At 59.9% G+C, this 922746-nt stretch carries 726 protein-coding genes, 7 tRNA genes, 1 other RNA gene, 1 pseudogene and 1 riboswitch (2 of these 736 only partly in view); of the genes and pseudogenes, 380 read left to right on the top strand and 355 right to left on the bottom strand.

Annotation, left to right across the window (positions count from 1 at the left end):
- A protein-coding gene (locus tag SH292x_RS15215; RefSeq protein ID WP_442481864.1) for a peroxiredoxin-like family protein crosses the window boundary here: on the bottom strand, positions 1-8 show its 5' portion. The gene continues 727 nt to the left of window position 1, outside the view; the window shows 8 of its 735 coding nt (coding positions 1-8); the start codon lies at positions 6-8; the stop codon falls past the left edge of the window.
- Between the two features lie 93 nt (positions 9-101).
- Between SH292x_RS15215 and SH292x_RS15210 the strand changes: the two genes are divergently transcribed.
- On the top strand, positions 102-968 hold the full coding sequence (locus SH292x_RS15210; protein ID WP_442481863.1) for a ThuA domain-containing protein: 867 nt from the start codon (positions 102-104) through the stop codon (positions 966-968).
- Positions 969-1463: 495 nt separating this feature from the next.
- Positions 1464-5057: a choice-of-anchor Q domain-containing protein gene (locus SH292x_RS15205; protein ID WP_442481862.1), complete on the top strand. Its 3594-nt coding sequence runs from the start codon at positions 1464-1466 to the stop codon at positions 5055-5057.
- 121 nt (positions 5058-5178) lie between these two features.
- On the opposite strand, the gene SH292x_RS15200 is transcribed toward SH292x_RS15205, so the two are convergent.
- The 5 genes from SH292x_RS15200 to SH292x_RS15180 form a co-directional block, all read right to left on the bottom strand.
- A complete protein-coding gene (locus tag SH292x_RS15200; RefSeq protein WP_442481861.1) occupies positions 5179-5376 on the bottom strand; it encodes a cold-shock protein in 198 nt (65 codons plus the stop codon).
- A 190-nt stretch (positions 5377-5566) separates the two neighbouring features.
- The gene (locus tag SH292x_RS15195) at positions 5567-6385 is read right to left on the bottom strand and encodes a DUF899 domain-containing protein (RefSeq protein ID WP_442481860.1); all 819 of its coding nucleotides are present in this window, start codon (positions 6383-6385) and stop codon (positions 5567-5569) included.
- 306 nt (positions 6386-6691) lie between these two features.
- Complete coding sequence (locus SH292x_RS15190) at positions 6692-7147, bottom strand: SRPBCC family protein (protein WP_442481859.1); 456 nt, start codon at positions 7145-7147, stop codon at positions 6692-6694.
- A gap of 32 nt (positions 7148-7179) precedes the next feature.
- Complete coding sequence (locus tag SH292x_RS15185) at positions 7180-7521, bottom strand: ArsR/SmtB family transcription factor (protein WP_442481858.1); 342 nt, start codon at positions 7519-7521, stop codon at positions 7180-7182.
- A gap of 150 nt (positions 7522-7671) precedes the next feature.
- Positions 7672-9033 (bottom strand): KAP family P-loop NTPase fold protein, encoded by a 1362-nt coding sequence (locus SH292x_RS15180; RefSeq protein ID WP_442481857.1) that lies wholly within the window; start codon positions 9031-9033, stop codon positions 7672-7674.
- A 507-nt stretch (positions 9034-9540) separates the two neighbouring features.
- On the opposite strand from SH292x_RS15180, the gene groL (SH292x_RS15175) reads away from it, so the two are divergent.
- The 8 genes from groL (SH292x_RS15175) to SH292x_RS15140 all read left to right on the top strand — a co-directional run bounded on the left by groL (SH292x_RS15175) (position 9541) and on the right by SH292x_RS15140 (position 17142).
- Positions 9541-11211, top strand: coding sequence for a chaperonin GroEL (groL, locus tag SH292x_RS15175; RefSeq protein WP_442485862.1), 1671 nt, complete (start codon positions 9541-9543; stop codon positions 11209-11211).
- A 143-nt stretch (positions 11212-11354) separates the two neighbouring features.
- Entirely contained in the window at positions 11355-11654 is a 300-nt protein-coding gene (groES, locus tag SH292x_RS15170; protein WP_442481856.1) for a co-chaperone GroES, read from the top strand.
- Positions 11655-11790: 136 nt separating this feature from the next.
- Positions 11791-13410 (top strand): chaperonin GroEL, encoded by a 1620-nt coding sequence (gene groL / locus SH292x_RS15165; protein ID WP_442481855.1) that lies wholly within the window; start codon positions 11791-11793, stop codon positions 13408-13410.
- A gap of 163 nt (positions 13411-13573) precedes the next feature.
- Complete coding sequence (gene dnaJ / locus SH292x_RS15160) at positions 13574-14701, top strand: molecular chaperone DnaJ (protein WP_442481854.1); 1128 nt, start codon at positions 13574-13576, stop codon at positions 14699-14701.
- Between the two features lie 6 nt (positions 14702-14707).
- Positions 14708-15238, top strand: a complete 531-nt coding sequence (gene grpE, locus SH292x_RS15155) for a nucleotide exchange factor GrpE (protein ID WP_442481853.1) — start codon at positions 14708-14710, stop codon at positions 15236-15238.
- Positions 15239-15432: 194 nt separating this feature from the next.
- Complete coding sequence (locus tag SH292x_RS15150; RefSeq protein ID WP_442481852.1) at positions 15433-15768, top strand: FmdB family zinc ribbon protein; 336 nt, start codon at positions 15433-15435, stop codon at positions 15766-15768.
- A gap of 2 nt (positions 15769-15770) precedes the next feature.
- A complete protein-coding gene (locus SH292x_RS15145) occupies positions 15771-15965 on the top strand; it encodes a DNA gyrase inhibitor YacG (RefSeq protein WP_442481851.1) in 195 nt (64 codons plus the stop codon).
- A gap of 106 nt (positions 15966-16071) precedes the next feature.
- Entirely contained in the window at positions 16072-17142 is a 1071-nt protein-coding gene (locus SH292x_RS15140) for a hypothetical protein (protein WP_442481850.1), read from the top strand.
- A 164-nt stretch (positions 17143-17306) separates the two neighbouring features.
- Here SH292x_RS15140 and SH292x_RS15135 read toward each other — a convergent pair whose 3' ends face one another.
- From SH292x_RS15135 to SH292x_RS15120, 4 genes are all read right to left on the bottom strand, one after another.
- The gene (locus tag SH292x_RS15135) at positions 17307-17654 is read right to left on the bottom strand and encodes a hypothetical protein (protein WP_442481849.1); all 348 of its coding nucleotides are present in this window, start codon (positions 17652-17654) and stop codon (positions 17307-17309) included.
- 4 nt (positions 17655-17658) lie between these two features.
- Positions 17659-18006, bottom strand: a complete 348-nt coding sequence (locus SH292x_RS15130; RefSeq protein WP_442481848.1) for a P-II family nitrogen regulator — start codon at positions 18004-18006, stop codon at positions 17659-17661.
- A gap of 263 nt (positions 18007-18269) precedes the next feature.
- Positions 18270-21017, bottom strand: a complete 2748-nt coding sequence (locus SH292x_RS15125) for a zinc-dependent metalloprotease (RefSeq protein WP_442481847.1) — start codon at positions 21015-21017, stop codon at positions 18270-18272.
- Between the two features lie 766 nt (positions 21018-21783).
- Entirely contained in the window at positions 21784-22017 is a 234-nt protein-coding gene (locus tag SH292x_RS15120) for a hypothetical protein (protein ID WP_442481846.1), read from the bottom strand.
- 223 nt (positions 22018-22240) lie between these two features.
- On the opposite strand from SH292x_RS15120, the gene SH292x_RS15115 reads away from it, so the two are divergent.
- Positions 22241-23224 (top strand): phosphotransferase enzyme family protein, encoded by a 984-nt coding sequence (locus SH292x_RS15115; RefSeq protein ID WP_442481845.1) that lies wholly within the window; start codon positions 22241-22243, stop codon positions 23222-23224.
- A gap of 121 nt (positions 23225-23345) precedes the next feature.
- Positions 23346-25877, top strand: coding sequence for a cytochrome c biogenesis protein CcdA (locus SH292x_RS15110; RefSeq protein WP_442481844.1), 2532 nt, complete (start codon positions 23346-23348; stop codon positions 25875-25877).
- Here SH292x_RS15110 and SH292x_RS15105 read toward each other — a convergent pair.
- Together SH292x_RS15105 and SH292x_RS15100 are read right to left on the bottom strand one after the other, a co-directional pair.
- Positions 25874-27403 carry a sodium:solute symporter family transporter gene (locus tag SH292x_RS15105; RefSeq protein WP_442481843.1) on the bottom strand — a complete coding sequence of 510 codons (1530 nt, stop codon included), beginning with the start codon at positions 27401-27403 and terminating at the stop codon, positions 25874-25876. The two genes, SH292x_RS15110 and SH292x_RS15105, sit on opposite strands and share 4 nt — an antisense overlap.
- A gap of 50 nt (positions 27404-27453) precedes the next feature.
- Positions 27454-28245 (bottom strand): HpcH/HpaI aldolase family protein, encoded by a 792-nt coding sequence (locus SH292x_RS15100; RefSeq protein ID WP_442481842.1) that lies wholly within the window; start codon positions 28243-28245, stop codon positions 27454-27456.
- Positions 28246-28536: 291 nt separating this feature from the next.
- On the opposite strand from SH292x_RS15100, the gene SH292x_RS15095 reads away from it, so the two are divergent.
- Positions 28537-29694 carry a GntR family transcriptional regulator gene (locus SH292x_RS15095; protein WP_442481841.1) on the top strand — a complete coding sequence of 386 codons (1158 nt, stop codon included), beginning with the start codon at positions 28537-28539 and terminating at the stop codon, positions 29692-29694.
- A 136-nt stretch (positions 29695-29830) separates the two neighbouring features.
- Here SH292x_RS15095 and SH292x_RS15090 read toward each other — a convergent pair whose 3' ends face one another.
- Complete coding sequence (locus tag SH292x_RS15090; RefSeq protein WP_442481840.1) at positions 29831-31324, bottom strand: ATP-dependent Clp protease proteolytic subunit; 1494 nt, start codon at positions 31322-31324, stop codon at positions 29831-29833.
- A gap of 499 nt (positions 31325-31823) precedes the next feature.
- Between SH292x_RS15090 and SH292x_RS15085 the strand changes: the two genes are divergently transcribed.
- Positions 31824-36635: a lamin tail domain-containing protein gene (locus SH292x_RS15085; RefSeq protein ID WP_442481839.1), complete on the top strand. Its 4812-nt coding sequence runs from the start codon at positions 31824-31826 to the stop codon at positions 36633-36635.
- A 130-nt stretch (positions 36636-36765) separates the two neighbouring features.
- On the opposite strand, the gene SH292x_RS15080 is transcribed toward SH292x_RS15085, so the two are convergent.
- Positions 36766-36839: transfer RNA gene (locus tag SH292x_RS15080), tRNA-Val, on the bottom strand.
- Between the two features lie 205 nt (positions 36840-37044).
- On the opposite strand from SH292x_RS15080, the gene SH292x_RS15075 reads away from it, so the two are divergent.
- A complete protein-coding gene (locus SH292x_RS15075; RefSeq protein WP_442481838.1) occupies positions 37045-38067 on the top strand; it encodes a DUF1559 family PulG-like putative transporter in 1023 nt (340 codons plus the stop codon).
- Positions 38068-38081: 14 nt separating this feature from the next.
- On the opposite strand, the gene SH292x_RS15070 is transcribed toward SH292x_RS15075, so the two are convergent.
- Entirely contained in the window at positions 38082-39083 is a 1002-nt protein-coding gene (locus SH292x_RS15070) for an NAD-dependent epimerase/dehydratase family protein (protein WP_442481837.1), read from the bottom strand.
- Between the two features lie 60 nt (positions 39084-39143).
- Here SH292x_RS15070 and SH292x_RS15065 point away from each other — a divergent pair, with 60 nt between their 5' ends.
- Positions 39144-40274: an N-acetyltransferase gene (locus tag SH292x_RS15065; RefSeq protein WP_442481836.1), complete on the top strand. Its 1131-nt coding sequence runs from the start codon at positions 39144-39146 to the stop codon at positions 40272-40274.
- 7 nt (positions 40275-40281) lie between these two features.
- On the opposite strand, the gene SH292x_RS15060 is transcribed toward SH292x_RS15065, so the two are convergent.
- From SH292x_RS15060 to SH292x_RS15045, 4 genes are all read right to left on the bottom strand, one after another.
- Positions 40282-41373 carry a linear amide C-N hydrolase gene (locus SH292x_RS15060; protein WP_442481835.1) on the bottom strand — a complete coding sequence of 364 codons (1092 nt, stop codon included), beginning with the start codon at positions 41371-41373 and terminating at the stop codon, positions 40282-40284.
- Positions 41374-41419: 46 nt separating this feature from the next.
- Positions 41420-41845, bottom strand: coding sequence for an RrF2 family transcriptional regulator (locus tag SH292x_RS15055; protein ID WP_442481834.1), 426 nt, complete (start codon positions 41843-41845; stop codon positions 41420-41422).
- A 35-nt stretch (positions 41846-41880) separates the two neighbouring features.
- Positions 41881-42651 carry a phosphoadenylyl-sulfate reductase gene (locus SH292x_RS15050; protein ID WP_442481833.1) on the bottom strand — a complete coding sequence of 257 codons (771 nt, stop codon included), beginning with the start codon at positions 42649-42651 and terminating at the stop codon, positions 41881-41883.
- A gap of 189 nt (positions 42652-42840) precedes the next feature.
- Positions 42841-43899, bottom strand: a complete 1059-nt coding sequence (locus tag SH292x_RS15045; protein WP_442481832.1) for a transaldolase family protein — start codon at positions 43897-43899, stop codon at positions 42841-42843.
- Between the two features lie 391 nt (positions 43900-44290).
- Here SH292x_RS15045 and SH292x_RS15040 point away from each other — a divergent pair, with 391 nt between their 5' ends.
- Both SH292x_RS15040 and SH292x_RS15035 read left to right on the top strand, forming a co-directional pair.
- Entirely contained in the window at positions 44291-45481 is a 1191-nt protein-coding gene (locus SH292x_RS15040; protein WP_442481831.1) for a BBP7 family outer membrane beta-barrel protein, read from the top strand.
- 54 nt (positions 45482-45535) lie between these two features.
- Positions 45536-48574 (top strand): efflux RND transporter permease subunit, encoded by a 3039-nt coding sequence (locus tag SH292x_RS15035; RefSeq protein ID WP_442481830.1) that lies wholly within the window; start codon positions 45536-45538, stop codon positions 48572-48574.
- A 50-nt stretch (positions 48575-48624) separates the two neighbouring features.
- On the opposite strand, the gene SH292x_RS15030 is transcribed toward SH292x_RS15035, so the two are convergent.
- From SH292x_RS15030 to pheA, 12 genes are all read right to left on the bottom strand, one after another.
- A complete protein-coding gene (locus SH292x_RS15030) occupies positions 48625-49542 on the bottom strand; it encodes a DUF1571 domain-containing protein (protein ID WP_442481829.1) in 918 nt (305 codons plus the stop codon).
- Positions 49543-49869: 327 nt separating this feature from the next.
- Complete coding sequence (gene argJ / locus SH292x_RS15025; protein ID WP_442481828.1) at positions 49870-51063, bottom strand: bifunctional glutamate N-acetyltransferase/amino-acid acetyltransferase ArgJ; 1194 nt, start codon at positions 51061-51063, stop codon at positions 49870-49872.
- 58 nt (positions 51064-51121) lie between these two features.
- Positions 51122-52135, bottom strand: coding sequence for an N-acetyl-gamma-glutamyl-phosphate reductase (argC, locus tag SH292x_RS15020; protein WP_442481827.1), 1014 nt, complete (start codon positions 52133-52135; stop codon positions 51122-51124).
- 85 nt (positions 52136-52220) lie between these two features.
- A complete protein-coding gene (locus SH292x_RS15015; RefSeq protein ID WP_442481826.1) occupies positions 52221-52877 on the bottom strand; it encodes a phosphopantothenoylcysteine decarboxylase domain-containing protein in 657 nt (218 codons plus the stop codon).
- Positions 52878-53602: 725 nt separating this feature from the next.
- Complete coding sequence (locus SH292x_RS15010; protein WP_442481825.1) at positions 53603-54139, bottom strand: flavoprotein; 537 nt, start codon at positions 54137-54139, stop codon at positions 53603-53605.
- Between the two features lie 141 nt (positions 54140-54280).
- The gene (locus tag SH292x_RS15005; protein WP_442481824.1) at positions 54281-54547 is read right to left on the bottom strand and encodes a DNA-directed RNA polymerase subunit omega; all 267 of its coding nucleotides are present in this window, start codon (positions 54545-54547) and stop codon (positions 54281-54283) included.
- Positions 54544-55140, bottom strand: coding sequence for a guanylate kinase (gmk, locus tag SH292x_RS15000; RefSeq protein WP_442481823.1), 597 nt, complete (start codon positions 55138-55140; stop codon positions 54544-54546). The genes SH292x_RS15005 and gmk overlap by 4 nt, the downstream gene beginning before the upstream one ends.
- Positions 55141-55262: 122 nt before the next feature.
- Positions 55263-56147 (bottom strand): YicC/YloC family endoribonuclease, encoded by an 885-nt coding sequence (locus SH292x_RS14995; protein WP_442481822.1) that lies wholly within the window; start codon positions 56145-56147, stop codon positions 55263-55265.
- Positions 56148-56189: 42 nt separating this feature from the next.
- The gene (gene secG, locus SH292x_RS14990; protein WP_442481821.1) at positions 56190-56648 is read right to left on the bottom strand and encodes a preprotein translocase subunit SecG; all 459 of its coding nucleotides are present in this window, start codon (positions 56646-56648) and stop codon (positions 56190-56192) included.
- A gap of 66 nt (positions 56649-56714) precedes the next feature.
- The gene (tpiA, locus tag SH292x_RS14985; RefSeq protein WP_442485861.1) at positions 56715-57470 is read right to left on the bottom strand and encodes a triose-phosphate isomerase; all 756 of its coding nucleotides are present in this window, start codon (positions 57468-57470) and stop codon (positions 56715-56717) included.
- A 115-nt stretch (positions 57471-57585) separates the two neighbouring features.
- Entirely contained in the window at positions 57586-58611 is a 1026-nt protein-coding gene (aroF, locus tag SH292x_RS14980; RefSeq protein WP_442481820.1) for a 3-deoxy-7-phosphoheptulonate synthase, read from the bottom strand.
- 120 nt (positions 58612-58731) lie between these two features.
- Positions 58732-59781, bottom strand: coding sequence for a prephenate dehydratase (gene pheA, locus SH292x_RS14975; RefSeq protein ID WP_442481819.1), 1050 nt, complete (start codon positions 59779-59781; stop codon positions 58732-58734).
- Positions 59782-60183: 402 nt separating this feature from the next.
- On the opposite strand from pheA, the gene dnaK reads away from it, so the two are divergent.
- From dnaK to clpB, 3 genes are all read left to right on the top strand, one after another.
- A complete protein-coding gene (dnaK, locus tag SH292x_RS14970; protein ID WP_442481818.1) occupies positions 60184-62100 on the top strand; it encodes a molecular chaperone DnaK in 1917 nt (638 codons plus the stop codon).
- 1052 nt (positions 62101-63152) lie between these two features.
- Complete coding sequence (locus SH292x_RS14965; RefSeq protein WP_442481817.1) at positions 63153-64154, top strand: glycoside hydrolase family 43 protein; 1002 nt, start codon at positions 63153-63155, stop codon at positions 64152-64154.
- A 137-nt stretch (positions 64155-64291) separates the two neighbouring features.
- Positions 64292-66937, top strand: a complete 2646-nt coding sequence (gene clpB, locus SH292x_RS14960) for an ATP-dependent chaperone ClpB (RefSeq protein WP_442481816.1) — start codon at positions 64292-64294, stop codon at positions 66935-66937.
- 80 nt (positions 66938-67017) lie between these two features.
- On the opposite strand, the gene SH292x_RS14955 is transcribed toward clpB, so the two are convergent.
- The 3 genes from SH292x_RS14955 to SH292x_RS14945 all read right to left on the bottom strand — a co-directional run bounded on the left by SH292x_RS14955 (position 67018) and on the right by SH292x_RS14945 (position 70518).
- Positions 67018-67866 (bottom strand): LamG-like jellyroll fold domain-containing protein, encoded by an 849-nt coding sequence (locus SH292x_RS14955; RefSeq protein WP_442481815.1) that lies wholly within the window; start codon positions 67864-67866, stop codon positions 67018-67020.
- Between the two features lie 272 nt (positions 67867-68138).
- Entirely contained in the window at positions 68139-70013 is a 1875-nt protein-coding gene (locus tag SH292x_RS14950) for a beta strand repeat-containing protein (protein ID WP_442481814.1), read from the bottom strand.
- Between the two features lie 313 nt (positions 70014-70326).
- A complete protein-coding gene (locus SH292x_RS14945) occupies positions 70327-70518 on the bottom strand; it encodes a DUF6800 family protein (RefSeq protein ID WP_442481813.1) in 192 nt (63 codons plus the stop codon).
- Positions 70519-70834: 316 nt separating this feature from the next.
- On the opposite strand from SH292x_RS14945, the gene SH292x_RS14940 reads away from it, so the two are divergent.
- The 10 genes from SH292x_RS14940 (at position 70835) to SH292x_RS14895 (ending at position 83898) form a co-directional block, all read left to right on the top strand.
- Complete coding sequence (locus SH292x_RS14940) at positions 70835-71803, top strand: PEP-CTERM sorting domain-containing protein (RefSeq protein WP_442481812.1); 969 nt, start codon at positions 70835-70837, stop codon at positions 71801-71803.
- Positions 71804-71864: 61 nt separating this feature from the next.
- A tRNA-Ser gene (locus tag SH292x_RS14935) sits at positions 71865-71951 on the top strand.
- A 347-nt stretch (positions 71952-72298) separates the two neighbouring features.
- A complete protein-coding gene (locus SH292x_RS14930) occupies positions 72299-72856 on the top strand; it encodes a sigma-70 family RNA polymerase sigma factor (protein WP_442481811.1) in 558 nt (185 codons plus the stop codon).
- A complete protein-coding gene (locus SH292x_RS14925; protein ID WP_442481810.1) occupies positions 72856-74658 on the top strand; it encodes a hypothetical protein in 1803 nt (600 codons plus the stop codon). The genes SH292x_RS14930 and SH292x_RS14925 overlap by 1 nt, the downstream gene beginning before the upstream one ends.
- A 71-nt stretch (positions 74659-74729) precedes the next feature.
- Entirely contained in the window at positions 74730-76319 is a 1590-nt protein-coding gene (locus SH292x_RS14920; RefSeq protein WP_442481809.1) for a LamG-like jellyroll fold domain-containing protein, read from the top strand.
- 120 nt (positions 76320-76439) lie between these two features.
- Complete coding sequence (locus SH292x_RS14915; RefSeq protein WP_442481808.1) at positions 76440-77837, top strand: PEP-CTERM sorting domain-containing protein; 1398 nt, start codon at positions 76440-76442, stop codon at positions 77835-77837.
- 179 nt (positions 77838-78016) lie between these two features.
- On the top strand, positions 78017-79120 hold the full coding sequence (locus SH292x_RS14910; protein WP_442481807.1) for a DUF1559 family PulG-like putative transporter: 1104 nt from the start codon (positions 78017-78019) through the stop codon (positions 79118-79120).
- Positions 79121-79419: 299 nt separating this feature from the next.
- Positions 79420-79575, top strand: coding sequence for a hypothetical protein (locus SH292x_RS14905; protein WP_442481806.1), 156 nt, complete (start codon positions 79420-79422; stop codon positions 79573-79575).
- Positions 79576-79645: 70 nt separating this feature from the next.
- A complete protein-coding gene (locus SH292x_RS14900; protein WP_442481805.1) occupies positions 79646-81610 on the top strand; it encodes a PQQ-dependent sugar dehydrogenase in 1965 nt (654 codons plus the stop codon).
- Between the two features lie 44 nt (positions 81611-81654).
- On the top strand, positions 81655-83898 hold the full coding sequence (locus tag SH292x_RS14895) for a glycoside hydrolase family 2 protein (protein ID WP_442481804.1): 2244 nt from the start codon (positions 81655-81657) through the stop codon (positions 83896-83898).
- On the opposite strand, the gene SH292x_RS14890 is transcribed toward SH292x_RS14895, so the two are convergent.
- Positions 83840-86842, bottom strand: coding sequence for a LamG domain-containing protein (locus SH292x_RS14890; protein ID WP_442481803.1), 3003 nt, complete (start codon positions 86840-86842; stop codon positions 83840-83842). The two genes, SH292x_RS14895 and SH292x_RS14890, sit on opposite strands and share 59 nt — an antisense overlap.
- Before the next feature lie 468 nt (positions 86843-87310).
- Between SH292x_RS14890 and SH292x_RS14885 the strand changes: the two genes are divergently transcribed.
- On the top strand, positions 87311-88993 hold the full coding sequence (locus SH292x_RS14885; RefSeq protein WP_442481802.1) for a hypothetical protein: 1683 nt from the start codon (positions 87311-87313) through the stop codon (positions 88991-88993).
- On the opposite strand, the gene SH292x_RS14880 is transcribed toward SH292x_RS14885, so the two are convergent.
- The 3 genes from SH292x_RS14880 to SH292x_RS14870 form a co-directional block, all read right to left on the bottom strand.
- The gene (locus SH292x_RS14880; RefSeq protein WP_442481801.1) at positions 88990-89871 is read right to left on the bottom strand and encodes a transporter; all 882 of its coding nucleotides are present in this window, start codon (positions 89869-89871) and stop codon (positions 88990-88992) included. The two genes, SH292x_RS14885 and SH292x_RS14880, sit on opposite strands and share 4 nt — an antisense overlap.
- Before the next feature lie 771 nt (positions 89872-90642).
- The gene (locus tag SH292x_RS14875; protein ID WP_442481800.1) at positions 90643-91707 is read right to left on the bottom strand and encodes a M42 family metallopeptidase; all 1065 of its coding nucleotides are present in this window, start codon (positions 91705-91707) and stop codon (positions 90643-90645) included.
- A gap of 81 nt (positions 91708-91788) precedes the next feature.
- The gene (locus SH292x_RS14870; RefSeq protein WP_442481799.1) at positions 91789-92220 is read right to left on the bottom strand and encodes a VOC family protein; all 432 of its coding nucleotides are present in this window, start codon (positions 92218-92220) and stop codon (positions 91789-91791) included.
- Between the two features lie 634 nt (positions 92221-92854).
- On the opposite strand from SH292x_RS14870, the gene SH292x_RS14865 reads away from it, so the two are divergent.
- Together SH292x_RS14865 and SH292x_RS14860 are read left to right on the top strand one after the other, a co-directional pair.
- Complete coding sequence (locus SH292x_RS14865) at positions 92855-93133, top strand: hypothetical protein (RefSeq protein ID WP_442481798.1); 279 nt, start codon at positions 92855-92857, stop codon at positions 93131-93133.
- 46 nt (positions 93134-93179) lie between these two features.
- The gene (locus SH292x_RS14860; protein ID WP_442481797.1) at positions 93180-93482 is read left to right on the top strand and encodes a hypothetical protein; all 303 of its coding nucleotides are present in this window, start codon (positions 93180-93182) and stop codon (positions 93480-93482) included.
- A 10-nt stretch (positions 93483-93492) separates the two neighbouring features.
- On the opposite strand, the gene SH292x_RS14855 is transcribed toward SH292x_RS14860, so the two are convergent.
- The 12 genes from SH292x_RS14855 to SH292x_RS14800 all read right to left on the bottom strand — a co-directional run bounded on the left by SH292x_RS14855 (position 93493) and on the right by SH292x_RS14800 (position 105902).
- Positions 93493-94266, bottom strand: coding sequence for a TatD family hydrolase (locus SH292x_RS14855; RefSeq protein ID WP_442481796.1), 774 nt, complete (start codon positions 94264-94266; stop codon positions 93493-93495).
- A gap of 63 nt (positions 94267-94329) precedes the next feature.
- Positions 94330-94767, bottom strand: a complete 438-nt coding sequence (locus SH292x_RS14850; protein WP_442481795.1) for a hypothetical protein — start codon at positions 94765-94767, stop codon at positions 94330-94332.
- Positions 94764-96440: an NADH-quinone oxidoreductase subunit N gene (locus SH292x_RS14845; protein ID WP_442481794.1), complete on the bottom strand. Its 1677-nt coding sequence runs from the start codon at positions 96438-96440 to the stop codon at positions 94764-94766. Before SH292x_RS14845 ends, SH292x_RS14850 begins: the two co-directional genes overlap by 4 nt.
- 27 nt (positions 96441-96467) lie before the next feature.
- The gene (locus SH292x_RS14840; protein WP_442481793.1) at positions 96468-98177 is read right to left on the bottom strand and encodes a complex I subunit 4 family protein; all 1710 of its coding nucleotides are present in this window, start codon (positions 98175-98177) and stop codon (positions 96468-96470) included.
- A gap of 24 nt (positions 98178-98201) precedes the next feature.
- Entirely contained in the window at positions 98202-100505 is a 2304-nt protein-coding gene (gene nuoL / locus SH292x_RS14835; protein WP_442481792.1) for an NADH-quinone oxidoreductase subunit L, read from the bottom strand.
- 46 nt (positions 100506-100551) lie between these two features.
- Positions 100552-100908 carry an NADH-quinone oxidoreductase subunit NuoK gene (gene nuoK / locus SH292x_RS14830; protein WP_442481791.1) on the bottom strand — a complete coding sequence of 119 codons (357 nt, stop codon included), beginning with the start codon at positions 100906-100908 and terminating at the stop codon, positions 100552-100554.
- A gap of 4 nt (positions 100909-100912) precedes the next feature.
- Entirely contained in the window at positions 100913-101494 is a 582-nt protein-coding gene (locus SH292x_RS14825; protein ID WP_442481790.1) for an NADH-quinone oxidoreductase subunit J family protein, read from the bottom strand.
- Entirely contained in the window at positions 101491-102762 is a 1272-nt protein-coding gene (gene nuoH / locus SH292x_RS14820) for an NADH-quinone oxidoreductase subunit NuoH (RefSeq protein ID WP_442481789.1), read from the bottom strand. Before nuoH ends, SH292x_RS14825 begins: the two co-directional genes overlap by 4 nt.
- Positions 102763-102876: 114 nt before the next feature.
- Positions 102877-104067 carry an NADH-quinone oxidoreductase subunit D gene (locus tag SH292x_RS14815; protein ID WP_442481788.1) on the bottom strand — a complete coding sequence of 397 codons (1191 nt, stop codon included), beginning with the start codon at positions 104065-104067 and terminating at the stop codon, positions 102877-102879.
- Between the two features lie 52 nt (positions 104068-104119).
- On the bottom strand, positions 104120-104650 hold the full coding sequence (locus SH292x_RS14810; RefSeq protein ID WP_442481787.1) for an NADH-quinone oxidoreductase subunit C: 531 nt from the start codon (positions 104648-104650) through the stop codon (positions 104120-104122).
- Between the two features lie 12 nt (positions 104651-104662).
- Positions 104663-105319 carry an NADH-quinone oxidoreductase subunit A gene (locus SH292x_RS14805; RefSeq protein WP_442481786.1) on the bottom strand — a complete coding sequence of 219 codons (657 nt, stop codon included), beginning with the start codon at positions 105317-105319 and terminating at the stop codon, positions 104663-104665.
- Between the two features lie 22 nt (positions 105320-105341).
- Positions 105342-105902 carry a 4Fe-4S binding protein gene (locus SH292x_RS14800; protein ID WP_442481785.1) on the bottom strand — a complete coding sequence of 187 codons (561 nt, stop codon included), beginning with the start codon at positions 105900-105902 and terminating at the stop codon, positions 105342-105344.
- Between the two features lie 389 nt (positions 105903-106291).
- Between SH292x_RS14800 and csrA the strand changes: the two genes are divergently transcribed.
- From csrA to SH292x_RS14740, 12 genes are all read left to right on the top strand, one after another.
- Positions 106292-106504, top strand: a complete 213-nt coding sequence (gene csrA, locus SH292x_RS14795; RefSeq protein ID WP_442481784.1) for a carbon storage regulator CsrA — start codon at positions 106292-106294, stop codon at positions 106502-106504.
- Positions 106505-106756: 252 nt separating this feature from the next.
- A tRNA-Glu gene (locus SH292x_RS14790) sits at positions 106757-106829 on the top strand.
- 143 nt (positions 106830-106972) lie between these two features.
- Positions 106973-108010: a ferrochelatase gene (locus tag SH292x_RS14785; protein ID WP_442481783.1), complete on the top strand. Its 1038-nt coding sequence runs from the start codon at positions 106973-106975 to the stop codon at positions 108008-108010.
- 1 nt (position 108011) lies between these two features.
- Entirely contained in the window at positions 108012-108989 is a 978-nt protein-coding gene (locus SH292x_RS14780; protein WP_442481782.1) for an aldo/keto reductase, read from the top strand.
- Positions 108990-109139: 150 nt separating this feature from the next.
- Positions 109140-109757, top strand: coding sequence for a pyroglutamyl-peptidase I family protein (locus tag SH292x_RS14775; protein WP_442481781.1), 618 nt, complete (start codon positions 109140-109142; stop codon positions 109755-109757).
- A 10-nt stretch (positions 109758-109767) separates the two neighbouring features.
- Entirely contained in the window at positions 109768-110514 is a 747-nt protein-coding gene (gene ispD / locus SH292x_RS14770) for a 2-C-methyl-D-erythritol 4-phosphate cytidylyltransferase (RefSeq protein WP_442481780.1), read from the top strand.
- A 33-nt stretch (positions 110515-110547) separates the two neighbouring features.
- Positions 110548-111825, top strand: a complete 1278-nt coding sequence (gene tyrS / locus SH292x_RS14765; RefSeq protein WP_442481779.1) for a tyrosine--tRNA ligase — start codon at positions 110548-110550, stop codon at positions 111823-111825.
- Between the two features lie 205 nt (positions 111826-112030).
- Complete coding sequence (locus SH292x_RS14760) at positions 112031-112957, top strand: ABC transporter ATP-binding protein (RefSeq protein WP_442481778.1); 927 nt, start codon at positions 112031-112033, stop codon at positions 112955-112957.
- 57 nt (positions 112958-113014) lie between these two features.
- Entirely contained in the window at positions 113015-114793 is a 1779-nt protein-coding gene (locus SH292x_RS14755) for an ABC transporter permease (RefSeq protein WP_442481777.1), read from the top strand.
- Positions 114790-116511: a hypothetical protein gene (locus SH292x_RS14750; RefSeq protein WP_442481776.1), complete on the top strand. Its 1722-nt coding sequence runs from the start codon at positions 114790-114792 to the stop codon at positions 116509-116511. Before SH292x_RS14755 ends, SH292x_RS14750 begins: the two co-directional genes overlap by 4 nt.
- A 1456-nt stretch (positions 116512-117967) precedes the next feature.
- The gene (locus tag SH292x_RS14745) at positions 117968-119032 is read left to right on the top strand and encodes a WD40 repeat domain-containing protein (protein ID WP_442481775.1); all 1065 of its coding nucleotides are present in this window, start codon (positions 117968-117970) and stop codon (positions 119030-119032) included.
- An 81-nt stretch (positions 119033-119113) separates the two neighbouring features.
- Positions 119114-123619: an SdrD B-like domain-containing protein gene (locus SH292x_RS14740; RefSeq protein ID WP_442481774.1), complete on the top strand. Its 4506-nt coding sequence runs from the start codon at positions 119114-119116 to the stop codon at positions 123617-123619.
- Positions 123620-123674: 55 nt separating this feature from the next.
- Here the strand turns inward: SH292x_RS14740 and SH292x_RS14735 are convergent, their stop codons facing one another.
- From SH292x_RS14735 to SH292x_RS14715, 5 genes are all read right to left on the bottom strand, one after another.
- Entirely contained in the window at positions 123675-123845 is a 171-nt protein-coding gene (locus SH292x_RS14735; RefSeq protein WP_442481773.1) for a hypothetical protein, read from the bottom strand.
- A gap of 4 nt (positions 123846-123849) precedes the next feature.
- Positions 123850-124428 (bottom strand): hypothetical protein, encoded by a 579-nt coding sequence (locus SH292x_RS14730; protein ID WP_442481772.1) that lies wholly within the window; start codon positions 124426-124428, stop codon positions 123850-123852.
- A gap of 73 nt (positions 124429-124501) precedes the next feature.
- Positions 124502-125710: a CCA tRNA nucleotidyltransferase gene (locus SH292x_RS14725; RefSeq protein ID WP_442481771.1), complete on the bottom strand. Its 1209-nt coding sequence runs from the start codon at positions 125708-125710 to the stop codon at positions 124502-124504.
- Between the two features lie 4 nt (positions 125711-125714).
- Positions 125715-129200, bottom strand: a complete 3486-nt coding sequence (locus tag SH292x_RS14720; protein WP_442481770.1) for a UvrD-helicase domain-containing protein — start codon at positions 129198-129200, stop codon at positions 125715-125717.
- 37 nt (positions 129201-129237) lie between these two features.
- Entirely contained in the window at positions 129238-132570 is a 3333-nt protein-coding gene (locus tag SH292x_RS14715; RefSeq protein WP_442481769.1) for a PD-(D/E)XK nuclease family protein, read from the bottom strand.
- Positions 132571-133237: 667 nt separating this feature from the next.
- On the opposite strand from SH292x_RS14715, the gene SH292x_RS14710 reads away from it, so the two are divergent.
- The 4 genes from SH292x_RS14710 (at position 133238) to SH292x_RS14695 (ending at position 136583) form a co-directional block, all read left to right on the top strand.
- The gene (locus SH292x_RS14710) at positions 133238-134449 is read left to right on the top strand and encodes a DUF1559 family PulG-like putative transporter (RefSeq protein ID WP_442481768.1); all 1212 of its coding nucleotides are present in this window, start codon (positions 133238-133240) and stop codon (positions 134447-134449) included.
- Positions 134450-134732: 283 nt separating this feature from the next.
- Complete coding sequence (locus SH292x_RS14705) at positions 134733-135935, top strand: DUF1559 family PulG-like putative transporter (protein WP_442481767.1); 1203 nt, start codon at positions 134733-134735, stop codon at positions 135933-135935.
- 112 nt (positions 135936-136047) lie between these two features.
- On the top strand, positions 136048-136374 hold the full coding sequence (locus SH292x_RS14700; RefSeq protein ID WP_442481766.1) for a rhodanese-like domain-containing protein: 327 nt from the start codon (positions 136048-136050) through the stop codon (positions 136372-136374).
- A gap of 125 nt (positions 136375-136499) precedes the next feature.
- Positions 136500-136583: transfer RNA gene (locus tag SH292x_RS14695), tRNA-Leu, on the top strand.
- 80 nt (positions 136584-136663) lie between these two features.
- On the opposite strand, the gene SH292x_RS14690 is transcribed toward SH292x_RS14695, so the two are convergent.
- A complete protein-coding gene (locus SH292x_RS14690; protein WP_442481765.1) occupies positions 136664-137821 on the bottom strand; it encodes a M20 family metallopeptidase in 1158 nt (385 codons plus the stop codon).
- Positions 137822-137980: 159 nt separating this feature from the next.
- On the opposite strand from SH292x_RS14690, the gene SH292x_RS14685 reads away from it, so the two are divergent.
- Positions 137981-138787 carry a fumarylacetoacetate hydrolase family protein gene (locus tag SH292x_RS14685; protein WP_442481764.1) on the top strand — a complete coding sequence of 269 codons (807 nt, stop codon included), beginning with the start codon at positions 137981-137983 and terminating at the stop codon, positions 138785-138787.
- Here SH292x_RS14685 and SH292x_RS14680 read toward each other — a convergent pair.
- Both SH292x_RS14680 and SH292x_RS14675 read right to left on the bottom strand, forming a co-directional pair.
- Complete coding sequence (locus SH292x_RS14680) at positions 138784-139197, bottom strand: hypothetical protein (protein ID WP_442481763.1); 414 nt, start codon at positions 139195-139197, stop codon at positions 138784-138786. The two genes, SH292x_RS14685 and SH292x_RS14680, sit on opposite strands and share 4 nt — an antisense overlap.
- Before the next feature lie 186 nt (positions 139198-139383).
- Entirely contained in the window at positions 139384-139974 is a 591-nt protein-coding gene (locus tag SH292x_RS14675; protein ID WP_442481762.1) for a glycine zipper domain-containing protein, read from the bottom strand.
- A gap of 407 nt (positions 139975-140381) precedes the next feature.
- On the opposite strand from SH292x_RS14675, the gene SH292x_RS14670 reads away from it, so the two are divergent.
- The 3 genes from SH292x_RS14670 to acpS are packed head-to-tail and all read left to right on the top strand — an operon-like array spanning position 140382 to position 142577.
- A complete protein-coding gene (locus tag SH292x_RS14670) occupies positions 140382-141641 on the top strand; it encodes a trans-sulfuration enzyme family protein (protein ID WP_442481761.1) in 1260 nt (419 codons plus the stop codon).
- An 18-nt stretch (positions 141642-141659) separates the two neighbouring features.
- A complete protein-coding gene (locus tag SH292x_RS14665) occupies positions 141660-142157 on the top strand; it encodes a hypothetical protein (RefSeq protein ID WP_442481760.1) in 498 nt (165 codons plus the stop codon).
- Positions 142158-142193: 36 nt separating this feature from the next.
- Positions 142194-142577: a holo-ACP synthase gene (acpS, locus tag SH292x_RS14660; protein ID WP_442481759.1), complete on the top strand. Its 384-nt coding sequence runs from the start codon at positions 142194-142196 to the stop codon at positions 142575-142577.
- Between the two features lie 159 nt (positions 142578-142736).
- On the opposite strand, the gene topA is transcribed toward acpS, so the two are convergent.
- Complete coding sequence (gene topA, locus SH292x_RS14655; RefSeq protein ID WP_442481758.1) at positions 142737-145511, bottom strand: type I DNA topoisomerase; 2775 nt, start codon at positions 145509-145511, stop codon at positions 142737-142739.
- A 514-nt stretch (positions 145512-146025) separates the two neighbouring features.
- Between topA and SH292x_RS14650 the strand changes: the two genes are divergently transcribed.
- The 4 genes from SH292x_RS14650 to SH292x_RS14635 all read left to right on the top strand — a co-directional run bounded on the left by SH292x_RS14650 (position 146026) and on the right by SH292x_RS14635 (position 151196).
- Positions 146026-148539, top strand: coding sequence for a hypothetical protein (locus SH292x_RS14650; protein WP_442481757.1), 2514 nt, complete (start codon positions 146026-146028; stop codon positions 148537-148539).
- Between the two features lie 68 nt (positions 148540-148607).
- Positions 148608-149498, top strand: a complete 891-nt coding sequence (locus SH292x_RS14645) for an MBOAT family protein (protein WP_442481756.1) — start codon at positions 148608-148610, stop codon at positions 149496-149498.
- 32 nt (positions 149499-149530) lie between these two features.
- Positions 149531-149941, top strand: a complete 411-nt coding sequence (locus SH292x_RS14640) for a hypothetical protein (RefSeq protein WP_442481755.1) — start codon at positions 149531-149533, stop codon at positions 149939-149941.
- A 235-nt stretch (positions 149942-150176) separates the two neighbouring features.
- A complete protein-coding gene (locus tag SH292x_RS14635; RefSeq protein WP_442481754.1) occupies positions 150177-151196 on the top strand; it encodes a tetratricopeptide repeat protein in 1020 nt (339 codons plus the stop codon).
- A 64-nt stretch (positions 151197-151260) separates the two neighbouring features.
- Here the strand turns inward: SH292x_RS14635 and glgB are convergent, their stop codons facing one another.
- Both glgB and SH292x_RS14625 read right to left on the bottom strand, forming a co-directional pair.
- On the bottom strand, positions 151261-153489 hold the full coding sequence (gene glgB / locus SH292x_RS14630; protein ID WP_442481753.1) for a 1,4-alpha-glucan branching protein GlgB: 2229 nt from the start codon (positions 153487-153489) through the stop codon (positions 151261-151263).
- Positions 153490-153604: 115 nt separating this feature from the next.
- Positions 153605-154177, bottom strand: a complete 573-nt coding sequence (locus tag SH292x_RS14625) for an RNase H family protein (protein ID WP_442481752.1) — start codon at positions 154175-154177, stop codon at positions 153605-153607.
- Between the two features lie 454 nt (positions 154178-154631).
- Between SH292x_RS14625 and SH292x_RS14620 the strand changes: the two genes are divergently transcribed.
- A complete protein-coding gene (locus SH292x_RS14620; RefSeq protein ID WP_442481751.1) occupies positions 154632-158216 on the top strand; it encodes a secretin N-terminal domain-containing protein in 3585 nt (1194 codons plus the stop codon).
- A 181-nt stretch (positions 158217-158397) separates the two neighbouring features.
- Here the strand turns inward: SH292x_RS14620 and SH292x_RS14615 are convergent, their stop codons facing one another.
- On the bottom strand, positions 158398-159717 hold the full coding sequence (locus tag SH292x_RS14615; RefSeq protein WP_442481750.1) for a hypothetical protein: 1320 nt from the start codon (positions 159715-159717) through the stop codon (positions 158398-158400).
- A 179-nt stretch (positions 159718-159896) separates the two neighbouring features.
- Between SH292x_RS14615 and SH292x_RS14610 the strand changes: the two genes are divergently transcribed.
- Entirely contained in the window at positions 159897-160304 is a 408-nt protein-coding gene (locus SH292x_RS14610; RefSeq protein ID WP_442481749.1) for a hypothetical protein, read from the top strand.
- A 54-nt stretch (positions 160305-160358) separates the two neighbouring features.
- Here SH292x_RS14610 and aqpZ read toward each other — a convergent pair whose 3' ends face one another.
- The 5 genes from aqpZ to SH292x_RS14585 form a co-directional block, all read right to left on the bottom strand.
- Positions 160359-161102, bottom strand: coding sequence for an aquaporin Z (gene aqpZ, locus SH292x_RS14605; protein WP_442481748.1), 744 nt, complete (start codon positions 161100-161102; stop codon positions 160359-160361).
- Positions 161103-161335: 233 nt separating this feature from the next.
- Positions 161336-163195 (bottom strand): hypothetical protein, encoded by a 1860-nt coding sequence (locus SH292x_RS14600; protein WP_442481747.1) that lies wholly within the window; start codon positions 163193-163195, stop codon positions 161336-161338.
- Positions 163196-163342: 147 nt separating this feature from the next.
- A complete protein-coding gene (locus SH292x_RS14595; RefSeq protein WP_442481746.1) occupies positions 163343-163714 on the bottom strand; it encodes a hypothetical protein in 372 nt (123 codons plus the stop codon).
- A gap of 139 nt (positions 163715-163853) precedes the next feature.
- Positions 163854-164234, bottom strand: coding sequence for a hypothetical protein (locus tag SH292x_RS14590; protein ID WP_442481745.1), 381 nt, complete (start codon positions 164232-164234; stop codon positions 163854-163856).
- 13 nt (positions 164235-164247) lie between these two features.
- Positions 164248-165018: a hypothetical protein gene (locus SH292x_RS14585; RefSeq protein ID WP_442481744.1), complete on the bottom strand. Its 771-nt coding sequence runs from the start codon at positions 165016-165018 to the stop codon at positions 164248-164250.
- Between the two features lie 244 nt (positions 165019-165262).
- On the opposite strand from SH292x_RS14585, the gene SH292x_RS14580 reads away from it, so the two are divergent.
- Both SH292x_RS14580 and SH292x_RS14575 read left to right on the top strand, forming a co-directional pair.
- Positions 165263-166723, top strand: a complete 1461-nt coding sequence (locus SH292x_RS14580) for a Mur ligase family protein (RefSeq protein WP_442481743.1) — start codon at positions 165263-165265, stop codon at positions 166721-166723.
- Between the two features lie 309 nt (positions 166724-167032).
- Positions 167033-168178, top strand: a complete 1146-nt coding sequence (locus SH292x_RS14575) for a UDP-N-acetylglucosamine--N-acetylmuramyl-(pentapeptide) pyrophosphoryl-undecaprenol N-acetylglucosamine transferase (RefSeq protein WP_442481742.1) — start codon at positions 167033-167035, stop codon at positions 168176-168178.
- Between the two features lie 4 nt (positions 168179-168182).
- On the opposite strand, the gene SH292x_RS14570 is transcribed toward SH292x_RS14575, so the two are convergent.
- The 4 genes from SH292x_RS14570 to SH292x_RS14555 form a co-directional block, all read right to left on the bottom strand.
- Positions 168183-169058, bottom strand: a complete 876-nt coding sequence (locus SH292x_RS14570; protein ID WP_442481741.1) for an alpha/beta hydrolase — start codon at positions 169056-169058, stop codon at positions 168183-168185.
- Positions 169059-169081: 23 nt separating this feature from the next.
- Positions 169082-169930 (bottom strand): phytanoyl-CoA dioxygenase family protein, encoded by an 849-nt coding sequence (locus tag SH292x_RS14565; RefSeq protein ID WP_442481740.1) that lies wholly within the window; start codon positions 169928-169930, stop codon positions 169082-169084.
- A gap of 67 nt (positions 169931-169997) precedes the next feature.
- Positions 169998-170687: a 3-keto-disaccharide hydrolase gene (locus SH292x_RS14560; protein ID WP_442481739.1), complete on the bottom strand. Its 690-nt coding sequence runs from the start codon at positions 170685-170687 to the stop codon at positions 169998-170000.
- Positions 170688-170834: 147 nt separating this feature from the next.
- The gene (locus tag SH292x_RS14555; RefSeq protein ID WP_442481738.1) at positions 170835-172163 is read right to left on the bottom strand and encodes a glycoside hydrolase family 5 protein; all 1329 of its coding nucleotides are present in this window, start codon (positions 172161-172163) and stop codon (positions 170835-170837) included.
- Between the two features lie 270 nt (positions 172164-172433).
- Here SH292x_RS14555 and SH292x_RS14550 point away from each other — a divergent pair, with 270 nt between their 5' ends.
- Positions 172434-173351: a hypothetical protein gene (locus tag SH292x_RS14550; protein WP_442481737.1), complete on the top strand. Its 918-nt coding sequence runs from the start codon at positions 172434-172436 to the stop codon at positions 173349-173351.
- Positions 173352-173464: 113 nt separating this feature from the next.
- Here the strand turns inward: SH292x_RS14550 and SH292x_RS14545 are convergent, their stop codons facing one another.
- Positions 173465-174418, bottom strand: coding sequence for a reverse transcriptase family protein (locus SH292x_RS14545; RefSeq protein WP_442481736.1), 954 nt, complete (start codon positions 174416-174418; stop codon positions 173465-173467).
- Between the two features lie 639 nt (positions 174419-175057).
- Here SH292x_RS14545 and SH292x_RS14540 point away from each other — a divergent pair.
- The 3 genes from SH292x_RS14540 (at position 175058) to rnpB (ending at position 179041) form a co-directional block, all read left to right on the top strand.
- The gene (locus tag SH292x_RS14540) at positions 175058-175795 is read left to right on the top strand and encodes a peptidoglycan recognition protein family protein (protein WP_442481735.1); all 738 of its coding nucleotides are present in this window, start codon (positions 175058-175060) and stop codon (positions 175793-175795) included.
- Positions 175796-176473: 678 nt separating this feature from the next.
- Complete coding sequence (locus SH292x_RS14535) at positions 176474-177694, top strand: IS4 family transposase (RefSeq protein ID WP_442481475.1); 1221 nt, start codon at positions 176474-176476, stop codon at positions 177692-177694.
- A gap of 952 nt (positions 177695-178646) precedes the next feature.
- Positions 178647-179041, top strand: an RNA gene (gene rnpB, locus SH292x_RS14530) — RNase P RNA component class A.
- Positions 179042-179192: 151 nt separating this feature from the next.
- Here rnpB and SH292x_RS14525 read toward each other — a convergent pair.
- Complete coding sequence (locus tag SH292x_RS14525; protein ID WP_442481734.1) at positions 179193-179732, bottom strand: hypothetical protein; 540 nt, start codon at positions 179730-179732, stop codon at positions 179193-179195.
- A gap of 430 nt (positions 179733-180162) precedes the next feature.
- Complete coding sequence (locus tag SH292x_RS14520; protein WP_442481733.1) at positions 180163-181089, bottom strand: sugar phosphate isomerase/epimerase family protein; 927 nt, start codon at positions 181087-181089, stop codon at positions 180163-180165.
- 358 nt (positions 181090-181447) lie between these two features.
- Here SH292x_RS14520 and icd point away from each other — a divergent pair, with 358 nt between their 5' ends.
- Positions 181448-182683, top strand: coding sequence for an NADP-dependent isocitrate dehydrogenase (icd, locus tag SH292x_RS14515; RefSeq protein ID WP_442481732.1), 1236 nt, complete (start codon positions 181448-181450; stop codon positions 182681-182683).
- Positions 182684-182737: 54 nt separating this feature from the next.
- Here the strand turns inward: icd and SH292x_RS14510 are convergent, their stop codons facing one another.
- Positions 182738-183778, bottom strand: coding sequence for a Gfo/Idh/MocA family protein (locus SH292x_RS14510; RefSeq protein ID WP_442481731.1), 1041 nt, complete (start codon positions 183776-183778; stop codon positions 182738-182740).
- Positions 183779-183880: 102 nt separating this feature from the next.
- Between SH292x_RS14510 and SH292x_RS14505 the strand changes: the two genes are divergently transcribed.
- The gene (locus SH292x_RS14505) at positions 183881-186040 is read left to right on the top strand and encodes a dockerin type I domain-containing protein (RefSeq protein WP_442481730.1); all 2160 of its coding nucleotides are present in this window, start codon (positions 183881-183883) and stop codon (positions 186038-186040) included.
- 544 nt (positions 186041-186584) lie between these two features.
- On the opposite strand, the gene SH292x_RS14500 is transcribed toward SH292x_RS14505, so the two are convergent.
- From SH292x_RS14500 to SH292x_RS14465, 8 genes are all read right to left on the bottom strand, one after another.
- Positions 186585-187991, bottom strand: coding sequence for an OprO/OprP family phosphate-selective porin (locus tag SH292x_RS14500; RefSeq protein WP_442481729.1), 1407 nt, complete (start codon positions 187989-187991; stop codon positions 186585-186587).
- 248 nt (positions 187992-188239) lie between these two features.
- Positions 188240-192433 (bottom strand): hypothetical protein, encoded by a 4194-nt coding sequence (locus SH292x_RS14495; RefSeq protein ID WP_442481728.1) that lies wholly within the window; start codon positions 192431-192433, stop codon positions 188240-188242.
- A gap of 119 nt (positions 192434-192552) precedes the next feature.
- A complete protein-coding gene (locus tag SH292x_RS14490) occupies positions 192553-193275 on the bottom strand; it encodes a hypothetical protein (protein WP_442481727.1) in 723 nt (240 codons plus the stop codon).
- Between the two features lie 47 nt (positions 193276-193322).
- Complete coding sequence (locus tag SH292x_RS14485) at positions 193323-194357, bottom strand: VWA domain-containing protein (RefSeq protein ID WP_442481726.1); 1035 nt, start codon at positions 194355-194357, stop codon at positions 193323-193325.
- Entirely contained in the window at positions 194351-195271 is a 921-nt protein-coding gene (locus tag SH292x_RS14480) for a vWA domain-containing protein (protein WP_442481725.1), read from the bottom strand. The genes SH292x_RS14485 and SH292x_RS14480 overlap by 7 nt, the downstream gene beginning before the upstream one ends.
- On the bottom strand, positions 195268-196119 hold the full coding sequence (locus tag SH292x_RS14475; protein WP_442481724.1) for a hypothetical protein: 852 nt from the start codon (positions 196117-196119) through the stop codon (positions 195268-195270). The genes SH292x_RS14480 and SH292x_RS14475 overlap by 4 nt, the downstream gene beginning before the upstream one ends.
- Positions 196116-196976, bottom strand: a complete 861-nt coding sequence (locus tag SH292x_RS14470) for a DUF58 domain-containing protein (protein ID WP_442481723.1) — start codon at positions 196974-196976, stop codon at positions 196116-196118. Before SH292x_RS14470 ends, SH292x_RS14475 begins: the two co-directional genes overlap by 4 nt.
- Positions 196977-197024: 48 nt before the next feature.
- Positions 197025-198032, bottom strand: a complete 1008-nt coding sequence (locus tag SH292x_RS14465) for an AAA family ATPase (RefSeq protein ID WP_442481722.1) — start codon at positions 198030-198032, stop codon at positions 197025-197027.
- Between the two features lie 718 nt (positions 198033-198750).
- On the opposite strand from SH292x_RS14465, the gene SH292x_RS14460 reads away from it, so the two are divergent.
- Entirely contained in the window at positions 198751-199971 is a 1221-nt protein-coding gene (locus SH292x_RS14460; protein WP_442481475.1) for an IS4 family transposase, read from the top strand.
- A 466-nt stretch (positions 199972-200437) separates the two neighbouring features.
- Here the strand turns inward: SH292x_RS14460 and SH292x_RS14455 are convergent, their stop codons facing one another.
- The 3 genes from SH292x_RS14455 to SH292x_RS14445 all read right to left on the bottom strand — a co-directional run bounded on the left by SH292x_RS14455 (position 200438) and on the right by SH292x_RS14445 (position 204166).
- Positions 200438-201322, bottom strand: a complete 885-nt coding sequence (locus SH292x_RS14455) for a metallophosphoesterase (RefSeq protein ID WP_442481721.1) — start codon at positions 201320-201322, stop codon at positions 200438-200440.
- Positions 201323-201430: 108 nt separating this feature from the next.
- The gene (locus SH292x_RS14450; protein WP_442481720.1) at positions 201431-203698 is read right to left on the bottom strand and encodes a redoxin domain-containing protein; all 2268 of its coding nucleotides are present in this window, start codon (positions 203696-203698) and stop codon (positions 201431-201433) included.
- 394 nt (positions 203699-204092) lie between these two features.
- Positions 204093-204166 (bottom strand) — tRNA-Arg (locus tag SH292x_RS14445).
- Positions 204167-204339: 173 nt separating this feature from the next.
- Between SH292x_RS14445 and SH292x_RS14440 the strand changes: the two genes are divergently transcribed.
- A complete protein-coding gene (locus SH292x_RS14440) occupies positions 204340-206157 on the top strand; it encodes an OPT family oligopeptide transporter (protein WP_442481719.1) in 1818 nt (605 codons plus the stop codon).
- A 231-nt stretch (positions 206158-206388) separates the two neighbouring features.
- Here SH292x_RS14440 and SH292x_RS14435 read toward each other — a convergent pair whose 3' ends face one another.
- The 4 genes from SH292x_RS14435 to SH292x_RS14420 all read right to left on the bottom strand — a co-directional run bounded on the left by SH292x_RS14435 (position 206389) and on the right by SH292x_RS14420 (position 209661).
- Positions 206389-206907: a DinB family protein gene (locus tag SH292x_RS14435; RefSeq protein ID WP_442481718.1), complete on the bottom strand. Its 519-nt coding sequence runs from the start codon at positions 206905-206907 to the stop codon at positions 206389-206391.
- Positions 206908-206940: 33 nt separating this feature from the next.
- Positions 206941-207483, bottom strand: a complete 543-nt coding sequence (locus SH292x_RS14430) for a DUF1572 family protein (protein WP_442481717.1) — start codon at positions 207481-207483, stop codon at positions 206941-206943.
- A gap of 110 nt (positions 207484-207593) precedes the next feature.
- On the bottom strand, positions 207594-208646 hold the full coding sequence (locus SH292x_RS14425; protein WP_442481716.1) for a suppressor of fused domain protein: 1053 nt from the start codon (positions 208644-208646) through the stop codon (positions 207594-207596).
- Positions 208647-208746: 100 nt separating this feature from the next.
- Positions 208747-209661: a TIGR01212 family radical SAM protein gene (locus tag SH292x_RS14420; RefSeq protein WP_442481715.1), complete on the bottom strand. Its 915-nt coding sequence runs from the start codon at positions 209659-209661 to the stop codon at positions 208747-208749.
- A gap of 259 nt (positions 209662-209920) precedes the next feature.
- Between SH292x_RS14420 and SH292x_RS14415 the strand changes: the two genes are divergently transcribed.
- The 8 genes from SH292x_RS14415 to SH292x_RS14380 all read left to right on the top strand — a co-directional run bounded on the left by SH292x_RS14415 (position 209921) and on the right by SH292x_RS14380 (position 218378).
- The gene (locus SH292x_RS14415; RefSeq protein ID WP_442481714.1) at positions 209921-210409 is read left to right on the top strand and encodes an FHA domain-containing protein; all 489 of its coding nucleotides are present in this window, start codon (positions 209921-209923) and stop codon (positions 210407-210409) included.
- A 77-nt stretch (positions 210410-210486) separates the two neighbouring features.
- The gene (gene rsgA, locus SH292x_RS14410) at positions 210487-211614 is read left to right on the top strand and encodes a ribosome small subunit-dependent GTPase A (RefSeq protein WP_442481713.1); all 1128 of its coding nucleotides are present in this window, start codon (positions 210487-210489) and stop codon (positions 211612-211614) included.
- A gap of 148 nt (positions 211615-211762) precedes the next feature.
- Complete coding sequence (locus tag SH292x_RS14405) at positions 211763-213571, top strand: SLC13 family permease (protein ID WP_442481712.1); 1809 nt, start codon at positions 211763-211765, stop codon at positions 213569-213571.
- A gap of 105 nt (positions 213572-213676) precedes the next feature.
- Positions 213677-214294 carry a MarC family protein gene (locus SH292x_RS14400; protein WP_442481711.1) on the top strand — a complete coding sequence of 206 codons (618 nt, stop codon included), beginning with the start codon at positions 213677-213679 and terminating at the stop codon, positions 214292-214294.
- 491 nt (positions 214295-214785) lie between these two features.
- The gene (locus tag SH292x_RS14395; RefSeq protein WP_442481710.1) at positions 214786-215175 is read left to right on the top strand and encodes an S-adenosylmethionine decarboxylase; all 390 of its coding nucleotides are present in this window, start codon (positions 214786-214788) and stop codon (positions 215173-215175) included.
- On the top strand, positions 215172-215621 hold the full coding sequence (locus SH292x_RS14390) for an SET domain-containing protein-lysine N-methyltransferase (protein WP_442481709.1): 450 nt from the start codon (positions 215172-215174) through the stop codon (positions 215619-215621). The genes SH292x_RS14395 and SH292x_RS14390 overlap by 4 nt, the downstream gene beginning before the upstream one ends.
- Before the next feature lie 121 nt (positions 215622-215742).
- Positions 215743-216852: an HD domain-containing protein gene (locus SH292x_RS14385; RefSeq protein ID WP_442481708.1), complete on the top strand. Its 1110-nt coding sequence runs from the start codon at positions 215743-215745 to the stop codon at positions 216850-216852.
- Between the two features lie 86 nt (positions 216853-216938).
- Entirely contained in the window at positions 216939-218378 is a 1440-nt protein-coding gene (locus tag SH292x_RS14380; RefSeq protein ID WP_442481707.1) for a sulfatase, read from the top strand.
- A gap of 8 nt (positions 218379-218386) precedes the next feature.
- Here SH292x_RS14380 and SH292x_RS14375 read toward each other — a convergent pair whose 3' ends face one another.
- From SH292x_RS14375 to SH292x_RS14360, 4 genes are all read right to left on the bottom strand, one after another.
- Positions 218387-219229 (bottom strand): class II aldolase/adducin family protein, encoded by an 843-nt coding sequence (locus tag SH292x_RS14375; RefSeq protein WP_442481706.1) that lies wholly within the window; start codon positions 219227-219229, stop codon positions 218387-218389.
- Positions 219230-219264: 35 nt separating this feature from the next.
- The gene (gene purN, locus SH292x_RS14370; RefSeq protein ID WP_442481705.1) at positions 219265-219879 is read right to left on the bottom strand and encodes a phosphoribosylglycinamide formyltransferase; all 615 of its coding nucleotides are present in this window, start codon (positions 219877-219879) and stop codon (positions 219265-219267) included.
- Between the two features lie 86 nt (positions 219880-219965).
- A complete protein-coding gene (gene ileS / locus SH292x_RS14365) occupies positions 219966-223421 on the bottom strand; it encodes an isoleucine--tRNA ligase (RefSeq protein ID WP_442481704.1) in 3456 nt (1151 codons plus the stop codon).
- A gap of 112 nt (positions 223422-223533) precedes the next feature.
- On the bottom strand, positions 223534-223857 hold the full coding sequence (locus tag SH292x_RS14360) for a hypothetical protein (RefSeq protein ID WP_442481703.1): 324 nt from the start codon (positions 223855-223857) through the stop codon (positions 223534-223536).
- A gap of 315 nt (positions 223858-224172) precedes the next feature.
- Between SH292x_RS14360 and SH292x_RS14355 the strand changes: the two genes are divergently transcribed.
- The gene (locus tag SH292x_RS14355) at positions 224173-224898 is read left to right on the top strand and encodes a PIG-L family deacetylase (RefSeq protein ID WP_442481702.1); all 726 of its coding nucleotides are present in this window, start codon (positions 224173-224175) and stop codon (positions 224896-224898) included.
- Positions 224899-224987: 89 nt separating this feature from the next.
- Here SH292x_RS14355 and mscL read toward each other — a convergent pair whose 3' ends face one another.
- From mscL to SH292x_RS14335, 4 genes are all read right to left on the bottom strand, one after another.
- A complete protein-coding gene (gene mscL / locus SH292x_RS14350) occupies positions 224988-225428 on the bottom strand; it encodes a large conductance mechanosensitive channel protein MscL (RefSeq protein WP_442481701.1) in 441 nt (146 codons plus the stop codon).
- 189 nt (positions 225429-225617) lie between these two features.
- Positions 225618-226136 carry a hypothetical protein gene (locus SH292x_RS14345; protein WP_442481700.1) on the bottom strand — a complete coding sequence of 173 codons (519 nt, stop codon included), beginning with the start codon at positions 226134-226136 and terminating at the stop codon, positions 225618-225620.
- Positions 226137-226288: 152 nt separating this feature from the next.
- Positions 226289-227323 carry an RluA family pseudouridine synthase gene (locus SH292x_RS14340; RefSeq protein ID WP_442481699.1) on the bottom strand — a complete coding sequence of 345 codons (1035 nt, stop codon included), beginning with the start codon at positions 227321-227323 and terminating at the stop codon, positions 226289-226291.
- Between the two features lie 101 nt (positions 227324-227424).
- Positions 227425-228414 (bottom strand): hypothetical protein, encoded by a 990-nt coding sequence (locus SH292x_RS14335; protein WP_442481698.1) that lies wholly within the window; start codon positions 228412-228414, stop codon positions 227425-227427.
- A 237-nt stretch (positions 228415-228651) separates the two neighbouring features.
- Here SH292x_RS14335 and SH292x_RS14330 point away from each other — a divergent pair, with 237 nt between their 5' ends.
- From SH292x_RS14330 to SH292x_RS14315, 4 genes are all read left to right on the top strand, one after another.
- Positions 228652-230694, top strand: coding sequence for an ATP-dependent helicase (locus SH292x_RS14330; RefSeq protein WP_442481697.1), 2043 nt, complete (start codon positions 228652-228654; stop codon positions 230692-230694).
- Positions 230695-230937: 243 nt separating this feature from the next.
- Positions 230938-231408: a hypothetical protein gene (locus SH292x_RS14325; RefSeq protein WP_442481696.1), complete on the top strand. Its 471-nt coding sequence runs from the start codon at positions 230938-230940 to the stop codon at positions 231406-231408.
- A gap of 194 nt (positions 231409-231602) precedes the next feature.
- Complete coding sequence (locus SH292x_RS14320; RefSeq protein ID WP_442481695.1) at positions 231603-232838, top strand: metallophosphoesterase family protein; 1236 nt, start codon at positions 231603-231605, stop codon at positions 232836-232838.
- Between the two features lie 118 nt (positions 232839-232956).
- Entirely contained in the window at positions 232957-236394 is a 3438-nt protein-coding gene (locus SH292x_RS14315) for an AAA family ATPase (protein WP_442481694.1), read from the top strand.
- 13 nt (positions 236395-236407) lie between these two features.
- Here SH292x_RS14315 and SH292x_RS14310 read toward each other — a convergent pair whose 3' ends face one another.
- The 3 genes from SH292x_RS14310 to SH292x_RS14300 form a co-directional block, all read right to left on the bottom strand.
- Positions 236408-236764, bottom strand: coding sequence for a DUF2200 domain-containing protein (locus SH292x_RS14310; protein WP_442481693.1), 357 nt, complete (start codon positions 236762-236764; stop codon positions 236408-236410).
- Positions 236765-236793: 29 nt separating this feature from the next.
- Positions 236794-237831: a glycoside hydrolase family 43 protein gene (locus SH292x_RS14305; RefSeq protein WP_442481692.1), complete on the bottom strand. Its 1038-nt coding sequence runs from the start codon at positions 237829-237831 to the stop codon at positions 236794-236796.
- Positions 237832-238022: 191 nt separating this feature from the next.
- Entirely contained in the window at positions 238023-238937 is a 915-nt protein-coding gene (locus tag SH292x_RS14300; protein ID WP_442481691.1) for a PEP-CTERM sorting domain-containing protein, read from the bottom strand.
- Positions 238938-239339: 402 nt separating this feature from the next.
- Between SH292x_RS14300 and SH292x_RS14295 the strand changes: the two genes are divergently transcribed.
- From SH292x_RS14295 to SH292x_RS14270, 6 genes are all read left to right on the top strand, one after another.
- Positions 239340-239867, top strand: a complete 528-nt coding sequence (locus SH292x_RS14295) for a sigma-70 family RNA polymerase sigma factor (RefSeq protein ID WP_442481690.1) — start codon at positions 239340-239342, stop codon at positions 239865-239867.
- Positions 239868-239869: 2 nt separating this feature from the next.
- The gene (locus SH292x_RS14290; RefSeq protein ID WP_442481689.1) at positions 239870-241651 is read left to right on the top strand and encodes a LamG domain-containing protein; all 1782 of its coding nucleotides are present in this window, start codon (positions 239870-239872) and stop codon (positions 241649-241651) included.
- Between the two features lie 27 nt (positions 241652-241678).
- On the top strand, positions 241679-244876 hold the full coding sequence (locus SH292x_RS14285) for a BNR-4 repeat-containing protein (RefSeq protein WP_442481688.1): 3198 nt from the start codon (positions 241679-241681) through the stop codon (positions 244874-244876).
- Positions 244877-244914: 38 nt separating this feature from the next.
- Positions 244915-245892: a DUF1559 family PulG-like putative transporter gene (locus SH292x_RS14280; RefSeq protein WP_442481687.1), complete on the top strand. Its 978-nt coding sequence runs from the start codon at positions 244915-244917 to the stop codon at positions 245890-245892.
- Positions 245893-245986: 94 nt separating this feature from the next.
- Complete coding sequence (locus tag SH292x_RS14275) at positions 245987-250210, top strand: beta strand repeat-containing protein (protein WP_442481686.1); 4224 nt, start codon at positions 245987-245989, stop codon at positions 250208-250210.
- Between the two features lie 199 nt (positions 250211-250409).
- Positions 250410-253727 carry an autotransporter-associated beta strand repeat-containing protein gene (locus tag SH292x_RS14270; protein ID WP_442481685.1) on the top strand — a complete coding sequence of 1106 codons (3318 nt, stop codon included), beginning with the start codon at positions 250410-250412 and terminating at the stop codon, positions 253725-253727.
- Here SH292x_RS14270 and SH292x_RS14265 read toward each other — a convergent pair.
- A complete protein-coding gene (locus SH292x_RS14265) occupies positions 253634-254323 on the bottom strand; it encodes a hypothetical protein (protein WP_442481684.1) in 690 nt (229 codons plus the stop codon). The two genes, SH292x_RS14270 and SH292x_RS14265, sit on opposite strands and share 94 nt — an antisense overlap.
- 311 nt (positions 254324-254634) lie before the next feature.
- Here SH292x_RS14265 and SH292x_RS14260 point away from each other — a divergent pair, with 311 nt between their 5' ends.
- A complete protein-coding gene (locus SH292x_RS14260) occupies positions 254635-255009 on the top strand; it encodes a hypothetical protein (protein WP_442481683.1) in 375 nt (124 codons plus the stop codon).
- Positions 255010-255102: 93 nt separating this feature from the next.
- Positions 255103-255849, top strand: a complete 747-nt coding sequence (locus SH292x_RS14255; protein ID WP_442481682.1) for a YqjF family protein — start codon at positions 255103-255105, stop codon at positions 255847-255849.
- A 49-nt stretch (positions 255850-255898) separates the two neighbouring features.
- Here the strand turns inward: SH292x_RS14255 and SH292x_RS14250 are convergent, their stop codons facing one another.
- Positions 255899-257371, bottom strand: coding sequence for a hypothetical protein (locus tag SH292x_RS14250; RefSeq protein WP_442481681.1), 1473 nt, complete (start codon positions 257369-257371; stop codon positions 255899-255901).
- A gap of 419 nt (positions 257372-257790) precedes the next feature.
- Between SH292x_RS14250 and SH292x_RS14245 the strand changes: the two genes are divergently transcribed.
- From SH292x_RS14245 to SH292x_RS14225, 5 genes are all read left to right on the top strand, one after another.
- Positions 257791-258804 carry a lysylphosphatidylglycerol synthase domain-containing protein gene (locus SH292x_RS14245; RefSeq protein ID WP_442481680.1) on the top strand — a complete coding sequence of 338 codons (1014 nt, stop codon included), beginning with the start codon at positions 257791-257793 and terminating at the stop codon, positions 258802-258804.
- A 99-nt stretch (positions 258805-258903) separates the two neighbouring features.
- Positions 258904-259932 (top strand): glycosyltransferase family 2 protein, encoded by a 1029-nt coding sequence (locus SH292x_RS14240; protein ID WP_442481679.1) that lies wholly within the window; start codon positions 258904-258906, stop codon positions 259930-259932.
- The gene (locus SH292x_RS14235) at positions 259922-261454 is read left to right on the top strand and encodes a hypothetical protein (protein ID WP_442481678.1); all 1533 of its coding nucleotides are present in this window, start codon (positions 259922-259924) and stop codon (positions 261452-261454) included. Before SH292x_RS14240 ends, SH292x_RS14235 begins: the two co-directional genes overlap by 11 nt.
- A 45-nt stretch (positions 261455-261499) precedes the next feature.
- The gene (locus SH292x_RS14230; RefSeq protein WP_442481677.1) at positions 261500-262072 is read left to right on the top strand and encodes a DUF2179 domain-containing protein; all 573 of its coding nucleotides are present in this window, start codon (positions 261500-261502) and stop codon (positions 262070-262072) included.
- A gap of 207 nt (positions 262073-262279) precedes the next feature.
- On the top strand, positions 262280-262630 hold the full coding sequence (locus SH292x_RS14225) for a hypothetical protein (protein WP_442481676.1): 351 nt from the start codon (positions 262280-262282) through the stop codon (positions 262628-262630).
- A gap of 57 nt (positions 262631-262687) precedes the next feature.
- On the opposite strand, the gene SH292x_RS14220 is transcribed toward SH292x_RS14225, so the two are convergent.
- Together SH292x_RS14220 and SH292x_RS14215 are read right to left on the bottom strand one after the other, a co-directional pair.
- Positions 262688-263005, bottom strand: a complete 318-nt coding sequence (locus SH292x_RS14220) for a hypothetical protein (RefSeq protein ID WP_442481675.1) — start codon at positions 263003-263005, stop codon at positions 262688-262690.
- 3 nt (positions 263006-263008) lie between these two features.
- Positions 263009-264103: a DUF1559 family PulG-like putative transporter gene (locus SH292x_RS14215; RefSeq protein ID WP_442481674.1), complete on the bottom strand. Its 1095-nt coding sequence runs from the start codon at positions 264101-264103 to the stop codon at positions 263009-263011.
- 148 nt (positions 264104-264251) lie between these two features.
- On the opposite strand from SH292x_RS14215, the gene mntR reads away from it, so the two are divergent.
- Positions 264252-264686, top strand: coding sequence for a manganese-binding transcriptional regulator MntR (gene mntR, locus SH292x_RS14210; RefSeq protein ID WP_442481673.1), 435 nt, complete (start codon positions 264252-264254; stop codon positions 264684-264686).
- On the opposite strand, the gene SH292x_RS14205 is transcribed toward mntR, so the two are convergent.
- The 4 genes from SH292x_RS14205 to SH292x_RS14190 form a co-directional block, all read right to left on the bottom strand.
- A complete protein-coding gene (locus tag SH292x_RS14205; RefSeq protein WP_442481672.1) occupies positions 264683-265378 on the bottom strand; it encodes an RluA family pseudouridine synthase in 696 nt (231 codons plus the stop codon). The genes mntR and SH292x_RS14205 overlap by 4 nt on opposite strands.
- 33 nt (positions 265379-265411) lie before the next feature.
- Positions 265412-266212 carry an SDR family NAD(P)-dependent oxidoreductase gene (locus tag SH292x_RS14200; protein WP_442481671.1) on the bottom strand — a complete coding sequence of 267 codons (801 nt, stop codon included), beginning with the start codon at positions 266210-266212 and terminating at the stop codon, positions 265412-265414.
- Positions 266212-267570: a GTPase HflX gene (gene hflX / locus SH292x_RS14195; protein ID WP_442481670.1), complete on the bottom strand. Its 1359-nt coding sequence runs from the start codon at positions 267568-267570 to the stop codon at positions 266212-266214. The genes SH292x_RS14200 and hflX overlap by 1 nt, the downstream gene beginning before the upstream one ends.
- A 202-nt stretch (positions 267571-267772) precedes the next feature.
- Complete coding sequence (locus SH292x_RS14190) at positions 267773-269074, bottom strand: Lpg1974 family pore-forming outer membrane protein (RefSeq protein ID WP_442481669.1); 1302 nt, start codon at positions 269072-269074, stop codon at positions 267773-267775.
- Between the two features lie 800 nt (positions 269075-269874).
- On the opposite strand from SH292x_RS14190, the gene SH292x_RS14185 reads away from it, so the two are divergent.
- From SH292x_RS14185 to SH292x_RS14175, 3 genes are all read left to right on the top strand, one after another.
- The gene (locus SH292x_RS14185) at positions 269875-274590 is read left to right on the top strand and encodes a S8 family serine peptidase (RefSeq protein ID WP_442481668.1); all 4716 of its coding nucleotides are present in this window, start codon (positions 269875-269877) and stop codon (positions 274588-274590) included.
- Positions 274591-274780: 190 nt separating this feature from the next.
- Entirely contained in the window at positions 274781-276058 is a 1278-nt protein-coding gene (locus SH292x_RS14180; protein ID WP_442481667.1) for a serine/threonine-protein kinase, read from the top strand.
- A gap of 118 nt (positions 276059-276176) precedes the next feature.
- A complete protein-coding gene (locus tag SH292x_RS14175; protein ID WP_442481666.1) occupies positions 276177-277622 on the top strand; it encodes a POT family MFS transporter in 1446 nt (481 codons plus the stop codon).
- 13 nt (positions 277623-277635) lie between these two features.
- Here the strand turns inward: SH292x_RS14175 and SH292x_RS14170 are convergent, their stop codons facing one another.
- Positions 277636-278742 carry a Gfo/Idh/MocA family protein gene (locus tag SH292x_RS14170; protein WP_442481665.1) on the bottom strand — a complete coding sequence of 369 codons (1107 nt, stop codon included), beginning with the start codon at positions 278740-278742 and terminating at the stop codon, positions 277636-277638.
- Positions 278743-278907: 165 nt separating this feature from the next.
- Here SH292x_RS14170 and SH292x_RS14165 point away from each other — a divergent pair, with 165 nt between their 5' ends.
- Entirely contained in the window at positions 278908-279297 is a 390-nt protein-coding gene (locus SH292x_RS14165; RefSeq protein WP_442481664.1) for a response regulator transcription factor, read from the top strand.
- Positions 279298-279325: 28 nt separating this feature from the next.
- Here SH292x_RS14165 and SH292x_RS14160 read toward each other — a convergent pair whose 3' ends face one another.
- The gene (locus tag SH292x_RS14160; RefSeq protein WP_442481663.1) at positions 279326-280069 is read right to left on the bottom strand and encodes a hypothetical protein; all 744 of its coding nucleotides are present in this window, start codon (positions 280067-280069) and stop codon (positions 279326-279328) included.
- Positions 280070-280221: 152 nt separating this feature from the next.
- Here SH292x_RS14160 and SH292x_RS14155 point away from each other — a divergent pair, with 152 nt between their 5' ends.
- Positions 280222-280794 (top strand): methylated-DNA--[protein]-cysteine S-methyltransferase, encoded by a 573-nt coding sequence (locus SH292x_RS14155; protein WP_442481662.1) that lies wholly within the window; start codon positions 280222-280224, stop codon positions 280792-280794.
- 18 nt (positions 280795-280812) lie between these two features.
- Here the strand turns inward: SH292x_RS14155 and SH292x_RS14150 are convergent, their stop codons facing one another.
- Positions 280813-283785: a DUF4332 domain-containing protein gene (locus SH292x_RS14150; RefSeq protein WP_442481661.1), complete on the bottom strand. Its 2973-nt coding sequence runs from the start codon at positions 283783-283785 to the stop codon at positions 280813-280815.
- Positions 283786-284193: 408 nt separating this feature from the next.
- On the opposite strand from SH292x_RS14150, the gene SH292x_RS14145 reads away from it, so the two are divergent.
- The 6 genes from SH292x_RS14145 to SH292x_RS14120 all read left to right on the top strand — a co-directional run bounded on the left by SH292x_RS14145 (position 284194) and on the right by SH292x_RS14120 (position 295950).
- A complete protein-coding gene (locus SH292x_RS14145; protein ID WP_442481660.1) occupies positions 284194-285675 on the top strand; it encodes a circularly permuted type 2 ATP-grasp protein in 1482 nt (493 codons plus the stop codon).
- Entirely contained in the window at positions 285668-286687 is a 1020-nt protein-coding gene (locus tag SH292x_RS14140; RefSeq protein ID WP_442481659.1) for an alpha-E domain-containing protein, read from the top strand. The genes SH292x_RS14145 and SH292x_RS14140 overlap by 8 nt, the downstream gene beginning before the upstream one ends.
- Before the next feature lie 39 nt (positions 286688-286726).
- A complete protein-coding gene (locus SH292x_RS14135; protein WP_442481658.1) occupies positions 286727-290182 on the top strand; it encodes a transglutaminase family protein in 3456 nt (1151 codons plus the stop codon).
- Positions 290183-290195: 13 nt separating this feature from the next.
- Complete coding sequence (locus SH292x_RS14130; protein WP_442481657.1) at positions 290196-292793, top strand: circularly permuted type 2 ATP-grasp protein; 2598 nt, start codon at positions 290196-290198, stop codon at positions 292791-292793.
- Positions 292794-292816: 23 nt separating this feature from the next.
- The gene (locus SH292x_RS14125; RefSeq protein ID WP_442481656.1) at positions 292817-293707 is read left to right on the top strand and encodes a transglutaminase family protein; all 891 of its coding nucleotides are present in this window, start codon (positions 292817-292819) and stop codon (positions 293705-293707) included.
- A gap of 158 nt (positions 293708-293865) precedes the next feature.
- Complete coding sequence (locus SH292x_RS14120; RefSeq protein ID WP_442481655.1) at positions 293866-295950, top strand: DUF2961 domain-containing protein; 2085 nt, start codon at positions 293866-293868, stop codon at positions 295948-295950.
- A 5-nt stretch (positions 295951-295955) separates the two neighbouring features.
- On the opposite strand, the gene SH292x_RS14115 is transcribed toward SH292x_RS14120, so the two are convergent.
- From SH292x_RS14115 to SH292x_RS14090, 6 genes are all read right to left on the bottom strand, one after another.
- Entirely contained in the window at positions 295956-297380 is a 1425-nt protein-coding gene (locus tag SH292x_RS14115; protein WP_442481654.1) for an alanine/glycine:cation symporter family protein, read from the bottom strand.
- 174 nt (positions 297381-297554) lie between these two features.
- Complete coding sequence (locus SH292x_RS14110) at positions 297555-298460, bottom strand: Lpg1974 family pore-forming outer membrane protein (RefSeq protein WP_442481653.1); 906 nt, start codon at positions 298458-298460, stop codon at positions 297555-297557.
- 14 nt (positions 298461-298474) lie between these two features.
- A complete protein-coding gene (locus SH292x_RS14105; RefSeq protein WP_442481652.1) occupies positions 298475-299407 on the bottom strand; it encodes an Lpg1974 family pore-forming outer membrane protein in 933 nt (310 codons plus the stop codon).
- Between the two features lie 33 nt (positions 299408-299440).
- Positions 299441-300559, bottom strand: coding sequence for an Lpg1974 family pore-forming outer membrane protein (locus SH292x_RS14100; RefSeq protein WP_442481651.1), 1119 nt, complete (start codon positions 300557-300559; stop codon positions 299441-299443).
- A gap of 251 nt (positions 300560-300810) precedes the next feature.
- Entirely contained in the window at positions 300811-305535 is a 4725-nt protein-coding gene (locus tag SH292x_RS14095) for a chitobiase/beta-hexosaminidase C-terminal domain-containing protein (protein ID WP_442481650.1), read from the bottom strand.
- Between the two features lie 394 nt (positions 305536-305929).
- Entirely contained in the window at positions 305930-306487 is a 558-nt protein-coding gene (locus tag SH292x_RS14090; RefSeq protein WP_442481649.1) for a TetR/AcrR family transcriptional regulator, read from the bottom strand.
- A gap of 163 nt (positions 306488-306650) precedes the next feature.
- Here SH292x_RS14090 and SH292x_RS14085 point away from each other — a divergent pair, with 163 nt between their 5' ends.
- From SH292x_RS14085 to SH292x_RS14065, 5 genes are all read left to right on the top strand, one after another.
- Positions 306651-307367, top strand: a complete 717-nt coding sequence (locus tag SH292x_RS14085) for a hypothetical protein (RefSeq protein WP_442481648.1) — start codon at positions 306651-306653, stop codon at positions 307365-307367.
- Between the two features lie 35 nt (positions 307368-307402).
- A complete protein-coding gene (locus SH292x_RS14080) occupies positions 307403-308329 on the top strand; it encodes an SDR family oxidoreductase (RefSeq protein WP_442481647.1) in 927 nt (308 codons plus the stop codon).
- Positions 308330-308396: 67 nt separating this feature from the next.
- Complete coding sequence (locus tag SH292x_RS14075; RefSeq protein ID WP_442481646.1) at positions 308397-310181, top strand: PQQ-binding-like beta-propeller repeat protein; 1785 nt, start codon at positions 308397-308399, stop codon at positions 310179-310181.
- Between the two features lie 81 nt (positions 310182-310262).
- Positions 310263-312041, top strand: a complete 1779-nt coding sequence (locus SH292x_RS14070; RefSeq protein WP_442481645.1) for a restriction endonuclease subunit M — start codon at positions 310263-310265, stop codon at positions 312039-312041.
- Positions 312042-312044: 3 nt separating this feature from the next.
- The gene (locus SH292x_RS14065) at positions 312045-312839 is read left to right on the top strand and encodes a restriction endonuclease subunit S (protein WP_442485860.1); all 795 of its coding nucleotides are present in this window, start codon (positions 312045-312047) and stop codon (positions 312837-312839) included.
- 268 nt (positions 312840-313107) lie between these two features.
- On the opposite strand, the gene SH292x_RS14060 is transcribed toward SH292x_RS14065, so the two are convergent.
- From SH292x_RS14060 to SH292x_RS14040, 5 genes are all read right to left on the bottom strand, one after another.
- A complete protein-coding gene (locus SH292x_RS14060; protein WP_442481644.1) occupies positions 313108-313629 on the bottom strand; it encodes a DUF6790 family protein in 522 nt (173 codons plus the stop codon).
- 369 nt (positions 313630-313998) lie between these two features.
- Positions 313999-315246, bottom strand: a complete 1248-nt coding sequence (locus SH292x_RS14055; protein WP_442481643.1) for an FG-GAP repeat protein — start codon at positions 315244-315246, stop codon at positions 313999-314001.
- 969 nt (positions 315247-316215) lie between these two features.
- Positions 316216-317175: a type II secretion system F family protein gene (locus tag SH292x_RS14050; RefSeq protein WP_442481642.1), complete on the bottom strand. Its 960-nt coding sequence runs from the start codon at positions 317173-317175 to the stop codon at positions 316216-316218.
- Between the two features lie 118 nt (positions 317176-317293).
- Positions 317294-318262 carry a type II secretion system F family protein gene (locus tag SH292x_RS14045; protein ID WP_442481641.1) on the bottom strand — a complete coding sequence of 323 codons (969 nt, stop codon included), beginning with the start codon at positions 318260-318262 and terminating at the stop codon, positions 317294-317296.
- A 45-nt stretch (positions 318263-318307) separates the two neighbouring features.
- Positions 318308-319633, bottom strand: coding sequence for a CpaF family protein (locus tag SH292x_RS14040; RefSeq protein WP_442481640.1), 1326 nt, complete (start codon positions 319631-319633; stop codon positions 318308-318310).
- A gap of 421 nt (positions 319634-320054) precedes the next feature.
- On the opposite strand from SH292x_RS14040, the gene SH292x_RS14035 reads away from it, so the two are divergent.
- Positions 320055-320735 (top strand): PEP-CTERM sorting domain-containing protein, encoded by a 681-nt coding sequence (locus SH292x_RS14035; RefSeq protein WP_442481639.1) that lies wholly within the window; start codon positions 320055-320057, stop codon positions 320733-320735.
- Positions 320736-320840: 105 nt separating this feature from the next.
- Here SH292x_RS14035 and SH292x_RS14030 read toward each other — a convergent pair whose 3' ends face one another.
- From SH292x_RS14030 to SH292x_RS14010, 5 genes are all read right to left on the bottom strand, one after another.
- A complete protein-coding gene (locus SH292x_RS14030) occupies positions 320841-322082 on the bottom strand; it encodes a response regulator (RefSeq protein ID WP_442481638.1) in 1242 nt (413 codons plus the stop codon).
- Positions 322083-322239: 157 nt separating this feature from the next.
- Complete coding sequence (locus tag SH292x_RS14025) at positions 322240-324084, bottom strand: pilus assembly protein N-terminal domain-containing protein (protein WP_442481637.1); 1845 nt, start codon at positions 324082-324084, stop codon at positions 322240-322242.
- Positions 324085-324239: 155 nt separating this feature from the next.
- Positions 324240-325307 (bottom strand): Flp pilus assembly protein CpaB, encoded by a 1068-nt coding sequence (gene cpaB / locus SH292x_RS14020; protein WP_442481636.1) that lies wholly within the window; start codon positions 325305-325307, stop codon positions 324240-324242.
- A 484-nt stretch (positions 325308-325791) separates the two neighbouring features.
- The gene (locus tag SH292x_RS14015; protein ID WP_442481635.1) at positions 325792-326367 is read right to left on the bottom strand and encodes an A24 family peptidase; all 576 of its coding nucleotides are present in this window, start codon (positions 326365-326367) and stop codon (positions 325792-325794) included.
- A gap of 261 nt (positions 326368-326628) precedes the next feature.
- On the bottom strand, positions 326629-326805 hold the full coding sequence (locus tag SH292x_RS14010) for a Flp family type IVb pilin (protein ID WP_442481634.1): 177 nt from the start codon (positions 326803-326805) through the stop codon (positions 326629-326631).
- A gap of 224 nt (positions 326806-327029) precedes the next feature.
- A riboswitch (cyclic di-GMP riboswitch) is annotated at positions 327030-327105 on the bottom strand.
- A 333-nt stretch (positions 327106-327438) separates the two neighbouring features.
- Between SH292x_RS14010 and SH292x_RS14005 the strand changes: the two genes are divergently transcribed.
- Positions 327439-328317, top strand: coding sequence for a hypothetical protein (locus tag SH292x_RS14005; RefSeq protein ID WP_442481633.1), 879 nt, complete (start codon positions 327439-327441; stop codon positions 328315-328317).
- Entirely contained in the window at positions 328314-329330 is a 1017-nt protein-coding gene (locus SH292x_RS14000; RefSeq protein WP_442481632.1) for a DUF362 domain-containing protein, read from the top strand. The genes SH292x_RS14005 and SH292x_RS14000 overlap by 4 nt, the downstream gene beginning before the upstream one ends.
- Before the next feature lie 15 nt (positions 329331-329345).
- On the opposite strand, the gene SH292x_RS13995 is transcribed toward SH292x_RS14000, so the two are convergent.
- Positions 329346-330710 (bottom strand): MFS transporter, encoded by a 1365-nt coding sequence (locus SH292x_RS13995; RefSeq protein ID WP_442481631.1) that lies wholly within the window; start codon positions 330708-330710, stop codon positions 329346-329348.
- Between the two features lie 137 nt (positions 330711-330847).
- Positions 330848-330920 (bottom strand) — tRNA-Ala (locus SH292x_RS13990).
- Positions 330921-331057: 137 nt separating this feature from the next.
- Here SH292x_RS13990 and SH292x_RS13985 point away from each other — a divergent pair.
- Positions 331058-332089, top strand: coding sequence for a lysylphosphatidylglycerol synthase transmembrane domain-containing protein (locus tag SH292x_RS13985; RefSeq protein WP_442481630.1), 1032 nt, complete (start codon positions 331058-331060; stop codon positions 332087-332089).
- Here the strand turns inward: SH292x_RS13985 and SH292x_RS13980 are convergent, their stop codons facing one another.
- Complete coding sequence (locus tag SH292x_RS13980; protein WP_442481629.1) at positions 332090-332995, bottom strand: hypothetical protein; 906 nt, start codon at positions 332993-332995, stop codon at positions 332090-332092.
- Positions 332996-333098: 103 nt separating this feature from the next.
- Positions 333099-334613: a PQQ-dependent sugar dehydrogenase gene (locus SH292x_RS13975; protein ID WP_442481628.1), complete on the bottom strand. Its 1515-nt coding sequence runs from the start codon at positions 334611-334613 to the stop codon at positions 333099-333101.
- A gap of 108 nt (positions 334614-334721) precedes the next feature.
- Here SH292x_RS13975 and SH292x_RS13970 point away from each other — a divergent pair, with 108 nt between their 5' ends.
- Both SH292x_RS13970 and SH292x_RS13965 read left to right on the top strand, forming a co-directional pair.
- Positions 334722-335390 (top strand): hypothetical protein, encoded by a 669-nt coding sequence (locus SH292x_RS13970; RefSeq protein ID WP_442481627.1) that lies wholly within the window; start codon positions 334722-334724, stop codon positions 335388-335390.
- 44 nt (positions 335391-335434) lie between these two features.
- Positions 335435-335791: a hypothetical protein gene (locus tag SH292x_RS13965; protein WP_442481626.1), complete on the top strand. Its 357-nt coding sequence runs from the start codon at positions 335435-335437 to the stop codon at positions 335789-335791.
- A gap of 96 nt (positions 335792-335887) precedes the next feature.
- Here the strand turns inward: SH292x_RS13965 and SH292x_RS13960 are convergent, their stop codons facing one another.
- Positions 335888-337429 carry a YifB family Mg chelatase-like AAA ATPase gene (locus SH292x_RS13960; RefSeq protein WP_442481625.1) on the bottom strand — a complete coding sequence of 514 codons (1542 nt, stop codon included), beginning with the start codon at positions 337427-337429 and terminating at the stop codon, positions 335888-335890.
- A 304-nt stretch (positions 337430-337733) separates the two neighbouring features.
- Between SH292x_RS13960 and SH292x_RS13955 the strand changes: the two genes are divergently transcribed.
- The 3 genes from SH292x_RS13955 to SH292x_RS13945 all read left to right on the top strand — a co-directional run bounded on the left by SH292x_RS13955 (position 337734) and on the right by SH292x_RS13945 (position 340707).
- On the top strand, positions 337734-338363 hold the full coding sequence (locus SH292x_RS13955) for a hypothetical protein (protein WP_442481624.1): 630 nt from the start codon (positions 337734-337736) through the stop codon (positions 338361-338363).
- Positions 338364-338429: 66 nt separating this feature from the next.
- Complete coding sequence (locus SH292x_RS13950; RefSeq protein ID WP_442481623.1) at positions 338430-339467, top strand: tetratricopeptide repeat protein; 1038 nt, start codon at positions 338430-338432, stop codon at positions 339465-339467.
- Between the two features lie 151 nt (positions 339468-339618).
- Positions 339619-340707, top strand: coding sequence for a hypothetical protein (locus SH292x_RS13945; protein WP_442481622.1), 1089 nt, complete (start codon positions 339619-339621; stop codon positions 340705-340707).
- A 5-nt stretch (positions 340708-340712) separates the two neighbouring features.
- On the opposite strand, the gene SH292x_RS13940 is transcribed toward SH292x_RS13945, so the two are convergent.
- The 3 genes from SH292x_RS13940 to SH292x_RS13930 form a co-directional block, all read right to left on the bottom strand.
- Positions 340713-341117: a hypothetical protein gene (locus tag SH292x_RS13940; RefSeq protein WP_442481621.1), complete on the bottom strand. Its 405-nt coding sequence runs from the start codon at positions 341115-341117 to the stop codon at positions 340713-340715.
- Positions 341118-341198: 81 nt separating this feature from the next.
- Positions 341199-342077, bottom strand: a complete 879-nt coding sequence (gene rsmH, locus SH292x_RS13935; protein WP_442481620.1) for a 16S rRNA (cytosine(1402)-N(4))-methyltransferase RsmH — start codon at positions 342075-342077, stop codon at positions 341199-341201.
- A 1020-nt stretch (positions 342078-343097) separates the two neighbouring features.
- Positions 343098-343739, bottom strand: coding sequence for a DNA alkylation repair protein (locus tag SH292x_RS13930; RefSeq protein ID WP_442481619.1), 642 nt, complete (start codon positions 343737-343739; stop codon positions 343098-343100).
- A 150-nt stretch (positions 343740-343889) separates the two neighbouring features.
- Here SH292x_RS13930 and SH292x_RS13925 point away from each other — a divergent pair, with 150 nt between their 5' ends.
- A complete protein-coding gene (locus SH292x_RS13925) occupies positions 343890-344015 on the top strand; it encodes a hypothetical protein (RefSeq protein ID WP_442481618.1) in 126 nt (41 codons plus the stop codon).
- Between the two features lie 1153 nt (positions 344016-345168).
- Here SH292x_RS13925 and SH292x_RS13920 read toward each other — a convergent pair.
- A complete protein-coding gene (locus SH292x_RS13920) occupies positions 345169-345720 on the bottom strand; it encodes an REP-associated tyrosine transposase (RefSeq protein ID WP_442481617.1) in 552 nt (183 codons plus the stop codon).
- A gap of 199 nt (positions 345721-345919) precedes the next feature.
- On the opposite strand from SH292x_RS13920, the gene SH292x_RS13915 reads away from it, so the two are divergent.
- The 3 genes from SH292x_RS13915 (at position 345920) to SH292x_RS13905 (ending at position 350445) form a co-directional block, all read left to right on the top strand.
- The gene (locus tag SH292x_RS13915) at positions 345920-346861 is read left to right on the top strand and encodes an L-threonylcarbamoyladenylate synthase (protein WP_442481616.1); all 942 of its coding nucleotides are present in this window, start codon (positions 345920-345922) and stop codon (positions 346859-346861) included.
- A gap of 237 nt (positions 346862-347098) precedes the next feature.
- Positions 347099-349186 (top strand): catalase, encoded by a 2088-nt coding sequence (locus SH292x_RS13910; RefSeq protein ID WP_442481615.1) that lies wholly within the window; start codon positions 347099-347101, stop codon positions 349184-349186.
- A 104-nt stretch (positions 349187-349290) separates the two neighbouring features.
- A complete protein-coding gene (locus tag SH292x_RS13905) occupies positions 349291-350445 on the top strand; it encodes an ABC transporter substrate-binding protein (protein ID WP_442481614.1) in 1155 nt (384 codons plus the stop codon).
- Between the two features lie 39 nt (positions 350446-350484).
- On the opposite strand, the gene SH292x_RS13900 is transcribed toward SH292x_RS13905, so the two are convergent.
- Complete coding sequence (locus SH292x_RS13900) at positions 350485-352185, bottom strand: alpha-L-fucosidase (protein WP_442481613.1); 1701 nt, start codon at positions 352183-352185, stop codon at positions 350485-350487.
- Positions 352186-352360: 175 nt separating this feature from the next.
- Between SH292x_RS13900 and SH292x_RS13895 the strand changes: the two genes are divergently transcribed.
- Complete coding sequence (locus tag SH292x_RS13895; protein WP_442481612.1) at positions 352361-353077, top strand: hypothetical protein; 717 nt, start codon at positions 352361-352363, stop codon at positions 353075-353077.
- A gap of 18 nt (positions 353078-353095) precedes the next feature.
- Here the strand turns inward: SH292x_RS13895 and SH292x_RS13890 are convergent, their stop codons facing one another.
- Positions 353096-354580, bottom strand: coding sequence for an MFS transporter (locus tag SH292x_RS13890; RefSeq protein ID WP_442481611.1), 1485 nt, complete (start codon positions 354578-354580; stop codon positions 353096-353098).
- A 254-nt stretch (positions 354581-354834) separates the two neighbouring features.
- Between SH292x_RS13890 and SH292x_RS13885 the strand changes: the two genes are divergently transcribed.
- Together SH292x_RS13885 and SH292x_RS13880 are read left to right on the top strand one after the other, a co-directional pair.
- A complete protein-coding gene (locus SH292x_RS13885; RefSeq protein WP_442481610.1) occupies positions 354835-355788 on the top strand; it encodes an eCIS core domain-containing protein in 954 nt (317 codons plus the stop codon).
- A 71-nt stretch (positions 355789-355859) separates the two neighbouring features.
- Positions 355860-357113 carry an outer membrane protein assembly factor BamB family protein gene (locus SH292x_RS13880; protein WP_442481609.1) on the top strand — a complete coding sequence of 418 codons (1254 nt, stop codon included), beginning with the start codon at positions 355860-355862 and terminating at the stop codon, positions 357111-357113.
- A gap of 285 nt (positions 357114-357398) precedes the next feature.
- Here the strand turns inward: SH292x_RS13880 and mraZ are convergent, their stop codons facing one another.
- Complete coding sequence (gene mraZ, locus SH292x_RS13875; RefSeq protein WP_442481608.1) at positions 357399-357854, bottom strand: division/cell wall cluster transcriptional repressor MraZ; 456 nt, start codon at positions 357852-357854, stop codon at positions 357399-357401.
- 301 nt (positions 357855-358155) lie between these two features.
- On the opposite strand from mraZ, the gene queA reads away from it, so the two are divergent.
- Positions 358156-359202, top strand: coding sequence for a tRNA preQ1(34) S-adenosylmethionine ribosyltransferase-isomerase QueA (gene queA / locus SH292x_RS13870; RefSeq protein ID WP_442481607.1), 1047 nt, complete (start codon positions 358156-358158; stop codon positions 359200-359202).
- A 309-nt stretch (positions 359203-359511) separates the two neighbouring features.
- Here the strand turns inward: queA and SH292x_RS13865 are convergent, their stop codons facing one another.
- The 3 genes from SH292x_RS13865 to SH292x_RS13855 form a co-directional block, all read right to left on the bottom strand.
- Complete coding sequence (locus SH292x_RS13865) at positions 359512-359691, bottom strand: Flp family type IVb pilin (protein ID WP_442481606.1); 180 nt, start codon at positions 359689-359691, stop codon at positions 359512-359514.
- 302 nt (positions 359692-359993) lie between these two features.
- The gene (locus tag SH292x_RS13860) at positions 359994-360326 is read right to left on the bottom strand and encodes a HesB/IscA family protein (protein ID WP_442481605.1); all 333 of its coding nucleotides are present in this window, start codon (positions 360324-360326) and stop codon (positions 359994-359996) included.
- Between the two features lie 143 nt (positions 360327-360469).
- The gene (locus SH292x_RS13855) at positions 360470-361660 is read right to left on the bottom strand and encodes a cysteine desulfurase family protein (RefSeq protein WP_442481604.1); all 1191 of its coding nucleotides are present in this window, start codon (positions 361658-361660) and stop codon (positions 360470-360472) included.
- Between the two features lie 272 nt (positions 361661-361932).
- On the opposite strand from SH292x_RS13855, the gene SH292x_RS13850 reads away from it, so the two are divergent.
- Positions 361933-362403: a hypothetical protein gene (locus SH292x_RS13850; RefSeq protein ID WP_442481603.1), complete on the top strand. Its 471-nt coding sequence runs from the start codon at positions 361933-361935 to the stop codon at positions 362401-362403.
- Positions 362404-362433: 30 nt separating this feature from the next.
- Here SH292x_RS13850 and SH292x_RS13845 read toward each other — a convergent pair whose 3' ends face one another.
- Positions 362434-363057 (bottom strand): phosphoesterase, encoded by a 624-nt coding sequence (locus SH292x_RS13845; protein ID WP_442481602.1) that lies wholly within the window; start codon positions 363055-363057, stop codon positions 362434-362436.
- Between the two features lie 176 nt (positions 363058-363233).
- Complete coding sequence (locus SH292x_RS13840; RefSeq protein WP_442481601.1) at positions 363234-369452, bottom strand: alpha-2-macroglobulin family protein; 6219 nt, start codon at positions 369450-369452, stop codon at positions 363234-363236.
- A 291-nt stretch (positions 369453-369743) separates the two neighbouring features.
- Between SH292x_RS13840 and SH292x_RS13835 the strand changes: the two genes are divergently transcribed.
- Together SH292x_RS13835 and SH292x_RS13830 are read left to right on the top strand one after the other, a co-directional pair.
- On the top strand, positions 369744-371153 hold the full coding sequence (locus SH292x_RS13835) for an undecaprenyl-phosphate glucose phosphotransferase (protein WP_442481600.1): 1410 nt from the start codon (positions 369744-369746) through the stop codon (positions 371151-371153).
- 136 nt (positions 371154-371289) lie between these two features.
- Positions 371290-372615 (top strand): outer membrane protein assembly factor BamB family protein, encoded by a 1326-nt coding sequence (locus SH292x_RS13830; RefSeq protein ID WP_442481599.1) that lies wholly within the window; start codon positions 371290-371292, stop codon positions 372613-372615.
- A 30-nt stretch (positions 372616-372645) separates the two neighbouring features.
- Here the strand turns inward: SH292x_RS13830 and SH292x_RS13825 are convergent, their stop codons facing one another.
- Positions 372646-373572, bottom strand: a complete 927-nt coding sequence (locus SH292x_RS13825) for a DUF1571 domain-containing protein (protein WP_442481598.1) — start codon at positions 373570-373572, stop codon at positions 372646-372648.
- 270 nt (positions 373573-373842) lie between these two features.
- On the opposite strand from SH292x_RS13825, the gene SH292x_RS13820 reads away from it, so the two are divergent.
- Positions 373843-374499, top strand: coding sequence for an MBL fold metallo-hydrolase (locus SH292x_RS13820; RefSeq protein WP_442481597.1), 657 nt, complete (start codon positions 373843-373845; stop codon positions 374497-374499).
- Positions 374500-374677: 178 nt separating this feature from the next.
- Here the strand turns inward: SH292x_RS13820 and SH292x_RS13815 are convergent, their stop codons facing one another.
- Both SH292x_RS13815 and SH292x_RS13810 read right to left on the bottom strand, forming a co-directional pair.
- Positions 374678-376480, bottom strand: coding sequence for an ATP-binding protein (locus SH292x_RS13815; RefSeq protein WP_442481596.1), 1803 nt, complete (start codon positions 376478-376480; stop codon positions 374678-374680).
- A 56-nt stretch (positions 376481-376536) separates the two neighbouring features.
- Entirely contained in the window at positions 376537-376905 is a 369-nt protein-coding gene (locus SH292x_RS13810; RefSeq protein ID WP_442481595.1) for a response regulator, read from the bottom strand.
- Between the two features lie 419 nt (positions 376906-377324).
- On the opposite strand from SH292x_RS13810, the gene SH292x_RS13805 reads away from it, so the two are divergent.
- From SH292x_RS13805 to SH292x_RS13790, 4 genes are all read left to right on the top strand, one after another.
- Positions 377325-377981, top strand: a complete 657-nt coding sequence (locus tag SH292x_RS13805; protein ID WP_442481594.1) for an OmpH family outer membrane protein — start codon at positions 377325-377327, stop codon at positions 377979-377981.
- Positions 377982-378122: 141 nt separating this feature from the next.
- Entirely contained in the window at positions 378123-379001 is an 879-nt protein-coding gene (lpxC, locus tag SH292x_RS13800; RefSeq protein WP_442481593.1) for a UDP-3-O-acyl-N-acetylglucosamine deacetylase, read from the top strand.
- Between the two features lie 69 nt (positions 379002-379070).
- Entirely contained in the window at positions 379071-379877 is an 807-nt protein-coding gene (lpxA, locus tag SH292x_RS13795) for an acyl-ACP--UDP-N-acetylglucosamine O-acyltransferase (protein ID WP_442481592.1), read from the top strand.
- A gap of 93 nt (positions 379878-379970) precedes the next feature.
- Entirely contained in the window at positions 379971-381038 is a 1068-nt protein-coding gene (locus SH292x_RS13790; RefSeq protein WP_442481591.1) for a Gfo/Idh/MocA family protein, read from the top strand.
- Between the two features lie 904 nt (positions 381039-381942).
- Here SH292x_RS13790 and SH292x_RS13785 read toward each other — a convergent pair.
- From SH292x_RS13785 to SH292x_RS13775, 3 genes are all read right to left on the bottom strand, one after another.
- On the bottom strand, positions 381943-382479 hold the full coding sequence (locus SH292x_RS13785; protein ID WP_442481590.1) for an ankyrin repeat domain-containing protein: 537 nt from the start codon (positions 382477-382479) through the stop codon (positions 381943-381945).
- 308 nt (positions 382480-382787) lie between these two features.
- The gene (locus SH292x_RS13780) at positions 382788-384275 is read right to left on the bottom strand and encodes an ABC transporter permease (protein ID WP_442481589.1); all 1488 of its coding nucleotides are present in this window, start codon (positions 384273-384275) and stop codon (positions 382788-382790) included.
- A gap of 276 nt (positions 384276-384551) precedes the next feature.
- Positions 384552-384869 (bottom strand): acylphosphatase, encoded by a 318-nt coding sequence (locus tag SH292x_RS13775; RefSeq protein ID WP_442481588.1) that lies wholly within the window; start codon positions 384867-384869, stop codon positions 384552-384554.
- A 236-nt stretch (positions 384870-385105) separates the two neighbouring features.
- Between SH292x_RS13775 and SH292x_RS13770 the strand changes: the two genes are divergently transcribed.
- Positions 385106-386242: a hypothetical protein gene (locus SH292x_RS13770; protein ID WP_442481587.1), complete on the top strand. Its 1137-nt coding sequence runs from the start codon at positions 385106-385108 to the stop codon at positions 386240-386242.
- A 26-nt stretch (positions 386243-386268) separates the two neighbouring features.
- Complete coding sequence (locus tag SH292x_RS13765; RefSeq protein WP_442481586.1) at positions 386269-386901, top strand: hypothetical protein; 633 nt, start codon at positions 386269-386271, stop codon at positions 386899-386901.
- Positions 386902-386909: 8 nt separating this feature from the next.
- On the opposite strand, the gene SH292x_RS13760 is transcribed toward SH292x_RS13765, so the two are convergent.
- The 4 genes from SH292x_RS13760 to SH292x_RS13745 all read right to left on the bottom strand — a co-directional run bounded on the left by SH292x_RS13760 (position 386910) and on the right by SH292x_RS13745 (position 391650).
- Positions 386910-388589 (bottom strand): DUF7453 family protein, encoded by a 1680-nt coding sequence (locus SH292x_RS13760; protein WP_442481585.1) that lies wholly within the window; start codon positions 388587-388589, stop codon positions 386910-386912.
- A gap of 190 nt (positions 388590-388779) precedes the next feature.
- Positions 388780-389031, bottom strand: coding sequence for a hypothetical protein (locus SH292x_RS13755; protein WP_442481584.1), 252 nt, complete (start codon positions 389029-389031; stop codon positions 388780-388782).
- A 303-nt stretch (positions 389032-389334) separates the two neighbouring features.
- Positions 389335-390006, bottom strand: a complete 672-nt coding sequence (locus SH292x_RS13750) for an HAD family hydrolase (protein ID WP_442481583.1) — start codon at positions 390004-390006, stop codon at positions 389335-389337.
- Positions 390007-390039: 33 nt separating this feature from the next.
- A complete protein-coding gene (locus SH292x_RS13745) occupies positions 390040-391650 on the bottom strand; it encodes a DUF6798 domain-containing protein (RefSeq protein WP_442481582.1) in 1611 nt (536 codons plus the stop codon).
- 293 nt (positions 391651-391943) lie between these two features.
- Between SH292x_RS13745 and SH292x_RS13740 the strand changes: the two genes are divergently transcribed.
- Positions 391944-392264, top strand: a complete 321-nt coding sequence (locus SH292x_RS13740) for a hypothetical protein (protein WP_442481581.1) — start codon at positions 391944-391946, stop codon at positions 392262-392264.
- 111 nt (positions 392265-392375) lie between these two features.
- Here SH292x_RS13740 and xylB read toward each other — a convergent pair whose 3' ends face one another.
- Positions 392376-393902: a xylulokinase gene (gene xylB / locus SH292x_RS13735; protein WP_442481580.1), complete on the bottom strand. Its 1527-nt coding sequence runs from the start codon at positions 393900-393902 to the stop codon at positions 392376-392378.
- 224 nt (positions 393903-394126) lie between these two features.
- On the opposite strand from xylB, the gene SH292x_RS13730 reads away from it, so the two are divergent.
- From SH292x_RS13730 to SH292x_RS13705, 6 genes are all read left to right on the top strand, one after another.
- A complete protein-coding gene (locus SH292x_RS13730) occupies positions 394127-395371 on the top strand; it encodes a beta-ketoacyl-[acyl-carrier-protein] synthase family protein (protein ID WP_442481579.1) in 1245 nt (414 codons plus the stop codon).
- 175 nt (positions 395372-395546) lie between these two features.
- The gene (locus SH292x_RS13725) at positions 395547-395807 is read left to right on the top strand and encodes an acyl carrier protein (RefSeq protein WP_442481578.1); all 261 of its coding nucleotides are present in this window, start codon (positions 395547-395549) and stop codon (positions 395805-395807) included.
- Between the two features lie 76 nt (positions 395808-395883).
- Positions 395884-397281: a phytoene desaturase family protein gene (locus SH292x_RS13720; protein ID WP_442481577.1), complete on the top strand. Its 1398-nt coding sequence runs from the start codon at positions 395884-395886 to the stop codon at positions 397279-397281.
- Between the two features lie 150 nt (positions 397282-397431).
- Positions 397432-398028: a hypothetical protein gene (locus tag SH292x_RS13715; RefSeq protein ID WP_442481576.1), complete on the top strand. Its 597-nt coding sequence runs from the start codon at positions 397432-397434 to the stop codon at positions 398026-398028.
- 103 nt (positions 398029-398131) lie between these two features.
- On the top strand, positions 398132-398350 hold the full coding sequence (locus SH292x_RS13710; RefSeq protein WP_442481575.1) for a hypothetical protein: 219 nt from the start codon (positions 398132-398134) through the stop codon (positions 398348-398350).
- A gap of 88 nt (positions 398351-398438) precedes the next feature.
- Complete coding sequence (locus tag SH292x_RS13705) at positions 398439-399788, top strand: hypothetical protein (RefSeq protein WP_442481574.1); 1350 nt, start codon at positions 398439-398441, stop codon at positions 399786-399788.
- Positions 399789-399908: 120 nt separating this feature from the next.
- Here the strand turns inward: SH292x_RS13705 and SH292x_RS13700 are convergent, their stop codons facing one another.
- Positions 399909-401264, bottom strand: coding sequence for an alpha-L-fucosidase (locus SH292x_RS13700; RefSeq protein WP_442481573.1), 1356 nt, complete (start codon positions 401262-401264; stop codon positions 399909-399911).
- A gap of 191 nt (positions 401265-401455) precedes the next feature.
- On the opposite strand from SH292x_RS13700, the gene SH292x_RS13695 reads away from it, so the two are divergent.
- From SH292x_RS13695 to SH292x_RS13680, 4 genes are all read left to right on the top strand, one after another.
- Complete coding sequence (locus SH292x_RS13695) at positions 401456-402940, top strand: phytoene desaturase family protein (RefSeq protein WP_442485859.1); 1485 nt, start codon at positions 401456-401458, stop codon at positions 402938-402940.
- A 99-nt stretch (positions 402941-403039) separates the two neighbouring features.
- Positions 403040-403483: a hypothetical protein gene (locus SH292x_RS13690; protein WP_442481572.1), complete on the top strand. Its 444-nt coding sequence runs from the start codon at positions 403040-403042 to the stop codon at positions 403481-403483.
- Positions 403484-403615: 132 nt separating this feature from the next.
- On the top strand, positions 403616-404095 hold the full coding sequence (locus SH292x_RS13685; RefSeq protein WP_442481571.1) for a hypothetical protein: 480 nt from the start codon (positions 403616-403618) through the stop codon (positions 404093-404095).
- A gap of 131 nt (positions 404096-404226) precedes the next feature.
- Positions 404227-404583 carry a YcxB family protein gene (locus SH292x_RS13680; RefSeq protein ID WP_442481570.1) on the top strand — a complete coding sequence of 119 codons (357 nt, stop codon included), beginning with the start codon at positions 404227-404229 and terminating at the stop codon, positions 404581-404583.
- Here the strand turns inward: SH292x_RS13680 and SH292x_RS13675 are convergent.
- On the bottom strand, positions 404576-404791 hold the full coding sequence (locus tag SH292x_RS13675) for a DUF433 domain-containing protein (protein ID WP_442481569.1): 216 nt from the start codon (positions 404789-404791) through the stop codon (positions 404576-404578). The two genes, SH292x_RS13680 and SH292x_RS13675, sit on opposite strands and share 8 nt — an antisense overlap.
- A gap of 80 nt (positions 404792-404871) precedes the next feature.
- The gene (locus SH292x_RS13670; protein WP_442481568.1) at positions 404872-405858 is read right to left on the bottom strand and encodes a WD40 repeat domain-containing protein; all 987 of its coding nucleotides are present in this window, start codon (positions 405856-405858) and stop codon (positions 404872-404874) included.
- A 164-nt stretch (positions 405859-406022) separates the two neighbouring features.
- Between SH292x_RS13670 and SH292x_RS13665 the strand changes: the two genes are divergently transcribed.
- From SH292x_RS13665 to SH292x_RS13655, 3 genes are all read left to right on the top strand, one after another.
- Complete coding sequence (locus SH292x_RS13665; protein ID WP_442481567.1) at positions 406023-406454, top strand: 3-hydroxyacyl-ACP dehydratase FabZ family protein; 432 nt, start codon at positions 406023-406025, stop codon at positions 406452-406454.
- Between the two features lie 113 nt (positions 406455-406567).
- Positions 406568-407380 (top strand): enoyl-ACP reductase FabI, encoded by an 813-nt coding sequence (locus SH292x_RS13660; protein ID WP_442481566.1) that lies wholly within the window; start codon positions 406568-406570, stop codon positions 407378-407380.
- 253 nt (positions 407381-407633) lie between these two features.
- Entirely contained in the window at positions 407634-409214 is a 1581-nt protein-coding gene (locus tag SH292x_RS13655) for a serine/threonine protein kinase (protein ID WP_442481565.1), read from the top strand.
- Positions 409215-409305: 91 nt separating this feature from the next.
- On the opposite strand, the gene SH292x_RS13650 is transcribed toward SH292x_RS13655, so the two are convergent.
- On the bottom strand, positions 409306-410373 hold the full coding sequence (locus SH292x_RS13650; protein WP_442481564.1) for a 3-oxoacyl-ACP synthase III: 1068 nt from the start codon (positions 410371-410373) through the stop codon (positions 409306-409308).
- A 105-nt stretch (positions 410374-410478) separates the two neighbouring features.
- Here SH292x_RS13650 and SH292x_RS13645 point away from each other — a divergent pair, with 105 nt between their 5' ends.
- The 5 genes from SH292x_RS13645 to SH292x_RS13625 all read left to right on the top strand — a co-directional run bounded on the left by SH292x_RS13645 (position 410479) and on the right by SH292x_RS13625 (position 415186).
- Entirely contained in the window at positions 410479-411243 is a 765-nt protein-coding gene (locus SH292x_RS13645) for a CPBP family intramembrane glutamic endopeptidase (RefSeq protein WP_442481563.1), read from the top strand.
- A 524-nt stretch (positions 411244-411767) separates the two neighbouring features.
- On the top strand, positions 411768-412511 hold the full coding sequence (locus SH292x_RS13640) for a gamma-glutamyl-gamma-aminobutyrate hydrolase family protein (protein WP_442481562.1): 744 nt from the start codon (positions 411768-411770) through the stop codon (positions 412509-412511).
- Positions 412512-413785: 1274 nt separating this feature from the next.
- Complete coding sequence (locus SH292x_RS13635) at positions 413786-414316, top strand: hypothetical protein (protein ID WP_442481561.1); 531 nt, start codon at positions 413786-413788, stop codon at positions 414314-414316.
- A 229-nt stretch (positions 414317-414545) separates the two neighbouring features.
- Positions 414546-414737 (top strand): hypothetical protein, encoded by a 192-nt coding sequence (locus tag SH292x_RS13630; protein WP_442481560.1) that lies wholly within the window; start codon positions 414546-414548, stop codon positions 414735-414737.
- A 110-nt stretch (positions 414738-414847) separates the two neighbouring features.
- A complete protein-coding gene (locus SH292x_RS13625; RefSeq protein WP_442481559.1) occupies positions 414848-415186 on the top strand; it encodes a hypothetical protein in 339 nt (112 codons plus the stop codon).
- 45 nt (positions 415187-415231) lie between these two features.
- On the opposite strand, the gene SH292x_RS13620 is transcribed toward SH292x_RS13625, so the two are convergent.
- The 5 genes from SH292x_RS13620 to SH292x_RS13600 form a co-directional block, all read right to left on the bottom strand.
- Positions 415232-415705 carry an NfeD family protein gene (locus SH292x_RS13620; RefSeq protein ID WP_442481558.1) on the bottom strand — a complete coding sequence of 158 codons (474 nt, stop codon included), beginning with the start codon at positions 415703-415705 and terminating at the stop codon, positions 415232-415234.
- Between the two features lie 91 nt (positions 415706-415796).
- Positions 415797-416183: a hypothetical protein gene (locus SH292x_RS13615; protein WP_442481557.1), complete on the bottom strand. Its 387-nt coding sequence runs from the start codon at positions 416181-416183 to the stop codon at positions 415797-415799.
- A gap of 174 nt (positions 416184-416357) precedes the next feature.
- Complete coding sequence (locus SH292x_RS13610; protein ID WP_442481556.1) at positions 416358-416603, bottom strand: DUF7660 family protein; 246 nt, start codon at positions 416601-416603, stop codon at positions 416358-416360.
- A gap of 47 nt (positions 416604-416650) precedes the next feature.
- Positions 416651-417220, bottom strand: a complete 570-nt coding sequence (locus SH292x_RS13605) for a DJ-1/PfpI family protein (RefSeq protein ID WP_442481555.1) — start codon at positions 417218-417220, stop codon at positions 416651-416653.
- A gap of 165 nt (positions 417221-417385) precedes the next feature.
- Positions 417386-417775, bottom strand: a complete 390-nt coding sequence (locus SH292x_RS13600) for an acyl-CoA thioesterase (protein WP_442481554.1) — start codon at positions 417773-417775, stop codon at positions 417386-417388.
- A gap of 116 nt (positions 417776-417891) precedes the next feature.
- Between SH292x_RS13600 and SH292x_RS13595 the strand changes: the two genes are divergently transcribed.
- From SH292x_RS13595 to SH292x_RS13585, 3 genes are all read left to right on the top strand, one after another.
- Positions 417892-418515 (top strand): acetolactate synthase, encoded by a 624-nt coding sequence (locus SH292x_RS13595; protein ID WP_442481553.1) that lies wholly within the window; start codon positions 417892-417894, stop codon positions 418513-418515.
- Between the two features lie 97 nt (positions 418516-418612).
- Positions 418613-419329, top strand: coding sequence for a hypothetical protein (locus SH292x_RS13590; protein ID WP_442481552.1), 717 nt, complete (start codon positions 418613-418615; stop codon positions 419327-419329).
- Positions 419330-419350: 21 nt separating this feature from the next.
- Entirely contained in the window at positions 419351-420679 is a 1329-nt protein-coding gene (locus tag SH292x_RS13585) for an HD domain-containing protein (RefSeq protein WP_442481551.1), read from the top strand.
- Positions 420680-420682: 3 nt separating this feature from the next.
- Here the strand turns inward: SH292x_RS13585 and SH292x_RS13580 are convergent, their stop codons facing one another.
- Genes SH292x_RS13580 through SH292x_RS13570 form a run of 3 tightly spaced genes read right to left on the bottom strand, consistent with a single transcriptional unit; the run spans position 420683 to position 424190 of the window.
- The gene (locus SH292x_RS13580; protein ID WP_442481550.1) at positions 420683-421867 is read right to left on the bottom strand and encodes a response regulator; all 1185 of its coding nucleotides are present in this window, start codon (positions 421865-421867) and stop codon (positions 420683-420685) included.
- Between the two features lie 35 nt (positions 421868-421902).
- The gene (locus SH292x_RS13575; protein ID WP_442481549.1) at positions 421903-423522 is read right to left on the bottom strand and encodes a sensor histidine kinase; all 1620 of its coding nucleotides are present in this window, start codon (positions 423520-423522) and stop codon (positions 421903-421905) included.
- Positions 423519-424190: a hypothetical protein gene (locus SH292x_RS13570; protein ID WP_442481548.1), complete on the bottom strand. Its 672-nt coding sequence runs from the start codon at positions 424188-424190 to the stop codon at positions 423519-423521. Before SH292x_RS13570 ends, SH292x_RS13575 begins: the two co-directional genes overlap by 4 nt.
- 326 nt (positions 424191-424516) lie before the next feature.
- Here SH292x_RS13570 and SH292x_RS13565 point away from each other — a divergent pair, with 326 nt between their 5' ends.
- Genes SH292x_RS13565 through SH292x_RS13555 form a run of 3 tightly spaced genes read left to right on the top strand, consistent with a single transcriptional unit; the run spans position 424517 to position 429801 of the window.
- A complete protein-coding gene (locus SH292x_RS13565) occupies positions 424517-424966 on the top strand; it encodes a MarR family winged helix-turn-helix transcriptional regulator (protein WP_442481547.1) in 450 nt (149 codons plus the stop codon).
- A complete protein-coding gene (locus tag SH292x_RS13560; RefSeq protein ID WP_442481546.1) occupies positions 424935-426221 on the top strand; it encodes an efflux RND transporter periplasmic adaptor subunit in 1287 nt (428 codons plus the stop codon). The genes SH292x_RS13565 and SH292x_RS13560 overlap by 32 nt, the downstream gene beginning before the upstream one ends.
- Positions 426222-426264: 43 nt before the next feature.
- On the top strand, positions 426265-429801 hold the full coding sequence (locus tag SH292x_RS13555; RefSeq protein ID WP_442481545.1) for an efflux RND transporter permease subunit: 3537 nt from the start codon (positions 426265-426267) through the stop codon (positions 429799-429801).
- A gap of 18 nt (positions 429802-429819) precedes the next feature.
- On the opposite strand, the gene SH292x_RS13550 is transcribed toward SH292x_RS13555, so the two are convergent.
- Positions 429820-430986 (bottom strand): hypothetical protein, encoded by a 1167-nt coding sequence (locus SH292x_RS13550; protein WP_442481544.1) that lies wholly within the window; start codon positions 430984-430986, stop codon positions 429820-429822.
- 318 nt (positions 430987-431304) lie between these two features.
- On the opposite strand from SH292x_RS13550, the gene SH292x_RS13545 reads away from it, so the two are divergent.
- From SH292x_RS13545 to SH292x_RS13475, 15 genes are all read left to right on the top strand, one after another.
- Entirely contained in the window at positions 431305-431679 is a 375-nt protein-coding gene (locus SH292x_RS13545; protein ID WP_442481543.1) for a CBS domain-containing protein, read from the top strand.
- An 83-nt stretch (positions 431680-431762) separates the two neighbouring features.
- Positions 431763-434915, top strand: a complete 3153-nt coding sequence (locus tag SH292x_RS13540) for a LamG domain-containing protein (protein ID WP_442481542.1) — start codon at positions 431763-431765, stop codon at positions 434913-434915.
- Positions 434916-435101: 186 nt separating this feature from the next.
- Positions 435102-435479 (top strand): response regulator, encoded by a 378-nt coding sequence (locus SH292x_RS13535; protein ID WP_442481541.1) that lies wholly within the window; start codon positions 435102-435104, stop codon positions 435477-435479.
- A 21-nt stretch (positions 435480-435500) separates the two neighbouring features.
- Entirely contained in the window at positions 435501-437189 is a 1689-nt protein-coding gene (locus tag SH292x_RS13530; RefSeq protein WP_442481540.1) for a GspE/PulE family protein, read from the top strand.
- Between the two features lie 27 nt (positions 437190-437216).
- Complete coding sequence (locus tag SH292x_RS13525; protein ID WP_442481539.1) at positions 437217-438374, top strand: type II secretion system F family protein; 1158 nt, start codon at positions 437217-437219, stop codon at positions 438372-438374.
- Between the two features lie 2 nt (positions 438375-438376).
- Positions 438377-438709: a competence type IV pilus major pilin ComGC gene (locus tag SH292x_RS13520; RefSeq protein ID WP_442481538.1), complete on the top strand. Its 333-nt coding sequence runs from the start codon at positions 438377-438379 to the stop codon at positions 438707-438709.
- A gap of 166 nt (positions 438710-438875) precedes the next feature.
- A complete protein-coding gene (locus SH292x_RS13515; protein ID WP_442481537.1) occupies positions 438876-439196 on the top strand; it encodes a competence type IV pilus major pilin ComGC in 321 nt (106 codons plus the stop codon).
- A gap of 20 nt (positions 439197-439216) precedes the next feature.
- On the top strand, positions 439217-439726 hold the full coding sequence (locus tag SH292x_RS13510) for a pilus assembly FimT family protein (protein WP_442481536.1): 510 nt from the start codon (positions 439217-439219) through the stop codon (positions 439724-439726).
- A gap of 110 nt (positions 439727-439836) precedes the next feature.
- Entirely contained in the window at positions 439837-440292 is a 456-nt protein-coding gene (locus SH292x_RS13505; RefSeq protein ID WP_442481535.1) for a type IV pilus modification PilV family protein, read from the top strand.
- Positions 440270-440797, top strand: coding sequence for a PilW family protein (locus tag SH292x_RS13500; protein WP_442481534.1), 528 nt, complete (start codon positions 440270-440272; stop codon positions 440795-440797). The genes SH292x_RS13505 and SH292x_RS13500 overlap by 23 nt, the downstream gene beginning before the upstream one ends.
- A gap of 4 nt (positions 440798-440801) precedes the next feature.
- Complete coding sequence (locus SH292x_RS13495; RefSeq protein WP_442481533.1) at positions 440802-441182, top strand: hypothetical protein; 381 nt, start codon at positions 440802-440804, stop codon at positions 441180-441182.
- A 13-nt stretch (positions 441183-441195) separates the two neighbouring features.
- Positions 441196-442782 (top strand): PilN domain-containing protein, encoded by a 1587-nt coding sequence (locus SH292x_RS13490; protein WP_442481532.1) that lies wholly within the window; start codon positions 441196-441198, stop codon positions 442780-442782.
- The gene (locus SH292x_RS13485; protein ID WP_442481531.1) at positions 442782-443396 is read left to right on the top strand and encodes a hypothetical protein; all 615 of its coding nucleotides are present in this window, start codon (positions 442782-442784) and stop codon (positions 443394-443396) included. The genes SH292x_RS13490 and SH292x_RS13485 overlap by 1 nt, the downstream gene beginning before the upstream one ends.
- Positions 443397-443535: 139 nt before the next feature.
- Positions 443536-445479, top strand: coding sequence for a secretin N-terminal domain-containing protein (locus SH292x_RS13480; protein ID WP_442481530.1), 1944 nt, complete (start codon positions 443536-443538; stop codon positions 445477-445479).
- Positions 445480-445615: 136 nt separating this feature from the next.
- A complete protein-coding gene (locus SH292x_RS13475; RefSeq protein WP_442481529.1) occupies positions 445616-446068 on the top strand; it encodes a hypothetical protein in 453 nt (150 codons plus the stop codon).
- Positions 446069-446072: 4 nt separating this feature from the next.
- Here the strand turns inward: SH292x_RS13475 and SH292x_RS13470 are convergent, their stop codons facing one another.
- From SH292x_RS13470 to SH292x_RS13455, 4 genes are read right to left on the bottom strand one after another with little or no spacing between them, the layout of a single operon-like run.
- On the bottom strand, positions 446073-447779 hold the full coding sequence (locus SH292x_RS13470) for an ABC transporter permease (RefSeq protein WP_442481528.1): 1707 nt from the start codon (positions 447777-447779) through the stop codon (positions 446073-446075).
- Positions 447776-448717 carry an ATP-binding cassette domain-containing protein gene (locus SH292x_RS13465; protein WP_442481527.1) on the bottom strand — a complete coding sequence of 314 codons (942 nt, stop codon included), beginning with the start codon at positions 448715-448717 and terminating at the stop codon, positions 447776-447778. Before SH292x_RS13465 ends, SH292x_RS13470 begins: the two co-directional genes overlap by 4 nt.
- 25 nt (positions 448718-448742) lie before the next feature.
- Positions 448743-450938 (bottom strand): hypothetical protein, encoded by a 2196-nt coding sequence (locus tag SH292x_RS13460; RefSeq protein ID WP_442481526.1) that lies wholly within the window; start codon positions 450936-450938, stop codon positions 448743-448745.
- 2 nt (positions 450939-450940) lie between these two features.
- A complete protein-coding gene (locus SH292x_RS13455; protein ID WP_442481525.1) occupies positions 450941-451240 on the bottom strand; it encodes a hypothetical protein in 300 nt (99 codons plus the stop codon).
- A gap of 186 nt (positions 451241-451426) precedes the next feature.
- Between SH292x_RS13455 and SH292x_RS13450 the strand changes: the two genes are divergently transcribed.
- Positions 451427-454231: a hypothetical protein gene (locus tag SH292x_RS13450; protein ID WP_442481524.1), complete on the top strand. Its 2805-nt coding sequence runs from the start codon at positions 451427-451429 to the stop codon at positions 454229-454231.
- Positions 454232-454253: 22 nt separating this feature from the next.
- Here the strand turns inward: SH292x_RS13450 and SH292x_RS13445 are convergent, their stop codons facing one another.
- The 4 genes from SH292x_RS13445 to SH292x_RS13430 form a co-directional block, all read right to left on the bottom strand.
- A complete protein-coding gene (locus SH292x_RS13445) occupies positions 454254-454637 on the bottom strand; it encodes a hypothetical protein (RefSeq protein WP_442481523.1) in 384 nt (127 codons plus the stop codon).
- Positions 454637-455566 carry a lipoyl synthase gene (lipA, locus tag SH292x_RS13440; RefSeq protein ID WP_442481522.1) on the bottom strand — a complete coding sequence of 310 codons (930 nt, stop codon included), beginning with the start codon at positions 455564-455566 and terminating at the stop codon, positions 454637-454639. Before lipA ends, SH292x_RS13445 begins: the two co-directional genes overlap by 1 nt.
- Before the next feature lie 94 nt (positions 455567-455660).
- On the bottom strand, positions 455661-456602 hold the full coding sequence (cysK, locus tag SH292x_RS13435) for a cysteine synthase A (protein WP_442481521.1): 942 nt from the start codon (positions 456600-456602) through the stop codon (positions 455661-455663).
- Between the two features lie 1032 nt (positions 456603-457634).
- The gene (locus tag SH292x_RS13430) at positions 457635-461036 is read right to left on the bottom strand and encodes an ELWxxDGT repeat protein (RefSeq protein ID WP_442481520.1); all 3402 of its coding nucleotides are present in this window, start codon (positions 461034-461036) and stop codon (positions 457635-457637) included.
- Positions 461037-461773: 737 nt separating this feature from the next.
- Here SH292x_RS13430 and SH292x_RS13425 point away from each other — a divergent pair.
- Both SH292x_RS13425 and SH292x_RS13420 read left to right on the top strand, forming a co-directional pair.
- Positions 461774-463228, top strand: coding sequence for a DUF1254 domain-containing protein (locus tag SH292x_RS13425; RefSeq protein ID WP_442481519.1), 1455 nt, complete (start codon positions 461774-461776; stop codon positions 463226-463228).
- Positions 463229-463435: 207 nt separating this feature from the next.
- On the top strand, positions 463436-464521 hold the full coding sequence (locus tag SH292x_RS13420) for a linear amide C-N hydrolase (protein ID WP_442481518.1): 1086 nt from the start codon (positions 463436-463438) through the stop codon (positions 464519-464521).
- 122 nt (positions 464522-464643) lie between these two features.
- Here the strand turns inward: SH292x_RS13420 and SH292x_RS13415 are convergent, their stop codons facing one another.
- Complete coding sequence (locus SH292x_RS13415) at positions 464644-468168, bottom strand: hypothetical protein (RefSeq protein WP_442481517.1); 3525 nt, start codon at positions 468166-468168, stop codon at positions 464644-464646.
- A 435-nt stretch (positions 468169-468603) separates the two neighbouring features.
- On the opposite strand from SH292x_RS13415, the gene SH292x_RS13410 reads away from it, so the two are divergent.
- The 3 genes from SH292x_RS13410 (at position 468604) to SH292x_RS13400 (ending at position 471319) form a co-directional block, all read left to right on the top strand.
- The gene (locus tag SH292x_RS13410) at positions 468604-469290 is read left to right on the top strand and encodes a response regulator transcription factor (RefSeq protein ID WP_442481516.1); all 687 of its coding nucleotides are present in this window, start codon (positions 468604-468606) and stop codon (positions 469288-469290) included.
- Positions 469283-470698, top strand: coding sequence for an ATP-binding protein (locus tag SH292x_RS13405; RefSeq protein WP_442481515.1), 1416 nt, complete (start codon positions 469283-469285; stop codon positions 470696-470698). The genes SH292x_RS13410 and SH292x_RS13405 overlap by 8 nt, the downstream gene beginning before the upstream one ends.
- Positions 470699-470866: 168 nt before the next feature.
- A complete protein-coding gene (locus SH292x_RS13400; protein ID WP_442481514.1) occupies positions 470867-471319 on the top strand; it encodes a PepSY domain-containing protein in 453 nt (150 codons plus the stop codon).
- A gap of 125 nt (positions 471320-471444) precedes the next feature.
- Here the strand turns inward: SH292x_RS13400 and SH292x_RS13395 are convergent, their stop codons facing one another.
- Positions 471445-472089: a hypothetical protein gene (locus SH292x_RS13395; RefSeq protein WP_442481513.1), complete on the bottom strand. Its 645-nt coding sequence runs from the start codon at positions 472087-472089 to the stop codon at positions 471445-471447.
- Between the two features lie 305 nt (positions 472090-472394).
- Between SH292x_RS13395 and SH292x_RS13390 the strand changes: the two genes are divergently transcribed.
- Both SH292x_RS13390 and nadE read left to right on the top strand, forming a co-directional pair.
- Complete coding sequence (locus SH292x_RS13390) at positions 472395-473558, top strand: molybdopterin-binding protein (protein ID WP_442481512.1); 1164 nt, start codon at positions 472395-472397, stop codon at positions 473556-473558.
- A 301-nt stretch (positions 473559-473859) separates the two neighbouring features.
- The gene (nadE, locus tag SH292x_RS13385) at positions 473860-475884 is read left to right on the top strand and encodes an NAD(+) synthase (protein WP_442481511.1); all 2025 of its coding nucleotides are present in this window, start codon (positions 473860-473862) and stop codon (positions 475882-475884) included.
- A 2-nt stretch (positions 475885-475886) separates the two neighbouring features.
- On the opposite strand, the gene rlmKL is transcribed toward nadE, so the two are convergent.
- A complete protein-coding gene (gene rlmKL / locus SH292x_RS13380) occupies positions 475887-478145 on the bottom strand; it encodes a bifunctional 23S rRNA (guanine(2069)-N(7))-methyltransferase RlmK/23S rRNA (guanine(2445)-N(2))-methyltransferase RlmL (RefSeq protein WP_442485858.1) in 2259 nt (752 codons plus the stop codon).
- A gap of 116 nt (positions 478146-478261) precedes the next feature.
- On the opposite strand from rlmKL, the gene SH292x_RS13375 reads away from it, so the two are divergent.
- Both SH292x_RS13375 and SH292x_RS13370 read left to right on the top strand, forming a co-directional pair.
- Entirely contained in the window at positions 478262-479131 is an 870-nt protein-coding gene (locus SH292x_RS13375) for an alpha/beta hydrolase family esterase (RefSeq protein ID WP_442481510.1), read from the top strand.
- A gap of 116 nt (positions 479132-479247) precedes the next feature.
- Positions 479248-480126, top strand: coding sequence for a peptidylprolyl isomerase (locus SH292x_RS13370; RefSeq protein WP_442481509.1), 879 nt, complete (start codon positions 479248-479250; stop codon positions 480124-480126).
- A 106-nt stretch (positions 480127-480232) separates the two neighbouring features.
- On the opposite strand, the gene SH292x_RS13365 is transcribed toward SH292x_RS13370, so the two are convergent.
- Entirely contained in the window at positions 480233-480814 is a 582-nt protein-coding gene (locus SH292x_RS13365) for an OmpH family outer membrane protein (RefSeq protein WP_442481508.1), read from the bottom strand.
- Positions 480815-481320: 506 nt separating this feature from the next.
- Here SH292x_RS13365 and SH292x_RS13360 point away from each other — a divergent pair.
- Positions 481321-485739 (top strand): beta strand repeat-containing protein, encoded by a 4419-nt coding sequence (locus SH292x_RS13360; protein WP_442481507.1) that lies wholly within the window; start codon positions 481321-481323, stop codon positions 485737-485739.
- Between the two features lie 198 nt (positions 485740-485937).
- Here the strand turns inward: SH292x_RS13360 and SH292x_RS13355 are convergent, their stop codons facing one another.
- Positions 485938-486792, bottom strand: a complete 855-nt coding sequence (locus SH292x_RS13355; protein ID WP_442481506.1) for a formyltetrahydrofolate deformylase — start codon at positions 486790-486792, stop codon at positions 485938-485940.
- A gap of 101 nt (positions 486793-486893) precedes the next feature.
- A complete protein-coding gene (locus tag SH292x_RS13350) occupies positions 486894-487799 on the bottom strand; it encodes an HDOD domain-containing protein (RefSeq protein WP_442481505.1) in 906 nt (301 codons plus the stop codon).
- Positions 487800-488145: 346 nt separating this feature from the next.
- On the opposite strand from SH292x_RS13350, the gene SH292x_RS13345 reads away from it, so the two are divergent.
- Positions 488146-489630 (top strand): AAA family ATPase, encoded by a 1485-nt coding sequence (locus SH292x_RS13345; RefSeq protein WP_442481504.1) that lies wholly within the window; start codon positions 488146-488148, stop codon positions 489628-489630.
- A gap of 78 nt (positions 489631-489708) precedes the next feature.
- Here SH292x_RS13345 and dcd read toward each other — a convergent pair whose 3' ends face one another.
- Both dcd and nth read right to left on the bottom strand, forming a co-directional pair.
- Complete coding sequence (gene dcd, locus SH292x_RS13340) at positions 489709-490281, bottom strand: dCTP deaminase (RefSeq protein WP_442481503.1); 573 nt, start codon at positions 490279-490281, stop codon at positions 489709-489711.
- 129 nt (positions 490282-490410) lie between these two features.
- Complete coding sequence (nth, locus tag SH292x_RS13335; RefSeq protein ID WP_442481502.1) at positions 490411-491100, bottom strand: endonuclease III; 690 nt, start codon at positions 491098-491100, stop codon at positions 490411-490413.
- Between the two features lie 224 nt (positions 491101-491324).
- On the opposite strand from nth, the gene SH292x_RS13330 reads away from it, so the two are divergent.
- The 5 genes from SH292x_RS13330 to SH292x_RS13310 all read left to right on the top strand — a co-directional run bounded on the left by SH292x_RS13330 (position 491325) and on the right by SH292x_RS13310 (position 497054).
- Complete coding sequence (locus SH292x_RS13330) at positions 491325-492074, top strand: Bax inhibitor-1/YccA family protein (protein ID WP_442481501.1); 750 nt, start codon at positions 491325-491327, stop codon at positions 492072-492074.
- 185 nt (positions 492075-492259) lie between these two features.
- Positions 492260-492964: an LON peptidase substrate-binding domain-containing protein gene (locus SH292x_RS13325; RefSeq protein WP_442481500.1), complete on the top strand. Its 705-nt coding sequence runs from the start codon at positions 492260-492262 to the stop codon at positions 492962-492964.
- Between the two features lie 197 nt (positions 492965-493161).
- On the top strand, positions 493162-493812 hold the full coding sequence (gene folE, locus SH292x_RS13320; RefSeq protein WP_442481499.1) for a GTP cyclohydrolase I FolE: 651 nt from the start codon (positions 493162-493164) through the stop codon (positions 493810-493812).
- Positions 493813-493821: 9 nt separating this feature from the next.
- Positions 493822-496812 (top strand): anaerobic glycerol-3-phosphate dehydrogenase subunit C, encoded by a 2991-nt coding sequence (locus SH292x_RS13315; RefSeq protein ID WP_442481498.1) that lies wholly within the window; start codon positions 493822-493824, stop codon positions 496810-496812.
- Positions 496809-497054 (top strand): MoaD/ThiS family protein, encoded by a 246-nt coding sequence (locus SH292x_RS13310; protein WP_442481497.1) that lies wholly within the window; start codon positions 496809-496811, stop codon positions 497052-497054. Before SH292x_RS13315 ends, SH292x_RS13310 begins: the two co-directional genes overlap by 4 nt.
- On the opposite strand, the gene SH292x_RS13305 is transcribed toward SH292x_RS13310, so the two are convergent.
- A complete protein-coding gene (locus SH292x_RS13305) occupies positions 497051-497890 on the bottom strand; it encodes an FkbM family methyltransferase (protein WP_442481496.1) in 840 nt (279 codons plus the stop codon). The two genes, SH292x_RS13310 and SH292x_RS13305, sit on opposite strands and share 4 nt — an antisense overlap.
- Before the next feature lie 116 nt (positions 497891-498006).
- Between SH292x_RS13305 and SH292x_RS13300 the strand changes: the two genes are divergently transcribed.
- Both SH292x_RS13300 and SH292x_RS13295 read left to right on the top strand, forming a co-directional pair.
- Positions 498007-498486, top strand: coding sequence for a CbiX/SirB N-terminal domain-containing protein (locus SH292x_RS13300; RefSeq protein WP_442481495.1), 480 nt, complete (start codon positions 498007-498009; stop codon positions 498484-498486).
- 149 nt (positions 498487-498635) lie between these two features.
- Positions 498636-499766 carry a hypothetical protein gene (locus SH292x_RS13295; protein ID WP_442481494.1) on the top strand — a complete coding sequence of 377 codons (1131 nt, stop codon included), beginning with the start codon at positions 498636-498638 and terminating at the stop codon, positions 499764-499766.
- A gap of 15 nt (positions 499767-499781) precedes the next feature.
- Here the strand turns inward: SH292x_RS13295 and SH292x_RS13290 are convergent, their stop codons facing one another.
- Complete coding sequence (locus tag SH292x_RS13290) at positions 499782-500531, bottom strand: ImmA/IrrE family metallo-endopeptidase (protein WP_442481493.1); 750 nt, start codon at positions 500529-500531, stop codon at positions 499782-499784.
- A 465-nt stretch (positions 500532-500996) separates the two neighbouring features.
- On the opposite strand from SH292x_RS13290, the gene rimO reads away from it, so the two are divergent.
- The 6 genes from rimO to SH292x_RS13260 all read left to right on the top strand — a co-directional run bounded on the left by rimO (position 500997) and on the right by SH292x_RS13260 (position 509350).
- Positions 500997-502391 carry a 30S ribosomal protein S12 methylthiotransferase RimO gene (gene rimO / locus SH292x_RS13285; protein WP_442481492.1) on the top strand — a complete coding sequence of 465 codons (1395 nt, stop codon included), beginning with the start codon at positions 500997-500999 and terminating at the stop codon, positions 502389-502391.
- A 60-nt stretch (positions 502392-502451) separates the two neighbouring features.
- Positions 502452-503054 carry a CDP-diacylglycerol--glycerol-3-phosphate 3-phosphatidyltransferase gene (gene pgsA / locus SH292x_RS13280; RefSeq protein ID WP_442481491.1) on the top strand — a complete coding sequence of 201 codons (603 nt, stop codon included), beginning with the start codon at positions 502452-502454 and terminating at the stop codon, positions 503052-503054.
- Between the two features lie 31 nt (positions 503055-503085).
- Positions 503086-504153, top strand: coding sequence for a CPBP family intramembrane glutamic endopeptidase (locus SH292x_RS13275; RefSeq protein WP_442481490.1), 1068 nt, complete (start codon positions 503086-503088; stop codon positions 504151-504153).
- 26 nt (positions 504154-504179) lie between these two features.
- A complete protein-coding gene (locus SH292x_RS13270) occupies positions 504180-504491 on the top strand; it encodes a DUF167 domain-containing protein (protein ID WP_442481489.1) in 312 nt (103 codons plus the stop codon).
- A 101-nt stretch (positions 504492-504592) separates the two neighbouring features.
- A complete protein-coding gene (locus tag SH292x_RS13265) occupies positions 504593-505906 on the top strand; it encodes an efflux RND transporter periplasmic adaptor subunit (RefSeq protein WP_442481488.1) in 1314 nt (437 codons plus the stop codon).
- A 57-nt stretch (positions 505907-505963) separates the two neighbouring features.
- The gene (locus SH292x_RS13260) at positions 505964-509350 is read left to right on the top strand and encodes an efflux RND transporter permease subunit (protein WP_442481487.1); all 3387 of its coding nucleotides are present in this window, start codon (positions 505964-505966) and stop codon (positions 509348-509350) included.
- Between the two features lie 20 nt (positions 509351-509370).
- Here SH292x_RS13260 and greA read toward each other — a convergent pair whose 3' ends face one another.
- Together greA and SH292x_RS13250 are read right to left on the bottom strand one after the other, a co-directional pair.
- A complete protein-coding gene (greA, locus tag SH292x_RS13255; RefSeq protein WP_442481486.1) occupies positions 509371-509853 on the bottom strand; it encodes a transcription elongation factor GreA in 483 nt (160 codons plus the stop codon).
- Positions 509854-510170: 317 nt separating this feature from the next.
- The gene (locus tag SH292x_RS13250) at positions 510171-510872 is read right to left on the bottom strand and encodes a zinc ribbon domain-containing protein (protein ID WP_442481485.1); all 702 of its coding nucleotides are present in this window, start codon (positions 510870-510872) and stop codon (positions 510171-510173) included.
- Between the two features lie 305 nt (positions 510873-511177).
- Here SH292x_RS13250 and SH292x_RS13245 point away from each other — a divergent pair, with 305 nt between their 5' ends.
- A complete protein-coding gene (locus tag SH292x_RS13245; protein ID WP_442481484.1) occupies positions 511178-512038 on the top strand; it encodes a PEP-CTERM sorting domain-containing protein in 861 nt (286 codons plus the stop codon).
- A 101-nt stretch (positions 512039-512139) separates the two neighbouring features.
- Here the strand turns inward: SH292x_RS13245 and SH292x_RS13240 are convergent, their stop codons facing one another.
- The 3 genes from SH292x_RS13240 to SH292x_RS13230 form a co-directional block, all read right to left on the bottom strand.
- Entirely contained in the window at positions 512140-513789 is a 1650-nt protein-coding gene (locus tag SH292x_RS13240) for a sigma-70 family RNA polymerase sigma factor (protein ID WP_442481483.1), read from the bottom strand.
- 109 nt (positions 513790-513898) lie between these two features.
- On the bottom strand, positions 513899-515752 hold the full coding sequence (dnaG, locus tag SH292x_RS13235) for a DNA primase (RefSeq protein ID WP_442481482.1): 1854 nt from the start codon (positions 515750-515752) through the stop codon (positions 513899-513901).
- Between the two features lie 153 nt (positions 515753-515905).
- Complete coding sequence (locus SH292x_RS13230) at positions 515906-517108, bottom strand: S1C family serine protease (RefSeq protein ID WP_442481481.1); 1203 nt, start codon at positions 517106-517108, stop codon at positions 515906-515908.
- Between the two features lie 270 nt (positions 517109-517378).
- On the opposite strand from SH292x_RS13230, the gene SH292x_RS13225 reads away from it, so the two are divergent.
- Positions 517379-518503 carry a hypothetical protein gene (locus tag SH292x_RS13225; RefSeq protein ID WP_442481480.1) on the top strand — a complete coding sequence of 375 codons (1125 nt, stop codon included), beginning with the start codon at positions 517379-517381 and terminating at the stop codon, positions 518501-518503.
- Between the two features lie 69 nt (positions 518504-518572).
- Positions 518573-519289 carry a leucyl/phenylalanyl-tRNA--protein transferase gene (gene aat, locus SH292x_RS13220; RefSeq protein ID WP_442481479.1) on the top strand — a complete coding sequence of 239 codons (717 nt, stop codon included), beginning with the start codon at positions 518573-518575 and terminating at the stop codon, positions 519287-519289.
- Here aat and SH292x_RS13215 read toward each other — a convergent pair.
- The 5 genes from SH292x_RS13215 to SH292x_RS13195 form a co-directional block, all read right to left on the bottom strand.
- Positions 519286-520221: a CHAD domain-containing protein gene (locus SH292x_RS13215; RefSeq protein ID WP_442481478.1), complete on the bottom strand. Its 936-nt coding sequence runs from the start codon at positions 520219-520221 to the stop codon at positions 519286-519288. The genes aat and SH292x_RS13215 overlap by 4 nt on opposite strands.
- 54 nt (positions 520222-520275) lie before the next feature.
- A complete protein-coding gene (locus SH292x_RS13210; protein ID WP_442481477.1) occupies positions 520276-521187 on the bottom strand; it encodes a sugar phosphate isomerase/epimerase family protein in 912 nt (303 codons plus the stop codon).
- Between the two features lie 942 nt (positions 521188-522129).
- Positions 522130-525318, bottom strand: coding sequence for a hypothetical protein (locus SH292x_RS13205; protein WP_442481476.1), 3189 nt, complete (start codon positions 525316-525318; stop codon positions 522130-522132).
- A 688-nt stretch (positions 525319-526006) separates the two neighbouring features.
- A complete protein-coding gene (locus SH292x_RS13200) occupies positions 526007-527227 on the bottom strand; it encodes an IS4 family transposase (RefSeq protein WP_442481475.1) in 1221 nt (406 codons plus the stop codon).
- A 310-nt stretch (positions 527228-527537) separates the two neighbouring features.
- Positions 527538-528716 (bottom strand): HEAT repeat domain-containing protein, encoded by a 1179-nt coding sequence (locus SH292x_RS13195; protein WP_442481474.1) that lies wholly within the window; start codon positions 528714-528716, stop codon positions 527538-527540.
- Between the two features lie 251 nt (positions 528717-528967).
- Between SH292x_RS13195 and SH292x_RS13190 the strand changes: the two genes are divergently transcribed.
- On the top strand, positions 528968-529471 hold the full coding sequence (locus tag SH292x_RS13190) for a MogA/MoaB family molybdenum cofactor biosynthesis protein (protein WP_442481473.1): 504 nt from the start codon (positions 528968-528970) through the stop codon (positions 529469-529471).
- A 425-nt stretch (positions 529472-529896) separates the two neighbouring features.
- Here SH292x_RS13190 and SH292x_RS13185 read toward each other — a convergent pair whose 3' ends face one another.
- The 13 genes from SH292x_RS13185 to SH292x_RS13125 all read right to left on the bottom strand — a co-directional run bounded on the left by SH292x_RS13185 (position 529897) and on the right by SH292x_RS13125 (position 542508).
- Positions 529897-531012, bottom strand: a complete 1116-nt coding sequence (locus SH292x_RS13185) for a hypothetical protein (protein WP_442481472.1) — start codon at positions 531010-531012, stop codon at positions 529897-529899.
- A 224-nt stretch (positions 531013-531236) separates the two neighbouring features.
- A complete protein-coding gene (locus tag SH292x_RS13180; protein ID WP_442481471.1) occupies positions 531237-532634 on the bottom strand; it encodes a c-type cytochrome in 1398 nt (465 codons plus the stop codon).
- 192 nt (positions 532635-532826) lie between these two features.
- Positions 532827-533624 (bottom strand): PEP-CTERM sorting domain-containing protein, encoded by a 798-nt coding sequence (locus SH292x_RS13175; RefSeq protein ID WP_442481470.1) that lies wholly within the window; start codon positions 533622-533624, stop codon positions 532827-532829.
- 237 nt (positions 533625-533861) lie between these two features.
- Positions 533862-534230: a CoA-binding protein gene (locus SH292x_RS13170; RefSeq protein WP_442481469.1), complete on the bottom strand. Its 369-nt coding sequence runs from the start codon at positions 534228-534230 to the stop codon at positions 533862-533864.
- Between the two features lie 145 nt (positions 534231-534375).
- Positions 534376-535515 carry a trans-sulfuration enzyme family protein gene (locus SH292x_RS13165; protein WP_442481468.1) on the bottom strand — a complete coding sequence of 380 codons (1140 nt, stop codon included), beginning with the start codon at positions 535513-535515 and terminating at the stop codon, positions 534376-534378.
- A 937-nt stretch (positions 535516-536452) separates the two neighbouring features.
- Positions 536453-537424, bottom strand: coding sequence for a tryptophan--tRNA ligase (gene trpS, locus SH292x_RS13160; protein ID WP_442481467.1), 972 nt, complete (start codon positions 537422-537424; stop codon positions 536453-536455).
- Between the two features lie 218 nt (positions 537425-537642).
- Positions 537643-538548, bottom strand: coding sequence for a dihydroorotate dehydrogenase (locus SH292x_RS13155; protein ID WP_442481466.1), 906 nt, complete (start codon positions 538546-538548; stop codon positions 537643-537645).
- A gap of 144 nt (positions 538549-538692) precedes the next feature.
- On the bottom strand, positions 538693-538926 hold the full coding sequence (locus tag SH292x_RS13150) for a hypothetical protein (RefSeq protein ID WP_442481465.1): 234 nt from the start codon (positions 538924-538926) through the stop codon (positions 538693-538695).
- A 190-nt stretch (positions 538927-539116) separates the two neighbouring features.
- Positions 539117-539542, bottom strand: coding sequence for an HU family DNA-binding protein (locus tag SH292x_RS13145; RefSeq protein ID WP_442481464.1), 426 nt, complete (start codon positions 539540-539542; stop codon positions 539117-539119).
- Positions 539543-540099: 557 nt separating this feature from the next.
- Complete coding sequence (locus SH292x_RS13140) at positions 540100-540528, bottom strand: YkgJ family cysteine cluster protein (RefSeq protein ID WP_442481463.1); 429 nt, start codon at positions 540526-540528, stop codon at positions 540100-540102.
- 219 nt (positions 540529-540747) lie between these two features.
- Entirely contained in the window at positions 540748-541761 is a 1014-nt protein-coding gene (gene moaA, locus SH292x_RS13135) for a GTP 3',8-cyclase MoaA (protein ID WP_442481462.1), read from the bottom strand.
- A 31-nt stretch (positions 541762-541792) separates the two neighbouring features.
- Positions 541793-542011, bottom strand: coding sequence for a hypothetical protein (locus tag SH292x_RS13130; protein ID WP_442481461.1), 219 nt, complete (start codon positions 542009-542011; stop codon positions 541793-541795).
- Between the two features lie 83 nt (positions 542012-542094).
- Positions 542095-542508, bottom strand: coding sequence for a molybdenum cofactor biosynthesis protein MoaE (locus tag SH292x_RS13125; RefSeq protein WP_442481460.1), 414 nt, complete (start codon positions 542506-542508; stop codon positions 542095-542097).
- A 269-nt stretch (positions 542509-542777) separates the two neighbouring features.
- On the opposite strand from SH292x_RS13125, the gene SH292x_RS13120 reads away from it, so the two are divergent.
- The 5 genes from SH292x_RS13120 (at position 542778) to SH292x_RS13100 (ending at position 546987) form a co-directional block, all read left to right on the top strand.
- Positions 542778-543425 carry a hypothetical protein gene (locus SH292x_RS13120; protein ID WP_442481459.1) on the top strand — a complete coding sequence of 216 codons (648 nt, stop codon included), beginning with the start codon at positions 542778-542780 and terminating at the stop codon, positions 543423-543425.
- On the top strand, positions 543422-543820 hold the full coding sequence (locus SH292x_RS13115; protein ID WP_442481458.1) for a hypothetical protein: 399 nt from the start codon (positions 543422-543424) through the stop codon (positions 543818-543820). Before SH292x_RS13120 ends, SH292x_RS13115 begins: the two co-directional genes overlap by 4 nt.
- Before the next feature lie 231 nt (positions 543821-544051).
- On the top strand, positions 544052-544510 hold the full coding sequence (locus SH292x_RS13110) for an SRPBCC family protein (RefSeq protein WP_442481457.1): 459 nt from the start codon (positions 544052-544054) through the stop codon (positions 544508-544510).
- Positions 544511-544596: 86 nt separating this feature from the next.
- Positions 544597-546381: a glycoside hydrolase family 2 TIM barrel-domain containing protein gene (locus tag SH292x_RS13105; RefSeq protein WP_442481456.1), complete on the top strand. Its 1785-nt coding sequence runs from the start codon at positions 544597-544599 to the stop codon at positions 546379-546381.
- A gap of 60 nt (positions 546382-546441) precedes the next feature.
- Complete coding sequence (locus tag SH292x_RS13100) at positions 546442-546987, top strand: GIY-YIG nuclease family protein (RefSeq protein WP_442481455.1); 546 nt, start codon at positions 546442-546444, stop codon at positions 546985-546987.
- A 114-nt stretch (positions 546988-547101) separates the two neighbouring features.
- Here SH292x_RS13100 and SH292x_RS13095 read toward each other — a convergent pair whose 3' ends face one another.
- The 3 genes from SH292x_RS13095 to SH292x_RS13085 all read right to left on the bottom strand — a co-directional run bounded on the left by SH292x_RS13095 (position 547102) and on the right by SH292x_RS13085 (position 550474).
- Positions 547102-548328: a M16 family metallopeptidase gene (locus SH292x_RS13095; protein ID WP_442481454.1), complete on the bottom strand. Its 1227-nt coding sequence runs from the start codon at positions 548326-548328 to the stop codon at positions 547102-547104.
- The gene (locus SH292x_RS13090; RefSeq protein ID WP_442481453.1) at positions 548315-549556 is read right to left on the bottom strand and encodes a M16 family metallopeptidase; all 1242 of its coding nucleotides are present in this window, start codon (positions 549554-549556) and stop codon (positions 548315-548317) included. Before SH292x_RS13090 ends, SH292x_RS13095 begins: the two co-directional genes overlap by 14 nt.
- Positions 549557-549841: 285 nt before the next feature.
- Positions 549842-550474, bottom strand: a complete 633-nt coding sequence (locus SH292x_RS13085; RefSeq protein ID WP_442481452.1) for a GNAT family N-acetyltransferase — start codon at positions 550472-550474, stop codon at positions 549842-549844.
- A 355-nt stretch (positions 550475-550829) separates the two neighbouring features.
- On the opposite strand from SH292x_RS13085, the gene SH292x_RS13080 reads away from it, so the two are divergent.
- The 4 genes from SH292x_RS13080 to SH292x_RS13065 all read left to right on the top strand — a co-directional run bounded on the left by SH292x_RS13080 (position 550830) and on the right by SH292x_RS13065 (position 555543).
- The gene (locus SH292x_RS13080; protein WP_442481451.1) at positions 550830-551804 is read left to right on the top strand and encodes a metal ABC transporter solute-binding protein, Zn/Mn family; all 975 of its coding nucleotides are present in this window, start codon (positions 550830-550832) and stop codon (positions 551802-551804) included.
- Between the two features lie 72 nt (positions 551805-551876).
- A complete protein-coding gene (locus SH292x_RS13075) occupies positions 551877-552680 on the top strand; it encodes a metal ABC transporter ATP-binding protein (RefSeq protein ID WP_442481450.1) in 804 nt (267 codons plus the stop codon).
- Between the two features lie 45 nt (positions 552681-552725).
- Positions 552726-554090 (top strand): iron chelate uptake ABC transporter family permease subunit, encoded by a 1365-nt coding sequence (locus SH292x_RS13070; protein WP_442481449.1) that lies wholly within the window; start codon positions 552726-552728, stop codon positions 554088-554090.
- A 151-nt stretch (positions 554091-554241) separates the two neighbouring features.
- Positions 554242-555543 (top strand): metal ABC transporter permease, encoded by a 1302-nt coding sequence (locus tag SH292x_RS13065; RefSeq protein ID WP_442481448.1) that lies wholly within the window; start codon positions 554242-554244, stop codon positions 555541-555543.
- Positions 555544-555631: 88 nt separating this feature from the next.
- Here the strand turns inward: SH292x_RS13065 and SH292x_RS13060 are convergent, their stop codons facing one another.
- Complete coding sequence (locus tag SH292x_RS13060) at positions 555632-556495, bottom strand: deoxyribonuclease IV (RefSeq protein WP_442481447.1); 864 nt, start codon at positions 556493-556495, stop codon at positions 555632-555634.
- A 103-nt stretch (positions 556496-556598) separates the two neighbouring features.
- Between SH292x_RS13060 and ndk the strand changes: the two genes are divergently transcribed.
- The 4 genes from ndk to SH292x_RS13040 all read left to right on the top strand — a co-directional run bounded on the left by ndk (position 556599) and on the right by SH292x_RS13040 (position 559233).
- Positions 556599-557057 carry a nucleoside-diphosphate kinase gene (ndk, locus tag SH292x_RS13055; protein ID WP_442481446.1) on the top strand — a complete coding sequence of 153 codons (459 nt, stop codon included), beginning with the start codon at positions 556599-556601 and terminating at the stop codon, positions 557055-557057.
- A 62-nt stretch (positions 557058-557119) separates the two neighbouring features.
- Positions 557120-557323 (top strand): hypothetical protein, encoded by a 204-nt coding sequence (locus tag SH292x_RS13050; RefSeq protein ID WP_442481445.1) that lies wholly within the window; start codon positions 557120-557122, stop codon positions 557321-557323.
- Positions 557320-557766, top strand: coding sequence for a retropepsin-like aspartic protease (locus tag SH292x_RS13045; protein ID WP_442481444.1), 447 nt, complete (start codon positions 557320-557322; stop codon positions 557764-557766). The genes SH292x_RS13050 and SH292x_RS13045 overlap by 4 nt, the downstream gene beginning before the upstream one ends.
- An 84-nt stretch (positions 557767-557850) precedes the next feature.
- Positions 557851-559233: a serine hydrolase gene (locus SH292x_RS13040; RefSeq protein ID WP_442481443.1), complete on the top strand. Its 1383-nt coding sequence runs from the start codon at positions 557851-557853 to the stop codon at positions 559231-559233.
- A gap of 4 nt (positions 559234-559237) precedes the next feature.
- Here the strand turns inward: SH292x_RS13040 and SH292x_RS13035 are convergent, their stop codons facing one another.
- Positions 559238-561295 (bottom strand): sigma 54-interacting transcriptional regulator, encoded by a 2058-nt coding sequence (locus SH292x_RS13035; RefSeq protein ID WP_442481442.1) that lies wholly within the window; start codon positions 561293-561295, stop codon positions 559238-559240.
- 430 nt (positions 561296-561725) lie between these two features.
- Here SH292x_RS13035 and SH292x_RS13030 point away from each other — a divergent pair, with 430 nt between their 5' ends.
- Positions 561726-563078, top strand: a complete 1353-nt coding sequence (locus SH292x_RS13030; RefSeq protein WP_442481441.1) for a DUF1598 domain-containing protein — start codon at positions 561726-561728, stop codon at positions 563076-563078.
- A gap of 234 nt (positions 563079-563312) precedes the next feature.
- Positions 563313-564566 (top strand): sialidase family protein, encoded by a 1254-nt coding sequence (locus SH292x_RS13025; RefSeq protein WP_442481440.1) that lies wholly within the window; start codon positions 563313-563315, stop codon positions 564564-564566.
- Between the two features lie 69 nt (positions 564567-564635).
- On the opposite strand, the gene trhA is transcribed toward SH292x_RS13025, so the two are convergent.
- The 4 genes from trhA to SH292x_RS13005 form a co-directional block, all read right to left on the bottom strand.
- A complete protein-coding gene (gene trhA / locus SH292x_RS13020) occupies positions 564636-565364 on the bottom strand; it encodes a PAQR family membrane homeostasis protein TrhA (RefSeq protein ID WP_442481439.1) in 729 nt (242 codons plus the stop codon).
- Between the two features lie 239 nt (positions 565365-565603).
- Positions 565604-567448 (bottom strand): Gfo/Idh/MocA family protein, encoded by a 1845-nt coding sequence (locus SH292x_RS13015; protein WP_442481438.1) that lies wholly within the window; start codon positions 567446-567448, stop codon positions 565604-565606.
- Between the two features lie 175 nt (positions 567449-567623).
- Entirely contained in the window at positions 567624-568694 is a 1071-nt protein-coding gene (locus SH292x_RS13010) for a DoxX family protein (protein WP_442481437.1), read from the bottom strand.
- Between the two features lie 432 nt (positions 568695-569126).
- Entirely contained in the window at positions 569127-570146 is a 1020-nt protein-coding gene (locus SH292x_RS13005) for a PEP-CTERM sorting domain-containing protein (RefSeq protein WP_442481436.1), read from the bottom strand.
- Between the two features lie 463 nt (positions 570147-570609).
- Here SH292x_RS13005 and SH292x_RS13000 point away from each other — a divergent pair, with 463 nt between their 5' ends.
- Positions 570610-571575, top strand: coding sequence for a D-2-hydroxyacid dehydrogenase (locus SH292x_RS13000; protein ID WP_442481435.1), 966 nt, complete (start codon positions 570610-570612; stop codon positions 571573-571575).
- Positions 571576-571594: 19 nt separating this feature from the next.
- Here the strand turns inward: SH292x_RS13000 and SH292x_RS12995 are convergent, their stop codons facing one another.
- From SH292x_RS12995 to SH292x_RS12985, 3 genes are read right to left on the bottom strand one after another with little or no spacing between them, the layout of a single operon-like run.
- The gene (locus tag SH292x_RS12995; protein ID WP_442481434.1) at positions 571595-572386 is read right to left on the bottom strand and encodes a methyltransferase family protein; all 792 of its coding nucleotides are present in this window, start codon (positions 572384-572386) and stop codon (positions 571595-571597) included.
- Between the two features lie 56 nt (positions 572387-572442).
- On the bottom strand, positions 572443-573273 hold the full coding sequence (locus tag SH292x_RS12990) for a class I SAM-dependent methyltransferase (RefSeq protein WP_442481433.1): 831 nt from the start codon (positions 573271-573273) through the stop codon (positions 572443-572445).
- Positions 573274-573325: 52 nt separating this feature from the next.
- On the bottom strand, positions 573326-574039 hold the full coding sequence (locus SH292x_RS12985) for a YceI family protein (RefSeq protein WP_442481432.1): 714 nt from the start codon (positions 574037-574039) through the stop codon (positions 573326-573328).
- Between the two features lie 241 nt (positions 574040-574280).
- Here SH292x_RS12985 and SH292x_RS12980 point away from each other — a divergent pair, with 241 nt between their 5' ends.
- From SH292x_RS12980 to dusB, 7 genes are all read left to right on the top strand, one after another.
- Positions 574281-574985, top strand: a complete 705-nt coding sequence (locus tag SH292x_RS12980) for a methyltransferase domain-containing protein (RefSeq protein ID WP_442481431.1) — start codon at positions 574281-574283, stop codon at positions 574983-574985.
- A complete protein-coding gene (locus tag SH292x_RS12975; RefSeq protein ID WP_442481430.1) occupies positions 574982-576130 on the top strand; it encodes an NAD(P)/FAD-dependent oxidoreductase in 1149 nt (382 codons plus the stop codon). The genes SH292x_RS12980 and SH292x_RS12975 overlap by 4 nt, the downstream gene beginning before the upstream one ends.
- Before the next feature lie 15 nt (positions 576131-576145).
- On the top strand, positions 576146-577243 hold the full coding sequence (locus SH292x_RS12970) for a type III polyketide synthase (protein WP_442481429.1): 1098 nt from the start codon (positions 576146-576148) through the stop codon (positions 577241-577243).
- A gap of 474 nt (positions 577244-577717) precedes the next feature.
- Positions 577718-581032, top strand: a complete 3315-nt coding sequence (locus SH292x_RS12965; RefSeq protein WP_442481428.1) for a hypothetical protein — start codon at positions 577718-577720, stop codon at positions 581030-581032.
- A gap of 638 nt (positions 581033-581670) precedes the next feature.
- Positions 581671-582777 carry a serine/threonine-protein kinase gene (locus SH292x_RS12960; RefSeq protein ID WP_442481427.1) on the top strand — a complete coding sequence of 369 codons (1107 nt, stop codon included), beginning with the start codon at positions 581671-581673 and terminating at the stop codon, positions 582775-582777.
- Between the two features lie 74 nt (positions 582778-582851).
- Positions 582852-584330: a hypothetical protein gene (locus SH292x_RS12955; RefSeq protein ID WP_442481426.1), complete on the top strand. Its 1479-nt coding sequence runs from the start codon at positions 582852-582854 to the stop codon at positions 584328-584330.
- A gap of 81 nt (positions 584331-584411) precedes the next feature.
- A complete protein-coding gene (gene dusB, locus SH292x_RS12950; protein ID WP_442481425.1) occupies positions 584412-585467 on the top strand; it encodes a tRNA dihydrouridine synthase DusB in 1056 nt (351 codons plus the stop codon).
- Positions 585468-585481: 14 nt separating this feature from the next.
- Here the strand turns inward: dusB and SH292x_RS12945 are convergent, their stop codons facing one another.
- Positions 585482-587161, bottom strand: a complete 1680-nt coding sequence (locus SH292x_RS12945; RefSeq protein ID WP_442481424.1) for an alanine/glycine:cation symporter family protein — start codon at positions 587159-587161, stop codon at positions 585482-585484.
- Between the two features lie 298 nt (positions 587162-587459).
- Between SH292x_RS12945 and SH292x_RS12940 the strand changes: the two genes are divergently transcribed.
- The 21 genes from SH292x_RS12940 to SH292x_RS12840 all read left to right on the top strand — a co-directional run bounded on the left by SH292x_RS12940 (position 587460) and on the right by SH292x_RS12840 (position 608820).
- A complete protein-coding gene (locus SH292x_RS12940) occupies positions 587460-588089 on the top strand; it encodes a helix-turn-helix transcriptional regulator (protein ID WP_442481423.1) in 630 nt (209 codons plus the stop codon).
- A 98-nt stretch (positions 588090-588187) separates the two neighbouring features.
- Entirely contained in the window at positions 588188-588787 is a 600-nt protein-coding gene (locus SH292x_RS12935; protein ID WP_442481422.1) for an NADH-quinone oxidoreductase subunit B, read from the top strand.
- 70 nt (positions 588788-588857) lie between these two features.
- Positions 588858-589688 (top strand): Fe-S cluster assembly ATPase SufC, encoded by an 831-nt coding sequence (gene sufC / locus SH292x_RS12930; protein ID WP_442481421.1) that lies wholly within the window; start codon positions 588858-588860, stop codon positions 589686-589688.
- Positions 589689-589691: 3 nt separating this feature from the next.
- Positions 589692-589925: a DUF4160 domain-containing protein gene (locus SH292x_RS12925; RefSeq protein WP_442481420.1), complete on the top strand. Its 234-nt coding sequence runs from the start codon at positions 589692-589694 to the stop codon at positions 589923-589925.
- Positions 589900-590265 carry a DUF2442 domain-containing protein gene (locus SH292x_RS12920; RefSeq protein ID WP_442481419.1) on the top strand — a complete coding sequence of 122 codons (366 nt, stop codon included), beginning with the start codon at positions 589900-589902 and terminating at the stop codon, positions 590263-590265. Before SH292x_RS12925 ends, SH292x_RS12920 begins: the two co-directional genes overlap by 26 nt.
- A 115-nt stretch (positions 590266-590380) precedes the next feature.
- Complete coding sequence (gene sufB, locus SH292x_RS12915; RefSeq protein ID WP_442481418.1) at positions 590381-591796, top strand: Fe-S cluster assembly protein SufB; 1416 nt, start codon at positions 590381-590383, stop codon at positions 591794-591796.
- A gap of 24 nt (positions 591797-591820) precedes the next feature.
- Positions 591821-592372: a Uma2 family endonuclease gene (locus tag SH292x_RS12910; RefSeq protein WP_442481417.1), complete on the top strand. Its 552-nt coding sequence runs from the start codon at positions 591821-591823 to the stop codon at positions 592370-592372.
- Between the two features lie 33 nt (positions 592373-592405).
- A complete protein-coding gene (gene sufD / locus SH292x_RS12905) occupies positions 592406-593746 on the top strand; it encodes a Fe-S cluster assembly protein SufD (protein WP_442481416.1) in 1341 nt (446 codons plus the stop codon).
- Positions 593747-593750: 4 nt separating this feature from the next.
- Positions 593751-594071, top strand: a complete 321-nt coding sequence (locus SH292x_RS12900; RefSeq protein ID WP_442481415.1) for a Rieske (2Fe-2S) protein — start codon at positions 593751-593753, stop codon at positions 594069-594071.
- A gap of 15 nt (positions 594072-594086) precedes the next feature.
- Positions 594087-594404 (top strand): metal-sulfur cluster assembly factor, encoded by a 318-nt coding sequence (locus SH292x_RS12895; protein ID WP_442481414.1) that lies wholly within the window; start codon positions 594087-594089, stop codon positions 594402-594404.
- A gap of 15 nt (positions 594405-594419) precedes the next feature.
- Positions 594420-595433 (top strand): ATP-grasp domain-containing protein, encoded by a 1014-nt coding sequence (locus tag SH292x_RS12890; protein ID WP_442481413.1) that lies wholly within the window; start codon positions 594420-594422, stop codon positions 595431-595433.
- Positions 595434-595442: 9 nt separating this feature from the next.
- A complete protein-coding gene (locus SH292x_RS12885) occupies positions 595443-596447 on the top strand; it encodes a hydantoinase/oxoprolinase family protein (protein WP_442481412.1) in 1005 nt (334 codons plus the stop codon).
- Positions 596447-597058, top strand: a complete 612-nt coding sequence (locus tag SH292x_RS12880) for an amino acid kinase family protein (protein WP_442481411.1) — start codon at positions 596447-596449, stop codon at positions 597056-597058. The genes SH292x_RS12885 and SH292x_RS12880 overlap by 1 nt, the downstream gene beginning before the upstream one ends.
- Positions 597059-597228: 170 nt before the next feature.
- Complete coding sequence (locus SH292x_RS12875) at positions 597229-598860, top strand: hypothetical protein (protein WP_442481410.1); 1632 nt, start codon at positions 597229-597231, stop codon at positions 598858-598860.
- Between the two features lie 107 nt (positions 598861-598967).
- A complete protein-coding gene (locus SH292x_RS12870) occupies positions 598968-599837 on the top strand; it encodes a hypothetical protein (RefSeq protein WP_442481409.1) in 870 nt (289 codons plus the stop codon).
- 24 nt (positions 599838-599861) lie between these two features.
- Positions 599862-600500 (top strand): MotA/TolQ/ExbB proton channel family protein, encoded by a 639-nt coding sequence (locus tag SH292x_RS12865; RefSeq protein ID WP_442481408.1) that lies wholly within the window; start codon positions 599862-599864, stop codon positions 600498-600500.
- 24 nt (positions 600501-600524) lie between these two features.
- Positions 600525-601064, top strand: coding sequence for an ExbD/TolR family protein (locus tag SH292x_RS12860; protein ID WP_442481407.1), 540 nt, complete (start codon positions 600525-600527; stop codon positions 601062-601064).
- Between the two features lie 109 nt (positions 601065-601173).
- Positions 601174-601668: an ExbD/TolR family protein gene (locus tag SH292x_RS12855; RefSeq protein WP_442481406.1), complete on the top strand. Its 495-nt coding sequence runs from the start codon at positions 601174-601176 to the stop codon at positions 601666-601668.
- Positions 601669-601726: 58 nt separating this feature from the next.
- Positions 601727-604999 (top strand): outer membrane protein assembly factor BamB family protein, encoded by a 3273-nt coding sequence (locus SH292x_RS12850; protein ID WP_442481405.1) that lies wholly within the window; start codon positions 601727-601729, stop codon positions 604997-604999.
- A 114-nt stretch (positions 605000-605113) separates the two neighbouring features.
- The gene (locus SH292x_RS12845) at positions 605114-607372 is read left to right on the top strand and encodes an ABC transporter substrate-binding protein (protein WP_442481404.1); all 2259 of its coding nucleotides are present in this window, start codon (positions 605114-605116) and stop codon (positions 607370-607372) included.
- Positions 607369-608820 carry a hypothetical protein gene (locus SH292x_RS12840; RefSeq protein ID WP_442481403.1) on the top strand — a complete coding sequence of 484 codons (1452 nt, stop codon included), beginning with the start codon at positions 607369-607371 and terminating at the stop codon, positions 608818-608820. The genes SH292x_RS12845 and SH292x_RS12840 overlap by 4 nt, the downstream gene beginning before the upstream one ends.
- A 14-nt stretch (positions 608821-608834) precedes the next feature.
- Here SH292x_RS12840 and SH292x_RS12835 read toward each other — a convergent pair whose 3' ends face one another.
- Positions 608835-609137 carry a hypothetical protein gene (locus tag SH292x_RS12835; protein WP_442481402.1) on the bottom strand — a complete coding sequence of 101 codons (303 nt, stop codon included), beginning with the start codon at positions 609135-609137 and terminating at the stop codon, positions 608835-608837.
- A gap of 125 nt (positions 609138-609262) precedes the next feature.
- On the opposite strand from SH292x_RS12835, the gene SH292x_RS12830 reads away from it, so the two are divergent.
- The 17 genes from SH292x_RS12830 to SH292x_RS12750 all read left to right on the top strand — a co-directional run bounded on the left by SH292x_RS12830 (position 609263) and on the right by SH292x_RS12750 (position 636705).
- On the top strand, positions 609263-610927 hold the full coding sequence (locus SH292x_RS12830; RefSeq protein WP_442481401.1) for a Na/Pi cotransporter family protein: 1665 nt from the start codon (positions 609263-609265) through the stop codon (positions 610925-610927).
- 363 nt (positions 610928-611290) lie between these two features.
- Positions 611291-611440, top strand: coding sequence for a hypothetical protein (locus SH292x_RS12825; protein WP_442481400.1), 150 nt, complete (start codon positions 611291-611293; stop codon positions 611438-611440).
- Between the two features lie 288 nt (positions 611441-611728).
- Positions 611729-613111 (top strand): efflux RND transporter periplasmic adaptor subunit, encoded by a 1383-nt coding sequence (locus SH292x_RS12820; protein WP_442481399.1) that lies wholly within the window; start codon positions 611729-611731, stop codon positions 613109-613111.
- A gap of 19 nt (positions 613112-613130) precedes the next feature.
- Positions 613131-616331 carry an efflux RND transporter permease subunit gene (locus SH292x_RS12815; RefSeq protein WP_442481398.1) on the top strand — a complete coding sequence of 1067 codons (3201 nt, stop codon included), beginning with the start codon at positions 613131-613133 and terminating at the stop codon, positions 616329-616331.
- 357 nt (positions 616332-616688) lie between these two features.
- Positions 616689-618191 carry a PEP-CTERM sorting domain-containing protein gene (locus SH292x_RS12810; RefSeq protein WP_442481397.1) on the top strand — a complete coding sequence of 501 codons (1503 nt, stop codon included), beginning with the start codon at positions 616689-616691 and terminating at the stop codon, positions 618189-618191.
- Positions 618192-618243: 52 nt separating this feature from the next.
- Entirely contained in the window at positions 618244-619134 is an 891-nt protein-coding gene (locus SH292x_RS12805; RefSeq protein WP_442481396.1) for a DUF1559 family PulG-like putative transporter, read from the top strand.
- Between the two features lie 35 nt (positions 619135-619169).
- The gene (locus SH292x_RS12800) at positions 619170-619595 is read left to right on the top strand and encodes a hypothetical protein (protein ID WP_442481395.1); all 426 of its coding nucleotides are present in this window, start codon (positions 619170-619172) and stop codon (positions 619593-619595) included.
- A 48-nt stretch (positions 619596-619643) separates the two neighbouring features.
- Positions 619644-621302, top strand: coding sequence for an FAD-dependent oxidoreductase (locus SH292x_RS12795; protein ID WP_442481394.1), 1659 nt, complete (start codon positions 619644-619646; stop codon positions 621300-621302).
- Positions 621303-621371: 69 nt separating this feature from the next.
- Positions 621372-622709, top strand: coding sequence for a Gfo/Idh/MocA family protein (locus tag SH292x_RS12790; protein WP_442481393.1), 1338 nt, complete (start codon positions 621372-621374; stop codon positions 622707-622709).
- A gap of 42 nt (positions 622710-622751) precedes the next feature.
- The gene (locus tag SH292x_RS12785) at positions 622752-624182 is read left to right on the top strand and encodes a 3-keto-disaccharide hydrolase (RefSeq protein WP_442481392.1); all 1431 of its coding nucleotides are present in this window, start codon (positions 622752-622754) and stop codon (positions 624180-624182) included.
- Positions 624179-624730: a sigma-70 family RNA polymerase sigma factor gene (locus SH292x_RS12780; RefSeq protein WP_442481391.1), complete on the top strand. Its 552-nt coding sequence runs from the start codon at positions 624179-624181 to the stop codon at positions 624728-624730. The genes SH292x_RS12785 and SH292x_RS12780 overlap by 4 nt, the downstream gene beginning before the upstream one ends.
- Entirely contained in the window at positions 624727-626124 is a 1398-nt protein-coding gene (locus SH292x_RS12775) for a FecR domain-containing protein (RefSeq protein WP_442481390.1), read from the top strand. Before SH292x_RS12780 ends, SH292x_RS12775 begins: the two co-directional genes overlap by 4 nt.
- 13 nt (positions 626125-626137) lie before the next feature.
- Positions 626138-628402: an FAD-dependent oxidoreductase gene (locus tag SH292x_RS12770; RefSeq protein WP_442481389.1), complete on the top strand. Its 2265-nt coding sequence runs from the start codon at positions 626138-626140 to the stop codon at positions 628400-628402.
- The gene (locus SH292x_RS12765) at positions 628395-629948 is read left to right on the top strand and encodes a hypothetical protein (RefSeq protein ID WP_442481388.1); all 1554 of its coding nucleotides are present in this window, start codon (positions 628395-628397) and stop codon (positions 629946-629948) included. The genes SH292x_RS12770 and SH292x_RS12765 overlap by 8 nt, the downstream gene beginning before the upstream one ends.
- Before the next feature lie 174 nt (positions 629949-630122).
- Positions 630123-632369, top strand: coding sequence for an FAD-dependent oxidoreductase (locus SH292x_RS12760; RefSeq protein ID WP_442481387.1), 2247 nt, complete (start codon positions 630123-630125; stop codon positions 632367-632369).
- A gap of 71 nt (positions 632370-632440) precedes the next feature.
- Entirely contained in the window at positions 632441-633808 is a 1368-nt protein-coding gene (locus SH292x_RS12755; RefSeq protein WP_442481386.1) for a hypothetical protein, read from the top strand.
- 338 nt (positions 633809-634146) lie between these two features.
- Complete coding sequence (locus SH292x_RS12750) at positions 634147-636705, top strand: glutaminase domain-containing protein (protein ID WP_442481385.1); 2559 nt, start codon at positions 634147-634149, stop codon at positions 636703-636705.
- 79 nt (positions 636706-636784) lie between these two features.
- Here the strand turns inward: SH292x_RS12750 and SH292x_RS12745 are convergent, their stop codons facing one another.
- The 3 genes from SH292x_RS12745 to SH292x_RS12735 form a co-directional block, all read right to left on the bottom strand.
- A complete protein-coding gene (locus SH292x_RS12745; RefSeq protein WP_442481384.1) occupies positions 636785-638203 on the bottom strand; it encodes a serine/threonine-protein kinase in 1419 nt (472 codons plus the stop codon).
- Between the two features lie 221 nt (positions 638204-638424).
- A complete protein-coding gene (locus tag SH292x_RS12740; protein ID WP_442481383.1) occupies positions 638425-639486 on the bottom strand; it encodes a DUF1559 family PulG-like putative transporter in 1062 nt (353 codons plus the stop codon).
- A 74-nt stretch (positions 639487-639560) separates the two neighbouring features.
- Positions 639561-643655: a PEP-CTERM sorting domain-containing protein gene (locus SH292x_RS12735; protein ID WP_442481382.1), complete on the bottom strand. Its 4095-nt coding sequence runs from the start codon at positions 643653-643655 to the stop codon at positions 639561-639563.
- Positions 643656-644045: 390 nt separating this feature from the next.
- Here SH292x_RS12735 and SH292x_RS12730 point away from each other — a divergent pair, with 390 nt between their 5' ends.
- Together SH292x_RS12730 and SH292x_RS12725 are read left to right on the top strand one after the other, a co-directional pair.
- On the top strand, positions 644046-645215 hold the full coding sequence (locus SH292x_RS12730; protein WP_442481381.1) for a helix-turn-helix domain-containing protein: 1170 nt from the start codon (positions 644046-644048) through the stop codon (positions 645213-645215).
- A 296-nt stretch (positions 645216-645511) separates the two neighbouring features.
- Positions 645512-646165: an HXXEE domain-containing protein gene (locus SH292x_RS12725; RefSeq protein ID WP_442481380.1), complete on the top strand. Its 654-nt coding sequence runs from the start codon at positions 645512-645514 to the stop codon at positions 646163-646165.
- 535 nt (positions 646166-646700) lie between these two features.
- Here the strand turns inward: SH292x_RS12725 and SH292x_RS12720 are convergent.
- The 3 genes from SH292x_RS12720 to SH292x_RS12710 form a co-directional block, all read right to left on the bottom strand.
- Positions 646701-648011, bottom strand: a complete 1311-nt coding sequence (locus tag SH292x_RS12720) for a hypothetical protein (RefSeq protein WP_442481379.1) — start codon at positions 648009-648011, stop codon at positions 646701-646703.
- A 589-nt stretch (positions 648012-648600) separates the two neighbouring features.
- On the bottom strand, positions 648601-649335 hold the full coding sequence (locus tag SH292x_RS12715) for a TIR domain-containing protein (protein ID WP_442481378.1): 735 nt from the start codon (positions 649333-649335) through the stop codon (positions 648601-648603).
- 1119 nt (positions 649336-650454) lie between these two features.
- Positions 650455-651141, bottom strand: coding sequence for an RluA family pseudouridine synthase (locus SH292x_RS12710; RefSeq protein WP_442481377.1), 687 nt, complete (start codon positions 651139-651141; stop codon positions 650455-650457).
- Positions 651142-651241: 100 nt separating this feature from the next.
- On the opposite strand from SH292x_RS12710, the gene SH292x_RS12705 reads away from it, so the two are divergent.
- The 9 genes from SH292x_RS12705 to SH292x_RS12665 all read left to right on the top strand — a co-directional run bounded on the left by SH292x_RS12705 (position 651242) and on the right by SH292x_RS12665 (position 661049).
- Entirely contained in the window at positions 651242-651874 is a 633-nt protein-coding gene (locus SH292x_RS12705; RefSeq protein ID WP_442481376.1) for a Maf family protein, read from the top strand.
- Between the two features lie 96 nt (positions 651875-651970).
- Positions 651971-653248 carry a formylglycine-generating enzyme family protein gene (locus tag SH292x_RS12700; RefSeq protein WP_442481375.1) on the top strand — a complete coding sequence of 426 codons (1278 nt, stop codon included), beginning with the start codon at positions 651971-651973 and terminating at the stop codon, positions 653246-653248.
- A 151-nt stretch (positions 653249-653399) separates the two neighbouring features.
- On the top strand, positions 653400-654419 hold the full coding sequence (locus SH292x_RS12695) for a Gfo/Idh/MocA family protein (protein WP_442481374.1): 1020 nt from the start codon (positions 653400-653402) through the stop codon (positions 654417-654419).
- A gap of 19 nt (positions 654420-654438) precedes the next feature.
- Positions 654439-654666 (top strand): hypothetical protein, encoded by a 228-nt coding sequence (locus SH292x_RS12690; RefSeq protein WP_442481373.1) that lies wholly within the window; start codon positions 654439-654441, stop codon positions 654664-654666.
- 184 nt (positions 654667-654850) lie between these two features.
- On the top strand, positions 654851-656902 hold the full coding sequence (gene tkt / locus SH292x_RS12685) for a transketolase (protein ID WP_442481372.1): 2052 nt from the start codon (positions 654851-654853) through the stop codon (positions 656900-656902).
- Positions 656903-657012: 110 nt separating this feature from the next.
- On the top strand, positions 657013-658692 hold the full coding sequence (locus SH292x_RS12680) for a hypothetical protein (RefSeq protein ID WP_442481371.1): 1680 nt from the start codon (positions 657013-657015) through the stop codon (positions 658690-658692).
- 104 nt (positions 658693-658796) lie between these two features.
- Complete coding sequence (locus SH292x_RS12675) at positions 658797-659315, top strand: RNA polymerase sigma factor (RefSeq protein WP_442481370.1); 519 nt, start codon at positions 658797-658799, stop codon at positions 659313-659315.
- 8 nt (positions 659316-659323) lie between these two features.
- On the top strand, positions 659324-659731 hold the full coding sequence (locus SH292x_RS12670) for a hypothetical protein (RefSeq protein ID WP_442481369.1): 408 nt from the start codon (positions 659324-659326) through the stop codon (positions 659729-659731).
- Positions 659732-659735: 4 nt separating this feature from the next.
- Entirely contained in the window at positions 659736-661049 is a 1314-nt protein-coding gene (locus tag SH292x_RS12665) for a hypothetical protein (RefSeq protein ID WP_442481368.1), read from the top strand.
- A gap of 148 nt (positions 661050-661197) precedes the next feature.
- On the opposite strand, the gene SH292x_RS12660 is transcribed toward SH292x_RS12665, so the two are convergent.
- From SH292x_RS12660 to SH292x_RS12640, 5 genes are all read right to left on the bottom strand, one after another.
- On the bottom strand, positions 661198-662472 hold the full coding sequence (locus SH292x_RS12660; protein ID WP_442481367.1) for an amidohydrolase family protein: 1275 nt from the start codon (positions 662470-662472) through the stop codon (positions 661198-661200).
- Between the two features lie 30 nt (positions 662473-662502).
- A complete protein-coding gene (locus tag SH292x_RS12655; protein ID WP_442481366.1) occupies positions 662503-664782 on the bottom strand; it encodes an ABC transporter permease subunit/CPBP intramembrane protease in 2280 nt (759 codons plus the stop codon).
- On the bottom strand, positions 664779-665561 hold the full coding sequence (locus SH292x_RS12650; protein ID WP_442481365.1) for an ABC transporter ATP-binding protein: 783 nt from the start codon (positions 665559-665561) through the stop codon (positions 664779-664781). The genes SH292x_RS12655 and SH292x_RS12650 overlap by 4 nt, the downstream gene beginning before the upstream one ends.
- Before the next feature lie 99 nt (positions 665562-665660).
- Positions 665661-666821: a cyclic dehypoxanthinyl futalosine synthase gene (gene mqnC / locus SH292x_RS12645; RefSeq protein ID WP_442481364.1), complete on the bottom strand. Its 1161-nt coding sequence runs from the start codon at positions 666819-666821 to the stop codon at positions 665661-665663.
- Positions 666802-667647, bottom strand: a complete 846-nt coding sequence (locus SH292x_RS12640; RefSeq protein WP_442481363.1) for a menaquinone biosynthetic enzyme MqnA/MqnD family protein — start codon at positions 667645-667647, stop codon at positions 666802-666804. The genes mqnC and SH292x_RS12640 overlap by 20 nt, the downstream gene beginning before the upstream one ends.
- 166 nt (positions 667648-667813) lie before the next feature.
- On the opposite strand from SH292x_RS12640, the gene SH292x_RS12635 reads away from it, so the two are divergent.
- Positions 667814-668611 carry a hypothetical protein gene (locus SH292x_RS12635; RefSeq protein ID WP_442481362.1) on the top strand — a complete coding sequence of 266 codons (798 nt, stop codon included), beginning with the start codon at positions 667814-667816 and terminating at the stop codon, positions 668609-668611.
- Positions 668612-668684: 73 nt separating this feature from the next.
- Here the strand turns inward: SH292x_RS12635 and SH292x_RS12630 are convergent, their stop codons facing one another.
- Genes SH292x_RS12630 through SH292x_RS12620 form a run of 3 tightly spaced genes read right to left on the bottom strand, consistent with a single transcriptional unit; the run spans position 668685 to position 672230 of the window.
- Entirely contained in the window at positions 668685-670502 is a 1818-nt protein-coding gene (locus SH292x_RS12630) for a putative ABC transporter permease subunit (protein ID WP_442481361.1), read from the bottom strand.
- Entirely contained in the window at positions 670499-671305 is an 807-nt protein-coding gene (locus SH292x_RS12625) for an ABC transporter ATP-binding protein (RefSeq protein WP_442481360.1), read from the bottom strand. The genes SH292x_RS12630 and SH292x_RS12625 overlap by 4 nt, the downstream gene beginning before the upstream one ends.
- Before the next feature lie 52 nt (positions 671306-671357).
- Complete coding sequence (locus tag SH292x_RS12620) at positions 671358-672230, bottom strand: hypothetical protein (RefSeq protein WP_442481359.1); 873 nt, start codon at positions 672228-672230, stop codon at positions 671358-671360.
- Positions 672231-672702: 472 nt separating this feature from the next.
- Here SH292x_RS12620 and SH292x_RS12615 point away from each other — a divergent pair, with 472 nt between their 5' ends.
- Positions 672703-672948 carry a response regulator gene (locus SH292x_RS12615; protein WP_442481358.1) on the top strand — a complete coding sequence of 82 codons (246 nt, stop codon included), beginning with the start codon at positions 672703-672705 and terminating at the stop codon, positions 672946-672948.
- Positions 672949-672965: 17 nt separating this feature from the next.
- On the opposite strand, the gene aroA is transcribed toward SH292x_RS12615, so the two are convergent.
- From aroA to SH292x_RS12600, 3 genes are all read right to left on the bottom strand, one after another.
- On the bottom strand, positions 672966-674249 hold the full coding sequence (aroA, locus tag SH292x_RS12610) for a 3-phosphoshikimate 1-carboxyvinyltransferase (protein WP_442481357.1): 1284 nt from the start codon (positions 674247-674249) through the stop codon (positions 672966-672968).
- A gap of 15 nt (positions 674250-674264) precedes the next feature.
- Positions 674265-675503 carry an outer membrane protein assembly factor BamB family protein gene (locus SH292x_RS12605; RefSeq protein ID WP_442481356.1) on the bottom strand — a complete coding sequence of 413 codons (1239 nt, stop codon included), beginning with the start codon at positions 675501-675503 and terminating at the stop codon, positions 674265-674267.
- Between the two features lie 98 nt (positions 675504-675601).
- Complete coding sequence (locus tag SH292x_RS12600) at positions 675602-676729, bottom strand: hypothetical protein (RefSeq protein ID WP_442481355.1); 1128 nt, start codon at positions 676727-676729, stop codon at positions 675602-675604.
- Between the two features lie 166 nt (positions 676730-676895).
- Here SH292x_RS12600 and SH292x_RS12595 point away from each other — a divergent pair, with 166 nt between their 5' ends.
- The gene (locus SH292x_RS12595; protein ID WP_442481354.1) at positions 676896-679127 is read left to right on the top strand and encodes an FdhF/YdeP family oxidoreductase; all 2232 of its coding nucleotides are present in this window, start codon (positions 676896-676898) and stop codon (positions 679125-679127) included.
- 18 nt (positions 679128-679145) lie between these two features.
- Here the strand turns inward: SH292x_RS12595 and SH292x_RS12590 are convergent, their stop codons facing one another.
- The 3 genes from SH292x_RS12590 to SH292x_RS12580 form a co-directional block, all read right to left on the bottom strand.
- Complete coding sequence (locus tag SH292x_RS12590) at positions 679146-679487, bottom strand: type II toxin-antitoxin system VapC family toxin (protein ID WP_442481353.1); 342 nt, start codon at positions 679485-679487, stop codon at positions 679146-679148.
- 53 nt (positions 679488-679540) lie between these two features.
- Positions 679541-679807: a hypothetical protein gene (locus SH292x_RS12585; RefSeq protein ID WP_442481352.1), complete on the bottom strand. Its 267-nt coding sequence runs from the start codon at positions 679805-679807 to the stop codon at positions 679541-679543.
- A 109-nt stretch (positions 679808-679916) separates the two neighbouring features.
- A complete protein-coding gene (locus tag SH292x_RS12580; protein ID WP_442481351.1) occupies positions 679917-681869 on the bottom strand; it encodes a preprotein translocase subunit SecA in 1953 nt (650 codons plus the stop codon).
- Between the two features lie 166 nt (positions 681870-682035).
- Between SH292x_RS12580 and SH292x_RS12575 the strand changes: the two genes are divergently transcribed.
- The gene (locus SH292x_RS12575) at positions 682036-682860 is read left to right on the top strand and encodes a hypothetical protein (protein WP_442481350.1); all 825 of its coding nucleotides are present in this window, start codon (positions 682036-682038) and stop codon (positions 682858-682860) included.
- A 1236-nt stretch (positions 682861-684096) separates the two neighbouring features.
- Here the strand turns inward: SH292x_RS12575 and SH292x_RS12570 are convergent.
- Together SH292x_RS12570 and SH292x_RS12565 are read right to left on the bottom strand one after the other, a co-directional pair.
- Complete coding sequence (locus tag SH292x_RS12570; RefSeq protein WP_442481349.1) at positions 684097-685095, bottom strand: hypothetical protein; 999 nt, start codon at positions 685093-685095, stop codon at positions 684097-684099.
- 184 nt (positions 685096-685279) lie between these two features.
- Positions 685280-685735 (bottom strand): hypothetical protein, encoded by a 456-nt coding sequence (locus SH292x_RS12565; RefSeq protein WP_442481348.1) that lies wholly within the window; start codon positions 685733-685735, stop codon positions 685280-685282.
- A gap of 152 nt (positions 685736-685887) precedes the next feature.
- Between SH292x_RS12565 and queG the strand changes: the two genes are divergently transcribed.
- Complete coding sequence (gene queG / locus SH292x_RS12560) at positions 685888-687039, top strand: tRNA epoxyqueuosine(34) reductase QueG (RefSeq protein ID WP_442481347.1); 1152 nt, start codon at positions 685888-685890, stop codon at positions 687037-687039.
- A gap of 233 nt (positions 687040-687272) precedes the next feature.
- Positions 687273-688340, top strand: a complete 1068-nt coding sequence (locus SH292x_RS12555) for a tRNA dihydrouridine synthase (RefSeq protein ID WP_442481346.1) — start codon at positions 687273-687275, stop codon at positions 688338-688340.
- Positions 688341-688713: 373 nt separating this feature from the next.
- Here the strand turns inward: SH292x_RS12555 and SH292x_RS12550 are convergent, their stop codons facing one another.
- The 5 genes from SH292x_RS12550 to SH292x_RS12530 form a co-directional block, all read right to left on the bottom strand.
- On the bottom strand, positions 688714-692556 hold the full coding sequence (locus SH292x_RS12550) for a hypothetical protein (protein ID WP_442481345.1): 3843 nt from the start codon (positions 692554-692556) through the stop codon (positions 688714-688716).
- Positions 692557-692716: 160 nt separating this feature from the next.
- Entirely contained in the window at positions 692717-694066 is a 1350-nt protein-coding gene (locus tag SH292x_RS12545; RefSeq protein ID WP_442481344.1) for a GntP family permease, read from the bottom strand.
- Between the two features lie 45 nt (positions 694067-694111).
- A complete protein-coding gene (locus SH292x_RS12540) occupies positions 694112-695302 on the bottom strand; it encodes a sulfatase-like hydrolase/transferase (RefSeq protein ID WP_442481343.1) in 1191 nt (396 codons plus the stop codon).
- 42 nt (positions 695303-695344) lie between these two features.
- On the bottom strand, positions 695345-697534 hold the full coding sequence (locus SH292x_RS12535) for a WecB/TagA/CpsF family glycosyltransferase (RefSeq protein ID WP_442481342.1): 2190 nt from the start codon (positions 697532-697534) through the stop codon (positions 695345-695347).
- 168 nt (positions 697535-697702) lie between these two features.
- Positions 697703-699226, bottom strand: coding sequence for a hypothetical protein (locus SH292x_RS12530; RefSeq protein WP_442481341.1), 1524 nt, complete (start codon positions 699224-699226; stop codon positions 697703-697705).
- Positions 699227-699563: 337 nt separating this feature from the next.
- Between SH292x_RS12530 and SH292x_RS12525 the strand changes: the two genes are divergently transcribed.
- The 7 genes from SH292x_RS12525 (at position 699564) to SH292x_RS12495 (ending at position 707380) form a co-directional block, all read left to right on the top strand.
- A complete protein-coding gene (locus SH292x_RS12525; RefSeq protein WP_442481340.1) occupies positions 699564-700694 on the top strand; it encodes a GNAT family N-acetyltransferase in 1131 nt (376 codons plus the stop codon).
- 18 nt (positions 700695-700712) lie between these two features.
- Entirely contained in the window at positions 700713-701588 is an 876-nt protein-coding gene (locus SH292x_RS12520; RefSeq protein ID WP_442481339.1) for a polysaccharide deacetylase family protein, read from the top strand.
- Positions 701589-701596: 8 nt separating this feature from the next.
- Positions 701597-703126, top strand: a complete 1530-nt coding sequence (locus SH292x_RS12515) for a lipopolysaccharide biosynthesis protein (RefSeq protein ID WP_442481338.1) — start codon at positions 701597-701599, stop codon at positions 703124-703126.
- A 6-nt stretch (positions 703127-703132) separates the two neighbouring features.
- Entirely contained in the window at positions 703133-704377 is a 1245-nt protein-coding gene (locus tag SH292x_RS12510; protein WP_442481337.1) for a glycosyltransferase, read from the top strand.
- Positions 704378-704479: 102 nt separating this feature from the next.
- The gene (locus SH292x_RS12505) at positions 704480-705088 is read left to right on the top strand and encodes a lysophospholipid acyltransferase family protein (protein ID WP_442481336.1); all 609 of its coding nucleotides are present in this window, start codon (positions 704480-704482) and stop codon (positions 705086-705088) included.
- A gap of 63 nt (positions 705089-705151) precedes the next feature.
- Positions 705152-706096: a phosphatidate cytidylyltransferase gene (locus tag SH292x_RS12500; RefSeq protein ID WP_442481335.1), complete on the top strand. Its 945-nt coding sequence runs from the start codon at positions 705152-705154 to the stop codon at positions 706094-706096.
- A 135-nt stretch (positions 706097-706231) separates the two neighbouring features.
- Positions 706232-707380, top strand: a complete 1149-nt coding sequence (locus tag SH292x_RS12495; protein WP_442481334.1) for a hypothetical protein — start codon at positions 706232-706234, stop codon at positions 707378-707380.
- A gap of 183 nt (positions 707381-707563) precedes the next feature.
- Here the strand turns inward: SH292x_RS12495 and SH292x_RS12490 are convergent, their stop codons facing one another.
- From SH292x_RS12490 to SH292x_RS12480, 3 genes are all read right to left on the bottom strand, one after another.
- A complete protein-coding gene (locus SH292x_RS12490) occupies positions 707564-708565 on the bottom strand; it encodes a hypothetical protein (RefSeq protein ID WP_442481333.1) in 1002 nt (333 codons plus the stop codon).
- A gap of 474 nt (positions 708566-709039) precedes the next feature.
- Complete coding sequence (locus SH292x_RS12485; RefSeq protein WP_442481332.1) at positions 709040-710242, bottom strand: polysaccharide pyruvyl transferase family protein; 1203 nt, start codon at positions 710240-710242, stop codon at positions 709040-709042.
- Between the two features lie 250 nt (positions 710243-710492).
- Positions 710493-711071, bottom strand: a complete 579-nt coding sequence (locus SH292x_RS12480) for a hypothetical protein (RefSeq protein WP_442481331.1) — start codon at positions 711069-711071, stop codon at positions 710493-710495.
- 485 nt (positions 711072-711556) lie between these two features.
- Here SH292x_RS12480 and SH292x_RS12475 point away from each other — a divergent pair, with 485 nt between their 5' ends.
- Together SH292x_RS12475 and SH292x_RS12470 are read left to right on the top strand one after the other, a co-directional pair.
- Entirely contained in the window at positions 711557-713032 is a 1476-nt protein-coding gene (locus SH292x_RS12475) for an aldehyde dehydrogenase family protein (protein WP_442481330.1), read from the top strand.
- Positions 713033-713130: 98 nt separating this feature from the next.
- Positions 713131-714018, top strand: coding sequence for a helix-turn-helix domain-containing protein (locus SH292x_RS12470; RefSeq protein WP_442481329.1), 888 nt, complete (start codon positions 713131-713133; stop codon positions 714016-714018).
- Here SH292x_RS12470 and SH292x_RS12465 read toward each other — a convergent pair.
- Entirely contained in the window at positions 714015-714833 is an 819-nt protein-coding gene (locus SH292x_RS12465) for an enoyl-ACP reductase FabI (protein WP_442481328.1), read from the bottom strand. The two genes, SH292x_RS12470 and SH292x_RS12465, sit on opposite strands and share 4 nt — an antisense overlap.
- Positions 714834-715078: 245 nt before the next feature.
- Here SH292x_RS12465 and SH292x_RS12460 point away from each other — a divergent pair, with 245 nt between their 5' ends.
- Positions 715079-716959, top strand: coding sequence for a sigma 54-interacting transcriptional regulator (locus SH292x_RS12460; protein WP_442481327.1), 1881 nt, complete (start codon positions 715079-715081; stop codon positions 716957-716959).
- Here the strand turns inward: SH292x_RS12460 and bioA are convergent.
- From bioA to SH292x_RS12410, 10 genes are all read right to left on the bottom strand, one after another.
- Entirely contained in the window at positions 716914-718302 is a 1389-nt protein-coding gene (gene bioA / locus SH292x_RS12455) for an adenosylmethionine--8-amino-7-oxononanoate transaminase (RefSeq protein ID WP_442481326.1), read from the bottom strand. The two genes, SH292x_RS12460 and bioA, sit on opposite strands and share 46 nt — an antisense overlap.
- 82 nt (positions 718303-718384) lie before the next feature.
- The gene (locus SH292x_RS12450; protein ID WP_442481325.1) at positions 718385-719176 is read right to left on the bottom strand and encodes an SAM hydrolase/SAM-dependent halogenase family protein; all 792 of its coding nucleotides are present in this window, start codon (positions 719174-719176) and stop codon (positions 718385-718387) included.
- A gap of 7 nt (positions 719177-719183) precedes the next feature.
- Positions 719184-720650 carry an Asp-tRNA(Asn)/Glu-tRNA(Gln) amidotransferase subunit GatB gene (gene gatB / locus SH292x_RS12445; RefSeq protein ID WP_442481324.1) on the bottom strand — a complete coding sequence of 489 codons (1467 nt, stop codon included), beginning with the start codon at positions 720648-720650 and terminating at the stop codon, positions 719184-719186.
- Positions 720651-720815: 165 nt separating this feature from the next.
- Positions 720816-722351 (bottom strand): Asp-tRNA(Asn)/Glu-tRNA(Gln) amidotransferase subunit GatA, encoded by a 1536-nt coding sequence (gene gatA / locus SH292x_RS12440; protein ID WP_442481323.1) that lies wholly within the window; start codon positions 722349-722351, stop codon positions 720816-720818.
- 49 nt (positions 722352-722400) lie between these two features.
- On the bottom strand, positions 722401-722610 hold the full coding sequence (locus tag SH292x_RS12435; protein ID WP_442481322.1) for a hypothetical protein: 210 nt from the start codon (positions 722608-722610) through the stop codon (positions 722401-722403).
- Between the two features lie 50 nt (positions 722611-722660).
- On the bottom strand, positions 722661-722951 hold the full coding sequence (gatC, locus tag SH292x_RS12430; RefSeq protein WP_442481321.1) for an Asp-tRNA(Asn)/Glu-tRNA(Gln) amidotransferase subunit GatC: 291 nt from the start codon (positions 722949-722951) through the stop codon (positions 722661-722663).
- A 14-nt stretch (positions 722952-722965) separates the two neighbouring features.
- A complete protein-coding gene (gene rpmB / locus SH292x_RS12425; RefSeq protein WP_442481320.1) occupies positions 722966-723238 on the bottom strand; it encodes a 50S ribosomal protein L28 in 273 nt (90 codons plus the stop codon).
- Between the two features lie 240 nt (positions 723239-723478).
- Positions 723479-724318, bottom strand: coding sequence for an alpha/beta hydrolase (locus SH292x_RS12420; protein WP_442481319.1), 840 nt, complete (start codon positions 724316-724318; stop codon positions 723479-723481).
- A 48-nt stretch (positions 724319-724366) separates the two neighbouring features.
- Positions 724367-725347 (bottom strand): hypothetical protein, encoded by a 981-nt coding sequence (locus tag SH292x_RS12415; protein ID WP_442481318.1) that lies wholly within the window; start codon positions 725345-725347, stop codon positions 724367-724369.
- Between the two features lie 116 nt (positions 725348-725463).
- Positions 725464-726297: an inositol monophosphatase family protein gene (locus SH292x_RS12410; protein WP_442481317.1), complete on the bottom strand. Its 834-nt coding sequence runs from the start codon at positions 726295-726297 to the stop codon at positions 725464-725466.
- Positions 726298-726570: 273 nt separating this feature from the next.
- On the opposite strand from SH292x_RS12410, the gene SH292x_RS12405 reads away from it, so the two are divergent.
- The 4 genes from SH292x_RS12405 to ccsA all read left to right on the top strand — a co-directional run bounded on the left by SH292x_RS12405 (position 726571) and on the right by ccsA (position 733651).
- Positions 726571-726927 carry a hypothetical protein gene (locus SH292x_RS12405; RefSeq protein WP_442481316.1) on the top strand — a complete coding sequence of 119 codons (357 nt, stop codon included), beginning with the start codon at positions 726571-726573 and terminating at the stop codon, positions 726925-726927.
- 54 nt (positions 726928-726981) lie between these two features.
- Entirely contained in the window at positions 726982-728628 is a 1647-nt protein-coding gene (locus tag SH292x_RS12400; protein ID WP_442481315.1) for an excisionase family DNA-binding protein, read from the top strand.
- Between the two features lie 169 nt (positions 728629-728797).
- Positions 728798-730021: a hypothetical protein gene (locus SH292x_RS12395; protein WP_442481314.1), complete on the top strand. Its 1224-nt coding sequence runs from the start codon at positions 728798-728800 to the stop codon at positions 730019-730021.
- Positions 730022-730024: 3 nt separating this feature from the next.
- Positions 730025-733651, top strand: a complete 3627-nt coding sequence (ccsA, locus tag SH292x_RS12390) for a cytochrome c biogenesis protein CcsA (RefSeq protein WP_442481313.1) — start codon at positions 730025-730027, stop codon at positions 733649-733651.
- Between the two features lie 88 nt (positions 733652-733739).
- On the opposite strand, the gene SH292x_RS12385 is transcribed toward ccsA, so the two are convergent.
- The 3 genes from SH292x_RS12385 to SH292x_RS12375 form a co-directional block, all read right to left on the bottom strand.
- Positions 733740-735125 (bottom strand): DnaA ATPase domain-containing protein, encoded by a 1386-nt coding sequence (locus SH292x_RS12385; protein WP_442481312.1) that lies wholly within the window; start codon positions 735123-735125, stop codon positions 733740-733742.
- Positions 735126-735547: 422 nt separating this feature from the next.
- Entirely contained in the window at positions 735548-736468 is a 921-nt protein-coding gene (locus SH292x_RS12380) for a GNAT family N-acetyltransferase (protein ID WP_442481311.1), read from the bottom strand.
- Between the two features lie 57 nt (positions 736469-736525).
- A complete protein-coding gene (locus SH292x_RS12375; RefSeq protein ID WP_442481310.1) occupies positions 736526-737413 on the bottom strand; it encodes a DUF6690 family protein in 888 nt (295 codons plus the stop codon).
- Positions 737414-737601: 188 nt separating this feature from the next.
- Between SH292x_RS12375 and SH292x_RS12370 the strand changes: the two genes are divergently transcribed.
- The 5 genes from SH292x_RS12370 to SH292x_RS12350 all read left to right on the top strand — a co-directional run bounded on the left by SH292x_RS12370 (position 737602) and on the right by SH292x_RS12350 (position 742911).
- A complete protein-coding gene (locus SH292x_RS12370; RefSeq protein WP_442481309.1) occupies positions 737602-738804 on the top strand; it encodes a THUMP-like domain-containing protein in 1203 nt (400 codons plus the stop codon).
- A 94-nt stretch (positions 738805-738898) separates the two neighbouring features.
- On the top strand, positions 738899-739741 hold the full coding sequence (locus SH292x_RS12365) for a sugar phosphate isomerase/epimerase family protein (protein WP_442481308.1): 843 nt from the start codon (positions 738899-738901) through the stop codon (positions 739739-739741).
- A gap of 3 nt (positions 739742-739744) precedes the next feature.
- Positions 739745-740680 (top strand): UbiA family prenyltransferase, encoded by a 936-nt coding sequence (locus tag SH292x_RS12360; RefSeq protein WP_442481307.1) that lies wholly within the window; start codon positions 739745-739747, stop codon positions 740678-740680.
- Positions 740680-741528: a sugar phosphate isomerase/epimerase family protein gene (locus tag SH292x_RS12355; RefSeq protein WP_442481306.1), complete on the top strand. Its 849-nt coding sequence runs from the start codon at positions 740680-740682 to the stop codon at positions 741526-741528. The genes SH292x_RS12360 and SH292x_RS12355 overlap by 1 nt, the downstream gene beginning before the upstream one ends.
- A gap of 12 nt (positions 741529-741540) precedes the next feature.
- Positions 741541-742911: an alkaline phosphatase family protein gene (locus SH292x_RS12350; protein WP_442481305.1), complete on the top strand. Its 1371-nt coding sequence runs from the start codon at positions 741541-741543 to the stop codon at positions 742909-742911.
- Positions 742912-742959: 48 nt separating this feature from the next.
- Here the strand turns inward: SH292x_RS12350 and SH292x_RS12345 are convergent, their stop codons facing one another.
- The 3 genes from SH292x_RS12345 to SH292x_RS12335 form a co-directional block, all read right to left on the bottom strand.
- On the bottom strand, positions 742960-744216 hold the full coding sequence (locus SH292x_RS12345) for a hypothetical protein (protein ID WP_442481304.1): 1257 nt from the start codon (positions 744214-744216) through the stop codon (positions 742960-742962).
- Positions 744217-744265: 49 nt separating this feature from the next.
- Positions 744266-745078, bottom strand: coding sequence for a TatD family hydrolase (locus SH292x_RS12340; RefSeq protein ID WP_442481303.1), 813 nt, complete (start codon positions 745076-745078; stop codon positions 744266-744268).
- 77 nt (positions 745079-745155) lie between these two features.
- Positions 745156-745410, bottom strand: a complete 255-nt coding sequence (locus tag SH292x_RS12335; RefSeq protein WP_442481302.1) for a hypothetical protein — start codon at positions 745408-745410, stop codon at positions 745156-745158.
- A 198-nt stretch (positions 745411-745608) separates the two neighbouring features.
- Between SH292x_RS12335 and SH292x_RS12330 the strand changes: the two genes are divergently transcribed.
- On the top strand, positions 745609-747207 hold the full coding sequence (locus SH292x_RS12330; protein ID WP_442481301.1) for a HEAT repeat domain-containing protein: 1599 nt from the start codon (positions 745609-745611) through the stop codon (positions 747205-747207).
- Positions 747204-747755: a hypothetical protein gene (locus SH292x_RS12325; protein ID WP_442481300.1), complete on the top strand. Its 552-nt coding sequence runs from the start codon at positions 747204-747206 to the stop codon at positions 747753-747755. Before SH292x_RS12330 ends, SH292x_RS12325 begins: the two co-directional genes overlap by 4 nt.
- A gap of 13 nt (positions 747756-747768) precedes the next feature.
- Here SH292x_RS12325 and SH292x_RS12320 read toward each other — a convergent pair whose 3' ends face one another.
- The gene (locus SH292x_RS12320) at positions 747769-749151 is read right to left on the bottom strand and encodes a hypothetical protein (RefSeq protein WP_442481299.1); all 1383 of its coding nucleotides are present in this window, start codon (positions 749149-749151) and stop codon (positions 747769-747771) included.
- A 187-nt stretch (positions 749152-749338) separates the two neighbouring features.
- Between SH292x_RS12320 and polA the strand changes: the two genes are divergently transcribed.
- The 3 genes from polA (at position 749339) to rho (ending at position 754721) form a co-directional block, all read left to right on the top strand.
- On the top strand, positions 749339-752137 hold the full coding sequence (polA, locus tag SH292x_RS12315; RefSeq protein WP_442481298.1) for a DNA polymerase I: 2799 nt from the start codon (positions 749339-749341) through the stop codon (positions 752135-752137).
- A gap of 78 nt (positions 752138-752215) precedes the next feature.
- Positions 752216-752830, top strand: coding sequence for a dephospho-CoA kinase (gene coaE, locus SH292x_RS12310; protein ID WP_442481297.1), 615 nt, complete (start codon positions 752216-752218; stop codon positions 752828-752830).
- 409 nt (positions 752831-753239) lie between these two features.
- Entirely contained in the window at positions 753240-754721 is a 1482-nt protein-coding gene (gene rho, locus SH292x_RS12305) for a transcription termination factor Rho (protein ID WP_442481296.1), read from the top strand.
- A 170-nt stretch (positions 754722-754891) separates the two neighbouring features.
- On the opposite strand, the gene SH292x_RS12300 is transcribed toward rho, so the two are convergent.
- Entirely contained in the window at positions 754892-755122 is a 231-nt protein-coding gene (locus tag SH292x_RS12300) for a hypothetical protein (protein WP_442481295.1), read from the bottom strand.
- A gap of 65 nt (positions 755123-755187) precedes the next feature.
- Between SH292x_RS12300 and ribH the strand changes: the two genes are divergently transcribed.
- From ribH to SH292x_RS12270, 6 genes are all read left to right on the top strand, one after another.
- The gene (ribH, locus tag SH292x_RS12295; RefSeq protein WP_442481294.1) at positions 755188-755661 is read left to right on the top strand and encodes a 6,7-dimethyl-8-ribityllumazine synthase; all 474 of its coding nucleotides are present in this window, start codon (positions 755188-755190) and stop codon (positions 755659-755661) included.
- 203 nt (positions 755662-755864) lie between these two features.
- Complete coding sequence (gene nusB, locus SH292x_RS12290; RefSeq protein WP_442481293.1) at positions 755865-756293, top strand: transcription antitermination factor NusB; 429 nt, start codon at positions 755865-755867, stop codon at positions 756291-756293.
- A gap of 77 nt (positions 756294-756370) precedes the next feature.
- Positions 756371-757300 carry a signal recognition particle-docking protein FtsY gene (gene ftsY / locus SH292x_RS12285; RefSeq protein ID WP_442481292.1) on the top strand — a complete coding sequence of 310 codons (930 nt, stop codon included), beginning with the start codon at positions 756371-756373 and terminating at the stop codon, positions 757298-757300.
- 471 nt (positions 757301-757771) lie between these two features.
- On the top strand, positions 757772-759172 hold the full coding sequence (locus SH292x_RS12280) for an ammonium transporter (RefSeq protein WP_442485857.1): 1401 nt from the start codon (positions 757772-757774) through the stop codon (positions 759170-759172).
- Positions 759173-760874: 1702 nt separating this feature from the next.
- Complete coding sequence (locus tag SH292x_RS12275) at positions 760875-761222, top strand: P-II family nitrogen regulator (RefSeq protein WP_442481291.1); 348 nt, start codon at positions 760875-760877, stop codon at positions 761220-761222.
- Between the two features lie 17 nt (positions 761223-761239).
- On the top strand, positions 761240-761935 hold the full coding sequence (locus SH292x_RS12270; RefSeq protein WP_442481290.1) for a DUF5329 family protein: 696 nt from the start codon (positions 761240-761242) through the stop codon (positions 761933-761935).
- A gap of 22 nt (positions 761936-761957) precedes the next feature.
- Here the strand turns inward: SH292x_RS12270 and atpC are convergent, their stop codons facing one another.
- The 10 genes from atpC to SH292x_RS12220 all read right to left on the bottom strand — a co-directional run bounded on the left by atpC (position 761958) and on the right by SH292x_RS12220 (position 769992).
- Positions 761958-762374: an ATP synthase F1 subunit epsilon gene (gene atpC / locus SH292x_RS12265; RefSeq protein WP_442481289.1), complete on the bottom strand. Its 417-nt coding sequence runs from the start codon at positions 762372-762374 to the stop codon at positions 761958-761960.
- Between the two features lie 28 nt (positions 762375-762402).
- Positions 762403-763842: a F0F1 ATP synthase subunit beta gene (gene atpD / locus SH292x_RS12260; RefSeq protein ID WP_442481288.1), complete on the bottom strand. Its 1440-nt coding sequence runs from the start codon at positions 763840-763842 to the stop codon at positions 762403-762405.
- A gap of 66 nt (positions 763843-763908) precedes the next feature.
- Positions 763909-764784: an ATP synthase F1 subunit gamma gene (gene atpG, locus SH292x_RS12255; protein WP_442481287.1), complete on the bottom strand. Its 876-nt coding sequence runs from the start codon at positions 764782-764784 to the stop codon at positions 763909-763911.
- Between the two features lie 77 nt (positions 764785-764861).
- Positions 764862-766385, bottom strand: coding sequence for a F0F1 ATP synthase subunit alpha (atpA, locus tag SH292x_RS12250; RefSeq protein WP_442481286.1), 1524 nt, complete (start codon positions 766383-766385; stop codon positions 764862-764864).
- 149 nt (positions 766386-766534) lie between these two features.
- Positions 766535-767173 (bottom strand): ATP synthase F1 subunit delta, encoded by a 639-nt coding sequence (atpH, locus tag SH292x_RS12245; protein WP_442481285.1) that lies wholly within the window; start codon positions 767171-767173, stop codon positions 766535-766537.
- A gap of 59 nt (positions 767174-767232) precedes the next feature.
- Positions 767233-767883: a F0F1 ATP synthase subunit B gene (gene atpF, locus SH292x_RS12240; protein ID WP_442481284.1), complete on the bottom strand. Its 651-nt coding sequence runs from the start codon at positions 767881-767883 to the stop codon at positions 767233-767235.
- Positions 767884-767988: 105 nt separating this feature from the next.
- Entirely contained in the window at positions 767989-768342 is a 354-nt protein-coding gene (gene atpE, locus SH292x_RS12235; protein ID WP_442481283.1) for an ATP synthase F0 subunit C, read from the bottom strand.
- 75 nt (positions 768343-768417) lie between these two features.
- A complete protein-coding gene (gene atpB, locus SH292x_RS12230) occupies positions 768418-769344 on the bottom strand; it encodes a F0F1 ATP synthase subunit A (protein ID WP_442481282.1) in 927 nt (308 codons plus the stop codon).
- A gap of 6 nt (positions 769345-769350) precedes the next feature.
- Positions 769351-769740 (bottom strand): hypothetical protein, encoded by a 390-nt coding sequence (locus tag SH292x_RS12225; RefSeq protein WP_442481281.1) that lies wholly within the window; start codon positions 769738-769740, stop codon positions 769351-769353.
- 24 nt (positions 769741-769764) lie between these two features.
- Entirely contained in the window at positions 769765-769992 is a 228-nt protein-coding gene (locus tag SH292x_RS12220) for a hypothetical protein (RefSeq protein ID WP_442481280.1), read from the bottom strand.
- Between the two features lie 697 nt (positions 769993-770689).
- Between SH292x_RS12220 and SH292x_RS12215 the strand changes: the two genes are divergently transcribed.
- Both SH292x_RS12215 and SH292x_RS12210 read left to right on the top strand, forming a co-directional pair.
- A complete protein-coding gene (locus SH292x_RS12215; RefSeq protein ID WP_442481279.1) occupies positions 770690-771784 on the top strand; it encodes a DUF4912 domain-containing protein in 1095 nt (364 codons plus the stop codon).
- Between the two features lie 35 nt (positions 771785-771819).
- Complete coding sequence (locus SH292x_RS12210; RefSeq protein WP_442481278.1) at positions 771820-772773, top strand: TIGR01777 family oxidoreductase; 954 nt, start codon at positions 771820-771822, stop codon at positions 772771-772773.
- Here the strand turns inward: SH292x_RS12210 and thpR are convergent.
- Complete coding sequence (gene thpR, locus SH292x_RS12205; RefSeq protein ID WP_442481277.1) at positions 772770-773348, bottom strand: RNA 2',3'-cyclic phosphodiesterase; 579 nt, start codon at positions 773346-773348, stop codon at positions 772770-772772. The two genes, SH292x_RS12210 and thpR, sit on opposite strands and share 4 nt — an antisense overlap.
- A gap of 340 nt (positions 773349-773688) precedes the next feature.
- On the opposite strand from thpR, the gene SH292x_RS12200 reads away from it, so the two are divergent.
- Positions 773689-774729 carry a hypothetical protein gene (locus SH292x_RS12200; protein WP_442481276.1) on the top strand — a complete coding sequence of 347 codons (1041 nt, stop codon included), beginning with the start codon at positions 773689-773691 and terminating at the stop codon, positions 774727-774729.
- A 78-nt stretch (positions 774730-774807) separates the two neighbouring features.
- Here the strand turns inward: SH292x_RS12200 and SH292x_RS12195 are convergent, their stop codons facing one another.
- The 4 genes from SH292x_RS12195 to SH292x_RS12180 form a co-directional block, all read right to left on the bottom strand.
- Positions 774808-775710, bottom strand: coding sequence for a PfkB family carbohydrate kinase (locus SH292x_RS12195; protein ID WP_442481275.1), 903 nt, complete (start codon positions 775708-775710; stop codon positions 774808-774810).
- 103 nt (positions 775711-775813) lie between these two features.
- Positions 775814-777490 carry a DUF1559 domain-containing protein gene (locus SH292x_RS12190; protein WP_442481274.1) on the bottom strand — a complete coding sequence of 559 codons (1677 nt, stop codon included), beginning with the start codon at positions 777488-777490 and terminating at the stop codon, positions 775814-775816.
- A gap of 87 nt (positions 777491-777577) precedes the next feature.
- Positions 777578-777973, bottom strand: a complete 396-nt coding sequence (locus SH292x_RS12185) for a response regulator (protein WP_442481273.1) — start codon at positions 777971-777973, stop codon at positions 777578-777580.
- 28 nt (positions 777974-778001) lie between these two features.
- Entirely contained in the window at positions 778002-779693 is a 1692-nt protein-coding gene (locus SH292x_RS12180) for a glutamine--tRNA ligase/YqeY domain fusion protein (protein ID WP_442481272.1), read from the bottom strand.
- An 822-nt stretch (positions 779694-780515) separates the two neighbouring features.
- Between SH292x_RS12180 and SH292x_RS12175 the strand changes: the two genes are divergently transcribed.
- Complete coding sequence (locus SH292x_RS12175; RefSeq protein WP_442481271.1) at positions 780516-781070, top strand: O-acetyl-ADP-ribose deacetylase; 555 nt, start codon at positions 780516-780518, stop codon at positions 781068-781070.
- On the opposite strand, the gene SH292x_RS12170 is transcribed toward SH292x_RS12175, so the two are convergent.
- The 3 genes from SH292x_RS12170 to SH292x_RS12160 form a co-directional block, all read right to left on the bottom strand.
- The gene (locus SH292x_RS12170; RefSeq protein ID WP_442481270.1) at positions 781051-781914 is read right to left on the bottom strand and encodes an SDR family NAD(P)-dependent oxidoreductase; all 864 of its coding nucleotides are present in this window, start codon (positions 781912-781914) and stop codon (positions 781051-781053) included. The two genes, SH292x_RS12175 and SH292x_RS12170, sit on opposite strands and share 20 nt — an antisense overlap.
- Positions 781915-781976: 62 nt before the next feature.
- Positions 781977-783095, bottom strand: coding sequence for a phytanoyl-CoA dioxygenase family protein (locus tag SH292x_RS12165; protein WP_442481269.1), 1119 nt, complete (start codon positions 783093-783095; stop codon positions 781977-781979).
- Positions 783096-783682: 587 nt separating this feature from the next.
- Positions 783683-784431 (bottom strand): IS5 family transposase gene (locus tag SH292x_RS12160; protein WP_442481268.1). Its coding sequence is split into 2 segments (ribosomal slippage): positions 783683-784104 and positions 784104-784431, totalling 750 coding nucleotides; the frame shifts between segments, so codons are not numbered across the junction.
- Between the two features lie 362 nt (positions 784432-784793).
- On the opposite strand from SH292x_RS12160, the gene SH292x_RS12155 reads away from it, so the two are divergent.
- The 5 genes from SH292x_RS12155 to SH292x_RS12135 all read left to right on the top strand — a co-directional run bounded on the left by SH292x_RS12155 (position 784794) and on the right by SH292x_RS12135 (position 788206).
- Complete coding sequence (locus SH292x_RS12155; protein ID WP_442481267.1) at positions 784794-785306, top strand: Dps family protein; 513 nt, start codon at positions 784794-784796, stop codon at positions 785304-785306.
- 375 nt (positions 785307-785681) lie between these two features.
- Complete coding sequence (locus SH292x_RS12150) at positions 785682-786017, top strand: hypothetical protein (RefSeq protein ID WP_442481266.1); 336 nt, start codon at positions 785682-785684, stop codon at positions 786015-786017.
- Between the two features lie 66 nt (positions 786018-786083).
- Complete coding sequence (locus tag SH292x_RS12145; protein WP_442481265.1) at positions 786084-786563, top strand: hypothetical protein; 480 nt, start codon at positions 786084-786086, stop codon at positions 786561-786563.
- 148 nt (positions 786564-786711) lie between these two features.
- Positions 786712-787125 carry a GNAT family N-acetyltransferase gene (locus SH292x_RS12140; protein WP_442481264.1) on the top strand — a complete coding sequence of 138 codons (414 nt, stop codon included), beginning with the start codon at positions 786712-786714 and terminating at the stop codon, positions 787123-787125.
- A gap of 511 nt (positions 787126-787636) precedes the next feature.
- On the top strand, positions 787637-788206 hold the full coding sequence (locus SH292x_RS12135) for a dihydrofolate reductase family protein (protein ID WP_442481263.1): 570 nt from the start codon (positions 787637-787639) through the stop codon (positions 788204-788206).
- Between the two features lie 62 nt (positions 788207-788268).
- Here SH292x_RS12135 and SH292x_RS12130 read toward each other — a convergent pair whose 3' ends face one another.
- The gene (locus tag SH292x_RS12130) at positions 788269-789183 is read right to left on the bottom strand and encodes a ParA family protein (protein ID WP_442481262.1); all 915 of its coding nucleotides are present in this window, start codon (positions 789181-789183) and stop codon (positions 788269-788271) included.
- A gap of 503 nt (positions 789184-789686) precedes the next feature.
- On the opposite strand from SH292x_RS12130, the gene SH292x_RS12125 reads away from it, so the two are divergent.
- Positions 789687-790334, top strand: a complete 648-nt coding sequence (locus tag SH292x_RS12125) for a DUF1801 domain-containing protein (protein WP_442481261.1) — start codon at positions 789687-789689, stop codon at positions 790332-790334.
- A gap of 289 nt (positions 790335-790623) precedes the next feature.
- Here SH292x_RS12125 and SH292x_RS12120 read toward each other — a convergent pair whose 3' ends face one another.
- Complete coding sequence (locus SH292x_RS12120) at positions 790624-791184, bottom strand: hypothetical protein (RefSeq protein WP_442481260.1); 561 nt, start codon at positions 791182-791184, stop codon at positions 790624-790626.
- A 458-nt stretch (positions 791185-791642) separates the two neighbouring features.
- Here SH292x_RS12120 and SH292x_RS12115 point away from each other — a divergent pair, with 458 nt between their 5' ends.
- Positions 791643-792632 carry an N-acetylmuramoyl-L-alanine amidase gene (locus tag SH292x_RS12115; protein WP_442481259.1) on the top strand — a complete coding sequence of 330 codons (990 nt, stop codon included), beginning with the start codon at positions 791643-791645 and terminating at the stop codon, positions 792630-792632.
- Between the two features lie 114 nt (positions 792633-792746).
- On the opposite strand, the gene SH292x_RS12110 is transcribed toward SH292x_RS12115, so the two are convergent.
- The 4 genes from SH292x_RS12110 to SH292x_RS12095 form a co-directional block, all read right to left on the bottom strand.
- The gene (locus tag SH292x_RS12110) at positions 792747-795938 is read right to left on the bottom strand and encodes an ABC transporter permease (RefSeq protein WP_442481258.1); all 3192 of its coding nucleotides are present in this window, start codon (positions 795936-795938) and stop codon (positions 792747-792749) included.
- Between the two features lie 42 nt (positions 795939-795980).
- The gene (locus SH292x_RS12105; protein ID WP_442481257.1) at positions 795981-796955 is read right to left on the bottom strand and encodes an ABC transporter ATP-binding protein; all 975 of its coding nucleotides are present in this window, start codon (positions 796953-796955) and stop codon (positions 795981-795983) included.
- Positions 796952-797359 (bottom strand): GntR family transcriptional regulator, encoded by a 408-nt coding sequence (locus SH292x_RS12100; protein ID WP_442481256.1) that lies wholly within the window; start codon positions 797357-797359, stop codon positions 796952-796954. Before SH292x_RS12100 ends, SH292x_RS12105 begins: the two co-directional genes overlap by 4 nt.
- A 349-nt stretch (positions 797360-797708) precedes the next feature.
- On the bottom strand, positions 797709-797981 hold the full coding sequence (locus tag SH292x_RS12095) for a hypothetical protein (RefSeq protein WP_442481255.1): 273 nt from the start codon (positions 797979-797981) through the stop codon (positions 797709-797711).
- Between the two features lie 221 nt (positions 797982-798202).
- On the opposite strand from SH292x_RS12095, the gene SH292x_RS12090 reads away from it, so the two are divergent.
- Both SH292x_RS12090 and SH292x_RS12085 read left to right on the top strand, forming a co-directional pair.
- Positions 798203-799906 (top strand): cation:proton antiporter domain-containing protein, encoded by a 1704-nt coding sequence (locus SH292x_RS12090; protein ID WP_442481254.1) that lies wholly within the window; start codon positions 798203-798205, stop codon positions 799904-799906.
- 80 nt (positions 799907-799986) lie between these two features.
- On the top strand, positions 799987-800409 hold the full coding sequence (locus SH292x_RS12085) for a hypothetical protein (RefSeq protein WP_442481253.1): 423 nt from the start codon (positions 799987-799989) through the stop codon (positions 800407-800409).
- 43 nt (positions 800410-800452) lie between these two features.
- On the opposite strand, the gene larE is transcribed toward SH292x_RS12085, so the two are convergent.
- The 3 genes from larE to SH292x_RS12070 form a co-directional block, all read right to left on the bottom strand.
- Positions 800453-801283, bottom strand: coding sequence for an ATP-dependent sacrificial sulfur transferase LarE (larE, locus tag SH292x_RS12080; RefSeq protein WP_442481252.1), 831 nt, complete (start codon positions 801281-801283; stop codon positions 800453-800455).
- Positions 801284-801406: 123 nt separating this feature from the next.
- Complete coding sequence (locus SH292x_RS12075; RefSeq protein WP_442481251.1) at positions 801407-802207, bottom strand: UvrB/UvrC motif-containing protein; 801 nt, start codon at positions 802205-802207, stop codon at positions 801407-801409.
- A 117-nt stretch (positions 802208-802324) separates the two neighbouring features.
- Positions 802325-803644, bottom strand: a complete 1320-nt coding sequence (locus tag SH292x_RS12070; RefSeq protein ID WP_442481250.1) for a family 16 glycoside hydrolase — start codon at positions 803642-803644, stop codon at positions 802325-802327.
- A gap of 268 nt (positions 803645-803912) precedes the next feature.
- Between SH292x_RS12070 and recA the strand changes: the two genes are divergently transcribed.
- Both recA and SH292x_RS12060 read left to right on the top strand, forming a co-directional pair.
- Complete coding sequence (recA, locus tag SH292x_RS12065; protein WP_442481249.1) at positions 803913-805040, top strand: recombinase RecA; 1128 nt, start codon at positions 803913-803915, stop codon at positions 805038-805040.
- Between the two features lie 24 nt (positions 805041-805064).
- Positions 805065-806561: a trypsin-like peptidase domain-containing protein gene (locus SH292x_RS12060; protein ID WP_442481248.1), complete on the top strand. Its 1497-nt coding sequence runs from the start codon at positions 805065-805067 to the stop codon at positions 806559-806561.
- A 4-nt stretch (positions 806562-806565) separates the two neighbouring features.
- Here the strand turns inward: SH292x_RS12060 and SH292x_RS12055 are convergent, their stop codons facing one another.
- Entirely contained in the window at positions 806566-807333 is a 768-nt protein-coding gene (locus SH292x_RS12055; RefSeq protein ID WP_442481247.1) for a PEP-CTERM sorting domain-containing protein, read from the bottom strand.
- Between the two features lie 178 nt (positions 807334-807511).
- The gene (locus SH292x_RS12050; RefSeq protein ID WP_442481246.1) at positions 807512-808186 is read right to left on the bottom strand and encodes a metallophosphoesterase family protein; all 675 of its coding nucleotides are present in this window, start codon (positions 808184-808186) and stop codon (positions 807512-807514) included.
- A 169-nt stretch (positions 808187-808355) separates the two neighbouring features.
- Here SH292x_RS12050 and thiC point away from each other — a divergent pair, with 169 nt between their 5' ends.
- Positions 808356-809723, top strand: a complete 1368-nt coding sequence (gene thiC, locus SH292x_RS12045; RefSeq protein ID WP_442485856.1) for a phosphomethylpyrimidine synthase ThiC — start codon at positions 808356-808358, stop codon at positions 809721-809723.
- A 39-nt stretch (positions 809724-809762) separates the two neighbouring features.
- Positions 809763-810119 (top strand): heavy-metal-associated domain-containing protein, encoded by a 357-nt coding sequence (locus SH292x_RS12040; protein ID WP_442481245.1) that lies wholly within the window; start codon positions 809763-809765, stop codon positions 810117-810119.
- Between the two features lie 114 nt (positions 810120-810233).
- Here the strand turns inward: SH292x_RS12040 and SH292x_RS12035 are convergent, their stop codons facing one another.
- From SH292x_RS12035 to thrC, 4 genes are read right to left on the bottom strand one after another with little or no spacing between them, the layout of a single operon-like run.
- Complete coding sequence (locus SH292x_RS12035) at positions 810234-811583, bottom strand: MFS transporter (protein WP_442481244.1); 1350 nt, start codon at positions 811581-811583, stop codon at positions 810234-810236.
- Between the two features lie 39 nt (positions 811584-811622).
- Positions 811623-812006, bottom strand: a complete 384-nt coding sequence (locus SH292x_RS12030) for a hypothetical protein (RefSeq protein WP_442481243.1) — start codon at positions 812004-812006, stop codon at positions 811623-811625.
- Between the two features lies 1 nt (position 812007).
- Entirely contained in the window at positions 812008-812802 is a 795-nt protein-coding gene (gene dapB / locus SH292x_RS12025) for a 4-hydroxy-tetrahydrodipicolinate reductase (RefSeq protein WP_442481242.1), read from the bottom strand.
- Positions 812803-812855: 53 nt separating this feature from the next.
- Positions 812856-814271 carry a threonine synthase gene (gene thrC, locus SH292x_RS12020; protein ID WP_442481241.1) on the bottom strand — a complete coding sequence of 472 codons (1416 nt, stop codon included), beginning with the start codon at positions 814269-814271 and terminating at the stop codon, positions 812856-812858.
- Between the two features lie 326 nt (positions 814272-814597).
- Between thrC and SH292x_RS12015 the strand changes: the two genes are divergently transcribed.
- The 3 genes from SH292x_RS12015 (at position 814598) to SH292x_RS12005 (ending at position 816332) form a co-directional block, all read left to right on the top strand.
- Positions 814598-814963 carry a TraR/DksA family transcriptional regulator gene (locus SH292x_RS12015; protein ID WP_442481240.1) on the top strand — a complete coding sequence of 122 codons (366 nt, stop codon included), beginning with the start codon at positions 814598-814600 and terminating at the stop codon, positions 814961-814963.
- 37 nt (positions 814964-815000) lie between these two features.
- The gene (locus SH292x_RS12010) at positions 815001-815609 is read left to right on the top strand and encodes a signal peptidase II (RefSeq protein ID WP_442481239.1); all 609 of its coding nucleotides are present in this window, start codon (positions 815001-815003) and stop codon (positions 815607-815609) included.
- Between the two features lie 282 nt (positions 815610-815891).
- Positions 815892-816332, top strand: coding sequence for an RrF2 family transcriptional regulator (locus SH292x_RS12005; RefSeq protein WP_442481238.1), 441 nt, complete (start codon positions 815892-815894; stop codon positions 816330-816332).
- Here SH292x_RS12005 and SH292x_RS12000 read toward each other — a convergent pair.
- The 6 genes from SH292x_RS12000 to SH292x_RS11975 all read right to left on the bottom strand — a co-directional run bounded on the left by SH292x_RS12000 (position 816326) and on the right by SH292x_RS11975 (position 822657).
- The gene (locus tag SH292x_RS12000) at positions 816326-817351 is read right to left on the bottom strand and encodes a hypothetical protein (protein WP_442481237.1); all 1026 of its coding nucleotides are present in this window, start codon (positions 817349-817351) and stop codon (positions 816326-816328) included. The two genes, SH292x_RS12005 and SH292x_RS12000, sit on opposite strands and share 7 nt — an antisense overlap.
- Before the next feature lie 15 nt (positions 817352-817366).
- Complete coding sequence (locus SH292x_RS11995; protein WP_442481236.1) at positions 817367-819337, bottom strand: hypothetical protein; 1971 nt, start codon at positions 819335-819337, stop codon at positions 817367-817369.
- On the bottom strand, positions 819334-821109 hold the full coding sequence (locus SH292x_RS11990; protein WP_442481235.1) for a MotA/TolQ/ExbB proton channel family protein: 1776 nt from the start codon (positions 821107-821109) through the stop codon (positions 819334-819336). The genes SH292x_RS11995 and SH292x_RS11990 overlap by 4 nt, the downstream gene beginning before the upstream one ends.
- Before the next feature lie 260 nt (positions 821110-821369).
- Positions 821370-821525, bottom strand: a complete 156-nt coding sequence (locus tag SH292x_RS11985; RefSeq protein WP_442481234.1) for a hypothetical protein — start codon at positions 821523-821525, stop codon at positions 821370-821372.
- A gap of 163 nt (positions 821526-821688) precedes the next feature.
- A complete protein-coding gene (locus SH292x_RS11980; RefSeq protein ID WP_442481233.1) occupies positions 821689-822240 on the bottom strand; it encodes a hypothetical protein in 552 nt (183 codons plus the stop codon).
- Positions 822241-822255: 15 nt separating this feature from the next.
- Positions 822256-822657, bottom strand: a complete 402-nt coding sequence (locus SH292x_RS11975) for a 6-pyruvoyl trahydropterin synthase family protein (protein WP_442481232.1) — start codon at positions 822655-822657, stop codon at positions 822256-822258.
- 291 nt (positions 822658-822948) lie between these two features.
- Here SH292x_RS11975 and SH292x_RS11970 point away from each other — a divergent pair, with 291 nt between their 5' ends.
- The 5 genes from SH292x_RS11970 (at position 822949) to SH292x_RS11950 (ending at position 828151) form a co-directional block, all read left to right on the top strand.
- Entirely contained in the window at positions 822949-824043 is a 1095-nt protein-coding gene (locus SH292x_RS11970) for a M24 family metallopeptidase (protein ID WP_442481231.1), read from the top strand.
- A gap of 74 nt (positions 824044-824117) precedes the next feature.
- Positions 824118-824609 carry an acetyl-CoA carboxylase biotin carboxyl carrier protein gene (accB, locus tag SH292x_RS11965; RefSeq protein ID WP_442481230.1) on the top strand — a complete coding sequence of 164 codons (492 nt, stop codon included), beginning with the start codon at positions 824118-824120 and terminating at the stop codon, positions 824607-824609.
- A gap of 69 nt (positions 824610-824678) precedes the next feature.
- Positions 824679-826025: an acetyl-CoA carboxylase biotin carboxylase subunit gene (gene accC, locus SH292x_RS11960; RefSeq protein WP_442481229.1), complete on the top strand. Its 1347-nt coding sequence runs from the start codon at positions 824679-824681 to the stop codon at positions 826023-826025.
- A gap of 118 nt (positions 826026-826143) precedes the next feature.
- Positions 826144-827472, top strand: a complete 1329-nt coding sequence (locus SH292x_RS11955; RefSeq protein WP_442481228.1) for a 6-phosphofructokinase — start codon at positions 826144-826146, stop codon at positions 827470-827472.
- 64 nt (positions 827473-827536) lie between these two features.
- Positions 827537-828151, top strand: a complete 615-nt coding sequence (locus tag SH292x_RS11950; RefSeq protein WP_442481227.1) for an inorganic pyrophosphatase — start codon at positions 827537-827539, stop codon at positions 828149-828151.
- 18 nt (positions 828152-828169) lie between these two features.
- Here SH292x_RS11950 and hisB read toward each other — a convergent pair whose 3' ends face one another.
- From hisB to SH292x_RS11920, 6 genes are all read right to left on the bottom strand, one after another.
- On the bottom strand, positions 828170-828763 hold the full coding sequence (gene hisB, locus SH292x_RS11945) for an imidazoleglycerol-phosphate dehydratase HisB (RefSeq protein WP_442481226.1): 594 nt from the start codon (positions 828761-828763) through the stop codon (positions 828170-828172).
- A 300-nt stretch (positions 828764-829063) separates the two neighbouring features.
- On the bottom strand, positions 829064-829999 hold the full coding sequence (locus SH292x_RS11940; protein ID WP_442481225.1) for a sterol desaturase family protein: 936 nt from the start codon (positions 829997-829999) through the stop codon (positions 829064-829066).
- Positions 830000-830001: 2 nt separating this feature from the next.
- Positions 830002-830547 carry a hypothetical protein gene (locus SH292x_RS11935; protein WP_442481224.1) on the bottom strand — a complete coding sequence of 182 codons (546 nt, stop codon included), beginning with the start codon at positions 830545-830547 and terminating at the stop codon, positions 830002-830004.
- Positions 830548-830638: 91 nt separating this feature from the next.
- The gene (locus SH292x_RS11930; protein WP_442481223.1) at positions 830639-830866 is read right to left on the bottom strand and encodes a hypothetical protein; all 228 of its coding nucleotides are present in this window, start codon (positions 830864-830866) and stop codon (positions 830639-830641) included.
- A gap of 67 nt (positions 830867-830933) precedes the next feature.
- Positions 830934-831842: a 16S rRNA (adenine(1518)-N(6)/adenine(1519)-N(6))-dimethyltransferase RsmA gene (gene rsmA, locus SH292x_RS11925; protein ID WP_442481222.1), complete on the bottom strand. Its 909-nt coding sequence runs from the start codon at positions 831840-831842 to the stop codon at positions 830934-830936.
- A gap of 18 nt (positions 831843-831860) precedes the next feature.
- A complete protein-coding gene (locus tag SH292x_RS11920) occupies positions 831861-832457 on the bottom strand; it encodes a riboflavin synthase (protein ID WP_442481221.1) in 597 nt (198 codons plus the stop codon).
- A 799-nt stretch (positions 832458-833256) separates the two neighbouring features.
- Here SH292x_RS11920 and SH292x_RS11915 point away from each other — a divergent pair.
- From SH292x_RS11915 to SH292x_RS11905, 3 genes are all read left to right on the top strand, one after another.
- Positions 833257-833541 (top strand): hypothetical protein, encoded by a 285-nt coding sequence (locus SH292x_RS11915; RefSeq protein ID WP_442485839.1) that lies wholly within the window; start codon positions 833257-833259, stop codon positions 833539-833541.
- 174 nt (positions 833542-833715) lie between these two features.
- Entirely contained in the window at positions 833716-835431 is a 1716-nt protein-coding gene (locus SH292x_RS11910) for a potassium/proton antiporter (protein WP_442485838.1), read from the top strand.
- A 22-nt stretch (positions 835432-835453) separates the two neighbouring features.
- Positions 835454-836710, top strand: coding sequence for a glycoside hydrolase family 71/99-like protein (locus tag SH292x_RS11905; RefSeq protein ID WP_442485837.1), 1257 nt, complete (start codon positions 835454-835456; stop codon positions 836708-836710).
- Here SH292x_RS11905 and SH292x_RS11900 read toward each other — a convergent pair.
- The 6 genes from SH292x_RS11900 to gnd all read right to left on the bottom strand — a co-directional run bounded on the left by SH292x_RS11900 (position 836707) and on the right by gnd (position 842137).
- Positions 836707-836928, bottom strand: coding sequence for a hypothetical protein (locus tag SH292x_RS11900; protein WP_442485836.1), 222 nt, complete (start codon positions 836926-836928; stop codon positions 836707-836709). The two genes, SH292x_RS11905 and SH292x_RS11900, sit on opposite strands and share 4 nt — an antisense overlap.
- A gap of 213 nt (positions 836929-837141) precedes the next feature.
- Positions 837142-838593 (bottom strand): glucose-6-phosphate dehydrogenase, encoded by a 1452-nt coding sequence (gene zwf, locus SH292x_RS11895; protein ID WP_442485835.1) that lies wholly within the window; start codon positions 838591-838593, stop codon positions 837142-837144.
- Between the two features lie 79 nt (positions 838594-838672).
- Positions 838673-839452: an SDR family oxidoreductase gene (locus SH292x_RS11890; RefSeq protein ID WP_442485834.1), complete on the bottom strand. Its 780-nt coding sequence runs from the start codon at positions 839450-839452 to the stop codon at positions 838673-838675.
- A gap of 241 nt (positions 839453-839693) precedes the next feature.
- Positions 839694-839954 carry a hypothetical protein gene (locus tag SH292x_RS11885; RefSeq protein WP_442485833.1) on the bottom strand — a complete coding sequence of 87 codons (261 nt, stop codon included), beginning with the start codon at positions 839952-839954 and terminating at the stop codon, positions 839694-839696.
- A gap of 244 nt (positions 839955-840198) precedes the next feature.
- The gene (locus SH292x_RS11880; RefSeq protein WP_442485832.1) at positions 840199-840555 is read right to left on the bottom strand and encodes a hypothetical protein; all 357 of its coding nucleotides are present in this window, start codon (positions 840553-840555) and stop codon (positions 840199-840201) included.
- A 121-nt stretch (positions 840556-840676) separates the two neighbouring features.
- A complete protein-coding gene (gene gnd / locus SH292x_RS11875; RefSeq protein WP_442485831.1) occupies positions 840677-842137 on the bottom strand; it encodes a decarboxylating NADP(+)-dependent phosphogluconate dehydrogenase in 1461 nt (486 codons plus the stop codon).
- A gap of 195 nt (positions 842138-842332) precedes the next feature.
- Between gnd and SH292x_RS11870 the strand changes: the two genes are divergently transcribed.
- The 3 genes from SH292x_RS11870 (at position 842333) to SH292x_RS11860 (ending at position 846150) form a co-directional block, all read left to right on the top strand.
- A complete protein-coding gene (locus tag SH292x_RS11870) occupies positions 842333-843745 on the top strand; it encodes a metallopeptidase (protein ID WP_442485830.1) in 1413 nt (470 codons plus the stop codon).
- 179 nt (positions 843746-843924) lie between these two features.
- Positions 843925-845073, top strand: a complete 1149-nt coding sequence (locus tag SH292x_RS11865; protein WP_442485829.1) for a sugar kinase — start codon at positions 843925-843927, stop codon at positions 845071-845073.
- A 135-nt stretch (positions 845074-845208) separates the two neighbouring features.
- The gene (locus SH292x_RS11860; RefSeq protein ID WP_442485828.1) at positions 845209-846150 is read left to right on the top strand and encodes a hypothetical protein; all 942 of its coding nucleotides are present in this window, start codon (positions 845209-845211) and stop codon (positions 846148-846150) included.
- Positions 846151-846179: 29 nt separating this feature from the next.
- On the opposite strand, the gene SH292x_RS11855 is transcribed toward SH292x_RS11860, so the two are convergent.
- The 6 genes from SH292x_RS11855 to serC form a co-directional block, all read right to left on the bottom strand.
- Positions 846180-847892 (bottom strand): matrixin family metalloprotease, encoded by a 1713-nt coding sequence (locus SH292x_RS11855; RefSeq protein ID WP_442485827.1) that lies wholly within the window; start codon positions 847890-847892, stop codon positions 846180-846182.
- Positions 847893-847935: 43 nt separating this feature from the next.
- The gene (locus tag SH292x_RS11850) at positions 847936-848688 is read right to left on the bottom strand and encodes a transglutaminase-like domain-containing protein (RefSeq protein WP_442485826.1); all 753 of its coding nucleotides are present in this window, start codon (positions 848686-848688) and stop codon (positions 847936-847938) included.
- A 34-nt stretch (positions 848689-848722) separates the two neighbouring features.
- Complete coding sequence (locus SH292x_RS11845) at positions 848723-849226, bottom strand: DinB family protein (protein ID WP_442485825.1); 504 nt, start codon at positions 849224-849226, stop codon at positions 848723-848725.
- Between the two features lie 210 nt (positions 849227-849436).
- Positions 849437-849667: a BON domain-containing protein gene (locus SH292x_RS11840; protein WP_442485824.1), complete on the bottom strand. Its 231-nt coding sequence runs from the start codon at positions 849665-849667 to the stop codon at positions 849437-849439.
- A 317-nt stretch (positions 849668-849984) separates the two neighbouring features.
- Entirely contained in the window at positions 849985-851607 is a 1623-nt protein-coding gene (serA, locus tag SH292x_RS11835) for a phosphoglycerate dehydrogenase (protein ID WP_442485823.1), read from the bottom strand.
- An 80-nt stretch (positions 851608-851687) separates the two neighbouring features.
- Positions 851688-852779 carry a 3-phosphoserine/phosphohydroxythreonine transaminase gene (gene serC / locus SH292x_RS11830; protein ID WP_442485822.1) on the bottom strand — a complete coding sequence of 364 codons (1092 nt, stop codon included), beginning with the start codon at positions 852777-852779 and terminating at the stop codon, positions 851688-851690.
- Positions 852780-852909: 130 nt separating this feature from the next.
- Here serC and SH292x_RS11825 point away from each other — a divergent pair, with 130 nt between their 5' ends.
- The 3 genes from SH292x_RS11825 (at position 852910) to SH292x_RS11815 (ending at position 855445) form a co-directional block, all read left to right on the top strand.
- Positions 852910-854832 (top strand): chloride channel protein, encoded by a 1923-nt coding sequence (locus SH292x_RS11825; RefSeq protein ID WP_442485821.1) that lies wholly within the window; start codon positions 852910-852912, stop codon positions 854830-854832.
- 134 nt (positions 854833-854966) lie between these two features.
- Positions 854967-855158 carry an addiction module protein gene (locus SH292x_RS11820; protein WP_442485820.1) on the top strand — a complete coding sequence of 64 codons (192 nt, stop codon included), beginning with the start codon at positions 854967-854969 and terminating at the stop codon, positions 855156-855158.
- Positions 855155-855445 (top strand): type II toxin-antitoxin system RelE/ParE family toxin, encoded by a 291-nt coding sequence (locus tag SH292x_RS11815; protein WP_442485819.1) that lies wholly within the window; start codon positions 855155-855157, stop codon positions 855443-855445. Before SH292x_RS11820 ends, SH292x_RS11815 begins: the two co-directional genes overlap by 4 nt.
- Positions 855446-855457: 12 nt before the next feature.
- On the opposite strand, the gene SH292x_RS11810 is transcribed toward SH292x_RS11815, so the two are convergent.
- The gene (locus SH292x_RS11810) at positions 855458-856561 is read right to left on the bottom strand and encodes a CAP domain-containing protein (protein WP_442485818.1); all 1104 of its coding nucleotides are present in this window, start codon (positions 856559-856561) and stop codon (positions 855458-855460) included.
- 267 nt (positions 856562-856828) lie between these two features.
- Between SH292x_RS11810 and SH292x_RS11805 the strand changes: the two genes are divergently transcribed.
- Entirely contained in the window at positions 856829-857611 is a 783-nt protein-coding gene (locus SH292x_RS11805; protein WP_442485817.1) for a hypothetical protein, read from the top strand.
- Here SH292x_RS11805 and SH292x_RS11800 read toward each other — a convergent pair.
- On the bottom strand, positions 857583-858368 hold the full coding sequence (locus SH292x_RS11800; RefSeq protein WP_442485816.1) for a hypothetical protein: 786 nt from the start codon (positions 858366-858368) through the stop codon (positions 857583-857585). The genes SH292x_RS11805 and SH292x_RS11800 overlap by 29 nt on opposite strands.
- A gap of 317 nt (positions 858369-858685) precedes the next feature.
- Here SH292x_RS11800 and acnA point away from each other — a divergent pair, with 317 nt between their 5' ends.
- The 3 genes from acnA (at position 858686) to SH292x_RS11785 (ending at position 862433) form a co-directional block, all read left to right on the top strand.
- Positions 858686-861454, top strand: a complete 2769-nt coding sequence (gene acnA / locus SH292x_RS11795) for an aconitate hydratase AcnA (RefSeq protein ID WP_442485815.1) — start codon at positions 858686-858688, stop codon at positions 861452-861454.
- 90 nt (positions 861455-861544) lie between these two features.
- Positions 861545-862231 carry a lysophospholipid acyltransferase family protein gene (locus tag SH292x_RS11790; protein ID WP_442485814.1) on the top strand — a complete coding sequence of 229 codons (687 nt, stop codon included), beginning with the start codon at positions 861545-861547 and terminating at the stop codon, positions 862229-862231.
- Positions 862232-862360: 129 nt separating this feature from the next.
- Positions 862361-862433 (top strand) — tRNA-Lys (locus tag SH292x_RS11785).
- Positions 862434-862485: 52 nt separating this feature from the next.
- On the opposite strand, the gene SH292x_RS11780 is transcribed toward SH292x_RS11785, so the two are convergent.
- Positions 862486-863718: a tyrosine-type recombinase/integrase gene (locus SH292x_RS11780; protein WP_442485813.1), complete on the bottom strand. Its 1233-nt coding sequence runs from the start codon at positions 863716-863718 to the stop codon at positions 862486-862488.
- Positions 863719-863824: 106 nt separating this feature from the next.
- Between SH292x_RS11780 and SH292x_RS11775 the strand changes: the two genes are divergently transcribed.
- The 4 genes from SH292x_RS11775 (at position 863825) to SH292x_RS11760 (ending at position 865738) form a co-directional block, all read left to right on the top strand.
- Complete coding sequence (locus SH292x_RS11775; RefSeq protein ID WP_442485812.1) at positions 863825-864154, top strand: helix-turn-helix domain-containing protein; 330 nt, start codon at positions 863825-863827, stop codon at positions 864152-864154.
- A gap of 20 nt (positions 864155-864174) precedes the next feature.
- A complete protein-coding gene (locus SH292x_RS11770; protein ID WP_442485811.1) occupies positions 864175-864495 on the top strand; it encodes a hypothetical protein in 321 nt (106 codons plus the stop codon).
- A 63-nt stretch (positions 864496-864558) separates the two neighbouring features.
- Positions 864559-864972, top strand: a complete 414-nt coding sequence (locus SH292x_RS11765; protein ID WP_442485810.1) for a hypothetical protein — start codon at positions 864559-864561, stop codon at positions 864970-864972.
- Positions 864973-865336: 364 nt separating this feature from the next.
- Complete coding sequence (locus SH292x_RS11760; protein WP_442485809.1) at positions 865337-865738, top strand: hypothetical protein; 402 nt, start codon at positions 865337-865339, stop codon at positions 865736-865738.
- A gap of 58 nt (positions 865739-865796) precedes the next feature.
- Here the strand turns inward: SH292x_RS11760 and SH292x_RS11755 are convergent, their stop codons facing one another.
- The 11 genes from SH292x_RS11755 to SH292x_RS11705 all read right to left on the bottom strand — a co-directional run bounded on the left by SH292x_RS11755 (position 865797) and on the right by SH292x_RS11705 (position 881350).
- Positions 865797-866123 (bottom strand): helix-turn-helix domain-containing protein, encoded by a 327-nt coding sequence (locus SH292x_RS11755; protein ID WP_442485808.1) that lies wholly within the window; start codon positions 866121-866123, stop codon positions 865797-865799.
- A 643-nt stretch (positions 866124-866766) separates the two neighbouring features.
- Entirely contained in the window at positions 866767-869361 is a 2595-nt protein-coding gene (locus tag SH292x_RS11750) for a primase-helicase family protein (RefSeq protein ID WP_442485807.1), read from the bottom strand.
- Between the two features lie 3115 nt (positions 869362-872476).
- The gene (locus tag SH292x_RS11745; protein WP_442485806.1) at positions 872477-872764 is read right to left on the bottom strand and encodes a transposase; all 288 of its coding nucleotides are present in this window, start codon (positions 872762-872764) and stop codon (positions 872477-872479) included.
- Positions 872765-872935: 171 nt separating this feature from the next.
- Entirely contained in the window at positions 872936-873217 is a 282-nt protein-coding gene (locus tag SH292x_RS11740) for a hypothetical protein (protein WP_442485805.1), read from the bottom strand.
- Positions 873218-873735: 518 nt separating this feature from the next.
- The gene (bglX, locus tag SH292x_RS11735; protein WP_442485804.1) at positions 873736-876129 is read right to left on the bottom strand and encodes a beta-glucosidase BglX; all 2394 of its coding nucleotides are present in this window, start codon (positions 876127-876129) and stop codon (positions 873736-873738) included.
- 62 nt (positions 876130-876191) lie between these two features.
- On the bottom strand, positions 876192-877226 hold the full coding sequence (locus SH292x_RS11730; RefSeq protein WP_442485803.1) for a family 16 glycosylhydrolase: 1035 nt from the start codon (positions 877224-877226) through the stop codon (positions 876192-876194).
- A gap of 86 nt (positions 877227-877312) precedes the next feature.
- Positions 877313-877450, bottom strand: coding sequence for a hypothetical protein (locus tag SH292x_RS11725; RefSeq protein WP_442485802.1), 138 nt, complete (start codon positions 877448-877450; stop codon positions 877313-877315).
- Between the two features lie 146 nt (positions 877451-877596).
- Positions 877597-877956, bottom strand: a complete 360-nt coding sequence (locus tag SH292x_RS11720; RefSeq protein WP_442485801.1) for a hypothetical protein — start codon at positions 877954-877956, stop codon at positions 877597-877599.
- Between the two features lie 100 nt (positions 877957-878056).
- On the bottom strand, positions 878057-879118 hold the full coding sequence (locus tag SH292x_RS11715) for a DUF1559 family PulG-like putative transporter (RefSeq protein WP_442485800.1): 1062 nt from the start codon (positions 879116-879118) through the stop codon (positions 878057-878059).
- Positions 879119-879180: 62 nt separating this feature from the next.
- The gene (locus SH292x_RS11710) at positions 879181-880404 is read right to left on the bottom strand and encodes a PEP-CTERM sorting domain-containing protein (protein ID WP_442485799.1); all 1224 of its coding nucleotides are present in this window, start codon (positions 880402-880404) and stop codon (positions 879181-879183) included.
- A 229-nt stretch (positions 880405-880633) separates the two neighbouring features.
- Positions 880634-881350 carry a PEP-CTERM sorting domain-containing protein gene (locus SH292x_RS11705; protein ID WP_442485798.1) on the bottom strand — a complete coding sequence of 239 codons (717 nt, stop codon included), beginning with the start codon at positions 881348-881350 and terminating at the stop codon, positions 880634-880636.
- A gap of 279 nt (positions 881351-881629) precedes the next feature.
- Between SH292x_RS11705 and SH292x_RS11700 the strand changes: the two genes are divergently transcribed.
- From SH292x_RS11700 to SH292x_RS11690, 3 genes and pseudogenes are all read left to right on the top strand, one after another.
- Positions 881630-882820 carry a LacI family DNA-binding transcriptional regulator gene (locus SH292x_RS11700; protein WP_442485797.1) on the top strand — a complete coding sequence of 397 codons (1191 nt, stop codon included), beginning with the start codon at positions 881630-881632 and terminating at the stop codon, positions 882818-882820.
- Positions 882821-883060: 240 nt separating this feature from the next.
- A pseudogene (locus SH292x_RS11695) lies at positions 883061-883819 on the top strand (IS5 family transposase); the annotation flags it as partial.
- A 1601-nt stretch (positions 883820-885420) separates the two neighbouring features.
- Positions 885421-894555 carry an FG-GAP-like repeat-containing protein gene (locus SH292x_RS11690; RefSeq protein WP_442485796.1) on the top strand — a complete coding sequence of 3045 codons (9135 nt, stop codon included), beginning with the start codon at positions 885421-885423 and terminating at the stop codon, positions 894553-894555.
- A gap of 1331 nt (positions 894556-895886) precedes the next feature.
- Here the strand turns inward: SH292x_RS11690 and SH292x_RS11685 are convergent.
- The 3 genes from SH292x_RS11685 to SH292x_RS11675 all read right to left on the bottom strand — a co-directional run bounded on the left by SH292x_RS11685 (position 895887) and on the right by SH292x_RS11675 (position 898615).
- Complete coding sequence (locus tag SH292x_RS11685) at positions 895887-896156, bottom strand: response regulator transcription factor (RefSeq protein ID WP_442485795.1); 270 nt, start codon at positions 896154-896156, stop codon at positions 895887-895889.
- A 464-nt stretch (positions 896157-896620) separates the two neighbouring features.
- Complete coding sequence (locus SH292x_RS11680) at positions 896621-897799, bottom strand: zinc-dependent alcohol dehydrogenase (RefSeq protein WP_442485794.1); 1179 nt, start codon at positions 897797-897799, stop codon at positions 896621-896623.
- Positions 897800-897814: 15 nt separating this feature from the next.
- A complete protein-coding gene (locus SH292x_RS11675) occupies positions 897815-898615 on the bottom strand; it encodes an SRPBCC family protein (protein ID WP_442485793.1) in 801 nt (266 codons plus the stop codon).
- 144 nt (positions 898616-898759) lie between these two features.
- Here SH292x_RS11675 and SH292x_RS11670 point away from each other — a divergent pair, with 144 nt between their 5' ends.
- Positions 898760-899353, top strand: a complete 594-nt coding sequence (locus tag SH292x_RS11670) for a cysteine hydrolase family protein (RefSeq protein WP_442485792.1) — start codon at positions 898760-898762, stop codon at positions 899351-899353.
- Positions 899354-899400: 47 nt separating this feature from the next.
- Here the strand turns inward: SH292x_RS11670 and SH292x_RS11665 are convergent, their stop codons facing one another.
- Together SH292x_RS11665 and SH292x_RS11660 are read right to left on the bottom strand one after the other, a co-directional pair.
- The gene (locus SH292x_RS11665; RefSeq protein ID WP_442485791.1) at positions 899401-899871 is read right to left on the bottom strand and encodes a hypothetical protein; all 471 of its coding nucleotides are present in this window, start codon (positions 899869-899871) and stop codon (positions 899401-899403) included.
- Between the two features lie 10 nt (positions 899872-899881).
- Positions 899882-900196 carry an H-X9-DG-CTERM domain-containing protein gene (locus SH292x_RS11660; RefSeq protein WP_442485790.1) on the bottom strand — a complete coding sequence of 105 codons (315 nt, stop codon included), beginning with the start codon at positions 900194-900196 and terminating at the stop codon, positions 899882-899884.
- Positions 900197-900438: 242 nt separating this feature from the next.
- Between SH292x_RS11660 and SH292x_RS11655 the strand changes: the two genes are divergently transcribed.
- The 9 genes from SH292x_RS11655 (at position 900439) to SH292x_RS11615 (ending at position 907497) form a co-directional block, all read left to right on the top strand.
- Positions 900439-900660 (top strand): hypothetical protein, encoded by a 222-nt coding sequence (locus tag SH292x_RS11655; RefSeq protein ID WP_442485789.1) that lies wholly within the window; start codon positions 900439-900441, stop codon positions 900658-900660.
- 18 nt (positions 900661-900678) lie between these two features.
- Positions 900679-901089, top strand: coding sequence for a GreA/GreB family elongation factor (locus SH292x_RS11650; RefSeq protein WP_442485788.1), 411 nt, complete (start codon positions 900679-900681; stop codon positions 901087-901089).
- A 48-nt stretch (positions 901090-901137) separates the two neighbouring features.
- On the top strand, positions 901138-902376 hold the full coding sequence (locus SH292x_RS11645) for a sensor histidine kinase (protein WP_442485787.1): 1239 nt from the start codon (positions 901138-901140) through the stop codon (positions 902374-902376).
- Positions 902369-903757: a sigma-54-dependent transcriptional regulator gene (locus SH292x_RS11640; RefSeq protein ID WP_442485786.1), complete on the top strand. Its 1389-nt coding sequence runs from the start codon at positions 902369-902371 to the stop codon at positions 903755-903757. Before SH292x_RS11645 ends, SH292x_RS11640 begins: the two co-directional genes overlap by 8 nt.
- Before the next feature lie 293 nt (positions 903758-904050).
- The gene (rnk, locus tag SH292x_RS11635) at positions 904051-904476 is read left to right on the top strand and encodes a nucleoside diphosphate kinase regulator (protein ID WP_442485785.1); all 426 of its coding nucleotides are present in this window, start codon (positions 904051-904053) and stop codon (positions 904474-904476) included.
- A gap of 91 nt (positions 904477-904567) precedes the next feature.
- On the top strand, positions 904568-905809 hold the full coding sequence (locus SH292x_RS11630) for a chromate transporter (protein ID WP_442485784.1): 1242 nt from the start codon (positions 904568-904570) through the stop codon (positions 905807-905809).
- 16 nt (positions 905810-905825) lie between these two features.
- Positions 905826-906257, top strand: a complete 432-nt coding sequence (locus SH292x_RS11625) for a Chromate resistance protein ChrB (RefSeq protein WP_442485783.1) — start codon at positions 905826-905828, stop codon at positions 906255-906257.
- On the top strand, positions 906254-906676 hold the full coding sequence (locus SH292x_RS11620; protein WP_442485782.1) for a chromate resistance protein ChrB domain-containing protein: 423 nt from the start codon (positions 906254-906256) through the stop codon (positions 906674-906676). Before SH292x_RS11625 ends, SH292x_RS11620 begins: the two co-directional genes overlap by 4 nt.
- 98 nt (positions 906677-906774) lie before the next feature.
- On the top strand, positions 906775-907497 hold the full coding sequence (locus tag SH292x_RS11615) for a superoxide dismutase (RefSeq protein ID WP_442485781.1): 723 nt from the start codon (positions 906775-906777) through the stop codon (positions 907495-907497).
- A gap of 648 nt (positions 907498-908145) precedes the next feature.
- On the opposite strand, the gene SH292x_RS11610 is transcribed toward SH292x_RS11615, so the two are convergent.
- The 5 genes from SH292x_RS11610 to SH292x_RS11590 form a co-directional block, all read right to left on the bottom strand.
- Entirely contained in the window at positions 908146-909642 is a 1497-nt protein-coding gene (locus SH292x_RS11610; protein WP_442485780.1) for an RtcB family protein, read from the bottom strand.
- Between the two features lie 215 nt (positions 909643-909857).
- Positions 909858-910055, bottom strand: coding sequence for a hypothetical protein (locus tag SH292x_RS11605; protein WP_442485779.1), 198 nt, complete (start codon positions 910053-910055; stop codon positions 909858-909860).
- Positions 910042-911562 (bottom strand): zinc-dependent peptidase, encoded by a 1521-nt coding sequence (locus SH292x_RS11600; RefSeq protein ID WP_442485778.1) that lies wholly within the window; start codon positions 911560-911562, stop codon positions 910042-910044. Before SH292x_RS11600 ends, SH292x_RS11605 begins: the two co-directional genes overlap by 14 nt.
- Positions 911532-913442 (bottom strand): c-type cytochrome domain-containing protein, encoded by a 1911-nt coding sequence (locus tag SH292x_RS11595; protein ID WP_442485777.1) that lies wholly within the window; start codon positions 913440-913442, stop codon positions 911532-911534. The genes SH292x_RS11600 and SH292x_RS11595 overlap by 31 nt, the downstream gene beginning before the upstream one ends.
- 119 nt (positions 913443-913561) lie before the next feature.
- Positions 913562-914272 (bottom strand): hypothetical protein, encoded by a 711-nt coding sequence (locus SH292x_RS11590; RefSeq protein ID WP_442485776.1) that lies wholly within the window; start codon positions 914270-914272, stop codon positions 913562-913564.
- Between the two features lie 322 nt (positions 914273-914594).
- Between SH292x_RS11590 and SH292x_RS11585 the strand changes: the two genes are divergently transcribed.
- From SH292x_RS11585 to SH292x_RS11550, 8 genes are all read left to right on the top strand, one after another.
- Complete coding sequence (locus SH292x_RS11585) at positions 914595-914822, top strand: glutaredoxin family protein (protein WP_442485775.1); 228 nt, start codon at positions 914595-914597, stop codon at positions 914820-914822.
- An 84-nt stretch (positions 914823-914906) separates the two neighbouring features.
- Entirely contained in the window at positions 914907-916025 is a 1119-nt protein-coding gene (gene thiO / locus SH292x_RS11580) for a glycine oxidase ThiO (protein WP_442485774.1), read from the top strand.
- A complete protein-coding gene (locus SH292x_RS11575) occupies positions 916022-917293 on the top strand; it encodes a lactate racemase domain-containing protein (RefSeq protein WP_442485773.1) in 1272 nt (423 codons plus the stop codon). Before thiO ends, SH292x_RS11575 begins: the two co-directional genes overlap by 4 nt.
- A gap of 113 nt (positions 917294-917406) precedes the next feature.
- Positions 917407-918882, top strand: coding sequence for a DASS family sodium-coupled anion symporter (locus tag SH292x_RS11570; protein WP_442485772.1), 1476 nt, complete (start codon positions 917407-917409; stop codon positions 918880-918882).
- A 135-nt stretch (positions 918883-919017) separates the two neighbouring features.
- Complete coding sequence (locus tag SH292x_RS11565; protein ID WP_442485771.1) at positions 919018-919542, top strand: hypothetical protein; 525 nt, start codon at positions 919018-919020, stop codon at positions 919540-919542.
- A gap of 216 nt (positions 919543-919758) precedes the next feature.
- On the top strand, positions 919759-920403 hold the full coding sequence (locus tag SH292x_RS11560; protein WP_442485770.1) for a hypothetical protein: 645 nt from the start codon (positions 919759-919761) through the stop codon (positions 920401-920403).
- Positions 920404-920449: 46 nt separating this feature from the next.
- Positions 920450-921628, top strand: a complete 1179-nt coding sequence (locus tag SH292x_RS11555) for a pilus assembly protein TadG-related protein (protein ID WP_442485769.1) — start codon at positions 920450-920452, stop codon at positions 921626-921628.
- A gap of 54 nt (positions 921629-921682) precedes the next feature.
- Positions 921683-922120 carry a TadE/TadG family type IV pilus assembly protein gene (locus SH292x_RS11550; RefSeq protein WP_442485768.1) on the top strand — a complete coding sequence of 146 codons (438 nt, stop codon included), beginning with the start codon at positions 921683-921685 and terminating at the stop codon, positions 922118-922120.
- 6 nt (positions 922121-922126) lie between these two features.
- On the opposite strand, the gene SH292x_RS11545 is transcribed toward SH292x_RS11550, so the two are convergent.
- Positions 922127-922746: the 3' portion of an arsenate reductase/protein-tyrosine-phosphatase family protein gene (locus tag SH292x_RS11545; RefSeq protein ID WP_442485767.1), read on the bottom strand. 85 nt of this gene lie beyond the right edge of the window; only the last 620 of its 705 coding nucleotides appear in the window; its start codon lies beyond the right edge, outside the window; it ends in the stop codon at positions 922127-922129.

Below are 922746 nucleotides of genomic sequence, written 5' to 3'. Positions count from 1 at the left end.
GCGGGCATCGGTGTGAACTCCGGCGTTAAGGTGTTGGACTGGAGGTGCGCGGCGGGACTATAATCGCCACTTGGTGAGTTGAATCACGTAGGAGTAGCTCAATGTACCGCCAGCTTGTGTTCGTGGCCACTATTCTCGCGGCATCCCAATTTGCCTGCGGTGTGGAACCTTCCTACCGCATGCCGACTTACGCCGATGGCCCGCCCCCCGCGGCGCGAAGTCGGGCGCAAGTCGAGAAGCTACTCACCGGCGCGGACGAAACAGACGACTCCGCGAAATCACTCCGCGTGCTGCTCGTTGCGGGTCCGAAGGATCATGGCAAAGGCGAGCACGATTACCCCGCGTGGCAAGAAGTCTGGAGCCGGCTCCTCGGTAAGGCTCCGAACACGGAAGTGAAGACCGCCTGGATGTTTCCCACCGCAGAGGAAGCAGAACAAGCCGACGTGATGGTGTTCTATCAGAAGGGCACTTGGAACGCCGAGCGGGCCGCACTCATCGACAAGTTTCTCTCGCGTGGTGGAGGTCTCGTTATCATCCACTGGGCCGTGAACGGCGAAGACCGCGCAGTGGAACTCGCCGAGCGAATTGGACTCGCCTCCAAAGCCGGCGCCGTCGGTTATCGCCATGGCCCGCTCGACATCGACTTCTCCGCTGGTCGCGAACACCCGATCACTCGCAACTTCGAACGATTGAACCTTCACGACGAATCCTACTGGCGACTCCGCGGCGACGCGAGCAAGATCGGCCTGTTGGGAACCAGCGAAGAAGAGGGCGAAGCAACCCCGCAGTTCTGGACCTACGAAAAGAACGGCGGCCGCGCATTCGTTTCCATCCCCGCCCATTTCATGTGGACCTTCGACGACCCCGCGTTTAGGTTGCTGCTGCTACGTGGCATTGCGTGGTCAGGGGGGCGGAATGTCGATCGGTTCAATGATCTGGTGTGGCTGGATGCGCGGGTGGACGAGTGAAACCGGCTCCTTTTAGGGGCAGGCTAGGCCGTGCACGACATCCCGATCCGTGAAAACCACTAAGCGGGTAGAATCTTCGGGGACCAAGATGGCTTGGGTTCGCAAATCTGCCTATACTCGGAGGGCTTGAATTTACACATTCGCTGATTCTCGCGACTCTGCTCGTCTTCTTCCTCTTCTTGTTCCGTGCGTGAATTCGAGACAATGATGCGTTCGACTCATTTCCGTCGTCTACGTTGCGAGCGTCTCGAAGACCGCCGCCTACTGGCTACTTACACCGTCGAATCGCTGGCCGACTCGGGGCCAGGCTCTCTTCGCGACGCGATTGGCCAAGCCAATAGCACTCCGGATTACGACGAGATCGTTTTTGCCCCGGAACTTTCGGGCGGAACGATTGTCTTCGGCAGCATCATCTCGATTGGAAACCGTCTCTCGATTGATGCAACTTCACTTCCGGATGGAATAACGCTGGATGGCAATAGCAAGTCGAATCTGTTGTCACTCAGTTCCTCTGCGGAAGTAGTTTCCGAATTTCGCGGTCTAACTTTCACCCGCTCTCCGAACGCCCTACGCGTCACTGGCAATGCCCTGGTCGACAACTGTTCGTTCATTGGGAATATCAATACCCCGATCATCAATCTCTATAAGCTAACGGTTACGAATAGCTTCTTTGCTAATAATCGAGGCTCGGGGGTCGCACATGCTATTAGCAATAGTAGAGACCTGACAATCATCAACACTACCATTGCAAGCGATTGGACAAATGATACGGCCATTCGGTGGGGTGGCTCTGGGAGCGTAATGATTGAGAATAGCACTATCGGAGGGAAATCCAATGGGCTCTCGCCCATGGTTGAGCAGGTAGGCGGAGCCAGTTCGAATTCGATCATCATCCGAAATTCGATTGTCGATGGGTATATTAATGCTCGAGTGAACGCAAGCTATAGCGTTCTTTCCCATGTGAGCGAAGCCAACGTCACGGGCGAAGGCAACTTGCTGAACGTCAATCCTCAACTGGGTCCATTGGCCGACAATGGAGGTGTGAGAGAAACTTTCGCCCTCATGCCCGGCAGTCCCGCTCTCGATGCGGGTGATCCAAGTTACGTGGCGGCTGCGGGGGCCGTTGACTCGCGCGGAGAGGTCTATCAGCGGCAAGTTGGTCGCCTGGATATGGGGGCGTACGAGGCACAAGCCGTGCCCAACTTCGTACCAGGCGATTTCAACGCGGATGGCTCGGTGAATCTAGCCGACTACACAGTTTGGCGTGACAACCTAGGTTCGGTAGCGGAGCCCTTTGGCCTCGGCGATGCAACCGGCGATGGCCAGGTGACGGCCGACGACTACAGCACCTGGAAGGCCCACTTCGGGTTCATTCCTACCGGTCAAAGCATCGTGGTAAATTCCCTCGCCGACTTCAACGACCGTAATCCGAACAACGGAATTACCACGCTGCGGGAGGCGCTTTACATAAATATGCTAACCGGTTGGGTTGACCTAATCACGTTCGATCCCGCCTTATCGGGTGGAGTTGTCCATGTCACGTATAACGACATCTACTACGCAGGGCCCGGTCTTCGCATCGACAACCCAGTTACCATCGATGCGCGAATGCTTCCCGATGGCATTACCATAGACCCGGGTCCATACATGGCGTCTCTGCGAGTCGGTAACTCCTCGCTGTATCCATTTAGCGATTACGACGTAACCCTGGCTGGATTGCACATCCGAAACGGCGACCCTAGTGACGCAAAGGATAATTTCGGAATCGAATTCACCCAGCGCGGCAAACTGACCTTCATCGACGGGAGCATCTCTGACTTTGACAGCGGGCAACTGGATGGTGGGGCAATTCGTTCCGACGGCATTGTTGAAATACACAATTCGGTCATTGAAGGAATCAACTCATCGGGCGCCGCGATCCGTGCTTACGATGTCCGCCTCGAGAATAGCATTATTCGAAACGTGGGAGACGAATCCAAGCAAGTGCTCGGCGTGAGTGCTTACTTTGTCAGTCTAGTCGACAGCACGATTACGGAGGCCTCCGCTGGTGGCATTTACGCTGAGAAGGACGTACTCCTTGAACAAAGTCGTGTGGAGCACAACGGCGGAAATGGAGTCATCGCGAAGGGTGCAGTTAGTTTAGTGGAGAGTCATGTCTCCCATAACCTCGGCTCCAGAATGACGGTCACAAACAAGATCGGCGGCGCGGGCATTCAGGCAATTGGAGACGTGACGCTGGTCGACAGCCACGTCGATTTCAACTCGTACCAGATTGGCGGCGGTACCGGTATTGGCATTCAAACCAAAGGGCGCCTCGTAGGCACCAGAAGTTCTATCAGCGGGAACTTCACGGTCTTCCTTACGGGATCATCTGCCGCCGCCATTTACGCCGAAGGACGCAAGGCAAACGGATCGCCTATTGAGGCCACTACCGAAGCCATCTCGTTAGATGACTGCGTCATTGAGGGTAACAAGTCCGCTGGAAGCATCGTACATGGCATGGGGTCCATCGGTATTCGCGATACCACGGTCCACTCGAATGAAATGACCTATCGGACGGATACCTTCAGCTCGGTGATCCTTATAGGAGCGCCATCGAATGCCACCCTCATGATTAGCGATTCCACGCTAGCGGAGAACATTACACCAACGGACACAGCCCTCACCAGCATAATCGCCCAGGTCTGGCGCACCGAAGTTACCAATAACCAATCTTACCTCTCGGCCCGAAGGGTGATCGATAGTGTGATCTCCGGCAACAGCGGACCCGGGGTTACCAGCCATTCCAATATCGAGATTGTTGGCACCACGATTCGCAATAACGGTGGAGGTATCCTCGGGGGCGACGTCACCATACGAGATTCGTCGGTAGTGGGAAATCAAAATTCCCATGCTCTCTATGGTTGGCTTGTGCCCGGCATAATGGCGAACAACCTCATTGCTGAACGTGTGGTGGTTGCAGACAACTCGGTAACGTATGACGGCCCCGTCCCGGCCAATAGGTTGGCGGCGGGAATTGCTGCTAGATTCATGCTGCTGGTCGATTCAACGATTGAGAACAACTCGGCTACCGGTGCTGGGCTGTCGGGTGGTATCTGGACGGAGCGCGGCACGATCGTGCGATCCACTATCTCCGGAAATGAGGCTGTTGGCGACGGGTCGCGGGGCGGGGGAGTGTTTGCCCAATTGGGTGTGAATCTTTACCAATCCACGATCAGTGGAAACCGCGTCGAGGGCACGAACGCACAAGGCGGAGGAGTTTGGACAGCGTCGGCGCTGTCGACACAATCGACCATCGCTGAAAACACTGCCATCGGGGAGGGTGCCGCCGGAGGTGGGGCGTATGTTTACTACTCTAATACTGCCTCGAATATCACTGGAACCGTGTTACACGGAAACACCGCGCCCGTTGGCCCCGATCTTTTGGCGACCGGTGTGAATGGAGTGGAGGAGCAACTGAGCGTCAGTCATTCGCTCGTCGGAAATCCAGATGGCTCATCGCTCGCCACCGGCGGGTTGGGACCGGGCAATTGGATAAATGTCGACGCCATGCTTGGTCCCTTGGCCGACAACGGGGGGCCAACGCGAACTCATTTGCCGATCCAGGGAAGCCCATTGGTCGACGCGGGCAACCCGGATATCGCAATGCTCCCGCAGCTTGTCTACGGGAGCTTCACCTTCTCAGGCGATTACGATCAGCGCGGAGAGCCGTATACCCGAATCATCGATGGAGGAAGCCAAACCGCTCGTATCGATATTGGTGCGGTCGAGCTGCAGGTCGATCCGGTTCAAGAACTGAGAAGCAGCCCCTTTTCAGAAACTGGCATCTTGGTTACGCCGCAACGGTCCGAACCGAATCATAACGAGGCCGTCGATGCTGTTTTCGCTGAACTCGTCCGCAGTGAAGGCGGAATGCTCGCCTTGCTTGTGTGTGACATAGCGGAGTCTTCAGACGCCAGGAAGAAACTTCACTCGGTCGCAGATAGGAAGGAGCCATTTTTCCATCAAGACGATTCGCCGACGGAGCAAATGGTGTCCGATCCTTTCGAGGAGTTGCTCATTGCAGCGACCCTCGGCTTCGATAGTTGAAGCGGTAGGCGAAGCGAACAACTTAGTTGCAACTCACGCAACGCGCATAAAAAAAGCCGTCGTTCCTTCGACGGCTTTTGCGTTGCTTGGGAGAGCGATTCGCCCTACAGACGGTGCCGCCTTAGACGGGGCGAACCTGCTCAGCGCGAGGACCCTTGGGGCCACGGCCTTCGACATAGCTCACTTGCTGACCTTCGCGGAGCTCATCGAAGCTGGTTTCTTCGACATTCGACGAGTGGAAGAACATGTCCTGTCCGGTTCCCGTGTCGATGAAGCCAAAACCCTTGTCCGTCAAACGCTTGATTGTACCTTCAGCCATCTCTTCAAAACCTCAAAATGAAAGCGTGGAGCCGACCCAAAATCAACACAACCATGCGGCCGCTCCACGTCACAAGTTTAGCAGATTGCTGGCAAGAAGCCAGTCCAGGATGGAAAGTGGAGAAAACATGCGTTTATCAGGAGGAATAACGAGTAATACCGGCATTCCCAGCAGCCGGCGGGCGTCGTTTTTACGCACACTGACAGCAGGAAGCACTGGCCTGCGGTAGTGCGCCGTAGCTGTCATGGAGCCGAATCCAATGACCCGTCTCGTTGCGTCCCATCGGTGCGCGGTCGAGCCATTGATAGATGCCCCATAGACCATCAAGGCCGCGCGAGAAGGCCGAGTACGTGTGATAGACCTCACCGTTTTCTATGACGAGCGAACTCAAGCCCGGCCGCTCGCGTGCGTAGGTGGCGATATCGGTGCCAGTGATGGCCGCCCCTTTGATTGCCCCGTCGGGCGTGGTAGTGGAATCAATCGCTGGGCCCTGTGGTGCTGCGTCCATTGCCGGTTCGCGGGTGTAGTTGTACTCAATGCCACCCGATCGCTGCTGCTCTTCGGTGAACGACACGCCAAAGTCGAAATTGAAATCGCTTCCGTAAGACGAGGCCCAAGGAAACCGCCAACCCATCCGGCTCTGAAACGCGGCGAGCTTTTGCAGCGGTGCCCTCGACACCGCCCACAGCATCACGTCGTGGTTGGCCAAGTGGGTTGCGAGACCATCGAACTGATCGGCAATCGACGAACAGGACGGGCAGCCCGCAGCGTAGTCGGGGCCAAACATAAAGTGATAGAGGAGTAGCTGCGACCGGCCCTCGAATAGCTCTTCGAGCGATTTCTTGCCTTCCTTCGTATCGAACTCGTACGTCTTGTCGATCCGCACCCACGGCAGCGCCTGCCGCTGCCGTGCCAGCTCGTCGCTACGGCGGGTTAACTCTTTCTCCGCCGCGAGTAGCTCCTTGCGGGCGTGGGTCCACTCTTCGCGACTGACAACTACGTGGGACATGGTTTTGACTCCTTGAGAAAGTAAGCGAGCTCGGATGGCGAAAGCGCCAATCCGCTTTGTGCACAAAACGGTGAGAACGACGACAGCGATCGCCAGCATCGCCCAGCGAACATAGGACGCGGTCGCAAGCGACAATCCAAGACCGGTCCACAGCGCTACGTACGCAGCCAGGCACGCGGGGCACTTAGGCACAGCGAACAGCAGGGCAGTGGAGAGGATCCAGGCCACGCGTTCGCCCCGCGCCGTCTTGCGTGGCTCGTTGGTTGACTCGGCAGCAATGCAGCAACACCTTGGCATAACGGTAACTCACTTCCCGGCCTTCGACTCGGCCATCTCAGCGATGTGTTCCAACCAGTAACTCCAGCCTTTGAACAAATCGTCCTGGTACTGGCTTACCATCACCCCCATGCTGCGGTGCACCAGCGTGAGTCGAGTGATGTCGCCCTCTTCCGTCAGGCGATACTGCACGTGATTCGTCGCGGCGAACGACATCATCAGCGGCCCACAGATTTCAATGAGCTTGGGCGGCTTGATCACCTGCACGTGACCCCATAAGTGGCCGACCCCTTCGCCCAGATCGCGAAACCAACGCCCGCCGGGCCACGCCTCGAACTTCATCGGATACGCCTCGCCCCCCGGCATTTCGCAGTCGGGGCCCAGTTGTTCCAGGGTCGCCCGAAACGCGATGGCAATCGGCGCTTTGATTTCGACTTCTTTGCGAAGCTCGAAGCTGTCGATGGAAGGGGACTCATTGGTACTCATGATGCTTCCCTATAAGTTGAAGGCGTGACGGTTTATTTCGCCTGCTCGCGAGCCAGGCGTTCGGCTTTGCGCTTGATGCCATCGAGTTGGTGATCCCATAGCTGCTCGAACGACTTGACCCATTCGTGCACCACTTTCAGCTTCTCCGCTTCGAGGCTGTAAATCCGCTGTTTCCCTTGCTTCTCGACGGCGACCACCCCTACTTGTCGAAGAACACCCAGGTGTTTCGACACGGCGGGCTGAGAAAGTCCGAGCGTGGTAACGAGCACCCCGACGGTCAGCGCCCCTCGCTTGGCGAGCGTCTCGATAATTTCCCGCCGCCGCGGCTCGGCGATGGCGTTGAAGACATCGGAAGTGGTAGGGGTTCGAGGCATGTGTTGAATATATTCCTATATGGGAATATGTCAAGGTGTGCGATTAGAAATCCGTTACATCGGTAGAGAGGCCCGTGAGAGCCGGGCCGTCCCTGGCCGCCGGAAGTGTCACCGGGTGGTGCCACGGGGAGGAGCTAAACGCCGCACGCGTCAACCGAATCCTAGGATGTGTTCGATGCGGCCGTATAGTTCCGAGGTCCGGCTTCCCCTGGTCTCTCGCCAGCCCGGATCCCACGTGGAGTCAGAGTCCCGATGCGGGGTATCATCCCCGCCCTTGCGCAGCCCGACGCTGACTAGAACTTTGTGAATGTCCTCCTCGGAACTTACGCTCAGCCCGCCGCCGGTTAGAAACAACGTGAACCACCATTCGACATTACCCTGCCGTCCCAGAGCCCTCTTGAGAAACTTCACCGCCTCCGTTGGATCAAGTTGTTGTTTGCCCAGTCCTAGATATATGGCAGGTTTGCATATTCGAAGAGCAGCCATGGCAATTGAGCCAATTCCAAGTAGCCAATAGATACGTCCTGCATTCTTCTCAGACGTACTCATGAGGTGACCCACAATCCGAAAGACTTCTTGGAGTTGACGGGGAGTCGGCTGAAGAGCAATCAGGAGATCGAGAATATTTCCGATTTGATGACTGTTTGTATTAAAATAGCAGTGTCTTAGGTCAGTGCGTTCAAGGTAGTAATTAAAGTAGTCACTCACTAGCTTTTCACAGCCATCGTTTGACATTGGCGGAAGAGCGATTTCCCGTTGTACGAACTTTCGTAGATACTCGTCGAAATCTAAATTCGGGCCAAACGCTGTCTTCGCTGAGTTTTCAAGCTGCCGCCGATCGATCGCAAGAATGAATGTGGCATTCGGAACATCAAAGATGTGCTTGATGGTTTCGAGGTACGCGATCGCGTAATCAGGGCGGCATCGATCTAGTTCGTCGACAAGAAACAGGACGCCATTCGGGGCGTCTTCGACTGCTTTCGTTATTGCGCGTCGAAGACGCTCCATAGCCGACTTGCGCGACTTGAACATTGAGAATGTGTTTGCAGTCTCGTCGATGCCTTGCCGAGATGCCTTCTTTTCCTCTGCAAGCTTGCCTGCTTCTACAAAGTTGATCCCAGTGGTTTTATCCACAAGTTGCCCGGCAACAGCGGTAGCAAACCATCCGAAGTCCTTCGCGGCGTTGATAATGGTCTTCGCGGCCCCATCCTTGTGATGCGCAACCAAGGCATCAACCAGACTGGAAACGATGGCCAAGAGAGCATCGCCGTAGTAGTCGCTCTCCCAGGCATTCAGTTCGACCACCAGCGGATTAAATGAACCCGCGCCACCGGTCTCTAACCTCTTACGCCACATCTTTAGGAAAGTTGACTTGCCGGATCCAAACTTGGAGCTGAGCGCGATCACTAGGCTCCCTTCGACAAAATCATGCTCGACCGGAATGAAGCCTTCGAGACGCTCCGCAAAGGTCTGTAGTCCCAATAGGTCGTGCGTAAAGTCCGATATCTCCATGCTCTCCCTTTCGCCGATCTTTCGTCTGGTTTGGATTGCAACATCTCTCAGCTTAGGGGAATCCGCAGGTGGGTAGAACGTCCTCCTGGAATTCCCTAGGTGCTAAATGCTCCTCGGCACCCAGCGAGCCGGGCCGTCCCCGGACCCGGACTACCTTCGAGCCAAATCACGGCTTGCCTACCCGTCCTGCCATTCTGGCACCCGCCCCTATCGGCTGCCGCCACCCTCGCCGTAGAATGACCGTCGAAATCCGAGGTTTTCTCGCTTTTTTGGCCTTGGCACGCTGCTTGCATACTAGGGCGTAGAGGACACCCACGGTCTGCCACCACCGGTGTTTTCATCGCGGGGGTCGGGGCCGAGGCCGCCGAGCACGCGTCCGGAGGCCCGTCGATGGACGGGCCTCCGGGCCCGCGCTTTGGGCGCGACACGCTTGATCAAGTAATTAATTAGACAGAACTGTCTACGGACGACTGACACTTCAAAGGAGTTTTGACAGTGGCGAAACAAATGGTGTTTGACGACGAAGCTCGCCGCCCTCTGGCGGCTGGCGTCGCGAAGCTGGCTCGGGCTGTACGAAGCACGCTTGGCCCCCGCGGCCGTAATGCGGTGCTCGACAAGGGTTGGGGCTCGCCCAAGGTGACCAAAGACGGCGTGACCGTTGCTGAGGACATCGAACTGGACGACCCGTTTGAAAACCTGGGTGCCCAGCTCGTAAAGGAAGCCGCCAGCAAGACCAACGACGTCGCTGGCGACGGCACCACCACCGCCACCGTGCTGGCCGATGGCATCTTCCGCGAAGGCCTGAAGATGATCGCCGCTGGTGCCGATCCCATGGCCCTCGGCCGTGGCATCTCGAAGGCGGTCGAGGCCGTCAGCGAAGCAATCTCGAAGATGGCCGAGCCGCTGGACGTGAAGGATAAGAAGCGTCTGCAGCAAATTGCCACCATCGCCGGCAACAACGATCCCACCATCGGCTCGGTGCTCGCCGACGCCTTTAGCAAGGTCGGCAAGAACGGCGTGATCACCGTCGACGAAGGCCGTGGCAACGAGACCACCGTCGAAGTCGTCGAAGGCATGCAGTTTGATCGCGGTTACCTGTCGCCCCACTTCGTGACGAACGAAGACGACATGTCCGCCGAGCTCGACAACTGCTTGGTCCTCGTGTTCGAAGAGAAGATTTCGAACGCCAAGAATCTGGTTCCCGTCCTCGAAGCGATCAGCAAGTCGGGCAAGCCGCTGTTGATTCTGGCCGAAGACGTCGATGGCGAAGCCCTGGCGACGCTGGTCGTCAACAAGATGCGTGGCATCGTCCACGTCTGTGCCGTGAAGGCCCCTGGCTACGGCGATCGTCGCAAGGCGATGCTGGGCGACATCGCGACCCTGACCGGTGCGAACGCCATCTTCAAGGACCTCGGCATCAAGCTCGAAGCCGTCCAGCTCAGCGACCTAGGCAAGGCCAAGAAGGTCATCGTCACCGGCGACAACACCACCATTGTTGGCGGTGGTGGTTCGAAGGACGCGATCAACGGCCGTGCCGAGCAGATCCGTCGCGAGATCGAATCGACCGACAGCGACTACGACCGCGAGAAGCTGCAGGAACGCCTGGCGAAGCTCGCCGGCGGTGTGGCCGAGATCAAGTGCGGTGCCGTGACCGAGAGCGAAATGAAGGAGCGTAAGGCATTGTTTGACGATGCCCGCGCTGCTACGCACGCCGCCCTGGCCGAGGGCATTGTCCCCGGTGGTGGTGTCGCCCTGCTGCGTAGCGAAAAGGCCCTCGACAAGCTCGACCTCAAGGGAGACGAGAAGCTGGGTGCCGACATCATTCGCGCGGTGCTTGAGTACCCGCTGCGTTACATCGCCGAGAACGCCGGTGTCGACGGCGCCGTGGTGGTGAATCGCGTGCGTCGCATGAAGGGCAAGACCGAAGGGTACAACGCCGACAAGGACGAGTACACCGACTTGGTCGCCGCCGGCGTGATCGATCCCGCTCGCGTGGTGAAGACCGCGCTGCAAAACGCCGCGAGCGTCGCCGCGCTACTGCTCACCACCGATTCGCTGATCGCCGACATCCCGGCCGAAGAAGAAGCCGGCGGTGGCCACGATCATCATGATCACGGCATGGGTGGCATGGGCGGAATGGGTGGCATGGGCGGCATGGGCATGCCCGGAATGATGTAATCGACGGGGCTGTTGGCTATCGGCTTTGGGCTCTACGCCAGAAGTCGAACGAATGGCCCGCAGCTTCCAGCTAATAGCCTAGAGCCAAGCCTTACGCTTCGGCCTCAACATTCATAGATAAGTCAAATCACGAGGAAATAATCATGGCCAAAATCAAACTGCGTCCGCTAGACGATCGTGTGGTTGTGCAACCGCTGGAAGCTGAAGAGATGACCGCTGGTGGCATCGTGCTGCCGGACGCGGCTCGCGAAAAGCCTCAGCGTGGCAAGGTAATCGCCGTTGGTGCCGGCAAGCTGCTCGACAGCGGTAACCGTGGCGAGCTATCGGTCGCCGTGGGCGACGAAGTGATCTACGGCAAGTACGGCGGATCCGAGGTCGAAGTGAACGGCGAAGAGTACAAGATTCTGCGTGAGTCCGACATTCTCGCGAAGGTAACCACCTAGTAGTGCAGATGGGGAAGGTGGAAGGCAGAAGGGGGAACCCAGCCGCTTGCGTGCCCCCTTCGACCTTCCGCCTTCCCCGCTCGCCTACCTCTCCGCATCGAATCCATCAGCAACTCAACCGTTTAAGGATATTCCCGTGGCTAAACAACTCATGTTCGACGACGCCGCACGAGCTAAGATGCTCAAGGGTGTCGACAAACTGGCCGACGCCGTGGCCGTGACGATGGGCCCGACCGGTCGCAACGTCATCATCAACAAGTCGTTCGGCGGCCCGACCGTCACCAAGGACGGCGTGACCGTTAGCAAAGAGATCGAGCTCGAAGACCCGTTCGAAAACATGGGTGCCAAGCTCGTTCACGAAGTGGCCGACAAGACCTCGTCGCTCGCCGGCGATGGAACGACCACCGCTACCGTGCTCGCCCGCGCCATCCTCAAAGAAGGTGCCCGCAACATCGTAGCCGGCAGCAACCCCACGGCCGTGCGTCGTGGTATTGAGAAGGCCGTCGCGGCGGCTTGCGATTTCCTCGACTCGAAAAGCAAGAAGGTTTCGAGCAAGGAAGAAATCGCCCAGGTCGGTGCCATCAGCGCCAACAACGATCGCGAGATCGGCGACCTGCTGGCCGACGCGATGGAGAAGGTTGGTAAGGACGGCGTGATCACTGTCGAAGAAGGCAAGAGCACTGAGACGACCCTGGAGTTCGTCGAGGGCATGCAGTTCGACAAGGGTTACTTGTCGCCTTACTTCATCAACGAACCGTCGACCATGTCGGCTGCGATCGACGATGCCTACATCCTGATCCACGAGAAGAAGATTAGCAACCTTCGCGAGTTGCTGCCGATCCTCGAGCAGGTCAGCCAGAAGGGCAAGCCGCTAGTGATCATCGCCGAAGACGTCGAGGGCGAAGCCCTGGCCGCTTTGGTGGTCAACAAGCTGCGTGGCATTCTGAACGTGGCGGCGGTTAAGGCTCCTGGCTTTGGTGATCGTCGCAAGGCGATGCTCGGCGACATTGCTACCCTGACCGGCGGCACCATGCTGTCCGACGACCTGGGCAAGAAGCTCGACACCGTCACGCTCGAAGAGCTGGGTCGCGCGAAGAAGGTCACCATCACCAAGGACTCGACCACCATCGTCCAAGGTGCCGGTGCCAACGCCGAAGTGAAGAAGCGTATCGACCAGATTCGCAAGAGCATCGAAGCCAGCACCAGCGATTACGATCGCGAGAAGCTGCAAGAGCGCCTGGCGAAGCTCACTGGTGGCGTTGCCATCGTGTCGGTGGGTGCCAACAGCGAAGCCGACATGAAGCAGAAGAAGGCCCGCGTCGAAGACGCGCTGCACGCCACGCGTGCGGCCGTCGAAGAGGGTATTCTGCCTGGTGGTGGCGTGGCGCTGATTCGTTGCCGCGAAGCAGTCGAAGCCGCTCGCAGCGGCGCGAAGGGTGACGAGAAGATCGGCGTCGACATTGTACTCGGTGTGCTGAGCGCCCCGCTCAAGCAAATCGCCGACAACGGTGGTCTGCCAGGTAGCGTGGTGGCCGACGAGGTGGCCCAGAAGCCGTTCAACCACGGTTTCGACGCCAACGCCGGCGAGTACGTCGACATGCTGAAGGCGGGTGTCATCGACCCGACCAAGGTAGTGAAGACCGCCCTGTCTAACGCCGCCAGCATCGCCGGCCTGATCCTCACCACCGAGGCCCTGGTGACCAACTACGACTCGAAGGACTCGGACAAGCGTGCCGTCATCGGCTCGGTCCGCTAAGCCTCGCGAGTGTAGTTCCAAATTCGAAGCCGGGCCACTTGCGAACAGTCGCGAGTGGCCCGGTGTTTTAGCGTGCTGAGAGCGTTTGGCTAGAGGCAGTTAGCCAGAGTTCTTCATCCCTTCGCTTAAAGCCTAAAGCCAACAGCTCATGGCCACTTCATCCATGCCCACCCAACGCTGTTATTACGAAGTCCTGGGCATCGAACGCACTGCGTCCGAGGGCGATATCGCTACGGCCTATCGGAAGCTCGCGATCAAGTACCACCCCGACAAGAACCCGGGGGACGAAGAAGCCATCGCTCGCTTCAAGGAGTGCAGCGAGGCGTTCGAGGTACTGCATGACTCGCACAAACGGTCCCGCTACGACCAGTACGGCCACGCCGGTGTGAATGGCAATGGCGGGGCTCACTTCGGCGACGTCGGCGATATCTTCAGCGCGTTCGGCGATATCTTTGGTGACATCTTCGGCGGGGGCGGTGGCGGTCGGCGGGCTCGTGCTGGTCGCGACGTCCGCTGCGACGTGACGCTTACGCTTCACGAAGCGGCCGAGGGTTGCAGCAAGACCGTCGAGTTTCAGCGTCACGAGACCTGTGAAGACTGCAAAGGCTCTGGCGCCGCGGCGGGTAGCTCGCGCGAAACGTGTGCCTACTGCGCCGGCCACGGCCGCGTGATTCAGTCTGCCGGCATCGTTCGCGTACAAACCACTTGCCCTGCGTGCGGCGGCGCAGGCTCAAAGATCAAAGATCCTTGCCGCACGTGTCGCGGCAAGGGCCAACGCCTCCGCCGCGTGGTTACCGAGGTTCAGATTCCCGCTGGCGTCGACGATGGCATGCGGGTTCGCATCTCCGGCGAGGGCGAGCCCAGCGCGTCCGGCGGTCCCCCCGGCGATTGTTATTGTTTTATCTCGGTTCTCAGTCATCCACTGTTCGAGCGGCAGGGCCAGCACCTCGTGTGCAGGGTGCCGATCACTTACGCCCAGGCTGCCCTCGGGTGTACGCTGGAGGTTCCCACGCTCAACGGCCGCGGCGAGGTGAAGGTGCCAGCCGGCACGCAGTCGGGCGACGTATTCCGCCTGGGTGGCCGAGGCATGCCCGATCCGCGTTCGCACGGGCTGGGCGACCTGTTGGTGCAAGTGACCATCGAGGTACCGACGAAACTATCGAAAGAAGAACAACAACTGCTGCGCCAACTGGCCGAGCTCGAACACAAGCACGTTGCCCCGCAGCGTAAGTCGTTCTTCAAACAACTGGCGGAGTACTTCACCGCCAGCGACGAATCGGATAAGGATTAAACCGTCATGGCTAACGAAGATAACTTGGTAGAAGATTCGGACGAACTGCTCGACGCCGGCGACAACGGCGGCATGGACCTCCAGGCCGAACTCGCTTCGAAGCAAGACCAGAATCTCCGCCTGCAAGCCGAGATTCAAAATCTCCGTGGCCGCCAGGCCCGCGAGATGGCCGACCTTCGTCAGTACGCGAGCATCGACCTGATGCGCGACATCCTGCCGGCCGTCGACAACATCGACCGCGCGATCGGCGCCGCTGGTAATAGTCCTGAGGTGGCGACGCTGGTCGAGGGCTTCAAGCTCGTCCGCCAGCAATTGGTCACCGCGCTCGCTCAGCATGGTTGCAAAGAGATACCCGCCGAAGGCCAAATGTTCGACCCCGACCTGCACCAGGCGATCCTGCAACAACCCTCGGCCGATGTTCCCGCCGGCCAGATCATCATGGTCGCGCAAGCCGGCTACCAACTCCACGACCGCGTGGTCCGCGCCGCCCAAGTAATCGTCTCCGCCGGCCCCACGGGCAACGGAAACATCGCTTAACAATCATCCAACACAGGCTTACGGAATAACCACGGAGATCACAGAGCTCACAGAGATGGTTGGAACACTAATCCACGCTAATCTTCACGAATATCCGATTAGCGTTTATTAGCGCAGATTAGTGTTCCCGAATCTTCTCCTCTGCGTTCTCTGTGAACTCCGTGGTTCATGCATTTTTGGAGTTCCGATCAACAATGCCGACTTACGATTACGTCTGCGATGCGTGTGAGCATGAGTTTGAGCTGTTTCAGTCCATCTCCGAGCCGCTCAAGCGCAAGTGCCCCGAGTGTGGCAAGCTGAAGCTTCGCCGGCTGTTTGGCACCGGCGCGGCGGTCGTGTTCAAGGGCTCGGGCTTCTACGAGACCGACTACCGCAGCGACTCTTATAAGAAGGCCGCCGAGAAGGACAAGAAGTCGCAGTCCGGCGACTCGGGGGGCGACTCGAAAAAGTCGGAGTCAAAGTCCGAGGCCAAATCCTCGTCCGACTCCACCGGCTCGAAGAGCAAACCCAAGTCCAAGAAGAAGGACTAACCGTGGTCTGCCCCACCTGCAAGAAGAACTTTGACCCTCCGCAGTCCGACGCTTTGCCGTTCTGCTGCGAGCGTTGCCGGCTCATCGACCTGGGCCGCTGGCTGGGCGAGGACTTCGGCTTGCCGTCGGTCCCCGACCCCGAAGCCGACGAAACGCCCGAATCGTTCGGCGGCGACGACGATGACAGCGAACAGTGAGTGCTAGCATCGTTTCAACGTAGGCGGTCGGCTGCGGCGGCGATATACTCACGAGCTATTGGTTTGCAGCAAGGAATGCTGTCGCAGTAAAGAGCGGAGGAACCGCATGCCTCAAGATACACCGTCGTCGAATTATCGAGCCCCCGCTTGGTCGTGGCTCCTGCTCCTCAAGGCTCCCGCCATCGCGCTGCGTGGTCGCGTGATGCTGCTCGCCGCGGCGGGCGTGATCGCCGTGTGGCTTTTGGACGCGCTGGTGGGGTACACGCCAACCGAACCGTTGGTCGATGCTATTGATGCGGGGGGTGGGTTCGTGCGGACGGCGCTCGCGACGGTCGAGCACATGGCTCGCGACTTCGTCGGTCCGTTCGTCGACATCGTGCAGAACGACGATCTGCTCTCCAGTGTTCTCGCATGCCTCGCGCGACTCGCCGTGTGGGGATTTGTAGGCGGCGCGATTGTCCGCATTGCTGCACTCTCCCTGACGCGCGACGAAGACCCGAACCTCGAAGCGGCGCTGCGATACACCTGGCAACAACGGGCCGGGTTCTTTGGTGGTCCCGTTTTGCTCCTTACAGGCCTCGCGGCAATGGCGCTTCCGCTGCTCGTTGTGCGTCTGGCCATGGAAGTCTCGTGGCTCGCCACCGGCATCGCGGTGATTTGGCCTATCGTGATCGTGGTTGCAATCGTCGCGACGCTGTACGGCGTGGCGGCACTCGCGGGTTGGCCGTTCGTGTGGGCCGCCGCCGCCGTGGATGGCAGCGACTCGTTCGACGCCGTGAGCCGAATGTTTGCCTACCTCTATCAAAAGCCACTTAGGCTTGTGGGCTACGCCGCGGTGCTTGGCGTGGTCGCCGCCGCGTCGGCGGGCGTTGCAACGGGTTTCATGATTGCCGTCGATCAAGTCTCGGAGTTCGCCGCTGGTTCGCCCGACAATCCGTGGGCGCTCACGACCATCGCGTGGTGGAACGCCGCGGCACTCTCGCTCATCGTCGTCTACCTCACCGCGCTGGTGTGGACCTCGGGTGCCGCGCTCTACTTGCTACGCCGCCAAGACGTCGATGGCGTGCATGTCGATGAAGTGTTCATCGACCCTGCGGAGTTCGATGGTGGTATCCCAACGCTTCGCGATGGCCCCACGGGCGTGCCTGAGTTCGACGACCAATCCGACGCGGCGTGAAGAAGAATTAGTCGCGGATCTTCGCAGATCGCAACGGATGTACGCGGATAAGGCCTGATTGAAGTCAATTGTGCAAGGAATATTTGCTAAGGTCTCTCGTTCCGGGTTAAAGAACTGAATTCGCGCCAATCTGCTCAGATCCTCGCGCATCCGCGACTAATTCTTCAACCGAGAACCTCAGAGATCACCTTCGCCATATCCCGGTGAAACTGCCCTCGAGTGAGCACCTTGGTGCAGCCAGCGTCGCTCGCTGCTTGAAGCTTCGCTTCGTGCACATGCGGACCGAACGCTATGATCGGCACTTCGGCACCGGCGGCTTCGCGAATCGCCGCGACCGCCGCGGCCACGTCGTCGACTCCATTGAGATCGAGCACCGCGACACTTACGGGCGCTGGAAGTTCGAGTCCCGCGAGCCGTCCGACCGCGACTGCACGGCAGGGGAGGGCGAGCTGTCTCGCGGCGTGTTCGATCGGCGCGGTGGCCATCAGGTCGTTAGTAATGGCGAGCAGCATGGTACTAGATGGCTCCCGGGCCGGCTTGGCCATCGCTGATCTGGATGGCCCGCTCCATCGGCACGACAAACACCTTGCCATCGCCGATGTAGCCTTCGACGCTACTTCGCGCGTGGTCTTCCAGGCAGGCGATCGTCTTGTCGACGAAGTCGTCGTTCACGGCGATCTCGAGCTGCACCTTGCGGAGCAGGTTGGTCTCGTACTCATGCCCGCGATAGGTCTCGATGTGCCCGCGCTGCCGCGCGTACCCCATCGCGTCGAGCACCGTCATCCGCGTCACGCCGATGTTTACGAGTGCCTTCTCGACCGACGCCAACTTCGTCGGTTGAATGACCGCCCATATTAGTTTCATCCGCTTGTCCTCCGCCTGGAGAGATTCGCTAGTGTATGCGCGTAGACGATCCCCAATCTTGTTCCCTCTCCCCCGTCGTTTCGCTTCGTTTCCGCGTCAATCAACTATCGCGTGTGACTGCGAAACGATGGGGGAGAGGGTTAGGGTGAGGGGGTGACCCTCGCACACGTTTCGAATCGAAAAAGCAAAACGTTCGCCCTGCTTGATTTCTCAAGAAGGGCGAACGTTGATCATAACGCATTAAGTTGTGTTCGCGGAAGGTCTTAAGGCTGCGCCACAAACCGGGCATCCATCACCTTCTCGATCCGGGCCGAAGTCTCCTCCAGATGGGCCTGGGTATACCGGTCGAGCGAATCGCCCGACTCCTTCAGGTACTCGTCGATCATCTTCTTGAGCCGGCCGAGCTCGCTGTAGGCCATCGTCTGGCAATCCTCCGGAGCACCCGCTCCCAGGGCCAACTGGCTCAAACGGTCGAGATACGCCCGCTGCACGTTACGCCGGAGGCTCGCAATCGCCGGCTGACGCAGCGTGTACTCGCTATCCTCTTTGCTTTCGGCAACCAGCTCAGCGAACATCGAATCGGTGAGCGTTGTTAGCAACTCGGCGGTCGTAAACGCGTCTTCGTCCGCCGACTGCTTCAATTCCGAGTCGTGAATCCGCATCAGAGTCAGGTTCGACAGCAGCTGCTCGAGCACCCGTTGCTGCCAGAGGAGAATCGTCTGATGCGCGGGGTAGTCGTGACGCTCCATGTCCTCGACGCCCCAGTGGCTCCACTTCGAGGCGGCCAGCTTGTTATAGAGCTCGGGTGGGAAGTTGAACGGCGTGGCCGTAAACATTTGGTCGCACACCAGCTCCAGCGCCTCGCGCTGCTTCTTGGCCGGCACCACTTCGAACGGCTCCGGCGCGTCCTTGTCTCCCTTGTGGCTGCGATTCACGTGCACGCCACCGACGTAACGCGACACCATGAACATCGCCTTGCCGTGCGTCGACAGCAGCACGCCAAACGCACGCCGAGCCCGCTCATACCCTTCGCCATCCTCGACCAGCGAGTCGGCAATGGTGGGCATCGTTTCGCTGACGAGCTGTGCCTCGCGCTTCGCGTACTCCACTAGGTCGTTCGAGAAGTCGAAGCGATTGCTGTGCGGATCGGGGTCGATCCCGCGGGTGTTCTCATCGGTCGAGAAGGCAAGTTCCGCCTCGCCGCTGCGGGCCGCGATCTTGCCAAGTTCTTTGAGTTCGTCCTGAGGCTTTGCGGCCTTGATCGGCGTGTAGCCGTACTCAATGGCCCAGTAGTCGTAGGGGCCAATGGTCGTGGAATAGTAGTCGCCCTGCTTTTCGCTCGCCGGCGCGATGTTCGCGGGGGCGTAGTCCATCACCGACGCCGTGAGGCCTGTCTTCGAAGTCTTCTCCGGATCGTTGATGTCCTTGATCGAGTACAGGGTGCTCGCCTTGAAGTTGTGACGCAGGCCGAGCGTGTGGCCCACTTCGTGCATCGCCACTTCTTTCAGGCCCTGCAAAATCATCTTGTCCATGTCGGCCGCACTACGCGTACGGGTCGCAGCGACCGTCGCACCGAGTGCGAGTTGATGCGACATGCCACCCAGCAAGTTGCACATGCAGCCCGCGTGATGACCAGCGTGCGGCATGTTCGGCTGCATCAATTGAGCCCGGCGATACGCCTCGATTTCGAGTGGCCCGCCAGTGAGCGCGGCGATCGAGTCGGGCGTGAACGTTTCGTATTCCTGCTTCCAGAACTGCAGGAAGTCGGCGTCGAAGATAATGTCGGCGTCGAGAATCTGTCCCGTGTTGGGATTCACCCGCGACGGGCCCATCGCGAAGCCTGCCCCCGCGGTAATCCAGCGGAACGTGTTGTAACGCACATCCCCCGGCTCCCAGGTCGCGTCGTCGGGCTGCTGACGAACCTCCACCGCGTTGTAGTAGCCGGCCTTTTCAAACGCTTTGTTCCACTCTTCAATACCGTCGCGGATCGGCTTGCGGTACTTAAACGGAATCGTCTTCTCGAGCCAGAACACAATCGGCTCCTTCGGCGGCGACTTCTCCGCCTCGGGGTCGCTCTTCTCGAGGTTCCAGCGATTGATATAACGCACAAACCGATCTTCGGTCTCGGCGGTCGAAAAGTCCTTGACCACTGTCAGGAAGTAACCCACTCGGTCGTCCGCGAGGCGTGGCTTGTAGTTCGTCTGCGGCAGTTTGCTAATCGAGTAGTGCACGTTCACCGTCACGCCACGCGAGTCAGCCACCGTGTCCATGGTCGACTCTCCACCCGACGCGTAAGTCGCGGCGACTTGTACTTCGACGTTCTTCGGATGCGCTTCGATGCCGGCCCAGTTGCTCTTGTTCGCGGCGAACTGGAATCCACGCAGCACCTGGCTGATCTGTGGCAAATCGCTCAGCAGTACCGGCGTCAGATCAACGACCACCGTACCATTGGGGCCTGTTGTGGCGATCGGCAGACTAAATAGCACGCTGTCGGTGTAGGCAAGTTCGACCGCACGCTTGGCGGGGCTGCCACTATCGGCAGTGAATCGAACATTGCGACGCACGATTTGAACTTGATCGCCAACGCGCCGAAACTGCCAAACCCAGTCGTCGCCAAAGCCCCAGCTATAACCGCCGAGCAGTGGCCGCTGACCAATGCCTTTGGCAATGGTGATGAGCACGAAGAAATCTTGATTGAAGTCGTCGGGTTTCAGTTCGACGAACAACTTCGTCTCTCCTTGGTGCAAAGTGAGGAGGCCCGACTTCGACTTGGTGTCCTTGAGCACTTTGTCATAAGGCGGAAACTTCGGCTCGGCGGCTTTCTGTGCCGCCGCGGCCGCCCCCGGCGCACCACCAGCCGCCCCGTCCGCCGGCGCCGAAACCTCGTCGGCCGTCGCCGCAGCAGCCTGCTCGCCCTTTGGTTCTTCCTTCGCTTCGTCTCCCCGCGCGAAACTCCCTAAGGTCAACACACTAAACGCCAATAGCCAAACGGGAATACGAAGATTGTGCACTTGAGTAGCCTCGAAGGAAGGAGTACCGAAGGTGGCACCCGCGGGTGGGAATCTGCCGTTCGTGCAGATCAGGCGGGCAATAGGGAGCCCCCAGAATATAGCTTACAGGGGTGCCGTTGTCGAAACTTTTTCGGGGCCCCTGTTGTCCCCTCTCCCCCAGTCCGTTCGCGCACCAGACCGGCCATTCGTTAACGCACACTCGCGAACGGATGGGGGAGAGGGCTAGGGTGAGGGGGCCCTCACTGCGAGTGGATGGTGCCATTTTTCTACGTGGCGTAAGCATCCTGCTCGCGAACTTCACTATTCCTCGGCGGCAAGGACCCTCTGCCATAAGCCGCGGAGCGGCGGTAGCGCGTAGCCCCGGGACCACATGCCCCACCTAGTTGAAAGCCGCGGAGCGGCGACAGCGAATCTCCGCCATCGAGCAGAGCGAATCCGAACTCGCCGCCGGGATCCATTGCTCGGTCGCGTAGTTTCTCATTGACTGTGACCCGCTGCCGCCGCTCCGCGGCTGGGGACATACCAGACCCCACCCCCTGGGGCTCGCGCCCCAGGCTATGCGCTGTCGCCACTCCGTGGCTGCGGGGTTTAGGTCGCTCTTTTCCGATTTCTTCCCGGATTCCTGAACCCTTTTAGAAATCTTGAGAAAATGTACAAACGTTCCAAAAAGGGACTAGAAAGTACTCGCGCCCATGTTCTAATTTCGCATGTAGGCCGGATCAAGCGGAGCGCCGACCCGGCAATGGACGCGTAAAAAAAGGAGAAACTAAGCCATCCAGAACACGCCCCGTAGCATGGCCGCCCCGGCCATGTCCTGCATGTCACTCGCTCGCGACACACGGCCGAGGGCGGCCATGCTACACGCTTTCGCCTTCGCGGGAGCGACTTGCATAAGCGACCACAAATCCAACACGCCAAGCGCCGGGTCGGCGCGGAGCTTGACTCGGCCTACGCGACTCACCGTTAGTAAAGTCGCACCTGCGGTGAACCCCTGCGACATTACTCTTTTCGCGAGATCCCATGAACGATGATTTCACCCGAGAAATTACGACGCTTTGCAGTTCCGCCAGTTTTCTCCAAAAGAGTAAAGTCGCACCCAGTGAGAAAGTCGTAAAAGTGGGACTTTACTCTTAGGAAATCAACTTCGGAATCACCACGGCCCTAACGGGCCCCGGTCGCGTCGTTACGTTTTCAGTTTCATTCAACGAACACACAGAGCTTTCGTGTCCGACGCTCTCCTCCAACTCGCCCATCGTTCGTGGCCTGCCGTTGTTTCGGCGATGGCTTCGATCGAGCCTGTCACCGCTCGCAGGCTGAGCGACGACCCGCTTTTTCGAATTGCAAGCGGTGGCGAGGCGTACGCACTTCGAGGCTGGAGCAAGGACCAACTCGCGCAAGCGAAGGCAACAACGCGATTCGTGCAGCACTTGGCTCAGTCGAAAAAACTGTGTGTCCCGCCACCCATCCCTTCGATCGAGTTCGAAACGCTGGTCCAGTTCCAAGATGGTTATTGGCAACTCTCTCCGTGGCTTTCCGGCGAATCCGATTTCGAGCAGTGTCCATCTCGCGAACGCGTGGAATCCATGTGCGAGTCACTGGCCTTGCTTCATTTGGAAGGTGCGAAGTTGGCGGTTGCTCAACGACTGGTTCACTTGGAGCAGCGAGAGGCCCAACTTGCGGAGTTGGCCAAGTCGCTCGACGCGGGCGACTTCGTGGTGAATCATGAGCAACTTGATCTTCCCGCTAATATTTCAAGCTCGCTGCGACGGGGCGTGTCGCTGGTTCAGGCGCAAGCCGTCCAATTCCAAAACCCTTTGACCTCGCGGCAATGGATTTGGGGCGATGCGTGGCATAACAACTTTCTGTTTGCCGGCGACCGCGTGGTTGGTTTGGTCGATTTCGCCACGGTTCGCGTCGATACGCCACTTGCCGATCTCGCTAGGCTCCTCGGCAGCGCGATCACCGACCACCCAGATTGGTGGCAAGCGGGCCTCGATTCCTACGCCCGCGTGCGCCCGCTTTTGGCTGCCGACCGCGAGTTCATTCGCCACTTGGTGGATGTGGGCACTCTCGTATCGCTTGGCAACTGGCTCCGATGGCTCGGGGTGGAACATAGGGAGTTCCCGAATCCCGCCGAAGCCCATCGTCGATTACACCATTTTCACCGCCGGCTTACCGAACTGCTGGCACGCAGCGTTCCTCCGTAACCCCATTTGGGCGTGGGGTCGATGTTTTCTCGACAGCGCTCGCCCGCTAGAATTGATTGTCCTTCCCCCCGCCGGGTTTTTCCCTCCCGCCCAGATTCCCAGAACTTGCTTCCTTATGAATATGCGTTGCTCACGCTGGTTGATGGTGCTCGTTGTCGGACTCCTGTTCGCTTCGCCGGCTCGCTCGCAGGACTTCCTCGACGGTCTCGACCTGGGGGGATTCGATGGCGGAATGGGGGGCGATCCCGTGACATTCGCCGCCGAGTTCACGCCCGCCACTGCCGATCGCCCCGCCGTGCTGATGCTCACGGCGACGATTGAACCGGGCTGGCACGTCTACTCGCTGACGCAGCCCAAGGGGGGGCCGCTCGCTGCGGTGCTCAAGCTGAGCGAATCGAAAGACTACAAACCAATCGGCGACTGGCGCGCGTTCCCCGAGCCGCACACTCGTACCGACCCGAAGACCTGGCCGGGGCTGAAGCTCGAAGAGCACGACAACAAGGTCACCTGGTACTTGCCGATTGAATTCGCGGCCGGAGTCGACGTGGCCACGGCCAAGGTCACGGGCACGGCTTCCATTCAAGCGTGCAAGGACTCGTGCATGCCGATCGACGTCGACTTCGTCGCCAAGCAGGGCAAGGGAGTTGAGATCGGCCCCATCGAAGTCGCCAAGCCGACCAACGTCCAAACCCAAGCACCCAAGCCAACCACTCCCGCCGCCCCGACGGTCCCCGAAGCGCCGAGCGAAGCGGGCGTGTACCACGCCGAGGGTTCGGTGGTCACTTGGTACGGTTGGCTTGATCGCTCGAGCATCAAGCCGGGCGAGCGGGTGAATTTGTACCTGCGTGCCGAGCTCCCGGAGCACTGGCACGTCAACGCCTACGAGAAATCGCAGACGAGTAAAGGCAACTTGCCGACGCTCATCGCCCCGAAGCCCGCCGATGGTTTTGTGTTCTTCCAACCCGAACGCCGCGGCGAACTGATTGAGAAGCCGAGCCCCGTCGCGGGGTTTGGACTGATGCGTTACCACGAGGACAAGGCGGCCTGGGTGGTTCCGATCGACGCGGTGACCGAACTTAAACCGGGCGAGTACAAGCTCGCTGGATTCATCGGCTACCAAGCGTGCGAAGCGAACGAGCAGGGCCTCGGAAGTTGCGAGCTCGCCAAGGGCGCTCAATTCTCGACCACCATCAAGGTGGGCGACACGAGCAGCGATACGCCCGGCACCGTTTCGTTCGAGCCGTCCACGTACAACAATGCCCTCGAAGCCTCGAAGCTGATCGCCGACAAGCTGCAAGTCGCCTCGCCCGGTTCCGACAACCTGCGGATCATCGAATTCGGTAGTTCCGACGTGCAGCGCAAGCTGGGCCTAATCGGCATGCTGGGAGCGGCGCTCGTTGGTGGTTTGATTTTGAATCTTATGCCATGCGTGCTCCCTGTGATTGGGCTCAAGGTGATGTCGTTTGCTCGGCAGGGTGGTGAGAGTCGTTTTCGGGTGTTCTCGCTCAACCTCGTGTACGTGGCGGGTGTGATGGCGGTGTTCTTGCTGCTGGCGACTCTTGCTTCGCTGACGCAACTCGGGCTTTCGACCGGCGACTACGGGTGGGGCGAGCTCAACACGCTGACGTGGTTCAAGGTCGCAATGACGGCGCTCGTCTTTGTGATGGCGCTTAGTTTCCTTGGTGTGTGGGAGATTCCGCTTCCCGGCTTCGCCGGTTCGTCGGCAGCGGCGCAGATTGCGTCGCGCGAAGGTTACGGCGGAGCGTTCTTTAAAGGCATGCTCACCACCATCCTCGCCACGCCGTGTAGCGGCCCGTTCCTGGGACCCGTGTTCGGTTTCACCATCGGGCAGCCGCTGGGCATCACGTACCTGATTTTCTTCTGCGTCGGCCTTGGTATGTCGCTGCCGTATCTGTTGATCGGGGCGTTCCCGTCGCTGGTCCAGTGGATCCCCAAGCCTGGCATGTGGATGGACACGTTCAAGCAGTTCATGGCGTTCGTTCTCTTGGGCACAGTTGTCTATTTGCTTTCAACAATCAGCGAACAGTACTTCATCCCCACCATGGCGCTCTTGGTCGCCCTCTGGTTCGCGTGCTGGCTCGGCGGCCGACTTTCCATAACGGCATCTGCGGGAAGTAAGTGGGGATCTTGGCTTAGTGGTTTGGCGGTCGCGGCGCTCGTGGGCTTTGTTGGTTTCGGTCCTGAGAGCAAGCACGAGCTTCCTTGGAAACCCTTCGATGACACCCAGTTCGCCGAGTCGCGTGAAAGTGGCAACGTGGTGATGCTCGAGTTCACAGCCAATTGGTGTTTGACCTGCCAGGTAAACCTGCGAAACGCACTCGATGTGGCGTCCGTTAAAGAAGTGGTCAGGGAGAACAACGTCCACGCCCTCAAAGCCGACTGGACGGATCGCGATCCGAACATCAAGGACATCCTGCTGAAGCTTCGCAGTCGCAGCATTCCGCTGCTTGCCATTTATCCCGCCGGGCGACCGGACGAGGTAATTGTGCTGCGTGACGTGGTGACGGAGACGCAGGTGCTTCAGGCGCTGGCGGCGGCGGGGGCGGTGGAGGGGAATCCTCATCGCGACTTCGCGTTGAAGCAGCTCGAAGCTCCGGCTCAGGCCAGCCGTACGTTGGCGGAAGTTCGTTAGGCGGCCTCCGTGGGTAAGGTTTCCAGCATCGGGCAAGGTTTCGAGAGGGGAACCAAGCTCGCGAGGCATCCCACCACGATCCCTACGAGCAGTGACACGGGCATCATCCAGAACGTCAGGGAATGCTCCTGGTGCCAGAGTCCGAAGCCGAAGTCGCTGTAAAAGCCGAGTCGCACGGCGATGAACGTGGATGCCGCGAACCCGCTCCAAACGCCCAGCCTGGTCGCCCACGGCACGAACGTGGCCATGAAGAACAGCAGGAACAGCGGGGCAACGAAGACGTTGGAGTTGGTAATCACCAGCTCGAACAAATTCGCGTCTTTGCCCCTCTGAGCAACTAGCAAACTCACGGCGATGGTCGCCGCGCCCACCAGGGCAGTGAGCACTTGAGTGCGCACCAAGTTGCCGTGCTCGGATTTCGCCTTGCCAAAGAATCGGTCGATGAAGTCGACGGCGAGCACCAAGCTACTAGAGTTGTAACCAGACGACAAACTCGACATGGCCGCGGCCATGAGTCCAGCGATGACGGCCCCGGTGATCCCTGGAGGCAAGCCGTGCACAATGAATTGCGAGAAGGCAATATTGGCACCCTCGGTCGTGTCGATACCGTAGGACTTGAGCTGGTCGGGATAGGAGCGATAGTAGGCGCTGAGAGCCAAGCCGACTAGCACTAACGTACCGATGGTCGCGGCGCTGGAAATAAGCGAGATGCCAAACATCTTGCGCGCCGTGGGCAGGTCGCGGGTTGCCAGGTATCGTTGAACCGCCATTTGATCGGAGCCGCAGGTGCAGATCCACCAGGTCAGCTGGGAGATCATGACGAGCGTGACGGTGGCTCGTACGCTCAGATCGAGCGAAAAGTCGAGCGATGCCCATTGTGGCGGTGTTTGTGCATTCCATACGGCACTGAAGCCGCCCATGTAGTACGACGCGACTAATAGCGTGAGTACCGCACCGGCAAGCAACAAGATCGATTGCACGGCATCGGTGATAACAACGGCTTTGAGGCCTCCCATCGCGGTGTAAATGATGGTGATGATGCTAAGACCGATGCAGAAGTGGGGGCTATACTCTCGTGGTAACCCAAGCAGCGGCACAATAACCTTGTCGGTGGTCGCGTAGATGATGGTTCCCATCCACAAGACGCGAAGGGATAGGAACGTGAACGATCCGAGCATTCGAACGCCGATCCCGAATCGCTTTTCCAATATCTCGTACGCACTCGTCACCTTCAGCCGCATGAACTGAGGAATAATGCCGTACCCGACGATGAAGTAGACTAGCGGATAGGCTAATATCATCGCCGAGGTGATGGGGCCGTTGATGATCGTGTCGGCGGGGAAGGCGAGGTAACTGTTGGTGCTGAAAAGGGTGGCGAATAGCGAGAGGCCTACCGAGGTCGCGCCCATGGTGCGGCCGCCGAGCAGGTAGTCTTCTCGGCTGCGATTGCGCAGCGCGTAGTACGCACCAATGCCCAGCATCGCCGAGAAATAGAGCGCGATAACGATCCAGTCGAGCGGTTTCATAGTGGACGCGTGAAGAGAGGCTGGAAGAGAGGCATCCCGTGAGCACGATGCTACAGTCGATTGTTGAACTGAAATCCCGCGGAGCGGAACTGCTGCTGAACCGACTCAAGGCCCTGCTTGAGGATTAAAAGATCGCTGGAATGCGCGATGATGCGGGCACCCATTTCGACGAACCTTGTGGCGTCGGCGGCGGAGCTGGCGGGGCGGCCCCAGTGCTTGCCGGTGTTTCTGGCGGCTTGGGCGATGCGCTCCATGGCGAGCTCGATCTTGGGGTGATTCATCTGCCCGGGATAACCGCCGAGCGACGAGAAATCGCCCGTGCCGAGGAACACGGCATCGATTCCATCGACGGCCAGGATTTCCTCAGCGCGATCGACTACGGCTTCTTCCTCGATCATGGCAAGGAGAAAGGTATTCGCGTTGGCCAGTGGCGTGTACTGGGCGACCGGGACCGAGCAGTAAGGGTTGTCCGGGTTGCCGCTATCAAGCCCGCGCTCGCCCAGCGGTGGGAACTTGGCCCATTTCACCAGCTCGCGTGCTTCCGCGGCATTCTCGCAGCGAGGATAGATAATCCCTTGCGCTCCTGCTTCCAGCAGACGACCGAGCCGCATGAATTCGCCCTTCGCCGGACGGGCGATGATGTCGGAGCTGCCCACGCGTGCGGCTCGCATGAGCGCCTGCGCGGTCTCCAAGCTATGGGCGTGATGTTCCAGGTCGACCCACAAGGCATCGAAGCCCATGAGGCTGCTCATCTCGTAGCCGGCTGGATCGTTGAAGTGGAGCGTCATCACCAGCACTGGTTCGTTCGCTGCTAGCTTCTTCTTTACGACACTTTCGCGCATGGGAATCCTTCGGCCGGCGTTGGGGGTCAATCGTGTGGCAGCCCACGGGGTGGGCGGGGGGTAACTTAGTGGTGTTCCGTTGTGTAGGTATTTGTACCAAACAATGTGAGTGATTTCAAGGCCTTTCATGGAACATTTTAGGAATATTTGCTCCGAAATGAAGGCTGTTCTGCTGGATTGCGGCAAGAAAAGGTGCTATATTTGTGCCTACGCGGTTCCGGCAGTCATCCCTATAGGTGATGGGTTGCGGTTGACCGCGGTTCACGGCCCGGCTTGGAGAGGGAAGGCCCGATGACGACCCCGCATCCCCCTAAACCCGATTTGACCATCGAGGCCGCCGCCGTGGCTGCGCGGCCCAAGTACCAGCAGGCTTACGAGGCCCTGGTCGCGCACATTCGCTCGGGAGGGGCGAAAGCGGGCGAGCCGCTGCCGACGGAGCTGCAGATGGTCGAGTGGTTGGGGTTCTCGCGGAACACGGTGCGGCAGGCGCTCGCTCGGCTGGAGTCGGAAGGCTTGATCGAGCGGGTTCAGGGACGTGGTACGTTCGTCGCCGAATCCATTGGGAAGCGAAAGGGGGAACAACTCGACTCGTTCGCGCTGATCGCGCCTGATTTACGGCAGGGGGATTACCCCTCGCTACTGCTGGGGTTTGAGCTCGCCTGTTCCGCCGACCAGTATCAGACGGTGGTGGCCAACTCGATGAACGATGTGGCCAAGCAGGGGGACATCGTGTTGCAACTAATCGACGAGCGGATCGGCGGTGTGGCGATGGTGCCGGTGACTTGGCCGACGACGCCCGCGTACCAGATTCGCCAATTGCAGCGTAATAGGATACCTGTAGTGCTGTGCCATCGATCGATCGAGGGTGTTTCGGCTCCTGCCATCATTTTCTCGGGCGTGGAGCAGGGGAGGCTTGTTGGCCAGATACTGCGGAGGCACCACCACCGCCATGTTGCGATGATCTACTCGCACGAGTACGCGATGTCGCTGGATCGCCTTAACGGACTTCGTGAAGTGTTTGCGGCCGACGGTCTCGACGACTCGCACGTAGCGACCGCGTCCTATGGTCAGATCACCCTCGAGTCGGCGGAGGTGTGTGCCCGCGCGATACGCCAGGAAGTGGCCTCGTTGATGAGCGGCAGCCAACCACCGACCGCGATCTTCTGCCATAACACGCCCGATGCCGAAGTGACTTATTTGCACCTGCGTGATTTAGGGTTCCGTGTGCCCCAGGATGTGTCGCTGCTTCGCTTCGGTGGCGCGTGGGAGCAACATGGGCTGGGGGCGAAGATCTCGGGCATCGTGGTCGACGAGCAGGGGCTGGGTAAGAAAGCCGCGGAGCTGCTGCACGAGATGCGAGCGGGCCTGCGTGCGATCGACGATACGGCGGAGTTCCTGTTCGCCACGCAGGAGCGAGTGGGTGAGACGCTGGCGGATGCGCCTCGGTAATGGGCGCTTGGCTCCTCGGCTATCGGGGTCGGAGACCCCTCCCACAGGTTGCCAGTGGGTTCTCGACAACTCAACGAAAACGGGGCAGGTGTTTTGGCACCTGCCCCGTCGCGTTTCGAATTAAGGCTCTATCGGCTTAGCGATAGTAACCATTGGGGTTGTAGAGCAGCCAGGCATCGAACGGACCGCCGCTCGGGAGGCGGACGAAGGCACGGCCTTGGGCGTCGACCTCTTCGCGAAGCGGGGCTTCGTAGCGTTCGAGGTAGCCGGTGGACTCGGGTTGGTCCTTGCTACCGAGCATGATGAACGAGGCGGTGCTCCGCTGGCCGGTGGGGCGAGTGCGGATGGCTTCTTCGCGAACCAGTGTCACGACGTTGCCAATCCACTTACGCTTGACGGCTTCGTCGCCAAACAGGTCCCAGTCGCCGGACGAGCGGTTCTCGTACATTTCCTTGACGAACTCTTCTTCGGTCGTGCCAATCTTGGCAGCGACTTCGCCGATTACGCGGTCGGAAATCTCCTTGAACATCTTCATCTGGTCTTCGAGCAACCGGCCGTTACCGCTGAAGGTGGTGCTGGCTTGGTGGTGCAGGATGATGGCGTTGGGATAGCAGTAGGAGTGCTCGGACAGCGTGGCGATAATTGCGGCCATGCTGGCTGCGAAACGCTTCACCACGACGTGCACGGGAGCCTTGCTTTCCTTGATGGCCTGCAGGATGTGCATGCCTTCCATCACCGAACCGCCGGGGCAGTTGTCGATGACCAGAAAGATCGGCTTGTCCGAGTGGTTGTTGTAGTAGTCGAGCCGCTGGCAGACGTAGTCGGCGGCCCCGCCCATAATAGGGCCATTGAGCTCAATCCGGCGCGTGCTGATGTTGAGCACACCGTCTTTGAAGGGCTCGTCCGGATACTGCTCTTCGCCGATCACGCGGTCTTCGAGCTTTTCCTTGACGTCTTCGACTTCAAACTCCGTCTCGATCTTCTTCTTCTCGGCGATCAGCTTGGCGAGGTCGCCATCGAGCTTCTGGATTTCCAGTTCGCGCTCCAGCTTCATGACCTCCGATTCGAGCTTCATGCGATCGCGCTCGCGAACCATGGCGGCACTCTGGGCGGCGATGCGCTGAGCTTCGAGCTCCATGTCGATCTTATTCTTCTCGATCGCCAGACGCTGGGCTTCGAGCTCGTGCTTGTACTGGGCAATCTTGTGCTTGAAGCGAGCTTCGTTCAGCTCCTCTTCTTCGCGCATCTTCTTGGCTTCTTCCGACTTAGGATCGGGAGCGGCCTCTTCCTTCTTCTCTTCCTCTTTGCCTTCTTCGGTCTTGGCTTCGCCTTCGGCGGCCTCTTCCTTGGGTTCGTCCGAGGATTCCTCGGTCGAGCCGGATTCTTCCTTGGCCTTCTCCATCTCGGCTAGCTTCGCTTCGGCGGCCTCTTTGATCTTCTCGCGGATCTTTTCGCGAACTTCGTCCGGCAGGTGCTCGGTTTGCTCGTCGATCTGGCGTTCGACTTCGTCCGGCAGGTCGGCGGCGACGCCGGTCGGGGGCAGGGTGGCGGCGGGGCTCGCGGTGTCGGCGAAGCCGGGGGCGGCCAAATAAAGGCCAGCGACCAGCGGGGCTACGTACCTAAGCAGCATCGACAAATCTCCTTAAAAATACACGTTCTTGGGCAGGGCGGGGTCGCTGGTCCCCAGGGCCAACGCGACGCCGCGAATCAGGGGTGCAACGGGCCGCCGCGGCCGTGGGGGCCGCCGCGTTGCTATTACTACTAGTTAAAGTGCTAAAAGGTTTTGCAACAAGGGAAAAATGTAAGGATTCGGGCGGATTGAGGGGATGGCGGCGGGGGCCAAGCGGTTGCAGGGGTCGGGGGGCTCAAGGTCCCGTAGCGGGCGATCTGCGGTACCCCGAACCTCCGGCCACCGCGAAATCCCGCGGATTCATGGAATTCTGTTCCACAACGCCCGGCGCCCGGGGATAGCAAAGTGGTGGTCGCGCGAGGCGGTTGGGCTTGGCGTGCCTGTTGGGCTGGGCGGTGGCGAAGGTCGTTCTGGCGACGTTCTTGCGGCCCGGTTCGCTCTCTTTTCGCGGGAAATCACCCCCGCATCTTGTTTAGAGTTCGGACAGGAACAGGCGAACATGGCGGTATCAGGATCGGGTCGTCGGTCGAAGCTTCTTCGTGCGCTCGGGCTGCGCGGCAAGGCGAAGCGGAAGTTGCGTTTCGAGTCGCTCGAAAGCCGGCAGATGCTGGCGGTGGTGATCAACGAGATCCACTACAACGCGGACGATAACACCAGCTTCGAGGAGTTCGTCGAACTCCACAACACGGCTGGCTCGCCGGTGAATATCTCGGGCTGGAAGTTTTCGGATGGCGTGGAGTTCACCTTCGCCCCCGGGACTTCGATTCCGGCGAATGGCTACGTGGTGGTGGCTCAGGACCCCGCGACATTGCTTTCGAAGTTTGGCGTCGTCGCGGTGGGGCAGTTCACCGGCGGGCTGAGCAACGGCGGCGAAAGAGTCGCGATTTCCGATGCGCTGGGGAACGTGATCGACGAGGTCGAGTACGCCACGAGCTTCCCCTGGCCGATCGCCTCGGACGGCGCGGGGGCGTCGATGGAGCTGATCAACCCGAACCTCGACAACAATCTAGGCAGCAACTGGCGACCGTCGTACATCGAGCCCCTGTTCGCCTCGCCCGACGACGATCCCCCCATCACCGGCGACAGCGCGCTGTACGACCTGGCTCACCGCTGGAGCTTCAACGGCAACCTGGTGGACTCGGTAAGCGGCGCTAATGGCGTGCTGGTGAATCCCAACAATAACGCGTTCTTCCAGAATGGCCGCCTCGATGTGTCCGCGAATAACGGCCAAACGTCGAGTCAGAACTCGGGTGCGTACGTCGACCTGCCAAACAACATTATCTCGGACCTCGGGGGCGATGCGACGTTTGAGTGGTGGGGCACCGTCACTCGCAATCGCACCTGGTCCGAAATCTTCTCGTTCGGCCGCAGCGACGGTGGCGAGAACCAATCGAACGGCGCGATCAACCAGGAGTACATCACTCTTATTCCTCAGGCGGGTACGGGTGACCTCCGTATTACGCACCGCAACGGCAACACGGCGGCGGAGAGCTTCGTCGATTGGACACAGGCTCTCGACGAAAACGTGGAGTACCACGTGGCGGTAGTGTGGGACAGCACCGCCAACACGCAGACGCTGTACGTCAACGGCCAAGCGGTGGGGTCGAGTCCCACGCTGATCGAATTGGCGGACCTCGAAGACCTCAACAACTGGCTGGGTCGGTCGCAGTTCAACGACCCGCTGTTCGACGGTCGCCACAACGAGTTCCGCATCTACAACCGCGTGCTGTCGGCGAGCGAACTGGCCGCCAGCTATACGGCGGGTCCCGACGCGGTGGCAGTAGGGCCCGAGATCAATTCGTTCAACGCCAACGACACCGACATCACGCAAGGGCAGTCGGTGACGCTGTCGTGGAGCGTGAATGGCGCGGACACCATCGTCATCACGCCGAACGTCGGCACCGTGACCGGGCAGACGCAAGTCGTGGTCTCGCCGACGCAGTCGACCACGTACACGCTGGTGGCCACCAACGAGGATGGCACCACCATTCGCAAGGTGACGATCAATGTCGAGGTGCCGAAGGCGACGCCGGGTGCACAGAACAACTCCTTCGCCGCGAATGCCGCACCGGTCATCGAGTCGGTGAGCACTGACGGTGGCTCCACATCTTCGTCGTCGGGCGTGATCACCGCCGAGGTGAGCGACCCCAAGGGCGTCGCTTCGGTGGAGTTGCAGTACCAGATCGTGCTGCCGGGAGAGTACATCCCGGCGGGTCTGCCGGTGTCGAAGAATGATCTGCTGGCCGACCCCGAGCTCCTGCCGACGCCGAATCCCGAGTACTTCGACCCGGCGAACTGGGTCACCATCACGATGGTCGACAACGGCACCGGCGGCGACGCGGTGGCGGGCGATGGCATCTACACGGCGACCATTCCCGCCCAGACGCATCGCACGCTGGTTCGTTATCGCATCGAAGTCGCGGACACCTTGGGCGCCAGCGCAGTGGCTCCCTACGAGGACGACTTCTCGCTGAACTTTGCTTACTTCGTGTACGACGGCGTTCCAGAGTACACCGATAACCTGAGCAACGTGCTCGCGGGCGCCGAAGCCTTGGCGTCGATGCCGACCTACCACCTGCTGACCCGCGAAGGGGACCTGGCGGACGCCATCGCCTACGATCCTGACGACCAAATCGCACAAGGAACCGAAGCCCGCTTCGCGTGGAACTGGTCGGGCACGATCGTCTACAACGGCAAGGTGTACGACAACATTCATTATCGCCTGCGCGGAGCGAATGGTCGCTACTACGGCGAAGGGAAGCGGAGCATGCGATTCCGCTTCAACGATGGCAACTGGTTCGAACCGCTCGACCAGGAAGGCAATGCGTACCCCGAGCAATGGAAGACGCTGACAACCGGCAAGGGATTCGATAATCACAGTACCTTGACGTACAGCCTGAACGAAGCGATTACGCTCAAACTGTACAACATGATGGGCGTGCCGGCGGTCGATACGCATTGGTTCCAGTTCCGCGTGATCGACAATGCGGCCGAAGCACCCGATCAGTACAACGGCGACTTCTGGGGAATCAACTTCGCGCTGGAGGATTACGACAAGCGATTCCTCGACGCTCATGGCCTGGAGGAAGGAAACCTCTACAAGCTGGTGAACCAGTCGCAGGATGCCCTCCGTCAGCAGGACTACCAGGCACCCAACGCGGTGAACGATGGTTCGGACCACGACTACATCGAGAACCTGCTGACTCGCGCTAGCACCGACATCGAAGCCCGTGTGAATCTCGAGAAATACTTCGTCTTCCACGCCTTGGCCGAAGCCGTGCGTCACTACGACTACTGGCCAACTGCTAACAAGAACATGGTGTACTACTTCGAGCCCGAGTACACGGCCGAGAACGACTATCTTGGCAAGCTGTGGTTGTTGCCATGGGACACCGACGCCACGTGGGGCCCGACGTGGAACGCTGGCGAGGATGTGGTGTACGACGCGTTGTTCTATAACAACAACGTGCCGTACCGCGATTCGCTGATCAAGCCCGAGTACTACAACACGCTCCGCGAACTCCGCGACTTGATTTGGCAGCCCGACCAGCTTCGCGGCATGATCGAAGAGCTGGCATCAACGCTGTTGCCACTCGAAGCAGCCGACCGCGCACGTTGGCAGGGGGCACCCGATGCCGCGGGCAACTACGATGGGCTCGGCGGGGCAGGGGCCTCGTCGATTTCGAATCTCATCGAAGACATGATGAATTTCGCGTTCGTCGGCGGCAACTGGCCCGGCGGCAGCGTTGGAGTGGGTGGTCGCGCCGCGTACCTCGACGCGCTGCTGTCCGCGTCCGGCGAAGAGGCGCTGATCCCCAACAAGCCAGTGATCACCTACGTTGGCGCCCCCACGCTGGCGGCGAACGAACTGGCGTTCCAGGCATCGGCGTTCGCCGATCCGCAGGGCAATGGCACGTTCCAGGCCATGGAGTGGCGCATCGCCCAAGTCACGGGCGTGTCGGCCGGCCTCGATCCGAACGCCACGTTCCTCGACGAATGGACCACCAGTTGGACCTCCGGCGAGTTGACCAGCTACAGCACCACCATCGAGCCACCAAGCTGGGCCGTTGAGGCCGGTGGTGAGTTCCGCGCCCGTGTGCGGTATCAGGACAGCACGGGACGGTGGAGTCACTGGTCGGACGCCATTGAGTTCATCCCAACGGCGTCGGATGAGAGCGCGCTGGTAGTTGATCACCTCCGCATCACCGAGTTGCACTACAACCCGACCGCCGGCGATCCTTTGCTTGGCGAAGACCCGGTCGATGGCGAAGAGTTCGAATTCATCGAGTTCACCAACACGAGCACGACCGACGCGCTCAACCTGAGCAACGTCCAAATCGCGGGCGGTATCCAGTTCGTGTTCCCGGCGGGCACCATCTTGGCTCCAGGCGAGCGTTTGCTGGTAGTCGAGGACCAGGGCAACTTCAAGTCGCGCTATGGCAACGGTCTTCCGATCGTCGGCGAGTGGACCGGTGCTTTGAGCAACGGCGGCGAGCAGTTGATCATCCTGGCGAGCGACCTCAGCGAGGTGCAGAACTTCGAGTACTCCGACGACTGGTACGCCGTGACCGATGGCAATGGCTCGTCGATGGAAGTAGTCGACACCGATGGCGACTACTCGTCGGCCTCGAATTGGCGACCGAGCGTGGCGATCAACGGAACTCCCGCCGCCGATGCCGCGGGTTACAACGTCGCCGACTTCAATCGCGACCGCACTGTTGATGGGGCCGACTATGCAGTGTTCAAGTCGAACTTCGGCATGTCGATCGACGTCCTTTCGACCCACGGCGACGCCAACGGCGATGGCGTAGTCAATCTCGCCGACTACACCGTGTGGCGTGACAACCTGGGCGCGGTGACTCCTCCAGCGAGCTACGTCGTTCCACGCAATACGCTCGATGCAGTAGTGGCCGACACCGATGTTGTGCCGACAATCGAGCGACCCAGCACGGTAGTGTCCGAATCTCACGTGGAGCCGCCGACTGCCATCGAATCGCTGGAGATCAGCGAGCCCGCACCGACTGCTTCAACAACAACGCGTAGTCTCATCGCCTCGGCTACGTCACCCAGCCCCGACATCGCACAGCGTGACTCAGAAGCGTCCACAGACACCACCGACGCGGCGCTTGAGTTGTTGTTCGGCACCATGGATGGCACGCTGCTACTCGACGATCCGTCCGCGATGGATCTGGCTGACGAAGATTTGCTCGAAGACACCGTCGATGCAAATGAGCTTGTAACGCTGGAGGCCTATGACGCAGCCTTCGATTCGGTCGAAGGTGAGCTGGAACTGGCGTGGGGACTCGGTTGAGCGTAGCGCCAGATCGAGCGGCCGGGGGGCAAAGCGGAAGGGTCTAGCGTGTACTCTAAACCAACGGGAGCCTTGGCAATTACCGCCCGGCGGGAGGCCAGAAGTGACTATCTGGCCAAGAGTTAAGAAGTGGGCACGACAGAACTCGAATCTGTGACCTCTTGCATGTCAAGCAAGCGCTCTAACCAACTGAGCTACGCGCCCGTGAGGGGGGCTGCCGGAGGGCCGGCGGCCGAGACTTTTAATATAGCAATTCGCCTTCTCGCCGCCAGTGGGGTTTTGGGGGCGGAATCTAGTAAGGTTCGCTGGACTTCCGCCTTCCGCCCGACTACACTTGCCCGAAGTTCGTCCGATCAGGCCCGTGACGAATTGCGGTGCGGCAATTCATCTCTCTATTTGGGCCATTTCTATGACGGTTCCCCTGCTCGACGTACGTCGGTCGGCTTTTACGCTTGTTGAACTCCTGGTGGTCATCGCGATCATTGGTATCCTGGTTGCCCTGTTGCTCCCGGCGGTGCAAGCGGCACGAGAGGCCGCGCGGCGGACGGAGTGCAAGAACCATCTGAAACAGCTGGCCCTCGGCGTGCTCAATCACGAGAGTGCCCATAAGAAGCTGCCGCCGAGCGCGGTTATCGATCTGGCCTCAACCAGTGCTGACAACAATGGTTCTTGGGGCGTCCATGGTCGCATCCTACCGTACATTGAAGAGGCTTCGCTCCAAAATTTGGTGAACCTGGAGTTGGGATGGGACAAGCAGCCCGCTGTCAACAACGTTCGCATCGAGACGTTTCAGTGCCCGAGTGATTCGCGTAGCAGCGAACCTCGGGTGTTCACCGATGCTAGACCTACGCTGTGGGCGACGAACTACGGGTTCAACATGGGAACCTGGTTTGTGTTCGATCCCAAGACGAACAAGGGAGGGGACGGCGTGTTCTATCCGAATAGCAATCTTGCTCTCCGGCGAATTACCGATGGAACCTCCAACACGCTACTCGCGGGTGAAGTGAAGGCTTGGACGCACTACAACCGAAACGCGGGGCCGGGAACCACGACGATCCCTAACACGGTGGCAGCAGCTGAGGCGGTGGTCGCGTCGGGGAACGATAAAAAAGACACTGGTCACACCGAATGGCCCGATGGGCGTGTCCATCACACGGGCATTACGGCCACGATGCCGCCAAACACTTACGTAAAGTTCGACTACAATGGTGTCGAAGTCGATGGCGACTATAATTCGTGGCAGGAGGGTCGCAATGGCAACGCAGGCAGTCCAACTTATGCCATGATTACTTCGCGCAGTTACCATCCAGGCATCGTTTCGGTGGCAATGGTCGATGGATCGGTTCAGTCGATTCCCGACGAGATCGACCTCGCCGTTTGGCGCGGTATGGCAACGCGCGATGGGGGCGAGATCCCAGTGCCCGTGCAGTAGGCCCCGCTCACGCCCTAAAGCCAACCTTCGCTGCGGTACCACTCAATCGTCTCGCGATAACGCTCGGCGAGCGAGCGGGCAGGCGCGAAGTTGGTCTGTGAGGCGAGTTTCGCGGGCGAGGCAACCCAGCCCGAGGCGGTTCCTTCGCGGACTTTGTCGAAGTTCAGCGGCGACGTGCGCCCAGTGATGCGGCTCCCGAGTTCGCCAAAGCACGCCGCGGTGTTGAGTGCCCAGCGGCGGACTTTCAGAATGCGAAGTTTCCTGCCAAGTCCATTGGCGAGCATTTGCCCCATGTCGATGTACGACGAGACGGCGGGGTCGCACGCGTAGTAGACGCCTTTTCCGCGTGGGTCAGTGGGGTCGAGTCGCTCGCCGCAGCGGGCGACGAGCAGCAACGCTTCGGCCAAGTCGTCGGCGTGGACGAGCGATAGGGGCAGATCCGGCCTGTGCACCACGTGGATGCCTGACTTCTGAATCGACTTCGCCAGCACCAACCCCGCGCGGTCGCCGGGGCCGAACACGGCGGGGGGGCGAACGATCGAAATCGGGACATCCGCCGCCCACTTTCGCGCGGCGATCTCGCCAGCGAGTTTGCTGCGGCCGTAGTGCGAGATCGGTTCGGGAGTGTCTCGCTCGGTGTGCGCCTTGCCGACAGGCGAGGGGCCGGCGGCTGCTAGCGAACTGACCACTACCACCACGGGGGGATTCGCCGCACCCGCGGCGGCGGCCGCCACGTTGTCGCAGCCCGCCTCGTTCACGGCCGCAAATTCGCCGTAGCTGCGGGCGAAGGTCCGGCCAGCCAAATGGAACACAAAATCGACGTCCGAAAGCGCGGCGGCCAGCGACTCGCGGTCGGTCACGTCGCCCGGGACGAGCTGAACCCCCAGCGGCGTGAGCCGTGACGTGTCGGCCGAAGCCCGCACCAGACAGCGGACATCGCCGCCGGCGGCTTGCAAGTTCGTAATGAGTCGAGGCCCGATGAAACCCGTGGCACCGGTGACGAGGCAGCGAGGCATGAGCTGGCGTTTTAGCGTCTGGCGTTTCGCAAATCACGTCGGGCGTTTACACTCCGCCCTATGTCCAACGTCCGCATCCTACCCGTTTCTAGTCGCCGCGAGCAGCGCGAGTTCCTCGAACTTCCTTGGCAGATCTACCGGGGCGACCCCAATTGGGTCCCGCCGCTAAGGCATGAGCAAAAGGGCCTCGTAGGTTATCGTCGGCACCCGTTCCACAAAACGGCCACCGTGCAGACTTTTATCGCGCAGCGGGATGGCGAAACCTGCGGGCGTGTGGCGGCCATCGTCAACCACGCCCACAACGACTGGCACAAAGACAAGCTGGGATTTTTCGGATTTTTCGAGTCCATCGACGATCCTGAAATCTCGACACCGCTTCTGAACACCGCCTGCGAGTGGCTAGCGGGGCAGGGGATGACCGAAGTGCGCGGCCCGACGAACCCGTCGATTAACTACGAGTGGGGGCTATTGATCGAGGGATTCGATTCCCCACCGATGTTCATGATGACCTACAACCGCACGTACTACGCGCGGCTGATCGAGGCGGCAGGGTTCTCGAAGATCCAGGACCTCTACGCCTACTGGGGTCACGTCGACATGCTTGACTCGATGAGCAAGAAGCATCAAATGATCGACGAAGGTATTCGCGAGCGATTCGGAGTAAAACTCCGGCCACTGGATCGACGGAATTTTCGTGCCGACGTCGAGATGTTCCTGCACATCTACAACAAGGCGCTTTCCGGGACGTGGGGCTTCGTGCCACTCACCGAAGCCGAGGTGGGCGAACTTGCGGGGCAGCTCAAGCACATGATTGTCCCCGACCTGACAGTGGTCGCCGAGGTCGAGGGAAAACCGATCGGCGTCATTTTCGGTCTACTCGACTACAACGGTCGCATTCGCGAGATCGATGGCAGACTGCTGCCGTTTGGATTTATCAAGTTGCTGACACGTCGCCGCGAGATCAAACGCATGCGGGTGATCAGTGCCAATGTGCTCCCCGAGTACCAGAACTGGGGCGTCGGAATCACGCTCGCTCGGGGGCTGATTGAGCCGGTGATGAAGCACGGCGTCGAAGAGGCAGAATTCTCATGGGTGCTGGAGTCGAACGACCTCTCCAAGAAAACATTGGAGAAGGCCGGAGCGAAGCGGTACAAGACGTACCGGCTTTACGAGAAGTCGCTTCAAGCGTGAAGTGGAACTACGGAGTCGCCGCTGCTTCGGTTTTCGCCGGAACGCACGCGTGATCCGGGTAGTTGATTACCATCTGAACCACGGCGGGCGGAAAGCTTTGCGCGAACTTCGTGCCGGCCACCGACTTTTCGACGAGCGATTTGTTGGCGTCGCGGCTGTACTCGCGGAAATGCCCGATCACATCCCCTTCGAGCGGGGCCTCGATATCGAGAATCATTGTGGGCTTTTCGGCGTCGAACTCGCACTCGGCGAGTTCAATCTCGCGGATCTTTGAATGGTTCATCGTGCGGAAGAACATCTTCTTCGCCTTGAGGTCGTACACCAGCTGCCACTGCGTCGAACGCTGGCGGACTTGATGGATGGTGTCAAATCCTACCTGGTGAAGCGGCTTGTTAGTGGTTTCGAGCTTCGCCGCCACGGATGCAAGGCGTGCGTAGCGGCTGAGGGATTTGGTGTCGGCGGGAATCGCGTCATTGCCACCGAAACCTTCAAAGCCCACCATGCAGCCCTGGCTTTCGGAGCAGGTGCTGTTGGTGATTTGGTCGAACTGAAGCTGGTCGCCACGGTGCGCCACCATGCGGCCCTCCAGGAAGTCGATCACCGCGCAGTCACCAGTTGCATCGCTGACAAAGTAATGAACCTTCGCATTTCCGTAGGGATTGATGCGGATGAGATTGTCGCTGGCCAGTACTTCCTCGACGGACTTGGCCGTGTCGAGCTGATACTGCACCCACTGCGCGGGGCTAACCGAGGGACGTTCGTCGGTCGCGGGGTACTCGGTCTCGTCGAGCCATAGCACGGCGATCGCAAGACCTTGATCGTTGATGCCATCCACCGGCAGTTCGCGGCCGTACTGGTTCACGCTTATGCTGCCGTACTTGCTGGTCCACTCGGCAGGATTGTCAAACGCCAAAGCCCGCTTGGCGATGCCGGGCTGATTCATCATCAAGAGGGCGTTGCCGATGTGCCAGTCGTAGTTTCGCACCATGACCGGTCGATCAGCGATTCGCAGCAATGCCGCCGAGCAGGCAAGCGCCGTTTGCGCGGGTGCGGCTGCAACCATGCATGCCACCAGCAAGATCACGAGACAGCGACGCATCGAGCCATCTCCCAATGGGGACCAACAAGTGCTTGGTAGGAAAACCCTATATATACCACATCGGCTCGCGCCGTCCGCCGGCGTATTCCAGCAAATCGGATAGCGAAATTCCGGAAAGGCGCTCTTGCTCGGCAGCTTGGGCCTCGCGGCACGCGGCGTACAGGGCGCTTCGTAGGCCATCGAGCGGGTCGTCCTCGCCGGTGGTCGGATCGCATCCTTCGAGCACCGCGATGACTTCGGCGAGGCTGATGTCCTCGGGCTCGCGAGCCAACTGGTACCCGCCTGAGGCTCCGCGGGTGCTGCTCACCAGCCCGCCCCGTTTGAGCTCGAGCAGGATCTGCACCAGGAACCGCCACGGGATGCCGTGATCGGCCGCCACTTTGCGAATCTGTACCGGCTCGTTCAGCGGATACTGCTCGGCCAGATGCAACATGGCTAGGCAGCCATACTCGGTCTTCGCGCTCAACTTCACGACGGTAGGGTGCTCGCAATACGAGGGAAGGTTGGTTAGATACCGCTACCTTGCTGCTCGACAGAGTGCAAACCGCACTCGGTCTTGCCGGTGCCGCTCCATCGTCCGGCGCGTTCGTCGGTTTCGCCTTCCATCACGGCACGCGTGCAAGGCCAGCAGCCGATACTAGGATAACCTTGATCGTGCATGGGATTATAGGGGATGTCTTCTTTGACGATCCGCGACCAAATGTCTTTCTTGGTCGAATTCGCCAGCGGACTGATCTTCACCAGGTTGAACTTCTTGTCCCAGCCCACGATGTCGGACTGCGCACGATCGTTACTCTGGTCGCGACGAATACCGCTCATCCAAGCCGTACGGCCAGCGAGGCCGCGGTGTAGCACTTTAATCTTCCGATCGAAGCAGCACTGGTTGGAGTTGGTCACGTACAGCGGTCCGCCGTGCTTTGCTTCGTACTCGGGCACCGTGAGTTCCGGCTGCAGCATCTCGACTTCGATGCCGTACTTCTCGGCGATACGGTCGCGGAGGTCGAGCGTGGCTTGGAATTGGTAGCCGGTATCGAGATTAAAGACGTACGTCGAAGGAGCCACCTTCGCCAGGATCGCCAGAATTAAGCACCCTTCGGGGCCAAAGGCGGTCGCCATCGTCAGGCCACTTCCAAATCGCTCGGCACCCCAGGCGATGATCTCGTCGGGAGTGGCCGTCTCCAGCCGCCGGCTGGCTTCGGCAAGCTCCGCGAGAAACTCGGCGGAGGGTTCAGTGGCAAGGACCATTGGCGAGGGGGCCTCGGGCGTGACGGCGCTCATGGGATGCGGCTCCAGATTCGCTTGCAGGGCGAGGGAATTCGGATTTGGCTTGAATGTTACGTAAGTTGCTAAACTAAGTCAAGTATCCTTCCCTTTATCGGCTGGGGAGCAACCGATTCTGCAACCTGTAGCGATTTAGCTGCTTGTGGCTGGGCTAGGTTGATAGCTTAATCCGGCGCCGCCCTCGCTTCAAACGCCTGCGAGTTCCCGCCGCTTGCTGGCCAAGAGGGCGAGCAGGGCGTGCTGGGGATCGGCGAACTTGGCGATCCCCTCGTCCATCAAAGTCTTCTCCAGGTGCTCCATGTCGACCTTTTGGTCGATTTCAGCGAGAACTTCTGCCGGAGGGAGCTTGTCGACAGTACGCGTGAAAGTGAGCCCACTGGCCTCCACCGCGTCGTTGGTGGCGGGTGGGTTGGTTTGGATGTCGCTGCCGGCTAGGGCCGCGACGTACTTCCAAGGTGGGTCTTCGGGCTTCTTGCTGCCGGTGCTGGCGAAGACGATCTCCTGGTCGAGCGGAACGCCCTTCGAGGCCCAGAAGTCGTGATTGTCGGCCCACAGCCGCTTGGCATTGACGATGCCGACCTGGCCTTGAGCCGCGGGGCTCAGCGTGGGGACGTGCTTTTCGGTGTAAACGTCGACGCGAGAAATGAAGATGCTGTAGACGCTCTTAAAGCTCGCCAGCGACTGACGCTTCTGGGCACCCCGCCACACCGCGTCGCGGGCCTGCTGGTACTGCCGCTGGGAGAATATGAGTGTCACGTTCAGCGGCACGCCGGCCGCCGCGAGCGGCCCCACGGCGTCGAGGCCTGCTGGCGTCGCTGGCACCTTGATCATTCGATTCCTGTGCTCGCTGCTCCAGCGCTTGCCCAGCTCGACGTATTGCTCAACGCGATCGGTATGCGACAGATCGCGCTGTGGGTCTTCGAGCAGCGGGTCGAGCTCGAAGCTCACGTAGCCATCGTTTCCGCTCGTCGCCTGCCAGACAGGTGCGAACACCCGCTCGGCGCTCGTGACCATCTGGTCGGTGAGTAGCCAGGCGATTTCGTTGTCCGAAGCGCTTCCCGACGCTAGCAACCGGGTTAGTTGCTGGTCGAACTTTCCTGACTTCACGAGGTCGGAGATGATAATGGGATTCGAGGTCGCTCCGGTCGCTCCCATTTGCCGGTTCTTGGTGACCAGATCGGGATCTACCGAATCGAGCCACAGCTTTGTGCCGCAAGCAATGAGCGATTTAAGGGGCGACGTCATTCGAGCCTCCGGTGGAAGAGACGGTGAGTGAGTGTAAAGCTGCGTGCGACTTGGCAAAGTTTGCGGGTGCCGACGACCTTGCCCGCAGGAGCGGTTGTGCCGATTCGAAGGATTCTAGCAGTTATTCCTGTATTGCGGGCAGCCAAAAGACGATGAACCAGCACAGGTGGACAGACCGCGCGTCCCCCGGGGGGGCTTCGAGCCGTCGCAACGTCGGTTTCACATCGTAATTGGTGTGGCCAGCGATTGTGGTTCGAACGCCTATTTGAATTAGGGCACGGGACGACAGGAGAATCAATCCGTGACCAGGCATAAACCTGCTGCTTATCCGTTTTGTTGGATCACCGCCGCGTTGTTGGCAACCAGTGTTGCAACGGCGCAGGATCTAACCATGCCTTCAACCACGCTCGATGGAGCGGGGTTAGGCGTCGAAGCCATTGAACCCGGCATGGGCGATATGGGCGAGGCGTACGCACCACTGGAACCCACGCCGGCAGATGCCGTCGAGGACCGCAGCCTCTTGGGAGGCATGGGTGGCTACGACGACTACGCCGCGCTCAACGAGTCGCCGGAAGACATCTACGGTTGCCGGCCCGCCATCACCGAGAGCACCGGAAGCTGGCTGCGACGCGGCTGGTGGTACGGCGACGTCGAGGCGGTGGTTCTCAACCGTATGTGGAAACGTGACGACGTGATCTTGGGCGTCGACAACTCTTCGACTCGCACGTTGCAATTGTCGCGGACCGATCCGGGTGCGAACACCTCGGTACGGCTGACGCTTGGACGCTTCTTGTTTCGCGACATTTACAATCGCGACCATTTGACGGAGTTCACGGCGTTCGGCGGCGGCGAATCGTCCCAGGACGACGTGCTCACCAGTAGCACCGGCGGACAGACTCTGTTTGTTCCCACGGGTATTTCCGACTTCAACGACTCGTTCGATGGTTCGCGTTCGATGGCTGTCAACTACGATAGCCGGTTTAGCAGCTTCGAATGGAACTACCGGGTTGCCCAGCGACTCGGCCGCGATCGCATGATGCTCACGCCCGGCGGCGAATGGGTTCGCACGGCGAACGAAGGCCCTACTCAGCAGTTTCTGTTCGGCCTGCGGTATATGGACATGGTCGACACGCTCGACTGGAGTGCGACCGACATCACCGCGTTCGGGGGGGAGGACGGCAACTACAACATCCGCACCAACAACGACCTGTTCGGCATGCAGTTAGGTTACAGTTTGTTAATGGAACGCAGCCGCTGGAACGTCGAGTTCATGGGCAAGGGTGGTCCGTTCCTGAACGATGCGAAGGCTCGTTCGCAACTGACGATCACCAACGACCCGGATAGCAGCTTTATCGTGAACAACCGCGAGCCCAGCCTTGCGTTTATCGGCGAATTCCAGCTGGTTGCCCGCTATCACTTGCGGCCAAACGTATCGCTGAAGGCGGGCTGGCAGATGATGTACGTCACCAGCGTGGCGGTTGCACCCGACCAGATTACGTTCTCGCCGGACGAGGGACGTTTCCCGTACACGGGCGACCCGTTCTACAATGGTGCCATTTTCGGCGTCGAGAGTTACTGGTAGGCTGGAGGCCCCGTATATCGCCTGCCTCCCGCCACCAGCCGAGCGTTCGCCCGTATGGACAAGCCGACCTTCCTCGACCGCCGGACCTTCGGCATCACCAACTATCTGGCCATTGCAATGGTCGCGATGCTGGTGATCGCCTTTATCCCGCGGGGCACGCGCAAGGCACTCGAGAGCAATACGAACAACGCCGAAGACTGGCTCCCCAAGAGCTACAACGAATCGGTCGAGCTCGATTGGTTTCGAAAGCAGTTTGGCAGCGAAGCCTTCGTGATCATGAGCTGGGAGGGTTGCACGCTAGGCAACACCGACCAGCTCGAAACACTCGCGCGAAAACTGCGCGTCGAGCCGCTCACGCCGGCGATGGCCAAGGCCGTGGGACTTACTCCCCACGCCGACCGGCGAATCTTCGCCCGTGTGGTCACCGGGCCTGAGATGCTTGAGGATCTGGTGCGGCCGCCGACGCGACTGGAGCCCTCGCAAGCGATCGAGCGGATGACCGGAGCGTTTGTTGGCCCACCTGCCGTCGAAGGCGATGACGGCACGCGGACCACCTGCCTAATGGCCTATTTGGGCCAGCCCGCGCTGAAGAATAATCGCACAATGCGAATGGCGGTCGAACGCGTGGTCGAGATTGCCACCGAAGAGGTGGGCATCCCGCGGGCCGATTTGCACATGGGAGGTCCGCCGGTCGACAACGTGTCGATCGACATCGAAGGCGAACGCACCCTCGCCAAACTCGCGGGGCTCTCGGGCCTCGTCGGCATGGTGCTGGCCTATGCTTGCTTCCGCAGCGTCCGTCTCACGGCGCTGGTCCTGGTGGTGGGCATCTTCTCGGCCGGTGCCAGTCTGGCGATGGTTTTCTACTTCGGCGCTTTCGAAGTGCTCTTGCTGGGTAGCGACGAGCCTCGCCTTGGTAAGCTCGACGCTATCCTTATGTCGATGCCGGCCGTGGTTTACGTGCTTGGTTTGTCCGGCGCGATCCACATGATCAACTACTACCGCGATGCCGAGGACGTCGGCGGCCGTCGCGGTGCGGTCGAACGCGCGGTGAAGATGGCTCTCATGCCATGCGGTTTGGCCGCCTTCACCACCGCCATCGGCCTTGCATCGCTGGCAACTAGCGATATTCTGCCTATCGAGAAGTTCGGAGTCTTCTCGGCGATTGGGGTGATGCTGTCGCTAATTCTACTGTTTACCATCGTGCCGGTGGTTCTGCATCGCTACCCGCCCCCCGCCACCTCGAAATCGGTGCAAAGCCACTCAGCCAGCCTGCCCAAGTGGGCTCGCAGTTCGGCCGAGTGGATTTGCCAGAATCACGCATGGGTGTCATGCGGCGCGGTAGCCATCATGGTGCTCTTTGCGCTGGGACTGCCCCGGATTCACTCGTCGGTAAAGCTGATCGAACTGTTGCATGAAGACTCGACGCTGGTGCAGGACTACTCGTGGCTCGAGCAGCACCTGGGCAATTTGGTTCCAATGGAAGTGGTAGTGGCGGTTCCGCCCGAGATGCGGCGTGAGGTGAACGAACACCCCGAGGCGTCGGGCAAGCACTACGCAATGACTACTATCGAACGCATGGCAATGATCCGCAGGGTTGCCGAGCGGATGGAAGCCCTGGGCCCGGTGAGCCGGACGCTGAACGCCTCGACGTTTGCGCCGGGCGAGTACGACAGCGAGTCGCTATCAAACCGACGTACACACGACTACATCGTCAGCCAAGCGATCGACGACAATCGCGAAGCGCTGCGAGAGTTCCTCCGTTGGGAAAAGTCGGACGACAAAGTATCGATTGATCGCCCACGCGAGCTATGGCGAGCGACGGCCCGCGTCGCGGCGCTGGCGGACGTCGACTACGGCCAGTTCGTCGACGAACTGCGAGTGAACATCGAGCCGGTACTCGCGGCCTATCGCGGTCGCAGTCAGTTGGTCGCCGCCCTAGCTGCCGCCGAGAAGCAGCTCGAAGGAGCGCGGCTTGTCCTCTTGGTTCCCACCGAGTTCACCAGCAACGACGTGCTGTTCGCCGACTTGCTGCGGGAAGCTGGCATCGAGAATCCGGTGGGCGGGCGGCGTGGAAAGCTCCACGTCGTGCCCGCCGAAACGCTAGACAACGTGACGGACAGAGTCCGGCAGCAGCTCACCAGCCAGGATGCGATCGTCACGTGCTGTGGCGACATCGCCACGAAGCTCACCGCGCTGGAGCTACCGCACATCAATCTCTCGAATTCTTCGGCCCCATCCAAGGCGGATGTCATCGCCTCGTACACCGGCGTCATGCCGGTGGTTTACAAGACTCAGCGTCAGCTCATTGTCAGCTTGCAGGAAAGCCTGGTGATGTCCACGGTGCTCATCTCCATCGTGCTGATGGTTCTGTTCCGTGGGCTGGGGGCGGGACTCGCCGCCATGATTCCGAATTTGTTCCCGCTCGTCGTGATTTTTGGTGCACTCGGCTGGTTAAATGTCTCCGTCGACATCGGCATCATGATGACGGCCAGCGTCGCGCTCGGCGTTGCGGTCGACGATACGATTCACTTTGTCAGTTGGTTCCGGCGTGGGATCACTGCCGGGATGTCGCGTTACGATGCCGTGATGGAAGCCTACGAACGCTGCGGAACCGCCATGGTGCAAACCACGCTGGTTGCCGGATTGGGGCTGGCTGTGTTCGCCGTGAGCACGTTCACTCCGACTCAGCAGTTCGGCTACATGATGGTGATCATCCTGGTAGCCGCGCTGGTGGGCGATTTGATCTTGCTCCCCGCGCTACTGATTGGCCCGGTGGGAGCGTGGTTCCCAGCTGGCCGGCCGGTTTCCGAGGAAGTGCGCGAGGTGCTCGTCGCAACGTCCGGCGCTGCCATCAAGCCCGTAGTTCTCGCCGCTGAAGCACCCATCGAAGAAGGCCAGCCTGCGATGGTCGTGGAAACGAGCTCCGCGGATGCACTTTCCTCGCTCGAGCAGGTCAGTTCAGTCGAACAGCCGAAACCCGAAGTCCGACGGCCAGAACCGACGATTCCGGCTCCGCACACCGAACTCTCACCGGCCAGTCTGGCGCTACGGGAAAAGCTCCGCCGCTTCCGACGCGATCAGCAGGCGTAAGTGAAGCGATGGTCTTTCAATAGCCAGATCGCCACGCGATCCGCAACCGCCTAGTTGGTCGACGCCACGTCCTCGGCCTTGCGATTGAATCCGTACTCGGGATTATCGCGATCGAAGTCCGCGTCGGTCAGGCCAACGTTCAGTTGAATGTTGGTGAAGATGTACTCTTCGAGCAGTCGAGGCTCCTCGCCTTCGCGTTCGGGCCAGTAGTACGACGAGTAGGCGACCGGCAGCTTGTCTTTGTCGTCGACGAACACCGTGGCCTTGTGGAAGGTGAAGTGATCGCGCTTGATCGGGTGCGTCACCTCAATGCGGGTGCAGGGAATGCCGTTAACCTTGGCTCCCTTGAAGAACTTCACCTGGCACTCGTCGTACTGGATGTCGTTCTCAATGATGCCGACCAACCGCTCTACCATTCGCTTGAATCCAATCTCGGTGATCGGATAGCGGTTCTCTTTCATGGCCAGCCGGCTGTCGGGCTTAATGTAGGTCGACATGTAGGCCATGCGCTCGCCACCACGGCGAACGAACACCTTGCCGGCGTGCTCGCCCTCGACGAACAGGGCTTCGCGGCCCGCGATGCTGGTCGGCTTGTCGAACCGTAGGTAGACGCTGAATGGTACCGACTCGGCTCCTTCGTTTTGCTCATGGCGAATCTTGGCGTGCAAGAATTCGTAGTTGCCCACTTTGCCCGCGATCCGCTCGCGGCGGACCATGTTGCAGGTGTAGTCCTTGACGTTCTTCTCGATCGACTCGAGCGACTTCTCGGCCAACAGAAGGGCAGGGTAGAGGGGATGCTTCGAGCGATCAACGCCCACCGTGTCCAGCGGCGTCGTGAACGAAGTCAGTTGCTCGGGGCGTGGCTTCTTCTCGATCGTGGGCTCTTCGGCCAACACGTAAGACGAACTGCCAACCGCTGCGAAGGCGAGCGAAACGAAGCTAAACCAAGTGCGAATCTGTCGTTCCATCGGTGCCTCCTCGGAAACGAGTGTCCGACCCTGTCCTTGCAGTCGGCGAGATGAGTAAGTGCTCCATTCTACAATTGCCTAACGGCGCGGGCCGCCAATCGGGGACGGATCACTCCATTATCGCGCCCCACCCAGCCGTTGTAATCGCGCCGGAACTCACATCTTCCGCACCTTTGCCGGTTCGAAGCCCACCTCAATAGTCGAGCATGGCTTTCCAGGCAAGGCGAATCGCCCCCGGCGAGCCCTTAATGCCGCTAGCAGGCCATGTGGCGAAAAAGCCACACGGCGGACCGGACAGTTAGAAGGAGGGGCAAACTTGCCCCCCACTTAAGTGGTGTACTCGGCGTTCAGCCGGACGTATTCGGCGGTCAGGTCCGTGGTCCAGAACCTCGCGGCGGCCGCCCCTTCGTCGAGGATCAGCAGCAGGCTGACCTCTTTTTCCGAGGCCATCGACTTCGAAACCACTTCGGGGTCGAACGCCACCGGCGCGCCCCGCTCGTAGACCAACAGGCCATTAATGTGCAGGCTAACGTTCTGAGGATTGAACGGCACGCCAGCATAGCCAGCAGCCGACACCACTCGACCCCAGTTCGGGTCGGCACCGGCGATGGCAGTTTTGACCAGCGGGCTATCGGCGATCGTCTTGCCGATCTTCACCGCCTCGGCCCGCGATCGGCAGCCGTGCACTTCGACGGTCACTAAGTGCGTGGCACCCTCGCCATCCGAAGGAATCGACTGAGCAAGGTCTTCGCAGACTTCGTACAGCGTGGCTCGAAACGCATCGAGCCCACGCCCCGAGAGTGCCTCGCCACCCGCCGCGCCGTTAGCGAGTAATAGCACCGTGTCGTTCGTGCTGGTGTGGCCATCGACGCTGATGCAGTTGAACGTCTCGGCCACCGCGTCTTGCAGGGCTTGGTGGGCGTCTTGCTTTGTGATCTTGGCGTCGGTCATCACCACGGCGAGCATCGTCGCCATGTTGGGCCCAATCATCGCGGCACCCTTGGCGACACCGGTAACGTGGAGCTTCACGCCGTCGAGTTCAAACTCCCGGCCGCGGATCTTCGTCACTGTGTCGGTGGTCATCATGCCGCGGGCGGTCCGCTCGAGGGCGTCATCGTCGCTGGCAAGCTGGGCAGCGACCGCCTTCACTCCCTTGGCGATCTTCTCCATCGGCAGGTGCACGCCAATCACACCGGTCGACATCACCAGTGTTTGCCAATCCTCCAGTCCGCAAGCCTCGGCCACTAGCGCGGCCATTTGCTTGCAATCTTCGTCCCCTTTGGCACCCGTGCAGGCGTTCGCGACGCCCGAGTTCACCACCACCGCACGAATCGACTCGCTGGGCGTAAGCTCGCGATCGAACTTCACCGGTGCAGCACACACCAAATTCTGCGTGTAAACGCCCGCCGCCACGGCGGGGCGGTCCGACAAGATGAGGACGACATCTTCTTTAGTCGACTTCTTCTTGATGCCGGCATGCACTGCGCCGCCCGAGAATCCCGCCGGAAAGTGTGGAGTCATGGTGTGTTGGTGGGGTTAGCCTGTAACTGCCAGCGAGAGGTTAAGAGGCGGTGCGGTGTTACCGCAGCGCCGTCGATTCCTCGTAGCCATGCATCAAATTGAAATTCTGTACCGCCGCGCCGCTCGCGCCTTTGATCAAATTGTCGATCACGCTGGTGACCACCGCTCGACCGCGAACCACTTTGGCATTGATGTGGCACCGATTGGTGTTCATCACGTGCTTGGTGGCGGGGGGAGCATCGACGATGTCGATGAAGGGCTCGTCCTTATAGAACGCCCGTAGCACCTTCATCAGTTGTTCGGTGTCGTAGTCGCCGGCGAGCGTCGCGTACGACGTGCTTAGGATGCCGCGATCCATCGGCACCAGGTGCGGCGTGAAGATCACCTCGACTTTATCGCCCGCCGCTTCGCTGAGGAACTGATCGATCTCGGGCATGTGGCGATGCGTGCCGACGCCATACGCCATGATGCTCTCGTTGGCCTCGGGAAAATGGAACACCGGCTTCGGTGTGCGACCACCACCCGAGACGCCGCTCTTGCTGTCGACGATGATGCCGTCCGAAGCGATGATCCCTTCTTTCAGCAGCGGGTAGAGTGCGAGGATCGCCGAGGTCGGATAGCAACCCGGATTGGCCACGAGATTCGTCTTGCGAATCTGGTCGCGATACAACTCCGGCAGTCCGTACACGGCCGACGGCAAGCGATCGGCGTCGGGGTGCGCGACGCCATACCACTTCTCGTAGACGTCCTTGTCACGCAACCGGTAGTCGGCGCTGAGATCAATGACATCCAGTTCGAGCTCCAAGAGCTGCGCCACCGCCTCGGCACTCGCCGCATGGGGCAAGCAGCAGAACACGCAGTCGGCCCGCTCGGCGAGCTCTTGGTTCGAAAGCTTCTCCAGTCGCAAATCGAGCTGGCCGGCGAGCTGCGGATGCACCTCGGCGACGTGGGGATTCTCTTCCTGCCGGGTGCCAAGCGCCGTGATCGTCGCGTACGGATGCCGTAGCAGCAGCCGAATGAGTTCGAGGCCGGTGTAGCCGGAGGCTCCCAGGATGGCGACGCGGGTAGACATGACGCACGCAGGGGACGGACGGGGCAATCGGGAATCCGCTGATTTTAGCGGGTAAAAGAGGCAATCGCTACGGGGCAAACCGCGTTTAGCGACGGCGGCGGCAGACCAAGCGGTCGTCCACCAAGCGGAGAACGCCGCGGGCCACCTCGGCCTTGCTACCCGACAACGCAGCCAGCACCTCGCCCGAGGGCGAGATCACTTCGACGGTGTTGTCCAGGGCATTCATCGCTTCGACTCCGTTGGAGACCATCAAGTCGCAGTGCTTGCGTTCGAGTTTCGCGAGCGCCCGCAGGCGGTGGTCCTCGGTCTCAAGGGCAAATCCAACCACCCATCGCCGCTTATCTTCGGGATCGAAGTCCTTCTTGGCACCCAGGGTGGCGACCACGTCCTCAGTTTCGACAAGTTCCAGCCGCAAAGGTTCACCGGTCTTGGCAATCTTGCTCCGGGCGACGATTTCGGGCCGGTAGTCGCAAGGTGCCGCGGCCCCGATCATGCCATCGCAGCTATCAAACTCAAACTCAGCCGCTTCGAGCATCTCTTCGGTCGAAGTCACCCAAACAATAGTCGCCGCGTCCGGGTACTCCACCTCAACCGGACCCGACACGACCACCACCTCATGCCCCAGCTCCAGCGCCGCCGCCGCCAGCGCCGAACCCATCCGCCCACTCGAGGCGTTGGTCAGGTACCGCACCGGGTCAATGTACTGGCGTGTGGGACCGGAGGTGATGAGGATTTTGGCCATGGGGTTTTTTGGTTTATGTCACGCAGAGACGCGGAGACGGCGGAGGAAGAAGTAGGACGCGGATGGAGGTGGATTGGGGAGGATTGGGGAGGATTGGGGAGGATTGACGCCGATGGTGAGTTTCGGGGAGACAATTTGAATTTGCGAGCACAACTCCGGCGCTACTACTTGGCCATCAATGCGCCGCATGGGTAAACTGTCACTTACTTCTTCTGAAGAGCCGGCACTTCGATTGCAACGGATGACGCAATGTCCATGTCCAGACTATTATCGCTCTTCGTGTTTGCCGCCTTCCCGGCCTATTGGGGGTACTTATATACGCACACAGAGCACCACCTGGGCAATTCGTATTTATCGGCGGCTATCCCCGCGGCCGTTGGTGGGATCATAGTAGGCTCGTTCTTGAAGGTAACCGAAACAAGGCATCAATCCATCACCATTACGGCAGTAGCAGTCATTTGCCTCATAATTCAGTCCTGCCTTTGTCGATATGCAGTCAGTTATGATGGTTTCTTGGATATGAGCGTCGACTCGGCCCTCAGTGTCGGAACCATTGTCGCAACTCAATTGGCAGTTATGTATTCGGTCTGGTTAGTTCGCCTAGACCGAGTTAATCAACGCACACATCAGGATTAGCCAACGCCGCCGTGCTGCGCATCTCCTGCCCAATCCGCGAAATCCGCGTCCCATTCTTCCTCTGCCGTCTCCGCGTCTCTGCGTGACACCTACTTCCCCAGCAGCTTCTCGATCTCCGCGAAAATCGCCTCTGGTTCGCTCATCCGCCCCGCACCGCGTTCGCGGCAGCTAAGCCAGCCTTCGTCGGGACCGACGAAGTGGATGCCGTCTTCTTTCAGCTGCGCGACGTTGCGCTGCACCGCGGGTTTGGCCCACATTTCGCAGTTCATGGCGGGGGCTACGAGCACGGGGCCTTCGAACGACAGAAGCAGCGTCGAGAGCAGGTCATCCGCCACGCCGTGGGCCGCTTTGGCCATGATGTTGGCAGTCGCCGGCGCGATGCAGACGATGTCGGCCTTGCGTGCGAGTTCGATGTGCGGGCCGAGCGGGTGGGCGTCGGGCGGGAACGACTGCGTCGCCACCGGGCGGCCGGTCAGGGCACGGAAGGTTGCCGCGCCGATGAACTCTTGGGCTGCCGTGGTCATGACCACCGTCACACCATGGCCGGCTTGAATCAGTCGGCTAGTGAGTGCCGCCGCCTTGTAGCAGGCAATGCCGCCGGAGACGCCGAGAAGGATTTCGGGCATGGTAGTGGAATGCGACGAGTACCAGAGCACTATAAATGAAAATGACCAATGACGAATTAACAATTACCAATGAATCTTACATCATTGGTCATTGAAAGTTCGTCATTGGTCATTATAGCACGGGGCGATTTGAACCCTGTACTAAAGCGCCGAAAGGTCCACTTCGGGGCCATCGATCGTGCGGCCGGTGGGGGCCATGACGGGGCGGACTTCGCCGGACGAGTCGAGGTAGATCTTGTCCTGCAGGATTTCCTGGACCACGATCTCCATCTTCTCGTCGGTCTCGATGTCCACCAGCGGGCGGGCTCCGCCGTTGATGGCGACCAGGCGCTTTTGGATCAGGGTCGACAGCTTGAAACGACCGCCCACCTTGTTGACGATCTCTTCTTCTTTCAGTGCATCAATCATGCTTCGAATCCCTCTTGTGCCAGTAAGGCGACAACGTTGGCGATAGTGGCGTCGACCTGGTCGTTCACCACCTGGTATTTGTAAGTATCGGCTTGGGCCAGCTCGTGGCGGGCGACTTCCAGGCGGCGGCGGATCGCCTCTTCGCTTTCTGTCTTGCGGTCTCGCAGCCGGCGTTCCAGCTCGGCCTCCCGCTCTTCCGGGGTCTCGCCACCCACGGTGATGAAGATCGTCACAGCCTCGGGAAACTCGTCGAGGGCTCGGCGCGCACCGTCCACGTCGATTTCTAGAATAACCCATTGCCCCCGGGCTAGACTAGGCCTCACCTCGTCAAAAAGCGTCCCGTACCAGTGCCCGCGGCCGAATACTTCCATGCATTCCAGGAAATCTCCCGCCTCGCGGCGAGCGGCAAACTCCTCGGGCGTCAGGAAATGGTACTGGACACCGTCCGTCTCGCCCGGCCGGGGCGAGCGGGTCGTGGCCGAGACACTCAGCCGAATCTTGGGGGCCAGCCGCTTTAGAATTCCCGCCACGACCGTCGACTTCCCCGCGCCCGAAGGCCCAGAGATGATGACGAGTTGACCGGGGATGAGCATAGGGTTCTAGATCGCAACTTCCGGCCTGCTAGACTCCGCCGGAAAAGGGGCTTAATCCCCAATGACGAATTAATAATGACCAGCAAATTTCAATGCATTGGTCATTGGAAATTCGCCATTGGTCATTCCACATTTTGTACTTGCTCGCGAATCCGCTCGAGCGCGGCCTTCATCTCCACCACGTACTGGCTGATCTCGGTGTCGTTGGCCTTCGAGCCAATGGTGTTGATCTCGCGGCCCATCTCTTGCGAGATGAACTCCAGCTTCCGGCCCGAGCTTTCCTTGGCGTCGACGTTCGTGGCGAACTGCGACATGTGGCTTTTCAGCCGCACGATTTCTTCGCTGATGTCGCTCTTGTCAACGAACAGGCTCAGCTCGCGGAGCAGGTCGGCGGGTTGAACCGTAACGTTCAGTTCCGACAGCGCCCGGTTCACGCGATCGGTCAGGCGTTCGCGATAGCCGACCGTCACGTTGGGAGCCCGCTGTTCGATGGCGGCAACCTGCTGGTCGATGATGTGGCAGTTCTCGAGGAGGTCCGTCGCCAGGGCACGCCCTTCTGCCTCGCGCATCTTCGTGAGCGCGGCGAGCGCTTCGCGGAGCGTCGGCTCGATCTGCGGCCAGTCTTCCAGCGAGTCCTGCTCAGGGGCGCGGCGATCGTCGATCACGCCGGGCAGCGACAATAGCGGTGCGATGGGGATTTCGAGCGACGACCCGGTCGCCTTCGCAACCACTTGTGCCTGAGCGATGTAGCTCTTCAGCACGTCGACGTTCAGGCGATAATCGTCCGGCGTGCTCGCCCGCTGGACGTGCAGATTGAGCTGCACGGTGCCGCGGCGAATCCGTTTACGAACCACGGCGTCGATTTGCGGTTCAAGGGCTCCGTAGCCCTCGTTCGTCCGTAGGCTCAGCTTGTAGTGCCGCGAATTGATGGTGCGCAGCTCGACAGCCACGCTCATGGTGTCGAAGCGATTATGGGCTTCGCCAAAGCCGGTCATGCTCAGCAGCATGGCAGTAATGCCTCCCGCAGCGGTGAGAGCGAACGGGGAGAATTACTCGGAAGCCGACTCAGTGGTCTCGGCAGCGGGCTCGCTCGAAGTCGATTCGGAAGCGGCACCAGCGGCGGGCGTTTCCGCGGCAGGAGCATCCGCGGCTGGGGTATCGGTCGACTCAGTAGCGGCACCAGCACCCTCGGCGCCGGCTTCGCCAGCAGCAGCACCTTCGGTGGCTGGGGCCGAGCGACGCGAGCCCAGGTTGCTAAACTTGTCCTCCGCACCACTGCGACCACCCGAGAAGTAGAGGGCGGCCGAGATGCAGACGAACATCCAGACGAGTGCCGTGTAAGCGGTGATGCGAGTAAACGCGTCGCCGGCCTTCGCGCCGAACGCACTGGAACCACCCGGTCCGCCGAGTGCCCCGGCCAGACCGCCGCCCTTACCCTTCTGCACGAGAATGAGCAGGATCATGAACACGGCGATCAGAAACAGGGCAACTTTGAACAGGAGTTCCATAGTCTCGAAAGTGGTTGAGCCGAATCCGGTTCGGCAAGTGTGTTGGTGGCAGGTTAGGCGGACGCACTAAATGGCGGCGGCAATGCCCAGAAAGTCTTCGGCTTTCAGGCTCGCACCACCCACCAAGGCCCCATCGACGTTGGGCTGCGACATCAGTTCCGCCGCGTTGCTTGGCTTGACGCTGCCCCCATAAAGGATGCGGACTTTGTCGGCAATCTCGCCATTGTAGCTTTCGGTGAGCAATCTGCGAAGGTCAGCATGCACTTCCTCGGCCTGCTCGGGCGAGGCCACTTTTCCGGTGCCAATGGCCCAAACCGGCTCGTAGGCAATCACGATTTTGCCCAGCTGCTCGGCCGAAAGGCCCGCGAGCGACCCGGCAAACTGGGTAGCGATCACTTCGCCCGTCTTGCCCGCCTCGCGCTCCTCCAGCAGTTCGCCGACGCACACAATGGGGGTCAGCCCGGCAGCCAGGGCTGCCAGGGTCTTCTCGTTGACCACGGCGTCGGTCTCGCCCATCAGCGCCCGGCGTTCGCTGTGACCCAGTATCACAAACTCGGCACCAACGTCCGACAGCATCGCGGCACTGGTCTCGCCCGTGAACGCCCCATTGCCCTTGGCGTACATGTTCTGGGCACCCAGCGCGACGCTCGAACCCGTGAGGGCCTTACCAACCGACTCCAGGTAAATCGCCGGCGGGCAGACGAGCAGGTCGGCGTTCTTGATCTCGCCCGAACCCTTCGCCACGCCCTCGGCCAACGCCACGGCCTCGGCACGATTGGTGTTCATCTTCCAGTTACCAGCGATTAGGGGGCGACGCATGATTAGGGGTCTCCAAAGTTTGTTCGTTTAACGCCCAGCCGTAGGCGCCGGCTAGCGTGGCAATGATTTGTGGTGATGAAGCCGGCGCCTGCGGCTGGGCGTTAAACGGGGAACGCCTCTAGAACGTTTTGCCCACGACCGCCGCCACCTTCCGAATCTGCGCGGCCAGTGTCGCGTACTGCTCGGGGAGCAGCGCTTGCGGGCCGTCGCTCATGGCGTCTTCGGGGCAGTTGTGGACTTCGATGTGAATACCGTCGGCGCCACTCGCCGCGGCAGCCAGGGCACACGAAGGGATGATTTCAGGCCGGCCCGTGGCGTGGCTCGGGTCGACAATGATTGGCAAGTGCGACATCAACTGCACCTGAGCCACCGCCGCGATGTCGAGCATGTTGCGGCACGCATTATCGATGCCCTTGATGCCACGCTCGCACAGCACAACCTGCATCGAGCCGCTCGCGATGACGTACTCGGCGCTCATTAGCAGGTCTTTTACCGTCGCCGCCATGCCGCGTTTCATCAGCACGGGCTTACCGGTCTTGCCGACTTCGGTGAGCAGGACGAAGTTCTGCATGTTCCGCGCACCGAGCTGAATCATGTCGGTGTATTCGGCAATTAGTTCTACGTGACGGGGGTCGATCGCCTCGGTGACGGTCGGTAGGCCATGCTTCCGTCCGACATCGCGCAGAATCTTGAGGCCCTCTTCGCCGAGACCCTGAAAGGCGTACGGGCTGGTGCGTGGCTTATAGGCGCCGCCGCGGAGGATATTAGCCCCCGAAGCCTTGATCGAGCCGGCGATCTCGTCGAGGCGCTCGGCACTCTCGATGGCACACGGGCCGGCGATCATGCCAAAGTGCCCGCCGCCGATCTTGGTAATCGTTTTGCCACTGCCAACTTCCACAATGGTCGACTGCGGATGCGCCTCGCGGCTCGCCAGTTTGAAAGCCGGCAACACGGGCACCGCCTCCTCAACGCCCGGAATCGCCATGAGCGGGGCGGAGCGAATCTTCTCCTCGTCGCCAATCACACCGATGACGGTGCGGTAGGTACCCTTGCTCAAATGAGCCTGCAAGCCCATGGCTTCAATGCGTTCCACCACATGAGCGACTTGCTCTTCCGTGGCACCGTTCTTCAGAATAATGATCATGGGGGAGGGGAAGCCTGGTTACTCGGGATCGTAGCCGGATTCGCAAGAATTCGGGCTGTTGGGGAGAAGTCTGAATTCTGGCGAATTCAGCTACAACCGTGGGAAAATCGTCCCCAAATCCTAGCCGATTGGCTCCCGATGCGCATAGGACCCGAGCACCACGAGCTGCTGGGCCTTCTTCTCCAGGGCCCCGATCGCCTTCTTGCTGCGGGCTTCGGTGGCGTGGCCGACGAACTCGATGAAGAACAGGTACCGACCCCGGCTTCCCGCTACCGGGAAGCTCTCGATCCAGGTCATATTCAGCCGATTCCGTTTGAACACGGCCATCGCATCGGCCAGGGCGCCCGGCTCGTGGCTGATTTCGAGCATGAGGGCCGTTTTGTCGTTGCCCGTCTTCTTGGCCATCTCGCGGCCAATAACCGCAAAGCGAGTCACATTGTCCTTATTATCCTCAATGTTCGCCGCCAGCATCGAAAGGCCATACTCCGTGGCTGCCTGGGCGCTGCAAATCGCCGCCACCGTCGGGTCGCTGGCGGCACGCTGCGCGGCGTCTGCCGTGCTTGCCACCGGGTGGCACTCGGCTTGTGGCAGGTGCTTGGCGAGCCAGTTTCGGCACTGCGAAAGGGCTTGGGGTTTGCTCTCCACCCGCCGAACCTGCGACCGTTCGCCCGAGCCCACCAGGCAGTGGTGAATCGTAAGGGGCAACTCGCCACAAATGCTCACGCTCGCCTTGGAGAAGCACTCAAGTGTGTCGCTCACCCGGCCGTCGGTTGAGTTCTCCATCGGAACAATGCCGTATGCCGCCGTGCCACGTTCGACTTCTTCGAACACCGCGGCAATCGTTGCGACAGGCACTAACTCGGCCGCCGCGCCGAACTGCTCGATGGCCGCGATGTGGCTGAACGTGTGCTCGGGGCCCAGGTAGGCGATTCGCTCGGTGTGGGCGAGAGTCCGGCACGCGGCGACAACCTCACGAAACACCGCCGCCACCGCGTCGCCCGCCAGCGGGCCGCGATTGCGCTCGACGGCTTTCGCCGCCGCATCGCGACCGACCTCGTGATCCCGTGCCGCGAGCTCCGCCCGCGCGGCGAGCAGCTTCAGCAACTCGCGATCGAGCGCGTCGATCTCGCGGCTGGGACCCGAGGGGCGTGTTGTCTTCTTTTTGGCCATTTGTGATTCCTCTGCCTAAGCCGCTAGCAGCCGCTTGCGGATTAGCCAGCCCAAGTTCGGTAACGCAATTGTAGCTCCCCACACCGACTGCCAAGTTGGCTGCCAGTTTCGACACGGATGCCAGTGCTAGCAAACCCCCAACCGTCAATTTGGCAGGCAATGACTGGCCACTCCCAAGTGTCCACCGTCCGGAGGCAAGTTGTAAGTCTTTGTCGATAAGTAGTTTACGTCATTGTAGGGTGACCGCCAAGGGATCGGCACGGCCTTTGCTTTTGTCCTGCCGCGTACCGGTACGTACTGTCCGGTCACAACCTAAACTTACCTACCCGAGTTAACAATATTACGTTCGCATCGCCGCCCATTCGTAGGTGGCGGCACCCCGCGAAGAGAGAGAGGATTCTCATGGCTAGTGGCGAAAAAATCATCGGAATCGACCTGGGCACCACTAACTCCGTGGTTGCCGTGATGGAAGGCAAAGAAGCCAAGGTCATTCCCAATCCCGAAGGCAATCGGCTGACCCCCAGCGTGGTCGCGTTCACCGACAAGGGCGAAGTGCTCGTCGGCGAGCCCGCACGTCGCCAGGCGGTCACCAACCCAACCAAGACCATCTACTCCATCAAGCGCTTCATGGGCCGGCGTCACGGCGAAGTGGCCGGTGAAGAGAAGATGGTGCCCTATAAGGTGGTCGGCGGTGCCGACGACTACGTGAAGGTCGATATCGCGGGTAACGCGGGTAAGGAGTTCACTCCCCCCGAGATCTCCGCCAAGATTTTGGTGAAGCTCAAAGAGTCGGCCGAAGCGTACTTGGGTCACAAAGTGAACAAGGCCGTCATCACGGTGCCCGCGTACTTCAACGACGCCCAGCGTCAGGCGACCAAGGACGCCGGTCAAATCGCCGGCCTCGAAGTCGCACGCATCATCAACGAGCCGACCGCTGCGTCGCTCGCTTATGGTCTCGATAAGAAGGCGCAAGAGACGATCTGCGTGTTCGACCTTGGTGGTGGTACATTCGACGTGTCGATCCTCGAAGTGGCCGATGGCGTGTTCCGCGTCATCAGCACCAACGGCGATACCCACCTCGGTGGCGACGACTTCGATCAAGCGTTGATCAACTACGTCGCGGACGAGTTCAAGAAAGAGCAGGGCATCGATCTCCGCAAGGACACGATGGCTCTGCAGCGTCTGCAGGAAGCGTGCGAAAAGGCCAAGAAGGAGCTGAGCTCCGCCCAGGCTACCGACATCAACCTGCCGTTCATCACCGCCGATGCCAGCGGGCCAAAGCACTTGCAGCTCAACATCACCCGTGCCCAGTTCGAACAACTGGTCGACGGTTTGGTGGAGCGAGTGCGTGGTCCCGTGATGCAAGCGCTGAAGGACGCCAAGCTCGATCCGTCGAAGATTGACGAAGTGGTGCTCGTGGGTGGTTCGACGCGTATTCCCAAGGTGCAGGAACTGGTCAAGGCAATCTTTGGCAAGGACCCGCACAAGGGCGTGAACCCCGACGAAGTGGTGGCCGTTGGTGCCGCGATCCAAGGTGGCGTGCTCGCGGGCGACGTGCAGGACATCCTGCTGCTCGACGTGACGCCGTTGTCGCTCGGTATCGAAACCCTGGGTGGCGTGATGACTAAGCTGGTGGAGAAGAACACCACCATTCCGGTCGAGCGCAAGCAGGTGTTTAGCACCGCCGACGACAATCAGACCGCGGTGACCGTTCGCGTGTTCCAGGGCGAACGCGAGATGTGTGCCGACAACCGGCTGCTGGGCGAGTTCAACCTCGAAGGGATCCCGCCAGCGCCGCGTGGCGTGCCGCAGATCGAAGTGAAGTTCGACCTCGACGCCAACGGCATCCTGAACGTGGCCGCCAAGGACCTCGGTACCGGCAAAGAGCACAAGGTGAAAATCGAGCAGTCTTCCGGTCTCAGCGAAGCCGAGATCAAGAAGATGCAGGAAGACGCCGCGGCCCACGCCGACGAGGACAAGAAGAAGCGCGAGCTCGTCGAACAGCGCAACCGCGCGGATAGCTTGGCCTACCAAGTCGAGAAGACCTTGAAGGAAAACGCCGACAAGATCAGCGATAACGACAAGGCCCCGATCGAAGCGGCCATCGCCAAGGTACGCGAGAAGGCAAAGGGCGACGACCCGGCGGCCATCAAGTCCGCCGTGTCCGAACTCGAAGCCGCCAGCCACGCGATGAGCGCGGCGATGTACAGCAAAGCCTCGGCCGACGGCTCGAACGTCGACGACCAAACCGCCGGCGCGACCGCCGGCGGCAAGGACGACGACGTGATGGACGCCGAGTTCGAGGTGAAGGAGAGTTAAGCGGACCTGCTACGCACGAATGAATTGCGAAAGGGCAGGTGTGATGAGCACCTGCCCTTTTTGTTTCCGATACCACAGATTGAGTTACGAAGTAGAAGCAGCTTATAGCTCGTACGTCGACGGTACGTTATTCAAGTAAACTCTCACTGGACAATGGCGAGGCCGTGCATGGCGGAGTCCAATCAACATCTTCTGGAGGTCGAGTACAGATTGCTTCAAGAGCACGTACAGTTCTTGATGGAGCAGCGAATGAAGATATTCGACTTGTACGGAAAGATCGTCCTTATTCCTGCTGCGGTCACTTCCTATCTAGGAATCTCGGCGTCAGTAGACGCGGCTAATTCACCATCTCTTGGTAGCCATCTGTCGCCCAATTGCGCTGCTTGGGTACTGTATGGACTTACGATCACGGCGCTATGCTTATACATCTACTACTGTCTAGTGACCCTAGCTTCGAGTGAATACTTCGCAGACATCAAATTGATAAGAAAGCATGTCAGCGACAAACTTGGAATCGAAAGCCTACTGCTAACACGCAGTGGCCTTACACCCAACGCGCGGGGATTATTAAATCGAGCGGGAGATTACGTCCCGTTTTTCAGAGGGATGGCGTTTGCGTCTTTGACTTCGCTCATCGCCAGCCTAGCCGTATTCATCCAGCTCGCAAATCCTTGGATCGCATTCGTGGCCTACGCTATGCTGATCGGCCTTCACTGGGGTATCTATTCGCTACTAATGAGCGATGTAACTCCAACATCTGCTTTTCGACATGCGTGGATATTGCTCAAACGAAAATGGCAATAATCTGGAGCTAGTCCTGCCTAGCGGGGGTGTGGAGATTGACTGGGAAGCTGTGCCAAAACGTGATTCCTCTCAAATTCGATCAGCCTACCGGCAGAATTGGACCAAAATTGGAGCATCAAGCCCTGCGATTTTTCGCTATTTTCTGACCGCATGTTTTTTGGGCCAAGCACGCACTCCACCAGCGCTGTAGAATGCGGCCGTCTCACGTAAGAAAACGGCCTTCATAAAACGCCATTCCAACACCTGTCATGAACTCTTCCCTTTCGACGTTTGTTAGTTCGCTTGCCATTGCCTTTCTGCTCGCGACCTCCCACGCCCACGCCGAGAACCCCATCGACCCCGGTTGGTACGCCGACCCTGAGGTTGCGGTATTTGGCGATCGGTACTGGATCTATCCGACCACTAGCGCGCGGTACGAAGACCAGCTTCATTTCGACGTGTTCAGTTCGCCCGACCTCGCGAAGTGGACGAAGCACGAGCGGGCGCTCACCAGCGATGACGTCGAGTGGGCAAAGCGGGCCATGTGGGCTCCGTGTTGCGTTGAGAAGGATGGCAAGTACTACTTGTTCTTTGCCGCCAACGATTTGCAGCGGCGGGGGCGTGGGAAGTTTGATCCGGCTCAGCACATCGGTGGCATTGGTGTCGCCGTGGCCGATGCGCCCGAAGGTCCGTTCAAGGACTACCTCGGTAAGCCACTACTCGGTGAATTCCATAATGGCGCGCAGCCGATCGATCAGTTTGTTTACCACGGCAGTGACGGCAAGTGGTACTTCTACTACGGCGGTTGGGGCCATTGCAACGTCGGCGTGCTGAAGGACGACTTTACGGGCTTTGTTCCGTTCGAAGATGGCAAGCTGTTTCATGAGATCACACCAAAGGGTTACGTCGAAGGGCCCGTGCTGTTCGAGCGTGAGGGCAAGTACTACTTCATGTGGTCGCAAGGTGGTTGGGGCGATCCAAGCTACCACGTTGCCTACGCCATCGGCGATTCGCCGACCGGGCCGTTCAAACGGATTGGCACGGTATTAGAGTCCGATCCAAAAGTTGCCACCGGGGCAGGGCACCACTCGGTGCTCAAGTCGCCCGCGAATGGAGAGTGGTACATCGTGTATCACCGCCGCCCGATTCCGAACGAAGACCGCGACCACCGCGTCACGTGTGTCGACAAGCTAGAATTCAACGACGACGGGACCATCAAGCCCGTGAAGATGACGTTTGAAGGAGTGGCGCCGAATCCCCTCAAGAATTAGTTGCGATGCTGGGTGGCTGGCGACGAGTTCCACGAGCCCCCAGATGTCCCAACTGTGGGCTCGCAGGACTCGACCACAGCCACCCCTTAGACTCGTTCACCTAGTAACTTACTCACCTACTAACCCTTCTCACGAAAATGGCTTTTCGATTCGATAAACTCACGACCAAGGCGCAGCAGGCGGTGCAATCGGCGCAGGAACTTGCGGCGAACGCGGGGAATCCGCAGATTGAGCCCATGCACCTTTTGGCATCGCTCCTCGGCGAGACCGATGGCATCATTCGGCCGTTGCTTTCAAAGATGAACGCGAACCTTGGCCAGTTGCAGTCGATCGTCACGTCGGAACTCTCGCGCCTTCCCAAATCCAGTGGCGGTTCGCCTCCAGGCATTGGTGCCGATTTGAACCGTGTGCTTGAGGCTGCGCAGAGCGAAGCCGAGGCGATGAAGGACGACTTCGTTTCGACCGAGCACTTGCTGCTCGCGCTCGCCAAGACGAAGTCCAAGGCCAAGGACTCGCTCGAACTCAACGCCATCACCGAGAAAGACTTGCTTGCGGCGCTGCAGCAAGTCCGCGGTTCCGCGCGGGTGACCGATCAAGAGCCGGAAGGAAAGTTCCAAGCCCTCGAAAAGTACGGCATCGACCTAGTGGCTCGCGCGCAGCAGGGTAAGCTCGATCCGGTGATCGGTCGGGATCAGGAAATTCGCCGCGTGATTCAGGTGCTTTCGCGTCGACGTAAGAATAATCCGGTGCTGATTGGTGACCCCGGCGTTGGCAAAACGGCCATCGCCGAAGGCCTGGCGCTGCGCATCGTGCAGGGCGACGTTCCTGAAAGTCTCAAGGGCCGCCGCGTGGTGGCGCTCGACATGGGGTCGCTCGTCGCTGGTGCGAAGTTCCGCGGTGAGTTCGAAGAACGGTTGAAGGCGGTGCTTCGCGAAGTCGAAGACGCCGCGGGTAACGTGGTACTGTTCATCGACGAACTCCACACCGTTATCGGCGCGGGAGCAGCCGAAGGCTCGGGCGACGCGGCGAACTTGCTGAAACCAGCGCTAGCGCGTGGCGAGCTGCGGTGCATTGGCGCGACGACGCTCGACGAGTACCGCAAATACATCGAGAAGGACGCCGCCCTGGAGCGACGTTTCCAGCCGGTGTTCGTCGGCGAGCCAAGCGTCGAAGACACCATCGCCATTTTGCGTGGTCTCAAGCCACGCTACGAAGCGCACCATCAAGGCGTGAAGGTGAAGGACTCGGCGCTAGTGGCTGCGGCGGAGTTATCGGATCGCTATATCGCCGACCGTCACCTGCCCGACAAGGCGATCGACTTGGTCGACGAAGCGATGAGCCGTTTGGCGATGGAACTTCAAAGCGTTCCACAAGAAATCGACGAAGTTCAGCGGCGGATCACGCAGCTCGAACTCGCCGCCCGGCAACTCGCTGAAGAAACCGAAGAGCACGCGAAAGAACGTCTCGCTGAGATCAACACCGAGATGGAGACCCTACGCCATACTTTGGCGAGCCTCCGCGAGCAGTGGGAAGCCGAGAAGCTGGGCGTCGGGGATGTGGCGAGCGTTCGTCAGCAACTTGAAGCGGCGAAGCTGGCCTACGATCAGCAGGCGACGGCCCTCAAGGAGAAGCAGTCGAGCGGTCAGTATCTGGACGAGCGCGACTACCAAAAGCTCTACGAACTCGATCAGGCAAGGCTGAAGCTTGAGAAGCATCTCGAAGAGATCGAGGCCCGCCAGGACGAGTCGAGCGCGAAGCCAACCGACACTAAACGAAAGCTCCTCCGCCAGCAAGTCGGTCCCGACGAAATCGCCGAGGTGGTAAGTGCGTGGACTGGCATCCCCGTCACTCGCATGATGGAGACCGAGCGGGCGAAGTTGCTGGTGCTCGAAGAGCGTCTGCATCAACGCGTCATTGGCCAGAACGCCGCAGTCGAAGCGGTGGCCAACGCGGTGCGTCGCAGCCGGAGCGGTTTGCAGGATCCGAATCGCCCCATTGGTTCGTTCCTGTTCTGCGGCCCGACGGGCGTGGGCAAGACCGAGCTTTGCAAGGCGCTGGCTCAGGTGATGTTCGACGACGAGAATGCCATGGTGCGGCTCGACATGAGCGAGTTCATGGAGAAGCACACCGTGAGCCGTTTGATCGGCGCGCCTCCCGGGTACGTCGGCTACGAAGAAGGTGGCAAGCTCACAGAGGCAGTTCGTCGTCGTCCCTACTGTGTCGTGCTGCTCGACGAAATCGAGAAGGCGCACCGCGATGTGTTCAACGTGCTCTTGCAGGTGCTAGACGATGGACGCTTGACGGACAATCACGGACATACGGTCGACTTCACCAACACGATCATCGTGATGACCTCGAACGTCGGCAGCCAGATGATTCAAGAGCTGGCCGCCGAAGGTGGTTCGGCGGAGGAGATGCACAAGGCAGTGATGGACGCCCTCGCGGCGCGATTCTTGCCCGAGTTTCTCAACCGCATCGACGAGATCATCGTGTTCGAGCCACTAGCGCGGGATCAAATCCGTCGCATCGTGGACCTGCAGATCGCGCACCTCGAGAAGCTGCTCACTCGCCAAGGGCTGCACTTGGTCGTGACGGATGCGGCGAGGCAAGAGATTTCGAACCGCGGCTACGATCCGCTTTTTGGTGCACGTCCGCTCAAGCGGGTGGTGCAGCAGCAATTGCAAAACCCCCTCGCCACGGAGCTCTTAAAGGGTGAATTCCCCGAAGGAGCGACCGTCGAGATCGGCTACGACGGCGACGCGTTTACGTTTGCTCGTAAGTAAGCGACGTAGTAGACAAAAAAAACCGGCCGCGGCGATCAGATCGCTGCGGCCGGTGAGCGTTTCAAGTTAACCGCGAAGGCCTAGCCGAGCCGACGACGCATAGCGACGATCGCCAAGCCCAGCCCACCCAGGATTAGGTAGCTGGCGGGCTCGGGAATCTGTCCGGTATTGACGACCGACGTAATCTGGTCGAACGACAGCGCGTGATCGTAGATCTGAAACAGGTCGATCGAGCCGTTCAGGTCAGCGTCGCCATATCCGACGGCGGATCCAAGGTAGAATTCGCCGATCGTTATACCAGCGAGTGTCCTTCCCTCCAGCCCATTCGGATCGGTGCCGACCGTTAGCGAGTTCGCATCGCCATCAATGGACAGGTAGGACGTCAAGCTGTTGTTGGTCACGTCCCAAACGCCAATCATCCAGTACTCGGTGCCAGTGGCGAGTACGGCGGTCCCAATGGCAGTTTGCTCAGCAGTATTGCCGTTTTTCAGCGAGACACTGCCGACATTGCCGTTCGCCCCGCGTCGGGGAGTTAGGTCCAAGTACGAGTGCGTGTTGCCCTGGCCAGCCATGAATAGTTTGGACCAATTTGACTGCGTGTTCATGGTGAACTTTGCAGCGATGGTCAGTTGTGAAGCACCGTTAATGGTGCTTGCCAACTCTGTGAGCGAACCATCGACCGCGTAGGCATTGTTGGTGCGAAGCGAAGTGGTGCCGCCGTTGCCGACGCTGCCAGGCAAAACGAGTCGGCCACCGGAAATCGACGCGTTGCCATTAACCGTTAGATGGGCCGTACCCACCGAATCGTAGGCCACACGTCCGCCATTCTCACTGAAAGCGTACTGATGAACCAACGCCGCCTTGGCGCTGATCGAAAGCAACGCGGCAACGGCCACGGCCGTCGATAGAACTAGCTGGAATCTACTCATGTTGCGTCTCACTAGACTAAAATTCCTGGTACAAAACTAAGCCCGCGGGTAGCACTTCCGCACCGCGGTATAAAAATCGACTTAAGGCAAGGAGCGATCGCGGACTCGAGCTCCGTCTACTGTCCACCTTTGTGCGGCTGTCTTCGAGCAACTGGTACGATGTTTCAAATCGAACAGATGTGTCAGCAACTGGCGGGGTGAACAGCAAGATCGCCGGCGGTGACGTTTCTTTCGCCACCGCCGGCAATCACTTCGATCAAGACCACAGTCGTTTAACCGAGGCGACGACGCATGGCGACAATCGCCAAACCCAGGCCACCGAGAATCAGGTAGCTGGCGGGCTCGGGAATCGCGTTCGCTCGCAGCCAAACATCGCCGGCCACGCTGTAGTCGATGGTGTAATCAATCGAGCTACCCGAGGTGGCAACGAAGGCGCCTTGGGCGAAGTTCGAGAACTCACCTTGGCTAGTTGCGCCGTCGATTAGCAGAAGGTCTGCAAGTCCGAGGTAGGCCGAGAGATTGACCTCCAGCGTGTCGTTGGCATTGAGCAAATTGACGTCGCCACCAACCACAATCGAGCTGATGCCGTTGGCGTCGGCAGTGTAGGCCACCTTGCCCGTGCCGAATTCGTTGGAGTTGAAGTTCTGGGCAACGTCGATGGTGGCGGTGCTTCCAGTAATGCTGAGGGTACCGTTACCCTGTCCACCGTGAGCAATGAGGAGCGAGCCTTCGATGTCGAGCTCGCCGCCGCTGATGCTCACCACGCCAGTGCCATTCTCGGCGACCCAGAAGCTGTTGTTGGTGTTGAAATCACCAGCGGTAATGTTCAACTCGCCTTTGCTTCCGCCAAAGGCTCCGACCACGGTATTGCCGTCGCTATTGGCCACGGCATTAACGGTACCACCATTGAGGTTGTACTGGCCCAAGTTCGGACCCGCACGGCCGATGGCAAACCAGCGATTGCTAGTGACGCTACCGCCGGTTTGATTGACGGTGGCAGTGCCCGCGTCGCCGACGAAGAACTCGCCATTCGACGAAACGATTGCCGCGCCCGAAACATTCAGCACACCCACAGTATCTGGACTGTCCGCAATCACGAAGTTGCCGGTACGCGTAGCACCACGAAGTTCACCTCCGCTGATGGTGTAGCTGCTGTTGCTAGCGCTACTGCGGCCGATCGCCACCCAGTTCTCCGACGTCACGAGGCCGCCTGATTGGATGATCGTGGCATCGCCGTTCTGTCCGACCCATAGTTCGCCCCGAGTGGTAACAGTGCTATTCCCCGAGATATTCGCCGAAGCGGTCGTGTCCCCTTGATCAGCGAAGATCAGATGTCCGTCGCCAACAGTGTTGGCGTTGAAAGTACCACCGGTCATATTTAGCTCGCCGTGCGAAGCACCATCGCGAGCGAAGACGGTCCAGCGACCGGAATTGAGCACGCCGCCCGACATGTTGACCACGGCGTTGCCGAGTTTGCCAAACCACGACTCGCTATCGAGGTTGTTGAGCGTGCCGTTGTCAATATTGAGCGTGCCTGAACTCAGTGCCCCACGCCCGACTTGAAGAGCCGCTTGCTGATCGTTGTTGAAGGGACCCTGGCCAGTAAGGTTGAGGGCTCCTGAAGTATTGACGTTTACGGTGCCGGTGCCATTGACGTAGTAGTCCAAGCCGACCGGCGACCCGCCAATCCAGAGCTTGCCGGCGTTGAGCGTGCCCGAACCTTGGCCGAAGCCCGTCGTGGTGCCGCCGACCGCGGAAGTGTCCGCAAGGTTGTACGTGCCGGTGCCGCCGTTGAGTCCAACGACCACCCAGTCATTGGTGTCTCCGGTCAGCGTGGCTTGGCTAAGCGTGCCAGCCGTGTGATCGAGGCGGCCGACGGCGGCATCGCCAATGTAGATGTCCTCGGGGGTAATCGCCGAGTCACTGCTGATCACGGGAAAGCCGCCCGGACCCGCCGTGTTGTTGACTGTCAGATTACCAGTCGGCAGTACGGGATCCGTGTCCCAGTTGGCCGGATCATTCCAAGCGCTATCAACGTCGCCGACCCAAACTCCGGCAGAAAACGCCGGTTGAACTGCAAATCCAGCCACCGAGGTGGCCAGTGCGCACGAGATGGTGCGCAGGGAACTCCAAGTGTGTCTCTTCACTAGTGCTTACTCCCAAAGATTGCCCCGCACTCGCCGCCTGGCGGTGGGTGAGATCGAAAAGGCCTGCAAGGATGCAGGGGGCGCGGGTCTACGGGAGCCCGCGCTCCGCCTATGTTGCAATCACTGCGGGTTGCCCAGAGTGTCCAAGATTCTGGAGAAAAAAGCTCAAAACTTTCCCAGACGTCCTAAAACACCGGAAAAGTAGAGATTTAGAGAGATCTTGAGAGCGCGGGAAAACGCGCACCCACAGGCGCCAAGGCCTGCGGGGCGGCGATTAGTAAGCAAATAAGAAAGAGGGAGAGGGCCGCTGAGACTAGCGGTCCACTTCTTCGAGCTTCCAATTGTGGATCAGCAGCTCGGCACCCGGCGTCATGGCGCGCAGCTTTCGGGCAATTTCGCCCTTCTCGCTGGTCGTAGCCTTCGCGAGGCGGGTTTTCAGGTGATTCAGACTCTTTAAACGCTTCCGCCGGCGACGGATTTCGCGTTGTCTTTCGCTTCCAGCCATCAGTTGCTCTCCAGCCTTATACCTACCTGCAGCCGACCCCGTCTCAAAGCGGGGGCGGAGCTGCTCGTGTGCAAACCGCGGATTGTAACTGCTTCGAGGCTGGAACGAAAGCCGCGTTAGCCCGCGGGTACCGCCGGCAAAGATCGTAGGCTTCGCGCCCCGTTTTTTGAACTAGGCAAAGTCGTATCCCAATAATTACGCTCCAGTTAGAATCCGAACTGTGGTCGGGGGCAGGGGGCGGGCGCTTGCATTTCGCCAGACTGCTGCCGGTCTAACTTTTCTACACCTTGGGAGGGTGCGGCATATGAAGCGACTAATGACGTGTATTTGGGCATGTTTCTTTGCGGTTCCGGCGCTGGCTGCCCCCACTGTCGACGGGAGCAAGGATGGTCAGTACGGTGGGGCGCGGGCGGTTCAATCCGTGAATACCGAGTTTGGCGACAATCTGGACCCCGCTGGTTTTGGCCCGGGGGGCGAGCTGAACGCGGCCTACGCCATGACTGAAAATGGCCGCTTGTACGTCATGTTGACCGGCAATGTCCAGCAAAATTTGAACAAGCTCAGCGTATTTATCGACTCCAAGCCGGGTGGCGAGAACGTTCTCTCGAATGGGCCCCGTTACGATGTTAATAACGTGAGCCAGAATTTCGGTGGTTTGACATTCGATGCCGGCTTTGCCGCTGACTACCACCTGTTTGGCCGCTGGGATGGCGGGGCGTTTCAAGTGGATATCGTCGATCGCGAGGGGGGAGCCTGCACTACGGACTGCGGCGGAGACACGGGAATCGCCTCGATGGGCGCCGGAACTGGGATCCAGAGCGGCACCGTGTTCGGTAGTGGCGTTGGCACTGCTTCCTATCTCAGTTCGCCGGTCCATTTCGGGTTCAATAATACGAATATCGCCGGCGTTGTCAGTGGTGTCGGTGCAGCAAACCAAGCCAATGCCCTAGCGGTGACCACTGGTTTCGAATTCTCCGTGGCCCTCGCCGATATCGGTAGTCCGACCAACGGGGACATCATTCGAATCCACGCCGTTTACGGCAACGGTGACAATAATTTCCACTCCAACCAGACCCTCGGCGGCCTTCCGTCGGGCACCGCCTTTCTGGGTGGCAACGGCGAAGGCGGGTTCACGGGTAGCCTCTCTGGCGTGGATTTCAACGAGTTTGCGGGCGAGCAGTACTTCTCGCTAACCGTGCGCGGCGAACTCGTCCCCGAGCCCTCGTGTCTCTGGTTAGCCGCATTCGCCGTCTCGGCTTTTGCCCTTCGCCGCCGCCGGCTATAAAAGGTGGGCCGGGCAATAAGCGGTCCGGCGAGACTTACTGGGTGCCTCCAAGCACCTCGACGGTCGGGTGGCCGAGCGGTTTAAGGCACCGGTCTTGAAAACCGGCGTGCGCGAAAGCGTACCGTGGGTTCGAATCCCACCCCGACCGCTCCCTGTTTCGGGTGCGTCATGCCGCTATGCTCGTTCGCGTGATTGTTCCGTAGGGGGTTTCGGCTAATATGCAGCTGCCCCTCGCGCAGCAATGTATGGGGAAAGGTGGGGTTTTCCGCACCGAAGGCCGGCGTCAAGCGACGGGGGGCTCCGTCTCATTCGGGGAGTTTCCGCAGCGCAACACGTGTTTGCGAAATTTTCCAGATTCTTGGCCAATATCTGGAACCTCTCTGTATAGCCTTCTGAATAAGGGGCTTCGCATGCGCTCCCTGGGAGTGCATGGCGAGGCTCATTCCCACTCTTCGTCAGGCGAGACGGATTGAGCTGCTGTCAGTCCGTAATGGAATGTCTAGTCCTATACCAAGTAAGCATCCGCTGACCGCGGGCCAGTTTGTGCAGCTTGTGGTGAAACACGAGTGGCGCTTTCGTGGCTTCGTGGCCACCATGATGGCCTCGACGTCGGATATCGACGAGGTCGTGCAAAACACCTTGCTAGTGGCTTGGGAGAAGCTGGGGGATTTCACCTACACCGAGGACACACCCGACGAACAGTTCGTTCGCTGGGTTTGCACGATTGCACGCTACCAATCGCTGCGGCAGCACCAGCAGCGCGTCGGGGCGACCCTCATCTTTGACGATGCCCTGGTCGAACGACTGACCACCACCCAAATGGAGGAGGCCCCGCTGCTCGAATCGCAGCGTACTGCTCTCAAAGGGTGTGTGGAGAAGCTCGCCGACGGCGACAAGAGCCTCGTCCGCCGCCGCTACACCGGCAATGAAACCGTCGAAGAGCTCGCCGCCTGGAGTGGCAAGACAAAGTCGGCCGTTTACAAGGCGCTCAAGCGAATTCGCGTGTCGCTCATGCGATGCGTGGAGCACACCATCCGCCAGGAGGGGTACTAATGGCGGATCGATCCCCACTTACCGATGCAGAATTGCGATCGCTGCGCTCGCTTATCCACGACGCGTGCGAGGATATCGCCACGCCCGCCGAACTGGAGCAGCTTCGGGTGTTTCTTGAGCGGAGCGACGAGGCGGTTCGCGTGTACGTGCAGATGATGTACATGGCGGTGTCTGTGAAGGGCTGGGCCCGCCAGACTAGCGAAGCCAGCAAGCACACCATCGACCGCCCCATCGAATCGTGCGAGTCCTTGGCGTTGCAACTCGCGAAAGACGAAGTCGCGCGGATGATTCTCCGGAACACCCGCCCCGCTTCGCCGGAAGTCGCCGCTCGCAGAGAGCGTTCGTGGTGGAATGTCGCGACTATGGTGGCGGCCGCCTGCCTGCTGCTAGTCGGTGCGGTGTGGGTTTCGAACCGAGGTGGCGAGCAGTTGGCGACGCTTCCCGACGGAGCTTCCGGAGAGGGAGACCTTGCCTCGCATACCACGCCTTCGAACATTCCGCCGATTACTCGAGTGTCGATCGACTACGTGGCGCACGTGGTGGATGCCACCGGCGACGTGCAGTGGGCAACCCGATCGGCGCCGTTTGACTACGGTCTTCGAGTTGGGGTTGGCGAACCCATCGCGGTGGAATCAGGCGTGCTCCGGCTCTCTTACTTCTCGGGTGCCACGATCATTGTGCATGGGCCAGCCGTGTTCACTCCCACGGGCCCAGAAAGTGGCCATCTGGCGTCGGGTCGAATCACTGGCCGCGTGAACGCCGAAGGGGGAGTGGGCTTCCGACTCACGACTCCGAGTGCTGACGTACTGGATCTGGGCACCGAATTCGGCGTGGCGGTCAACGATGCCTCGGCGACCGAGGTTTGCGTATTCGATGGCGAAGTGGAAGTGGGGTCCTCCGTCGCTTCCCTTCAAGCGACATCGCCCGTCCGGCTCACGCAGGGCATGAGCCTGCGAATGTCCGCCAGTGGCATCCCTGACAGGACCTCGAGGGTGGATCACGGACAGTTCTTGCGTTCGATGCCGGCTGGGCCCAACAGCGCGCTGGCGTCCAATGAAGTTAGCCTCGTCGATGCCATTATTGGCGGAGCGGGTTTGTCGCATCGGCTTTACGGCGCGCTTGATCCAACGACTGGCAAGGTGGACGAGCAGCCTCTACGGGGCGGGCGAATGGCCGACCAAATCGGTTTCCACTACGCCGTTTACCACGAGTTTGTTGACGGCCTGTTCATTCCACATCGCGAAGGGATGCCGACCCGCATTGACTCTTATGGCAACGCGGTGGAGTTTCCCGCGAACCTCAGTCGCACCGAAGGTCCGGTGTGGGCTCGGCGTCCGCTGCCGAACTGGGCTCCAGGCGACGCGGTGCTTGAGAATCCCGAGGACGAACAGTGGGGTAACGGAGCTACACGCAATGTGTGCCAGCGACTCGCGGAGTGCCAATTGGGCATCGTGGGATTGCATTCGAACGTTGGTATATCGTTCGAGGCTCATTCGATCCAAGCGGTGGAAGGCCGAGCGGTGCAGAAGTTCCGCTGCTTAGTGGCCAATCTCGATTCGACTCATGGCGAGCGCACCAATGGCAACGGTAGCCATGGAAGTGTCGCCGATTTTCGGGTGTACGTGGATGGCGTGGAACGCTGCGTGGTGCCAGCAATCCACTGGCAAGACGGCGATCAGCTCGTCGAGCTGGAACTGGGTACCCATAGCCGAATCGTCACCGTGGTGGTCACCGATAGCGACATGCAGGTGGACCACGACGAAGTGGTGATGATCGATCCGGTGCTCGTGTTAAGCGAATGAATCAATAGGGCGTAAAGACTTTTCTTAAGGAAAGCGCGGTGATGAGACTCATAACAAGGTGGAGAGTTACTATGCGTCGACAACTTATGCAATGGACGACCGCTGCGGTGGTTGTTTGCTCCATGGGCGTAGCCCAGGCGGAGCTTGTTTCGAAGTGGAACTTCAACAGCAGCACGGTCAATGGAACCACCGTCTTCAACGACGAGAAGACCGATGACGCGTTAGGGCTAAATCCTACGCTCACCTACGTTGATCCAACAGGCATCGGCGCTATCACCGGTGGCAAGGCCGACTTAAGTGCCAACCACAACACCGCGGGCGATTGGGGATCTGATGCTCCAGGCCGCGGCACGACAGCTCCAGGTGTCTATTTGGACCTGCAGAACTTTGCGATCAGCGACATGGCCTACAACGGTGGAAATCCGACTAGAGCCATCTCGATCGAAATGTGGGTAACCGTGTCGCAGAATCATAACTGGGCTCGACTCTGGGACATCGGCACCAGCGGCGGTGGCGAGAACATCTCCAACGGTGGCGGTGGCAAGAACTACATGATTGGTGTGGCTCAATCCGGCCGCAATGTCGGTGGCGTCAACAACGTCTTCGGCGCGTCGGTTCGCAGCAACGCACCAGGCGATCCCGAACTGTGGGCACCGGCCGATGCAGAGCCGCAACTGGGCCCTCTTTCGACGGGTGTTGAGCATCACGTGGTGTTCACCCTGGATCAGAACGATACGACCGCGGGCGCCAACGGCACTACGAAGCTCTACCTCAACGGCAATCTAGTCGGTACTCGCGACGTTCCCACCTCGTTTGATGTCACTGGCGGTACTCAGACTGGCTTGGTCGGCGAGTTGATCGACAACAACGCGTGGTTTGGCCGCGCTCAGTTCAACGATCCTCTGTTTGACGGCCTCTACAATGAGATTCGCCTTTACAACAACGCCCTCACTCCTGCGCAAGTGACTGCTAACTTCATTGAGGGAGCAGACCCGTTGGCCGTACCGGTTCTGAACATCGACCGTATCACGGGCGTGGTTTCGCTGCAGAACCCGGGTAATAACGTCAGCCCGTTAACCGTCGTTAACTACTCGATTACTTCGGACATCGGATCGCTCAACCCCGCCGGCTTCACGGCGATTGATCCACCCGCTGCGACCACCACCATCAACGAACTCGCCGAAAACGGCATCAATTCGGGTGGCACGATCGCGGTTGGCAATAGCGTTGCTTTGGGAACCGCGATCACCCCTTCGAAGTTCGAAGACGTGCGGGCGTTTGTTGAGTTGAGCGATGGCACGATGACCGCCATTACCGTCAATTACACCGGCAATGGCGGCCAGGCCCTTTCGGCCTTAGATCTCAACACGGATGGCTCCGTGGACGAAGGCGACTTCCTGGTGTTCGCCAGCCACGCGTTTACCAATATCTCATCTCTGTCGGAGGTGCAGCAGGCACTTCGGGGCGACTTGGACGGTGATAACGACAACGACTTCGCTGATTTCTTCCTGTTCAAACAGCAGTTCAATGCTCTTAACGGAGCAGGAGCTTTGGAGGCCATCATGGCCGGCGGAAACATCGCCGTCCCCGAGCCCAGCACGTTGGTGATGTTCGCCAGCGTGATGGCGGGAGTAATGGTGCTTCGTCGCCGTACCTCGTAGTTCGCTAGCTCTACGGCGGTGCTTGGGAAACGACTACTTCAATAGATCGACTTATCATCCAATAGCGAGAATTACGAGACTATGTACGCTAAACTCTGCTCAACACGGTTGCGACCAACGGTGAGAAGCCTCGGTGTGGCTGCACTTACCGGTGCACTGGTCGCTTTTAGTTCTGTGCCGGCACACGCGGTGCTGGTGCATGCCTATGAGTTCGACGGGCCTACGGCCATCGACTCCGTGGGCAACGCCGACCTCACGCTGAATGGCACCGCGTCCATTGCCGGGGGCCGTTTGGTTTTGCCCGGTGGTGCCCCTCGGACGAATAACGCGTCGGCGCTGGGTGCTTCCCTCACCGAACTCGCTACTACCATCAACAGCGCCGAAACACTAAGCGTCGTGATGAAGTTCAGCGTCACTGGTGCTCAGGACTGGGCGAAGGTGTTCATGGCTGGCGATCCTGGCGAAACCGTCAACGGTAGCCCCACCCACGACTACATTGACCTAACCCCTCAGCGTGGCGGCGGGACCAAAGGTTCCACCATCCGTGCACTGAGCGGGGAGAATGTTAGCACGATTGGAGGTGCGATCGGCGCGGGAGTCGAGTCGTACATGGTCGGCGTGTGGAATGGAGCTGCCCAGCAGATGACTTTTCACGCTGCCGCCGCGGATGGTTCGGGAACTATTGAGACGAACACGGTCAGCATCGGCAATAAGACTCTGGCTGACGTCACAATTGCCCAGTTCTTCATCGGTTCTGCAGTGGGCTGGGGCGATCAGGACTTCAATGGGTCGGTGGACTTCATGCGAATCTACGACCATGCCATCTCGGCGTACGACGTCGAATCGCTGGTCGACACCGGCAATCTTGCCCAGCCCCTGAACGTCACAATCGGTCCGGCGGGACAGGTGTCTATTAACAACCCGAATGCCTCGACCGACTTCACCATCGATTCGTACCAGATCCGTAGCGGTAGCAACTCGTTCAACACCGCTAACTGGAATAGCCTGGACGAGCAGGGTGTGGATGCCGGTGGTGCTGCCGATGGCGACTTCAACGACGACGGAGTGACCAACCTAGCCGACTACACCGTCTGGCGGGATAACCTCGGCTCCACCGCCGGGCTGCCCAACAATGGTGCTCTCGGTACCACGGTCGATGCGACTTACTACGATTTGTGGAAAGCCAACTTCGGCAGCACAGGCGGTGGTGGCACCGGGCTGGGCTGGTCGGAAGTCGGTGGCTCCGGTGCAACTCAGCTAATTGAGTACTTCCTTGATGAAGAAGGTTCCACACTGGAAGGTGGTACTTCTTGGGCTCTCGGCACTCCATTCGTTGGAACCAATGGAGACAACATCACGTTCCTCTATTCGGTGAATGGCCAAGTGCTCGAAGGGACTGTTACCTTTGCTGGTGCACTTCAGACCGCTCAGGTACCCGAACCTGCTACCGTGTCCTTATTGCTGATAACCGCTGGCGTTATAGCCGGCGTGCGATTCCGCTCGCGTCTACGCAAGTAGATTCGAGCACAACACCTGCGGTGGTGACGACGGGCAGCGTCACCACCGCGGTGTGTCGTTTTTGCCTCGGTTGGCAAAGGCGAGAATAATTCAGTTGTTAACTTTGCTGCCCCACGGATCAAGGTTCTCCATGAACCCAGGACGATCCGCGTTACTCTTCCGTACTGCGAGGTATTCCCATGACGCTGTCTGCCCGACGCGATCGAAACAAAACAAAAGCATTTACCCTAGTCGAGTTACTGGTGGTAATCGCCATCATCGGCATACTGGTGGCGCTATTGCTGCCGGCCGTGCAGGCCGCGCGCGAGGCGGCCCGGCGGTCAGCGTGTGTAAATAATCAAAAGAACTTGGCACTCGCGTGCCTGAACTTCGAATCGACCCACAAGGCGCTGCCCTATGCGCGCAAGGTCGACCAATGGGACTCTTTCACCTGGGTGCAAGAGATACTGCCCTATATCGAGCAGCAGGCGGTGTACGACAACTTCGTCGACATCTCGGCGCCCGGGCCGGTGGGTGGAATCGACAAGGGTGGGTGGACGCCAGCTGGAGATCATGCTCAGAAGCGTTCGGCACGCCACACCCAAATCCCACCTTACTATTGCCCGAGCGATACGACGCCCGTCCAAAACGAAATGGGATCGACGCAATGGGGATTGTGGCGTGGAAATTACCGTGCGAGCGTCGGCAGCGAGAATAATATCTACGGCGACACCGCTGCGACATTGGAACTTTTCCGCCGTGAACCGAATAAGGCAGTATTTGGTCCGGGGTGTTTTGAAGTAAAGAGTCGCGCACTAACGAGCACGGGTAAAGTTGTAGATGCCTCGAATAAGTACTGGAAGCCAAAGCGGGTGCGGCTGGGCGAGATTTCCGATGGAACGTCGGCGACGATTCTACTGTCGGAAGGATTGAGTGCGACCGAAGTCGTCGACTGGGGTGGGGTGATGGGCTCGCTCATTTACGGGAATATGGGCGGTGGATTGTTCGCGACCTTGTACGGCCCTAACGAAGCGGCCGCTCCTGATCAGGTGTTTGGCGACTGTCCAAGGCAGCGAGGAGACTCCCAGTACCCTGACACCGCCCCATGCATTAAGGGGGCCGACCATCCGCAGGAAGGACAAGGCGGTGCAAATACCCACGTCGCGGCTCGCAGCCACCATCCAGGGGGCGTAAACGTCGCGATGTCCGATGGTTCAGTGGACTTCAAGACCGATGGCGTCGACGTTGCCTACTGGCGGTCGCTGGGTACGCGTGGCAACGGGGATGTTGTTAACGCCAATTAGGTCCACTCTTCCGCGGCGAACGGGGATTAGTTCACCCTCGTCCGCTCGGTTCGCTCGATAGGAGTTAAGGTATGCGTGCTCCGGCTACATTCACCATTTTACTGAGCATTCTTTGCTTTGTTGGTTGCAACGACAGTGTTTCCGTGAGCGGTACCGTGAAAGCAGGTGGGAGCCCTCTCCCGAATGGGCACATAGGTTTTGCACCCGCCGAGGGGCCCGGCCAAACTTTCGGAACCGAGGTTCTCAATGGGCAATACACCATCAACGGAATGACCCCGGGAAAGAAGAAAGTAACGATCGTGTCTAGCCCCGATGGCCCGATATACGCAACGCGAGAAGAAGCGATGGCGGCGCCGAAGCAACCCATAACCCAGTTGATCCCCCTCGACCACCCCAAGAACGGTCAGATCGTCGAAGTTACCTCCGGCTCCACCACCCTCGACTTCGACTTCTAACAACTTTCTGTGTACGGGCCGCAGTGGTTCACGGTGGGCGCATCGTTGAAAAACTACTCGGGAGTGCGGTATGCAATGGTTGCGCGTGGATGCGATTCTATGGGTTGGGGTTTGCTGTCTAGTAGGAACGGATGCGGCTGCCGAGTTCACCGTCGAGCGCGTGCTCGATGGGCTTAATCAGCCGATTCACATGGCCCAAGCGCCGGGTGACAATAACACGCTCTACGTCGTGGAACGGGCGAGTTCGGGTTCCGAGGTCGGACGCATCGTTTCCTACGACCAGCTGACCGGCGAGCGGCAGACGTTTCTCGATGTCGAGGGTACCGTCGTCAACGATGGTGGCCTGTTGTCCGTGACGTTCCACCCCGAGTACGCCACGAACGGCAAGTTCTACACCGTGTCGAACTCTGCAGGCACCAATGGCCTCGACGAGTGGCAAGTCACTGCGGGCGAGCCGGTACTTCAGCGGCGACTCTTGGAGTATCAAAACCTCAGCAATGTCTTCCACACGATGAACGTCTCGATGTTCCGCCCCGGCGGCAACAACAACGAGCTGTTCGTCGTCACCGGCGATGGCGGCACGCAGGCCAATCAAGGAACGTTCAATCCAGCGCTGATTGAAAGTCTCGATTCACCTTACGGCAAGCTTCTTCGCATCGACCTCGACGAACCGTTCGCGACGCCAGCAAACGGCCCAACGGATGCTGGTGTGGACGTGGTGGCTCGGGGACTTCGCAACCCCTATCGCGCGACGTTCGATCGCCAGACGGGCGACATGTTTATCGGCGACGTCGGCTTCAATGCGGTGGAAGAGGTGAACTTCATTCCCGCGAGCCACTTCAGCAACGCGTCCGCGCCGCTACACTTTGGGTGGACCGATCGCGAGGGAACCATCCAGACCGTGTCGAGCAACCCGAACGCCGGCGGCCCCAAGGAGCCTGGTGATATCGACCCCATCTACGAGTACGCACGCAATGCAGGGGTTCCGCTCGGCCACGCGTCCGACTTGTACGGTGGTTCGATCACCGGCGGTTATGTCTACCGCGGCCCGGTGGAAGAACTGCAAGGGCGTTACTACTTCGCCGACTTCACCGCGGGGCGAGTTCACTCGGGCGTGTTTGATCGCGATACGCCCGTCGCCAATTACAACGGGCAAAATTTTACCGATGTCCATAGGCACGACGTCGACTACGAAAACATGGTGCCCGGAGGCTCGACGATCACGTGGGTCACTTCGTTCGGCGAGGATAACGTTGGCAACTTGTACATTGTTAAATTCGGCAACGCGTTCTTTCCACCGCTCGGCGAAGGCGAGGTATTCCGCATTGCGAACAATCCCTTAGACGTGGTAGTGGATCGCCAGACGGGAGTCATCACTCTAGCCAACAACAACTCGAGTGATGTTTCCATCTCCAAGCTGGCGATTCGGTCCGCGATTGGTGCCGTGGGGACGAGCACGCTGACCACCATCTCTGGCAATTACGACGCGAATGGCAACATGCAGGTCTCCGGCGATGCGTGGCAGGTGAGCACGACATCCGCCTCGCTCTTCATCGAAGAAACGACAGGGGGGATGGGCACCCTCGACAGTGGCTCTACACTCGCGCTTTCAACCAACGGAGGTTGGATACCGACACCTCACGAAGATCTCCGCGTGGCCGTGGAACTGGCCGATGGCTCGATCTCCACCGCCATCGTCACGTATGTTGGCGATCCGCTCATCGAAGGCGACTTCGACTTCGATGGCATTCTCACGCGGGCCGATTTTGGCATCCTCGCCAACTTCGCCTACACCGACTTCAGCGGTCTATCCCTGCCCGAGGCTTACGGCCGTGGCGACATCAACGGGGATGGCGTCAACGACTTCGCTGATTTCGTTCGATTCAAAGCGCTCTACATCGCTAGCCACGGCGAAGCGGCTTTCCGGGAACTCGCCCAGGTCCCAGAGCCATCGTCCCTGCTCGTCCTGGTATCGGTTGTGACGGTTGCGCGGGTATGCGCAGGGAGCCGCGGATGGCGAGCTGGAGTACAATGAATCCTGGTGGAGCGTGATGACAAATTTCGAGGCGGGAGCGTTTTATGCGGCATTGGGTGCGGACTTGTTTGCTGGCGCTGATGGTATTCGGGACCGGTGCGACGGCGGTGGCCGATTCGCCCGAGATGTTGCGCACACGTTGGGCTAAGGATGTCACCGCCGAAAACGTGTTGCCTGAGTATCCTCGACCACAATTGCGTCGCGCGAATTGGACCAACCTCAATGGCGAGTGGGACTACGCCATTCTCCCCGACACGGCCCGTCGCCCCGAAACGTTCGATGGCAAAATACTGGTGCCCTTTGCCATCGAGTCGCAACTGAGCGGCGTCGAGAAGTTCGTCGGATATGGCGAGCAGCTTTGGTATCGTCGCAATTTCGAGCGGCCGGCGATGAAGTCCGGCGAGCGACTGCTGCTGCACTTCGGGGCTGTCGACTGGCAGTGCGACGTGTGGGTGAATGGCAAAAAGGTCGGCCGTCACCAGGGCGGGTACGATCCCTTCAAGTTCGACATCACCGACATGGTTGCCGAGGGGGATAACGAACTTCTCATCTCCGTATGGGACCCGACCGACGCCGGACCGCAGCCGCGCGGCAAACAACTCCGCCGGCCGCATGGCATTTGGTACACGTCGGTTACGGGTATCTGGCAGACGGTGTGGATGGAGGTCGTTCCCGAGTCGTACCTTAGCCAGCTCAAGATCACTCCCAACGCGGCCGAAGGAACTATCGAAGTCACTCCCCTCGGACCCACGCCCGATGACGTGACTCTGGTCGTGAAGACGGATGGCCGCGACATCGCCGAGGTGACGACCAAGATTGGCAAGTCGGTAGTCATCAAAATTCCTGAACCGAGACTCTGGAGCCCGAGCGATCCGTTCTTGTACGATCTGGTCGCGACCACCGCGGGGGGCGATCGTGTCGAGTCCTACTTCGGACTCCGGGACATTGCCGTGATGCAGGACGACGCGGGTATCAATCGCCTGGCGCTCAACGGCAAGCCTTTGTTTCAATACGGTGTGCTCGATCAGGGCTGGTGGCCCGACGGGCTCTATACCGCGCCGACCGACGAAGCGTTGCGGTACGACCTCGAAACTGCCAAGCGGCTTGGTTTCAACATGGTCCGCAAGCACGTCAAAGTCGAGCCCGCGCGTTGGTACTACTGGTGCGATAAACTGGGCCTGCTGGTGTGGCAGGATATGCCGAGCGGCGACCAATACATTGGCGGCAGCGAGCCCGATATCACGCGCACCGAGGCGTCCGCCGACAACTTCGAGCGCGAGCTGCAATGCATGGTGTCGTCGCTCTACAACCATCCGTCGATCGTGATGTGGGTGCCTTACAACGAAGGTTGGGGCCAGTGGGACACGGTGCGGATTTGTTTGCTGCTCTACGAATGGGACAGCACCCGGCTGGTGGACAACGCAAGCGGCTGGACCGATCGCGGCATGGGGGACGTGCATGACATCCACCGTTACCCCGGACCGGCGATTCCCGAGCGCGAAGAACTTCGCGCGCTGGTGCTTGGCGAGTTCGGCGGACTCGCTCTCGAAACGCCCGGCCACCTCTGGCGGACCGAGCAGAACTGGGGGTACGTCCCCGTTCTTGACGAGAAGGACATGCTCGAGCGATATCGAAAGCTCGTCACCGAAGTTCGGTACTTAATGGGCAAAGGGCTCGCCGCCGCCGTCTACACTCAAATCGCTGACGTCGAGATCGAAGTCACCGGCATCCTGACCTACGATCGCGAGGTCTGCAAACTGCCCGACTCGGTGCGGACGCTGCACGAGTTGCTCTACAGCAACGCCAAACCTGATTTGGTCGATCTCGTTCCGACCTCCGAGCAGCAGCCACAAACTTGGCGATACACGTTCCAGCAACCCATGGAAGGCTGGCAGCAACCCGACTTCGACGACACCAATTGGCGGATGGGCGAAGGTGGTTTCGGTGGCGACGCGGTCCCCAACACCATGCCGCGAACGATGTGGACCACCGACGATATCTGGATTCGCCGGACGGTGGATGTCGCTGGCAAACCAATGTCACGTCCGATGCTGCGTGTCTATCACGACGAGGACGCCACGATCTACCTTAATGGCAAAGAAGTCGCCCGGCTGGTGGCCTACACCACCGAGTACACGCACGTGCCCCTGGCGGACGACGTGATCGAGATGCTCCAGAAAGGACCGGTGACCATCGCGGTGCACTGCCGCCAAACGCTGGGCTCGCAGTTCATTGACGTGGGTATCGTCGACTTCGCGCCCGACGAGCCTGCCCCCAAGAGCCCATGATCGCCAGGACCATGAAGCCACTAAACCAACCGGCGGTCTCGGGGACTTGATGCGCGGCGACGCTGCCCGGCGTGGAAATCGAGTCGCCGAAGTGCTCTTTCCACAACGCGTAGTGAGCTTCGCCCACGGGACCACCCAGTTCGCCATCATTGGCGAGCGGCTCGCTTGAGCCGAGGTGGTCACGCCATACCGTGTAGTCGGCGAGATCCACCGTGCCATCGTCATTAAAGTCGCCCGGTAGGACAGGGTTGCTGAAGTAGACGACCGAGCTCTGGACCTTGGCCGTTCGCGGCCGGGCGTAGGAAAACTGCAGGTCGCCATCAATTCCCTCGCCAAGCACCGCGGGATCGAAGGGCCGGCCCAGTGGAAGCTGTTCGCCGGGCAGCAGCTGAGTGGCCGAAGTCAGGTAGAGCTCGGTGAGCAGCTGCGAGGACGGAGCACCCCCTTCGTTCCAGCTCTGCCCAAAACCGGTCCCCGTCGAGTCCTGTTCCTGATCGGACAAGCTACTCCAGTTCAAGGGACTGAGCGCGCCGGTCGCACTTTCCACTTCATAGTAGTTGAACGTTACGGGCGTGAGCGACTCGTTACGAATGCTCGCTTCGCCCGTCATCGTATTCACGTACAACGTTAGCTCGCCGGCCATCGTTGGACCCGCTTGGAAGTTTGCCGTCACCTCTTGCTGCGTGAGTCCGTGGTCGTAAATGCGGAACTCGTTGTACGAACCATCGAACAACGGATCGGTACCCCATTGCGATCGCCCCAGCCAGTTGTTCACGTCCGTCAGAGCGCCAAGCGAGAAAGCCGTTGGCAGCGCTCCCTTGTTGACCAATTGGCCATTGAGGAACAACGACGCCGTGCCCCCTGGGCCCATCGAGGTGTCGAGCTTATTGACCACGGAGACAATATGATGCTCCTCTCCGGGAGTGAGAATCTGACCGTTAGGAGCATTCAGCTCGTACTGCGCGCCGGCAGGGATTTGATGATGCACCGACATCGTGTTGACGATGTTGCCGGTATCCGGAATCAACGTGATGTAGCCCTTGCCGCTACCGCCGGTCGACGTGTTCTCAATGCCGGTCGTAGGCGCACCGAACGAAAAGATTTCGGCCCAGTTACGATTCTCTTTTACGGTCACCCACATTTCGAACGAGCCGACGTTTCCAAGGGCCGAGACAATTCCATTGGGAAGGTCGACGTACGCGTCGTTGGTAATACTGCTAGACTGCTGCCCCGTGTTGGCCGAAAGATCGAGAACGCCGGCAGCCGTAAACACGGCGGTCGCCTCGCCGGGATCGACCACCGTGCCGTGAGCAGTGCCCACACTATCGCGGGCATCACGTTGGTTGAACGTGTACTGGTGGACGAGCACCGCTTGGCACTCGGTGGCGTTGAGTAAAGCCATCGTCGAGACGCCCACCGCGCCGGCAGCCGCGAACCATCGCCGTGACGAGTGCCGCCGTGCCATAACGATGGCTCCTACTAGCATCGTGAGGAGCACGAACGACGATGGCTCGGGCACCGGAGTGCTGAGCATCTGGGCGAACGAGCCGCTGCCGTTGTGAAGTTCGAAGTCCTCTTGGAAGATCAAGAAGTCGTCGTAGTCGTTGTCGCCATCGCCATCCAGGTCGCCACGCCCGTAAGCTTGCGGCAGGCTCAGATTTCCGAGTTCGATGCGGAAGTAATCGCGAAAGCGGGGCCAGTCCAGCGGGCTAACCACGCCGTCGAAGTTCAAGTCGCTCCGCAGAAACGGCTGATCGCCGTTGCCGGAATACAGAATCGGCAGTTCAATTTCATCGCCATTGTCGAGCTTGATGGACGCGAGCAAATCTTCTACCGGCGAGCGAACCCACGCACCGCCGCGCCCGATACGCAACTGCGCTCCCGCGGCCAGCAAACCTCCGTTGCCACCTTCCAGCTCGAACTCGGTGTACTGTTTTGACTGTCCGGTGGGCGAGATGATGGTCCAGGCGTTGTCGGTGTCGAAACTCCGGTTTCCGGTTGACGAGTCATCCAGGCGCCCGGCGATAGGTTGCCACCCGGCAGGTAGCAGCGCCCCAAATGCCGATGAGATCGAGTAGCCAACAAGCTGTGTTGCCGCAGTGCCCCCTCGTAGGGTAAGGCTACCGCTACTGCGATCCACCACCAAGTACGGCGTGCTCGGTGTCGCGGGGGGAGCGTCGGGGCCGATGTTGAAGCTCGTGGTAACCTCGGCGGCCGTTAAGGCGTGGTTATAAACGCGGAACTCGTCGAACGAACCATCGAAACTAAAATCGCGGTGCTGCGATCGCCCCAGCCAGTTGTCGTTGTCCAGCATCGTCGAGAAGTTCAGGCCCGTTGCGATCACGGTCTCGCCGGCCAAGCTGCCGTTGACGTACATCCGCATATACCCCGGCTGCCGGCCGGTCTGATCCACCACCACCGCGACATGCTGGTCACTGATCGTCGACAGGACCGAGCCAGCATCGACGAACCGTTCGGTATTGTTATTGATGGCGTGCGTCGTTACACGCATGCGATTGGTCGAGCCGTTCTGCGCGATCAATTGCACGTAGTCCTTCGCGCCGCCGTCGTACGTCTCGTCCCGCCCCGCCGCCCCGCCAAACGACGCAATAGCAGACCAGTTGGTATTGGTGTTGGCACGCACCCACATCTCGAAGCTGAACGTCCCCGCGGTTCCACCCGAGGCGGCCGCGCTCATGATGCCATCGGGGAGCTTCAGGTAGGAGTTCCGCGGCTCGCCACCGCTCAGTAGAAGTCGCCCGAACGGGCTAATCTCCGCTGTGCCGGCGAGCGTGCCGTCGGCGTTACCAACTAGATCTTCGGCCGTGCCGAAGTTGAAGTTGTACTTGTGTACCAGGACCGCTTGGGCGTTCGAACCGAATAGGGCCAGCGCAGCGGCGGCCAGAAGTAGCGGGGGAGCAATGCGCAGGGTCGCACCATGCATGAAGTTCTACCTAAAGAATGCCTCAAGTTGCGCGGTGATCTAGGGGTCGAAGCCCGCGGCTTCGACTCCATCACCGACGCGGGCGTCGAGGGGGGTGCTAGTGTTCCGGGAGAGGGCAGGGGAACGCCCGATTCGCAGCGCCAAAGCGGCTGACTTGCGGACCGCGCGTACCTCCACTTTGTAGCAATCTGCGGCCGGGTTGCAAGTTGGAAAGGAAAATCTTCGAATTTCAGGAGTTTTCAGGAGGATTGCGGCCGGCGACTAAATTTCCCTCAAACCGTGATTTAGGGGCCGAAATCTCCTAGACAAAGAACACCCTTCAATGCAAGAATCGCCTACAGTTCTGCTCGCGTCGGCCCCACGAGGCACCTGCCGACGCGAAGGCGAACTCCCTTCCCTCGGAACAGACATCGCCGTTCGTCCCTCGCAGCGCTCCTGCTGACGATGGCTGGCGGTCGAGACAGGTAGATGATGCCAATGCTTAGCGCGTCGAGTTTTTCTTGGGTACGCACCCTGTCGGTGCTCGCGACCATCACCGCGTGCACGATCGCCGATGCCGCCGTTTATCCCGGTGCGAACACCAGTACCAGCTTCGGTCGTCGCCAGGGAGTGTGGATGGTCGTCCGCGGTACCACGCAGCCAAACGTTCCGGTGAGCGCCGCACGCATCGCCGAGATCCAGGCTAGCATCACCCGCACGCGGCAGTTCTATGCCGCCAACTCCGGTGGCCAGTTCGACCTTAAGTTTCCTCACATCCTCGACACCGTGATTCCCACTCAGGTCGTCGTCGAGAATGGCAACACGCTGCACCGCCGCGTCGGCGACGCCTGGGAAGAAGCCCGCAACTACGTCCGCACCAACTATCCACAAGCCAACATCAACAGCGCCTACGTCCAGTACTTCGATGTCTCCGGCACTTCGCCCGACGCGGGGCAGGGTTGGTCGGGCATCGCGTTCGGCAACAACGTCGCCAACCAAGAGAACATCACCTCCAACTGGGGGCAGATCGTCAGCGACCACGAACTCGGGCATCGACTCGGGGTGCCTCATGCGGGCGCGCTGCGGAATCTCAACGAGAACAACTACACCCCCTACGTGTGGGACGGCCAAGACTCCCGCTACGAGGTTTACAGCCCCACGCAGCACGGCCATCACGTCACCACCTATGGCGTTCACAACGACGAGTATGGCAATCCGTTCGACGTAGTCGGTAACATTCGTCGCGGTCATCTGACCGTGCACGAGAAACTCACCAACACCCGCTGGCTCACTAACACGCAGGTTCCCGACCTCAACGCACGCGGTGCCGGCGAGTATCGCATCTACGCCCACGATCAACTCACTCCCGTGTACGACGCCACCCAAGACGTCTGGGGCGTGGAGAATGGGTACGCGGCCGACAAGCTCTACGGCCTCACCTACCAGCGCCCTGCCGAGCGGTTCAATCGCAACACTCGGCAGTTTGAGAACTACACCCAGACCATCACGCTCGAGTACCGCACTGGCCGCGATGGCTTACAGTTCCACCTGGACGACGCCATCCTCGACCTCGACTCCGAGGGAGACGCCTACGATCGCAACAACCTCGAGCGCGAACTCGAAGTCGGCAAGTCGATCTCCGACATCCAGTTCGGCTCGTCGATCTATGTTGCCAATGGTGAGAAGGACGACTTCCTCAGCTACAACCCGCCTCCTCCCTCGCAGCCATGGCAGTACATGGACCAGTGGTTCGAGTTCTCCGTTACCGGCCTCGGCAGCGATACGATTGGTAACTTCCTGAACCTCACCGTTTCTCTGATCGACCTCGTCGATCCCGGCGACTTCAACAACGATGGCCTGCTGAACGCCATGGACATCAACCTGTTCCGCGGCTTCTTCAACACCACGACCACGGGCCTGTCGACCGCCGACAAGTTCCTCCGCGGCGACATGGACTTCAACGGCCGCGTGGACCTGAACGACCTGTGGCTCCTCTCCGAAGCCTTCGGCGATCGAGGTGCCCCGTTCAGCTTCTCCACCGCCGTCCCCGAACCAAAGAGCTTGGCACTCCTAGGTTCGGTGGGTCTGTTGCTCTTCGCGGCAACGTACTATCGGAGAACACGAGGCATGCAGCGTCCCCGTAGGGTGCATGCAATGCACCGCCCGCGCTAATACCATCGGAACGAAATCCCGGACCCCGTGAACATGTCGTCCGCCGCGTCGTTCAGCCCCACGCCCGCGCGGAAGTCCCACTGGATGTTGTCCGTGATCAAGTACGTCACGCCCGTGTTGAAGTAGTGCTGGGTCTCTGCCGACACCGCACCAGCAGGGGCGAGCACGTACCACTCGGCGTAGCCGCCGAACTTCTCCGTCCATGTGTAGCCCGTGGTAATCGACTGGGCGAACTGCACGTAGAAGTCGGTGTTATTGGGATCGATCGCGCGATGGGCCTGCGTGCTCCCTCCGATGTCGAAGAAGTCGTTGACGGTCCAGCCGTAGACGTAGTCCACACCCGCGAGCACCTCGCCCGCCGTAAACCCGCCCGCGCCTGTTGGCAGCGTGCCTTCAATCACCACACCGGTCTCTGGCAAGTAGCCACTCTGCGGCGTCAGGCTGAGCTTCGTCCCCAGGTAAAGATCCTGTGCCCCTTCGAGGTCGAGATCTCCCGCGCCAAATACCGACTCGGCCGAGTTGCCATAGTTCCAACCCAGCCGCAGTTCGCACCACTCGGCGAACATGCCGACGCGCAACAGCAACTCGGGATACGAATGCTCCTTCGTCGTCGTCGGCTCATCGTCGTTGTAGGTAAACGTGTACCCACTCTCGAGCTGCACGACCCCCATGCCAACCGTGACGCTGGAGTTGGTGAAGTCCGGTCGATCGGTCACTAAGGGCTCACTGAGGTCAGGCCCCCCTTCGACGGGCGGCCCACCACCCCACTGCAAGAGCGTGCCAGGCCCGTCGGCAACCGCCCGGTGGCAATCGCCGATCAAGAGCATCAGCACCGCCATCAGCGGCAAAAGCGCGCATCCCTGGCGCATGAAGATCATAGGGTGAGTAAGTGAGTAAGAACCTCCGCGTGCGAATCGCACCTAGATCACCGCGTGCGACTCGCAACTAAAACATCGACGCCCCACCACAAGCACCGCATCCGAAAGCGGTCCGAGGCTCCACGGCACGTAGCTAGCATCGTTAAGCTCTGCCGGTTACACCGCTCAAGCAGGCCGAACGATCCACCCCGCCTGCAGATGTTGCGACTTTGGCGAAGGCTCGTAGCCGGACAAATCCCAACTTGGCCGAACGCCAAAAATTGGCAAAAGCCTCTGCCGGCGAGCACTTCCAGGCCCTGCGAATTTTTTTTTCACTTTTTTCCAGAAAGTGGCTAGAAAGTACTCGCGCGTGTGATCCAATGAACACGTGCCACTTTTGCAGTGGTTCTTGCCCTGTGGCAAGATGATGTTTGACAATTTGATAGATTGACTAGCGCCGACAGCCCGGGGTGTCATCCTGCGGGAGCGCCAGCGACTGAAGGATCTCCGTTGCCAATTTGACCACGTTCTCCAAGGGACAGATTCCTTCGGCCCCAGTTCCTAGCCTCCAGTCCCTAACCCCCAGTAAAGTCGCACCTGCGGTTTGCCCCTGCGACATTACTCTTTTGGCGAGCTGTGGAAAGAGGGAGGTAAGGTGTTGGGCGCTCGTGACTTACGTCGACGATTGCAGCAAGCCATCTACGAATAAAGTCGCACCCATTGCGATATTGCAATGGTGCGACTTTACTCGAGTGGTTTCTTAGTAAGTCTGTACGTGGGCGGAAGCGAACGCTACCTGGGCGTGAAGTCGGCGTCGGCGGGAATGCTCAAGGCAAACTCGGCGAGCAGGTCGGCACACGCGTCGAGGTCGTCGAGTGACACCATTTCCACCGCGCTATGCATGTAGCGATTTGGAACGCTGACGAGTCCCGTCGCCACGCCACCACGTGCGAGCTGCATCGCATTGGCATCGGTTCCCGTTCCACGGCCCTGGGCCCCCCACTGAAGCGGAATGCTCGCCGTCTTGCCCGCCGCCCGCATGTACTCGACGACTACAGGATTCATATTAGCACCACGGTAGCACACGGGACCGCCACCGAGCTTTACTTCGCCTTCCTGGAACTTCTCGATCGTGGGGCAGTCGGTCGCGTGGGTCACGTCGACCGCCACGCCAACGTGTGGATCGATGCCGTAGGTGCTGGTGGTCGCCCCACGCAGGCCGATCTCTTCCTGAACGGTCGAGGCCACATGCAGCGCGACATTGAGCCCACCACGCTCTTTGGCACGCCGAGCCGCTTCGACGCAAACCCACAAGCCGGTCTTGTCGTCCATGCCCGGCGAGTTGGCCATGTTGTTCCGCATCTCCTGGTAGCCGAGCTCAAGCGTCACGGGATCGCCAATCGCGACGATCTCCTTCGCTTCCTTTTGATCCTTCGCACCGACATCGAGCCACAGCTCCTTCAGCTTGACGACCTGCTTCCGCTCTTCCTCGTTCAGCAGGTGAATCGGCTTACGAGCAATGATCGCAGGGATCGGACCATTCGCGGTGTAGATGGTCATCCGCTGGCCGATGAGCTGCTGGGGATCCCAGCCACCGATGGTATTGGTGTAGATGAAACCGTTTTCGTCGATGTAAGTAACCAGCAGACCAATCTGGTCCGCGTGACCCGCGTACATCACGCGCAGCTCCGCCGAGGGATTGCAGCTGGCAATCACGTTGCCATGCAGGTCGGTTCGAACTTCGTCCGCGAACGTGCCGACGTACTCGCGTACGATGTTCTGCACGGGAACTTCGTAACCCGAAGGGCTGGGGGTCTCAAGGATGTTGATCAGGAATTCTTTGGCGGACTTGTCCATCAGGTCCTCGGCGGCGGGAAGTGGGAAAGGTGGGCGAACCGTCGATTATCGCCTCCTCCGCACAGTTTGCAACCGCCAGCCTCAGCTACGATTTTCGAGCGGCCGAAGGTCCATGTTCTCAACATCAGGCCATTCCCCGAGCTCGATCAAGTTGCCATCGGGGTCGTGCAGGAATAACTGTCGATATCCAAAGTCGGGCAGGCGGCGCTGGATTACAGGAATGTCATGCTGGGCGAGCAGCTCGAGCGTGAGGTCGATATCCTCTACCCGAAACGCCAGATGACTGCGGCGGGTATTGTCGCGAGTCGCAATGGGGACGAATCGCTCGTCATGAATAAGGTGCAGCATCATGCCAAGCCCGTCGCTGTAAAGCCAACTGCCAGCAAAGCTAAACCCCGGCCGCGGCACTTCGTAGAACCCCAGCACCTGGGTGTAAAAACGAATGCTAGCGTCGACATCCGAGGCGTTGAGTGCTGCGTGATTGAAACGTGCGAGAGGAATAGGAGTGGGCATGGTGCGAGCAGAATGGAGACTGGCGAAGCTGGGGTGGGTTTTCAGAGGATTGTAGCGATTTTATCAACCGCTGGCTTGCGGGAGGTCGATAGTACCGAGGAAGTGACCGCAGGGTGAGCAAAGCGTGCGCACGCGCGGGGGAACGTTTACGACTTATCTGTCTGCGAAAGGCAAAGCCATGTACGGCCGCCACTCGATTTGCGCTGTTTTGTTATCGCTCGCCGCGATGTTATCCACAGGGTGCGCTGCACACCTCGGCGGAGCAGGTGGCCTTGGCTGTGGAGCCGCCGCTTGCGGCGATGGATGTGGTTCGTGCTGCAGCGGAGTAAATGGTCGCGGCTACGCGTTCCAAAAGTTCAAGGGTTGCGAGTGCGGTTGCGACGAGTTCCCCACCAAACACTGCGTAGGATCTCCCTGCGGTGGCTCCTGCGAGCCGGGATGTGGGTGCGAAGCAACTTGCGGCTGCGAAGCAAGCTGTGGTTGCGAACCCGCTTGTGGCACCGAAGTCGGTTGCGGCTGCGAGCCCGCTTGTGGTTGTGCAGAACCTTGCGGCTGTGGCACCGCTAGCTGCGGAACGTGCGGACGCAACTGCCGCGCGAAGGCCGGCGAGCGTTGGGCTCGATTCGTGGGATGCATGCATAAGTCGCTTTGCGGCACCGGATGCTCGGGCTGCGATGGCGAAATCTACTGGAGCGAATGGTACAACGACCCCCCACAGTGCTGCGATCCTTGCAATCAATGTGGTCAGTGGACGGGACCTTCGACCTACACCAACCCCGATGCTCCTTGCAACTGTGGACCTTCGGCGGGCAGCAGCTACGTTTCGCCCGAGGGCTACGTAGCGAATCCGCAGCGACCGATGAACATCGCCAAGCAGCCTACGACGAAGACGAATGGACCGCGTCTGCGTTAGCACAACCGGGCGAGACTTCGCGGGGCCGTGAGAAGGGTGGGGGCAAATGTTTCGACTGCGGACAATGGAGTGGCTGCTGCTGCTTGCTCTCGTGACCAACACGGGTTGCACGCTCGGCAATCGACTCGCGGGCTACACGTACAAGAGACCACCCTGCGTGGTGGATCCTCGTGGCGTGCCGGTCGAGCCATGCTGCGATTGCAATCCGATGGCTCCAGGGTGCGGCGACACCGACGCTTGTCAGCAATGCCGGCGAACACGCGAGACGTTCTTTGACTCGATGTACGCGTTCGTCTGCGAATGCAACCTGTGGCCGAACAGCGACTGCTGTGATCGCTGCGAGCAGTAAAGCACCCTAGTCAGTCGAGCTTGAACAGGCGGCGGGCATTCGAGGTGGTTGCTGCTGCGACGACATCGACCGGGACGCCACGAACCTCGGCCAGACACTGGCACGTGTAAACGACGTGAGCGGGTTCGTTGCGGCGAATCTTGCGAACCGGCTCCGGTGACAAGTACGGCGAGTCGGTCTCGATGAGCAACCTGTCGAGCGGCACCGTGGCGGATACGGCACGCAGGCCGTCCGACTTCTTGTAAGTCACCATGCCCGCGAAGCTGATATGCAAGCCGAGTTCAACGCACTCGGCCGCCATTTCCGCCGGACCGGTGAAGGAATGCATCACGCCCGAAAGTGGACCGCGCGCCGCGGCCTCGCGAAGCATGACGAGGATGTCTTCCTCGCACTCCCGCATGTGGACTATGAACGGCAAGCCCGACTGCTGCGATAGCCGTAGATGGCGATCGAAGTAGTCCTGTTGCACGTCGAACGGGGCGTAGTCCCAGTAGCGATCGAGACCGGTCTCGCCCAGTGCTACGACGCCGGGCTCGCGAGACAGGCGGACGATGGTATCCCAGTCTTCGGGGCCGACCTCGTGGACGTAGTTGGGCTGGATGCCGACCGCGGCGTGGACTCCTTCGTACTCGCGGGCAATCGCCACGCACGCGGCACTGGAGTCGGCGGTGACTCCCATCGCGATCACATCCGCCACACCCGCGGCGCGAGCGCGAGCAATCACTTGAGCTCGATCGCTGTCGAACGCATCCTGATCGAGATGGGCATGCGTATCAAAATACAAAACACAACCCTTCCAGCGAGCGGGGCCTCAAAGGGCCGTGGTGGTTTACTTAGCGACCCGACCCTACTTCGCCGCACACTCTTCCAGCGACTCAAGGTGTGCCCGAGCCATTCCCTTCGCTTCGTCCACGAGCGAGCGAATGGATTGGTGACAATCGAGCGACTCGGACAATCGATGCAGGGAGGCGAGGTCCTGGCGTTGGTAGCGAATCGCTCGCTCGATCAGGTAGTCGAGCGCGAGGTCGTGCGAGTCGGTGAACGTCATCGGGAACTCGACGCTGGGCACTAGCTTGCCGCGGCGCTCCAGTTGCTCGGCGACCCGGTCGGCCAGGATCTCTTGATCGGCGACGATATCGCTTAGCACCGCGAGGTACTCCTGCGAGCCCGAACCCGAGTGGGGGTGGGCGTAGCGAAGGTAGTGCGGGAACGAGCCACGCGTGATCGCGAGCAGTTCGTACAAGGCGCGGTTGGCATCAAGTTGGGGCATAACGGCAGTACTCACGGCAGCAACAATCCTTCGGCAGCGGATTGCGCTAGCTCAGTTAGACCCCCAGGAAATACGAAGATCGTGAACAGCGGAATCGTAACCATCACGGCGTAGGCAGTGGGCCAAAAGGTTAGTTGCAGTGGGCCACGCGTGACCGGTTCCGGGCGAAGGCACATGACCTTGGCGACGCGCCAGTAGTACACGAGCGACAACACCGTGTTGAGTGCCGCGACGAGCAGCAAAGTCAACATGAGTGGTGTACCCGCTTGGGCCAGTACGGCGAATGCGGCGAACTTCGCCAGGAATCCCGCGAGAGGCGGGAGGCCCACCAGGCTCGCGAGCACGACGATCATCGAGATAGCGATGGGCGGGGCCGAGCGAATGAGGCCGGCGTAGTCGTCGATCGCTTCGCTACCCGTCGCGTTCTTCATGAAAGCAACAATCGCAAACGCGCTGAGGTTCATGAACAAGTAGATGCCGATGTAGATGAGTAAGCTGGCGATGGCATTGCTGGCGAGTTCACCCGACACGCCTGTGAGCGTTGCGAGCGCGGCGACGGGCATCATCATATAACCCGCGTGGGCGATGGTCGAATAAGCGAGCAGGCGCTTGAGGTTCGTTTGCCCTAGTGCCGCGAGGTTGCCGAACGTGCAAGTCACGGCCGCGATCGCCGCGACGAGTATCGCCATGAAGGTTCGAACGGGCGTCAATGGAGCGGGCGCCGGTGACTCAGGGAGTTCAGCCGTTGTGGCTACCGTGGCGATGGGCGGGACACCTTCGCTCGCCACTTGATCGACGGACAACTCGGCAACGGGCGAACACACGGCGAGCGTAAAGCGAATTAGCAGGGCGAGTGCAGCGGCCTTCGAGGCGACAGACAGGAACGCGGCGACTTCGGCCGTCGCTCCTTCGAACGCGTCGGGGCACCAGAAGTGGAACGGGACGGCGGAAAGCTTGAACGCCAAGCCGACGCCCACCATTAACCCGCCAAGCACCAGGGCGCCGAGCACCCCGAGTTGCTGGCCCGAGGCGATTAGTCCGGGGAGATCGAGCCTCGCGAGTTCCACGCCGATGGTTGGTAGGTGGGCCGTGTCGAGTAGGCCGGCGATGAGGCTGATGCCGTAGAGCATGATGCCCGACGCGCCGGCTCCGTAGACAGCGTACTTGAGCGACGCTTCGCTGGCCCGCCGGCTGTTTCTTACGACGCCGACCAGCACGTAGGAGGGAACACTCGCCATCTCAACGCCGAGGAAGACGGTCATCAGGTGATTGGCCGACGCCATGATCAGCATACCGAGCGTGGCACCAAGCAGCAGAACGTAAATGTCCTGCCCGTCTTCGCGGCGTGCGAGGCCCGTCAGCTTGATGAGCAAGAGAACCAGGCAGACAAAAAGCAGCAGTGCCAGTCGCAAGAACACCGTTAGTCCATCGTACACCAGCATGCCGGTAAAGAGTTCGACCGGTGGCGTGGTGGCGAGCGACTCGAATCCGCCGGCCGGTGCCGAAGTGATGAGCGCGAACAGGGTGCCGACAATGGCGAGATAGAACGGATCGAAGCGTTCGAAACGATCGAACAGTCGTGACAGAAGCAGTAGCACCATCGTCGCGCACAGCACCAGCTCGGGCAGGTACAGCGGTAGGCTGACCCCCAAGGTGTCGGTGACAACGCTTTCGACGAGCAAGTACATGAAACAATAATGGGAGGGAGGAAGGAACTAGCGGGCGTCAACAACTTTGCTCGACAACGGCTCGGCGTCGAACTGAAATCCCGGCGTCATGGGGGCGAGGTTATCGGCGGTTTGGCTGACCGATGGTTCCATGTAGTCAAGAATCGCACGTGGATAAACGCCGAACAGGATGGCCAGGGCGAGCAGCGGACCAGCGATCCATAGTTCGCGTGCCGTGATGGGTGTGAGCTCTTCGGCATACGGGCCTCGATAGTCGGCACCTAGGTACACGCGTTGAATCGTCCATAGGATGTAGGCCGCGGTGAGGATGATGACCGCCGCCGCGATCACAGCGAGCGGGATGCTGTATTTCCACGCCGAAAGTATCACCAGGAACTCGCCAACGAAGCCGCACAGACCTGGAAGACCCATGCCGGCGAAGAAGATGCCCACGGCGAGTCCACTGTAGATCGGCATGCGGCCGAAGATGCCTCCGAACTGGTCAAGTCGTCGATGGTGCACGCGGTCGTAGAGCACGCCCACGGCGAAGAACATACCCGCGGCGCTGATGCCATGGGCGATCATCTGGTACATGGCCCCGTTCATGCCCATTTTCCAGTAGTCGGGATTGTACTCGTTGCCGAGTGCGGCACTCCAGACACCAAGGCCGAGCAGCACGTAACCCATGTGGCTGACGGAACTGTAGGCGACGAGCCGTTTGAAATCGTTCTGGGCGAGGGCGGCGAACGCTCCGTAAACCATGCTCACGACGCCCAGTGTGCAGACGACCCACGCTAGGTCGAACGCCGCTTCGGGGCAGATGGGATAGCAAATACGAAGGATGCCGTAGCCACCCATCTTGAGCAGCACGCCGGCGAGGATCATCGAAATGGGGGTCGGTGCTTCGACGTGGGCGTCGGGTAACCATGTGTGGAATGGCACGCTCGGCACTTTGATGATGAAGCCGATGAACAACAGCACGAACGCCCACCATTCGTAGGTCTTGCCCCATAGTGGCAGCTTGAACTGCTCGGTCGATTGTCCCAGTTTCTGCAAGGCCAAGATGTTAAACGTGTGCTGAGGCGTGTCGGCCTCGGCAATGGCTGCGACGGCTGCTTCGGGTACGCCGGCGGCGGCGAGGTCGGTGGTGCTGAGAGCCCGCAAGTCGCTGGAGAAGTACAGCATCAAGATGGCGACGAGCATTAGCACGCTACCAAACAGCGTATACAGGAAAAACTTGATCGCGGCGTACTCGCGTCGAGGCCCGCCCCATACGCCGATGAGGAAGTACATCGGCAGGAGCATCACTTCCCAAAACACGTAGAACAGGAAGAAGTCGAGGCCGAGAAACACTCCAATCATGCCCGTTTCGAGCAACAGCAAAAGCACGCAGTAGGCTTTGACGTGCTTCTCGATGTTCCAGCTCGCGGCGGCCGCGAGAAACGTGATGAAGGTTGTTAAGAGGAGTAGCGGAAAGCTGATGCCGTCGAGTCCCATCTGGTAGTAGATGTTGAACGTCGGAATCCAGCCCACGGCGAATTGGTGCTGCATGGCCGCTTGGCCCGCTTCGAACTCGATTCCGGGCCAGCCGACGAGCATGCCGAGGGACAGCAGGAACGTCACGGCGGTGACGGCGAGCGTCAACTGCTTCATCAACACCGGATTGTCGCGCGACGCGAACAGGGCGATGGCCGCCGCGGCGATGGCCGGGAGGAAGGTGAGCAGGCTGAGGTAAGTGATTGGGCTATCGAGGTTCATTTCGATTTCATGTTGTTTGGCGGATTAACCCGCCAAGGCGTATTTCCAGCAAAGGCTTACCACGACGAACAGGGCAAGCGTCCCCACCACCATCATCAACACGTACTGGCGGAGGCTGCCGGTTTGAATCTGTCGCATCCAGTTCCCAAAATGCCCCGTGGCGCGAGCCATGCGGTCGATCGATTCGTCGAGGCCACGACGATCGACAAGCAAATCGAACAAGCGCGCGAACCCGGCAGTGCCATAGGCCAATGCGTTGACCGCGGGGTCGATCGCCCAGCGATCGATTCCGGCGACGATTCGACTGATCCACAGCACGGGCCGAACGAACAGCCAGTTGTAGAGGGCATCGAACCACCATCCGTTAGCGAACAGTCGGTAAATCGGTGCGAAGGAGTGCGCGATCTCGTCCGCGTGGAGCCAACGCCATAGATAAATCATCGAGGCGAGCACCACACCCGCGAGCGCCGCGACGAAAGCGGCCCACGAGGCGGGCATTGCAATATGGGGGTCGTGGCTGAGGTGTTCGTTGGGGTGCGTAAGCGCCGGCAGCCAATCGCCAGTCGTGGTCGCCAGTGTGCCGACGGGGCGAGCTTGTTCGAGCAGCGAAGTAACTGAGAAACCAGCGAAGGGACTCTTCCAACCAACTCCCACCGCAAACACGGCAAGCAGCAACAGCACGCCAATCATCGAGCGAGGCGACTCGTGGGCGTGTTCGTACCGATTGTCGTCGGTTGGCGTGCCAGCGAAGGTCATGTACCACATGCGGAACATGTAGCATCCGGTAAGTAGCGCGCCAGCGATCGGAATCCATACGAGCAGTTGGTAGGACGGCGTGGGGTTCGACTTCGCGAAACTCCAAGCCTGCTCGATGATCGCGTCCTTCGAGAAGAATCCCGAGAGCCCGATGCCCCATGCGGGGAAACCTGCGCCGACGATTGCCAAGCAGCCGATGAGCATCGTGTAAGCGGTCCACGGCATCTTGTGCCTCAGGCCACCCATCTGCCGCATGTCGCCGGTGTGGACCGAGTGAATGACGCTCCCGGAGCAGAGGAACAATAGGCTCTTGAAGAACGCGTGCGTGATTAAGTGAAATAAGGCCGCCACCCATCCACCGACTCCCAGAGCGAGCATCATGTAGCCGAGTTGGCTGATGGTGGAGTAGGCGAGCACGCGTTTGATATCGGTTGCCGTGAGCGCAATCGTCGCTGCGAGCGCTAAAGTGATCGCTCCCACGATGGCGATCACCAACAACGCTTCGGGGACGAAGATCGGATAGCAACGTCCTACGAGGAAAACACCAGCCGCGACCATGGTGGCCGAGTGAACGAGTGCCGAGACCGGCGTTGGACCCTCCATGGCGTCGGGGAGCCATGTTTGCAAGGGGAACTGAGCGCTCTTGCCGACGCAGCCACTAAAGATGCCGATGCCCGCGATGAATAGCAGCAGGTAGCCACTCTCGTTTGGCGTGGCCATCGCGGCTGCCGATAGGTGATGCTCGGCGGACTCGGGGCGAAGCTGCGAGAACATGCCCGGCAACTCAACCGTTCCAAGAACGGAATCGGGGCCCTTCTTAATGGTGATTGTGGTATCGCCAAACTGAAGCGTGCCGAGGCTCGACCACAGAGCCATGAGTCCGACGAGCATGCCGAAGTCGCCAATGCGGTTCATGATGAACGCTTTGTTGGCGGCGGTCGAAGCTTTGTTGCGCTCGAAGTAGAAACCGATAAGGAAATAGGAGCAGATGCCGACTAGCTCCCAGAACATGAACACCATCGCCAGGTTGCCCGCGAGGACGAGGCCCAGCATGCTGAACGAGAAGAGCGAGAGGTACTGGTAGAAGCGTGCGTAGCGACCAGGGCGGCGGAGGAAGTTGCCGGCGTTGGTCGCCACTTCGTTGTCGGTGACGTAGTGCGTCTCTTCGTGCATGTAGCCCATCGAGTAGATGTGCACGCACGTGCTGATGAGCGTGACCATCGCAAACATGGCGATGGTCAGGGCGTCGATGTAGTAACCGATGTTGAGCTCGAGCTCGCCGAACGAGGCGAAAACGTAGTAGATGCCCGAGTAGCTGACGGGCGTGTGGGCATGGTTTGCTTCGATCGCCGGATGAGCACCTAGCCAGACACCAAGCGCGATGACGCTCAATGCGCAACTCGTGCCAATGGCGAGCGTGGCGAGCCAACCGGCGAAACGCTGCGCCCGGGCACTGACTTCTTTCCCCGCCATTTGTGGCAGCGAGAATCCCAGCCACACCACAACGAACGCCGCCAGTGGCAGAAGCCAGGCGAAGGCGAGAATCGTTGGTAGGAGAGTGGCGAGGTTCATGGTGGGGGCGGGCCCGAACTCGTGCGAGTCCGGCTTGCGGTAGAGATCAGCCTTTGAGGTTGTTCGCGCGGTCGACGTCGATCGAGCCGTAGTTGTTATAGAAGTTCAGGGCGATGGCGAGCGCGATCGCGGCTTCGGCGGCGGCGAGCACGATGACGAACATCGCCATCAATTGCCCGTCGAGCCCGAGCGTGTGCTCGGCGCTTCGCAGGTAAGGGCTGCCCATCGCCACGAGGTTGATATTCGCCCCGTTGAGCACCAGCTCGATTCCCATCAGCACGCCAAGGGCGTTGCGCTTGGTCGCCATGCAGATCACCCCGCACACGAACAGCACCGCACCGACCACCATGTAGTGGCCGACGCTGAGCGGCTGGGTGAGCAAGTTGGCGAGGGGGAATAGCATACGACTAACGATCGGTGATGGGACGACGGGCGCGGGCGAGGTAAGCCGCCCCGATGAGCACCACCAGCAAGTGAACGGAAACGATAACGAACGGAAACAGGTAGCCCGACATGCCACGCCGTAGCGACTCGTCGGGCTGGTCGAGTTGGTCAACGCGGTAACCCTCGAGCGCCATGCCAATCGGCGTGGCGGTGACAACCGGAGTGCCGGGCTCGAGGATCGGCTGGTTGGTGGCTTGCCACTGCGGGACGTTGAACGCGGTGAACACCAGGACAAACAGCATCGCCGCGCCGAGCATGAGGGCGGTGAGGAGTTCGCCGCTGGAGGTTCGCATGGTGAGGAACTGCGAGCGTGCCGTGAGCATGACGCCGAACACCAAGAGCACCAGCGTGCCGCCGACGTAGATCATCAATTGCATCGCGCCCACGAAGTCGGCACCGGCGAGGAAGAACAGCCCCGACGTCGCGGCGAGCGACAGCACCAAGTAGAACGCCATGCGGACGATGTTGTTCGACAACACCACGCCGATGGCGAAACCGCCGGCGAGCGCGCTACACAGCAGGAATAGGAAGTTGGTGCCGATCATGGCCGCGCGCTCCCAGCAATCGCATCGCTCGCTTCAGGAAGCGGCAGCGGAACGGGCGACACCGCGGCGGCTGGCAGCGGTTCGGCGAGCAAGCGATTCGCCGCGGGCGCGCGGAGCAAGCCGAGCAGCACGCGGTCGGGCATGGCGAGTTGCCACATCGCGGCACCGAGGAACATCACCGCCGCGATGGGAGTGCAGTACTTGAGGCAGGTTGTGATCACTTGATCGATGCGAAGCCGCGGCAACGTCCAGCGAACCCACATCATGACGGTGACCAAGAGAAAAGCCTTGGTGAGCACGTTGAGCATACCGAGGAAGTTGCCTAAGTAGCCAAACACCACGCCGTTTTCCCAGGTGAGTCCCAAGAAACTCGCCACGGGGATGGGACCGTTCCAACCGCCAAGAAACAGGATGGCCGCCAGCAAGCTAACTGCGTACATCGAGCCGTACTCGGACATGAAGAAGAAGCTCCACCGCAGACCGGAGTACTCGGTGTGGAAGCCGGCGACCAGTTCGCTCTCGGCTTCGGCAAGGTCGAACGGGGCGCGATTGACGCTCGCCGTGGCGCAGGTGAAGTAGACCCAAAACACAATGAACGTGAAGGGGTCGTGCAGCAGGTACCAGTTGGAGAACCAGCCCTGTTGCTTGTCGCCAATGTGCACCAGGTCCATCGAGCCGGCAAGCATCACCGGGACTACCACGCAAAGGCCCAAGGGAACCTCGTAGCTAACCACCTGGGCCGCCTCGCGCATCGCGCCGAACAGCGACCACTTCGATGCCGACGCGTAGCCAGCGAGGATGACGCTGAACACTTCGAGCCCGATCACGGCGAGCACGAAGAACACCGCGACGTTGAGATGCTGGGCAACGAAGGGGAAATCGCGGCCGGCGAACGGGATGGCGATGAAGCTGGCGAGAGTCGCGCAAAAGCCGATGTACGGGGCGATGCGGAACAGCATCCGGTCGGCGTCGCCGGGGATGAGATCTTCCTTGGTGATTAGCTTCAGGCCGTCGGCGAGCGTTTGCAGCCAGCCGAACTTTCCGCCAACGCGTGTCGGACCGAGTCGGTCCTGAATGCGGCCGGCGACTTTTCGCTCCAGCCAAATGAACACCAGTGCGCCGACTGCGACCACGTGAAGCAGCAGCACGACGTAGATCACCGCCGCCACGACGTAGCCCACCATCGCGTCGGGCGCAACGGCTGCCCCGAACCAGCCGGCGAGCCAATCGAATAGGTGGTTGAGCAGCTTAGCCACGTCGCGGTCCATGCCCCGGGGTCGGAATCAATCGCAGATTACAGCGGAATTGCCCGTGAATATCGCACACCCCCTGGCAAGTGTCGAGGGTTTGCCCAATTGGCTGAACCGCTCTGGCTCGCGAAATTATCGGTCAATTTCACCCATCACGATGTCGAGCGAGCCCACAATCGCCGGAACATCGGCAATCAAGCAGCCACGGCACAGCTCGGGGGCAACCGACAAGTTGCAAAACGAACTGCTGCGGGCCCGCGTGCGCCACGGAATGGCCGAGCCATCGCTGACGATACCGAAGCCCATCTGCCCGCGAGGAGCTTCGGTTTCGAGATACGCCTCGCCGACGGGGAGCTTCTGGTTGAGCTTGATCGGTTGGCCGATATCGCCTTCGGCGGCGTGGTACTTGTCGATCGCCTGGCGGATCAGGCGGATTGCCTGGACCACTTCGAGCATGCGGACGTAAAACCGATGCCAACAATCGCCGAGCACTGCCTCGCTCGGCACTGCGGGGGAGCTATCGGCATTGGGGTACTTTCCGCCACGCTGGCAGACGATGTCGAATTCGTATCCCTCGTACATCGAGGTGTAAATCGGTTCGCCATCGCGACGAAGGTCCCAATCGACGCCGCTTCCGCGAAGCACCGCGCCGCTGCAGCCGTAGTCGATTGCCATCTCCGCCGGAAGCACGCCGATGCCGGTGGTCCGTTTGATGAAGATGGCATTGGAGGTGAGCAGCGTGTGGTACTCGTCGATCACCGGCACGAACTGGTCGAGGAACGCCAAACACTTGTCGGTCCAGCCGGCCGGAAAATCGGCCGTCGCGCCGCCCACGGTGAGGTAGCTGTAGGTGAGCCGAGCACCGCAGGTTTCTTCGAACAGGTCGAGGATCTTCTCACGTTCACGAAACGCGTACAGGAACGGGCTAAACGTGCCGAGGTCGAGCCCGTAAGCCCCCATGCCGACCAAATGGCTGGCGATGCGACCGAGTTCGGCGATGGCGACGCGCAGGTGGCGGCCCTTTTCGGGGACGCGGTAGTTAAGCAGCTTCTCGACCGTTAGGGCCCAGCCGAGATTCATGTTCATCCCGGCCAAATAGTCCATTCGGTCGGTGTAAGGAATCCACTGGCGGGGCGTGAGATTCTCGCCGATCTTCTCGGCGCACCGGTGCAAGTAGCCAATGTGCGGCATGACCTCGCTGACCACCTCGCCGTCGGTTCGCAGCACTAGCCGCAACACGCCATGCGTGCTGGGATGCTGCGGTCCCATATTGACGAGCATCTCGTCCGTACGGACATCGAGTTCAATGACGTTGGTGGACATGGGCAGAAACTAGGGGGCAGTGGGCGGTCGGCAGTAAGCAGGAGTCGGAAGCTCAGCGGCCGCGGATGCCGTGGTATTCGAGTGGCATTTGATAGTCTTTGCGAAGCGGATGCCCCAGCCAATCCTCGGGGCAGAGGATGCGGCGCAAGTCGGGATGGCCTGAGAACTCGACACCGACGAGGTCGTACACCTCGCGCTCGTGCCAGTTCGCAGTGCTCCAGAGGCTCGTCACGCTTGGCACCTGAGGCAGCTCGCCCGGTTGGTCGTCCTTCCAGCGAGGTACCAGTAGCTTCACCACCAAGCGGTGGCGACGCGTGAGGCTCGACAAGTGATAGACAACTTCGACATGCGGCTGCCACGAGACTTTCGCCGCTTTCTTGGCGTCAGGTTCGCAGAAGTCGATGCCGGAAATGCAGTTCAGGTAGTCGAACGCCAGCTGAGGATCATTTCGCAGGACCTTGGCGACCTCGAACCAGCGTTCCGGGGCAACTTCGATCCACGGATCGATTGCGTCGGATTCGGCGCGCGTGATTGCGCCGTCGAACTTTTGCTCAAGATGATGGTGAAGTTCTTGGAAGTTCATCGTATTACGGCGTTAAGCGGTGCGGCGGACAACCGTGGTTTCGGCTGGAATCGCGGAGGTCTTCGGCTGGGTGGTGGCGCGAACCCAATCAAGGTCGCCTCGTTTCCACACGTACGCGAAGCCGACCAGCAGCACCGCGAAGAACACTCCGATATCGGCCAGCGACATCCACGCCAAGTCACGGGCCATTTCCCGGGTTGCGACAGTAGTTCGTTGCCGCGGATTGGAGCTAATACCTAGCTCTGCGGCCCGAGCGTCCGACAGATTGGGAGACGTGGGGCTCGTGACGCCGAACTCGCGCAGCTTGTGGTGGGTAAATCGTGAAAGCTGATTGGCCGGTGCGTCGTAATCGCCCTCGTCCGCCGCAACGATCGGCGCGCTGGTGGCGGTCAGTTCCGTGGCTTTGCCAAACACCGTGGCCCACGGAAAGAAGAACGCGACTTCGACTTCAAAAATAATGAACAGCAGTGCCACAACGTAAAACCGAAGATCGAACTGCACGAAGCCCGACCCAATGGTGGGCTCCCCGCACTCGTAGATTTCGAGCTTCTCGGTCGATGGCTTGCTGGGGCGGAGTAGGTAGCCAATCACCAAGTTAGCGAATAGAAACGCCGCTCCCACCAGCACGAAGAGTGCCAAGTAAGCCACGATGGAAGTGGGGGTAGCCATGGTCGTACGCTTCTCGCTGGGACTAGCCCTGCGTTATTTGGTTGGGTCCACCGTGAACCGGCTCGGTGATGTTCTTCGATTGATAGACGGCCGTCGGATTGATTGTTGCGCGTCCCCACGCGATGTCGAGCGGCAGTCGCGAAAAATCGACCAAGCACCCATCACGCGTGTAGCAGCTGAGGTCGTGCGTCGCGCCCATGAAGATGCAATCGACGGGGCACGGCTCGACGCACAGCGCGCAGAACATGCACTTGCTGTAGTCGATGGTGAACCCGGTGACCTTGAAGCCTTTGCCACCTTCGACGCGCTCTTTGCCGATGTAGATGCAGTCGACAGGGCAGTACTTGGCGCACTGATCGCACGCGATGCAGGTTGTCAGGTCAAACCGATGAAATCCGCGGTAGCGGGCGGCGACGGGCACCGGGAGTTCGGGGTACTCGAACAGCTCGGTGAAGGCCTTGCGTTCCGGTCGGTAGGTCTTCAGCCAGACCCCGGCGGTTACCCACATTCCCTGGGCCACGGTGGTGACCGCTTCGACGATATTCCCCAGCCAGGGCCAGTGCTTTTTTACGCTAGAAACCATGAGTCGCCCGCGAGCTTCCTTTCGGGCCGGATTATAGCGAAGCTAGCGGTAGTGGCGACAGCCCCAGGCGGGTTTGGGTGCGACTAGCACGGGTGTTGAGGGTAAAATTTTCGCGGCGCACGGAATTTCCAGGCTCGGCACGCTGGTTCGGAAAGCCGCATACAAGGGGCTGTGAGTGCGGAGAACCGGTCGAATCGCTAAAAATAGCCTGCAAAATGCACGCCAAAGCCGCGCCTTCTGCTTGACTCTCGCTAATTGGCTCGTAGAGTGGAGGTAGGAAATCTGCCGTCAAGGGGGTGCCTGTGCGCTCCCGCGGCATGTTGTGACACGAGTGTCGGACAGGTGGCCCATTCCGCCAACCCCGGCCACCAAGTTGAAGGAATCAAACCATGTTAGTGCTCTCGCGGAAGAAGAACGAGAGTATTGTCATCAACGACGATATTACGATCGTCGTGGTGGAAATTCGTGGCGATAAGGTCCGCCTTGGCGTGGAAGCGCCCAAGGAAGTGCCGGTGCATCGCAACGAAGTTTACGAGGCCATTCGCCGTAACCAAGAGGCGGGCGACCACGCTGCGGCTGGTGATTCGGCGGCCACGGAGTAATTCCGGCTTCGAACAACTGACCAGCCTTGCTGAAGTTTCAGCGTTTGGGTTGTCGTTTTCCACGTATTTTATCAGGTTTCTATTGCCTTTGCCGCGTGTGAATCCAAGGTTGGGTTGACGATTCGCGGTTGGCTTTCTATACCAGGGTGCTGTCGCAAACGATCGCTTTATCGCACCGTTGCGACATCCGGCTTCGCAGTGAACCTTGGTGTTCTCCCCTGCGTCCCAAGTCGGTACCTGCTGCATCATTGCGGCCCCGTCGTCTAGTGGCCTAGGACTCCGGCCTTTCACGCCGGCAACACGGGTTCGAACCCCGTCGGGGTCAGTTTTGAAACGGGCGTGCTCTTAAAGAGCACGCCCGTTTTTGTTTGCGCGGGCCGAATTTTGCGCGCCTGGCCGCCAGGGTGTCAAACGGCTAGAGTGCAGGCGTGCTCTCAAGTTCGATTTGTCTCGGCCGAACTGCTTTCCATGCTCTCCAATTACGACGCCCTGCTGGTAGTTTCCTTCGGTGGTCCGGAAGGCCCCGACGAGGTGATGCCGTTCCTCGAAAACGTGCTCCGTGGAAAGAACGTGCCTCGTGAGCGGATGCTCGAAGTTGCCGAGCACTACCAGCACTTCGGCGGCGTGAGCCCCATTAACGAGCAGAACCGCCAGCTCATTGCGGCGGTCGAACAGGACTTCGCAGCGAACGGCGTAGACCTTCCGATCTACTGGGGGAATCGCAACTGGCATCCGTTGTTGGCCGACACGCTCCAGAAGATGAAAGAGGATGGCGTGAAGCGGGCGCTGGCGTTCTTCACCAGTGCCTTCAGTTCCTACAGCGGTTGCCGGCAGTACCGCGAGGACATCGCCCGGGCGCAGGACGAAGTGGGTGAAAGTGCTCCGCAAATCGACAAGCTGCGGGTGTTCTTCAACCATCCGGGCTTCATTGAACCCATGGTCGAGCTCACGCAGCAGGCGATTACAGGCATTCCAGATAACGAGCGTGATCGGACTAAGCTATTGTTCACGGCCCACAGCATTCCGCTGGGGATGGCGGAGGGCTGCAAGTACGAGCGGCAGCTTCGCGAGGCATCGAAGTTAGTCGCCGAACGAGTCGGGTTCGCCGATTGGCAGCTCGTTTACCAAAGCCGAAGCGGTCCACCAACGCAGCCGTGGCTCGAGCCCGATGTGAACGACGTGGTGCGCCAGTTGCACAACGAGGGCGGGGTCGACGCCGTGGTCGTCGTGCCCATTGGCTTTATTTCGGATCACATGGAAGTGCTGTTCGATCTCGACACCGAAGTGCAGCAGTTGAGCGACGAACTTGGTGTTCGACTCGTGCGGGTACCGACCGTGGGAACGCATCCACGCTTCGTTACCATGATTCGAGAACTCGTGATGGAGCGCACAACGCCCGGGAGCGAGCGTGTGGCACTCGGTGACTTCGGACCCAGCCACGATGTCTGCCCCGTCGATTGCTGCCAGTACACGCCCCGCCGACCGCCCACTGCCGGAGGAACTTGATATGGCCTCACCGCACGAACTTCGACCACTTGGCACCACCGGCTTCGAGATTGCACCGGTCGCGCTCGGCTGCTGGCCGATCGCGGGCGTCACGACGCTCGACGCCAACGAAGCGGACAGTATCGCCACGATCGAGGCGTGCTTTGAACTCGGCATCAATCATTTGGATACGGCGTACGTTTACGGGGCGAACGGCGAGAGCGAGACACTCATTCGCCAAGCAATCCAAGGCCGCCGCGATGAGCTGGTGATCGCAACCAAAGGGGGGATTCACTTCGAGGGCGACGCGATGGCCAACGACGCCCGCCCCGAGACGCTCCGCCGCGAATGCGAGGAGAGCCTCCGTCGACTCGGCACCGATCGCGTCGAGCTCTACTACTTGCACTCGCCCGACAAGACGGTCCCGATCGAAGAATCAGCCGGGGCGATTCGCGAGCTGGTGGAGTCGGGCAAGGTTCGCTCAGCGGGGCTGTGCAACGCGTCGCTCGAAGAGACTCAGGCGTTTCACGCCGTTTGCCCGCTGGCGGCCGTGCAGTTGCCCTACAACATGCTACAGCGAGGCATCGAGCAAAAAACGCTTCCTTGGTGCCGAGAAAATGGCGTGGCAGCGATGGTCTACTGGGTACTGATGAAGGGCCTCTTGGCCGGCAAGCTGCCTCGCGATCACCAATTCGATCCCGCGGACTCGCGGCTCAAGTACCCCATGTATCAGGGCGAGGAATGGCAGCGCAATCAGGACCTGCTCGATCGACTCCGCGAGATTGCGGCGTCGGCCGACTGCGGAGTTGCCGATCTGGTGGTGGCTTGGACCATCGCCCAGCCCGGCATCACGGCGGCACTCTGCGGTGCGAAGCGTCCCGATCAGATTCGCGAGTCCGCCCGTGCGCTCGATGTTCGACTGACCGCCGACCAGATGGGGGCCATCGACCAAGCATTGGTGGAGCGCGGCGAAGCCGCGACGAATCGGCAGTTCGAATAACTACTTCCGTAGCTGGACTCGCAAGAGTTCAGGCTGCAGCAGAGCGAACCCCCGAACTCTTGCGAGTCCGGCTACGATTTGATGCTGGCAATTCACGGATTACGAGGTTAGGCTGGCGGCACGATTTCTCCCCGTTACGAAGGTCAATCGATGCCGCGAGTTCTGCTTACCGCGCTGGGTCCCTACGACGATTGGCCTACGAATGCCAGTTGGCTTGCGCTTCAGGAACTCACGCGCGAACTGCCGAGCGACTATGGGCTGGAGCTGACGACACGGCTCTATCCCGTGAGTTTCGCCGACGTGGCGGCTCGGCTGGAGCAGGATCTCACCAGCGAAGTCGATTACGCGCTGCATATCGGGCAAGCTCCGCGAGCTAGCTGCGTGAAGTTCGAAACCGTTGGGATCAACTGGGCGTGCGAGCGTGGAAAGCGTCCAGAGGAGGCATGGTCGCTGGTTCCCAAAGGTCCGGCGGCGTATTCCAGCCCGCTGCCTTTGGGGCGCTGGGCGAAATTGCTTCGCGACGATGGCATTCCCGCCGAGGTGTCGCACCACGCCGGGACCTACGTCTGCAACGCCACGCTCTACCTATCTCAGCACTTAGTGGCCCAGCTAAAGCTCGCCACGCAAGTTGCTTTTATCCATGTGCCGGTGGACCCCTCGCAGGTGCTTGATCGCCAGCCCGCCGTTCCCTCGTCCCCGGCCGACATCACGGCGCGTGGCCTGCGGCTAGTGCTGGACGACATTGCCGCTTCGCTTCGGGCACGCTAGGCTGGCATGCATGACGAAGTACGCCGTGATTTTGCCCGCAGCCGGTCGCAGTCTGCGATTTGGCGACCAAAACTACAAGAAGCCGTTCGCGCCGCTGGCCGACCGAGCGGTGTGGCTGCACACCGTCGACCGGTTCTCCACTCGCCCCGACGTTTGCCAGACCATCCTCGTGCTTGCTGAAGAAGATCGCGAAGCGTTTTACGCCAAGTTCGGCGCGAATCTGGCCTTCATGGGCATCGACGTGGCGATTGGTGGCAACGAGCGGACCGATTCCGTAGCCGCGGGGCTCGCAAAGCTCTCGGCTGACGCGGAGTACGTTGCGATTCACGATGCTGCGCGTCCCTGCGTCGAAGAGAAATCGATCGACGCCGTGTTCGCCGAAGCCGTGAAGTCGGGCGCCGCCATTCTGGCGTCACAGATCTCGGCAACGCTGAAACGGGCCACCAAAGCGAAACCGCCCATGATCGCCGAAACCGTTCCGCGCGAAGCGCTGTGGGCCGCGCAGACACCTCAAGTGTTTCGCCGCGACTTAATCGAACAGGCTTATGCAAAACGCGGTTCGGAGCCGGCTACCGACGACGCGCAACTCGTCGAACGACTGGGCCACGCGGTGGCGCTGGTGGAGGATTCGCCGCTCAATATCAAGATCACGACGCGCCGCGATATCAAGCTGGCCGAACTCATCCTGAAAACTGCCGCGCCGAAGAAGCCCGATGGATTCGTGAATCCGTTCGCGGGCGACGACATGTGGCGTTAACGCACCCGAATACTCACCTTTTATAAACGACGAATGAACCTGCTTGATGACCTGCGGTGGCGGAATCTGGTCCACCAAACGACGGACGACGAGAACCTCGGTGCCTGGCTCGCCGCTGAGCCGCGCACCGTCTACGCCGGCTTTGATCCGACGGCCGAGAGCCTGCACGTGGGGCATTTGCTGCCACTGCTGATGCTGCGGCGGTTTCAAAAGGCCGGCCACAAGCCGATTGCGTTGGTGGGCGGAGCCACCGGCATGATCGGGGACCCCAGCGGCAAGAGTGCCGAGCGGAATCTTCAGTCGCGCGAAGCCCTCGAAGCAAACGTCGCCGCGATTCGCGAGCAGATGCAGCAGTTCCTCGATTTCGGCGATGGCCCGCACGCGGCAAAGCTGGTCAACAATCTCGATTGGATTGGCAAGTTCAGTTACATCGACTTTCTGCGCGATGTCGGCAAGAACTTTCCGGTGAACGTGATGCTCGCCAAGGATTCGATCAAGGGACGCATCGAACGCGACGACGCAGGCATCAGCTACACCGAGTTCAGCTACATGCTGCTCCAGGCGTTTGACTTTGTGCATCTCAATCGCGAGTACGGCTGCGAACTGCAAATCGGCGGCAGCGATCAGTGGGGCAACATCACCGCCGGCATCGATCTTGCGCGGCGGATGCACTCCGCGCACGTGCGGGGTATGACGGCTCCGCTGCTGCTGAAGTCCGACGGCACCAAGATGGGCAAGACCGAATCGGGCGCCCTATGGTTGGCGCCGGACCGAACGAGCCCTTACCAGTTCTTCCAGTACTGGATGAACGTGGACGACGCCGACGCGGGCAACTGCTTGCGGGTGCTCACCGAACTGCCGCGTGAAGAAATCGAAGCCCTCGACGCGCAGCGTGCCACGGCTCCTGAGAAACGGGAGAGCCAAAAGAGGCTTGCCGAGGCCCTGACGCACCTGGTCCATGGCGACGAGGGGCTCAAAGCGGCGAACCGGGCGACGGAGATCTTCTTCGGCGCCGAGATCAGCGACCTCAGTGACAAAGAACTCGGGTCGATCTTTGCCGATGTGCCGAGTTGCGAGTTGCCGCGGGCGGCTCTCACTGCCGGCATGCCAGTGGTCGACCTCCTGGCCTCGACGCCGCTCGCGAAGAGCAAGGGCGAAGCCCGGCGGACCATTGAGCAGGGCGGGGCGTACGTAAATAACCGCCGAGTGGCCGACGTGGCAGCCCAAGTGACCGACGCGGACCTGGCAAGCGAGACGGTCATGGTACTTCGTAGCGGTCGCAAGAAATATGCGCTCGTTCGATTCGTCTAAACCGTTGCCCAGTAACGGTTTGGCCAGTTGCTCGGCCGCCTGCTAGCATTTATAGTGGGCCCTTTGCGGCACGTGTTTTTTCGTGCCCTGAGTACGGCTCGCGCGGCGTCGAACCGACCGCTAGCGTGGTGCGTACTCATATCGACTCAGTTCAGCTTTTTTCAGCTCAGCCCGTTCAGCGCAGCTCCAGCACGAGGAATCTCGGATGGCGGACAACGTAGTGGTCGAAGCGCGAGCCTTATCCAAGGTGTATCGCGATTTCTGGGGCCGGCAAAAGGTACGCGCGCTCAAGTCGCTCGACCTCGAGATTTACCAAGGTGAGATTTTCGGCCTCCTGGGGCCCAATGGTTCGGGTAAGACCACCACGATCAAGCTATTGCTCGGGCTGCTGTTCCCGACCGAAGGCGAAGCCTTGGTGCTAGGCCGGCCCGCGACCGACGTCGCCAAGAACGAACGCATCGGTTACCTGCCCGAAGAGTCGTACCTCTACAAGTTTCTCAACGCCGAAGAGACGCTCGACTTCTACGGCCGGCTGTTCGACATTCCGCCCGACGTGCGTCGTGAGCGAATCGACAAACTCATCAAGCAAGTGAAGCTCGAAGGTGCCCGTAAGCGTCAGCTCCGCGAGTACTCCAAGGGCATGACGCGGCGTATTGGTTTGGCGCAGTCGCTGATCAACGAGCCCGATTTGATCCTGCTCGACGAACCGACCAGCGGTCTCGACCCGATTGGTACCCGCGAGATGAAGGACTGGATCCTCGAGCTCCGCGACCAGGGCAAGACCGTGGTGATGTGCAGCCACTTGCTGGCCGACGTGCAAGACGTGTGCGATCGCATCGCCATTCTGCACCAAGGCGAGCTCAAGGAACTCGGCCGCGTCGACGACCTGTTGAAGGTTGAGGACGTGACCCAAGTCTCCGCGCGAGGTTTGTCGAACGAGTGCCAGAATGAAATCCGCGAGGTCATCGCCCGCCACAACGGCGAGCTGTTGTCGATGGACAACCCGACGACCACGCTCGAAGACTTGTTCCTCTCCATCGTCCGCGACAGCGAAGCGCGTCCGGGCCGGCGTGTGATTCGCGAGGGCGAGACGCCGGCGGGCACCTCGGCTGGCACGAAATCGAAAGCCTAAGCCGCTTCCACTGTCTTCCACTACTTTGTTCGCCCTTAACCCTCGTCGCCGTACTCCATGATTCAGGAAAAGCCGCTACTGCCGTACTGGGACTGGCTGTTGAGCTGGCCGGGGGGATCGTTGTGGCACTTCCTGCTGGTGGCCCTCGCGCTCACCGTGATAAGCCTGGTGATTGGGCTAATCGTCGGAACGCTGCTGTACGGACCGGTGAAGGCCGGTGAGAAGGCCTACCGCGTGATCGCCAATGCATTTGGCGAGCTCTTCGCGCTGTCGCCACGTCGCATTTGGGCCATCGCCAAGGTGGCGATGCAAGAGTCCTTGCGCCGGCGGGTTTGGGTGGCAGTTGTCGTGTTTCTGTTGCTGCTGTTATTCGCCGGTTGGTTCCTGAAACCCGATCGCGAGCCGGCGAAGCTCTACTTCAGCTTCGTGCTCACGGCGACATCGTTCCTGGGGTTGTTCATCGCGCTGTTGCTCGCGGTGTTTAGCTTGCCGAACGACTTCAAGAGCAAGATCATCTATACGATCGTCACCAAGCCAGTCCACTCGGGCGAAATCATCCTCGGACGCATTCTCGGTTTTACGATCGTTGGTTCGCTGCTGCTCGCCATCATGGGTGCGGCGAGTTACGTGTTCGTTTCTCGGGCGCTCGACCACACGCACACGATTGCCGTTCAGGAGACGCTTCCCGAGCGAACGAGCATCAGCAATGGTCACTCGCACAAGCTCGAAACCAACGCCGATGGCGAAGTAGTGGCGCTTTACGAGTTCGGCCACGAGCATGACGTTGAGAAGCGGGGCGATCGTTACGTTGTTTCGGGCCCCACCGAGATGATGAAGGCCCGTGTGCCGCTAGGTGGTACGCTAAAGTTCCTGGATCGCCAGGGTGTGTTGGTGGATCGCGGCGTCAGCGTTGGTAAAGAATGGGGCTATCGCAGCTTCATCGAAGGGGGCACCCCCGCCGCTGCGATTTGGACGTTCAAAGGCATTAACGAGGACATGCTGGTCGACGAGGGCACGGACGGACAATACTTGCCCATCGAGCTGGTGGTCCGTGTTTTCCGCACGTGGAAGCAGGATATCAACACGCCGATTCAGGGCATCATCCAGCTCAAACGTCCCGGCAGCGATCTGAAGACCATGCCCGAGTTCTTCGGTGCCGACGACGCGACGATCGACCTCAAGTACTTCCCCCGCAAGCTCACCGACACCAACAACCAGCCGATCGATCTGCTGGAAGATCTGGTGGACGAAGATGGCAATCTCGAAGTGGTGGTGCAGTGTCTCGACCGCGCCCAGTACTTCGGGTTCGCCCAGGGCGATTGCTACATCCACCTTCGCGATGGCTCGCCAATCTGGAACTTCATCAAAGCCTACCTGAGCATTTGGGTGCAGATGGTCCTGGTGATCGCGATCGCCGTGACTGGTAGTACGGTGCTGAGCGGTCCCATTGCGATGCTCTTTACGATTTCGTTCATCCTCTTGGGATTCCAACGCGAGTTCCTGATGCGTGTCGCGACGGGCGAGCAAGAAGGTGGTGGGCCAATCGAGGCTTTGGTGCGTATACCTACGCATATGAACCTGATCACCGACTTCAAAGAGCAAACATTCGCCGTCAAGCTCATGCGCTTTGTCGATGATGGACTGCAAGGCTTAATGCAGCTACTGGCTAGCGTGCTCCCTGACTTCGGCGATTTCAACACGGCCCGCTACGTGGCGTACGGATTTAACATTCCCGCCGATCAGGTGGCTCAGCAATTGACCATCGGGCTGGCTTACGTAGTTGGTTTGGCGGTGGTCGGTTACTTCCTGCTGCGGAACCGCGAGGTGGCACGATGAACAAGCAAAGTTCGTTCTATCGCAAGATGATTTACTTGTGCCTCATCATTGCGCTATTGTTCCCGCTTGCGTGGCTCGCGCGTCCCGCCACGGTCACCGATGAACTTGGTGGCCAGCTTTCGAAGATGCGCGTCGAGAATGGCCTGAGCCAAGCGAACCTCGGCGAGATCGACCCTGCGAGCGAAACCATGAAGCTTGCCACGCTTGGCCTGCGTGGGGTGGCCGTGAATCTGCTGTGGGGCCAGGCCGAAGAGTACAAGAAGAAGGAAGACTGGACCAACCTGACCGCCACACTCGAACAGCTCGCGCTGTTGCAGCCCAACTTCATCACGTTCTGGAAGTACCAGTCGTGGAACGTGAGCTACAACGTTTCGGTGCAGTTCGACGACTATCGCGATCGCTACTACTACGTCCGCGAAGGAATCGAGTTTCTCAAGGAAGGTGTGAAGAAGAACCAAGAGAACCGCGACATTCCGCAGTTGCTGTGGGACCTCGGGTGGTTCATTGGTCAGAAGATCGGACGCGCCGACGAGTACGTTCAGTACCGCGACCTGTTCAAGAAAGACGACCAGTTCCACGGCGAAGACGTGCCTCCGGGCAGCGACGAGCGCGACAACTGGTGGGTGTCGAAGGTGGAGTACCTCAACGGTATCAACGCGATCAATCGCGGCAAAAGCATCGGCAAAAAGAGCGACAAGATCTACTACTCGAGCCCGGCGAAGTCGCAGATGAACTACGCCGAGGCAATCGAGGAAGAGGGTGCCTTCGAAAAAGCCCAGGCCGCGTGGAAAGTCGCCGCGGACGATTGGCGTGACTTTGGCGACATGGTGATCGAGCACTCGACCGGCCGCAAATTGCGACTGGGTCACGAGGCGGAGTTGGCCGAAATCGTCAAGAAGCTGGAAGCCGATCTCGAAGGTCTCGGCCCTGGGGTTCGCGAGCAGATGGTCGAGGAGAAGCGGGCGAAGTTGTCCGACGAGCAGCGTGCTGCCCTCGACAAGCCGATGGCAGAGCGTAACGAAGCTGAGTACAACTTGGCTTCGCAAGCGGAGATGGCCATCGAAGTGACCGACGCCGAGTTCATCGACCGAATTGCCAAAGACAATCCCGAACTCCGCAAGCAGGCCGGTATTCTCGCTCGTCAGCTCGCCGACGAGCGGACCAATTTGATCTTCACCGAGCGTTACAAGTCGGACGCCAACTTCGACTACTGGGCGCTGCGGGCAGAGTTCGAACAAACCGACACGGCCGTCGAGGCTCGCCGGAAGATGTTCGAAGCGAAGAAGGCTTTCCAAGACCGACAAGCCGCCGAGGAAGCCAAAGAGCTCTATGAGCAGGGCTTCGCCAAATGGCGGGAACTGGTCGACCAGTACCCCGCGCTGCTCGATACCGACGGAGTCACCGGTGACGACATCCTGGTGTTCATCGTCGACTATCGCACGGTGCTGCGGTCGCTCGGCGAGACGATTCCCGAGGACTTCGTGTTGTGGGAAGTGATTGAGAATTTTGATTCCGAGATGAAATTCGAGGAAGAGATTCGCATCCATCAGGAAGCGAAGGGGCAAGCGGCCCCCGCCGAGGGAGAGGCCGCCGACTCAGGCACCGAGCCCGCCGGCGAACCGGAAACTGCAGAGTTGACCGAAGAGCCTGCAGACGACGATGCGGCTACCACGGAAACCCCCGCGGCCGAACCGGCCGCCGAGCCAGATCCTAGCTAACAACAGCTTGCTGCCGACGCCTGATTCGAAGACGCTCTTTTTTGTCGCACGCGTAGGCCGTATCAAGCTCCGCGCCGATACGGCGCTTGGCGTGTTGATCTTTTTGGACCTCTCTATGTCGCCGTTCTGATCGCGGGGCATAGGTTGGTTCTTTTCTCACGCCAAGGCGCAAAGACGCCAAGCGGTTAGCTCCGAAGGAGCGCGCTTTGATAGGCCAGGGCGCAGCCCTGATTTGCTGGGATCTCTGCGTGTCATTCCGAACGGAGCAACACGACGGAGGAATCTGCGTTGCCGAATAGAGACACGTGGTCACTTCTTGAAGTCACTAGTTTGTGATTCTTGAAGTGTCGCTGCGTGATCTACTTGAGGCGAGATTTCTCGGTCGCGGAGCTCCTGTCGAAATGACACAGAGGGATGATTGAAAAGGTTGACTAGGGCGTGAATTGCCGTATCGGCGCGGAGCTTGATACGGCCTACGGCCAATAGCATACAGCTCTTTAAAAAAAAGTGACGGGATCCCGTCGGGCGGTTGGGCGAGATAAAACTTGGATAGGTTAACCGGTGGTCGTGTTTGCCGGCAGGTATCGTTGGTTGCACCTCGCCCCACGGGCGCGCAGTTCGAGACAGCCTGTCATAAACCCTCAACACAGGTCCAAGGTGCTGATCGGCCAAACCACCCCATCTCGATACGTATCGATTGGGTCCCCTCGACGAAGGTGGTCCGCTGTTTCGAAGCACAACTGTCTCTCCCCGTGCGCTTTCGCGTACGACGAACGGGTTGTAATATAGCAGATGTACACTCGTCTGTCAATATATGATGTGTACGCGTGGACATTTTGTGGGAAATAGTTTCGCCGTGCTGAAAGTGGGAGGCTTGGGCGAGCCGGTGAGCGTAATCGCCCGGAGGGAATTAAGGCGAACGCCCCACTCGGAAAAGTTTCTCACGCAAAGGCGCAAAGACGCAAAGACGCGAAGACGCGAAGAAGAAAAAGGGGGAACACTAATCGGCGCTAATCTTCGCCAATGAAGATTGGCTGTGCTTAGCGGTGCATGATTGTTGACGTTCTTTGCGTCTTGGCGGCTTTGCGTGAGACAAATAGCACTCTGCGACCTCTTGTGCTGCGCACCCGGACAAGGGGCCGTGGGGAGTTCGTGAGATGGCTCGGCGTGAATCGGCCGAAAGCCCGTGCCACCCGATTATCCTTCCCTCCGGCGCTCACGCTTCCGGCTCGCCTTGTGGGAGGTTGTTCGGCACGTTGCTCGCATTGCTAGCTGGCTGGTAAAGTTTGCCGGTTTTCACTGCAAGGTAAGGACGGGTGCTGCCGATAACGGAGAGGAGGGATTGTCTCGTGCTCTCTTCCTTCGGCTTCCGGTCGAAATTTAAGAAGGGTGCCGTGGCCATCGCCCACATCGCCGCTGCCTTGGCGGCTCCCCCGAAACTGAGGAGCGAGTGTGCATGGATGCCACTTTCGGCTATCGATATCGTTCGTACTTGGCGGCAACGCTAGCGACTGCTTTGATGCTGGCGGCGAATGCGGCTACGGCCGACACCACCGCTGCTCCGCCTTGCCAAGTGTTGTCGTTCGGTGACCCCGAATGCACCGACGAGAATCCGCAAAGGCACACCGCGGCAGTGACCGCCGTGGTCATGAGCGCCGATGGCAAGCAGCTTGCTGCGGCGGGCGACGATCATCGGATCCGCGTGTTCGACCCTGCAACGGGGGAACTTCGCCATCAGCTAGCGGCTCATCACGATTGGGTGCGCGGTTTGAGCATCAGCTCGGACGGGTCGACGCTGGTAGCGGCGGCAGCCGACTGCTGCTGCACCACGTGGAATGCCGCGACTGGCGAACAGCTATCGACCACCAGCCACACGGGCAATGCTCTTCGCACCGTTGCGTTTCATCCAAACGGCCTCCAATTCGCGGCGGCTGGCTTCGGCTGTGCCCCGTCGATCTTCAATCTGTCTGGCGGGCACTTGTCGATGCAGCTAGATTGCCCGCGCCAGGACTACACCTGCTTGGCGTTCTCGCCGGATGGGTCGGTGCTGGCAGTCGGGAGCGCGGACGGAACGCTTCGGATGTGGAATACGGCCTCGGCTCAGTTGCTGCACGAGATTAAAGCCGATGAGCGTCGGTTGCGCGCTGTCACGTTCGCCAGCGACGGGCAGACCGTGGCGACCGGTGGCGATGGGCGATCGGTGAAGTTGTGGAGCGTTGCCGATGGCTCGAACACGCAGGAGATGTACGTGCGGCCGGCCAAGGTATTTAGTCTTCGCTACTTGAACGCAGAGGAGATCGCCGTGGGTGGCACCGACAACCGCGTGCAGATCTGGCGCGTCGATGGGCCTTCGCTTGTTCGGCTGCTCGAAGGCCATACCGGTACGGTTAGCTCGCTGGCGTGCGACGCTTCGGGCGAAGTGCTGGCGAGCGGAAGCTTCGACACGACGATTCGCATTTGGACACTCGGCAACTCGGCTGCTAACAAGACCGCCACGCTGCCTGCCGCAGCCACTCGTTAAACCACCGCGCGCCGGACGGAACTTGGCGCTCCAATTACCGCACATCGCGCAGGGGCAAACCTGCTTGCAAGGAGGCAACTCATGGGACTACTTCAACGCCTGTTTGGCCCCAGCACTCCGCCAACCGCTACGGTGGCTCGTTCGAGTCGCGGACGGCGGTCGCGTAAGTTTCGCGGCCAGCTCGAAGCGCTCGAGCCACGGCAGATGATGGCGGCGGACGTCGCCCCCGAGATTCTGCTTGGCAGCGTCTACTTCGAGGAAGCCACCGGCGACGACAGCCAGGGCGACATCATCGAGGTCACCTTCGTCGGTGGTGCCGATGGAACGACCCTGAACCGTCTGGTGATCGATGGCGACAAGCGGGGCGATGGCCTCACGGATGGCGACCTGTTCTTCGACATTGCTAACGGTGGACTCGGGGCGTTCAAGGCGGTTGGTCTTGAAATCCTCGAAGCCGATGGCTTTGTGATCGATAGCATCTCGGTCGTCGATGGTGGCTCGCAAATCATCTTTACGTTCTCAGGCTTCGATGCCGGCGAAACGCTGAAGTTCTCCGTCGACGCCGACGAAATGCAGTACCGCGATGTTGATGGCGACAGCGTCAACTCGGTGGTCGAAGGCGCGGAGTTCGAGCGCAGTATCATGACCGGCGAGTTCTCGGCGGTGGGCTACGTCGACATCACGCTGCAAGGTCTCTATTGGGACGAGTTCGACGCTCGTCGGACCGCTGCGCAATCGGCCACCGGTCAAACGCTCGATCTGCCAGACGATCGTTACTCCGATCTGCAGGACTACACCGACCGCACCGCCGGAGCCGTGGCCCACGCGGCCCAAGTTCCGCTCGCGACTCTCTCAGGCTGGGTTTATCACGACCGCTCGAACGATGGCGTGTTCGATCGCGGAAGCGAAGAAGGCATCGGCGGCGTGACGCTCGAGCTGCTCGACGAGAACGGCAACCCGACTGGCATCACCACGGTGACATCGACGGAGCCGGGCAAAGTCGGTTACTACGAGTTCCGCAACTTGCACGCGGGTAAGTACGGCGTTCGCGAATTGCAGCCGACCGGGTGGCTCGACGGCAAGGACACGCCCGGAAGCCACGGTGGTACCGCGGCAAGCGAAGCGGCGGGTCGCGTCGACCGGATCACCGGTGCAACGCTGGCTTACGGCGATGACGGTGTCGAATATAACTTTGGCGAACTACTAGTGGGTTCGATCGCCGGTCGCGTCTCGGCGTCGACCACGGCGGACTGCAAGTTCGACGATCCGGAAATCTTGCTGGAGGGCGTTCGCATCGACTTGCTCGACGCCAGCGGCAATGTCCTGGCGACGACGTTCACCGACGCACTCGGACGTTATAAGTTCGAGGGGCTCACGCCAGGCGAGTACCAAATCCGCGAGCACCAACCGACCGAGTACTACGACGGTGGCGAGCGTGTGGGTTCGGCCGGCGGTGAAAAGTCGGACATTGGCGACACCTATAGCTTGTTCTCCGAGATCCTGCTCGGCTCGGGCGTCGACGCGGTGGATTACTTCTTCTGCGAGCACGTTGGCCCGTCGCTCTCGGGCTGGGTGTATCACGACCGTTCGAACGATGGCATCTTCGACCGGGGCGGCGAAGAGGGCATCGGTGGCGTCGTGATGGAACTGCTCGACGAAAACGGACAGCCCACCGGTATCACGACGGTCACGTCGACGGTGGCGGGGAAGGTTGGCTATTACGAGTTCACGAATCTCGCCCCCGGCAAGTACGGCGTCCGCGAGTACCATCCGGAGGGATGGCTCGACGGCAAAGACACGCCCGGTACGCATGGCGGCGTGGCGGCGAGCGAATCCGCCGGCCGCGTGGATCGTATCACGGGCGCCATGCTGGCCTTTGGCGACATTGCTCAGGAGTACAACTTTGGCGAGTTGCTCGCCGGGTCGATCGCGGGCCGTGTGTCGGCGTCGCGCGATGCCGATTGCCATTTTGACGACCCACACATTGTGCTGGCGGGAGTGAAGATCGATCTGCTCGACGATCAAGGACAGGTCATTGCAACCACGTTCACCAACGCGAGTGGCGAGTACCAGTTCGTCGACCTCGCGCCAGGCGTGTACGAAGTTTATGAGCATCAACCCGAGGGCTACTACAATGGTGGCCGTCGCGTTGGTAGCGAAGGTGGCGAGAAGACCGGCACCGACTCGATTAGCCAGATCGTGATTGGCTCGGACGTGCACGGCGTGCAGTACGACTTCTGCGAGAAGATAGGCGTCAAGTTGAGCGGCTGGGTGTACCACGACCGTTCGAACGACGGCATCTTCGACCGCGGTCCGGAAGAGGGCATTGGCCAAGTCACGCTCAAACTGCTTGACGCCAACGGCAACGATACCGGTCGTCGCGCGGTGACGGATCCCGACGGCTACTACGAGTTCACCGACCTCGAAGCCGGCAAGTACACCGTCATGGAAGTTCATCCCGAGGGATGGATCGACGGCAAAGACACGCCGGGCAACCTGGGTGGTGTGTCGCAGCCTTCGCCTCCCGGCGACATGATTAGCGAGATCATGATCAACTTCGGGCAAGAAGCCGTTGAATACAACTTCGGCGAGCTCAAGCCTGGAAGCATTCGTGGTCATGTTCATGCCGACTACGACGGCGACTGCATCGCCGACGAGAACGAGCCACGTCTGGCAGGCGTGAAGATCGAGCTGCGGGACCAGCAGGGCAACGTGATCGCCACGACCTACACCGACTCGAACGGCGACTACGTGTTCGAGAATCTGCGTCCTGGCAACTACACCGTGTTCGAGCACCAGCCGGAAGGGTACTTCCAGGGTGGCAATAACATTGGCTCGGGCGGCGGTACCAAGCTGGCGCAGGACCTCTTGGGCAATATCAACGTTGGCTCCGATCAGCACTTCGTCGACTATAACTTCTGCGAGAAGCCCCCAGCAAAACTGTCGGGCTACGTGTTCGTCGACGGCCCGCCGATCTTTGCAGCCGGCGGTTTGCCGGACGACGTTTGGACGATTCGTGACGGCACGCGGACTTCAGACGATCGCTACTTAGCCGGCATAACGCTTGAGCTTCGGCACGGCGTGTCGGGCGATCCGATCATGGGCAGCGAAGCGCTGGCTGGCTATTACGGGTCGGGCCCGATTCGAATCGTCACCGATGCGAATGGTTACTACGAATTCGCCGGTTTGCCCGCGGGCACCTACGCAGTGGTGCAGGTTCATCCCGCCGGATTGATCGACGGTATCGATACCGAAGGCACGCTGGGTGGTTTGGTGGTGAACCCCGTTGGTTCGCCTTCCGACACGGCGTCGCAGGGCAACCCCGCCCAGCAGTCTGCGATTCAGCAGATGCGCGAGCAGTACGGCAACGACATTATCTTCCGCATTGCACTGACCGCCGGCCAACATTCGCAGGAGAACAACTTCAGCGAAATCGAGACGACGTTTATCTTCATTCCACCTGTGGATCCGCTGCCACCAAAGCCTCCAGTGTTCCTGAATCCAGGCCAGGCTCTCGCGCAGCAGTTGTATCCGCTGCTCGCGCCGGTGAAGCCCGAGCCGCTGCTGTACGGTGGTTCGAGTGGCGTGAACGGTTACACCTGGCACTTGAGCTTGGTAAATGCCGGCTATCCGCGGTCGATGGCGGCGACCGAGGGGCTCATGCACCTCACGTCGACGCACATGTCGGCCACCGCCTGGCAGGATGTCGATTTGGGGCATGCCGTGTGGGTGTTCGGCGAGACCGATCCCTATGGCAGTGACGACGGCACCACCGAGGCGATCTTCGGCCATCCGCGCGGCATTCCCGTCGTGGGCGACTGGGACGGCGACGGCACCGACGAGATCGGCGTGTTTATCGAGGGCAAGTGGTACCTTGATCTCAACGGCAACGGCCGATGGGACGAAGGAGACATCATGGCAGAGCTCGGTAACGGCGGCGACCTGCCAACCACGGGCGACTGGGACGGCGACGGCAAGACCGACATCGCCATCTTTGGGCCCGTGTGGGCCGGCGACCCCTGGGCTATTGAGAACGAACCTGGTTTGCCCGACGCCGCGAATACGCCAGGTCCGCTTTCGCCCAAGGCGAAGAACATGCCGCCTGAGACCGACGAGGCCACGCTGGGGCATCGCACGCTTCAGCGGACCGAACGTGGTCAGACGCGCCGCGACTTGATTGACCACGTGTTCCATTACGGTACCGCCGGCGATCAACCGATCACGGGCGACTGGAACGGCGACGGCATTGCCACGATTGGCGTGTTCCGCGGCGGCGTTTGGTACCTCGACATGGACGGCGATGGCCAGTTCACGGACGTCGACGCGACCATCGACTTAGGTATCGATGGCACCGCGGTCGTGGGTGACTGGAACGGCGATGGCACCGACGACCTCGCTGTGTTCTCCGATGGCAAGTGGACGCTCGACTCCAACGGCAACCGCGAGATCGATGCGCTGGATCGCGTGTTCGAAATGGGCAAGGCCGGCGACCGTCCGATTTCAGGCGACTGGAATGGCGACGGCGTCGACGAGCCGGCAGTTTACACGCCCGCGCTCGACGAAGCGCTAGAACGCGAAGCCGCGTAACTTCCTAGAGACTGTAGGAGGGCTCTCCGAGCCCGAAATCCAGTGCAGCGATCGACTAGCTGTCCTTCAGCTTGTCGATCTCTGCCTGCGCGGCCGCAATCTGGCTCTCGTACTGCCGCACTTCGTCGGGATCGTCCATCTGTTGCTTGGCACCGGCGAGTTGCTGCTGCAGTTGCGTCAGCTTCTTGCGGAGCACGTCGATACGCTTTTTGGCTTTCTTGTCCATGGTTCTATTCTGCGCTCTCAGCGGGGACGACTTCGGTGGTCTCTTCCGTCACCTCTTCGGCGACAACGGCCGGATCTGCGGGGGCGTTGAAGTCGCGAGGAACCTTCTCAAAGGTTCGCATGACGGCTCCCAGGGCAAACACCAGCAGTGCGGCACCGACGGCGAGGTTCAACCATCGTTTAATGTCTAGCTGCATTTTGACGGCCATGGGCGACTTGCCCGCGGTGCCTGCTGCAACGAAGAACACGAACATGGCGAGCAGGAACTTAATGCCGAACAGCATGTGGTACGTAGACGGCAACTTCTCGTAGCCCACCATGTAGTTCCAGAGGTTAAAGAATCCGCTGAGCAGCAGGAACAACGTCGAGGCCATCACGAGCACCGCCCACTTCGTGCGACGACCTCGGTAGAGTGCCTCTCCAGGATCAGCAGCACCTGCGGCGAGGGGTGCGACCAGATGCTTTAGATAGACGAGTCCACCTAGCAGGATGGCGGCACTCACCGTGTGGAGGACGCGGGAGACGAGCAGGATAGCCCAACCGGCGTCGATGACCGGGGCGGGGGAGTCGGCGAGCAAGAACATGTGGCGAGGCCCTGAAATGGGGTGGCGATACGTGCCCTCCAGCATTGTCGCTCGGCCATCGTTCGGCAAGTGGCTACCTGCGCACCATCGCCAGGGCTTCGTCCTTCGACGCAATCTGGCCGAGGAGCTGTGCGTCTCGTGCTTGTTCGAGCAGTTCGGCGAATTGTGGCCCCGGCTTCATCCCGGCGGCGATCAAGTCCTCGCCGGTAATCAGCGGCGGAGGGTTGAGCCGTTCGGGGGCGAGAGTGAGTTTCTCGCGGCACAGCACTGCAGCAGGCGAGTCTTCGCCCTCTATCGCCTCGACGAGCTGGACGATCTCGCCCGCACCATCGTGAATCAACACCCGTTGCAACTGGGGCCAAGGGATGGTCACAGCGCTACGAACGATTGGCAGAAGGTTCACGATCCAATCGGCGCGATCCGACTCGGCGTTCGCGAGCTTCCACCGCTGGCGAATCGAAGCCACGGAGACATGGCGTTCGAACTGCGACAAAATCGCCGCGAGCGCGAGCGGAAACGTCGGGGACTCGAGCTGCCGAAGCACTGTATGCAGTTGACTCCACAGATCTCCCGTCGCCGCGGTGAGCTCCGGTAGCACGTGCGGCTCTAACTCGCATTCGCGAAGCAGCGTCAGCGCTTCGCTGCGATGAGGGTGCTGGAGCATCGAGCGCATTTCGGCACCGATTCGCTCGCCACTCACCTGGGTGATCTCGGCGGAGTGATCGCGAATGGCTTTCAGTGTTTCGGCGTCGATCGCGAAATCGAACCTCGCTGCGAATCGTACTGCGCGGAGCATGCGAAGTTTGTCTTCGGCAATGCGAGCCCGCGGATTGCCAATCGCCCGGACGATGCCCGCCGCCAAATCCGCCTCGCCGCCGACGAAGTCGAGCACCTCGTCCGCCACCGGATCGTAAAACAAACCGTTGATCGTGAAGTCGCGACGCTGGGCGTCGTGCTGGGGGGTGGAGAACTGAATCTGATCGGGGTGCCGACCATCGCTGTATCCGCCATCGTTGCGGAAGGTGGCGACTTCGATCGGCCCGGCTTCCTTTGGACCGAGCACGGTGATCACACCGAACGACGCCCCCAGAGGAATCGTCCTGCGGCGACCGAACACCGTGCGGACTTCTTCGGGCGTGGCGCTCGTCGCTACGTCGTAGTCCTTGGGTTCGATGCCGAGCAACTGATCGCGGACGCACCCACCCGCCCACAGGGCGATGTAGCCCCGCTCGCGTAGCGTGCGAACCACTTCGCCGGCAAATTGTCGTGATGGGGTCTGCATGCCGTTACGTAGTCTGCGTTTCAATCTGCTGGAGTGCAGTGCTCACGAGTTCGATGGCTCGCTGGCGCATCGCGTCGTCCCACGCGAAAACGTACTCGACGCCCGGCCGCAGGAAGTGTAGCACCAACTCCTTGGGGGCGGTGCCCCAGGTTTGCTCGACGGCGAGTCCATACACCAGCATTTGCAGTTCGTACTTCTTCGCTAGTTCTGGGACCCCAGCCGCCGACACTTGGTTCGTTTTGTAGTCGACCACTCGCCACCCGTCCGCATCGCGGTACAGGCAATCGAGATACCCTTGCAGGTACCGAGGGTTCCCTTCCGAGGTAGCCAGCGGCCACGTGAGCGTAAACTCGACCTCGTGATGAACTTCGCTCGCTGCTCGCAGCGACTCCGCGCGCTCGGACGCGGCGAAGGCTTCTACCAAGTCCGTGGCGATGCTCGCCGCGGTGTCGGCGTGGAGGATGTCGTGGTGCGGAGCGAGCGACTTCGCCCACTTGGCAATCGTCGATGGATCGGCGAGGTCGAAACGCTCCAGCATTGCGTGGACCAGCGTACCGAGACCGAGCGCGTCGATTTTGTACTCGTAGTCGGCGACGGCCATCGTCTCCATGTTCTCCGCGTCGTCACGCCACCAATCGCCCCCGGTGGGAATAATCTGTCCCGACAGCCGCGTGACCGAGTAACGCCGTCGCGCGGTTGAACTAGTGGTGATGGGCGACGCGAACTGCTCGGTGGTTACGTCGCGTTTCTCGCGTTTGGCTTTTTCGAGCGTCTTGAGCCAATCCGTGGAGTGCCCCGCGGCGAAGGGTTTGGCGTTGGGGGCTTTGTCGATCGTCGCGGCAACACGCGGGCGCTGCTGATGGTCGATGGACGTTGAGGGAAGCAGCTCACCGGTCTCCAAGTCAAACGTTTCGGCAAGGCGTTTGAGCCAGGGGCCCTTGGGATTGTCGATGTCGTCGATCGCACTCGACAACATCAAGTAGTCCGCCGCCCGCGTGCAGGCGACATAAAACAAGCGGTCGCTCTCGGCTTTTTCGGCGAGCGTTTCGAGGTGCCGGAACAACTTCATGCCCCAGCCGGATTGCTTGAGGTCGTCGAACTCATTGGCGGGGCCCACCAACGGACCCAGCCGAGCGTCGAACGCCACGGAGTCGCGGGCATTGTTCTCCGGTCGATCGAGGTCGGGCACGACCACCAGGGGAAACTCAAGGCCCTTCGACTTGTGCACCGTCATCAGACGCACCACGTTGGCATCGCCCGGACTGGTGGTGGCGAGGGCCTCCTTGGGGGTCGTGGTGGTGAACTCGGCGAGCTGCGTCACGAAGTCGTCGAGCGAACCGACGCCACTCGTCACGGCTGCGCGGGCTTGTTCCATCAGCTTGTAGACGTTCGCCAGCTTTCGCTCGCCCATGAAGTCGGCGAGCAGCGCGGCGTCGTAGCCGGTCCGCTCCATTGCTTCGGAGAGAATCTGTGGAACGGTCCATTCGTCCTTTTTGGACCGCAAAAACGTAAGCGTTTGCTCCGCGCGCATTACCTTCGCCCGCTCGGCTTCGTCGATCTCGCGAGGGATTTCGCCAGCGAATAGTCCGTTCTCAAGTCCGTGGTGGTGGATTGCGAGCCAGAAGAGCGTTTCGTCCGCGACGGAAAAGAACGGACTGCGGAGCACGCCGGCGAGGCTCAGTTCGTCGCACTCGCTTGCCACGGCCCGTAGCAGGTGCAGCACGTCGTAGACTTCTTGCTGCGCGTAGAAGGCATGGCCGCCAACCAAGTAGTACGGAATCTCCTCGGCTCGTAAGGCCTCCTCGTAGTAGGCAATGTCGCTTAGCACACGGAACAGTATCGCCACGTCACCAAACTCCGCTGGCCTCCGACCATCGGGGGACCGCTTGTCGCCGATGATCGGCTCGCGGGAGTCGATGATTGTTCGCAGTCGTGCGGCAAGGTGCCGGGCCTCGGCTTGTCGCGACCTTGCAGCGTGACCCGCCGTGCTTCCGGATTCGGGCTTGGGGAACGCCGTCCAGAGAAACTCAATGGCGGGCTCGGCGGTCGCTTGCGGACGCGTCGGCACCAGCGGTTGGTAGTTCTCAAAGACTTGATGGAACAACGCATTCACAAAATGCAGCACCGCCGGTTGACTGCGGAAGTTGTGCGACAACGGCAACCGCCATTGCTCTTCGATCTCCTGCTGCAAATCGCGAAACACCTGGGGCTCCGCGCCGCGGAAGCGATAGATCGACTGCTTGTCGTCGCCAACGAAAAATAGTTTGCCCGACTCGGCGATGTCGCCCACCAGCGAACGCACCATGTCGACCTGCACGCGGTCGGTGTCCTGGAACTCGTCGACGAACAGCACCGCAATCTGTTCCCGCAATTCGCGCTGAATCGCTCGATGCCGCGGGTCGGTGAGCAACCGATGCGTCAGCACCAGCAGGTCCTCGAAGTCGAGTGCCCCGAGCTGCTCTTTCGCTTGCTGGTAATTCACAGACGCTTTCATCGTCACGCGGGCGAGCGCGAGTCCCAGCTCGGCGGCCTCGCGGGCGGCGGGGCCGCTCACGTCGAGCGCCGGTATCTTATCGACCAGCTCGCGGAACTCGCCGCTAAGCCGTTTGTACTCTTCGTACTCGTCGTCCGAACCCCAAAACGTCTTGGTAAAGGGGACCCGATTGGCTACCGCCAGTTTTCGGGCCGCTACAACAGCTCCGTACTCTGCATTCCCTGAGACGACGCCTTGGAGTCCCCGTGTCACCGTGGCGAGTGGCTCTTCCTGTTCCAGTTTCTTTGGAGTAACGCTTTCGACCAATGGCAGTAGCGCCTCGGCCACGGGGCGAAGCACCGCCAGCTGTTGGGGCCAGACTTCCGTCTGCACGAAGTCTTCCCACGCCGCGAGCAGGTCTTCCGGCTCGCGCCTTAGCCACGCCTCGAATCCTGGCTTGCGGCATTCGCCCATCATCGTCCGGACGCGCTTCTGCGCACCGTCGACGTTCCACGCCCGGCCGAGCGTCATCGTGTCAGGATCGCGAGTGGTTAGCAGCTCGCGCAGAGTGTCTTCGATGGCCTGCGCCTCGAGCACCGCGGCCGAAGGGCCATCGAGCGTGCTGAACATCGGGTCGAGACCCATCGTGAACGCATTCTGCCGCAGCAGATTGCCGCACAGCGCGTGAATGGTGCTGATGCGGCAGGTGTCGATGGCTCGCTGCAGTTGCAACCAGTTGCGGCGCTCGTCTCCGACGGTGGTGGCGATCTTGTCGTACACCAGCTTGCGAATACGAGTACGTAGCTCCCGCGCTGCCGCGTCGGTGAACGTGATGGCGACCAATTGCGACAGCCGTGTGTCGGGCCGCTCTGGATCGTGTCTGGCGAGCTCTTTGAGGTACCGCTCGGTCAGCACGAACGTCTTCCCACACCCGGCCCCCGCATCGAGCGCAAGTGAAACGCCCGATGCCCCAATCGCGTTGGCTTGCTGGTCGGTATAGGTGATGGTGGTCGACATGATGCGGTTCGAGTTCGTTCAATCCGAATGGAGAAGGTCAGCGTTTGTTCCCACGTGGTGGCTTAGCCCCGTCCGCCGTGGGTTGTTCTCCCTCTTCCGGCGCGGGCCACTCTTTCTTCAGGCTCCGCACCTGATGCACTCGGCAGACGTGGCTGAAGTCGCAGTGGCTGGTGCATTCCTCGTCGGGGCTGTACATCGGGAACTCGGCGTGGCGAACGCCCTCGACGATTCTCTTTACCTGCTCCTGCAAAATCGGCTGGTACTCCTTCCAGTCGATGGTCTCCGCGACTTGCCCCGCCTCGACGCGATACAACTCGCGGGTCGTCCGGTCGCCAAACCCCGCTTTTCGCAGCACCCAGTAACCAACTCGCAGCGGCACCGCGAGTTCGCCGTCAACGCTTAGCAGTTCGGCAGCAGCAAGGGCATACAGCGGCGGCTGAAGTTTGCGACCGTCCTTGGCTTCTTCGTCGGTCAGCGTGAATTCCGACGCCGACTTGTAGTCGATCACCTGAAATACCGTCCGCCCTGCCACCTGCCCGACGTCGACGCGATCGATCCGCCCACCCACTTGAATAGTCAAGTCAACGCCGAGCGTCATCTGGTAAGGAGCATCACGCGAGGCGGGCGATTCGTCGTCGTCCGATTCGCGACTCGCCTTGCCGAAGCGAAGCTCGAAATGCGTCGGCTTCAGCGGTTCGTCAAAATCCCGTGACACCTCGTCGTACTTGCGATGCTGATCGTGGTACTTGGTCGCCCACTTGGCGACTTCTTCGGCGAGCAGTTCGTCGAGCACGCCGTGCAATCCGTAGCTGGCGAGTTGCGTCCGCGCTGCCTCGACCGCATCGTTCAGCTCGGCCGTGAACACTTCCGACTCGCAATCGGAAGGCTGCTTGCCGGCCGTGAGATCCGAAAGCCGCGAATGGAGTTCCGCAAACACGCGGTGCAGCAAACTACCGCGACGGCTGTAGTCGACTTCGAGCCGCGCGTCGCCCAGCGGTTCGATGCGCAGCACGTTCTTCAGCAGAAACTTGTAGGGACAGGTGGCGTAGGTTTCGAGTTGGCTGGTGCTCCACTGGTGGTCGGCACCGTATTTGTCGGCGAACCACTGCCGCGCGTCCTGGCTGCCGAACACTCCCTCCATCGGTCCAAACGAATCGCCCCGCGCCCGGTGGTGCATGGTGACAAGTGTCGCCGCAAGCGAATCGTTCGACGGCGCAGCGACAGGGCTCTTGAGAAAACTTCCAAGCGTTGCCGGATTGCTCCGTACGGCGCGATGCACACCCAACAGCCGCCAGTCGCGAAGCGACCGAGGGGGCGAACCATCCGGGGGCAGCGACGTGATCTCAGGCGTCTTGGTGAGCGTGCCGAGTAGCTCCTCGCCAAACGGCCGGCACGCTTCGGTGAGCATAGGACTCGGCGGCGCTTGCTGGCCCGCGCTGTCGAGCGCCGGGTAGCTCAGCACAAGTGTCTCCTTCGCACTACGCACCACGTCGTAAAACAACTGCATCGTCCGCTCGTACGGCGGCGTCGCGGTGGCTGCTTCGCCCCACACGTCCGCGGCCGCCAACGTCTCAAGGACCTGCTCGCTGTAGAGACCGCTCGAAGAACCGGCGGAGGAGAACGAGCTCTCGTCGAGGCCAATCACAAACAGGTGGGGCACCGACACGTATCGAGCCGCCGAGGCGCTCAGCACGCGGACGTGGCCTTCCTCGCGGAGTGCTGTCGACGTCGGGACGCTCTCCATCCACTGGGACAGCCGATCGATCCACTCGGAAAGCGTCCAGCGGACTTTCACTTCGCCCACTCTCGCAGCCACGCGCTCCAACCACGCGGCCGACTCGCGAACTTGTTGCCATGCCCCCGTCTGTCGCGAGTCGAGCGGTAAATCAAGCGCCAGTGCCAGTAGTTCGCACGCCGACACCCATGCACTTGGAGAGGCACTACTGGGTAGCGCCACAGTCGCCTCGGCGAGCAACGACAGCGCGGGCTCGGCGTCTTTTGCCGCGCCGATGCGGGATGACGGCTTTTGTCCTTCCTCGAAAGATTCGGCCAGCCTCGTGACATCCCGCAACAGCGCCACACGGCCACTCGCGAGTTGCAAGTTGCGAACCAGCCACTCCGCAGCGCCTCGCACGGTTCGCCAGTGCGATAGCGTGGTGGGGGCATCGAACTTCGTTAGCTTCAAGTTCGTCAGCGTCGCAACAACTTGGCGGAACGGCCAGTCGTCCAGCTCCAGGCTCAACACACTGGTGAGCGCTCGCACCGCGGGGTCGTCGCCGACTAGCTTCGGTGAAGTAAACGCCGCCGGGACACCGTACGTGTTGAACACTTCTTCGAGCCGTCGCCGGTGGGGCTCCACCGACGCCGCAGTAATCACGATGTCCTCGGCTGGCGTTCCGGCGACCAACAGCGACTTCACTCGCCGCGCGACCGAAACCGCTTCGTCGAACAAATCGGTTGCCGGAAGCACTTCGATACCAGCGTGCGAGACTGGTGGTGGGGTGCCCTCGCCATCCGGCGGCACAAAAAGTTGCTCGCGCAGGTGAACCAGCGAGGGAGTAGTGCTATTCGCTTGCGGTGCGAGCTTCTCGATGCGAAGCGTGGGCCAGTCGTACCTCAGCCAATCGAGCGTCCGCCGCGAGGCGTTGGTGAGATCGTAACGTGCCGAGGGATCTTCCGCGGCGAGGCTGACGATCAGCGTGTTCGTACGCCTCGCGAGCTCCATCAGCATCTGCCGCTCGTAGTAGGCGAAGCTCGTAAAGCCATCGACGACCACCATGTCCCATCGAATCTGCTTTGGCGCCCGCATGAGGCTCTCGGCTCCCAGTCGATGGAGATCGAAGTGGTCGGAGAGACCAGCGCTATCGCACGCCGCTTGGTAGTGCGAATACACCAGGGCCAAATCGCGGTCGCGCATCTCGCGGTGCGGGTGCTTCGCCCACCTCGCGAAACGGTCGGCCGAGAGGCCGCGCGCCTTGAGCTCGCCAACCAGATGCTCCATGGCGTTGGCGAGACCCACCCGCCGGGCGACTCCCGCCATCACTTTCAGCTGGCCAGTGGCGTTCAGCTCGGCGAGCGACTGTTCCAGCAGCCAGCGACTCGCGGAACTCGGCACTACCGTGGGTCCTTCGGGGTCGAGCGACACCAGCGAGTCGGCGAAGCGCGAAAACGTCCGGATGCCAGGCTCGAGCGACGCATCGATCCCCAGTTCCACGAGTTTCCGACGGACATCCTCCCCGGCGAGCCGATGCGGGGCGAGCCACAGCAGCCGCGGCACGTTACCGGCCCCGCGAGCGTCGCGGAGCGCGCTGGCGTACCCCTCGGCCAGCCAAGCCGTCTTGCCACAGCCGGCCGGGCCAACGAGGGCCACGAGGTCAGGTTGAGAGTCGCCGGGCACAGAAATCGTGGCACTCCTATAGTATTAGCCGCTTCGGCGCTAGCCGCGGTTGGTCACGAGAAAACCGTGGCTAGCGCCAAAACGGCTAATCCCAACTTCGTGCTGCAATCGACACGACAACGCATGAACAACAGACCCCCTATTGTCGCCGTAAGTCGTTGCCAGTCAATGTCCTTAGGTTCTTAATCGTATGGGCCTTATGACGCTTCCGGGTGGCCGGGGACGAGTTCCGCGAGCCCCCGGAAGAGGGAGCTCTGGGGGCTCGTAGGACTCGGCCCCAGCCACCCCTGCGTCTCTCGATCCAACCCTCGGTGCGGGTAGCCGGTGGCTCTAAGTCTTGGAAGGAACGGAACTTAGGTGCGCATTTTTATTCTTCCAGATAATTGACAGCATTGGCAGAAACACCTTATATTGGAGCAGTTTCGATGGCGAGAAGAGGCTTTTCTGATCTTGCTCATCAAACCACTGCCGACCCCGCCGGAACGGGTTCGATTTCCTTAACGCGGAAATGCGGCAGACAGGCGGAATCGTTGCACCCCCGTGGTGCGAATTAGCTTGGAGGGACCCGGCATGGGATGATGCCGGAACCTATATCTCTCATCATTCTTTATTTTTTTTGTAACTGTTGAGGAGTTTCACTATGAAGTCGCAATCTGTTGCGCGACGTCAGACGGGCTTCACGCTCGTCGAGCTGCTGGTGGTGATCGCCATCATCGGCATCTTGGTCGCCCTATTGCTTCCGGCGGTTCAAGCCGCCCGCGAAGCCGCCCGCCGCAACCAATGCTTGAACAACAACAAGCAACTGCTGCTGGCCCTGCAGAATCATCACGATACGAAGAAGACGCTGCCGCTTGCTTCGACGGCGCCGATTAACGGCACGTCCGTTTTGGGCGGCGCACCTGGGGTCGCCAACCCAACCGGAAACGCCCCTTGGGGAGCACAGACCGGTGATGGTTTCAGCTGGATCGTCCAGTGCCTTCCGTTCATGGAAGGTAATACCATCTATCAGCAACTAATGAATTCGACCAATAAGCTGGCGGGTGCCGCATTCCGGACCGGAAAAGAGAGTCCTGGCATCATCACTGGAATCCCCGCCACTCCCGTTCCGAACTTCCATAAGATTCAGCAGCCAAACCTTCTTTGCCCCAGCTTCCCAGGGGAGGAGACTTCCGAGTTCCTCACCGCGGACACGGCCGTTGGCAATTACGTTGCGCTCCCTTCAACTCACTACGCCGTTGCACCATCCGCAAGTAGCCTAGTACAGTTGGCGACAGGCGCTCCCGGTACGACGGGTGAGGCACTGGGATGCGATAAGAAGGCCTACTGCGGCAATGGCGTACTGGTATTCCCAGGTCAGGTTGGCACTGGCGTGAATGCTGTAACCAAGAGGGGTCTGAATTTTGCAGCCGTTTCCGATGGGACTTCCAATACCATCGTCATGACGGAATCCCGTGAGCAGAGCAATTCTTCGTGGTATAGCGGTGTCGCCTCTTATGTGGTGGCCGATTTTCCCGCCGACGGGAACTTGCCCATTGCGCTTCCCGCGAATTCCGGTGCTAACGCTGGCCGTTGGGGCTATGCCGCAAACGCCACCGGTAAGACCATCGGTTTGAACGTAGGTACTGATCGGGCCACTGAGGATACGAACACGGGCCAAGTATTTTATATTGGTGTGGGAAAGTTCCCTCACGGCGGCACCGGTCGTCGCAACTGGGGTCCGAGCGGTAATCACTCGGGCGTCGTGATCTGCGGCTACCTCGATGGGCATGCCACGGGAGTGGAAGAGGGTGTTGATCCCAACGCCTTCATTCAGCAAGTGACCCGTGCCGGTCGCGAAGTGGTTACCCAATAATCTGGATAATGACATTTCTTGAAGTTCACACCGCCGCAGCGCCTCGATGGGCGCTGCGGCGGTTTCTCTATGATGCGTGCCAGGTCTTCGGTTTAGCGGCAGATGCAGGCTACAGTCTGCAAGGCTGCTGGCGAGGGCGGATCTTGAGGGGCTGTGGGAGTGCGGGGCGTTATTCGGCCACTGCTTCCCACTAATTGAGAATCGAAGGCGATAGTCGACCGACTCACGAGGCGGCCGATCTCTTCCTTGCGCCTTCCGTTCTCCAGCACGAGAGGGGTGCCCCATGGAACGCAATCTTCCCGCGCGGCTGCGCGGTTTTACGCTCGTTGAATTGTTGGTCGTTATCGCAATTGTTGGCGTGCTCGTCGCACTTTTGCTGCCAGCGGTGCAGGCCGCCAGAGAGGCGGCACGGGCCAACGAGTGCCTCAACAATAACCGCCAATTGCTACTGGCGCTCTTGGCTCACCACGATGTGCGAAACGCGCTGCCACTAGCATCGACGGCTCCGATTCATGTTTCGTCGGTGCTGGCGGGTTCCGCTGGCGTGCAACATCCTAGCGGGCTGGCCCCGTGGGGTGCCCAATCGGGGGATGGCTATAGTTGGGTCGTCCATACGTTGCCTTATATCGAAGCTAGTGCAATGTACGAGCAGTTGGCCGATGTCACTAGCAAGCTCAGGGGGGCTGCGTTTCGGTCGGGCTTGATGTCTCCTGGAGTGATGACGGGAATCAATCTCCACCCAATTCCTAACTACCACAAGGTTTCACTGAAACAGGTGCTTTGCCCTAGTCAGCCTGGCGGCACTGTGAGTGAACTACTAGGCCTTGAGACGGCGATTAGTAATTACGTAACGATCGCTGCCACCCACTACGCAGCGCCTCCAGCACCGAGTAGCGCGGTTCACCTTGCAACTGGTGAGCCAGGCGCCGTCACAGCATCGGACTGCAACGACAAGGCCTACTGCGGCAACGGGGCGATGGTTTTTCCAGGGCAGTACCGCAGCGGAGGGTTCACGAAAGTCACGAAGAAAGGTATTCGACTCGCTAAGGTCCTTGATGGAACTTCAAACACGCTGGCAATTGCCGAATCACGTGAACGGGGTTCGACATCCTGGTACAGCGGTGTCGCAAGTTATGTCGTTGCCGACTTTCCGTCCGATGCGAATCTGCCTATGGCAATTCCGGCCGTTTCGAGCGCGAACGCAGGAGCGTGGGGGTATTCGTCAAACTTGGTTGGCCGAGCGATCGGACTTAATGTGGGGACCGACAGTGTGACTGAAGATAGAAACCGTGGAGAGATTTGGTACATGACACGGTGGCCACACGGCGGTTCAGGTCGCCGGCCTTGGGGACCCAGTAGCAATCATTCGGGTATTGTGATCTGTGGGTACTTGGATGGACACGCGGTGGGGATTCAAGACGACGTCGATCCGAACCTGTTTCTCCATCAAGTTACGCGTGCTGGGAGCGAAGTGCTTGCCGAGTAGGAGCGCGAGTGGATTTAGCTTAAACTAGTGAGCTGAGGAGTCCTGGCTCACGCGTACTAACCACTGCTAAACCACCACGGCCCTGACGGGCCCCGCTCGCTGAGGGAAATGGATGGATCTCGAGATTTCTTGTATCGCCACGCGTGAGCTTTTGGACTCGGGCGCGCCACCGCTTTTTATCGATTGTCGCGAGCAGTCGGAGTACGACCACGTGAAGATCGCCGAGGCAGTACTGTTGCCGATGAGCGAGATCTCCACCCGGGTCGGCGAGCTGGCGGGACGCGAGGAGGAGCACATCGTGGTGCACTGCCATCATGGTGGTCGCAGCGCCCAGGTGGCGATGTGGCTGCGTGGGCAGGGATTCGCCAAGGCCCAGAGCATGGCGGGGGGGATCGACGAGTGGGCGGTGGAGATTGAGCCGGGGATGGTCCGATACTAGGCGAGAGGATGGTGAAGAGGTGCTGCTCTGAGACCATCGGGGTCGGAGACCCCTCCCACAATCCATTCACGCCTCGGGCCCCTTGCGGAGTGGGGCAGTATCTGGAAAATCGGGACATAGTACACGCCGCCGTGGCGGAATTGGCAGACGCGCATGGTTCAGGTCCATGTGCCCGCAAGGGCGTGGAGGTTCAACTCCTCTCGGCGGTACTGAATATACAAACAGGCTAAGTCGCACGCGGCTTAGTCTGTTTGTGTTTACGCAGGCTGTCTATTTGCGTTTTTACGCTCTAACTTTGCATGATCGCTAAATAGCCCGCCACCCCGCGGTCCAGCTCATCGAGCGCAATCCATTCGTCCGGCAAATGCGCCTGGGCGATATCTCCGGGGCCAGTGACAATGGTCGGTATGCCGGCGGCCGCGAAGTGATTGCCGTTGGTGGTAAACGGCTCGCCCGTGATGCGGCTGGAGACGCCGGTGGAACGAATCGCCATGGCCGCCCGCTCGGCGAAGCGTCCGTCATCCACCGTGGCCATTGGCGGGGCCGACTCGAACTGATGGTGCTCCACCCGCATGCCGGGCCGCGACGCGGCGACGGCTTCGGCGATGGCCATGACTTTCTGCATCTCGACGGCACCCTCTTCGCCCGGCATTAGCCGTCTATCGAAGGTAATCGTGGCGTCGGCGGGGATCACGTTGACCTGCTTGCCCCCTTTGATCACGGTGATGGCCGCCGAACCGCGGCCGACCAGCGGGTGGGTGCTTGTGATCTTCCGAATGTAATCCTGCTCGATGGCGATGATCAGGTAAGCCATGTCGTAGATGGCATTGTGGCCCTGGTCGGGTTTGCTGGAGTGGCAAGCTTTGCCGTAGGTGGTCATTTTCCAGCGGACGAAGCCACCGGTGGCCGCCAGGACGTCCATCTGCGTCGGTTCGCCGACCACGACACCCGCCGGCCGCCAATCGAGCATCGCCAAGTGTTCGGCCACAAACGCCCGGGCACCGGTCTGCACGTGCTCTTCGCCCACCGAGCAGAGCAGGGCGATGTTGTTCGGTTGATCGTTGCTCTTCGCGTACTCGCGAAGCGCCCACAGCATCGCGGCGCCGGTCCCCTTGGTGTCGCAAGATCCCCGGCCATAAAGCCGGCCTTCGCGAATCGTGGCGGCGAACGGATCGATGGTCATCCCTTCCACGCCCACGGTGTCCATGTGGGCGTCGAACACCAGCCACGGCGCGTCGTCGACGACGCGGTGTTCGATGAGCAGGTTGTGGCACGCCCCCTCGATCGGGAGTTCACGCACGGCAAAGCCCCACGCCCGCGCTATTTCCGCCAAGTATTCGGCCAGCTTGCGTTCGGCCTCCTCGATTCCCGAGTGGTACGCTACCACCGTATTGAATCCGACCATGCGGGCGAGGAGCTCGGTGCAAGTTTGCGGCAATTCGGGCATCGTGGATGTTGAGAGTTGGTCGTTCGAGGATGGAGAAACGTAGCCGACCATTGTATCGTGTGACCATGCTGTCGAAAGACGAGGATTGCCCGTCCGCCTGCCGTATCACCGCTGCCAGCACAACGCCATCTCGAAATCCAATCACAGGACTCCACTGTCATGCGCATCCTTCGCTTCCTCGATCCAACGGGCCAAGAGCAACTGGGCTGCGAGCACGCCGGCGGCCAAGTGACGCGGCTCGCAGGTGATCTGTTCGGCGAGCTCCGCGATACGGGCGAGGCCGTGACGGTCGCGAAGCTGCTCGCCCCGCTCGTGCCGCGTGACATTTTCTGCATCGGCCTCAACTACGCCAAGCACGCCGAAGAAGGTGGCAAAGGCGTGCCCGAGCATCCCGTAGTATTCATGAAGTCGACCGCCGCGGTGCAGAACCCGGGCGATCCGATTGTCTTGCCTCGTAAGCTCCGCAGCGACACGGTGGACTACGAGTGCGAGCTGGTAGTGATCATCGGCCGCGAGTGCAAGAACGTCTCGCGCGACCGGGCGCTCGACTACGTGCTTGGCTACACCTGTGGCAATGACGTGAGTGCTCGTGATTGGCAGCGCAACGGTGGTGGTGGGCAGTGGATCCGTGGCAAGTCGTTTGACACCTTCGCCCCGCTTGGACCCGTGCTGGTTACGGCGGACGAGATACCCGACCCGAACAGCCTGCGGATCAGCACCACGCTCAATGGCGAGGTAATGCAGGACTGGAGCACTGACGACATGATCTTCGATGTCGGGACGCTCATCGAGTTCCTAAGTGGCAGCACTCGGTTGTTACCAGGCACCGCGATTTTCACCGGCACACCTCACGGTGTGGGATTCGCGCGGACTCCGCCGGTCTACATGCAAGCAGGCGACTCGGTGACAGTCGAGATCGAGCGGATCGGACAGCTGACCAACCCGGTGGTCGAAGAAGTGGTCTAAGCTTCGGTCGCCGTGGCAAGCTTGCCGACATGCTGCACCCGACCCGCACCACCCCGCTCGCGGTCGCGACGATAGGCAGCGAGCTCTTCGACAGCGCGTTCGCTGGAGAGGATACCAAGTTCCACTAGGCACTCCTCGAACGGAGGCCGGCGGTCGCTCTGCGTCATGAGCATTTCCGCCAAGTCGCGCTTGTTAATCAGGCCAAGGTCGATGGCGATGTCGCCGAAGCGGTCGTTCGGTAGGTCGCTTTGGACCCGCAGGATGCTCAGCACGTCGCGCACGGCGAGTTTTCCCATCTCCATCGCAATGACGCCCAAAGGAACACGGCGCTCGTCCTGCAGCTCCTGGGCTGCGATGAACTGATCGGCCGAGATCACACCTTGGCGGTACAGGTACATTCCGAATTGCATGGTAGCGGGATCCTACGTGGAACCTTAATCCTGACTCCGAGTCCCGTATTCAACGGGACGCTACGTACCCAACCATAGCTCGCCGTATAAACCACAGCCGTGGCGGCGCAGAGGAAATCGGGAGTCCACCAATCGGAAAATCCCGACGCGCGGGTCCTGACGATCCTAACGATCAAGCCAACGGGGCTAGTTTCGAATGGTCACGCCAAAGCCCACGCGGGGAGCGCAAGGGTAGGGCTCGTAGTAGACCGGCGGGCCGTGATGATGGACTTCCTGGACGACCACCGGCGGTGCGGGTGGCGGGGGTGGTGTCTGCATGGCGACGATCACCGGGTCGGCGACGCCTTGCTGATGCAGGTAGATCACATCCTGGGCAGTGATGGGGGCCGACATGCCCGAGGTCGTCACGTAGTTGGTAATGAGCTGTTGGTCGACCCCGGCACGACTCATGGCGATCACTTCGTCCACAGTGGCAACACCGGGGGAGACTTGCCTTCCGAGCTGCGAGGCAATCGCTGCACGGTTTTGCGCCGCGACTTCGTCCATCTGCGCGCCGAACACGCTGCCCGTCAGAGCTCCGAGTCCGGCGCCGAGCGCTGCACCCGCGCCCGTGTTCCCGGTCTGACTTCCAATCAGCGCACCCGCTCCAGCGCCGAGTAGTCCACCGGCCGCCGCGCCGCGATCAGCGTAGTAGGGGCTCTGGCAACCTGTGGACGCGAGCAGGCTGAGGCCAATAGCCAGCATTGAGTTCAGCGCGTGGGGAGGGAGGGTTAGCATCACGGTGTGGGGGCAGGGTGGGGCAGGGCGCGGGGGGGCGAGGCGTGGAACCTTCCCAGACGTTCGTTCTGGCGTCAAGCTCGCCGACGTCGGCAGAGTTCTGCGGCCTAGAAGTGCCGGCCGAGAACGGAGCCTGAAGTACCGAAATAACGCCTCGGGTGACCGCGTACCGCTTGATTTCACGGCTTCGCCACGATAGGCTTGAGGAACACTGGGATTTGTGGCCGCTTGCAGCCGAACTGCTAAAGGGCCCACGCGACGCCAGGCGATTGCCGATGCTAGCGTGCCAACACCGATGGCTTGAAGCCGCAGATACCAAGTGATTGACTGGTCTGCGGTTTTTTTATGCGCGGAGGACCGCGCTTGCTGTGGGCCAAGCAACACCCCCGAGCTATCGAAGGCCCAAGATGAGTCGTCTCGAAACCCCCGAACGAGCCACCCACGCCGTGTCCGATTCCTCCGACCGCATTCATCCGATCGTCAAAAACGACGGCCGCCACATTTCCACCGTTGCGGTCCACGCCGGCGAGCACCGCCAGAAGCCGGGCGACTCGATCACCGATCCGATCTTCTGCGCCTCGACCTACACCTTCCGCGACACGCAGTCGGTTATCGACTACATCGAGCAAGAGCAGCCTCGCGAAGAATACGGGCGGTACGGCAATCCCGGTGAACGCGTCGCGGAGCGCAAGCTCGCCGCGCTCGAAGGTGCCGAAGACGCAGTGCTTTATTCCAGCGGCATGGCAGCGCTCGTCGGTTTGCTGATGGCCAAGCTCAACTCGGGCGACGAGGTGATTTTCTTTGACGAGTGTTATCACCGTAGCCGCGAGTTCTGTTCGAAGCACATGTCGCGCTTCGGGGTGAAGACCATTCAGGTGCCGGCGTGCGACTACGACGCGATGGAAGCCGCGATTACGCCGAACACCCGGATGCTGATCAGCGAGTCGCCGACCAACCCGCACCTCAGCGTGGTCGACCTCGACCGCTTTGCCGATATCGGTCGGCGAACGGGCGTCGAGACGCTGATCGACGCGACGCTCGCCACGCCTTACAACCTGCGTCCCATCGAAGCGGGGGTCGATTACGTTCTGCACTCGGCCACTAAGTACTTGGGTGGGCACAACGATCTGCTCGCCGGCGTGGTAGCCGGTAGCAAGGAGAAGATGGAGCCAGTCCGCAACCTTCGCGGCATCATGGGTGCCATCAATGGTCCGCAGAACGTGTACCTGTTGCTTCGCGGCCTCAAGACGTTTGAACTTCGGATGGGTCGCCACAACGAAAACGGCATGAAGGTCGCCGAGTTCCTCGATGGCCACTCGCGCGTCGAGAAGGTGTACTACCCGGGCCTCAAGTCGCATCGCGACTACGCCATCGCCAAGCGACAGATGCGTGGCTTCGGTGGGTTGGTGACGTTCCTGCTGAAGGACGCCGATTGGCGCGCCACTGCCGACGTGATCGACGCGGTGACTATTCCGCGGATTGCCCCCAGCCTTGGTGGTGTCGAGTCGCTCATCGAGCAGCCGCTGGTGATGAGCTACTACCAACGCACGCCTGAAGAGCGGAAGCAGTTTGGGATCCCCGACAACATGATCCGCATGTCGTGCGGCATCGAAGATCCCGACGACCTAATCGCCGACCTGGCCCAGGCGCTCGACAGTACCGCTTAGGTGCTCGACAATCGTGGAATGGATCAACCAGCCGACAGCTCGCTCGCGTCGCCCTGGCGTCACCGATTTGCCTTCGTCGTGGCAGCCGTGGTGTCGGGGAGCGTGATAGGTCTTGGTGCCGCGCTGGTGCAGTCGCGGGGTGTTTTCCTCGTCGGGCTGCAGTCGCTCGCCGCAGGGGCGATGCTGAGCGTGCTGCTCGTAGGCACGTCGGCCCTACTGACCTCCCGCAAACCGCGTTGGCCCGTTGCGTTACTCGCTGGCGTTGTCGCGGTGTTGGTCCAGCACGTGTGGCTCTACCGGTTTGCGCTTGCCGGACGGCGAGACGCGGTGGCAAAAAAGCCGGCAGTCGAATTCTTTCGCCCAGGGTGGAGCGAGCAGTCGATATGGAGTTACTTTGCGGAAGAAGCGACGGCTCAGGCGTTGCTGATGTGGACGCTCGACGCGGTCTTGCTGGTCGGCGCGGCGGTGGTTATCGTCGAGTTGGCGAGTAAGAAGCGAACTCCGCTCGAATCCTAGGCATTTTCGATCCCACTCCTCCTTCCGCGTCTTCTCATGCAAATCATTGGCATCGGCACCGACATCACCGAGTGTTTGCGGATCGCCAATATGATTGAGCGGCATGGCGAGCTTTTCATCTCGCGCGTCTATACAGACCAAGAGATCGCCTACTGCAGCACCCGCAAAGCGGCGACTCAGCACTACGCGGGCCGCTGGGCAGCGAAAGAAGCGGTGCTGAAGGCGCTAGGCACGGGTTGGCGGCGGGGCATTAGTTGGCGCGATGTGGAAGTCGTAAGCATGCCAAGCGGTGCGCCGGTCATTTCACTGCACGCCGGCGCACGCGAAGTGGCCGAGTCGCAAGGCATCAAACGGGTGCACATCAGCATCTCGCACGCAAGGTCGCACGCAATCGCTTACGCGATTGCCGAAGGGGAGTGATTTCCTAAGGCGAGCGGGGCCCGTCAGGGCCGTGCTCATACCTCGGTGTTTTGGAGGACCTGTCCAATTCCGCGGGAAGCTGCGAAAAAAGTTGGGGAGCGGTGTGGTCATTTTGGCCACCACGGCACTTACGGGCCCCGCTCGCCTTAGTGTTGAACCCTACTTCTTTTTCGTCGTCCGCTTCGTCGTGCCCTTTTTCGCTGACTTCTTGGTGGGCGTTTTCTTGGCCGCGGTTGTCTTCTTCTTCGCGGCCTTTTTCTTCGTGCTTCCTCCCGCGGCGGCGCGAGCGGCGAGCAGGTTCAGGGCTTCGTTGAAGTCGAGTTCTTCGGGGCTTACTCCCTTGGGGAGCGACGCGTTCGATTCGCCGTCGGTGACGTAAGGTCCGTAGCGTCCGTCGAGCACTTGCACCTTCATGCCGGTGATGGGGGAGTCGCCCTCAAACACCTTGATCGGCTCCTTCGGTGCGGCTGCGCCACGGCCGCGCGCTTTCGGCGTCTTCAGTAGCTCAATCGCTTGCTCGAGCGTGACATCCAGAGGCGAGATGTTCGCGGGGAGCGAACGGGTCTCGTTGCCGCACTTTACGTACGGTCCGAACCGTCCGTTGTACGCCATCACCTTGCCGCCCTTATCGGCTTTAGCATCGGCCTTTTCATCGGCTTTTTCATCGGTCTTCGCCTCACCCTCGGTTGTCGCTTCAGCAGCTGCGGCCGGGGCGGGGGGGTGGTACTCGCCCAGTTCACGCGGGAGAGACAGCAGCTTGAGCGCTGTCTCCAGGTCGATATCGTCCGGCACCATTCCTTTCAGCAAGCCAGCGTTCTGCGGCTTCTCTTCGTCGTCGGGATGGCCCCGCATGACGTAGGGTCCAAATCGGCCAACCTTGAGAAATACCGGCTTGCCAGTTTCGGGGCACATGCCAAGCGGTTCGTCGCCCTTTTCAGCCTGGGCGAGCAGCTCCAGGGCCTTCGCCAACGTTACTTCGTCGGGCGGGAGATCTTCGGGCAGCGATGCAGTTTGCTCGCCTTGTTCGACGAATGGCGAGTAGCGCCCCACGCGAACGTAAACCTCTTCGCCGTTCTCGGGTTTTCCGATGAGAATGCGACTGATACCACGGGCGTCGATTTCGTCGACTTTGTGTTCCAGTTGCTTCTTGAGTCCGGGCTTGCCGTTGCCGAAGTAGAACGACTCCAAGTACTCCACGTGCGCACGTTCGCCGCGGCTGATGGCGTCGAGGTCGTCTTCCATTTGCGCGGTAAACTGATAATCCACGAGCCGCGCGAGATGATCCTCCAGCAACTTGGTGACCGAGAACGCAATCCAAGTCGGCACGAGCGCGTTGCCCTTCTTGAACACGTAGCTCCGCGCCTGAATGGTATCGATAATCGAAGCGTACGTACTCGGACGCCCAATGCCTCGCTCTTCGAGCGCCTTGGTGAGCGCCGCTTCGCTGTAACGGCTGGGGGAAAGCGTGTTGTGCTCTTTGGCCGACAGGTCGCGGCACGTCAGCTTTTCGCCCACCTCGACCGAGGGCAGGATGCGCTCTTGATCCGCGAGATCGGCGCTCGGGTCGTCCGAGCCCTCGACGTACGCCCGCAAGTAGCCGGGGAAGTCGATCGTTTTGCCGCTGACCTGGAATGTGCATCCGCCACCTTCGATGGTGATCGAAATGCGTCGGCCGCGGGCGTCTTCCATCTGGCTGGCGATGGTTCGCTTCCAGATCATGTCGAAAACCTTGGCCTCGTCCGCGTTGAGCGAACTCTTAATGGCGGCCGGCAACTGGAATGGATGGCCGGCCGGACGAATGGCTTCGTGGGCTTCCTGGGCGTTCTTCACCTTGCCGGTGTACGTGCGCGGCGCTGCGGGCAGGTAGTCTTTGCCGTACTCGTCGACAATCAGCTTACGCGCGTCTTCAATCGCCACCGACGCGAGGTTGGTGCTGTCGGTACGCATGTAAGTAATGTGACCGTTTTCGTACAGGCTTTGAGCCGCCTGCATGGTCCGCCGAGCCGTGAAGCCAAGCTTGCGGTTCGTTTCCTGTTGCAGCGTACTGGTGGTGAACGGAGCGTACGGCTTCGTGGTGTACGGCTTGTCTTCGACTTTCGTGACGGTGAACTCGCCACTACGAATGCGGTCGGCAAGGGCGCGGGCTTCTTGCTCGCCCAACAGCCGCATCTCGGCGTTCTTCAGCTTGCCCGTTGCTGGATCGAAGTCCTTGCCCGACGGAATGCGCTTGCCATCGACGGTCACGAGCGTGGCTTCGAGCGTTTCGGCTTTGCCCGTGGCGAATAAACCGAGCAGGTCCCACCAATTGCTCGACACGAACGCCATGCGTTCGCGTTCGCGCTCCACAATCAAACGAACCGCGACGCTCTGTACACGACCGGCAGAAAGCTTTGGGCGTACCTTGCGCCACAACAGTGGCGACACTTCATAACCGTACAACCGGTCGAGGATGCGACGAGTTTCCTGCGCCCGCACCAAGCCATTGTCGACCGATCGTGGCGACTTAAGGGCTTCTTGAATGGCGTCCTTGGTGATTTCGTGAAACACCAAGCGGTGCACTGGCACTTTCGGCTTGAGGATTTCGAGCAGGTGCCAGCTGATCGCTTCCCCTTCGCGGTCTTCGTCCGTCGCCAGGTAGAGCTCGTCAGCGTCCTTCAGCTTGTCCTTCAGCATCTGGATGTGCTTGCTTTTACCCGGCGGCACGACGTAGATCGGCTCGAAGTCTTTGTCGACGTTCACCCCCAAGTTCGCCCAAGGTTCCCCCTTGTATTTCGCCGGTACCTGCTTGGCACCCTGCGGCAGATCGCGGACATGGCCGATACTGGCTTCGACGGTAAAACCGGGGCCGAGGTACTTGCCAATCGTCTTCGCCTTGGCGGGCGACTCGACGATGACCAGGGCGTTGGTTCCGCCGGCAGACTTGTTCTTAGCCATGAGTTGCGCTCGATGTCTCTACTAGGTCATCGCCAACCGTTGCTGGTTAGCGATGGGGACGCATTGCGAGGGGGAGTTCGGAAGGGAGCAGCGGAGGAGGATCGATTCCACCCCTTCTGCCTTCCGAGTTCCCGCTTTCGTTGTACGTGTGTGTTCGTCATTCGCTCGGGCCGCACTATAAGCCCTTGGCACATAGCGTGCAGCCTGAGGACTTTTACGACCGTACCGCTTGGAACGATGGAATCGGCATTGGCCAATTTCCGGCCCGCCGATAGCTTATGCGGTCAATCGTCGCGAGCGAGCCGGAACCGCGCCCAAAGTGGGTCGTCCGACAGGTGCCCTCCGTCAACACTACTGCTGACTGGGATTGCATTTACGTCGATCTGGCATAGAATCGGGGGCTTGCTCTTATCGGCACGGCCTTGTCCCAACGAATAGGACCGGCTAGCCAAACTGTCAAGGGTTAATGCCCCTCCCGGGGCCAGAGAGCCAGCTTAAGGCACAGGATTTCGCCATGTTTAAGTTCTTCCGCCGCTATCAGAAAATTCTCATCGTCATCGGCGGCGTGATTTTGATGCTGGCTTTTACCGTCGCCGAGCCGCTGTCGAACTGGGTCCAAGAGCGTAATCAGGCACTTGGACAGCGGAATCCTAAGGCCACTGCCGTTACCTGGAAGGGTGGCCGGCTGACCGAAGGCGAACTCGATCGCTTGGTTTACAACCGCCAGATGGCGAACCGCTTCGTCCGCTACGTGGACGGCGTGGGGGCTCAGACTGCCGAGCTGGCAGGCATCCCCGATTTTGGTCCTCGCGTGGGGGCCGTTGGTGGGATCGGTGAGAATTGGACCAAGCAAATGCTGGAAGAGGATGTCGTATTGAGGCACATCCTCGCCGAGCGCGGTCGCAAGATGGGCATTGTGATCTCCGATCAAGCCATTGGCGACTACATCGAAGAGCTAGGCCGTAATGAACTCGGCGGAGATGAACTCCGCGGTATTTTGCAGATGATTGCCGGCGGCAATCGCCCGCTAACGGCCGACGAAATCTACAACATCCTGCGTCACGAACTGCTCGCCGACGCGGTGCTACAAGCCTACGGCGTTGGACCGACTTCGCAAGACATGCTTGCCGCCGAGCTTCCCGTGAACCGCTGGGAAGAGTGGAAACGCACCAACGATCGCATCGTCGTCGAAGCCGCAGCGATTGACCCCGCTACGTCCATCCTCGACGTTGCCGACCCCACGGACGGAGTGCTCCGCAAGTACTTCGACGAGCACAAAGAACAATTTGGGTTCCCTGTAAACGTGCTGGGCGTGGAATTGCCCTCGTCGGAGCCCGGTTTCCATGTGCCACGCAAGATCACGCTGAAGTACCTGCGGGCGAATTTCGAAGAGTACGTCGATCGGTATTCCAAAGAAATCACCGACGAAGAAGTCGCCGCCTACTACGAAGAACGCAAGAACCCGATGTTCATCGCGGCGGAACTCGAATCCACCGAGGTGGACGTCGAAGAGACTCCCGCATCGGAAACGCCAGCGGAAGAAACACCCGCCGAAGAAACCCCCGCAAACGAAGCTCCGGCGGATGAAACGCCAGCCGAAGAGTCGAGCGAAACTCCTGCTGAATCGACGGAGTCGACTGAGCCCGCTGCCGAATCGACCGAGCCGATGACCGAAGAGCCCGCCGCCGACGGCGAAGCCACTGAGCAGCCCGCTGAAGGTGCTGAGGAATCCACTGGCGAGCCCGCGAGCGATAGCGCTCCTGCCGATGGAGAGCAGCCGGCCGAGGGTGGCGAAGAGAATCCCGCGCCTGAAAGTGCCGCGACGAAGAAGGACAGCCCCTTCCGCCTCGCTGCCTATCAGCAGACAGAAGAGGAAACGCCCGCCACGGACGACGCGACTGAGTCGGCCGAAGGCGAAACTCCGGCGGAGTCGGACGATGAAGCGGAAGAGACCGAGACCACGGTAACCGAAGAAACCGAAGAAGAGATTAAATACCAGCCTCTCGAAGAGGTGAAGGACGACATTCGTCGTCGTATTGCCGAGGATAAGTTCTTCGACAATATCGACGCCGTGATGCAAGGGGCCGTGGGTCGCCTCAATCCCTACTACAGCACCTACCTTGGTCAAAAGCTCGACGCCGAAGCGGCGAAGAAGCCCGTCCCCGCTCCCCCTGCGGAGCTGGTCGACTTCGCTCCCATCGCGAAGGAGCTGAATCTAGAACTCGAAGAAACCGGCGAGCTCGACATTGTGCAGCTTCGCGATTCGAACGTCGGCAAGACCGTCGGCGATCAAAAGTACCGTGGCACGCCGCTGTGGCAAATGATGTTCGGTGGCGACATCGACAACTTCGAGCCGGTACTCACGCTAGACATCGGCCGCTTTGGCGATCGCTACCTAGTAATGAAGACCTCGGACGAGCCGGCACGTATTCCCACGTTTGAGGAAGCCCGCGAGCAAGTGCTGGCCGCGTGGAAGCGCGAACAAGCCGCCAAGCTCGCGCTCGAGAAAGCCAAGACCACGGCTAAAACGATTCAGGACTCAGGCCTCGATCTGACGGCCTACTACGTCGATCAGCCAGAGGTCGTGGTCACGAAGACCCCACCCTTCACGCAGTTCACCGAAGGGGACATCGCCCCCACCAGCCGGGTCCCATCCTACCGACTGTCGCAACCCCAAGGCCTCAAGGCCATCGGGCCGGAGTTCATGGAGGACGTGTTCAAGCTCAAGCAGGGCGAAGTCACTGCGCTACCGAACTACGACGACTCGGTGATTTACGTGGTTCGTCTCGCCGACGAGTACGAGTCGACGGAGCAACTTCGCACCGACTTCCTAGAGCAAGCCAACTTCTGGCCGGGCCGCTTTGCCTTCCTAGGCAACAACGCCCAAAACGCCCGTGGCATGGCTCTCAAGGCCCTATTCGACGACACGGAAATCGAGTGGAAGCGTACCAACGAAACGACGGCAGCCGAAGAGGATGCCGAAGTTGAAGCGGATTCGGAAGACGAAGGTGAAGAGAGCGTGGAATAGTCGCTCGTTGCCAACGGCGATCCACCAATCGCGGCGGACAGCTTGGTATGGTTGAAGGAGGACTGAGCTTGCAAGCCGCCTCCACCGACATAGCTCCCCTGCGTGGCTGGTGGCCACTGCTCCTGTTACCGCCGGTGGTGTGGTTTGCGGTCCCCGGCGACTGGCCGCGATGGGCTCTGATGTGGGCACTCGCGGTGACGCTCTTCGCGTGCCTCAAGTGGCTCACTTGGCGACGAACTCCCGCGCCGGGTGCTACACCACTCAGGCATCTCGCGTTTTTAGTCGCGTGGCCTGGCCTCGACGCTCGGGCGTTTCTAACCGCGCCAAGCTCTGAAGTTCAGCGGCCTACAGTCGGCGAATGGCTATTCGCCGCGGCTAAGTTTCTGTTCGGTGGCATCCTGTTCTTTACCGCGCATCACTTGCTGCCTGCCACTTCGACACTTCTGCTCGGATGGGCGGGGATGGTGGGGCTCGTCTTCCTGCTGCACTTCGGCTCGTTTCATCTCCTCAGTTGCTTCTGGCGATCGCAAGGGGTGAAGGCCGACCCGCTCATGGACTGGCCGATCCTCAGCACCGGCATCAGCGACTTCTGGGGCAGGCGCTGGAACACGGCATTTCGTGATCTCGCCCACCGATTCCTGTTCCGGCCATTCACTCGCTGGGTGGGGCCGCGTTGGGGTATCCTTGCCGGCTTTGTGTTCAGTGGCGTGGTTCACGACATCGTGATTTCCCTACCAGCCGGCGGTGGGTATGGGCTGCCCACACTCTACTTTCTCTTGCAGCCCGTCGGAATGTTTTCCGAACGTTCGACGATCGGCAAGCGTCTTGGATTAGGGCGAGGTTGGCGGGGACGAATGTTCGCCGCGCTAGTGATCGCCCTCCCCGCACCGCTGTTGTTTCACGCGTACTTCGTGAACAACATCATCTATCCATTCATGCAGGCACTTGGTGCTGCCTAGCACTGGACTCCCGCTAGCCTACGAGCTTCGCCATGGACTTCAATCTCTCAAGCGCCATCTTCTTCGCGGGCATCGCGCAGCTTTGCGTCTTGGTGGCCAGCGCGCTGGTGCCGGTGCAACTCAACTGGCGGGAAACCTTCGCGGTGCTGCCAAGACTGGTTCGCCAAATGTACTGGGTCTACGGCGGCTACGTGGTGCTTGGTATCGTGAGCCTGGGCCTCATCTGCATCGTGTGCCACGACGAACTTGCGAGCGGCTCGCTCCTCGCCCGCGCTGTGTGCGCGTACGGTCTCGCCTTCTGGGGCATTCGCTTGGGGCTCCAGGGCGTCTTGGACGTGAAGCCACACCTCACCAAGTGGTGGCTCACCGCGGGATACCACCTGCTGACAGTCTTTTTCGTGCTGTTCGTGGTGGTGTATGCGTGGGGTGTCGTGAATCCGTAGCAGGCGCTTGCCCCTCTTGTTCACGCTTGTCGCCGGTCTAGGAGATGCAGCTCTGCTGGAAGCGCCCCATCATCGTAAAGTTGAGGGCCGTCACAGGTTGTATGGAGTCTTCATCGATCAAGTGTGGCATCCCACTAGTCGCCCCTGTAAGTTGGTAGGTAGTAGCTGCAATTAGAGCTCTGTATCAATCCAGTCCGTTGCCGCGCGATCGTCCAGTTTACGGCGGAGTCGTTCCATGTCCGAAAGCGGCAAGAAGAAGTCGGCAGGTGCACTCGCTTACGAGCGGGGAGAATATCAAGAGGCACTGGCTTACTTTTCGGAGACGCTTGCTAGCGGCCGTGCGAAGCGGCCGGAGTCCACTTGGTTCTGGATCGGGGCGTGTCACTTTTGCCTAGGGAGGTTCGACGAAGCCATTGAGGCCTTTGAGACGGCGCAGGACCTCGGCAACGATCGCCCCGAACTCATGGTTTGGTGGGTGAGGGCGATGATGCAGGTGGGGTATCGGCATTACGATGAAGAAGACTACTCGCTTGCTCTCGGCTATTTCGAAGCGGCCTTGGAAATGGACGACGGTAAACTGTCGGCCGAGTTGTGGTTTTGGATCGGATGCTGCAATCAGAGCCTGCATGAGTACGACGACGCGCTTTCTGCCTTCGAACATAGCTTGAGACTAGATCCCACTGACGAAGATCGCAAGAAGTGGTGGGCTTACAGTCTCAAGTCCGTCTCCGCCACCTGTTACTACGCTGGCGACTATACAAAGGCTCTGAATGGATTCAGTGAGATACTGAAGACAACTGAATTGAATCACCGAGAGTTAGCTGGCCTTTATTGCTGGATAGGATCTTGCCACCAGATGTTGGAAAATTACCCACGCGCGCTGGAGGCATTCGAGCAGTCGCTGGAGGTAGCGGAGACTTCGAAGGCGAAGGAGTCGATTGCCTATTTACTCGCGTTAGCACCCGTAGATGCAATCCGAGATGGAGTTCGTGCCCACAAGCTTGCCACTGAGCTGTGCGCGGAAAGTCATGACCCAGAATGGAGGTATTTGACGCTGTTGGCTGCCGCGAAAGCGGAGCTTGGCGATTTTCGGGAGGCCGTCGCCATCTACGAACGAGCTCTCGACATCATGCCCCAAGACGAGCGAGCGAAGCGAGATGATTCGATCCGCCGACTCCGGAGTGGCATGCCACTCCGCTGTAGTGCTGCGTTTGATCGTTCGAGGACGCTGATGAAAGTGCAAATCACTAAATAACATTCATCCCCCCCCCAACCCGCGGCTTCCGCCGCGGGCTGAGGTGGATGAGTTTGCTTCGTTACTAATCGCGGCGGGGTTTGAAGATCACGGTGCCCAGCGGGGGCAGGGTGACTTCCATCGACGCGGGGCGGCCGTGGCTTTCGTTGTTCGAGGCGAGGATACCGCCGTCGTTGCCGACGTTGCCGCCGCCGAAGTAAGCCGAGTCGCTGTTGCTGATCTCTTCGTACCAGCACGCCTCGGGCACGCCAATCTTGTAGCCCTGACGCGGGACCGGCGTGAAGTTGATGCACACTAGCACGAAGTCCTTAGGATCCTTCGCCTTGCGCAGGAACGCCAGGGTGCTCGCTTCATGGTCGTGGCAATCGACCCATTCAAAACCCGCACCGTCGAAGTCCACCTCGTGCAGAGCCGGCTCGCTGGTGTAAAGGTTGTTGAGGTGCGCCACGTAGTTTTGCAGACCTTGGTGCGACTCCCATTCGAGCAAATCCCATTGCAGCGACGCGTTGCAGTTCCACTCGTTCCACTGGCCGAACTCGCTACCCATGAACGTCAGCTTCTTTCCGGGGTGAGCCCACATGTAGCCGTACAAGCACCGAAGATTGGCGAAGCGTTGCCACATATCGCCCGGCATCTGGTCGAGCATCGAGCCTTTTCCGTGCACCACTTCGTCGTGCGAGAATGGGAGCACGAAGTTCTCGGTGAACGCGTAGATCAGCGAGAAGGTGAGTTCGTCGTGGTGGTACTTGCGATGAATTGGCTCGTGGCGGATGTACCGCAGCGTGTCGTTCATCCAGCCCATGTTCCACTTCAGGCTGAAGCCAAGACCGCCCAAGTAGGTCGGTCGCGAAACGCCTTGCCAAGCGGTCGATTCTTCGGCAATGGTCAGCGTGCCGGGGTGTTGCAGGTGGCACTCTTCGTTGAACTTCTTGAGGAAGTCGATCGCCTCGAGGTTCTCGCGGCCACCAAACATGTTGGGAACCCACTCGCCACTCTCGCGGCTGTAGTCCAGGTACAGCATCGATGCTACCGCGTCGACGCGCAGCCCATCGATGTGGTACTTGTCGAGCCAGAACAGGGCGTTCGAGATCAGGAAGTTCCGAACCTCGTTCCGGCCGTAGTTGTAAATCATGGTCCCCCAGTCGGGATGCTCGCCCTTGCGAGGATCCTCGTGCTCGTACAGGGCGCTGCCATCGAATTGACGCAGGCCGTGATCGTCTTTGGGGAAGTGGGCAGGCACCCAGTCGATGAACACGCCAATGCCCGCTTGGTGGAATTGGTCGATCAGGAACATCAGGTCCTGTGGCGAACCATACCGGCTCGTCGCGGCGAACATGCCGACGGGTTGGTAACCCCAGCTGCCGGTGAAGGGATGCTCGCTCACCGGCATCAGCTCGATGTGCGTGTAACCCATCCGCTGGCAGTATTCGACCAACTTGGGGGCAAGCTCTTGGTAGCTCAACCAACGATCGGGGTCCGCCGGGTCGCGTTGCCAACTACCGAGGTGAACCTCGTAGATCGACATCGGCGCGTCGAGACCATTGCGCTTCTCGCGCTCGGCAAGCCAGTCGCTGTCCTGCCAGGTGTACGAATTGAGGTCCGTCACGATATTCGCGGTCCGCGGCGGTACCTCGGCGGCGAACCCATAGGGATCGCACTTCTCGACAACGCGGCCACCCAGTTGCTTGACGGCAAACTTGTAAAGCGTGCCAACACCCATGTCCGGCACGAACAGCTCCCACACGCCGCCGGGGATGTGCTTCCGCATCGGATGCGACGTAGTCGACCACTCGTTGAAGTCGCCCACAACGCTCACGCCTTCGGCGTTAGGTGCCCATACGGCGAAGTTGACGCCTTTGACGCCATCGATCTCACGGAGCTGGGCACCGAGTCGCTTGTAGCTGTCCCAGTGATTCCCCTCGCCGAGAAGGTGCAGGTCGTAGTCGGTCAGGAGCGGCTCGAACGCGTAGGGGTCTTTCATGGTTTTCTCGATACCGTGCTTGTCGGTCATTTGAAAGTGATACTTGCCTCGCGCGATGTCCTGCCCGTTGCCATCTTGCGCGGGGCAGATGGCTTCGTACAGACCCGACGGATGAATACGACGCATCGGACGCCGGCGACCATGCGCCTCGTCCACCAACCAGGCCTGCTGCGTTCCCGGCAGGAACGCTCGCACCGCAAGGCCGCGGCGGCCATCCTCGGTCACTTCGTGTGGGCCGAGGACTTCAAACGGATTTTGGTGATATCCATGCACCAACGGGGCGACGGCATCCAAGCTAACTTGAGTACGCATATCGGAGGGGTGTTAAGCGTTAGGTTTCTAGTGACTACTAATTTAATGATTTCAGCGAGCGGGGCCCGTAAGGGCCGTGGTCGTGCCGGCTTTTCCTCCAGCCCAACCACTTCTCTCATCCCGCGGGTAGCAAAGCTGGTTCCCGAAGCGACTCCACGCGCCGCTTCGAGCGTTTTGGTTTGGGAACGACCAGCACTTCCGGCTCGTCGAACCGCAGGGTGTTGGTTTCCGTGCTGGCGGTATTTGGTGCGGCGACTTCTTCGGCCGGTGCGGCAGTGAGCTCGTCCGACACGTGATCGGCTTCGCCCCACAATCGCGACTCGACGGTGTGGAACGCCAGGACGTGGTCGACGCGCTGCCAGAGGTCGCAGTCGCGAATCGGCACCCGGCGGCCAAACCGCTCCCAATGCCACTCCTGGCCTTTCCACTGAGCGAGTCCGCGAGCGAACCCATGGCGGATGGCGTCGCTGCTGGTAAACAGCCGCACCGAGGCGGGGCCGTCGATGGCTTCCAGGCCGCGGACAACCGCCAAGAGCTCGCTGCGGTTAGCCGAATCCTCGGTGACGAGGTCGCTGGCGGTGATGGTTTCGTGGCTGCCAGCTCGCAGCAGCAGGAATCGCCAAAGATATTGGCCCGACGCATGGCGCAGGGCTTCGGTGAATAACAGGTATTCTGGGCGGGCGGTCATGATTGGCGACACCGAGGACACTCTGGCGGGGTTACTACTCTTGGTGGGTAGCGCGCTGGCGTCCTTGGCACACGCTGTGAGGGCGGTGCGAAGGATTTCGCGGGCCGCACTCCCCGTTTGGGCTGGGCATCGGTGCCCGGCTCGAACGTGATTGTATTGGTATATCGTCAAAAGTTACCCAGATGATCCATGTTTCCAGGTCGTTTTTCGCCAACTTTCCCAGCTCGACACGTAACCACCCCGGCCAACTTCGGCAAATGCCGACGGACCGCTTGAAACCGAAACCGCCCGGAGCACCGCAAAACCGGTGGCGAGAGCGCCGGGGTCTGCCTATCATGGAGTAATCCCGCCCTCAACGCTCTTCCCGCCTTAAATCGCTATCTGGTCGGTGCTTAGGTTCGCAAACCTCGCGCCGATTCCTCTCCCCGGACACATTTGTAATATGCCCGCTTCGATGTCGACGATCTCAACCTTCGCCCGCGTACGGAGCTGGACGCTCCCCTGTGTAGCCACGCTCTGCCTGGCAATCGCCAGCCCGCTACTGGCAGCCGAGGCGGAGTTCGTTGGTCTCTTGGCTCTGGCGACCGAGCCGTCGTCTACCGCGACGCTGAAGCTGACGGACGACCAAGAGCAGAAGCTGCTGGACCTGCTCGACTCCCGCGAAGCCGCCGCGCTGGCCGTGGCCGCCCAGGTCCGCGACCTCTCGCCCGAAGAGCGCAGCGAGAAGCTCCGCCCCCTCCGTGCCGAGTCGCAGCGTCAGATGGCCATCATCCTGAGCGACGCCCAGATCGACTCGCTAAATACCCTTGCGGCGACCAAGCCCAACGAGTTCTACGAACCGCTCGGCGAAGCCCCGGCTGCAGCCCCGCAGCCAACCTCTGAGGCCGTACCCACGGACGAGCAACCCGCCGCGGAGAACTCCGCGACTACCGAAGCCAGCTCCGACGGCGAGGCGATCCCCGAGGGCACTGCCGAGCCCCAGATGGAGGATTCCGCTGCCGACGAGACCAAGCCCGACGCCGAAGCGGCGCCGGCTGAAGGAAGTGAACAAGCTGCAGACCAAGAATCCGACGACGATCGCGAAGAGACAGAAGATCGGGGACCAGGAAGCTCGCGCGAACGCGGTGGTTTCGGCAGCCGGTTCGGTGGTCGCGAAGCGGGCGAACGTCCCAGCTTCGGGGGCCGTGGCGAGCGTCCTAGCTTCGGCGGTCCTTCGCGTCGTTCGGACGATGAGGAAGACGGTCCTTCGCGCGGCTCTTCAAGTCGTGGCGAATCGTCACGATCCGAGCCAGCGCCTTCGACCGCCGACATTAGCACGTTCCCGAAAGCCGACGCCGACGGCAAGCTGTCGTTCAACTTCCGGTACCAACCGTGGCAGGACGTGCTCGACTGGTTCGCCGAGCAATCGGACCTGTCGCTGGTGCTTGAGTCGCCTCCCTCCGGAACGTTCAACTACACCGACAGCCGCAGCTATACGCCGGCCGAAGCGCTCGACGTGCTTAACAGCGTATTGCTGACCAAAGGTTATACGCTAGTACGCCGCGAGCGGATGCTGGTGCTGGTAAACCTCGAAGATGGCATTCCGCCCAATCTGGTGACCGACATTCCGCTGGACGAACTCGACAAGCATGGCGAGTACGAGCTCGTCCGCGTGTTGTTTCATGTTCGCAACATGACCCCCGAGGCCGCTTCGGAAGAAGTGAGCCGGATGGTTGGCCCGCAAGGTGCCGTCGTGGTGCTACCGCGTGCTGGGATGCTGCAAGTCACCGAAACTGCCGGGCGCATTCGAGCGATTCGCAAAGTAATCGAAGCGATCGAAGATCCCGAGTCGCTGAAGACGGGTGACATCAAGCCGTACGACCTCCAATACGCTTCGGCGAGCGCGGTGCTTCCCGTGCTCCGTCAGATGCTCAACATTCCGATCGATCAATTTGCCACCGCCGACGGAACGTTGCGTCTTGCGGTCGACACTAGCAGCGGTAGCCGTCTGCTCGCGTTCGGTACGCCCGAGATGATTCGCCGCTTGGAGGAAGTGCTCAAGCTGGTTGATGTCCCCGGGGCAGGGGGTGGTCCGCTGGATCAGCTCCAACTTGAAGTCTACCCCGTCAGCCAAGCCGACCCCGATGCGACACTTCTTGTGCTGCAAACGCTGCTTGCCGACGAGCCTGGTACACGCCTCACCATTGACCCCGCAACGGGCAATCTTGTGGCGCTTGCCACGTCGCGCAACCACAACACGATCCGCGCGACGCTCGGCCAGATGCAAGAAGATGCGCGGATGATCGAGGTGATCCCGCTCAGCTCCGTCGAGCCCCAACTCGCGCTGCTGTCGATCAACAAGTTATTCGGCATCACCACCGGCGAGGGAGCCAACCCGCGTGCTCCGATTGTCGATGCTGACTTGTCGAGTCGCAGCCTGATGGTCCGCGGTAGCAAATCGCAGATCGAACAAATCCGCGCGCTCCTCAATCAAATGGGCGAATCGGGCGACGCCGACTACGCGGCTACCGACCGTGGTAACGTCCGTTTGCTGCCGCTCACGTCGTCCGAGGCTCGCTCGGCACTCGATCAGCTCGGCCAGATTTGGCCCACGCTCCGTTCGAATCCCATCAAGATGGTCTCGCCAGCCGTGGCGATCCGCTCTTACCGTCCGGCCGAGCAGGACTCGCCTGATACCGCCGCGCCCGAGGAAGGTCTCGACGTCGAAGGCATGTTCCGATTCGGCGCGCCAGAAGAAGAGGAAATCGACCAGCCCGTGCCGAGCGACCGTGGTGCGAACACGCAGCGCCGCATTCGTGCGACGCCCGCCGTCTTCGCTGGCCAATCGGAAGGTTCCGTCGTCGCGGTAGCCGATCCCGCCCAGGCAGCACCGGAGACGGATGAACTCGCGGCACCCGTTACCGAGCCAGCAGCTGAAGCCCCAGCAACGGACAACACACCTGCGACCGAAGAAACCGTCCCTACGACCAAGGCCAAGCCGGGATCGCCGATTCTGGTTGCCCCCGGCCCTAGCGGCCTGTTGATTGCCTCGGACGATCTCGAAGCGCTCGATGCCTTCGAACGTTTGCTCGAAGCATCCACCACGGCGACCACCAGCGGCCGCGAGTACGCTGTGTTCTATCTCAAGCATGCCAAGGCTGCGACCGCCGCGGCGATTCTTGGCGAAGTGTTCGGTGCGTCGGGCGGAACCGGTGGCGACAGCCTCATGGGTGGTATCGCCGACGCCGCGCTCGGCGACATCGGTGGTGGTTTGATGGGCGACCTACTCGGCCTTGGTGGCTCGGGTGCCGCGACTGGCTTCTCCGCCGCTGGAGTCGACATCGTGACCGACGCCCGGCTGAACATGCTGATCGTCTACGCACGCCCTGACGACATCGACCAAGTGTTTCGCCTACTGCAGGTGATCGACCAGCGCATCGGCCCCACCGACATCGAAGCCGGTGGCCTGCCGCGAATGATCCAAGTGAACAACACCTCGGCTGCCACCGTTGCCGACGTGGTAAAGAGCCTCTACGCCGATCGCATCGAAGGTGGGGCTGGTGGCCAGCCCTCGCCTGAAGACTTCATGAAGATGCTTCGTCAAGGCGGACCAGGGGGCGATAACGCCGCGGCGCAAGAGCCCGCGAAGATGTCGGTCACCGTCGACACCCGCAGCAACAGCCTAGTGGTCCGCGCTCCGGACGAACTATTCAATCAAGTGAAAGCCTTAGTCGCCCAGCTCGACACCGAGCAGCTCGACAGCGCTCAGTCAACGCAGATCGTGTCGCTCAAGTACAGCAACACCAACGCCATCAAAGAAGCCCTTGGCAACATCCTTGGCGAGCAAGCCGTCACAACCACCACGCAGCAGAACGCCGGTCAACAGCAAGGCCGTGAGGGTGGTGGCGATCAAGCCCGCCAACGCGAAGAAATGATCCGCCGATTCCAGGAAATGCGTCAACGCATGGAACAGGGCGGCGGCCGCGGAGGTCCAGGCGGTGGTGGCCGAGGCGGCGGCGGTGATCGAGGTGGGCGTGGCGGCGGTCGCGGCGGCCGTTAATCACGATGCAATCGCAAGCACCATAGCCGGACCGCCACGCGGTCCGCGAGCTACATCGCTTGTGTTCCGATTGCTGACGCGTGGCGACAGGTCACGGTATCTGCAACTCGATCAGCGCTATGAGAATCCTTCGCGGAGGCACGTGTGCCTCCTGCTATTGATGGCTTTCTCTAGGGAAGAACTAACGCCCGCGACCTTCGCTACGCCCCTCGCCGCGACCTTCACCATATTCGGCGCCGGTGACAATGCCGTCGCCGTTCTTGTCGTAGCCCTGGAATTCACGGACTTTGCTGTCGGTCCAGCTGGTGCTGAACTCGGCCATCGACACCTGACCGTCGCGGTTGTCGTCGTAGCGTTCGACCCAACTGCGGGCACTGCCTTCGATGCGTTCGAGGGCCGAAGTAAACCGGTAAGAATTCCGGCCGGTCTTCTCTTCCCCTTCACCGCGCGAGCGACCCGATCGCGACGAGCTGCCATCTCCTTCGCCGCGGACGCGCTGCATTAGTTCGTCGATCGTAATCCGACCGTCTTTATTCAGGTCCGAGCGCTCGGCATTGGTCATGCTCTTGAACTCGTCCCCTTCGATGATGGAGTTCTTGTCCTTGTCGTACTTGTCCATCAAGCTCTTGATGTACTCTTGAGCGCGGTCGCCCGAGCCCTGTTCGGCAGGGCGAGACTCTTCGCGGCCCCGTTCGGGCCCTCCACGGCCTCCCCAACCACCGCGTTCACCTCCGCCACGTTCGCCACCTCCCCAGCCACCGCGGCCACCACGCTGTTCGCCGCCGCCTCGTTCCCCGCCGCGATCACCACCCCCCCAGCCACCTCGTCCCCCCCAACCACCACGGTCTTCGCGCCGCTCTTCGGTCTTGGCGGCTTCGGGTGCCGGCGTTGCGGTTGGCATGACGAACGGACGCTCTTTCTCGGGATCGAGCATGATGAGCTCGTCGGGGCTCAACAGAGTGTCAAAACCAGGTACTGGTTCCGGGGGAAGTGGGGCCAGGAACGCGGTAGGGTTTTCCTCGCGCTGTTTCTGCAGGTCCTGCCCCGCACGGGCGCGAATGAATTGCTCGGTCGAGATCGGCTTCGAAGGGTCGAGGCCCGACTTTTTCATCTCGCCCTCATACCACCCGCGCCACCGCTCGTCGAGCTCCGACGATTCGACTTTGCCATCGCCGTTGCGGTCGAGTCGCTGCATGAACTCCCGCCGCCGGTCTTCGGACGAGCGGTTGTCCTCCTCACGGCCGCGGTCTTCGCGGCCTCGGTCCTCGCGACCGCGATCTCCTCGGCCACGTTCTTCTCCGCCCCGATCGCCGCGACCTCGGTCTTCTCGGCCGCGATCCTCCCGTCCGCGCTCTTCACGCCCGCCCCGCTCACCGCGTTCTCCCCGACCGCCCCAGTCGCCACGCCCCTCGCCGCCACGTTGGGCCAGGGCATCGGGAGCGGGGCTCGCGCAGGCGACCGCGAGGCCAAGAAGTACGGAAAACAGACCGGTTTTTTGCATATTTGGGCTCATACTCTTATTAACCCCGCCACCGCCGGCGAGTGTCGCGGCTCCCCTGGAGGGCGGCCATTGGCTCGAACCCCATTCTAGTCGGCCGGCTCCGCGCGGCGAGCGGAAAAACCGCGGCCCGCCGCTTAGAATGGGCGCGTTCTCGCCCCCTCCAACCCCGACTACCGCCGATGGAAAACCCCTACACCTCGCCGCAATCGGGCCCCCGGCCCACGCCTCTGGACGACGACTTGGCGGACCCCGCCGTGCTCCGCCTCGCGCGAATTGGCGAAATCGCCGTGGCGTGGGAAAACCTCCGCCTGCCATACAACATCATGCTGGCGGTGGTTGCGCTGGTGGCGGTGCTGAACATCAACGCAGAGCTGCTCGCCAACCCCCGGGCGATGGTCGCGATGCTGCTCGCCGCCCTGGCCGCCAACGCCTGCTTCTGCGTGGGCCCACTCCTCGAAGGCTACGTCACTTGGTTCTTGGGCCCAGTACCGTGGCTGCGCGGGGTGGTGTTTGTGGTGGGTTCGATGGGGGCGATAGGGCTGACGATGGTCGTGGTGGTGATGGTGAGTTGGGAAGGACAGGTTTGACAGGTGGATTTAGACTATATCCATCGCGAACAACTAGGGAGCTATGTTCCACCGCTAGCGCTTCGCCTTTGCGTCCGCTGGCTCGGTCTCGAAGCAGGCTTTGTAGGTCACTCCGGCAATGGCGGCACCGATCATGGGGGCTAGCCAGAAGAGCCACAATTGCATGAGCGCCCAGCCTTGCACGAACATGGCGGGACCGGTTGATCGGGCGGGATTCACGGACAGGTTGGTCACCGGAATACCAATCAGATGGATAAGCGTCAGCCCCAACCCAATCGCAAGGGGGGCGAAGCCCGCCGGAGCTCGGCGGTCGGTGGAACCCATGATGATCATTAAGAACATGAAGGTCAGCACGACTTCGGCCAGGAAGCAAGCCACCAGCGTGTATCCACCGGGCGAATGTTCGGCATATCCGTTCGCGGCGAAACCGTCGGCGAGAGTGAACCCTGCTTGGCCTGACGCGATGAAGTACAAGATCGTGGACCCAGCGATGCCACCCAGCACTTGGGCCACCACGTAGGGCAGCAGTTCCTTCGCAGGAAAACGCCCGCCGGCCACCAAGCCCACCGACACCGCCGGATTGATGTGGCACCCGGAGATATGACCGATTGCAAAAGCCATCGTTAGAAGCGTTAGTCCGAACGCCAACGCAACGCCCATAAACCCAATGCCAAGGTTCACCGATGTCTCGCCCATCGGAGAAGCAAACTTCGCTGCCAAGACGGCGCTACCGCAACCACCAAAGACCAGCCAGAACGTGCCAATGAATTCGGCGACACAGCGCTTGTGGAGTTGCATGTTCATCCCTGGCTAAAGAAAAGTGCACCGGTGCCCTGTGCGTTCGCCCCGCACCGAGACGATCTATCCCACAAGACCGGTGACCCACAAGGTACGACGTGGCGCAAGCTAGGTCAAGCATTGGAGAAGGCTGGGAGCTCGAGGCGATGGGTACTGAATAAGTACCAAACGTAAGACTCAAGCAGACTTGGCGAGGGTAGCGCCGGTTGCGAGAGTTGCCCTCCCAGAGGAAGTTATTGGCTCGCTGCTGTCAGCGTACCAGCGATGTCGTCATAGGTGAGCTTGTAGCGGAGGGTGGCGGACTTGGTGAAGTCGATCGCCTCGGTCCGTAGCTCATCGTGCCGTCCCAGTGAAAACCAAAATGCCTTCAGCGGCACGTCCGTAAACTTGGCCTCGCCCTTCTCGTTCGTCTTCTTCGATGACAGGATGCTACATGACGGGTAAAGCTCTTCTCCGTCCAGCGTGATAGAGAAATCGGCCAAGGGCTCGCCGTTTTGATTCACGAGCTCGACCGTCAGCTGCGCCGCTGGCTCCATCACGAAGTCGAGCTCGTACGGGTGGCCTCGATAGACGATGCCCTTGAAGTTCCATCCACTCTCCTCAAGATCTTTCGGCCGATAATTCGCCATGCCAAGGGCACCGTTTTGACACATATCCCGTTCGTAGTATCCCGGCTTGCGTGCGTAGATCGTCGCCACCTGTAGATTCGGCCCGTCGTCCAGGAATAGCATGCCTGGACCGAACGGCAGCTCGTAGTGCCCCGCCGCGTCGGTCTTGACGGGTACGCTTGTTCGAAGTGTGCCCCACCCCGTCGCGGCGCGGACTTCAACCCCTTCGAGCGGGCGACCTTCGCCGTCCGTGATACGCCCCGTAACAGCAAACGGGTGCCCGGAGACGTTCGGCGTCGGCCCAAGGGGCGCATCGCCATCGAGCTCAATGTCGACTACTCCGAACTGCCCCTTGTACACCCACACGATCGTCTTCGTATCCACCCAAGCAAGTTCGGATGCCCCGTGGTTCAGTACTTTGCGGGCTTCATTGCCGTCGGGATGAACGATCCAGATTTCTTCGCGGGTTGTCTTCTCATTGGAATCGCTTTGCGTCGAGTCATGATGCCGGTAGGCGAGCCACTCTCCGTCCGGCGACCAGACGGCGCCGTACGCTCCGCTCATCGACCAAGAATAAGGTTCCTTGGTCGATACATTGACCGGCGGGTCGGAGACGTTCGTGATCGGTGATGTTCCGCCTCCAAGGAATTGCGCCGCATCCAACACTCCAACAGCCCCGTCCAAGGGTATGCCGCCGCGCCAGCTCCCGCCCTCGACGATGTCTGTCACTACCGCAAGTTGCCTTGAGTCCGGTGACCAACCCGACGCCGTTCCTTTGGCGGCGGGCTTATGTACTTTGCCCGAGTCCGCGTCGATAATCGCAAGGGGATAGTCCTTTACGTAATGTCCGATGCCACACGCCAAGTAATTCGAGTCGGGTGACCACGACGGTAAGTTGGCGACCGTTTCGTCGAGTACTTGCTTGACGGACTGCTCTTCGAGGTTCACCAGGAACAGTCCATGTTTCTGTTCCACGTCGGGATGGGTCTTAAAGTAGTTCCGCCGATCTCGGTCATTGGCAAACTCTTGGTCTACGGGCGAGTAGTTGCCGCAGAAGGCGATCCATTTGCCGTCGGGTGACAGGCATTGATGAAAGAACGAGTCGCACCCCGACGGCATCCGCAGTTCGCCGGTGGGATTGCCTTCCATGTCGATGAGTTGATAGCCGTCCTCACCATGCCTGGTGACGAAAGCGATGCGCTCGTTGCCGTACCACTGCACTTCGTCCACAGCGTTGGCATCGATCGGCAGCGCGCGGCGATCGGTACCATCGGCGCTCCCCACAATGATGCGAACCTTTTGCTCGCCGTTGGGACCGACGGCGATTTGCCCGTACGCGATGTGCCGACCGTCGGGCGAGACGAGCTGGCTGACGGGAGTGGCCGACTCGTCCGCAGCGAGCAGGGCCGAGCTGAGCAGCATGAGGGCTGCGGCCGCCAGAAAGAGACGCGGAGCTTGTTCCAGGTAACGATTCGCCGTACGCATCGCAATTACCTCCGTGGGGAGAATCACCCAATCGCAACGTCGATCGTTATTGGAACGAATTGGCGCGAAGTTGCCAATTGGAAACCGATGCTAGTACCCAAACTTCGGCTGCAACGCTACGCACGGAGGGTTTACGTCACCCCCCTACTAGTCGCTGGTGTCATTCCCGCCCTTCGGCTGAAACTTGCGTTCAAAGATCTCGAGGGCGTGCTGAGCATCGCTGCCCCAGCTTCCGGGAAACGCGGCTTCGAGGATGCGACGAACGGCCTGCCAGCCGTCAGAATCTCCTACGATCGCGTACCGAGTATTCCAGCCTGACATCATCACCTCTACGAAGTACGGATCGGCCCCAATTTGATTGGTAGCCTCGATCCACATCCGGCGGATCGATATCCGCTGCACGTTAACGCCGACCTCGGCCGTGAAGTAATCCTCGTCGTCGCGTTGCCACTGTAGACGGCCGGCCTTCGTTTCTTCGTAGATTCGCTGGAGTAGGGCGGCGTCGTCAGGAGGAAGCACGGTTCTTGCCCAGGTAGTCTAGCTCAGTTGCCCGCAACAAGACGCGGGGGCTACGCAAGTGAGTATACTGAGGGCCAACACGTCGTGGCAAACGCCAGTTTTTGAACTGTGACCACAATTGGGCTCTATTGGGCTGCGATTACCCTTCGAAGATTTCGTAGCCAAGCTTAGCGGCAGCACGGTCAACCAATTTTCGGGCTGCCCCGTCGATGGCGTCCGGCGATCCGAAAAATAGTTCTGAATCTGGCATGACACACGTCTGCGCCATTGCGTCCGACCCGTCGCTGAATGCGACCATCACTGCTTCGTTCTGCACAGATCGTAGCCATGCCAAACGCTCCTGTTTGCCCGGCAACGAATCTGGAAAACGCAGAGTGGCAGCAAGCATTCCGTCAACCTGATTCATTCCTGCTTCCGCGTCCGATTCAAAAACGTCGAACTCTTCGTGTAGCAGCTCCACTATGCGAGCTACCGAATGCGGCTCCGATCCTTTGGGCGGTAGTAGTTTGATGAATGCCATTGCAACACCGGACCTAAGCGAGGACATCTCCCAGCACCGCCGCCCCCAGCTGCTCCACCCGCCACGGCTTCCCCAGCACTTCCGTCGCCCCGAGCTCTAGCGCTCGCTCCACGCGATCACGGCGCGGGAAATCAAGCAGCACCACTAGCGGCGTGTGTTCGGGTAGCGATTGGCGGAAGCTCGCGAGCTGCTGTTCTTCCACTTTATCAAGCTGCGCTCCAACCCACACGCCGGCCGAGGCGTGGGTGGTGAGCGGGCGGCGGTCGTGGCGGGGGGACCAGGCGCCCGCCATGCCGAGGGTTTCGCACGCGTCGAGCAGGGCGTGGGCCGAGTCGTGGTCGGCGGTGTCGATCGCGATGAGTTTAGGGCTCGCGGGCCGAGTGATCGGGCGGTCGTCACCGGGGGCGAGTTGCCAGTGCGCGGGGCGGTTCTCGATCCACGCCGCGCGGACGGTCTGCCACCACGGCGCGAACTGGTACCAGAACACCCGCTCGCAGTGGGGCAGGGGGGCACCAGTCCGCATCTCACCTTCGCACCAACTACCAAGCACCACCGCCATGCCTGCCAGGGGCATGCGGGCGCGGAGGCCGTCGATCAACGTCGGGTCGATGTTGCTGGGACGCGACTGAAAGGCGACGAGAAGTTCGAAGGGGCTTGGTTCTTCGCTCGCTTCTGCATGACGCGTGAGCTCGACAATCGCGTCTTGCTCGATGAGTTCGACCGCGCGCGAAAATTCATCGTGCTCGAGATCGCCGATTGCTAGCACGCGGAGTGGTGGGGGCATGATGGTAAGTTTCGCTCTGGTTTTTTCGGGCTCGGAGAGCCCTCCCACAACAGTCATCGTTGGCCTTAGCGTAGCAGTCCGGCAAGCGAAATCCAATCGTCCAAAAAATCTGCCTTGACAGATTTTCGGCATTCGGCGAAACAAACACTTGTCGGTTGCAACACCCGCGCTGCCAAGGATGGTAGCAGCAACTGGCGACCACATTGATGGTGGACCCACACGGCAAGACATGGAGGTCGCGCCGATGAATGCATCAACTTATCCTCAAACTGCGCACGGTACGCTCGTATCGAAAGCCCTTCCTGCGGCCCAGCAGGCAGGTGGCATCGATGTTGCCGCGACCAGCTGCACCGACTCGGTCGATTCCATTCGTCCGGGCGACGTGTTCGTGGTTTGCGATTCATCCGCCGATACCCACGCTGTCGCCAAAGAGGCGGTTCGTCGTGGCGCGTCGGCGATTGTCACGGAGCGTTTCGTCCCCGTGTTTGGCGTTCCCCAATACGTGGTGGACGACGCCCGCGCGGCCTACAGCGAACTTTGCCACGCGATCCTCGGAAATCCCAGCCGCGAACTCAACGCGGTCGCGATTGCCGGCACGCATGGCAAGACTTCGATTGCGATGCTGCTCGACAGCATCCTGAACATTGCCAAGAAGAGTGTCGCTACGGCGACCAACCAGTTCACTCGCATCGAAGGACAGCGGGGCCGCTTCGTGCTGCCGACCACTGCTCCGGCGATCGCCGACTTCGTGGACGAAGCCCTCGCCGAGGGTTGCCGTCACGCGGTTGTTGAGCTGAGCGAAGAAACGCTACACACCAAAGCCGCCCACGCCGCCCAGTTCGACGTGGTCTGCCTCGCGAACCTGCACGCCGATCGCAACAGCGGTCGCTCGCCGCACGCGTCGCGTCAAAACATGATCTCGGCACTCGACCAGCTCACGCCGCAAGGCATGGCCGTGTTGAATGCCGACGATGCCGAGTCGATGCGAGTCTTGGCCGAGTACGATGGCCCCGTGCTGACGTTTGGCCTGCACCATCCGGCGGAGATCACTGGTTCGGTGCTCGAACAGCATGCGAACGAACAAACTTTCCTGCTGACCATCGGTGACGAGTCGGCGGCCGTGCGAACGAAAATTATCGGGGAAACGCACGTCGCTAACTGCCTTGCCGCTGCGGCCATCGCGAAGGTCTACGGCGTGTCGCTAGCCGACATTGCTCGTGGCATCGAGCGAGTGACCGTGGTGCCGGGCGTAATGCATCGGTTCGATGCGGGCCTCGGCGTGCCGGTGTTCGTCGATCGTGGTGCCACGCCGATTGCACGTGGTGCGGCGCTTACCGCGGCACGTGGCGTTGCCCGCGGCCGAGTGATTGCGGTGGTTGGGCAGCAATGCTCGGTCACCCAGGCTCTCGCCGACCACGCCGTCACCACCGGCGGCTTCGCCGACGACAAAGTGATTACCGACGCGGTTGCCAAAGTGCTCGCCGCGCTCGAAGTCACCCAGACCGAACACTTGCGAACCATCACCGAGAAACTCACCGGCATCGCCCTGGCCATCATGGCGGCGAAGGACGGCGACGTTGTCTTGGTGAGCGGACTCGACTCCAGCACACCGCGTCAGCGTCATGCTTCGACGAGCGTGTGCGAGTCGCAACTAATTCAAGCTTTGATGTATGAGCTGGCCGCCGAGCAAAAGAAGGCTGCCTAAGAGACACGTTCCGTTCGCGGCGGAACTGCGAGCCGCCGCGAATCGGAACTACTAACTAGTAATAACGAATACTTCACCAAACCATGCTGTAACTTCGTCGTCAGTTGCGCGGATTGCGGGGTCTTGCGCAACTACCCTCCCCTTGGGTTGGAGCATATTAGCCGACTGCCGGGCAGTTACTGGGTCGATTGCCCATAGTCGGTGCTTCGCGACGAAGTTAAGAACTGAGCGTCGGGGCGACGAACATCGTCGCCCCGGCGTCTCAGTGGATACAACCGCTTCCGCCCTCCACATCTCCGCATTCGACCCATGTCTAGCTCTCTCGAAGTTGTCATCGCCGGCGGTGGTTCGCCGGGACATCTCTACCCGGGCCTTGCCATTGCCGAGGCGCTCCGCGCTCGCGTGCCCAGCGTCTCGCTGTTGTTCGCTGGTACGGGTCGTTCGATGGAACGCCACCTCGTTCGCTCGGCGGGGTACAACTACGTCGCGCTCCCCGCGCGGCCAGCACCGCACAATCCACTCGAAGCCGTACGCTTCGTCACCGACAACGCCATGGGCTTCATGGCCGCGGCGTGGATGCTCCGCGAACAACGCACTTCGCTCGTCATTGGCCTCGGCGGTTACGCGAGCGCCTCGACCGTCCGTGCGGCTGTGGGTCGTGGTATTCCCACCGTGCTACTCGAACAGAACGCGACCTGCGGACGAACCACGAAGTGGCTCTCCAGCATGGTCGAGACTGTGTGTGCCGGCTTTAGCGAGGTCACGCCCTACCTGTCCCCCATGTCGCACGTCATGCACACGGGCAACCCTGCCCGCCCGCGATTCATCAAAGAATTCCGCGAGCGCCGCGCCCGTGGCGAGCAATCAAGCCGTCCGCGTGAGAAGCGCCTAGTCGTGCTCGGTGGTGCTGGCGGCGCGCAGACGCTCAATCGTCTCATGCCCGACGTCATCGCGCGGCTTGGGAACGAACTCAAAGACTGGCGCGTCGTCCATCAAACGGGTGACGGGCAGCTGCAATCCACCGAGGATCGCTATCCTAGCGAAAACTCGCAAATTCTCACCGTCAGTTATATCGACGAGCTCGCCTCGCTGCTGTTCGAGACCGACCTGGTTGTCTGCCGCGCGAGTGGTACCACGCTCGCCGAGCTCGCGCTCGCCGGCGTGCCGGCGGTGGTCGTGCCGTTCCCTGATGCGGCCGAGAATCACCAGATGGCCAACGCCCAGGTCTATCGCGACGCGGGTGCGTGTGTGGTAGTCGACGAAATGGCCTCCGGCGACCGATTGACCGACGATCTAGCAGTTCAGATCCGCTCGCTAATCGCCGATCACGAACGCCGCGACTCGATGCGCAAGGCGATGCGATCGCTCGCCAACCCCGACGCCGCGGAGATCATTGCCGATCGCTGCTGCGAAGTGCTTGGCATGCAAGCGTCGCCGCTGCGAATGGCGGCTTAGGTACCTACTTTGGTTCTGCTGCCAAGTGTTTGTCGAACCATTCCACCATCGCCCCCTGCACCTCGCCAGCATTTCCGGGCGTGAACAAGTTGTGGCCCGCGTCAGGCAAAACAACTAGACGCCGTTCGACGCCCGCCTTCTCAAACGCCGCGTCGATCCACTCGCCATGTCGCGGCGGAACCAGATCGTCTTTGCCCCCCATCATCACCAGCGACGGGGCGTCGTCGGCGGTCACTTGAGTAAGCGGCGACTGCTCACCTGCTTCTTCGAGTGGCATATCGAGCGCGGGAAATCGGCGATACTCCGGCAGCGACTCCGGCGCTTCCCACACCGCCACGCGAAGGTCCGTCGGCGGCACCAGCGCCACAACTGCCTGCACGCGGCTCGATTCGCGACCCACCGGATCCGTGGCCTTAGCGTCGCCATCGTCTCCCGTCGTGCCGAGCATCAGTGAGAGATGCCCACCCGCGCTCATCCCCATCACGCCGAGGCGATCGGCGTCGACGCCAAGCTCTTCGGCGTTCAAGCGAACGTAACGGACCGCGCGCTGCAGGTCGTCCACCGCTTCGGGGATTTTGTACCGCGGACTGCTACCGTGCCGCACTGCGAGTACTGTGTAGCCTTGATCAAGGAACGGCGCGAACATCGGGCGCAACTGTTCCGGTGGCGTCCAAATCGAGTACCACCCACCCGAAACAACGAACAAGATCGCCGCGCCGTTCGCTTCCTTTTCCGGACGATGCACATCGAACGTCATCGCCAAGCCATCTTTATGTCCGTAGACGACGTCAGGCTGGATCTTCGGCGACAGCTCTTCCTCTGCCTGCGCTGGGAACCCAATACCGACTAAGACTAAAACGATGGCGTAGCGAAGCAACATACGGTATCTCGCGGGTTAGGATCTTAAGACAAGAGCGGAAAAAACTGTCCGGCGAGCACTTCGCCTCGCGGCACCACCGGCACTCCTTTGAGCAACGGCTCGTCGGTCTCGCTTCGCACGCCATCGGCGATGAAGTTCACCACCACGACGCGTCGCGGCCGATCGCTGTTGTTGGCCTGCGATCCATGCAGGGTGAGCGGGTGATGGAACGCCGCGTGCCCACGCCGAGCGATCACCTGGTGCGGATGATCCATCGAGGCCACCTGCTCGGGCGACAAGTGCTGCCGGATGTTGTTCATCGGCCCCGCGAGCTCAGGCTTCTGCAATAGTTCCCAGCGATGACTGCCGGCGACGTACTGCAGCGAGCCATTTTGTTCGTCGCAATCATCCAGTGGAATCCAGCACGTCAGATGATTCATCGGCTGGGTGCGCGTCCAGTACGAATAATCCTGGTGCCACGCCACCACGCCGCCATGATGAGCAGGCTTGCAGAACAACTGGTCGTGCCAGAACCTCGCCGGCGCACCAAGTAGCTGACTCGCCGCGGTCACGAGCGGGGCATGCCAAAGCAAATCGTGGAATCCAGGCCGAAGTCGCCATGCGCCGAGCGCATGAAACAGCGTCTGCTCGGGCACCGTCGACTCGTTGGTGTGGTACTCATGCCACAACTCGTGCCCTTCATGCTCGGGCTCGAAGAACTCGGCAAGCTCCGCGCAAAGCGCATCGCACTGCGCCTCGCTCAGCAGCGGCACGCCGTCGACGAATCCATCGCGATCGAACGCCGCGAGTTGCTCCGCCGACAGCACACTCTCGATGGGGCCAGCTTCGAACAGCTCGCCCACCGGTCCGTGAATTTCCGACAAGTCCCGCATGGTCCGGCACCTTAGGATTCAATCAGCCGCAGGGCGCTAGCACCCGGTTCCGAGATTTCATGACGTCTCACTCGCTGATCTTTTCAATCGGCGTCATGTCGATCTTGCGAAACTCCACTTCGGAGCCTTCGGCTTGCACCGAGATTTGACCTTTGCTCACGGTGCACTTGGTCCCGTGATTCACCAAGTCGCCGTTGACCCACACCTTCACTTCGTCGCCCACGCACTCGATGACCATGGTGTTCCACTCGCCGAGCGGCTTCTCCGAGCCATCGGTCAGGTTCAGGATGCGGCGGTTCTTGTCGCCGTCGACCCCCCATGTCTCCTTCGGGCCGCGGCGTTCGACCATGTTCTCGACTTCGATGTCTTCGCCAATGCACCAGAAGTCGCCGGCGTTCTCGTGCATCATCTGCACTTCGAGCGACTGCGGAAACATGCCATACAACCGGCGTGGCTTCGACGCATGGACCAGCACGCCGCAATTGCCCGGCTCGCCCGCAAAGCGATACTCGACTTCCAGGCGATAGTTCTCGAACTCGTCGTCGGTGATCAAGTGCCCGCCCGGCGTGCCGAGGCTCACTAGGTTGCCATCGCGAACGATAAACGGGCTCTTCGCGTTCTTGTCGTCGTCCATCGCCGGCACATCGGCGTGCCAACCCTTGAGCGTCGAGCCATCAAAAAGCGGCTTCGATTTCTCTTCCGCGAGAGCAGGAATCGCAATCAGCATCAATAGCGTCGACAACACAAGCGTACGCATGGCAGGAAACTCCAAGGCAGAATTAAGTGCGGAGCGGCCGTTAGCATCTTAGCCGTTTCGGCGCTAGCCGCGGTTGTAATCGAACAACGGGTGACCCGCGAGCCAATATCCAAACCCGCCGAATCGAACCCCAGTATAAGACGCGCCTCAGCGCCCCGCCACTCGTCGCCAACCCAGAAGCGACAAGGCCCCAACCAAAAGCATTGCGGCCCCGCGCGACTCCGGCACCCGTGTCGCTGTACCCATTGCATCCGCTGCCGAATCGCCAAAGTGCGACTTCCACAGAGCATAGTCCGCCGCGTCCACCACGTCATCGTCAACGCCGTTCCCCGCCAGGTCACTGTTCGACCCCAGTGCATCCCGCCACACCGTGTAGTCGGCGAGATTCACAAAGCCATCGCCGTTGAAGTCGCCCGAGAGTTTTTCGCTGATGCCAGCGAAGCGTGGTTCTAGCAAATCCATCACGGCGCGGTCGACGGGATTGCCGCTGCTGAGGCCGGTCGGCTCGATCGTGTACCGGTATTCCTGCCACCACGGCCCGCCGGCCCACCAGGTCCAGCCCATCCACACGTCGTCGTTTGCGTCCATGTAGTCGAGCATGTTGTTGATCGCTTCGTCGCCGATTTGATTCGTGGCTGTGCCAACCATCGAGTTCGCAACCGCAAACTCACCGAGCACCGCGCGATGCCCGTTCTGCCGCGCCCAGTTGGTGAAGTCGGTCAAGCGCTCGCGACCAATCGTTTCGCTCACCACTTGGTCGCTGGTCCCCGACGAGTTGCGATCGAGATACTGATGCACGTCGAACGCAAAGTTATCGGCCGAGTCCACGACGCCGGTCATCACCTGCCCGTTGGGCGTGCCGTACCAGTTCGAGTTCCAACTATGCGCTCCGGTCCACGCATTGCCGGGGACTAGCACCAAGTTGTTCGCCCCCGTCGCGCGAATCGCCGCGATCGCCGAGTTCGCCGCCGACAACCACTGCTCGGTCGGCATGTCGTGCGGCTCGTTCATCAAGCCGAAGATCACTTTGTCGTTCTCAGCGTACCGACCACCAAGCCGCGACCAGAAATTCGCAAAGTCGGCATTGGTCACCGTGCCCCCGCCAATCACGTTGCCGTAGTACCGCGCGTAGTTATGCGGATCGAGAATCACCCGCGCCCCTTTTTCGGTCGCGTAATTCACAAACGCATCGAGCCTCGCAACCTCCACCGCATTGAGCTCGCCCCCGGCCGAGGTCTGCATCCGCTCCCACCGAAACGGCAAGCGAAACACATTCACTCCCTTGCCGACGTAGTAATCCACCTCGGCCGACGTGGGGTAGGAGTAGTTGACGTTATAAACGCCGGGGAGCGAGCCTTCGCCGAACTCGGCACCAGCGAGGTTGACGCCGGTGAGCGAGACCTCGGCTTGGCACGACTGCGAGGACGCGCGCAAGAGGGAGCAAAGTAGGATTGTGGTGATCAGGCGAAAGGTCATTGACAGGCTCGAGAGATGTAATGCGACATTGCAAAAGGTGAGTGGTGCCCTCGGACATTATATCGATCGACCTCACGGCGAACGAATCGAAAATCGCCGGACCAGAGTGCCGCATTAGGTGTGTAGGACTCATTGATTTATGGGACGAGCAGGGTTTCCTGCTATTCGACGGATTTGACGAGGGGTATAATCGACCCGCATAGGCGTGGAGCGCCGTTTCTTACGAGCATAACTAGCCCCTCCTTCGCCAAGAACTTAAGGACAACGGTGATGCGAAAAGCAACGATGGCCGCGATGCTCATTCTCGCCTGCAGTCGATGCAGCTTGGCGGAGTTCCAGTTCTACGTAGACCCAACCTACCGTCCGATTCCGGGCCATTCCACCTATGACCTAAAGGTGATTGGAACTGGCACCATTAGCACCTTCACGATGAGGGCAGTACTCGAACGCGGGATCTTTTATCAGCACCCGCTTGGTTCCATGGTTCCTCCCTCAACGGACGCCTTGGTCACCGCTCCAGAACTCGCCTACGATACTTTTATAGGATGGGGGGGGCTGACCCAGGAGGAAACAGACCCCAGCTTTCAACATGCCATGATCGTGAATGATTCCGAGATATTGGCAACCTGGCAGGGAGGGCCCTCGACCTTAAACAAAGAGAGCTTGTTTCTTGGAAGACTGACGGTTCCCAGCGGTAGTTTACTTAAGATTCAGACATTGCTCGAAGGCGTGCCTCAAGATCACTTCTACCAGGTTCCCGTTGACACCGCTCTTCAAATTGTGGAGGGAACTCCATCGCACGGAAGTACCATCTCGTTGCAGCCAGGTCTCGCGAACGGAACGGGAGTGCTCGAACGAGCCATCGTTCTCAAGGACGTGCACCCGCACGGCGAGATCCTTCCGAATGTGCCGGTGGAGTCGTTAACTTTTCCAAACAATGATCACGATCTGTTCTCAGCGATTTCTAACGCCGACGATAGTAGCATCGATTTGGTCTTCGACATTCAGCGGGCCCAGAGTTTACGTTTAAAGCCGGGCACAGTGGTCAACGCGACCCTAGTTGTCGACCCTGAATTTGCTGGGCCTCTGCAGTACTATCTCACGGCGACCATTGTGCCGGAGCCTTCATCATTTGGGCTTGCCCTGGCGGTAACCTCGCTTGGCTGCGCTTGGCAGCGCCGTCGTTAGCCACGATGGATGAATGAGCAGCGTTTGTATCTACCACTCTAGTCGCCGCCAGAGCGCCTGGAGTTTCTCCCCCCGCCCCGCATTCAACATCCCCACGTGCGCCACGCGCCCCATCAGGTGCTGCCGCCACTCGGGATGGCTGTCGCGGTTCTGGCTCTCCGCGCCGTGGCGAATGCAGTGGTGAGCGTGGCCTTCAATCGATCGAACTCCTCCCGCGCGACATTGGGGCGGGCGTTGACCACGACGCCGGTCACCTGTTGCCGGACGCCCGCCATCATCACGCGCGTCTTGCGGAAGTTCACCGTAAACCCTTCCTCCATCGCAATGGCACTCGCGCTCGCGCAAAAACTCCGGGCACCGCGGGCTAGCTCGTCGTCGCCGCTGAAGACTAGATCGTCCGCGTAACGGGTATACGTGGCGTCGAGCGTTCGGGCGAGTCCTGCAAGTCGGCAATCCATGCGATAGGCCACCAGATTCGCCAGGGCAGGGGACGTTGGCCCGCCTTGCGGCAAGTGCGGCGCCGAGTAACGACTCCCCTGCGCGTACGCCACGCGATCGCCCTTCGTTGCATCGAGCCACACATTGCTCGGGGCCGAGTTGGTGCAAAGCCCCGTGAGCATCTGCGCCACGTCGCGCGAGTACCCAACTCCGGTGAAGACACCACGCACTCGCGCGGCAGTGATCGTCGGGAAAAAGTCTTCGAGGTCCAGCCGAATCACCACCCGTTTGCCAAGGTGCTGCTCCGCGTTCGTCTTGATCGATCGCCGCTTCCGAAAACCATGCACGGCTGGATGTGGTGGAATCCGCTCGACGATCTCCTGTAGCACCACGCGCTGCAATGCCTTGAGCCGCGGCTTCGGGCACTCGATGAGACGGAGCTTTCCATGACGCTTCGCGAGTAAACGGTAGCGGTAGTGGCGAAGCGGTTCGCGCTCGGTTGTCCGTTCCATACCGCGCGAGTCAGCAAACCACTGCAATTGGTTCAGAGGTACACGAAACCACTCGGCGAGCTCGAAGTCGTTTGCGAATTCAGGCAAACCGAAGCGACGAAGGTGATTGCGAGCCATGAGAAAAGGGCGGCGAGGCACTTCAACAAGACCGGTAACGCGCGAGGAATGATACGTGGAGCGTATGGCTCCTCGCGCGACGAAATGCAAGTCCTCCAACCACGCCTGGGGTAACCCCAGACCGACGAGCGTCAGCCTCGCGGCCACGCATCGCCAACTTGAAGTGCCTCGCCGCCGCGTGCCATCGATTGTCGGCGGCAATCCGCGGCGGGTCAAGCAATGCTTTTCAAGGAGTTTAGTGAGGTGTGTTTGTGATTAACACTTGCCGAGCGACGAAGAGTAGAAGCATCGATCCGCAAAATAGCCAGATCGTGCGTTTCTGGAGTCGACGTAAGGTGACGTTTTCGTGTTTGGTATTGAATAGTGCCGAAAGCACGCTTCCTGCTACGAAAGGATCTCGTTTGTCACCGGCACTGGATTCCCTCGTGGCGCTCATTAGCGATTGGAGAGAAAAAAAGCCGAGGACCATCACGGCCACGCCCATCGAACTGAGCAGGATGGATAAGAATATTCGCTGATCCAAAACACTTTCTCCATTTCTCAGGCAATAGGGGAAGCCGCGAGTCCCCACCGCTAGTTTGTGGTTATGCTAGCGGAAAGTATCTAACCTGACCATCAACCGCTTACCATTCTCTAGCCATGACGTTTTCGCAAGTTCTTTACCTAGCAACTCTCTCCACACTGCTGGTGGAATTCTCTTGCTCTGCCGCCGAGGCTAGCGACCAGCCGCGCGTCGAGAAGCCCGCCAACTTCGTCTCGGCCGAAGCGTGGGGATCGAAACCCGATGCGATCGGCGAAGAGCGGCGTCACACACCGAAGTTCGTCACGCTTCATCACGCCGGCGTGCTGTGGACTACCGATCGCGATCCGGTGGAGTTCGTCCGCAACATGCAGGCCTGGGGCAAGCGGCGGCCGCAGATCGAGCAGCCTCCTCGCAATACCTACTGGCCCGACCTGCCGTACCATTTCATGATCGCCCCCGATGGACGCATCTTCGAAGGCCGGCCGGTGGAGTTCCAGCCCGAGTCGAACACCCAGTACGACCTCGACGGCCACATCGGCGTCGAACTGATGGGCAACTTCGAACTGCAGCGGCCCAGCAAGGAGCAAGTGGAGTCCGCCGTCGCGCTCGTCGCATGGATCGTAGATCAACATGATATTGCCGTGAAGGACATCAGCACCCACCAGCGCGTCGCCAAAGGCCAAACCACCTGCCCCGGCCGCGACTTCGCCAGGTACTTCGAAGGCAACGAGCCACAGTTTCGAAAGTGGGTCGAACAAACGCTCGAAGGGGAAGAGCCCAGCATCGACCTCGGCCCACCCCTCAAGAACGGCCCCACCGAACTAATCACCGACACGAAACCGGCAAAAAAGTAGGCCGTATCAAGCTCCGCGCCGATACGGCGCTTCACGTGTTCCTTCTGGGTCCCCTCTCCCCCACTTCGTTCGCGCGCTGTGACTCCGACCTCGTTCCCCAGCCGCGGAGCGGCGAAAGCGCCTAGCCCGGGGCATGAGCCCCGGGACCACCCGTCCACCACACACCGAAAGCCGCGGAGCGGCGACAGCGAACGTAACATCGGTATTGCACCGCCACGATCTCCGCCGAACACGCACGCGAGTTCCGACTGATTCTCACGGATCATCCTCGCTGCCGCCGCTCCGCGGCTTGCGGCGACCTACATCGTCCCCCCACCAGGGGCTCGCGCCCCGGGCTAGGCGCTGTCGCCGCTCCGCGGCTTAAGCCTGGGCCGGATCGCCAGCTGGAAGCTTAAGCTACTTGAATCCCCGCCCCGCCAACTATTTCCCATAAAATGGCCACCCGTACACATGGGTGCTTGACAAGTGCATGTACATACGCTATAATTCATCCTGTTCGTCGCACGCGTGGGGCGTGCGGGAAGCGGAGGAGCGAGGCCTAGGGAATAGAGCCGTAGGCCGGATCAAGCTCCGCGCCAATCCTGTTCGGCCCGCGATTTGCGCCTCACTAAGTTTAGACTTAGCGGGGCTCTTATTTTTGGGCTTGCGCGATGGAATCAGGTGGATTCTACTAGTTGCATGGCGAGTCCTAAGCGCAAGTTGGTCGAGGCCCGGGAGGTAACGGGGCTAAAGTACTTTGATGTGCTTGCTCCGCTGTTGGGGCGGTTGCACGAGGTGGGGTGCGAGCGGGATCGGGCCGGGAATCGGCAGTTGCACTACGACCAGTACTGCATGCTGGTGCTGTTGTATTTTTACAATCCGGTCGTCTCCTCTCTGCGGGCGATCCAGCAGGCCAGCGAACTGAAGAAGGTACAGAAGAAGCTAGGCTGTCCCCGAGCTTCGCTCGGCTCGCTGTCCGAAGCCACGCGGGTGTTCGATCCCGAAGCCCTGCAGGGCGTGATTGCGGATTTGGCCGATCAACTCCAGCCGCTGGATCGTGATGCACGAGTTAAAGATATCCGCCATACGCTGATGCTGGTCGATGGAACCTTGTTAACGGCCCTTCCACGCATGATGGAGGCGGCCGTTCTAAAGCAGCAGACCGGATCGGGCCTCGTGAAATGGCGATTGCACACCCAGTTCGAAGTGGATCGACACCTGCCACACATCGAAGTGACCGACGGCACTAACGGGGGAGACAACGACGAACGGGTGGTCCTGGCCCGTCATCTACGCAGCGATTGCTGCTACGTGATGGACCGCGGTTACGCCAAGTTCTCGCTGTTCAATCAGATTCACCAGATGAATAGCAGCTATGTCTGCCGGATTCGCGACAATAGCCGGATCGAGACCATCGAGTCGCGACCATTAAGCGAAGAAGACCAAGCCGCGGGGATCGTGAGCGACGAAGTCGTCCAACTCGGTGGCCTGAAGGCCAAGGAGACCGGCAGAATCGATCATTCGGTACGGGTAGTGACGATTCGCGTCACACCGCATCCCAAACGCGGAGGGAAAGCGCATTCGGCTCCCGGCAACGATGGCTACCTGCGTCTGGTAACCAACCTGCTCGATCCACCGGCATCGATCATCGCCTTGCTGTACCAGTATCGCTGGGCAATTGAGATCTTCTTCCGCTTCTTCAAGCATATCCTCGGTTGCCGGCACTTGCTCAGTCACGACGAGCGTGGCATCCAGATTCAAACGTACTGCGCGATCATCGCGTGCCTGCTGATCAGCCTGTGGACGGGGCGTAAGCCCACGCTGCGGACGTACGAAATGATCTGCTACTACCTGTGTGGAATGGCCGACCAAGAGGAGCTCTTAGCGCACATTAAGAAACTCCAGCCGCAGGGTGCCTAGGGGACTCGCGTCTTCTCGACAGCGAGAAGGATGACTGCTGCGCGGATGGCTACAACACCATCCCTCCCTCTAAACTCCAAGGCACTCGACCTCCCAACAACACACTCCGTAAGCAACCGAAAGCTAAACAGCAATCATCGGGCCGAACAGGATTGGCTCCGCGCCGATCCGGCAATTCACGCTGAACCAACCGCAAGTACTAAACCAATTGCGGTTCTATTCTCGTAGCCACGAAGTGGCGCGCTTCGATAGCCCAGGACGAAGTCCTGGGAACTCATACACAACCACAACAGCAGTCCCGAAGGGACGCGCTACCGATGCGCGACTGCCTGCCGTAACGCGCTCTTTCAGAGCTACCCATCTGATTCGAGAAACTGACAAACCAGGGCTACGCCCTGGCCTGTCGAAGCGCGCTCCTTCGGAGCTAGTCGCTTTGCGACTTGGCGTCTTTGCGTGAGACTAGAAAACGCTCGGCCCACCAAGCCAACCATGGAGAGGTGTCGTCAACTGAACATTGGAAGCGCCGGGTCGGCGCGGAGCTTGACCCGGCCTACTTACCTAATGGGAACATGTACTAGCAAACTCCGCCCCCACCTCGGCCCTCCCCGGATGGCGTCGTTGCGATTCGTACGTCATCCAGTTGCCGCTACAACTTGGGGTAGGGAGCAGGAGTAAAGTCGCACTTGCGGGTTGCCCCTGCGACATTACTCATTTCACTCAATCGGACAAACCATGAATTCAATCGAGAAACTACGAGGGATTTTCAATCCCGCGAGATTGCGGCTCAAGAATAAAGTCGCACCCAATGAAAAAGTCACGAAAGTGCGACAAAACTTGCGCGATGGGAAGGTGACTCAACCACGCGGACAACCACGGCCCTGACGGGCCCCGCTCGCCTGGGAGCGTGCGAGCTAACATCCCACACCACGAGGAGCTACAATGGAGATTCACCAGAGACGACCGGATGGTCGCTGGCTCGGATGCGAATCTGGGCGAGAGGAAAGTCCGGGCGCCGTAGGGCAGGGTGGTGGATAACGTCCACCGGTCGCGAGACCAGGGAAAGTGCCACAGAAAATATACCGCCTGCGAAGCTTCGGCTTCGTCGGTAAGGGTGAAATGGTGCGGTAAGAGCGCACCGCGGACGGGGTGACTCGTCTGGCAGGGTAAACCCCACCCGGCGCAAGGCCAAGCAGAGAGCAGAGTCGGCCCGACTCGCTATGACTCTCGGGTAGGCTGCTAGAGGTGCGAGGCAACTCGCACCGTAGAGGAATGACCATCCGTCGCCAGACGTTCTCCAAGCGGGAACCCTAGCGACGACAAAACCCGGCTTACAGGTCGTCTCTGGTTTTTTATGAGCTATTGGCTGTTAGCTCTAGGCTATTAGCCAAATGTCGTCGGCCGGAACCCCTCCCCAGAAACAGGGGAGGGGATTCGGGCTGACAGACTTCGCATACTCAGCGTAGGGCCAAAAGCTAGCAGCCCATGGCTTACAGCTTGCTTACCAGTTCGACTTCAGCGGCGAGCTGCCGGTCGAAGTGAACGGGCTGGGGGCTGAGGTGCCGGCGGGGGTGCCGTTGGTCATGCTCAGCGTGGTGGGCTGGGGAAGCGGCTGGGGCGAGGGAGCCGAACGGCGGCGAGCCGGAGCGGTCTTCTCAGCCGGAATCATGTCCTGCTCAACAACCTGAAGGAGCTTCGAGATGCAGAGCTTGTTCATGCTAGTACGAAGGTCGTGTGCCTCGGTACGCAGGTACTCGTGCATGCTTTTGGGAAGGCGGACGGTGATCACGCGAGTTGGCTCGCTATCACAATCGTTGGCACCCTTCTTCTCACGCAGCTTGACCAGCATCCGCTGGATGGTGGCGTACTCTTCGGACTTCTCGAATTCGCAGAGTTCGTCGAAGGTCGGGAAAGCCTTGCGGACAACGCCATCGATGCCCAGGACTTCGCGAAAATAGGTAACCCAGTCCATATCGCGTTCGGCGAGCTGGCGGGCGGTGGTGAGAACTTGTTGGTAACGTTCCTGTTGTTCGGTAGTCATGGCACTTGTCTCCATACCATTGTGCTTGGGGAGCGATAGCGGTCAGGGGCTCACGGTGGCCCGCCAGTTGTGGACATCATCCGATGCTGTCAAGCCAATGCATGCATCCTGTTGCAATGCTTGCACTTACGTCGATTCAGGGTTCTTGCCTATCTTCATGCACGCGGTGCCCAATGGTCAGGCAGCCCCGGTGTGCACAAAAACTAGGCAAGCACCTCTGTCCCATCAGCCGAGTGTCCAGTCGGTGGCGGGGCGTCGTAAGTATCAAGAAAGTGCTATCAAAACAAGGCCGATTCGCGACTTGAGCAAATTTTCAAAAGTTTTCGAGAGAGCAATCGTTCCCACAAAAAAGCCGGCCGGTCCCCGAAGGAACCGGCCGGCCCGGTGTGGTGTACAGCCAGAAAAGTTGAACTGCCGAAATGGCAGAGGTCTAGGCCTTGGTTCGCTCCTCGCGGATCTTCAGCAACAGATCGCGAGTCAGGCGGATGCCCTCCATCTCGTCGGGTTCGCCACCTTCCCATTCGATGCCAACGAAGCCGTGGTAGTCCGCAGCCAGCACGATGTCCATCATCTTCTCATAGTCGATCTTCGTCTCATTGCCTTCGGCGTCGAACTTGTAGCTCTTCGCGCTCACGGCCTTGGCGAACGGCATCAGCTCCTCGACACCCTTGTAGCGGTCGTACTCGTAGAAGTTTCCAAAGTCGGGCAGCGTGCCGACGTTCGGACGGCCGACCTGCTCCATCACCGCCTTGAGCCACGCCCCGTCGGACGACAGCCCGCCGTGGTTCTCGACCAGGACGTTGATGCCGTACTGATCGGCGAAGTCGCCCAGCTTCGACAGGCCATCGGCGGCACGATCTTGCTGCTCCTGGCGGCTTCCCGAGCTAGCAGCGTTGACGCGGATCGAGTGGCAACCGAGGAACTTGGCCGCTTCGACCCACTTGTAGTGATTCTCCACGGCCTTTTGACGATCCACCTCTTTGGCCGCGCCGAGTTCCCCTTCGCCGTCGCACATAATAAGGAGGCTCTGAACGCCCAGGTCGTCGCAACGCTTCTTCAGCTCGGTCAGGTACTTGGTGTCCTTGGCCTTGTCCTTGAAGAACTGATTGACGTACTCGATGCCGTCGATGCCGAAGTCTTCTTTGGCGACCTTAGGGAAGTCGAGGTTCGTCATCTTGCCGCTGTTAATGGTGTTGTGCAGCGACCATTCGGCCAACGAAATACGGAACAGGGGCTCGTCGGCGGCCTTTTCCTCGGCCAGGGCCCAGGACGAGAGGCCAAATCCGCCGGCGACCACGCCGGCCGCGGCCACGGTGGCCGATTTCAGCAGGTCGCGTCGCGAGAGAGAGGTTTGCATCAGAAGTGTCTCCAGCAAATGAGATTGAGGGCAAGCGAGTTGCCGAGGGCAGCATTTCAGACGCCCATTCTCCCTTGCCGCCCCGCCCGGTGCAACTTGTTGGACCGCCACCATGTGTGCGACTATCCGCTACCCGGGACGGCTTCGACCATTGACCCACCCCCCGCCGGTGCCGAAAATCGTCGGTTTGGCCGGCTGCGCCGGAGGTGGACTAGGTGAGTAGGTCAGTAAGTGAGTAGGTCGCAAGCGATGGCCTTTACTTACTCACCTACTCACTTACTCACCCGCCCTCCGTACAAGTGCAGCCATTCTGACCAATTAAGCATACCAATCCACCTCTAATACCAAGGACCCAAACATGACCGGCACCGCGATCACCATGCAGGACGGCAAGCTGAACGTGCCCGACCAACCGATCATCCCGTTCATCGAGGGCGACGGCACCGGTCCGGACATTTGGGCGGCCAGCGTTCGCGTGTTCGACGCGGCGGTCGAGAAGGCCTACGGCGGCAAGCGGAAGATCGTGTGGAAGGAAGTGATGGCGGGCGAGAAGTCGTTCGACGCCACCGGCAACTGGCTTCCCGACGAAACGCTCGACGACTTTCGCACCTACCTCGTCGGCATCAAAGGCCCGCTCACCACGCCGGTGGGTGGTGGCATTCGCTCGCTGAACGTCTCGCTGCGGCAGATCCTCGATCTATATACCTGCCTGCGTCCCGTGCGCTGGTTCACGGGGGTGCCGTCGCCGGTTCGCGAGCCCGGGAAGACCGACATGGTGATCTTCCGCGAGAACACCGAAGACATCTACGCGGGCATCGAGTTCGAAGATGGCACCGACGACTGCAAGAAGTTCAAGTCGCTGCTGAAGGAGAACTTCCCCGACCGCTTCAAGAAGATTCGCTTCCCCGACACCGTCGGCCTCGGCATCAAGCCGGTGTCGAAGGAAGGGACCCAGCGCCTGGTGAAGGCAGCGATCGAGTACGCCATTGAGAATGGCCGCGAATCGGTGACGCTGGTTCACAAGGGCAACATCATGAAGTTCACGGAAGGTAGCTTCCGCGACTGGGGCTATCAGTGTGCCAAGGATGATTTCGGCGCGACCGAACTCGATGGCGGCCCGTGGTGCACAATCAAGTCGCCGAAAGATGGCAGCACCATCACCATCAAGGACGTGATCGCCGACGCGATGCTGCAACAGATCCTCACCCGACCCGCCGAGTACAGCGTGATCGCGACGCTGAACCTCAACGGCGACTATATCTCGGACGCCCTCGCCGCGTGCGTCGGTGGCATTGGCATCGCACCGGGTGGCAACATCAACTACGTCACAGGCCACGCGATCTTCGAAGCCACTCACGGAACCGCCCCCAAGTACGCGGGCAAGGATCAAGTGAATCCCGGCAGCGTGATCTTGTCCGGTGAGATGATGCTGCGTCACCTAGGCTGGAACGAAGCCGCGGACTTGATCATCACCGGCATGAACGGCGCGATCGGCGCGAAGACGGTCACCTACGACTTCGAACGCCTGATGGACGGCGCCACGCTGCTCAAGTGCAGCGAGTTCGGCACCGCGATCATCAAGCACATGAAGTAGTTAGTGAGCGGTGGGCAATAGCCGACGAGCTACGCCTCGTCGGACTTGCCCATGTTACAGCTTCACTACTTTCCCCGTCGCCAAACTCTTCGACTGGGCGTGGCACATCTCCACGGCGTCGAGTGCGAGCTCGGCGCCGAGGAGGTCGCTGGTCTCGTTCGCAGCGAGCGAGCGGGCAACTTCCTTGAGTTCGGACTGGAAGGCGTCCATCGGGTCGCCGCCCGATAGTTTGGCTTCCTTCACCTTGCCGGTGCTGTCGAGCAGCGTTGGCGGGCAGAGGTAGCCCTGCTTCTCGCCCATCACGGCGAACTCAAACACCAGCGTCGCGTCTTCGAGGTGGATTTCGAACCCATGGTCGAACGGGCGACCTTGCTGCTCGATGGTGCCGCTGGTCGCCTCGACCGTTGCGCCGGAGTCGAACTGAAACTGCGTGTGCCAGAACTCGGCGAGGTCGCCATGCATCCGCCCGGTCGTGGAGAGTGACTTGGGTTTGCCGAACAGCAGCCGGATAAAGTGGGCGTCGTGGACGTGCAGATCGAGCATCGGTCCGCCAACCTTTTCGGCATTCCAGTAGTTCGGCAGCCACGTCGGGTCGGAGATCACTCGGCGAAACGCTCCGCCGATCACTTCGCCGTACTGCTTACTGTCGATGACCTTACGAGCCCAAGCGTACTCAGGGAAAAAGGGTAGAACATGCCCGACGAGCAATCGTCGATCAGCCTTCGCCGCGGCTTTGACCATCTTCATGCCGTCGGTGATGGTCATCGCGATCGGCTTCTCGCAGAACACATGCTTGCCCGCCGCGAGCGCTCGGATAGCCGCCGGTGCGTGCAGGGCAGGGGGGAGCGTGATGTCGATCACGTCGACGTTGGCCTGGTCGATCATGTCGTCGACCGACGCAAACGTCTCGACGCCGCGAAGGTCCATTTGCTCGCCGGGAGGGCCGAAATTCCCTTTGATTCCACGCCAGTCGCCCGCCCGTCGCTCGGGCTCGGGGGTCGCAATCGCGGCCACTTTCACCCCGCGAATTCGCTGGTAATTGAGGTAATGGATCATCCCCATGAACCCAAGCCCGGCAATCCCAATCCGTAACATCCCGCACGCTCCGAAATAAGTGTTTCTGGGGCCGCCAAACGCGGTCCGATTCCCGAGCCTCCAGTTATACTAGAGATTTGCCCCCGCGACGAACCCGCCCGCATGCTCCGCAGTCTCCCGCAACTCGACTCCGCCCGCCTCGTGCTGCGCGCCGCAGCCACGCTGGTCGTGTTGTCGATGGCGGGAATCTCTTGCGGCGCAAACTTCGCCGACAGCTATCGGTGGACCTCCACGGCGACCGATGGCGGCTCGCTGGCTCAAGGAGATGGCATCACGCTGCGGTGGAGTATCGCCAACGACTCGCAGGCGCTGACGCTCAACAATAGCCCGGTCGGAAGCAGCAATCTGATATCGTTTCTTGATGGGATCTACGGCGGCGCGGGGAGCAGCGGGGTTGGTTACTCGTCGCGACCGTGGTTCTCGATTCTCGAGTCGCAGTTCGCCTCGATTGCATCGAGGACCGGAATCACGTTCCAGTACGTCGCTGATACCGGCTCGGCGTGGAACACGTCGCCTGCGAGCGGGGCGCAAGCCGACATACGGGTCGGTGGTTTTGATTTTCCCTCGCCCGGGGAACTCGGTCGCGGCGCGCTCCCCGCGCTGGGTGGCGACATCGTACTCGACACGGCAAACGATACTTTCGAGAATCCGGCGCTTCTCGGAGGCGTGCTTCAGCACGAACTGGGGCACTCCCTGGGTCTCTTGCACGTGAACGTGCCAGGCGTTACCGCGCTGATGAACACGCAGACAATTCCAACGCTTGGTCCTCAGTTCGACGACCTCTACGCGCTCACGAGACTTTACGGCGATCGATTCGAGAAAGCAGCGGGCAACGACACGGCCGCTACGGCCACCTGGCTTGGTGCGCTCGCGCCCGGGACGAGTGTCTTGGTTGGCTCTAGCACGGACGACGGCATCGTCGAGCCGGCAGAGGTCGACTTCGTAACCATCGATGGCACAAGCGATGTCGACTTGTATCGCGTGAACGTACCGTTCACGAGCCGGGCGACTATCTCGCTTGTCCCAGTGGGGCCGTCCTATTCGTTCACGTCGGAAGGGTTCGGACCGCAGTCGATGGTAGCGAGTTCGCTGAGCAATCTCCGCTTCCGTGTGCTGGCCAGCGATGGCGTCACGCCCGTGGTGAGCGTTTCCAACACTGGGATTGGGGCTGAAGAGCGAGTCGATGCCTTCGCGCTACCGGGAGCAGGGACTTACTACGTCGAAGTCCGCGGGCAGGAGAACGTCAATCAGTTCTATCGCCTAAATGTGCTCGCCGACGAAACACCCGCGAAGGCGTCGCGCACCGTATTTCAGGACAACTTCAACGCATCGGGCGATGTGAACGCCAATCTAAGCGAGCTCGGACGGCAAGCCACTGGCAACCTCGACTCGCCGTATCAGTTCACGACAGCAATGACTCCCTCCGGCGATCCGGCGGTGGAGATTGAGAACGGCCAGCTTGTCATGCGCGCGGTCCAAGGTGCCGCGGGAGCCGATTCGCCGGCCGCGACGCTGATTCGGAACTTCGGTACCGAAGTCGCCGGGGAGCGGTGGTTGGTGTCCTTCCATCTCAATCTTACCGGTAGTGCCGCGAGCTCGGGGGTTGGCTTCGCGATGACGCTCAACGACTCGTGGCCAATCGCCGAGCCCCTGAGCGACGCTGCAGATCTGACAATCGCGCTCACCACCAACAATGGCTACCGCGTTGTCGAACGCGATGGTGTGGGAACCGGCGAGACTACTCGCACCGGCACTCGTGCGGGGCCCGACTACCTCGTGCAGATGCTGGTCGACGAGACCACGGCGACCCCTCGCGTCACCGTAGCGCTCAACGGAGTGACGGTGCTCTCCAACGAGTCGATCAGTTTGTCGGCGATGGAACGTTACCTGTCCTTGCAGATGCTGACGTTGTCGAACCTTCCTACGCAATCCACCGTCACCGCGACGGTCGATAGTTTGAGCATGACAGTGCTGACGGGATCGATTGCAGGCGATTTCAACCTGGATGGCGTCGTCAACTTGGCCGACTACTCGCTGTGGCGCGATCAGCTTGGGCTCAATGTGTTGCCAGGAACTCTGGCCGATGCGAGCGGCAATGGAACCATCGACGCCGCAGATTACGCGGTGTGGAAGAACAACTTCGGAACTGGCCCAGGGGCGATGGTCGCGACCACGCGAGTACCGGAGCCGACTGAAATGGCGTGGATGCTCTTAGCGGGTGTGATGCTGCTGCGGGTGTGTTGCATCGCTCAGGGACGGTGAAGCCGGTTTGGCTGCCACACTCCCTTCATGAGTCGCCACGCGAACGGCACTTTCTGGATTCGCCACGGGTGTGGCGTTCGCGCACTTCTCGCAGATGTCTTCGTACACCCATTTGAACGACGGGACTTCCTTCGTGGTAACGCGTTTCATCAGCTTTCGGCGCGTATACGACTCCGCCGAAGTTGGCAGCCAGCGGGTCCAAACAAGAGCTTTTGGCTGTGACTCGACTTTGCTGTCCTTATCGCAATCCTCGCAAACCGTCTCGCAGTGCTGTTCGCACTCGTTGCTCGGGCACGGAACGCAGAACTCTTCGTCCTTATAGCCCCAGCAGATTACTTCTACCTTCTTCGTCTCGGTGACGAGGCGGCATATCTTCTGGCAGTCCGCGGCATGACCGCACCGAGCGCAGGGGCATTCGAAGGCGAAGACGTTGCAACTCCCCAGTAGGCAGACGAGCAAGCTGGCTGCGAATACTAGACACGCTGAACGGGAATGATTCGTGTGCATGATGGAGGAAGTCCCTGGGTGGAAACTCGCGAACACCTTACCAGTTAAAGTCGAAACGCATGGCAATCAGGTCCGATTGGCTTTCGCCGTACGGTGTGGAGCTGGCGCTGGTGATGGGATGAATCCAGTCGAACATCATCCGGACGCGATCACTCCAGTACCAGTTGAAGCCTGCGGTCACGTCGTTGTAGTTGCCTGAATTCATCTCGTTGAGCGTTAGGTTCGAGTAACGGACCTTCGCTTCCCAGCCACCCCAACCAGCACCGCCAGGTACCCAAAAAACGTTGGTGTAGGGGACGTTGCGACCAAACTGCGCGCCGTGCTGACCGAACCGCTCATAGATGCGATTCTCGCCCGTCAGAAAGTAACTGAGGTACGCGTAGGCCCCGCCAATCGTAGCGGTGGGGGCGCCGATCTGATCGACATGCGACAAGAACAGTTCGCTTTGTACCGAGACCGGTCCCCAGACCACGGCGAACTCGAGGTTGCCCGTCGTATAGGCAGTGCCGGGTACTTGGCCCGTGTCGATGACGAACGGGCCTTCGTGGACCTGAGGGCGAGCACGAAAGCGTACCAGCTCGTCCTTGTCATGCGTGTAAAGCACACCGCATCCGGTATGAACCAAGTAGCGGCCGTTGGATGGCTCGTCGTAGTAGAGCAGATGAGTGAAGCGACCACTGATACGTTGTCCTGTGTTGTCGTCGATCTGTTCCTTGAGCGATTCGCTGATGCTGTCGAAGAACAGGCCAAACGTCCAGGTGGTATCGAGATCGTCGGTGACGCCGTACAGCGCAATGCCCACTTCGCGGTCGGCCGAGAAGATGCCCTGCGTCGGGATCGACCGCTCCATGAAGATGTTGTTGGTGTCGTTGGTCACCTGCTCGAGGCTGAACGGCACAAAGAAGTTGCCGATGCGGAACTTCTGGTGGTGCGGTAGTTCATTGATCGTGAAGTAGGCGTCCTTCACGTCGACCACCGGCGTCGAGACGTTGTCGCCCCCTTCGGGTTCGATGTCCATCTGCAAGCGAAAGTCGTACACCCCATAGCCAGTGCCGTCGGCCATGAGGCGTAAGCGGCGGAACTCGAAGTAGTCGAACTCGGGGATCAGGTCGTTGTTCGTGTCGGCCCAGTGTACCCAGTCCATCTGCACGTGGCCGCCGAGCTTGACGTTCCATTTGTCGGTGGACATGTCGACCCACTCGCTTTCGGTTTCGAGTGGTTTCGCTTCGGCGGGTTTCTCTACCTTCGGTTCAGCTGCATCCGCTTTCTCTTTCTCGAGCGCTTCGATGCGCGCTCGCAGCTCGGCAATCTCGGCCGCCGTGTCCGGTAGAATCTCGGCGGGAGCCTCTGCCGGTGCTGGCAGTGAGTCAAAGCGAATGGAGTCCGACTGCGCCCAACAGCTAGGCGCGAGCAATGCTAGCAGGCCCCCAGCGAGCGCAAGCATTCGATGTCGCTGATACCGCGGAGGTCTGGTCGACTGAGAGAGAAACGGGAAAAGGCGAGGCATTGCGTAACCGAGGGTTCACGATTTGCCTCTGGTTCTTCCAGTCGGGCGAAGTTCACGCGGGCGCATAGCGTCCGCAAATAGCCGTACCGGAATAATCGTCAAAGTCAGCCCAGTTTCTTGAGTCGGAAGCAGGGCACCGCCACGCCTAGGCGTCTGGGAGATACAGACTTCGCGTCGCCCCTCGCTCAGCCCCGAGCTTGCCTCGACCAACGATTTGCAATGTCTTCGAGGTCGGGGGTGCTGCTGGCTTCATTCTCGAAGTAGTGCTGGACGATCGACCGGCGGGCGGATTCGAGTTCGCCGAGCTTCACTTGGTCGATGCCATTGCGGGACTCGATGCGATCGAGCAGGCCGAGGACCGTGAACGGAGTGATGCGGTCGGGGACCGCGAACTCGTCGTGAGTTACAACCTGCTGCTTGCGAGAGGTTGCCGCGATGATGGCACCGAGGCCCAGGAGAACGACCGCGGTCACTCCCGCGATCCACCACCAGTTCGTGGAGGCCGACGCTTGGTAGCGTTCTTCGAGCTGAATCGATGGACCGACCGCCAGGAGATCGGCGTCGTTGTATCGCTGGTAGACGACCTCGTGCAGGTCGGCTTTCGACTCCGCAAACTCGAAAGTCTTCGGTGGCGCGGCGAGTCCATCCTTGGCGTTCATAGTGACCATCCACATCCGCTCGGAGATCACCTGGTTGTTGGGACTCTCGGGATCGAAACGCGAAACCGAGAGGCCTTCGTCCTTTACGTCGGTCACTTCAAATTCGCTGGGCGATAGATCGAGCAGTTGGTCGAGGCTCGGTACCAGTCCTTGCGCGGTCGCCTTAATCTCGAGAACCAGCTTTCCCTCTTCGGCTTGTCGTTCGTCGAGGGTTTGCGTGATCTCAATCTTCGCGGCGGGGCGAGGCTCGGTGGGCTTTGCCTTGGCGTCGATCGGCAACGGCGACGAAGCGATGGGGAGCACCGCGTAGCCGGACGTGTCGAGGAAGTCGAGATCGAGCTGCAGCGCCGGGAGTTTGTCCACTTCGGGGCCTTTCGCTTTCAGCAAGACGTAAGCGTAGGGCGTGTAACGCCAACCATCTTCTTTCAGCGAGCGGGAATTCACGTCCTCGCCTTGGAACGTCACCGACTGTACTTCGAACTGCTCGCCCAGAGCGGCGACGACCTGCTCCTCGAATTTATCGCGGTAGTTCTCCAGGGGACGGCCGTAGTTGTAGTAGTACACACTGCCATTGTTTTGATTCTGCAGGTAACGAGCAAACCCGCCCGATTCGCGTTCGATCTCGCGGGTGTGCACGATGTTCACGAACACACCGAACGGCTCGCCGGTGCCCACGCGATCGTTGCCGTCGATGCGAGTCTCAAGCTTGATCTCTGTCACCAAGTCGGCGTAGTAGTCGAAGATTTTACGTGCCTCGGCGGCCCGTTCGTTGTCGCCGACGATCGCGAGGCCAGTTTCGAGATAGCGATACTTCAACGCCGGCTTGACGTTGCTGATTCGAGTGAACAGAGTATTCGCGAAGGCAGCCATGTGCCGTTCGGCGGCCTCGCCCGGAAGTGACTCGATGGCGGTGCGGATGAGTTCGATCTGCTTCGGGTCTCGAGGTTGATTCTGGTCGAGCCGGTTCGGATCGCAGGCCCCCATGCTGGCGTAGTACCACACTTCGAACGGTCGTGTGGTCTCCTCATCCTCGCGAATGTCGCCAACGGTCTTCGCGTACAGCTCGGCCGCCCGCTGGAAGTCGCCAAAAGAATTTTCGAGACGCGACACGAACTCGGCATCGGGGGCAAGCTCGCGCCGGAACGCATTGGCATCGTGCAGCAGCGCGGCCTTCGCCAAGGTCAGCGACCAGTCCTCCGGATGCTGGGCGAGACCGCCCTCGACCACGGACAACGCCACTTGGTATCCACGTTGAACTTCGGCGGCGATGTCTTGCTGTTTGCGATTTGTCTTCGCTTGAGTTTGCGTTGCCGGTGCTCGCCACATGCCCGACAGGTTGTTTCGCATTTGTTCGGCGAGGACGGCAAGTGTCTTGGGTTTCAACTCGCCGAGCGGACCAAACACCTCCTGGATGGCGTCCAATCGATAAACTTCCGCCGAGCTATGGCAGGCGGTGAAGGCGCGAACGAGTAGTTGCTCGTCGACGTGCTTCAGAGGTAGTGCGTTGAGCCGGCGGATCAGTGCCGACAATTCTTTTAGGTTACGCTCCTGCTTCGACCGCGTGAGCGGGATGCCTTCGGCACGCTGCTCGAAGCCGTACATGTACATGTAGCTGTTGGTACGGTTGCGATTGGCGTTGGGATCGTGGTTGTCGGTCCACACTCGCAAGAACTCGGCGACTAGTCCCTCGGCGAGCGCGGGATGCGACTTTGCGAGCTGTTCGATGTAGGGAAATGCCTCGTCGTCTTCGCCCACCTTGAGCAGCAGTTGCGCGATCTGCTTGTGAAGCTGCGGCTTGAGTTCCTCGGCCACTACTTCCATCCACTTATCGCTCGGCTGGACCTTCAGCACTTCGTCAACCGTGATGGCTTGCGGCTGGTTCTGCTGGCGCTGCTGCTGGCCCATCATTTCGGGCGAGTTGAGATAGAAGAAATTGCCATAAACGTCTCGCTGAAGCGCTGGACTTCGCGAACTGGAGTTGTCGAACCTATAGGAAACCTCGGCCTCTCGCAGCCAGATTCGCGCGAGGAGCGTCATCTTCTCGTGCCACTCTTTGGCACGTTCCGGCGACGTCTCTACCAGTGCTTCGGCGGCGGTCGATTGTAGTTTCAACAGTTGCAAACGCTGCGAGGCCGAGTTCGCTCGCGTTTGGAGCGAAGTCGCAGCCTGGCGGCCAATCATGGCGAGGATCTTAACGCCGCGCTCTCCATTCTGACCAAACGCATTGCTCAGCCATTGTTGGCCGAGGCTTTCCTCGACCTGAGGCGCGAGCTCGATGGCCCGGTTTAGTGCCTCGGCGTACTGGTCCTTTGCAACGGTATCGACGTCTAAGATAGCTTGCACTGTCTTCCAGGCTTGCTCCAGATCGTTCTTGCGATGGTCCTTACGGTAGCGAGCGTGGTAGAACTTCGAGAGTTGAATCAAGGCCTCGAATTGCTCGCCTTCCATTGCTTCGTCGATCGTTGGAAGAAATGGCTCGGCCTTGAGCGTGTTGCCCGAGGCGATTAGTAATTCGGCCAGCTGTAGGCGGTCCCAGGTTCTCTCGCCTTCGGCCACTTCGAGCTCAAGTTTCAATCGATCAATCAGATCATCGATCATGTAACCGCTCGAAACGTAAACCGACACCAAACGCGCAAGCATTCGAACTTGCGCCTTCTCGAGCTTTACTGGTGCCAACTTGGCGATAGCGAGAAAGTCGTCCGCGGAGAGGATGTTGGTTTCCATCGGCGCTCCCTGCTGATTCTGCATCTGCATGAGCTGCTGAAGCTGAGCCTGAACCTCAGGCGAGGCATCGGGAACAGGCTGATTCGCCGTGGTTGCGAGCGATGCTAGGATCTGATTGAAAACCAGCTTGGCCGTCGGTTCATCCAAGCTGGCAAGGAAGGTGTCGACCTCCGGCCATCTGCCCAGCGTCACATCACGCTGCAGAGTTTTCAATTGCTTAGCGAATTCGGCAAGGTCTTCTTGTGGTTCGGCTTTGGGTTGTTCTGCGGTAGCTTCGCCTTCGCCCTTCTCCTTGTCTGCTACCTCCGCTCCCTCTTTGGTGACTTTCTTCTTCGCCCCGCCAGCGGCTGTCTCTGTTGCGAGCCCGGTGGCCTCGTCGCCGGATTTCTCTGCGCCTTCTTCACTTTCCGTTGTGGTTGCTTCCGCTTCGCCTTCTGCGGCGGTTGCCTGTTCGGCCTTGCCTTCTTCGGCTTTGCCTTCTTCGGTTGCTTTGACTTTAGCGGGAGCTTCGTCGGCGTCGTCCTCGGCGGTGTCCTTGGTAGAGCTTTCGCTGTCTACCTTTGGCTTATCCTCGTTCAGCTTCTCGGCGTCCTTTTTGGCTTCCTTCGATTCAGCCTTCGCGTCGGCGTCGGCCTTCTTCGCTTCTGCCTCTTTGGTGGCCTTCTCTTGCTCGAACTCTTGCCAAGCCAGAAGAATGGCGGAAGGTCGACGGTTGAATTGCAGTTGCTGGATGAGCTGTGTCTTCTCCGGCGAAACCTTGGCGGCGTCGATAGCAGGACCGTCTGGCGATTCGCTCACCATCGCAGGGTCGAGTTCCGCAACGGGGGCGGCGACTCCGTTGCCGGCCGCTCGCGTGCTAAGCTGCAAACGAATGGCAGGGCTGATCACCGCGCGAGCTCGAGCGGGCTGTGCGGTCTGCGCTTGGACCGCGGTCGTGCACGCTACCAGTGTCAAGACGCTCGAGGTAACAACGCGCGCGAAAGCCATATTACTCATCGGAAATCTTCTCGGTTCCAAGGCGATGGAATTGCGCAGGACCCGTAGGCTTCGACCTCGAAGCCTACGGAGCAGTACGCGATCCAATCGCGAATCGAATGGGTAGCCTTGGCGGGGGATTAAGAACCCTTGCCATCGGCCGGCGGGCCGGAACTGGCGCCTCGTGCGTCTTCCGACTTCTTCTTTCCGCCGGGCTTCTTACCTGGCTTTTTGCACTTGCAGTTGCAATTTCCACTGCAGCAGCTTTTGCACTGGCTGGGGAGGTCGAGGGCTTCAAGATCAGTGAGGTCCATCCGCGCGAGTCGCACGGCAGCCTCCACGTTCTCGGCGTACTCGTTGGCGGCGTCGTCGTCGCCGGCGGACTTGGCTTGCTCGTACAGCATCCGATAACGTTGCCGCGAGGCCTCGATCTCGAGTTCCCAGTTCTCACGCGGTTCGCCTTCGAGTCGCATGAGCCAAGTCACGTAGTACTCGGCGGACGCCATGGCCGATTGGGTTTCGGCAAGCAGTTGAGGATCGGCGTCCTTCTGGGATTCGAGTTCGCCCAACAGCGAAGTGAGGTCGTCGTAGGCAGCCGGCAGTTGCTGAGAGAGCATGCGTGCCTTAGCGCGTTCCAGGCGAATGCGTTGCTCGACCGTACGATCGTCGGACTTCAGCGAAGCGAGTGCTTCGGTGCATGCCGCGTCGGCGACGTTCCAGTTACCGTCCTTGAGTTCGAGCGAAGCCTGGCGAAGCTGTGTACCCGCCAAGTCGTTGCTAACAGCGTCCTGCCCCGGACCGAAGTGATAGAACGCGAACAACAGCGGAACGGCCATCCAGGCCAGCAACATGGCTAAGCGCATTGCGAACTCCTGTATACGGTAGAGGGTGGGTGCACGATCATCCGTGATTATAGAGACCTTGCAGGGGTGCGTCGATCAGTATTCCGCGAGAGTGCAGGCGTCGTTCTTGCGACCTGTGCCGTCGTTTTTCGGAGACCGGGACGCCACGAAGTGCCGAAGTAGTGCAGCAGCACGGGCAATAGCGCCAACAAGCTAGCCCCCACGCCGCAAGCAACGAGGGCAAACTCTCGCCGCGATAGTTGGTCAAGCACTCCCTGGGTTTCGGCCGCGGCGATGGTGCGAATGAGATCGGTACCGAGGTGATTCTTATTGCCATCGTGGTAAACACCACCTAGGCGTATGGCAATTTGGCGAAGCGTGGCGGCGTCTTGTCGACTTTGCTTGCCATCGAGGAATTTGCCGACCACCAGATCGCCGACGCCGACGACGATCAGGTGTTCAACCGACGGCGGCATCTCGGGCATGCCGGTGGCCGGCACGCTGTCGCCATCGCTGAGCAGAAGGAGCGTAGTCGATTTGGGTGGATTCGGTCGGACAATCTCCGCCGCTTCACTGAGCCCCGCGAACAGATCGGTCTTGCCGGGTGTGAACGCGAAGTGCAGCGGCAAGTCGTCCAGCACGTTGTTAACGACTTCGCGGTCCTTCGTGTTGATGACCACCGGTTTGGCGCCGTTGTACACCGCGACGATCGAGGTGCGATAGTTCGGCAGTTGCACGCGTTCGAAGAACGAGGTCATCAAACTGTGCACCCGCTGGCGTCGACTTTGCTTGCCATCGGGGCCCGCATCCACCAGCAGCATGCTGGGCGAGACATCGAGCACCAGGACCAAGTGCTTCATCTCCCCTTCGGCAATCTGACCGGTTGTGTGGACCTTCGGCGGCAGAAGCAGCAGCGTTACCAACCCCCACACCACCGCCGCGCTCGACAGGGCGATGAGCAAAGGAGCCATCCACGCTAGCGCGCTTGGACGGGCGGTGGGGCCGAACGCGAGCATGGCGATCTGCCTCGAACGCCGCACGTGCAGCCACTCGGCCAGTAAGGCGAAGGCGAGGACGGCGAGTGCGGCGATTTCGGCTACCATGGTGTGTATCGCATCCCCAGCGAACCAACGAGAGCCAGCCCCATGATCGAAAGCCCCGCAAGGGCGTATGGCCGATAGTAATCCACCGCGTCCGCCGACGTGCGTTCCATCTGCGCTTGTTCCATCGAATCGATACGTCCGAAGATGGAAGCGAGTCCTGCGACATCATCGGCAGCGAAGGCCGAGCCACCGGTGTAAGCGGCGATGTTGATGATGGGGTCGGGAATCTCTGTCTCGGAGATGTGAATGGCGTAGAGAACGATGTTGTTCTCTTTCAGTTGATTGGCGATGTCCATGTCGTTGCCATTACCCAGGTCGAAACTGAATCCATCGGAAACGAGCAAGATCATGCGGTCGCCGTTGTCGGTTTCGACGAGTCGCCGCTGACAGGCGAGTAGCGCTTTGCCGATCTCGGTTCCGCCAAACATTGGAGGAGCCACTTCGGGACGCATGAACGGTGGGGCGTGGCGGATGGCCGAGGCGTCGGTGGTGATCGGCACCCAGTGCATCACCTCGTTGCCGAAGAACGTCAGGCCAAACGCATCTCCTTGCCGGATTTCGAGGAACTCGTCGATCGATTTCATCGAAGCGTCGTAGCGGTTGCCTTCGCCAAAGGTCGCCATCATGCTGCCCGAAATATCGACGCAGAACTCGATGTTCGTGAGCCGCCGTTTGACCTCGGGCTCGGTGAGTTGGATGGGACCGGCCAAGATGAGTATCACCACGATTAGCAGCAGCGCGGGGAGCGACGCCGCCACGTTGAGCAGACCTTGCAACCAGCGTCCTTGGCCCGGTTTGCCATGATCGAACGGCATCACGACCGCTGGCCTTCGCCGGCACCACTGCCAGATCAGGATGGCGATGGGAATCAAGAGTAACAGTAGGAGGATCGCCCAGTGAAGTCGGAAACTCATCGCGCCACCTCCGCTGGTTGCAGGGGCTGCAAGGCGTCGCTCGGTAGATTGCGATAGGGTTCCAGTAACTCGCTAACATCGACCTGCTCGCTCCGCGAAGGATCGTGCAGCCAGACTTCCAATTGGCGGAGCAGCTGCCCTCCGTCGGGATGCTTCAGCACCTCGCGCAGCGCTTCATTGGTCGGCAAGGCGTTAAGGCCCAGTCGGGTACGCCAGTAGCCGAAGAGACCTCGTTCGAGCTCGGCGAGTTCGGCGTGGCTCACTTTACCGGCGATAGCCGCTTCGATGGTGGGTCGCAGACGATCGGCAAGCGACTGCGGACGGGCGTTTGCGACGGCTTCGAGTTCAGGATCGGGTTTACGGCCAACGAACAGCAGGACATAAGCCCCCACGACCCACACCAGAACTCCAACTGTCAACCAAATGCGATAACCGCCCACGCTGGGGAGCGCAGAAGGCTTCAGCGCATTCGGTTCTACTTGTCCGGGAGGTAACGCCGCCTCGACGTTGACTGGAATCGCTGGCAGCACGACGGCGGGCTGTGCGTCTTTGGGTTGCAGGTAGTCGATCAGGTTATAGCTGCCGGGCTCCAGGGCGTAGTACTCTAAGGTGTAGCGATGCGACTCGCCGTGCGGATAAGTCTCGACGATACGCAGCACGAACGGGGCGTCGCGGTCGGCGAGTGGTTTCACTTCCAACTCGGGGCCGGGCAAGACGTGGTCTTCGATGGTCGCGGGAACCCCAACCGTGGTCGCGGCGGCGATTTCTTCGCCACGCACTGCGGCACTCGCCATGACGAATAGCGCGATGCAAAGAGCGCTCAGGTGGCTGGTGCGTGTTCTGGTCATCGGACCGTCCTTCCTAGGAGACCGCGGGAGCAGAAGAAATTGCGAAGCTGCGATAGGAAGGGCTGGTCGGTTCGGAGTAGCAGGTGATCGATGCCGCTGCGTTTGAACTCCGCGGCAATGGGGTCGCCGGGCAACCAATTGCGTCCCGAGCGAGTGGTGAAAGTCTTCCCCGACTCCGCTTCGCTCGCCCGCAAGAACCCGGCGCGGCGGACGCCGGATTCGGCGGGGTCTTGGAACTGGAGCACCGCGACATCGTGCTGTTCGGCGAGTTGCTTGAGCGCGGGGACCGCCCAGGGATCGTGTAAATCGCTGAGTACGACGATCAAAGATGTTCCGGGCAATCGCGGTGAGAGCTGGCGAACGCGTAGGCCCAGCGTGGTCGGTTCGTCGTAGCGAAAGTTGCGAAGTAAATGGAACCACTGAAGGATCTGAGTCTTCGACAAGCTCGGTTCGACTCGCAAGCTTCGGCCACCCACGGCGACAACGCCCACGGGACTCGCGCGGTCGAGGCACGCAAAGGCGATTCCGCCAGCGATCTGCACCGCCATGCTGTACTTGCTAAGCCGGCCGCTACTCACCGTCATCGATGCCGAGGTATCGACGAGCAAGTAGCACGGCAATCGCTTGGGGGCTTCGTACTCTTTTACGAATACCTTTCCCACGCGGGCGGTCACGCGCCAGTCGATGCTTCGCACGGGGTCGCCGAACTGGTAGGGGCGTGACTGTGCGTACTCGAGTCCCGACCCGAGGAAGGGCGAGCGGTCGTTGCCGTAGCTCAGGCTGGTCGCCAATCGCTTGATGGCGATAACGAACTGCCGCGAGTCCAGCGGGTCGACGTTTTCGAGCGTTCCTTCCACAGACCAGTTCCTTGCTGTTCCGAGCGGTATCAATCGGCGGTGGGGCAACTAAGCGGAGACTTCTTGCAAAATCTCCTCGAGCGCCGTCGACGCCGAGCGGCCCTCGGCGAGTGCCGCGTAGTTCGGACGAATGCGGTGCAACATGACGTCCTCCGCCAGTTCGTAGAGGTCCTCGGGCGAGACGTACGTGCGACCATGAATTAGCGCCCGCGCCCGGGCTGCGCGAGTCATGGCGATTCCAGCTCGCGGACTGGCACCGAGTTCCAAGTCGGGATGCCGACGGGTGCGGTCGACGATTTCGATCACGTGTTCGAGGAACGTATCGCTGACATGGACCTGATGCACGGCTTCCATGGCTTGCACCAGCATCTCGGGCGAACCGACGGGCTCGCTGTCGATGCTGTCGAACTCGCTACGAGCCACCGCCCCACTTCCTTCGCGGCGGACGCCGAGTTGCATGTTGCGACGCAGGATCTCGCGTTCGTGCTCGGGCTCAGGGTAACCGAGTCGATGCAGCAGCATGAAACGGTCGAGCTGCGCCTCGGGTAGTTCGAAGGTGCCCGACTGCTCGACGGGGTTTTGCGTGGCGATGACCAGGAACGGCGTGGGGAGCGGATGAGCTTTGTTGCCCAGCGTCACTTTCCGCTCCTGCATTGCTTCGAGCATCGCGCTCTGAACCTTGGGAGCCGCACGGTTGATTTCGTCGGCGAGCAAAAGGTTCGTAAAGATCGGTCCGCGGTGGGTTCGAAACGTGCCCGACTGCTGGTCGAGTATCTCGGAGCCTAGGATGTCGGACGGCAGCAGGTCGATGGTGAACTGGATACGGCTGAAGTCGAGGTGGATCGCCTTCGACAGCGTCGACGCCAGCAGCGTCTTCGCGATGCCCGGCACGCCCTGCAGGAGGATGTGGCCGCTGGTAAACAGGGCAATGAGAAGTCGCTCGACGACCACGTCTTGCCCTACGACCACTTGCCCCACCCGCTCGCGGATTCGACTGACGAAATCAATGGTCTCGTCGAGCGAACCCGTCGCCATCTCACACGTATCGGTTGCCATTCGTTGCCCTTCTTGTTCGCAAACCTAAGCCATTCCGCCGATTCTCCGCCCTCGCCTACCAGCAGAACCCTGATTCTAGACAACTCCCAACGTCCCCACAACAATTTCGCCCCCAGAGTGAGACGCTCCCCGACGGAAAAAGTTCCCCCTCGCTCGCACCGCTCCGAATTGTGGGTTGGATGGTCGCTAGCAGGTTCTCGACTGCAACCTGCGCAAACGCGACGCAATCAAGGCTAGCGTCTTTACCTTAGGTAGAAGTCTCTCGTTGGTGGTAGGAAGGAGTTCGAGCCAACTCGGAATAAAGTCCCATTTCGCCTTTATTGCACTGGGTGCGACAAAACTCTTTTTTCGCCTTCAGGGAGTGTCGTTGTAAGAGACGCCCCTTCAACACGTTACGAAGCCCACGGCGCTAGGAGTCGCCCGAATAAAGTCGCAGGGGCAAACCGCACCTGCGACATTACTCATTTCTTACTCCCTCCCCCAAGTCGTTGCGCACATGGCGTTGCGATTCGAAGACCCACGGTTCGCACCCACGCCATCGGGGGAGGGGTGGGGTGGGGGCCGAGTTTGGGAGTGGACGTTGCCTTTACGAAGTAGGCCGGATCAAGCTCCGCGCCAATCCTGTTCGGCCCGCGATTTGCGCCTCACTAAGTTTAGACTTAGCGGGGCTCTTATTTTTGGGCTTGCGCGATGGAATCAGGTGGATTCTACTAGTTGCATGGCGAGTCCTAAGCGCAAGTTGGTCGAGGCCCGGGAGGTAACGGGGCTAAAGTACTTTGATGTGCTTGCTCCGCTGTTGGGGCGGTTGCACGAGGTGGGGTGCGAGCGGGATCGGGCCGGGAATCGGCAGTTGCACTACGACCAGTACTGCATGCTGGTGCTGTTGTATTTTTACAATCCGGTCGTCTCCTCTCTGCGGGCGATCCAGCAGGCCAGCGAACTGAAGAAGGTACAGAAGAAGCTAGGCTGTCCCCGAGCTTCGCTCGGCTCGCTGTCCGAAGCCACGCGGGTGTTCGATCCCGAAGCCCTGCAGGGCGTGATTGCGGATTTGGCCGATCAACTCCAGCCGCTGGATCGTGATGCACGAGTTAAAGATATCCGCCATACGCTGATGCTGGTCGATGGAACCTTGTTAACGGCCCTTCCACGCATGATGGAGGCGGCCGTTCTAAAGCAGCAGACCGGATCGGGCCTCGTGAAATGGCGATTGCACACCCAGTTCGAAGTGGATCGACACCTGCCACACATCGAAGTGACCGACGGCACTAACGGGGGAGACAACGACGAACGGGTGGTCCTGGCCCGTCATCTACGCAGCGATTGCTGCTACGTGATGGACCGCGGTTACGCCAAGTTCTCGCTGTTCAATCAGATTCACCAGATGAATAGCAGCTATGTCTGCCGGATTCGCGACAATAGCCGGATCGAGACCATCGAGTCGCGACCATTAAGCGAAGAAGACCAAGCCGCGGGGATCGTGAGCGACGAAGTCGTCCAACTCGGTGGCCTGAAGGCCAAGGAGACCGGCAGAATCGATCATTCGGTACGGGTAGTGACGATTCGCGTCACACCGCATCCCAAACGCGGAGGGAAAGCGCATTCGGCTCCCGGCAACGATGGCTACCTGCGTCTGGTAACCAACCTGCTCGATCCACCGGCATCGATCATCGCCTTGCTGTACCAGTATCGCTGGGCAATTGAGATCTTCTTCCGCTTCTTCAAGCATATCCTCGGTTGCCGGCACTTGCTCAGTCACGACGAGCGTGGCATCCAGATTCAAACGTACTGCGCGATCATCGCGTGCCTGCTGATCAGCCTGTGGACGGGGCGTAAGCCCACGCTGCGGACGTACGAAATGATCTGCTACTACCTGTGTGGAATGGCCGACCAAGAGGAGCTCTTAGCGCACATTAAGAAACTCCAGCCGCAGGGTGCCTAGGGGACTCGCGTCTTCTCGACAGCGAGAAGGATGACTGCTGCGCGGATGGCTACAACACCATCCCTCCCTCTAAACTCCAAGGCACTCGACCTCCCAACAACACACTCCGTAAGCAACCGAAAGCTAAACAGCAATCATCGGGCCGAACAGGATTGGCTCCGCGCCGATCCGGCGCTTCACGTGTTACCTTTATCGTTCGTCACCACTTCGCTTATTCCCGTATTCCCGAGGCGTGGCTTTGCATCTTTTCACGCAAAGACGAAGGTACGGAGAGAAACACAGCCGCACAGACGGTAAGCCGACAAGCGTTGCCAGGCCGCTTCGTATGTCGTTGTTATTAAAGTCAGTTGTCAAAGAGCGAAAACCGCTGCTAGAACGGTATGGGTGCATTAGATCACATAGTGTGCGCGCATTCAAGTACCTGGCGCTAAAAATGTGGGAAAAAGTTCGTGCCCGGTAAGACCTGTTAAATTAGGTTGAATAGGGTCCCATCGTCGCACGCGATCTGCATTTCTGGCAGCCTGAGCGCGGCTAGTTTGTACTGGGGGCCTGAGGTTCGCCGGCGGTACGCGCCGAAGTCGATGCAGATAGCATTCGTGCCTTGGCGGCTGACCGAGGCGTCCATCGAGTAGTGCCCGAAAACGCAAAGCTCGGGGTCGGCGTAGTCGTCCCACCACGGCACGCGCTCGGTGTCGCGGATCTTGCCGGACGACTGGTAGGGGGCGGCGGCCGCGCGCTCGGGGCCCGACGTGATCAGCTTGATGGGGTTCTCGTTCTGGTGCGACAGTTCTTTGTCGATCGCCGGCGTGCTGCGGCAGAGGGCGTAGGCTTCGAGGCTGTCCGCGTACTGCTGGTAAAGGCTCACCACGTCCGACTTCGTCGCGAGGTGCGCGATGAACGCCTGGTCCCAATAAGCATGCACCACCCGCAGGCCCGGCCGATGGAGCGCGAGCGGCAGCGTGGCGAAGAACTCGAGAATCCCCGCGCGATCGGCGTCGGTAGCCAGCCGCTGCTCGACCAAGTTGCCCGCACTGTCGCGAAACTCCTCGCCAAAGAACCAACTGTTGTCGAACTTGCGATGCCCTAGCAAAAGGTTGAGATCATGGTTGCCCAGCACGCAACAAGCGAGCTCGGCCTCCACCGCCTTGCGCACAATCTCCACCGCCCCCACGCTATCAGGCCCGCGGTCGGTGAGATCGCCCACGAACACAAGCTTCCGCCCGTCGGGATGCCGAGCATCATCGGAATACCCTAGACGGTTCAGCAACACCTTGAGTGCGTCCATCTCGCCGTGGATGTCGCCGACGATGTCGAGGGGAGAGTCGGGGAGGGGTTGGAGGAGAGGGGGCATGGATGGTTGGGAGGTGGAATTAGTGGAAAACTCTCGCGCGCCTCGCTTAAACACGCTCATGATACATTGGGTCACACAGCTAGGCACTCGAGGAGCAACTGCCGTTCGTTAATCAACTGGAGCTTGAGCTTCCGCAAGTAACGACGAAACTGCCTCCTGCAGTTCGCCGCGGTGAGGATTTGCCATACGTAGTACCCCCTCTCGATCGATCAGGTAGAACGATGGCCAATGGGGAACTGCGTAAGCTTCGGACGTTTGCTTCGAATCATCCAGTCCGATTGCCCATGGAATGTTGTTGGCGTCGACGTATTCGGCCGCATCCTCCGCTGCCTGGGTAGAATGAAGTCCTACAACGATCAGACCTTTCTCGGCAAATTCCTCGTGCAACTTACGGACCTCTGGCATTCTGGCCCGACAGGGGCCGCACCACGTGCCCCAAAACTCAACGAGCACGACACGCCCCTTCATTTGATCGAGGCTGGTGCCTTGGTCGCAATTCATCCAATTCGTCACGACTAGCGCCGGGGCTGGTTTGCCTTCCAGATCGTTGAGTTGCTCGCGTTCTTCTTCCGTGCCTTCTCGCCAAAAGCTGTCGGCAGGCGATTTCGATCGCGAGACCTCTGAGCCTCCGAGGCGAAACTCCATTCGCCGGATAGAGTCAAGACGAGGAAACGCCGCTTGTACTCGACCGACGATCGCATCGGTAAGGTTGGGCGAACCAATCGATAGCGACCTCAATCGCGGTGCTTGTGCAAGAGCTTCAAGCCCCTTTTCCGTCGCCAGGCAGTTTATCTGGAGCCGTTCAAGTCCTGACAGGGAGCCGATCGACTTTAGCCCTTCGTCGGTTACCACAGAACTCGTAATCTCAAGGTACTTTAATTTGTCGAGGTGTTGTATGTGCCGAAGGTCAGCGTCGGTAAGCGCTTGTCCGCCGTCGATTCGAAGTGATGCGAGGTCGCGAAAGTTAGCAAGTTTCGCCATGTCCTCCTGGCCAAGCGGAGGACATTCACATAGCCACAATTCCGTTTTCACGAATGAAAGTGATTCGAGCTGCTTCCAGATCGGCTCGCCGTCGACTCGGGGGTCGACGTTCATCAGTCCCACTCGCTGTAGTCCCGGCATAGTGGCTAGCGTTTCGATGCAGCGGGTCGTCATGCGATTCCCGGTAATCTGAATTTGCTGAAGAGTGGCCGATTTGGCCATCTGGGCAAATCCCTCGTCGGTAACCCTCGTATGCTGAATCGACAGCTCTTCGAGTGAAGGCATCGCGGCTATCGACGCCATGCAGCTGTCATCGCAGTTGCCCGAAATGGACAGCTTTTGCAGACTCGCTAGTTTGGTCAAGGCGTTAACTCCTGCGTTACTGAGTTCCAGGTCGCCGGTGATCTCGCGCAACTTGCTCAGTGACTGAAGGTGTTCGGCGACCTCATCGTCGATGATCGTTCCGTAACAACGAAGGTATTCCAATTCCGTAAAGGCCCTAAGATGGTGCAGCCCTTTCGATGTAAGACCTGTATCATCCAGCGACAATCGTCGCAGCTGGGGACAATCGGCAGCAACTCGGCCGAGTCCATCATCCGTGATACTCGATCCGCTGACATTTAGGTGTTCCAAGTGCGGGCATCGCTGGAGATGAGCAAGGCCGCGGTCCGTGATGGATGGGTTGGGGTCGTCGCCGCGAAGCTCCGGCGCATACGCGTAGAAGTCAAGTGCTCGAAGCTGAGGAAGCTGCGTGATAGCGGCGAGCCCAGAGTCGCTGATCTGCGTGCGTCCTGCATAAACCGCTTGAAGGGACGTGCTGCGCGCGAGTAGCTCCAACCCGGCGTCCGTTACTGCCGTATGGTTGATGCCGATTGTTTGCAATTCAGGCAACTCGGCGACTGCCTTCATTACTTCGTCCCCAAGTTCGTCGTTCGAGCCGAGCCCCAAATACTGCAATCGATTCAGACGAGGCAAGTTAGCAGCAATCCCAGAAGTCAGCTTGGCGTTACTAACCGACAGATAACGGAGGCCCTTAAGCTGCGAAAGTTGTGCGAAACCTTCGTCGCCGATGGGCACTCCATAAGCTACGATTGCATCGATCAAATCGGAAGGAACATCGCCTATCCACTGCAATTGGTTACCAGCCGCCTGATTGAGTTCAAGTCGAACTGAATGCCCGTCGGGAATAGTAACACTCCCCGCAGCGGGTCCAAGTTCCTGCCAGCCACCTTGCTCGCTACCAAACGCCTTGTATCCGAAATCTGTCGATGCCTGAGGTTGGATCGAAACCTTGCCAATGGACTCCGCCGGGAACTCAATCGTGAGAGCAGCAGGGACGGGTGCCGCAACGAAGATGAGTAACAGCGACGCAACACAAGCAGCAACTACGCGCATTGCCTACCTCGAGGTTAGGTTCGCCTTCAAAGGTTAGTGGGATGGGGGGAGATGGAATCGTGCTCCCAATCGTTTTTTAGCGGCGAATGTGCTTTGGCGAACGTTGCCTGGATTGTAACGAATCTTATCGGTCGACACGATATTTGCTCAGTGCAAGGCCGTGGTCCGTTGTTCTCTGCCAAACTACGCAGGGTCTCTCGTTCCGTATTGGGCTTGGCTTGTGCGCCGTTCACGTTCGGCGCGATGCGCCGACGGCCATTTAGATCGGCACCGCTCGCCCCCATGCCTAGCCGCGAGTGGCGGGCGAGAATACGGGTGAGAACGACCCGTGGGCTACTGAATCGGCCGACCACTTTAGAAGCCGAACACCAATCGCAGAAAGCACTTAAGAGAGTACACCCCGCAGGATTCGAACCTGCAACCTTCGGATTCGTAGTCCGATGCTCTATCCAGTTGAGCTAGGGGTGCATCCCGCTTGGGCCCGGGGGCCGGTGGCGAAACGACTATCATGCCCGAATCGCCGCGATGCTGCAAGAGAGGCCTTTTGGCGGCCCGAGGTTCGCGGATGGCAGGGGGGAGGGGAGTCGTTAAAATGGGCCGGTTTGATCCCCCGCCCACCCGCTTCTCGCTGAAAAAATCGCATGGATAGTGCATCGCCGTACCAGTCGCCGCAAGCGGACGAAGTGGTGGATTCGAACTCGGCGGCGGCCCGTGGCGGAGGGCCTGGCAGCGAGCCGCAGCTCACGTGGCGGGCGGTGCTGGTGGGGTGCTTGGTGGGGAGTGTGATCTCCTGCACCAACATGTACATCGGGCTCAAGATTGGGTGGACGTTCGGGGCGTCGATCATCGCGGCGGTGCTAGGATTTTCGTTCTTCGCGCTGATCAATCGCCGGCTCTCGATCCTCGAGACGAACATCGCGCAGACCGCGGGTTCGGCGGCGGGGTACATGTCGAGCGCGGCGGGGCTCGTCGCGGCGATTCCGGCGCTCGAGATGCTTGGGTATAAGATCGAACCGATTCCGCTGGTGTGTTGGTCGCTGTCGATCGCGTTCCTCGGCGTGTTCTTCGCGGTTCCCCTGCGGCGGCAAATGATCTTGGTCGACAAGCTGCAGTTTCCTTCCGGCACGGCGACGGCCGAGACGATCCTGGCGATGTATAGCGATGCGGACGAGGCGATGGGGAAGGCCCGGGTGCTGCTGTGGTCGGGTTTGCTGGCGGGTCTGTTCACGCTGGGTTATCACTTCGTCCCGCAGCTCGAATCGCCGCCGCTGCACGAATGGATTCCGCTTGGTTTCCTGACGGTGATTGCAGGTTGGGGGTTCACGATCTCGCTCGGTCCGTCGCTCGTGGGGGCGGGATTTCTTGTGGGGCCGCGAGTGGTGTTGTCGCTACTGGCCGGTTGTTTGTTGGCTTGGGGAGTGCTGGGGCCATGGGCGCAGCAAGCGGGCTGGGCACCGGGGGCGGTGATGAGTTACGCCGACGGCCCGCGGGGTTGGCTGCTGTGGCCGGGTGTGGCGCTGATGGTGAGCGAGGCTTTGGCGAGCGTCGCGCTGTCTTGGCGGACGTTTGTCGATGCGATTCGCGGCGCGGTGGCGGCGATTGAAGGGGACTTTGAGGACGATCGAACCGATCCGACGCAGATCCCGAACTCGTGGTGGATGGGAGGGCTCGCGCTGGGGACGCTGTTGACGATGGTGATCGCCTACTGGATTTTCGAGATTCCCTGGTACCTGACGCTGGTGGCGGTGGCGTTATCCAGCGTGCTGTCGGTCGTCGCGGTGCGATCGGCGGGCGAGACCGACATTAACCCCGTCGGCGGGATGGGGAAAGTGACGCAGTTGGTGTTCGGTGGTCTCGCGCCGGGGGCCATGTCGACCAACTTGATGTGCGCGGCGATCACGGGGGCGGGGGCGTCGCAGGCGGCGGACATGATGCAGGACCTGAAGACGGGGCACCTGCTCGGCGCGTCGCCGCGGAATCAGTTCTTCGCGCAGCTTGCTGGGATTCTTGCGGGCGTGGTGTTCGTGGTGCCGGCGTACTACTTATTCAATAGCGCCTACGAAATCGGCGGTGAAGAGCTCCCTGCGCCGGCCGCTCATGCGTGGAAGGCGATGGCGGAGCTGCTCGCCGATGGTTTTGGGGCGCTGCCGCCGCATAGCGAGAAGATGGTGCTCGCGGGGGCGGTGCTTGGCGTGCTGTTCGCGGTGCTACGGCGAGTGCCTTCGATCCGCAACTACGTGCCGAGCGGGCTGGCGATGGGCATCGCGTTCATCGTGCCGGCGTTCAATTCGCTGTCGATCGTGATCGGTCTCGCCGCGTATCTGATCTGGAAAGCCGTGAGCCCCCAGAGCGCGAAGAAGTACGACTTCGCCGTCGCTTCGGGGTTGATTGCGGGCGAAGGATTGATGGGAGCGGTGAACGCGGGGCTGACGATCGCGGGGATCGGGCCGCTGACGTAGAGGGGGCAGTGAGCTGTAGGCAGTGGGCTGTGTTTGTTCCGGAGGAAAATAGGACGCGGATGACGCGGATTGGGCAGGATTTTCGCGGATTTAATGATATGAGCTTTCCACGGCCGGCTTAGATCCGCGCGCATCCTCTTAGATCTGCTCATCCGCGTTCCATTTCCCGGTCAATGAGTTCCGTGACGGGTTGGTGGTAGTTCGATGAGAGTAGAGCAGGGTGGGGGGCTGTTACTCCGCGCCTTCGTCGGCGGACTTGGGTGCCCACTCGAAGCGATAATTGACTCCGAGCTGCATGCGAGTGAAGGAGATGATTTCCTGGGTGTGGCCTTGGAAGTGGGGGAGGCAGTCGAACAGGATCGCGGCACCCGTGACTTCGAAGCCTTGGATGACGTGGACTTCTAGCAGGCCGGCTTCAGTGAGCCTCGCAATCGCCGACTTGGCATCGGCGACGGAACTTTCGAGTTTTTCGACAAGCACGGCACGCTCCACCGGTCTGCGCTCGGCGAACTCCAGCGGGCGATTGCGATGATCCTCGGCACCCCCAAGGCCGGCGACGACCCACTGCCGCAGGTTGCCGGCCAAGTGAAGCATGAGGTTTCCGATAGAGTTCATCTCGGAATTGGGTCGCCACCAGATTTGCTCGTCGGTGAGCTGGTCGAGGCAGTGATGGATCTTGATCATCGCGCGATCGAGGCACCGCGTGGCGGCGGAGGCGATGGCCGAGGGTAGGGGAGAGTCGGTGGGCATCGAATCTATAACCTCCGATTTAACGATACTGGTCTATCGGTACTGGGTGTTCCCCCAGTTGGACGTATTGTGCTCTTGTGAACCGCCGCGGGGAATGGTGAGCGTTGTCCAGTTGTCGCCCGCCAGGATGCGGGCGATGAGGACGATCTGCCCCACGTGGTAGCCGGTATGGGAGAGCGACCTGCCGATGGCGAGCGGAACCGACAAGGCCTCGCCGCGGATGGTGATCGACTTCTGCCAGGCGTCGACGGTGAGCGCTTGCAACGTCGTGAAAACGGGCTGCCAACCCTGGTGCCAATAGGCAAGCAACTCGTCTCGCGTCGTGAACGTGTCGACGAACTCGTCGTCGCGATCGCGATCGGGCTTTTCGCCATCGCTGGTGAGAAAGTCGGTCCAGCGCGACTTTAGGTTTCCAGCCACGTGCTTAGCGATCACGGCGACCGAATTGGTCGCGGGATCAAGGGCTTGGTGCAGTTGCTGGTCCGTGAGCTGTGCCATTGCACGCTCGGCGAGGTGTTTGTTGTACGCGAAGGCGGGGACGAACTCGTTGGGGGTGGGGGGGTAGTGAGCTGGCACTGTCTATCTGCTTTGGGTATTGCGGGCCTATCTCAAGACACAGATGCTTGCGATGAAGTTCACGGTACTACGCACCTTCGGCAATGGAAGCGCACGGGAGTAGCAGTGCGTCATCCAATGGTCTGCGTTATATTACCATCATGGTCTTTGATATCGGTCGGGTCTACGACAATGGTCAGTTGCTTGAACTCCGTAAATTTGTAGGTACCTGCCTTCGGCAAGAGTTCATTCTTCAGTTTGAAAGCGAAATTGCTGTTCAGCGAAAGCTCAAGAATCTCGTTGTCGATGCGCCAGTCGTTTGTATCGCTTGGAACGAATCGAATTGCTGCCTCTTTGCCGCCAAGCACAAATGGCCGACCGAAGGGAATACGGCCGCAAAGTCGACCCGTCAAGTCGTCTACGATCAGTGCGCCCAAATGCAATTTGCAGGATCGAATCCAGCGACCGCAACTAAAACTGAAGAGATCTGAATAAAGTACTTCGCCTGACGCTCCTTCATTGGCGACACCGTTCTCTACCTTAGCGGCAAAGTCCGCGTCGTTCAGCCAAGAGTCGCGGCTGAGATCGGTGACCAGCTTGGGATGCTTAATGGCTGCCAAACTCAGGAAGTTGCTAGAGTTCCACCGCATGATGGTTTGCAGCTCATCTACTGTGAGGCCCACGATCTGTAGAAACTCGAGTGACCCGTTGGGAGTGGTTATCTGCCCTAGTTCGGGGTCTTCCGTAAACACAATGCATTGAATCAACGTGTCGCTTCCGATACAGATGGGTCCATTTAACGGCATCGTGTGTCCCGCACCGAAAGCGTTTCCCGTTTCGAATACATACCTCCCCAGATTCTGCAGGAAATTGAAGACCCAGTTCGCATCCGCAGCAACGTCGCTGGTTCGCAGCCTGAATGTTAGTTCGAAACCAAACCCGCTTACTTCAGGGTCTTTCCATTCTTTCTCATATAACTCGGAGAAGCCGTAGGTAACAAAGTGCCAAACACCGCGATCATCCGGATCTTGAAAAGCACTGATTCCGGTGATCGGATCTCTACCGCCAAGTGCAAAAGGGAGGGTTGAACCCCAATGTAAAGGCTCGACCTGGCCGTAGATTCCACGGAGCGCTTCGTCGATGGCATTCCAGCCAAGCGGCTCGGGATCACCGTGGTCGTCCATGTGCAGACTTTCTTTGGTCGAAGTGAGTGACATCGCCAGGACGGCTATGAAATGGGTGTTATAGCAGTTCTCGGTGTACGTTGCGCGCGTTGCTCAACCACTACTCTCGTTCCCACTTCTTCCCCTGCCAAGTATCCCGCCGCTCGAACTCCGCTTCGATCTCCCGCTTCACCGCGCCTTTGTTCAGGCACCACTCGGGGCCGATGAAGAAGCTAGGCGGGGCGTCGCCCGAGATGCGTTCGATGACCATCGTCGGGGGTAGCAGCTCCATGAAATCCACTACGGTGCGGACGTAGTCGTCTTGCTCCATGAGCGTGACTTCGCCGGCGGCTATTTGGTCGGCGAGCTTGGTGTTTTTGACGCAGTAGAGGTTGTGGATCTTCACCCCGTCGACGTTCAGCCGCGCGAGTTCGCGGGCCGTGGCGAGCATGTCGTCGTGCGTTTCGCCGGGGAGGCCGAGGATGGCGTGGGCGGAGATCTCGAACTTGCGGTCCGTGCTGCGGCGCATGGCGTCGATCATGGCGTCGTGATGGCAGCCACGGTTCATCCAGTCGAGCGAAGCGTCGTGGATCGTCTGCATGCCGTATTCGACGGACAGGTAGGTCCGCTCGCCGAACTCGTTGAGCAGCGCGAGTACGTCATCCGGCACGCAGTCGGGGCGGGTGCCAATGGCGAGGCCGACGACTTGGGGGTGGTCGAGTGCCTGCTCATAGAGCGACCGCAGTCGCTCGACGGGGGCGTAGGTGTTGGTGGCGGGCTGGAAATAGGCGATGAACTGAGAGCAGTCGGCGTAGCGGATGCGCATTCGCTCGAGACTTTGATCGATCTGCCCGCGGATGTCCGCCCTGGGAAGTCGTCGGCTGGGGCTGAAGCTGCGGTTGTCGCAGAACGTGCAGCCCCCCTTCGCAACGGTGCCATCGACGTTGGGGCAGGTGAATCCGGCGTCGAGACTAACTTTCTGGACACGCCCCCCGAAAAGTTCGCCCAAACGGTATCGATAGCTGTAGTAGCGCAATCCCGACTGTCGCCAGTGGGGTAAATCCGGGGTCGACGTAAGTGGTTTGGTTGACGGCAATTGGGGCGACGAATAAATTGGAGGGGTAGGCGGAGACGTTCGAAGCGGGACATTATATCCCAGATGGGGGCCTGTCATCAGGCGTGCTGTCGGAAGGGGCAAGATCCGGCAAATCAAGCGTCAGTGCGTGTCGCTCCGCGCGGTTTTATATCTATTTTATCTTTCCGATTTTTGCCCTAAGTGTGAAGTGAGGTCCATCATGTACGGCTTCGATGCCGAGTACGGGGAACTGATCCCGCAGGGTGGTGGCGACACCATTCCGCTGCGGAAGCAGCAGTTGCTCATTGGCCGACGTGAGAGTTGCGATATCGTGCTGCGGTTCGCGAACGTTTCGGCACACCATTGTCAGCTAACCCTTGAGGGCGGTTACTGGTTCGCCCGCGACCTTGGTAGCCGCAACGGTATCAAGGTGAACAATGTCCGCGTGCAAGAGAAGCGGCTCGACCCGGGCGATGTCCTGGCGGTGGCCAAGCACTACTACGAAGTGCGCTATTCGCCGGCCGACCTTGGTGCCGTGGGCCCGCCCCCACGCGACGACATGACGCGGGAGATCATGGGCGAGTCGCTCCTGACGCGAGCGGGGCTGGATAAGAACGCGCGTATTGGTGGTTCGTCCGGCGCCCCGAAGCGTTATGATCCTACCAACCACAGCAGCGGGCAGATCAACTCGCCGGACAAACCGGTGTAATTGAAGGTCTCCATGTCGAAATACCCAATGACCAATGCTTCCGCGGCATTGGTCATTGTTGTTTAAAGCCGAAGTTTATGACTGGTAAGAAGAAAAAGGTCCGAACGTCGTTCCGCAAGAATCGCGAGGTGCGCACTCGCGAGAACGACGTAACACGCCAGTACGGCGATGCCAACGCAGAAGATCACGTGCAGGGGGAACGGATTAGTGGCAAGGGAGCGCTGACACGCAAGCGGACCGTCGCCGGTGCGGAGGTAGTAGAAGACGAAGCGGGCACTTACATCCTGCCCGACGTCGACATGACCATCTGCCGACCGGGGCGAGTGCTCCGCGTGCAGGGGCTCGTCAGCATCGTTCGTGACGAGTCGGGCACGCTGTGGCGATGCGCGACGCGGCGACTGCTGAAGACTATGTCGACCGACCAGAGGCATGTCGTCGCGGCGGGCGACCATGTTTGGTTTCGGCCCGAGGGAGATGAGGAAGGGATCATCGAGCGTGTCGAGCCTCGCCGGGGTTTGCTTTCGCGTACCAGTCGCGGCCGCCAGCACGTGCTCGTGGCGAACGTCGATCAACTGGTGATCGTTGCCAGTGCCGCCGAGCCCCGCATCAAGCCGAACTTGATCGATCGCTTCTTATTGACATCGGAGAAGACGCAGATCCGTCCGGTGATCTGCATCAACAAGATCGACCTCGTGGACCCTGCGGACATGATGCCGCTCGTGGGAGTCTACAGTCAATTGGGCTACGAGGTGCTGCTGATCTCCGCGGCGACGGGACAGAACATCGATCAACTTCGCGAACTGCTCGCCGGCCGCGATTCGGTGCTTAGTGGGCAGTCGGGCGTCGGGAAGTCGTCGCTGCTCAACGTCATCGAGCCTGGGCTTGGCTTGCGAGTGAACACCGTCAGCGCCGAGTCGCAAAAGGGACGCCACACGACGACCACCGCCGAGCTGTTTCCGCTGGCCTCGGGCGGGCACGTGATCGACACGCCCGGCATTCGGCAGTTTCAGCTCTGGGACGTGAGCGCCGAGGAAGTATCGGGATATTTTCGCGAGCTCAGGCCTTACGTGTCCCAATGCCGGTTCCCCGACTGCACCCACACCCACGAGGACTTCTGTGCGGTTAAGGACGCCGTTGCTGACGGCCGGATCGATACGAGGCGGTACGAAAGCTATGCCCAGATCCAGGCCGGCGACGAGCCGTAAGGCTCTCGATTGCCGATTCCTGGCCCTTTTTGTGCCGTTGCACGCTCGGCCAGGCTGCAAGTGGTGCTCTTCGCCCGCTATTGGCGGTTGAATGGTGGGCCCCCCCTGTCTAAGCTGGCGGTTTTGCAAATCGCGGCATTTTTAGGGCATGGGCATGACCGGCGAGGGTTGGCTGACAATTGGCGTGCTCGTGGTGACCTTCATCGGGCTGCTGCGTAACGTCGCCCCACCCGACATGCTGTTCATTCTTGCCGTTTCGGTACTCGCGCTGTTCGGAGTCATTACTCCGACGGAAGCATTCTCGGGCTTCTCGAATGCCGGCATGCTGACCGTGGCGTTCCTTTTTGTCGTGGCCTCAGGGCTTCGAGAGACCGGGGTGCTTAACTACGTGGGTGGTCGGCTGTTGGGTGGGGCCACCACTTCGCATCAAGTGATTGCCCGTCTGTCTGCGATGGTGATTCCGGCGTCTGCGTTTCTCAACAATACGCCGATCGTAGCCATGCTGATGCCGGTTGTGCTCGATTGGTCCCGTCGGACCCGTGTATCGCCATCCAAGCTGCTGATCCCTTTATCGTATCTCGCGATCCTCGGCGGTACCTGCACGCTCATTGGTACGTCGACCAACTTGGTGGTGCATGGGCTGATGCTCAAGAGCGGGATCCCAGGCATCGACAAAGGCATGACCCTCTTCGAACTAGCGCCGGTCGGCGTGCCGTACGCGATTATTGGCGTGGGTTTTTTGCTGCTCTTCGGCGACAAGCTTCTCCCCAACCGCACCGAACTCTTCGAGAAGCTTGGGAAGTCGCGTAAGGAATATATCGTCGAAATGCAGGTCGACCCGCAAAGCAAGCTGGTCGGCAAGACGGTCGAGGCGGCTGGGTTGCGTCACCTCCACGGGCTCTACCTGATCGAAATCCAGCGCGAATCGGAAGTCGTCTCTCCGGCTGGCCCCGATGAAGTGCTGCAAGGCCGTGACGAACTAGTTTTCGCTGGCGAAGTGGAGAGCGTTGTCGAGCTTCAGAACTTAACGGGACTCATCCCGGTCGCCGCGGCCGAAGCGGACGAAAGCGCATCGATTGCCGAATTAGCCCGCCGCCGCATGGCCGAGATCGTTATCTCGGTGAACTCGCGGCTAGTCGGCCAAACGATCCGTGATGCGGATATTCGTGCCACCTACGGAGCGGTAGTCATCGCGGTGCATCGCGACGGTAGTCGGGTGGAAGGGAAAATTGGCGACGTTCGCCTAGAGTCGGGCGACACGCTGCTGCTGCAAACGCCGCCCCATTTCGCCCGTGCGTACCGCAACGACCCCGCCTTCTACATTGTCAGCGATGTCAACGAGTTCCGCCCGTTTCGCCGTCATCGAGCGTGGATCGCCGTCCCACTGCTGGGCGTGCTGATTGTCCTGATGTCGACTGGTTGGATTGATTCGGTAGTGGCGTCGGCGCTCGTCGCTTCCGCTATGGTGTTCGCTGGCTGCATTTCGGCTGGTGAAGCGCGGCGGAGCATCGAATGGCAGGTTCTGGTGACCATTGCCGCAGCGTTCGGCGTCGGCATTGCGATGGAAAAATCAGGCGTAGCGAGCGCGGCTGCCGAAGGACTCGTCGCGGTGACGGGCAACATGGGCCCCGTGTTTGCCCTGGCGGCCATCTACATTCTGGTGTCGCTGCTCACGGAAATGGTTACTAACAACGCCATCGCAATCCTCATGTTCCCAGTATGCTTGCAGGTCGCCTCTCAACTCAACGTCGATCCACGCCCGTTTCTAATCGCCCTCACGCTCGCGGCGTCGGCAAGTTTCATGACCCCCATCGGCTACCAGACCAACCTGATGGTCTACGGCCCCGGTGGTTATCAATTCGGCGACTATCTCAAGATTGGTGCTCCGCTTAACTTCATTCTGGGCCTAGTTGCCGTGGTCTTGATTCCTTATTTCTGGCCCTTCGTAACCCAGTAGGTGTCTCGACGGGGAAGAGGTCGCGTTCGTTGTAGACGCGCGACTACAATTGGGCCTCCGATGCCCGGTCTCTGAATGGAACCCGTAGTAGGGATGCAATAACCCGTGGAACTCAACGAAGACTTTGTCACCAAATTCGTGCTCTTGTGGGCGGTAATCGACCCGATTGGCACGGTGCCTGTGTTTATCTCGGCCACGGCGAACCATACGCCGCACGAACGACGCCGCATCGCAGTTATTGCCACGCTGGCGGCGGCAGGGATTCTGCTGTTCTTCATCGCCGCCGGCGAGCCGCTCCTCCGTGCGATGGAGGTGCCACTGCCGGCGTTCGAGATTGCCGGTGGAATCGTGTTGTTCCTGTTTGCTCTTACGATGATCTTCGGCGAGAGCAAGCCCGAGAGCGAGACGACGATGCTCCGCAGTTTACACGACGTGGCGATCTACCCTCTGGCGACGCCGTCGATGGCCTCGCCTGGAGCGATGATGGCGGTGGTGCTCCTCACGAAGAACGACGCTCACACGCTCGCCGACCAGATCTCGACGGCCGTGGTGATGTTGCTCGTGCTGGCTTCAGCGCTCGTGCTGATGCTTGGGGCGGGGGTAATCTCACGCCTCATCGGCACCGGCGGGGCGAGCATCGTCAGTCGCGTCATGGGGTTGATCCTAGCGTCGGTCGCGGCGACGAGTGTCCTGGCCGGGGCCAAGGAGTACTTCTCGAACTAGGCGCGGCTGGCACCCGCCTGGTCCTTTTTTTCTTCCCGCCCAACGTCGACTCTTCCTATTCTTCCATGCCACAGGGCATGGTGCTGGTCGGCAGAGAGTCGCAGTGCGGACCAAATTTCGGTGCCGCCTATGTGCCGCCTCTGGGCTGCAAGTTCACCACGTGGCCGCAGAGAGGCCCTGACCCGCCTGTGACAGCCTTATTTTTTGTGCTGGCTTCCCGTCCACCGCCCAGCGGCTCCCGCCTGCGGAAAAAATGCCAAAACTTTGCCCGATCCCTATAGACGACCGGGGGTGCGAGCGATAACATTTTGCGAATTACACGACGTAAGGTCGTGGACCGTTCTTTGCAGTTTTCCGTCCCACCTGCCTGGCCGAAGAAGCGGCCACAAAAGGCAAACAACGGTTTAATCTCTCTCGCCGGAAGGTTCTGCGCACGTTGCGCTAGGGGACGCCGGTTTCAATTTCTCGTGTTTTCGGAGCTTTTGCGCACGATGCAGGTATTAACTGAATACCGCCGAATTATGCACCAGGGTGAAGCCCACTATGGGCAACACGCGCTGGTCACGGCTTTGGGCTGCAACGACAACATCCTCTCCGTTGAGAGCATGTACAACTTCCTGCAGACCATGGCCGACGAGATCGACATGGTTCGCTTCGGACCTCCTATTGTCGCCCGCTTTGGAGGCGGGATCGAAACTGGCTTGTCGGGAGTGCAACTGATCGAGACTAGCGCGATCATGTTCCACACCAACGACGCTCACCGTGACATGTACTTGGACGTCTTCAGCTGCAAGACGTTCGACGAAGCCACGATTCGTCGCGTTCTCGACGAGTTTCTTGCCCCTACGACCACCCAGCTGGAGATGCTTTACAGAAAATGACACGAATCTATCCTGACCACCTTCCCGAGATCCCCGACGAACCCCACGCCGAGGACTTTCGGGTTGTCCAAGTCGATGAGAATCGCGGCTTGGGCGTGCTGGTGCTGCGCGCTTTCAAGGCTGGTGATGTTCTGTTCCGTATGAACGGCGTGCTGACCGAAGAAATGACGTTGCATAGCCTTCAGATGGACGATCGCTGGCACCTGGACGACCCCGATTTTGCTGGTCGGGTGTCGCACTGCTGCGACCCCAACTCGCGACTCGATCCTACCACGCGCCTGTTTACAGCGCTGAAGGACATCGAGGCGGGCGACCTGTTGACCATGGACTACGACGAAACCGAGGACGTGCTGTTCCGCGGCTTCAGCTGTTCCTGCGGTGCCGAAACCTGTCGCGGCTACATTGCCGGCCGCAGTGTCGCTCCCGCGGTGGCCCACGTCGCCTAGTTCGCAACTTGAAGTTTACACCGGCTAAGCCGCGAGCGGTCGCTTGCAGCTTAGCCGGTTTGCTTTTTTTTCCTCTTAATGCCCACTCGCGTCGGTACTTGGGCTTACGACGCACCAAGCTTTGAAAAACTCGAAACTGCGGCGGCAAATTGCCTTCGAAGCCGCACGCCTGATGTATGATCGGCAAGAGTCCGAGTACTTTCGCGCCAAGCAAAAAGCTGCGGCGCGTATCTGCAAAGGCTGGGTCAAACCGGCCGATCTTCCGAGCAACGCCGAGATCCGCGACGCCATCCAGTCGTTCGCCCGACTGCTCGAAGGCGACTCGCGGACTGCAGAGCTCAAGTCGATGCGACTGGCTGCGCTGCGGATGATGCGTAGGCTGGCTCCATTCCGCCCTCGGTTGATTGGCAGCGTGCTCACGGGCCACACGCGGCAAGGCTCTGATATCGACTTGCACGTCTTCGCAGACTCGACCGAGTCGATCACGCGACTCCTCGATTACGATGGTCTGTCGTACCAAGTCGAGCGGAAACAAGTACGTAAGCAGGGCGAGGAGCAAGTATTCACGCACATCCACGTGCGAAGTGATTACTCGTTCGAGCTGACGATGTACGCTCCCGAGCAGCACAGCTACGTGTTTAAGAGTTCGATCACCGGCAAGGCGATCGAAAGGGCGAGCATCGCGCAGCTCGAGCAGTTCCTGGCCAGTGAATACCCGGGACTTGATATTGAAGAAGCGCTCGTCGAGGCCGAGGCGGGTGTCGACTGCTACCGATTGTTCGAGGCGCTGCTGTTGCCACTCGAAGATGTGAAGCAAGATCCAAGGTACCATCCCGAAGGGGACGTGCTCTATCACAGCCTGCAGGTGTTCGACCACGCGCGGGACGCCATGCCGTACGACGAGGAGTTTCTCACCGCGGCACTTTTGCACGACGTGGGGAAGGGCATCGAGCCCCGCGACCACGTCGTAGCCGGCCTTGAGGCGCTCCACGGATTCATCACGGAGCGAACCGCGTGGCTGATCGAGCATCACATGCACTGCCACCAGATTGTGGCTGGCTCGCTGGGCGCCCGCGCGCATCGCCGGTTGCGGGAGTGCGAGTGGTACGACGATCTGATACTGCTCGGCGAATGTGATCGCGCCGGCCGGCAGCGTGGCGTGGAAGCGCCGGAACTCGACGAGGTGCTGGAGTACCTTCGCGACCTGGGGGGGATGTTTGATCCGGATTAATGGCTTCCCGTTCGCAGAATTGGAGCGTACCCGCTAGGCCCGCGCGGTACGATGGGTGGATTCCAATTCAGCGAACGAGGTCGTCCATGCGCCTGCTCTATATTGCAGTTTTGTTCGTCGTGGGCGGAGTGGGCTACGCCACGCCGCCGAATGTATTGTTCCTTTGCGTCGACGACCTCAAACCGGCGCTAGGCTGTTATGGCGATCCTCATGCGCAAACGCCCAGTATCGATCGTCTTGCCGCTCGTGGAGTTCGATTCGACCGCGCGTACTGCAACCAGGCGGTGTGTGCCCCCTCTCGCAACTCGTTGTTCACGGGAATGCGTCCGCAAACGATTGGGATTTACGACCTACAGACCAACTTCCGCAAGGCGGTTCCCGATCTCGTTACGCTTCCACAGCACTTCAAGCAGCACGGCTATTTCGCGGTGGGGCTAGGCAAGCATTTTCACGTGGGGCACGGTAACTTCGACGACGCTGAATCCTGGAGCGTGCCCTCGCGTCTAAATCCGACAATCCGATATCATTTGTCCGCCAATCGTCCCAGAAAGGAGAAGGGAGCTAGTCCGCAAGCCACCGATACCAAACGAAAAGGGGCTGCGATGGAGTCCGCGGATGTCGAAGACACAAGCTATTCGGATGGCGTGCTGGCAGAAGAAGCGATCGAGCAATTGCAGCAATTGGCGACCGAGCCCGGTCACCCATTCTTTTTGGCAGTAGGTTTTCGCAGTCCTCATTTGCCCTTCACGAGCCCCAAGAAATACTGGGACCTTTACGATCGGGAGCAGTTCACCTTACCCGAGTATCGCACTTCACCGGCGGGGGCACCGAAATTCGCACCCACCGATTCGGGAGAGCTTCTCAAGTACAAAGGCATGCCAAAGGGCAGGCCGGTGCCCGAAGACCTACAGCGAGAGTTGATCCATGGCTACTACGCCGCGGTGAGTTACGTCGATGCTCAAGTTGGTAAGACGCTCGCTGCGTTAGAAGAAGCGGGGCTCGCCGACAATACCATCGTGGTTTTGTGGGGAGATCACGGTTGGCACCTGGGCGATCACGGAATGTGGTGTAAGCACACGAACTATGAGCAGGCGACTCGAATACCATTGATCATTGCGGGTCCCGGTGTCGGTTCGGGAGCTGTAAAGGACTCCTTCGTCGAGACCGTCGACATTTACCCGACGCTGTGTCAAGTCGCGGGGCTTCCGGTTCCCGAGCGAATCGATGGAAAGAGTTTTCAATCAGTCCTCCAGCTCACGGACGAGAGCGTTCGGGACCACGTGATCCATGTCTATCCCCGCGGTGAACGCATCGGACAAGCCGTTCGCACCGATCGTTATCGACTGGTGGAGTGGAAAGTACCTGGGAAACCGGATGGCACAGCGGAGTACGAGCTGTACGACTACCGGGAGGATCCGCTCGAGACTCGTAACCACGCAGCGGAGCGCCCCCAAACCGTGGAGGAACTCAAGAAGTTGCTCGACGCTTTCCCAGAGCCCAAGCCGCAGTTCAAGGTGGCCAAGTAGGTTTCCACCTACTTCAGTTTCTCAATCGCGCGAGTCACCGCCCGTTCGATGATGGCTTCGAGCTCCGATTGGCGAATCGTAATACTCGGATCGTTGTTCGCGTCCACAGGAAAAGCCCGCGCGGCGAGGCCGGCGGCAGCCCAGGACTCGCGAAAGAGTGGTGCCTCGCGAGGGTCGACGTCGGCGTACTTGGCGTCGACTCGTGGGTCATACATCCCCCAGCGATGCTTCTCGGTCACAAGGCCCAGGGCCTCGGCCTTTGTCAGGCGATGCGCTCCGCCGAGTTGGTGGGCGTGGATTAGCATCTTACAGTAATTGTCGAGGATCTCGGTCCACCAATAGGCCCGTTCGAGATCGGTGTCGAAACTCACGGTGCCATGATTTCCCATGATGACCACGTTCGCCTTGTGGACGAAGGGCACAATCGATTCACCAAGTGCCGGCACGCCGGGCGGGGCGTAGGGCGCAGTGGGTACTTCGCCGAGAAACACTTCGACTTCGGGGATCAGCCCGGCCGGAATCGGCTCCTTGGCGAGCGCGAAGGCCGTGGCGTGGGGCGGGTGGCAGTGGACGACCGACGTGATCTCCGGCCGGGCCTTCATGATCGCGAGGTGCATGAGCACCTCACTGGTCCGCTTCCGCTTACCGGCAAGTTGGTTTCCTTCCATGTCGACTAGACACAAATCGTCGGGCGTCATGAAGCCTTTGCAGAAGATGCTTGGCGTGCAGACGACTTCCCGGTCGTTGAGGCGCATCGAGAGATTGCCTTCGTTCGCCGCGACGAACCCGCGGTTATAAACGCGGCGACCAATCTCGCAGATCTGTTCTTTGACTTCGTCGAGGGTGGGCATGGAAGAGTCGCTTCGGGTCAAAAGTCAGTAATTGTCTATCTCTTCCCAATCGTAACGTGCCGGCCGTCAAGTTTCACTCTTCCGGCGGCCAACAGGCCCAGCACGTGCGGGTAGGCTTCCTTTTCGGCGTCGAACACGCGGTCGGCAAGCGAGTCGGCCGTATCGTCGTCGAATACCGGCACCGGTTGTTGCCAAATAATGGGGCCGGCGTCGTACTCGTTGTCGACAAAGTGCACGGTGACGCCGGTTACCTTGCAGCCATAGTCGAGCACCGCCTGATGGACGTGATGGCCATACATGCCATGACCGCAGAACGCCGGAATGAGCGAAGGATGAATATTCACCACCCGACCCGCGAAGTCGTCGGGCACCGGTGCGAGCTTCAAGAACCCCGCCATGGCGACGAGGTCGACCTGAGCATGCCGGCAGGCATCGAAGATCGCTTCGCCATACGCCTCGTGCGAAGGGTAATCCTTTCGTTCGAGAACGGTCGCCGCAATGCCGGCCTTTCGAGCATGATCGAGCCCACCAGCGTCGGCGCTGCTCGACACCACGAGTTCAATCTCGACATCCAGCGACCCCTCGGCCACCAAGTCGATAAAGTTTTTCAGCGTCCGGCCGGAACCGGAAATAAGGACCGCGATTTTCATGCGTCAGACTTTGTAGCATGGCCGCCCCCGGCCGTGTCCGCATCGGATTCATCCACGGCCGGGGGCGGCCATGCTACGGTGATTAACTACTTTACCTTCAGATATAGCTGGATCGTCGCGTCGCCAAGTTGTACTTCGATGGGCTCAACACCTGGATTCGGTCCCAGCTTTACCACGTCCGCCAGGGTCTCGCCAGCGATGAACTCGGCGAACTTCTCGACAGCCGCTTGCACCGTAGCATCGTCGGTCGCGATGCCGATCTCGATGCGGTCGGTGAACTCGCAGCCTTTGTCTTTGCGGGTGTCTTGGATCACGCGCACTAAGTCACGCGCCACACCTTCGGCGATCAACTCAGGCGTCAACTCGGTGGCGAGCACCACCACCACGCCCTTGTCGTTCGCCGCGGCGTAGCCGGGCTTCGCGGTAATGCGGATTTCGACTTCGTCAGGGAGCAGCTCGACGGCTTGGCCGTCGATCGTCAGGTCGATCTTGCCGTTGTCGCGGATGTTAGCCAACAGATCGCTGCCGCTCGTGGCATCGAGCACCTGCTTGACCTTCGGCATCAGTTTGCCAAGCTTCTTACCCAGCAGCTTGAAGTTCGGCAGCACCTGGTGGTCGACGTACTTCTCGGGCTCGCTTGAGTACTCAACGGCCTTTACGTTCAGCTCGTCGGCGATCACGCTGGCGTGCTCTTCGAGCCACGCTTGATGCGCGGTGTCGGCCAGGATGACTTCGACCTTCGCTAGCGGCTGGCGGACCTTTAGGTTCTCCATCTCACGAGCACGACGGCCTAGCGACGAGATGAGCCGCACTAGGGCCATCCGCTCGGAAAGCTCGCTGTCGATTAGCGCTTCGTCGGGCGTGGGGTAGTCGCACAGGTGCACCGACACCGGCAACGTGCCATCGCCGAACACGCCAACTAAGTTGCGGTACATTTCCTCGGCGAGGAAAGGTACGAACGGGGCAATCAGCTTCGTGGTCGTCAGCAAGCACTCGTAGAGCGTCCAGTACGCGTCGAGCTTATCGGTCGAGCGGGTGTCCTTCGCCCAGAACCGATCGCGGCTTCGGCGGACGTACCAGTTCGACAAAGCATCGACGTACTCAGTGATCGCCGCACAAGCGCCAAAATTGTCGTACGCGTCCATCCGCTCGGTCACTAGCGCGATGGTGCGATTGAGCTCGCTGATGATCCAGCGATCGATCTCGTCACGCTCGGCAACGGGGCGGTAGCTCTTGGCGGTGGAGAAGTCTCCGTGGTTCACTCCGGCCGCTGACGCTCCCGGCTCGCCGACTTCTTGCGCGGGATCCCAGCCATCGATGTTGGCGTAGATCACCATGAAGCTGTAGCAGTTCCACAGCCTCAAGAGGAACTCGGGGATGCTGTCCTTGATCGCTTGCTCGCTGTAGCGGATCGACGTCCACGGCGGTTGGTTCGCGAACAGGTACCAGCGTAAGGCGTCGGCGCCGTACTTGTCGAAGATCTCGTTCGGCTCGCGGTAGTTCCGCTTGCTTTTGGACATCTTCTGTCCGTCTTCGCCTAGCATCAGGCCAAGGACGATGCAGTTCTTGAACGGGTGGGGCAGGGGCTCGGGCTGTTTTGTATCCGGTCCCCATAGCATGGTGCTGATGGCGAGTTGCGAGTAGAACCAGCCACGTGTTTGGTCGATGGCTTCGCTGATGAAGTCGGCGGGGAACTGCGAATCGAATTGCTCCTTCGCGTCGCCGCTTTCTTGACCCTTGTAACCCCACTGGGCAAAGGGCATCGCGCCCGAGTCGTACCAGCAATCGATCACCTCGGTAACGCGCCGCATCCGCGCACCCTTCACGTAGGGCGAGTCGTAGGTGACCGCGTCGATGTACGGCTTGTGAACTTGCAGGTCGTGGGGGAGTTCGGGGTTTGCCTTTTTGGCAGCGGCCCAGACTTCGGTGCCGACGACGCCGGGCTTCGCGAGTAGCTCGTCGTAGCCGCCGATGGCTTCTTGCTTGCCGGTCTCTTCGCACTGCCAGATCGGGAGCGGTGTGCCCCAGTAGCGCTCGCGAGACAAGGCCCAGTCGACGTTCGACTCGAGGAACTTCCCCATCCGGCCATCTTTGATGTGCTCGGGGAGCCAGTTCACCCGCTGGTTGTTCTCGATCATCGCGTCCTTGAACGCGGTGGTCTTGATGAACCAACTTTCGCGCGGGTACTGAATCAACGGATCTTCTTCGGCCCGCCAGCAGAAAGGATAATCGTGGAGGTACTGCTCCTGATGGAAGAGCAGCCCGCGCTGTTTCAGATCGCGGATGATGTCTTTGTCGCAATCCTTTACCCAGCGGCCGCGGACGAACTCGGGGGCTTCGTCGGTGAATTTGCCGTCGGGACCGACGCAGTTGATTAGAGGAGGCCTATATTGTTCTTTTATCTCAGGCAATCCATTAGCGAACACGCCGTAGTCATCTTCGCCGAAAGCGGGCGCAATATGAACAATGCCGGTTCCACTATCGGTGGTGACAAAACCTGCCTCAACGACGCACCATTCCCGCGGTATTAGTTTGCTGGAGAACCAGCTCGGAACCGTTAGTTCTCCGCGCGTTGTTTTTCCAGTCTTACTCTCGTACGAAATTGGCTCATTAAAATACTCTTCGTACGGCGGTCTATACTTTAGCTTCCAAAATCGACTTGGGAGCAACTCTTCGACAACCTCTAACTCCCGTTTAGCCTTTTCTGCGATAGTGCTGACTAGACTTTTCGCAACGACTAAGCGGTCACCTGTCTGCTTATCAACAACTATCGCGTACTCTACCTCTGGGTTTATAGCGGCGAACTGATTGCTTGGGAGGGTCCACGGCGTTGTCGTCCAAACCAGTAGGCTGGCACCACTGAGCGAGTCGCTATCGTCTTCAATAACAAGCGGAAACTTCACAAACACACTCGGATCCGCCACCTCGCGGTAACCCTGTCCGACTTCGCCCGCACTCAGCGCGGTGCCACCCTGCGCCCACCACCAGACGATCTTGTGGCCTTGGTACAACAGGCCGCGATCAAACAGATTCTTGAGGCTCCACCACACGCTTTCGACGTAGCTCTGGTGGTAGGTGACGTACGCCTGTTCGAGGTCGACCCAAAAGCCGAGACGCTCGGTAAGGCGTTCCCACTCTTTCATGTACCGCCAGACGCTCGACTGGCACCGCTGGATGAACTTCTCGATGCCGTAGGCTTCGATGTCTTCCTTCGAGTGCACCGACCGGCCGAGTTCTTTGGTGAGGTCCTTGCACACCTCGACCTCCACCGGCAGGCCATGCGTATCCCAGCCGGCTTTGCGCTCGCAGCGAAACCCGCGCATCGTCTTGTAGCGCGGGAACAAGTCCTTGATCGCCCGAGTTAAGCAGTGCCCTGGATGGGGCATTCCATTGGCCGTCGGCGGACCTTCGTAGAACACGAATGGCGGCGCACCGGCGCGCTGCTCCAGCGACTTATGGTAAATGCCCTCCGACTTCCAGAACGCGCCGACTTGTTCTTCGAGTTTAGGAAACGAGACGGAGCCGGGGACGGGTGAGAACATTTATCAAATCGGGAAGGGGGAGGGTGGAAGGGGGAAACTTTGGAGAAGGCATGGGAGGCTTGGCAGTCGCTACGCGTCCTCCTTCCTCATTCCGCCTTCCCCCTTCGACCGATCAGTCGTCGAAGTCTTCGTCGTCGCTGAAGGTGTCGGCGTCGTCACCGTCGGTGTCGTCATCGCCTTCGATGTCGACACCGTCAATGTCTTCATCGATGTCATCGTCGTCGTCCGGCTCGAACTCGTCGGCGAACTCGTCTTCGATGGTCTCGTCGTCCCACTCTTCCTCAAAATCGTCGTCGAAGTCGTCGTCGAAATCATCGTCGTCAAAATCGTCGAACGGATCGGCTGCTACCTCGTAGGACGGCGCAATGGGCGTCCAAGGTTCGGTGGAGGTGACCAGCGTTTGGTCCGTGGCGTCGGCGGGGGCGTCGATGAGCATGGAATCGGCGAGGCTAGTTGGAGGTAGAGGGGTAGTAGGCGAGTTTGCGAGTTGGTGCGGCTCGGAAGTGGCTGTACCAGCTTACACACTCATCCTTGCAGCTTGTGGCCGCACTGAGTTTTCGATACGTTTCCTAGTTGGGAATCCCCGATTTTCGTTGGCCCACCGGCGATCTGTCAAGCGCGGCAATGGTCGGGGCGAAACGACGTAAATGGTTGCGGGGCTTAGTCGTACGGAGAGATTCGGGCCTCGAACCTGGGGCCACCCGGCCCTAACGGGCCCGGCTCGCCTTGCTGGCGGATTGGATAACGCACTATGACGGACCTGTCGATAGAACCGCTGGACGTGATTGCCGTGGGGGCTCACCCCGACGACGTGGAGATTGGTTGCGGCGGGTCGCTCGCCAAGCTGGTCGAGCAGGGGTACCGCGTGGGGATTATCGACCTCACGGACGGCGAGCCCACACCGCTGTCGCCGAGCCCCGAGGTGCGCGCGGCCGAGGCCGAGGTGGCAGCCGAGGAGCTTGGGGTGCACCATCGCGCGACACTCGACCTCGCGAATCGGCGGCTGATGGACACGTTCGAGGCCCGCGTAACGCTGGCCAAGGAGTTCCGCCGGTGGCGGCCGCGGTTGGTGCTGTCGCTGGGCGATCGCACGCCGACGGCGTCGCCCGACCATTGGCAGGCGCTGGTGATTACCGAGGCGGCCGTGTTTTACTCGCGGCTCACGAAGTGGGACGACCAGTTCGACCACCTGCCGCCACACAAGATCGACGCGCTATTGTACTACTCGCTCAACTTCTACTCGCTCGACCCACCGCCGGGGCATTCGTTCGTGGTCGACATCGGCTCGACCTACGACAAAAAAATCGCGGCGGTCCGATCGTACGCGACGCAATTCCCCGCCGAGAAGCAGCACATCTTCGCGCGGCTCGACGCCATGAGCCTCTACTTCGGCGAAGCGGCTGGCTTCGAACGGGGCGAACGACTGGCGAGCCCGCGAGCCGTGGGCGTACGGGATCTGATGGGGCAGTTGTTTTAGGGAATGACCAATGACGAATTAACAATGACCAACAAGAGGACGACAGTTATTCCTATTGGTCATTGTTAATTCGTCATTGGGGTTTCTTGCTAAACCGCTTGCTGCTTCTTCAATTCGTCGCGAATCTCGCGGAGCAGCAGGATGTCTTCCGTCGGAGCGGGCTTCTCCTTCTCAGGCTTCTCGGCAAAACGCTCCTGAGCCGTATTCATCAGCTTTACCATTGCGAAGATTGCGAACGCAATGATTAGGAAATCGAGGGTTGTTTGTGCGAACGCTCCCCAAGCAATGTAAGGTCCGCCGGCTGCTCGCGCTGCTTCAAGGCTGACTGGTTTGGCGACCTCCGGATCCAACCAAACGAATTGACTACCGAGACTACCTTTTCCGGTAAATGCCCCCACCACTGGCATTATGATGTCGCCAACCAGCGATGCGACAATTTTGCCAAAGGCTCCACCGATAATGATACCAACGGCCATGTCGACCACGTTGCCACGCAGGGCAAACTTCTTGAACTCACTGATCAAACCCATCTTACACCTCCATTGATCGACTAGCCGGATGAGATCGCCCCGCAACGGAGGCGAGTGCTATCGTACCGCGAGAGTCTGAATCCGCAAACGGGAGCAATGCGGCACGACGGTCATAGTCGCGAAAGCTGAAACCAGCTACGGAATCAGTTGTGTAAGTATGCCCGAAGTAGGATGTTGTGTTCGAGCGGATCAGGAATGCTTGCCTGCAAAGCGACGATAAAGTGCTATGCCTAGCATCGAGCTCAATAACATCACACCGACCGAGGTTGGTTCGGGTACCACGGTGAACGATAGCGGCTCTGAAGAAAAATAGGAGTCTTCGGTCAAGCCGGGCCATCTCACGGTGACGTCGTATGTGCCTGCTGTTAGACGTCCCAGGTTGATGACCGCGTCCGGAATCTGCGTCGCCGGTAACTCGGGGCCCTGGCCAGGAGCAGGGGGTGTCAATCCAAAGTCGATCAAGATCGAACTACCATCCACCATGAAGTAAGGATCGAAAGTAGACTGTACACCCACCCCCAAATTGGAAATACGAGCTCTGACAAGTGTGTCTTCAAATGAGGTTGGTTGAGGCGTGATAAGTTCCACTTGGAACTCTAACTCAAACGGAACTGGAGGAGCTGTTTGTCCGATGGCTAGTCCACTTAAGGACACCACAATCACTGCAGTTGCATAGACCACTGATACTTTACTGGTGACATCGAACATATGCTTTTCCCTACGCAGATTGGTTTCGAAGCCCCTGGAGAATCTGCTTTTGCAATATTATAACCGAAGGGTATGGTCAAAGCCAGAGTTTCTGGCGTGACGCATGAATGGGGTAAAGCTATGAGTCGGCGTCTATTCGGAGTGTCGATTCGCTACGCTCGTAAACACTCCAGCACCTGCTCGATGTCCTTCGGCAGCGGGGCTTCGAAGGTCAGCCGTTTACCCGACTCGGGGTGTGCGATCGATAGCCGGCGGGCGTGCAGGGCTTGGCGAGTGAGCAGTGGCACCGCGTCGGTACTCGGGGGAGTGCCCTTGTAGCTCTTGCTCAGTTCTTCGGCGGTCACTCGGTCCGATCCGCCGTAGAGCCGGTCGCACAAAATAGGGAGGCCGATGCTGGTGAGGTGGACGCGAATCTGGTGCGTGCGACCCGTCTTGGGCAGGACCTTGAGCAAGCTGAAACGCGGGAAACGTTCCAGAACTTCGAACGTGGTGAGGGCTTCCTTGGATTCGGGATGCCCGGGGCGGATGGCTTTGGCTTCGCGCAACTTGGGGTGCGGGCCGATCGGTTTGTCGATAGCGTCGGCGTCGCGATCGGGGACGCCACGGACGATGGCCCAGTATTCTTTCTCGGTCGAGCGGTCTTTGAACTGCGCGGCGAGCGCTTCGTGCGCGCGATCGTGCCGGGCGACGACGATCACCCCACTCGTGTCGCGATCAAGCCGATGCACGATGCCAGGCCGCTGCGGACCGCCGGTGGTGCTGAGTTCGCCGAACCTGAACGCCAGGGCCGCGGCGAGTGTTCCCTGCCAGTGGCCTTTCGCAGGGTGGACCACCATGCCGGCGGGCTTATTGACCACCACCATCCAGTCGTCTTCGTACAGAATGTCGAGCGGGATATCCTCGGGCTCGGGACCCGAACGCAGGGTCTCGATGCCCGCGATGTGGATCGTCCAGCCGAGCTCCAGTCGGAGTGCAGGTTTTACTTCCTGGTCGACCACTGTGACTTGTCCGGCGGCGATGGCACGCTGCACGCCGGCACGGCTGTAACTCGGAAACCGAGAGGCCAGATAGGCGTCGAGCCGCTTACCGACTGCCGATTCGTCGACTTCGAGCGTCTGCGGCCACGAGGGTTCGGTCGAAGCAACGTTCTCAGATTCGTCAGTAAGCTCGTCGGTAGTTTCCGACATAGCGCCACCCTCAATTTCTCAAAACGGCGCTACCCGGACGGCCACGCCGTCCGCGAACGAAAAACTCAGAACTCAGCGAAGCGATTGCTCGCGACCCAGTGCTATTCTGGCTGGGTAGCAGCAGGAGTTTCCGCGTCCGTAGCCGATTCAGTTCCTTCAGCAGGAGCCGACTCCGCCGGCGTGTCGGTCGCGGGGGCTTCCTCAGCCGGAGTTTCGCCAGCGGGAGTCTCCACCGCCGGGGTTTCCGTGGTAGGCTCGCCTTCAGCGGGTATCTCAGTGGTTGCACCTTCCGCCGCCGGTTCGCTCTTGTTCTCGTAGCGATCGCTGTTCGGCTCGCCAGGGGCAATTTTCTGGAATTGATCGAGCGTCTTGAAGAAGTCCTCTGCGGCGGCGTCGGTGTTAGCGGCCGGATCAGTGGAAGGAAGATCGAGGCCATCGGGGGTGAACTGCGGCATAGCCCCGGCGCCGGGAACGCCTGACGGACGACTGGCACCTTCGGCAGTGGCGAGCCAGCTGGCGACATCCTGAGAGTTCCATTCTTCGAGCACCTTCACGCGACTGTCGGCAAGTTCGCTGTAAACGCCCGTCACTTTGTTATAGGCCTCGATCGCTGCGGCAATGTCACCCTTGGCTTCGGTGGCTTTTGCGACCCCAAGCTGTGCACGGCTGCGGACCACGGGATTCTTTACGCGTTTGGCAGCGTCCTCGTATTGCTTGAGTGCGTTATCGAGCGCCTCCATCGAGCCCTTCTTGTCCGAAAAATACTCGCGGCAACCCTGGGCGAGCTGGCTATCAGCCCAGGCCAGCTCGGCGAACTCGCCAACTTCCTTGCCCTTGTACTCGTCGGCAGTTGCTCGCAGGGCCTCGGTGTCGGCAGGGAACGGGTACACGGCCATCGTGTAGGCATCCCACGCGGCGTCTTTCTTCGCCACGATGTTGCTCGATGTCAGCCGGAAAACCGCCCAAATCGCAGCGACAGCCAGCAGGCCATAGATAATGTAGGATGCGTAGGGTGCCGCCTTGTCACTACCCTGCTCCAGCAGCTTGGCCAGGGTGTTTTGTTCGAGTTCGTGCCGCTCTTCGGATTTCATCGCAGTCGCCTGATGAGGACGTTCGGAGTTTTTTGGAAACCGTAAGTGTAGAATTCGCCGCGGTTTAACGTCAAGCGCAGTCCCCAGCGGAGCGCGATTGGCCCTGTCTGCTCCCTGTGAAAATGGGGCGTTCGAGATTCGAGACGTCTTGCGGCAGGTCGGGTCTCGAAATCGAGGGCCTTGCCGCGTTATCATGCGTGGCCCCGTTTGCCCCACCCGCTGCACGATGCGCCCCTCATGTCCGACGGATTGAATCCCCCGCAACGCGACGCCGTGAACACGCTTAGCGGTCCGCTCCTGGTGCTCGCCGGGGCCGGTACTGGCAAAACCCGCGTGGTGACGTTCCGCATTGCGAACCTGATCGCCCACCGCATTAAGCCCGACCGCATCCTGGCGGTGACGTTCACCCGCAAGGCCGCCGGCGAAATGCAGGAGCGAGCCGGTAAGCTGCTCACGGGCAAGCATCGCAAGGCTGACGCCCCGCGGCCCGAGATTTCGACGTTTCACTCATTGTGCGTCAAGATCCTCCGCCGCCACGCCCCAGTGCTGGGCTATCCCGAGAGATTCGCGATCTGCGACCGGGGCGACCAGGAAGGGTTCGCTCGGACGGCACTTCGTGAGATCCGCGCGCCAGCCGACAGTCTGAATGCTGGCGACCTGCTCGGGTTTGTCGGCCGGTGGAAGATGGCTTCGGTGTCGCCATCCGGAGCGGTGAGCGTCGCGGAAACGGACCGCGAGCATTTGGCTGCCGTGGCCTATCGGCGTTACCAAAAAGCGCTCAAGCAGAGCGGCGTGGTCGACTTCGACGACCTGCTGCTGCTTACCGAGCAGTTGTTTCGAGAGCATCCAGAGGTTCGTCGCGCCGAAGCTGCGCGGTTCGATCATGTTCTGATCGACGAATATCAAGACACCAATCACAGCCAATACGAGATTGTACGTGGTCTCGCCATGGGCCATCGCAATTTGTGCGTGGTGGGAGACGACGACCAGTCCATTTACGGCTGGCGGGGTGCCGAGGTGACCCACATTCTGCGATTCTCGAAAGACTGGCCCGACGCCAAGGTCGTGCGGCTCGAAGACAACTACCGTTCCAGCGCCTCGATCATCAAGCACGCCAACACGCTCATCGCCTTTAACAGCGAGCGGCACGACAAAGTTCTCAAGGCCGCGCGGCACGAAGGACCAAATCCCCGCATTCTTCAGTTCAAGGACGAGAACGAAGAAGCCGTGAGCGTGGTGAAGGACATCAAGCGGCTGATGGGCATGGGGCGTGGGGCCAAGGATTTTGCGATTCTGTTCCGCACCAACGAGCAGCCGCGAGTGTTCGAAACCGAGCTTCGCGCCGCCCAGTTGCCGTACGTGCTGATTGGTGGCATGAGCTTCTTCGATCGCCGCGAAGTGCGAGACTTGCTGGCGTTCTTGCGACTGGTGGCCGAACCGAACGACGATCCCGCGCTCTTGCGTATCCTCAACACCCCGCCGCGAGGCATTGGCGACGCGGCGCGCAAAGCCCTAGTAACCGAGGCAGCCGCGCGTGGCCTACCGATTTGGGGCATGATCGAGAATCCAACGGTTGTGACCAGTCTTTCCCGCGCCGCGCTTGAAGGTGTGATCGGCCTGCGGAAGATGGTCCACACTTGGCAGGAAATGTCGGAGAAGTTGAGTGTCGAGGACATGTTCGTCCGCATCATCGACGACACCAACTATCAGGCCGAGATCGAACGGCAGTACGAAGACCCCCAGGAGCGTGACTCGCGCTGGGCGGTGGTCGAAGAAATTACCAACGCGGCCGCGAGCTACGACACCCGTAAAAAGTCGCGGAAGAAGGCCCCCCGCGACCGCATCATCGCGTTCCTCGACGACCTGCTGGTCGGCAATCAGGACGACAGCCGCGACAAGGAGAAGCAGCTCAATCAAAACGCCATCGCCCTGATGACGCTACATAGCGCTAAAGGTTTGGAGTTCCCGTACGTCTATCTCGTTGGCATGGAAGAAGGGATTCTGCCTCATAAGCGCTCGCTCGAGATCGGTGAGAGTGCGATCCCCGAAGAACGCCGCCTAGCCTACGTCGGCGTCACCCGCGCCCGAGACGAGCTAACGCTGACGATGGCGTTGACGCGCCGTAAATGGGGCAAGCCCCGCGAGACCATTCCGAGCCGATTTCTATTCGAAATGACGGGGCAAGCGGAAAATTTCGTCAAAGCCCAGCGTGCGGCGGCGAAGCAGAATGCGAAGGGGCCGACTCAAAGGCGCGGCGGGGCGAAGTCGCGGAAGGGCTAAGCGGGCGAGCCGGACAGTCGGCCGAGCTCAATCTGGGATTAGCCGGCGGGGTGCGCATGCGGAAGCTACTGCCTGTCGAAAGCAACGAGGACGAGTGGAGGGACGACGGAAGCTTCCCTCGATTCAAGCGTCAGCTCGCTGGGCGTTACGGGGCAAATAATTGGGGAACTTCTCGGCGGCTACTGGCGTCTAACCCGTAGAATGTATTACCCGAACGAACAGGTAACTTTTTCGGAGGTAGCCATGGGAAATTTGAAACGACGGGACGCAGTCAAGCAACTGGCGGGGCTGGCAATACTCGGGACGGGCGGAGTTCTCGCGCGAAGCGCTGCTGCCCAACAGGGAAACCAGCAGCGCAAAGCACCCCAGGATCCAATCCTGAAGACGGCCGTAGCAAGTCCGCAGGCCTTCATGCTCAGCGAGCCAGTCTCGTTCACGGTTGAAGGAGATGGGCGGAGTCGCGACCTGATTGTAACTTCCTCTGTCAACGAGGACGGCAAGCAGATTCCCGTCCGGGTGCCATCGGGCACAATGCGGGTGTTTCGGGCCGACGCTAGCGTCGACGATTTCACCCAACAGGGAGGGGTGTACTGGAAGTTCTACAACACGAGCGGCAAGGTCCAACTAAGCACACCAGGCGCGATCGTCATGATAGTGCGGGAAGGAAACGACACCGTTCGTTGCTACGAGATGACGATCGACCTGCGGTGCTAAGTCCCACCAGTGGCGATACGCAGCGTTCTACACGCCGAGAAACTCGATTCGCTTTCCAGTGCCATCGGCTCCCTTCCGTGGCTCGGTTGCTACGCGTGCTGGTGCTAGCACCGCCGGCAATCTGAAGTTGGCTGGTTTCGCGAATCTGTGTAAACTGCAGCGGAACTAGACCCACACAAACGCAGGGAGGCGTTATGCGGCCTGAGATTCGATTCGTACATTCTAGCGACTGGCATTTGGAGGCACCGCTGGCCGGCCTGCCCAGTCTGTCGGACGATCTGCGCGCACTCGCCCGTGATGCGGCGTATCTGGCGGCCGAGAAAGTCGTCGAAACCACGCTGGTCGAAGGGGCCGACGCCCTGCTGCTCTCTGGTGATATCGTCGACCTCGAGCGCAGCGGACCGCGAGCCATTGTATTTCTTCGCGAGCAGTTCGAACGCCTGAACGCCCGCAACGTCGAAGTCTACTGGGCCGGCGGAGTCACTGATGGTCCGGACGATTGGCCGGTGGTCGCCAGGCTCCCGGAAAACGTGCACCGATTCGGTCGCGGCCGGGTCGAACAAATCGATCAAAAGCGGGATGGCAAGGTCATCGCTCGCATCCAAGGCGTCAGTAGTGCAGACGACGGAAGCGTCGATAACGCCGGCTTTCATCGCGACGCCAATGGTGTCTTTACTGTAGGTGTGGCGTATAGCACAAGCGATTCGCCTGGCCGCGAAGGGGATCGTGTCGATTACATGGCCCTCGGCGGTCGGCATCGCCGCGCGACGGTAGATAACGAACCGGGCATCGCGCATTTCTGCGGCTCGCCTCAAGGTCGCACTCCCGCCGAGTCGGGGCCCAGCGGTTGCACACTGGTCCATGTTGTAGACGGCAAGACCCAGACCAAGTTCATTTCGACGGACATCATCCGTTGGGTTGACGAAGCGATCGAAGTCACCGCGTCGACCACCATCGAACAGCTTGAAGAGCGGATGGACGAGCGGCTCGATAAGCTCCGTCAAAAGTCACAAGGCACCGACCTGCTGGTGTCGTTTCACGTTCGTGGCACAGGCCCCTTGGTAACGCTACTTCGCCCAGGCCACGAGACCGACGCGTTAATTGCTCGCTTGCAGAAGCGTGCCTCGAAGCGCTCGCCCCTATGCTGGACAGTGGGACTAGGTTGCTTGTCGGCTCCCACGGTGCCGGAGGAATGGTACGACCAGGAAACGATCTTGGGCGACTTTCTGCGGCAACTCGCCGAGTACGAAGAAGACCCTCGCAAATCGTTGGAACTTGAAACGTTGCTCCCCACGCCCCTGTCGAGTGAAGTGCTAAAGTCGGTCGCCAAGTTCAAGAATCAGGATCACCGTACTCGCGTGATCGAGAACTCGAAGAAGCTCGGTCTCGAACTCCTGACGTCGCCTGAAGCAGCGATGCAGTTGGGATAAATGACCAAAGACGAATTCGTAATGACCAAGGTTCATAGCTCGAAGACTACTACTTGATCTATCCTCCGCCCTCCGGTCGCTAACGCTTCCGGCTCGCCCTTAGCCCCGCCCACCTCCCATGCGTATCACCGACATCTCCGTCGACGGATTTGGCGTTTGGCACGATCTCGATCTGCGCCGTTTGTCGCCCGAAGTCACCGTGTTCCACGGCTGGAACGAAGCGGGCAAGACCACGCTGATGCAGTTCCTGCGTAGCGTGATCTACGGCGTTTCGGACGATCGCCGGGCTGTGTACTTGCCGCCCGTCAACGGCGGCCGGCCTGGTGGCACGTTGGGCGTAGTGACCGACGACGGACCATTTCGCGTCTCGCGTTACGCCGACCGAAGCGACTCCGACGTCGGACGTGTGACGATCGAGATGCCCGATGGCGATCAGCAAGGCGATCGGCTGCTGCGCGAAGCGATCGAACACGTCGACGAAGCGACGTTCAACAACGTCTTCGCGTTGGGCCTCGACGAGATTCAGCACCTCGGCACGCTCGGCGGCAGCGCCGCGGCGCAGTGGATTTACCGGCTAACTTCTGGCCTTGATCGCATCATGCTGTATGACGTGATAGTCGGCCTTCGCGCATCGCAGCGAAAGCTGGTAGGCCCCGACGAAGCGGTGTCGGAGGCCGCCAAGCTCCTCAGCGAGAAAGAAAAGCTCGAAGCCGAAATCGCGGAGCTCGCCAGTCAAACCCGCGTATGGTGCCAGCGCGGGTTGGAGATGGACGAGATCGACCAGCAGGTTCGTGCACTGCGTGAAGAAGCGCGCGAGCGCGAGCGCCGCGCCCGCCGCGTCGAAGTCGCAATGGGCATTCGCAAGCAGTGGACCAAACGCGAAGAAACGGAGATTGCGATCAAGGCGCTCAGCGGGCTCTATCCGCTGGAGGCCAATGCGATTGCTGACCTCGACGAGCTGAACGATCGAATCGAAGAGCACGAACGTCAGCGGGACATCCTCAAAGGCCAGCGGCATCAGCTTCGCAAAGAGGCCGAGGACCTGGGCATCAATGAGATGCTGGTCAACAATTGCTGCCGGATCGATGGACTCTCGGAGCAACAGGAGTGGCTCCAGTCGCTGGCCGCCCAGAGTGCCGAGTTTGAAGCCGAGGCCGATAAGCTGGCGGCCCGCTTCGAAGCCGAAACGAGCCGGCTTGCGAAGCAGTGGTTCGGCGACAGCGATCGGCGACTGGTGCTGTCGATGGAGCAGCTAGAGAAGCTCGCCCCGCAGCGTGCCGCGATGGAAGCGGCACAGAAACAACTTGAGATTGCCGAGCACGAGTTCGAGGCGTATCGCGGTGAAGAAGAGAGGTATGCCTCGCAGCTCGCGAGTGCCACGACGAGCAGCGAGCGACTCGGCCTGCCGACCAACTTACAGGACGCGGGCGAGATGGTGGCCCGGCTTCGACGGCGGCTGGCGGTCGAGCAGAAGATCGAACAAACGCGAAGAAGTGGTGTGGAGCTTGAGGAACAAGCTCGTGACATGCTGGATGGGCAGGTCATGCCCCTGCGACTGTACGTCGGCTGGGGCGCGTGCGTGTTCGGGGCGGCGGCTTTGTTGTTCGCCTGGGCTGTTACCGAGGGCCGCCCCGAGCTCGGACAGGTGGGTGGGCTTTTGACCCTCCTCAGTTTTCTCATTCCGGCTTGGCGTTGGGCGAACGAGCAGCGGCTCGCCGATGAACTCGATGGCGTGCATCGCCAACTCGAAGACCTCAATCGCCAACTCGTTGGCGCGCGAACTGAGAAAGATGCACTGGAAGAAGAACTGCCGGTTGCCGACGGCTCGATCGTGTTGCGTTTGCAAACGGCTGAGAAGCATCTGGCCGAGCTCGAAGACATGCTGCCGGTCGAGAGCGAACGTCGCAAGGCGACCGAAGCGAGCCGCGCCGCGAAGGCTGCCTTCGATTCCGCCAAGGCCCGTGTTGTCAGCACCGAAAAAGAATGGCGTGGATCGCTCAAGGCCCTGGGGCTGCCCGAGGCTCTGACTCCGAAGGAATTGAACTTGCTTGCCGGTCAGTACGAGCAGCTTGCGCAGCTCGAACAAAAAGCCCTGAGCCGCGCCGACGATATGGCCCGTCGCCAGAAGGAATTCGATCGCGTGGTGACGCGCATCCAACGGCTCGCCGAAGAGACCGGGCTAGTGCTCGAAGATGCCGAGCCGCTGGATCAGCTGGAACACTTGTTAAGCGAAAGCCGGATGCAGAAAGCCCGGATCGAACACCGCGAGAAGCTTCGCGAGCGGGCGAAGGAACTGAAGATCGAAGAAGGCAAGCACATTCGGGCCGCCATCGGCTTGACGCGCAAGCGCGAATCGATGTTCCAAACCGCGGGCGTTGATCACGAAACGGCATTCCGCGAATTGGCGGCCGACCTCGCGCAGCTTGCGAAGCTCGAAGGAGAGCGGAAGTCGCTCACCCGCGAAATCATAGCGGCATTGGGCAACCTGGGCACAGAGGACGAGTTCGCTCCGTTCTTCAAGCCCGAAGTCATCCACACTCTCGAAAAACAGTGGGAATCGCTCACCGGCGAGCACGACGCCACCGAGAAGCAGCTGGATAAGTTGCTCAAAGAGCGAGCTCAACTAGTGGAGCAGCAACGGCAGTTGGCCGAGGATACTTCGCTCGCCGAGAAGCAAATTGAACTTGGTGTTGTCGAGGCGAAGTTCGAACTGGCTGTAGAATCATGGCGCGAGCGGGCCATCGTGTCGCAGATGCTCGAACGTGTTCGCCACGACTACGAACTGCACCGCCAACCCGAAACTCTCCAGGAAGCGACGGGCTATTTCCGCGAACTCACGGGTGGTAAGTACACGCGAGTCTGGACTCCGCTGGCGAATGACATCCTGTTCGTCGATCGCGAGGATGGATCGTCGCTCGCCGTGGAATCGCTCAGCCGTGGTACTCGCGAGCAGCTTTACTTGAGCGTTCGATTAGCGCTGGTGGCAATGTTCGCCCGCCGCGGCATTCAGCTGCCAATGATCCTCGACGACGTGCTGGTTAATTACGACGAACGCCGAGCCGCGGTGGCCGCTCGCGTGATGACCGAGTTCGCCGCTGAGGGACATCAGCTCTTGGTGTTTACGTGCCACGAGCACATCCTCAATATCTTCAAGAAACTGTCGGCCGATTGCCGTCGTCTACCAAGCCGCTTCGGCGAGGTGTTCGAAGAGGAATCCGAAGTCGAAGAAGAGGTGATCGAAGCGATCGTCGAAGAACCACAAGAAGAGGTCGTGGAAGAAATCGTCGAGGTATTCGAAGAGCCCGAAGTCGAAGAAGTCTACGAAGAGGTTGCTGAAGAGCAGCCCGACCTGTACTACTCAGCGACCATCCTTCCTCGTTCGCAGCCCAAGCCAAAGCCCGCGCCGGAACCGGTCGCCGAATACGAGTTCGACATGGCTCCCCGCCAGTCGGCCGTGGAGTACGACTGGGACCACGACGATGTGGAATTCAGCGATCGCCTTGACGCCAGCGGGCGGCGAATGGAAGAACCCTTGGTGGTGACGCGGTGGGATTAAAGAGGCGAGCTAGCTATGCTGGGGCTCGCAGGATCTTCTCCATTGTTTTCCCCTTCGCCAACTCGTCGATCAGTTTATCCAGATAGCGAATCTCGCGCATCAGCGGATCTTCGATCTCCTCAATGCGCACGCCGCAGATCACGCCTTTGATTTGCGAGCGAGCGGGATTGAGTTTTGGAGATTTCGCAAAGAACGTCTCGAAATCCGTTTCGGCCTTCAGGACTTTTTCCAGGCCGGCCTTGGTATACCCCGTTAGCCAGTGGATGATCTCATCCACTTCGGCCTTGGTTCTTCCTTTCCTCTCCGCCTTCGCGACGTAGTGTGGGTACACACTCGCGAATGTCATGCTGTAAATGCGGTGCTTCGCCATGGTTGCTTAGGTGCTCGGCTCGAAGGATGCTATGGCTTCAGTTCGGCGTGGTCGACCGTGGGCCCCACACACCTTGGTCCATAACGCGTCCACGTTAGTGGGTCGATGCACATCTGCCGTATAGTCATCTGGGGGTTCCACGCGTGGTAGATGAGAATGTCCTCATCCGACACAGGCGAACGCGCGATAGAGTGGTGGCCAGGTCCACGAACTAGGTTGGGAACTCCGCGGAGCACTCGGGCGAACTCGCCTTGATCCTTGTAGGGCCCCATCACGCTATCCGCGACGACGTAGTCGAGGCCGTAGTGCTCGGTGCCGAAGTTCGAGCCGCTGTAGAAGCACCAGTATTTTCCATCTCGCTTGACCACCCAGGGAGCCTCGATGGTGTGCCAGTCGAACTTGCGGCCGCCGTACATGCTCATCGTTCGATTGGCTTCGAACAATGTCCAGTCGTAGCGCGGACGGACGACCAGCTTTGGTTTGCCCTCAAGTCGCTGCATGTCGATGAGTCGATCGACCACGATGCCCGTGCCGGAGCGATACCCATCGTTGGTATCTAGGAAATCCTTGGCGTAGAAGAAGTACCACTCGCCGTCGTCGTCTTGGAATGCATGGCCATCGATGAAGAACGCCGCACCTTCGCCATCCTTGAGCGGCTTACCCGTGTCGGTGAATGGACCGGTTGGCGTATCGCTGGTCGCCACGCGGATCTCGAACTTCAGATCGTCGAGTGTGCCGACTGAATAGTAGAGGTAAAACTTGCGATCGTGTTCGACGACCTCGGGGGCCCAGAACTCATGACTTTCCATACCCGCAGGGGTGAGCAGGGCACCACCTTCGTCTTTCCAGTCCACAAGGTTATCGGAGCTGAATACCTGAAACCGACGGCCATCCTTTAGGGGCTTGTTTCCCGTTGTGCCGAATGCGAAGTACCGGCCCTCGTGCTCGATCACGCCCGGATCGGGCATGCTCTGCGAATAGACGGGGTTCTTGTAGGTGAGTGGTGTTTGAGCGACAGCCAAAGGGCTGACGATGGCCATGATGAGAGAGAGCCAGAAGAGACGCATAAGTGGTTCGCCTGAGTGGAATCGGATATCCAAAGCTCCATGATAACCGATGCTGGTCGAGCGTGCTGGCCGGGTCGCGGCGAAGTCGCGGTTGATTTACTTCAGTGAACTTTCCGTCCCAAAAAGGCACAAAAAAAGCACGCAGGGGAACCGGTTCCCCTGCGTGCTGTGGGTGTCTTTGAGCAGCGCCGCTAGGCAGCTTGGCGAGAACGGACCCAAATTGCTCCGCCGAGGGCGAGGGCGACGAGCAGCACCGAACTGGGCTCGGGAATGGCCAGTGGGTTGCTCGTTAGGTCGCCCTGCGCCATGTAAAGGTTGTCGATCTGCACGACGCCCGCCTGCTGCTGAGCGAAGCCAAAGGCGGCAAGTGCGTTCGTCCCGAGCCCGTTGCGGAACACGGCGTCAGCAACCCCAAGCACACCCGCGTCCGTGCCGGTCGATGTGTAGATGTCGTAGAGATTGGTATTGGTGTCGACCACGAGCCACACGTTGTACCAAGTGTCGCCGGCAACATCGGCAATCGCAACGCCGGTTCCTGTCGCAGTGCTTGCCTGGAAGTCGGCTGCTCCCACTCCACCACCTGCGAGGTATGGCATCACCGCGAAGTCCTGCCAAGAGTTGTTGTTGTCCAGGTTTGTGGTCGCGTCCGTGAGACCGAACATGGTGTCGTAATTGCCGGTACCACTTACGGCCTTGAACTGGAAGAACAATGTGTTCACCGAGTTGTTGGCGAGCGTGAAGTCCGTATCGAAGTTGCTTGCGAGGTTAGTTTGCGCGCCTCGCCATCCCCCAGCTCCCTGACCCGGGATGCCGTACGCCTGAAGTGCATTGTCCGTGGGTGAGTCAGGAGCCGCGTCATTTTCGACGGTCGCGGCACCCGTACCATTGAAAACTCCGTACCAGTTGCCACCAGTAACGTCGCCACCACCATTGCTGCCGATGGTCTTTACCGTTGTATTATCGTACGAATCAAAGTTGTCCACGAGCACCCACGCAGCGGGAGCTGCGGAGGTAGCCGCGAGTAGCAACGACGCTACTGCTGCCCTCAGTAGGCGCGTGACGGCCTGACTGGAGAGAGAAAAAGAAGTCAAAGCGGTCGAATTCATTAGTAGCTACCTTCCGCCCCCTTTGGGGGCCTACCTTCGCCCGTTGCGTTTGCGGATTTACGCAATCCACGTCGCTTTTGGGCCATTGAGCCAAATCGATGGTGCCTCGTCTTCCGAGAGCGGACAGCTAAGCCGCCGCCATGTTTCTCGCAAAATTGCCGAGAAAAATGGGTCTGTATCCCCGCACGCGCGACTGGCGCTGCGTCGAAAAGTTTCCCGCCTCTAATAGGTGTCGTCGCCAGGGGAGGGATTTTAGCGCGCCTGCTTGTAGAATTTCTGAATTTTTTTGCGCCAAAATAACGTTGTCCGCTACGAGAAGTGGTAGGCGGCACTATTCCATCGCGCCGAGGCACCCCGTCGATGGGGATCACCTCGACGTCATTCGACACAGGCGGGTTCGTTATGCAAACCGATCAGGGGCAAAGTCAACACGACGAGTTCCTGCGGCTTTTCTCCCGCGACTCGCGGCGAATCTATAACTTCGTGTTCTCGCTGGTAATGTCGCATGCCGACGCGGAAGAGGTGTTTCAGGAAACCTGCATCGTCCTGTGGAAGAAGTTTGACACCTATCAACCCGAAGGCAATTTCCTCGGCTGGGCCTGCCAGATTGCGCTCTATGAAGTCATGCAGCTTCGGCGCAAGAGCAAGCGGCTGAAGCTGCTAGATGACAATGCCTTGGAGGCGCTTGCCGACCAAGCAATGGCCCACTCGGACCTGTTGAATACCCGCCAAAGCGCACTAGAGCTCTGCATCGAGAAGCTAGCGGAGACGGACCGTGTACTCATCGAACAGCGCTACCGTCAGCAAAGAGCCCCCAAAGAGATCGCGGCGAGTTTATCGCGGTCGGTCTATTCGGTGTATAGGGCGCTAACGCGGATTCACGCGGCACTCCTCAGCTGCGTCAACCAGCAAACTTTGGAGGAATCTTGAGCATGGATTCAAAATCAACACGCCGCGAAGTGTCCGAAATCCTCCTGGCGATGGCTGTAAGTGATGCGACCGACGAGCAGCGGGCTCGCCTCAGTCATCTTGTGACGAGTAACGACCAGCTAGCGCTGCATGCCGTACAGCTTCTCTACCAAGAGGCGAGCCTCGCGCAGCTCTACTCTGACGAACGAGACGGCACCGTGTTCACCGCCATGTTCGAGCGGGCGGGCGAAAAAATGAAGGGGCTCCGCCGTGATGCGGCCGACCCGAGCACCATCCCTCTGCCCGTCGGTGGCCGAGCCACCTCCAACACCTCAGCCCCAAGATTCCACCCGTTTGCAGCTTGGCGTTCGCCGATGGGCTGGCTGGCCGCGGCGGCGCTATTGCTCACGGGCACCATATTGGGGAGCGTTGCCACTCGGTGGTTGGACGGACCCGTCCAACCGATCGCCCGTGCGGAAGCGCCTGGCAGCGATGGGGTAGAGGACAATCCTCAAGATCGTTACGTAGCCAAGTTTGTGCATGAGACCGCGTGTATCTGGGAGCCAGGCCACAAGCCACCCATCGTGGGCGCAAGGCATCTGCGTGGTGGTGAGAGCTTTAACCTGATGGAAGGCCTCGCAGAAATCGACCTGTCTTTCGCCACAGCCGGCAATGCCACGTTGTGGATGGAAGGTCCGGCGCGGATGATCCTTACGTCGGCCGGTACTCCTAGTCTTTCACAGGGGCGCTTTACTTCTCGTGTATTTTCGCGAAATGGCGATGTGACGTTGGAGATGCCTTTCGGCCAAGTTCGGGTGCTCGGCGAGACCTCGCTGGGGGTTACCGTGAATGGACTTGATGTCGAAGTGCATGTCTTTAGTGGCGACGTGTCGATCGCGTGTCCTTGGCTATCTACCCCATCGACCTCTGATCTTGTTGCGGTAGAGTCGGGCAAGTGCGTGCGATTCGTGATTGAAGATGGGCGTACAGCGATGCATTGGGACACGGCTAAGCCCTGGCAGTTCGCGTCGCAGTCGACCATCAATGCCGACCAACTCCAAGTGCCGAGTGCGTACGTCGAAGAAGTGCTCGCTGCATCGCCCGTGGTTTACTGGCGGTTCGAAGATCCGGCGACCGGGAAGATTGCCAACGAAGTGGGCGACCGTTACCAGGGTACTGTCCACGGGGTCGTTGGTTGGTCGCAGCAGGGATCGAACCAGGTTGTTGAGTTCGGACTGGGTTCTCAAGCAGACGCAACGCATTCGTTCATTGAAATCGACGAGCCGTTTGGTGACGAACTAAAGGATGGTTACACGCTCGAAGCATGGGTCAAGCCGAGTCACTATCACCTAGGCTCGATTGTTTCGATGTTCCGTGATCAGGCGTCCCATGGGGCCCTCGTGGAACTCGGTGGGTTGGTAGCTACCCCGTCGCTTATCGAGCACACAGGGCAGTTCCGTTATCTGCACCGTGATCCGCCAAGCGACGTCCCTGAACTTGGCACCTCGTGTTTTTCCGATATCCCCTACGAAGCACGCCGCTGGGCGCATGTGGTCGCGGTGAAGGGCGCCGAAGGCCTGAAGTTCTACATCAATGGCAGCCTTGCGGCTTCGGCCGTGGATACTTCTAACCTAGCGAGCGGCATGACGTTCCTCGTCGGCCAACTTGACCGGCAACGACACTACCGGGCTTTTATAGGCCAGCTCGATGAGTTGGTGGTCTACCCGCAGCCGTTGGATTTGGAAACCATCGAACGGCACTACCGTCTTATCCGAACCGGTCAACTGCGCCGGGACGAAATCTAACTGGTGTTTCGACAGGCGAACTTTTACATGAACTCCGCGCAGCAATGCCGATCTAGGCTGGTTGCTCTCGCCCTTGCCTTAGGCCTGATGATGGCCGATGCAACGCGTAGTGCTGCGCAGGTAGTGAACACCGAGAACTTCCCGTCGGCAGTCACGTTCACCCTCACCAACACGGCGCAGGCACCCAATGGCGTATGGAGTTGGTTCGAAGACGAGCGGGCTATCGTGGACCATAGCGACCCCGACAATCCGCTTCTGATTCTCAGTAGCGTCTCGGCAGGTTCCGGCGCGGAACGTGGCGACATCGATCTGTTATGGCGAAACCTGCGCACGGGCCAGCAAGGTCACTTTGAACTGGCTAATCAGTTCGAGCAAGACGATCACGATTCCGCGGCGCTCTACATTCGCCCCGATGGCCGGTACTTGGCTATGTACTCGCGGCATGGAAGCGACAACTTCACCCGTTGGCGGATTTCGACGAACCCCGGCGACCCAACGAGTTGGGGCCCGGAGCAGGCGCTCAATAACGGGGCTGGGACGACTTACAACAACATATATCACCTTCCTGAAGACAATGACGGGGCAGGTCGTACGTACAACTTTACCCGCACCTTTAATTATGACCCCAATGTGCAGGTATCGACCGACCATGGCACTAGCTGGGCCGCGGCGGGAAAGTTGCTGACTGAAGGCGGGGGCGGCGATCGGCCCTATGTGCGGTACGCCTCCGACGGGAAGAAAATTCACTTCATCGCTACCGACCGGCATCCTCGCAACTTCGCCAATAGCGTCTATCACGGCTACGTGCAGGACGGTGTCCTTTACAACAGCGATGGAACCGTAATGGACGGCAACGTATTCGACGCCAGCGGTGTCGCCCCCTCGTCCTTGACGGAGGTGTTCGCCAACGGCTCGCAATTCAATGGCGTTACCATGAATCGGGCGTGGACGATCAACTTGGAAATCGACAACACGGGGAATCCAGTTGGCATCCTTACCGCGCGCGTGAACGACAACAACCAAGACCATCGTTTCTTCTACGCCCGGTTCGACGGAGCCGAATGGCAAGTGAACGAGATGGCGAAGGCTGGCGGCTATCTGTACGCTGCCGAGGACGACTACACGGGGCTCGCTTCCATCGATCCCAGCAATCCGAACGTGGTTTACATGTCTTCCGACATCGACCCGCGATCGAATGCTGGCACCAGCCGTTACGAACTCTACAAGGGCGTGACGTCCGACTTCGGTTCCACCTGGGACTGGGTCGCAGTGACAGAGGACTCGACGGTCGATAATCTCCGTCCCGTAGTTCCCGAGTGGAATGGACAGAAGACGGCCGTCACGTGGCTCCAGGGCAACTACTTCTCCTACACCAACTGGGACACCGAAGTGGTGGGGATGTCGTTCGACGACGTGGATCCCAAGTCGCTACTATGGCGAGGCGACTCCTCTGACCCCGCCCGTTGGGACGTCGACGAGACGCACAACTGGAATAGCGGTGGCGATTTGAGCGACCCCTACTCGGAGGGATCCGAAGTGGCGTTCGACGACACCGCAAGTTCTTTTGCTGTCCATCTGGCGAGTAACGTCTCGCCCTCAGGCGTGGCGTTCAATAACGATAGCTCCAATTACATCGTCACCGGCGCTGGGATATCGGGGTCGGGTCGACTTCGCGTAATTGGCGGAGGGGTCGTGACGCTCGCCAATGGCGACAACACTTACTCTGGCGATACGCTCATTGCCCACGGGACGCTACGCATTGAAGGCGAGGCGCGCCTCTCGGGGACCCCGCACGTTCGGGTTCTCGCTGGCGGTGTGCTTGATGCCGAGGACGCTGCCGAGGGTCACTACACCCTCGACTCGCAACGACTTTCGGTTGATGGCAGAGTACGCGGCAACATCGTGGCCACCAACCACTCTGCGGTGACGCTCGGTCCGCACCAAGTAATCGAGGGGAGCCTGACGGCGCAGGATTCGGAGATTGCGGGCGAAGGGACGGTGCAAGGTGATTTGCTGCTGTCGGGCAGCTCGGTGGTCAGAATTGGTGGCGAGCGTATGGTATCCAAACAGCTCTACACCTACGTCGATGCCACGCATGGCGCAAACGGTAACACGGCGTACTCCAATGGATCGACTTTTACTCCGACAGTGAATCCCGATTGGCAAATCCGAGGTATTGGAAATGGTACGGACGGATCGCTTGGCAACGGAGGCCGGATCTATCAAGGGGGAAGCGATGATCCCAACTCTGCGGGGGAGCTCAAGACTACACTCACCGGCCTAACGCCAGGCGCTCCCTACACCGTTTACGCCAACTACTGGGACGCCACGGGCTCCGCGTGGCGGATTCGTGTGGGAACCGAGTCGGGAGAGCTCACTCTTTATGACTCACCTCGAACGAATGTTGTGGGAGCCATCGACGGCTCAGGTATCGACACACTTGAATACACCGACACTCCTCTGTTCGCCGAGGGTAATCGGAGAATGTGGGGCGCTCCGCTGGGGCAGCTAGTTGCCGATGCGAATGGAACGATCTCGGTGTTCATTGACGACACCGGCACCAACGATGGTGACGACCGCACTTGGTACGACGGACTGACCATCAGCGCGGGTCGAGCCTTTGAGGGCCAAGCTACGCTCGCCGTTGTAGGAGATATGTCGATGCAGTCGGGATCCACCGTGGAGTTCGATCTCGGCGACCCTTCTCACCACGATCAGCTGCACGTCGAGGGGGCACTCACCGTTGCGGGTACGCTAAAGGTGTCCCTCGCTTCGCAGGGTTCGCTGCCACGAGAGGGGGACGAGTTCGCCTTACTTGCCGCGGGCGCTATTGTCGGTGCCTTCGATTCGTTCGACTTGCCAGCGCTTGCGAGCAACATTCGCTGGGATACCTCGGAGCTTTACACCTCGGGCCTGTTAGCTGTGGTGCCCGTGGTGCCAGGCGACTTCAACGGCGATGGAGCGGTCGATTTGGCGGACTACTCGGTGTGGCGCGACCAACTGGGCTCGTCGGAAGATGGCGTTGTCGTGCTGAGCGGCAATGGCAACGGTGGCGTTGTCGATGCGTCCGACTATCTCGTCTGGAAGTCTAACTTCGGTTTCTCCCTTCCCCTCGAGTTCGTACAGGAAGCCTCGCACGTCGTTCCGGAACTCGGGGGTTCGACCCTGATTACCGGTCTACTGCTTCTTACCGCATTTGCTCAGCGAAATCTCATCCAGCTATGAATCTAAACACTATTCCATGGACGAAGAGGAGGTTTGTTATGAAACGCCAGGCATTCACACTTGTGGAGCTGCTGGTCGTTATCGCCATCATCGGCATCTTGGTGGCGCTGTTACTGCCTGCCGTGCAAGCGGCGCGCGAAGCGGCGAGGCGAACGCAGTGCTCCAATCAACTCCGCCAGATCGGCATCGCCTGTCACAACTTCCACGATACGCAAGGTAAGCTGCCCACTGTTTCGGCTCACCTCACCTACATGAGTTACCTAGCACAGATATTACCCTTCATGGAGCAAACAAATCTTCGTGAGCTAATCAACGAAGGTTACGCTTGGGACAATGCGGCAAACGATGCTGCCGAGGCGACCCCAGTTCCGGCTTTCCAGTGCCCGTCCGTCGGAAACCAGCTAGGTGCGTACACCGGTGGCACCGGTAACAACACTCTGTTTGTCGACCAGTCCTCTTTGCGTGCGCACTACGTCGGCATCATGGGGGCCAAATCGAGCCAGTGCCCGCTGGCAGCGAATGCTCCGTGGCCGGACTCGGGTTATACAATTGCTAAGTGCAACGATGCTGCCATCGGTGGCACGGCGACCAACGGGGTTATCGTTCCAGGCAAAGGAATCAACTTCCGACGGGTTACTGACGGCACCTCGAACACCATGATGGTGGGAGAACAATCGTGGCTGGGTGTCGGTCCCAATCGTTCCTGGATTGTGGGTTCCATTGGCGATGCTCTTGGAGCCTTCGTCTATAACTCGGAGAACGTTTACTTGCCGATGAAGGTGGGATACCGAGAGGACTATGGAAAACCTAACGGTTCAAGTGGCTACGGGAATAACGACGCGAGCCTGGGTAGCGAACATCCCGGCGGAGCTCACATCTTGCGGTGCGACGCTTCCATCGAGTTTCTAACTGAAGACACGGAACTCAACGTACTTAAGGCGCTCGCCACTCGCGCGAACGACGACACGATGAATCCCCCTTCGACCGTCAGCGGTGGCGGTGGTGGACAGCTCTAAGCAAATACAAAGCGGACCCGCGACGCAATGGCGTTAACCGTGCGTCGTCTTATCAATACAATTGAGAATAGCCAGACTCTGTGGAGAACTTCCCATGCTTGTACCTACTTATTTACATCGCTGGTCGATAGCCGCGATTGCGATGGCCGGATTGTTCGCATCGCCTCAATCGCTCGCGATTGATGTGACGCTGAATGCGGGCGATGCCCTCGGTGCGTCGTCCTACAACACGGCGGGGGGGTGGAGCAATGCCGCCGCGCCTTCTGCCGGAAACAACTACATCGTTTCCACCAAGTGGTTGCGCTCGCCCGAGGCAACCGGTGTCTATACCTTTGGTGGCGATGCACTTCGCCTGCAAACCGGAGGAGCGATCCTCAGCAAGAACATCGGCGTGCAAACGCTGAATCAGAATCTGATTCTAGATGGCGGCTACGTTCGGAGCGGTGCCGGAGCCGCGGATATCCTAACGCTTGGTGGTACGATCAACATCACGGGTAATAACGGTGGTCTGATTCCCGATCAGAGCCCGTTCGTCATCAACTCGGCCATCTCGGGATCCGGCACGCTGTTCGTGGGCAACAGCGATATTCTGAACAACTTTGGTGGGGGATCGGGTCCAGGACGTGGCATCGACTTCGCGGGCGCGAGCACGATGACTGGCAACGTGGTCGCCGATGCACTCGACATGGTGTGGACCAACACTAGTAGCTGGCAGTTCAACATCGGAAGCTCGGGCGTCAACAACAACATCGCCGGCACAGGCGTGGCGACGTTCGATGGCATGTTTAACTTCAATCTATCCGGCGCTAGCTCGGCTCCCGGCGATAGCTGGACGATTACCAACGTGACAACAACCACGTACGGAACCAACTTTAGCGTGGGCGGTGGCTTTGCGAGGTCGGGCTCGGTGTGGACGAATGGCACTTACACGTTCAATCCGAGTACTGGAATCCTGGCAGTCGTACCCCCGCCCGTCGAATGGAACACCGATCTCGACAACCAACTGTTCTCAGTCGGTGCGAACTGGACGGGCGGTGTCGCTCCGGGTAACAACGGCGACGCCCTGTTTGGTGGCGTCATTACCGGAAATCGTACCGTGCTGCTGGATACCAACAAGCAGCTCAACAGCCTTTCGGTTACAAACACCGGAGATGGAGATTACTTCCTCGCACCGCAAACCGATCAAGTTCTCACCCTTGTCAACGAGGCGAAGGTCGAAACCATCGGACGCCATTGGCTCAGGGTTCAAGTCGCGGGCACGAGCGGCCTGAATGCCGTGGGCACCGGTGAGTTGGTGCTCGACGCCGATAATAACTTCACCGGCGGTCTTAGCATCAACGATACGAATCTCGCTGTGGTCCACAGCGACGCGATTCCCGCTGGCAACAATATCACCGTGGCCAACAATGGTCAGTTGCGATTCTGGGGCCCCACGAACGCCTTCTTCACAGATCAGGGTTCAACTGGCTTCGTGAATGGCACGATCAACGGTACCGTCTCAGTGGATGCAACAAGCCTCGTCGAGGTGAACGACTCTGCGCAGGTTACCTTCTCCGGCGAAATAAGCGGAGCGGGTGGCATCGCAGTGAACACCGCGGCCCAGGCCACCCTCTCAGCCGCGAATACCTACAGTGGTGTTACTACAGTCAACAGTGGCACGCTCACCATCACGAATGGTTCGGCTCTGGGTGCTGGGGATGGCACCGCAGCGACACAGACCACCATCGCGGGCAATGCGAACACCGGTACGCTCGCATTGTCGGGTAACATCGCCGTGAGTGGTGAGTTGATCAACATGGGAGCCCGCGAAGGTGCTGCCGTGGATTCGGTTCAGCTCACTAGTTCGGGTAACAATTCGATTTCCGGCAACATCTACGGCAACGTCGGCGGAAATCGTTATACCATTGAGTCCACGTCAGGTACGCTCACCCTCTCAGGCACGATCACCACGCCGGATTCGTCGGATCGTGATGTTGTGTTCACCGGAGCAGGCAATTTCAGCGTCGCCAAGATCTCGGATGGCATCCGCAACGATCAAGGCGTGGTGACTCAAGCCGGTGTCGATAACACCATTAGCGTCATCAAACGGGGTTCCGGTACCCTTACCATTACCACAGCGTCGAGCGATCCCGTCGACTACTGGAATAATCGCACCGTCATCGAAGGTGGGACTCTCGCCGTGATGTCCGATGGCAACAGTGGCGGTGAGCTCGCCACCAGTGCCATTGCGGTTCAGAACGGCGCGACGTTCAATGTCAGCAACTTCGGCCAATACACCGTGCAGAACGACCAGTCGCTCTCGGGAGGCGGTACCATCAACACCGGGGCGAACAATATTCGCATCTTCGCCGGTAACAACAATCAAGTCACGCCTGGTGACAACGGTGTCGGCACGCTGAGCGTCAGTGGCAACGTCGTGATGTCGAACCTTGGGACCGGTGGAACGCTGAACTATCAGCTCGGCGATCAAAACACCGTTGGTGGCTCCGAGAACGACCTTATTGCCGTCAGTGGTACGCTCACCACCCCTACCGGTAGCCCCAGCGCTACACTCAACGTTACGCCGGTGTCCGCTGATTTGGCGGGCAATACTGCCTATCGGCTCATGACCCACAGTAGCGGCTCGGCTCCCGATGTGAGTGGCATCTCCACCATTCGCGTGCTTGATAATCTGGGTAACGTTATGAACACGCGGCAAACGTTCTCGGTGTCGTCTACGACTTCGCAGGTGAACCTGGACGTTTCCGGCAACGAGGCGGCCATCACTTGGAATGGTGCCGGTGCAACAGATGCCTGGAACAAGTCCTCTACAAATTGGTCCGGTGGAGCAACCAGCTTCCGTGACCTGGACGATGTGACCTTTGGCGCAGGCGGAGCAAAGACTGTTACCGTCAACGAAGTCGTCTCGCCCGGTTCTATTACGTTCAACAGCAACTCCACTTACACCTTCACCGGAACCGGTGGCATCACCGGCTACGGAGCGGTGAACGTCAACAGCGGCACCGTTAAGATGCAGAACACCGGCAACAACTACGCCGGAACGACCACCGTGGCGAGTGGTGCCCGTCTAGAGATCGGATCCGCCACCACTGGGGATGTCGTCGTTAACGGCACCTTGTCCGTAGGAGCGGCTGGCCTAACACAGGTGGTTGCTCCTGTTAACTTTACTTACCAAGACGGCACCTGGGGTGCCGGCGGTAATACAACGCTGTCGGATGGCTCTACATTGACCCCCACGGCGAGTCCCTTCTGGATGGAGCGAACGGTGTTCGGTAACAGCGGTCAGGTTCTTCAAGCTCAGAATGACGTTCCCACCGATGCACCTGAACTACGGTCGACCATCTCCGGTCTGACGCCAGGTCAGCAGTACACGGTGCATCTCAACTTCTGGGACGCCGATCTGAATGGCGGTGGACTGTGGCGAGTTCAGGCCGGCAGTGCGCCTGGAACGTTGACGCTGTTCGCCGCTCCGAACGAAGTGGCGGGCGCCACCAATGGCGTAGCGCCAGCAAGCCTTACTTATGCAGGCACCGCGCCGATGAACGCCGAAGGCAACCGCCAGATGTGGGCCGCCAACTTGGGGCAGCTCACCGCGGACGGGTCGGGGCAGATTCACGTTTACTTTGACGACACCGGAACTGCGAACGGCGACGACCGCACTTGGTTTGATGGCCTGAGCTACACTAACCAAACAGGGCCCACTGGCGCAGTCACCGGAGCCGAAGTACTCAACGTCGCTGGAGATCTGACCCTTTCCTCCACAGGTAAGCTGCTACTCGACGTCGGCCAGTCGGGCTACAACGACCGAATTGCCATCACTGGCGATCTGGTTGCCGACGGCACGCTGGAAGTGGTGTGGGACGCCGATGCACCAGCGCTGGCCATCGGGTCCAACTTCAACTTGTTTGATTTCGTCGCGGCGACGGGCACGTTCGATACGCTCACGCTGCCAACTCTGGCTGGCGGAATGGCATGGAACACGGACAACCTGCTGATCGATGGCACTTTGAGTGTCATCGCTGCGGGTCTGCTCGGCGACTTCAATAACGATGGCATCGTCAATCTTGCCGACTACACCGTCTGGCGTGACAACCTTGGTGCACCGGACTCGGTGTTACCCGGTGGAAGCACGGACGATGGCTCGGGCCTTGTCGATGCCGGTGACTACGCCACCTGGAAAGCCAACTTCGGCAACACTTCCACGCCGCTCGCCGGTCTCGAGGCCGGACAGACCAATGTCCCCGAACCTGCCACGGGTGTGATTTTGCTGTCCGTGGTTGGTGCGGCTGGCTTCGTCGCTCGTCGGCGTCGTATGTAGAACAAGTGTGAAGGGCAGCTCGAGGGGGTGGTCGTCACAACACTGCGGCAAAATGCCGTTGGTGCTTGCGGCCACCCCTTCGGCATTTAGTGCGGCGGAACTTAGAAGTGAGAGAAGGCGGATGAAGTGGCTCTTCCTGCGATCACGTATCGCATTTGTCGGGGTAACGCTTATTCTTAGCATCTGCGCATGGGCAGACATGCCGGCCGCCCAAGCCGCAATCAACTGGGGGGTCTCGCCGGTCGACACTTGGCCCAACGCTGCCCACCATCAAGCGGCCGTCAACGCCATGACAGCTGCCGCAGGACGATTCAACACCTACGGTCAGTTCACCCCTGTCGACTACGTTTACGTTTTCTACAACGCGGGTGTGCCGACAGCCGATGGAAGTTACTCCTCCAGCGACATTCGATTTGGTGGCACCTACCCTAACGAGCGGGTCACGCTCCACGAACTAGCTCATGTCCTTGGCTCGGGCACGACATCGCAGTGGAACAATCGCTTCAGCGGAGGTGTCTGGACCGGTCCGCAGGTGCAGCAGCTTATCAAGCAGTTCGATGGCGAACAGGCAGAGCTGCGTCAATCGGGCGTGCACTTTTATCCGTACGGACTCAACTACGATAGCGAGTACAGCGACCTCAACGCCCAGCGAAGCGTAGCACTAGTCTATGCAATGCGGGCTGATATGGGGCTCGGTCCCACGGCGCATCCAAGCAGTGCAACATCTGTCACGCTAACCGGGAGCGATCCTTACGGCGAGTCGGGCTTCAATGCTCATTATCGCTGGAGCGATGGCTACTTCGCCCATGCCGGTGCCGACTATCGCACGGGGGCTTACCTTATGCGAACTCCACAGAGCCCTAACAGTTTTACCTTTGCGGGTGAGTCGCTCACGCTCGACAACCCGGCTGTCGACACGGGACTCTACTTCAAAGGAGAAGGTTCTACTGGCGTCATCACTATTCCTAACCTAGTTCTCGATGGCGGCTGGGTCGACCATCGCGGCAGCAATAATCTCGCCGACCTTTTTCAACTTGCCGGGAACGTTCACGTCGAAAGCGATTCCAATATCCGCGCCTTCAATGGCAACATCCACTTGCTGGCCGATCTACATGGCACCGGCACGCTTACCATCCGCGAGTCGGACACCATTACGCAAGATGCTCGCTATGTCGTATCCAAGTCGTCGAGCAATACATTCACCGGAAACTTGGTGAATCGAAGCCGCTACGAGCTTGCCATCGGCGCCAACTTTAACTTCGTCATCGAGCCCGGAGGCGTGAGCAATTCGATCTCAGGATCTACGGCCCGCGCGACGCGGCTCAATGGCGAGTTTCGTTTTGATCTAGCTGCCGCAAGTGCGAATGTCGGTGATAGTTGGAACCTGGTTACTGCGGCTAACACGACCTACGGTAGCACGTTCGAAGTCGCGGGTTTCGATCATGTTGGCGGCGTGTGGAGCAATGGCGATTACATCTTCAGCCAATCGTCCGGCATACTGGCACCCGTCACGCAGTGGGCGAACAGCGGTAGCGGCGCGTGGCACTCGGGAGCTAATTGGAGTGCGGGAGAGCCCTTAGTAGGTGGCGATGCCAAGTTCGGTTCAGCGATCACGGCTCCTGCAACCGTAGCGATCAACTCCCCCGTCGAAGTCAGCCGACTGACATTCGACAGCTTTCACCAGTACACGCTCGTCGGTACGGGGCCCTTGACCCTCGTCGGGGCGCGAGAAGTGAACACCAAACTCGGCACCCACGAATTTGCCACGCCAGTGAGCGGAGATGGCGGGCTCACCAAGCGGGGTGGGGGGACGCTCGTGCTCTCGGCATCGAATACCTTCACAGGCGAGACACGGATCGTCCAGGGAAAACTCAGAATTGCTCACGTCGATGCGCTGGCCACAACAAGCAGCATCGATATCCATGAGGGTGCCACGCTAGAGGTGTCGCCACTGGCCGGTGGGATCGAAATCAAGGGCGGCCAGTCACTTGCCGTGGCGGGCGAGGCTTCGCTGGTGGGCGAGTTCTTGCTGAAGTCGGGTAGTTCGCTCCGCGTCGGGGGCGCTGGGCTGCCGGTTGTCTCCGCACCTCAGCTCATCGACAACTTCGACTCCTACACTAACGCGTCGATCAAAACGATTGGCTCCCACGCGAGTGGCGACGTCACCGGTGGGAAATGGACAGGCGTGTTCAACGGTACGGGAGCCGCGACCATCGAAAACGACTCGACGCCCGCTTCCCCAGACGACAACGTTCTCCAGGCCAACGGCGTGAACTCGTTCGGCGCATCCGACTGGCGCGGAGCGGTGACGAACCTCGCAGTCAACTATGACACCGACTTCACTTTTCGTGACAACACCGAGAACACACTCTTCTTTCAATTCAAAGCGACAACTGGTACCGGCAATTACGACACCATGTTTGGTCTTACCAACTCGACCGCCAACGTCGACAACAACAACGCCTGGCAAGATTTCGCCGTGATGCCCTACTTATCCGGCGGTGGCGTCGGGGCCGCTGACCTTCGGGCCGAAGTCGCAGGTGGGGCCACGGCTACCGCCATCTCTAACATCGCCGGTGACACTTGGTACAACGTCTGGCTGGTGGTCAACGCCCAGGCGAACACGTACGACATCTACACGTCCACTGGTCCCAGCGATGGTACACTCGCCGTCTCCGGCGCCGTGTTTCGCAACGGACTAGGACTTGGCGACCTCGCGGCCTTCGGAATCGCTCAGCGAGAAGGAGGCCGCATCCAGATCGACAACCTGTATCGCTTGGACGGGCGCAACGTCGGCAACCCACTGGTTGCCGGTGGTGGATTTCAGTTTGCAAGCGAAGTCGTCGAGATCGAAGGAGACCTGACGCTCGAATCGGGAGCCGTCCTCATGATGGACATCGCGACTCCGAGTGTCGGCGACCGCTTAAACATCAATGGCCAGTTCACCGCAGGGGGAACGCTCGAAGTCTTTCTGGATAACCGTGCGATTTTACCCTCCTTGGGCAGTGCCTACGATTTGTTCGATTTCACGACCGCGCTTGGCACGTTCGACTTGGTTTACTTACCCTCGCTCGGTGCTGGTCTACGTTGGGACACATCACAACTCTTAGCAGATGGCACACTTGCGGTGGTGCAAGCCCTTGCCGGCGACTTTAATGGCGATGGCATCGTAAACCTTGCCGACTACACCGTTTGGCGAGACGTGCTCGGCAGTGTCGAAGACGCTCAGTCGCTCGCCGGAAATGGTACCGGCGACAACATTGTCGACGCGACCGACTACCTACTATGGAGAGCCAACTTCGGTTCCACCCTGGAGAACGTAACTTTCGCCTCGCAACAAGTTCCAGAGCCAGGGACTCTGGTTCTAGCTTGCGCAATGGTTGTCGCAGCGACCGCGTTGCGGACCCGTCGTAACGTGGCATCTTACTGGGCCAGTGGCACGAGCATGAAGTCGAAGTGGCCCACGACAACTCCATCGGCGCGGGCGACGAACACGCGTGCGAGCGTCGGCTGCTGAAGTTTCAGCGGCGGAAGTTGTAACTTAACTTGTTCGTCATTCCATTCGACGCTGGGCAGCAACAGCGCTTTCCCGTCTGCCAGTAGCACAGCTCGCCCTGGTATAGTGCCGGCCGGATGCGTCGGGATACTCAGTACCTCGCCCGTCGGAAGCGTAGGCAAACTGGCCATCGACGCGACTGCCACGCCTGTCGGCGCGGCGGGTGGGCGGATGGCCTCAAGTGGTATGAACGGCTGGTCGGGCCCGGCACTCAAAAGTTGAACCACTCCGCCGAAGTAAGGATCGAGGGTGGGAGCCAGTCGGTGGAGAGTGATCGAAGGTGTTGCGATGGATGGGTTCGGCGCAGTCACCGAGGTGAGGGCCTTCGCCACTTCGCCTTTCCCGGTGGGGGCGACTGGCGGCACGAGCAGCTCTTGTCCGTCAAGGACTTGAATGTCGTCGTACTGAAACTGAGTACTGCCGGCTGTCGTCGCTTGAGCTTCAAGTTCCCCCGACGGCACATGGGGCTTGGTGTTCGTCCCTTCGGACAATTCGCCGCCCGTGGGGGCAGGGGGTTCTTCCGTGGGGGGAAGCAGCGACCGGACCACCGCAGTCACCGGCAACCACGGGACAGCAGCATGGGTATTGCCAAGGGGTAGGCCCGCGAAAACAAAAATCCAAGCGATCTTATGTGTACGAAAGAATGCGCGCATTTTACGCCTCGCCTAGCAAAGTGACTGACTAAGAGCCGGATTTCTTGGCTCCATGGCTTTTACGAGTCTGCGGACGAGGTGTTACATTGGGAAGCAGTTTTATTCGGGAGCCGGTGGGCGTGGTTGAATGAGCGAGTCGTGTTCAGCCTGGCAACCGAAGGCTAGACTGGGAACGTTCGTGGACCAAACCTTGTCGGGCCTACTACTACGGAGTGATGGCGTTGCGGCTAAAGTATCCTGGTGACAACCTCGCGTGGATGGCCCCCTTAGTGTCAGTGGCGGCTGCTTACCTTTCGTACTTCGCGTTCTCTTCCGGATCGACAGCGTTTGCTGTTTTCATGGGAATACTCGCGGTGCTTGCGGCGCTAGTATGGTTCAATCAGCGATGGGTAGCGATTCCACTGGTGCTGTTCTTCTCGTTGACGCTTACCTTCAGCGTGGTTTCTCTGTTTACGCGCGACATCACTTTGGGACTAATAGGTCGTGTCGTGTTCCATTTGTACTTCCTCTTCGAACTTGTCCGTTGGGCTAGGCCAACGAGCTACGAACCGCCCGCTAGCCTTGACCCGCCCGATTGGAGGCAGATGTGATATCGATGGATTCGCACGAGCTGTTGCGTGTGGATGGGTAAACCATTCTGCGCACTAGAATTGAATCGATTTAGCGCGACAGGCACTTCCGAAATGCGCAGCCCTGACCTCACCGCTATCGACCACCGTCCCTGGCCAGTACCCTCAACGGCCTGGACTTGGCAGCAAGAGTGGTACGACTTGCTCTTCGCTCATTGGCCGATCGAAGTGTCCGAGCTCCGGGCGCTGGTCCCCCCCGAGCTAGAGATTGACACCCATTCGGGTGCGGCTTGGATCGGCGTCGTGCCTTTTCGAATGCGAATTAAGAGACGCGGTATGCCGGGCGTTCCCACGGCCTCTCACTTCGCCGAACTGAACGTGAGGACCTACGTGAAGCTCGATGGCAAACCAGGCGTATGGTTTTTCAGCCTCGACGCCGAGAGCCGACTCGCCGTTTGGGGCGCGAAGCGGTTCTTTCATCTGCCGTACTATCACGCTGCGATGCAAACCAAGCAGCAGGGAGACTGGATCGACTACGTAAGTACCCGACGTGGCGTGGCTGACGCCCGATTCGCCGGCCGCTACCGACCTATCGGGCCGGTTGCATTTGCGATGAAATCGAGCCTCGAACACTGGCTCACCGAACGTTACTGCCTATTTGCTCGCTCGAAGCGCGGAGCCTACTGGTGTGGCGAGATTCATCACTCGCCCTGGCCTTTGCAGCGAGCTGAAGCCGAGATTCGCGAGAACACGATGCTCGCCCCACTCGGACTGGCAACCTCGGACGCCGATCCCGTGTTGCACTTTGCGAAGAGCATCGACGTGGCGCTGTGGCCCTTGCAGAAGGTTACAGTTCTTTGATTCTTGACCCAGAGCAAGCTTGCTCCGGGCCGCTGCCAACGACACAACCTTACGCGGCCATTGACCGTGCGAAATTTGGCGACGTACGACGAAGCGCGACGCGGTATTTATTCCGCATGTCGACGATGTTGAGCCACTGGTACATGTTGACAACCACTGCACCCAGGGCAATCGCCCACGCCCAGACGGCGGCAGGCAGGTTGGCACCCTTGGCGGCCTCGCCTGCCCCACCGGTCACCCCAGCCTGCTGAATGGCCGGAGCCCATGATTCGGTGTTGGGGCGGTTGGTGCTTTGAGTCGACGCAGGATTAGACGCTACGGGAATAGGAATTGGGACTATTTGTGTAGTCCCCCTATTGTTACCTGCCGGGTCGAGGGCTCGATCGTAAGGATCGCCAAAACTGGTAAGGCCGCCGGATGTTACGGGATTGCTATTGCCAAAGGCGTTGTTGGTCGAGCCAATCGCCGGGGCGTTATTGCTAGCTGGCATGCGATTGTCCACCGCATTTAAAGAGGTATCGACGAGCGGGCGGACAATATTGTTATTCTGCTCGCGCGTGAGCTGCGACGGCGCTGGCTGCTGTGGGAACTGCGTATTCATATTCGCATTGTTACGAGCCTGCATGTCCGCCTGTTCTTGCCGCAGTTGCTGCTCACGTTGAACACGATCCCAGTACTGCTGAGTAGTTTCTTGCGGAGCGTTCGTGGTGCTCGTGATTGTGGGCTGAGTGTTGGGGTTACTCGCCGGCGGGTTATTGAGCATGGATTGCTCGCCTTGCCGATAGGGCTGCGTGGCAGTTGTGTTGGACCATTGCGGTGTGGCCGTAGTCACAGGCAGTGGCTGGAGGCCGGTGGTCGAGTTGGTCAAGGCGTCCTGCGTGTTTTGAATTGTTTGGTTAATCCCGGCCCGCATGGAGTCGGCCGCATTGTTGATCGTATTGTTCGCCGCCTGAAAACCCTGGTCGAGCTGCTGTTGCAAATCGATGTTGGTGGGGTTCGTTGTCGCCGTTGGTTGGGTGGTGGTCCAGTTTGGGTTGGTCGTGTAGTTGGGATTCGTATTCGGCTGAGTCGCAGGAAGCGACGTGGGCTGCGTATTGGTCGGGACAACCGGCGGGAGCGTCGTGTTATTCGCTGGCGGAGCCGTGTTTCGCATCGACCCGTTGTTGAAGCCCGTCGCATTGCGACCAAACCCTCCCGCGGGGCCGGTTTGCGCTAAGAGGTCAATGCTTGGCGAGGTGGCCGCGTCCAGATCCTGACGATAGGTAGTTCGTGCAGTGGCCGACGGCCGGAGCTTCTTGGCGAGCGGTTCGTTTCCCACGATCACCCGGATGCGCCGAATCGGCGAAACCTCGGCTGGGATGTTCGTCTCAATGGCGTCGGCTTCGCCCGACTTCATCCGCTCGAACAACTCGGGCTCGACCTGCACCGTGTAGTCGTACCCCTTGGTGGAGTCGGCTGATGGCTCGTAACCAAACGTCACAGCCAGCAGCGGGGCAAGCAGCAGGAGGGTAGGGGAGGTCATGGCGCTATGCGTGGGAGTAAAGAGAATTCGATCGATGCAGCCGGAATGTCGCCATGCAATGAAGCGCCTTGGCGACTAGATCGAATTCGATGAACTCGCGCCCCGAGGTGGGGCTGCGACTCGCCGGATCCTTCCGCGCTCGCGACTCCTAAAGACAGCGACCATCGGCAACCGGGCGGCATGCGCCAAGCTACCAACCCTCGATTCTAGCGAAACACCAGAAAACATCCTAGAGAAATTGGGAGAGCCTACGCATTAACGTGACGGAAACGCCAACTCTTCGCGGATGCTATCACTCCGTATCTTGCCTTGCTTACCCCACTCAACGTACGCTATTGCCTAAATTGTATCGTGGCCGGGCTTTTCCATAGTTCGCGCGCCGACACATTCCCCGAGTTCTTGCGAATCCGGAATCCTGCATGCAGCCTCGTTCACTTCTCAATCGACTGACTGGCCCTGCGGCCAGGCGCCACGTGATTCGTTGGGGGGTAACGCTAGTTGTTGTGGGGCTAGTGTTGTGGTTTGCGGGTGGGACAGTGAAGAAGGGTTGGCAGCAATTATCCGATGCCGATCTTGTCATTCATTGGCCATGGGTGGCCGTTTCTGCGGTTCTCTATCTGGTCGGGCTCGCACCTCAAGCGTTCTTCTGGCGAATGACCCTCGCGCGACTTGGCGAACATCCTCCGATGTTTGCCATCATCCGTGCCTACTATTTGGGCCACCTAGGGAAATACGTCCCCGGCAAGGCGCTGGTTGCGGTGCTTCGTACCGGAGTGCTCGTGCAAACGGGATGCAACATGCGACGCGCCGTCGTGAGCGTGTTCGTCGAGACGCTGCTGTTTATGGCAACCGGCGGGGCGCTCGCTGCCGCGCTGCTCGTCGTGAGTGGCGACGGACCATCGAGCTACATCTGGTTATCGGCGGGGCTCGCGCTACTCGTGGGCGTACCGGCGACTCCTCCTGTCGCGCGGCGCCTCGCTCGGCGGATTATCGCAAAACAACCACCAGCTTCCTCCGACTCATTGGCCGCAGCTCCAGCGACCGATCCCGTATCGGGGATTACTTGGAGTCTCACCGCGGCGGGAGTCCTGTGCTCGACACTCGCTTGGGGGGTACTCGGTCTCAGTTTGTGGGCTGCCGTGCGGGCGGTGAGTGACATTCCGGTTTCCCCAATCGCGCAACTCGCCCTCTGGATCGAATCGGTGACCCTTCCTGTCGTGGCGGGATTTTTGTCCTTGATTCCCGGCGGACTGATGGTTCGCGACGTCCTTCAGGTCGAACTCCTTACACCGACGCTTCCCGCGGACGTGGCGCTAGTCGTCGCAGCGGCTTGGCGACTTATTTCAGTTGCATCCGAGGGGACCCTCTGTGCTATACTGGAAGCCTCCCGCCTGTATCGTTCAACGCGTCCCACCTCCAACGATACACCCTGATACGGCGGCCGAGGTCGAGCGATGAACTTCCTGGCCAGGCGGCACTAAGTCTCATCGCAATCACCTCGGCCGACGCGTCGCATCGACAAGTAGTCACGCATGACACCCATCACTATTGTCGTACCGGTTCTCAATGAATCGGAAAGTCTCGTTGAACTCCACCGGCAGCTTCATGCGACCGCGACGAACAACGATTATCGGATACGAATCGTGTTCGTGGACGATGGTTCGACCGATGGCACTTGGCGAACCATCACCGATCTCGCCGCGAAGGACTCCAGCGTTCTCGGCATTCGCTTTCGCCGCAACTTCGGCAAAGCTGCCGCGCTCACGGCCGGTTTTGATGTCGCCGAAGATCCTTATGTCGTCACCATGGATGGGGATCTACAAGACGATCCCGGCGAACTGCCGCTCATGCTTCGCAAGCTGAACGAAGGCTTCGATGTCGTCAGCGGCTGGAAAGTCGACCGTCAGGACCCGTGGCATAAAACGTTGCCGTCGAAGGTGTTCAACAAACTCGTCGGTTGGCTCACCGGCGTGAAGTTGCACGATCACAACTGCGGCTTCAAGATCTACCGTCGCGAGGTGTTCGACGAAGTGCGTATCTACGGCGAGTTGCACCGCTTTGTTCCCGTGCTTGCCGCCGCCCGTGGCTTCAAAGTCGGCGAAGTTCCCGTCAACCATCGCGCCCGCGAGTTCGGCCACTCCAAATATGGCGTGACGCGGATCATCAAAGGTTTGCTCGACCTTTTCACCGTCAAATTCATTACCGGCTTCGGCCAGCGACCTCAGCACCTGCTCGGTGCCACAGGTCTTGTGGCGTTTTTGTTTGGGTTGGTGTTGCTCGGTTATTTGGCCGTCGTATGGATTGCTTCGCGTTTGATTGATGGCTGGGATCCCGTGCATCTCCATCAGACCGCCGTGCTCTACTACGCGCTCGCCAGTTTCCTTATCGGTGGTCAGTTCCTTTCCGTCGGCTTGTTGGGTGAGATGATTACCGCTTTCTTGATTCGCAAGGCAGACATGTATTCGGTGGCCGAGTACTCGGGGCCCCACGAGCAGGTGCCGCGCACAGGTGGCCCTCACCGTCCGCCGATGAACGCCGCGCGGGAGTCGCATGACCGGTAATCCATCCTCGCCAATCTCGGCAGATTCCACCCGCGGTCTCCGACGATCGATTTATGCGATACTGATCGTCATTGCCGTGGGGCACATGTCGGGCCGCATCCTATCGGTGAATTCCGAGAATCTCGCCGCGCTGAGCGAATCGCGCATTGCTGAGCGACTCGAAGCGTTTCGCGCCGCCCAAGTGGCCGCTGGAGCCGATGAGGCGACTCTAGAAGACCGGCTTACTCGTAAGAGGCAAGAGCTGGAGCAGCAGATCGGAATGGAACGCCCCTTCCTAAGCGCTAACGATCGCAGTCGCTGGCTTACTATTCGATCCCTAGTAGAGGAGGGGACGTACGAGGTCGACAACTTCTTCCGCGAACCGCGGTGGGATTCCATCGATATGGTGAGCCACCTCGGTCGTGATGGCAAACAGCATTACTACTCCAGCAAGCCGCCGCTCATGGCTACGATGCTGGCCGCCAAGTACTGGGTGATCACCAAGCTCACCGGATGGAATCTTGGGACGCATCCTTACGAAGTGGGACGGCTTATGCTGCTGCTCACCAACGTGCCAGCGATGATCCTGCTGTTTATCATCGTCGCGGCCCTCGCCGAGCAGCTTGGCACCACCGACTGGGGACGCATCTTCGTCGTGGCCACGGCTTGCTTTGCGACACTTCTGACGACGTTTGCAGTGACGCTCAACAATCACATCGTCGGCGCGACGAGCCTCGCGGTCGCGATCTACTTTTTCGTGCAGATCGTGCGATCGTCGTCGCCGCGCGGATGGCATTTCCTGATGTGCGGATTGGCCGCGGCATTCGCTGCGGCGAACGAGTTACCTGCCCTGGCGTTTGTCGCGATCCTAGGCCTCTTGCTTCTGGTTCACGACTGGAAGCGAACTCTCATCTGGGGCGTGCCGGGCGTGGCGATCGTGGCGGTCGCGTTCTTTGCCACGAACTACATCGCCCACGATAGCTGGCGACCTCCTTACGCCCATCGAAGCGAGACCGACGCCAGCGACAACTGGTACTTCTACAGCTACGAAAAGAATGGCCGCACCATTCAGAGCTATTGGCAGGATCGCCAGGGTATCGACAAAGGCGAGCCGAGCAAGTGGATATACGCCCTGCATGCTTTTGTGGGGCACCACGGCGTGTACTCCCTCACGCCAATTTGGATACTGTCGCTCGCAGGCATGGGGATGTGGGCTCGATATGGCTCACGACTTGAGCGTGAGCTAGCGCTGATCACCATCGCCCTCACGCTCACTTGCTTCGTGTTTTTTACGGCTCTCAGGCCGCTGGAAGATCGCAACTACGGCGGACTGTGCGTCGGATTTCGGTGGGTTTTTTGGCTTTACCCTCTGTGGCTTTTGGTGCTCATTCCCGTGCTCGACCGAATGAGCCGCAGCCGCGCGGCTCGCGGGGTGGCCCTCGCGCTGTTGTGTTTCTCGCTGGTTTCCGTAAGCTATCCGACCTGGAACCCTTGGCAACATCCGTGGCTTTATCAGGCCATGGATCATTTCGGTTGGTTGTAGTGCCGGTGACCTCGCCAGCACTCGTTTCTGGCAGGTGAAACAAGCATGGAAGCAATGTTCGCGCTACCCGTTTGGTTGGTAGCGATCCTCATTTTCTTGCTGCGGATCATCGACGTGTCCCTGGGCACCTGTCGCACCATCGCCGTGGTGCAAGGACGCATCACGCTGTCCGTGGTGCTTGGGTTCATTGAGGTGCTCGTGTGGATTACCACCGTCGCGAACGTCATCCAACACGCCAGCGGCAACGCTTGGCTGCTGCTGGCGTACGCAGCGGGGTTTGCCGCCGGCAACGCGACTGGCATTTATCTCGAACGCTGGCTCGCCATGGGGATGGTGATTCTGCGAATCATCTCCGAGCACGCCAGCGAAGAGCTCGCCGAGGTGCTGGGTGCCCAGGGGCGACAGGTGTTCCAGTTCGATGGCACACGAGAGAACTACTTCGTCACCCTGTTCTACGTGCCGGTGCGTCGCCGCGATGCATCACGCCTTCTTGCAAAGGCCCAGAAGGTCGACCCCAATCTTTTCTACGCAGTCGACACACTCCGCGACTCCAACATGCTCAACACCACACCGCTCCCCACACCAACGGGCTGGCGGGCGATGGTGAAGATGAAATAAGGTCGCTTGGCTGCCTGGCTGGATCGCCTCCGATCAGTTTCGGGTAGGGTTCTGTGGCGAGAACCTTGCTAGCTCCTAAGTAGAAGCCCTTTTCTCGCATTTCGGCGGTTCTGGCGCGGTTCTTGCATATTGCTGATTCCACGAACAAACGAGTCCGTTCGCGGTGTGCGAGCGGCCACGCGAACAAACATGCTCGGAGGAAGAATCATGGCGACTGCATTTACGAAGTGGGCAGGTATTGGATTGATGTTGGTGTTCCCCGCCTTCGTTGGCTGTGAACAAACCGCTCAAGAACAGCTCGAAGAGCAACGCGAAGACGTTGAAGAGGTGCAGGAGGACGTGAACGAAAGCAGGGAAGATCTCCAAGAGGCGCAGAACGAGCTTGGAGAAGAACGGGCTGACGCCTACACCGATGCTGATGACCTACAGGATGAACGTGAAGAAGTAGGTGACGCACAGGACCAGCTTCAGCGCGATCAAAATCAGCTGGAGAAGGAAATGAAGGATGCGGCGCAGGAGCAAGCCGACGCTGCAACAACTCCTGGCACTCAGCCTTAGTTTTTTGGGCGAGAACCGAATTTGAAGACATTAGCAGCGGTAGGTATCCTACCGCTGCTATTCTTTGCGCACTCCTATTTGCGCCTCCATCAGCTCACGGCATTCTCCCTGCGCCGATTTCCAATCACCGCTTTTCGCCGTGGCGACGATATCGGAGAGAAGGTCGAACTCAGAGTCGTTCAGCTCCTTCGCTGTTTGGGCTTCCGCAAGCTTCGACTCGAATTCGGCGAGTTTCTCCGTCGATTGGCGATTGGTGATCGAGTACAGAGCCTGCGTGTACTCGTAAGTCTTCGGGCTCACCTCGCCATAGCCGCAGCCCATGACGGAAATGAGGGCGAGAGCGACAAAGCAAAGTGGAGTGTGACAGTAATTCATGGCTTACAGCTCCCTCGGGACTTCGTTCTCATTCATGCTGGACGACTCGGCCCATAGAATCAGGTCGACGTCCTCTGTAACAAACCGCACCGATCCATCACCGAGGCAGACGTTGCCTCCGCCGGGATGCTCGGCGAACATTTGCCCCGTGTGAAGCGTCGGAAAATTAACCGGGTGAATAATGGGAAATCCGGTGATGTCGCACTCGCCACCTGACGGGCCGGCGTGACATAGCACGAGAGTTGCTGCCGAGTCGGGGCCGTTTTCTGGGGTTGTCGATCTTGGGTGGACGGTCGCTCCTGGGACGACTCCAACCCAAGTCTTATCGCTGAGAGAGGACGAATGCTCTCCCAAAAAAATGGTATTCGACAGCCCATCGGTCACTTGCCGAAACTCTGTCTTCGAACTGCGGTAGAACGGCCCATCCGCGATGCGGGAAATGTCACCCGCGACCGCGACTTCATGGACTCCCGAGGTATCGCATCCAGCGTGGATGTTGCGAAATGCCGGAGCAGTGGGTTGCGATCCACAGTCGCCCCAACACGATTCTTGCCCGTGACTCGCTACGTAATCCGCCCGACCCACTTCGACTTGCGTGCCCCCGATACTTAGCGTGTTGCCGGACTCGTTTTGCAGCAGAAATGGGTCGCGTGGCCCCGAACTACTTGGGCAGCGGAGGGCCTCGGGTTGCTGGCGAATCACACTCAGGTGGTTGGGGTGCCAGATCGGTTGCTCGAAATCAATAGCGGCACTCGTAGCGCCTTGCTCCATGTAGTCGAGCAGATAGGCCGTCCATCCCCAGCCGGGTGGGGCATCCCAAGTCGAGGCGTCTCGCAGTGGAGAAACCGGTGTGGAGAGAGAGTTCGATGCGTATCCAGGCGGCAACTGTTTCTTGGCCGATTCGTAGTTGTGTAGTGCGAGGCCCAGTTGCTTGAGATTGTTGGTGCAGGAATTTCGTCGAGCCGCCTCTCGGGCTGCCTGCACCGCAGGGAGCAATAGTGCGACCAAAATGCCGATGATAGCGATGACCACCAGCAGCTCGACCAGCGTGAAAGCGTTTCGTTCTTCGCGAGATGCAGCCAAAGCTCTACTCCCCATTCGCTTTAAGGTTTAGCCTGTGCTAAATTGACAGGTGAAGTTTAGCCACGGTTAAACTGCTGGTCAAGCACCCGAGGGCAAGTTAAAGTAGAGGTGGAGATACTGCCCCCGCCGATGGGGGGAGGCTAGGCGGAGATTTGTTAGACCGATGTCCAGCTCGAAGCAGCAACTACCGAACGAGTACCAGCGGACTCGCCGCGATCATGCCAACGAGACCGCCGAAGACTACGTAGAGGCGGTGGCTCAAATCGAGGGCGAGTCGGGCGCCTGCCGGGGGGCCGATCTTGCCAGGTTGTTCGAGGTAAGTCACGTTACCGTGACCAAGACCATCGCACGTCTCAAAGACGAAGGTCTCGTCGACACCCGGCCATACGGGCCCATCACGCTCACGCCTCGCGGCCGGCGAATGGCCCGCGAGTCGCAGCGACGGCACGATATCGTCCTCGCTTTTCTCCAGGCGATTGGTGTCGGCGAGGAAACCGCCCGCATCGACGCCGAAGGCATTGAGCATCACGTGAGCCAGGAGACGCTCAAGTGCTTCGAGCGCGTGTTGAAAAAGAACACCGCCAAGAAGAAGGCTTAGTCGAGGGCTGGCCAGTATGCGGGCAGCGGTGCCTCGATCACCACTTGTTCGTCCCGCATCGGGTGGCGAAAGCCGAGTGTGCGGGCATGAAGTGCAATCGCGCGATCCCGTTCATCTTCGCATTCGGGGCCAAACGCGACGCTCGAACCGTACTGCGAGTCGCCTAGCACGGAGTGGCCACGCGACGAGGCCTGCACGCGAATCTGATGCGTGCGGCCGGTTTCTAGCTCAATCTCTAGCCAAGTCGCACCGTTGACCTGCCCGCGAACGCGATAGTGCAGGATGGCCTTCTTGCCACGCGGATCGTCTTCGGGAACGACGATGGCCTGCGCCATCCCGTGACGCTTGTGCAAGTAGTCGATCCAAGTTCCTTCGTCGGAGTCCAGCGTGCCTTCGACGAGCGCCCAGTAAGTCTTGCTGACTGTGCGGTTCTGAAACTGATCGGCCAGCCGCTTGGCCGCGCGGGCGTGACGGGCGAACGTGATCGCACCTGTGACCGGCCGGTCGAGCCGGTGGATGATGCCAAGGTAGAGATTCTCTTCGGCCGACTTCTCCTCGCGAGCGCGATAGAACTCCTTGACGGCAATTTCCAGGCTATCGATCCCCTGCGGTGCCTGCGTCAGCAGCCCCGGCGGCTTGTTGACCACTAAGCAGGGGCCATCGTCGTAAAGCACTTCGAGTGGAGCATTCATAAATGGAGGGGCAGCCGCTCGCGGCTTAGCCTGTTAACTTCTCGTTCGCCGCGCTAACCTCGCCATCACAGTATCTACCACCCCTGGAGCCAAGCGATGTGCAAACAACATCCACCATCCGCTCCAGTTCGGCACAATCTCATGCTTGCCGCGTTCGATCGCTCGCACGGTGGCACGAGCCACGCGCTCGGCGGTGACTCCCTTCATGCCAGCCCACGGTAGTTTGACGCGCTGTTCGATGAGCTGGCTGGCCAAGTTCGACTCCGTCGTTCCCGGCGAAACCAGAAGCACTTCGATGCCTTCCGACTTGAGCTCGGCACGTAGCGACTGACTCCAGCCGGTGAGGGCAAACTTACTAGCGCAGTAGTCTCCCGTAAAGGGAATGCCGCGGTGCCCGAGTATGGAGCCAATGTTGACGATCATTGGCGAACGTCCCTGGCGGAGCAGCGGAAGGGCTTCGCGGGTCAGCTCGACGGCTCCGAAAAAGTTGACTTCGAAAATCTGCCGGAGCACTTCGGACGAGCCAGTGGCAAAGTCGCCACTCGCGCTGATGCCTGCGTTGTTGATCAGCAGGTCGAGGCCGCCAAATTCGCGCTGGGCGAACTCAAGGGCTGTATTACGATCAGCAGCATTGGTAACGTCGCCGACGACGACACTCGCTTGGGTGCCAAGCTCACGCGTCTCGGCTCGCACTTCGGCCAGCCGGTCGCCATTGCGGGCGAGTAGCAAGCACTGGACACCTTGCCTCGCTAGCTCCAGCGCGATCGCCTTGCCAATGCCTCCCGAAGCACCGGTGACGAGGGCTCGCAAACCACGTAGCTGGCGGCGAGACATTAGGCTACGTCGTCCACCGAGGCGGGGAAGTTGCCGTCTGCTGGCTTGGGCTCCGCGTCCGGTATCGCAACGGCCGGGGTACGCTCACGAATAGTCGCTTCCGTGTCGCTGATGCGGCCCAGGTACTTGCGCGGCATGCGGCAGTGAATGGTGGTCCTATCGCCATGGTGCGTCCGGCTGAGGATCTCGCCGTGCTGGGCGATGAACGCAGCGAGTCGACCGTTGTCGATCGCCATCTCTACGTCAGCATCCACGAAGTTGACCGTCAGCATTTCGCTGACGGCGCGCGTCAGTTGGTCCATGCCGTCGCCCGTCACCGCACTCACCGTCACCGCCGAGGGATAACGTTCGACGAGCTTGGTCAGCTCTGCGGGGTCGGCCACGCGGTCAACCTTGTTGAGCACTAGCAGCGTGTCCTTCTGCTCGATGCCGAGTTCTTCCAGCACCGTGTAGACGGCGGCAATCTGATCAAGCACGGCTGGGTTGCTCGCATCGGCTACGTGCAGTAGCAGGTCGGCTTGATGGGCCTCCTCCAGCGTTGCCTTGAAGCTAGCGATCAATCGGTGAGGCAGGTCGCGAATGAAACCGACCGTGTCGCTGAGTAGCACCGGACCCCAGCCCGGCAGACTCCAGCGGCGCGTGCGGGTGTCGAGCGTTGCAAACAGTTTGTCTTGCGCCAGCACCCCCGCATTCGTGATGCGGTTCATCAGCGTGCTCTTGCCAGCGTTCGTGTAGCCGACAAGCGAAACCGTCATGTGATCGCTACGGCCTTCGACTTCGCGCTCGCGGCGCTTATGAATCTTCTCGAGGTCGCGGCGCAGATCGACGATTCGCTTTTCCACCAGCCGACGGTCAGTCTCGAGCTGCTTTTCACCAGGGCCACGCATGCCGACGCCCATCTTCATGCGCGACAGGTGCGTCCACATCCGCTTGAGGCGGGGCAGGGCGTACTCGAGTTGTGCGAGCTCCACTGCTAACCGTGCTTCGTGCGTTTGAGCACGTGTGCTGAAGATGTCGAGGATCAGCTCGGTGCGGTCGAGCACCTTCACTTCCAGCGACTGTTCGAGATTTCGAACCTGAGCCGGCGACAGATCGTTGTCGAAGATCACCACGTCGGCGTCGGTCCCTTTGACCAACTGGGTGAGCTGTTCGAGCTTGCCCTTGCCAAGATACGTGGCAACATCGGGCGTGCCACGGCGCTGCGTTAGCCGGGCGACTACTTCGGCCCCTGCCGTTTCGGCAAGGCCCGAGAGTTCTTCGAGAGGTTCTTCGCTGCGAGTATCACCCGGGAGCTCGACGCCCACCAGGACGGCGGCTTCGCTATCGACTCCCAACTTGCGATCAATGTCCGTTGGCAACTGGCTCAGGGCTCCTATGCGTGAAATGGTTGGCCGGCGGGTTCAGCCGGGCCGGGGGCCCTACCGCCTTGCACCACTTGTATTATACCTCGCCAATGAGCACTGCCTACAGTCGAAATCAAAGGGCGCGAGGCGGCGAATCCGGCCTGTAGGACCGAATTCGCCGCCATTGGTTCGCGCAACCCTCCCCCCGGATAGTTTTTTACCAAACGTATTCCAGACCGATGTTCGCACCGTGGTACAGCGAGGAGCTTTCCTCGATTAGCACCGGCGTGCGGCTTCCGGACAGGAACAGTTCGTTATTGAAGTCGAAGTTGTTGGCGGCCAGGGCCATCGTGTTGATGAACAGCACGTCGTAACCGGCACGAAGCGACCAGCTCGGTAGAATGTCGAACACGGCACTCACGTTACCTTCGCCGATGAACGCGACGCGGTTGCCCTTAGCCACTTCGAACACCGGCCCGCTCAAAGCGGTCGAGTCGACGTTGTTTGTGTACTCGGCACGGTTGTTGTAAATACCCGCCTTGCCCTGTGCACCGATACGGCAGCCCTGGCGAACGGTCACCCACGCGTCACCACCGATCTGAGCACCCACGAGGTCGTTCGTAGTGCGAGTCGAGAAGAACGCGTTGCCGCTGCTGGCGATCGTGGTGAAGTTGAGCGTCTCGCTAACACGGGTGTAGCGAACACCAGCCAGCCAAGTACCCGTTACACGAGGGTTAAAGCCGACCCAATACCGGCGGAAGCTGATTTCGCCGTTGTGCAGTTCTGACAGTAGTTGAAGCTCGACGCTGTCAGCGGCTTCGGTCGAATCGAGACCGACACCACCAAACGGATCGGTGCCGAAATTGCTGAAACCGGTGAAGATATTGCCGTTGCCTTCGAGCCCTGAGACGGCTCCGTACTCAAACAAACCTGAGTAAGCCACTTCCAGCACCGACAAGGCCCCTAGGTCATACCGACCGGTCAGTCGCATACCTGGTTCCCACTCAAATTCTACGTCCTCCGTGGTCAGCGCGAGGTCGGGATTCACGCCATTGGAGACGTCCGTGATACCAATCGTCGCGAAGATCCGCGACGGGTCGGCGGAGCTTTCTTTGTCCCAGTACAGGGCTTCAACCGAGAAGTCGAAGTAGTGCGGGCCACACTGGTCTGGCCCTAGATTCAGTCCGTACTCTTCGCAGGCAGGGTCCATGCCGTAACCAGTTCCTTGGGGCCCGCCGCATGGATAAGGTCCACCGCCGCCATTGCAGCAGTTGGCCATGGGGCCGCAGCCGCCACCAGGCCCGCAGGGTGGTCCGTAACCACCACCAGGACCATAGCCGCCGCCCATCATGCCGGGACCGCCCTGGTCGCCGCAGTACGAGGCGGGCATCACTACGGGATCGCCATGGGCGTTCACCCAATCGCTGTTTCCGCCGCCGAACAGCCCGCCAGAGGCGGCAGGTTGACCCTGCGGAGCGCCACCTTGGAAGAGAGCCTGGCGCACTTGGCCGCTGGCCATCGTAGGCAGCAACAGCGCAAAGGCCACAGCCCAACCGCAGGCACGACCGTATGAAGGTGCCGAGATCATCAAGTTTTCCCCCCTCGAAGCTGGCCGCAGTTACCCGCGGGCCATGCGTTTGATTCAAAGCCAGACGCGCCCCCCGCGCGTCCGTCGCTGTCACTACCCACCGGCACCCTGTGCCCGGGAAATGAGGCTGCAAGAACTATCGGATCGGGCGAAGCCGGAAAAGCAGACTTCTCGTCAAATCCATCAAGGTTTTCCAAAATTGTCCAACCCGCCATCGGCGGGAGCACCCATCGTCAGAGTGCCGGACCCCCCTGGGCCCCGGTGGCCCCCTTCTTCCGGGGGATTTTCAATGCTGGGACAGATTGGTGGAAATTCTTCCGCTCCAGCGGGAACTTCGCGACCGCCAGAAGCGTCAAAATGCGTTAAATCGTTTCCGACCAATAATTTGACACTAATTTTCCTCGTTGCTACTATCGATGGAAGCGGCTAAACCCGCACGGAACCCCACCCGGCCTTCGCACCCCTTCTGCCCCACCGCGCTTCCTCTCCCACCCTCCAAGCTTGGAACTGGGAAACAGTGCGCGTCCTCAGCAGTTAGGGTCGCCCCGATGTCAGCGGAACCATCGAGGGGTGATTGCTCCGGAAAAATAGGAACAAGCGGCTTAACGGTACGGAACTTACGGTTCGACTGAGCGTTAAGTCAGCATCGGAACAGTACAGAAGCGGCCACCTGCGCCGACGGAACAACCTTCACCTCGGACTCCCGCCGAGGAACAAATGAGCAAGGACCTATGAGCAATCGACGCAAGAAGTCTCAGTGGCGGCAAGCTGTTGCGAAACGTCTGAAACGCACCGCAACCCGATTCGATCGATTTGCACGGCTAAATGGCGTCGAGTCCCTGGAACGCCGCGAGATGATGGCGGCGGACACTGTTTACACGACGGAGATTACGTCGACCCAAGCAGCAAATGCGTTGGTACGGGACGCGTTTGTGCGCTTCTCGGATCTCTCCAGGTATTCCAACGCCGAATTGGAGAACGCCACTCGCTGGGTGGTCGTCACCGATGGCACGATCAATGCGAATAACTTCAAGACCAAGACGCAACTGAATCACGGCGGCGGTTTTGCACCGATTGCGAATACGTACTATGCGCTAGCCGGTGCCGATTCGAGCGCGCAGATTATCGCCAAGCTGCAAGGCAAGGCAGGCGTCAAGTACTTTTATCCTGAAGTGAGCGTCGACGCGGAGAAGTTCTCTCTTCCCAACGATCCACTAGTGCGCGATCAGTGGCACCTGCGGAACACGGGACAAGGAACGAACTTTCCCAACGAAGTGAACGCCTATGGTGTGTGGGGAGCGGATATTCGAGTAGAGGATGCTTGGGAATACACAACGGGCGATGGCGTTTACATTGCCATCGTCGACGACTCCGTCTTCTACGCGCATCCCGACTTAGCGCCCAACTACGATGACACGCTCGATTGGGACTACACCGATAACGACAACAACCCCACGCCGAATTTGGGCGGGGGTGACTTCCACGGCACGGCCGTGGCTGGTCTGATTGGTGCGAAGGGCAACAACGGTAAGGGCATTACCGGTGTCGCGTACGATGCAACGTTGACCGGCATCCGGCTAATTGGCTCCGACATTCTAGGCGTCACCTCGTCCGATGAAGATTACTACAATGCGATGACGCATCGCATGGACATCATCGACATCTACAACAACAGCTGGGGCTTCAGCAACGGTCGCGCCATTACCGACATCCCCCCCTTCATGATGCAGGGCTTGATCGACGCCGTGTTCTTGGGGCGGAACAGGCTGGGCGTAATCCATGTCAATGCCTCAGGCAACTCGGCGGACATCGATGATCGCACGGATCACGATAGCTTTGCCAGTTCGATGTACACTATTTCGATAACGGGCTTTGGTCCCACTGGCACGGCGGTCGGTTACGCGGAAGGTGGGTCCAGCATCTGGGTAACGGCCCCCACGGGCAACAATCCGCCCGGTAATGGCATCGTCACCACCGACGTGTTCGGCAACGCTCCTAGCCCCACCGGCAACAGCGATGTTGGTTACAACGATGGCCAGACGACCGGCGAACTTGACGATCCGCAGTACACCGCCAATTTCAACGGTACCTCTGCCGCTTCGCCTATCGCGGCGGGTGTGGTTGGTTTGATCGTTGCGGCAGCTCGCGACAATGGTGTGGAGTTGTCTCTTCGAGACATCAAGAACATTCTCGCCTTGTCCGCTCGGCGAATTGACCCGACCAGCCCAGGTTGGCGAGCGGACGCGAGGCCACTTTTCTTCGATCCGCCATCGGACGGAGGGGTGCCTTTCGGAGCAGCTCAGCAGATGGGGCCGGGTGTCACCGCGTTCCCCACCATGATCGACCCCGCTACGGGCGACTTGGTGCCGGATTTGGTTGCCCAGTTCGCCAATGCGACGAACTCCGCCGGGTACTTCATCCACGACACTCCGGTGACAGGATATGGCCATGGAGCCATCGACGCCGCCGCTGCTGTCAAGCTGGCAAGCACTTGGAAGAGCGTCGGCACTCAACATCAAACGCGAGTATTCAACAGTACCCTTAACCCAGGTCTTATTCCTTCCGCCCAGACGATTGACCCGGGGATCGTGATTCCCGGCTCGTACGGCGGATTTGCCAATCGGGCCTTTGCCGAGTACTTCGACCTGTGGCTTAACCCGCCGGATGAGCTCCCAGATCCATTGCCCACCAATGGTCGAGGTGGAGCCATCGAAATCATCGTGCCGGCTGGCATTTCGATTGAAGACATCGAAGTGACGCTGGACATCGACATCGCAGCCGCCGAAAGCGACAAGCTGCGAATGACCCTGATTTCGCCGGATGGAACCCACTCCGAACTGACGAACTGGATTCAGCAAGACAGTATCGGACCGCTGACTGCCACGGGCAACATTAGCCATACCTTCACCACTGTCCGCCATTGGGGCGAGCGCTCCGAAGGCGTAGGACGGGTCGACCCCCTCACGGGCGATCGCATCGAGCCGAACGTGATACTCGGCGCTAACGACGAGGTGGTGGCGGGTGTCTGGCAGTTGGTGTTCGAGAACTGGTCGGGTAGCGATGCCGTGTTGAACACGGGTAGCTCGGTTACCTTCCACGGTTCGCGCACTCCAGCCAATGAATGGGGGCTCGGCGGTCGTATTCAGGGCTCCATCGGCTTGGACACCAACCAAGATGGCGATTTCAATTTCATCGGGACCACCGCGACCCTCGGCAATCCCGTCATGACCACTGTCAATGGCATCGATTGGACCGACCAGCCTGTGATCGCGGGCATGGAGACACAGTTCGAGCCGATGGTGGCCGGGGTTACGGTTTACATCGACATCGACAAAGATGGGGTTCGCGACGCCACGGAGCCGTTCAAGATTACCGGTGCCGACGGCAACTACTATTTTGATGTCGCTTACACCCAACCTGGAAATACCTATCAGGTTCGATTCGAGTTGCCGGCTGGTTACACTAGCATCGGCGACACCATGCACGAGCATTCGGTGGGTCGGCAGGCAGACGATACGATTCGCAGCTTGTTCATGGATTCGAACTTCCTGATCGAGCCGGCTCCGATCATGTTCCAGGGGAACGTGTTCGCGGACTTCAATGCAAACGCCACGAGAGATCATGGCGATGCCACCGTCGAGCAGTTCCGCGTGTTCGTCGATTTGAATGAAAACGGTAAGTTGGACTTCGTCGACGTTAATGCCAACAACGTGTTTGACAATGGCATCGATATCGCGTCGGAGCCAATGGCCATCACGGGTCCCGATGGGTCTTACAGCATTGAGGTTAGCACCGACGATAACCTGCGAGAGGATTACTTCGGGAACCAGCTGTTCTTCAACACCCGGTACGTAGGCGCGGAATACTACACCGTGATGCTGGACTACCGCGAGGGCTGGAGTCCCACCGGTATCGATGTCAGCGAGCCCGGATTTGCCGATGTCCTGTTGAACAATGGCTACTCCCCGGGGTACGCCTTCCATCGTCTGTCGATGGTGCCGGGCGAGACCTCGGCCCAGCTCAACTTCAGCGTCGCCCCTTCATCGGGATCGATCTCCGGTTTCGTGTTCAACGACCTTAACCGCGATGGTAATCGGCAGGTCACCGAAGGCGGCTTGGGTGGTGCGACCGTATTCCTCGACCTCGATGAGAACGGAAGTCTTTCCGCCAGTGATGTTTCCGTTATCACCGGAGCGAATGGAAGCTACCTGTTCGAGAACCTACCGGCGGGCGTCTACGATATCCTGATCGTGGCACCTCCCGGATATGGAGCTGGTGACAACACCAAGCCTATCAGCGGCGCTCACCTTAACCGTACCTTGGCCACAGGCCAGGCACTGGGCAACGGATTGGTGGATTTTGGGTTCTACGACCCGAATGCTGTTGCCAATACGCTGCGTGACTACGGCGATCTTCCGTCTCCTTATGCCACGACTGGCTCGCAAGGTGCCAGCCACGGCATCGTGCCCGGTTATCACCTTGGCGCCGGCGTCAGTTCCGAGACGGCAGGCCAGCCCAGCGCTGGTGCGAACACCGACACCAGCGACGATGGTGTCGAGTTCCTGAGCCCCATCACTGCCGGTTCGCTCGTGCGAGTGAATGTCACGGCGAGCAGCAATGCGTTGTTCCTCCAAGGCTGGATCGACTTCAACAACGATGGCGACTTCGCCGACGCGGGCGAGCACATCCAGTTCCGCGATGCAAACGGTAACCTGCTTCCGTTTGGAACTCAGTTGCAGTTGCATGCGGGCGTCAACGAGCTAAGCTTCTACGCTCCCAACAGTGTCGATGCCTCGCTTCTTGCCGCTCGATTCCGTTACGGCGAGGGTGGAAACGCCCAGCTCAACAAGCCCAATGGCGCTGCCATCTTGGGCGAAGTAGAAGACTACATGCTTCCGGCGAACGTCTCGACTTCGTTTGTCCTCCCGGTAGCGGGCGACTTCGATGGCAGTGGCACCGTCGACCAAGGCGACTACGCTGTTTGGAAGTCGTCGTATGGTTCGACGAGCGACCTTCGTGCCGATGGGAACAACAACGGCCGGGTCGATCTTGGTGACTACACCTTGTGGCGAGATAATTTAGGGGCGCAGCGTCAAGTTGTGCAGACAGTGATCGCGGCCGCTCCAGCCGCAATTGTTTCGGTGGAGGACGATGAGGTCCTGCCTGCCGCCTTGAGTAGCTCTGCCGCTGACGGTTCCTCCACACCGGGCTTAGTAACCGTTTCCGATTCTGGCCTTGCACTGTTCAGCGCAGCGAGCGAGTCTGACGAGGCGGATCCCGTGGCCGCTGCGAACGCGGCTGCTACCGTCCAGGCACTCGACTTGGTGTTCGATCTTGCCGACGACGAAGACGAATCGACCGAGCTTTCGTTCTACTCCGAGAACGAAGACATCCAGGCCGAGGCGTTCTGTGTCGCTCTGGAAGAAGAATTCGCCGAAATGCTTTAATCGCGAATTAACGCGAAAGATTCAGTAAGTTACGAACGTGCGGGCTCGATCCACCGCTGGTAGGTCGAGCCCGCTCTTTTTCCGTCCCACCGATGGTAGTGGGTGATTGGCCCCGCATGAACTATGATGGAGGGACGCCGCGCGCCAACGGCCGGCCTTCCTTGTTACATTCCTTCGACCATCGTGCCCGATGACGGCAGACGACCCTACCCCTCGACCCGGCTCGACCTTCGTCGGGCGCGAAGCACCCGGCGCGCCGAGTGATAGTCGTGTGGGCGAATCGTCGCCCACGATCGGCGACGACGATCTCACGACCATCTCGGCCTCTCCGCCGCTCGATTTGCAGACCGCTTATTCGGGTCTGCAGCCGCGGGATCTGGGCCGCGCGCTAGTGGGGCATCGCATTGATGACGTGGTGCTCGAGGAATTCGTCGGCGGCGGTGGCATGGGGGCCGTACTGCGTGGTCGCGACACCGTGTTGCATCGCACCGTGGCGGTGAAGGTCCTGTCTACGTATCAGGCCGGAGACGAAGAGACCGCCAAGCGCTTTCGCATGGAAGCCCGCTCTGCCGCGCGGCTCGACCATCCGTGCATTGCGCGGGTCTACTACGTGGGTGAAGACCGTGGGCTGCGGTACATCATCTTCGAGTACATCGAAGGGATCAACGTCCGCGATTTGGTCGCTCAGTCAGGCCCGCTCACCATCGGCGATACGCTTAGCTATTCGCTGCAAATCTCTGATGCGCTGACCCATGCGTGGCATCGCAACGTGGTGCACCGCGACATCAAGCCATCGAACATCTTGATCACGGCCGACGGCCAGGCCAAGCTCGTGGACATGGGCCTTGCGCGGCTGCACGAGGTCGAGCAGCCCCTGGGAGCCGATGGCGATCTGACGGCCACGGGTATGACCATCGGCACGTTCGACTACATTGCCCCCGAGCAAGCACGTAGCCCCCGCGACGCCGACACGCGAAGCGATATCTACTCGCTGGGCTGTACGATGTTTTACATGTTGACGGGCAGGCCGCCTTTTCCGGGTGGCACGCCGCTACAAAAGCTATTAAGCCATCAAGGTGATGCCCCGCCATCGCTCGTAGAGCTTCGCCCCGACATTCCGCCAGCGCTGAGTGCGGTGGTCGGTCGCATGCTCGCCAAGCAGCCCGAGCAGCGGTATCAAACGCCGGCGGACCTTACGACAGCGCTACTCAAACTGTCCGACCAACTCGGTGTGGTCCGGCCAGGCTTAGCGACCACGCTGGTGCCGGCTCTTCCGAAACGGACAACGTTTCTTGAGCGGAACCTGCCCTGGATTGCCCCAGTGGTATTGCTGATTGGTGGCGTACTGGCGATGGCCCTGTTCTGGGAATCCGACGAGCCAACCACCAATTTCGAAGACACGCCGCTCACCACCCCCGAGCTCCCGGGTGCCGGGGACTTAGAGAATCGCGGCGATGGGGCTCTGTAGCGTTGCCCTCGAATTCGCGGAGGTCTGCTGGCTGCACTGGGAACGGTGCCCTCAGTTGGGTTACACTGTGGAGCTTCCAGGCCTCCCCGTTCGCCCGTTCCCACGCAGGTAACCGTCGATGTCCGACTCGCCCTACACGAGCCCCCAAGCCGAACCCAACGAAGAACTACGTGGCGGCAAGTATCGGACCAAGCCCTTCGACATCGATTACATGCCCCCGGGCATTCCATTCATCATCGGGAACGAGGCCGCCGAGCGGTTTAGCTACTACGGGATGAGCGGCATCCTGTTTGTGTTTCTTACCAGCTACTTGAAAGACAAAGCAGGGACGGACACCCCGCTGACGCCAGAGCAAGCGAAACAGTGGGTGCACTACTTCATTGGTGCCGTCTATGCGTTTCCGATCGTCGGTGCCATTCTCAGCGATTGGCTATGGGGTAAGTACCGCACGATTCTTTACGTTTCGCTGCTCTACTGCGTTGGCCACGGATTGCTGGCGGTGATGGATTTTCCATCGATCACGGGTATCGATCCCAAAGTGATGTTGGCACTCGGCCTTGCGTGTCTCGCGATGGGGGCCGGCGGTATAAAGCCGTGCGTCTCTTCCCACGTGGGCGATCAGTTCGGGCCGCGTAACGAGCATTTGATCTCTCGGGTGTTTGGGTGGTTCTATTTTTCCATCAATCTTGGGTCAGTCCTCGCGATGGTGATCTGCCCCTGGTTGCTCGAGCACTACGGTCCCGGGTGGGCGTTTGGCGTGCCGGGTGTGTTGATGGCGCTTGCGACGTTCACGTTCTGGCTGGGTCGCAATCGGTACGTCCACATTCCAGCAGGTGGCGAACGATTCGTGGAGCAAACATTCAGTGAGAACGGAATTCGCGCCGTGCTGAATCTGCTGCCACTGTACGCGTTTATTTTCCCGTTCTTCATGCTGTTCGACCAAACTCACTCGGCTTGGGTGGAGCAAGCGGAGAGCATGAACGGCAACTTTGGCTTTTTCACTCTATTGCCCTCGCAGCTTCAGGCCGTGAATCCAGCATTCATCCTGATGTTCATCCCTTTGTTTTCGTACGTATTCTATCCCGCCATCGACCGAGTGTTTCCGCTGACGCCGCTTCGTAAGATTGGAATGGGGCTTTTCCTCACGGCGGTGTCGTTTGTGATCGTCGCCCTGGCTCAACAATCCATCGACGCCGGTGACACCCCGCACATGGGATGGCAAGTCTTGGCGTACGCCGTGATCACCGCGGCGGAAGTAATGGTTTCCATTACCGTGCTCGAGTTTTCCTACACGCAAGCGCCGCATAAGATGAAATCGTTTGTCATGGGGCTTTATCTACTGGTCGCCATCGCATTGGGCAACATCCTGACGGCCTTCATTAATGGTTATCTGCATCAGCAGAAAGAGGCGGGTTCGCCCTTGCTTGAAGGAGCCGCGTACTACTGGTTCTTCACCGGCGTCATGCTCGTAGCGGCAGTGGTCTTCGTCGTTTGGTCGCAGTTCTACAAGGGTTCGACTTACATCCAGGGCGACGCGAGTTCCGAGGATGCCGTTGTTCAGTAGGGGGGACCTTGGGTCAACTCGGTAGCTTCGTAACGGACCCCGGCACTACCGGCTCATGGGTCTCCGCACTGTGTATCGCCGCGAAGCAGAGGGCGAGGCTGCGCAAGTTGCCGCGGGCGTTGTTCTCTGGCACTCGGTTGTCTTCGATCGCGCGGAGCAGTTCGCCCATGGCGCCGTGGAACCCATCGTCGAACCACTGGCCTTCGAGCGTGGGATGCCACTGGCCATGTTCGGTCGAGAGAATCACCTGTTGGTGGTTGGCGTCGATTCCTTCCGAGCGAATGCTGCCCCGAGTGCCGAGCACGAACATGGTGTCCCAGCTACCGACGTTGTTGCAGGCATCGAATACGAGCGATGCCTGGGCGTTCGGATACTCGACCAAGACTTGGCCCAGTAGCGGAGGTTTTACGTCTTGCTCGGGGCTATGCGCGACGGATGCAAACACCCGAAGCGGCAGTTGCTCGCCCATGATGGCGGTGAGCATGTCGAACCAATGAATCGCGTAGTCGAACAGGATCAGGTGGGGTACGTTCTCAAACGGCCCACCCTTTACCCAGCTATGGTCCCAGTGCCCGCCGCAGTGCATGGAGACCACCGGGCCGATCCAGTCGGCTGCGACCGCCTCGCGGACGTAGCTAAAGTGCGGAGCCCAACGAGCATTCTGATTCACGGCCAGCAATACACCCTGATCGTCGGCGAGCTCGGCGAGTCGCTCGCCGACTTTTAGATCGGTCACGAACGGTTTCTGACTCAGTACATGCTTCCCCGCACGCAGTGCCGCCTCGATCACAGTGACGCGAGCATCGGGGTGCGTCGCGATATCGACCACCGCGATCTGGTCGCTCGCCAGCAGTTCGTCGCACGAGTCGTAGACGGTCGCGCCGGGGAAGTACTGGTCGCGACGTTCAATGGCTCGCTGCCGATCGAGGTCGCAAAACCCCAGCACCGTGTAACCCGCCTTCTGGTAGGCCGCAAGGTGATGTCGCGTAATGCCACCGCAGCCAATGAGCCCAATGCCAGGGTGGAAGGTTTTGGGATTGCGGGGCCGGTAAGGGAGAGCGACGTCCACAAAAGGAGTGCTCGTGTTCGTCGCCGCCAACTTCGAGATTTCCTGAGGCATAATTAACTTTTCGCCGCTGCGTCGAATTAGGCAAGATAAGTAGCCATTTCGCTGGCTCTCGCGGACCGTTCCCAAAACCATGGCCAGCGGCTATACATAGGAGCTTCCCGCCGGCGATTGCGTGGTGCTCGCCGGTACGATTTCATCGTACCTGTTTGAACAGTCATGGCGAAAGATTCCTCCACAGCAGCGAAAACCAAGCGTGTCCTCCTGGTGGATGACGATGCAGAGATCATTGAGTCGTTACGGCTCGCCCTGGAGGCCAAGGGCCTTGAGGTGATGATCGCACGTGACGGTAACCAGGGTCTTGCGATCACCGAACGCGAAGAGCCGGACTTGGTGATCCTCGACATGATGATGCCCAAGCGGAGCGGGTTCCTCGTGCTCGAAAAGCTTCGGCGTACACGCGAAAATCCCCCTCGCATCATCATGATCACCGCCAACGAAGGCAGCCGCCACAAGGCTTACGCCGAAATGCTGGGCGTGGACGACTACATCCGCAAGCCGTTTCCGATGGACCGCCTGATGGCGAGCGTCGATCGCTTGCTGTCTTAATAGGTCGCTTCTCTGTTTCCGAGAAGCTCTAGCCCATTGCGATGGTGCGAGCCAGCGGCTCCAGCACGCTGGGCGCGACGTAGTTCTCAAGTACTTCGCGGCAGATGTTATCGAGCTGAGCGAGAGCTTGGCTGTAATTCATGCCAGGATTCAAACTGCCGTACCGCCGCGCGGTGACGTAGACGCTCAGTTGGTCCTCTTGAAACTCGCCCGTGCGGACGTGATACGGCGTCGTACGAGTTTCGATGCTCACCCGGCATTGAACCCGGCAATCGTCGTCAAGTGCGAGCGTTATATTGGGCTCGTTATTGATGAACGTGGCCCCCGGCATGCGGGCCAAGGGTTCGAAGGCGGGGCAAAGCCCGAGCGCCTCGTTCACTAACTCGTTATGATTACCACGGTAGGTAAAGTCGAAACCGGCGAGTAGGTCGAGGGCCTCGCAGTCGAGCGGGCTCACCGACAAGGCGTAGGACGCCACTTCGAGCGCCGTATGGTGCTGCTCAATGACGTCGACGTACGACTCGAAATTGACGCTACCGGAACTTATTCGTCGCGACTCGACGGCACACCAGCGATACTGGCCGGTGTCCTTGTCGCCCTCCAGCACGTAGTCGCGATCTCCTCGCGCGTAGAAGTTCCGCATGTCGGCGTACTTCTTTTGCATTTGCTCGGCGTAGTGCAGGACCGACTCGCGATTTCCGCCCAGCTCCATCTCGGTACTGAGCGTTAGCGTCAAATAGTAATCGTCCGCCATAGACGGGTAGGAGAACATGGGAGCGTTCCTCAAGTGGCGAGCGATCAGGGTCGCAATTGCGGTGGTCGGTAAACTCGCCGACCAAAGGCTGACGAGGCTCTACCTGAAGTATAGAATGGCCAGCGAGAAACTGTCAAAGCTCTGCACTGCCCGCCCAGGAGGAATGCGTCATGCCGGCTTCCATTGCCCGTCCCGCTGCCCAAATGTCCATAGACACCTTGGGGGTTTGCTTCGAAACCAAGCTTGGCTGGATGGCCCTGGGCTTCACCAATCGCGAGCTCGTGCAACTGGTATTCGGACAGCCAAACCTCTCTGCACTGATGCGGGCGATCAAGTGCTACCAGTTGGAACTCGTCGACCACGATGCGTCGCTTCCGGAGTGGGTGCTTGAGCTTCGCCAGAGTCTGATCCGCTTCGCCGAAGGAGAACCTCAGGACTTTCGCAAGGTGCCAATTGCTACCGACCACCTGACGTCGCTCGCCAAGAAGGTAGTGAGCGAGTGCCGCAAGATCGCATGGGGCAAGCAGCTCACTTATGCCGAATTGGCAGCACGAGCCGGCCGACCCGGTGCCGCGCGGGCCGTTGGCAGCGTGATGGCGAAGAATCGTTACCCGCTAGTGGTTCCTTGCCACCGCGTGGTTGGCTCGGGTGGCGGGCTCGGTGGTTATTCGGCACCGGGCGGGCTCGATACGAAGCGTGCCCTGCTCGCCACGGAAGGCTCGATGCAAACGCTATTCTCGTAACCAGCCCAGATTCGCGAACTACGCGGCTTCGAGCGCTCGGCGATGACCGGCCCAGTATACCCAGTTCGTTACCCGCGCTAGGTCGGGTGCGTCGGCTCCTCGTAGGGCACGCGTCCCTTCGGGCGTCGTGGTGTACGACTTGGCAAACTCAAGCAAGTCGGCCGGCTTGGCGGTGGCAATGTCTTCGGGTGTAGTGAAGCCACAGCCCACCAGCACCTGTGCATCTCGTGCAAGTAACTCCGGAACACGGCAGATCAGTTGTGCCTGGTGCTGCCACGCGACGATCTTTTCGGCGTTGACATGGTTAGCCTTGAGTTCAGCGGCGGTCCTGGCGGCATCGGCTTCGAGCAAATCGGCCACCGTCTTAATCCCCAGCTTCGCGAGCCGCTTGGCAAGCTTCGGACCGACGCTCGGGGCATCGACCACTGCGCTCGATCGCGACAGACGGAATCGGAGGGGACGTGTGGACTTCGTAGTGGTCGTGCGGCGTGTGACTTTGCTATTCGTCGCCTTGGCGGCACGTCCACCTCGCAGCTTCGGGCCGCGCGACGGCGACTGCTTGGTTGTCGTCCGCGGGGTCCGGGCCGCGTAGGGCGTAGACTCCCAGCGATAACGGGTTCGGGCAGCGTCGGCGATCCAGTGGCGAACCGTTCGCGGACCTAGTCCCTTTCGAAGTACCTGATGACGAGTCCCCTGTGGGCTCTCGAAGTACTCACAAATCGCCGCGTAAAGCGCCTCGGCGTCCGCGTCGGCCAGCTGATTTAGATTTCGTACACCCGCCCCTGTAAGCACCTGCACGTCAGAAAGAGTAAGGTTAGGGATGTAGGTCAGCATCGACACGTGCGTCTGCCACAGCTCAACGATGGAGCTTGTAATGCCCGTGCGATCGAGTTGATGGGCGACCTCGTCGGCGTTCGCGTCTAGCAGTTCGGCGATGGTACGAATGCCGACTTCATCGAACAGCCGCGTCGTGTCTTCTCCAAACACACTGAAGCGTTCGATCGAGTCGCCAAGCTCGAGCGCGTACGTGTCGGCATCGTGTAGTGCAATAATCGGTTCGGCCGCGGGCGTTGACACTACAACAGGTGGTGGTGTTGGGATGCTTGTTGTCGTATCCCAATGAACGATTGGCTGGCCCACGGCGCGTAGACGGTCACTTACTGGCCGGGCCGCAGTAACGAGTAGCACTTGATGCCCTTCGCGAGCCCAGTCCAGTAGCACCAGAGCGAGGATGGCCGCCGAGGTAGCGGGCAGATCGGCGAACGGATCCGCTGCGATGAGTGGTAGGTCGTAACCCCATCGTGTCGCACCAGCCACCGCTGCCAGTTGCAAGCTGATGGTCACGAGCCGACGATCGACTTCGCTGAGCGCGTGGTGCGGAACGGCAACTCCCTCGCGACTCGTCACCACAACGCGGCGACCCTGATCGGTGAGTCGAAGTTCTCGCAGGCGACCATCCGTAAGTTTTGCCAAGATGTCCGACGCTCGCCAGCGGGAGGTCGGAACCAAGCGGCTCGCCGCCTGAGTGCGGCCTAGTTCCAGCTGGTGGTTTACGTCTTCCAGCTCTTCGCGAAGCCGAACGAGCTCGGGATCGCGAAGCAATTCGGCTCGTTCGCGGCTGGTTCGCTCGCGACGGGCAGTCAATTCATTGAGTCGCTCCTCGGCGTCCGCAACTAGCGACTGAAGCTCTGTTCGTCGAAGTTCGAGCGACGTGTGTAGTTGCGAGAGTTCGCCCGGAACCGCGACGTCCGAGTCTGTATGACGTCGGCTCCGTGAAGTGCGCAAGTACGACTGGCGACGATCCAGCAGATGGTCGATCGTCTCCCGAAGCGAAGCCTGCGAACGCGCCAGATGGCCTGCTTCGCTCCTCAGTTGTTCCACTTCGATGGCCGCTTCGTACTGGGCCACCAGCTTCGTCAGCTTCGTAACCTGCTGGCCGAGGGTGTCGACGAGCGGGTGCAGCCGCGCGTGAGTGTTCCGGCAGAGGCAGTCGGCCGAATCGGCGGGACGGGCGTAGCGGGCGACCTCGCTATCGAGATCAGCCACCAACCGCTGGGCGATGCTCATGCAAGCACGCTGGTCGGCCAGCGGTAACAGCGGCGACGAGTCGTCGGGGTGCAACAGGGTAAGCCGGTATCGCACCTGCGCGTCGCGGCCTTCCAGTTCCGCCAGCGCTTGCCGCCACTTTGTGATCTGGTCGTCCAGGTCGTCGAGGCGGGGTTGTTGTTGCTGATGATGCGCCTCGTCGGTCGCGCGGCCCACAAACTCCGACAGCTCGCGATAGCGAAGCTGCGTTTCGAGTTCGGTAAGCTGTCCGAGGACGCTGTCGAGCTGCCGACGATGATCGTCGAGAAACTGCTCGACCGATTCCGCCTGTCCATTCAAGTCGGCGATAGTCGCTTCAAGCTCCGCACTCTTCAGACGCTTGCCTGCAAGCAGCATCTCGATGCGGTGCGACAAACGGTCCCGTAGCGCAAATAGGTCGTCCGTCGACAGCGAGGGGGCGTCTATCGGCTGGAGATCGTGCGGCGCACGCTCCATCGCGTGCATCGCCGCGGCCAGTTCTTCCGACAGTAGCCAGCGAGTCTGTTCTTCGCCTGACGATTGAAGTACGAATAGTCGAGCGGCGATTTCAGGTGTAATTCCCGCAAGCAGGTCGCGTGTGGTGTCGGGGTGCGCGGGCTGGCCTTCGAGCGCCGCCACGGTAAGCCGCGGCAGGGACTGCGCGCCGCGGTGCACGGGCTGAACCTGCCGAGCTAGGCGGAACCGGCCTTGGCGGCTCGCGATATCAACGTGTCCCGTCCGAGTGGCATCAGACAGGTGGGGGCCTTCGATGCGGGCGCCATACACCAAATGCCCCACCAGATCGGCGACCTGCCGACCAGTGGTCGCGTCGTTCACGGCGACAACCGTCAGTCCATCGGCGAAGGTAAGTGTGTGCTGCGGCGCGTTGCCGCCGGCACCGCCGACGGCCAAATGCTCGAGTTTCATCGCGAGTTTTCCCTTGCTTCCATGCGGGACGGGCGGCCTGAAGTGGGTCGGGGTCGGCCACCGCGGTAGGACGCACCCCAGTCGAACCAGAGCGCGGCAGGTGAAAATTACCCAAATTCGCCCATTCCGACAACGCCGATTGCTGTCGCCCGTCTCCGTGCATAGGACCAGACGTCGCCAGCCGTACGGGGTACATGCCCAAACGCCAGACGCTTTTGCATGACCGTGGTACAGTTCTTGCTAACAAAGAGGGCTATCCGTGCCGCCCCCACTCGTTATGCTAAAAGCGGCTAAAAGGCGGAGAATCTCGGGAGGAGGTGCCCGAAAAACGGATTTCCTGTGCGCGCTTGTTAAGCAAGCAGTGCCAGCGGTAGATTTTCATTCCGCGTGTACCTGGAAGAGTGCAGCATGACTTACCAAGCGGCTGGCTATGACGAGATGTTTTCGGCCGAGGGTTCTCCTCGCCCCGCTTGCCGACACTTTGTGTCGCGACTGAACGAAATTCCTGAAGGCGAACTCCGCCACCGGCAGCAGGCAGCTGAGCTGAACCTGCACAACATGGGAATCACGTTTAACGTCTACGGCCACGAGGATGGTACGGAAAAAATATGGCCCTTTGATCTGCTGCCCCGCATCATCGACGCCGACGAGTGGTCGAAGGTCGAAAAGGGCCTCAAGCAGCGGATTCACGCGCTGAACTTGTTCATCTCCGACATCTACAACGACCAGAAGATCCTCAAAGACCGAGTCGTCCCGATCGAGTTGCTCGAGTCTGCCAAAACGATTCGTCCGCAAATGCGTGGCTTCATGCCGCCGCAGGACGTTTGGTGCCACATTAGCGGGGTCGATTTGATTCGACACGAGGACGGCACCATCTATGTTCTCGAAGACAACCTTCGCTGCCCCTCGGGCGTATCGTACGTGCTTGAGAACCGCGAGGTAATGAAGCGGGCGTTTGCTCGGGTGTTCGAGGGCATGTCGGTAGTGCCGATCGAGGAGTATCCCGAGAAGCTGTTGCAAACGCTGCTCGATTGCGCCCCCAAGCACGCCGGCGACCCCACCGCCGTGGTGCTCACGCCGGGCATCTACAACTCGGCCTACTTCGAGCACACTTTCCTCGCGCAGCAGATGGGGGTCGAGCTGGTGCAGGGCAGTGACTTGATGGTCGAAAATGGCTACGTCTACATGCGGACCACCAAGGGTGTTCAGCGCATTGATGTGATCTACCGTCGTATTGATGACGACTTCCTCGACCCACAATGCTTCCGAGCCGATTCATGCCTCGGTGTGCCGGGTCTAATCGATGCTTATCGCCGCGGGAACGTCACGCTGGCAAACGCCCCGGGAACCGGTGTAGCGGACGACAAGGCTGTGTACGCTTACGTCCCTGAGATCATCAAGTACTATCTGGGCGAAGAGGCGATCCTGGCAAACGTGCCGACGTACCTTTGTTCGGAGACTTCGCAGCGTGAGTACGTGCTGCAAAATCTCGACAAACTGGTTGTGAAGCCAACCAACGAGTCGGGCGGGTATGGGATTTTGATGGGCCCTCATGCCAGCCAACCCGAGCGGGATGCATACATCGACTTGATCAACTCGAACCCGAGAAACTACATCGCCCAGCCGATGTTGCAGCTGTCGACCGTGCCGACATTGATCGATGACAAACTCGCACCCCGGCACGTCGACCTACGGCCGTTCGTACTGTGTGGCAAGGACATCTACGTCATGCCCGGCGGACTCACGCGCGTAGCACTGCGAGAAGGGTCGATGGTCGTGAATTCGTCACAAGGTGGCGGCAGTAAGGATACTTGGGTGCTGCGTTCGGATCGGCCTCACGCCGTCGGCGGCAATCACGGGGTTGCAAACAACGGGGCCTATCATGCTTAGTCGGGTTGCGGAGGCGGTTTACTGGATGGCGCGGTACATCGAGCGGGCGGAGAACGTCGCCCGGTTCATCGATGTGAATTACAACCTAACGCTCGGAGAAGGTTCGACGCTCGGACATCAATGGGCACCGCTCGTTTACACCACCGGTGACGAAGGCTTGTTCGAAGAGCTGTACGGCGAGCCCTCGCGCGAAGCGGTGCTGCAGTTTCTGGCGTACGATCAGCGCAATCCGAACTCGATCCTGTCGTGCGTCGCCAACGCCCGCGAGAACGCCCGCAGTGTTCGCGAGACAATCACTGCGCCGATGTGGCAGCAGATCAATACCTTCTATCTGATGGTTCGCTCCGCCGCCCGACAGGGTCGACCGCTGAGCGAGCCTAACGACTTCTGCGATGCGGTGAAGCTCGCCAGCCATACCCTCTTGGGTTTGACCTACGCCACGATGTCGCATGGCGAAGCGTGGCACTTCGCCAAGATGGGTCGACTCATGGAGCGTGCCGACAAGACTTCGCGCATTGTCGACGTGCAGTACTACCTGCTGCTCCCTACCGCTCAGGACATCGGCAGCACGCTCGACGTGGTTCGCTGGTCCGCACTATTGCGGTCCGCCAGCGCCTTGGCGATGTACCGCCGGATATACGGACCCATCACTCCGACCAACGTGGCACGCTTCCTGGTGCTCGATCGGGATTTTCCACGTGCAATGCATTTTTGCATTGTGAGGGCGCAGAACTCCCTGTGCGAAATCACCGGATCTGCCGTCGGCACCTTTAAATACCGCACCGAGCAAGTGATGGGCCGGCTGCGGATGGAGCTCGATTACACCAGTATCGAAGATATCATCGAGCAGGGTATGCACGAATATATCGACCACTTCCAGTCGCAACTCAACGAACTTGGAAAAGTGATACATAACGATTTCTTTCTCTTGCCGACAAATACTACGGAGGTCGCGCAGTCTCCCACGCAATCCCAATCGCAAACGCAGGTCCAGACACAGTCGATGTCTTAAGGCGACGATCTGCCCGAATTACAACTAGACGAACTGATTATGAGCATCCGTGTCGCCCTCCATCACAAGACTGTTTACCACTACGATCGGCGCATTGGGCTAGGACCTCAGGTCATTCGCCTGCGCCCCGCACCGCATAGCCGCACGCCTATCGAGAGCTACTCGCTGAAAGTCGAGCCCGATGTCCACTACCTAAACTGGATGCAGGATCCGTTTGGCAACTACTTGGCGCGGTGCGTTTTCAACGAGCCGGTCGAGTTCCTGTCGGTCGAAGTCGACCTCGTGGCGAACTTGTCGAGCATCAATCCGTTCGACTTCTTCCTCGAACCGGATGCAGAGCACTTTCCGTTCAACTATCCGTCCGAGGGGCTGGACGATCTCAAGCCTTATTTCGCGATGGGACCGGTAGGGGACAAGTTCCACGCTTTGGTAAATTCCATCGATCTTCGACCGCGAAAAACCATCGACTTCTTGGTCGACATCAATCAGCGGCTCCAGCGTGACATTGCGTACTTGGTACGTCTTGAACCCGGCGTGCAGACGCCCGAGGAAACGCTAACGCTCGGCAGTGGGTCGTGCCGTGACTCAGCATGGCTGATGGTGCAGGTACTGCGTCACCTTGGTTTTGCGTCCCGTTTCGTCTCCGGTTACTTGATTCAACTGGTCGCCGATCAAAAGCCGCTCGAAGGTCCCGACGGACCGGTGGCTGATTTCACCGACCTGCACGCCTGGACCGAAGTCTATCTGCCCGGCGCTGGTTGGGTGGGGCTCGATCCGACCTCCGGTTTGCTAGCGGGTGAAGGTCACATTCCGCTGGCTTGCACACCCCACCCCGTCTCTGCCGCGCCGATTACAGGCTCGCTCGGCGAGTGCGAAGTGACGTTCGACTTTGAAATGTCGATCGCACGGATTCACGAGGATCCCCGCGTCACCAAACCCTACACCGAAGAAGAGTGGGCAAAGATCGAAGCGCTCGGCCATGAGATCGATCGCCACCTCCACGAGGGGGATGTTCGACTGACCATGGGTGGCGAGCCGACGTTCGTCTCCATTGACGACATGGACGGCGACGAGTGGCAAACCGCCGCCGTGGGAGAGAGCAAGAAGCGCCTGGCGGACGAATTAATGGCGCGGCTGCGCGATCGATTTGGCCCCTTTGGGCTTTTGCATCATGGCCAAGGCAAATGGTACCCCGGCGAGTCTTTGCCGCGGTGGGCCATGCACTGCTACTGGCGAAAGGATGGCCAGCCGATCTGGCAAAACCAAGAACTATTCGCCGACTCCACACGCGACTACGGCCACACCTTCGAAGACGCCGAGCGGTTTGCCCGCGAGCTTGCGACTCGACTCGAAGTGAATCCCGATCACGCCGTGCATGGCTATGAAGATGTCATGTACTACACTTGGCGCGAACGGCGGCTGCCGGCGAACGTCGACGTGCATAACTCGAAGCTCGAGGACATCGAAGAACGCGAGCGCGTGGCCCGCGTTTTCGAGCAGGGTATTACCAAGCCCGTAGGCATGGTGCTTCCCCTTCAGTACCGCTGGTGGGACGCATCGCCCCGCTGGCAGAGTGGTAGCTGGGTGGTGCGAACGGAAGAATTGTTCCTGCTCCCCGGCGATTCGCCGATGGGGTTTCGTCTTCCCATACAGTCGCTCATTTATGAGAAGTCGCCCGGATATCCGGTGACGTACTTCGAAGCCGATCCGATGGTGGCACTCGCGGAACTCCCGAGTTATCAGCAACTGCGAAATGGCGACGATTGGTTTGGGGCGAGCACCACCATGCTCCACGAACCGTTGCGCGCGACGCGCCGCACGGTGCCGATACACCAGTACGCGAGCGTCGGCGGGGGCGATAGCCTCGGCGGCAACGGCGGGGCAGGGGGCAGCAGCGCAAACGGCTGGTACCCCGAGTCCGACTCGATGGCAAAGGGTAATGGCCCTGTCTACTCGGTCGATACGCAGTACGAAGATCCTTCGTACGTTGTCCGTACCGCACTTTGCGTAGAACCGCGCGAAGGTCGCTTGCACATCTTCTTGCCGCCCATCGATCGTCTCGAAGTATTCCTGGATCTGATAACGGCCATCGAAGCCACTGCCGAGAAGCTTGAGCTGCCGGTCGTCATTGAAGGCTACTTACCTCCTCACGATCCGAGGGTGCAGCACATCAAAGTCACGCCCGATCCGGGGGTGATCGAGGTCAACGTCCACCCTGCGAACGACTGGAACGAACTGGTCGACATTACCACTGGCGTGTACGAAGACGCTCGCCAAACGCGTCTGGGTACCGAGAAGTTCGACCTCGATGGCTCGCACACCGGCACCGGCGGCGGCAACCACGTGGTGCTCGGCGGCGCAACGCCGGCCGACAGCCCTTGGCTTCGTCGCCCCGACTTGCTCAAAAGCTTTGTTGGCTACTGGCACAACCATCCATCGCTGTCCTACCTGTTCTCAGGCAAGTTCATCGGACCTACGAGCCAAGCGCCGCGGGTGGACGAGACCCGCAGCGATTCGATTTACGAACTCAACATTGCCTTCGAACGCGTGAAGGCGGGGGAGTCGCTTCGGCCGTGGCTGGTCGATCGCATCTTCCGGCATCTGCTGGTCGATGGCACCGGCAACACGCATCGCTCTGAGTTCTGCATCGACAAACTGTTCTCGCCCGATTCGACCTCGGGTCGATTGGGTTTAGTTGAATTCCGCGCGTTCGAAATGCCCCCGCACTCGCGAATGAGCCTCACACAGCAATTGCTGCTGCGGGCACTTGTCGCGCGGTTCTGGGAGACGCCCTACGAAGCCGAACTGGTGAGCTGGAACACTTCGATCCACGACCGCTGGATGCTGCCGCACTTCATTTGGCAGGATTTCTGCGACGTGATCGAAGAAACGCAGCAGGCCGGCTACCCCGTGGAGTCGAAGTGGTTCGATGCCCACCTGGAGTTCCGCTATCCGTTTATCGGCGATTTCACGCAGCGTGGTGTCCGCGTGGAGCTTCGCAAGGCGACCGAGCCTTGGTACGTGCTGGGAGAAGAGTCGAGTGCGGGTTACACCGCACGATACGTCGATTCGTCGGTCGAGCGGATGCAAGTTCTGGTGCAGGGCCTAACCGATCCTCGCTACGAATTGAGCTGTAATGGCCGCCGCGTGCCGCTGCATCCCACCGGCAGAGAAGGTGAGTTTGTCGCTGGCGTGCGCTATCGCGCCTGGCAGCCCCCGAACTGTCTGCACCCTACGCTGGGTGTCGACGCGCCGCTGGTATTTGACCTTTATGACGAATGGTTGGGTCGTTCGATCGGCGGCTGTCGTTACCATGTTGGCCATCCAGGTGGTCTAAACCCCGTGACCTTCCCGGTGAACGCCTTGGAGGCCGAAAGCCGACGCGCAACGCGCTTCTTCGGGTTTGGCCATACGCCTGGGCCGGGTACAATTGTGGCGGAGTTGCCAAGTCGCGAATTTCCGATGACGCTTGATCTTCGGCGCGGCAAGCACTGATCAGTGACAACCAATGCAGAGCCAACAGCAGTCCATGGTGGGACACCCGGTAGGCCCGCCGATTATTGCGCCCCCCCTCGGCGCAGCAACGGCACTTTTTTCAGGCTACACCCCGGATGCCAACCGCTTTGACGAACTTTCGCTGCCAACCGGTGCGCGCCGGCCGGCCTGGGAGAAGTTCTGTCGTTTGATGGAGTCGATGGGGGTTGCCGAGTTCACTCGTCGATGGGAACACTCACAGCGACTGATCTACGAGAACGGCATTTCGTATGCCGCGTACGGCGACCCCGAAACGAACGCACGCCCTTGGGATCTCGACGCTCTGCCAGTGTTGATTGACGAGGCGGAGTGGAATCACGTTTCTACGGGCCTTGCGCAGCGGGCTAAGGTTTTGCAGTTGACGCTTGCCGATCTGCTCGGCCCACAGCGACTGATTACCGAACGCGTGCTTCCCGCCGAACTGTTGTTCGCACATCCGGGGTTTCGCCTGCCCTTTCATGGACAGACCCCGCCGGGTGGAGCGTTCCTGCCCTACTACGCTGCGGACCTCGGTCGTTCGCCGGACGGTCGTTGGTGGGTATTAGCCGATCGCACCGAGGCACCATCGGGCATCGGCTTTGCGCTCGAGAACCGTGTCGTGATCTCGCGCATGCTGCCCGAGGTGTTTCGCAGTTGCAACGTGCAACGACTCGCACCGTTCTTCATCAGCCTGAAGGAAAAGCTGCAAGAGTTCGCGCCGCACGGACAAGAAAATCCCCGCATTGCGATTTACACTCGCGGCCCGCACCACGAGAACTACTTCGAAGATGCCTACTTGGCGCGGTACCTCGGGTACAACTTGGTCGAGGGCGACGACCTCGCGATTCGCGAGAACAAGGTCTGGCTGAAAACGCTCGACGGACTCTTGCCAGTGCATGTGCTGGTTCGCCGTCCCAATAGCGAGGCTTGCGATCCGCTGGAGTTCAGCGACGTATCGGCAATCGGTGTGGCCGGTCTCTTGAACTGTGCGCGGCATGGTGAGGTCTCTGTCGCCAATCCGCTCGGCAGCGGATTGGTCGAGTCGCCCGTGTTCATGGCGTTCCTCCCGAGGCTGTGTCAATTCTTCCTGGGGCAGGAGCTGTTGCTGCCTGGCGTGGCGACGTGGTGGTGCGGTGAGCCTGCCTCGCTAGAGCACGTGCTCGCCAACTCCGACAAACTCGTTGTCTCAGGGGCGTACCGCAACCGTGGTGCGGGGTATGAATCGGCGAAGGCGCTCAACGCCATTCAGCCGGCGGAACTCGCGACGAAGCTCCGTGCCAACCCACGCGTGTTCATCGGCCAGGAAAAGATGAACCTGTCCAGCGTGCCGACATGGGATAATGGTCGAGCAAGCGGGGCACACTTGGTGTTGCGTTCGTTCGCCGTCTCGTCCGGCGACTCGTACACCGTGATGCCAGGTGGCCTTGCCCGCACAAGCGATGCTGCCTCTCCCAGCCCGCTGGCGGTCCCCGCGTCGAAGGGCAGCAAAGATGCCTGGGTGCTGAGCACCAAACCGGTTGAGCACATCACGTTGCTGTCGACTTCGGACGAAGCAATCGAGATTCGCCGTTCATCCCCCGAACTCCCCAGCCGCGTGGCGGACAACATTTTCTGGCTCGGCCGGCATATCGAACGGACCGACGCCGCGGCTCGCCAGTTGCGGACATTTATTCTACGACTGACCAGCGAAATGTCGTTCGGCCCCAGCCAAGTGCCGGCCGTATTGCTTCGCGCGCTCGCCGCGCAAGGGCAGATCGAACCGGGCTTCGCACTCGACGACATCCGGCGCCAAATGCCCGAGGTTGAATTCGCACTGCCACAACTCGTGTTCGACCGCGAACAAATTGGCTCGATCCGCTCGCTGATCGACAACATGTTCCGTACGGCATCGTTGGTCCGGGATCGGATTTCGACCGACTCGTGGCGCATCCTGGTGCGTATCGACCAAACATTCCGCACCCCGCAAGGGACGAGCGATCTCGATCTCACCGACCTCTTGAGCATGCTCAATGGACTGATCGTTCACCTCGCTGCGATAGAGGGTATGTGCATGGAAAGCATGACTCGCTCGCACGTGTTCCGGTTCCTTGACCTTGGCCGGCGTATGGAGCGAGCACTCCAAACGATCGGACTGCTGCAAAGCTGCCTCGTCGATTCGCCTTCGCCCACGCCCGAAGTGATGGAGGCCGTGCTCGAGATTTCCGACAGCGTGATGACTTACCGTTCGCGCTACCGCGCCAACATGCAACTGCCGGCGGTGGTCGACCTATTGTTAACGGACGAGTCGAACCCGCGGAGCATCGCCTATCAAATCTTGACGATCGAATCGCAAGTCAAGCAACTGCCGGGCGAAGACCACCCGCCGGGATTCTTGCCGCACGAACGGCTCATCCTGTCGATGGTTCACGCCGTGCGGATGCTCGACGTGCTGGAAGTGTGCGACGCCTTTGGCGTCGGCGAGCAGGGGCAATTGAGCGATCATTTGGCGATGCTCGATCGTGATCTGCAAAACTTGTCTCGCGAATTGTCGCTCCGATACCTGGTACATGCTGGCCCTTCGCGTCGCATGTCGGGCACCGGTACAACGGATTGAAACCACTGTCTGGATCTTGGCGGATGCGATACCGAATCAGTCACACGACCAAATACGCCTACTCCGAGCCGGTGCCGGTGTGCCAAAATAAGGTCCACCTCCGGCCGCGGACAAGCCCTCGTCAGCGATGTAAGAGCTATCGACTTCTTGTCCATCCCGAGCCCGTGGTGGTCGATACGCACCTCGACTACTTTGGCAACACGGTCGACTACTTCTCACTCATCGATTCGCATCGCGGTCTTTCTGTCACGGCAACCAGTGAAGTCGAGGTGGCGTCGAGCACCGCGCCGAATGCTCACCTCGTGAACCTTGCCGCCACCTCCGCTTGGGAAGACGTCGTTGCCGGGCTGCGGTCGGGCCCGCCGCAGGTAGATGTCAACACTTGCCTGTTTGCGTTTCGTAGCGACTACATCGACCTTGATCGCCAGCTTGAGACCTACGCCCGCGCCTCGTTCACCCCGAAGCGACCGATTGGCGAAGCGGCTCAAGACCTCACGCGGCGGATTTACGAAGACTTCGAGTACAAGCCGCACTCGACGAACGTGAAGTCGCAGGTGGCGGAGGTGTTCAAGCATCGTGCGGGTGTCTGCCAGGACTTCGCCCATTTGCAAATCGCCTGTCTGCGTTCGCTCGGGCTCGCGGCTCGCTATGTCAGCGGCTACCTTCGAACCGATCCTCCGCTAGGCAAGCCACGCCTCGTGGGTGCCGACGCGTCGCACGCGTGGGCTTCGGTGTATTGCGGCACGGCAGGTTGGGTCGATTTCGATCCCACGAACAACGTCATCCCGCAACTCGACCACATCACCGTCGCCGTGGGCCGCGACTATGGAGATGTCTGCCCCATCCAAGGAGTCTTCGTCGGCGGCGGCGACCATACGATGACGGTGTCGGTGGATGTCGCACCGCTCGAATAGCACGGGCTCGAACTAGTGATTCCGAGAAGCTGTCACGCGGCTTCCAAAAATGCGCAGGACGCGGTCGTTTGTGGTCGCTCACTTCCATCCTCGCGCTCGCCCATCGGCTATCCTGGGACTTCCATATCCTTGGTTCCCAAAGTCGCAGGTGGTACGACATGGTCTGTCGAATTTTGCTGTTGTTGTACGTGGTATTCGCGGCGACTGGCGCGTGGGCTGCCGGTCAGGCGGTTACCACCGGTTCAATCATCGCCGAGATGGTCGACTTCGATCGCCTGTGCGAAATGCCGAGCCAGCCTTACAAGACACTGCAGTTCACGTCGTACGACCGAGCGAGCAATCTGCCGGGCGGGCCGAACTGGATCTCGAACCGCGACGGCTTTGGCGATTCGCCCATCCTGCCGTTCGAGAAGATGTTAAGAGAGCCCAACGACAAAGGCATCGGCGAGTACTTGCTGTGCGAAGTGAACGGACCGGGGGCGATCGTCCGTACCTGGACTGCCGACATCAACGGCACGCTCCGCGTGTTCCTCGATGGTGCCGAGAAACCGATCTACGACGGGCCCGCCGACAAGTTCCTACATCGGCCCTACGACACGTTCATCGCCGAGTCGGGCGTGGAGGCGGAGACGCTCGCGGGAACGTTCTACCAACGCGATGCCGCCTACTGCCCAATGCCGTTTGCCAAGAGTTGCCGCATCGAGTGGATCGGTAATCCGCGCCAGGTCTACTTCTACTACGTCCAGATACGCGAGTACAAAGACAAATCCACCAAGGTCACTACGTTCCAGTCCAAAGACCTCAAGACGCATGCGACGGAAATCCAGCGCGTCGCGGAGGTGCTGAGAAATCCGGAACAGAGCGTGCCCACCACCGCTAGGTCGCACGCCATCGACATCGAGCTCAAGCCCGGCGAGCGCTCCGCCGCGGTCGAACTCAAGGACATGGCAGCGGTCGTGCGGCTGGCGCTCAAGGTAAAGGCCGAGAACGAAGTTCCCGCGCTACGCCAGACGGTGATGCACATCACATGCGACGGGTGGGACAGCGCCCAGGTGCAGTCCCCGGTGGGCGATTTCTTCGCGGCCGCGCCGGGCGTCAATCCGTACCAATCGTTTCCGTTTACGGTGCACGAAGATGGCAGGATGGTGTGCCGATATCCGATGCCGTTCGAGAAGTCGCTAAAGGTCGAGTTCCACAACATGGGGGAGCAAACCGTCGCGATCACCGGCGACCTCGAGACAGCGGCCCGTAAGTGGGATAAGAAGCGCACGATGCACTTCTACGCCCGCTGGCGAGTGACGCACGACATTCACACGCCGCCAAACCTGGATATTCCGTTTTTGCTCGCGCATGGCGAAGGCCGGTTTGTGGGTGCCGCCTCGTTGATGATGAACACCGCCCGTGGCACCCACAGCAGCGGCACGTGGTGGGGCGAGGGGGACGAAAAGGTGTTCGTCGACGACGACCGCATGCCGTCATGGTTCGGTACGGGCTCCGAAGACTATTACAACTACGCGTGGAGTGCGATCGACATCTTCGCCTATCCCTACTGTGGCCAGCCTCGCAACGATGGCCCCGCGAATCGTGGCTTCGTCGCGAACTATCGATTTCATTTCGTCGACGACCAGCCCTTCGACGAGCGGATCGCCTTCTACATGGAGCTGCTGTCGAACCACGAGAATGAAGACTTCAGCTATGCCTGTCAGGCGTATCATTACGGTCGCCCCGGCATGATGGACGATCATCGCGTGATTACGGTCGCCGATGTCCGCGAACCAAAGCTTCCGGGCCCGTGGAAGCCGCGAGCTTATCGTGGGTCAGAAGGTGCCATCTACTTGGAGCCAGAGAATCTGGCTGATGGCAATTTCGAGAGCGAAGCGGACACTCTTTGGTCCGAGGGCGAGTTGATGGTGTGGCGGCCCGATGGCGTAGGGGATACTCTCAAGCTGTCCTTCCCCGTCGATAAGTCGGGCAAGTACGAGGTTCGCGTTGGTCTTGCGCTCGACAATCGCTCGGGCGTGGTGAGCGCGACGCTTGATGGCAAACCATTTGGCTTCGGCGATGCAAACGGAAGGATGAACTTGTACGACTCACGCCGCACCATGCTCCGCGCCACCAACAGCCAACTGGTCGAGCTCGAAGCGGGCGAGCACGTCTTGGAGCTCAAGTTCGAGCAACCCGCCGAGGGCAAAGAGCCTTTTGTGGGGATCGACTTTCTGTGGCTCCAGCCGCCGGTCCGCTAAACCCCTTATGGGTTGCGGCCGGCCAACCGGTCTTCGCGTCGGTCGTACCGCGAGAAGTAGTCATTTGCTGCGGTCATCACGCGTCCTGATAGTAGCAGCGTGGCAATCATGTTTGGTATTGCCATCAGAGCGAAAGCCGTGTCCAAAATGTTGATCACTAGCCCCACCGGTGCGAGCACGGCGAACGCGAGTGTCGCGACGTAGATGTAGTTATAAAACTTCCCTCGCTGCGTTCCCACCAAATAGGTCATGCACTTTCGGCCGTAGTACGAGTACCCAAACATCGTGGTGAGCGAGAACAGGATCACCGACACCGCCACCACCACGTAGCCCGCCGAGCCGAGCACCGCGGCGAACGAGCGCGAAGTGAGCGATACAGCTTGGATGCTGTTGTCGGCATCGGGTTTGAGCAGCGCTTGATCGCTGACCAGTATCACCAGCGCGGTCATCGTGCACACCACGATCGTGTCGATGAATGGTCCCATCATCGCCACGAGGCCCTCGCGAACAGGCTCGTTGGTCTTTGCGGCACCGTGGGCCATAGGCGCTGTGCCGATGCCAGCTTCGTTGGAGAACGCGGCCCGTTTGACGCCGGTGATGATAACGGTAGTTAGTACGCCACCGGCCACAGCATTTCCGGTGAAGGCGTCTTCGAGGATCGCACGAAACACTCCTGGCAGCGCTTCGTATCGCAAAGCCAGGACCACGAGCGATGCCACAACGTAAATACCACACATCGCGGGCACAAGTCGTTCGCTCCATTGCACCAAGCGATGCAAACCTCCGAATACGACCATCGCCACACTGCCAGAGATCAGAATTGCCGACAGCACGCGAGCAGTATCAAAATGCACGCCCATTGCATCCGGGTCTGCTTCGGGAATGCCGACGGCGTCCCAAATTGGTGCGAGAATCTCAGCAAGTTGGTTGGCCTGAAACATGGCGAGGCAACCCACCAACCCGCACACCGAGAAGAATACCGCAAGTGGTCGAAACTTGGGTCCCAGCCCGACCTCAATGTAATACATGGGCCCACCTTGAGGCATGCCCAGCTCGTCGTTCTTGCGATACATGCAAGCCAGCGTGCAGGTGAAGAACTTGGTGGCCATCCCCACGAGCGCCGTTACCCACATCCAAAACACGGCACCGGGTCCACCTTGCGAAATACCAACCGCCACGCCGGCAATGTTGCCCATGCCCACGGTCGACGACAAGGCCGTCACGAGCGCCTGAAAGTGAGTGATCTCACCGGGGTCATCGGGGTTATCGTACTTTCCGCGGATTACTTCGATGGCGTGCCGTAAACGCAGGAACGGAATGCCACGCGATAGAATCGTCAGGTACGCTCCGCCCCCAACGAGTAGGACGACCATCGGCAGTCCCCACGCGTAGCCGTTGAGGACGGAGACGAACTTTTCGATTTGTTCCATTCGGTTGACATCTCCCGCGGGGTGACAATGCGCGACGCGACGTGCAGCCGAACTGCGGTTCGAAGCGTACTGCTCAGAAATCTCGAAGCCAATATAGTGAACCCAACCCCGCCGGCGAAACCGTCACCTGGCCCCGCTCACCCATTTGCGCTGTTTAGAGTATGTTCTGCGCAGTTAGAACTCGAAACCAACCCGCGCCGTCAGGCCTTGCAGCAACAAGTCGTTGTTTTGTGGGCCCGTGGCGTCGGTGAATACCTGGCATTGGTTGAGCCAGTCGTTAATCTCGTACCCTACGGTGCCCGTCCATTGGCCCAGCCGGCCGTTCAGCCCGACCGTCGTCTGAAAGCCGAGTGAACCGAAATCGCGCGAGTCGACCTGGATCGTTTGCGACGAATCGGTCGCCACACCGTTGTCGATCTGCGTGACCCGGGTGGTGTCGGGAACGTCCCACTTGCCGATTAGGTAGGACGCAAAGAAGCCGACTTGCAAGTTCACTTCGCAGTGTTCGCTGCGATGGAGCGCGATGTCGTTCTCGACGCCAAGCTTCGGACCAAGTCCCCAGAAGTTGCTCTCCGCCGTTTCGACGATGTTCCGCTGGGAATTCGTGACGCCGTCAGTATAGCTGGCCTGAAACGCCGTGGTGAACGTCTGCCGAATCGAACCACCACGCAGTCCCACGACGGGACGGACTACTACGGCGGGATGCACTTCAAACGGCTTCCCTAAGTCGACATCGATCATGTCGTAATCGATGGACGCGGCCATTTGCCCGGTGTCGAAGTAGATCTTCGGCGCGGGCGGCTGTGAGTTCTTGCCACCGAGGAACGCCGCGGTCAAATCGCCAACAGCCGAGTCGGTGGTGTCGGTTGCAAAGTGAGTCCACGCGACCGCGGGCTGCCACTCGCCGCCGAGCGACGCGCCCACTCGAAACCCGGGAGCGAAGTCGTACTCGGTGGACTCGTAGTTGACGTACTGGTTCGCAGGGTTGTTGTTGGTATTGAGCACCCAATCCACCGGCTCCGTCGCTTTCCAATACAGGAACTCGCCGAACATTTCGGCGGCCTGCAATGGATGCGACATCCAGAGCGCGCAGATTAGTAGGAGACTGCAATACCGCATGTACCACCTTGGAACGTCAGATCGCCGTGCATTGGCAACTGCTGAAACGTCAAGAAACGTTGTTGATTCGCCCACCACTGCATTTCGTAGCCCGCGCGGAGGGAAACGTCTAACTTGCTTGGAACCTGCCACTCGACGCCGACAAACGATCGCAGCATCACGGTCCCGAGCTTCGAGTCGTTGAGCCGCGTCGAAAACGCTTCGTACGAGAACAACGGCAGCCCGGCGTCGGTGCGGCGGAAGTTGTCCTCGACGTTCCACACACCGTACATCAGTGCCCCCGAGCACTCGCCAACGACGCTCAGTCGTTCTCGCGGAGTCCATCGCCCGCCGATCCCCGCGCTCGGACCGAAGCCGAAGAACTCGTGGGTGACACGCTCTTCGGCAGTGAGCCCCAAAAGCGAGTCGGACCACTCCGAGCGAATATCTTGATTGATCACCGCCGACTTGAGGCCGAATGTGGGACGGAGTTCAACCGTCTCGGTAAGTGGGATCGCATGCCCGAGTTCGAGATCGAATGTCGTGTAGCTGAGCGACCAATCGAGCGAGGCGCTCGTAAATTCGAAGCTATCGCCACTCAGAAAGCCGCTGAAGAATTCGGGCAGAACCAAGTGCGGTCCTTCGGGCACGGTCTCTCCCGCGGAAGTTGAGAAGTGCGTAACCGCGAGATTAACGTCCCACAGCCAAGTTGGTGGTTCGAGTAACAACCCCACGCGGAAACCGGTGCCCCAGTCGAAGTCGACATTCTTCGCCTCGAACTCGTCCGCGGTCACCACGCTTGCCCACACGCTCGACGTCTCCGCCGAAGGCTGCCAGAACAGCGCCTCCGCGTACGGAGTGATCCCCTCCGCCGATGCTGGCGAGCAGCAGGCGATGAGGAGCGTCAGGCTTAAGAGGCGAGCGAACATGCGGGTGCGAACAAGTCCTTAGACAGCAGGTGTTTAGAAACTGAGACCAAACTCGACGATGCTGCCTTGCAGCGACATTAAGTTGTTAAGGCGACCCATGTTGAACGAGTAGTACTGCATCTGATTGAGCCACACCTGCCCCTCAAACCCGACGCGCAGGCGTGTCGTCACCCGGCTGCCGAACTGTTGCCACTCAAGCCCGCACGCCATTCGCACCATCGTCGCGGCGCCGTGAATCGGTTCGGAGTTGATGGAGATGGTCGATGGAATTGGCGTACTCGTGGTCGTGGGACCATCGGTTTGGAACCGATCGCTGAAATCCCATGATCCGTACATCACCGAGCCCGACGGACTGAAGTAGGCGTGCAGCGAGTGATCGGGAGCGAGAGAAAGCGGAATGATCGCGTCGACGCCAATCGACGGGCCGATGCCCCAGAAGTTTTGCCTTAGGTTCTCGGTGGCCGAGTCGAACAGGTAATCCGTCGACGAGGTGTCAATGGGATTATGCCACGTGCTGTTAATCCGCTGGCGAATGATCGCCGACTTCAGGCCCAGGAACGGCCGTATTGCGAGCGCACGACTGATCGCGAACTCACGCCCCATTTCAAGATCGATCGTATGGAACTGAACATCCCAGTCGATGGTCGCGTGTTCATAGTGCGGCCCGAAACCGCTGCCGTCGGTGTTGCCCGCGTAGAAGTTGCCAAGAAACGCCGAGTACACCTCGCCGGCCGCCTCGTTCGCGGCGCTCGTGTTGAAGTGCGTGTAGTAGAGGCCGACGCGAGTTCCCTCGTCGCGATTCGCGTAGTCGACGCCGACGCGAACTCCCGCGTTCCAATCGAAGGGAGCATCGACGAGTGTCGCCGTACCAATCAGGCTTCCCAGCGAACCCTGCGGTGTGATCTCTTGGGCCCAGTTCTCGGCACTTCCTTCCGTCAGCTTCCAGTACAGCAGGTCGACAAAAGGTGTTAGCGTCTCTGTCGGGCAACTGGAAGGCAGGTCGAAACTTGGCGTTTCTTCGATGGCGTAGAGTTCATCGCCACCAAACGCTTCTCCTGCGGTTGCTTCCACTTCAAGCACTTCGGGTTCGGTCGCTTGAGCAAGCAGCGAGGCAGCTACGAACACCTGGAGCAGTGCGAGAGCAGCGCACACGAAGCCGCGCACCCTGAAAGCACAGGGGCATCCCTCGAACGATCTGTCGAATCGCAAGGACATCGATCGCCGAGGGGATGGTATAGGAAGAGGCCGAAACGCTTCGCTAATCGTCAAAGTCGGCGACTTGCTAGCGCGAACCTGAGCAAATCCAAATAGATTCTCTCAAGCCAGTCCAGAGCGCCGACCGCGAAGCGATAGAGCTAGCATTGTTAGCGGAACGGCGCAAGCCGTCCGGCGAAACTCGGTAGCTAGCTGCGTAACAGTACGAGCGAGCTATCCTCACCAAGCTGAGCGAACACTAAATCGAGTCCCAACAGCAAGTCAGGTTCAGCTTCCAGCGATGTGTCGACGCTTGAGATCTTGCTGCCACCGAACTCCGAGTCGGCTTCGGAGAACGCGGTTGCGAGCAGTAGTAAGTAGTCGCTAGAGTCGTCCGCTTCGAAGCTTGCGGCGGTAGAGTCCACCAGGGACTTGGGCCCCAGCGTCTCGGAAGGGATCCTAGAGTTTAGCGTGGCGACTCGGCCCGCGACTGGCACAGATTCAACACTCGCCTGGGCCTCGGTAGCCGTGGGCACGGGGGTCGAAGCCAATCCGAGGGCGCTCACCGGTGCCGTAGCTAGCGCCGTAATGCTGAGGTTGTCGAAGCCCAGTGCCGATCGATTGCCATCGGCCAGCGCGCCGTTCGAAATCTGCCACCGGAAGTAAGCGGTCTCGCCCGGTTGTAGCGCACCGAAGGTCCCGAGTCCGGGATTCGATTCGTCTACGGCGAGCATCGCCAGATCGACGTAGCCGCTCACCGTCACGCGATTCGCTGGGTTCTTGCCATCCAGGACAAACTGATCGCCGTTCGCGGCAATGGCCGTGTGATTCGGATTGAGCGTGGCGAAGATGTCGCTCTCGAAGGCGTTTCGCCCCACAGCGGATTGCGCTGCTTCGGAGTCGGCGTAGACGTCGTACTTGAATCGAAGTTGGTTATCGCGACGGCCGTTGACCCATGCTTCGACATCGTAGCTGATGTTGAATCCAGTGATCGCCTCGCCAGTGTTGTTGGTGAAAGTAAACAACACGCGGGTGTCTGCCAGGCCAGCAGCACCCGTGCTTTCGCGCCAGGCGAACGAGTAGTCTTCGCCATCGCTGGTGGTGCCCATGATGCCGGTGAAGCTGCTCGCGGCAGCAGTCGTCGAATCGAACACACCGCGGTAGACATCCGTCCCTTCGACAACGGTCACCGTGTAATGGGGCGGCAGCGTCTCCGCGGTACCGCGGAACGCGTCGAAGTCCTGCGTGTAAGTCTGGCCAATCTCGGTGAACGAGTAGTCGGGCGCTGGCAGTAGCGAGGCACCCAAGTTATCACGCCAGATCGTATAGTCGGCCAGATTCACGACGCCGTCACCATTGCCATCGGCGCCAGTGCCGACCGCGATCGTCGCGCCGAACGATCCCTTCCACACTTGGTAGTCTGCGGCGTCCACAACGAGGTTGCCATCGTAGTCGCCGGGCAACTCGTTGGGGGGAGCAAGCACGTTGAACTCGGCGTCAACGATTGCACTCCAAGTGCCGGCGTCGAACATTCGAGCTCGTACCTGCGTGGACTCCTCCAGCGTGAGCGAGCCACTATAGACCTGCGCCGAACCAGTATTCACCGCACCCCCTTCGAGGCGTGGGTCGCTGCCATCGAGTGTGTAGTAGATCACCGCGCCGCTGGGCGACCCGCCGGGCTTGCTCAGGCTAAGCTCGAACCCTGACTCCACCGTCCCCCCAAGGTGGCTCATCAGAGGTGCCGAGAGGTTTGGAAACAATCCTTCGTTGATGAAGTTGGTGAGCACGTTCGCCGTGCGAACGGGGAAATAGTTCTCGACCAGGCGCGTGAGTTCCTGCTCCCACTGGTCGTCGCGCGTGTAGAGTTCACCGGGCCCACCACGCGGAGCAACGTCCACGCGATACGAACCCCAACGAGCCGACTCGGCAATGATTGCTTGATCGACTTCTTCGGCTCGGGCTTCGTACCGACTGATGGTGTTCTCCGGCGTGAGAGCGCCGTCGTTAAAGAAATGCTCCTGCACGCGATCCGCAAATCGCAGACGGAACTCCGGCATCGTCGACAGGTGCAACCACAATCCCGTGGGATCGCTCGCTGGCCCCACGCCCACCTGCGAAGGATTCTCGAGCGTCCGTTCGGCGTCCCAAACGTAGAAGCGCCACGGCGCGCGTCCGACTCCGCCGCCGGCAGCACGCCAGTTGCCGTCGACCTTCAGGTCCTGGTTGCCAGTGAAGTGCTGAACGATGGTGAAGTCGATGAAGTTGTCGATGTCGACCACTTGCTGGATCGCCCCCCAGTTCTGACTGGCGACAATCGCCTGCATCTCGTCCCACGCTTCCCACGTTCCATCGTTGAGCGTGATGCCATTGACCGAGTCGTAGTCTTCTTTCTCGCCGCCGTAGTACTGGGCGTAGTGATCGGCGACGGGGCGCTCGTGTAGGTTGTAGACGCCCCAGTACAAGCCGTTGATGTAGACGTGCGTGAAAACGCCGTGCCCGCCATCGGGATTGCCCATGGCGATCATCGTGTCGCGTGCCCACTGGTCCTGAATCATCTGTCCACGCTGCCGCTGATCTTCCAGCCAATGCGTCCACGAGTTGTTGTAGACGGCGCGGAGCTGTAGCGTGTCATACACCGTGACATCTGAGTCCGGCATTAGCGGGTAGTCGAGAGTTCCCGCCCCGTACTCGCCACGGAACCGAAGGCTCATCGAGTGCTTGGGCGTGTTGTTCGGCTCGCGGCTTGCTCCGCCCTGTAGTCTCAGCCCCGCGTCAATCTGGAACTGCGTCAGCCCGTCGATGCCAATCATCTCCGCCGAAACCACCGCCTCCCAGTCGCCACCAGACTGTAGCGGGTTGGAGTAGATACCATTGGTGCCCAGAAACTCGTCGAGGTTCATCGTGAGCGACAACGTCGGCAACTCGCGCAGGCCGGCGAGCAGACGATCATGGTACACCGGATCCTCCACCACATCGGGCGACATTTCGTAATGCGGCAGGGGCCAGCTGCCCCAAGTGCTTGGCCAACCCTCGGGAAGCACTGGCTGCTCGATCACATCCGCGAGGAACAAGTAGGAATGCGTCTCGGTCGCCGATGCCAAGTAGCCCGAGCGGAACGCGGCCGCACGGACCACCGTCGTGGTGTCGACATCGATCGGCCCGCTGTAGACCAGGCCATTGGTGGCCGTGGGCACCGAGCCATCGACCGTGTAGCGAATCACCGACTGCGGGTCAGGAGCGGTGAGCGCCACTTCGATCGGTTCGTTGTAGAAACCTCGCTCGATGGAGAAGCCCACCTCGCCGAGCACGCCAAACACACCCTCGCCGTTCGCGGCGCCAGGCGTGGGGGTGGCGAAGTACTGCGCGACGTCCTCGTACAACGCGCTCGCCGTGAGCGTTGGTGCGAGCAGGAAGCTGTCGTCCGCCGCGCTGATGTTGAGTCCATGCACCGCCAGGATGTTCTCGCCGTCGGTTAGCAGGTGCGCAAATGCCGAGACGTCGATCGTCTCGATCAGCGAAGCCTCTTCGGCGGTTCGGGCTGCGGTGGCAACCGAGTTGTACGCGAGGCTCTCGGGAGCATTTCGCCGCGCGATTTCCACGCCATTCAGATAAGCCACGAATCCGTCGTCGTAGCGGATGCCAAGCGCCAGTTCGTCCGCCGGACTACCGTCCCACGCGAACGGCACCCGCACGTAGGCCGACGACGACACGCCCTGCATCGCCATTTGCACATTGGTTTCGATGTACTCTTCGAGCGAAGTCCTCGAGGCAACCGCCGCCACGCCGTACATATTGCGGGCGGTTCCGTTGTTCTGCGCACCTAGGTTGAGCACGGTCCCAGCCGGGACCTCGCTGAGCACGTACACGGTGACGTAGTTGTTAACGTCGCCATTCGCTCCTTCATCCAGGCCAATCTGCCAACCAGTATTCGTGAAACCCATGGACGCCACCCATGGCATCACGCTGCCACCGAGCGTCGGGGGCGTCGTGGCGTTGTTGTCGCCCACGCGGTTGTCAATGAGCAAGTAGACATCGCTGATTTCATCTAGCGAGACGTTCATCGAGAAACTACCGGTGCTCTTGTCGTCGTTGCTGGTGCGGATCACGTCCGCGCCTACAAGGAACTGTGGCACTTGGCGATAGACGTGCACGCGATCGACGTACGCCAGCGCCCCCTCACCCATCCCACCGCTGGTAATCGTGTACGAAGGGACCACGCTGTTGTTGATCGACACACTCGCGACCGCATCGGCGGGGCTCGAACCGCTCTGGTCGAATCCAATCCCTAGCTCGCCCGACAGCCACGCCGAGTCGTCGAAGTCATCGAGCGTCCACTGGAACCCAAGACTATTGTTGCCCGGTATGTGAATCGACGAATCGGAGCTCATCCCCACGAGCTGCGTGTCGACCTGCGCTACGTCCGACTTGCCGTAGGACACGTTCGAAAGTTGCGCGGGGAACTGCGGCACGAAGGCATCGGCGATCGTCACGCCGTCGGGCAGCACCAGACCAAGGTACTCGCCATCGGCCGACAGCGCGAAGTTTGTGTGCAGTTCTTGCCCCGCGACTGCGCGGTTCTTGTTCGAGGCGAATACCACCAGATAGCCGTCGGCTGCGAGTTCGATGCTCGGCAGCTGCCACTTCGTGAGATTGTCGGCACTGTCAGTCAGGTACCAACCCGCAAGGCTCACTGCCTCGCTGCCTGCGTTGTGGAGTTCGATCCAGTCGGAGTTATCCCCATCGACATCGGCGAGCCCACCGCCGTTCGAAGCCAGAAACTCGCTGATCACCACGCCTGTCATGGCGAGTCGCGACTCGAGTGGCTCGTAGCGAAGCGCGGCATGGCGCCGCGAGCGCGTCCGCGCGGTCCGCCAGTAGCGTGAGACCTGCTTCGCGCGCACCAGCCTGCCCTGCCGCCAGTTCCAAAATGCCATCTCTATTCCAACGTACAAGCTAATGACAAGAAGGCCCCCTTCTGCGCGACTCGCACTCCATCGGAGAGGGCTCGTCGTCACGTGGGTTGCCTAAGTACCGCACCGCCTTCGCTTCACGCGATCTGAATCCGATCTTAACACGCCACTTGGAACACCTACAGCGAAACACTCAGTCGAAACGGCGGTTTTGACAGAAGTGAACACGCAATTGCGCGATCGCGTTACGCGCGAGCCCCTTCGTGCCGCCAAGTGGTCCGAATCCACGCAGTTACTCTCAACCGATGCCCGTCCAACACGTGGACACGCAGGTGCCAGGAGCGCGCGGAACGCCTTCCCAGATTCATCGCCCCCAGATTTCCGAGCGCAACGGGCAAAGAAGGGGGAAAGTTCGGCGCTAGAGACCAGCAAGCACCAGCTTGCGCATGTCGGCCAGCAGCTGCCGTAGCTCGGTCGCGTTGTCCGCTGACATATTGAAGCCCTTCAAGGAAGTTCGCATCAATCGGGCGAGCTCGGGGGCAGATAGTGTCGACTTCGACTTCTTGCCGACCGCCGGCTCCAAGATCTCAACCAGCAGGGCTTCGAAATCCAGGGCCGACTTCTTGATCACCTCGGCCGCGAATTCCTTGACGCTCACGTACAAGTCGGCCGCATCGGGCGAGGCTCGCATCAATTCGTACGGACCCACGCACCAGATCTCGAAGGCATGGGCCAGCTTCTCGTCGACCGTCTTGAGCGGCCCGATCGCCGCCCGAATTTTCTCGAGGTTCTCCGCCGTCATCTGACGGACCACCTCGATGAAGATCTTCTCCTTCGACGGAAACACCAAGTACAGCGCCGGCCGCGACATCTGCGCGGCCTCCGCCAGGTCGGCCATGGTCACACGCTTGTACCCGTACCGAATGAAGACGTCGAATGCCGCCCGAACAACTTGCTCCTCTTTGTCATTGGCCATCGATTTAGTGTTGACAAACCATGTCAGAATGTCAACAATCTGACGAAATGACGATATGTGTCAGTGTGACAAATCGTCCAGGTGCCAGCCGTGGCTCGCAGGGCGACTCGCCCTCGCAACCAGCCGCTCGCCCACTTTCGTGACGAAGTAAAAGGAGTTTCCCATGCGTCTGGTTACCAGTTTCACCTGTCTCGCGGTTGTCAGCTTGGCGACCCTCGCCCGTGGCGAGGAACCCCATTTCACGGGCGAGATCTACGCCACCGGCGGAGGCGACGCCCCCCAGTTTCTGGTCGAGAGCGGGGCGAAGCCCACCGGCGACGGGCAGATTTACTTCGAGCGCTACACCGATCCCGCCGGCAACTTGATTGGCGAGATCCAGGCCACGTACGAAGCGGGCCGGCTCAAGGCGGTGAAGTTCGAGCAACACCAACTCGGCGAAACATCGTCCGCCGTGATCGCCGACGGCAAAGTCCACTACTCGCACACCTCTGGCGGCAAGACCAAAGAGAGCACCGAAAAGGACCCTGGCAACCTGGTCGCCTTCCCCGCGCTTCCTTACGTCATCGCTTCGAACTGGGACACCTTGCACCAAGGCAAGACCATCGACTTCACCATCCCCGCCCCCGCCCGCAGGCAAGGCATCGCGTTTCAGATCACCAAGGACAAGTCGTGGTCGCAAGCAGGTCGGGCCGTTACTCAATTCAAGATGGTCCCCGCGAATCCGCTGCTCCGTACGCTCGCCGAACCAAAGTACTTCGTCTTCGCCGACGACAGCAAGCAGCTGATCGAAGCCCGAGGTCGCACGCTGCTAAAAACCGGCGGGCCCGGCAACTGGAAAGACTTCGACGGCCGCGTGGTCTATCGGCCCGCCGCCAAGTAGAAACGGCGTGTTCAACCCTTCAGAGAGAATGCACCATGCTCACGTTTCATCGCTGGACAACTCGAGACATTCCCTCACTCGCCGGCCAAACCGCGGTGGTCACCGGGACCGGGGGCCTGGGGTTCGTCGACGCGCTGGAACTAGCGCGCGCAGATGCCGACGTCATTCTTGCGGGCCGCAATCCTCAGAAAGGAGCCGAAGCGGTCGCACAAATCATCGCGCAAGTGCCGTCGGCTAGCGTGCGATTCGAACTGCTCGATCTTGCTAGTCTCGAGTCGGTCGAGCTATTCGCGATGCGAGTGCAGAATCAACACGACAAGCTCGACCTGTTGATCAACAACGCGGGAGTGATGGTTCCGCCCAAACGCGAACAAACAGCCGATGGCTTCGAGCTGCAACTCGGAACCAACGACTTAAGTCACTTCGCCCTGACGGCGCACCTGGTGCCAATGCTCCAGAGAGCCACCGACCCTCGGGTGGTGACAGTCTCGAGCATCGCCGCTCGCCGGGGGCGAATCGACTTTGGCGACCTTCAGGCGGAGCGCAGCTACAAGCCGATGCAAGTGTACGCCCAATCGAAACTTGCCTGCTTGATGTTCGCCATCGAACTCCAGAGGCGGAGCGATGCCCTTCGCTGGGGCCTCGCCAGCATCGCTGCGCATCCCGGAGTCTCTCGCACCGACTTGCTGTACAACGCTCCCGGACGCTGGAGCAAGGAAGGCCTTGCGCGAAGCATGTTGTGGTTCTTGTTCCAACCCCCGCAACAAGGAGCCCTGCCAACGCTGTTCGCCGCCACCTCGCCCGACGCCATGCCTGGCGAATACTATGGGCCGGCGAACTTCAACGAGCTTCGCGGAGGTCCTGCCTTTGCCAAAGTTCCCCTGGCGGCCGACGACCCGTTGGTCGCCGGCAAGCTATGGGTGGAATCCGAGACCCTTACGCGGGCGAGATTTCCCAGTTAAACAAAATCGCTAGACAGAACCATCGCCGCCGAGTTTTGCTTTTACCCCTCTGCTGGACTCAATCAACATGTCACTCAACGAAGCACCTGAAACCGATACCGCGGCGAGGTCCGACATCGAATCCAACCGCGCGCCCGCGCTCCGCCTCTGGCCCGCCATGGTCATCATCGTGGCGATGTGGCTACTGGCCCACGTGCCGGGCTGGGTGGTGCCGCTGACGCTCGTCCATTTCATCACCATGCAGTTCGCGCCGGTGTTGGGGTTGGTGATGCTGTCGATTTGGTGGCTCATGTCGAAAGCGCTGCCGATGCGCAAGCGACTCGTCGGCCTTGCGCTCGCCTACGCCGTGTGCGGACTCGCGATTGGGCTCGCGCATTCGTCGTTGTGGGTGATCATGATCGTCTACGGCCTCCCCATATCGCTCACGCTCTTCGTGCTCACTCTCCTACTTACCCGATCTTCGGGTGTACCTCGGCAGGCGTGGATTGGGCTCGCGTCGTTCGCGATCGTCATGCTCGGATCGCTATTCCTCCGCGTCGGCAAGATCAACGCGAACTTCGAGTTCGACCTCGTGCCACGCTGGACGCCGACCGCCGAAGACAACCTGATGCTCGCCCACGAAGCGAAACCCACCGAGCCGCCAGTCGAGCTCCTCGAACTTACTCCCAACGCCACCGACGCCGACTGGGCCGAGTTTCGGGGCCCGCGTCGTGATGGCATTATCAAAACCGTGTCGTTCGACAGCGATTGGAAGTCGAAGCCACCCGCCGAGCTCTGGCGACAGCCGATCGGGCCGGGGTGGTCGTCGTTCTGCGTCGTCGGCCCCGTCTTCTTCACGCAGGAACAGCGTGGCGCGGAGGAACTCGTCTCCGCTTACTCCGTGGCCGATGGCAAACCAATCTGGACGCGCGCGAACGAGTCGCGATTCGAAGCCGCGATGGGAGGCGTCGGGCCGCGTGCTACTCCGACCTACCGCGACAAACAGCTCTACACCACTGGCGCCTCGGGCCTCGTCCAGTGCCTCGACGCCAGCACTGGCGAGCCAGTCTGGCAGTTCGACTTGATGAAAGAACTCGGCGTCCCCCTGCCGGGCTGGGGGTTTGCGAGTTCGCCCCTCGTGCTCGACGACACGGCCATCGTCTTCGCCGGCGGCGGCGACGAGAACGCGATGGTCGCCCTCGACCGCAAGACGGGCAAAGTCGCCTGGTCCATCGGCTTCGGCAGCCACGGCTACAGCTCGCCCCAGCTCTCGACCATCGACGGCGTAGAGCAAGTGCTCATCAGCACCAACCGCGGCGTCCAGTCGGTCGACCCCGCCACGGGGCGTCTGCGGTGGAAACATGAATGGGACATCGGCGAGATGGCCCGCGTCACCCAGCCCACGGTGGTCGACAGCACCGTCTACCTCGGCACCGGCTACGGCCGGGGCACCATGTGCATCGACGTGACGCACGATGTCACCCACGGGGGGGACACGTGGACGACCAAAGAACGCTGGACCGAATCGATGAAGCCCTACTTCAACGACTGCGTCCACCACCAAGGCCACCTCTACGGCTTCGACAACCAGCTGTTCATGTGCCTCGACGCCGAAACGGGCGAGCGAGTCTGGAAACGCCGCGGCTACGGCCACGGCCAAGTGTTGCTGGTCGAGCAAATGGAAACCTTGCTCATCATCACCGAAGAGGGCGAACTTGTTTTACTCGAAGCCAAGCCCGACAAACCCAAAGAACTAGCCCGCCTCGAATCGCTCCACAGCATCACCTGGAACCACCCGGTGATCGCGCAGGGTAAGTTGTTCGTAAGGAATGCGGAGGAGATGGTTTGTTATGAGTTGGATTTGGTGGAGTAGCTTCGTAGGGTACGGCAACGGTGGGATCGTTGACCACGGCTCCCACCTCCGATAGCATTAGGCAAAAACGGAGCCGTAGCTATGGATGATTTCAAAATATCGCTGTCTGATGATGGAAAAATCATCGACTTCCTGTTACACGTCCCATTAGAGCCAACGCCCGAAGAGTTCGTTCGTCAACAGTATTTGAGAACGCTTCACTTTGAGTATCAGTACCCCAAGAATGTTCTGCGTCGCGAGGTTGCTATCCACTATGGCAGCAAGGAGATGCTGGATAAGGATGGAAACCCGGTTCGCGCTGATATCGTAGTCTACAAGTCGGCCAAGGCGTGCCAAGACAAAGATCAGGGTGGAATACTCTTGATCGTAGAATGCAAGAAACCGGAAGAGCAGCAAGGATATAATCAGTTAGTATCCTACATATTTAATACCAGTGCTCAAGGAGGAGTGTGGTACAACGGTGGAAACATTAGTTATTTCCGCCGACTACAAGAACCCAATAATGAATTAGTTCCCTGGACGGGCATCCCTCGACGAAGTGAAGCTTGGGATGCACTTGGACGGCGCAAGAAAGCCGATCTGAAAAGGCCCCGAGACATTAAGGGGCTTTTGCGACGATGCCACAACCGGCTTCATGGTCGCGGGGTGGATGGTGACGAGGAAGATTTGACCATGGATATGGTGCGTCTCTTCCTGGCGAAAGCGATGGACGAAGAACGCGCCGGCGAGTTGCCTGAGTTTTATTGCACCCCCGAGGAGTACCGCAGTGAAGCTGGACAGGCGGCAGTGGCGAAACGAGTCTCGGATCTGTTCAAAGACGTTGTTTCGCTAAACTCTGATGTCTTTGGTGAACATGAGAGGATTGGCGTTGGGCCTCGCGCCATTGCGGATGTCGTCACTGAGCTTCAGTCGTATCGATTGCTAAGTGACCTGAACGAGTCAGTGGATTGGGACTTGATGGGGCACGCGTATGAGGAGTATACGTCCACATACTTGAAGAGAAAACGAGGCCAGTTCTTTACCAATCGACTGGTTGTCGACTTAATGGTTTCAGTCCTAGATCCAACCTACTCAGATATGATTTTGGACCCGGCGGGAGGGTCTGGAGGTTTTTTGACTGGTGCCATGCGATATGTTCGGAACAAAATCTTGCAAGGCGATGGTAGCAAGGTTTCCAAACAGCGGCAGTTAGATCGACATCGAACTCGATTGTTCATGGTTGAAGTTAGTAAGCGACTCGTGAAGGTCGCGAAAACTGCCATGATTTTGAATGGCGATGGTCACACGGGAATGACTCAGGGAGATAGCCTGGGGCCCGTTTCAAAACTTGATGACATCATTAGTGCTCAATGTGGGATCTCTAAACCCCATATCATTCTAACCAATCCTCCCTTTGCAGGCGTTGGAGATGGGCGTATCTCCGACCCAGATATTCTGGATCAGTTCATCTGTGGCAAGCGATGGACCGAGGAAGGCAGTGTCTATCGTCCCACAGACCAACGCCTGGGAGACGGTTGTCCACCTGAGATGTTGTTCTTCGAGCGATGTCTTCAGTGGCTTGCGCCTGGTGGCAAACTTGCGATCGTCATGCCGAAGAGCTTCTTAGATACGGCAACTTACAGGCCAGCTAGAAGCCTGCTCTTCCAGTCGGCTCAACTATTGGGGGTCGTTAATTGCCATAAGAACACTTTTCAGCCGCACACGGGCGTACGAACATGCTTGTTGTTTATCCGTAAGTTTGAGAGGGAAGAGAAGAAGGCAAAACCGTATCAGATCTTCATGGCAATCTCCAGAAAGGTGGGGCAGGATAGCGAGGGCGTTCCTATATTCAAGCGAGATGCTAACAATCGTCCAACCTAAACTATTGATGAGGACCTGTCAGAAATTCTACAGGACTATGTTGCATTTCGGTCCCGCGAACTGAAGGAATCCGAGTATCGCTTTGCCGTTAGCTCGGAGGACATTGACGCTCAATGTCGGATAAACCCGCAAGCGCACTTACCGAATCTCAACGAAACCTTACGGCGAATTGAGGGGATTGATGGCACCGAAGGATGGAGTGTATCGGCACTCTCGCAGATTCACCAAGGTGTTCAAATCTTTAAGGGGCCCCGCTTTAAAAGCGAAAACATCATTGTTGAAAAGTCCGATGTGCCAACTGCGGAGCCTTATTATACGCCATCAGCCATTTTGCAAGACAAAAGCGATAGTGTGAAGTGGCTTGATGTTTCTAGAGCAACGGTAAAGCAGATCGCGACTATAAATGCAATTCGTGTCCACAGAGGAGATATTGTCGTTACTCGATCAGGAAGTATTGGCCGCGTAGCGTATATTACTAGTCGATTCGACAGCGCGATCGTTAGTGACGACCTCATTCGAATTCGAATTCCGGACGAGAAGCTCAGGCTTTATGTTTTTGCTTTCCTGCAATCAAAGTTTGCACAGGATCAAATGTTGCGTAATGAGTATGGTGCGGTTCAGCAGCACCTTGAACCAGTGCACCTCGCCGACCTTCTTGTGCCAATTCCAGATGACATGAGTGCCGTTGCCGAAGTGGTAACTGCGACTCGCAAACACTTGTTAGCGAAAGAGAAGTACGAGGATTTCGGAGCACATGCCGTCGAGACTATTGAGACCCAAATCTCCGGGCTGTGTTAGTTTTAGATGATCGTCGCCCGCCACTGCTGGCTTGTCGGGCTTCACCTCGGATTGCGACTTCCACCCATCGAATGCCCTTCCTCGCAAATCGCCGCGTTGTCCCTCAACCAGCAGTGCCATAGGGGACTGTGCCTCCAATTCTCCCTCACCTCTTGGACGACGATAGGTGTAGCGAAGGATTGGCAACGAAAAGGTAGGTGCAAGCACCGTACCCTACGGGCCTAAAGGCCACATCCGTCGGGTCAGCAGAGACACTCGACCCCGTGACTTACACCGCCACCTGAGCAACCGCGCTCGGTCGCCGGTAGGCTAACCACAGCAGCACGAAGCCAACAACCGGCATGAAGAGGTCGGTCCACAGGATGATACCGGCGTTGCCGGGCGCGTAGTTGTGATCGACCACGATCTGGCGGAGGTGGCCGACAGCCGCCCCCCATTGAAAGAGCGCGGGGCCCAGCAGGGCACCCAATCGAGCTTGGAAGTTGCTGCGATACGCGAACATCGCCACCGCCGCAAAGCCGAGACTCGCGTAGCCCACTTCGTACTGGAACGGGCTGTTCTGCCAGCCGATGAACGCCGCCGCTTGTTCGGCAAAGAACACGTGCATCACGAAGTTGTAGAAGTACGAAACACCGATGGCAAAGAACAAGTAACCGGCGAGCAACCGATCGGCCACGTCGACCCCCGTCGCCGGACGACGCACCGCCAACGACACGAGCGCAGCCACCACGCCGATCACCAGAAAGGTGAGCGTAAAGTTGCCCAGGACAAATTCAAGGAAGTCGGCCATCGCAGCTACCAGGGGTACCAACAAAATTCGCCCGTCTTCGACCCAACGGACCACCTTGCAAGTTTAGCTCGCCGGGAGGTGCAGTTAGCTTCGATTTGCACTTTTTTGAGGACGGTGGAAAGGCGTCCCGAGAGGGATGAATCGAAGGTAAACGGCTGGTGCGAGTACCGCACATCACGAGTAGGCCGGTCGTCTCGGCCGGCAGCCGACTTTGCCACTTCGTCGAATGCTCAAGGTCGGACGGGATGTGACCATGCTGGCTTCCAGAAGTGATGGCGGTGTCCCTCGACGGCCGGGACGACCGTCCTACGGGGCAGCTTGGGATTCTCCACTTCGGGATAAACCCGGTAGGCCCCCGCAACGAATCGTCTAGTATTTTCTACGTAGACCGAGAATGGCCAGGGCACCGACCGTTGTGATGACGACAGACGTGGGCTCGGGGACGGTGGTTCCGTAGATGACCACGCGGCCGAATGAAGTATCCGATTCGGGGCCGCCGATGACGAGCGAGCCTTGCTTGGTGACGGCAACCGAGGTGCCAAAGCGAACTTGAGTTATGCGTCCGAGCGGCCGCATGGTATCGACAACCTCACCTGTTCGAATATCGAAAACGAACGCCGAGCCATTGAAGTATCCAAACTGGCTATCGACTTCCGCCCCCACGAGCAACAAATCTTGGTTGATCGTCGCCAAAGAAAAACCAAAATTAGCCACTCCCGGCGGACCCGGATAGGCGATGGTCCGGAGGAGATCGCCACTTTCGATGTCGAAAAGGTAGACCTGCCCCTGATTAGAGGGAATTCCCGCCGCTCCGTATGCAGAGATGGCAACCGTGCTGTCGCCGAGGACAGTCATTTCCAATCCGAAGCCAGCATTTTCCGTGGGCGAAGGATTCTCAAACGTTTGCAGGATCTGGCCGCTTCCGATGTCCATCAGGTAGGCGACGCCCACCCGGTCGATGTTTCCCTTGTCTGCACGCGGAGCACCTACCAACAAACGTTGGGTGTCGACCGCCGCCAGAGAATGTCCAAACCAATCGTTCGCGAAGGAGGCGTCGTTCGGGTTGTTCAGCCGCCGGATGATCGAGCCGTCGTTGTAGTCGACAATTTGGACGGCACCACCATAGGCGAATGCGTTCTCACCGGGAGCGCCAATCGCCACGTTCGTTCCCCCCATCCATTCCAGCGATCGTCCAAAAAGGTTGCCACCGCCTGCTATGGGAGAAAAAATCGTACGGATCAAGGCGCCATTGGTTGCGTCCAAGACATGAACGGCCCCAGCATCAGGTCCCCGATGATCGTCGGACTCGGCACCCACTAAGACCGTCGAATTGCCAACACCGAGAAGCGCGCTGCCGAACCGATCGAAAAGTGCGGGCGTGGGGTTAGGTAGCGTTAGTAGCGGCGATGTAGGGACAGCTGGATCGAAGACGTAGACGGCACCCGAATAGTTTGCCCCCGAACTGACGAACGGCGCGCCTACGAGAATGCGACCATCGTCGAGCGTGCTGACGGTTTGACCGAAGGCGTCGCTGCGATTCCCATTGGTTCGCAGCGTCGTGATCTCACCGGTTAGTATCGACTCGACTGGCGATAGGGCCGAGGCGAAGTGGGACAAGCTCAGTAAAGCCAAGACGAAAAAGGCAAACCGACACGTACAAGTCATGCTCTAACCCCCGGCACGAGTGAAAACCGTCGGCAATCTTGTTCGACGCTCCCAGTTTACCGATCCCCGCCCAAGGGTGCCACTGCAGGGCTGCGATCTCGTAGCTGCTTATGCTCAGCAATTTAGTTTTTGAGATGGCCGTGCCCCGACAACCCGTTCGTGGCACATCACGAGTAGGCCGGTCGCGCAAGGCCGGCAGCCGACTTAGCCACTTCGTCGAATGCTCAAGGTCGGACGGGATGTGACCATGCTGGCTTCCTGAAGTGATGGCGGTGTCCCTCGACGGCCGGGACGACCGCCCTACGGGGCACCCCTGAGTTCGCAAGTCGCCCGAGAGCGTCATTCCCGCGCAGGCGGGAATCCAGATTCGAAGCCACTGGGTCCCCGCCTGCGCGGGGATGACTGCGGGGGTGACTGGGAATAGGGGAGGAACGGGATCGATTCCACCCGCAGAACTTTTTTCACTTTCTTGGAGAAAGTGACTAGAAAGCGCGCTTCGGGTGTGTTCTCATGTGCATGTTCACCGAGTTGGTGGACAGGCGTACTTTAGTAACTTGAAGCAAGCAGAACGAGGAGCGATGAATGATGAACGATGAACGATGAAGTTCGCGTGAGGGTCGGTGTGCGCGCGGAGGACGTAGCTGCAATTGCTGCACGCGGCGCGGAGCTTGATGCGGACTACGGTCTACGGGACGACCTTACGTCAGAAACGACACTCCCCTAACCCCAAGTCTCCAGCCCCTAACCCCTTAATGTCGCACCTGCGGGGAACCCCTGCGACTTTACTCGGGGAGCGATCTTCGCCTGGCGGTTCGCAAAGTGTTTGGCGGAGATGACTTAGAGCGAAAGGTTCAAGCGAGTGAAAAGGAATAATGTCGCACCCAATGTAATAATCGCGAAGTGCGACATTACTTGGGTGGACTACTTGCCCTGCATCGCGGGGAACATTTCGTTGATCATCGTGATGGCCGCGGGGCCGACGAGGACCACGAAGATGGCGGGGAAAATGAAGATCACCAGCGGGAAGATCAGCTTCACGGCGGTCTTCGCGGCCTTTTCTTCCGCCATCTGCCGACGGCGAGTACGCATCGAGTCGCTCTGGACGCGAAGCGCTTGGGCAACGCTCGAACCGAACTTGTCGGCTTGGATCAGAATCGCGGCGAGGGCTTTGAGATCGTCGACGCCGGTTCGCTGACCCAGTTCGTGCAGCACTTCGTTGCGCGCGGCACCCATTTGGAGTTGGAGGTTCGCGAGGCGGAACTCGTCGCTCAGTACGGCGTAGCTCTTCTGCATTTCCTCGGAAACCTTACGCATGGCTTGATCGAGACCGAGACCCGCCTCGACGCACACCACCATCAAGTCGAGGGCGTCGGGGAGACCGAAGAAGATGCAGTCCTGCCGACCACGTTTGCGGATCCATACGAACGCATCGGGCAGGTAGAACATGACGCCCGAGATGCCGACGGTGTACATCAGGGCCTCGATGTTAACTCCCTTGAGGTAGAGCATCGTGCCACCGCTGGCAAAGAAGCCGACCATCAAGCAGAGGAACTTCATGCCCAGGAAGATCGTTACGGCGTTCTCGCTGCGATACCCGGCGTGGGCGAGCTTCTGCTTGATTTTGCCCTGTTCCTCGGCCGTTTTGGGTTGGAGCGGAGCCGACAGCTTGGGCGACGCCTTGGCGATGAGTTTCGACATCGAGTCGTTCTTAGTCGCCGCCGCCCGCGGACCTTTGCGCGAATCCTGATATTCGTCGAGCCGCTCTTCCGCCCGCGAGCGCCCACCGGCACCGAGGAACTCGATAGCCGCCCACACCGCAGCCGCGACACAGCCGAAGATAGCGAGTTGGGTCAGAAGCGTGTTGCTAATCATGGCAAGCATGGGAAACTCAGTCTTCTATTGTCGGTCGAGTAAATTCAGGCGAGCCGGGCCCGTAAGGGCCGGGGTAGATCGAAGTAATGACAGCGAACTGTTTCTTTGGAACTACACGGCTTGGGAGTTAAACGCGAATGTTCACGATCTTGCGAATGACGATGGCACCGAGCAACTGCATCACCAAACCACCCACGAGCATCTTCTTGCCCAGGTCGTCGGTGAACAGCAGCATCAGGTAGTCGGGGTTCATGCGATAGACGCACACGAACAGGGCAGGGGGGAGCGCGAGCAGCACGATACCGCTCAAGCGACCTTCGCCCGTGAGTGCTTGGACCTGACCCCAGATCTTGAAACGCTCGCGAACCAGGTAGCCAATCTTGTCGAGGATCTCGGCAAGGTCACCACCCGTCTGGCGTTGCAGAATCACGGCGGTCGCGAAAAACTTGAGGTCGAGGTTGGGGATGCGCTCGGTGAGGTTGCTCAGCGCTTCCTCCAGCGGCATGCCAAGGTTTTGTTCTTCGAACGCACGGTTGAATTCCGTCGCGATGGGAGCCGACATTTCTTGACCGACGAGATTGAATCCCGACGCCAAGCTATGACCAGCTCGCAGGGCCCGCGAAATGAGTTCGAGCGCCTCGGGCATTTGAGCGGCGAACTTGTTGAGCCGCCGCTTCCGCTTCATCATCAGCCACATGAACGGCATGAAGCAGAGGAATGCGGAGATGATGGGAGCGAACTTGAGGGGCATTCCGCCCGCAGCAGGTAACGCAAAGCCCACCGCCCCGCACCCTGCGACAATGGCCAAGAACTTGCCGACAGTCATGTTGACGTCGGCTTGCTCGAACAAGAGGTTGAGATTGAGATAATTCGACACCATCTGCTCGAAGGCACTTTGAGTACCTTGACGCGAGGCGTTCAGGATCTCGCTGGTGATCGAATGACCCTTGGCCCCGGCGTCTTTCGAGCCGATGGTGAGGGCGCTTAGCCGCTGCGCGACTTCGTCCTCACGATCGCCGCGATAGACGGCCGCCACGCCAACCACCAAGGCCGCCACGCCGGCGAACACGCAAATGTAGATAATCCAAAGCGACATGGGCGTCAGGTGAGTTCGAGGTGTCGAGTGCGAGAAAGCTCGTGGCTAGTCCTGCATCATGATTCGTTCGCGGAAGGTGCTCGCGGGCAAACGAACGCCATTGGACTCCATCCGATCCATGAAGCTCGGACGAATACCGGTCGAGATAAAGTGCCCGACGCAGCGTCCGTTTTCGTCCACGCCGTCCTGGACGAACTTGAAGATGTCCTGCATGACGATGGTGTCCTGTTCCATGCCCAGAACTTCGGTGATGTGGGTCACCTTACGCGGACCGCCTTGCAAGCGGTTGGCTTGGACGATCAAGTCGACGGCGCTCGAAATCTGTTGCCGCATGGCTTTGATCGGCATCTCGTAGCCGGCCATCATGATCATCGTCTCTAGACGGGCGATGGCGTCGCGAGGCGTGTTAGCGTGGCAAGTGGTGAGCGAGCCTTCGTGACCGGTGTTCATGGCTTGCAGCATGTCGAGCGTCTCGCCACCACGGCATTCGCCGATGATGATGCGGTCGGGTCGCATACGCAGGCAGTTCTTCACCAAGTCGGTCGCGCTGATGCGACCCTTGCCTTCGATGTTCGGCGGGCGAGTTTCGAGACGCACCACGTGGTCTTGTTGCAGCTGGAGTTCCGCAGCGTCTTCGATCGTCACAATGCGGTCGTCGTTCGAGATGAAGCTCGACAGCGTGTTGAGCAGTGTCGTCTTACCCGAACCGGTACCGCCCGAGATGATGATGTTCAGCCGGGCCTTCATGGCGCCTTCGAGCAGCATGACCATCTCGGGGGTCAAGCTCTTGTAGTTCAGCAGGTCTTCGAGCTTCAGCGGATTCGAACCGAACCGCCGAATCGTGACGCTCGCGCCATCGAGGGCGAGTGGCGGAATGATGGCGTTCACGCGCGAGCCGTCAGGCAGGCGAGCGTCCACCATCGGGCAGACTTCGTCCACTCGGCGTCCAACTCGCGACACGATGCGATCGATGATTTGCATCAGGTGCTTGTTGTCGCGAAACACCACCGAGGTCTTCACGAGCTTGCCCGCCTTTTCGACGTACACGTGCTTGGGGCCGTTGACCATGATTTCGCTGATCGACGGATCCTTCAGCAGCAGCTCCATGGGTCCTAGGCCAAACGTCTCGTCGAGCACCTCTTCGACCAGACGATCGCGTTCGTTGCGATTGAGAAACGTGTCCTCGGTGTCGCACAGATGTTCGACGACCAGGCGAATCTCGCGACGGAGAACGTCCCCCTCCAACTCACCGACCCGGGACAAATCGAGTTTGTCCACCAGCTTGGTGTGGATGCGGCGCTTGATGTTCTCGAATTCGGCTTCGCGGTCCTGCTGCGAAAGCATGGACGAGCCGCCCGTGGAAGTACTCATGGCAGTTCGAATCTAAGGGGGATTACGCTTCGGGCCGGGGCACTTGGTGCCTGGCGTACTGGTTTTCTCTCAAAGCGTAGCTTAAATGCAGCACGGTGCTGGCCGACCGGGCGAAGGAGCGGTAAGAACCCGGGCCGGGGCCCAGCTGTCCGGGTCAGAAGGATTATCCGATCGAAGTTTTCGGATAACCCTGGTTCGTCGTTAGGTGTGGAATAAAGTGCGCTTAGCCGCAGTTTCTCCGGGTTTTACGGGGTCGTCGCGGTCGATTTTCGCGCCAGATGTAGAAAAATCAGAATTTCCTGTTGCAACGGCCTATAGAACGGTTATTCTGAGACCCGTGAAGTGCTATCGCTCAAGCCGCATCGGGGATGGGGGGGCGATATACCAGAGATTGGCCTCTAAAGAGATAGGTGGAGTACTAATGACGCGAACCAAATTGGCCCTTTTTGCGGCCTTGGCGCTAATGGCGCCGCTTGCTTCGGCAGGGATGATCGACATTACGATGACCGGCGCTGGTCTCACGTATAGCGACCCCGATGGCGTTGGTGCCGGGACGGGAACTCTCACTGACTCAGGCGCTCCCACGGACCCTCTTGCTTTGGTGTCCATCACCGAGGACGGCAACCCTGTAACGTTGCTTCAGCCGCCCACTCAAATGTCGTTCGATTTGTCCGTTCTCAACATTCCGTCGATCCTGATCCCGGCGGCTACCGGATCGACCTCAGTGACCGCTCCTGCTGGGGGCACTTTCGAGTTGTTCCTTTCGAACTCGTCGGCCCTATCGCTGACCCTCGACGAAGTTGAAGTCACCTACACTCGTATTAGCACTTCGCTGTTCGACATCCGCGTGTTCTTCGCCGGCACTGTCGGTAGCATCAATTCCCAAGCTTTGCCCGTGGGCGTCGAGCTGGGTGAGCCCGTTACGCTCTCGTTCAATATTCAGCAGGGTAGCACCGTTGCCCTGGGCGACTATCTCCAGAGCTACTCTGGAAGTGGTACCGGTATCATTTCCGCTGAGCGTGTTCCCGAACCCAGCACTCTCCTGATCGCTGGCCTCGGATTGCTCGCCGTAGCCGGTGTTCGTGCTCGTTCGAAGAAGTAATCGTTCCAGCACAACTGATTCAACGCACAGAGGGCAGGTCGAACGACCTGCCCTCTGGTTGTTTATAGCTACTCAAATTTCTTTGGCGGCGAGCATAATCGGCGCTCAATCGGCGGAGCCAACGTCGCTCGTCTTCGACGATTTGCTGCTGGACCATAGTCCAAGCCAGCTCGCCTTCTTGCTCGCCGGTTCGTTTTCCCCGGCAGTTCCATCCTCGCCATTCAGGGCGGCGGCCAATTGGCCGATGGATTGCGTGATCATCGCCTTGGGGGCCTGCTCAATCAGCGGCACGCCATTGTTGCGAACTTCGACCATCACCCGGTAGTCATTCGGCAATTGCCAATAGATCTCGTGGCCGAGCGTGTCCTGGGCCTTGCGGACGCTGATCTGTCCGGTGCCATGTCCCACGCGATTGACGATCACGCGAAGCTTGTCCTTGAGGCCCTCGGTCTGTCCAAATGCCATCATCAGGCGGACGACGTTTCGCAGGCAGGGCAGGTCGAGCTGGGTGACCATCAGGATGTCGGTCGCCATTTCCATGGCGAACATGTCGAGCTTCGTGTACGACTTCGACGTATCAATGATCAAGTGTGTGAAGGTGGCCTTCAGCAGGCCAAACATCCGCTGCAAGTCGTCGGTCGAGATGTGCCGAGCGTCTTCGAGCGCCACGGGTCGTGGCAGCAAGTAGAGGCCCGAGCTGTGTTTGGTGAGCGAGCGTTTTAGCAGCGTGAAGTCGAGTCGCGAGACGTTTTGCGCCACGTCGCTGAGCGTGTACTCGGGAATGGTGTCGAGGAACACGTCGGCGTCGCCAACGGCCAGGTCGAGGTCGACCAGTACCACGCTGTTCGACGGATTACTCGCGAGAGCGCATCCAAGGTTTACGGCGAGGCTCGTGGCGCCGACGCCACCTGTTGCTCCCGCGACGGTGATCACCTTGCAGCCACTTTGGCCACGGCTGTTGCTCGCCCCGAACTTGCTACGGGCGATGCGATGCACCGCGGCGGCGAGCTCTTCGGGCTTCATGGGCTGCGTGAGGAACTCTTTCGCGCCGGCACGCATGCTTCGCAGAATCAAGCTTCCGTCGGTCGAACTGCTGGTGACCAGCAGAGCGACTTCGGGGTGCGTGTGGGCCATCTTCTCGACGAGCTTGACTCCCGCGTCGGGATCGCTGTCGAGGTTAATAAGCCCAACGTCCGGATTGGTCTGCGTGACCACGTCGGAGAAGAACGCGTATCGCGAACACTCCGCTTCAAGCCAGACCGTGTCGAGGCCCAAGAGGGTCGACTTGAGCGCACCCCGCGTGGCGTCGTCTGGATCGACGATGGCAATGCGTAATACGTGGCCCATGGCAAAGGTGTTTCAGTTCGTGGTGTACGGCGAGTGGATCAGTAAAGCCCGGCGATTTTTGGTTACTGTCGTCAGAAGCGTAGCTCATGTGCTAAGCAGCGTGCCGACGGCGGGCGATTTTGAGACAATAGGCACCAAGCCAGCTTGTAACAGGTTGCTACTCGACGTCATAACCGACAGGGCCGATCAAACCACCCCTGGCGGAAGAACCGGAACCCGAGGGGGTCGCCACCGTTGGCGGAGCCGACTGGGTTGTCGCCCGGCGATAATTAGCCGTGCGAGGAGCGCCGTATCCACCAGGACCGTATCCATCCGCAGGGGCAGTCGGACGCGACGCCTGCTGAATGACAGGGCGATTCTGCGGGGTCGAACGTGCACCGGTGTCGGGCATCATTAAGTTTCCAGGCTGCGAAGGAGCCGGAGCCGGAGTGGGCGTGCCCGCCGGTACCGATTCGTAGCCCTCCTGGTAGGGCATGCCGGCCGGAGCCTGCATCTCGCCCATCGGTGCCGAGCCACCCATGCTCCCGTAGCCAGGGGATGGGAGCGAACCGGGGCCGCAGTCACAGCCCATTCCCGGGGTGCAGCTATTGCATCCCGAGGCACAAGGACCGTACGCATTCGGCACTTCGATGTGACCACCAATCATCAGTTCACAGCTACTTGGCGACATCGTGGCCATGCCCGGTCCGCAGGGAGGAACCTCATGCGGATCCATGGCGCTGACGAACTCCGGCGTGACGAGAATCAGCAGTTCGATTTCTTCGATTTCCTCGATCGTACGACGAAATGGCACGCCAAGAACAGGAACATCCTTGACCCATGGAAGTCCCCGGCTTACCGACCGGCTTCGTTGTTGGATGAGGCCAGCAAGCGCAAACGTCTGTCCGGCCTGCATCTCAACAGCCGTATCGGCTTGGCGAACTTTGAAACCAGGGACTTCGTACCCGGCAAGTGGAATGGCTGTCGCATAGTCCAGATCGCTCACTTTTGGCCTTACCTCGAGTCGGATGTTGCCATTTCCGAGCACGATTGGCAGAAAGTCGACTTGGGTGCCGTAGGGCTTGTACTCAATTGTCGTCGTACCAAGGGATTGAGGCACTGGGACGGGGATTTCGCCGCCTTCGAGAAACTGTGATGCGCGTCCACTTACGGCAACGATTCGAGGCTCCGCAAGAATCTTTGCAATGCCGTTGTCTTGTAATGCTTTGAGTAGGCCGAAGAAGGCGTTGTTTCCGCTGAGGATGCCGAACTCTACCGTCGCGCCTCCCTCACCTGTAACCGTCGTGATTCCGTTGCCATCTACGGAGGAGATGAGACCGCTCGGCCGGCTAGCAATAAACCCTCCGCTGGAGAAGTTCGCCCAGTCGAAACCCATTTCGCGAAGTTTGGTGCGCGAAACCTCAAACAACTTGACGTTCAGCAAAACCTGCTGCACACCGCCCACTTCCAGATTATTGATAACCTTCGGCGAGTAGTCTTCGGCGAGACGCATGATCGGGCTAACGTGGTCGGGGCTATCGACGAAGCCAGTTAGCATTAAGCTATTGGTGAACTTGCGAACGCCGACCGACGAGTTCGGGAACTGCGTCTTCAGCGCGTATTCCAGCTCGCGGACGTCGCCGTAGATGATGACGTCGATCGTGTGTAGGTTGTTTTCCTGGTCCCACAGGTTGATCTGCGTGACGCCTGGCTTCTTGGCGGAGACCTGAATCTGCGTTGCCGAGAGCGGCGTAACCGCAATCAGCTCCGGGTTGTTCACCTGGACGCGCGGAATGTTCGTGTCCAGCGTCAAGATGCGACTAGCATTGGTCGTCATCTCTAGTCGCTCGCTGTCGCGACCAATATGGCGAATGATGTTCGGCGTTGCGAATTCGGCAGAGGTCGCCGACGTTTGTGCGACGCACTCGGTCAGTTGCAGCGTTGCCACGAGGACAACGGCTAGTGCGCTGGCAGTCCACGAGCGCGCGGAACGACCGAGAATCGGCTGGGCTTGTTCGTACATCCCTGTACTTCCTTTTAGTCTTGCCGCCCGTAGGCGACCAAAGCCACCACGCGCAGGCGCGATGACCTCCCCCCTTTAGTTCACGCTAGAGACAGCTCACCAATCCCTGGCTTGCCTTTCCTGCGTGGGCGATCACATGGATCGCCGTAAGTAACTCAACGCTGAAAGTCGATCGGAAACTCCGATCCAAATTCCTTCTCCAGTTCTTCCAGATTGGGCTGGTCGGGCTGGGTTGGCGAAGGAGTCGTTGTGCTGGCGGGCACTGCGGGTACTTGCAGAGCGCTCGCCGGCTTGGTCGTCGAACCATTATCGCGAATGGGCTTCCCCGTCTTCGGGTCGAATTCCACTTCGCGCATCTGCTCGGCTTCGAGAATCGTCATCACGAACGGCGGCTTTTCATCCTGGGCCTTCTTCACTTGGGCCATCAAGCCACTCAGGAAGCCTTCACCAGGTGCTGCTTGAGCCGTCGCCGGGCCTTGTTCTTTCTTACGCGTGTTGTGCGAGTCGCGATCGCCGAAAAGAACGCTGAGGTCCATCTCGGTATCGTCGGTCACCGCTTCATCGCCGGGGCTACGCGGAATCAGGTTCAGCGTACCCACCTGCTCGGCGAGGGCTATCTTATTGGCTTGTTCGGGCGTGAGCAGCAGCGACACGGTTTTGGCGATGCTGCGATCTTCGCCACCTTCGGACGCACGCTGCACCGTCTGGTCAACGGCGTAGATGCGGATGTTCTGTAGAATCACCTTGGTCCGAGCAACATTAAAGCCTTGCTGCGGATTTCGGCCCACAAACAACTGAATGTCCACGCGATCGCCAGGGCTCAATAGACCCGCGGCACTCTTCTCGGCGTCCACCGAGATCGTCTTCAGACGCATGCCAGGCGGGATGCTGCCGATGGGGTCGTGTACCTCGCCCTCGGCCATTAGCTTGCCTTCGAGAATCGGCTCGCCTTGATAGATCGTGGTGCGAGGACGACGGCTTTCCAGCTCGTCGAGCGACTTGATCGCTCCTGGCGGAACCTTGCCCTTCGGCCAGTCGTGCAGCGAAACCATCGAAGGCTCGATGGGATCGTTGAGATTGATGTTAACGTTCGCCACGTAGATTGGCTCGGTTTCGTAGCCAACTACGGTTTCCTTCTTCTCCATTACCTGGCTAATTCCGATCGAGGCCACGAGGCCGCAACCGAGCGCAAGCGCGAGCAGTAAGAGTGACTTTGGTCGCATCGGACCCCCCTACAGGTAATGCAGCTCGACGACGGAAGTGTGTCGCCAAGCAAGGTTCTTGTTAGGCGGCGTGACCACCCACTGCGCGGCGGCGCAGTTTGGGAACCTTGTCGCTAACTTCGGCAAGATCGTCACATCCGGTCCAGTAAAATGTCTAAGCGGTGAATGCTAGCAGCGACTTGGTTCATGAATTGCTAACTACAGAGCTCACGGAGAACTCAGAGGCAGAAACATCCAAACAATAATCGTTGCGGCAATCGGTAGTACTGCTCAACTGCAAACTTTTCACGGTTCTCACGCAATGGCGCCAAGACGCAAAGCATGGCCTGCGATTGCTATCGTCCGGATGCTAGACCTCATCGGACCTCTGGCGGTGCTGACGGTAGTCACAATCCAAGTCCGGTTGCCTTGCTATCCGGCCATCAACCCTCTGCGCTCTCTGTGAACTCTGTGGTTAACTAACTTTGCATACTGGGGTGGGTTACTACGCCAGCAGTCCGGCCCAGCCGAAGTACATGATGGTGCCAATCGCAATCGGAATACCGTAGGGCAAGAGCCGCATCGAGGGTTTACGCTCGGCGGCAATTGCGGCGAGCTTTTCGGGATCGCGGATCGTGCAGATCTCGTTCCAGATGCTCCAGAACTGAGCCTGGTGCTTCTGCCATGTGCCGCTGAGCAGCACCATCGCGACCGCCAGCACACCACCAACAATCGTGGCAATGGCGAACGAGTACAGGGTGACTTCGACCCACATCCAAGCGCCTATGCCGGCCATCATCTTCACGTCGCCGGCACCCATGCCACCGATGGCATAAGCAGGCAGCAACACGGCGAGTCCGACCACGGTGCCCATCAGGCTGTAGGTGAGGCCTTCCCAACCGGGGTAGGCACTCAGGGTATAGCTGTAGATCCAGCCCGTGACGATCATCGGGTAGGTGAGGTTGTTCGGCACGCGGAGTTGAATGCCGTCGATCACCGCCATCACCACGATGGTCACCGTGACCAGCCAGACGTGCCAGTTGGTCGCGAGCGCTTCTTGCCAGTAAGCCAAGTCAAACATGGGAGTATCTCACAATAGATCGTGGTGAACGTGTCGGTGAACTTGCCGTTGCGCGGTCGTAGCTTTCGCGCCCGCACGTGGAAACATAGCTCACGAAGTTGGGACGTGTTTGCTACTTGCCGGGTGATTGGGGAACTTAGTTCGCCGGGCAAAAAGTCGTCATAACCGCTCTACCACGAAAAAATCCCCCTCGCCGGCGGACCGACGAGGGGGATGTCGACAACAATAGGGAACCGTAAGGTCCGAGCCCTGCGGAGGGGACTAGCTGGCCAATTCGGTGGCGACCGACTCAAAGGTCGTATTGGCGTTGGTGCCGATCGAACGAATCGCTGTCAAGCAGACGATCACGATCAGGGCAAGCATCACCGCGTACTCAACAGCGGTGGGGCCATCTTCCGACTTGAGGAACTGTTGTACTTTCTGAGCAAACTTCTTCATAGCATCCTCCGGGTCTCGGTGGTGGCGGTAAAGCCAACACCCTAAAGTTGTCAGGAGTGGTATAACTCCCGGTTGACGGCCTCGCGGTAGTACCCCTAACGCAACGTGCGGTAGGGCGAGCCTGGGTGTACTGCCATCGGGCCAAACATTACTTGCGCTTGCGTACCATTGCTGTCGTCAATCGCTTCCTGCAAGCGACCGCCTTACGGCGGCAGCCATCTTCCTTCGGTAACCAGGCTACCAGCGAACTGGCCCTTGGCTTTGCGTCCCAGCCTCACGACTGGTTTGCCTTTGTCGAGAATGATGACGCAACAGGCTCTTAATCGGCGGGGTCACAATTCGCCGTAGCGAATCGAAAGGTGTTAGATATAACGGGATAAGTTTTACGATAAGTCTTCTGTTCGTTTGCTGCGTTTCTTTCGAAGTGAGCAGGTCGAACACTTGAAACCTATGTCAGTTTTCCTTGATGTCAAACCAAGCGGCTAAGTTTTTTTGCGGTGCCGGGTTCTACAGGGAAAAAGGACAATAGTCGCTGGTGGATTGAACTCTGCAGTTCGCTCCGCCAGCCGCTGGCCCCGCGTTCGCGTGACCTATTCTTATCTAGCACGCCATTTCATCCGGTGCTGGATAAAGATGATCGAACACGTCCTCGACCAACTCGAAACCCTAACGCCCGGCGGATACGCAACCGGTGGTACGGCTACTGCCGAGCCTACCGCTTGGGCCGCCTTGGCGCTCGCTCGTGCGGGTCGTAACGATTCTGCCGAGCGCGCAGCCCGCTGGCTCGCGATCCGGCAACAACATAATGGCGCAGTGCCGGCCAGCGCCACGGCGGACGGCCCTTACTGGACCACCAGCCTGGCGGTAATGGCTTGGCACGAATCGAACCCCGAGTTGTTCGAAGCCGAGATCGCGGCGGCAGTTCGCTGGTTGCTCGCCGATAAGGGGGACGCTCCCGCGAGAAAGGCTCATATCGGTCACGACACATCGATAGTGGGCTGGAGCTGGGCGATCGGCACCCATTCTTGGCTCGAGCCGACTTCGTTTGCGACCATGGCCTTGAAACAAGCTGGTTACGCCGATCACCCTCGCACTCGCGAAGCCGTCCGCTTGCTGGTCGATCGCTTGCTCCCCGCCGGCGGTGCGAACTATGGCAACACGATCGTTCTCGGACAAGAACTTCTGCCGCACCTGCAACCTTCGGCCATCGCCATGCAAGCGCTTGCGGGCGAAGAGCTGGACGATCCTCGAATCGAACGCAGCCTCACGTACATCGAACAACAACTAGCCGTGCCGACCGGCGTCACCTCGCTCGCCCACGCTTTGATGGCACTCGCTGCTTGGAAACGCTCCCCCGCCAATTTCGAGGAACTGGTGGCCGAAGCCCTTGAGCGGCGAGGAGTTTGGGTCAGCACCTACAAGCTCGCCCTGCTCGCTCTCGCGCAAATGGCCTGTTCGCAAGCACCAGCGTTGAGCTACCCCGAACCCCAACTGGCTGAGCCGGCACTATGAGCACTGCGCCATCCAATCTCGATCGCCGCACGGTGCTCACCGCTGGTGTCGCAGGTGCTGCCACTCTCCTTAGTGGCGCTGCGCTGTTCGACTGGTTGAAGCCCAGGGCAAACGTGTTTGTGGCACGCAACCAACGTTACGACGGTTCGCTGGTCGCGACGATTCGCGATGGCCTCGTTGCCTCGGGGGTCGATCTCAAACGACTTGCTGGCCGACACGTACTGCTCAAGCCGAACTTGGTCGAGCCCGATCGCAGTCGACCGCAGATGACCACGAACCCCGCGATGATCGTCGCGGCCGCCGAAGTGTTCCGCCAAGCGGGTGCTCAGGTTGCTGTTGGCGAGGGACCGGGGCACGTTCGCGACACCGAGATGGCGCTCATCGAATCGGGCGTCGGCGAAGCGCTGGCTGATGGCGGGCTGGAGTTTCGCGATCTCAACTACGAGGACGTTGCGTGGCGAGCCAATCGAGGCCGCCGATCGAAGTTACGCGGGTTCTGGTTGCCACAGAGCGTTGTCGAGGCCGATCTGGTGGTTTCGATGCCCAAGATGAAAACGCATCACTGGGTTGGCGTCACGTGCAGCATGAAAAACTTCTACGGCGTGCTGCCCGGTATCAAGTACGGCTGGCCCAAGAACGTACTGCATCACAACGGCATTCCGGAAACCGTCGCCGACATCAACGCGACGCTGCCGCGGACTATCGCGATTGTCGATGGCATCGAATGCATGGAAGGCGACGGACCCATTCTCGGAACGTCGAAGCACATGGGCCTCGTGCTCGTCGGCAATAGCTTGGCGTCGGTCGATGCCACGGCGGCACGAATCATGGATCTCGACCCCATGCAGATTGGCTACTTGAAACTAGCCACCCGAAAGCTTGGTCCGCTCGACGATGCATCGATTGAGCAGCGGGGCGAGTCGTGGCAGTCGGTCGCGTCGCCGTTCCAGATGCTGGACGAGCCTCACTTGCGACCGCTGCGTGCCGCTAACTACGGTCCAGCGGTGACTTGAACGCGGCGAAGTGTCTCAATCCGCTTCGTCGTGCACCATCTGCCCCGGCATGACTTCGCGCTTGAAGCCCATCAGCGCCCAGAACAATACCAGCGATACGGCGCTCCCTGCGGCTGCTACCAGGAAGAACGACCGCCAGTCGTAGGGCGGAACGTCGACTCCGGCGGGTGTTAAGAACACCGACTGCATGGCGCCCGAAAACAGCGAGCCCACGAGGTGCCCCAGCCCCGACGTCACCAGTGCCAGCAGACCTTGCGCGGCGCTTTGCGTCTCGGGCGTGGCGGCGTGGTCGACGTAAATGAAAGCCGTGATGTAGACGAACACGTAGCAAAAGCCGTGCACCAAGATCGCGGTGTAGACAAGCAGCAACGGCAAACCCGCGGGTCCGCCGAACACCAGGCACAGGTAGCGAACGATCCACGCGATCACGCCAATCACAAACACCCGCTTAGGCCCCCAGCGGTAGAGCAACAGAGGCAGGATAAGCATGCAGACGATCTCGACCATCTGCCCCATCGACAACTTGGTTGCCGCGTGCTTGATGCCAATGTTGTTGAGGTACAAGTTGGCGAACATCGTGTAGAACTGCGCGCAGATCGTTGCACAGAAACAAACCAGCAAGAATCGAATGAGTCGCGGATTGCTCGCCACCATCTTCGCACAGCCATCCAGCAGGTTCCGCCAGCTTGTGCCACGGCTCAATGGATGAGTTTCCGGCAGCGTTAGCGAATACGCCGCTGCCACCAAGTGGCCGGCCACCGCGAGCCACAAGGGCCAGAGCGACGCCTCGACCTTTTCCGACGGCACTCCCCACCACCATGGGACGATGCTGCCGACCATCCACATGGCGATGATCCACCCAATGGTGCCACTCGCGCGGACGACCGGAAAGTAATTCTTCGCCTTCGCCAAATGGCGTAGCGAGATGCTGTAGCTGAGCGTGAGCGCCGGCGCCGAGAACTGGTAGTAGGCGATCATCGCGAACAGGAACAGCCACTGATTGCGGAGTGAGCAAAGCAAGATCAGCATCGCCGCGCAGGCGATATTCACCAGGGAGATCATCCGCTCGGTGCGGAACCAGCTATCCGCGAGCGCCCCGAACAAGAGCGGCGATGCGAGCGCCCCGAGAGCACTCGCCACGCCCGAGATGCCCACGAACGAGGAGTCGAACATCCCGTTGCCGGACGACTCGGTGTTCGCCCCGATGTAGGTGCTGAGCGTGACCGTCCACAACCCCGGCGGCAGGAATTGGAGCAACATTCCCAGCGACAGTCGGCCGACCAGCACCTTGGAGACGGTGGGCGGGGTCGTGGCCGTAGGGCTGGGGGCCGCCAATTCCACGGCTTCGGCGAGGGGCGGCGGCTGGACTGGTTCGCTCACGGCCGGCCGCGGTGCGGAAAACTAGCCAAGAAAAAATGCCGCACCCACCGAGGACGCGGCAATTAGAATATGTTCTACCGGGCGTCCGCCGGCCCCTGTGGACCTGCGGCACCTCGGCCCCGCCTGATAGAAAAAAGTGGAGGATAGCGGGCTCGAACCGCTGACCTTTTGGCTGCCAGCCAAACGCTCTCCCAACTGAGCTAATCCCCCGACGTGCGGGATGCCGACGACCTTCGGCCGCCAGCACTGTTACAGTATGTTTACGTGGACGCCCCCGATTGTCAACGGCCGGTGCGGCTACTTCCAGCTTGTCCAAATCTCGGCGAAAAATCGCCCGTTTGCCCATCATGTCACCAGCAATTCGCCGGCAACTCAAGTCCGCGGCCAAACTCGCACTTGGCTTGGGCATCGTGGCGTACCTCGTTTATCAGGCGCAGGCCCACCAGAAGTTTGAGGAAATTCTGTACGGGCCCAAAAACTGGCCCATGCTGGCGACGTCTCTACTGTGTGTGACAACGGCAATCGTGCTCGGGTTCATGCGCTGGTACCTTTTGGTTCGGGCGGTCGGGTTGCCGTTCACCCTATCCGACGCCCTGCGGCTCGGATCCTTGGGGTTCGCCCTCAACTTCGTGGGGCCGGGTGGCGTCGGGGGCGATCTGTTCAAGAGCGTTGCCTTGGCCCGCGAGCATCGCCGGCGCAAGACCGAGGCCGTGGCGACCGTCATCGCCGACCGGTTGATCGGGCTGTTCGCCCTGCTGATCGTTACCAGCACCGCCATTCTCGCAACAGGCTTGCTTTTCGATTCATCCGCCAGTGGGGCGCTCCGAACTCTCGCCACGATGACAGTGCTGGCGCTCCTAACCATGGCCGTGTTCGGAGCACTGTTCATGGCCCCCAGCCGAATCAGCGAGAAGGCCGCCCAACTCTTCGGCCGGCTTCCGCTGGTGGGTGGGATCGTGGGTAGCTTGTTCGTTTCGTGCCAAGTGATGAGCCGTCGGCCGGAACGTTTACTACCAGCGATTGCGATGGCCATCGTGGGACATCTGCTCCTTGTGCTATCGTTCTACACCGTGGCAGTAGCGTTACCCTTCGAGCACCCGACCATGAGCCAACACTTCTGCATTGTCCCGCTCGCCGAGACAGCGGGTGCGATACCGGCAACGCCGGGAGGGCTTGGCACGACCGAGACAGCACTCGCCTTCCTGTACAAGTCGGTTGGGTATCAGTTCGATGTCGGAATGATCGTCGCGCTCGGACAGCGGCTCGTCATGATGACGCTCGGCGTCGTAGCGATTGGCTATTTTCTGACGCAGCGCAAGCAAGTAGACGCGGCGCTTCACGAAGCCGAGGCCAAAGTAGCGGCCGAGAACGCCGCTTAGCTACTTCGCGATCACTTCGCCATTCGAAATCAGCTTGCGACCATTCGATTGGAACGCAGGGGCCGGGCCATTCGCAGCCACGTCGCAATCGACCAGGTCAAGTTCGCCAAAGCCTTCGGTGCGGACCTGAACGCGACCGTTGTCGTAGAAGTTGCCTCGGACGACTTCCACGCGCGAAACCCCGCCGACGCTTATTCCCGCGCGGCCGTTGGCACGACTTTCGATATCGGTCAACTCGCAGTGACGGACGAGCTCGTGGGCATTGAATCCATCTTGCTGAAAGCCCTGCACGACGAGGTTTTCAATTCGTACGTGCTCGACGTTGTAAAGCGTAACACCTGTTTGGAGACCCGCGTGGCGGAGCGAGTACTCGTCGGGAATACCATTCCCCTCGGTACGGAAATAAAGCAGACCATCGAACAAAGCCCAGTTCAGCGGTTCGATGTGGGCCGTGTCGTGCTTCGAGTAGATGACGTTGCGGGCGAGAGGCTTGCCATCGCTAAACATCTGCTGGTAGGTCAGCCGGCGGGGACGCATAGCGAAGACGTTTCCCCCCACGTTCCGCCAAGCATTCGGTGCTGCCTCGACGGTGCCATCGAGCGTCGCGCCGTTGCCATCAATCACGAACGGAGCATCCGGGAAGCCACTATGGTGCGGCCCCATCAAGCAGATCATCTCGCGATAAGGCGTGCCAGTGTTTTCCAGCACGATGCGATCACCCCGCTTCGCTAGGATCAAGGCAACATCGATCGTCCTTAGCGGACCATTCTCAGCCTCGGGCTCAGGCGTCAGGCCGGTTGCCTGATCGCTGCCAAGTTGGTTATTGACGTAATACGTATCGCCGAAGCTCGATGCGGAGAACGCGACGCACAACAACAGGGGTATAAATGGGGAGCGAATTCGCATCGGACGCCTCTTGAAACGGGGGCACTGCGCGGACCGGTAGTCCTCCAGCAGCATCGGCGTCCCCGAGTTGCGGATTGAGTGCGAACTACTTGCCGCTGGCGTGCTAGCACCTCCGCTGGCCATACAACCAAAACAAACCCACTAGAATGCCACACGCCGCTAGCGAGGTTGGTTCCGGAATCTGCGATGTTTCCACTGCGGCAAAGCTACCGAATTCGGCCCCCAAGTTGTCTCGCCACACAGTGTAGTCGGCCAAGTCGACGACGCCATCGCCATTGCCATCGGTGTCGAGTGAATCCAAACTGCCGAAGTCCTGCTTCCACACCTCATAATCAGCGGCGTCCACCAAGCGGTCGCCATTGAAGTCGCCCGGCATCGTGGCGTCGGTGACGATTCGAAAAATATCGCCCCCGCGAGCCACTACGTAGAGATTGCCGTACGAGTCTTCGCCGAACGAAGTGATCGTACTTCGCGAGCCAACGTCGGGGGTTAGCAGCGTGTCGAGATTGAGGAGTTGATCGACGGCGGTCCCCTCATCGTCTCCGTCGCGGTAAAACGACCAGATGTGATTGTTGACCGTGTCGCCGAAGAAATAGCGACCATCGACTTCTGGATCGGGGCCGCGATAGACGTAGCCACCAACGACCGAGTTACCACCAAACGGTCCCACGCCATTGGAAAGGTAATCGTACACCGGACCGACGTAGCCAGGTGGTTCTGGACCTCCGACGGAATTAGGAGTTGCGATGTTTCCCTCGCGAAGTCGCCATCCGTAATTCTCACCACCCTCGCTGTCGCCGGGCTGGAAGTCAATTTCTTCGCGAGTTCCTTGGCCTACGTCCCCAATCCAGAGGTCGCCAGTCTGCCGATCGAAACTCGCCCGCCACGGGTTCCGAAGTCCATAGGTCCAGATCTCACCCAGCGTGCTCGCGTTGCCATCGTTCGCAAACGGGTTGTCGGTGGGAATCGCGAAGTTCTCATTCGTGTCGGTGAAGTCATCGCCATCGACGTCGATGCGCAGCATCTTGCCGAGTCGCGTGTTGAGGCTCTGACCTCGATTGTTGGGATCGTTGCCCGAACCACCGTCGCCGGACGAAATGTAAAGCATGCCGTCGTTGGGAGAGAAGCCCAACCATCCGCCATTGTGGTTGTCGAAGTCCTGCACGAAGCTAAGGATGGGGCGGCGTGACGCGGCGCTCGCGACGAGACTTTCGCCGGGTGACGCCACGGTGAACTCATCCACTCGCGTCCGGTCGGTACCTCCGCCGGGTGGATTGATGTAGTTGACGTAGAACTTGCCGTTCGTGGCAAAGTCGGGGTGAAACGCGAGCCCCAAAAGTCCTTCTTCGTCCCCGCCATGCTCGACGAGCGATTGAATGTCCAGCAGAGGTGTGGAGGCAATCGCGCCGGTGTGCCGGTTGAACACACGGACGAGGCCCTCTTGTTCCACCACGAAAAGGTTGTCGGAGTCTCCCGGCGCATGAGTGACGAACACCGGTGAATCGAACCCCGTCGCTACCCGCTCAAGGCCGGTAACCTCGCCAAGCACCCGCGGGCAGAGTAGCGTCAGCGAAACGGCGGTCAGCAACCAAGCGAGTAGAACCAGGCGGTTTTCCACGGAACGCTCCCAGGCAAACGGATTGGCAGACCCGGCTCAGCATCTCAAAGGCGAGCCGGACTGTGTTGAATAGCAAGTGCGATGCCACCCGCTATAATCGATTCCATCATGCCCGACAATTCCCAACAGATCGCCCGCGTGCTCGAAAAGCTGCTCCGAAATGGTCGTGGCCGCCTGAGCATGGGCTGGCTCATCGTTCTTCTGGTGCTTGCCACGGGCTATTTGCTGGCAGAGCCATCGCTCGAAGCAAGACTGGGTGTCGACCTGCCTGGCGTCCACACGCCCCGGGTGCCCGTCGCGCAGCCAGGCCCGCCTTCCCGCCCCACCGAGCGGCCGCCGGCCCCCGCCTCGGGAACTCGCGTCCCGTCGGCAACGCCGCAGCTGAACGATGTCTTCGTCGAAATCGGCCGCGACTCTTACCGCACACCAGCCGGCCTCGTTTACGGCCGGGGTAGTGCTCATCGGACCCGACTGGCGCACCTGCTCTCGCATACCGAGGACGACCCCAACCGCCCCGGGCAGCACGGCGTGTTCGACGAGACCGATCCCGTGGCGCTCGTGCTGCTGGTGGACGAAGCATATCGCCAGGGCCTTTCGGGCAAGAATGCGGAGCGCGAGCGAGAGGGAAATCGCGAGGTATTTACCGTCGACCTCGGTCGACGGATTGGGTTTATCGGTGGAGAATCCGGCAATCGCAGGCGTCGACCCAGCGCGTCGCACGTGCGTCTGGTGGTCGAAGGCGACCGGTTCATCACGGCGTTTCCGATTCGACCGTAGTCCCATTTATCAATCCTTCGTACGTAAGCATCGCCGAGCGCGCCATGATCAGTCCTTCGGACACTCCACTTCCCGCCACGTACTACATCGGCTTCTGCCGCCAGTGTGGCACCGGACCTCTTGGTCTGCGAACTTGCGGCGATTGTGGTAACGTGCTGGTAGTGTGCGACGAGTGCGACTCGGCATGGGTGGACGGCGAAGTCGACCAACTGCCCGCAACGACTGGTGTCACCACGCTGCCGTGCCCGCATTGCCAAAGCGATGTGTTCGAAGAGCCCGGGCATTGGTCGACCCCAGAAGAGTTGCTCTATTGCCAGTGGCTCAACGACTCCATCGGACGTGGTGACGTGACGGTCCATACTTCGTTAACGCCACCTCCTGAAGACGACTCCGTTGTGTAGGTGGTTTCAGAAGTGTAAGTTGCTTTGGAACTATCAGACGCGTTGCTCCGAGTTGGAACGACCACGGCCCTTACGCTCACCCGCTCGCCGGCCTCACTACTTGTTGAAATAGTTGCGGTCGAGCATGCGATAGTTCACCGCTTCGCTGAGATGTTCGGGACGAATCGTCTCGCTCTGTTCCAGGTCGGCGATGGTTCTCGCTACTCGCAGCACTTTGTCGTGTGCCCGAGCCGAGAGACCCAGTTCGTTGATGCTCTGCCGCAGTAAATTGGTGCAGACTTCGTCGAGCGGGCAGGCTTGGCGAATCTGGCGGGAAGTCATCTGGGCGTTGGTGCGAGTGGCCGACTTCGCAAAGCGTGCGGTCTGCAACTCGCGGGCGCGGGAAACCTCGTCGCGCATGACGCCGCTCGATGTACCATCCTGCTTCGACGCCAACTCCTTGAACGCAACCGCGGGCACTTCGATGTGCAGATCGATTCGGTCGAGCAGCGGACCGCTGATCTTACTCGTGTAGCGCTCGATCTGCGTCACCGTACAATGGCACTCGCGCCGCGGGTCGTTGCGAAAACCGCACGGGCATGGATTGAGCGAAGCGATCAAGATGAAATCGGCAGGGAAAGTCGTCGAAGTGAGCGCGCGGCTGATTGTCACGCACCCATCTTCGAGTGGCTGACGGAGTACTTCGAGCGTTTGGCGGTTGAACTCCGGTAACTCATCGAGAAACAAAACACCGTTGTGCGCTAGAGATATTTCTCCCGGCGCCGGCGTGGATCCGCCACCTACAAGACCGGCGTTGCTAATCGTATGGTGCGGCGAGCGAAACGGGCGCCGCGCCATGAGCGGCTCCCCCGCTTTGAGTCTTCCCACCGCACTATAAATGCGCGTCGTCTCGACCGACTCGTCCGGCGTGAGCTGTGGCAAAATGGTCGGTACCCGCTTCGCCAGCATGGTCTTGCCGCTACCGGGAGGTCCAAGCATCAGAAGATTATGCCCCCCAGCCGCCGCGATGGTGATGGCCCGCTTCGCCATCTCCTGACCGCGTACATCGGCGAAGTCGATGTCGTACCCGCCATGCTCGTCGAAAAGTTCGTGGATCCGACACGGCTCGGGATCGATCTCGATGTTCCCGCCAAAGAACCCAACGGCTTGCGCGAGACTATCGACGGCGATAACTTCCAGCCCCTCGACCACCGCGGCTTCGGGGGCATTTGCCCGCGGAACCACGAGGCCGCAGACCCCTTTTAATCTCGCAGCGGCCATCGCCATCGATAGCACTCCCTTCACAGGGCGCATCGTGCCATCGAGTGCTAGCTCGCCCACCACCGCGTACTCGCCCAGCCGGTCGGACGAAATCTGCCCGCTCCCAGCTAGCACCCCGAGCGCGATCGGCAGGTCGAACGACGCCGCTTGCTTTGGCAGCTCGGCAGGTGCCAAGTTGATTACGACCCGGTCCTGCGGACGGACGTACCCGCTGTTCACCATCGCCCGCTCGATGCGGTGCGTGCTTTCGCGGACCGCCGCTTCCGGTAGGCCTACAAGGATGGTTTTGGGAATCGCGGCCCCGGAAACGTCGACTTCCGCCACGACGGGTAGGGCTTCGATGCCGACGAGGCTAAAGGTATGGATGCGTGCCAGCATGGTTTTCTTTCCCCCCGGCTGTCCTGTTTATGAACTCGCGTACACATTAGCCAACGAGTGCTCACTATGCAAGCATGTACACCGACAAAATCGGAAAATTGTGCTAGCATCCCCCAAAACCCCTAATGGACGAGTGGGTAAGGCAGGAAGAATAAACGTGTCCTACCACAAGTTCCGTAGGTACGGCCCGCAACCAGTCGATAGTTCTACGCAGGGTCGATCTGCGTGCTCGCTGCGCGGGCCGGCCCTAGGCACCTTGGCCACCACACGGACCAACATTCCCAGCTATCTGGGCGAGGACATCATGCAAATCCGTACGATCCGCTTCCTGATTCCGAGCCGCGTCCGATGGGTCGCTGGGTGTGGGCTGCTGCTTGCGTCCCTCGGAGGCACCCCCGCGTCGGGTTTCTGGGGCAACCAGCCAACCGGAAATCAGTGCGGAGCCGGCCAAGGAACCAGCGATTGCATGGAGCACCTGCGGACCGGCTACCACGCCAACGCCTTGTGGCCCTATCCGTATGTTTGCGCTGACCGCGTTTGGGCACGGGAGCCGTTTGAGATCATGACCGCCAATGGCTGGCGGCAGCAAAACCTGCTGGGCGGACATTACTTTGATCCCGAGACCGGCAAGTTGACGCGAGCTGGTGAGCTGAAGGTCTACTGGATCCTTACGCAGTCGCCACCCAATCGCCGTCAAATTTTCGTCGAGCAATCGATGGACGCGGCAGTCACCCAAGATCGGATTGCCCAAGCCCAGTCTTACGCCAGCAGCTTGCCTGTCGACAGCGCTTCGGCTTTGGTGCAGCAAACAGTCGTCCCGAGCCCGGCACGCCCGGCAAGCATGGTGGACGCCGAACGCAATTCGTTCATTCAGAGCCGCCTGCCTGCGGTGTTGCCAGCGAATACTACTACCACCAGTTCGAGTTCGAACTAGCCAGGCGAAGCGTTGCCAGCCGAGCCACGGGCACCGGGGTCGCGCCATTTCCAGGGAGGGAAAGCCGTGCGAAAAGTCTTGTTGTATACGGGTTTGTTCGTCGCCACCGGAGCCACCGCTTACGCTGTGCCCGTCATGAACGGCGGAAGCACCCCCGCGCAGGTCCAGCAGGACGCCGATGGCTGGAAGTTCCCCAAGCTCTGGGGTAAGAAGCAAGAGACACCCGATCCTCAGTTCTTCTACCGCCAGACGAAGCTCGAGCAAACGACCACCCAGAAGTTCACTTCTGCGGTGACCGACAACTCGATGGTTCGCACGGCGAAGGACTGGATGACGCCGGATCCGAAGCGCCCAGGCACGGACGCCACGCCACCTTTCACCACCACCAAGGACTCGAATCGTCCGACGTCGGCGCTGATGGTTTCGATGGCCCAGGTTCGCGAAAAGCAGGGCGACATCGAGGGTGCGCGTCAAACGTACCTTCAAGCTCTTGCTGCCAACCCGAAGAACGTGAAGACCCTTCGCGAGTTGGGCCACTTCGAGGATCGGCAGGGTCAACTGGTCGACGCCGAGAGCTACTACGCCGAAGCCGCCAAGCTCGAACCCACCAACGCGCCGGTGCTCAACGACCTGGCCCTTTGCATGGCTCGGCAGGGCAAGCTCGCTCCGGCGGTTCAGGTGCTGGACCAAGCGATCCGCCTGGAGCCCGGTAAGTCGCTGTACCGCAACAACATGGCGACCGTGCTCATGGAAATGGGCGAGCAGCAGGGAGCCATGCAACATCTGATGTCGGTGCATGCTCCGGCGGTGGCTTATCACAACATGGGCCACTTGCTGGAGAAGGGTGGCCAGACCGAAGCCGCCGCTGCCCACTACGCCGAGGCGTTGCGCTTGGACCCGAGTCTCACGGCGGCTGAAGAAGCGCTGGTGAAGCTGGCTCCGAGCACCGAGGCGAGCACCACGCAGGAAGTGTACGTCGCCCCCGAGGCTCCGCTCGACATGCAAAACACCTGGCCTTCGGAGCCGATCACTCGTCCCGTCACCACTCAAGCGAATCCCGCTGAACCGGAATTCGGCCCGCAGTTGGTCCCGGCGATGGAGTAGCCAGCACACCACCGGCGACTCGACCGCCGGGCTTGCTTGACACGCGACCCTTTGCGTGCGACCGTGGAGCTTGCTCACACCTTGTTGCATTCGTTTATGCAGTGGGCGAATGTGGCAACGCTCTTCATATCGGTGCACGAAAGGGACAGGCATGGTTCGGAAAACTCGTGGCTGCGTTGGTGGCTCGCTACTGTTCTTGTTGGTGACTCTCTTCGCGAGTCCCGTCTCGGCGGACGAGTCGAGCACCCACGGCGAGGAGTACCACAATCTCTGGGCCTCGAACGTCGAGCAGGCGCTCCAGCGCGTTCGCGCAGAAGAGCAATTAGCCACTTCGAACGACCAGCAGGTGCTCGCCGCGGTGCGGGCGAATCTCGCCGCGACGCTAGCTTTGTACGAGTCGCCCGACGAGCCGTTGCCGCCACCCCCGATGCTCGACCGAGTGCCGACCGCGCGAGTCTACCTTGCCGCTGAGGAGCAGGAAGTGCAAAGCAGTCGCTGGCCACGCGAGGAACGCACCCGCCGCGACGACGCACGACCCCGCGAGCAGCGCGAACGCCGCGACGTGGAGTCGGAGAGCGATGACGCGGGTGAGGAATCTCGCGATGATTCCGCGGCACGTCAGCGAGAGGAAATGATCAGCCGGTTCCAGGAAATGCGGCAGCGAATGGAAGGGGGACGCCGGTCCACCCGCAACGACGAACCCGCACGGCTCGCTCCTCCGCACCCGCGAATCGTCAACGCCCTGCAAACGCAGCAGGAGCAACTGGAGCAGCTTTCGACTCGCATCGAGCGTCTCGAACGCCGGCTGCGTGAACTTCAGTCCGAACGCCCCAGAGCCGATCGCGACACCCCGCTCGTCGATCGCGAACTTCCGCGGGATGAGATTCGCGGACGGATCCAAGTCGAAACCCGGCGCCGCGAGCGTCAAATTGACGAAGCTCGCCGCGCTGCCGAAGATGGCCACCGCGATTCCCTAATTTCCCGGCGCGTCGAACTCACTCGCCGAGAGGCTCAAATCACGAACGCTCGAAACGCCGCCCGGATCGCACTCGAACAGGCTCGCCAGAAGGTACAAATCGCTGAACTAGAAGTTCAGCGTAAGTCGCAGGAGCTCGAGCGTCTCGAGCAAGCGACGTCCGAGCTCCGAAGGGAAATGTCTCGGATGTCGGACGAAGAGCGCGCGGTCGACGAAGTTCGTCGGCGGGATCGTCGTTCTGAGCTTCCTCGCGAAACCGAGTAGACCGCCTACTGAAGCGACCCTTCCGACCGGGCGACGTCGAGGTTGTCGCTGGCGCTGCTAGCGGATTCCAGTTCCCAATCAATGGGCAGCGGGTTCCACGATTCGTCTTCGCGGGGCAGCGTCTCTTCGCCTGCGGTTGGAATGATGTCCGATGTCTGCGGGCGGAGTCGGTGCACCTCGACGCTCGGGCTCGTGGTGGCTGGCTCGAGATCCACAGGAGCGACCACGCTGCTGGTTTCGATGTGCGGCGTGTTGCCAGCATCGACCAGCGTTCGCAGAACTCCAAAACCCAGCAGCAGCAGAGCACCCATTACCACGGCGAGTATTCTTCCGTGATTCTGCACACGAAAGTTGCTCGAACGTTGGGTTGGCTGCGTTTCAGGGCGGAGGGTCGCGGGGGTCGACATCATCGGGCGAGGCTCGAACTGGCAGTAAGGGTTAGCCGGGACAACTGGGTCTACGATTTACTATCGGCACGTTCGGCACTTCCGCTACGAAGCGACTCGCTCAGCGGCGCGTATTTTTGCACTTCGCGAACGCGGGTTTCCCGCTTGCTCGCTAGCAGACGCCACCAGCGGCTTCTTCGTAATTACTTGCAGCAGCTCGCTATCACGAAACGCCACCTTCACCATGCGGTCTTCGAGCGAGTGAAAACTAATCACCACCAGCCGACCGCCCGTTGCTAGCAGCGGTGGCATTCGCGTGAGTGCCACCTCCAGGCTACGGAGCTCGTCGTTTACAGCAATTCGCAGCGCTTGGAAAGTGCGAGTTGCTGGATCGATCCGATGATTCTTCGACCGCGGCACCACGCTGCGCACCAGGTCCGCGAGGTCGCCCGCCGTTTCGATCGGTCGCTGGCGGCGACGTTCGACCACCGCGCGGGCGATGCGGCGGCTCATTCGCTCCTCGCCATACTGATAAATAATGTCAGCTAGGTGCTCGGCACTTAGTCGCGACAGCATCTTGCTCGCGGGTTCGCCCACCGTGGGATCGAACCGCAAGTCGAGCGGCCCGTCGGCGTTGAAGCTGAAACCCCGCTCGCGATCCGCCAGTTGGTCGCTCGACAGTCCGAGGTCCAGCAAAATCCCATCGACCCGTTCGATCGCGAGGTCTTCCAGCACCTCGGGCAGGTTGGCGTAGTTGGCGTGCACGGGGGTGACGTTCGTGAGGTCGGCGAGCAGCTCGGTGGTTCGCTCGACGGCTCCCGGATCCCGATCGAGCGAAATCACTCGCCCCGTGGGCCCGACTGCCTGGCTCATGAGCCGCGTGTGCCCACCACCCCCCATCGTGCCATCGACCAGCGTCGCCCCCTCGCGAATCGCGAGCAGCTCAAGCACCTCACCAGGCGTTACGGGAACGTGTTGCGTCATGAATCGAAGCGTCCGAGGGCAAAACTGCCCATTGTAACCGGCGGCGGTGGAGGAGTTAGGGGCTGGGGGCTGGAGGATAGAGACTTGGGACTTGGGAATAAGTAGGTGAGTATCCTTGTGAATCCTGTCATCCTGAGGGAGCCCCGGCGACCGAAGGATCTCGCCCTGGTTTAAGTCCTTGACGTTTCCCCCTTCCCCCTTCCCCATTCCCCCTTCGAAATGTCGCACTTCGCCCGCATTTCATTGAGTGCGACATTACTCGTTTTCGGTCCCGCGGGAGTTTCGTTCTAACTCGTCTTGGCCAAACACTTTGCGAACCGACTCGCGAAGGTCTCGCCGAGAATAAAGTCGCAGGGGTTCCCCGCAGGTGCGACTTTACCCTATTGCTCTCCCCCAAGTCGTCCTGCCGGGACCGACCTATATGTCATTCTGAGGGGAGTAATGCGACCCGAAGAATCTCGCCCCTGATTAAGCCTATTCCAATGGCTAACGAGATCCTTCAGTCGCTAAGGCTCCCTCAGGATGACATCACGGCCCGAACGCACCGCGCGCACGCCGATCCCCCGCCAAGCTCCTCGCCTGTTGCATTCAGCGTAAATTCAAATTGCCAAAGAACATCCGTCCACTCAGTGAGTGAATGTGTACATTAGAGCATATGTAAGGCGCGCTTTCTAGTACCTTCGTCAGAGAAAGTGGAAAAAAGTGGGCGGTGTGCAGGGGGTGGAGAAGGGGCTTAAAAAGTGAGGTGAATACCCTAAGAAACGACGGGTGCCACTGCTGGCTTGTCGTGCACGGCCATTTCGAAGTCGAATGTCTTGGGAAGAAGGCACCATCAGCTCGCCGGTTTGGAGGAGACCAGCAGTGCTTCGTAGGGTTGGCTCAATTCTGCCAGAGATATCGACACTGCTGGTTGAGGGGCGACACGGCGATTTGTGAGTACGCGAGTCCGTGCTTGAGGGGGAATTGAGTGACGAAGCTCGACAAGCCAGCAGTGGCACCCTCGGAATTCCCTAGCGAGTCTCACGCCCGCTTCGCCACTTCGATCCGAATAAACTCCGGCAGGTACGATGGGGTGCAGTTCTTGGCGACGTGGTCGTCTTTGTAAAGGCCCAGTTTCTTCCCAAGCTTGATGCACCTCGCTCGGTGCTTCGGCTCGTGGACCCCGATCTGGCAGGCGCAGAAGTTCATCGCCCATTGCACCTCGGGTTTTTCTTTTGCCAAATTCTTTTCCAGAGAATCTAAGAGCTCGGCACTGTTGCCCGGAGGGGTTTGCCCGACCCACCGCAGCCGGGCTTGGTGGTACCAAAACAGTCGACGCAAAATCGGCGAAGGGTTCTGTTCCCACGTCGTCATCAGGGCCACCAGTTTCTTGTCCTTCGACAACTGATTAGCGAGCAGCCAGTCCGCCAATTGACTAAGCTCCTCCGAGTCGTGTTCGAGGATCTCCGCCGCAAGCTGATCGACGACCTCTGCGGACAGCAGCTTGTTATCGAAAACGAGGATCGCGAGCAGCCGAGGGTAGTACTCACCCGACGACCAAAGCTCCATGCCGAGCGCGTGGTCCTTCTTGATCTCCTTGCCCCGCGCCTTGATGTCGCCGAGCTTGATGTTCTCGCCGGCGAACTCGGAGATTAGTTTCTTCGCGCGGGGGGATAGGGGCATGGTGGTTGTCTCCGCTCCGGGTTTTCAGTCGCACCATGGATGGGAATTGAGGGCTGGATTGTAGCCGGTGGGGGTGGTCGTGAACTACCGGAGGTGTGATGTCGACGGGTGCCACTGCTGGCTTGTCGTACACGGCCATTTCGAAGTCGAATGTCTTGGGAAGAAGCCACCATCAGTTCGCCGGTTTGGAGCACACCAGCAGTGCTTCGTGGCGTTGTCTTAGTTCTGCCAGAAATCAAGACACTGCTGGTCGAGGGGCGAAGCGGCGACTTGTGACAACGCGAGTCCGTGCTTGCAGTTGAATTGAGTGACGAAGCTCGACAAGCCAGCAGTGGCACCCGGCGGTTGGAAGAGAAATAGGATGGCAGGCCCTCGAACTGCTTTGAAAACAGTTGCCGACCCCCAGAACCAGCCTACGGTGATGTTGGCGGACGGTACCGGTCCCACTCTACTGGCTCGCCAAATAACGCCACTAGTTCCTCCTTGGTTTTGGGCATCGGCATGAAGGGGCCCTCTGCGCTCCGACTGAACAGAAGATTAGTCCTCTTAGGACTGCTGGAACTGTAAACGTCGAAACTCTCCAGCGTACCATTCTCAAAGCGGAACCGACTCATGCCGTTCTCGTAGCGTATCATATGAGGCTTGACCAGCCGTACCTCTTCCCAGCCAATTGTCTTCCCTACATCGTCTGGTGTTAGCTGTGGCAGATAAAATGTTTGCCCGTCCGTTGTTTGAATATATAGATCTGCCGACCCAAATCCGGCCAAACGTCGTGTGTCTGGATACCAGAAGTAATCGAAGTCCGTGTACCGAGCTACGGGGATCCCGCCTCGGTCGCATCCGGCGATCATCCCCGCCGCCCCAGTAAGAAGAAGTACGCAGAGCCCACCAGCCAGCAGGTGGGAATGATAACGCAATTCGAGCTTTGTCATCGGTCCACTTCCACTAGACGTCGGTGCATCTGGGTGCGACCACCGACTGGTTCGCCAACCACCCTTTGGATTAAACACTTTATAATAGCACAAGCTGGTATTCTCCTCACTGATTCCCGCCGGGTGCCACTGCTGGCTTGTCGGGAGAAGCGATTTCGCAACCCGATTTCTTGGGAAGATGCCACCACCAGCCCGCCAGTGTGAAGTAGACCAGCAGTGCTGAGTGGGGCGTCGCTTAGGTTGTCCCAGAGGCTAAGACACTGCTGGTCGAGGGACACCGCGGCGATTTGTGTGGAGGTTCGTCCGTGCTTGACGGTGAAATGATTAGTACGGCCCGACGAGCCAGCAGTGGCACCCGGCGAGTGATGACAACCGAACTGAGGTCAAGTTAAACTAGGAGTATGAGCACACCTCCACCTCATCGAAAGCGCGTTAAACATTTCGATGAGGGAGCACCGTAGGGTACGGTGCTTGCACCTACCTTTTCCGCCAACCTCTCATTCGCAGTCTATCCATTCATCGCCATAAAACTCCGGCGACCCACCCCAGGTTTCCTCGTACTCGCCAAGCTTCACGTAGCGGTGAAACGACGACCATGGCCAGTCGATCGCGCGTTCGCACAAGCGATGCTTCACCGGGTTGATGTGAATGTAGTCGAGCCTTTTGCGAAGTTCGGCCTCGTCACGCACGGTCCGCTCGTAGTAGCGGCGTTGCCAGATGCCACGCCCCCCTTGTACGGCTTGCGCCACCGAAACCGCCCTCTCGGTACCGCCGCCGGCGAGCCAACCTCGCGTGAATAGCGTTTTGATTTGCCGCCAACGGGTGGGATAGTCGGTGTCGCCACTGGGAAGCGTCCAGATTGTGTGGAGATGATCGGGCAGAAGAACGAAGCCGTTGATTTCAAAAGGGCGTCGACTGCGAACTTGCTCAATAGCGTCACGCAACACCCGGCGAGCTAGATCGGTCGTCAATAGCGGCCGTCGCTCGTACGTCACGAGCGTGAAGAAGAACGTACCTCCCGGAACATCGGCTCGCCGGTAATGTGCCATATCGGTATTGTAGTTAAAGGTAGGTGCAAGCACCGTACCCTACGGGCTGTGGCACCCGAAGAATGTCGCTAGCCCAGCTCCCCCGCCCGGTGCTCTTTCTTTATCCATTTGCTAATCTATCTCGCTTCGGTTTGAATGGAGGGGGGTTTGGTTGGTGTCCCCGGCGGCGTTTGGGATTGGTAGGTAGGGCGAGGTCGGTATGGTGACGGACGAGGAAATTGCCAGTGCGGCGGAGGTGATTCGTCGGGGGGGGCTTGTCGCGTTTCCGACCGAGACGGTGTATGGGCTGGGGGCCAATGCGCTGGATGCCGATGCGGTGGCTCAGATTTTTGAGCTGAAGGGGCGGCCGCGGTTTGATCCGTTGATCGTTCACATTACCCGCGCCGAGGATTTGGAGTCGCTAGTCGAAGACGTGCCGGCGGCGGCTCGTAAGTTGGTGGCGAAGTTCTGGCCGGGGCCGCTTTCGGTGGTGCTGCCGAAGCGGGAGTGCGTGCCGGACATAGTGACGGCGGGACTGGCGAACGTGGCGGTTCGTTGCCCGGCGCATCCGATCGCGCGGCGGTTGATTGAGCTCGCGGGGGTGCCGATTGCGGCGCCGAGCGCCAACGTGTTCTGCGCGGTGAGTCCGACGACGGCCCAGCACGTGCGCGATCAGTTCGCCGAGCGTTTGACGCATATTCTCGATGGCGGGCCGTGCCAGGTGGGGGTCGAGTCGACGGTGGTGTCGTTCGTGGACGACGTGCCGACGCTGCTGCGGCCTGGGGGCGTGACGGCCGAGGAGATTGAGCAGGTGATTGGGACGCTGCGGATCTCGGAGGGAGACGCCAGCCAGCCGGCGAGCCCGGGGCAGCTGCCGAAGCACTACGCCCCGACAACGCCGCTCGAGTTATCCACCGATGCACCACGGCCGGGACTGCGCGTGGGACTCATGACGCTCGGTAAACCAGAAAGCGTGGAAGGTTTCGCGGTGATCGAAGTTCTCTCGCAGCGGGGAAGTCTGCGCGAAGCGGCGGCCAACCTGTTCGCGGCGATGCGTCGTCTCGATGCGATGGGGCTCGACTACATCGTCGCGCGGCCGGTCCCTGAAGAAGGGTTAGGCCACGCCATCATGGATCGCTTGAGCCGCGCGGCGGCCAAGTGACGCGTATCGTGTGGACGAGTTCTGACCACTCTGGTTGATTCGGTGTCAGTGCGTTTCGCATGGCTTCGCGGTTCGTGGCGTTTAGCGACGCTATCACGCGTTGGCACTTCGTTTGCTTCATGCGTTGGGACTCGGTGCAGTGCTCGCGCCTTCTGCGCGTTCGGTCGGTTGCCGATTGGTTAGGGAAGCATACGGAGCGCAATCTCGCGCTCACAATCGAAATAAGGAGTTAGTGCGATGGCGAAACAACCCGCGGGCGGCAAGCAAGGTGCAGGAAAACAGGCATCGGGCAAAACAACAGTCGGTGCCGGTGGCGAGCTGCATCAAACGAACAGCGATCCCGAAACGCGGTTGACCACCAATCAAGGGGTGCCAGTTTCGGACGACCAGAACACGCTGACCGTCGGGCCGCGCGGGCCGCAGTTGCTCGAAGACTTCGTGATGCGGGAGAAGATCACGCATTTCGACCACGAGCGAATCCCCGAACGAGTGGTGCACGCGCGTGGTTACGGGGCCCATGGTTACTTCGAGACTTACAAGTCGCATTCGAAGCTCACACGGGCGGCGTTCTTACAGGACCCCGGTGTCCGCACGCCGGTATTCTGCCGGTTTTCGACGGTGGCGGGCCGAGCGGGTTCGTTCGACACGGCTCGCGATGTTCGCGGCATGGCAGTGAAGTTCTACACAACCGAGGGTAACTACGACCTGGTGGGGAACAACATTCCGGTGTTCTTCATCCAGGACGCGATGAAGTTTCCCGACTTGGTGCATAGCGTGAAGCCGGCACCGGATCGCGACTTTCCTCAGGCGCAGTCGGCGCACGATTCGTTTTGGGATTTCGTCGGCCTGACGCCCGAGAGCATGCACATGCTGTTGTGGGTAATGTCGGACCGGGCGATACCGCGATCGTTCCGCATGATGGAAGGGTTTGGCGTCCACACGTTTCGCATGATCAATAAGCGGGGCGAGGCGACGCTGGTGAAGTTCCACTGGCGGCCGAAGCTGGGGACGTTCTCGCTGGTTTGGGACGAGGCGGTGAAGATCTCGGGGGCGGATCCGGACTTCCATCGTCGCGACTTGTGGACGGCGATCGAGTCGGGCGACTTCCCCGAGTGGGAATTGAGCGTGCAAGCGTTTACCGAAGAGCAGGCCGCGGAGTTCGACTTCGACGTGCTCGACCCGACGAAGGTCGTGCCGGAGGAACTGGTGCCGCTGACGCCGCTGGGGCGGATGGTGCTGGATCGCAACGTCGATAACTTCTTCGCCGAGACGGAGCAGGTGGCGTTCTGCCCGTCGCACATGGTGCCCGGCATCGACCTGTCGAACGACCCGCTGCTGCAAGGGCGGCTGTTTAGTTACCTCGACACGCAGTTGTCGCGGCTGGGGAGTCCGAACTTCCATCAGATCCCCATCAACGCGCCGAAGTGCCCGATGCACAACTTCCAACGCGATGGCCACATGCAGACGATGGTGCCGACAGGCCGAGTGTCGAACGAGCCGAACTCGCTGGACGATGGCACGCCGCGCGAGGATCCGGCGGGTGGTTTTCAGACGTTCCCGGCTCAAGAGGCGGGGTCGAAGATGCGGACCCGGCCCGAGAGTTTTGCGGATCACTACACGCAGGCACGGCTGTTCTACCGCTCGATGACACCGCCGGAGCAGGAGCATATCGTCGGGGGGTTTGCGTTTGAGCTTGGGAAGTGCCAACTGACGCGCGTTCGCACGCGGATGCTGGGGCACTTGAAGCTCGTCGATAAGGAACTAGCCGACGCGGTGGCCGACAAGCTGGGCATGCCGGGCCAAGCCGATAAGATCAAGCCGGCTGCCGAGCCATTCGACATGCCGCCGAGCCCGGCGCTGTCGCAGTACGCGAAAGCCCCCAAGTCGATCGCGGGGAAGAAGATTGGGCTATTAACCACGCCCGGCGCGGACGTGAAGCTTTACAAGTCGCTATTGAAAACGGCGAAGGCCGAGTCGGCGATGGTGGAAGTAATCGCCCCCAAGGCCGGGCCGCTGGAGATGAGCGACGGCTCGACGATCCAGCCGGAGCATTTTCTGTCGGGCGCGCCCTCGGTGCTGTTCGACGCGGTGGTGATCGCGCCGGCGGACGATTCGCTGGCAAGCGACCCTAATGCTGTGAACTGGCTTCGCGATGCGTTCGCGCACCAGAAGGTGATTGGTTACAACGCCAACACGGAGTCGCTGTTCGCCAAGGCCGCGGTAGAGCAGGGGGCGGACGCCGGCGTCGTAGAAGTGACCGACGGCAAGTTCGAGGCGTTTGTCACGCAGGCGAAGAAGCACCGGATTTGGGACCGGGTGGTGTGACGCCGAGCCGAGTCCTCCCGTCCACGATTGGCATTCTCGCCGCCACGCCGCCGGTTTACATTGGTGCGTGGTGGCGAGTTTGCCTTTTTTGTAGGAGGGGGACGATGGAGTCTCGACGAACTTTCTTTGCCTTCGTCGTATTGTCATTGTTGAACCTGGCACCCGCGTCGCGCGGCGACGAGCAGATCGTGCTAGGCGCGCTCTACAACAGCACGGGCTCGCAGGCGGGCCTGGACGCGCCGTCGCTGCTGGGGGCGAAGCTGGCGGTCGCGGAGGTCAACGCAAAGGGTGGCGTGCTTGGCCGACCGGTGGTGCTTGAGGTTCGTGATGGGCACAGCGAGCCGGAATTGTTGCGGACCAAAACCAGCGAGTTACTCGCAGGGCAGCCGAGTCCCGTTGCACTCCTTGGACTTTCGGACACTGACTTGGTGCTCGCCGCCGCGCCTTTCGCGGCGCGTGATGGGAGAGTGTTTCTTACGTCGGGAGCGACTTCGCCGCGGTTGCCGGGGCAGGTTCCTGAGTGGCTGTTCCTAGCGTGCTTCGGCGACAACGTTCAGGCAGCCGCCGCGGCGGAGTGGGCACACCACGATCAGAAAGCCCGCACCGCGCTGGTGATCTTTGACGACTCGCACGAGTACACGAAGTTACTCGAAGAGTACATTCAGATTCGCTTCCAAGAACTCGGCGGCAAGATCCGCGAGGTGTGCAGCTTCACGCCCGAGAACTTGGAGAAGTCGCTCACCAACTTGCCGCAGGCGGACGTGGTGTTTCTTGCGGCGCAGTCGCCCGAGGATATCCGCCGGGCGGTGAAGTTGGTTCGCGAAGCGGGGCTGAAGTGTCCGATCGTTGGCGGGGACTCGTTTGACGCTGACAGGTTGTGGAACGAGTTTGAAGGTGCGGACGATATTTACTACACGACCCACGCCTATCTGGGCGAAGAGAACAAGAACCCGCGAGTGGTGGCGTTCCGCAAAGAGTTCACTGCTGCTAACCCTAACGCCACTTGCGATGGCTTTGCGGCGCTCGGCTACGACACGGCACGACTGTTGATGCACGCGGTGGAATCATCGAAAACCGCCGAACCGGATGCTATTCGTGAGGCACTTTCTCAAACCAAGGATTTCGAAGGAGTCACCGGCACCATCAGCTACACGGGCGGAAGTCGCATTCCGACGAAGTCGGTGAGCCTAATTGGAATCAGCGATGGCAAGCTCCGGCTCGTTCGCGAGATCACGCCGAAGAGCGTGCCGGCGCCGTGACGGAATGGTGAGCACCAAGGGTGGACTCTTTCCAATCGCCTATCGCTTGGGAGTCACCTTGAACACAACCGCAATGTCGTTGAGCTCGCCCGTCGGTTTCTCAATCACGAGGGCGTCCGCGTTTTGCGACCACCTCAGTTCTTGATCGCTACCCAGCAAGGTCACAGCGTGGACCGGGGCGCTAAGCAGCGCGGCGTCCTTGCCGAGTGAGCGGATGCCAATCGATCCAGTCGGACGTCCAAGGACGAAGGCGTAGATGTCGCCATTTTTGGTGGTGAAGCGAACGTCGTCGGCGGTGAACGGCTTGCCCTTGCCTTCGTTAAACCCTTGGGCTTGCAGGGGTGCCGCGTCTTCCATTTGCGGGCCTTCGCCGAGCACTCGCCATGGCCGGGTGCCGTGAATGGCCGACTTGTTGATCTGCATCCAATTGGAGATGCCTTCAATGATCGCCAGCTCTTCGGCGTCTGGCTGGCCGGTGCCGTCGAGCGGGACGCTAAGCAGCAGGTTGCCATTCTTGCTAACGATGTCGATCAGCATATGAATGACCGACTTGGCACTCTTGTAGCCATGACCTTCACGCAGACCACTCTGGTAATGCCACTGCCCGATGCAAGTATCGGTTTGGAAGACTTGCGGCTCGATTTCGTTGCTCGCGCCGCGTTCGATGTCCCACACCAGGCACTTGCGCTGATCGGGTGTCAGGATTTTCCCGCAGAGCACACCGTCGTCGCTCGTGCCGTGCCACTTGTTGTTGCTGTTGTAGAAGTGCGCGGCGATCTTCAGTCCCGCGTCGCTCGCCGGCCATAGTGGTAGTGCCGTATCGTCGAAGTACAGTAAGTCGGGCTCGTACTTGTTGATCAGATCGACCGTGCGATTGTAGAACTTCTGGCAATAGGCCTCGTCGGGAGTTGTCACGCCGCCTGTCCAGTTCCATCTGCCATGAATGCTGTGAAGGTCCGTAAAATGCGGAGCCGGCGCATGACGCTGCTCGTACAAATCCTGCGGTTCGTACCCTTCCCACCATTTGCCTTTCCCATCGGCCTTGGTGAGCTTGCCATCGTAGGGCACACCCTTTTTTGGCCCAGCCGTGTCCGACGCCTGTGATGGTTCGTACCAACTCCATGCGTGCGACGAATGCACGCTCACGCCAAATCGCAAGCCGTGCTTACGGGCCGCCTTTTCCCAGCCGGCGATCAAGTCCTGCTTCGGTCCCATGTTCGTGGCGTTCCACGGCTGGTACTTGCTGTCGTAGTTATCGAAGTTGTCGTGATGGCTCGCCATCGCGACGAAGTACTCGGCGCCACAACGCTTGTACAACTCCACCAGTTTGTCGGGATCCCAGGCCTCGGCTTTGAACTCGTGGATCACGTCTTTGAAGCCGAACTCCGAAGGGTGGCCGTACTTATTAACGTGGTAGCGATACTTGGGTTGATCGAACGCGTACATCTCGCGGGCGTACCAATCGCCCGCCTCGGGTTCGCACTGCGGCCCCCAGTGAGCCCAGATGCCGAACTTCGCATCCTTGAACCATTCGGGCACTTGGTATTGCGACAGCGACTGCCACGAGGGATCGAATTTACCCTCTGCAATTGGTTCATCGCTTGTCTCAACGATTACAGTGGGTGTGGCAGTCGACGGAATCTGACCGATCGCAAGATTGCCTACCGTGCTCGCCATCATGAGGAGGAGAAGTGCGGGCCAAGCGCCGACGAACGTGGTTGTAGCGCGAAGTGAAACCATGGTTCCAATCTCAGCAACAGAAGGACAAGAGGGCAGTTAGAAGAGAGTCGCCAGCACTAGTTTAACCCCGCGTCGCCACGTTGACCACAAGCGTCGCGGCCACGATCATTGGGGACTCGGCATCCAAGGGCCACAGGCGCACGAGCAGTATGGAAGCGAAAGGTTTGATCACATCATGCGGTATCTCGATTTCACCTCCTGGGAATCCCTCGTCACGACGTTGGTCGGGCTCGTCGCGTTCACGTTCATCATGGTCGGCATTCGGCTACTCGTCATGCAAACCATTCAGCAGCGGCGGGAGCGGGAGAATCGACAGGTCAACGAGCGGCTTAAGATTCTCATCTCGGCCTACAAGACGCTCGGTGGTTCGTTCACCGGAGACCTGGCCGTAGATCCCACCCATGTGCGAGACCTAATGCGCAGGCAAGCGGCCGGCGAGGCTGGGGCGGAGGCCGACGAAACAATCGTCGATCTGTTGGCCAACTCCTCCGAGCGCTCGCGGCGAATTCGTGACGCGGTGGAGGCCGCGTTGTCGGACGTAATCTTACTTGGCACCGAAGAGCAAGTGCGGCTTGCTGCCCAGGCAGCGAGCGACATGGCCGCGGGCCGGCCGACCTACACGGCGGAGCTGGTCGTCTCGCTACGCAACTTCATCCGGCAAGTACTCGCGCTCGAACCGGTTCCCACCGAAGTGGTCATCCCGAAGCAGGGCCCGGTGCGTCCTAGTTCCGCCAGCGGCAAGGCGAAAGGCGATGACGCGGGCGAAGGCAAAGGTGGTGCGTCCACGGGAGGCAAAGGTGGCGGCGGGGCAGGGGCAGGGGCGATGGGAGTCGGGGGTGGAATGGGTGTGGGCGTGGGGCTTGCGCGGGACGAGGAAGAGCAGCGGGGGTGAGGGGGGCTGCAGAGTCTGTTAGTCCTCTTGCTCCACATCCTGCTCCGGCAGCGTGAACGACAGAATCAGGTTCGCAAGGTACAGCACCAGCGCCACGCCGGCGGCGACGATGGCCGTTTTGGCGGCAGGGGTGGCACCGGGAATGAACGAGAATAGCGCCACTTGCTGCGTAAGGAACGCGAACGGCGTGCCGATCATGCGGCCGCCGATGTTGGCGGCGAAACTTTCGCCCGTGCCGCGAAGGTGGACCGGGTAGGCCTTGGGCAAGTAGTTACCCCAGAAGCTGAACTGGGCGACCGTGAAGAAGCCGGCGAGGAAAATGCCGAGGCCTAGTGCCGAGACGCTGACCTCATGGAATCCCGGTAGCCAGCTCATGTCGAAGCTGAAGAACACTCGTTCTTGCCCCTGGGCGAAGGCCCAGAAGATGAACGGAATCATGATCAGGCCCGGGATGAGGAAGATGCGGAGTAACGCCCGTCGACTCGCGATGTGGGCCACTAGCAGGGCCAGCGCGAACCGCCCGAACAGGCCGCCCGTTTCTTGCGACTTGGTGTAGTTGGCGACCGCTTCGCCGACCACGCGGCCCCCGGCGACTTGTTTCTTCTCTGGCGGCGCGGCTTCGGCGGCTGCGGCGACCTTCTGCTTCACTTGATCGATGCCCGGTACGATTTGAGGCATCTGTTGAATCGCGCCGAACGCGACGCCGTAGCTGCACGCGAACATGATTGTGGTGACGATCGTGGTGCGGCGAAGTTCCGGAGAGAACAACTCGCGAACACTTGGACGCCGAAGCGTGCCGGCGTCTTTCTTTTCCTTCCACTTGGGCGACTCGGGAAGGAACGGGCGAATGATCATCAGCGGAATCGCCGGGATCAAACCGCTCATCAGCGTGTAACGCCAGTCGGCGTGCTGAAACAGCGGGTCAATGGTTCCTAGGAGCGGCTGGAGGAATGTCGGAATCTGAATTGCCGGAAAGGTGGTCGCGTTGCGAACGATGAGGCCATTTACCACGGCAATCAGCAGACCGCCGATCGACGAAAAGGCCTGCGTGTAACCAAGCACCTTCTCGCGTCGCACGGGGTCGTCGAACAGTTCTGCCAGCCACGCCACCGCGGCGACGAATTCGACGCACACGCCAATGAACGTGGTCGTGCGGAAGAACAGAAGCATCGGCAGGCTGGTGGAGAATCCCGCGAAGAATGCCGAGAAGGCGTAGAGCAAAATGCTCCACGTGAGAATCCGCCGTCGCCCAAAACGATCGGTCAGGTAACCACCCAGTAAACCAAAAATACCGCCGCACACCGCGGGGACGTAGAACAACAGTCCGAACCAGTGAGCGAACTCGGGAGTGCCTCGCGTCAGCCCGCCGAGTTCCTGCAGGGCGGGGCCCACGATCAGGGGGAGCATCAGCAGTTCGTAGATGTCGAACGCGAAACCAATCGCGGCAATGACGCAGACGGTCCACAATGAAAACGTCATGCGTTGGGGCGAGGCGGCGGGCATGGTCGGTCCCTGGGGGGCGGCTTAGCGCAACAAGCTGGCGCGGGCGGGGCGAAAACGAAGGCTTTATGTTCTCGGAGCGGGCGACGTGGGTCAAGCGGGAAACGCGATTGTTGGCTGCGGAACTGGACCTATTCGGCGAATTTGTTGGTGAGCATCGACGCCGAGTTTTGGGCCTAGGGCACAATCCGGTCCTTCGTACTTGCTATACTTCGTTGGATCCACGTTCTCACCAAGCCCCGTTCCACGGTCACGACATGCATGTTGTTCGTTTTGCAACCAGCTTCGTTCTAATGATCGCCTCGGCGGCCCACGCTCAAATGCAACTAGGCGACACCAAGATCGAGTTCGCGACCGTCGACGAGGGAAGAGAAGTGCTCACGGCCCGCGATGACTTCGTCGAGCGACTAAGCCCTTTCGATCGTGCCGCGCGAATGAAGAAGGAAGGTGAGGTCTCCGAAGCCGACTACTTGGGCTTTGTAGGAGAGAACGTCATGGAGTGGGAGCCGGAAGAACGGGCGCTGGTGGAGACAGCGCTGGCTGGAGTTCGTGAAAAGTTGTCGGCTTACGATTTGCCATTCCCCGCTAGAGTTCTTTTGATCAAGACCACTGGCACGGAGGAGGGCAATGCGGCGTACACCCGGGCCAATGCGATTGTGTTCCCAGAGGAGAAGCTCGCGAGCGAGCCTGAGCAGTTGCAGCGGCTCTTATGCCACGAGCTGTTCCACGTCCTATCGCGTGCGGATGGTGAACTCCGCGAGAAGCTCTACGCGACTATTGGTTTCGAGAAGTGCGCCGAAGTGCAGTTGCCACCTGCGTTAGCGGCTAAAAAGATCACCAACCCCGATGCGCCAAGAAACGACCATGCCATTCGAGCAAAGGTGAAGGGCGAGCCGCGCTGGGTGGTACCGGTGCTGATCGCGACAAGCCCGTACAGCACCGAACGTGGGGGCGAGTTCTTCAACTACCTGGAGCTCAAGTTCTTGCTGCTCGACGACCAGAAAAAACTCGACCCCCACAACATGGAACTCGTCGATCGCCGGGAGCTTGGTGAGTTCTTTAAGCAGGTCGGCAAGAACACGGGCTACATCATCCATCCCGAAGAAATCCTGGCCGACAACTTCTCGCTACTCGTTCTGCCTCAAGGCGAGCTGCCCTCTCCCGAGATTGTGGAGCGGATGAAGGCGGTGCTCAAGAAGGCTAGCAACTAACTAGGCAGTCATCAAAGCATCTCATCGCTCAACTAACATGAATCAAGACTAAGAAACTGTAGGGAAACATCATGCTCTTACGTAACTTGGCCACCGTGTTGCTGGCGTCGGTTGGATTATTCGGATGGACCTCCGTTTGCGTAGCGGAGGCTCCCGCGCCTGGCGACTGGCCGCAGTGGCGCGGAGCAGCGGGCGATAACAAGGCCGTGGCCGAAGGACCGCTGGAATGGGGCGAGGACAAGAACATTGTGTGGCGCGTCCCCGTGCCAGGGCGCGGACACTCGTCGCCCACTGTGGTGGGTGACAAGGTGTTTCTCACCACCGCTGACGAAACAGCCAAAACGCAATCGGTGCTGGCCTTCGATCGACAGACGGGTGACGAACTCTGGTCTAAGCAAGTATTTGCCGGCGGGCTCGACCATCGCATGCACCAGCGCAACACGCACGCCACTTGCTCGGTCGCTTGCGCAGGTGATCAACTATTTGCCCTATTCCTGAATCGCGACGCCATTTGGATGGTGTCGTTCGACACCGACGGCAACGAGTTATGGCGCTCCGAAGTTGGCCCCTATGAATCGCACTGGGGCTACTCGGCCTCGCCGATGATTTATGGCGATAATGTGTTGGTCACGGCCGATCATCCCGATGGAGGATGGATCGCGGCGGTCGCCCAATCGAATGGCGACTTGGTTTGGAAGACGGGCCGCGACAAGAATCCCAACTATCCCTCGCCCGTCGTACATCACGTGTCGGGTCAGGATCAGTTGCTGCTTGCGGGCCTCGACCGCGTGGCCAGCTACTCGCCGGAGACAGGGAAGTTGCTGTGGGAAGCTAAAGGGACCACTACCGAGTGCGTCGGCACGGTCGTTGTGGATGGCGATCTTGCGTTCGCAAGTGGCGGCTATCCTGATAGTGAGACCCTCGCAGTTGCGACCGATGGATCGGGTAGGGTGGCGTGGAAGAACCGCGTGAAGGTGTACGTGCCGTCGCTGCTCGCGCACGCCGGCCGGCTGTACGCGGTTACTGACGATGGCATTGCCTACTGTTGGGACGCGGCGTCAGGCGATCAGAAATGGAAGAAACGCCTGGGGGGCACGTTCAACACGTCGCCCGTGCTGGTGGGCGACTGCGTAGTGGCGGCCTGTGAGGACGGAACGACCTACGTCCTACGCGCGGCGGACAAGTACGAACTAGTCGCCGAGAACCAGTTGGGCAACGAAGTCTACGCAACGCCCACGTTCTGCGGAGGCCAAGCGTTTATCCGCTACGCGGTGCTCGATGGACAAGAGCGACAAGAGTTCCTGGCGTGTATCGGACAGGAGTGAAGCGGTCGATCGGCGCGCTTCAGGCGTAAGCGACGTCTTGCTTCAGGGCACATCCTTGTGCCCCGAAGCTTGATTGGTTGACGCCGGCACGAAGTAGTAACGGGCTACTCGGTCCTCGCCGCGCTCGATTGTGTGGTGTCCGTACCACGAGCGACTCATCGCTTGCAACTACAGGCCGGAGGAGACCTGTCGGCGAGGGCGTGGCCCACTCTCGACGACGCTGCGTGCGATTCGCGCGGTGCGGCTAGCTCCGCGCGCTTCCAGGTTGTTCAGAGAATCGTGTTCTCACGCCTCCGTGGTGGGTGGATGGAATGCCGACTCGGCAATTTCGTCGTAGTGCTCCACGCGCTGGTTGACGTAGTGGTCCCACGCCCCGCGCGGCCAAATCTCGACGTGGTCCTGCACGCCGACCAGCACGACTTCGGTGCCAAGCTTCGTGAGCTCGGCGAGTTCGCTGGGTATCCGCAAACGACCTTGGCCATCGATCCGCACCGCGGCGGCTCGGGCAAAGAACAGGCGTGCATAGTCCCGCACGTTGCGGGCGTTGGGCGACGCCGATTGCAGACGCTCGCCCAGGCGGCGGAAAGTTGTTTCGGGATACAGGGCCAAGGCCCCGTCGGTGCCGGGAGCAAGAAATAGCGAGGTGTTTTCACCGTCTTCGAGGCCTTCGCGGAGCGATTTAGGGACAGCCACACGGTGTTTCTCGTCCAGGTTTCGGTGGTGCGTTCCGGTCAGTAACATCGATGTCCCATTTTTCCCCACAACTCACCACCAACACCCAAAAAGGTACTCATCCCAGGGCGGCCGTCAACACCGTAATTCCCGTGCTAGCGGTTGGCTTTTGTTCAGAAAAAAGGCCCACGGCTGCGATCATCTCCGAGGAATTCTCATGAAGTCGTGCATCGAAACTATTTTGAGAATTTTGAAACCCTGCTCACTCGCGCACTTGCGAGGAACGCCGCGCCCCGCGTAGTTCAACAAGGCCATTGAGGCTATGATGTGTAGCCGTTAACTACGTTTTCGCTGGCTCACGTTCATGTCCATGACTCCTTTCTTCGATTACGACCTGCCCCGCGAGCTGATCGCGCAGGAGCCGTTGCGCAATCGCGCCGACGCGCGGCTGATGGTCGTGGATCGCGGCAGGCAAAAGATCTCCCACTGGCACGTCCGGGACCTGCCCGAGATGCTTCGCGGCGGCGACACGCTGGTGCTCAACAACACCAAGGTGATCCCAGCGCAACTGTACGGCCGTCGCAAGAGCACTGGCGGGCAGTGGCAAGGTCTATTCCTTCGCGCTGACGAAGATGGCCACTGGCGAATCGTGTGCAAAACACGTGGCCGCTTAGTGCCGGGCGATGTGATCGAGCTGCTCGACAGCGAAGGCCGCGAGGCCGAACGGCTGTGGCTGCTCGAACGTTTGGACGGTGGCCAGTGGCTCGCCCACCCCGACTCGGGCGACGATGTCGAGACCGTGCTCAAACGCGTGGGCCGAGTCCCTCTGCCGCACTACATTCGCGGTGGGCGGATGGTCGACTCGGACGTGAAGAACTACCAAACGGTGTTCGCAAAAACGCCCGGTGCCGTGGCCGCGCCGACGGCCGGCCTGCATTTCACGGAGGATTTGCTACGCCAAGTGAAGTCCCGCGGCGTCGAGTTCGCCCAGGTGACTCTGCACGTGGGACTCGGGACGTTCCGCCCCATCACGGCCGACACGCCCGAGGAGCATCAGATGCACAGCGAGTGGGGCAAACTCCCCGCCGCGAGCGCCGAGTCGCTCAACGCTACGCGCGCCAACGGTGGTCGAATCGTGGCGGTCGGAACCACCTCGGTGCGAGTGCTAGAGTCGGCTGCCGCGGCGACGGGTACGCCGCTCGGTGCCTGGCACGGCGACACCAACTTGTTTATCTATCCGCCCTACGAGTTCAAGGCAGTCGACGCGCTGCTCACCAACTTCCACTTCCCGCGGACGACGCTACTGCTGTTGGTGCAAGCGTTTGGCGGCACGGAACTGGTCCGCGAGGCCTACGAGGAAGCGATTCGCGAAGAGTACCGCTTCTATAGCTACGGCGACGCCATGCTACTGGTGTAGGGGAGCGTTGATTGAAGAGGGCCGGACGGCTTGCGCCGTTCCGCTACTAGAGGAGCGCATAAAAAACGGCGGCCCTTCGCCAGGGGGAATGGGGCAGGTATTCCCTCATGGATCGAAGAGCCGCCAGTATGCTTACGTCCGAGCGACAGCGTCGTCCGGCGATCAAAGTCTAGGTCAGCGGCGTTGATTGTGGATAACCAACACCTGAATCATCGGCCATCGCAGCGGTAACCTTTACCCTACTGTGGAAGGGGTAGAGAAATCACACGAGGCGTGCGTTAGAACGCCGTGGCGACTCGGGGGTGATCGTCACGAGCCCAGCGCCGAAGCGATACTGTCGGACGATTCGTCAAAACTGTCCGCCGTTGCATCAGCCATCGACATGGCCGAGCCTATGCATACGACAACGATGAGCGCTAGTAGGACCGCGTACTCGACGGCCGTCGGACCATCATCTCTTTGCAGGAACTCGCGAATGTGTTTGAGCATGGTGTCACCGGGGAGAAGAGTATGACAAGACGCCCAATCACGAGCGTCAGAAAAGTAGGGGCCGATGACAAGGCCAGGGGGCGGCGCATCAGCCGATCTACTCAACGCTAGCTCACAGGCAAGCCGCAGGCTTCGCAATTCATGCGGAATGTTGCGCGGCTGGACCGCATTGCGTCGACGGTGGCGATGGTGACGATCGTGCCGCCGCGCGAAGGGTTATGCAGGTCGCCAACATAAAAAGGCCACCGAGCAGGTGCTCGGTGGCCTTGTTGATTTCAGAAGGATCGTAGCAGTGGTGGCGGTTAGGCCTGGAACGAGCTGCCGCAACCGCAGGACTTCACCGCGTTGGGATTCTCGAAGCGGAAGCCGTAGCCTTGCAGGTCGTCCTGGAAGTCGACCGTGGTACCATCCAGGAACAGGGCACTCTTCTTGTCGACCACCACCGGCACGCCGTGGCACTCGTACTTGCTATCGTCGGCATCGCTGAAGTTGCTGTCGAACGCCAGGGCGTAGCTGAAGCCGCTGCAACCGCCGCCGGTAACGGCAACGCGAAGCATCATCGCTTCTTCCATCTTCTGATCGTCCATACGCCGCTTGACTTCGGAAGCGGCCTTTTCGGTAAGCGTTACAGCCATGGCGTAACTGGCTCCTGTAGAGGGGATATGGTGTAGCAGGGAATTGTTCGGGAGGCCGCCGCGCAGTTGGGGCGGTCCAGGGATTTCTAAATTATAGCAAGCGGCAGCCGAAGGGAAGGGAATTGGGCCCCGGCGGGTCCGGTTTAGCCGCCAAACTGGGTGACTTTTTGGACCGCTCCGGCCCCCAGCCGGATTGCCTCGGCGATTTCCGCCGCCGTGGTGAACCGTCCCAAGCCGAATCGCAGGCAACTGCGGGCTTCGTCGGACGAGAGCCCCAGGGCGCGGAGGACGTGGCTCGGCTCGTCGTTCATGCTGCTGCACGCCGCCCCGCTGCTCACGGCGAGGTCGGGCATCGACAGCATCAGGGCCTCGCCGTCGGTGCCGGGGAACCGGACGTTTAGGTTATTAGCCAGCCTTAGCGGTTGGCCAAGCTTGTCGGTTGCATCGAGCGCCGGTCCAACGAGGCGGGCGGATGGGATCGCAGCGAAGATTCCTCGCGCGAGCTCGTCGCGAAGCGAGGCGATTCGCTGGGTGTCGGAGGCCATTTCGGCGCAGGCCAGGCGCAGCGCCTCGGCCATGCCAACGATGCCGGGGACGTTCAAAGTTCCGCTGCGACGTCCCTGCTCCTGACCACCGCCGGCGATCTGGGTGGCGAGTCGCACGACAGGATCTCGCCGCCGTACGTACAGCGCGCCGATGCCCTTCGGTCCGTAGAACTTATGGGCGGTGAAACTCATGAGGTCCACGTCGAGCTGCCGGACATCTACCGGCACCTTGCCGACGGCCTGCGTCGCATCGCAGTGCAGCAGTACGCCGCGCGACTTGCACACGGCTGCGATTTCGGCGATTGGCTGGAGGACGCCGATCTCGTTGTTCGCCAGCATCACGCTGACGAGGCAAGTGTCGTCACGGATCGCGTGGGCGACTCGCGCTGGATCCAAGTAACCCGCGAGTGGCGAATCTTGTGGTTCGACATCAAGCAGCGTCACCTCGTAGTCTCGCTCGGCGAGCAATGCCAACGGATCGAGCACCGCGGGGTGCTCGGTCTTTACCGAGACCAGATGGTTGCCACGCCGCCTCTTGCGCTCCGCGACGCCACGGATCGCCAGGTTGTTGCTCTCGGTCGCGCCGCTGGTAAAGACAATCTCGCTCGCCTCGGCACCAATCAGACTCGCGATGGTCTGTCGGCTGGCGTCGACCGCTTCCCGTGCTTCCTCGCCGAAGGAGTGCACGCTCCCCGGATTCCCAAACTTCGTGGTGAAGTAAGGCAACATCGCCTCGAGCACTCGGGGATCGAGCGGCGTCGTCGCATGATGATCAAGGTAAATAGTCACGTCAGGCGAGCGGGGCCCGTAAGGGCCGTGGTCTTCCGGGTGGATTAATGTGAACTCCGGCAGGCGTTGCTTTGCGCGAATTCGTCCGCTCCGCGACCAAATCCAGCGGCGTCCGGCGAGTTGCCCCCCAGTATAATTGGCGTGGAGACCCGCAGCAGAGGGTCGCCCTATTTAGTGCGTCACTTATCGGAGATCAGGCAATGGCGATGCGCTTTTGTTCCTCGCTGGTAACAGCATTCTTAGTGGTGTTGGCTTCTTTGACTACGTCCACGATGGCTCGAGCGGCGGATCCAGGGGCGGTGTCGCCGACGCTCACCACGGTCCATCGAGCCCTTGGCGAAGTGGTGGCCGAGCTTTACCCCGAAGCCTCGTCGTACGTATTCGGGGACGCCGCGCACTTCGAGCACTCGACGCAGCCCTACGTCGTCGAGTCGATTGTCAAGCTTCCACCGGGTGCGACCGCCGAACGGGAAGTTGCCCGTGGCCCGCGCTCCGATGGATTCTGGCTGCACGTCGAAGAGCGTGAAGGAATCACTCCCTACGCCCGCGCCGAAGGAGCGGTGAATCGCCGCGAATTCGTTGAGTACACGTACTACCCGACGCTCAAGACCGGCGACGGGCACCTCTACATCGTCCTCCGCCTCCCCCGCGGCCACAAGCACGCAGAGCAATTTCGCAGCAGCGTTTTGAAGACGCTTGAAGCTATCGCGCCGGCGAATGGAGAGAACAACTCTGGTGGCTAAGCGACGATGAAGCCCGGGTCGTCCCTAGTACTACCCAAACAACGCCCGCAGCACGATCTGCGACCACGTTTCGTACCGGTTAATATCGGCCATGATGTCGGCGATGGGGCGGAAGCCAGCTTCGGCGAGGTCGTCTTCGCGCGGGTGGACTTCGGGGGCTTCGACATCGAACAGGTGCACGACGCCGAGGTGGACGCGGCCCACCTCGGTTTCGTCGTCGTTAATCATGCCGACGGCGGATTCGGTGTAAGGGGTGTCGATCGACACTTCCTCTTCCAGCTCGCGACGCATTCCTGTTTCGTAGACGCTTCCCGACTGGCTCACGGCCTCGGCGTCTTCGAGCGAGATGTGGCCACCGACGCCGACGCTTCGCTTAGCTCGCAGGCGGGCTTCACCACCACCACCGCCACGCAGGTAGTCGAACACAAAGACTTCGCCGTCCGCATTGGTGTATCGGAACAAGCAATACGGGATGAACTGCTTGAAGCTGGGGTCTTCTTCCATCTCGCCCCGAGCGCGGTAGCTCACCAACTCGCTACTCACCAAAGGCTCGAAGTACCGCTCGACATCGGGCGAGAAACCTTGGAAGTGCCCCAGCTTGTGAAACAACTCGGTGGGAACGACCAAAACCTTCTCGAGCATGACGGTCGACACGGCGACTCCTTTCGTGGTGCAGGGCGGCGATTGCGAGCCGCCATTGTAAAGCACCGAGAGGAACGTCGCCAAGCAGGGGGGCGGTGAATGACCAATTTCGAATGACCAATGACCAATGTGGCGAATCGGATATCTCTTCCATTGGTCATTGTTAATTCGTCATTGGTCATTCACTGTCATTCTTCGTCGACCACGCGGATTTTCAGTTCGTCGCTGTTGCCCTTTAGTTCGGGGGCGTACATCGCGTAGGCTTTCGTCGGCAGGGCCGCGAACTTGCCGGGGATTTCGGCTCGCATGCGGTAGCTGACGCTGTGCGTGCCGCGGGCGAGGCGTTCGACGAATAGGCTAACCCGGTCGTCGCGGAGTTCCATGTAGGCACCCAGCTCGTTGCCGTTGTAGCCACTGCGAACTTCGACCGGCTCGAAACCAGCGGCCTTCAGGTCTTCGAGCAGGATGTACTCGTAGTCGTTCTTGCTCTCGACGATCAGCTCAATCTCGACCAGGTCGCCACTGTCGACGACACCAAGGTTCGGGATCTCCGTACGCTCGTACTTTTCGACCTTCTGCGACACGACCTGACCCGCACCACCGGCGACGTTCGCTTTGGCGTCGACGGGGGTGAGCTTGTAGTACTTCCGCTGCACCTTGAGTTCGAGACCCGCGGCTTTGATGTCGTCTTCCAGCGTGAACAGCGACAAGTAAGCGTTGTAGTACAACCGCCCGTCGCCCGTCTTGCGGAGTTCCAGCGTGTGCCGGCCTGCTTCGAGGTCGCCACCTTCGATCACGAACCGGTTGTCGAACGAGAACAGCACAGCGGGCGTGATCTCGACCGTCTTCTGACGCTGGCCGTTCAGCCACACCTCGACGGTCATCTCGGTGGTCCCTTCGCCGGTCGCCTTCAGGTAGTCGGCCATCGCCTCGACAACCAAGGCCGTGTCGCGAGTGCTATTCCAATACGTGGCGTGCTTGCGGTTGTTGAGCAGGTACTTCACCAGTCCCGCAGCAACATCGCTCTTGGGCTCGGTGGCGGCGAGCAGCTTCAAATAGTAGGCCTGGGCTTCGTACTCGCTGCCGTACCAGAACCACCAGAAACCACCCGGCAGGTTGAGGTACGCGGTTTGATTTTCTTTGTCTTCCACTACGTACTGCGACAAATTGCGAACCACCATGTCGCGCTGCTCGGCCACGGCGTCGCCGAGGTCCACCTCGTACTGAAGCGCGAGGCCGAACGTCGCCAGGCTGTAGACCGCGAGCTTCGTGCGGTCGTTGTAGAGATGGCCCCGCATGGTCGACATCGCGTCGGCCGGAGGAATCACCGACTTCGCGCGGCGAGACTCGGTGAGCACCATGTATACCAATGCGTCGATGTTGTCGGCTTGCGTTTTATAGGGCTTGTTCTCGTCAAGACGCTTGCCATCTTTGAAGTTGGCCAGCTTGGCGAGTTCACCGGCTTGATAGTCGATCAGCCACTGGACGCCACGCTCCAGCGTGCCGGGGACCAGGGCGACTTGGTTCTCGCGTGCGACGAGCAGTCCACGCACCACCACCGAAGTGGTGTGGGCAGAGCTGTGTTCGCCAAGCCCGCTGAACCAGCCCCAACCACCATCGGCGAGTTGCATCTCGGTCAAACGATTGACGCTCGATTTGACGATCGTGTTGAGCGCCTCTTCGTCGAACACCGGGTTCGCCTTGAACCGTTGCCACTGCGCGGCGCGCTTGGCGGGGTCGCCCAGTTCTTGCGGATTGAGGTTCGTCTGCTTCTCTTTGATCTCCGCCAGATTCACTCCCATCCGGCGGAGCGTCTGCTGCGTGATCACGGCGGGGAGGAAACGATTGAGCGTCTGCTCGGTGCAGCCGTAGGGGTAGTCGATCAAGTAGGGGAGGGCGTCCACCATCGCACCGGCAAGCGTCGGCGAGAACTGCACTTCGAGCCGCGTGTCAGCCACGCGACGTTGCTCGGGCACGGTGACTTCGAACGCCTGCTTCGAAGCGTCCGAAGCAATCACGCCACTGTGCGGAATGAGTTTCTCGATGCCATGGACCTTGATCGGAATCTCGAGTTGCATCGCGTCCGATTCTTCGTCGGTGATCGCCAGGGCGCGGAGTACGGCGGTCCCTTCATGGGCGGCAGTGAGCCGCCAATCGACGCGGGTCTCGCCACCGGCGGGAATCTCGACCGCCGACTCCAGGTCGCCCTTCGCCGTCAGGTAGTCGCCGTCGAGTTCCAGGCGAACCTTCACTTGTTTGGCGGTGGGCAGGTAGTTGTGGACATTCGCCGAAATCACCACCTCGTCGCCCTCGACGAGGAACCGCGGCGTTTGCAGCCGCACTAAAATGTTCTTCCGCGTCACCGCCCAGGCCGAGCTGTCGCCCACGCGCGTGCCGTGCGCCATGCTCCAGACGCCGAACTTCCATTTGGTGAGGTTCTCGGGCATCTTGAACGTCACTTCCGCCAGACCACCGGTGTCTGTTTCGACCGACGCTCCCCAAAACGCCGTATCGGCGAATTCGGTGCGGACCGTGGGCGTGACTTCCGCCGGCGGTTGGCCAGGTGTATTGGTCGATTGAGCGCTTTCTGTTACAGCCCCAAATTCCGACTCGCTGCGGGCCATGGCTGCCATTGGTGCAGCAGGCATCGCTGAATCCATCACTTCCATACCGAGCGCCGTGCGGCCTCCACCGAAGCCACCGCCGCGTTCGTTCTTGAACATAACCCCGCTCTGAGGTTCCTCGACTAAGTGGCCGAACGCCCCGAGCGTCTGCATCGGCACTTGCCCGGGCGGGACTTGGTTGTTGGTGAATCGCGTAAGGTTGTCTTCGGACTGCGGGTGGTGACTTCGCTTCCATCCCCAGAAGGTTTCGCGGATGTCGCCCACGTTCGAGCCGCCGGCGATGTAGTCGAGCGCTTCGTCGTACACGGTAAGCACGGTGTCGCCCACCACAGGGTTGCCCCCTTCATCGGTCAGGCGGATCTTCACCTTCGCCTCCTGGCCCGGCTGGTACGCGGGCGACGAAGGTACCACATCGACATTCACCACGCGCTTCGCGGGAGGGACCACGATCTGCCGGGCCACCGTGTGGAGGTCGCCGTTGGAGATGGTCTGGGCTTCGACGAAGAAGTTGGGCATATCGCCTTGCTGGATGTCGATTGGCACGATGGTGCTCTTGCCCTTCAGTCGCACCACCATCGGCTTTGGGTAGACGCCGTTTTCCGGCCGCACGTAAAGCAGCACGACACTGCCCGCGCGGTTAGTATTGATCTGCAGGTCGAGCTTCTCGCCCGGAGCGTAATGCTGCTTACCCGGAATGAGCTCGAGGTCGGCGAAACGGAAGCCATCGCCATTGAAGTTCGGTCCCACGATCGTCAGCAGGTACGCCCCTTCGATGGTTCGCTCGCCCTTGGTGAGCTTATACGATAGTCGATACTGCCCTGGCTCCGAAGCCTTGATTTGCAGCTCGGCGGTTCCTTCGGCGTTGGTCGCCAGGTCCCACGAGCGAACTTCGGTCTCGGTTGGCTTACCGGCCTCGTCGTAGGCGATCGACAGCAGTCGGACCTTGCCATTGCCTTCTACTGGCTTTCCATCAGGGCGATGGCCTTGGAAGCGGGCGGTGATGGTGTCACCGGTGCGGTAGTACCCGCGGTCGGTCCACACGAACACCTCGAACGGCTTCCGCGCCACCAGCACGGTGCCGCTACCGGTGATGGTGCGTCGCGAGCGATCGACCACATTGGCTTCGATACGGTACTCGTGATCGTGGTCGGGGTGCATCTCCTTGGCGAGTGCGGTGTCTATGGTGATTTTCACCTTGCCGTCGGCGTCGAGCGTGGCGGTTCCTTCGGCGACGACCTCCGGTGGCTGCGGTTGACGCCAGATCCACCATGGGTGGGGAGCCCAGCAGCCCCAGCGGTCCCAGCCGGGATACCACGTGTAGTCGTAGCCGAACCACCAGTAGCCGCGGCCGTACAGCCAGTCCCACGGACCAACCGGGAACCACTGCGTATCGCGGTTGTTGCGAATCACTTTGTACTCAACCGTTCCTTCGCGAACCGGTTCGCCAAAGTAGTAGCGGGCACTCACCGTGGCGTCGAACGAGTCCCCAAGCGCGAGCGGCTCGCTCGGTGCGTCGACCGTCACTTCGAACTCAGGCTTCTTGTACTCTTCGACGCGGAACGATCCGCCGCCGTAATTCACCAGTTGCAATGAATACTGCCCCAGCGTCGCCCCTTCGGGCAGAACAAGCTCACCCGCCACGCCGCCGTAGGCGTTCGCGGTGACCTGCTTGGTCTCGATCTTCTCTCCCTTGGGGTCATGGATTTCGAGCTGGAACGTCTTGTGCGCAAACTCGGACTCCATCGGAATGTCGTATTTCGCGCGGGCGACCCAAATCTTGTAGTTCACCTTCTGGCCAGGGCGATACACGGGGCGGTCGGTGATGGCGAACGCCGAGACGCGGTCGAGCGCGCTGTTATCCCGCTCGCTCCGCCACATGTGCGTGAAGCCTAGATACGCAAGCCGGCCATTGGGGGTGGTCGCCGTGGCGAGCCACTGGTACTGCGGTGCTTGGTCGCCCCCTTCGATGTTTACCAGCGTTTGCCCGTCGGCGTTGGTAAATTCGGCGAACTGCTTGATGTCGACGTTCATCTGATCGGGCGCGGGGCGCTCGAACTTGTAGCCGAACAGCTCGACGTTCGCCTTCTCAATCGGCTGACCGGTCACTGCGTCGGCGACGTAGTACAGCGATTGGTTACCGAGGTTCTTCTTTACGATCGCCGTGTCGGCGACCCACAGGACGATCTTCGACGTGTTGCCGTCCTTCATCTTTGCGGTGACTAGGTACGCACCCGCGTCTTGCAGCGGCGATGCCACCGTCACCCGACGGTCGAAGTGGCCTTCGCGGGGTTCGAGGTCCATCGACCAGTTCGCGACTTTCTCGCCCAGGTATTGGTCCTGCTTGTCGTGAACCAACCGGTAACCAATTTGCGAAATGTCGATCTTCTGCCAGTCGAACTCACGGGGCTTGCTCTTGATGTACGCCTTCACGTCGGCGAGCAGTTCGGCGACTTTGATTGACTGCGCCGTGAACTCCACTTGCTGGCCATTGCGGTAGCGGAACTCGAACGAAGCCCCCTTACCAGCGGGTTGCAGTTCGGACATTTCGAACTGCCCCCAGGGGTTTTTGATCTGGGCGATCATGTGCTCGGCAGTTTGCTTGTCGTTCCCCTCGGCGTACTCCAGCGTCGTCTCCCAGTACTCCAGCGAGCGAACGTACTGCCGGCGATCGGCAAACCAGTAGGCGAGCTGCCGGGCCGAAGTGTGCGCTTCGCTCTTGTTGCTGTTCTCTTGGCTCAGCTTCAGTGCCTGCTGATACAAGAGCAGGAAATTCTGTTCCTCGGGCAGTTGAAACCGCTTGATGCCGGTGGCTAGGCGGGCAATGGTCTCGTTTTCTTTGAGCGTATCGAGCGCGTAGAGGCTCGACTGGCGATCGGCGTCCTTCTCGCCCCGGGCGATCAGCGGCTCGATGATCCCGCCGAGCGTCGTGACACCAAACTGCCCATGCAGGAAGTTAGCCCGCGTGACCAGCTCGGTCCACTTGCGCGTGGCGTCAAGCCGCGTCATTTCGGCGATCGCCCAGCGCCACCGCTCGCCATCGTTCTTCGACGCATCCCAACTGGCGGGCTCGTTGTAGTAGATCGGATTGTTGTCGGCGTTGACCGGTGCACCTTGATTGCCGCCGCGATAGCCCCAACCCTCTTCGTAATCGGGCAGCACGTCGAGGTCGGTGAGCACTTGCAGTTGCCACGCGCCCGTCCCTTGTCGACCATCCATCACCACGGTCGCGACTTGTTCGGCGACGTCGGCCTTTTCGCGAGGCGTCGCTTTGTCGTCGGCTTTGACCAGCTCGAGTGCCTTGGTAACGAGCTGCAGCGCGCGGACACGATCACGCTCGCTGGCGTGGACCACTTTGCCACCGCCGCGATGATTGCCCCGCTCAAACTCGCCCGAGATCATGAACCCGAAGTGGGGTGCTCCGAGGTACGAACTGGCCGCGGCCGACAGCAGACGCCAGTCGTTAGGGTGGGCTTTGATCGCCGACTCGACCAGCGTGTCGAATTCTTGCATGCGGTTGAGTTGTCCCAAGGAGTTAATCGCTCCTCGCAGATCGTCACCGAGCTCCGCGCTGGGGACGTCCGCCGACTTGAGTCGCGCGGTGAATCCCTCGAGGGCTTCCTTAAAATTCCCGTCGCTTTGGAGTTTTGTCACTTGTTCCTGGCTGAGTAATCCTGGGTTTTCCGCAGCGTACGCCGCCAGCCCCGCGAGAGCCACGAAGGCGAGCGCGGTGGCGAGAAGGGTCCGAGGGCGACGGGCGTGGGGAGCGGGGTGCCGGCGTATCATCGATGTTCCGAAACTGAAGATCAGGGAGGCTGCTAGATCAGGGGGCGGACGGCGTGAGACCGCACGCGCCCTCAAGATACGCTACTTCGACGCAGACGCGAAGGTGGAAGTTCCGGTTGTAGCGCTGAATATCCAAAGAAACACCCATGTTGCGAAAACGCCACATTCCTCGCAGGGATCTCGGTATTTTTCGTAATTCGGTTTCTGGCATTCTGCTTGCAAAGTACGTTTGAGGCACCCTCGCTGTTCGTACCTCTCTTGCTCTGTACTTTCCTTACGCCGCATACGTCCATGTCGCCAGTTTCCCGCGGAATTGCCGAACAAGCCTCGACGATCAACAGCCTCCATCGCCTGATCGATGCCGTGCTGATCACGCTCTGCACCATCTGGGCGATTGGATTCACGCCCTCGGTGACCACCGAAGAAGGGCTCGCGCTGTCAGCCGTCGCGATCGTCGTGTTCCACGTTGCGGCCGAACTCAGCGGGCTCTACCGCAGTTGGCGTGGCTCGCGGACCGGGCGGGAACTGGTGTGCATTGCCCTGACCTGGGCCTACGCGGTGCCGGTGCTGCTGGGCATCGGGCTCGCCACCAAATACAACGCCACGCTCCACTACGACACCAAGCTCGGCTGGGTGATCGTCACGCCGGCCGTGCTGATCGCTGGGCGGATTGTGCTCCGTACCATCCAGCGTTTCATCCAAGCCCGTGGCTTCAACACCAAGACCGTGGCGATCTGCGGCGTCAACGATCTCGGTGTCCAGCTTGCCAGCAATCTGGCGGCGGCGCCGGAACTCGGCCTTCGGGTCATGGGCTTCTACGACGACCGGCCCGCCGCGCGAATTCGCCAGATTCCCGCCGAGCTAGGTCAGCGCGTCGGTTCGCTCGACGAACTCGTCACCGCTGCTCGCCAAGGCACCGTCGACATGATCTACATCACGTTCCCGATGCGAGCGGAGAAACGCATTCAGGACGTCCTTCGCATGCTTGGCGACACGACCGCTAGCGTTTATATCGTCCCTGACTTTTTCGTGTTCGAGTTACTGCACGCCCGCTGGACCAACATCAATGGCCTGCCCGCCGTCAGCGTGTTCGAGAATCCCTTGTACGGCGTCGATGGCTTGCTGAAACGCTCGGCCGATTTGATCCTGGGCACCGCGATCCTGGCGGTGGCTGCGATTCCGATGCTGATCATCGCCGCTGCGATTAAGCTCACCTCGCCCGGCCCCGTGTTCTTCCGCCAGAAGCGTTATGGGATGAATGGCCAAGAGATTCGCGTCTGGAAGTTTCGCAGCATGACTTGCTGCGACAACGGCCCCGCGGTGCAACAGGCCACTAAGAACGACCAGCGGATTACCAAAGTCGGAGCGATCCTTCGCCGCACTTCGCTCGACGAGCTACCACAGCTATTTAACGTGATCGAAGGCAACATGTCGCTCGTCGGTCCCCGTCCGCACGCGACCGCGCACAACGAACAGTACCGTTCGCTGATCGATGGCTACATGCTTCGCCACAAGGTGAAGCCAGGCATCACGGGTCTCGCGCAAGTGATGGGCTACCGCGGCGAGACCGAGACCCTCGACAAAATGGAAGGCCGGGTACGGTACGACCACCAGTACATTCGCGAATGGTCGCTGTGGATGGACCTGATGATCCTGTTCCGCACGTTCAGCGTCGTACTGGGGCAAAAAGGCGCCTATTGAGAACGGCCAGTGCCGAATTGCCAACGACCAATGCCCACCCGCTTGCGTTTTTGCGGTCATTTGCAGACACCGCATCCGGGGTTTGCTACAATTCGTCCCAGCTAGTGTACTCTGACTCGTCCTGGGAGACGTTCGCATGGCTCTGCGGTGTGTGGCCTTTAGCGTTCTCGTGTGCTTGTCCCTGACCTCGTTCTCTGTGGCAGTCGCCGAAGAGAGCTGGCCGCAGTTTCGTGGCCCCGAAGGGCAGGGGGTCGTCTCCGACGCGCTGCCGCTGAAGTGGAGCGAGGACGCGGGCATTCGCTGGAAGACCGCCCTACCAGGTCGCGGCTGGTCGTCGCCCGTGGTGCTTGGCGACCAGATTTGGCTCACCACCGCGATCGAGCGGGCCGAAGACCCCGAGGTGCTCAAGGAGCGAACCAAGAACAGCCCCACCGCCAACGCGATGGCACTGGCGGCGGATGTTTCGCTGCGTGCCGTGTGCGTCGATCGTCAGTCGGGACAAATCGTGCACGACATCGAGCTCGCACACGTCACGAGCCCCGACCCCATTCATTCGCTCAACAGCTACGCCTCGCCGACCCCTGTGCTCGAACCAGGCCGGCTTTACTGCCACTTCGGTTGCTACGGCACGGTGTGCCTCGATACGTCGACGGGCGAGAAAGTGTGGGAGAAGAAGTTCGCCCACGAGCACCTTGTCGGCCCCGGCAGTTCCCCCGTCGTGTGCGACAACCTGCTGGTGCTCACCTGCGATGGTGCCGACGTCCAGTACATCGTGGCGGTCGACAAAGAGACTGGCGAAGTCGCTTGGAAAAAGGACCGCCCGCCACTTCGCGCTACGAATCCCGACTTCCGCAAGTCGTACGCCACGCCGCTGGTAATCGAAGAAGCCGGCGAGAAGCAGATTGTGATTCCCGGTGCCCAGTGGATTATTGCCTACGCACCGGAAGATGGCCGCGAGTTGTGGACCCTCGATCACGGAGCCGGCTTCTCCCTCGCCCCGCGTCCGGTGGTCGATGGCGAGCGAATCTACTGCTGCACCGGCTTCACGCGGGCAAACTTGCTGGCTATTCGTCGCGGTGGCGAAGGGGACATTACCAAGTCGCACGTCGACTGGCATCACGGCAAACAAGTACCCACCCAGCCCTCGCCCGTTCTGATCGATGGCAAGATCTTCATGGTCAGCGACACCGGCGTTGGCCAATGCCTCGACACCAAGACGGGCGAAGTCGTCTGGAAGAAGCGACTTGAAGGCAACTACTCCGCCTCGCCTTTGGCAACGAGCGAGCGCGTGTACTTCTTCAACCGCGAAGGTGCCACGACCATCGTCGACGCCAAGAGCACCTCGGGTGCCGAGCTAGGTCGCAACCAACTTGACGCCGGCCAAATGGCGACTCCAGCCATCGTGGATGGTGAAATGATCGCCCGCACCGAGACGCACCTCTACGCCATCAAGGGCGAGTAAGTCGCTCGCGACTCCTCTTGAAGCGTAACGTTACTTCTTGAAGATCGCTGGATTCGATTCGCTAAAGTGATTAGCGGTCAGGCCGCTGTTCACTTTCACGTCCGAGTACATGTAGAGCTCGTCGAGTTGGGGCTTGCCGTTCGCGTCCTTGGTCCAGTTGTACGCTTCGAAGCGAACAGGAATCTTCAGTTCCTTGTCGACGTAAACGCGGGCCAGGTGGAACTTGAATTCGCGGCGAGGCACCGGATGGGTGATCTCCATCATCAGCGCCGAACGGGCGTTCTCGCCCTTGCCGAGCTTCACGTCGGGGTAGGTCTTCACTTCGCACTCGCCGTACTTCATGTCGTTTTCGGCAATGCGGATCAGTTCGTTGGTCAGATTCTTCACACCCGCCTTGGTGATGGGGTGCCGCTGGCCGTCCATCGCGAGCGATCCGTTGGGATCGAGCGTCAACACACCGGCGATCGTACCACGCCAGCCATTCGCACGGGCACGCATGTTGCCCTCATGTTGACCTTCGACGTACAGGCATTCCTGCCCCGCCTTGGGTTGTTTGAACAGCAGGTGCACGCTGAACGGATCGTGCATCACTTCCATTTGGATGTAGTTGGCTTCCTGCAGCGTGCCGTCGATACGTTCCATCTTGGCGAAGGTGCAGCTATAGTCGTTCACGTTCGCTTCGATGTGCGCCTTCACCCGTTCGGCGAAACGCTTGCACGGAGCCAGCGGGTGCTCGCCTTCGGCCTGCGTAAGGTCGAAGAACGCGTCGTCGGCGGTCGAAATGGCCGTGGCGGGAACGCCCTGGGCCGAAACCGGAGTGGCTGGCGTTTCGTGGGCAACGCGGAACACGGGCTCCTGAAGCTTCTCACCCCGCTGCTGCTGGGCAAAGGCGGTGCCGGCGATTGCTAGCAAGGCCAGCGACGCGGTAACACGGTTGGTGGCGGTCGAAAACTTCATGTTCCTGTTTCTCCCATCGCTAAGGGTCGGCCGGTGTGGCCCGAGGCGAGGCGATAATTTCAAGCAAGGCAGTCTATGACAACCTTGCCCTTGAATGTCGATACCAATTACTCTCGAACGTGTTCGGTTGGCAGTTTGGGCAGTTCTTCGGCGTGATGTTCGATCACCCCGAATTGCCGCCGCGATTTCGACGTACGCGTGGCGACTTCGGTGGGTTCGCACCACCAATGGTAGTTAACCTTTGCCCGATCCAAAAGGGAGACGCAAACTTTGAGTTCTACTCAATCCCCCGAAATTGCCCGCATTGTCTCGCTGCCATTCGACGAGAATACCTATCTTATCGGCATTTCCGGCCGTCCGGATTGCGTGGTTGTCGACCCTGGACTGCAACCCGGCAAGATTTTATCGAAGCTTGATAGCAGTGGACTCATCCCCGCGGCGGTCCTCAACACGCATGGCCACAGCGATCACATCGGCGGCAACGAAGCCCTGCTCAACCGCTGGCCCCAGTGCCCACTCGTCATTGGCCATGGCGACGCTTACAAGCTCACCGACCCCGTGGCGAATCTCTCGGCGATGTTCGGCGCGAACCTGATCAGCCCTCCGGCCGACGTCCTACTCGCCGAGGGGGACACTTACGAAGCGGCCGGCATGACATTCCGGGTCCTCGAAACCCCAGGCCACTCCGCGGGGCACATCGTGTTCGTGCTCGAAAACTTCGAAACACCGATCCTCATCGGCGGCGACATGCTCTTCCGTGGCGGGATCGGTCGCACCGACTTCCCCGATGGCGATGCCGAAGCGATGGAACGCTCGATCGTCGAGAAACTCTACACGCTCGACGACGACACCATCGTCTACCCCGGCCACGGACCCGAAACCACCATCGGCTACGAGAAACGCCACAACCCCTTCGTCCGCGGATAGTACCTCCCTACTCCGTATGGAGAAGCATCACGAAGGACGTTCAAGTGCTGGGGAAGTTGAGTAGTAAGATGTGTGGCCTTCGTTAGCTTTTAGGACCGGAGCAAATCTGCCCACCTGAAGTAGTCTGCGCCATCGCTTAACCACACGGAGTATGGTTGTACAAAGTGCGCGAGTCCGGCTACGTCGAGATCGTCGCGCTTTGGATATGGCTGTCCGATCGATCGTTCGCGAGCTCCTCATCGAGCGACTCGCGTGACGGCCGGCCACCATTTTTTGGAACCACCTGCACGGGTAGTTCAAGCAGGAACTTGCTGCCACTGCCGGGTTCGCTCTCGACGCGAATCGTCCCGCCGTGCTCTTGAAAGATCTTCAGGCTCACCGGAAGTCCAAGTCCGGTGCCGCGACCACCCTTACCACTTACGAACACCGTGAAGATCGACTCGATGTCTTTCTGCGCGATGCCAATACCGGAGTCTTCGACTTCGATCACGGCCAGCTTGCCGGCGTCGACGAGCCGCGTTGAGACTTTCACTTCGCGGCGTGTGCAATCCTCGCAGGCATCGATGGCGTTGGTCACAATGTTGAGCACCGCGCGGTGGATCGCTTCGGGGTCGAACATCGATGTCGGAATGTTCGTGGCAGGTGTGAACGTCAGCTTGGTGTCGAGTTCGCTCGCCCGCACCTGCATCAACTCGACCACGTCGTCGACCACTTCGTTCAGCTGGGCGGGGACGGGTTCGGGCTCGCGTTCTTTGCTAAACGTGAGCATGTCCATCACCAGGCCCGAGATGCGTTCCTGGTTGCGTTCGACGATTTTCCAGCCTTTTTGCATGGTATCGAGCGCACGGGCCATCGTTTCAGGGTCGTGCTCGCCAGAGGCGAGCGTCTTGGCGTGATCCTGCATCGCGAGCTCGATCAAATAGCTTCCGCCACGAACGCCTTGCAGGATGTTCTTGATATGGTGCGAAAGCGACGCAATGGTCTGTCCAACCGCGGCGAGGCGTTCGGCTTGCACCATCGCCTTGTAGTAGCCGGTGTCTTCGACGGCGAGCGCGGCTTGGTGGGCAATCGCCACCATCAACTTCAGGTGCTCTTGATTGAACTTCGTGGTGGTCCGCTCTTGCAGCATCCGCTGCGGCGTGAGCGACGTGTCGATGTAGATCACACCCACCACGTCGTAACGACCCTGCATCGGCACGCAGATCGCCTCGCGAACGCCGAGCTTCACGATGCTCTGCGCGGGATCCCATCGCTGATCGTCGCGGGCATTGCTGGTCAGCACGCCTTCGTTGCGCTCGACGACGTAGTCGAGGATGGTCTTACTAATCGTAATCTTGTCTTCGGTCTGCACCCCACGTCGATGACGCCGCACGCGAGGCGAAAGCTGTCCGGTGCGTTCGTCCTTCAGCATGATGCAGCCACGGTCTGCATCGACCCACTCAAAGATCATCTCCATGATGCGAGCGAGCAGCTCATCGATGTCGAGCGTGTGACTCACGGCGAGCGCCGTGCGGTACATGATCTGCAGATTGCTCCGCGCCCGCGCCAGCCACGGACTCGCATCGGCGTCCGACGGTCCCGACAATAGGTCGCTAGAGTCTCCCTGCGAGACGGCGTGCAGAATGCGCGACTCGTCGTCCTTTACTCCCGCCGCAACGATGTTCACTTCGTCCGACAGGTCGGGATGCTCTTGAGGCACACCGGTGTAGAGCAGCAGCGTGCGGCCGAGTTGAATCTGATCGCCACTCGCCAGCAGGTGCTCGGTAACCGCTTTGCGATTGATGAAGCTGCCATTCGAGCTGCTGAGGTCGCGAAAGCGGTAGGTATCGCCTTCGAGTTCGAGGGTCGCGTGTTCACGCGAAATCTCGGTGTCGTGCAGTTGGATGGTGTTCGTCGCGACGCGACCTAACGACACGGTGGTGCCATCGAGGTCGAAACGCGACCCCTGATCTCGTCCTTGGATAACGAACAGACTCGGCACGGCAACCGGCTAGTTATTGTCAGCGGACACCCCATGGACCAGGCCGACAATCGCCATCACGCGGCGCGACGCTGCTCCAAGACGCCTTCAATTCTACGGATCAACTGCCCGTAGTGGTAGGGTTTTGCTAGCAGCTCGGAGGGGTCGAACGCGATTTCCGCACCAGTAATTTTGCCGAGTAGAACGATTGGGGTATTGGTGCGGCGCGCCGCGGCGGTCAAATCCCGTGTCGCCTGGCGGTCCATGCTCGGATCGCTGTCGGCGTCGAGCACAATCAACTGGGGACGAAGCTGCTGGGCAAGCGACACCGCTTCGGCTGCCCGCGAGGCCTCGATGGAAGCAGTTCCGCTCCGAGCGAGCAGGGCGCATAGCACCTCTCGCGATTCGGCGGATTGGTCGACGATCAACACTCGATCGGAATGCATAGGGAGTTACCGAAGTTACCGTGAGACGCCCCCGGTGGATCGAGCCGGGAGGCGAACGAAACGCATACGATGGTTCGGGTGGCAAGCGGTTTGCCGGGCGGGGTTGGGAGCATAGTAGCCAACGGAAACCCTGTCAAAACCGATTTCTTAGGAATGTCATCGTGATAGCAGTGGTCCCCGCTTGTGGTGTCCATTGGCTTGCCTCTTCGCTGTGTTCCCCGAAGAAACCAGAGTCCATCTCTCTTTTCAAAAGCACTCCAAAAACACTTTTAAAATACCTATAAGAATGGCCTTGCCCCCTCTGCGGGTTCTCGGCACAATACCGCCCGCTTGACATCCGGCCGAGCAATCTCGTCGCTCGGTTGGAAATACTCACTTTGGTCAAGGATGACCCTGTTCTTTCAGCAAGGAGTGCTGACGTGAAGACTCTCGTACTGGCCGTCGCGGCCATCCTGATGGTTGGTGTTTCAGGCGTTGCTCAAGCCCAGCACCCAGAAGCCGCTAACGCCCCCAAGTTCGGCATCGCGGTTGTCGACATCGCTTTCGTGTTCAAGAACCACGCGCAGCTCAATGCGACGATGGAAAACATGAAGGGCGAAATGAAGAATATCGAGGAGAACCTGAAAGCCAAGCGCGATCAGATCACCAAGATGGAAGACGCTCGCAATCAACTGGTTGCCGGCACCCCCGATTACAAGAAGCTCGACGACCAACTCGTCGAAGTGAAGACCAAGTTCAACGTCGACATGGATCGCCTGCGTCGCGATCTGATGGAGCGTGAGAGCAAGCTGTACTTCACCACCTATCAGCAAGTCACCTACACCATCGCCCAGTACGCCAAGCAGCGTAACATCGGTCTGGTGCTGCGGTTCAATGGCGATCAGCCCGATCCCACCAAGCCTCAGGACATTTTGAAGGACATCAACAAGCCCGTGGTGTTCGAGAACAACGTCGACATCACTCGCGACATCTTGGCGATCGTCAACAATGGTGCTGCTGCTCCTGCTCCGGGTGCTCCGGCTGGTGGCACGCCTGCGATCGGAACCAATCCTGCGGGTCAGCCTGCCCGTCAATAACGTGCAATGCCCCACTAACACCCGGCCGCCCATCGCCCCCCTTGGGCGGCCGGGTTGGGGGCTCTTGCTCGCTGACGTTCTTAAAGCTGAATTGTGATTTCGTCCGTCTCGGACAAAACCCCGCTTGGGAGCCCACCTCCGATGATCCCCCTGCGCCATCAGCGCACTGTTGCCCGTGCAGCCGCCGTCGAAGGCTTCGGTTACTGGAGTGGCGAAGATTGCCGCGTCGAGTTCCGGCCTGCTCCGCCCAATAGTGGCGTGACCTTTGTACTGCGTTCGGCTCCTGGTATCGCGCCCGTACGTTTTCCGGTTGGTCTCGAATTCCGCGAAGACCGTCCACGCCGCACCGTTCTGAAGAACGGCAAGCATCGCGTGGAAATGATCGAACATATCATGGCCGCTCTTGCTGGCCTCGAGATTGACAACTGCGATGTCTGGGTCACCGCCGAGGAAATTCCCGGCTGCGATGGTTCGGCTCAAGCGTTTGTCGATGCCCTCGACATGGCCGGCGTCGTGATTCAATCGTCGCCCACTCGCCCGCTGGTGGTTCAGCAAACCGTTCGCGTTGGCGACTCGCACAAGTGGGTCGAAGCTCAACCTACCACCACAGGTGGTCTGTCGATTGAGTTTCATCTCGACTACGGTCCAGGCAACGCGATTGGTCGCCAGTCGTTCGCCGCCGAGATCTCGCCCGAGCAGTTCCGCTACGAACTGGCAGCCGCTCGCACATTCGTGCTTCGCGAAGAAGCCGACGCCCTGGTGTCGATGGGCAAAGGTACCCGCGTCACGACGCAAGACCTGTTGATCTTCGACGAAGCCGGCCCGATCCATAATCCCCTGCGTTATCCCGACGAATGCGTGCGGCACAAAGTGCTCGACGCCGTTGGCGATCTCGCGCTTGCTGGTCGTCCGATCGTCGGTCATATCGTTGGTTGCCGTAGTGGTCATCAACTCAACGCCGAGCTTGTCGCGGCGCTCCTCAAGCAAGAACAACAACAGGTCCGGCGCAAGTCGGCTTAACACCTTATACGCGACGGTCGCGAGCTCCACCTTCGCCTCCTGCTCCTCGCCCTTAACCCCTCCAAAGTCATGGCTACCAGCATTGCGAACACCGCCTGGATCGATCCACGAGCCGAGCTTGACGAAGAAGTCGAAGTGGGCCCCTTCACCACCATTGGTCCTCACGTGAAGATCGGTGCGGGCACCAAGATCATGAACAGCGTCACGCTGATGGGTCACGTGACCATCGGCCGCGACAACGTGATCTATCCCCACGCCGTGATCGGGGGCGAGCCTCAGGATATCAGCTACGCCGGAACTGACACGCAGGTCATTGTCGGCGATAACAACATCATCCGCGAGAATGTCACCATCAATCGCGGCAGCGAGAAGGAAGATGGTATCACGCGGATTGGTAGCAACAACTTCCTGATGGCCGGCATGCACGTCGCTCACGATTGCAAGCTCGGTAGCCACATCATCATTGCCAACGGCACGATGCTCGGTGGTCATGTTCATGTGGACGATCACGCTTCGATCTCGGGTGGTGTAGCCGTTCATCATTACACAACCATTGGCAGCTTCAGCTTCGTCGGCGGACTGAGCCGGGTGCTGCACGACGTTCCTCCCTACATGCTGTGCGAAGGTCTGCCCGCTCGTCCGCGATGCATCAACATCGTCGCACTCAAGCGGAACAACTTCGACTCGGCCGTGATCGACGCCCTCGCCGAAGCCCATCGTCTGCTGTATCGCTCGAAGATCGGGCTCGATGCGGCTCGCGAAGTGCTGCGTGGTAACGATCATTTGTTGCCTCAAGTCAATCATCTGCTCGGCTTCATCGAAGGTCAGCAGGAAGGTCGCCACGGACGCGGACGCGAAGTTCGCCGCGCTGCTTAAGGCTCCCAACTAACTCCCCACCACTCAGGAGACGCCAGGTCCTACGACCGAAAGTCCCCCCGCCAAATCATGCCCCGCCTCGATACTTCCGCCATGAAACCTCTGCGTACCGCCATCATCGGAACTGGCCATTTGGGTCGCATTCACGCTCGTCTGGCTGCCGAAGCTCCTCACATTGACCTCGTTGCAATCGTCGATGTCGTGAAGGAAGCCCGTGAGCGCGTCGCCGAGGAAACGAAAACACGTGCGGTCGCCGACTATCGCGAACTATTTGGCGAGATCGAAGCCGCGATCGTCGCCACGCCCACCGTTTATCATTACCAAGTGGTGAAGGACCTGCTCGAAGCCGGCATTCATGTGTTGGTCGAGAAACCCATCACCACGACGATCGACGAAGCGGACGAACTCTGCGAAATCGCCAAGCAGAAGAACCTCAAGCTCCAAGTCGGGCACGTCGAGCGTTTCAATCCCGGTTTCGAGTGCGTCGCCGATCAATTGACGGACATTCGTTACCTCCAAGGCACGCGGGCGAGTGGGTTTACGTTCCGCTCGACCGACATTGGCGTTGTCATGGACTTGATGATCCACGACATCGACATCGTCCTGTCGCTCATCAAAAGCCGCGTGGTCGACGTGCGTGCGTTCGGCGTTGCGGTGATGGGAGATCAGGAAGACATCGCCCAGGCTACGATTCACTTCGCCAATGGCGCGATTGCCCAGCTCACCGCATCGCGTGTGAACTACCAGCCCGCTCGCAGCATGCAAGTGTTCACGGCCAGTAGCTTCGCGAACATCGACTTCGCCACTCGCGGAGCCACCACCATTCATCCCGATCCGCGTCTGTTCACCGGCGAGTTCGACCTGGCGTCGCTCAAGCCCGACGAAGTGACTCACTATCGCGATCACCTGTTCGAAACGCTGCTCGTCAAGGAGCAGCACGAACCCGAGCAAACCAACGCCATCGCCGAAGAGCACCGCGACTTCGCCGAAGCGATTCGCACGGGCCGCGAGGTCCGGGTGACTGGCAAGGCGGGTCGCAACGCGCTGGCGGTCGCCGAGCAAGTGCTCCATTCGATCGACAAGCACCAATGGGACGCCTCGCCCCTGGGTCGCCGCGGTGCAATGCTCACGCCCGCCGTCCCGCTTCGCCGCGTGGGTTAAGTCTTGTGGTAGCCGGACTCGCAAGAGTTCGGGCGAACCTCCAAGGCACCCGAACTCTTGCGAGTCCGGCTACGCATAAAGTCGCACGTTTGCAGAATCGCATCGACTGCGACTTTACTCATTTCGCTCCCCCGAGGGAGTTGCGTCGTAAGTCGCGTCTCCCCAACACTTTGCGAAACGAATCACGAAGTCGTGCCGCGGGGTAAAGTCGCAGGGGTTCCCCGCAGGTGCGACATTATTAAGGGGGCGGCAGAATTCTCGTAGGCCGGGTCAAGCTCCGCGCCGACCCGGCACTTCACGCTTTGCCCCACGGCGCAGGGCGACCCTAGAGCCAAGCATCTCGCCTGTCGTTTTCCGCTAGTATTTCAAGTTGTAAAAGAACATAAGTCCACTAAATGAGTGGATGTGCACAGTAGAACACATGCAACGTGCGCTTTCTAGTCGCTTTCCGGAAAAAAGTGGAAATAGTCGTACAACGGAATTTATTCCGTGTTTCCGGGATGATGCCCGTAGGCGCCGACTGCGTTAGCCATCAGAGCGGCCGAGATCCCTCAGGCGATCCGCGGGGGCCGTTGCGGTCTCGGCGACGCCCCGGCCGATGGGGAGTCAGTTGCTCGACCGCAGGATCATGGTGGCACGCTTACCCAGGGTAGCCCCCAGCGCTCGTGGAACTCGCAATGGGGGCAACCCTGGGCTGACCTCCGAAACCCCTTCGGGGTAAGTAGGTTGGTCGTCCCGGGAGCCTGACGAACTAAGTAGGCCGGATCAAGCGGAGCGCCGATCCGGCGCCTGACGCTCGAAAACTGGAAGCCGCGTCTCTACGAAGCTCCAATAACAGGCTAGCGGTACTCTTGGCGCGAACCGTCAAGCGCCGGGTCGGCGCGGAGCTTGACCCGGCCTACTTTCACTTCCCTTTGTGCGGTGACTGGCCTGGCAACACGCAGCCACGTGACTTGAGGTACTCCGCCACGTCCTCTTTGCCCCAGTCCAGGGCGGTACTCAGGGCGTTCATCTGCTGGCCAGTGTGTTCGTTAAGGAACTCACGGTGAATATCGGCCCCGTAGGCTTCGAGCAGTTGGACAAGTTCGAGAGAGTGCTTGTTGCCGGTGATAGCACTGATGATTTGACGGCCCTGGTTAGGATTGGCGCCTCGCTCAAGAAGAAATCGGGTCATTGCCAAATTATCTTTGGCAATCGCAGTATCAAGTGGCACTTTCGATAGCTTTTGTGTGAGCTGGTCAACTTGATTTACATCCGCACCCAAATCGATTAGCAGCCTGCATTTGTCAATACTCCCCGTGTACACAGCGCCAGAAAGCCAGCTAGTTGCTCCATACTTGTATTGGAGATACTCGGGATAATCAGCAAGCACCTCTCGAAGTTCATCGACCCCTCCATATTCAATTACGTTGAGCAGTTTCGCAGCGATTTCTGTATTCATTGTTAAATTATCTCGTCTACCGGTCAGAATAGCTTGCCTCCGGAACTCAGTATTTCGCCAAGGCCCAGAAGAGTATCCTCCACCTGCATCTTTGACGTCGCCTTCGACAACGCCTCCCACACCGCCCTAGCCGAGGCAGTGGAGTGCGTACCGTTTAGCGCCCACGTGAGGTTAGGTGTACTGCGTTATTGTCGAGGAGCAGAAAGGTTGCGCAAGTCTCACGCGCGACAATCGTTCTTCGCCGGAGCATTTTTACGTGCTTCTAGCCACAAAGCGCCGGGTCGGCGCTCCACTTGATCCGGCCTACTTTACGCCAGATCTCGATCTTCAAACAACAATAGCGCCAGTAGCATCATGGCTCCGCAGTAGAGCGCGGCGTAGAGGCCGGCCCAGAGGAGGTATTCGTACGGGACGGGTTGGCCGGCGGCGATGGCGGGTTGGATGTTGAAGTGGTTCAGCACCGGCATTACCACGGCGAGTAGTTTGCCCGTGAACGCGACGAAGGGGATTTCGCCGGCGCTGCTGCGGACGATCTGGGGCAGCAGGTTGCCAATCACGTAGATCGAGCCGACGATGATCAGGTTCGGCAGCATCGGCAGGCGAGTGCTGATGGCGACCGAGATCGAGGCCAGCACTGCGGCTTGCAGGAAGGCGAGCACGAGGCCCGGCACCGCGGCGATCATCGTCGCGTAGCAGAGCGTCCAGTCGGGCGTGGGGTTGCTCGACTCGCGAGCGTCGTACACCACCTTGAAGCTGATGGTGACCAGCAAGATTGCGCCGAGGATCACGAACATCACCAAGAGCGGCCACAGGATGCCGAGGAACTTGCCGAGCACGAACTGGCGGCGGCTCACGGGCTTGCTGAGCATGGTCAGCGCGGTCTTGCCTTCGATTTCGTCGCTGACGCTGGTGCTGGCGGTCCACATCGAGAAGATGATGCCGAGCACCATGATGGTGGTGAGGCCGGAGTCGGTGAGCAGTTTGACGTCTTCGCCGAACGTGTTGTACGGAATGAAAATGAACACGATGAGTGCCACGGCACCGGCGATGGTGAGCACCAGGAACAGTGGCTGCGAAATGGCTTCCTTGGCGGTACCGATGGCGACGGTTGCGACGCCGGGAAGCAACAGATCAATGAGAAAGTAAAACGCCACGATCGCCAGCACCGACAACAGCGCGATGGGCAGGTGGTGGACCTCGGGCATCTCGACGTCGGTCTTGTAGTTAAGCGTCAGCTTCACCGGTTGGTCGGTGGGATTGCTGGCGTAGAGCGCGGTGACACGCTCCTGCAGAATGCGGGGGTACTTCCGCGTGGGGTCCCACGAGTAGGTCTCGCCGCCGGTGAGCGTGAAGTCGGCACCGACGAAGCCGCGGCCTTTCTCGGTCGACAGGCGAAGATCTTGGTCGGGCTTCAGTTCGTAGCGGAGCAGTTCTTCGGATTCGATATCGACGGGGAGTTCTTGGTCTTCGGCGTTCGGCTTGATCGTAAACGTGCTGGCGTGGTCGCCGGTGGTTGAGAGCCGCTGGAGCGAGTGCCACACGTCGCGGTAGGGCATGGAAGGAGAAGCGAGGATCGCCAGCAGCACGAACGCGCCGACGACGTAGGCAATGGGGGTAAGAATGCCATCGCCGGCCGCCTGGCGAACTTCGCGTGCGCCGTTCGGCCACACAAGCAGCATCAACCCATACACGGCGGCCAGCACCAGGGCGGCCACGGTGATGCCAAGCGAGAGCAACCAGAGCGGCGTGACCCAAAGTTGAATGTTGGCCAGCGGGAGGAGCGAGGCGTCAAGCATTTGGAAAGCGATGGGGAGAAGGGAGTGGATGGAGGGCGCTAAACTTCGACCGCTTCGTTTTTAGCCACGGATTCACACGGATGAAACACGGATGGCTGCGATCAAGCCGTGACTGTTGGGCAAAAGGAACTATCTCATCTCAAAATAACTTTGGAGCCTACCAAGTTGGGCGCTACCTTGCTCTCGTTTGCAATTGGCCTGATCTTTGGATCCGTGTTTGATCGGTGTTCATCCGTGGCTAAGAATTATTCTCTAGGCGTTGATGGAATCCGCAACTCAGTATCGTATCTCAAAACTTCGGAACTGTCCGGTGGCGGGGCGGGTGTCGCGGGCGATGTCGGTGATGTGGCCCGACATGCGGTCGTGGATCCCTTGCTCCAATCGGTCGAGTTCCAAACACGTTCCTTCTGCGACGAGCTTCACGCCACCGTCGGGAAGGTTCATGACCCAGCCGGTGACGTCGAGCGCGAGGGCCACTCGGTACGTCGTGGCGCGGAAGCCAACGCCTTGGACGTCGCCCGAGTAAATCAGCTCGCGACACTCGCTGGTCGCCAGCGTCTCGTCTGCCGACTTGTTTTTTGCAGGCCGTGCCATGCTAGCAGTTTACTTTGCTTGGTGGGGGCGCTCTAGTGCTTCGTCCTAACCGTGGGCGGCCAGACGGCTTGCGCCGTGCCGCTATAAACGTCGCAGACTGACTCAAAATTAGCCGTTTGGCGGTAGCCACGGTTTCTCAGGGATCAACCGAGGCTAGCGCCTAAACGGCTAAATACGAACTCGGACGGGGCCATCTCGTCTTGACGTTAGCCGAGAAAATCGGCTAAACGCCCGGCATGAAGGTCTCCTCTCTGCTACTTCTGATCCTGCTTCCGCTCGCCCCGGTGGCCATGGCGCAAACGACCGAGGTGGTGGTGCTCCGCAATGGCAACATCTTGGAGGGCCAGGTCGATCGCATCGGCGACGCGTACCGCATCGCGACGGGGACAAGCGAGATGCGACTCACGTCGCGCGACGTCGAACGCGTGGTGCCAACGATCCTGGATGCTTACGCATGCAAACGGATCGAGGTTCGCGAAGATTCGGCGGCCGACCATATTACGCTCGCCATGTGGTGCATACGGCACGAACTTTGGCCCCAGGCCCAGATGGAACTCGAAGAGGTCCGAAAAATTTACCCCCGCCACCCGGACATCGCGTATCTCGAGCGTCGGATTGAAGTGGCGTCGAGCGCCGCGGTGCGTGCCACCGATATGGCGGCGCTGGCGCAGGCCGAGGTGCCCACCGTCGACACCAATGCGAAGGCCGCCGAGCTTGCCCAACTAGAACAACTTGCCGCGACGCTGCCCGAAGGGGCGCTACAGGACTTCTCGCGGCACATTCAGCCGATCTTGGTGAATGGCTGCGCGGCGGGTGGATGCCACTCGACGGAAGACGCCCGCTCGTTCCAGCTCAACCGCGATTTGATCCGCGGCGTGGCGAATCGCGAGAGCACGCTGAAGAACCTGCAGGCGGTGTGGGCGATCATCGACCAAGAGAAGCCCGAGCACAGTCCGCTCTTGATGCAGCCGGCGGTGCCTCATGGTGGGTTGCCCAAGCCTGTGTTTATTGGGGCACGTCAGAAGGCTCAAGATCGAATGAAGGAGTGGGTGCTGCTGGCGACGGGTAGGACTCAGCCAGCGCCGCTGCCGACCGATCCCAATGCGGTCCAGCTCGCGGGGCATCAGACACCGGCGCTGCCGGGACAACCTGCGGTGGTCGATCCCGCGGCGGCGGCGAATCCAGAGATGGTCGCCGAGGAGGAGATGCACTTCTGGGAAGATCCCGATGCCGGCGCTCCCCCCGAGGCGAGCATGCCCGATGTGCGAACGCCGATTCGGCAAGGCGCGGACATTAAGCCGTACGAGCCACGCGACGAATTCGACCCCGAACTATTCAACCGCCAACAGGCTGCGCCCGCGGGCAAGCCGTGATTTCACTCCGCCTAGATTGAGCATCGATGGGAAAGAAACCACCGAAGTCGACAGACACTTCTAACAAACCTCGCCGCTGGTTCGGCGAGGGACACGCCGCGCTAATCGCTGCGGTGCTGGGAGTCCTATCTGCAGTCATTTCGGTCGCGGGTCCGATCGTTTGGGATTACTACAAGTCCGAACCAAAACTTCCCATCAAGGGCTACGTTGCAGACGGAGATGTTTTTCATCAGCAACCGATAGGAAATCAGTTTCAACTTGCCAACAACGCCGCGGCTGATGTTCGCACCACCCACAACCTGACGCTCGGCGTATGGACGTTGTTCGACTCGACCGACGACGAAGGGACCGAGTGGAACAACAGCACGCTGAAGTTCACCAAGCAGGTGCCGGTGGAGGGTGGCGTGGATCTCGAAGGGTTCTTCGAGTGGCGTTCGTACGATCAAACCGTGGGCATCGAGTACGTCCGAGCGCACTTCGACACGCGGACGCACCAACTGTTCATCGAAGGCCAACGCACCGAGCCAGCCGATCGCCTGGCAGTGGGTTCGTTCGCCGCGGAAGTCACGCCCGACGGCCGGCAGCTTCTCAAAGGCACCTGGGGCAGCACGCCCGGCAACCTAGCCAGCGTGCCGGGTGTCTGGAACGCGCGGCGGTAATGTGGCGTCTATCGCGTTCGTCGTGCTCTGCGATGGACACCAATGGCTGTGATGCCAAGCAGCAAGATCGCGACGGTTGCTGGTTCGGGAATCGCTACGGCGTTGGAAACGAAGATGCCGCGGGTGCCATCGGTGAAGCGAGCGCGAAATGCGAGTTGGCCGTTGTCGTTGAAACCGGAGCCAGAGGCGGTGCCACCCCCTCCGCCTGCGTGGAAGGACAGGGTCGAAATAGTACGAAAGTCGGCTGGCTCGCCGACATCGCTAACGTCCAGCATGTCGCCCTCGCGCACGATGAGCTGCAAGTTGCCATGGCGATCGGTGGCCCAGATGCCCGAGTTCCGGTTGGACGGCGTAGCGGAGAGTTCTGCGTGGAACGCCACTTGGCCGGCATTGTTGATGGCGGCGGCGGTGCTCCGAAGGAACTGAAATCCTGCGCCGGCTTCAGTTCCTGGTGCTTGTTCGCGAATCCTTGCTACCGACACAATTCCCATCCCAGGACGATCGAGAAAGAGTCCACCTTCGTCGGGGGTAGATCCCGGCACATCGAGATAGGCGAGGAATAGCAGATCCCCAGCCTCATTAAGGTTGATAACACTGTCAATGCCAGCGAAAGTGGTGCCAGGCTCACTCCCCGGAGCGACTTCGCCTCCTCGGGCTACCCAGCTGAGGTGCCCTTCGGAAGCGCGAAGAATTCCTCGAGTGGACGGCGGGCCGTCGATACTAACCAACGAGGCGATGTCACCCCTGGCGTTCATCACGGGACGAAAAATACTAGAGACGGTGGCGCCGTCGATCTGAGTTCCGACCAGGACTACTGGCGACAGCATTCCGTCGGCGTGGCTTCGGACAATCGCGTTGGTTGTTTGGAATTGCGTGTTATTGTCCGCGCGCGGAACCAAGCTCGCCGCAAAAACAACGTTGCCATTCGAAGCGGAGCTGACCGCGTTGATGCTCATCGTGGTGACCTCCAGCAGCGATGATTGCGGTGGGTCGTCGCGGGTGGGGCCGGTCGTCGTAGACACCGTCACCACGTCGTCGAGTACCGCAATCTGTCCCGATTGTTCTTGCAAGATGCGGGTCGCAAAGGTACCAGGAGTGGTCGGATAGGCGGCGAAGGTAACTCTTCCCTGCTCATCCAAAGACGGCTGATGGTTAGGTAGAAAGCGAAAATGCGCGGATTCGCCGCCCCAGATCGGAGGCAAAAATTCTTGGTTTTCGCGGAACACCAAACGAGCGACTCCATCACGGTCCACCACAAAAAACGCTTCATTATTGACGCCGCTTACGTCCGGGCCCTGCACTGCCGACGTGAACTGAATGTCCCCTCGGTCATTCATGTGCATCTGACTGAAGGTTCCGTAGCTGAACCCTGCACCCAGTCCCGGTGGTTGATCGCTGGGCGCGGCTATGCGTTCGACAAAGCCCAGTTGCCGCTCGGCATAAAGGCCTGGCGACGATACGTCCACCACGGCGGTCGTAGTGAAAAATGCGCCGAGATCCTCTCCCGCCAGGAGCCGCGGCGGCAGGTTTGCCACCCAAAATGATGTGCGACCTTCGGCATCGATCTGCGGATCGGTGATTGTCCGTGTTGTGAGTGCCACGGCGCGAATGGCGTCGCCACTGGCCGCGGTACTGAAAGAGAGTGCTGCTAAGACGACGGAACTCAGAATGCAGCGCGAAAGTGACATGACCGTAACTTCCCCAGTCAGGCGCAACTAAGTCTGCGCACACGGGGAAGGGCAAGCCAACGCCAATCGCGACGAGCTACCCCCTAGCGCAAACCAAAGAAGTGTTGCCTAGTGGTAGCACTGTCGGCCTGAAATGTCAAACATTTCGGCACTAGTAGAAATCAGCGAGCGAGCGAGAACGCGGTGCGTTCTACTCCGCCACTTCAGCTTCTGTCGGCATCGGGGCCAAATCGCCGCCGTACGCTTCGTCGTACACCTGCTCGCTGGCGTAGCCGCCCGAGAGGATCGAACCCGCGCGTCCGGCACCGCAGGCGGTGCAGCCCTGGCACTGGCAGTTGTCAACCGGCGGAGTGTAGTCGTAGGGACTCTGGCAGCTGCGGCAGCCGGTGGCCAATGGCATGCTGCCGAGCATCAACAGAGCGGATAGTACGAGGCGTTTCATCCGACGAGTCCCCACGCAGTGGCAGAAAAGTTTGCTTCCTCGGATTTATCGGCAAGCTGGGCGAAGGAACTTGGGCGAATTCGTGCGTGCTGGCATGTGGATTATTTAGCCACGGATGGGCACGGATGTGCACGGATGAAGAAACAACCGCCAAACGTCTCTGAGGAAAGAGTTCCCTTGAGAAAACATCGGTAAAACGAGAGCCGAAGACTTCTACTTCAAGGTACTTCAGTAGTCCTCCTTCAAATTGATCTAGATCCGTGTTTCATCCGTGTGCATCCGTGGCTAAAAAGCTTCTTGAACCTACCCCGCTAGCACCGCGCGAATGCGTGGGTCTGCTAGCGAATCGGCGATGAACTTCGCACCCGTGAAATCGTGATCGGCGCTGTGGGGGCTCGGTACGGCCACCGTGTACGCGCCGGCGGTGACGCCCGCTTTGCAGCCGTTGTGGCTGTCTTCGAGCACCAGGCACTCGCTGGTCGCCAGGCCTAGTCGCGCGGCGGCGAGCTGGTAGATCTCGGGGTGCGGCTTGCCATGCGTGATGTCGCCGGCGGTCAGCAAAAACTCGAAGTGTTCGTGCAGGTCCACGCGCGAGAGCAACTCCTCGGCGTAATGCCTCGCGCCGCTGGTAGCGATCGCTTTGCGAAGTCCACGCTCGTCGATGTAGGCGAGCAGTTCGTGCAGCCCCGGCATGGTGGTGAGGCGCTCTTCGACGTATTCCCAGAAGGTTTGTTCGGACTCGGCAGCCAAGTCGTCGAGCGTGTCGGTCAGCGCGTGCCACTTGATCATCACGGCGAGCGCCGCCGCGGCAGGCTGCCCCATCATCGCGCCGCGAAGGTCGTCGTCGAACGTCTTGCCGCGACGCCGCATCAGTTCGGTGCCAACGAGTTGATAGACGTCCTCGGTGTTGACCATCAGACCATCGAGGTCAAACACAACGGCACGGATCGGCGTTTCGGGCGTGGGGTGGTTCATGAGGGCCATTCTCGGGCAGTGGTCGATAAGCGGCTAGGGTTCGTCTTTGGGGATTTCATAAACGACGTAAGTCGCGTTGTCGTACGCAACCGGCAGACTAAGAGGCGAACTGTGCGTGGTGAGCACGTAGTCGATGCCGTACTTGTCGGCGAGTTCGAGGACGCGTGGCGTGCCGAGTTCGCCAACGCCTCCGACCCATGGCTGCGTCGCATCGCCACCGGGTTTGAATACTTCGTAGAGTCGGCGACGCCATTCGACCAGCCCTTCGGCGTTCTGTGGTACGTCTTTGTAGGTGACCACCTCGCCCCGCTCGGCGTGCCATTTGAACGAACTTCCCCCGCGCGGCGTAAGGAACATGGCGTCGGTAGGCGTTTCGGTGCGGACCCACTGGCAGATGTCGAGCCAGTCGCCGACGGGCTTCGATGGCACATCCGAGTCGGCGACGGGATTCTTGACGAACGCGTAGAACCGCGTGCCAATGATGGTTCCCGAGAGCACCAGCATCAGGGCGAGCATCGCCGGTACGTAACGCTGTTTGTCCGCCATCATGTCGGCGAGCAGCCGAATCCACAGCAGCGCCATCGCCATCGGCACGGCGACATCGACCAGACGGAACCAGTAGTACCGCAGCAGCGACGCCGAAAGTGCCGGATGATTCCAGAGCGTGAACTCAATCGCGAGACCAATCATCGCCAGCACCATCGCCCCGATGGCATAGAGTGCGATACGCGTGGCGGAGTCGTCGCGAATCGATTCGTTCGCGCTGCGGAGCGTGCGAAGGCGCACGGCCAGCAACAGCGCCATGAGCATTGCGACGGTCGAGTGCCGGGTGGCTCGCTCGGCGATCCATATTGCTGGCTTGTGGAGCGGCGCGAGATGGTGTGGGAGTCGCTCGAAGACGTACACCTGGGCTGCTTCGCTCTTAAGTTCGGCGTCGATACCGGCGCTGAGCGCTAGCGCCGGGAGCACGCCCGCGAGGGAGATGGCTCCGCCAATGAGCAGTCCGGGCAGCATCGCGGCGAACGATTGCTCGCGTCGCCAACCGACGAGCCAAAGCCCCAGCAGAATCACCACCGACCAACCGCCAACCAGGGCGTGCCAGGCGCTGGCGATGCCGAAATGGATCCAGGCCCAGTTCCATTTATTGAGCAACCATGCCCGCAAACCAAGCAAAACGAAGACGTAGGCGATCGTCTTCGCCTCGAAACCTTTGACCAGCCACTCGCCGGCGAAGTTTCCTTCGGCGATCCCCGCCAGCATCAGGGCGGCTGCTAGTGCGGCAAACAACGGCCTCGGAACGACGGCCCACGAGAGCCGGCACCAGGCCCAAGCCATGAAGGCCCAGTTCACCAGTCGCCCCAGCCAGGCCAGGGTTTCGAAGTCCATCACCCGTGCGAGCGGGGCCAGCACCCACACGAATGTGGCGTGGGCTTCGGGGGATTCGAGGAACAGGTCGCCCGGGCAGTACGTGGGGTCGACCGCATGCCGAAGCCGGCAGAGGTAATGGGGTTCGTTGACGCCAGGGGGTGGCGAGGGGGCGACCAAATAAAAAACTGCGAGTACCAACAAGATGTCAGCGGCAATCCACCATTTGGGGGGACGCGCAAAATCGTCGGGAATTTTTGCAGTTGTGGCTGGCTTCATAACTTTTGCCCGAAATCTTCCAAGATTTTTGTGATCGGCACAGTGATTGCGGACATTAAGTAATAGCGAGGTTTCCTAGTCGCTCTTGATTTAATCGGTCGATAGAGACTAAAGGACGCCTTCACGAAATCCTCAAGCTCGTGAGCTAGTCTTAGGGAAGAGGACAGTAAGAACAACGGGGGCCGACTCAGCGTACAGGAGTTGGCATCCGGACGGCCACGGGGACTCGTATTGAGTTCGCGTGGTGAAACTAGTGATTCGATTGGGACCGGTGCGTCCGAAAGGTGTGAAGCGTGGCAGAGAAAGAACCGTTTGGCTACCAGAAGCCGTCACTCAACGACAAAGAACTAGCTGAGAAGCTCGACCGCGTGGACGAGCTCGTAAGCTTGCTGCTCGACGACGAACTCGTCGATCAAAACGTCACTGAGCTTGAAGCTTTGCTGCTCGATAGCCAAGAGGCTCGCACTCAGTACGTCGGCATGATCCAACTGCACACCGACTTGATCGAGTATTACAACCCTCGCTCGATGGTGGGCGCTAATTCGCCCGTCCTGGCGAACCTCACTTCGACGGTTGACGTGGTACCTCCCACGACTCGCCCCACGGTTGAGTAGGGGCTGAGTTGATTAGCCGTTTTGGCGCTAGCCACGGTTCCTCTGAGTCGAATGCAACCGCGGCTAGCGCCGAAGCGGCTAAGATAATGGCCACCCAAAGTCTATCGCATCTCAACTGTTCGCAATCTTGCGGAAGTCGCCCTTCAGCGAGTCGTACAGCCCGCGGTAGATCGGCAAGCCCCGATCGTACACTTTGCGTGCGGCTGCGCTAGGTTTCGACTCTTCGGCCGTGTTCACCGCGTGCTTGGTTGCCTCGACGATGTCCTTGTACTCGCCTGCGCCCACGGCTGCTAGCAGTGCAACACCCATCGCAGGGCCTTCGTCGCTCGCCATCGCCGCGACGCGCTTGCCAAACATGTCGGCTTGTAGTTGCCGCCAGAAGGGACTCTTCGCGCCGCCACCGGTAGTGCGGACTTGCTTGGTCACCACGCCGAGCGATTCGACAATTTCTAAGCAGTCGCGAAGCGAGTAAGTCACTCCTTCGAGCACCGCTCGCACCAAGTGTCCACGCCGATGCGAGAGCGTGAGACCCACGAACGCACCACGCGCGAGCGGGTCTGCGTGAGGCGTGCGTTCGCCCGAGAGATACGGCAGAAAATACAGTCCCTCGGCGCCCGCGGGTGTCTGGGCCGCCTCGGCGGTGAGTTGTTCGAACAGGTTGCGTTTGCTCTTCTTCGCGAGCAGGGCGTCGGTCTGGCACAGTGCGTCGGCGAACCAACCAAACGAACCGGCGGCCGACAGCGTCACGCCCATCATGTGCCACTTGCCCCGCACCGCGTGGCAGAATGTGTGGAGGCGTCCTTCGGGATCGACTTGCGGTTCGTCGCTGTGAACGAACACCACGCCCGACGTGCCGAGCGAGGTCGAGACCACGCCACTCTTCACGATTCCATTGCCAATCGCACCCGCCGCGCAGTCGCCCGCTCCACCGACCACCACGCATTCGGTGGAGAGCCCCAGCAGCTTGGCGACTTCGGGCGTCAGCTTGCCAGTGACGTCCTCTGATTCGAAAGTAGGTGCGAGCAAGCTCGCGTCGAGTTCTAGTTTGTCGAGCAGCGTCTTCGACCAAGTCCGGCGCTTTACGTCCAAGAGCAACATGCCACTGGCGTCGCTTACGTCCGTGGCGAACTCGCCCGTGAGTCGCCTGCGGATTTCGTCCTTGGGGAGCAGCACCTTTGCGGTCCGCTCGAAGTTCTTCGGCTCGTTATTTCGAAGCCAAAGGATCTTCGGTGCGGTGAATCCGGTGAGTGCCGGATTGGCGACCATCTGCACCAGTTTCTTCCGCCCCCCGGCGCGGCGTTCGATTTCTTCGCACTCGGCCGCCGTGCGCTGGTCGTTCCACAACAGGGCAGGGCGGACGACTTTGTCGTTCTTGTCCAGGAACACCGACCCGTGCATCTGGCCCGACAGCCCGATCGCCTTGACGTCCGAGGGCTTCAGCTTGGCCTGCTTGACGACCTGGCGGATGGTGTCGGTGGTCGCTCGCCACCAGTCGTCGGGGTTCTGTTCGCTCCACAGCGGCTTCGGGTGATGGCAGGGATAGGTGGCGCTGGCCTGGGCCAACAGCTCGCCTCCCGGGCGGATTGCGATGGTCTTGGTGCCGGAGGTCCCGATGTCAACGCCGAGGTAAACGCTCATGCTGGCCGGTTCTCGAAACGGGATTTTGATGGTCGCTGGACGAGCAGGAACGCGAGTGCTTTGTCGCCAACCCTACAATTCAACGCTGACAAAGCACTAGTTATCCACCATTTTCGGGCAACTGCAAGCGGCTCGGGATTCTTGCCAGTGCCGGGGTAAAAGGTTATTTTCGTAGATTCGCCTCAACCCGCCCCCCACGACCATCGTTTGACGATCCCTCGCGCATGAGCAGCCCGGTGCCCGACAACCAGCGGATCGTCATCACCGGCGTCGGTTTGACGGCCCCCAATGGCAACACGCTGGCCGAATATCGCGCCGCCCTGCTGAGCGGCAAGAGCGGCGTCCAGCCGTACGAAATCCGCTACGTGGGGAAGACGCTCGCCGGCGTCTGCAACTTCGACGAGCTCAAGTACCAGAATCGCCGCAATGTCCGCCGCGGTACTCGCGCGGGGAGCATCGGCATCTACTGCGCCAACGAGGCAATCGCCGACTCGGGCATCGACTGGGCGAACGTCGATCGCCAGCGCGTCGGCGTGTACGTCGGCGTGACCGAGCATGGCAACGTCGAGACCGAAAACGAAATCTACGAGATCAAGCAGTACGACTACGACACCAGCGTCTGGTCGCACCACCACAACCCGCGCACCGTGGCCAACAACCCGGCGGGCGAGATCACGCTCAACATGGGCATCACCGGCCCGCACTACACGGTCGGCGCGGCGTGCGCTGCCGGCAACGCGGGCCTGATCCAGGGTGCCCAGCAACTGCTGCTCGGCGAGTGCGACGTGGCGATTGGTGGCGGTGTGAGCGAGAGCATCCACACCTTTGGCATCTTCGCCGGTTTTGCGAGCCAAGGTGCCCTCGCTACGCACGACGATCCCACCAAGGCGTCGCGACCGTTCGATCGCGATCGCAACGGCATCGTGGTCAGCGAAGGTGGCTGCTTGTTCGTGATTGAGCGTTACTCGGACGCCTCGAAGCGCGGGGCGAAGATCTATGGCGAGCTCGTCGGCTACGCGATGAATAGCGACGCCAGCGACTTCGTGCTCCCCAATCCCATCGAGCAAGCCCGCTGCATGCGAATGGCCCTTCAGCGTGCAAAGCTGAATGCCGGCGACATCGGTATCGTGAACACCCACGCCACGTCCACCACCAGCGGCGACATCCAAGAGTGCGCGGCGGTTCGCGACGTGTTCGGCGGCGCGGAGTCCACTCTGATCAACAACACCAAGAGTTTCATCGGCCACGCGATGGGTGCCGCGGGCTCGCTAGAGCTTGCCGGCAACCTCCCGGCATTTGACGACGGCGTCTGCCACCCTACCATCAACGTAGACAACCTCGACCCCGAGTGCGCCCTGGACGGCCTGGTGATCGGCGAACCTCGCCAGACCAAGGGAATTGACACCATCCTCAACAACTCCTTCGGCATGCTCGGCATCAACTCCGCCGTGATCATCAAGAAGGTATAAGCAAACCTCGGCGAGCGGGGCCCGTAAGGGCCGTGGTCCCACCGATACTAAGTGAGTAAGTGAGTAAGTGAGTACGATCGAGCGAACTAACCTGTTACCTACTAACTTACTCACCTACTCACAGCCTAAGGTAAATATCCTCCATCGAAATAAACTTTGCCCCTGAGGCTATGAAATGACCCGATCTGAAATTCGCGAAGAAGTACTCGACATCCTGACCGACATCGCCCCCGACGAGGACCTGTCGAACCTCGACGACTCGCAGAGCTTCCGCGAGCAGATGGAACTCGACTCGATGGACTTCCTGGACATCGTCATGGAGCTTCGCAAGCGCCATCGCATCCAGATCCCCGAAGACGACTACGTCAACCTGGCCAGCATGGACAGCACCGTGACGTATCTCGAGCCGCTGATGAAGGACATTCAGAAGGTCTAAATGACCAAGGCAGAATGACCAAGGTCCAAGTTTCGGAATGTTGGTCATTGGTCATTCGAAATTGGTCATTCACCTTATGTACGACACCATCATCATTGGCGCGGGGATGAGCGGGTTGGCGGCGGGCATTCGCCTCGCGCACTTCGGCCAGCGAGTCGCCATTCTCGAACGCCACTACACGATCGGCGGGCTCAACTCGTTCTACCGCCTGCGCGGCCGCAACTACGACGTCGGCCTCCACGCCCTGACGAACATCACGCCCAAGGGAACCAAGCGGGGTCCGCTCGCGAGATTGCTTCGGCAATTGCGCTTCTCGTGGGACGATTTCGACATCTCGCCGCAGAATGGTTCGCAAATCGCCTTCCCCCAGGCGCGGCTGTCGTTCTCGAACGATTTTGAATTACTTCGTAGCGAGGTCGCCCGGGTGTTCCCCGCTCAGGCCGATCGGTTCGACAAGATGGTCAGCCAAATCGTCGACTACGACGACCTGACGGACGAGCACCAGCAGCTTTCGGCCCGCCAGGTGTTGTCCGAGTACCTGACCGAGCCACTGCTGGTCGAGATGCTCTTCTGCCCGCTGATGTTCTATGGCAGCGCCCGCGAGCACGACATGGACTGGGGGCAGTTCTGCATCATGTTCCGCAGTATTTTCCTCGAAGGCCTCGGCCGGCCCTACGCGGGGGTGCGGTTGATCCTCAAGTTGTTGGTGAAGAAGTACCGCGCACTGGGTGGTGAGCTCAAGCTCCGCGCGGGCGTCAAGCGAATCGTCACCGATGCCACGAGCGATGGAACGCATCACGTGGTGGGCGTCGAGCTCGAAGGGGGCGAGGTTCTCGAGACCCGCCGCGTGCTCAGCTCTGCCGGCTGGTGCGAGACGATGCGTCTCTGCGACGATGGCCAGCCGGTGGTGTCGCGGGCGAGCGGTCAGCTTAGTTTTTGCGAAGCGATCGCGACGCTCGATGTCCCTCCGTCGCACTTCGATTACCACCAGACCATCACGTTCTTCAACGACTCGCCGCAGTTTCATTGGAAGAAGCCGACGGAGCAAATGTGCGACGTCCGCAGCGGCGTCATCTGCTCGCCCGACAATTTTGACTACGACCGCCCCCTCGCCGACGAGGGAACCATGCGCGTGACGGTCCTCGCCGATCAGGACCAATGGCTACCGCTCGGAGACGAGGAGTACCAAGTCGCCAAGCACCGCTGGTGGGATCGCATCATGGCCTCCGCCGTGCGGTTCGTCCCCGACTTCCGCTCGCGCATCATCGAAACCGACATGTTCACCCCCGGCACCATCGTCCGCTACACGGGCCACGACAACGGTGCGGTCTACGGTGCCCCCGACAAACAACTGAACGGCACGACGCACCTCGACAACCTCTTTATCTGCGGCACCGACCAAGGCTTCGTCGGCATCGTCGGCTCGATCATCAGCGGCATTTCGATGGCGAACATGCACTGCCTGAGGGAGTGAGGGGGTGGGCGGTGAGCAGGAAAATAGCCGAAGACCTACGTGTCGTCGGACCGCGCTAGTACCCCTTTCCCGCTAGTTGCAAGTCGGGAAAAGCGCTGCCATGCTACGTGCATGATCAAGTCAATTCCACGGTTCTCCATCCGAACCCTAATGCTGGCCACCTTGCTGCTGGCAATGGCACTCTCCATCGGTTTGCTTCTCTGGGAACTGATTCCACTGCGAGCGGAAGTGCAACGGCTTCGCAACGAAGCAGGTTACCTGACGGTGGACGACCCAAGCAAGCTTCAGGCAATTCGGCTTGATTCCGATAGTCCACTCGTCTGGCGATGGAAGGTGTGGATTCCAAAGGGAACGGGTACTGTTTTTGCGAACGCAATGATCGGCGACATCCCGGCATCAGGCGATTTTGTAAGGATGAGTGGAGGAGCGGGGATTGCACGCGAGCGGGACCAGGAGACAGTGGTCACAGTAAAGGTCTATCAAGATCTGCATCTAGATTGGACTCTTAGCTGCGAGATTGGAGGCGCCCAAATCCGACGTACTCTTACGGCGGAGGAAGTCGCGGCAATACGGGACAAAAGGGGCTATTCTAGAGAGGGAGTCGGCAACACCACGCAAGCCGGCGACGATGGCAAATACTTCATCCTGTTACGCGAACGCTTTGCGGCGCCAGGGGCAGGGTTTGTGGATTTTGGCGATCAAGATTCAGCGGGAAAAGGAATGCTCGTTTGGCTGCAGGCTAAATAGCAACTCTAGGGGCCGCTGACAGGTTCCGACGCAGAGTATTCGATTCCGTGAGGTCAGTGAGGTACAATAAAGTATCCCATTCGACCGCCCTCAGGAACCCACTATGGAATCCGACGACCTCCAAAAACTGATCGCCGATTGCCCGCTACTCATCCGCATGAATGATGGCCGGGAGTATCGCGTGGAGAAGTCGGAGTTCATCACGGTGGGTGACTACACGACTTCTGTACTCATCAACGACGATGGGGTAATGCGGCATGTCGTGCTCTCGCTAATGAACATCGCCGCGGTGGTGCCGAGCGTCGCTAGTTCTAGTCACTAGCTTACTGGGGCTGCGATTGTCGCATTCCATCGCCCACCCTGCTACACTACCTCTCAAGTCCCCATCCCCTTTCGGAGCCTTGAGAGCCATGCTGCAATTGGTGCGTGTCGTTGCGTTCTGCGTCGTCGTGTCAGGAGCCGTTTCCGCGAAATCGGCGGAGTACGCAGTCGTCGTTTCTAAGGAAACGCTCGCCGATGCCGGATGGAAGCAAGTGGTCGACACGCTGGTCGATAAGCACAACGCCGAGATTGTTACATTCGATGGCGGTCTCGATGAAGCAAAGGCCAAGCTCCAAGCCGACCATCCCCGCTTCACCTGCTTCGTCGCCACGCCGGCCGAGGCCACGCGCGAGTTCGTCGCCGCGGTGCACCAGCTCACTCGCGAGTACGACGACGATCCTTATACCGACACTCGCTGGGGAATCCTCACTGGTTACGACGCGGCGAACGCCCTGGCGATTGCCAAGACCAGCGAGCCGCTGGTGATTCACAAAGTGGCGGCTGGCACCGAGGTCGCGCTCGAAATGTGCGAGGAAGGGCAGTGCTTCGACGAACTCGTGCAAGGCAAGCTCGTAGTGAAGGACAAAGGAGGCGAGGCGAAGCTCACCGAAGGTCCCGCCGACTCCACCAAGGCGCTCGTCGACACGCTGAATGAATACCAGCCCGACCTATTTGTCACCTCAGGCCACGCGACCGAGCGCGACTGGATGATTGGTTTTCGCTACAAGAATGGTTTCTTCAAATCGAAGGCCGGCCAGATGCGGGGTGCGGACACCACCGGCGGCGTGCATCAGGTCGATTCGCCCAACGTGAAAGTTTATCTGCCGATCGGCAACTGCCTGATGGGCAACATCGACGGCCCCGACGCGATGGCCCTGGCGTGGATGAACGACGCCGGCGTCCGCCAGATGATTGGCTACACCGTGCCGACCTGGTTTGGCTACGCGGGTTGGGGATGCCTCGATTATTTCGTCGAACAACCGGGCCGGTACACGTTCACCGAAGCGTTCCTCGCCAACCACCACGCGCTCATCCACAAGCTCGAAACCTCGAGCGAAGATCGCCGCGGCCTCGAATACGACCGCGACACCCTGGCCTTCTACGGCGACCCCGCCTGGGAGGCCCGCATGGCCGAGGGCGATTGTGCCTACGATCAAGAGCTAACCGTAGAAAAATCGGACGGCGGCAACACCTACACCCTCACCATCACTCCCCGCCACGGCGCGAAGTCATTCGAGCCCGTGAACATGAACGGCTCGCAGCGCGGCTGGCGACCCATGGTGGCGTTCCTGCCCGAGCGTATCGGCAAGGCGACGATCGTCAGAGGCGCGGAACTCGAGCCGGTTATCACCGATGACTTCGTGCTGGTACCGAATCCGAAGATGGTGGAGGAGGGGAAGGCGTACAAGGTGGTGTTCGAGGCGGAGAAAGCAGAGTAGCTCTCAGTGATCGAGGAGCGAAATAGCCGAAGACCTACGTGTCTTCGGACCTAACCTGGATTGCAGTGTCAGGTCCGACGACGCGTAGGTCGTCGGCTATTTGTCGAGCGAGATGGACGATTATTCCGTGACTTTCACCACCGTCACGAACTCATCCACGCTCTGAGGTCGCGGAATCTCTAGCTCCATCGCACTCGAACCACGCGATGCTTTCACTCCGCTCATCGTTTGCCCGCCGGACAGCAGCGTGACCGTGGGTTCTGCTAGACTTCCCTCGATCTGCACCTTCAGTGGTTCGTCCTTCGGCCACTCCGCAACGCACAAATAAAGACTCTTCCCATCCGCCGACTTGGTGGCGTAGGCTTGCACGCTATTGAGGAACTTCACCTCCGGCGCCGGAGTCGTGTCGTAAATTGCTTCGCCGTTTGTCTTAAACCAGTTTCCAATCTCCGCCAAACGTTCTTTCTGTGGCTTAGGAAACTCGCCCTTCGCGTTGGGGGCGATGTTAAAGACAAAATTACCACCCTTGCTGGCCGAGTCGACGATGTTGCGAATGATATCACGCGGTTCGCGGTAGTTTTTCGCGCCGCGGACCCAGCCCCAGTTGTCGTCGTCGGTGCAGGTCATCACCACTTCGAAGTACCGCTCTTGCAGCGAGCCTTTGAGCTGATTCTCGGGCGTGCCGAAATCGCCATGGTCGGCCTGCACGCCGGCACCGCAGCGGTCGTTCACCAGCATCTCGGGTTGCAACGTGCGGCAGAAGTCGTACAGCTCGCGGGCGTGCGGCGTGTCGGTCGAATACTGATCGTCGACGTACCACCAGTTGTCGAACCACAGCACATCGACCTTGCCGTAGTTGGTCAGCAGCTCCTTGAGCTGGGCCTTCATGTAATCGGTGTAGTTATCAAACCGCTTGTCCATGACCTCCTTCGCCGACCAGTCGCCAATCGAATAGTACAAGCAGAAGTGCATGTCGTTCGCCCGGCACGCGTCGGCGATCTCCTTGACCATGTCGCGGCCAAACGGCGTCTGCTTGACGACGTTGAAGTCGGTGGTGTCGGTGTCGAACATGCAGAAGCCGTCGTGGTGCTTGGTCGTGAACACCACGTACTTCATGCCGGCGGCCTTCATCTGCTTCACCCACTCGTCCGCATTGAACTCGGTGGGGTTGAACTTACTCGCGACGTTCTTGAGATATTCCTTCGGCGTGATCACCGACCGCCGCTCGCCGAGGCCCATGATCTGCTCGGCGGGGCGATAGGGACCGCGGCCTTGGTAGTAGCCACCCAGTTCGGAGTAGACGCCGAAATGGATGATCGACCCGAACTTGGCGTCGCGAAACCATTCGCATCGCGGATCGCCCGCGGGGCAGCCTCGCTCGCTCCAGTAATCTTTGACGGGTTCGTCCGCCCGAGAAGGATGGCAGAGCACCGAGAGCGACACGACAACGACCGACCACAGAACAAGGCGCAGCATCGAAAGATTCCAAGAAGGGTGGAACTTGAAGTCGCGCGGGGCAGATCGCGATGCCACCAATATGCCCGCTGGGGCTGCGTCTCGCAAGCTTTTGCCCCGTTTCTACCCCCGTCGAGCCTCGGGCGTCGTCGTGGTAAACTCACGGGTTCGTTTTGCTTCGTTGTTCCGCAATCCTCGCACCCCTTCAGCACGTGCCCAAAGACTTCCTCAAAGGTGCCCAGTCCCATTACGACGTCGTGGTCATCGGTGCCGGCCTCGCCGGGCTGACGTCCGCCAACATCCTTGCGCGGCAAGGGCGTAGCGTTCTGCTGCTCGAGCAGCACTACAAGCTCGGCGGCATGGCCACGTGGTTCAAGCGCCCCGGCGGGCACATCTTCGACATCTCGCTGCACGGCTTTCCGTACGGCATGGTGAAGAGCTGCCGGCGGTACTGGTCGAAGGAAATCGCCGACTCGATCGTTCAGCTCGACGGCGTGCGGTTCGACAATCCAATGTTCTCGCTCTGGACCTCATTCACGCGCGAGGACTTCACCCAGCAACTCATCGAAAAGTTCGGCCTCGAACCCGATCGGGTTCACGCGTTCTTCGACAAAGCACGCGGCATGAACTTCTACGACGACCAGGCAACGACCACTCGCCAGTTGTTCGACGAGTTCTTCCCCGGCCGCGAAGATGTCATCCGCCTGCTGATGGAGCCGATCACCTACGCCAACGGGTCGACGCTCGAAGACCCCGCGATCAGCTACGGCATCGTGTTCTCGAACTTCATGTCGAAGGGCGTCTTCACGTTCCAAGGGGGCACCGACAAGCTCATCGACCAGATGGAAGAGGAACTGAAGAAGTCCGGCGTCGACATTCGAATCAACTGCGACGCCAAGAAGATCAACCTGAAGAACGGGGCGGTCGAATCGATTGAGATCGACGCGAAGGGGGGCACGCACACCATCAAGTGCGACGCCATTGTCTCCAACGCCAACCTCCGGCAGACCATCTTCAATCTGGTGGGCGAAGACAAGTTTGATAAAGGCTTCATCGACGACGCCAAAGCTGTGCGGCTCAATAATTCGAGCACGCAGGTTTACATGGCGCTCAAGGAAGACGACCACTTGGAAGTCAGCGAGCTGGGCGACCTCTTGTTCAGCAGCACCGCGCCGGTGTTCGAGACCGAGGCCCTATTGTCGCGCGACGTGACGAGCCGGACTTACTCGTTCTACTACCCCAAGACCCGCCCCGAAGCGCGGCCGCGATGCCTGATTGTCAGCAGCACGAACGCCCGCTTCGAAGACTGGGCGGAACTGCCCGAGGACGAGTACCAGGCGAGCAAGCAGGACCTGTGCGAGACAACGCTCGACGCCCTGGATAAGTACGTCCCCAACGTCCGCGAGCGAGTGGTGCACGTCGAAGCTTCGACGCCGAGGACGTTCAAACACTACACGGCCCACATCGCCGGCGCGAGCTTCGGCACCAAGTTCGAAGGGTTGGCCGTGAGCCGCGCGCTGCCGCAACAAATCACCGGCCTCTACCACGCCGGAAGCGTCGGCATCATCATGTCCGGCTGGCTCGGCGCCATGAACTACGGCGTGATCGTAGCGAACGAAGTCGATAGTCAACTGATGAACAAGAACTCGACGTCCACCGCAGCCGCAGAGAAAGCCGTGGCCGAGGACATGAGTTGAAAGGTCGTTTCGTTGAACGCCCAGCCGCAGGCGCCGGCTACGTTTCTACTTTATTGAGCCACGGGTGAACACGGATTAGCACGGATAAGAGGTGGCACGATGAACGACGAGAATCCGTATCAATCTCCAGGAACTCATGGTGAATGGCGAAAGGTAGACGACGCTGCGGAGCCGGATGAGCAAGATACGCTCGACCACAGCTTTGCCCTGTTCACGTCTTGCAGCAACACACCGGAGGCGCAGCTCTATCAGGCACTGTTACGGCAACACGGCATCGATAGCCATCTCGAGAATGCTAACACGTTCGGCAGTGCGTACGTTGGAGCTCTTGGAGGCATCCGGTTATACATTCCCGCGTCTGCCATGGAAGACGCCGTTGAGATTTTTAAGGACGGCCTACCGAAACTGGATGAGTCCGCATCCACCGAAGATATCACCTTCGAATGCGAAGAGTGCGGCAAAGAGATCACGTTCCCCGGCTCCCGCCGCGGGAAGACGGAGTCGTGCCCAAAGTGCCACGAGTACGTCGACGTGCCGGAGTGACGATTGAGTTCGTTGTGAACTTGCAGAAGTCTTCGTTTAACGCCCAGCCGAAGGCGCCGGCTAGCGTTGATACTTATTAGCCACGGATGAACACGGATTGGCACGGATGGAAAGAAAGAATGGAGGGCAACCATGGCTTACTCTATCGAAGTTGCGGACGCGTTGGTTAAAACCCTCGGCAAGTTCAAAACATTGAACAACTATCAACTAGCGGGGCAGCTTGCGAACATTGAATTCTGGGCCGACGAGGTCCGCCATGTTGTGCGTGTGCTCGATGGTTACTCGCGCCGAGACAGCGACCGGAAAAAGTCGGAGCGTCACTACATCAATACTCACGACACCAAGCGGTTTGATGCGTACGAGAAAGAAGTGTTCAACGATGTCTTAGACCCCGAGTTCTTGCGTCCTGCCTTACCCGACGACTACCTCATTGAGTCGAGCGTCATCAAGGCCAAACGCCAACAAGTCGCCGACGCTCTCTACCACTTCCTGAAGCGTTGCCATAAGGAGCAACTGCTGACCGGCGAAGAGGCGAAAGCTTGTTTAAAAAGCTGCGACCTTGGCTGGGAGCCGGGCGATTTCTCGCTTCATGGCCGAGACCCAAACGTATGATTGCTACAGCGAAATTCGCCCGAGACGACGAATACTACAAGCTTTCGTATCGCGCTTGGCTCAAGTACCGCTCGAAATGGCGAAGGTATGCACCGTACCTATGGGGATCGGTATTACTTCTTGCTGCAGGAATGTTTCTATCGGACGTTGCTCGCCCCGTAGCGTTTGGGATCATGGCCGGGGCAGTCGTAATGTGCATCGATACGGCTACCTATCCGTGGAGATGGCGACGAAGGATCAAGAAGCTCGGCTTCTCGGAGTGGGTGCAGTTGAGTTTCGCGGAAGAGGAGATTGAATTTCGCTCGCCACTCGGCAAGGAGGCAATTTCCTACAGAACTTTCATAGGATGTGTAGGAACTCCACTCGGCATCTTCCTGCGGATGACGCCTGACTCTTCCTTGTTCGTTCCCAACAATTCGATTGAGCCACCCGAGCGTGTCGAGAAGTTACTCGCCCATCTGCAGCGGAAGATTCCGGCGATTAGTTGACGCGAAGGGTGCTCGTGGCGTGAGTCTTCGCATCCGCCAGAACCGCAGCAACTTGCTCAGGTGTGACGGAAGGGAATTGCTCCAAGAAGAAATCCACGGTCTCTCCACCCGCTAGCCAATCAAAAAGAGACTCAACCGGCACTCGCGTTCCCGCGAAGCAGGGCGTGCCGCCGAGGATATCGGGGTGAATGGCGATGGTCTTGTCCATGTAGGAATTATACCTCGCGCATGGGCATCTGGAACAGCGGATCATGTCTCTAAAACTACTTGATGATCGGGAATGATTCGCTAGTTGGTGAAGTCTGGATCGCCCACGCTCCAAAGCGTCACCCCACTACCCCCTTCCGAGTTGCCATGCACTTGGGCTAAGCACTTCCCTGAAGGATCGAACGCGAGGCCATGGGCGATGCCACCACTCGTGCGGCTAAGACGTTTACCCGTCCCTCGATCCCAAAGTGTCACGCCCGAATTCAGCTCGGCGACTCCAACTAAACGATTGTCGGGACTGAACGCGATGCAGTCGACGCGATCACGTCTCTCGTCATCGAACTTCCCAACGTTCTCGCCGGTCTCCGCATTCCATAGATAGACTGCCGTGTCATCCCAATCGCCGCTCGTCGCGATCCACTTGCCATCCGAGGAGAGGGCAATGGGATAAGTGGCGGCCGGATTCAGCGTGAGTCGGCGCACTAGAGCTCTCTCGTTGGTATCCCAGATTTCGACACCGTTGCTATCGGTGGCGATGACGATCGTGCCGCCATCCCCCGTGGCCGCGAACGTGTGACCCCCCACCTTCGCAGTGGTGAGATTCTCACCCGTGACGGTATCCCACCATCGCAAGGTGTTATCGTCACCGCTCGTAACAATGGTTTTGGAATCCTGCAGGAAGAGTAGGGAGCGCGAAACCTTGTCGTGGCCAACCAGCTTGGTTCGCAGTTCACCCGTCGTGGTGTCGAACAAGCTGATCTCGACTCCGTCGGTTCCAGAAGAGCCATGCGAAGCTGCGATCGTCTCTCCATCAGGGCTCACGGCTAACGCCCAGGTGTAACATGATAACTGTTCGTCGATCGTCCCCAGCAGCTCGCCAGTGGCCGTATCTCGAATCTTGATCAGGTTTCCCGAGCCCGCCGTGTAGAACTTGTTGCCACTGGGGTCGAAGGCAAGGGAGCCGTATTCTTCGCCGGTCTCGGCGATGTTCCGTTCATCGGTCAATTGCTGAGCGTCGAGGGGTACTGCAACCGCCGCGGTTAGGAGAACTAGGGCTACACGCAACATGTTTCCTCCCTTTAGTTTGGAATGGCGAATTGCGTCAGTAGAGCGACAGCCTTCCGGGCGACGCCTAGGACAATTCGGCCTGCGGTGATAGCATGCGGCAACGCCATTTCGGGCGATGGACCCCTCATATACCGCCGCTTTAACGCTCAATCGTACCCGATTCCATGTCCCTCGACCAAATCAAATCCGCCATCCCCCACCGCGAACCGTTCCTGCTGATCGACGAGATCGTCGAGCAGGGAGACTCCAAGATTACTTGCCGGAAGACCTTCACCGGCGAGGAGTTCTGGTACGCGGGGCATTATCCGTCGTTTCCCATTACGCCCGGTGTGATCCTGTGCGAGGCGTCGATGCAGGCCGGCGCGGTGCTGTTGTCGAAGATCGTCGGCGACATGGAAGGCCGAGTACCGGTGGCGACGCGGGCGAATAACGTTCAGTTCCGCGAAATGGTCCTGCCGGGTTCGACGGTGAAGATCGAAGTCGAACTCACCGAACGCCTCGCCGACGCGTTCTTCCTGAAAGCCAAAGTCACGAACGAGACGACGGGGAAGCTCGCGTGTCGGTTTGATTTTGCGTGTACGTTGGCGAAGCCATAGTACCTCCACACTCCGTGTGGAGAAGCGATTGTTTACGTTGTTCTAACTCGTGGTCGTCTCCATCTTACTAGCACCCACCTCGGCCTCTCCATACGGAGTATGGAGGTACTACGATGCCCTCTGACTTTTTACAACTTGCTGGTAAGACCGTCCTCGTCGCTGGCGTGGCGAATCGTAAGAGCGTCGCGTGGCACATCGCACGGCTGCTGACCGAGGCCGATTGTCGCGTGCTCTACTCGGTCCGCTCGCCGGAACGGCGCGAGCAGATTGCGAAGCTCGTCGGCAGCGATGCCGATATCATTGTGTGCGACGTCGAGCACGAAGCAGAGATCGCTCAGCTTGCGAAGGAGGTTGCCAGTCGTACGGACAAGCTCGATGGCATGGTCCACTCGATCGCGTTCGCCGATTATCAAGATGGACTCAAGCCATTTCATGAGACCTCGAAGCGGGCATTCCTGCGGACCATGGATGTGTCGTGCTATTCCTTCCTGGCGATGTCGCGAGAGTTGAAGGATGTTTTTGCACACGACGCGTCGGTGGTCACCATCTCGATTTCGACCACCCGGATGGCCAGCGAGAACTACGGCTACATGGCCCCCGTGAAGGCCGCGCTCGACTCGTCCCTCGCGTTTTTGGCCAAAAGTTTCAGTGCCCACAGCGAGGTGCGGTTTAACGCAGTCGCCGCCGGGTTGCTGAAAACCTCGGCTTCCGCGGGCATTCCGGGGTACGTCGACAGCTATTTGTTCGCCGAACAGGCCACGCTCCGGCATCGGGCCGTGGCGACCGAAGAAGTGGCCAGTACCGCGGTTTTTCTCGTAAGTCCGCGGTCCTCGGGCATCAACGCCCAGCGGGTGGTGGTCGACGCGGGCATGGAAACCAACTATTTCGACGCCGAAATCGTCCGGCGGAACGTGGAAGGGTCGTAGCGGCTGGCGCGGCCCCGGAGTCGGTCTCCCGTTTTCGTAAGTGAAATCTACTGGATGGTTTAGGCCATCCGTGCTATCGTAATAGGTGAGGAGAGAGCAACTTGCGGCGGCAGCACTGCTGCCTAAGAGTTGCGCTGCGTGCGCAGGGCTGCGCGAGGGTGGCCCGGCCGAAGCGACATTCGAGCGCACGCAGTGGTGTGAGCGGAACAGAGTCAGACTTTTCCAGGCGGCCGATCCTTCAAGCGCCAGACTGATGCCAGAGGCCATCACCAACAAACTGCTTCATGACCTGAAGCGCAGCGAGCTTATTGAGGACGATCAACTCGAATCGTTTCTCAAGAAGTCCGCTGCGAAGCACGGAGGGTCTATACCCGACGATCCCGAGGTCTTGGCCTCGGAGATGGTGGAAGAAGGACTGCTCACCGATTGGCAGTCGAAGAAGCTTCTCGCCGGCAAGTACAAAGGGTTCCGCCTCGGCAAATACAAACTGCTAGGCGAAGTCGGCAAAGGTGGCATGAGTGCCGTCTACCTCGCCGAGCACGTGCTGATGCGACGTCGCGTGGCGATCAAGGTGCTGCCCAAGTCCCGCGTCAAAGACTCTTCTTATCTCGAGCGTTTCCGCCTCGAAGCCCGCGCGGTAGCGAAGCTCGACGACCCGCACATTGTTCGCGCGTTCGATATCGATAACGAAGGCGATACACATTACATCGTGATGGAGTACGTCGACGGCAAGGACCTGCATCGTTTGGTCGCCGACGGCGGGCCACTCGATGCCGACACAGCCGCCGACTACATCGCCCAGGCCGCCACGGGGCTTGCTCACGCGCACGACAAGAACCTCATCCACCGCGACATCAAACCAGCGAACCTGCTGGTCGATCGTTCGCAAACCGTCAAGCTGCTCGACCTCGGCCTCGCGAAGCTAACCGAAGACGATCAAACTTCGCTGACGCTTGCGAACGACGAGAACGTGCTTGGTACTGCCGACTACCTCGCTCCCGAACAAGCGCTCAACAGCCACTCCGCCGATCAGCGGAGCGACATCTACAGCCTTGGTTGCACGCTCTACTTCCTGCTCACCGGCCGGCCACCGTTCCCCGAAGGGACGATCTCCGAGCGGCTGCTGAAGCATCAAGTTGAAGAGCCTGAGAGCCTGCTTAAGCTTCGGCCCGAACTGCCGATGTCGCTGGTAGAAATCTGCCAGCGAATGATGAACAAGCGGGCCGAACTGCGGTTCGAGACCGCTAACGACGTTGCCGATAGGCTCACTCAGTGGCTTGCCAGCCGTGGCCGTAAGGTCCGCGGAGGGCGAATGGAAGCTACTGACGAAGGAAGCGGTGTCGGCAGTGGTATCCTCACCCGCTTCGGCGTCCGTCCGCCCGGGAGTGCGATCAGCACCCCGCCCAGTAGCGAGACGATGTCGAACGCCGCGGCAGATCGAGACACCAAACGCCTCAACGATTCCAGTGGCTCGGGCGTCATCATCGACGATGAGGACATCACCCTCGCTCCGCTTGAGGAAGATTCCGAGAGCCCCCAGAAGAACCGCGACCGTGCTCGGTCGTCCGACGTGCTGGGTGGATCGGGCCTCAAAGCCAAATCGCCCACTTCCTCGGGCAGCGGACCCCCGACCAAGTCGCTGTTCGAGGAAGAATTCGTCGAGAAAGCAGAGCCACTCAAGCCTCGCTTCTCGGGCGAGTTTGATTTCAATCCGCTTCACCCACCCGGGTACACAAACCCTTACAAGTCGACGCCGTGGGGCCTGATTATCGGTATTGGCGTGGCGGCGATCGTCGTGGTCGGAGTTCTTCTAGCGATGTCGATGAGCAGCTAGCTCGCCTTGAGTCATCTTGCGTCCAGCCCGCGGCGATTTCTGCGAGATTGATGCGCCATGGTGCGCAGTCTGGGGTCGGGGACGACCCGGCTCACTGTTCGCTCGCTTCGACGCCACCACTTACTAGCGTCTTCTGCCATTCGCAGCCAAGCATCACGCAGTTGATGCCCGAGCCAATGCCAAGCATCGCGATCTTGTCGCCGGGCGTTGCGGGGCGTTCTTCCAGTCCACGCGCCATGGTGATGGGTAACGCTGCGGAGCCGGTGTTGCCGAGCGTTTCGAGCGTGCCGAAGTCGATCGCCGGATCGAGCCCCAACGCTTCGAACAGCATCTTCCGATGGGCCACTCCCACCTGATGGCAGAACGAACGGTCGATCGTGGCAGGGGAGAGGTCGGTTTCGGTTTGGAAGCGTTCGAACGTCGCCGCTCCTGTGGCGATGCCCTCGTGCATCAGGGCTTCGCTGTCGGTCTGCATCAGCTCCGCGTGGCCGTCGCTTTGGCAGAGCTCGTGGTGCTGCGTGCGGCAATGCACCGCACCGCCGAGCAGTCGATTGCCTGTCTTCGTGAGTTCGGCGTCGGCCAGCACGATCGCGGCACTTGCCGAGCCAATGGTCAGCGACGCCACGGCGAACTTGATCGCATTGCGTGTGAGCGTCGTGTCGCGGTTGAGCTGCTCGATAGTTCCTTCGACCAAGTTGCGCCCCGTCTCGGTTCCGACAACCACGCCCGCGCGGATTTGGCCGAGCTCGATCATGTTGGCGACCTGCACCACGCCGTTCAGAATGCCCAGGCAGGCGTTCGACACGTCGTAGATCACGCAGTCGTCCGGTAGGCCCAGGTGGTGGTGCACCCGCGACGCCGTGGCAGGCTCCAGGAAGTCGCGGCAGACCGAACCGTGCACCAGCGCACCGAAGTGCTCGAGAGCAATGCCGCTGGCCTCGATCGCTCGCCGTGCGGACTGGATGCTGATGGTGCTGGGCCGCGTGCCGGGGACGTAGAAGCGTCTCTCGGCGATGCCGGTCATCAGTTCGAGCCGGCCCTCGGGGAGCTTAAGTCGCTGGTAAACGGGTGCTAGTTGCTGTTCAATGGCAGCAGTGGTCACGACCTCGCCAGGCAGCGTGTAACCCAGGGATTCGATGAAGACTCGTGAGTAACGCATGCAACTGTGGTAGGCGGAGGCGGGGCGAGGATGTAGTCTAGCGAGGATAGACGGTGGCCGCCCGCGGGTAAAGCGGCAGACCTAGGATCGAGGAGCAGGCACGTGGTGAATCGCTGGCGAAAGTTCGACTTGTTGGTGCTCGCCATCGCGTGTGTTTTACCAACGTTCGTGACGCTGGTTTACTTCGTCTGGGCCGCCGAATCGAAGTCGAGCGTCCAACAAATTGTCTACGCCGTAGCGAAGGTCGTGCAGTTTGGCCTTCCGATTATTTGGGTACTCATCGCGTGGCCTGAGCGACTCCCCTGGAAGGGCTCTACCGACCCTACCCGAGGACCTACAGGTCGTCGGACCAACCTCGGCCACGTCCCGGACTACGCCCTCGGTATCGGCTTCGGCATCGCCGTGGCTGCGGCGATGTGGTTGCTGTATCAGTCGCTTGCCGGCACCGAACTGATGGAGCAGGCCCTCGCCCCCATCCGCGAGAAGATCGCCGGCATGGGGCTCGCCTCACCGGCGAGGTTCCTGGCACTCGGCGTGTTCTACTCGTTGTTCCATTCGCTGCTCGAGGAGTACTACTGGCGGTGGTTCGTGTTTACGGGGCTCAAGCAGCACACGCGAGTCGTGCCAGCCATTGCCATTTCGTCGGTGGCGTTTTCGGCCCATCACTTGGTGGTGCTCTGGACGTACTTCTCGCACGCCCCGGCGATTGCCCTCGTTTTGACCGCTGCGGTGGCGGTGGGGGGGGCGTTTTGGGCGTGGTTGTACGAGCGGTCGGGCTCGCTCGTGCCGTCGTGGATGAGCCATCTGGTGGTGGATGCGGCGATCTTCTCGCTGGGGTACCATCTAGCGGCCCCGCTATTTCGATCTTGACGTAATCGCTCATGCTAGCATCCGGCTGCGTGTGCTGTTGTGGCACATCATCTTGTGGTTCGGTTTTCGCAAGTCGCAAAATGTTCCTAGGTGCTTGTGTTCGGCCCTACAATCCCTAAAGTTTCCCTTCACTTGCATCCCACACACTCGCCGCGTGACACGGCTTTACAGCACAGGAGCAATCCGAGAACGAACGATAGGGAAATCGGGCGTAGCCGCTACGCAGACCTGACATCTGCTTGGAGGCATGCAAGAGAATCGTGGGGGTTGTGGTAGCTTCGCAATGGATGGCGTGCTGCTCACCGTTCCTTCCTGAGTGCATGACCTAGCACTCGATACTCGCTCGCAAGACATTCTGGCCCCGTGGGGGGAGATTCCGTGCGACCGGCCTACCTATCTACACTCAATCTCGCAGCTCCTGTACCCCGGAGACGGTCGGAACGATTTCCACCAAAAGGCTTCACGACGAAGCCGGAACGTTCCCTCGCGAGCCGTCGACGTACTTTCACAGGGAGTGTTGAGAGATGTCGAAGCCAGTCATTGGTTTGAACGCTGACTACCGTGCAGCCCAGGGCGAGACGCCCGCTTATTCGTACGTGGGGGCGGGCTACTACGACGCCATCATCAAGGCCGATGCCATTCCGGTCATTCTTCCCCCCGTCGCCGATCTGGACGACATGCACCAACTGCTCGACATCGTCGACGGCGTGCTGCTCGTGGGCGGTGCCGACCTCGATCCTCGCCGCGATGGTTGGATGCTGCACCCAACGGTAAAGCCGCTCGATCCTCGCCGCGAGACGTTCGACCGTGCGTTGGCTCGCCTCGTTTGCCAGCGCCGCGTTCCCGTGTTCGGCATTGGTGCGGGCATGCAACTGCTGAACGTCACGATGGGCGGCAACCTGCTGCTGCACATTCCTGAGGATCGCCCCGATGCGCTGCCGCACCGCGATGCGATTGATCCGCAGCATCGCCACACGCTGGAAATCATTCCGGGCTCGCTGCTTGATCGCGTGTACGGCGATGGCGAGCTTCGTGTGAACAGCCGCCACCACATGGCGTGCGACGAACTGGCCCCCGGTTTCATGGCCACCGCCAAGTGCCCGGATGGCATCATCGAAGGCATTGAGTACCAAGGCGAGGATTGGTTCGCCCTCGGTACGCAGTTCCACCCCGAAGCGAATACCGCCTCGGCGCTCGACATGCGAATCTTTGAAGAGTTCATCATGGGTGTGAAGGAAAACCACGAAGCGGTCCGTTTGGTCGCCTAAGGTATTCTTCTTTTTGCTAAGTTGTCATTGGTTCTTCGGAACCCACCCGAGTCGCAACGATCCACGAGAGGGAACTCGCGCAAGCCGGCAAGGATGCCGCCTTTATTTTGGACAAGTCGACTTCATCGAAACCCGTTCGGCACAACGATTGTGTCGAGCGGGTTTTTGTTTGTTGAGAGCAAGCAGCCATGTAGGCCGCATCAAGCTCTGCGCCGATACGGCGCTTAACGTGTTCAAGTTATTGCCCCTCACTATGTCCCAGCGCGCTCCTCGGGTTTGAGTTAGACTTTGTCTCACGCCAAGGCGCAAAGACGCGAAGCGGCTGTAGGCCGTATCAAGCTCTGCGCCGATACGGCGCTTCGCGAGGCGCGCTAAAGTAGCGCGTCCCGTTGGGACTACTGATGCAATTGGCGACGAGTTCCCAGGACTTCGTCCTGGGCTATCGAAGCGCGCCACTTCGTGGCTAGGGGATTAGAATCGCGAGTGGTTGAAGATTTGCGATTGGGTTAAGGGTGAATTGCCGCACGCGGCGCGGAGCATGGTACGGCCTACGGCCAATAGCATATAGCTCTTTAAAAAAGTGACGGGATCCCGTCGGGCGGTTGGGCGGGGTGAAACTTGGATGGGGTAACCGGTGTTCGTGTTTGCCGGCAGGCATCGTATTTTCCACCTCGCCCCACGGGCGCGCAGTTCGAGACAGCCTGTCGTAAACCCTCAACACAGGTCCAAGGTGCTGATCGGCCAAACCACCTCCATCTCGATACGTATCGGTGGGGTCCCCTTCGACGAAGGTGGTCCGCTGTTTCGAAGCACAACTGTCTCTCCCCGCACGCTTTCGCGTACGACGAACAGGTTGAATTGTATCAAATGTACACGTTGTTGTCAAGGGCGCATGTGTACGCGTGGACATTTTGTGGGAAATAGTTGGTGAGGGCAGAGAATGGAGAGTTTAGGCGAGCCGGTGAGCGTTAGCGACCGGAGAAGTTAGGGTGAATGGACTACTCGGAAGAGTTTCTCACGCAAAGGCGCAAAGACGCGAAGAAGGGAAGAGGGGGGAACACTAATCTTCGCTTATCGGCGCTAATGGGGAGGCGCCATCGTTTGCGACCTGTGATGTTTCGAACTCTTTGCGTCTTGGCGGCTTTGCGTGGGGTTGTGAAATCTCGATTTCAACCACTTTGGAGGTGTGGTAATTTATGTACTTTCCGGGCGCGAGCACCCATCCTACGCTAAATAGCCAGTCATCTTTGTTTGGCATGAATCGAGAGCGTCACATGATGAGCAACGCCTCCTGGCTGTGGGACCAACTTCATGATCAATTCGATACGGACGATGGCTCCCTTCCTGATGTGTATGTTGAGTACCAAAAGCCCGAAGCGCTTGTCTCCGCGTACTTGTTGCTGAGGGATCGTGCGACTGCGGTCGTAACGGAAAGGCCTGATTATTGGTCGACCAGTCTGCAGCAACGCCTTCCTCTGGATACTGTTCCCAACGCTTCCATGCTTGTGCTTTCCGGCGAGGCAGAGCCGTTCCATGTAGTCTTTGGGGGAATCACAGCGAAAGGCGTCGTGATACCTGACTTAGGCGTTTTCGTCTTTCAAGAATGTATTGCGTTGGACTATCGCATGGGGAGTGAGTGGGGTCCGCCGGAACTGGACGCGTTCTTTGAGCTGCTTGTTGAACTGTCCGCCTTGGACCCGGCGTGCCGCGTAGCACTCGACGATGGCCAACCCGTTTCCCAAGCAAGTTTTAACGAAGCATTTCATCGATTTCGACGCGAACGCTCAGCGCGCATGGAATGTTGAGATCAAATTGTGTGCGGCGCCGTTGGCGATGGATAAGATGCACGAAAATCCATACTCCTCCCCGCAACATCTCAACGCCACTCCGATCGGCGATGGCAAAGGCTCGCAGTGGCTCGTCCATGTAGCGCCATGGGTACTGCTTTCAACTGCACCACTCCTCCTCGAGTTGACGGACACCCGGCGGCCAAATCGGCAACTGCCGCTAGGGGAATGGCCAGAGACCTCTTGGGTGGACCACTGGATCGGGGGCCTCATCTGGTTGCAAGTGCCGATGGCTTTGGTGTCGATCGTTCTTGTTTGGCGAAGGATGCCGCACGGTACCATTCGCTGGCTTGTGATCGGAGTCGCCGTGGCGTCGGTTCCGGCAATGATGCTTTTTGGCTTGGCGGTGGTGATGGCGAAGACGGGGAAGTGGTTGTAGGTATGGGAGGCGTCTGGATCGTCTCGACGCGGGCTACTTAAAGTGGTTTCCGGCTGTCTACCAGCAAGGGTCCGGTGCCAAGACCGCGAATTGCGAATTATAATCCTGCAATGACCAACCCCTATCAGTCCTCTGAAGTTCACTCAGACAAGTCAAATAAAGAGCTTGAGAAGTTCCCTTGGGTGCGGTGCGTCATGGCGGGAGCGGCAACCTGGGGAGTATTGTTTCTGGCCGTTCAGCCGCTCGTTGGCGCTCGGCTGATCAATTTTCAATCGGGCATTGTGGGGGCTGTTGTCTGTTCGATGGTTTTTCCACTGGTACCCATCTATGCTGCGCTCGACCTCAGGGAGCACCCGATTTATCTCGTGCTGGCCGGCATCTCGGGCGTGCTGCTCCACGCCACTTTTTGGATCGTCCTTCAGGCGCTACGGAGGCGGCGTTCGCGCTGAGCTCGCTGTCGCCGCTCCGGGACGGCGGTGATGAACATGGGATCGTCATCGATAGTTGCCTGCATGGCTGGGTTCGACCGGCCGCACGTAGAGTCTTGTGCCTTGCCGGTTGACGACCACTACCGGCGTTCCCGATGGGATGTGGCCGTAGCTTGATGTTGCCATCCATTGCTGATCATCAATGATTACCTCACCGGCGAGACGTAAGTCGGTCGAGGCGAAGCCGGTCCGCCCGATGATCGATTGGTGTTTGGTCTCCGCGAGGCGGCGGCAATGCGCTGTCTTTCGTAGATCCCTGAGGTGTTGCAAACGCTCCTTGCGCTGACGCGGAATGTAGAAGAGCACATCGTTGACAATGAAGAGGGGCCAGAAGACCAACGCGGCCGTGGCTATGGCTAGCTGAAAAGTTTGTAGCGCCTCGAAGAACGTCGACGAGACTTTGCTCTTGGCGGCGGATTTACCGACGAGATAGCAGCAAACGCAGCCCAGCAAGAAATACGCTATCAGTACGAGGTGCATGGGCGGGAACTCGCCAGTTCAAGAGTGGTACGAGTGAGATCGCGCTTCGGGCATCGGCTGGCTGACTTACATTTCCGTGGCCAGACTTCGCCTAACTCAGCCCTTCGATCAGTATCACCAAAGGCGAAAGTAGCGCAAAGGCGGCGGCAAGGATGAAAAGGACTGCCAGGCCCAGTGACACGATAGCCATTGCGTAGCGCTGGCGAGGAGTTGCATTCATCGCCGCCAGCGCCAGAACGACCGCGACAGCGGCAGTTGCGAGCGTGGAACCCGGATGTAGCATCATCCGGGTTAACAGCGGCAGCTTCATGTCGAACTCCCGGAACAGGGGCGTAAGAGCCGAGCCTGCGAACCAGATAGCCAAAGCGAGCGTTGCCCAAACCATTGAGGCTACGACAATACTCAGCTTGAAGGTGAATGCCGCGGGTTGGCCTCTCGATGCCGGTGCCTCGTAGGGATTCGGCGAGTCCTCGTGCATGGTTGGTGTCTTCGAAGTGGTCGCGCGTGGGCGTATGTGGCAAGTTCGCTGTCGCCGCTCCGCGGCTTGCGAGGGGATGTGGCGATTGGTCCCGGGGCTTGCGCCCCGGGCTATGCGCTGTCGCCGCTCTGCGGCTGGGGGGGCGAGAGGCGAGCTCTCGTGCAAAACGGCTCTTCACTCGTAAACGGAGGCACCTCGCAGCGCGACGGCCATCAACGTCCACGTTGGATTCTCGGGGTCGATGCCCGGCGCGCAGTTTGCGCACCAACCGGGAAGGTCATTCAGATATGCTGAGAGTGCATCAAGAAACGAACCTAGGTCAACGTTCTCCCACTCGTCGGACTGGCAATTCAAATCGGCGCGGAGGTCTCTGACAAAATTCGACAGATCTAACCGCGACTGTACCTTCATTGCATCCATCTATTCACCCTCTTCAGCTCTATTGAGTGACCTCTTCTTGTTGCGACCTACCCCCGCAGCACTTCTTCAAACGCTCGCATCCAATTTGCGTTCGCGGGCCAGGCGGCGGCGGTGACTAGTTTGCCGTCGACGGTGACGCTGTCGAGGCCGCCGCTCGGGAGTTCCCAGATGCCGCCGGCGGATTCGACTTCGGGGCGGACGGTGGGGTAGCCTTGGCAGCGACGACCCGTGAGCACCTTGGCGGCGGCGAGGATCATGGGGCCATGGCACGTCGCGGCGATTGGTTTATCGGCCGTGGCGAAATGCTTGACGAGCTCGAGCACGCGCTGGTCGATGGCCAGGTACTCGGGCGCGCGGCCGCCGGGGATCACCAGGGCGTCGTAGCTGTCGGCCTGGATGTCGGCGAAGGTGGCGTTGAGCAGGTAGTTATGCCCGCGCTTCTCGCTGTAGGTTTGGTGGCCCTCGAAGTCGTGGATCGCCGTGGCCACGGTGTCGCCCGACTTCTTGTCGGGGCAGACCGAGTGGACGGTGTGGCCGAACGCTTCGAGGATCTGACGGGGGACCATGACTTCGTAGTCTTCGACGAAGTCGCCAACGATGAAGAGGATCTTGGCCATGGAGTTGTTGTCCTTTGAAGGGTTCGTGTGAGCCGGGTCGTCCCCGACCCCGGATGGGATATCAGAGTTGGTCTTGTGGTGGATTCAACTCAGTGGGTGGTGGTTGCTCTTGGGCTATCGGGCTCGGAGAGCCCTCCCACAGGTTCCTGTAAGCAGTAAGTTGCGTCACTCGTCGATCATTAAGTAATCGGGCAGACGCTGAACTTGGCCGTTGCGGTCGATGCAGGCGAGCGTGCTGGTTCCTTCGGCGAGCAGCATCCCGCCCCGCTCGACCTTATACTCGTGGTCGATGCGGGCACCGCGGGCGCGGGAAGTGTGGATGGTGATGTCGAGCATGTCGCCGAACCGCGCGGGGAGGCGGTAGGTGCAGGCGATCTTGTTCACGACGAGGATGATGCCATCGCGCTCGAGGTCGGCGTATTCATACCCGAGCGACCGCAGGTGGTGGACACGGGCGAGTTCGAAGTACTTGAAGTAGTTGGCGTGGTGGACGACGCCCTGGGCATCGGTTTCGTAGTAGCGAACTTCGAGGTTGAATTTGTAATCGCGGGACACGGCGGGGCAGGGGGTGGGGGAGGGCGGAATGGCGAAGGCGGAAGGGGGAGTTCGAGCTTCGTTATACCGGACCAACGGCTGAGCTTCTGCCCCCGTCGCTTCGGGAAACGCGGCGTTTGGCTCGCGTTGAAATAACCCGCCTGTGGGCTTATACTTACGTCGATGCTGGCAGCCAGTGCCGGGTGGCGGATCGCCCGGCGGAATCGCTCGCCGCGAACGACTATTCCAAGGAAAACAATCTCATGAGCATTGGCGAAGGAGCCAGCACCGATTTCGTCACGGCGAGGGGTCGCGACTACCCGTCGATTCGGCAGTTTACGGTGTTTCTGGAAAATCGCGTGGGCCAGCTGCTGGAAGTGATCCGCAAGTTCCACGGCAGTAAGGTCCGCATCGTTGCCCTGAGCATTTCGGATTCGACGGAGTGCGCGCTCGTTCGGTTCCTGCTTAGCGATCCCGAAGCGGGGCGCGAGATATTGGAGCGAGCCGGGTTGGCGCTGGTGGAGTCGGATTTGATCGGCATCGAGCTTCCCGACACGCCGCAGCCGATGCTGCAAATGTGTACCGCTCTCTTGGCGGCTGAGGTAAACATCACGCAGGTCTACCCGCTATTGGTTCGCCCGACAGGCCGGCCGGCGGTGGCCGTGATGGTCGACAACATCGAGATGGCCCTCGACACGCTGAACAACGAAGGCTTCCGGTTGATCAACGAAGATGAACTGAAGCAATACGATCAGCCCTAAGCTGCGACCCCATCCCTTAGCCGCCCCGCGGCGTCGCTGAATCGCCGGATCACTCGCCGTACTCCTCGCCAAATCCACTCGATCGTCGCACCCGCTGATGCCCATCCAAGTTACTTGCCCCGGTTGCCTCAAGCGTTTCACCGTTGCCGACAAGCACGCGGGCAAGCAGGGTCCGTGCCCCGCCTGTAAGAAGCCGATCACGATTCCAAAGCTGGAAGACCAAGTGGTCATCCACGAGGCCCCGCCGAGCGGGCCGACCGACTCGAAGGGTCGTAGCGTCCTCAAGACGTTCAAGAAGAAGGACTCGAAGTTCTCGCCGCTGATCGCGGGATCGGCGGTGGGCGTGGCGATTCTGGCGGTGGTGGCCGCGTTCCTGATGAAGGGAGCCGTGCAAGGCCCCGAGCTGACGTCGGTGCTGATCATGGCTGCTGGCGCGGCGCTGCTAGGTCCATTCATCGCGGTGGGTGGTTATCTATTCCTCCGCGACGATGAACTCGAACCCTATCGCGGCACGCAGCTTTGGTTGCGCGCGATTGCGTGCGGCGTGGCGTTCGCTGTGGCTTGGTTGTTGTTCGGCTTCATTCTCAGTCGGCTAGCAATTCCAGAGGAAATCGCGAAGGGCCTTTTGATGTGGCAACTATTGGTGCCGCTCGCGGTGATGTTCATGGTGGGGCTACTTGCCGGCTACGCAAGTTTGGACCTCGAGCCCGCGGCGGCGATCATGCTGTTCGCGCTGTTCTTCATCTGCACGGGCCTGCTGCGGATGGTGATGGATCTGCCGTTCGTGCCTGGTTTGGTGCTGGGCGGAAGTTAAGTCCAGAACCATTCGAGCCCGATGGCCATGCCCTACGATTATTCGTTCATTCCCGAGCTCGCCACTCGCCACGCGCCGGCGAGCTTGGTGCGTTTGCCTCCGGGCGAAGACGTTCCGCTGACGCCGCGAGTGCGGCGGCTGGTCGATACGCCGGCGTTTCGACGTTTGAGCAGCGTCTCGCAGCTTGGCCTTGTGCAAATGGTTTACCCGGGGGCGGGCCATACGCGGTTCGAGCACTCGCTGGGGGTGTATCGCGTCGCGCTGGAGTTCTTGGCGCGGCTGACAAGCGACGCGCGCTTCGCGGAGATCGTGTCGCCACAGCAGGTGGAGTGCTTCCTGCTCGCGGCGCTGCTGCACGACGTAGGGCATTTTCCTTACTGCCACCCGCTGGAAGACATCGCGCTCGCTAGCGTTACGCACCACGAAGCGCTCGCTCGCCAAGCGATCAGCTCGGGCCCGATCGCCGATGCGATTTCACAAGACTGGAACCTCGAGCCCGCGCGGATTGCGGACCTGATCGCCGGACGCTTGCAGGATCCGGGCGAGTGGGTGGTTCGGAGCATGCTCTCAGGGCCGATCGATGTCGACAAGATCGACTACCTATCGCGCGACAGCATGCACTGCGGTGTGCCTTACGGCCGCAACTACGATCAGCGCCGGCTGATCTCCAGCCTGTGCCTCAACGCGGTGGGAGATCGCATCGCCGTGACCGACAAAGGTCGGACCGCGGCCGAGCTGATGGTGTTCGCGCGGTACGTTATGTTCAGCGAAGTCTACTGGCACCACGCGGTGCGGTCGGCGACGGCGATGCTACAGCGAACCGTGTATCATTTGGAGCACCACATCGACTGGCCGCGGTTATTCGGCTCCACCGATCAGGAGTTTTCGTCGCTGCTCCTGTCGGTGGCAGGTCGCGAGTCCGCGGGCGTATTGGTGGCTGCACTTTTTGGTAGTGAGCGGCGGCTGTTCAAGCGCGTCGCGCAGTACAGCTTGCTTGAATCACCCGAAGTCTACGAGCGACTCGCTCGCCGGCCGTACGATTGGCTGGTCGATTGCAGCATGCGATTGGCGGAGAGTATTGCTGTGTCGCTTGGTGAACCCGTGGCGCCGCACGAAGTGCTGATCGATGCGCCGCCGGTGAAGCTCGAAGTGCAGTTCGACGTCGATGTGTACGCGGCGAAACAGGGGGTGTATCGCCCATTGGGCGAGGTGTCGCCGGTGGTGCGGACGCTGGTTCACGAGCAATTCGACGACTACGTGAAGCGAATTCGCGTGTTCGCAAGCCCTCGCATTGCGCCGGCGATCGGAACGCTGCCGCTTGATGAGCTAGTGATGCAGGCGACAAGCTAGATGTTACTCGTCGGCGGTCGCCGCAACGAGGTTTGCCATGTCCACGGGGCATGAGCTAGCGCACACCGTGACGACGTCGGTCGAAAGCAGATTGCCATAGTGATTGAGCAGCTTTTCGAGCGCCACGGCCGACAATCGCTGGCCACGCCGCAGTAGTCGCGAGTCGTCGCGGGTCATGATGTCTTCGAACAACACCATGCCCTCTTGTAGCTCTTCGAGGTTCAACGTGATCGGCGTGAGGTTGTCGTTGTTCAGCGGGTTGCGTTCGAGCTCGTCGAGCAGGGCCTGATGCAGGTTGGGGAACAGCTGCCGCATTTCGAGGAGGGCGTCTTTGTTGCTCATACCGATTCGCCCGAGCCAGTTCCATTGTACGGAGATACGAAGCAGCGTGGCACCGATGGCGATGATCTCGTTCTCTTGCGGTGCGAGCGAGACGGTGCAGCTGCCATCGACGTTGACCTGTTCGCGAATCATCCGCGCGATGGTGCCGAGGCGTGGAATCTTCTCCAGCAGCCGCGATCCGGTTGCGGCGCTGGAACTAAGGATGTCTCGGAGATCAGGATCGTCGGGGGCGGCCGTTTCGAGCTTGCGGCGCTGGCGTTCAGGGAGCAGCGTAAACCCAACGAGCCCCAGTCGTGCGGCCAGTTTGTACTCCCAGCGGTCGGGGGCACCGATTGCTTGACGCAGGTGCTCGACGAGCGACTCGATCTCGGTGGTGCGGCTAAAGATGTCGGGCTGGACGATCGCGAGCACGTCGGTCAGAACGCCGACGGCGCCGGTGAAGGTCTTGTGCAGCAGCACCTTCTCGGCGGTCACGAGGCGATACTGTTCGAGTCCCGCGTCGAGCGCGCGGCGAATGTGCTCGTGATCGCACGGCTTGTTGAGGAAGCGAAAGACCTGTCCGTCGTTCACGGCCTTGATGGCCGTGGCTTGGTCCTGGTTGCCTGTGAGCATCAGGTAGACCGAGTCGGGGGCGACCGTTCGGGCCTGCTGGATGAACTGTACGCCGTTCATGCCGGGCATGCGCATGTCGGTCATCACCACGGCGAACTCGCCACTGGCTTCGATCTCGGCGAGCGCAGCATCGCCAGAGTTGGCAGTCACTAAATCGTAGAAATCGCCGAGACGACGACGCAAACCGTTTAGCAGCGGTTGCTCGTCGTCGACGATTAGAATGCGGTCGCTCATAAAGTTGGCCCCTCTGTCAAGCATAGCACGCAGTTTTACTGCGAGGTATACGCGTGTCGCGCGAGCTCCAGGGCCGCGCTACGTTGGTTTCGTTCTTCCTCGGCTTCGGTGTCCACTATCGGTATCGTGACGGTAAACGTGGTTCCCTCGCCGACAACGCTGTACGCGCTGATCTCTCCCGAGTGCTTGTTGACCACGATATCGTGCGAAATGGCGAGGCCTTGCCCGGTGCCCTTGCCAGGCTCCTTGGTGGTGAAGAATTGGTCGAAAATGCGGCTTTTGACGTGTGGCGGGATACCAGGGCCATTGTCTTGCACCTCGATCACCACGTTCCCGCCCGCGGCAAAGGTGCGAATGGTGATGATACCCTGCGGATCGGAAGAATCGACATCGTGATCGCGGATGGCATCGGCGGCGTTGACCACCAGATTCAACAGCACTTGGTTCAGCTCGGCGGGTAGCGCGTCGGCCATCGGAAGGTCGTCCGCGAGTTGCAGTTCCACCCGCGCCACGTACTTCCAGCGATTGCGGCTCACGGCGACGGTGCTGTGAATCAGTTGATTGATATCCGTAGGCACCTTCGACCCCGTGCCCGGGTGCGAGAAGTCCTTCATTGCGCGGACGATCGTGATTACTCGGTCGATGCCATCACGATTCTCGGCGAAGGCACACGGCACTTCGCGAACGAGCTCCGCGTAACGGTAGCCGGCGAGAATAGCGTCGGACCGCTGATGCCGATCTTCCCAGGCTTGGCTGGGGGAGTCGATATTCAGCATTTCGATGTAGGACTCGGTGATGTCGAGCAATCGATCGACACACTCTTCGAGATAAAGGGAGTTGTCGCCGATAAACTGCATCGGGGTGTTGATCTCGTGGGCGATACCCGCCGCGAGTTGGCCGATGCACTCCAGCTTCTGGGCTTCGGCCAGTCGCTGTGCCATCCGCCGGGTTTCGTCGATCGAAGCTTCGAGCTGCTCACTGCGAAGCTGCAAGTCGGAGGTACGCTCCCGCACTACCTCTTCGGTATCGGCTTTGGCTTGCTCGAGCCGAGCCTGAGTGCGGCTGGCTTCGCGCATCTCGCGGACGCCAGTGATGCAGCTCCAGCCCAGGAACAAATCTTCGAACAGCACCCAGCCGGTGTGTTCCAAAGCCCGCGCAATCGATGGGATTAGTACGCCAAAGATCGTCTCGGGCCAAATCGTTCCGCGTACGAGGTGGTCAAACGCCACCACGGTGGTCGCCGGCACGAGCACCCGCCAGTCGCGATAAAACGCCAGGAAGGCGAGCGAGCCGAAGATGTGAAAGTGGGTCTCCAGCCGGCCGCCGGAGATGTAGATCAGCAGCGCAGAATAACCCGCTTGCGCCACCGAGATCGTCAACCGAGTGGAAAAATGCCCCGGCTTGAAGTACGCCATCGCAATGGGAGCGGCGGCCAGGACGCCGCCTAACACGACGGCCGCCCACAAGTGGGCGTGCAGTCGGCTCTCTTCCCCCTGCCAAGTGAGGGGCGAAAGGATCGCCGCCCCGCCAATCGCCGCGATCCATTGAATCACGAATAGCCGGGCAAACAGCCGATCGGTTCGGCTGTAGAGCTGTTGCTGTCGATGGTGCAGGATTTCGTCGGTACGACGATCGAGTGCCGTCTGGGAATTCATAAATCTCGCCCCTCCGACTCCATGGCCTCGACGTTCCGCAGCGGACATCCGTAGACCCGCGTTCGCGGGGTGGTTGGCCGATCGCCGGATGTAAGCGCTATAATGGCACCAGCACCAGCACTTGGACCTACATGACCCCGTCCGGTGGTGATGCCGCCGCTAAACAGCGGATGGCCTTCCTTGTCAAACAGGGCGATCGAACCGGAGGTCTGCATTCCAAGCAGCGACGCCATCGATCCGTCGCTATCCGTAACCATGGTGGTATTTGGTAGCTGAGCAAGTTGCTTGATGAGTGGCGTGTTCGCAAAGTCGATTCCGGCCGAAGTCGGCTGGTAGCAGAGCACCCGGCACTCAACCTTATCGTTTGTCTTGTCAATTAACCGCTGAAGTTCAGTTGCGGTTGCCTCGGAGCAGACGCAACGCGGGTGGATCGCCACGACAAGCAGGAAATCCCGCTTGCGAGGCCATTCCGCGCGGATGTCGTGCAGCGCAGCGGGCACCAAGTCCGGGCCCGGCGTTTGGCTGTAGGTGAGTAGAGAGTAGAACCCGACCGCGCACGCAACTATCCACACTCCCAGCAAGCTGAAAGTAGTGAGGAGTCCGATTTTGGAGGAAGTTTCAGGATGCATGTTTTCGCGTGCGGACAACCGATGGGCTGCGATCGCCAAGGAAGCCTCTCGATGGCAGTACGCAAATTTACGTCTGGTCAAGTCGGCTGCCTGGGGGACATCGGGAAGTCCCATACACTCGCCGAAGCTCCGAAATGGGCCAAACGGCACAACTGCTACGCGCGTTCGAGTTGTGCGGCTGGCCGAAATGCGCAGCGGTTAACTAGCTGATTCAGTGGTGCGCAGCGACGAGTGGCGATCACCTCAAAACGGGAATGCCGAGTTTGGACGTGATAAATCTGCAACTCGCGTCTGGTCATTCGCAGTTCCGATAGCAATAATTATTAGAGCGCTAACTATTATGCCTGCGGGCGAGGATATTCTGCATGTTGCAGTACGATTTTGAGGACAGTGTGGGTTATTGGCTCGCCTCGGCGCACCACTCGTACATGCGCGTGCTAAACGAACGCTTGGAGCCTCACGGCATCACCTACCGGCAAGCCCAGTTGTTGGGTTACTTGGTCAAGGACGGTGCGATGAGCCAGTCGGAGCTTGCCTCGCGGATGTTGATTGAGCCTCCGAGCTTGGTAGGCATCCTCGACCGCGCCGAAGAGGCGGGGCTGATCGAGCGTCGGAGTTGCGCCAACGATCGGCGACGCAAACTGATTCACACCATGCCCGCGGCGGAAGAGGTGTGGGCAAAGATTGTCGCGTGCGGCCGTGAAATTCGCCGGCAAGCTTTGCAAGGCCTCGACCCCCAAGAAATCGATTCCCTGCGTCATCTATTAGCGAAGGTTCGTGACAATGTCTCGAGTGATGCGCCGGCGGTTTCTTAACCGAATCGCCCTCTTTGCACCGCTAGCTTGTTTCTGTGCCGCGGCATGGGGCCAAGCGGGGCCTGCGCCGGTAGTGGTGGCCCAAGTCGAGCAGCGGCAGGTGACCGACACACAGGCGTTCGTTGGCACGGTAGCCCCGTCGCAGATGGCATCGATTGGTAGTGCCGTCAGTGGCCGGGTGATCAAGTGCGACATCGAGGAGGGGGATCGCGTGGAAGATGGGCAAGCCCTTGCACAACTTCTCACCGAAACTATTGACCTGGAAATCGCCTCGGCACAGGGGGAACTCGAGTATCGTCAGGCACTCTTGGCCGAACTCGAAAATGGCACGCGTGCCGAGCAAGTCGAGCAGGCCCGAGCGCGAATGGCTGCGACCGGCGCGCGTCGTGAATACTTGGAGAATCGCCGCGAGCGCCTGCGCGATCTGGCCGAGCGAACGACCGCCGTGACCGAGGACGAATGGAGCGAGGCGGTCTCGCTGGCGGCCGAGGCTCAAGAAGCCCACGCAGAAGCGACCGCCGCCTACGACGAGGCCCAGGCGGGTCCGCGAAAAGAAGCCATTGCACAGGCTCGTGCGCAGGTGGTGATGCAACAAGCGGTCGTCGATCGACTGAAGGATCAGCTCGCGAAGCACACCTTGCGGTCGCGGTTCGGAGGTTACGTTGTCGCCAAGCACAGCGAGATCGGCCAGTGGGTGAACACGGGCGATCCCATCGCCGACGTGGCGGGTGTCGATGTCGTCTGGGTGGTGGTGCAGGTGCTGGAGCAGAGCGTCCCCTACTTGAAGCTTAACGCGGAGGTGAGCGTCGATATCCCCGCGCTGCCGCAGTCGCCCTTCACTGGCAAGGTCGTAGCGATCGTGCCGCAGGGCGATGTCCGGGCGCGGACATTCCCTGTGAAGATTGCCATCCAAAACCAGACCACCGAGTCAGGCCCACTCATCAAACCCGGCATGTACGCCCGCGTCGAGCTTCCGGTTGGCAGCATGAAGCAGGCGGTTCTTGTACCCAAAGACGCGGTGGTGCTCGACCAGCGCTCGACGCTAGTCTACGTCGTCCAGGGGGCGTCCGCTGTGGGTGAGCAGGGCAGCGTGTCGCCGGTGCCCGTGAAGCTCGGCGGCTCGTACGGCAGGTTAATCGACATTGGCGACTCACTAAAGCCAGGCCAGATCGTTGTGGTCGAAGGCAACGAACGCTTGCGACCGGGTGCAGCGGTATCGATCGCTCGCCTCGCAGAAACTCCCGCCGGCCCTTAAGGCCAACCCTCCCCCCGCACCCCCCACCTCGCTCGGTGATCCGATGCATTTAGCCGACGCTATCGTTCGCAATCCGGTCAAAGTGGCTGTCGGCGTGTTGCTGGTAGTGCTGTTCGGTCTGGTCGCCGTGTTTCGCATGCCAATGCAACTCACGCCCGAGGTGCAGACTCCTACGATCACGGTCGAGACTCGCTGGCCCGGTGCGAGCCCGCAAGAAGTTGAGCAGGAAATCGTCATTGAGCAGGAGGAACAACTAAAGGGTGTCGAAGGCGCGCGCAAGCTGTCCTCCGAAAGCTTGGATTCGATGGGACGAATCATCATCGAGTTCGCCGTGGGTACCGACATGGATCAGGCGATGCTCCGGGTGAATAGCCGGCTACAACAGGTTGCCGAGTATCCGATAGAAGCCGATCAGCCCGTGCTCTCCACTTCCGACAGCACGGGGCAGGCGATCGCGCGGTTCATGCTCAGCTCGTTACCTCCTACTGCCGAGCAGCTGACCGCGTTTAGCGAAGCACACCCGGAGTTGAGCGACCAGATTGCTCGCATCGCTGCGACTCCGAACAACGGCCTGAAGATGCTGCGGCTCCGCAACCTCGCGGCCGAGCACCCCGAAGCCGCGGAGCTTCTACCCCCGCCCGACCTCGAAGTGCTCAAACTCCGCCGACTGGCCGAGGACGAAATCGAAGCCCGTTTCGAGCGGGTGGATGGCGTCGCGCAGGCAGAGGTCGTGGGTGGCCTGGAAGACGAGTTGCAGGTGATCGTCGACCTCGAGAAGCTAGCCGCCCGCCAGCTCACGCTTACCGAAGTGCGCGATGTCCTGCGAGCGCAGAACCGCGATACGTCGGCCGGCACCATCGACGATGGCAAACGTCGCTACGTGTTCCGCGCGCTGAATCAATTCCGCTCGCCCGAGCAGGTGCTCGATCAATTGCTCGCCGTTCGGGATGGCGGGCCGGTGTACGTTCGCGATGTCGCCACCGTGGAGCTGGGCTACAAAAAGCCCGATGGCTTGGTGCGGCGATTTGGCGAATCGAGCATCGCCATCAACTGCGAGCGTTCGACGGGCGCCAACGTCATCGACGTGATGGAGAACCTTCGCAAAGTCGCCGCCACCATCAATCGCGACATCCTCAATCCCCGCGGATTGATGCTCAGCCAAGTCTACGACGAGACCGAGTACATCAATTCGTCCGTCAAGCTGGTTCAGGAGAACATCTTCCTCGGTGGCGCGCTGACCATGGTGGTGCTGATGTTGTTCCTGCACCTCGGTGTCCCTTCGCTCATTTCGATTCCCTTAATTCTGGCGACCGGCATTGCATCGGTTTATGTTTCGCCCTGGATGTTCGTGCTATGCCTTGCCCTCGTGGTCGGAACCGGTTTTTACTTCGCCCGCGGGGCGCTGGTCGTCGCGCTCGCCATTCCCGTGAGTATCGTCGGCACGTTCCTGGTGCTGCACATGCTGGGGCGGTCGCTCAACGTCATTAGCCTCGCAGGCTTGGCGTTCGCCGTTGGCATGCTTGTCGATAACGCCGTGGTGGTGCTGGAGAACATCTACCGCCGGTACGACATGGGCGAGTCGCCCTACACGGCTGCGGTGCGTGGCACGCAGGAAGTGTGGGGTGCTGTGCTCTCGTCGACTTTGACGACCGTCGCGGTGTTCCTACCCATCGTGTTTATGGAAGAAGAAGCGGGGCAATTGTTCCGCGATATCGCCCTGGCCATCTCGGCTTCCATCGCCTTGTCGATGGTGGTGTCGGTCACGGTGATCCCGGTGGCGGCAGCGCGGCTGCTAAAGCGGCATCCCGAGGATGAACGACACCTCCAAGGCGACTTCACCACCAACGGCCATCTGCCAACGCAGCACACAGCGGCCGAGAGCACGATCGGCGTGGTCAACGCCTTGGGCACGGCGTTTACGAATTCGATCGTGGGCATCAACGCTTGGATTCAGAAGGGACTGTGGCGGCAACTAGCCACTGTGGCGATTCTAGTGGGTGTGTCCTTTGGCGTGACCTATCTGCTTTGGCCAAAGGTCGAGTACCTGCCGAATGGCAATCGCAACTTGGTGATTGGCATCGTCGTTCCACCGCCAGGGCTGAACATCGATAAGCTGATGACCTACGGCACGGATGTCGAGGAGGCACTGCGTCCCTACTGGGATGCCGACGAAACGAGCCTAGCTGAGCTGAAGGGTCCGGCGATTGAGGATTTCTTTTTCATCGTCCGCGGACGTCAGGTGTTCATGGGCGTGCGAGCCAAAGACCCGCTCCGCTCGGCAGAGTTGATTCCGGTTATTAAAGATGCGCTGCGACGCATTCCCGGAGCTTACTCCGTCGCCAAGCAAACCAGTTTGTTCGAACGCGGTCTCACGGCGGGCCGGACCGTCGACGTGGAGATCGTGGGTCCCGACATGCTGAAGCTGGTGGATCTAGGCACCCAAGTGCTCGGCAAGGCGAGCGAGGTGATTCCCGGCTGCCAGGCACAGCCGGTGCCTAGTCTCGACTTGTCGAGTCCCGAAATTCACATCAATCCCAAGCTGATGCAAATGGCCGAGATGGAGATGTCGGCAACCGACATCGGCTTCGCCGTCGACTCGATCATTGACGGTGCTTACGTGGGCGACTACTTCTTGGGTGGCAAGAAGATTGACCTGACCCTCAAGGGACACGACGATTTCAATCGATCGACGGGCCAATTGGAATACGTACCCGTGGCTACGCCGCAAGGTTACTTGGTTGCGCTGAAATCACTGGCAGATATCAAGGTGTCGAGCGGTCCCGAACAAATCAATCACCGCGAACGCGACCGGGCGATCACCATCCAAGTCACCCCGCCGGCGAACGTGGCACTCGAGGACGCCATGGCCGCCATCTCGTCGCAGATCGTCGAGCCACTGCGGGCAGAGGGCCAACTCGATGGTGGCTACCGCGTAGCGCTCGCCGGCACGGCCGACAAGCTGAGCCAAACGTGGGGCGCGTTGAGTTTCAATCTCATGCTCGCGGTACTCATCACTTACCTGTTGATGGCCGCGTTGTTCGAGTCGTGGATCTATCCTCTCGTGGTCATCCTGAGCGTGCCTCTCGGTGCCGCGGGTGGCGTGATGGGGCTCGCTATTCTCAATCTGTTCATTCTGCAGCCGCTTGATGTACTGACGATGCTCGGGTTTGTCATTCTGATTGGCACGGTGGTCAACAATCCCATTCTTATCGTCGAGCAGGCCCTCAACCACCTTCGCCACGACGGCATGACACCTCGGGCGGCGATTCTAGAGAGCGTCCGCACCCGTATCCGGCCGATCTTCATGACCACGACGACCACGGTGCTCGGCCTCGCGCCGCTTGTGCTGTTTCCGGGCGCTGGTAGCGAGTTGTATCGCGGGTTGGGCTCGGTAGTGCTTGGTGGACTACTGGTGTCGACGGTGTTCACGTTGTTGTTGGTGCCGACGTTATTCCGGATCGCGCTGAATGTGTTCGGTCAATCCGACATCGAGCATACCGAAGCGATCTGGGAAGGCGAATCATCGCCCGTGGAAGATGTGCGTCCTTATCGCTCGCCAGAACCCGTCGGCGTTGTGTAGTAGGATCGACAGCGTTTGCTATTTAGGCGCGTTATCGATCAGCCAGTCTTCGAGGTTGAGTTGCCGAATCGACGGCGCGCGGAGCAGGGCGGCGCGATTGGGAAGTAGATTCGCCAGCCACCGGCGATTCACCAGGTTGGACACGGCCCGCATGCCAAGGCCGGTGAGCGACATCCGCGCGAGTTGCTGCCGAACGTTGTCGCTGAGACGGCTAAAAGTCGCTGGCACCACGTTCGGAGCGGGACCGACGTGGATGATCAGGTCGACGTCTTCTTTCAGCGTGAACATCACGGCGTCCCACAATCGCTGTGGGTGATCGATCCACCGCCGCAGGATTTCGCGGGCCGGGATGTGGTGGTAACTCGCGGTTCCGGTGGCCAGCGAGAAGAGGGTCGGCGACTCGAGCCCGGGGCGGGGCGACATCTTTTCCATCATCACCGATGCGCGGTCGGGGATGTGACGTTGGCGGACGATGGGGGTATGAAGCGGTGGCCACAGGTTGGGATCTCGCTTGAGATGCGCCGACTTGCTGAGCACTCCACCCATCTCCGCCCGGAACCGAGCAAGCGTGTCGCGTTGCCCTAACACCAAGTACGTGTTGGGTGAAAGCACGGCGGAGATGCCAATCACGCCCTGCCGTTCGGCGGTGATGTCTTCGCATAGCCGGATGACTTTGTGCTCGTCCACGGCCTCGGTCCGCGAGAACACGATCCCCATTCGCACATCATGCGCGAGTGCTGCGCAGTCGTGCGCGAGCGCCACCGGCACTTCCATCGCCTCGGCGGGGGAAATGATCTGGCTGGCCGCCACGGCGGTGAGTTCGCCAAGGCTGTAGCCAAACGACAAACGAGACTTTCGGTACTCGATGGCGTGAATGGTTTCAAGCAGTTCGACCTGGGCGAACTCAACCGCCATAATCAGCGCAACCGATTCGGCGTAATGGTCGAGGTCCGGCTCCAGTTGCCCCACCACGCGGGCCACCAAGTCGGTCGTCAGCCCATGCGAGTCATGGCACACTTGGCTACCAAGTTCGAGCCAGCGTTCCAGCACCGGCTGGTAGGCCGGAACCTGCCACAGCTCGTGCGTCCGCCCCAGGTTCGTGGTGTTGTAACCACGGAACGAAAACGCCGCGCGAGGCATGGCCTGGCGTAGCTGGTGAGCGGCGGTAGGTAGGGCGGAGGCCATTGGCGGGCACGCTTGAGACGCTATGGGGCTTTGATGTGTATCGACTGATCGCCGGAGTTAAGGATGCTCGACCGAAAAACTTTGCTGAAAGTGGTCGGCGAAGTCAACTAACCCGTACAACCGGCACAACGCGAACACCACCGCAGAGGGGACGGGTAAACCGAACGCCCGAATGCGGCATCTGCAACTCCCACTATGAACTAGGTTTGGGGAGAGGGAAAGCAGTTCACGACAAAACTCCTGGAGCGTCGGGCGCAACTGCCGCTCAAGGTATCGAATCAACAGGGAGTGTCAGGCGTGATTACTGCGGAACAAATCATGACACCGGACGTCATCACCATCGGTCCGGACGCTTCGATTCACGACGCCATTGAGCTTTTGCTAGCTTGCCGGATTAGTGGTCTGCCTGTTGTGGATCGCAATGGCTCGCTCGTTGGCATTCTGAGCGAGTACGCCCTCTTGGCGCTGGCCTACGATCAATCGGTAACGCACCAGACTGTCGCGCAGCACATGACTCGTGAAGTGATCTCGGTTGATGCGAGCACTCCTGCGAACCGTGTGGCCGACCAGTTGATCGTCAACCGCGTTCATCGCCTGCCGGTGATTCGCAACGGACGATTGGTGGGGCTCATTTCGCGTAGCGACGTGCTTCGTGCCCTCTACCGGGCGCAGGCGCCGGTCTGCACCGCTTGACGTTCCCGCCGAGGGGCGCACAGCCTTTGGGGGGCCAGGTGCAAAGTTTACGACGACCATCGAATCCTCTCGCCACCGCGACGATGCTCTTGAGCATTGCCGCGGTGTTCGCGCTTGCAGCGACGCCGGCCAGCGCGCTCAACGTGCTGCTGGTAATGCAGGACTCGACGATCAACGCGAGTGAGACTTCGCGTCAGTCGGCCTTTCAGTCCTGGGGTCACACGGTCACCACGATCGATGGCAACGCCACGCAGGCGGCCTTCGACGCCGCGATGGCCGCCGTGGACGTGGTCTACATTCCCTCGACCGTCCAGGAATGGGAGCTCGGCACCAAGGTCAAGTCAACCGGCAAGGGTGTCGTCTGCGAAGAACGCTATCTCGACAATGAGATGGGCTTCTCGACGGGCGACGGTTGGAATAACTCGCACAATAACATCGAGGTGCTCAATAACACACATCCCGTAACCGCAGGGCTAGCGACGGGCTACGTCACCATCGTCAGCTCAAACCAGCAAATCACGATGATGAATCCCACCGTAGCGTCGGGCTTCACGGTGCTGGCGAAGCAAAACTACGCGGCGGGCAACACGCTCGGTGTGATGGACGTGGGGGCCGCGCTTGCCGGAGGTGGTACTGCGGTTGGCCGGCGGGTTCGCTTGCCGTGGGGCGACGACGGCTTTAGTTGGGCTGCACTTAACACAAGTGGCTTGCGAATCGCCCAGCAGGCGATCACCTGGGCGGCGGCCGACCCGCTGCTGCTACATTGGAAACTCGACTCCACTACCGGCACCACCGCCGTCGACGCGTCGACTTACGCTCGCAATGGCACACTCTCTGGCAGTACGAGCTGGACCACCGGCGTGCGGCAAAATGGGTTACAGCTAAACTCCACCGGCAAGGTGTCGGTGACCAACGAACTCGGGGAGCCGGCCAACTTCACCATCGCCGGCTGGGCTCGCACCGATTCAAGCGACACGCACGGCGCAGTGATCCTGAGCGTCGGCGACTGCGCCGCCCTGATGGCGCACCAAGCGGCGACCAACTCGCCCGCCATCGCCTACTGGAACGGATCGTCGCTGCAAACGCTCGCCGCGTCGGGTGGCAGTCGCGTCGGAACCGGATGGCATCACTACGCCGCGACGTTCAACAACGCGACCAAGCTGCTGACGATTTACGTCGATGGCGTCTCGCGAGGCTCGATGATCGCGTCGGGATCTCCCTCGTACATCCTCGGTACTCAGACCGTCGCCGGCGACGAGACAACCGCCTATTACAACCTGCACCACACGGGTGCACTCGACGATCTGCGGGTTTACGGCAAGGTGCTCACCGCGAGCGAGATCGTCGACTTGTATGGACTTGTGGGGCACTGGACGTTCGACGAAGCAGCGGGCAGCACCACCAACGACTCGTCTCCCAAGAACAATCACGCGGCGTTCAACGCGGGAACGCCCGCCTGGACCGCTGGGGTACGTGGCAGTGCGCTGGAATTCAGCGGCTCGAACGACGCCGACACCAACGCCAACTTCGACCCACCGGCCGAAGGAAGCGTTTCATGTTGGTTCCGCTTCGACGACGTACCGACTGGTGCCCAGCGTCTCCTAGGTAGCGGGGGCGACTGGGAGATTCGCACCGACTCCACAGGCCGCATCTTTTGCGATTTCTCCGGCGATGGCGTTGGTGCAGGTTTCATGACCGCGACCGGCGTCGCCACGGCCGACGAGTGGCATCATCTGGTCGCCATGTACAACTGCGACACGGATACTTACAAACTCTATCTCGATGGCTCGCTGGTGGCGAGCGGCTCGATGACCCTCACCGATCAGCCGGCGGCGATTCTCACGTTCGGCACGCGAACCGGTTCGACCGAGCGGTTCGATGGTACGCTCGACGATGTGCGCGTCTACGCTTACGAACTCAACCCTTCGCAGGTCGCCGACCTCTATGGCCTGATCGGTCACTGGCACCTGAATGCCAGCGCGGGAACCACGGCGACTGACAGCTCGCTCAAGGCGCTCCACGGCACCCACACCGACGGTGCCCAGGCCGGTCAGTTCGGCCCCTACCCAGGCGAAGGTCAGTACGCGGTGGGTCTCGACGGCGGCAATGACTACGTCAATGGAGCCTCGACCACCGAGTACCCCCTCACGAACACTTTTTCGATCGGCGGTTGGGTTCGGCTCGACTCGCACGTCAACTACGCGGCGATGCTCGAGAATGGCAGCGTGACCGACTCTTGCTCGCTGACGTTCAGCTCAACGGGACAGGTTCGTGTCATGGGGCGTTCGGGCGGAGCATTGCGGACGCTCACCACATCCGAAACGCTTCCACTCGACACTTGGAAACACGTCACGGCCACGTACGACGGCACAACCTATCGCATTTACATCGACGGCAAACTCGCCGGACTGTCCTACGAATCGTTTACACTCGACAAGGCCTCGGGCAACCTGACGCTGGGGGCTTCGCTGCAAGGGGGCGACGACTTCCTGGATGGCAGCTTGCACGATGTGCGGTTCTACAATCGCGCGATCAACGCCAGCGAGGTAGCAAAGCTGCATGGCCTTGTCGGGAACTGGCTGCTCAACGAGCCGAGCGGCAAAATCGCGTACGACTCGTCGGGCATGGGAAAGAATGGGACCTACTTGGGCGACGTGCAGCTCGACCAAACGGGGCCCAACGCCGATCTGGGCTCAGCGGAGTTTCTGGGCTTTTCGGGCCACGTGCAACTCCCCACGTACGAGCGGCTGTTCCACCGCGGGTTCTCGATGGCACTGTGGGCGAGACCGTCGGCCACCGGCACCTGGGCACGCTTCATGGACATGGGCAACGGCGGCGGTGCGTACAACCTACTCTTCGCCCGCCGCGCCACGTCGAACGACGTATGGATGGACATGTACGGAGGCAGTCTCGGCACCCGTGGGTTTGGCGCCGCCAATGCCATCGTGAACAGCAAATGGCAGCACTACGCCGTGACGGTCGACTCCACCGGACTGGCGACCATGTACGTCGATGGCGAGTATCGAAGTTCTTTCACCACTGGCACTCCGGGCGATGTGGTGCGGACGCTCAACTACATTGCGAAAAGCAACTGGAGTGGCGACGCCTATTTCCAAGGCAACTTGTCCGATGTCCGCCTCTACAACCGCGCGATGAGCGCCGAAGAAGTGCAGCAGGCGTTTGGTTCCGGAGCCTCCGGAGGCGTGCGAATCATCCGCTGGGTCGAGGCCCGTTGAAGTTCCTTACCTGCGTGTACGCCGGTGCCCCTCGAATTGGCACAATCGCTACGTGTGCTACGACCGGCACCTAAACGAACCATCCAAGCGGTTTCGTTTGCCGCGCGGTGCAAAAAAGCTACATCTTGCTGTGCACCGGCGCGGCATGCTGCGCGCAAGCCACACAAACTAGCATCGCGGCGATTCATGACCAACGACAAGAAGCACATCCTGCTGATTGAAGAAGACCCCACGCTGGCCGACATCACGTCGTTCCGCCTGGAGTTGTTGGGTCATCGCGTCGACACCCTCCACTCCGCAGAAGATGCCCTGAGCCGCCTCGTGGACCAACTGCCCGACATGGTGGTGGTGGGACACTTCCTGCCTGGCATGGATGGCATCGACTTCCTCAATCGCATCAGCAACGACGTTCGCACGTCGAAAATACCGACGATGCTGCTGTCTCCGAACTCCGAACTTGACGACGTGCAGCGGGCCTTTAACGCCGGGGCGGATGAGTACTTAGTCACTCCGTTTGATCCGCAGACGCTGGAAAAAAAGGTCCAGCGGCTCGTTACCGCATAGTCGCTTCCACACAGAACTCGCATGGCACGCCTCGGCGACATCCTGATTGACCATGGCTGGATCACTCCCAGTCAGTTGGAGAGTGCGCTTGCCGCTCAGGGTAACGAACGCGGCATGCTTGGCCAAATACTGGTGCGCCGAGGGCTGATTTCGTTCGACCAGCTCGGCGATGCACTTTCCGAGCAGTACGGCGTGCCATACATCGAAGTGATTCCGCAGGCCGTCAACCCTCAGATCGCCCGATTGGTTCCCGAGCCGATGGCGCGACATCACGGCTGTGTGCCGATTGGCGTGAGCGGTCATCGCCTGCAACTGGCAATGGTTGCCCCCGACGACATCGAGACCATCGCCGAGACCGAGCTCATCACCGGCTATCACGTCGAGCCGATGGTGGCGCTCGAAGCACCTCTTCAAGCAGCGATTGATCGCAGCTTCGACGACCGCATTGTCGCTCGGCAAACGATTGTCGATATGAAAATGGCCGACCTCGAAGCGGCCGAGCACATGGTGGTCGATACGATTGTCGATGTCGAGGCCGAGAAGGAAGACCTCGCCCCCGTCGTGCGGTTGGTGCGGGCCATCCTGATGGGTGCCATCAACGCCGGCACGAGCGATATCCACCTCGAACCGCACCACCCCGAAATGCGCGTGCGTTACCGCGTGGACGGCGAATTACAACAGGTAATGACCATCCCCAACCACATCGAAGAGGCCGTGGTTGCGCGCATCAAGGTCATGGCCGACATGGACACCACCGAAAACCGCCGCCCGCAAGACGGCCGTTTGAGTGTGAACGAAGCGGGCTCGCGGGTGAACTTCCGCGTGAGTTCGATTCCAACGGTGGGCGGCGAGAAGGTCGTGATGCGTCTGTTGGACGAGGCGAACAAGATGTTCGACATCAAGACGCTTGGCCTTCAAGAACGCGATCTCAAAAAGCTGCTGTCATTGATCGACAAGCCACACGGCATGATCGTCGTTACTGGTCCGACGGGCTCGGGCAAGACGACGACCATGTACGCGGTGCTCGCGCAACTCAACAGCATCAACCGCAACATTGTTACGGTCGAAGACCCCGTCGAATACCGACTCACCGGCATCAACCAGGTAGCGTCCGACAACGACTATGGCCTTGGGTTCGCGAACGCCCTGAAGTACATCATGCGGCAAGACCCCGACGTGATCATGGTGGGCGAAATCCGCGACCACGAGACCGCCACCACCAGCGTCCAAGCGGCGCTGACAGGACACTTGCTGATTAGCACGCTCCACACCAACGATGCTGTTGGCGCGGTGGCACGGCTCAACGACCTGGGCATCGACAACTTTAAACTGGGTGGAGCACTACTAGGTTCCGTGGCCCAGCGACTACTGCGATCGATCTGCCCCGAGTGCAAAGAGCCCGCGGAGCCGAATCCGTCGCTGCTCGAAGCCCTGTCGAAGAACCGCGAAGTGCCGGGGAACGCCGTGTTCTATCGCGGCCGCGGCTGTAAGAAGTGCCTCAACACAGGTTATATGGGCCGGCTTCCGATCTACGAGATCATGGTCGTCACACCCGAGCTGTCCGACGCCATCGAACGCGGCTTGCCCGCCAATCGGCTCCGCGAAGTCGCGGTCGCTGGGGGCATGGTCGAACTGGCCCGCGCCGGTCTCGAGCAAGCCATCGCCGGCAGAACGACGCTCGAAGAAGTGTATTACAAGGTGTCGGGTTAGACGGCACGCATTGCGGCTGGTTGAATCATGAAGTCTTCGCTCAGCAATACGAACGTGATGGGCCTTTTCCGAAAAGGAGAAGGGTCGGCTGCGCACAACAAGATCCATCGATCCAAGACCAAACGAACCAGCGACGACGCGAGTCGGTTAAAGAACAGCCAGGTCACCTACGTCTTCCGGCATCTCTCGACCTTGCTTGAGAACGGCGTATCGCTGCCAAAAGCACTCGCGACGTTGGCTGAGGAGCAAGCTACCGAGAACTATCGCTCGATGCTCGACTCGCTTCGCAAGCGACTGGAAAACGGCGAGAGCTTTAGCGCCGCGCTGGCAAATTACCCCGGAACGTTTGATGCTGTGCTGGTGAGCCAAGTAAAGGTTGGCGAGCGAGCCGGTAATTTGGGCGAATCGCTCCGGATGCTTGCCGAGCAGCGCGAGAAGGCTGGCAAGCTGAAGAGCGAGATCGCCAAGAAGCTCACTTATCCAGCGATGCTCGTGCTGCTGGGCACCGGCGTGATTACGTTCCTACTGACTTACGTGGTGCCGGTGTTCGAGCAAACGTATTCGCACGCCAAAGTTCCTCTGCCGGCAATCACCCGTGCACTCATTGCCGTTGGTGCCTTTGCGCAGAGCTATCTGCTGTTGATCGTGGGGGCGATCGTGGTTGGTGTGCTCGCCCTCCGGCAACTACGACGCAATAAGGACTTCGCCTACCGAATGGACGAAGCGATTCTGAGTCTGCCCGTGATTGGTCCGTGGCTTCGCGACGTGGCAGTACTTCAGATGATGGAAACACTGGGCTCGCTGCTACAAGCCGGCTTCACGCTGTCCGAGGCCCTCGGCGAGGCAGCCGAGTCGGTGACCAATCGCTCCGGCAAGGAACGAGTCCGCGAGTTGCAGAGGGCGGTTGTCCGGGGCGAACGATTTAGCCGCGAGATGGAACGCCACTCGAAGTTCTTCCCGCCGATGGTCAGCCAACTCGTCATCATCGGCGAGCAAACCGGTATGCTAACACGCAGCACCACTCACATCCGCGAGCACCTATCCAGCGAAATCGAACGCAAGGCCAACGTGTTCGTTGCTGGCATCGAGCCCATTCTCACCATCTCGCTCGCCGCAGCCGTTGCGGCGGTGTTGATGGCGATTTACCTCCCCATGTTCGACATGATCAACACGGTAGGGAAGTGACCATGGTCCAATCAAGACATCGACTCGCCGCCTTTACCATCATCGAGCTACTTGCCGTGGTGACGATTCTCGGCGTACTGGCCGCGATCGCCATCCCGCGAGCAACCTCGCGGGTCGCCGAAACGGCGCGGAACGCATGCCAGTTGAACCGCGCCGAGATCGAGCTGCAAACCCAGTTGTGGCGCCGGAATCACTCCGGTTATCCAACCGCCAATCTCACCGACATTGGCAGCGACACCGCGTACTTCCCCGAGGGCCTCCCTGAGTGCCCGGTCGATGGTACAAGCTATACCATTGATACGACCACGGGGCGCGTCACAGGCCACGCGCACTGAGTGAAAAGGGCTGGAAACTTTGGCAAACCCTAAGGCGCGACCTATCTTATTACATACATAGGTTTGTGGACGCCAAGCTGCTTGCAACATGACTCGCCGGCCCTTCCGGCGAGATTTGACCTTCGAACTAATTGATTCTGCATTTTTCGGCGACGAGGATTACGAAATGCGACGCACGACTAACAGCCGCCGCGGCTTCTCCTTGATGGAGTTGTTGGCCGTGGTCACCATCTTGGGCATCATTGCAGCCATTGTGGTTCCGCGCGTGAGCGTGTCGGCATCGACCGCCAAGCAGAAGGTTCACGAGCACAACATCGCCACGATCAACTCGGCCGTCGAACGCTACTACATCGAGACCGGAGGCTGGCCCGCCGACGACCTCAGCGACATTGGCACTAACGTCGACTATTTCCCGGATGGCATCCCGACCAATCCCGTCGACAATACCCCCTACGGCCTCGACAGCACCACGCATCGCGTTGACTAACATCGACTAGCGCGACCACCATGATCTGCGCTACACTACACGACACAACCATCGCACGTCGCGCTCCAGCGCGGCGTGCGTTTTCGTTGATTGAGTTGCTCTCGGTGCTCGCCATCGTCGCGCTCCTGTCGACGATGGCCATGATGCGGTTCGGGTCTACCACGTTTCAGAGCACGTCCGCAGAAGGATTCGTCCGAACCCTGATGCTCGATCTGCGTCAGGCCCGAGCGCGGACCATCAGCACCGGTGATAATCACTACGTTCTGCTTTCTCGCTCAGGCGGACAAGTTGCGGGCTACACGCTATATCGCGATCTAAGCAGCGGCGATTCGGTGGTCGACCGAGTGGTGGTCGTTCCTCCCGGAAATACTGTCACCGCTCTCAGCGACCAGTGGGAGTTCGACTTCGATGGCTCCCTAGGGGGCGGAGTCGGCACGAGCCAGATTGTCGTTACCGGGGCCCACTACGCATGGACCATCACGGTCTACCGCGCGACCGGCTGCATCAAGTCGTCGAAGGTCGCTCTGTAGCGGCTGTAGTGACGATGGCCTCGGGAACTGCATGCCTGGGCTATTGATTCGCCCTCGGGGCGGCCTAAGTTTTCGCAGTACTTGCCGCTCCCTCTGCGCGCTCACGCCCCATGTCATTACGCCCCCGCAACCCGAACGAGCTTCTGCGAGGATTCTCGCTGCTCGAAGTCGTCATGGCTTCGTCGCTCGCGGCCATTGCGCTCGTGGGATCGCTCGCGCTGCTCCGTGATGGCATGATCGCGAGCCGTACGATCGACCAACGGCAGATGATGACCACCTATGCGGTGAGTAAGCTCGAAGAGCAACTCGCGCTGGTGGCCGCTAATTGGACTTCGGGCACCGTCGTTGGCGACTTCGCAGCCGATGGTAACCCGTCCATTCGCTACATCGCGTTTCGTTCCGATGCCGAAAGCGACGGTGGGCTGACCGATCGGCTGATGCATGTCCAAGTAACTACGTACACTGACGAAGACGGCGATGACGCGCTCGACGCCGACGAGAAACGCTGTGTGTTTCGCACCAAAGTGGGGAGGTTCGCGACGTATGAATCGCTCGCCACGCCCTAACCGTCGCGGTATGACGCTGCTCGAACTGATGGCCGCGGTCACGATGATGGCGACGCTCATGGCGTCGGTCGTGGTGCTGGTGCGCTCCAGCTACGCGGCGTGGCAAGCTCACGAAACCGACATGGAAGCCGCCGAAACCGCCTACGCCACACTCCGCCACGTGGTCCGCCACGTCCGGCAGGCATCGGCGGTGAGCGCCATCTCCACGTCTGGCGACACTTCCGGCAACCTCTCGCTAATCATGCACACGGGCGAAACCCGCTTGTGGCAGCACACGGGCGGAAGCAAACAGGTGCTCTACGGCGTGGCTCCTGCGGTCGCCAATCAATTGGTGGCCGATGGAGTGAATCAGATGGTGTTCTTGGGATTCGAAGCCGATGGCACGACGGCCACAACGCTGGTCGAGGACATCCGCTGCGTGAAGTGCACCGTTCAGATCACGATGCCAGCAGGCGGCGGTTCCGCGCGCACCCTTTCCAGCCACGCGTGGCTGAGGAGTTGGTAACGCCATGCAATTCAATACGGTATCAAGTCGTCGACCCTGCAAACGCCGTTCGGGTATGGCACTGCTGCTGTGCTTGTTCGTGGTGTTCATGGTCAGCTCGCTGGTGCTGTCGGTCGTTAACACGACGGTCGTTCAATACGCAGCAGCACGCAACGTCCAGGACTACGAACGTGCCCTCTACCTCGCCAATGCAGGTATTCATCACGCCTGTGCCGAACTGGAAGCGAACCAATCGTGGCGCGGCGTGGTGAGCGACGGATCGTATCCCAACGACAATAGCTACTCCGCGACAGCCGCCGATGGCGATGGCGGAGTGATCGAACTTGTGTCCGAAGGCGTCGCTGGGGACGTCCGTCGCACCGTACACGCCCACGTAGAGCTGTAGTGGAATCGAACCAATGAAGAAGCAATCCACCGACACATCGCCCGAGCTCAGCCGAAGCGATCGCCGCGCCGCACGACCTGATCGACGCAGTGGCAGTGATCGTCGTCGCAACGTGGAAACCAAGCGACCCATTATTCACATCGCCCGTTCGATGCTCCGCGTGCTGGTGGTTGTCGAGCGGTCCAACAATCAGCAAGATCTGGCCATCTGCCGTTCGCTCGCTTGGCGGATGGACGCGGATCGTTTGCATTCGCTGCAAGGCGCGAAGGAGTTAACCGCTGCGCTAGCAAAGCTCGCCGGCGAAGAGCGGCTGGCTGGCGCCGAGGCCGAGGTGCTCTTGAGCAGCGACCTGTGCGTCACCCGCGCGGTGACGGGCGTGGTGGACGACGTGCAGCGCGAGACGGCGTCGCTTCGCGAGCGAAGCCAACTTTATCTCTCACTGGGCCCCGGCAAAAAGGTGATCGCCAGCAGCAGCACGCCGCTCGACGCCCGCCACGCCCACGCCATGCTCACGGTTGCAACTGAGCAGACCTTACAGATTATTTCCCAGGCGATCGAGTCGGCCGGCATGGAGCTGGGCGCGATTCGCTCGGCACAAGTGTCCCTCGCCCGCGCGGTCCATCAGGTTCTCGGAGCAGACGCAGGGGCGTCGCTGGTAGTTGGAGTTGACGGCGGAAACATTGAGCTCGGGATTATGAGCCGCGGCCGCTTGTTCCTCGACTACCGCCCCGGTGGCGACGCCCACGTCGATGACCTCGCTGGTTTGCTCGGTCAGCATCACACGCGACTCCAGCGCTACTGCCATCGCCATCACGGTCTGGAAGGGAGCAAGCTGACCGATGTCCTTGTCAGTGGCCAGTCCGACGAAGCGCGACCGGCGCTTAAGAATCTCGAGACGATCGAGTTTCTCAAGTCGTCTTTGCTCGATCTCCAAGGTGTCACGTTGCCATGGGAGTTGCGCGGAGAACCGCTCGCTCCCGAGATGGCGGCGGCGGTGGGTGCGGCGCTCGCGCTTGCCGGCGACGTTTCGACGCGCGGTCCCAACCTAGTCGATCACCTGAAATCGCTCGCCCGGCCGAACCTCCGGCCGATGCTGATCCGCAAGTTAGCCCCTCTGGCCGCAGTGCTTTTGATTGCCGTAGGCCTGGGCGTGCTCAACTGCACGAAGCATCGCGAAGTGTCCGCGATGCAGCAGCAGCTAGTCACTCTTGCTCCCAAAGCCGAGCGGGCGGCAAAGCTCCGCGTCGATCTCGTGGCTGGTGAAAACGAAGTCGCGCAGTACAACGTGCTAGCATCGCACCTCAGGTCGCAGCCCTACGCGCTTTTGCTCAAGAACCTGACGCAGAGCGTTCCCACCGACGTGTGGTTGTCGGATGTCCGCTTCGAAGAGGGGGGCACCGCGACCATTGCTGGTAGCAGTTACGTCGAGAGCAGCATCTACGATTTCGTCAGCAACTTGCAACATTTGCCGGGGATTGGCGGTGTTGCTCTGCACGGCACCGGCGTCGGGCGCACTGCGCACCGCAACGCTACGACATTCGACATTCACTTTCATCTCGACTTTAGCGGCGAGAGCACCCCGGCCGGAGAATCGCTGTAATGGACGACCTAATCGTTAAGTTTTGCGAAGACCGCCGAAGTTGGCTGTTCGTTATTGGGGGAACCCTTAGTCTCGTGCTGGTATTTCTGATGCCCGAGGTCGATGACTATGTGGCCGTTTGTAACGAAGAAACCGAAGTCGCCGAGAAGCTGGCTTCGGCAGAGCAAGCAGCCGCGATGCTGCCCGCCTTCGAGACACGGCACGCGAAACAGGCCGAAGTCGTTGCCCAGAGCGTGGCGCGGACGCTCACCGCTGACAACGAGGCCGACTACCGCAACACGATCGTCACGCTGGTGCGCGAGACGGGGTGTCAGTTGCGCCGGTTGAACATCAGTGCTGCCTCGGTCCGAGATTGGGGACAGCAAGATAATCCGCTAGAGAAGACCTACAACAAGAAGCTGAAACCCACGGGCTTCCTGCTCGAACGTCGGCAGGTGTCGCTCTCGCTCGCGGGCCCTTCGGCCAGTGTGCGGCGCCTAGTGGAACAGTTCGAGCAGCAGGATAAAGAGGTGTACGTCGAAGGCTTGGAGCTCAAGCCCGACGCCGGAGACGGAAGGCGAGTCGAGTTAAACATGGAATTGTGGTACTACACGCTTGCCCGCCCCGCGGCGTAGCAAGCAATTGAGTAAGTGAGTACCGAGGCCCGGCAGGATGCAGGGCAGGCGACAGGTCATTGGAGGACGAATGCCGCGAGGGACGCTAATGCCGAAGGCTGCGCGCCGCACAATGCTGCGCTGCTGGAGGTACGCGCTCGTGGCGCAGTTGGTTCTCGCGCAGCTCTGCGCCACCGCGCTCGCGAATCCGAGCCTTGATATCTCGTCTGCCGCGCTGAGTGCCCCCAGCCCCGAGCTGATCACGGCGCTCGATCGCCGTGGCGACTTGGTGCTCCGCGGCTCGACGCTCGACGCGGCGATCTTCACCATCAACGAGCTTTGGAAGGTGAACATCATCGCTGGCGAGCTCCAGGGCCAAGTGAACGGCGTCTTCAAGAACGCCCCGCTCAAGGAGATACTCGACACCATTTTGCTCGGCAACGGCTACGGCTACCGCATCGTCGGCGATAGCATCGTCGTCAGCAAGCTCGATCAACTCGGGCAGATCAATCCGTTCTTTATCTCCGAGGCCATTCAGGTCACCAACGCCAAACCCTCGGAGCTTGTCGAGGCCGCACGGTTGCTGAGCACGCCTCAAGGCAAGGTCCAGGCGATCGACACCGCGCGGACGCTCATCGTCATCGACTTTCCCGAGCGGGTGAAAATGATTCGCGACCTCGTGGCCAGCATCGACGCCGCCAGTCGCGGTCCCGGCATGCTCGATGCCGGGGGCCAGCCGCGCGATTTGGAAGTGGGCTACTTCCACACGCAGTTCATCACGGTGACCGACGCGAAGCTGGTGCTTGCTACCGTGTTGAGCCCCGTCGGGCGTGCCGAGGCGATGATTGCCGAAGACCGGTTGATCGTGGTCGACTTCGCAGAGAACCTAGCGATGGTCGAACGGGTGCTGGCGAGTGTCGATCGTCCGAGGCCGCAGGTGCAAATCACCGCGCTGATTTACGACCTCAGCCTCGAAGACATCGAGCAGATCGGCATCAACTGGTCGCAGCAAATCGAAGCCCGTACCAACGGGACGCCTCAGCCCAGCAGGGAACTAGAAGTGGCGAACCCGTTCACCCCCTCGGCTTCGGGTGCCCTGTTCACGTTCACCAGCATTGGCGACACCTTCAGCCTCGGTGCGGTGGCCGAGGCGATTCAAAACGCCAAGGACTCGCGGCTGCTCGCGAATCCAAACGTAACCGTGATGGACAACGAGCAAGCGCTGTTCGAGGCCGTTACGCAGATTCCTTACCAGCAGATCACGCAAACGCAGCAGGGTGGCCAGCTTGCCGGCACCGCGTTCAAGGACGCCGGCATCAAGCTCGACGTCGTGCCCAAGATCGCGGCCGATGGCACCATCGAGATGACCGTACGCCCCGAGTTCAGCCGCCTCACCGGTTTCACCCCGGGTGACAACCAGCCGATTATCGATACTCGCGCGACTTCGACATCGGTTCGCGTAGCGAGTGGGCAGACGCTGGTCATCGGCGGTATGCGACAGCGGCACGACGTCGGTGACTTCGCGGGTGTGCCGGGGTTGAAGGACGTACGGTGGCTTGGTTACATGTTCCGCTCGCGGAGCACCAACGTTCGCGAGAGCGAGCTGGTCGTGTTCCTCACGCCGCGCATTGTTGGTTACACCGGTCCGATGGATTGCCGCTCGCAGTTGGTGCTCGACACCATCGACTGCCGGCTCGATCACATTCCCCGCGCCGAGGGTTGCCCGCCTGGAGCGGGTGCATGCGAGTCGTGTAATGGCGGGCCGATGATGATGGAGGGGAACCAACCTGGCATCGAAGCGCTTCCTGCACCACAGCCCACGCCGATGATGGCTCCCGAAGCGCGGGCGGCGGCAGAGAAGATGCCGATCGCGGGCGGGCGATTCGCTCCCACGCCGGCGAAGTCCGCCATGTATCGCCTGCCACCCCCTCCTGGTACCGCCGTGGCCCAGAAACCCCCGGCTGCCGAGCCGAACGCCCAGTGGCCATTGCGTAGCGAGTTCGACGCCCGCTACCAGGGAACTGCCGATCGCAAAGCGGTAGTCCCGCCGCCTACGAAGCAGGCCAAGGAAGACTCGTGGTGGAAGCGAACGTTTACCCGCTAGCCGAAGCGTCGTTACAACCGGATCCACCGGCACACGCTCCATGCGGAGTCTGTCACTACCCCGATCCTTGAGAGGGTACGGCATGGAGCGCGAGCTACCTTTGAGAGCCCCAATCCTCTCCCTGCGTAGCCCCATCATGCGCTCGACACTTAGCGTTCTCGTCCTATCAACCCTGCTGATACTCACGGGGTGTGGCAAGCCCGAACCCGCGCCGCCGGCAAGCAAGCCCGTGACCGTGGCGGCGAAGCCAAAGCTGGCGACGCCTAAGCCCGCGAAACCGGCGGACCAGAAAGTGCACGACGCCGCTCGCGAAGCGATGGCGGCGTACGTAGCCCCGTACCCCGATCGCACGGAGTTGTTCGTTCCGCCGAAGGAAGCCCCGAAGTCAGCCAGCGTCACGACCGAGGGCAACGTGCAACTGCGCGGGCTCGTGAACGTCGACCAACCTCAGGCGATCCTCGATGTCGAAGGTGCCATCGCCTTGATCCCCGTGGGTGCCGAGAAGTTCGGCGTGAAGGTGGTGTCGATTGACGACCGAAGCGTCACGCTGCAGCGCGGCGGGACGCAGTGGACCGCTTCGCTCGAATAACCCGCTAGGTTATCTCAGGTAGCGGTGCGTTGTCCTCTTGGTCTTCGTCCCAGGGACTTTGCGGTTTCGAAACGGGAGGGTGCAACTCGGCTTCGTCCTGCGCTACGCGGTCAGGTAGCGAAACTCGCTCCTGCATCATCTCGCGTGCCGTACTTGGTAGGTTGATCAGCAGCACACACGCCGCCCCCGTGAGCATCACCAAACACTGCAAGATCACGGTGTCGTCGATCGTCATGCGGTCGGACAATTCGCCGAGCGTCCAAAACGGGTTGGGCCACTGCAAGATCGTGTAGCCAGCATTCCGCCACATCCGCGACGACATCTGGACCGCGTAAGGTATGCCGCTGCCCGCCATGACCAAGAGCAAGTGCACGAGGAATCCCGCCACACCCGAAACGGGGGCAACACGTCGTAGGCCGGCGGTTAGCAATTTGCCGACGCCTAAGTAGATCACTACAAAACTCCACGCGATCGCCATGATGACCATCAGCATCGTGTAGTCGTGATAGTGGTACTGGTGCTGGAACTGACTGGAAGGCGCTAGGGGAGTCTGCCCCCATTCCATCCACGCCAATCCGATCGCGACGACCACCATCACCGACGTCAGGTTCGCAATCGCAAACAGGTAGCCAGTCCCCGGACCTGGGTTGAGCAATCCGAGCAGCACTCGCCCTAGCATCGATTGGGGAAGCCCGCGGCGCACGCGATGCGATAGTTCGGCCGACTCGGTGCTAAGCATCGTCCCCATAACGTACCAGTAGGCGGTTGCAACTAGTACCGTCGGCAGCAAGAACCACCATAGAGTGTCGGTTGCAAGCCAGAGAAACGACATCCAGCCCAGAAACGTCGCCTGCTGAATCACCATAGCCCACCGAAGTGGCGTCGAGCGGTTCTCGGAGCGGTAGGAAGTGAGTGCAACTGTCGCCAGGTAAATCAGCGCGAAGGTGGTTGCGTAGGCCGAAAGCAACATACCGGTCGATGCCCAGAACTGCCAGTCGTTGACCCACAGCCCTCCATCGTCAAGAACCTCGTTCACCATCGCCAACCCACCCCAAAAACAGAGGAGCAGCAGCGTGACCAAAGAGACGGAAAGCAGAACTTGTCCTTGCTTCTTCTGCGAAATGGCAGCCATGAACAAACCCAGCATCGATAATCCGAGGCTGCCGAGTACCGTGTACATGAGTAGCATCGCGATCACCACCACGTCCACGCCACGCAGCAGGTAGGTGAATGCGATGCACGGCGCGACCGCCGACAGGTAGACGGTGGTCTGCACCAGCGCACTGCCTAGCTTGCCACGAATGATCTGGTGAGGCGAGAGCGTCGAAACACGCAGCAGGTCGTATGTGTTCTCTTCGCACTCGCTAGTGAGCGAGCGGTACGCGCTGAACGGGACGATGACCGCCAGTGGAAAAATCAGCACGAAGAAGTATCCCTTTAAGAGTTCCGCACCCGCCGCCGCGTAGTAAATGCCCGGGCCCGCCATCGCGACGCCGCCGATGGTGACGACCCAGCAAATAATAAGCAGCAGCAGGAACGTGAGCCCAAACTGCCGGCTCTTTAGCGCTTGCCGCGTCTCCTTGACGAGAATCGGATTGAGCCGATCGCTCGCCTTGGTGAGCCATTGCTCGACGCGGTCGAATCGCTCCTTCCAATTGGGCGCAGTAGCCGACGATTCGCGGGGGGGAGTGGTGAGGGTTGCCTCGCTCATTGGACGCGGCCCTCCGTGACTTCGAGGAAGATATCCTCCAGCGACTTGGTGCGGCAGCGGAACTCAACGACTTCGAGCCCCGCCTCGATCATTTCGCGGAGTAGTATCGCTTGTGCCGCTTCATCGCCGGCGTGGGATAGCGTCGCGACGCGATCTTGGATGCGAACCTCGTGCAAATCCTCCCGCGCTTCGAGCCAGCGATGGGCCCGCGCTACGTCGCCCACGAACCGGACATCGACCATCGCCACGGTCTGGTAACCGCTGCTGATTTCTTCGACAGAGCCAACGGCCACGAGCTTCCCTTGCTCGATGATCGCCACGCGGTCGCAGATCTCGGCGAGTTCGGTGAGGATGTGCGAGCTAATCAGCACGGCTTTTCCAATGTCGGCAAGCCGCGCAATCATCTCACGTAGCTCGATCCGCGCGCGAGGATCAAGGCCTGCCGCCGGTTCGTCGAGCACCATCACCGAGGGATCGTGAATCATCGTGCGGCCTAAGCAGAGCCGCTGCTTCATGCCCTTCGACAAACCATTGATCGGTTTGGTGGCCAGCTTGTCGAGTCCCGTGAAGTCCTTCACGAAGCCGAGCGCTTTGGTCCGCTCGGTGCCACGTAAACCGTACGCCCGGGCGAAGAAATCGAGGTACTCGTGCACGTCGACGTTCTCGTAGGTGCCGTAGTAGTCGGGCATGAAGCCAAGTCGCCGGCGGACGCGATCGGGGTCCTCGACCACCGAGAACCCGTCGACTAGTGCGTCGCCCGAATTCGGTTCGTCGAGCGTGGCCAGGATTCGCATGCTGGTGGTCTTGCCGGCACCGTTAGGGCCGATATAACCAAACACTTCGCCCGCCTGCACCTCGAACGAAACGTCGTTCACCGCGTGCGTATCGCCAAACCAGCGATGCACGTTGCGAAGTTCGATTTGAGGAATGGCCTTCATGCGATTTGTTGGCTAGGAGAGTCTTCTACCAAGATCCAATGACAATGTGGACGCTCGAGTCTTCCACGCCGATCTCTTCACCCGAGTGCGGGAGCAGCGCGAGCTCGCTCACCACCACGTAACTCCGCGGCGGCAGCGTCAGCGCTTCGCCGCCGCTCACGCCAAGCAGCGCCTGCCATTCGTCGTCCAGCAAGCTGCCGCGCATGCTGCCAAAGTTCGGCCCGCCACCCTGTTGGCCGTAGGGGCGTTGGCCGTAGCTTCGTCCTGAGATCAACGACGAATCGGCGATGGTGTCGTAGCCTTCGGGATTGCGCGGCTCGCGGTCCATCAGCACTGCCCGTAGCGCTGATACGGCAGCCGACCGCTCGACACGTTCGAGTGCCTGCGGACCCTCCGTAGCCACATCGTTCGCAAGCAGGAACTTGCCGTCGCCATCGATCACGATGATCAACTGAGCTTCGGTGGCGAAGTTGTTGGTGACCGTGGGCGTGGGGTCTTTCAGTTTCAACTTGAGTCCCGCGTCGGTCTTGCGAGGTTCAATCGCTAGGTACTGCGTGGGTGTTCGAGAGGCGAGCCAGCCCTTTGTAAGACGCTGTTCGTCGTCGCTCCACTCAATCTCGTAATGATGACTTCCGCCACCACCGCGATAAGCGCCGGGAGTGTTGGCCTCGATGGGGTAGACTGCCGTTTCGTCCGAGAACGTCAGGCCATCCCTTGGCGCGAAGGCTGCGTAGTACGACAGTCGGCTCCAAGTCGCTGCTTCGCGCGTTTGTTGGTCGAGTCGCGTGATGCTTTGGGCCCGCAGTCGAGTCGAAAAGCCATCGGAGAATAATCCGTATGCCAAGAGAGCTCCGGTGATCGCGATCGCCGCAATCGGCACCGTAAGCACCATCAAATGCAGGCGCCCGGCACGCTTCAACAACCAATAGTTCGCCGGACCGATGGCGATGACGAACAGCGTGATCAGCACCTGAAAGCTGACAACGGGCGCGAGACCCACGCCGGGGATCAACCACTTACTGAAGCCCTCATTCGCCTGCCCTGGTGTTAAGCCATGACGGCGAGTCCAGTCCTGGGATCGCCAGTAGCGAGCCGCGCCGAACAGATCGCGTCGCGTTGTCGACGGGCCGACGTCCGACACGTCGCCACGATACGCCGCGACGAGTCCCCAGCCGCAGCGACGCACCACAAACCAGTCGGTCGAGTATCGCGGAGTAGTATCGAACTGAGCTTGAGCGGGCATGCCCTGAGGCAGCGCCACGTACGCCTGGCCATTGGGGTTGTTCGGATCGTCGGGGTCGCCATCGCCGCGACCGCGTCGCCGCAAGTTTACGTAGCTCCAGCCATCCGCCCCCACCGCCTCCTCCGCCTTCGGCTCGTGGGGTTCGATGGTCTCTTCAGGCGTGTCCCAACCCAGAATTGGGTCGAGGTGTCGCAGTCGCTCCCAGTCGTCGCCAATCGAACGGACCCAGAGGACGCCCCCTGCCTGAACCCATTTTCGCAAGGCGATCAGTTTCTCAGGAGTCTGCGTTTCAGCCATCAGTAGCGTGGGCAGATCCGTCGACACGATGTCGAAGGGGGTGTAGTCGAGCCAGTTGTCGCGCCATTCGCCTAACGCCGTGAGCCCATTCTCACCCAGCGCCGATCCTTGCTGCGAAGGAAGGATGGTAAACAACTCGCCGTGCCCAGGTACGATTTGCAGCTCGGCCATGCTCCCCATCCGCCACCGGCTCGTTCCATTGTCGTTCAGTTGTTGCCAATCTTCCTCGCCTCGCGAAAGGTATCGGTCGCGTGCCCCGTCGATCCAGATGTCCCATGTGAGCACACCCCACTCCACGTACTGGGGCGTACGCAGCGTGACAGTGGTCTTCGTTTCGCCCGCTCGTAGTACCCCGTCCGTTTCGACGGTCAGGGACTGGCTACCGTACTGCCACTGAAGTGCTCGCAGGCGAACCGTGATCTGCGTGTCCGCGGTCACGGGCGTGGGCGATTGCACGTCGACCAAGAATCGGCGGTATCCGTACTGGCCGTTGCCGAGCCCATCGTCCGAAACCTCAATGAACAGACCCGTCGAGGGCGAGACAGAGTTTTGCCGCACGGGGAGACGCGATTTGATCACCGCTCCCGTTGGCGACTGCGCAACGCACTCCGTACCACGCGCCATCATCGCCATGACGACGAGCGCTGCGAGCCATCCGAGTTGAGTCGCGTGGCGATGCAAAGTTAAGAGTCCTGAGAGGTGACAGGCGAAGTGTCCGCTGACTGCACGTTGGTGCGAAGTGCCGGATAATGAGCAGGGCGGGGGCGATACGTCCCATGAACCCCTGTCACCCGCGAAAACAGGGCCACCATGCCGTAGAATAGCACGAACATGGCCCAGGTCACCGCGAGACTCCCTACGCCAATCACGATCGCTGCCGCCCACATCCGTCCTTGCACCGCCTCGCCCGCGATCAGCGCCACCACCGCGACCACGCCGGCGAGGTAGAAGACGGTGCGGATGGAGTAGCGAGGTAGCAGCATCAAGAGGTCCGATCGACGGCGTGAAGCAAAACAGAAGAGAGTTAAGGGAGAGCGAGCGGTTCCGCCTGGGCGGCGGTCGCGAGGTTAAGTATGTCGCATCGACGAGCCTTTCGCCACGTCCTCCCAGCGGTTTGCGGACTGCATTAGTAAACGTTGATTTCCTCCAGTTTATTGCCGAGGTTCACGATGCCAAGTCGCACCACGAATAAATTCGCCCCACCTGCGACAATCTTGCTCACCTTGCTGGCACTGGGACTCTTCGGAAATCCGCGCACGGCCAATGCCGAGATTCGAGTCGAGGCGTTCAGCGGCCAGCCACTCGGAGTGGGGCGAATCGTGGTCGATGTTCCTTCCGAAGGAGCGTCCGCGGCCATGAACGACGACCGAACGACCGTGACCGACGCCGCCGGGCGTGTCTTGTACCCTACGGTAGAACCAAGCCGTGAGCGAAAGGTCCTTCGATCTTTGCTCGGCGTCCAATTGCCTCGCCGCGTCACTTTCTACTTCCTCTTTCACGGCAACGAGCGACTCGACCTCGAGCTCTACCTGCCCCAGCGCGTCCAAGTAACCGTGGTGCCCCGCGACGACCGCCGCGGCTACAACGAGTTGCTGGGTGAGTGGTGGAAGGCGTACGTCGCGATGTACTCGCGAGTGCACCGCGAAGCCGACTATCCGATTGGCGTACAGACTTACCTTACCGCGATGTGGGCCGGCCGACTCGGCCAGCCGATGCCGAAGCTCGAAGGCTTCTTGGTTCGCGAGCAGGAGCAAGGCGGAACGGTCGTCGGCAAACTGATGGCCGACGAAGCCCATCGAGCCTCGGTGCTTCGCGACCTGATGCTGGGAGAACTCGACAGCGGCGAGGCGACCATGCCGCTCCCCGACGTCGCACTTCCCGTGACCGACCTGCAGCTCGAAACGCAAGTAGAGGTTGCCATCGAGCCGATGGCTTCGCATGTCCCCGACGACTGTTACTACGTTCGCTTCGGCACGTTCGCGAACTATTTGTGGTTCAAAGACTTTCTCGGTCGCTGGCAGGGCGATCTTGGCAACATGCTCATTCAGCGGAGCATCTATCGCAGTTCGAGCGAGCAGATCTCGGCAATGCTTGGCCTCGCCGAGTCCAAAGTGTCGGCGATCCTTGGCCCTCAAGTCATCGACGACGTGGCGCTCATCGGGTTCGACCCTTACTTCGCCGACGGGGCCTCGGTTGGCGTGCTGTTTCATGCGAAGAACAACTTCTTGCTGAGCACGAGCTTCAACCAGCAGCGATCCGCCGCCGCGAAAGCCGTGGAAGGCGCGAAGTTGGAGCAGCTCGACATTGCTGGCAAGAAAGTCTCCTATCTTACGTCGCCCGATGGCTCGCTGCGGTCTTACTACGCTACGGATGGCAACTTCCACCTCGTCACGTCGTCGCGGCGCATCGTCGAACGGTTCTACGAAGCGGCCGCCGGACAAAGACAGCTCGCAGCCGCACCGGACTTCCTCGCTGCGCGCATGGCGTATCCGATCGAGCGTGACGATCGTGTGTTCGTCCATCTGTCGAGCGCGTTTTTCAGGAACCTCGTCAGCCCTGGCTATCGCATCGAGCTCGACCGACGATTGCGATCGCTGGAAACGCAACGCGGGCTCGAGCTCGCCCGACTCGCCGCCGCGCAGGAGAATCTGCCGAACGAAACCGAGGAAGAGCTCGCCTCCGGTGCGTTCTTGCCGGGCGGTTTTTCGCAGCGGGCCGATGGCGCGAGGTGGACAGTCGACGACAACGGACGCCGAGTGGAGTCTGTCCGCGGCTATCGCGGGCACTTCACGCCGATCGCGGACAGCGTGCCGGAGTTGGTGAGCGAGAGCGAGCTTCGCCGTTACGAACAGTTCCTCGGCGACCTTCGGCGAGAAGCGGGCAACTTGGTACCCGTCACCGCGGTGATCCATCGTGACGAAGTCGAGCCCGGCATCGAACGCATTGCAATCGATCTCTTCCTCCAGCGTTACAGCACGACGAACCTTGCGAGCTGGGCCAAGAAGCTTGGACCCGCGTCGAATCTTCGCCTGGCTCCCATCGCCGGCGACTTGGCTTCGGCCAACGTGGTGCTCGATGGCGTGCTGGGCGGGGGTGAGCCGTTTCATCTGTTCGGTGGAATTCGCGATGGCGTCTTCCCGCTGACCATTGCTGGCGGAAATGTTGAGGTGCCTCTGCAACTCCTGTCGGCCATCGAAGGCTACGTCGGAACATGGCCCAAACCAGCGTTCCTCGAGCGCTTCCTCGGCCGCCCCGCCGGTCCCTACGACGCCAATGGCATGGCGCGGACAACGGGGCTGTTCGACTTGTGGGTACGTCGTGCGGATGACTTTATGCTCTTTTCGTTTAAGGAACGGGTGCTATTCGATGTAGGTACGCAGATCGCCATGGTCGAAGCCGCTCGGCCGGCACAGGCTTGGGTTCAAATCCAGGACATCCTGGGAACCCAGTACGAAGGCGTGGCGACCGCGCTGGCTTACGCTCGTACGCGTGACACCTCAGCGAGCGCCAGCCGGTTCATGAACTCGCTGGTTCGCCAGCTTCACGTCGAGCCGGCCGCGGCGTACGAACTCGCCAACGAGCTCGTCGGTGGCGAGTTCCTTTGCCCGCTCGGGGGAGAGTACGAACTCGCCGAGATCCCCGGTGGACTCGAAGTCTGGACCTCCACCGCCGCGGCGCCGAACAATCAGTTCCTTCTGACCGAGGTCCCAGGCGACTATCGATTCCCGCTGCTCGAATGGTTCCGCGGCATGTCGGCGGAACTCGTGCGGGGTGAGGACTCGCTCACGCTTTCGGCGGAAGTCTTCATCAGCGGCGAACGCCCCGCGCCTGGAGCACCACGTGCTCCCCTGGCACCGCAGGCTCCATCAGCGCCAACTGCTCCGCCGGTGCCCACAACTCCTGCTGCACCGGGGGTACCAAGGGACGTGGAAGAACTTCCACCTCCGCCCCCTCAGCCTCCGAGAAATCCCTAAAAAGGTTTCTCAAAGTACCGGACTAGTCGTTCATTTTTAGTTCGACCTTGGTGCCCCCACTATCGGCCTTGATCATTACGCACGCCGATTTGTTGGGGACAATTTTCGCCGTCAGATCCGCGGCGGTTGTGTTCTCTGCCATTGCGAGCACCAAGTCCGACGGCTTCTCAAGCGTGATCATCCGCTCGGCTTCCTCTTGGTTCTCTTCGAGGTAGACGTAGACATCGATGGCATTGTTCGACTTCGCCGAGACTTGCAACGTCCGCTCACCGGTGGTGGGGGGCACGACGAAGGTGCTGATCTCACCCGCTTCCGCGAAGTCGATCGTCTGCTGGTCGAGGAAACGAGTCTGGCAACCGGCGAGGCAGAGAGTCGCGGCGATGAGGAAGCAGTTAGCTGTACGCATTATTGATTTGCCCTTTCCCTTGCGGCGGCCAGGAGTTCCCCGGCTCGGAACGAACTGCGGACCATCGGTCCCGCGGCGACTCCTGCGAAGCCCATCGCGTAGGCCTCGTCGGTCCACGCGTCGAACTGCTCGGGTGTGACGTAACGCTCCACCGGCAGGTAACGCTCGCCGGGACGTCCCGGAGCCAAGTACTGCCCCAGCGTTACGAGGTCGACGTTCGCCGAGCGAAGTCGCTGCATCGACTCGGTGATCTCCTCGTTCGTCTCGCCGAGTCCAACCATCAGGCTGCTCTTGGTGACCATGTCGGGGCGAAGCTCTTTCGCGCGGCGAAGCATTTCGAGCGACAGCTCGAACGACGCCCGCGGGTCGCGGACTCGCTTCTCAATCCGCTCGACGCACTCCACGTTGTGAGCAAACACATCGAGCGGAAGCCTGTCCATCATCTCGGCCAGCGCCTGCCAGTTGCCGGCGAGGTCGCTGGAGAGCAGTTCGATCGTCACGCTCGGCACGCGGGCGTGGACCGCTTCGACGCACGCGCGGTAGTGCATTGCTCCACCGTCCGCTCGATCGTCGCGGTTCACTACCGTGATCACCACGTGGTCGAGCTTCATCCGCTCGACCGCGTCCGCAAGATGCTCGGGCTCGTCGGCTTCGGGAGGGGCAGGGGCCTTGAGTGTCTGCACCGAGCAGAACCGGCAACCCCGTGTGCATTCCTTGCCCGCGATCATGAAGGTCGCGGTGCCACGCCCCCAGCAGTCGTGGATGTTGGGGCACTTGGCTTCTTCGCACACGGTGTGCAGCCCGCCATCGTCGACCGCCCCACGGGTGCGATTGAATAGCGCGAGCGCTTCGCCCGACGGCGGTTGGGCACGCAACCACTCGGGGAGGCGAGGACGGGTGAGGACGGGGAGTTCGGTGGAGTTGCTCATACAGATAGTTTAGTCCAATGAATGTCCAATGACGAATCACCAATGACCAACGAGAGATGCCCCCAATTGGTCATTGGTCATTTCGAATTGGTCATTAACCCGTGAGTCCTTCGAACAGCGGGGTCGACAGGTAGCGTTCGCCCAGGCTGCACATGATGGTCACGATTCGCTTCCCCTTCATTTCGGGGCGGGCGGCGACTTTGGCGGCGGCGCACATGTTGGCTCCGCTGGAGATGCCGGCCATGATGCCCTCTTCCTTCGCCAGGCGACGGGCCCACTGGAAGGCTTCTTCGTTGCTGATCGTGATCACTTCGTCGATGATCGACTTGTCGAGGTTGCCCGGAATGAACCCCGCGCCGATGCCCTGAATCTTGTGAGGTCCAGGACTTCCGCCCGAGATCACGGGCGAGTCGGTCGGTTCGACGGCGATGGCTTTGAAGTGGGGGTTCATCTTCTTGAGGAATCGCGACGCACCGGTGATGGTGCCACCCGTGCCAACGCCGGCGACGAGTACGTCGATGTCGTGTCCCGAGTCTTCCCAAATCTCCGGGCCGGTGGTCTTCTCGTGGATCGCGGGGTTCGCGGGGTTCTCGAACTGCTGGGGTACGAACGTGTTGCTTCCTTCGGCCGCCATTTCGTTCGCCTTGGCGATGGCACCCTTCATGCCCTCGCTCGCGGGAGTCAGCACTACGTTCGCGCCGAGTGCACGCAATAGCGCACGGCGTTCGAGCGACATGCTCTCGGGCATGGTGAGCGTCAGCTTGTAACCCTTCGCCGCACAGACGAACGCAAGCGCGATGCCCGTGTTGCCGCTGGTGGGTTCGATGATGTGGGTGTCGGCGTTGATCTTGCCGTCGCGTTCGCCCGCTTCGATCATCGCGGCACCGATACGGTCCTTCACGCTATTGAGCGGTTGGAAGAACTCGCACTTCGCGAACACCGTGGCGTGGCCTTCGGGGACGAGCCGATTGATGCGAATCATCGGAGTCTCGCCAATGCACTGGGCGGCGTTGTCGTAAGTACGATTTCGAAACATCGGTAAATCCTTTTTCTATGGTTGGCTTTTCGGCTCAACGGCGGACGCGATTCTCATTGGCCCGGACTCCGCACTCCGCCCGGAACGAGCGATTATCGCATTCTGAGGCATCTACGGCAAACCCGGCGGGAGAGTAGGGAGGGGTTCTAGGCTCGGGGCTGGGGACTGGGGACTGGGGGAAGTTGTCTTCTCAATTAGCCGTTTTGGCGCTAGCCACGGTTGTTGGTTGTTCAACCGCGGCTAGCGCCGAAGCGGCTAATGGGCCCTTCGTAATGTCGCACTTTTGGGACTTTTGCATTCACTGCGACTTTATTCTTTCGGGCTCGATCGGCGATGTTCAAAAAGTGACGTGTTTTCAAGTGCGAAACGCCTGTCAGTTCGTAGTGCCCAAAAGGGTAATGTCGCAGTGGATTCCCGCAGGTGCGACATTACTCTCAAAGGGGGAAATCGGAACGGGAAAAGGGGAAGGCAAGGCAGTGGGCCGTATCCAGCTCCGCGCAACGCTCGGCGCTTGCCGTGTGGCCTAGGTTCGTCCCGCCACCTTTCTAAGCGCGTACGCCGATCCCTGGCCCAACCGCTCGTTGGCCGCTCGCGTTCGTGTTGTGCCGTATTCCTACGGCCGCCCCACACCGCGTGGAGTTGTGTTCATTGGAACACGTGCGCGAGTACTTTCTAGTCACATTCTGAAAGAAAGTGGAAAAAAGTTTGGGGGCGTGGAGGAGGGGGAAAGTGGGCGGTGGGCAGGGTGCGGTGGGCAAGGAAAAGGAGTTTGGCAGAGCGAGGCCGTGACGGGTGCTGAGCGAGTGTGCTGAAGGGGCAAGGGGGAGATAAGGAATGGCGAGTGGGAGGATGGTTTAACGCCCAGTCGTAGGCGCCGGCTTTGCTGAAGCGATCGCCAACTTACCCGAACCGCGCCCGCTTTGAGGGTGGCAAGCCTTGTCACCTAATTTCGCCCCTCGCTAACACAACTGCTGTCGATCGCTCTGCCGGTGGAACGAGAACTTCATTTCCGCGGCGGTCGTACAACAACAATCAGGCAAGTTCCAGCATCGGACCTTCGAAACCCGTCTCCAAGGCTCCCCGTTCGGCGAGAAGGGCGAACGCTTGTCGTATTGCCGGCTCTGAACTGGGCATCGGTGGAATAACCTTCGTTGGAGAAAAATCGGACGTGAGGTTCAGGCGACTATGGACGAGCAGCAAGTGTGGGTCGTTGGACGCGTAGGCGGGGCCAGTGCTAGCTTGGGAGGCGGAGCCTAATACTCGCCTTCCTGAACTTTGAAGGCCGAGTTCGTCCGTTGGCCAAGGACGATTCCGAAGTACGGACTGGCTGCTATCGACTGGCGCGGATGTGGCAATCGCAGGCGTTTCTAATTTAACAACGGGAGCAATAAAGCTGGCGGGGGACGGCGGTACCAATTGCGCCCCAAGGTTATCGCGCCAGATGGTGTAGTCGGCGAGATTCACGTGGCCGTCGTTGTTGCCATCTGCTGCCAGCCCAGGACCGCTCGTGGCACCAAAGTTGGTTTTCCAAACCGAGTAGTCATTAGTGTCAACAACTCCATTTCCATCATAATCTCCGGGTAACCCTAGGCTGTCCGGAGTTAGCACCCGCCATTCCATGCCGTACACGTCATCTCGAGCTTGGAAGAATAGCCGATTACCCATAGCGGCAAGTTCACGAATTTCTGAACTGGTCGGCCCCCGCCGAATGTCATGAACGAGCCTCGTCCCCGCAGTGGTCCCATCGGTTTGCCACAGTTCCACACCATGTTCTGGATCGTAGCCAGTGAAATAGGCGACGTCGCCAATGACGGCTATGGGAACTGATGAGGAGAGACCGCTCGTGCCTCCTGGAAAGATATCTTTCAGAAGACGCGGAGAGGCATTTGGAAAATCGATGACCCACCATTCTCGTCCGTGAATGCCATCATCGGCGGTGAAGATAACGCGATCACCTAGGCGCGCGGGTTGGCTCGGGAAAGAGCTTGCCGGACCGGAGCGAATATCGGCCACCAATTCCACGGTGCCAACGTTTCCATCGTTGCGGAAGAGCTCGCTGCCGAATTCGGAACTTTCAATACGAAAGTACTCCATTCCACCGTAGGTGAAGAGACGCGTATAGGTATGAGAGCTTTCGTACTCTGGCAAGAACTCAGATAGCGGGCGAGTACCCTCCACCGTGCCATCGGTGTACCACATCTGCCAGTCGCTGACGTTGGAGTTGCGCTTGCTGAAGATTAACCCATCGCTGTGCTTCTGAAACCAACCGATGCCGATTGCAGTGGTCAGAATCGTATTCGTCAAGGTGGCAATGTCATAAACGTAGAGCGTTTCGCCATAGATATTTCCGTAGTGGAAGTAGATCCTTCCATCGCGCTCATAGACAGATCCGAAGCCTCCATTAGCCCCGCCCACTTTGTAGGCTTCGAGGATGAGCTGAAAACCGCTGCCGTCGTTTCGATATAGCCCGGTAACACCGTTGACCGTTCCTCGGAGATAGAGTGCCTCTCCTTGTTTGAAGAGTGTACCTGCCGTTATCCCTTCCATCATTTGGGCGACGCCATTGGGGCCCACGCGCCAGAGCTGCGAGACGTTCCCGACGATCGAGGGCCTACCACCGATGAAATACATTGAATCGCGAAACACGATCATTTCACCGAGAGCCTGAGTGCCAGTTTCAGCTACCCGTCGAGATCCCTCCACAGAGCCGTCGGTCGCCCAGAGTTCTGCCGATTGGCGACCAGCTGTCATTCCGAAGTACAATTCGTCGCGAAAGACGACCTTGGTTCGCCCCGTAGTGCCGTAATGAAGACGTGAGTCAGCGGTGCGGAAATCGAGATCAACGACAATGTCGGTGCCACTCAAGGTGCCGTCAGACGACCAAAGCTCAAAGCCTGTGTTGGCATCCCAGCCGTTGTAGTAGACTCGTCCCGCCAATTCTACAAATGTGGTATCCCGGTGAAGCCCGCCGAGTATTGCCAGTGAGTTATCGCGCAGATCGATCGCCCACAGCTCACCCTGCTCGAGTGTAGACAAGGAGAGCTTGAGAAGACGATAGGTGCCAAGGCGATGTCCTTCGACTTCGAAGTGGGATGGTACTTCGCTGACGTAAACGGCACCATTCGAGTCAGCTCGCCAGATATCGAGGAAAGCAGTGAGGTTCGTTAATCTGTGGAACACCACCGTAATGCCGTCGGGGCCATCGTTGTAGATGGTGGGCCATGAAGTGTTATTGTTCTGCTGGGGGATCGCGGCAGTGAAGGTTCCGCCCACCGTTCCGTCACTAATAAGCAATTCCCAATCGACGTAAGAGGAGTTAGGGGATTCCCTGTTCGCAGCGAGCATATAAAACGATTCACCCGCCGCGTAAAAGCGAATTTCGCTCCAACTCCGACCGGGCGCTAAATTGACAACGCTACCGGTATGAGGGTCGTATTTGAAGGGAGTCCAATTTCCCAAAGCCGTGACTGCACGAAAATAGAGGGATCCGTTGTGGGTCATTAGGTAGGAGGGTTGTGATCCCCACTCCTTGCCATCGGGGGCCGTGCCCGTACGCAAATCTGCCACGAGAGTAGTTTCGCCGGTTCCGAGGTGGGTACGGTATAGTTCCCGACCATGTGTCACTGTGCTAGCTGCGTAGTACAGGTAGTCACCGAGCACCGTAAGGCCATCCGGCCCCGGGGTGATCGTTGCACCAGGGTAGAACTCGGTTACCAGCATGGTGTTGTCGCTGGTACCATCTGTGCGCCACAACTCCACACCGTGCTCACCATCATCGGCCGTGAAATAAATCCAATTCCCTGCGGACACCAATGCCGTGGGGTAGGAAGAGGCGGAGCCGGGGCGAATGTCCTTGACTAGTTGGGCGGGTCCGGAGTTCTCCAGTCTCCAGAGCTCATAGCCACGCACACCGTCATTCGCGCTAAAAATCAGACTATCTCCCAGCTCTGTCCAGTAGCGAGCGAAGAAGTTGGTTGTCGAGGTCAGGACCTTAGTCGTTCCTTCGAGGGTGCCATCGGTCCGCCATACTTCTTTGCTCGTCGCGAAAATCAAAGACTGGCCCCATTCAATCGGGGTATTCACCGAACTCCCTATCGGAATGATGAGCGTCGATTGGTGCGTGGCTGGATCATACGACTGCACTCCCCCACTCTGATACAACAACCGACCTCCCACAGTTCCCCAGGCCCGAGCAGTGCTGGACAGGTCATCCTGAGTGACAGCCGCCTCACCTTCCGCGGGCAATCGCCATAATTCGCCATCGAACTCAAATAAGACTTCTTCACCCACGCTCGCAATCACATTCGGCCCACTCCCCAGCGGCTCGGTGTTCAAATCAATCACCTGTGGAGCGGACAGCACGTAGCGAGATTCGAGTTGCTCGACGTGGAGCTTGGGGGCGGTTTTGCGAACTCGGTTACGAGCGAATTGCATGGATCGATTGAAGTCGGAGGAAACATGGCGCCGTGCATCGAATAGCCCGGCCTGGAGGTCCCGTGGTATTCTAGCAGCTAGCGCGGCCTCCGTGTCGAGTGAGATGACGCCAAATTATCTTGGCGACCACGGCGGGGGTTATCCGCTACAGATAGGCTTCGTTTAGTAATAGAAACCTACCAAGCTGAGCCGAGCCTCCGCCTCCAATTCGCAAAGTAATCCTCGACTATTTTTCATAATTGGGCGGGACTGCTCCGCCGTCGCGAACATGTTGCGGGTACTCTTCGGTCAAGCGGCTAACTGGCACTATAAACGGCGACTCCGTGTGCCACTGGCTTCGCCAGTGTTTGACCTTGGTTGTCGTGTGAATGTAGTAGAGAGTGTCGCGGCAGGTGCCGAGCGTTGTAGGTTGACTGGTACGTAAACCCTACTCGATTGGCAGGCACTGGTGGAGCCAGTGGCACACTTGTTGGCGAGTTGCACTGCGATGCCGAAGGGCGTGGAGTGCACACGGCCGGGGCGGGCATGCTACGGGGGCTTTCTATGGCATACCGCTAAGCGCCGGATCGGCGCTTCGCTTGATCCGGCCTACTTCTTAATCCGTGAATTGTATTTGCGGCAACCCTGGCTGTATGATGGCGGGCGTGGAGCGGTGGGGGTGCGGCTCCGGGGAATCGGTGATCACTCGTTGGACTGAGAAAGTTGGGTTATCCATGGTGCGGCTTGATCGAACACTATTGAACGCTTTGCTCGTTGGCTCGCTGTCGCTGGCTGCAATCGCGGGTTGCGAGAAGAAGGGCGATCCGATTTCGGCGGCGGCGGAGGCCGATAAGCAGGAGGGGATTGAAGTGCCGAGCATTGAGGAGACGAAGGCGATTGCCGAGGAGGCGTTTGTTTATGGGTTGCCGTTGGTGATGAACTACGCGGTGATGCAGGAGTTTGCGGTCGACAAGGACTCGGGGCAGTTCAAGGCGGGGTTCAACGAGATCAAGAACGAAACTCACGTGGCGACCCCTGCCGACACGGCGGTCATCACGCCGAACAGCGACACGCCTTACTCGATCTGCTGGCTCGATCTGCGTGCCGAGCCGATGGTGGTGTCGGTGCCGGCGGTGGAGAAGGAGCGTTACTACGCGGCGCAGCTGATCGATGGCAACACGTATAACTATGGCTACATCGGCACGCGCGCGACGGGGCCCGAGGCGGGCGACTACCTGGTGGTGGGCCCCGATTGGAAAGGGGAGAAGCCTGAAGGCATCAAGCAGGTGTTTACCTCGACCACGCCGTTCGCGCTAACGCTGTTCCGCACGCAGTTGTTCAACGCCGAGGACATGCCGAACGTCGAGAAGGTACAGGCGGGGTACAAGGTTCAGCCGCTTTCCGCGTTCCTCAAGCAACCCGCACCGGCCGCCGCGCCGAAAATCGACTTCCTGACGGCGTCGACGGCAGGGATCAAGGAGAACTTCTACGAGTATCTGGACGCGGCGCTGGAGTTCGTCCCCGCCACGGCGGCCGACGAAGCGATTCGCGCGAAGCTGGCGACCATCGGCATTGGGCCGGGGAAGACGTTTGAGTTCAAAGAGTTGTCGGACGAACACAAAGCGGCGGTGCTGCTCGGAATGAAGGCCGGCGATGCGCAGGTCGATAAGTTCCTCAGTAGCGGCATGAAGAACATCAACGGCTGGAACGTGGGTGCTTTTTTTGGCGACGCCGATTTCTTCAAGGGCAATTGGCTGATGCGTGCCGCGGCCGCGAAGGGTGGACTGTATGGCAACGACGCTATCGAAGCGACCTACCCTTACACGCGTGCCGACGCGACGGGCGAGACGCTCGATGGCAGCAAGCACAACTACACCATCACGTTCCCGGCCGACCAATTGCCGCCGGTGCATGCGTTCTGGTCGGTGACGATGTACGACGGGAAGAGTCAACTGCTGATCGAGAACCCGATCAACCGGTACCTGATCAACTCGCCGATGTTGCCGGAGCTCAAGAAGAACGACGATGGCTCGTTGACGCTGTACATCCAGAAGGAGAACCCTGGCGCCGACAAAGAAAGCAACTGGCTCCCCGCGCCGGACGACACCATTTACTTGGTGATGCGACTCTACTGGCCGAAGGCCGAGGCCCCGTCGATCCTGCCGCCGGGCGAAGGCTCGTGGCAGCCACCGGGCGTGGTGCAGGCCGATTGAGGCGAAGGCTTCGATGCGCCGAGTGAGTGCCGCGCGGTTCAACAGCCATCCAAGGGATGGAAAATACGGCCAATTCACGTAGTGACGGCATCCAATTCTGGAGGGTTCGGGCACTAAACGCGACCTATACTTTCGGTCGGCTCCTTGGAGCCGATCGAAGGTATCTGGCGTTTGCCTGCTACAACCCCAAGAATTGGAGCGATCGTGATGTCCAAGTCGATGTCCTTGACGACGGTACTGGTTGTCGGAGCGTTGTTTCTCGTGGCGACCGAGGCCGCTAACGCCTGCACCGGTATTCGTCTGATCGCAGGCGACGGCACGGTGATCCACGCCCGGACGCTCGAATTCGGAATGGACCTCCATTCGGAAGTGATTGTCGTTCCGCGGGGATTCAAACGTGTTGGCACGACGCCTGATGGCAAGCCGGGGATGACCTTGACCACGAAGTACGCGAGCGCTGGTACCAACGGCATGGGACTACCGGTGATATTTGATGGGCTGAATGAAAAGGGGCTGTCGGTGGGACTGTTCTACTTTCCCGGCACCGCTGGATACATGCCCTACAACGCGGCCGACGCTGGGAAGACCATCGCCGCTTGGGAGTTGGGGTCGTGGATTTTGGAGAACTGCGCAACGGCCGCCGAGACGAAGGAAGCTATCCAAGGCATCGTTGTGCCGGACATCGTGTTTGCGGCGATGGGATTTAGCCCCGGTATTCATTTCATCGTAACCGATGCCAGCGGCAAGAGTATCACGATTGAATACCTCGATGGCAAGCTGAACGTGTTCGATAACCCGCTGGGTATCCTGACGAACTCACCCTCGTTCGATTGGCACATGACCAATCTGCAGAACTACGTGAATCTCACCGCCGATAACGCACTACCCGCCTCGCTGGGGAGCGTGAAACTTACTCCGCTGGGCCAAGGCTCCGGCATGCTGGGTCTGCCTGGTGACTTCACCCCTCCGTCGCGGTTCGTGCGGGCGGCCATGTACAGCCAGTCGGTGTTCCCCGTGAAGACGGGCCGCCAGGCGCTGCTGCAGGCGTTTCACATTCTGAACAATTTCGACATCCCTAAGGGGGTGGCGCGAGAGAGTGGTGGCGGGCACGACGGAGCCGACTACACGATGTGGACCAGCGCGAGCGACTTGAAGGCCAAGGTGTTCTACTTCCGCACCCACGACAGCAGCCAAATCCGCTCGGTCGACCTGATGAAGATGCCGATCGATGGCAAGGAGATCGCCAAGATCTCGATGCAGGGTGACGAGCAGATCGAGGCTTTGGCTCCGTAATTCGGAGAGCTAGTACGCGGAAGAGTTTCCCATGCTCGGCGGCGGCGTTGCGGCGACGACCGCCGTAACGGCGCGGGGCTTGTTACGGCCTACTTGGGGCGACACCGTCTGCGGCCGTTTGGTTAGCTTCGTCGTCGGCGAAGGAGGGTGCTGCTCGCAAGCATGGCGAACAACGCCAGGAGAGCGGTGGAGCACTCGGGGACCGCGATGGCGACGAGCGATACTGTTTGAGCGGAGTACTCGACGGCGAAGAGCACGCCCCGGGCTTGCAGGAAGTCGGGCGCGTTAGCGAACTGGCCGGTTAGGATGCCGGTGCTGGAGCGGAGGATTTCGATCGTGGTGCCGGGGGTCCAGGTGAACGAAGGATCGATTTTCACTTTCAGCTCGCCCGCAAGCTGGGCACTGCCCGAGACCCATAGAAGATCGGAATTGGTCCCCAATGCACCGCCAAGATCGATTTCGACGATGGTGGAGTCGCGCATCGATAGGACCCCTGTGAGCGAGAGTTGGCCGATTTCGTCGCCAGGTGAGATCGTCCCCTCGTTGATAACGGTGCCTAAGGGGATGCGGAAGTGACCCTCGCCGGTGAGAACTCCGCCGGCTGCGTTGCGGAACTGGGTGCCCGTGAGGACAATGCCGCCGCCACCTCGATTGCGAGGACCGGCGATGATGGTGCCGTGGTTTACCCAACTGCTGGCGGAAACTTCAACCGTGCCGAAGTTGGCGGCTTCGAGCGTGCCATGGTTCTCGAACGCGCCAGCGATCAGGAGTCCGTAGCCTGTTGTCGCTTCGATGGTGCCGTGGTTAGTGAGTCCTCCGGAACTGGCGCGAAGGGTGCCGCCTCCCGTGGCACCGGTTCGCACCGTGACGTCGGGCTGGATGCTCATAGCTTGAGTACCCGTGAAATGAACTCCAGTCGTAGTGGGAGGTCCATTGAGCACGATTTGGCCCGTACCAGCAATCGAAGCGGGCTTGGTGTCGCCCACCAGGATATGTCGCCCGGAGTTAAGCGTGAGCGTGGCGTCGTCGAGTGTCAGGCCTCCCACAAAACTGGCCTGAGTGTCCGTCGTGACCTGATGGTAGTTGCCGATGAGGTGCTGACCCGCGAGGGTTACTTGCTCGAACCGTCCACACAGTTGACTGGGAACGCTGGTGGTAGTTTTGATGGTGCCACCGCGGACGATGGACTGGAACTGCCAGGATGCGGCGTCGGTGCCGAGCTCGAGCGTGCGGCCTGAGTTGTCGAGTAGGCCATCGAGCTCGACGATGCCCTGGGCGACGATGAGGTTACCGATGTCGTCGGTGGTGAATACGCCCGACAATTCGAGCCGTCCCTGTTGTTCAATGCGTACGACGCCGGCATTGTGCCAGTTTTCGCCATCGAAGGTCACGATGCGTCCCAACCCGCTAACGAGGATGGTCCCTTCGTTGCGGAATTCGCTCAGGCTGGTGTTACCGGTTCCGGCTCCCGTGCGAAGCGTGATGCCTTCACCCAGGATGACGCCGTCGGTTAAGCCACTTCCGCCAATGTGCTGGACACCGGTCATGATGATCTCGCCCGTCCCACGAATGGCCTGTGGCGTGTTGTCGGAGAAATACAGCTGTGTTCCCGTGCCCATGTCGAGTTTGGAGTTGTCGAGCACTAAGTCGCCGGTGATGTGTATGCGTCCGCCGATGGGTACCTTCAGATCGCCGGCGATCGTGATGTTGATGAGTTCGGAGTCGGCGGAGGAGAACGAAAGCGTGTCGGGCTGACTGGAGCGAATGGTGCCGTCTCGCAAGGCACCCCCGAACAAACGCAGGCTTCGCTCGAAGGGCAGGTCGGCCAGATCGAGCGTGCCACCTTCCAGATCGAGTACGCCCAAGAGGTCGATGACAGAGGCCCCCTGGTCGACGAACTGCCCGAGGTCATCCACCGTGAAGTGACCTCCGAGGCGAACGGTCGAGCCAGCTCGGGCGAAGATCGTGCCATCGTTCGTCCAACGGGCGGATTGATCGCCGCCGATATGTCCGAAGCCGGCGATGTCGACTACTCCCCGGTTCACAAAGTCGTCCGTAGTGATTTCGATTCGGCCAAACTGGTTGGCGCGAATGAGTCCCTCGTTGACTAGTCGCCCGCCGACAAACTTCCCGCTGCCACCGGCTGTCTCGACGGTGATGCCGGATGTGATCACGAGTTCTTGTCGGATATCAATGTTGTTGGACGGGAGCCCCGAAGCGCCGGCGATTAGAACCGTACCGTTTCCAAGAATCGACTGCTGCTGAGCGTCGCGGAAGTCGAGGACTGCCGGGGCGTAGTATTCGGTTCCTGTCATGGAGACGGTCGAGCCGTCGAGCGTAAGGTCGTTAATGACTTGTACGCGGCCGGGACCGACGAGTGAGATGTCGGCTTCCAACGCCACGTCGTCGAGGGAGGCCGATCCGAACTCCCACTTAGCGCCATCGGTTGCGGCGAGCGTCCCGCCTCGAAACCCCGTTTGGTAATTGGATTGGCCATTGGAGACCACGAGGTCGCCCGTCGCGGCCGAGGCGGTAAACGTTCGACCGACGTTATCGACCTCGCCCGCAATACGGAGGGTACCGCCATCGCGCTCGATGCTTCCAATGTCGTCCAGCGTGAACTTGCCATCGAGCACCAACGTGCCTCCATTGTGGAGGCGAAACACCCCGTGATTCGTCCAGTTGGCCGCTACGGTAACTGTAGCTCCAGGATGGGCTTCGACGATGCCGTAGTTTTCGAAGACGGCACTGGAGTCTTCGTCGACGTTCATGATCTCCATCGACTGCTGGCCTGCGTACTTGCCCGAGATTAGGCCGTAGTTGCGTAGGGCGATGTTCTGGCTGAGTCGCCACTCGCCAGCGCGGTCGCCGACGCTGCCACCCAAGTTGGTAGAGACGATCTCCACGTCCGGCCCGATGGTTAGAGTCGAGTTGTCAGCAATCATCATCGTGCCTGTCCGACCTCCGAAATCCAGAGCCTGGGCGAACTCGATTTGGCCATTCCCTGCCAGCGTCTGGTTGCCCTCGAATCGAGCTTCCGCGCGAAAGCCATAGATTTGGAGCGTCGAGTCATCGAGTAACTCCAACCCCCCTCGCACAACGAGAAAAGCGCGAGGGGGTGAGGTTCCCGAACTTGGCACCTGGACATCAAGCCCGAGCTTGACGTTTTCGAATACGGGACTGCGTGAAGGTCCTCCGGAAAGCGACAATTGGCCTGCAGTGCCGATGATTGTGGCGTCGATTAGCTTCGACTCGGAGGCGAAAACGATGGTGTTCTCGTGGCCCATCTGCATGGTGCCCCGGGTTAAGTTAATCTGCTCCGCACGCAAGCTGCCGATTCCCAGAGAGAAGGTCGCGTCGGGAGAGTCGATCGTTAACGTGTTGATTTCGACATCCCCTTCGAGCACCACCCGGTGCGCGGTCCCCGTCGAGGCGAACGTGACGTCGTAAATGTCGCCCGGCTGTGGCTGGCCATTGTCAGGGGCGAAGCCAAGTGACCATTTCGCCCCGTTCGACCAGGACCCATTGGTAGGAGTGTTCCAGGAGACCGGCGTGCCCACTTCGAGTGCGCTAGCAGAAAGCGTGAAGGCAACTAGGTGAGCCCCTAAGGCTGCCGCGATATTTAGGTAGTTCGAAGCCATGTGCATAGCGCCCTACTGAAGTTCGATCGGAAAGCGGCGGAGTTCTGCCGCCACGTCCATCCGCTGAAGAAGAAATCCTTGCGCTGATGGGGAAGGTCAGCGCATTGAAAACGGCGCCGACTACGTCGGTGTCCCGAATCAATTGGATCAAAGAAGGGTCAGTAGCGATTGCCCCGGTGGATGGAGTCGATGCGGCGTTAAGGATATCTGGCTAATGGGCGTATTGCAAGCGATAGTTGGTCGCGAAGCGCAGCGAGGCTGGTGCCTCGTGTATTTCAGCTAGTCGGCCGGACGCTGGGTATTCGCGGCTCGCCGGCGCTCCGCAGATTGGGGGGGTACATAAAATATTCTTCAGATTCCCGGACCTCACGTACCTGGACGCTAGAATGCCTTAGATTTCCGGAGTGCATTGGAATCCGAGTGGCCGAAGGAGAGCGAACGGTGGCGGGACGCATACTCGTGGTGGAAGACGAACCTCGCATTGCCGACTTTGTCGTGCGCGGGCTGACCGAAGAGGGGTACCACGTCGAGCACGCGGCGGATGGGCCGGAGGCTTGGATTCGGTTGCAGTCGGGCGATTGGGATTTGGTGCTGCTCGATTGGTGGATTCCGGGCGAAGATGGCCTGAGCGTGCTCGAGCGTTTTCGCACCAAAGACCGCACGACACCGGTCCTGTTTCTCACGGCTCGCGATGGAGTGGCGGAACGCGTGACCGGCCTCGACGCGGGGGCCGACGATTATCTGACGAAGCCATTCGCGTTCGAGGAGTTGCTCGCGCGCGTGCGAGCGCTCTTGCGCCGGCCCAGCCAGAAGAACTCGGTGCTGCTGGAGTTTGACGACATCCAGGCCGATCTGGAAACGCAGCGGGCGACGCGGGCGGGGAATGTGCTCGATTTGACCGCCAAGGAGTTTATGCTGCTCGTCTACTTCCTACGTAACCCGCGGAAGGTGCTCACCCGCACTCGCATCTACGACACGGTGTGGGACGAACAGTTCGATGGATTGTCGAACACGCTGGAGGTTCACGTGAAGGAACTGCGGCGGAAGCTCGAAAAGTATGGGCCACGTGTGATTCAGACGCTGCGCGGGCGGGGCTACGTGCTCGAACGGGGTGAGAGCGATGCCTAGGATGTCACTGGTCTCGCGGGTGTCGGCGTTCTTTTTGGTCGCCCTTGCCATCGCGCTGGTGGGCTACTCGGCGGTGCTGTACGCCATGCTGCGGCATCATTTGTACGGGCAGTTTGACGACGGATTGCACAACGCCCTGCGCATTTTGTCGGCGGCCGTGGAAGTCGAGAACGACGACGCTAAGTGGCAGCCGGGCGAGTTTGCAATCGACTTGGCCGCAGTGAGCGACGTGGTGTGGGTGGTGACGAACGACCAGGGGCAGATGATTGACCACTCGCCGCTGTTCACGCGGGGCGACGTCGACGACGCCCAGGTGCTGCGTTACGCAGCCGAGGATCATGGCCGAGCCGCGGCGCCAGTGAGTGTTGGTCCGTGGCGAGTACTGCAGACGCAGCTCGACGCGCCGACGCCCAAAGAGATTTCGCTCCGCGAGCCGCACGAGTACGCGGGCGTACGGATCACGGTCGCACGGTCGCCGGTTGTAGTGCAAACTCAGCTTCGGCAGTTGGGGCTCCTATTGTGTTTGCTGCCGATTGCGGTGTGGCTGGTGGCGGCGGTCGCTGGGCGGTGGTACTCGCGGCAGGCGCTGCGGCCGGTCGAGGCAATGGCGTCGCAAGCACGCTCCACCCAGCAGGCCGACTTCGCGCTGCGGCTACCGGTGTCGGAGGCGGGGGACGAGCTGTCGGAACTTGGCGAGGCGTTCAATCTTCTGCTCGATCGACTACAGGTGGCGTACGACCGCGAGCACCGCTTTACCGGCAACGCGGCCCACCAGCTTCGCACACCACTTACCGTGTTGATGGGACAGATCGACGTCGCGCTTCGCAAGCCACGCACAACGGACGAGTATCGACACACGATGGAGCTGCTCGCGGGGCAAGTGCGTGAGTTTCAGCAGATTGTTGAGTCGCTGCTGTTTCTGGCTCGCTCGGATGGCAACGCCCTGGCGAGCGAGTTTACGGAGATCAATCTGCGAGAGTGGCTCACTCGTTACTGGAATCGATGGCACGACCACAGCCGGCACGGCGACTTGGAGCTCGTCATCGCGGGCGACGCCACGGTGCGGGGGTCGAATCCGCTCTTGGATCAAGTGCTCGACAATCTGGTGACCAACGCCCTGAAGTACAGCACACCAGGGACACCGGTTGTCGTGCGTGCTACCGTCGACGGGAGCGACGTGATGATCTCGGTGGCGGATCGCGGCATGGGACTCGATGCCGAGGACGCGGCGAACGTGTTCGAGCCATTCTTTCGGTCGCATTCGGCTCGGGAGGCGGGCGTTGGCGGGACGGGTTTAGGGCTCGCAGTTGCGCGGCAAATCGCCCACGCCATGCGGGGTGAGCTTACCGTCGAGAGCAGGGTAGGGGAGGGGAGCACGTTCGCGCTTCGGCTGCCCGTCGAGCGGTGAGAATCTGGCTCGGAGAGCCCTCCCACAGAGCTGCGCACCTTGCCGTATAGTTTCGGCTGCTAGATGAAGCGGATTTTATGTTCGGCTCACGATGGTTTCAGGCGAGGGGGCGATACTTGCATCAGTAAGTGAACCCCAATTTCCGCCACGAACCTAAGGAGTCGCGTCATGTTAAAGTACCTACTGATCACCGCTATCGCCGCCAGCCCGCTGCTCGCCCTCGCCGACGAGCGGCCGCCTAGCGATGGGAAGCCGCTCGCCGAGATCGTAGCCCAGATGGAGAACGCGGGTTACTCGCCGATCGTTGAAGTGTCGTTCGACGATGGGTACTGGGAAGTCGAAGCGACTAAAGACGGTCAGCCCATGGAAGCGATGGTCGACGCGAAGACGGGCGAAGTGGTTTCGGAGCACCGCGACGAACACGAGAAGACCCCACCCGCGGACAGCCTGGCGCTTTCGGAAGTGATCGCCTCGCTCGCGAAGGCCGACTATGCCGACATCGACGAGGTGTCGTTCGAAGGAACGAGCTGGGAAGTCGAGGCGTGGCACAACGGCGTGAAGCGCGAATTGCGCGTCGATCCGCTGACGGCGGAAGTGATTTCGGATCGCTCGGATGACTAAGGCAGGGAACAGTAGTCGACGCTAATCCTCGCCAATAAGTAGAAGTTAAGCATCAGAAGCCAAAGTAGCCCCGACCAAGCTTGGTCGGGGCTATTTGCGATTCTTGGGTTCAGCATCGACGGACACTACCGCCCTCGCGCAACTTGTTCCAGCTCCTGCGCCAGCGAGAGCATGTAGTGGACGCGGTCTTCAAGTTCCATGCCGACGCGGAGTGGTGTGTAGCCACTAGCCGGGCCGCGGTACGGCGTACTGTAGAGTTGGCCGAGGCTGTTTCGTGGGGTGACGCGTTCGACCAAGCGCGTGCGGCCATCGGGGCCGCGCTGGAAGCCAAGCGTGATGGCGGGCCCGCCGGGTAGTAGGTTGGGATTCACCACCGCGGCTTGGCGACCGCGGCCGTGGTTCAAGTGGTCGATGGCATCGTGAACTTCTTCATCGAGCTCGCGGACGGCCTTGGCGACGTGCTTCGCCCGTTTCGCCACGCGATCCCACCTCCGCGGGTTGTAGCTCGCATCGTGCAGGGCCTTGTTGAAATCGTCGAGGTCCTCGGCCAGATCGCGGAGCTCGTCGATCACTTCGTCACGCTCGTCGCATCGGCCGAGCACTTGGTCGACTTCGTAAGTCAGCGCCGCGGCTTGGTTGCTGAGTTCGATTGCCAGCGAGTTCGCGTGCTGGACCGGTGGGCCAGCGTAGTAGGGATCGGCCTTGGCCGAGGCGGTGCCGACGAGGGCGAGCACCATCAGAGACCAGAGCAGCATTTCGAGACGTGTCATGGAGGGATTCCTTTCAAGGCGGGAGGCGTGGTGCCCGAGGTTCTGGGGTAGCAGCGTTGCAGCTTCCGTGCCGGTGGCGTAAATCGCAGCGATTGTGGACTCAGGGCGGCAAAATCGTGGTCGAAGTGATGGCGCGCCCTTACAATCCCGCGACGCGCCACTGCCCCTGGGCGAATGGCTGGGGGAACGCGAAAATACTGCCACGGTAGATGCGTCGCACTTTGATTGCTCCGGGGACTGACGCCCCGGCTCCAGTTCTCTTTCCTAGCCCCAGTCCCCAGCCTCTAGCCCCAACCCCTTCACCCATGCGTGCCGAAGTCGTAGCGATTGGCGATGAACTAACCAGCGGCGAGCGACTGGACACGAACACCCAGTGGGTCTCCAAGCAACTCACCGACATCGGCGTCGAAGTGATGTACCACACCACGGTTGGTGACGACCTGGAGGCCAACATCAACGTGTTTCGCGCGGCCATCGCGCGGGCCGATGTCGTGGTGTGCAGCGGTGGACTTGGGCCGACGGCCGACGACTTGACCCGGGACGCCATGGCAGCGGCGATGGGCGTGGAGTTGGTTCGCGACGAGGCTTCGCTGGAGCACATTCGACAACTGTTCGCCCGCCGCAATCGCCCGATGCCGGAGAAGAACGAGCAGCAGGCCTACTTTCCGGCGGGTTCCACACCGATACCGAATCCCCATGGTTCCGCACCCGGTATCCATGCCCAGGCGACGAAGCCCAATGGCGGGGTGTGCCATCTGTTTGCCCTGCCCGGTGTGCCGGCCGAGATGTTCGAGATGTACACGGCGAGCGTCGCGCCCAGCGTGGCCATGCTTGATGAAGTGAAGCGAGTGATTCGTCACCGGGCGATCAAGCTGTTTGGTCCGGGCGAGAGTCAGCTCGAAGCGATGCTGCCCGACCTCATCCGCCGCGGGCGTGAACCACGCGTGGGCATCACGGCGAGCGCCGCAACGCTCACGCTGCGAATCACGGCGAGCGGAGCGGACGAATCGGCCTGCCTCGCGGCGATGGAACCGACGGTTCGTCAGATTTACGGCGCAGCGGCGGACTTCATCTTTGGCGAAGGCGACATCGACCTCCACAACGCGGTGCTGCAACTGCTCGCCGAGCGCGGCGAAACGCTGGCGTCCGACGAGTGCTTCACCCGCGGGCTGATCGCCACCTGGATGGCGGAGGACGACCCGCAGCACCAAGTGTTCGCGGGCGGGCAGCTATCGTGGACGATGATGGATGTGAGCGCAGCCGCGGTGGCGGTGCGAAACTTGTATGGCACTAGCTACGGCATCGCGGTGGGCCCAGCGACCGATGCCGGCGAGGTAGAGATAGCCGTCGCTTTTGGAGACAAGGTAGTCACCGAACGCCATCACACGAGCGGCCACCCGGCGGTGGTGGGGCCGCGTATTGCTAAATGCGCGCTGAACTTGATGAGAAGAAACGTATGTCGTGACTAGCCACGGATACACACGGATGAAACACGGATTGAAGAAGGCAGGGTGATGAGGTGCCGGCGAGTATTTAACTTAAGAGAACGAAGGAAACGAAGAGGCAGCGGTTACGGCTGCATCTCTGCTCTATCTCTGTTTACTCTTGTTTGAAGACGCGTTGCCACTAGTCATTGCGTTGCCCACTCTTCCTCTATCCGTGTTTCATCCGTGTTCATCTGTGGCTAGAATCGCAACGTGGATCCTTCGGACGCCGAGGCGCCCTCTGGATGACAAGTAACGCAATTGCCCCAACTCGCGAAATTCTAACGTGCTCAATCTTCGAATCGCTGCTGCTAGTGTCAATCAAACTCCCATGGATTGGGGGGGGAATCGTCGTCGGTTGATTTCGGCGATCGACGAGGCGCGAGCGGCGGGGGCGCAGCTGGTCTGCCTGCCCGAGCTCGCGGTGTCGGGGTATGGCTGCGAGGACATGTTCTTCTCGGTTGGCGTGCAGCAGAAGGCGCTCGACGAGTTGGGCGAGCTACTCCCCTACACCAAGGGGATGGCGGTCGCCGTGGGGCTGCCAGTGTTTTACGAATCCAGCCTCTACAATGCGGCGGCGCTGATCGTCGATCGGAAGCTGGCGGGAATCGTCTGCAAGCAGTTCCTCGCAAGCGATGGCATTCACTACGAGACGCGTTGGTTTCGACCTTGGCCGGCGGGTGTCGTGGGGCAGCTCGGATGGCGAAATGTATCCATTCCGGTCGGCGACCTCTTGTTCGATGTGGGCGGCGTGCGGATTGGTTTCGAGATTTGCCGCGACGCCTGGATTGCCGAGCGACCCGGCGGTCGACTGGCTCGGCGAGGGGCGGATGTGATTCTCAATCCCAGCGCCAGCCATTTCGCGTTCGGCAAGCAAGCGGTTCGCGAACGGTTTGTGCTCGAAGGCTCTCGGGCATTCGGCGTGACGTACGCGTACTGCAACCTCCTGGGTAACGAGTCGGGCCGCAGCGTGTACGACGGTGGTGTGCTGATGGCGAGCGGCGGGCGGATGGTCGCGCGGGGCAGGCTGTTTAGTTACTCCGATGTCGAGCTCACCGTTGCCGACTTCGACATCCACCGTAATCGCCAATCGCGCGGGCAGTCGTTCGACTCGCGTACCAAAGTGGAGCGGCCCGGTGAGTCGCTGCAATCGGTGCCGTTTGCGTGGAAGGACGCCGGCCCAAGCCTTGTGAACCACTCCTCGGAACCAGAGCCTTGGGAGGTCGGTCGCGATGCGAAGTTCGAAGAGTTTAGCCGCGCGGTACCACTCGCCTTGTTTGACTACATGCGCAAGAGTCGTACGCAGGGCTTTGTGGTAAGTCTTAGTGGTGGAGCCGATTCGACAGCGGTGGCGCTCCTGGTGCACCTGATGGTTCGCCGAGCCCTCAGAGAAATGACCCCCGCAGAGTTCGTCGATCGACTCGGTGCTCCGCGGCGATTGGTGATAGCCAATGGATCGCTCGACACCAGCGATCAGGACACCGTGGCCCGGGCGTTTACGCAGGCGCTTCTAACGTGCGTGTACCAACCGACGCGCAACTCGACCGAAACGACTCGCAACGCCGCGCGAACGGTGGCGGAGATGATTGGTGCGGAGTTCCTGGAATGGGACGTCGACGCGCAGAGCGAGGGCTATGTACAGTTGGTGTCGCGAGCGATTGGTCGTGAACTGACTTGGGAAGAGGACGACATCGCCCTCCAGAACATTCAAGCTCGCACGCGTGCCCCCGGCGCGTGGCTGCTCGCCAATCTGCGTGGTGCGCTCTTGCTTTCGACCAGTAATCGCAGCGAGGCGGCCGTCGGGTACGCCACGATGGATGGTGACACAGCGGGCGGCCTTTCGCCCATCGCCGGTATCGACAAGGAGTTTATCCTCGCGTGGCTGCGATGGATGGAAGGGAATGGCCCGGAAGACTTACCACCAGTCGTCGGCCTCGGTGTCGTAACCAGCCAGCGCCCCACCGCCGAGCTCCGTCCCCACGGCGAAGACCAGACCGACGAAGCCGACTTGATGCCCTACGTGGTGCTCGACGCGATTGAGCGGGCGGCGATTCGCGACAAGCAGATGCCCGCCGAGGTATTTACGTTGATCGCCGCGCAGTTTCCGGAGTACGATGAGAAACAAATCGGCGAATGGGTCGTCCGCTTCTTCGAGCTGTGGTGTCGCAATCAATGGAAGCGCGAGCGCTACGCCCCCAGCTTCCACGTGGACGACGAAAACCTCGACCCCAAAAGTTGGTGCCGGTTCCCGCTCTTGAATAGTGGTTTCGCGGAAGAGTTGGCGGAGCTGAAGAAACGGTTGGGACTATAGCGTTACTTCCGCACCAAGCGCCAGCAGCGGTGAATGCGGTCGTTGCGGAAGTCTTCGGGCACGGTTTGCTTGGAGATTTCGCGACTCTGGTAGCTGGGTAGCTTGGCTTCGTCGAACTTGAACCGGCGGAAGTTGGTGCTGAAGTAGACGACGCCCCCTGAGGACATGCGAAGCGCGAGCGATTCGAGTAGCGGGGCGTAGTCGAGCTGGACGTCCCAGTCGTCGATTTCGTGGTGGCCCGTGGTGGTTCGCTTCGTGTTGCTGAACGTGGGTGGGTCGACTACCGCGAGGTCGAACAGCGGCTCCTCGGGCAGGGCGGCGAGCCAGTCGCGGGCGTCGGCCACGACGAACTGATGCGCGAGGCCCATCAGTTTGTTCTGCTTCATGTTCTCGCGGGCCCAGTCGACGTAGGTTGGCGAAAGGTCGACCGTCGTGGTACTGGCTGCTCCACCGGCGGCGGCGTAGACAGAGAACGAGCCGGTGTAGGCGAACAAGTTAACGAACCGTTTGCCCGCCGCCACCTCGCGGACCATGTGTCGCGTTTGGCGGTGATCGAGGAACAAGCCGGTGTCGAGATAGTCGGACAGGTTGACGATGAACTCTAGCCCGTCCTCGTGCGCGATCAGTGTCTGGCTGCCCTCGCCAAACTTGCCGTATTGCTTCTCGCCGCTCTTGGTCTCGCGCTGCTTGAGGAATACACGATTGCGATCGACTTCGAGCGTGTCGGCGGCCGTGCGGCACATCAGGTCGAGCCAGTCGGCGTGTTCGGCAGGCGTGTGGTCGTTCGGCCGACGGTACTCGGCAATCACCAGCGCATCCTCGTAGCGATCCACCGCTAGCGGCACGTCCGGTACGTCACGATCATAGAGCCGGTAGCAAGTGATTCCGCGCCGAGTCGGCCAGCGGCGCAGGTGCCGAGCACGGTTGGTAAGGCGGTTGGCAAACTCACTCGCTTGTCGCTTCGAATCCTCACGCAAGCCACCGAATACGGGTGGCACGTAAGCGGGCAAGGGTCGCTCCCGGGGTGGTGCCTCGCGTACGGGCGACACTTCTTGTTCCGGCCGGCGCTCTACTGGTTCCGTTTCTCCTTCGTGCTCAATAGCGACTTCGGGCTCCGCTTGCGTTATCGCGGAGCGAAACTCTGCGTCCCGCGGCGGCTTCGGACCCAAGAATTGGTAGTACGTGCACTCGATCCGTCCGTTGTAAAGCTTCCGCCGGCGCGTGGCCTGCTGGCCGATGAGTCGTTCGAAATCGCCCCGCGCGGTCAGCACGTAGTGCGACCAAGTTGGCAATCGTCGCAACACGATCGGCAATCTTCGATGCAGCTCGACCGACTCGGCCTCGCTGCCAATCTTGATGCCATAGGGCGGATTGCAAATCATGCAACCGTACTTGCGGCTGCTGGTGAGGTCTTCGAACGCCCGCTCTTGAAAATGGATGTCGGCTCCGACCCCAGCTCGTTCGGCGTGGTGCCTCGCGAGTTCGAGCGATTTGGGGTTCAGATCCGTGGCGACGATGCGGTGTTCGAGCGGTGGTAGCCACAAGTCGCGAGCTTCTTCGCGCGCGGTGTGCCACACTGCCGGGTCGATGGCGGGCCAAGCCTCGGCGGCGAATTCGCGGTCGAGTCCTGGTGCAGAGCGACGGCCAATGAGTGCGGCCTCGATCGCGATGGTGCCCGTGCCGCAAAACGGATCGATGAGCGGGCGGTCGCGATTCCACACGCTGAGCGTCACCATCGCCGCAGCGAGCGTCTCGCGTAACTGGCCCTCGGCCACGCTGGTTCGATAGCCTCGCTTATGAAGACCTGCACCCGAAGTGTCGAGCAGCAGCGACGCCGTGTCCTCGAACATCTCGACTTCGACCGCGTACTTCGCAGCCGTTTCCGGAAGCACGCCGACCCCGTGGCCCGCGAGCAATCGCTCGGCGACCGCTTTGTTCACGATTTTCTGGCACGCGGGAACGCTGGAGAGCTGCGACTTGTGCGAGCGTCCGCTGATCGGAAACGCACCGTCTGCCGGAATCCACTCTTCCCACGCGATGGCTTTGGTGCCGTCGAACAATTGCCCAAAGTCGGTCGCCGGAAAGGAGCCCGCGAGGATGACCACGCGCTCTGCCGTCCGCAGCCACAGGTTCGCGCGGCAAATGGCAGTGGCGTCTCCCTCGAACTGCACCCGCCCGGGCCGGACGACACGTGGCGCGTAGCCGAGCGCTTCGAGCTCGCGGACCACGAGCTTTTCGAGACCAAACGCGGTAGTGGCAATGAGCTGGGCGATGGGAGTACGGGCGCTGAGGGAAAGGGGAGAGTGCCTCGTCGAGTGCGGGCGAACCAGTCATAATAATCGCTGGCCTGCTCGAATGTTATGGACCGGGGTCGCGAATGCTCCAGCGTGTCGAACTTGATGGACCCGACGAGGGACGCCACTACTACGCCTACGTCCCCCCGGGCGAGCGGTTGCCGCTGGTCTTGGCGTTTCATGGCGGGGGGAGCAATCCGCTCGATATGGCGAGGTTCTGCCATCTCGTAGAAGTCGCCGAACGGCACCAGTTCGCCGTGGTTTTTCCGTCCGGCAGCGGCCCGGCGGCCGAGTACCTGACCTGGAACGCCGGCCTCTGCTGCGGCCATGCGGCGCGGCGAAATGTCGACGACGTGGGCTTCGTCGACCGCCTGCTCGACCACCTGCTGGAGCGGCATCCGCTGAGCGCGAGCCGCGTCTACGCCACCGGCATGTCGAACGGCGGCATGTTTAGTTACCGGCTCGCCGCAGAGCTTCCACACCGCATCGCCGCCATCGCCCCGGTGGCCGGGTGCCTTGCGATAGAACCAAGTGTCCTGCCCCACGTCGTTCCGGCGCTGCACATTCACGGAACAGCCGACCACTTCGTGCCCTACGACGGCGGTGGCGGTTCCCGAAGCCTGAGGCAGATCGCGTTTCCGTCGGTCCGCGAGTCGCTCAGGCGTTGGGCGGTTGTTTGTGGTTTGCCGGTCATGGAGCCGCAGTATGAGCAGATTCCGCACAATCGGACCCTCGCGAACGACCAGCCCTTGGATGCCCATCGGGCGGTTTACTCCCGCGAACAAGGTGTCGACCAGATCGTGGAAGTCCGTATTTCCGGGGGCGGGCACACTTGGCCGGGGGAAGCGCCGCCGTGGTGCTTCCTGGGTCCCAGCCTTTTGGGCCTTTCGGCGGGGGAGCTGATTTGGGAGTTCTTCGAGCAGTTCTTTTGCACAAACGGCGAGCCCAAGTAAAATGAAGGCTCTGGAACAGTCCCCACCCGCCAGCGCCTCGCACCACGCCCCAATTCTCCTCTCCTGCGCGTGTCGAAGTGCTCCTGAATTGAAGTCGCAACTGAGGTTTTGATCGCATGACCAGATTGTTTGTCGCGGCCCTGCTGCTTGTTGGAACCTGCGGCACGGCTCTCTCGCAGACCGTGCGTTTCGAAACTAACGTCGGCAGCTTCGACATGGTGCTGAACCCGGACAACGACCCCAACCTCCAACCGCTGGTCGACAACCTGATCGCCTACGTCGGGCTGGGCCGTTACCACTTCACGGCGATTAATCGCGCCGCGGACAATAACAACACCAACCCGTCGGACGACTTCGTGTTGCAGATGGGTGGGTTCATGGGCTTTCAGCCGACTCCCGAACTCTGGCCACAGTTGTTCGAGGCCGTCGACAAACTGCCCGAGGCCATTGTCGATGAAGATGGCGATGGTGAGGTCGACTTCAATTCGATCACCAATTCGCGCGGCACCGTTTCGCTAGCTCTCGCAGCGGGCGACGTGAATAGCGGCACCAGCAGCTTCTTCATCAATCTGGGTAACAATTCGTTCCTCGACTCGCAGGGCTTTGTGCCCTTCGCCGAGATCACGAACATGTCGACCATCGATACCATCATGGGCCTTGCGCAGCGCGACTTGAGTAGCGCTGTCGGCCAGCCCGGAAGCCTTGCGTTTGCCGACGTACCGATCACTCAAGAACAGAAGCTGGTGATCGTCCAGCGAGCGTTTGTGGTCGAAGCGGACGAGGACTTTTCGTTCGTGGGCCCGATCGCCACGCTCTTGCAGCTTCAAAACCGTGACAACCTGAACGCCGCGAACTCGCTGCTCTCTAGTAGCATCTCAGGCAGCGACTCGTCGTTAAACGCGGGACTCAGTTCCACCACCGTCCCGGAACCCGCCACCGCTTGGTTGCTCGCACCGCTCGCACTTTGGGGTGCCGCGCGGCTCCGCCGCCGGTAGGGCCTGAAACACTCGTAGCCGGACTCGCAAGAGTTCGGGAGCCTGTCGAGGGCGTCCCGCATTCTTGCGAATCCGGCTACGGATTATTCGCTTATCTCGATAGTGACTACTTCGTCAAGGTCTCGGTCGAAGTCTTCTTGGCGGCCGAGGCTCGCAGCACTTCGACCACTTCGCTGGTGATGTCGGCTTCTTCCGAGTAGTCGTACAGCAGCGGCTCTTGCTTGGTCACGATCACGGACAGGCCACGTTGTTGCGCGACCTTGCGTGCCGCGGGACGCACGGCGTCGCGGAACTGCGCAATCAACTGCTGGCGATGCTGCGACAAGTTCTGCTGTGCTTGCGCCTTGGCGGTACTGAAGTTCTGATTCACTTGCTTCTGGTAGGTCGCTAGCTGCACGGCGTTGTCTTCGGCCGGTTGGGCGTCGAGGGTCTCTTTCTGCTTCTTGAACTCGTCGGTGTACGCCTTGGCGATTTCGCTGAGCTTGCCATTCAGCGCCTCTTCGCGCTTCTTGATGGCCGTGACGATCTGCTGATCGCTACCCAGCTGTCGCGCCACTTCATCGAGATCGATAACGGCGATACCGGGCGTTGTCTTACCAGCCGGTGCGGTGGGAACCGTCAGCTGGTTGCAGCCGGCGCTGAGAACGTAGGTCGACACGAGAGCGGTGAAGGCGAATAGTCGGTTCATAGCGTGTTAACAAGAAGAGGGGGGATCGGTTGTTCCTTTGCCCGCCAGTCGCGGGCGGCGAAGGGTACGAAAAGCGGGGGAGCGTTGCAACGCCGGATTGCGGGACGTAGTGCTAGCGAAGAAGGGGCTTGGGCGAGCCGGGGCGTCCCCGCCCCCAGAAATGTTCCACTTCGGCACACTTTCAATTTTTTGAATTCCGCACGTCCGGGGCCGCGGACGACCCGGCTCGCGCGCTTCGCGGTTGTCTGTGGAAGTTTGGGTAAACCTTGCGGATAAAGTTGAGCGATTTGTCTGGTGAACCCCTGCCGGATTTGCCGATGACCGTCGTAGCGACTGTATAGACATTGCGGAATGGGAGGATTCTGCCGGCATCGGCAGGGCTTCTCGAACCCGCCCCCCGCGAGCGCCAAGCGACACCACGACCACTTGGCCCAGCACTTTTCCAGGAGTTTATCGTGCAAGGCTGTGAGTACCTTATGCGGCGAGGCCGCGGCACCGTTTCAGCTATGACGATCGTTTGGTTGCTCGTTGCCGCGAGCAGCGCGACGGCTCAGCAGGTGCACGATCGCGATACGCGCGCTGTGGAAGCGGTTCCGCAGGGCGAGATCGTGTACTCCACCGACTCGCAAATCGTGCAGCACCCGGCCGACAGTTATGGGCCGTACGGCATGGACTACAGTCCGAGCCTCGGGGCGCATCTGCGAGCTCGCTACAACACGCGGAGCTACGGCCAGGTTCGCGGTAACCTCGACCTCGGCACGATGAAGCTGTTCGACGCTCCCAACGGTGTCTGGTTCGTGGACGCCCAGGTGACGTTGAACGACGAATCGAAGATTGGCTACAACGCGGGTGTCGGCTACCGCTTCATGACGCTGCCGTTGTTCCCGACGAGCCCCGATACGGAAAAGATCGCCGGCATTAGCGTTTGGTCGGACGGTACCACGACGGTGAACGAAAACTTCTTGCCCCAGATCGGCGTGTCGCTCGAATACCTGGGCGACAACTGGGATTCCCGGCTTAACACGTATTTGCCCATCGCCGACATCGAGGTTGGTGATTTCGTAGCCACTGACAATATCACCTACCAAGGCGACTTCCTCGTCCAAGAAACCCTTGCTGGTACGGACGAAGCGCTGACAGTCACCGACTTCGAAGTTGCTCGCCGCATGGGCAACCGCGACCTGTGGCTGTTCGGCGGAACGTATGGGTTGTGGGGCGAGACCGTCGACACCGCCGGTTTGAAGCTCGGTGCGCGTGGTTACTTGACACCCGACGTGGCCGTGCAGCTAGCGGTGAACGACGACGACGAGTTCGGCACCAACACGGTGTTCAGCGTGACTTGGTTCATGGGACGTACCCGCAGCCTGTCGGAATGCGGTCCCGCGCTGGTGAACCGCATGCGTGAGCCAGTCATTCGTAACGACTACGTTGCGGTCAAGCAGGGCAGCACGCTCGGCGGCGAGACCGTCTTTGGAGACCTTGATGGCGACGGCACCGACGAGGCCATTCGAGTCGTCCACATCGACAGCAATGCCACTGCCCCCGGCAATGGTTCGTTTGAGAATCCTTATTCGAGCATCGAGTCGATCGCCGGCAGCGGCGCATCGCCCGCGATTGTGCTCGTGCATGCTGAAAGCGAATTCACTGGCGAACAAGCCACGCTGCTAAATGGTCAGCGCTTCCTCGGCGAAGGTGGCGGCATCGAGCATTCGGTGGTCACGTCGAACTTCGGAACCGTCATTCTGCCTGAGACGGCACCTGGTGCTCTCAACGCCGCCGTGCCCATCATCAACGGCGGGGCTGGCGAGAACGTGATTACGCTGGCCAGCGGAACCATCGAAGTGTCGAACTTCGTGATGGACGGCGGTGCGAGTGCGATTGTGTCGCCCACCGGTGCGCTCGCGATCGACATCAACAACATGAACATCTCGAACACCACGGGTAATGCCATCGAGCTGACCGCGGCGACCGAGACCGTCAATGGTACCGATCGAGTTCGCTTCCAGCCATTGATCGAAGACGTGGTCTTCGACAACATTGGTGGCGACGATATCAACATCGATGCGGCCTCGCCTGCGGGCCCTGCGGTTCCCGTCACCGAGTCCATCGTGATTCGTGACGTGACCAGCACCAACGGCAACGGCGTTGGTATCAACCTGTCGAACAATCGCAGCACCGCGACCATCAGTAATTACTCGAACGATCAGGGTTCGGGCACGGCAGCGATCTTGCTAACCGACAACACGGGTGCCATCAACATCACCGACGCCGAAATTACCAACCAGACCGGCATGGGTGTCTCGATGGTCGGAGGATCTGGTACCCGCACGCTTAACCGCGTTACCATTACCGACACCGCTGACGCTGCGATGCACGTCAACGGCGGTTCGGCCAACATGAACTTCACCGGCAAGATCACTCAGGGCGACCTGGGCGAGTCGCTGTTCGTCGAAGGTGGCCACACTGGAACGCTGACGTTCCGCGAAATGACCGCTGGGGAAGGCGTCATCGACGCGACCAGTGGCGGTGGCTTGGTGTTCAATAATGCCGATGGCACCTACACCTTCCTGCATGAAGTTAGCTTGGTTAACACCACGCAGGGTATCGATGTCACCAACGGCTCGGCGGGAACTCTGTCGTTCTCGAACGCCATTATCACCGATCCCACTGGCACCGCTGTCCATTTCAATGGCGGCTCGGCTAGCATGACCTTTACCGGCAAGATCACCCAGAACAACGCGTCCAATACCGTACTCGTCGAAGGTGGCCACACCGGCACACTTACCTTCAACGAATTCACCACCGGTGCGGGCGTGATCGATGCTTTCAATGGCAATGGCCTCGTGTTTAGCGACGCGGATGGTGCCTATCGTTTCAACGACGCGGTGGTCCTCGATGGTTCGGCTAACGGCGCTGACACCGGTATCGATATGATCAGCGACACCGACGGCACTTTCGAATTTGCCGACGCCACGATCACCGATCCAACCGGTGCGGCCGTGTACGTCGATGGCGGTTCGTCGACCTTCACTTTCACCGGCGAAATCTCGCAGAACAACAATGCGGCCGCGGTTCAAGTACAAGGCGGCCACACCGGCACCATGACCTTCCTGTCGCCCGATGCATCGACCGATGTTATCACCGCCACCAATGGCACTGGCTTGCAGTTTAACGATGCCGATGGTGATTACGGGTTCGTGGGCAGCGTGGTACTCGATGGCTCGGCCGTCAACGCTGACACAGGCGTGGACATCATCGGTGGATCGGCGGGTGACTTCACCTTTGGCGACATTACGATTGTCGATACCAACGGCATCGCGTTCAACGTGGTGGGTGGCTCGGCGGACGTCGACTTCACCGGTAACATCACGCAGAGCAACAACTTCGCCGCGATCTCCGTCTCCGGTGGCCACACCGGCGTGATGGACTTCGACGAGGCTGTAACGGGTACCGGCGTGGTGGACGCCTCGAATGGCTCGGGCCTCCAATTCGATAACGCCGACGGTACCTACCGATTCAACGACGCCGTCACGCTGGCCGGCGGCGACGCCGGCGTGGATATTGTCGGTGGATCGTCCGGGACATTCACCTTCGCGGCTAGCTCTGAGATCATTGATCCCTCGGGCGACGCCTTCGTCATCACAAACAGTAGCGCGAACGTCGACTACAACGGCACTATTACCGACAGTACCGGTCATGCCGTTCTAATTACCAATAACACCGGTGGCGTCGTGACCTTCGATGGCGACGTGACCAGCACAGGCACCGGCATCCTGGTGCAGAACAACACGGGTGGCACGTTCCGCTTCAACGGTGGTACCGACCTCACCACCGGGACCAACGACGCCGTGACCTTGGCCAACAATACCGGCACGATCATCTCGTTCTCCGACATGGACATCGAGACCACTTCGGGCTCGGGCTTCGTGGCCACCGACACCGAGGGCCTGCAAATCCTTGGAACGGGTAACACCATCAATGTCACCGCTGGCACAGCCGGCACCCAAGGGGCACTGGTGCTCGAAGATGTCGTCGTCACTGCCTCGGGCATCTTGATCGACAGCGTTTCGATCACTGGTGGTAGTCAAGGCGGTATTGTAATGAATAACGTTACCGGCGGCCCGGTCATCATCGGAACGGGCAACTCGGCTGGCGATGGCGGTACCATCACCAACACGGTTGGCACTGCGGTCTCGCTGACCAACGTCGAGAACGTGACGATCCGAAACATGGAGATCACCAACTCAGGTGGGGCAGGTATCCAAATCAACCACACCGACACCTTCGGTTCCGACTCCACCGTGGTGATCGATGGCAACGAGATTACCGGCGCCTCGGCACAGGGTATTCTACTCGAAGGTGAGAATGCCAATGACCTAAGCGTCACCATCACGGATAACGTGGTGAACAACACCTCTCTGGCGACCGTCGAGCTCAACATCAATGGTGCCGCCAACAATGCCGACCTCATTGTCACGGGCAACACCCTCGACAACACCAGCGATGACGAGGCCCTGTTGATCACCGGCAACGACGGGACGATCAAGACGATCAACCTGCTCGTGAACGAGAACTCCATCACCAACGATTCGGCGACTGCCTCGGCAGTGAACCTTGAGTCGAATGGCGACTCGGTCATTAACGCCACGTTCCTCAACAACACCATGGGGAACTCGACGAACGACGCGTTCACTGCTTCGACCAACAACGCCGGTTCGAACCTGCGACTGCGGATGGAGCAGAACACCGCTACATCGGGTGACGGTGGTGACGATTACATCTTGAGGGAGAACGCTGGCTCGTTCCGAGTACAGAACCTCACCACGCCGAACGAAGATGGCGATACGATCGAAACGGCCAATACCGGTACGTTTGACATCGGACCTGGCATCACCGAGTTCGGTGGCACGGTACCACTGCCGTAACCAGTCGGCTTGTCTAAGCTGCGAAATACTAACGGCCAAGGTCTCGGGGGGGACCTTGGTCGTTAGGCGTTTGTGGGGGCGAATTTCGCGAAAGCGCGCGTGAGCCGGGCCGTCCCCGGCCCCGGACGTGTTGCGTGACGGGAGGCAAGGTGGAGTCGTTGAGGTTTCCGGGGGCGAGGACGCCCGGCTCGCACGATCTCACCCCACCGCTACTACACGATTGAAGTGCAACTGCACTTCTCCCGCTGTGACGCGGCGGACCCCTTCGACCAAGCAATGTGGCTCGTTCTCACGCTCGCCGCGGCGAACGATATCGTCCACGCCCATCCCGGGGGGCACGGTGAACGTCGATTGATAGATGATCTGGTTCCCCGCGTCGAGTTCCGGCACGATAAAGTGGCACGTCGCGCCGTAGGTCAGCATCCGGCAAGCGAACGCCTCGTGGTATGGCCGAATGCCGGGAAAGCTTGGCAGCAGCCCGTGGTGCAGGTTGATGATCCGCCCACCGGCGTACTTCCAGCAACTGGACGCCGGCAGCACTCGCATGTAGCGAGCGAGGACAATGTAATCGACTTGGTGCTCGTCGCAGACTTCGATGAGCCGCTCGTCGTCCGGCGTGCCGTCGCCGCCAGCGATGTTTACCCAAGGAACGCCAAATTCTTCGGCCAGCGGGCGGCACTTCTCACGGTTGCCAATCATGACGCTTGCCTCGCCACGGATGTGCCCACTGCGAATCGCTTCGAGCACTGCCCGGGGTGTTTCGGTGCGATAGGTAACACATATTGCTAAGCGCGGCAGCCGGCCCGTAATTTCCGGCGACCAAGTGCGTACCGAGAGCCCGGTCTTCCGTGCGACGTCGGCCATCGCTTGCTCGATCTCACCGGCACGTGACGGGTCAATTTCGACCCGCGTCAGCATCGAGAATATCGATTGCTGGTCGTGGTCGTACATCTGGATTTCGCCGATATTCGCGCCAAGTCCTGTGACGGAATGAACAATCGGATCCGCCAGGCCGCGATTGTCGGGGCCTACCGCTGTAATGACAATTTGCATGAGTGCGTCCAAGCTTGCTGAGGAGATACGCTGCCGCGATTCTACTCAACAAGACCCCTCCCCGAGAACGGTACAGTCCCATTACCATCGCGCCGCGTGATTTACGCGCTCGCCATCGCCTTGGTCGCGTCGAGCGTCTCGGCGATTTGCGGGGCGAGTTCCGACAGTCGCTCGTCGGTCAGACCCAGTCGATCGAACACCCTTTGCGTGGGCCTTTCTGGCTTCGACTCGGCTAGCACCCCGGTGCCATTCAGTGTCGCCACGTAGTCGGCCATCGCCACAAGGTCGGTTAGCTGGCGCTCTTCCCCCTGATAGGCTTCGGGCTTCTGATGGAACTCGATGCTCGAAACCAGCCGCGAGGGAAACTTCGAACGCCACGCCACGTAGGCACCTAGCTGCGAAGGGTCGAACGTCAGGATCTGCTCAACCGCCTCGTGCAGCGAGGCCCCTTCGCTCATTGAGGTGCGAATCCGCGGAACGTGACGCGCCAGGTGCTGATCGATGATCAACAGCCCCATGTCGTGCAGCAGGCCGGCAAGGTAAGCTTCGTCAGGGTCAGCGTTCTTAAGCGTCTTGGCCAGTAGGCGTGCGACGGCACCCACGGCCATCGAGTGGTTCCACAACTGATTGCGGTCGAGCGATTCTTTGCTGGCCGTCGGCGTGAACTGTCGCGAGACGAACACGGTGATCGCCACGTTGCGGATCTGCTTAGTGCCTAAGAGCGCGATCGCGCTTCGCAGGTCGGCCACTTCTTGTCGCAGGCCGTAGAACGACGAGTTCACAATGCGAATAATGCGGGCCGCAAGCGCTGGGTCTCGCTCGATGAGCTGCCTCAAGTCCTCGGCATCGGTGTGTTCATCGACGGCTGCCTCGATGATTCGTAGTGCGATGGAGGGCAGCGAGGAAAGTTCGCTAAGGCGCTGAAACAGCGTCTCCAGCGCCTCGTTGTGGAGTTCCAGCACGCCGGAGCTGGATTGCGATGCGGTGGGGGTAGCTGTAGCAGTCACGGGTCGGTCGTGGGCTTGAGGATCGAGTGGAGCAAGCTTCGCCTGTGTCGCTTAGCCAGTCTCATGGTCACGCGGCATCCCAAATTGCGGAGTACACGCGGGTCTCCTGAAAACTTAGCTCGCCCACCCCTCGCCGGTGTGGCCCAACGCATCGCCTGCGGAACTCCCACGCGCACCCGCCCCGCACAACCGGAATATCAAGCCCGATCCGAGCCAGCCGCTCGCCGTACCAATTGCTTGCGTGCGATATTTGACGACCTACTCTTAACCATAGGTGCGAGGACGATCCATCTCGTCTTTGTCCGCGCGCTAGTTGCCAACCCTTGCTCTTCTCCGAGTTCGCCCCATGGATTCCCAGTACGGCACAGCTACGCTGGTCGATAAAGACTCGGCTCAGGATCGCCTCGATGTCCTACTAAGTCGCATTCACGAGCTGACGTCGGCGAGCGAAGGGTCGTCGGCCGGCATTGCAGCGGTCGCCGAGGCGTCTGAAATACCATCGTCCGCCACGGCGACACTGCCAGGTACTCCCTTCGCCCCCGATTCGGTCGAGGACATTCGCGATCGCAAAGGGGCATGGTTCCCGTGCGAGCCCGACGACCTTCGCAAAGCGGGTCTCTCCGACAGCGAAGTGGAAGACCTGCTGCTCAAATGCCTGAACGCCCGCAGCGAGGCGAGCGGCCGCGATCTGGCTGACCAAGTGAAACTTCCGTTTCGCCTCGTTGATCCGATGCTCCAGCAGATGAAGCAAGACCAGATGGTCGGCCATCGCGGTGCGTCGATGATGAACGACTACATCTACCAACTCACGAACAAAGGCCGCGAGCGAGCCAAGAAGCTGAGCGAGCACTGCACCTACTTCGGCAGCGCGCCGGTGATGCTCAAGCACTACATCGAGAGCGTCTCGATGCAGACCATGGCCGACCAGCACCCCTCGGAAGAGGACCTACACCGCGCGTTCGAAGATTTGTTAATCGACAAGCGAATGCTGCTGCGACTCGGCCCGGCGATTAACTCGGGCCGTGGTCTCTTTCTGTACGGGGCGCCGGGTAACGGTAAAACGAGCATCGCCGAGCGCGTAACCAAGGCGTTCGGTGAGTACGTCTGGATCCCGCGGGCCATTGGCATCGATGGCGAGATCATGCGGCTGTACGACCCCAGCATGCACGAACTCGCGCCAATCGAGGACTTCGAAGGCCTGCTCGACAACCGCAAGATCGACCACCGCTGGGTTCGCATCCGCCGGCCGACGATTGTCGTCGGTGGTGAACTCACCATGGACTCGCTCGAAGTCACCCTCAACACGGCGACCAACGTCAGCGAAGCCCCCGTGCAGCTCAAAAGCAACTGCGGCACGCTGGTGATCGACGACTTTGGCCGCCAGCGGATGACCACCGACGAACTGCTCAATCGCTGGATCGTCCCGCTCGAAAAGCGTTACGACTTCTTGAACCTAGCGAGCGGTAAGAAAATTCAGGTGCCGTTCGACCAGCTCATTATCTTCTCAACGAACCTTGAGCCGAAGGACCTGGTCGACGACGCGTTTCTGCGACGTATTCCGTACAAGATCGAAGTCACCGATCCCGACGAGGCAGCGTTCCGCCGGTTGTTCGAGATCATGGCACCGATTATTGGCGTCGAGTACGACCAGGACTCGGTCGACTACCTGATCGCGACGCACTACCACGCCGTGAATCGCCCGATGCGCTGCTGCCAACCTCGCGACCTGCTGCAGCAAGTCAAGAACTTCTGCCACTACGTCAAACGCCCGGCGGTGATGTCGAAGGAGAACCTCGACTTCGCCGTGGAGAATTACTTTGCGGTGATGTAGCGTCGACGTAGCATGGCCGCCCCGGCCGTATCCCGATCTGGTCGCAGCGCGTACACGGCCGAGGCGGCCATGCTACGTTTACCGCCGTGTGCCGTTCCCAAACTCTAGCGGCAACTGCGGGTCGCGGACTTTGCCGTCAGCGAACTCCTCGTGCAGCAGGCTTGGCTGGATGTCGCGGTTGTGTTGGTACTTGCTGGAGTACTCAACGAGTTCGCCAGTAATCTCGTGGTAGAAGATTTGGCAGATGGGGACGCCAGGGTAAATGCGAATCGGCTGTACCGCAAACATCTCAAGCGTCCAGTAGCCCGAGAAACCGACGTCGCCAAACCCGGCGGTCACGTGCACGAATAACCCGAGTCGTCCGATACTCGAGCGGCCCTCGATCTGCGGTACCAAGTTGTGCGTGGTGGTCCGCTCGACCGTGCGTCCCAAATAAAGCTGATTGGGGCTGAGCGTCAGACCGTCTTTGGGGATCTCGATGCGGCGAACCCGATTGGCCTTGGCCATGTCGAGCACCAGCTCTTCGTACACCATCAGCTCGTTGTGGAGCGTGAGGTTGTAGCTATTGGGATTGAGGTGCGACTCGTCGAAGGGATCGATGACGATATCGCCACCCATCCGCGCACGAATCTGCTGCCCAGAGAGAATCATGTGACGGCGCTGCTCCGTTGCCCATATCGCGTGCCCGAACCAATGGCGCAATTACACCCCAGCGGCCGCACGTTTTCAACCCAGCGAAAAACGCGGGGGAACACCAGTCGCGGCGCCTTGAATTGGATGTCACACCCCGATCTGCGGGCAGAACTTTCGCATCGAGCAGGCGTCGCACTTTGGCTTGCGGGCGTTACAGATGGCCCGGCCGTGGTGGATCAGGCGGTGTGAGAAGTCGATCCACTGCTTCTTTGGCACGATCTGCATCAGGTCTCGCTCGACCTTCACCGCGTCGGTCTCAGACGTGAGTCCCAACCGACGGGTCAAGCGCCCGACGTGGGTATCGACGACTACACCGGTGGGGATGCCGAACGCGGTGCCAAGCACGACGTTCGCCGTCTTGCGTCCCACGCCGGGGAGGACCACCAAGGCGTCGAGATCCTGAGGCACTTCACCACCGTGGTGGTCGACGAGTCCCTGGCTGCACGCCTTGATGTTCTTGGCCTTCGCGCGGAAGAACCCGGTGCTTTGAACAATCTTCTCCAGCTTCGCAATCGGAGCCGCGGCGATGTCGGCTGCCGTGGGGTATTGGGCGAACAGGTCCTTGGTGACGATGTTCACTCGCTCGTCCGTGCACTGGGCGGAGAGGATCGTCGCGATCAAGAGTTGAAATGCCGTGCCATGCACCAGCGCGCACTCGGCGTCGGGGTAGTCGGCTTCGAGGCGGCGAATCACGCGGGCGGCCTGCTTCTTTCCCTCCGCGATTGGTAGGGAGGGCAGGGGGGCGGGCTTCTTCGAGGCGGGGGATTTCTTGGCCATGATGCCGATTGTAGCGATTGCGCACCCAACGCCCAGGCAAGGTGCTCGTCGAAGCCCGTGTACCCCGCTCGATCCCCCAAAGGTAGGAGCGACGAGCATTCGGTTGCCGCCTATGGGGCCAATTCTTCTTGACGCGTGATGCCAGCAGACATACTCTTTATTAGCGCCGCGGCCTGCCGCAGCGACGTTACCCCTAAACTATGCGCTCGACGGAGCCCCCAATCATGAGCCAAGCCGACTTCCAAGCGTCCAACCCCTATGCCTCGTTCGGCTACATCGCCGCCGACGCCCCGGCCGTGGAAAGGGCAGCGTTCATCAAGCGGACTTATCTGCACCTGGCGCTTGCCGTCTATGCGCTGGTAACGCTGGAGTTCATTTACTTTAAAGTTGTGCCGGAAGAGTGGATCGGTAACGTACTCAGCATTCCGTATAGCTGGGCCATCATGATGGGTGGCTTCATGCTTGTGTCGTGGGTGGCGGAAAGCTGGGCCCGCAACGAGGCTTCGCTTTCGAAGCAGTACATGGGACTTGGCCTCTACGTCTTCGCCCAGTCCATCTTGCTGCTACCGCTGCTGTGGTTTGCGTCGACGATGACAACCGATACACCCTTCGGAGATTACAATCCGATCACCGTAGCGGCGGTGGCGACCATTGCCACCTTCGGCCTACTAACCGCAGTCGTGTTTGCAACTAGCGCCGATTTCTCCTTCATGCGATCCATCCTGATGATGGTTGGCATCGGTGCGACCATCCTGGTGTTTGCAAGTGTGTTCATGGGCTTCAACCTGGGCGTGTGGTTCTCAGGTGCGATGATCGTGTTCGCTGCTTGCTACATTCTCTACGACACCTCGAACGTCATGCACCACTACCGCACCACTCAGCACGTGGCCGCTTCGCTGGCGCTGTTCGCGTCGGTAGCTTTGCTGTTCTGGTACATTTTGCGATTGGTAATGGCCTTCTCGAACCGCGATTAGTTCGCCGGCCCGAGCCTTATGCTTTCAATCCAGGGCATTCATCGCTGCGGTGATGAATGCCCTGTTTTTTGTGGGTTTTTCATTCGGAACCTATTCAACTCGCGCCGGCCGCCTATGATTACCGTAGGCGGCGATCCGCCCACGACCGCGACACTGCCCCCATCGCGTCCCCAAGAGTTATTCGGATGAACCCCGCCGACTTCGAACACGCCCATTTCGATCCAGGGGAGTTTTCGGGAACAGTGCGGATGTTTCCCATTCCCAACCTGGTCATGTTTCCTCACGTCGTGCAGCCCCTGCACATCTTCGAGGAGCGCTATCGTGAGATGATGGCCGACGCCTTGGTAGGTGATCGGTTGATCGCCATGCCGGTGCTCAAACCTGGTTGGGAGCCCGACTATGCCGGCCGCCCGCCAGTCGAACCGTGGGCCTGTCTCGGCAAAGTGGTGCTGCACAACAAGCTGCCCGATGGTTGCTACAACCTGCTGCTGATGGGCGTAGCGCGAGTGAAGATCGAAGAGGAACTCGCTCCCCTGCGTAGCTTTCGCCAAGCCAAGGCGACGATCATTCCAGATCTGGTGAACGAGGAAGCCAACGAGTACCACGAACTCCATCAGCAAGTGGTCGAGGTATTCGAGTCGCAGGTGGCTTCGGGCAAGGCTCCGTGCTCGCTGAAACCGCTGCTCGAAAACGAACTGCCCCTTGCGCAGCTCACGGACTTGGTGGCCTACGCACTGCCGCTTGGTGGCGAGCAAAAATTGGAGTTGTTGTCACAAGAATGTGCCCTCACGCGGGCGCGGACGCTACTTACCTTCCTGACCGGTAATAACCCGCCACGCAAGAAACCCTCGGTCACCGCTGGCTTTCCACCGCGGTTCAGCGTCAACTAGCGGCGGTCCTTGTGAAAAGCGAGCCGTAGTGCTCTCGCCGCCGGAAACGCTGCCAGATAGAGAACTTTCCGGGGTCGGGGACGACTCGGCTCACCCAACTCTCACCTCTTTCGAGCGACTTTCGCTCGGGACCCTTTGTTCGCATAATAAGTGCTTGCGGTTGATCCCGTTAGGCCCCTTCGTTTCAAGGAACTCTTGTGCCCAGTTCGTCCGAAAGCTCGTCGCTAGAAACCGGTTCGCTCGATGGCGAATCGTGCTGCCCCACCACGCCCGCACCCCCGCAAGTTGATCTGCCGCGCATCGAGAAGGCAGTACGCGAGATCTTGGCCGCGGTGGGCGAGGATCCCGACCGCGAAGGCCTGCTAGAAACGCCGGCGCGCGTCGCCCGCATGTACGCGGAGCTTTTTAGCGGGCTGCACGACGATCCTCGCATTCACCTCAAGAAGTTCTTCACCGAGAAGTACGACGAGCTCGTGCTGGTGCGTGACATCAGCTTCAACAGCATGTGCGAACACCACATGCTGCCGTTCACCGGCAAGGCGCACATTGGCTACGTTCCCAATGGACGCGTGGTTGGATTGAGCAAGCTGGCTCGCGTCGTGGAAGTGGTGAGCCGTCGCCCGCAGGTTCAGGAACGGATGACCGAGACCATCGCTAATCTGTTGATCGAAGAACTCGACGTGAAGGGCGTTGCCGTGGTGATCGAAGCCACGCATTCGTGCATGACCATCCGCGGTGTCCGCAAGCCAGGCAGCTTGTGCGTCACCTCGGCGATGAAGGGCCTGTTCCGCTCGAACCTTTCGAGCCGCAGCGAAGTGATGAACTTGATCTACGGAAGCAAGTCCTAGCGACATCGAATGGACCCAGAACGCAAACGCATCGAAGAAGACCTCCGCGGCCTCGTGGCGGGCGAGGTGCGTTGCGACGATGTGACGGTGCAGCAGTACGCCACCGACGCCAGCATCTACGAAATCCGCCCGCTCGGCGTAGTACGGCCCACCAGCACAGCCGACGTGGTGGCCACGGCGCGCTACGCCACGGAGAATGGTCTGCCGCTTCACGCACGCGGTGCGGGGAGTGGTCTCGCCGGTTCGTCGCTTGGTCGTGGAGTAGTGATCGACTTCTCGCGGAGCATGCGTCGCGTGCTGCAACTCCGACCCGACACCGTCCGCGTGCAAGCAGGCGTGGTGCACGGCGAGCTCAATCGTTTGCTCGCCACGCACGGACGCATCTTCGGCCCCGACCCGGCTATGTCGAGCGTCACCACAATGGGTGGCGTCGCGGCCGTCAACGGCACGGGAAGTCACTTCCTGCAGTACGGCACGCCCCGCGACCACGTTCGCGAAATGCGCGTCGTGCTCGCCGACGGCACGGTGATCGACGCCGGGCAGCATGCGGTGCCAGCCGCGCAGCCCATTCTGTCGGAGGTGCCTACGGCCGGCGAGCGTTTGCTCGAGATCGTGTGGTCGGTCGCCAACCTGATCGAACGCAATCGAGACGCGATTGCTGCGACGAACATCCACAGCCCCGTGAATTGCTCCGGTTATCATCTGACCGATCTCTTGGTAGACGGTCGGCTGAATCTTGCGCGTTTGCTGGTGGGCAGCGAAGGAACTCTTGCGCTGAGCACCGAGCTGGTGCTCGAGACGCAAGAGATTCCGAAACACACGGCGTGCACGCTGCTAATCTTCGAAAGCCTCGACAAGGCGGCACGCGCCGTGCAGGAAGTGCTCACGCTTGGCCCCGTGGCCTGCGACTTGATGGACCGCCGGCACTTGAGCCTAGCGCGCGAAATCGACGTGCGTTACGAGCTGCTCATTCCAGGTGCAGCCGAAGCGGTGCTGCTGGTGGAGCACACGGGCGATACGTCGCAGGAGGTCGAAGCGAAGATCAACGCCACGGTTGACCTAGTTACCAATACCACACGGCTGGCTGCCGGCGCGCACGTGGCGACGGAGCCTTCGGACAACGCCCTGTTCTGGCAACTCGCGCAGCGATTCGTACCAACACTCTACCGCCTGCAGGGCATACGCCGCCCGGTGCCGTTCGTTGAGGACATGGCAGTGCCGGTCGCGGCGCTCCCAGTGTTCCTTCGGCACATGCAGGATGTGCTGAAGCACGAGCAGATCACCGCTAGCTTGTTCGGCCACGTTGGTCATGGGCAGCTTCACATTCGGCCGTTCCTCGATCTTTCAAATCCGAACGAAAAGCGACGCATGGAGCGGCTCGCCGGCCAGCTCTACGAGAAGGTGTGGATGCTTGGTGGCACGATCAGTGGCGAGCATGGCGACGGGCTGAGTCGCACGCCGTTCATCGCGGGGCAGTACGGACCGCTGGTGAACGTGTTCCGCGAGCTCAAACGCATCTTCGACCCGGGCAACATCTTGAATCCCGGCAAGATCGTCCCCGAACCTGGCGCGCGGATGATCCACCATCTTCGGCAGGTGATCGCCGATATCGATCGTCCTCGCGAGTCGACGGCTGAGGGTGAAAATCAACCGGCACGCACCGGCGGGGCAGGGCAACTCGTGCAGTTGCAACTCAACTGGACGGTCGACGAAATGACGCACGCGGCGCGGACCTGCAATGGCTGCGCGGCGTGTCGCACGCGTTCGCCCGGCACGCGGATGTGTCCGACGAATCGCTTCGCACCGCGTGAAGAAGCATCGCCACGAGCCAAGGCCAACTTGATGCGTGCGGTGCTCACCGGCCAGCTTCCACCCGACACCCCGCTGCAAGAGTCGTTGAAGGAAGTGGCCGACCTCTGCATTCACTGCCATATGTGCCGCATCGAATGTCCGGCGAACGTCGACATTCCGAAGCTGATGGTCGAAGCGAAGGGCGAGTACGTCAGCAGCAACGGCCTCGACATGCACGACTGGCTGATGGCCCGCATCGATCTCATGATTCGCATCGCCAGCATCGCACCGCGACTGTCGAACTGGATGTTTGCGAATCCACAAGCTCGGTGGCTCATGGAAAAACTGCTTGGCATCAGTCAAGCTCGGCGACTTCCGCCAATCGCACCAAAACCATTTCTTAAGACGTTATCCCGCAAGCAGACCCAACCGTCGGGCGAGCGAAAGTATCGCGTGGCGCTGTTCGTGGATACGTTCGCAAACCACTTCGATACCGAGCTCGTCGACGCGCTGCTGAAAATACTCGAGCACAACGGCATCGAGGTATTTATCCCGCCCAGCCAGCACCAGTCGGGCATGCCGCTGATTAGTTCGGGTTCGCTCGATCACGCGCGTCGCGTTGCCCACCGGAACGTAGCCGCACTGGTCGAAGCGGTGCGGCAGGGATATGTCGTCATCTCTACGGAGCCCACCGCCGTTCTAGCCCTCACACGCGAGTACCCTACGCTGCTCGCCGACGACGAAGACGTGCGATTGGTCGCCGAGAACACGCGCGACGCGTGCCATTACTTGTGGTCGCTGCACCAACGCGGGGTCCTCGATCTCGACTTCGACTACATGGAATACGAAGTGGCGCATCACGTCCCATGCCATGTGCGGGCTCTTGAAATTGGCACGCCGGCTGCCAACTTGCTACGACTCATTCCGGGACTGAAGGTCCACGTGATCGAAAAGGGATGCAGCGGAATGGCCGGCACGTGGGGGCTCAAGCGTCGCAATTATCGCAATAGCCTGCGTATTGGTCTGCCTCTGATTTCCGAGGTCCGCGATGGCCCCTACCACGCTGCGGTGACCGAGTGCAGCACCTGTGCGATCCAGATTGATGGCGGGACGCACAAACGAACGGTGCATCCCATCAAGGTCCTTGCCGCCGCTTACGGGCTGATCCCACCCGTCTTCGCGCCATTGGCAGCGGAGACTGCAACGTGATAACCAAGGTGCTAGTCTTCGCCGGGCTGCGCGAGCTGTTGGGTGGCGACATTGCAAATGTCGACCTGCGCGACGGCGCGACCTACGCCACACTCGTTGCCGAGTTGGCTGCGCAATTCCCGAACGCGGTTCCCCTGCTCGAAGTAAGTCGCATCGCGGCGGGAGGAGCGTTTGTCGCCCCCGATACGCAGGTCGATCCCAACGTGGAGATCGCGATCATCCCGCCCGTCAGCGGTGGCTAAGCCGCGCGGCGGAGTTTCACCGCCTTGGGCATCGCAACGATATCAAAATGCTTCGTGGCCGTCATTTCGCGTCGCGAAAGCTTCTCGCCAGGGCCCTCTTCGATGCCCAAGTAGCGGACCACATCGTAACCGAGCCCGGTGAAGTAATCGTGCAGCTCGTACCGCTCGCGGGCAACCAGCTTGCGGAACACCTCGCAGCGAATCACGGGACGCCGCTCGCTGATGGTCGGCAGCAACGACTGCAGGATCTTCAGATCGTAACCCTCGGCGTCAACCTTCACGTAGCTCAGCTTCTTGAGCCACTGAGGGTACTTGGTCTTCAAAATGTAGTTGAAGTTACGCCCTTCGACGAGCAGCGGGTGCCGGCGGCGAAACAATGGCCACTTTTGCTGTGTCTTGAAGCCACCGTTGCAGTACATGCCATCGGTGTAGTGGAAGGTGAACTTCCCGTCTTGCTTGGTCGCCGCGAAGTTGAGCGCGTCGATGCGGGTTTTTTCGGGGTTCAGCGACGCGTTCTTCGACAGGATCTTGAACACGTAGGGATTCGGTTCCAGCGCGAGCGTCAGGCCACTCGGTCCTGTTGCCAGGGCCATCGGCACCGTGGTGTCGCCGGTGTGGGCACCAATATCGATCACCAAATCGCCCGGATTTACGAACTGCCGCACGGCGTCGACCATCGCTTGCGTCATCGTTTTCTGTGTTTCCTTGGGGTGCTGCCACTGGGCGTAGTCGATGTGGCCATCCTTCGACAGCTCGAACGATTTGAGCGTGTAGCCAAACTCCTGCACGTTCGCGGGCGCGTTGCGGCGGAAGGGGATCAAAGAGGTTAGCGACATACAGATTTCTCGAGTACGATGGAGGTTGAAGGCGGGCAGCGTTTACCAGGATCGTACGACCCTCGTTTTCGGTATCGGGCGATCAACCAGAATTAATCCACCTAGAAGTACTTGCCTTGTCCAATCTTGCGGAAACGTTCAGCGCGGCGGTAGCTTCCGACCAGCAACCTGTTGGCGTGATCGTGGTCGACCACGGTTCGCGGCGCGGTGAGAGCAACGACCTGCTGCTAGCAGTCGCCGAGATGTTCCGCGATGGCTCGGGCATCGACATCGTCGAGCCCGCGCACATGGAGCTTGCCAAGCCAACCATCGCCGACGCGTTTGCAAAGTGCGTCGAGCGGGGAGCACGCACCGTGGTGGTGTTTCCTTATTTCCTCTCACCCGGCCGGCATTGGTCGGAGGACATTCCGCGACTCGCGGCCGAGGCCGCGGCCAATCATCCCGGTGTGAGTCATTTGGTGACGGCGCCACTGGGTCTGCATTCGCTCATAGGCCAAGTGATGGCCGAGAGGATCGCGACGTGCCTGATGCATCACGTCGCGGAAGGTGAGAGTTGCGACTGGTGCGCGGGCGAATCGCGGTGCAAGCTTCGCTAGCAAGTTGTGGCTAAGCTCGTTGACTCTAGCGATCGTGCTGGATTGACTCGGCGATCTGGCCGATACGGAGGAATGGATCGTATCGAACGACTCCACGATCACTCCACGCCCTCAAAGGCAAAGGCCCTGAAAGGCAAAGGACTGCCCTGATGCGTCGCTACTTCTCCATCGCCGGTTCGCTGGCACTCGCTATTCTGCTTGCCCAACCTGTCCAGGCTCAAAAGGCGAGCGACGATTCGATCAACGACTCGGCAACCGAGGAGAGCCTCGCGGAAGAAGCTCAGGAGCCTCCTCGCCCGCAAGCACCACGCAACGCGTTTGTGCCCGGTACGGGATCGTTCCTTGCCAATTGCAGCGACGACTTCGAGGATGAGAAGTGGAGCTACTCGCCCCGACTGCCTAAAAGTAGCTACGAGCAAGACGACAACCAGCGCGGTCCTGGTGGTATCTCGAGCAACGGTCTTTGGCACGAAGGCGCTAAACGCGGCACGCCCGATGTCGTTCGACTTGTCGGGACGCCTGACGGCGGCATCGAAGGTAGCCGCGCGTCGCTACTTATGCAGACCAAGAACTCCGGCATGCCGGGGCGGATCACCAACGAGCAGATGCAGGACGACCTGCTGATGAAGTTCGACAGCAAGCTGGGCCGGCCGATTCCGGTCGAGTGGCGGCCGAGCTGCACGGTACGTGTTTACGTCCCCGAGTTCGACCAGTGGGAAAATCGCACCGGTGCCTCGTTTGGCATGCGGGCGGACTGCCGCGGAAAGACGCCGCAGGGCGAAACCGACGCCTACTGGCCCGGTATGTTCCTGTTATTTCGTAGTGAGACTTCGCGAAACGTCGAACAAGACTATGCCCAAATTTCGATTCGCTCGAACCAGCGCGGCCAAGACATTCGCAGCCTGAACATCACCGAGCCCGGCTGGTGGACCATGGGTTTGAGCTTCTCGCCCGACGGCATGATTCACTACTACGCGAGCCCCGGTGTCGACGACCTGACGGAAGAAGACTACCTAGCATCGAGCTATCCGTACAACTACAAGTGCCTGTGCCTACGGAACTTCTTCTTCAACGTCGCCAATTGGGACAACGGCAAGAGCTGGAGCACCGCCTGGGTGATCGACGATCCCAAGGTGTTCGTCCAACCTCCAGCGGGCATGACGGCCAACGATATCTATCGCAAGAAGGGCCAGCGCGTCGCGATGTACCCCGTGACTAAGAAGAGCGAAGAAGAGCACGGCAAGTACAGCCGAAAGAGCGCCTTCGGTTTGTTCCGCTAACCCCGGGACAGGCCGTTACCAGGTGTCGTCGATCGCGACTTCGGTGCGCAGGATCTCGCGCCGCCAGTCGGGTTCGTGGACGGGCCAGCAGCGAACCGAGATACCGAGCTCCGAGTTGGCGGCGCTAGTTGATTGAGACCAGTGATGGCACTCGCTCCACGCTTCGTACTCGCAGGACGAAAGACCAGTTGTCGGTCCAAAATTGCTTCGCCGCCAAGCGACTAAGCCTTGATCGAAAACGGTGATCACAACGCCCACCGGCATCTCGAGCATCCGCCGGGCTACGAGCTCGTGACTCGCGGTCCAAAACCGCTCGCGAAGTTCGAGCAGATCCCAGTCGCATTCAAGTCCCGCCTTGCGAAACCATCGTCCCGGCAGCAGCAACCTGCCGGCGAGGGCATTCGCCACCTGTTCTCGCGTCCCTTGTGGCACGAGTCGTGGGTTGATCGCTAGTCGATCGAACAGCCGCGCCGCGGCGAACTCACCAATCTCATGGGCCACGGCGAACTGCCGCCGCTCGAAGCGATCGTTCTCTCCGAGCACAATCGTGGGAACAGCCGCGAGTTCGACTTGGTTCCCGCCTCCAAGTCGTACAAACTGCGCCCGGGCCGCCAGCGAAAGATCCTCTGCCACCACAAGCCCTAATCGCATCGCGACGAGGAACGCATCGACCGGCGGCTCTTGCACGTCGGCCTCCCACAACAATTCTTCCACTGTGGCCTCAAGTGCATTCGACCAGTCGCGGGGCGAAACGTCGGCAAACATGACAGCCTCCCTAGTTGCTGATTTATGAACTAGCGTATACCATACTTGCGTGATGGTGGCAGTGCAAGCAGTTTCTGGGAAAGTACGAGGAGAATTCCCTGGTGATAGGGCACCATCTCATCTGGACGCTGTAGGGCACTCGTTGCCCCAACGACTCCCGCGAAGGTGGGTCGGAGTTGGTGCGACAGGAGAAGCTTGAGCCGTTAGGAGTTCCGCACCTGGGGCGGAAGCCGGATCCACTTCAGCCTTCACGAGACAATTTTTGCGCGCGTTTCATCGACACGCGGAGATGGTGCTGCAGGACCGGCGGTTCTGACTTGATGATAAGTTGCGCCAAGTGGCTGGAAAGTCGATCAGTTGCACGGTTTGGTATGGTTCTGACCGCGAAAACGCAAGCGTTGGCTAGCCAACCGCTTGCGTTTTCGCGGCCTAGCGTAAATGCCCCCGCTAGCGTACCTTGGAAGGATGGAACCATTGCCGATTGCCCCCTCTCGATCCACGCAAACTGCCTCCGCCCAGCCCGGGAGCAAGGGGCGATATGCGTTCGTCAGCCTAGGGTGCCCCAAGAACTTGGTGGACAGCGAGCGGATGCTCGGCCTTTTGCAGCTCGATGGCTACGAGTTGGTCGCCTCGCCGGACGACGCCGACTTCGCGATCGTGAACACCTGCGGGTTCATCGAGTCGGCCCGCAACGAGTCGTTCGCCGCGATCGACGAGATGCTCCAGCGCAAGCGAGATGGACTGCTGCGCGGCGTGATTGTCAGTGGCTGCCTCGCCGAGCGTCAGCAAGAACAACTGCTGGTGGATCGTCCCGACATCGACCACCTCGTGGGCGTGTTCGGACGTGAGGAAGTGACCAAGGTCGCCGATCGCCTGATCGCAGGGCTCGACGAGCAGCGAATGGTGTTCAAGCCGGCCCCCGTGCGAGCGCTAGCTGACACCATGCGGATGCGAGTCACGCCGCGACATTTTGCCTACCTGAAAATATCCGAAGGCTGCGACCGGCTGTGTACTTTCTGCGCGATCCCCAAGATGCGCGGCAAGCACGCCACGAAGCCGATCGAAGAGGTGATGGACGAAGCCCGCGAACTCGCCGCAGATGGCGTCAAAGAGCTGGTGATTGTCGCCCAGGACACCACCTATTACGGCATGGACATGTACGGCGAACCTCGGCTCGTCGAACTGCTGGAGCAGCTCGAAACGGTCGAAGGCATCGACTGGATCCGCCTGATGTACCTCTACCCGATGTACTTCACCGATCAGTTGATCGACACGATCGCCGAGTCCAACAAGATCCTGCCCTACCTCGATATGCCGCTGCAGCACATTAACGACCGCATGCTCAAGCGGATGCAGCGTCGGGTGAATCGTGCTCAGACCGAGGAGTTGGTAGCCAAGCTTCGCCAGCGGATCCCCGATCTGGTGATGCGAACCACCTTGATCACCGGCTTTCCCGGCGAGACCGAAGAGGAGTTCGAAGAATTGGTCGAATACGTCGAGAAGGAACGCTTCGAGCGCCTAGGCGTGTTTACCTATTCACTGGAGCCCGACACCCCTGCGGCCCGACTTCCCAACCACATTGACGAAGAAACCAAAGAGCGTCGCCGTGGCGAGCTGATGGCGCTCCAGCAGCAAATCGCCTTTGAGTTTGCCGATGAGCAGATCGGGACGCAGCAGCCGATCCTCATCGATTCGCCCGTGCCCAATGAGCCTACAGCGTGGATTGGTCGCACCATTGCCGATGCCCCGGACGTCGACTGCGTGGTCTACGTCACCGGCGAGCGGCTGGCACCCGGGATGCTGGTGGACTGCGAAGTGGTGGCGCGAAGCGATTACGATCTCGTAGCGGTGGCACTGTAGAACGGAATTCATTCCGTTTCCTAATCCGTTTCAATTCCACAGCGCAATTCGATCGACGATATGATTCCGGCAAGCGATGGTACCGTATGGAACATTCCTAACCGCTTGTCGGCGGCTCGCATCGTCCTAGCGGCGATCTGCTTCGTAGCCATTTGCATCGGTTGGTACCTCACGGCGCTGGTGTTGTTTCTCGTAGCCGCCGCGACCGATTACCTCGATGGCTACTGGGCGCGTAAATACAACCAAATCACACAGCTTGGCCGCATTCTTGATCCGTTTGCCGACAAGGTAATCATCTGCGGCTCGTTTATTCTGCTAGGCGCGATCGAAGGCTCCATGATTCCGGCGTGGGTGGCCGTGATCGTCACGGCTCGTGAGCTGCTCGTCACTGTGCTTCGCGGACTGGTCGAAGGCCACAACATGGACTTCTCGGCCGTGTGGGCCGGCAAGGTAAAGATGGTCGTACAGACGGCCGCCGTGGGGATGAGTTTGTGGCGACTCTACGTCTGGCAGGTGTATGAGCAATCCTCTCAGGTGTACGACAACTTGCTGATCTTGATGGTGATCGTCGCCGCCGCTTCCACGGTTTACAGCGGCTGGGGTTACGTGAAACTCGCCGCCGCCATGTTGGGGCCTGCTGCCCCCAGCGGCGAGCATCCCTGAACGCCCCCGCTAATACCCAAGGTTAGCCGCGATGAACGAGGGCGATGTCGAATTGTCGACGATAGCGGGAACCTTGTTCCTATTCGTCCTACTGTCGAGCTGCCTGGCATTCGCGGGTTGGATTCGTCGTTGGCTGCGGTATGGCTTTGTGCTCGCCTACCAACCTCGCCGCCGCCTGCCTTGGGGACCTATTGCCGGCGTGCTCGCGCTGCTGATGACGGCGATGGGTATTGGGAATGCCATGATGATGCGGGGCAATGAGACGCCCGAAGTCGCGTCGCGTGACTTCGCCTCGGCGTACTGGACCATGACCCTCATGCAAGTTGGTTTCACGGCCGCTATCGTCGCGGTGCTGGTCCTCTTGCTCGGTGCAAGTCGCCGCGACCTGGGCTTGCCCACAAGCCTCGCGGAGCTTGGTGCCGACTTATCGCTAGGACTCTGGATGGGTCTTGCCTTGATGGTGCCGGTCTTCGCCCTCCAGATGGTCTCCATCTTCGTCCTCGGCATACCTCCGGGGCACCCGCTGCTCGACCAAATGAGCGCAACCCCCGACCTGACGGTATTCGCCGTGGCAATGGCGGCGGCAGTAATTGTCGCTCCGGTCTTCGAAGAAATTGTCTACCGATTGCTCCTTCAGGGGGGACTCGAGCGACTGGAAGACGAATTCGTGAGTTGGCCCTTCAGCCGCCCCACGCGCGCCAGCGAGCGGCTCGTCGAGGAAGTCGCGGAAGAGAACAACGCGCTGGCAGACCAACAGGAAGTTTCCGAATCAGTTACTACCACGCCCACGCATGCCGCTGGCGAAGAACTGTTCGACACCACGATCGAGCCCGAGGAACTCCCACCAATGGCCCCAGGCGGGCCCGGCATGTGGCCTGGCCTGAATCACGGGTGGGCGCCGATCCTCATTTCGTCGTTCCTCTTCGCACTGGCACACCTGGGCAATGGCCCGAGCCCCATCCCACTCTTCGCGATGGCCATGTTCCTGGGGTACGCGTACCAGCGGACGCATCGCATCCTGCCCTCCATCATTGCCCACGTGGTGCTGAACCTGACGTCGGTCACCGTGCTGATCGTGCAGCTCATGTCGGCCCGATAGCATCGCCGAAGTGGAGAACCCTGAGCTTGGAAGCCGCCGACCTACAACTCACCGCCCACCCGCAAGGGACGTTGCTGGCGGTCCGTGCAAGGGCTGGCGGGCGGGTGAATGGGGTGGTGGGAGTTCGGCAAGGTGCCCTGATGGTCTCGGTAACCCAGGCACCTGAAAAAGGGAAGGCAAACCAAGCGATCGCCAACGTCCTGGCCGAGGTGTTTCGCTGCGGCAAAATGCAGATCGAGCTGGTCCGCGGCCAAACCTCGCCCGACAAGCAATTCCTGCTAGTGGGAATGGACCACAAGCACGTAATCGAGCGAATCAAGACGGTCCTGGGCGCTTAGCTCCTGCGTTGTCGACCTGCCCCTACGCGACTATGATGGCAGTGTTCAGGTACGCTACTTCTGCCCCCCTGTCTTCTGCCCCACCCTCCGTCGAGCCCCCGATGCCTCACTGGACGCGGCACCTTGCCCGGTATGTTGTCTTGACGGCCATCACCGCGGCTTCGATCGGCGTCATGGTGTGGGTGAGCCTCCGCGACGACTCCGCGGCCAAGCGGGCCCGCGAGCAGCTGACCACGCCGGTACCCGTCGTAGCCCAGCCGAAACCGCTGGTCGCTATCGAGAAGATCGTGCCAGCAGTGCACGAGGTGACCTCCAAATACAGCGGTAAGATTCGCGCTTGGGAAACCTACTCGCTCGGTTTCGAGCAGCCGGGGCGAATCATCGAACTTGGCACCGATCCCGATGGCCGGCCGCTCGACGATGGCAGCCGAGTCGTGAAGGGCCAAATGCTGGCGCGGCTCGACGACCGTGTGCTGCAGGCCCGCGTCGCCGAAGCTACGGCGAACGTCGAGCAAGCGTCAAGCGACATGCGCCGAGCTCGCGAAGCCCGCGAAGGAGGTTTTGGCGCGATTTCCGAGGCCGAGTACCAGCAGTATCTCACCAGCGATGCCCTCGCCAAAGCCGCGCTCGAAATGGCTACCAAGAACCTGGGCGACGCCGTGCTCTATTCGCCCGTGGACGGTGTCGTCTCGCGCCGGTCGTCGACGGTTGGCGAGTTCGTCGGCGCGAGCGCCACGGTATTCGAAATCGTCGAGAACGACGAAGTTCTACTCGTGGTGGATGTGCCCGAGTCCAAGATCCATACGCTGCAGAACCGCATGCGCACGGCCAGCGAAGCGCGAGCCCAAGGCCAGGGAGATTCCGAATCACAGGTATTTCGCGCTCGGGTGAACCTCGAAACCTACGACCGATTCGGAAAACGATTGCCACCGATTTCGGCCGAAGTGTTTCGCATTGGCGAAGTGGCCGATGCTCGCACCGGGTTGTTTGAAGTCGAGATTCGGGTTCCTAACGAGCAGCACCTATTGCGGCCCGGCATGGTCGCCACTGCCGACATCGTCACCGACCGCGTGAGCGCCTACCGCATTCCCGAGTCGGCGGTGCTGTTTCGCGGCGAGGAGACCTACGTATATGGGCTGGAGGAGGCGAGCGAACCACTGCAGGTGATGTTCTGGCAGGTGGATACGGTCCCCCTTCCAATTGCCCAGAAGATACCGCTCGCGGATTGGATCGACCAAGGTGATCACTTGCTCGTGCCGACGAACTCGGCGGAGATCGATCGCGTGGTAACGCGGGGGCATCAACGACTTAGCGATGGACAGCACGTGCGTGTGACCAACAGCGGTGCGAGTAATGAAGTCCAGTACGTGACGCCAAAAAAAGACGAGGGACCTATGGCCAGGGCCGAATCGTAGTCCGCCCGCAGCTGCCATGTATTTACCGTCCGCCTCGTTTCCGTTGAAACTCTGCCGATGAAGATCAGCAACTACGCCATCGAACGCCCTCGGCTGGTCACCGTTTGCACGGTCATGGTGCTATTGCTGGCTGTGTTTGCGTGCATCATGACGCCGGTGCAGTTGTCGCCGGCTATTTCTAAGGCGGTGATCATTGTTGCCATCCCGTATCCCGACTCGCAGCCAAGCGAAGCCGAGAACGAGATCGCCCGCAAAGTGGAAGACGCCCTCAACGAGTTGCAGAGCGTCGATTTCATTGCGTCTACCAACGTGCGTGGATCGTCCGTTACGCAGGTCGTATTTCTCGATGGTGTTGATCCCGATGACGCACGCCGCGAGGTGAAGGACCTGGTCGACCGCATCCGGAACGAGCTGCCGGTCGGCCGCGAAGTGCAACCGGTGGTCACCGACATCGATTTCGAGAACATGCCTCTGATGCTGGTCAGCATCACCGCTCCCGACGCGGTGGATGATCGGACGCTCAAGGTAATCGCTGAAGACGTGCAGGAGCAACTCGAGGCGGTTCAAGGGGTGGCGAACACCCAGCTCTTCGGTGGTAAGGAACGCGAGATTCACGTCAATGTCCTGCCCGACCGGATGGTGCAGTACGGTGTTTCGCTCACCCAGTTGCGGCAGGCCCTCGCCGACTTTCACGCCGAGGTCCCCGCTGGCGCCTTCTCCACGGGAGAATTTGACCGTCAGATTCGCAACGAGTCGAAGCTCCGCGGCGTCGAAGACATTCGCGAGGCGATTGTCACCAGCCAGGAAGGCCGTGTGATCCGCGTCCGCGATGTGGCCCGCGTGGTCGACGCGCATCGCAAGGTGGTGAACCTCGCGCAGCTGAACGGCGAGAAGTCGGCGACCATCGTCGTCAACAAAGAGGCCGACATCAATACGCTCGGCACGGCGAAGAAGGTCAAGCAGAAAGTCGAAGACCTTCGTGGGCAGTATCCTGAACTTGAATTCTATACTTCACGCGACGCCTCGAACGAAATCTGGGTGATGTTCCGCGTGCTTGGCTCTAGTGCCATATTCGGCGCGGCACTCGTGCTAGTGATCCTCGGCTGGACCATGGGCATTCGTGTGTCGCTGCTGGTGCTGATCGCCATTCCTTTTAGCACGGCCGTGGGGCTCGTGTTCCTCTATTTCGTCGACATCCCCATCTCGAACATGGTGGTGTTTAGTTTCATTTTGGTGCTCGGCATGGTGGTCGACGGCGCGATCATTGTCGCCGAGAACATCCACCGCCACATCGAGCGGGGCGAAGACCCCATGGATGCCGCGAAGATCGGCATCGAGGAAGTCGGCGTGCCGGTGATCGCCGCTGACTTGACGACCGTGGCGGCGTTCCTGCCGATGATCCTGGTGCCGGGCATTATGGGCGACTTCATGGGTGTGATGCCCAAGGTCGTGAGCGTCGCGCTCCTTGGTTCGGTGCTGGTCGACCACTTTATCATTCCGACGCTCGCCGCCCGGTGGTTCCGCAAACGCGAGCCCGTGGCCGACGAATCGCAGTCGTTCGCCAAACTCACGGCGTTGCACGATTCACACGAAGCCGCGGATGCAGCCCAGGTGCGACCCAACATCGGGCCGTTCACGCGCATGTATGCCTGGGTGCTCAGGCAGGCACTCACCGGGATCACGCCGGTGTTCATTCTGGTGTGGTGCCTTGTCGCCATTTATGGCGCAGGGCAATTGATGACCCACCTGGGTTTCAATTTCTTCCCTGCGAGCGATCGCGGCCAGTTCATCGTCAAGTACGAACTGCCGCTTGGTTACAGCATCGAGGAAACCCTCGCCGCCTCGCGCGTCATTACCGACAAGCTCAAAGATTGGGAAGATACCGGCATCTTGGTGAATTACGTCACCTCCGTCGGCTCAGCCTCGGGCATGGCCACGCGCGTCGATGACGACCCCGCGACCGGCCCTGAGTTCGGCGAGGTTCAAGTCGAACTCGTGCCGCCTATGGATCGCACCATTCACACGCGCGAGGTGATGAACTACCTGCGGCGCAACGTCGAGCTTCTCCCCGGCATGAAGATGACCATTGAGGAGGTGCAGGATGGTCCACCCGGCGGGGCACCGGTGTCCGTGCGTTTCACCGGCAAGGACATCGACCAACTCGGCCGCATTGCCAAGACAACGCGCGATCGTTTGAAGAAAGTGTCCGGCACCGTCGACGTGTCGACCGACTTCCGCGACGACGCCCCCGTGCTGATCATCGAGCCCATGCCCGAACTCGTCGGCCTCGCGGGTCTTACCGACATGCAAGTCGCCCGCGCCGTGCAAACGGCCATCGCCGGCGACACGGCGATTCAGCTCACGCTCGACGACGAGGACATCAACCTGCGGCTGCAACTTGCTCCCGAGTATCAAAAGCATCCAGAGGATCTTAAGCGGCTGCAATTGACCGGACCCGATGGCCGGAAGGCCTCGATTGGTTCGCTCGCCGAGATCATCCGCGATGTCGACCTCTATAGCGTCAATCGTTACGATCGCAATCGCGCGGTGGTCACCAAGTGCGAGGTCGACGACTCCAAGCAGCCCGCGGATATCTTCGAAGCCCTCGCCAACGATATTCTCCCGGAGCTAGGATTTCAGCCGATGGAAGGGGCCGAGAAATCGGTCGAGGGCTTCGCCAAGCAAATGATCGGACGCCAAGCCTCCGAGGCCGAAGGGGTCCAGGTCGAGTTCACCGGCGAGAACGACGAGCGCGACAAGAACTTCGGCTACCTCACCCAAAGCATGATTCTCGCGGTGGTGTTGATCGCGGCGATTCTTGCCGTGCAGTTCAACAGTTTTCGGCAAGCATTTATCGTCATGCTCACAGTGCCCCTTAGCTTTATTGGCGTTATTCTCGGCATGTGGGCGACCGGTTTCCCGTTCAGCCTGGCCACGTTCATCGGGCTGGTAGCGCTCACCGGCATCGTAGTGAACGATGCCATCGTATTGGTCGACTTCGCCAACCAAGCCCGCAAACGCGGCATGCCGGTGCGTGAAGCCCTCATCGAAGCGGGCGTGAATCGACTCCGCCCCGTGCTGCTAACCACGATCACCACGTGCTTTGGTCTACTACCGTTGATGCTCAACATCTCCGGCGGAGCTGAATTCTGGCAACCGCTCACGGGGGCCATCGTCTACGGCCTGATGTTCGCGACGATCCTGACGCTCGTGGTCATTCCCGCGGCGTACCTGCTCGCCTATCGCCTGCCGGACTGGCTCGTGGTGTCTACGGCAACCCTGGCTATTGGCGGTGTTGGTGCGCTCGCGATTTCGATGTTTACACCTTCGGCGCAGTTGGCATTCACCATGCCCCTGGTGCTAGTCACCGCGGTTGCTCTCGCCGTTCGCGCCGTTGTACGGGCCGTGCAGCAAGGCGAGTCGCTCGTTTGGGTCGAACGATAATCGACCAGCTCGCGCGAGAACTACTCTTCGTCGAAGCGAATCTCGAGAATCTCAAACCGGTTCACCCCCGCCGGCACTTCGATCTCGGCCTTCTGGCCAACCTTCTTGCCAACGAGGCCCTGGCCCAGCGGACTGGCGACGTTGATCTTGCCCGCGTCGAAATCCTCGTCCCCTTCGCCGACCAGCGTGAACTCTTCCTTGTCGCCGAAGTCGAGGTCTTTCACCACCACCGTGCAGCCAAAGACCACTTCGTCTTTGGGCAGCTTCGAGGTGTCGACGATGTCCGCTCGCTTCAGTTTGTCCTTCAGCAGATTGATCTTCGCTTGCAGCAGGCCCTGCGATTCACGAGCACCGTGGTACTCAGCGTTTTCCTTCAGGTCGCCTTCGGCCCGCGCTTCCGCAATCCGCTTCTCGATTTCGGGCATTACCTCGTTCTCGAAATGGTCGAGCTCGACCTTGATCTTTTCGTAGCCCTGACGGGTCATGGGAACGCGGCCGCTCATCTTCGAACTCCTACAGCGAAAGCAATTACGGCCCAGCTTCGAAGCCGGGCCTTATGAGTTATAGCAACCGTAAAACCAGACGCCCTAGCGAGTGCCGCACAGCCGTCGGTTGGTCAAGCAGTACAAAACCAAAGACGGGCACCCTCGGCGGGAACCCGTCTTTTGTGCCTTCATTGTGCCGGCGGGGCGGGCGAATGTAAACCCCTTTTCGGAGGACGGGAAGCTCCTGGTAGCCGGATTCGCAAGAATTCGGAAAGCCAAGGAAGCGGGCCCGAAATCTTGCGAGTCCGGCTACTAGAAATCCTGCGCTGGCAGCATCACTCCGGCAAATACAACAACCGCCCACATGCCTTGCAGAATGTCGGCCGGTGCATGGCGAGCTCGTTCTGCATGTTCGGCGTGATCTTTTGGCCGCAACCAATGCAGACGCTGTCTTCCACTTCGCTCATTCCGTCGGCACCTTTGACCTTCACCACGCGGTCGTAGTCGTTGCGGAAGTCGGCGGGCAAGTTCTTCTCAGCCGCAACGAGTTCCGCTTCTAGCCGAGCGATGTCGGCTCGTATCGAGTCGGCGGTCGCGGCAATATTGGCTTCGATCTTCGCCGCTTCGTCTTGCGTAGCCTTCAGGTCCGATTCGGCCGAGGCGACGTGTTCGCCCATCCTGTCGATGCGATCGAGGCTCTCGAGAATCTCATCCGACAGGACGCTGTTGGCCATTTCCGCCGCGGCGATCTGCTCTTTGAGCGCCTGGAACTCCTTGTTGCTGCTCGCCAGATTCAGCTTCATTCCCCAATCCACCAGCCGCTGCTCGGAAGTCTTCAGATCGAGCTGCTGCCGGTCGGCCTTCATCCGGGCCTGCTTCTGGGCTTCACGGGCCTTGTCGAGGTCGGCCTGCCGAGCCGCTACGTTCTCGCGGCGGATGGCGATTTGCCTTGGACCGCGTTCGAGCCGATCGCGAAGCTCAGTGAGTTGGATGTGCAGTCGGTGAAGCGTGCGGAGCGAGTCTGCGGAGAGGGCCATAGCGCGCCTGGGCTGCGAGGTCGTAGGATTTAGGAAAAGAACTACTACCTTTATCCCGCCTAGCTGCAAACTTGCCAAGGGGTGCAGCAGAATCGACCCATTCGGCCGCTCTTCCGATTCCGCTAGTGTTTCTGTCGGCGAGACTGTGCTACAATCCGCAACTAGGAATGAGGCAATTAGGTAGTCGCTCCGCGGAACTAACGTTGGAGGCTGCCATGAGGGTTCGCAATTGGAGTCAGCGATGGCTCCCACTTTTCTTACTCGCGGGAATTCTGTCAGTCGCCACGCCCGCTGTGGCTACTCCATTGCACGGCAACTATTTAGCCGTACTCCGGAATGATGCCTCGCACACCCAGCAGAGCAGGAAATCTATTGGTGATTTCCCTTCTGTCGATACCTTCGGGTCCGCCCACCTGGCGAACGAGCAATCGGACGAAGAACTTTCTTCGCAGTTTGCGGTGAAAGGGACGGGCCAGGAGTTTGGCGTTCAACTGAGCGTCGACGCCGGCCAGCGAGCGAATGACTCGATGGCCTGGGCGACGCTCGAATTGAGCGTGCAGGACAACATATCGATTCTAGATGAGAATGGCGCGCCGCTAGACTTGCGGCGCCGGCCGCCCCTGGAAGCTCTCGTTTTTCATGTCTCCTTTGGTGGTACCGTGAGTTTTCGGCCTGCCGATAGCCCTCTGACGGATCAAAGCGGGCAATCGCTCGTGGTGGGCGACGTCCAGGTGAGCTTTTCTCCGGGCAGCTCGGGATACAATCAGCAACAACAGTTGAGCCTAAGTACCCGAGATATTCCGCTAGGGTTACCACCCGATTCCGAACATACATTGAATGTCGGGCAGCTACTGACTCCATCCTCTCTAGCTCAGCTGTTAGGAGGGAGTCGTCTGCGCTACCAGTGGAGATTTAGCGCCCGCACACTAGCCAGCAGCGGAGCCATCTCCATCGACGCGCCCGATTTCTTCAGAATCGATGCCATCACCTTCCGGGATGGAACCACTCCAGAGTCGCATGGATTCTCACTTCGATTTCAATCCGGGCTACCTTCGCCTAACCTCCGAGTTCCAGAACCCTCGACAGTGGTGCTTCTAATTGGAAGTGTGCTCGCTACTTACGGCATCCGTCGTTACCGCGCGGTGGCACACGCTTTCGCTGGATAACAGCAAAAAAAATCGACCGCGGGAGAAAATCTCCCACGGTCGATCTGTATTTCACTTTTCCCAAATAGCCGACGAGCTACGTCTCGTCGGACCAATCGCGATTAAGCCGCCACCGGCAGCTGCGGCACAAAGCTCGACAGCATTTGGCTGCGAACAGGGTGCTGCAACTTGGCGACCGCCTTGGCTTCGATCTGGCGGACGCGTTCGCGAGTCACCTTGAAGATCCGGCCGACTTCTTCCAGCGTGTAGCTGTAGCCGTCGTGCAGGCCGTAACGCAGGCGGATGATTTCCCGCTCGCGGAACGTGAGCGTCTTCAGCAGCTCTTCGATCTGATCGCGAAGCAGGCCATTGTTCGCCAGCTTGTGGGGGCTTTCGGTGTGCTGATCTTCGACGAACTCGCCGAAGCTGCAATCCTCGCCATCGCCAATCGGACGGTCGAGGCTCACCGGGTGACGGCCGATGTCCATGACGCGTTCGGTTTCTTCCACCGGTACTTCGGCAGCAGCGGCGATTTCTTCAATGGAAGGTTCGCGGCCCAGCGTCTGCTGCAGCGCCTTCGCCGTGTTGCGGAGCTTGGTCAGCACGTCGATCATGTGCACCGGAATGCGGATCGTGCGGGCTTGGTCGGCAATCGCACGGGTGATCGCCTGGCGAATCCACCACGTGGCGTAGGTGCTGAACTTAAAGCCCCGGCGGTATTCGTACTTATCGACCGCACGCATCAGGCCCGTGTTGCCTTCTTGGATCAGGTCCAGGAAGCTCAAACCGCGATTGCGATATTTCTTGGCAATCGAAACCACCAGACGCAGGTTGCCACTCGACAGTTCACGCTTGACGTTTTCGAACGCCTTGAACTGAGCTTTGAGCATCGCGACACGGCGGCGAAGCGTCGACGGGCTTTCGAGCACGTTCGACAGGAGAGCCTTCAGCTCGGCCTTCACCGAAGCAATCTTTTCGCTCGGTGCATCTTGGGCACGCAGGTCGCGAATTTGATCTCGCACCATGTCGATCCGGCGGCTGAATTGCTCCAGCTCCTTGATCAACGGTTGCACCCGGCGAGTACGCAGGCTCAGTTCTTCGACCAGCACCAGCATCTTCTCGCGACGACGAATGAACCGACGGCGGATCACTTGGCGATCTTCGTCCGACAGCGACTTGGTGGTCAGCTTCGCGAAGTCGGCCTTCTGCGACTGCATCAAGCTACGCAGCGTCGGCAGGTTCGCCGGCATGCGGGCCTGAACTTGCTCCTTAGTCAGGTGCTCCGTGAGCGACACCTTGATCGTACGGTCAAACGGCAACTCGCCAGCTTGAACACGCTCGAGAATCTTTACCGTGGCTTCGAGGGCGACGAACGAACGCAGCAGGTTGCGGCGGAACTGCTTGCGAGTGAGTTCAATCTTCTTCGCCAGTGCGATTTCTTCTTCACGCGAGAGTAGCGGAATCTCCGCCATCTGCGACAAGTACATGCGAATCGGGTCGCTCGTGTACTGCGGCATCGCATCGGCGAGGGCCTTCGCACGGTCTTCGCTGCCGCGCACGGGGGCATCGTCGACGGTCGGGAACTTGCGAGTCGTGGGATCGTCGATCAACTCGACACCCATCGCATCGAGGGCCGACAACAAGCTGTCGACGGGGCCGGTGCCGTAGGTTTCGTCCGGCAGGTAGCTAGAGACTTGGTCGTAAGTAAGAAAACCCTGCTCTTTGGCGAGGGTAAGCAGCGTACGGAGGGTATGGGGGGCCGCTGGGGTCATCGTCGGGCTCCTTGCGTGCATCCTGCACACAGTAGGGGGGAAGTGACGTGTGGCGTGCCTGAGCATTGCGTAGCGGGCGGCTCAGGCGGCCATTCACCGGTCAATCACTCTATCCATCCGTGGAGAGAGACCCTGACTGCCGGCGTTTCAAGTTGTCGAAGACTTTGCTAAGCAGTTCCTCTTCTGCGTGGGGGTCGAGTTGTCCTTCGCGAAGGTTCGCAATGGCGGTTCGACGATTGTGTTGCTCGTTTTGTTTGCGATAGTGGTCCACCAAATCGCTGAGTCGCTGGGCGTGGTCGCTTTCGTTCTTTTCGCCGGCTGACTCGTCGAGGTCGATGAGCAACTTTTGTTGTCGCTCGCTGCTGGCCAAGGCCATCAGTCGCTCGAAGGTAACCGGTTGGTGAGCGATGTGCAACCGGTGGCACTGCTCGAACAACCAACGCGCTGGACGACTCTCCATTGCCTCTAACGGAATGGTATTGAAGATTGGAACCACCATCGCTCCATCCGACAATACCAGTTCGAAAATTTCTCGCTCCCATCGTGATAGCATTGCTATCGCGTTCTCGGCGGGAGCTTCTGTTTCTTCTTCGCCAACGGTGTGCGTCAAGCGCGTCGAACCACGCCGCAAGGTCTTGAGCCGTTCACGCAGGTCCTCGTCGCGCAAGTGAAATCGCCTCGCCATGCGCCCCAGCACCTGTTGCTCACGTACGAGTGCCGCCGAGCTCGTCCCCTGCGTTCCAACATCGACTTTCGCGAGCACCGCGAGTATTTCTTCTACCGCCTGCGCCGCAATGTGCGTCGGTGGATTGGGACCCACGCGTCGCTCAACCAGCCACAGCTTGTGCTCCAGCGCATCGCGAGCCGTAAGCAGCAAAGCGTCCCACGCCTCGCGACCATTGGCCTTGAGGTAGTCGCACGGATCGAGGCCTTCGGGCAGCGTCAGAATGCGGAGGTCGACCTGATTGGTGACAAAGAGTTCGAGCACTTCGCTCGTCCGTTTCTGGCCCGCCTCGTCGCCATCGAGCACCAAAACGACTTGATCCGTGAATCGTCGGAGTAGCTTTAAATGCCTCTCACCGAGCGCCGTACCACAGCACGCCACCGCGTTCGTCACGCCGTGTTGGTGGGCCATGATCACGTCGGTGTAGCCCTCCATCACGACGATGTTACCCCGCTCGGCCACCGCTTCGCGGGCCATGTCGAGGGCGTAGAGTTGATCGCTCTTGCTATAGAGCGGGGTCTCCGGCGAGTTCACGTACTTCGCAGATCGCTCCTCGGCGAACTGAGGCAGCACCCGCCCACCAAACGCAATCGGGCGGCTGCGAACATCGCGAATCGGAAAGATTAACCGCCCCCGGAAGCGATCGTAGTAGCCACCCCCTTCGCGTACTCCAGCGAGACCGACACGCTCTAGCACCGCGGGCGAGAACTTGGTGCCCCGCGCGGCGCGGACCATCCACTCCCAATCAGGCGCGGCGAAACCAATTTGAAACCGCTCGCGCATCGCGTCGTTGATGCCACGATCGTTTAAGTATTCCAGCACGGTCGCCGAGTGAGGGGACTCGTGCAGATGCCGATGGAACAATGCCGCCGCCCACTCGAGCGCGGCGAGCTGCGTCCGTTTGTCGCCGGGGCTACCGGGTTCGGTCTTGGGGACACCAGTCGAAGTGAGCACTATGCCGGCACGTTCGGCGAGCATCTCCAGTGCTTCGCGGAACTCCAGTCGTTCCATCCGCATCAGGAAGCTGAACACGTCGCCGCCGATGTCGCACACCCAGCACTTGAACGTCTGCCGATCGGGATTGATTTGCAAGCTGGGACGCGAGTCGTCGTGCCACGGGCAGTTGGCCACGTAGTTGCGACCCTGGCGACGAAGCTGCAAGTAGCCGCCGACCAGATCGACGATGTCGACCGCCTGGCGTACCTGCTCTTTCGCGTCGTGGCCCGCTCCAAAATCCAAGGAAGTTCGTCCGTGCAAAGAATCAATGGGAAACCGTTCGGGCTCGTAGCGTACGAGGCTCTCGAAAGGCCTAGCGCATGCGGAGTCGAGATCCTTCAGTCGCTTAGGCTCCCTCAGGATGACAGTTTCCGGCCGGCGGGAAAAGGTACCGCGTTACTGGTTCAAGCGTTCCAGTCGAGGGGCGGCGCCGACCGTAACTTCCAAGTCCATTTCCACCGGCTCGTTACGAACCAGCCGGCAGATTTTCATCTGCGCCTTGGAACCGACCGGCGAGTCGGCGATTGCCTGCGTGAGCAGGAACGGGTCGCTCGCGTTGTGCGTGTTCCACGTAAGGATCACGTCGCCACGCTGAAGGCCCGCGCGGGCCGCCGGCGTGTAGGGCGAGACCGTCGCCGCCAGAACCCCTTCGCCCGGTTCGAGAGCCATGCGGGTCCGCAGAACGTCGCTCACAGGTTGTGGCGAAACACCCAGATAGCCCCGCTCGATCCAACCATCGGACTTCAGCCGCTCGTAAGTTACCTTGGCGAGGTTGCTCGGGATCGCCAGGCTGATGCCCTGATACACCTGTCCTACGATCGCCGTGTTGATGCCGACGACCTTGCCGTCGAGATTCACCAGGGGACCACCGCTGTTGCCCGGATTCACGGCGACATCGGTTTGCAGGAACTCCTGGAACGGATTGCTCTCGAAGCCATTCACGGTCCGCTGCGACAAAGTGCGGCGCTGCTTGGCGCTAACAATGCCAAACGTCACCGTATGGTCGAGGCCAAACGGACTACCGAGTGCCCACACCAGGTCGCCGACTTCGAGCTTATCGCTATCGCCCCACTCGGCGGCGATCAGGTCGGGCTTGTTGATTTTGATGAGCGCCAGGTCGATTCGCATGTCGCCACCGACCACCACGGGCTCGGTATCGACACGACCGTCGGCCAGGATCACGTGCAACCCCGTGGCTCCTTCAAGCACGTGGTAATTCGTGATGATGTAGCCTTCCTTGTCCACAATCACGCCCGACCCTTGGCCCTCGGTGCCTTGGATGTCGGCGCGGTGGATGCTCACCACGCTGGGCGAGGCCCGCTTGGCGACGAGGCGCGAGGCCAGGACCAAGTCGTTAAGATCGGCACGGACGCGCGTGAGCTGCGTGCTCGCAACGTCGACCTCGGCTTGCATTCGCGCACGTGTGTCGGCGTACCGGAAGCGACCCAGCAGGTGAGGACCTGCGAGAATCACCACCAGGACGCCAAGTAGCGCCACGAGCAGGCGGAGGGATCGGTTACTAGCGGCGTGATCGACGTATTCGCGTCGATCGATCACCACATTTTCAGACGAGGGATCGTAGGGCAGTTGGCTGGACATAGGCGGCATTTGGGGGCAGAGGACAGAATGCTGCGCTTCAGCTATGTGGATGCATTATAGCGGCTCGCTGCCCGCGATGCGAATTCCTGGCGCAGCCCTGCGAAAAAAGACCGAATAATCCTTACCACCCGCGCAAACTGGGGGCCTTAGGCAGTAGCTCGACCCTGCCATGTGTGCGGTTTGGGGCATTCCCGAGCTAGGGTTATCTAAGCACTTTCGTCGGCCCCCCGCGGGCCGCATCGCCTTTTCCGCAATCCACGGCTCGCGCGCATGTCCACTTACGACTCACTACAAGACAGCAACACAGCGGTCCTGACTCCTCCCCAGGAGGCCAAAGCCACTGAAAACGTGGGGCCTTGCTGCTCGAACTGCGAGACCCCCATGCCCAAAGGGCAGATGGTGTGCCAGTGCTGCGGGTTCTATCCAACGATGGGCATCTTTGTGGATGTCGATTCGGAGTGGGAGCGATTTTCGAATCCCGAAGCAGCCCCGCCCAAAGTCCGTCGCAACCCGGTCGAGGAGTTCTTCTCCGCTGTGCCGGGCTGGGCATGGACACTTATGGCGACCAACTTGACGATCGTCGCCCTGTGCATCGCCGGTAAGATTCTGATTCCGTCGACCTCCGTCGTGTTCGAATTCTGGGGGGTGTGGCAGTTGACCCTCGGTCTCGCGGCCTTTGAAATCCTGCACGTGACTTGCTTCTTCATGACCGCGACGGGCGACGCGACGATCTCGCTGATCGACTTTATCGTCAACCCGATGAAGGCCTGGTTCAAAACGTTCGCCCGCCTTCCGAAACGGCAGTGGCTGGTCATTGGTGCCTCGAACGCCCTGATGCTCGCCCTCACCGCGGCGGTCATCGTGGGAGGCATCCAGTGGGACCGCCTTTGGGATTGGGGTATCGCCCCGCCTGCCAAGTCGAGCCTCGTTTCGGCAATCGCTTCGGCGGCTGCCAATGGCCCCACGAACGGCAAAGACCTTGAAGGGTCGGTGCAAGACTTCGCTGGGCAGGCGGGCGACGTCGACGACTCGGCCAACAAGAAGCCTGACGGGCCCAAGGAGCCCCCGCGGACGAAGACCGATTGCCTCGTCATCGGTTTCGAGCTGAACTCCATGGACCAAGTCGCCAAGTTGTACCTGGCCCATGAAACGGCGGGGCGGCTGGTGTACGCGGGCACGGTCACTCCGCAGCTCGACGACGAACAAGCAAAGCTGCTCAGGTCCAAGCTCATAGCGGCTCGCACGGCGACACCGCTCTTGAAGATCACGGCCTCGGCCACTTGGGTCAAACCTCGCTTCCCGTGCCGGGTCTCCTACACGGTTCAAACGCGCGAAGGCAAACTGCGGAACATCCAGTTCGAAGAGCTGCTGCCCGAAATCAGTATCCCCTGGTGACCAAGTGGGGAACAAAAAAACGGAAGAGCCAGGGGCGCGAAATCGCGCGGCGATTGGTAAGCTTCTGGCATGAGCGCCGAGCCTCCAATCAAACCAACCCGCCGTCGGCCGCGGTACTTCCCGTCGCCCGAGCACGCCACGCCCGAAGGGGCCGTGGTAATGGGGGGCGACTTGAACCCCGAGCTGCTGCTCGACGCTTATTCGCATGGCATCTTCCCGTGGCCCCATAGCGACGACGAGCCAATAGTTTGGTGGTCGCTCGATCCACGAGCGATTATCGAGTTCGCCAACTTCCGCCCCTCGCGACGAGCGCTTCGGCGTCTGCGGTCCGGGCAGTACACGGCGACAATCGACACCGATTTCCGTGGAGTCATGCAAGGTTGTGCCGATGGTCCCGGCCGCGAAGGGGGCACCTGGATCACGCCGAACATGATCCGCGGCTACACTCGCTTGCATCGACTGGGGCACGCCCATAGCGTAGAGATTCGTCACGAAGGAAACTTGGTGGGTGGAGTTTATGGGGTGAGTGTAGGCGGGTTGTTTGCAGCGGAGAGCATGTTCCACCGCGAGCGCGACGCCTCTACGTGTGCGCTAGCCGTGCTCATTGCGCATCTCAAAGCCCGCGGTTACGGCCTGCTCGACGTGCAGCAGTGGACTTCGCACACGGGTCATCTCGGTGCAAGCGATATCCCTCGCGAAGAATACCTCGACCGCTTGGCGATCCAGGTCAATCGGCCTGTGACGTTCGGATTGAAGCTAGAAGGCGATCCGCTTCAGTTTCGCTAGTTCACCGCTTCGATTTCGCTCTTCTCGCAGAGCGACTCCACTACTTCACCCAGCTCCGCTAGACGGTCGCCGCTCCACCATTCGAGGAATAGTTCGCTCTTCTCGGCGAACTGAGCGTGTTCTTCTTGCTCAAGTTCCTTGAGCATCTTTTGCTCCTTGCGTGCGGTCGAAGACTCACGCCAGCCGGCGAGCTTCTCCGCGGCGACGGCGTGGTCTTGCAGATCGCCGAGTTTCGCTTGCATGTTCTTCACGAGCGGATAGAGCTGTTTGCGAGCCGAGCCTGGCAACCCACCGTCCAGCAGTTCGATCGCGTAGCGGAAACGCTTGGTGGCGATGCGGAAGTCATGTAGTTGAACCGCGTCAGGTTCCTCGCCCGGCGTAGCGTCGCGGAACTCGCACCACACGTGCCACAGTTCCTGCTTCGCCCATTCACCAAACGTTATCTTACGAAGTTTCTTCTCCGCGTGACTGCTAGTCGACTCGACGAGCTTCGCCACTTGCTTGCGAAGTCGTTGCTTCTCGAGCAACGGAGTCGCACACTCGATGATCGGCGCTTGCGCCGATTCGCGGAGTTCGGCGAGTCGTTCGGCGAACTTCGCTGCCACGGGATTGTCGATCTCTTGAAATCGCAATAAGTAAACATCCAAGTCGCGGGCGTCGCCCATGCTCGCGCGAACGGCTTTGAGCGTGGTTCGCAGCTTCTTGCGTTTCTTTGGTGGCAAGAAGTCGCGGTAGCGATCCAGTGCCGCGGTGGCCCGCCGCGTCGCGACGCGTGCGGCGTGGACGTACTCGACCTGCTCGTCCGCCAAGTGCGCGGCGAGCGGCAGCGAGTGAATCACGTCGCCCAGTCGTAGTTTCAAAGCACGCGTTACCACCTCGCTCATTGGCGTTGTGGTGGAGACTTCGGAAACCCATTTGTCGGCGGCTGGCATGATGTCATTCTAGTTGCAGGCCCGCCTTGGGGCGCGAAATCTTAACCAAACGGACTAACCAATGAGGGGACGCATCGTATTTCGGGCGATTCGCAGCGATTGTTTCCTAAGTTCCAGCGTCTCTGTAAACGCCTCGTCCTCGACCTCAATGCACACGGGGCCTTGGTAACCGGCATCCGACAGGGCCCCGATCCACTTGCCCCAGTCGATGTCACCCAAGCCCGGCACCTTGGCGGTTGCGCGGTCCATCGGCGGGACGAGCGATCCCACGTCGTTCAGTCGCTCGACATCGATGCGCATGTCCTTGGCGTGCGTGTGGAGGATGCGCGAACCGAATTCGCGAATCGGAGCGATCGGATCCATGAACTGCATCCGCAGGTGCGACGGGTCGTAGTTCAAACCGAAGTGCTTGGAGGGAATCGCCTCGAACATCCGCCGCCACATCGAAGGCGAACGAGCGATGTTGAGCCCCGTGGGCCAAGTCTTGGCGTAGAGCATCGGGCAGTTCTCGATGCCGAGGAAGATCCCTCGCTCTTCCGCGTGCTGAACGATCGGAGGGAAGACCTGCGTGAATAGCTCGAAATTCTCGTCGAGTGTTTTGTACTGATTCGCGCCAACGAACGTGTTGACGTTATTAAGGCCAAGCATCGGCGCGGCGTCGATTACTTTGTGCAGGTGAGCGATCGCGGCGGTGGCTTGGTCTTCGTTTGCCGAAAGCGGGATGGAATAGTACCCGAGCGCCGAGATCGCCACACGATGTTTGTCGAGCAGCGCCCGCACGTCGTCCGCCATCGCTTGCGTGAAGTTCGACACGTCGATGTGGCAGACGCCGCCGTACTTGCGGTCGGGCCCGCCGGGTGGCCAGCACATGACCTCGACGCAATCAAATCCCTCGCCACCGGCGAAGGCGAGCACTTCTTCGAGTGGCAGATCGCCAAAAATGGCGCTCACGAAACCAAGTTGCATGGGAGGGTTCCTTGTGCGAGGGGATGAAGTTCCTCGAACCAGTTTAGGGGAGGGCATGTAGGCTGATAAGGGTTCCGAGTTCGCGGGCAATTCTACTCGCAGACACGGCAGGCTGCCTGGGTTTCACGGCCGGGGATAAAGTCGCACTTTCGTGACTTTTTCATTGGGTGCGACTTTACTCGTTGGCTCATTTCGCGGGGGCGTGAAAAAGTGTCGTGTTTTCTCGGCTGGAATCATGGTCTGCTCGTAGGGTGCCCTCGGATAAAGTCGCAGGGGCAACCCGCAGGTGCGACATTACTCGTCTCTTACTCCCTCCCCCAAGTCGTTGCGCGAGGTTTTCTTCCATGGGACTTCGCACGAATCGCAACGACGTCTCGGGGGAGGGTTGGGGTGGGGGCTGAGTTTGCGAGTGAGCGTTCCATTTAGTTTAGTAGGCCGGGTCAAGCTCCGCGCCGACCCGGCGCACCGAGTGTTGAATATGTTCGGTCTCACAATGGGTTCCTCGGGCGTAGGTTGGATTGTGTCTCACGCCAAGGCGCAAAGACGCGAAGCGGCTAGCTCTGAAAGAGCGCGCTAAGGTAGCGCGTCCCTTCGGGACTAAGGTCGTTATTGGCAACGAGTTCCCAGGACTTCGTCCTGGGCTGTCGCAGCGCGCCACTTCGTGGCTAGGGCGTTAGAGGCGCAAGTGGTTGATGATTCGCGATTGGATTCAGCGTAACCTGCCGTATCGGCGCAGGCTTGATACGGCCTACCTAAATCCGCCCCCGCGTCCAACGCCCCACGCGTACGACGAACAGGCTGTATTGTATCAAATGTACATGCGTTTGTCAAGGGCCAATGTGTACGCGTGGACATTTTGTGAGAAATGGTTGGCAGGGCGGGAAAATCATTTGGCGTAGTAGGGCGGGAAGCGGCTGCGGGTCCGTGCCACCCGGTTTGGGCCTAGCGCCAGGCTCGGCGAGCAAGCAGGGGCAGGAAGGCGAGGGCCAAGAGCGCGGTGGTGGGTTCGGGGACCGCGGCGGGCCCATTCGCTTCCGGGGTGGGGTCGTTCGCCGAGCGGCCGAAGTTTTGTTTCCACAGGTCGTAGTCGCTGGTCGAGTGGGTGTCGCCGAGGCCATCTCGCCAGACGGTGTAGTCGGCGAGGTTTACGAAGCCATCGCCATTGAAGTCGCCGGCGAGATTCGGAGGGGTGAGTCCGATGACGGTGGCCATGACCATGGTCGGCAGGTAATCGATCTGCCAGTCGAGCCCCGCGGCAAGAGTTGGCAAGCCTTCGATGGAATCGAACATGCCGGTGATCTGTTTGGCTGTGAGCACGACGAGCTCGTCACCGAGCGCGGGGATGAGTTCGGCGGCGAAGTTGAAATCGAGCGTGCCCGCGAGCGTGGCGAGGCCGCCAGATGTGGGGGTGATCGTCCCGATCAATAGTTGGTCGAACTCGCCAGTTTCGAATCCGTTGACATCGATCTCAAGTATGCCCGATGCGGACTGAACGAAGTTGCCTTGAACTTGAAGGTCGCCGACGGTGGAACCGGGCGCGACGAGTCCGTGGTTGGTGAGGATGGATTGGTTCAAGGTCGTGTCGCCCGTGCTAACGATGGTTCCGCCGCCGCGGATGGTGGCACCAGCGTCGTTGGTGAGATTGGCCTCGTTCGTAGCCAACGTCCCATCCACGAAGATATCGCTCTCGGAGCGGTTGTTGATCTGCTGAGTACCGGCGATGGCGATGGTGCCTGTGGGGCTGATGTCGAACTGGCCGTCGTTATCGAGAAACGATTGAGAGAGGTCGAGGTAAAGGGTGTTAGTACCCACGGTGCGGAGGGTGCCGTGTTGAATGAAACTACCCCTCGCCTGCGTACTGACAGTTAGCGTGCCGGTATCGGCTTGGACGGTGCCCTCGTTAATGAACGTGGCAGTTAGGTAGTCAATTCTTCCATGCGTGCGGATGGTGTGCTGAGGACCGTTCAAGAATGTCACCCCCGCGGGAGCAGAGCTTCGTTGCAATTGGCGGCCCAGCAGTCGCAATTCGCCCGTGCCGGTGAATTGAAGGAGGGAACTTCGTTGAGAGAAGGTGCCGAGGATGAAGCTAAACTCAACAACGCCGTGGTTCTCGATAATGCCGGCGAGTTGGCCAGATTGGATCTGAATGAGACCTTCATTGACGACATCTTGCAGAAGTGGAGTGGAGCTACTGTTGGAAATGGTGACCGATCCACTAAACAGTTCGCCATTGGTGCCGGGAGCCGAGACTACCTTTCCACCCACCAGCCTTGTGGTTGAAATGACGCCGCCAGCGTCGACGCGGAGTTCGGCACCGGTGGCCGCTTGGGGAGTCTCGATGGCGAATAGGGCCAGTCGCGCCCCCGCTTGGGCATGAATGAGCCCTGAGTTTACTACAACTTGGCTTGGTGAAAGACTCGCCGTCGCGTTAGGAATGGCGACGATTGCGCCCCGATTGTCGATCTGAAGGTTGGTTGCTGGCGTGGTCACCGATCCGATGCGGAGGGTGGTGTCGGAAAGGGTGAGGGACACAGGCGTGGAACTCGAAACTCCGGTGGCCAGTCTTAGCTGCCCGCCGTTTTCTCCCAGTGCTACGACGCCGCCGACGAATTGGGTGCTGGCAGCTAGGTAGAGCTCGGTGGCTCGAAGCGTACCATCGATTTCGATACGTCCATCGACCGTAACTTGGTTCGTGCTTGTTCCAATGTTGCCTTCAAGCCTTAGATTGGAGAGACGCGACGTGGAAGTAACGAATCGGACCACGCCATCGGACGACATGGACCCTTGCTCGGCGGGAATGGCGCGAAGAATACCTCCCTGGATCGTTGTCGCCCACAGTTCAACTGTTCCCCCCGGCTGAGCTTCGATCACTCCGCGCGTATCGCTGTTGTAGTTGGTAACGGTGCTGTTGCTTAACCCGAGAGTGGCGTTGGCGGTGGCACGGAGTAGCCCCGTGTTGGTGATCATCGCTTGTTCGACGGAGAGATTGCGGTGGGGATGATCAAGCAAATCGTCACTGCCGAAGCCGGTTTCGATGATACCCCGGTTGTCGAGCGCACTCCCATTGAGAGTGATTCGACCGGCACCACGGATCGTGTTGTCATGATTGCGAAGCCGCGCGAAATTTGGCGAGCCACCAAAGGCTACGGTTGCAATGGTGGCCCCTGGTAACGCCGTCGAGGGATTGGCGAGTTGGACGACTCCTCCGCCGGAGAGTTCGACAGTTTCTCGGGCGAAGGTGACATTTTGCAGGACTTGGAACGTGCCGGAGTTGGAGATGCTGCCAGCCAGAGTGCCGCGCGTAGCGTTAATGGTCCCTTCGAATGCAACATTGTCAAACGCCGTGTCAGTAGTGTCGACAACTCCACTGCCGCTGGCGTCGGAGAGCGACGCGAGGCTCCCTCCTTCGAGGAGGATACGTTCGAGCGTCACTTTTGAGAGAGGGCCGGCCTCAATGCGGCCAATGTTGCCCGGCTGCTGGATGGTGGTGGGCTGCGATCCGCTGTAGCGAAAGCGTAGCTCTCCCCCGCCCACAGCCTGCGCGAGTCCAGAATTGGTAAGTATGGTCGAGTTGAGCACAGCATAGGGTTGAATGTCCAATATGCTGGCGGCCACATCGGCGGAGAGAGTTCCTTCGTTCAGAAATGTGCCCTGCGGGCGAACGGTACCGGCACCGCGGATCATGCCTTGGTTCCACCAGAGGCTAGCGGGAGTGCCCGTGGATGTTAACTGCGCCGGAGCACCTTCGGTGAGGACGACCTGACCCGTCGATTCAATAAGTAGCGGGCCAGTGGTATCAAACCTTCCACCTGGCGCAATTCGAATCGTACCTGCCAGTTGCGTATTGTCAGCGAAGAAGACGTTAGAGGTCACGGTCAGTTCGTCATAGGCATCCACCCGAAGCGAATCGACTGCGGTAATCTCAGTGGCGGTGAGGAGTACGCTTGTCTGAAGAGGATCGTTGTCGACGACGACAGAGTCCTGGTTCCCCGGCACCGCACCCGTCGACCAGTTCGCCGGGTCCGACCAACTGCCATTTTCCGGTCCGATCCAAATGGCGGTGGCGGCGTGCGTCGCGGTGGGGGCGAAGGCAAACGTGGCGACGAGCAGGGCGAGGGTGAGTCGATTCACTTGGCGGGGCACCTTGGGGGTGTTTTCGCGGAGTTTCGGGGTAAGGGGTTTATTGTAGTCGGGGGTTCGAATTGGGGGTATTAGTGGTTTTGGGGAGATGAGGGCGAGCCGGGAGCGTTAGCGACCGGAGACTTATTGAGAGGCGACGGTTTGCGATCGGCGTCCTTTCCGGGGGCGGGGACGCCCCGGCTCGCCTAAGAAGGAAAATGCTGAGTTCCATCGCGGCGCCGGCCCCCTCACCCTAGCCCTCTCCCCCATTTCGCTCGCGGCTGGGCGTGAGAGAGTGGTGGGGCATGCGCGCGAGCGAAACGGGGGAGAGGGGACAAAGGATGGCCTGACGCTTTCCCAGGGTAGCAGCATTCGCTGCAACCCTGGGCCGACAGACGTAATGCCTTCGGCATAGTTTGGGGTGAGAGTATTCCGAAGGGATTGTATGTGTCAGCCTAGTGTTGCGACGTCGCCGCTACGCTAGGGGAAGGACGTTGCGAGTACTACTCGGCTGCAAAGCGTGATTTGCCGGATCGGCGCGGAGCCAATCCTGTTCGGCCCGATGATTGCTGTTTAGCTTTCGGTTGCTTACGGAGTGTGTTGTTGGGAGGTCGAGTGCCTTGGAGTTTAGAGGGAGGGATGGTGTTGTAGCCATCCGCGCAGCAGTCATCCTTCTCGCTGTCGAGAAGACGCGAGTCCCCTAGGCACCCTGCGGCTGGAGTTTCTTAATGTGCGCTAAGAGCTCCTCTTGGTCGGCCATTCCACACAGGTAGTAGCAGATCATTTCGTACGTCCGCAGCGTGGGCTTACGCCCCGTCCACAGGCTGATCAGCAGGCACGCGATGATCGCGCAGTACGTTTGAATCTGGATGCCACGCTCGTCGTGACTGAGCAAGTGCCGGCAACCGAGGATATGCTTGAAGAAGCGGAAGAAGATCTCAATTGCCCAGCGATACTGGTACAGCAAGGCGATGATCGATGCCGGTGGATCGAGCAGGTTGGTTACCAGACGCAGGTAGCCATCGTTGCCGGGAGCCGAATGCGCTTTCCCTCCGCGTTTGGGATGCGGTGTGACGCGAATCGTCACTACCCGTACCGAATGATCGATTCTGCCGGTCTCCTTGGCCTTCAGGCCACCGAGTTGGACGACTTCGTCGCTCACGATCCCCGCGGCTTGGTCTTCTTCGCTTAATGGTCGCGACTCGATGGTCTCGATCCGGCTATTGTCGCGAATCCGGCAGACATAGCTGCTATTCATCTGGTGAATCTGATTGAACAGCGAGAACTTGGCGTAACCGCGGTCCATCACGTAGCAGCAATCGCTGCGTAGATGACGGGCCAGGACCACCCGTTCGTCGTTGTCTCCCCCGTTAGTGCCGTCGGTCACTTCGATGTGTGGCAGGTGTCGATCCACTTCGAACTGGGTGTGCAATCGCCATTTCACGAGGCCCGATCCGGTCTGCTGCTTTAGAACGGCCGCCTCCATCATGCGTGGAAGGGCCGTTAACAAGGTTCCATCGACCAGCATCAGCGTATGGCGGATATCTTTAACTCGTGCATCACGATCCAGCGGCTGGAGTTGATCGGCCAAATCCGCAATCACGCCCTGCAGGGCTTCGGGATCGAACACCCGCGTGGCTTCGGACAGCGAGCCGAGCGAAGCTCGGGGACAGCCTAGCTTCTTCTGTACCTTCTTCAGTTCGCTGGCCTGCTGGATCGCCCGCAGAGAGGAGACGACCGGATTGTAAAAATACAACAGCACCAGCATGCAGTACTGGTCGTAGTGCAACTGCCGATTCCCGGCCCGATCCCGCTCGCACCCCACCTCGTGCAACCGCCCCAACAGCGGAGCAAGCACATCAAAGTACTTTAGCCCCGTTACCTCCCGGGCCTCGACCAACTTGCGCTTAGGACTCGCCATGCAACTAGTAGAATCCACCTGATTCCATCGCGCAAGCCCAAAAATAAGAGCCCCGCTAAGTCTAAACTTAGTGAGGCGCAAATCGCGGGCCGAACAGGATTGGCGCGGAGCTTGATCGCGGCCTACTTGCCGCAGCGTCAAAACCTCTCGTGCTCCGCACACCGACAATCGGCCTTGGATAGGTTGCGAGGTGGCGAAGTTTGTTGCGGCCGAAAGTCGGTGACACCCGCTAACAAGAGGCCGCGGAGCGGCTGGCCATACATTCCCACGCGGGAGCGTGGGAACGAGAGAAGAGTGAAGAGGAGCGAAGCTACTTATCGCGGCGAAGGTCGACTTGGACCATGCGGGCTTGAGTGGAGAGCCACTTTTTCCAGAGCTCTCGGTCGTAGCCGTAGTGCTCGCCGGTGAGACGCACCAGGGCGCTCAGGACGTCGGGGTTTTGGAGGCGGCCCTCGGTGACTTTCGGTCCGCCGCCCCCCATCGAGAATCCGCCACTGGTAGGATTGAACGAGTAGGTGTCGCCGCCGCTACTTCCCCCAGTCACCTTTTTGTGCTTGGTGATGAGCGCGTCGATCAGCGGACTGATTGCGGACTGGTCTTCGAGGCTACCTAGCGCGACTGCGGCGCGGTTGACGACGACGTTCTCGTTGCTTCGCAGGGCTTTGACGTAGGCTTCGGTGACACCGCCACGGCCCGAGTTGACGAGGGACTCCAGCGCGCTCAGGCGGAGTTCTTCGTCGGGGTCGTTGAGCGACAACAGCACCAACGCGTTGACGGTCGATTGATGATTGATGCGTGCGGCGGCTCGGGCGAGCATGCGTCGCACTGCGGGGTCTTTCTCGGCATCTAGGAGTTCGACGATCGGCGGGCCGGCCAAGGGGTCGCTTACTTGTTCGAAGGCGGCCATCGCTTCCTGAACCCGCTCGGGACGACGATCGCCTAGCCAGCGACGCCACTTCTTGATTTCGGTGGTCCAGTGCGTGGCGAGCTCTTTGTGTTTGCCCTCGGCTTCGAGCAGTGCCACTTCCTGCCGGGTACGGTACTTGCCGCTGTGGAAAACCAGACCGCGCGACGACATCATCTGCTCGCGGGTCATCCACTCGCCATCGACGTTGCGGAAGTTGAGCATCTGGCGTGCTTCGGCGTTCGTGGGGTCGAGCTCCACAACGCGCTCGGCGTGCTTGGTGGCTTCGCTATTCAGGTTATGCTCGCGGCACCAGTTGGCCAGTGCCATTTGGGCCTCGATGGTGTCGGGAGCGGTACGGGCGCGGGCAGCGTATTTTTCGGACTCGGCCGTCGAGTAGCTGACCGACGAAACCTGCGATCGTTCGAGGGCGACCACGGTGCCAGCAGGGGTCGTGAGGCGATAGCTGCCATCTTCGAGCTGTTCGAGCTTGCCACTGATTCGGCCACCGGTGCCCAGCAGCACGTCGTCCGCGAACGCTGGCGCGGCGAGCAGGCAAAGGGCGATAGCAATTGTGGTTCGCATGGCAATTGGAGGAGGCAGGGTCACGGCCAGCAGACTACCCACTATTATAGAGAGGCCGACCTGGCGGGTGCCAGTCAAGAGTTTGGAGTTCCAAGGGGTTGGCCGCCGATTGTAGCGGTTATGTCGGGGCGGGGAGTGTCTCGAGGGGCGCCGCGAAAAATGCAGCCGGGGGCGGAGTTCCCTGGCAGGTTCCTTTCGGGCTCGGAGAGCCCTCCCACTGTTGAGTTCTTCCAATCTATTGAGTACGCGACATGTCCGTCCAGCAGCATCGTCAGGCCGGTGAAACTTCGCTCCGTGTGGCGGTGCTGACGGTCAGCGACACCCGGACGCTCGAGACCGACAAAGGTGGGGCGCTGGTGATCGAGCTCTTGGCCGCGGCGGGGCATGAGGTGGCGGATCGCGAAATCGTGCCGGACGAGCCGATGCTGGTGCAGGCGATGCTCGAGCAATGGGTGGCGAACGAAACGATCGACGCCGTGCTGATCACCGGCGGCACCGGCATCTCGGCCCGCGACAATACGTTCGAGGTGGTGGCGCTAATGCTTACCAGACTTCTGCCAGGCTACGGCGAATTATTCCGCATGCTTAGCTATCAGGAAATCGGCGCGGCCGCGATGCTTAGCCGAGCGGTTGGCGGGCTGTGCGACCAGACGATCGTGCTGACGATGCCGGGCTCGACCGCGGCGGTAAGGCTGGCGATGGAGAAGCTGATCGTGCCGGAGCTGGGGCACTTGGTGCATGAGGCTCGGAAGTAGGGAGTCTGCTCCGAGTTAGGTCCTCTGAGGGACCCTGAACTTATGTCATCCTGAGGGAGCCTTAGCGACGGAAGGATCTCGTGCGAAAGGGGACTCAGCTTGTTGATGAACACGTACCAAGATCGAGAGGTTTGTCCGACGACACGTAAGTCGTCGGCTATTGGGACTTCTATGGTGCGTTGCGCTTCCTCACTTCCTCACTTCCTCACTTCCTCACTTCCTCACTTCCTCACTTCCTCACTTCCTCACTTCCTCACTTCCTCACTTCCTCACTTCCTCACTTCCTCACTTCCTCACTTCCTCACTTCCTCACTTCCTCACTTCCTCACTTCCTCACTTACTCACTTACTCACTTACTCACTTACTCACTTACTCACTTCCTCACTTCCTCACTTACTCACCTACTCACCTACTCACCTACTCACCTACTCACCTTTTGGACCACCACGGCCCTTACGGGCCCCGCTCGCCTCGGTGGGACGGTTTTGGACTAGTTTGAAGACCCAGGCGATGGCGGCGGCGTTAAGGACTGCGAAGAAGAGGAAGACGCCGAGGCCGCCGAGTCGGGCGGATTCCTGGGTGGCGTCGACGGCGCTTTGCCAGTGGTCGACTTCTACTAGGGCTACGTAGCGGCGGATTTCGCGGAGCAGGGCGGCGGAGCACGTGGCGAGCGTCAGGGCGAAGGTTATCAGCCACAGCATCTGGCGTGGAATCCGTCCACGGTGCGCCATCCACGCCCAGGCGACGCCGTAGACCACGACGCCAGCAACGGCAGCAACGAGAATCAGTTGATTGCCCGGTTTGAGGATCTCGGAACGAACGACTTCGGGGACTGCGAACCAGTACCAAGCGGCGACGGCCAATGAGCCGACGACGCCGACGCCCGCGAAAAGGGCAAGCCGGTGGACGATCGTTGTGGTCGCGCGGCCGCGGAGTTGCCAAGCGAGGAGTAAGGCCAGGTTGGTGAACGAAGCAATGAGGAACAGCGACAGCCTGGGAGCGAGTTCCGGCGTGGCGTACCACATCCGGCCGGCGGCGTAGTGGTCGGTCCACGTTTGTTGGCTGGCGAGCGACAGCAGGTGGTTCTCCGACCAGCTCCAAGCGACGAACAGGAACATCGCGACGACACCGAGCCCGACGCTGGTTCGCAGCAGTTGGCCACGATGTTCGATCCATTTGCTTTTCTGCAGGTAGAGCAGGTAGAACGCGACGATCAGCACCGGCAGGATCGACATCCAGCGGTGGAACAGCAACAAGTTGGCCGTGTAGAACGGGTGCTTGTAGAGCAGTTGAATGAACAGGATCGGCGCGACGCCCAACGTGATGGTCACGCCCAGGGCGAAGGGCAGCCAGTCTTTCAGCACGGCAACGATCGTTCCGGTGGCATCGCAGTAGCTGCCAAACAGCCGCCACACGCCGGCCCCCGCGACGACGATCGCGCCGGCGACGACGTAGTTCATCGCCACGACATGCAGTACCAGCGTCACCAAGTAGAGGACGAGGTAGAGCAGGTTTTCGGTGTGTAGCTGGAGGGCGAACATGTGACGTCGAATGGCGCGCGGAACGAAAGGAATTAGTCGCGGATCTTCGCGGATTGGGCAGGATGGACGCGGATTTGTTAACTTTGGGTCCGAGGGGAATCGATTGGGACTACTCTCGCCTTGTTGAAACAGCGCTGCAGACTCGTTGAACGTGGATCCAAAAATCAAAACTCTTATCCGCGGAAATCTGGCCAGATCCGCGAAGATCCGCGTCTAATTCTTCTTCAACTCCCAGGCCGCGGAATCATCGATTGGGTGCCGGCTTCTTCCATGTACTCCTCGATTCGCGCGAAAGCTTCGGAATCGACGGGCGGCTTCCATTCGGTCGGCCGACTGTCGTGCCACCAGCGGATCATTTGCACTAGGGCTTCGAGCTCTTCGGGCGTTCCGGCGAAAGGAGGCATGAACGGTTTGGTGTGTTGCAGCTGCGCGATGTTGAGGCGTTGTTGCTCGACGCTCCAGGTGCCGGCGAGGTGCACCAGGCCGTTCGCGCCGTCCATGGTGTGGCAGATGCCGCACTGCATGCGGAACACCTTGGCACCAAGTTGCAACTGCGCGGTGGGATACTGATCGGGGTTCACGAGCGGGTAAGGGTCGTTGGCGACGGAGCCAACGCGGCGGAAGTAGGCGACTTCGTCTTCGGTGATGCTGTTGGAGTAGAGTTCGTGCCGCACGGTGTAGGGCTTGCGAACCCCCTCCCGGACGAACTCGCCACCGGCGGTCGCTGCGAAGGCCAGCATCACCAGCAACAGGGCGGTTGCGCCGTTGACGAACAGCCTTGGCTTGATGAGCATCGCCAGGGCGTAGGCACCGATCAGCGCCGAGGCACCGGCCCCCAGCGAAAAGAACAGCGTCATCGCGATGCTGCCCCCCATCACCCAGCCGCGACTGTCGGCCGGAAGCATCGCGAGATACCAGGCCCCGATGAAGGGCATCAGCGCCATCGGTGCGAGGAACCAGAACACCTGCCGTACGAGTGTTAGTTTTTCGTCGGGCGTGAACTGGCGGGCGACGTTGACCACCACCGCGGCGACAAGGCCCGCAATCGCCATCGCCGCGAGCGTGCGATAGATGAGCGAAGGCCAGAACGTGGCATTAAAAAATCCGGCCCACACGTGGCCGCGGTCCAGCCAATCGCCCGGCGTTAGCTGCCAGGAGAGAATGCCATTGATCCAGAACAAACTCATCCATGCCGCGAAGGCGTAGAGGATGAGTAGTGTAAGCCGCGTGCGACCATCGAGCACTTTGGCGTAGCGGTAGAAGGCGTAGCCGCTGATCACTTCGAGGCAAAAGAACGTCCACTCGGTCGCCCACAGCCAATGGAACTCGTCGACCATCATGCCGATGGTTCGCGGGCTGATTTGAATGGTCGTGAACCACATGGCGACGCCAGTGAGCGCCCCGGTGACGAAGCTCACCAGCACCAGCCAGCGAAAGTAGCCATCGACAAACCGGCGGGCGAGCTGGTCGCCATAGCGGTTGTCCCGCCACTGGAAGTAGCAAAGCAGCATGCCGCCGCCGATGGCGAACTGGGCAAGGAATACGTGAAAAATGCCGAGCCCGCCAATGACCATCCCCTTCATTACGGGGCCGAATTCGTTGATCGGGTAATAGGGAAACACGGCAGCACGATTGCAGGGGTTGGGCAACAAGCCCCGAATTGTAGAGGGGGCAGCATGGAATGACCCAATCCTACCATCCAACGCGAGCCTGCGGATGCGGCAATTCGTCGCATAAAGAGAAGACGCATGGAAAAGGCATCGTGCAGACTGGCTGCACGACGCCTCTAAGCGTCCACTTAAGGGACAATTAGATTACGTGCGACGAGCGTGTCCCATCAAGGCACAGCCCACCAGTAAACCGATCAGGAGCAGGGCTGAAGGTTCTGGAACAGCCTGTGCGGTCTGCGGTGCCAGGATGATTTCGTTAGGGAGTTGACTTTGAGCCACGACACCACCGAACGTCAACTCGCGTCCTCCAGCAGTAGTGGAAAATTTGATCGCGGTTGCGGGGCCAAACGCGGTAATCCATTCCGAACCCGCTGGCAGAAAGATGGCGTCGACGACGCCTCCTCCCATGACACTGGCCGTGGATGCGTGGAGCTGGATTCCCTCCACGACGCTACCCGTATAGGGATCCGAGCCAGGGAACATGGGGTCGAAATCAAAGGGCGACAGAAGCATAACACTGCTGGGAATCAACGTGCCGGCGGCAACTTCGTAATTAAAGCCCACGCCCATGCTAGTTCCCACCCCACGGTCGGGGTTATCAGCGGGCGGATCGAAGTACAGACTCGGATCGGGGGTGAAGTAGGCAATCCACTCGATAATACTGCCGTTTTCAATGCCGATTGCCGAAGCAGTTGGGCCAACAGACATGATCGAGGCGTCATCACTGTGCAGGGTGGCGGGCGATGGGCTGCCATACGCTGCGCGCCAGCCATCCAGTTCGCCAGAAGTCCCACCGGCGTCGCTCCATGTCACGTAGTCCATCAAATTGACCGACCCGTCGCCGTTCAAATCCCCGGTGATCGGGGCCGCAATGGCACCCTGCACTATTGCCAGCGCAAGAAGCACCAACGTAGCCTTGAAGCTACTTCTCAAGAAATTCATTAGACCTACCTCGAATAAAGAAGAAAAAATAGCAGAACGCTATCGCCCCTGTTTCGGACGGCGGGATAGACAATCCGCCGTGATCGAAGGTCTTCACCTTACGGTGGTCGTAGAATTACCGTCAAGGATCAAATTCTAAAAATGGTCTAAAAAATTCTGGCTAGGGTAAATCTACTATTGGAGCGATCTGCCAGTTTAAGATTTCGCACGCAGCAGGCCTCGGTCCACTCCGATCACTTATCGTTCCAGTACGTCCACGATGCTGCACGCCTGGATGACGTTAAGACCCAGTTCCTGAGCTCGCTCGACCACCGCGGGATCGTCGCTGCCGGGATTGAGCCATAGTTCGCCGCAGCCCTTCGCGGCGATCTCGTCGAGCACCGTCATGCCAATCGCCGGGGGCAAGTAGACACTGATGCGATCGAGATGCTCGACCGGCACGTCGGCGAGCGATGTGTAGACCGTGAGGCCTTCGATCTCACCCCCCTTGGGGTTTACTGGGTAGACGTCGTAGCCGTTGGCGCGGTGGGCGCGAAGCGATTTGTAGCCGTACTTCGCGGGGTCGGCACTGGCCCCGAGGATGGCGACGGTGGGCTTGGGATTCATACAGCCTCCGAATAAGAATTCGTCGCGGATCCGCGCAGATCATGGCAGATAGCCGCGGATCTAGATCTCCAAGATTGTACCCAATCTCTATCTGATCCGCGCGCTTCCGCCAAAATCCGCGTTCATCGGCGACTGATTCTAAAGCTTAGCCGATCGCCTGAGCCAAGTCATCGCGGAGGTCTTCGAACGCTTCGAGGCCGACGCTCAGGCGGATCATGCCGTCGGTGATGCCGTGCTTCGCACGGTCGGCGGCATCGTAGCTGGCGTGCGACATGCTGGCGGGTTGCTCGATGAGCGACTCGACAGCACCGAGGCTCACGGCGAGGCGGAACAGCTTGGTGGCACCGACCACGCGCTTCGTTTCGTTGAAGTCGCCATCGATGTCGAACGACATCATTGCGCCGAATCCCCCGTCCATCTGGCGCGACGCGAGTTCGTGGCCCGGGTTCGATTTGAGGCCCGGGTAGCGAACTTTGGTGACGCGGGGGTGCGACTCGAGCCATTCGGCGAGCAGCATGGCGGTCTTGCTTTGCTCGCGAACGCGGAGTTCGAGAGTCTTGAGTCCGCGCGAGCAGAGGTAGGACTCGAATGGCGACATGATGCCGCCCGTGGCGTTGGCGACGAAGTAAAGGTCCTTGTAGAGCTGCTCGGTGTTGGCGACCAGCACACCCCCCATGACGTCGCTGTGGCCGCCGATGTACTTGGTGGCCGAGTGCATGACGATGTCGGCACCGAGTTCGATGGGCCGCGTCAGGACGGGGGTGGCGAAGGTGCTGTCGATGCCCAAGAGCGCGCCAGCGTCGTGGGCAATCTTGGCACACGCGGCAATGTCGGTGATCGACATCTGCGGATTGCCGGGCGACTCGATCCACACGAGCTTGGTGTTCCGTTTGATCGCCGCGGCGAACGCCTTGAGGTTCGTCGAGTCGGCGAGCGTGGTTTCGATGCCCGCGCGGTTCGAGATCTTGTGCAGCAGGCGGTAGGTACCGCCATAGATGTCGCTGCCGGCAAGGACGTGGTCGCCACTCTTGAGCATGGCCATCACGCAGCTGGTCGCCGCCATGCCGGTGCCGAACGCCATGGCGCCGTAACCCCCTTCGAGGTGGGCGATGGTCTCTTCGAAGCACGACCGCGTGGGGTTGCCACTCCGCGAGTAATCAAACTCCCGCCACACCCCGGCTTCGTGCTGGACGAACGTGCTGGCGAGGTAAATCGGTGGCACCACCGCGCCCGTTTGAGGACACGGTTCGTTGCCGACATGAATAGCGCGAGTTCTGAATTGCATGCGGCCAGTATGGTAGGCGGCGGGTGGTGCGTCGAGGGCCGGTGGGTGCGGAATCCTCGGGGAATTCTGCGATTGGATGGTTAGTTAGTTGAGGGAATTGGTCGGGATGAGGTTCGGGGGATCTCAGCTCTCCGACACTTTCCCCTCTGGCCCAAACACACACAACCATCCTAAGAGCTGTGGCCACAGAGTCTTTCTTCCTGCCAGAGTCACTTACCCACTGCGGTCCGTTCAGAACTTTCCGCCGGCTGCGAAAGGTGTGGATGTCGCTTGGGCAACGTGATGTAAACACGGCCGGAGAGACGCTGTTGGAGTCGAGTATCTTCTCCAATTCGTGCTACATCGTTGTCGAATTTGGCGGCGAGCGCACGGCGGATTCTCTTGATGTCTTCAGTGGGATCAATGATCATTTTGAGACTCCAGCAATTGTTCGGGAGTACAAAGAACCGCGGGTTCAAATCCGCTCTGGCGGCAGACCAAGGCGATCTGAGCTTGTACGGCAGGGTTGAGGATATGCTTGAAGTTCCACGACACTAGATATTGTACGCCGTGGACGGCAGCCAAGGAAATGTGGAATGCGTCACGGACTTCGGTTGCGGGAACAGCATGATTATCGATGAGCGCTTGCGCTAATACATCGACTTCTTCGGTAGCCGCCAGCAGCGAGATACCCTTAAAGCTTGCAAGCGATCTTTCGCCGCTGCCGGATCTCCATCACCGCATTCGCTTAGGACCAATTCGGATATGAGCAAATCGTAGTGGCTTGCGGCAGTTGACCACCATTCACGACTAATCTGCTGCCGAGATGCGATTCGCTCGTTGGGATGGAGGCGCCCGGTAAGGTGCCCGACAACGGTCGTTTCGATGTAGACGGTATCCATCCGGTTATTTTAATCACTGGACCGACTTGCCGGGATGACGAAACTAGCCCCTCCCTTCACCACCCCTTCACCCCACAAGCATCCTGCGCCCGCTTAAGCACCGCCCGTGCCTTCGCCCGCGCCTTCTCCGCTCCCGCCGCCAGAATCTCCCGCACCATCTCCGGCTTCGCGGCGAATTCGGCGCGGCGGGCGCGGGGTTCTTCCCAGTATCGTTGGGCGGCGTCGGCGAGGGCCGTTTTTACGGTGCCGTAGCCGAAGCCGCCTTTGCGGTACAGTTCCGACATCTCGGCCACTTCGGCCTCGGTGGCTACCAGTTTGTAGAGGTCCATCAGGATGTCGGCGCTCGGGTCTTTCGGATCCTCCATCGGGCGGCTATCGGTTTGGATGCGCATGATGCTTTTGCGCTGCTTCTTTTCCTCGTCGAACACGGCGAGCGTGTTGTTGTAGCTCTTCGACATCTTCTCGCCATCGGTGCCGGGGACCTTGGCCGATTGGTCGAGCACCTTGCCCTTGGGCATCACGAACGTCTCGCCAAAATGATGGTTGAACGAGCCGGCGATGTCGCGGCACACTTCGATGTGCTGCAGCTGATCCTCGCCCACCGGCACCACGTCGGCGTCGTAAGCCAGTATGTCGGCCGCTTGCAGTACGGGATACGTGAAGAGACCCGCATCGGCCTTCAGTCCCTTGGCGATCTTGTCCTTGTAGCTGACGCAGCGCTCCAGCAGCCCCATCGGCGTGCCGGTCATCAATAGCCAGCACAGCTCGCTCACCTCCGGCACATCGCTCTGCACAAACAGCACGGCCTTCTCGGGATTGAGCCCCAGCGCCAGAAGGTCCATCGCCCCATTGAGCGTGTACTCACCCAGCTTCGCCTTGTCGCGCACCGTGTTGAGCGCGTGCAAATTGGCGATGAAGAAATACGACTCGGTCGCCACGTCCTGCAGCTCGATGTACTGCCGAATCGCGCCGAAGTAGTTACCCCAATGGAACGGTCCAGTGGGTTGAATGCCGGAGAGTACACGCATGACGGGGAGGGGGCTTGGGGCTTGGGGCTGGAGGCTAGTGGCTAGGGGTAGTTAGGCGGAATTAGCCCCGGCATTTATGCCGGGGTGGTGGTTTTTTATTGAACGATTTAGCGAAGGGAAACTGTGGGAGGGGTCTCCGACCCCGATGCCTTACAATATCGCGTACAGCCTGTGGGGGTGTTCTTCCACCCGGCCTAAATGCCGGGCCTAAGGATGTGCTACTTGGTCAGTGTTCCCACCACCTCACTCACCGAACTCGCCCCCAACTCCGCCAGTGCCCCCGGCAGTGCTTCGAGCACTTCCATAGACGCCCGCGGGTTGTAGAAGTTCACGGTGCCGAGTTGGACGGCGGTGGCTCCGGCGACCATGAACTCCATGACGTCGTCGATCGTGGCGATGCCGCCGATGCCGATGATGGGGGTGTCGGTCACTTGGCGAGCCTGGTAGACGCAGCGGAGGGCGATGGGTTTGATCGCGGGGCCGCTAAGGCCACCCATGACGTTGCCCAAGAGCGGCCGACGGCGTCGCCAGTCGATCGCCATGCCGAGGCAAGTGTTGATGAGCGAGAGGGCGTCGGCACCGCCGGCGGACGCCGCCTTAGCCATGTCGGCAATACGGGTGACGTTGGGGGTGAGCTTCGCCAGGATCGGCGTGCTGGTCGACTCGCGGCAGCGGCGCACGAGGTCTTCGCACATCGCGGGGTCGGTGCCGAAGTCGACGCCGCCGGAAACGTTAGGGCAGGAGATGTTGAGCTCGACCGCCGCCACGCCCGGCACGCCATCCAGCTGCTGGGCGAGTTCCACGAACTCATCGGCGCTGCGGCCAGCCACGCTCACGATGATCGGGACGCCCAGCGACGCCAGGTAGGGCATCAGCTTCTCGAGGAACGAATCAATGCCGTCGTTGTCGAGGCCAATGGAGTTAAGCATCCCGGCGGCCGTCTCGATGGTCCGCCAGGGGGCGTTGCCGGGGCGAGGTTGCTGGGTGATGGTCTTGGGGAGTATGCCTCCCAGCAGGCCCAAGTCCACCAGTCCTTGCATCTCGCGTGCGTAGCCGAACGTGCCCGAGGCCACCAGAATGGGGTTCGGCAGCCGCAGACGGCCAAGCGATACGGAGAGATCCACGAGTGCGGTTTACCTACGAGGGGATCGCGAGTTGGAGAGGTGACGTGCGCAATGTACCGCGCGTGCCACTGCTCGGCGAGCGGCCTCAGGCAAACCGCCGGCAGCGAACGAGGTCGCTCGCTGCCGGTTGCGGACTGCTATGGGCTAGATCACACCGCCGTGCGTGATGAACGGCTTCATGTGGCTCGGTTGGTCGAGGAACCAGATTCGCTCCCACTCGCTCATGATCGAGCTGAGGTCTTCAGACGTGTAAATCATCTGACGGACCCGGCGAGCAGGGTCGCCCGAGTACAGCGGAATCAGGCACCCGACATTGGCCGTAAGGACGCAGGCAATAATGCCCGACAACCACCATCTTTGAAAACGGCACTTACGCATGGGATTGGTACTCCTCCTTGAGTAACCACTGGCTTCGGGGCTAATGCCACTCGGCGCTGGGAGACGAGATCGTGTAGTTTGCCGCGGGTATTCGCGATAAGTGTTGTGTGGCCAACGACTTGCGGGGTCGAGGCCTAAAGTCCGTAGTTTCCGTCCATCCTTGGCGGAAGTTCGTGACTGGGATAAGTGCTTATTCGTAACTCGTTGGCTCGCTTCGAGTTGTTGCCGGAGGCGAGCCCGTTTGTTCGTGGTGAGTCGTGTGGTCGTGGTGAGCCGAGCCGTTCATCGCCGCCGCTTCGGCCCGCTCGCGGGCTTCGCGTTCCTCGTTCGCTCGTCGTTCGAGCTCCCGCACTCGTGCTTCCATCTCCTTGCCAGGCTTGAAGGTTACGACGAATTTCTCCGGTACAGAAACCTTTTCACCCGTGCGAGGATTACGAGCCTTGCGAGCTGCACGCCGCTTCACTTCGAACACTCCGAAATTGCGGAGCTCGATGCGGTGATCTTCGACCAACGTTTCGACAATGGCGTCGAACGTCTTTTGGACGATCTCCTTCGTCTTGAGCTGTGTCAGCCCAATCTCGTCCGAGATGGTCTTTACGATCTCTTTTTTGGTCACGACAGAGTTTCCCGTCCGAAGAGCAGTTGGGACCCCGAAATGGGTCCGATTGGCGACGTGCTGTCTTGCTCCAAGTGTAATTGTAGCAAGCACTAGAGTCAAGATTGACACACGGCGGATGCTCGTCCTGGTACGGTGCTCGGTCGCGATCTGTTCGGTTAATCCGCACCTTGCGGACCACCCTCCGAATCGCACTTAAACCCAAATTGTCAAAGAACTTACGCCATCCACTGGGCCCTTGTATTGGCCCCGTTTTCGCCAGATTCGTCGCAACTCTAGAAATAATAAGGAGTTGCGAGTCACACTGGTTCCAGCGGTCCCGTCACGCCATCGCGCGACGGTGTGGACTCACAGGTATCTATCGGACCACCCGGCGGAGTACTTCACCTAATCGGCAAAGTTTCTGAAATTGATACAACCGTCCCAAGGTGCGGCGTGCCGCGTACAAGATCCAGGCTCGGGGACGACCCGGCTCACTGCAACTCCGCGCGAGCCGGGCCGTCCTCGGCCCCGGACAGACTCACTAGCTAGCGACCGCAGCCTTCCCAGATCAGACCTCAGACCTTGATCTTAGCCCGCTCGGCTTCGATGTGCTCGATGTCGTGCAGCTTCCCCTTGCCAGCACCGGGGCAGGACTCGCACATCTCGGCCCATGCTTGGGGGGACTTCAGATTCGAGTCCCAGAAGGGCCAGGTGCGGCACTGGCGGGGGCGGGCGTTATAGACCTCGCACTTGCGGCTTTTGCTATCAAAGAACACGCAGTCGCCGCTGGAGAACTCGACCAGGCTCTTCCGCACCCCCACCGACCGGACGAATTTGTGCTCGAAGTCGTCGACCTCCATGTCGAGCTCGGCCGCTAGCAGGGCGATGTCCTGCTTGTTTACCCACACGTACCCCGGTGCCCCCGTGCAGCAATCGCCACACCCGGTGCACTTAAAGCGAAGCCCATCGGCGTACCAGAGTTTGGAGTTCTTTTTAGCTGGCATGGTTCTATTACGTTAAGGCGAGCGGGGCCCGTCAGGGCCGTGGTCGTCCGGAAGTTGGGTGAGTAAGTGAGTAAGTGAGTAAGTGAGTAAGTGAGTAAGTGAGTAAGTGAGTAAGTGAGTAAGTGAGTAAGTGAGTAAGTTTGCGCCACTTGTCATCCTGAGGGAGCCTAGGCGACTGAAGGATCTCGCCTGCTCGCACGCTAGGGTTGACTCTTTCCCTCAACCCCCAATTTGATACATGGCTCGTTGAGGCCTCAGGAACGTCTGATCGTCGATGCCGTGGCCCGGTTTCTTCTTCTGGATCGAATCGCGTACGAGCTGTTCGAGCTCCTCGTCGCTAGCACCGCCGCGGAGCAAACTTCGGGCGTCGGACTCCGTGGTGCTGAACAGGCAATTTCGGACTTGGCCCTCGGCGGTCAAGCGTAGCCGATCGCAAGCGCCGCAGAAAGGCTCGCTCACCGGATTGATGAAGCCCACGCGACCGCGGCCATCGACGAACTCGTAATCCACGGCTGGCTGACTCGACTCGCTTCGCTCGACGGGCACGAGCGGGCCGAGCTCGCGCTCGATGGTCTCGCGAATCACTTCGCCGGCGAGCACTTGATCGTGCTGCCACGCACCATCGGCGTCGAGCGGCATGTATTCGATGAACCGCATCACCAGTCCGCGGGACGTTGCGAACACGACGAGCGGCACGATCTCGTCCTCGGTCTCGCCACGAATCGCCAAGGCGTTGAGGCGGACATTTTCAAAGCCCGCGGCGATCGCGGCGTCGATTCCTTCGAGCACCTGATCGAAACCGCTGCGGCGTGCAATGCGCTCGAACTTCGTCGCGTCGAGCGTATCGAGGCTGATGTTCAAACGATCGAGCCCGGCCCGCTTCAGGCCATCGGCTTGCTGGCCGAGCAGCATGCCGTTGGTGGTCAGTGCGATTTCCTCAACGCCGTCGATGTCCCGAAGCATCGCGACCAGCGTGGAGAGCTCCGTACGCACCAAGGGTTCGCCCCCGGTGAGCCGAATCCGCGACACACCCATCGCCGCGACAACACGAACGAAGCGGCTGATTTCCTCAAACGACAAGATGTCCGCCCGCGGCAAGAACCGCACGCCCTCAGCCGGCATGCAGTAGAAGCAGCGAATGTTGCACCGATCCGTCACACTCAACCTAAGGCTGGTGTGCACACGGCCGAACGTGTCGACTAGTGGCGTTCGAGTTGGAAGGGGACGGGGCACTGAGCTCGATGGCTGGGGGCAAGGTAGAGAACTAAAAGTAGCTAATGACTTTTCTCAGAAATTCTTTTTGTCCATCGGTGAAACAAACGGCTTGATCTTCAATGCATTCGTCATGGACGTGTCGACTGAGATTATCGACGCACGCCGCCAATAATTCAAATACGCCGCTTTCGTCGTAAATGTCGCCACCACTGACAGTGTCCGTCGTGCGAAGAAACGCTAAGAGCTCGTCGTACGAGGTGATATTCATCGTCATATTTTACCTGTTCGACGGGCGATTAATTCAAGTGATCGTCCACCGATGCAAGACCAATCGCGAAGCCCCGCCATGGTTTAGGCCCCCGGATGCACCCATTCTGTCTCGCCACTCTCATAACGCTCCTGTTTCCAAATTGGTACATCGCGTTTCAGGGTGTCGATCAACCACTCGGCCGACTCGAACGCATCGCGGCGGTGGGGGCTGCTCGTGATGACGGCCACGCTCGCCTCGCTCACCGGCACTTCGCCCAGTCGATGGACCAGCACGCATTCTACCAGCGGCCAGCGCTCACGAGCAGCCGCTTCGAGCTCCGCGAGTTTCGCCTCGGCCATCTCGCGATACGCTTCATACGCCAACCGCTCGGTACGCTTGTCTCCGGTCACGGCACGCGTGATCCCCACAAACGCCACCACCGCCCCCGCCGCCGGCTGGCAAGCGAGGTCGATGAGAGGTTGCAGTTCGATGGGTTGTTCGGTGAGACGGATCACAGGAGGTAGTCGTTGTCGGGTTAGGGAAAACGCGAGGCGTGCCGCAGGTTCCGTGAAGGCGTTCAACGCGACGTGGATGCCCCATTAGATCAGGTTAGTGGTTGCTTTCTATGGCGTACCTGCAATTTTGTCCCAGAGTTTATGAAACTCAGCTGTTACCCGTCGGCCCCGCATCGGAATGTGTCTGTTCCACAGGGACTCAGTCAGTTAGAACGGTAGGCTAAAGGAGTTACTGGGCTTAAGCATGACTCTTACCTCGGGGGTCCCCTTTGACAAGATCGATACTGCGGCTAGGCGTGATTGCGGCCATCACGGCGGTGCTGTTCTTGCTGATTGTGTGCGGCCCGACCGTCTATCAGAGCTTCCGCGAGGCCAGACGGCGCAATGATGTCATGGAAAACAATCGTCAAATCCTCCGAGCGCTCGAAGAGTACAACGCCAAGCATCCTAAGCCTATCAGTGAGAGGCCGATCGATGCGCCACTCCAAGTCATGACTGGAAACGATTCAGCTGTTCGAGCGCAAGGCGTCCGTCGTCTTCGGACCGCGGGCGATTGGCGCGCCACTTGGGCCGAGCATCGAGCGAACACTGGCGACTCGAGCGATCCCAAGCTCGAGATCGATTTCAGCATTCAAGAGGTAGTCGCCATCTTTGGCGGTGCATCGACGAACACGTCGGGTTACTGGGTCGAGACCGAGCAGGCTTCCCAGGACGAAATTGAGATCCGCGTTAACCCCGACCGATATCAGACATCGGGCGTGCAGGGCGATGTAGATTCAGCCACTCCATTTGTGTTTATTGTCTTGCCCAAGAGCGGTTCGCGTCTTGTTGTGCTAGAAAACACACAGACGTACCTCGGCATGCCACCCGAGTGGACACCGCTGGCCAAGCTACCCGCGATAGAGAATTCAGAATGATTCGCAGGATTAAGCATATCTACACAGAGTTCGGTGCCGGGGCATTGTGGCGGATTGCGTTGCTGGTTGCCGGGCTCATTGGATTCTCGCTGGCTGGAATCTTGGTATTCGGTACGTTTCGCGAACTGCTAGTCGCGATTATTAGCGTGCTCATCGGATTTGCGTTACGCCGACAGATCACCGATTTGATGATTTCAACACCTCGCTGCATTCATGGCGTGCTCACTGTGTACTTCCTCGTGTTGATTGGTTGCTGGATTACCGGCCAGTCACTCCAGACGGAGCTGACGGTTATCAATCTCGCGACCGCGGTGGTGTTCAATCTTCAGTTCTGGGCGCTCTCCAATCCCGCCATCCGCAAGTACGAAGACGAGCCTTTCGTTTGGCGAGGCTAAAATCCAGATGGCGGGGTAGTTCCTGAAGATGCCGGTGAATTGGCTGCTATCGCTGCGATGCTTCGCTGCCCGATTTGCTCCCAAATCCACTCCGAAAGGTTCCAACGTCGACGCTGCGGCGGATCTAAGAAAAATTCCAGGTGCCGTGTAGAATCTCACCGCGTCCGTTCGGTTATAGGCTAGAAGGCCCAATTGGTCGTAACCTCAACCTGAATGCTCAAGAGAACTCACATGGCTACCAAGAACAAACCAGTCGAACTTCATCGGGTCCTGCGAGCCAAAGCGGCCAGCGTGTACAAGGCGTTTGTCGATCCCGATGCGCTCGCTCGCTGGCTTCCACCGTACGGCTACCTGGGCAAGGTGCACGAGATGGACGCCCGGGTGGGTGGCGGATACCGGATGTCGTTTACGGAATTCAGTTCGGGGCAGACCCACACGTTTACCGCCGACTTCACCGAGCTTGTTCCGGGCGAGAAGATCTGTCGCTCCGAGCGATTTGACGATCCGAACCTCCCCGGCGAAATGCAGGTGACCATCACGCTGCGGGAGTTCGAGTGCGGTACCGACCTGCGGATCACTCAGGCCGGCATTCCGGATGCCATTCCTGCCGATTCGTGCTACCTCGGCTGGCAAGAGTCGCTGCTTCAGCTCGCGAAACTCGTCGAGACGCAGCCTCACGGGGCTGCGTGACGCGTGCAAACCGGCGGCGAGTGCTTGGTGGTCGGCGGCTGCTTATAATGTCGTTCTGCCGCAACGATTTCCCCCGAGCCACCACCATGCCCGCACGCCTTCTCTGCTTCACGCTCCTGCTGATAGCCTTTTCGCCGTGCTTGGCTGAAAGTCCCATCCCCGTTCAGGTGGAACGATCAACCGCCGGCGCGAAGCTCACGCGCGGCGGTGAACCCTACGCCCTCCACGGCGCGGGAGGTCAAACCGAGCTCGATCTGCTCAAGTCGCTCGGCGGCAACTCCATCCGCACCTGGGGAGCCGACAACCTGGGGCCACTGCTGGACCAGGCGCACGCACGCGGAATGACGGTGTGCGTTGGCATGTGGTTGGGTCACGAGCGGAGCGGGTTCGACTATTCGAACGAAGCGGCAGTCGTCGCGCAGCTCGAAGTGTGCCTCGAAGTTGTCCAGAAGTACAAGTCGCACCCGGCCGTCTTGCTGTGGGGCATCGGCAACGAAATAGAGGGCGAAGGCACCAACCCCGCCGTGTGGTACGCGGTCGAGCACATTGCGCGGGAGATCAAGCGAATCGATCCCGGCCATCCGACGATGACCGTCATCGCCGAGCTGGGCGATCACAAGGTGGAGAGTCTCCATCGCTTCTGCCCCAGCATCGACATTGTGGGCATCAACTCCTACGGTGGCATCGCGACCGTCGCCGAGCGTTATCGTAAAGCCGGCGGCACGAAGCCTTACATCGTCACCGAGTTCGGAGCGCGCGGGCCGTGGGAGAGCGAGAAGACGGAGTGGGGCGCGCCGATCGAACCCACCAGCACCGCGAAGGCCGAGCACTACGCCGAGGGATACCGCCGCGCGGTGGCCGGGGACTCACTTTGTTTGGGGAGTTACGCGTTCTTGTGGGGTCACAAGCAGGAGACCACGGCCACATGGTTTGGCATGCTGCTGCCCGATGGATCGCGACTCGCGGCTGCCGACACCATGAGCGAGTTCTGGACCGGTAAGCCCGTGGCCAATCGATGTCCTGAAATTGTCTCCCTCGATATGCCCGGCGCCGGCAAGGTGAAGCCTGGCGCCAAATTGATTGCAACGGCGGTCGTTGAGGACCCGGAGCAGGACCCACTCAAGTTCGATTGGATCCTGCGGAGCGATCGCGTCGTGGTCGCCAATGGCAACGACGCCCAGTCCGCTGAGTCGGAACTCGCGAACACGGTGGTTGCGAACGGCGAATCGGCCGAAGTGACCATGCCCAGCGGAGGGGGCGGTTACCGGCTGTTCCTGTACGTTCGCGATGGGCAGGGCGGCGCGGCGGTGGCGAACGTGCCGCTGTACGTCGACGCGCCGATCGAGAAGGTCGCCGCGACGAAGCCGAAACTGCCGCTCGTGGTCTATAGCGACGACATGACGTTCGAACCCTACGCGGCGAGTGGCTACATGGGCAACCACGGGGCGATCAAGCAGCAGCTCGATTGCGAGGAGAATCCTCACGCTGGCGCCACTTGCCTGCGTGCCGAGTACACGGCGGGGGACCAGTGGGGCGGAGTCGTGTGGCAGTCGCCACCGAGCGACTGGCAAGGCGAGCAGCCCGGCGGCTACGATCTCTCAGCCGCTTCGGCACTGGAGTTCTGGGCTCGTGGCGCGAAGGGGGGCGAGCGCGTGACCTTCCTCTGCGGCCTCAACACCACCGACGGCGCGTACCACGACTCGGGGAAGACCGAACTCGCGAACTTCGAACTCACCACCGAGTGGCAGCTGTACCGCATTCCGCTAGAAAGCCTCGACCGCACCCGCCTCAAGAACGGCTTCGGTTGGACGACCGCAGGGCAGGGGGGGGAAGTGGTGTTTTATTTGGATGATGTGCGGTTTGTGGAGTAGGAGTTTGGGGAACTACCGAAATCCGGAAACTCATCTGGCGCCAGCGATCAGGGGTGAACGATGGCATGTAATACAACTCCACGTAGGCTTGGCAAACTTCGTCGGAATTGCTGGGCCGATATCCCAGTTGAAGCGGGAATTTATTGGTGGTACTTTCCGAAACGCTGCATTACGCAATTTCAGATGACCGACTATTGTGACACCAAGAATCTGCATCTTCGGACGAGTGCGTCGGGAAAAGTGTGCCTGTATGTGGGAATCGCCACTAGCCTCCGACAGCGGGTCGCATGGCACGCCGCGCAGCCTTTGCGGCAGAGTGCGCTCCGTTCGGGCTTCTTGTCGACTTTTCGTAACACGCTTTTGGCGCTAAATTCAATCGACTACGCTACAGGCGAGGACAGAATCAACAAGTTTGTGGATACGCTCGAAATTGAATGGATTGAGACTGTCGATCTCGACACCGCCAAGCAGCTTGAAGTTAGCGAACTAATCGGCGACTGGCACTATCCGCTGAACATTCAGGGAAATAAACAGCCGCTGCTACAGAGTTACCTGCGTTTTTTGAAGCAACATCGGAAGTCTTACAGAGCACGTATGCTGCATTGAGCGGACTGTTAGCAGCGATAGCGAGTATTTCTCGATGAACTCTGTGCGTTCGCTTCGCGGAGGGCGTGGCCCTCCGGTTAGGCGCGTGAGAAATGATCGGCTCGGCGGAGAAGTCTACAGCTTTTCCAGCGGTCCCACGGTCGCCGTCGCGTATTGCGATAGCGGGTACTTGGCAATCACGGCCAGGACGTCGTCGAGTGTCACCGAGTTTACGGCGTTTAGGTCGTCGGCTACGGCGCGGTATTCGCGGCGCTGGAGCCAGTTGCCGCCGACGTTGAACAGTCGGCTGCGGGGGCGTTCGTTGCCGAGCACCACTCGGGCTTTCACTTTGTTCTTGGCTTGGGTGAGTTCGTCGGCGGTGATGCCATCTCGCTCGACTGCCTCGAAGATCTCTTTGAGGCGGGCCAGATTGTCGGCGGTGTCGTCGGGCTCGCAGGCGACCCAGGTGTAGAACATGCCGAGCCCCTGGTACTCGTAGTGGCCGAGGCTCGCCGACTCGACGAGGCCGGGGTCGACGAGATCCCAGTACATCCGGCTGCCGGAATCATCGCCAACGATCGTGGTGAGGAGCTTCGCGGCAAAGCGATCGGCGTCGCCCGCGGCGGGGGCGTCACGGAGCAACAGGGCGTATTGCTGCGTGCAACTTGCAAGCGTCTTGTGTTCCATCGCCGGCTTCATGGTCGCCGGGGGCGTGTCGCGCGTCGGGTTCGTAGAATCCCAAGAGCCGCACAACTCTTCGGCTTGTTCGACCAAAGCATCGAAGTCCACCTTGCCTGCCGCGGCGATGAACAGGTTGTCGGCCGAGTAGCGATCGCGGTGGTATAGCAGCATCTGCTCGGGCGACATGGCGGTAACGCTCTCTTCGCTACCGATCACGCTGTTGGCGATCGGATGGCCGCCGAAGCAGATTTGCTTCAGGCGATCGTCCATGCCGTAGGGTGGCTGGTCGAGGTACATCTGGATCTCCTCGACGATCACCTTCTTCTCCATCTCGAAATCGCTGGCCCGCAAGCTGGGACGCATGATGTCGGCCAGGATGTCGAGGGCGGCACCTTGGTACTCGGGGAGCACCGAGGCGTAGTAAACGGTGCTCTCTTCGCTGGTAAAGGCGTTGTAGTGCGCACCGATTTCATCGAACTCGCGGTTCACGTCCTCGGCGCTACGGCGCGGGGTGCCCTTGAACACCATGTGTTCGAGGAAATGACTGATGCCGGCGAGTTCAGGCGTTTCGTCGCGCGCACCGGTGCGTACGAAGAACCCGAGGCCCATCGTGTGCGCGGCCGGATTGCACTCGGCGACGATTTCGAGGCCGTTGGCCAGGCGATGCTTACGAAATTCCATCGGGTAGCTCCAGCGGCTCTTGGCCCAGCGTCATGTAGGTGAAATCTTTGGGAGGATTGTCGGCCAGGTAGCCATTGATCGCCTCGGCGGTCAGGGCGTCGACCTTCGCGGCGACTTCCTCCACCGGTCGAACGCGATGCAAGTGATACCAATCGCGCGTCAGCGAGCCGGCCCGCGCGGAGGTCGACTCCTGCTGCATGATCAGGCTGCTCTTGATGCGGGCCTTTAGCCGGGCGAGCTCTTCGGGCGTGATGCCCGTGCCGAGCCGCACGAGTTCGCTGTGCGTGACGTCGAGTGTCTCCTGGGCACGCTCGGCGGTGGTGCCAGCGTAGCAGAACACGGCGGCCCGTTCGCGCTGCGTATGGAGTGAAGCGTAGACCGTGTAGCAGAGGCCACGTTTCTCGCGAACCTCGCTAAACAGCCGGCTGCTCATGCCACCCGACAGCACGCCGACGGCGGACCAGGCTTCGAAATACTGGGGGTGCTTGTAAGGAATGGTCGGGTACGCGATGCCAATGTGCGATTGGTTCGATTCGTACTCAATGTGCGTATCGGTAAGATTCGGGAGAACGATCGGTTCGTCGTCTTCGGCCTGAACTTTCCAGTCACCGAACAGTTTGTTGACGGCGTCCTTCACTTCGTTCCAGTCGAAGTTCCCCGCAACGCCCAGGATCGCCTCGCGCGGCCCGTAACGCTTTGTGTAAAACTCGGTGATGTCGTCCATCGAGATATTGGCGATGGCGTCAAGCTCGCCGTGACTCGGCCGACCCCAGGGATCGGGGTAGTGACGACGGCGAAGTTCCATCATCAACTTCTGAGCGGGCTCGTCCTCGACACCGCGGATTTCCTGCACGCACACGGCGCGACCCGATTCGAGTTGATCGGCGGGCAGATGCGGACGGCGGACGATGTCGGCGTAAATCGACAGCGCGGGGAGCAAGCTCTCGCCAATGGTCGCGCCGCTGAAGCTAGCTTGCGATACCCCAACCGACTCGCCCCGCTCGACGCCCAGGTTCTCCAGGTCGTTGATCAACTGCCGGCTGTCTCGCGAGCCAGCTCCGCGAAGCATCATCTCGCAGGTCAAACTGCCGAGACCAGCCGTGTCTGGCGTGTCGTGTCGACACCCCGCCGGCACGAGCAGCGAGAACGCCGCCGATTGAAACGCTTTGGAGGGTTCGCCCAGCAGGACCAGGCCGTTGTCGAGTTGATGGACGTATTCGGTAGGCACCGGCGATTTCTTGGCGAAGGAGGTGGATTGAAGCCGAACCGGCTAATTGTGCCCATTCAGCCCGCCGAGGCAAGTGCGGTGGGGTGAGCGTCGGGAGCTGGAGGAGTGAGCCATTGTGTCATTCCGACGGGAGTAACACGACCGAGGAATCTCGTTTGGAGCTGAAGACGACCTGCAACTTCCCGGGTATTGTGCCGAGAGTTGATGGCGGAGCAGCCCAGCAACAGTGGCCAAGGAGATCCTTCGGTCGCCTAGGCTCCCTCAGGATGACATGGGCGCGGCCGCTCAACTATACGCCAACTCCACCGACTTATAGATTGTCTTTGAGCGGCGGAAGCCGAGGCGTTGGTAGAGTCGTACCGCGCCGACGTTCTGCACGGTAACTTCGAGGTAGGCTCGCTCGAGGCCCACTTGCTGGAAACCAATGAGGGCCGCCGTAACCAGTGCCGCGCCGAGGCCCTGGCCGCGGTGATAGGGCACCACGCCTACGTTCTGGATGGAACCAAAGCGTTGATCAAGCTTGATGCCTTGAATCGTCGCGCATGGCTCGCGGTGACCATCGCGGTCCATCGCTTCAATGAGCCAAGTCGCTTCGGGCGTAAAGGCCGTGCCGGACGTGATGCCCTGCATCAGTTGCTGGCAGCCATCGGGTGTGCTGAGGCTCGGGAAAATGCCGGCGTCGATCTCGTCGTGGAAGCTCAGGTACTTCACCTCCGAGTGGGCATCGAGCAACTCGGGCGTCCACGCTCGGAGTCGGTAACCGGCAGGCAAGCGCGCGGGGGCAATGGTCCGCCGAGTGAGGTCGGCCTCCATGCGATAGCGTTTGACGTAGGTGACACTCATCGACGCGTCCGCACCATGATGGCCTGCCGTAAACGGCCAGAACCAGTAGCCCGTGGATAGTAGGGAAGGGAACATGCGAAGTGCCTCCAGCGCGTTTCCTCGCAGCACTTGCAATGTACCGCTGCGGAAATAGCGGGTCAAACTTTGCGAGCCGGGTTTGGCGGGGTTTGGTGGCGTAGCGTCCCTACAGAGTTCCGATTGTAGGGCCCCGGTCTCTGGGGGCCGCGAGAGCCGGGTCGGCTCCGACTCTGGAAACTCCGAGAGCTGAGACGCCAAACTTAAAGGCAGGAATTCCGGGGGCGGGGAGGCCCTGGCTTGCCCGTTTGCGCTATCCGAAGGGGTCTTCGCTTGACTTTCGCCCTGGCACCGGAGTAGATTTTGATTAATCAAAAACAGCGGCAACTTGTGAACCTGTAACGAGTTTCGACCGATGCCAACCTCTCGAATTTCCATCGCGGACTGCCTTTGCCTGGCGCTGCTGTCTGGCGTCGTGGCAGGGTGTCAGCCAAGTGCGGAGCAGGGGGGGCAGTTCAGGTTCGAAGGCAATGGACCGATCAAAATCGTATGCACGACCCAGCAGGTTGCCGATGCACTGCAAAACATCGCCGGACAGCACGCCCAAATCGAAGCCCTCATGGGTCCCGGCGTCGACCCGCATCTTTATCGCACAAAGCCATCGGACCTGCTGAAGCTGCAGGACGCTGACATTGTGTTCTACAACGGTCTGCACCTCGAAGGTCGAGTGGCCGATGCCCTCGAGCAACTTGGACAGCGCAAGCCAGTGGTCCCGCTCGCGGGGAAGCTGGAGGAAGGTCACGATCCGCGTTTGCTGTCGCCGACCGATGCCTCGGGCGTGCACGATCCCCATTTGTGGCACGACGTGCAATTGTGGAGCGACTGCGTCGGCTACGCCGCCGAGCGACTTGCCGAGTTCGACCCCGCGCGGGCGAACGATTACCGCGCGAATGCCGAGGCTTATCGCGCAGAGCTCGCCGAACTCGATGGCGAAGTCCGCGCGGCGATCGAATCGATTCCCGCCGAAGGGCGCTTACTGGTCACCGCGCACGACGCGTTTGGGTACTTCAGCAAGGCCTACGGCATCGAGACCATCGGCCTTAAGGGAATCAGCACCGAAGACGAAGCCGACTTTTCCCACCTAGATCATGTCCGCGAAGTGCTGGTCGAACGAGAAGTGCCGGCTGTGTTTGTCGAGTCTTCTACGTCGCCGCGCTTAGTGAATAAGTTGATCGAAGAATGCGCCGCCTCGGGGCACGAAGTCCGCGTGGGCGACGAACTCTACTCCGACGCCATGGGCCCGGCCGGCTCGGGCGCGGAAACCTATACCGGAATGATTCGCGCAAACGTCGCTGCGATCGTGGAAGGATTGAAGGAGGCGGAAAAGTAGCCGGATTCGCAAGAATTCGGGTGGTGCTAGGTAGCCGTCCCGAACTCTTGCGAGTACGGCTACCACAGAGCCATGCCAATGCAAGCCTCTCAACCCGAGCTTCGTACCACGAGCGCCGTCACTGCACTCGAAGTACACGACATGACCGTGGCGTATCGGCGTAAGCCGGTGCTGTGGGACATCGATCTGACGGTGCCTGAGGGCAAACTTGTTGGCATCGTGGGACCGAACGGGGCCGGGAAGTCGACGTTCATCAAGGCCGTACTCGGACTGGTGCCGCTTGCGAGTGGTAAAGTCGAGATCTATGGCAAGCCGTACGACCAGCAGCGAGGCGTCGTGGGCTACGTCCCCCAGCGCGAGAGCGTCGACTGGGACTTCCCCGTCACGGCACTCGACGTGGTGCTGATGGGGACGTACGGCCGGCTTGGTTGGTTCCGCCGACCAGGGGCCAAAGAACGCGACCTCGCGCGGCAGTGTCTCGCGCAGGTGGAACTCGCCGACTTCGCAGACCGGCAGATCCGTCAGCTATCCGGTGGACAGCAGCAGCGCGTGTTCCTCGCCCGCGCGCTAGCTCAGGACGCCAAGGTCTACTTCATGGACGAGCCGTTCGCCGGCGTCGACGCAGCCACCGAGGCAGCGATCCTCGGGCTGCTGCAAAACCTTCGCTCTGCGGGAAAGACCGTGTTCGTCGTGCACCATGATTTGCAAACTACCCAGGAGTACTTCGACTGGGTCATCCTGCTCAACATGCGACTGTTGGCATGTGGCCCCGTCGACACGACGTTTACCACTGAGAACTTACAGAAGACGTATGGCGGACGATTGACGATTTTGGATCAGGCCGCCGAAGCGGTTCGGCAGCGGGCACCCGAGTGACCATCGTCTACCGAGCGTCACCTACTCTTCCACTCACCAATCAGCATGCTCCCCACCTCCATACTCTGGAACGTTATGCTCGGAGCCGCGCTGCTTGGCGCGGCGGCGGGGTTCGTGGGGACGTTCGCGGTGCTCAGACGGCGGGCATTGGTAGGAGACATGCTGTCGCACGCCGCGCTACCGGGCATCGCGATTGTATTCATGGTGTGGCAAACGCGTGACCTCGTGTCGCTATCGCTTGGGGCGTTGGTGGCGGGGTTACTCGGCGTCGCGTGCGTGGCGGCAATTGCGCGTTGGACGCGAACTTCCGAAGACGCTGCGCTCGGCATCGTGCTTAGTGCGTTTTTCGGTCTTGGGGTCGTGCTGCTCACCGTGCTGCAAGACAACCCCGCCGGCAATAAGGCGGGTCTCGACTCGTTTTTGTTTGGCGAGATCGCTAGTCTCCGGGTGCAGGACATCCAAGTGATCAGCATTGTCGCGGCCGCGCTGTTGGTGCTTGTTCTAGTGCTGTACAAGGAGCTCAAGCTATTGTCGTTTGACACCGGTTTTGCGGCAGCGCAAGGATGGCCCGTCTTCTGGCTTGATCTCGTGATCATGGCGGCGATTGCGGTGGTCACTATTATTGGCCTCCCGATTTGCGGCGTCATCCTGATGGCCGCCATGTTGATCGCCCCGGCTGCCGCCGCGAGGTTCTGGACGAATCGCTTAGGCCGACTACTCGCCATTGCGTCGCTGTTCGGTGGGCTTGCCGGCATCGCGGGATGTTTGCTGGCGGCGCCTGGTGTGCTGGAACGCATGGGGGTCGGCAAGGTCACAGCGATTTCGGTGAGTGGTCTGCCACCCGGTCCGCTGATTGTCCTCGCCGGCGCTGGCATCCTCTTGCTATCGATGATCGCGGCCCCGGAGCGCGGTATCCTCTCCCGCTGGTGGCACGAGCGAAAGCTGCGTCATCGCGTCGAACGCGATCACCTACTGCGAGCGGTCTACGAACTTAGCCCCGCCCCCGAATCAAAATGCCCTTGGATCGACTTCGATCGTCTCGCCGATCATGGCGGCTGGAGCGCCGAAACGATCGCCGTGCACACGCACCAAGCCATGCGCGAAGGGCTCATTGAACGCGTTGGCCCGAGGCTTCGCTTCACGCCGGCCGGTTATCGAAGTGCTGCCCAGTTGGTACGTGCCCATCGCTTATGGGAGCTGTATCGCCTCAGTCGCCACCATCGTTCGATCGACGACATCCACCACGACGCCGACGATCTGGAACACCTGTTATCGCCCGACTCGGTGGATCAGCTCGAACAGTTACTCGTTGCCGAAGGCCGATTGCCTGCGACGGCCCCCGGGGACGTGCCTCGTTCGCCTCATGCGATCAAGGATAACTCTAAGCAAGTGAGAGACACGACAAAATGAGCCACGGATTATCACGGATGAAATACGGATGCGATGTGGCACCGCGAAAATGCAAGCAATGAATTCCCCCCCCTTTCTCTAAATCCGACGACCTTTCTATCCGTGTTTCATCCGTGTCTATCCGTGGCTTAAGAAACAACCATTAACCACCATGCCGCTCGCCGTTATTGACCTGTTCGCCTCGGAGACGCTGCCCATGATGCTGCGCATCATGCTGGTGGCGGTGCTCGTGAACTTGTCGTGCGCGCTGGTGGGGTCGCTGCTGGTGCTCCGGCGGATGAGCTTGATGGGCGATGCCCTGTCGCATGCCGTTCTGCCGGGCTTGGTGCTTGCGTTTATGTTCTCGGGGAGCCTGAGCATCGTGCCGATGTTCATCGGCGCGGTGCTCGCCGGCGTGGCGACCACTTTCCTAACGCAGACACTGCACCACTATGGCAAGCTCTCCACCGATGCGGCGATGGGCGTGGTGTTTACATCGCTGTTTGCGCTAGGCGTGGTGCTGCTGAAACTGTTTGGTTCCCGCGTCCACCTCGATATTGCCTGCGTTTACGAGGGTTCGCTCGTCTCGGTACTCGATACCATTCGGCTAGGCGGCGTCGAATTGCCCCGTCAGATCTTGGTGGCACTTCCCGTCCTGCTAGTCAACATCGTGGCCATCGTGCTTCTATGGAAGGAACTGAAGATCACAACGTTCGATTCGTCGCTCGCCACTTCGATGGGCATCTCGTCGCCGGTGGTTCATTACACGCTGATGACGCTCGTCGCGCTCACCGCCGTCGCGTCGTTCCAAGTCGTGGGTTCAATTCTCGTGATCGCGATGTTGATTATCCCCCCCGCGGCCGCGCAGCTCTGTGTTGAACGGATGGGGCGGATGGTGATGCTGGCGTGTGCAATTGGCGCTGGGGTTGGTGTCGTCGGCACGCTGGTCGCCATGCGATTCGACCTCTCGCCGCCCGGCGTGATGTCCGTCATGGCCGGGGGCGTTTACCTGCTCGCCGCCATCTTCTCGCCGACCGGGGGCGTCGTCTCGCGGGTATGGTTCAACTACCAAACGGCGTCGCGCATCGTCCGCGAGGACATTCTCGCCATGCTGTACCGCGTGGAAGAAACGAGTCCTACGCGGTCCCTCACCAAACGCGAAGCGATCGAAGCCGTGGGGGGCGGGCTCGCGGCGCGGAACTCACTGCGAAAACTTGTCCGTCAAGGCGAAGTGCTGCCGACGAATGGCAACGTGATCCTCACGCACCAAGGCCGCACCCAGGCGATGAAGCTCGTCCGAACGCACCGGTTGTGGGAGACCTATTTGCACGAAGAGCTTGGATTGCCGCTCGACCACGTCCACGAGCCCGCGCACCGCGTCGAGCACTACCTGGACGAGAAGATCCAGGAGCAACTGGCGAGTCGCTTACCCAAAGGAGCCGGCGATCCACACGGGCGCGAGATACCGGAGTAGCGCTTTGCCATCGAGCCGCCAGCGTAAGCTGGTGGAGGTGGTACCACTTGGCCTTGCTCCGCCAGCTAACGCTGGCGGCTCGATTCGCCTATTTTCCTTCCACCAACCCTCGCAGCGTCCGCAAGTTCATCACGTCGAAATCTTCGCCCGCGTCGCTGGTGCCCTTAGGAGTTTCCAGGTACATCGGCACCTTTTTGAAGCGGCGGTCGTTCATCAGGTGGCGGAACGGTTCGAGTCCCATCGCCCCTTCGCCGATGTGGGCGTGGCGGTCGACGCGCGAGCCGAGAGGCTTCACGCTGTCGTTCACATGAAACGCCTTCACGAGGTCGAGTCCCACCGTCTGGTCGAGGGCCTTGAACGTCGCGGTGTATTCTTTCTTGGTCTCCATCGCGTAACCCGCCGCGAACGCGTGGCACGTGTCAATGCACACGCCAAGCCGTTCCGGGTTGCGCGTCTTGGCAATGATGTCGGCCAGATGCTCGAACCGCCAGCCAAGGTTCGAGCCTTGCCCCGCGGTGTTTTCGAGCAGCACTTGCGACGCGATGCCCTTGGTCTGCTTGTGAACCTCGTCGAGGCCCTTGGCGATCCGCTTGATGCCCGCTTCTTCGCTAGTTGTGGTGAACGCCCCCGGGTGGGCGACAACATACGGAATACCTAGCTTCGCCGCCCGCTGAAGTTCGACCACCAACGCGTCGATCGACTTCTTCCATAGCTCGTCGTCGGGACTGCCGAGGTTGATTAAATAGGAGTCGTGCGCGATGGGGTGGGTGATGCCCAGCTCCTTGAGCGCCGCCTGAAACCGCTCGGCGTCCGCGTCGGTGAGCTCCTTGGCCCGCCACTGGTTGTTGTTCTTGGTGAAGAGCTGCACGCAGTTGCAACCGGCTGCCTCGGCAGCTTCGACGGCCTTGTAATAGCCGCCCGCGATCGACATGTGGGCACCGAGTGTGGGCATTGGACGTTTGCTTCCGAAAGGGGCTGTTGTGTGGTTGCAATACCCCGCGTAAAATCGCGGTTTTCCTACCGTACACCACCACCTGCCTCGAGAACATCCTGCCATGCAGCGCACGCTCATTCTGCTCAAGCCCGATTGTGTTCAACGCCGTTTGATGGGCCGCATCATTTCGCGGTTCGAGGACAAGGGTCTGACGTTCGTCGCGATGAAGCTGATGCAGGTCAAGCCAGAGCTTGCCAAGCAGCACTACGCCGAACACGTCGAGAAGGGGTGGTACCCGACGCTCGAGGAGTTCATCACCGGCGGACCGATTCTCGCCGCGGTGCTCGAGGGCCTCGAAGCGATTCAAGTGGTTCGCGACATGCTCGGCGCTACCAGCGGACTGAAGGCCGCTCCCGGCACCATCCGCGGCGACTACAGCAGCAGCCGGCAGATGAACTTGGTGCACGGCTCCGATGGCCCCGAGGCGGCCGAACGCGAGATCGCCCTGTACTTCGCCAAGGACGAACTGGTCGACCACACGCCGACGATCGCCACCTGGATGCGCGCAGCGGACGAGTAGGCCAAGATCGGGCTTCTCGGTAGAATGGACGGTGTCTTGAGCACTTCACCTAGGGAGGCCACATGGCAGATGTAGACTCTGACGACGTAGTTGCCATCGAGTATGCCGGGAAGTGGTTGGCCTGGGATTTCGAAGAAACCAGGATTCTTGCTTCGGCCGAATCCTACGAAGACGCGAAAGCGGCAGCGTTGTCCACGGGTGAATCGAGGCCGGTGTTGGTGCGCGCACCCGATGCGGACAAGCGTTTCATCGGCCTGCATTCATGAAGTGGAAGTACCGCAAATACTCGGTTGACGCGTCACCTCTATGCCCCAGTGGTGTGGCTCGGCGGCCTGAGGCGAAGCTCAGATTGCGAGGCGCGAACGGTGACGTTTACGTCCGCGCGTTGGTCGACACGGGTGCCGACCACTGTCTTTTTCCGCTTTCTATTGCGGAGGACATCGGAGTAGAGTTGCTCGAGAAGCAAGCCGACGTTGCTAAAGGATTTAGTGGGCACGAAGTCGAGGTCATACCCGGCAGGGTTGGGCTGACGTTGCTAAGCGGAGAGCTGACGTACGGCTGGAATACGATCGTTGGATTTGCAAAGTTTCCATCCCGTTCCGATGAATGTTGTATTTTGGGTCGGACAGGCGGGCTGGAGCACTTTATCGCAATTTTCGACGAATTGAACCTGGAAGTCTCGCTGGAGCCGGTTCAGAGCCTTTCTTAGGCCGGCGTTTGAAAAATGGGCGATAACCGTTTGCTCCCGGCGAACTCGTAGACAACACATCCCCCGTTTCGATTGGAGGTAGTTATGTCACGATTTGCCGCGCGCTGCTGGATCGTCTGCTGCTTCGCGATCTCGTTGGCGACTACGGCTTCCAGCGCGGAGCCTCTGGAAGCTCGCATCGATGCCCTCGCCCGGCCCTACGTCGATGGCGAGGTCGTCGTTGGCATGGTGGTGGGGGTCGTGCACGATGGCAGGATGGTGATCCGCGGGTATGGCAAGGTAGCTGACGGGACGGATAGGGTGCCCGATGGCGATACGCTGTACGAGATTGGGTCGGTTACCAAAGTGATGACGGGCATCCTGCTCGCCGACGCAGTCACGCAGGGGCGGATGACGCTCGAAGATCCGGCGAGCAGGTTTCTGCCTGAAACCGTGCGAATGCCTTCGCGGGACGAGCAGGCAATCTTGCTCCGCCATTTGGCGACACACACGTCGGGGCTGCCTCGCATGCCGTCGAACTTCTCGCCCAAGGACCCTGCGAATCCGTACGCCGACTATTCGGTGGAGCAGATGGTCGAGTTCCTGAGCGGGCACGAGTTGGCTCGCCTGCCAGGTGCCAAGAAAGAGTATTCCAACTTGGGCGTTGGCTTGCTCGGTCATCTGCTGGCGCGTGACGCGGGCGTGAATTACGAGGAGCTGTTTGTCGACCGAATTGCCAAGCCGCTCGATCTTCGTGATACGCGCATTTCACTTAGTGAAGATCAACAGCGTCGCCTCGCACCCCCCTACGACGGCGATGGAGAGCCTGCCGCGAACTGGGACATTCCCACATTCGCCGGTGCCGGGGCGCTTCGTAGTTCAGCGAGTGACATGCTGAAGTTCGCCGCCGCGTCGCTTTCGCCACCGAAGGGCGAATTGGGCGAGGCAATGGAACTCGCCTGGAAAGAGCACCAAGCCCCGCTCGATGGCGAATTCGCGATGGGGCTAGGCTGGACGATCGCCCGCGACGGTTCGACTCGCTGGCACAGCGGACAAACCGGCGGGTACCACTCGGCCCTGTTCGTAAGTCGCCCGGCGAACGCGGCGGTCATCGTGCTCACCAACACTGGAAATGGCGAGGTCGATGCGCTCGCCGAGCAGTTGATACAGATGCTTGCGGGCGCTGACGTGAAGCCCCGCGAGTTCGCGCAGCCGGTGCACGTCGCAGATGAAGTCATGCAGCGGTACGTGGGCAAGTACCAGCTAGCCCCCGGATTTGTGCTCACCGTTACCACGGAGAATGGCAAGCTATACGTCCAAGCGACCGGCCAGCCGAAGTTTCGCGTCCACCCTCGATCAGACACCGAATGGTACTACAAAGTGGTCGACGCCAGGCTAGTGTTCGATGTCGACGATGCTGGTGAATGCACCGAGCTCACGCTGCACCAGAATGGGCTCGCGCTCCCGGCGGCGAAGTCGGGACAGTAACTCGCTACCGCTGCTCCAGCAGTTCGTACCGCTGAATCTTTCGATCTAGCGTCGACCGTTCGATACCCAAGATCGTCGCGGCTTTGCTCTTGTTCCAGCCGGTGGATTTGAGCACCGCCAGGATGTGGTGCTGTTCCATTTCGGCGAGCGAGCACGGCACGAAGCTATCGGCGTGGATGCCGCTGCCGCTGATGCCCGTTTCGGTGTCGCCGGCTGTCTTGAGCGTCGAGAGGATCAGATCGTCGTGGTCGATGTAATCGCCCCGAGCGAGCACGACGGCTCGCTCGATCACGTTCTTCATCTCGCGAACGTTGCCCGGCCAGCGGTACTGTTGCAGCTCTTCGAGGGCTCGCGGCGTGTAGCCACGGATCTTGCGGCCCGTCTCGGCGTTGTAGCGATGCAGGAAGTAGTTGGCGAGCTCGGGGATGTCCTCGGGCCGTTTGCGAAGGCCGGGGACGATGATCTCGAGCACGTGCAAGCGGAAGTACAAGTCGCGGCGGAATCGACCTTCGGAAACTTCTTTTTCCAGATCGCGGTTCGTGGCGGCGATCACACGGACGTCGGCCTTGATCGCCTCGCTACCACCGACGCGCTCAAACGGATGCCCTTCGAGCACGCGGAGGAATTTGGCCTGGATCGTGGGACTCATCTCGCCGATTTCGTCGAGCATCAGCGTCCCTTTGTTCGCCGACTCGAACTTGCCGATCTTGCGATGCGTGGCACCGGTAAAAGCACCCTTCTCGTGGCCAAAGAGCTCGCTTTCGAGCAGCGTCTCGCTTAAGGCCGCGCAGTTCAGGCAGACGAACGGGCCTTTCTTGCGGGGACTGGAGAAGTGCACCGCTCGTGCGACGAGTTCCTTGCCGACGCCGCTTTCGCCGCGGATCAGCACCGTGGCACGGCTTGGTGCAGCGCGGGCAATTTGCTGGGCAACGCGGTGCATTGCCTCGCTACCACCGACGATCTCGCTCTGCACGCCCAGCTGTTCGCGAAGCTGGACGTTTTCGTCCCGCATCAAATTTAGGTTCTCGGCCAGTTCCTGCCGGCGGTCGAGATTCTGAAGCGTCATCGACACCGTGTCGGCCACGGCGAGCGAGAACTCCAAATCATCAGGATCGAGCGGCCGGGCGGCGTCGGTCGAGTACAAGTGCAAAATGCCGAGCACCTTGCCGTCCTGCCGAATCGGCGCGCAGATAACGCTGGTCGCCAGGATGTCGCCGCTCGAATCGCGAGCACCGAGTTGGCTGTCGTCCATCACGTTGCGGGCGAGCACGCCTTGGCCGTCGCGCATCACGGTGGACGCGAGGAACTGACTCACGCGGTGGTACTTGTGGGCCGATTCGCTTCGCGAGGCAATCACCTCGAGCGTATCGAGCGTGCGCCCCCCCTGTGCATCGCGGCCTCGCAGCAGCAGTCCGCCGGCATCGATCTGAGTGCTTTCGAAGAGCGCCGAGAGCGCGGTGTTCGATAGCGAAATGACATCGGTCGTCTTGGCGAGCTCAAACGCCAAGCGGCAGAGCTTCGCGGCCGCACGGCCAACTTTCGGCGCGGCCACCTCTTCGTCGCTGTCGCTCGCTGCCGCTTCGAGGAATCGGCTCTGGCCTCGGCGATGGGTGATTTGCGTGGGCTCGACCGGTTCGAAGACGCTCTCGTCGTCCTCGTCGGTTGTTACGAGTCGGTCCCCTGGACTGTCGACCGGCCGCGACGAGCGCAACACGCTCGACGGGTCGGGGAACGCGTGCGAAAGGTTGTCGACAAACGCCAAGTGCGAGTTGCCAATACGAATGATGTCGCCTGGCTCAAGCACGTAGTCGGAGGTGATCGCAGCGCCATCGACCTGCGTGCCATTGCGGCTGTCGAGGTCGCGGAGGGTCCACTGGTGCTGGACTTGGAAGATTTCGGCGTGGTTGCGGCTACACCGCTCGTCCTTGACGACGATGGCGTTGGTGGGCGCTCGGCCGATCGTGACCGACTCGCCTTCGACCAGACGGAACACGTCGGTCCACTTCGAGCCTTCGCGTATCACCAAATAGGCGGTCATCGATTCCAATGCGTCTTTTCCCATTCGTTCGCGGGTTGGGGGGAACGGCAGCCACGACCTCCCCGCCAATCGCCGTCTTGTTCAGCCTATTCCTATCATACCCAGGTCATCAAGCCTAAACGCGTGGAAATGGGCCCGGGGGCGGGACTTAGCGCGTTCGGGACCAGGTGCGGGGTGGCCATCGCTGGAAAATTCGGCATAGTTTGCCGAGTCGGCCCCGGCAGGAAGGTTTGGCCGGGCCGGAAGTGGCCCGAAAGGCCGAAACTATTTGCGGTGGCGAGACTTAGCGATTATTTTGGAATAGCCGGTCAACAGCCGGTCGAACTAGCGGTATGCCCCCTCGGCCTCCGCTAGAGGTCCCGCGACACACCCGTGGCGCGTGGACACCCATCGCCCTTACAACGACTGGTGCCGTGCGTTCGCACCGCCATCGCGATTTCCCGGAGAGATGAAGATGCAATTCGTGCCACGTTTCCCGCTTCTGGCTATGGCCTGTGTGGCCGTGCTGTTCGCCCAGTGCCAATCTACTCGGGCGGGCGGTTTTCTTCGTCAGAATGCCGTGGGTGGTGTGTCGATCGACGCCGAAGGGGTGCTCGCCAATCCGGAGATCGGAGACCCCGAGAAACTCAACGCCGCGTGGCAGTCGGGCCTCGAAGAAGTGCCCGGCGACATCGCCAAGAAAAGCAACCTTCGCTTCGTTTCGCTCCGACAGCTCGAGCGTATTGTTGCCGAGAAGCGCGAAGCTGGCCTGCCTGTGCCCGACGACGTGATGCTGATGGCTGGTCTACAGCGCATTCAGTACGTGCTGGTTTATCCCGAAGCCAAGGACATTGTGCTTGCAGGTCCCGCCGAAGGTTGGCGGATCGATGCCTTGGGCAACGTGGTCGGCGATACTACCGGCCGCCCTGTGATCGCTCTCGACGACTTCATGGTCGCGCTGCGTGCGGCGATGGATCAACCCGGTGCCGGCATGAGCTGCTCGATCGATCCCACGCCCGAAGGCCTCGCCCGCGTGCAAAAGATTTCGCGTGACTTCAACGCCAACACCGGACCCGAGCGAGCTTCGAACGCCATTGCTCAAGCCCTCGGCTACCAGACCATTTCGGTCACCGGTGTCCCCGACACTTCGCACTTCGCTCGCACCATGGTGGCGGCCGACTTCCGTATGAAGCGTCTGGCGATGGGTTTCGAGCCCGCCCCGATCCCCGGTATGCCGAGCTACCTCGCACTGTTGGGTAAGAATCGTGGCCGCCTCTCGCAAAACATGCTCCCCCGCTGGTGGCTCGCCCCCGACTACCAGCCGCTGCTGCGTGACGAGGCTGGCCTCGCTTGGGAACTCCGCGGGCAAGGCGTGAAGTGCATGACCGAAGAAGATTACGTCAACGCCCAGGGTGAGAAGACCGGCACCGGCAAGGCCAGTGGCCCCGCTCAAAAGTGGGCCGATAGCTTCACCCAGAAATTCGAAGAACTCGCGAACCACGATTCGTCGTTTGGTCAGCTTCGCAACGCGATGGACCTCGCCGTTGTCACGACGTTGATCGTGCACGAAGGCATGGCAGAACAAGTTGGGCTCGACATGCCATGGCTCGCCGGCAAGTTCGAAGTCGAGAGCTACAACGCCCCCAAGCGAGTTGCCACGCAAACCACCTTCATCAAGGCAGGTGGCCAGTGGCTGATCAGCGCCTCGGGCGGCGTGCAGATCTCCCCTGGCGAAATCCTCGCCAACCCCGAAACCACCCAGAAGATCGCCAGCGTGCCGCAGGATTCGAAGCCCGCGAGCGACAAGTGGTGGTGGGACGCGAAGTAAGCTTCGCCCCGGTGGAAAACGGATCAATCCACTAGCCGGAGGGCCGCGCCCTCCGCGAGGTGCAGCAGTCGGCGCCACTGGGGAGCCCTTGCGCAAACAGCAAACACGCGTCCAGCAGGTCAAGGCTCCAAAACCGGAACATCACCTCGTGCTATTCAGTCCTTCGGCATCATGCGGGTCGTTAAACTAAGGGAGACGGCAGTTCCCCTTACGACCTTCTACCGCAGGCCGGTGATGACACGATTGAGCTTCCTAGCGCTACTCGCGGTCTTGGCGGCTGCCTCCTTCACTCATGCGGGGGAAGTATCGCCTTGCGAGTACACCCTTGAGCTGGATGTCGTCTCCGAGGGCTTCGACAAAAAAACCTGCTGGGTCCACCCACGGGCCGGCATCTTGCCGGCAGGAACGCCCGGAGCTCCGACGGATCATCCTGCTGTTGTGCTCACGCTCAACAAGCTCCGCATTGATGGGATGGATACCTACTCGGAGATATTCGACATGCGGTCCGACGATCTCGGGCGCACTTGGACAGCGCCGTCGCCGCACGCTGAATCGCTTGGCCACTGGCCTACGGAGGAGGGTGGCACGCGATCCATTGGCGACTTCACTCCCAAGTGGCACGCGAAGTCCGGCAAGCTGCTCGGCACCGGTCATACCGTGTGGTACACGGCCGACGGCAACGTGAAGAAAGTCCGCCCGCGCCACACGGCGTACTCGGTCTACGACCCCGTAGCGCGAACGTGGAGCCGCCGTCAGGATCTTCAGATGCCCGACGACCCCCGCTTCGCCAACGCCGGCGCGGGATGCACGCAGCGTTACGATCTGCCCGATGGCGACATCCTGCTTCCCATCTACTTCAAAGAACCTGGCGGCGCCCAGGCGAGCGCAACGGTGGTTCGTGCGTCGTTCGATGGCGAGACTCTTAAGTACCTGGAGCACGGTACGGAACTCACCATTCCCAATTCGCGTGGCTTCGGCGAACCTTCGATCACCAAGTACAAGGACAAATACTTTCTCACGCTCCGAAACGACCTCGCGGGCTACGTCGCCACGAGTGACGATGGTCTGCACATCGACGAGCCCCGCAAATGGACGTTCGACGATGGCACGGAGCTAGGCAGCTACAACACCCAGCAGCACTGGGTGACGCATTCCAACGGGCTGTTCCTGGTTTACACGCGTCGCGGCGCGAACAACGACCATGTGTTCCGCCATCGCGCGCCCTTGTTCATGGCCCAGGTCGACCCCGAGCGGCTCTGCGTGATCCGTGACACCGAGCAGATTCTCGTGCCCGAGAAAGGGGCTCGTCTGGGAAACTTTGGCGTTTGCGACATCAGTCCCAATGAGACTTGGGTCACCACGGCCGAGTGGATGCAAACCACCGGACCGAATCCCCGCGACTGGCGAGTCCCCATGAAGTATGGCTCCGACAACCGCGTGTACGTAGCCCGCATTAAGTGGCATGAGCCGAATGAGCTCGTCCCGTAGCCGGATTCGCCAGAATTCGAGGGGATTTGGGCACGCTCCGAATTCTGGCGAACTCGGCTACCTGCTCATCTACTCGTCGCCTTCCCACTGATAGGGCACCGTTTCGTCCCAGTCGTGGTGCGGCGTAGGCGGACCACCGGCGACCTGCCAGATGAACGTCCAGTGGCAGGCGATGCCAATCAGCACCGCAACGTGCCAGACTTCGTGCGGGCCGACGAAACCTGGAATCAACTTTGGCCAGCCAAGGCCCAGACCGATTGCCCCCAGCGTATAGGCGAGTCCGCCGGCGAGCAGCCAGCGCATGTAGGTGAAGCCGTAGCGCTGCCAGATGACAAGCGCGGCCACTGAACCCATCCAGCCCATCGCCAGGAAGATGCCGAGACCAAACCAGGGCGAGAAACTATTGAAGTAGATGGTTCGAAGAGTTAGCCCCGCGATGGCGACCGACCAGATCGCAAACAGCAGTACCCAGCGAGCTTTGCCCTTAAAGAGCTGAACGTAAAGCGGCGTGCAGGTGCCGGCGATCAGCACGAAGATAGCCGCGATGTCGAGCCGTTTCATGATCGGCCGCACAACGCCACCCGGCGGGAACATGTGGTACACGCCCGAGAGCGACAGGAGCAGCACGCACGCAAACGCGAATAGCGCGAGCGGCCACGGACTGCAGCCGTGTTTCAGCCCCCGACGCACCAGTGCCGGAGCGTATCCAGCGGCGAACACCGCCCCCAACAAGTGGAGGATGCTGCTTACCGGTTCGCGAAACCCGGGGAGTCCATACACGTCAACGAAGTCGGCCATGCCCGGATTGTAACAAATTATCTTCGTAGCCGGATTCGCAAGAATTCGAGAGCCGACGAGTAATCTCCGCACTAGAAACGAAGAACGCGGATGAGAACGAATCAAGCAGGACTGCGGGATCCGTTTCCCCTCAAAGCGAAACGTATCCGTGTCTGTCCTGCCCAATCCGCGTTCATCCGCGTTTCACTATCTTTGCGGTTGAGCAAAGGCCCGAACTCTTGCGAGTCCGGCTACCTTACTTAGGCCACAGGTGCCGTCTTCTGCGGGGCACCGAGGTTCGACTTCTTGATCGCCGAAGGTTGCCGGGGGGCGTCGCCCGTGGGGACGGCATCGGACTCGATGTCGAACCACGCGGGGTCGAATTCGATCCGCGTCTTGTCGGCGATCGCCTTATTGGTGGTGAGCGCGATCACCGCGTCGGCCATCGCCACCTTGGGATGGCAGTGGAGCGTGGTGGCGGGCTTGTTGTTGCGAATGCACCAAGCGAAGTGCTCGATCTCTTCCTGGTATCCACGGCTCACGGCTTCGGTCGGCAGAGCCGCGGCAACCGCGGTGCCACCGCCGGTCTCGTAGCTGTTCACCGCGGCGTCTTTTTCGAGCACCACGGCGGTCGGCTTCTTGCCACCGATCAGGTAGGTGTCCTTCTCGCCTTCGAGGATCAGCGTGCCATCGGTGCCCATGACGATTTCGCCATAACCACCAAAACCATTGCCGTTGATCGACGAGTAGGTGACTACCACCTTCTTGTTGGGATCGGCAATCGGGCCGCCTACCTTGTCGTCCTGGAAGTAACCCTTGCCAGGGAACTCGAACGAGCAGTAGACGTGATCGTCGATATCGCGGTTTTGCTCGTACAGGTGACGACCACCAACGGCGGTCACGCTGAGCGGCGCAACTTTTTGGTGACCATCGAATTGGGCCGAGATGAAGATGCCGGCCGCGTCGAGTTGATGGCTACCAAGTTCGGCCATCAGGCCACCGCCGGTACGATTCCAGAGCCGCCAGCGGATCAGTTCTTCTAGCGGCGAACACTGGTAGCCATTACTGAGGCTGAACGACTGGTAGCCGTAGGCCGCCGCGTCGACATTCGCGTCCTCAATCATCTTGTCGAGTTGCGCAAGGGCCTTCACCCAGCCCTCTTTGTCCTTGCCCTTGATATTGGGGTCGTTCACCCGACCATTGACGCTCTTCCACTTGCTAATGAGGCCATGCACTTCCTTAAAAACGTTCAGGTTGCGCTCGGCCTCAGCAATTTGAGCCTTGTCCTTGGTCTTCTTGGCGGCCTCGAGCTTGCCATTCAGATCGCGGACGCCCAGGTCAAAGTCGCGGGCCGTGAAACCCTTTTCCGGCATTGGCGGACGCCAGCTGTCGGCGGTGCGGTGCCACTGGGCGCGGATGTGATGAATGTCGCCGATCACGCCTTGCTTGATCGTGTCGACCGCGTTGGCGTACAGCACGCTGTAGTGGCGCTGATGACCGGTGGCCAGCAGCTTCTTCTCTTCCTCCGCCACGCGGGCCATCTCTTTGCACTGGCCAATGCTGTGAGCCATTAGCTTTTCGGTCAGCACGTGCTTGCCCGATCGCATCGCGTCGATCGCACACGGATGATGCAACCACAGCGGCAGGGCGATGATCACGGCCTCGATCTCGTCGTTGGCGAGCAGCTCGTCGTAGCCGTCCATGTAGACCTTCACGTCCTTGCGGGCGTCGGCCTCGTTTTTCCAACCCTTTTTCTCGCCGTAGACCTTCACCAGGCCCGGACGAGCCGGTTGACCCTTGCTGTCGGGCCAGTCGCCATTGAATGCACGCCAGACGTTCGAGGGACGGATGTCGCAGATCGCTTTGACGTCGACGTACTCGGGGTTGAGCGCGCCGATCAGCACGTTGCCTTCGTCGCCCGTACCGATGATGCCGACGCGAAGCGGGTCCTTGATCTTCTCGTAGGCAAAGTAAGCCGCCCCCAAACCAATGCCCGCGGCACCGGCGGTATAGGCAACGCCTTGCAGGAAGCCTCGACGATTGACCTTCAAGGTCTCCTCGTAGTGAGCCTTGGCTTCCTTCTTTTGTTCGTCGTTCAATTGCATCGCCCGATACCTCCAGCGATAGTGCGTGGGAAAGTTTTGGTTCGTAGTGAGACCAGGGCGGAGTCCGCCGCGATCACAATGTTCGTTCTAAAGACCAATGCAGAATGCCCAATGACCAACCCATTCGCTTGCGGCTTCATTGGTCATTGTTAATTCATCATTGGTCATTCACTGTTTACTCTTCGCGCTTAAAGAACACTCCATCGAGCCCCGCCCAGGTCCCCGCACCAATGGCGGCAAGAAGTAGGAGCGCGAAGAACTCGATGCCTTGGTAGGCGGTTAGCAGTTTCACGGTGGCAAGCACCCCTTCGGCCCAAGGGGGCTGCATAGACATGATCGACAGCAAGAAGCCAGCGCCAATTACGGACGCCAACCGGGTGAAAAGACCCAGGATCAGGCAGATGCCAACGCCCAGGGTGACGCCTGTCGCTAACTTATCAACCGTTTGCAGTCGGGTAGGAGGATTGAATGTCCCGGCGAGCTGTTCTCCAACCATCGCCGAGGTCAGCTGCTCGTCCTTCACGAGCCCACGAAGCTGGTTGTAAAATACGTCTTCTTCGGCCTGGATGTCGGCAGCCCAAGGCCTGGGCGTGGCGGCAACCTCGGCACGTTTCTTAGTGATACGCTCGTCCAAGTAGGGGAGTTCGCCGCGGGCGTCGTCGTTGAGCATTTCTTCCAAACGGGCGATTTCGTGGTGATATTCATCGATCACCCCCCGGTGCAATTCGAAGAATTGGCTTAACCGGACCAGCTGCTTTTCGAGCAACTTGTCGGCCGCCGCGATCTGCTCTTCGGTGAGGCCGTCGATCTTCTTGAATTCATTGGTCGTCGCAGTCCAGTCGGTCGCGATCCGGCTGGCCCAGGGACCATAGGCATCGGTCGGGAAGGGGATGTGCCCCTCGGTGTCAGTCACCGCCTTCGAGCCGTCTGGCATTTTGTCGTCTTTGGCAGCCTTGTACGGCGTCTCCTGCAACCCATCTTTGCCGATGTAACGCCACTCTTCGGCATGGTCGATCTTCGCCGGCAACTGGACCAGCACCAGTTTGTCCCACTCATGGGGCAGGGGGGCCATCGATTTATAGAAACCTTCAAGCGGTCCGTTAGCCAAGCGAAGGTAACTCGCCGACGACCACCCGGGCTCGAATTTCTCGACGCCTGCCGTGAAAAAGTGCCACCCGATAATCAGCCGCAAGGCCACGATGGTGATCGCAGCGGCCGCTGTGATCCGGTAACCATTGTTCGCCACGTTACGCCCTAGTCGAATAGATGATCGGCAAGCACCACCGCACACGAACCACTGCGCGCGAGACCGCCTGCATATGGGGGAGGGAGCTATCGGCTTCAACGGGGCAGTTGTCGACGCGCCGATGGCTAGCGAGGGCTCCAGCCTGATCGCTGCCAGCATCATAGCGAACTTGCGCGAAAATTGCCAATGCCGCGCAAAAAATAGTATTTGGACCAATCAAAACTGGGAGGCCAGGCACGTGCCTCCTCGGCGACCCGAGCGGAAGGTGGGACGTGCGAACACAAAACCTAAATTTTGTGAATGCCAACGTCAGCCGTGCAGCGCTCGACCCCAATGCCGAATCAGTGGTGCGGAATTCCTTCGCGCATTCCTGTCGCACATGGTGATCCACGTGCGAAGCGGCATCGGCTCGCGCGTCTTTGGCTGTTGGATTTATATCCTACGCCGCCAAGCGAGGCCGCCAGATAGCCCCAATCCGAGCAATGCCCATGAGCCTGGCTCGGGGACCCGCGCCGGGGTGACATCGGCGTAGGTTCCACCCCAACGAATTTCGTCGATGGCTCCTGGAACGTGCCCGGGACCCGAGAAGGTGAAATTGGTGAAGGCTCCGTGGTGCGTGATGAACAGGTCGGAAGTTGGCACCACAATCTGAGCATCGGGCGTGCCGGGCTCGATCCCCATGGCCGGATCCAAAAACACCGAGACCACATCCGGTGCGATGGGATTGAACTCGTACTTCATCACCACTAGGTGGACGCCATCGTAGGTTGCCGCCAGTTCCTCGAGTCCAAGACCGCCGCCAGCGACCGGAACCTGCATGGAGCCGCTCGCGGTGGTCACCGCCAGCGACAATTCATTCACGCCGCTGAAGTGGTTGAGGAACAAGTCGACCGCCTGAAAAGCATCGCCGATGCCGCCATTCCAAAGTTCATGCCCGCGCTTGCCAAAGTTGGCGGGGTCGTCGGTCCCTTGGGTGCCGAAGTCGATCAAGAAGCTCTCGTAGACCGTCCGCGCAGCACCCCCACCCAGTCCACCTGCGATGGGTCTTCCGCTGCGACCAAAAGAGCAGCACTCGAACTGAACGGATTCCCCCTGAATACCACCAATTCCGTCGGTCAGCGAAGGATGGTAAAGCGAGGGGACTGCCTTAACGACCTGGGAATCGCCCCCCGACTGAATCCAAGGCCCGCCGTAGAACGCCGTGGGACCTATTGTCGGATTCTGCCCCCCAAGCACCTTCACGCCACTATTCTCACTTCCAACGGCGTATTGTCCGAGGGCGGGGATGGCGACGTCGCCATATTGGAAGGGGTCGTATGCCAAGAGTGCCGCGTGAGCGCTACTATGGATCAATGGCACAAGCACAGAAAAGCTAGTGACGAGCACTAGGCCGAAGGTTCGCCGCGCCTGGCGACGTGCACGACCGGAACCCCAATTTGCATCGCTAATCATTAGAACTCTCCCCAGTTGTTAATGGAAAAAAAAGCAGCTCCCCGACTCTTCGCCCCAAGAAGATCGAACGCCACGAATCGGATACCCACCTAGCGACGAGAGGTCTGCTGCGAACGGTCGCAGCCGTTGCAAGTAGCCCCACTAATCCCCCGCCCTGACTCGCCTTCAGCTCAGCCCCGGTGGCAACGTGAAAAGCTACTCCCCTGCGAGCCATCACTAGAGCCGATGTAGCACGCTCCGTCATCGTAGCAATTTGCGCCTTTCCGCGTCCAGTAATCCGCCGCTGTTTGGGCAGCAATTCGGCAAAGGGGACTGCGCAGATACTCGAGCTATTCATCTTCTTTGGAGTTTGCCGAGCAATTGGCGGCCCTTTAGCTCGGTCCGCCCGTTCCAGATCCGCCCCGATCCGCTAGAATCCGCGATCATCCGCGACGAATTCCCCCCACTTAGCCCCAAAACAGCCGTGCGCATTGTCCTCTGCTACCCCGTCGAAGCCCAGCACATTGCCCAGATCCAGGAGGTCGCCCCCGATTGGGAGATCGTCGACGCGGGGCAGGATCGCATCGCCCAGCTCTTGCCGACCGCCGACATCTACTGCGGCCACGCCAAGGTCCCCGTGCCGTGGGACGAGGTCGTCGCGGCGGGGAAGCTCCAATGGATTCAGTCCTCCGCGGCAGGCATGGACCACTGCCTGGTGCCGTCGGTCGTGGCGTCCGACATCCTGGTGACCAGCGCCTCGGGCGTGCTTGCGAACCAGGTGGCCGACCACACGATGGCCCTCTTGGCCGGCTCGCTCCGGCGGCTGCCGGTATTCTTCCAGGCGATGGAAAAGCAGGAGTTCATCCGCAAGCCCACGAAGGACCTGCACGGCGCGACCATCGGCATTGTCGGACTCGGGGGCAACGGTCGCCGGCTCGCCGAGGTGCTCAGCGTGTTCAACACGACGGTCCTGGCCACCGACTGGTTCCCGGTGAATAAGCCCGACTGCGTCGCCGAGCTGCACCCCGCCGACCAGCTCGACGCCATCCTGCCACGCTGTGACGCGGTGATCCTCGCGGTACCGCTCAACGAAGTCACTCGCCACATGTTCGACGCTCGCCGCATCGCCCTGATGAAGCCCGGTAGCGTCCTGGTGAACATGGCCCGCGGACCCATCGTCGAAGAGAACGACCTGGTCGACGCCCTGGAGAGCGGCCACCTATGGGGCGCGGGCCTCGACGTCACCGAGGTCGAACCGCTACAGGAAACCAGCCGCCTGTGGACCGCGCCCAACTTAGTTCTCACTCCGCACGTCGGCGGCCAGTGCAAGACCCGCATCGAAGACATGACGAACTTCTTCTGCGAAAACCTGCGCCGCTACCGCGCTGGCGAACCGCTCAAGAACGTCACCGACAAGAAGCTAGGCTTTCCGTTCCCAGTGGCGGAGTAAGCCAGTCGCAGCCGAACGCCTACGCCGCAGCGCGCGTCGCTTGCCCATCGATCGCTGGTTCGTCGTTCGTTACCCGAAGCCGCGCCAGCGGACCGAACGGCATCAACGGGAAGCCCGGCACGCGCTGTTGATAGCGAATGTAGTCTTCGCCAACGAAGTGCGCCAGACGGCGGTCTTTCAGGTAACTGCCGACGAACAGGTAGACGGTCCACACCGAGGTAAGCACCACGTGATCGAGCGACATGTGGGGCGTGAACCACACCAGTCCCATGAAGCTCAGGTACACCGGGTGGCGAACGTAGCGATACGCTCCGCACGGATTGAAAACACGCCGCGGCTGTTTCTCGCGCCGCACCCAGTGCAGCCATGGCGTCAGGCCGGTCTGATAGCCAAGGCCGGTGAGGTACAGGCTGTAGAACAGCGCGACCCACGAAGCGTAGAACCCAAGCTCCACCAGCGCTCGCGGTGTGCCTTCGATGTCCCAAATCACCGTGGGATGGCCTTGCCACAGCGCGAAGAGCACCAAGAGCGATCCACAAGTCGCCACGGTGTAAAACAGTCCGTAGAACGCCGACGGGATGAGCTTTGTGAGCTTGCTCCGCACGGGCGGGTACAAGAGCACGCTATGCGGCACGGCGAACAATAGCGCGAGGCCGGCGTCGATCCATAAATTGCCGCCCGAGCTTGCTTGGCGGCCGTCTTTTAAGAACCAGAACAATTGCCACACGGTGAAAGCGAAGAGCAAGTGCGTGGCGATCCCTGCCATCAAGCCGGCGGCGCGGGCCATCCTGGCCCGGAGCGTGCAATCCATTTTTGTTTTCCTTAGAAGTCGAGTCTGTATGCTGATGGTCTAGTCGGATGCCAGGACTACCGTTTGCGGGCTACGAAGCAGCCGTACTCCATCGCGCCGCTTCGATAGGCATCGAGAATGGTTTGGAACCGGTCGAGGAAGATAATCTGACCGCGATCCACCCAGTGGGCGACGCGATGAATGGCGAATCGATGCACGCGGTCGCGGCAGATCTCCCACGTCCGGTCCACCTGCTTGGTCCAATCGGCGACGAACTCCACCTCCAAGCCCGCGTCGCGAAACCAGCCGACGTACTCGTCGCTGGTCGCGAGCGAAGGGCAGAAAAACCCTTCGCACACATCGAACACTTGCTGCCGCTGACCGGCATCCAAGTTGGGCCCCGCGAGCCACGCACAAATCGCCATGGCACCCCCCGGTTTCAACCACTGGGCGGCGCGACGGACGAACGCCGGTTTGTCGAACAGGTGCTCGGTACACTCGATGCTCCACACGGCGTCAAAGTTCTCCGCCGGAAAATCGATACTCTCGGCGTCAGCGCGGACAAAGCGTGTCTGCTGTCCCAGCCCGTAACGCATCGACGCCATCGAAGCCCATCGCCGCTGGAACGCACTGAGTGTCACTCCGGTAACGTCGCATCCGTAGCGGCTTGCGAGCAGGCGGGACGAACCCCCCATGCCGCAGCCGATGTCGACCACTTTGTCGCCGGCCTCGATGCCCGCCGCCTCGACCAGTCGCTCGGACAACTGGATCTGTGCCACCTGGGGCGACTCGTTTCCCTCCCAGTAGCCGTGGTGAATGTGAGGACCCCACAGCAACCGGTACAACAACGTCGAGACATCGTAGTGACGCCGAATCACGTCTTTGCGAATGGTCGGACAGCTAATCATGGATGCACCTGCGATACGAGAAAATTGGAGAGCGAGCTACAAACGGGTGCAATTACGGAGCCGAACCCGCCGCCGGGGCGACCCACGCGTCTCCCCAGATGGTCAGTTGGTCGGCGACCCCCACGGCACCGAAGGCCTTGGTGAACGGGGTAATTCCATAGTCCGATTGAAGGATGCGAAACCCGCCGCGGACGTGTTGCCAGCCTTTGGACATCTCGACCTCCACCAGGAATTCAAGCGGGCGAGTCGTCTCCTGCAACGTGAACTCGCCTTTGAGAACGTACTGAGGAAGCCCTCGCTTGCTTGGCTTCTCGTATTGTAAGGCAGAGTGGATGACAAAGGTGGCGGTGGGGTACTTCGCCACGTTGAGCACGTGTTCGCCGATCATGTTGGCGGTTACTTGCTCTTGGGTCGACGCCGACGACGTCCCCTCTAAGCCTACGTACTTGCGAGCTGCGTCGGTGTCGGCCTCGAACGAAGTCATATCGAACACCATCTGGCCTGCTTCTTTTTCCGCACCCAAATGAAGTGTTCCACTCTTGAGCGATCCGACGACTCCGTGTTCGTGTCCTAATCCGGTCTTACCGACTAGGGTGTAAACACGACTTGCCTGTAGGAAGAAGTCGCCAGGGTGGTACTCTTCTTTTGGCTTCTCCTGTTGTGGGCTCTGGGGCGCGGGAGCAGCTTGTTGCGCGGAGACAAAGGTCCACAGCATCGGTGCTGCAATCACCATCAACAACGACGAACCAACTCGCACCCTATTCATCGATCGTCCTTCCTGCATCCTTACTGGTAGACCACGATCACCCAACGTCATCGCGGAGACGGATTTTAGGAATGCAGTTTTTTGACTTCAATTGCACCTCAGTTACGAACACGACAGGTTGCGCGAATTGAGATTGCGTCTCACTACGAGTAGCGAATTGTGATCCTTGACACACACCCTCCACCGGTCGAGATTGCACTCTCTCCAATCAGCCGATCATTTTGTTACAGCCACGAACGACATGCTCCCGCGAACTGTTTTTCCCGAGCGAATGGACGAGCCTAACCTCGATCCCAGAGAGCATAAGCGCGCGCTCGCAGGACTTCGGCGGATCAATGCTTGGAGTCTTACGACGAAGTACTTGTGGCGTGCGATAACGCACATCGCTAGCGAGCGATCGATTCGAACGATTCGCGTTTTGGACGTTGCGTGTGGCGGCGGAGATCTCAGCGTTCAGCTTGCCGAACGCGCTCGTCGCGCAGGAATCGAGGTCGTGATACACGGTTGCGACATGAGTTCGACGGCCGTCGGACACGCGACGGCGCTTGCCGCGCAGCGAGGGTGTGCGAACTGTCACTACTACGTCTGCAACGTGTTCGAGCAGCCCTTCGCGGACGAGTACGACATCGTCACCAGCTCGCTGTTCCTTCACCACCTCAGCGAGCCCGAAGCAATCGCAGTGCTTCGCAAGATGTCGCAAGCCGCCCGGCATGCGGTGCTGGTCGACGATCTGGTTCGGAGCCGATTCGGTTATTTCCTCGCACAAGTGGGGTGTCGACTTCTGTCGCGGTCGCCTATCGTGCATTACGACGGGCCGGTGTCGGTGCTCGGCGCGTTCACCGTCGAGGAAGCCAAAGGTTTGGCCGCCGAAGCGGGGCTCGCCGGTACCACATTTACCAGGCACTGGCCCGAGCGGTATCTAATGTGCTGGAAAAGGCCACAATGACGAGCTCCGCAAACCTGTGGGATGTAGTGGTAATCGGTGCGGGCCCAGCCGGTGCTGTGTCCGCGTACCTTGCCGCCAAGGCAGGCCGTCGCACCTTGCTCCTCGACGCGAATCGTTTTCCACGAGACAAAGTTTGCGGCGGTTGCCTCAATCCGCGGGCGCTCTTGGCACTGAAGTCGATCGGCCTCGCCGACCGCATCGAGCGTAGCAATCCCGCACGCTTCGATCGGCTCGAACTCGTCCAGCGTGGCCGCTCGGCAGTCGTTCCGCTGCCGCCGGGCGTGTGCGTGACTCGCCGGGCGATGGATCAATCGCTGGTCGATGCGGCAATGGAAGCGGGCGTCACGTTTCAACCCGGATCGCGATGCAAAGTGCTTCGCGGTGATTCGAGTAGCCACCGCGTGGTGCGAGTGTCGCGTTTTGATGGCACGCATCACGAAGTCCGGGCGCGAGTCGTGTTAGCGTGCGACGGACTCGGGCACCCGTCCTTGAGTGACCTGCCGGGGTTTTGCACAACGATCCATCCCCAGTCGCGACTCGGTGTTGGAGCCGCAGTTGAGTCCCCACGTCTTGAAAGCCAAGTGCCCGAAGGCGCGATCGTGATGGCGGTCGCCGAGCAGGGTTACGTCGGTCTCGCCCGCGCAGAAAACAACTTGGTGAACGTCGCCGCCGCGATCGATGCCGATTGCGTGTCGCGAGATACTTCGCTGTTGAAGATCCTCCGCGCCATCCTACACGCGGCGGGACTCGATGGCGACGCGATCCCCGACGACCTGCCGCTTCGTGGCACCCGGCCCATCACGCAGCATGCCACCAAGCTCGCCGGCGAACGAGTTTTCGTCGTCGGCGATGCGGCAGGGTACGTCGAACCGTTCACAGGCGAAGGAATGGCCGCGGCGATCGAAGGTGCCATCGCACTAGCTCCAGTCGTCGAACTAGCCGTGAACAACTACAGTGAACAACTCGCCAGCGAGTGGCACCAACAACACACACGCCGCTTGCGATCGCGACAGCGTGCCTGCCGTCTGATCGCTTGGGGCGTACGGCATCCGCAGGTGCTCCGCTGGAGCATCGCCGGGCTACGACACCAACCTCGCGTCGGCGAGGCGCTGGGCAGATGGATTGGGGCGCATGCCTCGAACTAGAAAGCACAAAACATCATGACCATCCATATCGCCGGACTGGGCCTCGCCCTCCCCGAACATTCCATCGCCCAGCACGAGGCGGCCGAGTTCGCGCTTGCCAGTTGCGTCGCCAGCGACAAGCAGCGGCAACTTGCGCCGAAACTCTACCAGCGCTCCGGCGTCGAGTCGCGGCACAGCGTGCTGCTCACGGCTTCTACCAATGGACAACCTGCCGAGCAGGCGTACTACGAGCCGTCGACCGCCGCGAATCCCTACGGACCCAGCACGGCCGAGCGCATGAGCGTGTACCGCGAGCAGGCCGGCGACTTGGCTCGGCGTGCCGCCGAGCAAGCCTTAGACGCCTCCTCCACGCCGGCCGAGACCATCACTCATTTGGTGACCGTCTCGTGCAGCGGGTTCTTCGCCCCGTCGTTCGACGTGCAATTGATCGATCGCCTCGGCCTATCGCCTCGCGTCCCCCGCACCCACGTGGGATTCATGGGTTGCCATGGGGCACTCAACGGACTGCGCGTCGCCAAGGCGTTCGCCAAAGCCGATCCGTCGGCGCGTGTGATGCTGGTAGCGGTCGAACTCTGCAGCTTGCACTACCAATACGAATGGACGAACGAGCGAATCGTATCGAACTCGCTGTTCGCCGACGGGGCCGCTGCGCTGGTCGTACAAAGCGGAACCAACAGTTCGTCGCCCTGGAATCTGCACGACGATTTCGCCGAAATCGTCCCCAACAGTGAGGACGCCATGAGCTGGGCAATCGGAGATCATGGGTTTCAGATGACCTTGTCGGCCGCCGTTCCCGAACTCATACGCCAAGAACTACATGGCCGCATGGAATCGTGGCTACGCGGGAATAGTCTCACGATCAGCGACATCACCGGCTGGGCCATCCACCCCGGCGGCCCTAGAATCCTGCACGCCTGCCAAGAAGCCTTGAGCCTTCCCGACAACGCGCTCGCCGCCTCCCACGAAACCCTCCGCCAGTACGGCAATATGTCGTCCCCCACGGTGCTCTTTGTCCTCGACCAACTCCGCGACGCCCAGCGTGGCCCCACCGTGATGCTCGGCTTCGGACCGGGCTTGGCGATCGAGGCGTGTTTGCTGATGCCGAGTAAGTAGGGCCTCATGCCGCCATCAGGCGCTGTGCAGGAGATCCTCGTGTTCTTCTGTAGGTATCAGGGGGCCTGTGACGCAGCGGCTCGCCGGTTATTTGGAGAAGCCGTTGCGCGTGAATCGCCTATGTTCGCTCTCGAAATCAGCTGCTAGAGGTCGACCGTGGCCTGATGGCTGATTTCCTCAGCTAGGCGTCCCGTTTGCGGTAGCGGTGCAATGGGATCACAATCTGGTCGCAGAGAGCAGCTTAAGCCCTTGTTGATCACGGCTCGCGCTTGTCGTTATCCGTCTTCGCCGACCAAGTTAGGGTCAATTCAGGAGTCTGGATTGTCCTCATGGCAAGGCGTGTCCAACGCACTGCCACAATAAGAGCTATTGCGACTACAATGGGGACTCGCCATTCGCCCGTGAGGCCGCTCTACGGTTGCTACTCATAAAAATCTAAGTCGTAAAAGTCCTACGAGTTGCAGATCCTTTGCTATGCGAATATGTCAGTCGAAGTGTGCCCTGCTGATTTGGCTGCAAGTATTCTGTGTGGGGGGCCCATTTGCCGGAGCTGCCGTCACGACATCTGGCCAAGTCAATCCCAACCCGCTAACCACCACGGCGAGCGATAACCTATACGTCGGCTATCTCAGCAGCGGAGAAATGGTGATTGATGGCGGCAGCGTCGTGCAAAGCCTTCAAGGTGTGCTGGCGCTGGCGAGCAACGTGAATGGTAACGCCACAGTCGAAGGAGCTGGCTCGGCTTGGATCACTAGTGCCGTTTTACGCGTCGGCGACGCCGGTACGGGGCAGTTGGACATTGTCGAGGGTGGGGCGGTATCAAGCGCCACGGAAGGTCGAGTCGGCAATCAGACTGGGTCTATGGGGATTGTTTCGATCAATGGCGAAGGCTCTCAGTGGACGATGAATGGGTCGTTGTACGTGGGCAGTAGTGGCCAGGCGAGCATCAGCATCGATAGTGGTGGAGTGTTGTCGAACACTTCTGCCATCATCGGCAATGGTGGGGATTCCGTCGGACGCCTCGACATCCACGGTGTCGGATCTCAATGGACTAATAGCGGAACTCTTCACGTGGGGAATAGTGGCGAAGGGGATTTGATCATTTCCCACGGGGGAGCAGTTCTCGACACCGTTGCCTACGTGGGTTACGGCACCGGTTCCAAGGGGGCCGTTGTTGTCGAGGGAGACGGTAGCTCCTGGACAAATTCCGGTGGCTTGTATGTGGGTGTCAGTGGCAATGGCAGCTTGGAGATCCGAAGCGGAGCAGCGGTGACGAGCTTCAACGGCATCATCGCCCAGGTCGCTGGATCTTCGGGTGTCGTCAGCATCGATGGCTTGGGTACTACTTGGACCACAGGTCACATGAGGATTGGTGACCGTGGCGACGGAACACTCAACGTCACGGGGGGAGCCACGGTAACATCGCAGTACGTCTCAATCGCAAACACCTACCCATCCAGCGGAAGGGCTACTGTCGAAGGAATCGGCTCGCGATGGACCCTCACCGGCTCGCTTGACATTGGCTCCCTGCGCCAGGGCATTTTGGCAATTGGCGATGGGGCAACGGTAGAGGTGGGGCTCGATGCCACACTAGGCGACGGCCTTAGTTCCTACCTCGAGTTATCGGGCGGAACCCTCTTCGCGCGCAATGTGGTGGCCGATCGAACACAACTTCGAGGGGTGGGCACGATTCACACCAATGGCTGGATTCTCGATGGCGATTGGACATTCCAGGAAGCTGCCGACCTGCCCGTCCTCACTACGCAGTCCGACCCCGGAGGAAAGGAGCTTACCGTTCACCTGGACTGGACCGACGAGGGGATATTTGGGGTCGATCGAGGCGCTATAGTTCTTGAAGGGGGCTATCAGAAGTCGAGCCCGTTAGGCTTGGTTGGTAATTCCGCGAACTCCGTTGGCCAGATGACGGTCACCGGCGAACGGACCAAGTGGAGCATCACAGGCGATGTGACCGTGGGGAACCGCGGAACGGGGACGTTGCACATCACCGATGGGGGCTTCGTGTCCAACACCTTCGGGATACTCGGGGCAAAAGCCGGCTCCGCAGGGCACGCGATGGTGCATGGTATTGGTTCGATTTGGCAGACTCGCGAGACCCTCAATGTGGGCCTCGAAGGTCAGGGAAGTTTGACCATCACCGGCGGTGCGCTGGTGATGAATCAGAGGTCCGCAAGCATTGGTCAATCCCATCAAGGGAGTGGCCACGTCCACGTCGATGGGGCAGACTCGATGTGGTCGGTTGGTTCAGACCTGCATGTCGGAGGTGCCGGCGTAGGGTCACTTTCTATCACGAACGGAGGCCGAGTCATGAATGCCGCCGGTTACATCTCCTACGGCTTGGGGGGAGGCGACGCTATCGTCGATGGTCCCAACTCCACGTGGGTTAATTCCGGCAGGCTAACTGTTGCGGATGGCAGCTCCGCCTCACTCCATATTACCAATAGCGGTAAGGTTACTAGCTCCGGCGGCATGCTTGGAGACGCGTACGGTCACATTGGCAAAGTAGTTGTCGACGGTCACGGATCTACCTGGCAGAACGGCGGCTGGTTTGAGTTCGGCGCTAGCGGGTCGGCCGACATGCACGTGGTGAACGGCGGAACCATCACCAGTTCGAAGGGTATCCTTCGAAAGTCCATCGTTTCAATCGATGGGAATGGATCGTCTTGGCAGAATACGGGGACTCTCGAACTTGAAGACCAGAATGCTCTCCTAAGGGTCGTTGCGGGAGCCACGGTATCGAACGGGGCCACATCCGTCAGCTCTGGCGGGCGAGTTGAAGTCGTTGGCCCTGGGAGCACCTGGACAAACAACGGCAACTTAAACGTTGGTCAAAGCAGGCGAGGCTCCTTGAGCGTTGCCAGTGGAGGCAAAGTTACCAGTTCAAATGGAGTTATTGCCGATCTGTCCGGTTCGGTAGCTACGGCGGCACTCACCGGTGACGATTCAAGCTGGGTAGCAAGATTGCTCCTGACCGTGGGCAGAACCGGCAAGGCGACGCTCCAGGTGACCGGTAGAGCAACCATGGATAGCATGGACGGCATCATCGCGACCAACGCGCAGGCCGTAGGCACGGTGCTTGTCGATGGCGTGGGATCCAAATGGACCGTGCGCGACGAGTTAACCGTTGGCAGCGCTGGGCAAGGAAGTCTAACGATTTCGGGTGGAGGATTGGTCTCAGTGGCCAGGGCCTTGGTGATCGATAGTAATCTCAATGGCGATTCCTTCATTGACATGGCCACGGGAGCGATGCTCGCGGTTAAGGGGAACGGCGATGACACCTTGGATCAGTTCTTGACGCTGGTTGGCGGAACCGATGCGATTCGTTACTGGGACGTCACGACCAGCGATTGGGCCAGCCTTGCAACGGCCACGTTCGGCGTCGAATACACGCTTGAGTACATCACAGCGGGCGAGCTGCTGGGCTACACCCTGCTAACGGTGGGGCAGCAAGTTAGCTTGCCGGGCGACTACAACTCCGATGGCCTGGTCGATCTCGCCGACTACACCGTTTGGCGAGACCACCTCGGCTCTGCTGCGCCGCATATCAACGATACGACTCCGTGGTCTGTCGACTCTTTGGACTACCAAGTTTGGAGCGCAAACTTTGGTGCATCGACCGCAATCTCCTCCTCTACACCCCATAGCGTACCCGAGCCGTCCAGCTTGCTTTCTCTAGTGTGCATTATTGGCACCACCCTGGGGGCGTCGGGCCAATTCAGCCGATTGCTTTCGGGATTCGCTTTAAGGCGTCGAGATTCGCAGCGCGCTTGAAACTAAGCTCCTTCTTCCCCCCCCCCCCCCGAAAAAACTTTCGAAATCTTTCAGAATCCGACTAGAAAGTACTCGCGCGTGTGTTCCAATGATCACATACCTCGCGGGACGGTCCCGCCGGGCGAGGTGTGGCAGAGGGGAGGCGTGACGCGTGCGATTGGTATTGTGAGGCACGGACCAAAGTGGGGGCTTCGCCCGCGGGCTGGCCGCCGCCTGCGAGTCCGCATTCGCCCTTTCGCATTCCGAATGCGAAGTAATGTCGCACCTGCGGGGAACCCCTGCGACTTTACTTCTCAGGTGTCTCGCCCCGGACACTCGCTAAAATGTTAAATACCAAACACTTAGGACCAGACGCCGAAATGCCAACGGAAGAGTAAAGTCGCATCTACTGAAATAGGGACAAAACTGCGACACGAAGACCCCTAAACTCACCAATTATAAAGCTCTCCTCGCCACAGCCCAGCTTGCCTAGTTCGCCATATTTCTAACTAGACACTTTTGATAGCGAGGAACTAAAATCAACGAACGCGGCCGGTGCGGGGTTTGTCCGTAAGACCGTAGCAAAAAACACGGTTCTTTCGGCGACTTCACGCGAGGGAATTTGCCGCGAATCATCAGGTGGAGCGACACGACAACACATGGATAGCAGCACAACCATTCTCCACTCACCTCGGACGGTGGGACTCGACGAGCGACCTGCAAGTCGCGACGTGGAGGAGATTTTTAGGTCCTACGCCCAGCTCATCCAATGCAGCAAGTTGGGTTGGACAGAGCACTTGCGCCTCAAGCGGCTGTTGGGCGTGGGTGGGCAGGGGCAGGTGTTCCTCAGTGAACGCCGCGGCTCCGACGGATTTACCCTCCCCGTAGCCCTGAAGTTCTTCTCCCCCGAACGGTTCGAGGGCGAACGCGACTACGTCGAAGCGATGCGCCGCATGGCCCAGGTGGGTTGTCGCGTTTCGAAGATTCAGCACGACAACCTGCTGGACGTTTACAACTTCATCGAGCGAAACCGCGTGCGGATCCTCGAGATGGAGTGGGTCGACGGCTACGATCTCGACATCCTACTCACCCCCGCGATGCTCGAACGGGCTCGCCAGCGCGTGAGCTGGGCACGGTGGGAATACATTAATAACGTTGTGGTGACTCGCGGCCCTGTGCGTCCTCGGCTGAAGCCGGGCATGGCGGTCTCGATCTTCCACGAAGTGCTCGCCGGACTTGCGGCCCTGCACCGCGAGGAGATCGTGCACGGCGACATTAAGCCGTCGAACATCATGATCAAGCGGACCGGTAGTCCCAAGATCATCGACATCGGTTCGGCGGTCGAGCTCACCAACTTGCCACCGCAGCGCACCTGCACGCCGCAGTACGCAGCGCCGGAAATCCTCGAACGCGAGGACGTTTCGCCCCGCAGCGACTTGGCGAGCGTGGGCTACGTGCTGATCGAAGCGCTGTCCGGCCGTCCGCTCTTTGCGGGCATCAAGGACTACGCCGCGATGCTGGAAGCGAAGCGAACCTTGCCGCAGCGTCTCGACAAGATCGTGCCACAGGAAGTGCGCGACAGCGAACTGCTGATGACCATCTGCCGCCGCCTCACGGCGCCCGACCCGATGCTGCGTTACTCGAGTGCCGAGGAAGCGATTACGTGCGAGTCGGGGCTAGCGGAGTTCGAGCGGACGCTCGTTCGCGGCGACTTGGCGAGTGAATACGAAAACGAAATGCGTGTCTGGCTCGAAGAGCTCGATTGATCGCGCGAGGTGGCGCGGGGGTCGAGTTTGGTCGGATTCGCGAACAATCCATTTAGGTCACGGAGGATCCGTCCATGCGTCTACTTAATCTGATCGCCATGCTGTCGCTCGTTTGCGGCAGCGGCGTGTATGCCCAGCAACTCGATCGCTACGGACAGCCCATCGGTGGCTCCACCCCGAGCAGCAACCCGCCCACGTCGACCGCTCCGCTCGGTCCACCGCCAGCGACAACGGGTGGGAACTCGGGGATGAGCGGTGGTCCCTCGCAGGGTGGCGGTGGTATTTCGAATACCCCACCTGCAAACTCCGGAGCAGCGGGTGGTCAAAATCCGCTTCGAGATCTGAGCAACGTTGGCTCGGCAACCACCCCGCCCAGTGCGTTTGGGAACGACCTGCCACGTGCACAGCCAATGAACTCAGGCTCCAGCCTCCCAGCTATTCCGGCCGACAGCAATCGCGGATACATCCCGACTCCGCCGAACACGTACAACAGTGGCCCCACGTACGGGGCAAGTGCTGCAGCGTCGGATACGGGTTTCAGTTCGGGCGCAGGGACGGCGAGCACCAGCTACGCCGAAAACCTGATGAAGGCCTCGCTCACCGCGCCGCAGGGTTCGCGTTTGACGGGCACGAAGGTTTATCTGTCGGATGTGGTGCGAGCAGGTGGAACGCGTAGCGAACAATCCGAAGCAATCGGTGCCTACTGGGATCTATGTAGTGCGGTTGCGGACTACTACCTGAGTCTCCACGAGCAGGGTGAGTTCGAGCGGCTCGCCTCGCGTTCGGGGCAAATGACCAATCCTATGCGTGAGGCGACCAAGAAGCTGATCACCCGCCGCGATACGTCCCTGGTGGCTGCACAGGCGTCGCAGCACCGCTTGCAGGCGCTGATGCGTCAAAACGAATCCCTGAGCCCGCCGCTGCCAGGCGATATGCCGTTGTGCGCCGTGTATCACACTCGCTACTCGCAGAACTTCCCCAACGGCAGTTCGCGCGAAGCATCCGAGCTAAACCAATTGCTGCCGCTGCGACATGCGGAGCTGCTCGACGCGGCGACGAACGTGAAGGAGGCCGAGGATTGGTTTAAGGAAGTCGCCGGGCGTCCCGCTGCCGATGAAGGTGTGGGAATGACGAAGGCCCTTGAGCTCCTCGCCCTCAACCGCCGGGCGTTTGTTCAAATTGGTCGCGACTACAACAAACGGATCGCTCGCTACACCGAGCTCGCTCGCCCTGGCCAGTTGCAGACCGAGCGATTGGTGGCGATGCTTATTAAGACAGATCCAATGGCCAGCCGCACGTCGGCACCCGCTACTCCGAATTTGCGAAACCGCAGCGAGTCGGATCCGCCATCGACGTTCCAAAACGTGGAAGTGAATCCTCTTCGCAGCACCGAGCCACGGCTCGACAGCGAGGTGCTTCCGACGGGTGGTTCGACGCCGGTGGCTGAGTTCATCGATCCCACGCAAGAGCAGGCGATTGTCGAGCGGCCGAACCCCGGCGAGCGCTCGGTGCTCATACGTAGCGAACAACCAGAAGGCGTCGAGCAACCTTAGTTCTCGCCGAGTTAGTGAGTTTTGTCGGGGCTGAGTCTTGAACGACTTGGCCTCGACGTGTTTAGGTAATTGAAACTTTGCATGTCCGATAGTTCCTCCAGCTCGATTTCGAAGCCTCTCGCTCCGCCTTTTTGGATCGGCCCGTTGAAGGTCGATCCGCCAATCCTGCAGGCTCCGATGGCGGGTTTCACGAACTATCCGTTCCGCCAGATCGTGCGAGAGTTCGGCGGCGCGGGATTGTTGGCAACGGAGATGGTTAACGCCAAGGGCTTCGTGTGGCTCGACGAGCAGGAGGCCACGCACCCCGATCGACTGTGGGGCGTCGCGGACGAGCCGAGGCCACTCGCCGTGCAAATTTGGGACAACGATCCAGAGACTCTGGCGAAGGTGGGCTCGCGGCTCGCCAGCGAGTACCGCGTGAGCGTCGTCGACATCAACTTCGGCTGCCCCGTGCGGCAGGTCACGCAGAAGGCGCATAGCGGTTCGTACCTCTTGAGCCAGCCCGAGCGAATGGGGCAGATCATCGAGCGCGTGGTCGAAGCGTGCGGCGAGACTCCCGTGACGGCGAAGATTCGCCTGGGCTGCACGCGCGACCGGATCAATGCGATCGACATCGCTCAGGTGGTCGAAGGTGCGGGTGCTTCGGCGCTGACGGTGCATGGTCGAACTGCAGCCGACATGTTTCGTGGCGAGGCGGACTGGGAGCGGATTTCGTCGATCAAGCCGTATCTCAAACGGATTCCGCTGATCGGCAACGGCGACCTCGACTCGCCCGAGAAGGTCGTACGTGCGTTCGAGAACTTCGACGTCGATGGCGTGATGATCGCCCGGGCGAGCTTAAACAAACCCTGGCTGTTTGCCCATGCGGCGGCCGCCGTGCGTGGCGAACCGATCCCTGCCGAGCCGACACTCGAACAGCAGCGTGAGCTCATGGTTTATCATTACCGCTTGGTTTGTGATCGCTTCGGCGAGCAGAAGGGAACGGTGCTGATGCGCAAGTTCGCCTGCTGCTACGCCCAGGGTCGCCCCGGTGCGCGGGAGTTCCGGAAGCATGTCGCCACGGTGGTGACTCGCGAAGAGTTCACGGGCGTAGTCGAGACGTTCTTTCCCCGCGATATTGCCGCGGTTGCAGTCTAGGTCGCTTCAGGCGGCTAAGTCTTGAGCTTGTTGTATTCAATGAACTCGCCCGCCTTGTACTTGGCCCAGTAGTCGTTGAGGGCGGTGCGGATGTTGCCGCTGAGAATCAACACGCCGATCAAGTTGGGGAACGCCATGGATAGAATCAGGTAGTCACTGAATCCCATGACGTTGTTGGCGTTGACGATCGCGCCCATCATGATCGCCACGAGGAACAACCCGCGGTAGAGCATCGAGGTGCGAGCACCAAACAGGAAGGTGAAGCACCGCTCGCCGTAGTAGGACCACGAGATCATTGTCGAATACGCAAAGAGGAACGACGCGAGCGTTAATACGGCCGGGAACCAGCTGATCTGAGATTTAAATGCCATCGATGTCAGGGCCGACCCATTGCCAGCTTGGATGTACGCCATCGATTGAGGATTCGAGGAGTCGTACACGCCTGTAATTACGACAACGAGTCCGGTCATGGTGCAGACCACCACTGTGTCAATAAAGGGTTCGAGGAGAGCAACGATGCCTTCACGAACAGGGTACTTGGTACGCGCCGCGGAGTGGGCAATCGCTGCAGAACCAGCACCGGCTTCGTTGGAGAAGGCAGCACGACGGATACCGACGACCATCACACCGAGGAACCCGCCGTAGCCCGCCTGGGGAGTGAAGGCTTCGGATACGATGCTGTAAAAGGCGCTTGGAATCAGGTGGTAGTTCATTACCAGAATGGTGAGTGCCGCCAGGACATACACGCCGCACATCAGTGGCACGATCTTCTCGGCAGTGGATGCGATGCGTTTGATGCCTCCGATAATCACCACTCCCACCATCACGACCATTAGCGCCCCGTAAGCCCATGGAGCCCAGTCGGCGTCAGTGAGACCTAGCTCCTGTAGCACGAGCGATTTGCTCTGTGAGACCTGGAACGAACAGCCACCACCGAAGGAACCACCAATACAAAGTACGGCGAACAAGATGGAGAGGACGAAGCCGAGGGGGCCAAGCCCCTTCTCGGCGAGACCCGTGTAGAGGTATCGCATCGGACCACCAGAGACATGACCGTCGGCGTCGATCTTGCGATACATTTGGCCGAGCGTGCATTCGGCGAACTTACTGGTCATGCCAAACAGGCCTGCGACGATCAGCCAGAACACCGCACCCGGGCCGCCAGTGCCGACAGCAATCGCAACGCCCGCGATGTTCCCGAGGCCAACGGTGGCGGAAAGCGCCGAGGCGAGTGCCTGGAAGTGGCTGACTTCGCCCGAGTCCTTGGGGTCGTCGTAATCTCCTTTGGTGACCCGAATGGCGTGCCAAAACGCTCGGAAGTTGATGAAGCGGAAGTAGAACGTGAGAAATACCGCCATGCCGGCTAGCCACGCCACGACCAACGGGAGCTTGAATTTAGCAGCGGCCCCGTCGAGACCTTGATCCTCATACCCGTAGATCCCCGCAAAAAGGATTTGATCCATGGGATCGACTAGCCACGTCTTCGCCCAGTTGTCGACCTTGGCCTCGTATTTTCGCCAGGTGGTGAGCTCGGAACTGGCGGCATTTTCAGCAGCCTCTACTTCGGCTGGTGCAGGGGGGGATGGCTCCGCTGGTGGGTCTTGTGCGAATGCGGGGTTGGTGAGGACACCGACCAACAATAGCGTTGCGGCAACCAAAAGGGGCAATTGGGTGCCATGAGAACGCGAAAGCATGCGAAACTCCCGGGAAACTTGGGGTAGAGGGCAGGATTCCGTGCCCCGGCGAGGGGGCTACCAGCTCCTACGGGTTTCCGACACAAGCGTTACGAACCGGCGAGGCCGAAGTGACTGGCGAGATAAGCCTTATAGTCGATAAGCCTTTGCTGTGCAATACTTTGCGCACTTTCAGGTGGCGATCTGCGCTATTTTTCAAACATCCCCTTGTCAATAATAGCTAAAGCCTTACGATACAAGACGTAAGGGAAGACCGCCGGACCGACATTCCCGCAGCAAGCCACCAGAAAACAGTCCCATGATTTCCACCGCCACCGATTCCGACGAGTACGTGGTCAACCTGCTACGCAAGCGCGGCGGGGTGAGCATCCACGAGTTGGTGGACGAGCTCGGCGTCACGGCCACCGCCGTGCGTCAGCGGCTAGGGCGGTTGATGGACGAGGGACTGGTGACTCGTGAGGAAGTAAGCTCCAACGGCCGTGGTCGACCAAGCCATCGCTATCAGCTCACCGAAAAGGGTCGTCGCTCGGGCGGCAACAACTACGCCGACTTGGTCGACGTGCTTTGGGCCGAGATTCGCGCGATTGACGACCCCGAGATCCGTGTTGGCCTGCTCAAGCGAATTGCCAAGCAATTGGCCGAGCGGTCGGGCGAGGTCGCCGGCGATACGCTTGAAGAAAAGATGCACCGCCTAGCGGCAATGATGCAGGAGCGGCACATTCCGTTCGAAGTTGTTCAGTCCGAGGGCTTGCCCGTGCTGACGGCGATGGCGTGTCCTTACCCCGAACTCGTCGAGCACGACCACAGCATCTGTGCGATGGAGCGGATGTTGTTCTCCGAAGTGCTCGGCGAAACGATGCGACTCACGGGCTGTCGTCCGCAGGGCGATAGTTGCTGTTCGTTCCAGGCGAGCAATGCCCCGCGGTAGGGAAGATAGAAAAGTTAAATGTGTCGCGGAGGGTGTGGCCCTCCGGCTATTGTTTAAAGATTCCTTGTAACTTTGAACCCAGTAACGTTTCGTAAGCAATGCACGAGCCATGGATTGAAGGCCGGTTTGAAGAGAACGTCGTGGTGACGTCCGTCGAGCAAGCCATTAACTGGGCTCGGCAGTCGAGCATCTGGCCGATGACGTTTGGCCTAGCGTGCTGCGCGATCGAAATGATGGCCACCGGGGCGAGTCGGTATGACATCGATCGCTTCGGCTCAGGGGCGTTTCGGGCGACTCCTCGCCAAGCGGACCTGATGATTGTGGCTGGAACCGTGACTTACAAAATGGCGAGCCGTGTTCGCCGGCTTTACAACCTGATGCCCGATCCGAAGTTCGTGATCGCGATGGGTGCCTGCACCGTGGGTGGTGGTCCTTACTTCAAGTATGGCTATCACGTGGTGAAGGGCGTGGACTTGGTGGTTCCGGTGGACGTTTACGTCCCGGGCTGTCCGCCACGACCCGAGGCGCTGCTCGAAGGGCTGATGCGAATACAAGACAAGATCAGCGGTCATCGTATCGCTCGCGGTAGCGATGGCCTAAAGCTGGACGACGACCTGCCAGTGCCACACCACTCGGGTTACGTGAGTGCTCCGGCGGACGCGGAGCCGTTGTTCGATCACCAGAAGATAACCATTTAATTGCACCATTTAATTGCACACTCGCTTTAACTGACGGCGGCGTAGTTCGCCAAGCTTGATAAGGGTAACGATGACCGAGACTTTGAAGATTACCGACCTGCACGTGGCCGTCGAAGGCAAGCCGATCTTGCGGGGCGTGAACCTAACGATCAACCGTGGCGAGACGCACGCGCTGATGGGGCCCAACGGATCGGGCAAGAGCACGCTGGGCAACGCGGTTATGGGGCACCCTTCCTACGAGGTGACCGGCGGGTCGATCGAAATCAACGGTGAGAACATCCTGGAATGGGACGCTTCGGAGCGTGCCCGGGCCGGTATCTTCATGGCCTTTCAACGTCCGATGTCGATCCCAGGCGTGAAGATGGCCGACTTTCTGCGTCATGCGGCCACCAACGTTCGCAACCCCGAGCGTAAGGAAGGGGCCGACCTGATTCCGATGCGAGAGTTCCGCAAGGAACTCAAAGAGAAGATGTCGCAACTGAAAATGGACGAGGAGTTTGCTCGCCGTTACGTGAACGATGGTTTCTCGGGTGGCGAGATGAAGCGTGCCGAGATCCTGCAGATGGCGATGCTGCGTCCGAAGTTCGCGATCCTCGACGAAACCGACAGCGGTCTGGACGTCGACGCTGTGAAGCTTGCGAGCCAAAGTATTGCTGCCATTAGCCAGGAGACAGAGGGTGGTGCCGAGATGGGCATCCTGATCATCACGCACCACGACAAACTATTGGAATCGAACACCCCCGACTTCACGCACGTGATGCTCGGCGGGCGAATCGTCGAAACCGGCGGCGTCGAGCTGGCTCACGAACTTTACACCGATGGCTACGATCGCATTCGCGCTCAATATCCTGACGCGGCTGCGGTGGAAGCGGAATTGGCAGAGCAAGTGGCGGGTGCTTAGTAGATGCCTACCGTATTGAGAGTGGGCCCATACCGACTTCACTTTTATTCGGCCGATGGCAACGAACCAGTCCATGTGCATATTCGGAGAGATCAATATGAGTGCAAGTTCTGGCTAGGTCCCGTACGTCTGGCGAACGCTGGAGGATTGGACGAGAGCGAACTGCACCGAATCGCTCAGATAGTTGAGCAGCACGAGATCATGATTTTGGATGCGTGGAATGAATTCTTTCAATAGAACCGCTGAGTTGCCCACCACGGCTAGTCGCGTTGAGTTTGGTGCCGAGGCCATTCGGGTAATATTGAAGGATGAGCGGGTGATAGAAGTCCCATTGGCTTGGTATCCGAGGCTAGAGTTCGCGACAGCGGGCGAGCGAAGCAAGGTGGAAATGTTTGGGAGCGGAGTTTCTCTCTACTGGCCGGAGTTGGACGAGGAACTGCGAGTCGATGATTTGTTGATGGGTCACCGTTCGCTGGAAAGCCCTGCGAGCTTAGCCCGTTGGCAAGATGAGATGAATGAGCGACGTGCCAGTAGGACGAGCAAACCTTGGGGGCAAGAAGCACCGCTTCCAAGCTGAGAACAACCCATTGCGAGAGAGGGCTCCACAATAGAGCCATTCTCGTTGTTGAAACTATACAAATTAGAGTTTGTTTCGAACCGGTGCCTTTGGGCACCACACGAAGGATAAGATTATGGCGACCGACGTAATGGCCCCTGTCGACGAAACCGGCATCGGCGAAATCAATAAGTACGACTTTGTCACGCAAACCACCGGCGTCTTCAAGGCACGCAAAGGTTTGGACCGCGATATCGTGGCTCAGATCTCGGAAATGAAGAGCGAGCCGGAGTGGATGCGTGAGTTCCGCCTCGAATCGCTCGAGATTTTCGAGTCGAAGCCGATGCCGAACTGGGGTGGCGACATCGCTCTCGATTTTCAGGATGTGTACTACTACCTAAAGCCGACGGACCACCAGGGAAAGACCTGGGACGACGTGCCGCAGGAAATTAAGGATACGTTCGATCGTCTGGGCATTCCCCAAGCGGAGCGGAAGTTCCTGGCGGGCGTGAAGGCGCAGTTTGAGAGCGAAGTGGTGTATGGGTCGCTGCAGGAAGACCTCGCGAAGAAGGGCGTGATCTTCACCGACACCGACACCGCGGTGCGTGAGCATCCCGAATTGTTGCGCGAGTACTTCGGCACGATCATCCCGCCGCACGACAACAAGTTCGCGGCGCTCAACTCGGCCGTGTGGTCGGGTGGTTCGTTCATTTACGTTCCCAAGGGCGTGAAGATCGAGTTCCCGCTGCAGGCTTACTTCCGTATCAATGCCGAGAGCATGGGGCAGTTCGAGCGGACGCTGATCATCGTCGACGAAGGTGCCGAAGTTCACTACGTCGAAGGTTGCACCGCGCCGATGTACTCGACCGAGAGCCTGCACTCGGCAGTGGTTGAGATTGTTGTAAAGAAGAACGGCCGTTGCCGTTACACAACGATCCAGAACTGGGCGAACAACATCTATAACCTGGTGACCAAGCGGGCGATGGCCTACGAGAACGCCCTGATGGAGTGGATCGACGGCAACCTCGGTAGCCGCCTGACCATGAAGTACCCGGCCGTTTACATGATGGAACCGGGCGCTCGTGGCGAGATCCTTTCGATCGCGTTTGCGTCGCAGGGCCAGCATCAGGACGCCGGCGCCAAGCTGGTACACTGTGCCCCCAACACCTCGGGCCGCATCATTTCGAAGAGCATCAGCAAGAATGGTGGCCGCAGTAGCTACCGCGGCTTGTGCAAGGTCGAAGATGGCGCAACCGGCTCGAAGAGCAGCGTGGTGTGCGACGCTCTGATTCTTGATCCTCGAAGCCGTAGCGATACGTATCCCTACATCGAGGTCGAAGAGCAGGACGTGCAGATCGAGCACGAAGCAAGCGTGTCGCGAATCGGCGAAGAGCAATTGTTCTACCTGATGAGCCGCGGCCTGACCGAAGCCGAAGCCAGCTCGATGATCGTCAGCGGGTTTATCGAACCGCTGATTAAAGAGTTGCCGATGGAATACGCGGTCGAAATGAACCGGCTGATTGAGCTGCAGATGGAAGGCAGCGTCGGTTAGTGTCGCGCAAGCGAGAAAGGTCTCATGGCAACAATCACCGATACCCAGGCCCTGATTGCCGAGCTGTACAACGTCGATGGCAAGGCTGAGATCGTTGGGGGGGAGATTGTACGCATGAGTCCGACCGGTGACTTTCCGAGTAGTGCGGCAGGTGAAATATATGTCAGCCTTCGACAGTATGCTCGAAAGCATGGCGGACGCGCCTATACCGACAATGCGGCTTTTTTGGTGGACCTTCCGGATCGGACATCATTTGCTCCGGATGTGTCCTACTATACTGGGCCTCGCACTCGGATGAAGTTCTTGCCCGAGGCACCAGTATTCGCTGTGGAGGTTCGTAGCGAGAACGATTACGGGCCGAAGGCTGAACTCGCCATGGCGAAGAAGCGAGCCGACTATTTTGCGGCGGGTACGCTCGTAGTTTGGGACGTCGACTTGTTGAGCGACGACGCGGTGATTCGCGTCTATCGACATGGCGAAACTGAGCCTAGTGCTACTTTCTGCCACGGCGAAGTCGCCGAGGCGGAGCCGGCGGTTCCGGGGTGGACGATGCCGGTGGATGAGATATTTGAATAGGTTTTTGCGAAGTTTACTTGAACTGAGAGACGAATGACGACGGTGACCGAAGTCAAAGGATTTAACCGCGAACGATTCGAGGCCTTTCTCGACGCGCGATCGGACGAGCCTACGTGGCTCACGGACATGCGCCGCGCGGCTTGGAATGCGTTCGAGGCGATGGCGTGGCCCGCGCGGAACGAAGAAGAGTGGGTGCGGACTGACATCCGCATGTTCCATCTCGATAAATTCACGCTGCCCGTGGGTGGTTCGGCAATTCCTGCGCTGGCGCCGGGTTTGCTGACCCATGACGTTGAGCTGGGTGGTCGGCTTGTCAGCTACAACAGCAATCTTGCCAGCGAGTCGCTCAGCGACGAACTCGCCGAAAAGGGAGTGCTATTCGGCAGTCTCGACCGGCTGGTAAACGAGCTTGGCGATTTGCTGCGGCCGTACTTCGAGCGGCAAGTGATCGACCCCCGCAAGGACAAGTTCGCCGCGCTGCACGCCGCGTGCTGGAGTGGTGGAACGCTGCTGTACGTGCCCAAGGGTGTGGCGGTTTCCGAACCGCTACATGCCCTCTCGGCCATGGGTGACGAGGGTGTCGATCTATCGAAGACCATCGTCATCTTGGATGCAGGCGCCGAAGCAACGCTGCTCACCGAAACCGCCAGCACGGCAGCGGGTGGTGGACTGCACTGCGGTTCGATTGAGTTGATCGTCGAGCCCAACGCCCACCTCCGCTACGTCAACCTACAGAACTGGTCGACCGCCGTGTGGCACTTCGCGCACCAGCGGGCGACCGTCGATCGTAATGCAACGCTACAGTGGACCATTGGAGCGCTCGGCAGCAAGCTGGCGAAGGTGAACCAACAAGTGGCGCTGACAGGCCCCGATGCGAACGCCCAAGTCAACGGCGTGATGTTCACCGAGGGCCGCCAGCATCTGTCGTACAACACCCACCAGCACCACATGGCCCCGTACTGCCGCAGCGACTTGCTTTACAAGTCGGCACTGCAGGATCGTTCGCGGACCGTCTGGCGTGGCATGATTAAGGTCGACCTCGCCGCTCAACGCACGGACGCCTATCAGCGTAACGACAACCTGATGCTGGCCCCGACGGCACGCGCCGATTCGATTCCTGGATTGGAGATCGAAGCCGATGACGTCCGTTGCACGCATGGCAGCACGTCGGGTCGGGTGGACGAAGCGCAGGTGTTCTACGCCATGAGCCGTGGATACACTCGCACCGAGGCAATTCGGCTGATTGTCGCCGGGTTCTTCCAGCAGGTGTTCGATCGGATCACCATCGAGTCGGTTCGCAACGCACTTGGCGAAGCGATCGCAAGTCGAGTGCAAGCCCTCGATCAGGCGGCCGCGCCAAAGGTGCAAGGTTAACTTAATGAGTAACTTTGTAGCTGTTGGTGCCGCGAGCGAGTTTGGCGATCCCGATCGCAGGCTGGTAGAAGTCGATGATCAGCTGGTGGTGGTGATCCACGCGGCGGGACATTTTTACGCGCTCGACGATGTGTGCACACACGATGGCGGGCCGCTGAGTGATGGCGAAATCGACACGTCGGATTGCTCGATCGCGTGCCCGCGACATGGCGCCAAGTTTAACTTAGCGACCGGCGCCGCAATGACGATGCCTGCAACGAAACCTACCAAAGCCTACGAAGTGAAGGTGGAAGACGGACAAGTGATGGTCCGCCTCCACGATTAGAAAGAGATTATCCCGATGCCCATTGCAGAAGACACCATTCGCGAAGCCCTGAAGGAAGTGATCGATCCCGAGTTGTTCGTCAACGTGGTCGACCTTGGCTTGATTTACGAGATTACCCAGGAAGAGCAAGAGGGTGGCGAGAACAAGGTCGGCATCGACATGACGCTAACCAGCCCCGCGTGCCCCGCCGGCCCGCAGCTTATCGCGCAGTCGAAGGATGCGGTGGGAAAGCTCGAAGGCGTTGGCGAGGTCGACGTGCGGCTGGTGATGACGCCGCCTTGGACTCCCGACCGCATGACCGAAGATGCCCGCGACCAGTTGGGCATTTTCTAAGGTCGGGCGACGCACTTGAATATCTTCGTCTACGAATGGGTGTGCGGCGGCGGATTTCTCGGTCGCGGCGAGTCGCCACCCGTGTCGCTAGTGACCGAAGGATCGGCAATGCTGTCGGGCATCTGCGCCGACTTCGCAAAGTACGATGGCGTACAAGTCCAGACGATTGCAGAACGCGACTCAACGATCTCGCTCGACGATCGAGTTCAATCGTGCATCGTTCGAGATCGTGACGAACTGCGTGCAGCTTTCGCCGAATTGGTCGACGCTACCGATTGGACGCTGCTCATCGCCCCCGAGTTCGAGGGCATTTTGCTGGGGCTTGCCGATCACGTGGTGGAGCAGGGGGGGAAGTTGCTATCTCCGTCACCCGAGTTCATCGCTATTGCCAGTGACAAACAGTCCACTGCCGAGAGACTGCACGCCGCGCGGGTGAATGTGCCGCGTGGCACCGTGTTGATGCCGGGCGAGCGTTGCCCCGGCGGATTTCGCTACCCGGCAGTGCTCAAACCGCTGGATGGGTGCGGATCGCTGGGGGTCACGAAAGTCGAGGCGACCGATCGCGTGCCTGGTGGTACGGGAGCTTACCGGCTGGAGGAGTTCGCCGTCGGTGTCCCTGCGAGCGTGCTTTCGATCTGTGGCGAAGGGCAAGTCGTTTCTCTGGAGCCCTGTTTGCAGCGGCTCGTGGGCGAGGGCGACTTTTCGTATTTGGGCGGAGCACTTCCGCTCCCTGATGCGCTCCGCGAGCGGGCAATTCGACTTGCGACTGCCGCACTCCAAGCAATGCCGGCCGCGGTAGGCTTCGTGGGTGTCGACATGGTGTTGGGCGAGGCAGATGACGGGTCGCAAGACGTGGTAATCGAAATTAATCCACGCTGTACTACTTCCTATGTTGGACTTCGCGCCGCGTACGACGTGAACCTTGCCGAACTGCTTCTCGCCGTGTCGAATGGCGAGCAGGTGGAACAACCCACCGTTGTTCGGCGAGTGGAGTGGGACGCGACGGGGCAAGTTCGTACGGTGGGGTAGGGGGCGACGATGGCCAACTGGCTCGGCATTGATGTTGGAGGGGCGAACCTTAAGCTGGCGGACTCGCACGGGTTTGCAGCTTCGTTTCCTTTCGAGCTTTGGAACCGCCGCGACGAACTGGCGGAGACGCTTCGGACTTTGCTCAGCGGTGCGCCGAAGTGGGATGCCGTGGCCGCTACGATGACGGGCGAGCTCGCCGATTGCTACGAGACCAAGCACGAGGGTGTGCGGCATATCACGGAGTCGCTTCGCGAAGCCCTGGGCCAGTCGCCTCTCGCCGTCTACTGCGTAGATGGCGAGTTTCGCGCGGCCGATCAGGTTCTCACCGAGCCGAGCCTCGCGGCGGCGAGCAACTGGCACGCCCTCGCACGATTGGCGTCGCGTCACTTGCCGGCGCGGACAGGAATCGTCCTGGATATCGGTTCGACGACGACAGACATAATTCCTGTCGTCGATGGCAAGGTGCTTACCACATCGAAGACCGACACCGACCGACTCCTCGCAGGCGAGCTTGTCTACACGGGCGTGCGGCGTACGCCTGTTTGTGCCCTGGCACGAGTACTCCCCTACCGGGGCGAGCTGTGTCCCGTGGCGGCTGAGTTCTTCGCCACGACCGTCGATGTTTATCGCGTGCTTGGCGATATCGTCGAACTTGAAGGGACTACCGCCGATGGTCGATCTTTGAGCGAAGGGCACGCGATTGATCGCCTCGCACGACAAGTGTGTGCCGATCGCATGTCGTTTACGCACGCCGATGCGATGGCGGCGTGCGAGTACCTCGAATCGCAGCAAGTGGAGCTCATTCGCGCGGCAATTGCGAAAGTGCAGTCGCGGTCCAGCGTACCTCTTGAGCACGTCGTCGTCTCCGGCAGCGGCGAATGGCTCGCGGCACGGGTCGCTAAGCTAGTGTTCGGTGAACATGAAGTGATGTCGCTCTCCCAGCAAATCAGTGCGGCGGCAAGCGATGCCGCGGCGGCGGTCGCGGTGGCGACGTTGGCGTCGGAGTTGCCGTAATGGCGAGCCCGGAAATCGTCGTCGTCAAAGTTGGCGGGAGCTTGCTCGAACGGCCGGACCTTCTGCGGGCTCTCGGTGCTTGGCTGAGCGGTCTGGACTCACAATCCCACCAAGTCTTGGTGGTTGGGGGCGGGCCGGCGGTGGATGGGCTGCGGCGTCTCAATGATATTCTGCAACTCGAAGACCACGACACCCATTGGCAAGCAATCCGTTTAATGCAGCTTGCCGGGCGCGCGGTTGGGTCGAGGGCTCCCTGGCCTTCTATCGAAGACTGGGGCCAGCTTGTCCGCCGGTGCGGAAGTCCTGGGACGACCCAATTTCTCGCCGAATCGTTCCTGCGGGAGCTCGAGCCGAGGCTTGCCGGTACCCGCCTGCCGGTGGGGTGGCAAGTGACGAGCGACTCGATCGCGGCACGAATTGCCGTGTGTTTGGGGGCCAAGCGGCTTGTGCTGTTAAAGTCCAGGCCGGCGACTCTGCCAGAACAGCACGACTGGGACCTGGCCGCCCGCCAAGGGTTGGTGGACGAATTCTTCCCGCCTCTCGCCACCGCGATTCCTCAGGTAGAGTGCCAGGTGCTTCCGACTGTAATTAGCCGAAAAGCTAGCAGTTGATTGACATTTACTGGGCGAGTTGGGTACGATTGAAGATCTCTCGGAACACACCCTCCCACCCACCGGAACTGGCGACGAGGCATTAGGATCACCCGGGGCGTCGAGCATCGCCCGGGGCTTCCTGCGCTCGGCCTGTCGCCATGCTGAGAACGCGATTTGGAGGTCGCCCAGTGACCCACCGCTCGACCGTTGCCTGGCAACAAGATTGTCGTCGAAACCCTGTAGTTCGCTGCGGGGCGTTCGCCGTCGCGTGTTTGGCCCTTATTTCGGGCTGTCTGCTGGCCTCAACCGCGAAGGGATTCACGAAAGAGAGTCCCGAAGTGCGAGCAATGGTCGATAAGGCCAAGAAGTTCCTTGAGACGGACGCTAACGAGCAGCGACTGGGTGGGCGTTGCCTCATCGGCCTGATTTTCATCAAAGAAGGCGAGAAGGACCACAAGCGGGTTCAGGAAGCGGCCGCCGCGTGCGTCGAGGCAGCCAAGGCAGGTAACGCCGACGATGTCTATTCGAATGGCCTCGCCATTATCTTCTTGAGCGACCACGACCCCAAAAAGTACGCGAAGGAACTCCAGTTCTTCATCGCGGCGATGCAGAAGCGGCAAAAGCCCCACGGTGGCTGGGGCTACGACGGACGCGAGACGGGCGATACCTCGCAATCCCAGTACGGCTGCTTGGGGTTCTGGGAGGCCTATCAAAAAGGTGCAGCGATCAACCCTGGTTCGATCGACGGTGTGGCCCGGTGGCTAATTAATACGCAAGATCCCAGTGGCGCTTGGGGCTATCAAGGCGAGGTCGGCGCACCGGGTAAGCTGGTGCCTCAGACCGAGATCACTTGCTCGATGGTTTCGGCCGCGATGGGAAGCCTTTTGATCTGTGCCGACCTGGTGGGCATTCTTCAGCCGGGCGCGGCCACCGAAGAAGCCGACTCGCTCCCGTCCCTGGTAAAGCTCAAGAGCGATCGCGACGAAGGTCGCCCGCGTTTGAGTGGATCGGGAATCAACCGCCAGCAACTGCTGGACGCAGTACGCAAGGGCGATGCATGGATGGCGAAGAATTACGAAGTCGAAATCGAACGCTACACCTCTTATTATTTGTACGCCCTTGAGCGTTACAAATCGCTCCAAGCGATTCTCGAAGGCTCCGACGACCCCGAGCCCGAGTGGTACAACAACGGTGTCACCTACCTGATGAAGACCCAGGCCGAAGATGGCACGTGGGAAACCGGTTGTGGTAAAGAGTGCGACACGGCGTTCTCGGTACTGTTCCTGATCCGCTCGATGGAGACGGCACTTGGCTCGATGGGCGAAGGGGCGGCTCTCGCTGGCCGCGGTTTGCCCTCCGACTTATCGAAGCTACGCGTTCAAGGCGGGCAGCTTGTGGCCTCGGCTGCAAAGACAGAGTTGGATGGACTGCTGGGCGACCTCGACGACGCGAAGCTGGCGGAGATGGACGCCGTAATCAATGGCTCGAGCGTTCTCGATTTAGGCGAAATAAGTGAGAAAGACATCCGCCGTCTGAAGCAGCTCGTTCGAAGTGGAGAGCCTCCCGCGCGGATTATTGCGGTGAAGGCGCTCGCGCAGACGGGTGACTTCGACCATGTCCCCACCCTGCTTTACGCTTTAGCTGATCCCGATCCGAGACTGGCGATCGAAGCTCGTGACGGCTTGCGATTCGTGAGTCGCCGATTCGATGGATTCGGGCCGCCGGACCGATTCACTCGCCAAGAGCAATTAGAGGCGGTTGATCGCTGGGTCCGTTGGTACCAAGGGGTCCGTCCCGATGTTCCGGTGGTCCTTCAGTAAAATCGTCGCGAACATCCCGAGACAGGTCTTTTAAGTACTGCAAGCTGTACGTCGCCTAAATATACTGGGGCCGTCCCCCTTCCAAAGTTCGAGATCGCCGCTGCTTCATGAGTACTGCTACCGCCCCGCAACGAAAAAGCGCGAAGCACTATCGCCTTACCACGAACACGTTCGACCGCGTGTCGAGTCTGGTCGTGGCGCTGCTGGTGCTCATCGGCACGACGGTCGCGGTGATGGTATTCATCTTTCTCGTCCGGCGGTTTAGTCCCGAGATCGAACAAGTGACGGTGATCCCCAGACCCCTCAAACGGGGCGATCCGCCGAAAGGTTACGCCGACGACATCGAGCCACCGGGACTCGAAACCGCGCCGCAAGACTTGCCACCAAGCTTGCAGGACACGCTGAAAGAGTTGACCAACGCGATTAGCAGCAAGACCGCGCAGCTGTCGACCGAGACCTTCCAGGGCGATCCGACAACGGGTCATGGCAGCGGTCAGGGCAACAAAAACTACGATGGCGATGGCACCGGCGAAGGTGGTGACGATCCACCCAAAGAACTGCGCTACGAAGCGCAGTCCGATCTCGACTACGCGCAGATGATCGACTACTTGGGCGGCGAGCTGGCGGTGCTCGATCCGCGATCGAACAAGGTGTACTACGCTAAGAACCTTGCCCAATCTAAGCCGACGACTCGTGAGGCGGCCCCTGGCGACAAGCGATTTTACTTTCGCGCTGCCGGCCCGCCGCTGGCACCCATTGAACTTCGGCTTGCGCGAAAGGCCGGCATCATGAAGCCCGGTGGCTACATTGTCGTCTTCTATCCCGACGAGGTGGCGAACGACATCTACACCAAAGAGCAAGCGCTGATGCGCAAGAACGGTTACAAGGAGTTGGCCGATATCGACCGCACGGTGTTCCGGGTTACCAAGGAAGGTCGCACCTACGTATTCAGTGTTGAAGATCAGAAATACTTTTAGTCATTTTTCCTTTCGTGAGTTTCGATGGCAGCCCTGTTTAATCTCGTTGGTAATGCTACTTACGTGGCCCTCGCGATTCTCGCGCTTTGGGGAGCCTACTGCGCGATCATCATCTGGCGGCGCGTCGGCCAGATAAGATTTGATGACGAAGAAGAGCAAGATGAATTCCTTACCGAACTTAGCGCACCGCTCAATCAAGGCAATTTCCCCGCGGCGATGGCGGTCTGCGAAGACGATCGACGCGCGCTGCCCCAGTTGGCTTTGTTCGCGATTGAGAATCGCGACCAGGGCATTGCAAAACTGCAGCGGCAATTGTGGGAACGATTCCAGCAGGACGTGCTGGCCGACATCGAGCACAATTTGAGCTGGGTCGCCACCGTCGTGAAGACCGCGCCGATGGTCGGGCTGTTCGGAACGGTGCTCGGTATGATGGGGGCCTTCCAGGGCATTTCGGCCGGTGGTTCGGACGTCGACCCCGCCGCCATGGCCGGTAATATCATGCTCGCGCTTATTACCACAGCGTGCGGTTTGGCTATTGCCGTTCCTCTGCTCGTCGCGACCAACAGTTTGGTGGTCCGCATCCGTAAGATGGAAGACCTGATGGGTCTCGGTATTGGACGGCTAATTGACTTGTTGCGTTTGGCTTTGGCTCGCTCCAAGTAGGCGCATCTCGAATCGAAGAATTGCATGTCTATCAACGATAAACTCGACTCGGTAGTGCTCAAGCGGGCCGAAGGTTCGGCCATCCATGAGGTCGAGGACGACGACGAGTTCACCCCGCCAAAGCGTCGTAAGAACGACGCTGAAGAGCTGGACATGGACATCACGCCGATGATCGACATCACGTTCCTGCTGTTGATTTTCTTCATCGTGTCGTCGCATCCCGACGAGACGACTTCGATTGCCCTGCCGAAAGCGCGGCATGGCGACGCGGTAAGCCAGCGAACCGCCATCGTGTTCTCGGTGGGCGAAGGTGGTTTAGATACCGCACCGGCCTACAAGGGTGACGGAAAGATCCCGCAAAATCAGTTGTCGCCCGATCCAGCTACGCGAGAAGAAGAGATCGCCCAGTACATCCAGGAGGGTAAGCAGCAAGGGAAGAAGGACGTGGTGATCAAAGGAGACCGAGGCGTATCGTGCCGCGATATAAATGGAGTGCTTAAGGCGATCTCCAAGGTCGAGGGCACTGAATTGTACCTCGGCGTAATGGAGTCGCACTCCGATTAATTGATAAAAAGAGATCGTGGGTGAGTAGGTCTGGGGCAGGACCTACTCACTCACGACTCGAAATTCGCGAAGCCCGCCTCACTAACAAGTTCCATCTACTGAAGTTTGCATGTCCACGGAATTGATCGAAGACGTCGACAACTACAAGCCGCCGGCGCCACAGAAGCGCACGGACGACGAGATGGATTTGACGCCGATGGTGGACGTGACGTTTCTCTTGCTCATTTTCTTCATGGTCACCGCGGCGTTCGCGCTGCAGAAGTCGTTGAAGATCCCGCCGATTCGCGAAGACGAAGAGGTGTCGGCCGTGCAGGTGGACGACATCGAGAAGGACTCGATCGTTGTTCGTATTGATGCTGACAACGTGTTTTGGATCGGTGCCCCGCTGTGGACGGAGGAGCAGAAGGCACAGTCGTCGCTCGACATGCGAGCTAAGGTCCGACAGGCGAAGGAAGGAGAGGATGGAACTCCTGGCCCGGCGAAAATGATGATTCAGGCCCACGAAGACGCGGTGTACGAGAAGTTGGTGGACGCCATCGATGCTGGCTCGGCTGCACAGGTCAATGAAGTGAGTGTGGCAGTCCTGGACGACGAAGATTTTTAAGGCGTTGCGATAAAAGTGCGTTTACTCACCCTAGCTAGTTCCAGACTCAAGAGACTCGATGTCCGCCGACCAATTTATTGACGCACTCGAAGCGAAAGGGGTGCTCCCCAGTTCGACGGCTGACAAGCTTCGCAAGAAGGTAGCCGCCAGCGGCGCAAAGCCATTGACGGCAAAGTCGCTCGCGCGTTTCTTAATCGAAAAAGGGGTGGCGTCCAAGCAGGACATCATGAGCGCACTCGCCGCGGGTGGCGAGATCAAGCCTGTTCCCCCCGCGCCGGCCGCCGATCCGTCGGGAATTAACTTGCCGATGGACGAGTTGCAGGACATGAGTAGCTCGTCGGAATGGGCGATGGAAGAGTCGAGTGGTGGTTTCGCCGACCCGACAGCGGAAGCCCCCGCCGAATCGAAATCGTCCAAGAAAAAGAAGAAGAAAAAGAAGGGGAAGAACGACAACGAGTGGGACTCGCCCCTGCTGCTGATTGGTGGCGGATCGTTGGTGCTGATGGTCATCGTCGGCACGCTCATTTGGTACATCATGTTCGCCGAGAACGCGGATAACGTCCTGTCGGCGGCGCGCGACGCGATGCAAGCTGGCTCCTACAGCAACGCCATCGCCAATTACGAGAAGTTCGACGCCGACTATCCCAATCATGCCGAGCACAGCCAAGCCCGCGTGGAGCTGGCGATGGCTCGCATCCGCAATCTGTTAGAGACGGGTGGCCCTGAAGTCGCCTTCGATACTGCCGAGAAGGAACTTAATGACATCGATTTGGAGCGAGACTTCAACCGAGCGGAAGAAGACCTGAGCGATCTATTGCCAAGAATTGCCCGCGGACTCGCCGACCAGGCTGAAAAGAGTGAAAGTATCGAAGATACGCAAAAGGTATTTGACAAAGCCAAAACTGCGCTCGGGTGGACCAACAATACCAAGTACATTCCGAAGTCGCGCCGCGATACGACAGAACTCGAGGGCATCCGCGAAACGCTGGACCGCATCGAACGCCGTCAGCAATCGCTGACGGATCTCGAAGTGACCTTGGCCGCGATGGAGAAGTCGGTCGCCGATGGGCAGACGTCCGTCGCGTTTACCGCGCAAGAGGAATTACTGGAGAAACATCCCTCTTTGATCGGCAATGAGCGGCTCGCCGAGGCGCTGGCGAAAATCTCTGCCGCGGAGCAGCAGAACATTCGCTTCGTCGAAGAGTCCGTGAACGCCCAGGCGGGGGCCGAGTCAGGTAGCGTGGTGGCGGCACTAGCGGTAGCGAACCGCAGAGTGCCAGGCACATCGCCTGCCACTGGCCCGATTTGCGTCCAAGTGAGTGGCGCGGCCTACGGAATCGATGCAGGGTCGGGAAGCGTTCTGTGGCGAAAATACACGGGCCCGTCTCTATCGCCGACTAATCCGGTAAGCATCGGCAGCGATGTCTTGTTGCTTCAGTGGCGAGCAGGTGCGGAAAACAAGCCGCAGCAAACTTTAATGCGGGTGGAACTTGCTACGGGGAACCCGCTCTGGCGACTCGTGCTCGACGACGAAGTCGCCGCCCCTGTGGTTGCAGGCGAAGTCGTGTTGCTTGCTGGTGCATCGGGCAAGTTGTATGTCGTGGACGGAAACACGGGCAACCAGAAAGGCTTCGTTCAGTTCGCACAGCCGCTTCGTGTTTCACCGGCGGTGAACCTGCAAACGAAGGTTGCCTACGTCGTGGGCGAACGGTCGAGTATCTACACCGTTTCATTAGCCGACTACACATGCCTTGGCGTCTTCTACTCGAATCACGATCGTGGTGCGATAGTCGCTCCGCCGGCGGTAGTCCTGGACAAGGTGCTTGTTGCCCAGAATGAAGGGTCCGACACATCGAAGATCCGTCTCTACTCGACGGAGTCCAATGGCGCGCTGTCGCGCGTCTTGAAGGAGGAACGTGTAACAGGGCGGGTGGTCACGCAGCCGATGGTCGAGGGGCGACGCGTAACGTTTGTCACGGATCGGGGCGAAGTTGCTGTTTACGACGTGAGCGTGGGTGCCGAGGGTGAGCCCATGACGCTGCTCGCCAGCCGCGCCGCACGAAGTTCGCAGCCCGCAGTACGCTACGCGTTGGTTCAAGAAGGAAACATTTGGCTGGCGGAGAACGCGCTGTCGAAGTACACAGTCGCTCCTGCAGGGAATCGACTCACCGTCAGTGCGCTGGAGGACGACTTCAATCGTTCGCAGTACGTTGCACCGCTTCAGGTGCGAGATGGCGTGTTGTTTCACACGCGTGCCCGTCGCCGCTATGCGGGCTTTACGGTAGCCGCCTCGAACGTGAGTAACGGGGCGCCCATGTGGGAAACGGACATCGGTGCCCCGCCAGCCGACGATCCACTGGCGAGTACGGAACCCGTGGCCCTACTTCTGGCTGATGCCAATGGGCAGGTGTTCCGCTTCGACCCCAACGCGATTCGCACACGGGTGCAGAACGAAGCGCTTCCGCAACCAACCGAAGAGACGGTTCCGACCATTTATCAGTACGGCGAGCTGTTGTCGGGTGGTGCCGCGGTGTTTGCCTCGCCTGGCGTGGCACACGTGCTGCTTTACTCTCCTAGTGGAGCACAACCATTGGCTAAGGTGGCGCTTCCGTCGCCGCTCGCGTGCCGTCCTACGGCAGTTGGTGAAGGATGGATCGCCCCTTTGTCCGTTGGCCAAGTATTTGCCCTCGACGCCAAATCGGGTAAGCCCCTAGCTGCCCCGTTCCAACCGCCACTCGATGCGGGGCGATCGGTCGAATGGAAGCCAGCCTCCGCGATCGACGAGAGTCAGGTGCTGATCACCGATGGCGTGACAAAGGTCTATCTACTCGATCTGGAGCCTGGTGGATCGCTTACCCCTATGGCCGAGGCGAACTTGAGCGCTGCACCGTTGGCGAGCGGATTTGTCGCCATCGACGGCGCCGCAGTCGCGCTAGCGGAGACTGGCCAGCTGGTGGTCCTTCAGCTGCCCAGCCTTGAGCCAGGCGAGCCAGTAAGCCCCGGCGCAAGTGTCCTTTGGGGGCCATTCCGCGCAGGTGGTGTGGTGCTCGCGGCAACAGCGGAGAATCTGCTCGCAATCGATGGGGCTGGGAAAGTTGCGTGGCAAGTACCTCTGAACGTGGCGAAACTTGCCGGTCCGCCGCTCGTCGTGGGCGAACAGGTTTACGTTGCGTCGCAAGATGGCACTGTGCTGAAGCTGAGCCTCGCCGATGGTAGCGAGCAGGGACGCATTGATGCTGGCGAGCCCATCGCGGCGGGACCAGTGCTGCTCAACAATCGCTTGGTAGTCGCGGCGGAAGATAGCACACTGCTGGTACTCGAAACACCTTAGTGGCATGAGTTGCCAAGGTAGCCGCTGGAAAACACTCTGAACTCGGATTGCAAGTTGGTTTCATCGCTGTTTCACCGCCGATTAATCGTTGCCGCCCTGCTTATGGCCACGGCGATGGTGTGCCTACCCCAGACGGTGTCCGGGCAAGCCGGTGATAATGGCCCGCTCTACATGCAGCCGCCATTCGATCGGGTGGTGCTGAAATCGGGCGAGTCGGTGTCGGTTATGCCGATGCGATTTCCCGACGGCTCGCGCAATGCTCCATCGGTGATGCCAGCAGGTGGCGATCTAGCCGTACGGTTACTCGACGCCAAAGTCGCGACTGCCGAGTACTCGATCCCTTGGACGGGTATCGCTCGAATCGACTTGTTCGAGGACATGATCTTGCAGGAAGCCGTTCGGCTATCGGAGGCCGGCGAGTTTGACGCGGCTTATCCTTACTACGCTCATCTGCTCAACAAAGCCCCGCAGACGCGCAGGCTCGATGAAGCCGTGGCTCGTTATCTGCAAGCCAACGCGTTGGCCGCGTTTAAAGCTGGTGAGTACGACCGGTCGCTCGCGATCCTCGGCAGCTTGTACGAACGTTCGCCAAAAGCCAATGGACTTGCCAGTGCTGTAGACACCGTCGCAGGAAAAATCATCGAGCAGTACCTGCAGGCGAAGAACTACAGAGCTGCTCGCATGACCCTGGACGTGGTTGCTCAGACCTTCAAAGGTCTGCAAGTCTCGGTGGTTGGTGCGTGGCGGCAGAAATTCGAGCGTGCCGCTGCCGCGCAAATGGCCGAAGCGCAGCGACTTGCCAATCAGGGCCAGTATCTAGCTGCGCGGACGGCACTTGCCCAGGCCGTCGGCGTGTGGCCCGAACTTGCCGGCGTGAAGGAGTTGCAGTCCCGCATTCAGCGCGAGCATCCCGTCGTGACGTTGGGTGTGCTCGAACGCTCGCCCGCTGAGCCGGAGCATCGTCTCGACAGTCCAGCCTCGGCGCGGGCCGCCGCCTTGGTCAGCCCGACGATCGTCGAACTGCGAGGCTACACCGCCGAAGGGGGCGAGTACCTGTCATCGCTGGGGCAGCTTGAGTTGAACCCTTCGGGTATGGAGCTATTGTTCCAACTAGCCGACCCTCAGTCGACGTCTCCGATGGACGTAAGCCTTGCTTCCTCGGCTCTGGCTCGGCAACTTTTGGACGCCGCGAACCTGTCGAGCGGCGCGGCCAGTCCGCAGCTTGCCGACCTCTTGAAACAGGTAACCGTAGAATACCCCGGCGACGTGCGACTTCAGTTTCCCCACCCGCACGTCCGCCCCGAATCGCTTCTCACACTGCCCATGTCGAGCGCACTTGCCGCCGCAAGCGACCGCGGGAGATTCGAAATGGCCGAGCGGCAGGACGATTTAATTCGCTTTGAATCGCAAGGGGACCGCCGCGGTGCGATTGCCGAAGTGCATGAACGAGTCTTCGAAGACGACGATAAGCTACTGAGTGCGTTAACGCAGGGCGCAGTGGACGTGGTCGATCGCATCCCCCCTTGGCAGGTGGAAACGTTGAAGGCGGCCGACGGTGTGGTGGTCGATAGTTATCGATTGCCGACGACGCACGCATTGGTTCCCACGGGCCGCTCGCCGCTTACGGAGCAACGGGAGTTTCGCCGAGCGCTTTGCTACGGCGTGGACCGCGAACGATTTGTTAATAAGGTCTTGTTGGCGGGACGGGCAACGCCAGGCTTCCAAACAGTAAGCGGTCCATTTCCCGCCGGTATCGAACGGAGTGATCCCATTCGCTACGGCTACAACGGACAGATCGATCCCCGGCCTTATGATCCGTACATGGCGATCGTTTTGTCGAACGCCGCTTGGAATAATGTTCAAAAGGCCGCCGGCGTCAAAGAGCCTGGAGACGCGCCAATGCCGACGCTGAAACTGGGACACTCGAGAGACGCCGTAGCACGAACTGCCTGTACGGAGATTGCGAAGGACCTCAACGCTATAGGGATTCCCATTGAGGTCATAGAGCTGTCGACGGAAGAAATGCAGAAGGCGGACGAACTGGTGGATCTCAAGTACGTTGAACTTAGCGCTTGGGAGCCGGTGGCCGATGCGCGACGATTGCTGGGGTCCGAAGGAGTGCTTGGCGGAGCGAGCGATGTCATGCGTCTCGCCCTGGACCGGCTGGATGCCGCCCGCAACTGGAACGATGTCCGTACTCGACTTTACGAGATTCACGATATCGCCAGTACCGACCTCCCCGTGATTCCGTTGTGGCAAACAGTGAATTACTTCGCGTACCGCCAGGAGCTCAGCGGCATCTCGCCGCAGCCGGTGCAACTGTTCCAGGATCTCGCCGATTGGCAACTCGAGTACAAGGCAGAGCGACTGTGAACTATCGTGATTGCAAGTTCGAACTTCCCGTCGTGGCAAGTCACGTGTGGTTTTTCCTCGCGTTAGCCTTCACTTGCGCCCTAGGAGATTCGCAGGCCGCGACGGTGGATCGCTACTGGGAGGTTTCGCCCTACCGTGTTCAGGTTCTGCTCGACGATCAATTGTCAGCGTCCTGGCAAGCACGGCTCGCAGACACGCTCCCCGTGCACTTGCGTTCGCGAGCGCGAAGCTCGTTCGGGCCGATGTGGCGGCTGACAATTGACGCACTCCCTCCGGGATCGCAGCGTCCCACCAAATCCGAAATCGTGGCCCTGTCGGACGAGGCCTTGTCGACAGCTCGCCGAGAGTTCGACAAGTTAATCGTGCTCCAGCTCAAGGAGTCGAAGATTGGCTTCGAAGTGCTCGCCCAAGAGTACGATTCCCTACTGGAGAAATGGGGACCCATTTGGCGGGCTACCACTCGCGAAGGTGCAGAGCTGCCCGAGTTGGCATTCAGCCAAGTGTGCGAGGCATTCACCCCAATGGCCACATTTCGAGTGAACCGCGAAGACCCTACAAAGGTCGAGCTTCAGTTCCGCGGTTCGAAGCTTCCTCGTGTGGAGGGGCAGTCGGAGTTGGTGTCGCCTGGGCAAGTGATGCGTCCTTATCTTCGTCGCACGGACCGCGATGGCCTCCCCGTTGAAGATGGTATTCAGCCCGTTGCGTGGACTTACCTGACGCTCGATGAGGGCGAATCGCCTACGGCAACGATAGTAAGCCACACCAAGGCCCCGCTCGGCACTCGACAGCGAGGCCGCATCGACCAACTTGCGACAATCGTCCGTCCTTCAGGTGCGACCACTCAACTTCGGCTGCATTCGCGGGCCAGCGACGACGAGCCCTTGGCTGGCTTCCGTGTCTATCGCCGTGATTCGGACAGCGAAGAGAATGAATTTATCGGCAAGTCGGACGACGACGGAGCAATCAGTATCCCATCCGGAAAGACTCCAATCCAGATTGCCATGATCCAAAGCGGCGGTCAGTGGATTGCAAAGATCCCCGTTGTTCCGGGCGTGGATGGCGTAGTGAATGCTCCCTTAGCCGACGACCGCAAGCGGCTGGAAGCCGAGGGGAAACTCGCCGGTATCCATGAGGAATTGATCGACCTAGTGGCGCGGCGGAACATCCTGGCCTCGCGAATTCGCGTGAAGATCAAGGCACGCGATCTTGAAGGCGCGAACGCACTGATCCGCGAGCTAGAGGGCATGCCATCCGCCACCGAGTTCGAGCAGCAGCGGATTCGTCAGCAGGAGCGCCTCGTCACCAGCAGCGATCCGAAGATCCAAGCGAGGATCGAGCAGATGTTCAATCAGACGCGGGACGTGCTAGCCGAGTTTCTTGCTCCTGGTTTGGTGCAGGAACTCAAGCGCGAGGCGGCGGGTGGGGCTTCGGCATCGACCGGGCCGTAAGACGCTGGGCGGCCTTACTTCTCTAGCAGCAACTCGGTTTCGCGAAACCGATCCCGGTAGATCCAACGCTCCCACCAGCGAGCAGGGCGAAGATTAGGGGTCGATAGATCCACCGTGTGCTGCTTTCCGGTGCGGGTCACGAGCACTACCTGCTTGTCCCCCTGTAACTGCTTGACCACCCAGAACTTATCAACCATGTAGGTGTAGGTTTCTCCCTGGGGGGCGGCGGACACCAGTTTCGCCCGCGGACCGGGCGAGGTGCTCCGCTTCTGTTTGCGGTAAATGACCCAATCTCCTGGTTTCAACTGCTTTTCCACCGCAAATATTCCCTGCCGGGTTACAAACGTCCGAGTGCTATTTATACTCGTAGGCAAGTTAATCTCTTAACCTAATCTTAACAATACTTCTTTTCGGGTGCGGACTTTTGAATTTTACTTCTCTGGTGCAACTCGTCTGCGAACTCATTGGTGGGTTAGGGATCTTTCTGCTCGGCATGAAGTACATGTCCGAGGGTATGCAGGCCGTGGCTGGCGACACGCTGCGGCAGATGATCAATGCGATTACCAGCAATCGTTTGCTAGCCATCTTGGTCGGTGTACTGGTTACCTGCGTAGTTCAGTCCAGTTCTATCACAACCGTGATGGTGGTGGGATTCGTTAACAGCGGAATTATGACATTGGTTCAGGCGGTGGGCGTGATCATGGGTGCCAATATTGGCACAACGATCACGGGCTGGATCTTGGTGCTTAACATAGGCAAGTACGGATTGCCCATGCTGGGAGCCGCGGCATTTGTCTATCTATTTTCGCGCGGCGATCGCTATCGCTACTGGGCGATGGTTGTCATGGGGTGTGGCATGGTGTTCTTTGGCCTGGAGCTAATGAAAGACGCCTGCGCTACGATTAAGGAAATGCCTGACTTCGAAGCGTGGTTCCATCGCTTTCAGGCCGATAGCTACTTCGGCGTCCTGCAGTGTGCAATTGTCGGCTGCGTTCTGACCACCGTTCTTCAATCCTCTTCTGCCACGCTAGGCATCACGATTTCCCTGGCCTACCAAGGCGTAATCTCCTATCCCACCGCGGCGGCTCTCGTGCTGGGGGAGAACATCGGCACTACCATCACCGCCTTTCTAGCATCGCTGGGAACGACCACCAATGCCCGACGCGCGGCGTACTTCCACGTTCTATTCAATGTTATCGGGGTGTTGTGGATCACGTTGGTCTTTCAATGGTACATCGGGTTTATCCAGTGGATACTGAGCAACGACGTAACTGTAACGGAGGTCGTAGACGGCGAAACGACGTTCCCGCACGTTACCGCGGCGATCGCGGCGACACACAGTATGTTCAATATCGCCAATACGCTTCTGTTCCTTCCTTTTGTTCCAGCGATCGTCCGTTTGCTGGAACGTATTGTTCCCGCAAAGGACTTCAAGGAAAAAGCACATCTTACAGACCTTGATGTCCGGATGCTGGACACTCCGGCCTTGGCCATCGAACAGTCGCAACACGAACTCGAGCGGATGGGAAGCGGCTGTGAGAAGATGCTGACGTGGTTGGTCGAACTCCGTGACCAGGATGACCCGGATAAGGAGCTCGCCAATCGCCTGAAACGTCGCGAGCAGGTGCTCGACTCCATTCAAGATGAGATCGCGGTATTCATTACTAATCTGCTGTCCGGCAACGTGCCGCACAAAGTGGCGGATGAAGCACGGCGGCACCTATTCATGGCCGACGAGTTCGAGTCGATCAGCGATTACATCGTCGACCTCGACGAGTTTGATCGCAAGTTGCGCCGCGATGGGCATCGATTTACGCCCGATCAGCGGAGTGGGCTCAATAGTCTTAACGCCGAGCTGCTTGCCCATCTCGCGTCGGTCAATGTTGCACTGAAACAAGGCAATCGGAACGTCCAAACGGAGACGAGCGCCACGTCAAAGCGGATTCGTAGCCATATCAAGCAACTTCGCCGGCAGCATCTCGACGATTTGTCGACAGGCACGGTGCCGCCGCTGGTGAATGTGGCGCTGCTGGCATCGCTGAACGCTTACGTCCGGGTGCTGGACCATACGCAAAACGTCGCCGAGTCCATCTCGGGCGAGAAGTAGGACCGACGTGCATGTCGGTCGCAAGGAGTCAATTCGGGACGTTGGCGACCGGAAGCTGCCAAATACCGGGCCAAAAAAAGGCTCCAGCGCTTCCCCTCGGCCGGAGTGAGATATAATAGATGGTAGCCAACTCCGATTGAGTTCGCCGGTCGCGATTGATGGCCTTTTCCTCCGCCTCGGGTTTCGATAACCTACCGGTCATGGCGCTCTTCGTTCACCTTTTGACTTCAGCCGCTCTCGTGGTGCATGCCATAGTGGGGTGTTGCGGGCACAGTGGACATTCGAAGGGGGTGGGTCACTCGCACGGATGCTCGGACCTTTGCCACACCGTAGGATCGCATCACGCGCATCACGGTCACTCGCATGGCGAGGCGCCAGACCAAAGCGGGGCCGCCGACGAAGCACCTGAGTCGCCACACGTTTGCGAGCACGCTCGATGTGCTTGGCACGTTCAAGAGAGCAGCGAGATCGATTGGCTCGGTCCCCGCGTGGATTGGATTGCGTTTGGCCTAGAGGCGCACGTCCCGTCCCGTTTCGAGGCAGGTGACGCTAGCGAGTTAAGCATTCGGCGCTCTATCGAGGCCAGTGCGCTACCGGTGCGCTCGCACCTGGCGAAGTGCGTGCTCGTCATCTGAGTTGACTCAACTTTGAAGTTCCGTCCGCCGTGGCAATCGTTCGCGGCCTATCTAGCGGAGCTTCCATTTGACCTGTTGGTCAGTCCGCTTCCGCTCGTCGAGTCGCCTAGCGGCAGGTTCTTCTATTTTCGCGTTCTGCCATCGTTGCAGCCTCAGGATACACCCCATGTCCGCTCCTTATAGAAGTCAATTCGTTTGGTTGGGCCTTGCTGTGGTGTTAGCCACGCTGGGAGTGCTCGCCTACGCCACGCGTGATCGCTGGATTCCAGATAGCGCCGTTGCCCCTAAGGAACCAACCGAAGTCGACGATCACGGCCACGACCATGAAGGGCATGACCACGCTGGCCACGATCATGGCGAGGGACGGGAGATTGAACTTAGTTCGCAGGCACTCAGCAACATTGGTTACGAGCCTTACACCATTGCCTTTGGCGATCACACTCGGCAGTTGACGCTGCCGGCGATGGTGGTCGAACGGCCGGGCCGATCGCAGGTCCACATCACCGCCCCCATGACCGGAGTGGTGACGAATATTTTCCGCGTCACGGGTGAGGCCGTTGATTCCGGCGACCCGCTGTTCGAGATGCGACTGACGCACGAGGACTTGGTTTCCGCGCAGCGCGAGTTTCTCGAATCGCTCGCAACGCTCGATGTGGTGAATAAAGAGCTGAGCCGGCTCCGCGCGCTGGGCGAAGGCGTGGTCGCGGGCAAGCGAATACTCGACCAGGAGTACGAAAAGCAGAAGCTCGACGTGGCCCTGCGTGCGGCCGAGCAGGCGATGTTGCTCCACGGCATGACGGCCGAGCAGGTCGAATCGGTCCGCTCCACGGGCCAGTTGTTTCAAAACATTATCATTCGCACCCCCGAGCATGGCGACGCGGATGAAGCGTGCGAGGGCCCCCATCTGTTTACGCTTCAGCGACTGGCTGTGGCGCGAGGGGAGCTCGTCGAAATCGGCCGCGAACTCGCGGTGCTAGCCGATCACTGTGAACTGCACATCGAGGCCCTGGCGTTCGAAGACGACGCCGCGGCGATTCGCAGTGCTGCCCAAGACAGCCGGGAGGTGTCCGCCACGCTGCTCGACAAATCCGGAAGTGGCGAGCAGCTGAAGGGACTGGAGATCTTGTACGTCGCGAGCGAGATCGATCCGGTGTCGCGCGCGTTCAAGGTGTACGTCCGACTGCCGAACTCGGTGGCACTCGACAAGGCATCAGGCAATGGCAAGAGGTTCCTCGAATGGGCGTTCAAGCCAGGCCAGCGTCTGCAACTTCGAGTGCCCGTCGAAACTTGGAAAAACCGGCTCGTTGTGCCTGTAGCAGCCGTCGTGGACGAGGGTGCCGAGGCGTACGTATATCGCCAGCATGGCGATCGATTCGAACAAGTTCCCGTCCATGTAGAGTATCGCGACCGCGATAGTGTGGTGATTGCGGACGATGGCTCCCTGTTTAAGGGCGACTTCATCGCGGGACGCGGTGCCTATCAAATTCACTTGGCCCTCAAGAACCAGTCGGGTGGTGCGATCGACCCCCACGCGGGACACAACCACTAGGCAAGGAGGCCCATCTACTATGCTAAACGCCATTATTCGATTTTCGCTGCAGAACCGACTGCTCGTGATTGCCGTCGCCTTGTTCGTCATGGGCTACGGCACTTGGCAGGCGATGCAACTTCCCATCGACGTGTTTCCTGACCTGAACCGACCTCGCGTCGTCGTTATGACCGAAGCTCCTGGCATGGCTCCCGAGGAGGTTGAGGCGCTCGTAACGTTCCCGCTGGAGTCAGTGCTCAACGGGGCAACGGGAGTCGAAGCAGTTCGCTCGTCTTCGGGCATCGGACTATCGGTGATCTACGTCGAGTTCGACTGGGGGACCGACATTTATGTCGATCGCCAAGTGGTTGCCGAGCGGCTTGCTATCGCCTCCGACTCGCTACCGCGAGGTGTTCGCCCGCAGTTGATGCCGATCTCGTCCATCATGGGGCAAATCATGATGATCGGTATGGTCGCGGATGGCGAGACGACGCCGATGCAGCTTCGCACCGAGGCCGACTGGGTAGTCCGGCAGCGACTTTTGACGATCCCTGGCGTGTCGCAAGTGATCGTGATGGGTGGACAGCGAAAGCAGTTTCAGGTGCTGGTCGACCCCGATCGCTTGGTGCAGTACGGTGTGACGCTGAGCGAGGTTAGCCAGGCACTCAAAGAAAGCAACGAGAACACGGCCGGCGGCTACTTAGACAATCAAGGCCCAGAGGAGTTCCTCGTTCGCTCCATTGGCCGCGTTCGGACGATTGCCGAGATTTCAGATATCGTCGTCCGACATCGGGATGGGCAGTCAATTACCTTGGGGCAAGTAGCCGACATCGTCGAAGGCCCGCAGGTGAAAAGAGGTGACAGCGCAGCATTCGCACGTGCCGAGGACGGCACTATGGCGGGGGGGCCGGCGGTCGTGCTAACCGTTCTCAAGCAACCCCAGGCAGACACGCGCGAAGTGACTCGGCTCGTAACCGAGGCACTCAAAGCAATCGCCTCCTCGCTACCGCAAGACGTGCGGTTGCTTCCCGAGCTGTACCAGCAGCGCGAGTTCATCGACCTCGCGATCGACAACGTCACCGAGGCATTGCGAGACGGCGCGATTCTGGTGGTGATAATTCTGTTCCTATTCCTCATGAACCTGCGGATTACGTTGATCACCCTCACCGCAATTCCGCTTTCAATAGCAATCACGGCCATCGTATTCGCACTTTTCGGACTGTCGGTAAACACCATGACCCTTGGTGGCCTGGCCGTCGCGATTGGCGAGTTGGTGGACGATGCGATTGTGGACGTGGAGAATATCTTCCGCCGGCTTCGCGAGAACCGCGCCGCTTCGCAACCGAGAAACCCCCTTCGCGTAGTGTACGAGGCGAGCGTCGAGATCCGCAACTCGATCGTCTACGGAACGGCGATTGTGGTGCTGGTGTTCCTGCCGCTATTTGCACTTTCCGGCATGGAGGGCCAACTTTTCCGCCCGATGGGGGTGGCCTACATCGTATCGCTGGTGGCATCGCTGCTGGTGTCGCTAACCGTGACGCCTGTACTCAGCTTTTGGTTGCTACATGGCAGCAAACACGTGGGCGAGGAGAAGGACGGACCGCTATTGCGCGTGCTCAAATCGATTGCGGACGTGGCAATTCGCGCCAGTGTGCGGTTGTCGTGGCCGATCTTGGGTCTCGCGACGGCGATGGTGGCGATTGCTGCTGTGGGATTACTGCAGTTGGAGCGCGACTTTCTGCCACCATTTAACGAAGGTGCCGTGCAGATCAACGTGCTGCAGCCCCCGGGCGCTTCGCTGGCCACTTCTAACAACGTCGCATCCCGCGTCGAGCAACAGCTCGCGGCGATGGACGACCTGGTATCCATCGTCCGCAAGACAGGACGCGCCGAGCTCGACGAGCATGCCGAAGGCGTGAACGTAACGGAGTTCGTCGCGACGGTCGACCCCAAGAGCGATCGATCCCGCGAAGAAGTTATTGACGAAATCCACGAGATATTGGAGGCGAACAAGGACATCGTGTTCGCAGTCGAGCAGCCACTCGGCCACCTTATCTCGCACATGCTGTCGGGCGTGAAGGCTCAGGTGGCTATCAAACTTTACGGAGACGATCTTGAAGAACTCCGCCGCCAAGCGGAAGGGATTAAGAACGCGATTGCGGATGTACCTGGGATCCGCGACCTGCAGCTTGAGCAGCAAGTCGAGATACCTCAGTTGCGGATCGAGGCGGATGGCGAAAGCCTCAAGCAACTCGGCCTTAGGCGCAGCGACATCAATCAGTTTGTCGATACCGCCATGCAGGGCCAGGTCGTGTCGCAGGTGCTCGACGGGCAGCGAACCTTCGACCTCGTGGTTCGACTGGGCGATGAGTTCCGTGAGGACGTCGCTGCCCTTCGTCGAATGCGGATTGACCTTCCCGAGGGAGGTACCGCAAAACTGGAAGACGTAGCCAGTATCTATAAGTCCACCGGACCAAACACCGTCAATCGGGAGCAAGTTCGCCGGCGGATCGTGGTGCAATGCAACGTCAGCGGGCGGGGGTTGGTCGACGTGGTGAACGACATCAAGTCGCGGCTGAAGCCGATCGAAGCCGAACTGCCACCTGGCTACTTTATGGAGTTCGGTGGTCAGTTCGAGAGCCAGCAGTCGGCATCCCGGACCATAGGCATCTTGTTTGTGGTGTCTCTCATCGCCATGTTCCTACTGCTCTACAAGATGTTCCGCTCGGCGAACTTGGCGCTGCAAGTGATGGTGGCTCTACCGATGGCGTTCATCGGCAGCGTGGCATCGCTGTACCTCACGGGCCAGACGCTCACCATCGCTAGCATGGTGGGCTTCATCTCGCTCTGCGGCATTGCGTCGCGGAATGGCATCCTATTGATCAATCATTATCTGCATCTGGTGGAGTGTGAAGGAGAGTCGTGGACCGAGGAGATGCTCGTACGAGCCGGCAAGGACCGCCTAGCGCCTGTGCTGATGACCGCGTTGTCCTCTGGCATCGGGCTACTGCCACTCGCCATGGCGGCTGGAGAGCCGGGGAAGGAGATCCTTTATCCCGTGGCCACGGTCATCATCGGCGGCCTGCTGACGAGCACGGCGCTCGAGTTCCTCGTGCGCCCCGCGCTCTTCTGGAAGCTTGGCATCCACTCGGCAAGCCGCGTTGTGGGCAAACAGGATGAGGCGGCAATATGGATGGACTACGAAGCAAAAGAGGGAGAAGACCGCGATAGCCTTCGATAAGGGCCCTCGAAAAGCCTCGCGTTGCGGAGTTGCGCAGTCCGTAGGCGTTGGGGGGTGGCCGCGGAGATACGCAAAAACGTGCCAACAAGTTCCTCGGACATTTGGCGTCATATGCCGAGCGGATATGTTGAAGTTTAATGACCGCCACTCGTTGGCGACTCATGGCTCATCCGCTTCTAATGCCACGCCTCGCGTGCGGCTGCGACCGACTGATCGATCCAGTGACTCCCGGGTATCAGGACGTCGACCCGCTTGTAGTAATTGCCGCGCGAAGAGGCAGATCCAGGGAGCACAGGCGCGTAGTAAATGTTCCGCTTATTGCTTGTTGGGGCAATGTCCCTGCTGGCTTGCCAAGCCATGTCTGCAAAGGCAGCCGACATCAGTTGGTCCAGGTCCGTTGCCAGCGGCGTTGGAAACTGGAGCGACACGACAAACTGGGGAGGAGGCGTAGTCCCCACCGCCGATGACACCGCCCGCCTTACCAACGGCGGGATGATTCTGGTAGACAGCAGCGTGGTGGCCGACCGGATACTCTTCGGTGCGAATACCAATTCTGGCGGCTCGATGGAAGTCGCCACGGGCGGCTCGCTTCTGCTCGACGGCGGTGCATCACAGATCGCCGGTGGACTGGGGTCCGATGTGACCATCAACGTCACCGGCGGAACGCTCAGCTATACCGGTACCCAAGCCACTGACCTCGGTCGCTTCGGAACAGCCGTACTAAACGTCAGCGCGGGTGAGTTCAGTGTCGGAGCAGCACTTCGGGTTGGTGTGTTTGAACGGGATGGCCAAGCCACCATCAATTTGTCCGGGGGTAAGATTAACGTCGGCACCAACTTCTCGGTGATGCAGGGTGCCTCGAACTCCACTCTTCCCACCCGTGACCCGTTCGGCAAGGTATTCCAGACGGGCGGTGAAGTCATTGTGGCCCAGACCACCTACGTTGGTTTTCCGAGCGCCGGCGCAGGTACCGCGCTCTACGAGATCGGCAGCGCTAAGCTGGACACGCTCGCGATGTCGATCGGAGGTAGCAACGAAGCCAAGTTTCGAATAACGGACGCCGCTGCGGACGTCACGGTGCGAGCTAGCTTGTCGCTGGGAAACAATACCTACTGGGAAGCTGTGCCCGGTAGCGTGGTGAAGTTCACGGCCAGTACCGGCTCCTTGATCCTGGATACTGAGAGCCCGTTCTTCAACATGAACGTCTATCACCAGAACAGCTTGGACATCGCAAACGCTACCCGCTTGGCAGAGCTGTCGAATACGACTTTTGTCTTCGCCGGTAGCGACCTCGCTGGGGCGCAAGCAGGGCTATTCGAAATCGCCGGTGCTGATATGGGTGCCGTCGAAGAGGGCTACACGAATAACTTCGCCCTGGGCGGGCTAACGATTGGACAGGGTGCGACGATCGGCAACTTGAAGCTTTCCGACCTACTGCTGAATGGTGGCCCTGAAGCTACCCCGCAGGCGCTCTACGTCGACCAGCTCAACTTAACGGCGGGTAGCACACTCGACCTCAACGGACTCAATCTCTACTACCGATCCGGTAGCATTTTGGGCACCGTACTGGGTGGAACGCTCACGCAGCTACCCGGAAGTGGTGGGCTGGCGGGCGACTATAACAACGACGGCATGGTGAATCTCGCCGACTACACCGTCTGGCGAGACAACCTCGTCTCGACGGTTGCCCTGCCCAACGACGAGATCGGCGGCACCATTGGCACCGATCAGTACAATCAGTGGAAGGCGAACTTTGGCGAGTCGACGCCCATGTTGTCGACTTCGACTGTGCCGGAACCCTCGGCCGTATTACTGCTGGCGGTGGGCGGACTCTTGCTCTTGGTGCGCCGCCAAGCCTAGACGGGCTGGCGTCATCCAGTCTTTTCCAATCTGCACTTTAGGATGTCGATCCATGAAGTCACGCCGTAACGCATTTACTCTGGTCGAACTGTTGGTGGTCATCGCCATCATCGGGGTGCTGGTTGCCCTGCTGCTGCCCGCCGTTCAGGCGGCCCGGGAGGCCGCCCGTCGCAGCCAGTGCCTCAACAACATGCGGCAGCTGGGCATCGCTCTGCATAACCACCATGACACCTACAAGCGATTGCCGGCTGGTGGTCTGGGCGTGGCGAGCACGGGTGAGGGTGCCATCCCTCGCCTTGCTTGGTCGGCGTTTGTGCTCCCGTTCATGGAGCAGCAAAACCTTCAGGATCTGGTTGATCTCAAGCATTCATGGAGTTGGGTCGACTCTAAGACCAACAATCTTGTGGTGAACGAGATGCGGGTGCCAGTCTTTCATTGTCCTAGTGGGACAACCGTCAATCAGCCGAATACCGCTCTCTTCACCCTCCACTACTACGGAAACATGGGGCCGAAGGGACAAAATCCGCAAACTGGTGTCAACTACGACGTCCTTTCCGCACCCAATGTTAGTGACTGGAGCCAGGGTGAAATCTCGGTGCAAGGCGTCCTTGGAGCGAATACCAAAACACGATTCGCTGACATTATCGATGGCACGTCCAACACCATACTGCTTGGCGAACTGTCCTGGAACGATGCCCCTTGTTTCCGAGCATGGCTTCGTGGGTTCGAGAATAAGGCGGTGGTCGGTTCGAAAAATGTCTTCAATGCCATCAACGGCGTAGCGACACAGTTCAACGACGTGGCCTTCGGCAGCGAGCATCCCGGTGGCGCCAACTTCGCCATGTGCGATGCGAGTGTACGATTCATAAACGAAGATATCGATATTGGCCTGTACCGGGGCCTTTCCAGTCGCAACGGCGAAGAAGTCAAGATCAACGAGTAGCCCCCTCTGTCCGCGTGATCCATCAAGAAAAAGCGATGTTGACCAAGCTCCCCACTCATGTTCTATCCCTCGTCTTGCTTGCTATCTTTACTACGGGATGCGGACGATCCAACGGACCAGTCCGTCACGATGTCGATGGCACCGTGACTTTCGAGGGGCAACCGATCGCCTCGGGAGTCGTCGTGTTCGATCCCGACATCGCGAAACAGAACAAGGGACCGCAGGCTTTCGCCAGAGTGACGCAAGGACAGTTCAGCACGGCTGATTCAGGCAAGGGGATGGTTGGCGGACCCCACGTACTCACTATTAGCGGCGAAGTTGGTCCCGACCCGAAGAAGCCGGGCAACATTCTTTACATCAACCACAAGCTGGAACTCGATCTCCCCAACGACGATTACACGGCGGAAATTGCGATCCCTGCGTCGTCCGTAAAGAGCACGCTCCCTGTACCCGAGGTCTGAGTCGTCGTCGAGAACTCCTCGCCCCTTTTGCTTGCATCAGCGTGTGTTATGAAGAAACAAACTTTAGCCCTGGCCATTCTCACCCTCGCCCTCGGCCCGTTGGCGACGCCATCGCGAGCGGACGAATCCGCGAGACGTTACGATGTCGTGGTCTACGGCGGAACTAGTGGTGCCGTGACCGCGGCGCTTCAAGCCAAGGCGATGGGCAAGAGCGTTGTTCTGGTTAGCCCCGACAAACACTTAGGCGGGCTCACTAGCGGTGGCCTGGGCTGGACCGACAGCGGGCGCAAGGAGAAAGTGGGCGGCCTCGCCCGAGAGTTCTACGCCCGAGTCGCTCAGGCGTACGACGACCCTAAAGCCTGGAAACAGCAGACGCGCGAGGCGTACGGCGAGCGGGGTTTCGAACCCGCTACCGAATTGCATCCCGCGCCATCCGCTTGGCTCTTCGAGCCGCACGTGGCCGAGAAGATCTACGACGACTGGGTGGAACAGGAAGGAGTGCCGGTAGTTCGCGGGGCGCTCCTGGACCGCGAGAAAGGCGTGGAGAAGAAGGGCTCGCGAATCGTGGCGCTCACCACACTCGATGGCACCAGGTACGAAGGGCAGATGTTCATCGACGCCACCTACGAAGGCGATTTGATGGCCGCCGCCGGAGTGACTTACGCCGTTGGACGCGAGTCGCGTGATACCTACAACGAAGAATGGAATGGCGTGCAGGTCGGCGTTTTACACCACCGCCACCACTTTGGCTACCTCGATCGCCCCGTCGATCCGTACGTGACGCCAGGGGATCCAACGAGCGGTCTGCTGCCGCGAATTAGTGCCGATCCACCTGGTGAGTACGGCGCCGCGGACCATCGCGTGCAGGCGTACTGCTTTCGCATGTGCCTGACCGACGATCCTGACAACCGTGTGCCATTCACCAAGCCCAAAGGATACGACCCTGCGCAGTACGAGCTGCTCGCCCGCATCTACGAGGCGGGTTGGGACGAGACGTTCGAGAAGTTCGACCCGCTGCCGAACCGCAAGACCGACACCAATAACCACGGTCCCTTCAGCACCGATAACATCGGCTTCAACTACGACTACCCCGACGCGAGCTACGAACGCCGGGCCGAAATCATCGCGGAGCACGAGGCGTACCAGAAGGGCCTGTTGTACTTCATCGCCACCGATCCCCGCGTCCCCGAAGAAGTGCGGCAGGAGATGAACCGGTGGGGTCTGGCGAAGGACGAGTTCGTCGACAACGGCCACTGGCCCCATCAGCTTTACGTTCGCGAAGCACGACGCATGGTGGGTGAAGAGGTGATGACCGAAAACGAGCTGCTGAAACGCAAGCCCATCACGAACTCCGTTGGCATGGGGTCGTACGGCATGGATTCGCACAACGTTCAGCGTTATGTCACGCCCGAAGGGTATGTCCAGAATGAAGGGGACATCGGAGCGAGTACTCGCGGTCCGTACTCCATTTCCTACGGCTCGCTCGTTCCCAAGCGAGGCGAGTGCGACAATTTGCTGGTGCCCGTGTGCGTGAGTAGTAGCCACATCGCGTTTGGTTCGATCCGCATGGAGCCCGTGTTCATGGTCCTCGGCCAGAGCGCTGCGACGGCCGCCGTCATGGCGATCGACGAAGACGTGGCCGTTCAAGACTTGCCGTATGATCGGCTTCGCCAGCGGCTGGTGGCCGATGGCCAAGTGTTGGAATAAGAGAGAGATTTCAGTCGCACTTGCGATCCCCCCCCGCAACAGAGTTTTGTTAGATCGAGGAGCTGCCGAGTGTCCGTCAATCACGCAACACGCCGAACCTTCCTAAAAGCCACCGCTGGAACTGTGGCAGCAGGTGCGGTTCCCTACCTCTTCACGTCGAGTGCGCTCGCCGCGAACGCCCCCTCTGACCAGATCGGCATTGGTGCAATTGGCGTGGGAGGTCGGGGAACCCGCCTTGGCAACGAGATTGCCAAGGTGGGCAACATGCTTGCCTGTGCCGACGTCGACGAGTCGCATCGTACGGCGTTCGCCTCCCAGAATCCTGGCTGCACGGCGCACGAAGATTATCGTCACGTCCTCGATCGCAAGGACATCGACGTGGTGACCATCGGCACCCCGGATCACTGGCACGCGAAGATCGCTATCGACGCCCTGCGAGCCGGCAAGGACGTCTATTGCGAAAAGCCAATGACGCTGACCATCGAAGAGGGGCAGCAAATCTGCAAAGTGGCTCGCGAAACGGATCGTGTGTTTCAGGTCGGCACTTTGCAGCGAAGCAGTCCACTATTCCTAAAAGCCATCGCTATTGCGCAGAGCGGTCGCCTCGGCGGACCGCTCAAGCTCACCTGCTCGCTGGGTCCCGGGCACACTAGCAATCCGTTCCCCACGTCGTCCGCTCCGGCGGGGCTGAACTGGGACATGTGGCTGGGACAAGCGGTGCCGGTAGACTTCACCAAGCAGCGTTGCCACGGCAACTTCCGCTACTGGCTCGAGTACTCGGGTGGCAAGATGACCGACTGGGGGGCGCACCACATCGACATCTCGCAGTGGCTCATCGGCTGCCAAGAGACCGGACCCACCGACATCATCCCCACCGGTGGTAACATCCCGATTATTCCCGAGGACTTCGACTTCCCCGCTTTCTTCGCAGGGGAGGCGCGGCTACCAAACTGCTACAACACGGCCGTCGATTTCCACGTCGACCTCAAGTTTGCAAATGGCTCGACGATTCACGTTCAAGAGGGCGACGAATCGAACGGCATTCTTATCGAAGGCCCGGACGGTCGCATCTTCGTGAATCGCCGCCGCCTCACCGGCAAGCCCGTCGAGGAACTGACCGCGGCGGATAACGAGCGGCTCGATGCGGAGGTTCAGAAACTCTACAAGGGCAAGTCGGTCACGACGCACGTTAAGAACTTCATGGAGTGCGTTCGCGATCGTGGCGAGCCGGTCGCCGATCCCTACACCAACCATCGCTGCCTGTCGTCGGTCCATCTAGCCAACATCGCCCTGATGCTGCAGCGGCCTTTGAAGTGGGATCCCGCGGCGGAAAAGTTCGTCGGCGACGATCAAGCCGCGGCCCTCGTGTCGCGGCCACAGCGCGAGCCGTACGCTATCAAGGTCTAGATCACAGGTTCAGCTATCAAACTCCGTCCGGTGCCCCAGAGTATGCTTCGCGTTCACTTCCATCTCCTCCGCCTCGCAGTAATACTGCTGCTCCCTACAGCAGTGTGGGGCGATGCACGCGCGGAGACGGACGACGAGACTGGCTTTCGCAGCCTCTACAATGGGCGTGACTTCACGGGCTGGGAAGGCCCGACGCATGCGTGGGAAGCCGCGGATGGTACGCTGAATCCGCAGCCCGGTCGTGGTGGCACGGTTTTCACCACCGATCAGTTCGCCGACTTCATCGTAAGGCTCGAATACCGACTGCCGCCCGGCGGCAACAACGGTCTCGCGATCCGTTATCCTGGCAAAGGAGACGGTGCGTATCTGGGCATGTGCGAGATTCAGATTCTTGATGACGATTTCCCCAAGTACGCCGACTTCGACGACCGCAAGTTCACGGGTGCCGCGTACAACATGGTTGCCCCTGAGCGTGGTCACCAGAACCCTCCCGGCGAATGGAACGACATGGAGGTACGCGTCGAAGGCTCCACCATTCAGGTCACCCTGAATGGACACAAGATTCTAGACAGCGATCTTGGGACAGTTACAGAGTTCCTCGCCGATAAGCCACATCCTGGGAAAGACCGGACGTGTGGCCATTTTGGACTCTGTGGTCATGGCCACGCAGTGGAATTTCGCAACATCCGCGTGAAAGAATTGAAGACCGTCGAGCAACTCGAATCGGTGTCGGCGAACGCAAGTGCTCACGCTGAATCCGCGGCGAAGAAGGACGGCTGGCGGCCTCTGTTCAACGGAGTTGATCTCACGGGCTGGAAGGTTCCCGAAGGGGATAATGGGCACTGGCAAGTGGTGGATGGCGTGATTGACTACGACGCTCAGTCTGAAGCGCCCAAGTCGAAGAACCTTTGGACCACCGAGAAGTTTGGCGATTTCGAACTTCGCCTCGGTTGGCGGCTCAAAGAATCGAAGGGCGACCATGCCATGCCGAACATTCTGCCCTCAGGCGACTACGAGCGCGACGCCAAGGGAAAGCTCGTCACCACGCTCGCACCTAACGCCGACTCGGGCGTGCTGCTACGTGGCTATGGCAAAGCACAGATCAATATCTGGTGCTGGCCATGCGGTTCGGGAGAAGTATATGGCTACCGTAGCGATACGAAACAGCCACCGGAGGTCCGTCAGGCGTGCGTACCACTGACGCGAGCCGATCGCCCATTGGGGGAATGGAACGAGTACCATATCACTCTCCGAGGCGACGTGCTGAACATCGACCTCAACGGCAAACGAGTGATCCGCGACGCCAAGCTTCCCGGCATTCCGCCGCGTGGTCCGATCGGCTTACAGCATCATGGCGGTATCAAAGAGGGCAAATGGTCGACCTCATCGAGCTTGGTGCAGTTTTGCGACATCTGGATTCGCGATCTCAGCAATTCGGACTCGAGCCCGTCCAACTCCGAGGCACATCCATGAAATCTCGAAAGTCCGAAACGAGTTCGCCACCGATGAATTTGAGCCAGGAGTTCACCAAACGCCTAACCGCCTCGCAAAGCGCGCTCTACGCCCGCATTGCCGCGCTCATGGGAACGACAGAAGAAGCGAACGACGTGCTGCAAAACACGAACGTCGCTCTGTGCCAAAAGTCGGCCGACTACGATTTCGAGCGGCCGTTCCTCGCGTGGGCGTTCACGTTTGCCCGGTTTGAGGTCATGGCGTGGCGGAATGTTCATAAGCGATCGCGACTACTGCTGGATGACGAACTCGTCGGGCAGTTGGCTGAAGAGATGGCATCGAACGACTCGTGGGACGAAGGCCGGCTGACCGCGCTCGAACAGTGCCTCGAACGACTGCCCGCCGACCACCGCAAACTAATGTCCGAGCGGTACGAGTTCAACCGCAGCGTTCAAAGCATGGCTTCCCGCATGGCAATGTCCGACAACTCGGTGGCAGCCCTTCTCTATCGCATTCGCAAAACACTACAGGCATGTGTTCAACTTCGAATGACGCGGGGTGATGCATGACCTCCGATCGCGAACGATTTGTCGAGCTCCTAAGCAAGCTAGTCGACGGCAGCATGGACAGCCGCGACCGCAAGCAATTGCGCGAACTGCTGCATAAAGAACCCCATTGGCGGAGCGAGTACGCGAACTACTATCAGATTCACGCCCTGCTACATTGGCAGCACGCATCGCAACTCGATGAGTCCGGTGAGGAGGGAACGAACTCGCGTTCCGACGGCAGGCTTTCCGAAAAGCTTACGCGATGGACTTGGGCCGCCGCTGCAGCCGTGGGTGCCATCGCCGCAACGGTACTACTAAGCATGTCCTTAATGGAGGACTCGCCTGGCCCGGTCGCATCTGTAACACCTCAGCCGCTTGGTTTTCAGGTGCTGAGTGTCGAGGGAGTGCCACAAGGACCTCAGCTTGTCTCCTATTCGCCCGACCAACGTTACACCTCCGATCGCATTGCCATCGAAGGGGGCGTGCTGCGGCTTCGCATGGACTCGGGTCCCGTGGTGCGATTGATCGGTCCCTCGGAGGTCGAGTTCCTCGACTCGGCTCGCATGCGGATGCTGAAGGGCAAGCTCACCGCGCGCGTCGAAGAGGGAGACGAGAAGCTCATTGTCGAAACGATCCACACCCGCATCGTGGACCTAGGCACCGAGTTTGGTGTCGACCTCGCCGAGCCGACCCACACCGACGTCGTGGTGTTTGAAGGGGCCGTCGAGCTCCGCGAGCGCGGCGACCTGACCGACGGCCCGGCCCACACCGTGCTTCGCGAAGGCGAGGCAGCGAGCATCAACGATCAGATGCAGGTCCGCCGGATCGAGAACGTGGTGATGCAAGAGCAGGAAGCGAGTTGGACGACCAAAACGGTAAACTCGGCGAGCGTCATTCACTCGGTCCGCGACAACACCCGCGATCCTTCGTCCATGTTCTACTACCGAATTGTTCCGGGTGGCATGCACGAAGACGCGACGGCGTACGTCGCCAAACGGCATCAGTGGAATAGCCTCGAAGATCGGGGGATACCTAAGTGGCTCGAAGGTGCCGACTTGGTGGAGACGTTCGGTGGTGATCGCTCCAATTCGGATCTGGAGATCGACGTGCGGCTTCGCGAGCCCGGTATGCTGTACGTGATGTACCATACGCGCAATGCGCCACCGCGCTGGCTGACTGATAGTTTCCAGGACACCGGTTTCGAGATCGGAATGGAATATCCGCGCGGCTTGGAGACCGGCATCCCGATGAACGTCGGGGCGGGGCAGGGCAGGTTGCTACCGTTCCGCGTGTGGCAACGCCGCGTCGCGGCCTCCGAAACGGTGACGCTCGGCGCGCCCGAGCAGGCGAACGAAAATGGCGACTCGATGATGTATGGATTCGTCGCAAAGGGATTGTCGTCGGAAGACCTTTAGTACTGACAGGGCCATGCTTTACTTCCAGGCGGGAGACGTACTCGACATGACTTGGCGATGGTTACTCTTGGCTTCGGCCCTCGTTTGGGCGGGCACGCAAGGTGGCGGCGCACCTGCGCAGTCGGAGCCCACTGATCAAGCGGATCCCTCCGAGCTCATTATTTCGTGCGATCTGGCCGTCTACGGCGGAACTCCGTCGGGCGTGATGGCCGCGGTCGCCGCCGCCCGACATGGTTGCACTGTCGTGCTCATCGAACCATCGAGTCACGTCGGTGGTGTAGTGAGTGGTGGCCTAGTCGAAACGGATATCGGCCGACGCGATTCGGTAGGTGGTCTGGCGGATGAGTTCTTTGATCGAGTGCTACAGTACTACACTGAAAAGTACGGGCCTGAGTCCGAGCAGGTCATCGCGTGCCGTGGCGGAATTCACTTCGAGCCACACGTCGCCGAGCTGCTGTACGAGCAGATGCTCGCCGAACAGCCAAAGATCAAGGTGATGAAGGGTCATCGGCTTCGTGATTCGCTGGTGACCAACTTGCGAGTCAGCCGCGTCGCGCTCGAGACCCGTGCTGGTGATCCGGTCGAGTGGATCGAAGCCAAGATGTTCGTCGATGCCAGCTACGAAGGCGACCTGATGGCAAGGCTCGGCGTGCCGTATCGCGTAGGTCGCGAGGGCCGCAACGAGTACGGCGAGTGCCTCGCAGGGATTAACAAAGGTCCCAAAGAAGTGCTGGGTACCGGCGACCATCGCACGCAGGCTTACAACTATCGCGTGTCGCTCACCTACGATGTCGACAACCGAGTGCTGTTCCCCAAGCCCGAAGTATACGATCCAACCCCTTGGCGTTCGTACGGCAATCGAATCCATCGCGAGGGAATCGAAAAGTTCGCCGACCTGTTCGTCACCTTCGATGGTAAGGCAGTCCCCAACCAGAAGATCGACACCAACTGGTGCGACCTCACTGGCGGTTCTGAGGGCTATGCCGATGGCGATTGGGAAACGCGGGGCCGAATCGAGGCGCGCCATCGCGACTACTTCCTGAGCTTATTGTACTACTTGCAGAACGATCCCAGCGTCCCTGAGGTGTTTCGCGAAGACGCCCAAAACTGGGGATTGCCACTCGACGAGTTCGTCGACAATGGGCACTTCCCGCATCAGATCTACGTTCGCGAAGGTCGTCGTATGCTGGGGAACTACGTTCTCAAGCAAAGCGATCTCACGACCAATCGCTACAAGCCCGATGGCGTCTGCTCGGGCAGCTACGCCATTGACTGCCACACCGTCCAAAATCTGTTGGTGGACGGCAAAATTGTTCGCGAAGGGTCGTTGCCCGGCGGGGCGGTGCGGCCGTACGATATTCCCTACGCCTGCCTTGTGCCGTGCACCCCTGAAAACTTGCTAGTCACGGTGTGCCTATCGTCGTCGCACGTGGCTTACTCGTCGCTGCGGATGGAGCCCGTCTACATGATGCTCGGCCAAGCAGCCGGTACGGCGGCATCCTTGGCCATCGAAGGCCGAACAACTGCGCAAGCGGTGGATACCGCGGCCCTACGAGAGCGCTTGCGGGCGGACGGCGCAGTGCTCAATGCGGCGTGCGAGCCGCAAGTGTCGATCGTCCTCGACAACCAGCACCCACTGCCGGGCGACAGAGTGACGTTCCGTGCCTCGGTGGATCACCCCGGCGATGACATCGTCGAGTACCAATGGAACTTTACGGGTGGCGGCGACGCAGAAGGCCACGGGCAACAGGTCACTTATGTGTTTGAGAAAGAAAAGGTCTACACCGTTAGCCTGCTAGTTACCGACGAACTCGATCGGCAGAAGCTGGTAACGTGCGAACTCCCCGTCGGCCGCGCGTTCGAAACCGATGTGACCATCGATGATGTCGAAGCGGGCCTTACCGGCCGTTGGGATCCCTATGCTCCGGCGATTTTCACCGGCGCCTACGCCCATCGCGACAAGATCCTCTGGGGCGAGCGCGCACCCGGCAATGCGCGTTTTGTTACGAAGATCCCTCGCTCGGGCCGCTACGCTGTCTGCCTTGGTTTCCTACCCGCGGCCGATCAAGCCACGGACCTTACTGTGAAAGTGAAACACCTAGATGGTCTGTCCACGACGGTGGTCGACCAGACCGATACCAGCAACCCGTTCCCGTTCACCGTGCTCGGCGAATACCGTTTCAAGGCAGGGCAGATGGCCTTGGTGCAGTTGTCGTCGCTCAGGGCGAACGGGCGGGTTGCGATTGACTCAGCGCGATGGATTTGGCTCGATGATTAGAATTGTGCTGCTTGCAGTTGCGGTCTTTGGTGTATTCAGTGAAGCATCGCTATCCGGCGCTGAAGTACCATTGAATGACGTTCCCGCCGAAGTGTGGGTGCTCGACCCTGCGCCGCTATCGCGCGAGGAGCAAACTCTCGCGGCGGTGGCTCAGGGCGTGCTCAACCGCGAAGTGCCTCGTGTATGGATCAAGTCCACCGGCGTTCAGGACTTGGAGTTCGCGGAACTCGTCGAGGCGGGGACGCGAATCGAACGGGTCCGCTCGCCGTGGGAACTCGTCGAAGCTTTTCGCGATAAGTTCAGCGGCGCTGTACTGTACGAGCCGAAACAGGAAAGCCTCAACGTGGCGACCACCGTGTGTGGATTGCGAGGTGCCATCCCTATCACCGAAGCGATGAAGTCGCGGGCCGCGATGCACGGCCTAAAAGTGATTGAAGACGTTCGAGATATGTCACTAGACGAAGCTGTCAAGCGATGGGGCGGCGAGTGCTCGGATTCGATCGTCGTCCACCAGCCAGCGGAGAAGCACTATCACCTCCGTGATTTTGCGGCCGCTAAGCGGGCTTTTGTGTTTGCTACCACCGACCGCGCTCACCGTGTTGATTTGCTCCGCCGCATCGGGAAGGCCCCCATCGTGTATGGTTGGGGGGAAGACGAGCGCGACTTTGTCGAGGACGCGAGCCTCGCCGGTGGGGCCATTGTTCCGGCCGATTGGGCACTCAATCTATCCTTTCTTCAGCATTTGAATGCCGAGCCGATCGCCCGGCAGTCGCAGGAGTTCAAGCCAGCCGAAGCTGGTGAGCGCGTGGTCGCATTCGTGATGACCGATGGCGATAACGTGCAATGGACAGCCGGCCGATTTGGCACCCATCCCGGCTTCTGGGGCAGCCCGCACCGTGGCAAGTTCGCGATGACTTGGGAGATGGCCCCGCTGCTGAAAGAGGTGGCGCCTACGGTTCTCGCGCGTTATCACCGTGAATCGCGAGAAGGACAGAACGCCGACAGCCTGATCGCAGGACCGAGCGGCGTGGCGTATTACTTTCCACACGATAGCCCGAACCCCGACCACTGGACGGAGCGAACTGCCGAGTCGATGCAGGCAAGCGGAATGTCGATCTCAACGGTGCTCAACCGTGGCGGCGATATGTCGGAGGCCGACGCGTTGCTGGACGATCCGCGTGTGGACGCCGTGTTTTACAAGGACTACGCTCCGTACAACAAAAAGCAGGGAGCCGTGAGATGGCACAACGGTAAGCCTTGCATCGCCTACCGCTACCTACTGTGGGAGCCCCGAGAAGACCAGATGCCCGCTGGCGTGGCCGAAGCCATCGCAACACTCCCTGCCCGTGCCGATAGCGATCCTAACAGTTTCGCGTTGGTGAACGTACATGCGTGGTCGTTTCGGGACATGGGCGGGCCGATGGAGGCAATCAAGCAGACGATCGACGCGCTCCCAGCGAATACCCGCGTCGTCAACGCGGACGAGTACGTTCACTTGCTGAAAGCCGCATGCCAGCGGTCGCAGACTCGTTCGAAAATCGAGTGATTCTTCGTCACATGGCCTGCACCGCCGTTGAAAACAGGTGACGCCGCAGAACGCCCCGCTCCTACGGGCGCGGCTCGCTTGTGGTCTTAGTCCAGACGGTACTTCTCCCAGCTTCACCGCCGGCTCGAATGCGGCGTGCGTGCGAAGCGTGCCTCCTAACCAGGAGTTGTTCGGATGCGGTCGATTCGTGGCCACTTGGCCCTCGTTGTAGTCGCGCTGATTGGTGCAGTAGTACTTGCACCACCAAAATTCGCATATGCCAGCGAGCCCGAGCAAACAGATATTGTCGTCTACAGTGGAACTCCTTCGGGCGTCTTGGCAGCAGTCGCTGCGGCGCGAGAGGGTGCGCAAGTCACCCTGATCGAACCCCGCACTCGTATCGGCGGAATGATCTCGGGCGGTCTCACCAAAACCGACATCGGAACGCCAGGGACCGTTGGCGGCCTTACCCGCGAGTTCTTCGATCGCGTGCTCAAGTACTACGTCGACGAGTACGGCGAAGACTCCGAAGAAGTCAAATTGGCGATCGGCGTACGGTTTGACACGGCTTACTTTTTCGAACCCAAGATCGGTCAGAAGATCCTGGAGGAAATGCTCGCCGATGCGAAAGTCAAAGTGGTGGTGCGACGGCGGATTGTCGACGTGGTGATGAAGGGCACGCGCGTCGAAGCGATCGTGGTCGAAGATCCAAAGACCGGCGAGCGAGAGACCTTCGCAGCGAAGATGTTCGTCGACGCTGGCTACGAGGGCGATCTGATGGCTAGAGCCGGCGTGCCCTATCGCGTGGGCCGGGAAGCTCGCAGCGAATACGACGAGTCGATCGCTGGCATCAACATGGGCGATCCCGACTCGCTCGGCAAGGCCGATCATCGCATCCAAGCATTCAACTACCGCGCGACCTTGACCGATCGTCCCGACCTCGTGGTGCCGTTCCCCAAGCCCGACAACTACGACGCCAGCAAACACTCGGGGCTCGTGGCGACCGTGAATGCTCGCGGCTTCAAGACATTTCGCGAGTTGTGGGAATCGGACGGTAAGACCATGGAGCAGATGCACGGCGGCGTGAATGGCAAGTTCGACTTCAACCGCGGCGACATGCCGGGCGTGAACTTTGCCTACCCCGATGGTAGCTACCAAGAACGGGCCGCGATCGAGAAGACGATCCGCGACAACTACCTCGCGCCGCTCTACGCATTGCAGAACGATCCTCGCTTGTCGGAAGAGTTCCGCAAGGATGCGATGACTTGGGGCCTGCCGAAAGACGAGCACCTCGACAGCGGCCACTTTCCCGATCAGGTCTATCTGCGGGAAGGGCGTCGCATGATCGGAAAGTACGTCGTAACGCAAAACGATGTCGAGTACTTCCGCGACAAGGCCGATACGATCTGCCAAGGGAGCTACAACATGGATTGCCATGTCGTGCAGGTGATTGGCTACAACAATCGCATGAACGACGAGGGGCATTTCAACCATTCGACCGACGACTACGCCATCCCGTACCGGGCGATCGTGCCCGTTGACCATCCCAACGTACTGGTCCCGGTGTGCCTATCGGCGACGCATGTCGCGCTCAGTTCCATCCGCATGGAACCGGTCTACATGATGCTCGGCGAAGGAGCAGGGCGGGCGGCCCAATTGGCGCTGGCCGAGAAAGTGCCGGTGCAGGACATCACGGTTTCGAAGCTCCAGTCAAGGCTCAAGAAGTCGGGGGTGCCACTGAAGGTCCGCTATCGTCCCACCGTGCGCATCGCCTCAGAAGTCGAACAAGTCGCCCCGGGGACCACGGTGAAGTTCGAGATCGATCCCGTTAGCATTCGGGGCAAGATCGCCAAGGTATGGTGGAACTTCGACGGCTCGGGCGCCGTGCAAGCGACGGACGAGTCGCCTAGCTACACGTTCGACCTCGAGAAAGTCTACGACGTCAGTTTGCTGGTCGAGGATGCGCAGGGGCAGCAAAGTCGGGTTATGCATAAGCAGATTCGCGTCGGCCGCGAACCGGTAGAAGATGTGGAGCTGGATTTCGATTACCCCCAGGTTCATAGCTCGGGCCGGTGGGAGAAGGGGCGCTACGGCGGCACCTACTGGCGCCGCCTGTGGCAGGACATGGGCGAGGGCAAGGGTGAGAAGCAAGTAACCTATCGCCCTGTACTCCCACGCAGCGGTCGCTACCTCGTGGCGATGGCTTACTCGCCACAGCCCAAGCACGCAACCAACGTGCCGGTAATCATTCGCCACGAGGGTGGCGAGACACTCGTCGAAGTCAACCAGCAGCAGTCGGACACGGTGTTTCCCTTCAACCCGCTGGGAACGTATCGATTCCCAGGTGGGGCGGGCGCCGAAGTCACTATTTCTAACGAGGGGACGCGCGAAGGCGAGATTGTCACCGCCAACAACATTCGGTTCATCTGGCAGGGCGAATAGCTACCGATATTGTCAGTGTACTTGTCGAACATTCACTTTGATTTTAGCAGCTTGTGCAAGGAGTAAGTCTCATGAGGCGAAGCATCACCGGCGGACTCGTAATTTGGAGTCTGATCGTCCTTTTCTCGCACCACACTTGCGCGCAGGACACGACCTGGACTCGAACACCCGGAAGTGGTCCCGGCGATTGGAACACGGCCTCCAATTGGAATCTCGCAGCTACGCCCACGGCGGCCAATACGGCTCGCATGACGAACGGGGGCACGGCAAGGGTCACGACGGCGTCGGTAGCGAATCGACTTCTCTTTGCAACGGCCGCCAACTCGTCGGCGTTTCTCGAAGTTATCCCTGGGGGCAGTCTCACGCTGTCGGGTAGCACCAATCAGCTTGGAGCGGGTGAAGGTTCAAACACGGTTATCACCATGACCGGCGGCGAGATCGACTACACCGGCACCGGCGCGACCGATCTCGCCCGCTTTGGTTCGGCGATGCTGAACGTTCAGGGCGGTGCCTTTAAGCTGGATGGTGCCCTCCGCGTCGGCGTTTTCGAGATCAACGGGCAAGGGACCATCAACCTCTCCAATGGCCTCATCGACATCGGTACCAACCTGTCTCTGAACCAGGGTGCCTCGAACGGCGGAACCCTTACCCGACAACCGTTTGGCGAGGCGTACCAGACCGGCGGAACCATGCAGGTTGCTGGGACGACTTACGTGGGATTCTCCAGCGCACCACGTGGTCACGCGTTGTATGAGCTGGCCGGCGGCGCGTTTCGGTCGGGATCGCTCTACATCGGCGGTTCCGACAACGCCACGTTCCGGGTCACCAACGCTGCCTCGGAGATAACTTTGCAAACCAGCATGACTATTGCCAACAACGCTCGCATCGAGGCCGTAGGCGGAACGACGATTCGCTTCGCCGCTCCAACCGGTACGCTGGTGGGTGATCCCGCAAGTCCTTACTTTGCGCAGAACGTGTACTTCGAGAACAGCATGGACATCGCCGACGTGGCTAACGTCGCCGGCCTCGAGAACACGACACTCGTCTTCGCCGGAGGTGCGCTGGGCGGTGCGAACGTTGGTTTGTTCGAAGTTGCGGCTACGGACATGGGTGCCTCCTTGTCGGGGTTCGCAAACAACTTCACGCTTGGCGGCCTCGCGATAGGCGACTCTCTCAACATTGGTAACCTGAAGCTTACCGACAAGCTGCTCAATGGCGCGGCAAACGCCACACCGCAGGCGCTGTACGTCGACACGCTCACCGTCACCGCGGGGAGCACGCTCGATCTCGGCGGACTCAACTTGTACTACCGCACGGCGAACATCGCCGGCTTGATCGTGGGCGGAAGTGCCACCCAAGTTCCCGAACCGGCAACGTGGGTCGTCGTGCTGCTGGCGGCCGCTGGTGGAATTGTCGCTAGTCGACGCGGATGCGTTTAATCGTTCACTTTACCCCCTGATCTCTGGGAGCCACGCCGTGTTTCTAGTACCCACGAAAGTGGCTCCCAGAGTCTTTTGACAACTTACTTAGGGGGCACGTCCTGCGTGTCCTGAAACTTGAAGCACCCCAGGAGAAACACGAGTCGCCCTCGGCCGTAAGGGCGCATTGTGCACAAAAAACCTGTCAATTCGCGACTTTCCGGGCCTAGTTGCGCGGTGCCACACGGTGCCGATTGCTGGCAGGCAAGCTCGCGTTTGCCTATATTGGAACATCTATCGTCAGGGCCCCCGGGCCCTCTCTCTGGCTCCATGTTCCAGACCGTAAACAGGTGTTCTACGTGTACCGCACAGTTCTACTGCTAGCCGTTGTTTTCGCCGCGCAATCCTCCATCGCCGAGGTGCCAACGTCCACCAGCATCGTCCCGCCTGCCTACCCGCTGGTGGCGTGCGATCCTTACTTCAGCATCTGGCAGCAGGGCGAGACCCTCACCGACGCCAGCACCACGCACTGGACTGGCAAGTCGCAACGCCTGGCCAGCTACGCCAAGGTCGACGGAAAGGTCTATCGCCTGCTGGGAAGCGAGCCCAAGGGCACCCCAGCGTTCGATCAGAAGTCGCATTTGATCACGCCGACCCGTTCGGTGTTTGAACTCGCCGGTGCCGGGGTCGAGATCGAACTCACGTTCATGACCCCCGCCATTCCGTACGACATCGATCTGCTGTCCCGTCCCGTGACGTACGTCAGCTACACGATGAAGTCGACCGACGGCAAGGAGCACGACGTTCAACTGATGTTCGCTGCCTCGGGCGAAGTGGCCGTCAACGAGCCCGATCAACAGGTCGAAGCCATCACAAAGGACCTCGATGGTGCCGAGATCGCTCGCATCGGAAGCGTTGACCAACGCATCCTTTGGCGGAGCGGTGACGACCTGCGCATCGACTGGGGCTATTTCTACCTCGCGGCGGATGGCGACCAGACGCAGGGGACTACGCTTCAATCCGAAGGGGACATCCTGAAAGGCTTCGATCCGGCAAGCAGTGCTAAGAAAGAGGTAACGGGCGAAGCCGGAGACGTTGTGGCGACGCTCGCTCTCAAGCCCGTGAAAGTAGGCAGCGATTCGACCAACCAGTGGCTGGTGCTCGCTTACGACGACATTTACTCCATCGAGTTCATGCGCAATCCGCTTCGGCCTTACTGGCGTCGGAACGGGCTCGATGGCGAGGGGCTCGTGAAGGAGACGCTGCGAGACTACTCGAAGAATCTCGAAGCCTGCAAGAAATTCGACGACGAACTGATGGCCGACCTCATCGCCGTCGGCGGGCCCGAGTACATGGAGATTGCCTGCCTTGCCTACCGCCAGTGCTTTGCCGCCGGCAAGTTCGTGGCGGACGCCAACGGCCAGCCGCTGCAGTTCAGCAAAGAAAACCACTCGAACGGCTGCATCGCCACGTCCGACGTCTTCTACCCGATGTCGCCGCAGTTCCTGCTGTTCGGCCCGTCGCTCGCCAAGTCGTTCGTCGCGCCGTTCATGGAATACGCCGAGAGCGAGCGATGGCGTTTTCCGTTTGCTCCGCACGACCTTGGTACTTATCCCAAAGCCAATGGTCAGGTTTATGGCGGTGGCGAACGGACCGAAGAAAATCAAATGCCGGTCGAAGAGTCGGGCAACATGCTGCTGTTGATGGCGGCCATCGCTAAGCTCGAAGGCAACGCCAACTTCGCCGAGCAGTACTGGCCCCGCCTTACCCAGTGGGCCGAGTACCTTCGCCAGCAGGGTTTCGACCCCGAGTCGCAGCTTTGCACTGACGACTTCGCGGGTCACATGGCCCATAACGTCAACCTGTCGGCAAAGGCCATTGTTGCGCTCGGTGCGTTCGCCCAACTGTGCGAACTTCGCGGCGATCAGGTGATGGCCGACGAGTACCGTGCGACCGCCGAGAAGTTTGCCAAGCGGTGGATGGAAGAAGCCAACGATGGCGATCACTACCGCCTTGCGTTCGATCGTGGCGACACCTGGAGCCAAAAGTACAATCTGGTGTGGGATCGCGTGCTTGGTTTGAACTTGTTCCCCGAGTCGCTCCTCGAAAAGGAGATGGCCTACTATCGTCGAGTTCAGAATCGCTACGGGTTGCCTCTCGACAATCGCCGCGAGTACACCAAGCTCGACTGGATTGTGTGGACCGCTACGCTCACCCAGAACGACGACGACTTTGTCGCCCTCATTCGCCCTGTGCATCGCTTCCTCAAGGAAACCCCCGACCGTAGCCCCATGACCGACTGGTACGAAACCAAGACGGGTCGCAAGGTCGGCTTTACCGCTCGGCCCGTCGTGGGTGGCGTTTACATGCCGCTGTTGCACAAGGACGACATGTGGACCAAGTGGGCCGCACGCGACACCACGGGTGCCACGGGCTACGCCGATTTGCCGAAGCCACCGGTCATCGAATCGGTGGTTCCAGCAGCCGACACTCAAGTGGCCACTTGGCGCTACACCACGACCAAACCCGCTGGCGACTGGATGGATGCCAGCTTCGACGACGCCAAGTGGCGTTCGGGCCGGTCGGGCTTTGGTTCCGAGGGGACTCCGAGCGCTCGTATTGGTACCCAGTGGACGACGCCGAACATCTGGCTCCGCCGCACGTTTGATGTCGATCCATCGCTCGCCGACGAACTGAAGCTGCACGTCCACTTCGACGAAGCCACCGAGATCTACATCAACGGTGTCCTTGCCGCCAAGACCACGGGGTACGTGACCGACTACCAGCAAATCCCAATTAGCGACGAGGCCCTCAAAACCTTGAAGCCGAAGGGCAACGTGCTCGCCGTTCACTGCAATCAGAAGACGGGCGGGCAATACATCGACGTCGGCTTGGTGACTATCAAGCCGGCCGAGTAACGGGTCGGCCCCGTAACAGGCAGGCCCGGTATTAGGCTGACTGAGCAACTATCGGTGGGCGTGGGCTAGACCGTATCGGCTAGCCCCACGCCTCCCAAACAAGTACGCCAAGAATTCCCACCACGGCTATGGCGGCCACGGCGACGCTGGCCATCGCTAGCCTCGATAGCCCGGTGTTCTCATTGTCGCTCTCTTCGACGCCACCACTGTTCGTGGCGACGCTTGCCACCTGGGCGAAATAAGCGGGCGTCTGTTGCGGTGTGGTCTCGTCCGACGACGCGGCCAGCGGCGCCGTGCCCTGCGAACTTCGCCCGCCCCCATCGAGATCAGCCAGAGGGTCGTCTTCGAATGTCAGGGTGTCTTCGAGGTGCGGACTTTGCGCGGCAATGCGGTGGGGCCTTGGTTCGCGAGGTTCCTGCACCAAGGTGCTGACCGCCTGGGTGATCTCGGCGATCGCATCCTCGCTTGCAAACGCCCGTAACCGCTGGGCAACCGCTGCCGCGGACGGTGGGCGTTTCTTCGGATCCTTTGCCATCATCTCGGCGACCAGCTCGACGAACTCGCGCGGAAGGTCGGGCTGCAATTGATCGGGCGGTAGAGGCTTCTCGTGCAAGTGCCGCTGCATCTTTTCCGCCGGATTGCCCCCGGGGAAGGGGACTTTGCCCGTCACCGCGTAATAAAGCGTGCAGCCCATCGCGTAGATGTCACTTACCGGCACGATGCAGCCAGGGTCGCGAATCGTCTCAGGCGCGAGGTAGTCAGCCGTGCCAACGATCTTCAGGCGATCGCCCTGCTTCGCGGCGTGAATATCGGACTCTAAGTACCACGCGAGCCCAAGGTCAATCACCTTCACCACCGCCTCGGGGGTCACCAGCACATTACCCGGCTTGATATCGCGATGCACCAAACCACGGCGGTGGGCGTGCTCCAGACCCTCGGCCGCTTGCTGCATGATCAGCGCCGCGGCTTGGTAGGTCACCGGACCAAGCCGGCGGATCAACTTGCGGAGATCGCTGCCCGGTACGTACTCGGTGACGAAGTAATACGTGTCGCGCTCGCGGTCCGCAAAATGAACTCGCACCAAGTTCGGATGATCGAGTTGTGCCTGGATGCGGATCTCGTGGCGAAACTTGTTGATCGTGTCGGCGGTGGTTTTGTTCCGCGGCAGAACCTTCACCGCTTCGATGCGACCCAGGATCTCGTGCTCGGCCTTGAACACATGCCCCATGCCGCCGCGACCGATGGCGTCGACAATACGATAGGGCCCCAGCGAGAACTTGGTCCGTCCGAGCTTCAGTTGCTCGACTTGCCAAAGGTTCAGAAGCCCGAGTTCGATGAGTCGGCGACCAATCGCATCGTCCGACACTTCGGCGACGCTTACCGTTCGCTCGTCCCCCGCGTCGCACGCCGATACCTGCGCGAGGTGCAACTGCTCGGGGGTCACCAGACCGCTGGCCCCGGCTGCTTCGAGCAAGATGGACTTGGCGGTTAACGACATGGGCGAGCACAAGCGGGAAGAGGAGGGCACTCCGCGGCACCGGCTTAAGTGTACCGTGGGGACATCCGTCGCGCCAACTCGATTGGCCCGAGCCCGCTCATGGGCCAAAAGCCGCTGGAAAATCAGCAGTTCCGGGAATTACTCCTGGATTGCCCCTAACCAACCATCGCCCGCCAACAGGCGGCAAGTTAGTTAACTCGCTTGCGAGACTTGCCAGCGAATCAACGCGGCGTGCCGCCCTGCCGGGGCGGATTGTAGTAGAGCTCGTAATCGACCGCCCCGTCCTTGCGGTTGCAAGTGCCACGGAACAGGTAGGGGTCGATGTCGTAGGCTACGGTTTCGACGCTGCCATCGCAGTACGCCATCTGAAGTCCGCCTGGGTGGGTGCTACCAAACCGGACGTCGCCCGTGTTTTCCGGCTCGATGGTTTCCGAGTCGGCTTGCGGTGGAAAGAAACCACTGCGGTAGTTATCGTTGTTGTAGCCGGTGCACCATGTTTCGTTGTCGCCACCATCGGTCCCGGTGTCGTAGTTCTGAGGATGCAGGAATTTCTCTCCGATGAGATACGTTTTCGACGTCCCGTCCGTGATGTGACGGATCCCCACCTCGCTTCGGCAGAACGTGGTTCCATTGAGTTCGGAGACACTCAGCGCGGCGGATATCTTTTTGCCGGTCTTGCTATTGCCCCAGTCGTGCGACTGGGCGGACTGAAGATTGCTGGGTCCTTCACCATACTGCACGTGGTTCTGATCACCGCTGTTAGCCGCGTAGTCGCTTCGGCCAACGAGCCCACCCCCTTCAACGCTGTTGGCGTTGTAGCCAATAAAGCCGGCGTTGTAGACCTGAGGTGTGAGCGTCGACGTTCGTCGCGAGGGGCACCTCACCGCATCCAGCGGATTTTGGACAACGTACGTCGCATTCTGCTTTTGAGCTGCCGAAATGGTCTCGGCAGCACCATCGCTTGGCAGGTCGTAGAGCTGTTGCTCTTCGATGAACGGAAGCGTCGAGTAGATCCAACCACCGGGTTGCTTGGTGCCGAATCCACGGTCGCCATCGCCTACCCAGAAGTAACTCCAACCGCCTGACGGGAAGTAGCCCACGGTCGACTCGTGATTCTGGGCTCCGAGTGCCAGTTGCTTCATGTTGTTGCGACACGTCTCACGTCGGGCCGCTTCGCGGGCCGCTTGCACGGCCGGAAGCAAGAGCGCCACCAGGATGCCGATGATCGCGATGACGACCAATAGTTCTACCAACGTAAACGCCGTTCTGCGTGGGAGAGGCATTGGAGACTCCAGCGGTATAGTTACCAGTTAATCGGAAGGAAAAGCCTGTTAGTTCGCGCTCTAGTTCGAGCCTTTTACTTCTTGAGCGTGCGTCGCACCGCGAACCCAGCCACGCCAAGCAGTACCAGGGCGATGGAGGTCGGTTCGGGCACCGTAGTCGCTCCGGCCAGCAGCGCGGTGAGGTTCAACCCGGAGGGATTGATGTGGTTGGCTCGCAGAACGCTCCAGTCGCTGAAGTCGACCACGCCATCGAGGTTGAAGTCGCCCTTCTGCCAGGTGCCAAAGTCGCCCGCGGTGACCACGTTGTGCGCGCCCTGGAAACTGTTGGTGAACCGCCAGTTGGCCACGAGAGCCGCTACGTCGTCGTTCGCGGGGGTGCCCGTGCCATCGCCACTCACCACGCCATCGAAGTTGGCATCGCCCGGCACCAGAGGCGAACCACCCAGTAGCGTGTTCAACTGACTGGCAATCCAATCGTTGTCTTGGAATAGTTGGAACGTGCCGTAGTTCTGGCCCGCTGGCGAGGTTGTCACGTCCGAGTTGTCGCCGTAGACGTACATCTCGAGGTCATCCACGGTCCCTTGGAAATACTCGCCATGGACAGCACCCAGACCATCGCCCTGCATTTCGGCGGCACCTACGGTGAGCTGGCCAACACGCGTTCCGCCGGAGACGAAACCTTCGGGGGGCTGCGAATCGGCACTCGCCGAGACGGCGATGCCATTCACGTAGACCACCGACATGTACTCGGCGAAGTCCTGCCCGCCATCGACCTCGGGTGCACGCGAATCGCCCGCGGTGAAGATATGCTGCATCACGTGATACCACGTGTTGCCGGTGACATTCACAGTGGCTTCAATGTCGGTGTCGTTGGTGTGTCCCGAATTGATCTGCGTCCACTTGCCATCGGCCGTGATGGCGACACCACCGGCGGTTTCGGTATCCATCACAATCACTTGGCGTTCGCTACCGAGCTTTGCTCCAGCTTGTGGGTAAACCCACATTTGCAATCCACGCGCGGTGATGTTGTCGTAGTTGAACGGATACGGACTGGAACCATTTGGATCAATCAGCGGCAAAGTCGGCGTGATCAATGGATCTCCAACTTCCGTCGGGCCAGCTAGTACATCGGGGCGGTTGAGTGGCAGGTTCGTCCACAGCACGTCGCCCGAACCACTGAATTGAGCGCCGAAGGTCCCGCTTCCCGCTCCTGGGCGGTTCAAACCCGTCGGCCCAACGCTAACGTACTTTGGAGCACCGGACACATTGAGATCGATGTACGCCCGTGTGGGCCCGACCGAATCGTAGGTCACGTTGTTGGAGTTAGCCCCTATGGTCTGATTCGCAACTGGATTTTCGAGGTCGTCTTCGCCGAACGAGTACAAGCGATCAAGCGTTACGCCGGCCTTCGCCGTGGGCACGCCGATCAGTGCGACGACGAATAACAGAGCAATACCGCGAATAGCTTGGTGAGACGACACGAGCTTAACTCCCTTGCGAAACTTGCGAGTAACGAACACGGTGCCGGCGAGCGTGGCGAGCAATGCAATGCTGCCTGGCTCGGGGACGGCGCTGGGGGCTTGAAGGCTGCCACTTCCGCCCCCAACGCCGGCACCAAAGTTCTGCTTCCAACGCGAGTAGTCACCCGCGTCCACGGTGCCCGATCCGTCGCCATTGCCGGCGAGCAGACTGCCTTCCGCGGCACCCAAGTTGTCACGCCAGACCGTGTAGTCGGCGAGATTCACGACGCCATCGCCGTTGTAGTCGCCAGGCGTGCTGGGCGATTCGATCGTGGTGAATTCCACGTTACCGGTACGCATCTGGCCCGACAGGGCGTCGCGGTACTTGAACTCCAGCGGCGTCTGTCCGACACCGGTCTGGTACGCAGCACCAAGGAACAGCGAATTCCCATCGTTGAGGCCCTGTTCGCCGGTCAGGTTGAACTCCGCCAGCATCTGGCTGCTCGGCGTGCCCAGCACTTCCCAGAAATTGGCATCCTTCGGCCCGGTGTCGAGCGGATTCCAAGAGTTGGCATTCAGCCGACCGCCAGCCGAACGAATCTCGTAGTACTCGAGCACCACGGTTTCGTTGATCGCGGTGTCGTTCACAATCTGAGCGAGGCCATTCGACGGGTCAACTTGCAGCGTCAGCGCAGTCTGAGCTGGCGTCAGGAACGAGCTCGCGGTGATCTCAAAGCCCGCGATGTTGCTCACACCGGGGACCGTTCGTCCGCCAGAAGTCATCCGAACCGGACCGGAAAGGCCGTTAACGGTGATCGTGTTGGTCGCGTTGTACAGGCCCGTCCCAACTTGGAACATTCCCGTCGTTTGGTAGTCGGTGCCGTTGATGTTGAGGTCGAAGATGTTCTCGCCCGACTCGTCCCAGTTGAAGTAGACCGTCAGGTTGTAGCTGGTCGCCGGCACGCCTGCGACGAACACATCGACGCCCGCACCGCCGTTATCGTCAAGGTAGCCGTACATCAGCTTGGCGTTTTCGGTATCCTGCGGACCATTCTGGTAGACCGTCGCGGCACGCCATTCGATGCCCGCTCCGGTCGCCGCACCGGCTTGGTTGATCAATCCACCGGAACCCACAGCTCCATTCAGGTTATTCCAGTTCGACGAACCACTCTGACCCGCGGGGCCAGTCACTGCGGGACCCTGGAAGTTCACACTGATCGACGATTGGGCAAGGGCCTGCGACCCACCCATCAGCGCCAACCCCGCAACGAGCATTGCCACCACGCGACTCTTACGCCGCCAGCAAAGGCCGAGCACCAAGGCCGAGCAGACGGTGATCACCGACGCTGGCTCGGGAACTTGCGAACCGTTCGTAAGGGCGGCAAACGCCTCGGCCGAGTTCATGGCGATGAACAAATCCTTGAACATCAAGAGGTCGTCGATGTCGTTGTCGCCATCGGCATCAAGGTCGCCACGTTGGTACGAACCGGTGACCGACAAGCTGGCGAGGTCCGTCCCAAAGTTGTCCCGCTGCACGGCCCAGTCGAGCCCGTCGATCGTGCCGTCGAAGTTCAGGTCCGCAAAACCGAACGGCGCGAAGCCGTTGCTCGAATCCGAGTCGACGAAGTCGACGATGCCACGAACCGAATCGTCCGCACCAGCGACCAGATATTCGAACAGCGTTGCCGCTTCGCTCGGATACTGCTGCCACAGGCCGTCGCCCAAATTGATGGTTTGACCTTGAGCAATGCTGCCGGTGGTCAGGGTGACTTCGCTCAACTCTTCGGGCGAGCGGACAATCTCCATCCAGTTGTCATCCGAGGCAACCGTGCCATTTTGGTCGTACGTGGTAGCGAACGACTTCCAGGCGGTGGTGTCCCAGCTACCGGTTGCTGAGAGCAGTCCAACGCCGGCGAGATCGATATCCGCCCCCGTGTTATTGGTCAGCGAGACGTTGCCAGAGTCACGATCGACGGTCAATCGAAGCGCGTTGTCGTAGATGATGGTGTCGAGATCCTGAATGATCAGGCCCGCAAGAGCCGCACGCCCACCATCGCTCCCGGGCCCCTGCGTAATGGTGACCGTCGAGGTGCCCGAGACATCGAATGTCCAGTAGTTGCCCTTGGTGGTCGTCGTCAGCGGGCTCCAGTACTTGCCCGTCGCGCCGAACGACTCGTTAATGTTCGCGTAGGAAGGTACCGACAGCGAAGTAGCGCCACCGAACACCCAGGTGCCGTTGACGTTCATGTCCCGGGCCACTGCGTTGCCAGGTGTCTGGTTGGATTGATCCGAGGCGTAGAGGCCAATGACGCGGTAATTTGCGAACGGAATCTGCGATAGGGTCACCGAGATGCCCGCGCCGCCATCGTCGAGATAACCGACGCCTAGCTTCGCTTCGTCTGTGCCGGTGCCGACGCTGTTGTACCACGCGTTGTTCGCCGACCAGGTGATGTCCACCGTGCTAGCCGCACCCGTGAAGTCCATGGCATCGGTGATGGTGCCACCCGCAGGCGTCGCGCCGGACGTGTTCCAGAACGAGCTGTTTGTGCGCAGCGGACCAATGTCCTGACCGCCGGCGAAGGTTTGATTGCCGTCCCATTCCAGGAAGTTCATCGAGATGATTTGGCCTGGCGCCAAGGGGCAGAGAGCCAACATCGCCACACTCGCGGCGATCCACAATTTCATCCGGCCGGACACGTTCATGATCATCAGAACAACTCCTGGGGGACTCATCAAAGTCAGTTCGCACCAAACGAGAGCCGAGCGCGCGCAAGCTCTCGTCGTTTACGTAGATTCACCATTGCCGAAGACAGCGCGCACCGTTTCCGCAGTTGATAATGAATGCGGGGACAAGAACTTGGCGTGAGCGTGTACGTCCTTGCCGTACGCCGCTATCCAGCGGCCGACCCATCGCCTGTCATTGCGTATCGCCAGCTCAATAACGCGGGAAGGAAGCAACTTGCTTTGCGCATAAACCAGCGGCACTCCTGGGATTGTAAATAAGATGTGAATAAGCAACTATGCAAAATTGTAAAGCCGGTTGACTTTTCTTTTTAGGGTTTCGCGCAACCGTCTCTCGCATAACGAAAGAACCGTGCGGTGATTACGTCTCAACTCAAACGCATTGCCTTCGTAGTACCCGAAATCAACGAAGACACACGCAGCCAGGCAGCCGGCATCTGTCAGGTGGCTTCACCAAGAAATGGTTTCGTGGTCCGCGACTTCGTCGCGCCCGAACACGATCCGTTGCAACCCGCGCTCTACGCGTGGCAGCCGCATGCCATCATCACCTACGTGGCCAACGAGCGGCTCTGTGAGTTCGATCCCATGCTCGCTGCCGGGGTTCCGGTGGTCAATACGGCACGCGGAAAACCGAGCGAACGCCTCGCCATTGTCGTGGCCGATGCGCAAGACCTCTACGACCACGTGCATCGCGTTTTCGGCGCGCTACGCGTACGGCAGACGTGGCAAGTCGTGTTCGGCGAAGAGCTTGGGCCGTTCAGCACGCAGGCGCGTTATCTAAAGTACACCAGGCAGCGCGGCGTGCCGTTTCATAGCCAATGGGTCGCCGATTTGTTTGAAGACTGCGCCCCCTATGAGTTTGAAGAAGTCGATCCCGCAGTGGCGAGTTGGCTCCTCTCGCTACGCAAACCGGTGGGCATCTTCTCGCAGCATATTTACGCCGGCTACTACATCGCGCGCTGCTGCGAGCTCCTCGGCATCCAAGTGCCAACCGAAGTGGCGATCATCGGCACCGACTCGCTTCATCTTGCCAAGGCCTCCAATCCACCGGTGACGAGTATCCGCGCTCCCACGATCGAGATCGGCCGCGAAGCCGCGCGTCTCGCCATCCAAATGATCGAAGGCGCGCGAGCCCCCAACGACATCGTGGTGGTGCAGGGCATGACGATGCTCGCCCGCGCATCAACGGGTGCTGCGCCCAAAGCCGACTGCGACATCGATGCCGCGCTCGGGTACATCGAGCGCTACGCCTGCGACGCCCTCAAGGTCAACAGCTTGCTGAGCGAAACACAAAGCGTCTCCCGCGTCACGTTTCATAAACACTTTCTCCAAGCCACCGGAGTCACCCCCGCGCAGGCCATCCAGCAGCGACGCATGGGCGAGGCGCGTCGGCTATTGACCGAGTCGCAAATGTCCCCCAGCTCCATCGCCGGCCTCTGCGGCTACACCGACTACATGCACTTCTACCGCGTCTTCCGCAAAGTCGAAGGCGTCAGCCCCCAGCAATACCGCAACCTCGCCAAATGAAAGAGTACTTAGCCACGGATGGACACAGATACACACGGATTAGGTAAGCAGACAAAGTCATCGGCCTTTTTCTCTCTTTAGCATCCGTGTTTCATCAGTGTTCATCCGTGGCTAAAAACGACCCATTCTTGCCAGAAACAGCGTCAGTTTGGATGGCATATTCCAATCGGGCATCCAACCTCACAACCGATACAACCACACCTTGCAGAGGCAGTTGGTAACCCGAAACGGCCCGCCACTCCGCGACCTACACTTGTCCGGTTTTCTCACCATTCACGTTGTGCGGAGATGCGGTCATGGGTGCCCGGATAAATAGTGCGGTCGATAGCGGGATCAAGAGCGAACTTCGCGGGGCAATGCAGTGGCTGGTCGGCGAATGGCAATGGCCGCTCGCGGGCTTGTTCGCCGCGGGGGTGATGCTCGCTATGACTCCGGTGATGTTCGCCGTCGCCGGTTGGGCCATCGCACTAGTGTGGCTACAACTGCCGCTCTACATGATTCACCAGTTCGAAGAACACCACCACGACCGCTTCCGGTTGTACCTGAATAAGAACGTCGCCCACTGCGACGCCCTCACGCCGGCCGGCGCGTTCTGGATCAACTCGATCGGCGTCTGGGGCCTCGACATCGTGATGCTGTACCTCGCCGTCTTCGTGAGCCCCGCCCTCGCGCTCGCCGCGTTCTACCTGCCCATCGTCAACGCCCTCACGCACATCCGCGAAGCCGTCGCCCGCCGCGAATACAACCCAGGCCTCTGCACCAGCCTGTTCCTGTTCCTGCCCCTCTGCATGTTCGCCCTGTGGCGAGTCTCGCTCGACTCCGCCGCCACCTGGCAGGATCAGCTCTTGGGCCTATCAATCGCCATCGCCATCCACGTCGCGATCATCGTCTACATCGTCGCGCGAGTAAGAAAACTCCGCGGCGTGAGCACGAAGATGGCGACAGCCTAACACGCGCCCGTAAATCGCAACCTGTAGGAGGACTCTCCGAGCCCGATAGCCGGGGATGGTGCCCCGTCATCCGTCAACGACGCAGCCCGCGGGTGCCACTGCTGGCTTGTCGAGCGTCGCCACTCAAAACCCATTGAGACTTCTAGGTTGCGCCCCCTTGCAATCGCCGCTTCGCCCCATAACCAGCAGTGTCTTGAACCCCCATCGTCCATCAGAGACTTAGCAAAAGCACTGCTGGTCCACTCCCAACCGGCGAACTGATGGTGACGTCACCTCTACTGTGACGGCACCGACGTAGCCACGCTCGACAAGCCAGCAGTGGCACCCGCGCGCCTTCCATTTTCTCGCCACAACGAGGGTCTCTCGCGTACTGCTGATCCGTCAGGTCTTCCCCGGACCCCGAGAACAACCTGTGGGAGGGCTCTCCGAGCCCGATAGCCGGGGAGGGTGCACACTCCTGTTTGCAAGCGCTTCACCCACCACCACCCCGTCATTCCCGCGCAGGCGGGAAACCAGTCGCAACGCCGTGCGCCCGCTACTCGCTGACCGTGAAACGAAACGGCTGGCAAAGGTTAGAAGGATGCGGCAGGATGCCCTCCAGACTTTCGCCGGAATGGTACTCGAGTTCCAGCTTGCCCTTCACTCTTAGGACAACCGAGTACTCACCTGGGGGCAGCTTCCCACACGGAACGATCGCCATCGTCGCGGAGGTGGTGGCCACGTTCCGAGGAGTCTTGGCGTACTCCACGCAGAACTCGTTGCCACGTCGTTCGACTTTAGAAATAGCCAAATTCGTCTGGCCATGACTGGAGAAGACGACCAACGAAACCTCGTCGTTTGCCGCGAAAGTATCGCACGGCTGCTTCTTATCGCCGAGAACTTCTGTCGCCTGGCGCACCACGTCCCTCACGTCGCCGCGCACTGCGAACCCTAGCCTCTCGAGACGGCCATCGATGAGGCGTAGCCCGCGAAGTGCCTGCTCCAAGGGATAGACAATCGACCTCCTGCGTAGCTCGTCCGATAGTTGTTGCATCTCTTCGGCCGAATAATCTTTGTACTTGGCAATGCTCTCGGGCGTGTTTCGCCAGATGGTGAGCTCGGGCTCCAGCTCACGCAGTCCCTTGGTACCATTGCCGCCACGAAGCGTCCAAATCGTATCGAGCGGAATGCGAGCATCGGCGGGGGGCAAGCCGCTGGTGGGATCGGTGAGGACAAACACTTCGAAGGTCGTATCGCTCGGCACAAGCCCGGCGGCCACGTTGGCCTCCACCGGCGCAAAACCTCGATCGAGGTGGCCTTGCTCCATCGGAAGCTGACGAAACTTTGCGACGTACTTGCCCGCGGGCAAGTCTCCCAACGGGATCAAGGCGAAGTCGACCGTCGCTTGAGGTTGGAGCGAAGGTCCGAATCGGTACTCCACCAGCACTTCAGAGCCCCTGCGCGTGCTGCTCACGATTTCGACCTCGTAGTTGCTGACGAAGCGATAGAAGACGAGTTGCACCTCCGTTCCCAGCACGGTGGCTCGCTTCTTGAACAACGCGTCCGCTTTTCGAAACGCGGTCAACGCGCGGGCTGTCGCAAGTTCCGGCGTACCGGATACCACCAGCGCCTGCATCGGTCCTGGCGGCTGCGCGGTCAGAGTTCGGGCTAACCGCTCGGCAAGAAAAGGTTGTTTGCCTCTCTCCTCGGCAGACGCTTTCAGCAACGCGTCCAAATCGCCAGTGCCGGGCATGCCGAGTGCGAAGATGTCCGCCAGCGGAATGACCACGTCTCGCTCAGTCGGCACTTCGTCAGCAACGCTCACCGAGCCGATCAATAAAAACGTAATCAGCAGTGACCGACACATAGCAGGTCCCCTTGTTGGCGATGAAAGTGGCCGCGTGGTCCTACTCCATCGTAGCAAGTTAGTAGGAGACGGTGTGCGACTGCTGGTTGGTGGAAGCACAAAGCAACCTGTAGGAGGGCTCTCCGAGCCCGATAGCCGGGGAGGGTGCGCCGGCCATCCGTCAACGACGCAGCCCGCAAGTTCTTCACCCTTCCCCTCGCGGGGAGGGTCGGACGGTACACGGCCGGGGGGGGATGTTCCATTGGAACGCGGTTGCTACTCAGCTCCGCGCGCCACCGCTGGCTCGTCGAGCTCCACATAGGCCACGTGCCACCAGACCGGTTTGCTGGAGAATTGGACCACACGAGCTACTGAGGTCCCCTCGAAAGCACTGCTGGTCCACTGCGGGCTGGCGAGCCAGTCGAGAACGCGTCGGTGCGCAGACCCCTTCGGCTTGGTCACACTCGACAAGCCAGCAGTGGCACCCGTGCGTTTGAGTACGTGGGCATCGGGTGAGCAGTGCCCGACAACACTAGGTGGCGGCCAGTACAGCGGCACGAATTCGTTCTGAGATATCTTGGATGCTAAGTATCGAGGTGTTCAAGGCCACCTAATCCACCAAGGTTGGGCTAAACCGCATGACTTCGTTCTTGGTTACCTTATGCCAGAGGGGAAGGATTACCTTTTCGCCCTCCATCTCTCGTGAGACCATTCCGTTAAGTTCGTACTGGGTCCAGTTCTTGGCGAAGAATGCGGACGAAAGCACCACCAATCCAAAACGGGAATTGGCAAGGCCGTGGTCAATGGACTTTCTTAAGCTGTCACCAAGGGAGAGTGAAAACTCGTCGTACCACACCTTCAGCCCGGCGGCGGATAGTGCCTCGGCAAGAGGACGAACAAAATCGTCTTTGTCCTCAGACGCATGAGAGATGAAGAGATCAAAACTCACATCTTCTGTGATTTCCGTTTGCTTGTGCAGCGAGATCGAGCTAGCCATGGAATTTAGTAACACCTGCTGCTCACGCAGTTCTTGAGTGGTTTCTCGATTAAAGTCACGCCAAACAATTTCACGTTTGTAGTTTCCGAACTGTAGCCTTCGGCCTTCCGCTTCTTTGCGACGCTTCGCTTGAATGCAGCTCTTCAATTGTGACTTGATTCGCTGAAAGCTTTTCTCAGATTCTTGAAGTTGCTTCTGCCACTTCGGTACGTGTCGGGGGTTGGCAGCAGCACCTTGCAATTTCTTAATTAGCAGATTGACGCTATCCTGCCGCCTGCTCAACTTCGTTTGAAGCATTGTGATCTGCTTCTCTAGTTCAGCAGCTTCCTGGTATGGATTCTTCTTCATGATCAGCAGGCAGCGGGAGCAGGATGGGTTACCGTTTGAACGTCAACTAGTCCCAATAGCCTGACTTGCCGCCGAGTTGCTTGTATACCCTCTCTCCTTCTTCTGTGAAGTCAACGTGATCTGGGCCCCTCATGTAGAGTAAGCCGAGGTCAAGTAACTCCCCGATTATCTCTCGTTCGATTGCGTGGGAGGTGCTCCCATCGTCGGGGCTGCCTAGTACCAACATGCAGGCTTTCTGCCTCTCCGTTAATTCAGGCATGGTAGTCCTTCTATTCGAGTGGGCGTGGACCGGCGGTTCTGATGCTTAACCGATGCGCTAAAATGCTACCACTTGCGGCTTGCCGTTTCCAGCCATTAGGGCCGATCCCAGGCCCCGGGTGCCACTGCTGGCTTGTCGAGCGTCGCCACTCAGCACCAATCCAAACTACTAGGTCGCGTCCCTTGCAATCGCCGCTTCGCCCCACAACCAGCAGTGTCTTGGACCCACACCGAGCATCAGACACCGATCAAACGCACTGCTGATCCACTACGAGCCGGCGAGCACGTAGTTGCGTTGACTCTACTTTGACGTCCCCGACGTAGCCATGCTCGACAAGCCAGCAGTGGCACACGGCGAGCTCCACCTTTTAGGGGATGCTAACTCTCCACCCCCAACGGAATGAATTCCGTTCTACGAGCCTTCGGCTGGGGCACAACTATTTCCACTTTTTTTCAGAAGGTGACTAGAAAGTACTCGCGGGTGTGATATGGTGGACAAAAAGTACCTGTATGGGTGCGGGTGGTCATTGGTTGCAGGATGGGGGGATTTGTTGGGGTGGCGGGGTGTTCGAGGGGTGGGTAACGCGTGAAGCGCCGTATCGGCGCGGAGCTTGATACGGCCTACGGGGCTCCAATAAATAATAATGTCGCACTTGCGGGTTGCCCCTGCGACTTTACTCTGTGAGACCAGTTTAAGAGTGGAGGTGTAACTGACTACAAGATAAGACGTTAGGGCGAGACTCCCGCGGGGCGGAAAACGAGTAAAGTCGCACCCGATGAAAAACGGAGAAGGTGCGACAAAACGCCGCGACAAAACGCCGCGATAAAACTCTGGGGCGAGTGTCATCACTTTGAGTGAGTCTATTCGATGACAACCGAGGGCCACCAAGCGGGCAGGGGTGCGACGATTTCCATCGGTTCCTTTCGCACGGGGTGCTCCATCACCAAGCGGTGCGAGTGCAGGGCGATTCCTTGAGGGAACGCGAGCGTCGAGCCGTACTTGCGGTCGCCGACGATCGGATATCCCCACTTGGAAAGCTGCACGCGGATTTGGTGCTTGCGACCCGTTTCGAGTCCCACGCGAACGAGCGACGTGTCGCGACGCGTTTGCGTGTCGTCAACCGTGTGAATGACCTCGAACGACAGCGCGGCATGCTGGGCGTCGGGGGCAGAGGCGTTGGTGGTGTGCATTTTGCGGTGGCGTTCGTCCTTGCGAAGGTAATGCTCGAGCCTGCCCGACTGCTGGTCAGGATGCCCGGCAACGAGCGCCAGGTAGCTCTTGGTGACTTCGCGACGCCGGAACTGCTCGGTAAGTCGACTCGCCGCCTTCGAAGTGCGAGCAATCACCAACACGCCCGTCACAGGAGCATCGAGACGACTAACAATCCCCAGATACACGTTGCCCGGCTTGTTGTATTTGTCGCGGAGATAGTCCTTGGCCACCGTCAGCACGCTCGCACGATCCTCCGCGACCCCCATGGTCGGCAAGCCCGGTGGTTTATTGACCACGAGCAGATGGTTATCTTCGTAGAGGACAGCGAGTTGCATGAAATCGAAATCAGATAAGTATCTAGCAAGGCCATCGGGCTCGGAGAGCCCTCCCAGAAGCTAATCATTGTATGGACCTTTCCTTCATTGTGACCGGAACATGACAGCAACACCAAGCCCCGAATTGATCCTGGCGAGCACGTCGCCCCGCCGGCAGGAGCTGATGCGTGACGCCGGCTTCGTGTTCCGCGTGGTGGCTCCCGACCCCACGGCGGAGAGCGGGGCGTGCAGCTCGTGCGGGCCGGTGGAGCTGGTGCGCGACTACGCCCTGAGCAAAGCGGCGGACGTCGTGCGGCAACTGCTGGCGGAGGAGAGAAATCGGGACATTTTGCTGCTAGCCGCTGACACGGTGGCCGAGTGCCAAGGACAGATACTAGGTAAGCCCGCGAACGAAGACCACGCCCGGAGGATGCTCGAACTCCTGCGAGGCCGCGAGCACCGCGTCCACACGGGCGTTTGCGTATGGACTTTGCCCTTCGTCGGCGAGCCCCAAGCACCCTACGTCGAGACGGTGGAGACAACGCTCGTCATGGACGCAATCGACGACTTGGCGATTGAGGAGTACATCAAGTCGGGCGGCTGGGAAGGCAAAGCGGGCGGTTTTGGCTACCAGGACCGCCTGGGATGGATCCATATTAAAGAGGGGAGCGAGTCGAACGTCGTCGGGCTGCCGATGGAAAGAGTCGCCGAATTGCTGAACGAACGCAACGTGTTTACTGAGCAAGGGCCGTAGAAGATAATAATTGGAGCGCTGAGTTTCCCACCGATCGCTCGCCTACTCCCCCGGGAGCCCCACCTTCGGCGAGCAACACCATTTAACGAGGAAGTGATGCAGAAGTTCGCCAGTTTGTGTGCCGTGTGTGTGTTGGCCTCCGCCGCGATGGCGCAGGAGACGACTTTGCCGCGTGGCGTGGTGGCCGAGAAGCCGGCGAGCGGACCCGCGGTGGAGGTCGAGGGTGGATTCATGGTCCCCTACACCGAGCGTGTGCCCGGGACCGAAATCGACATCGAAATGATCCCCGTCCCCGGTGGTGAGTTCACGTTCGGTAGCTCGGCGGACGACGAAGCGCGTGGCGAGTTCGAGCTCGACGAAGTGAAGGTCAAGCTGCCGCCGTTCTGGATTGCGAAGCACGAACTGACTTGGGGTGCGTACTGGCCCTACATGAAACTGAACGACGACTTCGCCAAGCTGCAGGAGATCAAGCAGAAGCTCACGGACAAAGACGCGAGCAAAGCCGAAGCCGCCAAGGGAGTGGTTGCCGCTTCGCCCGCCATTGCCGCGGCGATTGAGACTCAAGTGGAACCTGTAGACGGCATTACGGCCCCCACGCCGCTGTACGATCCGGGAACCACCTACGAGTTCGGACAAGAAGAGAAGCTACCCGCCGCGACGATGACTCCGTACGCCGCGATGCAATACAGCAAGTGGCTGAGCGCCACGACCGGCACGCAGTATCGCTTGCCCACCGAAGCCGAGTGGGAGTACGCGGCTCGAGCTGGTTCGAAGAACGTTTATCCTGGTGGTGACGATGCCTCGAACATCGGCGACTTTGCTTGGTACACGGACAACTCGGACTACAGCACCCACGAGGTTGGCGCGCTCGCCCCCAACGCGTGGGGCCTCTACGACATGTTTGGTAACGTCGCGGAGATGGTGATTGACGAATACAACGAGGAGCTCGAGCGTCCCGAAGGCAAGACGTTGTCGTGGGCCGAAGCGGTGAACTGGGCGAAGAGCAACGACATGCGGATTTGTCGCGGCGGATTCTTCGACGCCGAGGCGGACGCCTGCCGCGTGACGTCGCGGTTCTACACGGAGGAGGCGGTCTGGAAAGGAAGCGACCCCAACGCCCCGCTGAGTCCCTGGTGGTTTGCCGATTATCCTTCGAGCGGTGTGGGGATGCGGCTGGTTCGGTCGTACGAGCCGCTGGACACGGAGACGATCGCCAAGTTCTGGAATTTCGACTCGCCCGAGATCGAAGCCGACGTGAAAGCCCGTCTGGCTGGTCGCCGCGGCAAGCTGGGTCCGGCGGATCCGAACTTGCCCAAAGCTCAGAAGGAGCTCGCTAGCGACGCGGTGAAGGGCCTGTTGGGCGGAGGGAAGTAGGCCGTTTTTGCCCAAATTGCCGAACTCGCCCGTTGTCAACTTCCGATTCAATTGGAAGGCGGGGTGCGGTATACTTTCCGCAGGGAATCGCGGCGGCCGCAGGCCTTCGCGGATCAACCCACCCGCTCATCGCACAACGTGAGGACAGGCGTTGAAACTTCGGCTTGGCCTGATCGGCCTGGGAAACAACTGGCAGAATCGCCACATGCCCGCCCTGAGGGCGTTGAGCGATCGTTTCGAAGTTCGCGCGGTGTGCGACCCTGTGGCGCATCGTGCCCAGCAACTGGCGGCGGAGTTTCGAGCTCGCGCGGTCGATAGCTTCCGCGAGGTCGCCTTCGCCGAAGACATCGACGCCGTGCTGCTGCTTTCGGCGCGGTGGTTCGGCTCGTTGCCGATCATCGCCGCGTGCGAAGCGGGCAAAGCCGTGTACTGCGGGGCGTCGCTCGAGCTCAACGCCGAGGAAGCGGTAACGCTTCGCGAGAAGGTTCGCGAAGCGGGCATCGCGTTCATGGCCGAGTTCCCGTGCCGACTCGCCCCCGCGACGTTGCGACTGCAGGAGTTGATGGCGACGAAGCTGGGTGCACCGCGACTGCTGTTTTGCAATCAGCGGCACACGGCGGTGACGCAAGGCAACCATCAGGTAGGAGCAAGCTCCGGCGGCGCGCTCAACATGCGGCAGACCATCGAGATGGTCGACTGGTGTCGGTATCTAGTCGGCACCGAGCCGCAGTCGGTGATGGGGCTCACGCATCCGGGTGATCCCCTCGAGTCGGCGGAAGACTACTTGCTGATGGTGCTCGACTTCGAAAAACCAAAGGATGGCAAGAGCCGTCCGCAGGCGCAAATCGCGTGTGGAAGTTACGTCCGCAAAGCGTGGTCCGAAGCCACCGCGTTCCGCCGCCCGGCGGATTTACAGATTGTGTGCGAGCGCGGTATCGCGTTCGTTGATCTACCGTCGTCGCTCGTGTGGTTCGACTCGGCGGGGCAGCACATGGAGTCGCTGGAGTCCGAGCGACCCGTGGGCGAGCAACTGCTGCTGCACTTCCATCGCCAGGTGGCGAGCCTGCTCTTGAAGACGGCTAGCCTCGAAGATGCTTACCGAGCGATGTCGATCGTTATCGCCGCGCAGCAGAGCCACCGCGAAGGCCGGCGAGTTGAGTGTGCTTCTTAGCAACTTACTCGAGTGCAAGATGCCGGGCATGGAACCCACGTTCGATAGCTGCACCTCGCACGTCCCGCCAGTGGATTCAGAAAGTCTGCTAGCTGAGATGCAGCAAGTGCTCGCCGAAACCATTACGCATGCCGAGTCTCGTAGGGCGCTATCCAGCGACGAGCGCGAGCAGGCCGCGATGGCGATGGAGGAGGCGATGGAGTCGACACGGCGAATGGTCGAACGTTTGACGATCGAGAAATCGTGACACCCCGAGCGGGCTTGGGGGCGCAATACCAGCACAGTTTGACGCATTCGCGGAATTGAGCTTAGTAGTCTTGGAGTCAAGGGCCACTCTGTGCGAGGGTCCCTTCGTTGACACCTGCGCGAGTGCGCCGATAGACTGGTCGCAAAGCAATTCCAGGCCAATACTTAGCCCCAAAACTAGCGCCATGCCCACCGCTACTCAAAGCATCCAACAGCTCGCCATCAACACCATCCGCACCCTCTCGATGGACGCGGTGCAAGCCGCCAACAGCGGCCACCCAGGGACGCCCATGGCGCTAGCCCCCGTGGCGTACGAGGTGTGGGCGAACCACATGGTGTACGATCCGGCGGATCCGTCGTGGCCGAATCGCGATCGCTACGTGCTGTCGTGTGGGCATGCGTCGATGCTGATCTATTCGATGATCCACCTCTCGGGGATCGTCAATGTGGATCACGATGGCAAGGTGACCAGCGAGCCGGCGCTGTCGATCGACGACCTGAAGAACTTCCGCCAGTTCGGCAGCCGCACGCCGGGTCATCCCGAAGTGAAGCACACCGCGGGTGTGGAGACTACCACGGGTCCGCTGGGGCAGGGCTGTGCCAATAGCGTCGGCATGGCGATGGCCGAGAAGTGGCTCGCCGCGCGGTACAACAAGCCGGGCTACAAGCTGTTCGACTACGACATCTACGTGCAGTGCAGCGATGGCGACTTGATGGAGGGCGTGTGCTGCGAAGCCGCTTCGCTCGCCGGCCATCTGAAGCTCGACAACCTCTGCTGGATCTACGACGACAACAACATCACCATCGAAGGCGAAACCGACCTCGCCTTCAGCGAGGACGTCGCGACTCGGTTCGAAGGTCTTGGTTGGTCCGTGCGACGTGTGGATGACGCCAACGACCTCGGTGCGCTCAACGCCGCGATTGAGGGCTTCAAGAAAACCACCGACGCCCCCACGCTGATCATCGTGAAGAGCGTGATTGGTTACGGCGCCCCGACGAAGGCCGGCACTCACGGCGCGCATGGTGCCCCGCTGGGCGATGAGGAAATCGCGGCCACGAAGAAGTTCTACGGCTGGCCGACCGACGCTAAGTTCCTGGTGCCCGAGGGCGTGAAGGAGCACTTCACCGCGACCATGGGCGAGCGTGGCAGCGAAGCCCGCGAGAAGTGGCAGGCTTCGTTCAACGACTACTCGTCGAAGCATGGTGAACTGGCGACGGAACTCAAAGAGATCTGGGCGAATAAGTTGCCCAAGGGTTGGGACAAAGAGCTTCCCGTCTTCCCGGCCGACGCCAAGGGCATCGCGACTCGCAAGTCGTCGGGCGATACGCTCAACGCCATCGCGAAGAACCTGCCTTGGATGATCGGCGGCTCGGCGGACCTCGCGCCGTCGACGCTCACGCTGATCAATGGCGAAACGGACTTCGAACCCGGCAACTGGGGCGGTCGCAACTTGCACTTCGGCATTCGCGAGCACGCGATGGCCGCCGCAGCGAATGGCATGGCACTCGCCGGCCTGAAGGCCTACGTGGCGACGTTCTTTGTCTTTAGCGACTACTTGCGTCCGTCAATGCGACTCAGCTCGATCATGCAGGTGCCGGTGGTGTATGTCTTCACGCACGACTCGATTGGCGTGGGCGAAGATGGTCCGACCCACCAACCGATTGAGCAACTCGCCGCCGCGCGGGCAATTCCGCATTTGATCGTCATGCGTCCTGGCGATGCGAACGAGTGTGCTCAGGCGTGGAAGGTGGCGATTGAGCAAACTCAGTGGCCGGTAGCGATGGTGCTGACGCGCCAAAATCTGCCCACGTTGTGCCGCGACAAGTTTGCTTCGGCCGAGGGAACCGCTCGCGGTGCTTACGTGCTGGCGGACGCGAAGAATGGCAAGCCGGACGTGATCCTGATGGCGACCGGTAGCGAGTTGTCGCTGGCGGTCGAGACGTACGAAAAGCTCACGGCCGATGGCGTTGCGGCCCGCGTGGTGAGCATGCCGTCGTTCGAGCTGTTCGAAATGCAGGACGCCGCGTACCGCGAAAGTGTCCTCCCGGCGAGCGTCACCAAGCGGGTGGCAATCGAGGCCGGCATTCGCCAAGGCTGGGACCGTTACCTCGGCTTCGAGGGCGTATTCATCGGCATGGACACGTTCGGGGCGTCGGCTCCCTATCAGGAAGTCTACAAGGCCCGCGGCATCACGACCGAGGCGATGGTCGCGGCGGCCAAGAAGCTGCTGGCCTGATCGGCAGCGATTGCGCAAGATAGAGGGAGTGCGGCGGCGATGGCTGCCGCGGTTTCCGATAGCGCGCGGACATAAGGCCATGTCGGCGGAATGCTGCGAAGGAGCATGCCATGACGTGTCGAAGTTTGGGGCTAATCGTTACGCTCGTCGTCACTTTGTTGGCGGGGCGCAGCATTTCGCTCGCGGATGAGACTGGCGCGAGTTATGCCGACCAACTTCCGCGCGATACCCTTGTTGCCGCGCGCGTGTCGCAGCTCGATCGCTTTGATCCACTCGTTCAACCACTCGCCGAGTCGTTTGGCGTCACGGTACCACCAATCGGTACGCTCGCTGCCTCGCTCGAAGGGGTGGACCCGCGGGGCGATGTGATCGTCGGGATTGTTGGTCTGGGGAGCGGTAAGGTTGCTCCGTTTGTGCTACTCCCAGTGGAGGACTACCGAGCTTTCGTTCGTTCGGGGGATGGCGACGCGGGTGTCGACTTCACGCCAATCACGCTCGCCGGCGAGGAGCTACTGGCCCAAGAGCGAGGCCGCTGGGCACTCGTAATCAACCCGGTTGACGACACCGCTCCGTTTGAAGTCGACTCGGAGAACGACGTCGAGTTCGATCGGCCGGAACTTGGCGATTCGCTCATCACCGTGCTCGCCACGTCGCGTGGGATGGCAGAACTGAAGCGACTCGCCGCGTCGCGGAGCGAGAGTCCCTATCACCTTGCGAACCGTCGCCGGATGCTGGCGAGCCGGCCGATCAATTGGAGGAGCTTGCAGGAACTTGAGGAGCGGCTCTCGTTGTATGCTCCGCTAGTTGCGCGGACCTGTGACAACGCGAAGCACGTGCAATTAGCCATTGATGTCGCCGACGATCAGTCGCTGGAGTTCGAAGCGCGGTTGGTGCCCAAGCAAGCGAAGCAAATTCCCGCGGCGGAGTCGTCGCTTCCCCCCGTCACGCTATCCGATCAGCGTCCGATGCTGGAGGTGGAAGGGCCCGCAGGGTCGCCGTGGACCGACTTGCTCGTCGACCTGCACATCGATAGCTATTCTGCCGGTTCGGACGAAGTGGACGTGATTTACTTTTCGCCACCCGAACTAGAAAAGTGGCGGGCCGGGATTGCGCGGGCCAGGGACATGGTGATCGCGGCTCGCGGACTGGTGATTGCTCCCGCAGAGGGCGAGCCCACGGTGAGCAACGGGGCGCTGGTGCTTCAGGTGAAATCATCCGCAGAGTTCGTGTCGGCTTTCGATGCGGTGATGGCGGATTGGAATTCGCTGGTGAATACCGCCACGCGTCGCAACGCCGATTTCATTTACGAGACAAAGCCTCTCGCGGTGGGCAGCCTCGAGGGCAAACGTTACACGGTCGACCTTCCGACTGCGTTTCGTCAGGACAACATCCCTGAGGTTCGCGAGGTGATGGCGAAGATGTACGGCCGAAACGGCGTGCGAGCGCTCGACATCTTGCCGCTAGATGAACGTCACGTTCTTATCAGCGACCTTACAGACGCGTTGCGGGATCAGTTGATTGCAAGCATGTCAGCTGCCGCGTCCGCGCCGCTCTCGAACTCCAAGGGATGGACGATCGCGATTGAGCCGGCGACCATGCAGGACTGGCTAAACGATATGAAGCTGCACACCTACGGCGAGGACGTGGTGGGTTGGAAGCCCCAGCCGCTCGACGCCGATGGGAATGTGACCATCGAAGTCACGACGCACGAGCCGGAGCTGGTCGTCCGCACGAAGGTGCCTGGCGACGTGGTGCGAGCCGTCGGGAAGCTGTCGCGGAAGAAGAGCTAGGCGTCCGGCTCTGCGATCCGCAAAAAACTCTTCGAATCTTGAATAAACTCCCGTGCCCGGCGGGTCTAATGGGGTGAGACAACGGGTTAGACGGGAGAGAACATTTGCAAGGGCTTTCGGAGCGATTGGCCAGTGGCGAGGAGTCGGCGTTTGCCGAGCTTTACGATGCTTGCGCCGATCGACTGTTCGCCTACGCCAAGTCGCGAACAGGCTCGCACGAACGGGCCGCCGATATCGTGCAGAGCTCTTTCCTCCGACTCGTCAAAAGCCGCCGGCGACTCCGCAAGGTTGAGAGCCCTGTCGCCTACTTGTTCCAAATTGCGCGGAACGAGTTAGCACGTCATGCGAGCCGTCCTGCCAGTAGAAATTCGCAGCCGTTGGAATCAGTCGACAGCGTGGCCGATTTTCGGTGGCGTGATGGCGTCGACGATAGGGACACTGCCTCGGCGGTGCTTAACCGCCTCGATAGCGTGGCTCGCGAGATCGTCGAGCTGAAGATCTACGGCGGGCTTACGTTTGAAGAAATCGCGGCTACCACAGGGCAGCCCATGGGGACGGTGGCGACGCGCTACCGCCGGGCGCTTGAGTCCGTGCGCGATTGGCTCGAAAAGCAGTATCGATGAGGTGCTAGATGAACGATCCACTAACCGCAATCGAAGAGCAACTTACCGGCGAGATGCCAGCGCGGGCACCCAGTCCGCTGCGCGATGCCGTGATGAAGGAAGTTCATCGCGAGTTGAAGTCGGCTCGGTGGGATCGTCGGCTAACGAAGGTGGCGGGAACCGTATTGGCCGTGGGAATCGCGCTGAACGTCGCCCTCATGGTGGGAGGTGATGACTTCTCCGCGCCGCGGTCGACGGCCTCGAATGCATCACTAGTGCAAACTGCGGTTGCGGTGGCGCGGGCGACCGACGCCCAAACTGCCCGGCAGTTGGTTAGTCAGATTTCGGCCTGGAACGGCCATGTGATGACCACCGAGCAACTTGCGGCGCTCGATGCGGCCATCGCGGAAGAATTGCAGAAGAACCGAAAGGGTTAGAGATATGAAGCTGATACCGACGAAACGGACTTTGAAGCGGTGGGCGATTGGGCTGGGCATCGTGCTCGGCCTTCTGCTGCTGGTCAACGCCGTAATGGCGTGGCGAACCGAAGCCCGCTTCCGCGAGCTGGTCGCAGCCGTACGTGCCGAGGGCGACCCCGCTTCGATCGCCGAGCTCGCACCTCCACCGATTCCCGTAGACGAGAACGCCGCGGCCTTGATCGACAAGCTAAGTCCACGGCTCGACGAGTTCGATAAAGAGTACGCCGAGTTCTACAACACCGATCTGGGGATGCAACTCGACAATCTGGCACCAGGAGAGCTACTCACAGACGAGCAGGCAGCGGCGATGCGAGCGATTCTCGACCGCTATCCCGATCTGGAGCAGCAGATCCATGACGCGATGGCTGCTCCCCACTACGCGTCAACGGCTGACTTTTCCTTGGCATTCAATCCGTTCCTTGAAGCACAGCTCGAGCGGATGCAGAAATTGCGAACGTTCGCTCGATTCGTCAATTGGCGGGTTCAAACTCTGTTGGCGGAGGGCAAGCACCAGGAAGCGGTCGACTGGAGCCTTTCGCTGTTGGAGTTCTCGGCGCTCGTGAAAGGGGAGCCGGCAATCGTAAGTTACCTAGTGACGATCGCCATTCGGAACATCGCGTTCCAAGACTTGCACCAGGCGCTCCTCACCGGTCCCACTGACGCCGCAACGCACGCCCGGGTCGATGAGGTTCTAAAGCGATTGGAAAATGAGACAAACTTAGAGAAAGTACTCCGAACCGAGCGGGCGCTCAGCATCACGGCCAGCATCGATCAAGGATGGAATCAAGCACCGCCGGTCCTTGGCAATATGTTGGGCTGGCCGATCAAGCAATTCTTCCTTCCGCCGATCGAGCTTTACGACGAGATCATTCCGTTGGCCAATGTTCCCTACCCAAAAGCCCGGAAAGAGTTTGAAGCGGGAGGTACAGTGGCTGTCCCAACAGGCCGTGGTGTTCTGGCGGACTTGTTGGTTCCTTCACTGGAAGCCGCGATGAGGTCGAGTGCTCGTGATGTTGCCCTCATTCGCTCGCTACGTGTGCTGAATGCGCTCCAACTTGCGGGCGAGGACGCCCAGGGACTGGCTGACATTAACCTGCCTGCCGAGGCGACCACCGATCCCTTTACTGGCAAGCCGTTGATCGTCAAGAAGACGGACCAAGGGTGGCTGGTTTACTCGGTCGGTGAAGACCTAAAGGACGACGGCGGTAAGTTTGACCTAGCGGAGGATAATGGCTTCGGGCCTACGCAAGGCGAGCCCGAGGGAGAGCTTAACTAGCGCCAAGAATCGGGCTCGGAGAGCCCTCCCACAATTTATGGGAGAGCGCCCTTCCACGGTTCATTCAATGACAAAAAAGCGATCAAGGGTGCCGTGGCTCCCTTGATCGCTTTGGTTGTTTGCGCCGGTATTAGCTTGAAATCGGCTCTCAGTCGCCGTCGACGGTTTCGCCGCCGAGCCAGGTTTGGCAGGGGGGCGTCGCGTCGCGGAGCACCGCGGTGAGGATATCGGTGTGGATGTCGGGGATGCCATCCGGAATCGGCACGGCCGTCATGTCGGCGTAACGACCAGGCGACAACGCACCTACCAAGTGGCCCAGGCCCATGGCATGAGCCGCGGCCAGGGTGCCCATTTCGAGGATCGCCTCGGCCGGAACACGCGGGTGGCGTGCGGCTGCGATGCGCATCTCGTTGAGCACGCTGAGGTCAGGGTTCGACGCCAGGCTATCGGTGCCGAGCGCGACGCGAACGCCGAGCGACAGGGCAATTTCCAGCGGGTAGGGGTCGTGCTGGAAGAAGTTGTGGGTTCGCGGGCAGTACACCAGCGACATCGAGTCGCGGTGCCGCGCGAGGAACGCCAGTTCCTTCCGCTCGAGGTAGTTGCCATGAATCACCAGGGCCTTGGGAGCGCGGGTCAGGATTCGCAGGTAGTCCAGCGGCACCGAGCCACGAGGCACGGCCCACGGATCCCACATGCTGCGTTCTTCGAGGATCTCCTGGAATCCACCGGCACCGGTCATGAGGAAGTCGAGTTCTTCCTTTGATTCTGCGAGGTGGAACGCCACGGGGACATCCCATTCGGCCGCCGAGTTCACGAGGTTCCGCAGCAGCGGGGGCGAGACGGTGTAAGGAGCGTGCGGAGCGACGCCTTCCATCGGGGCGCCATCGAGCTTCGGGGCACCTTCGGCCTTCGAACGCTTGAGCTTCTTCACCAAGCCCGAATGGGCCGAGGGTGCACGGGCTTGCGAGAAGCCGATGACTTCGTGGAAACGCAGCGAACGTGGGCCGCCGTTAATGGTCGGCAGTTCGAGCGGGTCGTAGGTGGCGATGTCGGCGAGCGTCGTGACGCCCTGGCGAATCGACTGCATCGCGCCGCTGTTCACGGCGTTGAGCTTCTTCTTGGGGGTGGTTCGCTCGTTGATCACCATGCGAACCCAGTCCGACATCGGCGTGCCGGGCTTGCCGAGACGCTTCTTGCGGTCCGACAGGTCGAGGTGCGTGTGGGCGTTGACCATGCCCGGGAAGAGCGCGACGTCTCCCAGGTCGGTCAGCGGCACACCGGCCGGCGGTTTGGGGCTCACCTGCACGACGCGGCCCCCTTCGATGTGCACAACGCCATCGAACATGGGCGGTGCAGCGACGGGGAACACGATGCGAGCACGGACGGCAGTGGCCGTCTTCTCAAGAACGGAATGTCGGATCATCTACGCTTCTGGCCTTTGCAATCTCGGACTTTAGGGCCGAGACTGCTCCGGAGGCGCAGCACTCGGCATGAGCGAACGGGCATCTTCCTGCAAGCCGTACGTTTCCGCGGAGCGGTTCTTACTGAGTCCGACTTGCCAAAGCAGCGCGAGAAGCGCCATCGCCGTCACCCCACCCAGGATCACCATGGTCGTGGTGTACCCGAGTTCGACTGCTGGAGCGGAAGAAGGTCGAAACACCCACCCCGCCCAGGGCTGTACTTTCAGGGATTCGGCGAAACTCGTTCGCAACAACTGCAATCCGTTGTACCCCATATGAAACGCGACACAAGCCGTAATTTGCTGCGTTTTTATGGCGATAAAACCCAGCAGCAACCCGAGGATTCCGGCGGAAATCGTTTGCTGCAAAGCACTTGCGTGTGCAAGACCGAAGAAAATGGCCGAGATTACGACCGCCCAGAACGGATTGAGGCGGCTGCGGAGGCCCGACAGCACAACCCCCCGAAACGCTAGTTCTTCGCAAATCGCCGGCAAAACGGCCATCAGAAGCAGGATCGTCCAGATGGAGAACTCCATCTGATGTTCTAATTCCTTGAGTTGCTTCATGAGCTCTAGCAGGGCAGCGGGAAGCGGAACAATTTGGTCTATGGCCTCAATCATCGCCGTCCCCACGGGCTGCATTGCCACGGCGAGGGCGAAGCCGATCAGGATGTTCAGAAATCCAATCGTCGAGACGCGATTGGCGAGCAGGAATGTCTTCTTCCAGTTCCGCGCCGCGAGCCACGCCACGAGCAGCGTGGGGGCGAGGATGCAAAACAGCTGGCTGTAGAGCACCATCTTGATCAGGCCATCCGCTGCGGTCAGGTCGACCGAAAGCGACTGGGCGAAGAACTGCGCCATAAAGATCAGCGCGATCAAGATCGCGGCGGCCGGCAGCTTCGGAACCTCGGGGCGATGGCGATAGGCGTAGCGAATCCAAGTCACTAGGTCGAAGTTCTCGGTGTCGCGGAACAGCACCGACTCTTGGTTGAACTGATCGACCGCCCAGCGGACCGCCGCGGCGCAGCAGCCGAAGGTGACAATAGCCACCGGGAGAGCGTAAAGGGCGACCTCGCCGAGTTTGCCTTCCATGGCCGACTGCATCAGCAGCACCATGCCGCTGATCGGCACCAGACTGGTGGGCAAGTTGAGTTCGATGCCGGGCATGAGCGGCAGCATCATCAGCGGCATGCAGACCAGGAACAGCGGCATCAGGTAGTACTGGCCTTCCTTGGTGCTGCGGGCGAGCGAAGCGAGGGCGAGGCTCATTGCGCTGAACAGCACCGCCATCGGCAACAGCGCGGCGAGCAGCCATGCGATCGAAGCGAGCGACGGCGCGGCGAGAGGCTCTTGGCCTACGACCCCCATCGCGTTGATCTGCTTGATGATCAACTGCCCGGTGATCGCCATGCTGGCGAGGTTGCAGACGGCGCTACCAATGCTGAACGTGATAACGGTCAGCAGTTTGCCGCCGACGATTTCGCTGCGCTGCGCAGGGCTGGTGAGCAAGGTTTCAAGCGTGCCGCGTTCTTTCTCGCCGGCGCAAAGGTCGACCGCCGGGTAGAACGCACCGGTCAGGGCGCAGATGAAAACAATGAACGGCAGCAGCTTGGCCCAGAATGCGGCCTGCTTGCCACTCACGGTGGCAATGTTTTCTTCCTCGACGCGGAACGGCCGAGTGACTTCGATGGGGATGCGGCCGGCGATCAGGTTGCTGCGGACAATTTGCGACTGCCAGCGATCAAGCAATATCTGGACCCGCGAGTTGGCGAGCTGCGATTGGTCGCGGATGTCGTAGTAGACGACGGGGTTTGGCGGATTGGGGAGGGACTCGCCACTCTCAAACTCGCCAGGCTCGCGCATGGCCCGCTGCATTTCCTTTAGGCGGTCGGCGAAACCGGGCGGAAAGTAGACGACCACGTCGGTCTTGCCACTGCGCATTCGCTCTTTTTGGCTTGCGAGCGCAATTTCCGACCCATCAATCTGCTCGACCTTCATGCGGTCGGAGAGGCCCGTGATTTCGAACAGCTTTTTGGAGAACCCTCCGTCCTCGAGCAGCGGCGGCAGGTTCTCGACGCTGTCGAGTTGTTCGTAACCGACCACCGCGATGCGGGCGGTGTTTTGGCGGACGAACTGACTCAGGCGGCTGAACGCGATGCCCATCATCGGGTAGATGAGCAGCGGCAGCACACCGATGACGAACAGCGTACGGCGATCGCGAAGTTGATCGCGCATCTCGCGCTGCCAGATCAGCTTGATGTTATCCCAGTTCATCCGGCCGACTCCTGATGGCTGGGGATGGCGGCGGCCAGACGTACTTCTTCTCTGCCGATCAGGTCGAGGAACACGTCTTCAAAGTCTTCGTGATCGTGCTCGGCGTGGAGTTCTTGGAGCGAACCTTCGGCCAGTATTCGACCACGGTGCATGATGGCGATGCGAGTGCAAAGCCGCTCAACCTCACGCATAATGTGCGACGAGAAGATGATGCATTTGCCTTGATCGCGTAGGTCGCGCACGGTATCGAGCAGCGACCGCGCGACCAGCACATCGAGGCCGTTGGTGGCCTCGTCGAAGATCAGCACGGGCGGATCGTGGACCATCGCGCGGGCGATGGCGACTTTCTGTTTCATGCCGGTCGACATTTTCCCGCCCAGGACGTGGCGGATTTCGTTCATCGATAGGCGATTGAACAGCCTCTCCATGCGATCGCGTAGCACTTCGCGAGGAATGTGATGCAGCCGGCCGAAGTACTCGACCATTTCCCACGCCGTCATGCGGTCGTACATCGCGGTGCTGGCCGAGATGTAGCCGATCTGGTGACGGACGAGTTCGGGCTGCGTGGCGCAGTCGAAGCCGTTAATGCGGGCGTAGCCGGCCGTGGGTTTGAGCAGGGTGGCGAGGATGCGCAGCGCGGTGGTCTTGCCGGCACCATTGGGGCCAAGGAGGCCGAACACTTCGCCAGGATCGGCACGGAACGACAGGTGGTCGAGTGCCACACGCGGGCCAAGCTTGAGGTCGTCGTACACCTTGCCAAGGCCGTGAGCTTCAATCATTGAACTGGCGTTGGACGGAGGCGGGGCGGGCGGGGCAAGCGAACGGGCCGTGAACGGCGTGGGGGAGAAGTCTGGGGCCAATTAGGGCCCTCAAACAGCCTACCTCAAGATCGGCAGTGGGGTCATGCCGTTTTTGCCGGCTGGAGTGATCGACTCGACTTCGCGGTCGATGAGCTCGTAAAACACGTTCCGCTGCCGGGGCTGGTAGCCAAGTTCGCTGATAGCGCTGCGGATATCGTCAAGCGTCAGGTAGTGAACCGTGCCAGCTTCTGCCACCACGTTCTCCTCGATCATCAGGCTTCCCATGTCGTTCGCCCCGTAGAGCAAGGCGAGCTGTCCGATTTTGAGGCCCTGGGTGACCCAGCTCGCTTGGATGTTCGCGAAATTGTCGAGATACAGCCGAGCCACGGCGTTCGTGCGCAGGTACTCGAACGAACCGACGGTCGGCGTGTCGGCCATCTCCGTGTTATCGGGCTGAAACGTCCAGCAGATGAATGCGGTGAAGCCCGCCGTCTCATCCTGCAGTTGCCGCAGTCTTTCCAGGTGCTCGATCCGCTCGGCGAGGGTCTCAACGTGGCCGAACATCATGGTCGCGGTGCTGCGGCCACCCATCTTGTGCCACACGCGATTGACGTTCAGCCAGTCGTCGGTCATCACCTTGCCACGCGTGATTGCCGAGCGAACGCGGTCGACCAAAATCTCAGCGCCACCACCCGGCAGGCTGCCGAGCCCCGCGTCGCGTAGCCGTGAGAGCACCGTTTCGAGCGGCAGCTTCGACATTTTGGTGAAGTGGTAGATCTCGGGCGGACTGAAGCCGTGGATGTTGACCTGCGGATAGCGGTCTTTGATGGCCCGCAGCATGTCCTCGTACCACTCGAGCTTGTATTCGTGGTGCAGTCCGCCTTGGAGCAAGATCTGATCGCCGCCGATGGCCACGGTCTCTTCGATCTTCTGCAATATCTCGTCGATCGACAGGACGTAACCTTCGTCGGACTTCGGGCCGCGATAGAACGCGCAGAAGTCGCAGACCGCGGTGCAGATGTTGGTGTAGTTGATGTTGCGATCGATGTTGTACGTGCGGTACGGCTCGGGATGAAGACGGCGAGTTACCGCGTCGGCGGCGCGACCGAGCGCAGCAAGGTCGCGGCATTCCAGCAGTTGCAGACCTTCGTCGAAGCTGAGTCGCTCGCCGGCAACCGCCTTCTCCATCAAGTCGTAGTCGGACGTAGTGCCACGGGCGTTAGCGGGCTGAGCAATCATCGTAAGTCGGCGTAACGTTGAAGGAAGGAAATGGACAGTCGACGAGCCCTAGCGTGCGGCATCGCTTGGCGAACTGCTCGACACCGAGTCGTTCGCCTGGGCCCAGGGTGAAGTGGAGGTTGCGCGTCAGGTAATTGCGAACCACCGACTCCGATAGACCGAGCGGGGACGATTCGCGGGCGACGATCGTTTCGATGTTCGCGACACCTTGATCGCGAACCGCGTCGAGCGTCTCGCCCAGTAGCTGGCCATCGACGGGCGTGTCGCGACGCGCCACCCAAGCCGCGAACACAAACGGCAACTCGGTCCATCGGCACCAGCGATCGCCGAGGTCCCAGACTTCGACGAAGTCGTCTTCGCGAGTCTGCATCGCGCGGTCGCCAATCAAAAGCACCGCGTCGGCGCGGGAGTCGGCGAGCGAGTCACCAATCGGAAGTGGTTCGAGCGACGGGCGAACCCCGTGCTGCTCGGCGAGCAGCACTTGAGCGAGTGCCGCGCTGGTTCGGGAACCTTCATCGAGCGCGAGCGTGCGAATGTTCGCGGGCGGCCGGCGGAAGTAGACCTTCACGCTCAGCACCGGACCGCGACACGCCACGCACGCCGTCGAAACGAGCTGGTACTCGGGGTGGCGAAGGTACTCGACGATCGGCACCAAGGCCACGTCGAGCCGATCGGCCGCTAGGTCGTCGGCCAAGCGACTGGGGAGATCGAACCGGACTGTGGCGTCAGAAAGCAAGTCGGTGAGGCCATGCACCAGCGGCTTGGAGTTTAGGTACGACACCGCACCTAGCCGCAATCCGTCGCCAGTGAAAGGTTCGAGCTTCATATCAAAAGTATAGCCGGTGGGCCGAAAATCGTCAGCGGTGGTTCGGGTTTGGCGGATCCCGTGGGCATGATTGTTAATTTTCACCGCCAAAGTTGGCACTCTCGGAGTGTTGTATGTAAGAATGTGAACCCGCCCCCGACCCTGCGTCCCCCGCCGAGAATTCACGATGCCCCGCCTGCTGTTGTTGGTGTTGCCTCTTCTCTGCAAATGTGCGTTTGCGGACCCGCCCCAAGCGGAGCTTCTGCGACGATTTGACGCACCCGAAGCGGTGCAAGCGGTGGCGGTGGACGAGACAAGTTTTTACGCAATCGCCAACTGCACGATCGCCCGCTACGACAAGCAGACGGGCGACAAGCTCGGTGCGTGGCGCTCGACGGAGGATGTGCCGCTGAAGCACTTGAACTCGGGCGTGGTGATCGATGGCAAGTTGTACTGCGCCCACTCCAACTTTCCGGAGTACCCCAACACCAGCTCGGTGGAAATCTTTGACGCGGGGTCGCTCGAACACTTGGGCAATCACAGCTTTGGCATCTACGAAGGTTCGCTCACGCTGGTCGATCGCCATGAGGGGGCGTGGTGGTGCGTGTTCGCCCACTATTCGACGCACGTGAACGACGACCCCCACGCTAAGTCGCACGCTTACACTTCGCTGGTGAAGTTCGACGACCAGTGGCGGCGGCTCGAAGGTTGGGTCTTCCCACGCGAGGTGCTCGATCGTTTCGACCCGCACAGTTGCTCAGGGGGAAGCTGGGACCCAAATGGTGTGTTCTATGCCACGGGACACGATCGCGGTGAACTCTACAAGCTGAAGCTTCCGAGGTCAGGCTGCAAGCTTCGACTCGTCGAGACGATCTCGCTGCCAATCAAAGGGCAGGGGATCGCGCTGGATCGCAATGAGCCCGGCGTGGTGTACGGCATCGATCGTTCAAAACAGCAAGTGATCGTTTCGCGTTTGCCAGAATGAGCACTAGCGCTGAGCCAACTTTCGGGTGGCTGGGGACGAGTCCAGCGAGCCCCCAGTTCTAGCCACTGTAGGTCTAGCTGAGTTCGAGTCGCCTGAAAGCCCGCAGCCCCATCGCCAGCGGCACGATCGTCGCCACGGCGGCGATGAGTAGCGCAGTGCCCGTGCCGTATACGAGCCAGTGTCGCCACTGGTCGGGGTGCAGGAATGTCTCGCTGATCTTGCCACGGCCCGCGATCAGGTAGAAGTGGCAGGGGAGCGCGGTGCAGACCACGATCAGGATGATGTAGAGCGCGCTAAGCACCAAGTTGAGCGTCCCACCAAACCCGGCGGCGATTTTGGAGGGCGAAGGCTCGCGGAAGTCGGGCATGATCGCCCCCAAGCCTACCGCAATCGAGGCCAAGCCGACACAAAGCAGTAGGCAAGTGAATTGATGCACGCCGACCACCAGCAAATCGATCCGCAGCATCAAGTCGCTCGCGAGAATCAGTGCCGCACAGGGCACCCATGAGCCGAGCGCGGCGAAGACGAACTTGCTCCATAGAATTGTTTCACGCGGGAGTGGCAAGAGCCCAAGCACCCAGAAACGTTGGCCTTCGAGGCTGATCATCGGAAAGATGAATCGCGTAGTGAACGTCGACAGAATGAGCCCAACGACGGCCAAGTTCAGGAAGCTGACCATGTTGACCCAGGTGATGTTCCCCAGGTCGTTGCCCTGCGACCGGAAGCGGTCGAGGTTCAGAAAGTAGAGCCCCAAGAGGCCAAAGAAAATGAGGAACTGCGACCACTGCACGGGGTCGCGCCGCAATAGTCGCCAGTCTTTGACCAGCAGCAATCGCACGGGTTGAGGGAATGCGAATAGCAGTTTGTAGAGCAGCGTATCGATGCGGGCGACTTTGATCTTGCGATTGCGTTTGGGGGCGCACTCCAGCGTGCTGTACGCTTCGCGAAGCCACGCCTTGCCCGACTTCACCACCAGCAGATGGCAGATCATCGCGTTCATGATCAGCACGGCGAGGTACATGCAGCCCTGCACGAGTGGCAGGTCGAAACCCGACGTCGTGGACGAAGCCGGGAGTGTCCGGCCCGCTTCGAGCAAACCGTTACTGAGCCAGGAGCTTGGTAGCCATTCTTGCTGCGTGAACTGGAAGGTGCGAAGGGTTTGTTGGAACCATTCGTTGCCGAACAGTTCGATCTGCGGACCACTAACGGTGGTCCAGATCGCCTTTCCCGCGGCGACAATCGCGGCCATCGCCGCGGCGGCGACGATCGCGAGTTTCATCTTCGGGAACTTCGCCACTAGCAGTATGCAGAACACGGCCCCCAGCGCACACGGAATGTAGACAAACGCCACGATCATCGGCACCATCAGCGCGTAATAGTACCACTGCGCGCCGACCACGATGCCATACGCCAGCATCATCGGACTGGCGAGTAGGAAGAAGCCCCAGCAGCTGAACATCAGGGCTTCTTGGAACTTATGGAGCGTGATGCGTTCGTCGCGAACTGGTAGCGTTAGCAGCAGCCGGCACTCGGGCGAACGAAACAACGTGCCATAAAGGATGATGCCCGACGAGAAGACGAGCATCATGTTGAGCGAGGCGAAGAACAAATGAAACACGAGCTTGAACGTCTGGGCGTGGTAGGCGTCGCCCGCTCCGCCCACGTGGTTCTTTACAAAGTAGAACCCTTGATAGAACAGCACGAACAGGCCGCTCCAGAACAAGAGGCTCAGGCCCACGATCAATGCCGACCGAAGTCGAGCCGTGCGAAACACTTGCCGCAGGTAGGTTCGGCCGATCCGTAGTCGCATCCGCCAGAATAGCTGCGCCTCGGCTTCGTCCGACACGCTGTGCCGCGGGGTGACGATCGGCGATTCGTCGAGGGTGTTCATCGTTCGCCCTGCGGAAGGGGCTCGACCACCGGTGCCGGCGGCGCGGGCACGGGTAGCGGGCTGCCATCGGGGCCGATGTCCATCAAATGCAAATAAAGCGATTCGAGCGATTGGTCGGTGGCGGGATGCGCCGCGCGAAGCTCCTGGACGGTGCCGTTGAACAGCAGCTTGCTATGCCGCATCACGCCAATGCGATTGGCAATCTCTTCGGCGGCGGCGAGCGTATGCGTCGACATCAGCACGCACAATCCGCGGTCAACCTCTTCGCGGAGCAAGTCCTTCACGAGCCGAATGCTCTGCGGGTCGAGGCCGACCATCGGTTCGTCGACCACCAGCACGCGCGGGTTGTGGAGCATCGCGGCGGCAAATACGGTCCGCTGTTTCATGCCATGCGAATAGCTCTCGCACAGGTCGTTGATGAACCCCCCGAGGCTGAACCGCTCGATTTCGCGATCCACCAGCATTTTGCTTTGCTTGCCATCGAACCCATACATGCCAGCGATGAAGTCGAGAAACTCGCGGCCCGACAGTTTGTCGTACAGATACGGCTGGTCGGGGACGTACCCCAGGATGCTGACTGCCTGGCGAGTTGACTCGACAATATCGTATCCACCGACCGTCACCGTGCCGAATTGCGGCCTCAGCAGCCCCACGAGCATCTTGATGGTGGTTGTCTTGCCCGCGCCATTATGCCCGAGCAGGGCGAACAACTCGCCAGAGTGAAGGTCGAGATTCAGGTTGTCGACTGCCCGCTTCGATCCGTAGTCCCGCCCTACACCTTTGAACTCAACGATAGCGGCCATCAAGCGAGTCGGGGGATCGGCGGAACGCGCGGCTGGCGCGGAGGGGGAAACTTCAATTCTCGGGCGAGGTCAGCTCGGCACGCTGCGAAGCGCTGAGCGTGGCGTATTCGTCGAGTTGCAACAATTCTGCCGCGATTTGTTTGGTCGTCAACTCCGGTTCGCGATCGAACCGCAGCAGCACGTCCATTAGATTAATCTCTTCACGCAGAACTTTACCATCTTCCGCGATCCACATCGTCGAGCGGCGACGCTCATCCGACGACACGCCGGTCGAGTCCATCGAACGGTAATCGATGCGTCGCGTGTTGGTGAGTTGGCCGTTGATGTGCAGCGGCTCTTCTCCAACCACCTCGGCCTCGATCACCTCGATGGCACCCTGCGGGCCACCAAAGGGATTGTAAACTTCCTTCTGCCACTTCCGGCCCGTGTAGGCCTGCATGATCGTGGAGTCGGGCGTGAGGTTACTACCTAGCAGTGCGTGCTTGGGCCAAGGGTAGTTCACTTGATGCAGCACCTCGCCGTATTGCAGGCGCAGACGGATATGGCCTTCGTCCACGGTCCCTTTCATCACGATGGCCGAGGGGAGATCGTTGATTTCCACACTCGCTTCGAACATCGAGAGGTTGCCAAGCGAATCGAGCGTGGTTCGCGACCGCATATCCATTTCCAGCGGACCGATGTTGTCGATCACCGTCGACATCCACCGCGGTGCCATGCGCGCGAGCGGCACGGCCTCGAGTTGCACGCGGCTATGAAGTTCCGTTGTGCCATCGGCACCGGGGACGGCTTGGCTCACGGCCCAACCGATTTGCTGCTCGCCGACGCGGACCTTCCAGCAAACGGGTTCATTGGCGTTAATGCCAGTGCGCGGCGGCTCGCCACGCATGAACGGGGGTAGGATCTTGGAGCCGACCAACCAACTCATGGTGGCCCCCCACAGTAGTACCACCACGCAGGTATAAACCTTGTTTCCCAAAGTGTCGGCCTCCTGGAGACGTCGCCGAACTAAAGCCTGTTAAAGGTGCTCGCAGTCTACTCGAAGTCTACGTCGTTTACGAGCAACTTTATTTCTAACCCGCGAATCGGGCTGGGGTAACTCCGACTTCGAAGCACCGAACCTTCGGGCGCCCGCGGTGGTCTTCACTGGAGAAGTGTAGCACCCGCAATCGCTTCCCCCCAAGCGGCGGGGGTGTCTGAGCTTTCGTTTGGCGCGCTAATCGAAATATAACAATCGCTGTAACATGTTAATCCGTAATACTTTATCGTCACGCGGGGGGCCGCATCTCGATACTCCAATTCCCTCCCGACGTTTGCAATCGAGAGCCAGGGGCGTTACTCTACAATCCTCGTTGGTTGACGTAAGGCGACGTTTCTATCTACCTATCAGGAGGTCCTCGATGCCCAACTCCACGTACTTTGTGCAGGAATGCCCGACGTGCGGCCGGAAGCTGCAGGTGCGAGTCGAATACCTCGGTAAGAACGTGGTCTGCCAACACTGCAGCGCCAGGTTTCAGGCCTGCGACAACTCGTCAGGCCACTACCACTGCGAGGGTGCGTCGAGCATTCTCGACCGCGCGGACGAACTCATTCGTCAGAGCGGCCTGAACCTCGAACGAGCCGCCGCCTCCAGCCGCATCGGTTGAATGGCTGCATTGCCCAGTTAAGACGCAACGACACGGGCTAGGTCGTCGAAGTACTCAGGGTATGTCTTCGCCGTACATCCCGGGTCCTGAATTTCAACGCCGGGAACTTTCAGTCCCACCAGCGCCAAACTCATCGCCATTCGGTGATCGTCGTAAGTCGCCACGCTCGCGCCGCGAAGTTTGCCCGGCGTGATTCGCAAACCGTCTTCGAACTCTTCCACGCTCGCGCCAAGCTTGCGAAGTTCCGTGGCGACGGCAGCGATGCGATCGGTTTCTTTATGGCGATTGTGGGCGACACCGGAGATCTCGGTCGGGCCTTCGGCGAACATCGCCACGGCCGCGATCGTTTGCACCATGTCACTCACCGCGTTCATGTTTGCCGTGATGCCACGGAGCTTGCTACCCGTTACGGTGATGCTGTCGCTGCGGCGCGCGACCGTTGCGCCCATCTGTTCGAGCAGGTCGACTACGCCGACATCGCCTTGCAAACTTGCGGCCGATAGTCCCTCGACCGTTACGGAGCCACCCACGATGGCCGCCGCCGCCCAGAAGTAACTCGCGGCCGACGCATCGGGTTCGATGGCGTAGTTGGCTGTCTGATAAATCTGCCCGCCCGCAGTGTTGAACTTCGTGAGATCGCTCGTCGCTTCGAGCGTCACCCAAAACGATTTCATCACTTCGAGCGTCATCCATACGTACGGCTGAGACACCAGCGGGCCATCGATGGCGAGTTCCACGGCACCAGCGGCTGAAGGAATCGCCATCATCAGACCGCTGAGGTACTGGCTCGAAATGTCACCCCGCACCACCGCTCGGCCACCGGGAAGTCCCGTGGCCTTGACGACCACCGGAGGGCAACCACCCGGCGATTCGCAGTCGGCATCGACGCCCAGTTGCTGGAGCGCATCGACCAGATCGCCGATAGGCCGCTCGCGCATCCGCGGCACGCCATCGAGTCGGTACGTGCCCTGGCCGAGTGCGACCATCGCCGTCAGAAATCGAATGGTGGTGCCACTGTTTCCGACAAAGAGCTCTGCGGCCGACGCGGGGATCTTGCCGCCGCACCCTTGGACTTGGAGCACCGTGCGGTCGTCACTCACCTCTACCGGAATGCCAAGCTTCGCGAGCGAATCGATCATCACCCGCGTATCGTCGCTATCGAGCGCGCCCGTGAGAACCGAAGTTCCCTCGGCGAGCGCAGCACAGACCAGCGCGCGGTTCGTGATGCTCTTGGAGCCAGGCGGGCGAATGGTGGCGCGAAGCGGGCCGGTGGCAGGCGTAATCTGGATCGAGTCGGACATGCGAAAAGGCTACACCTACTTGGGGGCGATTTTCCAGAGGGTGTCGACGCTGCGCAGGTAGAGCCCCCCGTCGGCGATCGCGGGCGAGCTAAGCGTTTCGAGCCCTTCGCCCAGCGAGCACTTGTTGACGATTTTTCCCTTTGCCCCTTCGCTCAGGTCGACGATGATCACCTCGCCGGCATCGGAGAGGGCGTACAGCCGGTTGCCGGCCACGACCGGTGTTCCCCAGTACTTGCCGCCGAGACGCTTCTTCCACAGCGACTTCTGATCCTCGGGCGACACGCAGGCCAGCACGCCCGCGCTGTTCACGAACAATAGGCCGGCGTCGCAGACGATCGGGCTGGGATTGCCGCACTTTAATCCGTTATCGGACCACAGCTTGCGTTCGCCTTCGTGCTCGGCCGAGGTGGCGATGGCGGTAATTCCGTTTCCAGGGACGTAGACAATTCCATCGTGTGCGGCGGCCGACGGGATGCTGCCGCAACCCATTGGCACTTCCCACAACACCCGGCCGTCCTCCGCGGCGTACGCGGCGACGCTCTTACTGGATTGCAGCACAACCGCCGGCACCGACTCGCCATCGGCCTCCACCTCAATCGCGATCGGCGAGGCCCAGTTGGCCATCGCAGGGCGTTCGAGGCTCCAACGTTCTTCGCCGGTCTGGCGATCGTAAGCCGCCGCGAACGAGTTGGCTTGGCACTCCGCCTGGACCACGACCACGTCGCCCACCACGACCGGGGACGACGCCATGCCGACGTCATTGCCAACGCCGGGATGATCGATCGCCAGGCCGCGGTACCACAGCATGTTGCCATCGCGATCGAAGCAAGCAAGGTCGTTCGAAGAGTAAAACGCGAATACCCGCTCGCCATCGGTGGCAGGAGTTGGAGCAGCGTTCGCCGAACTTGGATGGCAGAGCGTCCGGCCTGTTGACCAGAATTCGCGATGCCACAGTTGTTTACCCGTCTCCGCATCGAGACCCACCACGTGCAATCGATCGCGATTCACACCGCTCGACGAAGTGACGAACACGCGATCGCCAGCGATCACGGGTCCACTTACTCCACGGCCGGGAAGCTTGGCGGTCCAGGCGACGTTCTCCCCCGTCTTCACGTCAAAGAAGTCCGGGGGTGCCGTCTCGCTCGTCGAGGTGCTACTCCCCTCCGGCCCGCGAAATGCTCGCCAGTCGTCGGCGAATGTGAGGGGCGTTGCCGAGAGAACAGCGACGAGTAAAAGGTTATATTGAGTCCGCATGGGAATTAGTTAGCGAGGAAGATGATTAGTTGAGTACCGTGAAACCGTTCTTGCTTGCGGTCTTTGGCTTATAGCTTATAGCCACTTAACCACGGCCCTTATGGGGCCCGCTCGCCGGAGGTGGTGAAAGGGATGCCACCTCCTAGGGCGTCGCAGAGTCGCAATTGAACGCTCCAGTTCTGTGCCCACGATTCTTTTTGCTCGTTCTGACAGACCTTGATCAACAGCGTGTTTTTGCCTGCAACCAAGTTCGTGTCGGCCGTATACTGATCGACCTCGCCGCCGGCGTGGTACACCTCGTTGCTGGCGACCAGCTTGCCATTCACCCAGACGCGAACGCCATTTGGAGATGCGTAGCGAACCTGCACGGCTTGAGCAGCGGGTACGTCCACTTCGGCGTACATGTAAACCGCCGCTCCCTTTTCGGGGCCCATCGCGTCGTTCAGATCGATGTTGCCAAGGTCGTCGTCGGTGGTGATCGGCTCGGCACGCCACGTCGCCGCTTCGGTTTTACCGTCGTAACTCGCCTCAAAATCGATCGTCTCTTCGGGCGGATAGGCTACGGCGAACTTGTCCTTGCCCGAGTTGTCGAAGAACCCAATCACGCGCCACGAGGTGACAAACCCCATGTGTTTCGCGAGGTCGATCTTCTCGCCCTTCTCCTCCAGCGCCGCTTTGCACTTCTTGATCTGGTCGAGGTCGCGCGCGGCATCCAGCAGCTTGCGATACTGCGCGATCGCTTCATCGCCCGTCGCGGTGCTGGCTTGTTGCATGCCTGCTGCGACGGCGTCGTAACGAAGTTCGAGGCTCGGGTCGTTCGTCATCCCGGCGAGCAACTCGTGAGCCCCGTCGGCGTCGATCTTCTCCAGCCACTCGTACGCGGTGCGCCGCGCCCGGGGCGCGGCACTCGTATCGGCAAGCAGCTCTTCGAGCTGCGACTTCGGCAGTTCGCCACCTTGTTCGAGCGTCCGCGTGCCGATGGCGTCGACCGCCGTGCGGATCCAGTTCTCAACCGCCGGGTTACTGTCGTCCATGCCACGCAAAATAGTGGTCATCTCGTTTGCCTCGGCGGCAGCGAGGATCTTCCAAGAGGCTTGCACTTCGCTAGTGGCCGCTGCGGTTGGCGAAGCAGTACGGATCGTGACGATTGCCTCGTCCACCGACTCGGAAGCCAGTAGCGGAGTAGCCAGCGCACAAAAAAGCGACAACGACAAGATTACTCGCATGGGAATATTTGGTACTACGAAGGAGTGAAAACGCGACTGGTGCCAGTTCACATCCGATCCCCACCGGGAGTATGCTGGAGGCGGATGTGGAACCAGTTAATGTACCGCATCCGCGCCTTCCAATACAAACCACAGCGGCCAACGACCAACACGGGCGAATCGTTCCATGAGAAAAGTGAAGACAGGTGGCGGCTGGCCGGCGATCGTCTACTCATTGCGCAAAGCTCGCGAGGCGGGCGGAATCTGGAAGTTTTGGAAGGCGATGCGTTCGAAAAACGCCTGCAAAACCTGTGCGCTCGGCATGGGTGGCCAGCGCGGTGGCATGGTCAACGAACGCGGACAATTCCCGGAAGTCTGCAAAAAGTCGATGCAGGCGATGATCGCCGACATGCAGGGTGCGATCCAACCCGAGTTCTTCGAGAAGTACACCGCTGACCATCTGAAATCGTTCACCCCGCGTGAACTCGAGAACTGCGGCCGGCTGGTGGACCCATTGCTTCACAGCGCAGAGACCGGTCGATATGTACCGATTTCTTGGGACGAAGCGTTCGATCGCATTGCGGCCAAACTCGCAGAGCTCACGCCTGACGAAACTTTTTGGTATTTCAGTGGGCGCAGCAGCAACGAGGCGGGGTTCTTGCTCCAGCTCTTCGCGCGTCTGTACGGCACGAACAACGTCAACAACTGTAGCTACTACTGTCATCAAGCGAGTGGCGTGGGACTGACCAGCGTCACTGGCAGTGGCACCGCAACCATTGAGCTCGAGGACCTGGAGCTTGCCGACTTGATCTTCGTCATCGGCGGCAACCCCGCGTCGAACCATCCCCGCCTGATGCGGACCATGATGGAACTCCGCCGGCGCGGCGGGCAAGTGATCGTCGTGAATCCAATCGTCGAAACGGGCATGGTGAACTTCAGCGTGCCGAGCGACGTTCGCAGTTTGCTGTTCGGCACGAAGATTGCCAGCCAGTACGTCCAGCCCCACATTGGTGGCGATCTCGCGATGCTCTACGGCATTTCGAAGCGCATCCTGGAAATGGGCGCGCACGACGAGCGGTTCCTTTCCGAGAACTGCGAAGACTGGCCAGCCCTCCGCGAGCGTTTGGAAACGCTGACGTGGGAGGAAATTTTCACCAAGAGCGGCCTCGCGAAACACGAAATCGACCTGATGGCGGAGACCTACGCCGCGGCGAATAACGTCGTGTTCAGCTGGACGATGGGCATCACGCATCACGCCCACGGCGTGCACAACGTCCAGGCGATCGGAAACCTCGCGTTGATGCGCGGGATGGTCGGCCGGCCTGGCGCGGGTCTGCTGCCGATTCGCGGTCATTCGAACGTTCAGGGCATTGGCTCGATGGGCGTCACTCCGAAGCTGAAGAACATTGTGTTCGATCGCCTTCAAGAGCACTTTGGCGTCACGCTCCCCACCACGCGCGGTCGTGACACAATGGAGTGCATGGACGGAGCCGAAAATCGCGAGCTGAAGTTCGGTCTGTGCCTCGGTGGAAACCTGTATGGATCGAATCCCGACGCCTCCTACGCCGAACACTCGCTCAATCAGCTCGATCAACTCGTCTACATTAGCACGACGCTCAACACGGGGCACGCCTTCGGCACCGCTCGCGAGACGATCATCCTGCCCGTGCTTGCCCGCGACGAAGAGCCACAGCCCACGACGCAGGAGTCGATGTTCAACTACGTCCGCCTGAGCGATGGCGGCCCCCAACGCCTTGCAGGGCCGAAGAGCGAAGTCGAAGTGATTGCAACGGTCGCCCGCAAGGTTTTCGAGCGCAAATCGGCAACCCCCTCGCCCATCGACTGGCAGAGCATGCAGGACACGGGGCGCGTTCGCCACGCGATTGCGAAGGTGGTGCCCGGATTCGAGGCGCTCGATGGCATTGAGAAGACCAAGAAGGAATTCCAAATCGAGGGTCGTACGTTTCATCAAGCTCATTTTCCAACGCCATCAGGCAAGGCGAATCTGCACGTGCACGATCTGCCGCCGCTGCAAGGCGACGACTCGGGCGAGCTTCGTATGATGACTATACGTAGCGAGGGACAGTTCAACACGGTCGTTTACGAAGACTACGACCTCTATCGCGGCATCGAGCGGCGTGACGTGATCCTGATGCACCCCGACGACTTGGTATCACGAAAACTGAAAGATGGCCAACTCGTGAAAATCGTTGGCCCGGCGGGCGTCATGCGCGGCGTCCGCGCCACGGCGTTTGAAAAAATCCGCGCCGGCAACGCGGCCATGTACTACCCCGAAGCCAACGTGCTAGTGAGCCGAGTGCTCGACCCCACCAGCAAAACACCCGCCTTTAAGTGCGTGCTGGTCACCGTCACGGTCGACGTGCCCGTGGCCGATCCGCGGGTGGCGGTGAGTATCTGAGGCGAACCTCGCAGCCCATTACGGAGCAAGCCAGTCGACAAATGTCAGGCCGGGAATCTTCGAACAGTCGACCGTGTTGTGAGTGACGTGCGTGAGGTTATGCGTAATCGCCGTTGCCGCAATCAACAAATCAAAGGTGGGAGAAAGGGCTCCCGCATCCAATTGTTTAGCCCGGACGCGGCCGAAGGTATCCGCCGTCGCGAAATCGAGGTCAAGTACGTGGACTTCTGCGAGTAGGTCCGCGATCGCTGCGACACGCGAAGCCGGGGCGTTCGAGCGGTGCGTCCACGTCTGCAGTTCCGCAGCAGTTACTACCGACACGCTCACTCGGCCACTGTGCTGGATCAAACGCGAGAACACCCGCTGATTGCCGCGAACAAATTCCGATCAAATGTCTGAGTCGAGAAGAAAGCTCAAGGTTCCAGTTCCCGACTCGACGTTTCAAGTTTACGCAGCTCGCGATACTCGACGAGAAACTTATCTACTTCGTCCGACTCATGAGCACACGCTCCAAACGCTCGCAGGAGTCCGGGTGGCACTGATGAAGTCACTGCTTCGTCTTCACTCGTAAACGAGACCACCATCTTTACCTTCAATCCTTCCGGCAAGCCTAGCGATTGATCGGCTTCAATAGAGTTGCCGTGGACTGTCCCACTCATTTCCAAGGCGGAGGTGTTCATGAGAGTGCTCCTTGTCGTGATGGGAGAGGGGAGATGGAAGCCATAGGGTAATTATAGCATCGGCGATGCCACGGCATAACTTTGGTTAGCAAAACCGGCGCCGCCGAGTTTACCCCGCCGTATCCAAGTACGGATCCTGACTCATTTGTCGCTGCATTTTCTGGCGTTCCTTCTCGAAGTACAGCATGATCTTCCGGTCACGGAAGTGACTACGTTCGACGCGGGCTTGGGCGCGGCGGAAAAGCGACTCGTAGCCGTGCAGCGGGCCGGTGAGTTTCGCGCCGGTCGCTACCAGCGACTTGTACCGCTTGGCGCCGAAACCCATCAGCAGTATTTCGTCGTCCAGCGATAGGAACTGTCGGTAGGTGCCGGGATCGCCTTGACGACCGCAGCGGCCGATGAGCTGACGGTCGATGCGCTGCGACTCGTGTAGCTCGGTACAAACGACGTGCATGCCGCCGACTTCTTCAACGCCCGGGCCGAGCTTGATGTCGGTACCACGGCCAGCCATGTTCGTGGCGACCATGATCTTTCCGGACTGCCCCGCGCCGGCGACGATCTCGGCTTCCCGGGCGACGTGTCGGGCGTTGAGCACCGTGTGTTCGATGCCCCGCGCTTCGAGCAGCCGCGAGACGATCTCGCTCTTATCGATCGATCGCGTACCCACCAGCACCGGCCGGCCTTTTTCGTGCTCGGCCACCACATCGTCGACAATCGCCAGCCACTTGGCTTCTGCGTTTCCGAATACCATAGTCGGCAATTGCTTGCGAATCGGTGGTCGGTTCGTCGGAATGGGAACGACGTGCACTTTGTAGATCTTCCGCAGCTCGGGCGCGCTTGAACTCGCGGTACCGGTCATCCCCGTGAGACGATTGTAGCGCAGGAACAAATCCTGAATCGTGATTCGCGCGGCTTGGTTGGTTTCGAAGGTGACCTCGACCCCTTCCTTTGCCTCAATCGCCTGGTGAATACCGGCTCGCCATTTGCGACCCTCGGCAAGTCGGCCGGTGAACTCGTCGACGATCACGATCTCGCCATCGCGCACCACGTAGTGGCGGTCGAGAATCATCTCGCGCCCGACTTTCACCGAACGTTCGAGGTACTCGTAGATGGTCGACAGCGGCAACTTATCTGTCGCGCCGGGTTTGGGGAGTTCGCGAACGAGGCGTCGCCCTTCGAGCGTCAGGTCGACGCGTTTCTCCTTGTGGTCGTACTCGTAGTGCTCGTCCTCAATAAATCGCGGGGCCATTTCGGCGGCCCAGCTATAGGCCTCGGCGGCGATCTTCTCGTCTTCGCCGGGGAGCGCGCTGATGATCAGCGGCGTGCGGGCTTCGTCGATCAGGATGCTGTCGGCTTCGTCCACAAGCATGTAGTGTAGGTCGCGCTGCACCGGTTTCTCGCCCGCAACGACATCGCCGCCGAGCATTTCGCCGAACAAGTCGCGATGCCCTTCGTCGATGCGTCGCTTCAGCAGGCGATCACGGAGGAAGTCGAAGCCCATCTCGTTGGCCGTGCCGTACGTGACATCGCACGCATAGGCTTTGCGGCGGTCGTTCTGTGGCTGCTGGCCCTGGATGACGCCGATCGACATACCAAGGGCTTCGTACAGCGGACGCATGCCGTCGGCGTCGCGCTTGGCGAGGTAGTCGTTCACCGTGGCGAGGTGGGCACCTTTGCCTTCCAGTGCCGCCAGGTAAATGGGCAGCGTCGCGGTGAGCGTTTTTCCTTCGCCCGTCTGCATCTCGGCGATCGAGCGATGGTGTACCGCCGCGCCGCCGAGCATCTGAACATCGAAGTGCCGCATGCCGAGCTTCCGCCGTCCCGCTTCGCGGACGAGGGCAAAAGCCTCGACTAGCAGGCGGTCGAGCGGTTCGCCACTGCGTGCTCGGTAGCGAAGCGAGAGGCTCTCCTTCTTCAGGTCGTAGTCGTTCAGCTCCATCAGCGCCGGCTCGCGAGCCGCGATGGCCGGGATGTACCCCGCCCAACGAGCCAGCAGCCGCCGCGACGAACTGCCGGCGACGAGTTGAAGGCTGCGCGAGAAACCCTGGGGGATGGTTGCCACGGCGTCGTTAGCGTGTGAGGAGGGAGTTAAAGCGACTGCGAATAATGTACATTGTAGCTGCCCGCAAGATGAGCGTCCTGCTGGAGGTCGGGTGGTGTTCGCTGGGTGGAATAATTCGCCCCGCTTATCTTCGAAGCAATCCCCCTTATCGGAATACTCAGCCGTCGTGCCCGCCAAGTTCAACCCCATTCCGCTTGTCGCGTCGCTTGTCGTCGGCGTTTCCTTGTTTGGTCTCTTGGCGTATCTGGCGATAACAGGTTGGCCGGGTGAGACGGGGGTTTCGGCGCTGGAGTTCTGCGAGGCGATTCGTCCCGGACCCGTCAAACAGCCGGCGAACACCTGGAGCAATTTAGGTTTCGTCGCCGTTGGTATCGCGATCGCCGTGGCAGCCGGTTACGACCTGCCCCGCCGGAAGTCGCCACAGTTCGACAACCTGTGCGTGTCGAGCCCGTTCTTCACCACCACCTACAGCATCACAGCGGTGCTGCTCGGCATGGGGAGCGGGGCAATGCACGCGTCTACCACCGCGTGGGGAGCGCAGGTTGATATTTATTCGATGTTCCTCTGGGCGAGTTGGGTAATCAGCTACTCGGCGATGCGGCTTTTTGGTTGGCGCGGCGTGATGCCATTTCTGGGCTTCTACATACCCATCTCTGGACTGCTGGCGGTGAAAGTGTTCGGCAACATCGCGGTGGGGCCATTGAGTAACTCCGATTGGTTTGGCGTGCTGATTGGTTCGGGGATCGTGATCGAGCTGATAACCTGTTACGTCCATCGCCGGCAGTTCGTCACGTCGTTCAGCTACTTGGCATGGGCGGTGGTGAGCTTCTTGGCGGCCTACGGCGCATGGGTGCCCAGTCGCACGGGCGGACCGATTTGCTACCCAGGATCGCTGTGGCAAGGCCACGCACTATGGCACGTGCTGTGTGCGTTCTCGGTAGTGTTTGTCTATTTGTACGGCCGCTCTGAGCGCGCAGCGACCGGCGGGTAGGCCGTATCAAGCTCCGCGCCGATACGGCGCTTAGCGAGTTCAAATTCATTTGTCCCACTCCAAGTTGCAGTCTGCTCTTGGGCTAAGCGTTTTTCTTTTCTCACGCCAAGGTGCAAAGACGCCAAGCGGTTAGCTCCGAAGGAGCGCGCTTTGATAGGCCAGGGCGCAGCCCTGGTGGTTTGGATGTTTACGTGTCATTCCGAACGGAGTGACACGACGGAGGAACCTGCGTTGCCGAATAGGGGCACGTTGTCACTTCTGGGAAGTCACAGGGATTGCGCTTCTTGAAGTGACGTGGCGTGTGCTACTGGCAGCGAGATTTCTCGGTCGCAGGGCTCCTGTCGAAATGACACAAGTAGTAATGGTTTACGATAAGGTTAAGCGTCATGTGCCGTATCGGCGCGGAGCTTTATACGGCCTACGGCCAACAAAAAAAGTGACGGGATCCCGTCGGGCGGCTGGGTATTGGCTAGTTGCTTGCTCAGTTTCACGTGTGTCAGCCTGGGCAACTAGTTTCTACTCAGCGGGCGCGCAGAGAGAGACCGATTGGTACCGCCGCGAAGGGTTTCCCTTTGTGATAGCCCCGTCGAGAACTCATGAGTTTCTTGGCACCAAACGACGGCGGGTCACGATCAGTCTCTCACCGCACGCCCAGCGCGTACGACGAACGGGTTGTATTGTAGCGTATGTACACGCACTTGTCAATGGCAGATGTGTACGCGTGGACATTTTGTGGGGAATAGTTTCAGGAGCCGAAAGTGGGGAGTTTTACCGACCCGGTGAGCGTAAGCGACCGGAGGTAAACAGAGTGAATGCCCCACTCGGAAGAGTTTCTCACGCAGAGGCGCAGGGACGCAAAGAGAAGATTTGGCGAACCGCTGATCGACGCTGATGTTCGCTAAATGTTTTTAGCGATGATTGGCGTCGATTAGTGTTCCAGGAAATTCTGTGCGTCTTGGCGGCTTTGCGTGGAACCCTATTCACGTGAGAGCTCGCTGTCGCCACTCCGTGGCTTTTGGTGCGCGCGGGGTCGGTGGTCCTGTGGCTTGCGCCCCTGGCTATGCGCTGCCGCCGCTCCGCGGCTGGGGGGCGTTGATCGAACGCGGCGAGACCTCTTGTGCTGCGCACACGGACAATCGGCCGTGGTGAATCTACGAAATGGCAGGGCGTGAATCGGCCGAAAGTCCGTGCCACCCGGGACCGAGGGAAGATGGCAAGCAGGATGCTTACCCCACATCAACCCGGCGTGACGCGGATCGTCGGCACGTCGGCGGGATTGAGGTTGCCGGTGGGGTTCGAGCGGATGGAGCCGCGGGGGCGGAAGCCGTCGCCCAGCGGAGTTGGCGTGGTGTCAGGTAGGAACGAGGCCGGAACGTAGCCGGGGGGCGGGATGGTCAGTGGCTGGCCTGCTTCGCCGCCGGCCATGCCGACTTGATAGCTGGTGGTGTTGATGGTGCCTGGCACGACCTCTTCGCGGATCATCTCGGCCGCACCAGGGAGAGCAACGCGTGGCGAAGTGGCAGGCACCGCGCTAGGTTGCGTGCTTGGCTGGTTATAGAGTGCGGGGGCTTGCGCCGGGACCACGGGATCGCGGAACAGGCCTGACGCTCGACCGCCGTCCATCACGGGGTTGATCGTGACCTGTGGTGCCCCAGCGTCGGCCGGCGGCCAGTTGTTGATGGCCGGGGCTGTGGCAAGGGGTTGCGTGGTGGTGGGGACGACCGGCGTCGGCACTGGAATGTTGGACGCCGTGTAGAGCGATTGTGGCTGCGAAGCAGCCGGCTGGGCGATGGGGATCGTAACCGGTGTCGACGCAGGAATCGCAGGCGGGGCCGCGGCGAAACGCGTGGCCGATTCGTCGGTGGGGATTCGGATTCCGCCTTCGTCGCCGGCCATCGCGATGCGTGACGAGGAGGGCTCGCTGGCACGGGCGAACGAGCCGTCGGAGGGGATCGGTGTGATGTCGCTCGAAGGGGGCAGGGCGCCCAGCGGCTGCATGGGTTGCATCGGCTGCATCGTCGGGAGCGGAGGCAGCGCGTCGGTCGAGTACTGCGGCACGGCGGTGCCGACCGCGGGAATACGCGACTGAGGAGGGGGAACGCGATCGGCCGACATGAACGGATTGGTCATCGCCGTCTGTTGCGACGAACGGCAGCCGCCGAAAACGACAAGGCCAACGCAGAGTACCAAGGCCGCCGAAGCGTGAGAGGTACGTCGCGCAATTTGCGTGGCCATCGGCAGCGTCCTTTCTGCCATCTCGTTCCGTTTAGGGTAAGCGTGCGAGAAGCGTTTCACCGCGTCCTTGCGGTGATTGTGCCTTGGTGAAAGTGCGGATGGTTCCTCTACGCACTTCCACTTTTTGGCGTCGCGAGAGCTTCTCGAAAACGCAACTTGCTGTCCAGAGCGATTTCACTCGCTGCTAGCGGTTTGCTTCGACGAGTGTCGAGTCGACCACGTAGGGGTTCATGATCACCAGCGGCTGCGACGGGGCAGGGGCCGAGACGGTTTCGTCCGACGACTTCTCTGCACTTGGGGCTGGCTTGGTGCTCGAAGGGACGTACGGGTTCTCGATCATCACGGGAGCCGAGGGGGCACAAGTCACTTCGGGAGTGAGGATATGCGGAGGATAGGCAAATGGCGAGAAACCATACGGCCGAGCCACGGGGTGGCTGTAGTAAACCGGCGGGTGCGCTGCGAAGTAGGGGACGCGGTAGTCGCTGTACGAGCTGAGGCCGTTGTATAAACCACCGACGCCTAGGCCATAACCAAGACCATAGCCATATCCGTAGCCATCGTAGGCTTGCGAAGTGCGGGCGGTTCCGAAACCGAGGACGAGTGCGGCCGCCAGGGCGGCGAGGGGGAGGCGGGCGTGCATTGTGGGATTCTCTGTCGCGTGGGAAAAGCGGTACGTGAACGGGTAGGCCTACCTTCCACGCTAATCAGCCCGGCCGGCCATCGCAACCAGATTTGCCATTCGCGGATGCCCAAATTCTTGGGGTTTTCAGCTTCCCGAGCTTCGAGAGTAGAATGAAGCGTGTGGATAATGCCGAATGTACCCATTGGATCAAGGAGCGAGCCGCGTCGATCGGCTTTTCGTCGGTAGGGGTTGCGCCGGCGGTGGCCGCGGTAGGCACCCAGCACCTCGACGAGTGGCTGGCGGCGGGGTACGGGGGGACGATGGCGTGGTTCGCCGACCGCCGGGACGCCTACGACCATCCGCGGAGCGTGCTCGATGGCGTGCGTAGTCTTGTGATGCTCACGGTCGACTACCGCACCGCCGTGGCCGAGCCAACGCCGCTAGGCTACGGACGGGTTGCTCGCTACGCGTGGGGCACTACGGACTATCACGACGTGATTCACGGCTGGCTCAAGCAACTTAAGCAGCATTGCAGCGAGCGGTTTCCGGACGCGAAGTTCCGTGGCGTGGTGGACACCGCACCGCTGATGGAGCGTGAGTTCGCCCAACTTGCAGGGCTGGGCTGGATTGGTAAGCACACGCTGCTGCTCAATCGCCAGCAAGGGAGTTGGTTCTTCCTCGCAGCGCTGCTCACCGATCTAGAACTGGAGTTCAACACGACCCCCGCGACGGACCATTGTGGCACTTGCACGGCGTGCCTCGACATCTGCCCGACCGACGCCTTCCCTCAGCCGCACGTGATGGATGCATCGCGGTGCATCAGCTACCTGACGATCGAGCATCGCGATGCGATTCCGATGGAACTTCGCGCGGGGATGGGGGAATGGGTGCTCGGGTGCGACTTGTGCCAGGAGGTGTGTCCTTGGAATCGTAAATCGCCCGAGTCGATGGAGCCACAGTTCGCGCCGCGGGACGACACGAATCCTTTAGAGCTAACTGCGCTGTTTGAACTCGACGTCGATGAGTTCCGCGATCGGTTCCGTGCGACCCCGCTGTGGCGACCCAAGCGGCGGGGAATTCTGCGGAACGCGGCGATCGCGCTTGGCAACAATCCAACGCCTGATGGGGTACCCGCACTCATTCGTGGCCTGAATGATGATGAGCCACTAGTGCGCGGTGCGTCTGCATGGGCGCTCGCTCGATACGGTGCGGAGGGGCGAGCAGCGCTGCTCGCGCGGCAGGAACTGGAGACGGACACCGAGGTGCTGGAAGAGATTGCCGGGGCGCTCTCGACTAACTCACGCTTGATGAAAGAAGAATAGGACGCGGATTTGGCAGGATTGTCGCGGATTTTATAGGGGAGTCATTTCTTTTGGTTTGAAATCTGCTCGAGGATGTTCAGTCTTCTGCAACTGATCCGCGTTCATCCTGCCCAATCCGCGTTCATCCGCGTCCCATTCTCTTAGCCACTTGTCCAGCAATCGACGAGTTATAGGGGCGAAGCCGCGGGTGGCGGGGCCGTTGACCGGGGGCGGGGGCGTGGGAGAATAGGACCATGGCATCCAATTTACCTACGCTTCGCATCGGCCCGATCACGCTTGACTTTCCCGTGGTTCAAGCGGCATTGAGCGGCTACAGCGACTCGCCGATGCGAACCATCGCGCGGCGAATGGGGGCGTCGTATTCTTTGTGCGAGGTGATGCTCGACCAGTTTCTGGTGGCTTACAAAGAGCGTAAGCGAACCAGTCACTACCTGCACATCTCGGACGAAGAGCACCCCGTCGCCGGTCAACTGATGGGGGCCGAGCCCGAGCAGTTTGGCCCCGCGGCGCTGAAGTTAGTTGAAGCTGGGTTCGATGTGATCGATATCAACTTCGGTTGCCCCGTGAAGAAGGTGCTAGGGCGTTGTCGTGGCGGCTTTCATCTGAGCCAGCCCGACGTGGCGCTCGAAATTGTCGAGCGGGTCCGCGACGCCGTGCCCGCCGAGATTCCCGTGACGCTCAAGATGCGGCGCGGAATCGACGACACGGCCGAGAGTCGAGAGATGTTTTTCAAAATCTTCGACGGCGCCTACGAACGTGGGGTGGTCGCGGTCACCGTTCATGGTCGCACCGTGATGCAGCGCTACATTGGCCCATCGCGTTGGGATTTCTTGCGCGAGCTCAAACAGCACGCCGGCGATCGTGTGATCCTCGGCAGCGGCGACTTGTTCACGGCGCAGTCGTGCCTCGACATGATGGCTTACACCGGTGTCGATGGCGTGACGGTGGCTCGTGGGGCGATTGGCAACCCGTGGATTTTCTCGCAAGCTCGTGCCCTCGCACGGGGCGAAGCGCTCCCCGACCCCCCAAGCCTGCTAGAACAGCGCGACGTGATCGCCGAGCACTATCGACTGGCCGAAGAGCTGTACGGCGCGGATCGCTGCCTGCCGACGATGCGGAAGTTTGCCATCAAGTACTCGCAGCTCCACCCGCAGCAACTCGAGGTCCGGCAAGACTTCTGCTCGGTCAAACAAGCCGGCGCATGGCGCGAAGTGCTCGACCGCTGGTACGCCAGCGACGCCCCCGGCGTGCACCCCACGATCGACGAACCCGCGCCGGTGATGGCTGGCGAGGTGGCCTAGTGTCCGCCATCGGCCAGTGAAGAAGTTGCCCGCGAATCTGCGCGGATGTACGCGAATAGGGGAGGAGTTTGGGGAATGGGAGCGGATGGCTGTGTATTTTGACCAGAAGGTAACGAAGAGAACGAAGAGATTTGTGTAAACAGGAGGAAGCTGAGGGAACAGAGAATGACGCCGAAACCCTTGCCACTTCAGTAGGCTCTTCAATATCTCGTTCTTCTTGGTTTCCTTTGTTACCTTCTGTTCAACTACATATCTAAACACTTCGAATCGTGTTAACCCTACTCTTCTTGATTCGCGCCTATCCGCGTGGATTCGCGGGCAAAAGTTCTTCCAAAGGGCACGAATTCTGGCGAAGACGGCTACGCGGAAAACCTTAGAAGCGGAACCAGCTCTTCATGCGGTCGGACATGCGGGGTTCGGGCGCGGGCTCGTTCGCAGTCGCTTCGGGGCTAGTGCTTTCGGGCACCGCGATTTCCGGCAGGTGCTGGATAAGGAACTGCGACCAGTAGGCGTCGAGCAGTGCCTGGCATTCGCCGTACTGCTGCATTTCCAATGCCTTGCGTGCCGTCTTGACGTGCTGCACGAGGGCGAGCACTTGCTGGTCGGACTCCTTGGGGTAAATCCGCAGCGGATACACCAAGTGGTGAAGCTGCAGGTTGTCGATCCACACTTCGCCGGTGCCGACGAGCTCGATACGAATTCGCATGTCACCGCTGGAATTGAGCGGAAGGTCTTCGACGCCGAACTGGTAGGCGTTCCATTCCTTTGCAGCGCTATGTTGTCGGAGCACCGCGGCGGACTGGGCGAGTGTGGTTCGACGGCCGGAGGCTTCGACGATGAGGCGAAGCTCTGCGTCGTCCGACAGGTTCACAACACGGACGTTGGCCATCACAGCGATCTCACCCGTACCAGGGGTTGCGAAGGGGAGTGTTGAGATGCTGGCGGACTTTTCGGTGCTGCGAAGCACGCCGGCCCGCTGGCCGTCGGCACCGGGAGTTGCGGTTGAGACTCCTTCGCCACCTTCCCAGCCGACGGCCATGCCCTTGGTATCGATCTGTTCAAACGATGGATTGGCCAGCGCCTCGTAGGGGGGAAGCACGTCGGGGCGAAGGTCGCGGCGTTCGAGCTCGGTGCAGCGAGTGGCGAGCTGTTCGGCGACTGCAGGATTCATTTCTACCCGCACGCCGGTGACTTGCACCTGCGGCGAGGCGAATCGGAGCGCCTGTGTTTCGTACGGTGCGAGCGGCACTCGCCAAGCGTGCTGGCCGGGAGCATAAGAGCCAGCGGCGGTCGCGGCGGCGCCTTCGGCCGTCAGTGTTTCGGCGGTAGTTCGCTCGTTGACGCCCAGCGTGACGGTTGCCACGGTTTGCCACGGCGAATTGTTGGTTACCGTCGCTACGGCTTGCTGATCGGCGGCGTGGACATTGGCGACAACCGTTTGTTCGGCGACAATGGTGTCTGGTTGGAAGTCATGAGTTGGGAACTTCGCCAGCATCCGCAGAGCGCGGCGGCGATCGTCGTCGCCGAGCCCTGCCGGCCCGGCGGGACCACCCATCAAAAACGCCCCGCCATGTTCACGGAGCATCGCAGCGGCGATGGGGGCGTTAACGCTGGCTCCGAGGTAATCGAAAGCGATGGGTGTCCGCGGCGATCGACTGGTGGCAAATTCGGCGGCCTGCGGCACGGGGGTCGGGGCCGTTTGGTGCCAAACGAACATCCCTTCGAGCGATACGGCAGGCAGTTGCTCGCACCGCGAGTTGAGCTCCATAGCTTCAGCCGCGTCCGCAAGTTGCAACCCCGTGATAATGTTCTGCGTACCGATCATGGCGACGGCAGGGAGCTTGGTGACTTGGGACAGATCGAGTCCGCGCTCCAGGTAAATGTCTTCGAGTCGACGCGTGCCCGTGATCTTGGGACGCATCTCAAATTCGCGGGTTTTGAGCAGTTCGGGCACCGTGAGATATAGCTTCGCTTCAGACCTGGCCGTCGTGACATCGCCGGCGAGTTGCTCAATGAAGCGCGTAACGCCTTGCGCACGCTGCGTATCCCAGGCACGTCGCGAGGCGGGGTCGTCGAGCACTGCCTGCGGATTTTGGTTCCAAGCGGCGATGGTTTCTGCGGTAGCCTCGGTGTCGACCGCCAATTGCGCGAGGCCCGCGCGGGTGAACCCGAAGTTCGACGGGGGCGAGGCGATGTAACTGTCGGGCGACATTTCCACCGCTACTCCGGCGAAGGCGGGCGAGCCGCTGGCCTGGGCGATCAATTCTTGGACCACGCCGCGGACTGCGGCCATCACGTCGGGGTGGCCGATCTGGTAATGCGGCGGCGAAGCGGTGGTCGATTCGAGCATGACGGCACGCCGGGGCCGGCCACTGAGGTCCGTCCAGATCGGAAACTCGTCGAGCGTCTTGTACTTGCTCGCCCGCAGGCTGGCTTCGATAGTTGGGAGCGTCGCGTTCATGCGGACCATCGGGACCACACGCAGTCCGCGACTGGCGAACACTCGCAGCAGGAGATCGGTGGGATTTATCGTCGGCAAGTCCGTGACACTCGACCCTAAATGGCTGGTGTTGAGCGAAGGGAGCGAGTCGGAACCGCGAAGATCGAACGCGGCACTACCCCCCTCCATCACACCCACCACGGCCCCGTTGTAGCCGGAGAGTTCCACGAGCGCCGCGGTGCGTTGGGCTAAGTCGACGAACGTTTGCAGGTCGTCGATCGCCGGGCGGCCATCGCCAGTGGGTGGCCGCGAACTGGTGCGATCCACCAGCGTCTGCCAGTCAAACGTTGCGGCGACAAGTCGCTCATCACGTTTGGCGAGCGAAGGGCTGCCGGCGACCGGCTTGGCCATGCGAAGACGGATGCGACCGTACCGCGCGGGCACGGTGTTGCTCGCGTTCTCGAGTACCGCAACGGGTGTCTTCGAGTGCGGCCAGAACAGGTAGCGATATGTCGAGGTGGCCGGCAGGCTGTCGCCGAGCAGTCGGTTGTCGACCACCACTCCTCCGCCGACCGTGGTTGCCGTGAGTTTGCCTTGAGCGTCGTACTCATAAATGCGAAGGGCAAGCTGCTGGGCATCGCCGGTTGGAAGTTCCACTTCCACGATGTGCGGCTGACCCGGCTGCGCGGCAGGGAGCGGATAGGCTTGCCAGGTTGGCTTTTGCCCGCTGCTAGGCGAGAGCTCGGCAAACGCTCGACCCGCGATGGTGGTGGTGCGGAATGCCTCGCTCCCGAGCGGACCTGTTCCAAGGTTGGTGATGCGGTCGAGCCGCGTCCACTCCGTCATTCGGCCCCACCACTTGGGGTTTGCGGGATCGATCTCAATCGAAGTTTGCCACTGCGCTCCGTCGAAATGCTCCGCAGCTTGCTCGGCGAGCACCAAGACCTGGAAGGTTCGCTCGGCCAACTTGTCGCCGGTCGCGCTTTCCCAGAACTTCACCCGATTGCCCGGCGGAGTGCGGGCAATGAGCTTGATGCTGTAGACCCCTTCGCGCGTCGGCAGGGGTACCTCCACCGGCACGCTGGCGTAGCCTTGCGCCGGCAGGGACACTCGCTGTGTTGCATCCCACTCGCGATTGCCGCCGCGACCTCGCGAGAGCTCGGTTGACAGATCGAGCCCGCTCCCTGCCACCAAGTTGGGTAGCGCCGGCTCGACGGTGAACTTCAGCGTTTCTCCCGGCGCGTAGACCAGCGTATCGCGTTCGAGCTTTACGCGAATCGCATCGTCGGCGATGCGGTGCACCATCAGCGTGGTCGACGTGCGTCCGGCGGGGCTGGCGAGCGTCGCGCGGCGCTGCTCGTTTACGAGTTCGGCGAGAGGAATCTCGACGAGGTTCGACTGCTGATCCTCGGCCGCACGGAGTTCGATGCGAAGCGTGGACGTCAGCGGACCTTTAGCCGTAACGTCGAAACCCTCAAAGGTTCGCGGCCGTGGTTGCGAGAGGAGGATTTGTCCACCCTCGGTCCAGATGCTTCCCGGGGTATCGCGTTCGCGGCCCAGGAGCTGGAGGTCGGCGAGCTCGCCACCGTCCATCGACACGCGTCCCGACCATCGAACAGCCGCTCCGCCTCCCCACGCAATGCGAACGCGAAGCGTGTGCGGGGCTTCGTCCGCGAGCGCAGCAGTGGGCCACGTAACGACGACCAATGTCGCCGCCAGTAGCAGCCCGGCCCACCATCCTGGGAGCCATGTGGTTAGCTTCGCATCGATCGACACCGGACATCCTTGTCCGTGAAAGTGATAGCTTGCGTGCCTAAGTTGGCGGGCCGATTGTAGTTCTGGCGGATGAGTGCCACCAGATCGATTCCCCAATAACGCCAACCAAGGCAGTTCGCCAAGCTGGCTGGCTTACCTATATCCTCGGCGCGTCGCGGCTCTAAACGCCAGGCCAAAGCGTGGCGAGCAGCAGCGTGGTTGCCATACCCGCCACGCCCATCAGGCTTGTCAGGGGTACCCAAGTTGTCAGGCCCTCCTCTTCCGTCAGATGCCCCATGCGGCAGTAGAGCCAGAAGCCGCTATCGTTCAGCCAACTGGTGATCATCGCCCCCGACCCGATGGCCGTGCAGAGATACACAGGGTGAAGTGCTAGCTGCTGGTCGGCGATCATCGCCGCGACCATGCTGCTGCCGGTGATGATGGCGACCGTGGTGGATCCTTGGGCGCACTTGATGAGCGACGTCATCGCGAAGGCAAGCCACAGCGTGGCGAAGCCCGAGAGCGGGGCGTCCGATCCCAGCAGCGATTCGATCGCGGGCCCAACGCCGGCGTGCTTTAGCATCGCGCCGAAGGCGCCGCCGGCTGCCGTGATCAGGACGATGATGCCGGCGCTTAGCACCGATTGCTCGACGAGCTTGGTCGAGTCGTGCCGGGTCGGCCGAACCACGATCCAGTACACGGCGAGTGCCACAAAAGTGGCGGCAAGCAGCGCGACGTTCTTGTCCGCCACGATTTGAATCGCCGGCGGCAGCGGATCGATGAACGCACCGACCACCGGACCCGAGGCAATCATTCCGACTGGAAGAACAATAGGCAGTAGCGAAAGCAAGAGCCCCGGACGGGGCTGGGTTTCCGTGGATTGTTGGCTAGCGACGTCGTCGAACTGGATAGTCCGCGTCATCCGGTGATCACGCCATGCCGCAAACGCAAGGCCCGTCAGCGTCATCGGGATCGAGACCACCCCGCCGACCAACATCAGCAAGCCCACGTCGACGCCAATCGTGTCGGCCATCAGCAGCGGCCCTGGCGTTGGCGGAACCATCGTGTGGGTAACCGCGCTCCCCGCGCCGATGGCGAGCAAGTAGCGAACAAAGTGCGTCCCCGTCCGCTGGTACATCGAGCGGGCGAGCGGGAAGAGCAGGTAGAACACCGTGTCGAAGAACACGGGCACGGCGAGCAGGAAGCCACTCGCGGCGAGCGCACCGGCGCCTCGTTTCTCGCCGAATATCGCGAGGAACATCTCGACGATCCGATCCGCTGCGCCACTCGCCACCAGGCAGCTGCCGATGATCGCCGCTAGTCCAATGGCGATACCAATACTGGCGGCCGTCTTGCCAAATTCCTCGGCAACGAGCGTCGCGGCGGGGCCAATTATCTGAGCTTCCTTGGATAAGAAACCAACAACAAACGCCGCTGTGATGAGCCCGAGAAACGCATTGAGCCTCAGGACCAGCAGCATCACCAGCACCACACCGATGCCGATCGCGAGAACCCAGAGTGGCGAGAGCATGGCGAGTGAGGAGATGGAGAAGAGGTGCGAGACGAGTTTGTCCGATCAGTCGTCGGCGGTCGAAGGTTCTGGCGTGGGATCGAGTTCGAGCAATTTCCAAGATCGCCCCTGCTGGGCGGCTGTGTCGATCGCCTGGCGAAGGTGTGCGAACTCTTCCAGTTGCTCGTGGCATCGCGACGCGATGTTGTTGGCTTGCCAAGCGTCGTCGGGCGCCACAAAAAGTTGCGGTGCTTCGTCGGGCGATGGCACGACGTACGACCAGTCTTCGGTTTCGAGGAAGGACGAATCTCCCGACTTTCCTCCCGCCACTTCACGACCGCTCACTGACAGCGTATCCGAAGCGGTGAGCGAGGTAAGTATGGCGTGGAGGTCCGAAGTTTGCACGAGCGCCGCGTCCCTCCGTAAGCCGGGGACGCCTGGACTGCGAACTAGCAGTGGCACATGGAACAACTCGCGATGCGCGGGGCCGTCGATTCCCAAGCGGCCGTGCTCGCCCAGTCCGAAACCGCGTACGCCGGCGAGCACGAGGGTCGCCGGAGTCTCGGGCCAGAGTTCAGCGAGCAGCCGGTCGAGCGCCCCGATCGCTTGATCGAGCGCCATCACCTGTCCCGCGTACCGACAGCTCGCCACGAACGCCTCGTCGAGGCCATCGTCTCCCTCGGCGATCTCGCCTTGCGGGACTTCGATCGTTGGCACCAGCTCAGGGTCGTCTTCGTCGCGAAGTTCTTCGGGGAGATCGGTCGGCGCGTCCCACGGAGCGGTCATCCCCTTTAGGTGCAACCATAGCAGTCGCGGCTGCTCGTACTCGGCCGACCATTCGCCCAAGACATCGGCGGCTGCCTCAATAGTTCGGCCCATCGCGGTGTCGAACACTTCCGTAGCTGGGTCGGTGATGTCCCACTCGACAAGCGTGACTTGGTCGAACTGCTCGGACTCGGGGCGGCTGGCGACCTCGGGCTCGTCGGTCACCAAGTGACAGAGATAGTCGTTGGCGATGAGTCTCGCGATCAGATCGTCGCCGTCAATCGAGCAGGAGTCGAGCGCGTGTCGGCCGCGCCACAAGGCATCGTAGGCATCGGCGAGGGTGGTCGACTCGCTGAAAAAACGGTCGAACGCCAGCGACTCGCTGGCCAGTTTGTCGAGCGCGGGAGTCGAATACGAAGTGTTGCCATACGCGCCGAGCGCCCGGGCACGCAGACCGTCGACCATCACCACAATAACGACTCGGCTATCCATGCGACCGAGTATAGAAGCCCCCCGCCGACGGCGATAGGACGACTAGCCGCTCGCCCCACGCCATTCCCGCCACACGAGCTGCGGAAAGACCGTCGCATCGCGGGCGTAACGCTTGGCGAGGCGGCGGGGTTCGCTGCAAAGGCGGTGCAGCCATTCAAGCCCAACACGCTGCATCCAGACGGGCGAGCGCTGTTTCTCGCCGGCCAGAAAGTCGATGGTCGCGCCTGCACAGAGGGCCACTTTGGCGTGAAGTGCCTTCTGGTTCTTGGCAATCCACAGTTCTTGCTTCGGCGCGCCGAGTCCCACGACCAGCAGGTCGGGCGACCCGGCATTCACGGCGTCAATCGCGGCTTGGTTGGCTACCGGATCGTTCTCGAAGCCAAGGGGTGGGCAGTGCGTGCCGACGATTTCGACGTTGGGATACTGGCGGCGAATGTTCGCCGCGGCGCGATCGCCCACGCCTGGACCGGCACCCAGCAGGAATACTCGGAGTGGTTTTTCTGCGGTAGCTGCGGCCGCTAGAACGCTTGGCACCAAGTCGCTGCCCGCCACGCGCTCGGGGAGTGGCCGACCCAATAGCCGGGAGGCGGCGACAATCGGCGCTCCATCCGCCAGCACCATCGCAGCACCGGCGTACGACTGACGCAAACCGTCGTGATGCGTGAGCTGTACGGCGTGATCGACGTTCGGTGTGACGACGTACTGGCAGGTAGCCACGTCGCCGCGGCACCAGTCCATCACGCGCGAGGTCGCCTCGGCGAGCGTCACGCGGTCGATCTTCATTCCAAACAGCGAGACTTGCGGAGCGGTTGTCGTGGACATGGCAGTTGCGGCAGGGTAGGGGGTGAATAGTGGCTTCGCAGTAGCAATGGCTTGTTGGGGCACCAGTTGTGCAACTTTCTCCTGCTCCGCTGTCGCCACCGCGAGTCCGGCGATGAGGAACAGCAGCGTCTGATCTTGGAAGATCAAACTGATGTCGTGGAACAACGCCGATGGCAGGTAAACGGCGAGCGCGGCAAGCAGTAGCCGGCCCATCTGATTGGTAGCAAGCGTGTGCCCACGCCCGAGCGCCATGCGGCAACCAACGGCGATCCACCCGCAGAGCATGGCGCAATAGGTCACCAGCCCAACGAGGCCGGTCTCGGTCAGCAGACCGAGAAATGTGTTGTGGTGATGCAGCCCGCGAATCGATTCGAGCTCGAACGGTTGCCTGCGGTCGGTCAGGTACGGCAGCTTCTTGTCGTAGAATCGCCCGAAGCCGACGCCGACCAGCGGATGGTCAACGAACATGTGGTAGGAGACGTAGGCGAACGCCGTGCGCTGCTCGACCGAGTGGGCGGAAACTTGCCCCGAGTCTTCGCGTTTTAGTTCGAGCACGAACGACCAACCAGCAACGGCGAGCAAACCGCCCACGATGGTAGTGCCGACTGCCACCGGAATGCGCAGATACCGCGGCGTCTCGGCGACCAGCATCACGAAGCCGCTGAGCGCGAGCCCCATCCAGACACTACGCGTGTAGGTGAAGAGGACGCCGAGTACCATCAGGCACATCGCGCCGAGAAGTAGCAATTGCCAGCCGCGAGTCACTCGCGACCGCAACGTCCAGGCGGCCCACAGGCAGATGGCCAGGTAGTTGCCGAGGCTTACGGAGTTGAGCGCGGGGCCACGGGCGCGGCCGAAGTGCGTTCCCTGTTCGGGGTCGGTTATGTACTTGGGGAACACGGCCCACCATTGCTCGGTAATCTCAGCGCAGGCGGTGAAGGCCAAGTAAGTACCCAACACGCTGAGCGCAGCGAGCACGTACGTGGTCGTTCGATGTGAAAGTGGTGCCAAGCGGACACAAAGGTAGATGGCCGCCGGCATCCAGAAAGAGAATAGCAGTCGGAAGAAGGGCGAGGTCGGCAGGTCGGCACCCGCGCCGACGTTAAACAGCACGCAACTCACCGACAACCAGCCCAGTAATGCAAGCACTGCCCAGTCGACAGGCAGTAGCGAGCGAAGGCAAGTTCGGCCCTGCCACAGATACCAACCCGATACGACGACCAGCACACCGAGCAATAGTCGGTCGATGGTGACCGGTAGGGGACCGAGGTGCAGGTTCCAGAACGAGTGACCAAGAACATAACCAACTGCAACCGTCGCCACCGCCACACCCACTGGCGAGAGCCAGCGGAACACGACAGCGCTCCACACCAAGAGCACGACGGCGGCGACGAGCAGTACGACAGGCATGTTCGTGGGGATCGAGGACGAGCGCTCACCCCGAACTCGTCGAGGCGATTTCTCAAGCTTAGCTCACGAAACTACGGGAGGCCGAACGAAGGTGGGGACCTGTGGGAGGGGTCTCCGACCCCGATAATCGGCGTCGGAGACGCCTCCCACAGAATCCGACCAACTGTCTTAAACACCCGACGAATGCCCAACGCCCAATCCCGTAGCGATCGCATCCGACAGCGAGGTCCGGCCACTACGTGGAGCGGCGTATCCAAAGTCGTCCTGGCGACGGCGAGGCGAAACTAGGGGAGCCGTGGTGTCGGCACTCGCTGGGTCGACCGAGTTGAGTTCTGCGTCGGTCTTCGGTGCGGGGCCGTACTTCAGGAAGATCCATCCGAGGCCTAGCAGCAGACCGAACAGACCACCCGCGGCGGTAATCGTGGTACGGCCTGGTCCGATGGGACGCAGGCCCGACTCGACGTCGTCGATCCGAGACAACATGCTGGCCGACTGCGCACCGGCGAGGTGCACTTCGGCATCCGCTAAGCGAGTGCGAGCAGCATCGACGAGCTTTGTCTGGTTCTCCACGGCCGACACCAACTTGGCGTACTCGGCACGGTGCTGGGCGAGGTTCTTCTGGCTCGCGTGATTCTTGCTTAGGCGAGCTTCGAGCGTGGCGGCACGGTCCTGACCTAGCGATAGCTCGATCTCTAAACCATTGATGGCCGATTGAAGCTCGTCGTGCAGTTGCTGACGCACTTGCTCCTCGGATTCTAGAGCGGCGAGCACAAACGGATGCTCGGGGGACAACTTACCAAGCAGGCGTGCCGTGTTGAGCTGAGCATCGACGAGGCCCTGCTTCAGCCGCTCGACCGCCGGTTGCGACGTGAGTAGCGAAGCGGGCGTAGCGACCAGCATCGCCGGATCGGCTTCCGCGGCACGAAGGACTTCGAGCAGCTTTACGCTACGGGCCCGCTCCATTTCATTGGAACGGATCTCGGTTTGAATGGCGAGGTTGTTCTGCGCGGTTTCACTCGCACCGCCAATGGGACTCAGCAAATTGCGAAGGTCGACGAGCTCCGATCCCACGCTCCCTTCAAACTCGGAGAGCTGATAAATCTTCTGATCGAGCTCCGATTCGGCTTGCTCGACCCCCAGGCTCATTTCGGCAATCATGCTGTCGGCACGCTTCTGACGAATCTCTTTCGTGCGGGCCTCGAGGTTCTTGGCCAAAGCACGCGTCAGCGCGGCAGCGCGGGCGGGGTCGTGGTCCTTGACGCCCAAGTAAAACACTTCGGTCTTGCCAAACTCAGCACCACCGGGCGGAGTCATGATCATCGCGTCGCGGAAGTCGGCCACGTCCTGAGCCGAGGGCCACGAAGTGTTGCCGAACCATGAGGGCGGAGGACCAACTTCTTTAAGGGTCTCGGTGACGACCACTTGGCTGCGAGCCAGCTCGAGCAGCGTTTCTTGAATGGTCTTCATTTCCGATAAGTCGGCGAACTTGCCGAGCTTCTCGGTCCCCAGGCCCGCGACCTCCGCACGGATGAGCATACCCTGCGTGGCCTTCCACGACCTGGGCGTGACCAGCGAGTAGCCCGCGGCGAGCATCGCGCACACCACCATCGGCACGATCCACAGCCGGCGATGGCGAAGGACGAGCTCGAACAGTTGGCGAGGTGACAGGCTGGTGGCGACGGGAGTCGACATAGGGGGGTTCCAAACGTGGGTGCGGAGCAAACGACGGGCGTGCTCATTCCCAGTGGCAATCGCTATGCCAATGGTCCGCACTCCAACGTTAGGCCACAAATTACCGCTAAATGGATCGGCGTTGGCACAATCCGCAGCAGTCCTGGAACTCACGCGTTGCCGCACGCCGACAGCATGTTTCCTTTTCGCAACACGGACAGCGCCCGCATAGTCGGAGCTTTCGGAAACTGGACCGCCACGAGTTGAAACGAGCCCGGTCTGTGGCAAACTTCCCTAACCGTTGTCTCTGCGGTTGTCCTCAATTCGTTGAAACTCGCCACCCGTTCGGACCTGTCCGTTGAATCTTCAAGTCCAAGTTGTTCGCCAGTCTGCTGATCTGCCCGCGCTACGCGAGGCGTGGAACAGCTTGGATTCGGGCATCGTGTTTCGTTCCTACGATTGGCTCGTCACTTGGTGGGACCACTACCATCGATCGAAGCACGATTCGCTGTACGTCGTGGTCGTTCGCGACCACAACAACCAAGTGATTGCCATCGCCCCGTGGTACGCGCAGCGATCACGTGCACGTGGTGTCGTGCTGCGGTGGCTCGGCGGTGGCGAGGTGTGCAGCGACCACTTGAGCGTGCTGTGCGACCCCGCTACCCGCGTTCAAGCACTGGAGGCCATCGCCACCCATCTAGCGAAGGCCGATGACTGGAATCGGTTGGAGCTCGATGCGATCGACGACCAAGACGGGACCATGCAGGCACTCGCCAAACTGCTCGAAGGCCACGATTGTCGCGCAACGTGGGCGCCCGAAGGGCAGTGCTGGGCGATTGATTTGCCTGCGACCTGGGGCGAGTTCCTGGCGATGCAATCGAAGTCGCACCGCAAGCAGCTTCGCCAGGCCCACGACCGCGTGCTGCTCTCCGACCGGGTGCAGTGGCATCGTGTCGAGACTGATGATCAACTTCGCGAAGCGTGGCCGGTACTGGTGGATCTGCACCAGCGCCGTCGCAATAGCCTGGGCGAACCGGGCTGTTTCGCGTCGCCCCGTTTCGCTGCATTTCACCAAGTGGTGGCGGAGAAACTGCTCGCCAACGACCAACTTCGCTTGTCATGGCTCGAACTCGACGGCTCGCCGATCGCCGTGGAGTACCACTTCGCGGGCACGAAGGCGATCTACGCCTACCAGGGTGGACTCGATCCCGAGCGTCTTGCCGACGAACCAGGCCGGCTGTCGATGATCTTGTTCCTGCAAAACGCAATCGCCGAAGGACGCACGCAGCTTGACCTGCTGCGTGGCGACGAACCTTACAAACCCCACTGGCGTGCGACGCCTCGCGGAACGAGCCGGCTGCGAGTTTACTCGCCAAGCCACTCGTCGAACTGGCTCGCGCAAACGGCCGACTGGGCTGACTCGGTCGCTTCGGCCGTTAAAGCTGGCCTGCGTCCGCTCGTCTCGCCTACTCCCGCCTCGCACTCGTAAACTCGATTGGTTGTTGCTGTGAACACCGCCAAGCGACTACTGCTGAATACCTACTACCACGCCGTCGCGCCGTGGCGGACGACCATGGACCTGCTGCGCCGCGCGCGAAGTTGCGAGCCGGTACAGATCTTGTTCTACCACCGCGTCTCGGACGAGCACCCTAATCCCTGGACCATGGGGCGTAAGGCGTTCGCCGATCAAATGAACTGGCTATCGAGCCGATTCGACGTGGTGTCGCTCGCCGAAGCGCAGCGGCGCATCGTCCGTGGCAAGAACCACCGCCCGACGGCCGTGATTACGTTCGACGACGGTTACGCCGACAACATGGACTACGCGATACCCCTGCTCCTCGAACAGAAGCTGCCCTTCACGTATTTCGTGACCACCGGCAACGTGCTGTCGGGACAGCCATTTTCGCACGATGTGGAATTGGGCAAGCCCTTGGCGCCGAACACGCCGGCGGAGATTCGTTCGCTCGCCCGCGCTGGCGTGGAGCTGGGAGCTCATACCCGCACTCATGCCGACCTCGCCAAGGTCGATTCGCCTCAACTGGTCGACGAGATCGTCGGCTCGAAGCACGACCTTGAAGAGATGACTGGCCAAAGCGTGAAGTACTTCGCCTTCCCATTTGGCCAACCGCAGAATCTCACGGCCGAAGGCTTCCAGGTCGCCCGCGATGCCGGGTTTGCGGGAGTTTGCACGGCCTACGGGGGCTACAACTTCCCGGGCCGCGACGCGTTTCACCTCGAACGCTTCCACGCCGACCCCGAGTTCATTCGCTTCAAGCACTGGCTGAGCGTCGATGGCGTAAAGCAGATGACCAGCCCCACGTTTAATCCGGGCGTGCCTCCCGCTACGAACGTGGCGACCACCAAACCGGCATGGAGTGCGTAGGTCAAACGATGGCCAAGGACTCCAATTTCCGAACGTCGCCCATCCGGCCCGATACGCTCCTGGCGAGCGTGGCGGTGCTGCTGGTGGTGAACCTCGTGCAGCGAAGCATTGGCTTCGGCCGCGGGGTGTTGTTTTGCCGATGGCTTGAGCCCGACGCCCTTGGCGTGTGGGACATGGCCTATGGATTTCTGCTGCTCGCAGCACCGGTGGCCGTGCTCGGTCTTCCCGGCTCGTTTGGGCGTTACCTCGAACGCTTCCGCCAGCGCGGCCAGCTGCAGACGTTCATGATCCGTACCACCGTGTGGACCGTCACTCTTACCGGTCTGACGGTAGGAGCGATGATTCTGTTCCGTCCGCAGTTCGCGTGGCTCGTGTTTGGCGACTCGTCGAAGGGATCGCTCATGGCACTGGTGGCCGTGGTCCTGGCGGCTGTCATCTTGCACCACTTCCTCGAAGCCGTGTTCGCGGGCCTTCGCGTCTTCCGCGTGGTGTCGGCAATGCAGTTTATCCAGAGCATGTTGTTCGCCGCGCTCTCGCTCACGCTGCTGTTGGTCTGGCGGACCGATTCATGGAGCATCATCGCCGCGTACGGCACCGCCTGTTTGTTTTCCGCGGCGGCGGTGCTTGTGTGGTCGCGCCGAATTGACTGGAAAACGGTCGAAGAAACCGAAGCCGAGCCGCACAGTACGTTCTGGCCACCGCTGTTGCGATTCGCCGTGTGGGTGTGGGCGACCAATTTGCTGTCGAACCTGTTTGCCGTGATCGATCGCTTCATGGTGATTCATTACGCCGGTCTCCAAGAGCACGAAGCCCTGGTGTTGGTAGGCAACTACCACACCAGCATGCTCGTGCCGATGATCCTGGTATCGGTCGCCAACCTGCTGGTCGGCGCGATCACGCCCCATCTAAGCCACGACTGGGAAACCGGTAATCGCGACGCGGTGTCGTCGCAGTTGCGTTTGACCTTGAAGTTCGGTGCCGTGGGCATGTTCGCTCTGGGCATCGGCGTCTTGCTGTTTACTCCCGTGCTGTTCCACCTCGCGTTCGGCGGCAAGTACGACGAAGGTCTCTACGTCCTGCCCTGGGCGCTAGCCTCGTGCGTGTGGTTTAGCCTGCTGCTGGTTTCGCAAACCTACGTCTGGTGTGCCGAAAAGACTCGGCACGCGACGATTCCACTTGCGATTGGCCTGGGTGGCAACGTTGCGCTCAACTTCATGCTGCTGCCACTTCTGGGACTGCAAGGTGCCGTCATGGCGACGGCGCTCGCCACCATGGCGGCGATGGTCGCGCAGCTGATCGTCAACTGGCGCCTCGATATGCGGCTCGACCGGGGCAGCATGCTGATTGTGCTGTTGCCCTTTGGTCTGTCGCAAGGCACCAGCATCGCCATCGCCTGCGGCGCGGTGGTTGCCTTCGTGTGTGTGTTTACCCCTTGGATTTTCTCTAACGAAGAGCGGGAGAACATTGTCCGTGTGGCTCGCGATCGTGTTGGTCGCTGGTTCCCCGGCATGCGTTCGCCCCTTGCCCGTGAAGCCTGACAAACCATGCCCGACTCCACGATACGTACTGCACCGCTACGGACTTTGTTCCTAGTGACTTCGATGCCCGTTGGTGGCGCGGAGACGCTGTTGGTGAATCTCGTTCGCCGGTTGGACCGCGACCGCGTGGTCCCTGAGATCTGCTGCCTAAAAGAACGCGGCCCGCTCGGCGAGATGCTCGCCGGCGAGATCCCCGTCCACGCCGAGTTCATCGAAAAGAAGTCCGACTTCCGCGTCGTCGGCCGGCTAGCGCGATTGATGCGCGATCGCAAAATCGACGCCGTGGTGACCGTCGGAGCAGGCGATAAGATGTTCTGGGGACGCATTGCCGCGTGGTGGGCGGGCGTGCCGGTGGTTTGCTCGGCGCTACATAGCACGGGCTGGCCCGATGGCGTGGGGCGGCTCAATCGGTTGCTTACGCCGATCACCGATGCGTTTATCGGCGTCGCCGAACGCCACGGACGGTTTCTGGTCGAGTGCGAACGCTTTCCGCAAACCAAAGTCGCCGTGATACCTAATGGCGTCGACACCGATCGCTTCGCGCCAGGGATCGACGTGGAGCAACTGCGACACGAACTCGGCATTCCCCACGCCGCGCCAGTGGCCGTGATCGTCGCAGCGCTGCGGCCCGAGAAGAATCACGAGCTGTTCCTCGAAGTCGCCCTGCGCGTCACCCGGCAAGTTCCCGAGGCCAGGTTCCTGGTGGTCGGCGATGGGCCGGAGCGCGAGCGGCTCGAAACTCGTGCCCGCCAACTTTCGCTCGCCGACTGCCTGACGTTTCTTGGCACGCGAAGTGACATTCCGGCGCTGTTGAACGTCGCCGATGTCAACGTTCTCACTTCCGACAACGAGGCGAACCCCGTTTCGATTCTCGAAGCGATGAGCTGCGCGACCCCCACCGTGGCGACCAACGTTGGCTCGGTCAGCGAATCGGTCCTCGAAGGCCACACGGGCTACGTCGCTCCGCCCGGCGACGCCGACCGTCTGGCGGGATGGGTGGTTGAGCTCATGAATAACCCGCTCCGTCGCGAGCGGATGGGGAGCGCCGCTCGGCAGATGGTGGTCGAGCGATGGTCGCTCGATGCCATGGTCCACGGGTACGAAGACCTGATTGCGGGCCTCTACGAGAAGAAAACCGGCGTGGTGCTCGACTTCCCCGAGCGGCTGCCGGAGATAGCAAACACGCTCGAAGTGGCCGCCAAACCGGAACCTGAGCCGGAAATGGAAGCACTGGAACCGGCACTCGCGTAACGGATCGACCCTCGCACACTCGCGAAGCGTGGCGGCGGCGATCATAATGGAGGCTGCAACTTTGGAGCCCTCCCACGATTCACTACCTGTCCGCATGCTGGCATGATCACCGAAGCCATCCTCACCACCACCGCGCGACTATTGAGCGGCGCGAGCGTGCGTTGGGTGGATAGCCAGCCCGACACGTGCCAGCGTGTGTACTTCGCCAACCACACGAGCCACCTCGACGTGGTGCTTGTCTGGTCGGCACTTCCACACGAGGTCCGTAAGCTCACCCGTCCCGCGGCGGCTAAGGACTACTGGAGCCGCGGCATCGTCCGGCCGTACATCGCGAAGATTTACAACGCGATGCTCATCGACCGCAAAGAGATCAAGGTCCACCAAAGCCCCGTGGACATCATGATCCGCGAGATCGGGCGGACCTACTCGGTGATCATCTTCCCCGAAGGGGGACGTTCGAGCGGCGAGACGGTGGGCGAGTTCAAGAGCGGCCTCTACTACCTGGCCAAGAAACGCCCCGACCTTGAGCTGATCCCCGTTTACATCGACAACATGAACCGCATCCTGCCGCGAGGCGAGTTCCTGCCTGTACCACTGCTGTCCACCGTGACGTTCGGCCCACCCTTGTGGTTAGAGGCTGGAGAAACGAAGAATGAGTTTCTCGACCGTGCACGGGCGGCGGTGCTGAAGCTGCGCGAACGAGAAAATTAGGCAACCTAGATTCCTCGGTCGCAGAACTCCCGTCGGAATGACACCACTTCACCAGTCCACTCCATGACTCCCATCCAACTCAACTGGGCCCTCGCCGGCACCATCGTCGCTTTCTTGAGCGCGGCGACGGTGCTTGGTCAGCTATTGGCCAGGCAGCCGCAGTTGGGTATCAATCCGGCGGCCGTCAACGCCTTCAACGGCCGGCTTCGGGCGTGGTGGATCATTTGCTGTTTGCTGGCCGTGGCGTTCCTCAGCCGCGGCCTCACCGTCGTGCTGTTCGGCCTGATTAGCTTCTGGGCACTACGCGAGTTCATCACGCTCACCCCCACTCGGCATGGCGACCATCGCGCGCTGTTCTGGGTGTTCTTTTTCTTCACGCCGCTGCACTACGTGCTGGTGGGGTACGATCGCTACGACATCTACAGCATCCTGATCCCGGTATTCGGGTTCCTGTTCATTCCGCTACGCGTCGCCATCGCTGGCGATACCAAACGATTCCTCGAACGCGTCGCCAAGATCCAATCGGGTTTGCTCGTTTGCGTTTACTGCCTTGGCTTCGCGCCGGCCATTTTGTACCTGAACTACGGCGACTACAGCGATCGCTCGCGACTGTTATTCTTCCTGGTGATCATGTCGCTGGTGAGCGAAGCCCTGATGTTCGCCTGGGACCGCCTCTACGGCCGCAACGTCATTTCGCCCAATGTTAGTGGCACACGAACTTGGGAAGGCATGCTCGGTGGCGCAGCGAGCACCGCCCTTGTCGGCATGACGTACCACCTGTTCTTCCAGCCGTTCCACGAGCTGTGGCACACCGCCCTCGTGAGCATGCTGATCGCGGTGATGGGCTTTGCGGGTGCAATGACCATGTCGGCCATCAAGCGCGATCGCGGCGTCCGCGACTTCGGCACGCTAGTCGAAGGCCACGGCGGCGTCCTCGACCGCATCGACGCCATCTGCTTCGCCGCCCCCGTGTTCTACCACGTGGCAAAGCTGCTGCTGGTGGACTGATACCGACAAACTCGCGCCGACGGCCCGCTATTTTCCAGGCGTTCAAATGCATTTGGTTGTAGGATCGGGAGCTCCCATTTAGAATGAGTGAATCCATGCTATTTGGAAGTCCGGAACATTGAGGCGTCTGTGGGTATGCGGTTCTCTTATCGAAGTCTTCTATCGCTAGTTGCGACGCTGGCCTCTCTTTGTGCGGTCGGTCGCGCTGATGAGTTTCGCAGCTTCCATGTGGGGAATTCGCTGACGGCCGATACTTGGGTAACTGCATTCCCGAACCGTCCCCTCCATGACGAAGTCGGCTGGCATATCAAGTGTGCTTCGGCCCTGTCCAACATGCTGGCGAATCCTCAGAGCGTTTGTGCCGATCCGTCGAGTTTCGGGTACTTTACGCAGGCGCTTGCGAATAATGAGTGGGATGTTGTTACGCTCCAGCCCTACACGGGATATAGCAATGCGACGGAGATTCAGTCCTTCGTTACCATGGCGCAGATGACCAACGATGACGCCGAGATTCTGATGTACGCAACTTGGCCATGGGAGGCCGACCAAGCGAGCGGATTTCGAGAAGAGTGGTATGCCGACCCCGATGCGGTTTACGAAGACTCCGGCGACATGGTACATCGACGTTCATGGTATGAATATGCGCTGGCTGAGGTTCGCGAGGATCTGCCTGGGCGACGAGTAAACTTAGTCCCAGTCGGCGATGTATGGGCTGCCTTAGATCGAAAGTTTGAGGAGGGGGCGTACCCGGGCATTAGCGACGCTGGTGACCTATATCGTGATACTAGGCATGCTAATAACGTGGGCCGTTACGTCGCTCAGACGACAATGTGGGCGGTGATGCACAAGCAGAATCCCGTCCTCTACCCAGAACTACAGAATGGGTTTTGGCCTTCAACACCGGGAACACATGGCCGCGACATAATGCCGACCGCTTTACTTGGGCAGTTGGTGCGCGAAACTGTTTGGGAAGTTGTCTCAAATGACCCATTGACTGGAATCGAGTCTTCGCCCGGCGACTTCAACCGCGATGGCATTGTCAATCTCGCCGACTACACCGTGTGGCGGGATGGGCTAGGAAGCCAGTTCGACGCGGCCGACTACGAAGTCTGGAAGGCCAACTACGGAATGTCCACCGGGCTATCCACTGGTATCGCGGCGGGGTCCACCAGCGCGGCCTCGGTCCCCGAGCCGGCAAGCGCTGCCATTGCGCTGCTCGCAATAATGACAGCAGGTGCCGTCGCTCGCAAAGTGAGCCGGGTGGTCCCCGACCCCGGACTCTAGAAGTTCCCCAAGCGCTCCACGCGATTTCTTGTGGGACGGCTCTCCTAGCCCGATGCCGCAACGTAGAAATCGGCCTCGGAGAGGCCTCCCACAGTCTTTCCAATTACCAGAACGTATCGCCGCAAGCTCGGAGCGAGCGGGGCCCGTTGGGGCCGTGGCAACTTCACGAAGCTCTCTGGCAATCTACCGCCAGTAAGTCTTCTCGGCACCCGCGGGCGGAGCGTCGACATAAGCCGGGGCTTGGCCTTCGGCGCGGCGGACAACTTGGCCTTGCTGATCACGGACAACCTTTAGGTACGCCGACTCGTGGCTTGTTGTCGCAACCGAATCAGCCGGCGTGATCGGCGGCTGAGGGGTTGCTGGCACGGCGTTGTTGCTCGCCAGCATCACCTGGCCGCCTTGCATCTCGCCCGGCAGTTCGGGACGGTTTTGCTTTACCCAATTCAGCCAGTCGTTTTGCAGAGCGTACAGGCTGTCGTGGCCGTAGTGTTGCTTCACCGCGCGGGGCCAGTTCTCGTCGGCCATGCCATCGGCAATGAACTCCAGGAACTTCGCCTGACCGTAGGTGCCGATCAAGTACCGCGTCAGCGAATGACCCTGAGCGTAAAGTGGCAGCACGTCCTGGGGGTACTCCTTCATCGCAAACATGCTGGCGAACGGAATCCCCTTGCCGGTCTTCAGGAAGCGAATGAGCAAATCTTCTTGCTTGGCAATTTCGCTCTTATGTTCCACCGTGGTGCAAGCACCCTCGTCGGCCCAACGGGGCAGGGGTTGGCGGAAGTGGCAGGCAAAGATCGTGTGCGTAATCTCGTGCGGCAGCACCGAATCGAGCACTCGCTCGCGTGAGCCGGTGACCGTCATGTTCCAGTCGAAGACTTCGCCGCGATCGAACACAAACGTCGTCACGCCGCCGGCACCCATGTGAGGTGCCACGTCGGCCTTGATCGGACAAGCACGGGACCACGGCGGCATCTCTTGACCAAGCCATTTGATCGCCAGTTCGCGGCGCCAGTACTCGGCCGTGTCGCCAATCTCCTTCGCCAATTCGGGCGTCGGAGCTTGAATGATGAAGTTCGTGGTCTGATAGCGTGCGGCATCGGCCACGGACGCAAGAAGGCACAGCACCAAGGCACTGATAGCAAGAGTAGCGGGCGCGGTGGCCGTGTACTTCGAGCGAGCTTCCATGCTTCACTCCAGGTTCGCGGTGGGTAACAGCGGGCGACGCGGGCTGCATGCTAGCATCGGTCGAGCACCTTCTCGACGTGGGGCAACGTACCAAAACCGTGCCCACCGCCCTAGAGCGATTTCCGACATGCCTTGCCCAGTTTCTCGCCTGTGAAGTCGTCCCGACATCACTGTGTCATCGCGCTCGAACCTTTCGAGCCGACGCGATCAACATAGTACATCACTACGCAGCACGCACGGGTTTTTCTCGCCGCTAGCTGAAAAAAGTTCGTACGGATTTCTGAACTGGTCGAGTGGGAACCAACCTCGGCGAGCCGGAAGCGTCGGTGCCCGGAGTGCAAGCAAGCGACCACTCCAGCGGCACTTTGGATGATAGAAAAGATACACGGCTGCGGCTCGCCCCGCAGCGGGAACCCATCGGGACATGAGAAAGTGTCACCAATTGCTAAGGGAAGCAAACAAAACCTCCCGCCGTCACCCCAGCGCCTCGCCCACCACCCGCATCGTATCCGCCTGCAGCTTCTCCACCCGCGCCCTGGCTACGGCCGCCTTCTCCTTTGCCCACGCCGGCTCTTGAGCGATCCGCAACACCGCCGGCGCGATCCTCGCCACCTCCTCGGGCTTGTCCAGGTCGAACAGCCAATCCTCCAGCCCGATGTCACGCCACATGAACCCTTTGCTCGTTTGCTCCTGCGAACGACAAACGATCGCCGGCACGCCCGAGCCGATGCACATGATCGGGCTGTGCATCTCATGCCCGAACAACCCCGCGCTCTGCAGGTACACGCTCCTGGCCTCGCCCGTCAGCCAGTAGTCGGGCCGCCACGCCACTTTCGCACGAACCTCTTCCGGAAGTTGGTCATAAATCGCACTCTTGCCCAGCTCCATCTGCGTCTGATCTTCCGGACAGAGTAGCACCTTCATATCGGCTTGCGTGACGACCGCTACGATTGCCTCGATGAGCGGCGCATGATCGCTCGCGACGTGCCGCTGGTTGTACTCATGCTTGCGCGGATCGAACGGGGCCTTCTTCTCCGGAATGCTCCAATACGGCGTGTAACGGTGGCGAGGGATACAGCACAAAAACTTCCCGCGCTCGAGCCCATGCCGAGCGAGAAACTCGGCGGCGCGCTCCTCGTCGGTCAGGTCGACGGCAAACGCTCCGTCGGGAGCAAACCCCATGATCGGCGCCCGGCACCCTTTCGACTTCGCCAGCTCCAGCGACACTGAGTCGCGAAAGTAGACGAACCGCGCACCACTCAAGGCTCCGATGGTTCGAGCAAGCGCCTCCTCCGACTGCGGTCGAAGGGAGTAATTCGTCTCCGAGAACGTAATCCCATACACGCCGTACGGCTTGCCGGTCACCTCGGCCCAATGCAGCACGTCCCGCTCCGCAACGAGCGACGGCCCCGAGCCATGCAGCAGGAAGTCGCACTCCGCCATCGCCCGCTGCTTCTCGGCATCGGTCTTCAAAATGGCCACGTTCGGAAACCGGGCCCTCAAAATCTGCTCGACGCCGTTACCGACGCTCGAAGGCCATAGCCGCACTTCGACCTCCGGCAGGTGTTCCTCCAGCAGTCGCAATACGCCCGGCGTGTGAGCGATGTCCCCAATGTTCACCGTCTGCCACGACGACCGCAAAACCAACCGCGGCCTGCGCCCCTCGGCTGCGGACACCGTTGTCGCAACAGCCGCACAGGCCGAAGCTGCAAGAAACGACCGGCGGGAAAGCTCAGAGCGTGGCGAAACATTCATGGCAATTAGCAGCGCGACTAGCGCCCGAGGTTAGGGGGGCAGGAGAAGCAGGTCGTATTGCTCGCGACAAGGCAAGACATCGAATCCTCCGACACGCGGTGTCGCCGGGTCTAGAGGCAGGAACACTTCAGCAGCAGCTATTCTAGGCAGCCCCGACGCCGAAAAGTACAACCTACCAGTAACTCGCGCGTTCGTAAGCGACACCGTCCTCCTTGCTGTACCAGATGGTGAAGCCGGCTCCATTGGGGGCGGTGGGACTTTGGAACTCTACTGGATTGGTGAGAGGCGGCCACTCTTTTGGATCGTCGAGGAAGGGATGAGATCGCGAAATTCTCTGTTTCGATTCTTGATACTCCGCCCGCGAGAAAGTGGAACCGTCGCCGTACTCATCCCATAGCGATTCAAGATAGCGATCCAAGGCGGATTCGCTAATTCGAAACTTCGCGTCGAATCCCTGCATGTGCTTGCGGACCCGGATGTCGGTCGCGGCAGGGGGTAAGTATCGCTCCACACGAACGTCGTCGACGTCACCAAACGTCGCGTACTGAAAGGTTCCGAACCGAACCGAGTCCAATACCGTCATGATGCCGGTGCAAGACGGTATGAAGGCCAAGGCTACGACCAACAGTACCCACCAGAACGTCGCAGTCCGCTTACGCTTCAGCAGCGGGGCAGTAGCGACCGCTAGCAGGCCAAGCCCGAACAGGATGGCGGCGGTCCATTGAATAGGAAGGACGAGTGGCCAAAACATAGGGGTCTATTCTAATTCGTTCTCGCGAAGTCGAGACAGCGCTCCAGCATTCCGCTTTTCCCTCTCCAGACTCCACAAAATACCATTTCAAAATCTTTTCAGAATGTGACTAGAAAGTACTCACCAGCTTGATCTAATGGAGGAAAGTACACCGTTCGAGCTTACGAAGGGTGGTACAAGGAGGTGGCTTCGGCAACCTCCAAATGGCGGCGGAAGGTGGTTTTGTCGCACCCCCTGCGACAAAACGTTTGGCATCGCGCCTCGCCAGCATCGCGTAAAGCGTTGCGGGCGAAGGAGTAACGAAAAGTCGAACACCGGGACGAAAAAGCGTAAAGTCGCAGTCAATCAATTTCTGGACAAAACACACTCCCTCGCCTAACCTGCCGCGATTGCGCTACCCAGTCAGCCGAGTGCTGAGAGGGCGACACAGAACAAACTCAACGAACGCTTGTGTGCGTTTTTCAAGGACCAGGAGGTTATTCGAAATGGCGACCGCAGCACCAAAAAAAGTCTCGCAACCGAAAGTCAGCCAGACCACTTGCTTTATCGATGGCCAGTGGGTTCCGGCCGCCAGTGGCAAGACGTTCGAAACCATCAACCCCGCGACCGAAGAGGTCATCTGCGAAGTCGCCGAGGGAGATAAGGCCGATGTCGACAAGGCGGTGAAGGCGGCTCGGGCTCAGTTCGACGATGGCGAGTGGTCGCGGATGGACGCACGCGATCGCGGACGCTTGATGTACAAGCTGGCTGACCTCATCGAGGCCGAGGCCGACGAGCTCGCGGCTCTCGAAACGCTCGACAACGGTAAGCCGATCAGCGACTCGCGCAACGCCGACATCCCGCTGGTGATCGACTGCATTCGCTACTACGCAGGTTGGGCCGACAAGATTCAAGGCGACACCATTCCGATCCGCGGCGACTACCTGTGCTACACCCGCCGCGAACCGGTGGGCGTCGTAGGGCAGATCATTCCCTGGAACTTCCCGGCGCTGATGGCCGCGTGGAAGTGGGGCCCGGCACTTGCGACCGGCTGCACCATCGTCATGAAGCCCGCCGAGCAAACGCCGCTCACCTGCCTGCGAATGGCCCGTCTCGCCCAAAAGGCCGGCATTCCCGATGGCGTGATCAACGTCGTCCCAGGTTACGGTCCGACCGCGGGTGCCGCGATTGTCGCTCATCCTGGAGTCGATAAGATCGCATTCACAGGCGAAGGCTCCACCGCGAAGATTATTCAGCGCACCGCGCTCGAAACGATGAAGCGGGTGACTTTTGAACTCGGTGGCAAGAGTCCCAACGTGATCTTCGCCGACGCCGACCTCGACAAGGCCATCGCCGGGGCGCACTTCGCGCTGTATTTCAACCAGGGCCAGTGCTGCTGTGCTGGAAGCCGATTGTTCGTTGAGGACCGCGTGTACGACGACGTGGTCGACCGCATCGCCGAGTACAACGCGGGCCATCCTGTGGGCGATCCATTTGATCCTGAGACTAAGCAAGGTCCGCAGGTCGATCAGGCTCAGTTCGACAAGATCATGCAGTACGTCGAGTACGGCAAGCAGGACGGAGCAAGCTGCATCACCGGTGGCAACCGCGTGGGCGATCGGGGTTACTTCATCGAGCCAACGCTGTTCGCCGGAGTGACAGACGACATGCGAATCGCCCGCGAGGAAATTTTCGGCCCCGTGCTGAGCGTGCTGAAGTTCAGCGATGTCGACGAGCTCATTCACCGGGCGAACAACACCAACTTCGGACTCGCCGCCGCGGTCTGGACCCGCGACATCGGCAAGGCCCACCGGTTTGCCGCCAAGGTCCGCGCTGGTACGGTTTGGGTGAATTGTTACGACGTTTTCGACGCCGCGGCCCCGTTTGGTGGCTTTAAAGAGAGCGGAATCGGCCGGGAATTGGGCGAAGCGGGTCTGGCAGCCTACACTGAGAATAAGACCGTCACGCTGGCCCTGGGCTAGTCGTGCGGGGGCTTAGCGAAGGTGCGTCGACTTTTGGACCACCCGTCGCGTGTCCGCCGAGCGGTACGTCACGAGTTGATTCAACGAGAAAACGCATCATGCCGATGCAGCGCAAATTCACCCCGAAACAAGTCGCCCAGGCCCTGGGGGTCAGCGAGTCGTCCATCAAACGATGGGTCGACAGCGGGAAGCTCGAAGCCGTGAAAACGGCCGGAGGTCACCGCAAGCTGCCCTTGGCTGCCGTGGTGAAGCTCGCGCGCGAGCAGGGGTACGCGATCGTCCGGCCCGAACTGCTCGGCCTCGCCGCCGAGCACGTGAAGTGCCGGCTGGAGGACGCGTGCGAACCGCTGGTGGAGACGCTGGCCGCCGGCGACGAGTCGGCGAGTCAGGCGATCATCGAGCCGCTATACCACGCTGGGCACTCGATGGTCGAAATCGCGGACCAAGTGATCGCACCCGTCTTTCACGAGATTGGTCATCGTTGGGCTCGCGGTGAGTTCAGCGTGCATCAGGAGCGGCGGGCGTGCGAGATCGCGATCGCGACGTTGCATAACCTCCGCCGCATGCTGCCCCTCCCCGAACCAGGAGCACCGCGAGCGATCGTCACCACCCCGTCGGATGATCACGCGGAACTTCCTTCGCGACTGGCGGAGCTCGTACTACGCGAGAAAGGGTGGGACGCCAGGGTCCTAGGTATTTCGCTACCTCTGGACGAGATTCGCGCAGCGGTTGAGAAGAACCCACCGGACTTGGCGTTGTTGAGTGCTACTCACCTCGACAACGCGAACGTGTTCGTCACTCAAGCCAACAACGACCTATTCATCCCGACCGCTGGACTCACTCGTTGGATTGTTGGTGGCCAGGCGTTTGGTAGCGAGCTTCAACCTTTGATCGCATGTCACCATTTCAGCCGCTCGATGCACAGTCTTGCGAAGCTCGCAGATGAATACGTGAGCGAGCTGCACGCCCAAGGTGAGGCGAACTAGCTCGTCTTGAACTTGTCGAGCATCCGACCCGGCGAGCCCATGATGTTGTAGCCGGCGTCGAGGTGCAGGATCTCGCCGGTGACGCCGCTCGACATCTCGGAGAGCAGAAATGCACCGCACTTGCCCGCTTCGTCGTGCGTCACGTTACGTCCCAGCGGAGCCACCGCCTCGTACAACCCGAGCATCTCGTCGACGCCCGCTCCGCGGCCACTGATGGTCTGTAGCGGACCGGCGCTCAGAGCGTTCACGCGAACACCTGCCGCACCCAGGTCAAACGCCAAGTACTTCACAATCGAGTCGAGCGTTGCTTTGCATACGCCCATGATGTTGTAGCCCGGTACCGCCTTCTCGCCACCAAAATAGGTGAGCGTCAAAACGGTGCTACCTTCGTGCAACAGTGGACGGGCTGCATTCGCGAGCGCCAGCAGGCTGTACGCACTGATTTCCATCGCGATGCGAAAGCCTTCGCGGCTGCACTCGACGGTGTCTTTTTTCAGGTCTTCAGGGGGAGCAAACGCAATGGAGTGCAGCAGGAAGTCGAGCTTGCCCAGTTTGTCCTTGGCGACACCCATGAGGTTGGCGATTTGCTCGTCTTTGGTTACGTCCATGGGCTGGAGGAACGCGACACTCGGGTTGCCTTCGGTAAGCTTCTGGATGCGATTTAGATTCTTCTGACGCTCGTCGTCCGGCTTGTCGGGCATGTAGGAGAAGCCGCACGTGCCGCCGTTCTCCATGATCTTTTCGGCGATCGCCCAGGCGATGGACTGCTTGTTGAACACGCCGGTAATGAGGCCACGCTTTCCTTCAAACATCACGCTATCCGTTCCAGGAGGAGTTGGGTCACAAGCCGGCGGCCCGCGCCGCACCGCCCCCAAAGTACCAATCGATGCCCTGCGGCGTAAACCCCCACTAGGGCCGCATTTGGGTTTCCCTAACTGGTCGCAGCGCCATCAGAATTGTTCGCGCCACAGTTGCAAAACCGCGTCACTTCGTTAGTCTGTACCCATAACCGCGACACTTTAACCGAACCGCGTCGAATCACTTAGTAACTTCTGAAGCCATGCCCTCGCTCGATTGGTCACAGCTGCTCGCCGATATTCAACAATCTAAGGACGAAACGGCATTTCACTCGTTCATCGTTCGGCGATTGGCAGAGGCTGGCGGAATCAAGACCGCGGCGCTCGTGCGGTCGCAGCCGCCCGATTGGGTGGTGACGGCCTCCGCCGGAAGCATGACGGGACAACTTCCACTCGATCTCGCCGCGGATGCCCTCGATACGGGTGCCGCCAAGCAGTCGAATGGTTGGGGAGCGGTCCCGTTGTGGTCGGCCGCGGAAGCTACTTTTCCGCCTACGGCCCTGCTGTTTGCTGGTTCGACCGACATCGATCGCGGCGTGCTCAGCCAAGGGCTTGGTGCCGCTTGCGCTTTGGTGCGTTCGCGGCGGCGCGAGAAGCTTCACGCCGAGCGACTCGAGACGCTGCTCGAGATCACGCATCAATGGGCGCAGTCCGACAACCTCGAAACGCTCCTCAATCGCATGGCCGAGGCGGCGACGTCGCAGTTCGAATGCGACCGCGCGACGATCTTTCTCTGGGATAAGCCACACAAGCAGCTTGTCGGTCGCCCCGCACTCGGCATGGCGAACAACGAACTGCGAGTGCCTGATAGTGCGGGAGTCGTGGGGCGAGTGGTGCAGAGTGGCGAACCCGAGCGGGTGGATCGGCTCGACGATCGCGCCGCTATTCATGGTGCTATCGATAAGAAGACCGGCTACACGACTGAGACGATCCTGTGTGTTCCACTAGTGGCTCCCAATAGTACGACGCTCGGGGCGTTCGAGCTGCTCAATAAACGCGCCGGCAATTTCACGCCGGAAGATCTGACGGGGTTGGTAGAGCTCGCGGCGTACGCGGCGGTTGCTCTCGGCAACACGCAAGAATGGGAGCAGATTCTCGAACGTCATCAGCTCTTGGTCGACGCGGCCGAGAATCGTATCGAGATGGTGGGCAACTGCCCGGCGATCGAAGCACTGCGGTCTACAGTCGCGAAGGTCGCGGCGTCGGACCTCGCGGTGCTCGTGCTCGGTGAAAATGGCACCGGTAAGGAGGTGGTCGCCCAGTCGATTCACTACCGCAGTCCTCGACGTGCCGAGCCCTTAATCGCCGTGAACTGCGCAGCGATCGCCGAGACGTTATTGGAAAGCGAGCTGTTCGGCCACGAAAAGGGAGCGTTTACGGGAGCCAACGAATCGCGGCCCGGCAAGTTTGAAGTGGCATCAGGGGGCACGCTATTTCTTGATGAAATCGGCGACATGAGTCTCAGCGGGCAGGCGAAACTGCTGAGGGTGCTTGAGCAGAAAGAAGTCGTTCGCGTCGGTGGGCATGAGACAATTTCGACGGACGTTCGCGTTGTTGCCGCGACGAATCAGAATCTCGCCGAGCTGGTTCGGCAGAAGAAGTTCCGCGAAGATCTCTATTTTCGCTTGAACGTCGTGACGCTCGAATTGCCACCGCTTCGCGAGCGGGGCGACGACATCATCACGCTGGCCGAGCACTTCCTGAAGCAACTTAGTCTGAAGCAGGGCAGGCGTACGCCAGTGCTCACCGCTGCCGCGAAAAAGCGATTGGTGGCGCATTCATGGCCCGGCAATGTTCGTGAGCTCCGTAACCTAATGGAGCGAGTTGCTTACCTAGTGGCTGGCGACAAGGTGGACGCGGACGACCTTGCCTTTACGCTTTCGCCCGGTGCGAAGAACGAAGGTGGAGTGCAGACTGGCATGGCGCTGCAGGACGCCACGCACGAGTTTCAAGTCGACTACATCCGCCGCACGATTGAACAAGTCCGAGGTAATGTCACCGAGGCGGCGAAACTGCTCGGCGTGCATCGCTCGAATCTTTATCGCAAGATGCGATCGCTCGGCATGGAGACGGGCGAGGAATGAGCTTCCGTGACGGATTGCTCCACGCCATTCTCTATCGCGTCCATAAGGATATCAATCTCGTCGATTGAAATCGCGAGCGGGGGGATCGCGTAGCACATGTTCGGCCTAGGCCGAATCCAAACGCCTTGCTCCATCGCGATTTCGGCAATTCGCTGACCGACGCGGGTCTCGGGGGCAAATGTCTCGCCGGTGACTCGATCTCTTATGATGTCGAACGCGATCACCATGCCTCGCTGGCGGACGCCCGTCACGTTGGGATGCTCGGCAATCGCGGCGAGGCGGTTGCCGAGGTGTTCGATCTTGGGAGCGAGATTGGCTATTAAATCGTTCTGCTCGAAAAGATCGAGCGAAGCCATCGCCGCCGCGGCAGCGAGTGGGTTGCCGCTATAGGTGTGTCCGTGGTACATCGCGCGGCCCGACGCGGCGTCACCCAGGAATGTATTCCAAATCTCGCTGGTCGTGAGCGTTGCCGCCATTGGCAGGTAGCCACCGGTTAGCCCTTTCCCGAGCGTCATGAAGTCGGGGGTAATTCCTTCGGACTCGCAGGCAAACATCGCGCCCGTGCGTCCGAAACCCGTGGCCACTTCGTCAGCGATCAGAAGCACGTTGTACTTGGTGGCGAGTTCACGCAAGCCCCGCACGAATCCGGTGGGCTGCATGACCATCCCTGCGGCACCTTGCACCAAGGGCTCGATGACGATGGCGGCAAGCTCATCGGCGTGTTCGCAGAGAATCGCTTCGACTTCATCGAGAAAGAACTTCGCGGATTCGTCGCCGTTCAATCCTTTCGGAAGTCGGCGAGAGTCGGGCTGCGGGGCGCGGATCACGTCGAAAAGTAGCGGCTTGAACAAATCGTGGAACTTGCCAATCGCGCCGACGCTTGCCGCACCGATGGTGTCGCCATGGTAGGCTTCGCCGAATGTCAGGTACTTGGTTTTCTGTGGCTGGGGCGATTCGCATTGCCGCCAGTATTGAAAGGCGGCCTTCAGCGCTACTTCGTTCGCACTCGATCCATCGCTGGAGAAGAACACGTGATTCAAACCATTAGGCGTGATATCGACGAGGCGTTTGGCGAGCTCGATCGTGATGTCCGATGTCATGCCGAGCGTGGTGATGTGCGCGGCGCGATGGAGTTGGCGGACGATGGCCTCGTTCATCGCCGGGTGGTTATGCCCGTGGACGTTGCACCACATGCTGCTCGCGCCGTCGAGCAGTCGTCGCCCCTCGGTGTCGTAGAGCCACACGCCTTCGGCACGCTTGATCACCAGCGGCGTGTACTCGGCCATCTGCGTGAAGGCGTGCCAGTGGTGGGTGCGGTCCCAGTCGTAGAGTTGGTCGTGCATGGCGGGCGATGGGGCGGTGACAAATCGACCCCGAGCAGGCTTGCTCGGGGCTATTCGAAGTACGTTGCAGGGGATGCAAGGCTCACCACTCGACGGTGACGGCGGTACCAACTCGTACGCCGAGCATGATTTTTGCCGAGTCGTCGACGATTGCGAGTTCGAGCTTGCCCCCTGAGCCTACCAGCGCGATGAGGGTCATGGGAGGCTGGTCGGAGTAGGCCTCGAAGATGCCGAAGGTCTCATGATCGTCGCAGTGGACGCGGGTGCCATCGCCCCGTGGGACCCCTTCGAGCATGTCGGCGGTGATGTTGGTGATCAGGTTGCCGAACGAGTCGACCTCGGTCACCTCCCCATTGATCTTATTTGCCACTTGTTCCGCCTGAGGTAGAGCTATCCGTACGAAGTCCATGCACAGCGGACCAAGTTCCGCAGGATCGGCACCCAGCGACAATCGCGCGGCCACGGGGGCCATGATGTCGCGGCCGTGGAACGTTCGCGAAACGTCCGGTCGGAACCAATCCTTGTTTTCAACACTTCGCATGGTAGTGGGTTCCGCAAGATCCGCCAAGCACGACAAAAGTCCATTGTCGGGCAGCACGTACCGCTGGCCGGCGATCTCGGCGTAGAGAATTCTCCGAGTGCTCCCCACGCCCGGATCGACGACCGCGATGTGCAAGGTCCCCTCAGGGAAATACAGGGTAGCCTCGGCGAGCGCGATGGCTCCCTGGAGCACGTCCTGTGGTGGGATCGCGTGAGTAATGTCGACGATCGTGACCGCCGGATTGATGGAGAGTAGCGTGCCCTTCATCGCCCCCACGTACCGGCTCCCCTCGCCAAAATCGGTGGTCAGGGTGACGATCGAGGGAGGGTTCATGCGGCGATTACATCTTCGCAATCAGGTCGAGGCAAATCTGGCGGACTCGGCCTGGGTCGGCATTAGGGTTTTGCTTCTTGGCTTGGCCAATCAGCGCGCCAATCGCCTGCTGTTTGCCATTCTTCACGTCGTCGACCACGCGGGGATTGGCGTCGAGCAGCGACTGGCAGATTGCTTCGAGTTCGGAGTCGTCAACTTCTTCGATACCGAGGGAGTGCATTGCCTCGGTGGCCGAAAGATTCTTTGTGAGCATCGCGTCGAACACTTCGCGACTGCGTGCGCTAGGAAGTTCGCCCGATTTCTGCTTGGCGACGAACTCGCCGAGCGCAGCGGGTGCGATGGTGAAGGTTTCGATCGTCGCTTCTGAGTCTTTGAGCACGCGCAGGACGTCCTGCGTCACCCAGTTGCAGACACCCTTTGCATCACCCGCAACGTTTACGGCGGCGAGGTAATAGTCGAGCAACGGTCGGCCTTGGTTTACCAGCACTTCGGAGTCGTAGAGCGAGAGCCCGTGATCGGCTTGGAGTTGCCGGCGCAGGTCGGCCGGCAAATCGCCTAGCGAACCGCGGGCATCGGCCACCTCCACCTCGCTGAACTCAACGGGCACCAAATCGGGATCCGGAAAGTAGCGGTAGTCGCTCGACTCTTCCTTGCTCCGCTGGCCGCGCGTGACGCCCGCGGCGTCGTCCCAGCCGCGAGTCTGCTTGGGCATGTCGCCGAGCTTCGCACCGGTTTCTTCCCACACGTCGTACTGCCGGCGAGCTTCGTACTCGATGGCTCGTTCGACGGCGCGGAAGCTGTTCATGTTCTTGATTTCGACAATCGGCGTGGCCACTTTGCCGGCGTCGGTGTCGAGGTGCAGGTTGACGTTCGCATCGACGCGAAGGCTCCCTTCTTGCATGTTGCAATCGGAGACGCCGATGTACGTGAGCAAAAGTTTCAGCTCGTCGAGATATGCTCGAGCTTCGAGCGGCGAACGCATGTCGGGCTCGCTAACGATTTCGAGCAGGGGCGTTCCCGTGCGATTGAGGTCGATCACACTGTCCGCTCGCCCAGCGACTTCGTCATGCACGCTCTTGCCGGCGTCTTCTTCGAGATGCGCGCGGAGAATGCGAATTCGCTTCGTTTCAAAACGATCTTTCGAGTCCGAGATTTCAAGGTATCCATGCTCGGACATCGGCATGTCGTACTGCGAAATCTGATACCCCTTCGGCAAGTCGGGGTAGTAGTACTGCTTGCGGTCCCACTTGGTGAGGGGCGGAATCGTGCAGTTGAGTGCAACCGCGGTCTTGAGAGCCAGACTAAGTGCTTCGCGATTCATCACCGGCAGCGAACCCGGCAACCCAATGCACACGGGGCACGTCTGCGTGTTCGGCTCGGCCCCAAATTGCGTGCTACACCGGCAGAACAACTTGCTCTTCGTGGCAAGCTGCACGTGAACTTCAAGGCCGATGATGGTGGTGTATTGGGGCATGAATGGTGAGAGCTGCTTGCTTCAATAGTTCAATCGAGGAATGACCAATGACGATTTAACAATGACCAATGATCTCTAAGCAACGCTTATCCACTTCATCATTGGTCATTGGTAATTCTGAATTGGTCATTATGCCCGCCTAAGTCAGCGGACCTACACGCCGTTCTACAAAGGCGGGCGCCTGTTGTGCCAGTCGGTCGCAGTTTGGTACATCTTGCCGGCGCGGAGGAGGGTATCTTCGGCGAGCGGCTTGGCTTGGAGTTGCAGGCCGATCGGCAGGCCTGATTTGCTGATGCCGCAGGGGAGGCTCAGGGCGGGGATGCCGGTGAGGTTGGCGCTGACGGTGTAAAGGTCGACCAAGTACATGGCGAGCGGATCGTCGGTTAACGAACCGAGTTCGAACGCGGGCGTGGGAGCAACGGGGCCGGCGACGACGTCGACCTTCTCGAACGCTTGATCGTAGTCCTGGCGAATCAGCCTGCGAACCTTGAGAGCCTTTAAGTAGTAGGCGTCGTAGTAGCCGGCGCTGAGGGCGTAGGTGCCGAGCATGATGCGGCGTTTTACTTCGGGGCCGAACGCCTCGCTGCGGCTCTTGCGATACATCCGTACGAGCACCGAGTCGAGATTCTGCGCGGCGCGGCGCTCGCCGGCTTCTTCAAGGGCAGCACGCTCGGCGGCAAGCTCAGTCGCGATGGTCGCTTGGTCGGCGCGATAACCGTAGTGCACGCCATCGTACCGAGCGAGGTTGCTCGACGCCTCGCACGGGGCAATCACGTAGTAGGTCGCTACGGCGTACTTGCTGTGCGGCAGAGAGATTTTTACTAGTTTCGCACCAAGCGACTCGTAGGTAGATAACGCCTCGCGAACAGCGGCTTCCACCTCGGCGTCGAGCCCTTCGGCAAAGAACTCCTTGGGGACGCCGATGCGAAGATCTTTGAGTGGTGTATCGAGGGACGACCCCAGAGCGTGGGGTTCGTCGAGCGAGGTCGAGTCCTGTGGATCGTGGCCGGCGATGGTTTGGTAGAGCAGGGCAACATCGTCCACGCTGCGGGCGAGCGGGCCCACTTGGTCGAGACTGCTCGCGTAAGCCACCAACCCGTAGCGACTCACCCGGCCGTAAGTTGGTTTAAGTCCCGTGACGCCACAGAAGCTGGCGGGTTGGCGAATCGACCCGCCGGTGTCGGTGCCGATAGAGAGTGGGGCCATGTCCGAGGCGACCGCGGCGGCGGCACCACCACTCGAACCACCGGGCGAGCACTTGAGGTTCCACGGGTTGTGCGTCGACTGGAACGCCGAGTTCTCGGTCGAGCCACCCATAGCAAACTCGTCCATGTTCGTCCGCCCGATGAGCACGGCGTCGGCGGCTTTCAGCCGGGCGACGACGGTCGAGTCGTAGCGAGCACGAAACTCTTCGAGCATTCGCGACGCGCAGGTGGTTCGCTCGCCGACTTCGGCGAGAATGTCCTTCACCGCGACGGGAATGCCCGCGAGCGGGCCGAGTTTCTCACCGGCAGCGCGACGTTCGTCGATGTGCTTGGCCGTCGAGAGGGCACGATCGGCATCGTGGCGAAGGAAGGCGCCAACGGCACCATCGTACTTCGCGATGCGATCGAGATACGCCTGCGTGAGTTCAACCGAACTCACCTCGCCCGCCGCGAGCTGTCGGCTTAGTTCGACGGCGGTGAGCTGGGTGAGGGACATGGAGGGGGCTGTTCGCTGGAAAAAGTACTTTCACTATCTAATGCAAGACTCAAGAAGCCGCCGTCGGAGCATGTTCGCAGTCCTGTTCGATCGCTAACTTCATCGCCGCTAGATCTTCAGCCGAGATGCCGCCGACGATTTTTTCGAGGCGCGGACGTAGTGGCTTGCTCTCCGCTTTCAGAGCTTCGACGAACGCGAGCACTTCCGTTAGCTGAGCCTGACCCAAGCAACTCAGTTCATCATGAAGTTGTTGAATCAAATGAGGGCTCATGTACTAACAAGACTCGCCGCGGAGTTATAAGCAATCATTCAATCACCCATCACCGCAGGCACCAGATAGCCCTCGTTGTTGTGTTTGGGCGCGTTGGCCAGGGCTTCGCCGCGGGGCAGGCTTGCGGCGACGGCGTCGTCCTTGGTGACGTTGCGGAGCTCGATGGCGTGCACCATCGGCGCAACGTCGTCCGTGTCCACCTCGGCGAGCTGGTCCACGTAGCCGACAATGCCGGCGAGGTCGGCGGTCATCGACTCTAGCTCGTCCGGCGTCAGCATGAGCCGTCCGAGCAGCGCGACCTTTTCGACGTCGGCCTTAGTGAGTGCCATGGGCGAGGGTGCGGCTACTTGCCGGCCGCTTGCGGAACGCTGAACGGAGCCCGCTGGACAACCTTGCGGATGCCACCGCCGCGAATGCACTGCGTGCAGACCAGTTGCGTCACGTTCTTGCCATCCTTGCCGGTGACGTGCACCCGCTGGAGGTTGGGCTTGAACTGCCGGCGAGTGATGCCGGTGATCTTGGTACCCACGCCACCCAGGTACTTCTTCTTACCACGGATAGTGACTTGATTTCCCATCTGCGGCCCCTTGCCGCAAACTTCGCATTGCTTCGCCATGATGGTCTCTCGCTACGGTCAGCCCAAAGCTGGTATTGGAAAGCTCGTAAGTATACCGGAGTACTGGAGATATGCAACGTGGGATCGGCTTGGTGGAGGCCCCTGGATGCCTTGTTCCGGCAAGTTTTCAGGAGAATCGCATGAGAACAAGGTCACGTTACCCCGCGCTCATCGCTTTTGGGATCGAACGATGAGGGGCTAAGTGCTTTCGGTACAATTGTTTAAGGTGCCCGGTGGCGGCTACTTCAACCACCCCTGATCCTTAAGAAACTCGTCATACGATTCCTCCACGGCCTTGGCATTCTTGGGGTGCACCCGGCCGCTCGCAAAATCGTGGCCCCCTTCGAAGACCACTAGTTCGCAAGAGTTACCGGCTTCGTGCATGGCCGTGGTGAAGCGGTCGAGCAGGACCAGTTTGGCGGTTTGGTCGTCGCGGCCGGCGAAGATCAGGGTTGGCGGCGCGCCTTTCACGACGTGGTGCGCGGGGGAATAGTCCCGCCAGTTGGGACCGCAGCGATCGTTGCCGTAGCCGCCGTCGGGGCCGTTGTCGAGCACAGGGCAGAACAGGACCATCGCGTTGGCTTTGGGCGAGACGCTTAGGTCGTCCGCGGGGTCGTCGACGCCGTCAAGCAGAGTGACCGCGGCCGAGAGGTGGCCTCCGGCCGAGCTGCCGCTGGCCATGATCTTGTCGGGGTCGATGTTCAGTTCCTCAGCGTGCGAGCGAACCCAACGCATCGCGCTCTTCGCATCCTGAATGCAAACGATGGGTGGATCGTTGGGCTTGCGGCTGATGAAGCGGTACTCAACCGCCGCGCACGGAATGCCCATCGCGGCGTAGCGCCGAGCACGGCCTTCGAACGACTTGCGACTCCCTTTGCCCCAGCCGCCGCCATGGAAGTAGACGATTGCCGGGCGGGGCGATTCCGACTTGGCGGTCGGCTCGTACAGATCGATAACCAACTCGCGATCGCCCACTTTCTTATAGACCACATCGCGGGTGGAGAACTTCTCGGCGGCAAGTAGCGACGAACTCGTGGCAAGAATCGCGACGAGGGGGAGGGTGCGGAGTAGCAGCGTCATGGTGTGCCTGCGGAAGGAGCAAGGTGAGGGCTATGGTGAGCCATCATCCTAACCCCGGCGCCCGCGGCGACGTAACCCAACTATCGAGCAACCCAGTACCAACAAAACCGATGCGGGCTCGGGCACTGAGGCGGGAGCAAGCAATGCGCCGGGTACTTCGTCGCCGAAGTTGTTCGTCCAGAGGCCGTAATCTGCGGCATCCACCACCCAATCGAAATTGCCATCAGCGGCGAGGGTCTTGCCCGTCGCACCGAGCGAGTCTCGCCACACCGTGTAGTCGGCAAGGTTCACTTCGCCATCGCCGTTGTAGTCGCCTTCGAGGGGGAAAGCGACGGTAAACGTCGAGCGAGCGGTGACGGTGCCGTCGACTTCAATGGTGATGTCAGTGGGGTCCGTGATCAATTCAGTGGCATCGACTGGGAGTTGCAACGTCACTTCGAAAGTACGATTCAGTCCGGCCGTGGCTGTCTGTGCAACGGCGATAGTCGATGTGCCTTGGGTCTGGAGGTCGAGCGGATCGGTGCTGAGATTAATCGTCTCGTTAATGCTGCCTAACAGACCTCGCCCTGTCGCAGTGAGCGTGCCGGTGTTGATGCGGACAAGGTGATCTGCCGTATTGAACGAGCCATTCGTAACCAAACTGGGAGGCGATGGTGTATCCAGGCGACCTCCCAAGCCGGCCCCCACGATATCGAGGCCCACGATGAAGTTGCCAAGATTAAGCACAACGTTAGAAGTTGTTGCACCGTTGAGAGCCAAGCTTCCCCCCGTAAACCGGATAGAGTGAACAAGCGGAAGCCCCTCGAAGATGTCGTAGCCAATCGTGCTAAGGATATTTCCACTGGCACGGGTGAGTTCCGAATCGCTCATACCATTGGTTGTCACCTTGACAGTCAACCGATTGGTGGTTGTCGTGGTCGGCAGCAATTGCAGATTGAGGTTCTGGTTCACCGCCAGGGCAGGAGAGCAGTGGCTAATGGCTGCAATGCAGGCGGCAGCCCAGCAAGCCACGCGTGTGGTGGAGATCATGAGAACGCCTGTTCCGTGTTCAATGGATAAGTGCCACCCCGGGAGTGCGTCGGGGTAGGCTTCAGGCTATCTGATCGCGAGGTTCCGGGCCACAAGATTGTGCCAGGAAATGCGGTCTACCGCCGTTTGGTGATGTGCAAGGCTTCGTCCACCACCTGTCGATTGCCCGCCATGGCCTCGCCCGAGTGGACGGTGGGATTGCCCTCCCAGTCGCAAAACACCCCGCCTGCCTCCTCGATGATGGGCTGCAAGGCCGCGGCGTCCCAGAGGCTCATCGCGGGGTCGATCATGAGCTCCGCCCGGCCGGTGGCGACCATTAAGTAGCCGTAGGCGTCGCCCCAAGTGCGGGCCAGTCGGGCTCGGCCGTCCAGTTCCAGATAGGCTGTGAGCCCCTCGCCGGAGGGGCGTTTCCCGAAGGTTTTCACCTCGCTGGTCAGCAGCAAACCCTCGGCGAGCGTCCGCGTAGGGTCGATTTTGGCTTCGACGGGCGTGGTGTCTCCCTGCTGGTGCCAAGCTCCGGCACCCCGGCGGGCGTAGATCATCTCGTCGAGCGCGGGGGCGCGGATCACCCCAAGGACGGTTTTTCCGCGGGTTACCTCGCCATCCGATGCGTACAGCACCCCAATCAGCGTCGTGTATAGCGGTATGCCGTGGATGAAGCTCTTGGTCCCATCGATCGGGTCGAGCACCCAGATATACCCCGAATTTCCCGCGGTTTCGCCGTATTCTTCCCCTACGATGGCGTCGTTGGGGAATCGCTCGGCGATCCGCTCACGGAGCAGCCGCTCGGCTGCTTTGTCGGCCGCGGTGACGGGCGAATCGTCCCCTTTTCGCTCGACTTCGAGCGACGAATTGCGGAAATGCTGGAGCGTCACGTCGCCGGCCTGCCGAGCGATCTCAAGGGCCCAATCGAGGCGTGCCTGGGCTTCGGTTTCGGGTGTGTTTTGCATGAGCTCAAGGCTACCAAGAACCGGCGGGTGGTAGTAGGACGGGGGCTACGCCGCGGATCGCCCGTCGAGGTTGAAAGGGCGGGCCGTTTGCACCGGTTGTGCCGGGAGGCGATTCGCGACCCAAATCCCTATGCAGCTGGTATTTAGCTTGATTGACGGGGGTGGTTGTTTAGAATGGCCAGTAGAGTATGTCGGCTGCGTAGACCTCGCGTGTTGCGCGGGGAGTGTCAGGCGGCGTATTCAAGGAGATACCCCACTCAAGGAGGAATTGCGATGCGCAGCGGACAACGTTGGACGGTGTTGGTGGTTGGTGCGTTGATTGCCGGTTCGTGGATCGCCCATGCCGGTGGTCAGCAGCAACAGCCGGCCGAGCTTCCGAAGCTCAACCCCAACCAACTACTGTCGGGTTGCATGCAGGTGGTGTCGACGCCGGGTGAGCCAATGGCTGCCGTGGTTTACGACCCTCAGCAGCAAGTACTCGGCGTGTACCACATCGATCGCAAGACGGGTGAGATTGAACTGAAAAGCATTCGCCAGATCCAATGGGACTTGCAGATGCTTCATCACCAAGGCAAGGCTCCCTTGCCCGAGGACATTAAGAAAGGCCTGGAGGGTGCTCGCGGACATTGATGTTCGCAAGGAGCACGATCCAAGGCCGCGAAGAGGCAACCTCAGAGAACCGCCATGGATTCGAAGTTCGTCAAACTGGAAGAAGCCGCTGAACGGCTAGGTGTATCTAGCGATCATCTGATCGCGCTTCACGACCAGAACAAGCTTCGCGGATATCGCGATGGCGGTAGCTGGAAGTTCCGTACCGAAGAAATCGATCGCTTTGCAAGCGATGGGTTACCGCAACTCGATCCGGAAGACAGTGGCATCGACTTTGGCCTGAGCGGTCTATCGCTTGGCGACGATAAGGGCCTCGACGTAGTCTCCGGGGAGGATGACGACGACCTGCTGGGCCTCGACTTGGATAACGACGACGAGGACGACGCTAGCTTCAGCAAGATCACGCTCGAAGACGACGACGATCTGGATCTCGATCTCTCCACCGGCAGTTCGGCGGACTTGGCGATCGATCTGGACGATGAAGAAGTCCCTGCGCTGGCTGAGGACGATGACGAATTAATGCTGGCCGACGACACCGCGGTCGAAGACATGCCGGTCACCGCGGCCGCCGGTGGCAGCGACCTGGACCTCGAACTCGACATCGAGTCGGGCGACGATCCGGAGTCGATCCTTTTGAGCGAAGCGGAACTGGGCGATTCCGACGCTTCGCCGAGCACGATCATTGGTCGCGCCGAACTCGACGACGCTCTCGACCTCGAGCTCGCGAGTGACAAACCAAAGAGCGATCCCGCGATGAGCGACGTTCGCTTGGCCGACCTCGACGATTTGGATCTCGATGCCGGGGCCACGGGCGAACTACCCGCTGGGGAAGCCCTTGTGGACTTCGACGATGTCGAGGACCTGGGCATCGATCTCGAAGCCGAATCGAGCCGCATTCTTCGCCCTGAAGACGTGGCCGCCGCTCAAGCAGCCGCGGGCGCGCAGGCCCAGCAAAAGGCCGCCGAAATGAGCGATCTCGATCTGGAGATCGACGAAGATTATGGCCTGGCGGCTTCCAGCAGCATGGCGCTCGGTGGTGGTGCGTCAGCGATCGGGGGCGATGACGATGAAATCATCATCTCCGGTTCCGAAATCAACCTGGGTGACGAGTCGAAGGTTAGCGGCGCGGGACTCACGGGTCTCTCCGCGCTGGAGCTCGACACCGACGATGACGACGACGACTTCGTGCTCGGCGATGGCAGCGATTTGACGCTCTCATCGGCCGACAGCGGAATTAACCTATCACCCGCCGACAGCGGTCTGTCGCTCGACGACGCAGCGCTCGACCTGACGGGGTCGGCGATGGCGAGCGGTATCGACTTCGGCGACGCTTCGGGCCTGATGTCGGACGAACCCGCCGGCGACTTCGAACTCACCCCGCTCGGCGAAGACCTGGGTGCCGACGACGAAGACGATAGCTCGCAGGTGATTGCCCTCGATGCGTTCGAGGAGCAGCAAGAAGCCGACGATCTGCTGGGCGGCGGACTCGGCGGAGCGGCCGCCATGCCGGCCGCGGCAGCCTTCGGCCAACCCACCATGGTCGCCCGTGCCGAGACCCAGTTCACCGCCTGGCAGGTAGTGTTTTTGTCGCTCTGCCTAGTGTTGCTTTCGCTCTGCGGAATCATGGCCATCGACGTGCTTCGCAGCATGTGGAGCTGGGGCGAGCCGTATCAGGTGAATAGCTCGCTGATCGATAGCCTGAGCGGGTTCCTATTCCCGTAACGCGATCCCATGTCGGGACCACCCATCTGGCGGTGCGGCAATCGGTCGCAGTGCCCGATTCTGGGTGTACTGCTGGCACGAAATGGCGCTATAATGCGGTGGAAGGCACACGGCGGGTGTTTGGCGCCCGGCGTATGCTCCCGCCTCCCACCCCGCCCCCGGTAATCTCATGCACACACGGCTCGCTCGCCGCATTGGTGTTGTCTTCTCTTCTTTCGTATTTGTGATCGCGCTCGGCTGCGACAAGAAGCCCGAGATCACGACGTACGAAGTTCCCCGAGATAAAGCGGCCCCGGTTGCTCCCCCCGTGGCATCGACCGAGTCGCCACCGACCGCCGAGGCCGGAACGGCCGAGCCCACGCGGATGATCGCCGCCGCGGTGCTCCGCGATGGTCAGGCTTGGTACTTCAAGGCCACTGGTTCCGAGGCAACGGTCGAGAAGGTGGCAGACGACGTCACTGCGTTCATCAAGTCGCTCAAACTTCCGGAGAACCAAACGGCCGTTGTCACCTGGGAGGTGCCCGAGGGTTGGAAGGAAGGCCCCGAGCGCATGATGCGCGAGGCAACACTCGTCTTGCCCGAGGGCGAGCCACCAGTCGAAGTAGCCATCTCGAAGCTCACCGTCCAAGGTGAAGAGACGGAGTACCTGCTCGCCAACATCAATCGCTGGCGCGGCCAGCTTGGGCTCAAACCCGTTGAGAAACTAGACGAGGCCGCCGGCGTCAAAGTGGTCGAACTCGATGGCGGCAAGGCGTGGGTCTTCGATGGAGTTGGTGAGATGTCCGCGAGTGCGATGATGCCTCCGATGATGGGAGGGAACGCGCCGTTCGCTGGTGGGGTGACGCCACCCGTGGCTCCGTCCAATCCTCCAACTGCCGCACCCGCTCCAGTTGCACCCGCCGCGCCCGAACTCACTTTCACAACGCCAGACACTTGGAAGGAAGGTGCCCGCGGTACGATGGGCAGCCGTAGTTATACGGTCGGTGAGCCGGCCGATGGCGTGATCGTCAAAATGTCGGATTTCCCTCCGGTCGGCATGATGGCCGACCCGTTGGCGAACATCAACCGTTGGCGCGGGCAGCTTGGCGCAACGCCGGCGGAGGAGGGCAAGCTCGATGAGGTGAGCGAGCCGATCGCCGTTGCCGACGTCGAAGGCCGACTAACTGATATCACGTCTCCCGATGGATCGCAGAAGATGCTCGCCGCGATGGTACAGAAATATGGCAAGGTGTGGTTCTTCCAAATGCTGGGTCCCGCCAAGGGTGTGGAGGCCGCGCGAGAGGATTTCACGAAGTGGCTCGCCGGTGTGAAGATCGAAGGCCCTGCCAGTGCCGCTGCCACTAGTCCCGCTGCGACGGAGTCCGAAGCGACAAGTTCCGAAGAGAAAGAATAACTAATGGCCACAGCAGAACTTCCCAGCGGCGAGTACGCTCGCGAGCAAGCCCATAGTCGTTCGCAAGCTAAGGCCGATGCGTCGGCGCTGGCCCAAGTGTGGGCGTTCTGCGCCTCGCTCAAGCTGACGGTCGTGCTATTGGGGCTGCTGATCGTCCTGGTGTTCGCCGGCACGCTGGCGCAGGTCGATCACGATGTTTGGCATGTGGTCGACTACACGTACTTCCGCGTCTGGATCGCCCAGATCGAGTGGCAGACCATCCCCACGCTGATTGGCGTGTTCCAACCGAACACGATGCGGTGGCCGGGCGGGTTTTATTTTCCCGGTGGCTACACGATTGGCGCGCTGATGCTGGTAAACCTGCTGGCGGCTCACAGCTTGCGGTACAAGGTGGTAGCCCGCGGCCGGCGGATGATGTGGGCCATGACCCTTCTGGTGGTGGGTCTCGCCGCGACTTGGTGGGTGTTGGTCCGCGCGATCGACTCGCCCGACGCGTCGAGCATCACGCCGGATTTCGCCGACCTGCTGTGGAACCTGTGCCGCGGTGGATACGCCGCGCTGACGCTGGTGTTTGCCTACGGACTTTCGCTGGCGTGGGGTAAGATTCGCCGGCCCGAGTGGTTTACGCTCGCTGGACTCAACGTCGTGATGCTCGCGGCGGCGATTTACTTGTTCGTCGACCCCGCGTGGCGAATCCCCGATGCCGGCATGCGAATCGTTTGGCAATTGATGCAAGCCGGCGCCGCCGGCGCGCTGCTGATGGCCGCGGCGTGGCTGTTGTTCGACAAACGCTCGGGCGTGATGCTGCTGCACCTGGGCATTGTCGTGCTGATGATGCATGAGTTCTACGTTGGGGAAACCAACGTCGAGAATCAGATGGTCGTCGGCACCGGCGAAACTGTCTCGTGGGTTTATAACCCCAACGAAAGCGAGCTCGTGGTGATCGACCGCTCCAAGGAAGACGTCGATCGAGTTGTGTCGATTCCCGTCGCACTGGTCGCCCAGGCGGCGGCATCGCCGATCGACTCACCAGCGCGGGTTATCAGTTCGCCCGACATGCCCGTCGACATCCGTGTGCTGGATTACTACCGGCAAAGCAATGTCTCGCCACGCGCACCAGCTGAGTTCACACCGGATTTAAAGGGATCGGCAACGAAGGTCGCCCTTCGTGATGTGAGCGCAGGGCCTTCGGCGGACATGCCGGGCGCGAACATCGAGATTCTCGACAAGAAGTCGGGCGAATCGCTGGGCAAGTACGTCGTGAGCTCGTTCTACGATACGCCGACCTTGGTTCAAGGCGGTCCCACGTTACTCAATATGCCCGGCCATCCCGGCCGCAGCGGCGAACAATCCATCGAAGGGGCCGACGGCAATCTGTGGCTAGCGATGCGTTACAAGCGGACCCAAAAGCCTTATGCCATCACGCTCAAGAAGTTCTCCTTCGATCGTTACGAAGGAACCAACAAACCGAAGAACTTTTCGTCGGACGTTCGGCTAGTGGACGCGGATCGTGGGACCGAGATCGACTACCACGTGGCCATGAATTCGCCACTGCGTTATCGCGGCGAGACGTTCTACCAGTCGAGCTACGACGGCGCGACAGAAACGACCACCGTCCTTCAAGTCGTTGAAAACGATGGCTGGATGGCTCCGTACATCGGCTGCGCGATCGTTGCCGTGGGCATGATCGTCCACTTCCTTATTACTCTATTGCGGTTCCTCGATCGGCGTCGCCGAGAACTAGGTTCGGAAGAGCCTGAGCGATACAGCACGATGCTCGACTGGTTCAGGCGGCCCGCAGTGTTCGTGCCTGCATTCGCCGCGTTGATGACGGCGGGCTACCTCGCCTCGAAGTTCCGCACGCCCGACATCGAAGTCGATGGCATGTCGCTCAATGAAGTGGCGGTGCTGCCAGTGCTAGACGAGGGCCGCGTGAAGCCGCTCGACTCGCTCGCTCGGAACACGCTTCAGTTCCTCTCCGAAAGGCAAGAAGCGAAGATCAAGAAAGATGCCAAGGCAGTTCCTGCCATTCAGTGGTTCATGGACGTGGTCTCGGGGCGACCGGAGGCCAAGAACTACTGCGTGTTCCGCATCACCAACCTCGAGTTGCTAGAGACCCTTGGCCTCAAACCCCGGCAGGGCTTCTTCCGTTACAGCGTCGCGGACCTGAGCGGAACGATGGAAAAGCTCGCGCCCCAAGTAGACAAGGCGCGCGAGGTCGACGCGAAGATGCGAACACAATTCCAAGAGGCTGTGGTCGACCTGGTGTCGAAGCTGAACGTCTACTCGCGTTTGGTCGATTCGTTCTCGCTTCCCAAGTCGATAGGCAACATTGGCGATGTCACGGCAATGGAGATGGACCGTAGCACGCTCACCCGCTTGCGGAGCGAAACACCCCCGCGAGCCGTCGTGCCCGCGACCGCTGATGGGAAATGGGAAACTTTGTTCGAAGCAAACATTCAACAGATGATCGCCCGCGCCGAGAACCGCTCTGGAAATCCAGCGGCTCTCGGATTGGCGATGCTCATCTACTCGTACCAACAAGACGACGAGAAGGGATTCGCTGCCGCGCTCTCCGACTACCAATCGCTCGTCAAAAACTACGAAAAAGAGCTCAACGACCCCGACAACGCCGCGGTCGTTGCGCCGCTTAAACTGAAGACCGTCGAAAAGCTCGACGACGCGCGAGTGCAATTCGAGGCGTGGCTCAACACGGGTTCGCCGTTCTACTACTGCGCGGTGATGTACTTGATTGCGATGGTGCTTGCAGCCGCCAGTTGGATGTTCTTCCCGCAGACGTTAGGACGAACGTCGCTCGCGATCATCGCGGTGACGCTAGTGTTCCACACCCTGGCCATCGCGGCCCGTATGTACATTTCGGACCGGCCTCCCATTACCAATCTCTACACCACTGCTATCTGCATCGGCTGGGCGATCGTGCTCGCGATGCTAGTCTTCGAGTCGATCTTCAAGCTTGGCATCGGCGGTTTTGTGGCGGGAGCCGTGGGGTTTGTGACGTTGCTCATCGGCTACCAACTCGGCATGGACGAAGACACGTTTACCGTCATGCAGGCCGTGCTCGACACGCAGTTCTGGCTCGCCACGCATGTGATCAGCATCAACCTTGGCTACGCCACGACCGTGCTCGCTGGTTGCATCGGGTGTGTTTACATCATCGCGGTCCACATGCTTCAGCTTTTCGACGAGAAGGGTGCCCGGAAACTGGTCGCCATGATGTATGGTTCGCTCTGCTTTGCGATTCTGTTCAGCTTCGTCGGCACGGTGCTGGGTGGACTGTGGGCCGACGATTCATGGGGCCGGTTCTGGGGCTGGGATCCCAAAGAGAATGGGGCCCTGATGATTGTCCTCTGGAACGCCATCGCCCTGCACGCCCGTTGGGGCAAGATGGTCGGACCCCGTGGACTGGCGATGCTCACCGTTTTCGGCAACATCATCACGGCGTGGAGTTGGTTCGGCGTGAACCAACTTAGCGTCGGCCTGCACGCGTACGGATTCAATCAAGACCTCGCGCGTGGTCTGCTGTACTTCGTCATTACTCAGGTAGTGGTAATGATTCTGGGGGCGATCCCATGGCGCGAGATGAGCGCCGCGAAGAAGCAAGCGGCGTAGTCCGCTTATCGAGCCGGCCGCGTTAGCTGCCGGAGGTAGTCCCTCGATCAACCGCTCCGGCAGCTCACGCTGCCGGCTCGAAGGTGGTTTAAGCCAAGCGAAGCTTCGTTTCGATTTGCCCCAGCGTGTCTTCCAAGTTCACGCTACCCGACTGGGTTTGGAGCGTCGAGTGACGGCCGACTTGCGACTCGATGCGGCGGTGGGCCGAGATCACGGTGCTGTGACGGCGGCCGCCGAAGTACTCGCCGATCTCGCGCCATCCGGCTTGCGTGTACTTGCGGGCGAGCCACATCGCCAGCATGCGGGGTTCGGTGACCGATTTGTGTCGGCTGTTCGATCGTAGCGCTTTGGCTTCAATGCCGAAGTGATCGCATACGACCCGCTGAATGTCGTCCATCGCCACGTGACGCGTGGTTTGATGGTTGACTTCGCTAGCCGTTTGTTCGACGAGCGCCGTGTTGATGGCTTCGCCCAGGAGTTCGTGACGAGCCCGCAGGCGTTCGATAGCACCGAGCAGCTCGCGGGCACCCGTCGATACGCTCGCCGCCAGTCGTTCGAGGCTCGTTTCCTCAATCGCGAGGCCCATGACCTGACACCGGCGACGAGCAATCTCGAGCCGCGTGACGTAGTCCGCTGGGGTCACCTCGCACACGAGTCCGGCACGCAGACGCGACAGGAGCTCGGCGCTCAGGTTTTCGATTTGCCCCGGCTCGCGACAGCTGGCGAGCACCACTTGGCCACCAGCGGCGGTGACGCGGTCGATGGTGTTTTGAAGTTCTTCCAGCGTCGCCCGCTTGCCGGCCATGAAGTGCAAGTCGTCGATGATCAGCAGGTTAGCGCCGCGGTACTTCACACGGAAGTTGGGGAGGCCGCCACCTTTGAGGGCATCGACGTAGCTGCCGACAAATTGCTCCGCCGTGAGCGAGACAACACGGGCGCGGCGATTCCGCTCGCGATAAGCGTGCTTGATGGCCGACATCAGGTGCGTCTTGCCGGTACCGGGGGGACCCCATACCACCAGCGGTCCACCTACGTGCTTGCCACTGGCGAGTTGCATCGCGGCGCGGGCGGCGAGTTGGTTCGAACGGCCGACGACAAGCGACTCAAAAGTCGCACTGGTGTCAGGCGTCACTGGGCTAGCCGGTGCGGTCGATTTTTCGGACGGCGTGGATTGGGGGGGCGTTTGGCGGAAAGTCGTGCGCGCTGGAGCCGGCGCCTCGACGATCGAATCGTCAACGCGCAGATGTACCCGCGCCGATTCGCCAAACAACGACTGCGCGGCAGCGGTCAGTTCGGCACCCAAGTGCCGCCGTGCCGCTTCGCACAAGAAGCTGGAGCCGAACGCCATGTCGATCGTGCCGTGCTCGCGTACGCATAGCTGCGTATCGTGCGTCACCCACAAATCGAATCGATCTCGCCCCAGGGCCTCGGCTAGTTGGTCGCGTAGCGCCACACCCTCGCCTGGACCTTCCATGAATCCTCCGTCCTTGCCTACATTCCTGCTTTTGCCGTGCGGCCGTACCGTCTACGACGACAACCACGACCGCAAAGGCCGCAGCGCCCGAATAGATGGAAAAAATACGCACATCGCAAAAGAGTTAGTGGCTCGGCAGCTTAATGCCACCGTCTGCCACGCAATAGTTTGTCACCCGAGTCTGCGATTTTACGAGTGCTAGCAAGCAAGTCAAAGGGTTGACAATAAGTAGCCCGAAGCCATTTCTTTCCACGCCGAGGAGGGCCCAAAATTCATCGAGAATTAACCGGCTGATGGACCGGAGAGGGCCGAAGATTTTTTTTGGCGACCGTCGGCTATGGTGTGGATAACGTGTCGCGGCGCAGAGGCGTTCTTCGAATCCAAAGTTTTCGCCGCCGAGCGTGGTATAAAACGGACGTCGCTTACGCGTGATCTCGGTCGACCTGTCTTATGTAGGCGGTGCGTCGTGCCCATTCGACGAAGCCTGCCTGGTCGTACATTTTGACGGCCGGCGCGTTGGCCGCGTCGACCGCCAGGATGATGTGCCCCACCCGCGCAGTCGAGGCAAGCGCGCGAAGCCGGGCAAGGATTTTCGCGCCGAGCCCCAGGCCACGAAACGCCGGTATCACTCCCATGTACACCACTTCCCACTGATCGTCCTCCAAGTGCGGGCTCACAAGAAGTACGCCGGCGGGCTGCGAGTCCCACCGTACCACAAACCAGAGCGACGGGTCGTGATGCCCCACGGTTTGATATCCAGCAAGCGTGTCGGCGATGTGCCGTCGGCCTTCGAGCGCGGGGCAGTCAAGGGTCGATTCGTAGGTAGCTTTGATCAGTTGTTCGAACAACTCGCGCTCGTCCATCGCCGGCGAGTCGAACGTTAAGCGAGGCTCGGCAGGCTCGGTAAACTTGCGCGGCACCACCTGCATCAAGTACTGCAACTCTGCGAGCTTGGTGAAGCTCATTCGCTCTAGCGGGCCGGCCAGCGATGCTTGCGAGTCGTCGAGTAGCACTTGCACCAGATCCACAGGGAGATCATTTGCCGCATCGATGGCTGCGCCGATGAGCTGCTCGGCGGTGCGTTCGTCGAGGGCGTGCTTGCCAACTGGGGGCCAGAGCGTCGACGTGCGGCCGACTTGAGGCTGAAGCCAGCTTGCGGCCACTAAGCGGCCGTCAGATTCTGCCACCACCAGCGCGGCGAAGACATCGACGCCTTGTTCGGCGACGGGTCGAAGCGTGTCGATTACCGAGCCACGCTGGTCGGCCGCAACGCTCGTCAGCGCTAACTCAAGGGCGTCGCGACAGAGGGCAGGGGGACAGCGGCGGACGGTTACGTCGTTCATGCCACCGAGCATACCCCGAGTGGCATGTTATGTGGAGTCGCGGCGACAATCCCTTTGTTAGCCGGGCCAGCGCATGTGCGACGGGGCCTGCTTCTTTGGAGGAGGGGTTTCAGCAGGTGGCTTTACTTCCGCTTTTGGCGCGGGGGCCGGCGGGTCGGCAGATGGCACCACGCTCTCGCCGGGAAACATGGGAGTCGCTGGCGGCGACGTATCGCCCACCACGGGCGGCGGTGGGGTGGCCGGAGTTTCGATTCCCTGAAGCTTAGGCACGGGTCGCTCAACATAGCGACCCGATCCCGGACGATTGAGTTCCAACTCGACCGAGAAACTATTGTGTGGCGAGGTAGTCCACAACACCGAATCGGGCCTCGTGACCAGTTCGCTTTCGACAACCCCCTGGTCTTCCACACGAAACGCCTGCTCGCCGGCGAACATCGGCGTCGCGGGTTGCAGACCGAAACGGCTGGTCAGCAAGTTGGCAAGTTCGGACGTGTCGGCTGTCTTTCCGACGAGCCGAATCTTCTGCACCTGCCCCTGCAAGTCAAAGTAATAGGTGAGCGAACCGGCGACGTCGGTCATCCGCGTTCCGCTAACTAGTGGTACGCGAATACCAAAAAGTTCTGGCTCGGCGAGTCCCGTCGACTTGCGAGCCCAGCGGCTGTAGACCCATTCTTTCGAGACGTCCATTCGCAGAACTTCGGCCAGCGAGTACGTCGGAATCCCTTCGAGCGGTGCCGGACTGCTATAGATATGGTCGCCCGGACTAGCGGGGTTCATCCGGGGCGGGATGTTGAACGTCGGCGTGGTCGAGAATTGATTCGAGACCGTTTGTACCGGTGCTCCCGAGCCTTGGAGTTGTTTCTGCCAATCCGAGGCGTTGTCGGCCACGTAGGGTACGCCTACCGCGGCTCCGAGCAAACCGGCTAACATAACAGGGCGGGGCATGACGATGGTCTCTCGCAAAATGGCCCGCAGGCAGCATTGCCTACGAGAGGGGTTCACTCCCTTATCTCGGCAGGATGAACTGCTAGCTTTGTTTCATTGCCAGCCGCCCGTGTAACTGACAGAACCGACTTGAACCCCTCGCGCCGACGCGCTGGCGGCGACGATTGCGTAAACCTTGAGACCCCGCGATGAATTCGGACGACGGCGACAATCTCGACAAGTGGATCTTGTCCAACGAGGCGTCGCCATGGATTGAAGAGGCTCGGCAGGCCTCGCTACCCGTGCATCAACTGATCGCACGCCTTCGGAAGCAGTTATCCGCCGAAGAGGCCCACCGCGTTCTGGAGCTCGTCGAGCTGCGTGAACGGGGCAAGCGAAAATTCGCCGCCGCCGATGCGATGTACTTTTCGCGGCTAGGACTCGAACAGGCGACCGACCAGTGGATCGCCGCTTACAAGGCAGAGCGATTCCGGAACTGCGCCCGCGTGGCGGATCTCTGCTGCGGCGTCGGGGGTGACGCGATGGCGCTCGCGCGGGTTGCCGAGGAGCTATTGCTTTGCGATCGCAATCCCGCGATGACGAGCTTCGCCGAGCAGAACATCCTAGTAGCCGGGGGCACTGCAAGGTTGCAGCTTCACGCTGGCGACGTCGTCGAGGTAAACCTTACGGAGTTTGATGCTTGGCACATCGATCCCGATCGCCGGGCTGGAGGCTCGCGGTCGGTACATGTCGAGCAGCACGACCCCAGTGACGAAATTCTCGACACCTTACTTGCGGCGAACCCTCACTCGGCGATCAAGTTGGCCCCCGCGTGCGAAGTGCCGGCTCGCTGGGAACCCTTGTGCGAATTAGAATGGATCAGCCGCGGCGGCGAGTGTAAGCAGTTAGTCGTTTGGTCAGGAAATTTGGCCAAGAATCACGGCGAACGACGAGCCACGGTGCTACAAGCAGTGGCGGAAGGCTACCAAGTGGTTGCGAGCTTTGTCGGGCGAGGTGATGTGGTGCCTGACGAGGACGATCGGATCGGCCGCTACGTGGTCGAGCCCGACGCCGCGGTACTCGCCAGCGGATTGGTCGGCGAGATGGCCAACGAACACGGCTGGTGGACTTTCGCCAGCACGCACGGGTACCTCACCAGCGACAATTTACCAACCGAGCCAGCGGCAAGCGTGTTCGAGGTGGTGGGCGTGGTACCCTACAACACAAAACACCTATCCAGCTACCTCCGCGAACGGAACATCGGCCAACTTGAAATCAAACACCGCGCGGTCGAACTATCGCCCGAGCGTTTGCGAAAAGAGCTAAAACTAACCGGCGATGAATCGGCGACCTTGCTCGTGACACGTGTGTTAGAGAAGCGAATCGCCATCATCGCCCGCCGTATCTCGTAGCCGGACTCGCAAGAGTTCGGGCGCCTCTCGCAGGTCGTCCGAATTCTTGCGAATCCAGCTACTACCTGACTCGAAGTACCCAGTAACGACCACTATGAAGCTTGCTTTCAGCTCCAACGCCTATCTTCAGCACTCGGTTGAGGAGACGATTCGACGCGTGGCCGAGATTGGCTACGAAGGTATCGAGATCCTGGCCGATGTCCCACACGCGTGGCCGGCGGGCTTGTTGCCCGAGCGTGTGGAGTCGCTTTGCAAGGCTCTCGACGAACATAAGCTCGCAATTTCAAACGTTAACGCGTTCATGATGAACGCCGTAGCCGATCCCCGGCAGCCCTACTGGCATCCGAGCTGGATCGATCCAGATCCCCATTACCGCGCAATCCGTCGCGAGCACACTAAGCGAGCTCTCATGCTGGCCGCCGAGATTGGCGCACCGCACATCACCACCGAGCCGGGTGGGCCATTGGCCGACGGGCAAACACGCGAAGAAGCCTACGGCATTTTCTACGAGGAGCTAATGCCGTGCCTCGAAGTAGCGTCAGACCTCGCCATGCCACTGCTGATCGAGCCCGAGCCCGAGCTGCTGATCGAACGGTTCGACGAGTACTTGGAGTTCGTTGAACGGCTTGACTCGCCATTGGTAGGGCTGAACTTCGACATTGGCCACGCGTACTGCGTCGGCGAGGATCCGCAGGATTGGGTGGCGCGGATGGCATCGCACACTGTGCATTATCACTTCGAGGACATCGCCACGACGCGCAAACATCAGCACCTAATCCCTGGACGAGGTGCCATCGATTTCGCGGCGACCATCGAAGCTATTCGTCAGACGGATTACGATGGATGGCTCACCGTCGAGTTATATCCCTACATGGACGAGCCCGATGTCGCCGCGCGTGAAGCGATCGAATACCTGAAACCACTTTTGGCTCGCTAGCGTATGGCTGCTTTTCAACAAATCCGAGCCTACGCCGAGTTAATGCGCGTGGCCAATGTGTTCACCGCCGTGTCGAACGTGTGGATGGGCATGATCCTCGCCACCGGTGAACTTCCCGGGTGGATCGCCGTGGGTGTCACGGCGGTGAGCGTCCTCTTGTACCTCGCCGGCATGGTGCTCAACGACGTATTCGACGCCGAGGTTGATCGCAACGAACGACCGGGGCGTCCCATTCCCAGCGGGCGCATCTCAGTTGGTGCGGCTCGCGCCTTAGGCTGGGCTCTATTGATTGCCGGAGCTGGGCTGGGCTGGGCCATCTCGCGTCAAACTCCTACGGCTGCGCCGGGAGTTATCTCGTGGTGGCTCGCGGGGTTCATACTCGCCTACGATGTCGGCCTCAAGCGGACGGCGCTGGGACCCATGTTGATGGGGGCATGCAGATTTGCCAACGTGCTGCTCGGGCTCAGTGTCGCGAGCGAAGCAGTCCGTTGGGGTGCTCTGCCAATCGACCAGAATCTCACCCCTGCCATCGGCATGGCGATTTATGTGTGGGGCGTGTCGTGGTTCGCCCGGAGTGAAGCCACTCAGAGCAGGCCCTACATACTGACTGTCGCGGCGTTCGGCTCGATGTTAGGGCTCGGGCTCATTGCCTCGATGCCCTTCAGCGATCCGGCAGCCCGCGCCGAGCTCGTTATTCAGCCCTGGGGTTGGGGAATCTTGTGGCTTGTTGTGGCCGGATTGATCCTCCGCCGTATGGTGGTCGCGATACTGCAACCGTCACCCAAATACGTGCAGCGAGCGGTTGGAAACGCCATCCTCTCGATCATCGTCATCGACGCCGCCATCTGCCTCGGCTTCGCCTCGCCCTTTTGGGCGTGTGCCGTGCTCGCGCTACTCGCGCCAGCGATGTTGCTCGCTCAGCTGTTCAAGGTGACGTGATGAAGTGGGGCTACAACACCAGCGGCCTCGCCGATCATAGCTTGGTGGCGGCAATCAAATTGATTCACGAACTCGGCTACCAGTGCGTCGCCATCACGCTCGACCACCATCGGCTGAATCCATACGGACCGCGACCCGATGCCGAGTTAGAGGAGGTGAAGCGGACGCTCGAAGACTACCCGCTCGCTGTGGTGATTGAAACCGGAGCAAGGTACTTGCTCGACCCTCGCCACAAGCATCAACCAACATTAATCTCGCCTCGACAAAAAGAACGAGACCGCCGGATCGACTTTCTCCGCCGCAGCATCGACATCGCGGCCGAACTTGGCGCCGAATGCGTGTCGTTCTGGTCGGGGGTGGCTCTGGAAGACGAGCCTCGGCAAATGCTGATGGAGCAGCTGTGCGAATCGCTGCGGCCTGTGATCGACCACGCTAGCAGTCGCGAGGTGATGCTTGCGTTCGAGCCCGAGCCGGGACATCTGATCGACACGATGCTGCGTTACGATCAGCTCTTGGACCTCCTGCCGACCTGCGATGCAGCGCGTCTCAAGGTCACCATCGACATCGGGCACCTTCACTGTCTGGGAGAAATCCCTATCGCGAGTCAGCTTCTACGATGGCAAGACCGGCTAGCTAACATTCACATCGAGGACATGCGTCAGGGTGTTCACGAGCATTTGATGTTCGGTGAAGGGGAGATCGAGTTTGGTCCCGTGGTGGATACTCTGGGCGAAATGGGGTACAAGGGACCCGTGACCGTCGAGCTCCCGAGGCATAGCCATCGTGGCCCGGAAGTGGCCACCGAGTCGTTGCGGTTTCTGAGAAGTTGCGTACGTTCATCGCGTTAGAAGAGGCTCCTCGTGTCCGATCATGTTGTGCTGCTTTCCATCCCCGGCTTGGCTGCCGAGCACCTTGCCGACATGCCAAACCTTCGCGCGCTGACGGCGGGTGGCGATCGCGCGCCGCTCGCCGCGAGTTTTCCAGCCGTCACGTGCAGCGTGCAGGCCAACATGACGACCGGCTTGCCCCCCTCGGAGCATGGCATCATCGCGAATGGCGGTTACTGGCGCGACGGGGTCGAAGGGGCCGGCCCACCGGCAGGCAGCGAAAGGAAGTTGGGCCAGGTCGAGCTGTGGACCATGTGGAATGATGCGATCAAGCGGCCCCAACTATGGGACCTGCTGCACGAGCACGATCCCTCGATCACCTCGGCCATGTGGTTCGCGCTGAACAACAAAGGCTGCGGCGCCGATTACATCTGCACGTTCGCCCCCATCCACAATCCCGATGGCAGCGAATCGCTTTGGTGCTACACGCGACCCGAGATGATGTATGGCGACCTGCGTGATGCGTTTGGCCATTTTCCACTCAAGCATTTCTGGGGACCACTAGCGGGCATTCCGTCGTCGGCTTGGATCGTCTCGTCTGCTATCTGGGCGGCGGAACAACATCAGCCGAACTTCTGGTACATCTACCTGCCCCATCTTGATTACGCGACCCAAAAGAATGGCCCAAGTTCTGCCGAAGCAAAGAACGCCCTAGTCGAGCTGGATAACGAACTCGGGCGTTTGATCACAGAGTTCAAGCGGATTCACGAGGGTCACCCCCTACTATGGCTGGTTGCGAGCGAGTACACAGTATCCCCCGTGGATCACGTGACCTACCCCAATCGTGTGCTGCGCGAGTTGGGCATGCTCGTGCTCGATGAATTGGAAGGCACGGAGCAGCTTAACTTTGGTGAGAGTACGGCGTTCGCGGTCGCCGACCACCAACTGTCACACATCTACGTGAATCACGATGTTCCCAACGCAATAGATAAGATTGTCAATCGGTTCCGACGCGAGCCAGGAATCGCCGAGGTGTTGACGAAAGATCAATTGGATCGCTACGAATTGAACCATCCTCGAAGTGGCGACGTGGTGCTGGTGTCGGAGACGAATAGCTGGCAGGCCTACTACTGGTGGCTCGACGACGCACGGGCTCCCAGCTACGCGCGAAAGATGGACATTCACCGCAAACCGGGTTACGACCCCGTGGAATTGTTCTTCGACCCCGAGACCAAGGGCATTCCGCTCGATGCAACGCTCGTGCGGGGCTCGCACGGCGCTCCGGTTCGGCATGAGTCGCAGCAGGGCGTGCTGCTATCCAGCGAGCGTGGCGTGTTCGTCGAGCGAACTCTGGCGGATACGGACGTCGCGAGCATCGTCCTCAACCAGTTTGGTGCGGGATAATAACTATTCAATAGCCGGACGGCCACGCCGTCCGTGTTCACTAGAGACTCACCGATCGCGGTCGAACAACTCCGGATGCTCGAACAGGATCGTGTCCGCCATCCACAGTGCTTCACCTTCGGTGAGCGACTCGACGGTTGCCACTTGAGCGTTATTTGTGTCGACGAGGGCAATCTGATAGTCGCCCTGGCTGAAGTGCTTGGTCGCGATTTGATTCTTCGCTGGTTCGCTAAACCCCGACTCGCTGATCTCGATGCGATCGAGTTGCTCAAATGGAAATACCTTGGTGCGCCCGTAGACGGGGCACCACCAGCGGTGTTCGACTTGTCCGGGCTGGATGCTGTAACGCTCGCCCCAGCCCGGAGCGGTGATCGCCGCTAGAAAGGCTGCGAATATGCAGAGCCCAATCACGACGAAGGGCACCAGGAAGAGCGCCAGGAACCACTCGAAGTTCTTGAACAGTTCCACAGCAAACAGACTGACGATGCCGTTCCAAAACAGGTTGATGAATAGCGATCCACCAATCGAGCCTACGGACCAGCGGCCGCGATTCGTGAATTCGAGCGATCGTCCTTCATGCTCCAGTTGCCATGTCGAATCGGAAGGCCGGAGCTGTCGCTCGCCGGTTGGCTGGTAGACGACGACATCCGCTTCCTCGTCGTCGTCTTCGAATTCTTCGTCCTCCAGGCGCGCCAATTCGTGGCCCACCCGACGTTCGGTCTTCGCAAGTAACTGTGCCGAGGCTACTGCGGTCCGATGCGGGGCTAGGCCATCGAGACAGACGTTGATCGTCTCGGCGAGCCATTTTGCTTCGTCGTCTTCGATACCGCTGGCGAAGTGAGCCGGCTTGCCTAGGGTTTCGATGCTCAATACGCCCACAGGCTTTGGGGGGCCATTCTTCTGTTGCGTGTAAGTCACGTCGGGTAGGGCGCGCGCCACTTCGTCCAGCGGCACGACACGACGGTAATAATTGATACCGGCCTTCCAGGTGATGGTCATCTCGTCTCGCGAAAGCACCAAACGCTGGCGTCCGAGCAGCATGTAAACGATCAACCCCGCCACCACAAACCACGCCGTGTAGAAAGGGGTCGCGAACAGCGCCATCTGCCATTCGAACTTGGTGATGAGCTGGTAGGTGATCATCGCACACCCAGCGGTCCAGCCTGTGAGCCACAGGCAGAGAAACCCTGCGACGCCCCACTGCCTTCGACTCCAATCCAGGGTCAGTTCGTCGCCCACCAAATTGATCTTCACCCGCGGCTTGGCGGGCATGAGGGCGGACGTCGCGAAGAGCGATTGAGTCATGGAAGGCCATCAGCGAGAAAGTTCATCGGAACCACGAGAGCGATTCGCCTTACTTTGCTAAGCAAAACGAAAAATTGCGACTTTGCCCGAAGTACTCGATCGGATTCTCGTAGACGACTCGCTTGATAAGTGCCTCGGAGTGACCCCGCTTGCGCATTGCCATGATGAAGTCGGGCACCGCGGTTGGCTTGGAAGGGCCCCAGTCGCCGGCGGAGTTTACCAGCAAGCGGTCGGGGCCGTAAATCTCGACCATGTCCGCCGCGCGCTCGGGCGTGCATTTGCTCACGGGGTAAAGCGTCATTCCCGCCCAGAAGCCTTCTTCCAGCACGGGGCGGATGGTGTGCTCTTCGACGTGGTCGACTAACACCCGGCCTCGCTCAACCCGCGAGTCGCCGAGCAGCATGTCGAGAATCATCCGTGTACCCTGGTACTTGTCTTCAAGGTGCGGCGTGTGAATCAGTATTGGCAAACCATGCCGGACGGCGAGGTCGACGTGCTCGAGAAACACGACGGCCTCGTTGCGAGTGTTCTTGTTGAGCCCGATCTCGCCAATTCCCAGCACCCCAGGGCGATCAAGGAACTCGGGGATCATGTCAATCACTTCACGGGCGAGCGAAACGTTCTCGGCTTCCTTGGCGTTAATGCACAGCCAAGTGAAATGCTGGATGTTGTACCAGCCGGCTCGCTTTGGTTCGAACGTGGTGAGTTGCTCGAAGTAGTCGCGGAAACCATCGACGCTGCCACGGTCGTACCCCGCCCAGAACGCCGGCTCGCTCACCGCCACGCACCCCATCTTGGCGAGCGTCTCGTAGTCGTCCGTTGTTCGGGAGACCATGTGAATATGAGGATCAATGTATTGCATGCGTCACTTCGGCGAGCGGGGCCCCTAAGGGCCGTGGTCATTTCCAACTAAGTGCCAACTCAAAAGGAATGAAGGTTTCACACTTCCATCGCATCCCGCCAACGATCATCGTACGTGCGGCTGAACAGCAGTTGAATCCGCTCGGCACGCTGACCCCCAGGACGCAGTAGCGTTTCAATCGCCGTGCGAATCGTTGCCATGGTTTCGGGCGCGGCGGCGGGAGCGTCACCTCGCTCGATGCGGTCGAGCCCCGCGGCGATCTCTAGCAGCTTGGCGCGAAGGGGCAGGATTTCGGCCTCGAGCACTTGTTGGGCGGTACGGGATTGATTCATCGGGGCAGCTTCACTTTAGACCTTAGGACACCTTCAATGCCCCCAGTTTGTCGGCAGGGACCCAGCAACGCAACGCCCGCCGAAGGCGGATGCCGTTACAATCCGCAAAAGTTGACAACTCCTCAACTTGGTTCGCTTGGATGGACGACGCAGACGTAACGAGTTGGCATCGTTTTCCCGCACGCCACTTTCAGCATCATGTCCCAGCCCGGCATCCAACGGACGCTCACTACGCTATGGCGGACGCCGAACACTTCGGCGGCCGACCTGCTGGAAGACGCTGTCGTAGGGCCCTCGCCTGCGGTCCGCCAGGGAGCGATTGCGGCGCTGGTCAGGCGGCGAGACGAGCCCAGCCAGCAAGCCTTCCTGCGAGTCTTTGCCGGCCTCAACGCCCTGGAAGTCGCCTCGCTGGGGGACGTTTCCAAGCGATTCAGCACCACCCTGCGAAAAGTGCTGGCACATCACGATCTTGATTCGGCGCGGCTCGCCTGCCATTTCATCGCCGCATGCCGAGCCTTCGACGAGTTCCCGGCCTTGGTTACCGCGGCGGCGGATCCGTCGCATCCCGGAGGGGTCGCGCTAGCACAGACGGCACTCGACCTTGCCCGCGCGCTACACGACGACATTGTGGCCTACCGCCGTGCCCCCAGTGGTCGTGATCCGTCGTTTGCGAGGCGTTGGGCACTCACGGCGCTGACGAAGGCAGTCGACCAGTTTCAGCAACATCGCCGTGTTGAGCTACTCGAAGCGTTCCTGCTGATCACCACTCCGAACAACGAGACGCTCACGCGACTTCTCAGTCATACCGACCATCCCGGCCACGAGCCGTTGATGGCGTTACTGCGAACGAGCCCGTCGGTTGGAGCGATCGAGGTGCTGGCCAAGCTGTACGACGACCCCGGAACGCCGTTGCCACTGCTTGAAATTGCAGCGCAACGAACGGACCTTCATTTCCGCGAGTTGTTTTTGCACGCCGTAGGGTACCCCGTCAGCGCTCGCACCCTGGAGAATGTGGGCCGTCTAAAGCGACTGGCGATGCTCGAAAAGCCCTCTGCCGATTGGTTCACGATGCCGTCGGAATCGCAAGCTGTGGCAGTCGAGCTGGTAATGGCCTCGCGTTTTTCGCGCCGCACCAAGCTGGCCATCGTCGACGAAGTGCTCGCGAAGGGCTCAGTGATTGCCCGCTCGGCGGCCTGCGCGGCGCTGGGTGAGATCGATTTGCCCGAAGCCACGACGCGACTGGAACGCATGCTGACAGATGGCGACCCTAACATGGTAGCGTTCGCAGCGATCGCGCTACGTAAGCAAGGTGTTTCTTCGGCTGTGGATCGATTGTCGAGATTGCTCGATCACGACGATCACAGCGTCCGCGAGACCGCTCGGCATGGTTTGCGTGATTTCACATTCCTTCGCTACGCCGGCAAGTTCGACGATTTGGACGAACGCGAGCGTCGCGATCTGGGCCGAATCGTCCGCGATACCGACAGCTCTGCGATCGAACAAGTCAGGCGGGAGATCGGCGGGCCCACGCTCGCGCGAAAGCTGCGTGGTTTGCAAATGGCCGCCGCGATTGGTTTGGTGGATCAACTCGAAGAAACCATCGTCAAGCAGGCGACGCATCAAGACGCCGCGGTCCGTGCCGAAGCCATTATGACCCTCGCGCAAGGCTCGACGAATTCCGCGCGACGTGCGGTGGAGGCCGCGACCCAGGATGCCAACGCTCTGGTGCGAAATCGAGCTGGTCAGGCCCTGCGCGAGATGTCGCAGCGGCAGACGCAGGGCGAGGGAGGACGATGATGGCTTACCCTACATCGATCGCCCTACTCGCACAGCGCGACCTTTGGGAGGCCATGGGAAGCCACTTCAGTGGCGACAACGCGAAGTTCAACGCGCAGGATTGGTCATTGCTGCTAGGCGTAGTGCTTCTGCTCGCCGGCTTTTTTACCGTTCTAAACTGGGTCTACCGCTGGCAGCAAGCGAGGAAGTTAAGCAACGAGCCACGCCACCTGTTCGACGATTTGTGCCGTGCGCATCGGCTTGGTCGCAAAGACCGTAAGCGGTTAAGGGTGCTTGCCGAGTCGCACGTGCTCGAATCGCCGAGCACGTTGTTTCTCCGCCCCGACTTGTTCGAGGGGCGGAATCTGCCGTTCGAAGAGGAACGCGAAGTCGCCGCCTATGAACAGCTCGCGGGCCGGTTGTTCGAAGGACTCGATGCCTTGAAGCCTCCCAAAGAGAGCAACAGCGCCCGGCCAGCAGTGGCGTCGCACGTCAATCCGACGATCGTTTTGCCCCTCGGTGGTCCGGGGGTCGCTGATGGCTCGGTCGTTCAGCTAGGCGATCGATAAGTGCCGGCCACTGCTAGGGTGCGCTGTAGTTTACGCGGGGGCGAAGGTCACCCGATGACGGTGCGGGCCGGGGGCGGAAGTCGCGCGAGTTGACGCCAGCTCCCATGTTCACCGCGCGGTCTTGCGGCTTGTAACCCATCTGGTTGATGAAGTCAGTGACCGAGATCAACTGCACGCCCAAGGCATTCGCTTCGCCGTGCATGTCGTCCCACGTCTTCCGCAGGGCGGTGTCGTTGGTCTTGTCCGAACGTTCGCCGAACACCATGTAACGGGTGTCGAGCGACATCTGGCCTTCTTGCTCCCCGGTCTCGGGATTCGGCGCGGCATCGACGATGCCGCCATTGAGCTCGATCATATCCTTAGCGAGTTGCAGGTCGCTGCGGCCATCGCCATCGAGATCAATGAGTCCGGTGAAGGCAAAATGCTGTGGCTTGCCCACGTTCCAAACCTGGCTGTAAATGAAGTCGCCCGGCAGGATGGGGTTGCGAGCGTCGTCGTCGGTCACGCGGGCTTCGGCCATGTGGGGGCCCAGCATGCGAACCACTTCGATGCTTCCCTTCTTCTCAGCCTTGCCTGCGTCGGTATCCGCAGTGTCGAACACGCTGAAAGTCACTTGCTGACGCAGCGCGTCAGCGGCACCTAGGTTAATCCATACCGTGTTATTGGCCTGATTCACGTACGTGATCTTGCCGTCGGCGACTTCGAACGAGAACTCTTCCTGGGCACGTTCGTCAATGAACGTATTGATGGTGTTCTGACGCTTGTTCGCTTCTTCTTGGGCAGCGTCGCGAGCAGCTACGAGTTCTGCCCGCTCAGCATCGAACTTTTTGGTCTGGTCAGCGATTTGAGCGGCCAGTTCCTTTTGCTTGGCATCGAGCTGGGCGCGGGCCTGGGCAAATTGGTTCCGCTCAGCTGCCGCCGCTTGTTCGATCTTCGCCTTGTCGGCTTCGAGCCTGGCGATTTGAGCCTGATGGCCCGCTTCGACTTCGGCGAGCTTCGCTTCCAGTTGCTTCAGCTTTTCTTTGTCGCCGGTTTGAGCTGTCGACAATTGCTGATTCTCCGCATACACCAGTTGCAGGCCATCGCGGTAGTTGCGTTTCTCTTCGGGCATCGTGCCGAGCATGCGATCCATGTCGGTCTTCGACTGTGGGGCTACCACGGTGTCGTAATCGGCGAACTGGTCGAAGCCCAGCAGCTTCCGCAATTCTTCATTCTGCACCTGGGTATTGTTGGCACGCGTTTGCTCGGTGTTCTTTTCCTCCCGCATGGCGGTGAGGGCCTGATCGGCGTCGCCCGCCTGCTTGGCGAACCAATAGGTGAAGCCGGCGAGGACCACCGTGAAGATGGCGAACACGATGAGCGCGATTTGCAGCGTCTGATCCTGACGGGCGGCCATGCAAATACCTTTAGCGGGAAGCGGGGTCGAAGTTGGGCGGGGCAAGCGGGGGAGTAGGGCTACATTGCGAGCCGCCCGCTCGACTTATGAATGAGGGTTGTTCCGGTAGAGGCCGAGGCAAAATCGACCTAAGTCCAATTTAGTTAGGGGATTAACGCATGTCAACGAAACGCCTATAACGGACCGCATGAGACAACAGCAACTGCCCGGTCATGAAGACCCCACGCCCGACGCCCGCCCCACCAGCGCCCCGGAGGGGCCTCAGCCGGGCGAAACGGTTTACGTCATCGATTCGCATTCGCTTATTTTTCAGGTGTTTCACGCCATTCCCGAGATGACCAGCCCCCGGGGTGAGCCGGTCTCGGCGGTGTTTGGCTTCTTGCGCGATTTGCTGTTCCTCCTGCAGGATCGGAAGCCCGACTACCTGTTTGCGGCCTTCGACATGCCCGGGCCCACTTTCCGTCACGACCTGTACGACGGGTACAAGGCGGACCGCGGCGAGATGCCCGAGGCACTCAGTTCACAGATTCCTAAGATCGAAACGATGCTCGATGCCTTAGCTATTCCCGTCATCGGGAAACCGGGGTACGAGGCCGACGATGTCCTGGCAACCTTGGCACGCGAATGCGACGAGCGCGGCGTCCGCTGCCTGCTGGTGACCGGGGATAAGGATTGCCGGCAACTGATCACCCAGAACGTGTCTGTTTACAACATACGCAAGAACGAGGAGTTCGGTTCCGCGGAACTCTTCGGCGATTGGGGCGTCCGCCCCGATCAAGTGGTCGACTTCCAATCGCTCGTGGGCGACAAGATCGACAACGTCCCCGGGGTGCCACTTATTGGTCCGAAGATCGCGAAGGAACTTCTTGAGACTTACGGCACGCTCGACGATGTGCTGGCTGCGGCCCCGACCATGAAGCCGGGAAAACGCCGTGAGAATCTCATCGCCCACGCCGAGGATGCTCGTATGTCGCGAGATCTGGTGAGACTCGACGCGCATGTGCCGATCGACATCGACTGGCAAACCGCACGTCCCGGTGGCTATGAAGGGGCAAGGATCGCCCAGCTATGTGGCGAGTTTGGTTTCCGGGCCTTGGGCGAACGTGCCGTGCAAATGGCCGACAACGCGCCTCAGCCCACGCACAAGCTCGACGCCAACTACGAGGTGGTGACCACCTTCGAGCGACTCGAAATGTTGGTCGACGAAATGATGCGGGCCGACCGCCTCTCCGTGGACACCGAGACGACGGCGATCAATCCGCGAGCCGCCAAGCTCGTCGGACTATCGCTCGCTTGGGAGCCCGGCACGGCCTACTACGTACCGGTCCGCGCTCCGGCGGGTGATCCCCAACTCGACGAGCAGCGGGTGCTAGACGTCCTGCGTCCGGTGCTGGAAAACCCGGCAATTCCGAAGGTCGGGCAGAATTTGAAGTACGACATGATCGTGCTCCGCGGTGCTGGTTTGCAGCTGAAAGGGCTCGACTTCGACACGATGGTCGCCAGCTATTTGCTCGACGCCGGCGAACGCACGCACAACATGGACGTGCTCGCCAAGCGTTACTTGAATCACGAGACGGTGACCATCGACACGCTGATTGGTAAAGGCAAAAACCAAAAGCGAATGGACCAAGTACCGGTCGCGCAGATTGGTCACTACGCCGCCGAGGACGCGGATATTCCGCTCCGCCTAGTGCCGATCCTGGAAGATCGCCTGAAGACTGACGATCTGGAAGAACTCAACTCGACGCTGGAAGTGCCGCTGATCGAAGTGCTTGCCGAGCTGGAGTACAACGGTATTCGAGTGGATGTCGCAAGGCTTTCGGAACTGAGCAAAGAGTTCGGCGACCGACTGCAGACACTCGAAGAAGAGATCGAAGATCTGGCCGGGCATCCGTTCAACATTGCCTCGCCCAAGCAACTCGCCGAAGTGCTCTTCACTGAGCTAAAGTTGCCGGTGCTGAAGAAGACAAAGACCGGCCCTAGCACCGACGCTAGCGTGCTCGAAGAGCTCGCGTCGCAGCACCCGCTGCCGGCGAAGATCATGGAGCATCGTGGTTACGCCAAGCTAAAGGGGACGTACGTCGACGCGCTGCCCGAGATGGTCCATCCCGAGACCGGCCGGGTGCATGCGTCGTTCAATCAAGTGGTCGCCGCGACGGGCCGGCTGAGTTCGAGCGATCCGAATCTCCAGAACATTCCTATCCGTACCGAAGTGGGCCGCGAAATCCGCTCAGCATTTACCTCGGGTCAGCCGGGCTGGAAGCTGCTGGCGGCCGACTATTCGCAGATCGAACTACGCGTTTTGGCTCATTTTTCCGAGGATTCTACGCTCTGCGAGGCGTTCGCCACCGGGCAGGACATCCACACGTTGGTCGCGAGTCAGGTGGCCGGCGTGGGCCTGGATGAAGTGACGAGCGATATGCGGCGCAGCGCGAAGGCCGTGAACTTTGGGATTATTTACGGCCAAAGCCCCTTTGGCCTCGCCAAGTCGCTTGGCATTTCGAAAGACGAAGCCGCGAGGTTCATCTGCGAGTACTTCGCCCGCTACCCGGGTGTGGAAGACTTCATGCAGGGGACACTCGCCGATTGCCGGCGCGATGGTTTCGTGAAGACGCTACTCGGTCGCCGTCGAGCGATCAGCGGCATCCGCCCACCGACGAAGCCCAAGGATGCAATGTTCGACGATCGCCCGCAGCCGATGCAGCTCAACCTGCCCGAACGCACCGCCGTGAACACGGTGATCCAAGGCACGGCTGCGGACCTGATCAAGCTCGCGATGCTCGCCATCCATCGCCGAATGAAGGCGGAGCAGTTGCAAGCCAAGATGATCCTGCAGATCCACGACGAACTGGTCTTCGACGTCCCCGACGCCGAACTGGACACGCTCCGCGCGCTGGTGGTCGAAGAAATGGCAGGCGTCTACGAACTTCGCGTCCCCCTTGGCGTCGACGTGAAAACCGGCGAAAACTGGGCCAAATGCGAATAATCCAGCGAGCGGGGCCCGTAAGGGCCGAGGTAAAGTAATAGGACAGATCACCTCTCGTCACACTCATCTCTTCTCACCATGTACACCATCGGACTCATCGGCGGCGTTGCGAGCGGTAAATCGACCGTGGCCGACATGTTCGCGGAACTCGGGGCCGTGGTGCTCAATGCCGACCGGGCTGCCCACGACGTGCTCGACCAGCCCGAGGTTCGCGATCGTTTAGTAGCTCGGTGGGGCAGGGGAGTCCTTGGCGACGACGACCGCGTTGACCGCCGCGAGGTGGCCACCCTCGTGTTTGGCGACTCTCCGGAGGTGGAAGAAGAGCGGAAGTTCCTTGAGTCGATCGTCCATCCGCTGACCCGGATCGCACTGGAAACGTACCGTGAGCTGCTAGCGGGGCGCGGCCAGCAAGTGTTTGTGATCGATGCCCCATTACTATTGGAAGCGGGCTGGGACACCTCATGCGACACCATCGTGATGGTCGATACGCCTGAAGAACACCGGCGAAAATACGCGAAAAAGCGAGGCTGGCCCGCCGAGGAGCTTGACCGCCGCGAGGCTGCCCAGATGCCTTTGGACAAGAAGCGGCACCGAGCGGACGTGGTGATCGACAACGGTGGTGACCTCGCCGCCACGCGCCAGCAAGTTCTCGATTTCTGGAACGAGATCGTTGTCCCCCATCTGGACGAATAGCAACCGCACCGATCCCTCACCCGCGTGTGAGCCGAGTCATTCCCGACCCCGCACGGCAGCCTACTCACCACTCTTTACCTTGCATTCCATTGGTCTTTACCTCGCATTCCATCGGGAGTCACCACGAGTGCTTGCTTACCTTTACCAGGGCTTTCATTCCAGTAAACGCTAGCCGCCTTCGGTTTTCGGAAACGGGAACGATGAATTTTCCGCGAGCGGGCGGGAAAGCCCTAGATTTCACTTCCCATGCGGCATGGTTTTTTGCAATAATAGTGGGCGACTCCTGGCGGTGGAGTCACAATACTACGCTACCGATCCGCCACCCTTTTCAATCACCCCCCCTACCCACCGGCTGCACCTTCCGCGTGCGGCCAAACCGGAACCCTTCCTTCTCAGGAGTATCGTTATCATGGCCGACATGAATGGCCGTGGAGCGCGCCAAGACCGCTCCCACGCGCCCTACCGTAGGAAACGGCAGAGCCCGCCGAATGGACACCACATCGATCCCGAAATCCTCGCTAAGCTCGATCGCGAAGAACCGCTGACCATCGCCGAGGAGCTCGACAAGGCCGCTGAACGCGTCCGTCGTGCTGGTGCTGCGATTGCGAAGACCGACAAGCTCGACAGCAACGTCTACGTGGCGGAGCTGCAGCAAATGTCGATGCCCGAGCTCATCGCCACCGCCGAGCGCGAGCAGGTAAAGGACACGACGGGTCTGAAGAAACAGGACCTGATCTTCAAGATCCTCAAGGAACGCGTCAAGCTTCACGGCATGATGGTGGGGCAGGGGACCTTGGAAATCCTGCCCGACGGCTTCGGCTTCCTCCGCAGCCCCGATTACCACTACCTATCCTGCCCCGACGACATCTACGTGTCGCCGAGCCAGATTCGTCGGTTTGGCTTGAAGGATGGGGCGACCGTTTGCGGCACGATTCGTCCTCCAAAGGAGAACGAGCGTTACTTTGCGCTCTTGCGTGTCGAGTCCATTAACGACGACGACCCGAACATGCTTTCGCGAAAAGTCTCGTTCGACGACCTCACCCCCATCCACCCGGACGGGCGTATTCGGATGGAAACGAGTGGCGAGGACGTCGACATGCGTGTCCTCGACTTGGTCGTTCCGATCGGTTTTGGCCAGCGTGGTTTGATCGTCAGTCCGCCCCGTGCGGGCAAGACCATCTTGCTGCAAAAGATGGCCAAAAGCGTGCTCACCAACTACCCGGAAGCGTACGTCATCATGCTGTTGATTGACGAACGTCCGGAAGAAGTGACCGATATGGAGCGGGAGATCAAAGGCACGAATTGCGAGGTGATTTCTAGCACCTTCGACGAAGCCGCCGCCCGCCACATTCAAGTGTCGGAGATGGTGATCGAGAAAGCCAAGCGAATGGTCGAATATGGCCGCGACGTGGTCATTTTCCTCGATTCGATCACCCGCCTAGCGCGGGCGTGGAACTCCGAGTGTCCCAACTCGGGCAAGATCCTGTCCGGTGGTATCGACGCCAACGCCATGCAGCGTCCGAAGAAGTTCTTTGGCTCGGCTCGAAAAGTCGAAGAGGGTGGTTCGCTCACCATCGTGGCGACCGCGCTCATCGACACCGGCAGCCGCATGGACGAGGTGATTTTCGAAGAGTTCAAAGGAACCGGCAACCAAGAAATCGTGCTCGACCGCAGCTTGGTCGACAAGCGAATCTGGCCCGCCATCGACATCGACAAATCCGGCACCCGCCGCGAAGAGATGCTGATGGACCCCGAAGAACATCGCCGCGTCTCGGTGCTCCGCCGGGCGCTAAGCGAAATGAACCCGCCCGACGCGATGCTACTCCTCACCGAGCGCCTGCGTAAGACGAAGAGCAACGCAGAGTTTTTGATGAGCCTCAAAGAAGGCTAGCGAATTCGAGAGACGGACGCGGAAACACGTTCCGCCTTCGAGATACTCAAACCGCTGATGGACGCTGATAGCCGCTAATCGAGAATTAGCGTAGATTAGCGTTCGTCAGCGGTTTTTTTGTTTTGAGGAGTCTATCGAAGCTGCCAATCTCATAAGGCATTGCTCAGCCTTTAGGTTCCCGCGGTCATCGGTTCGACGACACACATCGTTACCAGTGGAAGATAGACGTGACGAAGCTTGCCATCCTCAGCTCGGTACAGCACGGAGGCGGCAATATCGCTTACCGTCACAAATTCGGAGCTCTCGATATCAAACTTCGAGCCGTCGTTCATCGTGATGCGTACTGGTCCTGCCGTGATTAAAGCATTAAGTTCTTCTCGGTCCATTGTGCTCCAGCTCATTGGGGGTTGGAATACTGGCTAGACGACAAGGCAATTATACCTCGGACCGAACCTCAGGCGAAATCATGCCCAACTTCCTTCTACCAGCCCCCATCCCCGCCGAAACTCGCATCGCCATTGTGGTGGCCGAGTGGAACAAGAACATCACGCAGAAGCTGCTCGACGGAGCCGTCGCGACGCTCGCGGAGCGAGGCATCGACGATGCGAACATCGACGTGGCCTGGGTTCCTGGGTCGTGGGAGATTCCGCTGGTCGCCATGCGGATGATTGAAACTGGCAGCTACTCGGCGGTGCTCTGCCTGGGGGCGGTGATCCGCGGCGAAACCACGCACGACGAGCACATCAACCGCGGCGTGAGCATGGCGATGATGGACATCGCGCTGGAGTTCGATATGCCGGTGCTCTTCGGCGTGCTGACCTGCAACACGCTGGAGCAAGCCATCCACCGCGCCGGCGGCAACGTCGGCAACAAGGGGGTCGAGTGCGCCGAAGCAGCCTTGCAGATGATCGGCCTTCTTGCGACCCTCGACGCCTCGTAACGCGAAGCGAACGCGCGCCCAGAGGCGTGTGGTTTTTCGCCATTTGCTCGCGTAACTGCTTATTCTTCGAGTGCCCCGCCACTACTTTCGCGGGGGTGAATGGTTCATAATTGGAGGCGATTCGCCGTGGGCTGAGTCACTCGATTCCTTATGGCGTCCGCTCGCCTTTCCCGCATTTTCACCTTCTGATCCTTGCCTGCGTTATGTCCCGTCGAAGCCGTGCCCGTGAAGTCGCCCTACAGATCCTGTTCGAGGACGACGTGAACCCGCGCGACTCCGTCGAGGCCCTCACCAGTTTTGTCTCTGCCAGGCTGAACTCACCAGAGATGGAGAAGTTCTGCATGGAGCTGATTTTTGGCGTGCGGCGCAATCAAACCGAGATCGATGCCTCGCTGAATGGCATCGCCCAAAACTGGACCGTGAATCGCATGGCGGCGACCGATCGCAATGTGCTCAGGCTCGGCACCTACGAGCTCTATCACACCAAAACACCCTATAAAGTGGTGATCAACGAGGCCGTTGAGCTCGCCAAACGTTACGGCAACGCCAATTCGGCCCAGTTCGTGAATGGCATTCTTGATAAAGTACGAATCGCGACCGAAACGAAGCGTGAGACGCCAAAAGGGGACTAACCCTAGGCGGCGTTCCCCTCTAAAATTGCGGGCTTAACACTCACCAGTCGCCGCCAGTAAGCCCCCGCAATCGCCCCATGGGTCTCTTCGATCGCATCAAGCAAGGTCTCAAGAAGACCAGCCAGGTTCTGAACACCGACGTCCGCGACCTGTTCAAGAGCGAAGGGCGGCTGATCGACGAGGATTTCCTCGACGAACTGCGAGCGATCCTGTTCAAAACCGACATGGGCTACGAGCCTACCGAGGCCCTGGTGGCCGAGGTCGCCAAGAACATGCGGGGCCGCGTCGTTCACCTCCGCGACGTGATCGACGTGCTGAAAGTGAAGCTCAAGGAGCTAATGGCCCAGGACGCCTCGCCCCTGCACTTTGCCGAATCGGGACCGACCGTCATCATGGTTTGCGGTGTGAACGGGGCGGGAAAAACCACGTCCATCGCCAAACTCGCCTGCTTGTTTCGCGGCCAAAAGAAATCGGTGGTGTTGGGTGCCGGCGACACGTTCCGTGCGGCGGCCGTCGAGCAACTGGGCATCTGGGCCGAGCGCCTTGGCATCGAGATCGTGAAGGGCCCTGAGGGCTCGCATCCCGCGACCGTGGCCTACCAGGCCGTTGAGTACGCCATAAAGAACAAGCTCGAAGTGTGCATTGTCGACACGGCTGGGCGGCTGCAGACCCAAAAGAACCTGATGACCGAGCTCACGAAGATCCGCGACTCGATCCGAAAGCAGATTCCCGAGGCCCCGCACGAGGTGCTCTTGGTTTTGGACGCCACAACAGGCCAAAACGGCATTAGCCAGGCCAACAACTTTGCCGAGGCAGCCGGCTGCACAGGAATTGTGCTGGCAAAGTTGGACGGTACCGCCAAGGGAGGAGTGGTGGTCGCTATCCGCCAACAATTGGGTCTACCCGTGAAATACGTCGGTGTTGGCGAACGCCACGAGGACCTTGTCCCGTTCGACCCCAACGCTTTCGTCGACGAAATGTTCGACGACAATCTCCCTGGCGGCTAGGCCTCTGCCTGGTTTCGCGACACGTTTGCCCGGCCATACGTCACAAGGGCAATCCGCGCGCATGTTTTTAGATTTCCCGTGCCCGAAAACGGGGCCCCCTGTGCCTGCTTCACCGGCATTGGCATGAGAAGTGGTAGGGGGTCGGCTGGAATCTTAAAAATCTTTAAGGCAATTAAGTCCTTATTCATCAACACTTTGCGCGTTGTCCTCAGAAAGCCGAATTTTGCTCTTGGCACACTGCTTGCAAAAGGACTCATTCGCTAGCAACTGCTAGAGCGGCAGGTGGGCAGCCCCGGTGGCTGCTAAAGGTCGCTCCAGCAAAACCAAGTCTGCCCGTCGGGGGCAGCGGCGTTGGACGACTGCGGGCGCTTTCTTTTTTGGCAGTCCCCTTCGCTTAGACCTTCCTTCTGAACTGACAAAGGTGTGCAAGCGATGAATCTCTTTACCCTACAGCGACTGCTAGGCGTGCTAATGCTCGCCAGCGTGTTCGCCCTGGCGTTCTCGCCAGATGTGTGCCTGGCGCAAGATGCGCCCGAGGCGACTGCCGAAGTAGATGTGGCCGAAGTAGAAGTTGAGGAAACGCCGGCACTCGGCATGGACTACGCCCTCAACACGATCCTGCTGTTCCTGTCCGGCGTGCTGGTTTTCATCATGCAGGCCGGCTTCGCGATGGTCGAGTCGGGCCTTAATTCCGCCAAGAACGCGGTGAACATCCTGTTTAAGAACACGATGGACATCTGCGTCGGCGTGCTCTTGTACTTCTTCATCGGCTTCGGCTTGATGTATCCCGGCAACTATGGAGTGGATGTTACAGAGAAACCCTACTTCGCGTTCGGCGGTGTCGGTCTCGATGGCTACTCCGGGGGCACGCTCTACAGCCCCGCTGCCGATTGGTTCTTCCAAGCGATGTTCGCCGCTACCGCTGCAACGATTGTTTCGGGTGCGGTGGCCGGTCGTATGAAGATCGGGGCTTACTTGATCTACAGTGCCGTGATTACTGCCTTCGTGTATCCCATCAGTGGTTACTGGAAGTGGGGCGGCGGATGGCTCATGCAGTTCGAGAACGGCATGAAATTTCAAGACTTTGCTGGCTCGGCTGTTGTGCACGGTGTCGGTGGTTTCGCTGCTCTCGCTGGTGCATGGATCATCGGTCCTCGCCTCGGTCGATTTGTAGCCGGCAAGAGCGTTCCTCTGCCTGGTCACAGTCTGCCGCTGGTTGCCCTTGGCGTGTTCATCCTGTGGTTCGGTTGGTACGGCTTCAACCCTGGTAGCCAGTTGGCTTTCGCCGACGCTGCTTCGGCTCAAGCGGTCACTCGCATCGCCGTCACGACGACTTTGGCTGCTGGTGCCGGTGGCTTGGTTGCCACGCTCTTGAGCTGGGCGATGTTCGGTAAGCCCGATCTGTCGCTAGGTCTCAACGGTATCTTGGCAGGCCTCGTGAGCATCACCGCCTGCTGCGATTGCATGACCTACGAAATGTCGATCCTTGTGGGTGCCATCGGTGCGGTGATCGTGATCCTCGCCACCATGATGCTAGAGAAGTTGCAAATCGACGATCCCGTGGGTGCCTTCCCTGTCCACGGCATGTGCGGCATCTGGGCATGCCTGGCGATCGGCATCCTGCCCAACTCGCACACCACCCAGTCGGTGGCCGAGAAGTTTGCAGGAGCACCCATCGAAGACTTCGTCGCGAAGACCGACTTCATGACGCAGCTCATCGGTACGGCAGCGATCTGCGGTTGGGCCTTTGTTACCATGCTGGCCCTCTTCGTGATCATGAAGACCGCGGGCATCCTGCGGGTAAGTGCCGAGGACGAGCAAGCTGGTCTCGATATCAGCGAGCACGGTATGCAAGCCTACGGTTCGCACTAAGTAGTAGCTAGTCCAACGCGGCCTATACGGTTTGGGTGGGTTCACCGCCTGGCCCACCCAAACCAAGGCCCGGTTGGAAATGAGACACAAGAGTTTGGCGGAACGAGTGATACACAAGCTGGCCTAAAACGGTTTGGACAGGTTCACCGCCTGGCCTGTCCAAACCAGGGCCTGCCTGAGAGATCGAAGGGCGTGACCCAAAACACAAGCTGGCCTCCACGGTTCGGATGAGTTTACCGCCTGGCTCATCCGAACCAAGGCCTGCTACTAAAGAGACAAGAGTCAGGCGTGATGCAAGAACACAAGCTGGCCTAACACGGTTTGGACAGGTTCACCGCCTGGCCTGTCCAAACCAGGGCCTGCCTGAGAGATCGAAGGGCGTGACCCAAAACACAAGCTGGCCTCCACGGTTCGGATGAGTTTACCGCCTGGCTCATCCGAACCAAGGCCTGCTACTCAAGAGACAAGAGTCAGGCGTGACGCAAGAACACAAGCTGGCCTCCACGGTTCGGATGAGTTTACCGCCTGGCTCATCCGAACCAAGGCCTGCTACTTAAGAGACAAGAGTCAGGCGTGACGCAGAACACAAGCTGGCCTCCACGGTTCGGATGAGTTTACCGCCTGGCTCATCCGAACCAAGGCCTGCTACTCAAGAGACAAGAGTCAGACGTGACGCAAGAACACAAGCTGGCCTCCACGGTTCGGATGAGTTTACCGCCTGGCTCATCCGAACCAAGGCCTGCTACTCAAGAGACAAGAGTCAGGCGTGACGCAGAACACAAGCTGGCCTCCACGGTTCGGATGAGTTTACCGCCTGGCTCATCCGAACCAAGGCCTGCTACTCAAGAGACAAGAGTCAGACGTGACGCAAGAACACAAGCTGGCCTCCACGGTTCGGATGAGTTTACCGCCTGGCTCATCCGAACCAAGGCCTGCTACTTAAGAGACTAGAGCCAGGCGTGCACCAAAACACAAGCTGGCCTAACACGGTTTGGACAGGTTCACCGCCTGGCCTGTCCAAACCAGGGCCTGCTAAAGAGATCCAAAGGGTGTGACCCAAAACACAAGCTGGCCTCCACGGTTCGGACAGGTTTACCGCCTGGCCTGTCCGAACCAAGGCCTGCTTTAACGGCGAGCGTTGTGAACAACACAAGCTGGCCTCGCTCAGGTGCGAGCAGGTTTACCGCCTGGCCTGCTCGCACTTGAGAGGCTTGCTCCCCATTTAAGCTGGCCTTCCATGGTTCGGATGAGTTTACCGCCTGGCTCATCCGGACCAAGGCCGGTTTACGGAAAATCAGCCGGCGGCCGGAACAGTACACAAGCTAGCCTCGTGCGGGTGCGGATGAGTTTACCGCCTGGCTCATCCGCACCCGGCAGGCTTGCCACGAACAGGGGACCCTTCCACAAGGGACGAAGGCCTGCGGGGCCACATTCTTCAGGGTTGCTTCTTTCTCATGCAACCCTCTCCGCGACCAAGCGTTGCCACCCTCCAGTCCAGAAGGATGCCCCACAAGGCTTGGGTGGTTTCACCGCCTGAACTGCCCAAGCCCGGGGTGTCCTTATTTCATCTCCGCGAGGAGTCGGAAGGCTTGATTCGCTCTCGGCAGCGGCTTCCGATAGCGGCACCTAGTCGCGGATGCTAAACTTGGGGGAGTTGCTTCGCTAATTTGCTCGCCCCACACCTCTCTAAACTCCCGCCCGTATGAAGCTCATCCTCGCCATTATCCAGCCCAGCAAGCTCGAAGAGGTGAAAGCCGCCCTTTCGGAAGTCGAAGTGGTCCGCCTCACCATCATGGATGTCCAAGGCTTTGGCCGGCAAAAAGGCCAGACGGAGGTGTACCGCGGACACGAGATCTCGGTGAACCTACTTCGCAAGGTGCAGCTCCAAATCGCGGTGAACGAGGATTTCGTAGAGCCGACGATCAACGCCATCATCCGCGGTGGTCGAACCGGCGAGACGGGCGAGATTGGCGACGGTAAGATTTTTGTGCTGCCGCTCGACGATTGCATTCGCATCCGTACGGGCGAGCGGGGGCCGGAAGCCATCTAGCTACATCGCCATCCATCATGAACCTTCGCATTGTCATCCTGGTTCTGATTGCTATCGCATGGATGGGATGCAGTCGATCATCCACGCCAGTATCGCAACTGCCCAGTAAGTCGAAGAGTTTGGCAATAGCGGGCCTGCCCGTTCAGTTAACCGTGAACCAGCGGTCGACGACCGAGATACCCGGATCTGGCGGCAAATTGTCGGTTACGGTGGACGACGTCACGCGTGGGCAGACGATGGTTAGCATCGTACGCACGGGTGACGCGCCGCTACTGGGCCCTGCGTCGATGAAGCAGGGGGACATCCAAGAGTTTCAGATCGATGGCGTCCGCTACACGCTCCAACTCACGCAGCTCAATAATGCATTGGTAGGCGAGGATACCGCAGCGCTTACGTTCGACACATCTAGTGGCAAGACACTGTCGGACAGTGACAAGATCGAGCTGTTGATTCAGCATGTCCATGCGATGGAAGGAGCTGTATTCATTCGCAATGGCACGCAGCACACGCCAAGGGAAGCGGCGGAACATATGCGAGAGAAATGGAATGCCGCAGGCGACAAGCTCAAGTCTGCGTCGGACTTTATTGAACACGTCGCATCGCGATCGTCGCTTACAGGAGAAGTGTACCAGATACGCACGGCCGACGGACGCACCACGCCCGCCGGAGAAATGCTTCGCGATCATCTCGCAGCGATAGAACGCGGGGAGTAACCCACGTTAGCACCAGAAGCGTCTATCGCTTCACCGCCACCCGCTTCTGAGCACGGGCCTGGAGCACCAATCGCTCGCGGATCGCCATCTCTTCGGGGTTCGAAGTCTTGCGAGCTAGGGCTTCCTGCAACTGGTCGTCGGCCGCAGCGGCGTTGATGTCCTTCGGTGAAATCGCGCGGTTGGTGAGGACCGATACGATGTTGTCCTGCACCTGGACGAACCCGCCATCGACGTAGTACGTCGAGGTCTGGCTACCGACCTTGTAACGCAGTTCGCCGAACCCTAGCCGGCCGATCATCGGTGCGTGGGTGCGACCGATGCCGATCTCGCCATCGAACAGCGGCAACGCGACGAACTCGGCCGCGACGTCGAGCGCGGTCGATTCAGGCGTGACGACGATCAGCTTGAGGTCGCCAGAAGTTAGGGGGCTATCGGCCATGTTAGTACCTTAATGTCTCGCTCGCGAGTTACTTCTGCGACTTCTTCCATTGCTCTTCGGCCTGTTCGATCGGGCCGACGTACATGAAGGCGCTTTCGGGCAGGTGGTCCCACTTGCCATCGCAGATTTCTTCGAAGCTGCGAATGGTGTCGGCGAGCGGAGTGATTTCGCCCGGCTTGCCGGTGAACACTTCGGCCACGAGGAACGGTTGCGACAAGAACCGCTCGATGCGGCGAGCGCGATGGACGATTTGCTTGTCTCCGTCGCTCAATTCGTCGACGCCCAGAATCGCGATGATGTCCTGGAGTTCGCGGTAGCGTTGCAGGGTGGTTTGCACCCGGCGGGCACACGTGTAGTGACGCTCGCCCACGTACTGCGGATCGAGCACTCGGCTGCTCGAAGCCAAGGGGTCCACTGCCGGGTAAATACCCTTCTCGGAAATCGAACGCTCGAGGTAGATGAAGGCGTCGAGCTGACCGAACGCGGTGGCCGGTGCAGGGTCGGTCGGATCGTCGGCCGGAACGTACACGGCTTGCACCGAGGTGATGGCACCCTTGCTGGTCGACGCGATGCGCTCCTGCAGGGCACCCATCTCGCTGGCGAGCGTCGGCTGGTAACCTACGGCCGAAGGCATACGACCCAAGAGGGCCGACACTTCGCTACCCGCTTGCGAGAAGCGGAAGATGTTGTCGACGAACAGCAGCGTGTCGGCACCCGTCTTATCACGGAAGTATTCGGCCATCGTTAGCGCCGACAGGGCAACGCGAAGACGCGAACCTGGCGGCTCGTTCATCTGGCCGAACACCATGCAGGTCTGATCGATAACGCTCTTGCCGGTGTCGCCGATCTTGGCTTCCTGCATTTCGAGCCACAGGTCGGTCCCTTCGCGGGTCCGCTCGCCCACGCCTGCGAACACCGAGTAACCACCATGGGCACTCGCGATACGGGCGATGAGTTCGGTCAAGATAACCGTCTTGCCGAGACCAGCACCACCGAACAGACCGGCCTTACCACCGCGAACGAACGGGGCAAGAAGGTCGATCACCTTAATACCGGTCTCGAAGATTTCGGTCTTTGTTGCCAGGTCCTTAAGGTCCGGGGCGTCGCGATGAATGGGCCAACGCTCCTCGGTTGCAACGGGACCGCGGCCGTCTACCGGTTCCCCGAGCACGTTGAATACTCGGCCCAGTGTTGCTTCGCCGACCGGCACGCTGACAGGACCGCCGGTGTCAAGACATTCCTGACCTCGAATCAAACCGTCGGTGCTACCCAGAGCGATGCAACGAACACGGCCACCACCCAAGTGCTGCTGCACTTCGCCGGTGAGCTTGATCTGAACGCCCTTGTTGTTGGCTTCGATCCTCAACGCGTTGTAAATTGCCGGCAGCTTGCCTTCTTCGAACTCCACGTCGAACGTCGAGCCGATGACCTGCGTGATATGACCAATGTTTCCGGTAGCAGTTTGCATGGTCTCTAAGTGTGGTTAGTGGTCCGTAGTCTGTGATACTTGTGGGGTGTGCGTTGGGGGCGATCGCTAGCTAATCGCCTCGACGCCGCCGATCAGGTCCATCAGTTCCGAAGTGATGCGGCCTTGGCGAGCGCGGTTGTACTGCATGCTGAGTTGCTTGATCAAATCGCCCGCATTCTCGGTGGCGCCCTTCATGGCGACCATCCGCGCGATCTGCTCGCTCACAGCCGTATCGAGGAAGCACTTGAACAACTTGATGCGGAAGCTGGTCGGCACCACTTCTTCAAGAATGCTTTCGGGAGAGGGAAGGAACTCGTAGACTGTGGTACCCGTCGCCGGTTCGGCAGCCCCAACGTCGAGACCACCAAGTGGCAGTAGCGTTTCGATGGTCACGAACTGTTTCGACACCGACTCGAACCGCGTGTAAACCACGTCGAGGCGATCAAGCTTTCCAGCGGCGAACTCTTCCAGATAGCGATTGGCAATCGTCTCGACTTCGGCGTAGGAAGGCTTGTCTTCGAACTGGGTGTAGCAGTGGTCTACGGCAACCTGCCCTTGCTTGAAGGCACCCAACCCACGCTTGCCGCTCACTTCGACGCGAACGCGTTGCGATTCTTGCTTCATCACCTTGAGGTGATGGAAGCCGGCGCGGCTCACGTTGCCGTTGAAGCCGCCGCAGAAGCCACGATTGGCGGAGAGTACCAGCAGCGTCGCATTCTTGGTTTCGGCACGCTGTTCGAGCAGCGGGTGCTCGACCGACACCCCCGCGTTTACCAAGTCCTTGACCAACTTCATGATCTGATTGGTATACGCCGTCGCGGCGCTGGCTCGGTCCATCGCTTTACGGAACCGCGCGGTGGCGATCAATTCCATCGTCCGCGTGATCTTGCGGATGTTCTTGATTGACTTGCGTCGCTTATCTAGCTCGCGTGGATTGGCCATGAATGCTTGGGACGGAAATCAGTCCGTCGGTCGTGTTCTCGTGTAGCGTGGGTTGAAGCAGGGGAATGAACTTTGTTCTACGACTTAGCTCCCTTAGCGTTCCATTGACCTTGGAAGTCCTTGATGGCCGCTTCGACCATCTCGACGATGTCGTCGTCCATCGCCTTACGCTCGGTGAGAGCCTTCCGAACTTCGGGCTTCTGGTCGTGCATGAAGGTCAGGAATTCGCGCTCCCACTTGGCGACCTCCGGCACAGGAATGTGGTCGAGGTGGCCCTTGGTGCCGGCGTAAATGATCAGCACTTCGTCGGTGACGCCCATCGGGGCGTATTGACCCTGCTTCAGCAGCTCGACCATGCGATAGCCGCGGTCGAGACGTTGCTGCGTTTCGGGATCGAGTTCGGTACCGAGCTGAGCGAATGCTTCTAGTTCCCGGAACGCTGCCAAGTCGAGACGCAGACCACCGGCCACCTTCTTCATCGCCTTGATCTGGGCGTTACCGCCCACGCGAGACACCGAAATACCGGCGTTCATGGCGGGCTTCACACCGGCGAAGAACAAGTCGGGCTGCAGATAGATCTGGCCGTCGGTGATCGAAATCACGTTGGTTGGAATGTACGCCGACACTTCGCCTTCGAGCGTCTCGATGATGGGGAGCGAAGTCAACGAACCCGCGCCGAGCGCATCCGATAGCTTGGCCGAACGTTCGAGCAACCGGCTATGGCAGTAGAACACGTCGCCAGGGAACGCTTCGCGACCTGGTGGACGACGCATGAGGAGCGACAGTTGACGGTAAGCGACGGCTTGCTTGCTCAAGTCGTCATACACGATCAAGGCATGCTGCCCGTTAAACATGTACTCCTCGGCCATCGCGGTGCCCGAGTAGGGGGCAACATACTGCAGAGGAGCGGGATCGCTCGCACCGGCGACGATGACCGTGGTGTAGTCCATGGCTCCTGATTCGCGGAGCTTCTCGATCACACCGGCAACGGTCGATTCCTTTTGCCCGACCGCGACGTAGAAACACTTCACGCCGCTTTCGCGCTGATTGATGATAGCGTCCACCGCCACGGCGGTCTTGCCGGTCTTGCGGTCGCCGATGATCAATTCGCGCTGGCCGCGGCCGATTGGCGTCATGGCGTCGATCGCCTTGATGCCGGTTTGCAGCGGCTCGGTCACTGGCTTGCGCTCGGCAACACCCGTGGCAATGACTTCCACAGGGCGGCGCTTAGTGGTATTGATCGGACCCTTGCCATCGAGCGGGTTACCCAGCGGATCGACCACGCGGCCCAACAGGCCATCGCCGACGGGGACGCTGAGGAGCTGGCCGGTGCTACGAACTTCGCCACCTTCGGCGATGGTCAGGTAGTCGCCCAGAATGATCACACCGACCGAGTTCTCTTCGAGGTTGAACGCCAAGCCGTTCACACCGTTTTCGAACTCGACCATTTCGCCGGCCATCACGCCGCTCAGGCCGTAGACCTGTGCAATGCCGTCGCCGACTTCCAGCACGCGACCGACCTCGCGAACGTCGAGCTGCGAGCTGTAGTTGGCGATCTGCGCCTTAATGACGGAGGCGATTTCGTCGCTATTGAATTTCATCGTGTGTGCTCCGGAATCGCGTGTCGATGGTTTCCGCAACCAACACGCGGAATAAAGTCGTTTACTTCGCTGTGAGTAGGTTCGTAAGAGGGAACGTGTCGCCCTGGCAACACACACTCACTTACCCACCTACCGCTATTACTTGTTAATCACTTGTCCAACATAAACTTGTCGGGCCGGCTTTCGATCGCGGCCACCGCACTCTCGACCATCTGCCGACGAGCCCGCTCCAACGTGGTACGGACCGAACCGTCGAAGACCGTATCACCGACCTGCACCACCATGCCGCCGATCAATTCGGGCTTCACATGGAAGTGGAACTCTGCGTTCACCCCCAATCGACTCTGCAGGGCCTGGCGGAGTCCATCGGTCAATTCCGTACTCAACTCGCTGGGGATGTAAACGCGAACTTCGTGCTCGCCTCGCATCTCGCCGACCAACTTATGAATCGCAGCAATGACCGGCCGAACCAAGATCTGCCGGCCGTTTTGAGACAGCGTCTTGAGCAAGTTGACTACCGGGGACGATGCCCGCGAGCCAAGCACGTTGTCAATCAACGCTTCCCGCTCTTCATGCGACATTACGGTCGAAGTCAGGCGGAAGTCGAACTCAGGGAACTTGTCGAGCACGTCCGACACCAACGAATCCAGCTCTTCCACCAGTGCGGCCTGGTCCTGCGAACTCGTCGCGGACAGGAAAGCCTTCGCGTAAATCCGCGCCAGCTGCTCCTGGTCGACGTCGAACACCGTTTCGGCGCTGCTCTGGTTGATCGAGGTGTCCATCGGCATGGGAAGACGCAAGGGGGGAAGGGCAGGGAGTCAATCGCAACGGTCAGTGTGCCGCCGAGTTAGTTCTTGCTTGCCAGACGGCTGGTGGCTTCGCGAACCAGGGCCGCTTGTTGATCGGCCGAAAGGTTTTGCTTGACCACCTTACCTGCAAGATCCACCGCCAAGTTGGCGCTCGTCTCGGCAAGTTGGCGGACCGCGCCGTCGCGGGCGAGATCGATATCACGAAGCGCCCGATCTTGGCGAGCCTTCGCCGCCGCGTCGGCCTCGGCAACAATCGTGGCCTTGGTCACTTCGGCGTCGCGACGAGCTTCTTCCAACATCTCGCGGACCTCGTCCTTGGCCATCGCCAACCGCGCTTCGTGCGCGGCCAGCAACCCCTTGGCTTCCTCGTGCTTCGCCTCGGCCGCAGCCAAGTGATCAAGCACCCGCTGCTCACGGGCATCGAGTGCCGTGATGATGGGGCCCCAGGCGAACTTCCACAACACGAGTAGCAAGCAACCAAAGATAATCGCGGTCCAGATTGCCAAGTCCGGATCGATGATTAGCGGATTGAGGGGGCCTTTCGAGGCAGCATGCTCTTCCCCGGCGTGCGCCGGGTCCGCTGCGACTGCCAGGCTGCATGCCATGGGCATCGATACATAGAACACGAAGGTCGCGATGCGAAGGAGCGAACTCCCGCCGCGTGACACGATCGATTTCATGGCAGTCATGGACTTACCCAATTTTCCGCTAAGCAAAGTCGAAGGAGGAACATGGCAACAAACCCTTGCACGCAATGCTACGTAGCCATCGCTGGCCTCGTAGCATCGCGAGTACTAGAGCAAGAAGCCGCAGATGGCGAGCGCGAAGAAGCCGGCACCTTCGATAAGGGCCGCGGCGATAATCATCGCGGTCTGGATCGAACCAGCGGCTTCGGGCTGACGCGACATGCCTTCGACGGCCTGACCGCCGATGCGACCAATGCCGAGGCCCATGCCCAGCAGCACCAGACCAGCACCGATACCACCGGCGAGCTTGCCGTAGCTGCGGTTGGCCAACGTAATCTGCTCCTCAGCAGTCAGCGAGGCACCAGCCACAGCAGTATCTTCTTCGGCGGGCTGAGCCATTGCGGGGGCGGCGAACAGGGCCATTACAAAGCACATCATGAACAGACGGAACAACTTGACCACGATTCTCAATCTCCTGTTTTAATTGTCAAACAATCGGCCGGTGGAAGTTCGGCCTTTATCGAATGGAAGAAACGACTAATGGGGGTGAACGGCAGCCCCGATGAACAGCGCTGCCAGGAACACAAACACATAAGCTTGAAGGAACGCGACGAACAGTTCGAGCAGGCTCAATGCCACCGCGGCCAACGTGCTGACCGGTGCGACGCCCGACGCCATCCAGGGGCCACCCGCGATTGCGGCCGCGGCAATAAACCCGACGATCACCGCCAGCACGATATGCCCAGCCATCATGTTGGCGAGCAAACGAACGGCAAGCACCGCGTGCTTGATGAGCAGGCCCAATATCTCGATCACGAAGATCATCGGAACGAGCAGTATCTTAAGCGGCCCCGGCAGGTCCATGTGAGGAACCTGGGCCTTGAGGAAACCGAACACGCCAAGTCGCAGCATGCCCGCTCCGACCGTCACCAGGAAGGTAATGAACGCCAGCGCGAGAGTCGTCGCCATCACGCCCGTCGGCGAACCCATCCACGGGATCATACCCGCTAGGTTGCACCCGAGGATGAAGAAGAACATCGTCAGCAGGAACGGCAGGAACTTGTCGGCGTCGTGCTCGCCAATGGCGGGCTTGGCGACTTTATCGCGAATGAATTCGACGAACACCTCGAGCAAGTTCCAGAGCCGACCGCGGGGGATTCCACCGTAGCGAATCCGCATCGCAAGTCCGATGAACAGCACCGCGATAACAATCGCCACCAGCAGTTCAATCATCATGAACTTCGTCAGGCGAAACTCGAGCGGTTCGAAGAAGTTATCGACCGTCGGATTGCCGGAAGACATCGTCCAGACCGGCGTGTCCTGCTTGAACGGCTGGGGGATACTGATGTGCCCGCCATGCCCACCGTTCTCGCCCGGCGCGAGACCTTGAGGGACGTGCCAGTAGTCCTGATCCTGCACGTGCTCGAACAGGTGGTCGGCGCTAAGTGGATTGTCTTTCGCCATGACGCTTTAGGCTGGGCCACTGGGTGGGACGGATCGGCGGTTCACTTCCGCAATCGACGACGACGCCCCGACGGCAATAGTTAGGAATTGAAAAGGAAGAAAATACAGGAAAAATGTCTTAGTTAACAGGTCCGGCTTGGCGATCGCTAACGCCAGTAGGAACCCTATCGGTAGCATCAATCGAACACACGTTTCGAGCAGTACGCGTGGCCACGCTTTTAAGCTCGGCGGGCTCCACTTCAACGTTGCTTTGCTCGCCACAAGCGTCGCCAACGACACGCCTACTCCGTACGCCACAAAGCGAACGGCTGCCCGCTTCTCATCGCCCGTCAGCAGCAGCAAAGTGGCTGCCACCATCGCGGTACCGACGACCCACTCGATGCCGGTACGGAGCATGGAAGTTGCCAGTCTTAGCTTCGCCTACTCGGAATCGCGGTGCTTGGTATCGCTGTGGTCGGGCACGGCCCGCTTGGGAGCGCTCGTTACGGACAACAAATGCGAGATCCCGCCCACAAGCCCAACGGCTGCTCCTAGCAGCGTGAAGCCCGGTGCGGTTCCCCAACTCTTGTCGGCCCAGCCTCCGAGGAGGGCGGGCACGACCATCATCAGGGTGACGGTGAACACTCGGCTCGCCCACAGGTACGCCACCGCGAACGGGGAGTTCTGTGGGTTGAGGTCGCCGGGATGATCCGCCTTCTTGTTGTCCGTAAGTCACCTGTGCTAAACAACTTACGATTTCGTAAGGCAAGTCCCGCGGGGTGCGAAATATGCCCCAAGTCTTTACGTGACAGCAATTTAAGCGGGGCGACTTGCACCGTCAACGGGTTGGACAGAGCAATTTGTGATTTTTTTCACAAACGAGGATCGGAGTCGTAAGTCCTTATGCAAAAGGGGGTTACAAATTATGGTGGGGATTTGCAAGCAAGTTCCGAACGGCCTTTCCTTGGCAGGTGCGACATTTTGACCACCTTTGAACGGCTGCGGGCTTCCGGCCACAAGGCTGACCTAATCCGAAAAGTTTCGCAAGTTGTTGTCAGTAAAGGGTTTGCGTCGACAAAATGCCCGGAATTTGGTTGCAATTGTTTGCGGGTTCGGTTAATATGGGGCATATCGAGTGTATCGGGCGGAAGGATTCTCGCGTCGCACGTTCCTCGTTCTGGGCGTTGGGTGTGGTATTGCGGTGATACCGATCCTCTAGACGGCCAGCAACGAAACCTCGACCCTTTTCGCCCCGCTGCGCACGAACTTACCCCTCACGTTCACCGTCCCACCAGTTGGGCGCCCAGCGTCGTCGAGCAGTCCCCTGCAGACCGGCATTGGACGCAGCTTAAGCGAACAGGTAGCAATGACCGCAGCCACACTCCGCACTTACACGTGCAAGGACCTCGCCCAGATGGCGAAAAAGGAGGGAGTCGCCGGCTGGCACTCCATGCGGAAGGAAGAATTGATCGACGCCCTGGCCAAGGCCTCCAAACGCCGCCGCCGTACCGGCGATCCTTCTGAAACCGACAGCGTAGCCTCGGCTGCGGCCGCGAGTCCGCTGGCGCGACTGAGCCCCGCCCAGCGCCACGCAAAGACCCGCATCGATGCCCTGCGAGCCCGCATTTCGCAGATGAAGAACATCGCCTCGCCCGCCGAGAGCGAGTCCGACAAGGATCGTATCGTCCTGATGGTTCGGGACGCCTACTGGCTGCAAGCGTTCTGGGAGGTGCGAGCCTCGAGCGTCGAACGTGCCCGGACCGCCCTGGGCCACAATTGGCACGGCGCAAAGCCGACCCTCCGCATCTACCGGGTGCTCGAGGATGGCAGCTCGACGCTGTACCGCGAGATCGCCATCCACGGCGGCGTGAATCACTGGTACGTCGACGTGAGCGATCCCCCCAACCACTTCCGTGCCGAGCTCGGTTACAGCGGCTCGAACGACGCCTTCTATTGCTTGTGCCGCAGCAACAAGGTGTCGACCCCCATGCCAGGTTCGACCGACGCGGTGAATGGCAATTGGAACGACGTGGCGGAAAACGCCGATCGCATCTACGCGATGAGCGGCGGTTACTCGCCGCAGGGGACCAGCATGGAGCTGCAGCAGTTGCTGGAAGAACGCCTGCAGCGCCGCATGGGTCGCCCCACCGAAACTCGTTTCGGCAACGGCGCTAGCAGCATGGTCGATAATCGCGAGGAGCTTAGCTTCGCCATCGACGCCGAGCTGGTGATCTACGGTGCCACCGCTCCGAATGCCCACGTCACGGTGGAAGGCGAACCTGTCACGCTGCGTCCCGACGGTACTTTCGCCGTCCGCATGCACCTCCCCGACCGCCGCCAGGTGGTACCGGTGGTGGCGTCGGCGCCCGATGGTGTTGAGCAGAAGACAATCATCCTTGGCATTGAGCGCAATACCAAAGAGCTCGAACCGATGCACCGCGACTCCATGCGATCGTTCTAAGGCCCTCAGGCGTTTTCGTTAGCAACGCGTTGGCCATGAAGATCGTCATTCCTGGTGGCAGCGGTCAAGTTGGCACCTTATTAGCTCGGGCGTTTCACGCTCAGGGCGTCGACGTGGTCGTTTTGAGTCGGCAGGACATCGATCGGCAACCGTGGCGGCACGTGCACTGGGATGCCAGAACGCTGGGGCCTTGGTCGACGGAGATCGACGGCGCGGACGTGGTGATCAATCTCGCCGGGCGGAGCGTCAACTGCCGCTACAGTTATCACAATCGCCAAGACATCAAGCACTCGCGGATTGACACCACACGGTTGGTTGGCCGCGCTATTTCCACCTCAAGGCGGCCGCCACGCGTTTGGTTACAAGCCAGCACAGCGACCATCTACCCCCATCGCTACGACGCCCCCAACGACGAAGTCACCGGCATTCTCGGCGGCGAGGAACCCGACGCCCCGGACACCTGGCGCTTTAGTATCGATGTTGCCAAGTCGTGGGAAGCGGCGGCCGATGAGTTTGCGTTGCACGAGACTCGGCTCGTCAAGCTTCGCTCGGCGATGGTAATGAGTCCCGATCGCGGCGGCATCTTTGACACGCTTTTGGGAATCGTCCGCCGTGGCCTTGGCGGCACTAGCGGCAACGGTGCTCAATACCTCTCCTGGATTCACGATGCCGATTTCATCGCGGCCGTGTGGTGGCTCATCGAGCACTCGAACTTGCGCGGCGCGGTGAACATTGCCTCGCCCAATCCTCTGCCCAACGCCGAGTTCATGCGCGAGCTGCGTGAGGCGTGGGGCACACGTGTGGGTCTCCCGGCAACCGAATGGATGCTCGCCATCGGGGCGTTCTTCATGCGAACCGAAACCGAGCTCGTCCTCAAGAGTCGGCGAGTTGTCCCCACGCGACTCCTTGAGAGCGGTTTCGAGTTTCAGCATCCGCAGTGGCAAGAGGCGGCAGTTGATCTCTGCCAGCGCTGGCGGCAAGGGCGTTAACCTTCGAGCCCGATGCTGGCAATGGCCGTGTAGTCGGCGCCCTCGCGCTTCAACCGGCTCGCGAACACCACGATCTCGTCGACCGTCTGGCTCGCCGCATCGTAATTCGTCAGCTTGGCGAGTTCTTCTGCCAACGCGACGGTTTCGGCCATGGTGAGTGTCCGGGCCGAGCGGCCGAGTGTCAGGTGGGGTACGTATCGCCGGCTCTCGCCGCGAAAGCCAAGGGGTTGAAGCTCCCTGTCGAGCGCCGCATGCAATTGTTCCAGCTTCTCGCTCCCTGTGCCCGCTCCAATCCATAGCGTCCGCGGTCGGTCGTTACTCGGAAACGCACCGACACCTACCGCCGACAGACTGAATGGCTCGATGTTGGCGAGCGCTCGCTCGGCCGCCTGGCAGATTTCATAGAGCTCCTGATCGTCGACGTCGCCGAGAAAATGGAGCGTCCAGTGCAGATTGGCCCGTTCGACCCACTTCACGTTGTCCGTGAGACGACGCAATCGCAGCAGCGCACGCTCGGCTCGTTCGACAATGTCGGGTGACGGTAGAACAGCGAGGAACGTGCGGGTCTTGGCCATAGTAGTAGGGGGGCGAGAATGAAAGCACTTGGTTGTAGCAAAGCCGCTCCTGACACGCGAGCGGTCAGTCGCGATTGTCGAACGGCCGCTCAAGTTGGTAGAGCAGCGATCAATGCTCGCCACCGCGCTCGCTATTTGATGATCACGCGACGACGTGATAAGCGTCAAATTATCGGCGTTTAAAAGAAAGTTCCGATTTCTTCGCTGTAGTCTGCGCCAACGTGAATCGGATTTGCAGGTAGATGCGGTGTAGGCCTACGAGTTTCTGGACAGCGCGAGGCAGTCGTTGTCCACACCGTTTCATAGCTCCACCACGGAGCGTTTACTTAGAGGGAGAATCATGCCAACTACACTGCGCAATTTCGCCGCCACGCTCGCGGCGGTCGGACTCTTGTCCTTTGGATCGATGACCATGGGTCAACAAGAAGCCGAACAACCACCGAGCGACCCGTCGTCGATCGAGAACATCGACCAGTCGGCCGACGTGTCCGAGATTCGGCCCGCCGACGAGATTGAATCCGCGAGGCCCGATACTCCGCCAGCAGATCCCAATAACCCTCCAGAGGACAACACGGCTGAAAACAACTCGGTCGAAGCGGATGCCAATGTGGATGCCGATGTTTCGGAAGAGAATGCGGCCAATAGCCCCGACGCAAATAGCCCCGATGCAAATAGGGAGGACGCCAACGCCAATCGCGGCGATGCAACCGACAACGTTCGCGACAACAACGCCGACCGCAATCGCGAAGAAGACCGGGAAAACCGCGACAATGCGGACGATGACAAGCAGCTATCGCCACCCGAAGTGCCCGAGCAGGCACGCGATCGCGACGCCAATGCCCGCGAGGACGTGAACGCCGATTGGCGGATGGTCGATCATGACGGAGTGACTTGGTTTTACTCCCCTAGTGGTCAGTGGCATATCCGCCAAGGCGACAGTAGAACCTGGCACGCCTACCACGATGGGATGCACCACGGCGATTTGCACCTAGGCCGAGATAGCTATAGCTACGACAACTATAACAGCGGCGATCGTTCGGTCATTCGTAACGATGGCCGGGCTAGTAACGATGGAGGTCAGGGCTACTCGACAGGCTATCGCGGCGAAGAAGTGTACCAGTCTGGCAACGGCGAGCAGCATGCCCAGCACGTTCGCTACGACCGCTGCGGTCGTGCTTACGTCTGCGTCAACGGCCGCGCCATGTACGTCGATGTGAGCGAAACTTCGCACGACGATCAGCCCTCGGACGGTCAACAGCCGACCATGGCGGATGAGCAGTACCAAGACGTACCTCCGCCGCCAGAGATGGACGATCGTGATAACGGTGGCAATGAACGGAGCAATGTTCCATCGCCACCCGCTCCCCCTAGTGGAGCCTAAGAGCATCGCGTCAAACACAAAGGCGGCGTCGAAGCAATTCGACGCCGCCTTTTGTCGTTAGGACGTTGGCATGTCGATTCAGAAGCTGAGCATCTTCTGGTACTCGACCATCCGGCCTTCGATATCCTCGCGAGTGATCTCCTTCATCCGCTCTAGGCCGAATCCTTCGACGTTGAAGCTCGCGGCAAGCGTTCCGTACGCCATCGCTCGCTTGAGTGTTTCCGGTTCGAAATTGTCTTGCTCGGCGAGGTAACCCATCATGCCACCGGCGAAGCTATCGCCGGCGCCCGTGGGGTCGATCACGTTGGCCGTCGGGTAGGCGGGGAGCACGTAGGTCTCGTGCTCGCCAAAGAACATGGCGCCGTGCTCGCCCTTCTTGATGATCACGAACTTCGGACCCATGTCGCGTACGGCGTGGCCGGCTTCGACGAGGTTTTCGGTGCCAGTGATCAACTTGGCTTCGCTGTCGTTGAGCACCAAGCCATCGAGCTCGCGCATCAGGGCTTCGAGATCGTCGCGCTGCGTTTGAATCCACAGGTCCATCGTGTCCGCCACGGCGAGGCGGCGGCCGGGAACCTGCGACAGCACCTTCATCTGCACGCTGGGCACCCCGTTGGCGAGGAAGACGTATTTCGCTTGGCGATAATCCTCGGGCAGCACGGGGTCGAACTGTCCGAAGACGTTCAACTCGACTTCAAGCGTCTCGCGGTCGTTCATGTTCGGTTCGTAGCGACCGGTCCAGGTGAACGTCTTCCCGCCGGCGACCTGCGACAGACCGCTCACATCGATGCCACGCCCAGCCAGCAGCTCAGTGTGCTCGGCCGGCCAGTCTTCCCCCACCACGCCGACGAGCCGAACGCTGGTGAAGAAACTCGCGGCGTACGAGAAGTGCGTCGCCGAGCCGCCAAGGCAGTTGTCGCGGCGAGCCTTAGGGGTCTCGATGTTATCAATAGCAACCGAACCAACGACAACCAGGGGCATGATGCTCGAATGGGGCTAGAGGAATTGCGCAGGATTTTCGAGCCGCCAGTATGCAACATGCACGCCGGTCGCTAAAGGGGGCCACTTCCCGTCACCAACGGCCCTACGGCAAGTCGACGATCTCTCCGCCGTCCTTTGTGAGCATTGCCTTGAAGACTTTGGGGTCAATCTCCGTGGCAATCCCAGCGGCGTGCCCATCGGCGAAGCCCGCAATGAAGACCCCCGCTCGCATGCCACCCAGACCTTTGAGCGGATCCTTTGGATCAAACTCCCAGTCGTCTGGCTTGGTCCACTCGACGGCACTCTCATCGTCCACCTCGAGGATCATGATCGTGTTCGACATCCCATCCTTTATGTCGCCGAATTCGGCTCCTGCGGAGGTGCCATCGAATACCATCCCTTCCCCGACCGGAGCCAGGTAGTTTGTCTTGCCCAAACTGGGGGCCAGCGCAGAACTAGTGCCGGCGAAGTAGAGCGGCATGAGCGGAATGAGTTTTCTGTTGTGCTCGCTGTCCCAAGGCTCGTCGAGATGAAACTGCTTGTAAAGTTCACCTCCTTCAAGGTACGGAAGCAACGCCACACGCCAGCTCAAAAGTGGCTTGCCGTCTTTACTGTAAATCGCGTGCGCGGGAAGCTTCTTCTGGGTATCGTGATAGTTGTGATACGCGAGCATTAGTTGCTTGGTATTGTTCATCGACATATTCCGCCGCGCCGCTTCGCGTGCCGCCTGAACGGCGGGTAGCAAGAGAGCGACAAGCACACCAATCACCCCCACGGATGCAATCTGGCTTCCACCGGCCTTCGCAGTGTCGAACAGCACAAAGGTGTTGCCATCTCGCTGTGGTACGAACAGATTCAAATAGCCATTCATCACCCGCTCGCTATAGGCGGCCATCGCCTGTTCGACGGGATTGGCGCTCGCACGCATTTGCGACAATTGAGCTTCCATATCAGCGCGCATCTGCGTTCGTGCCAGTTCGACCCCTTCGGCGAGCAGCGCTTCAATCTTCGCCGCGTCCGACTCGTTCGCAGCATGGAAGGAAAGCCGCGAGGGCACGCTTCCATCGAGCGTTACCGATAGTTCGGCCGATTCCAGGAGCGATGGAATGTCGAAAAACTTGTGCGTTTCGGGCGGAGCTTCTTGGGCGGCCTGTAGCATGCCGAGGCTAATAAGCGGGCGAAGGCCCACCATGTCGACCGCCACGTATAAATCGTCCTGCGTCCCTCGCTTGGTGGCGAGATCGACTAAAACTGAATCGGCCTTCCCACGATCGGGGCCCATCAACTTCTTCAGCATCCCTTCGCTGGCGACAACGAGCATCGTTTCATTCAGTACCATGAGGCAGGGGGCCGAGGGTTCGTTGCTGATCAAGCACGGTTTCCCCAGAATGTCGCCGGGCGTGGTGTGCGCGGTGAGTTCCGCGTCGAACTTGGTGAGGTCCCAAGCTTTGTCGGCCTCGACAAACATCGCATAAAACAAATTGGTCCCCAGCGGTGGCTCGACCACGAGCACCGCCCGCTCGATATTGGCGGGATCCATTCGCAAGTACTTCTCGCCCGCTGCTTTCGCCACTTCGATGGGTAGCATCGCGTTAGCGGGATTGGTCAGCACGCGTTTCGGTTTCAAGCTGGCGGCGACCACCGATTGCTGCGTCAGGAACGAGCGACTGATCGTTGGCTGTTCTTCGGCCTTGAGGGCCGCCGCGGGGGCGAGGAGCATCGCGAAGGCCAGCAGCACGCAAACATGCGGTGTGTTTCGGCCAAAGAGAAGAGATCGCATATCGACTCCTGTGAATGAGGTCGCGTAGGGACGATGTGCCAGAGTCTAACACGTCCCCGTTCCCGCTTCCACTACCGCGATGCTGAACTACAGCGTTTCCAGCAACCGTTCCAGTTGGTCGAGGTTCACCGGTTTCACCAGATGCTCGTCGAAACCAGCCGCGAGGGCTTGCTGGCGGTCTTCCGGCTCCGCGCGACCCGTGAGCGCCACCAGTTTCATGGGCGTCTCGCTTTCCTGCTGACGCAGCCGCTGTGCGACTTCGTAACCATCCATGTCCGGCAGGCCGATGTCACAAATCACTAAGTGAGGCTGAAACTCAAGGACTAATGTGATTCCTGTAGCGGCATCGGAGGCCGATTGAACCTCATGACCCAGGCGGGTGAGAAATCGTTCGAGCGGCAGACGCGAGTCACGCCGATCGTCGATCATCACCACGCGCAGCGATGGCTTATTGGTGCTTGAACTGGTGGATGAAATGGCCATGTCTGTTTCGGCCGTTCTGCCGAGATTCCTACTGCTTCGCCTGCTCTTTGCCCCACGTATCCCGCAGCGTCACCGTACGATTAAACACCGGCGCGCCAGGTTTCGAATCTACCGCGTCCGCCACGAAGTAACCGACACGCTCCCACTGGAATGACTCGCCGGGCTTCGCTTCGGCTAGCGCGGGCTCGATGCGTGCCGTGACGACTTCCAGCGATTTGGGATTCAGGTTGTCGAGGAACGTGCCACCCTCGGGGGCGGTATCGGGGTTTTCTGTCGCGAACAAGTGGTCGTAGAGCCTTACCGTCGCGGTCACTGAAGTCGCAGCGTCGACCCAGTGGATGGTGCCCTTCACCTTCTTGCCGTCCACGAGCGCCGTGGTGTCGGGATTGAACTCGCACTCCAGCTGCGCGACGTTCCCCGCTTTGTCCTTCACGACATTCTTGCAGACGATAATGCCGGCACCGCGTAGCCGTACTGCACCGCCCGGCTTCAAGCGGAAGAAGTCCTTGGGAGCTTCTTCCATGAAATCGTCTTCTTCGATGAAGATCTCACGCGATAAGGCAACGTCCCGCCGTCCGAGTTCGAGCTTCTGCGGGTGATTGGGGATATGGATCTCCAGCGGCTCGCCGGCCCGCACGTTGGTGAGCACCACACGCAGGGGTCGAAGCACCGCCATGCGGCGTTCGGCTCGGTCGTTAAGGTCGTCTCGAATCGCGTCTTCGAGCCACGCCATGTCGATCGTGCTGTTGAACTTCGCCACGCCGATTCGCTCGCAGAAGGCACGCATCGCTTCGGGCGTGTAACCGCGCCGCCGTAGACCGCGAATGGTCAGCATGCGCGGATCATCCCAGCCGGCCACGTGCTTTTCCTGTACCAGTTGCAGCAGCTTGCGCTTGCTCATCACCGCGTAGCTTAAATTGAGCCGCGCGAATTCAATCTGCCGTGGGTGGTGAATCTCCAGTTGGTCGAGGCACCAATCGTAAAGTGGGCGGTGGTTCTCGAACTCCAGCGTGCAGATCGAGTAGGTGATGCCCTCGATCGAGTCGCTTTGCCCGTGCGTGTAGTCGTACGACGGATAAATGCACCACTTGTCGCCAGTGCGGTGATGGTGGGCGTGCTTCACGCGATACATCACGGGGTCACGCATGTTGACATTCGGCGAAGCCATGTCGATCTTCGCCCGCAGCGTCCGCGACCCATCGGCGAACTCACCCGCTTTCATGCGTGCGAACAGGTCGAGATTCTCTTCGACGCTGCGATCGCGGTTGGGGCTGTTCTTACCTGGCTCGGTCAGCGTGCCGCGGTACTCGCGCATCTCCTCGGCGGTCAGGTCGCAAACGTACGCCTTGCCATCCTCGATCAGCTTCACTGCCCAGTCGTAGAGCTGGTCGAAATAGTCGGACGCGAAGAACAGCCGATCTTCCCAATCACCGCCGAGCCAACGGACGTCGTCGATGATCGAGTCGACGTACTCCTGCTCCTCCTTCGCCGGGTTGGTGTCGTCGAATCGCAGGTTGAACTTCCCGTCGTACTCCTTCGCCAGCCCAAAGTTCAGGCAGATGCTCTTCGCGTGCCCAATATGTAAGTAGCCATTCGGCTCGGGCGGGAACCGCGTGTGGACAACAACCTGCGGATTCTTCGCGCGATCGGCGTCGATGATCTGCTGAATGAAATTGCGAGACGGGCGGGAAGCTGGGTCGGCGGGGGGAACGGCGGGCATAGGGGTAAATCCTAACGGCGGGACGGGGCGACTCCCTTCGAGTCCAAGCCCCTGCACGGGTGGGGCATGTCTAAGTAATGTAGCACACACGGTTTACATTGAGTACGGGACTTGGTTCCAATCCGACCAGCAGGGCCAAATGGTTGTCGCGATCGTTCCTTACGGGATAATGGATCGTTAGGCGGCGAGTAGGATTTGGAGCGACACAACCCACCGAGTCGCCATCGTAACGCCCGCAGCGTTCGAGCGACTGGCACACCGATTGCAATCCCAAATGGGTCATCGTGTCCAATGGTTTTGAGCAACTTCGCACCACGATTGGAGTCAGCCATGCGAACTGTGACTTTCTCGGCTCTTGCAGCTTTGGTGCTGCTCGGCTTCGGCCAAAAAGCCTCTGCACAAGTCTACAACCAAACGGTGTACTACGCGCCGCAACCGACCACTTTCGTCCAGCCCGCACCCGTTGTAACTGCACCAGCGGTGAGTTACGTCCAGCCGACAACGGTCTACCGCCCCGTGCTGCGACCTCTGACGACGGTCGCTGTTCCCTCGCAGCAGCCCGTTGTGCGAACGTCCTACTACGCCCCGCAAGCCGTTTACGCACCACAACCAGTGGTCGTCGCTCGCCCTGTGGTGTCGGCCCCCGTTCAGGTGGTTTGTCCCACGCCCGTATATTCCACACGATATCGGCCGATTTTGGGTGGTACCGTGACGCGGGCGTGGTATCCTTAGCATTCTCCTCTCGACCTGCAACTGGTTCGCTCTTTCTCTTCTTCTCAACTCCGCGAAGCAATGCGCTTTGCCCATTGGAGGAACGTGCAGATGGACCTTATTCGTGTCTGCTTGGGAGACATTACCAAGCTCGAAGTCGATGCCATCGTCAACGCCGCCAATGAGCTGATGCTCGGTGGAGGTGGCGTGGATGGTGCCATTCACCGTGCCGCTGGCCCACAGTTTTACGAGGCCTGCGAGAAAGTGGAGCAGTGGCGACCGGGCGTTCGCTGCCCGACGGGTGAAGCTCGCATCACGCCCGGCTTCGATCTTCCGGCGAAATGGGTGATACATACTGTGGGACCTGTATGGCATGGAGGCGGGTATGGCGAAGCGAACGTGCTCGCCAATTGTTACCGCAACTGCCTGGAACTTGCCGTCGAGCACGGAGCTCGCACCTTGGCGTTTCCAGCAATCAGTTGCGGCGTGTTTGGCTTCCCTGCCGAGCGTGCCGCGGTGATTGCGCGGCGCGAGATATCCTGCTTCTCGCTCGTCGAAGACTTGTTCGACGAAATCTTGCTCGTGGGTTACGACGAAGAGATGTGCGACGTGCTCGAATCGTCGGCACTGAAGGCGGCGAGGTCACTCACGCCGCCCGCCGCTTGAGCGTCTCCGCTTCCGATTCTTCCGGATTCCAGTACGCCAGTCGCTTCTCGGTATGTCTTTGACGACCGAGTTGCATGGCGAAGTCCATTACGCCGGGGAGGAATCGTTTGAACGCAAACATCACCCGGGCAACTGGTTCCATCACGACGCGAGCGCGATTCTTGCGAATAGCTCGCACCGCTGCGCGGGCGACTTTCTCAGGAGTAGTCGTCGTCCAGCGCGGTGGAGTCTTCTGCTTCTCGTGCCCATTGGACATCGACGAGTTGAACAAATTGGTTCGCACCAAACCGGGGCAGAGCGCCGTCACGCCAACTCCTTGCACACCGTACTCGCTGCGAAGCGACTCGGTGAAGCCAACGAGGCCGAACTTGGCTGTGTTGTAGGCACACACCTTTGGCATGCCGACAAGTCCCAGGACGCTGCACACGTTGAGCAGGTGCACATCTCGCCGCTTGAGCAAGTGCGGCAGTAGTTCGTGCGTCAGGCGAATCGGAGCATGCAGGTTGATCTGCAGCATCCGATTCCAATGCTCGGACGTCATGCGATCGGTGAAGCCGCTATACGTGACGCCCGCGTTGTTTACGAGAATGTCGATTCCACCGGTCAGCGACTTGGCGAAGTTGGCGAGGGCGACGATTTGCTCGGGCTGTTCGGCGTCGTAATGGAAGAGATCGACGTTGACGCCAAGTCCCCGAATCTCAATCGCCGTGCGAGACATGCCCGCTTGGTCGCGATCCGCCAGCAGCAGGTTGGTTCCGCGGCGTGCCAGTTCCATCGCGATCGCCCGACCGATGCCGGACGCTGCGCCAGTTACCAGTGCTCGTTTGCCTTGAAGGTGTTTCATCTTGGTCCTAAAACACCACTAGCCCCGAGCGAACTCGGGGCTAGTGTTTCAATTCTTGCGAACTAAGCAGCCTTCCGCATCGGGCTGATGACCTCGGTGGCCACTCCCGGGCGGTCGAGTTCGTACTCGGGAATCGTGCGGCTCAGCTTGTAGCGGTCTTCGCCACGCAGCACCGCGACGCCCCACTTGTCCAAGTGGTACTTGCCGCCGTTGTACACGCTGCGGTAGTACTTCTTGTCCGTGTAGACCGGCACGCTGGTCGGGATAACACGCAGGTTGAACGCCAAGCGATGGCGGTCCGTGGTGTTCGGGCCCGAGCCGTGAATGCAACGCTCCGAGAAAATAATGAACTGACCTGGCTTCACCGGAATCTCGACAGCACGAGCTTCCTCTTCCTTGGTGTACTCCAGCGTGAAGTCGGCATCGTAGAAGCCTTCGTCACCACCAAAGCTCAAGGGGCGAATCGCGTTGTGCGTGCCCGGCATGAAGCGTAGGCAGCCGTTGTCGTGGTGCGTATCGTCCACGGCGATCCAGACGGTCAGCTGGAAAATCTCGCTCAGGTCTGGCGGGAAAATCGCCGGATCCTGGTAGTCTTCCACCATGAAAGTGCTCGCCTGGTGCCACTGAATGGTGGGCGATCCTGGCGGCTTGAAGAAAATCTGCGACCGCCACGTGAGCAGATCGGGACCCAGAATCTGGGCACAACGCTCGGTGATCGCAGGGTGCTTCATGTAGTTCCACATCCGCGGCATTTCGAAGTGCCGGTCGCGAGGAGTCACGAAGCCGTAAGTCTCGCTCTTGGTATTCTCAACCGCCAGCAGGTCGTCGCGGAACGACTTCATCTGCTGAGGAGTGAACGCGTCGAACGGACCAATGAAACCATTGGTGTAGAACGACTTGAGCTGCTCGTGGCTCATGCGATACTCAGGCGCGACTTCCGCCTTTGGCTCGATGACCTTGGGCATCTGGAAGTAAGCGGGCTGATCGATGAAGGCACGCAGCACGCGCGACTTCAGGATCATCGAGAACATCTCGTAGTCCCAGTTCTTCACGATGCTCTTGAAATCACGAGGCAGCACACTCCGAGGTAGGCCGAGGGCCTTCCAAGCACACAACCCAGCCAGGCCACCCATGATTGGCAAACGCTGCCAGAGGGGCCGCAACTTCGGCTTCATGTTCATCGCGAAAAACTCCGGAAAAATCTGTGGGCAAAGGGGGCGGGGCGGTCGTCCAACATCAGGTCGACCACAATACGCATGCAAAACCTTTGCGGTTAATAGCTAATGTATCGGTCGCAGGGAATAGCGAATTTAGACCATGTCTCAGCACAACATTTCGCTAGCAACTCTGGCGAGCGGGGCCCGTTAGGGTCGTGGTTGTTTAGGTAGTTGAGGTAGTTTTCCGCGCCGCGCGAGTTTTGTCGCACTCTGCTCACTTTTTCATTGACTGCGACATTACTCTCGGGATCCATTCTCACGAGTTCTAGAAAGTCTCGTGTTTTATAGGGTGAAAGTGCTCTCGGAAGGTTGCTATCAAAATTATAATGTCGCAGGGGTAAACCGCAGGTGCGACTTTACTCGGTCTGGCGGAAGGACGAGGTAGGGCGTCTTCGCCATTCCCCCCCCACTTCGCCACGTCGGCCATCCCTCGCCAAACTCCCCACGCGAAAGCCGCCTCTTTTCTGTCTGGGGTTAGTTACGGCAACTGTACATACGGCATGTGGTCATTTGAGCATAGGTGCAGCGCGCTTTCTAGGCCGTGTTGACATTCAGGCCAAGAGGATCATTGTGGCTGCCAGATGCAGCAACGCGAGGTAGTTTCGTGCTGTTTTGTCGTATCGAGTGGCAATGCGTCGGCATTGCTTCAGCTTGGCAAACAGTCGTTCGACTTGGTTGCGTTCTCGATACAGATGCTGGTCGTAAGCCCGCTGCACTTTGCGATTACTTCGCGAAGGGATGACGGCCGTCGCGCCTTGGCGCTCAATGGTCTCTCGTACTTGCTCGCTGTCATAACCCTTGTCGGCGATCACGTGTTCCGCCGTGAGTCCCTCCAAGAGCGGCACAGCTTGAGTAACATCGTGAGTCTGCCCGGGTGTCAGGAGGAGCTTTACGGGATTGCCGAGTCCATCGCAGACCGCATGGACCTTCGTTCCGAATCCACCACGCGATCGCCCAAGTTGCTGATCTCCCCTTTTTTTCGAGCTCCCGCCGCGTGAACGTGGGCCCGAATGATGGTGGCGTCCAGCATCACCCACTCCCAATCCGCCTCTTGAAGAGCGGCGAACACCTGCTGCCAGACCCCCTTCTTCGCCCAGCGGTTGAACCGTTGAAAGACGCTGTTCCACGGCCCAAAACGCTCTGGAAGATCACGCCACGGAGCGCCAGTACGAACGATCCACAGCACAGCATCTAGGAACAACCGGTTGTCCTCCGCACTACGCCCCGGACACCCCACCCGACCCGGCAACAGCTTCTCCACACGCTCCCACTGCTCGTCCGTCAATTCAAAACGTCGCATCTAATCCTCCTCCATGAGGTAACGGTTACTCGCCTACTTTACCCGATCCACCTAGATGCAACATAGGTATGTCAACACGGCCTAGTCGGATTCCGAAAGATTTCCCAAATAGTGTTTGCTTAGGGAATACCATTAGTTTTCCGGCAGTAGCGGGTCCAATGGCGGGGTGGCGATTTCGTTTTCCACGTACACGGCCGACAGCAATTCGCGGCGACGTGGCAGATCTTAGGGGCCCCGTAGGGGTAGCCGCCAATTGCTTTGAATTGTGCTAACCTGTCTCTAATGTCATCCGCCCTAGCGAAGAACGCCGACTATAATATCGCACCGTACGCAGACTAACCCTAATCCTAAAGGAGTGGAAAATGCCTTCCACCAAAGAGTCTTCCGTCAAAGCAGCCCTGGCGACCCCCACCGATCTCGGCGCAAAGGGCGTTGCCGATGTCGCCGAGGGCCTGCGCAATTTGCTGGCCGACGTCTTCGCGATCTACGTGAAGACCAAGAACTTCCATTGGCACATGAGCGGCCCGCACTTCCGCGACTACCACCTGCTGCTTGACGAGCAGGCCGGACAGCTATTTGCCATGACCGACGACGTGGCCGAGCGCGGCCGTAAGCTTGGCGAGACTTCTGTTCGCTCGATCGGTGATATCGCGCGTCGTCAGCGGATCAAGGACAACGACGAAAGCTTCGTCTCGCCACTCGCGATGCTCGAAGAGCTCACCAAGGACAATCGCCAGTTGACCAAGGAACTACGTGAGCTGCACGACGTGTGCGACGAAGCGGGTGACGTGGCCACCGCGAGCTTGATCGAAAACTGGATCGACGAGACGGAACGCCGCGTGTGGTTCCTGTTCGAATCGGCCCAAGTCGATTGAGCATGGTTCCTAGGGCTCGCGGCAAGAGATAGGGTGAGGATCGCAGGTAGGCCGTATCAAGCTCCGCGCCGATACGGCGCTTAGAGTGTCGTCGTTGATTGGCCCTCACAACTTCGCGATTGCCTCTGCGTCTCTGCGTGGATTGTTTTTCACCCAAAGGCGCAGAGACGCAGAGGCAGTTTGCCCTGAATGGGATCGCTCCGTTAGGCGAAAGCGGAGGCTTGTTGTAGGGTGCCTGACGTTTGTTAAGAGGAATAAGAGTCGCGAGAAGGTCTGTCGGTACGTACTTGGCCCAGTTGCGGGAAACCTGCTACATTGGTGGCGTGCAGAATGTTCCTGCAGAGACATGAGAGAGCCTGGAAGCTGGGGGCAGCCATGAGTCGGTTTTCGTACGTCGCGATCTGCGTCTGGGCCAACTTGGGCATCTTCATGATCTGCGCGTCATTGCTGCCGCGTACTAGTCTTACGATGTCGTCGGATCCGGTGAGCCATTTCGTTTCGTCACGCGCTCACTGGGATACGGCGTTCGGCGTCCTGGTTGGGACGGCCATGCTAAGCGTTGCCCTAGGGCTATACCTAGAGACAAGGCAGTTCTTCGTAAAGCCAACATCCCACCAGCGCGACATGGCCTTCTCCTGGTTCATGGTGGGTATACTATTGCCTCTCGCGCCTGCGCTGGTGCTGCTTATGTTCTGGTCGGTGGGGCAGTAGAGCATCGCCGCGGAGCCGGTGGGTAATTTTGGCATCAGTAGGTTCTCGCTTAGCTAGGTGCGATACATGGATTTCTTCCAAGGTGTGGTTTCTGAGTATCTGCGAGCTGACCGCTCCATCTTCATAAATACCGAATGCTTACTGGCACTAAACGATGGTGACCTCCATACGAAGGGCGCTCACTGGTATTGTGACATTATGGCCATCAGTGTTCGCGAACAGACGGTTTACCTATGCGAGGTTTCCTATGCTGCGAGTCTTCAAAAGCTTATCGAGCGATTGACAGCGTGGAATCGAAATTGGACGAATGTCTGCTCTGCCATCTACAGAGATTCAGGAATTCCAGAAGGCTGGGCTGTCCAGCCATGGGTGTTCTTGCCGGAGGGACGTATCGACCTTTTCAAGAAGAAGCTGCCGAGCGTTTGGAGCATGGATGGCGAAGTTCAGGGCATGCCAAAGCCGATCGTAACCTTTTTGGAATCTGTGGTCCCTTGGAAGTACCAGACTTGGGACCGAAAAGTTGTAGCTCTTGAGGAATGCGATTGAGAGGAAAGGGGTTGAGGATCGGCGAAGTCGACATAGGTCATTCCTCACCAGTTCGCGCTATCTGCAGGGCGCAGCAGGCAAATATTTTCTCTCGCAAAGCCGCGAAGACGCCGAGTTCTCACGTCTGAAGTATCGAACCCACCCACCAATGCAACTCCGCTACGAAACCTCCACCTCCATCACGGTCGAGCAGTTCGCCGATCTGTTGCGCCGGAGCACCCTCGCCGAGCGGCGGCCCGTGGACGATGCGGCGTGCCTCGCGGCGATGGTTGAGCATGGGAATTTGCTTTGCACGGCGTGGGATGGTGAGAAGCTGGTCGGCGTCGCCAGGTCGGTGACCGATTTCGCGTACTGCTGCTACCTGTCCGACCTGGCCGTCGATGGCGAGTACCAACGCCAAGGCATCGGCCGCGAACTGATTCGTCAAACGCAATCGAAGCTCGCCCCGCGAGCAAAGATCATCCTGCTATCCGCCCCGGCGGCGGTGGACTACTATCCGCGGCTTGGATTCGAGGCACATCCGTCGGCGTGGGTTCTGGGGGCGGGGGAGGAGATCAATTGAATTGGGGTGTGGACTTTGTCTTGCGTGCGAATTATTCCGAATCGCGGCCGCATCAAGAAGACGTCGAGGGACGACCGTTTGGTCTAACAGGCGCTTTGACCTGCTTCCGCTAACTGGCAGGAAGGTAAGGCGATGTTAAAGGTTTGGCAGGAATGGAGAAGGCGCAGGCTTCGATCGCAGTACATAGTGGGAACAAAGCTAAGTCGCCTTATCGCCCGAGACATCAGACGCGAAGTGATCGTTGATTCAAGTGCGGAACTCGACGATGGGTACATTACCGTCCGAATGCGAACCACAAACGTGCTCTATGTGGCGCATGGACTGGCGACTGAGGAACCCTTCGGACCACCGCAGCGGATAGCGATTGCTGAATTGTGGAGCTGGAGCGGCCAGCCTTGGGGAGGAATGGCTGACGGCACCTCATTAATCGATGATCGAAGGCCTTTTCGGTCTGAAGTCGAACATCCAAGGCCATGATCCTAGAAACGTCAGTTGCTTCCGTGCCAAAACCATGAAAACCCAGTACTACACCGCCACTAGCCTCGACGGATTCATCGCGACCGAGGACGACTCGCTTGATTGGCTTTTTCCGCTCGGCGATGTGAACGACTCGAGCTATCCGGAGTTCATTGCCGAGGTTGGTGCGCTCGTCATGGGGGCGAACACCTACGAGTGGGTGCGGCGGAACTCGGAGTTGGTGGAGGCCGAGGTGGGGTCGCCTTGGCCTTACACGCAGCCGGCGTGGGTGATGACGACGCGTGAGTTACCGCTGATCGATGGGGCGGACGTGCGGTTCGCTCGGGGCGATGTCCGCGAGGTGCATGCCGAGATCAACAAGCTGATTGGCTCCAAGAACTTATGGATCGTCGGCGGTGGTGAGCTCGCCGCGCAGTTTTACGACGCGGGGCTGCTGGACGAGTTGATCCTGCAAGTTGGCTCGGTGACTCTAGGCAAAGGGAAGCCCGTGTTCCCGCGCGAAGTCTTAAGCCCGACGCTGCGACTAAAGGCCGTGCGGCAGATGGGGACGACGATGGTGGAGTTGCGGTACGATGTGGAGCGGGGGCCGAACGGTGGTGGTTGAAGGTTGTGTCACGCGGAGACGCGGAGGGGGATTTTTGGCTGGTGTTTGTAGGAATCACCAGCTCAGTAACTCTCGGCGAATTCCAACGGGGCCGAACTCTTTTCGCTGACCCCAAGTTGCTTATCGACGCGTGCAATGATTTCGCTCGTCAGCTTCACGAAGACGGGATGAAACTCAGCCTTGTACTTCTTGTGAATCGACGCAACTGGCTCCCAGGTGGTGTCGATGGCGTGGGCAATTTCTGCTCGCATTGGAACCACGGTGTTGAAAGGTCGCGGGAACTGAAGATCCTCGAAGCTGCCGTACTCGGCCTGTTCGATGATCTTCCGGTGGTCGACGTCCTGGGCTCGATACATTGACCAGATGGTTCCGAGGGCATGCCTGCGGAATCCATCGGTATGCAGTTTCTTGGTTAACCAGTCAGCTCCGCGAAGCGAAAGCCGATTGGGCTGGCAGGGGACAACGTACCCCGTCGAGATCTGAAGCAATTGCTTCACCTGGAAGGAGAGGCTGGGTGGACAATCGATGATGGTGTAGTCGAAGTTGCTGGTGATCCACCGATGCAACTGATTACGATGGTGTTGCATGGTCGCGCGAAGCGCGTCCGCACCAACTTCGCGATAGCGTTTAGCCAGGTTGCTGCTGATGTCGTTCATGCGGACCGAGCAGGGAATGACCGATAGATGTTCCAGCCCGCCGTTGATGTTCGATGCCCGATGAGCCGCGTACGTATCGAATCTGCTGGCATTGAATGTCGGCTTCATCATCTCGCGAAACAGGTCGTGAAGCGTTCGCTTGCTTCGCTCGACTTCCTCCATGCGTTTCTCACCAAGCAACAGCTCAGTGGCGGTGCATTGGTGGTCGGCATCGATCAGCAGCGTTCGCTTGCCGCCCGACGCCAAGCACTCGGCGATCGCGACGGCGTTCGTGGTTTTGGCAACGCCTCCCTTCAAGTTCAAGAACATGATGATGGCCATGCATAACCTCCGAGATGGTGGAAAAGGTGGGACTGCCAGCCACGGATTTCCGCGACGGCATTCGTTAAACCCTAGCACATAAAATGCGTGGAACCGCGTTTCGAATGGCCCGTATCGCAATTTCTTCCATGCATTGGCTACAATCCCCCTGGCTAAAAGAATCACGGCGTTTCGCCGATAAAAGCACTCGGCGTCCGGTCGTTGGGTGTAGGGTAAAAACATGAAATATCGGGTGGCACAGCGAGGGAGACTCTGAGGATGAGGAATCTGCGTTGCCGGGCTATAAAGCGTCGTACATCGGGGTGGCTCGAAGGCGTGTTGTGTTGAAGGGGCGCAGCGTATGATGCTCCGGGCGAGATTCCTCGGTCGCGGGGCTCTCGTCGGAATGACTCTGTGGTTTGGTGATTTCGGCGCGCGGCATGGCGTCGGGCGCCGTATCGGCGCGGAGCTTGATACGGCCTACAATTTGGGTTCTCACCACGCTACCTGTTTGCTTGCGATTTATGAGTACTCTTCATCCCGAAGTCGATCAGTTTCTTCGCACCACCAAGCAGTGGCAGGATGAGCTGGCGGAGCTTCGCGCCGTGGTGCTGGAAACTCCGCTCGTGGAAGAATGGAAGTGGCGGCAGCCTTGTTACACGTTCGAGGGGAACAACGTGGTGATCTTGGGTGGGTTCAAGGATCACTGCGTGCTCAGTTTCTTTAAGGGGGCGCTGCTGAAGGACCCGAAGAGCATTCTCCAGAAGCCGGGAGAGAATACGCGGGCGGCGCGGGTGGTGCCATTCACCAGCGTGGCGGAGGTGAAGAAGCTGGCGAAGGTGCTCAAGGCGTACATCGCCGAAGCGATTGAAATTGAGAAAGCGGGGCTGAAGGTCGATTTCGAAGAGGGCCGCGAGGTCGAGTTGCCGGCGGAGCTGGTCGCGGTGATGGACGAGCGGGCGGATTTTGAGAAGGCGTTCCATGCCCTAACGCCGGGCCGGCAGCGAGCCTACCTGTTGCACTTTAATTCCGCCAAGCAGTCGGCGACGCGGACCGCGCGGATCGAGAAGTGCATGCCGCGAATCTTCGATGGCAAGGGACTCAACGACTGCACGTGCGGGCTGTCGAAGCGCATGCCGGGGTGCGATGGGTCGCATAAAAGTTTGGGGTGAAGTGAAGGGGGAAGGCGGAGGGTGGAAGGGCGAATGGCACCTGGGGAAGCAATCGGCCCCTGTGTCATCCTGAGGGAGCCTCGGCGACCGAAGGATCTCGTTGGCCATTCTTTGGAACGCTAATCTTCGCTAATAAAATCATTCGTGCAGATTAGCGGAGATTCGTGTTCTCTCGCGCGCGAGATTCTTCGGCTCGTGTTACTCGCCTCAGAATGACATGGTTTATGGCGTTGTGGTTTCGGCGGGGCGAAGCTTGAAGCGCCGGATCGGCGCGGAGCTTGATCGCGGCCTACGCGTGGTGCCAGAGGGATGCAGGCGTGGTGATGCCTTCGAGGGCTTTGGCGATTTGTTGGGTGCGCTTCAGGGCTTGGTCGATCGCTGGGGCCCAGGGGCCTTCTTTCGCGCGTTGCCAGGCGGATTGGGCGAGGGGGATCGCGGGGTCGTCGCCGTCGGCTAGCGGATCCTGGGGCAAAGCGTCGTAGTAGCTGCGGAACATGGTGGTCGAGGCGAAGAACTTTCGCATGCCAATCTGGTCGGCGAGCGCGGCTTGCAGGCGGAGGCAGGCGTGCTCGTGGAACCGGTTCGCGCGGTCGTGGTTGGGGAGCCCCCAGTCGAGCTTCGTGAGGCAGTCGGGGCCTTCGACCAGGGCGTGGCAGGTCTCGTGCAGGATCATTTGCGCGAGCGAGTCGTCGGGGTCGAGCGTCTCGGGCGTGCCAATTGTGAGCGTGCCGGCTCCATCCCACGAGGCGTTGACCTCGGCGCTTCGCTCAACGCGCATCCCCATTTGCTCCGCGGCGTGAACCCAAACCAGGGAGAGCGGGTCTTCGTAGGTCTGGTGGATCTTGCGCAAGGTTTGGGCGAGGGTTGGCGGAGGGAATTGCGATAGAGACTCGGATTGACCCTGATGATATAATCTTCTCTGATTGAAGGTCAGCCGGGCCTAGCGTGCCGATGAGCACGCGGCCGCGGGTCTGGCGATTGGCGTTGTCACCACATGTTCCGTTGGATGGGAGTTCTGCGATGGGCGATAAAGGAAGTAAGGACAAAGGGAAGCGGGAAGCGCAAAAGAAGCCGCTGCTAAGTCCCAAAGAGAAGCGGCAACAAAAGCAAGCGAAGAAGGCGAGCAAGTAACCTCGACTCGAACATTCTGCTTAGAAAACCTTTGCTAGTTCGCGCACCCGCTTGCGGCTGTGCGCGAAAGGGCAAAGGTTTTCTCGCTTTACGGCGTCCCCTCGTTATACTCGTCTCTTCGGCTGCCGCCATGTGTGTGCGGCGGCGTGTGGTAACACGCTCCCTGCGAAGAGTGCTATGTTCGTCGACCGATTCCGCCTGCTACTCACGGCTTGCCTTGCCTGCGTCCCCTTTGCCACCCACGCCGACGAGATCGGCGAGCGGCTTGATCGTAAAGGAGACGAGATTGTCGTCTGCGGGCAGTTGTTCCACACGACCGCGCCGGTGGTGCTGTGGATGGATCCGGGTGGATACGATGCGTACCGCGTCGAGCGTCGTTTCGCGGCACTCGAAGAAGCCGATTGGGAGATCACCAAGGAGCTGGTGAAGCTCGACACGCCGAACCGCTACAACCTGCGCAAGGACCCGCTGACGCCCGAGCAAATCGAGCGGGTGCGTGGCGGTGGGTGGGACCTGCCACTGCTGCAGGAAGTGGTCGACCAGTTCGTGATCCACTACGACGTCTGCGGCCGGGCGGAGACGTGCTTCAAGGTGCTGCACGACTCGCGCTGCCTGAGCGTTCACTTCATGCTCGATGTCGACGGCACCATCTACCAGACGCTTGACCTCAAAGAGCGAGCGTGGCACGCCACGATTTCGAACACGCGCTCCGTCGGCATCGAGATCGCCCACATCGGTGCGTACGGCTCGCCCGACGCCAAGCCACTGCAGAACTGGTATCGCAAGGACGATCAAGGCGTGGCGTACTTGAACCTGCTGAAGAACGTGCCGCAGGATCCGTTCGACGGCATGCTCGCCCGGCCGGAGATCGTCGAGGGAACGATCCAAGGCACAAAGCTCTACCAGTACGACTTCACGCCGCAGCAGTACGAGTCGCTGATCAAGCTCACCGCGACGCTGTCGAAGGTGCTGCCGAAGATCAAGCTGGAATATCCAACCGACGCCGACGGCAAGCTGATCCCGCAGGTGCTACCGCCGAAGGAGTGGGAAGAATTCCAAGGCGTGCTGGGGCATTATCACTTGCAGAAGAACAAAACCGATCCAGGTCCGGCATTTGACTGGGAAAAGGTGATCGGCGGAGCTCGGGAGTTGGTCGAGAAGCAGTAGGCAGCTCGTGCGAGCCGCGGCGTCCCCGCCCCCGGAAATGGATGCTTAGAAAATTGGAAGACTTTCAAGCGGGAGAGTTTCCGGGGCCGGGGACGGCCCGGCTCGCTGTTAAGGTTACTCGGATTCTGGCGATGTGGCTTCCGATTCGGGGGTTGGGAGTTCGAAGTTGGGGTATTCGTATTCGTGAGGCAACGGAAGCAGTTGTACGCTTTGTTGCCAGTACTGCGCTCGCGCATCGGAATTTGAATCGCGTGAGTAAGGCTGCGAGATATTTGGCACCTCGATCGTCGGATACGTTACTGCGAGGTCACGTAGCGATTCTTTTGACACGTATCTACTTGGATCGACTGCCAAATGCGTCTTGCTGGCATTTCCTTGGCCGATGCTCCAGATCATGGGGGGCACGTCCGTCGTGCGGGCGTATACCTCCCAAAGCGTGTCTCCCCAAGTGGCGAGTTCGTAATAGCGGGAGGCGTACTGGAAAGGCTGGCCCGAATAGGGATCTATTGTTACGGTAGCCAGTAGCTCCGGATCTATATATGGCACTAGTTCGTCCAGCGTCGCGGGATACTCCCCGTGCTGCAGATGATGGGCGATAAGTAAGAGACGAAGTTGTTCGAGTCGCTGCTGGGCTTGCTGAGAAAGCGTGTTGTCTATGTCATCGATTCCGCGACGGATGGGGGTCCATATCTCATCCGCGAGAAGACTAGAAGCCGCTGTTTTAGAGAGGGCGAGGCGTCCCGCAGTGTCAACTGGTGAGCGATAGCCAGCTTTAGTGACCATCAAGGCCTCGTGGGATAGCTGCGTGTTAGGGCTAATCTGACCGGCTTCGAACAAATATTTCAGTGTCTGCACAGCGAACACCCGTAAAGCCAATTTGGCGCGGCTACGTTCACCCGGGAATCGATTGAGAAGTAACGCCATCTCCGATAAAGTGGGCGGCGTGGCCAAACTGTTGGCGGCACTTCCACCATCCAGTATCGCGCGGGCATCCACGTAGTCGGCCACAACGTCGATCGTAATCGTCGGATACTTCTTGCTGACTTCCACTAGATCGGCTACCGCATCGCGAACCCGCTCAGGGGTTTGTCCCGGCGAGACGGCCCAGAGGGTGTGCAGGTCGCCATCAAACATTTGACTGATGTGGTCCGTTCCACGGTTCATCTGGACTTGGCGGGCCATTGCATCGGACTGGAGCTGACGCCTGAAGTTCTCAAGGGCGAGAATCCGCGTCCAAGCGAGGTCAAGACTGCCTTCCCGCATCGCTTTGTGAGCGCTATTGTCGAGAATCCAAGCAACGTCGCGAATCCACATCTCCGGCAGGCGGTTCTCGGCGACAGGTAGCTTGGTGAGTTCTATCAACGCGTCCACTTGTTGGGGCGTCGCTTTCCCGTAATCCAAACGTAGCGAGTTTCTCACCTCCTCATGCGTAGGCATCACGTAGCCGATATCTTCGCCTGCGGGCATACTTTCGCTGGCTACGCCTCGAATCTGATCCAACAGAGTCCGGTATCTGGCGGCCACCAGCACCGCGTCTCGCTGCTGCTGCTGTTCGAACTCAGCGACTAAGGTGTCGAATGCTTGATCCATCTGTCGCCGCGCAGAAGGCAGGTCAATCGCAGCGGTAGCGCCGAGGGCTTTCTGTTGCTGCATCGCCTCGCCGAGCGCAAGCTGATCCAGTGCCCACTCGATTTGCGAGTGGCGGATCATCGGAAGGCTGGCCACGACGACGAGCACAGGGGTAATCGCCGCGGCGGCCACTCGCGACCAACTCGCCCGGGTGCTGCGAGCGGCGAGCCAGTCGCCAATTCGGAGGTAGGTCGCGGCGAAAGCACCGAGCGCGATAGGCAGCAAGCACCACGTCGGAGGGAGACGCCAGAACCAGATCAACTGACAATACAGCATCACTCCGATCGACGCGAATAGGCTGAGGCCCGCGGCGAGGATTTCGCTCTTCAGAAGCAGCGAAGCAAGCTGGCCGAGGGCGAAGGCCAAGAATGTCGCGAAGATGGCCAGAGGGACGCCGCGATAGAAGAAGTCGCTCCAAAAAACTTGCATCTCGGCTTGCTGGAAACTATTCAATGAGCTGTAAGTAGTAGTTGGCCCGGGAAAGCCGTACATGCTTATGATTACCCAGGCAGCCAATGCGAGGATGGCAATCAGGAATAGGGAAAGATAGGTACCCCAGGTGAAAATACGAGCGAGCCAGACTAGTCTCGGCCGGCCGGCGTGTTCGGTGAGGAACTGGTGTTGGCCGCGGCGATGATCGGGGCGGAACACCAGCGCGCCACACAAGCCGGGGATGAAGAAGGTGCTCATCAACGCGGCGGGCGATGGCATCGCGCGTCCGTCTTGGCTCAACTCGATAAGTCCTTCCACGGCCCACATGAGCAGGAACCCAACCCCCACGACGCCCAGCATCACTTGCCACGACTCGCGCCAGGTCTGCCACACCAGTCGCCAGAAGATGCTCCGGCTGGTTGTCGGGCCTAGGGGCTGCAAGGTGGTGATGGCCGAGGCGGCCATCGAGCGTTGTAGCGCGGCGGGAATCACTTCCGTGAACTGCCACTGTCGACCGCGTCGCTGCGAGCGAGTGGATTCCGTGCGATTTACCCAGCGCCGGGCGAGCAACGTGGCGATCACTAGCCCCACGCCACACAAAAGCCAGCGGTAAAGAAGGGAGTCGGCGAACGCTTCGCCTCGGTAGCCTTCCTCATTTGCGAGGGCGATAGCAATCTGCGAACTGAACGAGGTCATCGCGCAGGCCAGCACGGCGGCCAGCAGCGGGCGGCGAACTAATAGCGACACCACGAGGCCCCAGACCGTGGCCTCGGCCAATAGCACCGTGCCGAGATTCAGGTAAAGAGGAAATCCGCCCTTCGAGGGGAAGCCCATGCCACCCAAAAGCCACGCCACCGCGGACATGCCGAGTGCGAATGTTAATGCGAGGAAGCAGACGGCGAGCAGCTTGCCCGCGAACAACGCTTGCCAGTAGCGGGGCAGGGTGAGGAGGAACGTATCGGTCTGTTCTTCGCGTTCAACGGAGAAGGCCGTGGTAGCGGCTCCGATCGCCACGAACGCTCCACCGCCAAACGCGCAAAACAGCAACATGAACGCCCGCGCTTCGTCGATATCTAAGGTCGGCTCGGAGTAGTGCAGATAAAGGCAAAACAACATAAACAGCGCGGCCAGCCCCGCTACGCCGAGCGCGAAGCCTCGCATTTTGCGAACTTCTTTCCAGGCGAAGCGATAGACCAGCGGCCAGAACGTGCTGGTGGTCGTCGGCAAACTCGCGATGGTCGACATGTGTCTCTCCCTAAGATCTCGATCGCCAGGAATTCTCGCGGACTACCACTGCTCGTGGCCTAGTAGTAACTCGTCGTCACGATTCGGTAGTCGGAACGGATCGGCGGTCGACACGGTTGGTGCGGCGTCGGGACCGATGCGGGCGACGAAGATCTCCTCGAGCGAGGGCGTGTGGCTATCGGCCGACACCACCCCCGAGGCCGCCATCAATTGAGCCATCGTTTCGTCGATGTCCGGCTTTGGATGACGAACCAAGAGTTGCCACTGCCGGCCGTGGCGAGTTCGCGAGATGAGCGTGCCCGGCATGGTGGGTGGTGCCGAGGCGTTGCCTTCCATTGTGACGGTCCACGACCTTGTGGTGGCCTTCAGGTCTTCGAGCTTCGCGAGTTCAAGCAGTTTTCCTTCGTGCATGATGGCCACCCAATCGGCGACACGCTCGACCTCGCCTATCTGATGACTGGAGAGCAGCACCGTGCGTCCTGTAGCGGCTTGGTCGACCATACTTTCGAGGAACTCGCGCCGCACCAGCGTGTCGAGACCCGAGGTCGGTTCGTCGAGCACCAGCAGCTTCGGGCGATGCGCGAGGCCCAATGATAAAACCACCTTCGCCCGCATGCCCTTCGACATGTGGGCGATTTTGCGGTCGGCGGGGACGCCAAACCCAGTGAGCAACTGCCGGTAGTTCTGCTCGAAGCCCTCGCCATAGAACCCCGCGGTGAACCAGCCTATCTCGGCCGCCGTCATCCAGTCGTACAGCGTGGGGCGCTCGGCAACGTAACCGACTTGGCGGCGAATCGTTTCGCCATCCTTCCGGCTCGATAGGCCGAGCACGCGGATCTCGCCTTCGTCGGGCTGGGTGAGCCCGAGCAGCATACGAATGAGGGTCGACTTGCCTGCGCCATTCTCGCCTAACAGCGCGAACACACAGCCAGCCGGCACGGCGAGCGACACGCCATCGACCGCCGTGTGCTGGCCGAATCGTTTGGTGACGCTTCGCAACTCGATGACGTTATTCATGCCGATCCTTTCAAGTTGGGCGATTGCTTTTCGAGCCTTGTGATTTCGGCGTCGACCATTCGGCGGATGGCGTCGGTGTCGAGGCCCGAGAGAAAAGCTTCTTCGAGCGCGAGGCCGATGCGATGCTGGAGAAGTTGTCGCCGCTGTGTCTGGCAGTCTCGCCGCGCCCCGCTTTTGACGGCGAGACCGATGCCAGACGCAAATTCCACCACGCCCTGTGACTGAAGGTCGCGATAAGCGCGGGCGACCGTGTTGGGATTGATCGCCAACTCGCGAGCCAGCTCGCGAACACTGGGGAGCAAGTCGCCCGGAGCCACCACGCCGTCGGCGATGGCGAACATCACTTGCCGGACGATCTGCTCGTAGACCGGCACGCCGTTTTGGCTGTCAACGCGAATGATCACTTGATAAGCTCCTGCCGGTGAACCACCGTACTAGTGCGATGGTACACCTATGGCCGGGAGGCGTCAAGCAGGAAGTTTGGAAAATGTTGGCGCGCAAACGTAGGGTGGGTGGTTCTGTCGGCGCCTGGAACCCATCCAGTTGCACGCCCACTGACGCCGACAGGTTCACCCACCTTTCACCGCTACGCAATACGGTGGGCAAACCTGCTGGCGAACAAGGCCTCTGAATTGGCAAACAACCAATCGCCAGCAGAACTACCCACCCTACGACCCCGCCCCGATACAAAAAAAGGAGCAGTAGCGCGAGTTGCTACTGCTCCTTCCGTAATATCAACTTTTCAATCGCAGACTACCAAATGATCTGCTTGGTGCCGGGGCGCGTGCGAACCACGGTGCCGCCGAGGATCGGGCGGTGGCGAGTGTAAACGCGGGGCGGCGTCTTCACAACCATTGGCGCCCGCATGGGCTGCGGAGTGACCCAAACCGGTTGAGGCTGAACCCAAACGGGCTGCGGCGCTACGACCACGGGACGATAAACGCGAGTCGCCCACTGGGCGTCGGCACTGCCGGCCCATGCGCAGCTCACAACGGTAGCCACAATGAATGCACCAAGAATCCTCATGTTACAAACTCCGTTACTTTTGATTTCGTAGGAAACGATCTTAGCCTTCCGAAAGCCTAGCATATTCTACCGCGCCGGTTCCGAGGCCAGACAGGGCCCGGCGAACCGCCTACCGCACCGGGCCAACGCTCTGATACAATCGCCCCGCCGAGCCGCGAGTGCAAGCATCGCCGGTGGCTCGGCAAACGCAGGCGAAACCGCGACCCGGAGCGTAGCAGACGTTGAAAGGACTGGCCCCCACCGAACTTGGCGTCATGCTGCTATCGCTGGCGCTGCTCATCGGGGTAGCTCGCGCGCTCGGCGAGCTTGCGCGCCGCTTCCGGCAACCAGCAATTCTGGGCGAGCTTCTTGCCGGCGTCCTCTTGGGACCGACGCTCTTCGGGTACTTCGCGCCTGAGTTGCAGGGCTTCTTGTTTCCTCAGGAGGGGCCCAACGCGGTGGTGCTCGATGGCATTGCCTCGCTCGCCATCGTGCTGTTCTTGCTCGTCGCCGGCATGGAAGTCGACCTGTCGATTGTCTGGAAACAAGGCTTCGCGGCGCTCAAAGTTGGCGTTCTGGGAACGATCATTCCTTTCGTCATTGGCGTAGCGTGCGCGTACTTGATGCCGCAAGCGATGGGCCGCCAGACCGACGCCGACCCGCTGGTGTTCGCACTATTTGTCGGTACGGCGATCGCGATCTCGGCGCTACCGGTCATCGCCAAGACGCTCATGGACCTCGATCTCTACCGTACCGACTTCGGCATGGTGGTCGTCAGCGCGGCGATCTTCAACGACCTAGTGGGCTGGACCATCTTCGCCATCATCCTGGGCATGATGGGGACCCACAGCGCTGGGATAGGCATCGGGACTACGTTGATCCTTACCATCGCCTTCGCGATCTTCGTGCTTACCATTGGCCGCATGGCGATGCATCGCTGCTTGCCGTTCCTGCAAGCTTACACGCACTATCCGGGCGGCGTGCTTGGTTTCGCCGTAACGATGGGCCTGCTCGGCGCGGCGTTCACCGAGTTCGCCGGCATCCACGCGATCTTCGGGGCGTTTCTGGTTGGCGTTGCGCTCGGCGATTCGTCGCACCTCTCCGAGCGAACCCGCGTGATGATCGACGAGTTCGTTTCGTTCATCTTCGCGCCGCTGTTCTTCGCGAGCATTGGCCTTAAGGTGAACTTCGTCACTCACTTCGATCTGCCACTAGTGCTGATGGTGCTGCTAGTGGCGACCGTGGGCAAACTGTTCGGCGCGGTGCTAGGTGCTCGCTGGGGTGGTTTCCCAACGCGGGAACGCTGGGCGATTGGGTTTGCGATGAACGCCCGTGGTGCGATGGAGATCATCCTTGGCACGCTTGCGCTCGAAGCGGGCATCATTCGCCAACGCCTGTTCGTCGCGCTGGTGATCATGGCGATCGTCACGTCGGCCGTAGGTGGACCTTTGATTCGACGCGTGCTGAGCCGCCGGCAATCACAAAGGTTGATGCCTCTGCTGTCGGCGAAGACCTATTTGCCCAATTTGATTGCCGAAACACGCTGGGATGCCATCTGCGAGCTGGCCCGTGTGGCTGCGGACCAAGCCGGCCTAAGCGCCGAGACAATTATCGAACTCGCGTGGGAACGCGAACAACTCGCCGCCACCGGCATTGGCCATGGCGTGGCAATTCCCCATGCAAGGCTTGCGGAGCTTAAGGCCCCGGTGGTCGTCATGGGGGTCTCGGAAGCTGGCATTTCGTTCGACGCCCCCGATGGCCAGCCAGCTCATGTCATCCTGTTACTCGTCACTCCCAGTGAAGAGCCGACCATCCAACTCGAGCTGTCTGCCGACATCGCTAACATGTTCCGCGACCCTCAGTGCCTCGAACGAATTCAGAGGGCGTCGAACTACACGCAACTCATGGCGGCGCTCAAGGCCGCGGCGGCGTCAAAGCAGGAGTAGGGTCGAAAAAAGTGTGTGGCCCCATATGCTAGTGGCGACTATATTCCTTGCTGGCCGATGACGTCCACGGAGGTGGCTGCGTGAGATTCTCTCTTCTGAAACTGCTCGTCCTAACCACCGCGGTCGCCGTGTATGCTGCCGCCGTTTTTGCACTGCCCTGGGGAATTGGTTTGCTGGTGCTTGCGAGCGTGCTATTGATCACGCCGGCTCTATTCGTCGGCGGAGTTCTTTACTCACGTGGTTGTTGGAGGCCGTTTTGGATTGGCTGCGGAGCAAGTGGTATCGGACCCACCATTATCGGCTATCTATTGCTCACGGCTGTTCTCTTCGACATCAGCTGGAGCGATCTCTTTGACCAGGGTGATGGCGACCAGCGTCTCTTTCTCGGTGTGCTGGCTTTTTGCCAGCTTTCGCCGATTGCTGGCGGCCTTGTTGCTTTAACTATGCACCGCATCCATGAGCGTTCGCGCTCGATCATGCCGCCGTCAACCAATGCCGATTGAAGATCCAGCGAGGAGAGCACTCCCGCGACTAGAAAGCGACCTGCTACTGCAAAACCGGTAGCCCCACGTTCAAGCTCCCCGACCGGAAGCCGGCGAGATCAAGCGTCACGTAGCGGAACCCTAATTGAGTAAACTCCTGAGTAAGCCACTCCAGAACGGCGGGCTCAGTGACTACAGGCAGGACGTCTAAGGGTACCTCGATGCGAGCCAAGTCGCCTGCGTGATGGCGGACGCGGCATTCGCGAATGCCGAGGCTCCGCAACAATTGCTCAGCCAAGTCGACGCGCTTTAGACGTTCGGGCGTCACCTGCTCGCCATAAGCGATGCGACTTGCGAGGCACGGTGCCGCGGGCTTGTCCCACACTTCCAGTTGCCAGTGCTCGGCCAATCGCCGTACGGCCACCTTATCAAACTTGCACTCCGCCAGAGGGCTCCGTACGCGGGCATTGTCCGCAGCCACGAGGCCTGGACGGTAGTCGCCAAGGTCGTCGACGATCGTGCCATTGGCGATGGTTGCGAAACCTTCGTTCGCGGCGTAACGAGCCAGTACGCGGTAAAGTTCTGACTTGCAGTGGAAGCAGCGGTCGGGGGCGTTCGCTACGTACTCGGCGACTTCGATCTCGCTGGTCGATAGTTCGACGTGCCTTACACCAATGTCCGCCGCCACGCGTCGGGCAATATCGAGTTCGCTATCCGGAATGGCCGCCCCTACGCCCGTTGCAGCAACGGCTCGATCGCCGAGCGCGAGATGGGCGGCCTTCGCCACCACCGCGCTATCCACGCCACCAGAATACGCTACCACGCAGCTTTCGAACTGGGCGACGCACGCCACGAGTTCGTCGGCTAGGCAGGAGGTGGTCAGCGTCGACTTCACGGCAGGGGTTCCGAAGGGCACCATAGTTTTGCGCAATCTCAGCATACCAGAACGAAAGGCCACGATGAATCCGAATAGCTGCCTGAAGTTCCGGGAACTTGGCATTCCCGCGAACACGTGTCGCTATGGCAACTGCGGCGGCTGAGGATTCTCCAGCCGGCGAAGCTGGTCACGCAGCTCAGCGGCCAGTTCGTAACGTTCCTCGGCGATTGCCTCGGCAAGCTGCTCGCGGAGCTGCTCTACGGGGTCGGGCGCCCCCTCATCGTCGGCGGTCGAATCCCCACTTTGCGTCATCAGGTCCTTCCGCCATCGGCGGAGGAATTGAAGCTCGCCCAGTCGGTCGGATTGCTCTTCTTGCCCGTACTCGGCGAGGAAATCCTCGAGCTGCTGGATGCCACTATCGATCACCCCAATCGCGGCTTCCATTTCCTCGAGTTCTACGAGTGGCGTTGCCACGGCGCGGGTGTGCATCATCGTGACGTAGGGACGCCACTGATCGAATTGCAACTTGTCACGGTCGTGACGGGCGTGATTGCGGACGAAACGAAATAGCTCCAAGTTCCGCGTAGTGTCGCGAGCACAAAGCTCGTAGCGACTTAAATGCCAGAAGCTCAGGTAGCGGTGGTAGTACTGCATTCCCTCGCGCAGCAGTTCGATGCAATCTTCGGGATCGAGTAAGTAGCGGGCCGCGTCGGGGTTGGCGGCGTCGTGTTGGGCTTGCCGCCGCTGGTGGTATTCGAGCCAGGACTCGCAGTCGTGAATCCGCCGGCCATCAGGCCGGCCGTCGACGTGCATTTGGAGCAATCCAAGGTCGAGCCGCAGCTGAATTCGCTCACTGCCGTCCTCCGTGCGAATGCTTCGCACCGTCACTTCGTCGGGACGAAAATCCCAGTCACCAAGAATTGGATCGATATCGGGCGACACGGCTTTTCCAAAGGAGATTCTCGACAAACTGCTCAAACCGCGTCGGTATATAGACACCGAGCGACATCCAATTATAGCGCACCAAGCCGTGTTGTGCCAAAGGGCATAGGTAGTGGGCTAGAGCTCGCGCACCACGATATCGCGGTACTGAACGCGACTGCCCACGTGATTCTGAAGCATGAACTTCCCACGCTCGGGCTGACCAAAGTAGGGGTGCAGCCGAGCAAATTTGCTGTCCTTCACACGCGCGTGCCAGTCGTCGGTCAGCAGATCGTATTCGAGGATCCGAGTTCCATTGAGCCAATGTTCGACGTGATTATCCTTGACGACGATTCGTGTGTGGTTCCATTGGCTATGCGGGCGAGTTGGCTTGCAAGCGAGCGGACCGTAGAGATCGACGCTGGAGCCGGTCGATTCGTTCGCGCATGGGTCGAGGTCTCGCGTTACGTCGTCTACCAACTGATACTCGGGCCCCAACCAAATGTACTTGTAGTCGGCGACACGGTAGAAAATGCCCCCGTTGCCCTTACGAGGCAGCCGCCACTCGGCCTGGAAATCGAAATCGCCGAAATCCTTATTCGTGAAGGCGTCTTCTCCCCACCCGGTGACCGCCAGCGTGCCATCCACAACCGCCCAACCTTTCGGCGCGGCGCCATCTTCGTTGGTCCACCCTTCGAGCGACTTGCCATCGAACAACGATGTCCGCGCCGGAACCTGCTCGCCGAGAAGCTCGGCCACTTTCTCCTCGATTGCGTCGGCCCAGCGCTGGTAGCCCGAGGGGCTGAGGTGCAGGAAGTCGGGCATGATCTTCTTGCTCAGCGTACCGTCTTTTTCAAGAAACACGTGGCCGATGTCGAGGTAGTGGACGTTCTGCCAATCGGCGAGTTCGCTAATGGCCTTATTGGTTTCGGCAATCGTGGCCCGGTGAGGATCGTCAGCCGCCTGCCCGCGGGGAAATACTCCCAGCAGCAGGATCTTCGTCTCGGGGGTTGCCTCGCGAATCGATTCGACAACCCCAGTGACCCCTTCGATGGTATCGGCGGGTGAGAATCGGCCCTTGCTTAAGTTATTAGTACCAATCATCACCACCGCTAGCTTCGGCGATTGCCCCTCCAAGTTGCCATTCTCGATGCGGTAGACGACGTGCTGGGTCTGGTCGCCGCCGATGCCGAGGTTGCCGGCGTTCCGCGGGGCGTATCGCTCTTTCCACACATTCTTGCCAGCCCCACCCCAACCGGCGGTAATCGAGTCGCCAATGAACACCAGGTCCCATTTTTTCTCCTGGGCCTGCTTGTTGATCGACTCGTGCCGCTTTAGCCAATTGGCATCTCGCGGAGCCGGCTTGGTAGTGGCATCGGAGGCCCCACTTGGGAGAGTTAGTGTACAAACGAGAAACAAGAGAACCGAACGCAGGGTGGCGGCGTAAAAAGCGGGCATTTCAGTGCTCCGGCGGGGGAGGGCAGGGGGTAAAGTCGGCCTATTTTAACACCTCTCAGAGCCGAAATGCGAGCATTGGAGGGGGGAAAAGGGGGAGGAAAAACTTGCAAAAAAGTACTTGCATTTGTTTGTGAACATCAATATAGTTGCCTTGCGTACAGTGATTCGGGCGGCGGAGACCGCTAGCCACCCGCTTGCATACAAACCTAGCTTTAATAGATAAAATGGGAGCTTAAACATGGTCGCCACCGCAACCCCGAATAACCGCATGGCCAAGAAATCGCAATCGAAGAAGTCGACTAAAGAAGCCGCCGATAAATCCGCTAAGAGCCCGCGCCTCGCGATGCTCGAGAACAGCCCCGAGCTCAAGAATACGGTGCTGGCGATCGAGAAGCAGTTTGGCGACGGTGCCATTATGCCCCTCGGCAGTGAGGCCGATCGCCGGATCGAAGGCATTACCACAGGTAGCCTGTCGGTCGACATGGCCTTGGGTGGCCAGGGTATCCCGCGTGGCCGCATCATCGAGGTGTTCGGCCCCGAGTCGAGCGGTAAGACCACACTGGCCCTGCACGTGATAGCAAGCGCTCAGAAGAACGGCGGCATCGCGGCGTTCATCGACGCCGAGCACGCGCTGGACCCAAGTTGGGCCAAGAAGCTCGGCGTGGACCTCGAAACCCTGCTGGTCAGCCAGCCGGGCCACGGCGAAGAAGCCATGCACATCACCGAGATGCTGGTGAAGAGCAACGCGGTGGACGTGATCGTGGTCGACTCGGTCGCCGCTCTGGTTCCTAAAAAGGAACTCGATGGCGAAATCGGCGATTCACACGTCGGTCTGCAAGCCCGGCTCATGAGCCAGACGATGCGCAAGCTGACCGCCGCCATCGCCAAGTCGAAGACCTCGGTGATCTTTATCAATCAGATCCGCGAGAAAATCGGCGTGATGTTCGGCAGCCCCGAAACCACCCCCGGTGGTCGCGCCCTGAAGTTCTACTCGTCCTGCCGTATCGACGTCCGCAAGATCGGGCAGCTCAAAGATGGCGAAGACGTAGTGGGCCAGCGCGTCCGCGTGAAGATCGTGAAGAATAAGGTCGCTCCGCCGTTCCGCGTGGCAGAATTCGACATGATGCACAAGGACGGCATTAGCTACGAAGGCGATATCCTCGACCTGGGCATCGAGCAGAAGGTCGTCGGCCGCACCGGTGCTTGGTTCCGCTATGGCGACATGCAGCTGGGACAAGGCAAGGAGAAGGCCCGCATGTACCTGAAGGAGAATCCCGAGATCACCGAGGAGATCAAGGAGAAGATCCTGGCGGCGGGTGGTTTCGACGATCTGCTGGCTGCGAAGGGTGGTGGCGGCGAATCGGTCGAAGAAGAGTACTCGGAAGACGAACTCTAATCCTCAATGTGGATGGAGCGGCGATTGACTGCACGGCGTAAGAGTTCCCTGGCACTGGTGCTGCTCGCCCTGGCGAGCGGGGTGGCTATTGCATTTCCGAGCCGAGTGCGCGGGCAGGATACCCCGGTGCCGCCGGCGGCCTTGGCCGCACTCGGCGAGTACCAGCAAGCGCTAGCGGACCTTATCGCAAAGGTGGAACCAAGCGTCGTCGCCATTAGCCGGGCACCCGGCGGTGGCGGCGACCAGGCTCAAGCCTTTCCGGCGTTCGAATCGAACTTTGGCGCGTTCGCCCCGACTTCACGCGACCCCTTCGAGCCATGTGGCGCGGGGGTGGTCATTGAGGAAAAGGGACTGATTCTAACGCAGTACCTCAACGTCCGGCGGGGAAGCCTGCATCGCATCACCACCAGCGATGGCCGTCAGCTCGATGCCACGGTGAAGGCCGCCGATCCGCGAAGTGGGCTGGCGGTTTTGGAGGTAAAAACCACCGGCATCCCCGCGTTGGAGATCGGCGACGCCGATCAACTGCGAAAGGGTTTCTTCGTTTTGACCGTTGGCAACCCGCAGGCGATCCTTGCCAGCGGCCAAGCATCCGCCAGTTGGGGCACCGTGTCCAATATCGGCCAGCGTGCGACGCCCACCACCAATCTGAACAACACCAACGACGAGCAAGGGCTTGGCTACGCGACCACGCTGCATCACCTCGGGACCCTTATACAGGTCGATGCCAAGCTCAACTGGGGCACGGGCGGCGGGGCGGTGGTTGATCTCTCGGGCAAGCTCGTAGGCATTACCACCGTGGCGGGGACGCTCCCCGGTCACGAATCGCCAGCCGGCTACGCCATCCCGATGACTTCAACTTTTCGCCGGATTGTGGACGATTTGAAGGCAGGCCGCGAAGTGGAGTACGGCCTGTTGGGATTGTCGCTTATCGGTCCCGAGCGCCAGACCGACGGCATCGCTGGCGCCGTAGTCGGGCGCGTCGTGCCTGGTAGCGCCGCGGCAAAGGCCGGCATTCAGCCCGACGATCGCCTGGTGGAGGTCGAGGGCAAGGAGATTGCCACCGTCGCCGACTTGCAACTTCACGTCAGCAGCTTGCCTCCTGGCAAGCCGGTGAACGTGCGGCTGTATCGCAACGGTCAGGAGATGCAAGTGCCAGTCTCGCTCTCAAAGTACTACGTTCCTGGCGACAAGATTTACACAACGGGCCTGCGAAACTGGCGTGGCTTGCAGGTCGACTACTCAACAGCTGCGCCGCTTACCTCGATTGATCAGGCTGCCATGCAGAATCTGGTCGACCCCCAAGGATGCGTTGCCGTGATCGAAGTGGAGCCCGGAAGTGCGGCCGATTCGGCAGGCATCAAGCCGGGCATGTTCATCAGTCACGTTGGAGAGAAGCGAGTCGCATCGCCCGACGAATTTTACGAGGCGGTCGCGGAGGCGGACGATACCGTGAATCTCAGATTTACGGGCACCGAAGCGGCGCAAGACACTGCCGTACCCCAGGCGCCGGCTGAGTAAATATCTACCGCCGAAGTGCGACCGCCCGAACCCCGGCGAGAGCGAGAATCGCTAGGACCAGGGTCGAAGGTTCTGGAACCACTTCCGACGAAGTGAAGAGGGGCGCCACAACTTCGGGACCTAGCGCGACCGCGCCGAGGTTGTCCCGCCAAACGCTGTAATCGGCCAAGTTGACCACTCCATCGGCGTTCCCATCGGCGAGCAGGGCGTCGCCCGACTGTCCGAACGATGTTTTCCAAAGCGAGTAGTCGTCGCCATCGACGATGCCATTCTCGTCATAATCGCCTGGCTGAATGTAGCTGACGGCGATACTCGTTGACGGTGCGTTGTTGTCCGACGCGAAGACTTCAATGCTACGTGGCGTGCTGGGGTTCCAGATCGTGCCCAATAGCAGTCGTTCACCCGGCGAAAGGACTGCTCCCAGGCCAGTCACGGTGCCTTCCACTAGCTGGTCCGACGTGGGCGGCAGTTCGTCCATTACGGGGGTGGGAGTGATAATCAGCCACGAGCCCGTGGGATCGACCGAGCCATCCCCCGTTATCGACGCATCAGTCAGGCCGGCGATGTGCAGCCACTGGTCGGAAAGTAGATCGCTGGTGGGGAAATGAATCTGGTAGGCGACCAGCGTGTAGTCCACCTCTCCAAGATTTGTTAGCCGCATTTCCCCGGTCGAGAGTCGCACCGTCGCCGCCAATTCGGCACGCGTAGGCAGAGCGAGCGCAACACTGGCGATCACCACCGCTAGTACGGGTGCGAAATGGGGTAAAGGCATGACAATATCAGGGCGAGACGGCTGTTCCGGACAAGACGGTGGGCGCGACCGGTGGGGGCCGGGACCTGCGTCCATTATACCCGCGACCCGCGCCACGGACGAAGAAATTGCAGCTATTGGCGGATCCATTGAGCCAGTTTTGCCGGTTTTGCGGGTGTCAAACGCTCGCCGCTGGTCTTCAAGCGGACCTTGGCGATCCGGATCGCGGTTTACCGCGCGGGTCGACCTGCCAGCGCTCGCCTGTGGTCGTGTCCAGCGCGGTAAGCCACTTGCCGCCGCAGCAGAAGGTGTCGATGCACACCAAGTAGCCAGCGTCCAGCACCTCGCCATCCTTCTGCGAAGTGTGGCCCACGATAGCCGTTTTGCCGCTTTGGTGGGCCGCTGGAAGGGCGTGGCGGAGGGACTGCCAGCGCTGGTAGCCCCATTCTTGGTCGTCCAGTGGCGCGGCCGGGTCGTAGCTGCCGTGGGCGAAGAAGTGGCTCTCCGTTTCATGACAATCGCCCCACGTTCGCAGGTACAGCAGGTGCTCGTGAGGCAGTTCGGCGGCCGTTTTCACGCCGTACGAGGCGAGCGTTTCCTGCCCGCCGCATAGCAGCCAACTGCTAGCCGTCGACGGGCGGTCGACCGCTGCCAGCAACATCTCCTCGTGGTTGCCGAGAATCGGGACGATGTTGGTCCGGTCGGCCCAACTCAACATAGTTTCGATCGCTTCGCGACTTTGCGGTCCTCGATCGACGATGTCGCCAAGCACCACCACCGTGTCGTCGGGACTGGGGGCAATCCGCTCCAGGATCGAGGCAAAAGCTTCGGCGCAACCATGAATGTCGCCGATGGCAATGACTCGCTGAGACATACGGGTGGGCAGTTAGGGGCAGAGTTGACCTTTCGCATTGTTCCGCATGACCGGCTGGGGATCAACGCCCCGCCCGGGTCTTCGTTGACATCAGGGGGCAGGGCGGTAGGATGATACAAATCCCTAACTGCCATCGAGTTGCGATGCGCACCCGCGTGCCTCAAGAGACATCAAAGCCACCATGCCCGAGCCGATCACTCAACTCGAACTTGCCCGCGCCGGAAGTATCACGCCCGAGATGGAATTCGTGGCGAATCGCGAGCACCTCGAACCCGAGCTCATCCGCAGCGAAGTGGCGGCGGGGCGGATGGTGATTCCGGCGAATCGCGTGCACCTCGCCGGCCGGCTTGAGCCGATGGGTATTGGCATCGCCGCCAAGTGCAAGGTGAACGCCAACATTGGCAACTCGGCCGTCACCAGCAACGTGGATGGCGAGCTTGAAAAACTGCACATGGCCGTCCACTTTGGGGCCGACACGGTAATGGACTTGTCGACCGGCAAGGACATCGACCGCATTCGCCAAGCGATCATTGCCGCCTCGCCCGTGCCGATTGGTACGGTGCCGATCTACCAGATGCTCGAAGAGCTAGGCGGCAACATCGAGGACATGAAGCCGCAGAACTTTCTGGACATGGTCGAGCATCAGGCGAAGCAGGGTGTCGACTACATGACCGTGCACTGCGGCGTGTTGCTCGAACACCTCACTTATACGATGAACCGGGTCACGGGCATTGTGAGCCGGGGCGGTTCGTTGATCGCCAAGTGGATGATGACGCATCGCAAGCAGAATCCGCTGTACGAGTCGTTCGACGACCTGTGCGACATCATGCGGCAGTACGATGTCACTTGGAGTCTAGGTGATGGTTTGCGTCCTGGTAGCATTGCCGACGCCAGCGATCACGCTCAGTTTGCAGAACTAGACGTGCTTGGCGAACTCACCATGCGCGGCCGCGAGCGTGGCACCCAGGTGATGGTTGAAGGTCCCGGTCACGTGCCGATGGACCAAATCCAAATGAACATCGAGCGTCAGATCGAAGTGTGCGATGGCGCTCCGTTCTACGTGCTCGGCCCGCTTGTGACCGACATTGCTCCCGGTTACGACCACATCACCAGCGGCATCGGCGCTGCCCTCGCGGGTTGGTACGGTGCGGCGATGCTTTGCTACGTGACGCCCAAGGAACACCTTGGCCTACCCGAGCCCGAAGACGTCAAGCAAGGCATGGTGGCCTACAAGATTGCGGCGCACGCCGCGGACGTGGCTCGCCATCGTCCGGGGGCTCGCGATTGGGACGACGCCCTGTCGAAGGCCCGCTTTGAATTCGACTGGAACGAGCAGTTTCGCCTGGCCCTCGACCCCGAAACGGCCCGCGCGTACCACGACCAGACGCTGCCGCAGGATACGTTCAAGAGCGCCCACTTCTGCAGCATGTGCGGCCCGAAGTACTGCTCGATGAAGATTACTCAAGACATCCGCAAGATGGCCGACGAGCTACCTGGCGGAGACCAGTTGGTCGAGATTGGTTCGAATCATTCGTAAGTGCACTTCGCACTTACTACTTCTGTAACGGAGAGTTTTATGCGTACGCTCAGTGCCCTTGCTCTGTTGTCGCTCGGTGCCATGATTGGTTGCGCCGAAAATCCAACCGCCCCGGTGGCATCACCCGAAGCCCCCGCTGCTCAGCCCGTCGTGTTTAACGCGGGTGGCAATCCTACCGTAGAAATCGATGTCCCAGGCCTGCACTGCGAACACTGCTCGGCGACTGCTTGTGAGCTGCTGAAGGACGTCGAAGGTGTGGTGGACGTGAAGGCCGACCCCGAGACCAAGAAGGCCACAATCGCCGTCAAAGATGGCGAATTCGACAGCGAAGCCGCCCGCACCGTTCTTGAAGAGCAATTCGGCGAAGCAACGGTTGTTGACGGTGCGAAGAGCTAGAGCACGCAGTAAAACCGAATTTCCTTGTAGCCGGATTCGCAAGAATTCGGGTGGCCCACGAGTGGCTCCCCGAACTCTTGCGAGTCCGGCTACTTTTTTCTCAACTCTGGATCGCTACTCATCACTCAAGGTCCGCTCTTCGGGACGATAGAGTAGTGCGATCGGCAGCATGATGGCGGCCGTGGCGGCGAACACCAAGTTTCGCGGCCAGTTGCCGGCTTCGAGGATTTTGATTACCCCCAGGAAAATTACGCCGCCGGCGATGATGCCTAGGAAGTTGCACTGGTTCATCACGGCGATCATGCGGCCCTTGTCTTCCGGCGGCGGAAGCACTTGGAGCGACACTTGAATCGGCACCACGAACATGCCGGTAAAGAATCCCAGGAGCACTAGCACCGGGATGGTTCCGCCGAAACCGAGCAGATGGTTGTTGGGTCCGCCAGGAATCGCCAGCAGCGCGAGGCATACGAACATGCCGTACGCCCCCGCGCCGACGACGCGCGGGTTGATGCGACCCTTAGAGAGGATGCCTCCCACCACGCAGCCAATCGGGATGCCGACCGCCATCATCGCGGCGAGAAAGCTCGTCCATTTGTTGTCGAGACCAAGTTGCGTTTTGCCGAGTGCGTTCACGCCCTGCTGAACGATGCTGCCGAGCATCCAGAACGTGCTAGTGACTAGCAAGGCGAGCATTAGTTGGCGATTGCGAAGCACTAGGCGAATGATGTCGCCTGGCACGAAAAGGTCTTGGGCGCGGAGTGGCGTGCCGGGTGTTGCCGCGGGGACGCGCCAGACGAAGAAAGAAGTGATCGTGCCGACCACCGCGATACCCACGCAAATAGCCGAGCCTCGCCAGACCCCATCAGCCGCCGTCTCGGCGTCGGCACCTTCTTGAATCAACAGTCCCGCCAGCCCCATGCCGAAGATGATGGCCACGAACGTGAACATCAGGAAGATGCCGTTAGCGCGGGGAAGGTCGGACGCGCGGATGGCCTCGGGAAGGATGCCGTACTTAGGGGGACCGAAGAAGGCACTCTGCAATCCCATCAGGAACAGGACGACCAGCATGCCGTTGAAGCCAACCAGGTTGTAGTAGTAGAAGCCAATCATGCCTGCTGCCATGACGACGATTTCGGCAACCTTAGACCCTATGATGAGCGTTCGCTTGCTGGTGCGATCGGCAAGCCATCCCGCGATGCCAGAAAATAGGATGAAAGCAAGGGCAAAGACGATGGTCGCCTCGGCTTGGCGATCGCCCTTCGGCGCGGCGGCTCCGGCGATGAGTGCGGGTGTGGCGAGTAGCAGCAACAGCTGCTTAAACAAGTTGTCGTTGAACGCACCGAGGAACTGCGTGATCGCCATTCCCCAAAAACTGCGGTCGGCCAGCAGCGTGGGCTGGGTTCGATGCGAGATACCAGGCAAAGCGGTAACGGGCGAGTCGTGCGGCGGGAGTGCGTCGTTCATGCGGCCGATTATGAACGGGCCTAGGACTTGCCCGCAAGGTCACCGCTCTGGGTAATAGCCGGACTTCGAGCGAATCCGCTCAAGGACCTCGGGCAGCGGGTACTCGATGATCGGCAAATCGAGCGACACCAATTCGCGAAGCCGGTGCCATCCTCGCGTGACAACTTGCTCACGCTCGCTCACAAACTGCGGATCTAACTCGCGCTTGTCAAAGTGGCCCTCGGCAATCACGGGGGCGAATTTCTCGTCGACGATGAACTGAGCGAGCGCAGGGTTGCAGCGAAGATGACGTTCTTTGGACGTATGCAGCACTTCGGGGTCGATCATGCCGATGACGTAGCGAAGGTATAAATCGCTATCGACCAGCGAGGCAACATCCTCGCCGCAAACTTCGCACAGATAGCCTTCGTCGCACTTCGCCATGCTATAGGCCGAGGACGTTTTGCATGTTGTAGAGGCCCATCGACTTGTCCTGCAACCATTCCGCAGCGACAAACGCCCCGCGTGCGTAGCAGTCGCGGTTGGTCGCGGCAACGCGAAGCTCGATCGTTTCGCCGAGCAGCCCGAAGATGATGGTGTGCTCGCCCGGATTGTCGCCACCGCGAATGGCGTGGTAGCCAATCTCGTTGTGCGGCCTCGCACCGGGGCGGCCCGAGCGGCCGTGCTGCGAGTGGCTCTGGCCCATCGCACCGGCGACGATCTTGCCAAACGCGAGCGCCGTGCCGCTGGGCGAATCTTCCTTGAAGCGGTGGTGCCGCTCGATGATTTCGACATCGGCGCCGGTGGGGTGATCGCGAAGTGCTTTGCCCGCGATCTCGGTCAGCTTCATGGCGAGATTCACTGCCATGCTCATGCTCGCGGCTTTGACGATGGGGATGTGTTGGCTGGCGGCGATAATTTCGGCTTCCTGGGCATCACTCAATCCCGTCGTTGCGAACACCAGGGGCACCTTATGCTCGACGCACTTGGCGACAAGTTCACTGGTTGCCTCGGGGACCGAGAAGTCGATCACGGCATCCACTGCCTCGGGCCAATGTGGACCGAGCGTCACACCAATCTCGCCGACGCCGGCGATCACGCCCGCGTCTTTTCCGGCATTGCCGTGCTTGGCCGATTCGAGGGCCGCCACGATTTCGATGTTCGGATCGGCAACACCCAAGGCAACAAGCCGCTGGCCCATACGTCCGCCGGCTCCGTGAATAGCTACTTTGATCGGCAAGGGATGCTTCTCGTGATGAATGACTTAGCTGTAGTGAATGGGTGAAAAGCCGACTAACTGTTGAGCTGGATTGCTCGAACGATGGCATCGAGGTCGTTGTCCACTTGTACCGCGCGGTTGGCAAACGCGGCACGGCTGACACCACGGCTGCCGAGCACGCGGTCGAACTCTTTTTGATCGCTGGTATGGTACGCCACCGTTGCGGTGGGGTCCTTGAGCTGATGGCCGGTGAGAATGCACACGACCTGCTCGTCTGGCGCAATGACACCTTGCTCACGAAGAAGCTTGGCACCCGCAACGCTCGCGGCGCTAGCTGGCTCGCAGCCCAGACCACTCGCGCCGACTTGAGCCTTGGCGTCGAGGATCTCCTGGTCGTTCACTTCGCGAACGACGCCGTTCATGAACTCTAGCCCTCGTAAGCATTTGTCGAGGTTTACGGGGCGATTGATTTCGATCGCGCTGGCAATGGTGTCGGCGCGAAGGTGACCGGCGTCGAGCTCGGCGTAGTAGCCGTCCGTGATCTTGGTATTCGGTGCGCCGTTGTTCCACCGCAGACCGCGATTCTCATACAGCTCGTACAGCGTGTCGGCACCCTTGGCGTTGATGATGGCGAGACGCGGCACTCGATCCACCAGCCCCAGCTCTTTGAGTTCCATGAACGCCTTGGCGAACGAGCTGCTGTTGCCCAAGTTGCCACCGGGCACGACGATCCAGTCGGGCACCTGCCAGTCGAGGCTCTCAAGCACTCGCAGCATGATGGTCTTCTGACCTTCAAGCCGGAACGGGTTAACGCTGTTCACCAAGTAGATGCCCATCCGAGTGCTCACTTCGCGCACCCGTTGCATCGCGTCGTCGAAGTCGCCAGTGATCTGGATGGTGAGCGCGCCGTAGTCGAGCGCCTGCGACAATTTGCCGTAGCTGATCTTGCCCGAGCCGATGAAGATCACGGCCTGCATCAGTTTGCTTACCGAGCAGTAGAGCGCGAGCGACGCGCTCGTGTTACCTGTCGACGCGCACGCGGCGCGCTTCGCACCGATGGTGTGGGCATGCGTAAAGGCGGCGGTCATGCCATTGTCTTTGAAGCTGCCCGACGGGTTCATCCCTTCGTACTCGAGTAGCAGCTTGCCGGGCTTCATGCCGACGAAACTTCCGACGCCATCGGAAACCATCAATGGCGTCTGCCCCTCGCCAATGGTTACCACCTTCTCGGGGGGAGCGAAGGGCAGCAGCTCGTAGAACCGCCACACACCACTGCGGCACAGGGGATCGTTGCGCCGCGTCCACTTGGCTTCGAACTCGCGCAGGTGCGAAGGAACCGGCAGGCGGTCCCACTCGTAGGCGATGTCGAGCAGCGAACCGCACTCGCCACAGTTGGTGCGTACCTCGCCCAGGTCGTAGGTGGCACCACAGGTCGGCATGATGCACCGCTGCAGGGCTAGTTGCTTCGAGGTTGCCACGCGGGTGGACACAGCTAAATTCTCCTCGGCTGGCACGCCGGCATGGGGGTATTTGGGGGATGGCCCGCCACCGAATCGGGGGTACAGCAGGCCGGGGACGAACTCGATCGGGAGACTCACTCTGATCGTAAATCGCCACTATCAAACAAGTTACTGAAGTGTACTGGACGTTCTGCGACGCCGCAACTCGGAACACCCGCCCGCACGACCCCTACAGTGCATCTTTGTAGACCCCGCGTAGCCGTGGGGTTAGAATGACGGGTCTGGCCCATGGCCTAGTGAGACCACTGAGACCGATCCGCCGACTTACGACGAATCGCCCTGATCCGGAGACCTTGATGAAAAAGACCGACGCCGAGGCTTTCAAGAATCAGCTCCTTACACTCCGTGCCCGACTGCGGGGCGATGTTTCGACGATGGCCGACGCGGCCCTGCGAAACAATGGCTTGGAGGGGGACACCTCCAGCATGCCGATCCACATGGCCGAACTAGGGAGCGAAAACTTCGAGCAGGAGTTCACGCTGAGCCTAGTGGCCACCGAAGAAGACACCCTGCTTCGAATCGACGAGGCCCTCGAGCGGATCAACAACGGCAGTTACGGCAAGTGCGTTGAGTGCGAAGGGGTGATCCCCAAGACGCGGCTCAGTGCGCTGCCTTACACGCCCATGTGCATCAAGTGCGCCGAGAAGTTGGAAAACAACTAAACAGTCTCGACGCCTCGCATCACGCAAGGGACATAGGATGTCCGCTACCGACACCACGCCTGCGAATTCAGCCGCCACTGGCCCCGCGCCTGCGGCGGCTTCGTACTCGTTGCGTGGTCGGCTGCTGTTGTTTCTGATCCCCACCGCAGTGGGGTTGGTCGCCGACCTTTGGAGCAAGCACTGGGTGTTCGCGCAGCAGGAATTGCGCGAGCACCAGATCTGGTGGCTTGTGCCCGACTACATGGGATTGCAACTCAGTCTCAACGAGGGCGCCCTGTTCGGCATGGGGCAAGGATTCGTTTGGATCTTTGCAACGTTCGCGGTAATCGCCGCGATTGGCCTCCCGATGTGGCTCTTCCGTTATGGCGCGGCGAGCGATGCGTGGCTTACCTTTGCGATCGGCTGCATCATGGCAGGCATTCTCGGCAACTTGTTCGATCGCCTTGGATTGCACGGCGAAACGTGGTGGTATGACCCCGAACGCATCGGCACCACGGCTTATGCGGTACGCGACTGGATACTCCTGCAGTGGGGGGACAAGTACCGCTGGCCGAACTTCAACATTGCCGACTCTCTGCTTGTCGCTGGCGCGGGCATCGTGTTGGTGAAAGCCTTCTTCGAAAAGCCGGTCGCTGCTCGGTCTTAGTCTTCGGTCTTAGTCTTAAGTGTGCGGATATGGAACACTCTTAATGTGTTTCATTGAACTAAATGGCCGCAAAGTTGTGGGGCTTTCCGAAATAGCAGGTTTGCCATCGAATTCGGGCTTCCGCCGCGTCGAACAAAATGTCAGAAAAATGTAGTGACCTCATGTGATGAACTGCCTAAAGAGTCAGGCTAGGCAATTCGTCACTGTTTTCGAGTTGGGTTCAAGCTGGGAGGATGCAACACAGGTTTCCAATCAAGATGGTGCATTGTAGGAGACGGTGCGATGAGAGTATCACGATCGATGGCGTATGCCATTCAGGCATTACTCCAGTTGGCCCTTGCGGACACCAAGACGCCTATTCCTTGTAATCTGCTAGCTCGCGAGGGCCAGATGCCCGAACGATTTCTGTTGCAGATCCTTCGCTCGCTGGTCAACCAGGGGCTGCTGACTTCCATACGCGGGGTCGACGGCGGCTACGTGCTAGCCAAGCCCGCCGGCGAGATCACGCTACTCGAAGTGTACGAGGCGTTTGACACGCCCATTGTCCCCAGCGTGCCACCGCTGCCCTCGCTCGGCGATCATGCCCGTCAGCAAATGGCGACCAGCATGAATCGCTTGGCCAGCTTGGTGCGGCAGGAGCTTTCCCAGACCAGTATCGCAGACTTACTCGAATGCCCCGCGAAGGCCGAGGCCGAGGTGGAAGTTTATAGTCCCGGCTACTGAGCCGCGGTCTTGCGACCTTCGGGCGAGAACGAGATGTGCGTGCCGGCGTCCAAGAGTCGCAAGTCCACAGCAAATTGACGTTCGCGCAAGGCACCTTGCAGTTGGCGGTACTGCGAGGTGCTATCGGGGTAAGTCCACACCATCACAATGGTGTCACGCGGATTTGACTTGGCGAGTGCCGCTTGGAACGCGGAGCCAGATGCTAAGGCCTCGTCCAACTCTTCGCCAACGTACTCCGATGCCGGATGAATCTCGCCGGCCAAAAAGGTGATGACCTGGCGTGCTCCGCCGGGGCCCGGTTCCGATGCTCGCGAGATGAGCGCGTACTGGAGTTCAAAGCCAGCGATCGGCCCTAAGCGACCAATGCCACCGAGTCGCTGCAAGTCGCGACGATGGGCGTCGAGCGGGCGGCCATCGAGCTGACCAAGTAGCGCCTCGAATGGCACCACCGCCACCCGGCCTTTCTCGAGCCGCAGGTGCAGCGTCTTCTCGCTCTGCGAGCGGACGATGGGCGTCGGGGTGTGAATCAACTTCTCGGTTTCTTCGGTCTTCGAGGCCAAAGCAACCTTCTCGAGCATGACCTTTTCCCACTCGTGATCGGCCTTCGCGAGCTCGCTCCGCACCGCGAGCCTCGCCGCTTCGTCCTCGCTCAGTTTTGACTTAGCCTGTTCGAGTTCCGCCGCCACTTCGCTGTTGTACGACGCCAAGTGCATGCGGCTCACTTCCATGCTCTCAGCTTCGACCTCTACTTCGGCAACGCGATTGACGAGGTTCGCGATGTCGGACCGAGCGGCAAGCAGCTTCGACTCGCGTTCCTTGAGCATCGCCTCGGTGATGACTGGCCCCGTCGAAGCGGCGACCTCCTGCTCTTCGACAATCTGCGGCTGCATGGCGGCGCGGACACCGACGATGATCACCAGCAAGATCAAGATGCCGACGATGTTGGCGACGATGTCGAGGAACGAGTCCTGGACACTCTCTTCGTTGTTGATGTCGTCGGATTTGCGATATCGAGCCATGTCCGTCGTCCAAGTCTAAGGCAGCTTTGCGAGTCGCACTTCAACACCACTCTGCCGCAAGGCCGTGGCGAGTTGTTGAGCCAGGTTTTCACCGCCGGGGGCGACTGACATCTCAAGCACCGGTTGCCAGTACAAGCCGTCGCCCGCAATGCCCCAGTCGGTTACCTCTTTACGAACCGCATCGACGAACTTGGTCGCCGCGGCACGCATGTCGGTGTCGAGCGGGATACTACGGTCCGCGGCCGAACTCTTGCTAGAGCGAACCACGAGTTCCTGCGGCGATACCCGTACCTTGATCGTGCGCACCAGTGCCATGCCGGGTAGCGGGGCGTCACGCGGAGTGACTGGCATCGCGTAGGGCGAAGGTTCCCCCATCATCCCCGACGCACCCGATACCTGCCCGCTTTGTGCTTGGGCCCCTTGAGAGGCGTTGCCCTGGCTCGCTCCCTTTTCACTCTGCGCTGCTTCGCCGTTCTTCGCGGCGGCGAGCGCCGCAGCTTGCTCTGCCAGCGTCGATGGCGGTGTGGGCTGTCCCGGTCCGGCTTGGGTGTTCTGGTTCTCACCCGATCCTTGGCTCGTTCCCTGTCCCCCTTGGAGCGAGGGGCCATTCAGCGCATCGGCCGCCGTCATCTGCGAAGGGTCGACGGTCCCGTCGCCCGCCTTCGCAGCTTCCTCGGCTTGCTTGCGGGCCATATCGACCGCGGCGTAGCGGTCGAGTTGCGGCTCGGTACCTTCCTGGCCCTGGCCGTTGCCTTGAGAGCCCGTGCCGCCTCCCGCCATTTGTCCCGTCGGAGGCTGGCCACCCATCATGGTGCCTGCCATGCCGCTGCCGTTCATGGGGCTGCCGCTTGATTGAGCCGCAGCCGATTCGAGCGCCTGTGCCAACTGTCCCACGTCGATGCCACCGCGACTGAGCATCATCGCCGCGTCGCCACCTCCACCCGATCGCCCACCGACCGGCGTGTAGTTGCTCGGCATCTGGCCGCGACGAACTCGTTCGAGCAAGCTTGGCCCGAAGCTGAAGGTTGTCAGCTCGTTCTCCACAAAAGTGCCAGGTGCCCGCTCGCGGTACTGCGCCATTTTGAGTCGAGCATTTTCAACAGCACGGCGAATCTCGTTCGCTAGCGCTGGATCGGCGGCGCTGTAGTCGAGCTTCCAGTCGGCGTCGATCACTTCGTAGCCGAACTCCATATTCGTCTCGGTAAGGGTCGCCAGAACCCGCGCGAAGGAACCCGAAGCATCGGGCCGACCAATCACCAGCGGGTAAGCTTCCTTCGCGTCCGACAAACCCTGATCGATGTAGTACCGCTGGGCCGCGCGAACGGCGGAGGGCAGGGGGCCACCCGACAACAATGCTTCGTTGAAGTCCGCGGGGCCGAGCTCGATGCCTTCGGGCTGGAAGATCACTTTGTCGCGCAGGCATTCGATGTACACCGGCTGGCGGTGCGTTCCATTCGCACCATCGTAGGGTACGAGGGCGTAGCTCTTAGAGCCTTCGCCAGCTTCGGCGCGTAGCTTCTCGATTTCCGCCTTCGTTTCGGCGAGCAGTGCTCGCTGTTTCGCGAGCCGCTCCTCTGCTTGGGCAAGATCGTCCGTGGCACCTTTGTCGAGCGACTTTAGTTCCGCGACCTGAGCCCGCAACAGTTGCAGCTGCTCCTGCCGGCGACGGATGTCCTGCTCCATGGCGCCGAGCCTTTGCTCGCCACGGCGTAATCGAGCGAGTAGCTCCTCGCGACCGCGCGCAAACTCGGCGGCCGCTTCGTCCATTTGGGCGAGCACCTGGCTCAAGGCTTTCTGTTCCGCGTCGTCGACGGCCGGTGCGCTCGATGGGTGCTTGCTGATGTACTTGCGTTCGGCCTGGTCGAGCTGCACGCTCGCCATGACTACCAGCAGCACCACCAGCACCCCCATCGTGCACAACAGCACGGCGAGAAACGGGAACAGCGAGGCCGTAATCGTGTTGTTGCGGCGACTGGCGCGGCTCATGCGGCGTGGCTAGACTTGTTGCCGACATGGGGCGAGTCGAAATCGACATGCGGGCGACCAGCGCCCTCGCGACCCATGCGGGCACTCAGCAGTTGAATGGCAGCCGACAGGCTGAGCAACGTTTCTTCGAAGTTGTGCGTGCGACCCAGTGTCGCCAGATTATTGTTGAGCGTGTCTTCAAGTCGTTTGATCTGCCCCGTAGCATCCACGACTTGCAGCAAGATATCGCCTTGACGAACGAGCTGCTGTTGCTGCTCGACCGTCGCACTTGCGGCATCGACCAGGGCGTTTTGCATGCCACCGAGCATCCTCTCGCTCTGCTGCACCAAGCGTTCTTGGCGATCGGCAGCCAGCACCATCGCTTCGCCCAGAGCCGCTTCGACTTCTGACAAGTGGCGGCGGTTCTCTTGGGCGAGTTCCTCTTCGCTCTTCGTCAGGGTTTCACCATGCTTGTGCAAAGCTTCGACCAGCAGTTCGGCCATCCGCTCCAGTCCGTCGCGGAGCTTGCCAATCAGGTCGCTAGTGACTCCCTGGAGCGACTCGGACTGCGTTTGGATCGAGGTACCCAGCACTTCAATCTGCTTGGAAACGACTGAGTCGAGTTCGCGGCTGTGCTTAATGAACGAGTCGTCGATCAGTTCCAGGCGACTTACCACACCATTCTCGATGGCGTTGACGTTTCGTTTGACCCCTTCGTTCAGCAGCGTGATCTGGTTCTCGATCGCCGTGTTCATCGCCGAAAGTTGGCTGCCGAGCAGGTGCTCTAGCGCCTTCACCTGGCGATCGGTTGACGTGGTAAGCGTCTGCGCGTGACGTTCGAGGCTGTCGTGAATGGACGACTGCAGCGACTCGTCGAGCAACTTGCCCGTGGCCGCGGTGATGTCGGCCCAGTGGCGGTGGCTCTCTTCGATGGTGTCGCGGAGGATCTGACCCTGGCGGACGCTCATCGTTTCGACGGTGCGAACCACCTGCTCGGCCATCCGGCGAACAGCCGCGACCTGTGGATCGTTCGCCGAACCGAACTGGAAGAACCGGCCCACTAGCTCGGCCTCGGTGCGGGTGTCCACCCGCGATAGCAGCTTCGACTCCATGCCCTCCACCACGTACTTGGCGAACATGATGGGGATGGCGAGCGTCAGCGACACGGCCGTCGTATCGAACGCGAAAGTCAGTGGCGGAATCACTTGTTTAAGCGACTCGATAATCGCCTCGGCGTCGAACGACAAATGTCCGACCGCCTCGCCGATACCGAGCACCGTGCCCAAAAAGCCGAGGCTCGGGACGGCCCATAGAATGATTCGTGTCATTGAATAGCCGTTCGACATGCGGTCGAGATCGAGCTCTTCGAGGTGCAATAGTTGTTTGTCGAGCGTCTCGGCCGAGTCTTTACGAGTGACGAATTCTAGCGCCGCACGCACCCGCTGGATCAAGTACGTACCTTGATACAAGGCAGGGACTTCGTCCAATTGCTCCATGAGTCGCGGGGCGTCGCTCGTCGGTTGCCCGCCCGCCGAGATCGGTTCGAGCAGCGTGCGGTCGAGCACCGCGAATTGTTTGATCAGCCCTAGAGCCCGGATCGCGAGTCCCGCCATGGCAATAAAGCCAAGTGCGAAGGTAACCTTCTCGATCCAGTGCCCCATGACGTAGCGGTCGAGCAAGTCGCTATTGATCACGTCCTGCTTTAAGAGCGCGTAGAACAGCATCCAAGCCAAACCGCCCCACAGGATGGGGGAGCGAAGCAGCCATTCGGAAAACGAAGCAATTCGTGACACGTTCGAGCATCCTTTCTCGGTCTGGAGGCAATCCATTGCCTCACCACCGGGCGTTTGCATAGCAGGTGCGCAGCCGACCTGCGGGCCCTCAACGCTAAGATCGGCGTAATCGTTAAACTCAACCAGTCAAAGTGTCAAATTCAACTAGGCGAGAGTGCTGGTGGTGCAAGCACTGAAGGCAGATCTGTCCCTTCCAATTCAGTAGACTTCAATAGCCGGACGGCCACGCCGTCCGCGAAGGCCTCAGCAGCTAGGGGTGCTCAAATCCGCCACCAGGCCTCGGTTCCATCGATGTGCAGAATGAACTCCATGACGTCTTCGCTCGCATCTCGTGCCGAAGCCGGGCGCAATCTAACGCCCAAGTCGTAGATAGCCGTCCATACCGCCTCCCACTCGACCCATTTTTCTGCGTTCATCAGTTCGAGCTCTCGTTCAAAGAGAGGTCGGACTTCCTCAAACGCCGGGGTGGGGTGGAAGTTGCCTTGGTGCCAAGGGAAGTCTGGCGACGCCGCGGTGAGCTCCCAAGGAGTTCATCGTCGCGGTAAAGGAGGTAGTTCACGCCCATTCGCTTCGCTAAGCTCAATCGGTGTTCGAGAAGAGCACATGGAAGACTCGATCCCAGGGCACTTCGCCTAAGCAATACTCGTACGGCCGTATATGCGCTGGAAGTGGCTGAAGAAGTGTAGAGAGACCTAAGAAGTGATAGTTTGATTCATTGAATGCCTCCAGTGCGGCGTCCATGGTGCGATCCACACCGAATCGAGGATCCAGCAGAGAATCTAAGTCGAGCGGCTGCACAGCGGATGACTTCGCTTCGTAGCTAACATCAGTTCGCCCCATCGCGGCAAACGGGGCCATTAGGCTTAAGTAGATCAGCAGCCCCGGCCCGTGATACGGTGTCCATTCTGGAGCAAGAGATAATCTTCCAGTAGAGAAGCTCGGCGTAAGCGCGACCGAGTAGTAGTTGCTGAGTCCGCCGTTCGCGACCACGCGTGCATCGTAGTGACCAGACTTGGTAAGCTCGGTGATCGCAGGTTGGATGTATTTCACAATCGGATCAACGGAAACGAACGCTTGATCCGCGATTTCCCAAGCTGCGATCTTCTCAAGTTGTTTCTCGGTGATCTGCATCTGAAGGTTCCCCCCTCACTCCCGATACACCGCAAAGCACTTCGGCGTCTCCCACAACTTCGCCTCGAGAATCGGGAAGCCCGCCTCTTTCGTCTTCTCATAGATCAGTTTGACGATGTTTTCGGCGGTGGGGTTGTCGTCGAGCAGGTACAGCGGCTCGCCCATTTCTTGCAGCATCGCGACCGCGGGGTCGTCTTTGCACAGGATCATGCGGTGGTCGAGGTTCTCGTCGATCCACGTGGCGACCACCTCCTTGATGTCCGAAAAGTCGAGCACCATCCCCAGCCGGTCGAGCTTCGGCGACTCGACCGTGATGATCGCCTTGCCATTGTGCCCGTGCAGGTTTCGGCACTTGCCGTCGTAGTTCAAGAGACGATGGCCGTAGCAGAAGTCGATTTCGCGAGTGACTTGGAACATGGAGTGACTATTCGTGGGGAGAGAGTTGGTCGTTGGGAGAGGTTTGTATTGAATCGTAGATGCGCGTGCGAGCCGGGGCGTCCCCGCCCCCGGAGATGTTGCACTAGAGTCAACTCTAACTTCACAATCCGGGGCCGGGGACGGCCCGGCTCACACGTCGGTGTGTGGTACTTATCAGGATAGGGCACTCCGCGGCGACCGAGAAGCGCGTGGTGCCTTGCGAAGCTTCTCGATTCGTCCGATATTGGGCCATCCCGTTAGCCCCCGTCATCTCACCTCAGCGCCACCTCGATGGACATCTTCGCCTCGCGTCAAAAGAAGCTCCGCGGCCACATCCGCCAGTCGAAGGCCGACGCCCTGCTGGTGACCAATCACTACAACGTCACCTACCTGACCGGCTTCACGGGCGAGGACGCCTACCTGCTGCTCACGCTCGACGGGGCGACGCTGGTCACCGACCGCAGGTTCACGATTCAGCTCGCCGAGGAATGCCCAGGGCTCGCGCTGATTGTCCGCGAGCCGGGGCAGATGATGATCCCGACGACTTGCGAGCTGATCCAGAAGCTGAAGATCGATCGGCTGGCTATCGAGGCGGCGTCGATGTCGGTCGCCACGCAGCAGGCGATCGCCGAGAAGCTCGAAGGAGTCCAGTTTGTCCTCACCACCGACCTGGTCGAGGGCCTGCGGTTGATCAAGGACAAGACCGAGATCGAAGCCACCCGGATTGCCTGCGAGCAGGCCGCCAAGGCCTTTGCGGCTGCCCGAGCCCTGATTCGGCCCGCAAGCACCGAGAAGGAGATCGCCGCCGAACTGGAGTACCAGGCCCGGCGGTTTGGGGCCAAACGGCTGGCGTTCCCACCAATCGTCGCCGTGGGAACCCGATCGGCCCTGCCACACGCTCCTCCCACCGACAAACGGATCGATTCGGACGATTTTACGCTAATCGACTGGGGTGCCGACTCGGGGCTCTACCTGAGCGACTTGACGCGTATGGTGGTCACCGGTAGACTCTCGCCCAAATTCAAGAAAGTTTACCAAGTTGTTTTAGAGGCTCAACTTGCGGCGATTTCGTTCATCAAACCGGGCGTGAATTGCGAGCAAGTGGACAAGCGGGCCCGCGACGTGATCGAGAAGGCCGGCTATGGTAGTAACTTTGGCCATGGGCTGGGTCACGGCACGGGGCTCCAGATTCACGAGTCCCCCCGTTTTGCCAAGGGCCAAGACAAGGTGCTGCTTGAAGCCGGTATGATCGTGACGGTCGAGCCGGGCATTTACCTGGACGACTGGGGCGGCATCCGAATTGAAGACGATATCCTGGTAACCAAGAGTGGTTGCGAGGTTTTAACTAGCGTTCCCAAGCAACTCGAAGATTGTATTTTGAGTTAACCTGCCTGGGCTAACGAGACATCTATTACTGTATTGCCGGCCCTCGCGGGCCGTTCGCGGCGGTGGAGCAACCAATGGCTAAAGACGCAGGCGGGTCGAATCCCGGCGACGTATTCGACGTACGAAAAGTGCGGCGGCTCGTGGAATTGATGAACGAGCACGAACTGGCCGAGATCGATCTCCGCCAAGCCGACCAGCGAATCCGTCTGCGGAAAGGTGGCGAGCCCATCGTCACCGCCATTCCTGCGGCACCAGCACCAGCGGCTCCCGCAGCTGCCCCGGCCCCCGCGGCTGGCGCTCCCGCCGCCGCTGCACCCGCCCCGGCTGCCACTGGCAAGGTAATCAAGAGCCCCATCGTCGGCACGTTCTACGCGTCCCCCAGCCCCGACGCCGCGGCGTTCGTGAAGGTGGGCGACCAGGTCGGTCCCGACACCGTGGTCTGCATTGTCGAAGCCATGAAGGTGTTCAACGAAGTTCCCGCCGAAATGTCGGGTAAGATCGTGGCGGTGCTGGTCGAGACCGGCGACGCGGTCGAGTATGGCCAACCGCTGTTCAGGCTCGAATAGCCCCGTCGCCATTTCACGCCGCCGTACTCCCCTCGCGGCTCCCACGACCTTCCTGCCAACGCTCCATCGATGTACCAACGCATTCTCATAGCCAACCGAGGTGAAATCGCGCTGCGGGTGATCCGCGCGTGTCGCGAGTTGGGCATCGAAACGGTGGCCATCTACAGCGAAGCCGATCGGGGTGCCCACTACCTCGATCTCGCCGACGAAGCGTACTGCATCGGCCCCGCGAAGAGTTCCGACAGCTACCTGAAAATCGCCAGTGTCATCAGTGCCGCCGAAGTCGGAAACGTCCAGGCCATTCATCCTGGGTACGGATTTCTCGCCGAAAACGCCCATTTCAACGAAGTCTGCCGTAGTTGCAACATCGACTTCATTGGCCCCATGCCCGAGGCGATGTCGCAGCTAGGCGACAAGAACGCCGCCCGCGACTTGGCTCGCCGCGCCAACGTCCCCGTCGTGCCGGGTAGCGAAGGCGTGATCAAGACCGAAGACGAAGCGATGCGCTTCGCCCACGAGGTCGGCTTCCCAGTGCTCATCAAAGCGGTCGCCGGTGGTGGTGGTCGTGGTATGCGAGTCGCTGCGAACGACTTGGCCCTCAAGTCGGCCCTGCAACAAGCCCAGGCCGAGGCCCAAGCCGCGTTCGGCAATGGCGACGTCTACCTCGAAAAGTACATCACCCAGCCTCGCCACGTCGAAGTGCAGGTGATTGCCGACCATCATGGCAACGTGGTTCATTTGTGGGAACGCGATTGCTCCGTGCAGCGTCGTCACCAGAAGCTGATCGAGGAAAGCCCGAGCACCAGCATCAGCCACGAGACGCGCCTCGAAATGTGCGAGGCCGCCCGCCGCTTGATCGCGTCGGCCAACTACACCAACGCCGCGACCGTCGAGTTCATTGTCGACGGCGAGGGCAACTACTACTTCATCGAAGTCAACGCCCGTATTCAAGTCGAGCACCCCGTCACCGAACTGGTCACTGGCATCGACCTGATCAAGGCCCAGATCTTGGTGGCCTCGGGCGAGCCCTTGCCGTTCTCGCAGGACGACGTGGTGCATCGCGGAGCCTCGATCGAGTGCCGCATCAACGCCGAGGATCCCGATCGCAACTTCCAACCCTCGCCAGGTCGCATCGAGCGATTGATCGTGCCGGGTGGCTTTGGTGTTCGGTGGGACTCGCACGTCTACGGCGGATACACGGTGCCGCCGAACTACGACTCGATGATTGGCAAGCTTTTGGTTCACCAGCCCACCCGCGCCGAAGCGATCGCCACGATGAAGCGAGCGCTTCGCGAATTGCGAGTGGATGGCATCAAGACCACCGCCAAGCTGCACCTCGAAATCTTGAGCCACACGGCGTTTGTCGAAGGCCGAATCGACACAACGTTCGTCGAGCGGACCTTCATGAACTCGTAATATTGCGAGTCCCACCCCGCGCCGCCCACCATTCTCCCCCCGTCCGCTGGCCGTTACAATGACGGCTCGCGGGGGTGTTTTTGATCTGTTTACTACCGATATTTGCACTGATTGAACTATGGCCGAAGCCCTTACTCGACCCTACGCCGACAAAAGTTCCTTCCGCCGCGTGGCGATTCTGTTCGCCGGTGGTCCCGCCCCCGCTGCGAACGCGGTGATCTCCGCCGCTGCGGTGTCGTTCCTGCGTCACGGTTCCGAAGTGATCGGCATCAAGCACGGCTACTCGAGCCTCGCAACGTACGACCCCGCCAAGCCATTGGAGCAGGGGACCGACTACGTGGTGATCGACCACCCTATGCTCAGCCGCACCCGCAGCAAGCAGGGCATCATGATCGGCACGGCTCGCGCCAACCCTGGCAAAATGGTATCGAGCCCCGAGCATTTGAAAGATCCCGAGCGCGTCGCTCCTCTGAAGGCCACGTACGACGCCCTGCGTTCCATCGGCGTTGAGGCGCTGATCTCGATTGGCGGCGACGACACCTTGAAGACCGCCAACAAGTTCAAGCTGTATCAGGACACCCTGCCGGCCGACGCCCCACGCATTCCCGTGGTGCACTTGCCGAAGACCATCGACAACGACTATCGCGGCATCGACTTCACGTTCGGTTACTTCACCGCCGTCGACTTCCTGGCCCGCGAAGTTCGTAACCTGCTCGCCGACGCCGAAGCGAACAAGAGCTACTTCCTGGTCGAATCGATGGGCCGCAGCGCCGGTTGGTTGGCTTACGGCGTGGCGATTGCCGGCGAAGCGAGCCTGGTGATCAGCGTCGAAGACATCCGCGGCAAGTACCGCACGACCGAAGAGTACACCAATCCTGAGACCGGCGAGACGAAGACCCGCGACGTGATGAACCTCGAAAAGGTCATCAAGCGGATCGTGCTCACCATGATCACCCGCGAGCGGGAAGGCAAGAAGTACGGCGTTATCGTCATCGCCGAAGGCCTCGCCGAACTGATGCCACAGAAGTACCTCGAGGGCATCGGTCGCGACGATCACGGCCACATCAACATCTCGGCCATCAGCCTGCACACGGTGTTTGGCAAGCTGATCGCCAACGAGTACGAGAAGCAAACCGGCACCAAGCGCAAGGTCACCCCGCTGCAACTCGGCTACGAAGCCCGCTGTGCCACGCCGCACGCCTTCGACGTGATGCTCGGCAGCCAACTCGGTGTCGGTGCGTTCCGCGCCCTCGAAGAGCAGAAGCTCAATGGCGTGATGGTTTCGGTGTCGGGGCAGTTGCAACTGCACTACGTGCCGTTCGAAGAACTCGTCGACCCGCAAACGCTGGTCACGGTCGTTCGCTACATCGAGAACGATAGCGACTTCCAGTTGCTCACGCGGTTCCTCGAGACCTACGTCAACGAAGAAGACATGCCTGTTTCGTGATCCCGTCGTGGTAGTCACGTGGGGCGAACGCAGGCGATGATGAAAATGGATTGAAAGCTTCGACATGGGATTCCCCTCCCCGTTCTATCGTTGGCGTCCGCACCCCTGGCACGGTCTGGAGGTCGGTCCGGAACCACCGAAAATCCTGAATGCGTACATCGAACTCACACCGTTCGACCGCGTGAAGTACGAGCTCGATAAGAAGACCGGTTATCTTCGGGTTGACCGTCCCAACCGCACGTCGTCGTTCTGCCCCACGCTCTACGGCTTCGTGCCGGGTACGTACTGTGGCGACCGCGTGAAGGCTTTGATGTCCGACGCCGTGGCGGGCGATGGCGATCCGCTCGACATTTGCGTGATCAGCGAGCGGCCGATTCAGATCGCGGAAGTGATTCTCACGGTGCGCGTTGTTGGCGGCTTGCCCATGCTTGACAACGGCGAAGCCGACGACAAGATCATCGCCGTGCTCGATGGTGATGCGATGTGGGAGGGTGTCGAGGATGTCTCGCAACTACCGACCGTGCTGGTCGATCGCCTGCGGCATTACTTCAGCACCTACAAGATGCTCTCGCCCGACGAAGACCGCGTAAAGATCGACGCCGCGTACTCGCGCGAGCACGCGACCAAGGTCATTCACGCCGCGATCGAAGACTACGCCGAGCATTTCGGCGGAGGTTGATCGTTCCTCACAGGTCGGCTATTCGCTTAACGTTCCCTTGGTGCTCGGCACTCCCGGGCACCGAGGGTCCATCTCCACCGCCATTCGCAGCGCACGCGCTGCCGCCTTGAACACGGCCTCCGCGATGTGGTGGCTGTTACGCCCGTAGTGCAACTGCACGTGCAGGTTGCATAGTGCGTTGGCAGACACGGCTTGCCAGAACTCCTCAAGCAGCTCCGTATCGAACTCCCCAATCTTCGGCGAGGGAGTCGGGGCATTGTAGACCAAGTAGTGCCGACCGCTCAGGTCGATCGCTACGGTCGCGAGCGTCTCGTCCATCGGCAGCGTGAAGTGGCCATAGCGATGGATACCACGCTTGTCGCCAACCGCTTCGCGAATCGCCTGACCTAGGCAAATGCCGACGTCCTCCACCGTGTGGTGCTGGTCCACGTGCAAATCGCCCGCTGCGCGAACCGTTAGATCCACCACCCCATGCTTCGCGAACAGCGTCAGCATGTGGTCGAGAAACCCCACGCCCGTCGCGATGTCGGCCTTTCCTGTGCCGTCGAGGTCGAGCGAGAGCTGAATGTCGGTTTCGCCCGTTTTTCGGTCGATGGAAGCAGTGCGAGGCATATTGTGCGGCTGTAGGAGGATGAAACTTCGTACTGTTAGCGTACCTGCCCAGGGAACGCTCGGGCAGGGATATCGGCTGGAAGGTCGGGTTTGGGGATCGGCGGCGGCGAGTTATAATCGGAACAAGCGGCACGAACGTCGCTTGCTTATCCCCACGTCCATCGGCCCCCTCTTCCGGCGGAGGAACCCATGCCCCCGATGCGAATCCCTGCTCCGGCGAAAGACGAAGAGCTCCGCTCCACCGTCTCGATCGACACCTACGCCCGGCAGCACGAACTCACCCCGCGCGAAGTCCGCCGCCTACTTGGCACCGGCAAGCTGCCGTTCGTCCAAGTTCGCGGCCAGATCCGTGTGCAACTCGAACCCCGCGTCGAGAGTTCCATCGTCGAAGCCGCCGACGAGAATTGAGCCGCTCTCCGTGGCAGGTGGTTCACTTACGATAGCTGCGGTCGTCTGCCAAGACTTTGGTAGCAGCGGCATCAACAAATGGCCCAGGTAGCTCGACGGGCTCGGCTCCTCGATACCAAACGACTCGGGTTCATGGTCGGGGCACGTGTACGTCCCAAACAGGACATCCATGAGCGGGCTGATGTTCGCGTAGTTCCCCGCCCGGCGATCCTTCGCGTGATGCCAATGATGAAGCTCTGGAGCACCAATCAATACACGCAGCGGGCCAATCGGCAGGCGGACATTCGAGTGAATGTAAATAGCCCAGATGCCGCGGAACACGACCAGTAGGGCGATGCTCTCGAGCGAGAACCCGAGCAGCACCGCCGGCAAGTTGATGAGCCCCACGGTGTAAATCGAATCGAGCGGATGCTCGCGATGCGCTGCGAGCCAGTCGAGGTGCTCGGCCGTGTGGTGCACGGAGTGGAATCGCCACAGGAAGGCATTGGAGTGTTGCAGCCGATGCGCCCAGTAGATGAGGACATCGCTCAGCACGATCACTTCGATCGCCTGAAGCCACCAGGGTTGCGAAGCTACCGCCGCGCGAAAACCGCCCGGCAAGACTTCCGTGATCCAACCGTTGACGTAGCTCAACCCCCACAGCACCAGGCCACTCCACAGCAAGTACTGACCCAGGAAGAAGCAAAGATCGGTCCACCAATCTGGTCGAAAAAACCGCTGCCCACGCTTCGCTGGAAACGCGAGTTCCATCGGCCAGAACACGAGCGTCAGGAAGAAAAAACTCGCCGCGACGCTCAGCAGCATTAGTCCGACGTTCGACCATTCCATGCTCAGTCCCCCTTACCCTTCATGGTTTGAGGTGCTGCGACTTTCGAAGCGGGCGGAGAGAAATCAATCGCCGGTGCCATCGACTTCGAACTCGGTACCGTCACTACCGGAGCCGCTGGAGTCGCGCTTGCCGGTTTCGCGGGGAACGAACTGTCAAATACCTCCGCACGCTTCGTGCTCGGCATCAACATCGGTGGCGCAAGGGGAGCCATTTTCGCTGCATTACTCGTAGGAGCCTTTAGCTCCGCCGGCCTTACCAGCGGCACGGCACTCTTGCTGCTGTAGGCGTGGATGTCGTCCGTCAACCTCGCAGCTTCCTTCATGCTCTTCGGAATCTCCACCGGTGACCCGTCGCTCGTCACCAAACTCCCGTCATTAAAGTGCACCGGCGCCGATTTCGTGCCGTGCATCCTGACCGTGGTGGGCTGGGGCGAAGAGTCACTAACGTCTCCGCTGAGTGCCCCCGCTTTCATGGCGACGAAGCCGAGCAAGAGCGTCAGGCTGGAGCAAACCACCGCCACCCGCCGGAATATCGGAACTCGCCGCATCGCTCTGGCTCCTGGGACAAGATCACCCACTCACCTAAGACGCTCGCCATCTTCTGGAAGTTCCACCGGGCTCGGCGAAATTATTCGCTCGTCAGGCCCAGTCGAGGCCGGTTTCGATTTTTACGCGGTCTTCGAAGTCGCCGATCAAGCCGCCGATCACGTCCCAACCTTCGCGGCGGCGGACTTCGATGTCGCCTTGCCGATTCACGCGGACGATGGTCGTCTCGCGAACGCCCGCTTCGTCCAGGTTGTCGTGGTGCAGTTCGTCTTCGCTAATGATGCGATCGAGCGTCGCACCGGTCATTTCAATAAACGCCATACCTTGGTCTCTCTCCGAAAAGTCCACTCCCGAGAGGTGCATTCTAACACAACTCTCCGCCAAGTACCTACAGCTTCCAATCGGGTGCGAGGGCTCGAATTTTCTCGGTGAGAGCGAGCAGCGTCGCCACGTCGAGTTGCTCGGTGCGGGTGTCGGGACCGAACTGCATTTCTTCCATTACGACGTCGATCTGTTCCTTGGTCAGGTGCCCCTTCATGGCGGACACGATGTTGGCCCGCAGGAACTTTCGCCGATGGATGAAGATCATCTTCACAAACTGATGGAAGTAGAGTCGATCGGGGATCAAGTTCCGCTTTTCGTGATTGATCACGATGCGAATAATCGCTGAGTCGACCCGCGGCTGAGGCCAAAAGACGCTCGGCGGCATGATGCGGACGATTTCGCAGTCGCACTGGCTTTGCATCCAGACGCTCAAGGCGCTGTAGTCCTTCGACCACGGCTTGGCGACGATTCGCTCGGCGAGTTCCTTCTGGATCGTGGCGACCATCGAGTGCGGCAGGTGCTCGCACGACAGCAGGTTCGACAGAATTGGTGTCGCAACGTTGTACGGCAGATTCGCGACGAGTTTGAGTCGGCTGTTCGGAACCGAGTCGAGCGCTTCGCCGACGGCTTGCATCACTTCGGGGGCGAAGTGGTTCTTGTTTCGCAGGGCGTCGATCTTCAGCATCGTCACGTTCTCGTCGTCGAGCAGGTGCTCGCTGGCAAGTTCGTATAGGTGCCCGTCGATCTCGACAGTGACAACATGCCCCGCGAGGTTCGCCATCATTGCGGTGAGCGAGCCGGTGCCCGTGCCGACTTCGAGCACGACGTCTTCGCGATCAAGGTTGGCGGACTTGACGATCAAGTCGACAAGGTTCAGGTCGATGAGAAAGTTCTGCCCATGCCGCGAAGCGGGCTCGACTCCGATTTCGCGGAGTCGCTGCATGAGGAACGATTTGGTTTGTCGTGGTTGCATTAAGGCAGTGGTAGGGGGTTAGTTAATTGGTCGACTAAGTTGACGCTCGACGTACTTTGCCAGCACGTCGGTTTCGATGTTCACGGTGTCGCCGATTTGCCGGCCGCCGAGGGTGGTGACGCTGAGCGTGTGGGGGATTAGGGCGACGCTAAATCGTTCGTCTTCGACGTTCACCAGCGTGAGGCTGACGCCATCGACGGCCACGGAGCCTTTGCTTGCCATCTGGCGCGTCAGCTCGCGCGGTACGCGAAACCAAAACGTGGCCCATTCGGCGTCGTCGATTCGCTCGTCCACCGTGCCAAGGCCATCGATGTGCCCGGTAACCAGGTGCCCGCCGATCTCGTCGCCCATGCGGAGCGAGCCTTCGAGGTTCACGCGGTCGCCCGGGCGGAGCTTGCCCAGGTTCGTCCGCGACAAGGTTTCCTCACCCGCCTGAAACGCCAAAAGCTCGCCCTCGATGCCGACGACCGTCAAGCAGCAGCCATTGGTGGCGATGCTCGCGCCGATCGCGGCGGTCGCCGCCAACTCTGGCGCGCGAATCACCAACCGCACGCCACCGGGTTCGGGGGCGAGCTGGGCGACTTCGGCAAGGGTTTGGACGAGACCGGTGAACATGGGGAAGTGGGGAAGGGGGCGAATAATCGGGGGCAATCGCGAATCTTGCATTCTAACTGGGGCGTGCCACCGCTTCGAGTGGCGGGGTGCCAACCGGGGGACTAATGTCGCGGTTTTGGCGATATTTCATTGGGTGCGACTTTATTCTGTCGGGCGATTCTCACGGGCGTTAAAAAGTCTCGTGTTTTGTCGAGTGAAATCCACTTCAGGCCTATAGGTCGTTTTGGATAATGTCGCAGGGGGGAACCGCAAGTGCGACATTACCGTTCGAAGAGGGAGCGGGAAGGGGGATGGGGGGAAGGCCGAATGCGGAGCCTGTCCCCACGTGTCAACCTGAGGGAGCCCCCGCGACCGAAGGATCTCTTTTGCCATTGGTTCCAGTTTCTCCCTTTCTCACGCAGAGGCGCAAAGACGCGAAGAATTAGCCCGTCCGTCAGCGCGTATTTCGACCGTTCGCAAACCCTGCGGTTGGCGCTGTCTTTGTTTCGAGTTGTTCCATTTACTCCTTCATCTACACACACCAGCATCCAATTGGTGTATGTTCATTGGAACAGGTGCGCGAGTACTTTCTAGTCACATTCTGAAAGAAAGTGGAAAAAAGTTTTGTGGCATGTTTCAGGCCTTTTCCCCTTCCTTTTTCCGTCTTCCAAACGCGACCCAACGCGTGGTGGTTTGGTGGGAGAATTGCTACATTCGCAGGAGGTTTTCGCTGCGTCCAACTTGCGGTCAGTGCTCGATGACCGACGGGCGTTTCTAGCTTGTCTTGGGAAGGGTGGCACCAGAGATGCAAATCCCGAGAATGCATCGACATCTCCTACAATTTGCGGTCTTCCTGGTGACGCTGTTTGCGTTCGTCCAACTGGCGATCCACGCCAGGCCGTTCTTCCTGGCTATCGCAGTATTCTTCTTGGCCTTTCCGATCTCCTATCTGATCGCGTTCGCGTTTTCAGTTGTGGTGATAGATCCGTTTGATTTGTGGCTAAGACGCGCGACACGCGATCCAGTGTGGCTGATGACTTCGGAAGGGAAGAAATGGCTGGCCACTGACGAGGGGAAGCTGTGGCAGAAAGCGAAGGAACCCTAGAGGTGAGCTTGTGCGGCGGGTGGGAGAACTATGCAATTGACACAAGATTGCTCTGCCGAGCTGGAAACGGAATGAATTCCGTTGTTCAAGCTGCCCCCGGCGCGGCGAGAGTTCTATACTAGGGAGTCAGGAAAAAGGGGATCGCGCGTGAAGTAACGATCGGGTATTGGTGCTTTGTTTCCAGTAGACGTGCTGATTTTGGTGGGCGGGATTCTGGTCCTGCTGGGCATTGCTTCCAGCAAGCTCTCAGCACGGCTGGGAATGCCGGTGCTGGTGCTGTTTCTCGCCGTGGGGATGCTTGCGGGTTCCGAGGGGATTGGCGGGATCGACTTCGAAGACTTTCGCCTCGCGCACGGCATCGGCACGATCGCGCTGGCCATCATCCTTTTCGATGGTGGGCTTGGCACGCCGATCGAAGCGGTACGCCTGGTGTGGAAGCCGGCGGTCGCGCTGGCGGTTCCCGGCGTGTTGATCACGGCCTTAGTGACGGGGGTCGCCGCGCACTGGATTTTGGGTATCGACTTGCTGCAAGGCATCTTGATTGGCAGCATCGTCGGATCGACCGACGCGGCGGCCGTGTTTTCGGTGCTGCGATCGGGGGGCGTGTCGCTTTCGAATCGATTGCAGTCCGTGCTGGAAGTCGAGAGCGCTTCGAACGATCCGATGGCCATCTTTCTCACGGTGGGCTGCATCGAAGTGTTGCTGGGCGAGATGACGCTCGGCGTTGGAATGCTGACGATGTTCGCGAGTCAGATGATCGTAGGAGCGGTGGTCGGCATCGCGCTCGGTTTCGCGGCCGTCCGGTTGATTAATTGGATTAATCTCGACGCGGCGGGGCTCTATCCCATACTTGTCACGGGCTGGGGCATGCTGACGTTTGGGCTCGCCGTTCTGCTCGGCGGTAGTGGCTTCCTCGCGATTTACCTCGCGGGTCTGGTGATTGGCAACAATCGGATCGTGTTCCAGCGTGGTATTCGATTGTTCCACGACGCGAGTGCATGGCTGGCGCAGATCGTGATGTTCGTGGTGCTCGGGCTGTTGAGCTTTCCTAGTCGTCTGCTCGACGTGGCATGGCAGGGTCTACTGGTGGGAGCGGTGTTGATTTTCGTCGCTCGTCCGATTGCGGTATTCTTGACCATAGTGCCGTTTCGATTCAGCCTTCGCGAGCTGGTGTTCATTTCATGGGTGGGCTTGAAGGGAGCCGTGCCGATTACGCTGGCCACGTTCCCGCTGATGTATGACACACCGCACGCCGGCATGATTTTCGACGTGGTGTTCTTTGTGGTGGTGATGTCCGCGATCATCCAAGGGGCGAGTTTGCCCACGGTCGCCAGGTGGCTGGGGCTGGAAGTCCCGGCTCGCCCCGTGCCACCGGTTCAGTTAGAGATCAGTTCGCTGCGGCATGTGGATGGCGATATTGTAGACTACACCGTGGGTGCTGGTTCGCGAACGGCGCACCGCCGCGTGCGTGATCTCGCACTGCCACAGGGGGCGGTGATCGCGATGATTGCGCGTGAGCGTGAAATCATTCCGCCCCAGGGCAATACAGTGCTCGAGCCGGGCGATCACGTGATGTTGGTGCTGAAGCCCGACACGCGTCCTTTGGTCGATCGCATCTTCGCCAACGACCCAACGCACCATGCAGGGCTGCCCGTGGGATTCGAGTTTCCCTTACGAGCCAGCATTACGGTGGCGGAGTTCGAGGAGATGTACGGCATTGTACTGGGGGTATCGCGCGACCTTACGCTGGGCGAGGCGCTCCGCGAGGTTTCGGTCGATGCTCCGAAGGTGGGACAGGTGATCCGCTGCCGCGACGTGACGCTGCGAGTTCGTCAGATTGATAATGCCGGCATGATCGAGCAGGTGGGACTGCTCGTGGACGAAGGGTAAACTCAACACGACGAGGTGTTTCATGAGAATGGCGTATGAGCTAGCCGGCCGAAGTGCTTTGGTGTTGCTCGCGATGATGATCTCCTGCTTGCAGGCGAGAAGCGATGAGGAACTCGTCGGCAAGGTGATGTGTGGATACCAGGGTTGGTTCCGCGTGCCGGCCGATGGTTCGGGGTGTGGGTGGCATCACTACGCGTCGGGCCCGAAGTTCGATGCCGCGCACGCAACCATCGAGTTATGGCCCGACGTCAGCGAGCTGCCAGAGGAAGATCGGTTCGATACCGAATTTCGAAAGAAGGATGGCACGGTCGCTCAGGTGTTTAGCTCGGTCCGGCCAGCGACGACCGACCTGCACTTTCGCTGGATGAAAGAATACGGCGTCGATGGCGTGTTCTTGCAACGGTTCTCTGCGAATACGCGAGACGAAACGCACCGCACGGCGATGGATCAAGTCCTCCAAAACGTGCAGGGTTCGGCAACGAAGCACGATCGTGTGTGGGGGCTCATGTACGACCTGAGTGGAACGCGTCCCGATCAGTTCGGCTTGGTGGAGGAGGATTTCAAGCATTTGCAGAAGTCGTTCGGCGTCGCGAAGGACCTCAACGACCGGCACTACGTCAAGTTTCGAGGGCAGCCACTTGTCGCGCTGTGGGGCCTCGGCTTTTCGGACCGTCCCCCGGCGCTCGACGAATGGGCGCGGCTAATTCAGTTCTTCAAGCAACAGGGCTACGCCGTGATGGTGGGGGTGCCGACTTACTGGCGGACGCTGGACCGCGACGCGATCGCCGACCCGCGTTTGCACGAGCTACTACACACCGTCGACGTGCTCAGCCCGTGGACCGTGGGGCGTGTCAGTTCGCCGGAGGAAGTCAAAACGTTTGTCGATAAGACGGCGATCGACGACGCGGCGTGGTGTCGCGAGCGCTACATCGAGTACCTGCCTGTTGCGTTTCCAGGCTTTAGCTGGCAGAACTTGCAGCGGACTCGCGGCGAGGAGGCACGTTTCGATCAAATTCCGCGGCGCGGCGGCGAGTTCTTCTGGTCGCAGTGCTGGAACTACCGCCGCGCGGGTGCGCGGACACTGTACATTGCGATGTTCGATGAACTCGACGAAGGGACGGCGATCCTGAAGTTCGATAAATCACCACCGGTTGGCACTGCGAAGTTCCTCACCGAAGACGTGCCGAGCGATCACTACCTGTGGCTCACGGGGAGGGCAGGGGAGTTGTTTGAGCCCGAGGCGAAGTTGCAGCCCGAAAAGATGCCCGTGCGCGACTAACCTGGCGGTTTGACGCGACGTTGTTCGCGTTGATCCTCGAGATTCGCTACATTGTGATTTGCGGCCATCTCGAATCGACGCCCTCGAGAGGAAGAAGCTGAGCCATCAACGACCCCGACGACATTTTGAAGATACTGCTGGAACTGGGCAAAGTCGGTCTCGTGCTCTGCCTGTGCTTCGCGGTCGTAGTGGCGATTATCTCGTTTGTAGATCGTCATAAACCGGGGAATTGACGAAACTTCGTCCGAGAGCTGCCCGGCGAGCTACGTGTTGATGGGTGCGGATGCTTTCTCCGGTTCAGTCATCAACATTGCAAAATAGGTCTCGGCCAGCGAGTCAAACCTGTTTCGCACGGGGGCCTTGCAGGTGCCGAACTAAATCAGGCCACGCTTCGCCGTAAAGGATCGAGTCTCTACGCGGAGGCCACCGACTCAGCTCAGCACGGGGCACGCGTCGAACCATTCGCGGCCGGTGGCTTCCATCCATTCGGTCGACTGCTGCGGACCCCAGAGTCCTTGCTCGTATTTATAGACCGGCGGCTGGTTTTCGTTTGCCCAGTGCTGAAGGATGGGATCGCATATCTTCCACGCCGCTTCCACCTCATCGGCGCGGGCGAAGAGGCTGGCGTCGCCTTCGAGGGCGTCGAGCAGAAGTCGCTCGTACGCTTCGGGCATCGTGCCGGGGAAGTCGCGGTCGTAGCGGAAGTCGAGATCGGTTTGGCGGATTCGCATGCCCTGGTCGGGGACCTTCGTTTGAAAGTGCAACTGAATGCCTTCGGCAGGTTGCACTTGAATCACCAAGCGATCGGCCTGGCACTCCCGCCCGCCGGTGCTGAAGAGCATGTGGGGCGGCTGGCGGAACTGGATGACGATTTGCGTCGTCCGGCAACTCATCGCCTTGCCGCTCCGCAAAAAGAACGGAACGCCATTCCAGCGCCAGTTGTCGATCCACAGCTTCATCGCCGCGAACGTGGCGGTTTGGCTGTTGTCGGCGACGTCTTTTTCTTTCAAGTACCCGTCGTACTGTCCACGGAAGGTGTCGGCGGTGAGCATTTCGGGCGTCATCGGCCGCACGGCCTGCAGTACTTTGACCTTCTCGTCACGCACGGGGTCCGCGGCGTAGCGAACCGGCGCTTCCATCGCCGTGATCATCAGCAGTTGCAGAATGTGATTTTGGAACATGTCGCGGACGATGCCGGCGGATTCGTAGTACCCGGCGCGGCTGCCGATGGTGACCTCCTCGGCCACCGTGATCTGGACGTGGTCGATGTAGTTGCGATTCCACACCGGCTCGAAAATAGTGTTGGCGAAACGCAGCACGAGCAGATTCTGGACGGTCTCTTTGCCCAGATAGTGGTCGATGCGATAGACCTGCCGCTCGGCGAACACGGTGTGCACCACGTCGTTCAGCTGGCGAGCGCTCTCGCCGTCGGTGCCAAACGGCTTCTCAATGACAACACGTCGCGGGCCATTCGACTCATCGGCGAGCCCAGCCGCACCAAGCATCTCGGCCGCGGGGCCGTAGAAGCGCGGGGCTGTTGAGAGATAGTAAACGCGAGAGCTTTTGCCGTCGCCTTCGATCTCGGTGAGAAAGGTGCCAAGTGTTTTGAAATCTTCCAGATTGCCGATGTCGCCCGGGTGGTAGAACACCTTGGGGGCGAAGGTGGTCCATGACTCGGCATCGAAGTTCTTGCCGGCGAACTTCTTGGTGCTCTCTTCGAGCGACTTACGCCACTCGTCGTGCGAGAACTCGGTCCGCGAAAAGCCAACGACCCGCGTATCCGCCGGCAGTCGCTTCTTGCGATGCAGTTGGTAGAGAGCGGGAATGAGCTTGCGCTGCGTCAGGTCGCCCGAAGCGCCGAAGATAACGATGGTGTGAGGCATAAGGCTCGAATGACCAATGACGAAATACCCAATGACCAATGGAAGATTGGGTCATTGGTCATTCGGCATTGGGATTTTGTTAAATGGTCATGGACGTGAAGCCGCCGTCGACGTAGATCGCCTCGCCTGTGATGAAGCTTCCCGCGGTTCGTGACAGCAATAGCAGCGTCGCTCCGATCAGCTCGCCGGGTTCGCCGAATCGCCGCATCGGTGTGTGCCGCATGATGTCGGTCACGCGTTCTTCGCTTAAGATTTTACGGTTCTGCTCGGCGGGGAAAAAGCCGGGGCAAAGGCAGTTCACCCGCACGCCTTTAGTAGCGAACTCGCGGGCCACGTTCTTAGTGAGGCTCAGCACCGCGGCCTTTGACGCCGAATAGGTGAATACTTTGGAGAGTGGCAGGAAGCTGGTCACGCTGCCAATGTTAAGAATCGAGCCGCCCGTGCCGGAGTCGATCATGTGCTTGCCAAACACTTGGCAACTGTAGTGGACCGCCGAAAGGTTGCTCCGCAAAATGCGGTCGAACTCTTCGTCTTCGATGTCAAAATAGGGGGTTGCCGAGTTGACCCCAGCGCCATTGATCACCGCGTCGACGCGGCCATGGTTCTTGACCACGGTGTCGCAGAGTTCCTGAATCGAAGCCTTGCTCATTGCATCAACGGACGCGAACGACGCCTTGCCACCGGCGTTGACGATGGCCTCGACGCGGGCGAGCCCACGCTCTTCGCTCCGCCCCGCCACGACAACATGCGCGCCGGCCTGCCCCAGCCCCTGAGCCATCTCGCCACACAAGACGCCAGTACCACCAATCACCACGGCCACCTGGCCGTCGAAGCTGAAGAGTTTATCGAGATAGGACATGTTTGGGTTTACCAGGGAGTATTAGCAGGTCTTAATTGAGCCGGTCAGCGTTAGCTGCCGGAGGTGGGTTGGGCAGAGTCACAACTGGGGTCGCGTAGAGGAATTCGTCGCGGATCTTCGCAGATCGAAGCGGATTCGCGCGGAGTCAAAGACAATAGGTTGGCTCCAACCTCGATCCGCGTTCATCCGGCCGAATCCGCGACAATCCGCGTCTAATTCTTTTATGCGGCGTGTAGTTCAATCACACGGACTTCCAATTCAACTTCTCCACCCGCCGCCGAAACTCCTCCCGCAGTCTTCGATCATCCCACCGGCGGTAACGAGTTTTCTCAAGCTCTACGTGAAACGCCAGCGGCACGTCGTCCGAGCGGCGGACTTTAATTAGCAGCATACCCAGCTGGGCGTAGTGCGTCACGGCCACGAGATCTTGCCAGTGGTAAAACTGGTAGTCGATCCACAGGCCACGCTGGCCTAGCTGGAAGGCGAGCGACCGGCGACTCACGCGACAATACACTATCCACCCGGCCACCCCCATGGCCACAACCCCCAGGAGCGCGACGGCAACCACTTTTAGGTCCCTTTCACATTCCTCCTATTCCCTGACAGTGATGGGTTCGCGGCGTGGGGTGGGTTTTATTCTGGGTGAGGCACGTTGCTTCGAAAAAATGGGACGCCGAAGGTCGCGGAATTGGCAGGATGAACGCGGTTACTTCGGTGATGGTCAACAATCAATACTTAAATCGTGTCTAAGTCCATAGTAACAGGACGTATTTCTGACCTTCGTCAACGCTTAGCTGGTAGCCGGACATGTCAGCAATTGCTTGCTCTAGCTCAAATAATTGCTTGCGGAAAATCTTCTCCTCAGGAAGTGTGATTAGAAGCATATTTGCATTATTGTCGCTAGGATTTGCGGGCAGTTCACCCATTACCTCGACCAGCTTCGCCCCACGCATGTAGCACTCTTCTATTGCATCGATAGTTTCTTCATGGGACATCTCATGGACTATGCCGTAAACGCTCCCAGTTCGCGCCAACCAATGCCTTGCTTCTTCGGAGTCATTCTGCTGCCGAATTCGTTCCACGGCCTGATCATACTGATGCATGCGGAGCAACTCCGAGACTGCCTTGGAATTCAAATGACCACGTTGAGCTGGTTTCTGCGTACACCCACTGGCGATAGGGGGCTCCTACCAGTTCCGGGCGCCGAAACTTTCGGCGCGCCTATTACGAAGGATCCTTCCGTAGATCGAGCCATTCGGTGTGGAACATCTCGCCGCGGGGTTTGTCGGTGCGTTCGTAGGTGTGGGCACCGAAGTAGTCGCGTTGGGCTTGCAGCAGGTTGGCCGGCAGCGTCGCGCGGCGGTAGCCATCGTAGTAAGCGAGGGCCGTGTAGAACGCCGGGACCGGGATGCCGAGCGTGGCGGCGGTGGCCACGACGTGACGCCATGCATCCTGGGCCTTGTCGATCGCTTCGCCGAAGTACGGCGCGAGCAGCAGGTTCTCAAGCTTCGGGTTCTTGTCGAAGGCTTCCTTGATGCGATCGAGGAACACCGCGCGGATGATGCAGCCACCACGCCACAGCATGGCGCAGTCGCCGTAGTTCAGCGGCCAATCGTGCTCGGCCGCGGCGGCTTGCAGTTGCACGAAGCCTTGGGCGTAGCTGACGATCTTCGACGCGTAGAGGGCGTGGCGGACCTGGTCGATGAACTTCTGCTTGTCGCCGTCGTACTTCTTGCCGTTCAGGTGCTCGCCATGCGGACCCTTGAGCACTTTCGAGGCGCGTTCGCGTTCGTCCTTCAGTGCCGAGAGACTGCGGGCGTACACGGCTTCGGTCACCAGGGTGCTTGGCACGCCAAGGTCGAGCGCCAGTTGGCTCATCCACTTGCCGGTTCCTTTGGCACCAGCGCGGTCGAGCACTTTATCGACCATGAACGTGCCATCGGTGTCCTTGACGCTGAAGATGTCCCGGGTGATCTCGATCAGGTAGCTGTCGAGTTCGCCACGGTTCCACTCGGCGAACACGTCGTAGAGCTCGTCGTTCGTCAGGCCCAGGGCTTCCTTCATCAGGAAGTAGGCCTCGCAGATGAGCTGCATGTCGCCGTACTCGATGCCGTTGTGCACCATCTTCACGTAGTGCCCAGCACCGCGGGGGCCAACCCATTCGCAGCAGGGGATGTCGTTGTTCGGACCCACCTTGGCGGCGATGGCCTGGAAAATGGGCTTCACGTGTTCCCACGATTCGACCGAGCCGCCCGGCATCATGCTGGGACCCTTCAGCGCGCCCTCTTCGCCACCCGATACACCGGTGCCGCAGAACAGCAAGCCTTGCTCTTCGACGTACTTAGTGCGGCGTTCGGTGTCGGCGTAGAAGGTGTTGCCGCCATCAATGATGATGTCGCCCTTGTCCAAAAGCGGCAGGAGTTGCTCGATCACCGCATCGACGGCCGGGCCGGCCTTGATGAGCATCATTACCTTGCGGGGGCGCTTGAGCGACTTGACTAGTTCTTCGACCGTGTGGCACCCAACGAAGTTCTTGCCCTTGGCGCGGCCGTTGATAAAGGCGTCGACCACGCTGGTGGTGCGATTGAACACGGCCACCTTGTAGCCACGGCTCTCGACGTTCAGAGCCAGATTCTCACCCATTACCGCCAGGCCGATCAGGCCAAAATCGCATAAATCGGACATCAGGTTTCCCAATTGTGGTATAAAAGGAGGGATCGGGTCGTGAACTGCTCAAGCCAGAGCGTACCACGATGATCTGCATATTTGCGCCGATGGTCAATATGGCGGGACTGTTGGCCGGCGGGGGGCTAGCGGTAGCAGCCCTGGCCGACAAATGTCGATGCCGCTGGGCATCGCAATACCACCCGGGGGTGAACTTTGAAACCTAGCTGCCTTTACTCGGTCTGTGTTTCTCTCTGCCTATTTGCCGCGAATGCCGCTCTAGCATCCGGCACGATTGAAGTCAGTAACCATGCATCCGGTTCGACCATTGGCTATTCGGTCGCCCTGCTGCAAGGAACCGTCCCCGCAGACGCCGGCAAGCTGGTTATCCAGAACGCCGACGCGCCGAAGCTCGGCGCAGAGGGCGAAGCCGAGCAGATACGCGTGGTGCAGCACGAAGGCCGATTTCGTGCATTGGTGACACTGGCAGAGGGCGAGAACCGCATCGAGTTGTCGACCGAGCGAAACACCGAGCCTCTCCAGTTTGTGCTCAACTACAAACCGCAAACGAATCCTCACTACGTGCGGTTGGTTTGGATGACGGACAACTCGGGGGACACCCGCTACGCCACGCCCGATGACGAGACGATGCAAGATTATGAGAACCGCTTGAGGACGGCGGCGCTGTTGATGCAGACCTTCACCGCCGAGCGGATGAACGAACTAGGTTACGGCCACCGCACCTTTCGCTTAGAGCATGACGACGATGGCCAGGTGGTGGTGCGCACGTGGGCGGGGCCGAAAAGCATGGAGGAGTACCATAACATGCCGGACGACCAATTCTGGTGGCGCGACATCTATGGTTGGCTGAACCAGGAGCATCCAGACGAGATGGCGAAGAACGTCGTTCTAGCCGCCTACACACGTAAGGACGAGAACACGGGCCGGCTAAAGTCGCACACGGCACTGGGCGGCGGTAACCTCGGACTATTTGGCAGCGCCTCGGTGTTTTCTTGGCCAGCGAGCATCGGCACTTCTGCAGAGGCGTTCCTAGACGATTCTCGGTTTGACGCCGCGCGAGTGCACGACGACAGCGTGGGTCGCAGCACCATTTGGGGATTGTCCTCCACTACCATCGGGGCGACTCTGCACGAGATGGGCCACACGTTCGGGCTGCCTCACTCCACCGATCCCTTGGACATCATGACGCGTGGTTTCGATCACTTCAATCGCGCGTTTACGTTCTACGACCCTCCTAGCGGACGGAATTCGGAGCCGCGGTATTTCGAGGAGAACGAAGAAGGGTACTTTTCGCCGGTTAGCGCCTCGTACTTGCGTTGGAGCCCCTGGTTTCAGCTCGAAGCACCGGGGAATAGCCAGGCGACTCCCAAGATTGAGTTAAGCGAGGACGAGGTAATTATCACTTGCGAGGATGGCATTCCCTGGATCGGGTTTCACGTGGGAGGCGACATCCATCATCACGTGACGTACGACGAGCAGGCTCTCCCCAAAGAAGTAAAGTTCACCTTCGAAGAAGTCGAGAAGATGGTCGGTGGTCAGCAGCCGAGTCTGATTCGAGCGATCGCCCCCAATGGCCAAGAAACGTCTCGCCAGTTGCCCGCCCGCTGAGTCGTTTATTCTTTCGCCGGCTGTAACTAAAAGGTGACGAATTCGAACGATTCATCCGATTTTCCGGACATTCGTTTGCTCTGGTGCAAATCCAGGCCCGGTGGGTTTTGACACTGCTGGGTGCTCGAAGATAATGACGGGTTCGTTCGTCCCTACGCCCACCACTATTGGCCATCCGCATGTCCGTACTCTCTCTTAAACCCGCCCACGAGTGTGAAATCGACCTGCTTTCGCTGGGGGCGCTGGTGCATCGCCTCGACCCCGGGACCGTGCCGTTCCGCCGCGCGCGGTCGTTCGAGATCCACGTCTCGGGTGGCGAGTACAACGTCGCGGCGAACTTGGCGAGCTGCTTTGGCATGCGGACCGCCATTGCTTCGGCGATGGTCGACTATGGGATTGGCGAGCTGGTTGAGGCCCGTGTGCGCGAGATGGGGGTCGAGCCGATCTATAAGCGGTTCAAGCACGATGGCGTGCGGGGACCGAACATTGCGACCGTTTATAGCGATCGCGGCCTGGGCGTTCGTCCCCCCGTGGTGCAGTACAACCGCGCCAACGAAGCCGCCGCGCAGCTTGGCCCTGGCGACTTCGATTGGAAGTCGATCTTCGCCCGCGGCGTACGGTGGTTTCACTCAGGTGGCATCTACGCGGCCATCGGCGAGCGGACCTCGGACCTCATTCTCGAAGGCATGCAAGCCGCTAAGGCTGCTGGAGCCGTCACGTCGTTCGACCTCAACTACCGTGCGAAGCTTTGGAAGACGCTGCCCGGCGGCGAGAAGAAGGGCATCGCGATGAATCGCGATATCGCGAAGCACGTCGACGTGCTGATTGGCAACGAAGAGGACCTGCAGAAGGGCCTTGGCTACGAGGGTCAGGACGTCGAGAAGCAGGGCGATCTCGACCCCGCGGCGTTCTTCTCCATGATCGAGCGCGTGAAGGCCGACTTCCCGAACATCAAGGTCGTCGCCACCACGCTGCGGCACGTTCATTCGACCAATCGTCACACGTGGTCGGCCGTGTTGTGGATCGACGGGGCAAAGTACCCGCGGGACATTGCAAGCTACGACCGCAGCGCCGCCGATTCGCCCAAGCTGATCGCGAACCCGATGACGGAGATGCAGCTCGATGTGGTGTGTCGCATTGGTGGTGGCGATGGTTTCGCGGCGGGGTTGATCTATGGCTTTCTAGACGGTCGCCACCCCGAAGACGCCCTGCGTCTGGGTTGGGCCCACGGCGCGCTGCTCACCACTTTCACCGGCGACGTGACGATGGCATCGCTGGCCGAGGTAGAAGCCCTGGCTCAAGGTGGCTCGGCGCGCGTGCAGCGGTAGAGCTAGCATACGTGCTGCACACCCCTGACTGCCTACCACCCACGCATTTCCCCGCATCCGTGTTGACGCTTGCTGGCTAGTTCTCTAGTCTCGCCCCCGGCTTGGGCAACCTGCGACAAACTAGGAGGCGATGCGATGCGAATGATTACTGCGCTGGTGTTGGGTTGGATTCTGGCGGCTTCGCCGCTGTACGCCCAAGAGGCCGGCATCGCCGAGATTTCCGAGACGCCTCGCGTCGCGACGCGCACCTCGGTGGTGCCGATTCCCGCGGTACGCCACGCGACCCAGTTTGTCGTGAAGTGCGAGCTGTACGCTGCTGATGGTGCCTCGGGTTCCAAGCCAGTCTCCGCGCCGTCCCTCGTTATTCTCGAGGGCCAGCAAGGGTCGATTTCTTCTGAAAGCCAAACGCCATTCGTCACTGGTATTCGTCCGGGTTCGGAGGATACTCCCGAACCGTTGGTGACCACGTTGCGCGAAGGAACTTCGGGTACTGTGACTGTTGTCTCACTTGCGGGCGACCACGTTCACGTAGATGCGTCGTTCGCCGTGTCGAGCATCCGGAGTGTGGATAAGGTGCCCGGTGTCGGCGAGGGAAGTACTTCTACCCAAGCACCGGTCCTAGCTACCGAAAGTTGGCGGGTCGTTCGAACCGTCGAGCTGGGTAAGCCATTTGAAGTTCGCGACGCTGCTGGCGACAACGGCAAGTTGGTCGCGCGGATGGTGATCGATCGCCCCGGCATCGATGAAGCGGCCATCACGCCCATCAGCGCGGCGGAAGGGGATGCTACGGAGGACTCCGAGGTTTACACCGTTGTCTATGCCGTCGACGATTTACTGGAGCAGTACGCTCAAGGCTTACCCGCAAATCAGGTCAAGCCGAGCGACTTCGTGCTGCTCACAGAAATGCTTCGCAAGCAGGCCGGTATCGAATGGCCGGAGGGTTGTTCGATGCGGCCATTCACGGCGAATCGATCACTCGTTGTCAGCCAAACTCGCGCCGGCCATCAAAGAATTAGCGAACTGATGGAAGAAAAGCGAACCAACGTAGCGGACGCTCGCAAGCTCCTGACGCGTTAGAAGTACAACGGAATTCAATCCGTTAGCTTCTACGGAGTCTTGTACGCCGGTAGCTCGTTGATTCCCAACTCGATCTCTTCCATCATCCGCACGAACCGTGGGTCGTCTTTGCCGCCGTACTGGTTGATGAACTGCATGGTGGTCATTCCCTCGGGCAGTTCGCGGATGTCGGGCAGGTAGCGGTCGACGGAGAAATTCTCCGCGACTGTGTCGAGCTTCAACTTGCCTGCCAACAGATCCTTTGCGAGACGTATGCCCGCTTTGTCGGCGGCGAGGTCGGCGAAGCTGAAGCCGGTTCCGCCGCCGCTCGAGTCGAGTAGCTCCTTCGCCACGCTGAGCGTCTCGGCCGAATCTTGGCCTTGCAGGCCGACGAGCATTGCGGCGACCGAGAAGTGCCTTGCCAGGTCGTATCGTCCGCGCGCAGTCGGCTGACCGATGTAGGTCGTACGAACCGAACGCTCGGCGGGCGTTTCGATCCGATTCAGAACTGGCGCGATGGCTGGCAGGCGATTCAGTTGCTCGGGGTCGCCCACCGCAATGCCAATAGCGAGCAGGAAAACCTTCGCCTGCAGTTCAGCGGGGGCTTTGGCCGCTTCGCGGGCGGCTAGTCGCACGAGTTCTTCGAACAGTGCGTCCCCCTCCACTCGCGTAGGACCCGCGGCGACTTCCGCGGCGAGCGGCAATTGGCTGTTGTTTCGAGCGGCCTGCGTCATGCTGTTGATGGTCGACCGCACGGCATCGCTCAGCGGGTCGCCAGTCCGCTCTTGCCCCAGTTGCCTAGCGAGCGCGCCGGCGGCTGGATCTTCGGGACGGGTATAGCCGAGTATCTTGTAGATTTCCTGCATGCGATTGCGCGTAGCGGCACCGATCTCTGCGAAACTACTGACTCGCCGCCGGCGAACTTCTTCGCCTACCATCGACATGAGCAGCGTGTTCACCGGATCGAAGCGAATGACAAAGTCCTTCTTTCGTGCCAGACGATCCCCCAGCACCGGCCGCATCACGCTGTCGGGCTCGGGGCTGTGCGCAGCGCCTAAGTAATGCCCCAACTCGTGCAGCAACAGCTCCAGCTTCTCGGTTTCGCTCGCGTGTTGCGACCACTCGCGAAGCAAAATGTGAGGCCGCAGCGCGCCGCGAGTTCCTCCCATGTGGACGCGGCCCTCGGCTACTTCGTACTGGCTGCTGAATCCGATCGCGAGTTGCCCCGGGAAAGGATCGACCGTCTTCTCGAACTCGGCAAGTGTGGTATGGAAGTCATTGGTAGCGTTGTCGGTGGTCCAGGTGTCGACGGCAACTACTTCGAGTTTCACCATCGCGTGGCGATGGAGTATTTCGGAAGCCGCGGCGATTCGCTTGCGAAGCTTGCCTTCCCACATCAACTGTCGCATGGGTTCGTCGTCGTCGACGAGTATCTTGACCGGAATCGTCGCGGGGGGAGTGTTTGCGGCCGAACCGGGCAAACCAGCTACAAAAGGCGAGGTCTCGCCGAGCCCAATTCGCTGGAGGTCGATCGTGCCGTCCTCGCGCGCGCCAAGAAAGTAGACATTTGCCGGTTCGAGCGTGTATTGCTTCGTGTCTTGTCCCGACATGAAGGAGATAGAGCTTGCACCATCGGCGAAAATGGGACGCGACTCGCCCGGTGTGAGCGTCACCTGCCATGCCGGAGTACCAGGTACCGTGATCTCGACCGGCACGCGGCGCGGCGTGCGATTGGCGACTACCGCCACATCGGCTACGACCAAGGCCGGTACCAGCCAACAGCTTACAGCCAATAGCCAACAGCCTTTACGCCACATACTCGCGCTCCACCAGGTCCAACATCTCCTGCATGGCGTACAGATCTTTCTCGCGACCCGTGCGCGCGAAGATGGCGGTCAGATTCAAGATCAGCCGCGCGATCCAAGCTTGATGGCTCGCGGGCGAGAGCAATCGAGGATTGGGGTCGACGTGCTTGCCCGTTGTCTCCGAGATGCGATTGAACGCCTCGGGGAGCGAGAGCAATTGACCTCCGTAAAATGGGTCGACGAACATCAGGGTCGGATTGCCACCCTCAACTAATTCTACCGCCACTAGAAAATGCCCTGGCGAGTTGATGCCATGGACCGCTAGCCCAAGCTCGCTTGCCACGTACTTGTAAACGATGGCCAACGTTATGGGGATGCCGCGACGCGACGAGAGGACCGCCGGCAAATAGCTGTTGGCGGCATTGTAGTAGTCATCGTTGTTCCCACCGTACTCCAACAGGTCGAAGAGTACGTCGTGCAAGTGAGCGACCAACGCGCTGGGCGAGTCGCTGCGCGCACGATTGCGGACGGTCTGGGCCATCGCATCGAGCGATTCGAGCACCTGGGCCGACTCCGATAGGCCGCTTTCGTGCGATGCCACCGCGCACGCGGCCCGAACGAGGCCCTGCTGCGTGGCGATCTGCGGCAGCTCGCCACGCAGGGCCTCGTAGGCCAAAGGGCGGCAGTAAGCGGGTGAAGTCATCGGCGAGCGGAGCGGGCGAGGCGAGGGGGATGTTCCTTTCAGCTTAGCCATTCCCAGCCGATCTGCCCACCAGCGGCACACGATGCTACCTGAAAGCCCGGTGTCCCAGCCCGCGACAGCAAACGGACAGTTGGCCGGCGTGCATCATTTCATGGGACGCCGCGTAGGGGAAATACTGCCCGATGCTGGGTGCCGACATCATCGGGCTGAGCGGGTTCATGGAGGGCAGGGGGCCATCGAGTTCGGCCTCCGTTACCTCGTCAAGCACGCCGAGGAGCATTTCGCGGCGATCCATCAAGTAGGTTCGGACCTCGTCGATCGGCGGATAAGCTTCGAGCGAAGATTGGCAGGTGCTACCAAACCAGAAAAGCTCTTCGTAGCCCTCGGGAATGCGGGAGAGTGGCTCGCGGAAACGGCTCGCGAAGCGATTGTCCGCCAGCGCAAGGTGACCCATGATCCACAGGGCGTGATTCGCCTCGGGTGTGGGCCGATAAACCCAGTGCTCGGGCTGCGTGAGCTGGGCGAGTTGATCGAGCGTGTACTGCCGCGCGGTGCCCAGCAGATGCCGGGCACTGGTTTTGAAATCCATGAACGAGCTCCCACAAGTGAGTTGCAACGCGAAGGCCGCATTGTACTACGAGGAGCAACGTGTGGAGCGCGAGGTTCACGCCATGCGCGGAACTGGAGGAGGGCTCTCCGAGCCCGATAGCCAATCGGAGCACTTTCCAACAAGTCGAATGTCCGGGGTCGGGGACGACCCGGCTCACACGACATATGGAGCGGCTCGATGACTGATTGATTACCAAGTCACTTCGAGCATGTTCTCGATGCGGCCGTCGCCGGCGATGTGGCGGATGGTTTCTTGGGCCATCTGCTTCTCGAAGAATGTCTGGACGCGCCCATGCAGGCGAACCAATCCATTCTCACCCGACTCGACGCGAATCTTTCCGGGGGCAATGTAGGGGCTGGAATTGAGCGCCGCCGAAATGCGGTCGAGCAGGTGGGGAATCTCGTGGACGGTTTCGAGCATGGTGAGGGCTCCGGATCGAGCGGCTTCGGGAGGATGGCAGGGCAAGCGCGAGGCTTAGCTAGTATTAGCCATCGGATAGCACACGCTCGGATTTGAGCCGAGAATCTCTGACACCTGGAGAAAGTGGGGCAACCTGCCAGCGCATAACGGCTGTACCGATTGCGCGAGGGATTTTCAGGCCCGTCGAGCGCGATGTGGCCCGCTAGCCAAAAGACCACGCCTTCCGCGACCTAATGCGAAGTGCGCAACAGTGCAGCTCGCTGGCCTCGTGGAGGTCCGGCTGTTGAAGACTAAAGAGGGCTACGGGAAGTCCGTAGTTAGCCGGCGAGCCAGCTTGGGAGTTCGCCCGCTTTCGGGAGGCAGACCGCTTGGGCGCGGGTGATGTGGGGCAGGGCTTCGATGGCCCTGATTGCCTCGGGTGAGGGCTCGCCATCGAGGTTCAGCACGCCCACGGCCTCGCCGCCTGGCTTGGTGCGACCCACCGCCATTTGGGCGATGTTGACGCCATGCTCGCCAAACGTCGTGCCCACGGCACCGATGATTCCGGGTACGTCCTGGTGATGGAAAATGAGCATCGACCCATCGAGATAGGCCTCGAGCCGCTGATCGTCCACGGCCACCAAGCGGGGCATTTCTTTGCCGAACAGCGTGCCGGCGAACTTCTGCTTCGTCTTGCCGGCGGTGATCTCCACGGTCATCGACGCGCGAAAGGCTCCCATCTCGGCGTTCGACTCTTCCACCACCTCGATGCCGCGCGATTGAAGCATCATGCCGGCGTTCACGAGGTTCACTGGCTCGGTGAGGGCTCCTTCGAGCACACCGGCCGAGAAGGCTGAGGTCAGCAGCTTGGTGTCCTGCTGAGCAATTTCGCCGCGGTACACCAGGTGGCACGACGACAAACCGCTCGGCTGAGCGCTCGCCGCCAGGCGGCCAAGGCGATAGGCCACGTCGAGATATCCGCGAAGCGCTTCGAGGGTCTTGGGGTCGAGCGACGCGATGTTCACTGCGTGGCGAATAGCACCGGTAGTGAGAAACGCGGTTAGCAGCTCCACAGCTTCCGTGGCGACCGACGTTTGGGCTTCTTCGGTGCTCGCACCAAGATGTGGCGTGCAGACCACGCCCGGCATGCCGAACAGCGGGTTGTCGGTACACGGCTCGTCGGGGTAGACGTCGAGCGCAACGCCGGCGATCTTGCCCGACTTGAGCCCTTCGACCAGCGCGGCTTCGTTGTAGATACCACCGCGGGCACAATTAATAAGTCGCACGCCGGGTTTCAGCTTTTCGAGCTGAGGCATGTCAATCAGATTGCGCGTCTCGTCGGTGAGCGGCGTGTGGACCGACAAGTAGTCGATCTGGGGCAGCATCTCGTCGACGGTCGCGATCAGCTCGATGCCGAGCTTCTGGGCGCGCTCTTCGGTCATGAACGGATCGTAACCGAGCACCCGCATTTCGAGCCCCAGTGCACGCTCGGCAACGGCAAGACCAATCCGGCCGAGACCCACTACGCCGAGCGTCTTGCCAGCGACCTGGGTCCCCATGAACTTGCCGCGGTCCCAGCGGCCTTCGATCAGGCTCTGGTAGGCCGGTGCGATGTTCCGGGATAGGGCCAGCATGAGCGCGATCGAGTGCTCGGCGGTGCTCAGCGTGTTGCCCGCCGGGGTATTCATCACGACGATGCCTTGCTTCGTCGCGGCAGCCTTGTCGATGTTGTCGGTACCAACGCCTGCACGGACGATGGCCTTCAGCCGGCGATTGCCTTCGAGCGACTCGGCTGTGATCTTCACACCGCTGCGGCAGATCGCGCCGTCGAACTTCGCGAGGGCGTCGCGGAGGTCGGTGCCCGTTAGGCCGGTGATCACTTCGTACGTAATCCCAGGCGCGGCGTCGAGCATGTCGAGGCCTTCCTGAGCAAGTTTGTCGAGGACGATAACGCTGGCCATGGGAGCAGAACTGGAGGTTAGGTGTGAAAGAGAGTTTGGGCGTTGCTTTACCGTAACCACGCCTAGTAGCGAACGACCGCCTACTGCTTGGCGACAAAATCTTTCATGTAGTCGCGGAGCGCTTCGACCCCAGCCATCGGCATGGCGTTATAGATCGAGGCACGGATACCGCCCACCGATCGGTGGCCCTTGAGGTCCGACAGATTTGCCGCGTCCGCCCCTTTGAGGAACTTCGAGGTGAGCTCGTCGCTGGGCAAGCGGAATGTGACGTTCATCAACGAACGGCAGTCCTTCTGGGCGTGTCCCTGATAGAAATCGGGATGGGCGTCGAGCAGATCGTACAGCACGGCTGCCTTCTTCTTATTGTGCTCGTACATCTTCTCGAGCCCGCCGATGTCGTCCTTTAGCCAATCGGTGATCAGCTTCAGCACGTAGATGGCGAACGTCGGCGGGGTGTTCCACATCGAGTCGTTCTCGGCGTGGAGTTTATAGTTGAGGTAGCCTGGGAGCTTGTCGCTGGAACGTTCGAGAAGATCCTTCCGCATGATGACGACGGTCACACCCGCCGGCCCGGCGTTCTTCTGGGCACAGGCGTAGATCATGCCGTACTTTGCGATATCAAGCGGCTTGTAGAGGAACTCGCTCGAAGCATCGCACACCAGCGGGACGTTCCCCGTCTTGGGTTCGGTCTTGAACTGCACGCCCTGAATGGTCTCGTTCGAAGTGTAGTGAACGAACGCCGCCTTCGGGTCGAGGTCGAGATCGCTGTCTGCGGGCAGGCGGTCGTAGTTGGTTGCTTTGCAATCCCAAGCGACGCGAACGCCGCCTTCTTTCTTGGCCTCGTCGGCTGCGTTCTTGCCCCAGCTACCGGTGAGGATGTAATCGGCCGACTTCGCCTCGTCGGTGATCAAGTTCATCGGCACCATCGAAAACTGCAACCGGCTGCCGCCTTGCAGGAAGATCACCGAGTAGTCGTCGGAGATGCCGAGTAGATGCCGCAGGTTGGCTTCCGCCGCGTTGGCGATCTCGATGAACGGCGGGCTGCGGTGGCTGATCTCCAGGATGCTCGCCCCCACGCCGGGTAGGCAGAGCATTTCGGACTGGATTTTCTCTAAAACACTCACGGGGAGTGTGGCAGGTCCGGCGGAAAAGTTGTAGGTTCGGGTGGTCATCTTGATGGTAGGGTGGTAATGCCGAAGAGGGGTTTCCAACGCCGAGGCCATTGTAACGCGACACCGGGTCACCAGTTAGGGGCCACTTTCCGCACCGCTCGCCCCCGCGCGACCGACATTTCGAGAAATCATGCCCGATTCCAATAGCACCTGGATCGACCGCATTCGCGCGGGATGGTTCGCGCTGGTTCGCCGTGGAGGCCTAGAAGGCCAGACATCATTGATCACGCTGGCCGCAATCTGCGGGCTAATGGCTGGGTACGGGGCGGTCCTCTTTAACTACATCATCCACTACACCACCGAATGGACCTTTGGCTGGGCCAATAATCTGGCGGCGATGGATCCGTGGTGGAAATTGGCGCTCATGGCGTCTCCCGCCATTGGTTTGGTGTTAGTGGCCTACATCACTCGCACCTTCGCCCCGGAGGCCCAGGGTCATGGAGTGCCCGAGGTCATCACCGCCGTCGCGCGACACGACGGCATCATTCGTCCGCGTGTGGCATTGGTGAAGATCATCGCCAGCGGCCTCTGCATCGGCACCGGTGGCTCGATCGGTCGCGAAGGGCCCATCGTGCAGATCGGATCCACGCTGGGGAGCATGTTTGGTCAGCGCTTCAACCTCTCAGCAAGAAACATCAAAGTGCTGGTTGCCGCCGGTGCTGCCGCGGGTATCAGCGCCACGTTCCACGCACCGCTCGCGGGAGTGATGTTCGCCAGCGAGATCATTCTCGGTAGTTTCACAGTCGAATCGCTAACGCCCATCGTTATTGCCAGCGTGATGGCCGACGTCGTTCAGCAGCACGTCGGCGAGCACCGGTTAGAACCGGCTTTCCGCGAACTCGATTACAACTTCCTAGGTGCTTGGTCGCAGTTGCCCTCATTCGTTGTCCTGGGGGTGCTTGCTGGTTTGGTTGCGGTGGGCTTTATCTGGACTTTGTACGGCACGGAAGATTGGGCCGAGCGGCGTTCGCCACGTTGGTGGCAGCGCGCGTTGTTGCTGGGGTTGGCGGTCGGCGCGGCCGGAGCGCTCTATCCCGTGCGACCACCTACCCTGTCCGAATCACAAGCCAAGCTGGTGGCCGAGGGCCAACAACCGCTGCCACCGCTGATGGGCGTCGGCTACAGCGTGGTAGATCATGCGCTGCATCTCGAACTCGAAAGCAACCGCCACAGCACGCCAGATGGCAAGCCGGACCGACATGTGTACGTTGACCGGCCGGCGCTATGGCACGAACTGTTGTGGCTGTTACCGTTGGTGTTTCTCAAGCCGATTACCTGTAGTATCACGCTTGCCGGTGGTGGCTCCGGTGGTGTGTTCGCGCCTTCGCTCTACATCGGGGCGACGCTCGGCGCCTGTCTGGGTATCGTCGCCCATTGGTTGATTCCCGAGTTTTCGGCATCGCCCGGCATGTACGCCATCGTCGGTATGGGGGCGGTGGTCGCTGGCACGACGCATGGAGTTCTCTCGGCGATCTTGATCGTCTACGAAATGACTGGCAGGTACGAGATCATCCTTCCCATCATGGCTGCGGCGGGGATTTCGAGCGTGGTGGCCCGTGTTATCGAACCCGAGAGCATCTACACCAAGAAACTGAGCCGGCGAGGCGAGCACATCTCCCGCGGGCATGACATGCACTGTCTCGACCACGTCATGGTTCGCGATGTGATGATTCGCAAATTTCCAATCCTACAGCACACGGACACCGCGTTGGACATCGTCCGCGTTGCCCGCGAAAATCCCGACATTGAAAACTTGCCGGTAATGAACGCCGAGGGGAAACTGATCGGCATCATTCGCGCCGAAGATCTCCACCGGGTGCTCGACAGCGACATGTCGCCGCTGCTTGTGAATGCTGAGGATCTCGCACTGAGAACGCCTCTGTCCGTCTCACCAAGCGACAATCTGATCGAAGCCATCCGCGACTTCGGCACCCGCGACGTGGAAACGTTGCCCGTCGAAGTGGGGCAGGGGGTGAATCGCCGTCTGGTGGGGCTGCTGCGTCGGCGGGACGTGATGCTGCGCTACCGGCAGGAAATGTTGAGCGGGCACTAGTGATGAAATTCACGCATTTCAAGAGTGAATCATGTGTCCAAGCCTCACCTGACGAGGTAAAATCTAAGTATCGGCGGACGCTCCCATTTTCTTAATTGGCCTGTTCCATGGCGACGCGACTACCACTCCACGCGATGTCTCTCGATGAGAAGCTCGAAGAAATGGAAGCCTTGTGGCAAGATATTTCATCGAACGGCTCTAATTATGTCTCTCCCGCTTGGCACGGGCACGAACTTGAGCAGCGCAAAGCTGCAGCCGCTTCTGGCGAAGCCAAATTTATTGACTGGGAAGTCGCTAAACGAGAGATTCGGGATGCAGCCTCATGAAGGTTGTCATTCTCGACCGGGCCAAGAACGATCTGTTGGAAGGAATGCGATTCTACGAGAGTCAGAAAGAGGGCCTTGGGGGCTACTTCCTGCACACCCTATTCGAAGACATTGATGCGTTGTCCGAACAGGCTGGCATCCACGAATGCGAGTTTGGATACCATCGCAGCCTCTCGAAAGTGTTTCCGTTCGCTATCTATTACTTGGTCGACGAGTCGGTTGTGAGTGTCTATGCCGTTCTAGATTGTCGATTGGATCCACGTTCGACGCGCGATCGGTTAAGCTAGCCGAGCCAGCCCTCAGCCCCCGAACAATTCCGTCCAGTGCTTCCCGTCGCGGCCCACGCCGACGCGTTTGTGCTTGCCAAGCATGTTCTTGTGATGGCCGGGGCTGTGGAACCAACCCATGTTGGCGTCGGGGCCGGTGCCGTAGCCAGCGGCGATGTTCTCTCCCGACGCCGAGGTGCCGAAGTTCTTTGCGCGATCCCACGGTGTTTTCTTGCCGGGCACGGGCGACTCGTGGGCGAAGAAGTTGTGCTCGCGCATGTCGTGTGAGTGATCGCGACCGGCGGCGGTAAGTTGTAAGTCGACGAGGACGGGGTCGAGATTCAAGAGAATGCGCATCAAGTTGAGCGACAACACGCACTTCGCCTCTTCGGGATCGAGCTTCTTCGAAAGCTGCTCGTTCGCCGCCAAAACGGCGCGATGCTCGTCGCTCATGGGTAGCGCAAGCCGCACGGCGATCTCTTCTTCCTGCTCCAGGTACTTGTCGAATGTCAGCGCTTCGCTCGCCACGGCGTCGTCCTCGCCTGCGGGCTTGGGATTGAACTTCGTCAGGTAAGCCTCGGAAACTTCCCACAACTTGCCAGCAGGTAGTAATGCTTGCCGCTTATCCACTAAGCGGCGATTCGAGCCCAGCACGTCTTCGCGACTCACCAGCGCGATCGCGGCGAGTCGTTCGAGTGCGGGGTCGCCCACCTTCTTGATTTGCTCCTTTGTCAGGTCCGGGTCTTCACGCAATGCGTTGACCTCCGCCTGCAACTTGGCGATTTCGTTCTTATCCGCGGCGGCAAACTTTCGCTCGGCGGCACCGGATGCGGCGCGGAAAAAGTCCTCGCGATACTGCGTGACGGCAGGCGTTAATTGCGCCTCGATCATGCCGCGGATATCTTCCACCGCCAGCGCGCTGTTCTGCATGGCGTCGGCCAGCACCGCGGCCTGGGCTGTCATGTCGCGACGAGCGCGGCGAAACCGAGTGACGTAGATGCGAGCCGCGCGTCGCTCGGCAGGCGTGATGCGCAGTACCTTCTCGTCTTCCTTGACTTCCTCAGCCGCGTAGCTGGCTGGGGATAGATCGGTAACCAAAGTACCTGCTAGCAGCAGGAACAGGAGTAGCGCGCGCATGTAGTGCTCCGGTAGATTGCCTCTGTCCGTCCCCCACTTCCGCTAGCTTACCTGCGGGACACAGGGGGCTACAAGGATTACGGGCGGGTCGGACCACCGTTTTTCCCCTATTTCTTTCCCCCTTTCGCCAGACTTCCAGTGTTTTGGGTGCATCTAGTTGACACCCAACTCTCGCCCAGCCACCTTAGATATAGGGTCCCGCATTTTCTAACGGGGCCCATCGCTGAAACATCAGCCCTCAGTACACAGTTTGCCGGAGTGGATGTCATGGTTCTTCGTTCGATTAACACCGTCTTTACCGCGGCGCTAAGCCTCGTGATCGTCGGCTGCTCGTGGGCCGATGAACCTTCAACCGGCAAGTTCCCGGCCAAACCCGTAAGTGCTCAGGTCGAACAGCCCGAAGAGGCTCCAGCGAGCACAGCAACCGAAGACGCAGAAGAGGACTTGTTCGGTCCGGTGGACAAGCAAGATCCGCTAGTAAACGACGCTCCCGGGACGGTCGAAGAGGAAGTGGCCGAAGCCGCTGCCGAAGAAGCAGCTGTCGAAGGCCCTGCCATGACCGCCGCCACCGACGACCCCAATGCTCAGAAGGTCCATGAGCTGACCGAACGGATCGTCGCCCTCGAAACCGAACTCGAAGAACTGCGGACTAATCTCGCTTCGATGCAGCAAGCGCTGGCCCGCGTTCAAGATCCCGCAGAACTAAGCCGCCGCGCGCTCGGAGCGATGGTCGAAGACACGGACCTGCGTGGCACGATGGGCGAATTGCTGCAAGGCAAGGTGCGGCTGGTAAACAACTCTGGCGCGCCAGTGGTGATGTTCATCAATGGCACCGCGTGGACTGTGGTCGAGGGTGAGTCGTTCGTCCTCGCACCTGTTGGCACCGTGTCGTTTCTCTACGACCCCGCCGGCAAGCCCGTGTTCAAGGGGATTCAAGAGTGGGTGGAGAATCGTGAGAATGGCCAGTTCGAACTTGAATACAAGGTCGAATCCGCAACTCCGGCGACCACTCCCGAATCGACTAGCGAACGAAGCGTTCTGAGTCAGTAGTCCTGGCGATCGCGACGGGCAACGCGCGACTGCTCTCCACGCTGACGTGCGCGTGCCAGTCGTGCTCCAACTCGCTGAGCGAACGTATGCCGTAGTGCGTATCGAGCGCCTTAACCACATCTTGGCGACTGTCGTCTACGAACGCCAGGAACTTCTGGGTGCCCCCTCGTGCGACGAGGTATTCAGTGAGGCTTACCGCCGCGGCGTACTGCCAAGGCTGACGGATCTCGTCGGTCATCAATCGGTCGAGGTGAGGCCAGCTATCGATCTCGACGAAGCCATTGAGCTTCTGGCGTCTGAGCTCGTGTCGACGAGGATTGTCGTACTGGCTGGCGATCCCTTCGTTGGCCCAGATGGGCATCGAGTCGCCGAATCGTGCAGCTAGCAGAACATGCGTGAGCTCGTGTTCTAGCAGATGCTTCGTAACGGCCTCTTCGCTCCCCACCAGCCACACCATGTGGCCACCGTCGGCGTCGCCCACTAGGGCGCGGGCAAAGGACTTCTTAGGGTCGATCTCGACGTAGATGGCAGCCGGTGTGCGGGTGGCTGGGAGATTCCCTCCCAGCCACGCCGCAGCAAACCGAGTACGAAACTGCTCGGCATGGGCGACTACCATGTCAGCCAGCCGAGCGTTTGGAGCCATAACCGTGAAGTTGGGCGACGATGCCACCGAAGCAGCGTCGGCCAACTGAAAGTGGCTCCAAATAAGGACAGTGGCGATTAGGCTCGCCAAGCGTTGCGATCCTTGCAACTTCACTCTGAACCTCCTTGTTCAGTCTTTGCTGGGTGGCCATCCGTGGCGACCTCGCATCGATGGGTGGGATTATGCGTGCTAGCACGACGAATCTCCAAGAGGGAAAACGGAGATTATTCGGAAAGGCGTTTTGTCTCGTGATTCGTAGCAGAACTCGCAAGAGTTCAGGATGCACTTCTAGATCGCTAAATTCTCGCGAATCCAGCTACAAGAAGGGCTCCACGGCACCTCGCGATAGCACTGGCGATCGTTTAGAATTCACCCGACGGGCACGCTATCATTTCGCCCCTTTCCGACTACACCCAACCCAGCCAGTCCCCATGTCCGACGTATTCAACGCTCGCGGTTCTTTTGACACAGGCAATGGCAAGGCCGATTTCTACCGACTCACTGCCCTCGAAGACGCCGGCCTGACGAAGGTCGACGCCCTGCCGTATTCCATTCGCGTGCTGCTCGAAAGCGTGCTGCGTAACTGCGACGACTACGTCGTCCGGCAGGAGGACGTGAAGGCCGTGGCCAATTGGGCGAACACCAAGGGTGCCGGTGGCGAAGAAGTGCCGTTTAAGCCCGCCCGTGTGGTGCTCCAAGACTTCACCGGCGTCCCCGCCGTGGTGGATCTCGCGGCCATGCGTTCGGCCATGCAGCGGCTGGGTGGCGACCCCAACAAGATCAACCCGCTGGTTCCCGTCGACCTGGTGATCGATCACTCGGTGCAGGTCGACTACTACCTGGGCGATTCGGCGCTCGACCAGAACATCGACATGGAATTCGCCCGTAACCGCGAGCGGTACGAGTTCCTCCGCTGGGGCCAAAAGGCGTTCAACAATTTCCGAGTGGTTCCCCCTGGCACTGGCATCGTGCATCAGGTGAATCTCGAGTACCTCGCCAAGTGCGTGTTCGTCACCGATGGCGTGGCGTACCCCGACTCGCTGGTCGGCACCGATAGCCATACGACAATGATCGATGGCCTCGGCGTCGTAGGCTGGGGCGTCGGCGGCATCGAGGCCGAGGGCGTCATGCTCGGCCAGCCGATTTACATGCTCATGCCCGAGGTCGTCGGCATGCGTCTCACGGGTAAGCTCCCGTCCGGCGCCACCGCGACCGACCTCGTGCTCACGGTCACCGAGATCCTCCGCAAGGAGAAGGTCGTTGGCAAGTTCGTCGAGTTCTTCGGCGACGGCGTCAGCACGATGCCGCTGGCCGATCGCGCAACGATCGCCAACATGAGTCCCGAGTACGGCGCGACGATGGGCTTCTTCCCGATCGACTCGGGCACGCTCGACTACCTGCGGCTCACTGGCCGTACCGCCGCCGAAGTGGAACTGGTCGAACGCTACACCAAAGAGAACTCGCTGTTCCGCACCGATAGTGCCCCCGAGCCAACGTTTACCAAGATTCTGCACCTCGACCTTTCGACCGTCGAACCTTGCTTGGCTGGCCCGAAGCGTCCACAGGATCGCATTCCGCTGGCAAAGATGAAGCAGCAGTGGCGTCAGGACTTGGGCCAGGTTTACGAAAAGTCGTACTCTGATCGTTCGCCCGCCGGCCGCTGGGAAGGCGAGGGTGGCGGTGTCCCCGATCCCGCCGGTGCCGCGGTAGCCGAAGTTGCAATCGCCGATCCAGGTCGCGAAGGCGTGACCGTGGAAAACGAAGGTTGCACTTTTGCCCTGAAGCATGGCAGCGTGGTGATTGCAGCGATCACGAGCTGCACGAACACCAGCAACCCCAGCGTGATGATTGCCGCCGGCTTGGTGGCAAAGAAAGCCGCCGCACGGGGCCTCGCGTCGAAGCCGTGGGTGAAGACCAGCATCGCGCCTGGTAGCCGGGTGGTAACCGATTACTTCGAGAAGGCGAAGCTCGACAGCGAGTTCGCTAAGATCGGCTTCTACACCGTCGGCTACGGCTGCACGACCTGCATCGGCAATAGCGGCCCGCTCCCCGCCGCCATCAGCGAGGCTGTTCGCGAGCACGACCTCGTGGTCGCCGGCGTGTTGTCGGGCAATCGCAACTTCGAAGGCCGCATCAATCCCGACGTCAAAGCCAACTACTTGGCGAGCCCACCCCTGGTGGTCGCTTACGCCCTGGCTGGCACGACCGATATCGACTTCGAGACCGATCCGATCGGCGAAGGAGACGATGGCAAGCCCGTGTTCCTCCGCGATATCTGGCCCACGCAAGAGGAAGTACAAACCGTGGTCGCCAACTGCGTCCGTCCGGAGATGTTCCAGAAACAGTACGATGGCGTGTGGAATGCCAACGAAAAGTGGAACGCCATCGCCACCAGCGAAGGGGGCATCTACGACTGGAACCCCGACAGTACTTACATCCAAGAGCCGCCGTTCCTCGTGAACCTGACACCCGAGGTCAAGCCGATTCAGTCGATCACCGGCGCAAAATGCCTCGCCCTGCTGGGCGATTCGGTCACCACCGACCACATCTCGCCGGCTGGCTCGATCGCTAAGGACAGCCCTGCGGGACGTTACCTGCGCGAGCAAGGCGTCGAGCCGATCGACTTCAACAGCTACGGCAGCCGCCGTGGTAACGATCGCGTGATGACGCGCGGCACGCTAGCCAACATCCGCATCCGCAACCAACTGGCTCCCGGCACCGAGGGTGGCATCACTCGCTACCTGCCCACCGACGAAGTGATGCCGATCTACGATGCCTCGATGCAGTACCAAGCCGATGGCACGCCACTGGTGATCCTCGCCGGCAACGAGTACGGCACTGGCAGCTCCCGTGACTGGGCCGCCAAGGGAACCTTCCTACTCGGCGTCCGCGCCGTCTTGGCCGCCAGCTACGAGCGCATCCATCGCTCGAACTTGGTCATGATGGGAGTACTACCTCTTGAGTTCGAAGCCGGCACCACCTGGCAATCGCTCGGCCTCACCGGCGAAGAGACTTACAGTATCCGCGGTCTCGACGACAACCTGAAGCCGCTGCAAACTCTCGAAGTGGTCGCCACCGATGCGGCTGGCAACGACAAGGTGTTCCCAATGCGAGTCCGCATCGACACACCTGTCGAAATGGACTACTACCGCCACGGTGGCATCCTCCACTTCGTCCAGCGCAAACTCCTGGCCGACTAGTTTCACAGAAGTTCTGGAGATACCCCTAGCCCCGACCAAGCATGGTCGGGGCTATTCGTTCACGAAGCCTTCCTCAGGACCACCGCCACGATGGCCGAACGTCGCTCCTACAGCTTCATCCAGTGGTGCTTCTACTACTTCAATCAGTTCCTGGTCCGCGTGGTCTGGTGGGCGAAAGTCCCCGATAAGCTACCGATTCCCGACGACCAGGGTGCGGTGATTATCTGCAATCACCGCAGCAGCGTCGACCCGTGCGTGTTCCAAGTCGTCGCGCGCCGCCGGCTCGTCCACTGGCTAGTCGCCGCGCTCTACAAGCCGGGCACTATCATCGCCCGAATGCTCGATGTCTTCGAGATCATCTCCGTGGGCAAGAATGGCACCGACGTGTCGCCCCTCCGCGGAGCGATTCGCGAGGCCGAAAAAGGCGAGCTCGTCGGCATGTTCCCCGAAGGAACCATCAACACAACCGACGCCTTCATGCTTCCCGTTCGCCCGGGGGCAATCGTTGTTGCGCTCCGCGCCAAGGTGCCGGTACTGCCGTGCTACGTCGAAGGGACACCCTACCACAAAGTCGCGTGGATGCCTGTGTTTATGCCATCGCGAATCGTCCTGCACGTCGGTCAGCCCATCGACTTGAGCGAGTACTACGGCCAGGATCGCGACCAGGAAGTCGTCACCCGCTTGACCATCCAGTGCGTCAAAGAAATCGCCAAACTAGCCGGCCGCGACGACTTCGAGCCGCAAATTGCTGGTAAAGGCTGGAAAACTTGGCAATAAAGCGAACCGCCCCGGCCTTTTGCTGCTCCATAATCCAGGTAGAATAAAGACTTCACTCGCCGGCCGCTCACGCAGCCATTCCAACCGATTCTAAAGCAGTTCTTCCAATCGCCCTCGGGCGGTTTCTTTGACCCTGTAGCTCAGTCGGTAGAGCAACGGACTTTTAATCCGTGGGTCGTGGGTTCGAGTCCCGCCGGGGTCATTTTCTTAAAGTGCTATGGGAGAAACACTTGCGGCTGGTGCCCACAGAGAGGTTAACAGAGATTCTGAGCGTTGGCCTCCCTCTGGCCTCCCAGATCGCTTCCGTCGGCTTTCACCAACTTCAAGGCCTTCGCCATCGCACCTTCGGGCAGGTGGTAAGCATAGGCGGCATTCTGGTGAGCTTTGGCGTACTTCGCGTAGCTCCGGGTCGTGGCAAAGTTGGCATGGCCCATCTGCTCCTGAAGGTCTCGGTCACTCACCTTGCCATAGTGATAAGTGGCGTGAGCACGTCGGAAATCATGCATTGAGTAGGCGAAGCAACTAGGGGTGCATTCGTGCTCACCTTCAACGATGCAAGGGAGTTTGATACCAGCCGTGGTTTGGATGGCGAGCAATTGGGCATCGAACCACGTCAACGCATGGTCCCATGGGAACACCCGGGCGTCACTTCCTTCCAGAGACTTCAGTAGCTCCCCGGCAGGGCCCAACTTCACTAGATGGGTTCTCTTGCCTTTATTGTCCTTCCCACGGCTCTTGGCGGTTCCAGCTGCCAAGTCGACATCGGCCCACTTCAACGCGAGTAGGGCACCACGTCGCATACCTGTAATCCACGCGCTCATCAAGAGAGCAGACCACCATTGGGCCGGGGTCCAAGCTCCGCCGTACTCGAAGCCAACAGGGAAGCTAACGGGGCAGGGGGCCTTACCGAGAGCCGCCAACATATCCGTAAAGTGCTCTTCTGTGACGAAACGCTTTTCTGGTTCGATCCCCTTAACCTTCGACATCTCCGGCAATCGATCGATGTACCGCCATCGCTTGGCCTTATTCAGTGCTGCCAGCAACGTGCGGATATCCTTCCGGATGGTGCCGACGGACAACTTGGAGCCGGGCTTTTGACCACGTTGCTTACGTCGTTTCGCGACGTATTGGTCCAGCATGGTCTCGTCGATTGACTTTACGAACTTCGGTTTCATCATTTCACCGAACCGTTTCACGACTCGCCGTACTTCCACGCGGCTGGCTTCACTGGTGAGTTCGGTTTGAATATGCCGAGTATCATATCCGCCGATAAATTCGGTCCAAGGCTTATCCTCGGTCACCCCCGTCTCACGTTTGATCAGTTGGGCCAGCTTCGCATCAGCAGCTTCCTTTGCGAGCTTCTTCGGTCCAATCTTCTTGCACAACTTGCGATCGCTGGCGGGGTCTCGCCATTCGATCCACCAGGGGCAACTCTTGACCCCTAGTTTCTTCCGTTCTCTTGCTTTCTGGAAAACTCTTACGGTCATTACTTGGATCCTTTACTGAGGTGAGAAGTGATTGACGGCAAAACGAGACCTTTCTATCATATTGCTGATCGATTGCGAGTCAATCAGGTTGCCGATAAGTTTTGGCATGGCTTTGAAACCTGAAAACGACGCGCGACCCGATTACGAGCTTAAAGCTCGTGATGGTTCTACATACCTTTTCCAAAGGAAGATGCCTTCGGAGGTTCCAGAAGATATGGATTTCGCACAGCAACTCAGGCAAGCCATCGCCGAGAGTGGAATTTCGCAATACCAATTAGCGAAGGCAGCCGAGGTTCCCCAAGGTGCAATAAGCATGTTTATGAATGGGGGCGACCTACGCCTAAAGACGTTTAACCGGCTGGCCTATTTCATGGGCTTTGAGCTTCGACAGTTGAAGAGCAAGGCACCGAAGAAAAAGCCAGCGAAGAAAAAATGAGGAAGCCAAAAGGGGGTGCGATGGCGGATACCGAAGTCCCAGTGTCGGTGCTAATTGATCTAGGCAATAGCTGTCTTGCTTTAATTAACCCGCAGATTTGGACCTTTGATCAGTATCAAGACGCAATTGAAGTTGTGGAACGGACGGCTGGTCAGTGTGAGTTCGCCGCTACGGCTGCATTGGCGGCGGATTTTCGTCGACGAAAAATAATAGTTTACGAACACAACCGGCGTATTACTCCTGAAGAATCTCTTAGATTGCAGGAATATGCCCGCGGCGTAAGCCTCACTTCAATTAGTGAGTCGACGAGTGTGACGGCGATACTATGCCGCGATCAATAGTTACAAGCATTGACCGACCTTGCGACCGATTTAGGGCACCCGCTACCCGCACACCAGGAAGCGATGCGTAAGGATTTGGAGCTTTGCCTAAAGACGGGCTTGGCTCGACCGGCAATCGTAATGGGTTGGGCGTTGGGCTTCGACATTATCCGAGCATGGGTTTTCAACGATACCTGTGGCCGACTTGTCGACTTCAATACTCAACTAGCGAGCAAACCGCCACGCCGGGGGCCGGCACAGATCAATACCTTTGAAGATTTCTTCCACCTCGGAGAGTATGACTTTTTGGAGGTCTGCAAGAATTCTCAAGGAGTGGGACTAGGTGTTTTCACTGAAAAACACTTTCGCAATCTTCAGAGCTTGCTAGATCAGCGGAACGAATACGCCCACGCGAACTATAGCCACGCAAGCCAGAATGTTGCAGTGGCTTACGTGGAGCGTGTTCTAAAGACGGTCACAGAATCGCCATTCAAATAGTCATAGCAAGGGGCAGCGACCAATGAATGATCGCTACAGCATCATTGAGACGATTGAGGCATCGCCACTCTTAACGAGCATAGCCACCTCGCTAGTTCTAATGGGTGCGTATTTCATCTACAGGAAGCTATACACGGGGAGCGTCGTTGGTCTAACTCGCTTTCGGCACTCGACGAATCGGCTTTACCGTAGGCTGGCCGGTTGGGCGTACGTGGCTTCGTTCAATTCACCAAAAAGTGTTAGCGTCGTCGTCCCCGCTCAGCTTCTCTTAATGATAGTCGTCGTATTCCTACTGGTGCTCGCTGGGATCAGGGTCTACGAAGAGGCTAGAGATCTAATGCACAGTCCCCAAGCCGGACAAACCATGGATGCTTCGAAACCGCTTACAGATGCTCAACCTCAAGAAGAGGGTAGCGTTGGCAAACTCGTTCTCCACACTATGGTCTTCTTCTTGTCCATCTTCATATTAGCGGTCTTTTCAGAATACTTTGATTTGGTTTTCGCGCTGAATCGTTTGGGTTCGACGGTGCAAACTTACTGCATCGCTTGTTATGCGATAGTGGACAAATCGGACGCGAAGGAATTGTTCAAACTTCGAATGGCAGCCGTGAATTTGAAGGGAGTAGATGCGTTTTTGACGAAGTTGGCGGAATTAAGTGAGAAGTATGAGTTCCCGTTAGATCCTCTATTGAAACCGGGATTAGTAAAACTCACTTCTTCCTCATCAGCTACAGCACTACCCCAATCTCAAAACGACGACAATTGACCTTCTACGTCCCCACAAGCGATCGATACCCCAGATGTGGGGCAGCAAGGCAATCCATTCAATTGAATTGGGCGACTTCTTGTTTCTCTTCGCTGAAGGGCAACGTGGTCTTCCTACCAACAGGCACCTCGAAGACCGCTAGCAGGTCCTGCCGTCGGTACCTATTCTTCTTGCCGACCTTCAGATGAGGCAGACGCCCCCTCCGGGCCTCCCTTCGTATCGTTTGCGCATCCACCCCCATAAACAACGCAGCTTGCTCGGTAGACAATATCTCCGGCACTTTAGATGAAGCGACGATGCTGGCGAGCTTATCTTCCACAATCTCCTCTAGGCAGGTCGCAAGCGCCGCTGCTAGAGATTCAATTTCGGATGGTTCAAATTTCATTTTGGGTCCTATCGGAAAAAAGAAGAAAAACGGCGGCAGAGCGAATCGTGCCGCCTGGCGATGGCGGTGTGGTCATTCCACGCCAGAATAGCCGCCGGGTCGCGTCCGCGCGCTAGTTCCAGTCACTCAACTTAGATTGCCCCCAGTAGCGATCATCCGACACGATGTTGAGGTGATAGGAGAGGCGATCGTCCGTGGGGCGTACGTCGAAACCTAGGCAGCGAGCAGCGAGAATCACGTACGCCTGACCCACGTATGCAGGCTCGGGAGCAATTTCCTCGATTAGGTGCTTTACACCCTTAGTGGAGACTCGTCTGTTTATCTGAGGTGCCTTTCTACACCCCGTTAGGAATAGTTCTGCCAGTCGGTATTGCTGGTAAGGGTCGGAACCATTTTCAAAGGAGATGCCTGGCACTAGTCCTTCCATTTGGGTGTCTCGCCAAACCCAATTAACATGGGCGAGCTTCGATCTTTGATCCCCTAGAAAAATTCCGGCAGGCGGCGCGAATTGAAGCAAGCCATCGGGATTCGTGATTCGTAGAAAAGTATTCATAGCACTGTCTTTCAGAAAGGATTGAAATTGATAGACGAGCATGACATAAGCTGTCACGCTCGCCCGAGAAGAAGTTACCGACCGACGCGATTAGCACGACAAGGCGTAGTTAGTCGCGCCAATTTGGAGCGAGTCGCCCGAAAGGTGCGTCTGCTTTGTAGAAGCTAGAACATCCACGCTGCTCCGCAGAGTAAAGCCTCGGTAATGCCCTTTGCGAATACCATCAACGCGCTTCTGGCGAACCGGTCCGATGGGAAAGCTAACGGCTTCCTTGAGCGTTTTCAGAAACGCCGTTTTTGGCACTTCGGGAAACCCAAATTTCGTGCAGAATTGAGTATAACCTGCAAGTACTTCGCTGGTTTGCACTTCGTGCTCGGCACCACCAACCAAACAGGCTTTGGCGAACTCGGCGACACCTTCTTGGGCTGGCGTCACTTCGTCGTCATGCACGCCCGCAATGACACTTTCTTTGAGGGTGGTTTGCACCACCGGTAGCCAAAAGCGTCCACAGCGTTCTGGAAGCGGCATATCGAACAGCTTGCGCAACATGGAAGGCGCTTCGTCGCGAAGGCACTGATTTAGTACGTCCTGCTCGATGAACTCTTCAATACGAGACACCCCGATCATCACAAGCCGAACGTCATTAGACTCGCAAGGCACGAAGTTGGCATCGTTGGCCGTGTGAATAAAATGAGTAAAGTTAGGGACTTCGTACGCATCCGTCCGCATACGACGTATTGTCAAGGTCGGACTAGTGAGAATGCGTTTGAGCATCGCATACGCCTTGTTATGGCTATCCCGCAGGTCAAGTTCCTCGATGAGACAAAGCACCTTGCCTTCTAGCTCGCTGGTAAACGTTCCAGTAAATGCTTCCTGGTTTATCTCAGCGACTCCGGGGTTAATTAGGTAGGAAAGAGAAACTGCGAAGGTTGATTTCCCCGTATTATTCTCGCGGCTGTACAGGAAAAGGTAGGGAGTACGCTGGCTAGGTCTCTCTATTAGGAGCTTGACCCAAATACGCAGGTAATCAGCGCCCGTGGTGATGCCCAGTCGTTGGCAGTCTGGATCGGCCGCCACATCTTCATCTAGGCCCTTACCGATATGCTCAAACAAGGCATCCCACGTGGGTGTGTCCAACGCAACGTCGGCAGGTTCGCAGGCCAGTTGTGGCGCTCCACGATTCCATCGCTTACCATCGAGGTACTCGGGTTTGACCGGCTCGTAAACCAGTTCGTACGGCTCTTGCCGCATCCGTCCCATGGCACTCGCCGGGTGGATGGACTGGTAGACGAGGACGTTTTTCACCTCACCAGCGTTGGTTCCGATCCACTTCTCACCATTGCGGACAAACCACTTATCTGAACCCGCCTCGTTGGATACGGCGCGGACGACTTCCGAAGCTCGGATCGAGTCTGCGTACGCAAAAGCCTCGTCCGGTGGCGGAATGAGGAAAGAGCGTTGCCACGTGCCGCTGGCGACGGTCCAGTCTTCCAAGGGCCCATCGGTATCTCCCTTGGCAACGGTGATGCGAGCTTCGTCTTTGGTTTGTTTTACGAACAATTTTCTGTCACCGAACATTTCCGGTACATCGACGGCAACTCCGATAGCCTCCAGAAACTGTCGCAAGGCGTCGTGACCGAACTCATAGCCTTTTGACGAGTTGTTCTTCGCGAAGTGATGGACAGCCTTGTCGAAGGGCACACTGACGTTGAGGTACGCATATGCTCCTTTGGGACTGCGATACCAGGATGTGTCCTCCTGGGCATCTCCGAAACGCATGACGAGGAATGCACCGCCGGGTAACGGCCACATGTGGCAATTTGGAGTACCCGGATCGGTACCAGCCGAATTAGTGCGGAAGAGTCCGCGATAGCTATGCTTCTTCGCCGCCTGCTCTAAAGCTTTGGTGTGCGTGTGAAAGCACCCAAGTTCTGGAACGTAGATGAAGGTGAAGCCCTCCGCCTGTACCTGATCCTGGATCTGCAGATGAGCTGGAGAGAGTTCGACGGTAGAAGGCGCACAACGGATGCTTTGGCTTCTCTTCGACTTCTCCAGGTCACGCCATCCGGGTGGCAAGTCGGTTGGATTGAGTGTGTCAGTTGCTGGCTTGATGACCTCAAACGCGTTCGGCGCGGCATCGGCCTTATAGATCCAAAGATTGCCACCCGCACAGTCCTTTGCGGCCTTCAGGTCACATCCGGTGATTCGGCTCGCTACTTCTAAAACGGCAAGAGCGAGTGCCGAACTTTCTTTCCGGCCGCCGATTTTCACCGGCTCAGAGACGTGGGCGAAACAATGTAGACCCTTGCCACCAGAAGAGCGGCGCACTTCCAACCAGGGCACCATCTTTACGGCTTCAAAAACAGACTCGAACCTACCCTGGTCCAAACCGCTAGCGTGGTTGTCATCGGTGTCGATATCGATGCCGATGCAGGTTACTTGCTGCTCAACATAGTCCCACCCGGCGGTACCTAGGTTGAGGAGCTTTGCATCTTTCGAAATCTCGGGGAGTTCGCGGCAGATTGCCCCGGTGGCCTCTACGCGAGGTACTCGGATCACGTACTCGTTGCCGGCGGGGCCTTGCACCTTCATAGTGAAGTCCATCCGGCTGACATCCAGTTCACGGGCACGGCGGAACTGTTCGGTGTCGGGCACCTCACGGAGGATAAAATCGCGTACTTTCATCAACACGGTCCTTTAGAAAGGAATGAAGAAGGCGGGGCAGACCGGTTGGTTGCACCGCGGAAGATGGCCGACCCAGAGTGGGCCGGCGGGGAGATGGGGGGAATTATGCCCCTCATTTGTCAGGTCATTGAATGAGATGACCTGACAGTTGGTTTGGAGAAAACTACTTGTTTTTAAGGGTGTTTTTTACTGTCAGTCTGTCAGTCTATTATTTAGTTAGTTTATTTTTAAAAATAATTATAAAAATAATAATAAGAGTATATATAGGTAAAAGACCTCCAATCAGTTCAATGACAGGTGACGGGTAAATTCCGTTACCAAATCTGCCCGCGATGAGGCAATTAGCCGGACCGATAGAGGGGTAGCCACCAGGACTACCAATACGAGCTTGCCGAATCCGGCGTAGCAGGACAGTCGTTGAAACCTCGGTAAAGAAGCTGGGGCTAATCCTGCATTGAGGAGGCTACTCCCGCCTACTTATACCTATGCGTACTTAGGCCCATTTCGATGAGACAATTCTAGAAAAATCCGACTTTTTTTAGATCGCCCGAAGTCGACTTCTTGGACGCTACTGCGGCTGCCCGCATTCTGTAGCGGCCGTGGCCCCGGTCCACAAAAGGTCCAATCGACCGTCGTCTGAGGTCGGCACGTTTGATGGAATCCAGGCTATTCCACCTGTATTCCGGCACCGTAAAAATGTGGGTGTGGGTTAGATCCAGGTCCGCCCTATGTATTCGCCCAAGGACATCCGTCAGCCGGCCTAGTCATAAGCCCTCACTGCACAGGATACGAGCAAAGATACTTCCACCCTGGCACTCCAGCTAACTGGTTTTCAGCGAATTCTTCGCCTTAGAATTCGGTGCCCTGCGGAATTCCGCCAGGGAAGAATGGAGTCTCGGCGATATGCGGCTAATGTCCATTCCGCTTGGGCTTCGCGATTTGACATAGATGTCCGAGATATTTTGCCACGCTTAAATAAGTCGAAGACCCGTTACAGTTTGGATGTCTCGTGCGGGCTATCGTTCCCCTTAGGTCTTACGAAGAACCGATAGTCATTTGTAGACTGTCGCACGGTTAGCAGCGTCTTGCGAAGGTACAGACCGTCCGCGACCAGTCTCGCACGCATCACACGCTGGACCATCGCCAAGTGAGCGATAAACTTCGTTGTCGGGCCCATTGCAGGAAATGGATGCATATTCCACGGCGGGTACCGTCCCGAATCGACTGACCGATCCTCGATACTCCCAGTACAAGGGAGGATTTTCCAGGGATCATGCTCGCAGAGGTACCCCCTGCGAGCATACCCCGGGTTTGTATTAGTCCGCGATAGGAGGACTGTTTGAGGCCATGGCTCGGACGGCAACTATTTTGTCGACGTCCCATTCAGACCAATGGTAATCGGCCGACTTAGAACTTCTACGCCTGCTATCCTGTCCGCGCCCGCCTGGACCAATGACGTTGATGACATGATCCCGGTAGGAGTACCACTGAGACTTTACAGTTGGACAGGGTAAGCCCAATTGTTCAGCGATTTTCGCGAATTTCTTTGGTTTGTTGCCGCTGAGGATGAGGTGATGCTCGCCTCCCGTAACTGTGCGTCCTGAGATTCCAAAAAGCTCTTTAACAATTGGCCGACTCTTGTGGTTCGCAAGGCAATAAAGTGTCACGATGGTTTCGTGTAGCAACTCTGCCCGTGACCCCCGCTCGCTGAGATTGCGAGAGCGTAGTCTATCGCCCAACGTCGGCCCATCGACGTCGATTCGCTGGCTTAAGGAATCGCAACGACGGTCCCAAGGCTTGTAGGCGGGCTCTCCGCGCGCGACTCGCTTCTGAATAGCAGCGGCCGAGGGCTGCGGTGACGCAAATCGTCGACGATAGGCGTCCTCCATAGCGCTCTTGATACCTAACGAAATCGAATCAAGCAGATATTCCCCCGAATCGATGTCATGACGGTCTAGGCGGCTGTCGACAAGTCTTATTAACTGGACGGCGCCTACCGCTTCTAGTTCGTCGCTCCAAGCCTTCACCCATTTTTCACGCGCCCCGACTTTGTGAAGCACATCATCGGCGAGCCATTTCAAGCAGGGCATTAGCGCGATGCACAGCTCATTGCGTCTCCCGCGCGATTGCTTCGTTTCCTTGTAGAGTTCGTATACTCGCTCGTAGTCAAACTTGGACGTACAACTCACCGTGGGCAGACAAATGCTCATAATACATTCCTAGTCGTGTGTTTTTCATGTAGCGCGCCTCCGTTTGTGGTTGGTCGGTCTCGAGAAACGATGTGTTAAAACCACTTGAACCTAGCGTTTGGGCAGGCTATGCCTTCCTCTAGGACCCAGTTCCGCATGGCACATCGTTTTCCCACGTAAATCATCGTCTGCCACGATCGTAGTGGAACTCCGAACATTCCTCTAAACCCAACAAACCAGAGTGCACTACGAACCCCTAAACCGAACAGAGCATATCATCAGAAAGATTCGGAATATTCTAAAGTCGCTCACGTCACCCGCGCCAGCAACGAACGAGGAATCGAACTGGACCATGCGACTGTCTTGGGTTGCTGCAGTCCGGCCATTTCAAGAAGGATGTACCCATCTCGCGGCGTTATGTAGGAGCCGGGGGGGCCGAAATTCTGGTACAGCGTTTAGTCAAAGACCGCTCGTTCCCCGTGCAGGAATTTTCGCGAAATTAGGTAGGGGGTGGGGTCCAGAACTTGGGCATGGCGTCGGCAAAAGGGCCTAGCTCGTCAAGATGCCACGATCACGAGCAGAGGGCAGTGGATGCGGGCGGGCCTACAAGAGAGCAAGCGGGGGATAGCGATTCCCCCCACCTTTTGACGGAAGAGATATAGCGATAGTACCCGATCGGTCAGCCAAACGGACGTCGCCAAAATTGATTTTTCTTGGGGGCTTGTTTTAAGGCTATCCCTAGGACAGAAACGGGCGGTTCCGACCTGCGTCGGCGTTTACGGCCGACGCAGGTTATAGGGCTGCCGACGAAAGGACCTTGTTTCCTGCCCGATCCACAGATGCTTAGTTGCAGAGGTCGTTCGCACCACACGCCGTTCTGCAAATCCACCCAAGATGGTGGTTGATCTGACCTCGACGTTGGAGGCTCAGCCCAACTCGCGGCCGTGTCCAGACCGTGCAAACGCCGCTTGCAGCCGATGGAGGATCTCTGCCAGCGTACCCTCCGCGTTCCACGTGTCGAACATCCTGCAGCATGTCTTCCAGGTGCCGAACTCTTCGGGAGCATCGCGCCATGGCGAACCGGTCCGCAACACCCACAAAATGCCATCGAGCACTTGGCCTGGGTCGCGGCGAGGTCGGCCAGTGGGAGCCGGTTCCGGAAACACCTCAGCGATCAATTCCCATTCCTCATCCGTGAGTGGCAAACGAGACATCGACAAAGCTTCCTTAGCAGAAAATTGAAAACCCTGTCAAGCATCGCCGATTACTCCATCCGTTCAAAATGCCAGTTTTGGGACAAAGTCTAGCGTCTTGTAGATAAGGGCCCGTTCACGCCCCACCGCTTTAAGTCTTGCGGTTTGTCAGCCAGCTTCGTCCGCGCGCGGCTAACGGCCTCGGAGAGCGTTCTGTAGGTCAGCGGTGCAAGCTTCCAAGTGGCGCGACCTGTAGGGTTTTCCAACGGGGACCGTTTCGCGTCCGCGCTCGGCCAGCGGTCGCCAGCGCGCAACGTCTAGCAACCGTGTGAGTTCTTCGGTCGTCACCGTACTCTCGGTCACACCGATCTGCTTACAAACCTCTGGCACCTTCTCGCCTCGCGCTAATTCGACCTCCGCTTCACGCAGCATGGCAATGATCTCTGCCGCTTTGAAGTTCTGACCTCGGGGCATAGGAACCCTCCTTCAAGTTGCGTCCAAACACCAAGATTATCGCTCCTGACGTGGGACTCGGTTGAAGAGGGCAGGTCAAACGCAGCTGTGGTGGGACCGGCGAGCTCCCTGTAGCGTGCGATGCGATGGTGTTGTTAAGGCAACTTGCCTAGGATTACCTGCGGCAGAACAATGACGAAAGTCCCTGCCAGATGAGAAGCACGCTCGGAGGGACTCGAACCGCCAACTCCTGGTTCCGAAGAGCAGTCTCGCGATAGGGTCAATGCAAAGCATTCAGCCGACAACTGGGTGGCAAAGCCTTAAATTCGGGCGACAGGATTGAAGTTGTCATGGAATGCTCAGCAAGCGTCTTCTAGCGCCCGACTTTGTTTTGGAGGATGACGGGTTTTGGAGAATGACGCCAAATCCGAACGGTCCCGTCGATTCACCCTTTCCCGACAGAATCAGGCGATCGGTTGCAATAACGACTTCCCGAATTGCAGAGGTTCAGATTCCGCCCACTACGTAACTGCTGGCTGCTATCTAGGCTTCGAAGCTTCGGAGCCCCTCGAACTGGGCAATGCGATCTCGTGCCTGACCTTGGATGGCGTGTTACTGAAAACCTCGAATTCCGCTCCAAGTGGGGCAGTCGAATCGGTACCAACCCACACATCGAACGTGCCAGGCTCCACCAAGTATTCCCCGTCGTTATCAAAGAAGCCAAGTTTCGCCACTGGGACAGCGAACTCCAGCACAGCCGATTCACCGGGCTCCAACTGCGTACGGCGGAAAGCCTTCAGCTCGCGCACCGGCCTGACGATGCTTGCCGTGCGGTCGCGAACATATAGCTGAGAGACTTCGGTGGCCGCTACCTCGCCAGTATTCTGCAGCCTAACGCGCAAGCTCAATACGTCCGAGGGTCTCAGTTTGGCGGACGAGAGTTCCAGCTCGGTATACTCGAACGTGGCATAGGAAAGTCCGAATCCAAAGGGGAACAAAGGCGTGTGCTTGATGTCTAAATAGTGCGAACGGTACTGGAACTCCTCCGGCAGATCCTCTTCATCCACGTGGGTGAGCGGCATGTAGTCGTCGGGCGCGGGGCGACCAGTCTTGGGGTGACTGTAATAGAGCGGAACTTGGCCGACGGCACGGGGAAACGTGATCGGCAGTTTGCCGGAAGGGGCGGATTTGCCTAGCACAACGTCAGCAATCGCCGGTCCCGCCATTGTGCCCGGATGCCAAGCGTAGAGTACCGCGTCGACAGCTTCGACCTCGTCGGCAATCGCGAGCGGACGTCCAGCGAGTACGACCATTACCACAGGCTTGCCGGTGGCAGATAACTCGGCGACTAATTTAGATTGGACACCAGGAAGCTCAAGGGTCGAGCGACTGCGGGCTTCGCCACTCAGTACGGCATCCTCACCTACCAGCAGCAACACAGCATCCGACTCTTCCGCCGCCCTAACGGCCTCCGCGATCAGTGAGTCGTTCGTTGCAAAACTATTCTTTGCACCACGCGCGTAGTTTATCTGTACCTTGCCCTCTAGCACGCTGCGTAAATGTTGGAGCGGCGTAATGCTCGCTTCACTATTCCCGTCTAATGACCAGCACCCAAGCTGCTCTACCGGCTCGTCGGCCAAGGGACCGACCACTGCGAGCCGCTTCAGCTGTTGCTGGTCTAACGGCAGTACTCCGTTATTCTTTAGCAATACCAAGCTCTGCTCGGCCAACTGGCGGGCAGTTGAATAGATGTCGCCTGTTGCCGCCACTTTCGGCATCGCGACCGGTGATGCGGGCTGCAGCTCGACCTTTAGCCGCAAGACTCTACGTACGGCGTCATCTACGAGTTTTTCGGGTACCTCGCCAGACTGGACTAACGCTTTGAGGTGTCCGGCGAAGGCAGGGCTGCACATGTCCATGTCTACGCCGGCTGCGATCGCGGCCTTTGCGGCCATCGCGTTGTCCGGCACAAAACCGTGGTTCACCATTTCGCTGATCGAGGCCCAATCGCTAACAACCACGCCCCCAAATCGCCAATGGGTTTTGGCTACGTCATTGATAAGCTCGTCATGCGCCGTACCAGGCACACCATTCACTTCGCTGAAGGTCGTCATCAAGCTTCGACAACCGGCATCGATTGAAGCGCGGAACGGGGGAAGGTACACGTTGTGTAGATCTGTCTGCGATAGACTTGCCCGGTTGTAATCCCGTCCACCCTCAGCCAGACCGTAGGCCGCGAAGTGCTTGGCACAAGCAGCCATGCCATTTAAGTGCCCGTCTTTCTCCTGCTGAAAACCACGCACCATTGCAACGGCCAGTTCGCTTGCGAGCATCGGGTCTTCGCCCAAAGTTTCGGCGACGCGTCCCCAGCGAGGGTCGCGGCAGATATCTACCATGGGTGCGAAGGTCCAGGCGATGCCTTCTGCTTTGGCTTCGGTCGTTGCAAACTCAGCAGCTTGTTGGACCAATTCAGGGTTCCAGCTCGCGGCCTGCCCCAATGGAATTGGGAAGATTGTATGAAAGCCATGCACCACGTCCCGAGCAACGATCAGCGGTATTCCAAGCCGCGACTCGTCGCGGGCGATCGCTTGTGCCTGGCGAATTACTTCTCCATCGCCGGGATAGAATATTGAGCCTACGTGGCCGCTACGAATCTTGGCTCGTAATTCGTCGGTTAACTTGTCACCTTCGGGATAGACCTGTACGAGCTGTCCGATTTTCTCTTCCAGTGTCATCTCTCTCAGCAAGTGGTCGATACGGTGCGCGACATCTCCGGCCACCAAGTCGAACCGAATGGCAGCCTTACCAATATCCGAGGATTCGCTCACCGTTGGCGACTCACTTGCCAGCGACGCGGGACCGGTGCTCTGCGCAATCGCAGCCGAACCCGACAGCAGCAGGATCGCAGCAACAACGAATTGAGGACGTACCATCTTATAGATCTCTAACCAGCGGGAAGCGAGGCTTTGCCCGCTCGTTATGACGAAGTGCTTAGCTACCGACGAACATTGAAGATCCAGCCCACTGTTGTGCAGCATAGCAACAGTAGGGCGTTTGGCTCGGGCACCTGATGAGAGGCCACACTCGCGGACATGTTCCCGAAGTTCTCAGCCCACAATTGGTAATCGGAGATACCTACGACGCCATTGCCTGATCCGTCGGCCGCCAATCCGAGGCCTGTTGCACCCAGCGAATCTCGCCATAACGTGTAATCAGCCAAGTTAACTACGCCATCGCCGTTATAGTCGCCGGTTAGTTTGAGCGGATCTTGGCGGTTCCAGTACCGAACGTAATCGACATACATGGTCTGCGGCCAGATAGTAGTGCCGTTCGGGTCGCCGCCGAAATCGCCGCCTACGGCAAGATTGACGATGATGTTCTTGGCTGTCTCGAAGATGGGGCGATTGGGAGTCTCCGTCACGGTGAAATACAAATTTCCGTTAACGAAAAACCGCAGCAGGCTATCGTCCCACTCCGCGGCGAATGTATGAAAGCCCGTATGGAAGTCGACTGGCTCCCCAGCGTCCGCGGCCGTGTACTCGTCGTAAACGTATTGGTGTTGGCCACAGCAGGGGCCAGGATTTGTTTGCCAATGGTAGGCGCTGCTGGTCAATCCCGGCTGACTGCCGCGGTTCTCCAAGATGTCAATCTCGCCACCGCGGGGCCACGGGACATGGTTGGCGTTCAGCCAAAAGGCGGGCCACATTCCCTGCGAAGTTGGCAGATCAACTCGAGCCTCGAACCGGCCTGGCCCAAAGATTTCCCGCGAAGTAATGATGCCTGACTGATAATCTTTGCCGTCCCTGGGCTGATCAATCGCCGTGATCTGCAACATTCCATCCGCCACAACGACTTGGTCGGGGTGGTAGTACTGCTTCTCGTTGTTGTAGCTATCCCTGCGATCGAGCGTCTCCCATTTGGACTGATCCAATTCAGTACCCTCGAACTCATCGTGCCACACTAGATTCCATCCTGCGACGTCGGGTACCTCGGCGATCGCAACCGTTTGTGAAAGCGCAGCGGCTACCATTACCAGGCAACCTGTCCGAGTAACTGAATCAAATCTCTTGAAAACGAAACTCCTCATAACACTCCGATTTACGTTCAGACGCTTGTCTAATTCTTGGGTTTTAAGCTGTCGATGGTGCCAAATTGGATATCGTCTACCCAGATTGCGCCGGGTTGCTTAACCGGTTGCTCGAACACAATAGCCAACCGGGCTTCTTTAGCCGCGGCAGGCACTTCGGCAGCCATTGTGTGCTGCGACCAAGTGCAAAAGCTTGCTGTGAATACGAAGGCGACATAGCTGCTATGACTGGTCGTACGGCTGGAGATTAGCATCAACGAGCAAGTCTACGTGTCGGTTCAAGTTTAGGGGCCGGTGGAGGTAAGCTCAAAGTTTAGGGGCCGGTGGAGGTAAGCTCAAAGTCGAAAGTGTTGTTGCCCGGTTCCACGGTGGCTTCGAGCCCCGACTTCGTGGCATCGCCATACTCTGGTGGCGTTAGTCGCTTACCCGAGCGAGGCACGCCAATCTGCTCCTCACCCATAAGTTGCGATGCGGAAATGGACACCATGTAGGTGCCTGGTAGAACGCCTGTACTGGCCCCGGTACTAAGAGTGTAAATGCCCTGATTGTCTACCAAGCCTGTCGACGTAGCACCGGTTCCGTCTTTCCTCACAAAGGTCACGGTGCAACGAGTATCCTTAGTGGCAGCAATGGGTTCGCCGTCCAGGCTCACCACGCCGGTGACGCGCGCCATTCCATCTCCGCATCCAGTCGTCAGCAGGAGAGAGATGCTGACGCACCAAAGCGAGGCAATGGCGTAACTTCTAGACGGCACGCCGAGACGCTTTTTCGCTCTAGAACGACGCATTCACTACCTCCTCACCATTCCGCGTGCAGCTAGTTCGGTATAAGACGTTGTCGACGCCATCCGTCACGTAACGCACTGAACCATCGGCTAGGCAGAAGTTCGCTCCACCGGGATGGAAGCTGCGAAAACCCCGTTGCTCCCACCAGAAAGCTGGATCCACCGACTCGGGAGGCAAGTTCATGAGGTTGTTCAATGGCGTATTGCAACTGCACCAATCACCATCGGCGTAGAATGCCGCCGAATGGTAGTTGTAAGCGGGTACGTCTTCGCCAATCAAGAACGTGTTGCTCGTTCCGTCGGTTATCTTTGCGATGCTAATTGGACGTCGCCAGGACTGGCGGAAGAAGACTCCGCGGCAGCGCGTATCGCGATGGCAATCGCGATCGGACGTCCCCACCCCGGCCGGAGCAGGCTTATCGTATCGCCCACTTGGATAAGCCGAGGAGGCATTGGTAAACGCTGAGCCATCCGACTCTCCAACCACCGTGTCGCCGAGAACTCCTTTGTAAGTGGTAACAGTCACTTGGCACCCGCCCCATCCAAACTGTTCGCTAGATGGAGTACTTGCTTGGGCATCGGATGGACACGCTAGAACTTCCAGTTGAGACTTCATTAACTCCGGGACCGAGATGCCGTTGTTCTTGGATGCCAAGCCATACTTTCCAGGCAACCCACCTCGGGCACACGAGCCCTGGACGAAGATGCCAGCAAACGCCCCGCCCTGTTTGAATTGATCGTACAGGCTACCTTGCTCCAACTGTGGAAGCACCCGAGTAATCCAGCCGGCGGCCGAACCGGCACCGTTCGGACCATCGATATTGGCATACATGCCACTGCTTTCAGGGAAATGCCCCGCCGTGTCGTGGTAGTTGAGTGCTGCCAAACCAATGTTCTTGAGCTTGTTCGTGCAACTCATACGTCGAGCACTCTCCCGCGCTGCCTGGACTGCAGGCAGCAGCAGGGCGACAAGAATCCCAATGATGGCAATCACCACCAACAATTCGACGAGGGTAAACCCGCCTGCTTTAATGCGTTTATAGACGAACATAGCCGACCAACTCCCTTAACGAAAAATGGCGAGGCGATCTCCGAGATTGCTCGAGAGGGCATCTACCGGAGACGTCGAATCCCGCAGGCCGTGAGGGCCAGAAGCAGCGACATACCAACCACGGAGCTTGGCTCGGGTACCGCGGCGGCTTGCGTTGCACTAAGGCCGCTGGCACCTTCTCCGAAGTGCATTTTCCACAGGTTGTAGTCACCGCCGTCTACCCCGTTCATTGAATCGCCCGCTAGGTTCAAGGCCGATTCGTCGTCGGCGCCGAGGTTATCACGCCACACTGTGTAGTCGGCCAAGTTTACCGCTCCGTCTCCGTTGAAGTCGCCTGGAACTACAGTCACGGCCGTCGGCATTGGATTAGGATTAGGGGTGTTGTTCATGTCAGCTTCGGTAGCGAATACTTCGATTAGCAAGTTATCCACCCATACGCTTCCGGCCCCGGTCAAGTTGATGTTTGGGTCATAATTGCCCATGAACATGACCATTCGAATTTCCTCAATCGCATCCACGCCAAACGACTCGTTGGTTTCGGTGGTCCAGAGGAAGGTGTCGTCCAGCGGATCGTCATCAATCACTAGCGTTGCCTCGACCAATCGCCACTCGTCCGTCACGAGCGAAGTCGCCACCGGCTTGCCAAATGATGTAGTACCCGAGTTGTTGATGTCGACCCACGAAGCCTGACTTTGGTTCTTGCCAACATATAAGCCGTTACCAGCATTCTGGTCGGAATCCCAAAGCCGATCGCCCACACCGAAGGCCCCAGGTGGATTTGTGGTGTTATTCGAGCCCGCCTCTTTCCACACTTCGAACTTCAGCACCGGTTCAATCTGCGGTGCGGTACTCGTGGGGTCAGCCGGATCCTGACGCATCCACATCGAGAAGCGGAATGTATTGCCGTTCTGTATCCTGTTGCCACCGTTGACTGTCGAGATAGCTGGGTTCAAGGGGTTCAGGTTGGGCGCATCAATATTTGCGCCTTGGTTGGTGCTATCGATGCCATTTTCACCATTCGAAATACCGAACGCCAATCCAGCACCATTGAAGTTATTCGTTCCGTCCAAGGTGTAGACGGCAAAGTTGTTGCCTTGGTCAAGGGCCGTGACATCGACGAAAAATGGGGCACCATCGGCAAAGTAGTTAATTTCACCAAAGTTGGTGCCAAGATCGGTTTCGGGGTTCGCAAATAGCGGCAGCGCTTCGAGCGATTGCGCAGCAGGCGCAAACAGAAGAGCAGCGGAAGCTGCAAACAGAGTTAGTAGGGGGCCTGTACGCATCATGTCTAATACTCCGCCTAGATAATCGCCAGCAAGCGACGTGAAAATGACTTGGTTCGCATAACTGTTTCGTTGAGTGAGCAGTTACCCCAGGCACAAACCGCCTGGCGCTGTGGGGCCACTGGTCCCGGCTGTCCTCCGCCGTGAGGGCGGGGGACAGCCGACTGCCCGACCAGCAGGAAGCAGCATGTGCTGCTAACTAAAGCAACTCTTCAGAGTGATGGCGAGCGGCCTACTTGCGGCAGCGAGCCATGAATCCAGCACCGAGTAAACACAAGCCAGCTAGCGCGATGGCAGATGGCTCGGGAACTCTCGTGATGGTTGCAGTGAGGTCATCCACGAATACCGTTGCAGCACTTTGGTCCACCAGCAGACCGCCGAGCAGCACAACGCTCGCCGCACCAGCGGGAGCCGTTCCCTGTGCTTCCGAAAAGTTCCAAACGCCAACACCAGAAGCACTATTCAGGAATGGAGTCGATTCAACACCTGGGTTTGTATTAAACAGCAGACCACCAATCAGGTTGGGATCGCCTGCGATGGGATTCAATTCTGTGCCAGACGAGTCTTCCCAAACGATCTTAAACAGATGGAATGTTGCATCAGATGGCAAGGAATTCTCCGTAAGGTGATAGCCCTGCAGATTGACGATGTCGCCAGGATTGACCGGAAACTCTTGGCGTGCAGTAGGTACAGTGAACCCACCGTTGGCACTGACTAGTTGAAGGGATCCGATGCCACTGCGGACGGGAAGTCCATTAGCCGATGCGGTGAAGGCGGCACCAATTGGTCCCCAGCCAGTCACGGCAGTGTTGGGGGCAGCACCGAGCGCGGCATCTGTCTCGAAGCCGGGGTTGACTAGAATGTTGGCTGTGGCGTTTGCTGCAAGCAACAGCAGAGCCATCGTCCCCATCACTGCCACGGAGCAAGTGAGAATTCTCGACCTCATCATTAGAAGCACCTCCATCAAAAAGTGGACATCTAGACGTTCGCTCTGAGGCGACTTGTCCTGATGTCTACGGGTGTATGACTGAAGACGAACTAAAATAAGAGCGCCTGTCGACCTACAAAGGTCGGTTCGCAACAGTCGTTGGTCAGCTCGTTCGAAAAGTTAAGAAGAATGGTTCCGCCTGGAACCTGTGGCCATCACGAGAAACAGCAAGGTAACAGTTCCCGGCTAGTATCTCCGGAAGCCACGGTCGTGTCAAGCATTTTTCTGCGGCAGTAGGCAATGATTAGGAAAATGTCCCAAATATTTGCAGCTGTAAGTCGAGATTCCCAGTATCAGTTGACCCAATTGGATTGCCAGCTATACTTTGAGAAACAGTTACTCGCAGAAGTTGGCGATTCCAATCGCATACCTCAAAACCAACTCCAGTTAATGGCTTCGATACGACAAGTTGCTAAGCGTGCGGGCGTCTCCATCGCCACCGTCTCTCGCGTCATGAACGGTGCCGAAACGGTTGCGCCCGATCTTCGCCGCAGCGTGCTTAATGCGGTAGAGTCCTGCGGCTACTCTCCTCCCGATACACGTAGGCAACTCAGTTCCATTGCCTTGATCTATACCGGGCCATTCACAATTGGGTCTCCTTACGACTCGGCTTGCGTAGAGGGCATGGTCTCGGCCATGCGAGATTCTACCTACGATCTCTCCGTAATCGATTTGCGACGCGACCGCGGCAAGAACGAATCGCTCCGACAGTTCTTTGGTCGCAAAGGAATCTGCGGGGCTGTTGTCCGGTGCACTATTGAGGAGCGACCGCTGGTTTGTGAGATGGCCGAAGAAGGATTGCCGCTTGTGGTGCTCGGCGATCATTTCGAACATCCAACGCTTACGTTTTCTTACACTGAGTCGGAACAGGCTAGCCGCGAGGCGATCGAGCACTTGGTTTCGCTTGGACATAAGCGCATCGCTTTTGTCGCCTGCCATCGCGAAGACGGTGATCACGCAGATCGGTTAAAGGCCTATCGGGATGTGCTGCAAGAATCGGAGTTGCTGGACGAAAGCCTAGTGTTTCGTGTGCCCGCATCACGGCGTGACGGGGGGCCGATTCTCCGAAAGCTGATTAGTCGCCCCGATCGTCCTACCGCGGCCTACGTTGCCGATCCTCTGATCGCGGCCGGCGTAATCAACGAAGCACTACACATGGGTGTAAGAGTGCCAGACGACCTGTCCATTGTCGGCTTCGATGATACGGACATACGAAATCTATTGTTTCCACGGATGTCGGCGGTTTGCCAAGATTCGGAGGCGCTGGGCCGCTCGGCTTTCAACCTCGTGAAATCCCTGATTGAAGGTGGCGAAGGTGCATCCACCAACTCCAGACGGCAAGCAGCCTGGCTTGAAGTGCATGGCAGCATCGCCCCGCCACCAATGGAAGTGCACCGCATACTACCGTCCGGCGGCAGAATCATGCCATAGCAGGGTCCAATAACTCGATGGTCACCATCTAAGACACCACTCCTACCTGGCTGCCTCCGGGCCGCGACTTCTGCGTCAGCCGGTGGCCTACTAAGAGCCTGTCCCAGAATTGAATCGTTTCCCGTGGATGTGCGTCTTGGACTGCGTTGCTTTTTACCTGCCAGCACGGATGTGTATGGGATGTCGAAGCAAGGAAAGCCGGTAAAATCGTGGCAGCGTCCGGAGAAGCTGTGACATCGTATCGAGCCGTTATTGCCGCGCTACAAATTGAGTCGGCAAGGGGGACGCCCCGGGCGGACCTACGGAAGGTGATGGGAGGGATTTACTACGTCCTTCGCACGGGCTGCCAGTGGAAGGCAGTGCCGCAGGAGTGTGGGTCTGGTAGGGCCCTGCATCGCTACTATCAGGAGTGGACCGCCAAAGGTGTGTTTCGCAAGCTGTGGAAAGCTTTGCTGCTCGAATACGACGAGCGAAAAGGGATTGGCTGGAACAGGCAGAGCATGGACGGAGCGATGGGCAAATCGCCTCTGGGCGGGGGAAAATACCGGCAAGAATCCGACCGATCGTGGTAAGCTCGGTACCAAACGTTCGATTCTCACCGACGGACGCGGCGTTCCTTTGGGCGTCACGGTAAGTGGCGCCAACACGCACGACGTTAAACTTCTTCAAGCGACATTCGATAGCATGCCTATCCAGCGTCCGCAGCACCGGACGCGGCATCCTCGGCACGTGTGACTAGATAAGGGGTACGACTCGAAAGAGGTTCGCCAGTCTCTCACCCGTAGCCACTACCGCCCGCATGTCAATTCGCGGGGCACAGAAGCCAAGCAGCGGAAGTCCAATCCGCGATTCAAAGCTCGGCGATGGGTCGTAGAACGCACGCATTCGTGGATCAATCGCTTCCGGCGACTCCTCGTTCGATGGGAGAAAAAGCCGGACAACTACCTCCCACTATTACAACTCGCTTTGGCCTACCACACGCTCAGGGCTATGAGATAGGCATTAAGTGTTTACGTCCGACGCAGGTTAAGGCTGTTGGCAACAGAAGTTGGTATCCGGCAAGCACCTCGGGGTGTCTAGTAGCAGAGGCCGTTCGCACCAACCTCAGTTCTGTAAGTCTGCGCGACATGGTAGTTGCTCCAACCGCTGCCCTCTCCAGCAAGTATGGACTTCGCAGCCATGAATGGCCTAGCTTCACGCTGCAGATCGACGACCGCGGAAGAAGTTGCATATGGTTAGAGTCCCACGAACCCAATATGCCAGCCGTTATCACTTCCAACGGTCGCCATAGCTTTGTCCGACCGAGCGGTGCGCTGCTCTTAAGTCGTCGCGCGCCTCTCCTTTTGTCAGCAACACTATCTTTAATCACCGTCTGTCGTGAAGCGCGCAAGTAGTATGAGACGGCTCCCATTGAGAGCAAGAAAAAGGCTTTCCACCTCTACGATAGCGTTTGGGCTTCTGCGAGATGCTGCAGGAAGGGGATCGAGATTAGGTACCGCAATATACGGTGGGTCACCTTGCGTTTTGCGGGCCGTTGGCGTTTATGCCCGAAGTAGATTACATCTGCTTATGCCCAGCCCTTCACTGAATCAGTATTGTTAACACTTTTAGAGCCTATCCCAGGACTGCCCACGTGCGGTACTTCTATGCACGAGAGTGCGTTGAGAACTTATCTGACAGTGCGGAGGTGTTATGAATGCATATGCAAGGGATGGAGGTAAAATCGGGACAGCTTTCAGGGGTCGAGAAGCTGTGGCAGCACATCAAGCCGTTGTTGACACGCTATAAGTGGTGCTGCCTAGGGCGATCGCGAGCGGCCCTGCAGAATGGAGTGGAAGGGATCTGTTACGTCCGTCCTCCCGGGTGCCTGCACAAGGCGATGCCGACGGAGTGTGATTATGGTAGCACCCTGCATCATGTCTTTTCAGCGTGGTGCGAGATAAGGGGTATCCTGCGAGCTCTGGTAGCCCTTATCGCTCGATTCTACTGAGCGACAAGTGATCTGCTCAAGCTGGCAACGCGTGGATGGCGCGATGCCCAAATCGCCTCCTGGGGGGGGAATACGGGCAGGGATTCGACCCATCGTGGTAAGATCGACACCATACTTGCAACGAAAATGACGCACTGATTAAGGGAGTGGTCTGGCAATTGGACAAGGACTAGAGACCGACGAAGCAAGCCTTGTTTGACCAATCGGTACAAGATACAAGCCTATTGCCCAGACTGTTTCTGCGCAGATGCATAGGGTCTCACACAGGTTCTTGGGCAAGGAAATTGCATCTCCCATTCATTAAGAACGTGAGAAGTCGCGGCCAAAAGTTGATGTCTTTCCGCCAAGCGTGACCCTGGTCTAAGCAAGCACTTCCACCGGCATGTGCAGATTCCCGGCGCAACGCACCTTGGTTATTATATAACGGCGCATTCATGAGTCGCCATAGGTGTTCGTTCCACTCTGATGCAGCAATTCGTCGAGCTCATTTTGATCGCATATCATGTCGGGAAAATCGTTTAGGCGTTCTGGTAAGCACTGCTCTTCTCTCGCCCGGGCGTCGACAAAGCTGCCGTGCTCGCTTTCGTTCGAGCAACTCGAGACTCGCTACATGCTCGCTGCAGATTTCGGCGATGCCCCGTCTCCATATCCTACACAGCTGGAGGAGAACGGTGCGCAGCATGGTGCGATCGGCCCCATTCTAGGCACCGCCCGAACCTCTGAGAGTGATGGGCAACCGTCGTCAGATGCTTTATCCGACGCGGCGGATGACGGCGTGACATGGGGAGCACTGCGTGTAGGTCAGCGCGATGGAAGTGTCATGGTGGAGGTTCAAGGCGCTGAGAGTGGCGCAATTCTCTACGCGTGGATCGACTTTAACAGAGATGGATCGTGGGGCGGGGCGGACGAGCAGGTGATTGCGGCGTGCCCGGTCACGAATGGAGCGAATCATTTCACGATCCAGATTCCGCATACGGCTGCCAGCGGAGAGACTTATGCTCGATTCCGTCTTACGACGCAAGCGACACTTGGGGTTGTCGGGCCTGCATCGGACGGTGAGGTGGAGGATTACGAAGTTGAATTGCTTCCAGCGAAGCAGAGCGGCGCAATGTTCAGTGCAAGGATTCCAATTGCCACGGTTCGCCAATCTGTTGTGGACGTCGCGGTAGCTGACTTTGACGGGGACGGTCGCGATGATATCGCCGCCATGCTCGATCCTCAGTATTACGATGACACGTTGTTGTACGCCAACAACGGCGATGGAAATTTCACTTCTCGCTATTTAGCACTTCGTGGTACTTATCTTCATGCAAGTGATCTAGATCAGGATGGCGATTTCGATCTCGTCGCAGGTACGCAATGGAGTCGAAACTCTGGCGCTAGCCTTGGTGCAGGGGTGGAATTGTTGGAGTTTCCTGTAGGCAACGCCAATCCCGCTGCCGACCTCGACTACGACGGCGATTTGGACGTGTTAAGTCATATACCGGGTCATGGCCAAGGTGCGACTTACTGGAACGAGAACACGGGTAATCTTCAGTTCGAGGCCCATCTTTTACCAGGCAAATCGCAACTAGAAAACCGTAAGGGCGGCAGCCTTGTGGCCATTGACCTGGACCGCGACGGTGACCTGGACATAGCGGGAAGCGGCTCCTCGGCTCTCGGGTACAGCGGTAATTTTGTCTGGTACGAGAACCTCGGGGGGCAAGAATACGTGGCGCACAGGTTGCCAGGCATGAACGAGAAAGTGCTGGTGGCGGACCTCGACGGCGATGGAGACATGGATCTCATACCGACTCGTTCGGCTGGTGCAGATACCGTAGTACTTCTCAATGATGGGCAAGCATCTTTCCACACCCATCCGATCTCTTCTATCGGTGAGCTTGCCGACATTGCGGTGCTCGATGTTGATGGGAATGGTCTACCTGACATCGTGGGCTTTGTACGTGTTAGCAACGAGATAGCGGTGCTGCTCAACCAGGGGAGTGGGGAATTTTCGACTACGAGATTTCCCGCCGAAGGTCTTGTAACCGCCTTGGACGTGGGAGATGTGGACGGAGATGGCGATCTCGATCTCGTCACCGTCTCGAGTCAATTGGGGACGACGTCACAAGATTGGTTTGTCAGTTGGTATGAGAACCGCGCTTCCGTTCAAGTTAGTACTTCCGGTGGTGCTCTACTGGAGGAATCGCCGGGGAAGGCCGAGATAGTGATTCAACGCAGAGGGGATCTCTATCGAGAACTTCAAGTCGAGTTCACATTGGGGGGGACGGCGACCTACGGGGTTGACTACCAGCTGGAAGGAGCCGACTCGGTGGCTGCAAGCAGGGGCGTGGTTACAATACCTGCCGGCGTGGAGCAGGTGTCACTTCGAGTTGTTCCGATTGATGACGACATGAGCGAGCTGGTCGAGATCATTTCGTTCTCTCTCGGCAACGGTGACCACTACGGAGTAGGAGACGCTTCTGATATCGAGATACAAATCACCGAAGCTCAAACGGTTGGTGACTATGGGGACGCCCCCGCTCCCTACCCGTCTTCGGCTTCACAGGCAGGTGCGTTTCATCCAGCGATAGGCCCGCGGCTTGGGAACTTGCGATTCAGCACACCGGACGCCGTAGTGTCGGATCTGGCTGATGCCGATTTCGGGGATGACGGTGTCGTTCTGGGTGACATGCATGTTGGCCAAGCCTTGATTGAGGTGACTGTAGACGTTCAAGATGCGCCCGAGGGAGCCTTCCTTGATGCTTGGATCGATTTCAATGGGGATGGTGATTGGTCGGACAGCGGCGAGCGAGTGTTCTTTGCCAAGCCTGTTGCCGACGGGCGCAATTCACTATTTGTAGCAGTGCCCGATGCAGCCATTGCCGGTGATACCTTTGCCCGGTTCCGCGTAAGTTCCACCGGTGGATTGCAGCGTTCGGGGCCTGCTCTTGATGGCGAAGTCGAAGATTACCGCGTCTCGATTCTACCTAGCTTGTTGAGTGGAGCGGAGCTAACGAGGACGCACAACATAGGGGAGGTATCCAACTATGGCCTGCAGCAACCGCTTGTTGTCGACATGGATCTAGATGGCGACATGGATATCGTAGGCCTTTCCTACACCTACTATCAAAACTCAACGGGGCGTATCCGTTTGTACGAGAATGAGGGCGACGGCAGCTTCGTAACCCATGAGATCGGGGATGGGACAAATTTGCTCGGTGCCATCGACATCGCCGATCTTAACGGAGACGGACTACCGGACATCATTGCAGGTGCGATTCTGCTGAACCAAGGCAATCTGCTGTTCGCCATCGGCCCAGTCAATGCCGGTATCGGTGGCCTTAACCAAGCTATTGATTTTGACAACGATGGTGACATCGACATACTTCACTCGAAAGTCCAGCTAGCGGTAAATCGAGGAGATGGTGTTTTCGATACGGTCAATCTTGTCTCCACGCCGGAGTTGAAGTTCTTACGCGGGGTGGACTTCGATGGTGACGGAGATACCGACATCGTGACAGGCATTCACAGGCAAGGTTACTCTTGGTACGAAAACAACGGAGCAAACAACTTCGTCCAGCGCACGATCGATGTTGACCAGGCCGAGCCCGGAGTCAATTTTGCTGTCGGGGCATCGATTCTTGTCGATCTTGACCAAGACGGCGACATCGACCTGCTGAATACCTATTCCGCCTTGCTGTTCTGGTACGAGAACACGGGTGAGTCGCAATTCATCACCCACAAGCTTCGTGACGATCTTGCCAGAGATGCTTCCGCCAACGGGACGCCTGGATCGATTTTGGTTGCCGATGCGGACGGCGACAGCGACCTGGACATCCTCGCCCTCCGGACTGCTACTTCGGCCACATCAAAGGAAGCAATGTGGCTGATAAACCATGGGAACAGCACCTTCACTGCGAGACCGGCCACTGGGTCGCTGGCTATCCCTCCTGCTTCGCTAGCGCTAGGAGATATCGATGGGGATGGGGACCCTGATGTCGTGGGAGCCTATCCGGCGAGTGCGACGCCCAGTACGTATGCTGTAGGGTGGTATGAAAATCGCCCACATATCGCAGTATCGCCTAGTCAACAGTGGCTCGCCGAAAACTCATCGTCAGTGTCGACAATAACTCTCGTTCGATCGGGGAACATCCAGGAGGAGCTAACCGTTCGACTTCAAATCTCTGGAACGGCGTCGCTCGGCGAAGACTATACCCTCACCGGACTGCAAGACGTGGTCGGCCAATCGGCAGTAGTGGTGTTTCCAGCTGGTGTTACGACAATCGATGTGAGGGTAGCGTCGGTCGATGACTCCCTCGACGAAGTGGCCGAAACTATCGTCCTGACAGTCCAAGATACAGACGAATACGCCGCGACAGGCGATCGCAGAGCGACACTCACGTTAGTTAGCGACGAAACTACTGGTGACTACGGTGATGCCCCCATGGCGGGCATGACGACACAGAGCGAAGGGGGGGCGTTTCATCTAGCTGTTGGTCCTCGTTTGGGCAACGATCGGTCTTCGGAAAGCGATGCAACAACTGCTAATAATGCGGATACGGATTCGGGTGATGATGGAGTGATCTTTGGCCAACTGCAAATAGGTCAGGGACGAGGGGATGTGACAATCGATGTTCAGAATGCTCCCGACGGGGCGCGTGTGGACGGGTGGATTGACTTCAACGGAGACGGCAGCTGGAGTGGACCTCACGAACACATATTCGCCAGCGTCGCGGTGACAGAAGGTTTGAATGTACTGTCGTTTGCCATGCCGCTAGGCGTCGTCGCTGACTCCGTGTACGCCCGCATTCGCTTGAGCAGCGGGGGGAATCTACCTCCCAACGGGTTCGCATCCGATGGCGAAGTGCAAGACTACTCCGTACCGCTTGAGGCACCAATTCGCTCCGGCGGAGTTTTCGAGGCGAACTCGCCAATCTCCGAAGATCAGGCCGCATTCAACGGTTTGGCTCCGGCGGACATCGACGGGGATGGGGATGTAGACCTGTTCGCCACCGCCAGTGCTGGCATTTCATGGTATGAGAATGATGGCGAAGGCAATTTCACGGCGCATCCGATCTACACACCAGTCAGCTTCAATCCTCGCCAGATACACGCCGCCGACCTGGACAATGATGGCGATGTCGACGCCGTGCTATATGTTAGCCAATCTCATACGTCTCCCGACAGCAAGGTGTTGTGGCTGGAGAATCGTGGCGAGGCTGGTTTTGAGGTGCATGAGTTGCTCGCAACCGACTATCATCAAGACGGACATCTCGTCAATGGAATTGACCTCGCCGACCTTGACTCGAATGGGTTCTTGGACATCATTGTGAGGTTTGGCGGAGTCACCCCATCAGGTTTTGGTAGTCTAGCAGGACTGTTCAATAAAGGTGGTCATCAGTTCCAATTGGCCGAGCTAATTCCGCTTGCCGCCATGCGAGACTTAGATCTTGTCGACTACGATCACGATGGTGATGTCGATATCGTCACCTTGGAAAACATCGGAGAAGCCCACTTCTCCGGGTTAGTCTTGCGTGAGAATGGAGGTAATCTCGAGTTCCAGGAACACTATCTAGCCACGACGGACGATGCCAGTGTCCTTGAAGTAGTCGATCTCGATCGCGACGGCGATTATGACTACCTGTTGGGTGGTGACGAGCTGAAGCTATACGAACGCAAGAACGCGGAACTGATACGGCACGTGCTTTGGGTCGATCCACGCCCGCAATCCCCAGGTAGATTAGGCATCTCTGAGCTAGCGGTACAAGACCTGAACGGCGACTCCCTTCTAGACATAGTGGTCGGAGGAAACGGAACGTTCTCATTATCCTTGGTAGATCAGGTTAGCAACCTCGACTTCACGCCTCGCACGTTATTATATGGTACCAGTGTGTACGGCAGAGCAGCGGTGGCCGATCTGGACGGAGATGGCGACCTTGACGCTGTGGCCAATCACTCTACTAACGGGGCACCTGTTTGGTTTAGGAATCAGGCCGCCGTGTCAGTTCATGCATCTGGTCCTACCGTCCCGATATCGGACGATCAGGGCCTAGTGCTCGAATTTCAACGGATTGGCGATCTCCAACAACCGCTCACGGTGTCGTTCCGCCTGGCGAGTGATGCGGTATTCGGCGTAGACTATACCCTGGATGGGGTAGAAGACTTTGACGGTACCACGGGTACCGTTTTTATGCCGGCCGGAGCGACCACGGCACAAGTACGCCTCTTACCGGTAGACGACGGCTCACTGAGAGCCGAGCAGACATTTATCGCAACTCTGTTGGATGGAGAATTGTATGGACTATCGAGGCATGCGGAGGTGCAGTTCTCGATCTTCAGCGGCGACTTCGGCGACGCACCAACTCCCTATCCAACCACCTACGATCAGGATGGCCCCCGCCACGTGGGGCGAGGTCCCTACCTAGGCCTTGCGAGGGGCAATGCCACAGACGGCATCCCAGGCGAACAAGCGATCTCCGACCAGGCGGACGATGGGGTTTCGTTTGGTGTGCTGAGAGTTGGCGACGTTAATGCCACTGTGGAATTACAGGTAACAAACGCGCCAGAGGGTGCCAGGGTCGACGCGTGGATCGACTTCAATCAGGACGGTGTGTGGGATAGCGCCTCCGAGCGGGTCCTTACCTCAGTGGAGGTGGTAGTAGGCCTTAACCGATTGTCGCTAGCCATTCCTCCCACTGCTCAGGGTGGCGACACCTTTGCTCGTTTTCGCATCACCTCAGAAGGTGGAGTAGGTGTGAAAGGTACTGCGCCGAATGGAGAGGTGGAAGACTATATTGTTACTCTGGCAGCTCCACGCAGTGAAGAATACTTCGTGTTTGGCGAGACTCAGGACCCAATCTTTCGCAGCCAAACTGTTGGAACCGTGGTGGGCACCGAGGTGTTGGACTTCGATGGCGATGGCGACAATGATGTCATCATCGCAGACTCCACAAGCAGGCAAGTGATCTGGTTTGAGCAGATAACCCCTGAGTATTTTGTACCTCACATCGTAGCTAGCGCTACTGGACGCCCCACCGCGATTGCCGTGGTCGATATGGACCTCGACGGCGACATGGACATAGTGACGTCTTGGGATGGGGTCGATGCTCGGGTGGTATGGTACGAACCGCTAGGAGAAAACTTCTTTCGCAGTCATCTAGTCGCCGAACTGGATGCTTCCGCTTCTACTTTAGCGGTGGGAGATGTTGACAGGGATGACGATATAGACATTGTCGTTGGCTTAGGAGCTCGTGGTACCGTCCAGTGGTTCCAAAACAATGGACAAGAGGAGTTTGAAGAACATACGGTCACCGCTGCTTACCCGGGAGTCAGCAAGGTGCGAACAAGTGATGTCGATCAGGATGGGCTCCTGGACGTGCTGGTGGCTGCCAGCGGTATCAGTACCATCGCCTGGTTTAAAGGCGTCGGATCGGGCAGCTTTGAGGAGCACGTTGTTTCGCGTGAGACCCAGAGCGCTAGTTCGGTCCGCGCAGTCGACCTGGACTCGGATGGCGATGTGGATCTGGTGGGAACTTCCCGGTCTGGCAGCAAAGTGGAATGGTTTGAGAACGACGGCACTCAGACCTTCGTTAGACACATCATTCCAGTGACGGTGTTTCAGCCGCATGATGCTACGGCCAAAGACTATGACGGCGATGGTGATGTCGACATACTGGTCGGCTCCACATCCGCTAGCCGGTTCCTCATCCTGGTAAATGACGGCATGCAAGGCTTCGCCGCCAAAGATGTGATAGCCGACACGGAATATTCAGATAGCTTCGCACTTGAGGATATCAATCAAGACGGCAAACTAGACATCATTGTAACGACCAACTGGCCGGGCTCAGAGAAGCGACTTTCTTGGTATGAGAATGGGGCATACTCGATGTTTCCTAGGCACAGCATTTCAGGGTCCAAGTACCCTTTGCTCTACCATCGAGCTTTGGACTTCGATCACGATGGGGACGTCGATGTGATTGCTGCCGACACCTCTACCGATGAGGTGTTCCTATTTGAGAATGACGCCGATCAGAACTTTCGACGTCGCCTACTAGCTCAACTCGGAGACGCCGCCGTTGAACCAGAAATTGTTGATGTCGATGGAGATGGCGACTACGATCTGATCGCTATTGGCACGTTCAAACGTCTGGTGTGGCTAGAGAACGACGGAGACGGTTCGTCGGTCGAGCACACGATCACAACTTTTTCCAGCCAGTTCAACTCATCATACGGCGTGAGTATAACGGCAGGCCATCTCGACGCGGATGGAAACACGGATATTGCCGTGGCGGTAAACGTACTGGACGCTGTGTATATCTACACGAATAACGGAACGGAGCAGTTTACACAGAGCACCGCACTCAACGTTCGCCGTCCCCATGGTCTTTACATAGTCGATCTGGATCGCGATGGCGATTTGGACCTCTCCACCGCGTCGCAATACGACCGGGAATTGCTAGTCTTTGAAAACCTGGGCACGGGCGACTACGCCCGTCGTAGAATTGCCGTGGCGACTTCAACTCCCTTGCTCGAGGCGGTTACGGACGTTGATCAGGATGGCGATCTAGACCTTGTCGCAAGTGTAGGAAAAAACCTTGCATGGTACTCCCAAGCGTCACCCTGGGAGTTTGTGAATCATTCTCTGGAACTGCCTCAGTTCATCGATGGTATTGCGATGGCTGACCTAGATGGAGACGGAGACAGCGATTTTCTGCCTGCCTGGAACGATGCTAGTCCCGCGGCCATGTGGGTGGAAAACCGAGGGGGAGGTGTCCTAGCTCAACGGCAATTGGGTGTGAGTCTAACTCAACTAGCTGAATGGGACATTGTCGACGTGAATCAAGATGGAGTCCTCGATGTGCTTTATGTTTCCTCTTCTGAACTTACCATAGGCTGGCTTACCCAAACGCACCTGGCGGGGGATTTCGACGCTAACGGTATTGTGAATGAACAAGACTACGCGAGGTGGAAGCAAGATTTTGGTCAAAGTGGTGGTTCCCTTGCCGCAGATGGTAACCGCAACGGCCTAGTCGATATGGCCGACTACTCAGTTTGGCGAGACAACCTTGGTGCTGCAGTAGGCAGCCCCAGGCTTCCCGGAGACTTTAATCGGGACGGTACTGTGAACGAAGGCGACTACCACGTCTGGAGGCAGCAGTTCGGAAGAAAAGGTATCGAAGGGGCGAGCGATGGGAATCGTGATGGCGTCGTGAACCTAGCAGATTACACCATTTGGAGGGACAATCTGCGAATCACAAATAATAACGCTACCGAGGGTGAGTCGCTTGGGAGCATCGAGAGTACTGCGGGGCCAGCCGAAGATGGGGTATTAATACTAGCGAACAGACTTGACCCTCCTGCGGCGTTGAGCAGTGACGAGATGACTCCGCTCCCTTCCCGCAATACTCAAGATTCCTCACCGCAACAGTCCCAGCAAGCACATCGATCGGAATCTGTGGCAGGTCGCACCGCTAGGAATCTTGCATATGCAAAATATGAACCGGCTCCGTCGTACCGTTCTGGTTACTCCGGACAAAACGTTGGCAAACCTGCGTCAGCGCCGGCAGTCGATGCGGCAATCCTTCTATTGGTAAATACCAGCGCCGTTCCTGGTCCATACTTGCGGCATCAATCTTTCGGGCCCTCACTATTTGCGGAACGGAATCAAGAAATCGAGAGAGTGGAGAGCGGGAAGCAGATCATCCCTGCTCAAATCCATCCAGTGAGCGACTTCATTACGTTTGGCGAGGACGAGTTCCCGTGAAATCAAGACTGCTCGTCTCAGTTGTTGAAATGGCAATTCACGACGTCGACCATGCAGCTTCTGGCTCTGCAGTTGAGATTAAGACGTTAGAAGCCAGCAGGCGATACGTATCGCGGCTATTGCATCGACCTACACTTCAGCCTTAGTTGGCATTCTTGTCGCGGTCTGCTTGTTCTCTAGTCGCCTCTGCGACTGGGAGCCAATTCAAAAGTGGCTGATTCCACGAGTGCTCAGCATTTATGGCCGACGCAAGTTTGGAAAGGCGGCCAATTGCGAGCAAAGCAAGATTGGTGGTCATTGGAAATAGCGATCTACCCACAAAGCTGAATTGACATCAGCGATGCTACCCACTGTCGCGGCCACGAAGTACTCGAACGGCTTGAGTTCTCACTGCGGGGTCCTTGTCCGAGAGTGCATTGCGGGCGTTCGAGACCACTCGATCGAGTGGAGCCCAGCGGCCCGCCACATGTCGTAGCGCTACACAGCGGATTGATGCGTGCGGGGAAATCAGTAGTTCTGCGAATGATGCTTCATGAGACCTTGGAGCTTCAGGGGGCAGTGACGAAAGTTCTGCTATGAGAGAGATCGGGAGGTTCTCTCTGCCTAGTTTCCCAAGCAGCATGCCTACGAAATCCCGTTGCTTCCCTGCCTCTTCCATCAGTATTAAAATAGCGGTTCTGCGCACCTCCGAATGATCGTCACCCGTCAGCTCGATCACCTCATTGAGGGCTACGCCTTCCAGTCTTACCAGATGCCTGAAAATCGCTGCCTTGACCAATGGCAATACCATGTTGCACTTAGGGCAAGACTTGGCTTTCGTCTGAATCTTGTGCACATCGCACCACGTTATCTGTTCAGCCCAGAATCGGAAGGCATTCCTGAGTTGTATCACGAACGCATCATCGATAAGGGTCCAAGTCGTTCAACGAGTCTGCTATTCGTGCGGCTCGTATCACATCGCCATGAGATAGCCCACGTGTAAGCCACGCGCCGAGGTACGCTAAAGCCAGCGAAGAGGAAACAACGACCGCGAGGTTCCACGGCGATGACACGGCCAACGCAGGGTAATTTCCGGCATCCGGAGTTGGCACTTCAGCCGGGGTGGATTCTAGCAAGGCGATAACGGGGGTTATCGCGACCTGAACACCGCAGATGATCGCCGCAAACGTGCCAATAGGCGATTGTGCAAACTCCGCTCGAATCAAAGACAATAAACGCATCGAATGGCCGTAGCTCGTGGTTAGGAGGAGTCGGTTGAATTTTAGAGTATTCGCACTCCTCTTACCTTGGTGGCAAAACGCGAGAATTTTCCACCGTGCCCGTCTAGCCAGCTAACTCCACCCGTCTTTCTTCCGCCCCCGCCCCCTCTTCCGCTTCTCCGCTACCGTCAAAGTATCCTTCATAGAGGTCACCTTATTCACAATCGCCCAGCGGGTGAGCAGTGTCACCTTAGATACACCTGCCGTGTTCATCGCGGCGGTCTTGTGGGTGTCAACTGTGGGAGTGGCGATGCCAAGTATCTTGCCGGCCTCCGTGGTCGAGCAACCTAGGGAGAGGAGGCGGACGACTTGGGTCTGACGAGGGGTGAGATTGTGGGGCATGATCAGGTGGCGGGTTGAAGGCCAGTAGGTAGAAAACTACTAATTTTACGAGGAGTGGTAGTCAGTCGCCAGAACGGTGTACACAAGTCGTGCTAACCCAGTCCCAAGAGTCACATTTGAGCATGCCGAGCCGGTTCGGCTCCCCCTTCATGGCACTCGCTGTGAAGTTCGATTATGGCTTTTATCACCAACTGACGAGACAGGTTAGAGGGCACATTTCGAAGCCGAATCGGGCCTCCCTCTGGACTCCCAACTTGACGATTCACTGGCGAGTACGCAGAGTCACGCAAATGAGAAAAGCCACCCTAACCTCTTGGCTAGAATGGCTTTATGATCGCTAGTGATTGTCGCTGATTTTAGATGGGCAAAACTTTTAATCCGTGGGTCGTGGGTTCGAGTCCCGCCGGGGTCATTTTCTTTTTGCCGAGTCTGCCTGCTGACAGGCTACGCTCGTTTGCGGAGCCTCAGGGCTTCAGCACCACTTTGGTGCAATCGTTCTGCTCGTTGCAAAACATGTCGTACGCCTGCGGCGCATCGTCGAGGGAGAAACGGTGCGAGATGATGTACGTAGGGTCAAAGCTAGGCGTCCCGTTGCCCTCGATTTTCTCCAGCAGGGTGGGCAGGTAGCGATGGACGTGGGTTTGCCCCATTTTGAAGGTGAGACCCTTCGCGAACGCGGTGCCGAACGGCAACTTATCGAGGTAGCCCGCGTAAACGCCCGGCACCGAAACCGTGCCTCCCTTACGGCAACACTGAATTGCTTCGCGAAGCACGTGCAGGCGGTCGGTCGTCAGCATCATGGAATGCTTTACTCGATCGTAAATGGCATCGGGTGCCGTGCCGTGGGCTTCGAGTCCCACCGCGTCGATGCACGCGTCCGGGCCGATGCCCCCCGTCATTTCCTTGAGACGCTCGAACACGTCTTCTTTGTTGAAATCAATCGTTTCGGCCTTGCCATGCCGACGCGCGAGTTCGAGACGGTGGGGGTAGTGATCGATGGCAATCACGCGACCCGCGCCGAACCACCACGCACTCTGGATCGCGAACTGACCGACGGGGCCACAGCCCCAAACCGCAACCGTGTCGCCCGGCTGAATGTTTGCGTTCTCGGCTGCCATGTACCCCGTCGGCAGGATATCGGTGAGGAATAGCACCTGCTCGTCGGACAGACTTTCGGGCACCTTGAACGGACCGACATCGGCGTACGGCACCCGAACGTACTCCGCTTGACCGCCGGCGTACCCGCCGAACAGATGCGAGTATCCAAACAACCCCGATCCCGAAAAGCCATACAGCTTCTCGGCCATCGCCGCGTTGGGGTTGGAGTTGTCGCAGAGCGCCCACAACTGCTGCTCGCAGAAGTAGCAATGGCCGCACGCAATCGTGAACGGCACGACGACGCGGTCCCCGACCTTCAGATTGTTCACGCCCGAGCCGACCTCGACGACTTCGCCCATGAACTCATGGCCAAGAATATCGCCTGACTGCATCGTGGGAATGCAGCGATCGTAAAGGTGCAGATCCGATCCACAAATAGCGGTCGCCGTAACACGAATGATGGCGTCCCGCGGATTGATGATCTGCGGGTCGTCCACTTGCTCGACGCGGACGTCGTACTTTCCGTACCAGCATAAGGCTTTCATCGGTCTCCCTTTCGGTTAGCGTGGGCCGTGAGGTTGGCCGGTGGTAGTCGGGACTTCGCCCGCTTCCATTTGGCTCTTAAACTTTCGCAAATCGTCGTCGATCACCGACTGCAAATCGCTGCCGAACCACGATGCTAGGTAATCGGAAAGCTGCCCGCCCGGTGGGTTGTACTTCAGCGAGATCACTACGTTCGTTCCGCGCCCATTTGGCGAATCTTCGAATCGCACGCTTCCGGCGGTATCGACCTGACTGCCATCGAGAGATCGCCACGCCAAGACTTCGTTGGGACGATCGGTGATTATCTCGGCCTCCCATTCGAGCTGTTGCTTCATCGGACCACGCGCCACCCACCTCGATCGATCGGTTGAGCGTTCTTCCACCGAGACCAGATGTTGAAACACGCGTGGGAGGTTCGAAAAATCACGCCAGAAACGATAGAGCTCGGCAGCGGGCCGATTGACGAGCAGCCGCTTCTCGACCTTCACTCCTTGCTTGGCGGGGATGGTTGTGTGCTCGTTTGACTTCGTGGTCGAAATGCCTAGCGCCTGATAGGCGTGGTACCGGCCTGTGGCCCCTCGGTAGAGCAGTCCCGCGCCGGCAGCCGCTAGCAGCAGCCCCGACCAGCTGCCTTGACGGCGACCAGCTAGGACGAGTGCCGCCCCGCCAACGAGTGACGCAAGGCGCTCGCTACGGCCAACATTCTTGCAAGGTATCGAGCAACTTGCATCGTGGTTTCGTTCGCTTAGGTCCATGTTTTCCAACAAATCAGCACCGGCATCGGACGCGCGGCGGCCTTCTATTGTGCTCGCAGACATTGAAATCCTCCTTGGATAGTGGTGGTACTACGTCCAAGCGAGCACATCGCGTACCGCTTATCGCGAACGAGGCACGCGAGTTGCTTTCGGAAAACGATTAGAAGGCTCATTTTGCGTACGAATTGCGGCGGAGAACTCCTCATCATGCAGAAGCCCACTAACCACCCCGAATCGCATGTCCCCGAACACTCTCCCGTTGCGCTTCTGCTGATTGACGTGATCAACGACTTCCAATTTCCAGAAGCCGAGCAGTTACTGCGCTACGCCGTTCCGATGGCCGAGAGAATCTCGGAACTTAAGTCGGCGGCCTACGAGCATAACGTGCCGGTGATCTACGTGAACGACAATTTCGGACGCTGGCAGTCCGATTTTCGGGGCCAAGTGGAACACTGTCTCCGCGAAGCAGGGGAGGGCCGCCACATTATCGAACTGCTAACGCCCGGCGAGCGGGACTACTTCGTCCTCAAACCTCGCCACTCTGGTTTTCACTCGACCACGCTGGAGACACTGCTCTCGCACCTCGATGTCCAAGAGCTCATCCTCACCGGCGTCGCCGGCAATATTTGCGTTCTATTCACTGCCAACGACGCCTACATGCGAGGCTTCAAGCTTTGGATTCCGCGCGACGCTGTCGCTTCGAATACGGCCGAGGATAACGACTACGCCGTGGCGCAAATGGAGAAAGTGCTGAAGGCCAACGTCGTGAACGCTAGCAACATCCCTTGGAGTCGCTGGTAGTCCCGGCGGGTAGGTATCGGCACCCGCTAAACAAGTCGCCACGCACTCTAGCGAGCTACTCGGGTTTCGCGGGGATGGGCTTCGACCGACAGCTCGAAATGATTCTTCGGCTCCGGCTTCACCGTGCACCGCAGATCGCTCGAATCGCGACTGGCGTACTTTACCGACACCAGAACTTGATCGGCCGCTTGCTCCTGATGCTCGGGACCAAGCTTCTCGGCCTCGGCGGGCGTTAGGGTGCGAGCGTGTTGGGTGACGAGCACGACGTATTCACCAGCCGGAGCTCCGTCAGCGGTCTCGTACGTCCACAATCGAAAATCGCCGCGGGAGCCAATCACTCCGCGTGACGAAGGCCCACCGGCCATAGGCAGGAACTCAACGAATCCCGTCCGCACGAGCGTTCCATGGGCGAACTGCACGGTGCCCGTCACCGGATACGTATCGGGACGCGAACCACCACAACCACTCAGTACGAGCAGCAAGAGCAAACTTGGAACGCGAGGTAGTCGAAGCGTCATGCGGTGCTCGTTAGCGTACCTGATCGCGGGGCCGGGCATAGCCGCTCGTGTCGAGAGTGAACTCGTCGTTCCGACGGCAAAGCGATTGGAGCACCTTCGACTCGACGAACACATCGACGTTCTGCACCGACCCATCGGCCAGAACGAAGGGGCACACTCCCGAGTGCCAACTTCCGAACCCAACGATCGGCACCGACTTGTCATCGGCTCCTCGCGCGAGCGGAATTCCTTCGCCACCAATCCGCGCGAAAGCTGGGAGGTCCTTGCCGTTGTACATCGGGCCATTCTCCGGCACTTGAGCCAGCCGATCCTGCGGGATATGCATCTCACCGGCGTATGCTGCTTCGCGGGATTCCCCAACCGTCCATCCCCGTTTCCAGTGTCGCCGACAGGCGACGGTCCATTCGTAGGAAGGATCACTATTCACGAACAACCAGGATCATTTGGCCCTACAAACCACGCCGCCGCACGCATTGGCGGGCCGTGGCATGTCACTTGCTTAAGTGATGCATAAGTCTCCTCGGCTCACTTCTCCAACGCGAGGGCAAGTCCATGTCGAACACGCGCATGCGTACCACGCACGAGAACTTGTGGGGGCCTCTCCTGGTCCTACTGATTGTCCTATTCGCCATCTTCCTACGGGCGATGGCTACAGCCAACGGCAGGGCCGCGCGGTCGCCGCTGTCGCACCGGGGAGTGACGGCCGAACAGCGCGCCCCCGCGAGCCTTAGCCACACAAGCATCTTCTCGCGAGCGGCCACAGTTAACAACACTTCCGCGACCACGTGACAAAGATCGGAGAAGCCAATGACCACTCGACTTTTCACAGAAGAGGATCGATATCGCCTGGGGCATTTGCTCTTGTCGGAGGACGCTCGAGGTACCGTGCCATGGCATTACCTCGACGAGCTCGAATGGCAACTGGAGACCACCAGAGCCACAGAGCCTTCTGCGATTCCTGACGACATCGTCACCATGAACTCCACCGTGCGATTGGTCAGTGCCGATGGGACGCAGGAAGCACTCTGCACCATCGTCTATCCCGAAGATATCGAGCTGACGGACATGGCTATCTCCGTGCTCGAACCCCTAGGATCGAGACTATTAGGTCGCCGCGTCGGTGATCTGATAGAATGGAAGGAGCGTGCCGCCGAGGGCCCCTGGCTCGTCGCCGAAGTCGTCTTTCAGCCCGAGCGAGTGGGGAAGTTCCTACTGTAGTCGCGTAACCACGCATCGCTGATGAATAGGGCAGGGGAGAACACGACGTTGACTAGCGACCCTGTTCCGACCGACGAAGCCGACGAGCACCTTCGTGCGAACGAACCGGACGGCGGATGCTTTCGTGCCGTCGCCGACTACACCTGCGACTGGGAGAGTTGGCACGCGCCGGATGCCAGGCTGTTGTGGGTGAACAAAGCCGTCGAGCGGGACACCGGCTACACGCCAGCCGAGTGCTTGACGATGCCTGACTATCCGCTGGCACTGGTGGCGGAGGAAGATCGCCCAAGCATGGAGGGAATGCTCGAAAACGCGAAGGCCCGTGGATCCCATAGCGATCTTGAGTTCCAGGTCATTCATCGCAATGGAGAGAAACGATGGATGGCCATTTCGTGGCAGCCGATGTTCAGCGACTCGGAGGAGCATCTGGGCTTTCGAACGAGCATTCGCGATGTCACCGAGCGACATCGACTCCGAGACCAAATCCGGCTCTATGCCGAGCACCTAGAGCAACTGGTACAAGAACGCACCGCCCGCATCCAGCAACTGGAACGGCATCGTCGGCAGATGGAGAAGCTGGCAGCGCTCGGACAGCTGGCTGCCAGCGTGGCGCACGAGGTTAACAACCCGTTAGCCGGCATCCGTAACGCCTTTGAATTGATCAAGGCCGACCTCTCGCCGGATCACCAGCACTACGAGCTGCTAGAGTTGATCGATCGCGAGATCGAACGAATCAGCTCCATCATCCACCAAATGTATCAGCTCTACCGTCGCAGTCCTCAGGCGGCTCGCGAGTTTCGTATCGAGCAAACGTTGTCCGAGGTGACCACCTTGCTGGATGCCGTGGCACGGAAGCATCAGGTTCGAATTGCGTTGGAGTTGCCAGCGGAATCAAGTTCGCCGCCTCCTCGAACGGTGGTGCTTCCTGAAGGCGAAGTCAAGCAAGTTCTTTACAATGTTATTCGCAATGCCATTCAGGCATCTCCCCAGGGCGAGGCCGTGACGATTCGCGTTGAACCGGCCGACGGTCGCGTCCATATTTCCATAATGGATCGCGGGGCAGGAATCGCCGACGAGGTGTTGCCGCAAATCTTCGACCCGTTCTTTACCACCAAGGGGGGCAGCGAGGCGAAGGTGGGGATGGGCCTTGGGCTCTCCGTATCGCAGAACTTGATGGAAGGCATGGGGGGCGCGATCGAAGTTGCGCCTGGTGCCGGCGGAGGTAGCAGTTTTAAACTGACATTCCCAGAGCGTGTTGAACCTTCCGTCGAATCGACAGATGACTGAAACCAATCCAGCCCGAATTCTGATTGCCGACGACGAGCCTCTCTATCTGAGGACCACCGGCGAGCTCCTCCGAAAGGCGGGCTACGAATGCGTGTGCGTGCCGGACGCGCATGCCGCCCTCGAGGAGTTGTCGACTCAGCCCTTCGATCTGGTGCTGTCTGACCTCAACATGCCCGGCAACTTGCAATTGGAACTGCTGCACGACGAACGTCGGAAGTGGCCCCACATTCCGCTGATCGTGATCACCGGCGTCCCCTCGATTCCGACGGCCATCGAAAGCATACGCCTGGGCATCGCCGACTATTTGCTCAAGCCAGTAAAATACGACGACCTGTTGGCGAGTGTCCGCCGGGCTCTGTTGCATCGACCTTCCCGGCAGGAGCTGGGCGAACGAAGCGACGACGAGCGGCGCGTCCTCGCTCAACAGTTTCCCGAAATCATCGGCGCTAGCCCTGCCATGCTGGAGTTGTTCGACGTCGTCGACCGCATCGCTGGCACGGATACCAATATTCTGATTACAGGCGAAAGCGGAACGGGCAAAGAAGTAGTCGCACGGGCGATTCACGCTCACAGCCAACGCCGCGACCACGCGATGCAAGTCATCGACTGCACGGCAATACCCGAAACTCTGTTCGAATCGATGCTGTTCGGGCACGCCCGGGGGTCTTTCACGGGTGCCGTGAAGGATCAAGAAGGCCTACTGAAGAAGTGCGATCGTGGTACCGCCTTCTTCGACGAGATCGGCGAACTGCCCGCCATGTTACAGGCCAAGCTGCTGCGCGTGGTTCAGGAGCAGACCTTCACGCCCGTAGGAATGAACGAATCGATTCAAATCGACACTCGCTTCATCTGCGCCACCAATCGTGACCTGCAAATGGAAGTGAACGCGGGACGGTTTCGCCGCGATTTATTCTACCGGCTGGGCGTCATTCACATCGAACTGCCACCCCTTCGCGAACGCAGCGAGGACGTGATACTGCTTGCGCAGCACTTCCTGCAAACCCTTCAGCGAGGTCAGCCACGCGTCGAACGATTCGCAGACGATGTCCTCAATCGCTTTCGCACGTACCACTGGCCCGGCAACATTCGCGAACTTCGCAACGCCATCGAGCGGGCGATCGCCCTCGCGCGGACCAGCCAGATTGAAATGGAAGACCTTCCCGCTTCCATGGCTCCGTCCGCGCAGGACCGACCGCCGGCTGCTGCTAGCTCGTCACGAGACCAAGCACTGGACGAGGCAGAACGCGCTTATCTGACGTCGCTTCTACGCGACCATAACGGCAACGTCTCCCACGCGGCCCAACAAGCCGGCATGTCGAGGCAAGGGATGCACAAGCTCCTAAAGAAGCACGGCATAGCCGCCGTCGATTTCCGCGCTTAGACCACTGTCTCTCGCAGGGGTCACTGTCGCCCTTTCATGACAGTGTGGACCTCGGAAATCAACGTTTCCGCTCGCATCTAAGGCCTAGATGCGATTGGCATCGAACGTGCATTGCTTCTCCTGCCATCGCTAGCGACGCGTAGTTGTTCGACCACCGCACGTTACGCGAGCAAATCCTTCCACGGACATCACGGATGTGAATGCCGCACCGTGAGAGGCCAAAGGCACTATCCGAACCTTGGCCGATCGCATCCCTGGTTACATACACCGTCCCTAAAGCAGGAGCCCTCCCCATGTCCCAAAGACACCTATTGATCACCAGCGAGGACTGCCGACGCCTACAGCACCTGCTCGATAGCGAGTTCGCGGCGGCGATCGGTCCGAAGAACTACCTGACAGATCTGCGAGCCGAACTGCTCGCGGCCAAGATCGTCGACGCGAAGAAGATCCCCCCCGATGTCGTCACCATGAAGTCCACGGTCCGGCTACGCGATCTGGATAGCGGTGAAGAGGATATTTACACACTCGTGTATCCCGACCAAGCCGACATCGCCGAAAGCAGGCTCTCCGTCCTGGCCCCCATCGGCACCGCCATCCTCGGCTACCGCGTCGGCGACATTATCCAGTGGCGAGTCCCTGACGGCACCCGCCGACTGCTCGTGGAGGAGGTGGTCTACCAACCACAGCGTGATGGGGCGTTGGCTTGCACTGCGGATTAAGGGTTTGGACCGATGCCACCTTGGCAGCGGACCACTTCATCGATACGCTTGGAGAAAGTAACCACGGTTACATCCCCAAGCGAGGCTCGTAGTGGATTCGGATCGGCAAATCGATACTGTTTCGAGCGTGCAAACCGGGCCCTGCTATCGGCTCACGGAGTTGGTCCTCTACGCACTCACGCTCGGCACCGTTGGTTTCGGCGGGCCCGTGGCGTTGGTCGGGTACATGCATCGCGATCTGGTCGAACGGCGGAAGTGGATCACCGAGGCCGAGTACAAGGAAGGCTTGACCCTTGCGCAACTGATGCCGGGGCCGCTCGCCGCGCAACTGGCTATCTACCTTGGTTACGTCCATTACGGGGTGCTCGGATCAACGCTCGTCGGCGTGGCGTTCGTACTGCCTTCGTTCCTCATGGTACTCGCAATCGGCTGGGCCTATCTGGAATACGGCGGTATCCAATGGATGCAAGCCGTGTTCTACGGCGTGGGTGCCAGCGTGATTGGCATCATCACCATCAGCGCCTATAAGCTGACTCGAAAGACCTTGGGGGGTGACTGGTTGCTCTGGGCCATCTACCTTCTCAGCGCGGCCACCACCATCGTTACCGAGAACGAGAACGTCCTTTTGTTTCTCAGCGCGGGACTCGTGATCTGGTTCGTGAGGTCACCACCTTGGCCGCGGAACCATCCAAGTTCCACCGCCTGCTTGCTGCTACCGATAGCCGATCTTACGGCACCCAGCAAACCGTGGTTGGATGAGCCGCTACTGCAGATTGCGTGGTTCTTTACCAAAGCCGGCGCGTTTGTTTTCGGCAGCGGACTGGCGATCGTGCCCTTTCTGTACGGTGGTGTCGTCCACGAGTATGGCTGGCTCAACGACCAAGAGTTCCTCGACGCCGTGGCGGTCGCCATGATCACGCCTGGTCCGGTCGTCATCACGGTCGGCTTCATCGGATTTCTAGCGATGGGTCGCGAAGCAGGACCCTGGATGGGGCTAGCCGGGGCATCGGTTGCGGCGCTCGCCACTTTCCTGCCTTGTTACCTGTTCACCATTCTCCCTGCGCCGTACTTCAAGAAGCATGGAAAACGACCCGGAATCGTCGCGTTTGTCGATGGGGTCACGGCGGCAGCCATTGGTGCGATCGCCGGTGCGTGCGTGGTCCTCGGCCGGCGAACCATACTCGATTCTGCCGGGGCACCCGATTGGCCGAAGGTAGCCCTGTTGCTAATCACCATGGCGATCTTAATGCGGTTCAAGAAACTTCCGGAACCCTTCGTGGTGCTCGCGGCCGCGATAGCGGGGTTACTCCTCTACCCCTTCGCACGCGGTTGAGCATGGAGAACACACCATGAGGGGCTGGCTTCTACTCGTCTATCGCATTCCGCGCGAGCCAACCTCTCGACGCGTGTTTGTCTGGCGAAAGCTAAAACAACTGGGGGCCATCGCGCTCCAGGATGCCGTGTGGGTCTTGCCTCGCACGCCTCGTACTCAAGAACAACTGCAATGGCTCGCCGCGGAGATCACGGAACTCGAAGGCGATGCGATGCTCTGGGAGGCCGAGCAAGTCTACGCAACCGACGCCACCGCGCTCAGGCAACAGTTCATCGAAACCGTGGAGGCCGAGTATCGCGAGCTGCTGGTCGCGCTCAAGAAGAAGACGGCGGACTTGTCGGCACTATCGAAGCGGTACCAGCAAGCCCAATTGCGGGACTACTTCGCTTCGCCCCTTGGCCCGCAAGTCCGTGAGCGCCTACTGAAACGAGGAGAATCAACGAAATGAAATGGGTAGCATGGGAGCAAGTCGGGGTCGATCGTATGGGCTGCGCGTGGCTGATTCGTAAGCGCATCGACCCGGAGGCCATATTCGAGTTCATTCCGCGAAATGCGCCCGTGCCAGCGGATGCCGAGCCGTTCGATATCCCGGGCGTTAAATTCTCCCACCATGGCGGCCACTGCTCGTTCCACGCTTTTGTGCAGCATTATCAACTGGAAGACCCAGTGCTGCATCGAATCGCCCGCATCATCGACGAAGCCGACACGATTCAAGCAGTCTGCGTGGAACCGGCCGCTCCCGGCCTCGACCTTCTGTGCGAAGGGCTTCGACTGACGAGCGACAATGACCACGAGGCGCTGGAGCGTGGCGCCATGCTCTACGACGCCCTTTACGCCAAATTGAGTGAAGAATTGCTGGGTGTCTGAAATCGAGGCGGGGAGATCGCGAAGCGTAGGACGCTAAGATAATACTACTTAATCAGATAGGGATTCCATTTACTCACCTTCACAGACGGAGAATAGCCATGAATTATGTCGATCGTAGAAACTTTCTATTTGCGTCTACGGGAGCAGCCGCTGGCACGCTTCTGGTGCCAGGCCTATCAGAGGCTTCGGAGCACGAAACCATCGACTTTTCTCAATGTGGGCTGGTCACGGGAAAGCCTAAGCCACTCAAGCATCGAGAGATCCCAGGATTCTTGAGTGCCGAGCAGATAGCGCCTCACCATACGGCCCACTACGGTGGTGCCCTACAGGCCGTTTCGGGGGCCGACGTCCGTCTCGAGGAAGCAATGAAAGGGGACAAAGCGGTTGATGCCGCTGCGTTTGGTCATCTCAAACGGATCATCAACAGCCGTGGCAACAGTGTGGTACTTCACGAAATGTACTTCGATGGGCTTTCGCCGCAGACGGAGAATCCAGGCGACGACGTTCGCACTGCTATCGACCGCCGATTTGGCTCTCTCGATAAATGGTGGGACGACTTCGCTGCCAGCGGCAAAGAGGCGGCAGGCTGGGCCATGCTCGTCAGGCATCCAGTGAATGGCACACTCTACAACGTCGTTAGCGACGAACACGCCGTTGGGCTTCTCTGGATGGCGGTCCCCATTGTAGTGATGGATGTCTACGAGCACGCCTTCTACATAGATTACCACAATCGCAAGGGCGAGTACGTTGACAAGTTTCGCGACCATATTGACTGGCAGGAAGCGAATGCCAGGTTTAGATCCGTCCCGGGCCTGGGGTAGTCCAGCGACAATCAATTCGCTCTCCGTTCGCCACCCTCGTGGGGTATTCCATGACCAACGGTTTTTGGTAGCGGCGCAGCGGTTCGTTTCCACCGAATAGCGAAAGTCACCATTTTTCGAGAGTGCCAACGATTTCCACTTTTTTCCAGAAAGTGACTTGAAAGCGCGCTCCACATGTGTTCTCATGTGCATATCCATAAAGTAAGTGGACATACGCTCTTTGACAACCTAACTTACTACTGAAAAGGGACAGGCGTCGAGCTAGGCCGGGGCTCGGAGTACGCGCTGAACGAAGCGCAGAAGGCCGAATGAAGGGCGACTTATTCAGCGAGTGTTTCCTTCGCGCCTTTGCGTGAGAAAAGATCGAAGCGTTGGCATATGGCAAGCTAGATCCTTCAGTCGCTTAGGCTCCTTCAGGATGACACGAAGGATCGCGAGATGGAGGGTAATCGGAGTAAAGTCGCACCTGCGGTTTCCCCCTGCGACATTACTCCTTGAAGCTGCGACGCGCGTCTGTTCGCAAGGTGTTCAAGCAACGTGACTTACGTCGACGCTCCCACAGGACCGAAAACGAGTAAAGTCGCAGTCAATGCGATATTCGCAAAGCTGCGACTTTACTCGATCGAAATTCGGAGGCTTGGAGTGAGATCAATCGTCGGCTTGGTCGCCGTCTTTGATGACGAACCGCGCCTTTAGCCGAGCCACCTCGCTTGCCAAGCCCGCCGTCTTTACCGAACGGAGCACTTCGTCGAAGTCCTTGTACGCGCCAGGCGCTTCGTCGATCGGATACTTACGGCAATTCGACAGGATGTCGGCGTCGAGGAACGACTGATCCACCTGCTGCTGGTCGATCGCCCGCTTCGCCGCCTTGCGACCTAGCTGACGCCCCGCACCATGATTGACGCTGTAGCAACTGATCGCGGCCCCCGCGTCCGCCACCATCACCGCCGAACCTGCCTGCGGGTTGCCCGGCAGCAGGATCGGATGCCCGGTTTCGGCGAACGGCGTTCCACGCAGCGCGAAGTGACCTCCAGGAAACGCACGAGTCGCTCCCTTGCGATGCACCCACGCCGGCTGATTGTCGACGATTTCCTTGCGAGCAATGTTATGACTGATGAAGTACACCAGCTGCCCGGTGGTTCCGGGAATGATTTCCTGAAACGCATCGAGCACCAGCGCGTTGATCAGCAAATGGTTGACCGTCGCAAAGTTCGCGCCGAGCGCCATGTCGTCGAGGTAGGCATTCGCTTCGGGCGTTCCAAGCGGCGCGTACACAAGCTCGCGATCCTGTCCCGGCAGCGGAATGTTCCACTGAGTGAACTTGGTTTGCAAAGCACGGAACTGTCCCGACGCCAAGTGATGCCCAATTCCTCGCGAACCACAGTGCGAAAGGAACGCCACGCCGCCATCGACCAGCCCGAATGTCTCCGCAACGCTGCGCGAACGAGCATCGTCGACCACTTCCACCACTTCGCACTCGCCAAAATGATTACCACCACCGTACGAACCAAGCTGCGACACCTTCGCATCAAACTTCCAGATGCTCGGCAGGAGTTGCTCGAGCCGCAGTGCGAGCGCCGCGGTCGAATCGTCATGCCCCACGTGCGCGAAGTCCTCACAACGACTCGCCCACTCCACGGGAATGCCGAGTGCTTCGCAAACACCTTTGGATGCACCTTCGACGAGTACCCGTTTGCCGAGCGCCTCGGAAACGTGGCGAGACTTCGGCGCATTTCGCTGCCCGCGCCCGGCACCGGTAGGCGTTCGTTCGCAGATCGCGTCGATCAACGCCCGGCGAGTCTGTTTATCGCTCACAGCGTCCGCAGGCAGACTGGTCTGCAGGAGACTCATCGAGCACTTGATGTCCACACCCACGGGGCCCGGATAAACATGCGTCGGCGAAACCATCACGCAGCCCACCGGTGCACCGTAACCACAATGGGCGTCGGGGTTCAGCACCAGATCCGTCACACCAGGGGCCTTCCGCGAGTTGATGGCCTGCTGCAAGCAAAGCTCGTCGAACGTCCCGCGGATGGCTTCGGTGCCAATCACGGTGATCGGCTTATGCTTTCCGCCCGTGGGCAGGATCGCAGTCGCTTCGCCATTGGCGATCATTTCGTGCTTGGAAGGAATGACATCGGACATGAGAACCTCGAACCGCCTGTGCGGCAAATGAGTAAGGAGTCGCCCCAGTTTAGCGATGATCCTCATGGACGAGCCACCGGACCTCTGGAGCCATGACAAACCGAGTCGGAATCGCTGGCGAAGGTTCGCGGATTCCCGCGAAAACCGCAGGCAAATTGGGAAATGGAAGCCGCGTGAAAAAATCCCGCAGTGCTCCGCGGGTGGTAATTCCTGGCCTACGCTTGCGTATGACGTATCGCATCCTCGAACTGCCCGACCCCTTCCGTCCCACCGCCCGCCGGCATTTGGTGTGTTGTGGGGAGCTCGTTGGTGGTTCCATCGTGGTGCTGCGAAACTTCGCGACGAAGGAAGCGGCGATGGCCTGGACGCGAAGTCGTGTTAGCCGCGACGAACACCTTGCTACGTCGATGCATCCCGCGGCGGGTCGAGACGATTCGCCCGTTCGTCATCACGCAGAGCTTGCTCCTCTTCGCCCATCCGCCGATACGCTTCCGCCCGCCAGCGATATGCTTCGGCGTCGTAAGGGTCGAGCTGCAAAGCGATCGACAGTTCGTGAACAGCTTGCTTGAGCCGATCGAGCTCGATGTAAGCAAAACCTAGATAGGCATGTGCTTCGGGACTTTGCTCCTTCTCGCAAGCTAGCCGCAAGTCGGCGATGCCTTCCGCGGACTGGCCCGAGAGCACGAGCGCCGACCCTCGCGCGAATTTCGCGTCCAGGTCTTCTTCATCGAGTTCAAGTGCAGCATTCGCATCGGTGATCGCCGCCTGAAATTCATCGCGTGCTAGATGCACCAGAGCCCGCTGGGCGAAGGCTTCGCTATCTTCTGGGTCCGAGGCGATCGCTTGGGTGAAGCTGGCTAATGCCTCGTCGAGCTCGCCTTCTTGAGATTGGAACAGCCCGCGAGTGAAAGGGTCCTCCACGTTCGCATTGCGACTTACACGGGGTTTCGTCGAAGCGGGTTTCTTAGCTTTCTCGATACGAACCGCCGGTTGTGCAGAGCGAGGAATCAATTCGGCGGGGCTTTGGCGGAAGTAGGTGGCGAGCATGCGGTAGAGATGCGGGTGGCGTTCGCGGACATCATGCGGGTGATTGAAGAAGCACTCGGTCGCCACGGCAAAGAACTCCGCGCGATTCGTTGCACCATAGTGGTCCAGCACCGCCGGCTCACCCCGTTCGGCTTGGCCGACGAGTTCTAGGAAGTCGAGCTCCGTAACACGATGCCACTCGCGCTCGTACTCGATGTCGCCAATCGGAGGCATGCCACTCATGTCGCCATCCAGAGCGTCGAGATGATGAGCGAACTCGTGCAGCACCACGCCCATGTACGGCCCGCGTTTGTCGTACGGATTGGCGATGATGCTCCATGCAAGAATGACAGGCCCGTTCTGCCATGCCTCGCCGTAGCGCGGCGTCGAACTCCCGCCGAACACGGGATCGGTCGTCCAGCGACTCGATTGCTGGTGAGGGACGAAGAATGGCTTTGGATAGACAATGATGTCGGAGACGTGGGGGAAGTAGTACGGCTTGTCGATCCCCAGTGTCATGAGCGCCGCTTGGCCGGAGATGGCGACGCGCATCTCGTCGGTCACTTCGAATCCACTGCCACCGGTCCAACGACGCTTCGCCACCATGTTGGCGACCACGTCTTCGATACGCTCGCGATGGTTTTGATGCAGGTGCGAGTACTGCCACACGTGCTGCCGGAGGTAGTCGCGCCAATGCGATTCGAAAGGAGCTGCCTCGCTGGCGTTGGGGTCGGACAGGCCCAGGAGTTTTGCAAGGGACGATAGAATGGCGGTGCTCCTGCTGATACTTGCTATCAATGCCGACGGGTCGCGGGCTACCGAAATCGGGAACTCCGCAAAAGAGATTCGCGTGCCATCGCCTATTATCGGCGTCCGCGTTGGGACGCGACCCACAATTCGGCGAGTTCCTTGCTCGACTTCTTAAATACCTCCTCGCAGGCGGCGTCAAAGTCGCCGGTGGTCGATGCCGCGGCAACCAAACGGTCGAAATTGGCCTGCTTCTGCATCAGGCCATCGGCGAAACCGAAGGACAATAGCGAGGTCGTCGACGGGGGAAGTTTTCCGGTCATGAACGCCTCGGGGGGCTTGGCAGCGGCGATGGCGGCGGGGAGCTCTTCGCGCCAATTCTTGACCACAGCATCGCGGGGGTGAATGCGGGCGGCGATGGCCTTGCCCGCGCCCTCGCAAAACCAGTCAGGAAGCCGGCCCTGCGACTGGTCCGCGATCCACAGCGTGCCGAGTTGCTCGGCTAGCACGCATGGCATCTCTTCCAGCGAGTTATCGTCAGCAACGATGGCGACGTACGGATGCACGATGTCGTATTCGGCATGCCCGCGAAGGTCTTCGGGCAGACTTCGCCGCTCGACCATCGTGCCGAACTCGCGATAATCGATGCGATGGTCGAACACGTAGAGCGTGACGCGGGCTTTGTTGAACGGTTGGTCGCCACCATCGAGTAATTTCTGCACTTCGCCGGCTTGGCGTTCGGCCTCGCCGAGCAGTTTCTCCATTTGCGATTCGGGAAGGTTGCCAATCGCTAGGAAGTGCTCGCTGGTGACGGTGCTTGCTCGTTCGTCGGGGATCGCCAAGTGCCACACGGCACCCGCTTTGTTTTCCCGTTCGGCAGACAGTTGCTCGGGGGTCGAACGCTCGGCCATCGCAATGCCGGCGACTCGAGCCAGTGGTTCCATGGCGCTGGCGCCATCGAACTTCGCCCCTTCGTTGATCCACTTCGCGACGAGGTCGATCTTATCATTGCTCCATGCCGGGCGGTTCTGAGGCATGCGAACGCCATCCATTGCCGTACCGCGGAGTTTCTCAATGAGCAAACTCCCTTCCGCGTCGCCAGGTTTAATAGCAGATCCTGCGTTACCACCTTTCCAAAGCTGGTCGAACGTCGCGACGCTCAGCCCGGCGCTACTGTTGCCGGCACCATGGCAATCGGCGCAACTCTCGATCAACAGCGGGGCGATGTCGAGCGCGAAGCTTACGGTTTCGTCGCCCTTCGCCATCGGAATTGGTGGACCTGATGGCTTTGCCGGGGCGGGTTCGGAAGCGGGCTTCGCTTCGCCGGTCCCTTTCTTGAGATCTGCGAGTCCCTTCGCCGGATCATCGCCATCGAATGCCGCCCCCTGATTGATCCACATCACCAGAGCGCGCACTTCCTCCGGCGGGACCTCGTTTCCATTCGGCGGCATCTGACCGCTAACGATCACGTTGACGATCGAACTCTCCATTCCCGAGCCGACTTCGATGAAGCGGCCCGAGGGAACTCCCTCGACGATGTTGTTGTAATTCGCGAAGCTCACGTCCCCCTGATCGCCGCGGACGTGACAACCTCCGCAGCGGTTGTTGAGGATGGGGACAATCTGCTGGACGAAGCTTACGCGGCCGTTGCCCCCGCCACCATTCCCGCCGAGCGTCGGCTTGGGGCTGGCTTTGGTGGGGACAATTTGGGGTACGGGCGGGAGCTTTACCCCCGCAGCCGTGAGTTCGGTATGGACCTTGGCGTACTGCTGGGCAGCTCGGTCGAAGGTCTTAGCCAGACGTTCGTCGAGGCCGTCTGCGGCGGTCTCCAAGGCCTTCTGAGCCTCGGCCATGGCAGTCGAGGCCTCCTCGAACCGCTTGGCCCTCGCCAGGCGCTCGGCAACCCGCAGGCTGGTGGTAGCACGGGACAGTTCGCGACGCTGCTCCGTGGGCGTGGCACCCCACGCGGTCCCCACCATCCAGAACGTGACACACATCACGGCGACGAGGGTCGACTTGCGAGGCATGCAGAACCTGTTTGTCTCGAAGAAAAGGGCGGAAGTACGCGGCGTTATGGGCGCGTGACGATGAACACGCACTCTTAGACGCCCATTCTACCGTAAGGGTTCCGCCCGCCGCAAATTGACTACTTCGCGTGATGACGACGGCGCACCTGACGATTTGGCCGGCGAGCTTGGTCGCCACCCGAGGCACGATAGCCATACCGCACGGCAAACCATTCGGCGTACCGCTCGCGATCGACGTAGCTGGAGTTGCGTTCGTCGAGCAAGTGGCCCAGCTCGTGGATCAGGATGTTGTTGAGGTAGAAATCGCGAATGGCCTCTTGGGTCCAGTGCAGGGTCCAAGTGGTTTTGTCCTGTCGCCACTCGCCACCGTACATCTTCGCTTCGTTGAAGAACGTGGCCGGGGGAGGCGTCATGAACGTCTCGACCAGCGAATCTTCCAGCGGATAGAGGTACAAAGTGCTGCCCCACTGCATGCCGTAGCAGGGGAAGCTTTGCTTCTTGCGGGTAATGCGGCTCAGCTGCACGACCTCAAGCTCGGTAAGGAACTCGGCGGGCAGAGCGGCGAGGCGGTCGCGGACTTCGTCGGGGGTCACTACGTGGCGATAACCACTGCCAGGTTGCTGGACGACCACGCGGTAGTCGCCCCCTTCGCCATGGGGCTCGTGCCAGTCTTCGGGTGGCGAGAACGGCTCGCGGAGCGACAGGTGACCCACGTTCGTACGCCGCGACTGCGGATGGTTGCGCTTTGCGTCCCGAACAGCGCACGTAGTGTTATGTCGTTTGACAAAACGAACTTGCGTCTTTGCGACTTGGGAACGACGGCGGGACATGGTGGCCTCCGAATCGGTGCGTCTCGTTGCAATCTCTCGTATGCACCAACTTGCTGGGCTTCTCCGCGGGCGTCCTTTCTAGCGGCCTCGACCACTGGGTCAGAGGTTTACAAGTCGGTAGGCGAGCGTTCGGCTCGCCCAGGGGCTCAGGGGGCTGTTCTGGCCCCCTGTTCCATCGTAGGCTGGCCCCCAAGGGCCCGGCAAACGGATTTCCCAAGTCTGCCCCCAGACGGGGCTTACGAGCTGGACAACCTGCCGGTCGTCCCGTCCGCACCGCCCAGACACCCCCCAGGCGTGGGGTGTCCCAGCCACCGAGTTTTCCATGCAGGTCGAGCTTTACACGCGTAACGGTTGTCATCTTTGTGACGATGCGCTCGACATTTTGCGCTCGTACGGCCTCGATCCCGAGATTACCGACATCGACACCAAGCCCGAGTTGTTGGCTAGCTACAACAAGTGCGTGCCCGTGGTGGTCATTGATGGCAAGGTTCGGTTTCGCGGTCGCATCGAACCCGCGCTCCTCGAACGATTGCTCGCCAATCGCGATTAACACGCGCCTCTCACCTGCGTTGGTTGGCACCGCGGGCACCGAAACGCTTCGTCCAAATCTAACTGCACCGATTGTGAACTAGAGTTGTCCACCGATTTGCCCACTCAGTGCGAAACGCTCGTCATTGGCGCGGGCGTTGTTGGTTTGTCGATCGCTTATGAGCTTGCTCGGCGTGGCAACTCGGTGGTGGTGGTCGATCGGCAACCACCTGGCCTCGAGGCTTCATGGGCCGGCGCGGGCATCTTGCCACCGGGTTCGTGGTACGAGGATCACCCGGCGCTGGAACAATTGGCAGCGCTCGCCGGCAAGTTGAATCCCGAGTGGTCCACTGAACTTCGCGCAACGACGGGCATCGATAATGAGCTCGCCACGGTCGGCGCGCTGCACCTGGTGGCCTCTCCAGAACATGCCGAGCGCCTCGCTGCGAAGTTCGATCGCTGGCGCGCCCTATATATAAGTATCACTAAGCCCCATTCGATCACCGAGATCGAGCCGCAGCTCCGATTTGATGCAGCGAAGAGTTGCTATTACGTGCCGGGTGAGGCCCAGATCAACAACCGTCGACACGTCGAAGCACTCGTCGCCGGTTGCGGGCTTCGTGGCGTCTCGATTGCGCATCCGGCGGAAGTGGAACAACTGGTGCGACAAGGCAGTGCAATTGCCGCGGTAGAAACTTCGGCAGGCACGGTGAAGGCCAATCGAATCGTGCTGGCCGCAGGCTCGTGGAGTGAGATGCTGGGCCACACCGCCGAAATACCCTTAAAAATCAGGCCAATTCGCGGCCAAATGCTGTCGTTCGGTCCTCGCACCGAGCCGCTTTTGCGAGGCATCGTGCATCGCGGCGATCGCTACTTGGTATCGCGCCGCGATGGGCGGCTGATCGTCGGATCAACGGTTGAAGACGTTGGTTTCGAAAAACGGAATACTCCCGAGGCGATGTCCGAGTTGGAGCAATTCGCCCGCGATTTGTTGCCCGCACTCGCCGATGAGCCGGTGTTGGAGCGTTGGTCGGGCCTTCGACCAGCGAGTGGCGATGGTTTGCCCTATATCGGACCGGTGCCCGGGGTGCATAATGCCTACGTGGCCGCGGGGCATTACCGAGCTGGGTTGCAGCTAGCCAGCGGCACGGCGGTGGCACTCGTCGATTTGATGATGGGAGAAGCTCCGCCGTTGGACCTTTCTCCGTTCCGACTCGACCGATGACACTCTTCTACGCTGCGGGCAGCCCCGATACCGAACTCACGCCCGAAGATTGCCGCAAGGCGCTCGCCGATGTCTTTGCCCAGCTCGGTGATCGACGCCGGGTGTTGGCGATTCCCCCCGATTACACACGGCTCGATAGCCAAGCCGGCATGCTTACGTGTTTGGCGCATGAACTCTTGGGCGATCGGCTCGTGGATGTGCTTCCCGCGCTCGGAACGCACGACCCGATGAGCGATGCCCAGCTCGACAGCATGTTCCCGACAGTCCCCAAGCACCTCTTCCGCCCGCATCGCTGGCGTACCGATGTGACCGAAATCGGGCGCGTGCCTGGGGAGTACGTAAGCGAAGTCACCGAAGGCATTTACGATAAGCCCTGGCCGGTGGAAGTGAATAAGATGATCGCTGCCCGCCAGCACGATCTCATTCTTTCCATTGGGCAGGTCGTGCCTCACGAAGTGATCGGCATGGCGAACTACAACAAGAACATCTTCGTCGGCACCGGCGGTAAGCAGGGGATCAACGAGAGCCACTTCATCGGTGCCGCCTACGGCATGGAGCGGATGATGGGCGTGGCGGACACTCCGCTCCGTCGCATCCTAAACTACGCCCAGGACACGTTTTGCGCCGATTGGCCGCTGCTCTACGTCCAGACCGTGGTGGGGGCGAAGCCGGGCGGTGGGCTCGCGATTCGGGGCATGTACATCGGCGATGACGTCGAATGTTTTCTCCGAGCATCGGAGCTATCGGTGCAAGTGAACTTCACCGTACTCGATACGCCACCCATGAAGTTCGTCGTGTGGCTCGACGAGGCGAAGTTCCATAGCACCTGGCTCGGCAACAAAGCGATCTACCGCACCCGCATGGCCATTGCGGACGAGGGAGAGTTGATCGTTCTCGCGCCAGGCGTCGAGATGTTCGGGGAAGACCGCGAGATCGACCGACTGATTTATAAGTATGGCTATCGCACGACTCCCGAAGTCATGGCAGCCGTCGAGGCCAATGAAGACTTGCGGCAAAACCTGAGCGCCGCCGCCCACCTGATTCACGGCTCGCCCGAAAACCGCTTCCGAGTCACTTACTGCCCCGGCAAGCTCACCCGCCCCGAGATCGAGGCGGTGGGTTATGGCTACGCCGATCTGGGACTGATGCTCTCGAAGTACAACCCCGAGAAGCTCACCCCCGGCGTTAACATGGTAGAGGGCGAAGAGGTTTACTTTATCCCCAAACCCGCGCTCGGGCTGTGGGCGAGTAAGGACCGGGTGCCTTAACTTAGTACCTCCCTAGCCGACGAGCTACGTCTCGTCCGACAAAATGGCGGCACACGCTCGTCGCCTCCGCTTTTCAACTTCTCAACGCTCTCCATACGGAGTATGGAGGTACTATGTCGAACGAGCCTCGCAATCTGATTCGGTTCTGGATTTGCGTCGTCGTGGGCGTGGCGCTCTGGTTTTCGCCGCCACCCACGGGGCTTTCGATCGAGGGGTGGCATGTCTTCGCCGTGTTCGCGGCGACCATTGTCAGTTTCCTGCTGCGTCCCCTGCCAATGGGGGCGTGCGTGCTGATTGGTTTGCTGGTCCTCGGGGTGACCGGAACGTTGGTTGACGGGGAAAGCGTGCAGGCCGCGAAGGACCCCCTGAAAGAATCCTTCAGAGCCGCCCTCTCCGGCTTCGCCGACGATACGGTGTGGCTGGTGGTCGCGGCGTTTTTTCTCTCGGGGGCGATGATTCACTCCGAGCTCGGCAAACGCTTAGCACTGATGATGATCTCGGCCCTCGGCCGGACGACGTTGGGGCTTGGCTATGCCATCGCCGCGGCGGAACTCGTCCTGGCGCCGTTTATTCCGTCGAACACCGCTCGAGGTGGCGGGTTGATGATGCCCATCGTCAACTCGATCAGCAACGTGCTGGGCTCGCATCCGCACGACCAGCCGAAGAGGGCAGGGGAGTTCCTGGTGCTGTGCGGGGCGCACGCGAATCTCATCACCGCGGCCATGTTCCTCACCGGCATGGCGGCCAACCCGTTGGTGTCGGCGGCAGCGCGAGACTTTCTGAACGTCGACTTCGGCTGGGCGATGTGGCTCAAGGGAAGCATTGTCCCGGGCTTGTTGAGCCTGGCACTCTTGCCGCTCCTGCTGTACGGGCTCGCGCGACCGCAGCTGACCAATTCGTGCGAAGCCCGCGATGTCGTCCGGAAGGATCTCGCCGCGATGGGGCCATGGACTTCGCAGCAGATCGTGATGGCCTGCGTCTTCGTGGCGATGCTGATCATCTGGGCTACGGGACCTCTGCAAGAAAGTTACTGGGAATTGAAACTGCCGACGGCCCTAGTCGCTCTTGGCGGCGTGATCACGCTGGTAGTGCTCGGCGTGTTGCCCTACGAGAAAGTCACCGGCAACGCGGGCGCGTGGGACGCGCTGCTGTGGCTGGGCGGATTGGTGTCAATGGCCGATGCACTGCGGACCACCAAGTTCGTCGACTGGTTTGCCGCGCAAGTGCAGAACGGACTCGGCGAGACCACCGGCATCGCGGCGGCCATTGTCCTCGCGCTCGTTTATTACTACTCGATGTACGCCTTCAGCATGCTCACCGGGCATATCTTGGCGTTCGCAGGCGTGTTCTTTACCGTCGCCGCGGCGGCGGGTGCTCCGCCGCTGGTGATGATTGCGCTGATCGCCTACTTCTCGAACCTCAGCGGCTCGATCACCAACTACTCCACTGGCCCCGTGGTGATCTATTTCAACCTTGGCTACGTCTCGGTCACCCGTTGGTTTTGGGTGGGGCTTTGTGTGTCGCTGTTCCATATGGTGGTGTGGCTTGGCGGCGGGCTTTTGTGGTGGAAGTGGCTCGGCTGGTGGTAGCGCCGGCGGCACATTCGGCACAACATGGCTGGGGGAATCCGAACGTCGTTCCGGTCAAGACGCTCGTGAGCTATGTTTCCGTTAGCAGGCCGCTTCGTGCCTGCGGGCCGCACCCGCTATCCCCCGAGGTCTCGCATGAGCAAGCGTCTCCGTCGTCGCCACTTTGTTGATCGCGAAGTCCAAGGCCGCTTGGTGAAGATGGTGGTCGACTGTTGGGCGATGAGCCTCGTAACGGCGGGTGGATTGACGGTGCTCGGATGGATCTTCGTCACGCCGGGCATCAAAGGCTTTGTCGGTCCCGAGTCGTTCATGTCCACGATCCTGCCGATGGTTCTGGTGGGGCTCGTGGCATCGCTGCTCGTGCTACCGGTGATGCTTTGGAACATGGTCCGAGTGACGCATCGCTTCGCCGGCCCACTGGTCCGCTTCAAGCGAACTCTCCGCGAGGCTGCTGAGGGTGGTCCGCTCGTTCCCATTCAGTTTCGCGATGGCGACAACTGGCACGAGCTCGCCGAGTCGTACAACATGCTGATCGCCCGGTTCAAAGAACAGGAGAGCGAAGCGAGCAATGTCATTCCGTTCGGTTACGCACCTACCCCCCAACACGGGTTAGAAAGCGAGTTCGTCGAGTGCGATGAAACCGAAACTGCGGGCGTGTAGCCGCGTCGGCAATGCGCAATTTTGATTTTGTTAAAGTATTTCCACCACCTTCGGACGCTACCTGACTTAGATTTCAAATTGGAGCGAGTGATTGAAGTAGACGAGTTTGAACTTCACGCTTCACGCCGCTCCATCCCTCCTCACGTCCCACCTTTTCCCGTCACCGCAGCCCCGCATGCCTGCGATGGCCCCGCCCCGTCCACAGGAGGCCGGTCCATGTTTGTGCCCATTCGTCCCCTCACGCCAACTCGTTGTGCGCTGCTCGGTGCGGCGTTCTTGTTCTCTTCGGGTACCTACGCAGCAGAAGATGTTGTGTACATCGAAGAGCACTGGGAACTTACCGTCGGTGGTCCGGAAGTCGAACGTTGCGCGCCGCAGGTATCGCTCGTCATGTCGCCCACCGGCAATATGGATGGCCTGCACTTTGTGTTCTTGCTGAATCACTCGACGTTTCCCGACTTCGTGCCCGGTGGCCTTCAGATGCAGAGTTGGTACGGCGACTCGCTACTCGACACCACCAACTCCAACCGCATTAACATCTTGTCGTACGACAACGAAACGGTCCGCTGGGTGCAGAAACTGAGCATCCAAGATGGCCGCGTGGTGTTTGACGTCGACAACGGGACGTCGCAGTCGTGGGGCAATTTCGGCCACGGCGATGGTCTGGTCATGTGGACCGGACAGCGGATGGACCGCCTAAATGACTACCGACCGGCGGTGTCGATTGAAGAATCAGGCATCACCTTCGCCGGCAATCGCGTTTCGTCGCTCGTGCTCACGAAACTCGTGTGGCGTACGAGCGATGGTGTCACCAACCAGCTCGTCGCGCCGATCGACATCGACGCCGACATTGATCCTTGAGCGAGCACTCCCCCCTCCCGCTGACTCTCCCTAAGGAGAATGGGCTATGAACCTTTCCGTGATCCATTGCGGGCCCCGAACTGCGAGACAATCGCGACGCGGTGCCATTACCATCCTCGCGGCGATCCTCTGCGTGGTGCTTCTTGGAATGGTGGCGTTCGCCGTCGACATCGGCTATGTCCTTTCCTCGAAGGAAGAGATTCAGCGCACCGCCGACGCCGCCGCGCTGGCTGCTGCCTGGGAGTTCGCTGCCAAGCTGAATGATGGCGAAACCGCCGTCAACGCCGTCGCCTATGGGCGTACCGCCGGCAATCAGTACTCGTCCGCTAATCGGGTCGGCACCGTGGAGCCAAAGGTCGCGCTCAACACGTCGAACTCCCCAAGTGGCGACATGGTGTTCGGCTACATCAACGACTTTTCGAACCCCGCCGCGGTGTTCGACACCACGAGCATCGATCGCTACAACGCGGTCCGCGTAAAAGTTCGTCGCGACGAAACGTTGAACGGCGAGCTACCCCTGTTCTTCGCCCGCATCTTCGGCCACGACAGTCAGTCGGTTTACGCCGAGGCCACCGCTGCCTTGGCTCGCGATGTGAAGGGTTTCGAAACACCGTCGGATGGTAGCTGGCTCGACTTGCTCCCCATCACGCTCGACTACGACACCTGGATGGCATGGAAAGCCGGCACCGTGGGTACCGATAACTTTACCTACTACAAGGAGAACGGTCAGGTATCTTCGGGCCCCGATGGCGAGCTGGAAGTCAATCTCTACCCCATCGGCAATGGCTCGCCCGGCAACCGTGGCATGGTCGACATCGGCAGCAACAACAACAGCACCGCTGACATCGCTCGGCAGATCGTCTACGGCATATCGGCCGCCGACTTGGCCTACCATGGTGGCAAGCTGGAGTTCGACCAGTGTGGCAAACTGTTCCTCAATGGCGACACAGGCATTAGCGCCGGAGTGAAGGACGAACTCGCCTCGATCATCGGCGACCCCCGCATCATTCCGATCTTCGAGGCAGTTCATGGGCCAGGCAACAACGCGATCTACACCATCGTTGCTTGGCAGGGCATCCGCATCGTGGACGTCAAGTTGACCGGTCCGATGAACAAGAAACACGTCACCATCCAAATGGCACCGGCCGTTGGGCGGGGCGTGATTCCGGCGACGACCGTCGGTAAGAGTAACTATGTCTTCTCGCCGGTCATCCTGATCGATTAATGGCCGGCGCGCGTAGCGCGGGTTTGTAAACCACCTCCACCGAGCGAATTCATCATGTTAGTCCCTCGTCGCCAATCACTGGTTCCTCGCAGCAGGAATCAATGTAGTAGCCAACGCGGCGTCGCTGCGGTGGAGTTTGCAATTGTCGCTCCCGTGTTCTTCCTGCTCGTCATTGGATTCATCGAGCTGGGACGCGGGCTCATGGTGCAGCAGATCCTCACCAACGCCTCTCGCGTTGGTGCCCGCGAGGCCATCGGACTGCACAGCACGACTGCGAAGGTCGAAGAAATGGTAACCGAGTACGCCGAAGGCGCATCCGTCGCGGGCATCAACATCGAGATCTCGCCCAGTCCCGCGACGGCCAAAGCCGGAGATGAGATCACGGTGACCGTCTCGGTCCCCTACGCCGATGTCACGTGGGTCCCCTCGCCCTGGTTCATGACGGGGGATCTCGAAGCGGAATCGACCATGCGCAAAGAAGGGTTCGAATAGCGCCGGCTACTTGGCACCCAAATTCCGCGCGACCTTTGCGAACAGGTAGAACATCTCGCCACCAATCTCGCGCGAACGAGCATCGTAGGTCGCCTGCTCGTCGGGCGTGTCGTCTGACTGTTTAGGATCGTTGTAGTCGAGTGCCACTCGGACGCCGGCACCCTCCAAGACGGGGCACACTTCATCGGCGTTCGAACAGCACATCATCGCCGCGAACTCCCGCTGCGGATTCGCCGCGTCGGTGAAGACTTTAGAGTAGAGCTCTATCGGCTCGCGATTCGCTGCGTAACGAACTCGGTAGCCAGGGTTGTCTCCGGGCGAAGTTTCAATCACTTCCATCCCCGCACGCTGCAGCGCCGCGATCGTCCGCGCGTTGCACGCAGTGGCTTCGGTTCCGCCGGAGAAAGTATGCACCCGCCCCAACCCGTAGTACTCTGCCGCCACTTGCGCCCACGCCTGAGCGAGCTGGCTGCGGCGTGAGTTGCTCGTGCATATGAAAACAACGTTGGCGGACTTCCCCCGATACAACTGCTGCGACAAGTATCCGGCCGCTTGGTCGAGCAGTTCGCGGCGTTCCTTCGGCAAATCGTCCACGGCAGCGGCCATCGCCTGAATGCTCGGCTCCA

Source organism: Aeoliella fuhlenseeensis (assembly GCF_052161615.1).
Lineage (GTDB): Bacteria > Planctomycetota > Planctomycetia > Pirellulales > Lacipirellulaceae > Aeoliella.
Note: the sequence above shows the minus strand (reverse complement) of the source record. Positions and strands in the feature narration are given on the sequence as shown.

Bases quoted from the DNA above. Each gene is read 5' to 3' on its own strand.
- SH292x_RS15210 (WP_442481863.1), top strand. From the start codon at position 102: ATGTACCGCCAGCTTGTGTTCGTGGCCACTATTCTCGCGGCATCCCAA.
- SH292x_RS15200 (WP_442481861.1), bottom strand. From the start codon at position 5,376: ATGGCTGAAGGTACAATCAAGCGTTTGACGGACAAGGGTTTTGGCTTC.
- SH292x_RS15195 (WP_442481860.1), bottom strand. From the start codon at position 6,385: ATGTCCCACGTAGTTGTCAGTCGCGAAGAGTGGACCCACGCCCGCAAG.
- SH292x_RS15190 (WP_442481859.1), bottom strand. From the start codon at position 7,147: ATGAGTACCAATGAGTCCCCTTCCATCGACAGCTTCGAGCTTCGCAAA.
- SH292x_RS15185 (WP_442481858.1), bottom strand. From the start codon at position 7,521: ATGCCTCGAACCCCTACCACTTCCGATGTCTTCAACGCCATCGCCGAG.
- SH292x_RS15180 (WP_442481857.1), bottom strand. From the start codon at position 9,033: ATGGAGATATCGGACTTTACGCACGACCTATTGGGACTACAGACCTTT.
- groL (WP_442485862.1), top strand. From the start codon at position 9,541: ATGGTGTTTGACGACGAAGCTCGCCGCCCTCTGGCGGCTGGCGTCGCG.
- groES (WP_442481856.1), top strand. From the start codon at position 11,355: ATGGCCAAAATCAAACTGCGTCCGCTAGACGATCGTGTGGTTGTGCAA.
- dnaJ (WP_442481854.1), top strand. From the start codon at position 13,574: ATGCCCACCCAACGCTGTTATTACGAAGTCCTGGGCATCGAACGCACT.
- grpE (WP_442481853.1), top strand. From the start codon at position 14,708: ATGGCTAACGAAGATAACTTGGTAGAAGATTCGGACGAACTGCTCGAC.
- SH292x_RS15150 (WP_442481852.1), top strand. From the start codon at position 15,433: ATGCCGACTTACGATTACGTCTGCGATGCGTGTGAGCATGAGTTTGAG.
- SH292x_RS15140 (WP_442481850.1), top strand. From the start codon at position 16,072: ATGCCTCAAGATACACCGTCGTCGAATTATCGAGCCCCCGCTTGGTCG.
- SH292x_RS15135 (WP_442481849.1), bottom strand. From the start codon at position 17,654: ATGCTGCTCGCCATTACTAACGACCTGATGGCCACCGCGCCGATCGAA.
- SH292x_RS15130 (WP_442481848.1), bottom strand. From the start codon at position 18,006: ATGAAACTAATATGGGCGGTCATTCAACCGACGAAGTTGGCGTCGGTC.
- SH292x_RS15120 (WP_442481846.1), bottom strand. From the start codon at position 22,017: ATGTCGCAGGGGTTCACCGCAGGTGCGACTTTACTAACGGTGAGTCGC.
- SH292x_RS15110 (WP_442481844.1), top strand. From the start codon at position 23,346: ATGCGTTGCTCACGCTGGTTGATGGTGCTCGTTGTCGGACTCCTGTTC.
- SH292x_RS15105 (WP_442481843.1), bottom strand. From the start codon at position 27,403: ATGAAACCGCTCGACTGGATCGTTATCGCGCTCTATTTCTCGGCGATG.
- SH292x_RS15100 (WP_442481842.1), bottom strand. From the start codon at position 28,245: ATGCGCGAAAGTGTCGTAAAGAAGAAGCTAGCAGCGAACGAACCAGTG.
- SH292x_RS15095 (WP_442481841.1), top strand. From the start codon at position 28,537: ATGACGACCCCGCATCCCCCTAAACCCGATTTGACCATCGAGGCCGCC.
- SH292x_RS15090 (WP_442481840.1), bottom strand. From the start codon at position 31,324: ATGCTGCTTAGGTACGTAGCCCCGCTGGTCGCTGGCCTTTATTTGGCC.
- SH292x_RS15085 (WP_442481839.1), top strand. From the start codon at position 31,824: ATGGCGGTATCAGGATCGGGTCGTCGGTCGAAGCTTCTTCGTGCGCTC.
- SH292x_RS15075 (WP_442481838.1), top strand. From the start codon at position 37,045: ATGACGGTTCCCCTGCTCGACGTACGTCGGTCGGCTTTTACGCTTGTT.
- SH292x_RS15070 (WP_442481837.1), bottom strand. From the start codon at position 39,083: ATGCCTCGCTGCCTCGTCACCGGTGCCACGGGTTTCATCGGGCCTCGA.
- SH292x_RS15065 (WP_442481836.1), top strand. From the start codon at position 39,144: ATGTCCAACGTCCGCATCCTACCCGTTTCTAGTCGCCGCGAGCAGCGC.
- SH292x_RS15060 (WP_442481835.1), bottom strand. From the start codon at position 41,373: ATGCGTCGCTGTCTCGTGATCTTGCTGGTGGCATGCATGGTTGCAGCC.
- SH292x_RS15050 (WP_442481833.1), bottom strand. From the start codon at position 42,651: ATGAGCGCCGTCACGCCCGAGGCCCCCTCGCCAATGGTCCTTGCCACT.
- SH292x_RS15045 (WP_442481832.1), bottom strand. From the start codon at position 43,899: ATGACGTCGCCCCTTAAATCGCTCATTGCTTGCGGCACAAAGCTGTGG.
- SH292x_RS15040 (WP_442481831.1), top strand. From the start codon at position 44,291: ATGCCTTCAACCACGCTCGATGGAGCGGGGTTAGGCGTCGAAGCCATT.
- SH292x_RS15035 (WP_442481830.1), top strand. From the start codon at position 45,536: ATGGACAAGCCGACCTTCCTCGACCGCCGGACCTTCGGCATCACCAAC.
- SH292x_RS15030 (WP_442481829.1), bottom strand. From the start codon at position 49,542: ATGGAACGACAGATTCGCACTTGGTTTAGCTTCGTTTCGCTCGCCTTC.
- argJ (WP_442481828.1), bottom strand. From the start codon at position 51,063: ATGACTCCACACTTTCCGGCGGGATTCTCGGGCGGCGCAGTGCATGCC.
- argC (WP_442481827.1), bottom strand. From the start codon at position 52,135: ATGTCTACCCGCGTCGCCATCCTGGGAGCCTCCGGCTACACCGGCCTC.
- SH292x_RS15015 (WP_442481826.1), bottom strand. From the start codon at position 52,877: ATGGCCAAAATCCTCATCACCTCCGGTCCCACACGCCAGTACATTGAC.
- SH292x_RS15010 (WP_442481825.1), bottom strand. From the start codon at position 54,139: ATGCCCGAAATCCTTCTCGGCGTCTCCGGCGGCATTGCCTGCTACAAG.
- SH292x_RS15005 (WP_442481824.1), bottom strand. From the start codon at position 54,547: ATGATTGATGCACTGAAAGAAGAAGAGATCGTCAACAAGGTGGGCGGT.
- gmk (WP_442481823.1), bottom strand. From the start codon at position 55,140: ATGCTCATCCCCGGTCAACTCGTCATCATCTCTGGGCCTTCGGGCGCG.
- SH292x_RS14995 (WP_442481822.1), bottom strand. From the start codon at position 56,147: ATGCTGCTGAGCATGACCGGCTTTGGCGAAGCCCATAATCGCTTCGAC.
- secG (WP_442481821.1), bottom strand. From the start codon at position 56,648: ATGGAACTCCTGTTCAAAGTTGCCCTGTTTCTGATCGCCGTGTTCATG.
- aroF (WP_442481820.1), bottom strand. From the start codon at position 58,611: ATGATCATTATTCTGAAGAACGGTGCCACGGAAGAGCAAGTCGCTCAT.
- pheA (WP_442481819.1), bottom strand. From the start codon at position 59,781: ATGGCCAAAAAGAAGACAACACGCCCCTCGGGTCCCAGCCGCGAGATC.
- dnaK (WP_442481818.1), top strand. From the start codon at position 60,184: ATGGCTAGTGGCGAAAAAATCATCGGAATCGACCTGGGCACCACTAAC.
- SH292x_RS14965 (WP_442481817.1), top strand. From the start codon at position 63,153: ATGAACTCTTCCCTTTCGACGTTTGTTAGTTCGCTTGCCATTGCCTTT.
- clpB (WP_442481816.1), top strand. From the start codon at position 64,292: ATGGCTTTTCGATTCGATAAACTCACGACCAAGGCGCAGCAGGCGGTG.
- SH292x_RS14955 (WP_442481815.1), bottom strand. From the start codon at position 67,866: ATGAGTAGATTCCAGCTAGTTCTATCGACGGCCGTGGCCGTTGCCGCG.
- SH292x_RS14945 (WP_442481813.1), bottom strand. From the start codon at position 70,518: ATGGCTGGAAGCGAAAGACAACGCGAAATCCGTCGCCGGCGGAAGCGT.
- SH292x_RS14940 (WP_442481812.1), top strand. From the start codon at position 70,835: ATGACGTGTATTTGGGCATGTTTCTTTGCGGTTCCGGCGCTGGCTGCC.
- SH292x_RS14930 (WP_442481811.1), top strand. From the start codon at position 72,299: ATGTCTAGTCCTATACCAAGTAAGCATCCGCTGACCGCGGGCCAGTTT.
- SH292x_RS14925 (WP_442481810.1), top strand. From the start codon at position 72,856: ATGGCGGATCGATCCCCACTTACCGATGCAGAATTGCGATCGCTGCGC.
- SH292x_RS14920 (WP_442481809.1), top strand. From the start codon at position 74,730: ATGCGTCGACAACTTATGCAATGGACGACCGCTGCGGTGGTTGTTTGC.
- SH292x_RS14910 (WP_442481807.1), top strand. From the start codon at position 78,017: ATGACGCTGTCTGCCCGACGCGATCGAAACAAAACAAAAGCATTTACC.
- SH292x_RS14900 (WP_442481805.1), top strand. From the start codon at position 79,646: ATGCAATGGTTGCGCGTGGATGCGATTCTATGGGTTGGGGTTTGCTGT.
- SH292x_RS14895 (WP_442481804.1), top strand. From the start codon at position 81,655: ATGCGGCATTGGGTGCGGACTTGTTTGCTGGCGCTGATGGTATTCGGG.
- SH292x_RS14890 (WP_442481803.1), bottom strand. From the start codon at position 86,842: ATGCATGGTGCGACCCTGCGCATTGCTCCCCCGCTACTTCTGGCCGCC.
- SH292x_RS14885 (WP_442481802.1), top strand. From the start codon at position 87,311: ATGATGCCAATGCTTAGCGCGTCGAGTTTTTCTTGGGTACGCACCCTG.
- SH292x_RS14880 (WP_442481801.1), bottom strand. From the start codon at position 89,871: ATGATCTTCATGCGCCAGGGATGCGCGCTTTTGCCGCTGATGGCGGTG.
- SH292x_RS14875 (WP_442481800.1), bottom strand. From the start codon at position 91,707: ATGGACAAGTCCGCCAAAGAATTCCTGATCAACATCCTTGAGACCCCC.
- SH292x_RS14870 (WP_442481799.1), bottom strand. From the start codon at position 92,220: ATGCCCACTCCTATTCCTCTCGCACGTTTCAATCACGCAGCACTCAAC.
- SH292x_RS14865 (WP_442481798.1), top strand. From the start codon at position 92,855: ATGCATAAGTCGCTTTGCGGCACCGGATGCTCGGGCTGCGATGGCGAA.
- SH292x_RS14860 (WP_442481797.1), top strand. From the start codon at position 93,180: ATGTTTCGACTGCGGACAATGGAGTGGCTGCTGCTGCTTGCTCTCGTG.
- SH292x_RS14845 (WP_442481794.1), bottom strand. From the start codon at position 96,440: ATGTACTTGCTCGTCGAAAGCGTTGTCACCGACACCTTGGGGGTCAGC.
- SH292x_RS14840 (WP_442481793.1), bottom strand. From the start codon at position 98,177: ATGAACCTCGATAGCCCAATCACTTACCTCAGCCTGCTCACCTTCCTC.
- nuoL (WP_442481792.1), bottom strand. From the start codon at position 100,505: ATGAACCTCGCCACTCTCCTACCAACGATTCTCGCCTTCGCCTGGCTT.
- nuoK (WP_442481791.1), bottom strand. From the start codon at position 100,908: ATGCTATTCCCCCTCGCCAACTTGCTCACCCAGCCGCTCAGCGTCGGC.
- SH292x_RS14825 (WP_442481790.1), bottom strand. From the start codon at position 101,494: ATGATCGGCACCAACTTCCTATTCCTGCTGTGTAGCGCGCTCGCCGGC.
- nuoH (WP_442481789.1), bottom strand. From the start codon at position 102,762: ATGGACCGCGACGTGGCTAAGCTGCTCAACCACCTATTCGATTGGCTC.
- SH292x_RS14815 (WP_442481788.1), bottom strand. From the start codon at position 104,067: ATGTCCACCAACGTCATTGAACTCGATGTCCGTACGGACGAGATGCTC.
- SH292x_RS14810 (WP_442481787.1), bottom strand. From the start codon at position 104,650: ATGAACTTCCAAGAACTTCACCATCATCTTGAGCAAAAGTTCGACGGC.
- SH292x_RS14805 (WP_442481786.1), bottom strand. From the start codon at position 105,319: ATGGCTACCCCCACTTCCATCGTGGCTTACTTGGCACTCTTCGTGCTG.
- SH292x_RS14800 (WP_442481785.1), bottom strand. From the start codon at position 105,902: ATGGTTTCTAGCGTAAAAAAGCACTGGCCCTGGCTGGGGAATATCGTC.
- csrA (WP_442481784.1), top strand. From the start codon at position 106,292: ATGTTAGTGCTCTCGCGGAAGAAGAACGAGAGTATTGTCATCAACGAC.
- SH292x_RS14785 (WP_442481783.1), top strand. From the start codon at position 106,973: ATGCTCTCCAATTACGACGCCCTGCTGGTAGTTTCCTTCGGTGGTCCG.
- SH292x_RS14780 (WP_442481782.1), top strand. From the start codon at position 108,012: ATGGCCTCACCGCACGAACTTCGACCACTTGGCACCACCGGCTTCGAG.
- SH292x_RS14775 (WP_442481781.1), top strand. From the start codon at position 109,140: ATGCCGCGAGTTCTGCTTACCGCGCTGGGTCCCTACGACGATTGGCCT.
- ispD (WP_442481780.1), top strand. From the start codon at position 109,768: ATGACGAAGTACGCCGTGATTTTGCCCGCAGCCGGTCGCAGTCTGCGA.
- tyrS (WP_442481779.1), top strand. From the start codon at position 110,548: ATGAACCTGCTTGATGACCTGCGGTGGCGGAATCTGGTCCACCAAACG.
- SH292x_RS14760 (WP_442481778.1), top strand. From the start codon at position 112,031: ATGGCGGACAACGTAGTGGTCGAAGCGCGAGCCTTATCCAAGGTGTAT.
- SH292x_RS14755 (WP_442481777.1), top strand. From the start codon at position 113,015: ATGATTCAGGAAAAGCCGCTACTGCCGTACTGGGACTGGCTGTTGAGC.
- SH292x_RS14750 (WP_442481776.1), top strand. From the start codon at position 114,790: ATGAACAAGCAAAGTTCGTTCTATCGCAAGATGATTTACTTGTGCCTC.
- SH292x_RS14745 (WP_442481775.1), top strand. From the start codon at position 117,968: ATGGATGCCACTTTCGGCTATCGATATCGTTCGTACTTGGCGGCAACG.
- SH292x_RS14740 (WP_442481774.1), top strand. From the start codon at position 119,114: ATGGGACTACTTCAACGCCTGTTTGGCCCCAGCACTCCGCCAACCGCT.
- SH292x_RS14735 (WP_442481773.1), bottom strand. From the start codon at position 123,845: ATGGACAAGAAAGCCAAAAAGCGTATCGACGTGCTCCGCAAGAAGCTG.
- SH292x_RS14730 (WP_442481772.1), bottom strand. From the start codon at position 124,428: ATGTTCTTGCTCGCCGACTCCCCCGCCCCGGTCATCGACGCCGGTTGG.
- SH292x_RS14725 (WP_442481771.1), bottom strand. From the start codon at position 125,710: ATGCAGACCCCATCACGACAATTTGCCGGCGAAGTGGTTCGCACGCTA.
- SH292x_RS14720 (WP_442481770.1), bottom strand. From the start codon at position 129,200: ATGTCGACCACCATCACCTATACCGACCAGCAAGCCAACGCGATTGGG.
- SH292x_RS14710 (WP_442481768.1), top strand. From the start codon at position 133,238: ATGAAGTCGCAATCTGTTGCGCGACGTCAGACGGGCTTCACGCTCGTC.
- SH292x_RS14705 (WP_442481767.1), top strand. From the start codon at position 134,733: ATGGAACGCAATCTTCCCGCGCGGCTGCGCGGTTTTACGCTCGTTGAA.
- SH292x_RS14700 (WP_442481766.1), top strand. From the start codon at position 136,048: ATGGATCTCGAGATTTCTTGTATCGCCACGCGTGAGCTTTTGGACTCG.
- SH292x_RS14690 (WP_442481765.1), bottom strand. From the start codon at position 137,821: ATGCCCGAATTGCCGCAAACTTGCACCGAGCTCCTCGCCCGCATGGTC.
- SH292x_RS14685 (WP_442481764.1), top strand. From the start codon at position 137,981: ATGCGCATCCTTCGCTTCCTCGATCCAACGGGCCAAGAGCAACTGGGC.
- SH292x_RS14680 (WP_442481763.1), bottom strand. From the start codon at position 139,197: ATGCAATTCGGAATGTACCTGTACCGCCAAGGTGTGATCTCGGCCGAT.
- SH292x_RS14675 (WP_442481762.1), bottom strand. From the start codon at position 139,974: ATGCTAACCCTCCCTCCCCACGCGCTGAACTCAATGCTGGCTATTGGC.
- SH292x_RS14670 (WP_442481761.1), top strand. From the start codon at position 140,382: ATGAGTCGTCTCGAAACCCCCGAACGAGCCACCCACGCCGTGTCCGAT.
- SH292x_RS14665 (WP_442481760.1), top strand. From the start codon at position 141,660: ATGGATCAACCAGCCGACAGCTCGCTCGCGTCGCCCTGGCGTCACCGA.
- acpS (WP_442481759.1), top strand. From the start codon at position 142,194: ATGCAAATCATTGGCATCGGCACCGACATCACCGAGTGTTTGCGGATC.
- topA (WP_442481758.1), bottom strand. From the start codon at position 145,511: ATGGCTAAGAACAAGTCTGCCGGCGGAACCAACGCCCTGGTCATCGTC.
- SH292x_RS14650 (WP_442481757.1), top strand. From the start codon at position 146,026: ATGTTTAAGTTCTTCCGCCGCTATCAGAAAATTCTCATCGTCATCGGC.
- SH292x_RS14640 (WP_442481755.1), top strand. From the start codon at position 149,531: ATGGACTTCAATCTCTCAAGCGCCATCTTCTTCGCGGGCATCGCGCAG.
- SH292x_RS14635 (WP_442481754.1), top strand. From the start codon at position 150,177: ATGTCCGAAAGCGGCAAGAAGAAGTCGGCAGGTGCACTCGCTTACGAG.
- glgB (WP_442481753.1), bottom strand. From the start codon at position 153,489: ATGCGTACTCAAGTTAGCTTGGATGCCGTCGCCCCGTTGGTGCATGGA.
- SH292x_RS14625 (WP_442481752.1), bottom strand. From the start codon at position 154,177: ATGACCGCCCGCCCAGAATACCTGTTATTCACCGAAGCCCTGCGCCAT.
- SH292x_RS14620 (WP_442481751.1), top strand. From the start codon at position 154,632: ATGTCGACGATCTCAACCTTCGCCCGCGTACGGAGCTGGACGCTCCCC.
- SH292x_RS14615 (WP_442481750.1), bottom strand. From the start codon at position 159,717: ATGCAAAAAACCGGTCTGTTTTCCGTACTTCTTGGCCTCGCGGTCGCC.
- SH292x_RS14610 (WP_442481749.1), top strand. From the start codon at position 159,897: ATGGAAAACCCCTACACCTCGCCGCAATCGGGCCCCCGGCCCACGCCT.
- aqpZ (WP_442481748.1), bottom strand. From the start codon at position 161,102: ATGCAACTCCACAAGCGCTGTGTCGCCGAATTCATTGGCACGTTCTGG.
- SH292x_RS14600 (WP_442481747.1), bottom strand. From the start codon at position 163,195: ATGCGTACGGCGAATCGTTACCTGGAACAAGCTCCGCGTCTCTTTCTG.
- SH292x_RS14590 (WP_442481745.1), bottom strand. From the start codon at position 164,234: ATGGCATTCATCAAACTACTACCGCCCAAAGGATCGGAGCCGCATTCG.
- SH292x_RS14585 (WP_442481744.1), bottom strand. From the start codon at position 165,018: ATGCCCCCACCACTCCGCGTGCTAGCAATCGGCGATCTCGAGCACGAT.
- SH292x_RS14580 (WP_442481743.1), top strand. From the start codon at position 165,263: ATGAATGCATCAACTTATCCTCAAACTGCGCACGGTACGCTCGTATCG.
- SH292x_RS14575 (WP_442481742.1), top strand. From the start codon at position 167,033: ATGTCTAGCTCTCTCGAAGTTGTCATCGCCGGCGGTGGTTCGCCGGGA.
- SH292x_RS14570 (WP_442481741.1), bottom strand. From the start codon at position 169,058: ATGTTGCTTCGCTACGCCATCGTTTTAGTCTTAGTCGGTATTGGGTTC.
- SH292x_RS14565 (WP_442481740.1), bottom strand. From the start codon at position 169,930: ATGCGGGACTTGTCGGAAATTCACGGACCGGTGGGCGAGCTGTTCGAA.
- SH292x_RS14560 (WP_442481739.1), bottom strand. From the start codon at position 170,687: ATGCGTACGCTTGTGTTGTCGACGCTATTGATGCTGATTGCGATTCCT.
- SH292x_RS14555 (WP_442481738.1), bottom strand. From the start codon at position 172,163: ATGACCTTTCGCCTGATCACCACAATCCTACTTTGCTCCCTCTTGCGC.
- SH292x_RS14550 (WP_442481737.1), top strand. From the start codon at position 172,434: ATGCGAAAAGCAACGATGGCCGCGATGCTCATTCTCGCCTGCAGTCGA.
- SH292x_RS14545 (WP_442481736.1), bottom strand. From the start codon at position 174,418: ATGGCTCGCAATCACCTTCGTCGCTTCGGTTTGCCTGAATTCGCAAAC.
- SH292x_RS14540 (WP_442481735.1), top strand. From the start codon at position 175,058: ATGACGTTTTCGCAAGTTCTTTACCTAGCAACTCTCTCCACACTGCTG.
- SH292x_RS14535 (WP_442481475.1), top strand. From the start codon at position 176,474: ATGGCGAGTCCTAAGCGCAAGTTGGTCGAGGCCCGGGAGGTAACGGGG.
- SH292x_RS14525 (WP_442481734.1), bottom strand. From the start codon at position 179,732: ATGACTACCGAACAACAGGAACGTTACCAACAAGTTCTCACCACCGCC.
- SH292x_RS14520 (WP_442481733.1), bottom strand. From the start codon at position 181,089: ATGCAAACCTCTCTCTCGCGACGCGACCTGCTGAAATCGGCCACCGTG.
- icd (WP_442481732.1), top strand. From the start codon at position 181,448: ATGACCGGCACCGCGATCACCATGCAGGACGGCAAGCTGAACGTGCCC.
- SH292x_RS14510 (WP_442481731.1), bottom strand. From the start codon at position 183,778: ATGTTACGGATTGGGATTGCCGGGCTTGGGTTCATGGGGATGATCCAT.
- SH292x_RS14505 (WP_442481730.1), top strand. From the start codon at position 183,881: ATGCTCCGCAGTCTCCCGCAACTCGACTCCGCCCGCCTCGTGCTGCGC.
- SH292x_RS14500 (WP_442481729.1), bottom strand. From the start codon at position 187,991: ATGCTTGCGCTCGCTGGGGGCCTGCTAGCATTGCTCGCGCCTAGCTGT.
- SH292x_RS14495 (WP_442481728.1), bottom strand. From the start codon at position 192,433: ATGAGTAATATGGCTTTCGCGCGCGTTGTTACCTCGAGCGTCTTGACA.
- SH292x_RS14490 (WP_442481727.1), bottom strand. From the start codon at position 193,275: ATGCGCTTAGCCATGTTGCTGGCCTGGATGGCCGTTCCGCTGTTGTTC.
- SH292x_RS14485 (WP_442481726.1), bottom strand. From the start codon at position 194,357: ATGGTAGCCGAAATCGCCGCACTCGCCGTCCTCGCCTTCGCCTTACTG.
- SH292x_RS14480 (WP_442481725.1), bottom strand. From the start codon at position 195,271: ATGAGTTTCCGACTTCACTGGGCGATCCTCCTACTGTTACTCTTGATT.
- SH292x_RS14475 (WP_442481724.1), bottom strand. From the start codon at position 196,119: ATGACCAGAACACGCACCAGCCACCTGAGCGCTCTTTGCATCGCGCTA.
- SH292x_RS14465 (WP_442481722.1), bottom strand. From the start codon at position 198,032: ATGGCAACCGATACGTGTGAGATGGCGACGGGTTCGCTCGACGAGACC.
- SH292x_RS14460 (WP_442481475.1), top strand. From the start codon at position 198,751: ATGGCGAGTCCTAAGCGCAAGTTGGTCGAGGCCCGGGAGGTAACGGGG.
- SH292x_RS14455 (WP_442481721.1), bottom strand. From the start codon at position 201,322: ATGCCCCCTCTCCTCCAACCCCTCCCCGACTCTCCCCTCGACATCGTC.
- SH292x_RS14450 (WP_442481720.1), bottom strand. From the start codon at position 203,698: ATGCGCGTAGTTGCTGCTTGTGTTGCGTCGCTGTTACTCATCTTCGTT.
- SH292x_RS14440 (WP_442481719.1), top strand. From the start codon at position 204,340: ATGGATAGTGCATCGCCGTACCAGTCGCCGCAAGCGGACGAAGTGGTG.
- SH292x_RS14435 (WP_442481718.1), bottom strand. From the start codon at position 206,907: ATGCCCACCGACTCTCCCCTACCCTCGGCCATCGCCTCCGCCGCCACG.
- SH292x_RS14425 (WP_442481716.1), bottom strand. From the start codon at position 208,646: ATGGACGACCACGGTGATCCCGAGCCGCTTGGCTGGAATGCCATCGAC.
- SH292x_RS14415 (WP_442481714.1), top strand. From the start codon at position 209,921: ATGTACGGCTTCGATGCCGAGTACGGGGAACTGATCCCGCAGGGTGGT.
- rsgA (WP_442481713.1), top strand. From the start codon at position 210,487: ATGACTGGTAAGAAGAAAAAGGTCCGAACGTCGTTCCGCAAGAATCGC.
- SH292x_RS14405 (WP_442481712.1), top strand. From the start codon at position 211,763: ATGGGCATGACCGGCGAGGGTTGGCTGACAATTGGCGTGCTCGTGGTG.
- SH292x_RS14395 (WP_442481710.1), top strand. From the start codon at position 214,786: ATGCAGGTATTAACTGAATACCGCCGAATTATGCACCAGGGTGAAGCC.
- SH292x_RS14390 (WP_442481709.1), top strand. From the start codon at position 215,172: ATGACACGAATCTATCCTGACCACCTTCCCGAGATCCCCGACGAACCC.
- SH292x_RS14380 (WP_442481707.1), top strand. From the start codon at position 216,939: ATGCGCCTGCTCTATATTGCAGTTTTGTTCGTCGTGGGCGGAGTGGGC.
- SH292x_RS14375 (WP_442481706.1), bottom strand. From the start codon at position 219,229: ATGCCCACCCTCGACGAAGTCAAAGAACAGATCTGCGAGATTGGTCGC.
- purN (WP_442481705.1), bottom strand. From the start codon at position 219,879: ATGAAAATCGCGGTCCTTATTTCCGGTTCCGGCCGGACGCTGAAAAAC.
- ileS (WP_442481704.1), bottom strand. From the start codon at position 223,421: ATGTTCTCACCCGTCCCCGGCTCCGTCTCGTTTCCTAAACTCGAAGAA.
- SH292x_RS14360 (WP_442481703.1), bottom strand. From the start codon at position 223,857: ATGCTCATCGACGCCCCCGCCGACGCCACGGACCAAACGCTGGTCACC.
- SH292x_RS14355 (WP_442481702.1), top strand. From the start codon at position 224,173: ATGACGGACCTGTCGATAGAACCGCTGGACGTGATTGCCGTGGGGGCT.
- mscL (WP_442481701.1), bottom strand. From the start codon at position 225,428: ATGGGTTTGATCAGTGAGTTCAAGAAGTTTGCCCTGCGTGGCAACGTG.
- SH292x_RS14345 (WP_442481700.1), bottom strand. From the start codon at position 226,136: ATGTTCGATGTCACCAGTAAAGTATCAGTGGTCTATGCAACTGCAGTG.
- SH292x_RS14340 (WP_442481699.1), bottom strand. From the start codon at position 227,323: ATGTCGGAAACTACCGACGAGCTTACTGACGAATCTGAGAACGTTGCT.
- SH292x_RS14335 (WP_442481698.1), bottom strand. From the start codon at position 228,414: ATGAAATCCGAAGAGCGGCACGAACTCGAACAAAACACCCTGGCCAAG.
- SH292x_RS14330 (WP_442481697.1), top strand. From the start codon at position 228,652: ATGTCCGACGGATTGAATCCCCCGCAACGCGACGCCGTGAACACGCTT.
- SH292x_RS14325 (WP_442481696.1), top strand. From the start codon at position 230,938: ATGGGAAATTTGAAACGACGGGACGCAGTCAAGCAACTGGCGGGGCTG.
- SH292x_RS14320 (WP_442481695.1), top strand. From the start codon at position 231,603: ATGCGGCCTGAGATTCGATTCGTACATTCTAGCGACTGGCATTTGGAG.
- SH292x_RS14315 (WP_442481694.1), top strand. From the start codon at position 232,957: ATGCGTATCACCGACATCTCCGTCGACGGATTTGGCGTTTGGCACGAT.
- SH292x_RS14310 (WP_442481693.1), bottom strand. From the start codon at position 236,764: ATGGCGAAGCACCGCATTTACAGCATGACATTCGCGAGTGTGTACCCA.
- SH292x_RS14305 (WP_442481692.1), bottom strand. From the start codon at position 237,831: ATGCGTCTCTTCTGGCTCTCTCTCATCATGGCCATCGTCAGCCCTTTG.
- SH292x_RS14300 (WP_442481691.1), bottom strand. From the start codon at position 238,937: ATGAATTCGACCGCTTTGACTTCTTTTTCTCTCTCCAGTCAGGCCGTC.
- SH292x_RS14295 (WP_442481690.1), top strand. From the start codon at position 239,340: ATGCAAACCGATCAGGGGCAAAGTCAACACGACGAGTTCCTGCGGCTT.
- SH292x_RS14290 (WP_442481689.1), top strand. From the start codon at position 239,870: ATGGATTCAAAATCAACACGCCGCGAAGTGTCCGAAATCCTCCTGGCG.
- SH292x_RS14285 (WP_442481688.1), top strand. From the start codon at position 241,679: ATGAACTCCGCGCAGCAATGCCGATCTAGGCTGGTTGCTCTCGCCCTT.
- SH292x_RS14280 (WP_442481687.1), top strand. From the start codon at position 244,915: ATGAAACGCCAGGCATTCACACTTGTGGAGCTGCTGGTCGTTATCGCC.
- SH292x_RS14275 (WP_442481686.1), top strand. From the start codon at position 245,987: ATGCTTGTACCTACTTATTTACATCGCTGGTCGATAGCCGCGATTGCG.
- SH292x_RS14270 (WP_442481685.1), top strand. From the start codon at position 250,410: ATGCCGGCCGCCCAAGCCGCAATCAACTGGGGGGTCTCGCCGGTCGAC.
- SH292x_RS14260 (WP_442481683.1), top strand. From the start codon at position 254,635: ATGGCGTTGCGGCTAAAGTATCCTGGTGACAACCTCGCGTGGATGGCC.
- SH292x_RS14255 (WP_442481682.1), top strand. From the start codon at position 255,103: ATGCGCAGCCCTGACCTCACCGCTATCGACCACCGTCCCTGGCCAGTA.
- SH292x_RS14250 (WP_442481681.1), bottom strand. From the start codon at position 257,371: ATGACCTCCCCTACCCTCCTGCTGCTTGCCCCGCTGCTGGCTGTGACG.
- SH292x_RS14245 (WP_442481680.1), top strand. From the start codon at position 257,791: ATGCAGCCTCGTTCACTTCTCAATCGACTGACTGGCCCTGCGGCCAGG.
- SH292x_RS14240 (WP_442481679.1), top strand. From the start codon at position 258,904: ATGACACCCATCACTATTGTCGTACCGGTTCTCAATGAATCGGAAAGT.
- SH292x_RS14235 (WP_442481678.1), top strand. From the start codon at position 259,922: ATGACCGGTAATCCATCCTCGCCAATCTCGGCAGATTCCACCCGCGGT.
- SH292x_RS14230 (WP_442481677.1), top strand. From the start codon at position 261,500: ATGGAAGCAATGTTCGCGCTACCCGTTTGGTTGGTAGCGATCCTCATT.
- SH292x_RS14225 (WP_442481676.1), top strand. From the start codon at position 262,280: ATGGCGACTGCATTTACGAAGTGGGCAGGTATTGGATTGATGTTGGTG.
- SH292x_RS14220 (WP_442481675.1), bottom strand. From the start codon at position 263,005: ATGAATTACTGTCACACTCCACTTTGCTTTGTCGCTCTCGCCCTCATT.
- SH292x_RS14215 (WP_442481674.1), bottom strand. From the start codon at position 264,103: ATGGGGAGTAGAGCTTTGGCTGCATCTCGCGAAGAACGAAACGCTTTC.
- mntR (WP_442481673.1), top strand. From the start codon at position 264,252: ATGTCCAGCTCGAAGCAGCAACTACCGAACGAGTACCAGCGGACTCGC.
- SH292x_RS14205 (WP_442481672.1), bottom strand. From the start codon at position 265,378: ATGAATGCTCCACTCGAAGTGCTTTACGACGATGGCCCCTGCTTAGTG.
- SH292x_RS14200 (WP_442481671.1), bottom strand. From the start codon at position 266,212: ATGTCTCGCCGCCAGCTACGTGGTTTGCGAGCCCTCGTCACCGGTGCT.
- SH292x_RS14190 (WP_442481669.1), bottom strand. From the start codon at position 269,074: ATGGCCAGCGGCCAAGTGCGCCAGGCTCTCTTCCAAGGTGGCGCTCCG.
- SH292x_RS14185 (WP_442481668.1), top strand. From the start codon at position 269,875: ATGAGCAATCGACGCAAGAAGTCTCAGTGGCGGCAAGCTGTTGCGAAA.
- SH292x_RS14180 (WP_442481667.1), top strand. From the start codon at position 274,781: ATGACGGCAGACGACCCTACCCCTCGACCCGGCTCGACCTTCGTCGGG.
- SH292x_RS14175 (WP_442481666.1), top strand. From the start codon at position 276,177: ATGTCCGACTCGCCCTACACGAGCCCCCAAGCCGAACCCAACGAAGAA.
- SH292x_RS14170 (WP_442481665.1), bottom strand. From the start codon at position 278,742: ATGCCTCAGGAAATCTCGAAGTTGGCGGCGACGAACACGAGCACTCCT.
- SH292x_RS14165 (WP_442481664.1), top strand. From the start codon at position 278,908: ATGGCGAAAGATTCCTCCACAGCAGCGAAAACCAAGCGTGTCCTCCTG.
- SH292x_RS14160 (WP_442481663.1), bottom strand. From the start codon at position 280,069: ATGTTCTCCTACCCGTCTATGGCGGACGATTACTATTTGACGCTAACG.
- SH292x_RS14155 (WP_442481662.1), top strand. From the start codon at position 280,222: ATGCCGGCTTCCATTGCCCGTCCCGCTGCCCAAATGTCCATAGACACC.
- SH292x_RS14150 (WP_442481661.1), bottom strand. From the start codon at position 283,785: ATGAAACTCGAGCATTTGGCCGTCGGCGGTGCCGGCGGCAACGCGCCG.
- SH292x_RS14145 (WP_442481660.1), top strand. From the start codon at position 284,194: ATGACTTACCAAGCGGCTGGCTATGACGAGATGTTTTCGGCCGAGGGT.
- SH292x_RS14140 (WP_442481659.1), top strand. From the start codon at position 285,668: ATGCTTAGTCGGGTTGCGGAGGCGGTTTACTGGATGGCGCGGTACATC.
- SH292x_RS14135 (WP_442481658.1), top strand. From the start codon at position 286,727: ATGAGCATCCGTGTCGCCCTCCATCACAAGACTGTTTACCACTACGAT.
- SH292x_RS14130 (WP_442481657.1), top strand. From the start codon at position 290,196: ATGCAGAGCCAACAGCAGTCCATGGTGGGACACCCGGTAGGCCCGCCG.
- SH292x_RS14125 (WP_442481656.1), top strand. From the start codon at position 292,817: ATGCGATACCGAATCAGTCACACGACCAAATACGCCTACTCCGAGCCG.
- SH292x_RS14120 (WP_442481655.1), top strand. From the start codon at position 293,866: ATGGTCTGTCGAATTTTGCTGTTGTTGTACGTGGTATTCGCGGCGACT.
- SH292x_RS14115 (WP_442481654.1), bottom strand. From the start codon at position 297,380: ATGGAACAAATCGAAAAGTTCGTCTCCGTCCTCAACGGCTACGCGTGG.
- SH292x_RS14110 (WP_442481653.1), bottom strand. From the start codon at position 298,460: ATGTCGCATCCATTGCAGGCCGCCGAAATGTTCGGCGAGTTCCTGTAT.
- SH292x_RS14105 (WP_442481652.1), bottom strand. From the start codon at position 299,407: ATGTTCGCTCGCCTCTTAAGCCTGACGCTCCTCATCGCCTGCTGCTCG.
- SH292x_RS14095 (WP_442481650.1), bottom strand. From the start codon at position 305,535: ATGGCATTTTGGAACTGGCGGCAGGGCAGGCTGGTGCGCGCGAAGCAG.
- SH292x_RS14090 (WP_442481649.1), bottom strand. From the start codon at position 306,487: ATGGCCAATGACAAAGAGGAGCAAGTTGTTCGGGCGGCATTCGACGTC.
- SH292x_RS14085 (WP_442481648.1), top strand. From the start codon at position 306,651: ATGCGTCTGGTTACCAGTTTCACCTGTCTCGCGGTTGTCAGCTTGGCG.
- SH292x_RS14080 (WP_442481647.1), top strand. From the start codon at position 307,403: ATGCTCACGTTTCATCGCTGGACAACTCGAGACATTCCCTCACTCGCC.
- SH292x_RS14075 (WP_442481646.1), top strand. From the start codon at position 308,397: ATGTCACTCAACGAAGCACCTGAAACCGATACCGCGGCGAGGTCCGAC.
- SH292x_RS14070 (WP_442481645.1), top strand. From the start codon at position 310,263: ATGGATGATTTCAAAATATCGCTGTCTGATGATGGAAAAATCATCGAC.
- SH292x_RS14060 (WP_442481644.1), bottom strand. From the start codon at position 313,629: ATGGCCGACTTCCTTGAATTTGTCCTGGGCAACTTTACGCTCACCTTT.
- SH292x_RS14050 (WP_442481642.1), bottom strand. From the start codon at position 317,175: ATGCTTGCCATGATTAGCAACACGCTTCTGACCCAACTCGCTATCTTC.
- SH292x_RS14045 (WP_442481641.1), bottom strand. From the start codon at position 318,262: ATGTCGCTTTGGATTATCTACATTTGCGTGTTCGCCGGCGTGGCGGCC.
- SH292x_RS14040 (WP_442481640.1), bottom strand. From the start codon at position 319,633: ATGAGTACTTCCACGGGCGGCTCGTCCATGCTTTCGCAGCAGGACCGC.
- SH292x_RS14035 (WP_442481639.1), top strand. From the start codon at position 320,055: ATGACGCGAACCAAATTGGCCCTTTTTGCGGCCTTGGCGCTAATGGCG.
- SH292x_RS14030 (WP_442481638.1), bottom strand. From the start codon at position 322,082: ATGGGCCACGTATTACGCATTGCCATCGTCGATCCAGACGACGCCACG.
- SH292x_RS14025 (WP_442481637.1), bottom strand. From the start codon at position 324,084: ATGTACGAACAAGCCCAGCCGATTCTCGGTCGTTCCGCGCGCTCGTGG.
- cpaB (WP_442481636.1), bottom strand. From the start codon at position 325,307: ATGCGACCAAAGTCACTCTTACTGCTCGCGCTTGCGCTCGGTTGCGGC.
- SH292x_RS14015 (WP_442481635.1), bottom strand. From the start codon at position 326,367: ATGTTTGACTTGGCTTACTGGCAAGAAGCGCTCGCGACCAACTGGCAC.
- SH292x_RS14010 (WP_442481634.1), bottom strand. From the start codon at position 326,805: ATGAAGAAGTTTGCTCAGAAAGTACAACAGTTCCTCAAGTCGGAAGAT.
- SH292x_RS14005 (WP_442481633.1), top strand. From the start codon at position 327,439: ATGATCGAACACGTCCTCGACCAACTCGAAACCCTAACGCCCGGCGGA.
- SH292x_RS14000 (WP_442481632.1), top strand. From the start codon at position 328,314: ATGAGCACTGCGCCATCCAATCTCGATCGCCGCACGGTGCTCACCGCT.
- SH292x_RS13985 (WP_442481630.1), top strand. From the start codon at position 331,058: ATGTCACCAGCAATTCGCCGGCAACTCAAGTCCGCGGCCAAACTCGCA.
- SH292x_RS13980 (WP_442481629.1), bottom strand. From the start codon at position 332,995: ATGCGAATTCGCTCCCCATTTATACCCCTGTTGTTGTGCGTCGCGTTC.
- SH292x_RS13970 (WP_442481627.1), top strand. From the start codon at position 334,722: ATGCCCGACAATTCCCAACAGATCGCCCGCGTGCTCGAAAAGCTGCTC.
- SH292x_RS13965 (WP_442481626.1), top strand. From the start codon at position 335,435: ATGATCAGTCCTTCGGACACTCCACTTCCCGCCACGTACTACATCGGC.
- SH292x_RS13960 (WP_442481625.1), bottom strand. From the start codon at position 337,429: ATGCTGGCACGCATCCATACCTTTAGCCTCGTCGGCATCGAAGCCCTA.
- SH292x_RS13955 (WP_442481624.1), top strand. From the start codon at position 337,734: ATGCAAATCCGTACGATCCGCTTCCTGATTCCGAGCCGCGTCCGATGG.
- SH292x_RS13945 (WP_442481622.1), top strand. From the start codon at position 339,619: ATGGTTCGGAAAACTCGTGGCTGCGTTGGTGGCTCGCTACTGTTCTTG.
- SH292x_RS13940 (WP_442481621.1), bottom strand. From the start codon at position 341,117: ATGATGTCGACCCCCGCGACCCTCCGCCCTGAAACGCAGCCAACCCAA.
- rsmH (WP_442481620.1), bottom strand. From the start codon at position 342,077: ATGACGCAACACGTTCCCGTAACGCCTGGTGAGGTGCTTGAGCTGCTC.
- SH292x_RS13930 (WP_442481619.1), bottom strand. From the start codon at position 343,739: ATGCCCCTATCCCCCCGCGCGAAGAAACTAATCTCCGAGTTCGCCGGC.
- SH292x_RS13925 (WP_442481618.1), top strand. From the start codon at position 343,890: ATGTCTTGGGAAGAAGCCACCATCAGTTCGCCGGTTTGGAGCACACCA.
- SH292x_RS13920 (WP_442481617.1), bottom strand. From the start codon at position 345,720: ATGGCACATTACCGGCGAGCCGATGTTCCGGGAGGTACGTTCTTCTTC.
- SH292x_RS13915 (WP_442481616.1), top strand. From the start codon at position 345,920: ATGGTGACGGACGAGGAAATTGCCAGTGCGGCGGAGGTGATTCGTCGG.
- SH292x_RS13910 (WP_442481615.1), top strand. From the start codon at position 347,099: ATGGCGAAACAACCCGCGGGCGGCAAGCAAGGTGCAGGAAAACAGGCA.
- SH292x_RS13905 (WP_442481614.1), top strand. From the start codon at position 349,291: ATGGAGTCTCGACGAACTTTCTTTGCCTTCGTCGTATTGTCATTGTTG.
- SH292x_RS13900 (WP_442481613.1), bottom strand. From the start codon at position 352,185: ATGGTTTCACTTCGCGCTACAACCACGTTCGTCGGCGCTTGGCCCGCA.
- SH292x_RS13895 (WP_442481612.1), top strand. From the start codon at position 352,361: ATGCGGTATCTCGATTTCACCTCCTGGGAATCCCTCGTCACGACGTTG.
- SH292x_RS13890 (WP_442481611.1), bottom strand. From the start codon at position 354,580: ATGCCCGCCGCCTCGCCCCAACGCATGACGTTTTCATTGTGGACCGTC.
- SH292x_RS13885 (WP_442481610.1), top strand. From the start codon at position 354,835: ATGCATGTTGTTCGTTTTGCAACCAGCTTCGTTCTAATGATCGCCTCG.
- SH292x_RS13880 (WP_442481609.1), top strand. From the start codon at position 355,860: ATGCTCTTACGTAACTTGGCCACCGTGTTGCTGGCGTCGGTTGGATTA.
- mraZ (WP_442481608.1), bottom strand. From the start codon at position 357,854: ATGTTACTGACCGGAACGCACCACCGAAACCTGGACGAGAAACACCGT.
- queA (WP_442481607.1), top strand. From the start codon at position 358,156: ATGACTCCTTTCTTCGATTACGACCTGCCCCGCGAGCTGATCGCGCAG.
- SH292x_RS13865 (WP_442481606.1), bottom strand. From the start codon at position 359,691: ATGCTCAAACACATTCGCGAGTTCCTGCAAAGAGATGATGGTCCGACG.
- SH292x_RS13860 (WP_442481605.1), bottom strand. From the start codon at position 360,326: ATGGCTGTAACGCTTACCGAAAAGGCCGCTTCCGAAGTCAAGCGGCGT.
- SH292x_RS13850 (WP_442481603.1), top strand. From the start codon at position 361,933: ATGGCTCGAGCGGCGGATCCAGGGGCGGTGTCGCCGACGCTCACCACG.
- SH292x_RS13840 (WP_442481601.1), bottom strand. From the start codon at position 369,452: ATGATACGCCGGCACCCCGCTCCCCACGCCCGTCGCCCTCGGACCCTT.
- SH292x_RS13835 (WP_442481600.1), top strand. From the start codon at position 369,744: ATGTCGCCAGTTTCCCGCGGAATTGCCGAACAAGCCTCGACGATCAAC.
- SH292x_RS13830 (WP_442481599.1), top strand. From the start codon at position 371,290: ATGGCTCTGCGGTGTGTGGCCTTTAGCGTTCTCGTGTGCTTGTCCCTG.
- SH292x_RS13825 (WP_442481598.1), bottom strand. From the start codon at position 373,572: ATGAAGTTTTCGACCGCCACCAACCGTGTTACCGCGTCGCTGGCCTTG.
- SH292x_RS13810 (WP_442481595.1), bottom strand. From the start codon at position 376,905: ATGCATTCCGATCGAGTGTTGATCGTCGACCAATCCGCCGAATCGCGA.
- lpxC (WP_442481593.1), top strand. From the start codon at position 378,123: ATGATCCCCCTGCGCCATCAGCGCACTGTTGCCCGTGCAGCCGCCGTC.
- lpxA (WP_442481592.1), top strand. From the start codon at position 379,071: ATGGCTACCAGCATTGCGAACACCGCCTGGATCGATCCACGAGCCGAG.
- SH292x_RS13790 (WP_442481591.1), top strand. From the start codon at position 379,971: ATGAAACCTCTGCGTACCGCCATCATCGGAACTGGCCATTTGGGTCGC.
- SH292x_RS13785 (WP_442481590.1), bottom strand. From the start codon at position 382,479: ATGAATACAGAAATCGCTGCGAAACTGCTCAACGTAATTGAATATGGA.
- SH292x_RS13780 (WP_442481589.1), bottom strand. From the start codon at position 384,275: ATGCTTGACGCCTCGCTCCTCCCGCTGGCCAACATTCAACTTTGGGTC.
- SH292x_RS13775 (WP_442481588.1), bottom strand. From the start codon at position 384,869: ATGGCACGGCCTGCAAAAAACAAGTCGGCAGACGAGACGCTGGCGACC.
- SH292x_RS13770 (WP_442481587.1), top strand. From the start codon at position 385,106: ATGAAGGTCTCCTCTCTGCTACTTCTGATCCTGCTTCCGCTCGCCCCG.
- SH292x_RS13765 (WP_442481586.1), top strand. From the start codon at position 386,269: ATGGGAAAGAAACCACCGAAGTCGACAGACACTTCTAACAAACCTCGC.
- SH292x_RS13760 (WP_442481585.1), bottom strand. From the start codon at position 388,589: ATGTCACTTTCGCGCTGCATTCTGAGTTCCGTCGTCTTAGCAGCACTC.
- SH292x_RS13755 (WP_442481584.1), bottom strand. From the start codon at position 389,031: ATGAAACGCCTCGTACTATCCGCTCTGTTGATGCTCGGCAGCATGCCA.
- SH292x_RS13750 (WP_442481583.1), bottom strand. From the start codon at position 390,006: ATGAACCACCCCACGCCCGAAACGCCGATCCGTGCCGTTGTGTTTGAC.
- SH292x_RS13745 (WP_442481582.1), bottom strand. From the start codon at position 391,650: ATGAAGCCAGCCACAACTGCAAAAATTCCCGACGATTTTGCGCGTCCC.
- xylB (WP_442481580.1), bottom strand. From the start codon at position 393,902: ATGAGCGTTTACCTCGGCGTTGACATCGGGACCTCCGGCACCAAGACC.
- SH292x_RS13730 (WP_442481579.1), top strand. From the start codon at position 394,127: ATGAGCAGCCCGGTGCCCGACAACCAGCGGATCGTCATCACCGGCGTC.
- SH292x_RS13725 (WP_442481578.1), top strand. From the start codon at position 395,547: ATGACCCGATCTGAAATTCGCGAAGAAGTACTCGACATCCTGACCGAC.
- SH292x_RS13720 (WP_442481577.1), top strand. From the start codon at position 395,884: ATGTACGACACCATCATCATTGGCGCGGGGATGAGCGGGTTGGCGGCG.
- SH292x_RS13715 (WP_442481576.1), top strand. From the start codon at position 397,432: ATGCTGGCCACCTTGCTGCTGGCAATGGCACTCTCCATCGGTTTGCTT.
- SH292x_RS13710 (WP_442481575.1), top strand. From the start codon at position 398,132: ATGGAATCCGACGACCTCCAAAAACTGATCGCCGATTGCCCGCTACTC.
- SH292x_RS13705 (WP_442481574.1), top strand. From the start codon at position 398,439: ATGCTGCAATTGGTGCGTGTCGTTGCGTTCTGCGTCGTCGTGTCAGGA.
- SH292x_RS13700 (WP_442481573.1), bottom strand. From the start codon at position 401,264: ATGCTGCGCCTTGTTCTGTGGTCGGTCGTTGTCGTGTCGCTCTCGGTG.
- SH292x_RS13690 (WP_442481572.1), top strand. From the start codon at position 403,040: ATGAACGACGAGAATCCGTATCAATCTCCAGGAACTCATGGTGAATGG.
- SH292x_RS13685 (WP_442481571.1), top strand. From the start codon at position 403,616: ATGGCTTACTCTATCGAAGTTGCGGACGCGTTGGTTAAAACCCTCGGC.
- SH292x_RS13680 (WP_442481570.1), top strand. From the start codon at position 404,227: ATGTTTCTATCGGACGTTGCTCGCCCCGTAGCGTTTGGGATCATGGCC.
- SH292x_RS13675 (WP_442481569.1), bottom strand. From the start codon at position 404,791: ATGGACAAGACCATCGCCATTCACCCCGATATCCTCGGCGGCACGCCC.
- SH292x_RS13670 (WP_442481568.1), bottom strand. From the start codon at position 405,858: ATGTTGCGTGTAGCCCTAGTTCTCCTAACCGCGGCGGTTGCAGTACCC.
- SH292x_RS13665 (WP_442481567.1), top strand. From the start codon at position 406,023: ATGTCCCTCGACCAAATCAAATCCGCCATCCCCCACCGCGAACCGTTC.
- SH292x_RS13660 (WP_442481566.1), top strand. From the start codon at position 406,568: ATGCCCTCTGACTTTTTACAACTTGCTGGTAAGACCGTCCTCGTCGCT.
- SH292x_RS13655 (WP_442481565.1), top strand. From the start codon at position 407,634: ATGCCAGAGGCCATCACCAACAAACTGCTTCATGACCTGAAGCGCAGC.
- SH292x_RS13650 (WP_442481564.1), bottom strand. From the start codon at position 410,373: ATGCGTTACTCACGAGTCTTCATCGAATCCCTGGGTTACACGCTGCCT.
- SH292x_RS13640 (WP_442481562.1), top strand. From the start codon at position 411,768: ATGTCGAAGCCAGTCATTGGTTTGAACGCTGACTACCGTGCAGCCCAG.
- SH292x_RS13635 (WP_442481561.1), top strand. From the start codon at position 413,786: ATGATGAGCAACGCCTCCTGGCTGTGGGACCAACTTCATGATCAATTC.
- SH292x_RS13625 (WP_442481559.1), top strand. From the start codon at position 414,848: ATGACCAACCCCTATCAGTCCTCTGAAGTTCACTCAGACAAGTCAAAT.
- SH292x_RS13620 (WP_442481558.1), bottom strand. From the start codon at position 415,705: ATGCACCTCGTACTGATAGCGTATTTCTTGCTGGGCTGCGTTTGCTGC.
- SH292x_RS13615 (WP_442481557.1), bottom strand. From the start codon at position 416,183: ATGCACGAGGACTCGCCGAATCCCTACGAGGCACCGGCATCGAGAGGC.
- SH292x_RS13610 (WP_442481556.1), bottom strand. From the start codon at position 416,603: ATGGATGCAATGAAGGTACAGTCGCGGTTAGATCTGTCGAATTTTGTC.
- SH292x_RS13605 (WP_442481555.1), bottom strand. From the start codon at position 417,220: ATGGCCAAGATCCTCTTCATCGTTGGCGACTTCGTCGAAGACTACGAA.
- SH292x_RS13590 (WP_442481552.1), top strand. From the start codon at position 418,613: ATGCCCATCCAAGTTACTTGCCCCGGTTGCCTCAAGCGTTTCACCGTT.
- SH292x_RS13585 (WP_442481551.1), top strand. From the start codon at position 419,351: ATGGCCATGCCCTACGATTATTCGTTCATTCCCGAGCTCGCCACTCGC.
- SH292x_RS13580 (WP_442481550.1), bottom strand. From the start codon at position 421,867: ATGAGCGACCGCATTCTAATCGTCGACGACGAGCAACCGCTGCTAAAC.
- SH292x_RS13575 (WP_442481549.1), bottom strand. From the start codon at position 423,522: ATGAATTCCCAGACGGCACTCGATCGTCGTACCGACGAAATCCTGCAC.
- SH292x_RS13565 (WP_442481547.1), top strand. From the start codon at position 424,517: ATGTTGCAGTACGATTTTGAGGACAGTGTGGGTTATTGGCTCGCCTCG.
- SH292x_RS13560 (WP_442481546.1), top strand. From the start codon at position 424,935: ATGTCTCGAGTGATGCGCCGGCGGTTTCTTAACCGAATCGCCCTCTTT.
- SH292x_RS13555 (WP_442481545.1), top strand. From the start codon at position 426,265: ATGCATTTAGCCGACGCTATCGTTCGCAATCCGGTCAAAGTGGCTGTC.
- SH292x_RS13550 (WP_442481544.1), bottom strand. From the start codon at position 430,986: ATGGCCTCCGCCCTACCTACCGCCGCTCACCAGCTACGCCAGGCCATG.
- SH292x_RS13545 (WP_442481543.1), top strand. From the start codon at position 431,305: ATGACACCGGACGTCATCACCATCGGTCCGGACGCTTCGATTCACGAC.
- SH292x_RS13540 (WP_442481542.1), top strand. From the start codon at position 431,763: ATGCTCTTGAGCATTGCCGCGGTGTTCGCGCTTGCAGCGACGCCGGCC.
- SH292x_RS13535 (WP_442481541.1), top strand. From the start codon at position 435,102: ATGACCAACGACAAGAAGCACATCCTGCTGATTGAAGAAGACCCCACG.
- SH292x_RS13530 (WP_442481540.1), top strand. From the start codon at position 435,501: ATGGCACGCCTCGGCGACATCCTGATTGACCATGGCTGGATCACTCCC.
- SH292x_RS13525 (WP_442481539.1), top strand. From the start codon at position 437,217: ATGAAGTCTTCGCTCAGCAATACGAACGTGATGGGCCTTTTCCGAAAA.
- SH292x_RS13520 (WP_442481538.1), top strand. From the start codon at position 438,377: ATGGTCCAATCAAGACATCGACTCGCCGCCTTTACCATCATCGAGCTA.
- SH292x_RS13515 (WP_442481537.1), top strand. From the start codon at position 438,876: ATGCGACGCACGACTAACAGCCGCCGCGGCTTCTCCTTGATGGAGTTG.
- SH292x_RS13510 (WP_442481536.1), top strand. From the start codon at position 439,217: ATGATCTGCGCTACACTACACGACACAACCATCGCACGTCGCGCTCCA.
- SH292x_RS13505 (WP_442481535.1), top strand. From the start codon at position 439,837: ATGTCATTACGCCCCCGCAACCCGAACGAGCTTCTGCGAGGATTCTCG.
- SH292x_RS13500 (WP_442481534.1), top strand. From the start codon at position 440,270: ATGAATCGCTCGCCACGCCCTAACCGTCGCGGTATGACGCTGCTCGAA.
- SH292x_RS13495 (WP_442481533.1), top strand. From the start codon at position 440,802: ATGCAATTCAATACGGTATCAAGTCGTCGACCCTGCAAACGCCGTTCG.
- SH292x_RS13490 (WP_442481532.1), top strand. From the start codon at position 441,196: ATGAAGAAGCAATCCACCGACACATCGCCCGAGCTCAGCCGAAGCGAT.
- SH292x_RS13485 (WP_442481531.1), top strand. From the start codon at position 442,782: ATGGACGACCTAATCGTTAAGTTTTGCGAAGACCGCCGAAGTTGGCTG.
- SH292x_RS13475 (WP_442481529.1), top strand. From the start codon at position 445,616: ATGCGCTCGACACTTAGCGTTCTCGTCCTATCAACCCTGCTGATACTC.
- SH292x_RS13470 (WP_442481528.1), bottom strand. From the start codon at position 447,779: ATGAGCGAGGCAACCCTCACCACTCCCCCCCGCGAATCGTCGGCTACT.
- SH292x_RS13465 (WP_442481527.1), bottom strand. From the start codon at position 448,717: ATGAAGGCCATTCCTCAAATCGAACTTCGCAACGTGCATCGCTGGTTT.
- SH292x_RS13455 (WP_442481525.1), bottom strand. From the start codon at position 451,240: ATGCTGCTACCTCGCTACTCCATCCGCACCGTCTTCTACCTCGCCGGC.
- SH292x_RS13450 (WP_442481524.1), top strand. From the start codon at position 451,427: ATGCCAAGTCGCACCACGAATAAATTCGCCCCACCTGCGACAATCTTG.
- SH292x_RS13445 (WP_442481523.1), bottom strand. From the start codon at position 454,637: ATGCGTACAGCTAACTGCTTCCTCATCGCCGCGACTCTCTGCCTCGCC.
- lipA (WP_442481522.1), bottom strand. From the start codon at position 455,566: ATGAGCAACTCCACCGAACTCCCCGTCCTCACCCGTCCTCGCCTCCCC.
- cysK (WP_442481521.1), bottom strand. From the start codon at position 456,602: ATGTTTCGAAATCGTACTTACGACAACGCCGCCCAGTGCATTGGCGAG.
- SH292x_RS13430 (WP_442481520.1), bottom strand. From the start codon at position 461,036: ATGCAATTCGCTCGTAACCGAGTTCGCAAAACCGCCCCCAAGCTCCAC.
- SH292x_RS13420 (WP_442481518.1), top strand. From the start codon at position 463,436: ATGTCCAAGTCGATGTCCTTGACGACGGTACTGGTTGTCGGAGCGTTG.
- SH292x_RS13415 (WP_442481517.1), bottom strand. From the start codon at position 468,168: ATGCACATGGCTTCGAACTACCTAAATATCGCGGCAGCCTTAGGGGCT.
- SH292x_RS13405 (WP_442481515.1), top strand. From the start codon at position 469,283: ATGCCTAGGATGTCACTGGTCTCGCGGGTGTCGGCGTTCTTTTTGGTC.
- SH292x_RS13400 (WP_442481514.1), top strand. From the start codon at position 470,867: ATGTTAAAGTACCTACTGATCACCGCTATCGCCGCCAGCCCGCTGCTC.
- SH292x_RS13395 (WP_442481513.1), bottom strand. From the start codon at position 472,089: ATGACACGTCTCGAAATGCTGCTCTGGTCTCTGATGGTGCTCGCCCTC.
- SH292x_RS13390 (WP_442481512.1), top strand. From the start codon at position 472,395: ATGCGTGCCGAAGTCGTAGCGATTGGCGATGAACTAACCAGCGGCGAG.
- SH292x_RS13375 (WP_442481510.1), top strand. From the start codon at position 478,262: ATGCTCCAGCGTGTCGAACTTGATGGACCCGACGAGGGACGCCACTAC.
- SH292x_RS13370 (WP_442481509.1), top strand. From the start codon at position 479,248: ATGACCAGATTGTTTGTCGCGGCCCTGCTGCTTGTTGGAACCTGCGGC.
- SH292x_RS13365 (WP_442481508.1), bottom strand. From the start codon at position 480,814: ATGAACCGACTATTCGCCTTCACCGCTCTCGTGTCGACCTACGTTCTC.
- SH292x_RS13360 (WP_442481507.1), top strand. From the start codon at position 481,321: ATGACGATCGTTTGGTTGCTCGTTGCCGCGAGCAGCGCGACGGCTCAG.
- SH292x_RS13355 (WP_442481506.1), bottom strand. From the start codon at position 486,792: ATGCAAATTGTCATTACAGCGGTAGGCCCCGACAATCGCGGCCTGGCG.
- SH292x_RS13345 (WP_442481504.1), top strand. From the start codon at position 488,146: ATGGATTCCCAGTACGGCACAGCTACGCTGGTCGATAAAGACTCGGCT.
- dcd (WP_442481503.1), bottom strand. From the start codon at position 490,281: ATGATTCTCTCTGGGCAGCAGATTCGTGCGCGGATGGGTGGCGATATC.
- nth (WP_442481502.1), bottom strand. From the start codon at position 491,100: ATGGCCAAGAAATCCCCCGCCTCGAAGAAGCCCGCCCCCCTGCCCTCC.
- SH292x_RS13330 (WP_442481501.1), top strand. From the start codon at position 491,325: ATGAGCCAAGCCGACTTCCAAGCGTCCAACCCCTATGCCTCGTTCGGC.
- SH292x_RS13325 (WP_442481500.1), top strand. From the start codon at position 492,260: ATGAACCCCGCCGACTTCGAACACGCCCATTTCGATCCAGGGGAGTTT.
- SH292x_RS13315 (WP_442481498.1), top strand. From the start codon at position 493,822: ATGGACCCAGAACGCAAACGCATCGAAGAAGACCTCCGCGGCCTCGTG.
- SH292x_RS13305 (WP_442481496.1), bottom strand. From the start codon at position 497,890: ATGTCGCTAACCTCTTTGATCCCCTTCCGCCGCAACGCGCCCGCGAAC.
- SH292x_RS13295 (WP_442481494.1), top strand. From the start codon at position 498,636: ATGCGTCGCTACTTCTCCATCGCCGGTTCGCTGGCACTCGCTATTCTG.
- SH292x_RS13290 (WP_442481493.1), bottom strand. From the start codon at position 500,531: ATGTTTGCCGACGTTTCGCCCCGCGACTGGTCGAATGCACTTGAGGCC.
- rimO (WP_442481492.1), top strand. From the start codon at position 500,997: ATGGAACCATTGCCGATTGCCCCCTCTCGATCCACGCAAACTGCCTCC.
- pgsA (WP_442481491.1), top strand. From the start codon at position 502,452: ATGATTCCGGCAAGCGATGGTACCGTATGGAACATTCCTAACCGCTTG.
- SH292x_RS13275 (WP_442481490.1), top strand. From the start codon at position 503,086: ATGAACGAGGGCGATGTCGAATTGTCGACGATAGCGGGAACCTTGTTC.
- SH292x_RS13265 (WP_442481488.1), top strand. From the start codon at position 504,593: ATGCCTCACTGGACGCGGCACCTTGCCCGGTATGTTGTCTTGACGGCC.
- SH292x_RS13260 (WP_442481487.1), top strand. From the start codon at position 505,964: ATGAAGATCAGCAACTACGCCATCGAACGCCCTCGGCTGGTCACCGTT.
- greA (WP_442481486.1), bottom strand. From the start codon at position 509,853: ATGAGCGGCCGCGTTCCCATGACCCGTCAGGGCTACGAAAAGATCAAG.
- SH292x_RS13250 (WP_442481485.1), bottom strand. From the start codon at position 510,872: ATGGCCCTCTCCGCAGACTCGCTCCGCACGCTTCACCGACTGCACATC.
- SH292x_RS13240 (WP_442481483.1), bottom strand. From the start codon at position 513,789: ATGACCCCAGCGGCCCCCCATACCCTCCGTACGCTGCTTACCCTCGCC.
- SH292x_RS13230 (WP_442481481.1), bottom strand. From the start codon at position 517,108: ATGTCCAGCCAACTGCCCTACGATCCCTCGTCTGAAAATGTGGTGATC.
- SH292x_RS13225 (WP_442481480.1), top strand. From the start codon at position 517,379: ATGTCCACTTACGACTCACTACAAGACAGCAACACAGCGGTCCTGACT.
- aat (WP_442481479.1), top strand. From the start codon at position 518,573: ATGAGCGCCGAGCCTCCAATCAAACCAACCCGCCGTCGGCCGCGGTAC.
- SH292x_RS13215 (WP_442481478.1), bottom strand. From the start codon at position 520,221: ATGCCAGCCGCCGACAAATGGGTTTCCGAAGTCTCCACCACAACGCCA.
- SH292x_RS13210 (WP_442481477.1), bottom strand. From the start codon at position 521,187: ATGCAACTTGGTTTCGTGAGCGCCATTTTTGGCGATCTGCCACTCGAA.
- SH292x_RS13200 (WP_442481475.1), bottom strand. From the start codon at position 527,227: ATGGCGAGTCCTAAGCGCAAGTTGGTCGAGGCCCGGGAGGTAACGGGG.
- SH292x_RS13195 (WP_442481474.1), bottom strand. From the start codon at position 528,716: ATGCGAACCACAATTGCTATCGCCCTTTGCCTGCTCGCCGCGCCAGCG.
- SH292x_RS13190 (WP_442481473.1), top strand. From the start codon at position 528,968: ATGTCCGTCCAGCAGCATCGTCAGGCCGGTGAAACTTCGCTCCGTGTG.
- SH292x_RS13185 (WP_442481472.1), bottom strand. From the start codon at position 531,012: ATGTTCGCCCTCCAGCTACACACCGAAAACCTGCTCTACCTCGTCCTC.
- SH292x_RS13175 (WP_442481470.1), bottom strand. From the start codon at position 533,624: ATGAATTTCTTGAGAAGTAGCTTCAAGGCTACGTTGGTGCTTCTTGCG.
- SH292x_RS13170 (WP_442481469.1), bottom strand. From the start codon at position 534,230: ATGAATCCCAAGCCCACCGTCGCCATCCTCGGGGCCAGTGCCGACCCC.
- SH292x_RS13165 (WP_442481468.1), bottom strand. From the start codon at position 535,515: ATGCAATTCAGAACTCGCGCTATTCATGTCGGCAACGAACCGTGTCCT.
- trpS (WP_442481467.1), bottom strand. From the start codon at position 537,424: ATGCGTGTACTCTCCGGCATTCAACCCACTGGACCGTTCCATTGGGGT.
- SH292x_RS13150 (WP_442481465.1), bottom strand. From the start codon at position 538,926: ATGCGTAAGTGCCGTTTTCAAAGATGGTGGTTGTCGGGCATTATTGCC.
- SH292x_RS13140 (WP_442481463.1), bottom strand. From the start codon at position 540,528: ATGCCAGCTAAAAAGAACTCCAAACTCTGGTACGCCGATGGGCTTCGC.
- SH292x_RS13130 (WP_442481461.1), bottom strand. From the start codon at position 542,011: ATGAATATCACCTCGTACGACGAGCTCTTAGCGTTTCTTCGCACGACG.
- SH292x_RS13115 (WP_442481458.1), top strand. From the start codon at position 543,422: ATGATTCGCAGGATTAAGCATATCTACACAGAGTTCGGTGCCGGGGCA.
- SH292x_RS13110 (WP_442481457.1), top strand. From the start codon at position 544,052: ATGGCTACCAAGAACAAACCAGTCGAACTTCATCGGGTCCTGCGAGCC.
- SH292x_RS13105 (WP_442481456.1), top strand. From the start codon at position 544,597: ATGCCCGCACGCCTTCTCTGCTTCACGCTCCTGCTGATAGCCTTTTCG.
- SH292x_RS13100 (WP_442481455.1), top strand. From the start codon at position 546,442: ATGGCATGTAATACAACTCCACGTAGGCTTGGCAAACTTCGTCGGAAT.
- SH292x_RS13095 (WP_442481454.1), bottom strand. From the start codon at position 548,328: ATGGAATTTCGTAAGCATCGCCTGGCCAACGGCCTCGAAATCGTCGCC.
- SH292x_RS13085 (WP_442481452.1), bottom strand. From the start codon at position 550,474: ATGTTCCCTTCCCTACTATCCACGGGCTACTGGTTCTGGCCGTTTACG.
- SH292x_RS13080 (WP_442481451.1), top strand. From the start codon at position 550,830: ATGCCAACCTCTCGAATTTCCATCGCGGACTGCCTTTGCCTGGCGCTG.
- SH292x_RS13075 (WP_442481450.1), top strand. From the start codon at position 551,877: ATGCCAATGCAAGCCTCTCAACCCGAGCTTCGTACCACGAGCGCCGTC.
- SH292x_RS13070 (WP_442481449.1), top strand. From the start codon at position 552,726: ATGCTCCCCACCTCCATACTCTGGAACGTTATGCTCGGAGCCGCGCTG.
- SH292x_RS13065 (WP_442481448.1), top strand. From the start codon at position 554,242: ATGCCGCTCGCCGTTATTGACCTGTTCGCCTCGGAGACGCTGCCCATG.
- SH292x_RS13060 (WP_442481447.1), bottom strand. From the start codon at position 556,495: ATGCCCACACTCGGTGCCCACATGTCGATCGCGGGCGGCTATTACAAG.
- ndk (WP_442481446.1), top strand. From the start codon at position 556,599: ATGCAGCGCACGCTCATTCTGCTCAAGCCCGATTGTGTTCAACGCCGT.
- SH292x_RS13050 (WP_442481445.1), top strand. From the start codon at position 557,120: ATGGCAGATGTAGACTCTGACGACGTAGTTGCCATCGAGTATGCCGGG.
- SH292x_RS13045 (WP_442481444.1), top strand. From the start codon at position 557,320: ATGAAGTGGAAGTACCGCAAATACTCGGTTGACGCGTCACCTCTATGC.
- SH292x_RS13040 (WP_442481443.1), top strand. From the start codon at position 557,851: ATGTCACGATTTGCCGCGCGCTGCTGGATCGTCTGCTGCTTCGCGATC.
- SH292x_RS13035 (WP_442481442.1), bottom strand. From the start codon at position 561,295: ATGGGAAAAGACGCATTGGAATCGATGACCGCCTATTTGGTGATACGC.
- SH292x_RS13030 (WP_442481441.1), top strand. From the start codon at position 561,726: ATGCAATTCGTGCCACGTTTCCCGCTTCTGGCTATGGCCTGTGTGGCC.
- SH292x_RS13025 (WP_442481440.1), top strand. From the start codon at position 563,313: ATGACACGATTGAGCTTCCTAGCGCTACTCGCGGTCTTGGCGGCTGCC.
- trhA (WP_442481439.1), bottom strand. From the start codon at position 565,364: ATGGCCGACTTCGTTGACGTGTATGGACTCCCCGGGTTTCGCGAACCG.
- SH292x_RS13015 (WP_442481438.1), bottom strand. From the start codon at position 567,448: ATGCAATTGAACGACGAACAAAAGAAGGAAGCCAAGGCTCACTACGAG.
- SH292x_RS13005 (WP_442481436.1), bottom strand. From the start codon at position 570,146: ATGATTAGCGATGCAAATTGGGGTTCCGGTCGTGCACGTCGCCAGGCG.
- SH292x_RS12995 (WP_442481434.1), bottom strand. From the start codon at position 572,386: ATGGATTGCACGCTCCGGGCCAGGATGGCCCGCGCCGCCGGCTTGATG.
- SH292x_RS12990 (WP_442481433.1), bottom strand. From the start codon at position 573,273: ATGATTAGCTGTCCGACCATTCGCAAAGACGTGATTCGGCGTCACTAC.
- SH292x_RS12985 (WP_442481432.1), bottom strand. From the start codon at position 574,039: ATGAATAGGGTGCGAGTTGGTTCGTCGTTGTTGATGGTGATTGCAGCA.
- SH292x_RS12980 (WP_442481431.1), top strand. From the start codon at position 574,281: ATGCTCCCGCGAACTGTTTTTCCCGAGCGAATGGACGAGCCTAACCTC.
- SH292x_RS12975 (WP_442481430.1), top strand. From the start codon at position 574,982: ATGACGAGCTCCGCAAACCTGTGGGATGTAGTGGTAATCGGTGCGGGC.
- SH292x_RS12970 (WP_442481429.1), top strand. From the start codon at position 576,146: ATGACCATCCATATCGCCGGACTGGGCCTCGCCCTCCCCGAACATTCC.
- SH292x_RS12965 (WP_442481428.1), top strand. From the start codon at position 577,718: ATGCGAATATGTCAGTCGAAGTGTGCCCTGCTGATTTGGCTGCAAGTA.
- SH292x_RS12960 (WP_442481427.1), top strand. From the start codon at position 581,671: ATGGATAGCAGCACAACCATTCTCCACTCACCTCGGACGGTGGGACTC.
- SH292x_RS12955 (WP_442481426.1), top strand. From the start codon at position 582,852: ATGCGTCTACTTAATCTGATCGCCATGCTGTCGCTCGTTTGCGGCAGC.
- dusB (WP_442481425.1), top strand. From the start codon at position 584,412: ATGTCCGATAGTTCCTCCAGCTCGATTTCGAAGCCTCTCGCTCCGCCT.
- SH292x_RS12945 (WP_442481424.1), bottom strand. From the start codon at position 587,161: ATGCTTTCGCGTTCTCATGGCACCCAATTGCCCCTTTTGGTTGCCGCA.
- SH292x_RS12940 (WP_442481423.1), top strand. From the start codon at position 587,460: ATGATTTCCACCGCCACCGATTCCGACGAGTACGTGGTCAACCTGCTA.
- SH292x_RS12935 (WP_442481422.1), top strand. From the start codon at position 588,188: ATGCACGAGCCATGGATTGAAGGCCGGTTTGAAGAGAACGTCGTGGTG.
- sufC (WP_442481421.1), top strand. From the start codon at position 588,858: ATGACCGAGACTTTGAAGATTACCGACCTGCACGTGGCCGTCGAAGGC.
- SH292x_RS12925 (WP_442481420.1), top strand. From the start codon at position 589,692: ATGCCTACCGTATTGAGAGTGGGCCCATACCGACTTCACTTTTATTCG.
- SH292x_RS12920 (WP_442481419.1), top strand. From the start codon at position 589,900: ATGCGTGGAATGAATTCTTTCAATAGAACCGCTGAGTTGCCCACCACG.
- sufB (WP_442481418.1), top strand. From the start codon at position 590,381: ATGGCGACCGACGTAATGGCCCCTGTCGACGAAACCGGCATCGGCGAA.
- SH292x_RS12910 (WP_442481417.1), top strand. From the start codon at position 591,821: ATGGCAACAATCACCGATACCCAGGCCCTGATTGCCGAGCTGTACAAC.
- sufD (WP_442481416.1), top strand. From the start codon at position 592,406: ATGACGACGGTGACCGAAGTCAAAGGATTTAACCGCGAACGATTCGAG.
- SH292x_RS12900 (WP_442481415.1), top strand. From the start codon at position 593,751: ATGAGTAACTTTGTAGCTGTTGGTGCCGCGAGCGAGTTTGGCGATCCC.
- SH292x_RS12895 (WP_442481414.1), top strand. From the start codon at position 594,087: ATGCCCATTGCAGAAGACACCATTCGCGAAGCCCTGAAGGAAGTGATC.
- SH292x_RS12885 (WP_442481412.1), top strand. From the start codon at position 595,443: ATGGCCAACTGGCTCGGCATTGATGTTGGAGGGGCGAACCTTAAGCTG.
- SH292x_RS12880 (WP_442481411.1), top strand. From the start codon at position 596,447: ATGGCGAGCCCGGAAATCGTCGTCGTCAAAGTTGGCGGGAGCTTGCTC.
- SH292x_RS12870 (WP_442481409.1), top strand. From the start codon at position 598,968: ATGAGTACTGCTACCGCCCCGCAACGAAAAAGCGCGAAGCACTATCGC.
- SH292x_RS12865 (WP_442481408.1), top strand. From the start codon at position 599,862: ATGGCAGCCCTGTTTAATCTCGTTGGTAATGCTACTTACGTGGCCCTC.
- SH292x_RS12860 (WP_442481407.1), top strand. From the start codon at position 600,525: ATGTCTATCAACGATAAACTCGACTCGGTAGTGCTCAAGCGGGCCGAA.
- SH292x_RS12855 (WP_442481406.1), top strand. From the start codon at position 601,174: ATGTCCACGGAATTGATCGAAGACGTCGACAACTACAAGCCGCCGGCG.
- SH292x_RS12850 (WP_442481405.1), top strand. From the start codon at position 601,727: ATGTCCGCCGACCAATTTATTGACGCACTCGAAGCGAAAGGGGTGCTC.
- SH292x_RS12845 (WP_442481404.1), top strand. From the start codon at position 605,114: ATGGTGTGCCTACCCCAGACGGTGTCCGGGCAAGCCGGTGATAATGGC.
- SH292x_RS12825 (WP_442481400.1), top strand. From the start codon at position 611,291: ATGGCGAGGCGCCAGACCAAAGCGGGGCCGCCGACGAAGCACCTGAGT.
- SH292x_RS12820 (WP_442481399.1), top strand. From the start codon at position 611,729: ATGTCCGCTCCTTATAGAAGTCAATTCGTTTGGTTGGGCCTTGCTGTG.
- SH292x_RS12815 (WP_442481398.1), top strand. From the start codon at position 613,131: ATGCTAAACGCCATTATTCGATTTTCGCTGCAGAACCGACTGCTCGTG.
- SH292x_RS12810 (WP_442481397.1), top strand. From the start codon at position 616,689: ATGTCTGCAAAGGCAGCCGACATCAGTTGGTCCAGGTCCGTTGCCAGC.
- SH292x_RS12805 (WP_442481396.1), top strand. From the start codon at position 618,244: ATGAAGTCACGCCGTAACGCATTTACTCTGGTCGAACTGTTGGTGGTC.
- SH292x_RS12800 (WP_442481395.1), top strand. From the start codon at position 619,170: ATGTTGACCAAGCTCCCCACTCATGTTCTATCCCTCGTCTTGCTTGCT.
- SH292x_RS12795 (WP_442481394.1), top strand. From the start codon at position 619,644: ATGAAGAAACAAACTTTAGCCCTGGCCATTCTCACCCTCGCCCTCGGC.
- SH292x_RS12785 (WP_442481392.1), top strand. From the start codon at position 622,752: ATGCTTCGCGTTCACTTCCATCTCCTCCGCCTCGCAGTAATACTGCTG.
- SH292x_RS12780 (WP_442481391.1), top strand. From the start codon at position 624,179: ATGAAATCTCGAAAGTCCGAAACGAGTTCGCCACCGATGAATTTGAGC.
- SH292x_RS12775 (WP_442481390.1), top strand. From the start codon at position 624,727: ATGACCTCCGATCGCGAACGATTTGTCGAGCTCCTAAGCAAGCTAGTC.
- SH292x_RS12770 (WP_442481389.1), top strand. From the start codon at position 626,138: ATGCTTTACTTCCAGGCGGGAGACGTACTCGACATGACTTGGCGATGG.
- SH292x_RS12765 (WP_442481388.1), top strand. From the start codon at position 628,395: ATGATTAGAATTGTGCTGCTTGCAGTTGCGGTCTTTGGTGTATTCAGT.
- SH292x_RS12760 (WP_442481387.1), top strand. From the start codon at position 630,123: ATGCGGTCGATTCGTGGCCACTTGGCCCTCGTTGTAGTCGCGCTGATT.
- SH292x_RS12755 (WP_442481386.1), top strand. From the start codon at position 632,441: ATGAGGCGAAGCATCACCGGCGGACTCGTAATTTGGAGTCTGATCGTC.
- SH292x_RS12745 (WP_442481384.1), bottom strand. From the start codon at position 638,203: ATGTCGTTAACCGCCAAGTCCATCTTGCTCGAAGCAGCCGGGGCCAGC.
- SH292x_RS12740 (WP_442481383.1), bottom strand. From the start codon at position 639,486: ATGCCTCTCCCACGCAGAACGGCGTTTACGTTGGTAGAACTATTGGTC.
- SH292x_RS12735 (WP_442481382.1), bottom strand. From the start codon at position 643,655: ATGATCATGAACGTGTCCGGCCGGATGAAATTGTGGATCGCCGCGAGT.
- SH292x_RS12725 (WP_442481380.1), top strand. From the start codon at position 645,512: ATGGGTGCCCGGATAAATAGTGCGGTCGATAGCGGGATCAAGAGCGAA.
- SH292x_RS12720 (WP_442481379.1), bottom strand. From the start codon at position 648,011: ATGTGTCGGTCACTGCTGATTACGTTTTTATTGATCGGCTCGGTGAGC.
- SH292x_RS12715 (WP_442481378.1), bottom strand. From the start codon at position 649,335: ATGAAGAAGAATCCATACCAGGAAGCTGCTGAACTAGAGAAGCAGATC.
- SH292x_RS12710 (WP_442481377.1), bottom strand. From the start codon at position 651,141: ATGCAACTCGCTGTCCTCTACGAAGATAACCATCTGCTCGTGGTCAAT.
- SH292x_RS12705 (WP_442481376.1), top strand. From the start codon at position 651,242: ATGACAGCAACACCAAGCCCCGAATTGATCCTGGCGAGCACGTCGCCC.
- SH292x_RS12700 (WP_442481375.1), top strand. From the start codon at position 651,971: ATGCAGAAGTTCGCCAGTTTGTGTGCCGTGTGTGTGTTGGCCTCCGCC.
- SH292x_RS12690 (WP_442481373.1), top strand. From the start codon at position 654,439: ATGCCGGGCATGGAACCCACGTTCGATAGCTGCACCTCGCACGTCCCG.
- tkt (WP_442481372.1), top strand. From the start codon at position 654,851: ATGCCCACCGCTACTCAAAGCATCCAACAGCTCGCCATCAACACCATC.
- SH292x_RS12680 (WP_442481371.1), top strand. From the start codon at position 657,013: ATGACGTGTCGAAGTTTGGGGCTAATCGTTACGCTCGTCGTCACTTTG.
- SH292x_RS12670 (WP_442481369.1), top strand. From the start codon at position 659,324: ATGAACGATCCACTAACCGCAATCGAAGAGCAACTTACCGGCGAGATG.
- SH292x_RS12665 (WP_442481368.1), top strand. From the start codon at position 659,736: ATGAAGCTGATACCGACGAAACGGACTTTGAAGCGGTGGGCGATTGGG.
- SH292x_RS12660 (WP_442481367.1), bottom strand. From the start codon at position 662,472: ATGATCCGACATTCCGTTCTTGAGAAGACGGCCACTGCCGTCCGTGCT.
- SH292x_RS12655 (WP_442481366.1), bottom strand. From the start codon at position 664,782: ATGAACTGGGATAACATCAAGCTGATCTGGCAGCGCGAGATGCGCGAT.
- SH292x_RS12650 (WP_442481365.1), bottom strand. From the start codon at position 665,561: ATGATTGAAGCTCACGGCCTTGGCAAGGTGTACGACGACCTCAAGCTT.
- mqnC (WP_442481364.1), bottom strand. From the start codon at position 666,821: ATGATTGCTCAGCCCGCTAACGCCCGTGGCACTACGTCCGACTACGAC.
- SH292x_RS12640 (WP_442481363.1), bottom strand. From the start codon at position 667,647: ATGAAGCTCGAACCTTTCACTGGCGACGGATTGCGGCTAGGTGCGGTG.
- SH292x_RS12635 (WP_442481362.1), top strand. From the start codon at position 667,814: ATGCCCCGCCTGCTGTTGTTGGTGTTGCCTCTTCTCTGCAAATGTGCG.
- SH292x_RS12630 (WP_442481361.1), bottom strand. From the start codon at position 670,502: ATGAACACCCTCGACGAATCGCCGATCGTCACCCCGCGGCACAGCGTG.
- SH292x_RS12625 (WP_442481360.1), bottom strand. From the start codon at position 671,305: ATGGCCGCTATCGTTGAGTTCAAAGGTGTAGGGCGGGACTACGGATCG.
- SH292x_RS12620 (WP_442481359.1), bottom strand. From the start codon at position 672,230: ATGAGTTGGTTGGTCGGCTCCAAGATCCTACCCCCGTTCATGCGTGGC.
- SH292x_RS12615 (WP_442481358.1), top strand. From the start codon at position 672,703: ATGCCCAACTCCACGTACTTTGTGCAGGAATGCCCGACGTGCGGCCGG.
- aroA (WP_442481357.1), bottom strand. From the start codon at position 674,249: ATGTCCGACTCGATCCAGATTACGCCTGCCACCGGCCCGCTTCGCGCC.
- SH292x_RS12605 (WP_442481356.1), bottom strand. From the start codon at position 675,503: ATGCGGACTCAATATAACCTTTTACTCGTCGCTGTTCTCTCGGCAACG.
- SH292x_RS12600 (WP_442481355.1), bottom strand. From the start codon at position 676,729: ATGCGAGTAATCTTGTCGTTGTCGCTTTTTTGTGCGCTGGCTACTCCG.
- SH292x_RS12595 (WP_442481354.1), top strand. From the start codon at position 676,896: ATGAGAAAAGTGAAGACAGGTGGCGGCTGGCCGGCGATCGTCTACTCA.
- SH292x_RS12585 (WP_442481352.1), bottom strand. From the start codon at position 679,807: ATGAACACCTCCGCCTTGGAAATGAGTGGGACAGTCCACGGCAACTCT.
- SH292x_RS12570 (WP_442481349.1), bottom strand. From the start codon at position 685,095: ATGGCCACGCAAATTGCGCGACGTACCTCTCACGCTTCGGCGGCCTTG.
- SH292x_RS12565 (WP_442481348.1), bottom strand. From the start codon at position 685,735: ATGCACGCCCGCCTCCCCCTCGCCGCCCTGGCGGCCGCACTCGTCCTC.
- queG (WP_442481347.1), top strand. From the start codon at position 685,888: ATGAAGCGTGTGGATAATGCCGAATGTACCCATTGGATCAAGGAGCGA.
- SH292x_RS12555 (WP_442481346.1), top strand. From the start codon at position 687,273: ATGGCATCCAATTTACCTACGCTTCGCATCGGCCCGATCACGCTTGAC.
- SH292x_RS12545 (WP_442481344.1), bottom strand. From the start codon at position 694,066: ATGCTCTCGCCACTCTGGGTTCTCGCGATCGGCATCGGTGTGGTGCTG.
- SH292x_RS12540 (WP_442481343.1), bottom strand. From the start codon at position 695,302: ATGGATAGCCGAGTCGTTATTGTGGTGATGGTCGACGGTCTGCGTGCC.
- SH292x_RS12535 (WP_442481342.1), bottom strand. From the start codon at position 697,534: ATGCCTGTCGTACTGCTCGTCGCCGCCGTCGTGCTCTTGGTGTGGAGC.
- SH292x_RS12530 (WP_442481341.1), bottom strand. From the start codon at position 699,226: ATGTCGACTCCCGTCGCCACCAGCCTGTCACCTCGCCAACTGTTCGAG.
- SH292x_RS12515 (WP_442481338.1), top strand. From the start codon at position 701,597: ATGGCCAAGGACTCCAATTTCCGAACGTCGCCCATCCGGCCCGATACG.
- SH292x_RS12510 (WP_442481337.1), top strand. From the start codon at position 703,133: ATGCCCGACTCCACGATACGTACTGCACCGCTACGGACTTTGTTCCTA.
- SH292x_RS12505 (WP_442481336.1), top strand. From the start codon at position 704,480: ATGATCACCGAAGCCATCCTCACCACCACCGCGCGACTATTGAGCGGC.
- SH292x_RS12500 (WP_442481335.1), top strand. From the start codon at position 705,152: ATGACTCCCATCCAACTCAACTGGGCCCTCGCCGGCACCATCGTCGCT.
- SH292x_RS12495 (WP_442481334.1), top strand. From the start codon at position 706,232: ATGCGGTTCTCTTATCGAAGTCTTCTATCGCTAGTTGCGACGCTGGCC.
- SH292x_RS12490 (WP_442481333.1), bottom strand. From the start codon at position 708,565: ATGGAAGCTCGCTCGAAGTACACGGCCACCGCGCCCGCTACTCTTGCT.
- SH292x_RS12480 (WP_442481331.1), bottom strand. From the start codon at position 711,071: ATGTTTTGGCCACTCGTCCTTCCTATTCAATGGACCGCCGCCATCCTG.
- SH292x_RS12475 (WP_442481330.1), top strand. From the start codon at position 711,557: ATGGCGACCGCAGCACCAAAAAAAGTCTCGCAACCGAAAGTCAGCCAG.
- SH292x_RS12470 (WP_442481329.1), top strand. From the start codon at position 713,131: ATGCCGATGCAGCGCAAATTCACCCCGAAACAAGTCGCCCAGGCCCTG.
- SH292x_RS12460 (WP_442481327.1), top strand. From the start codon at position 715,079: ATGCCCTCGCTCGATTGGTCACAGCTGCTCGCCGATATTCAACAATCT.
- bioA (WP_442481326.1), bottom strand. From the start codon at position 718,302: ATGCACGACCAACTCTACGACTGGGACCGCACCCACCACTGGCACGCC.
- SH292x_RS12450 (WP_442481325.1), bottom strand. From the start codon at position 719,176: ATGAACCCTCCCTCGATCGTCACCCTGACCACCGATTTTGGCGAGGGG.
- gatB (WP_442481324.1), bottom strand. From the start codon at position 720,650: ATGCCCCAATACACCACCATCATCGGCCTTGAAGTTCACGTGCAGCTT.
- gatA (WP_442481323.1), bottom strand. From the start codon at position 722,351: ATGTCCCTCACCCAGCTCACCGCCGTCGAACTAAGCCGACAGCTCGCG.
- gatC (WP_442481321.1), bottom strand. From the start codon at position 722,951: ATGGCACTCACTAAGGCCGACGTCGAAAAGGTCGCGCTGCTCGGACGG.
- rpmB (WP_442481320.1), bottom strand. From the start codon at position 723,238: ATGGCGAAGCAATGCGAAGTTTGCGGCAAGGGGCCGCAGATGGGAAAT.
- SH292x_RS12420 (WP_442481319.1), bottom strand. From the start codon at position 724,318: ATGACGCTGCTACTCCGCACCCTCCCCCTCGTCGCGATTCTTGCCACG.
- SH292x_RS12415 (WP_442481318.1), bottom strand. From the start codon at position 725,347: ATGATCTCCACCACACGCGTGGCTTGCTGGGCTGCCGCCTGCATTGCA.
- SH292x_RS12410 (WP_442481317.1), bottom strand. From the start codon at position 726,297: ATGCAAAACACACCCGAAACCGAAGCCCAGGCACGCCTCGATTGGGCC.
- SH292x_RS12405 (WP_442481316.1), top strand. From the start codon at position 726,571: ATGCGCAGCGGACAACGTTGGACGGTGTTGGTGGTTGGTGCGTTGATT.
- SH292x_RS12400 (WP_442481315.1), top strand. From the start codon at position 726,982: ATGGATTCGAAGTTCGTCAAACTGGAAGAAGCCGCTGAACGGCTAGGT.
- SH292x_RS12395 (WP_442481314.1), top strand. From the start codon at position 728,798: ATGCACACACGGCTCGCTCGCCGCATTGGTGTTGTCTTCTCTTCTTTC.
- ccsA (WP_442481313.1), top strand. From the start codon at position 730,025: ATGGCCACAGCAGAACTTCCCAGCGGCGAGTACGCTCGCGAGCAAGCC.
- SH292x_RS12385 (WP_442481312.1), bottom strand. From the start codon at position 735,125: ATGGAAGGTCCAGGCGAGGGTGTGGCGCTACGCGACCAACTAGCCGAG.
- SH292x_RS12380 (WP_442481311.1), bottom strand. From the start codon at position 736,468: ATGAACGACGTAACCGTCCGCCGCTGTCCCCCTGCCCTCTGTCGCGAC.
- SH292x_RS12375 (WP_442481310.1), bottom strand. From the start codon at position 737,413: ATGCCCCGCCCTGTTATGTTAGCCGGTTTGCTCGGAGCCGCGGTAGGC.
- SH292x_RS12370 (WP_442481309.1), top strand. From the start codon at position 737,602: ATGAATTCGGACGACGGCGACAATCTCGACAAGTGGATCTTGTCCAAC.
- SH292x_RS12365 (WP_442481308.1), top strand. From the start codon at position 738,899: ATGAAGCTTGCTTTCAGCTCCAACGCCTATCTTCAGCACTCGGTTGAG.
- SH292x_RS12360 (WP_442481307.1), top strand. From the start codon at position 739,745: ATGGCTGCTTTTCAACAAATCCGAGCCTACGCCGAGTTAATGCGCGTG.
- SH292x_RS12355 (WP_442481306.1), top strand. From the start codon at position 740,680: ATGAAGTGGGGCTACAACACCAGCGGCCTCGCCGATCATAGCTTGGTG.
- SH292x_RS12345 (WP_442481304.1), bottom strand. From the start codon at position 744,216: ATGACTCAATCGCTCTTCGCGACGTCCGCCCTCATGCCCGCCAAGCCG.
- SH292x_RS12340 (WP_442481303.1), bottom strand. From the start codon at position 745,078: ATGCAATACATTGATCCTCATATTCACATGGTCTCCCGAACAACGGAC.
- SH292x_RS12335 (WP_442481302.1), bottom strand. From the start codon at position 745,410: ATGAATCAATCCCGTACCGCCCAACAAGTGCTCGAGGCCGAAATCCTG.
- SH292x_RS12330 (WP_442481301.1), top strand. From the start codon at position 745,609: ATGTCCCAGCCCGGCATCCAACGGACGCTCACTACGCTATGGCGGACG.
- SH292x_RS12325 (WP_442481300.1), top strand. From the start codon at position 747,204: ATGATGGCTTACCCTACATCGATCGCCCTACTCGCACAGCGCGACCTT.
- SH292x_RS12320 (WP_442481299.1), bottom strand. From the start codon at position 749,151: ATGGCCGCCCGTCAGGATCAGACGCTGCAAATCGCGCTCATCGTGTTC.
- polA (WP_442481298.1), top strand. From the start codon at position 749,339: ATGAGACAACAGCAACTGCCCGGTCATGAAGACCCCACGCCCGACGCC.
- coaE (WP_442481297.1), top strand. From the start codon at position 752,216: ATGTACACCATCGGACTCATCGGCGGCGTTGCGAGCGGTAAATCGACC.
- rho (WP_442481296.1), top strand. From the start codon at position 753,240: ATGGCCGACATGAATGGCCGTGGAGCGCGCCAAGACCGCTCCCACGCG.
- SH292x_RS12300 (WP_442481295.1), bottom strand. From the start codon at position 755,122: ATGAGCTGGAGCACAATGGACCGAGAAGAACTTAATGCTTTAATCACG.
- ribH (WP_442481294.1), top strand. From the start codon at position 755,188: ATGCCCAACTTCCTTCTACCAGCCCCCATCCCCGCCGAAACTCGCATC.
- nusB (WP_442481293.1), top strand. From the start codon at position 755,865: ATGTCCCGTCGAAGCCGTGCCCGTGAAGTCGCCCTACAGATCCTGTTC.
- ftsY (WP_442481292.1), top strand. From the start codon at position 756,371: ATGGGTCTCTTCGATCGCATCAAGCAAGGTCTCAAGAAGACCAGCCAG.
- SH292x_RS12280 (WP_442485857.1), top strand. From the start codon at position 757,772: ATGCTCGCCAGCGTGTTCGCCCTGGCGTTCTCGCCAGATGTGTGCCTG.
- SH292x_RS12275 (WP_442481291.1), top strand. From the start codon at position 760,875: ATGAAGCTCATCCTCGCCATTATCCAGCCCAGCAAGCTCGAAGAGGTG.
- SH292x_RS12270 (WP_442481290.1), top strand. From the start codon at position 761,240: ATGAACCTTCGCATTGTCATCCTGGTTCTGATTGCTATCGCATGGATG.
- atpC (WP_442481289.1), bottom strand. From the start codon at position 762,374: ATGGCCGATAGCCCCCTAACTTCTGGCGACCTCAAGCTGATCGTCGTC.
- atpD (WP_442481288.1), bottom strand. From the start codon at position 763,842: ATGCAAACTGCTACCGGAAACATTGGTCATATCACGCAGGTCATCGGC.
- atpG (WP_442481287.1), bottom strand. From the start codon at position 764,784: ATGGCCAATCCACGCGAGCTAGATAAGCGACGCAAGTCAATCAAGAAC.
- atpA (WP_442481286.1), bottom strand. From the start codon at position 766,385: ATGAAATTCAATAGCGACGAAATCGCCTCCGTCATTAAGGCGCAGATC.
- atpH (WP_442481285.1), bottom strand. From the start codon at position 767,173: ATGCCGATGGACACCTCGATCAACCAGAGCAGCGCCGAAACGGTGTTC.
- atpF (WP_442481284.1), bottom strand. From the start codon at position 767,883: ATGACTGCCATGAAATCGATCGTGTCACGCGGCGGGAGTTCGCTCCTT.
- atpB (WP_442481282.1), bottom strand. From the start codon at position 769,344: ATGGCGAAAGACAATCCACTTAGCGCCGACCACCTGTTCGAGCACGTG.
- SH292x_RS12225 (WP_442481281.1), bottom strand. From the start codon at position 769,740: ATGCTCCGTACCGGCATCGAGTGGGTCGTCGGTACCGCGATGGTGGCA.
- SH292x_RS12215 (WP_442481279.1), top strand. From the start codon at position 770,690: ATGACCGCAGCCACACTCCGCACTTACACGTGCAAGGACCTCGCCCAG.
- SH292x_RS12210 (WP_442481278.1), top strand. From the start codon at position 771,820: ATGAAGATCGTCATTCCTGGTGGCAGCGGTCAAGTTGGCACCTTATTA.
- thpR (WP_442481277.1), bottom strand. From the start codon at position 773,348: ATGGCCAAGACCCGCACGTTCCTCGCTGTTCTACCGTCACCCGACATT.
- SH292x_RS12200 (WP_442481276.1), top strand. From the start codon at position 773,689: ATGCCAACTACACTGCGCAATTTCGCCGCCACGCTCGCGGCGGTCGGA.
- SH292x_RS12195 (WP_442481275.1), bottom strand. From the start codon at position 775,710: ATGCCCCTGGTTGTCGTTGGTTCGGTTGCTATTGATAACATCGAGACC.
- SH292x_RS12190 (WP_442481274.1), bottom strand. From the start codon at position 777,490: ATGCGATCTCTTCTCTTTGGCCGAAACACACCGCATGTTTGCGTGCTG.
- SH292x_RS12185 (WP_442481273.1), bottom strand. From the start codon at position 777,973: ATGGCCATTTCATCCACCAGTTCAAGCACCAATAAGCCATCGCTGCGC.
- SH292x_RS12180 (WP_442481272.1), bottom strand. From the start codon at position 779,693: ATGCCCGCCGTTCCCCCCGCCGACCCAGCTTCCCGCCCGTCTCGCAAT.
- SH292x_RS12175 (WP_442481271.1), top strand. From the start codon at position 780,516: ATGGACCTTATTCGTGTCTGCTTGGGAGACATTACCAAGCTCGAAGTC.
- SH292x_RS12170 (WP_442481270.1), bottom strand. From the start codon at position 781,914: ATGAAACACCTTCAAGGCAAACGAGCACTGGTAACTGGCGCAGCGTCC.
- SH292x_RS12165 (WP_442481269.1), bottom strand. From the start codon at position 783,095: ATGAACATGAAGCCGAAGTTGCGGCCCCTCTGGCAGCGTTTGCCAATC.
- SH292x_RS12155 (WP_442481267.1), top strand. From the start codon at position 784,794: ATGCCTTCCACCAAAGAGTCTTCCGTCAAAGCAGCCCTGGCGACCCCC.
- SH292x_RS12150 (WP_442481266.1), top strand. From the start codon at position 785,682: ATGAGTCGGTTTTCGTACGTCGCGATCTGCGTCTGGGCCAACTTGGGC.
- SH292x_RS12145 (WP_442481265.1), top strand. From the start codon at position 786,084: ATGGATTTCTTCCAAGGTGTGGTTTCTGAGTATCTGCGAGCTGACCGC.
- SH292x_RS12140 (WP_442481264.1), top strand. From the start codon at position 786,712: ATGCAACTCCGCTACGAAACCTCCACCTCCATCACGGTCGAGCAGTTC.
- SH292x_RS12135 (WP_442481263.1), top strand. From the start codon at position 787,637: ATGAAAACCCAGTACTACACCGCCACTAGCCTCGACGGATTCATCGCG.
- SH292x_RS12130 (WP_442481262.1), bottom strand. From the start codon at position 789,183: ATGGCCATCATCATGTTCTTGAACTTGAAGGGAGGCGTTGCCAAAACC.
- SH292x_RS12125 (WP_442481261.1), top strand. From the start codon at position 789,687: ATGAGTACTCTTCATCCCGAAGTCGATCAGTTTCTTCGCACCACCAAG.
- SH292x_RS12115 (WP_442481259.1), top strand. From the start codon at position 791,643: ATGTTCGTCGACCGATTCCGCCTGCTACTCACGGCTTGCCTTGCCTGC.
- SH292x_RS12110 (WP_442481258.1), bottom strand. From the start codon at position 795,938: ATGTCGACCATCGCGAGTTTGCCGACGACCACCAGCACGTTCTGGCCG.
- SH292x_RS12105 (WP_442481257.1), bottom strand. From the start codon at position 796,955: ATGAATAACGTCATCGAGTTGCGAAGCGTCACCAAACGATTCGGCCAG.
- SH292x_RS12095 (WP_442481255.1), bottom strand. From the start codon at position 797,981: ATGAGGATTCTTGGTGCATTCATTGTGGCTACCGTTGTGAGCTGCGCA.
- SH292x_RS12070 (WP_442481250.1), bottom strand. From the start codon at position 803,644: ATGCCCGCTTTTTACGCCGCCACCCTGCGTTCGGTTCTCTTGTTTCTC.
- recA (WP_442481249.1), top strand. From the start codon at position 803,913: ATGGCCAAGAAATCGCAATCGAAGAAGTCGACTAAAGAAGCCGCCGAT.
- SH292x_RS12055 (WP_442481247.1), bottom strand. From the start codon at position 807,333: ATGCCTTTACCCCATTTCGCACCCGTACTAGCGGTGGTGATCGCCAGT.
- SH292x_RS12050 (WP_442481246.1), bottom strand. From the start codon at position 808,186: ATGTCTCAGCGAGTCATTGCCATCGGCGACATTCATGGTTGCGCCGAA.
- SH292x_RS12040 (WP_442481245.1), top strand. From the start codon at position 809,763: ATGCGTACGCTCAGTGCCCTTGCTCTGTTGTCGCTCGGTGCCATGATT.
- SH292x_RS12035 (WP_442481244.1), bottom strand. From the start codon at position 811,583: ATGAACGACGCACTCCCGCCGCACGACTCGCCCGTTACCGCTTTGCCT.
- SH292x_RS12030 (WP_442481243.1), bottom strand. From the start codon at position 812,006: ATGGCGAAGTGCGACGAAGGCTATCTGTGCGAAGTTTGCGGCGAGGAT.
- SH292x_RS12015 (WP_442481240.1), top strand. From the start codon at position 814,598: ATGAAAAAGACCGACGCCGAGGCTTTCAAGAATCAGCTCCTTACACTC.
- SH292x_RS12010 (WP_442481239.1), top strand. From the start codon at position 815,001: ATGTCCGCTACCGACACCACGCCTGCGAATTCAGCCGCCACTGGCCCC.
- SH292x_RS12005 (WP_442481238.1), top strand. From the start codon at position 815,892: ATGAGAGTATCACGATCGATGGCGTATGCCATTCAGGCATTACTCCAG.
- SH292x_RS12000 (WP_442481237.1), bottom strand. From the start codon at position 817,351: ATGGCTCGATATCGCAAATCCGACGACATCAACAACGAAGAGAGTGTC.
- SH292x_RS11995 (WP_442481236.1), bottom strand. From the start codon at position 819,337: ATGAGCCGCGCCAGTCGCCGCAACAACACGATTACGGCCTCGCTGTTC.
- SH292x_RS11985 (WP_442481234.1), bottom strand. From the start codon at position 821,525: ATGAACGCAGAAAAATGGGTCGAGTGGGAGGCGGTATGGACGGCTATC.
- SH292x_RS11980 (WP_442481233.1), bottom strand. From the start codon at position 822,240: ATGCAGATCACCGAGAAACAACTTGAGAAGATCGCAGCTTGGGAAATC.
- SH292x_RS11975 (WP_442481232.1), bottom strand. From the start codon at position 822,657: ATGTTCCAAGTCACTCGCGAAATCGACTTCTGCTACGGCCATCGTCTC.
- SH292x_RS11970 (WP_442481231.1), top strand. From the start codon at position 822,949: ATGGACATCTTCGCCTCGCGTCAAAAGAAGCTCCGCGGCCACATCCGC.
- accB (WP_442481230.1), top strand. From the start codon at position 824,118: ATGGCTAAAGACGCAGGCGGGTCGAATCCCGGCGACGTATTCGACGTA.
- accC (WP_442481229.1), top strand. From the start codon at position 824,679: ATGTACCAACGCATTCTCATAGCCAACCGAGGTGAAATCGCGCTGCGG.
- SH292x_RS11955 (WP_442481228.1), top strand. From the start codon at position 826,144: ATGGCCGAAGCCCTTACTCGACCCTACGCCGACAAAAGTTCCTTCCGC.
- SH292x_RS11950 (WP_442481227.1), top strand. From the start codon at position 827,537: ATGGGATTCCCCTCCCCGTTCTATCGTTGGCGTCCGCACCCCTGGCAC.
- hisB (WP_442481226.1), bottom strand. From the start codon at position 828,763: ATGCCTCGCACTGCTTCCATCGACCGAAAAACGGGCGAAACCGACATT.
- SH292x_RS11940 (WP_442481225.1), bottom strand. From the start codon at position 829,999: ATGGAATGGTCGAACGTCGGACTAATGCTGCTGAGCGTCGCGGCGAGT.
- SH292x_RS11935 (WP_442481224.1), bottom strand. From the start codon at position 830,547: ATGCGGCGAGTTCCGATATTCCGGCGGGTGGCGGTGGTTTGCTCCAGC.
- SH292x_RS11930 (WP_442481223.1), bottom strand. From the start codon at position 830,866: ATGGCGTTTATTGAAATGACCGGTGCGACGCTCGATCGCATCATTAGC.
- rsmA (WP_442481222.1), bottom strand. From the start codon at position 831,842: ATGCAACCACGACAAACCAAATCGTTCCTCATGCAGCGACTCCGCGAA.
- SH292x_RS11920 (WP_442481221.1), bottom strand. From the start codon at position 832,457: ATGTTCACCGGTCTCGTCCAAACCCTTGCCGAAGTCGCCCAGCTCGCC.
- SH292x_RS11915 (WP_442485839.1), top strand. From the start codon at position 833,257: ATGCATCGACATCTCCTACAATTTGCGGTCTTCCTGGTGACGCTGTTT.
- SH292x_RS11905 (WP_442485837.1), top strand. From the start codon at position 835,454: ATGAGAATGGCGTATGAGCTAGCCGGCCGAAGTGCTTTGGTGTTGCTC.
- SH292x_RS11900 (WP_442485836.1), bottom strand. From the start codon at position 836,928: ATGACGATCTACAAACGAGATAATCGCCACTACGACCGCGAAGCACAG.
- zwf (WP_442485835.1), bottom strand. From the start codon at position 838,593: ATGCCTCACACCATCGTTATCTTCGGCGCTTCGGGCGACCTGACGCAG.
- SH292x_RS11890 (WP_442485834.1), bottom strand. From the start codon at position 839,452: ATGTCCTATCTCGATAAACTCTTCAGCTTCGACGGCCAGGTGGCCGTG.
- SH292x_RS11880 (WP_442485832.1), bottom strand. From the start codon at position 840,555: ATGCATCAGTATGATCAGGCCGTGGAACGAATTCGGCAGCAGAATGAC.
- gnd (WP_442485831.1), bottom strand. From the start codon at position 842,137: ATGTCCGATTTATGCGATTTTGGCCTGATCGGCCTGGCGGTAATGGGT.
- SH292x_RS11865 (WP_442485829.1), top strand. From the start codon at position 843,925: ATGTCCGTACTCTCTCTTAAACCCGCCCACGAGTGTGAAATCGACCTG.
- SH292x_RS11860 (WP_442485828.1), top strand. From the start codon at position 845,209: ATGCGAATGATTACTGCGCTGGTGTTGGGTTGGATTCTGGCGGCTTCG.
- SH292x_RS11850 (WP_442485826.1), bottom strand. From the start codon at position 848,688: ATGGCTAAGCTGAAAGGAACATCCCCCTCGCCTCGCCCGCTCCGCTCG.
- SH292x_RS11845 (WP_442485825.1), bottom strand. From the start codon at position 849,226: ATGGATTTCAAAACCAGTGCCCGGCATCTGCTGGGCACCGCGCGGCAG.
- SH292x_RS11840 (WP_442485824.1), bottom strand. From the start codon at position 849,667: ATGCTCGAAACCGTCCACGAGATTCCCCACCTGCTCGACCGCATTTCG.
- serA (WP_442485823.1), bottom strand. From the start codon at position 851,607: ATGGCCAGCGTTATCGTCCTCGACAAACTTGCTCAGGAAGGCCTCGAC.
- serC (WP_442485822.1), bottom strand. From the start codon at position 852,779: ATGACCACCCGAACCTACAACTTTTCCGCCGGACCTGCCACACTCCCC.
- SH292x_RS11825 (WP_442485821.1), top strand. From the start codon at position 852,910: ATGCCCGATTCCAATAGCACCTGGATCGACCGCATTCGCGCGGGATGG.
- SH292x_RS11820 (WP_442485820.1), top strand. From the start codon at position 854,967: ATGTCTCTCGATGAGAAGCTCGAAGAAATGGAAGCCTTGTGGCAAGAT.
- SH292x_RS11815 (WP_442485819.1), top strand. From the start codon at position 855,155: ATGAAGGTTGTCATTCTCGACCGGGCCAAGAACGATCTGTTGGAAGGA.
- SH292x_RS11810 (WP_442485818.1), bottom strand. From the start codon at position 856,561: ATGCGCGCGCTACTCCTGTTCCTGCTGCTAGCAGGTACTTTGGTTACC.
- SH292x_RS11805 (WP_442485817.1), top strand. From the start codon at position 856,829: ATGGTTCTTCGTTCGATTAACACCGTCTTTACCGCGGCGCTAAGCCTC.
- acnA (WP_442485815.1), top strand. From the start codon at position 858,686: ATGTCCGACGTATTCAACGCTCGCGGTTCTTTTGACACAGGCAATGGC.
- SH292x_RS11790 (WP_442485814.1), top strand. From the start codon at position 861,545: ATGGCCGAACGTCGCTCCTACAGCTTCATCCAGTGGTGCTTCTACTAC.
- SH292x_RS11780 (WP_442485813.1), bottom strand. From the start codon at position 863,718: ATGACCGTAAGAGTTTTCCAGAAAGCAAGAGAACGGAAGAAACTAGGG.
- SH292x_RS11775 (WP_442485812.1), top strand. From the start codon at position 863,825: ATGGCTTTGAAACCTGAAAACGACGCGCGACCCGATTACGAGCTTAAA.
- SH292x_RS11770 (WP_442485811.1), top strand. From the start codon at position 864,175: ATGGCGGATACCGAAGTCCCAGTGTCGGTGCTAATTGATCTAGGCAAT.
- SH292x_RS11765 (WP_442485810.1), top strand. From the start codon at position 864,559: ATGCGTAAGGATTTGGAGCTTTGCCTAAAGACGGGCTTGGCTCGACCG.
- SH292x_RS11760 (WP_442485809.1), top strand. From the start codon at position 865,337: ATGGATGCTTCGAAACCGCTTACAGATGCTCAACCTCAAGAAGAGGGT.
- SH292x_RS11755 (WP_442485808.1), bottom strand. From the start codon at position 866,123: ATGAAATTTGAACCATCCGAAATTGAATCTCTAGCAGCGGCGCTTGCG.
- SH292x_RS11750 (WP_442485807.1), bottom strand. From the start codon at position 869,361: ATGAAAGTACGCGATTTTATCCTCCGTGAGGTGCCCGACACCGAACAG.
- SH292x_RS11745 (WP_442485806.1), bottom strand. From the start codon at position 872,764: ATGTCTCGTTTGCCACTCACGGATGAGGAATGGGAATTGATCGCTGAG.
- SH292x_RS11740 (WP_442485805.1), bottom strand. From the start codon at position 873,217: ATGCCCCGAGGTCAGAACTTCAAAGCGGCAGAGATCATTGCCATGCTG.
- bglX (WP_442485804.1), bottom strand. From the start codon at position 876,129: ATGGTACGTCCTCAATTCGTTGTTGCTGCGATCCTGCTGCTGTCGGGT.
- SH292x_RS11730 (WP_442485803.1), bottom strand. From the start codon at position 877,226: ATGGTAGCCGCTGCGCTTTCACAAACGGTTGCGATCGCCGAGGTACCC.
- SH292x_RS11725 (WP_442485802.1), bottom strand. From the start codon at position 877,450: ATGGCTGCCGAAGTGCCTGCCGCGGCTAAAGAAGCCCGGTTGGCTATT.
- SH292x_RS11720 (WP_442485801.1), bottom strand. From the start codon at position 877,956: ATGGCGCGCGTCACCGGCGTGGTGAGCCTGGACGGCGAACCCATTGCT.
- SH292x_RS11715 (WP_442485800.1), bottom strand. From the start codon at position 879,118: ATGTTCGTCTATAAACGCATTAAAGCAGGCGGGTTTACCCTCGTCGAA.
- SH292x_RS11710 (WP_442485799.1), bottom strand. From the start codon at position 880,404: ATGATGCGTACAGGCCCCCTACTAACTCTGTTTGCAGCTTCCGCTGCT.
- SH292x_RS11705 (WP_442485798.1), bottom strand. From the start codon at position 881,350: ATGATGAGGTCGAGAATTCTCACTTGCTCCGTGGCAGTGATGGGGACG.
- SH292x_RS11700 (WP_442485797.1), top strand. From the start codon at position 881,630: ATGATTAGGAAAATGTCCCAAATATTTGCAGCTGTAAGTCGAGATTCC.
- SH292x_RS11690 (WP_442485796.1), top strand. From the start codon at position 885,421: ATGCTCGCTGCAGATTTCGGCGATGCCCCGTCTCCATATCCTACACAG.
- SH292x_RS11685 (WP_442485795.1), bottom strand. From the start codon at position 896,156: ATGCCCCACAATCTCACCCCTCGTCAGACCCAAGTCGTCCGCCTCCTC.
- SH292x_RS11680 (WP_442485794.1), bottom strand. From the start codon at position 897,799: ATGAAAGCCTTATGCTGGTACGGAAAGTACGACGTCCGCGTCGAGCAA.
- SH292x_RS11675 (WP_442485793.1), bottom strand. From the start codon at position 898,615: ATGTCTGCGAGCACAATAGAAGGCCGCCGCGCGTCCGATGCCGGTGCT.
- SH292x_RS11670 (WP_442485792.1), top strand. From the start codon at position 898,760: ATGCAGAAGCCCACTAACCACCCCGAATCGCATGTCCCCGAACACTCT.
- SH292x_RS11665 (WP_442485791.1), bottom strand. From the start codon at position 899,871: ATGACGCTTCGACTACCTCGCGTTCCAAGTTTGCTCTTGCTGCTCGTA.
- SH292x_RS11660 (WP_442485790.1), bottom strand. From the start codon at position 900,196: ATGCATATCCCGCAGGATCGGCTGGCTCAAGTGCCGGAGAATGGCCCG.
- SH292x_RS11655 (WP_442485789.1), top strand. From the start codon at position 900,439: ATGCGTACCACGCACGAGAACTTGTGGGGGCCTCTCCTGGTCCTACTG.
- SH292x_RS11650 (WP_442485788.1), top strand. From the start codon at position 900,679: ATGACCACTCGACTTTTCACAGAAGAGGATCGATATCGCCTGGGGCAT.
- SH292x_RS11640 (WP_442485786.1), top strand. From the start codon at position 902,369: ATGACTGAAACCAATCCAGCCCGAATTCTGATTGCCGACGACGAGCCT.
- rnk (WP_442485785.1), top strand. From the start codon at position 904,051: ATGTCCCAAAGACACCTATTGATCACCAGCGAGGACTGCCGACGCCTA.
- SH292x_RS11625 (WP_442485783.1), top strand. From the start codon at position 905,826: ATGAGGGGCTGGCTTCTACTCGTCTATCGCATTCCGCGCGAGCCAACC.
- SH292x_RS11620 (WP_442485782.1), top strand. From the start codon at position 906,254: ATGAAATGGGTAGCATGGGAGCAAGTCGGGGTCGATCGTATGGGCTGC.
- SH292x_RS11615 (WP_442485781.1), top strand. From the start codon at position 906,775: ATGAATTATGTCGATCGTAGAAACTTTCTATTTGCGTCTACGGGAGCA.
- SH292x_RS11610 (WP_442485780.1), bottom strand. From the start codon at position 909,642: ATGTCCGATGTCATTCCTTCCAAGCACGAAATGATCGCCAATGGCGAA.
- SH292x_RS11605 (WP_442485779.1), bottom strand. From the start codon at position 910,055: ATGCATCGACGTAGCAAGGTGTTCGTCGCGGCTAACACGACTTCGCGT.
- SH292x_RS11595 (WP_442485777.1), bottom strand. From the start codon at position 913,442: ATGCCTCGCAAGTCGACCCTCGTCGCCGTGATGTGTGTCACGTTCTGG.
- SH292x_RS11590 (WP_442485776.1), bottom strand. From the start codon at position 914,272: ATGTCCCGCCGTCGTTCCCAAGTCGCAAAGACGCAAGTTCGTTTTGTC.
- SH292x_RS11585 (WP_442485775.1), top strand. From the start codon at position 914,595: ATGCAGGTCGAGCTTTACACGCGTAACGGTTGTCATCTTTGTGACGAT.
- SH292x_RS11575 (WP_442485773.1), top strand. From the start codon at position 916,022: ATGACACTCTTCTACGCTGCGGGCAGCCCCGATACCGAACTCACGCCC.
- SH292x_RS11570 (WP_442485772.1), top strand. From the start codon at position 917,407: ATGTCGAACGAGCCTCGCAATCTGATTCGGTTCTGGATTTGCGTCGTC.
- SH292x_RS11565 (WP_442485771.1), top strand. From the start codon at position 919,018: ATGAGCAAGCGTCTCCGTCGTCGCCACTTTGTTGATCGCGAAGTCCAA.
- SH292x_RS11560 (WP_442485770.1), top strand. From the start codon at position 919,759: ATGTTTGTGCCCATTCGTCCCCTCACGCCAACTCGTTGTGCGCTGCTC.
- SH292x_RS11555 (WP_442485769.1), top strand. From the start codon at position 920,450: ATGAACCTTTCCGTGATCCATTGCGGGCCCCGAACTGCGAGACAATCG.
- SH292x_RS11550 (WP_442485768.1), top strand. From the start codon at position 921,683: ATGTTAGTCCCTCGTCGCCAATCACTGGTTCCTCGCAGCAGGAATCAA.